The sequence below is a fragment of the uncultured Mailhella sp. genome (genome assembly GCF_963931295.1).
Classification (GTDB): domain Bacteria; phylum Desulfobacterota; class Desulfovibrionia; order Desulfovibrionales; family Desulfovibrionaceae; genus Mailhella.
Window position 1 is genome coordinate 2181603 of the sequence record NZ_OZ007001.1, and the last position, 922746, is coordinate 3104348.

Here is a 922746-nt window from a genome sequence, read left to right on the forward strand (position 1 = left end):
GCCATGCGCGTTGGCGAAAACGACAAGCTCTATGGTTCCGTCACCCCGGCCATGATCGGCGACGCTCTCGCCGCCATGGGCATCGAAGTGGATCGTCATCGTCTGCTTCTCGACGGCTCCATCCGCACCCTGGGCGAACACAACGTGCGCGCCCGTCTGCATGCCGACGTGGTTCCTTCCTTCACCGTGAAGATCGTGTCTGAAGAAAAGCACATCGCTGAAGAAGAAGCCCCCGTGGAAGCTCCCGCCGCCGAAGCGGAAGCTCCTGCTGAAAATGCCTAATCAGCTTCCCCGGAAGCCTGACGAGTCATGGACAGCCCGGATACCGTCATGAATGAAGCCGCCGCTCCTTCGCGGAGCGGCGGCTCTCGTCGTTCTTCCCGTGGGGAAGGCGAAATCTCCGATCGCGCGCGCGACGACCTTCTGCGCCGCGTTCCGCCGCACAACGAAGAGGCCGAACAGGCCGTTCTGAGCGGCGTGTTCCTGCGGCCCGATCTGCTTCAGGAGCTCGTCGATCAGCTTCGTCCCGTAGATTTCTACGTTCCTGCGCACCGGATCATCTTCGGTGCGTTCGTGGCGCTGTGCGAACAGAACACCCCCGTGGACGAAGTGACGGTGTTCGACTGGCTGGTCAGCCATTCCCAGCTTGAGGCCGCGGGCGGCGCGGCCTATCTCGGCGAACTTTCCCGCGCCGTGGTGAGCGGCGCCAACGCCGTTCACTGGGCGAAAATCGTGCGCGACAAGGCCATGCAGCGCGCGCTCATCGACACTTCCGCCCAGATCATCAGCAACTGCTACGACGCCTCCAAGGACGTGCCCACGCTCCTCGACGAATCGGAGCGCGCCATATTTTCCATTTCCGAACGCGCCAACAGCAAGACCTTCGCAAGCAGCAGCGAACTTGTGCGTTCCGTGTTCGACGAGCTGCTCGCCCGGTACAACAACAAGAGCGTGACCACCGGCGTGCCCACGGGCTACATGATGCTCGACAGAATGACCGCCGGCCTTCAGCCCACCGACCTCATCATTCTTGCGGCCCGCCCCTCCATGGGCAAGACGGCCTTCGCCCTCAACGTGGCCATGCGCGCCGCGCTCTCCGGCGGAGCCACGGTGGCCATCTTTTCTCTGGAAATGAGCAAGGAATCGCTCATGGACCGCATGCTCTGCGCCTGGGGCCGGGTGGAGCTCTCCCGCGTGCGCCGCGGCTTTCTGGAAGACGACGACTGGGCCAAGCTTTCCGCCTCGGCCGACGCGCTCTCCCAGGCCAAGATATTCATCGACGACACCGCGGGCCTGACCCCGCTGGCGCTTCGCGCCCGCTGCCGCCGCCTCAAGGCCGAGCACGGCCTCGACCTCGTCATGGTGGACTATTTGCAGCTCATGCACTCCTCGCGCAACGATTCCCGCGAACTGGAAATTTCCGACATCTCGCGCAACCTGAAGGCGCTCGCCAAGGAACTCAAGGTTCCCGTCATTGCGCTTTCCCAGCTCAATCGAAAGGTGGAAGAGCGTACCGACAAGCGTCCCGTGCTTTCCGACCTGCGCGAATCCGGCGCCATTGAACAGGACGCCGACCTCATCATGTTCATCCACCGCGAGGACGCCTACAACAAGAAGGACGACCACCAGAAGACCGGCATTGCCGAAATCATCATCGGCAAGCACAGAAACGGTCCCACCGGCACGGTGAAGCTCGCCTACCGGCCGGAATTCACGGCCTTCGACGACCTCGAAACCACCTATGTCGAGCCTTCGGAAGCGCAGTCCTGACTGCTCCGGCCGGGCCGCAATTCTCCGGCTCGTGGCGCGTCTGGCGTCGCGTTGACGGGGCGCGCAGCCTGACGGCATGAGAGCCTCGTCCTTTCGAAGAGCGCGGGCCGTCCGCCCGGGAGGCGAACGCCGCCTGCGCGCCTTTTGACCGGGGGCGCGGGAAACACGCCGGGACGCCGTTCGTTGCCCGGAAAACGCCGCGTCTTGCCTGCGCACCGCGGGCGTGCTACTTAAAGCTGGCTTCCAATACTACGCCGAGGCGGGCCGACAGCCGGAGAAAGAGATGTCATTCTGGATCAAAGAACGCATCAGCCCTTCGCAGATCATCATTCTGGGCTATTTTCTGTTCATTCTCTGCGGCACGGCGCTGCTCATGCTGCCCTTCACCACCAGAGACGGCGTCGGGCCGGGACTTTGCGACGCGCTCTTCACGGCCACGTCCGCCATTACCGTGACCGGCCTCGTGGTTCACGACACCGCGCGTTACTGGTCGGAATTCGGCCAGGCGATCATTCTCATGCTCATTCAGGCGGGCGGCCTCGGCGTCATGAGCATGGCCGTGGCCGTGGCCGTGCTCGCGGGGCAGAAGATAGGCTTCCGGCTGCGCTGGGTCATGCAGGAATCCATTTCCGCGCCGCAGCTTGCAGGTATAGTTCGCCTGACGGGCTTCATTTTTAAAACCGTGCTGGCTGTGGAACTTGCCGGAGCGGCGCTGCTCGCGCTGCGCTTCTGCCCGCAGGTGGGACTCGGCAGGGGCTTGTGGATGGCCCTGTTTCATTCCGTGTCGGCCTTCTGCAACGCCGGTTTCGATCTCATGGGAGAGGCGCATCCCTACGCTTCGCTCACGGCCTACGCGTCGGATCCGCTGGTCTGTCTTGTGGTGGCCGCGCTCATCATCACGGGCGGCATCGGCTTTCTCACGCTCGACGATGTGCGCTCGCACGGCGCGAATTTCCGCAGCTACCGCCTGCAGAGCAAGCTCGTGCTGCTCTTTACCGCCGCGCTTCTTCTTGTCGGCTTCCTCTTCTTCTTTTTCTGCGAGTTCCGGCGCGAAAGCTGGGGCATGTCCGGCCCGGAGGCCGCGCTCGCCGCGTTTTTCCAGTCCGTAAGTCCGCGCACGGCGGGCTTCAACAGCGTGGATCTCGCCGCGCTGAGTCCGCTCGGCAAGCTGGTCACCATGCTGCTCATGCTGGTGGGCGCAGCTCCCGGCTCCACGGGCGGCGGCTTCAAGGTCACCACGCTCGCCGTGCTGCTTCTGGGCCTGCTCTCCATCTTCCTGCACCGCAACGACGTGCGCGGCTTCGGCCGCAGACTGCCGGACATGGCCCTGCGCCGGGCGTCGGGCATATTCATGTTTTATCTTCTGCTCTTTCTGGCCGGGGGCATGCTGATTTCCGCCTTCGACGAGCTGCCGCTCATGACGGCGTTCTTCGAGTCCGCTTCGGCCATTGGCACCGTGGGACTTTCCCTGGGCGCGACGCCGGAACTTTCCGACGCCTCGCGCGGCATTCTCATTCTGCTTATGTACTTCGGCAGGGTGGGGAGTCTCACGGTCGTGTTTGCGGTGTCGTCCGGCCTGCGTCAGGACGCCTTCCGCTATCCTTCTGAAGATGTGGCCGTGGGCTGAAAGGAGTGTGCCGCATGAAATCCGTACTGCTCATAGGACTCGGCCGTTTCGGCCGCCGCATGGCAAGAAAGCTGCGCGAACTGAATCACGACGTGCTCGCCATCGACAAAAACGAACAGCGCGTCAACGAAGCGCTGGACTTCGTGACCAGCGCCCAGATTGCGGACGCCACCAGCGAAACGTTCATCCGCTCGCTGGGCGTGAGCAATTTCGACATGTGCGTGGTCGCCATCGGCGACGACTTTCAGAGTTCTCTGGAAACCACGGCGCTGCTCAAGGAGCACGGGGCGCGCTTTGTGCTGTCCCGGGCGTCGCGGCAGGTTCACGCCAAGTTCCTTCTGCGCAACGGCGCGGACGACGTGGTGTACCCCGAGCGTCAGACCGCCGACTGGGCCGCCATGCGCTACAGCAGCGATCACATTTTCGACTACGTGAAGCTCTCGCCCGAGTATTCCATTTACGAGATAGCCACGCCCGAGGAATGGCAGGGCAAGACCGTGAAGGAACTGGCCGTGCGTCAGCGCTACCGGGTGAACGTGCTCGGCGTGAAGAAGGGCGACGAGCTCCAGCCCATGCCCGGCCCGTCGCACTGCTTTCAGGCCGGGGAAAACGTGTTCGTGCTCGGCCACGACATGGACGTGCAGAAACTTCTTCGCAAAAACTGACGCGGCGGGCGTGCGTATCTTGCCTCAACGATTCCGGCGTGCTACTATTGGAGCAAATCCAATAGTCAGGGCCGACGGGCGTTCCGTGTTGTTCGGAACGTTTTTTGCGCGGCTCTTTTCGGGAGAAAAGGCATGGATGAGCTTGATTCCTGCGCCTGTTCGGGCGGCAATCTGCCCCGTTTCGTGCAGCCGGTGCTGCTGGGGCTGCTGGTTCGCGAGCCCATGCACGGGTATGCGCTCGTGCAGAAGCTGGAGGACACCGGCCTGTTCGGGCCGCAGCCGCCGGACATGACGGGCTGCTATCGCATGCTGCGCGACATGGAGCGCAGCGGCGTGCTGGAAACGGAATACGACAGGGGAGACGGCCCGGCGCGGAAGAAGTACCGCGTCACGGCTCTGGGGCGGCGCTGTCTGAACCGCTGGATATCGTCGCTCACGAGCAATCGCGATCATCTCGACAGGGTGCTTGCGCTGCTGCTCTCCGCGCGGGATGCGGATGCGCAGGACCCGTGCCCGGAGGCGGATCGCGCCTTCATGGAAGAAGTGCGTCGGCGGGCGCTTTCCGGAGCGCTGCCTAGGTTCAGGACTCATTAAATATAAAAGATGACAATGGCAGCGAGACAAATGGCCGAAAAGAACGTGTGTGCACAACGGTCATAACGCATGGCTATTCTGCGCCAATCCTTGAGTCGGCCGAACATGATTTCTATCTTGTGCCGCTGCTTATAAACCTCCTTGTCATAGACCACCGGAGTTTTTCGGCTGTGTCTGCCAGGAATACACGGCGTGATTCCTTTACGGGACAAGGCATGACGAAACCAGTCGGCATCATAGCCTCTATCCGCCAGAAGCTCCCTGGCCTGCGGCAGAGTATCAAGCAGGACAGCAGCGCCTTTGTAGTCGCTCACCTGACCGCCGGACAGATGGAAGGCCAACGGTTGACCGAAGGCATTGCAGACAGCGTGGAGTTTTGAATTCAGGCCGCCTTTTGTGCGTCCGATACATCGGGAAAGGCCCCTTTTTTCAGCAAACTTGCTGCTGTCCTGTGTGCCTTGAGATGTGTGGTATCAATCATCAAGCGTGTTGTGGAGCCGTTTTGTTCAACAAGCTCCGCAAAAATCCTGTTAAAGACACCCAATCGGCTCCAGCGGATAAAACGATTGTAGAGAGTTTTGTATGGTCCATACTCGCGCGGGGCATCTTTCCATTGCAGGCCATGCTTGATGACATAGATAATGCCGCTGACGACACGCCTGTCATCGACTCTCGGAATGCCGTGGGAACGAGGAAAGTAGCGTTTGATACGAGCAATCTGTTCATGAGAAAGATAAAAAAGTTCCTTCATGGCATCCTCCCTATGCCGACAATAAGAACTTTTTACCCTTTTGGCAATTAATGAGTCCTGAGCCTAGGCGGGAAGACGTGCTGCGTCTTCTTTCCTACGCGCCGGATTCGGCGCAGACGGCCTTTCTCGGACGCCTGGCCCGGCAGACGGCCCGCGAGGTTGCGGGCGACAGGGCGGGCGTGTGGGCGGCCTTCGGGGTGGACACTGCGCCCTGTTCCATGAGCTGCGCCTTTTGCGCGTTCGGCGCGTCGTGGGGCGTGGTGCGGGAGTCGCACGAGTGGGCGCAGGAGGAGATTGTGGCCGCGGCGCGCCGCTACGCGGCCGAGGGGGCGTCGTGGATCGTGCTCCGCACCACGGAACATTACGGCAGGGAGCGCCTGGAAGCGCTGGCAAAAGCCGTGCGCGCCGTGCTGCCGCCATCCTGTGCGCTCGTGGCCAACACCGGTCAGATGGCCGTGGAGGAGATTCGGAACCTCGGCAGGGCCGGCGTGCAGATGATGTATCACGCCCTGCGGCTCGGCGAGGGACGGGACACGCCCTTTGATCCTGCCGAACGCAGGCAGGCCTTGCGGCGCATCGGCGAGGCGGGCATGGAGCTTGCGCATCTTGTGGAGCCGCTCGGGCCCGAACACGCCGATGAGGAAATTGCCGACGTGCTGCTTGCGGCGCTCGAAGCCGGGGCGAAAGTGTGCGGCGTGATGGCGCGCAGCAACGTGCCGGGAACGCCCTACGGCGGCGCGGAATCCGTGTCCGACGCGCGCCTTGCGCAGGTGGCCGCGGTGATCCGCCTGTGCGGGGGCGTGAACACGCCGCACGTGTGCGTGCATCCGCCGGTGTCGCAGGCCGTGGCCTGGGGAGCCAACGTGGTTGTGGTGGAAACGGGGGCCATTCCGCGGGACAAAAAGGAAGCCGCGGCGGACTGGCGGGGCTTTTCCATGGACGACGCCCGCGCGCTGCTTTTGCGTCACGGCTATGTCGTGGGCGGCGCGTAGATCGGGGCGCGTCGCGGAATCGTTTCCGGCTCACACTCGGATGTTTTGCAAAGAAACGGCGCTTCGGCAGCCTCGTCATGGAGGACTGCCCGGAGAGCCAACGTATTGGAGGCATTATGGTATCACGTTTCGGACTGTGCGCGCAGAAGGTGTGCCTGCACTGCGCGCCGCGCCTCGGCATTGAGGATTCGCTGGCCGTGGGCATGGCCTCGGCGTTCGGCACGGGCATGGGGCATGCGGACACCTGCGGCTGCATCTGCGGCGCGCACATGGTGCTCGGGCTTCGCTACGGCAGGGCGGACACGCTGGAGGAGGGCAAGGGCAAAAAGGCGCTGCTCGTGGAAAAGGTGTCGGAATTTGAAAGGCGTCTGTCGAAAAAGCAGCCGTGCCGTTCCTGCCGGGACATCCTCGGCATGGACATCACGCAGCCGGGCGTGATGAAGGCCGCCGCGGAAAAGGGCCTTTTTGCCACCGTGTGCGCGGACATGCTCGCGCAGACCTGCGCGGTGCTCGACGAGATGCTTGCCGAGGACGAAAAACAGGATTCCCGCGCCGAGGCGTGATTCGAGAGACAGCGGAAAAGCGCTCCCGGAACCATGTTCCGGGAGCGCTTTTCTGTGCGTTGTCCTGGGCGTTTTCTGTGCCTTTCGGGCGTTTCAAGTTTGCGCCGGGCCTGCTCCCCTCCTTTCAGCGGCAGCAGTTCCGGTAGGGGCAGCGAGCGCAGCGGTCGGTACGGCGTGGCGTGAAGCTCTCGGCCGTGGCCATGTGCCGCAGCACGAAGCCGAGCAGGGCGGGAATACGTTCCGTGATGATGCTCTTGCGCGTCATCTCGTCGATGTTTGCGCCGAGCAGGGGAATTTCGTCGCCGCGGTCGGCAAGCTGCACGAGGGCGGCGTCGTAGAGCGGCGCAAAGCGCAGGGATTCCGCGTTCTGCGGGTCGTTGCCGCACATGTAGAGATAGGCGGGCAGCTGAATGCTGGGCAGGGCGCGCGCAAGGTCGGGCAGCGGATCGACCTTTCCGGGCCGCCACTCCGTCATGGCGTCCCAGAGGCTCTCGTCGCTCCAGAAGGAGGCATGCGGCTGCCGGCTCGTGCTGCCGCTCTTGTAGTCGAGAATGACGAGTCCCTGCTCGCGGCGGTCGAGGCGGTCGATTTTTCCTTCCAGCGTGAAGCGGCGTTTTCCTTCCTGAAACACGGCCGATACGTTGTGCTCAAGCTGGAGCAGTTCGAGCACTTCGGGCTGCGCGGCGGCAAAGGCGCGCAGTCTGGCCGGGCCCGCGGCTTCCAGCATGAAGCGGCTCTGCGCGGGCAGATTCACGGCAAGGCCGCTGGCGTCGAGCTCTTCCCGGAACAGCGCTTCGAGCTGTTCGGGCTGGAGGGAGCCCTGCCCCACGGGAAGCCCGACAAAGGGCTCGAAGGCCCGCTGAAGCACGGTGTGCAGCAGGTTGCCCACGCCGAGATAGTCGTCGCCTTCCACGATTTCGTCCGCCTCCTTCAGCGCGCACACGTACTTGCGGAAAAATCGCGCCGGGCAGGAAATGTAGGTGTCGAGCCCCGTGGGCGAGAGCTTGCGCTCCATGACTTCATGCATGCGTTCATTGACGGCGTCCGTGCGGAGAATGGGCGCGTACTCCGGAACCGGCGGCTCCGCCATGGGAAAAGCCGAGGCGAAGAGCGGCTCCGCGCCTTGGCGCAGCAGCGCGCCCTTTTGCTGCTCCACCCGCCAGACGGCTTCTTCCACCAGCCGGGAGCGCAGTTTCTTGCCGTCCATGACGCCGGTCTGCACGCCTTCCTGCCAGTAAAGAAACACTTCCCGTGCCCCGGCGATGAGCCGGTGAAAGGTGTGCGCGGCGAGCATGTCGCGGCGGCTGTTGTCCGGCAGGCCGAGCAGCGGACGGAGATTGTCGGGCAGCAGCGGATCGCGCGCGGGCGCGCCGGGCAGGGCGTCTTCGGTCATGTCGAGCAGGTACACGCGGTCGAAGTGCAGCAGACGGGTTTCCAGCGTGCCGAGAATCTGCAGGCCCGTGAGCGGATCGGCCTCAAAGGGCACGCGCTGCTCCGCAAGATTCTGATGCACGATGGAAAATATGGATTCCAGGGACAGGTATTCGCCGGACATGGCGTTGTCGGAAAGTTCCGGAATCACGCCCTGCATGAGGCGGGCAAGGCATTCCGCATCCAGCGGAAATCGCGGCCAGATGTGCGCGCCGTACTCCAGCAGAAGCTGACAAAGTTCCCGGAGCCTTGCGGCCATGTCTTCCAGCGTTTCCAGATTCCGCCACTTCGTGACGAGCGTGTCCACCACCTTTTCCAGAAGCTGGCCGGTCGCTTCGTTGAGCTCTTCCACCGGAGGCCTGCCGTCCAGATCGCCGAGAATGTCGTCCACGAGATCGGAAGTGCAGGCTCCGGCGTCCACCATGCGGCTTCCGGTGCGCAGTCTGGCTTCCAGACGGGAAAGAAAGGGGCGAAGCGGCACGGTCTCTCCTCCTTCTTCGGACGCGGGCACGCCGAGCATGCGCACGTACGGGTGACGGATGAGCGCCATGAAGCTTTTCCAGTGAACGAGGCCTGCGGCGTTCATGCCGCGGCGCGTTTCCATGAGGCGTTCCGCAAGCTGGGCCAGCAGCGAGCGTTCCAGCGGATAGCCGAGAGAAATGTTGATGCTCTTTTCCGGAATGTGGTGCAGCGTGGGCATGAGCAGGGAATCGTGGGTGATGACCACGGCGCGGCTCTCCTCCGGGTGCGGATGCGTTTCCAGTTCCTTTTTGAGTTCCAGAAGCTGCGAGTGCAGATCGTAGCCCGCATGAAAGTGAATGACGGGTTCCCGGCCGCGGCTCTCGCCCAGCACTTCGCCCCGGGCCTTCCAGCGCGAAAGCCATTCCCTGTGTTCGGCGCAGCTCCAGTGCCCCGCGCCGGAGAGAATTTCCGGATCGGTGTGCAGGCACACGCGCGCCCCGTGTTCCCACAGGTAGCGGAAAAGCTTGTCTTCCGCGCGGGTGAGCCGTACGAATCCGGCCAGAACCACGCACTTTCCCTGAAGCTTGAGGGGCAGATCGGGCGAGGCTCCGGCAAGCTGGGCCGCGTGCTGGGCTTCGAGCCCCGCCGTGCTCAGGCCGCGGCTGCGAAGCGCGGAGCGGTAGCGTTCCTGAATGCGGCTGAGGCTTCCGAGCAGGGCCGCCGCGTAGGGTGCCACCATGTCGTCCACGTGGAGCAGGTCCGAGGCTTCCACCATGTGCCCGGCGCATTCGTCGAGAAGGTGCGCAAGGCGCACGCCCCACGGGTAGAAGCGGGCCATGCCGTCGTCGTCATCCAGACTTCTGGCGAGCCTCGCAAGCGGACTTCCTTCCTCTTCCTGACTGCTTAGTTCCAGCAGACATTCCTTGAGCACGGCCACCTGATCCAGCGTGCCCGCCATGCGCGGCACGGAACGGGTCCAGCTTTCAAGGCAGGTCTGCACGAGCTGCCCCGAATTGATGATGTGCGGCAGCAGCATGGGCCTGTCCGCCTCCCGGCGGTAGATGTCGAGCAGGTAGCGCCGCGGACGATTGAGAGGAAACACGATGACCGTCTTGCCGGGACGGCCGCCCGTCATGTCGCGGACAAGGTCGTGGACGCGCAGCATGAAGTCGTCGTCCCAGGGTACGATCTGGAACGGGCTGAAGGTACGGGTGCGGCTACTCATGGTCGTCTCCGGGAAGAATCGGGAATATTTCGCGGCGGTCGAGATACACCAGCGCGCCGCGCACGTTTGCGCCGCTCGCCTCGTGAAGCAGGTTCAGATAGCGCATGAGCTGGGCCTTGTGCTCGGGCGCGGGCAGATTGCCCGAAGTGCCGGTTTTGTATTCCACGGCCACGAGTTCCCGGCCGTCGTCCACCAGCAGGTCCACGCGGAACTGACGCCCGTCAGCATCGAGCAGGGCGTGCTCCGGCGTGCCGAAGGCTAGCCAGTGCGGCGTTTCCGGCTGAAGCGCGTACCAGCAAAGAACGTCTTCCACCTGCTTCTGCACGTTTTCCCTGTCCGGCACGGGCAGCGGAAACGTGGAAATGCCGCGCGCGGCCGCCAGCGCGGCGTCGCGCCTTGCCGAGGCTTCGCCCACGCCGGATACCTGAAGGCTTTCCAGACAGTGATGAATGAGCGTGCCGCGCCGCTTGGGCGTGAAGGTCCAGTCTTCCAGCGGACTACGGAACATGCGCAGGCGCGGAAGCCAGCCCATGGGCCGCCAGTCTTCGCCCGGCTGTTCGTCCAAAGCCAGCGGCGCATCCGCAGAGCCTGGCGGAGCGGCGGGTACGGGAGCGGCGGGCTTGCCTGCCGCGGGAGCTGTTGCTGTGGATTCGGTTTCCGTGCGGGCGTCTGTGGATTCGTCTGCCGCGGTGATGTCCGCGGGGGCGGCGGACGCCGGGGCGCTGCCTGAGGCTTGCGCCTTGCCGTCGCGCGGGCTCTCGCCGACGGCCTGCGCTTCTTCGGCGCTGCGTTTTTCGTCGCAGGCCGGGACTTCGCCGGAAGGCGCGTCGCCCGCCGGAGCGGACGCGGAAGACGGCAGATCCGGCGCCTCGCCCCACACGAGCGCACCGTCCTTCTTTTCCAGCGAGCTTCTCACCCGGGAGAGCAGCGCGTCGAGCATGAACGGGATGGGCCCTTCGTCGGGATCGGACAGAAAACAGTGCAGCTCGGACACCGCGCGGGTCATGGCCACGTAGATGAGGTGCAGCGACTCGCGCGCCGTGTTCATGCGGTCCTGAAGCCACGGCCTGCCCATTTCCCGGCACAGCGGCGCAAGCAGTCCCGTGCCGCGGCTGTTCCAGAACACGGACTTGTCGTCCGTGGCGCGGCCGAGGGAAAAATTGAGCCAGGGCAGAATGACCACCTCGAATTCCAGCCCCTTGGCCTTGTGCATGGTCATGATGCGCACGGCGTCCATGCTTTCGGGCAGCGGGGCCTTTTCCTGACTGCCGCTCGAATCCCACAGATCGAGAAAGCCGGAAAGGTCGGACACGCCCTGTTCCTCGGCGCAGAACAGCACCTCCAGAAAGCGGCGCACAAAGCCTTCGGCCGAGCCGCAGCGCTCGAACACGTTCCAGCGCTCCAGCACTTCCATGACGGCGTCGTAGGGCGTGAGCAGGCCCGCGTTGTCGTGCAGGGGCGCAAACACGGCCTGCCAGGCTTCGGGAAAGTCGGCGGCGAACTGACGCGCCATGCTTTTCTGCCGGGAGCGTCGCGCGGCCCAGTCGAGCAGCGCGCCTTCGTCAAGCGGCGAGCCGTCCGGCGCGGTCATGGGCGGCAGCAGCTCCCGGGCGCACAGGGCCGACCAGAAGGCGATGTCGTCGTCGGGATCGTTCATGAAGCGCAGCAGGCTCACGAGTCCCGCAATGACCGGCTGCTCGGCGAGCAGCAGGCTTCCCTGCGTGACCACGGGAATGCGCCGGCTCATGAGCCACGAGGCGGCCTTGGCGGCCTGATCGTTGTTGCGCGCAAGAATGCAGATGTCCCCCCACGGCCGCGTGCGTCCCATCTTTTCCACCATGTCCGGAAGCATCACGGAAAGCTCTTCCTCTTCGCGGCCCTTGTCGAGCGCGCGCAGGCGCACGAATCCGCCGGGCGCGCAGTGTTCCGCGCTCTGGGCGGCGCGGTCGAAAGCTTCGCTGAGCAGCGCGGCCTCGCTTTGCAGCAGCGCTTCGTCGCCTTCGGCCAGCGGGGCGAGCAGCTCTTTGGCCACGTCCGGGTTGCCGAGCGGAGAGAACAGGGCGTTGTTCCACGCCACGATGCGCTGACGGCTGCGCCAGTTGCAGGGCAGCGTTTCCAGCGTGGGATGATCCACCAGCGCAAGCAGCGGCGAGCCCGGCCGCACGAGCTGATCGAAGAGCGCCGCGTCGCCGCCGCGCCAGCCGTAGATGGCCTGTTTCACGTCCCCCACGATGGTGAGCGAGCCGTTCCTGGAGAGCGCTTCCTCGGCCAGCGGCTGGAGCGCCAGCCACTGATCGCGGCTCGTGTCCTGAAATTCGTCGATGAGCATGTGGGTGATGCGCGCGCCGAGGCGGCAGAAAAGCTCGTTCACGCCTTCGCTGTCGTCCGCGGCGCGAATGGCGAGCCTCGGCACCTGCGAGGCGGCAATGACGCCGTTTTTGCGTTCGTAGTGCTCCAGCCTGGCATAGACGGCCTGCGCAAGCTCGGCAAAGGGCATGAGCCGCCGCGCGCCGAGAAGCACGCGCACTTCCCTGAGGTCGCTTTGCAGGCTTTCGTAGAGCGCGTGCAGCGAAAGGCTGGCTGCGCCCTTCGACGCCTTGAGCAGGCACTCGTCGAAGCTTTCCTTCTGGAACATGGCCGAGGAGAGAGGCAGCCTGGTGGCGCGTCCGCCGCATTCGATGCAGGCGTTCAGCGCGTTGAGAAAATGCTTGCTCGCCTTGAGCTCTTCCTGTTCGATGCGGGCGCGCATTTCTCTGGCGTCGTTTTCAATGCCGCGCAGCACGCCCTGAAAATGATCCTCCGCCTCTTCCGGCGAGGCGAGATCGCGGATGTTCCAGCCGTCGCCTGCAAGCATGAGCGAGACCATGGCCGTGACGCGTTCGCGGATGCGCTCTCCGGCCAGAAAGCCGCGGGTCTTTTCCGAACGGAGCATCTGACGGCAGGCGCGGCGGAACAGGTCGCCGAGTTCGGGGTCTTCGCGGGCCTGCTCGGCCATGTCGTCGAAGATGGGGCCGGTGATGTCGCAGTCGGCAAAGCGGGGCTCGAAGTCCGGGGACAGATCGAAGTCCAGCGCGGAGAGGCGCACCATGAGGTGCAGCAGGCTGTCGATGGTGCGGATGTTGAGAGAGCCGTAGCTGCGGATGAGCATGTTGACGGCGTCGCGGGCTTTTGCCGGTTTCCAGAATTTTTCCGAAGCCGCGGCGGAGGGAGAAGCGAGCGCCATGCCCTTCAGCCGCGAGAGCAGCCGCTCGCGCATTTCGGTGGCGGCCTTGTTGGTGAAGGTGATGGCGAGAATTTCCTGCCAGCCGTAGGAGTCGCCGTCGGGCACGGCGCAGCCTGAGGGCGGACGGCTCCAGGACGCGCCCGAAGAGCCCGCGAGCAGGGAAAGAAAGCTGCTGGTCAGGGTGTAGGTCTTGCCGGAACCTGCGGAAGCCTTGATCTGTCTGAATTCGCTCATGTCGGACGGGGTTTGGGGGAAGGGCATTCTTCCTTTGTCATCATCGGCCATTCCGCGCGACTTCGCAAGACGGAAATTGTTTCCTTGCGGCGCGGCGTTTTTGAAGAAGAAAAAAGACCTCCGCACGAATGGTGCGGAGGTCTTGCCGGACGGCTCCTGCCTGCCCTGAAAAGACGATGCCTTGCCGGTTCTCGACGAGGGAAAAGTCTGCGCGTTTTGCGGGCGCTTTGCGCGCTACGCGAGGCGCTGGCCCGTGGTGGCGATGACGGAGCGCCAGTAGTTGGACTTGATGTCGATCTGGCGGCGGCGTCGCGTGACGAGCTGGAGCGGCAGATGCACGAAGCGGTCGAGCAGGCGGGCGACGACCATGTTGGTCTTGCCGGCCATGGCCGCGTGTACGGCGTTGCGCCCGAGCAGGCCGCAGTAAACGCGGTCGTTGGTGTTGGCGGGCACGGAGCGCACGATGTAGCTCGGGTCGATGTACTTGACCGTGACGTTCATATCCTTGTCGGCGAAATAGTTCTTGATGGCCTTCTGCAGGAAGAGGCCGATGTCGCCCAGCACGCGGTTGCCGGAAGCGTCGGTTTTGCCGCTTGCGGTAAGCAGGTCCTGACCTGCGCCTTCGGCCGCCACGATGACGGCGTGGGAACGGTTTCTGAGGCGTTCTTCGAGGGCGGGAAGCAGGCCGCCTTCGCCTTCGAGCTTGAAGGGCACCTCGGGCACGAGCACGAAGTTGACGATGTTGAGCGAGAGCGTGGCCTGCGCGGCGATGAAGCCGGATTCGCGTCCCATGAGCTTGACGAGACCCACGCCGTAGGGCGCGCCGATGGCCTCGGTGTGGGCGCAGCGCAGGGAGGAGGTGGCCACGTCCACGGCGGTGTCGAAGCCGAAGGACTTGGGCACGAAGTTGATGTCGTTGTCGATGGTCTTGGGAATGCCGATGACGGACGTGTGGAGCTGACGGCGGAAGATTTCTTCCTGAATGGCCGAGGCTGCCTTCATGGTGCCGTCGCCGCCGATGATGTAGAGCATGTTGACGTTCATGCGCTCAAGGGCGTCCACGATTTCCTCGGGGCTCTGCGGGCCTCGGGAGGAACCCAGAATGGTGCCGCCGAAGGTGTGGATTTCCGACACGTTGCGGGGCGTGAGCTCCATGATGTCGTGGTGATACTTGGGAATGAAGCCTTCGAGGCCGTAGCGGATGCCGAGAATGGAGCGCACGCCGTAGCCGTAGTAGGATTCGAGCACCACGGCGCGGATGACGTCGTTGAGTCCGGGGCAGAGCCCGCCGCAGGTGACGATGGCGGCCTTGGTCTTGCCGGGATCGTAATAGACGTGCTCGCGGGGACCGGCCTGTTCGATATAGATGGGCGTATCTTCCAGGCCCTTGACGTCTTCGCCGCCGTGTTCGGCGTCGAGGTAGAAGGGCACGGGAGTGTCGTCGATGTAGGGGCCTATGGCGGGGTTGTCGATTTTTGCCTTTCCCACCGTCATGATATGCGTATCTATTTCATGAGTCATCTGCGCCTCCGGAATCCTAGAGCGGAAAGGTTACTTTTTTTGATTTCGCTTGTCACGCAAAACTTTGGGGGACAGGCTCTGAGAGAAAAAACGGAGCCTCCGGTCGCGGATGCGGCCGGAGGCTGGATTTCTTGGAAGTTTTGGTCGGGCGCTACGCGTTGTCGCCGTTGCCGAGGGAGTCGACCATGGTGTCGCGGTTGATCTGACTGCGGCGTTCGCTGGCCTTGCGCAGCTGCTGTCCGATGCGGTCGTTGCACAGGTCGATGGCGGCGTACATGTCGTCGTTCTTCTCGCTGGCGGCGAAGTTCAGGTTCTGACCGGTAAGCAGCAGGTCGGCCTTGGGACGATTGTTTTCCATGGAAAGCGTGACGAGCAGCTTTGCTTCCTCATCGCCAACCATGCGCTCTATCTTCTGAAAACGCTTGAGGGCGTAGCTCTTCAGGGGATCGGAAGGGGTAAGATTGCGGAAAACGACTTCGATCTGCATAAGCAATTCCTTCCCCGGCCGGGCCGGGAGCGGGGCAAACCCGCGTTCATGGGATGCAAAGACCTCGAACCGTACGGTCTTCTGCTCTTAGAAACAAGCTAGCATAGAATGAAAAGAAGGTCCAGTAGTCGGCAGTTATGAAAGTCGGAACTTTGTTTTGGAGGTCAGCTCTTTTTTTTCGCAAGGAACTTGCTTTCCTCGCCGCGCATGAGACGGCCGATATTGGCGCGGTGCGCCCACACTATCATGATCAGAAGCACGACGGCCAGAGGTTCGAGGCGGAAGTAGCCGAACAGGGCGTAGAACACCACGAGGGAGGCGGCCATGACCATGGAGCCCAGGGAAACGTAGCGGGTGACGGCAATGACGGCCACGCAGCAGAGCACGGCGCACAGCAGGGGCCAGAAGGCCAGGGGAATGAGCGCGCCGATGGTGGTGGCCACGCCCTTGCCGCCCTTGAAGCCCAGGAAGGGCGACTTGATGTGCCCGGTGACGGCGGCAAGCGCCACGAGACTCTGCATGTAGGGATCCGGCAGCACGTTCACGGCGAGCAGCACGGGCAGCAGGCCCTTCATGATGTCGCAAAAGAGCGTCATGATGCCCCAGGGCAGGCCGCACAGGCGGGCCACGTTGGTGGAGCCTATGTTTCCGCTTCCGGCCTTGCGGGGATCGATGCCCTTGAAGGTTTTTGCGATGACCAGTCCGAAGGGGATGGAGCCGAGGAAGAAGGCCAGGGCGACGCAGAGAATGAGGGCAAGATAGGTCATGAGATCGTGTCCGGGTTGAGGTTCTGGAGCGGAGGGCGGAAAAAAGCCCGGCGCGACAGCTTCGCGCCGGGCGTGAGATTACGAACGGGCGGCGCTGTCTGCGCTGCCTGCGGGCGTTTGCTCGGGCTCGGCGGGCGCGGTGGCAGAGGGTGCCTTGGGCGCTTCTTCGGCGGCGGGTTCGGCCGCAGGGGCCGCGGAGGCTGCGGGAGCGGCGGCAGGCTCTTCTGCGGAAGATTCCGCGCCGCTGGCGGCGGAGTTTTCCGCGGGCGGGGCTTCGTCGCTCGTCTGTGCGCCTGCGTTCACGGCCACCACCACGTAGGGCTTGTGAACCATCCAGGAGGAGAGCAGCACGGCGGCGTCGGCGGGCTTGTTCGTCCAGGCGTTCCAGTCGTCTGCGGGCATGGCCATGACGGTCATGGGATGCGCCTTGAGCCAGGCGTCGCGCTCGGCGGGCGTGGCGAGATCGGGCACGGCGAGGCGTCCCTGCTGCTGGGGCAGCAGCAGATTGAGATGCCAGGCGTACGCGCCGGGGTACACGTTGAACGCGGCCGGGGCGTAGCCTTCCTTTACCTTGGCGGCCATGGTTTCGGCCTGAGCTCGAGGGCTCAGAATCTTGTCCATGGAAGGAGCCACGAAGGCCTGATAGGGCAGGAGCATGATGATCATGCCGAGCGCGGTGACGAGCAGCGCGCCGCCCGGAAGCGCAAGGCGCGTGAAGAACAGCAGCGCCACGGCGAGCAGAATGAGCACGCCGCCCATGTACATGGTGCCGCGAAGGGCGTCCAGCCAGGGATCGGCCACGGCGGGCACGGCAGGCAGGTAGGAACCGATGTAGGGCCGCACGACGGGGAAGACTTCAAGCGCCACGAGGGCGAGGCCGGCCAGAGCGATCACCACGGAAACGAGGCTGAAGAAGCAGCGGCTGCGGCCGGGGGTGAGGCGCATGACGGAGCGGCCGGTGAGCACGGCAAGAGGCGCGAGCAGCGGCAGGGCGTACACGCTCATTTTGGCCTGCACGAGGGAGAGTATGGCCGCGCCGGTGACGAGCCAGATCCACAGCCAGCTTGAGCCGCCGCGTTCCCTGCGGGTTTTCCATGCCGCGGGAATGCCGCGCAGGGCGGCGAACCAGTTGACGAAAAGGATGACGAGAATCCACGGCAGCCACATGATAGGCAGCGCCGCCAGATAGTACCACCACGGCTGGACGTGACGTCCGCCTTCCAGCACGCGGCCCGCGAGCTGGGTTCCCACCATGTCGCGCAGATAGTCCTGATGCCCGCCGAGGTAGAGCGCGCCCGCCCAGGCCATGAGCATGAGCAGCATGAGCACGAAGCCGGGCAGGCCGTCGCGGCCGTTGAGGCGTCCGGGCGTGCCGCGCCAGAACAGGAAGATCACGCTGGTGACCACGGCAAAGGCGATGCCGAGAGGACTCTTGATGAGCGTGGCCGCGCCCACGAGCAGAAATCCCGCGGCGAGCCAGAAGGGAGCAAAGGATTTGATCCAGCCGCGATACAGGCAGGTCATGCCCAGCGTGACCACGGCGGCGAAAAGCAGATCCATGCGCGGATAGCAGGCCGCGCCGCTGATGTACGCGCAGCCGAGCGCCACAAGACCGGCGGCAAAGGCTTCCCGGCGGTCGTGTCCGGTTCCGCGGGCGAGCAGCCAGATGGAGCCGATGAAGAGAAGATGGGACAGCGCCACGGCCAGGAACAGCACCATGGGCGCGCCCACGCCGGGAAGCTTTGTCAGGGCGTCCATGAACCAGAAGTAGAGCGGCGGCTTGTCCGGGTAGGGCAGGCCGTTCATGGTGAGCATGAGCCAGTCGCCGCCCTTGAGATTCATGAAGGCGTCGGCCAGACGCACTTCGTCGGAGAACCACAGGTCGCGAACCTGCCACACTTCCAGAAAGGTCATGGCCGCGGCGAGAATCAGCAGCACGGGCAGCCCGGCATAGGAGAGCGCCTCAAACACCTTGGCCGCCGCGCCGGAAGCCGGAGGCTCGGGCGCGGGCGCGTCCGGCATGCGGATGTGATCTTTTTTCGCTTCTTCGGCGGGAGCGTCGAGAAGAATCGGCGCGTCGTCCGGATCCGCGTCCTTGTTGTCCGCGTCGCGCTCATCGCTTTTTTCTTCGGGGTCCGATGTTTCTTCGGATTCCGGACCGCTGTCGGCGTTCTGCGCGGAAGGTCCTTCCGTGCCGTTCTGCTCGGGAGCGGCGCTTGGCGCTTCGCTTTCTTCGGAAGGCTCCGGCTTTTTCGCTTCGTCTTCCGGGCCCGGCGTCGGCTGATGCTGTTCGGCGATGCCGGGTTCGGCGGCCATGTTTTCCTTGTTTTTGTCCGTGCGTTCTATGTTCTCGTCCATGGAAGGCTCCCGCTGGGGGTTCAAGAAGAGATGACCGGCAAGACCGGCAGTGTGGCGAGTATCCCAAAATATCCGTGACGGCGCAAGCCCTGCGCCGTGTTTCGGGGGATTTTTCATGCGCGCTCGGAGTCCGTCTGTGTCAGCGCAGCAGCACGGCGCGCCAGGAGCGGGGAGGCAGCGTCATGCGCTTTTCGGGCACGGCGCTGCCGGAGAGAAGATCGCGGCGCTCCGAGGCCTGCGTCCAGCGGGAAAAGCGCGGGGAAAACGTGGCGCTTTGACGGGAAACGTTGCCGAAAAACGCCAGCGCTCCGCCGCCCGGCAGCGCGGACACGAGAGTGAGCACGCCCGGCTCTTCGCAGTCGGGCGCGTCGAGAAATTCGCCCGATGCGATGCCGCACGAGGCTCTTGCCGAGAGCATGGCGCGGAGGAGATCGTCCATGGCGCATCCGGGCGCGCGGCGGTAGAGCGGATAGCCCGAAGGCAGGCCCCGGCGGCTGGACGGCGAGCCGTTCGGCTGCCAGAGCGGCGGCGTGCCGGGCCAGTCGTCGCCTTCGGGCAGACTGCCGTCGAGATCCGTGCCGGAAAGCATGAAGAGGCCGGGCAGAAAGGCGCGCGCGGCAAGAAGAAGCGCGTGGGCGTCGCGCACGGCGGGGGCTTCCTCGGCGTTCGGCCTGGCTCCGGGCGCAAGTCCGCAGGCCGCGGCCGCCAGGGTCGGCGCGTTGATTCGGAAAGAGGCGTCCGGGGAGGGCGTGAGCAGTGAGGCCCAGCCCTCGGGCATGAGGGCGGCAAGGCGGGCGTTGCCCGGCCTCGGCAGCCCTTCCGGCGCCATGCGCCAGAGTCTGCGCTGATCCACGCCCGCGGCTCTGGCCCTGCACAGGCTTTCGCGCGCGTATCGCGCCTCGCCCGTCAGCAGCGACTGTTCCAGCGCGGGAAAAAGCACGCTGTCGAAAAAGAAGTCCGCGCCGCTTTCGGCAAGCGGAACAAGAAGAGGAGTCGGAAGCGCATCCCGCACCAGCACCGAAGCTCCGTAGCGGTGAGCGTTGCGCGTAAGATCGCGCAGCGCCGAAAGTCCGGGCTCAAGGCCCGCCCCTGCCGAACCGTGCCCGGTGACGTCGTTCGGCCCGTCCAGCCCCAGCCACGCGTCCACGCTCACCCCGATCAGCGCTTCGTGACGCAGGCCTATCTGATCGATGAGCCCGGCTTCCATGACGCGCCGGGCCGCGCCGGACGGATCGTCCCAGTGCAGCACCGGCCTGTCGAAGCGGCCGTGCCAGCGGTAGGCCCAGCGCCGTTTGACTCCGTCCACGCCGTCCACCGGCCCCGTGACCGCCCAGCCGCGCGGCGGCTCGGAAACGGCGTCCTGCTCCAGCGCGGAAGGCAGCTCCCCCTGCGCGGCGAGCGCGGCGGCTGCGCTCGCGGAAAGCGGAGCTGTTTCCTCCTTTTCTAAAGAAGGAAGAAGAGGCCAGAGCCGCGGAGAAATTTCGGTCATGGCGTACAGCCCGGGATAGTCCCGCACCCCGCGCAACGACAGAAAGAAATCCGGCCCCGCGCCGGTGTCGGCAGGCAGAAGCGTGCCGCCGGAAAGAAGTCCCTTGCCGGCGAGCGCCGCCTTCCAGCGGGAAAAGCTTTCTTCCGTGCCCGCCAGGCGTCCCAGTGAAAGACCGACGCCGTCCGTGCCGAGCCCGGCGGCAGGAGAGCGCCCGGCCCATTCGTCGCCGGTGTCGGCAAGATCGGCCAGCAGAACGCCCTGCACGCCGAGTCCGGCAAGGCGCGCTTCCGCATGTTCCCCGACAAGCGCTTCCGTGAGTGAATCGCTGCCCGACCAGGCCGTGAGCGCGGGCGAGGCGAAAAACCATGTTCGCGCATCTTCAGGCAGAAGAGACGCCCGCGAGCCGCGCCGCCAGTTCAGCGACGAGCCGCTCACCACGGACGTGACGGAAACGGCCCGACGCAGACAGGCCTGCTCCTCCAGCCACTGAATGTACGCGGGCCCGGGCCTTCCGGGAAGCTCGGGAGCCTCCCTCCCGGAAGGGGCACAGCCGGAAAAAAGCGCAGCCGCCAGCGCGACCGCAAGCGCAAAAACGGAGAACGTTTTCATGACAAAGGAAGATGATCCGAATTTTATCAGGAATTATTCTTAATAATGCTTGCCTTTCTTCCGATGAAAGGATACAAGCAGCCCGTGAAGCGCCGGTGTATTTCAAGCGCCCGGCAAAGCGCCGTGCTGCGGAGCCGGAGCATACGGCGCCCGAACATGCAAACGACGTCCTAAGAAAGGAGTTTACCATGGAAGAACAGGTTCTCAAAGCCATGAAGGAAGCGGGAAAGCCCGTCCGTCCCGGCGACATCGCCAAGGTGCTCGGCGTGGATTCCAAGGAAGTGTCCAAGGCCTGCGCCGAACTGAAGAAGGCGGGCAAGATCTATTCTCCCAAGCGTTGTTACTACGAACCCGTGGCGGAATAACGCCGCGTGTGACGCACAAAACCGGCTTCGGCCGGTTTTTTGTATTCAGCGGCCATTTCCTGTTTCGCCGATGCGGGCGGCGGCGCGCGAAGCGCAGAGGAGCGATTGTCTTTTCTCTGTAACGCCTGGGCAAAAGGGCGGGCGCGTCTTTTGCTTTTTGCGTCGTTTCCTTTCTTTTTCCGATGTTTTTTTCCGCGTTGCTTCATTGCGGCAACGTCATTCTTGTAAGAAATATGCGCTTTTTTTCTCGACACCGGTCAACGCGTCAATTCCTTGTTCTTTCAGTTGACTTAACAGGCAAAATCCCTTTAGAAAAATTCTTTGGCGCTGTTAACCGTCGTTGTTGACGGCCGTCTCCGAGCTGAAAAGGAGTATTGTCATGTTGAAAAAATGGAGTATCGGCGCGGCTGCGCTCGCTCTTGGCTGTCTGCTTTCTCTTTCCGGCCCTGCGCTGGCCGCCGACGCCGGAGCCGGGCAACCGATGCGTCTGTCCTTCCTCGGCGGGTATCTGGAAAGCCATCCCACCGTCAAGGAAGTGTTCGAGCCCTTCATGAACGCTGCGGAAAAAAAGTTCGCCGGCAAGATTGATTTTTCCTACTTCACCACCAACTCGCTGTATTCCGAGAGCGAGGCCTATTCCGCCATTTCCGACGGTCGTGCGGATTTCGGGCAGGTTCGTCCCGCGCTCTTTCCCCGGGAAATGAAGCTGCTCGGCGTGGTGGCCCTGCCCGGCATGTGCCCCAACTCTCTGGTGGGCAGCCTTGTGGCGGAAGACCTCATCCGCAAGTTCCCCGAAGTGCGCGCCGAACTTCCCCGCAATACGGTGCATTTCACGGCGTGGGCGTCCGATTCGTATCAGATTCATTCCGTCATGCCCATCCGCACCCGCGAGGATCTGAAGGGCAAAAAGATTGCCGTATGGGACAATCCCACGCTGAAAATCGTGGAGGCGCTCGGTGCGCACGGCGTGCGCATGAGCTCCACCGACACCTTCCTTGCGCTCTCCCGCGGCATGGTGGACGGCGTGCTCTGTCCCACGGCTCCGCTGCGTTCCTACAAGCTCACGAACGACGCGAAGTATCATCTCATTCTCGGACTCGGCGTGAACACCTTTGTTGAGGAGATCAACAAGAAGAGCTGGGACGCCATGCCCGCCGACATGCGCAAGTGGATGGCCGATCAGGGCGGCATGAAGATGGCCGAAGCCATCGGTCGTTCGCTGGAAAAGGGAGCCATGGCCGACGTGGACTGGATGAAGTCGCAGGGACACGTGTTCACCGTGCTGAACGACGAGGAACGCAGTGAATTCCTCGCGCCGCTGGATGCGCTGATCAAAAGCTGGAAGGAAAAGGTCTGCACGGAAGTGAATCCGCAGCTGGTGGACAAGGTGTACAAGTACGCCCGTGAACGCAGCAGGTATTACGCGCAGCAGGTGCATGCCGGAAAGTACGGCAACTACGGACTCTGATGTTTTCGCCGGTTTACCGGCGTGTTGAACAGGAAAAGACGGTGTTTCGGCATCGTCTTTTTTTTGTCCTCTGCTTCCGGGAGGGCGCTGATGAAGAGGGGGCGTCTGCGCGCAGAACTGCCGCGCTTCGGCACTGCCGCCGGAGGAGCGCAGGGCGGTCGGCAATGCCGCAAATCTGATGGGGGGGGGCGGAAAAGAAGGGGAGGCGAGTCCCGATGCACGTTTTTCTCCCGCGGAGGAAGAGGGGGCGCGTTCTGCTTCTTCGGGCAGGGGGAGTTGCCGGGGGGCGGAGTGCTGAGCTCAGGTTCGGTAGGGCGGTGTTCTTTTCGCGGGCAAAGCGTGATGTTTTGTCGGAAATCGGCGACGTGCCGGACAGAGGCCCGGGATCGCGGGCGGTCCGGCGTCCGTTGCCGATTTAGGACGCACGCACCTGTTTTGCCTTTGGAAAATCGCTCGGCCTTTTGCTCGCAAGGGCGGCGAACAGGCAACACTCGTGCCGGACAATCCTGTGGCAGGCATGAAGGACAGAAAAAAGAAAAAAAGAAAAAGATGAATAAAATTGCATGGCTGACCGCATGGCAAAATTTTCACCATTGACTTAATAATAATATTTAATTTATTAGCACTCTAATGAATGAAAGAGGTTCGGACTCTTTCGCGCATGATGGTTCGGCTGTGGAAAGACAGGTGAGAAGAATGAAGAGTTTCAGCAGGTTGAAGAAGGTTGCCTTGTCGGCTGCCCCTCTTGCCGCGAAACATTCGTCTGCACTTTTTGATGCGGCGGAGTCTCTTGAAGGGGATGCGCATTTTTCGTTTTGGGCCGGAGCCGTCGCCGGTCGCTCCACAGCGGCCTTCGGCAGAACGTCCGCCCCGAGGGGCGCAGACGGCGAGTCTTTCGACAAACGCCTGCCTGCCGCCGCGCCCGCCGCGCTCATCGCTCCGACCTCTGCCTGTTTCCGGGCCGCTGCCGCGTCTTCGCTGTCTGTTGCCGGCCTTTTCGACGAAAAGGCCGACGCCGCAGGCCCGGCAAAAGACGCCGCGGCCTTTGCGCCCGTCAGACGCCCGGGATGTTGCTCGCAGCCTGCGCTCCGGCGTCCGCTGCGGACCGCCGCAGCCTTGAGGCACGCGAGATGCGCGTATCTTCGCGGCTTTGACCCCGCGTGGTCCGATGTGGTATCTGTAACGAGCATGGACATGGAGCCGGGGCCGCGCTCCGCCGGGGCGTTTTCGCCTCTGCCGACGCGCTCCGTCGTTTTCCGCCGCGCCCTTGAGTCTCTTTTCGGCAGGCTCCATGTTTTGTCCGTTCCCGGCGCCTGTTTTCCGGACGTCGGCCTCCGATCGCCTGTCAGGCGCACGGGTCTCGAAGTCCGGCAACGTTTTCGACTGTTCCCGGAGCTCTGCATCCGGAAACCTACCCTCAACTCTTAAGGAGTGTTATCATGGGTCATCCTACAATTTATCCTACCGGCGTCACGCTTTACAATCCTGAAAAGGCGTACAACGGCTATACCGTCATGCCCGTCAAGGGACAGGGCGCCATGCTCATCGACATGAACGGCCAGGAAATCAAGCTCTGGAAGGGCGTTCACGGCTTCCCGAACAAAATTTTCCCCGGCGGCTATCTGCTCGGCAGCCGCGGCATCCGCAATCCCAAGTACGGCCTTCAGGATCAGGTGGACCTCATCCAGGTGGACTGGGACGGCAATGTGGTCTGGGAGTTCAATCAGGCCGAATTCATTGAGGATCCGGGCGAAAAGCCCCAGTGGATGGCCCGTCAGCATCACGACTTCCAGCGCGAAGGCAGCACCACCGGCTACTACGCTCCCGGTCATGAACCCCAGTCGCTTTCCGGCAACACCCTCGTGCTCTGCCACCGCGACGCTCACTGCGAATACATCTCCGACAAGCCCCTGCTCGACGACGTCGTCTATGAAGTGAACTGGGACGGCGAAATCATCTGGGAATGGCAGGCCTCCGACCACGTTGAGGAAATGGGCTTCTCCGAAGCCGCCCGCAACGCCATGGCCCGCAACCCCAACTATCGCGGCGGCTCCCTCATCGACAGCGCGCCCGGCCTCGGCGACTGGATGCACATCAACTCCATGTCCACCCTCGGACCCAACAAGTGGTATGATGCCGGCGATGAACGCTTCCATCCCGACAACATCATCATGGACGGCCGCGAAACCAACATCATCTTCATCATCAGCAAGGAAACCGGCAAGATCGTGTGGAAGGTCGGCCCCGACTACAGCATCGGTCATCCCGAACATTCCCTTGGCTGGATCATCGGTCAGCATCACGCGCACATGATCCCCGACGGTCTTCCCGGTGCGGGCAACATCCTTGTGTTCGACAACGGCGGCTGGGCCGGTTACGACAATCCCAACCCCGGCGCGCCCATCGGCGTGAAGGCCGCTCAGCGCGACTATACCCGTATTCTGGAATTCGATCCCACCACGCTCAAGATCGTGTGGCAGTACACGCCTCATGAAGCCGGCTTCGTGGTTCCGCTGGACGCCAGCCGCTTCTACAGCCCCTTCATCAGCTCCGCGCAGCGTCTGCCCAACGGCAACACCCTCATCACCGAAGGTTCCGACGGCCGCCTCATCGAAGTGACCGCCGACCATGAAATCGTGTGGGAGTTCATCAACCCCTACCATGACGGCCGCAACATGAACATGGTGTATCGCGCCTACCGTGTGCCCTACGAATGGGTTCCGCAGGCCGAGCACACTCCCGAAGTGGCCATCGAGCGCATTAACTGCGCCACCTTCCGCATGCCCGGCGCCGCTCCCTTCGGCAGCCGCACCAGCGAAGTGGAAGTGGAAGGCACCCTCGGCTACGTGGCCAACGCCGGCGACTGCATTGCCGCTACCGAATAACTGATCGTGCGGGAACTTCCCGCATAACAACGCGAAACGCGTCCGGACTCTTCCGGGCGCGTTTCGTCGTTTAATAGGTCGGATGGCGGGGAGCCGGGCGGAAGGCCGGAGCGGCAGACCTCCGGCCTTGCGGAACGCGACCGGCGTTCCCGCCGGAGGATCCGCCGCGCCGCCGTCAGCGCTGCGTCGCCTTCTGCCGCAGATTCTGGGCCACGGAGAGGGTGTAGTTGCGGCCGGTGGCCGTGAGCATGGTTTCGCCGAGGGCGTCGAGGGCGTCGGCCTTGAGTTCGAGAATCTGCGCGTCGTCCGGCCGCAGGGTCAGCAGGTGATCGGCAAGGCGCGCGGCCCAGGCGGGATCGTTGTTCCGCAGAGCGGCGCGGGCGTTTTTCAGAAGCGCCTCTTCTCCGCCCGCAAGGGCCGCCATGCGCGCGGCTTCGTCGCGGGTGGTGAAGTTCGTGTACAGATGCAGGGGATTGCCGTCGAACCAGCCCACATACTGACCGAAGATCTGACGTACCGCCCAGGCGACGTTTCCGTAGTATTCTCCAAGATAGTCGAGTCCGGCCAGATGCTCGGGAAGCCTGATTTCAGCGGCGAGCTCATCCGGCGTTTTGCCCGCGTTCATGCCTTCAATGGTTTTGTCGAAGACGTGCCGGACGGCGTCGCGGTAGTTGGTGATGACGGTGCGCACTTCGTTGCGGCCGATGAAGGGATCGGTGTGGCCGGGCACCAGCGCGTCGGCGTCAAGCGCAAGCATGCGGTTCAGACTGTCGATCCAGGCCGGCACGTCGCGGTTGCCCACGCCCCGCACGGGGTAGAGATTGGGGAAGGAGCGGTAGAGATTGTCGCCGCAGAAGAGCACCTTTTCTGCCGGAAACCACACGCTGAGCGCGTCGTCGGTTTCGCCGGGCGTGGCGAAAAGCGAGAGCTCGAGGCCTCCCGCGGAAAGAACAGTGCTGTCGCCGCTGAAAAAGTGATCGGGCGGCACGGCCCCGGTTCTGCCGCTGAATGCGGCCCCGCCGGCGGAGGGGTAGCGTACGGGAGCGATGCCGTTGCAGATGCGTTTTTCCGGCGGCAGTCGGAATCCGCCCTGAAGCGCGCCCCGGGCCTTGAACAGCGGCATGAGTCCGGCATGCTCGAAGGGCACGGTTTCCGCGCCGAAATTGCTCCGGGTCCAGATTTCGGGCTTTGCGCCTTCCGAGCAGAAGACGGAGGAGCCGCCGGTGTGGTCGCCGTGGCCGTGCGTGTAGATGACGGCTTTTATGGGGTATTTGTCCGCCGGGGCGATTTCCCGGAATTTTTTCAGCGTGGCGGCCGCGCATTCGGTGCTCTGACCGGTGTCGATGATGACGATGCCGTTTTTGCCGACAATCATGCCCACGTTGGAAACGTCTTCAGCCACGCTGAGCCAGGCGTGTTCGCTGAGTTGCACAAGGTGGGGAACGAGTTCGGCACGTCTTTTTTCCAGAGCGAGAGAGGCGGGACTTTTGATCACGATGTGCTCCGCAGAGTTGAAATTTTTGTTTTGATATCGAACTAAAAAATTGATAGTACGATATCGAACTTTAGTCAAGCGGAAAGGGCGGACAAGGCGTATTTTTGCGCAACGGCGGCAATAGTGAAGGGAAAACGGTTTCGGCGCAAAAAAGGCCCGGAGCCGCAAGGGCTTCGGGCCTTCGGGAAATGAAGGACGCTGTGGCTTCAGATCTGCGTGACGATGGGCACCACGATGGGGTCGCGCCCCAGCACGTCGCGGAAGAAGCGGCGCAGGCTTGAGCGGATGCGGTCGGAAAGGCGGGGAATGTCGTTGGGATTGGTGGATTCGAGCTGATCGAGCACCAGGCATTTGGCGTCTTCCAGCAGGTGGCTGTATTGCTGCTCGAACACGAATCCGCGGGAGATCATTTCCGGGCCGTGCAAGACTTCGCCGGTTTCCTCGGCAATGACGAGCACCACTGCCACGAGGCCTTCGCCGCCGAGAATGCGGCGTTCCTTGAGCACCATGCGGCCCACGTCGCCCACGCCCTTGCCGTCCACCATGACGGATTCCACGGACACGGGATCTTCCATGCGTATGCCGTCTTCAAGAAAAGTGACGGGCTGTCCGTCTTCAATGATCTTGATGTGGTCGTGCGCCACGCCGCACTCTTCGGCAAGGCGCGCGTGCAGGGCGAGGTGGCGGTATTCGCCGTGGACGGGAATGAAGTATTCCGGTTTCACGGCCTCGATGATTTCCCGGAGTTCGGCCTGACAGGCGTGACCGGTGGCGTGAACGGTGCGGCCGGGGTGGTGATACACTTCGGCGCCGAGGCGGTAGATCTGGTTGAGCACCTTGGAAATGGCGCGGGCGTTGCCGGGAATCACACGGGACGACATGATGACGGTGTCGCCTTCGTGCAGCGAGAGCTGACGATGTTCGCCTCGTGCGATGCGGGCCAGCGCGGAGAGGGCTTCGCCCTGCGTGCCCGTGGCGAGCACGACGGTCTGTCCGGGATCGAGATCCGGGAATCCGGCGGCTTCGCTGTAGAGGTTGTCCGGCTGTTCGAGGAGGCCGAGTTCCACGGCCTTTTCGATGTTGGTGGAGAGGCTGCGGCCGCTCACGAGCACGGAGCGGCGGTATTTTCTGGCCAGTTCCAGCACGGTGCGGATGCGGCGGATGTGGCTGGAGAAGAGCGCAATGATGATGCGGCCCTTCACTTCGGAAAAAATGGCGTCGAGGTCGTCGTGCACCTGCCGTTCGGGCAGGGAGTGGCCGGGATTTTCCACGTTGGTGGAGTCGGCCAGCAGCAGGCGTATGCCCTTGTGTTCGCCTTCTTCGGCAAAGCGGGCGAATTCGGTCACCGGGTCGCAGGCTTCTTCACTGTCCAGCGGGGCGGAGTCGAGTTTGATGTCGCCGGTGTGGAGAATTTTACCCACAGGCGTTTCCACGGCCAGAGCGTAGCACTGGGGAATGGAATGGCAGACCGGAATGAAGTGGAAGGTGAGGCTGCCCAGCGTGACCGAGCTGTGCGCGGGCATGGGCATGAGTTCCACGCGGTCGAGCAGGCCGTGTTCCTCAAGCTTATGTTCCACAAGGGCGATGGTGAAGGGCGAGCCGTAGATGCGTATGCCGCGCAGGCTCTTGTATTGAAGCAGCAGCCAGGGCAGCGCGCCAATGTGGTCTTCGTGGCCGTGGGTGAGCACGATACCCAGCACCTTTTCGCCCTCGGCAAACACGGATTCCAGCCGGGGAATGACCACGTCCACGCCGAGCAGCGCGTCGTCGGGAAACATCAGGCCGCAGTCGATCAGCACAACGCCCTGGTCGGTCTGCCATTTCTGGCAGTTCATGCCGATTTCGCCGAGACCTCCCAGCGGGGTTATGGTGAGATACGATTCAGACATGTAGGAAGGTCCTTTGATTCTTTGGGATACGTTTCATCCTATCCCAGACCGTGGCCTAGCACAAGCTCTTGTGCCGGAGCGGCGGATATGTATAATGCGCCAGACAAAACCCGGAGAACTCCCGTGACTTTTCTTACCGTTTTAGCCATAGCTCTCGCGCTGGCCATGGACGCCTTTGCCGTTTCGGTGTCCGCCTCAGCCACGCTTCCCGTGGTGACCTGGAGACATTATTTCCGCCTGTCGTTTCATTTCGGTCTGTTTCAGTTTCTCATGCCGGTCGTCGGCTGGGCGCTCGGCGTGTCGGTGCGCAGCTACATCGAGGCGTGGGATCACTGGATAGCCTTCGGTCTGCTGGCGCTTGTCGGAGTCAACATGCTGCGCGAAGCCTGGTCCGGGGAAGAGGAGGAATCTTCTTCCGGCGATCCATCGCGCGGGTGGCAGCTCGTCATGCTGGCCGTGGCCACCAGCATAGACGCCATGGCCGTGGGACTTTCCTTCGCCATGATAGGCGTTTCGGTGTGGGGGCCCGCGATCGTCATAGGACTCGTGTGCGCGGCCGTGACCGCGGCGGGCGTGAAGCTGGGGCGGCTGCTCGGCGGCTCGAATCTTCTGGGCAGCAAGGTTTCCGTGCTCGGCGGACTGGTGCTTATCGGCATAGGCGTGAAAATTCTTTATGAACACGGGGTGTTGTAGAAAACTTTAATCGGCGCGGAAGGCCCTTCGCCCTTGACCGGGAGCCTAATAGGATACATATAAAGAAAAACACTTGCGGAGGCCCTCCATGATTTCCCCTGTTCGCACAGAACTGACAGTGACGGATAACGTGCCCTTCGGACAGCCGGTGTCCGGCCCGTCGGGAGTGTATCGTTTCTACGCTCTTACCCTGGAACGTCCGGCGTGGAAAAGCTGGCGTCCCGGCCAGTTCATCATGCTGCGGCCCGTTCAGGACAGCGAGGGAACGACATGGGCCCGTCCGCTGTCCATCTGCCGGGTGACCTCGCAGAGCCTTGTGCTGTTTTTCCGCGTGGTCGGCACGGGAACCGATCGTCTTTCGCGCCTGAAAAGCGGCGACAGAGTTGTGGTGTGGGGGCCTCTCGGCACCAGTTTCGACATGCGTCCCGACACGCCCACGCTTCTGCTTGCCCGCGGCGTGGGCATTGCGCCCTTTGCCGGCTATGCCGACGTGCATCCGGCTCCGGCGAGTCTTTTCATGCTGTTCGGCCACGGTCTGCCGAGCAACAACTATCCCACCGACGCCATGGCCGCGCGCATGGAAATGGAAAACATGCGCGACCGCACGCCCGAGGAGCTGGAACAGTTCCACAGGGTGGTGCGCGCCAAGATGCTGGAATACAAGGAACACGGCGGCATCTGCCTGGCCTGCGGCCCCATGCCCTTTTTGAAGCGCGTGTGGGAGAGGGCGCTTGAGCTCGATCTGCCCACGCAGCTCTCTCTTGAAGAGCGCATGGCCTGCGGCACGGGCGCGTGCCTCGGCTGCACCACCATCACCTCGAAGCACTGGCCCGATCCCGTGCGGGCCGGACTGCCCGTGCAGACCTGCACCAGCGGTCCCGTGTTCTGGGCCTCGGACATCGATCTTCATGCCGTTCAGCCGGACGAAAGGAGCCTGTAATGGATTTTCGCGTTTCTCTTGTTGACGGCCTGCTCGAACTGAAGAATCCCGTGCTGAGCGCTGCCGGCACCTTCGGCAGCGGCCTGGAATATCGCCCTTACGGCGACATCACCCAGCTTGGCGGCATCATTGCCAACGGCCTGACGCTGCGCCCCTGCGCAGGCGCGCCCATGCCCCGCGTGGCGGAAACGCCCGGCGGCATGCTGAGCGCCGTGGGCACGCAGAACGACGGCGCGGAACATTTCGTGCGCATGGTGCTGCCGGAACTGCCCTGGCAGGAGGTGCCGATCATTCCCAACCTCAACGCCTCCAACGTGGACGAATTTTCCGAGCTGGCCGCCGTGTTCGCGGAAGAGCGCGGCGTGGCCGCCCTGGAAGTGAATCTTTCCTGCCGCAACGATCATCGCAGCGGGCAGCCCTTCTGTCAGAATCCCGTGACGGCCGCGCGCGCCGTGAACGCGGTGAAGCGTTCCGCGGGCGGCAAGCCCGTCATTGCCAAGCTCTCCCCGCAGATCATGGACATCGTGGAAGTGGCCAAGGCCGTGGAAGCCGCCGGAGCAGACATCATTTCCTGCATCGGCATGGTGCAGGGCATGGCTGTGAACGTGGTGACGCGCCGTCCCATGCTCGGCAGCGTCGTCGGCGGATTGTCGGGCCCGGCCATCAAGCCGCTCGCGTTGCGCTGCGTGTGGGAGATTTCGCGCGTGGTGGAGGTTCCCATCATCGGCGTGGGCGGCGTGCGCTCGGCCCGCGACGTGCTGGAATTCCTTCTTGCCGGCGCGCGCGCCGTGGCCGTGGGCACGGCCAACTTCAGCGATCCCGGCACCATTTTCCGCATCATCCGCGAGCTGCCCGCCCTGTGCGAGGAACTCGGCATCGACGATCTTGAGGCGTTTCGCGGTTCGCTGAAGGCCTGAGCCTGTGAGCTTCTCCTCAAAAATCTGAGCGTTTGACCGAAATTTCGGAAAAAGCCGCCGGAGCAGAACTTCGGCGGCTTTTTTGCGTTTTTTCCGGCATGAGGGAGCGCGGCGGGCCGGAAGGCTTGTCGAGCGGACGGGGAGGCGCTTGAGCGGGGAACGTCTGCGAGCCGCCGAGACTCCCGTCGCAGAAACAGGGAAAGGAAGGCAGTCTGCCGAAAGTGGCGATGCCTTTGCCTGCGGTCTGAAGAGGGCTGTTGACCTCTGCCCGCAGACTCGGCGGCAGTTCCGCCGGAGGAAAGCCGGATCTTCCGTCGGGGCGGAGGCGGCGTTCTCCTTCTGCGGCGCACGGCACGATCTTCCGCCGGGCTTCGTTCGGCGGAAGGCAAAAGAAAAGGGGGCGGCGGCCCCCTTATGCGTTATTCTTCGATTCTGTTCTTGCCGAGCAGGCAGGTCACTTCGTAGGGAATGGTTCCCCACCAGTCGGCGAGTTCCTGAGCGCTCACGGCATTGCCCGGTCCGCCGAGAACGTACACGGCGTCGCCGGGCGCGGGCGTTTCGGCAAGGTCTGTGAGATCCACGCAGGTCATCTGCATGGCGACTCTGCCGATGACGGGCACGCGCACGCCGTTGATGCACATGCAGGTTCCGGGCGCGGGGTTGCGACGGTAGCCGTCGGCGTAGCCTATGGCCACCCATCCGACAAGACGTTCCGAGTCCGCCGTGAAGGTGCGGCCGTAGCCCACGCTTTCCTCCTTGTGCAGCGGATGCACGCTGATGAGCGGCGCAGCAACTTCCATCACGGGCAGGAGCGGCCCGCACGCGCCTTCGTGTGCGGTGCCGAACATGGGATCGTAGCCGTACAGGGCAATGCCGGGACGGCAGATGTCGTCCTTGCGGGTGAAGCCTTCCACAAGTCCGGCAGTGTTGCCGAGCGAGCAGCGCATGTCGGGAAACTTCCGATGCATGATGTCGGCCGCTCGGTAGAACACGTCGCACTGGAGCTTCGTGTATTCCTCTTCCGCGGGATCGTCGGCCACGGCAAAGTGCGAAACCTGCACGATGGGCGAAAGTCTGGGCTCGGCGGCAATGGCGTCGGCCACGTCCTCCATCTCTTCCAGCCGGAAGCCGAGCCGCCCCATGCCGGTTTCCGCCTTCACGGCGATGCCGAGCGGCGCGTTGATGTCGCGCACGGCCCGCGCGACGGCTTCAAGTCCTTCCCAGTTGTGAATGAGGGGGGAGAGACGCTTTTCACAGGCAAGACACACGTCCTCCTTTTCGGGAGCGCGGCTGAGCAGCGCCACGATGTTGCCGGAAAATCCGGCGTTCCTCACTTCCGCGGCTTCCTGAATCGTGCCTGCGGCCGCCCAGCCTATGCCCATGTCTTCCAGCACGGCCGCCGCCTTCCGAACGCCGTGCCCGTAAGCGTCCGCCTTGATGACGGGCATGAGATCATGCCCTCTTTTCAGCAGTTCTTCGATGTTGCGGCGGAAATGTTCCCAGTTGATGCGTACATGGCATGAAGGCTCAATCATGATGGTTCGATCCTTGGAGGCGTTCGGCGTTAAGCCCCTGACAGGGGCTTTTTTTCGCTCAAGTTGTATGCTATGGAAAATCAGCTTCCAGCTGAAAAGCCGCCCGGTACGTCCGGCGGTTGTCTTTTCTCCTGTTCCGTTTCTGCCTCTACCGCCTCTTTCTCTGTCTTGCAACCCGGAATGTGCCGTGTTTTTTCCTTCCGTTTCCTTTTCATCGTTGTGTCGCATGCTTATGACCGTGCTTACGGCGCTGGCGTGTCTTTCCTCGTCCGCTTTTGCCGCTTCCCCGGGCACAGGTCAGCGTTCGCTGAGCACCCGCGGCGACTCGCCCTGGACGCTTAATGCCGACAACCTCGTCAGCCTTGACGACGGCGTGATTGTCGAGGCGTCCGGCAACGTGCTGCTCCAGCGTGGCGAAGACTACATGAAGGCCGATTTCGCCCGCTACTACACCACGACCAACTGGATCTTCGTCAAGGGAAAGGTGGAAGCCCGCATGGGACGCGACATGCTGAACGCCTCGGAGGCCGAATTCGACCTCACCTCGCGTACGGGCTGGCTCAAGGACGGCTCCATCTTCATTGCCGGACCGCACATGTACGTGACCGGCGAAAAGGTGGACAAGCTCTTCGGCGACCGCTACAGCTTCAAGAACGCCAAGGTCACGGCCTGTGACGGCGATCGTCCCGCCTGGTCGCTGTCTGCGGATCAGGCCGACGTGGAAATCGACGGCTACGCCAAGCTCACGCATTCCACGCTGAACATTCTCGATGTGCCCCTTGTCGGTTCGCCCTATCTGGTGCTGCCCGCCAAGACCACCCGGCAGTCCGGTCTGCTCATGCCTGATTTCGGCTACAGCAGTCTGAACGGAACCTTCTTTTCCCAGCCCTATTTTCAGGTCATCGACGAGAGCCGCGACCTGACCTTCTATGGTTCCTACATGAGCAAGGCGGGCTTCATGCCCGGCATTGAATACCGCGCCCACACCCGCGATCAGGACAAGACATGGCTGGCCTTTGACGTGCTCTACGACAAGCACACCTTCCGTTCGGACGCCTCCGACCCCGTCAACGACACCGACAGACTCATCAACACCAACGAGGAACGCTACTGGCTGCGCGGCATGGGCGACGGCTTTCTGGGCGACTCCGGCTGGCGCTACCGCTACAACCTCGACTATGTTTCCGATCAGAACTTTCTGCGCCAGTTCCGCGACATGCGCACCGGCTTCAACCGTTCCCGCGACGCCCTCTACGACATGTTCGGCCGCGACCTTCAGGAAGTGGACAAGAACCGCGTGAGCGAAGGCTTCATCTATCGCGACTGGGACCGTTTCATGGTGTCTGCGGGCTTCCGCTATGAGGAAGATCCTTCCTTCGGACACGGCAACCGCCCCCACAGCGAAGACACTACGGTGCAGCGCATTCCCGTCAACGCCTATCTCTTCAAAGGCGGTCTCATTCCCGGTCTGCCGTTTGAACTGCAGGGCGAGGTTTCCAGCACTTACGAATATCGCGCCAAGGGCGTGCGCGGTCTGCGCACGGAAATTCATCCCGAGCTCAGTTTGCCCGTGAATCTGCCCGGCGCGTCCATGATCGTGTCCGGCGGCGTGCGCCAGACCTACTACAACAGCAACCATGTGCCCTTCGACGATTCCCAGCGCTGGACGCGCGGCGGCGGCACCAAGGACCGCTTCATTCCCGATGTGAGCGCCACAACCTTCACGCAGCTCTCCCGTGTGTGGGACATGCCGGAAAATCATCTGGAAGCCGTGGCCGAAAACGTGGGCAAGACCAGCTGGACCGGCATCCGGCACAGACTGCAGCCTCGCGTGAGCTATGAATGGACGCCTGACAGGGATCAGTCCGACAATCCCATTTTCGAGGATACCGACCGTCTCAAGCCCTCGCAGCGCGTGCGTCTTTCCCTGACCAACATCCTTACGGCCAAACGTGAGACCGTTTCTGGAGCCAGGGGGAGCTACAAGACCACGGAAAACTATTTCGATCCCGTGCGCTGGGAAGTCGCCACCGGCTACGACATCGACGAAGCCAATCGAAACAACTTCCGCAATCTGTATTCCCGCAAGCCCGTCATGGACACCTATTCCTACCTGGAATTCAGTCCGCTGAACTGGCTGAGCCTGTGGAACCGGATTTATGTTTCCATGTACGGCGACGGCATCACCCGCAGCGACACCGGCTTTACGCTCTCCAACGCCCGCTGGGGGTCGTGGAGCATGTCGTACAGCACGCGCAGCGAGTTCTACAACTATCTTGATGAAATGAAGCGCGACAACCTGGCCGACATTCGCTTCACGCCGAGGCAGCGCCTGCTCACCAACGCTTTCACGTTCCGGCCCACCAGCAAGATCTCGATGTACTACCTCACGCAGGACAACATCGAAACCGGCAAGAACTATGAGCGCCGCTTCGTGATCGGCTACTATCATCAGTGCTTCCACATTCTGGGCGCCGTGTACAGCAAGGCGCAGGACAATTCCTACCGGCTCATTCTCGAATTGCCGGGCCTGAGCTTCTGAGGTCTTCATGGTAGTGCAGCTGTCCTGCGGGGCGATTCTGGGGGTGGACGCCTTCCGGGTCGATCTTGAGGTGGACTACGGCAGGCAGGGCATGCCCTCGTTCGTCATGGTGGGACTGGCCGAGGGCGCGGTGCGTGAATCGCGCGAGCGCGTGCTCAAGGCGCTTCAGAATTCCTCGTTCCGCATTCCGCCGGGGCGTATCACCGTGAATCTGGCCCCGGCCGACCGGCGCAAGGAAGGCTCGGCCTACGATCTGCCTCTGGCGCTCGGACTTCTGGCGGCTGCGGGCATACTTCCCGCCGAATGTCTGCGGGGCTGGTTCTTTGCGGCCGAGCTTTCGCTGGACGGCAGGCTCAAGCCCGTGCCCGGCGTGCTTGCGCTGGCCATGCTGGCCCGTTCGGAAGGAGCCAAGGGCTTCATGGTGGCGCCGGACAACGCACAGGAAGCCGCCATGGCCGAGGGGCTCGACGTGTTTGCGCCGAGAACGCTGGCGGAGGCGGCGGCCTTTCTGGCGGGCAGGGCGGAACTCTCTCCCGTGGAGCCCGCGCCGTCCGGCGACGAGGATGACGATTTCTTCGATCTGGCCGACGTGAAGGGGCAGGAAAAGGCCAAGCGGGCCATGGAAGTGGCGGCGGCCGGCGCGCACAATCTGCTGTTCATCGGGCCTCCGGGCAGCGGCAAGACCATGCTTGCGCGGCGTATGCCGGGCATACTTCCGCCGCTCGATCGGGAAGAGGCTCTGGAAGTGACCAAAATCTACAGTGTGGCCCGCATGCTGGACGGGCGCGGACTGGTGACGAAGCGTCCTTTCCGCACGCCGCATCACAGCGACTCCAGCGTGTCCATCATCGGCGGCGGCGTGCCGCCGCATCCCGGCGAAGTGAGCCTTGCCCACAGGGGCGTGCTTTTTCTGGACGAACTGCCCGAGTTTCAGCGTCAGGCGCTGGAGGTGCTGCGCCAGCCGCTGGAGCAGGGGAGAGTGTTCATTTCCCGCGCCACCTACGCGGTCTCCTATCCTGCCGACTTCATGCTGCTTGCGGCCATGAATCCCTGTCCGTGCGGCTACAGTACCGATCCGCGTCATGAATGCACCTGTTCCGCGCAGGCCGTGGCCCGCTATCGCGCCAGGCTTTCCGGCCCGCTTCTGGATCGCATCGATCTGCACGTGGAGGTGCCCGCCGTGTCCTATGAGGACATTCGTTCGACGCACTCCGGGCCGTCGTCGGCCGAGGTGCGCGAGAGAGTCGTGCGCGCAAGGGAGATTCAGCGCGAACGCTACCGGGGCACGAACTGCCGCACCAACGCCGATCTTTCCGGCCGCATGCTCGACGAGTACTGCCGTCTCGGCCGGGAGGAACATGAGTTTCTGGGCAATGCCGTGAACGCGCTGGCGCTCTCGGCCCGGGCGTACACCCGCATTCTTCGCGTGGCGAGAACCATCGCCGATCTTGAAGGCGCGGCGGAACTTTCGCTCACGCACATCGCGGAAGCCATCAGCTGCCGCGTGCTTGACAGGGGACAGCCATGAGCATTTCTCTGCGGCGCTGCGCCGCGCTTGCGGCGGCGGGATCGCTGGCCGTATTTCTGGGCACTCCCAATCCGGCGGTGCATCTGCCGTTTGTCATGCTGGCGTATCCGGCGGCGCTGCTTCTGGCATCCCGCACGGAAGCGCCGTTCCGCACGGGCTGGGCGGCGGGCATTCCCGGCGCGGCGGCGGCCCTCTACTGGATTGCCGTGGCCGCGCACAAGTACGGATATTTTCCCTGGCTTCTGGCCGCGCCCTGTTCCATCCTGCTCGGCATGTACGTGGCGCTCTGGGGCGGCGTGTTTTCGTGGATCATGGCCAGAGTGCGCAATGTTTCTCCGTGGCGGCGCGCCGCGATTGCGGGATGCGTGTGGTATCTTCTGGAGTGGACGCGGGGCTGGTTCGGCACCGGGTTTTCCTGGCTCACGCTCTCTTCGGGACTGGCCGCCTGGCCTGAGCTCGTGCAGCCTTTGAGCGTGCTCGGCGAGTACGGCTATTCCGGATTTCTGGCCGCAGCGGCCTGCCTGGCCTGCGAGGGGCTGACAAGACTTTTCGGCGGAGCCGCGTCCCGCAAGGCGGGGCTCGTTCTTGCGGGCAGCGCCGCGCTCATGCTGACGGCGGCGGCCTCCTTCGGCTCGTGGCGTCTTGCCGTCATGCCCGGGCGTCTTGCCGCCGAGGGCGTGCCCGTGTCGTTTACGCTGGTGCAGGGCAGCGTGCGGCAGGACGTCAAATGGTCGCCCGAGTATCAGAGGCAGACCCTGGAACATTACATGCGCCTCACGCTGGACGGCGTCAGGGCGAACGTCGGCGCGCTCTCCGGCGCGAAAGAGGCCAGGCCGCAGGCCGCGGAACTTGCGCCGTTCATGGGGCGCTTTGCGCCTGAAGGCGACGCCACGCTGGCTCCAGCACTGCCCGACGTGCTGCTCTGGCCGGAAACGGCCATGCCCTTCGCCTATCCTTCCGGGCCTCTTTCGGGCGAGCTGCGCGGCTTTGTGCGGGAAATGGGCCTTCCGCTGCTCTTCGGCGCGCCCGGCGTGGAGCGCTCGCCGGAAGGAAAGACGCTGCTCTACAACCGGGCCTATCTGCTGACTCCGGCAGGCGACGGCGGCCACTACGACAAGGAGCATCTGGTTCCCTTCGGCGAATATCTGCCGCCCGTGCTCGACTGGAAGATTTTCGAAAGCCTGCTGCAGGGGCTCGGCGGCTTCGAGCCCGGCACGCAGGAGCCGCTCTTTGCCGTGCCCCTTTCGAACAGGAAGACCGTGAACATGGGCATGCTCATTTGTTACGAGGCCATTTTCCCGGAACTGGCCCGCGAACGCGCGGCCGAGGGCGCGGAACTGCTTCTCAACATCAGCAACGACGCTTGGTACGACTACACCTCTGCGCCCATGCAGCATCTTCAGCTTTCGCTCATGCGCGCCGTGGAGCAGGGGCGCTATGTGGTGCGCGCCACCAACAGCGGCATCACGGCCGTGCTCGACCCTCTGGGCGGCATGCACGCCCTGGGCTCGGAAAAGGATCACTACGCCCTGTTCAAGCCCGGCAGCCTTACTGCAACGGCGCTTGCCTTGCAGGGGCATACGCCTTACTTTTATCTGCATCCGTGGCTGCCCGCCGCGGGCTTCGTCATGCTTGCGCTGCTTTGTCTGCCGCTGGTCAGGCAATGGCGCAGGCGCTCCGTTTGATCTGAGACACTCCGCATCCCTGCGGAAATACCGTAAAAAAGGATATCGTCATGATTCAGTTGGCCGAACTTCGTTCCCGCTGCCATACTCTTTCCGAACAGTTCACTTCCCTCTGGGGGCGTCTTTGACCTGCCCACGCGGGAGGCGCGCCTCAAAGAAATAGAGGAAATCATTTCCAGCCCCGACGCGTGGTCTGATCAGGAAAAGCTCACGCCGGTGCTGCGGGAAAAGAGTCGTCTTGAAGCCGAAGTCGCCCGTTTTCGGGAACTGAAGGCCAGCTACGACGAAATGGAAGAATGGCTCGGCTTTGTTTCCGAGGGCGAGGAAGACGCGCTGGAAACGCTGAGCGAACAGGCCGACATTCTGGAAAAGCTGCTGACGGAAACGGAAATGACCGTGCTGCTCAGCGGCGAATCCGATCACATGGACGCCCTTCTGGACATCCATCCCGGCGCGGGCGGCACCGAGGCCCAGGACTGGGCGGAAATGCTGGAACGCATGTATCTGCGCTGGGCCGAATCGCATCACATCAAGGCCGAAATCGTGGACTTTCTGCCCGGCGAAGAAGCGGGCATCAAGGCCGTGACCATCCGCCTGCAGGGCGAGAACGCCTACGGACTGCTCAAGGGCGAGAAGGGCATTCACCGGCTCATCCGCATTTCGCCCTTCGACGCCTCCGGCCGTCGGCACACGTCGTTCGCCTCGGTGGATCTCATTCCCGACGCGGGCGAGATATCGAACATCGAGATCAAGGAAAGCGATCTGCGCATCGACGTGTATCGGGCGTCCGGCGCGGGCGGCCAGCACGTCAACAAGACGGAATCGGCCGTGCGCATCACGCACATTCCCACGGGCATCGTGGCGCAGTGCCAGAACGAGCGCTCGCAGCAGAGCAACCGCGAAAGCGCCATGCGCGTACTCAAGGCGCGTCTGTACGCGCTGGAACAGAGCAAGCGCGACGCCGCCCGTCAGGCCGACTACGCCGGCAAGGACGCCATTGCCTTCGGCAGTCAGATACGCACCTACACGCTTCAGCCCTACCGGCTGGTCAAGGACCATCGCACCGGTTCGGAATGCGGCGATGTGGACGCCGTGCTCAACGGACGCATCGATTCCTTCCTGCGGGACTATCTTCTCTGGCAGCATGAGCACAGTCGGGGATAGAGGCCGTTTTTCCTTGCAAGGCAACGGATTTAGGGTTATAGAGGACTTACTTGACACGTTGTGAGCTTTCAGGGGGAATACCCCCGTCGATAATCCTTCTCCCTGCCTGCGAGTCCATGGCAGGCCATACCGTATGACGGAGATGTCATGAACAAGAGTGAACTGATCAAGAATCTTGCCGAACAGTCCAATGTGTCGCTGGATGAAGCCACCCTTGTGGTCAACACTTTTGTCGATTGCATGAAAGAGGCGCTTCTTGCAGGCGATCGCGTGGAAATCCGCGGTTTCGGCAGTTTCAAGGTTAAAGAGTACGGCTCCTATGCCGGCCGCAATCCCCGCACCGGCGACAGAGTGGAAGTGAGCCCCAAGCGTCTTCCGTTCTTCCGCGCGGGCAAGGAACTCAAGGAATTCCTCAACGACTAGCGACATCTCCGGCAGGTTTCATGCACGGAAAAAGGCAGGTTCAGCGAACCTGCCTTTTTTATGCCCGCAGGGGAAGACAGCCCGCCGCTTGCGGCGAATAGGCTTTTTTTCTTGAGATTGCGGGAGTTGTCGCGTAACTTCTCCCCCGGAAGAAGGACGGAATTTATGTCACTTATGCGTTTTGTATCGTGGAACGTGAACGGCTTTCGCGCCGTCAGCAGGAAGGCGGACTGGGAATGGTTTTCCAGAACGCAGGCCGACGTGGTGGGACTTCAGGAGACCAAGGCCTCTCCCGAACAGATTCCCGAAGATCAGCGCGAGCCGGAAGGCTGGCATTCCTGGTGGTCGGCGTCCACGGTGAAGAAGGGATATTCCGGCGTGGCGGTGTTCAGCCGCCGGCAGCCGCTCAACGTGGAGCACGAACTGCCCGATCCTGATTATCACGGGGAGGGGCGGGTGCTGCATCTGGAATTTCCCGAGCTGCATTTCTTCAACATCTACTTTCCCAACGGGGGCGAGGAGATATCGAAGGGCGTGTTTCGCCGGGTGCCGTACAAGATGGGATTCTTCAACGCCTTCCTGGACTACGCCGAAGAGCTCAGGCAGGAAAAGCCCATCGTGGTGTGCGGCGACTTCAACATTTCCCACCGGGAAATAGATCTGGCCCGTCCGAAGGAGAACGTGTGCAACACGGGCTTTCTTCCGGAAGAGCGCGCCTGGATGGACAATTTCGTGCAGGCCGGATACGTGGACACGTTCCGCCACGTACACGGCGACGAGACGGGAGCCTACAGCTGGTGGTCCTACAAGACCCGCGCGCGGGAGAGGAACATCGGGTGGCGGCTGGACTATTTCTTCGTGTCGTCCGAGCTTCGGAACAATATCCGCGACGCGTGGATAGAAAGCGACGTGTACGGTTCCGACCACTGCCCCGTGGGGCTGGCCCTGGAACTGTAGAAGAAAAGGCCGTCATGCGGCACTGAACGGGCAAGGTGAAAGCGGAAGGCAGGTAAATTCCGGCTCTTCGCGTGTGAGAAAAATAGGGAACGGGGCGCGGAGGCGTCGGGAAAGGTCCGGCGCGCCGGAGCCCTTTCTTGTGAGAGCGGCACGGACATGAAGAGAGGCGAAAGCAGAATCGGCACGGTGGCCACAAAAAAAGCCCCGATGAAATCGGGGCTGAAATATGGGGCGAATAACAGGGTTTGAACCTGCGACCCCCTGGGCCACAACCAGGTGCTCTGCCAACTGAGCTATATTCGCCGTGCAGAAAGAGTTATTATTCGATAGACGGGGAATAGTCAAGCATTTTTTTGTCATCCCTGGGAGGAAGAGTTTGGACAGTTTCATCATAGAGGGCGGTGCGCCGCTCAAGGGCGTCATTGAGGTCAGCGGCTCCAAGAATGCCGCGCTTCCCATCATCATGGCATCCATCGCCGTGGACGACGAAGTGACCTACACCAACGTCCCCGATCTGCGGGACATTCACACCACCATCAAGCTGCTCAACATTCTGGGACGCGAGGCCTCGCTGGAAAACGGCGTGGTCCGCGTGAAGAACGGCAAGCTCGGCATGGAGGCTCCGTACGATCTCGTGAAGACCATGCGTGCGTCCGTGCTCTGCCTGGGGCCGCTTCTGGCGAGGCTCGGCGAGGCCAAGGTGTCTCTGCCCGGCGGCTGCGCCATCGGCGCGCGTCCCGTGGATCAGCATCTCTCCGCGCTTGAGAAGATGGGCGCGGTGTTCGATCTGGAAAGCGGCTACATTCACGGCCGCTGCCCCGACGGACTTCAGGGAGCTCACATCCGTTTTGACTTCCCCACCGTGGGCGGCACGGAAAACGTGCTCATGGCCGCCTGCCTCGCCAGGGGCGAAACGGTGCTGGAAAACGTGGCGCGCGAGCCGGAAATCGTGGATCTTGCCAACTTTCTCATCCGCTGCGGCGCGCGCATCGAGGGGCACGGCAGCACCATGATCCGCGTGCAGGGAGTGGATCGGCTGCACGGCTGCACGTATGCCATCATGCCCGACCGCATTGAAGCGGGCACCTTTCTCATTGCCGCGGGCGTGACCGGCGGCGAGCTTCTGCTGAAGAACTGCCCCATCGGCGACATGGCCGCCGTGGTGGACAAGCTGCGCGCGGCGGGCATGGTCATTGAGGAAACGCCGGAAGGCGTGCTGGCCCGCGTGGGCGAAGGCGGACTTGCGGGCGTGGACGTGAGCACCCGGCCGCATCCGGGATTCCCCACGGACATGCAGGCGCAGTTCATGGTGCTTTTGTGCTGCGCGCAGGGCTCGGGCCTCGTGGAAGAGAACATTTTCGAGAACCGCTTCATGCACGTGCAGGAACTGGTGCGCATGGGCGCGGACATCCATGTGACGGGTTCTTCGGCGCTGGTGCGCGGCGGCCGCAGACTGACCGGCGCGCCGGTCATGGCCTCGGATCTTCGCGCGGGCGCGGCGCTGGTGCTGGCCGGTCTTGCGGCGGAAGGGGAAACCCGCGTGCAGCGCATCTATCACGTGGACAGAGGCTATGAGCATCTGGCGGACAAGCTTTCGGCCGTGGGAGCCGTCATCCGCCGGGTGAAGGATCCCGACTAGGCATTCCGTTTTTTTCGGAAAGGTGAGGCGCGCCGGTGCCGCCGGAGTGTTTCGGCAGGAATCGGCGCGCCTTGTTTGCCACAGAGGACAGGCGCGGAAAACGCCGCGCCGGAATTTTCGGACTGCGCCATGCCGGGCGAACTTCCGTCGCTTCTTTTCCGTCAGCGGCTTCTTCTTGTCGTGCTGGCCGGTTCCGTGTCGCTTCGCGATGCGGTGCTCGGCGTTGCGCTGTTTGCTCTTGTGATTATGGTTCCGCGGTTCGCTGGCGCGCGTCGGGCGCTGACGGCGGCCGTGTTTTTCCTGCTCGGCCTGGGGCTCACCTTTCTTGCTTCGCCGCAGGCTCCGGATTGTCCCTCGTGGGCGTCGGTCCCGCGCAAAAGCGTACTTGTCGAGGGACGCGTGTCCTCCGTGACCGGTCTTCCCGGAGGCCGCGTGCGCGTGCTGCTGGACGATGTGCGTTCGATGGAAGGCATGCCGCCGCTTGCGGAAGAGGCAAAAGCGCGGGTGCGCAAGGAGCTGGACAGAAAGATCGGCTCCGAACTTTCCGGCGGCAGAAAGGGGTATCCCGGTCGTATTGTGGAGGACGACGCCTCTCCCGTGCCGGGACTCGTGAGCCTGACGCTGCAAAAACGGGATATGGAGCACGCGGGCAGACCGGTGGCCGGAGAAACGCTGCGGGCCCTCATGCGCCTGTATCCGACCGTGGGCAGCGTGAACCCCGGGGTCTCCGATCTCGGCAGGTACTGGGCGGATCGCGACGTCTGGCATAATGCGCGCTTGAACAGAACTGCCGCGGGGCCGCTGTATCTGGAGCTTGCCGAGGGCGAAGGACTGGCGTACCGGGCGCAGCGTTTGCGGGAGAGCTGGCGCGAGGCGCTCTCCGCAGAGCTGTTCAAAGACGAGTCCGCGGACGGGAAGTCCGGCGGCAGGCGAGCGTCGGACCCGCGGGCGGAGGAAGTTCTGCCGCAGGGCAGGGCCATGCTGCCGGCGCTGCTTTTCGGCGACCGTTCCTTTCTCAGTCCGCACACCGTGGATCTTTTCAACCGGGCGGGCCTTGTGCATTCGCTGGCCCTGTCCGGGCAGCATCTGGCGCTTGCGGCCATGGCGGGCGCGGCGCTGATTTTTCTTGCGTCGCGGGCGTTTCGTGGCCTGTTTCTTGTGATGCCGAGGCGCGTGCTCGTGGTTTCTGCGGGCGTTCCCTTTGCGCTGGCCTATCTTTTTCTCGGCGGCGCGCCGTTTTCCCTCATCCGCGCGGCGTGCATGATGCTGGCCGGTTCCGTGTACCTGTGCCTGCGCCGCAGCACGGCTCCGCTTGACGCCTTGTTTGCCGCGTGCCTTCTGCTGTTTCTCGGCTGGCCGCTCGCGGCCTTCGATCTTTCCGCGCAGCTTTCCGTGCTTGCCGTGGCGGGCATACTGCTTTCCATGCCGCTGGTTTCGGCGCTTCGCAGGCGCTTTCCCCCTGCCCGCCGCCCGGGCGGCGATTCCCGCTCACTGCCTTGCCGCGCAATGCATGCAGCCATACGCTGGAGCGGCACCATGCTCATTCTTTCGCTCTCTGCGCAGCTCGCCGTGCTGCCCGTGATCGTTTCCGTGTTCGGGGCGACGAGCGTGCAGGTCTGGATGAATCTTATCTGGCTGCCGCCGCTCACCTTTGTCACGCTTCCTGCGGCGGCGCTCGGCATGCTGTTTCTGGCGTGTCTGGGGCCGCAGAGCTGCTCGACGCTGCTTTTCGCCGCGGCAACGTTCCCTGCCGACGTTATGCTCGATATTCTGGAGCGCATGGCCGAAGCCGGAGCCCTGCCGCTTGTGCAGTTTATGCGCCCCCTGTCCCTGAGCGCACTCGGCTACGGAGCGGCGCTGACGGGCGGCATGCTGATGCTCGGCCGGAAGCTGAACGGCCTTCCGTCGGGAGAGGCGGCACGCAGACTGCTGTGCCTCGGGCTTCTGATGATGCCGGCAGGTCAGATGCCCGTCTGGCTCGACGACTGGCGGGCGGCGCGGGAGCGGGAAGTGGCGCTGACCGTGTTCGACGTGGGCCAGGGGCAGGCGGTGCTTTTGAGTTATCCCGGCGGACGCGTGCTTGTGGACGGCGGCGGCAGCGCCTCGCCGACGTTCGACTGCGGGCGCAGCATCCTTGCTCCGGCCCTGACATACGGACGCATGCCGCGCCTTGACGCGGTCATCGTGAGTCACACGGACATGGATCATGCGCGCGGCCTTCGCTGGATACTGGAACATTTCGAGGTGGGAAGCCTCTGCTGGTCGGCGATGTCCGCGCGGGATGATTCCGCCGACGGCAGGGCGCTGCGCGAGATAGCGGCGCGGCGGGGCATTCCGGAGCGGATTCTGGGCCGCGGTGACGTGATGGAGCTTGCCGAAGGCATACGGCTGGAAATGGTCTGGCCGGACAAGGCGGAAACAGAGCCCCGGCCGGGCAGAAAAATTTCGTCCAACGCTGCGTCGCTCTCGTTTCGCGTGATTCGCGACGAGGTGCCGCTGGCCATCCTGTGCGGCGACATGACGGCTCCGGCGCTGCGGCGTCTTGCGGAGAGCGGACAGGATCTGCGGGCCGAGCTGCTTGTGCTGCCGCATCACGGCGCGGCGTCGAGCCTTCAGCGGAAGTTTTACGATGCCGTGTCGCCGGAAGCGGCTGCGGCTTCGGCGGCGGCGTTCAATCATTACGGTTTCCCCGGACGAAAGGTGCGCGCGGAGATGGCCCGGCGGCTGATTCCTCTGTACAGCACCACGATGCTCGGAGGCTTCACCGTGACATGGTCGGGAAAGGACGGGCGCATGACGCTGCCCTGAACTTCGCGCCGGTCGGACGGCAGCGCGGAACGGGGCCATGCGGCAGGGCGGAAGCGAGGCGTGTGCGCGTCGTCGGCTGCGGAAAAGAACAATTCCGAGCAGTTCTGTAGGATTTGAAGAAAAAAGTCGCACAGAGCCCGAGAGAGGCGTTAAATCGGGGCTGCCGAAAGATTGGCGGAAGAGCAGTCGGCCCCGGGCGCGTTCGAGCAAAAAATTTTCGGAGATGGCGGAAAGAAGAGCGCTTTTCGCACGGCGCAGCGGTCGGCCGCACGCGGCAACATTTTTTCTGGATATTCCGGCGTGTTGCGGGCGTTGATCGAGCGGGAATACTTGAGCATGGAACGCCGCGCGGCTGCGGAGCGGAGTTTTCCGGGCGCGTCAGCCTTTTGAAGGGCGAGGCGGCGGGGTCTGCCGTGGGGGCGTCGGGAAAGTGCGGCCTGCTGCGGCAGGGGCGTCTTCCTGTCCTTGTTGCGGGGACGCATCGGCTTGCCGTTGTCGGCAAGGCTTGCGGGGAGTTGCGCGCGGGCGCAAGAGAAGCGTGTCATCGGCGTTGCGCCGCAGGGGCGTTGCCCGCCGTGCTGCGTGTTGCGGATTCTCGGCAGAGGTTCGGAGGAATCGGAGGAAGACGCCGGGGAGGGCCGGCGCAGGCAACGCATGGCGGGAGAGCGCGTTCGCTGCGCTGCGGCCGCGCCTCGCTCGCATCATCAGCGCATTCGGCGCGAAGAATGTTCGCGAGTGCGTCTCAGCGGTCGCTCACGGCAATGCCCAGTTCGCGCAGTTCGTCCACGAGCTTCTGCGCCAGCGCGGGCACGGCGTCGCGGCACACGGGGGAGAGCCCCAGCTCCATGGTGTTGTAGTCGGCGGGTTCCATGCCGAACACCACGCCTTCCGGGCGATGACCGAGAATGTCGCAGTAAATGAGCGTGTCCACGAGGTCGGTCTGATGCAGCGAGTCGCGGAAGCTCATGCTCTTGCGCAGATCGTTGTCCGTGAGGCGGTAGATGCTGCCGGGCGCGTCGCCGCCGAGCACGGCGTCGAGCACATAGACGCGGTCGCACTGCAAAAGGGCGTCCATGAGTCCCATGCCCAGCGTGCCGCCGTCCACAAGCGTGACGTTTTCGGGAAAGGCGTAATGTTCCTGAAGCCATTCGAGCGCGCGCACGCCGATGCCTTCGTCGGTGAAAAGAATGTTGCCTACGCCAAGAATGAGAATGCGGTCCATGGTGATCTCAAAAATCGGGAAAGGTGGCGGGAAAATCGACGGGCCGTCGCAGTGCGGCGCGTGTTTTCCGGAATGGTGATCGGACTGTGATGCGGAAGGAGACGTGCTGACGCGGAACGCTGCGGGAAGCGCCAAACATTTTTTCATCGTCCGCAGCGGCCCCGGAAGCGTCGGGGAAAGTGCGGCCTGCGGCGGCAGGGCGCCTTCATGCCCTGAGCCGAATGCGGGAGAGGGGCGGCGCTGCACCTCTCTCCGGCGTGTCTCACTCGTGGGGCGGGCGGAGCGCCGGAGAGGCTCGCCGCACGGCGCGGGCCATGCGCAAGTCACGCGAGGCAATCTTTCCCCAGGCGGGTTTTGCCGCGCAGCACGGGCCGGGCAACCATCGCCCCCGCGGGCCGGGTGAACATCGTTGCCGCGCAGGCGTTTGCCCTCGCGGAGGAACGCCGTTCCGGCTGTCCTGTTCGGTCCGGCATTGCACCTTGACGCTGGAAGCGTCGGTCGGGAGCCTGCCTTGCAATGTCGGCAGCGCCGAAGTTCAAACCGCGCATGCAGGCCGGGCGTCAGATGCGGCAGGCTCCGCAACGCGCGTGGCTTTCGGTGCGGCTTTTTCGGCGTCCATGTTCGGCCATGAAAAAAGGGGGAGGATCGGACATCCTCCCCCCTTGTCGTCATGACGGATTACAGAATTCTGAAGTCGTAACCCTGATTGGTGCGGCCGTCGATGACGTGCACGCCGCAGGCGATGCACGGATCGAAGGAATGCACGGTGCGCAGGATTTCCACGGGGCGCTTGGGATCGGCCACGGGCGTGCCGACGAGGGCGGCTTCCACAGCGGAGAGCTTGCCTTCGGCGCAGCGCGGTCCGAGGTTCCAGGTGGAGGGCACCACGAGCTGGAAGTTGGCGATTTTGCCGTTTTCAATGACCAGCCAGTGCGACAGGCCGCCGCGGGGCGCGTGAACGAAGCCCACGCCTTCGGCGTTCTTGGGCACTTCGGTGTTGATGCAGATCTTGTTGTCGCCTTTGGCGATGTTGTCTTCAAGCTGCTGAATCCATTCACCGATGCCGTTGGCCACCACCACGGCTTCCACGCCGCGGGCGGCGGTGCGGCCGAGGGTGGAGAACAGGGCTTCGGGACCGACGTTCAGGGCCTTCAGCACCGTGTTTACGGTGTCGGTGACGAGCTTGTCGCCCTGAGCGTAGGAAATGAGCATCTGCGCAAGAGGACCGGTTTCAATGGCATGGCCGTCATAGCGCGGGGCCTTCATCCAGGAGTAGCGGTCGGGATCGCCGATACGGGTGAAGCGAGGATCGGTCACGCCCTGATAGGGAGCGCGGGCTTCGTCGCCTTCAAACCAGCTGTGACGCACGTGCTCGGAAATCTTCGAGGGATCGAAGGGCAGCACCGTGCTGAGATCGCGGTTGTAGATGACGCCCGGCTTGAGCCAGCGGGTGGTGAGATCGCGTTCCTTGCCCGGGAATTCGCCGAAGTCCATGTAGTCGGAAACGCCGCCGCCGATGGCGGCCCAGTCCTTGTAAGCGCCGGCCACGAGCAGCAGATCGGGAATGTACACCTGTTCCACGAAGTTGCGGGCCTTCTGATACAGGGCCTTGAACTGGGCGATGGTGTCGGGGCGCAGGGCGTTGTAGCAGGTGACGCCGCCCGCGATGAGGAACTGCGGATGCGGATTCTTGGCGCCGAACACGGCCGTGGCGCGGGCGATTTCCACCTGAACGCGCAGGGCTTCCAGATAGTGGGCCGTGGCCACGAGGTTGGCTTCGGGATCGAGATAGTAGGAAGGATGTCCGCCGAGGAAGTAGGCGTTGGTGAAGGGGCCGAGCTGACCGCTTTCCACGAGGGCCTTCACCTTGGCCTGCACGGCGCGCAGTTCGTCCTCGCTGGTGGGGCGGGGAGAAATGGAGGCGTTCAGCTTGGCGGCCTTGGCCGGATCGGCCTTGAGGGCGGCGGCCACGTCCACGAAGTCGAGGGCGTGCAGGTGATAGAAGTGCACCACGTGGTCATGCAGGTTCTGCATGCCGAGCACGAGATTGCGGATCAGCGTGGCGTTCGCGGGAATCTCGATCTTCATGGCGTCTTCAAGGGCGCGGGTGGACGCGAGAGAGTGCGTGTAGGTACACACGCCGCAGGTGCGGCCGGTGAAGAACTGGGCGTCGCGCGGATCGCGGCCCTTGAGGATGGTTTCCAGCCCGCGGAACAGGGTGGAGCAGCTTCTGGCGTCTTTGACGCGTCCGTTTTCGACTTCCACCTCGATGCGGAGATGGCCCTCGATACGGGTAAGCGGGTCCACCACGATGGGCCCGGTATAGGAACTCTGGGGAGTGGTTTTTGCTTCGCTCATGGTGGCATTACTCGCTAGTTTTCATAGAAGGGGGTCAGCTTGTCCCAGAAGTTCGGTTCGGAACAGCCTATGCAGGGATGTCCGGCGGCCACGGGCCAGTTCACGTCGTTGAACAGGGCCTTGGGGCAGTTGTTGTAGGTCACCGGACCCTTGCAGCCGAGCTTGTAGAGGCACCAGCCCTTGCGGGCTTCTTCGGAGTCGAAGGAAGGAGCGAATTCCCCGGCTTCAAAGTGGGGCAGGCGTTCGCACAGTTCGTGAACGGTGTGGCCGTAGAACGCCAGAGGACGATTGAGGGCGTCGAGTTCCAGCTTGACGCCGGAGAGCACGGCGGCGATGGTGCCGATGAGATTCAGGGGATTGGGCGGGCAGCCGGGAACGTTGACGGCCTTGATGCCGAGATCGGCGAAGCAGTCGTTCACGCCCTTGCAGCCGGAAGGATTGGGCGCGGCGGAAGGAATGCCGCCGAAGCAGGCGCAGGTGCCGTAGGAAATGACGGCCTTGGCGCCGGGCAGCACTTCCTTGTTGATGGCGTACATGGTCTTGCCGCCGATGGTGCCGTAGAGGCCGTCCATGGCGGTGGGAATGGCGCCTTCCACGACGCACACGTAGCCGTTGGGATTCTTCATGGCCAGGTGCAGAGCGTCTTCCGCGGCTTCGCCGGCGGCGGCCATGATGGTTTCCTGATAGTCGAGGGAAATGGTGTCGAGAATGAGCTCGTCAATGAACGGCTTGCTCGAACGCAGCAGCGCTTCCGTGCATCCGGTGCATTCCGCGTCGTGCAGGTAGATGACGGCAGGACGCGCGGCAGACGTGAGAGCCTTTGCCATGGTGGGCGCAAACGCGGGACCCAGACCCATGGCCACAGCCACAGTGGAACAGAATTTCAGAAACTCGCGGCGCGACACGCCCCGTTTTTCAAGGCGTTCTTCCGCGCCTTCTTTCCCCAGACCAATGGAGATTTGCATAAGGCCCTCCTGGCGCTGATAGACAGGACTTTTCCGCGAAGGCTTCCATGGCGGCGGGAAGGTCGCGGCTTTTGCCGATAAGGGAACAAGTCATGCGCTGAGGCATGATCTTCTTCTGATATTACTTTATATCCGACTCTAACATCAGAGAAGGGGCAGGTCAACCGACGAGAATCTTTTCTTTGAAGAAATGATATAAAAATCACATGGTTCCGTCTTTGACCCGACAAATTCGGCAAGTGCGGGAGATGACAGCCTTTTTCTGGCGTCCGAAGAAAGAGCGGGCGCGCCGCCTCCTGCGTCGTGCCGCGTTCTTCGTGCCGCAGGGCCGGGGCCCTCGATGAGAAAGGCCAATGCGGACGTTTTTGCCTCGCGTGCGGAAGCGGGCATGCCGGAAGCTGCGCCGCCGGGCTTTGAATGCGGCCTCCGTCCGCAGAAGGGACCGCACAGGCGCGCAGTCGCCGTCATCCGCCCTGCGCTTCCCCGCCCGCAGGCGGAAAAAGCGGTGAGGGCCCGGCAAGCTGCGCCTGAATGAGGATCTCTTCGTCCGCACGCGGAAAATCTCGACGCCTGCCGTTCGTCGCTCCGAGGCCCGGCGTTTTCAGTCCCGCAAAGGCGCGCCGACATGCTCCATAACTTCCGACCGCGGCGAAGTTTTCCCGCCTGCGCAGAAAAGCCTGAAGGGGCGCGCCGCCGCACGCAGGCAACATCCTCTGCGCCCGGAAGAATAAATAATCTGAGCTCTTCGGGCGTCAGTCCTCGTTGAGCGATCTTTTCCGCCATGTCGAGCACGGCGGCCATTGCCGCCTGCGCGCAGAAAAGGTTCCAGAGATTATCGGCGTGTCCGTCGGCGAAAGGCCTTTCCCGCCTGCGCGGAAGAAAGGCGCAACGAGTTGCCCATGCTCCTGCAAGGCTTCCACGGTTTCCGCCCAGAGCAGGAAACACGTCAGGCGAGCATGGTTTTCAGTTCTTCGAGCATGCGTTCCGGTTCAATGCCCGTGATGCAGGCGTTGCCCCTGGGGCAGGTGCCGGAGCCGTGCAGCGAGCAGGGGCGGCACGGCATGTCGAGCTGCACCACGCGGTCGTGCTCGCCGGAAGGGAAGAAGCCCCATTCCTTGCAGGTGGGGCCGAACATGGCAAGCGCGGGCGTGCCCACGGCGGTGGCGAGGTGCATGGGGCCGGAATCGCCGGTCACGAGCACGTCGGCAACGGAGGTCAGGGCGCACAGTTCGCGCAGGCCGGTCTTGTTGATGAAGCTGCGGGGGTGTTCCTCTTCGGGCATGTCGTCGCCCTGGCCCACCCAGAAGTAGCTGATGCCCTCGTTGCGGAGCAGCGCGGCAAAGCGCAGCCAGGTTTCCATGGGCCAGGTTTTGGCCTCGTGGGTGGCAAAGGGGTGCAGCGCCACGATGGGCGCGCCTTCGGCCTGAAGGGGGGCAAGCAGTTCTTCCGCATGGGTGATTTCGTCCTGCGTAAGAAAGACGCGGGGGCGGAGTTCCGCGGCGGAGGGCACGTTCTCCTTGTCGTACAGGCCGATGGCGTAGCGCTGGGGAACGCTGTAGCGGCGCAGCTCTTCGCCGAAGAAGCGCCCCTTGCTCCACAGAAAGATGCGGCGGGCCAGCGCCATTTTGTTGTAGCAGATGATGGCGTCGCGCCAGATGCGCGCCAGCATGGCGGAACGCAGATTGCGATGCAGGTCAAGCAGCGGGGAATCGCGATATTTTTCCATGATGCCGCGGAAGATGACGGCCTGCGTCTGCCCGTGCAGATCGTTGTCGTCAAAGCCGATGACGTTGAGCACGGCGGGATTGTGATCGAACAGCGGCTCGAAGGCTTCTTTGGTGATGACGGTGAACATGGTTCCGTGCTTTTCGTGCCAGTCGAGAAGAACGCCCGTGGTGAGCGCCACGTCGCCCAGGGAGCTGAAGCGCACGGCCACCATGTGCTTGTTGCTTATTTTGGAAGAATAACGTGCCATACTGACCTGCCTGTGAATGAGACTTCCGTCCGCCGGAGAAGGGATGCGGACGAAGGACGCCATGGCGTGAACGTCGGGCGCTTCCCGAACATTCCGGACGCCGTGACTTCTTTGTAGTTTTCAGGGGCGCGCGCGTCAACCGCGGGCGCGGCGACGAGCGGCTGCCTCACTCCGGCCGCAGAAAAGGCGCGTTTCCGGAATGGCCGGGGCGTGCGCCGAAAAGGCCCGGGACTGCCGAAGCGTGCGTGCGCAGGTTGCGGGGCTGTTCTGTGCCGGGAATGGCCGCAGGGAACCCCCTTTTCCGCAGCGGCGCGGGCGCGTTCCCCGGAAGGCGCGGGGGGCTGGAAACGGAGGATTTCCGCGCCGCCGTCGCCGGGGGAGTCGATGACGGCGGGCATGTATCGGAAGAGGCGCGGAGGAGCGTGGTTTGCTGCGCCGAAAAAAGGCCCGGAGGGCGAACCCTTCGGGCCTGACGAGCGGACGATGAGAACATCGGCGCCGGGAATCGGCGCTACTTGGTGCCGAAGATGCGGTCGCCGGCGTCGCCGAGACCGGGAATGATGTAGCCGTTTTCGTTGAGGTGATCGTCGAGGGCGGCGGCGTAGATTTCCACGTCGGGATGCTTGTCGAGCACGGCCTTCACGCCTTCGGGAGCGGCCACGAGGTTGAGGGAACAGATATGCTTGCAGCCTTCCTTCTTGAGCACGTCGATGGCGGCGATGAGCGAGCCGCCGGTGGCCAGCATGGGATCAAGAATGATGGCCACGCGCTGATCGATGCGACGGGCCAGCTTCTTGTAGTATTCCACGGGTTCCAGGGTTTCTTCGTTGCGGTACATACCGAGCACGCTGATCTTCGCGCCGGGAACCATGTCGAGCACGCCGTCCATGAGGCCGAGTCCTGCGCGGAGAATGGGCACGATGGTGATCATCTTGCCGGCGAGGTAATCGACTTCCACCTGTCCGGCCCAGCCTTTGACCGTCTTCTTTTCCGTGGGGAGGTTTTTCGTGGCCTCATAGGTGAGAAGGCGGGCCACTTCCTTGGAGAGCATGCGGAATTCGCTGGTGGACGTGCTTTCCTTGCGGAGCAGACCGAGCTTGTGCCGGATGAGAGGATGATCGACGATATGAAGAGCCATGGCGTGAATCCTTTGTTGAAGGAGCGCGGATGCGCAGGGTACACAGATTATTCTCTCGTTATAGCCGGGGCTTCCCTGCGCCGTCAAGGCGGACGTTTTTCTGCCGACGCCTTCGGGGATGTCGTTGCGGGGCAAGGGGTTCGGGCTTGTTCCCGTGTTTTGTTTCGGGACAAGGCGTCCGTTTGGAGGCTGGTCGGCACGCAAGGGCAGGGCGTTTTCACGGAGGTTTTTTTCGGACGCCGTTCGGCGGGGGGGCGGAAGCATCGCCGGAAAGAAGCGGCTGGAAGAACCTCCGGAAAGTGCATCTCTCGCGTGTTCTTTTCAAAAGCCGTCCCTCTCAGGAACCGCGTTTCCCTGAGAGAAGCTCCTTGCGGGGCTTGCCTTGCTGAATGCGTCCTCTGATGTCTCCCCTGTAGGAAGCTGAGCTTGCGAACTTTTGCTCTGCGATGCCCGTCGCTTCGGAAACGTTCCGTCCCTGCTTTCCCTCTCTGCATCCTATTGAGGCCGGTATCGAAGAGTGGCTCCCCGGCATGAACTGACGGCGAGCTCCCCCGCTCTGCATCGGACGGCAGTGGGGAACGTTGTTTCTTCGGCGCATGGGGCAGGGGCGGCGGAAAAGCGGGGAGGGACCCGTTTTTCTCCGGAGCGTTCGGCAGGCGGCGAGAGAACGGGTAAAAGTCGTTTCCCGGAATTCTCGGCAGAGAGGCAGCAGGGCGGAATTTTTCCCCGGAGCGCAAAAACGCCCGGACGGCGAACCGTCCGGGCGTTTGAAACCGCAGAGACGAGGCGGCCGGTTGCCCGGCGACCCGTTATTCGGCGAGTTCGAAGGGCTCGCCGCCTTCGCGCTTCATTTCAATGGCGATCTTCCACAGCAGGGTGACCACGAGGGCTCCCACGGCGAAGATGCCGAGGCCGATGGAGACTTCCCAGAAGGTGGGGGTGTAGACTTCATAGGTCTCGTAGGGGGTGGGGGCAAAGCCGCCGATGAGCAGGCCGAGGCCCTTGTCGATCCAGGAGGCGATGACGAGCATCACGAGCGCCCAGGGCAGAATCTTCATGTTGTTGCGGAACTTGGGAATGGCCAGCAGGAAGATGCTCACGAAGGCGAGCACCACGGCCACCCACATCCAGCCGTTGAGCCACACGTTGAGGCCTTCATGACCGTTGAAGATGAAGGTGATGGGGTGCTGATGGCCGGGAATGCCGCTGTAGAAGGCGGTGAACAGTTCGAGCACGTAGAAGAACATGTTCAGGCCCATGGCGTAGGCGATGGTGAGGGACAGGGACTTCACCACGTCCTTGCCGGGATTGAAGCCGGTGAGGCGCTTCAGGAGCAGCAGGGCGAGCAGCAGGATGGAAGGACCGGCGCAGAACGCGGAAGCCAGGAAGCGGGCGGCCATGATGGCGGAGAGCCAGTAGTGGCGTCCGGGCAGACCTGCGTACAGGAAGGCGGTCACGGTGTGGATGGAGAAGGCCCAGAAGATGGACACGACCACGAGCACCTTGACCCAGCGGGGCACGGGCACGTGACGACTTTCATGTTCGAGGGAGGTCCAGCCGATGACGGCGTTGAGCAGCAGGTAGCCGCAAAGCACCGTGGCGTCCCAGAACATGACCGAGTTCGGCGTGGGATGCAGAATGATGTTCAGCACGCGCTGCGGCTGGCCCATATCCACCACGATGAAGAGCATGCACATGATGACCGCGCCGATGGCGAGGAATTCTGCGAACACGATCACGCGGTGATAGGGATGATAGTGATGGAAGGTGGCGGGCAGAACCAGCATCACGGCCGCGGCGGCCACGCCCACCAGATAGGTGAACTGGGCGATGTAGAAGCCCCACGAGGTGTTGCGGGTAAGACCGGTCATCTGCAGACCGTAGATGAGCTGGAACACATAGACGATGAAGGCATAGCCTATGATGGCCAGCAGGAAGAGAATCCACAGATAATACTTGGGAGAACCCTTGAGAACTTTTTCAACCATGGTTCCCTCCTAGATGATGTAGTAAACGCCGGGATCGGTGCCCAGATCGGGCTTGCGGCGCATGCTGAAGTTCTTGGCGAGGACACGACGGACGATGGAGTTCGGGTCGTTGAGGTCGCCGAACATGATGGCGCCGTTGGAAGCCTCGACACAGGCGGGCATGAGTCCCTTTTCCAGACGTTCGGCGCAGAAGGTGCACTTTTCCACCACGCCGCGCATGCGGGTGGGGTAGGCGGGATTCAGGTCCTTGATGAAGGGACGCGGATCCTGGAAGTTGAAGCTTCTGGAGCCGTAGGGGCAGGCGGCCATGCAGAAGCGGCAGCCCACGCAGCGGTGATAGTCGATGGCCACGAGGCCGCCTTCCGTCTTGTAGGTGGCGCCGGCGGGGCAGACGCGCACGCAGGAAGGATTGGTGCAGTGGTTGCACAGCAGGAAGAAGCGGCGGTCCTCGATGTTTTCGGGAAGCATCGGGGCGGGATCGTTGGCGAAGGCGTGTTCAAAGGTGTCGTCCCAGATCCACTTCACTTCGTGCTTGCCGGGAATGGTGGGCACGTTGTGCACCTTGTGGCAGGCTTCCACGATGGGGCGCATGTCTTCCACCGTCTGAATGCGGCGGGTGTCGATGACCATGGCCCAGCGTTTTGCCTTCCGTTCCTCGGGATAGGCTTCATAGGAGGCCTTGGCCGCTTCCGCGCGGGCCGCTCCCGCAGCCAGGGCGAAGGTGGACAGGCCTGCGACCTTGAGAAAATAACGTCTACTCGAATTCATGATTGTTCCCCTGGGGTACGACGTGGCAGTCCCAGCAGTACGGGTTCACGCTGTTGGCGTTGTGGCACTTGTCGCAGAATTCGGCCTTGTTGCTGTGGCAGGCCATGCAGGTGTTCTGCAGACTGGTTTCCCATTTCTTGCCGTCGGAAGCGACGTAGATGCGCTTGTTTTCGCGCAGGGCCTTGTCGCGCCACTCAAGGAGCAGCTCCATATGGTTGGCGGCCATCCATTCTCTGGGCTCGATGCACTGGGTGCGTTCTTCGCCGAAGAAGGTGACGGGTTCCGTGGGGAGCTCCACCTTGACCTCTTCGTGACCGGAAGAAAGCATATTGATCCAGAAGGGCGCGGTGAACAGCCCGGCAAATACGATGATGCCGGGGATGACGAATTTTGCGTTGTACATTTATGCTTCCTCCGAGGCGGCGGGATCTTCATCGGGGAAGGGCAGATCTTCCTGACGCAGGTCCATGGTGCGGGGAATTTCGCCCTTCATCACCAGGGCGTTGGCCACGAGTTCGTGCAGGCCGCTCACCGTGACGCCGGGAACCCAGTAGTCGACGAGCGGAGGCAGAGCCGCGCGGTCGAGGGCGCAGACGCAGCCCATCCAGTTCACGCCCTTGGTGTCGTGAACGTAGCGCAGGGCGTTGGCGCGGGGGAAGCCGCCGCGCAGACGCTGATCCATGATTTCTTCGGCGTTCAGACCGGAGCCGGAACCGCAGCAGAAGGTTTCTTCACGGATGGTGTGCTCGGGCATTTCCACGAAGTTGTTGCAGACGTGCTTCAGGATGTAGCGGGGCTCTTCCAGAAGACCCATGGCGCGGGCCGGGTTGCAGGAGTCGTGCCAGGTGGTGATGATGTGGTTGTTGCGCTCGGGGCGCAGATTGAGCTTGTTGTGCTTGATGAGGTCGGCCGTGAATTCGGCGATGTGCACCATCTTGGTGGCGGCGGCGTTCTTGAACACCGTGCCGGTGATGGGCGAGACGGGCACTTCCATGTTGGGCGGGGTGGGGCCGTTGTAGGTGGCCATGTACTGGTTCACCACGCGCCACATGTGGCCGCATTCGCCGCCGAGAATCCACTTGACGCCGAGGCGTTCGGCTTCCGCGTACATTTTGGCGTTCAGCTTCTTGGCCACGTCGAAGGAGACGAAGGAGCCGAAGTTGCCGCCTTCGGAAGCGTAGGTGGAAAGCGTGTAGTCCAGGCCGATTTCATGGAACAGCATGAGGTAGCCCATGAAGGTGTAGATGCCGGGATCGGCGAAGTAGTCGCCCGAGGGGGTGATGAAGATGACTTCATGACCCTTTTCGTTCCACGGCGGATCCACGCGGATGCCAGTGATGGTCTCGATGTCGTCGCAGAGGAATTCCACGATTTCGCGCATGGAATGGGGCTGCACGCCGAGGTGGTTGCCGGTGCGGTTGCAGTCGTTCACCGAGTTCATGATCCAGTGGATGCCGAGACCGAGGTCAAGCAGCATCTGGCGCACGATGACCGTGATTTCGGCGGTGTCGATGCCGTAGGGGCAGAACAGGGAGCAGCGGCGGCACTCGGTGCACTGATAGAAGTAGATGAACCACTCCTTGATCACGTCCTTGTCGAGCTTGCGGGCGCCGGCGAACTTGCCGAGCAGGCGGCCTGCGGTGGTGAAGTCCTTGCGGTACACCGAACGCAGAAGTTCGGCGCGCAGCACGGGCATGTTCTTGGGATCGTTGGTGCCGAGGAAGAAGTGGCACTTGTCGGCGCAGGCGCCGCAGCGCACGCAGCAGTCCATGAACACCTTGAGGGAACGATGCTTGTTCAGCGCGTCCTGCAGGGAGTTGTGGAGGATCTGTTCCCAGTTTTCGGGCAGTTCCCAGTCTTCGTTGTCGGGCGCCCAGTCATGGGCGTTCTCGAAGCCGAGTCCCTTCAGTATTTCCGTCTTGGCGGGATAGCAGAAGCTGCCGGGATGAAAATCCGGCTTGGTGTCCATCCAGCCCTCTTTGGGGAAGGAAGTGGGCGTGGCCGCCAGCAATTCTTCGGGTGTGGGCATTTTTGCCATGACCAGTAACTCCTTAGGCTTCCGTCTTGGGTTCAGGCTGCTTTTCTACAGGGATGCCGGCCTCAACCATGGCTTCACGGAAATCATCTTCATATTCGGCGTAGGTGTGGTAGTTCTTGGGCGGGTTCCAGGGGTTCACGTGACGTTCTTCGCGGGTGTTGCACTTCATGTTGCGGGTGGGGCTCATGAAGACGCCGCCCATGTGCATGAGCTTGGAGAAGGGGAAGTAGATGAGCAGGGCGCTCACCAGCGTGACGTGAATGAAGAAGATGGAGCCGATGCCGGAGGGATCCACGGGCTGCAGCGTGGCAAGGCCCATGATGACTTCCTTCACCTGATTGATGTCCACCTTGGAGATGTAGCGCATGCAGATGCCGGAACCGGCAATGGCGATGAGCAGAAACAGCGCAAAGTAGTCGGCGGGCAGCGAGATGTAGCGGAGCTTTTCGGTGCAGACGCGGCGCAGCAGCAGGAAGGCGAGAGCGCCGAGAATGAAGGCGTCGGTGAGGTAGAAGCGGGGAGCGCCTACCTGGAACACGCCGTCCACGAATTCGATGACGGCAATGCACGCGGGCACCGGGTCAAGGAAGAAGCGGGCGTGGCGGATGATGATGACCAGCATGCTGTAATGGAACAGCAGGGCGAACACCCACAGCCACTTGTTGGAAAAATAGGTGATGCGCGGCGTTCCGTCGATGGTGGTGCGTTCCGCGCGGGTGTTGCGGAACAGCGACCGGAAGGCGAACACCTCGAGGATCATGCGGCCGACGACGGCGGGCGTGGTCCACGGGCATTCGAGACGGTTGGGCTTGATCCAGTCCAGAGAACGCTGCTGGCCCGCCACTGTGGGAATGGCGAACGGTACGGGCGATTTAGCCCAGCGAACGATCTTCCAGATGAAGCCGATGATGAACACAGCACCCGCTACCAGCGGCAAGATTACGCCGAGCAGATACTGCAGGCCAAGTGCTGACCCGGCCCATCCTATAAGCAGGATGAGCAGAGTGGCCGCAAATGCGATGGTCATTCCTCTACCCCTCGATTTTCAGTTTCAGGAGCAGATTCCGCCTGCTCCCTCCGAAGCTTGGCCAGTCGAATCACCTGCGACTGGCTTCGCTTTACTTCCTCCACTCGTATTCTGAACACGCGTTCCCGCGCCTCGGAGTACATGTCCAGCGCCATGAGACCCAGGGTGTCGATTCTGGATTCCATGTCGAGGTACGCGTTCAGCATGTTCTGACCGGCAAGTTCCGGCTTCAGACATTCGGGCAGCACGTCGCTGCGCAGTATGTCCTTGAGCAGGTACAGCGCGCCCACGGCCTTGGCGGGGGGCATGTCCTGCACGGCGCGTATCCAGATGAGATCGTGAAGGGCCTGCTTCACGGTGTCGGGTTCGGCGTCCATGCCGATGACGGCGTCGAAGAGCACCGACGCCGAATGACGCGTCGTCTCTCCCACGGGATTGGCGAACCGGTCGCGGCTTGTCCGCATGAAGCCCTTGCTGTCAAGAGGATAGCTGGCAAAGAATCGGTTGACCCAGCGATCTACCAGCGCCTCGCGCCGATTGCTGCACAGTTCTGCGATGTCCATGTATGCCTGCGTGAATAATGGTGAAAAGCTGCGGCCGGAAAATGACCGCTAATTTGGCAGAGGTTAGCTTAAGTTTCGGCAAGAGACAAGTCGGCATTATTGCCTATTGAAGGCATTTTCCCTGCAATGTCGGCGAATTGAAAAAAAAATGAGTCTTTGTGAAGCCTACGGCGTCATGCCGCTTGTATCAATGAGACCGGAGGATGAGGGCGGCGCGGGGAGCTCTTCGCAGGGCGCATCGTCGCCTCCGCCGCAGAATCCGGCCACGCCGAGACCGGGAATGTCCGGCAGCGCCTCGGAAGGCAGGGCGGCGGGAGCGCGCTCCTGCGGCTCTTCGGGCGCGGGCTCTTCGGCGAGAAAGGCGGGCAGTCCCTTGAATTCCACGAAGGGCAGCCTGTCGGAGCCTGCGGCAAGCACGTGCGCGTGATTGCGCCACAGGCGGAACTGGAGCAGCAGCATGCCGGGCTTCAGCAGGCTGAGGCGCGAGGCGACGCTCTGCTCGAAGGCCGCGGGATCGGGCGCGTTCCGCCTTGCGTTCTGCACGGCCTGTTCGAGGGATTCGCCCTTTTCGAGCCTGTCGGCCATGTCTGCGATGATGAGCACGTCTCTGGCGTCTTCCGGCACGGGATACCAGGCGGCGTCCGCAAGGCTGCCGGAATTTGCGATGAGCGTCTGGCAGGCGCGGCAGCTCGGAGAGAAATAGACCTGCACGGAGGAGCCCTGTTCCGGCGCGGGCAGCGGAGACCACGGATCCGCAAGATCGCGCGCCACGCCGCCGAGATCAATGACGAGAAGCACGAGCCAGACGGCGGCAAGCGTGGAGCGTTCCCGGCGCGGCGGCAGATTGCCGGCGCGGAGAATCAGATAGTTCAGGGCGATGAGCGCGCCCACGATGAGGCAGTTCACGCAGGGGGCGGTGAACACCATGACGCAAAGCAGCACGGCGTCTGCCGCGAGCGCGAGCGCGGCAAGAAGATATGCCGCGCGGGAGAAGCGCAGCAGGGCGAGCGCGAGCAGAACGGAGAAAAGAACGATGCCTGCCTGCCAGAGCGAAACGCCCGCGAGACGGAAATCCTGGAAGAGGGCGCAGCCGTCGGTAAGGCAGAGCGCCTTGCCGCCGGTGAAGAGCACCCAGAGGCAGAAGAGAAGACCCGCAAGGCTTGCCGCAGCCGCAGCAGGAGAAAAGGGACGTGTGCTTTTGAGCATGGCGGCTCCTTGATGCTGTTTCTTTCGGAAGTAGCGTAGTCGTGTGGCGGCGTAAAGAGTTTTTTGCCCGGGGCGGACGGGGCGACGGCCGTGCTTTTCGCCCTGAAAGAGGCGCGGCGGCCGACGGCGGGAGAATGTCGGCGCATGATTTTTCGCGTCGCGTCTTCGCGCGAGGGGGGGACTCATCCGGTAAGCTGACTCCGGCCGTGGCGGGGGCGTCGCTCGCGCGAGGTACGCTGTTTCACATGACGTCCGTCGTGATGCCCGAGTGTCGTTCGCGCAAGGGGGCACGCTCCGTCTTCACCTGCTGCGCCCCCCCCGCACGTTCAAGCGTCGTCGCGCGTAGAGGGCCCCCACGCCGGAGCGTCTGTCGTGGTGTCGCGTCGTCGTTCCCGCCGGAGGGCAGTAAAACGCGAGTAGCATGCGGCTGAACAGGTTGCGGAGGTGGCGTTGCGCCGCCGCGTTTCCTGGGAGACGGGCGAGCGGGCTGCCGCGCGTGCTGTCGCCCTGAGGAAAACGTCCCGGGCGCGCGGAGGCAGGGGCTCTGGCCTGTCCTTTTCTTTTATGGTAATGAGCGCGAGACAAGGAGACCATGATGCAATATCCTTCCATCGATCCCGTGGCGCTTTCCCTCGGGCCGTTGCAGCTTCACTGGTACGGCCTCATGTACGTGTTCGCCTTCCTTGCGGGCTGGCTGCTCGGCCGCTGGCGCGCCTCCCGTTCCTGGTCGACGTGGACGGCCGAAATGGTGGATGAGTTCGTTACCTGGGCCATGCTCGGCGTGATTCTCGGGGCCAGGCTCGGCTATGTGCTTTTCTATGATCTTTCTGCCTACGTGGCCGACCCCGTGGAGATCATCCGGGTGTGGAACGGCGGCATGTCGTTCCACGGCGGCCTTGTGGGCGTGGTGACGGCCAGCTGGCTGTGGGGCCGCAGAAACGGCAGGAGCCTGCTGGACATTCTGGATTTCGTGGCTCCGCTCGTGCCCACCGGACTCTTCTTCGGCCGCATCGGCAACTTCATCAACGCCGAGCTCTGGGGCAAGGTGACGGATTCCCCCCTCGGCATGATCTTTCCCGGCGCGGGCCCGCTGCCGAGGCATCCTTCCCAGCTCTACGAGGCGGGACTCGAAGGCGTGCTCACCTTCGTCATTTTGTGGATCTACTCTTCGCGGCCCCGCCCGCGCGGCGCGGTGGCCGGACTTTTCGGCGTGCTCTATGCCGTAAGCCGCATCACCGTGGAATTTTTCCGCGTGCCGGACGCGCAGCTCGGCTATCTTTTTGCGGGCTGGGTGACCATGGGGCAGATTCTCTGCCTGCCGCTGCTCGCCGCCGGACTGTGGCTGCTCTGGCGGGCGTATCGCCCGGGGGCAAAGGCATGAAGACGCTGCTTGCCGACGGCCTTGTCGTCACCATGGACGCAGAGAGGCGCGTGCTTCGGGCCGATATCCTCGTGGAAAACGACCGCATTGCCGCCGTTTCGCCCCGCGATGCAGGCGCGCCCCGTCCGCAGGAGGGCAGGGCGGAGGACGGCACGGAGGTGGTGGATCTGCACGGCATGACCGTGATTCCCGGCCTCGTGCAGGCGCACATGCACGTGACGCAGGCGCTCTTTCGCGGGCTGTGCGACGATCTCGCGCTCATGGAATGGCTGCGCGAACGCACCTGGCCCATGGAGTCCTCGCACAGCAGGGAAAGCAACGCGGCCTCCGCGCGGCTTGCCGCCATGGAGCTCATCCGCAGCGGCACGACTTCGCTCATCGACATGGGCACGACGCTGCACGAGGACGCCATTTTCGAGGTCATGGCCGAAGTCGGCCTGCGCGGCCTTTTCGGCAAGTGCATGATGGACGTGGGCGACGATCTGCCCGCGCTCATGCGGGAGGACGCGGGCGCGTGCATCCGGGAAACCGAGCGTCTCATCCGGCGCTGGCACATGGCGGAAAACGGGCGTCTGCGCTACGCCGTGGCCCCGCGCTTCGTGCCGTCGTGCTCGGAGGCGCTGCTCGCTTCCGCGCGCGACCTTGCGCGGCAGAACGGCCTGCGCCTGCACACCCACGCTTCGGAAAATCTCGGGGAAATTGCGCTGGTCGAGGCGCGCTGCCATGAACGCAACGTGCGCTATCTCGACCGCATCGGCTACACCGGCGACGATGTGATTCTCGCCCACTGCATCTGGCTCGACGACGAGGAAAAACGCATCCTTGCCGAAACGGGCACGCATGTGGTTCACTGCCCCTCCTCGAACACCAAGATGTCGTCCGGCATTGCGCCCGTTACCGAACTGCGGGCGCTTGGCGCGCACGTGGCGCTCGGGCTCGACGGTGCGCACGATCACATGGACGGCCTCATGGAAGTGCGTCAGGCGTCCATTCTGCAGAAGGCCCGCACCAACGATCCCACGGCGCTGCCCGCCATGGAGGCGCTGGAAATGGCCACGCTCGGCGGCGCGGAAGCCATGGGGCAGGCGGACGAACTCGGAAGTCTGGAACCCGGCAAGAAGGCCGATCTCGTCGTGCTGGACATGGACATGCCCCATTCCCTGCCCGCCTGGGGACGCGATCCCGTGCAGCGGGTGGTGTATCAGGCCACGCGGGAAAACGTGGTCCACACCATGACGGACGGGCGCTTTCTGTACCGCAATCGAACCTTCCTCACGCTCGACCCCGCGCGCACGCTGGCCGATGCGGAAAAGCACTGCGTCGCGGTCATGAAGCGGGGCGACATTCCGCCCGTTTCCTTGTTCTTCTGCGGCGAACGCTGAAAACGCGTCGCGTCCGCTTCTGCCTGTCGCCGATCCGCATCGGCCGTCCGGAGCCGCGGTCGTGTTCGTTTGCCGCAGAGGGCTGCCGTTGCCGGAGCTCTCGCGCCGTTTTTTCGTCTTTGGCGACGGATTGCTTGAACGGTGGTCGTCTGCGGTTTCGAGACATGGTGCCGCAGCTCGGGGCGCAGGACGGGAGTCGGAACACGCTCCCGTGGTGCGGCACACGATCCGCGACGCTCCATCGTACCTTTTTATAGGATGAACGCATCCGTTTCCGCGCGGAGAGGGCATGCTGCTTTGCTTCACCCATGGCCCGTTTCCGAGCGGAAAGGGGAGGCTGCGCAAAAGAGGGGGAGAGTCTCGCCCCCTTTTCTGGTTCCGCGCGTCGCGGCCCCGGGCTTTCGGCCCGATGCCGAATCCCGCTCGCCCCGTCGGACGCCGACAGGGAAGGGCGGCGCGGCGAAATTTTATAAAATCTGTTATGTAATCCCCGGTCTAAATTGCGAAACAAACTTATCTCATTGAAAAATAAAGAGAAAAGTTGTTGACTCTTCGCCTTTTTCAGCGAAGGCAGTATGGACTTGCCTTCCGAAGTATGTTCTACTCGATGGCGTTAAAAGGGATACTGCTGTCCTTTTTTGTCAGACATTGAAAGACTTTTCCTGTTCCATTTCGGGAAAAAACAGTGTTTCCTGATGGTTGTGAAAGAAGTCTTCAAGGGGAGTCTCTATGAACATCACTAGGCTTGATAAAGCCAGAGACCTGAAGTTCAAGCGTCAGGTCGAAGAAGAGAGCGGTCAGAACCTGTCGGCCTGCTACCAATGCGGCAACTGCACGGCGGGCTGTCCCGGCGCTCAGGTGTACGACCGTCAGGTCAGCCAGATCATGCGCGCCGTGCAGATGGGCCTCAAGGACGAAGCCCTGAAGAACCGTTCGCTGTGGCTGTGTCTGTCGTGTTCGACCTGCAGCGCCCGCTGTCCCAACAATATCGACGTCGCCGCGGTCATGGAAACGCTCCGCATGATGGCGCGTCGCGAGGGCCTGGTGCAGGATCGTCCCATCGAATCCTTCTGGAAGGCGTTTCTCGACACCGTGCACGCCACGGGTCGTTCCTACGAGCTCGGCGTCATGGCCGACTACATGGGCCGCACCCTGCGCGGCTGGGGCAATCTGGAAATCGCCCCCATGGCGCTTCGGAAGAACAAGATGCCCTTCATTCCCTCGGTCATTCACGGACGCGAGGAAGTGGCGCGCATATTCAAGCGCTATGCGGAAAAGACGAGGAGCTAAGCCATGAAATACGCCTATTATCCCGGCTGTTCGGGCCACGGCACCTCTGTGGAGTATGAAGCCTCCACCCGCGCGGTGTGCAACGCCCTGAACATGGACCTCGTGGAAATCGAGGACTGGAACTGCTGCGGCTCCACGCCGGCCCACTCCGTAAGCCACGAGCTTTCCGGCGCGCTTGCCGCCCGCAATCTCCTGCAGGCCGCCAAGACCGGCGCCGACTGCGTGATTTCGCCCTGCCCGAGCTGCTCCTCCAACCTCAAGATGGCCCGCCACCGCATGCAGAATCCCGCCTTCAAGGCGAAGGTGGACGAACTGCTCGACGCCCCCACCCCGGCCAACGCCGACGGCGGCGCCGATCTCATGGAAACCTATTCCGTGCTTCAGGCCATCGTCGAGAACGTGGGCGTGGAAAACATCGCCTCCCGCGTGACCTATCCTCTGGAAGGCATCAAGGTGGTCACCTACTACGGCTGCCTCCTGAGCCGTCCCGCGCACGTGGCGAAGTTCGACGATCCGGAAAATCCCGTCTCCCTCGACAACATCATGAAGGCGCTCGGCGCGGAAGTGCTGCCCTTCGCTCTGAAGACCGAATGCTGCGGCGCGGCCATGGGCATTCCGGACGTGAACATTCCCGGCTCTCTGAGCGGACGCATCCTCGACACCGCCAAGGCCGTGGGCGCCGAAGCCGTGGTCACCGCCTGTCCGCTGTGCCACATGAATCTCGACCTGCGCCAGCGTCAGGCCGCCAGAATCTCGAAGAAGAGCTTTTTCGGTCTGCCGGTGTTCTACTACACCCAGCTCATTGCGCTCGCCTTCGGTCTGCCCAAGAACGCCATGCGTCTGGACAAGCTGGCCGTCAATCCCTATCCCCTTCTGGACAAGATCGCCGAACGCCGCAAGGCCCGTGTTTCCGCCGAGCTTGAAGCCATGAAGGCCGCAGGAGCCGCATCATGAAAATCGGCGTATTCGTCTGTCACTGCGGCAGCAACATTGAAGCGACGGTGGATACCGCCACGGTCGCCAAGATCGCGCTGACCTATCCCGATGTCGTCTTCTCCGAAGACACCATGTACACCTGTTCCGAGCCCGGACAGGAAAACATCGTTCAGGCCATCAAGACCCACGGCCTCGACGGCGTGGTGGTGGCTTCCTGCTCGCCCAGAATGCACGAGCCCACGTTCCGCCGCACGGTGGAGCGCGCCGGCCTCAACCGCTACATGTTTGAAATGGCCAACATCCGCGAGCACGTCTCCTGGATCGGCCGCGACCGCGAAGCCAACACCAACAAGGCCGCCGAACTCGTGCGCCTCGCCGTGGAAAAGCTGCGCCGCAACACCCCGCTCTACGCCAAGCAGTTCGACGTGACCAAGCGCGTGCTCGTCATCGGCGGCGGCGTGGCCGGCATTCAGGCCGCTCTCGACGCGGCCGATTCCGGCATCGGCGTGGTCATGGTGGAGCGCGAAAGCACCATCGGCGGCAAGATGGCCAAGCTCGACAAGACCTTCCCCACCATCGACTGCTCAAGCTGCGTGCTCGCGCCCAAGATGGTGGACGTGGCCCAGAATCCGAACATCACGCTCTACGCCCATTCCGAGGTGGAGAGCATTTCCGGCTTCGTGGGCAACTTCACCGTGAAGATCAGAAAGCGCGCCACCTACGTTGACTGGACCAAGTGCACGGGCTGCGGCACCTGCACCGAAAAGTGCCCCACCAAAAACGTGCCCGACGCCTTCAACGAAGACATCAGCAACTGCCGCGCCATCAACATTCCCTTCCCGCAGGCCATTCCCAAGAAGGCCACCATCAACCCCGACTACTGCCGCAAGATCAAGGAAGGCAAGTGCGGCGTGTGCGCCAAGGTGTGCCCCACCGGCGCCATCGTGTACGACATGGTGGATGAAATCGTGGAAGAAAAGGTAGGCGCCATCATCGCGGCCACCGGCTACGATCTCGTGGACTGGACCGTGTACAAGGAATACGGCGGCGGCGCGTATCCCGACGTCATCACGAGCCTGCAGTACGAACGCATGATGTCCGCCTCCGGCCCCACTGGCGGTCACATCCATCGTCCTTCCGACGGCATGGAGCCCAAAAACATCGTGTTCATCCAGTGCGTGGGCTCCCGCGACTGCTCCATCGACCGCCCGTACTGCTCCGGCTTCTGCTGCATGTACACGGCCAAGCAGGCCATCATGACCAAGGATCATCTGCCCGATTCCGAAGCCTTCGTGTTCTACATGGACATCCGCGCTCCGGGCAAGATGTACGACGAATTCACCCGTCGCGCTCAGGAAGAGTACGGCGTGCAGTACATCCGCGGCCGCGTGTCCGCCATTCAGCCGACGGTTCGTCCCGACGGCAAGGTGGGCTACATCGTGCGCGGCGCCGACACCCTGCTCGGTCAGCCCGTTGAGGTTGATGCCGACATGGTGGTGCTCGCCGTGGGCGTGGAAGGCGCAAAGGGCGCGGGAAGCCTCGCCGAAAAGCTGCGCATTTCCTACGACCACTACGGTTTCTTCATGGAAAGCCACGTGAAGCTGCGCCCCGTGGAAACCAACACCGCAGGCGTGTATCTCGCCGGCGTGTGCCAGGGCCCCAAGGACATTCCCGCCTCCGTGGCGCAGGGCAGCGCCGCCGCAGCCAAGGTCATGGCGCTCTTCTCCAAGCCCAAGCTGGAGAACGATCCGCAGGTGTCCGTGGTGGACATCAAGCGCTGCGTGGACTGCGGCAAGTGCATCCAGGTATGCCCCTATCAGGCCATCGAAGAGGTGGAGATCCGCGGCCAGAAGAAGGCCCACGTGATCGAAACCGTCTGCCAGGGCTGCGGCCTCTGCACGGCCACCTGCCCGCAGGGCGCCATTCAGGTCGCCCACTTCACCGACAATCAGCTTCTCGCGGAGGTTAACGCCCTATGTCTGTCCTAGCTGGCAAGGAGCTCCGTATCGTAGGTTTTCTTTGTAACTGGTGCTCTTACGGCGGCGCCGATACGGCCGGTACCGCCCGCGCCGTGCAGCCTACCGACCTTCGCATCATCCGCGTCCCCTGTTCCGGCCGCGTGAACCCTCTCTTCGTGCTCAAGGCCCTCATCAACGGGGCCGACGGCGTTCTGGTGTCGGGCTGCCATCCGCGCGACTGCCACTATTCCGCGGGCAACTATTACGCCCGTCGTCGTCTGGAACTGCTCAAGGATTTCCTGCCGGTCATCGGCATCAATCCCGACCGCTTCGAGTACACCTGGGTTTCCGCTTCCGAAGGTCAGCGCTGGAAGGACGTGGTCACCAACTTCACGAACCGCATCCATGCGCTCGGACCCGCTCCCCGCTGGGAAGACGTGCCCGCCCGCTATGATCGCCCCGAAGAACTCATCGAGTCCATTCGTCCGCTCGGCTGCGGCGCGCATCCCTCGCTGCCCGATCTCAAGCAGGCCATCAAGGACGCGCTCGCCGAAGGCCTCGAAGGCGTGCTCGGCTGGAAGCAGGGATTCGACGCCATTCACGCCGAACCCGTGTTCATGACCACCCCCGAAGAAGTGGACTCCCTCATCTGGGGCCCCTTCAACGTTCACAACCTCGCCGTGTATCTGCCCCAGTACAAGGGCCGCAAGATAGGCGTGGTGGTCAAGGGCTGCGACAGCAAGGGCGTGGTCGAGCTGCTCGCCGAAAATCTCATTTCCCGCGAGGAAGTGAAGATCTTCGGCATGGGCTGCAACGGCACCGTGAGCCTGCCCCGCATTCTGGCCAGGCTCCCCGAAGGCGCGAAGATCGAATCCTGCGTCGGCCGCGGCAACAAGCTGACCGTCACCGCCGGCGGTCAGGAATACGAAATGACCATGGCGGAAGTCGCGCAGGACAAGTGCCGTCTCTGCACCAAGCCGAACGCCGTGCTTTCCGACGTGTTCGTGGGCAATCCCACCGTGGAGCCCGCGGCTCCGGCCGACGGCCGTCTGCCCGGCCTGCGCTTCCTCGACTCTTTGAGCCTTGAGGAACGCATGGGCTACTGGAAGGGCCAGATGGAACGCTGCATCGCCTGCCACGCCTGCCGCGGCGCCTGCCCCATGTGCGTCTGCCGCGACTACTGCGTGTCCGACACCCGCGATCCCGCGTGGGTCACGCAGGAAGACACCGTGCAGCAGAAGCTGTTCTTCCAGCTCATCCACGCCCAGCACCTCGCCGGGCGCTGCACGGGCTGCACCGAATGCGAACGCGCCTGCCCCATGGACATTCCCGTGTTCGCGCTCAAGCAGCAGTTTGGCCGCATGATTCAGAAGATCTTCAGCTACGGCGCGGGCCTCGACGTGAAGGCCACGCCTCCGCTGCTCACCTATCAGGTGGAAGAACCGACTATCAAGGAGCATGATCTGGCATGAGCAGTCTCCTTTTCGCAACACCGAAAGAGCTGACGGGCTGGCTTGCCGGTCTGGCCTCCGGCCATCGCGTGCTGGCTCCCCGTCAGGAAGGCCCCAGCGTGGTCTATCGTCCCCAGACGGCCGACGAGCTCGCCTCCGCCGACATCGACGCGCTGCTGCGCCGCGCCACCGCTTCTCCCAAGCAGGCCATGCTGCCGCAGTGCGAAACGCTGGTGACCTTCAAGTCCGTCAAGGACGCTGAGGATCCCTCCAAGCTGACCACCACTCTGGAAGCTCCCGCCGACGCCGAACCCACGGTGCTTTTCGGCTGCCGTCCCTGCGACGCGCGCGGCTTCGTGGTGCTCGACCGTCCGTATCTGGAAGGCAAGTTCAAGGATCCCTACTACGGCGCCCGCCGCAAGGCCACGGTCATTGTGACGCAGGCCTGCCCCACGGCCTTTGCCTCCTGCTTCTGCAACTGGGTGGGCAGCCATCCTTCCGACAAGGAAGGTTCGGACATCCTCTTCACCGCCGTGAAAGGCGGCTTCGTTCTGGAAGTCGTCACGGAAAAGGGACAGGCCCTTGTGGAAGGCGCAGGCTTTGCCGACGCCGCGGACAAGGCCGCGGAAGCGGAAGCGGCTCATGCTGCCGCCGCCGCTTCGCTGAATCCTGCGCCCGAGCTGACCCACGTCATGGAAAAGGTGGCCTCGCGCTTCACCGACAAGGCCTTCTGGGACAAGGAAACCGTGAAGTGCCTTTCCTGCGGCGCATGCACCTATCTGTGCCCCACCTGCCAGTGCTTCACCATCACCGACGAAGGCTCGCAGCTCGACGGCCGTCGCCTGCGCAGCTGGGATTCCTGCATGACTCCGCTCTTCACGCTGGAGACCAGCGGACACAATCCCCGTCCGTCCAAGGCCGACCGCATGCGCAACCGCGTGAGCCACAAGTTCAGCTTCTACCCCGAACGCTACGACGGCTTCTTCTCCTGCGTGGGCTGCGGCCGCTGCGTGGTGAGCTGCCCCGTGTCGCTGGACATTCGTCACATGGTGCAGGCCGCCGTGGAAGGCGCGACCATCGAGATCAAGGACGAGGCTCCCGCGCCTGCGCCCGAAGCTGCGAAGGCTGCGGCTCCTGAAGCCAAGGCTTCCGAAGCCGCGGAAGTGAAGGCCGAGGCCGCTCCCGAAGCGCCTGCCGAAGCCGCCGCGCCTGAAAAGGCGGCGGAAGCTCCCGCCGAACCGGCTCCGGCTCCCGCGCCCAGGGCTCAGAAGAGCGCTCCCAAGACGGCCACCAAGTCTTCCACCAGAAGCAAGGCCAAGAAGAGGTAAGGAGAACATATGAGTGAACATGACTGCGGCTGCAGCAAGAATCCTTACCTGCCTGAAGTCGCTACGGTTCTGGAAGTCATCACGGAATCTCCCACCATCAAGTCGTTCCGTGTGCGCTTTGACAATGAGGAAGCATGGAACAATTTCACCTACCAGCCCGGTCAGGTGGGACAGCTTTCCGTGTTCGGCGTGGGCGAGTCCACGTTCGTCATCAACACTCCGCCTTCGTGCAAGGATTACATTCAGTTCTCCGTCATGCGCGCGGGCGAAGTGACCACCGCCATCCACAAGCTCCAGCCCGGCGACAAGGTGGGCGTGCGCGCTCCTCTGGGAAACTATTTTCCCTATGAGCAGTGGAAGGGCAAGAACATCGTGTTCGTGGGCGGCGGCATCGGCATGGCGCCCATCCGCACCATCATGCTGCACGTGATGGAACACGCTTCGGAATACGGCAAGCTCAGCCTGCTGTACGGCGCGCGTTCCCCCGAGGACATGGCCTACAAGGCCGATCTCCCCGGCTGGCTCAACAGTGACGTGCTGCACACCACGCTCACCATCGACCGCGAGGCCCCCAACTGGCCTCACCGCGTGGGCATGATTCCCAACGTGCTCAAGGAGCTGGCCCCCAGCCCCGACAACACCATCGCAGTGCTCTGCGGCCCGCCCATCATGATCAAGTTCACGCTGGCGGCGTTCCGCGAAATGGGCTTCAAGGACGAGAACATCATCACCACCCTTGAACGCCGCATGAAGTGCGGCATCGGCATCTGCGGCCGCTGCAACCTCGGCGGCAAGTACGTGTGCCTCGACGGCCCCGTGTTCTCGCAGGCCGAGCTCAACAATCTGCCTCCGGAAATGTAGTCCGGCGGCCATGCATGCATAAGAAAAGGCCCCTTTTTCGGAAGGGGCCTTTTTCATGCTCATTCAAACAGGCGGCGGAGGCTGCAACGCCGGAACGCCGGTCCGCGGAGCTGTGCCTTGCAGCAACGTTTTGCCGTTTGCACCGCGGCAATCTGGAGCGGGCTGGCCGGAGCTGACGCGCCCGGACATTCTGCCTCATCCGGCGAGCGCAAAAATGCCTGAACTCAGAACAGACGGCGAACCTGACGCAACGCCGACCTGATGAAAAGTTTTGAAAAAGAGGATGGGGGCCCGGGGGAAGGAGGAAAAACTTTTTCAAAAGTTTTTCCTCCTTCCCCCGTCCTCTCACTTCTACTTCTTCTTATAGATCAACATCCGTAATGGCTTCGATCATGGCCTGGGTGTCGGCGACGCCGGGGTCGGCGTAGAGGTCGAGGTCGCAGGGCGGTTCTTCGAGCACGCGGCGGGCGGTCAGGTAGTGTCGTTTCCAGTAATCGGCGTCGAGGCGTTCGACGCGCACGCGGGAGCCGGCGGAGGGGCTGTGGATGAAGCTGCCGTCGCCTATGTAGATGGCGGAGTGACGGCCGTTGGGGGTGTTGGCGATGCGGAAGATGATGATGTCGCCGGGCATGAGGTCGGCCTTGGCTACTTCCTGTCCTGCGCGGGACTGGCGCACGGAGTCGCGCGGAACCGTGACGCCGTGCTTGGCGAACACCCAGTACACGAAGCCGGAGCAGTCGAAGCCGGAAGCGGGGGAGGAACCGCCGCTTCTGTAGCGCACGCCCAGGCCCTGGCGGGCGATGTCGGCCACGTTTTTGCCGAGGGACATGATGGTGGGGCAGAGGTTGGCGCGGTAGAGCGTGGCCGGGGAATCGTCTCCGGGCAGCATGCCGGAGATGGAGGCGGAGTTCATGGAGGCGGGGCGCGTCTGCGGAGTCGGAACAAGGTCTCCGCGCGGACGGGGCTGGCAGGCGCTCAGCAGGGAAACGGCGAGGCCCGCAAACAGCAGAATCGCAGAAATACGGAGTCGTGAAGTCATACAGGTGCTCCTGTAGGCGTCGCAAAACGGCAGAAAAACGACGCAGAACGATGAGATGCGGCGCGGTAAAAAATAAAAACTGCCTCTGAAAAAGCCGGGTGTCAAGTTTGCGCTGCGGTCGGGACTGTTGCAGCGCCTGTGTTCGTCATGAAAAAGCGCGGCCCGGGAAGCAATGATTTTTTATCCGGACGTTATTTGAACCAGCCGCGCCGGAAAAAGAAGATCAGCAGGGCGGCGGTAATGAAGGCCATGAGTCCGAGCACGGCGAAATATCCGTATCTCCACTCCAGCTCGGGCATGAAATGAAAGTTCATGCCGTAGATGCCGGCAATGACGCTGAGCGGCATGCACAGCGACGTGAGCACGGTGAGCACGCGCAGGCGGTAGTCGGTTTTTCTCTGGGCGTGGAGCAGGCAGTCGTTGTGCAGATCGCGCAGGCGTATTTCCAGCTGATCCTGACTGCGCACCACGTGATTCTGACTATCCATGACGTCCCGAAGTTCTGCCTTCAGATGACTGAAGGGCACGCTTTGCGTCTGCAGGCTCTGGAGCACGCTCATGCAGTAGAGCTGATCCTCGAACTGGGAGTAGAGGCGGCTTACGCAGCGGCGTATGGCGATGAGTTCGTCCTGACCTATGTTGTCCGGTTCGTCGTAGATTCTGTCGGCGAGGGCTTCCACGGCGGCGCGGGCGGCCATGTACTGACGGGTGCTGATGTCGGTGCACACGTCCATGATGAAGAGCAGCAGCGCCTGACTTGAGGGCTCGGAGAGCTCGCTGCCGTTTTGCAGCCGCAGCAGCGCGCGGTCGAAGAGCGGGATGTCCGGCGCGCCTATGCTGATGAGCACGCCTTTCATGCACAGCATCATCATGTACGAGGCGCGGGGGCTGTTCCACTGCACGCGCATGGGAAAGCGCAGGAATACGCATCCGCCGGAAACGTCCACGTCGGGAAAGTTCACGGGCTGCGTGCAGGCGGCCACGGTGTCGGATTCCACATGCAGGCCGCGCAGGTATTCGCCGAGGCGTTTCCGCTCTTCGTCGGGATTGTCGTCGTCCACGAGGCGGATGTCGTGCCAGACAAGGATGTCGCCGCCGTCGGAAGGCGCTTTCTTGAGCCAGCGCCAGTCCCGGGCCGTGAGATGATAGTGCTGTATTTCCATGGCGGAAGGCTAGCACGAAAGGCGGAAGCTGAAAAGCGGCGAAGGGTGAGAACGACGTGAGATGAAACGAAATTTTGCGGGAGAGAAGACGAGTCGGCCGCGGAAAGCGGCGGGTGGAGCCTTCCCGGCGGTGAGCCGTTTGCGGGGGCGGGCGATCAGGCGCGCCCGAAACGGAGCTTCTGAAAAAGACGCGTCGCCTGCTGGAAAGTCGCTCGGAATGCCGGAGAGGCGTAAGAGGCAAGAGATGCGGTGTCGGTGCGAGGAGACGGCGGGGCGACAAAGGCCGTGGCCGATGAAAAAGGCGGTGGGGCGAACAAGAGACGACGGAGAAGCAGAAGGGCGACTGCTCGGCGCGGAGGGCGACGGAGGCGCGCCGGGGAAGGATGTCCGCGTTTCCCGGGCACGGCCGCGCAGCTAGAGCAGAAATCGTTTCAGAGCGGCGACTTTTGCGGCGTACTTTTCCGGCACGGGGAAGGTTTTGCCCTGCACGAAGGCGGCCAGCGCGTTGTCGATGCCGGGCACGGTGGAGCCCGTCTTGTTCAGGCGTATCCAGCTTCCGTCGTCAGCAACGTCGTAGTCGCCGACGGTGATGGTGATTTCCTGATCCATGCCGTTGACGGAAAAGCAGATCATGAGGCTCATGTCCTCGCGGCAGATGATGCTGTGGACGTGCAGAAAGTCCGAGAGACGCGCATTGACCAGCGACATGGTTTTCTCACTGTTCAGAAGTGCCCGGGCGAGCGCCCGGCCCGGTGTTTTCAGCAGAGCGTCGAAAAAGCTCATGACGTTCCCTGTCCTGATGTCCGTTTTGCTCCGGGCGGTCCTTCAGCGCGGAACGCTCTGCCCGGGCGCTCGGCACCTGTTTCCCGGCAGGGCGGAATGCACGGATGCCTGCTCTCCTGCCGGGTTCGTCGTGCGTCGGCAAGGCGCTTCGGAAAGCTGCGGGCCTTCGGAGCTTTGCCTTTTCTGGCGGACGCCGCATCCCCGGATGCTCCCGAGGGGCGCGATCCGCCGCCCCGGGAGCTTTGCGGCTCAGAGCCCGGCCTGCTGCCGCCAGGCCTCGAAGTCGGCCCGGCCGCGGTCGGCCATTTCCGCCTTGCGCGCCTTTTTCTTCGTGCGCTCGGCAAGCTCCGGCATGAGACCGAAATGAATGTTGGAAGGCGTGAACTGCTTTGAAGGCGTGCGCAGATGATTCATGAGCGCGCCGAGCGCCGTGGTCTGCGGCGGCAGGGGCAGCTCTCTGCCGTGGGCGCGGGCGGCGAGCAGAAGGCCCAGCCACAGGCCGCAGGCTGCGGATTCCACATAGCCTTCCACGCCGGTGATCTGTCCGGCAAGATGAACGTTCGGACGGGCCTTCAACGACAGATCCGCGTTCAGGCATTCCGGCGCGTTCACGTAGGTGTTGCGATGCACGCTGCCGAAGCGCAGAAATTCCGCATGGGCGAGGCCCGGCACGAGGCGGAACACCTTGTCCTGCGCGCCGTAGGTCATCTTGGTCTGGCAGCCCACAAGGTTGAAGGAACTGCGTTCCGCGTTTTCGGCCCGGAGCTGGAGCAGAGCGTAGGGGCGGCGGCCCGTGCGCGGATCGGTGAAGCCCACGGGCTTGAGCGGCCCGAAGGTGAGCGTGCGCTCGCCGCGGTCGGCCAGCGCCTCGATGGGCATGCAGCCCTCGAAGTGGATTTCCTTTTCAAAGTCGTGGGCGGGCACGCGTTCGGCCTCGCGCAGGGCGTTGTAAAAGGCCGTGTACTCGGCGCGCGTCATGGGGCAGTTCAGATAGTCGCCGTTTTCCCTGGCTTCGGGGTCGGTCATGGTTTCCATGGGCTTGTCCAGAAAGGGCGCGTCGTCGGAGTAGGGCGGCGGCGCGTCGTTGCCGTAGCGCGAACCGCGGAAGGCTATGGTCATGTCCACGGAATCGGCCCGCACGATGGGCGCAATGGCGTCGTAGAAGTACAGACGCGTGTGCTCGCCGTTTTCCGAAATGACGTCGGCAATGGAGGAAGCCAGACTTTCCGAGGCCAGCGGCCCGGCGGCCACGATCACGGTTTTTCCCTCAAGCTCGGGCGCGTCGAGGGAGGGAATCTGACGCCGCACGAGGCTGATGAGCGGTTCTTCCTCCACGCGGCGCGTGAGCGCTTCCGAAAACAGGGTGCGGTCCACGGCAAGCGCCTTGCCCGCCGGAACGGAGCAGGTTTCGGCGACGGCCATGACGGCGCTGCCGAGCTTTCGCATCTCTTCCTTGAGCAGGCCCACGCCCGAACCCTGCGCGTCGTTGGAGCGGAAGGAGTTCGAGCAGACCAGCTCGCCGAGCAGCGGACTGACGTGGGCGGGAGAAAAGACTTCCGGCTTCTGTTCGTAAAGCGTGCAGGCGAGGCCCGCGCGCGCAAGGGCAAGGGCGCATTCGCACCCGGCGAGTCCGCCGCCGATGATGACGAAAGCGGGCGTTGACGTATCCATGACGACTCCGTGGTCAGAAAAGGAAGGCGGCAGTTCCGCCGTTGAAAAAAGGCGCGTTCGGATCGCGCGCCTCAACCTTACTGGAAGACGGCAGGGAAGTCACTCTTTTATGCTCGCGCGTGAAAAGCCTGCTTTTTACCAGAAAAATACCAGTATGCGCTTGACAGGGCATGGCGGCACTTTTTATGACCTTATATAAGGATTCATTGAACCGATGCAGGGGCCTTGCGCCTTTTTTGCGTCCCAGAGTAATTCAAACCCTAGTGGAGATTCGTATGTCCATAGCTTTGGAAAACCAACGCACCTACGCCCTTGTCGGCACCGGTGGCTGCGGTAAGACTTCTCTGGCAGAAATGCTGCTTTTTCAGGCTGGAATCATCAATCGTCTTGGCGCCATCGAAGAAGGCACCACGGCTCTGGACTACGAACCCGAAGAGATCAAGCGTCGCGGCTCCATTCAGCCCGGTTTCGCCACCTTTGAATGGAAGGGCTTCCGTCACAACCTCATCGACATTCCCGGCGACTCCAACTTCTGCGGCGACATGGACTGGCTGCTTGCCGCCGTGGACAGCGCCGTCATCGTCGTGGACGCCGTGGACGGCGTGCGTCCGCAGATGCGCCGCATGTGGAAGAGCGTGAAGCAGGCCGGACTGCCGACCATCGCCGTGGTCACCAAGATGGATCGCGAACGCGCCGACTTCGACGCCGCTCTGAACAGCCTCACCACGCATCTGGGCGTCCGCCCCGTGGTGTTCTATATTCCGATTCTGGAAAACGGCGAGTTCATGGGCCTCGTGGACGTGTTCGCCTCCAAGGCCTACCGCTTCCTGGAAAACGGCGAAACCGAGGAAATGCCCATTCCCGCCGATCTTGAGGACGAAGTGCTGCTGCTGCGCGACACGTCCGTGGAGAACATCGCCTCTTCCGACGAAGACCTCATGAACCGCTACCTCGAAGACGGCACCCTTTCCGACGAAGACATCACCTTCGGCCTGCGTCAGGGCGTGCTCTCCGGCGAAATCGTGGCCGTGCTGCCCGCTTCCGCCATGCTGAACCGCGGCGGCCGCCGTCTGCTCAATCAGATCAACAACCTGCTGGCCTCGCCTGCCGATCGTCCCGCCGCGCTCGGCGCCGACGGCTCCGAACGCGCCGCCGATCCCGAAGGTCCGGCAACCTGCTTCGTGTTCCGTTCCCTGAACGACGCCTTCTCCGGTCAGGTGAACATGCTCCGCGTGGTGTCCGGCACCATTTCTTCCGATTCCACGCTGAAGAACATGCGCACCGGCGAAATGGAGCGCCTCGGCTCGCTCTTCTACGTGAACGGCAAAACGCAGACCGCCTGCAAGGACACCCTCGGTCCCGGCGCCATCGTGGGCGTGACCAAGCTCAAGGGAACCCGCACCGGCGACACCCTGTGCGACGACAAGGCTCCCTTCGTGGTGGAACTGCCCAAGCTCCCGCCGCAGCTCATCACCTTCGCCCTCGCGCCCAAGCAGAAGGGCGACGAAGACAAGGTGTTCGCCGCCGTGCAGAAGCTGCTCGACGAAGACGTCACCCTCAAGCTCGGCCGCGACGAGGAAACTTCCGACATCCTGCTCTCCGGCATGGGCCAGCTGCACATTGAAATTTCCGTGGAAAAAGCCCGTCGCCGTTCCAAGGTCGACATCGTGCTCAAGACGCCCAAGGTGCCCTACCGCGAAACCGTGCGCGGCAAGGTGCAGGTGCAGGGCCGTCACAAGAAGCAGTCCGGCGGCCGCGGTCAGTTCGGCGACTGCTGGATCGAAATGGAAGGCGCGCCCCGCGGCTCCGGCTACACGTTTGAAGACGCCATCGTGGGCGGCGTGATTCCCCGTCAGTACATTCCCGCCATCGACAAGGGCATTCAGGAAAGCGCGGCCCGCGGCTACTTGGCCGGATGCCCGGTGGTGGACTTCAAGGTGCGCGTCTATGACGGCTCCTACCACACCGTGGACTCCTCCGAAATGGCGTTCAAGATGGCCGGTTCCATCGCCTTCAAGGCGGCCATGTCGCAGCTCAAGGTGCTGCTGCTCGAACCCATCGTGCAGATGACCGTGACCATTCCCGACGAATACATGGGCGACGTCATCGGCGATCTGTCTTCCCGCCGCGGCAAGGTGCTCGGCTCGGATTCTCAGGGCGGCATCACCGAACTCAAGGCCAACGTGCCCATGAGCGAAGTGCTGCGCTACGCTCCCGATCTGCGCAGCATGACCGGCGGTCAGGGCGTGTTCACCATGGAATTCGATCACTATGAGGAAGCTCCTCAGCCCGTGGTCGACAAGGTCGTGGCCGAGCATCAGGCGGCCAAGGCCGGCGAATAGCGGATCAGCGGGGAAGAGAACTTCTTCCCCCGCAGGATACAAAGAAGGCGGCGTTCCTCCCGGACAGGGAAGAGCGCCGCTTTTTTGCGCGGGCAAGGCGTCGGCGGAGCGGTCACGGGCAAGGCTGCTGCCATCGGCGGGGCAATCTGTCGCGAGTGGGGCAAGCTGCCGCGGGCGGGGGCGGGAAGCCGTGGAAGACGGTCAGTACTGCGTGAGCGGGGCGGGCTGCAACGGCAGGCGGCGCGCCGGTCACGCCGAGGGGAGCGTGATGTCCTGATCCTTTTTCACCATGTTCATGATGTGCCGGAAGAAGCGTTCCTCCACGGGCTGCACGGAAAGGCGGCTGCCGCGCCGGAGCAGTTCCATGCCTTCGAGTTCGGGCTGTTTGCGGAGTTCCTCCAGCGGAATGGGGCGGTTAAAACGGCTCACGAGTTTGACGTCCACCATGTACCAGCGGGGATTTTCGGGCGTGGCCTTTTCGTCGTAGTGCCGGTTCTTCGGATCCTGCGCGGTGTGATCGGGGTAGGCTTCTCGCACCACTTCCACAAGAGCCACGATTTCCGGTTTCTTGCCGCTGTGATAGAAAAATCCGAGATCGCCCTTTTTCATGGACTGCATGAGATTGCGGGCCTGATAGTTGCGCACTCCGTCCCACGAGGTGGTGGCGTTCGGCGAAAAGACGAGGTCATCCAGGGAAAAGCAGCCGGGTTCCGTTTTGAAAAGCCAGTATTGCATGGGCGTTCCTCTGCAGTGTTGATGTTGTTTTCGGTATAAGGTCGGGCATGCCGGATGACAAGAGGGCGCGTCTTGTTCTTGCACCTGCCTTTGCGGGGCAGGGAGGCGTCTTGTCGAAGCCGGGCCCCGCGGCGTCTGGCGCTTCTGGAACCCCGTCTTCAGGCGGATGTCTCCGTCCGGGCAGGGTGGTGGATGCCCATGCGGGCGGAGCCGGGCTCATGACTGCACAGGCCGGGACGGCGATGCAGTGTTCATGCCCGGGAAGGCGGAGCCATGGCAAGGGCGACGGACTCGTTCCCCAGTCGGGCGGAGGCGGTGCCTCGGCGACGGGGCTGCGCTCGTGCACGGCGGAGCAGAGAGGGGCGGCATCTCAGTGAGAGGGCCTTGAGGGCGATTCAGGAACGTTTGGGGCGTTCTGCGCGGCGCGCGTCTTTTGCCGGGCCTTGTGCCTTGCGCGGCTTTCGCGCCAGATAGGCGCCTTTCAGGGCGTTTTTTCTCCCGCTTTGGCCGGGCGCGCGGCGCAAAAGGGCAAAGTGCGGGGCACACTTTGCGTTCATAAAATTAAACACAATGAATTTCAATAAGTTATCAATATCAACGTTGACACTCTCCGCACGTGAATGCTATGCAGGACAAAAGGGGCTCAGGCCCCATGTATTACGATGGAAACGGAGTTGTCATGGCCACCGCGATGAATGAACTGGAGAAGATCACGCTGCATCTGGAAAATGGAGCCGGTCTCATATTTTACGGACGTCTGTTTTCCGAGGCCGTGTGGTACGATGAATACAGCGGTGTGCTGACGCATCAGAAACTCTACGTCACCGACCAGAACGAACAGGTGTACGTCATTCAGAAGGGCAGTGGAGAGAGGAGCGTGTGCCGGGCCTATCGCATATCGGTTCACGGCGAGCGCTGCGTCATTTACAACGGACGCTATTCCATGGAGATTCCTCTCGATCTGCTTCTGCTTGCCGTGCGCACCCTGTGCGGCGTCGAGGACGGCATGGCTCTGGAACAGGCGGAAGAGATTCTTCGCGCCGCCAACTGCTGAACCCAGGATCGGCCTCTGCCCGCGTGGGCGTCGTGGGCGACCTCGCCGCGGGCCGCCTTTTTCATTTTGAACACCGGAAAACACATATAAGGAAAACGCATGAACTGTCATGGATTCACCCTTGTGAGGGAAGAAGAGCTGCGCGAAGCCGGCGGACGCGTCCGCCTCTGGAAGCACGACGTCACCGGCGCGGAGCTTTTGTCCATCTGCAATGACGATGAAAACAAGTCCTTCGGCGTCAGCTTCCGCACGCCGCCCAGGGATTCCACGGGCGTGGCCCATATTCTCGAACATTCCGTGCTCTGCGGTTCGGACAAGTATCCCGTGAAGGAACCCTTCGTGGAACTGCTCAAGAGCTCGCTTCAGACATTTCTCAACGCGCTCACCTTCCCGGACAAGACCTGCTATCCCGTGGCGAGCTGCAACCTTCAGGACTTCTACAACCTCGTGGATGTGTATCTCGACGCGGTGTTTCATCCGCGCATCGACGAGAACGTGCTGCGTCAGGAAGGCTGGCACATCGAGGCCGACGCTCCCGACGGCCCCTGGCAGTTCAAGGGCGTAGTGTTCAACGAAATGAAGGGCGTGTATTCCTCGCCCGATTCCGTGCTCATGGAGGAATGTCAGCACGCCGTGTTCCCGGACATGCTTTACAGCCTCGATTCCGGCGGCGATCCTGCGGTGATTCCCTCTCTCACCTTTGAGGCCTTCCGCGAGTTCCACGCAAGCTACTATCATCCTTCCAACGCGCGTTTCTTCTTCTGGGGCGACGACCCTGAAGATGCGCGTCTGGCCCGCCTAGCCGACGTGCTCGCGCCCTATCGGAAGCGCGAAGTGCGCTCCGAAGTGCCGCTTCAGCCGCGGCTTTCTTCGCCGCGTCATCTTGAGATTCCCTATGCCGCCTCCGAGGGCGAGGACGCCGACAAGGCGCACGTGGCCGTGAACTGGCTGCTGTGCGAGTCGAAGGAAACCGAGGAGATGTTCGTGCTCAACATGCTTGAGCACGTCATTGCCGGGCTTCCCGGTTCGCCGCTGCGCAAGGCGCTCATGGATTCCGGGCTCGGCGAGGACATTTCCGGCTGCGGTCTGGAAGGCGATCTTCGCCAGGCCTATTTCTCCATGGGACTGCGTTCCATTGATCCGAAGAACGCCGCCGAGGTGGAACGCCTCATGATGGACACGCTGGCCGATCTTGCGGAACACGGCGTGCCCGAACCCGCCGTGGAGGCCGCGCTCAATTCTCTGGAATTCATGCTGCGCGAAAACAACACCGGCTCGTTCCCGAGAGGTCTTGCCGCCATGTTCCGCAGCCTGTCCGACTGGCTGTACGACGGCGACGCCTTTGCGCCGCTCGCCTGGGAAAAGCCGCTCGCGTCCATCAAGAGCCGTCTTGCCTCCGGCGAAAAGGTGTTTGAAAACGCCATCCGTCGCTGGTTCCTCGACAATCCTCATCGCGTGACGGTGCTGCTCGTGCCCGACGCCGGTCTTGCCGCCGCGCGTCAGAGCGCCGAAGACGCGCGTCTTGCCGCCATCCGCGAGGGCATGAGCGAAAAGGAGCGCGAAGAGGTGGTCGGCATTGCCGCGGCGCTGCGTCTTGCCCAGCAGACGCCCGACTCTCAGGAGGCGCTCGATACCGTGCCGAGCCTCGGCAAGCAGGATCTGCCCGTGCAGAACGCGGTCATTCCCTGCAAGGTGGATCGGGAAAACTCTCTTGACGTGGTGACGCACGAGCTCGACACCCTGGGCATTCTCTACGCCGGACTGTCCTTTGATCTTTCGGGCGTGCCTTCGCGTCTTCTGCCGCTCGTGCCGCTGTACGCCCGCGCGCTGACCGAGCTCGGCACGAAGCGCAGCGACTACGTGCAGCTCGGCTTTGAAATTTCGGCGCATACCGGCAGCCTCGGCGCGGGAGCCGTGGTGCTGGCGCGCGTGGCCGACGCTTCGCCGGTGTGCCTGCTCACGCTGTCCGGCAAATGCACGGCGGAAAAGGTGGAGCGCATGACCGCCCTCATGCGGGAAATTCTCACGGAGCCCGACTTCGACAACCGCGAGCGCTTCACGCAGATGGCGCTTGAGGAGAAGGCACGCATGGAGCAGGCCGCGGTGCCTGCGGGGCACACGCTGGTGAACACCCGTCTGAGCGGTCGCCTTTCTCTGGCCGGACGCATTTCCGAAGCCATGAACGGCGTGAGCGAACTTTTCTATGTGCGTGATCTTATTCACCGTCTGGATGCGGAATGGGAGCTTGTTCGCGCCGATCTTCTTGCGCTTCATGAGTGCATCGTGCGCCGGGGCGGCGTGAAGATCGACATGACGGCGGACGCCTCGCTTCTTGCCGCGGCGCGCGGCGCGCTGGAAGCGCTGGTTGCCGAACTGCCCGACCGCGAAGTGCCGGCGTGCGCGCCGGAATTCGACGCGCTGCCCGGAGCCGAGCTTCTGAGCATTCCCGCGCAGGTCAACTACGTGGGACTCGGCCTGAATCTGAAGGAGGTCGGCTACCGTTACAGCGGAGCGCAGGCGGTGATTCTGCGTCATCTGCGCATGGGCTACCTGTGGGACCGCGTGCGCGTGCAGGGCGGAGCCTACGGCTGCTTTGCCCGCTACGGCCGCGCCACGGGCGCGTTCACCTTTGCCTCCTACCGCGATCCCAATGTGGAGAACACGCTGCGCGTGTATCGCGAAACGGCGGATTATCTGGGCAATCTGCGTCTTTCCGACGCGGACGTCACCCGCGCGGTGGTGGGAGCCATCGGCGACGTGGACGCCTACATGCTGCCCGGAGCGAAGGGCGCAACCGCGTTTTCCCGGTACATGACCGGAGAGACGAACGAGGAGCGTCAGCGCATCCGCGAGGAAATTCTTGCCACGCGGCTGTCCGATTTTCATGATTTCGCGCCGTACCTGGCCGCGGCTCTGAAGAAGGCCGTGCCCTGCGTGCTCGGCGGAGCCGACGCCGAGGCCGTGGCCGGAGCCGAAGGCTGGACCGTGACCCGTGTGCTCTAGGACGCGACAAGAAAAAGGACATGCCATGAAAAATGAAAAGTCCCGCGGCACCATGCTTGTGAGTTCCGCGGTCATTCTGTGTGCGGTGACGTTTGTCGCCGGTTTTGCCTGCGGAAACATGGTGGCGGAGCACAGGGCCGTGAGCCGGAGCGTGACGGCGGCTTCCGCGCCCGCGCCTGCCCCCGAGGCCGCTCCCGCCGCGCCTGCCTCGACCAATGCCTCAACGGCCGAGGCGCAGGCCCAGCACATCGGTCATCTGCGCGACGAGGCCCGTCAGAATCCCGACAGCGCCGATGCCTGGACCAAGCTCGGCAACGCCTGCTTCGACGCGGGCGATGCCGACGGGGCCATTGAAGCCTATCAGGAGTCGCTGCGTCTTGAGCCGGGCAATGCCGACGTGCGCACCGACATGGGCAGCATGTACCGCATGAAGGGCGAGCCCGCCCGCGCCGTGGAATGCTACGATCAGGCGCTCAAGGATCATCCCGGCCACCGGAACGCCATATTCAACAAGGGCGTGACCATGATGCTCGATCTGGAGCAGCCGGAGCAGGCCGTGGAGTTCTGGCAGTCCGTGCTGCGGGAGTATCCCGGACTCACGCTGTCGAGCGGCGCGGAGCTGAGCAGAATCATGCCGGAAATCGTGGTGGACGCCGCGCTTCAGCTTGAGGCGCACGGCCGGAAGGTGGTGGCGCTGCGCGCCTACGAGCAGGCGCTGAAGCTGGATCCTTCCTTTGCGCCCGCGCTGGTTCACGGCGCGTGGCTCATGGAAGGCATGGGCCGCGCCGCCGACGCGCAGCCTCTGTGGAAGCGCGTGCTTGAACGTTATCCCGACGCCACCGATCCTGCGGGCAAGCCTGTTCGAGACCACATCACGAAGTAATCATACGGGATTGTCATGTTTCGGTTTTTGTTTTCTCATATCCGCGTCGCAGCGGTGCCGGCGGCGTTGTGGATGATTCTCTGTCTGCCTTTTCCGCTGCTTGCCGAAACGGAGCAGGAAGGGGCCGTCATTGCCGATCCCGCGCCTGCCGTGGTGGTTCCCGAGCCTGTGACCATTCGGGCGGAACCGCAGCCCTTGTCGCCGCCGCCGGCGGAGAAGCGCTCTTCCGCCGTGCGGATAGGGGTGCGCTCTTCGCTGTCCATGCTGCTGGACAAAAGCGGCACGCTCGATCAGAGCGCCGCGGCGGCCCGTCTGAACGAGTTTTCGCCCTACGCCGTGAGCGTGCTTTCCCGCGAGACGGGCGCGCTGTGGCTGCATCTCGATCTTGCGGACGTGAAGGATTCTGCGCCGCACACGCTCTGGCTCAATCTGGGCTCGCAGATACCCGCGGGGGTGTCGACCTGGATTTCCGCCGACGGCAGAACGTGGCAGAGCGTGCAGGCCGAGTCCTTCGGCGTGTACGATCTCTTGTCCGCCGGGCGTCAGGGGCAGGTGCTGCTGCGCCTGAACGGTCTGCCGGGTCTGTGGTTTTCTCCGGCACTGTGTTCTCCGCACGCCGTCATGGATTCGCCGGAAAGGCTGGGGCATCTGTTTTCTCTGGCCGCGCTGGCGCTTCTGGGATTTCTCTGTCTGCTGCTCAGCGTGACGGAGCGCGGCGAGGGCCGTTTCTGGACGGGCGTGCTCGCCTTTGCCGCCATGGCGCAGATAGGCTGGGGCGTGCCCGCCACGCCTTCGGGCAGCGTGGGCACGTGGTCGTTTCCCGGCATGTTTGCGGCGGGCGTGGCGCTGTTCATGCTGCCGCACGCGGGGCGCGTTCTCATGCGCACGCGCGTGGCTTCGCCGTTTGTGGATACGCTTTTTCTGCTGTTTGCGCTGCCCGGCGCGTGTGCGGCCATCGTGCCGCTGCTGCCGGGCATGGCCTGGACGGCAAGACTGCTGCCTCTGTGGCCGCTGGCCGCGCTGCTGTGCCTGTTCCCTGCCGTGGTGCTGATGTTCCGCGGAGTGCAGGGCGGCGGACCGTTCACGCTGGCCTGCCTGTCCATGGGCGGCGGCGCGGTGGTTTCGCTGTGGGGCCTGCTGCATGGTCTGGAAAGTCCCTGGTGGGGACTGGCCGTGCAGGCGGGCGAGGCCGCGGGACTGCTGTTTCTGGCTTCTGCCGCGCCGCATCGCGACGCGCCCGCGCCGGAGCCGGAACTTTCGCTGGACGCCTCTCCGCGCCGCAGCGGCGAGACGCGCGCCAACACCTACAAGGACAACAGTCTTGCGGCGCTGCGCCGCGCCTTCCGGGGCACGGTGGAGGATCTTTTCGACGAGGCCTGCCGTCTGGATCTTGCCCTCTCCCGCGCCGGGGTGGACAAGAAGGACAAGGTGGACATCATGACCCATGCCGACGCCATGACGGCCGCCGCGCGCAGACTTTCGGAAAGCGCGCTGGATCTTCCTTCCGCGGCCGCGCTGCCGGAGGCGTCGAGTCAGGTGTTCGAGCTGCGGCAGGTCATTCAGAAGGTGTTTGCCTCGGTGTTCGACGAGGCGGAGAAAAAGGGCCTCGGTCTGGCCTGGTACGTGGCTCCGCAGATAGGGCAGAAGTTCCGGGGCGACGCCGCGCGTCTGACTTCTCTGCTCACGCTGCTCCTCGCGGATGCGGTTCGGGCTTCGTCGCACGGCGCGGTCAGTCTGCACGTGCGCCGCAGCGCCGAGAGCACGCATCCCGGTCACCTGCAGTTCACCGTTTCGGACAACGGCGAGGCGGCTCCGCCCCGCGGCAGACAGAGCGCGCTGCTTGCCCGCGCCTGGGAGCTGGCTTCCGCCCACGGCGGCGATCTGTTCGTCGACAGCACGCCGCAGGGCATGGAACTTTCCTTCAGCATGGAATGCACGGCCATGGAGAGCGACGGCGTGACCGAACGCTCCATGCCGCCCGCCGAGGGCAGGGCGCCTGCGGAAGGCAAAATCGTCATTCTGGCCTCGCCCGACGGCCTGAGCCGTCAGCTGTACGCGCACTATCTGTCCGACATGGGCTGCGCGATCTGGGAAGCCCGGGACGCCGAAGAGGCGGCGGCGCTCTACGCGGCCTCGCCCGCCTCGCTGGTGTTGTTCGACGGCGCGCTCGGCGAGGAAGACATGGTGCAGGGCCTTGCGGCCATCCGCATGTTCGAGGGTGAGCAGTCGCTGCCTGCGGCCCCGTTCCTTCTGCTGGCCCGCGACGACATGCAGGCCGAGCGCATGGCCAAGGCCGGCTGCGACGAATCGCTGCTGCTGCCCGTGGTGCGCAAGGATCTGCGGGCCATGACGCGCTGGATCCTTTCGCCGACTTCCGCGCGGCCGGTGCTGAGCACGCAGCGCGTCACGCTGGCGGCGGTGCTGGCGGGCGCGCATTCCGGCTCCGGGCGCATGCAGCCCAAGGCAGTGCGCCGCGCTCCTTCGCCTGCCGCGACCGCGCAGAGCGCGCCGAAGCCGGGCGAATCGACGACGGAAGCGGAAAAGAGGCCGGTTGAAGCGCAGGAGCACGCCCAGGTTCAGGAGGCCTCTGTTTCCGAAAAGCCGGAAAAGAAAAGCTGGCTCTCGTCGCTGTTCCACGGTCGCGACCGCGCGGAAAAACCGCTGGAAGTGAAGGGCGCGCCTTTGCCGGAAAACGGGCCGACAACTCCTGAGGTCGGGACGGATTCCGGAACGGCCATGCAGGCAAAGGGCGCGGAAGACGCGCGGCCTGAGGGCACTGTGAGGCCCGAACACTCTGCCGAAGCGGAGGTCGAGGTGGTGGAACTGCTGGCCGAAGAGGTGCTGGTTGATGAGAGCGACGTGCATGAGCTGCGAGTTGAGGACAGAGTGCCGGGCGAAAACGAGACGGCGGAGTTCATCGAACTCGACGCCTCTCTGATCAGCGCCGAAGGCGATGCGCCCGAGGCGGTCGCGGAGCCTTCCGAAAAGGCGGATTGCGAAGCGCAAGAGGCTCGCGGCGGGGCAGAGATGGCCGCGCCGAGCGCCGTTGACGCAGCGGCCCTGCCGCCGGACGACGCGGCGAGGTCCGGCGAGGTCGCGCCTTCGGATGAGGACGCGGAGCTCGTGACGGCGCCTGCGGAAGTCATCAGCGCCGGATTGAACCGTATTTCCGACGCGCTTCTTCACGGCGACGTGCAGGCCATCCGCAGCGGCTCCCGGGAGCTTTCCGTCGTTGCCGACAGATACGGCATGCACACGCTGGCCGACATGGCCCGTTGTTTCCGGGCGGCGTGGGAAGAAGGCGATGTGGAGGCTGCCGCGCAGATTGTGGAAGAGATGCGCGCCGAGGCCGCCCGACTGTGAAACCGGGGAATGGCAGGTTTTTTTTCGAGCCTCAGAGCTTGCAACTTTGAAAGAAAGCACTTATGTTAAATTCATGTTTGGGCGGCATTCCGCCTCGGACACTGAAACACAGGAGGCAATATGCCAAAGCTGCAGAAGATCATATGTGCGCTGGACCTTTCCGAGCACAGCAAGACAGTGGCAGAATACGCCTGCATGCTGGCCAAGGCCATGCATGCCAGCATCGTGGCAGTGTATGCGGCCCCTACGCTGACCCAGTACACGGGTTTCCATGTTCCGCCGAACACCATCGACAGCTTTGTCGGTGAGATCGTTTCCGGTGCGGAAAAGGCCATGACGCAGTTCGTGTCTGAAAACTTTGAAGGCGTGGAAACCAAGGCCGAGGTCGTGGTTGGCTACGCTGCCGAAGAAATTCTTGAAATCGCGGCCAAGGAAGACGCCGACCTCATCGTCATGGGCACCCATGGACGCAAGGGCATCGACCGTATCCTGTTCGGCTCCGTGGCCGAGCGCGTCGTGAAGAATTCCCACGTGCCGGTTCTGACCATTCGTCCTTCCGACAACTACACCGGCGGCGCGATGTACAAGGATTAACGCTTACGCATGAACATAAACAGGGCTTTCCTTTTTCGGCTTTGTCCGGGAGAGGGAAGCCCTTTTTGTTGCTCTTTTCCTGTTTTGGAGCCATGCTCGGCCTGCGGGAACGCTTCCCGGCCGCGCGGACGCTGAGCGACGGCGTCAAAGCCGCCTCGTCTGCCTTTCCGGCTCGCCGGAAAGAAGCAAAGCTTGCGCGCAGTCCGCGGGCAGGGCGCAGGACGCCTGAACCCGCCGGATACCCGGCCTGACGCCCGCCGCGGGCGGCATGTCCGCAGAAAGGATGCGCAGGCGCTTTTGCCGGGAGGCCGCGGTCTTTCGGACGGCGCAGGTCTCCGGCTTCGGACGGCGTTCCGGCACGCCTTGTCCGCGCCTCTTCGCTTCGGCGAAAAACGGCTGCGCTTTTGCCTGCCGGAGTTTTTCGGCCGCCCGGTCTGCCCGGGCGCTCGATCTGCCCCGATGTTCGGAGAGTTTCGCGTAAAGCGCCGCTCTCTGCCGGGCCGCCTGCCGTTTTGGTTGAGGCCGCGCGTTTTTTGCGTCGGAGTCCGCAGTTTCTCCGACGTCCGGCGCGAGGCAAACGCTGTTTCATCTGCACGAGGCGGCGTCCGCCTTTTCATCATCTGCACCTTGTTTGATCCGAGGATTCGCCATGACACTTCCCTTCACCTCATTCAACGACGTCCGCCCCGAAGTGGCGACGTTTGAATCCTACGAGCCCGGGCTCAGCATTGCGGAAATCGCCGAGCGCTACGGGCTTTCCCGCGTCGTCAAAATGGCCAGCAACGAAAACCCGCTGGGCGTGTCGCCCCGTGTGCGCAAGGTCATTGCAGATTGCGCCGGAGAGGCCTTCCGCTATCCGCAGTCGGGCAACCCGAGGCTGGTGAAGGCGCTGGCTTCCTTCTACGGCGTGTATTCGAAGCGCATCTTCGTGGGCAACGGCTCCGACGAAGTCATCGACCTTTTGTTCCGCGTGCGCGCCGTGCCCGGCGTTCACAACGCCGTGGCCTTCCGTCCCTGCTTCGGCCTGTATCCCACACAGGCGAAGATGGCCGGCGTGGAGCTGCGTCAGGCTCCGCTGAATCCCGACTTCTCCTTCAATTTCGACGGTCTGCTCAAACTGGTGGATGAAAACACTACGCTCGTCATCATCACGTCGCCCGACAATCCTTCCGGCCGCGTCGCCTCGCCGGACGATCTCGAAGCACTGGCCCGCGCGCTGCCTCCGGCCTGCCTGCTCGTGGTGGACGAAGCCTACATCGAATTCGCCGGTTCCGAGCATTCCGTGCTGTCGCGGCTCGACCGCATGCCCAACGTGGCTGTCATGCGCACCTTCTCCAAGGTGTACGGTCTGGCCGGCCTGCGCATCGGCTACGCCATTCTGCCCCCGGCCATTGCCGACTACATGTGGCGCGTGCGTCTGCCGTTCTCGCTGAACATTCTGGCCGAAGAAGCCGCCCTGGCCGCCCTGGCCGACGAATCCTTCCGCGAGCGCACCGAAGAGCTCGTGAAGCGCGGCCGCGCGCGCCTTACCCGCGAGCTGCGCGCCATGGGCTGCGACGTGACGCCGAGCCTGTCGAACTTCATCATGTTCCGTCTGCCGGAAGGCTCCATGGACGCAAAGGCTCTGCACGGCGAGCTTTTGAAGCGCGGCGTCATCATCCGCGCGCTCGGCAGCTATCATCTGCCCGACCGCCTGCGCGTGAGCGTGGGCACCGACGAGGAGAACGAGCTGTTCCTGTCTCTCATGCACGACATTCTGGGGGTCTGAGATGACCGTATCGTTCGGCGTCATCACCATGGACGGCCCCGCCGGGGTGGGCAAGAGCACGCTGGCCCGCAGGCTGGCGGCAACGCTCGGCATAGCGTATCTCGACACCGGAGCCATGTACCGCACGCTGGGACTGCGCCTCGGCGCGGCGGCCGCGGACATGGACGAGCAGCGCCTGCGCGCCAAATGCCGCGAGTATCGTTTTTCGCTGGAAGCGCGGGGCGACTCCGCTCCGGTGCTCTGCTGCAACGGGGAGCCCGTGGGGCAGGAGATACGCACGGAGCGGGCCGGACGCCTGGCCTCGCTGGTGGCGCGTCTGCCCGTGCTGCGCGAGGAGCTTCAGCGGGCGCAGCGCGCGCTCGGCGAAGGGTGTTCGCTGGTGGCCGAAGGCCGCGACATGGGAACCCGCGTGTTTCCCGGAGCCAGACACAAGTTTTTTCTGGACGCCAGACCCGAAGTGCGGGCCCGTCGCCGCTACCTGGAGCTTGAGGCACGCGGCGCGCTGAACGGCGCCACGCTGGAAGAAATTCAGCGCGGCATCGAGGAGCGCGACGCCCAGGACAGAGGCCGGGCTGTGGATCCTCTGCGTCCGGCCGAGGATGCAATCATCGTCGATACTTCCGATCTTGATCTCGACGGCGTGCTGCGCGTGATTCTGAACGCCGTGGAGGCCGGAGGCGTGGAAGAAAAAACGCGCGTGGTCTGCGCGCGGGCCTTCGCCTCGTTTGCCGGGCCTCTGCCGGAGAGCCTGCGCGGTGCGGCGGGTGAGAATGCGCTTGAGCAGGCCCGCAGAGACGGCCTTGCCGCGGCCGAAGCCCTGGCGGCGGGGCGCAGGCTTTCCTGCCGGGTCACGCTTTCCTGCCGCGCGGAAGAAGGGCGTCTCGTGGCGGAAGCCAGTGCGGAAGACGGCCCCGCGGCCGGAGTGCTGGCGCTTTCCGCCGCGCAGTGCGCCGCGGCATCCATGGCCGACGCGCTGCCCGGCAGGGCGTCCATTCAGGCGGAAATCGTCGGCTGATGTCTTTTCCGGCATCCCACTCGGAGCGCGTATGAACGAAAAAAGCGTTTCGGCGTCCCCGCTGCCGTCCGGGCGGACGGAAACGGTGTACGCCGGCTGCAAGATCAATCTTTTTCTTTTCATCACGGGAAGACTGCCGAACGGCTATCACGAACTGCGCACGCTGTTTGTTCCGGCGTCTGAACCGCGGGACGAGCTGACCTTCTCCTTGGCGCAGCGGGAGCGCGGCATCCGCGTGACATGCGACAAGGAAGGCATCGCCCCGGAGCGCAACACGCTCACGCGAGCCTATGAGCTCTACGCCGAGGCCACGGGCTTTGCGCCCGCCGTGGACGTGGAACTGCGCAAGGGCGTTCCGCACGGGGCGGGGCTCGGCGGCGGCAGTTCCGACGCCGCGCAGGTGCTGCTCTGGCTCCAGCGCCGCGCCCCGAAGCCTCTGCCTGAGGAGACGCTTTGCGCGCTGGCCGCCCGCGTGGGCGCGGACGTGCCGTTCTTTCTTCTGAACCGCCCCTGCCTTGCCGAAGGCATAGGAGAGCGGCTTTCTGAAACGGAAAGCGGCGTGGAAGGATGGAGCTGCGTGCTCGTCTGCCCGCAGGTTCGGGTGAACACGGCCTGGGCCTATGCGGCCTGGGATGCAGAAAGAGCGTCATTTTCCTTGACAGAGAAAACGAAGGCAGATAAAAATAACCGTTCAAGTTGCCAGTCATTCTATGGCATGAACGACTTTGAGCCCGTAGTATTCGCGGCTCATCCCTCCCTTGCGGCGCTGAAGGCGCAGCTTGTGGAAGGCGGAGCGGACATTGCGGGCATGAGCGGAAGCGGTTCGGCACTGTTCGGGCTTTTTCGCGATTCCGGGCGCGCGGCGCAGGCCGCATCGGCGCTTCGGAAGCTGAAAGAGTCCGCAGAAGTGTTCGGCCCTTTCCTTGTTTGAGTCGCCGTGCCGGGCTGGTTGTGGTGGGGTGTCGCCAAGCGGTAAGGCAGCGGGTTTTGGGTCCGCTATTCGCAGGTTCAAGTCCTGCCGCCCCAGCCATTTTGTCGTTGTGTTCCGGCTTCGCCTGGTGGCGTCGCCGCCTCTGCATCTCGGGATACTTTACTCAGGAAGGCATGTTCCTATGTACGGCGACCTTAAAATTCTCACGGGTACGGCCAATCCGCAGCTGGCCATGGATATCTGCGATCACCTCGGTTGTTCCCTCACGCCTGCGCTCTGCACCACGTTCAGCGACGGAGAGCTGCGTGTGGAAATCGGCGCCAGCGTGCGCGGACACGACGTGTTCGTCATCCAGTCCACCTGCTCCCCGGCCAACCAGTCCCTTATGGAACTGTGCCTCATCCTCGACGCTCTGAAGCGCGCCAGCGCCGGCCGCATCACCGCCGTCATTCCGTATTTCGGCTATGCCCGTCAGGACCGCAAGGTCAGCCCCCGTGCGCCCATCAGCGCCAAGCTCGTTTCCGACTTTCTCACCGTGGCCGGCGCTCAGCGCATCGTCACGGTCGATCTGCACGCCGGTCAGATCCAGGGCTTCTTCAACTGCCCTGTGGACAACCTGTACGCCCGCCCCGTGCTGCTGAAAAAACTCAGCGCGCTTTCCGGCGACATCGTCATGGTTTCTCCCGACGCCGGCGGCGTGGAACGCGCCCGTTCCTTCGCCAAGAAGATGGACGCCAGCCTGGCCGTCATCGACAAGCGCCGCGATCGTCCCAACCAGGTGGCGGAAATGCACATCGTGGGCGACGTTGCCGGCAAGACCGCCGTGCTCGTGGACGACATGATCGACACCGCGGGCACCATCTGCACGGCTGCCAACATTCTCATGGAAGGCGGCGCCAAGGAAGTTTACGCCTGTGCCACGCACGCCGTGCTTTCCGGCCCCGCCTGCGAACGTCTCAATGACTCCCCCTTCAAGGAAGTCATCGTGACCGACACCATTCCGCTCGGCGACCATGCCGCCCAGTGCGAAAAGCTCCGTGTGGCTTCCGTTGCCGGAGTTCTGGCCAAGAGTATCCGCAATATTCACGACGGTTCTTCTGTTAGCGCCCTGTTCTGATCAGGGTATTGAAGACGATATATCGCGCCGCGCCCCGTTCGACGGGAGACGGCCCATAAGGAGAAAGCATCATGTCCGAACTGAAAACTCTTTCTGTGAAGAAGCGTACCGCTTTCGGCAAAGGCGCCAACCGCCGCCTGCGTACCGAAAATCTGGTGCCCGGCGTGTACTACACTGCCGACGGTCAGAATATCGCCGTTCAGATGGCTGAACTGCCCCTTACCAAGATCTACGAACAGGTCGGCCGCACCAACGTCTTCCAGCTCGAAATCGAAGACGAAAACGGTGCCAAGACCCTGCATCCCGTGTTCGTGTGGGACGCTCAGTACTCCCCTGTGAAGAACACCTTCACCCACATCGACTTCTTCGGCGTGGACCTCGACAAGGAAATCAAGGTCAAGGTGCAGGTCGAATACGTCGGCACCCCCAAGGGCGTGAAGATGGGCGGCACCCTGGAAACCTACCGCGACGAAGTGGTGCTTTCCGCCAAGCCCGCCGATATGCCCCGCAAGGTCAATCTCGATGTCTCCGGTCTGGAAATCAACCAGAGCATCCGCGTTTCCAACATGCCTCTGCCTGAAGGCGTGAAGGCCGTGTACAAGTCCGACTTCACCATGGCCGCCGTCTTCATGGAAGGCGCCGACGACGCTCCCGCCGCCGAATAAGGCGCAAGAGCATTCCGAGCATTCGGGCCGGGACAGTTTTCTGCCCCGGCCTTTTTTTATCCAGGTGAGACATGATTTCTTCTTCGGATTCATCCGTCACGGCGCTGGGCATCGACCCCGGCTCCAACATCACGGGCTGGGGCGTGGTGCGCGAGTCTTCCGGCAGGCTGGAACTGGTGGCCAACGGCGTTCTGCGCGTGAAGGGCAGTTCCTTTTCCGAGCGGCTGGCCTTCATTTTTCACGGCCTGCACGACATCATTGAGGAATATCGGCCGCAGGAGGCGGGCGTGGAACAGGTGTTCACCGCAAAGAACATCATGTCCGCCATCAAGCTGGCGCAGGCGCGCGGAGCCGCCGTTGCGGCGTGCGCGTCCTTCCATCTTCCCGTGCAGGACTATGAGCCCACGCTCGTGAAAAAGACGCTGGCGGGCACGGGGCGCGCCGAAAAGGAACAGGTGGCCTTCATGGTGGCCAGGCTGCTGGGCCGCACGCACATCGAGGGCCCTCTGGACACCACCGACGCCCTGGCCATTGCGGTATGTCATCTCACGCTGCGCCGCTTCCGCAGGCTGGAAAGCCTGGTATGAACGGGAAGTGCCGTTTTTTTGTACGCGCCTCTCCCGCATCGCTGCGAAACCGTGCCGCCGAAAGAAAATATTGGAAAAATTTTTTCTGCCGCAAAAAATGTTTTGCTGGCGGCAGGTTAGCTCTCTTTTTTCAAGATGTCGCGCCGGGCGCCCCCTCCTGAGTCCCGAAGGTCGGGCTTCTTTTTGAGGGAAAAGGGGCGCAGAGGCCCTGCCCTCGGCGGGAAAGCGCGCTGTGCGCGTGTTTTTTTGAGCTGCGAGGAGGGGATTTTCGGCGGTGATGTTCAAATTTTTTTTGCTCGCCCGCCGCACGGCGGCATTCGGGAAAAAGATCTGTTCAAAAAAGAATACGGATTTTCGCCCCTTCCGAAGGGAAAACAAAGGCGATGAAATTTTAATATATTGATTTTATTTGATAAGTGAAGATGATCTTCAATTTGGCATGGAATTTGCATGTTGATAGACATCATTCCTTTGAAACACCGATCAACACCACTCGCCCGTCGGCCTCCCTCTCCGGCGGGCTTTTTTTCGCCCCTGCGGGCTTGTCAATGACATAAAATGCGGGCACACTGCGCGCAAACCCTTTTGGAGGATAAGTTATGAGTCTTTGTCCCTGTGGCTCCGGCCTTGAGCTGGACGCCTGCTGCGGCCAGTATATCGACGGAAAGGCCAAGGCCCCCACGGCCGAAGCCCTCATGCGCGCCCGCTACACGGCGCATTGCCTGGGCAAGTATCAGTTCCTTACCGACACCACGCATCCCGAGTTCCGCGAAGACGCCTCTGCCGACGAAATCAAGGAATGGTCGTCCATGATGACCTGGGAAGGTCTCGACATCATTGAAACCGTGGAAGGCGGAGAAAACGATTCCACGGGCGAAGTGAAGTTCAGCGCCCACTACAGCGTGCAGAACGTGCCTCAGGAACTGCGCGAAGACGCCTTCTTCCGCAAGGAAGGCGACGAATGGTTCTACGTGGAAGGCAACGTGTACGCCAAGCAGCCCGTGCGCCGCGAGACCCCCAAGATCGGCCGCAACGATCCCTGCCCCTGCGGCAGCGGCAAGAAGTACAAGAAGTGCTGCATGCCCCGCTAGGGGAGAGCGGAAAGCCCTGATTTGCTCCGTTCGTCGGAGAAAGGACTTGCGTCCCGGCGCAAAACCCTGTACAAGGCTTTTCCAACGGTTCTTCTGTTCCGGCGCAAGGGATGAAAGATCGGAGAGGTTTTGCCCATCAGGCAAAAAGAATAGCCGGCAGGGCTTGTCATTTCCCCATATTTGTGGCAGGCTCCCTGAACAGAAGGAACGTCTTTTTTCCTTTTTTGTATGTATGTGAGTCTGCGCCTTACGCAGGCAATTTCCCCACAGTCCCAACATGTCCAAGGAGGACGCGCATGGCTGAAGTTTCTTTCCAGGGAAAGACCTTTGAAGTCGACGAAGACGGTTTCCTGCTTCGCTTCGAAGACTGGTGCCCTGAATGGCTGGAATACGTGAAGGAATCCGAAGGTATTCCGGAACTCACCGCCGATCATCATAAGGTTATCGATTTCCTGCAGGACTACTACAAGAAGAATGGTATCGCCCCCATGGTGCGTATCATGTCCAAGAACACCGGCTACAAGCTGAAGGAAATCTACGAACTGTTCCCCTCCGGCCCCGGCAAGGGCGCCTGCAAGATGGCCGGTCTGCCCAAGCCCACCGGCTGCGTGTAAGCCGTACGCTTCACGCTTTAGTCGCTTAGACGATTGCTTGAAAAGGCGAGAGAGTTTAACTCTTTCGCCTTTTTTCTACTTGCCTGTGGTAAAGCCCTCTGATAGAGATAGGACATCCGAGTTTGCCATAACATTTTTAAGTAATGGAGGATTCCATGAAAGTGTTTCGTAATGCGCTGGTTGCTGCGGCTCTGGTGATGGGGATTGCCTCTGCTGCCCAGGCCGCTGATATGGTCCGCAAGGTGGACAGCTTCGATCTGCTCGCCGACCAGTCCGGCTCCATGATGATGCAGGCTCCCGACCTCAAGATGACCAAGGCCGCTGCCGCCCAGCAGGTGCTCTCTGCTGTGAACGAAGCCATTCCGAACCTCGGATACAAGGCTTCCATGCACACTCTCGCTCCCGCCGGCAAGGTTGTTTCCTACGGCGACTGGGATCGTTCCGCCATGGGCGCCGGCATTGATTCCCTCAAGACCGAAGGCGTCATCTTCGGCCGTATGACCCCCATGGGCGACGGCTTCGCCGCCAACTCCGGCGACTATGCCACCATGGCTCGTCCTACCGCCATCGTGCTCGCTTCCGACGGCGCCAACAACACCGGCATTGATCCCGTTGCCGAAGCGGCCGCCATCTATCAGGCTCAGCCCGGCATCTGCTTTCATGTCATTTCCTTCGCCGACACTCCCGAAGGTCAGGCCGTGCTCGATAAGATCGCCGCTCTGAACTCCTGCTCCGTGTCCGTGAAGGGCTCCGACCTGCTGGCCGATCAGAACGCCGTGAACCAGTTCGTGGCCGACGTGTTCTACACCACCGGCTCAGCTCCCGTGGAAGAAGCCCTCGTGCTCCACGGCGTGAACTTCGCCTTCGACTCCTACGCTCTTGACGCCAAGGCTCAGGGCATCCTCGACGAAGCCGCCGTCGTGCTCAAGGAAAAGAACGTTCGCGTGACCCTCGAAGGCTGGACCGACTCCATCGGCACCGACGCCTACAACAAGAAGCTGTCTCAGAATCGCGCCAACGCGGTTAAGGCGTACCTTGTGGAACAGGGCGTGCCCGCTTCCAAGCTCACCGCCATCGGCATGGGCAAGTCCTTCAAGTACGACAACTCCACCGAAGAAGGCCGTTACCTGAACCGTCGCGTGGAAATTCTCTTCAACTAATCGCTGAATCAACATGACGAAGAGGCCCGGCATCTGCCGGGCCTCTCTCAATAGCGGAGTTTCATTGATGTTTCGTAAGTGTTGGATGGGTGTGCTGGTCTGCGGCCTTCTTCTTGCTTCGCCGTGCAGTTCCTTTGCCGTCAACGAATCCAAGATTCAGGCCGATCTGAACACGTTTGCCCGTCAGTACGTCAGCAGCGCCAACAAGCGCATGTCGGTCAATCGCGCGCGTCCTCAGATCATCAAGCGCGGCGCCATGTACGTGGCCACGTTTACGGAAATTGATCTGCAGACGATTACGACGCAGATGCGCAAGAGCAACAGCAAGCATTTTGACTATGTTGCCACGCTTTCCTACAACGAGCTCACCTTTGAAAGCGCGGGCAAGACCCGCAAGGAAGCCACCAGCGGTCAGTTCCGCTGCGTGAAGGTGCGCAAGCTTACCGAACTGCCCCGCTACGTGAAGGGCAAGTGGGAAAACTGATTCTCGTTCAGGAAAAGGGCCCCCTTTCGAGGGGGCTTTTTCTTTTTAAAAAACGGACGAAAGGGGCGATGAGACGGGAGCCAGGGAAAAGGCGCAGTCGCGCCGGGCAGGGCGTCGGAGTGGGGGATGCTTTCTGAAGGGCGGCGCTTGAACGATGTTGCGGAATGTGGCCCCTGCGCCGGAAGAGAGAAGGTGCGCCGGGATGCAGGAGCCGAGTCGGGATGCGGAACCTGCACCGGAACGCGGAACCTGGGCCGGGATACGAAAGCCGAGTCGGCGCGCAGAAGCCGGGCAGGCATGCGGACGCTGTGCAGGCGCGGAATCTGCGCGGGGAACGCGGAATCCGGAGCGTGCGCGAAGACGGGGCGGAGCTGCGGGGAGGATTCGGGAACAGACGGGCCGGAAAGCGCGTTTCCCGGCGCTGTGCGGGGCTTTTTGCCGGAATTTGGACGGGAAGGCGATCCGTCGCAAAAACGGCCTCTGCATCCGCGTTCAGGCGTTTTTCAGGCAGAGTAAGCACGAAGGGCGTCGTCCTTTCGGGAGACTGGCTCCGGGAGAGGGCTCCGCTTTGCGAAGAGAAACCGCCGAAGGAAGCAGCAAGGCGTTTTTTGCGCTCGGCTCAGGCGGGGAGTTGGGGCGCTCGGCGTTTGTTCAGCCGTCGCTTGTTCAGCGCTGAAAGCTGAGATTTGGCAGGCGGGCGTCGCCTTTTGCAAAAAGCGGCGGGCAGGAGACGCGGGGCGGTCGGAGGGCGGAGCCGTTCGCGAGGGCAGAAGGCAAAGGCGTGGGGCAGAGCGTGCCGTTTTCTCGGACGGCAGGGGAGAGGGGCAACGATGCCCTATGTTTTCGTACCTCATCTTTCGGACAGCGGAGCGCTGCCTTTTCGCGGAACGGCGTGCGGAGGCCGGAACGGGTACGGCCTCTCTGAGCATGTGAGTGCAGAGAGGGGAGCGGGGCCACTTCCTCCAGTGACGCATCCGTCGAGGCAGGGCCGCGCTTTGGGTGAAGCGGAGGAGACGGCTCGCGCCTGCGGCAAACACTCCGACGCGCCGCGGGCTTGTCCGCGAGAGGCCGTCCTGAGCCTGCGGCGCTCCCTGGATGGACGATGGGGAGCGAGGGCCGTTGCGGGCGCTCGGCTGTGCCGGGCGGGGCCGCTTCGGTCAAATGATTTTCGGAAACGGGAAGGCCTTCGGGCGCGGCGGCGCGGAAGGCGCGCCTTCCGGAACCGGGGCGCGCGCCGTGCGCCGGGCGCAAAAAAAGGCGGCGCATGATGCGCCGCCATGTCGGGCCCGGAGTCGACCCGACCCGGAACGCCGCGCAGCCGGATGTCCGGGGAGAGAGAAGGCGGCGTTCCGGAAGGAAAGGATCAGGCTTTCTTTTCGGGCAGGAAGGAGGCCAGAATGCCCAGAGCCAGGAAGCCGACCACCACGCTCAGCGAAATCATGGCGGGCAGATGAATCACGCCGGCCACGTCGAGCAGCATCTTGGCGCCGATGAAGGCCAGAATGGCGATGACGGACTTTTCCAGATGGCGCAGGTAGCGCTTGGCGGCGGCCAGCAGGAAGAACATGGACCGCAGGCCGAGAATGGCGAAGATGTTGCTGGTGTACACGATGAAGGGATCGGGCGTGATGGCGAGCACCGCGGGCACGGAGTCGAAGGCGAACATGATGTCGGAAATTTCGATGACCACCAGGCACAGGAACAGCGGCGTGGCTCTCCAGATGATCTTGCCCACAGGCTTTTCCGCCAGCTTGACGGTGCTGCCTTCCACGTGCTTCTTGGGAGCTTCCACGGCGTGGCCGTTTTCATCGGTGCGCACGAAGAAGTCGTGACCGTGCAGGTGCGTATAGACGGGAATGAACTTCTGCGTCCAGCGCACGGCCCAGTGCTGGGAATAGTCGATGTCTTCGTCGTGCTCCTTGCCGAGGGACTGGAACATCTTCCAGGCCGTCCAGAGCACGAACACGCCGAAGCCCGCCAGAGCGTAGGGGCCGAACATCTTGATGAGGGAGCTGCCCGCGGCCACGAAGAGCAGGCGCATGACCACCGCGCCCAGAATGCCGTAGAACAGCACGCGGTGCTGATAGGCGTCCTTGATGCCGAAGGACGTGAAGATGGCCATCATCACGAAGAGGTTGTCCACGGAAAGGGATTCTTCCAGCAGATAGCCGGCGATGAACAGCTGCATCTGCGAAGCGCCTTCGTTCCAGCCGATGTAGCCGGCAAAGGCGAAGGCGAGGGAAATCCATATCGCGGACCAGATGGCCGCATTGCGCGCGGTGACGGGCTTGTCGTCGTTGTGGGAGCGAAGATCGAGCCACATGCACGCGATGATCACCAGGGAGAAGACGCCCACCTCTACGAGAGAGTGTCCGAACATGTTGTATCCTCCAGAGTTTTCTTTCTGCCGGAAGATACAAAAAAGACCTTCCGGCAATATCACTATTGCCGCAAGGTCTCACTTATCAGACTCGTACGGGCTGACGGCAATGCCAGAAGCTCTCGCTCCATGCTGTTGACATTGCCCGGGACTCACGATCCCAGTTACTCCCCTTTGCGTCCCCTTCTCCTTACGAAATCTTTCACGCGCTGTCAAGAGGCGGACTCAGGCTCTTGTCTGACAGGCCCGCTGCGGCTACACTCCGCATCACATTTCATGCTTATTTCGAGGGATTCATGTCGTTTCACATCATCCGCGCGCGGCGCGCGCATCCGCAGCATCCTGTGCTTCTCCGGCTTACTTCCGGTTTCCGTCGTTTTCAATATCGCTGGTATCACCCCGACGAACCCTTGTTCGAGTCCCTGCGCGAGGGGCAGAATCCGCTTGCGCTCGTCATCGCCTGCTGCGATTCCCGGGTCGACCCCGTGCTGCTCACCGACTGTCGTCCGGGCGATCTCTTCGTGGTGCGCAACGTGGCCAATCTGGTGCCGCCCTATGCCCCGGACGGCGGAAGGCACGGCGTTTCCGCCGCGCTCGAATACGCGGTCAAGCACCTCAGGGTGCAGGACGTCATCATCATGGGGCACGCCTGCTGCGGCGGCATTCACGCGCTGGTGTCGGGCGGCGGCGATGAAAATCGCGACGAATTCATAGGCCCGTGGGTGGACGTGGCGCGTCACGCCCTGGAAAAGGTGGACGAAGCCATGCCCGGCGCGTGCGACGCCGACAGGGCCCGCGCCTGCGAACTGTGGAACGTGCGCCTTTCTCTGGACAACCTGATGACCTTTCCGTGGGTGAAAAGCGCGGTGGAGGAAGGCCGCCTTTCCCTGCACGGCTGGTATTTCGATCTGCAGAGCGGCGAGCTTCTGGAATACGACGCGGAACGTCAGGCCTTCCGTCCGCTGGTAGGGCATCCCCACGTGGGGAGAAATCCTGTATCTTCCCGCGGATGAACAGGAACATCATTGGCAATGGATTGTTTTCACAAGCGAAATTGCAGTCTTTCTTTCTCTTGTGACGCGCTTTGGGCATTGACGCGATGTCGATTTGCTTCTAAGGATAGTGGGAAAGGCTTTAGAACGTTTCACGACATCAGCATTCTTCTGCGCATCCGGACGTCAATGCCCGCCGCATCCGCCCGGATACGACGGCTGCGCCTGTCGCTTCGGCGCTGAAGCTGTTTCTCTACAAGCACAAGGAGGCATGGAGGTTTTATGCCCACGAAAATTCTGCATAAGGAAAAGCTGATTCCCGGGCGCACCAGCAAGCTCGTGCTGGACGCTCCGCAGATCGCCGCCACGGCCCGTCCGGGTCATTTCGTCATTCTCCGCGTGGATGAGAAGGGCGAGCGTTTCCCGCTGACCATTGCCGACACCGACAAGGAACACGGCACCATCACCATCGTGTATCTGGTGCTCGGCCGCTCCACCCAGATGCTTGAGGAACTCGAAGAAGGGCAGTACATCCACGACGTTTGCGGACCACTCGGCCGCGCGACCAACATTCAGCGTTTTGAAGCGCCGAAGAAGGTCATCTGCGTGGGCGGCGGCACGGGCGTGGCCGCCATGCATCACATTGCCAAGGGCCATCACGAGGCCGGCAACTACGTCATTGCCTGCATCGGCGCGCGCAACAAGGATCTTTTGCTCTTTGAAAAGGAACTCTCCCTGTTCTGCGACGAAGTGCTTGTTTCCACGGACGACGGTTCCGAAGGCCAGAAGGGCATCGTGACCGATCTTGTCCGCAACCGCCTTGACAGCGAGGGCGGCAACATCGCCGAAGTGGTGGCCGTGGGCCCGGTGCCCATGATGCAGGCCGTGGCTGAACTGACCCGTGGCTACAACGTGCCCACCACCGTGAGTCTCAACTCCCTCATGGTGGACGGACTCGGCATGTGCGGCGCCTGCCGCGTGACCGTGGGCGGCGAAATGAAGTTCACCTGCGTGGACGGTCCCGAATTCGACGGTCACAAGGTGGATTTTGCGGAACTGCGCAGCCGTCTCGGTTCGTTCCGTTCTCAGGAAGCCGTGGCCCGCGAGCATCATCGCTGCAACTGTTTTGAAAAGAAGGAGGCCTAGTCATGAGTCAGGAAGTCACCCGCGGGGCGAAGATTCCCCGTCATGATATGCCCTGCCAGGCTCCCGAGGAACGCATCAGAAATTTCAATGAAGTGGCCCTCGGCTACACCGCCGAGATGGCCCATGAAGAAGCCACCCGCTGCCTGCAGTGCAAGAAGCCCATGTGCCGCACCGGCTGCCCCGTGGACATCGCCATTCCCGACTTCATCGCCGAAGTGGTGAAGGGCGACATCGACGAAGCGAGCCGCATCATTCACAAGTCCAGCAGCCTGCCCGCCGTGTGCGGCCGCGTGTGCCCCCAGGAAAAGCAGTGCGAAGGCAAGTGCATTCTCGGCAAGAAGGGGCAGCCCGTGGCCATCGGCCGTCTGGAACGCTTCGTGGCCGACCACGCCTCCGCCGAAAAGGCTCCCGAAATCAAAAAGGTCGGTCGCCGCGTGGCGTGCATCGGTTCCGGCCCCTCGTCCGTCACCTGCGCGGGCTATCTGGCCCGTCTCGGCGTGGACGTCACCATGTTTGAAGGTCTGCACGAGGCCGGCGGCGTGCTCATTTACGGCATTCCGGCCTTCCGTCTGCCCAAGGACGTGGTGGCTCACGAACTCGACGCCCTGCGCGCCATGAACGTGGACATCCGCCTGAACTACGTGGGCGGCCGCACCGTCACCGTGGACGGTCTGCTCAAGCAGGGCTACGACGCCGTGTTCATCGGCGTGGGCGCGGGTCTGCCGCATTTTCTGGGCGTTCCCGGCGAAAACTGCATCGGCGTGTTCTCGGCCAACGAATACCTCACCCGCGTGAACCTGGGCCGCGCGCATTCCTTCCCGGCCTATGACACGCCCGTGGCTCCCGGCAAGCACGTCACCGTGTTCGGCGCGGGCAACGTGGCCATGGACGCCGCCCGCACCGCGCTGCGTCTCGGCGCGGAAAGCGTTCACATCGTGTACCGCCGCACCCGCGCGGAAATGCCCGCCCGCGGCGAGGAAATCGAACACGCGCTCGAAGAGGGCGTGAAGCTGCTGGAACTGGCCGCGCCCGTGCGCTTCATCACCGACGAGGAAAATCACCTCACCGGCGTGGAACTGCAGCGCATGGAACTCGGCGAGCCCGACGCTTCCGGCCGCCGCCGTCCCCGTCCCGTGGAAGGACAGAACTTCATTCAGGAAACCGACCTCGCCATCGTGGCGCTCGGCACGCGCTCCAATCCGCTCATGCTGGACTGCACGCCCGGCCTCAAGCTCACGGACCGCGGCTACATCGCCGTGGATGAGAACGGCGAAACCTCCATTCCCAACGTGTACGCCGGCGGCGACATCGTGACCGGCGCGGCCACCGTCATTCTGGCCATGGGCGCGGGCCGTCGCGCAGCCCAGAGCATTGCCCGCAAGATGGGTCTGGAATAGACTTCGACCACAACATGATGATCCGGGGCCGCTTTGCCGCAGGGCAGGGCGGCCCCGGCGCGTTGGAGCGTCGCAGCTCCGGGGGCGGAAGAGGGGAAACGAACCGGCGTCCGTTTTGCGGAGAGCCCGACGCTTTCGGCCGGCGTTCCGGGAAAGGCGGGGCGCAAAACTTTTTTGTATTGTTTTTCCGCTTCCCAGGCAGGGCGCAAAACGGCGCGCCGCGGCCGGATGCCGTTTTGCATTTTACGCGCGGGTCGAAAAAAAGAATATTAATCCGGATGGTTCGCCGTACCGAGACGGAGAGGGGCAGGGCGAAGTCTGCCTGAGCTGCGGCGCTTCCTTCCGGGGCGGACGGGGGCGCGGAAGCCTTGGCGGACAACGAAGCTTTCTTGACATGTCGCCCCCCTATCCTTCATAGTGACAAGGATTATATGTTTGATTCCCGTGCCGGCGGCAGGCGTCTTTTTAAGCGCGACCGGCAGGAACATGAGGCAGGCTGAGCATTCAGCCTTTTTTCTGTACCTTTTGCCCGAAAGGAGTCGCCATGCTTCGTCGTCTTCTGTGCGCTCTTCTGCTGCCCGCCCTGCTGTGCTCTTCCGCCATGGCCGCGGAAAAGCTCGTCGTCGCCACCAATCCCGAGTGGCCCCCCATGGAATTTCTTGACGACAACAAGAACATCATCGGCTATGACGTGGACATGTTCAAGGCCGTAGCCGCCGAGGTCGGCATGGAAGCCGAATTCAAAATGACCGCCTGGGACGGCATTTTCGCCGGCATCGCCGCGGGCAACTACGACGTCATCGCCTCCGCCGTGACCATCACGCCGGAACGCCAGCGTGCCTTTGCCTTTACCGTGCCCTACTACGACGTGCGGCAGATCGTCGTGCTGCGCAAGGGCGACTCCGCGTCGGGCTTTGCCGACCTCGCGGGCAAGGTGATCGGCGGCCAGATAGGCACCACCGGCATTTTCGTGGCGCAGAAGAGCGGCGTGAAGATGACCATCCGCGAATACGACAACGTGGGTCTTGCCATGCAGGATCTCATCAACTCCCGCATCGACGCCGTGGTCTGCGACTCTCCCGTGGCGCTGTACTACGCCAACCAGAAGGAAGGCTTTTCCGATCAGCTGACCGTGGCCTTCCGAACCGAAGCCACGGAATCCTTCGGCTTCGTGGTGAGCAAGAAGCGTCAGGATCTGGTGGAGCGCCTGAACAAGGGCATTGAAGCCGTGCGCGCCAAGGGCATTGAAGCCGAGATCATCCGCAAGTGGATGGGCGAATAGGTCGTCTCGCAGGAGACGTTCACTTTCAGTTCGGGATATTGTGAATCATGCGTGAGAATGAAGAAAACGGTCTTCCGGCGGGCATGGCCCCGGAGGGAAAGATAGAAGTTCCGGCGGGCGGCCTCGTGCTGCCCGATTCCGAGAAGGGGGGGATCATCAACGCATGGTCCCTGTCTCTGGTGGGCGCGGTGGCCGTGCTGACCGTGCTGTGTACGCTCTGGCCCGATCCGTATCTGGAAATCCTGCGTTTCCTGCCGGGCGGACTGGTCGTCACTTTTGAGGTGACCATTCTTTCCATCGTCTGCGCTATTCCTCTCGGACTCCTCACCGGCCTCGGCAGGCTTTCGCACAATCGCGTCATCAACCTGATCGCGTCCACGTATGTGGAAATCATTCGCGGCATTCCGCTGCTCGTGCAGATTTTCTACATCTACTATGCGCTCGCAAAGTTTTTGCAGGTGAGCGGACTCACCTCCGCCGTCATCGCCATCAGCTTCTGCTACGGCGCGTACATGGGCGAAGTGTTCAGGGCCGGCATCATGGCCGTGCCCAAGGGGCAGACCGAGGCTTCGCGTTCGCTGGGCTTCAACAAGGTGCAGACCATGATGTTCGTGGTGCTGCCGCAGGCGCTGCGCACCATCGTGCCGCCCGTGGGCAACGAATGCATAGCCATGCTCAAGGATACCTCGCTGGTTTCCGTCATGGCCATGCCCGACCTCATGCAGTTCGGCCGCAGCTTTGCCGCCAAAAGCTATCTGTACTTTGAGACCTACACCGTCATCGCGCTGATTTATCTCATCATCACGCTGCTGCTTTCCAAGGCGGTCAGCATTCTGGAATCCAGGCTGAACTACTATGACAAACGCAAATAATGCGGAGCCCATCATCCGCATCGAACACGTGTGGAAGTTCTTTGGCGAACTGCCCGCGCTCCAGGACGTCTCCCTGCACGTGTGGCAGGGCCAGCGCGTGGTCATCATCGGCCCGTCCGGTTCCGGCAAGTCCACCCTGCTGCGCTCCATCAACAGGCTTGAGGAGATAAACAGCGGACTCATCGCCGTGGACGGCATCGACGTCAACGATCCGAACAACGACATCAACAAGATACGGCAGAATCTGGGCATGGTGTTCCAGCAGTTCAATCTGTTCCCGCACAAGACCGTGCTGCAGAACCTCACCATGGCTCCGTGCAAGCTGCGCGGCATGCCCAGAAAGGACGCCGAGGAACTTGCGCTCTCGCTGCTCAACAAGGTGGGCATCAGCGACAAGGCGAACGTGTATCCCGCCATGCTCTCGGGCGGCCAGCAGCAGCGCGTGGCCATAGCCCGCGCGCTCGCCATGCAGCCGGAACTCATGCTCTTCGACGAACCTACCTCGGCGCTTGATCCCGAAATGGTGGGCGAAGTGCTGGACGTCATGGTGAACCTCGCCCGCGACGGCATGACCATGATATGCGTCACCCACGAAATGGGCTTTGCCCGCACCGTGGCCGACGTGGTGGTGTTCATGGACAAGGGGCAGATTCTTGAAGTGGGTTCGCCGGAAGACATCTTTGAACGTCCGCAGCATCCGCGCCTTCAGCAGTTTTTGAATCAGGTGCTCTGAGAGCAGGCGCTCTGCAGAGAAAATAACTCGAGCCTCTTCCTTCGGGAAGGGGCCCTTTTTTTGTGCATTGACGGAAATTTTTATTTATCTGCCGAAATATTTTGTTTTTCACTCTTTAATGACGCGGCAATGGAACGTATCCTCATGAAGTAAGTCTTGTCATAATTGTTAATTGATTGCCATTTTCATGAAATATTTGTATTATAGAGATAACACTAACAGTTGAAGGACGGGGAATACGGAGCCTGATTTGTCTGTAGAAACAAGTTTTTGGCATTCGTGATTTTTCAGAGAAACGGCAGTATTTTTCATGTATTATTGGCGTTTTGGCCTTTATCATGAATAGAAGGTCCGCACTTCGACCGCACAGTATCGGAAAGGAGGAATTTGGTCATGGCCAAGTATATCATGGCGCTGGATGCGGGTACCACGTCGAACCGCTGCATCCTGTTCAACGAAAAAGGGGAGACCTGCAGCGTCGCGCAGAAGGAGTTCACCCAGTATTTTCCGCATCCGGGCTGGGTTGAGCACGACGCCATGGAAATATGGCTCACCCAGTATGCCGTGGCGGCCGAAGCCCTGGCGAAAATAGATGCCACCGCCGAGGATATTGCCGCCATCGGCATCACCAACCAGCGCGAGACCACCATAGTGTGGGACAAGGAAACGGGAGAGCCCATCAATCACGCCATCGTGTGGCAGGACCGCCGCACCGCCGAATATTGCGACAGCCTGCGCGCCAAGGGACTCACCGAGTCCTTCCGCGCCAAGACGGGCCTTGTCATTGATCCGTATTTTTCCGGCACGAAGATCCGCTGGATTCTGGAAAACGTGCCCGGCGCCCGCGAGAAGGCCGAAGCCGGACAGCTGCTCTTCGGCACCGTGGAAACCTGGCTCATCTGGAAGCTCACCGGCGGCAAGGTGCATATTACCGACTACTCCAACGCCGCGCGCACCATGCTTTTCAACATCGTCGATCTGAAGTGGGACGAGGAAATCATGGCCGAGATGGGCATTCCTGCGTGCATGCTGCCCGAGGCGCGTCCGTCGAGCTGCGTGTACGGCGAAACCGTGCAGGAACTCTTCGGCGGGGTGATTCCCATTGCCGGCGCGGCGGGCGATCAGCAGGCCGCGCTCTTCGGTCAGACCTGCTTTGAGCCCGGCGAGGCCAAGAACACCTACGGCACGGGCTGCTTCATGCTCATGAACACCGGCGAGAAGCCCATCTTCTCCAAGAACGGACTGGTCACCACCATCGCCTGGGGTCTGGACGGCAAGGTCAACTACGCGCTGGAAGGCTCCATTTTCGTGGCGGGTTCGGCCATTCAGTGGCTGCGCGATCAGCTGCGCGTCCTGGATGCGGCTTCCGATTCCGAATACTTTGCCAGCAAGGTGAGCGACACCAACGGCTGCTATGTGGTGCCGGCCTTCACCGGACTCGGCGCTCCGCACTGGGATCCCTACGCCCGCGGAGCCATCGTGGGCCTGACCCGCGGCGTGAACCGCTATCACATCATCCGCGCCACGCTGGAATCCCTGGCCTATCAGACCTACGAGGTGCTGGGAGCCATGGAAGCCGATTCCGGCATCAAGATGACCTCCCTCAAGGTGGACGGCGGCGCTTCTGCCAACGATCTGCTCATGCAGATGCAGGCCGACATCAACCAGGCTCCCGTCAACCGCCCCGTGTGCGTGGAAACCACGGCCATGGGCGCGGCGTATCTGGCCGGTCTGGCCGTGGGATACTGGAAGAACAAGGAAGACGTCATCCGCAACTGGGCCAGCGACAAGGTGTTCGGCCCCAAGATCACCCGCGTGGAGCGCGACAAGAAGGTGCGCGGCTGGAAGAAGGCCGTCAGGTGCGCCTACGACTGGGCCCGCGACGAGGACTAGTCTCTCCTTTCCCATTCTGAAACGACACGGATGCTGAACGGGCGTCTCTGGTCGAGAGGGCAGGCCGCAGGCCTGCCCCTCCCGGCCGAAAGCAAAAAACGACCCGGGTCTCCCTTGTTGTCCTCTGTTCATGGCGCGGGGGCGTTCTTTCCCCTTGTCAGGAAGAGAAAGAACCCCTCCCTTTCATTCATCCTGAAACCCTGTTTGTGAGCTTCTTATGCCGTATCTTGCTGAATTTTTTGGAACGATGATTCTGATTCTTCTCGGTGACGGCGTTGTGGCCAACGTCAATCTGAACAGATCCGGCATGAAGGGAGCCGGAGCCGTGCAGATAACCTTTGCCTGGGGCCTGGCGGTCATGCTTCCGGCGTTCACCTTCGGCGCGGCGTCCGGCGCGCACTTCAATCCCGCGCTCACCGTGGCGCTCGCTGCGGGCGGCTATTTCAGCTGGAGCATGGTGCCCGGCTACTGCATCGCGCAGATGGCCGGAGCCTTTGTCGGCGCGTGCCTCGTATATGCGCTGTTCAAGGATCAGTTCGACGCCACCGACGATCCCAGCATCAAGCGCGGCGTGTTCTGCACCTCGCCTGCGGTTCCCAACCGTTTCCGCAACATGCTCAGTGAAATCATCGGAACATTCGTGCTGGTCTTTGCCATCCTGGGCCTCAATCAGGTGCCCAACATGCCCGGCGGCGTGAACTACATTCTGGTGTTCGGCATCATCGTGTCCATCGGCATGAGCCTCGGCGGGCTCACCGGCTACGCCATCAATCCCGCCCGCGACCTCGGGCCGCGCCTTGCGCACACCGTGCTGCCCATACGCGGCAAGGGAAGCTCGCACTGGGATTACGCCGTGGTGCCGCTTATCGGCCCCATGATCGGCGGTCTCATCGCCGTGTGCCTGTACAACCTGCTGCCCTGGATGAAGTAGCCGCCGCGGATTGCCGTGTATCGCGGATTGCCGTGTATCGCGGATTGCCGTGTATCGCGGATTGCCGTGTATCGCGGATTGCCGTGTATCGCGGATTGCCGTGTATCGCGGATTGCCGTGTATCGCGGATTGCCGTGTATCGCGGATTGCCGTGTATCGCGGATTGCCGTGTATCGCGGATTGCCGTGTATCGCGGATTGCCGTGTATCGCGGATTGCCGTGTATCGCGGATTGCCGTGTATCGCGGATTGCCGTGTATCGCGGATTGCCGTGTATCGCGGATTGCCGTGTATCGCGGATTGCCGTGTATCGCGGATTGCCGTGTATCGCGGATTGCCGTGTATCGCGGATTGCCGTGTATCGCGGATTGCCGTGTATCGCGGATTGCCGTGTATCGCGGATTGCCGTGTATCGCGGATTGCCGTGTATGAAAAAGAGCCGACCCTTGCGGGCCGGCTCTTTTTCTCTGCCCTGAGGGCAGGCGTCGTGTCGCCGCGGCGCTAGTCCACGGATACGGAGGAGAAGTCCAGATCCGGGAAGGCAACCGGCGCTTTGCGGTGTCTGGTGGCCTGTTCGTAGGCATGGCCCATGCCTATGAGAAGTTCTTCGCTGAAGGGAGCGCCCATGAGCTCCACGCCGACGGGCACGCCCTGGGGAGCGGTGGGCGTGACGGAGGAGAATCCGCCGGGCAGCGTGATGGCCGGAAGTCCGGTGACGGAAGCCATGAGACCGTTGCGTTCGGCCTGACCGCGCTTGTCGTTGGTCTGCACCACGAGGATGGACTGCAGCGGATACAGGAAGGCGTCGATGTCGTGATCGGCCATGTACTTCACGACAAAGTCATGCAGACGGGCGTTTTGGGCAAGACGGGCCTTGTATTCCGGGTTGTCGGCCGGATTGACTTCGGCGGCCTTGGCGGCCATGTCCCCGGCCACGGAGGGCGTGATCAGGCCCGTGGCCACGTATTCCCTCGTATTCTTGACGGGAGCGGCCTTGCCGAGTTCCTTCAGATAGTTGTCGAGAGAAATACTCTGTTCCCAGCGCTGCACGTCGTTGTTCTTGATGAGATCGGAAACCCGAAGTTCGGGAATGTCCACGGTCACTACGTCGGCGCCGAGAGCCTTGAAGTCGCGTACGGCGGTTTCCATGACGCGGCGCACGTCGGGATCGTGGCCGAGATTGGTGGCGAGAAGGGCGATTTTTCTGCCCTTGACGGCGTTGCCGCTGAGGGCGCGGGTATAGTCGGGAATCTTTTTGTCCTTCATGACGGCGGTGGAGGCGTCGGCGGGATCATAGCCGGCCATGACGCCGAGCAGAATGGCGGCGTCGGTCACGCAGCGGGCGATGGGGCCGCCCTGATCCTGAAATTCCGAGCAGGGAGAAATGCCCGTGCGGCTGACGAGTCCGCGAGTGGGACGTATGCCTACCAGGCTGTTGGCGCTGGATGGCGAACGGATGGAGTTCACCGTGTCGGAACCGGTTCCGGCCGCGGCGAAGTTGGCGGCCACAGCTGCTCCGGTGCCGCCGGAGGAGCCGCCGGGCGTGCGCGTGAGATCGTAGGGGTTGAGGGTCTGACCGCCCATGGAACTGACGGTCATGCCGTGGTTGGCCAGTTCCGTGAGGTTGGCCTTGCCTATGATGACGGCTCCGGCCTCGCGGAGCTTCTGAACGGTGAAGGCGTCGCGGTTCGGTTGCAGATCCTTGAAGGCCAGCGCGCCGCTGGTGGTCTTCATGTCGATGGTGTCGTAGTTGTCCTTGAGCACGATGGGAATGCCGTGCAGCGGACCGACGGCCTTGCCTGATGCTCTTTCGGCGTCCTTCTGTCTGGCGACCTCAAGGGCGGCGGGGTTGATGGTGATCATGGAGTTGAGGCAGCCGTCGTACACCTGGATGCGGCGCAGATAGTATCGGGTGAGCTGTTCGGAAGTCAGGGAACCGTTGCGCATTTGCGCTTCAAGCTCGGGAATGCTCTTTTCAAAAATATTGGAAGCAGCCATGGCGGATGAAGAGAGTAACAATGTCATGCAGGAAGCATACAGTAAACTTTTGATCATGGAAATCCTCTTTCCTGTTGAGGGTGCAAGGACGTCTTTTTTATGCAAAAGTCGTGCCGATATGCGTAACATGCTTGAAAGAAAAGATTTCTATATTATGATTGAAATGCGCGGTACGGATGTATGCCAATAAAAAGACGCCTCTGCGGACGAATATGGCCGCAGAGGCGTCTGTCGCAGGGGTTGGCGAAGAGGAAACAATTTTGTATCCGCAGTCGGGGCGTTATACCATTATCATAACGTCCGCCACGTGGTTTGTCGGAAAGAGGGGGGCGTCACCACCAGTAGAGGGGATAGCGGCGCGAATGGGGAATGTTGTTCGCGATGAGGGCGATGAACAGCATGATGCAGGCTCCGGCAAGGCAGGGAACCAGCGCGTACCAGTAGCCGAGCTGACGGATGCCTTCGCCGCCGGTCACGGCGATGAGGGCCGTGGCGCCTCCGGGCGGATGGAGAGTGCCGGTCATGAGCATGACGGCGATGGCCGTGGACACGGCAAGGCAGGCTGCAAGCCAGACGGTGTCGGGAAAGAGCAGGCCCACGGTGACGCCGGTGAGCGCGGAAACGAAGTGACCGCCCACCAGATTGCGGGGCTGTGCCAGGGGGCTCTGGATGGCGCCGAAGGCGAGCACAGCCGAAGCTCCGAACGAGCCGATGAGCAGGGGAAACCCCGTGCTTCTGGTCACGTAGCGCTCCAGAAGGGCGATAAGGGCGATGGAAAGGCAGCTTCCGAACCAGGAGAGCAGAATTTCCTTTCCGCAGACGCGGGGCGGCGTTTCTCCGCCTCCGCGCATTTTTTTCAGTACGCTGGTCATGATTCCTCCATCCGGAGCGTTGTCCGGCAGCGGAAGAACCGTAGGAAAAAACGGAAGCAACGGCTGTGTCCTCAGGCACACTTTATCCGAAAACATGCGCGTCGTCGCCTACGCCCTGGAAGTCCGGGGGCGTTGCATCGGAGAGGCGGAAAAGGCGGCGCGACAGACTGGGGGCGCTCGGTCTGCGCTGATGAGCGGCGCGCGGAGAACCGGGGAGCGGCGGAGGCGAGAAAAAGGCTGCGCACGCTGTTGCGTGGAAAAGGGGCAGGCGTCTTGCGCTTTGGAGCCTGCAAAACGCGCGCATCGTCCGGCAGGGCTCGGCAGGAATTCGGCGAGCGGAGCGGAAGCCGCCCGGAAGTTTGTCTTCGGCGCTGCGAACGCAGCGAAGACTTCGTCGTGCTGCTGACGGGGCGTTGCCGGCGCTGGACATGCGCCAGGAGCGACCGCTCCGGGCCGTCCGGTCGGCAGAGGAAAGGAGCGGCGGGCAGGCTTCCCGGTCGGTTTGACTTTCGCTCCGGCTTCATGCAGCGTCTGTTTTTTCAAGGAGGAAGCGAGCATGTCGGAGAACGGAAACGTGCGTCTGGTCAGGGCTGCTTCGGAAGAGCTGCGCGACTTGATGAGGGCGTTGCAGGAAGCCTTTGCGCCTGCCGTGCGCGAAGCATTCGGGCCGAGGGATTATGGCCCCATACCTCCGGATGAGGACGTGTGGGCGTCGTTCCGCGCGCCCGGAGCGCAGGTGTACCATATCGTTCGGAACGAGGAGCGCGTCGGCGGAGCGGTGGTCAGGATTCATGAGAAAAGCGGATGCAACGCTCTGGAGCTTTTCTTCATTTCTCCGGCCTTTCACGGCATGGGGCTGGGGCTTGCCGCCTGGCGGGCCATGGAAGCCATGTATCCGCAGACCAAGGTTTGGGAAACCGTGACGCCGTACTTTGAAAAGCGCAACATTCATTTTTACGTGAACAGGTGCGGATTTCACATTGTGGAATTTTTCAATGCGCATCATCGGGATCCCGCCCTGGCTGCGCCGCTGTGCCCGGACGGTCTGCCTCTACCGGGCATGGACGAGTATTTCCGCTTTCGGAAAATCATGGGCGGCGTGGAGGCGTCGGATTCGACGCCCGGAGCAGAGTCCGCCGAAGGTTGTCCGGCAAGCTGATGCGGCCTGCGGAGGCGTTGACGTCGTTTCCGGGGCGCGGAGGGCTCGTTGAGCATGCGAGAGGAGAGCACCGCTCCGGGCCTGTCCGCTCGGTGCGGGAAAGGCGCGGCGCAAGAGCCCGGAGGCCCTGAGCAGAGCACGGCGAGTCGGGGCAAGGAGCCTGGAAGGGATGAGCGGCGCAGGCGAGGCGATGCCGCACGTTTCCGGCTTTTACAGGGTGGGACGCTGATAGAAGAGCCCGGCGAGGTCCTGGGTTTTTATGGTGTTGATGAAGGAATGGGGATCGACCTTCCGGACGGCGTGCACGACCTTCTTGCTTTCGTCGCTGGACACCACGGAATAGACGAGGCTGCGTTCCTTGAGGTGGAAGGAACCTTCGCCTCTGAGGATGGTCGCGCCGTGGCGGGAGGTGGCATAGATGACTTCGCACACTTCCTGCGGATTGTCCGTGACGATGAAGAGCGTTTTTTTCTGATAGCGCTTGTAGAGCGTGTGGACGACCTGCGTGGTGGTGTACTGGAAGATGATGGAATAGAGGGCCTTGTCCCAGCCGAAGACGAAGCCGGCCACGACGAGAAGAACAACGTTGAAGTAGAGCACGACGTTCCAGGCGTCTATGCCCTTGCGCTGGGAAAGATAGATGGCGATGAAGTCCGTGCCGCCGCTCGTGGTGTCCATGCGCAGGCAGAGGCTGATGGAAAAGCCGTTGATGATGCCGCCGAAAATGCTGATGAGCAGCGTGTCGTAGGTGATGATGTAGGAAGGAAGAAGATCGGTCAGCAGACCGGTGAGCACGATCATCAGGCAGGAATAGAGGGTGAACTTTTTGCCGATGTAGCGGAACCCGATATAGATGGGTATCATGTTCAGCAGAAAGTTGACCACGGCAAAGGACAGGGAGATGTTCAGAAAACGTTCCGAAAGCCGCTGAATGAGAATGGTGAGACCTGTCGCGCCGCCGGGATAGAGTCCGCCTGTCTGCACGAAGGTGTTGATGTTGAGCGCCATGAGCAGCGAGGCCAGGCACACGACGAGAATGGTCTTGGAGTCGTCTTTCCAGCTGAAGAGCATGGGAACCTCTGAAAAAAGGTGATGGATATATCCTTTCTTTACGGGTTCCTGAAAAAATAGCAAGAGGCCAGGGCGGGTCTCTTGCGCGGAAGCGTCAGACGCTCTTTTTCTCCCAGCGCAGCAGCAGGGCGGAGTGAAGCACCACGGCCACGGAGCCCGCGTTGTGGACAAGCGCTCCGGTGACGGGATTGAGCGCCCCGACAGCGGCCAGCACGATGGCCGCAAAGTTCAGCGCCATGGAAAAGGTCAGGTTGAAGCGTATGGCCTTCATCATGCGCCGGGAGAGCAGAAAGGCGTGCGGCACTTCGCCTATGCCGTCGCGCACGAGCACGATGTCGGCGGCGTCCACGGCAATGTCGCTGCCCATGCCGCCCATGGCCATGCCCACATGCGCCTTTTTCAGCGCCGGAGCGTCGTTGACGCCGTCGCCGATCATGCACACGCGGGCGTGTTCGTCCATGAAGCGCATCTTGTCTTCGGGCAGGCATTCGGCGTGCCAGTCCTCAATGCCGAGCTCCCGGGCCGTGTGACGCGCGGCGCCTGCGTGATCGCCGGTGAGAAGCACCGGTCTCACCCCGGCATCTTTGAGGGCGCGCACGGTTTGCGCGGCCTCGGCGCGGGGCATGTCGGAAAGGGCGATGAATCCGGCAGGGCGGCCGTCCGCGGCAATCCACACGACGGTGCAGCCTTCGTTCACAAACTCCGAGGCCCGGGCAACATCCTCTTCGGTCGGGACTGCGCCCTCGGCGGCGAGAAAGGCGGCGCTTCCCGCGGCCACGCGTCGCCCTTCCACGGTGCAGCGCACGCCGCGGCCCGGAATCATCTGAAAATTTTCGCCGTCGGGAATCTGCTCCTCTTCGCCGAAGCCCTGCACCACGGCGCGACCGAGCGGATGTTCCGAACGACGTTCCGCTCCGGCGCAGAGCCGGTGGAGTTCCCGGTCCGAGAGGTCGGGGCGCAGGCTGCACGCCGCGCGCACCCGCGGTTCGCCGAGCGTGAGCGTGCCGGTCTTGTCGAAGGCGCAGATCTCGGCGTCGGCCAGGCGTTCCAGCGCGTCGCCCTGCCGCACGAGCATGCCGTGCCGCGTGAGGTTGCCTATGGCCGCCACAATGGCCGTGGGCGTGGCAAGCACCAGCGAACAGGGGCAGAACACCACGAGAATGGTGACCGCGCGAATGATTTCCCCGGTAACAAGCCATGTGGCGAGCGCGGCGGAGAATGCGCCCGCCACTATCCAGGTGGCCCAGCGGTCGGCCAGGCGCACCACCTTCGCCTTGCCGGCGTCCGCGGACTGCACCAGCCGTATCATGCGCTGAATGGAGCCGTCCGTGCCGCTGCGGGTGGCCTTCATGTCGAAGGAGCCGTAGCGGTTCACGGTGCCGCTGTACACTTCGTCGCCTTCCGCCTTGTCCACGGGCAGGGATTCGCCGGTGAGCAGCGCCTGATCCACGGAACTCTGACCGCGCAGGATCACGCCGTCGGCAGGCACGGTTTCTCCGGGCAGTACGCGCAGCGCGTCGCCTTCGCGCACGTCTTTTGCCGGAGTCATGATTTCCCGCCCGTCCTTGAGAAGGCGCGCGGTCTGCGGACTGAGGCGGATCAGCTTTTCAATGCCCGCCCGGGCGCGCGCCGTGGTCACTTCTTCGAGCAGCGAGCCGAGCTGCATGATGAAGGCCACCTCGCCGGCGGCAAAGTCTTCGCCGATGATCACGGAGGCGACAAGGGCCGTGGCCACCAGCACGTCGGCCTTGACGTCGAAGGCCGTGACCAGTCCGACCACGGCCTCCTTGACGATGGGCACGCCGCACAGCACGATGGCGACCCATGCGGGGTCCACGGGAAAGCCCTCGGGAACAAGCATGCTGGCCAGCAGCGACAGCCCCGAAAGCATGAGAAATATGAGTTCCGTCTTGAAGTCGCGCCAGATCGAGAGCATGTCCGTTGTCGTCATGGAGGCCTCCTGCAGCCGTGGGCATGTCTGAAAAATACCTATAGGGGTATAGGTTTGTCAAGGGGCACAAAAAAGACCGGCCGCAGGGAGGGGCCGGTCCTTCGTCAGTTCATGTTGGCGAAGCGTTCCACGGCCTTGGTGAAGCTGGCTATGGTCTGGTCGGCGTCGCCGTGTTCTATGCCGTCGCGCACGCAGTGGCGTATGTGGCCTTCGAGCACCACCTGTCCGGCCTTGTGCAGGGCGGATTTGGCGGCGTTGATCTGGGCGAGCACGTCCTCGCAGGGAATGTCTTCGTCTATCATGCGGTCGATGGCCTGCACCTGACCGATGATTTTTTTCAACCTGCGGTGCAGGTTTTCGGAATCCATGCACTGTCTCATGCGGGTACCTCCGGCCCCGAAAGGTCGGGGCATGTTTTCCGCCGAAGTTGCGGCTCCTGGCTTTGGAGCGGCGGGGAAGGACGCGTCCTGCAGGGCGGCGGCATCTGCGGCGGGACACATGACGCCGTTCAGGAAAGGGCGTTGGAACGAGTGTATCTTAACTTCTTCGGCCTTCAAAGAAGGCGAAAGGCGGCCGTGCCGGAGCGTTGCCGGGAGTGGGGGAAGTTTCGGCGGCGGAGTTTGGCGCTCCTTTCCGGCAGGAGGAGGGAGCTGTGAGCCGTCCTGGGCGTCTGAAAAAGACCGCAGGCATCATGCTTTCCTGCTCTTTGGGGACAGGTGGAACCGGAAATATCTTTTATGATGAAAAAAGCCGACAGGGAGAGCTGCGGGACTCGTCTTGTAGCTCGGCGCGTTCTGATATAGAATAACCCATATTTTCCGCAGAAATATTTTGCCGTCGGAAGCAGCCGGGATGTTTTTATGAGGCTGCGTACATCTGCATGGACAGGGTGAAAGAAGAGTCGATGGATAGTCTTTGGAACAACAGTGAGCTTCGTCAGCAGATGCTGAACCATTTCGGAGACAGTACGGGCGAGTGCTATCAGTACTATTCCTTTGTGGAAAAAAAGTTTTGCTTTTCCGAGAATATTCAGAAAATAACGGCCATGATTCCCCGTTCGGGCTGTTCGCTGGACGAGTGGTACCGGGTGATATATCCCGCGGACTGCGCCAGACTGAAGCGCTATGTTTCGGGTTCCTTCCGCCGGGAGCGGCAGCACTATCATTTCAACTACCGCATGCGGAACCGTTTCGGACAGCTGATATGGCTCAGCAGCAAGGGAAAATGCTATTTCGATAAGTGCGGCAGGGCGAGTTTTTTCCTGGGAACGATATCGGCGCAGGATCATCTGGAGCAGCCCGTCAGGGACAGCTGTCAGACGGCGTGGCTGAAGGAGCTGGAAAAGGCGCACCATCAGGGACGAAGCGGCCATCTTCTGATGGTGAACGTGGACAATCTGAGCCGGATAAATCTGAAATACGGCCGGGAGTGCGGCAACGGCGTTCTTGAAGTGCTCAGGGACGCCATGAACGACGCCTGCGCGGGCGAGCAGCGGGCATGCCGGATCAACGGCAACTGCTTCTGCATACTTCTGTCGGAGACGGACGAAGAGCAGGTGAAGGCATATTTTCGGAATGTGCAGAGAAGCCTTGAGGGCGAATGCACCATTTCCGGCGGCTGCGTTCCGCTGCAGAAGTATCAGATTCCGGAGAGCGAAATGCTTCTGCAGTATGCCGAGAGTTCTCTGGAGGCCGCAAAGAAGTCGGGAAAGAACAGACTGTGCTTCTTCATGCCCGAGGATTATGAGCGAAAGATAGCCGCTCTGGAACTGCTCGAGGAAATGGAGAACTCCGTCAGAAACGACTTTTCGGGATTTTTTCTTCTCTATCAGGCGCAGATCCGTTCCGAGACTTTCGAACTTGCAGGAGCAGAGGCGCTGCTTCGGTTCCGCTCTTCCCGAAGGGGCGTCATTTCGCCGGACGAATGCATTCCGGTGCTGGAGCAGAGCGGGCTCATCGTGCCGGTCGGCAAGTGGATCATCCGGAAGGCGCTGGAACAGTGCCGCATCTGGAGACTGACGGTTCCCGACTTTCACGTCAGCATCAACATGTCCTACCGTCAGCTGTGGCAGTCGGAGATCCAGGAGGATGTTCTGAAGCTGCTCCGGGCGAGCGGTCTTCCCGGAAGCGCTCTCACCGTCGAGGTCACGGAAGGCAGGGAGCTTCAGAACTATCCGTATCTGAACGCCGTGTTCAGCGCTTGGAAGGAGGAGGGCATAGCGATCGCCGTGGACGATTTCGGGACCGGCTATTCCAGCCTGAGCTGGCTGAAAGAATTGTCCATCGACGAGATCAAGATCGACCGCTGCTTCGTGAGCGGCATTCAGCACAGCGCCTACAATCTGCGTCTTTTGTCCAACATCATCGAACTGGCTGCGGGCGGCGGCATCCGCGTATGCTGCGAAGGCGTGGAAAACTCCGAGGAACTTGCCGTGCTGGAGCCGCTTCATCCGGCGCTCTATCAGGGGTATTTCTTTGCAAGGCCCATGTCCCCTGAGAAATTCGTGCTCAGAAGGAACTATCTGGAGGCCGTTCCCTGTCCCGACGACAGGGAGCGGGAGAAGCTCTCCATGTCTTCAAAGGACAGGTATGCGCTTGAGCACACCATACTGGAGAAGACCGAGGACGTCATTTCCCTGTGCGACGTTTTGACGCATGAGATATACTATCTCAATGCTGCGGGGAAAAGAATCTTCGGCGTCAGGGATTACCGGGGACGGAAATGCTATGAGGCGCTGCGGGGCCTGGACGCTCCCTGCAGCTTCTGTCCCAATGCCGGGCTGCGCCATGACTCCTTTCATATATGGGAGGACTGGAACAGTTACTGCGACAGGCATTTTCTTCTGAAGGACAAGCTTCTGGACGTGGACGAGAAGACGTTGCGTCTTCAGGTCGGCATGGACATCACGAGGCGGGAGTACGTCAGCCGGAAGTCTCAGGCCCGTCTGGATTTTGCAAGGCGCATCACCGGCTACGTGGATGTGCTGCATCGTCAGAGGGACTGGAGCCGTGCCGTGGATCTGGTGCTGGCCTCGCTCGGAGAATTCTACAGGGCCGACCGGGCCTATCTCTTTGAACCTTCGCCTGCGAAGCCCGGGTTCTGGGACAATACTTTCGAGTGGTGCGCTTCGGGCATCACGCCGCAGAAGGAGAATCTTCAGCAGGTGCCGCCGGAAGCGGTGTTCCGATGGATGGAACTCTTCCTGCACGACAAGTCCGTCATCATCTACAATAAGGAGCCGCTCAGGAGTCGTTCCCCTCTTGAATGGGAGATGCTCGAGCGTCAGGAGATCCATCGGCTCATCGCCGTGCCGCTCATGGAAGAAGGCCGTGTGGCCGGCTTCGTGGGCGTGGACAATCCCCGCAACGCCATCGACGACGACACCCAGATCCGGGTGCTGGCCAGCTTCCTCGTGGTCCGCTTCCAGAGAGAGCGCAGAGAGCGTCTGGAGCGGGGCGAACACTGAGGAGCGTCGCCCAGCCGTGATTTCGCTCTCTCAGGCTTCCTGCTTTCCGGGAGACGTGAGCGAGAGCGCGGCCACGGTTTCCACGTGCGGCGTCTGCGGAAAAAGATCCACGGGCTGCACGGCGCGGATGTCGTAGGCCGGGGCGAGCAGGGCCAGATCGCGCGCCAGGGTGGCCGGGTTGCACGACACGAGCACGAGGCGCGGCGGTCGATGTTTGAGTATGGCCTGCACGGTGCGCTCGTCCATGCCCGCGCGGGGCGGATCGGTGACGAGAAGGTCGGGCACGCCGCGCTCGCGGAAGCAGCGCTCGAGCCTGGCGGCGTCGCCGCATTCAAAGCGGTATTCTGTGTTTTCCCCGGCCGCTGCGGCGTTCCGGGCGGCGAGCTCCACGGCCTGCGCCACGCTTTCGAGGCCGAACATGCGCGAAAAATGCGGGCCCATGGTCAGGGCGAGGCCGCCTGCGCCGCAGTAGATGTCCCAGCATTCTTTGCCCCAGAGGCCGGTTGCGCCGGGAAACAGGGAGGCGGCGAGCTCGGCGGCGGTGTTGTAGAGCAGTTCGGCGGCGCGGCTGTTCACCTGAAAGAAGGAATTGTGATCGAGCGCGAAGGTGACGTTCCGACCCTGAAGAGCGAGCGTTTCGGAAAGCCGGGATTCGCCCAGTGTGAACACGGTCTGCTCGCCGTAGGCCACGTCGGACTCGGCGGCGCGGATGCTGTGAACGAAGCCCGTCACGCCGGAATTCTTTTCCATGAGCGCGCTGCCGAGCTTGCGGACGGTCGAGGCTTCCTGCGGCGAGGGCAGAGTGATGAGTTCCACGAGGCAGCCGCCGTCCTGCGGCTCGCGGATGACGGCAAAGCGCAGAATGTCGTTCTGCCTGACCGAGCTGCTGAAGCCTTTCCTGCGCGGCGCGCGTTCCTTGCCGCTGCGCCCGGAGGGGGCGGCAACGAGGCGGAATTTTTCGCAAAGCTCCCTGAGATCGGCAAGCACGGTCATGGCTTGCGGGCTTTGCAGCAGGCACTGCGTGACCGGAATCACCGTGCGGGACGAGCGCGCCCGCAGGCCGAGCGCGGTGCGGCCGGAGGCGTCCTGCGCAAAGGCGAATTCCATTTTGTTCCGGTATCCCCATTCCGCGCGTTCTCCCGGGCTGAGCGCGGGGCGGATCACGCCTTCGGGCAGATCGAGACGTCCCAGCCTGCGCAGAGAGTCCTGCACGATGCGGGTTTTCTCCTCAAGCTGACGGGCGTAGGGCAGGCGCTGCCAGGGGCAGCCGCCGCATTCGTCGGCGTGAGGACAGGGCGCGTTCCGCTCGTCGGGAGCGTGACGGAGCACGTCGAGCAGCTCGGCTTCGGCCATGCGCTTTTTCACATGACAGAGCCGTACCCGCACGCGCTGACCGGGAAGGCCGCCGCGAACAAAGATGGTCATGCCTTCGTCGCTGCGTCCCACGGTCCTGCCGTCAGGGGAAAGGCCGTGCAGCTCAAGTTCCAGCGTGTCGTTGCTTTGGTATGCCATGAACGTCTCCTGTGGGGTGATGGGGCATCATAGCAGGGAGGGGGCGGAAAGGCAAAAGGCCGGAATCAGGGCGGAACTGTCGCCCGCACGTTCGGCCGACGCGCGGCGGCATGCGAGGCCCCGGCCTGCCCCTCGTGGCCGCAAGGCTTTGAGCGCGCGGAAAGAGGGCGCAACCGCTTCGGATTCCGTCGGAACAGGCGAGCCGTTCGGGAAAACCGCCTTGACTTTTTACAGGGCTTGGGAGAAGGTAAACGGTGATTCCGGCAGCTCGCCGGAAGGGCCGTCCAGACTTTTCGAGGAGCACAGTATGGGAGAACTCATCACCAGCGCCATGCACTCCACCCCTCAGGGCTTCGTGGGCGTGGGCTGCATCTTCATCTATTTCATCGTCATGATCTGCGCCATCATCTATCGCGTGAGACGCGGCGAACACGTTCATTGATTTTTGTCGTCATTGCACGAAAAAGGCGTCCCTTCCAGGAAGGGACGCCTTTTTCATTTGCCGGCATCGCTTGCCGCGAGCGGAGCGCGCCGGACGCGCTCTTTTCGGGCGGCATCATTGAGGCGTGCAGGGATGGCTGCGCAGGGCGAAGCGGGCCGTGCCTTCGGCAAGAATCTTGTCGAATTCGGCCATGTTGTTTTCGGCCACGTCGCGCAGGGCGAGCAGCAGCGGAATGGCCGTGAGAAGCCAGAACCTGCCGGACACCTTGCCGGACGAGGTTCCGCCGTGGTCATAGGCTGCCACGAAGGGGCGGACGGTGGTGCTCAGCTCTTCGCCGGTTTTTTCCTTGAAGATGCGGTGAATGTCCATGACGAGCTCATGGGAGCTGTAGGGGAAGGGCACGTCGGCAAAGGCCTGTTTCATGTCTTCCCAGAGGTACGGATCGCCGCGAAGGCCCCAGCTCGGGGGCTGTATATTGAACATTTCGGAAAGAAAGCGGGTTTCAGACATAAATCCTCCACAGATTGAGCCGGAATGGGAACCGGTGCGGGGTTTCATATTGGCGGCAAGAGCGGGAAAAGTCAAAGCCTGTATGAAAAAAAAGCGCCCCGGCCGGGCATGCCGGTCGGGGCGCGGAGCGTTCAGGCGATACGACTACTTGCTCCGGCAGGAGCGATACTGTTCATAGTAGCGGGTGTGCAGCAGCTCGTGAGCCTTGTGGCTGTTCGGCGCGCCGAGGAAGTCCCGGTACAGGGCCTGAATTTCGGGGTTGTCGTGACTTCTGCGCACGGGCAGGTTGCGGTCGTTGCGGTACAGCGCCTCGATGCGCAGACGGGGGGTGTCGGCGTCGAGGTTGATGGGCTGACCGCCGCCGTTGACGCAGCCGCCGGGGCAGGCCATGATTTCAATGAAGTTCCAGCCGCGGGGATTGCCCTTGCGGATCATTTCGCAGACCTTGCGGGCGTTGGCGAGACCATGTGCCACGGCCACCTTGAGGGTGAGAACGCCGTTGAAGTTCACCTCGGCCTCGCGGATGCCTTCCATGCCGCGCACGGATTCGAGTTCCACGGGTTCCATCTCTTCGCCGGTGATGACCTTGTAGGCGGTGCGCATGGCGGCTTCCATCACGCCGCCGGTGGCGCCGAAGATGTTGCCTGCGCCGGAGCCTTCGCCCATGATGGGATCGAATTCCTCCTCCGGCAGGGCGAAGAAGTTGATGTTGGCTTCCTTGATCATCTGGGCGAGTTCGGCGGTGGTGAGCACGATGTCGGTGTCGGCGAAGCCGCTGGCGGAAAGTTCGCGGCGCTCGGCCTCGAACTTCTTGGCGGTGCAGGGCATGATGGAGACCGACACGATCTTGGAGGGATCGATGCCCTGTTTCTGGGCGTAGTAGGTCTTGAGCATGGCCCCGAACATGGACTGCGGGCTCTTGGCCGTGGACAGATGCGGCAGCAGATCGGGATAGTAGAGCTCGATGAAGTTGATCCAGCCGGGCGAGCAGCTCGTGATCATGGGAAGCTCGCCGCCGTTTTTCAGGCGATCGACGAGTTCGTGACCTTCTTCCATGATGGTGAGGTCGGCGGACCAGTTGGTGTCGAAGACTCTGTCGAAGCCGAGGCGGCGCAGGGCGCTGACCATCTGGCCGGTGGCGATGTCGCCGGGCTTGCCGCCGAAGGGTTCGCTGATGGCCACGCGCACGGAGGGAGCCGTCTGCACCATGACGATTTTTTCCGGATCGCGCAGGGCCTGCCAGGCGCGTTCGGTGTCGCTTTTCATGGTGATGGCTCCGGTGGGGCAGACCTTGCGGCACTGACCGCAGAAGGTGCAGGAGACTTCGCCGAGGCCGAGGTTGAAGGCCGGGGTCACACGGGCGTTGAGGCCGCGGTAGGCGAAGGAATAGATGCTCACGCCCTGCACTTCGGCGCACATGCGTACGCAGCGGCCGCAGAGTATGCACTTGGACGGATCGCGGACGATGCAGGGATTGCTTTCGTCCTTTTCCATGGGCGGACGGTTGTATTCGTAGCGCACGCGACGGATGCCCAGATTGTTGGCCACGCGCTGCAGCTCGCAGTTGCCGGAACGCGAACAGGCAAGGCAGTCCTTGGGATGGTTGGCGAGCAGCAGTTCCACGATGTTCTTGCGCGATTCGAGCACTTCGGGATCGTTGGTGAAGACTTCCATGCCTTCGCTGACCTTGGCGATGCAGGCGGGAACGAAGGAACGGGCCTTCGTCACCTTGCACACGCACACGCGGCAGGAGCCTTCGGGGCGCAGCAGCGGATGGTAGCAGAGCGTGGGAATGTTGATGCCGACAAGTTTTGCGGCTTCCAGAATGGTGGCGTCCGCGGGGGCGGTCACTTTCTGGCCGTCTATAGTCAGAGTAACGGTATCACTCATGATGATTCTCCTCGAGGTCGGGCTTACACGCGGCTGATGGCGCCGTGCTTGCACTTGTCCATGCAGGTGCCGCACTTGATGCACTTGTTGGGATTGATCAGGTGGGGTTCGCGCACCTTGCCGGTGATGGCTCCCACGGGGCAGTTGCGGGCGCAGAGGGTGCAGCCCTTGCACTTTTCGGGATCAATCCTGTACTGGAGCAGCTTGGTGCAGACGCCGGCGGGGCACTTCTTGTCGTGAATGTGGGCCTCGTATTCCGAGCGGAAGAAGCGCAGCGTGGAGAGCACGGGGTTGGGGGCCGTCTGACCGAGGGCGCAGAGCGAAGAGGTGCGCATGGTGTGGGCCAGGCGTTCGAGTTCCTCGATGTCGCCGTCGCGGCCTTCGCCGCCGCAGATGCGTTCCAGAATTTCAAGCATGCGCTTGCTGCCTTCGCGGCAGGGAGTGCATTTGCCGCAGCTTTCGGCCTGCGTGAAGGTGAGGAAGAAGCGGGCGAGGTCCACCATGCAGGTGTCTTCGTCTACCACGACCAGGCCGCCGGAACCCATCATGGCGCCCGCGGCGGTGAGGGAATCGTAATCGACGGGGTTGTCGAGCATGGAGGCGGGCAGGCACGCGCCGGAAGGCCCGCCTATCTGCACGGCCTTGAACTTCTTGTCGTTCTTGATGCCGGCGCAGATGTCGAAAATGATGTGGCGCATGGAAACGCCCATGGGAATTTCCACAAGACCGGTGTTGCGTACCTTGCCGGTGACGGCGAAAATCTTGGTGCCCGGGGATTTTTCGGTGCCGTCCTGACGGAAGGCGTCCGCACCCTCGGTGATGATGCGGGCCACGTTGGCGAAGGTTTCCACGTTGTTGAGCACGGTGGGCTTCTCCCACAGGCCGCGCTTGGCCGGGAAGGGCGGACGCACGCGGGGCATGCCGCGCTTGCCTTCGATGGAGCGCATGAGGGCGGTTTCTTCGCCGCACACGAATGCGCCCGCGCCCTGCTTGATCTTCAGATGGAAGCTGAAGTCGGAACCGAGAATGTTGTCGCCGATGAGGCCGAGGGCTTCGGCTTCGGCGAGGGCGATGCCGAGGCGCTTGATGGCGAGCGGATATTCGGCGCGCACGTACACATAGCCTTCGGTGGCTCCCGTGGCCCATGCGCCGATGAGCATGCCTTCGATGACGGCGTTGGGATCGCCTTCCAGCACGGAGCGGTCCATGAACGCGCCGGGATCGCCTTCGTCGGCGTTGCAGAGCATGTACTTGGGTTCGGCCGGTTCGGAAGCCATGAACTTCCACTTGAGGCCGGTGGGGAAGCCTGCGCCGCCGCGGCCGCGCAGGCCGGAGTTGAGCACTTCCTCAAGGGTGGCCTGACGGCCCATGGAAAGGGCCTTGGCTATGCCCTGATAGCCGCCGTTGGCGATGTATTCAAAGATGTTTTCCGGATCGATGCGTCCGCAGTTGCGCAGCACGAGGCGCTTCTGCAGGTTGTAGAAGAGCATGTCGCGGTAGCTGTGGCGCGGGGTTTTGCCGGTGCGGCCCTGATAGTGGAGCCTCTCCACGGTCTTGCCTTCGAGCACGGTGGTTCTGATGAGCTCGTCGGCGTCTTCGGGCTGCACGCGTACGTAGAAGATGCCGCCGGGATAGAAGATGACGAGCGGTCCGAGTTCGCAGAAGCCGTGGCAGCCGGTGACCACGATGCTCACGCGGTCGCTCAGGCCGTTCTTGTCGATGGCGGCCTGGAGGGCGTCGCGGATGTTCATGCTGCCCGAGGAAGTGCAGCCGGTGCCGCCGCAGATGAGGATCTGATATTTTTTCTGGTCGGGTGCGCGGTTGTAGTTGCGCAGATCAAGCAGAGGCCGGGCTTCTTCCTGCAGCCTGTTGAGGGCGTCGACGGAAGTGAGACGTTTGAGTTCAAGCATGTCGTCCTCTCCTTTATGCCAGGTAGCTGTCGAGAATGCCGGGAATGTCGTCGGGGGTCAGGCGGCCGTGGGTGTTCTCGTTCACCATCATGACCGGAGCCAGACCGCAGGCGCCGAGGCAGGCCACGGTTTCCAGCGTGAAGTTGAGATCCTTGGTGGTTTCGCCGGGCTTGATGTCGAGGTGATGGCTCACCGCTTCAAGAATGGCGGCCCCGCCGCGGACGTGACAGGCCGTGCCCTGACAGACGCGGACGATGTTCTTGCCGCGCGGATTGAGGTGGAACTGTGCGTAGAACGTGACCACGCCGAACACCTCCGCCACCGGAACGTTCAGTTCCGACGCGATGGTTTCGAGCACTTCCTGCGGCAGATAGCCGTAAACATCCTGGGCCTGCTGCAGAACGGGAATGAGCGCGCCTTTCGGGTTCTGCTTGTAGGGTTTCAGAATGTCCATGAGAGGAGCAAGGTCAATGGGGCTGGCCGTGCAGTTGCAAGACATGTGGATATCCTCCTGGTACAATCCTGGCTCTGACCGGCCTGCGGCGGCGGTCAGGGCGTTCCGTGTCCCCTGCGGGACGGTTGCGGGTGGGGCGCGGCGCGTTCGGCGAGGCGCCCGCAGCGGAAAAAGTGCGTCGTCCCTCCTGTCCGGGACGGCTGTTTTCCGCCGGCCGGAATCATTCTCCTGCGGAGGATGTCCGGCTTTTCCCCTGGTTGGGGGAGGCGGCGGACCTGTCGGCAATGCCCGCCGCTTTGAGAATGTCTTTTTCCTGCGCCTGGGCTTCCTTGAGAAAGGCTTTCGCTTCCTGCCGGTTCAAGAGCACGGCAGAGGCGGAAAAGCTTTCAAGGGTTTTTCTGAGTGCGCCGGTTTCGGCGGCCTTCAGAAAGGCGAGGGAAAGTTCGTCCAGAGTCTGCGGCGGCACGCCGGCCGGCGCGAGAAGAATGAAGGATGAATCGCCGCGTCCGGGATCGGCGAAGCCCTTGTCGCTCAGGGAGGGCACGCCCGGCAGCGCGGGAAGTCTCGCGCCTGCGAGAACCATGAGCGGAAGAAGCTGACCGTTTTTCACGCGGGGCAGCGCGCCGCTCGCGGCGGCGTCCACGTGACCGCCGAGCAGGGCGGCTTCGGCTTCGCCGGGCCCGCCGAAGGGCACGAAACGCCACTTGAGCGAGGGATCTTTGGCGGATATGGCGGCAAGGGCGACGTGGGAGGGCGTGCCCAGACCGGGAACGCCGATGCGCATTTCGCCGGAGGCCTGGCGCGTGGCGGCAAGAAAGTCGTCCAGCGTCTTCCAGGGCGCGCCGGGGCGCGTCACCAGCACGGGGGAGGCCTGTCCGAAGATGAGCAGAGGCTCCACGTCCTTGAGCGGATCGTAGGGCGCGTCGTTGACGGTGGGAATGAAGATGAGCGCGTTGGTCACGCAGGCGGCGAGGCGGGAGCCGTCGGCCTTGTCTTTTGCCAGTCTGGCCACGGAGGTCATGCCGCCGCCGCTCGGCGTGTTCCGGGGAACGATGTTTCTTCCCAGAACGGCTTCGGCGTCATGGGCGAGCACGCGGGCTGCGGCGTCGAGGGCTCCGCCCGGGCTGAAGGCGATGGACAGCTGAATGGGGCCGTCTGCGGCGCGGGCCTGCGGAACGGAAACTGGAGAGAGAAGCAGGAGAGAGAGGGCGGCAAGGCCGAAGTATGGAATACGCCATTTCATGGTGCATATCTCTACAGGTAAAAATGAAATCGGCAAGCATAAAAAATTTTTTCACATAAGAGTATCGGATATATCGGTGTAACGTATTATAATCGTGCGTTATTTGCAAGACGGCCTTCTTTGAGCGTTCAATCAGTTTTATAAAAAATGACAGAAAAGTCGAAAAGGAGGCCTGTTTTGACGGCTACCAGAAGGAGAGAAGCGTCTGCATGAGATGGGTTTCCAGTCTCGGGCCGAGCACGAAGGCGAGCACGAGGGGCGCGGGCGAACAGCCGCAGCGCCTGAGCGCCACGGCGAGAAGCCCGAAGAGCACGCACTGAGCCGGGCCGGACATGTCGTCGGCCCCCATGTAGGAGCCCGTCAGACAGAGCAGGCAGATCACGGGCCAGAGCAGCCGGAAGGGAAGGCGCGCGAGCCTTGCCCAGAAACCTGAAAGGGTCAGGCCGAGCACGAGCAGAATGACGTTGCCCGCCATGAGGCAGAACATGAGCCCCCAGTAGAAGTCCGGCTGCTCTTCGGGCAGGGAGGGGCCGGGCGTCACGCCCACGACGGTGAGCGCGCCGAGCATGGCGGCCATGATGGGATTGGTGGGCAGGCCCATGAGCAGAAGCGGCGCAAACGAGGCCATGGCCGCGGCGTTGTTGGAGGCTTCGGGCCCGGCGAGGCCTTCCCAGGCACCTTTTCCGAACTGTTCCGGATGGTTGCTGAGGCGTTTTTCCAGCGCGTGGGAGGCAAAGCTGGCGGTGACGCCCGCGCCGCAGGGCACAAGACCGGTGAGGAATCCGAGCACGCTGCCGCGAAGGGCTGCCAGGGCCGTGGAAAGTCGGCGCAGGCAGGGCACGGCGTCCGGCGCGGCGGCGCGGATTTTTTCCGGGCCGGAGAGCAGGGCGTTGAAGAGATCGCCGAGGCCGAACAGGCCGAGCAGCATGGATGTCAGCTCCACGCCCTCGGAGAGTCGCCACGCGCCGAAGGTCAGCCGCTCTGCGCCGTACACGGGATCCATGCCCGGCAGGGCGAGGGCGAGACCGAGGAAGATCATGCACAGGCTGCGGCGCGGCCCGCCGGGACTGGTGAAGGCGACGAGCAGCAGGGCGCAGATCATGACGGCCGCCCGTCCGGCGGGGCCGAAGAAGAGCGCCGCGCCGGAAAGCGCGGGGGCGAGCAGCAGCATGGCGAGCGAGGCGAACATGCCGCCGGTGAAGGATGCGAGCGTAGCCGTGGCGAGGGCCTGCCGGGCCTTTCCGCCGAGGGCCAGCGGATGACCTTCAAAGAGGGTTGCCACGGCGTCGGCCTCGCCGGGAATGCCCATTAATATGGATGTGACGGCTCCGCCGTACTTGGCGCCGTAAAAAATGCCGGAGAGCAGGGAGACGGCGGGCAGCGGTTCGAGCACATAGACGAGGGGAAAGAGCAGGGCCATGGCCGCGGGCGGGCCGAAGCCCGGCAGCACGCCCACGGTCATGCCGAGAAACACGCCCGCAAGCACGAGCAGCCACAGTTTGAGGGAGCAGAGGGCGGAGAGCGCCGCGCCCATGCCGGAAAGCAGGGAAGGGTCGAAAAAAGAGGCGTCCACGGCCTACGCTCCGATTCCGAAGGAGAAGAGCGCGCCTTGCGGCAGCGGCCAGGCCAGCAGTTTTTCCATGCCGAGCCAGAGCGTCAGACACAGCAGCAGGGCGAGCGCGAGGGATTCGTTGCGGGAGCAGCCGCCGCAGCGGCAGGCGCAGAGTGCGGCGAAAAAGGTGGCAGGAAGCCAGCCAGCGGCATAGACAAGCAGCATCCAGAGCAGGCAGGAGAAGAGCAGGCCGCCCGCTTCGCGCAGAGCCTTGCGGGAGGGCCGCTCTTTGGCGGCAGAGGCGGGAGGCAGAAGCAGCGCGCCGACAAAAAGTCCCGCGCCGACGATGCGCGGCCAGATGCCGGGGCCGGGAAGTCCGGCGGAAAGCGCGGGCGGCGCGGCCGCAAGAACCGCGACGGCGGCAAGCGCGAGCAGAACGCGCAGGGCGTGACGCCGCAGGGCGGCGCGGGGCAGACGCATGGGAGACCTCGAAACGGGAAGAATGACGGCCCCTGCGGGCCGGGCCGAGTATAGGACAGAAGAAAAAGATGGGCAACGGCGCGGAAACCGGGGCGCGGAGAGGGAGTTTCCCTTGACAGCGGCGGCATATTCGGGGAAGGTGTCTCGATAGTTTTTTTTGGAGGAACCATGCCTAAAGAAGACGCCATTGAAGTGGACGGCATCGTGGAAGAAGCCCTTCCCAATGCCATGTTCCGCGTGAAGCTGGAAAACGGCCACGAAGTGCTTTCCCATATTTCCGGCAAGATGCGCAAGTTTTATATCCGCATTCTGCCCGGCGACCGCGTGAAGGTCGAGCTTTCGCCCTACGATCTCACCCGCGGACGCATTACCTACCGCATGAAGTAAGATGGAGCCGCTCGCCATTCCCTCGTCCGGGGGAGCCCGTCCCGAAGCCGGGAAGGGCGCAAGGCGGCGCAAGCCCGTCCGGCTTCCTGCGGCCGGCGCATCCGAGATGCTGCTGATCCGTATCGCTCCCCGTGATACGGGTCTTTTTCGTTATCTTCTGGAAGGCGGAGGCGGGCATCTGGCCATGCTCACGGTGCTTGATCCCCGTGCGGCCCTGTTCAAGCTGCTGTTTTCTCCGCATCAGCGGGAGGAGCTTGAGGCGCTGCTTGAGAGCATGCGCAAAACCGTGCCCTTCGAGGTGCGCCGATGGCCCGTGAAGACGCCCGCCGCGCCGGATCGCCAGAATCTTCCGGAGTGCGGAGCCGTGTCGGCCTGCCGGGACTCTTCCGGGAACGAAAGCTCCCCGGCCTTCGCGGCGTCGCCGGACGGCGCAGCGCCTTTGAGGGAGCCGGAATCCTCGGAGACCGACGCCTGTTCGACAAAGCCTCCGTTTGCGGAGTGAAGGCCGCGTCGCATCGTTCCGGCGTTTTTTTGCGATTTCGGGCCGCTTTTGTCTGAAAGTGCCTGCCGCATTTTGCCGCGCTGTCTTGTCTGTCGTCCGTTGCCAAGAAATTGTTGCGAAACTTCGGCGTCGCGTCCTGAACATGGGAGGCGTCGCCGTTTTTTTTGACTGTATGCAGTGCGTTTGCTGCAAAAGGTTCGCGCCGCGTGGCCGAAAACGCGCCGCGTCGGTGCGTTGCGCCATGTTCGCCGCATCGGACGCGTTCCGCTTGCTCTGTGCCTCTTCTCCTGTTTTAATGTTGCCGTGAACCTCAGCCTTTTCCTTGTCGGAAAAAGGAGTCTCCCATGCTTGTTGCGGGCGTTGTTCTTGCCGTTCTTGTGGTGTTGGGCGTGGCTCTCATGCTTCTTTACAACGCGCTCGTCCGGGGGCGGAATCTTGCCGAGGAGGCGTGGAGCGGCATCAGCGTGCAGCTGCGCCGCAGGCACGATCTGGTGCCTGCGCTCATCAGCGTGGTGCAGGGCTACGCCGTGCATGAAAAGGACGTGCTGTCCGCCGTGGCCGGAGCCAGAGAGGCGGGCATGAAGGTTGCCGGAGGCGACGCGCGCGCCGTGGGCGAGGCGGAAAAGGGCCTCAGCCTTGCGCTCGGCCGCCTGCTGGCCGTGGCGGAAGCCTATCCCGATCTCAAGGCCAACGAGAATTTTCTTCAGCTTCAGCACTCCCTCACGGAACTGGAAAACGACCTTCAGATGTCCCGCCGCTACTACAACGGCACGGTGCGCGAGCAGAACAACCGCGTCATGCAGTTTCCGAGCAACGTGGTCGCCGGATGGTTCGGCTTCAGAAAGATGGAATATTTCGAGCTCTCCGGCGAGGAGGAAGCCGCCGCGCCCAAGGGTTTTCCCGTCGCGTAGATGCGGCGCGGGATGCGCAGTGTTCGCGCCCTGATGCTGCCGCAGGCAACTCGTCAGGACGGCGGAAGATGTGCGGCTTCGTGCCCGGCGGATGTTCGGCCCGCTGTTCTGAGCCGGGCCCTGTGCGGCGAAGTCGCGCAGAGCTGCGAGTATCCGGCTGCGGCGAAGCGCCTGACTGCGGGCTCTTGGGCTCTTTTGAAAAATGCGGATCAGTTCTCCGGGAGGATGGGCATGAAGCGGTGGATTCTGGCGGCGATCATCTGTCTGCTCATGGCGGCGGACGCGCTGGCCGCGCCCGTGCGGGTGCGGCAGTTCGATGCGCTTGTGGACGTGGCGGGCAACGGCGACATCGTGGTGAACGAGACGCTGACGGTGGAGATTCCTGCCGAGGGTGAGTTTCACGGCATCTTTCGGGACATTCCCGTGGCGACGCGCTGGCCGCGGCAGCCCGCTTCCATGGAGGTGCTGGCCGTGCGGCTCGACGGTCGGCCTCTTCCCGCCGACGACGTGCGCCGCAGCCCCGGTCTTGTGCGGGTGTATCAGCGCGACAAGGCGCGGCGGCTCTCCCCGGGACGGCATGAATTTTTTCTCTCCTACCGTATGACCGGTCAGGTCGGCCTTTTTGAGGGCAACGACGAGCTGACCTGGAACGTCACGGGCAGCGGCTGGGAAGCGCCCGTGGAGCAGTCTTCGTGCGTCGTGCTCTGTCCGACGGGCGCGCCGTTTTTCGGTCAGCGGGCCTGGATCGGCAGGGCAGGCAGCAAAAATTCTCCGGTGAGCATGAGTTACGAGGTGCAGCATCAGCGCCTTGTCATGCGCTTTGACGCGCAGCGGGCCGTGCAGCCCGGCGAGGATTTCACCGTGGCCGCGGGCTGGGGCAAGGGCTTTGTTGCGCCTGCCGGCGGGACCGTCGTTGGATCCCTGTCCGGCGCGATGGCGTACGCCGTGCTGGATGCGGCGCTTTTCCTCTACTTTTTCCTCGCCTGGTTCTTTACCGGCAGGGATCCGCGCAAGGGCGTCATCGTGCCTCTTTTTCATCCGCCGGTGCTGCGCCGCGGAAGCGGCAAAATCGGCGAGAGAGACATGCCCGTGTCGCCTGCGGCGGCGGGCTACGTTTTCCACAAGAACCGGGTGACGCCCGCATGCTTCGGCGCGGCCGTGATTTCGCTTGCCGGGCGCGGATGCTGCCGTATCCTGGGCAACGCGAAGGAGGGCTTCGTGCTGGAGCCCGGCCGGGGCAGTTCGCCGTTTGCCGAAGAGGAGCGGCTTTTGAAGGCGATGGGCCCGGAATCCGTGAGGGTGGACGCCGCGCATGGCAAGACGCTCTACGGCATGCAGCGGGCCATGACGGCGCAGCTTCGCCGCGACTACGGCAGCATGTGGAAGGGCGCGGGCAGCGGCTTCATGAACGGTCTGTTCGGCTCGGTGTGGATGTTTCTCGGCATGGCCGCCGCGCTGATCGGCCTTGTGGCCGTGACGGGATGGGTCACGGGGGGCGCGCTTCCCCACGGCGTTGTTCCGGCGCTGGGCTTTCAGCTTTTCGCGTTCTTCTTTGTGCAGCAGATGATACGACTCATCGTGTCGCGTCTGAAGTCGGGGAGCCGGGGCTTTGTCGTGTGTGCGCTCGTCATGATTCTCGCCATGCTCGGCATCTCGCTGGCCGTGCTCTTTGCCGTGTTCCGGGACGCGGCGGCGCTGCTTTCTCCGGCCGCCACCGCGCTTGCCGCGCTGGCCGTGCTCATTCCCTTCGGCTTTTCCTTCATCATGGACAGGCCCACCCGGGAGGCGCGCGCTCTGCTCGATCAGATAGAGGGGCTGGAACTTTACATGCGCATGGCCGAAGGCCCGGCCCTGAATGCGCTGAATCCCCCGGAGCGCACGCTTGAGCACTATCGGGAGCTTCTGCCCTACGCCGTGGCCCTCGGGCTCGAACAGGCCTGGGGCGCGCATTTTTCCGGCGCGCTTGGCGCGGCGGCGCTCTCCGGCGGGCAGGAACTGACGCCCGCATTTGCGGGAGCCTTCGCCTCGGCGGCGGAAGGCAGCATCGGCTCCTACGCGGGGGCGCAGGCGTCGGCCGCATCCTCGTCGAGCTCCTTCGGCGGCGACGGCGGAGGCGCGGGCAGCGGCGGCGGTGGCGGCGGTGGCGGCGGATGCTGATTCCCCGCCCGGGCGGCCGCATTGGCGTTTGCACATCCCCCTTTTTTGGCATAGGGTAACTATGGACATAAGACGGAGAAAACAGGCCGTTTTTCCCCGGCCCTGTTTTCCCGCGAAGGCATCTTCCCCCCTTTCGGAGGTAACGTTCATGAATGCTCGCACGATGTTTGCCGGACTGGCCGCCGCTCTCATGCTCACCGGCTGTTCCGGCATGTCTTCCACCATCAGCAATCCCTTTGAACAGCCCAGCATCACGGAAACCTATATTTCCCAGTTCCGCGACGTGCCCATTCCCGCGCCCATGAGCACCATTCCTTCCGAAACGCTGGTCACCGTGGGGCCCGACGGCAGCAAGTTCGGTCTGGAATCCTTCAGCGGCCGCGTGGACGGCACTTCGCTGGCCAACGTCATGATGCAGAACATGGCCCGTCAGGGCTGGCAGCTGCGCGGATCCAGCGTGGGCGTGCGTTCCGTGCAGCTCTATGAAAAGTCGCCGCATTACGCCGCCATCTTCTACCGCGAGGGCGTGATGACCACGTCCATGGACGTGTGGGTGGTCAACGGCGTGAACGTGGACATCCTGAGCCTCGTGCCTGAAGTGCACAACAGCGTGAACAGCGGCATGTCCTCGTCTTCCGGCTACTCTTCGGGCTCCTCGTATTCCGGCCCGGCAACCTACTCCGGAACGACCTACGGAGGTTCCGGTCAGGTGACCAAACTTTCCGAATAGGATTCTTTCATGGAAAAGCATCTGCTGTTCAAGCGCTTCGCGGACAAGAGGCTGCACCTCGGCGTCTGCGGTTCCGTGGCCGCCTTTCGCGCGGCCGAGCTGGTGCATCGCTGGCAGGACACGGGCGCGGGCGTGAGCGCCACGCTCACCGCCGCCGCGCAGAAGTTCATTACGCCGCTCACGTTCAAGGCCCTCGGCGCGTCTCCGGTGTACGGGGACATGTTCGGCGGCGACGAGCCGTTCGAGCATCTGGAACCGGGGCAGATCGCCCACGCCATGGTCATTGCTCCGGCCTCGGCCGACATGCTGGCCCGTCTGGCGCACGGTCTGGCGGACGACATGCTCTCCGCGCAGGCCCTCGCCTTCGACGGCCCCGTGGTGGTGGCTCCGGCCATGAATCCGCGCATGTGGCGCAATCCGGCCACGCAGGCCAACGTGGAAACGCTGCGCGAGCGCGGCTTCACCTTCGTGGGGCCGGACTGCGGCGTGGTGGCCTGTCACGACGAAGGGCAGGGACGTCTTGCCGATCTGCGCATGATCTACCTTGCCGGACTCAAGGCGCTGACCCCGCAGGACATGGAAGGCAGAACCGTCATGCTCACGCTCGGTCCCACGCGCGAAACCTGGGACGACGTGCGCTTCTGGACCAACGGATCCACGGGCGTCATGGGCGCGTCCATTGCCGTGGCGGCGTGGCTGCGCGGCGCGGAAGTGCATGCCGTGTGCGGCCCAGTGGATCTGTGGATGCCCAATGATCCGGCCTTCCACCGCCACGACGTGACGAGCGCGGCGCAGATGCTGGAAAAGGCGCAGGAGCTTTGGCCCTCGGCCGACGCGGGCGTGTTCACCGCCGCGGTGGCGGATTTTCGTCCAGAGCCGCACGGGCCGGGCAAGTTCAAGAAGGACAGGGCCGGGGACGGCTTCAGTCTTTCGTTCCTGCCGAACGCCGACATTCTGCGCACCCTGGCCGAAGAGCGTTCGGAAGGTCAGGTGGTGGTGGGCTTTGCCGCCGAAAGCGTGCCCGACATGGACGCGCTCGGCGTGGCCGTGCATCACAAGCTGGATACCAAGGGAGCCGACGTCATTGTGGGCAACCGCATTTCCGACGGCTTCGGCCGCGCGGCCAACCGCGTGTATGTGGCCGACGCGCAGGGCCGGGACGAAGTGTGGCCCGACATGCCCAAGCCGCAGGTGGCCTGGAAGATCATAGACTGGGTGCGCACGCTGTTCGTATGAGGGTTCGATCCGCCATAGTTCGCCCGTGGATAAAGGCGGGTTTGTCCGCGCTGCTTGTCGAGAGCGAGCAGCGCGCGGCTGAACTGCGCGGCGCGACAGGAGACTCGTCGGCGCAGCGCGCGGAAGACGCTCTTTCGCCCGCGCCCGGGGGGGCCGCAGGAAAAAGCGTGTCTGCCCGGCCCGGGGATTTTTCGCGCGTAAAGGATGGGCGCAGCGCCGGAGCGGCTCGGCCTGCCCCCCGCGAGGCCGTCGCGCCTTCTTCCGCGCCGTCCGCCCCGCCGCAGGCGAATCGTCCCCGGCGGGACGCGGAGAGCGCCGCGTCGAACGTCCGTCCGGGCGCAGGCGCTCTGGAACGGGCTTCTACTCCCGGGAGTTCCGCACTTCTTGCCACGCCGGGCGCGCTTCCCGTGGAGGCGTGGCCCGAACGCTGGCTGGTGTTCAAAAATCGTCGTCCGCTGCCGCCGCATCCTCTGGTGCTCTGGACCTACGCCGGGCTCGACGAGGATCTCACCGGCAGGCCGGACGACGTGCGCCGCAAGGTCATCGTGCGCATGCTCATGGAACTTCGGCATCCGGGCGGAACTCACGTGTTCTGGCCCTGCGGTCTTGCCGGAGAGCCGGAAGCCGGAGCCCCGCTGTTCTGGTCCGGGGTGAAGCTGCTCAATCCGCGAGTGCTGCTGCTTTTCGGCTCCGACGCGAGAGACGCGCTCTCCATGCCGAAAACGCTGCTTCCCTTCTGTCAGGAGCGCGTGTTCGGCAGACTGGTCATTCAGCTTCCCCGTCCGCAGTCCCTCGCTGCCGACGAGGCGTCGTTCAAGCAGGCGCTGGCCTTTCTTTCCCGGCTGCTGCGCTTCTGCGGCAGGCCGCAGGCGTAACGTATTCGCACAACGCAAAAAAGCCTTCTCCGTCAGGTACGGGGAAGGCTTTTTTGCGTGTCGTTCGGGGCGATCAGCAGTTGCACTCGGCGCCGGAAATGGCGTCCACGCGCAGCGCCTCTCTGGCCGCGTCAAGGGCCTCCTTGTCCATGCCGGGCACGTCGGCGAGCTCGTCGATGGACATGAAGTCGCCCACTTCTTCGCGATACTGCACGATGGCCTTGGCCAGATCGGCGTTGAGGCCGGGCACGGCGGCGAGTTCCTGCTGCGTGGCGGTGTTGACGTTGAGGCCGTTCTCTTCGGCGGAGGCGGCGGAGGCGAAGACAAGGCAGAGGGCCAGAGCCAGGGCGGAAATGAGGGAGCGTTTCATTATGGATCTCCTTTGCGTGTTACCAGCTGAGATAGGACCAGGAATACATGAGAAAACAGACGGCGAAGGACAGCAGCGAAGAGACGGCAAGGCACGCGTGCCTGCGTCCGAGGCTGCGGGAGGCGTGGGCGTGGAATATGCCCATGTAGATGGCCGTTGCCGTGGCCCAGAAGAGCAGCAGGGCGAACAGTATCTGAAGATAGAACGTAATGCCGGTCATGACGGCTCCTTGAGGATGGCCCGGGAGATTTGCCGGGCGCGGCGTTGACGGAAGGTTCGGAAGTGCCCCGTCCGGCCGGAGATGCGCCGGACGGGGAAGGAGTGCTTCCGACGCGGATGCTCCGGAAGCGTTGCTGTCGGCGCTAGAGCAGTCCTGCGCGCTGGAAGATCACCGCGAGCGCGATGAAGAGCACGGCAAGCAGTATGCCCACCATATCGCGATCATGTTCTTCCTCGCCGGAATTGTCCATGAAGTCGAAGCCTTCTTCGTCGGTGGTGTGGGAATGGCGCATGCTTGCCTCCTTAGATGATCGGGAACTTGAGGCTGGCCGCGGCCAGCAGGCAGATGACGAGAACGGCGATGCGCAGAATGCCTGCGGCAAACGCGAGCGCCAGGCCCTTGAAGCCCCACTCTGCGATGTCGCGCAGGGAAAGGGAGAGGCCGAGGGCGGCTGCGGCAAGGGAGAAGTCCCACTTCACCAGTTCAAAAACGGCGAGATGGGCGGGCTCCTTCACTACGTGGAACTGCACCACGATCCACACGATGATGAACACGGTGACGAACAGCGGGAATCTTTTGTGGGCGCGGGCCGCCATGACGCCGGGCTCGTCGGCGAACATGCGGGAGCGCACGAACATGACCACGAACACGAACAGAAAGCCTGCGGGCATGAGCGCGTGCCGCAGAGGTTCCACGTAGTGGGCCCAGTGACCGGCTTCGTAGCTGTAGCCGAAGGCCGCGTTGAACATCTGCCCGGTGTTGCCTATGCCGAACACGGAGAGCACGGCGAAGGCCTTGTCGTCCATGTTGAGGGCGTGGCCGAGCAGGGGCAGCAGAAACGAGGCCACGAGGCCGAAGAGCAGAATGCAGCCCAGCGCGTTGATGACCTGCCCGCCTTTGGATTTGAGCATGGGCATGAGAATGGCCACCACGTGGGGATCGCCCGTGGAGAGCGCGCCGGCGATGGTGGAGTAGTGCCGGTCGTCCATGCGCAGGAGTCTGCCGAGAACAAGCGTGACGGCGGCGGTGAACAGCATGACGGCGAAGGCCAGCAGAATGAGGGGCATGCCCGCCTTTTCCGCGTGGCTGAACACGAAGTGCGGCGCCAGCATGATGATGCCGAGCGGCATGAGAATGTGAATGTAGGAAAGACCGCGCTTCCAGGAATCGGGCACGCCGAACACGTTGCCGATGACAAGACCCATCAGAAAGGGATTCCACACGAAGTTGGAATTGAGGATCTGGAACAGCGGCTGATGATGGACGGGGCCGATGACGGCGTCGAGCCAGGAGAACAGGTTTTCCAGCGTGAGGGGATTGGGGCTCCCCGCCAGATTGTTGGAAAACAGCGCGATGAAGAACATGGCCAGCAGACCGGGCAGGGATTCCTGCATGCTGTAGAGGCAGCTGAGGAAAGAGCGGCGGCGCTCCTCATAGGGAATGTTCATGATGGTACCTGCCTATTGGAACTTGCGGGCGAGCCAGGCGTCGAGCCCGCGTTCGGGATGAGGATGCGCGCCGGTGCGCCAGTATTCCTGCCAGGCGGAGCGTTCCATGAGCGACGCGCGCAGGAAGCCTTCGATGGTGCCGTTCACGCCCATGAGCACGTCGATGTTGTTGCGCGGCTGGAAGGCCAGATTGGCGCTCTTGAACACGCGTTTGCGGTAATTGGTTTCGATGTGCCAGGCGTGGATCATTTCTCCGTCGAAACTGTCGATGACGATGCTGAACTGCGGCTTGCCGTCGGCCATGCGGGGGCCGTCGAAGCGGGGATGGTCCTTGTCCAGAATGATGGGTTCGGGATTGTCCAGCAGAATTTCGTTGAGCTGATAGCAGTGACCGCACACGTCGGGGCGAACCATGAAGCGCGGATCGCCCTCAAAGGGAGTGTCGCTTTCGAGCTTCTTGAGGTCCACGTAGGCGTAGAAGGCGGCCTTGCCCTTTTCAAAGGGCGTTTTCACGTCCATTTCGGCGAGCACCTTGTCCTTGCCCTCGTCGAACTGGAACTGCAGGGAGTTCACCACGCGCTGATGCTGCGGCAGGAAGGCGCGGGTTTCGGCGTTGAGCGGGCCGAGGGTTCTGGTTTCGGAGAGCGAGCCGTCGTTGCGGCGAAGTTCCACGGAAGCGGTGCCGGCCTTTTCGTCGAAGGCGACAAGCTTCAGGGTGTGCTTCTTGCCCACGGGCTTTTCTTCGCCGGGGGCGAGGAGCAGGCGCACGGGCTTTTCGTAGGTGTACTGCACGCTCTGAATGGCGGGCGTGCCGAAGCTCTTCACCCGCACGTAGGTTTCGCCCACGAATTCCGGCTCAATCCAGGTGGCGCCTTCGGCAAAGCGGTCGTGCAGGTAGTAGCGGTCGCCGTTTTCCCGGCTGAGGCCCTGCGCGAGTTCAAAGGGCGCGCCGAAGTTGTTGCCCGAATACTTGACCACGTTGATCTGCGCCATGGGGCGGTCGTCGAGCAGGTGGCTTTCCGTGAAGCGCAGCACCTTGTTGTTCACGCCGAGGGGCTGATCCTGCCAGTAGATGGGGTGCAGGCTGGCGTCGGGCTGCACGCGCCAGAAGTCGATGTCGAAATTGCGGCGCGTGAAGGTGGTGGATTCAAAGGTGGCCATGTAGGCGCGGCGGCCGAGCATGTAGAAGGTTTCGCCGTTCAGGGCGCGCACGTTGCGGGCGTTGCGCGAGGTGTAGAACAGGCCGGAGGGCGGAATGACGATGCGGTTGTTCTTCCAGTCCACGTAGCTGCCGCGGATGACGAGTCCTTCGGAAGACGTGAGTCTCTCGCCGCGGCGGTTGGTCACCTGCTCGCGGCCGAAGCCGCGCATGAGGCCGCCGAAGGGAGCCGTGGGATCGGGCGAGTGGAAGGCCATGTTGGGCATGACGCTCGGGAACGACGTGAAGTGCGAGCCCTGCACTTCCGTGCCGAAGTCGGGCATGGCCAGACGGTTGAGGAAGCTGTCTTCCAGCACGGAAATGAAGGTCGGCGTGCGGCCGATGAAGCAGTCGATGTTCCGGCGGCCCTTGTCGGTGAAGGCAAGGTTGTCGGTGCGCTGGAAGAATGCGTCGCGCAGGTAGTAGCTGTGGACGCGGTTGCCTTTCATGTCGTCGGCCACCAGGCGGAAGGCCGGACGGTTCCACACGTCGGAATATTTCACCGGCCCGTCGTAGCTGTCGTTTCCGGCTTCAAGGGTGAAGGGCGCGGCGTTTTCCAGCGTGAGGCGCTGGAGCTTGCCCGTGAGCAGGCTGGCTTCGAGCCCCACGGTGTAGCGCTCGTCGAGCGGCCAGGGCTCGCCGTTCTTCACGGTGACGAGGTCGCGATAGACGACGAAGCTCAGCATGCCGTCCTGCCAGTCGTGGGGCACGGCCGTGGACCACGGCACGAAGTCGGAATGGCGCAGATATTCGGGCTGCACGGCGATTTCTATGCGCATGTCCTCGCCGGGCACGGTGAGGCTGTAGGCGTCCTTTTCGTGCGCTTCGTCCTTGTATCCCTGCGAGCTTATGGGGCGGATCAGCTTTTCGGCGAGAACCTTGTCGCCGCCAAAGTCGGTTACGCGAACGCGGAAGCCGTTGCTTTCGCGGAAGGCGTAGAGGCGCTTTGTGCCGCAGAGCCGGTATTCTTCCTGACGCAGATCGAGCACCACGGGCCGAGAAAGGGAGAAGGTGGCCTCCTCGATGACCGGATAGGAAAGCGAGGAGAAGGTGGCCTTCTGGAAGTCGTGATCCTTCACCTCGAAGCGGCTTGCGCCGTACTCAAACACCGGATCGAGGAAAAATTCATCGAGCTGCTCCACGTCGCCTTCCATGTGGCTGCGGTCGGGCAGCTCCTTGATGGCCGGAAACTTGGACGACACCGAAAATTCCATGGGCCAGTGTCCGGAAGGGGCGATGAGCGCCATCTGAATGTAGGGCCGGTCGTAGTGATCGGTGGCGTAGTCGAACCACAGGCGGTAGCCTGCCTGATCCACCGGCGTCTTTTCGCCTTTTTTCAGCGACACGTCGCGCACGGTGCGCACGCTCTGCCGGATGTCCACGAGATAGGCGTGTTCGCCGAGCAGAAGGAACGGGTCACGTCTGAAGGGTGCGGCGTCCTGCTCTGTTTCGGAAATGTAGCAGAGGCCGCCTGCGGGCACGAAGGCCTTGCCGTCCTTGACGGAACTTTTCCGCACGAGCACGGCTTCCGAAAGATTGCGCGGCTGACCGTACTGATTCTTGAAGGTCTTGTGCCGCAGGCCTCCGAGATCGGGAATGAAGGGCATGTCGCCTGCCGGGGCGAGGCCATGCGGACTTTCCGCAGCCGGAGCGCCGGAGAACAGAAGGCAGAGCAGTGCCGCCGCGACGCCGGAAACGAGAAGTTTGTTCATCACAACTTCCTTGTGGTTGAATGGTCTGGCAGTGGCAGACCGCTCTTTCGTGCTAAAACGCGTGCCGCAGAGGAAAAAGGAGGGCTGCCTTCCTCCTTTCATGCATGAATCGTTCCAAAAGGTTATATGGCCAATGATTGCAGTGAATTATTTATGATGCATCCGTCTGTTCCGACTTTGATTGCGCCTGGCATGTGCGGCTCTCTGCACACACGCTCAAGGCTGTGCCCGCTTTCGCGCAGCCTTGTTTTGCGCTCGTCTTTACGGAAGAAGAGCTTGTCGTTACACTCTCACCCGCAAAAGCGACTTCAAGGTGAAACTATGAGCGAGAACAGGAAAAGCGGTTATCAGATTCTGGTGGTGGACGACGATCCCGAATGGCATGAGATTCTGGCCCTGCTTTTTTCGCGCAAGGGCTGGAAGACGGAAACGGCGCTTTCCGGCGAGCGGGCGCTGGCCAGACTGGCCGCCGGCGGCATAGACGTGGTGGTGTGCGACCTTTCCATGCCGGGCATGAGCGGACTTGAGGTTCTGCGCCGCGTGCGGGCCATGAACGCGCAGATTCCCTTCATCATGATGACGGGCGTGGGCACCATTGAGAGCGCCGTGGAAGCCGTGCAGCTCGGCGCGTACAGCTATCTGACCAAGCCTGTGAACAATGCCGAACTGGCCTCGCTGGTGCAGCGGGCGGCCGAACACGCCCGGGTGCACAGTCAGCTTCAGGACATGGGCGGGGAAAAGACGCCCGTCTCCCTCATTTTCAACAGTCCGTCCATGAAGCAGGTGCTGAAGACCATAGGCAAGGTGGCGGGCACGAGCGTGCCCATCCTCATTACCGGCGAAACGGGCACGGGCAAGAGCCGTCTTGCGGAGTACGTGCATCGCGCAAGCTCTCTTCGGGACAAGCCCTTTCTCACCATCGACTGCGCGGCCCTGCCGGAATCGCTGCTGGAGAGCGAGCTTTTCGGTCATGTGAAGGGGGCCTTCACCGGCGCGGTGAGCACGCGGCGCGGCCTTCTGGAAGAAGCGCAGGGCGGCACGGTGTTTCTTGACGAAATAGGCGAACTTTCGCCTTCCACGCAGGCCAAGCTGCTGCGCGCCATTCAGGAGCACGTAATACGTCCGGTCGGCAGCAACAAGAGCGTGAGCGTCAACGTGCGCTTCATTGCGGCCACGCATCGTAATCTGGAAGAGGACGTGAAGACGGGCCGCTTCCGCGAAGATCTTTTCTATCGTCTTTCCGTCATTCCGCTGTACCTGCCGCCGCTTCGCGAGCGCCGGGAGGATCTGGCCGCGCTCATCGGTTTTTTCATCAGCCGCTTCAATGAACGCTACGGCCGCAACGTGACGCAGATAAGCCCCGCGGCCATGAACATTCTCTACAGTCAGCCGTGGAAGGGCAACATCCGCGAGCTGGAAAACGTGCTGGAGCGAGCCTTTCTTCTGACGGAAGGGGACAGGCTCATGCCGGAGTCGCTGGGAACCATGGCCGACGGCGCTGTCTTCGCGTCGCCTGTTCCGGGCGAAGCGGTGTCCGAAACGCCGCTTTCTCTGTCCGACGCGGTGCGCAACGCGGAAATTCAGGCGCTTCAGCAGGCGCTTTCCCTGTGCAACGGCAACAAGACGCAGGCCGCGGAACTTCTGGGCATAGGCCGAAGAACGCTCTACGACAAGCTGGAGCAGTTCGGCCTCATGGATAAAAAAGGATAACAAAACGGGCCCTCCACCGTATGGCGGAAGGCCCGGAGACAAAGACGGCCAGAGGATTACCGGTCGTTTATGGGCGACGAGAGGCGGGAAACTTCCGCGAAGAGTTCATGCCATTTCGGCGCGCCGGGAAACACTTCCGTCTTTCGGGAAAGATCCCTGCCCGCCAGACCGGGATAATCCGGAGCGTAGCGGAAGGCGCGATGCACCACGTTGTTTGTGAGATTGATGTCCTTCACGCCGTTCGGATCGGCCGTGGCGTCCTCTTCCGTAAGCATGGCCTTGGCTTCGCCGTTGCTCATGAACGGGCTTACGTATTCCCATACCACGCGCTTGTCCTGCGTCACCTCGAAAATGTGTCCCGTGGCCGTGGACGTGATGAGCACATTGCCGTTCTGCAGATGCTGGGCGGAACCCTGATAGGCGCTGTAGAAGGAATTGAGATTGTTGGCCGCATATTCCCAGGTGATGCGGCCTGAGGGGATGTCCACGACCACGGCGCGGGAGCGGTTGGCCTGCGGGCGCTGCCAGCCGTTGTCGAACAGGGAGATGCGGTCGTTGCCGAGCCATGTGGCGTCGTGATTGCCGAAGAGCAGCTGACTGCCGTCGTTGCAGAAGGAGGGGCGTTCCCCTTCGCCGTGACTTGCGGGGTTGCCGAAGCGCCACAGCACCCTGCCTTCCGCGTCGTGACTGACGATGAACGCCTCGCAGAAGTTGCGGGAGCTTATGAGGATCTGGTCGGTCTCGGGATTGTACCGGACGCTGTTTATGTGCATCCAGTCGGAATCTCCGTAGTAGTTCTTGATGGGCAGGCGGTAGTTGATGTCGAATTCGTCCTTGCCTGTGCCGATGTGGTCCCAGGCGTGCCATGACCAGACTTCGCGTCCTTCCTTGTCCACTTCCACGATGTAGTCGGCCCACAGACCGTCGTAGGCCGGGCTGTGTCCGGTATCCTCGCCGGGCCGGGGCAGGGTTCCCGGCTTGCGGCCTTTGGCCTCGGCCTCCTCGCAGCTTTTGTGTTCCCAGGCCACGATGAGCGTGTTGCCGTTCGGCATGCGGTCGAAGGCGTGATGGCTCAGTCTGCTGTCGTCGTATATCCGGTGTTCCCACACTACGTTCCCGTCCCAGTCTATTTCCTGAAGGCCTCCGGACACCCCGCCGAAGGGTACCTTCTTTTCATAGCGTATGCCGCGCAGCAGGTTGCCGTTCGGCAGAAGTTCGGCATAGAGGCCGGGAAGTCCGGCGGTCTTCCATTCGTGTACGATGTTGCCTTCCATGTCCAGAAGATAGCTGGACGTGGACTGCATGGGAGAAATCAGCGTATAGCCGTCCAGAGCCTTTTCCTTGTCGTAGATCAGAACGCCGGTGGGAGTGGACATGGTTTCCGCGGCCTTTGCCCTGCGGGGAAAGAGCAGAAGCGCCGTGCCGAGAAAGGATGCGGCCGCGAGTGCGGAAAAAACAAGACTGCTCATGAGTGCCATCCTGCAAAAGAGTTGAAACATCTGCCTGCCTTCGCACGGAAAGATTTGTCCGCGTCGAAAGAAAGCGGGCCTAGTGTTGCAGAAATCAGGACACAGGGGAAGAGCTTTGGGGCCGTGTTTTTGTGAAGGAAACGAAAGGCGGAAGAAAAAACGTTTTTCATGCAGGCGAGCTTCTTTTGCCGTCCGATGTGTTGCGCGACACGAAAATGCAGGCGTTTCAGCAGGACTTTCCCGTGGAGCGACGGCAGGACGCAGGCGAGTGCCCGGACAGGTCGAAGAGGGCGCGGCGACAAGCTGGATCACCCTCATCGACAAAAAAGAATCATTCTCCGACGAAGAAAAAACATCCCGTCCGGGCAGGGATCCGGGCGGGATGTTTTCGCAGAAGGCCGGGCAGATCATGCCCGTTGGACAAGTTTTCGCCCGAAGGCTGCGGACAGACTCAGCGCGGCGACTTTGCGCAGTGCGGAAAGCCGAGAATGTGTCGTACGCGTTGCCCGCCGGGGAGGCGTTGCGTCCGGCTCCGGGAGAAGCCGGACGCGGGCCGGGCTTGTTTAGTAGTTGTGCATGGAGGTGGCGGCTTCGTCTTCAAATTCTTCGTCGTTGCTCTCTTCGGCATGGGTCTGGGCGGCGGTCAGCGAAGCCTTGACCATGTCGCCCTGCACGCCGGTGTTCGGATACTCGCCCTTGGCGTTGGGCAGGGAGAACAGGCTGTTGGCAGGCGGAATCACGGCCACTTCTTCGGCGTGCGTAGCCTGAGGAACCCAGTCGTAGGGCACGCGGTAGGAGCGATAGAGAATGCCCGCGTTTTCGTCGGCGTAGGGCGAGAGGTATTCCCATACCGTTTCGTAATCGCTGGTGATTTCAAAGATGCGGCTCATGTCGCCTTCCGTGATGACGGTGTTGCCGTTGGGCAGGCGCTGCGCGTAGCTGACGAAGGGGCTGAAGAACTTGAAGTCCATGTGGCCGAGCAGGCCCTTGTGATTTTTGTGCCAGTCGTATTCCCAGACGATTTCCTTGGTCACAGGATTGAATTCCACCACGCGGCTGTAGGGACGCTGCACGTTGTGGAAGCCCGAAACCGGACGATCCGGGGTGGGGGCGCCGTAGCCGCCGAGACCGCCGTTGTCGAAGAACAGGATGTTGCCTTCGCCGGGGAGTCCCCTGGGAATGATGTGAATGCCGTGTGCGCCCACGATCTGGCCTACTTTGAAGTCTTCGGTGCCGGGGGCGAAGTTCGGGCCGAGACGCCACACCACCTTGCCGGTGGCGCGTTCAATGATGAACATCATGTTGGAGTCGCGGCTGTTGACGATGATGTTGTCGGGGTTGAAGCGCCTGTCGCCGGCGTCGAACCACTTGTTCGGGCCCACGTAGCTTGCGCAGTTGATGTGCATCCAGTCGTAGCCTGCGCCGGGCTTGATTTTTGTCCCGTGGCGACCGGCGGCGCGGTTGTCCGAGGGCGGGAAGGTGTTCATGGCCTTGAACGAGGCGTCGGTAAAGCCGAGTTCGTCCACATGATCGGAAATTTTCCAGGTCCAGACAACTTTGCCCTTGCTGTCCACTTCCAGAAGCACGTCGGTGACGAGCTGCATGGAAGGATGAATCCGCGCGATTTTTTCATTGGTATGGCTGAGCACCAGCGTGGTTTCCGCGGCATCGGAGGAGGCGCTGCCCGCGGAAGGAGTGAAATATACGGGGGTATCCTTGCGCTGGAAGTCGTGATGCTGGCGAGCTATGGGCGTTTTTCCGTCTTTCTGCGGCTGACCGGGAATGGCCGGCACGTTCTGCCAGTCGCGGAATTCCCAGAGCTGTTTTCCGTTGAAATCAAGGGTGACGAGAGAGGTTTTGTCCTGCTGACCGTCCTTCCAGGTTTCGCCGCTGGTCATGAGACGACCGCCGGGGAGAATTTTGTTCGGCATGCCGTCCTTGCTGTTCCAGCGTTTGACGAGATTGCCGTTCATGTCGATGAGACAGGCGCTTCCGGCGAGGATGGTGTAGCCGTTGTAGGCCTTTTCCGGATTGTAGAAGGTGACGCCTGTAGGATACGTGGTGGGCACGGCCTGAGAAGCGGCGGGCGCGGCGCAGAAGAGGCCGAGCGCGATCAGGAGACTGACGGAAACATTGTTGAAACGCATGCAAACCTCGCATTGTTTGGAAACAAAAACGTGAAAAATAATGCAATATGCATGCCAGACACGGAAAGTGATGCAATGCCGGAGTGTTGAGAACTTCGGCGAAACGATGTTCCGGGAGAATGTACGAGGCTTCGCACAGCAGAAGAGGTGTTTTGGGCAAAAAGGTGGTCTGCCGGGGGGGGGAGAGCTGCCGTCCCGGTGCGGGGAGCGTTTTTGCTGGATGCGCGGCGCGGATGCAGGAATCGGCTCTGCCGGATGACATGCGGGAATACGGGGCGCGGCCTGGGCTGAACGATGGCCCGGCAGGATGAGCGGCCTGGGCGGTCGCACTGGCAGGGATGGAAGAGATCCCCGGGGGGCGGCGCGGGAATTGTTTCGGTTGAAAGATCGAAGCGGAAGCGGCGCAGACGGCAGGCGCGGCAGCCTGCGCGGATAAAAAAAGCCCGGGCGGCGGAGCCGTCCGGGCGCGATGGGCGAGACGCCGGATCAGTATCTCTTGAAGGCGGAAGGTTCGTCTTCTTCCACTTCCACGGTGCCGGCGTTCTTCAGAGCGTCGTCGTAGAGGAAGGGATCGGCCGGAATGACTTCGCGTTCCATGTCATGCTTGATCTGCGGAATGTAGTCGTAGGGGATGCGGTAGGCGCGATAGATGGAGTTGGTGGGTCTCACGCGATGGGAGGTTTCGGCGTCGCCGAAGCCGCTCGCCGTGCCGTACCACATGAAGGGCACGATGTATTCCCAGACGGTTTCGAGTTCGGGAGTCACTTCAAAGATGCGGCCGTCGTTGCCCTCGGTGATGAGGGTGTTGCCGTTGGGCAGGCGCTGGGCGCTGCTCAGGGTGCCGCTGAAGAAGCTGTGCGCTATGGAATGATTCTTGCCGTAGCCGAGGGCCGTGGCGGAATATTCCCAGACGAGCTTTTTGGTGGTGGGGTCGAATTCCAGCACCTGGGAGTAGGGCATGCCGTTGTTGAACACGAGGATGTTGCCTTCGCCGGGCAGGCCCTTGGGAATCATGTGGGCGTGATGGATCATGCCGCCGGCGGGCAGAGCCTTGAAGCCTCCTTCAGGCAGATGCATGCCCATGAGGCGCAGCGGGTCGTCCTTGGCGTACTTGGGGCCGACCTGCCAGACGATGGAGCCGGTCTTGTGATCGATGATGTAGATGACTTCCTGACCGTCGTCGGTGATGATGTTTTCCGGATCAAAGGCGGCGTACTTGACGGGATCCTGATCATACCACTTGTTGGGGCCTACCCAGGAAGCGGTGTTCTGGAAGTCGGCAATGCCCTTTTCCTTGCATTCCTTTTCGTGGTCCTTGTACACCCATTCCCAGGTGATCTTTCCGGTCTTGTCCACGATGTAGAGGGAAGCGGTTTCTTTGCCGTCAATGGTCTTGAAGCCGGCGATGAGGGTTTTGCCGTCCTTGACGTAGTCCATGCCGGGCACGTAGTAGCCCACGGGGTTGCCTTCGCGCTGGAAGTCGTGGTGGGCGTTGGCGCTCCAGATGAGGTCGCCCTTGACCTTCATTTCGGCGGAAGGCTTTCTCTTTTCATACTTGTCGAAGCGCCAGACTTCCTTGCCGTCCCAGTCGAGTTCGACCACGGCGAAGCCTTCGGATTTGCGTTCGGTCCAGTTGTCGGGATCGTAGTACACGAGGTTGGCCAGCAGATGTCCGCCGGGGAGGACCTTGGCCGGCTGACCTTCCACGTTCATCCACTTGTGGACGACCTTGCCGTTCATGTCGATGAGGGGAAGTCCGTGACCCGTGGCGCGCATGGGACCGATGACGGTGTAGCCGTTGTAGGCTTTATCGGGCTTATTGATGGTAACTCCGGTGGGAAACACGGAGGGATAGGCCTGGGCGGAAGCGGTAAAGCCCAGGGCCAGCAGAGACGCCAGCAGTACTTTTCCAAAGCTGCGCATGGGATTTCTCCACGGTTTGAGGTGTTGCGGAAAGACTCGTCGCAATGCGAGGGTGCAGCAGGGTTATACAGCATTTGTCACGCAACATCCAGAGAAGCCGGGGAGGCGTTCTCTGGATGTCGGGAAAGTGTTACCACTGACGCACCTGTTTTTTCTGGGCCCCTGCCTTGGCGGCGCGGGCCTTCATGACGGTACTGTAGTCTTTGGCCATGGTTTTCCAGGGCTCTACGGTGTAGGGCTTGGGAACGTTGGGAGCAAAATAGACGGGTTCAAGCTTCTTGCCCTTGAGGCCGGGATAGTCCTTGCCGTAGCGGGCTGCGCGATGTACGGCGTTGGCCATGTGCCCGTCGGCCACCCAGAAGTTCCAGGAATTGGCCTGATGATCGGAAAGATAGGGGCTCGGGCCGTCGTCCTTCATCCAGGGAGCCACGAATTCCCACACCACGCGGGGCACGGGACCGCCGGTAACTTCAAAAATGTGTCCGGCAGTGGCGGAGGTGATCAGCGTATTGCCGTTGGGCAGGCGCTGCGCGCCGCTCTGATAGGCGGAAGCGTAGTTGAGAGGACGCTCGGCGCGGAATTCCCAGACTTCGCGGTCGGTAAGGGGATCAATTTCCACCACGCGCGAGTAGTTGCCCGTGGGGCGCATCCAGCCGTTGTCATGCACCTGAATGTGACCGTTGGGCAGGAAGGTGGGATGATGAGGGCCGAAGAGCTTCTGATCGCCGTTGTCGGCGAATCCGGGCCGCTTGCCAGCTCCCCATGCCGAGGGATTGCCGTAGCGCCAGACGACCTTTCTGGTCTTGCGGTCGATCATGTACACTTCGCTGAACTGCCGGTCCGTTACGATGAGACGGTCTGTTTTGGGATCGTAGTCCACGCCGTTGAAGTAGCTCCAGTTGACGGCGGCGCCCAGCGGCGTGACTTCGGGCGTCATGTAATTGATGTCGAACTGATCGGGGCCTGTGCCTATGTTGTCCCACTTGTGGAATTCCCAGACGATTTTGTTCGAGGGGTCCACTTCAATGATGAAGGGCGACCAGAATCCCAGAACGCTGCCCACATCCAGTCCGAACACTCCCTGCTTTGGCAGACTTTTGGGATCGCGTCCTTTTTTGATGGCGTCAGCCATGGTCTTGAATTCGCGGCCTATGCAGAGAATGTTGCCGTTGGGCATGGGGGTGACGCCGTGCGTGGTGATGCGGTCGGGCTCGTTGAGGATGAATTCGCGCAGCACCTTGCCGTTCCAGTCGATGATCTGGAAGCCGCCGGAAGGTCCGCCCACCCGGGCTTTGGCTTTGGAACCCAGACGCATGGGGCGCAGCAGATTGCCGTCGGGGAGCAGCAGGGCGTGCAGGCCGGGAGGCGTGTCGTGCTTCCAGGTATGCACGACATTGCCTTCCATATCGATGAGATAGGTAGAGGTGGAGTAGTACGGAGCAATGAGGGTGTAGCCGTCGAAAGTGCTGCCTTCTTCCCAGCGGAGCACGCCGGTAGGGCCGCCAAAGGACTCGAAGGCTGCGGCTCCCGTTGAAAAGCATGCGATGCCTGCAACTGCCAGTGCCAGATGCTTCAGAAACTTCATTCGGACCTCCTTGGTTGTGGGAGAGTTGCTCAGCTCATCAATAGGGGGAAATCCCCTTGGGTTCATCGACTTCAATGACAATGCTGCCGTTCATTTCAAAAGGGAAAAGCTGCTGGAAGTTTTCTTCGTCCATGCCGGGCACCTTGAGGAGGTCTTCCGGCTTGTGGAAGGGACCGTGACTGTCCCGATAGTCGAAGATGGCCTGGATGAGGTCGTCGTCAACGCCGGTCTGAAGCTCGGCCAGATGCGAGGCGTCGGCCTTGTTGAGATCGACGATGACGGAGGCCGAGGCCTGAAGGGGAAGCAGCAGCAGCGCCATGACCAGAAGAAATCGCATGAGAACCTCCGTGTTGTGGGGTTGTCGGAACGCCCAAGGCGTGCAGATGCGGACGACGTTTTTCAGTCCGGTGAAAAATGCTCTTTGAGCACAAAGAAGCAAGAATTATGCCAACATGTTATATTCAAATTAATATAACACGTTGATTCATGAATACAGAAGCGCCGCCTGGTGTCGTGTACGCTTTGCCGCACAGAATACGACGGAAAATTGCAAAAAAACCGCCCTCTTCCCGAGACGGGCGGGAAGAGAAGCGGTCTTGGAGAAGGGCGCGGGGCGTCGCGCCGGGTGGAAAAGCAGAACTTTCGGGGGATGGGGCTGCTTCCCCGTCGCCCTTGCCTGCGCCGAGGGTGCCTGCGGAGTCTTGGCGCGTCCGCCCGGAGAAAGGCGGAAGGCGCTTCGGCGGAAGGTTGAAGGATGGGGGCGGGCCGGAAGACGGCGGGAATCAGTACGACTTCATGCCGGGCAGGGCGTTGGGATTGAAGACGAGGTCGTTTTCTTCCTCGATGGGATCGAGTTCACGGATGAGCTCTTCCGTCATTCCGGGAATGTCGTTCAGGTCTTCGATGCGGGTGAATCTTCTCCCGGAGCGCGCTTCAACAATGGCCTTTGCGGTCTGCATGGGCAGCACGACGCCTTCTTCGGCGCAGTCGCGCACCATTTTTTTCGCGCTGGCCCTGTTGAAGCTGAAGGACCCGGCATACGCAGGCGCAGCGGCAAGGCAGGCTGCAATCAGCGGTATGGCAATGCGGGGCGTATGCATGGGGTTCTCCGTAAATCAGCACTTGGAAGGAGCCAGGGTGAGCTCGGCGTCGGGATCGTACCACAGGGTGCCGCCGTGCTCAATGGGATTGATGGCCTGAAGCGTGTGATTGTCCAGCCCCGGCACCTTCAGGAAGTCTTCGGGCAGTTCAAAGGGCTTTTTCTTGGCCATGTCCACGATGGCGGCCGCCATTTCGGGGGTGATGTTGGCGTCGGGAATGTCCATGAGCTGTTCGACCGTGGCCTTGTTCAGATCAAAGGCGTCGGGACCGAGTTCCACGTCCTCGGCAAGGGCGGGGGAGGCGGCGCAGAGGAACAGACCGAAAAGAAGGGCGAGAAGAGACTTTTTCATGCTGACTCCGTTTACTTGCCAGGCTGATAGGGAGTTTTGCTGGCAGGGATTTTGAAGGTGACGTTTTCCGGCGGGGTAACGGCGAATTCCTGGGGCTTCTTGAGCTGCGGCACGTAGTCGTAGGGCACGCGGTAGGCGCGATAGACCAGGTTGAACTTGCCGTTGGGATTGTACCAGGGGCTGATGTATTCCCACACGATTTCATGGTCGGGGGTGACTTCCTGGAACTGACCCACGGCGCCGTTGGTGATGAGTGTGTTGCCGTTGGGCAGGCGCTGGGCGGAACTCACATAGTCGCTGTAGAACTTGTAGGTTTCGCGCAGGCCCATGGTGGCGGCGGAATGTTCCCACACCTTCTTGAGCGTGACCGGATCGAATTCAACAACGCGCGAGTAGTCGCGACGGGCGTTGCTCCAGCCCATGGGGGCGGTGGGATTGCGTTCGCCGTAGCCGGCGAAGCCGCCGTTGTCGTACACCAGAATGTTGCCTGCGCCGGGCAGGCCCGCGGGAATCATGTGACAGTGATGCTGGCCCACGAACTGACCGAGGCGGTACAGGGCTCTCTTGTATTCCTTGCCGCCGAATTCCCACTTGTCGTCGGGATAGAAGGTCGGGCCGATCTGCCAGACGATCTTCTTGGTGGCCTTGTCGATGATGAAGCAGGTGTTGAGCTGGCGGCAGGAGCAGATGATGTTTTCGGGATTGAAGGCCGCGTACTTCACGGGATCCTCGTCATACCAGTGGTTGGGACCGAGATAGGAGGCGGCGTTCATGTGCATCCAGTCGGCGGCCTTCACGCCGGGAGTGCGGGTCATCTGCCAGGTGGGGAAGCGGTACATGGTCTTCTTGAGATCTTCGGGAAGCTTGAGCTCGTCGAAGTGCTCGAAGGCCTTCCAATCCCAGACGATGTTGTTGTCCTTGTCCACTTCAAAGAGGTAGTCGTCGTCGAGGGGTTTTTTCTTGGTGATGGCGGGATTCTCGGTGAACAGATGGGAGAGGACGAGTATTTTGCCGTCGGGCTTGTAGCTCACGTCCATGGTGGGGCTGTAATAGCCGGTGGGGTTGCCTTCCACCTGGAAGTCGTGATGCATGCCGGCGAGCGGAATGTTGCGCACGATCTTGCCGTTCCAGTCGCAGATGGAGAGGTCGGCGGACATGGGATCGCCGAAGGTGCGGCCCTTCATTTCCGGCTTCTGACGGGTGGCTCCCATGATATAGCCTCCCTTCAGCAGCTTGGAGGGATGTTCCAGTTCGCTGACGTTCTTCCACTCGTGAACGACGTTGCCGTTCATGTCGATGAGCACGCAGCCCTGACCTGCGGTTTCCACGCCGAAAACGGTGTAGCCGTTCCAGCATTTTTCCGGCTTGTAGATGGTGGTGCCGTGGGGGAATACCGAAGGGAAGGCCCAGCCGAGGGAAGGCGCGGCCGTGGCCGCGGCGGCTGCGGACAGCCCCATGAGGAATTGACGACGATTCATGTTTCTTCCTTTGTGAGGGTGAAGGCGAAATAATCAACAATGTGGTAGCAAAGAGTATGCCATAATGGTTTTTACTGAAAAATCAAGGGGATTGTTCCGGAAATAATGACGAATCGTAAGAGATGCCGCACAAAAGGGCGGTGTCTGTGCGAAAAACCGCACGCTTTTTTCTCTTGCGGCGGCGCGGACCATGATGTTTTATGAGTCTGAGGAGAGAATCATGCGTCGCTGGTCCGTATTTGTACTGTTGTTTTTTGTTCTGCTTGCGGGAGTTGTGCGGACGGGCGAAGCCGCATCCGTGCCTGACCGGGAGAACAGTCTTGTCATCGGCGTTCCTCCGCATTCTGCGCCGCTGTCGTTTCTCAACGAAAAGAGGGACGGCCTTCTCGGGCTGGCCGTGGATCTCAGCGTGAAGATGGCCGAGGAGCTCGGCAAGAAGATAGTATTCGTGCAGAGCAACGCCCGCAAGCTGGAGCAGAAGCTGCAGCGGGGCGAAATAGACGCCATGGTGGGCCTTCTGCCCGTGAATCTGAAGAACGATTTTTCCGACGTTCTGGTCACGCCGCTGGCGCTGAACCGCGCCATTCTGGTGGCGGGGCAGGAACATCAGTTTTCCATGGAGAGCGATCTTGCGGGGCACAGGGTCATTCTTCAGCGCGGTGACGCCTACATTCCCAGAATGCTGGACATGGGCTGCACCGTAGTGCAGGCGGACTCCATCACCAACGCGCTGAACCGTCTGATGGCCGGTCAGGCCGACGCCTACGTGGCAAGTTCGGTGGAGATGGCCTTTTACATTGTGCAGAGCAAGGAATATCGGAACATCCGGGTCATGGGCGGCTCGCTGGAGCGCATTCCCATGGTGATGATGGTGGGCAGACGCTCCGGCCTGCTGGAGCGCCTGACGAGCGCCCTGGTGCGTCTTGAGGAGAACGGCGAAGTGGAGCGGCTGCGGTCGAAGTGGCTGGGGCGTTCGCTGTACGTGCCCAGTTTGTGGGAGCTGTACCGGTATCACATTCTGTGCTCGGTGGCGCTGCTTGCCTGCATACTCATTGCGTCCGTCACCTGGATTTACGCGCTCAAGCGTCAGGTGCGCAAGGTTTCGCGCAGGCTCATACGCTCGGAGCGCAAATATCGCGATCTCATTGAGGAATCGCCCGACATTATTCTTCTGCTCGATGAAAACGGGCGCATCACGCTTTCCAACCGGGCGGCGAGAAGCGCGCTTCACATTGCCGGGAGCGGCTACAGCGCCATGCTCATGGAGGCGCTTTGCACCGAGGTGAACGGCTGTCTTGAGCGCTTTGTGCAGCTCATTCCGCGGCAGGGCGCGCTGCGCAGGGAAATCACGCTGGCGGCGGGCACGGATGAAGAGCTGGTGCTGGAAGTCAATCTGTTCATGGCGGACATGGAAAGTTCGCCCTACGCCGTATGCCTGATAGGCCGCGACATGACGGAGCGGCGCAGGCTGGATGCGCAGGTCATGGAAATGGAGCGGCTTGCCGTGCTCGGCAAGCTGGCCGCCGGGGTGGCGCATGAGATCAACAACCCCATAGGGATAGTGATGGCGCATGCGGAAATTGCGCTGGAGGACTGCCCGGAAGACAGTCCGCTGCGGCCCATGCTGAAGGCCATCTACCGCAACGGCGAGCGCGCGGTGAACACCACGCGGCGGCTGTTGAACATGGCGTTGCCGAGCTCCGTGGAGTACGAAACGCAGAATCTTGCGCAGATCGTGCGGGAAGCGCTGTTTTTTCTGAAGCCCCGTCTTCGCGCCGTGAAGGTGGACGCCGTCATGTTGCCCGCAGAGCTGTGCATCCGGGGCAACCGCATTCTGCTGGAACAGCTGGTGCTGAATCTGCTCATCAACGCGCTGGACAGCATGGAGGGCCGTGCGGAACAGGATCGGGCGCTGGTCATTGAAGGGCGGTGCCGGGAAGGGCGTGCGGTGCTGGACATTTCCGACACGGGAAGCGGCATCAGCGAAGAGAACCGGAAGAAGATTTTCGATCCGTTTTTCTCCACCAAGGGCAACAAGGGCTTCGGCCTCGGGCTGTACATTTCCCGGCACATTGTGGAGCTGCATGAAGGCGACATCGACGTGAGTTCGGAACTGGACGCCGGTTCCACCATGTCGCTCTCGTTTGCCGTTGTCCAGAAGAGCGGATGCTGACGCGGGGCGCTGCGTGGCGAGCGGGAAGGCGACCGCCGGTCAATGCGCGGGCCGCTTGTTTTCGCGACGCGGCAACTTCTGTGCGGGGGAGCTGAACCGGGCCTGCGGGGCGGAACCGTCGCCCGCTGCCGCCTTGCTGCCGGATGACGCCGAGCCTCGTTGTTTTTGCCGCCTTCGCTGCGCGCCTGCGGAGAAGGGCAGCATCCACGTCGAGAAAGAGAACCTTTGCCGCTTGCCCTTGGGGTAGTCTTGCCGACGGCAAGCGAGAGCGCCGCAGAGAGAACGGCGCGCCCTGCGACGGAGCGCCTGCGAGCTTGCGGCGGAGACGGATTCAAGAGCATCAAAAAAGAGGCCGGAAAGACTGGCTTTCCGGCCCTGTTTGATGAACGGCGTCTGTCGGCGGATCGGCGGGAGCTTCGGAGCCGCGTCCCTCTTTTCCGCCGTGGTCTGCGCCGATCCGGCGGGACGTCGGACTCACGCTGTGCGCGTGTTTTGCGCCGCGTGCCGAGGCCTCTTTGCCGGAGCTGCGAGCGCGTCGACTACTTGATGTACTGGTTTTCCCACTTGGTCATGGTGCCGTCGGCCTTGATGCCGGCCATCCAGTCGTTCACGGCCTTGAGCAGATCGGGATGATCCTTGGTCATGAGCACGCCGAAGTGGTTTTCGGTGAAGGGCTTGTCCACCAGAGGAGCGGCAACCTTGGGGTTGTCCTTGACGTAGCGGACGGCTTCCATGGTTTCGGTGATCATGACGTCGGCCTTGCCTTCACCCACGAGGCCGGGGATTTCGGCGTTCTGCTCGTGCATGATGAGCTGAGCCTTGGGCGTGGATTCCTTGGCGAACTTTTCGTTGGTGCCGCCGGGGTTGTACATGACGCGCACGGAAGGCTTGTTCACGTCGGCGAGGGACTTGAACTGACCGGCCTTGGTCTTGGTGACCAGAATGGTCTTGCCGAAGGTGAGGTACGGCTCGGACATGGCCATTTCCTTCTTGCGGGCGTCGGTGACGGTGATGCCGCACATGGCCACGTCGAACTTGCCGGCGAGGGTGTCGGCCGTCAGGGTCTTCCAGGTCGTGGGCACGTATTCGAGCTTCACGCCGAGCTTCTTGGCCAGGGAGGCGGCCATTTCGGCGTCGAAGCCTTCATACTTGCCGGTCTCCTTGTTGAGATAGCTCATGGGCTTGTAGTCGCCGGTGGTGCCGACGAGCAGCTTGCCGCTGGACTTGATTTCCGCAAGGCTGCGGGCATCGGCGTTCTGAGCGACGAGGCCGGTGGCGGCGGCGATGAGCAGGGAGGTCATAAGAATTTTCTTGAACATGGGATCATCCTCCTGAAAGATGAATGGTAGCCTGCTTAGAGTAGAGGCATTGAAGGGCTCTGTCCAGTGCTCCGGAAAAGATCGACGGCCGGTCAGAAACGTTTTTTTCTTTATGATTTCGCATATCAGGAACGATATCGACGCCGAAGTAAAGAAAAAAAACATATTAAAATCGTCAAAAGATGAGGCGGGAGCGCTCCGTATGTGCGGAAAAGGAAGGCGTTGTCGCGCGCCCGGAGGCGGGAACGATGTTGCGCCTGCTGCGTGGGTGGGCGCATGAGGCCGTGCGCCGACACTTGCACGGAAGAGATCGCCCACATGCAGAAAGAGCGCCGATTCCTGCGAATCGACGCTCTTTCATGAGATGTTCTGCTGCCGGAACGGCGGGGTTCTACAGCCAGCGGAACCAGTCCTTCCAGGAGCCCTGCTGATGCTCGCGCATGCTCTGGGCCTCTTCCTTGCGGTATTTCAGGAAGGCGGCTTCGCCCTTGGTTTTTGCGTATTCCGCTTCTTCCTTCACGTCGGGGAAGTTGCGCACCACGTACTGATAGCGCGTCCAGGCGGCCTGATAGTTTTCCATGCCCCAGAACACGTTGGCGATGAACAGTTCGCGCTGGGCCAGCGTCTTGCGGCAGGCGGCAATCTGTTCCACGGCGTTCTTGCCGTATTCGGTGTCGGGGTATTCCTGATGGAGCCTGGTGAAGTATTCCAGAGCCTCGTTCACGGGCGTGGCCGAATGATCGATGGACGTGTAGGAATTCTTCAGCGACATGCCGGTCTGATACAGCACATAGGGGATGGCTTCATGGCGGGGATGCAGCGTTTCAAAGTCCTTGTAGGCTTCCGCGGCGAGCGGATATTCGCCGTCAAGGTAGTGCGCGTCGGCCAGCGCCAGTTCAGCTTCTATGACGTAGGGGCTGAAGGGAAAGTCATCCTTGATGCGGGTGTAGTAGACGATGGCCTGCGAATAGTTCTTTTCACGCATGGCGTCGTTGCCGGCCTCGAATATTTCCTGCACGGTGTCGTCCGCCGGGGGCAGGAAGTATTCGTCCACAAGGGAACAGCCGCTCAGGAAGATGGTGCAGGCAAGCATTCCCATAAGAAGCAGTTTACGCATTCCATTGCTCCAGATAAGACGAAGCGGCCGTTGCCGCCGTCGCTCCGTCGCCCACGGCGCTGCTGACCTGTCGGCAGCGCTTGGCGCGAATGTCGCCCGCGGCGAAAATGCCGGGAATGTTCGTGCACATTTCGGCATCCGTCAGCACGAAGCCTGCGGCGTCGCGGTTGACGCCCTCGGGCAGATAGCCGCTGACGGGCTCCATGCCCACGTAGATGAACACGCCCTCCACGGGGAGCACGCGGGTTTCCCCGCTGTCCAGACGGCGGACGGCCACCGAGTCCACGCCTGCGGTTCCGCCGCGGATTTCATCCACGACGCTGCCGGTGACGAGCTCGATGTTTTCGGCTTCGCGAACCTTGTTCTGATAGATCATCGCCCCGCGGAAGGCGTCGCGGCGGTGAATGAGATAGACCTTGTTGACGATGCGGGAAAGGTACAGCGCTTCCTCAAGGGCGGAATTGCCGCCGCCCACCACGGCCACGTCGCGGCCGCGATAGAAGTTGCCGTCGCACACGGCGCAGTAGGAGACGCCCTTTCCGCTGAACGCATCTTCGCCCGGAGCGCCGAGCTTGCGGTGATGCGCGCCCGTGCAGGCCACCACGCTTTTGGCTTCCAGCGTCTTGTCCTCGGCCAGATGGAGAAGGAAGGTGCGGCCTTCGGTCTGCTCCATGGAGAGCACCTGACCGCGCACGCGTTCCACCGGATAGGAGGCGAGATGCGCGTCAAAGAGGTCGGCCAGTTCCCAGCCCTTGATGCTCTTGGGAAAGCCGGGATAATTTTCGATTTCGGCGGTGCTGAGTATCTGTCCGCCCGGGGCGGCGTTCTCGACGCGAGCCACGCTCACGCCGGAGCGGACAAGATACAGGGCCGCGGTGATGCCCGCAGGCCCTGCGCCGATGACTACGGCGTCGTACAGCATCAGAGAGCCTTTTCGATCATGCCCACGAGGTGGGACTTGGCCACGGCGCCGGTCACCTGATCGACGACTTCGCCGTCCTTGAAGACGATGAGGGTGGGAATGGCGCGGATGCCGAACAGGCTGGGCACGCGGGTGTTTTCATCCACGTTGACCTTGCAGACGAGCACCTTGCCGTCGTATTCGGCGGCGAGCTCTTCCACGATGGGGCCGATGCCGCGGCAGGGGCCGCACCAGGGAGCCCAGAAGTCAACGAGAACCGGAATGGAGGATTTGATGACGACGCTTTCAAAAGTGGCATCAGTAACGGCGGTGGACATTGATGAACTCCTTCATAAATGGCTTGTGGCGAGCGCCGGAACACATCCGGCGCGTCTCCGTCTTATCACGAAAAAAAATGATGCGGAATGATTGTAGGTACGGGGTATGTCTCTGTCAAGGCAGAGCGTGCCCGAAGGGCTTCCAGTCCTGCGGAATGACCTGTCCGCGGGGGATGGCGGAAAGGGAAAGATCGTGGACGCGTCCGGCCTTTGCCATGTGCCAGCCCGCCCGGGCTATCATGACGGCGTTGTCGCCGCACAGCGACAGGCGGGGAATGAACAGCGGAATGTGCTTCTTTTCCGCAAGTTCGGCGAATTTTTTGCGCACCACGCTGTTGGCGGCCACGCCGCCGGCCACCACGATGCTCTTAGGCGTGAACATGTGCATGGCGCGCTCGGCCTTGATGGTCAGGGTTTCCGCGATGGCCAGCAGGTAGGAAGCCGCGGCGTCGCACAGTTCCTGACTTGCGAGATCGAGCCTTTCGCGGGCCGGGGTGTCTCCGGCGGGAAAATGGGCGTGCGGATGCTGGGAGAGCCAGAGCGCGCCTGCGGTCTTGAGTCCGCTGAAGCTGAAGTCGAGATTGTCGTTGTGGGTGTAGGGCCGGGGGAAGAGATGCGGATCGGCCGTGCCCTTCTTGCCGAGGGCGTCGAGCAGCGCGCCGCCGGGATAGGGCAGGCCCGCGGCCTTGGCGAACTTGTCGCAGGCTTCGCCCGCCGCGTCGTCGATGGTTTTGCCGAGCACGATCATGTCCACGGGGCCGTCCATGCGGTAGAGGTGGGTGTGGCCGCCGGAAATGAGCACGCCGAGCGCGGGCCAGACGATGCTGTTTTCAAGGTCTGCGGCGAGCAGATGCCCCTGAAGATGATCGACGCCGATGAGCGGAATGTCGCGGGCGAGCGCCAGCGACTTGGCAAAGGCCACGCCCACGAGCAGGCTGCCCATAAGGCCCGGCCCGCGCGTGACGGCGATGCGGTCGATGGCCTTCCAGGGATCGTCGCCGAGATCGGCCTGCCGGAAGAGGCTGTCGAGCAGGGGGCCGATGAGTCTGGCGTGCTCGCGGGAGGCGAGCTCGGGCACGACGCCGCCGAAAAGAGCGTGGATGTCGGCCTGACTCGAAATGACGGCCGCGCGGACGCCGCTATCGTCCACGAGGGCGAGGGCGGTTTCATCACAAGAACTTTCTATTCCCAGAACGAGCATGTTTGACCTGTGCGGGGTTCGGCGGGTTTTGCGCCGGAAGGGTTGAGCGGAGCGCCGCGCATGGCGGCGGACGCGGGGGGCGCGCTTTGGCAGGGGAAGGCTGCGGAGCGCGGACAAAGGAGCCTCAGGGACGAACAGGCCGCGCGCCGGAATGACCGGCGCGCGGCTGCATGATGATGTTGGATCGGCGCGGCAGGCGAAGTCGAGGTACGCGCTGTCGGCCCCGGCAAAGCGGAGGCCTCTGCTGCGGACGGCCGCGCGGCCGGATCAGACCTTGCCGTTTTCCTTGTACACTTCCAGAACCTGATCCACGTCGTCGGCGGAGCCGATGATGAGCGGCGTGCGTTCATGGATGGCGGTAGGCACCTTTTCCAGAATGCGCATTTTGCCGTCCGTGGCCTTGCCGCCGGCCTGTTCGGCCAGGAAGGCCATGGGCGCGGCTTCGTACATCAGGCGCAGCTTGCCGCTCGGATGCTTGGAGTCTTCGGTGTAGAAGAAGATGCCGCCCTTGAGCAGGGTGCGGTGGAAGTCGGCCACGAGCGAGCCCACGTAGCGGGTGGAGCGGGGCGGCATGCCGTCGGGCCGGGAGAAGGAATGCACGGCCTTTTGCGTGGCTTCGTCCCAGTAGTTGTAGTAGCCGTGGTTGGCGGAATAGTACTTGCCCACGCGCGGAATCTGAATGTTGGGATGCGTGAGCAGAAATTCGCCGATGGAGGAGTCGAGGGTAAAGCCGTTGACGCCGTGCCCGGTGGAGTACACGAGCATGGTGGAGGAGCCGTAGAGGAAGTAGCCTGCGGCCACCTGCTCGATGCCGGGACGCATGAGGGATTCGCTGGTGAGCTCCCAGTAGTTCTGCGTGTCGGAGCGGCGATAGATGGAGAAAATGGTGCCGATGCTCACGCCCACGTCGATGTTCGACGAGCCGTCCAGCGGATCGAAGAAGATGACGTAGTGCCCGTGGGGTTCGTTTTCGGGCACGAAGAAGGGTTCGGCCATTTCTTCGGAACCGACGGCGCAGACCGCGCCCGAACTCTGCATTCTGTAAACGAGCGTATTGTTGGCGAAGGTGTCAAGCTTCTGCACCTGTTCGCCCTGCACATTGACGGCACCGGTCGCGCCCAGAATATCCACCAGACCAGCTTGGTTGACGTTTCTGGAAATAATCTTGGCCGAAAGAATAAGGTCGTGCATCAGCGAGGTGAATTGTCCCGTCGCGTGAGGAGACCATCTGCGTTGCGATGCTATAAGGTGTTCAATTGCAGTGACTTCAGACATATCCAGGCTCCTTGGTGTCGGCTCCGGGGGATCGCGTGGGACGTAGGTTCTGCGAAGGCAGCGGAGCTTCTGTTACTTGACACTACCTATACCATAAACATGGATGAATGTGCAATATGGATCAATATGTGAATTGAAAGCCGCTCATACCGGACATCAGTTGACGGGCGCGGCGAAAACAATAGGCTTTCCACCTATATAGCGGGAGATCCACATCATGGAACCGTTCTCGTTGCTCAAAATACCGTCGGAATGTTCCTTGAGATATTCGGTCCAGTTGATGGAAGCGAGAGGCGTGGCGGCATAATCCATGTCGCCGCTCCAGATGAGCACATCGCCGGAACGAACGATGAAGTCGCCCGGAGAGGACGCGAAGGGCAGCAGCGCGCGGAAGTCGAAGGTGGCCACGAGCAGCACCTGAAGCCGGTCTTCCTGCAGGAAGGGGCGGGCGATGAGAATTTCCGGCCCGAGGGGAGTGTCCTGAATGGAGGCGCGCAGGTCGCGGGGCAGGGCCTTGGGCGCAAGTTCCAGCAGGGGCGCATAGTCAAGCTGCTTGAGAGGCGTGCCGGGAATGGATGCGCCGAGCGTGCCGTCTGGAGCCACCATGCTGAGGCCCGAAAGCCACGGGAAACGCCGCAGGAAGCTGGCCGCGGCTTCGGCGTCGGGCGGGGTGGCCATGGCGTCGAGGGCCTTTTCCAGCCTGGTCAGCTCTTCGTCGATGGGCATGACGCTCTGCACGAGGTCGCGCTGGGATTTTTCCAGCACGGTGCGTTCTTCCGTGTTCAGGGTGGAGGGGCGGTTGATGTGCGTATGATAGAAGGTTTTCGTTTCTTTGTAGGCGCTCTTCACCTGCATGCAGCCGGAAAGGGCGGGCAGGCAGAGGCAGAGCAGACAGACAACGAGAGCAAAATGGCGACTGCGCATGGTATCTCCTGTCGCGCGTCAGGCGCGGGACTTGTTTTCCAGCCTGGCGGCCAGCGTTTCCAGCATGTTCAGAAGGCCGGAATCGGCAGGCTGTTCCGGGGCGGGAGGCTCCGCGCCCTGCATGAGGCTGTCCAGTTTTGCGTTCAGTTCAGCCCTCTCCTCGGGAGAGGAGCTTACTTCGAGAAGTTCTCTGTAAATGCTGGCGGCTTCGCCCGTGGCCCCCTGTTCTTCCAGAATGCGGGCCATGGAACGCGTACACAGCGAGCTTTTGCCTTCCATGACGGCCTGAGGGCGGGGAGTCGGAATCCGGTCGGCCTGCGCCGCTGCGGGCTTGTCCGGGAAAAGGAGCTCCGTCACGCCGGGCGCGGAAATCGCCGGGGCGGGAGAGGGCTCGTCGTCCTCGTCGCCGTAGATGTCGTCATCGTCGGGCACGGCGTCCAGGCTGAACCAGGGGGAGCGCTCGTCCATGACGAAGCAGCGGCCGGAGGACGGCGCGTCGGCGGGCGCAGGCGTTTCGGCGCTTTCAGGGGCTTCCTCAGACGCAGAGGCTTCGGCGCTCGTCGGGGCGCTGTCGGAAGCGGCGTGTTCGGCGTCCGGAGTCTCGCGGAGCGCGGCTTTTGCCGCATCGGCGGAGCTCAGTGACGCCGGAGCCTGCGTCGGCGTTCCTTCGAGAGCCGGTTCCTCGGCCGGAACGGCGTTTGCGGCGGTACTCTGTGCCTCGCAGGCGCGGGTGAGGAGTGTTTCGGCAACGGAGGCGGGGCCGGTCGCGGCGGACGAGACTGCGCAGACCGTGGCGGAATCCGCCGGAGCACAGGCGCAGGCAAATGCCGCGGAAGCGGAGGCTTGTGCGGAAGATTCGTGGAAGTTCCGGGCGGAAGCGCCTGAGGAGGCTTCGTCCTCGGCGGGCCGGTTCTTTGTTTCGGAGGGCGTTGAGGCTCCTGCGCCGAGCGCCTTCATGCCTGCTTCAAACACGTCGGCCAGTGTGGGGCCGTTCTTTTTGAAGGTGGCCCCGAAAAAGCGGAGCATGGCGGCCTGATCGGGTCGCACGCCGGGCAGACGGCTCCAGATGTCCCAGAGGGCGGAGCACTGCGAGAGCGATTCGATGACGCCCGCCGCTTCCAGTCCTGCGGCGGCGTCCTGCCCTGCGGCGTGGAGCTCTTCGATGAGCAAAAGACGCGCGTCGAGAAATTCGGGATGACGGGAGAGACCCGCCCGCAGCACTTCAATGGCCTCCATGCGGCGTCCGCTTTCGGCCAGAAGGCGGGCATAGGGGAGAAAGATGCGGGAGGCGGGGTCGAGGGAGAGAACTTCCTGATACCAGAGAGCCTTTTCCGGGCTCTCGTGTTCCGCAAGAGGTGAATTCATGGACGATGAGCCTTCAGTCATGCCTGTCGTCAGCTCCTGCGCCAAGCCACTCCGAGTCTTCCCTGTTCTTGTCGAAGAGGTAGAGAATCTCGTTTTTTCTCACATAGTTGAGGCGCTGCCGAATCACTTTTTCCACATAGGCCGGGTCGGTTTTCAGCAGACGGATCTCACGGCTCAGGGCGGCGCGCTTTTCATCGAGCGCGGAGAGCTCCTGCGAGAGTTCCTGCTGTTTTTCCTTGAGCACGCGCCAGGTGTAGAGGCTGTGGGAACCCCACACGATGCGGCTTGCCAGCGCAAAGTTGAGCAGCACGGCGAGCACGAGCAGGGAGAGCTTCCACCAGAAGGCCTTGTTTGTTGTGCGATGATTCATGGACACGGCGACACGCCAGGCAGGCTAGTTGTTTTCCGCCAGATGATCGCGCCACTGACGATAGAACAGATAGAAGTAGTTGCAGCCCGAGAAGATGGTGAGCACCAGCGCAATGTACAGCACCACGGTGCCGATGAGATGCACGGGCAGACCCATGACCGGGAAGTGAATGAGCAGCGGCACCATGGCGATGATCTGGAACACGGTCTTCCATTTGCCGTACCAGTCGGCCGCGATGACCACGCCCTTGTCTGCGGCCACGGCGCGCAGACCGGTGACGGCGAGTTCACGGATGATAATGATGATGACTATCCACGCTGGAACCCAGCCGAGTCCCACCATTTCGATGAGTATGGAACAGATGAGCAGCTTGTCGGCCAGCGGATCGAGGAACTTGCCGAAGTTGGTCACCTGCTTTTCACGGCGGGCGATGTAGCCGTCGAGAAAGTCGGTGACGGCGGCGGCCACGAAGAGAAACATGGCTATCCAGCAGGTATAGACGTTGGGAAAATGGATGAGCACAAGAATGGGCAGCACGGCCCCTATGCGCATCATGGTGATGCGGTTGGCCCAGCCCATGTTGCTGAATATCTGCATGACGTCTGACACAAACATATCTCTTCTCCCCCGCAAGGCATATCAATGTGTAGGGCTTATCATAAAGAGGGGCGGCGCGGCAAGGCGGAAGGCGGCCGCATGCCGGGAAAAAATTCCCGTTCCTTCAAGAATATAAATGAAGTTGCCGTCGGAAAGAAAAATGTTTTTCGCCGCTTCTTGACTTGTGGGCCGAGTATGCGAAAAAATACGTTCTGCCGTGCCAGCGCATGGCCCGGCCATACCATGGGCCTTTCGCCCCGAAAGGAAGCAGCCTTGTTTAGCAGAAGACAAATGTCCTATCGATCTTCGTCCCGACGCTCTTCGTCCGGGCTTTCCATCATCGCCATGCTGTTGATCCTGGCGCTTGCCGGAGTGGGGGCGTATTTCCTCATGCGCGATCTGAGCGGGCCTTCCGTGACCATGAATCCCGAGCTCTCCGGCCGCATAGGCCTTGTGCAGAACGTGGAACTCAATCTGGCCGACAAGTCCGGCGTGCAGTCCGTGACCGTGACGGTGAAGCGCGGCGAGCAGAGCATGACCGTGCTGCAGCAGACCTTCGGCACCCTGGAAAAAACGCAGAAGGCGTCGTTCAATCTCAAGGAAACCCGCCTGCCCGAAGGCGCGTTCGAGCTGGAAATCCGGGCCGTGGACGGCTCCTATGCCGGATTCGGCCGCGGCAACACCACCACGGTGAATCTGCCCCTCGTGCTCGATTCCCAGCCGCCGCGCATCGCCGTGCGCACCGGCCCGCCCGCCATGTACCGCGGCGGCAGCGGCCTCATCGTCTATACCGTTTCCGAAGAAGTTTCGCAGAGCGGCGTGCGTGTGGGCAAGCTCTTCTTCCCCGGCTACAAGCAGGACAACGGCGCCTATGCCTGTCTGTTCCCTTTCCCCATCGCCCTGAAGACCGGCGACTTCCTGCCGGAAATCATGGCGCGGGATCTTGCGGGCAACGAAACCTCCAGCCGTCTGCTCGTGCATGCGCTCAACCGCAATTATCGTTCGGACACCCTGAACATTCCCGAAGCGTTCCTCAACTTCAAGGCCAGCGAGCTCGCCCAGCTCTGCCCCGAAGAGAGCACGCCGCTTGCCCAGTATCTGTGTTCCAACAACAAGGTGCGCGAGGGCAACGACGAAACCCTCATCAGGGTGGCCGCCGATCCGGCCAACGTGTCGCCGCGCTTTTTGTGGAGCGGCGCGTTCCGTCGTCTTCCCCGTTCGGCCGTGAAGGCCAACTTCGGCGACTTCCGCACCTACGTGGACGGCAACCGGCAGAAAATCGACGAACAGACACACATGGGCCTCGACCTCGCTTCCGTGGCGCACGCCGAAGTGCCCGCCGCGCAGAGCGGCCGCGTGGTGTGGGTGGACTATCTCGGCATTCACGGCAACATGATCCTCATCGAGCACGGCCTCGGCCTCATGACGCAGTATTCCCACCTCAGCGAATACGGCGTGAAGGTTGGCGACACCGTCAAGACCGGACAGATCATCGGCCGCACGGGAACAAGCGGTCTTGCCGGCGGCGATCATCTGCATTTCGGCGTGCTCGTGGGCGGCGTGCCCGTGCAGCCCCTGGAATGGCTGGACTCCACATGGGTGAAAAACAACATCACCTCGCGTCTGAACATCAATCTTAACCTGTAGGAATACGTCGCGATTCGTTGCGGCGATTATGATTACGGGCCTGCCCGGAGCGGTCGCTCTGGCGGGCCTCCCTTTTTTCCGCTTCCAAGGAGACCGTCATGCCCCACAAAGGGCCCCATATTTCCATATCGGCTGAGTATGTGGTCAACCGCATCCTGCGCATCAATCTCGATGAATTTGAGCGCTGGCCTCAGAGTGTGCGGCAGCTGGCCATCGACATTGCTGAAGAACTGTTTCTCGTGGCGTACAATCCCTTCATTTCCGCCTCGGACGTGAAGAAGAGCGTCAACGAACATTATCAGGCCGAGTCTCCTTCTCTCGCCCACCAGTACGCCACGGCCATCAGTGAAGGCATCACCATGTTCTGGAGCGCGCACGAGGCCGAGCTGGAATTCTGCCGCGAACTTGAAGGGCGGCTCTCGTCCATCATGCCCGACGACTGCATTCTGCGCCGTCGCGGCGCGCTGGTGGCCTCCGCCACCGACGCCACCGACCTGCGCATGGAACTGCCTCTGCTCGTGGTGGAACCCGACACCCCCGAGCAGATCAGCGCCCTCGTGCGTCTCGCCAACGAAATGAAGTTCGCCATCATTCCCCGCGGCGGCGCGTCCGGTCTCACGGGCGGCGCGGTGCCCGCGCGCAAGCGCACCGTCATGGTGAGCACCACGCGCCTTACGGCCAAGTCGGTCAACAAGGCCGCACGCACCATGACCTGTCAGGCCGGCGTCATCACGCAGGACGCCATCGACTTCGCCGCGTCCAAGGGATTGCTCTTCACCGTGGATCCGGCATCCAAAACGGCGTCCACCATCGGCGGCAACGTGTCGGAAAACTCCGGCGGCCCCTTCTGCTTCGAGTACGGCACCACCATCGACAATCTGCTCTCCTGGAGCATGGTCACGCCCACGGGCGAAATCATCCGCATCGAGCGCGTCAATCATCCCGGTCACAAGATCATGCCCGACGAGGACGTGGTCTTCGAGGTCAAGGATCTTTCCGGCGGCATGCGCAACGTGGTGCGCCTCAGGGGCAACGAAGTGCGTCACGCGGGCCTCGGCAAGGACGTGACCAACAAGCTGCTCGACGGCCTGCCCGGCATGCAGAAGGAAGGCATAGACGGCATCATCACCGAGGCGACTTTCGTGCTGCATCCCAAGCCCTCGCTCTCCCGAGTGATGGTGCTGGAATTCTACGGAAAATCCATGGTTCCCGCGGCCGAGCTCGTGCGCAAGATCGTGAATCTGCGCGACAAGATCCGCGAACAGGGCGGCGACGTGCATGTGTCCGCGCTGGAGGAATTCAATTCCAAGTACGTGCAGGCCATCAACTATCAGCCCAAGTCCGACCGGCACAAGGGCAGCCCCATCTCCGTCATCATCGTGCAGGTGGACGGCAACGACGCCTATGTGCTCGACGACACCGTGCAGGCCATCTACGCCCTTGCCGGAGACGATCCCCACGTGTTCGCCGCCATCGCCAGGGACGACAAACAGGCCGCCGAATTCTGGGAGGACAGGCATCGTCTTTCGGCCATCGCCAAGCGCACGTCCGGTTTCAAGATGAACGAGGACGTGGTGCTGCCCATGGCGCAGATTCCGGAATTCGCCCACTATCTGGAAACGCTCAACGTCGTGGCCGCCGCAGACGCCTACCGCTTTGCCCTTCAGGAACTTTCGCGTCTTCAGGGCTTCCCGCTGGAGGATCCGGCCTTCAACGAGGAGTTCGCCTTCGCCTCCCACGTGGCCGCGAGCGACGAATCCAATCTCGACCCAGAGCTCGTGGACGAAGAAGTGGCCAGGCGCGCCGAAACGTGGCTGCTCGCGCAGAAGGAGCGCTTCCCGCGGCTCGCCTCCCGCATCGACGGCATCGTGGAATACATGAAGAGCAGCCGCATCGTGGTGGCAAGCCACATGCACGCCGGCGACGGCAACTGCCATGTGAACATTCCCGTGAACTCCAACGATCCGCGCATGATGGAGCACGCCGAAGACGTGGCCATGCAGGTCATGGCCAGAACCCAGGAGCTCGGCGGCGCGGTTTCGGGCGAGCACGGCATAGGCATCACCAAGATATCCTTCCTTGATCCCAAGCAGATGGAGAACCTGCGCGAGTTCAAGATGCGCGTGGATCCGCGCGATCTGTTCAATCCCGGCAAGCTCGTGACCCGCAATCTTCCGGTGCGTCCGTTCACGTTCTCGTTCAACCGGCTCATTGCGGACATCCGCGAATCCGGCCTGCCGGACAAGGAATGTCTCATCCGTCTGCTCTCCCAGGTGCAGACCTGCACCCGCTGCGGCAAGTGCAAGCAGGTGTGCCCCATGGTGTACCCCGAGCGCTCCTTCCAGTACAATCCGCGCAACAAGAACATCATTCTCGGCGCGCTCACCGAGGCCATCTACTATTCGCAGGTCACCACGGGGCATCCTTCGCCGGAACTGCTCGCCGAACTGCGCCATCTCGTGGAGCACTGCACGGGCTGCGGCCGCTGCACCTCGGTGTGCCCGGTGAAGATCGAATCGTCGGAAGTGGCGCTGAGCTCCCTGGCCTACGTGAAGCGCGAGGGACAGGGCGGGCATCCCATCAAGTCGCAGGTGCTCAACGTGCTCTCTTCCGATCCTTCGGCCCGCGTGCCCGCCTTTGCCAAAATGGCGGCCCTCGGTCAGAACGTGATGAATCAGTTCCTGCCGCTGGTGCCCCGCGTGTGGCGCAAACGCATGAGCAGTCCGCTCTTTTCCGGCAGAGGGCCCGCGCTCGGCATGGTGAGCATGTACGAGAGCCTGCACCTTGAAAAGAACGCGGCCGCGCATCTCTTCCTGCCCGTGAGCGGCGACATTTCCGCCCAGGGCGTGCTTGAAGGCCGCGTGCCCGCGGTGCTGTACTTCCCCGGCTGCGGCGGAAGCCTGTTCTACCGCCGCATCGCGCTGGCCTCCATTGCGCTCATGATGTACGCGGGTGTGCCCGTGGTCATTCCCGGAAGGCACCTTTGCTGCGGCTATCCGCTGCTGGCCGCCGGTTCCGCCGAGCAGTACGAAATCAATCTTCAGCGCAACCGGCAGGTCATTGCCTCCACGCTTCAGGCGGCCGCCGAAGCCGGCTTCGACGTGAACATGCTGGTCACGGCCTGCGGTTCGTGCCGCGAGTCCCTCATGCGTCACGGCATCACCGGCGTGGACGGCAACGTGCTGCCGCACAACGACATCGTGCAGCTTCTGGTGGATCGTCTGCCCCACGACGTGGCCGTGAGCAGCGAGCGCATCATCTATCATTCCTCCTGCCATCCGGCGTGGTCCGGCGTGAAGGCCACCAAGGACGGCGGCAAGGTGGCAAGAGCCCTGGAACGCATTACCGGCGCGTCCATTCTGCTGAACCCCGGCTGCTGCGGCGAATCCGGCGCGGGCGCCTACACCTGCCCGGACATCTACAACACCCTGCGCGCGCGCAAACGCGAGCGCCTGGAAAGCGCTCTTGCCGGGTACACGCCCGACGCGCCCATTCTGGTGGGCTGCCCGTCGTGCAAGATAGGCATTGCGCGCACGCTCATGACCATGGACGTGAAGCATCCCGCCCGCGGCAAGGATAAAAGCGTTGAAGACACGCCCGTGATCGACACGCATCGTCCGGTGCTGCACAATGCCGAATGGCTGGCGGAAACCCTGCTCGGCAAGAACTGGCTTTCCACCTTCAAGGCGCAGGCCTCCCGCACGGAAGGACATCCCGGCGTGCGCGTGGTGTGCATGGAGCCGAGAAAGCGCTAGGCTCAGGACTCATTAATTGCCAAAAGGGTAAAAAGTTCTTATTGTCGGCATAGGGAGGATGCCATGAAGGAACTTTTTTATCTTTCTCATGAACAGATTGCTCGTATCAAACGCTACTTTCCTCGTTCCCATGGCATTCCGAGAGTCGATGACAGGCGTGTCGTCAGCGGCATTATCTATGTCATCAAGCACGGCCTGCAATGGAACGATGCTCCGCGCGAGTATGGACCATACAAAACTCTCTACAATCGTTTTATCCGCTGGAGCCGATTGGGGGTCTTTAACAGGATTTTTGCGGAGCTTGTTGAGCAAAACGGCTCCACAACACGCTTGATGATTGATGCCACACATCTCAAGGCACACAGGACAGCAGCAAGTTTGCTGAAAAAAGGGGCCTTTCCCGATGTATCGGACGCACAAAAGGCGGCCTGAATTCAAAACTCCACGCTGTCTGCAATGCCTTCGGTCAACCGTTGGCCTTCCATCTGTCCGGCGGTCAGGTGAGCGACTACAAAGGCGCTGCTGTCCTGCTTGATACTCTGCCGCAGGCCGGGGAGCTTCTGGCGGATAGAGGCTATGATGCCGACTGGTTTCGTCATGCCTTGTCCCGTAAAGGAATCACGCCGTGTATTCCCGGCAGACACAGCCGGAAAACTCCGGTGGCCTATGACAAGGAGGTTTATAAGCAGCGGCACAAGATAGAAATCATGTTCGGCCGACTCAAGGATTGGCGCAGAATAGCCATGCGTTATGACCGTTGTGCCCACACGTTCTTTTCGGCTATTTGTCTCGCTGCCATTGTCATCTTTTATATTTAATGAGTCCTGAACCTAGAATGCTGCGGCGAAAGAAGTGAACAAAGGCGGAGCCGGTACGGTCGGCTCCGCCTTTGCTTTTGAGAAAGACCGCCCGCGCAGAACGGAGGAGGCTTCCGGGTTTGCCGACGCAGGCGGTCTTTTGTCCGTCGGGAGAGTCATGGCGGACGGCGGGGTGGGAAACCTGCCGGGGGAAGGCTGGTTTCGGAATATCCGGTCGGCTCGGATAAGGGTGTGCCGCGCATCTGCGGAAACGCTGCGCGCGGATGCCGACGTTGCGGCGCGGAAGAAACGTTGCGTTCTCTGGTCAGACCGGGGCGGAATCGTGTCGGCCCGGCGTTCGGCCCGAGCGCCCGGGCGCTGTTCTTCGCTGTTCCGCCTTCATGCGGGCAGGACTAGAAGGAATACGTGAGTCCGCCGCCGAAAATGTGCTGCGTGCTCCTGTCCACCATGGGGCTGTCCTTTATTTCCTTGCCGAGGAAGGTGATTTTCCAGCTGGCAAACAGACTCCAGTGATCGGAAAGGGCGTAGTCGGCGCTGACGCCGAGAAAGGGCGTCGCCGACGCGTCGGGAGAGTAGCGGGAAAGACCACTGCGCACCGATTCTCCCCGGCTGATGCCGTAATAGTAGTCGTTGAAGTTGGCGCTGGAAAAGAGAACGCCTCCGGTGGGAATGACGGTGAGCGGGCCTGCGTTCAGCGGATAGGCATAGTCGATGCTGGCCAGAAATCCGTCGCTTGTGCCGGTAATGTCGCCGGAGGCCTTCGCTCGCAGGGAGCCGAAGCTCGTGTTCAGTTCGTAGCCCAGCGTGCCGAGAACGATGATGTTGCGGTTGTCGAGCCGCTTCATGGCCGGATCGTCGCTTTTGGAGGCGCGGAAATACTGCGGAAGAAGCGTTGCGCCCAGGGAAATTTTCTGCACGCCGTCGTTCCAGAGCCACACGCCGGCTTCCGTGTTCTTCAGGAAAAATCTGTCGCCTTCATAGTGAACGACGGGCATGGGCAGAACGCGGGCGTCGGAGCCCCGGTATTCCGACTGCACGGAAAAAACGCCGGCGCTCAGCGACAAGCGCTGTGCCAGCGCCGGTTTGCCGAGCAGCAGCACGGCGGCCGCCACGAGAAGCAGGGTGCGAAATCGCATGATGGGAGATCCTCCTGAGTAGTGCTGCAGAGGGAGTTATAGCTGTTTCGTCATTAAGTCAACACTTGTTTACTTGCTTTTGCCAATGCCGCAGGATACAACGAAAATGCAATCAGCACAGGACATGTGAAGGCGGAGCCGATGGAAGACGGAAGCAGCAGGTTTTCAGACAGCGGACAGCGCGCAAAACCGGGGCGGAACGCCGCGCAGACGAAGGAAAGGATACGGAAAAACGCCGAAAGGCTTTTTACCATGTATCCGTACGAAATGGTGACGCTGCGCGAAATAGCCGCACAGTCGTCCGTCAATGTTGCGCTCATAGGCCGATACTACGGATCCAAGAAGGAGCTGTTCTGCGCCGTGCTCGACAGTCTTTCCTCAGATCGGCTGCCGCTTCGGCCGAAGGACAAGCTGGGCGATCTGGCGGACAGAACGGTTCGCGCGCTTGAAACCGGGCATGAGGACGACAGTCAGCTGACGCTGCTGAACATTCTCATGCTTTCTTCGCAGTCCAGAGAGGCCATGCCCGTGATTCAGGATCGGGTGAAGGGCTTTTTCACCGACATGGCCGCAACGGATGGGGAATCGAGCGTGCCTGCGGGGTTCGTGCTCACGTCGTGCACGCTGGGCGTGCTCATGCTCCGGAGGCTTCTGCCCGAGGACTATCCGCTTCGCGTATCCGCCGCAGACATGCGGAAGGCGTTGCAGATGCTGCAGAACGCTCTGACCGGGGAAACGCGCTGATGGTTCCGGTCGGCGTTCTGCGCCGCGTATGAGGTATTTCAGGCATGAAAGAATACGACGTCACTTTTGCCGCGGCGGTGGAGGCTCTGGAGGGCGCGCGCTCGTGCCGGGTGCTGCGCCTTGCCGACGAAGCCTCGTCCGTGCTGCTTCTGAGTCTGGAGGGCGAATGTCCTCCGCTGCTGCTCGGCTGTCCGGCGCGGCTGCTTTCCGATTTTTCCTCCGGCGTCACGAGGGCGGAGCGCGAAGAGCTCGGCCTGTCGCCGGAAGGCGGCGAGGCGGACGTGGAGGTGTTCTGCCGCATGGGCATTCCCGGGAACGATCCGCTTGCCGCGGGGCTGGACTGCTCGCGTCTGGTGCTCGTATCTCCGTCCACGGGCCGGGCGCTGGAGGCATCCCGCGCGCAGGGCGGAATCATCCCCCTGCGGCGCGCGGCGGCATCTTCGGCCAGGAGCCGTTCTGACGACTGACCGCTCGGACGCGGAGAGCGTCGAGGCGTCTTGGGGGAGATTTTCCGGGAAGGGACGTGCTCAGTACAGCGGCACGTTGAAGTGCAGAAGCTCCGGCTTTTCCATGATCCAGAAGACCAGCGCGCACATGACAAGCAGCGCGTACTCGCCGAAGCTCCCCGTGCTGCACAGGCGGAGGGAAAAGCGCTTTTTCAGGAAGGGCAGCAGCGGCACGCCGTGCGTGGTGCACATGTCGAGCAGCACGTGAGTGAGCGCGCCGAAGCCGAATCCTCCCACGAGCGCGTCGGGCAGGGGGCCGAGCTGACCGGTGAGCGACCATGCCCAGATGGCCAGCCACCAGCCGAACCAGTGCGAAGATCGGCGGTGTACCTGATTGAATTTCTTCTGCCGGAAAAAGGCGCGTCTGGCCGCGTGCTGATCCAGCATGTCCGGCGCGACGGAGCCGAACCATGCGGCAGCCATGCCCGCTATGGGAAATCCCGCGGCAAAGGAGGCCATGAGGGCCATGGCCTGATGAGTGGTCCATTTCATGCGTCGTTTCTTCTCCGGTTCAGGTCTTCGGCGGCGCGTCGTCGTCTTGCCTCGGCGGCCACCGCGCAGGGCACGACGGTTTTGCCGATGGGAAAGAGGGCGAGCTCCGCAAGTTTGATGTGCTGCCAGGCAAAGGGCAGTCCCACAATGGTGACGGCGAGCGCGGCGGCGTTGGCCACATGGGCGAGCGCTATCCAGAATCCGGCAAAAATGAACCACAGGGCGTTGCCCAGCATGCCGGGCAGGCCCGTGCCCAGATCGCTTTTGCCGTACACGAGCTCGCGGGAGACGGATTCGTAGCCGAAAGGCATGAAGACGAAGCCCGCCATGACGAAGCAGGCGCGTCCCCACGGCAGGCCCACGATGCTCAGGCAGGCCAGCACGCCGAACAGCAGCCACACCAGAGCCGCAAACCAGCCGCCGCAGACTATCCAGAGAATGTTGCCTATGACGCTCATGTTTTCCTCAATGATTCCGGGGCGCAAAGCGGCGTGATGCCGCCCGTGTCGCCGCCGGAGCGGAAGAAGCATTTTAGCCGACGCAGAGAAGTTCCGCAAGGAAAATTTCCCGCGGAACAGGCTGCCTCAAAACGCGTCGTATCGGAAGCCGGGGCCGTTGCAGCCGGAACGGGCCGCCGGTCATGAGCATTACGCCGAGGAACGTTTGCGGCGTCCGAACGCCTTCCGAGCCCGGGCAGCGCCGAAGGGCGGCTCTGCCGCGTGCGTCCGGGACGGGCCGCCGGGGCGGGTGCAATGTCGAAGAGCTGAGCCGTCGGGGCAGGAGCGAGTCGAAGGGGAGGGGCCGCCATGCCCGCGCCTTTCCGCCGCCGGCCCCCCCGGACGCACGCGGGCCGCAGCGCGCAGGCTCCGCGCTTTTTGCGGGCGTTTTCGCCGGTTGCAGAGCGGGCCTCTATGGCGTATGCTGCCTCACGTTCTTTTCAACCTTCCTTTCCGGAGAGATTTCCTATGCAGCGTACCAGCATACGTGAAGCTCTGGCCTCCACCGGGCCGCGCAACGGCGTGACTGTGTGCGGATGGGTGAGAACCCGCCGCGATTCCAAGGGCTTTGCCTTTCTTGAACTCAACGACGGCTCCTGCCTCAAGAACCTGCAGTGCATTGTCGACGAGGGCACGCAGGCCTGGAACAGCCTCGAAGGCGTGAACACCGGCGCGGCCGTCAGCGTGACCGGCGATCTCGTGGAGTCGCCCGGCAAGGGACAGAAATGGGAAGTTCACGCCGACTCCATGACGGTGTTCGGTCTGGCCGATCCGGCCGCCTATCCGCTTCAGAAGAAGCGTCATTCCGACGAATTTCTCCGCACCATCGCGCACCTGCGTCCGCGCACCAACAAGTACGGCGCGGCGTTCCGCATCCGCTCCGAGGCGGCGCTTGCCGTGCATGACTATTTCCGCGGCCTCGGCTTCTACTACGTGCATGCGCCCATCCTCACCGGTTCCGACTGCGAGGGCGCGGGCGAAATGTTCCGCGTGACCACGCTCCCCGTAGACGGCGGCCCGAAGCCGGAATCCGGCAACGTGTTTGAAAACGACTTCTTCGGCAAGCAGGCGAGCCTCACGGTGTCCGGTCAGCTTGAGGCGGAAGCGCTGGCCTGCGCGCTCGGCCGCGTGTACAACTTCGGCCCCACCTTCCGCGCCGAGCATTCCTACACGCCGCGCCACGCCGCCGAATTCTGGATGGTCGAACCCGAAGCCGCCTTCAACGACATCTGGGACAACATGGAACTGGCCGAAGGTCTCATCCGACACGTGGTGCGCCACACCCTGGATCACTGCGCCGACGACGTGGCCCTGTTCGACAAGTTCGTTGCTCCCGGCCTCATCGACGGCCTGCGCGACATGGCGGAAAAGAAGTACGCCCGCATTGCCTACCGCGACGCCGTGAAGCTCCTTCAGGAGAGCGGAAAGCAGTTTGAATATCCCGTGTCGTTCGGCACCGATCTGCAAACCGAACACGAACGCTTCCTCGCGGAAGAGTATTTCCGCTCCCCGGTGACGGTGTACGACTATCCCAAGGACATCAAGGCGTTCTACATGCGCATGAACGACGACAACGAAACCGTGGCCGCCATGGATCTGCTCGTGCCCCGCATAGGCGAGCTCATCGGCGGCAGCCAGCGCGAAGAGCGTCTCGACAGGCTTTCCGCGCGCATCACGGAACTCGGGCAGAAGCCCGAAGACTACTGGTGGTATCTTGATCTGCGCCGTTTCGGCAGCGTGCCCCATTCCGGCTTCGGCATGGGCTTTGAGCGCATGATCATGCTGCTGACCGGCATTTCCAACATTCGCGACGTGCTGCCGTTCCCCCGCACCACGGGGTCTCTGGAGTTCTGATGAGAGTCATGACCGAACGCCGCAGGGCGAAAATTGAAAAGGTGCTCGCGCAGCGCCAGAAGGGACTCACCCTTGTCATGGACAACGTGTGGGATCCGCACAACGTGTCGGCCATATACCGCAGCTGCGACGCCTTCGGCGTGCCGGAGGTTCACCTTTACTACACCCAGTGCGCGTTTCCGCAGCTGAGCCGCAAGACGTCGGCTTCGGCCTTCAAATGGGTGAACACCGTGCGCCACTCCAGCAAGGAGGAACTCATGGCGTGCCTGCGCGCGCAGAACATGCAGGTGCTCGTCACGAGCTGCTCTCCGGCCTCGCGTCCGCTTGCCGAGTACGATTTCACCCGTCCTACGGCCATCGTCATGGGCAACGAGCACGCGGGCGTTTCCCCGGAACTCGTGCCGCTCGCGGACGGCGAAGTGTACATTCCCATGTACGGCATGGTGCAGAGCTTCAACGTGTCCGTGGCATCGGCGCTCATGCTGGCGGAAGCCTCGCGTCAGCGCGCGGCGGCCGGCATGTACGAACACAGACTCTGGTCCGACGAAGAATATGAAACGCGTCTGAACGCCTGGCTGGAAAAGGCCTAGCGCGTGGGGCGCACGCCGTTTTCGGCGCGAGAAAAGGCCCGCTTCCGCAGGGGAAGACGGGCCTTTTCTCCGTCCGGACGCGCTTTTCCGTCTCTTTCCCTCCCGCAGGCCATTGCCAAGGGCGCGGGTGCGGGATAGAATATGTTCGTTTTGTGACGAATGCCTTTTTGCGGAGTGTTCATGCTGTTCGACGACATGCGGTCTCTTCTTGCCCGTGCCAGAAACATTGCCATCATAGGAGCCAAGGACAAGCCCGGTTCGCCCGTGGATCATGTGGGCCGCTATCTGCTCAATGCCGGATTCAACATTCAGCCCGTGCATCCCGTGCGGCGTCAGGCCTGGGGCATTCCTGCGGTGCGCAGCATCGCCGATCTTCCCGGCGTCGGCTTCGAGCCGGACATCATCTGTCTTTTCCGCGCTCCGCAGTACTGCGAGGCCCACGCCCGCGAAACCCTCGCGCTGCCCCGCCTGCCCATGATCTTCTGGATGCAGGAGGGCATACGCAGCCCCGAGGCGGGGCGTCTCATGGCCGAAGCCGGAGTGAAGGTCGTGGAGGACCGCTGCCTGGAAACCGTGCATGCCGCGCTCTTCGACGATACGACCGAAACCTTTTCCTGCACGCGCTGCGGCAAGTGCTGCGAAGGGCGCGGGGGCATTGTGGTGGGGCCGCACGATCTGCCGCGTCTGTGCGCCTATTTCGGTCTTCCGGCCGAAGAGGTGCTCGCGCGCTACACGGAAAACATCGGCGGCAAGCCCACGCTCAAATGCGGCGACGACGGCTTCTGCCTGTTCTTCGAGGCCGGAAAGGGCTGCGCCGTGCACCCGGCCCGGCCGGACGTGTGCCGCGCCTGGCCGTTTTTCCGGGGCAATCTTGTGGACAGGGTGAGTTTCGACATGGCAAAGGAAGACTGCCCCGGCATACGCCGCGAGGCCTCGCACGAGGATTTCGCCCGCGAGGGATTCCGCTATTTGAACGACTACAAGCTTCGCGCGCGGGACATCCTGCATGAGGGCCGCGCCCTCATCGTGGACGAGAGCGAACTGCCGCCTGGAGCGAGGCGCTGATATTTCCCTTTCCGCCCGGCGGAAAGGGCCGCCGAAAGGCGGTACGGATGGGGTTGCCGCGGCGTCCTGAGGGCGCGGCGACAGAGGTTGTTAATGACAATGGCGGCATCGACAGGATGATTCCGCTCTGCGTGCATGCCGCAGGCATCCACGCAGGAAGCCCGCGGGGAGGAGATTCCCCGGGCGTTCACGCGCAAAAGCGCCAGAGGATTCTGATGAATATTCTGATTTTTGGCCCCAACGGCAGCGGCAAGGGCACGCAGGGTGCTCTTCTCATGGAAAAATACGGCATTCAGCACATTGAATCCGGCGCCGTTTTCCGTCAGCACATCGGCAACGGCACGGAGCTCGGCAAGAAGGCCAAGGCCTACATCGACAAGGGCGAGCTCGTGCCCGACGACATCACCATTCCCATGGTGCTGGACATCCTCAAGAATCAGGGCGACAAGGGCTGGCTGCTCGACGGCTTCCCCCGCAACATGGAGCAGGCCCGCAAGCTTGACGAAGCCCTCAAGGCCGCCGGCATGAAGCTCGACTACGTGGTGGAAATTCTGCTGCCCCGCAAGACGGCCCGCGAACGCATCATGGGCCGCCGCCTCTGCGTGAACAACAACAATCATCCCAACAACATCTTCATCGACGCCATCAAGCCCAACGGCGACGTCTGCCGCGTGTGCGGCGGCGCGCTCAAGACCCGTCCCGACGATCAGGACGAGGCCGCCATCAACAAGCGTCACGACATCTACTACGACGAAAAGAACGGCACCCTTGCCGCGGCGCACTACTTCAAGGATCTCGCCGCCAGGGGCGAAACCACCTACATCACCCTCGACGGCAGCGGCACCATTGAGTCCATCCGCGAGGATCTGCTTTCCAAGCTGAAGTAGCGGGAAATTTCCGTCGCTTTCAGAAAGCCCCGGGGCGCATGCGTTCCGGGGCTTTATCGTGTCTTTTGCGGGCGCAAAAAAAGGCCTCTCCGACGGGCGGGGAGGCCTTTCATGTCACTCGCTTACGCGTCTACTTCATGCAGGCGGCGGGCTTGGCGGCGCTCACGCTGCTGCTGCGGCAGAAGTGCAGGAACAGCGCAAGGCAGGAAAGGGAAACGACGATGCCGATGATGGTGGACGCTTCCATGGAAAGACGGAATCCGATGGGCGCATAGCAGATGTAGGCCGTGCAGACCGTGGTCATGAACACGGCGGGAATGCTGGTGATCCAGTGCAGGCGTCCGTGCCTGGCGAGCCACACGGAGAAGGCCCAGAGGCTCACGCAGGACATGGTCTGGTTGGCCCAGCCGAAATATCTCCAGATGATGGGGAAGTCCAGCAGGGTGAGGGCCACGCCGCCGCAGAACAGCGGAACGGCGGTGAGAATGCGCTTGGTCACGTTCTTCTGATCGATGTGGAAACGGTCGGCCAGCATGCCGCGGGCGGCGCGGAAGGCGGTGTCGCCGGTGCTGATGGGCAGAAGCACCACGCCGAGAATGGCCAGCAGGCCGCCCACGGGTCCGAGCAGGGTGATGGCTATCTGCTGCACCACCACGGTGGGAGCGCCCTTGGGACCCATGGCCGCGGAAAGCGAGGCCGCGTCGGGATAGAAGGAAAGGGCGAGCGTGGCCCAGATGAGGCCGAGAACGCCTTCGGTGATCATGGCGCCGTAGAAGACGCGGCGGCCCTGCTTCTCATTGGTCATGCAGCGGGCGCGCAGGGGCGACTGCGTGGCGTGGAAGCCGGAAATGGCGCCGCAGGCGATGGTGATGAACAGAATGGGCCACACGGGAGTGTGGGCGGGGTGAACGTTGGTGAAGAAGTCCGTGTTGGGCAGAATGGTGTAGCCCTTGGCGAACAGCGCCACGATGAGACCCAGCGCCATGAAGATGAGCATGACGCCCACGATGGGATAGAAGCGGCTGACGATGCGGTCAAAGGGAATGATGGTGGCGACGAAATAGTAGGCGAAAATGATGACGCTCCACGCCAGCGTGGGGGCGGACGGGAACAGATTGGTCAGAAAATGCGGGAACAGGTTGGCCAGCAGGGCGGCAGGCGCCAGCACGAAGGTGGCTCCCACCATGACCATGAAAATGATGGTGAAGCATTCCATGAAAATTCGCGCGCCCGAGCCAAGGTTGCGGCCGATGATCTCGGGGTAGCTGATGCCGTCTTCACGGATGGAAATCATGCCGGCGATGTAGTCGTGAACCGCGCCGGCGAAAATGGAGCCGAAGACCACCCACAGCAGGGCCACGGGGCCGTACAGAGCGCCGAGAATGGTGCCGATGACGGGGCCGAGTCCGGCGATGTTGATCATCTGGCTCATGTAGAGCTTCCAGAGGGGCATGGGTTCAAAGTCCACACCGTCCCTTCTGGTCATGACGGGAGTTTTCCGGGACGCGTCGGCCCCGAACACGTGTTCCACAAAGGCGCCGTACACGACATAACCTGCGATGAGCAGCGCACAGCAGCCAAAGAAATAAAGGGTGCCAAACATAACAGATCCGGCTTTCGCCGGCCCTCCAGTGCCCTCTCCAACAGGGCGTGTCTGTTCCCCGGTCGTGTGCGGCCGGGGAAGGTGAACGTGTTCCGTTTCGGGGAAAAACGGAACCGGCAGTCGAAGGATCGGATGCGGGCGATACTTTTTCGCCTCGGAAGCGTCGAACAGGCTGTCGCAGTCTTGCCGTTCTGCCGGGCGCAGGGAGAACCGCAATTCCCTGCGGCGCGGTAGGTAATGGAAAGTGCTCCCGCCCGGGGGGATTGTCAAGCCGTCATTTTAATAAAACTTTTTTGTACCAAAAGGAGGGGGTGAAACAAAAGAGAGCTGGGGTGCGAGGCGTCGGAACAGGACGGAATCAGGGGAATTTCGTCCTTTTTTTTTCAGACGGTTCCGGAATGCGGGCTGCCGGAGCGTCTGCGGGCAAGGCGTGCGTTTCGGCGTGACTTCGGGACGGATGCCTTTGAGCGGGAACATGGAAAAAGGGAAAGCCTCGGGGGCGGAGAGGCCGGGGCAGCTGCTGCCGTGCCGGGAAAAACGTACCCCGGAATGTGGACGGGAGGCGGCTCTTTTTCGCAATACTTTTTTCCCTGCGAACATGTGAGGGGAAAATCGAGGACATGAGGGCGTACTGAATATTAGTTGATGTCGGCATCTTTTCTTTTCTCTGCGCCGGAGGAGGCAGGCTGTTGCCTGGATCGAAGCGGGCATGCGGATGGGCCGTTTTCCCGCGTGTGACAGCAGGCGGCTTGTTGGCAAATCCGGCGTTCCGGGCGAAGCGTTGGCGCAGCAAAGGCATTTGCCTGGAAATATATTCGGTGCAGTGACGACGGAGCAAGAGAGCTTTTTCCTGTTTGTCTGGCAGAGAGGTGGAAAAAATGGATTGACAGAAAACACGGCCAATGAAATTCTTTTGACGAGCCCCTTGTGCTGCAAGGGTGCGGGACGGTTCCCACGGCCGACCGTGCCTTCCGGCGCGCAGGCCGGCCGCGGACTGAAACAGTACTGGTTCAAGGAGAATATTATGAAGTTTGATCTGGTCATTCATGTGAACACCAACGATCCCAACGTGTTCAGACTGGCGTTCAGCCAGGCTGCCAACTACAAGAAGGAAGCGCTGCTCAAGCGTCATAAGATTTCCCCTCTGGACATTGCCGCCAAGGCCGGTTTCATGGCGCTGGACGAACCGGATACGTTCAAGCTCATCATGGTGGTGAACGGCCCTGCCGTGCAGCAGCTCGTGAAGGAAAACGTCGAGCTGCTGGGCAAGGCTCAGGAAGCCGTGGCCAACGGCCTGAAGATTCATGTGGGGCAGTGTGCCATGAACTCCTATCATGTGGAAAAGGACATGCTCTGGTCGTTCGTGGAAGTGGTGCCTTCCGCCACGCTGGATCTTGTGCAGCTTCAGAATTCCGGCTTCGCCTACATGAAGGTGTAACCCATCTGATTTAAAATGTTTTTTTATGGAGCGGGGCGTTTTTGCGCTGCCGCTCCTTTTTTATGCGCCGAGGCGGATTTTCGACGACAGAGCGGCCGGAAAAGAAGCGGAAAAAGTTGCCGGACGCCGTTGACATGGCAGGAAAAGAGTTCTATAGCAAAAGACAATAGGGAATTATATATTCCATTTTTTCTAACTATTAAAAATAGTTGTCATTCAACCCCGCTTTTGCCATGACGCCGACCCTCCGTTTTTCCGCCGTATTTTTCGATTTGGACGGAACGCTTGTTGATTCCGCGCCGGACATTCTTCATCTGATTCGCCAGGTGCTCATGGATGCGGGACTTGACGTGCCCTCCATGGATTTTCACCTCATCGGTCCGCCGCTCGAAGAGATTTTTGAAGCCGTTGCCCCTTCGGTGTCGCCCGAGTTCCGGGCGGAGCTGGTGCTGGCCTATCGTGCGCTCTATCGTGTGGACGACTACGCCCGCAGCCGCGTTTTTTCCGGCATTCCCGGACTGCTGCGCTCGCTCAGGGAACAGGGAGTGCCCGCTTTTGTGGCCACGAACAAACCGGAAAAGGTGACGCGGCGTCTTCTGGAGCGCAAGGGACTGCTGCCGCTGTTTACCGACGTGGCCAGCCGTGATTCCGTGGCAGGCCGCAGCCTTTCCAAGCGCGAGATGCTGGACATGCTCATGGCGCGCCACGGACTGAGCGCGTCCTCGGCCCTGATGGTGGGAGATTCCCGACTCGATATATCCGGCGGACGGGAGGCGGGAGCGCGCACTGCGGCGGCGCTGTACGGCTACGGCCGGAAGGAAGTGCTGCTGGAGGAAAAACCCGACTTCGTGGTGGAAGACGAGGGCTGGGAAAAAATGTTCGCGTGGCCGGAAATGTGTCCGGCGGGAATGCGGCCATGAAGCAGGAAAAAAGACAGGAAATCATTCTCTATGCCGTGATGCGCAGCGGCTACGTGTCCATTGACTCGCTGGCCGAGGAACTCGGCGTGTCGTCGCAGACCATCCGGCGCGATCTCGCCGTCATGGACAGGCAGGGCATGCTGGAACGTCGTCCCGGCGGTGCGAGCTACCGTACGACCATTCTGAACAGCTCCTACGAGAAGCGGCAGGTGGAAGATCTGAAGGACAAGGAGCGCATTGCCCGTGCCATTGCCGAATACATTCCCGACAACTGCTCCATCTTTCTGACGCTGGGAACCACGACGGAAGTGATTGCCAACGCGCTTTTGTGCCGCTCGGGCCTCATGATCATCACCAACAATACCGTGGCTGCACTGACCCTGAACAAAAAGTCGGACTTTGAGGTGGTGCTTACGTCGGGCTACATGCGCAAGAGCAGTCACGGTCTGGTGGGGGAGTCCACCATCGATTTTGTGAACGGCTTTCAGTGCGACTACCTCATCACCAGCACGGGCGGCATCAACGAGAGCGACGGCTGTCTGGTGGATTTTCACACCGCGGACGTGAGCGTTGCGCAGGCCATGATGCGGCACTCGGGCAAGGTGCTGCTGGCCGTGAGTCCGGACAAATTCGGGCGTCATGCCGTGATACGGTTTGCGCCCATGAAGAGCGTGGACATGCTCTTTACCTGCGAGCCCATACCGGCAAGACTGTCGGAACTGGCTGAGACATCTGGAGTTAATATTGTTACTTGTTGAATAGAACCATGCAGAATTTTTATATTTTTCTATGCATCTTATTGATTTTTTTGTATAAAAAACATGTTATGTGCTAATTTTGTACACTTGTAAACATAAGTTGCAGTAAAATATACGCTTTTCGTCTTTTATAAGGCGATATTTTTAAAAATGTGGTGCGGGCTTCGTCGTTACTTTCGACGAAGTCCTTTTTTTTCGCAGCATTTTACAGAGATGCCGAAAGAGAAAGCTGACCGGATTTAGGCGTGAAAAAATGTAAAAAATGTTACATTTGGTAAATGTCAGTGACACAAGGAATTTTTATATTTTATTGAAATTATTATATTTTATTATTTTTACCACCTGAACATAAAAAAAAGTTTGTTAAGTTGCAATCAATTTTTTTATTGTTTATTGACACAAAGTATTTTTTTTGTAATTGCTTAATTAACTTCGAAAAGTCAGAGGTGGATTTGTTTGACAACAAATAACCAGAGAGGTTTTCTATGCGTGCTTTAACTGTATTGTTACTGGCCTGCTGTTTGGTGACCGGCATATCCGCGCACGCTGAGGCTTCGGACAAGATCATCGTCCGACTCAGCCACAGCAACACCCCTTCGGACATGGATCCCTACCACACCATCGTGACCAAGCTGAAAAGCAAGGTGGAAGGCGCTCTCGGTACGGACCGCATCGAGATTCAGGAATATCCCGCCGGTCAGCTCGGCTCCGAAGACCGTGCCTTCCAGGATGTGCAGCAGGGCATCGTACAGATGGCCATTCTCGCGGTGAACAACGCCTCCGTGTTCGCACCCTCTCTCGGCGCCTTCGATCTGCCCTACATTTTCAAGAACGTGGAAGAATTCGACAAGTGCGTTGACGAAAACTGGGACGTCATCAACGAAAACATGGAAAAGGAATGCGGCAACATCGCTCTGGTGTGGCATTCTCAGGGCTTCCGCTACATCACCAACAGCAAGATGCCCATCACCACTCTGGCCGATCTTGCCAAGGTGAAGATCCGCGTGCCCAACAATCCGCAGATGATCGGCGTGTATCGCGCCTGGGGCACCGAACCCGTGCCGCTCGCCTGGGACGAAACCTTCAACGCCGTGCAGCAGCGAGTTGTCGATGGTCAAGATAATCCGCTGGTGTCCATTGCCACCAACCGCTTCTATGAAATTCAGAAGTACATCACCGAACCTCATTACAAGCTGTGGACCGGGCCGCTGGTTGTGAACGCCTCCTGGCTGCGTTCCCTTCCCAAGGACGTGCAGGACGTGCTCGTCAAGGCCGGCCATGAAGTCACCGTGGAAATGCGCGAAGAGCTCAAGAAGCAGGAAGCCATGTCTCGTCAGTTCCTGAAGGACAAGGGCATGGTCTTCTGCGGCGTGCCCACCGATGAAAGCGAATGGATGTCGCGCGCCATGGCCATCTGGCCGCAGTTCTATCCTCAGATCAAGAACATGGCCATTGTGGAAGCCTTCATGAAGACCCTCGGTCGCGAGCTTCCCCGGTAGAGATCAGCGAGTCCCGGAGGGCGGCGAGCTCTCCGGGATTTTTCGGAGGCAACTATGAAAGTGTTGAAGTGGCTCGATAAGAACTTTGAAGATGTTGTGTGCGCCATTCTTCTTGTCAGCATCGTGACTATGCTCATGGCGCAGGTGGTGGTTCGTTTCGTGTTCGGGTACGGACTGACCGTTTCCGAAGAACTGTGCCGATTCATGTTTCTGTATCTTGTGTACTTTGCCGCCAGCCTTGTGGCTCTCAAGGGCGGCCACATCCGTGTGACAGCTCACCTCCAGTACCTTTCGACCAAAGCCAAGCTTGTGCTGCTCATGGTGTCGGATCTGCTCTGGAGTGGTTTCAATATCATGGTCATCTGGGAAGGGATCAAGCTCATCGACGGCATGGCTGTCCGTCCCATGTATTCCGGCGCCATGCTCCTCGACATGCGCTATGTGTACGTTGCCGTGCCGCTGGCCTTCTGTCTGCTGACGTTCCGCATCATTCAGCGCTGGGTGCGTCATTTCCGCGGCGAAATCTCCATTCTGGACACCCAGGTCGTTGAGGAGGGCTAGCATATGACCGACCTTCTTCTGTGGATAGTCATGGCCGCATGCCTCATCGTGGGCTGCCCCATTTTCGTTTCTCTCGGCGTGGCCTCGGTGGCGGTGCTTTTCTTCAGCGACATTCCCATGAGCATCATCGCTCTGGACATGTGCAAGGTCATGGACATGTTCCCGCTGCTTGCGGTGGTGGGCTTCATCTTTGCCGGCGCGCTCATGGAAAAGGGCGGCATGGCCCGGCAGATCGTTGACATGGCGCAGATTTTCGTGGGCCGCATTCAGGGCGGCCTCGGCATCACCACCATTCTCGGCTGTCTCTTCTTCGCCGCCATGATCGGTTCCGGTCCCGGCACCGTGGCCGCCATGGGCTCCATCATGATTCCCACCATGGTGCGGCGCGGCTACTCGCCCGAATACGCGGCAGGCGTCTGCGCCACGGGCGGCACGCTCGGCATCCTCATTCCGCCGAGCAACCCCATGATCATTTACGGCATCATCGCCAGCACCTCCATTTCCAAGCTCTTCACCGCAGGCTTCGTGCCCGGCTTCCTTCTGGGCTTCTTCATGATGGTCATGGCCTACGTTCTGGCCAGACGCGCCGGCTTCCGCGGCACCATTGCCACCGACGGCGAACTCAAGTTCTGGCCGCAGCTTCGCAAGAGCTTCTTCTCCCTCATGGCGCCGGTCATCATTCTCGGCGGCATCTACGCGGGCATCTGCACTCCCGTGGAAGCCTCGGTCATCGCCATCTTCTACTCCCTGTTCGTCGGCCTGTTCATCACCCGCGAGCTGAAGCTTGCCGAAATCTGGGACGCCATCAAGATGACCAACGCCTCGGCGGGCAGCATCATCATCGTGCTCGGCGTGTCCACGCTGTTCGGCCGCATCCTCACCATGCAGCGCATTCCGCATCTGCTCGCGAACTGGATGATCACCCTCACCGACAATCCCTACGTCATTCTCATCCTCATCGGCCTGCTGCTGCTCTTCCTCGGCATGTTCATGGAAACGCTGGCCACCATCGTCATTCTGGCGCCCATCTTCCTGCCGCTCGTACTGCGCGTGGGCATCGATCCCGTGTTCTTCGGCATCTTCTGGGTCGTCACCAACGAAGTCGCGCTGCTTTCGCCGCCTCTCGGGGTAAACCTGTTCATTGCACAAAAATTGTCGGGAATCACGTTCGAGCGTGTGGCCAAAGGCGCGTTCCCGTACATGCTGCTCATCATTGCCTTCATCATTCTGCTCATCATCTTCCAAGACATTCCGCTCATCCTTCCCCGTCTGCTGGGAATGTAATTCATGCGTCTTCCTCGGGTCTGCGGCCCTTGTCGTCGGGGTCTGCCGGTTGCCTTCCGGCGGACCGCCGCAGGGGACTTTTGTCCTCAAAAAACTGAACCATCATGTATAACGGTGCCATTTTGCATCATTTTCAATTCCGGAGTTGTCGGACATGGTAGAGAAAAAGTTTGATTTGATCTGCATTGGTCGATCCTGTGTGGATATGTACAGCGGCGAGTTCGGCGTGCCGCTGGAGAGAGCCATGACTTTCTCCAAGTCCGTGGGGGGCAGCCCCATGAACATCGCCATAGGCACGTCCCGTCTGGGCCTGAAGGTGGGCGCCATCACGGGAGTGGGCAAGGAAGGCAACGGCGACTACATCAAGTGGCAGCTTTCCTGCGAAGGCGTGGACATCAGCCACATCAAGACCGATCCGGCCAGACTCACGGCCATGGTGCTGCTCAGCATCCGCGGCAAGGACGACTTTCCCCTCATCCAGTACCGGGAAAACTGCGCCGACATGGGACTCAGACCGGAAGACATTGACCCCGACTACCTGGCGCAGGCCAAAGCCGTGCTTGTGACCGGCATTCATCTTTCGCAGGAAGGCGTGCGCGCCGCCACCATGAAGATTCTGGAAACGGCCAAGTCGCTGGGACTGCGCTGCATTCTGGACATTGACTTCCGCCCCAACCTCTGGGGACTGCAGGGCCACGACGCCGGTTCCAGCCGCTGGGCCCAGGCCTCGGAGCGCGTGACCAACGAATACCGCAAGGTGCTGCCGTACTTTGACCTCATCGTGGGCACGGAAGAGGAATATTTCATTGCTAGCGGCAAGACGGAACCCATCGCCGCCCTGCGCGAAGTGCGCCGCATGACAAAAGCCGTGCTCATCCACAAGCTCGGCGATCGCGGATGCGCCGCGCTTGACGGCGACATTCCCGACAGCTTCACCGACGACGTGGTGCAGCCGGGCTTCCCCGTCAAGGTGTTCAATTCCATCGGCGCGGGCGACGGTTTCATGTCGGGCTTCCTTCGCGGCTGGCTGCGCGGCGAGGATCTTCCCACCTGCTGCCGCTACGCCAACGCCGCGGGCGCGTTTGCGGTTTCCCGCCTGGGCTGCTCTTCGGCCTATCCGAGCTGGACGGAAATGCAGTACTTCCTGGAGCACGGCAGCAAGGAAAAATGGCTGCGTCACGACGCCATGCTGGAACAGATTCACTGGTCCACGAACCGGCGCGTCAAATGGCACGATCTGGCCGTGCTGGCCTTTGATCATCGTCTGGTGTTCCGCCAGCTTGCGGACGAATACGGACGTTCCGACAAGGACATTTCCGCCTTCAAGCAGCTTATCTACAAGGCGGCGCTGGAAGTGGCCGGCGATTCCGTGTCTTCGGGCAATCAGATAGGCATTCTTGCCGACGACACCTACGGTCTGGACGTGCTTTTGGAGAGCAATCACCATCCCGTGTGGGTGGGGCGCTGCATTGAGCAGACCAACGTTTCCCCGCTGGCATTCGAGGGGCTGCCCGACGTGGGTTCCACGCTTCAGAGCTGGCCGGAAAACCATGTGGTGAAATGCCTGTTCCGTCCGCATGCCTCTGATGCGCAGGCCGTGCGGGAAGAGAACGAAAAGCAGCTTCGCCGTCTCTTTTCTGCTTCCCGCGGCACGGGACACGAACTGCTTCTGGAACTCATTCCTGAAGGCGGCGACAGGGACACTGATCTGCTGGCCTGGATGGAGCAGTGCTATGTCATGGGCGTGTATCCCGACTACTGGAAGATTCTGCCTCCGGAACGGGAAGAGACCTGGGCGCGTATGGAAGAGCTCATCATGCGTCACGATCCCTACTGCCGCGGCATACTCATTCTCGGCAACGACGCCTCGGAACAGGAGCTGCGTCAGGCCTTTGCCCATATTCCCCACGACGAGCGCGTGCTGGGCTTTGCCATCGGGCGCAGCATCTTCCGCGCGCCTGCGCAGCGCTGGTTTGCCGACGAGATCGGCGACGACGAAGCCGTGCAGGCCATGAAGGAAGCGTTCAGCCGTCTGATAGAGAGCTGGAATCACCGATAAGACCATAAAGACCGGGAGGGGGCGACCCCTCCCTGCACGACATTCTGTCCGCTGAGAAGGGAGCGGAAAGGAGTGATCATGAAAGCATGCGTCCTGTATGCGGCTAAGGATCTGCGCGTGGAGGAGCGTCCCGTGCCGGAACCCGGCGAGGGCATGGTCCGCCTGAAGATGGGCGGCGTGGGCATATGCGGCAGCGATCTTCACTACTATCACATCGGCCGCGTGGGCGACGCCGTGGTGAAGGAGCCCATGGTGCTGGGGCACGAGATATGCGGCGTGGTGGACAAGGTCGGCCCGGGGGTGACAGGGCTGAGGCCCGGCGACCGGGTCATCGTGAATCCCACGGACGAATGCGGCGAGTGCGAATACTGCCGTTCCGGTCGCAGGAATCTCTGCCCGTCTCTGCGCTACTACGGGTCAGCGGCGCGCATGCCCCACGTGCAGGGCGTGATGATGGAATATCCGCTGGTGCAGGCCAGGCAGTGCGTGGTCGTGGGAGGCGACATGCCCTTTGAGCTCGGCGCGTGCGTTGAGCCTCTGGCCATTGCTCTGCATGCGCTTTCCCGGGCGGGCAACGTGCTCGGAAAGGACGTGTTCATCAGCGGCGCGGGGCCCGTGGGCTGCCTCATTGCGGCTGTGGCCCGGCTGAACGGTGCGTCGAGCGTCTCCATCAGCGACATGGAGGATTTCCCGCTGGAAGTGGCGCGCCGCCTCGGAGCCGATTACACAGTGAAGGCGACCGATGCAGAAGGCATGCGGTCGCTGCGGGGCCGCTGCGGCGTGTGCTTCGAGGCGTCCGGCTCTCGCGGCGGCATGCAGTCCTGCCTGGAAGCGGTGGGCACGGGCGGATGCGTTGTCCACGTGGGTTTTCAGCTCGACAACGAAGTTCCCTATCCCATCAACGCATTGGTCATACGCCGGGAAGTGACGATCAAGGGCTCGCTGCGGGCCTATCAGGAATTTCCTCTGGCCGCGCGTCTTGTGGAAAGCGGCCGTCTGGACATCCGTCCGCTGGTCACCGCCGTGTTTCCGCTGGAAAAGGCGGAAGAGGCCATATTAACCGCGTCCGACAAGACCCGCTCCATGAAGGTGGTGCTTGTTGCTTCGGGAGAAAAGTCATGAAGATAAGCATTTCCGTAGCCGCAACGCCTTCGCCCATGCCGCAGATCATGTTCAGCGGCGGTCTGGAACACGATTTGCCCATGCTGGCGGAAATGGGGTTCGACGGCGTGGATCTTTTCTTTCCCGACCCTCGCGCCGTGGACGCCGTCAAGGTGCGCCGTCTGCTGGACGAAAACGGTCTGAAGGCCGCCATGCTGGCTTCACAGGGAGATCTCATGGCGGACGGACTGTATCTCAACGTGCCTGAGCGTCTGCCTGAGCTTCTGGAGCGCTCCTTGTATCATCTGGAGCAGTGTGCGGTGCTGAACACCATGCCCAACGTGGGATTTCTGCGCGGCAGGCACGACGCGCGCCCGGACAGCTTCCGTCACATGGCCGACGGGCTTGCCCGCTACTGCGAGCTTGCGGCGGGCATGGGCGTGAACGTGCTGCTTGAGCCCATCTGCCGCTATGAAATCGATTCCGTGCTCACCACGGCGCAGGCGCTGGAGCTGTGGAAGGCGGCGGGGGAACCCGCCAACCTCACGCTGCTGCTCGACCTCTTCCACATGAACATGGAGGAGGCTTCGCTGTGCGGAGCCGTGAGCGCGGCTGCCGGACGCATAGGGCACGTGCATTTTGTGGAGAACACGCGCGCCGTGCCCGGGCTGGGGTGTCAGGCACTCGGCGACGTGGTGGACTGCCTGACGCGCGCAGGCTACGAGGGCTTTCTCGGACTGGAGGCCGTACCCGGCCCCGATCCCGAACAGGAAGCCCGCGCCGGACTCGCCTATACCCGGGCGCTGCTTTACGGACACGGCGGACGCTGAAGCGTTGCCGAAGCTTCTACGAACCCACAGCCACAGGAGAGAGACCATGTTTTCCATTCAGGGAAAGACGGCGCTGGTGACCGGTTCCGGCCGGGGCATAGGCTATGCCATTGCGGAAGCTCTGGCGAGCCAGGGCGCGAATGTGACCATTTCCGACATCAATGCGGAACTTGTGAGTGAGGCTGCGGCCGCCCTTCAGAAGAAATATCCCTCCGTCCGTGTTCGTTCCCTGCTGTTCGACGTGACGGACAGGGCTCAGATAGAGGCGGCCATGGCAACCCTCATGAAGGAAGACGGCGGCCTGGATATTCTGGTCAACAATGCGGGCATCAACCTGCGCGACCGGGTGGAGAATCTGGAGGACGAGGTGTGGCAGCGCATGCTCGACACCAATCTCACCAGCGTATTCCGCGTGTCGCGCGCGGCGCTCCCCCTGCTGCGCGCCCGGGGCGCGGGCAAGGTGGTGAATCTCTGTTCGCTCATGTCTGAAATCGCGCGTCCCACGGTGTCGCCGTACGCCAGCACCAAGGGGGCGGTGCGTCAGTTTACCCGCGCTCTTGCCACGGAATGGGCTGAATACAACATTCAGGTCAACGGCATTGCGCCGGGCTTCATTGCCACGGACATGAACATTCCGCTCATGAACGACAAGGAACTCAACGACTACATCATGCGTCACACGCCCGCCAAACGCTGGGGCAAGCCTTCGGAAGTGGCTTCCGTGGTGGCTTTTCTCGTTTCGCCTGCGGCAGATTTCGTCACCGGTCAGATGATCTTCATCGACGGCGGATTCATCGTTTCGCTGTAGAGCGCGAACGCGGCGTTCGGCGTCCGCGTTCCGCTGCTCTCAGGGAATGATTTCGGCGGGCCCCGTCTGCCGGAAAAGGGCGCCGACGGCTTTTCTCTCCGGCGTTCATGCTCGGAAGAAACAGCCCGAAGTTTCAGGAGAACGACCATGATTATCGAGGGAAAAACATGGACGCGGCAGGAGATTGCCTCGCGCATTGACCACACGGTGCTCGCTCCCGACGCCGTGCGCTCGGATGTGGAGCAGGCCTGTACGCAGGCGAGGGCCTACGGCTTCAAGGCCGTGTTCACGAATCCTTACTGGACGCCTCTGGCGGCGGAGCTGCTTGAGGGCTCCGGGGTGGCGGCGGGCATTTCTGCGGCGTTTCCGCTGGGGAGTCTGTCGTCTGCGGCCAAGGCCCTTGAAGTGGAAGAGACTCTGCGCCGCGTCAAGGACAGGCTCTGCGCCGTGGATATGATGACCAACGTGGCGCTGCTCAAGGAAAAGCGCTACGCACAGTACACGGAGGACATCCGCGAAGTGGTGAAGGCTGCATCGGGGCGTCCGGGCATGGTGGTGAAGGCCATTGTGGAAACGTCGTTGCTTGAACCTGAGGAAATACGCGCCGCCTGCGCCTGCGCTGCGGAAGCGGGCGTGGATTTCGTCAAAACCTCCACCGGGCGCGGCGGAGCGCCGAATCTTTTTCATATCCGCATCATGAAGGAGTCACTGCCGCCTGAAGTGGGCGTGAAGTTTTCGGGCTTCGGCGTGCACGACTGCGCGGAACTTGCGTTTCTGGCCTTTGTCATGGGCGCCGATCTCATCGGCACGCCCCGGGGCCCCTTCATTGTGGATGCCCTCTGCGACCGTTATGCGCTTCTGTCAGGAGTCTTTCCCCGTCCTGCCGAACGGTAAGCGCAGGTTGCGGAGCATTCCTCCTCGCCGGCAGGCGCAACAGCTTGTCCCCCGGAATCGTCCTGCCGGTTTTCTTTCCGCCTTGGGGGACTACAGATCGACGGTTTTCCTTTTTCCGGATGGAAGCCGTCTCAGCCTGGCGGACCGGAACCCCTGTCCGGTCCGCCCTCTGCACAGGAGTTTTCAAAAATGGTGTTCCAACATGCTACCGTAAAGAGAATAGTACACGGTTTCGGTTCCATAGCCGGGGCTTCCGACGAAGTGAAGAAGCTCGGGGGAACCAGGGTCCTCATCGTCACGGACCCCGGACTGGCAAAGATAGGTGTGCAGAAGCCGGTGGAGGAATCGCTTGAGGCGGCGGGCATTCCCTGGAAGCTGTATGCTGGAGCCGAGCTTGAGCCGAGTGCGGAATCCATCCGGCGCTGCGCCGATGAAGCCGCGGCCTTCAATGCCGACGTGCTCATAGGCGTGGGCGGCGGCAGCGCGCTGGACACCACCAAGGCCACGGCCGTGCTGCTCGGCAACGACGGCCCCATTGAGAAGTATTTCGGCATGGATCTCGTGCCCAATCCCTCGCTGCCTGCCATTCTCGTGCCCACCACGGCCGGAACCGGTTCGGAAATGACCAACATCGCGGTTCTGGCCGACACGGTCAACGGCGGCAAGCAGGGCGTGGTTTCGGAATACATGTACGCCGACACGGTGATTCTTGACCCTGAACTGACCATGGGCCTGCCCCCCAGAGTGACGGCCATGACGGGCGTGGACGCCTTTGTTCACGCCATGGAATCCTACTGCGGACTGGCGGCCACGCCCTTTACCGACGCCCTCAACATTCAGGCCATGAAGCTCATCGCCGGCAATTTGCGCCGCGCCTACGCCAACGGATCCAACCGCGAGGCGCGAAAGGCCATGCTCTATGGCTCCGCGCTGGCGGGCATGGGATTCGTGAACACGCAAAACGGCATCATTCACGCCATCGGCACCACGCTGCCGCTCTCCTGCCACATTCCCCACGGACTGGCCATGGCCGTCTGCGCGCCGTTCTGCGTAGGCTTCAACCACATTGCCGCGCCCGAACGCTACGCGCTGGTGGCGGACATCCTCCGCGGCGAAGACCGTTTCCGCAGCATGTCCGTTGACGCGCGCGCCGCGGACGCGGAAGGGGCGTTCCGGCAGTGGCTGGCCGATCTGGACATTCAGACGGGGCTTTCGCATTACGGCGTGACTCGCGAGGATCTGCCGGGTTGCGCGGATCGGGCCTTTGCCGCCAAGCGTCTTTTGAACAACAATCCGCGCCGCGCCGGACGAGATCAGATTCTGGCGCTGCTGGAAATCGGCTTCGACCGCTAGAAGCGAAAAGCGCGCAGGCGTCGTTTTGCCGTCCCGGCCGGGACGCAGGTTTCGGTCGGACCGGCGCTCTGAGCGCGCTCAGAAGGCGCGGCGAGCCTTCGATCAGGCCGTATCCGCCATCTTGCGCACCTCGGCGTGCACAAAGGGCGTCGCTCCCTTTCGGGGAACGACGCCCTTTGTCGTGCTTGCTGTTCAGGCTCAGGCGATGGAGGAGCCGCTCGGCGCGTCGGCCGTGAGCAGGGAGAGGCCGCCGTCGAACTCGGCGGTGAGAATCATGCCCTGCGATTCAAGGCCGCGCAGCTTGCGCGGAGGCAGATTGGCCACCACCACGACCTTCTTGCCCACGAGGTCTTCGGGCTTGAAGTGCGCGGCGATGCCGGACACGATCTGCCGGGGCTTGTCTTCGCCGAGGTCCACGTCGAAGCGCAGGAGCTTGTCGGCGTTGGGATGCTGCTCCGCGGCGAGAATGGTGCCCACGCGAAGGTCGAGCTTCTGGAAGTCGGCAAATTCGATGGGAGCCCTGGGGCCGGTTTCCGCGGGCGCGGCCTTGGGAGCGGGGGCCTTCTTTTCCTTCCTGGGCTTGGCGGGAGCTTCTTCCTTTTCCATTTCGAGGCGGGGGAAGAGGTTGGAGGAGGCCGCAATTTCAAGGCCGGTGCGCAGGTGCATGCGGTAGTGCAGCACGTCGTTCAGGGCGGCTTCGGAAAGCGGGCCCTGCGGACGGCCGAGCTGCGCCTGCATGGTAGCGGAAGAGGCGGGCATGACGGGCCAGATGAGGTAGGCCACCTTGTACATGTTTTCCAGCAGCGTGCGGATCACGGTGCCGAGCCGTTCGGTGTCGCCGTTCTTGGCGAGGGTCCAGGGGGCCTGTTCGTCCACGTACTTGTTCATGGCGCGCACGGCGGTCCACAGGGCGTCGAGGGCCTGCGAGAAGCGCAGTTCGCCGAAGAGCTGCACGAAGTTGGCGGCGGCGTTGTCCGTGGTTTCGGAGAGAATGTCGTCGGCTTCAAGCTGATTGCCGAGCGCGGGAACCTTGCTCGCAAAGTACTTGGCGTTCATGGAGAGCACGCGGCTGAACAGGTTGCCGAGGTCGTTGGCGAGGTCGGCGTTCACGCGGGTGATGATGGCTTCCGGCGAATAGGAGGCGTCGGAGCCGAAGTTCATTTCGCGCAGCAGGAAATAGCGGAACGCGTCGAGGCCGAAGTGTTCGGCGGCCTTGAGCGGATCGACCACGTTGCCCAGCGACTTGGACATCTTGGTGTCCTTGACGAGCCAGTAGCCGTGGACGTTGAGATGCTTGTAGAGGGGCAGGCCCGCGGCCATGAGCATGGTGGGCCAGAAGATGCCGTGGGGCTTCAGAATGTCCTTGGCCACGAGATGTTCGCCGGGCCAGTATTTTCTGTAGTTGCCGGATTCGTCGTTTTCGTTGTCGGGCCAGCCGAGGGCCGTGATGTAGTTGGCAAGCGCGTCGAACCACACGTAGCTCACGTAGTCCTTGTCGAAGGGCAGCTCGATGCCCCAGGTGAGGCGCGACTTGGGACGAGAAATGCACAGATCTTCCAGCACGCCGCCTTCGAGCATGGCGAGGGCTTCGTTGCGGTAGCGCTCGGGACGGATGAAGTCGGGATGATCGAGGATGTACTGACGAAGCTGATCCTGATACTTGGACATTTTGAAGAAGTAGTTCTTCTCGCTGATGTATTCGGGCTTGGTCAGGTGCTGGGGGCAGAGGCCGTTTTCCAGTTCCTTTTCGGTGTAGAAGCGTTCGCAGCCGTAGCAGTAGTGGCCGCCGTATTCGCCGAAATAGATGTCGCCCTTGTCGTAGAGGCGCTGGAGCAGCACCTGCACGGCCTTCATGTGATCGGGATCGGTGGTACGGATGAATCCGTCGTTTTCAATGCCGAGCTTGGGCCACAGGTTGCGGAACACGCCGGAAATGTCGTCCACGAAGGCCTGCGGGGTCACGCCGGCGGCGGTGGCGGCCTTGACTATCTTGTCCCCGTGTTCGTCGGTGCCGGTCTGCATGCGGGCGTCTTCGCCGAGCATGCGGTGAAATCTCTTGAGCGTGTCGGCCACAATGGTGGAGTACGCGTGGCCCAGATGAGGGCGGGCGTTGACATAGTAGATGGGCGTGGTGATGTAGTAGGTTTTCACGGGAACTCCTGCTGAAAGAGCGTTGTTTCTTTGTCGTGCCGGCGGGCTTTGCCGGAAAAGGAGGTCGGCCGCAGGGCGTTTGCTACTGCGCGCTCCGGTCGGAGGCGTCGTCGTTCGAGGCGGGTTCCTTCGGCTCGCGCGCGGGGCGGGAACGGCGGCTTCTGTCGTGCTGCTCCTGATGGTGATGCGGACGCCTCCTGCGATGCGTGGCCTCTTCGGAATTCATCATGCTGGGCTCGTGGGACACGGGCTGTGCGCCGTCCACGGGTTCGAGACCGGCGAGGTCGTCGTCGAGGGTTTCGGGCGCGGCGGAAACCACCATCATGCCGTTGCCGTTCTGGGGCTTCTGTTCCTTGGCGGAAGGCGCGGGGGGCACTTCGGCGCGCGTGGGCTTGAGGGCCTGCCAGTCTTCGAGGCTCATTTCCGTTTCCTGACCGCCGTCGGGAAGAACCACCACGGAATTGCGGAACATGTTGCTGCGCAGCACGCGCATGGGGCCTTCGGTGGTCTGATAGCGCTTGCCGAGGCGCGGGCAGCTTCTGTGAAAAGCGTCGTAATTTTCCTGTTCGTAGCTCAGGCAGCACAGAAGTCTGCCGCAGATGCCCGAAATCTTTGCCGGATTGAGGAAGAGATTCTGCTCTTTGGCCATCTTGATGGTGACCGGCGCGAACTTGTGCAGATAGCGGCGGCAGCAGCACACCATGCCGCAGTTGCCGAGCGCGCCGAGCATCTGGGTTTCGTGGCGCACGCCTATCTGGCGCAGCTCGATGCGGGTGCGGTACTGACGCACGAGATCCTTGACCAGATCGCGGAAGTCTATGCGCGTAGGCGCGGTGAAGAAAAAGACCATCTTGCTGCGGTCGAAGAGAATTTCCACGTCCACGAGCTTCATGTCGAGCTTGCGGTCGGCGATGCAGCGGCGGCAGAACTGATAGGCTTCGCGGGAAAGCACGGCGTTGTCCTGCGCGGCGAGCTTTTCCTCTTCGGTGGCGCGTCGGGCCGAGGGCATGGGCGCGGCGTGATCGTCGTCCTGTCCGTTCTCGTCGGAGTCCGGGCCGCTCATGCTCTGCACGGCCACGTTGGCCGCCTTGAGCACGTGTTCCAAGTCTTCCTGCCAGGGTCTCTGCCAGACCACCTGACCGCAGTTCAGACCGCGTTCCGTCATGACCATGGCGCTTTCGCCCACGGCGAGGGGAGCGTCGTCTCCGGTGTCGTGCAGGCAGGCGAGAACCTGTCCGTAGCGGCTGAAACGTATGCCTATCGTTTGCTTCATAATGACCGAGAAAATTTTTAGGATGAAAAAAGGCGGGCAGGGCCCGCGGGGAATCGTGGGAAGAATACCCTTCCGGGAAAAGACTTGTCAATGCCCGAAGGCGCGCTGCCGCGCCGTTGCCGGGCAGGGAGAGCACGGCGCGGGAGTGGCGCGGAGGCGGGCGTTCGTCTTCTCCCGGGACGGCGGGGGAAGGTTCCTTCGCCGCAGGCTGGAGAGGCTCACGGCGAAGAGGCGGGCGCCCCCCCTGAGGCCGGGGACAATTCGTTCCCCATCGCCCGGCAGACTCACCGCGTATCGGAGAGTTCCTGCCGCGGGGCGGGAAAGATTGCCGTTGCGAAGGCGTGAGATCGGCGTTGCTGCCTGCGCGCTGCGGCGGGCAAGCCCCGAGGCAGGCGCGGGGGAGCCGTCGGCGCCGTCCGGAAGGGGGACGGCAGCGAGCGGAGCTCGGCATGTTCGCAGCGCCGGGCAGGGCTGCCGACGGGAAAGCGCTGCCCGCCAGGGAGCCGTTTTGTGCCCGCAGCTCTCCCGGTCTGGGTGTGTTTTCGGAGGGCGCGCGTTGCGGAAAGATGCGTTGGGAGAAAGGATGCGCCGGGCTAAAGCCTCCGCCGGAAAAGGCGTCAGCGAAGCGCCGGGGTGGGGTCCGCCGGAGCGGCGACGGTCACTTCATGCACGATGCTCGACGTTCCGTGCGCAGGCACTTCCAGCTTCCATTCGTAGCAGGCCCTTTCTTCGTTGAGCTCGGGCGCGGGGCGGCTTTTGACCTTGGCGCTCATGCGCGCGTCGCGCAGAATGGGGGCGGAGCTTTCCACGCGCACCTCCACGGCGCGGTCGTGCCTGTTGAGAATATCCGCCTTCCAGCGCCGCTGCCGCGCCTTCATGGAGGCCGGAACGTCGGCGTCCGTGGCGGAGAGTTCCTGCGTCACGACGGAAACAAGCTGATCCACTCCGAAGAAGAGCTCCTTCCGGGCCGCGTTCAGGCGGAACGTGCCGCGCGCGTTTTCCATGCCGTTCACCACGAAGACGGCCTGTCCCGCAGGCAGAAGCGGCAGCGTTTCCGAGGCGGGAGCAGCCGTGAAGTAGGCCCGCGTATCCTGGAGCGGACGCACGAGCCGGCAGAATTCGGCCGGAATCTCGCAGGTCGCGGCAAGGCGCGTGATCTCTCCCTCGGCGGGAACGTTCAGGCGGCCGAGCGGCCAGTAAACGCCCGTGGCGTGGCTCTGCACGTCTGCTGCGCCCGCGGCCTTGGCGGCCATGATGTTTGCGGAGCGCAGCAGGGGGCGTTCGTCGCCTTCCGTCCATATCGGCAGGGCGGGCGGCTCCACGCTGCGCGCGTCCTCGGCGGAGGCGAGGGTCACGTCCACGTCCTTCCAGTCCGCGCCGCTGTCCTGACGAAGCACGGCGTTCATGACGATGCGCACGAGTCCCGTCTTTTCTTCGGCCGACACGCGGTAGCTCGGCTTCCAGAACGCGCCGGGCAGAAAGTAGGTCCAGCGCGCGGTGACCGGGTCCTTTCCGTCGATGACGAGCTCGCATTCCTGCACGGCGCTGTTGTGACTGCCGAGCGCCTGCATGCGCGCATTCAGGCTCTGCATTTCCTTTTCCAGCGCTCGTTCGCGCGCGCAAAGCTCCGTTTCCTTCTGCGCGAGCGCGGCAAGGCGAAGACGCGTTTCCTGCGCCAGCGCTTCGAGCGCCTGGGCGTTGTCGGCGGGGGCCGTCGGCGGATCGGCCCAGAAGAGGCGCTCGGCGGACACGCTTTTGCGCTCGGCGGCCACGCGGGAGAGCTCGCCGCGCAGGCCATCAAGTTCGCGCTGAAGCGCTTCCACGGCCGGAGAGGGCGTCTGTCTGACGCTGAGCCTCGATTCCAGCACGACGCCGGAGGAGAGCGACACGGAAAGACTTTCCGCATCCGCGCCCGCCGGAAGGGCGAGGACGACGCGGCCCTCCGGATGCACGGTCTCCTCTTCCGCGATGAGCGCGCCCGCGGGGTAGAGCACCACGGAAACGGGTTTCGCCTGCGCATGGGCAGGTGCGAGAAGCAGCGCCGCAAGAACAAGGAGACGGAGTTTCATGATCAGTCCTCGCTGAGTATGGCGTTCAGGAAGTCGCGTCGTTTCTTGCGTTCTTCAACAAGAAAGGCTCCGGTGATGGAGGCGGGATTCTCCATGATTTCCTCGGGCGTGCCGGACGCGATGATGGCGCCGCCGTTTTCGCCGCCGCCGGGGCCGAGGTCCACGATGTGATCGGCGGAGAGAATGACGTCGGTGTTGTGCTCGATGACCACCACGGTGGCGCCGCGATCCACCAGACGATGCAGCACGTTGATGAGCTTGCCCACTTCGTGCATGTGCAGGCCGGTGGTGGGTTCGTCGAGGATGTAGAGGGTGCGCGGCAGGGACTTCTTGCCGAGCTCGCGCGATATCTTGATGCGCTGCGCCTCGCCGCCGGAAAGCGTGGTGGCCGCCTGTCCGAGGCGCAGGTAGCCGAGGCCCACGTCTTCGAGCACGCCGAGGCGTCGTTCAAGGGCAGGGTAGCTTGAGAAGAATTCCCTTGCTTCATGCACGGTGAGGTCGAGCACTTCGGAGATGTTCAGATCCTTGTAGCGCACTTCGAGGGTTTCGTGGTTGAAGCGGCGTCCCTTGCATACGTCGCAGGTGACGAAGATGTCGGGCAGAAAGTGCATTTCCACGCGTATCTGCCCGTCGCCCTTGCAGGTTTCGCAGCGCCCGCCGGACACGTTGAAGCTGAAGCGGCTGGCGGTGTAGCCGCGCTTTTTGGCGTCGGGGGTCATGGCGAAGATTTTGCGTATGTCGTCGAACACCTTGGTGTAGGTGGCGGGATTGGAACGCGGCGTGCGGCCGATGGGCGTCTGATCGATGGACACGATGCGCTCTATCTGATCGAGGCCCTCCACGCCCTTCATGGGGCCGGGCTGTTCGGTGCGCAGGCCGCAGTGACGCGCCACGCGGCGGTAGAGCGTGTCGATGACGAGCGAGCTCTTGCCCGAGCCCGACACGCCGGTGACGCAGGTGAGCGCGCCGAGGGGAATGGCGCAGTCGATGTTCTTGAGGTTGTTGGTGGTCACGCCGCGCAGGGTGAGGAACTTGTCGGAGCGGCGTCTGGTTTCCGGCACGGGAATGGTGAGGTCGCCGCGCAGGTAGCGCGCGGTGAGCGAGTCGGAATGTCTGAGCAGTTCCTTCACCGTGCCTGCGAACACGAGCTCGCCGCCCTGAGAGCCGGAACCCGGGCCCATTTCGAGCACGGTGTCGGCCTCGCAGATGGTGGCTTCGTCGTGTTCCACCACGAGCACGGTGTTGCCGCGCTTCTGGAGGCTGCGCAGGGTGCGTATGAGCCGTTCGTTGTCGCGCGGATGCAGGCCGATGGAAGGTTCGTCGAGCACGTAGGTGACGCCCACAAGGCCTGAGCCGAGCTGCGAGGCGAGGCGTATGCGCTGGGCTTCGCCGCCGGAGAGCGTGACCATGGAGCGGCCGAGGGTGAGGTATTCGAGGCCCACGTTGACCATGAAGCCGAGGCGGAAGGTGAGTTCCTTGATGAGCGGCTCGGCGATGATGGCGTGACGTCCGGTGAAGGAGAGTCCCTTCACCCATTCGAGGGCGCGTTCGATGGAAAGGTTGCAGAAGTCCTCGATGTTGAGGTCGTTCACGCGCACGGAGAGGGCTTCCTTGCGCAGGCGCGTGCCGTGGCAGGTGGGGCACTCCACTTCGTAGCTGTAGCGGCTGAGAATGTCGCTCCAGGCGTCGCCGCGCTTCATGCGCTGCTCAAGCAGGTACATGACGCCCGGCCAGTGCGAGGTGGAAAGCGGTTCCGAACCCTCGTCGCGGTTGAGGCTCGTGCCGCCCATGAAGTTGCGGCGCAGGCTTCCCGTGCGGGTGATGCCTCCGGCCTCGCCGTTGAAGAGGGCTTTTCTGGCCTTGTCGGAAAAGTCCTTGAGGGGCGTGTCGAGCGTGAAGCCCTGACGCTTGCCGAGGGCTTCGAGGGCCTTGCCTATCTTGGCCATGAAGTAGGGCGAGGAGAAGGGAGCAAGCGCGCCCTGGCGCAGGGAGAGCGATTCGTCGGGAGCGATGAGGCCTTCGTCGAAGGCCACCACGGTGCCTATGCCGAGGCACTGCGGGCACGCGCCCTGCGGACTGTTGAACGAAAAGAGCTGCGGCGAGGGCACGGGGGCGCTCACGTGGCAGCGCGGGCACACGGATTCGGTGGAATGCACGACGTCGGGCTTGCCCGGCGCGCTCACGATGACGCGGCCCTTGCCGTAGCGCAGGGCGAGCTCCACGGAGTCGGCGAGGCGGGTGCGCATGTCGTCCTTGATGACGAGGCGGTCCACCACGAGATCGATGCTGTGCTTCTTGTTCTTGTCGAGTGAGGGAGCTTCGTCGAGATTGCAGATCTGCGGCTCTTCGCCGAGCGTGGCTACGCGCACGCGCACGAAGCCTTCGGCACGCAGCTTCTTGAAGCGTTCGGCGTGAGTGCCCTTCTGCAGTTCCACGAGCGGAGCCATGAGCATGATGCGCTCGCCTTCGGGCATGTTCATGATTTCGGCAATGATTTCGTCGGAAGCGCGGGCCTCGATGGGCGCGCCGCAGTGCGGACAGTACACCTTGCCGAGTCTGGCGAAGAACACGCGCAGAAAGTCATAAACTTCCGTCACCGTGCCCACGGTGGAACGGGGGTTGTGCGCGGTGGTCTGCTGTTCCAGGGAAATGGCGGGTGAGAGGCCCTCGATTTTGTCCACGAGGGGCTTGTCCATCTTGGGCAGGAACATGCGCGCGTAGGTGGAGAGCGATTCCACGTAGCGGCGCTGACCTTCGGCGTACACGATGTCGAAGGCCAGCGTGGACTTGCCCGAGCCCGAAGGCCCGCACACGACCACGAGCTGATCGCGCGGAATATCGACGTTGACGTTCTTGAGATTATGCTGACGGGCTCCCTCGATGTGGATGCAGGGGTCCGCGTATTTCGTGGGGGTCATGATGGTCCTTGTGGTTCGAGAAAAAGAAGGGAAAAGGCGTCGGTTCAGCGCCGGCCCTTTTTCAGAAGGGTGACGCGGCGCACCACGTTTTCATAATAAGGATCGTGTTCGGTAATGGCAACGGAACGCTCGCGGCGCTGATTCATGCGCATGAGGATGACGTCGAGCTTCTGCATCTGCCGCACCTTTTCCGCGCCTTCGTCGCAGTGTTCGAGCAGGTCGAGAATGGTGTTTATTTCCTTGCGGTCGGCAAGTTCGGGCGGCAGGTAGCCGGCGTTTCTGAGCACCTTGTAGGCCATGCGCAGCTCGCCGGGCACGGCGCTGTCGTCCTCGAAGTTCAGGGGCTTGCCTTCGCCGGGAAGATGGTCGAAGGCGCCTTCCTTCTGCGCGGCCTGAATGCGGCGTTCGGCCTGGCTGGCCATGAAATGCAGGAAATCTTCCGCCATGCCTTCCTCCCTTGGATTCGTTTTGTCTATACGCCGGAGCGCCGTGTTTTTCAATGATCGGAACAGGGCGCGCCTGCGGGAAACAGGGCGATCGAAGGCGCAAAAGGGCCCGGAAAGGCCCGGAGCAGGCATCCTGCGATGAAGCGGGAAAAATAAAAAAACGTCCGGAGCCGGGAGCGCGAGCGGGAAAAACTTTCCCGGAGGGAGCGCGCACCGGGCGGACGTGGGATCAAGGGGCGGCGGAGCGACCGAAGGCCGCTCCGCCGCGGAAGGAGAGGAGGGAAACGTGGTCCCTGCGCCGGTTGTGTGTGGGGGGGAAAATCCGGCGCAGGGGAATCCCGCAGGGCATGTGCGGGAAGGCTGGTGTCACCGGGCCAGATAGCGCCGGTAGTCGATGCCGTATTTTTTCATCTTGTAGTAGAAGATGCGGTAAGTGATGTCGATGTCGCGTGCGGCCTGATGAATGTTGCCGCGGCTGCGCACCAGCGCTTCTTCCAGTCTTTTCTTTTCGAGCTGTCCCACTTCTTCGTGGAACCCCAGGGCGCGGCCGTTCGCTTCGGCGGGAGCGTCGTCGCCCACGGCGGAGCGCAGGGCCGGCGGAAGATGGCAGGGGCAGACGAGTTCGTTTTCACACAATAGCACGGCGCGTTCCATGGCGTTTTGCAGTTCGCGCACGTTGCCCGGCCAGTGCCATGCGAGCAGGGCGTCGGCGGCCTGCGGGGACAGGCGCCTGGCAGGACGGCCGTAGCTGCGGGAGAACATGTGCAGAAAATGTTCCGCGAGGGGCAGAATGTCGTCCTTGCGTTCGCGCAGCGGCGGCAGAAACAGCGGAAACACGTTGATGCGGTAGTAGAGGTCTTCGCGGAAGAGTCCCTTGTCCACCAGCTTTTCCAGAGGCTGATGCGTGGCGCAGATGAGGCGCACGTCCACCTTGACCGGGCGTTCGCTGCCGAGGCGCACGATTTCCCGCTCCTGAATGGCGCGCAGCACCTTGGCCTGCGCGGGCAGGGAGAGATCGCCTATTTCATCGAGAAAGAGGGTGCCGGTGTCGGCCTGTTCAAACACGCCGCGCCGCGCCTGCTGCGCGCCGGTGAACGCGCCCTTCTGCCAGCCGAAGAGTTCGCCTTCCACGAGGTCGGCGGGAAGGGCGGCGCAGTTGAGGCGGATGAACGGACGCGAGGCGCGCGTGCTGCACTGATGGATGGCCGAAGCCATGAGTTCCTTGCCCGAACCGGATTCGCCGCGCAGCAGCACGGTGGTCTGACTCGGAGCCACCTGCGCCACATGATGCAGCACGTGGTTCATGGACTTGGAGAGCACCACGATGGAGGGCATGGCCTGCAGCACGGAGGGCAGGGGCCTGTCGTCCTGACGGGTGTAGTGGGTGGCCTGGCGCACCATGTCTTCCTGCAGACAGGCTACCTGATGTCCTACCAGAGCGGCCACCACTTCGAGCAGACGGCAGCGCAGCTCCAGAATTTCGTGATCGGCCATGGGGGTGTCCACGCTGAGGGTGCCCACGGTGATGCGGCCGGAATCCGGCTCGCCGGAGCGCTTCTGCGTGGTGACGGGCACGCAGATGAAGGCCAGCGTGCGGAGCTGTTCTTCACTTCTTTCAAAGAGCCTGTTGAGAAAGTCGGGGTGGCTCTTCATGCAGTCCACGATGATGGGCTTGCCTGAAGCGAACACCTGGCCTGTGATGCCCTTGCCCGGGGCGTAGGTGAGATGAGGAACGGAAGTCTGTCCCTCGGCCATGGAGAGGTGCAGGCTTCCGTTTTCCGGGTTTTGTACCACGATGTGAGGGCGCTCGAAGGGCATGTCGCCGGAAAGGGAGCAGAGCACCCGGCGCAGTACTTCCCGGAAGGGAAGACCCGGTTCAAGGCAGTGTACGATGTGCCGCAGACTGTCGAGATAGGGTTCGAACGAGTTGGGAGAAAATTCGTGGTCGGGCATGGGAGTGATCCGTGGCGGGCAAAAGCCCGCGAGAAATGTTCAGCGGCGGACGCGCCGCGGGAAAGCGTTGCCGGGGGGGGCGCCCCGCGCCGGCAACATGGCGCGGGGTGCGTCCGGAGCCGGCGATTATTTGATGACTTTTTCCAGCCGCTCAAGGGCGGCTCGGGTAAGTTCCGGAGTGTTGAAGGCGGTGAGGCGCACGTAGCCTTCGCCGCTCGCGCCGAAGCCGACGCCGGGCGTGCAGACCACGCCGGCCTTCTCCAGCAGCATGTCGAAGAAGGCCCAGGAATCCGTTCCGCCGGGCGTTCTCAGCCACACATAGGGCGAATGCACGCCGCCGAAGGCTTCAAGGCCGAGCTTGGCGCAGGTTTTGAGCATCATGTCGGCGTTGCTCTGGTAGATGCCGAGCACGGCCTTCATCTGGGTTCTGGCCGGTTCCATGAAGGCGGCTTCGGCCGCGCGCTGCACGATGTAGGGGCAGCCGTTGTACTTGGTGCACTGGCGGCGCAGCCACATGTCGTGCAGATGCAGCACGGTGCCGTCGGCGGCGCGGGCCGTGAGCTTCTTGGGCACCACGGCGTAGCCGCAGCGCAGTCCCGTGAAGCCCGCGGTCTTGGAAAGGCTGCGGAATTCCACGGCCACTTCGTCCGCGCCGGGGATTTCAAAGATGCTGCGCGGAATGGATTCGTCGCGGATGAAGGATTCGTAGGCCGCGTCGAACATGATGAGCGAGTCGTTCTTCTTCGCGTAGTCCACCCATCTGGTCAGGGCGTCTCTGTCGAGCACGGTGCCGGTGGGGTTGTTGGGACTGCAAAGATACACCACGTCCACGCGCTCTTCGGGCAGGGCGGGGCAGAAATTGTTTTCCTTCGTGCAGGGCAGGTACACGATGCGGCTCCAGCGGCCGTTTTCATGCACGCCGCCGCGGCCGGCCATGGCGTTGGAATCCTCGTACACGGGATAGACGGGATCGGTAAGCGCAATGACGGCGTCTTCGCCGAAGAGTTCCTGGAAATTGCCCACGTCGCTCTTCGCGCCGTCGCTGATGAAGATTTCATCGGCGTCGAGGTTCACGCCGCGGGAGAGATAGTCGTGCTTGAGAATGGCTTCGCGCAGGAAGGCGTAGCCCTGTTCCGGGCCGTAGCCGCGGAAGGTTTCGGCGCGGCCCATTTCGTCCACGGCCTTGTGCAGGGCCTCGATGACCGCGGGAACCAGCGGCTGGGACACGTCGCCGATGCCGAGGCTGATGACGTCGGCCTCGGGATGTTTTTCCTTGTACGCGCGAACCCTGCGGGCGACTTCGCTGAACAGATAGTTGCCGGAAAGGCCCGCATAGGCGCTGTTGATGCTGCGCATGATATTCTCCAGTTCTCCGGCGCGGCCGGAGCGTTTGGTGCGTTTGAAAGACGGAGCCGTTTTTCACAAGGCTCCGCCGGAAGAAGGGGAGCGAAACGCTCCCCCCGGTCGGGCGGTTCGGCTCCGTTCCGGCGCACATGCGCCGGAACGGAAGGGGTCAGGCCGAAGCGCCTTCCACAGGAAAGGTCATTTCCGTGTTCTTGTGCATGGTCCACACGCCGCAGGGGCACACGCCCGCGCACACGCCGCAGCCTATGCAGCGTTCGGGATCGGAAACGTAGGCGAAGATGCCGTCCATTTCCACGCGGGAGATGGCCTTCTCGGGGCAGGATTGCAGGCACATGCCGCAGTCGCGGCAGGAGCCGCAGCTCACGCAGCGGGAATAGTCGTCCGCGGGAGCGGGCAGATCCGCCTTGTGAACACGGGAGAAATATTCCAGGCTGAGGCGGGTGGAGGCCATGTCGCGCGAATCTGCCTTGGGAGCGGGTTTGCCCATGAGGTAGGCGTCGGCGGCCTTGGCCGCCTGCGCGCCGGAACCGATGGCCGTCACGAGCAGACCGGGCTTCACCACGTCGCCCGCGGCGAACACGCCGGGCAGAATGCTCATGTCGTCGCCGGGAACCACCCAGCTGCCGCGGAAGGTGCGCACGCCTTCGGGCAGGAAGTCGATTTCCGGCTCGTCGCCGATGGTGATGATGACCATGTCGCCGGGAACAAGACGACCCTTGTCGTCGATGATGCCTTCGGGCGTGATTTCCCTGGTCATGAAGGGCCACACGAGCTTGCCGCCGAGGGATTCGATGTGGGCGATTTCCTTGGCAAAGGCCGCGGGCTTCTGCACGTCGACGCAGGTGACGTGCTCCGCGCCTTCGGCATAGGCGCCTGCCGCGGCGTCCATGCCCGCGTTGCCGCAGCCGATGACGATGACGTTTTTGCCCGTGACGGGATGTTCGCCCTTGTTCACGGCCTTCATGTAGTCGATGCCGGGAACGATGCGTTCCTTGCCCGGCCAGTTGAACATTCTGGCCTTGGTGCCGCCCACGGCCACCACGACGGCGTCGTTTTCCTTGCGCAGGGCGTCGAACTTTTCGCGGTCCACGCGGCAGGAGGTGACGAAGCGCACGCCCATGTCCTCGATGCGGCGGATTTCCGCTTCAAGCACGGAGTGATCGAGACGCTCGCGGGGAATGACCTGCTCGATCTTGCCGCCCACGACCTTGTCGGCTTCGTACACGGTCACGTCGTGACCCTTGCGGGCGAGCTGCCAGGCCGCGGAGAGACCGGCCACGCCGGAGCCGATGACGGCCACCTTCCTGCCGGTGCGCACGGAGGGCTTTTCCACCTTGATGAGCGCCGATTCACGGCCGAGGGGGCCTATCTGGATGGGCGAGTCGATGCGGCAGCCGCGGGTGCAGGCGTCCATGCAGGGGTTGGGGCACACGCCGCCGCACACCGAGCCGGGGAAGGGAGAGTAGTCGAGCACGAGGCGCAGGGCCTCTTCGGTGCGGCCTTCGCGCAGCAGGTTGTAGCGCTTCTGCGTGGGAATGCTGGCCGGGCAGGCATACTCGCAGGGGGCCGCGGTGGCGGCGTTGTCCCAGGAGGGCACGCGCAGGCGGAAGTCGCCGCGCGCCACCAGACTGTTCACGCGGAAGTCGTCCTTCACCACGTCGCTGAAAATGCCGCCCTTCACCCATTCTTTGGCGTGATAGTCGGAAACGCTCATGCGGGTCTTTTTGTGATCGCCGCTCTTGATGGGCAGAAGCTTGCGCCATTCGCTCCAGCAGCTGAGCGTTTCGAGCGCGGAAGACTTGTCCACCGCGTCCAGGAAGTTCTTCAGACCGGTGGAGAGGAAGGCGATGTCCGCCTCGTCGAGATCGTGCACGGCCACGTCGTTTTCGGCGTAGGAGCCGGAATTGCCGCGGAAGTACACCACGCCGCCCACCATGCCGACGCAGGCGCGCTCGCCGAGCACGGAAGCGCCTTCGGGGGTGTCGAGGCCGCAGACCACCATCTTGCCGCCGCCCATGAATTCGCACGGGAAGGAGCCGGTGCCGTCGAGAATCCAGAGTTCGGGCTCGGAGTAGAGCGGATCGTGCTTCATGAGCGAGCCGGAACGGGTGCCCGCGCGGCCGCCGATGTAGATGACGCCCGATGCCGCGCAGTGACCGGCGGTGTCGCCGGCGTCGCCCTTCACGGTGATGCGCGCGCCGGAGTTGAGCCAGCCCACGTCGGCGGGGGCGGAGCCTTCCACCACGATTTCGGTGTGATCGAGGCCCATGCAGCCCACGCGCTGACCGGGATTGGTCACATGGAAGCGCAGGGTGCGGCCTTCGGCGTTCCAGAGGGGGCCGCCGATGTCGTGCTGACCGGACGCATGGATGTCGAATTCCGTTTCGCCCCGGGCCACGGCCTCGCCGATGGCCAGCAGCAGATCCTGCGTAGACATGCGTTCGTGCTGAACAAGAGTATCTATGGAAAACATTGCGTTGCCTTTCTATGATGAGGTTCCGGGGTGAAATGCCGGGGAAATGGCGTCTGCGGCCGAGAGCGTCAGCATGCGTAGGCTATGCCGAGCTTTTCCGCCACGGCGTGGTCGGTGGCGACCAGAGCGTCGGAGCGGCCCACGGGCAGAGAACTGTTGCCGATGGGGGCCATGAGCTTGCGCATTTCGCTGTCGAAGGCGAGCACGTAGTCCACAATGGCCTGTGCCCCTCTGTCCACGTCGAGACGCGCCACGAGGCGCGGATCCTGCGAACAGATGCCGTTGGGGCACAGACCCGTGGAACAGTTGTTGCAGCGGCCGTTCTCGTTGCCCACGCATCCGAGCAGCTGGATGAGGAGCTTGCCGATGAACACGCCGTTGGCGCCGAGGCAGATCATCTTGAAGGCGTCGGCAGCCGCGTTGCCGGTGAGGCCCACGCCGCCGCCGGCCCAGAGCGGAATCTGACCCTGCAGACCCTGACGCACGGCGGCGAGGTAGCAGTCGCGCAGCTTGGACACCACGGGATGGCCGGTGTGATCGAGGGAAACCTCGTTGGCCGCGCCGGTGCCGCCCTGAATGCCGTCGATGAAGAAGCCGCCGCAGATGCGGTAGGGGTCGCGCAGAAGGTTGTTGTACACGGAAACCGAGGTGGCCGAGGCCGCGCACTTGATGGCCACGGGCACGCGGAAGCCGAAGGCCGCGTTGAGCGAAAGGTGCATCTTCTGCACCGATTCCTCGATGGAGTAGAGGCCCTGATGGTTCGGCGGCGAATGCAGGGTGGACTTGGGCACGCCGCGGATGGCCTGAATGTGCGGAGCCACCTTGGAGGCGGGAAGCAGGCCGCCGTCGCCGGGCTTGGCGCCCTGACCGATCTTGATGAGCACGCCTGCGGGATCCACCTTCATGCGGGGCAGCGCCTTGACGATGCGGTCCCAGCCGAAGTGGCCGGACGCGATCTGAATGATGAAATACTTGAGCTTGTCGGACTCCATGAGCTTGACGGGCATGCCGCCTTCGCCGGAGCTCATGCGCACGGGCAGTCCGCATTCCTCGTTGAGGTAGGCGGCGGCCATGGCGATGGCTTCCCAGGCGCGGGTGGAGAGCGCGCCGATGGACATGTCGCTGAAGATGAGCGGATAGATCCAGTTCACGGGCGGGGTGTGACCGGTCTTCACGAGCTTGCCGTCGCGCACCTGAAGTTCTGTGGCGAGGTCGCGGGAGGGCAGCACGCGGCCCAGCGGAGCGCGCATGTCGAAGGTGTGACGTTCGGAGTCGAGGGCGGGGTCGGTCATCTGGCTGATGCGGCCCACCACGATGGCGTCGAGGGTGCGCTGCGTGTTCAGGTTGGTGCGTCCGCCGCGGCGGATGGGGCCGTTCACGCGGGCGATCACCGGAATGCGCTGATCGGGGTTGCGTTCGGGATGAATGGCGTCGTTGGGGCAGACCTTGGCGCAGAAGCCGCAGCCCACGCACAGATGGGCAAGGTCGGTCTTCTGGCGGATGACGGGCCGTGCAAGATGCTTCTTTTCCGGATCGGGCCAGGGCTTTTCCGAAACCGTGAGGTCCTGACGCATCATGCGGACTTCGATGGCGTTCTGCATGCACTGGGCCACGCAGCTGCCGCACATGGTGCAGCGGGTGGGATCGTAGCGGATGATCCAGCGCAGATCGTCCGTGCAGTTGTCGAGAGCCTTTACTGTTTGCATATGCGCACCCTCAGGTCGTTGTCGACGACGATGGTTTCCCTCTCGCCGGGATAAATGTCTGTGGAAACGTCGCGGTCGGGCATGACGGCGTTGAGACCGCACACTTCGGAGGAGATGGCGAGCATGTCCTTGGTGCGGCCGACCACCACGGGACGCAGTTTCTTGGAGTCGCAGCAGGTCATCATGCGGCCGTCGGGAAGCATGGCGATGATGGCGTTCGGCCCGTTGATTTCAAGATGGGCGAGCGTCTCGCGGATGATGCGCAGCACTTCCGCGTCTTCGCGCTTGTCGATTTCGGCGAAGGGCAGGGGCGTGATGACGTGCTTGTAGTACTCGATGGGCCACTTGAGCTCGTGCAGCACGTAGTGAAGGCTGTAGAGCAGGCACTGCGAGTCGGATTCAAAGCCGGTGTAGCCGCGGTGCAGCGACTTCTGAAATTCCCTGTTCTTGGTGTAGAAGGTGTTTTCGCCGTTGGCGCAGAGGGTGTAGCCCTGAAGGAAGAACGGATGGGCCGCGTAGCGCACGATGTCGTAGTTGGTGTTCTGGCGGCACTGGGTGACGATGTTCCTCGCGAGCAGCGGGCAGGAATCGTCCCAGAGGCGGAAATAGGTGGCGATGTCGCGCGGATCGCCTATTTCCTTGAGGGTGAGGGTGTCGGGCCAGAAGGAATAGACGAAGCCTTCATTGTCCTTTTCCAGCATGGCGCGCAGGGCGAGGCGGGTGTCGAGCAGAAGGGCGGACTTTTCCTCGTCGCTGCTGTAGCGGTAGTGCGGCGGATAGTCGTACACGCGGAAGAGGTAGCGTTCCATGGGGCGGATGTCCAGCCCGGGACGCGCGTCGTACTTGGGAGTCCAGCTGAAAAGCAGGGAGAAATGATGCTCGGCCATGTAGTCGTCCACGGCGCGCATGCCTTCCCGGGAGCAGGCCGCAGAGAGCAGAGGCCTGTCTTTCCATTCGGCGAAGGGCCCGGCCAGGTCCTGCATGACCATGGCGAAGCCGGAGTTGTCATACCCTTCCTGCTGGGGAAGCATGAGTTCGAGCGCTTTGCGCGGCCCGATGGGCGTTAAGCTCTTTATCGACCCTATTCTGCACATGTTGTTGTCCTCAATATCCCTGGCCGTCTGCCGGAACGATAACGGCCTGCGATGCGTATTTGTACTGCGCCATCCGCTTGAGAGGGGCAGACCATGCTGTGGCCTGCCCCTGCGGAATGGCTCTTTTTGAGAGAGACGGAGAAGGCGCGGAAGCCTGTCCGCTTCCGCGGCTTTCCTATCAATGGGTCCACATAAGTTCGGCGTAGCTGGGCATGGGCCAGTCGGAACCGGCCATGATGGATTCCAGCTTGTCGGCATAGGCGCGGCATTCGTTCATGGCGGGGAGCACCTCGTCGCGGGCGATGACCGCAGCCTTTTCCGCCTCGGCGGTGTCGGCGAGCACCATGCGTTTTTCGTCAAGCTTGCGCAGGGCGAGCATGAGGCTCTCGGTGGAGGAGGCGAGCATGTCGAGATATTCGGTTTCCGCGGCGGGAGCCTTGCCCATGGCGGTGCGGGTGCGGTTCAGCATTTCGGCGGCGGCGCTCTGCGCCTTCATGGCCGCGGGAACGATGAGCGTGCGGCCCATGCGGCTGGCCGTGGCGGCTTCGATGCCGATGGTCTTGGCGTAGTTCTCGAACAGAATCTCCTGGCGGGAGAGGCATTCGCGTTCGGTGAGAATGCCCTGGCTGGAGAAGGTGGAGAGCACGTCGGGATCGCTGTAGTGTTCGAGGGCTTCCACGGTGTTGGCGTAGTTGGGCAGACCGCGCTTTGCGGCTTCCACGGGCCATTCTTCGGTGTAGCCGTTGCCGTTGAACACGATGGGGGCGTGTTCGGTGAACAGGTCGGTGAGCAGGCTCTGCACGGCGCTGTTCAGATCCTTGCCGGAAGCGACGTCGGCTTCGAGGCGGTCGGCGATGTCTTCAAGGGCGCAGGCCACGGCCGCGTTGATGGCGATGTTGGCCGGAGCGATGGACTGCGAGGAGCCCACGGCGCGGAATTCAAACTTGTTGCCCGTGAAGGCGAAGGGGCTGGTTCTGTTGCGGTCGGAGTAGTCGCAGGGCATGGGAGGCAGCACGTCCACGCCGATGTTCAGCGTAGGCTTGGCCTTCTTGGTGCAGGAGCCGTCGCCGGTGAAGGAACGGACCACTTCGGCCAGCTGATCGCCGAGGTACACGGAGATGATGGCCGGCGGCGCTTCGTTGGCGCCGAGTCTGTGATCGTTGCCCGCGCCGATGGTGCCGAGACGCAGCACGGCGGAGTGCTTGTGCACGGCGCGCAGCACGGCGGCGAGGAAGACCAGGAACTGCGCGTTGTCCTGCGGAGTGTCGCCGGGCTTGAGCAGGTTGTTGCCTTCGGAGTCGGAAAGCGACCAGTTGTTGTGCTTGCCGGAACCGTTCACGCCTTCAAAGGGCTTTTCGTGCAGCAGGCACATGAAGCCGTGGCGGGGCGCGATGTGGCGCATGAGGTTCATGACCAGCATGTTGTGGTCGGTGGCGATGTTCACCTTTTCATAGAGAGGCGCAAGCTCGAACTGGGCGGGAGCCACTTCGTTGTGACGGGTCTGGGCGGGAATGCCGAGACGGTACAGCGTGTGTTCAAGGTCTTCCATGAAGGCCATGACGCGGGAGGGAATGGCGCCGAAATAGTGGTCTTCCATTTCCTGACCCTTGGGGGTGGTGGCGCCGTACAGGGTGCGGCCGGTCATGATGAGGTCGGGACGCTTGGCGGCAAGGGCCTTGTCCACGAGGAAGTATTCCTGTTCCGGGCCGACCTGAGCGTCGACATGGGTGGCGCGGGTGTTGCCGAACAGACGCAGAATGCGCAGCGCCTGACGGGACACGGCGGAAGCGGAACGCAGCAGCGGAACCTTGCGGTCAAGCGCTTCGCCCGTGTAGGAATAGAACATGGTGGGAATGTGCAGCGTGTGACCGATGAGGAAGACCGGAGAGGTGGGGTCCCAGGCGGTGTAGCCGCGGGCCTCGAAGGTGGAACGCAGGCCGCCGGAAGGGAAGCTGGAAGCGTCGGGCTCGCCGGAGAGCAGGGTTTTTCCCGAGAAGGAGCTGATCATCTTGCCGTCAACGGGCTGGAGGAAGGCGTCGTGCTTTTCCGCGGTGAGCCCGGTGAGGGGATGGAACCAGTGAGTGTAATGAGTGGCGCCGCGGGAAACGGCCCAGTCCTTCATGGCGTTGGCCACGGTGCCGGCGATGGCGGGATCGAGGCGGGTGCCGTTGAGGATGGTCTGTTCGAGGTTCACATACACGTCGTGGGGCAGATGCCGGCACATGGTGTCGAGAGTGAACACGTCACAGCCGAAATATTCGTCGTCATGCCTTTGCGGGGTGGAACTTGACATGTTTGTTAACTCCTTGTGGAAAGGCTTCATTGCTTTTTCTGCTACTGTTAAAGCAAGAAGCGTGCCAAGGTTGATTATTTTTATTTAACATACTGAAAATAAAAGAATTAAATTTTTTCATTCCAATGTGAAGTTGCGAGCGAAATATCATTTTCGACTAAAAAGTAGAAAATTACCCCGGTTAAAATTGGACAAAAATGTAACACTTTTCAGGAATGTTCCATTAAAAGCATGAGATTTCCGAAAGTTAGCACAAAAAATGAAAAAATCTACATTTTAGTGGATTTAAGGCAGACCATTCTGATGCCGTCGCGGAACACGGGGGAGAGAAGGGTATTTTTCTACATTAAAGTAGAAAATGTTTCCTCTTTTGTCGTTGCGGGGATTTTGAATTCTTGAGGAAAAAGAGGGAACTTTTTGTCGGATTTACTACTAACTTATTGATAATAAAGGCGAATGGCAACACCTTCGGCCGGAGACGACAGAAATGTTTCCTTCTCTGGGGGCGGAACAGAAAAAGGACGGCGCGACGTGTCGGCCGAGCCGAGGGGAAGACGGAAGAGAGGCGGCCCGCCGCTGAGGGAAGGACATGGGTGATGCCGGGCCGTGATCGACGGAAAGGGGCAAGAAAGGGGCAGGCCGCGGCCTGCACAGTTTGAGGATGTTCGGCAGGGCGGGCCTCCGGTGACGGAAACAGGAGGGGCCGGAGCGGTGCGTCAGGGCGAAGCGGGCATCCTGACGGGACAGGGGAGAGATGCCGGACAGGGACGTCGCGACGTCGAGAACCCGGCGCAAGGGGGAATCAGACCGGAGCAAGGGCATAGTGAAGCCGAAACTTTTATGGCAGGAGGGGACGAGTCGGACCGCATAGCCCCATAGCCGGAGCTGAGAAGAAGGCGAGGAACAGGCCGTCTCCCTTTTTGATGTTCGGCTGGAGGAAACTTTTTCCCGGCGCGTCAGGAAAGGCATTCGCTCCTTCATCTTTTAATGTTGCCGTTCGACGACGTTGCAGGCGGGAGGCGAAGCCGTTGCCGCTCAGCTCGGACATGACGTAGGAGAAGAGCCGCGCCTTTTGGACCGCCTCATGGCAATGAGCCCCGGCAGGGCGGATGCCGGGCGAGACGCTCCTGTTTTCCCTCTGCGCTTTCTGCCTGTGCGGTCTGTGCGGGGAGCGTTTTGGCATCTGGCGACGGAGCACGATGGATGCGGCAACGCGGCGCATTCTTTGATAATATGCGGGGGGGAGAAGGAATCCTTGCTGAACGTTTTTTTTTCTCGTACCATGCAGCCAGACCATGAATTCGAGGTGTCGCCATGACTGTTCGCTGTCCGCGCTGCAAGAGTTCCGATGTGTGCAAGGATAACCGTTACCGGGTGCTCGGCACCACGGCGGGCGGCGTAGGCGGCGCTGCGGCCGGCGTGTCGGGCATCAGCGCCGGAGCGGCGGCCGGGGCCGCCATAGGTTCCGTGTTCCCGGTGATAGGATCGGCCATCGGCGCGCTTGCCGGGGGACTTGTGGGAGCCGTGACCGGGGGCGTTTCGGGCGCGGCGCTCGGCAACAGGGCCGGACATGCCATGGACAACAAATACAATCGACATCTGTACCGCTGCCGCAAATGCGGAAAGCTCTTTGCCTTGTAGCTGCGACCTTGCGCGGACGACCCGCCCGGCGTCAGAGATCCCCTGTCAGGATGTTCAGAGAGGTTCCGTTTTTCCCCGGAGCCTCTTTTTTATGGATGTGCTCCCCCAAAAAAAGAAACCATTCGGATTCCCGGCAAGCCTTCGCTTCCGGCGCATTGCCGCGGACTCTGCCGACAGCAACTATTGCTTCAGTCTGTTATTCGCCAGCCCCCCCTGATAAAAGTTTTCGGAAAGAGGATGGGGGCGCGGGGGGAAGGAGAAAAGCCCTTTTTCAAAAGGGGCTTCATTCCTCGGTCAAACTCTCCCTCTTCCTTCCTCTTTTCCAGCATCTCACCTGCGGCGGAACCATTCGTAAGCCCGGCAAGCCTTCGCTTCCGGCGCATTGCCGCGGACCCTGCCGACGGCAACTATTGCTCCAATCAGTTCTTCGCCCCCCCTGATAAAAGTTTTCGGAAAGAGGAGGGGGGGCGCGGGGGGAAGGAGAAAAGCCCTTTTTCAAAAGGGTTTTCTCCTTCCCCCCGCTCATCTCTCCCCCTCTCTTCCTTTAAAAAAAGCTGCGCCGAGGGGGAAAGTGAGGGCTCGGCGCAGCGGGGCTGCCGCGTGTGCGGCAGCTTTGTTTACAGGGGGTTAGCAGAAGAGGGAGACGCCGGTCTGGTACTTGGTGTCTTCGACGAGAATCTTGATGTCGTACTTGCCGGAGAGGCCTTCCTTGCTGATGTTCTGCTTGATGACGCGGTCGTCGTCTTCGAGGTAGGCGCCGGAGCACATGGCGAGGTGGTAGGAAGCGGCGGTGTTGATGAAGTAGCCGCGGGTTTCCTTTTCGCCTTCGAGCAGCACCATGACCAGAGAGCCGCGGGCGAAGCGGCCGTGGAAGACGATGCGGTCTTCATCTTCCTCGATGTTGACCTGATGCCAGGAGTCGATGACTTCATTGGATTCGGGCACGTCGGGGATGGTGTCGAAGGTGGGGGTCACGTCGAGGTGGCCGAGGAGCTTGCCCTCGCCGAAGGCGGCGTTGTCGCCGTCGTGGTAGGGGAAGAGCTTTTCAGCGCGGTAGAAGTTGCCGTCCACTTCCATGGAGTACATAACCACGCCGTCCTTCTGTTCCACGGTCTTGGCGCAGATGTCGGTGCCGGGTTCCTTCTTGGGATTGATGAAGGCGCCGAGCTTGTCGGAGGCGTAGCCGTCCTTCCAGCCGATGCCGCCGGAATGGATGAGGTAGTGGCCTTCGTCGTAGTATTCCACGTTGCAGATGTAGGGGGAGAAGAAGGTCTGGCCGAGTTCCTTGCCGTACTGCCACACCTGTTCGATTTCCATCTTGTCGGTGTCGATGCGGTAGCGCACGCCGCGGGAGAAGTTGTCGCGGTTGCGGATGTAGCGTTCCTTCACCTTGGAGCGGTACTGACCGTTGTCGAAGCACATGATGTCGCCGTCGGGGCAGACCACGCAGGCGTGCTGTTCATACTGCCAGTCGAAGTTTTTCACGTCGCCCACGGGCTTGAAGAAGTACTTCTGCATGTCTTCGGGCCAGGTTTCGGGGTCGCCGATGATCCAGTTGAGCTTGCTGGTTTCGTAGTCGAAGTTGACGATGGCGTCCTGATGGCGGCCGGAAATGGTGATGGTCTTGTTCTTGTCGTTGTACCACAGGGCGTTGTTGTGGAACCAGTCGTGGGCGTCCTGGGAGCCGGAACCGGCCACGTTCTGGGGCAGGAAGGTCTTGTAGTCCCAGGTGCGGAGCACTTCGCCGGTTTCGCGGTCGAGCAGGGCGATCATGTCTTCGACGGTGTCGGTGGTGAAGTCCTGGGTGAGGGCGAGGATGTTGCCGTCGGGCATTTCAAAGTGATCGTGGTGATAGTTGCCCGGCATGCGGAATTCCTTGTAGATTTTGCCGAGCAGGTTCAGTTCGATGAGGCCGGTGGGGCAGTAGGGCATGTGGCAGAAGCGGTGAGAGCCGGTCATGATGTTGCCGTTCTTCACGCGCTTGATGTCGAACATGGTGTTTTCGGTGAGCAGCCAGCGGATGTCGCCCATGTAGTCGTAGGCGGTGGGGAGGTTCTTGCCGGCCGGGGTGAGGAACATGAAGTTGTTGCCGAAGTAGTCCATGGACGTGTTGATGTTGCGGCAACGGCACACGTCTTCGGGCAGAGGCTGGGACTGGATGGAGAAGGTGTTCTTTTCGCCGGTGGAGAGTTCCACGGTCACGCGGGTGGCCACGCCTTCGTAGAGGCCGATGACCGGAATGAAGTGATCGGTGCCTTCGGGGAAGGTGTGAACGATGTTTTCACGGTCGTTGCGCTTGCCGTGAATGGTCATGGTGGCGGAGGCGGGCTTTTCGCTCTTGAAGAGGATCAGCGCGCAGAGCGGATTGATGAAGTAGGGGTTGACCAGAACATGGGCGTTTTCGAGCGTGGGCTTTTCCGCTTCAAAAGCGGCAAGGAATTCCTTCTCGGCGCGATTCTGGCGAGTGATGAGGTGATCGTTGTAGGTGTGCGTCACTTTGCTGCTCATGGCTGGACTCCTTTCAGCGTTCTACGTGTGGATATATGGGTGTGGGGGTTAGGCTTTGAGCTTGGCTATTTCCTGAATGATGGCGGGCTTCTGCTTCAGGCCTTCGAGGCGGGAGACTTCCGCGCCGTCCTTCATGAAGAGCATGGTGGGGAAGCCCTTCACGCCGCAGCGTTCCTTGAGGTCCTGATTGGCGTCGAAGTCCACGGTGAAGATGCGGAAGTCGGGATCGTTCTTGTCGATGTCCTTGAGCACGAAGGAAAGCATTTTGCAGGGGCCGCAGGTTTTGGAATAAAATTCCACCAGCATGACGCCGGACTTGTCCATGCTGTCGTAGGCGGCGGTGTCGATTTCTTTGATCATGGGGGAGTCTCCTTGGAAAAATGAGTGTTGCGGAACGGCGTTCCGGGCGTAAAAAGAGGACTAGCCTCTCAGCTTTTCAACGTATTTGGAGGCGGAGTTGGCGGCTATGGCGCCGTCGCCGCAGGCGGTGGCCACCTGGCGCAGGCCCTTCACGATGATGTCGCCGGCGGCGAAGATGCCGGGGCGGGAGGTGGCCATGGAGGCGTCGGTCACGATGCAGCCGGTTCTGTCGAGAATGCCGAGGTCGGCGCAGAAGGAGGCCGTGGGTTCGAGGCCGATGTATTCAAACACGCCGTCGCAGGAAACGGTGCGTTCGGTGGCGTCTTCCTTCGTGGACTTGAAGTGCACGCCTTCGAGCTTGTCGTCGCCCAGGAATTCGAGCACGTCCTGATAGGGATAGATGGTCACGTTGGGCATGGCGCGCAGCTTGTCGCAGGCCATGGGATCGGCGGTGAGGTCGAACATGGTCACGATGGTGAGCTTGTTCACGATGCCGGCGAGGTAGATGGATTCTTCCACGGCGGAGTTGCCGCCGCCGATGACCACGACGTCCTTGCCGCGGTACTGGGCGCCGTCGCAGATGGCGCACCAGCTGATGCCGGCGCCGGTGTGCTTGTCTTCGCCGGGAATGTGCAGGCGGCGGGGCCTCGTGCCGGTTGCGATGATGACCGCGGAGGCTTCATACACGGTGTCGTCTTCGAGGCAGACCACCTTTTTCACGTCGCCCTCGTCCACGATGGCGGTCACGGTCTTGTAGTCGAATTCCGCGCCGACTTCCTGGGAGTGTTCAAACATCTTGATGGCGAGCTCCGCGCCGTTGATGGTGCCGAAGCCGGTGTAGTTGGCGATTTCGTTGGTGTTGATGATCTGTCCGCCGGGGGCGAGCTTGTCGAGCACCAGGGTTTTCATGTTGGCGCGCACGGCGTAGATGGAAGCCGTAAGACCGGCGGGGCCGCCGCCCACGATGATGACGTCGTACTTGTTCATGCGAAGAACTCCTTTGTTGCGGTCGCGATCCCTGGGGGGGAGGCGGGAAGCGTTCTTGTTGAGCCGGAAGAATTCGGCGGAAGGCGGGTTATCCGAAGATGAGCATGGCGAGCGGGATGCCCACCACGATGATGACGCCGGCGATGAGCAGGGAGGCGGTCACGCTGTAGGTGACGATTTCCTTCGGGGAGAGCCACTGCGTATTGCCGAAGAGCATGGCGGCGAACGGCGAGGCTGCGGGGGTGCAGGCGGCGATGAGCACGGCGTAGATGAAGCAGGCCATGAGGGGACCGGCGTTCATGCCGAAGGCGTTGCACATGGCGAGCAGCACGGGGGTGAGCACGAGGCCGAGCACCACGGAGTTGCAGAAGTTGGTGCAGGTGATGCCGAGCAGAATGACGGCGATGCACAGGGCCACGTAGCCGAAACCGGAGAGGGCGCCGCGCAGGACGTATTCCATGAAGATGGTCACGTTGGTGCCCTTGCCGGTCATGGCGTCGCCGAGGAGCATGGCCACGGCGATGAGCAGGAATATGCGCCAGGGATAGACGGTGGCGGTGTCGCTCACGTCGGCGATGGGCTTGCCGCGCAGGTGGACGAAGCCCACGATGAACAGAGCGACGATGGGGGCGAGCAGGGAATTTCTGGCGAGGAAGGCGCCGACGACGTTGTCCTTGCCGATGATGCCGGGCAGCAGAATCCAGAAGGCGAAGAGGGCGAAGGCGACGAGCACGCCTATCTGATAGCCGGTCATGGGCGGCAGGGGTTCCTTGCGCAGCACTTCGGGATCAAGCTTGAGCAGGGGAGAGACGTCCACGCGGAAGATGAAGCGCATGGCGAAGAGGAGTCCGGCGATGGAGATGAGGGAAACGACGAGGGCGAAGCAGAAGTAGGAGGCGGCGGGCAGATCCGGAACGTTCATGCCGGGATTGTTGGCGGCCATGCTCCAGATGTTGCCGAGCAGCAGGAATGCGCCGGTCTTGAAGGGATCGGAGGCGAAGGAGAGCAGCGACATGATGATGATGTACACCAGCATGATGGCGACGTACTTGTCGCCGCGCTTGAAGCCCACCTGATTGAAGATGGTGTACATGACGGGCCAGATGAGGAAGCAGATGGAAGTCTGTTCAAAGAAGGCCAGGAAGTAGGTGGCGAGCAGGATGACGCCGGTGAAGGTCCAGGGGCGGCCTATGATGAAGTCGCGGCGGAGAATCCACTGGGCGAGCCAGGCGGAAACGTTGCTCTTGATGAGGGCGGTGGCAAAGCAGAGGGTGAAGAAGATCATGACCACCATGGGATTGCCGAGGAAGGAATTGAGCACCTTGGGAGCGGGGGTGAATCCGCTGAAGGCGAGCATGAGCACACCGAGGAAGCAGGGCCAGAGCGTATCGACGAAGGTCCAGAGATAGACGACGCCGAGGAAGATCATGGCGTTCACCATGCCCATGCGGGTGATGGTGATGACGGCGTTGCCGTCCACCACGGGGAATCCTGCCGCAACGAGGGCGTCGTTGACGGGAACGGTCATGGAAGGGTAGGGCAGCACGTAGCCGAGGAACATGATGCCGATGCCGATGACGGTGTTGATGATGGTGGAAAGAGGAAGTTTCTTTGACGACATGCTTACCTCCAAAGACGGAGAAGGAAAGAGTGGCCCTTTCGTGAGGAAAAACACGGTGTTCGAGAAAACAGGGAGATTCCCGCACCGCTACTTCTGCGGATGTTGCTTAACATAGGGGCATGGCGGATAAAATAAACTAGTCTAAACTAGCTTTTGAATATTTTTTCTTTTTCTTCTCAATGTCGGCGCGCGTCCGTGGGGAAGACAGGGCGTTAAAAAACGGAATATTTCATAATTAGTCATGTAATTTCAACGTATTAAACTGGTTATTGCAAAAAGGAAAAAGGCGCGGAAACACGATTTTTTCGTCGGAAAGACGGCGAAATTCCGGCCTCGTTTTCGAGAAAATCCGGAGGAAATATGCAGTTTGGAAGCGTTCGACGGGGGCGCGGGAAGTGAGTGCAGTGACGGGGAAAAACATCTTGTGAATTAAAATTCAATTGTACTCAAAAAGGGACGGAGCTGCGCGAAAAAGCAGTGATTTTTGAAGGGAGAGGTCGGGCGGAGATGCCGGAAGACGGAGGACTTCGGGCGGCGGTGATCACCGGACGCGGAGTCTGAGAGATGTGATGCGTTCTGTTTTGCCGGACGCGTGAAGGAAAGAGCGAAGAAGAGAGGGAAAAACGCGATGCGGAGAACGCAAAGGCCGGGAACGAGTTGCAGGAGCGAAGAGCGGGGAAGTGCCGCGCCGAATGCAAAGCGAGAAAATGGGCCCGGGAGGCGCGAAGATGGAATGGCGCAGGGAACGGGCGGCGGGCGAACGAGAGGGAATTCGGCGCTTGCCGTGGCGTGCGGGGATGAAGGTCGGCGCGGGAAGGGGACGGATCCTTCGGCCGCGCGGAGGCTCTGAGTGGCGGCCTGCCTCAGAAGAGGCGTCGCGGCTTTTTTTGGAGGGGAATGTGCGGAAGCCGGGACGCGCGCCGTCGTCCCGGAGCGTGTCAACGATCGCGTTCCAGGCGCGGCGATCCCGGCATGGCCTGGGCGCAAAGGAGCGCGGGCGACATGCGTGGGCAGTCTGGCCGCAAGGGCGACAAGAGCCCCGGCGTGCGGAAGTTCCACGACAGAACCAACGGCACGATTGCCTTCAAGGAAAAGTCCCCGGGCGTGCGGAACGTTCAGCGGGCGCGGATTGCACGCGGCGGCCCGGCGCAAAGGCAGGAAGCGCCCCGGGCGCTCAGCGGTGCGCGACGTCCTGTTCCGGCAAGGCCTCGGTGCGGTAGGAAAGCTGGCTGACCTGCGAGGAGAGCTTGACGAGCTCCTGCGGATTCTTCACGAACGTCGTGCCGTGTTCCTTGCCGAGAATGCCCGCCTTGCGCAGGGAGTGGAAGATTTTCGTCACGGTCATCACATGCATGGAGAGGTGTCCGGCAATTTCCGTGTGGGTGAGGTAGCGGGGCAGGGCGTGGGGCGGATCCTTTTCCATGGACACGGAGAGCATGCGGCAGACCCGCACGATGGCGGGCAGGGTGCAGTTGTTCACCGATTGCACGATGATCTTCATGAGATTGCCGGCAAGACCGCGGATGAGCAGGGTGTGCAGGGGCTCTTCGTGCATGTGCAGCATGAAATCGTGGTTTTCGGTGCAGACGAGGCGGCAGGACGTCTTGGCGCACATGGCGAGCGATTCGTTGTAGAGAAGGAAGTCGAAGGCGTCGTGGGGAATGCCGTAGGCGTGATTGACGGAGGGAATGAAGCTGAGCAGATCGCCGGGGCGGAAGTAGATGAGGGAATGATGTCCGCCCGTGGCCGAAAGAGCGGTGAGCGTGACCGTGCCCTCAAGCAGAAAGTACACCTTGTTCACCGGGAGCTTTGCGCCTCGGGAAACGGCGATTTCCCGACTGAATCTGAGCAGATGTCTCCGGCAGGTTTCCAGATCGGGAAGACCTGTCGTGTCTTTGGCGTCGAAGGATGAGCCGAAGGGGCTGGACGCCGCTCGGGTGAGATTCGTCAGGGAGTCGCTCTTCATGGCACCGTGCCCTCTGCGCGTGCGGCGCATGGGTCTTTGGACAATGAATGATGCGAAAAAAATATTTCAAGGCCGGGGCCGTTGTCAATCCGTTTCCCGGGAGGGGCGGCACGGAAAAAAACAGGCGACCCGATGGGTCGCCTGCCGGAAAGGAAAAAGGAAGGGGGCGGCTAGTCGTTGTTCCAGGCTTCGATGCCGCGGCGGTCGATGAGCTTTTCGGGATGGAACACGGGGTCGGCCACGCCGGCCTTTTTCTGATCCTGATAGTCCTTGAGCGCGAGGAAGGCGTTGCGGCCGAGCAGGGCGATGGCCACAAGGTTCACGATGGCCATGAGGGCCATGAAGAGGTCGGCGAGGTTCCACACGAAGGGCAGTTCGGCCACGGAGCCGAAGGCCACCATGGCCACCACGAGAATGCGGAACGCCAGCAGATAGACGGGCTTCGTGCTGAAGAACTGAATGTTGCTTTCGCCGTAGTAGTAGTTGCCTGCAATGGAGCTGAAGGCGAACATGAACACCATGACGGAGAGCAGAACGCCGGCAAAGCCGCCCAGATGCTGGGCAAGGGCGAGCTGCACGAGTTCGATGCCGGTTTTGCCCGAGTCGGCGTAGCCGTCGAAGAGCAGCACGATGCAGGCCGAGGCCGTACACACGAGCAGGGTGTCCACGAACACGCCGAGGGCCTGCACGAGTCCCTGCTTGACGGGATGGGAGACAAAGGCCGTGGCCGCGGCGTTGGGCACGGAGCCCATGCCGGCTTCGTTGGAGAAGAGGCCGCGCTTTGCGCCGGTGAGAATGGCCGCGCCTATGCCGCCCACGGCGGCGTCCGGGGAGAAGGCCTGCGAAATGATGGAGGCGAACATGGCCGGAATGTGGGTGATGTTCAAGACGACGATGACGAGCGCAAGCAGCAGATAGAGGGAGGCCATGATGGGCACGAGCCAGCTGCTGAGATGGGCGATGCGCTGGAGTCCGCCGAAGATGACGACGGCCGCGAGCACGGTGAGAAAGAGGCCGACCAGGGCTCTGTCCACGCCGAAGGTGGTGTTCAGGGAAATGGCGATGGTGTTGGACTGCACGGAGTTGAAGCAGAGTCCGAAGGTCACGGAAATGAGCACGGCGAAGAGGGCCGCGGCCTTGCGGCTGCCGAGGCAGTTGCGGATATAGTAGGCCGGGCCGCCGCGGAAGCCGAATGTTTTCGGATCGCGCACCTTGTAGATCTGGGCGAGGGTGCTTTCGGTAAAGCCGGAGGCCGCGCCGATGACGGCGATGACCCACATCCAGAAGATGGCGCCCGGTCCGCCGGTCATGATGGCGATGGCGATGCCGGCGATGTTGCCCACGCCCACGCGCGAGGCCGTGCTGATGCAGAAGGCCTGAAAGGAACTGATGTGGGCGTGGCCGCCGTCATGACTTGTGCCTTCCTTGAGCAGGCGGATCATTTCCCGGAACAGACGCAGCTGCACGAAGCCGGTGCGCAGGGAGAACCAGAGCCCCAGGGCTATGAGCATGACGACAAGAACGTAGGACCACAGAATATCGTTGGCAAAGGCGACTATGTTTTCCAGAAACTCCATGCGCAGGCCTCTTTTTAAGGTTTGTGATGAAGATAATCCCTCCGATACTTTACGACGAGCGGAAAAAAGTCAACCTTCCCTTGCCGACCGGGGCTTCTGCGCCGAAGCCGCGCCCTTTTTCAAGGACGGTGTTTCGGCGTTTTTACCGGCTAGAAGGCCATGACGAGCGTGCCTGCGGCAATGAGCGCGCCGCCCACGGCAACCTTCAGGGTAAGCTGTTCGTGCAGAAAGATCACGGCCATGATGATCGTGAAAATGATGCTGGTCTTGTCGATGGGAGCCACCTTGGAGACGTCGCCTATCTGCAGGGCCTTGAAGTAGCAGAGCCACGAAGCGCCGGTGGCGAGGCCGGAGAGCACGAGAAACACCCATGTCTTCGTGCTGATTTCGGCAAGGCTTACTTTTGCCCCGGTGAGATAGACCATGCCCATGGCCATGAAGAACACCACCAGCGTACGGATGGCGGTGCCGAGATTGGAATCCACGCCTTCGATGCCCACCTTGGCCAGAATGGACGTGAGAGCCGCGAACACGGCGGAGAGAAGCGCAAGAATGAGCCACATGTTTCGAGAAGTCCTTTGCATGATGATGAAACCATAAAAAAGGGGCCGGAGTTCCGGCCCGCAGATGGGTATTGATGCCGCGGCGCGTCAGCGCAGCACGGCCTCTTCCTTCAGCCTCCCGCTGGTGAACAGATCATGGGCGGTCTGATAGTCGGCCACGGCTGCGGCCACGAGGTCGTCGGCCCTGTCGCCTTCGATGGGAGCCCCCGGCTCGGCGGAAAACGTCCAGGCGTCGGCGGCGGGTTTTTGCAGAGGTTCCAGGGCGACCAGGGAATCCGGGGTGAGTCTGCCGAGCGCCTGATAGGTGCTTATCCAGGCCCGGCCGTTTTCCGGCTTCGTGCGGAGCACGCTGCGACCGAAGAATCCCGAGCGGTACGACCAGCCCAGAATGTCGAACAGCGTAGGTGGTATATCGGCCTGACTGCACAGCGTGTCAATAGCTGCGGGAGCGATGCGGCCGGGGCAGTAGAAGAGCGCCGGAATGTGATAGCGGTCGGGGGGCAGATCGGTGTGCCCGGCGGCGCTGGAGGTGTGGTCGCCGGAAATGATGAACACGGTGTTGCGGAACCACGGCCGCATCGACGCCTGACGGAAGAATTCGCCGATGGCGTAGTCGGTGTAGGCCACCGCGCCCTTGCGTCCGGAGCCGGAAGGAATGCTCACCTTGCCGTCGGGATAGGTGAAGGGGCGATGGTTGGAGGTGGTGAGCACGAACTGATAGAACGGACGATGCTGCCGGAAGCTTTCGTCGGCGTCGCGCAGGGCGGCGCGGAAAAGGTCTTCGTCGCACACGCCCCAGGCGTTGGTGAAGGTGATCTCTTCGCGGGGAATGTCGGAGCGGTCCACGATGCGGAATCCGTTGCCGGAGAAGAAGGCGTTCATGTTGTCGAAGTAGCCGAAGCCGCCGTACACGAAGGCGGTGTCGTAGCCCTTTTCGCGGAACACTGTGCCCACGGAAAAGAGTTCGTCGCAGTTCGGGCGGCGCACGATGGAGGAGCCGGGCGTGGGCGGAAGCGACAGGGTGAGCGCCTCGATTCCCCGCACGGTGCGGGTTCCCGTGGCCATGAGCCGGGTGAACCGCAGACTCTGTTCGGCGATGGCGTTGAGGTGGGGGGTGTTTTCGCCGAGCAGGTTGCTGCCCAGGCTCTCCACGACTATCTGAACGACGTTGGGCTTCCATTCGGGGCGCTGCGCGGCAACGTCCCGCCGCCAGTCGCTGCCGTCGGAAACAAAGCGCGTGCCGTCTTCCGCAAGTTCCTTGCGAAGATCGGCAAAGGCGCGCGCGTCGTCGATGACGGGGTAGAAGGCGCGGTAGTCGAGGGCGTTGTTGCGGTAGGCGGAAAAGAGCGACCACACGCCGTTCGCGGAGAGTTCCTTTTCCACCCTGTCCTGCGGGGCGAGGGGCGAGTAGAGGAACGCGGCGCAGGTCATGACGAAGCAGACGAGGAAAAGTTTGGGCGAGCGCGGCGCGGGCGTGGCGACACGGCGCCAGAACGGCAGCAGAAGCAGCGCGGAAACGATGGCGGCCGAGGCGGCAATGGCGGCGAGCAGCGGAATGAGCGGATAGGATTCCGCAATGTTCTTCACCACTTCCGTGGTGTACACGAGGTAGTCCACGGCAATGAAGTTGAAGCGGCTGGAAAATTCGTCCCAGAACAGGGTTTCGGCCATGGCTCCGAAGAGGAAGGCGCAGGAGTACAGCCAGAACACTACGGAGGCGATGAGGCGTCCGGCGCGTCCTCCCCAGAGGCGCTTTTTCAGCAGCAGGACGATCATGAGCGGCAGGGCGAGCAGAAAATAGGGGAACAGATCGTTGACGGCTCCCCGAAAATAGATGCCCGCCGCCGTGGACCAGTCGAAGGAACTTTGCAGCGTGCGGTGCGCCATGACGAGCAGCACGGTTCTGACCGCGGCGTTGACGGCGAGCCAGAGCAGAAGCAGCAGGCCGAGAAAGCAGCCTCGGGCGTTTCTGGAACGGATCATGGAAGACTCTCCTTCGGATAAGCAGTGGTCCGACTATAAAGTCAAACGGCGTCGAGTACATCCGATCCGGTGTAACAAAGCGTAACGTTGCGTAAAGTTTTTCGTCGGCGTCAATAAATTATACGCAATGCGCGCGCTTGAGGCGCGCATATATTGTAAATCAGCCGTGAATTTCGGGAAATGTAACGGAGTGTAACAGAAAGAAGGATGGTTTTCCGCAGACGGTGATAAAATTTTTACGTTTATTTTTTTCGGCAGTGTAACGAAGCGTAACAGAACGGCTTCCCTCGTTGCCGTTGTGCCGCATGGAATGGTACAGAAAAGGCTGAGGAACGGAAGGCGCGGCCGTCCGTTTTTCGGTCGGTCCGGACCGGCGTCCGGAGGGCCGTTTCATGCAGGTTGGGGGAAATCATGATTCAACTGCTCATTATTGATGACGACAAGGAACTCTGTCATCTGCTCGAAGATTATTTTCAGCCGGAAGACATTGCCTGCCGCTTCGCCTACGACGGCAGGGCGGGCCTCTCTTCCATGCGGGAGTCCAGGCCCGATCTGGTCATTCTCGACGTCATGCTTCCAGAGCGCAACGGCTTTGAGGTGCTGCGCGCCATGCGCCGGGATCCGAAGCTGGTGAAGCTGCCGGTCATCATGCTCACGGCCCGCGGCGACGCCGGCGACATGGTGCGGGGGCTTGATCTCGGCGCGGACGATTATCTGCCCAAGCCCTTCAATCCGCGCGAGCTTCTTTCCCGCATCCGTGCGGTGCTGCGCCGCTCCCGGCCGGAGCCCGGCGAAGGCGGCGGCGATCTGCGCCTCGACGACGGCGCCATGAAGGCATGGAAGGGCGACGAAGAGGTGTCGCTGAGCGGTCAGGAATACCGCGTGCTGCGGGCGCTGCTCGCCTCGCCCGGCAAGGTTGTTTCGCGCGACGAGCTGAGCCGTTCGGTGTTCGGGCGCGACGCCATGCCCATGGAGCGCGGCCTCGACATGCAGATAAGCCGCGTGCGCCGCAAGCTCGGGCCGTATCCCGACGGATCGGAGCGCATACGCAGCATTCGCGGCGCAGGCTACATGTACGTTATTCACAAGGAAGACAGAACATGAACATTCGTCGCGGCCGACTTGCCGATTTCTGGACCTCGCAGCCTCTGTTCCGCAAAATTTATGTGTACGGCATACTGTTCATAGGTTCGTTCGCCATGCTCGGCGAGTTCGGCGAGTATCTGGCCGGCGACATGCTTCAGAGCGACGGGCAGGATTTTTCCTCCACGCAGGAAGTGATTCTCTGGGTGGTGTTCACGTTCATCGTGGCGGCGCTCGAAGCCTATGTGCTCATCAGCTTTCTCAAGCGCGTCATCGGGCATTTCACGTCGGTGATTCATCGGCTGGCGGCCGGCGATCAGTCGGCGCGCATCGGGCCGGAAATGGCGTCGAGAAACGACGAGCTCGGTCTGCTCGCCCGGGCGTTCAACACCATGGCCGAGCAGCGCGCGCAGGAAAGCGCCCGGGAAAAGGAACTGCTCGCCGCGGTGTCGCACGAGCTGCGTTCGCCGCTGACGCGCCTTTCGGTCTCCGTGGAGCTTCTGCGGCGCGAGAACGTGCCTTCGGAGTTTCTGGACAGGCTCAGTCTGGAGACGGAACGCATGGAGGCGCTCATCGGCAGCATTCTGGAATACTCCCGCATGGAGGCGGGCGTGCAGAGCTTCGGGAAGCTGGACATGGCGGCGCTCGTGCGCGACGTGGCGGACGACGTGCGCTTTGAAGGCAGCGTGCGCGGCTGCGAGGTGGAGGAGCATCTGCCGGAGAGCCTGCATTTGTACGGCAACGGCGAGATGCTGCGTCACGCCGTGGAAAACGTGCTGCGCAACGCGCTGCGCTACACGCCGGACGACGGGCGGATCGTCGTTTCCCTGAGAGCGGAGCACGGCGTCTGCCGTCTTTGCGTGGCGGACAGGGGGCCGGGCGTGCCGGAAAGCGCGCTGGATCAGATATTTCGTCCGTTCTTCCGCGTGGACGCCTCGCGTCAGCGGGCGAGCGGGGGCGCGGGCATGGGGCTTTCCATTTCCGAGAGCGCGGTGCGCGCGCATCATGGCCGCATATGGGCGGAAAACAGAAGCGGAGGCGGCCTGACCGTCACCATGGAACTGCCGCTTGAGCGGCCGCAGGAAACGGTATGACACGCAGACAGGCGCTGTGGCAGAGCGCGGCGTGTCTCGCGCTTCTTGCGGCAACGGTGCTCTTGGAAAGCCGCACCGACCTCGACATGACGATTCAGCGTCTCTGGTACGACGCGGCACACGGCTCGTGGCTCATCGACGCCGAAACGCACCGGGCGTGGCGATGGCTGTTTTACGACGGCATGAAGCGGACGGTGGCGCTGATCGGCGTGTGTTCCACGGCGCTTTTCTGCGCGGGCTTTGTCTGCGGCCGCCGGGCGTGGATGCGCGTCGGTCTGCTGATGGCGCTCTCGTGCGCGGCCACGCCGCTGCTCGTGTCCGCGCTCAAGGCCGTGACCGGCATGTATTGTCCACGACAGCTTGAGGAGTTCGGCGGGCATGCGGTGTATCGGCGTCTGTTGTCGATGTTTTCCGGCCCTGCCGGCGGCAGGTGCTTTCCCGGCGGGCACGCATCCGGGGGCTTTGCCCTCACGATGGCGTTTTTCTGCTGCTCCGGCCGCGGCGCTCGGGCGGCGGCGCTGGTGCTGACATTGGGCGTCGGCTGGACCATGGGGCTTTATCAGATGCTGCGCGGGGAGCATTTTCTCTCCCACACCGTCGTGAGCATGCTGCTGGCCTGGCAGATGAATATTCTGCTGGTGCTTTTTGTGGACGGGGCGCTTTTGCCGGCGCTGGCGCGGCGGGCGGCAGGGCGAAGACGCGGGAGCTCTTGAAAGAGCGGGCGCGGTCGGCTAGGCTGAGGGAAGCGCCGTCGTCCTTTGCCCGGCGTTTTTTGCAACATCAGGAGCTGTCATGAAAAAGGTGACCCTTGTTTATTTTTCTCCCACCGGCAATACCAGAAAGAGTGTTGAAGCCATGGCCGCGGCGCTCGGCGGCGCGGCGGAGGTGCTGGACGTGACCACGCAGCCTGCGCCGACGCGTCGTTTCGGTCGCGACGAGGTGGTGATCATGGGCGCGCCCGTGTACGCGGGGCGCATTCCCGCGGTGGCGCGGGAGCGGCTGGCGGGGCTGAGCGCCGACGGCGCAACCTGCCTTGTGGTGGTGACCTACGGCAACAGGCACTACGACGACGCGCTGCTTGAGCTGGCGGATCTGGCCGCGGCGCAGGGCTTTGCCGTGGCTGGCGGGGCCGCGCTGGTCGGACGCCACACCTTTGGCGAGATTCAGACGGAGCGGCCCGACGCGGCCGATCTTGCCGCAGACGCGGCGTTTGCCGTGCGCGCGCTTTCGCGCGGCGGGAACGCTCCGGCTCCGGCCATTCCCGGAAACCGGCCCTACCGTGAGGGCGGCAGCGGCGGCAAGTTCCGTCCGCTCACGTCCGACGCGTGCGTGCGCTGCGGGTTGTGCGTGAAGGAATGCCCGGTTCACGCCATTGCCGACGACTGCGTCACCATTGCCGATACCTGCCTTTCCTGCTTCCGCTGCATCCGCCGCTGCCCGAAGGGCGCAAAGAACATGGATACCGAAGCCTACCGTTCCTTTGCCGCGGCCTTCAGCGAAAAGCTGAAGAACCGGCGGGAAAACGAATACTACTGCTAATGCCGCTTTTTGAAGCGCTTCGGCGCGACGCCGATGAAAAAAGCCCCCGAAAGGGGGCTTTTCTTTTGGCTGAGAAGGTGGGCGAGTGTTGCCGGGGAGCCCTGTTTCGCGCGACGTTGTTGTGCGCCCCTCTTTGCGCGGTGCGTGGAGGCAACGAGGGGGCCGTCGAGGGGCAAGGCACGCCGCAAGGGGGCGTGTTTTCGCGGTACGCCGGGAGGGGGCGTGTTGCGAGACTCGCCGAGAGTTTGGCGAGAAGGGGAACCGTTGCGCCGGTCGTCAGTTCCCCGGGGGCGGGGCGTTTCGGCGCGGGCTACTTTTTGTCCACGATGAAGAGCTGCATGTACTGGTTGCGGCTGGTCTGCACGAGCAGACGTTCCTCCACGTTGAGCTGCCCCTGTTCGATGACGGCAGGGGGCGTCGTGTCGGTGTCGAGCAGCAGAAAGCGCGATTCCGGCACGTCGCCGAGCGAGACGATTCTGGTGGTGTCCCGGCCGATTTCCCACTCTTCCGTAGGACTGAAGTTGTCGAAGGAGTAGCAGAGCAGGCCGTTCAGGCGCGGCAGCGTGCGCAGCTCTTCCAGCGAGCATGTGGGCGCGACCTTCTGCACCACGGGGCGAGTCGAGCCCATGCGGAATCCGGCCAGCGCCACGAGCAGCACCATGACGCAGGTCACGGGCACGATGAAGCGCGGGAACTTGAGCCCGGCCGCGCCGAGGAGAAGGCAGAGCAGCGCGAACAGGGAGGCGTAGAGCGCAAAGTCGCGGTGACTCCAGGCGATGAACAGGCAGATGCCCGCAGCCGCGAGCGCGCCGAGGCCGAGGTGAACGGTGATGATGCGTTTTTCCAGAAGGGAGAGGGTGTTTTCCTGGAGGCCCTTCACCCAGTGCCGGAGCACCTGCGCCGTGAGCAGCGCCAGCGGCACCATGGCGGGCATGAGATAGCGTTCCTTCTTTTCGGGCACGAGGGAGAGCAGCAGCAGGGAGAGCAGGAACCAGCAGAGCAGGAATTTGATTTCGTATTTTCTGCCGTCTTCCTTGTTCAGCCAGCGGCTGCCGAGTCCGGCGAGGCAGGGCAGGGCCCAGGCTCCCGCGAATCCGGGGAAGGAAAGATAGAAGAAGAACGAGGCCGTGTGCATGGTGCTCCAGGCGCTCACTTCGCCCTGCGCCACGGTGGCGGCCACGCGGGGCACGGCGAGGTACACGTAGAGATACCAGAGCGAACCGAGCAGGCAGCCGCCGAGAAGAATGACGGCCAGGCGCTTCCAGGGCAGCGAGCGCTGGAAGGCGAAAAGCGTGACGAGGAAGGGCAGCAGCATGGTGTAGAGCTGCACGGGTCCCTTGCTGAGCACCGAGGCGGCCATGAGCAGCACGCCGGCGATGAGCCAGCCGCGTTCTTTCCGCACCAGTCCCACGAGCGCGCCGGTCATGAACACCACGGAGTAGATGTCCCAGGAATTGGTGGTGCCGAGCTTGAGCGTGAGCAGCATGGTGGAAACGACGAGCCCCGCGTAGAAGGCGGTTTTGTCGTCCTTGAAGAGGGTGCGGTGCAGATCGAAGCAGAACACGCCGAGCAGCGCGGTCACGAGAATGACGGGCAGATGCAGGGCGAACATGGAGGGATGCGCGTCGAACAGGAAGACGGGCGCGGTGAGCCACACGGGCAGCGGCGGCTTGTTGAGGCGGATTTCGGTGAACAGGTGGGGAATGAGCCAGTCGCCGTCGAGCGCCATGGACTGCGCGGAAATGAGATTGCGCGCCTCCATGATGCCGGTGCCGAACACGTAAACGAGCGGCAGAAGGACGAACAGGGAAAAGACGTAGAGAACGATGCGTTGTTTCATGGGGAGGCCTTTGTCGGGGGCGTCAGGAACGTTCGGAAGAAGAGCGCGCGCTTTTCAGACCGATCACGATGTTTCGCACGTAGGCCGCGAGTCCCAGGGCCTGTCCGAGAATGAGCACGATGTCGAGCCTGAGCACGCCGTAGAGACAGATGAGCACGGAACCGGTGAGGCTGATGCCCCAGAAACCCATGGGCAGCACGGAAACGTGATGCCTCGAGGAATACCACCACTGGTACACGAAGCGCAGCGTGAAAAGGGCCTGACTTATGCAGCCGAAGACGAGCAGCGGCAGGGGAATGTCGGGGTTCTTGAACAGCGTCTGCGCGATGTTGGCGCCGCCGAGAGCCAGACTGACCGCGGCGGCGGGCGGAGTGAGGAGCAGCACGAGGCGCAGCGGCAGGAGGCATTTTTGCCATATGCCGTTGGCCTTGAGGTTCCAGAGATAGATGTAGTAGGAGATGAACTGCCCGAGAATGATGGCGAAATCGTTTCTGAGCCATCCGTAGAGCATGAGCAGGTAGGCCCCGCAGATGCTGAACACCCAGAACAGCGAGGGGGAGATGATTTTTTTCGCCCGTTCGGTTTTTATCCACTGGTGGAGCATGCGCAGGGAAAAGAAGCCCTGAGCGAGCAGCCCCACGCCGGTGACGAGCAGATATTCCTTCATGATGATTCCTTGCGCGGCCCCGGCAGACGTTGCAGCGGCGGGGCGTTCCGGAACGCGGCGCGTTTCGGCGGTCTATTCGTGCCTGAGGTTGTCGGAAGCGATCTTGTAGGCGATGTGTCTTTTCTGCATCCAGCGCACGACGAGGCAGTCCACGAAAGGCGAGAGCAGCCTGTTCCACAGATTGAACTTGGAAACGCCCGCCACGCGGGGAAAGTGCGACACGTTCACCTGCTTCACCCGGCCGCCTTCAAGCTGAATGAGCGCGGGAAAGAAGCGGTGCATGCCCTTGAAGAAGGGCAGGGAGCGGGCCATGTCGGCGCGCATGACCTTGAGGGGGCAGCCGGTGTCGCGCGCGCCGTCCTTGATCATCATGCGGCGGAAGCCGTTGGCGATGCGCGACTGAATCTTCTTGAAGCCGGTGTCCTTGCGGTTGGCGCGCACGCCGGTGACGAGCTCGTAGTCGCTAAGGTAGGGCGTGAGCAGATCCAGTTCCTCGGGCGCGGTCTGAAGATCGGCGTCGATGTAGGCGAGGTAGGGGGAGAGCACCTGATCCATGCCCGCCTTGAGCGCGCTGCTGAGGCCCGTGTTGCAGGCAAGCTCGATGAAGAAGAAGTGTTCGTGTTCGGCGCAGGCGGCGCGGATTTTTTCGCCGCTGGCGTCGGAGGAGCCGTCGTTGATGAAGAGCACGCAGGAGGACATTTTGGCGCGGGGCAGGTAGGCGGCCAGGCGCGAGGACAGGGCCTGCATGTTGTCTTCTTCGTTGTAAACGGGAACGAGTATGGTCAGATCGTAGGAGGCGGTCTGGTTCTGCTGGCTGGTCATGATCGTTCTCCCCGGCGTCTTGCGCCGTGTGAGGGGGTGGGAGCGGGGGGCTTCGGCCGGAAGGGCCGCGCCGCGAGGAGCCGGACGCGCAGGGGCGTCCGGCAAATCAGTCTTCCCGGATGGGATTGTCATCGGAGAGGTACCACTCGGCAAAGCGTCGGATGCCTTCGGCAAGGGGCGTGGCGGGCGCAAAGCCGGTGAGCTTCTGCAGCTTTGAGGTGTCGGCCCAGGTCTGATACACGTCGCCCTTCTGCATGGGCATCATGATTTTTTCGGCCTTTCTGCCCAGCGACTCTTCCAGAATGCTGATGAAGTCCATGAGGGCCATGGGATGTCCGCAGCCGACGTTGTAGATGTCGGTGGGCACGGGCCCCTCGGGCGCATGATCGATGAGCCGAACCACGGATTCGATGATGTCGTCGATGTAGGTGAAGTCGCGCGAGAGGTTTCCGTTGTTGAACACCTTGATGGGCTCTCCGGCGAGAATGGCTTTTGCAAAGAGCACGGGAGCCATGTCGGGTCTGCCCCAGGGGCCGTACACGGTGAAGAAGCGCAGGCCCGTGGAGGGAATGCGGTAGAGATGCGCGTACACGTGGGCCATGAGCTCGTCGCAGCGCTTGGTGGCGGCGTAGAGGGACACCGGGGTGTTCACCGGATCTTCTTCGCTGAAGGGCGTTTTTTCGTTGCCGCCGTACACGGAGCTTGAGGAGGCGAAGAGCAGATGCTTCACCGGATGGCGGCGGCAGCATTCCAGCAGATTGACGAAGCCGTACACGTTGCCCTCCACGTAGGAAAAGGGATTTTCCAGGGAGTAGCGCACGCCTGCCTGACCAGCCAGGTTGACGGCGACGTCGAACGCGCCTTCGGCAAACAGCTTTTCGAGGCCTTCGCGGTCTTCGAGGCGCAGGCGCACGAAGCGAAAGCCCGGATGCGAGGCGCTTTTCGCGCAGACGGCGTAGTCCGTCTCTCCGGTCACGCCGAGCCTGGCCAGACGGGCCGTCTTGAGGCGTGGGGAATAGTAGTCGTTGATTTCGTCTATGCCCGTCACGCTGTGGCCCATGTCGAGCAGCCTTCGGGAGAGAAAGTAGCCGATGAAGCCGGCCGCGCCGGTAACGAGTATGTTCATAAGCAGTCCTTTTTCATGCAAACGGCTCCTCGTTCACGCGGAAGAAGGAGCCGGGAGGCGCGGAGCGCCGCAAAAGTCAGGCGAGAGCTCAGCCTATTCTGTATCCGGTGAATCCGGTGTGCTTGAGGCTCTCTTCCCTGTAGATGTTGCGTCCGTCGAAAATGATCGGGCTCTTCATGGCTGCGCGCAGCTTCTTCCAGTCGGGCAGACGGAATTCCTTCCATTCGGTGACCACGGCGAGGGCGTCCGCGCCGCTCGCGGCTTCGTACATGTCGGGAGCGAAGAATACGGAGTCGCCGAGCAGGGAGCGGCATTTTTCCATGGCCACGGGGTCGAACACGCGCACGGCGCAGCCGGCCTTGAGAAGCGCGTCAATGAGCACGAGCGAGGGAGCCTCGCGCATGTCGTCGGTGCCGGGCTTGAAGGCGAGCCCCCACACGGCAATGGTGCGGCCACTGAGGGAATCGCCGAAGTGGCGGGAAATTTTTTCAAAAAGTACGGTTTTCTGCCGGGCGTTCACGCGTTCCACGGCCTGAAGCACGTCCATGTCGTAGCCGTAGCGGGCGGCGGTGGCAATGAGGGCCTTCACGTCCTTGGGAAAGCAGGAACCGCCGTAGCCGCAGCCCGCGTACAGAAACTTGGGCCCGATGCGGTGATCCATGCCTATGCCCTTGCGCACCATGTCCACGCTGGCGCCCACGCGCTCGCAGAGATTGGCTATGTCGTTCATGAACGAAATGCGCGTGGCGAGCATGGCGTTGGCCGTGTACTTGGTGAGCTCGGACGAGGCGCGATCCATGAACAGCATGCGGTCGCCGGTCATCATGAAGGGGCGGTACAGCTCGCTCATGATGGCGCGGGCGCGGTCGCTTTCCACGCCGATGATGACGCGGTCGGGCATCATGAAGTCGTTGACGGCGTGACCTTCCTTGAGAAATTCGGGATTGGAGACCACGTCGAAGTTGAAGGAAACGCCCCGGGCGTCGAGTTCCTCGCGGAGAATGGCCTCCACCTTGGCGCAGGTGCCCACGGGAACCGTGGACTTGACCACCACCACAAGGTCGCCCTTCATGAGCTGCCCCACGGAACGGGCGGCGTTGCACACGTAGGTGAGATCGGCGCTTCCGTCTTCGCCTTCGGGGGTGCCCACGGCGATGAAGGCCGCGTCCGCGCCGTCGAGGCATGCTTCCAGGGAGGTGGTGAAATGGAGTCGGCCCGCGGCGGCGTTGCGGGCGAGCAGTTCCGGCAGCGCGGGTTCATAGATGGGGCAGCCGCCGGCGTTGAGCTTGGCGACCTTGGCGGCGTCGGTGTCCATGCACCAGACGTCGAGCCCGACTTCGGAAAAGCATGCGGCCGTCACCAGCCCCACGTAGCCCGAACCTATCACAATGATTTTCATCCGTGGTCCTTTGTCAAAGTTGTGTTTCCCGGAAGGAAACAGACCGGACGGGGAGCCCCGTCGGAAGGAAAGCAGGTGCGGGCGCAACCGTGCCGGGCGCGATGTGCGGGAAGAAAAGTCCCGCCAAAAAGAGTCCTTCTCCGTCTGCGGACGGAGGGCAAAAGGGCGTGTCGGGCGTCGGTTGCCGCCGGGCATGCGGCCATGTCTTTTGCCGGGAAAAGCGCGGACTGACTGCATGTTTTACACTCTTGCTTAGTCTAAGGGTACAGAATTGTCAACGATCGTTACAGTCCGTTACAGAGCGGAGTCGTTGAAAGGCAAGGCTTCGGCGGAAAAGAGAGCATTGCCGCCCGTGCGGGAAAAGCGCGGAAACACGGTCTGCGCGCAGGGCGCGGGCTTGCGTCGGGGCGGGGGAAAAGCGCAGGGCGCGCCTTGGTCTTTGTTGCGGGCGTGCCTGCCGGGATAGCTGCCCGCGCGGAGCTCTTCCGGCGGCGGGAGCGTGCGGGGCGTGTTGCCGGCGAACCCGGAAGGAGGGGCGGCGCATTCGGCGGCGCAGAGGCGGAGGGGCTTCATCCACGCCGCCCGGAGTCCTTCCGCGTCCTTTCGCCGCATCGAAAGAGCCGCCTGAGCGGGATGCGGGCAGGCTGCGGGAAAGCGCTCGCAAACAGGGAAGAACACGCGGGGGAAGCTTGCCGTTTCCCGCTTCGGACCGGGAAAAACGGCGTCTTTGCGCAAAACGGCGTCTATCGGCGGGGCGCGCGTTCGCCCGCAAGCGCGGAGGAGACGAGCTCGCCGCTTGCAAGCGCCCAGTGAATGTTGTAGCCGCCGAGCAGTCCCGTGACGTTCAGCATTTCGCCGCAGAAGTAGAGCCCCGGCACCTTTCGGCTTTCAAGGCGTCGAGTGAGTCCGGAGAGCCGCACGCCTCCCGCCGCGGCTTCGGCCTTTTTCAGGCCTTCCGTGCCCGAGGGGCGGCAGCGGAAGCGATGCACGGCGTCGGCAAGGCGCTGCCTGTCCTTTTTACCGAGCTCCGCGCATTTTCTGCGGGCCAGATCTTCCGGGCAGAGCGCGTCGGCAAGGCGGGCGGGCATGTAGCGCGAGAGCAGATTGCGCACAAGAAGTCTGCCGTGCTCCTTTTCGTTGAGAAGTTCGAGCACGGGCAGTTCCGGCAGAAAGTCGAGCACCAGCTCGTCGCCGCTCTGCCACCAGCAGGAAGCCACCAGCACGGCCGGGCCGCTCACGCCGCGATGCGTGAACAGCAAAGAGCGTATGCCCGCAGGATCGGGCCGGATATCCTGACCGTTTTTACGCAGCCCCGCGCGCACGTTGAGGCTGATGCCTTCCAGACCGGAGAGCGGCCAGTCGCCGGGCATGACGAGCGGCACGAGCACGGGCCGGAACGGTTCGACGTCATGCCCCCACGAGGCCGCAAGCCTTGTCAGGGAATCGCTGGATCCCGCGGCGGGAAAGGCCGGAGAGCCTCCGGCCAGCACCAGACGCCTTGCACTCACCCGTTCCTCTCCGGCGGCAAAGGAGAAGGCGGCCTCTTCGCCGCTTCTGCCGAAGGACGGCGAGGACGCGGGCAGGGAAAAGCCGCGGGCCGTGCAGCCGAGATAGAAGTCCACGCGTTCGTCGTCGCACTGCACGGCCAGCCTGTCGGCCAGAAACGCGGCCGGGCGCAGACCGAAAATCTGCCCGAAGTCCCGTTCCTCAAAGGGCAGGCACAGTTCGCGCAGCAGGTCGAGCACTCTCTCGCAGGGAAAGGCGCGCAGCACGGTGCGCACCACGTCGGGAGCGTCGGTGAGGTAGTGCGCTTCCGTGATGGTGCGGTTGGTGAAGTTGCCGCGTCCGCCCCCGGCCAGCGAAAGCTTGACGCCCGGCCTGTCGTGACTGTCCACAAGCGCCACGGAAAGCCCGCGGCGGGCCGCGTTTCTGGCGCAGAGAAGTCCTGAGGGGCCGGCTCCGATGATGGCGACGTCGTAAAGGAACATGAGGTCTCCTGAGAAAGGCGTGGGCGCGCGGCCCGGCAAAGGAAAGAGGGGGCCCGGAAAGCGCCGGATCAGCGCTCGGCGCGCAGCGCCGTGACGAGCGCCACGGCCTTGATGCCCTGAAGAGCGCCGGTGAAGCCCAGCTTCTCTTCCGTGGTGGCCTTGAAGGCCACGTGATCGAGGGGCAGATCGAGCAGCCTTGCCACGTTGCGGCGGATGGCGTCGGCGCGGGGGGCAAGCTTCGGCTTCTGGGCTATCACGGTGAGGTCGGCATGCACGAGGCGCACGTGGGCTTCGGCGGCCTTCGCAAGCACCTGATCGAGCAGCACCACCGAGGAAATGTTGTCGAAGGCGGGATCGTTGTCCGGGAACAGCTGGCCGATGTCGCCCCCGGCAAAGCAGCCGAGCACGGCGTCCATGAGGGCGTGGAGCAGCACGTCGCCGTCGGAGTGGGCGCGGATGAGGTATTCGCCGCCTATTTCCACGCCGCCCAGCATAAGCGGACGATTGCCGCCGTAGGCGTGAACGTCGTAGCCGTAGCCGCAGCAGGGCAGAGAAGGTTTGTGTTCGGCAAGCAAGGCGAGATCCTGTGGGTTGGTGATCTTGACGTTGTCCCGGTCGCCTTCCACGACGAGCACGGGAGAGCCGACGCGCTCCATGAGCGAGGCGTCGTCGGTGACGTTCCAGCCTTCGCGGTCGGCGCGTTCGTGGGCTTCGCGCAGCGCGGCGAGCTCGAAGGCCTGCGGCGTCTGCACGGCGCGCAGCGACGCGCGCTCCGGCGTGCGCGTGACAAAGCCGTGCGCGTCGGTTTCCTTCACGGTGTCGGTGACGGACACGCCCGGAATCACGCCGGAAACCGAACCTTCCCGCAGCGCGTCGGCAAGTCTGGTCACGAGGGCGGTGCGCAGAAAGGGGCGCGCGCCGTCGTGAATGAGCACTGTGCGGCAGTCATCCGGCAGTGCGGCGAGCGCGTGACGCACGGAATCCTGACGACGCTCTCCGCCCGCGGCAAAACGAAGGGGCACGCCGCAGGATTCTTTGGCGTTGAGTTCGAGCGCCTCCTGACGGGCCCTTTCCAGACGCTCTTCGGGAAACACGAACACCAGACCGTGAATCAGCGGCGACGCGGCCATGGCGCGCGCCGAATGCCACCAGAGCGGCGCTCCCTGGTAGGGCAGAAACTGCTTGGCTTCGCCGCCCGTGGCCTCGGCCATGCGGCGGCCCTGACCGGCGGCGAGGATGACGCCCCAGCATTCATTATGCATGCTCACCTCGCGGATAACAGGATGGGGAGGGAACTTGCGCTCCCTCCCCATGATAAAAGGAGTCGGACTATAAGCCGGGTTTTGTACCGTTCCGAAGAACGGCGGCTGTCATTCCTCTAGAGACGCGGTTGCCCGCGCCTTCAAGCAACCTACCCGGAAACCATGGGCCGGGCCGGCCGGTTTCCCTATTTGGTCTTGCTTCGGATGGGGCTTGCCTGGCCTGACGTGTCGCCACGTCAGCCGGTGAGCTCTTGCCTCACCGTTTCACCCTTGCCGCTCCGAAGAACGGCGGTCTGCTTTCTGTTGCGCTTTCCAGCGGTCGCCCGCTCTGGCCGTTAGCCAGCATCCTGCCCTGCGAAGCCCGGACTTTCCTCCCCGGATCATGCGATCCGCAGCGACAGCCCGTCCGACTCCGAATTTGTGCGCGTTGCAGCGTTCAGCCGCGCCAAACGCGGCCAGACTCCGACGCTTATTCCGCGCTTTCCGCAGCCCTGGCTTCGGGCTTGGGAGCGTTGGGATCCTGATAGTCGTGGGCCCAGTACATGAGACGCTGGCAGTTCGGGCAGCTCATGATGTGGTTGCCGCGCTGCAGATCAATGAACACCTGCGGCGGAATGGCAATGTGGCAGCCCGAGCAGATGCCCGCTTCCACAGGCACGATCACCGGATGACGCAGGCGGTTGCGGATGAATTCATAGCGGCTCAGCACGGGCGGGGAAATGAGGGCCGCCACTTCGGCACGCTGGGCTTCCAGCGCTTCAAGACGGGTGCGGCATTCGGCGATGCGCTTTTCCAGATTTTCCTTCTGGCTTTCGAGCTCGGCCTTGAGTTCGTTCCAGGTTTCCTCCACGGACTGAAGATTGCTCTCCTGCAGGGAACGTTCTTCCTGCAGAGCCATGCGCTCTTCCTCGCGGGTCTGGTTCTGGCGTTCCATGCTGTCCATTTCGCGGATCATGGCCTGATATTCGCGGTCGTTTTCCACCTGCATCAGCTTGTTCTTGCTGTTGTTCAGGCGGGATTCGTCGTCCTGAATGTCGGCGTCGAGGCGCTTCTGCTGTTCCTGCAGGTGCTGGAGCTTGTCCAGAATCCAGTTGCGCTGGGTGTCCTGCGAGTTGAAACGCTTCTGCAGAGATTCCACTTCCTTGGGAGCGGCTTCCATTTCGGCCTGCACGGCGTGAATGCCGTCGTCCACGTGCTGGAGAGCCACAAGCTGGCGGATCTGTTCAATATAGAGGCTCACGACAGTACCTCCGGTACTTCAGAAAGAAAGGTCAAGGGCAGGAAGGGATCCCTGCCCGGCAAAAACGTCACCGTCACGCCGTCAAGCTTCCTGTCCAGAAGCAGCGCGAAGCGGCGTATCATTTCTTCTTCCAGGGAAAAATGCCCCACATCAAGAATTGCCATGGGGCAGAAATTCGGGCTGCGCGCATCGTGGCGCGAGGCCAGGGCCAGCGCGTCGTGATACTTCACGTCGCCGGTGATGAACACGTCCGCGCCCGCGGCCGCGGCTTCCTCAAGCAGCGAGGAGCCGGATCCCGTACACACCGCCACGCGGCGGATTTCCCGGTCGGGATCGCCGATGAGACGGGCCACGCCGCACATCCTTTCAAGCGGCAGCGCTTCGCGCATGACGGCGCAAAGGCGCGCAAGGGACATGGCTTCGGGCAGCCTGCCCGCGCAGCCGAAGCCCCCTTCGACCACGGAGCCGTCCGGCGCGGTGAACGTGCCCGTCTTTTCCAGAATCACGCGGTCTTCAAGGCCGAGCAGATCGGGCAGCCAGGCGCTCGGTCCGAGGGGATTGGCGTCGAGCGTGGTGTGGCTTGCGTAGAGGGGCACGTCGTTGCGGTACAGAATGGAGAGCGCGTCGGTGTAGCCGTTCAGCGCGCTCGTCCAGGCGGGGCGCATGGCGAGCGGATGATGCGTGAGCACCATGTCCGCTCCGGCTTCCACGGCGGCGCGCAGCTGTTCGGGCGCAGGATCGAGGCACACGGCAAGATGGCGTATGTCGGCGCGGGCCGAGGCCACCTGAACGCCGGAATGATCCCATTCCGCCATAAGCGAAAGGGGAGCCGTCTGTTCAATGATGCTGATAAGCTCGCTCTGAAGCATGGGTGCTGCCTTCTGATACAAAAGCGTGGATATGCCGGGGAATTCATATTTCTAGGGAAACTTCTCTCCTTCGTCAAGTTCCTTTGCGGCGCGGGCCCGGGGAAGAGGGGGAAATGCGCTCTGCCGGACGCGGCGTCCGTGCTTTAGGGCAAGGACAGGCGCGGGGCGGATCGCTGATCCGGAAGGGCGGCGCGAGCGAGGCGGCGGGAAAAGCGGCACGGCCCTCCATGTCTGCCGTCGGAGCTTTCGGGCGCAGCGGAAGCTGCCTTCGTGCGCGTCGGCCGAAGGGGGCGACGCTCGGGGGGGAACCGGAAAGGTTTCCCGCAGCTTCCCGACGCGTTCGAGGGCCTTCGAGCTTTGGGGAAACCGGAGCCGCTTCGGAACTTTTTTCTTGGCGAGCGGCGCGGATTGCGGTAAGGGAACGCCATGCCATCCTTCATTTACATTACCGACGTTTTTTGTCCCTGGTGTTTCGGCTTTGCTCCGGTCATGGAGAAGCTTGTTGCGAAGCATTCCTTTCCCGTGCGCGTTCTGTGCGGCAATCTTGTGGACGAACCCGAACAGACTTCGGGCATGGGCACGCCGCGTCTGCGGGCGTTTTTTCAGCGCCTTTCCGACACCACGGGCCGCAAGCTCGGCAGCGGCTTTTTCGGACTGCTGGAGGAGTCGGGCAGCGTGCTCATGGATTCCTCGCGCTCCGCGCTGCTCATGGCCGCGCTCAAGAAGCTGGCTCCCGGCCACGCGCTGGAGCAGATGGAAGCGTTTCAAAACGCCTTTTATGAAGACGGGCGCGACGTGCTCGCTCTCGACGTGCAGGCCGACGTAGCGGCGCGCTGGGGCGTGACGGCGCAGGCGCTTTCGCAGGCTCTCGCTTCCGAGGCCGTGCAGAAAAAGGCTCAGAAGGAAATGGACGAGGCCGAAGAGATTCTCGGCGATTTCGTGGTGTACCCTACGCTTTTTGTGAAGACGGACGACGGAGAACTGCACGCCGTGGCTCGGGGCTTTGCGCCCTTCGACGAGGTGGAGGCCAAAATCGAGGCCGCGCTTGCTTCCGGAGAGTCTCTGAACGCGGTGTCGGGCTCGGCCTGCGGCCTGAACGGCGAGTGCTGCATCCGCTGACGAGCGTTCCCTGACGCCTCCTGCGTCGGCGCGTTGCGCGTGCCGAAATCCGTTCGTGTGTTTTCTGCGGAGGGGGTCGGAATCAGAACGCGCTGTTTTGTGTCTTCTGCGGAGCTGACGGAAAACGCGCGGAGCCGTCGCGCCTGAACGCTTTTCAGCGCGTTGCCCGACGTCGTTGCCTTGCGCCGGGCAAATCTGCCTGCGTTCGTGACGACACGCACCCATCGACATCCGCGCCTTTTGTCCTGCGGAAGACTCCATCAGCGCAGAAACATCCGGCCTCTTCCTTTGTCTCCCCGCAGCGCTTGGACGTTTTTCCGAATGCCGGGAGCAGGCTGCCCCCCAATTAAAAAGTTTTGAAAGAGAGGATGGGGGCCCCGGGGGAAGGAGGGAAAACTTTTTCAAAAGTTTTCCCTCCTTCCCCCGTCCTCTATTCTTATTCTATCCCAAACTCATACTGTTCGAGCTTGTCGAGGATGGCGGACATGACCATGGCCATGACGCCGGAGACCACGGCGGCGGTTTCCGCCGGGACTTCGGAGACGCCGCGGTTCAGGAGGCGGCGGAAGAACACGTCCGGGCATTCCTGGGTTTTGGTTCTGACCATGGGATCCACGTAGGCGCGGAACGCGCCGTCCACGAAGTCTTCGGCCTCTTTGGGGCTGTATCCCAGCTTTTGCAGCATGCTCTGCGTGACGCGCAGGTATTCCACTACCACGACGTTGGGGGCCTGCACCATGAGTCCGTAGAGCACGGCAGCGTGGACGTAGGCCCGCCATTCCAGCATGAGCCTCTTCTTTTCTTCGTCGGAGGCGCAGGGCAGCTGGGCTTTCTGCGCCATGGCCAGCACGCCGTTTTCTCCGGTGTTCAGCTCAAAAAGTATGCCTGCGGCCTGCACGGCCGTGGCTACGTCAAGTTTCTTTTTCATGCTTCCTTCCTTGCGGGGCGGCGTGTGCTGCAAAAGAGGGCCGCTACAGCAGGGGCGGAAACGCGGCGCAGGCCAGCGCGCATCTCCGGGCTCCCGTCAGCTCGCCGACGTTTCCCGCATCTGGCCGCGGACTTCCGACTTGCGGGCATCTTCCCGCCTCGCGGACGCGGAGTCGCGGGCGGCGGGCCCGCAGAACGGGCCGCCCCTGTTTGCGAAACAGCACGTCGCCGTCTTATTTTTCCTGCGCCTTGTCCGCGCCGTTTTCCGCGTCCTCGCCGAAGCGTATGCCCGCCATCATGAGGCCGATGGACTCCACGCGCGCTTCGTCGGAACGGGGAAACACGTCGATGAAGCGGCCCCGGTACATGACGGCAAAGGTGTCGGCCAGGGTCATGGCTTCGCGCAGATCGCTCGTCACGAGCAGCACGCCCGCGTGGTCGCGCGCGTCCAGAATGCGCCGCCACACTTCCTCCATGGCTCCGATGTCCAGCCCCTGCGTGGGATTTTCCGCCACAATCAGACTCGGCTCACGGAAAAATTCCCGACCGAGCACCATTTTTTGCAGATTGCCGCCGGAAAGCGATCCGGCCGTGGCGTGCAGTCCGTCGGCCACCACCTGGTATTCCTCCATGATGTCCGCGGCCGCCGTGGCCGAATGACGCCTGTCCAGAAATCCGAAATTCTGAAAGCCGTTGCGGTTGGTGAGAAGGAAGTTGTCCAGGAGATCCAGCGACGGGCAGGTGGCAAGCCCCTTTCTGTCTTCGGGAATGTACACCATGCTCCGACGCCCCATGCGCGTGCGCATGAACTCGCTCCAGCTCTTGCCGAGAATGCGGACGGAGCCTCCTTCGGGCTTTGCGCCGCCCGTGACCATTTCCACGAGCTCGCGCTGACCGTTGCCGGCCACGCCCACCACGGCGAGCACTTCGCCGCGCCGCAGCGTGCAGCTGAGAGACTGCGCCATGCCGCAGCACGCGTTGTCGAGTTCCAGCAGCACTTCGCCCTTTTCCACGGGGGTCTGTTCCACTTCGGTTTCCATCTGACGGCCCACCATGCGTTCGGCGAGCTCCCGTTCGCCCGGCACTTCGGAGCGCAGAAAATGCTCCACAATCTCGCCCCGGCGCAGAATGCTTATTTCGGTGGCGAGGTCCAGCACTTCCTTCATCTTGTGGCTGATGAACACGATGGCTTTGCCGTCGGCCGCCATGCGCCGCAGTGCGGAGAAAAGCTGACTGATTTCCGGCGGCGTGAGCACGGCGGTGGGTTCGTCGAGAATGAGCACGCGGCAGTCGCGGTAGAGCAGCTTCAGAATTTCCACCCGCTGACGCTCGCCCATGGAAAGATCGGAAATCATGGCGTCGGGATTGATTTCAAAGCCGTAGCGTTCGGCAAGTTCAAGCACTCTTGCGCGCATGGCCGCGGGATTCAGAATGCCGTGCGCCTGACCGAGCATGAGATTCTGCGTCACGGTCATGGCTTCGACGAGCATGAAGTGCTGATACACCATGCCGATGCCCGCGGCCAGGGCGTCGCGGGGGGAGCGGAACGGCGAAGGAAGGCCGTCCACGAAGATGGTGCCGGAATCCTGCCGCGACTTGCCCGACAGTATGGACATGAGCGTGGACTTGCCCGCGCCGTTTTCGCCGAGCAGGGCGAGGATTTCGCCGGAACGTATTTCCAGAGAGATGTTGCGGTTGGCCCGGACGGGGCCGTAGCTCTTGCAGATGTTTTCCAGACGAATCAGGGGCGGGGTGCCGTCCGCGCTCTTTTTCGCTGCAAAAGAAGGCGTTTGTGCCATGGCTAGTTTCCTTTCGGCTGCGCGCGGCCGCCGGTATTGTTTTTTTCCAGAAGATTTTCGCCGTCGTCCTTGCGCAGAAGGACGAACACGAAGGCCGAGGCCGCGGTGATGAGGCCCACGGCCACGAAGGTGCAGTGCAGGGCGTGCAGTTCTCCGGAAGGACCGGAGAAGAAGCGCAGCAGCGCGGTGCTGATGGCCACGCCGAAGCTGACGGTGAGATTCTGCGTGACGGAAAGCAGACTGTTGCCGTCGCTGGCCGTTTCTGCGGGCAGCTCGCCCAGGGTGATGGTGTTCATGGAGGTGAACTGTCCGGACATGAACATGCCCTGCACGAGAAGCTGAATCACGAGCAGCGTGAGGGGCCAGCCCGGACGCTGGAGGCTCATGAAGAGGTACATGCCTGCGATGGCGAGGGTGAGAAAGAGCAGCACGTGGCGGTAGCCGAAGCGGTGGAGCAGGCGCAGCACCACGGTTTTTGTCATGATGGAGCCGATGGCCGGGGCCAGCATGATGAGACCGGCCACGTCGGCGGAATAGCCGAGGCCCACCTGAAGCATGAGCGGCACGAGGAAGGGAATGCTTCCCGTGCCCAGACGGGCGACCATGTTGCCGGCGATGCCCACCCGGAAGGTGCGGGTGCGGAAGACCTTGAGCGCAATGAGCGGCGAGGGCGAGCGGCGGGCGTGGAAGACGTACAGCGCCACGGCCGCGAAGCCCAGAACGATGAGGGTTGCGGCAAGCGTGGGGGAAGAAGTTTTGCCGCCGGTGAGTTCCAGTCCGGCGGTCATGGAAATCACGCTTGCGCCGATGATGCAGAAGCCCAGGGCGTCGAAGCGTCCGCGGGGCTGGCGGAAATCGGGAAAGCATTTCAGGGAGTAGAGAAAGCCGATCAGGCCGAGCGGCACGTTGATGAGGAATATCCAGTGCCACGAGGCGTAGGTGACGAGCCAGCCGCCGATGATGGGCCCCACCACGGGCCCCACCAGCCCGGGAATGGTGATGAAGTTGAACACCCGCACGAAGTCTGCGCGGGAGTAGGCGCGCATGAGGGTGAGGCGGGAGACGGGCACCATCATGGCCCCGCCCACGCCCTGCACCACGCGGGCGGCCACGAGCTGCGGCAGGGAATGGGACATGGCGCAGAATGCCGATCCGGCCACGAAGAGGGCCACGGCCGAGAGAAACACGCGTCGCGTACCGAAGGTGTCGGCCAGCCAGCCGCTGAGGGGAATGAGCATGGCCACGGTCAGCGCATAACTGATGACCGCAAGCTGCATGGTGAAGGGAGCCCGATGCATGGACGCGGCTATGGAGGGAAGCGCCGTGTTGAGAATGGTGGAGTCGAGCATCTGCATGAAGAAGGCCGCAGCCGTAATCATGGGAAGCCCGGTAAGCATGTCGCGGGAAGTCAGCATGGGAGTATCCTTGGCTTTCGGGCCTGTTGTGATAACAGGTCGATTCTCCGGGAATTTTCACCAAAAAAGAAAAGAGTTGCAACCCCCTTACAATATCATTCCCCCGGTTCTTTCCTGCCGGATGAAAGGCTCCGATGCGGGGCGCGTCCGCCGCGCGATCCTGCGCGGCGTCGAGACTTTCGGCAGGCGGGCGACGCTTTTTGCGGGCCGACTCGGCGCACCGGTCGGAGGCGGCGTCTTTCCGTCTTTCCCGCCGGGCCCTGCGGAAGGCGCATTCGCTGCGGAGCCGGAACGAAGGCGATGGTCGGTTCGCGCGGCGCGTCCCTTGCCGGAGTCCTCGTCGTTTGGTGCGGCTCGTCTCAGCGGAAGGGCTGGTCGGTTCGCGTAGGGCCTGTGCCCGGGCGTTTGCCGTCTCTCTCCGCCGTCCGGAACCGCGTCCGCTTTGCGTCGCGCCGTCCCTGGTCGTCCGGGCTTCGCCGGGGCGGCCTGCTTCTTCCGGGCTTCTGATGCCTTCCCGGCGTCGGCTTGTTCCCTGCGGGCGAGTCGTTCTTCCGCGCGTCGCCTCGGCGCGCTTTGCTGTCGCAGCGCGCCTTTCTGGCCCCGCGCTTTTCGCCCCGCGTCCCGACGAAAAAGACGCCGGGAGAGCGGACGTTCGGCGCTTCAGGCGTTCGTTACGCGCCCGGAGCGATGTTCTCGCCGAGCGCGGCCGGAGCGTTTCTGCCTTTGCCTCTGGCTGAGGAGAACAGCAGTGCAAGAATGGTGAGCGCGTAGGGCAGCATCATCATGAGCGAAGAGGGAATGGTGGTGCCGAGCGCCTGGAGCCTGAGCTGAAAGGCCATGATGCCGCCGAACAGATACGCGCCGAACATGGCGCGGCCCGGCCGCCAGAACGCGAAAATGACCAGCGCCACGGCAATCCAGCCCTTGCCCGCGGTGAGGTTGTGGGTCCACATATGCGTGGCGCAGAGGGAAAGATAGGCTCCGCCTATGCCCACGAAGAAGGCTCCGGCAAAAATGCCGAGCCAGCGCATCCTGACGGGATCGAGACCTGCGGCCTGCACGGCGTCGGGCGATTCGCCGGAAGCGCAGAGCGCAAGGCCGAGCGAGGTGCGGCGGAAGAACCACATGACCGCCCACGGCAGAATATAGGAGATGTACACGAGCGGATCGTGCTGAAAGAGCACCTGACCGATCACGGGAATGTCGGAAAGCAGCGGAATGTCGAAGGGCTGGAAGCCCACGGTCTTTTCGCCGATGAAGGGCGCGCCGAGGTAGTCGGAAAGGCCCACGCCGAAGATGGTGAGCGCAAGACCGGACACGGTCTGATTGCCCTGAAAGATCAGGCAGACCACGCCGTGAATCAGACCGAGGCAGCCTGCGCCGACGCCCGCGGCCAGCGCGGCCAGCCACGGATTGCCCGTTTTGAACTGCACGATGAAGGCGAAGAACGCGCCCATGATCATCATGCCTTCCACGCCGAGGTTGAGCACGCCCGAGCGTTCGGTGATGAGTTCGCCCATGGTGGCGTACAGAAGCGGCGTGCCGGCGAGCACCGTGGCGGCCAGCAGCGCGACGAAGATATCCCAGGTCATGCCGCACCTCCCTGACTGCGACCCGTTCTCACAAAGGTGTAGGAGTAGAAGAATTGTCCGGCGAGCACGCAGAGCAGAATGCAGCCTTCGAGAATGCCGCCGAAGGCCGCGGGCACCTGCATGTCCACTTGCAGGTTGTCCGTGCCCACGAGAAGTCCGGCCAGGAATATGGAAAAGAGCGCGATGGAAGGCGTGCGCAGGCGCGAGAGCCACGCCACCACGATGGCGGTGTAGCCGTAGCCCGTGCAGAGGCTGGGCTGGAGACGGTTGAACGTGGCCGAAACTTCCACGCATCCGGCCATGCCCGCGAGCGCGCCGGAAAGTGTGAGCACGAAGACCAGCAGAAAGCCGTAGGGAATGCGCGCGTACCTTGCCGCCCGCGGATTTTCACCCGCGGCGCACAGTTCAAAGCCGAGCCTCGTGCGCTGCAGGAATATGGAAACCGCCACGGCAGCCGCGAGGCACACCAGAATGCCCGCATGCACGTAGCCGATGACCTCGGGGAAGATGGCTTCGTCTGGGAACATGGCCGTCATGGGGAAGCCCATGCTTCCGGGATCCTTCCACGGGCCGTACACGAGATAGCGCATGAACTCGATGCCTATGTAGTTGAGCATGAGCGTGGAAATGATTTCATTGAGGCCGAATTTGAGCTTGAGCAGACCGGGGAGCATGCCCCACAGTCCGCCGGCGACGGCCGCGCACGCCAGCATGGCGAGGAGCATGGCCGGCATGGGCAGATCGGGAAACGTCAGCACGGCCCAGGTGGCTCCCACGCCGCCGAGGGCGAACTGTCCTTCCGCGCCGATGTTCCACACCTTCATGCGGAAGGCGATGGACACGCCGAGCGAGCACAGAAAAATGGGAATGGCCTTGAGCATGGTGTCCTGAAGCGCGTGCAGGCTTCCGAACCCGCCCTGAAACAGCACCACGGCGGCTTCGACGGGCGACTTGTCCTGAAGCATCAGCAGCAGGGAACAGAACGCCAGGGCGATGAGAAGCGCCGCCGGCAGCACGACAAGCCCGGCCCAGCGATGAGGGGTCTGCCGTCTGACGACTCTGAAACCGTCCATGATTCCTCCGAAAATATCTTGATGCCCCGGATGGCAGACGTATGCTTCCGGCGCGGTTGCATGTCATGATGGCCGCAGGGCTGAACGTCGGCCTTTCGCTCCTGCGAGTGATGTTTGCGCGAGTCCGGCCTCCGCCGGGACGCAGGCCCTCCACGTTTCTTGCCGTGCGGTCCGCAAGGCTGTTGGCAGCGCTTTTTGATACGCCGCGGACGCTCGGCGCGGCGTCGGATGCCGAACCGTTGCCTTGCGCGTCCGGCAAGAGCGGAAGTCCGCGGGAGCGCCCGCCCCGCAGGGCCGGACGCATCGCCACGGACCGGAAAATAAAAAGCCCCGTCCTCGCCGGACGGAGCTTTCCTGAAATGTTACTTGGTGGTTCCTACCACGCCTTCCACGAACCAGTCCATGGAGAGCAGCATGTCGTCGGGCGCAACCTGACCTTCGGCCACGCGCACCTTGCCTTCCTGATCCTTCACCGGGCCGGTGAACACCTGATACTTGCCGGACACGATGTCGGCCTTCACGGCGTCCACCTTGGCGCGCACGTCGTCAGGCACCATGTCGCCGTAGCGGGAGATGTCCACAATGCCGTCGCCGATGCCGTACCAGTAGTTGCCGTTCTTCCAGGTTCCGGCGCGATATTCGTCGATGAACTTCTTGTAGAACTTGTTCCAGTCCCACACGGCCGCCACAAGATGCGCCTTGGGCGCGGCGGCGGACATGTCGGTATTGTAGCCCACGGAATACGCGCCGCGCGCTTCGGCGGCGGTCTGCGGGCCCGCGGAATCCTGATGCTGGGCAATGACGTCCACGCCAACGTCGAGCAGGCCTTCGGCGGCCTTCTTTTCATCGTCGGGGCTGTACCAGGTGCGGGTCCAGACCACGCGCACCTTGGCGTCGGGGTTCACGGCGCGAACGCCCAGAGTGAAGGCGTTGATGCCGCGCACCACCTCGGGAATGGGGAACGACGCCACATAGCCGATTTCGTTTTTCTTGGTCATGGAGCCGGCCACCATGCCGGTGAGGTAGCGGGCCTGATACATTCTGCCGAAATAGCAGGTCATGTTCTTGCTGTGCTTGTAGCCCGAGCAGTGCAGGAACGTGATGTCGGGGTTGCGCTTGGCCATCTTGGCCATGGCGTCCATGTAGCCGAAGCTCGTGGCCACAATGACGTTGTAGCCCTTGGAGCACATGTTCTTGATGGCGCGCTCGGCGTCGGGGCCTTCGGGCACGCTTTCCATCATGGTGGTTTCCACGTCAGGCATGGCGTCCATCATCTTGCGGCCCTGATCGTGCGTCCACGACCAGCCCTCGTCGCCCACAGGGGAAACATAGATGAAGCCCACCTTGATCTTCTTCGCGGCATCTTCCGCATGCGCGGAGGAAACCAGCGGAGAAAGGGCCATACCGCAAACGGCAAGACATGCCGCGGCATAGTTGAGAAAACGCATCCCGAACTCTCCCGTGTTAAAAAATGATGACCGACGCCCCCGCCCACGCAGGCGCGCCACAAGCTCGCGGGGCCGCAGCGCCGAAAAAAACGACGGCTCCCCCGCCGGTAAAAAAGGAACTCTAACCCATTATTATGCGCTCTTCAAGCCTCGAAAACCCTTCCGCCCCGCGGAAAATCGGAGGAAGGGAGAGAGGGGGGAAGAGTGACGGGGGAAGGAGGGAAAACTTTTTCAAAAGTTTTCCCTCCTTCCCCCGGGGGGGGCCCCCATCCTCTCTTTCAAAATTTTTTAATAGTGGGGGGGGCGGCGGGCTTTTTTGTGGGAGATTCAGGGAGCGGCATGCGGCAAGAAGCCGGGGTGAGAAGAGTCCGGCCGCAGGGCAGAGTGCGGCGGGCTTTTCGTTTGCGCTTCGTCAATGCGCCATCGCATGCGGACGACGCGGTTTCTGGTGTGATTCCGGCAGAAGAGGAAAGGCACGGACGCGGCGTTCGGGGCCCATGACGAGGCAGCGCTTGTTCGCAGCCGGGGCGGCCGGATAGCCACGGCTGCGGACGCACGGGCGCATGGCTTCGTCCGAGGGGGGCGGTCGGCGTGATCACGTGGAAAGGCGTCGCCGCTTCGTTTTGGAATTCAGGCGATCAGAACTCCAGCGGCTTGCAGATTCCGCCGCGTTCGCGCTCGCAAAACAGCTTGTTACGGATGACGAAGTACACGACAAGCATGATGACGCCCGTGATGATCCACGAGACGGGATAGACGTAGAGCAGCGTTTCGTAGGTAGGGAACATGCGGAACACGGTATAGACCCACACGATGCGCAGAAGGCATGAGCCCACGAGCGTGACCATGGCGGGCAGCATGGAGATGCCCATGCCGCGCAGAGCCGCGCCGCTGATTTCGTAGGTGGCGCAGAGCCATTCCATGCTTTCGACGATGGTAACGCGGGTGACGGCGTGGCGAATGACTTCGGGATCGCTGGTGTACATGCCGGAGAAGAATGCGGCGCCGAGGGTGAATGTGAGGCAGGTGAGACCGGCAAGCACGACGGCGCAGGCCATGTTTTCGCGGAAGATCTTCTTGCAGCGGTCGAGCTGGCACATGGCGTAGTTCTGGCTGGTGAAGGTCACGGTGGCCTGACAGAAGGCGTTGACGAAGAAATAGGAGATGAACTCGAAATTGATGGCCGCGGCCGAACCGGCGGCCGTGCTGGAGCCGAAGCCGTTGATGCCCGAGAGAATGCACACGTTGGAGAGCGAGAAGATCATGCCCTGCAGTCCGGCGGGAGCGCCGATTCTGATGACGCGCAGCAGATGGACGCGCGCGATGGCAAGCCTGCGGATGTTCAGGCGGATCATGTCGTCTTCGGTGAGCAGAAAGTACATGACGAGCGCGGCGCTGACGAGGTTGCCCGTGAAGGTGGCGAGACCCACGCCCGCGACGCCCATGTCGCAGAAGAGCACGAACACCACGCTCAGCGAAACGTTGACCACGCCTGCGGCCATGAGGCTGTACATGGGGCGCTTGGTGTCGCCCACGCTGCGCAGCACGGCCGCGCCGAAGTTGTAGATCATGATGCACGGCATGCCGACGAAGTAGATGCGCAGATACAGTACGGCCAGATCCATGACGTCGTGCGGCACGTCCACGAAGCGCAGCAGCATGGGCGCGAGGAACTGTCCCGCCACGAGCAGGAAGAAGCCGCTCAGTATGGACACGGCCATGACCGTGTGAACGGCGGACTGGCAGGCCTGCTGATCCTCTCTGCCGACGTAGCGGGCGATGACGACGTTTGCGCCGACGGAAAGCCCGAGAAAGAGGTTGATGATGAGATTGACGATAGGTCCGTTTCCGCCGACGGCGGCCACGGCCTGAGCTCCGACGAAGTGTCCGACCACGGCGACGTTCGCAGAAATGAACAGCTGCTGCAGAATGCTGCTCATGGCAATGGGCAGGGCAAAGAGAATGATCTTGCCCAAGAGCGGACCGTGCAGCATGTCAACGTGCTGGGCATGTCCCATCGTGTTCTCCTTCATGCAGGGGGTGAGTACAAAGGATGTTTCGCCGGAAAGCCAGCGGGGAACTAGGTTGAACCTATCACTTTCCGGCGTCTTGTCCAGCCGGTAACAAGAAGTCGGCGGAAGCGGCGTTGAAAGGCGCGGGGAAGCCTGCTTTTGATGGGCGCAAAAAAGGGCGGGAGCCGAAGCTTCCGCCCTTTTTGTGGAATGTCGGGAGTTTTACAGGCAGCGCAGCTGCGTTTCCGTGTCGAACACGTGGCCGTGACCCTTGCGGGCCGTGAGGCGGATGACGTCGCCGGAAGAGGGACGCTGCGAGCCCTGGAGGCGCACGATGACCGAGGAGCTTTCCTGCTTTTCGGGATTCGCGCTCAGGGGGCGGCAGTAGGCGAGGGTGTCGGAGCCGAGGGCTTCCACGATGTCTACGGTGACGCGGATGTCGCCTTCAGGGTCGAAGATGAGGTCTTCGCTGCGAAGGCCGAGCAGAATGTCGCCGCTGCGGCCGGAGATGTCGATGTCTTCGGCCTGCACGCCGGAAAGACGGGTGCCGTCGGGCAGGATGATGTCGTTCTTTTCCGCGCGGGCGCGCACGATGTTCATGGAGGGGGAGCCCATGAACTGCGCCACGAACACGGAGGCCGGGCGCAGATACACGTCGTCGGGGGTTCCGTACTGTTCGATGTGGCCTGCGCGCAGCACGAGGATCTTTTCGGCGAGGGTCATGGCCTCCACCTGATCGTGGGTCACGTAGATGCTGGTGGTGGCGAGGCGCTGATGCAGGCGGCGCAGTTCGATGCGCATCTGATTGCGCAGATTGGCGTCGAGGTTGGAGAGCGGCTCGTCGAAGAGGAACACGCTGGGTTCGCGCACGATGGCGCGGCCCATGGCCACGCGCTGACGCTGGCCGCCGGAAAGCTGACGGGGCATGCGTTCGAGCAGGCCGTCGAGGCCGAGGAGCTTGGCGGCTTCCAGGGCGCGGCGCTTGCGCTCGTCGGCGGGAATGCCGCGCACCTTCAGGCCGTAGGTGATGTTGTCGTACACGTTCATGTGCGGATAGAGCGCGTAGTTCTGGAACACCATGGCGATGTTGCGGTCCTTGGGCTCCATGCGGGTGACGTCCTTGTCGCCGATCATGATGGTGCCGGAAGTCACTTCTTCGAGGCCTGCGATGCAGCGCAGGGCCGTGGACTTGCCGCAGCCCGAGGGGCCCACCATGACCATGAACGAGCCGTCCGGCACTTCGAGGTTGAGACCGGAGAGCACTTTGTTCTTGTTGAAAGTCTTGTCTATGTTGATGAGACGAACGTTTGCCATTGTCTGATCCTTGTACTACTTCTCGGTTTCCACAAGTCCGCGGACGAAGAGCTTCTGCATGCCGAGCACCACGAGCAGCGGCGGCAGCATGCCCAGAAGGGCCACGGCCATGATGAGGTTCCATTCCGGCACGGCGTCGGGAATGTTCACCATGCGCTGAATGCCCATGACCACGGTGTACATGCTTTCCTGATTGGTGACGAGCAGGGGCCAGAGGTACTGGTTCCAGCCGTAGATGAACAGCACCACGAAGAGCGCGGCGGTGTTCGTGCGGGAGAGCGGGAGCACCACGTCCACGAAGAAGCGCCAGGGGCCTGCGCCGTCGATGCGCGCGGCTTCGAGCAGTTCCTGGGGAATGGTCATGAACATCTGACGGTACAGGAACGTGGCCGTGGCCGAGGCGATGAGCGGCAGAATGAGGCCGGGGTAGCTGTCGATGAAGTTCAGGTTGGCGGCCACCTGGAAGGTGGGCACGATGCGCACTTCCACGGGCATCATGAGCGTGATGAAGATGAGCACGAAGCACAGCTCGCGTCCGCGGAAGCGGAAGAACACGATGGCGTAGGCCGCGGTGATGGAAATGGCGATTTTGCCGAGGGCGATGCCGAGCGCCATGATGAGGCTGTTGCCCATCATGACCCACACGGGAATGCCGCCGGCGGCCTTGAGACCCTGGGTGAGCACGGTGGTGAAGTTCTTGACGAGTTCCTGACCGAACCACAGGGGCGTGGTGCCTATGAGCACGTCGTAGCTGTGTGAGGTGGCCACGAGCGCCACGTACAGGGGAAAGAGAACGACGGCCGCGCCGAACAGGAGCACGGCGTGACTGAGCGCTCTTCCGAGTCCTTTCTTTTCTACCATAACGAATCTTCTCCTGTTGCGGCTAGTAGTTGACCTTGCGTTCGACATAGCGGAACTGGAGGAACGTCAGAATCATGACGATGAACATGAGCACCACCGACTGCGCGGAGGAACCGCCGAAGTCGAGGCCGATGAACCCGTCGTTGAAGACCTTGTAGATGAGTGTTTCCGTTGCGCGTGAAGGCCCGCCCTGGGTGACCGCATGCACGATGCCGAAGGTCTCGAACAGGGTGTAGATGGTGTTGACCACGAGCAGGAAGAAGGTCGTGGGCGAGAGCAGGGGGAAGATGATGTTGCGGAAGCGCTGCCAGGGGCTGGCGCCGTCGATGGCGGCGGCCTCGATGAGCGAACGCGGAATGGCCTGGAGTCCCGCAAGGAAGAACAGGAAATTATAGGAAATCTGCTTCCAGGAGGCAGATATGATGAGCAGCAGCAGGGCCTGATTGCCGTTGAGCTTGTGGTTCCAGGTGTATCCCAGGCTGTCGAGCAGCGAGGAGAGCACGCCTACGGAAGGATTGAACAGAAAGAGCCAGAGCACGCCGGCGAGGGGCGGAGCCACGGCGTAGGGAATGATGAGCATCGACTTGTAGAGCGCGCCGCCGAAGCTTACCTGATCGGCGACGACGGCCATGAGCAGGGAAACCGTCATGGTGAGGGTGATGGTGGCGATGCTGAAGATGAAGGTGAGATACAGCGTTTCAAGATAGCTGGGATCGGAGAAAAGAACGACAAAGTTGTCCAGTCCGACGAACTCTCTGGAAAGGCCGAAAGAGTCTTCCATGTATACCGACCCGAGCAGGGCCTCGCCGGCGGGGTAGAAGAAGAACACCACCGTGATGACAAGCTGGGGCAGCAGGAAGAGAATGGGCAGCAGCAGATGCTTTTTGCCCCGGAACGCGTAGCGCTCATCCTGCATGAGAACTCCTTTGACGGCTGTGGTTGAAAAAGGGGAGAGTCGGTCTCTCCCCTTTGTGTGTTAGATGAGCGGATCAGCTGTTGGCGCGCTCAAAGCGGCGCAGTTCGACGTTGCCGCGCTTCACGGCGGAGTCGAGAGCTTCCTTGGCGGTCTTCTTGCCGGCCCAGACGGCTTCGAGTTCTTCGTCGATGATGTTGCGGATCTGGACGAAGTTGCCGAGGCGCAGGCCGAGGGTGTTGATGGTGGGCTTCTTGTCGGAGAGGGCCTTCACGGCCACGTCGGTGCCGGGGTTCTTGTCGTAGAAGCCCTGCTGCTTGGTGAGCTCGTAGCCGGCGAGGGTGACGGGCACGTAGCCGGTGGCCTGATGGAAGGCGGCCTGCACTTCAGGCTTCAGGATGTAGTTGATGAAGGCGGCCACGCCGTTTTCGGAATCCTTGGAATGACCGGCCATGGCCCAGATAGCGGCGCCGCCGATCACGGTGTTCTGAGGAGCTCCCTTCACGTCGGGCCAGTAGGGCAGCACCATGACGCCCCAGTTGAACTTGGCGCCGGCCTTGACGGCGGCGTAGGAGCCGGAGGAGTTCATGAGAATGCCCGCTTCGCCGGCGGTGAAGGTGTTGATGGCTTCGGACTTGCGGCCCACGTACACGGAAACGCCTTCCTTGTTGAGCTTGGAGAGGAAGTCGATGTGGCGGACCTGCAGCGGACCGTTGAAGAGCAGTTCGGTGTTCAGTCCGTCGAAGCCGTTGTTGTTGGAGGCGAAGGGAACGTTGTGCCAGGCGGAGAAGCTTTCAAGCTGCACCCAGGACTGCCAGCCGCTGGTCATGCCGTACTTGCACGCGCCGGATTCCTTGATCTTGCGGGCGAGGTCGGCCACTTCGGGCCAGGTGCGGGGGAAGTTTTCAGGATCGCCGCCGGCCTTCTTCACGGCGTCCTTGTTGTAGTAGAGCACCGTGGTGGAGGCGTTGAAGGGCATGGCGATGAGCTTGCCGTCGCTGGTGGAATAGTAGCTCGTGACGGAAGGCAGGAACTTGGACATGTCGAGCGGCGTGCCCGCGGCGTCCATGATTTCCCAGACGGGACGGATGGCGCCCTTGGCGGCCATCATGCTGGCGGTGCCCACTTCAAAGATCTGGATGATGTTCGGATGCTGCTTGGCGCGGAAGGCGGCAATGGCGGCGGTCATGGCTTCGTCGTAGTTGCCCTTGTACACGCCCTTGACTTCGTATTTGTCCTGGGAGGCGTTGAAGTCCTTGATGATGTTGTCGGTGATTTCACCGAGCTCGCCGCCCATGCCGTGCCAGAAGGTGATGGTGGTTTTCGCCTGCACGGGACTCGCCAGGAGCATCAGAGAAACGGCCAGAAGGGCCACGGATCGGAGTGAACGCATAAGTTCTCCTGCCTTTGCGGACGTGTCGTCCGGTTGGAGTCTCCGGGAAAATCCCGGAAGGAACTATATTCACGCGCCCGGAAGGAGGGGACGGAAGGTCCCCTCTCGGGGCGCGCTGCTGACGGTTCAGTCTCTGCCCAGCGCCGCCCGGCACGCGGCCGGGAAGTCGGTGATGATGCCGCTTGCGCCGTCTTCCACGAGCTTTCTGGCTTCATCCATGTCGTTGACGGTCCAGACGTTGACGGCAAAGCCGGCGTCGCGGAGGGCGGCAAGATCGCCGGGGGCGAGAATCAGCCTGTCCGGATGGTAGGCGTTCACGCCGAGACTGCGGCACAGTTCGACGGGATCGTCGGGGCGGGTGTTTTCCACGAGGGCGCCCGTGGCGATTTCGGGACACAGATCGTGGCATTCCAGCAGATAGCGGTGCTGGAACGAGGAAATGATGACCTGCTCCACCATGTCGAAACGGCGGATCATCTCTAACACGTCTTTTGTTACAGTATCATGACCGATGAGGTGTGCGTGGTTTTTAATTTCCACGTTCACGGCCCAGTCGAAGCGCTTCGTGAGTTCGAGCGCCTGTTCCAGCGTGGGAATGCGCAGTCCCTTGAAGGAGGCGAGGGTTTCGGCGCTCAGTTCTCCTGCGGCCACGCGGCCGAACTGATCGCGGCCTTCGTACCAGGAACCGGCGTCCAGTCTGCCGAGTTCCTCAAGCGTGAAGTCGCACACGCGGTAGGAGGGGCGGCCGGGATAGACTTCTTCCACGTTGGTGGTGCGCACGAGGGTGTCGTCGTGAACGACCACGAGCTTGTAGTCCTTGGTATAGTTGACGTCCAACTCCCAGAGATCGGCCTTCACGGCGTGGCCGAGCGCGGCGGAGGTCAGCGTGTTTTCAGGGGCGTGTCCTCTGGCGCCGCGATGGGCGATGACAAGGGGCATGGAAGCGCGAGCATGCAGTTCAACAGTGTTTTTCATGGCGGATGTCCTGTATCCATGTGTGTTTTGATCCGCGGCAACGCGTCGCGGCTTCATGCGGAATCAACGGCGATCCGCATGAAGAAATGTTCGCGAAAAGAGGCTTGCCCTCGTTTTTTCGTATCCGCGCCCGTTGCGGCGGGGTGCGGGCATCATTGCTGCTGAACATTGCATTTTTATGACAATATATATTTAACTTTCGTGAGTATCCTAAATCATGCCTGTTATCAACCCTATTCTTTCATTCACATTGTTTCTTTTGCCGAAAGAAAAGGATTTTGTGAAAAAAATCATTTTTCATGTCTCTGCTTCATGCAAGGAAAACGTTTTTCCGATGTCCTTGAAGAGAAAGGGGCGGCAGAAACAGGAAATGCGTTGCCTGAAAGAACAAAGAAAAGGCCCGCCGACATGTGCCGGACGGGCCCTTTCCTAGGAGGGAAACGTTGCAGAAAATTTTTTCTGCGGGTCAGGCGGCTTCTCCCAGGTTCCGCGAGGCGGCGTGTCTGCGCTTATGCATGTGACGAACCACGCAGGAGAGGGTGAAGTTGATGACAAAGTAGATGAGCGCCGCAAAGCCGAAGATGACGGCCACCTGTGCAATGCCCACGGTCTGCCCGGTGTAGCGCGGCAGCAGGGCGAGGGCGTTGCGGGAGCGGAACATGAGTTCGGCCACGGCCACCATGGAAAGGAACGAGGTATCCTTGACCACGGTGATGACCTGACTGAGCAGGGTGGGAACGATGTTCTGGAAGCACTGCGGCAGAATGATGTACACGAGCGTCTGCACGAAGTTGAAGCCCTGGGAGGCGGCGGCTTCAAACTGTCCTCTGGGAATGGAGTTCAGACCTCCGCGGATAATTTCCGCAATGGTGGCGGAGGTGAACAGCACGAAGGCGAAGGAGCAGCGCAGAAAGGCCGTGGGCATGGGCGCGTACACGTAGCAGATGAGCACCCACATGAGGTTGGGGGTGTTGCGGAAAATTTCGATGTAGACGCCTGCGAGTTTGCCGAGGACGAATTTGTCGTAGCTGCGCAGAAGCGCCAGAATGAGCCCGAAAAAGATGCTGCATATCACGATGACGACGGAAAGCTCGATGACGAGCCACGCGCCGCCCAGAAGATAGGTGAGAATTTCGGGCGTAAATGTGCGGGTAATGACCTCGATCACGACAATTCTTCCTCTATTTTTTTCATTTCCTGCCCGGCGCGGCTGTCCTGGCGCTTCAGGCGTTCCTCATAGCGGCGACCCCAGGTGGAAAGGGGGAAGCACAGCAGAAAATACAGGATGCCGCACACCAGGAAGGGCGGCCCGTAGATGCTGGCGCCGCTGGTGGCCCAGTCGTTGGTGCGGTTCATGAGGTCCGTGCCGCCGATGAGCGCGATGACGGACGTGTTCTTGATGAGGTTGACCATCTGGTTGACCAGCGGGGGCAGGATGATTTTCACCGTCTGGGGCAGGATGACCCAGCGCATGGTCTGCACGTAGGTGAAGCCCTGAGAGGCGGCTGCTTCGGCCTGGCCGCGCGGAATGGACTGAATGCCGGCGCGCACCACTTCGGCGATGTAGGCGCCGTGATAGATGCCCACGGCAAAGATGCCCACGCTCACCTGTCCCATCATGACGCCCACATAGGGGAGGGCGAGATAGAACACGTAGGCCTGAAGAACGAGCGGCGTATTCTGTATGGCTTCCACATAGGCGCGGGCGATGCTTCTGGGAACGGCGAAGTGCGACGTGGACATGACGCCGAACACGACGCCGAGCGCCAGCGCGAGGGCCAGCGCCGCGATGGAGACCATGACGGTCACGCCGAAGGCCTGCAGAAACAGGGTCCAGTCGGCCAGAAACACCATCCAGCATGCGGGTGACAGTATTTGTTCAATCACGATTCAAACCTGTGGCTGGCGGCGCGGCAGGGCCGCGCCGCTCTTGGGAGTGTTACTTCTTGAAGGAAGGCGTGACGCCGTTCTTGGCAATGATCTTGTCTATGGTGCCGTCGGCGAGCCAGGCGGAAATCTGCTTTTCGACGAACTCGGCCAGGCCCTTGTTGGAGAGCTTGGTGGCCACGCCGTAATCCTGGGGAGCGAAGCGCACGGTGCTCAGGATTTCGGTGCTCGGATCAAGATAGCCGGAAAGAATGGAGCCGTCCACGCAGAAGGCCTGCACCTGACCGGCGTCGAGCGCGGCCTTGATGGAGGGATAGTCGGGGAAGGTCTGGATGTTGGCGGTGTCGGTGAGGGTGACGCCGTTTTCGGCGGCAGCCTTGATGAGGGCGTCCTTGGAGGTGGAGCCTTCAGCCACGCCCACGCGCTTCTTCACGAGATCGCCGTAGTTGGCGATGCCGGAATTCTTCTTCACGAGCAGGGAGACGGCGTCGGTGTAGTAGGGAGTGGAGAAGTTCCAGATCTTCTTGCGGTCCGGGGTGATGGTGAAGGTGGCGAGCACCATGTCGATGTCGCCGGTGTCGAGGAGCTGTCCGCGGGTCTTGGCGGTCACGGCGGTGAAGACCACCTTGTCGGCCTTGAGGCCCATGGCTTCGGCGAGCTTCTTGGAGAGATCCACTTCCATGCCGGCGTAGTTGCCGGACAGATCCTGCATGCTGAAGCCCGGAACGTCGGACTTGACGCCCACGTGCAGTTCGCCGCGCTTGACGATGGCCTGCACGTCGTCGGGCAGGGTGGCGGCCGAGGCTGTGGTGGCGAAGGTCAGGATGGCGAGGGCCGAGAGAAGAAGGGCTCCCATGCGGTGAAGTTTGTTCATTGTGTCTGCCTCCTTGTTGAGTGCCGGCTGGCGATTGTTTTTGCCTTGCGCGGGGGGAACGCGAGGTTTGCTGACGAAAATGCCCGGCGGATGGCCGCACCGTGCAGACGCGCCTGCACAGGCTCGCGGGAGTTCGCCCGCAGCCTGCGAACACGGCGTTGTCTGCGTTTAGTGCAGAATCTTGCCGAGGAACTGCTTGGTGCGTTCGTGGGTGGGATTGAGGAAGAAGTGTTCGGGCGTGCCTTCTTCCAGAATGGTGCCGTCTTCCATGAAGATCACGCGGTCGGCCACTTCGCGGGCAAAGCCCATTTCGTGGGTGACGATGACCATGGTGATGTTCTTTTCTCCGGCGAGCTTGACCATGACGTTCAGCACTTCCTGCACGGTTTCGGGATCGAGGGCGGAAGTGGGCTCGTCGAAAAGAATGATCTTGGTCTGGCTGCACAGGGCTCGGGCGATGGCCACGCGCTGCTGCTGGCCGCCGGAAAGCGTGGCGGGATAGGCGTTGGCCTTTTCTTCCAGCCCCACGACGGAGAGATAGTGCCGGGCGAGTTCCTGAGCTTCCTTTCTGGTCTTGCCGAACAGCTTGACGGGAGCCAGAGTGAGATTGCCCATGACGGTGAGGTGCGGATACAGGTTGAACTGCTGAAACACCATGGACGAAGTGCTTCTCACGAGCGAAATGCGGTTCTGCTTCGTGAGTTCCGTGTTGTCGATGTAGACGTGTCCGGAAGTGGGTGTTTCGAGTCCGTTCATGCAGCGCACGGTGGTGGACTTGCCGGAGCCGGAAGGCCCGATGATGACGAGTTTTTCCCCTTCCTTCACGTCGAGATTGACGCCTTTGAGCACCTCGTGGGAACCGAAGGATTTATGGATGTCGGAAAGCCTTATCACGTTCATTCTCCTGAGCGGCGGGCCGCTGAGGACTCTTACCGCACTGTATTGTTTTGAGATTTTCGTTTTTTCCTCATCAACGAATTAACAATAATGTAAAAGCTAGCAGGGCCGATATTTTTTGTCAATCTTGTTCATGCCGCTGTCGGCACAATTTGAAAATAAAGTGAAAGAGAATAAAAATATGCAGTTTTTATGCAATGTTATGCAACTTCTTTCAGTATGTACATTTTTTGAAAAGTTCAGCATTTTGCGGGTTGACGCGCAACAAGAAAAAAAAGAAGGGGCGTGACGCGGGAAAATATGATTAATATGCTGGAATGGAAGGAAAAATAAAAAAATGCAAGGAGGGCGGGAACGACTTTTTACAGGAAGAAAAATTAACAAAAAAGATATTTTTACCTGTTTTGTCGAGAGTCGCGGACGTCATGCCGCCTGTTTTCTTTCAACGGCGGACGCATGGAGGCGTCAGGCGCGCCGTGCAGAGAAGAGCGGCAGGGGGGAGCGGAATTCGCGGGTGTCGCGGCCGCGGAGCATGAGAAAGCCGTCGCTGCTGCGGAAGGCCGCCGTGCGGCGGGCATCGGACTCGGCGATGTGCAAAGCTGTCGAAGTTCCCGCAGGCTTTCCCGGATGCAGGAACCCGGGCCGCGGAACGCGCCAACAGTGTTTTCGTCCGGGGGAGGGCGCAGAGCGCGTCCGGGCAGGCGGCTCCGTGCATCAGAGCGGCCTGCCCGGGGTCGACAGGGAATGGGGGCAATGGCGTGTGCCAAAGGCGCAGGACTTCGGCCTTGCGCGATGCGTACGCGCCGGACAAGGCGGACGCCGGAGAAGAACGGCCTGTTCGGATTCGCGTCCGGCTTGCCGGAGAGCGGGGGCGACTCTGGTGCAATGCCCTGTGCTCCGGCGCATTCGTGCCTTGCCTGTCGCCGGCGGGGGCGCGGCTTCTTTGGCTCGCGTTTTATTCCGGGCCCAGGCTGTGCAGAGCTGCGGGGCTGAGCGAGAAGCGGTGACAGTGCACGGAGCGGGGAGTGAGCTCGGAGCTGGGCCTGGTCGAAAACAGGTCTTTCGACTGAGGAGACGCTTTTTGCTCCGGTTTGTCGCGTCGGGCGACAATCAGGGGGCTCAGGCTGAGCTGGAACGCCCCGGCGTCGAGTCCAGAAAAACAGCCGGAGCAAGGCGCGCGGAAGGCGGCTTTGCGGACTGCTCGGGACGAAGGCCGTCCCGGTTCCCGGTGTTTTCCCGGCGCGGAAGCCGCCGCGTGTCGATCATGAGCCGGAAACAACCTTGCGGCACGGGTGCCCTGGGGCTGCGACCTAGAGTCCCAGCAGTGCGGCGGCGTTGCGGTAGAGCAGCTTGTCCTGCACTTCCGGCCGGAAGCTTTCCCGGAACTCATGGACGCAGGAGAGCGGAGTGAAGGGATAGGCGGAGCCGAAGAGCATGCGGTCCTGCATGTAGAAGTTGCCAGCCCGGATGTAGTCGTCCTGCCCGGGGAGGTGGAAGAAGTAGAGATCGGGGCAGACGTAGATGTTTTTCTGATAGAAGCAGATGCCGAGTATTTCCTGCACAAAGGGCCAGCAGCCGTGGGCGGCGACGAAGTTGACCTCCGGAAAATCGAAGGCGATTCTGCTCAGACGCTGCGGATCGGAGTAAGTTCTGTCGGGCCCGGCCCGGCCGCCGATCATGAGAATGACGGGAATGCGGCGACGTTCGCATTCGGCATAGAAGGGATAAAGGCGCGCGTCGTCCACGTAGCGGGGCCGGTCGAGGGCTCCCGGTTCGAGCACCACGCCCTTGAGCGGCCCGTCCACGCACACGCGGAGCATTTCCCTGACGCCTTCCTTGGGGTCGGAGGCGTCTATGCCCGCAAGGCCCACGAACTTTCCGGGATATTCCTTCATGAGGCGTATGATTTCATCGTTGGGCACGTTGCCCTTGCGGTGGCCGACGCGTCCGGTGGCCACGCCCATGTCGATGCCGTTTTCCTCCATTTCCTGGAGCAGCAGCTCCATGGATTCCTGTCGGGCGGACGGCGAACGCTGCAATCCTATGTTGTCGGCGTAGAAGTCCGCGGCGGCCTTGTCCGCGTACATGCCGACATGAAGAAAGCCCCCGAACGGGGGGCGGAGACGAAAGTCGATGACCATGAGTTACTCTTTCCCCCTGATGTCGAGCTTGAGGATTTCGGCGGCGTTGTTGCACATGAGATCGGGAAGAATTTCAGGCGTGAACAGCTTGCGGAAGGCGTGAACGCAGTCCAGAGGCAGGAAGGGATAGGCGGAGGCGTACAGAATGCGTTTGCGCATGTAGGTGTGCGCGGCCGTGACGTAGTCCTGCCAGCCCGGCTGATTGAAGAGGTAGAGATCCGGACTCAGATAGATGTTCGGCTGCACGAAGCACACGCCGAGCACGGCCTGCACCCACGGCCAGCCGCCGTGCGACACGATGAATTTTACGGTGGGGAAATCCGAGGCTATCTTGTGGATGATGCGGGGAAAGCTGTAGTCCACGTTGGGGCCCGCGTTGCCGCCGAGCATGACCATGACGGGAATGTCGTACTTTTCGCATTCCGCGTACAGGGGGTAGAGCAGGGCGTCGTCGCCGTACATGGGAGGCCGCACGGCTCCCGGTTCGAGCACCACGCCTTTGAGCGGACCGTCCACGACGGTTCTGTGAATTTCCTTCAGCGACCAGCGCCAGTCCAGCGGATTGAGTCCGGCAAAGCCCACGAAGCGGTCGGGCCAGGTCTGCACCAGCTCAAGGATGTTGTCGTTGCTCATGCCTCCGGCAAAGTGAGCCACGCGCCCGGTGGCCACGCCCATGTCGATGCCGTTTCTGTCCATGTCCTGAAGAAGCAGTTCCATGCTTTCTTCCGCGATGGACGGGGCCAGCCCCTTGCCGATGTTGGACGCGTAGCTCGCGCAGCGCGCCTTGTTGGTGTACATGCCGAGTTTGACATAGTCCCCGAAGGGAGGGCGAAGGCGGAAATCGATGACCATGAAAGGAGTCCTCCTGCATGGTGGAAAAAGGAGGGGGCGGCCCGGCATGCGCCGTGCGCCGTCGAGGAGGCACTGCTGCGCAGAAAAGCGTCCGTCCGCCGGGTCGACGACGCGGCGGACGGCGGTTTAGCGGCAGAAATTGGCGCGCACGCGCTTTTCGTATACGGGCGCGGGAACGCTGGCCCGTCCGGCTTCAATGACCTTGAGCAGCCATGCCATGTTGCGTCCCAGCACCTGCATGGTCTGAACGCCTTCCGCGTCCTGCGAGAGAAATTCTTCGGGCTTCCAGCCGAAGGCGATGTTCCAGTACTGACTGTTCACCGTGATGAGGTTGGAGCAGTTGAGGTAGTTGCCGAGCTGCTGCGCGGCGCTTACGGCTCCGGCCCTGCGGCAGACGGCAATGGCCGTGGCGGGCTTGGGACCCCAGCCTTCGAGATGCTCCGTGGCGTAGAGAAGCCTGTCGAGACAGGCCTTGAACGTGCCGGGAATGCCCATGTAGTGCACGGGGCATCCCAGAATAAGGCCGTCATATTCGGGAAGTTTGTCGATGATCTCGTTGACGATGTCGTTGTGGATGCAGTGATGCCCGTTGGTGCGGCATTTGCGGCAGTCCACGCATCCGGCCACGGCCTTGGATCCGATGTGGATGATGTCGAGGCCGATGTTTTCCTTGGCTAGCTCTTCTCCGACAAGATTGATGGCGTGCCAGGTGACTCCGCGGGGATTCTGACTTCCATTGAGAGCGAGAACTTTCATAATGAATCCTTTTGAATAGATGATGACGGACTTTTGAACAGTGTTGCCTGTCTCTATGTATAGTTCATACTTATTGTGTATAACAAAGACTTTTTTTATTCATGGAACATATAAAAAATAAATATGTATTACTCAATATACTGTTCTTTGAGAAGTTCCATGACGGCTGTTGTCTGAGGACTGAGATAGGAGTCGCTGAGATAAGCGAGCACGGGTTGAAAGACGACGAAGTGCTCGATGTCCCTGACGGGAAAGACGTGAGCGGCGTGCGGCGGTATTTCGGTGTTGGGAATGAGGGCCACGGCCGGCGTGGTGTAGAGAAGTTCAAAGAGCAGCGACGGAGTCTGCGTGTCGAGCACCATCTGCGGGCGCAGATGCTTGGCCTGAAAGGCCGCCACGATGGGGCGGAAGCCGTCGGCGTTGGCCCAGCGCCGTGAGAGCAGCAGCGGATACTTCACCAGTTCCTCAAAGGTGACCTGTCCTTCGTGGGAAGGCGGCTCCACCAGATTGGAGTACACGGCCACCATGTGCTGCGGAGGCAGATTGAACGTGGTGTAGCAGTTGTGCGAAAGGTTGAGTCTGAGCACGGCGAGCTCGATGGAGCGCTCCTGAAGATAGCGTTCGATGGTGGGGGAATCGGCCACGACCGTTCGGCAGGAAATGCGGGGATACTTTTCGATGAGCGTGGGAACGATGCTCCGAAAGTAGGATATGCAGTGCGTTCCTATGCCTATGCGCACCTCGCCGCTGAACTCCGAACCGATGTGCCGGATGCTTTCGGCCAGTCCTTCGATGTGACTGAGAATCTGCTGACTCTTGTGGTAGAGAAGCTGTCCTTCCTTGGTGACCTTCCATTTTCCGCTGGAGCGGGAAATGAGGGAGCAGCCCACCTCTTCTTCAAGCTCCTTGAGGCGCAGGCTCAGCGGAGGCTGACTGATGTTCAGCCGCTTTGCGGCCTTGCTTATCTGTCCTTCCTCCACGATGGTGCAGAAGTACAGCATGTCTTTCAGATCCATAATGTCTCCGCGTTTCGGAACATCCTTCAGGAGCTGTTCCGGTTCGGGAAAGGCCGGTCTAGTCGTGCTTTTTCCACGCCAGGGCGGCGGGCCCTTCCATGTTCAGAAGCTCCCAGGTATGGACATGTCTTTCGTCGATGTGGGCGTCTCGTACCGGAGCCCAGCGCTTGTTTTCGGGCGCGGCTCTGTGCTGAATCAGATGCTCTTTGGAGTCGTAGATTTCGTGAAAGAGAAATTCCCGTGGATCGTCGATGTTGCGCTGAAGGCAGTGCGAAATAAGTCCCGGATGTCCGGCGCACGATTTTTCGTAGGCTACGAGCAGCTCGGCGAATTCCTCTTCCATTCCCTGCTTTGCCCGCATGCGGGAAGTGATGGCGTATGCACTCATGGTCGCCTCAGCTCATGTACTGGCCGCCGCACACGTCGAAGGTGCAGCCCGTGGTGAAGGTGGCTTCGTCCAGCATGAAGGAAATGGCTTTTGCGCATTCTTCCGGGGTTCCGATGCGGCCCATGGGCACCCGTTTTTCCGTGGCCTCACGGTTGGGCAGCATGCGCGTGTCTATGGGGCCGGGAGCCACGCAGTTCACCCGGATGTTCTCTCCGGCCACTTCTCTGGCCAGGCCGCGGGTGAAGGCTATGATGCCCGCCTTGCTGGTGGCGTAGGCCGTCTTGGCGTGACCGGGCTGCCCGCCGGCCAGGGAAAATCCGTTGCGTCCGGCCGTGGAGCTGACGAGCACGATGGAGCCGCCGCCGTTTTTGCGCAGCTCGGGCAGCACGGCCCGGCACAGCAGAAACGTGCTGGTGAGATTGTTGGTGAGAATACGGTTCCAGAATTCCAGCGACATTTCCGTCACGGAAGGCGCGGGCGTGGGATTCACGGCGGCCGAATGCACGAGTCCGCGCAGGGGACCGAGTCGGCAGGCTTCCTGCACGAGGCGCGCGCAGTCTTCTTCCCTGGAGAGATCGCACTGCACGCTCGCGCCGTTGATGAAGTCGAGATCCGCCTGTGCGGGAGGCGTGCGGTTCCAGGTGGTGACGACAAGATAGCGGGAACTGAGCAGACGGGCGGCGGCAAGTCCTATCCCCGTGGCGGAGCCGGTAACGATGAGAACGGGTCTGGTCATGATGTCTTCCGTGAAAAGACGGCGGAGGAGAACTCCGCCGCCGGTTTCAGATCATAGGAGGATTTACTTGAGAACGCCGATTTCCCGGTAGTACTTTGCCGCGCCGGGATGCAGGGGAACCGTGGTCTGGCAGGCGACTTCGGGAGTCATGGTGCTCCACAGCGGAACGGCGGTGGCGATGTCTTCTCTGTGCTCGATGATGGACTTGGTGAGCCGATAGGCTAGGTCTTCGGACATGCCGGCGTTCACGATGATTTCCGTGTGCGAGGTAAGGCCGCGGATGCCCTTGGCCTTGCCGTCGTAGGCTTCGGGAGAGAATTCGGTAATGGTCATGCCGTAGTCGTCGGCAACCTTCTGCACCACTGCGGGATCCACGTCGAGGAAGCGGATGTCCACGGTGGACATGATGTCCGTGTACTTGTAGGCGGGCTCTTCGCCGTGATATACGTCCACGTCGATGCGGCCGTCTTTCATCATGTCGATGGAGTCGGGAATGGACAGGGGGAACAGCTTGGCGCCGTTTTCCCGCAGCTGTTTCCAGCCGATGCCGTAGGCTTCAAAGACCAGCCGGGGCACCATTTCGTTGTTGCCGCCGGTGGGGTTGATGTTGATGCGTATGGGCAGTTTTTTATCCCTGATTTCTTCCATGGACTTGATGCCCGACGCTTCGGACACCACAATGTGGGTGTGCGCCCTGGTGTTCATATTGACGAGGCCTGCGATGTTGGTCTGCGGCTTCTTGAACGGAGCGATGCCCTTGACGGCCATGTATCCGTTGTTGGACTGGATGACGCCTATCTGACTCTGGTTGTTCTGCACGCGGATGACGTTGGTGAGTCCCGCCGAGGGAAACATGGAGTAGTCGATGTCGGGGTTGTCTTTCATGATGGCGTTGCCCACGGCGCCCATGCCGACATAGAACACGCCGCCCTGATTGCCTGCCGCGGCGTTGATTTCGATTTTGTCGGCCGCGAGCGCGGAGGCGGAGGTGACGAGCGAAAGCAGCAAGGTCAGGGCAACGGTTCCGAACTTGGTGTGCATGACAATCTCCTTGAAGGTAATGAGGTTGGGTGGAAAGCGCATCAGGCAGGAATGCTGTTCCGGCGCTTCTTCATGATCTGGAAGAGAATGACGGCAGCGGCAAGGGCGATGCCGAGCAGGTCGGTGACCGATCCGGGCATGACCATGCACAGGCCGCCGCCGATGAGCATGAGTCTTTCGACGATGCTCGCGGGCACGAGCAGATATCCCTGCACGCCGCCGGCCAGGAGCACCACGCCGATGATGCTGGTGACGACGGCCAGGGCGATGGCGGGTCCGCTGCCCTGCGCTGCCAGTTCCGGCGCGTAGATGAACATGAAGGGAACGATGAAGGCGATGGTGCCGAGTTTTGCCGCGGTGAAGCCGGTCTTCATGGCCGGAGCCTCGGCAATGGCCGCGCCTGCGAAGGCAGCCTGACATACCGGCGGAGTGATGACGGAGAGAATGGCGAAGTAGAAGCAGAACATGTGGGCGACGATGGGCAGGCAGCCGGCCTTGATGAGGGCGGGAGCGCCGAGGGTGGCCACGATGATGTAGGCGGGAGCGGTGGGCACGCCCATGCCCAGCACGAGGCAGGTGATCATGAGGCAGACGCACAGCAGGAAGAGATTGTTGCCGGCAAACGAGGTGATGACGGCCATGAGCTTGTAGCCGACGCCGGTGAGGGAGATGACGCCTATGATGATGCCGGCGCAGGCGCAGCAGCTGCCGATCATGAGCACGTTTTTCGCGGAGAGTTCCAACGCTTCGCAGAAGCTGCGGAAGGTGAAGCGGGTTTCGGAGCTGAGCAGCGCGATGAAGGGCACGGAAAGCGTGGCCGCATTGGCGCAGAGGCTGACGCTCTTGCCCATGCACATGATGGCGACGAGTATGACGATGGGGAGCAGATAGTACAGCCTTTTGACGACGCGGGAAACGGGAGGAACGAGCGAGGCGTCGATGTAGCCGAGATTGGTTCTGACGGCCTCGAAGTGGATCATGCTCCAGAGGGAGAGGTAGTAGAGGATGGCGGGCAGCAGAGCGGCCTTGGCGACTTCGAGATAGGGCACGCCTGCGAGATCGGCCATGAGGAAGGCCGCCGCGCCCATGATGGGGGGCATGATCTGTCCTCCGGTGGAGGCCACGGCTTCAACGGCGCCCGCGAAGTGAGGCTGATAGCCGACCTTCTTCATGAGCGGAATGGTGAAGATGCCCGTGCCGTACACGTTGGCCACGGCCGAACCGGAGAAGGTGCCGAACATGCCGGAGGCGAAGATGGCCACCTTGGCGGGCCCGCCCTGCGAGTTTTTGGTGAGAAGGCAGGCGATGTCCATGAAGATGTTCGTCATATTGGAGCGTTCAAGAAACGCGCCGAACATGATGAAACCGAAAATGGTGCCCGTGGCCACGGAGGTGGGAATGCCGTACAGTCCTTCGTTGGAAAGATACATGCATTCGAGGATCATGTCCGGAGTGATGGGCATGCGCTTGAGCGCGGAGGGGAGCACGTCGCCCCAGAAGGCGTAGGCAAGGAAGACGAGCGCTATGATGACCAGCGGAAAGCCCGTGGTTCTGCGCGTGGCCTCAAGGGTGAGGGCAATGGCGCAGGAGCCGAGGAAAAATGCGAGAGGCGGCACTTCTTCGGCATAGCGCATGCGCATCATGATTTCGTCGCTGTGCAGGGTGATGTAAGCCGAAATGGCGATGGCCAGAATACACAGACAGATGTCGAGAAGCACGAGGATCACCGGCTCTTTTTTTCCTTCAACCGGCTTGAACGGAGGGTAGAGAAGGAAAATAAGCACCATGACGAAACCGAGGAAATCGGCCCGCATGGTCGTGCCTTCCAGCACGCCGAAGGCGGTAAAGTAGATCTGGAACAGGGTGAACAGTATCGCTATGGCGGTTGCCACAGGTTTGAGAGATGCTCGTGTCAACATGGGTCCTCCCCCAGTAAAAATGTCGATGAAAAGGATGGCATGTTTTCCTTTTCGGGAGATACTCAATATATATATGACAAGAGAAAAATTATGCTAATACCTTTATCATCATCTCCGTATATATTTTTAATATGAATAATTTATATTATTTGATATTTCAAATTGTTACCGGTGAATAACCTGTGTGTCTCAGCAAGCTGGGACATGAAGGAAGCATCAAAGGAAAAAAATAATTATTTATTTTTCAACATGTTGAAGGGTGGCGTTCAAGGCTGTGTGGGGGGAACTCAAAGAAAACTGATTTTCGATATGGCAGATATATTAAAAATGTCTGCCGCCTGAACTGGTCTGCTCGAGCGACGTATGAGGGGGGGGGCTTTTGTCATCGTAATGTCGAAAAGCCGCACAGCGCTCCGAGAGGGGAGACGCTGAAATAGCGAACAGAAAAGTGAAGAAAACGTATAAATTTAAAAAATGCTGTTAATGATGAAAATTTTTATATTTTTATATGGATTCGTATGTGATTTTTCAAAATATGTATGTATTTTTTATAAATATGTATTGATAAATGCATGTTTTATGAAGTTTTATTATGATATATTATGAATATGTTCATGACGATACAAAAATGAATCAGGCATGACGTATTGACAAAAATCATATTCCGGGAGTCTAGTATGATTAAGGCTGTCATATGCAGAACTGCGGTTCTGTATTTCTGTTCATGTTGAACTAAGGAGTTCTTGTATGTTTCTCCGTCTGTTGGCCTGCGCTGCACTGGCTTTGCAGCTGGCTTTCTTCCCTGTTTCCGGTTTTTCTCCCGCGATTGCCGCCGATCAGAGCGAGCGCGCGTACGACTACGCCGTGCTGCCTCTGGAGCGCAACGGCTACAAGCTGCACTTTGACTGCATGAAGCGTGCGGGCGCTTCGCCGAAGAAGAATATTCTGCTCGTACACGGACTGACCTATTCTTCGCATGAATTCGACGTGAATTACGGCGATTACAGCCTGGTCCGCTTTCTTGCCGATCAGGGCTATGCCGTGTGGCGTCTGGACGTGGCCGGCTATGGTCAGTCGCAGGCGGTGGAAGACGGATTCCTGCCCAATTCGGACTATGCCGCGGAAGACGTGGCGGCCGCAGCCGCGGCGGTGGTGAAGCAGAGCGGCCAGAAAAAGATAGACGTGCTTGGCTGGAGCTGGGGCACGGTGACCAGCAGTCGTTTTGTGGCAAAGCATCCCGACATGGTTCGTCGTCTTGTGCTGTACGCGCCCATTCTGAGCGGACTTGGAGCAGGCAACGTGACTTCGCCGTTCAACAACAACACCTGGATACACGCCGCCGGCGACTTTCAGATGACCGACAAGGGCGATATCGACTACAGCCTCGTGGAACCCGCTGTGGTGGCGGAATTTCAGTCCAACTGCTGGCGCTACGACGGCAGCAGCAGCCCCAACGGCGGCCGCCGCGATCTCGTTTCGGATCCGTCCAATCTGCTTATCTTTCCGGAACAGCTGAAGGTTCCGACGTTCGTCATTGCAGGCGACAAAGATCCGTACATCAACAAGACTCTGTTCCACGCCCTTCAGCCGAAGCTTCCCGCGGGCTCTGAAGTGGTGGAAATCAAGGGCGCTGCCCATGCCATGATGATGGAAAAGCCGTTCTACAAGGACTTCCGCAACAAGGTCATGGCCTTCCTCAATAAGAACTGATGCGGAAGCGGCAATAAAAAAAGGAGTGGGAACGGCCCGGATCTTTCCTAGGCTGCCGCCTGAGCCGACGTTCGGGCAAACAAAAGGCGGATGGACGCAGATCGTTCATCTGCCCTTTTTATTGCATTCAGAGGTTGTAAAAAGACACGCTGCAGGTTGATATAAAATAAGGCTCTGTTCTCGAAAAAGGTTGATTTCGCTTCACGCTGTAAGGGAGTTTTACGCTTCAAACACAAGAAAAGCCCCATTAAGGATACTGAGTCCTTAATGGGGCTTATGCGTTTTTGAGGAGAGCAGACTATTTCAGGAAGCCTAATTCATAGACCATAGGACGCATTTTGTCCGCTAGGTTCAGGACTCATTAAATATAAAAGATGACAATGGCAGCGAGACAAATGGCCGAAAAGAACGTGTGTGCACAACGGTCATAACGCATGGCTATTCTGCGCCAATCCTTGAGTCGGCCGAACATGATTTCTATCTTGTGCCGCTGCTTATAAACCTCCTTGTCATAGACCACCGGAGTTTTTCGGCTGTGTCTGCCAGGAATACACGGCGTGATTCCTTTACGGGACAAGGCATGACGAAACCAGTCGGCATCATAGCCTCTATCCGCCAGAAGCTCCCTGGCCTGCGGCAGAGTATCAAGCAGGACAGCAGCGCCTTTGTAGTCGCTCACCTGACCGCCGGACAGATGGAAGGCCAACGGTTGACCGAAGGCATTGCAGACAGCGTGGAGTTTTGAATTCAGGCCGCCTTTTGTGCGTCCGATACATCGGGAAAGGCCCCTTTTTTCAGCAAACTTGCTGCTGTCCTGTGTGCCTTGAGATGTGTGGTATCAATCATCAAGCGTGTTGTGGAGCCGTTTTGTTCAACAAGCTCCGCAAAAATCCTGTTAAAGACACCCAATCGGCTCCAGCGGATAAAACGATTGTAGAGAGTTTTGTATGGTCCATACTCGCGCGGGGCATCTTTCCATTGCAGGCCATGCTTGATGACATAGATAATGCCGCTGACGACACGCCTGTCATCGACTCTCGGAATGCCGTGGGAACGAGGAAAGTAGCGTTTGATACGAGCAATCTGTTCATGAGAAAGATAAAAAAGTTCCTTCATGGCATCCTCCCTATGCCGACAATAAGAACTTTTTACCCTTTTGGCAATTAATGAGTCCTGAGCCTAGTTGAGCGATATTTTCCTAGAGCAGTGCAAAGAGCTGTCAGGAGTGAGAGGAGAGGGGCAGAATATTTAAGTTCAAAAAAATCAAAAAAAATATATTTTTTAGAACTTAACTTTCATGAACTCTTGGGTTAGAAAAAGAAAAAGGGGGAGAGTTCGTGAAAAGAAAAGTCGAAACGCTGCTTTTGTATTGGAAAAAGAGGCCCGACGAAGAACGGAAGCCGCTTCTTTTGAACGGCGCGAGACAGGTTGGAAAAACCTATATTCTGCGCAAGTTTGGGGAAGAGCAGTTCAGCAACGTGGTCTATGTCAATCTGGAAGCCAACCTGACGGTAGCCTCTTTTTTTGGTGAGAATATATCGCCGGAGCGTTTGATCCGTTATCTGGAATCGGCAAGCGGAGAGAAAATAGTTCCGGGAAAGACACTCCTTATTTTCGATGAAATACAATCCTGTGAACGGGCGCTGACCTCTCTGAAATATTTTTGTGAAGAGGCTCCGCAATATCACGTTGCAGCGGCCGGAAGTCTGCTCGGCGTGGCTGTCAACCGGCAGCGGTATTCGTTTCCCGTGGGTAAGGTTGAGACGACAACGCTGTTTCCTCTTGATTTTGAAGAATTTTTATGGGCTAGAGGGAAGAGTCTTCTTGCTGAAGATATCCGGACGGCCTATGACTTCATGGAGCCACTGCCCGACGGCCTGCATCAGCAGGCGGTGGATCTGTACCGGGAATATCTTATCGTGGGGGGTATGCCAGCCTGTGTGAAAACATTCCTGCAGGAAAAGAGTTTCCTCGACGTTACACTCGTACAAGGACAGATTGTCGATAACTATGTAGCCGACATGGCGAAATATGCTTCGGCTTCTGAAAGCGTCAAAATCAGAGCCTGTTATCAGTCCATTCCCGCTCAGCTTGCCAAGGAAAACAGGAAATTCCAATATAAGGTGGTGCAGAAGGGTGGGAGCTCGGCCATATTCGGAGCTTCCATAGAGTGGCTTAATTTGGCGGGCGTCGTTCTAAAATGCCAGAAAATAAATCATGCTTACGAGCCGATTTCCGTTCACATGGAGCTGGCATCGTTCAAGCTTTATATGGGAGATGTGGGACTGCTGACGTTAAAATCTGGTATTGCACAGCAAACCATTCTTTCCGATCTTGAAAATCAGTTTTTGGGGGCACTTGCGGAAAATTATGTTGCTCAGCAGCTTACCGCTAACGGCTATCCTCTTTTCTATTGGGAAAGTGACGGCTCTGCCGAGCTTGACTTTGTTTTGCAGAAAGAAAACGAGATTACCGGCATTGAGGTAAAGAGCGGAATCAATGTGCGCTCGCGCAGCCTGAATGTCTTCAGTGGAAAATATTATCCGACGTATAACATACGATTTTCTCTTAGGAATTTTGGTCAGGTCGAGAATCTTCGATCTGTGCCGTTGTATGCAGCTTTTTGTGTATAGCTTCTTTTGCAAGACCTCGGATACGTTATTCCTGCGTAGCCCAAAAACTCTTTTACCTGGAATTTAGCTCGCCCTACACACATATACACCACATACTTCGTCAAAAAAAAAAGAAAGTCCCAGATCTCTATGATATTTAGGACTTTCTTTTTTATCCAACGCGCCGTAAAACCCCTCCCTTGAGGGGGAGGATGTCAATTCATGTCGTTCTTCAACGACATTCACTAGATCTATGTTTAGAATGTATACGTGATGCCGCCGCCGAAAATATGCTGAGTATCACGATCAACCATGGGACTATCTTTTATCTCGTCATCCAGGAAAGTCATATTCCAGGAGGCAAAAACACTCCAGTGGTCCGTAAAAGCATAGATTGCCTTCACACCAACAAACGGAGTGATACTTGAGTCCGGTGAATAATAGTTGAACCCGCTTCGACGTGCTTCACTATGGCTGATTCCATAATAATAGTCATTGAAGTCGGAGCTGGAGAACATAACACCAGCGAGAGGCACTACGGACAGGCCGCCCCAGTGTATAGGGTAGGCATAACTGGCACTAGCCATGAAGCCGTCAGTGGTACCCGTGATATCGCCGGAAGCAGAAAGATTCAGGGAGCCAAAATCCGTGGTGAGATTATATCTAAGGGTTGCAAGTACCGTGATGTTACGATTGTCAAGCTGTTTCATGGCGTAGTCATCACTTTTGCTTGACCGAAAGTATTGTGGGAGCAGATTTACGCCCAGAGATACTTTCTGCATGCCGTCGTTCCACAAAAACACTCCTGCTTCCGTATTTTTGAGGTAGAAGCGGGTCCCCTCATAGTCAATGATAGGGGTGGGCAGCACACGAGCGTCGGATCCCTTATACTCAGACTGTACGGCAAATGCTCCGGCACTGATGGAAAAAGTATCCGCCATGACTGGTTTTCCAGAAAGCATGAGTGCTGCTGCCAACAGAATTGCAAAACGTAGTTTCATCACAAACTCCTTGAAAAGTGGTGTGGAAAAAGGGATACTTTTTTCAGAACATTAAGTCAACGCGTGTTGACATTTGAAAACCGGCTCTAGGGATAGAATAGTCATGGACAATAAAAAGGAAATAAAACCTGACTGCTATATACAAAAGCAGCAGAATCAAGAAGTCTCAGGACAGAAACGTAACGCTTCTAGGACAAAGGCTAGGATCCTTGAAAGTGCAGAGAGACTTTTCACCAAGAATCCTTATGACAACGTCACAATGCGCCAGATTGCTTCTATGGCAGGAGTAGATCCTTCGTTGATAATTCGTTATTTTTCTTCTAAAGAAGAACTATTTTCTGCTGTATTAGATAATATAAGTTCTAGAAGAGAGTTTTTTTACGATGAAGATGCAGATAAAGATTTCATTATACGAACATTAAAAATATTATCTAACCATAATAATATAGATAATAACTATATATTGAATATTATTATGCTTTCATCACAATCAAATAAAGCAAAAGAAATTATTAAAAAAAGAACAAAGCTAATTTTTGATAATTTGAAAAGAGAAAACATCAATAACACTCTAGCCTATATATCGGTATCTTGTGCTATTGGATCTATATTAATAAATAGCATATTAGAAGAAGAAAACAGTGAATGTATACCAATTGAAGATATACAAAAAGCTTTGAAAAAAATATTTGATCTATCACAATCTATGGATTGATACTTTCTACAGCCTTTAGGTTTGTGAGAATGTCAACCGACTTTAACAAGAGATTTGCAGACACGTCTTAGAAAGCGGCTACAGGAAAGCTTCTGGAGTAAAAAAGAGAAGCCTCGTACAAAAAAACCTTTCAAGGACATTTGAACGGGGCTTTTTCAGGTTCTTTGAAGAGTGGAATGCGGTCGGCCAGCAATTTCTAATAGAGCTGTTTTCTATTCAGATGCCTCAGTGAAAAAGCTTCTGTATTTATCGGCTATCGGATGCTTCGCCGGGTTGTTCTCAAATTCAAGAACATATCCGATGTTGTCAAAAGGAATGAGCGTAGACGTTTTCTCCATGTGATTGATACTGCCTAAGGGGGTCTGGCCGAGCGATAGGAAATAGTCGCTGCCGTCCATGGCGTAGGACACCGTGACAGCCTTATTCAGGCAGATGCCTGTGTCGTCGTAGCGTTCCATGGTTCCTATGAAACCGAATTTACCGTCTTTTGTCACTACGAGGGAAAGATTACCGTTTTCCATGATTCTCTCTGTTTTTTAGCTAGTTCAAGCCTCATGCGAAGCAGTGCTTTGTCCTGGCAACCTTTTATGATATCGCGCAGTTCCTCATGCACGTACCTTGCCATGCTCGCCATGAAGTAGGCGTCGCACACATCAAAAGTCCGTTCCCCAGCGCCAAGATTCGCTATGAGTGCACTTTCGAAAACAGCCTTGTCCCGCATCATTTCCTTGGTTGCCGTTCCTGTGCCTGTAGCGAACTTTTTTATTGTCGCAGGGGCTGAAAAATGGAATGCTGTATTCGGGAAAGCGGTCATAAGCGTCATTTTCAGAATGCCGCCGTACTCGGCAAGAGAATACGTTCTATGCACGGAGTCGAACGAATAGTCTTCATACACGGCGGCGGAAAGGCCGTCGGCAGAACGCTCTCTTATAAAACTGATTATTTCGTCCGCCCGGCTTCTATAGAAGAGAATGTCGGAAGCGTAGTCTTTCTTACGACACCCTGTTTTGCTGTTGTACGTGGCAAGAGTTCTGCCGCGCTCGTCCAGCAATACAACACCGGTGTTGGTAATGGACGGGTCTATGCCCGCGTAGGTTTTCATTCCAAACCCACGCTTTTGCGCATATCGCAGTCCTGAATGAAATCGCCGTTACTGTAGTACCCTGTGTTACCGCATATAAAGCAATACCAGGAGCCTGGATCTCCGTCTTTATCCCAGGTATGTCGGTGGCACTGATGACATGGTTCTACGGGTATGGAATCGGCAGACATCTTCTTTATGCGACGCTGCCTGATTCTCTGTATGTGCAGTATGTTTTCCAAGTGACTGTCTCCGCATGATTATGCTGTAGTTTGCGGACGTCACAAGAAATGTTTAATATTTACTTTTTTTGTTTGAAAAGTTTTAGTTCTCAACCATCGTACGCAGTACAAACTCATCGAACAACGGCACAGTGAATTCAAGTTCGCCGTATTCGGATCGAAGATGACGCTGCTTGCTATGAGACTGTTGCGAAGTTGGCTTATGTGAAAAAACATAACCTATATACAACCTTTGATAAGTTAAAAGGTGATAGATTTAACTATTTGATTTTATAAATTTATTTGATTTTAGAGTGAAAATTCAGACAATGTCACTTCTACCAATTGACCTGTACTCGTATTCATTGTATATCTAATATAGAAGGGACGTGTCTCCTGAAGAAAGTATTGCTTGCGTTCCTTTCATCATACACTGTGGACACCCGTCTCTTTCCCCACCTGAGTGTCCACAGTTGCTCGGCAGACCTTGCTACTTTGATCTTACCTGCAAGGTCTGCCTTCTTTTTTAATTTTCTTGCCCTGCCTCCACATTTCAGATATATCTTCCGATAAGAATGGATTTCAAGCGTTTCCATACAACTCCTGACAGGAGGCACTTAATGAAACGCCGTTCGTTTCTTCGCGTTTTCGCTGCTATTTGCAGTATTGGTCTCTCCGCTACCGTTTTGTCGGGGTGCGTGCCACCTCCACCACCCCCACACGGGCATCGCCCTCCTCCGGGACGAGTTCCACGGCGTCCACCTCCTCCGCGATCGGGATTCAGGCCTCCACACAGATAACCAAACAAAGGATTTTTTAGGCTATCAATGAGGCGGGGCCGTGTGGCAAGTCAGCGTCATCAGAGGTTTCGGTTTGAAATCTCAGACACTGGAACCTGCCAGTGCTGCTTGAAAAAGCCGCTCTTTGTCATCTTTGCACAGTATGCTGTGCCGATTTTGGTATTTAGTGTTTTTGTTTCGTTGTTTTTCTTGACGAAGCATTGATTTTAAGCTCTTATTTAACAACGCTGAGTGTTAGCATATTCCGTGTTCAGCGTTCCTGTGATAAATGAATATTCATTTGTCACAATATCCCCTTGAATCATCCTGTTCTGGCCCCATGCAGGCAGGATGATTCTTTTTTTTTGCAGATAGCTTAATTAAATTAAAAAATGCAGGGAGCGCAGTGTTGCACTCCCTGCATTGCGTCATGGGTTACGACAGCAGAAAAATAATCAATGTGCCATATATTCGAGAATGTAAGGCCGTCATTCCTACCTGAAGAACAAACTATCATCCCTTAGCTATTGACAGACACCTCGATAAGGAAAGATTCCTTATCGAGGTTTTCTTCAGTAAGATCAAAGAATAACGCAACATAGCAACACGCTATAACAAACTGGCAAATATTTTTGCTGCATTTATTTTGCTGCTTCACTCATCTGGCTTCGATAAGAGGTTTGCAGACACACCCCATCTAGGAAAATCTAGGACAGTTTCCAAAGACTAAACTATACCGTGTTCTCCGGGACGTTCGAATTCGATCTTCTGACTCACTTTAGTATGATAGAAATCAACATTTCCAAATGCAATGAGAATGGGAGAAGCCACGAATATGGACGAAAACGTACCAAAAATAATGCCAAGCGTAATGGTTAGAGCGAAGCTGTGTATTACATTTCCACCAAGAAAATATAGAGCGAGGCTTGCCAGCAACGTGGTTCCAGATGTCATGACAGTACGTGATAGTGTCTGATTCACAGATACGTTGATTACCGACTCCATCGACGGTTTAATATTGCTGTCATGTGGAACATTTCTGAGATTTTCCCGTATTCTGTCATACACGACGATGGTATCATTGATGGAATAGCCAACGAGTGTAAGAAGAGCAGCTATGACATTAAGGTCTATTTCTACATTCAACAGTGTCAGAAGTCCGACTGTAATAATAACGTCATGCACAAGTGCCAACGTAGCCCCTAGAGCAAAATTAAGCTTGAGCTTCCAACAACATACAAATGTGATTATTAATCCTAAAAACACCCCCCAAAGTTTACTCAATCCTATATAGGATACGCCATACACTGCACCATAGAGAACCGCAACCATGATACCAGCAGTTATCCAGCTATGTTCAAATCGGCCAGATATATAGACCGTTATCAAAAGAACAGCGTAGAACACGGCTTCAATTGCCATATTCCTTAAGTCATTGCCGACTTTAGGTCCCACTGACTCAATTCTTTGTATCATGAACTTGTTATCAGGAAGAGTTTTGTGAAGTGTGTCTGTCACACGTTGCCTTAATTCCTGAGTCGATTCATCGGATACGGAAAAACGTAGCATGTAGTTTCGATTATCAGTATCCACCTGCTGGACTATCAAACCAGGTAAATTGACATCTTCTAATGCTGCTTTTACCTGTTCATCGGGAATCGGCTGTTCAAATGATATTTGAACAACTACACCACCGGTGAAATCAACGCCATATTTGAGTCCACCATTCAGTAGAATGGCAACCAAACCAATCAGTGCCGTTATGCACGAGACCGCATAGGCTATTTTTCGAAAGCCCACGAAGTCAATATGTGTTTCATGAGAAAAGATAGCTAAAGCCATGACAACTCCTTCTTGTCAAATGGAACACAGTCGTTATACGAGACTGTCCTTGTTTAAACCGACTTGTCATCATGGCCAGATGAAAAAGTAATGTCAACTCATTGTAATTTTTAGAAATATTTTTATATGAAAAAGGCTCTGAAGATGAAAAATCTGAACAGTTTTTATGTGATTTCTTGAAATTGGTGATAAAAATTAAATGAAAGCCTCATAAAATGAATTATTTTATTCAAGTAGTAAAATGAATTTTTTATCCATAAAATTTACTTTTTGAAAATTAAAGGGGGGATCTTAGTTAAGACCCGCAATTATCCAACGCGACGTAAAACCTCTCCCTTCAGGGAGAGGTTAGAAGGATCACCTCCAATGCAGCACAGGAAATTCGGCAAGAGTTTTCTGGCTGCAAACGCGGAAAAAAATGAAAAGACCCGAACGCGGTGTTCCGGGCCTTTTTCAAAAAGAGGGAGTTCTTCAGGTAGGTTGTTCCGTCTTCTTGGAAGTAATCCTGCGACGTTTATGCATATGACGGACAATGCAGGAAAGAGTGAAGTTGATAATGAAGTAGATGAGTGCTGCAAAGCCGAAAATGGCCGCGACTTGCTGTATACCCACGGTCTGCCCCGTGTATCGCGGCAGAAGAGCTAGCGCGTTTCTGGAACGGAACATGAGTTCTGCCACGGCTACCATGGAAAGGAAGGATGTATCTTTGACCACGGTGATGATCTGACTGAGCAGCGTGGGAACGATGTTCTGGAAGCACTGGGGCAGGATGATGTAGATGAGCGTCTGCACGAAGTCGAAGCCCTGGGAGGATGCAGCCTCGAACTGCCCCTTGGGGATGGAGTTAAGTCCGCCGCGGATGATTTCCGCAATGGTGGCGGAGGTGAAGAGCACAAAGGCGAAGGAGCAGCGCAGAAAGGCCGTAGGCAGGGGCGCATACACATAGCAGATGAGCACCCACATTAGATTAGGCGTATTGCGGAAGATTTCGATATACACGCCCGCGAGTCTGCCGAGGATGAATTTGTCGTAGCTTCGCAGCAGTGCCAGAATAAGCCCGAAAAAGATGCTGCATATCACGATGACGACAGAAAGCTCGATGACGAGCCATGCACCGCCAAGCAGATAAGTAAGTATTTCGGGTGTAAAGGTGCGGGTAATGACCTCGATCACGACAGTTCTTCCTCTATTTTTCTGAGCTCTTCGCTGGCATGGCTGTCCTTTTTCTTCAGTTTTTCCTCATAGCGCCGTCCCCAGGTAGAAAGAGGGAAGCATAGGAGAAAATACAGTACGCCACATACCAGAAACGGCGGCCCGTAGATGCTAGCTCCGCTGGTGGCCCAGTCGTTGGTGCGGTTCATAAGATCCGTGCCGCCGATGAGGGCGATGACGGAGGTGTTCTTGATAAGGTTCACCATCTGGTTTACCAGCGGAGGGAGTATGATTTTCACCGTCTGGGGGAGTATGACCCAGCGCATGGTCTGTACATAGGTGAATCCCTGGGAGGCTGCGGCTTCCGACTGTCCGTGTGGGATGGACTGTATGCCTGCGCGCACCACTTCGGCGATGTACGCGCCGTGATAGATGCCCACGGCGAAGATGCCCACGCTTACCTGTCCCATCATCACCCCGATATAGGGCAGGGCGAGGTAGAACACATAGGCCTGCAACACCAGCGGCGTATTCTGGATAGCTTCCACATAGGCCCGAGCCACGTTTCTCGGCAGAAGAAAATGCGAGGTGGACATGACGCCGAACACGACGCCCAGAGCCAGGGCCAGCGCCAGCGCGGCGATGGAAACCATCACGGTTACGCCGAAGGCCTGAAGGAAAAGCTGCCAGTCGGCCAGAAAGACGAGCCAGCAGGAGGGAGACAGTATTTGCTCGATCACGGTTCAAACCTGTATTTGCGGCGCGGCTTAAGCCGCGCCCTGAAGATGCCTATTTTTTAAAAGAGGGGGCGACGTTGTGCTCTGCGATAATTTTGTCGATGGTGCCATCAGAAAGCCACTTAGTGATATTTTCTTCCACAAAGGCAGCAAGGCCCTTGTTGGAAAGCTTGGTGGCCACACCGTATTCCTGGGGGGCGAAGCGGACAGTGGTAAGAATTTCCGTGCTCGGGTCGAGATAGCCGGAAAGGATGGAGCCGTCCACGCAGAAGGCCTGAACCTGTCCGGCGTCGAGGGCTGCCTTGATGGAGGGATAGTCGGGGAAGGTCTGGATATTGTCGGTATCGGTCAGGGTAACGCCGTTTTCTTTGGCTGCAGCGATGATTGCATCTTTGGAAGTTGAGCCTTCCGCTACTCCCACGAGCTTGCTTGTAAGGTCGGCGTATCCCTTGATGCCGCCGTTTTTCTTCACCAGCAGGGAAACGGCGTCGGTATAGTAGGCGGAGGAGAAGTTCCAGATATTCTTGCGCTCGGGCGTGATGGTGAAGGTTGCAAGCACCATGTCAATGTCGCCGGTATCAAGAAGCTGGCCGCGCGTTTTTGCCGTCACGGCGGTGAAGGAAACCTTGTCGGGCTTGAGGCCCATGGCTTCGGCAATCTTTTTGGCAAGATCCACTTCCATGCCGGCGTATTCACCAGAAAGATCCTGCATGCTGAATCCTGGCACGTCGGACTTGACACCCACACGTAGTTCACCTCGCTTGACGATGGCCTGTACATCATCCGGCAGAGTGGCTGCCGGCGCGCTGGTGGAAATGGCCAGAATGGCGATGGCTGAAAGAAGAAGAGCGCCCATGCGGTGTAGTCTTTTCATATTGTCTGTCTCCTTGTTGTGCCGAGTGGCGTTGCCGTTCCTTGCCTTGGAAAAGGGCCGCTTTCAATGGGACAGTGACTGAGACCGTTTCCCATCCCGGGAGTCCGCGGCTGTGGGAAAAAGTGTCTTTTCCGTGCGTGGAAAAAAGAAATCGGGCCTTCTTCCACACCGAAAACACGTTTTTCAGAGGGGATGTCAGTGAAGGATCTTGCCGAGGAACTGCTTTGTACGTTCGTGCGTGGGGCTTACAAAGAAATGTTCGGGAGTTCCTTCTTCAAGAATGGTGCCGTCGTCCATGAAAATGACTCTGTCGGCCACTTCGCGGGCAAAGCCCATTTCGTGGGTCACGATGACCATGGTGATGTTCTTTTCTCCGGCCAGCTTCACCATGACGTTCAGTACTTCTTGTACGGTTTCAGGGTCAAGCGCGGATGTTGGTTCGTCGAAGAGGATGATCTTGGTCTGACTGCATAGGGCACGGGCAATGGCAACGCGCTGCTGTTGACCACCGGAGAGCGTGGTGGGATAGGCGAGGGCCTTTTCTTCCAAACCGACGACAGCAAGATAGTGGCGGGCAAGTTCCTGCGCTTCCTTCTTGCTTTTTCCGAACAGCTTGATGGGGGCAAGCGTGAGATTGCCCATGACTGTCAAATGCGGATACAGGTTGAACTGTTGGAACACCATGGAAGAGGTGCTTCTTACCAGAGTGATGCGGTTCTTTTTGGTCAGCTCAACGTCGTCGATGAAAACCTGACCGGAAGTAGGTATTTCAAGGCCGTTCATGCAGCGTACCGTCGTGGATTTTCCAGATCCAGATGGTCCTATGATGACGAGCTTTTCACCTTCGTGCACTGTAAGATTGATACCCTTGAGCACTTCATGATTTCCGAAGGATTTATGGACGTTGGAAAGTTTGATCACTTTTTTCTCCAGTACAACAGGCGCAGCTTTTCTGTAGTGCTGTATTTTCCTGTTTTTATTATGTTTTTCACATATTATAGTTAACAATTATGTAAAAAAGATAGCAGGAGGATTCTGGCTTGTCAATATTGTTCATACTGTTTTTGGGGAGGTGGAAGGCAAAGGTATTTTTTTAATGAATGAACAAAAAGTAATCCCCCGGGTTTGCCGGGGGATAACCTACTAAAATCACGCGGTAATTTAGTCTACATACCCATTGGATACATGCCAGCCGAACCCCTCTGTACGGGTATAGGGGCGGAAGGCTGCGACGTGATCATCATGGGATACTGAGTAGCAGGCGCAGGCAGGGCGGCAGGATACATGTAAGCACCCTGTGAGTGGTTTGGCATAGGCAGTTCATACGGATCATTATAAGGAAGAGAGTTAGGGTAATACTGTACCATGCCTCCAGGCGTAGTAAGGTAGTCTATGCCTCGTTTACCAGCATAGACAGCGCCGCCAAGCGTTCCCCAGGCCCCGAGGGACTTCAGCAACTCCTTACTGGTGTTGGCATACTGGCCCTGCATTTTTGCATTGTTCAGTGCATTGAGTCTTCCGCTATTGAACAATGCAGCAGCATTAAGCTTGTTGTCAAATTTGGAAGCAACATTTTTTATCGCTCTGGAGCCCGGCAGCTTGTTCGGTAAAAAATTTGCCAAAGAAGCTGCCAGAGAAGCGTTCTGAAGCCAGTTGGCATGCCTGAGGCTGTTTTCAAGGTCTTTCGACTGTTTTCGTGCATGGCGGTACCCACCGAAAGCAAGAGCGTTTAAAAAGCCCTTCGGTTTTTTTGCCATGGACCTTGATACGACACGATTACCATAGGTCTTTCCAAGCCAGCCTGTCATTTTTGCTTTAGCAATTTCCTTGGCCAGAGGAATAAGTCCGAATTCACCGCTTGTATTAAAGGGATTAACTGCACTTACAATATTTTTGCCATTAATGTAGGCCCTTCTTGCGTTGGCAAGGTTTCTAGCAACACTCAATATGCCTGCAGTTTTTTTGGCCATGCATATTCTCCATAAATTTGTGCCGTGTGCACTTTATAATACGATACTATAGATATGCCTGGGCTTTATCTGCGCATAGTACCGGACGCACTGCAGGCAAATTGTTTCATTTGGCATAAAAGCTTCTCTACCATTACAGTAATGCACTACACAAGCTGCTGTGCAGGTGCGTCGGCAGCCGCAACGGTTGCAGCGGAAGTGGCAGCGGGTGTTCCGGCGCTTCGCATCCAATTCCCGATACGTCTGTAATTGTTGTACAGCCAGGGCGTCTGATGCCGGAACGCACGGCCCATCATGTTTTTGTAGTTATTGAATGCGGCGCGCCCGCCTAGATTTCCGGCCCATACCTGTCTTGCGCCACGGTTAAGTCCGCGAAGAGCGAGGCGACTAAGATCAAGCACACCGGCTTCCTTTTCAAACTGTTCAATGCCAATAGAGGTAATCATAACGACTCCAGAAGTTACATATTTGTTTCTTATAAAAATTGTGCTGTTACCCGGATTGTTTCAGCTTCCATGTATGTTCTTCGACAGATGAACGGAAAATGAGAACCTTCGATGGGCTAACCATTATGCAGTTAAACATCCAATCTTGAATATGTTTAAAATAGTCTTTTGCCGGAAACAGCCATGCAGAATAAAAGTATGATGAGCGAATCGATCATCACCCACGGAGACCTCGCTGGGCGAGATCTTCCTGAGCAGCATCCTATAAGCGCCATTACCGGACTTCGTGACTCGCTTTACACGTCGCGCTCGGACGTTTCTTCTGTGGAGGGCTACCTGGACTTTATGAAGAAGGCCAGCCAGTCCGCACAGGAGTACGCCAACATTTTCTGCACAATATGCCAGCTACATTGAGAAGTTGAAGCTGGACTTTACTCAGATGTCATCCGATGTGCATGAGTATTATGCACTGTGCCTCAAGCTGGCAGAAGAGAGTCAGGTCGCTCTGACGATGATTGAAACCACGAAAAACAGCGTGGAAGCATACGCAGGACAAGCGAAAGACAGTGCCGACGAAGCCAAAACTATAGAAGCCTCTGTGAGAGCTTTATGGGAAAAGATGGCTGACCTCAGGCAGATGGCTGAGACGGCAAATCGGTATCATGACGAAATTCTCGCAGCGGCAAAGAACACGGCTGACAGTGCTGCAAGTGCCTATTCATATGCACAGGCTTCGGCAAGCTATGCCCAGCAGGCGTCACAAAACGCGGCCCGGGTAGCTGCCATGGTTAACCAGGCGCTGACTTCACAGGAAGCTGCGGAAAACGCAGCTAAAGGTGCTGCAGCATCGGAGGAAGCGGCAAAAGTCAGTGAAGAAGCTGCTAGAGACAGCGCGGAAAGTGCAAAGGTTAGTGAAATTGCGGCTGCGTCGTCTGCCGTGACGGCCAAGGGCAGTGAAGACTCCGCCCGGTTGTCTGCCGAGAAAGCAAGCGCTTACGAGTCTTCCGCAGCGTACTCTTCTCAAGATGCTACTGCGTCCAAGGAAGCGGCCAAGGCGTCGGAAAATGCCGCTAAAAAGAGTGAAGAGAACGCACGCGCGAGCGAGCTTTCTGCCCGTAAATACGCTCAGAGCTCAGCGTTATCTGAGGCTGCGGCCAAGGCATCGGAAGAAGCCGCTTCTGTATCTGAAGAGAATGCTGCCGCTTCTGAGGCTGCCGCCGCGGCGAGTGAAGAAGCTGCTGCGGCATCGGAAGCGGCGGCCAAGGCCAGTGAAGACGCCTCTGCTTTATCTGAGGCAGCCGCTAAAGCATCGGAAAATGCGGCCGCAGCTTCAGAACAGAGGGCGGAAAGCGCAGCTGTGGAAGCTGAACGCGATGCATCCGAAGCCAGAGATTCGGCAGAGGCAGCTGCTGAAGAAGCCGCAGACGCCAGAAAGGACGCAGATTGGGCAGCAAACGCCGCAGAGACTCTTGAAGGGCTAGTTAATACCTCCGTGGAAAAGAAGGATGGGATGCTCCTCAGTGAGGGCATTTCCTCCGGAAGCAATTTGCAACTGCCGCTTCCTTATGTTGTGGGCAGCGGTAGACTCGAACTTTACTTCGACGGCCTTTACCTGTCCTCAGAAACGGACGGCGTGCCTGCTAATTACAATGAAGTGGGGGAAGCAGGGCAGGAGTCTTCCATGGTAACGCTGCTTTTTGATGCAGAAGCCGGCGCTCAGATCATTGAAATAGTCAAGGCATCCACGGCTCTTTCTGAAAGTATCAAGGAAATGGAAGAGGCAGTAGGTCGCGCTGAAGAAGCTGCAAAGCGTGCAGAAGAGGCCGTCGAACAGCTTGGCGATCCAATTTTTGTATCTGTAACCAACCAATAGCAAAGGACAAATTCTATGGCTGAAGCACTGAACGTCAAACTTTCCACGCTTGTTTCCGGCGTTGAAACTCCCATCAATCCGGCGACTACGGCCGCCCAGGTTTCCTTCGGCGATAGCAATGTCGATGCCGAACTCAAGGCCCTTCGTTCACTCGCTGCCGGTAAGGGCACCATGAGCGTTGTCGACGATATCGCTGCGCGTGACGGCCTTTCTCCTGCCGAGGGTGATTCCTGCTGGGTGCAGGATGCCACCGCCGACGATACCGTGACCAGCGGTGCGGCTCTGTACATCTACGCCGATTCCCAGTGGGTGAAGATGGCAGAAGCCGAAAGCATGGACGTAATCGTACAGTGGGCAAGTATTCAGGGCAAGCCCACGTCCGAAGTGACCGCCATTGACGCCGCTGCCCAGTTTGTTGCCGCTTTGACGCATTCCGCCGAGGAAATCAACGCTCTTGAAAACTATGTTCACCCCGACTCCGCCGTTTCCCCCGGCACATATCGTTCCGTGACCGTGGATCAGCAGGGCCATGTCACCGGTGGCACCAATCCCACCACCGCCATTGAGGAAGGTGGCACCGGTGCGACGACCGCTGAAGAAGCCGTTACCAATCTCGGCTTCACTGAAAGTGCTGCCGACATCAGCGCCGCCGTTGACGAGGCAGCCAAGGTGGACTGCGCCGTGCTGGGGGCGGAAGACGAAGTGCCCGCAACCCTGCGTGAGGGTGGCCTGATTATTCGCAAGACTGTGTAACATCCAGTGAGAGGGGAGGCGGAAGTCCGCCTTCCCTGAAGGAAAAGATATGGGTCTGAGAATCAGTCGTAAGAGCAACGGAAAGGAAGAGATCCTTTTCGAGCTGGACAGTTCCTCAACTGTCCAGCTTTCCGCAGCCGGTACGAGAGAAGACGATATTGCAGCCAATACCGATTACACGGTGCCTTCCTATACTGTAGGCTCCGGCCGATTGCAGGTTTTTCTCGACGGCGTGCTGTGTGCCGGAGGTACTGATGCGGACAGCTGTTCTTACAAAGAAGTAGGAACGACCGGGATGCCTTCCACTACCATCCAATTCCATCAGACAATAGCCACGGACTATGAAATTCTTGTGAGGGTTCAGTAAAATGGCAATGCCCCCTCTTCTGCAACGCATTGAAAACCTAAAGAAGTCCGTTTTTGGTACGGGAACGAAGATCCTTGGGACGATTATTCCCTACGGCAACACGGCAAATACAGTATGTGAAGGTGATGACTCCAGGTTGTCTGACGCCCGTACTCCGAAGGCGTATACCCATTCTCCGACAGATTTGACAAGCGCCGTTCCTGTGAGCAAGGGAGGCACCGGAGCCACCACGGCCGAAGCCGCTCGTGAGAACCTGGAAATCACGCCTGAAAATATCGGGGCACTGCCTACCGAAGGAAAGGCCACAAGTGCCACCAAAGCAGACAGCACTGTGAAACTGGAGACTGCGCGGACGATTTCCCTTACCGGCGATGTAACGGGCTCCACGAGTTTTGACGGCTCTGCGAATAAGAGTATCTCGGCGACGTTGGCGAACAGCGGCGTGACGGCTGGTTCTTACGGCCCTACGGCCAATGCAACGCCTGCGGCCGGAGCTACGTTCAATGTTCCTCAGGTAACAGTGGACGCCAAAGGCAGGGTGACGGGAGTAGTCAATCGGACGGTGAAAATCCCCGCTGCGCCCACATCAGTGTCAGGCAACGCAGGCAGTGCCACAAAACTTGCTACGGCGAGAACGATTTCCCTTACCGGCGATGTAACTGGTTCCACGAGCTTTGACGGCTCAGCCGATAAAAGCATAGCCGTGACGCTGGCCGACAGCGGAGTTACCGAGGGCTCTTACGGGCCGACAGCATCCGCAACGATTGCTTTCGGTGGGAGTGTGAACGTACCGCAGGTGACGGTAGACACTAAAGGAAGAGTTACGACAGTTGCCAGCAGAGCCATAAAAATGCCCGCTGCGCCTACTTCTGTGTCCGGTAACGCAGGCAGTGCTACAAAACTTCAAACTGCCAGAACCTTGGATGGTGTTTCCTTCAACGGCTCTGCAGCCATAACTCACTATGGTACTTGCTCGACGGCGGCAGCCACAGCGGCCAAAACAGTGTTTCTTACTGGTTTCACTCTGGTAACCGGTGCTGTCATTTTTGTACGGTTCACCGTCACGAACACGGCGGCGAATCCCACGCTCAACGTGAACGGAACCGGAGCCAAGGCTATCCAGTATCGTAACGCGGCCATCAGCGCTGGGTATCTTGCAGCGAATCGTACCTACGTGTTTGTTTACGATGGCTCTTCCTATGAGTTGGTTGGTGATATCAATACCGACACCAAACTGAGTATCGCAACGCAGGCTGAAGCCGAAGCCGGGACGGACAACGCTAAGGCGATGACGCCGCTTCGAGTGAAGCAGGCAATGGTTAAGGCTTCCTATCTCCCGACTTCCGGTGGAACCATTACAGGCAATCTTACCGTCACCGGTACTATTACCGGCAACACCGTGCATAACGCTGTATGGAACGACTACGCAGAATATTTTCCTCGTGCGATTCATGATGACGGAACATATGAAAGAACAGCCCCCGGTGACATCATAGCCCTTGACCTTGAAGCAACTGTAAAACACGGGCGGGACATGTACCGTAAAGCCAGAGAAGGAGATATTGCTATTGCCGGCATTCATTCCGACACCTTCGGGCACATTGTTGGCGGTGAATATGCACCTGACGGCTCGGATAGTTTCACTTGGAACCTCAGAACCTATATTCCCGTCGGACTCACCGGAAGAGTCAGGTGCCGTATGGAAAATCCTGAAAGTCTTGGCTCGGAAAGCCTCGGTAAGAGGGTTGTCCCGTCATGTAAGCCTGGCCTAGGGCGAATATTCCAAACTGGGGACAAAGTGGAAGCCGTTGTAGGTTTTATCACTGCTCTATCTGATAATGAGCACGATGGGATGGCACTTCTGAAACTGAGTCTTGCATAAGAGAGGCTGCGATATGGGATTCCTGGAAAGAAACGTAAATACCATTTTCATCATGCTCGGAACGGGATGCAACTTTCACTGCCGCTACTGTATGCAAGGTTCCGAATCAGCTGCCGTAAAGCCGCTGCCCACGATCATCAATGAAGAGATCTATGATTTTATCGAGGATATTCTCAGACAGCAGGAAGGCGGGATCACTCTGCATTTCTTTGGCGGAGAACCCATGCTGTACTGGGACAATATACGGAAGATAGTGGAGCATTTTGAAGATAACGAGAGAGTAGGTTTTTCCTGCATTACCAACGGTTCGCTCATTACGCAGGAGCGGGCGGACTTTATGAATGTCCATGATTTTACCGTGACGGTATCGTGGGATGGCGGTTCGACGTCTCTCACGCGCGGACATGATGTTTTCGCCGATAAAAAGCGGAAGAACATTCTCTTTTCCCTGAGTCGCCTTGGACTTTCCGGTGTACTTTCTTCCGCCATAACTCCCATGCGTCTGATGGATGATTTTCAGACCATCGACAATGAGTACCGTGACTTGTGGAACTACCACCTGCACATAAACATGGATGAACTTTTTGACACAGGCATCGCGGACAAAAGTCTTGTGCACACGGATTACGACGCCATTCGCGGTGACATGAAAGACATGACGGAAAGCTATTTGCGGAATGCTGAAGCCCCTGCGGATAACGACATCTTTAATAGTATGCTTTATTGTCGTCATACGCTTGTGCACGATATCGTGATGAATGTTCGTCATTTTGTGAAGAATGGGCACGGCACGAATGGGGGAATCCGCAACCATTTCTCGGTATGCGGCAATGGACTTTCCGTATTGAACATGGACGTGGCTGGCAACCTCTATTCCTGCCATAACCAGTTCGATGCCATTGGTGACATTCATACTCCGTATTTCACCTACCTGAACCGCCTTCTCGATGCCGACAGAACCTTCGATTTCTATCGCGAAGAATGCCACGCGTGCGCCGTGTATCCGGTCTGCCGCGGCGGCTGCAAGCTCATAGACGCCAAGACACGGCATGAATCCTACTGCGCCATGAAAAAAGCCGTGTTTGAGCCTGTGCTGGAGGCGCTCGCGCAATTCGGGAGGGCGTGAACATGGCACCGAACGGACCCATTGCCCAGACGGAGTTTTCCCCCATCACCGTGGGGACTATCATAAAACATGCCGACTTCGAGGCGATTTCCTCCGCCATCACCAAACTGGAAGGTTATGCCGCAAATGTGGACAACTGCGGCAACTGTTCTCCGGCCAACTGCTGCCAAAGCCAGTCCTGCCAGAGCCAGACCTGTCAGAGCTGCCAAGGCTGCCAGACCTGTCAGGGATGCCAGAGTCAATCATGTCAGGATCAATGCAGGAGGCCTTCCAACTGTAGTAACTGCAACTGTTAGGTGAATATATGGCAAGTGCAATCAAAGCTACAGACTACAATGCGATGGCGGGACGGCTGAACAACCTCTCAAGCATAGAAAAGAAAGGAACGGTAAGTACCATCGCAGAGGTTGCAGCAGGGGCGATAGCCACAGCGAATCAGTTTACTCTGTTGCAGAGTGCGATCAATAAGCTTGAGGCGTCTTTTTCCGGCAACTGCTGCCAGAGTGTGAACAACGACTGTTGCCAAACCTGCCAAGGCTGCCAGACCTGTCAGGGATGCCAGGGCTGCCAGAGTCAATCATGTCAGAGTGTTTCCTGCCAGTCCTGCCAAAGCTGTCAGAGTCAATGCAACTGTGACTGCTAATCTAAGAATAATCCAAAGAGAGAGTTGTATGAATCATACGTTGTTCGCGTTTTCCAGTCATCATTCCAGAGGGGTGCCGAATGGGAGGCAGGATGCGCTTTCCGTTTTTGCCGGAAAAACGGGCTTTTTCTTTCTGCGTGACAGATTCGGCTATCTGAACGCCTTTTCCCCGTACCGAGTCTATGAACCATGCGAGGAATTTCCTGTATCAACCAGTGTAAAGACTCTGGCGGATATCATGGACGGACGTGCCGAAGAACTTTTGGCCAGGTCCGGTGCGGAAGGACGACGATTGTCTCTGTTTGTTTCCGGAGGAGTGGACAGCACGGCCATGACCGTAGCCTTTTTGAAGGCCGCCGACGGCAATTTTGAAAATCTTGCCGTGGTCTATACGAAATACAGCGAGCAGGAGAACCCTGAGTTTTTTGAGCTTCTGAAACGTATGCCCGGGCTTACTCTGAAAAAAGTACAGCCGAGTCGCGGACTTGACGACGCACAGGAAGAAGCCATGCGTGATGGCTACGCCGTTACCGGCTGGTGCGCGGATCAGCTTTTCGGAAGCCAGATCAATCAGGATATGCCTGACATGTATTTCAGAGACTGGCGGGGGTTCATTTCTACCTCGGAGGCTGTGGAACAGTTTGAAGAGGCGTTCGCGCATTACGGTATGCCCATACAAAACTTTGGTGAATTTGCCTGGTTTACGAATTTTTCCTGCAAATATGACTTCGTGAAGTACACGGATGTCATGATTTACGGGAGAGTGACCGGTCGCATGATTCCGTTTTATGATACGGCCGACTTCAACAGCTGGAGCGTATCAAACTTCGACAGGCTGCATCGATATCCGCAGCATGAGCCGGAACATTATAAAAGAGAGCTCAAGGAATATATTTACGCGTTTGACGGGAACAGGAATTACCTTGAAGGAAAGGGAAAGAACCCTTCCTGGAGAATGTGCGACGCTTCCGACGGAGAATACGCGCAAACGTACCCTGTCATAGCCATAGCGATGGAAAGCCCTTCCGAAGTGCGCGTGGTGAGAAGCGGGGAGTACTTCATTCCTTCCTGCAATGAATCCGTGAGAAGAAGGGATATGTCGATGAAACTCGCGCTCCTGCGCTCCTACCTGAAAAACGGAGGGGAGTAGCCATGTCGTTTTATGCCATGTCGCGTGATTGCATCGTCTGGCCGTTGCTTCCCAAGTATTTTCACACCGATGATGACGCCCTTGCCGTTTACAGCCGCAATTCCAACGGTCCGATTTCAAGGGACAGGTTCGGCTATCTGAACCGCTTTTCAAAGTGGGATTTGTACCCGGCATCAATTCCGTTTCCGTCTTCAAGTTTTACCGGAACGGTTGACGGCATTATGGACAACAGAGCCGGCGAGATTATTGAAATCCTCAAAAAAAGCGGGAGGGACGGGTATATTTTTGTCTCAGGCGGGGTGGACAGCACGGCCATGACATACGCTCTTTTGAATGCCGCCGGCGGAGATATCAAAAATCTTCATGTCATATACACTTCCGCAAGCCTGGAAGAAAATCCGAAACTTTTTGAGTTTTTGAAGACCACAGGAATCGACCTTGTGGAAGCGCCGGTGAACGGCATATCCGACACGCTCGAAAAGGTGCTTGAACATTCCTACGCCATAACCGGTTTCGCGGCCGGATATTTCTTCGACAACATTCTTAATGATGATTTTCCCGACTTGTATTTCAAGGACTGGCGACCGTGGGTAAAAGACGATGTGGCCATCGGACAATTTGAGGAAGCCTTTGCCCACTATGGTCTGCCCATAAGAACGTTTTCGGAATTCGCATGGTTCACAGGGTTTTCCATCAGATATGATCACTCGGTTCATCTTGATGTTTGCTATTCAGGAAAGATAACGAACAGGTGCATCGGATTTTATGATGTGCCTGAGCTGAACGACTGGAGCGTATCCAACTTTGATAAGCTGCATCGTCATAGGGAAACGGAAACGAAATATTATAAAGCCGAATTGAAAGATTATATTTACAAGTATAATCACGATAAAGAATATCGCCTGTACAAAGGTAAGAAGAAGTCGTGGAAATATAAGACTACGAGATTCATAAGGGTAAAACCGCGTCTTATCATCATGGAAAGCCCGGATAGCTGCGTTTCTTTCATCGGGGATAAGAACCTTGGCTTTTATGAACGCATCCGGGCATACACTTTGCTTTATTCCCAGCACGCCAAAAAATACCGCAAGGAAGAGGTATGAAGCCATATCTTTTTGATATCGTTGTCGGCTATGGATGTAATTTTCGCTGCAAGTACTGCTTCGAGCAGAACGGCGATACTCCCTATGAAAACTTGGCCATGAGTCCGGAGGTTCTCGCGCTTGCCTGTGACTACGCAAGGCACGAGCTGGCAAGCATACCTTCCGACATGAAGATGCGCATATGTTTTTTTGGCGGGGAGCCGCTTCTCTATACGGACAATATCAACACCGCCATGGAGAACCTTCTTGATACCGACGCGCTCTTCAACATTGTCACCAACGGTTCGCTCATTACTCAGAAAAGCGATCTCTTCCAGCACTGGAAGGAAATTGTCGGTGACAGATTGCTTGTCAATGTTTCCTACGATTATTCAGAACAGGAGACTTTCCGGCAGAAAGGCAGCTATGAAACAGTGAGAAACGGAATACGTTTTCTTATGGAAAACGGTATACCTGTGCGGACAATTACCGTTGTTTCTGCCGACAATATAGAAAAATTTCCTGAAATTTTTGTAGATTACCAGAATCTTCAGCAAGAGTATCCTAGCCTTTTCGGCGTGCTGAATTTAAACTACGAATCATTTGCATCTCTTTCATGGGAAGATGAGTTGTATCCAAAGCTCAGGGAGATAGAAGCAATTTCACCCCAAATACAAAGTAGTTCATTCAGGCGTAACGATTCCTGTGGGTTGCGTGGAACCCGTTTCCCCGGCAATATTCATGGAAGACTCCATGCTGGTGTGGATGTAAATGGCGATATTTACCCAGGTTATTCATTCTGTTTCAGCAGAGATGTAGTGAAGAATGCCTGCTATCTTGGCAGTGTGTATGACGATTTTGCTACGCTTGATGCTTACAGAAAAGAGCTTATTAATACTCTTCCTCAGTATGCTGGAGCGGAATGTATGAATTGTACGGTGCGGTGTAACTATTCACCATGGCACACTATTCATACAAATATTAACGAATTCAACGTCAAACCTTCTGACACACTGTGTAAACTTAACGCTTTTTTTAGAACATATTTATAAGCTTGCACCCCGGTGAGAGAACTGATCTCACCGGGGAACTTTCGTGTTCGCTGCGTATAATGAATTCCTTACTATGAACACAGTTATTTTTGGCCACATTCTTTAATGTCCAAGCAAAAGTACCTGAGGACAAAGGAATTAGGCATGATCAGCATATCCAATAGCACGGAACTGTGGGTGGCATGATGGCTACTCTCGCTAAGAAAATCTACATCAAAAACTCGGCAGGAACTCAGCAGACGGCACTCATTTATTCCACTACAGGGGAGAGCGGAGTGCCGTATCTTTCTCTGACGGTGGACGGCGTGCAGGGGTACGCCTGTCTTGTGGGGACCTCTGATGCACGAGCCACGAGCGGGCGGGTGAAGCGCCCTGATGGTAATCAGTACGCCATAGGCACCAGTGGCACCCCGGACTATGGATACGGGTATTACACATCGAACGGGTCGTTTACTGTTCCTGTCGGTGTGACTATGCTCAGGGTCACCTGTGTTGGAGGTGGGGCCGGTGGTATTATCTGGCGAGATAGAGAGCATGGCACCGGAACCATAACGACGAACGGCCAGAATGGAGGAAATACTGTTTTTGGTTCAGTTGTTGGACAAGGAGCCGTAGCCGCAGTCTGGAAGTACACGAGGGTGCAGACAGGCAGCGATGAGTACGGAACATATTACAGTACAACCACAATTTTACAGACAGGAAGTACAGGAACAACGAATTGCGGAGTTTATGGTGGAACCAGTTCCTATTCAGGTGGCGGCGCGGTTCCGCTTTCTCGTATTGACGGCACTGTCGTAGGGTATGCCGGAGCTGGTGGTTATGCTGATGGTGATGGACATCCTTTTATTGGACCCGGCGCATCCGGTTATAAAAAAGTTCAGACGATTGCAGTTTCACCGGGGCAGGTGATTGGATATTCGATAGGCGGGGGAGGACTGTTTTCTTGGAGCGGTGGCCTCGGCAACGGAGGTAACTCCGGTGGCAACGGAGGTGCTCCGGGTAATGCTGGAGCTATTCTTGTCGAATGGGGCAAAGGAATCCAGTAGCATCAGAAAGGAATGGATATGTACAAGTACGCTGAAATATATGGTGGTCTGGTCAGGGACCTGAAAGAGTCCAATCTTGGTTATACGGAGTTTTGTTCCATATTCGACCCGTCTTCCTACTGGCTGGACGTGACGGGTGTGGAAGATATTGATATCGGATACGTTATCAAGTTCACGCCTGAACTCGGCACATATTTTGAAGCTCCAGAGCCGAAAGTAGTTGAAGAAACGCTGGAAACTAAACGCGCCAAGAGCCTTGAACTTTTGAAAGCACGCTTTGCCGAAGCGGCAGACAAGGCATGGGTCGACTCGTCTCTCGGTTTTCGTGCAAATGCCAACGAGACAGCTTACCGCGATGTGGATGGCCTTATTCTGCTTCTTGAAGGGCAAGATACTAAACTTATTCAGTTCTGCGACTATGATAATCTCATGCAGGCTCTCACACTTGATAAACTCAAGGTGCTCCAAAAAGAAATAGCGCAGAACGGCACGTATCTGTACCAGCAGAAATGGGATTATCGGGACACCATTGAAGGCGCCGAGACCATGGAAGAGCTTGATACCCTAAGCTTCAGCTTCAAAAACATGAGCTTCATGCCTGCAGACGACAATGGGCAGAATGCTGTTGCTGAAGGCCCCGTGCATTCTGTAAGCTGAAACCTACCTAGCCATACAAGAATACTACGCAAAGTCCTCGGTTATCCGCCGGGGACTTTGTTTTGTTAGGCCTACAGCATGAACGCCTGTTTCTGCAAAAGCAATTATTTAATGTCTTAATCAACTCCGTCTGAGAGGTTATTATGGGACTCCCCTATCCTATAGAAGAAATAGAGAAAATTAAGGCGGAAGCCGCTAAGCCTGCCACTGCCGCGCCAAAAGCTCCTGGTGCAGCTGATGTCGGTACTTCTGTGAAGTATGCTAGAGAAGACCATGTTCACGAAATTCAGACATCTGTTTCCGGCAATGCGGGTACTGCTACCAGACTTGCTGCTGCTAGAACCATTTCTCTTACAGGTGACGTAACCGGGTCCAAGGACTTCGATGGCTCTGCCAATGCAGCCATTACCGCCACACTGGTGAACTCAGGCGTTACTGCTGGGGCATATGGCCCAGATGCCGACGTTACTCCGGCATTCTCTACAACGTTCAAGGTTCCTTACATAAAAGTGGACTCCAAAGGACGTGTGACTCAGGCTGCCACACACACGGTGAAACTACCTGCTGCACCCGTGAATATCACCGGCAACGCCGCTACCGCCACGAAACTTGCTACTGCCAGAACCATTTCTCTTACTGGGGATGTAACCGGCTCTAAGGATTTCGATGGCTCTGCCAATGCAACCATTACTGCCACACTGGTGAACTCGGGTGTAGGGGCTGGAAGCTACGGTCCTTCGAGTAACGCTACGCCAGGTTACGGTGCGACATTTCAGGTGCCTTACTTCACTGTGGACTCCAAAGGGCGGGTAACGGCAGCTTCTACCAAGACTGTGAAGATCCCAGCTGAGCCTGTGAATATCACCGGCAACGCCGCTACGGCAAGTAAAATCTCCAGTACAGTTCTTACGTTCTCCAACGGTACGCAAATATGGGTTGCCTGATGGCTGCTCTGGCAAAGAATTTTTGAGTGGGACATGGGATAGATGAGCCATCAGATTTTCACGACCAGATACATGTCTCCGAACTTGTTTTTGCAAGACAGTGATGCGTTGTCGGTATTTGGCTTCAAAACGGGTTTTCAGGTTATGCGCGACAGATTCGGATACCTGAATGCTTTTTCTGGATGGAAGCTGTATGAACCTGCACTGACTTTTCCGCAGTCTGATTCTACACGGAAATTCTCAGACCTTATGGATGAAAGAGCAGCATGCCTTCTTTCCAAAATACGGAAAGAAGGCATGGATATTTACATCTTTCTTTCTGGCGGTGTGGATAGCACTGCCATGACCATAGCCATGCTGAAGGCATCTGATGGGGATTTCAGAAATCTCCATGTTGTTTTCAACAGTTCCACAGAAGAAGAGTACCCGGAGTTCGTCGAATACCTGAAGACCGCCGGGATAGATATGGTTCGTTGCCGGTCAACGGATATCGACGACGTTCAGGAAAGACTGCTGGAAACAGGGTATACCTTGACGGGATGGGCCGCCGACCAACTCTTCGGGAGCATCATCAATCAGGTATGGCCAGACTGGTATTTCAAGGACTGGCGGGAATGGCTTCTATCGGAAGAAAAGACGACCCCTATGGGCAATGCCATAGGACAGTTTGAAGAAGCCTTCAGCCATTACAGGACGCCGGTAAGAACATTCGGAGAGTTCGCATGGTTCATGAACTTCACTGCCAAGTATAACGTCGTTGTGAACAGTGACGTTCTCTACTCGGGTAAAGTGACCCATCGCATGATAAGTTTCTATGATACGCCTGAGTTCAACGAGTGGAGTGTATCCAACTTCGATGTGCTGCATCTGTATCCACAGCATGATACTGTCCATTATAAGATGCCATTGAAGGACTACATCTATGACTTCAATCACGACACTGCCTACCGGAACTGTAAGGGAAAGATAGGTTCATGGGGACGGGCTAAGTATCGTGAGAAGGTAAAAGTCCATCCAAGAATTTGCCTCATGGAATCCCCAGACAAGGCCGTCTTTCGCAGGGAAGATAAGCTTCTCCCCATAGAGAAGGCGCTAGAGGTGGAACGGACTCTCACCCGAAATATTTTACGACTGTACAGGAAACAGGTATGAGAACCTACAAACTTGATTTCGAAGTGGGGTACGGGTGCAACTTCCGCTGCAAGTACTGCTTCGAACGTATGGGTGCCCCCGGCTATGCCGACAAGGCCATGACTCCCGAAGTCGCCGACAGGGGAATCCTGTATGTGCGACACGTGCTTGAAAAGCTGCCTGAGGATTCGCGGCTCGCTATATGCTTCTTCGGAGGAGAACCGCTGCTGTACCCTGATATCATAACCCGTGCGGTGGAAGATCTTCAGACTGAAGCGGTGTTCAATATCGTGACCAACGGGTCACTCATTCAGCAAAATAGGGACCTGCTGCTCCGGTTGAAAAGTCTTGTTGGGGAACGCCTCCGTATGCGCGTATCGTATGACTATGCTCTTCAGGAGGAATATCGACAGCAGGGAAGCTACCAGACCGTGCGTGACAACATCCGCTGGCTGTACGACAATGGCTTTCCGGTATCGACCATCACCACGGTTTCCGAAGATGCGCTGCCCTGGTTTGATAGGGTCTTTTCGGACTATCTGAAGCTTCGCGGGAAGTGCATGAAGCTTCCCATGAAGGTCAATGTCGTTCGCGGAAACGTTGGCGGTTCTTTCGATGAAGCTGGGACGAAGACCGCCTTATTCAGAGTCGTGAAATGGCTTGAGAAGCACGATGCTCTGGAGCTTGTACGTTACAACGCAGGCTGTGGCTATCGTGGGGAACGGTATCCAGGGTGCGTCTTTGGTCGCGCTTATGCTGGAATATACGTCAATGGAGACATCTACCCGGGATACAGCGTCATCCATGACGATGAAACCATCAGAAAAGCTATGTATCTCGGCAACGTCAATGAGGAGTTCCCAGTTCTTGATGAAAAACGTGAAGAGCTAATTGAATCCCTGAATCACGACATAAGTGGAAAGTGCAGCAGTTGTGTTACTCCCTGCCAGCTTTTACCATGGTCTACTATCAAAACCGGAGTGCAGGAATTCAACGCCATGCCCGAAGAAAATCATTGTCGTATCCACAAACTGGTGAAGAAGTATCTGCCCCATGAGTGATACCAGAGTTTCCATTCCGTTCACCGTGCTCACGGTGATTCTGTGCGTGTGCTTCATCACCGACGGCTTCATGGAGATGAAGCTTACCACAATCGCCGGTATTCCTCTCACGGCCGGCTTTCTTATATTCCCCATCACGTACATCGTGAACGACTGTATCACAGAACTGTACGGATTCAGGAAAGCCGTATTCGTCACCATGCTGACGTTCATCGTCCATCTGTGCGTCGTGTTCCTGCTTCAGGTCGCCTGCTGGCTTCCCGCGACGGGGACATGGGAAGGGGAGGAACACTTCCAGTTCATATTCGGGCTGGCTCCACGGATAACCATCGCCAGTATTCTGGGTTTCATCTGTGGATCGACGGCCAATGCCTTCACTATGGATCTGATGAAACGTTGCTTGGAAGGACGGAACTTCAAGCTTCGGGCGTTCCTGTCCACCTGCGTCGGAGAACCTGTGGACGCCTTCGTGTTCTTCTCCATCGCCTTCACAGGGCTTTTGCCTTTCGCGGAAGTCATGGCCATGGCCTGCGCACAGGCCGTCGGGAAGATAGTGTACGAGGCCTGCGTATTGCCGGTGACGCACTGTGTGGTGTGCCGCTTACAATGTATGGAACGGATGGACTAGCTCGTTAGATATTAAAACAAGTCGCTGTGTGAGCCTGTACGGGCGAGGACAAGGATCAGCGCCTCCTCACGAATCTGGTAGATCAGGAGCCAGTCAGGTTGGATATGACATTCCCTCATTCCTTTGTAATTGCCTGTGAGCGCATGATCACGGTTTGCGGCGGGCAGCGCCTCTCTGTTGGCCAGCATGGTGATTATGGAGGCCAGAAGCTGCGGGTCGCAGCCTCTTCTGAGGACTCTTTTGTAGTCCTTTTTGAACTGGCTGTGGTAGACAATGTTAAGCATTCAAGTCATCCATTAGGCTTTCAACATTGTTGAAAGGCCCATGAAGGTTCCTGTCATTGGCAATGTCGTCCATGACTTCCCGTGTCAGCTTGCCCGAGGCAGGCAGCGTTACAGGGAACGGAAAGCCGTTTTGGCGAATGGCTTGACGAAGGAAAACGTTGATGGCCGTCGTCATATCCATGCCAAGCTCACTGAATATCTGCTGCGCCTGGAATTTCACCTCTTTGTCCGTACGGATGGTCATGGTTGTCGTAGACATGTTCTCCTCCTTTTTCTAAAAAATAAACATTTTTATGGCTACTGTAAATACAAAAGTATGCATTCTGTCTTCATATAGAAAGCGCCCTATTTCCGTAGGTCTATCCATCGCAGCCTCATGGGCGTGGGGAACTTCGCTTATTGTGGGCATGCAGATAGCGCAGCAGAAAGGACTCGGCGCATGGTGCATCTGGGCGCTGGCCAACACGCTGACACTGGCCTTCTTCGGCCTGCTTGCCCGTCGCGGCCTTCTTGGACGTCGTGTCTTCAACCGTCCCTGGATAAAGGTCATGGCCCTTCTCATCCAATGCTTCTGCCTTGTCATACAGATGAACATCATCTTTGTGGTGCTCAAGGACATGGGTGTTTCGGAAAACGGCGCCTATCTTTCCGCCGTGGCCGTGGGATGGGGGTTCACCCTGGCCATGTACCGGCACGGGCTTTCCACATCCATATGGACGGACTGCTGGCAGTGGGGCATGACCATGCTGGCCATTGTCGTCATCATCGGCATGGGGCTGTGGCAGGATGTTCCGCGCATCGCGTTTCCTGAAAGTTCCTCCGGTGACATTCTCTGGGGAGTATGGAGCGCGTGCATCCTGCTTTCGGGGCCGATAGGCGACGTGCAGCACTGGCAGCGGGCAGAGCTCACAGGACACGGCACGGCGTTCTACTGGGGGAGCTTCTTCTTCGGGCTGTACATGCTGCTTGTTCTGGTCATGGCCCGGTTCCAGTTCACCACGGGCATGAACATCGTTCTGCTTCTCGCCGTGCTCTGCGTGACAAGCTCCACCATAGATTCCATTGCCGTGGCTATGCACGAAATCAGCGACAGGAAGGTCGGAACCGTTGTCGCGCTTCTGATCTGCTCTTTCTGGGGCGTGTTCGCCCATGTCGGCATCATCGAGCTGTGGAGCAGGGCGGGCGTGTTCCGCGTGGCGTTCGCGCTGCTGATTCTCGGTACGGCTGTTTCGGTCGTGAAAAAGGAGGGGGCGGCATGGCATACCTCAAAAACGTACTGATTGGCGTGGACCAGCTTCTGAACACCTTGTTTCGTGGATGGCCTGATGAAACGCTCTCTTCCCGCTGCTGGCGCTGGCACAAAGACGGCGTGCGGCACTGGCCACGTAGGCTGGTAGACACTCTGTTCTTCTGGGAAAAGGAGCATTGCCGGGAAAGCTATGAAAGTGAACAACTCCGAAGACAGATGCCGCCGGAGCTTAGAGCGGAGCTCTGATTTTTATCCAACGCGCCGTAAGGCCAAGACATGGAGGGCTGGGCCTTACGGCGCGTTCTTGGCAAGGTTGATTTTCAGTACATTGGGAATTGAGCGGAACGTTAAACGGAACTTTCTTTTTTGTAGCCCTCGTAAAAATAGGACTGCTCAATGCCTTTGAAGATGACTTCCCTGTCGTCGATTCTGTCGGTCAGATTCGGCTGGAGAAGAGCACGGAGTTCCAGGTCGTTGATGGGGCTTCGTTCCATGGCCTGAATGTAGAGCGTCTTGTCCACGTTCTGCCAGTTCACCACCTGCCTGAGATGCTTTTTCAGCATCATGTCGAGCCAGATGCGTGCGGCGCGACCGTTCCCTTCCATGAAGGGATGGGCGACGTTCATTTCCACATATTTGGCGATGATCTCCTCAAAGGTGCCCTCCGGCATCTTTTCTATGGCTTCAAGCGCCGCCTTGAGGTATAGGCTGTTTGCAAAACGGAAATTCCCCTTGGAGATGTTCACTTCCCGGATCTGCCCGGCTAAGTCGTAAAGGCCGCCGAAAAGATACTCATGTATCTGCTGAAGGCCTTTTGTTGTACCTACTTCCATTCGGTCGATGTCACCGGATTCAAAGAGATGCTGAGCATTTTGAAGGCTTACTTCATCGATTTTCACCAGTTGCCCCTTTGATTTCTACGAATTCCTGTCCGTTCCTGTTGTCTGCAAGGTGAAGAATAGCAACATGGTAGGATTTTTCAAATACGTTTCGTGATAGTTTTGTATATCTAAAAATATTTTAATATATATTAATATAGCTAAAACAAAAAGTCGGTAACCGTACAGGCAACCGCCCTTTTGTTTTAGTATTCTTCTGGGAGAAGCATGGTGTAATGCTTGATGTCCTTTTCAGAGGCGTCGTCTTGGATAATCCACACCTTCAGTGGATTTTCCGTCCCAAGAAAGTACACGCCCATCACCATGCCTGATTCGCTTTCTAGGGCTCTCTTGTTTGCAGCAAGGTCACTGTCCTCAAGTTCGCCGTAGTTGCCGTCGGAAAATTTCCGAAAAGCGTCTATGGCGTCATCCAGTGCCTGCAAATCCCTTTTTCTGATCTCATCAAAAACGCCACAGGTAATTCTGTCGTGGTGCACAGGCACTTTTATCCTCCTGTAGTTGTCAAGTATCTGCATTGTGTATTGTTCAATCTTCGGTGAATTTATACTCACCAGAGATTTTTATCACTCGTGTAAAAATCTACAAAGGCATGAATTTCCTCGTGCAGATACCAGTATAGACCGAAAGACACGACTGTGATAAGTATCACTGTTCCGAGAAGTACATGAACGCAAAAGCATACCGGCAATACTATGCCTATGAGAAGGCCAAGCGCAACCGCTCCCATAGTATCTTTCAGAAATGCCATGTTTAACCAACCTTGTTTTGTACAGTACAGAACAGCAAGTAACCTTCAGAGCCTATATTCTTAATCTGCCGACATACGCCGTTGTCGGCCTGAGCCACCTCCGGGTAATCCTTCACGAAGTCCTTCCAGGCATCGTCTACAAACTCGGACAGATACTTTCCGATGTCCTTTTTGCTCTCGGGCTTGCCCAACTTGGAAAACACCGAGTACATGCGGGACTCATTGCAGTACTCCCTGAACTTTCCCTTCATAGTTTTGATAAGCTTTATTTCGTCCGTCTCATAGTTTCCGAGGGCTGAGGGCTTGCCAGCGTTTTCTACGAATTCAGTGCTTTTGTTTTTGAAACGAAGATTCCACTCTGCAGTTACGGGCTCTTCCAGCCAAGGCTGAATAACCACGCCTTCCATGGTATCACGATGCTTTTCGTCGTAGAAAGTGGTAATGCCGTTGTTGGGCATGCGGCAGGCATCATCGAAGCTTTTGAAGATGCCCAGTACCGGCACAACATATTTGCGCAGGCCAAGGAATTCCATGAAGGTCTGAAATTCACGGAACGCCATGCTGCGAGCCTTTCCGTCATCCGTAACAATGCTCATGCCGAAAAACCTGAACATGTATTTGTTGCCATAGTAAATACGGTTCATGATTTTCGGCCCGAAATACTCACCGTGAATAGTGAACTGGATCCCCGGCATGTTTCCTGCCTTCACACTGGTAACAAGCTCAATAAAGTCCCCGAACTCCTGCATGACGGATGCCTCTACATTGTAGAACGAAGCGCCTTTCCCGAGTATAGAGTTTCTTTTGGAAATGCTTCAGTTTCCTTCCTTGTCGAAATTCAGGGCAATGTTCGTACCGTCGATTTTCTCGGTTACAACCCAGTAGTTTATTTCTTTTGCCCTGAGAAAATCTTTTGCTTCCAGCCTTTTTGCGGTTTCCAAGTTTTCGATGTCCTTGAATTTGACGAACTGCATGACGTCCTCCTTTTTACGGATATTGCGTTCCTGCGACCCGACATTTAGGTCGCAGGCAACAAAAAACCCGGAGGATATGCTCCGGGTGACAAGTCTCAGTCTTATAACGAAGATTTATTTATTTTTTGTTGTGTACTGCATTGCGTGAAACAAGGACGCAATATTTGAATAATCATTTTGGAAAACTTTCTACAGAGGAAGACTATGTCCATCTTTCATGTGGAACCTATGAAGGGACGCGAGCATGTCATGCTCGCCTTTGCCGGAAAGGATAACCCCATTGAACTTCACTTTATGGAGGACGGTCGGGACTTCGATTGTTCTGCGGCCAGCTCTATACGTGTGAAGATTGGTGAAACGGTTATCGACTCTGAAATTGACGAAGATGCCTTTGATCGTACGGAAGATAATATCGGACACGTTGATCTGCTTATCAGCAACTATCCCGACATTACTCCTAAGGCGTACAACATGGCATGTGAAGTAGAGTTTCCCGAAGGTGAAGACCCTGGCAAAACCATCTATTTCGGTACGCTGCGCCTTATCGTGCAGAAGCCAGCTATGTAACTTGTTGGATCAGTGCCCAATATTTACGTGGTATTTGAATAACCATCAAACACATCTTATAAGGTGACTTTTCATGGATAAACTTGCTCAGATTCGCGATTCTGAAGTTCGCGGTGTTCTTGCTGCCTTTGTGGACAACGGCCTCATCAAGTGTGCTTCTCGCGAAGATTTCGATAATCTCGCCGAAGCCGTGTCTGCCAACGTCGGTTATGACTACGATATCAACACGATTGCTGATGTGACCGATGCACTGCTCAGCGACGACAATGTTAAGACTGCTGGTGAGCAGGATGATGAAGGTGCCGACGAAGGCATCGCTGACTGCATGAGCGCCATCGGCGAACTCTACATGAGAAAAACTGCAGGCGAAATCGACGACATCACCTTTGAGGAAGCTGCCGACGACCTGCTGAAGGAAGCAGGAGTTGTTGATACCCTCATGAAGCGCATCCGTCCTTCCCGTAGCGCCCGCGCAAAGAAGTATCTCAAGAATAAGTTCAAGAATGGAAGCAAAGCTCGCAATGCCGCGCTGATCGGCGGCGGAGCTCTGCTTGCTCTTGGCGGACGCAAGGCCGCTCCCTATGTGGGTAGAGCCGCTCGCGCTGCTGGTTCCAAGGCTGCGCCGTATGCCTCCAAGGCAGTGTCCAAGGCCAAAAGCCTCGGCGTGAACGGCGCGGGTACCATCCGTAGCACTCTCAAGAAGCTCCGTGGTGCCTAACAGACCTTTTTATCTACTATTCTTCCCAACTAGTGGCCTGTCTGAACAGGTTACTACAGGCGCATGATGCGGGCGTGCCGGGTAAGGTTCGTCCGCATTATGAAATGCATCTTCGGGTATGTCGGGCTGCTGCAGCGGTAATCTCAAGCAATATGAGCCCGGAAAATTTAGTTCATAAACAATCGGAGCAGAGAGAACAGCATGGCATTTCAGTCGTTTACAGACTTTCTGAAAACCTACGCTTACCCTTATCAGGCATGGGCATCCAAAGCCACAGGCAACGACATTCAGGAACCAGACCAGGACAAACTTCTGCAAGGCTGGGTTATTGAAAAGCCTAGGCTCAGGACTCATTAATTGCCAAAAGGGTAAAAAGTTCTTATTGTCGGCATAGGGAGGATGCCATGAAGGAACTTTTTTATCTTTCTCATGAACAGATTGCTCGTATCAAACGCTACTTTCCTCGTTCCCACGGCATTCCGAGAGTCGATGACAGGCGTGTCGTCAGCGGCATTATCTATGTCATCAAGCATGGCCTGCAATGGAAAGATGCCCCGCGCGAGTATGGACCATACAAAACTCTCTACAATCGTTTTATCCGCTGGAGCCGATTGGGTGTCTTTAACAGGATTTTTGCGGAGCTTGTTGAACAAAACGGCTCCACAACACGCTTGATGATTGATACCACACATCTCAAGGCACACAGGACAGCAGCAAGTTTGCTGAAAAAAGGGGCCTTTCCCGATGTATCGGACGCACAAAAGGCGGCCTGAATTCAAAACTCCACGCTGTCTGCAATGCCTTCGGTCAACCGTTGGCCTTCCATCTGTCCGGCGGTCAGGTGAGCGACTACAAAGGCGCTGCTGTCCTGCTTGATACTCTGCCGCAGGCCAGGGAGCTTCTGGCGGATAGAGGCTATGATGCCGACTGGTTTCGTCATGCCTTGTCCCGTAAAGGAATCACGCCGTGTATTCCTGGCAGACACAGCCGAAAAACTCCGGTGGTCTATGACAAGGAGGTTTATAAGCAGCGGCACAAGATAGAAATCATGTTCGGCCGACTCAAGGATTGGCGCAGAATAGCCATGCGTTATGACCGTTGTGCACACACGTTCTTTTCGGCCATTTGTCTCGCTGCCATTGTCATCTTTTATATTTAATGAGTCCTGAACCTAGTCAGCGTATTCGTTGCTCCAAATATCAAGAAAGGCATTTATCGTCAAATCCAACAAATGAAGTTTTTTCAGGAACAGAAATCCCTGCATTGAACCTAAAACAATGCAGGGATTTCTGTTAGAATTGTCTAATTCTAGCCTATCCAGCTTGCTATAATGGGGATTGGATAGCTGGGATTCTTGCCTTGAGGAATGATGTGGAATTTTGGGAGATTATGGGATGACGATTTGACCGAGGAGAGCATTTCAACCTTTTTCGAGAACAGAGCCTAAAATAATAATTAATTGGTGTTCGAGCAACAGTTATTCATAAAATATTTATCATGTATAAAAATACATATAATTATTGTTGATATTATAGTAATTATGTGTATTTAATGAATGTTTATAATATATATTAATGATATATATAGCTCTTGAATAAGTCATGATATGTCTGTTTCAAAAATAAACATTTAGAAAATGCAACAGAATCTGTACGGATCTGTGCATGGCACAGGCTGCCCTAAAAGCATGACATTCAGCATTACAAACAGTTCCGGAAAAGATCGCTGGAGGACGGATGTCTCACGGTGGCTTTTGCCGCACTTTCCCATTTCTTCCTTGCTCCGCCACTTGGTGAGTAAGTGATATCTGTATGTTTTATTTAATTTTTTAATATAGAAGCTCTAGAAATTCATGCCTGGAGGTCTGTTTTCGTGCTGGAGAAGAACGTTGCTTTCCGGGATGGATGCAGCATGTGGAACAACATTTGCATAGTCTTCAGGAAAATCATCTATTCGTCGTCGCGTTCTTCAGGGGGAACCTTCGCAAAGCGCCTGTATGATTGTGTGCAGAGCCGCAGCATTGGAAAAGTCGTCGACGGAAGAACTTTTGGGGAGCTGTTATGGAGAGTGAGGCCTTTGAAGGCATGCATGATTTCCGTATGAGGGAACTTCGTCTGATGCATGTTCCTGTCGGTATTGCCTTTCTTCGTTTTGAGAAGCAAGTGGAGGAATGTCGAAAGCGGCATGATTTTTTCGTCCTGTCCATTCGGTTACGTTTTGCCAGGCGGAACTCGGAGCCCGTATGGAAGGGCTGAACATTCTCCTCGATATGGGCAGACTCGGGTGCAGAAGCCCCCGCATAGGATTTGTATTGAAGGCTGTGAAGCCAAGCGATGTTGAAGTCCATTTGAAATTTTGTGAGAGCTGGGCAGGCGTCGGCAGTTCTGACCGGCAAGCCGCCGCTGGCTGAGGTTTTTGCGCCTCTGGAGAGATGGGGCGAAGCTCCCGATGTTGTGCATTTCTGCTGCGACAATACGCAGGCCTGTCATCTTCTGAACGACTGGATGGCAGTTAAAAACGTTCATCTTCTTCGGCCAAGTTTGTGCGTCAACTCTTCGGTGTGCGGGGCGCAGTATTGACGATGACGACGCGGCAGGCCAATATGACGCTTGCGTGCGCAGGACGCTATAATTCGGTCAAGATGGAACGGGGAGAGAGTAATGTCATGATTCCCGGAGAGCACGTCGGCGACATGGTGCGTCGCATGGAGCGCCGTGTTGCCGATACGGGCGGCGTTTCTCTTACTCGTAACGGTCATCCATTTCCCGGAGCGGACATCTGTCAGAATTGTCCACTCATTGTTTTTTAATCTGTTGAGGGCGGATCCGGCGTTTTGGGAGGTCTTTCCGACAGCAAAAAGACACGGACTTCTGCCCCGGGAGTAAAATTATGGAAGACGATTCCAAGCATGAGGCAAGAAAAAAGCTGATCGACCACATCTGCGACATGGAGTGGGAGATGTTCGACAAGGTTCAGAACAAGGGCGGACGCGCAAGCTGTCAGAACGACGCCGGGTTCTTCAAGAAGATGCGGGAATGTCAGTTCGGAGACTGGAACGACGAAATGCTGCTGAGCTACAGTTCCGATCTCATGAACGCCCGGGATGAGGGCCGCAATCTTCCCATGGAGAAGTACGCCTTCATGATGGAGCACACATGCCCGGCGGAGTTTGCGGAGCTGAAGGACAGTCTGCCGAAGATAGACGAGGAAAAAGCCGCGCTCATTCGGGAAATAGTGGCCGCGCAGGTGGAATGGGAACGGGATGTGGATCGGCAGTATCCGTACGTGCGGGGCGGAGGGCGTCCGCTGACCAGCGATAAGGACACTCCGATGACGACGTCGTTTGAAACCTATCTCACCGGGGAATTGAAGACGTATTCCACGAACACGCTGCTGCTTTATGTGGAATACGTACACAAGCTGAAGGAGGCCGGAGTGAATCTGGCGCTTCTTGCTGCGGAACGCACGGTGCGCGCCTACGGATACGAGTCTCTGGACGACGCGGAACAGAAGACGCGCATGAAGGTTGAGCGCATGGCGCGCTGAGCCGCAGGAAAACAGCGTCGGGCCGGGAACGCCGCATGACGGATTCTGTCCGACGTTTCGGAAAAAGCAAGAGGGTCGTCCTTTCGGGCGACCCTCTTTTTGTGTTTGCGCATCGCAGGGAGAAAGCGCTGCGCAGATCAGCGATTACTCATAGCGGGGCTTTCTCTTCATGTGATTGCGGAACCATCCGGTGATCGAGTTGATGACCACGAAGAAGGTGGGAATGAAGAAGATGCCGAGCGAGGTGGCGCACACGGTGCCCCAGAACACGGCGGTGCCCACGGCGTGCTGGCTGGCGGCGCCGGCGCCCGAGGCCGACATCATGGGCAGCACGCCCAGACCGAAGGCCAGGGAGGTCATGAGAATGGGGCGCAGACGGATGCGGCAGGCTTCCACGGTGGCGTCGATGAGGCTTCGTCCTTCCGCCTGAAGGTTTCGGGCGAATTCCACGATCAGGATGGCGTTTTTGGACGAGAGGCCCATGACGGCCAGAATGCCGACCTGGAAGTACACGTCGTTGGTGAGATCCTTGAAGTAGGTGCCGAGCACGGCGCCGAGAATGCCGAGCGGAATGACCAGCAGCACGGCGAACGGGATGGACCAGCTTTCATACAGGGCGGCCAGAGCCAGGAACACGACCAGCACGGACAGGGCATACAGCATGGTGGTCTGCGAGCCGGCCATTTTTTCCTGATAGGAAAGGCCGGTCCATTCCATGCCGAAGGAGTTGCCGAGCTTCTTCACTTCATCTTCCATGATGGACATGGCGATGCCGGAAGCCACGCCGGGCATGGGTTCGCCCTGATATTCGAGGGCGGGCATGGCGTTGTAGCGCTGGAGCACGGCGGGACCGAAGGTCCAGTCGGTGGAGTAGATGGCGTTGAAGGGAACCATTTCGCCGGCCGCGTTGCGGAAGTGAATGCGGTTGAGGCTTTCGGGATTCTTGCGCACGTCGGCGTCGCCCTGCACGTACACCTTCTTCACGCGTTCGTTGTGGACGAAGTCGTTGACGTAGGTGCCGCCGAGCATGGTGGAAACGTCGGCGTTCACGCTGGAGAGCGCGAGGCCCATGCTGGTGGCCTTGGCGTTGTCCAGATGAATGTTGAACTGCGTGATGTCGTCCATGCCGGTGGGGCGGATGTAGGCGATCTGCGGATTGGCGAAGGCCGCGCCCATGAGCTTCTTGCCGGCTTCCACGAGCTTTTCGTGACCTACGCCGCCGCGGTCCTGCAGTTCCATGGTGAAGCCGTTGGTCATGCCCAGCGAAATGATGGCCGGGGGAATGGCCGCGATGAACTGACCGTCGAGAATGCCGGCGAAGCGCTGGCGTATGCGGGCGGCCACGGAAGCGGCGTCCTGTCCGGGCTTGGTGCGGTCGGCGTAGTCCTTGAGCTTCACGAAGCCCATGCCGGTGTTTTCCGCCACGCCGCCCATGCCGTAGCCGGCCACGAACATGTAGGAAACGACGTTGTCCTTTTCTTCATTGAGAATGTAGTCCGAAACCTTCTGGAACTGCGACTTGGTCTGTTCCAAAGTGGCGTTCGGGGGCATCTGCAGCATGGTGATGATGGCGCCCTGGTCTTCCGAGGGAAGGAAGGACGTGGGCAGCTGCTTGTACACGAGGCCGAGGCCGCACACGAGCACGGCGTAGATGATCATGACTCTGCCGCCGCGCTGCACGATGGCGTGAACGCCGCCGGAGTAGCGATGCTGGTTCTTGGTGAACATGCGGTTGAACCAGCCGAAGAAGCCGTGCTGAGCGCCCTGGGAATGGGGCTTGAGCATGCTGGCGCAGAGCGAGGGGGTGAGGATAAGGGCCACGAGCACCGACAGCGTCATGGCGGACACGATGGTCACGGAGAACTGCCGGTAGATCACGCCCGTGGAGCCGCTCATGAAGGCCATGGGCAGGAACACGGCGGAGAGCACCACGCCGATGCCGATCAGCGAGGAGCTGATTTCGTCCATGGATTTTTCCGTGGCGGCGACAGGATCGAGATGTTCTTCCTGAATCACGCGTTCCACGTTTTCGACGACCACGATGGCGTCGTCCACGAGCAGACCGATGGCGAGCACCATGGCGAACAGGGTCAGCGTGTTGATGCTGTAGCCGAAGGCGAGCAGCACGCCCATGGTGCCGAGCAGAACGACGGGCACGGCGATGGTGGGAATGATGGTGGCCCGGAAGCTCTGAAGGAAGAGCCACATGACGAGGAACACCAGAATGATGGCTTCCACGAGGGTTTTCACCACTTCGTGAATGGAGGCGAGCACGGGGGGCGTGGTGTCGAAGGCCAGTTCGTAGGCCATGCCGTCGGGGAAGTAGTGGGAGAGTTCCTCGATTTTGGCCTTCACGAGGTTGGCGGTTTCGAGGCCGTTGGCTCCGGGGGCGAGGGTGACGCCTATGCCCGAGGCGGGATGGTTGTTGTAGTAGGTGGTGATGCCGTCAAGTTCCGTGCCCATGGCCACGCGGGCCACGTCGCGGATGAACACGCGTTCGCCGCTTTCGGTCACCTTGAGCAGCACGTTTTCAAACTCGGTGGAGTTGCGCAGCAGGCTCTGAGCCTTGATGATGACGTTGAGGGCCTGATCGTTCTTGCCGCCGATGATGTTGGCGCCGAGCTGACCGGCGGTGACTTCCATGTTCTGGGCGGTGATGGCGTTGCGCACGTCGGAAGGCGTAAGTTCGTACTTGGTCAGCTTTTCGGGATCGAGCCAGATGCGCATGACGTACTTGCCGCCGAACACCTGCACCGTGCCCACGCCCTGCGTGCGGCTGATTTCATCCTTGATGTTGGTGCTGATGTAGTCGGCAAGGTCGATGTTTTCCTGACTGTTGTCCGGCGAGTAGAGGGTGATGACCATGAACATGTTGTCGTTGCCCTTGGACACCGACACGCCGTAGCTCTGCACGGCGGAGGGCAGCTGCGACTGCACCTGCTGCACCTTGTTCTGCACCTGCATGTGGGCGACGTCGGGGTCGGTGCCCACCTCGAAGGTGAGGGTGATGGTGGACATGCCGGAGGAGTCGGACTTCGACTGCATGTAGATGAGGTTATCGATGCCGGTCATGTTCTGTTCGATAACCTGGGTGACGGTCTGGTCCACGGTGGTGGGGGAAGCGCCCGAGTAACGCGTGTTGATGCGTATGGAGGGCGAAGCCACTTCCGGGTACTGCGATATGGGCATGGTGAAGATGGCCAGCACGCCGAAAAGCATGGTGACGATGGCCAGCACCCACGCGAATATGGGGTGATGAATGAAAAAACGGGAAAGCATTACTTGCTGCCTCCGGCCGCCTTGGCGGCTTCTTCTTCGGAAACCACCTGCACGGGCTGTCCGCCGCGGGTGTTGTGAATGCCGTTGAGCACGATTTCTTCGCCGAGATTGAGGCCGCTCGTCACGTACCAGTCATTGCCGATGGCGTGGCTCAGGGTGATGTTGCGGCGTTCGGCCATGCCGTCCTTGACCACATAGACGTAGGGCAGACCCTTGAGATCGCGCAGCACGGCCTTCTGAGGCGCGAGCACGGCCTGATCGTCCTGCCCCATGACCACGTTCACGCGAACGAAGAGGCCGGGCAGCAGCACGTTGGCGGCGTTGGGGAACTCGGCGCGCAGGGTGACGGTGTTGGTGGTCTGATCCACGTTCACGCCGGTGAAGTTCAGATGGCCGGCGGCGGGGTAGTAGGAGCCGTCGTGCATGGTGAGCGTGGCCTTGATGTTGGCGGGATTCACGTCCTTGAGATCGCCGCGCTCGCCGAGCTGCTTCTTGAGGGAGTAGAGGTCGTCGGACGACTGGGAGACTTCCACGTATATGGGATCGGTCTGATAAATGGTGGCGAGCGGCGAAGCCTGACTGGCGGTGAGCAGCGCGCCCACGGTGTAGTTGCTGAGGGTGATGCGGCCGCTGATGGGGGCGCGCACCTCGGTGCGGCGATAGTTGATTTCCGCGGTGTCCACGGCGGCCTTGCACGACTGCACCGACGCTTCGGCCTGACGCAGGGTGGCCTTCACGTCGTCGTAGTCCTGCTGACTCACGGACTTGGTCTTCAGCATGCTGGCGGTGCGGCGTTCGCGCAGGCGGGTGACGTTGAGATTGGCTTCGGCGCTGGCGAGATCGGCGCGGGCCTTGTCGAGGGCGGCCTTGTAGGTGTCGGGCTCGATGCGGTAGAGCACGTCGCCTTCCTTGACCATGGCGCCTTCGGTGAAGCAGCGTTCCTTGAGAATGCCGCCCACTTCGGGGCGCACTTCGGCCCAGCGGTAGGCCACGGTGCGACCGGTGAGTTCTCTCTGAATGTCCACCTTGTGGGGAGTCATTTTTACGGTGGTCACGCGGACGGTGCGGGCCTGGGGCGCCTGAGCGGCGTTGTCCTTCTTGGATATGAGGCCGCTCAGCTGATCGCAGCCGACAAGGAGGAAGGGAAGCGCCAGCAGAGCGGGCGCGAGCTTAAGAATTCTGACCATTATAACATGCTCCTTGGGTAAGGATGGAGTAGCGGGTTATTCCTGCCAGCCGCCGCCGAGGGCGAGGCACACTTCGGCGATGCTGACGAGATGATTGGCGTGAGCCACGGCAAGGGACTGCTGCGCGGTGAACAGATTACTTTCCGCGGTGAGCAGTTCGAGGTAGGAGGCGAAGCCGTTGTCGTAGCGGGTGCGGGCGTGCATGACGGCGCGGGAGAGGTAGTCCACCTGACGGGTGAGCGCGCCCACGGAATTGGCGTATTCGGTCTGGGAAACCAGCGCGTCGCGCACGTCCTTGAAGGCGTTCTGCACGGTGAGCTCGTAGGTGGCCACGGCGGCCTTCTTGGCGGCTTCGGCGCTGTCCACGGTGCGCTTGATGGTCCAGAAGTTGAGCGGCAGGCTCAGGCTTCCGCCGACGCTTGCGTACTGATTGGTGCTTCTGAGCAGCTCGTTGAGTTCAAGGCTCGCGCCGCCGAGCAGACCGGTGAGGGAGAACGACGGGAAGAACGACGCGCGCGCCGTGCCGATGTCGTAGTTGGCGGCCTGAAGGTTGGCTTCGGCCTGGCGGATGTCGGGACGATGCTCGAGAATCTGCGAGGGAATGCCGGAAGGCAGGGCGGGAGTCTTGTCGAGGGAGGTCATGAGTGAGGCGGGAGCCTTGAGACCGCCCATCTTCATGATTTCCGCGGGCGAGCGGCCGAGCAGCACGGCGAGGGAGGTTTCGGCGGCGTTCTTGGCGATTCTTGCGGAGGCAAGAGCGTTGCGCGCGGTTTCCACGTTGGCGCGGATGCTCAGGATGTCGAGATCGCTGATCTGTCCGTTGTCGAAGCGGTTCTGATAGATTTTCAGGGAATCTTCGCGGTTTTTCAGAACATCGCGGGCGATTTCCTCCTGCCAGGTGTAGGCGCTCAGCCAGAAATAGGACTCCACGGTGCTGGCGGCCACGGTGAGAATCACGTTGTCGCGGGCGGCTTCGGTTGCCACGAGAGAAGCGCGGGCGGATTCCGCGGCGTTCCAGTATTTGCCCCAGAAGTCGAGGGTCCAGCTTGCGGCGAGCGCGCCTGAGAAGGTGTGGGTGTTCTTGCCGTTGTTCTGCATGGCGGCGGGCGAGGTGGCGGAGCGCGCCATGGTGCGCGTGCCGTCGGCCGAGGCGGAAGGCACGGGCAGCAGCGCGTCGCGCGCTATGCCGAGCCCGGCCTGCGCCTGATCCACGTTGGCCATGGCCTGGTCGATGTTCTTGTTGTGCGCGAGCGCTTCTTCCACCAGCGCGTTCAGCGTTTCGTCGTGGAAGCGCTCCCACCACTTGGTCTGAAGCGCCTGCGACTGCGAGGCCTCCCACGTTTGAGGGATATCCATTTCCGGACGCTGATAGTCGGGGGCAAGGTTGCACCCCGCAAGAAGCAGCATGAATGCCGGAGCAAGAATCGACAGCATTTTGACCATAAAAAGGCTCCTGTATCCTTTGAAATGAGCAATATGCCGGAATTTAACGGGATTTTCTGGAAACGGCGTGGGCTGCGCTGCCTGTTTCCGTCGCGTCCGAACCGGCATCTCCCTTTTTTGGAGAGGGGGGCGTCATTTTGATTGAGTGGACATACCTTATCTTTCTTGTTATAAAAAATCAAGAAGCATCAATATTTTGATAGAAAAAAGAAACACTATGTCAGGCTGGGGAGGGGAAACTTGAACTGGACCATAGAGCAGTTGCGCGCCTTTGTCACGGCCGCCGAAAAAGGATCGTTCTCTGCGGCGGGTCGCGCCATGGGCAAGGCGCAGTCTGTGGTGAGCACGCACATTGCCATGCTGGAAGACAGTCTCGGCGTGGAACTTTTCGATCGTTCGTCGCGCTCTCCCGTGCTCACCGAAGCCGGTCGGGCGCTTCTTCCCGAGGCGCGCGCCGTGCTCCGGCAGAGTCATCGCTTTGATTCCTGCGCCATTGCCCAGTACAGCGGCGAGGCCGTGCTGCTCAACATCGTGGTGAGTCACGGCGTGCCTTTTCAGGGGATATCCGAGGCGATGGCGTCGCTGACGGAAAAATATCCTTTCCTGAGCGGAAGTTTTCACATCGTGTCGCTGGACAGCGTGTGGAAGCAGGTGAGCGAGGGAGACGCGCAGATAGGCATTGTGGGCGGGCATCTGCCGGAAACCAAGAGCAACTGTGAAGTCGTCTGCCTCGGTCAGCTTCGCTACTGTCTGGTGGCTTCGCGCAATTCGCCGCTCGGTCAGAAGAAAAACGTGACCGTGGAAGATCTCGCGCAGTATCGGCACATCGTGTTCAACCGTTCGCGCGCGGAGCGGTATCTGCTGAACTCTCAGTACTGGGAAGTGAACGACGTGGTGGCGGCCATGTACTGGGCGTCGCTCGGCATAGGCTGGGCCGTGGTGCCGCTGGGGCTGGCTCAGCGCATTGCGCGCGACGAATCCATGAAGAACCTCGTCATTCTCGACATGGACAACATGTCGTTCGTGGCGCACAACATCTATCTCATCTGGAACAACGTCTTCAGCCGTCGCGATATTCTGGAAGACCTCTGCCGCGATTTGAAGACCTACTATCAGCAGGCCTTTGAACAGGGCGACAACATGTTCTGAGACGATCCGGGCAAGCGGTCCGAACGCTCTGCGGGGCGAGCGCCCCGAACATTGACCTCCATTGGAAGCGCCGCCGGCGCACCGAGCCCGTCCATGAGACGGGCTTTGTTATTTAAAGGATAAGGGCGGAGTCTGCGTGGGGGATATGCGCGTTCCGGAGGCACGCTCTTGGCCTCTCGAAACATCGGCCGGGGAGGAGCGGCGTGCGGGGGGCTGTCCGGCGCGACGCCGCAGAACGGGCGGCGGCGAGACGTCGGGCGTCGGGAGCGCTGCTCCGGAGGCAGGCCCCCCGGTGTCGGCAGCGGGGCAAGAGAATGCAGGGCCGCAGGCATCCTTGCGAGTTCATGCGGTTGCCGGGCGCAGACTGCAACGCTCAGGCAATGACGCATGCAGGCTCTCCGACGTCATGGCTCTGCATTATGAAATAAGACAACAGATGTCCTGTTCGGTTTTGCATAGGAACGTTTTTCTTTATCCGGGCCTCATCCGGGGCGCATCGGAACGCAAACAAGGCGAAAAAAGAGGGCCGTTCGGCGCTTTTTATTCTAAAATGCGTTTTGTGAAAAAATAAATAAAATATTACAATGAGATAAAATATTTTATGTTTATAATTTACAAGCGTTTTAGCAGTATATATAAGTTTATTGATAATTTTCCTTTTCAAAGGAGATTAAGACGTGTTCAACGTACCTGTGCAGACAAGTGTCCGGGGGAAAAATGCAGGGCTTTGGAGCGGAGCGGTCGGAATGCCTGCCTCGGCTTCCGGCGACAAGGAGCGGAAAAGAGGCGCGGCGCTGCGGAAAAAGCGTTCTGCTGAACGCCGGGAGAACGGTGGGTCGCGGAACAACGTTCCGCCGCGGGAAGGCGCTTTGTTGCGGAGCGCGCTGACGAAAGAGAGCGACGGGCGAAAGGTCCGGCGGGCGTTTTGGCCCGCGCAGGGCAGAGCACCTGAACATACGACTTTTTGGGGGAAACATGACGCCGTCGGACGCGGCAGGGAATGGAGCGGCGTCGGATGCGGAAGTCATGCGCTGAGGCGCGGCTCCGGATCGCCCGGCAGCATGGCGACGACGGGGGAATCCGTCCTGGCGGCGGACTCGGGAGCCCTGAGGGCGGAGCGCTCCTGGTGGCGCGTCACGCCGTTGTCGAGTCGTTTGGTTTCGGAGCGTTCGATGACGGCAACGGAGCGGGAGGTAAAAAGGTCAGCGCCTGGCGACGCGTCGGGCCGTGACGTAGTAGCGATCCCAGTAGTTGACGGAGAGCGATTCAATGCGCACGCGGGCCCGGGGCTTGGGACTGTGAATGAAACTGTTCTGGCCGACGTAGATGCCCGTGTGGTAGCCGGAGCGCGGAATGCGGAAAACCACGATGTCGCCGGGGCGCAGGCTGCCGCGGGAAATGCGTTTGCCCGCGCTGGCCTGATCGCGGCTGATGCGGGGCACGGAAATGCCGTTGCTTGCGCAGGCCCAGTACACGAGGCCGGAGCAGTCGAAGCCGCGCGAGGGCGAGGATCCGCCGGATACGTAGGGACGGCCGAGCTGACTTTTGGCCGTGGCGGCGATGGCCGCACCGCTGCCGGAAGCGGCGCTCGGCTGTTGATAAGTCGGTCTGTAGGTCTGTTTGCCGCAGCCAGCGGTCATGAGAAGGGCCACGCACAGAAGAAGCAGCGGAACATACCGATAGAGGGAATGATCGCGATGTGTCGTCATGACGGACCTGCCGGAGTTGAAAGTGTAACATTTCTTTTGTAGGTCATCCCGGGGCAACTTGCAAGTGCGGCCTCATTTTCATGTTGATGTTGTATAGTTATTTTTAATAGTTGTATAAAACAATCCTTGAAATGACGAAATTGTTTATTCAATTTCATAATATTTCTATAAGATGATGTGGTATTATTTTTTTCTGTTTCTTTCTTGACGCAAAGTATCAAAAGTGAAATACACTGTTATCAGTGTTTTGTATTGCTTTCTCATGAAAGTAACAGGATTATGTGGCGGAAAAGTTGCTTTCTGTAAAATTGAGGAGGAATTTATGGTATCGGAACTTTCCACTCTCATTCACAATCTTGTTCTGGACAATCCCGTGCCTGCGAAAGACCTGGCAAAGGCCATCGGCAAGCCGTATTCCACCCTGCTCAGGGAAGTGAATCCGTATGATACGGGAGCCAAGCTCGGCGCGGAAACACTGCTGCAGATCATGATGCAGACCGGCGACACCAAGCCGCTGGAGTACATGGCGGGCAAGCTCGGCTATTCGCTGGTGGCCGCCAGAAGCGACGCGCCGCACGTCACGCCCGGAGCCTTTCAGGGGGCCGGTTCCGGCGTGAACGCGTCCGTTCCCGCGATGGATGGACGTCAGAACGGCGAAAAGGAACATCGGGCCTGATTCGATTCTGCACGAAACGGACAGGAACAATGGGCGGAGGCAGAGGGGAAAGCTGCCTTCGCCTTTTTTTGTGCGCTGGCGGGGGAGAGGGGCATTGCGAAAGGCATATTCAGATTTTCGCTCTGTGCGAACTCCTGCGGCAGAGCGCGATGATGCGACGGCGGAATACTGGAGCGAACGGGTCGCGATGAATATTTGATGTAAAAAGTGCGTCGAGGCAGGGCGTTGCCTCGGTCGTTTCTGAATATTTTTTGTGCGAAGAACGGCAGGCGTGAGCATCCGAGTGTGGGGGAAATGGTTCGTGGAGTCCGTTTTTCGCGAATTACGGGGGTGCTGCAGGCAGAAAATTACGCGGGAACTCGATACTGCCGTGCGGAAAAAATCGGCAGGCGCAGAGTGACGGCCTGGACAGAGAATGTCGGAGAGCTCCGGTGTGGGCGGAGCACGCTTCCTTTTTTGCTGCCTGAGGAAAATGTTGGCGGCGCTCACTTAAAGGAGAGGCGTCAGTGACGACGGTCCTGAGGAAGTGAAAAGGCCCCGGCAGACAGGTGGTTGTCTTGCCGGAGCCAAGGAGGAGTTAACGAAAAAGGGCGCAACTGTGTTGCGCCCTTTTGGGAACCGGACACCCGGCAACAACCGTTACCGTTGCTTCCTTTCGGACCTGGCGGGGTTGGCGGCGCGACCGCCGTCCGGTTCCCGGAACTCATAAAGCGAAAGACAGTATAGACGGAGGCGGGGGAGATGTCAAGATCGGGCGGTATGCACGGGCGTTGCTGTGTGCCGTGTCCTGTGCGTCGGGGGAGCGCTGAGCATCGGAAGCCCCGCTGGTCATGGTTGCAGAAGTTGCTGTCGAAAAACGTAGAATGTGCGTCCTCGTCCAGGCGTTCGTCCGGAGATGTGACGTGCTGCTGCTCGGGCGCGGAAACGTCTGGAGAAAGGGAACTGACGGGGCAGAATACGGCAGGTCGATCGCGCATGAGCACAGCTTCGGAAAGAAAATGGGGAAGGTCTGAAAAAAATGCTTGCCAAGGCATGGGCTTTGCTATACAAAGACAGCTGTGCCCAGGTGGTGGAATTGGTAGACACACTATCTTGAGGTGGTAGCGCCGAATGGCGTGGGAGTTCGAGTCTCCCCCTGGGCACCATTATGAGAGCGAGAGCTGCAAGCTTAGGTTTGCAGCTCTTTTCGTTTAATACTCTGACCATTGAGGAGACGGAGGCTGACAAAGCAGAAAACCAACCGCTAAGGCGGAGACCACAAATGGCTATTCCTTAAAACGACTTCTTTATAAGACTGAGTCCGTTAGAATTAGGTCTCATATCAAAAGAAGGCGCGTGCCTTCTATGAGCAAGAGGGGCTTTCCCCGCAACTTCCCGCCCCGAAAGTTTCCCCTGATATCTTTGCGGCAGTATTGCTAACATTTCGTCGTTTTCGGGCCCGCCTGCTCGGATGTTCCGAGCCCCGGGTACGCATGGCTGCCTGTCCGAAAACGTTCAATCATCCTCCATGCCCGACAAGCAGGAGCTCCGCCGAGTCTTTGGAACGAACGACGGCGTCGGCATCGGGGAACAGCCGCAGGGAAGGAATATTGATATGCGTCGGTGTCTCATCGGCCGCACAACGACATATTATTTTTGTGCAGCACCCCCTTATGGTACTGGACGAAAGGTTCATTCCTCTCTATTTTTCTGTGGCCCGCGTCTTGGAGGGCGCGGGAGAGCTGTGCCGAGCCATAATCGGTTCCTTTCGTCCCACGGAGTGTTCATGTCTGTTTCACCTTTTAAAAGCGCCGGAGCGCGCTTGTTCATGGCGTCCATTCTTGGTTTTCTTGCCGCCATGGGGCCGTTGTGCACGGATTTCTATCTCCCCGCCCTGCCGGACATGGCGGCGGAACTCGGCAGCGCGCCTTCACAGATGCAGCTCAGCATTACGGCCTGTCTGCTCGGACTTTCCCTCGGGCAGATCGTGCTCGGCCCCCTCAGCGACGCCAGAGGCCGCAAGCTCCCGCTGCTCGTTTCCCTGGCCGTGTTCATCGTGGCCTCGTTCCTGTGCGCGGAGGCCTCAAGCGTTACCGAACTCATTGCCCTGCGCTTCATTCAGGGGCTGGCGGGCAGCGGCGGCGTGGTGCTTTCCCGCGCCGTGGCCTGCGACTTGTTCCGCGGCACGGAGCTGACCAGGTTCTTCTCCCTGCTCATGCTCATCAACGGCGTGGCTCCCATCTTCGGCCCGGTCATCGGCGGACAGATTCTGCGCTTTTCCAGCTGGTCGGGCATCTTTTTCTTCCTTTCGTTCTGCGGCGCGGCTCAGTTTTCTCTGGTGCTCTTCGGCTGCCCGGAAACCCTTCCGCCGGAAAAACGCATTCAGAGCGGCATGGGGCAGTCCGTGCGCGCCATGTTCCGCCTGTTCGGCAACCGCGTCTTCCTCGCCTACATGCTCATTCAGGGCTTCGTCATGGCGGGCTTTTTCGGCTACATTTCCGCCTCGCCCTTCGTGCTCCAGAATATTTACGGACTCTCCGCGCAGCAGTACGCCCTGTGCTTCGGCTTCAACGGCCTCGGCATCATGATCTTCGCCCAGATCACGGGCCGTCTCTGCACCGCCTACGGCGACAGGGCCGTGCTCGGCGTCGGCGCGGCGATTTCCCTGTTCGCTTCGCTGTGCGTGCTTGCGGTCGGCGCGCTGCATCTGCCCGCAGTCTTCATGATCGCGTCGCTGTTCCTTTTCGTGTCGTGCATCGGCATCACCACGACCACGAGCTTCTCTCTGGCCATCGCTTCCCAGACCGAGGGCGCGGGCAGCGCGTCCGGCCTGCTCGGCGTCACGTCCTTCGTGTTCGGCGCGGCCACGTCGCCCCTCGTGGGCCTCGGCGGCGCCGGCACCTCCCTGCCCATGGCCGTCGTGGCCGTGGCTTCCGGTCTGCTCGTGCTGTTCTTCTTCCGCATGGCCGGCAAGGCGCGTCGCGCTTCCTCCCGTCGGTCGTAGCGCTGCCGGGCGGATGGCGGCATCCGCCCGGCAGTCGTTTTTGTCCGCGCTCTGCGCCGGGCGCGCATGAGGCGCATGCCGTAAAAAAGGGCGGCTTCCTTCGGGAAGTCGCCCTTGCGTCAGGCGCGGCACGTCGGGGAGGAGACATAGGAGTCCGCGTTACTCTTCCGCCGCCTGAACGCTGACGTTGCTTTGAACGTGCATGACATGCACGGCGCAGCCCAGTCACGGATCAAAGGCGCGCACCAGCCGCCCGGCGTTGACCGGACTGTCTTCGTAGGGCACGTTCAGCCCCACGAGCGCTTCTTCCATGGGGCCGCGCAATCCCACGTCGTCGCGCGGAGAGGCGTTCCACAAGGTGGCGGGCAGCACCTGATAGAAGCTCAGACGTCCGTTTTCCACGCGCAGGCAGTGCATGAGCGAGCCGCGCGGCGCTTCGGTGAGCGAGAAGCCCGCGGCGTTCGTCAGGCGCGGCATGGGCGCGAGCGGATCTGTGCCGGGTTCAAGGGCGTCGAGCCAGCCTTCCATGGCTTTGGCCACAAACCATGTTTCCTCGGCCCTGGCCAGATGTCTGCCCATGATCGAAAACACGAAATCCTCCCCGAGCTCCCGGAACGTGCGTGCCCGCACTCCGAGGTGTCTCGGCGCAAGTTCCCGTCCCATGGGGGAGAGTTCCATGTTCCCCACCCACATGCGCGCGTGCGGGCCCACTTCCATGGGCATGCCGTTGTAGCGCGCGGCCTTGGAAAAGCTGTAGGCTCCGGCCTTGTTCAGATCCACGGCGAGCGGCGGCGCGCTGAACGGACTGCCGCCCGACGACGCCGTGAACCACGAATACCGCACGTTTTCCATGACCTTGTCCGGCTCGAAGGGGTATTCCCTGCCGCCGGCCCACACGCCCGGCCGGATGGCGTACTCGCCGGTATCCGGGTGCGGAAACACGCCCATGCACATGGCCGTGGCCCATCCCTTGCCCGTGTGGGCGAGATCGTCGTAGCGCTGCGAAAGCAGATACAGCAGCGGCACGTAGCGCGTTTCCACAAATTCGCGCACCGTCTTCAGGCGGGAGCGGAATTCCTGAATCTGTCCGGCCGTGGACGGAGCCGACGTTCCCCCGGGCACGATGCCGTGTACGTGGGGCATGCGTCCGCCGAAGATGGCCGACATTTCATGGCACAGCGCGCGGATGTCCAGCGATTCCAGATACTGATCGAGCATCATGCGCGTGGCGGCTTCGCCGAGGCGCAGATCGGGATGCTTCTGCCGCGGCGCAAAAGGCGCGGCGTCTGGCCCCTGAAAGAAATCCTGACTCGATAGCTGATAAAAGCTCAGAATGTGTGACTGCAGAAAGTTTGCGCCCTGCATCAAGTTTCGGAGCAGCCTGCCCTCGCGCGGCGGGGTGAGCTTTGCCGCGTCTTCGAGCGCCATGCACGAGGCGAGCGCGTGGGACACCGGGCACACGCCGCAGATGCGCTGCACGATTTGCGGTGCGTCCATGGGATCGCGGCCGAGCAGAATGTTTTCAAAGCCCCGGAACATGCCGCCGGTGAGCCAGGCGTCCTTCACGACGCCGTCGGCGACGTCGAGACGTGCCTTGAGATGGCCTTCAATGCGGGTGATGGGATCAATGGCGATGGAAACGGCCATGACTTCTTCCTTGCGTTTGGCTTGCGCTTTTCCTGACGGATCGGCGCAGGTGTGAATGACGGTCGGCGGAGCTGCGCGTTTGCGCGGACCCGGAAATCGATGCTCTCGGCGTCTTTGCACGTCGGAGAGCTGTGCGGCGAGGAGCCGGGCTTTCGACGGCAGGAAGGCGGCGCGGCGTTACCAGAGGTTTTTCTGATAGAACGGCGACTGCCCGTCGGGAAAATCGGGCTGCACGCAGCCGATGCACAGCGCGTTTTCCACGCACCAGTTCACGCGGCCGTTCCAGCGGCGCAGGGGCGAATCGCACCACGCGCCCGGGCCCTTGCAGCCTATGCCGTAGCGGCAGCCCGCCTTGTCGATGAGGCTTTTGGCCATGGTTCCTTCGTCGAACAGGTAGAGATAGGGGCAGTTTTCGTGCGTGGTGTTGCCGTAGAAGGCCCGCGGACGCCCCCAGGCATCCAGCGAGGCGGCCACTTCCTGCACGCCGTCGGCAAGGCCGCGCCGTTCTATGGCGTCCAGCAGAATGAGAATGGAGCCCACCATCCAGTCGGGATGGGGCGGACAGCCGGGAATGTTGACGACGGGCGTGCCTATGCCTTTTCTGCGGAAGAATTCCTGCACGCCCACCGCGCCGGTGACGGAGCCGTGAGCCGCGGTCACGCCGCCGTAGGCCGCGCAGGTTCCCACGGCAAGCACGACGGCCGCGTGCGGCGCAAGTCTTTCCAGCATGACGGAAAGCGGAAACTCTTCGTGCCCCGCTTCGCCGATGATGCAGAATCGGCCGTCCTCTTCTTCCGACACCGCGCCTTCCTGCACCAGCACGAATCCGCCGCTGTTTTCTTCCGCCGAGCGCAGCATGAATTCCACGGCGCCTTCGCCTTCGTCGGCCATGAGCGTGGGATGGAAGTCCATGCGGATGACGTGCAGCAGCACGTCGGCGATGCGCGGATGCAGACTGTTCAGGATGGACACGGAACAGCCCGTGCAGCCCATGCCCTGAAGCCAGAATACCGGAGGCCGGACGGCCGTGAGGGTTTCGGCCAGCGCCTGGGGCACGCAGGGGGAGAAGGCGCGGGTGACGCCGCCGAGCGCCGCGGCCATGAGGGATGTGCGCAGAAACGATCTGCGGGAAAAGGGCGGGCGGACGCCCTGAATGTCGTTGTCCATGGAACCTCCTCGCGGGGGAAAGCCCTTGCGGCAAGCCTGACGCACTCGCGGTGATACGGCCATGATTTTCCCGACGAGGCGCAGCTTCGACCGGCGTCGCCTGGTCCGGGCGGGGAGAAACGGGCCATCTTTACGTCCGGGAGGTCAGGAATCCGGCATGGCCCGAATGAGGCGGACAGGCCGCGAAGGTCGGTTTCGGTAAGCGGGGAGGCGAGGCGCAGAAGGACGTCTGCCGCCTGCCGGCGTCGGGCGAATCCGCAGTGTGCCGGAATGCTTTCGGAGAGCGCGGCGAATTATTCCGACAACCTGGGAGAATCACAAAGAAAAAACAGCAGTAATGATTTCTTATTGACAATCGTTCTTATTATTGTTACTACCGAATCACCAGTGATATTGAGGAGCAAACATGTCCAAGACAAGGATGACGAACCAGCGTCGAATCATTCTTGAGGAACTGCGAAAGGTGGACACTCATCCCACGGTTGACGAGCTGTACACCATAGTCAAGGCCCGCATGCCGCACATCAGTCTGGGAACGGTCTATCGCAATCTGGATCTTCTGGCTGAAATGGGCGAAGTGTTGAAAATAGACTCCGCCGGGAGCATGCGTCGTTTTGACGGAAGAGTGGAACCTCACCGCCATGTGCGCTGTCATGTGTGCGGACGCGTGGCCGACGTGTTCACGGACGGGGAGGATGAGCCGGGAATCGGTTTTCTCCGCGTTCCCGGATTCAAGATAACCACCGTGCGGGTGGAATACGACGGCATTTGTGAAGAGTGCGAGCGCAAGTCCGCCGAACTGGCGGACGAGATGCAGGGTGCGAACCAGAGGCGCGCCTGTTGACAACCCCCTCTGCCTACCATCAGGAGAATCTTCCATGAAATCTTTGAAGGGTACCCAGACTGAAAAGAACATTCTCATCGCCTTTGCCGGCGAATCTCAGGCCCGCAACCGCTACACCTACTTCGCCTCTCAGGCCAAGAAGGACGGCTATGTGGAAATGCAGAAGGCCTTCGAGGAAATCGCCAATCAGGAAAAGGAACACGCCAAGCGTCTGTTCAAGTTCCTGGAAGGCGGCGCCGTGGAAATTACGGCCAGCTATCCTGCGGGCGTCATCGGCAGCACGCTCGACAATCTGAAGGCCGCCGCGGCCGGTGAAAATGAGGAATACTCCGACATGTATCCTTCCTTCGCCGACGTGGCCGACGCCGAAGGCTTCCCGGCGATTGCCGCGGTCATGCGCAACATTGCGGTGGCTGAAAAGCATCACGAAGCCCGTTTTCTGGCGTTCGCCGCCGCCATCGAAGCCGGCACCGTGTTCAAGTCCGAAACTCCCCGCGTGTGGCGCTGCCAGAACTGCGGCTATGTGCATGAAGGTCTTGAAGCTCCCGAATCCTGCCCCGCCTGCGCGCATCCGCGCGAATACTTCCAGGCTCTGTAAGAGTCGCGACGAAGCCTCGAACCCGACCGGAACTTCCGGTTGCCGCTTCGCGAGGGGGACGTCCTCCCGTCCCGGCGCGAGGCTCGACGTCGCAGGTCCGGGCCGGACGGCGGGGTCCCCGTCCCGGCCCGATGATGTTTCCTCGGCGGTCTCTTTATGGGGATGTTTCTGCCGCGGGTGATGCCGTGAGCAGACGCTCCCTGAGAGACGTTCCCCCTTCTCTTCGGAGGAGGGGGAATTTTTATTAAGGCCTTCAGGCAGTTGAGGGAGCAAAGGCGACCAAAGTTGAACATCATTCGCCCAGTGGGTGGAACACAAAACGGTTATCCCGGAAAACACCTTTTCGATAAGGCGGAGTAATTCAGACTCCTGATAACATCGAAAAGGTGTTTGTTTATATATGCAAAAAATATTAATATATATTTAGCATTGAGCAGGGAAATATTCTTCTATGCTGTAAAATACATTAATATTATTGATATGTTAAAATGTAAAAGGGCCTCGAATTGAGAAGAGTAGGCCGACGCCCTTGAACTCAGTCGCGGAACAAGCCTGAGCAAAGCTGAAAATTCATCATAGTTTAGATGCAGTTGTTTTTTTTAGTGAAATGGGCTGAAGGTGACTATTGTCTGACTTTTTTACCAAAGTATTGTTCGGATAAATGTGGGAGTGTGTCGGACAGGCGTGCAGGAAATAGAGCCTTTTTCATTGATGGGAACGTCCATAAAAATGATGGAGATCTTTCTCTGCCATGTTTTGTGCTGGATCATCCGAGATTATGAGGCTGTGAAGGCAGCATGCTGTCGGTCCATGATGATCATGTACTTGAAAAGAACTTTTCCCCTCTCACCTGAAACGGCGTCGAAACAGGATATTCGGCATAGATTTAGGTCTGCGGATATCAATGCCGCCCCGTATTCCCTGGTGGCGCAGAACTATCTTCGGAAGAGTTTTTTGCTCAGGTATGCTTCCGGAAAATATTTCGTCCCGCAGAACGGGAATTTTATAATCCTGCTATGATCCCTACGGGGGAATTTTTGAAATATCAAAGAAATGTTCTCAAGAATAGTTGGGAGCTTTTTTTGCCATGACGGCTTTTCCTCAAGTAATTTTGTCAAAAGCGGGACGCTTCGAGCACAGGCCGGCAGTAGGCCATTAACACAACGGGCATCGATGTCACCGAAATGTTTTTTCTGGTCTTTTTTACTCGATCATTCCTCTTATGCGGAGTATTGCTGTCGTAGCGGATCGACACATGCTCCTTTCAGCGTGTTTTCCACTTCATTATGTCTGCCTTTCTATGGAACGGAACAGACCGTTTGATCAGGTAACGCAAAGAGGGACTGATATGGCAGGCTGCATCTTAAAGCTCTTCGACAGAAAGCGGATCTGTTTTTCTGCCAGGGATACCGGGGATCTTCCTGAGGTTTTCATAACATATGTGGATCAGGATACACTGTCGTTGATGCTCGGTATGGAAGTGACGGACGGAGGTCTTGCCCGTTCGCTGAAACACAGGAAGATTCCTGAGAGCAGAGCGCAAATCCACTCGTTTCCGTCAAAGGTCAGGTGTACGCGAACAGCACGATGACCATCATCAGGGGGCAGCTGGGGGCGCTCAACGCAGCTGGGGCATCAAGGAAGAATTCTCAAAAAGCTTTGTCCAGCCTAATCTCTGCGACAACAGGTTCAGTGATGTCCTGGCCAGCATGGCCTTTATCAGCTATGGAAGTTCTCTATCCTTGAGTTCACGACAAACGGTATGTTCCCAAAGTGTCGGTGGCGTCAGTCCGGTAAAATTTACCTTTATAAAGGCGGAGCGGAAAGGCCAGTACCGGCGACGAGCCTTATTCTGATTCAGAAGAAAATTCGAGGTCATTATAAAAAGGAAAGAATCATATTCAGAGTAGTGAGAAGACATCTTCGGCTGGCGCACGCCATCGGGAGTAAACGGCAGAAAGAGAAATTTTGTCGGACATGTTGTTTGCCTCCTCCTCACTGACAATACCGACGATTTGTTAGTATGCCGTGAAATGGGAACATAGGACAAGTACCGTGCATCATACTCCAAGGCTGCGGCTGGTTATTTTCCCAGGCTTTTTGGAAAAGGCTTTCACCTTTGAGCCTGTAAGCAATGATTTTGGGAATCACCTCATCTCATCCAAGTTTATTATTTTTTATCGTTGATGTGATACGGGGGGGATACAAAAAAAGCGTTTATGTGAAAATGACACATAAACGCTTGAAATATTGGAGCGGGCAACGGGATTTGAACCCGCAACGTTCAGCTTGGGAAGCTGACACTCTACCGTTGAGTTATGCCCGCATACGAAAAAAGGCTTACGTAAGGTAAGCCTTGATTCATTCGTGGAGCGGGAGACGGGATTTGAACCCGCGACTTCAACCTTGGCAAGGTTGCACTCTACCACTGAGTTACTCCCGCGTGGAGGCGACATCCAGATTCGAACTGGAGATCAAGGTTTTGCAGACCTATGCCTTACCACTTGGCTATGTCGCCACGAAAATTTATGCTGGAGCGGGAGACGGGATTTGAACCCGCGACTTCAACCTTGGCAAGGTTGCACTCTACCACTGAGTTACTCCCGCGTGGCGTGAAGAAACTTATAGGGGATTCAGGCTGATGTGTCAACAGGAAAAACGGCCGACAGTGAATTTTTTTGTTTCAGGCTTGGGAAATCAGTCGGAACAACGCCGAACCATTGTGGTTTTTATCGACATTCCAGGAAAAGAAAGGCGTTCTTCATGATTTTTCAAGATGCGATGCCCTGTTCGGGCCGAAGCAAGAGATCCCTTGCCAACGCCGCAGATGTGCTTCGGGCGGAGCGCGACGCCGGGAACGGCGCGTTTTGCAGGCGTCAGGCCGCGGAAGACGGCAGAAGCGGTGGGTCGGAGCATGATGCTCCGATGAGTTCATGTGCTGATGCGTTCGCGCAGAACCTGCGGGGACGCGGAGAGCGACGGATATTTTCCGGTATTTACGTATTGCCGGGAAAAAGGGGGTTCTCCCTGCCGCCGGTCCTCTCGCCAGGAAAGACTTCGCGCCCTGAACAAAGGCTCTTTCGACCCGATCGAGCGCGATCTGTTGCCGGTCAGGTCATCCGGTTTGACTTCGAGCTCGCCCCTGCCCGCGGAAGCTATCGGTCGACGTACGCATCATTCCTGAACGCTCAGACCCCGGCGAAGGAGGACAACGCTGCACGCGGGGCACACATAAATTCCTTCCCGCAATCGAGGTATGACGCGACAGCGCAGCGTACATACGGGCACAGGGCAGGGGCTCATTTTTGAACGCTCGGGGGAAACATTCTGAGCAAAAGCCTTCTGGGAACCGCACAGGGGGGGACAGACAACGCGGAGGCGCGCGGCAAAAACGAGGCCTGACTTCGGCTCGTTGGAGGGCGCTGCCGGCACGGAGGCGATCGAAAGCAAGCGGATCAGGGGTGTGTGAACTGTTTTTCCTCTGCCGGCACGGAGGCAGCAAGGCTATAACGCAGCGCCTTGAACGGATTGCCGCCTCTTCGACCGCGCGGAGACGAACGCATTGTTCCTGTGCGTCATCTCCCCACGCCGCCCCGTTCGAGACAGCGCGGAGGCGCGCGGCGTCCATCACCCGGACACGTTTTCCGCAAGCCGGAGACGGAGAGTCGGAATCACGCGCGGGCCTGTTACCGCTGTCTGCAGGCCGTGAAAGCGTCTTTGCCGGGGCGGCAACGGGCGGCACGAAATTCTTTCAGCTCCGTCGCAGAATCGTGCAGGGCGGATCTCTTCAGTAAGCGCAGCGAAGGGCTTTACTTCCAGAGCCGCAGAAGCGTGGGGCGTAGAAAAGGAAAGAGCGCCCGCAGGCGCTCTTTCCATGCTTCTCTGTTTCTGAGACGGGATCAGTCTTTTTTCTGCTCTTCTTCGTGCTGTTTCTTTTCTTCTTCCTCGCGCAGGGCGCGGCGCAGCACCTTGCCCACCATGGATTTGGGCAGTTCGTCGCGGAATTCAAAGATGCGCGGCACCTTGTAGGACGCCAGCTTGGTGCGGCAGAAGGCGGCCAGCTCGGAAACGGTGATCTTTTCGCCGTCCTTGGGCACGATGTAGGCCTTGAGGGTTTCGCCGCGGGCCTTGTGCGGCACGCAGAGCGACACGGCTTCCTTAATCTTGGGATATTCGTGCAGCACTTCGTCGATTTCGCGGGGGAACACGTTGTAGCCGCCGACAATGGCCATGTCCTTCTTGCGATCGACGATGAAGTAGTAGCCGTCGCTGTCGCGGTAGGCGATATCGCCGGTATGCAGCCAGCCGTCGGCGAGGGTGGAGGCAGTTTCTTCGGGCTGATTCCAGTAGCCTTTCATGACCTGCGGGCCGCGGATGATGAGTTCGCCGCATTCGTTGTCGCCGAGATCTGTTTTGCCGGTTTCGATATCGACGATGCGGACCTCGGTTTCCGGAATGGGCACGCCGATGGAGCCTATTTTCTGCAGACCGTAAACGGGGTTTGCGATGACCACGGGAGAGGCTTCGGTGAGGCCGAGGCCTTCGGTGATGTTGGCGTGGGTGATGTCCTGGAACTGCTTGAGGCTGGCCTGCGGGAAGGGCGAGGAGCCGGAGATGCACAGCTGAATGCAGGTGAGGTCGTAGTGGGAGATGTCCTTCTGCTGCATGAGGGAGATGTACACGGAAGGCGCGCCCACGAAGAAGGTGGGACGGTGCTTCTTGATGAGCTCCAGCACGTCGTGGGGGGAATAGCGCGGCACGGGCATGGTGGATGCGGCGAGCACGGCGGGGAGCACGATGTTGCCCATGAGTCCGAACACGTGGAAGAAGGGCATGATGCTCAGAAAGCTGTGCGAGGAATTGGAGGCGTCGCAGTGAATGACGGCCAGAAGCTGCTGAATCTGCGCGGAAAGGTTGCCGTGGGTGAGCATGGCGCCCTTGGAGAAGCCCGTGGTGCCTCCGGTGTACTGCAGAAGAGCGAGGGTGTCTTCGGGATGTTCGGGTTCTTCGCTGTAGCGGCGACGGGTTTTGAACATGCTTTTCCACGGAATGACGGACTGGCCGTTGAAGCGCACTTCGGGCAGATGTCCCTGACGTTTGGCCTGAATGGGCTGCAGAATGTTGAGCGGGAAGGCCAGCGCGTCGGCGATGCGGGAAACGACGCAGGTCTGAACGCCGAGACGTTCGCGCAGGGGTTCTATTTTATTCCAGAAGAGATCGAGGGTGATGAGAAATTTGGGCGTGGCGTCGCTGAAGTGATGGGTCAGTTCCTTTTCCATGTAGAGCGGATTGGTCATGACCACGGTGGCGCCGGCCTTGAGCGCGCCCCAGAAGGCAATGATGGTCTGGGGCAGGTTGGGCAGCATGATGGCCACTCTGTCGCCCGTGTTCAGTCCGTGTTCGCGCAGGGCGGCGGCGAAGGTTTCCGCCTTTTCCTTGAGCTGCCGGTAGTTGAGGGTCAGGTTCTGGAAGATGACGGCCTTGTGGTCGCCGAAACGGTCGGCAGCTTCGTCCAGATAGGACTGGAGGGAACGGGGGACGATGTTGAGATGCACGGGAGCGCCCTCGGCAATGTGGGGCAGCCATGCGGGAGTAGAGGCGTTCATGAAGCGTATCCGGGGTTAGAATGACATTAAACAGGATTATTCTAACGTTGCTTGTCTGTTCTGTCACGCACAAAGTGGGGGCGCTCCCCCCTTGCGGACAAAAAAAGGAGGCCTTTTTGAGGCCTCCTTTGGCGGTGTTCAGGGAAGAAACGGATCAGAGTCCGCGGGAAACGGCGGGCACGCACCAGTCGATGCCGAGGGTGCAGGAGCTGAGCTTCAGCGCGGGCGCGCTTTGATGACGCTTGAATTCCGACGCGGCCAGACGGCGCACCACGCCGCGCACCACATCGTCGGAAACGCCGGGAACCACAAGAGTTTCGGGATTCGCGCCGTTTTCCAGAAGTTCGCGGAGAATGGCGTCGAGCACGTCATAGGGGGGCAGGTTGTCCTCGTCCACCTGACCGGGATGCAGTTCGGCGGAAGGAGCCTTTGTGAAAATATGCTCGGGAATGATGTTTCCGCCGCGCATGTTGTTGTACCAGCGGGCGACTTCGTACACTTCGGTCTTGTACAGATCGCCGATGGGTTCGATGGCGCCTACGGTGTCGCCGTAGAGGGTGCAGTAGCCCGCGGCGTTTTCCGACTTGTTGCCGGTGCCCAGCACGGCGCGTCCGAGGCGGTTGGCAAAGGCCATGAGCAGGGTGCCGCGGATGCGGGGCTGAATGTTGTCGGCCGTGAGATCGTTGTCCACGGCGGGCAGTTCGGCGAAGAGCGGATTGAGCACGGTGTCGAAGGCGTCCATGATGGGGGTGATGCGCGCGGTGCTCGCCTGAATGCCGAGGTTTCGGGCCAGCACGTCGGCGTCGCTTTCGCTGTGATCGGTACTCCAGCGCGAGGGCATGAGCACGGCGAGCACGTTTTCGGCGCCGAGGGCTTCGGTGGCGATGCAGGCCACGAGGGCGGAATCCATGCCGCCGGAGAGGCCGAGCACCACGCCTGTCATGCCGCACTTGTGGACGTAGTCGCGCACGCCGAGCACGGCCGCGCGGAACAGCGCTTCGGCGCGTTCGGGCACGGGCTGGATGGTTTCGGGGGCGGGGCCGTCGGCGAGGGCCACGGCGGAGGCGGTCACGCTGTCCTTGGAGAGATCCACGACCAGCGCGGCTTCCTCAAAGGAAGAGGTGCGGGCCACGACTTCGCCGGAGGCGTCGAGCACGAAGCTTCTGCCGGAATAGATGAGACTGTCCACCGCGCCGCACTGATGCACGGTGAGCACGGGAAGCTTCCACAGGCTGGCGAGTGCGGAGCAGTGCATTTCGCTTTTTTCCTGCGTTTCCGGCAGGAAAAGCTCGGGGGAAGTGAAGAGCACGGCATCGACCGACGCGGCGGCCTTGGCGCTCTTGAGCAGGCCGAGGGCTTCCTGATGGGCCCAGGCGGGTTCGGTTTCGGGCAGGTAGAGGGCGGGGCCTCCGGGAATGCGTATGACGCCGTTGCTCTGCCTGGCGAGGGCGATGAGGTTGCCCTGCGAAAGCAGCACGTAGAGGGGCACCTCCGCGCCGGTGAGGGAAATCAGCATGTCGGGGCCGTCGGCGAGCATGTCGGCGAGTTCGTGGGCGGCGTCGCGGCAGCGGCGGTAGAAGCCGCCGATGTGCTTCAGAGGTTCCCACGGCACGCCGGCGAGAGCATAGGCGGGAGTGACGCACAGCGTGCGTTCGCCCGGAGCGGCGGGATGGGCGGCTGCGGCCTTTCGGGCCATGTCGGCCAGTTTGTGCGCATTGCCGCGGAAGTCGCCGGGAACGGGATTGTGCTGAAGAAGAATAATATGCATGGAGAACCTCGATGGCCGCTCGGCCGGATGTATCTTGAAGCGTTTTTACAAAATGGAACCCGGTGCGGAAAAAAGGGGAAAAATCTGGCGGAGAAAGCCGTCATGCCGGAGAGCGGCGGCTTTGCAGGGCCTGAAACATTGTTCCTGCCGGGTACAGAACGGCCCGTTTCCGGCACGGGGCTCGGAAACGGGACCATGAGTTATTTAGCTAATCGTGCAGCACGTCCTGCATGTTGTACACGCGGCCGGGCTTTTGGGAGACAATCCAGCGCGCGGCGCGAAGCGCGCCGTTGGCGAAGTTTTCGCGGGAATGGGCCTGATGCGTGATTTCTATGCGTTCACCGGGGCCCATGTAGTAGATGGTGTGAACGCCGACCACGTCGCCGCCGCGCAGGGATTGAATGCCGATTTCCGCATGCTTGCGGGGTTCGCGCACGTCGAAGCGGTTGGTGTTGATGTCGGCGCGGGTCAGACCCTTGGCGGCCAGAAGGGGTTCGGCCAGGAGCAGGGCGGTGCCGCTGGGGGCGTCCTTTTTCTTGTTGTGGTGGATTTCCATCATTTCCACGTCGTAGGCGTCGCCGAGCAGGGCGGTGAGGCGGGGAAGGATGTCCATGATGACGTTGATGCCCACGCTCATGTTGGCGGAACGGAAGACAAGACTGCGGGCGGCGAGGGCGTCGAGTTCTGCAAGCTGATCTTCGGAGAAGCCCGTGGTGCCGATGATGATGGGATTGCCGTGCTCCGCGGCGGCGCGGGCCGTGGCCAGGGTGGCCTCGGGAGCCGTGAAATCTATGACCACCGCGCCGGGACACTGAGGCAGCACCGTGGAAATATCGCTGGAAACCAGCGCGCCGGAAGCCTTGAAGCCTGCGAGCCTGTCCGCGGCTTCCGAACGTTCTAGCACGGCGGCAAGGACAAGATCGTCCGCTTCTTCCACGAGGCGGGCGATGGTGGAACCCATGCGGCCGGCGGCACCCATGACAATGACGGAAAGAGCCATATGATTTCTCCGGTTCTTGGTGGGATGATACGCAGGACTTGAGCATAAAAAAAACTGATGGGGAGCGCAAGTTATGGGGTTTAATTCACATTAAACCCGGACATGCGTCGGGGAGGAGCGGGAGCGCTGCCGGATGGGGCGAAGTGCGGCGTGTTTTTTGGTTGCGGAAGCGTGTGTTGCGGAACTTTTGGGGGAGAAGAATGCAAAGTTGCGGTCTGCGTCGGGAGATTATGAAACGGAAGACCGGGGGAACGCGCTCGGCGTCTTCTGCGTCGGGGGCGTTTCGGCGTTGTCTCTTCCGGCGGCGGACGGAACATCCCGGCGGGTGCATCGCGCAGTTTTTTTTGGGGGGGAAAAGCGAAATGGAGCCGGGCTTCGGCCCGGCTCTCGGAGGGGAGCTCAACTCCACGGCTGAGTGGGGAATTTCGTCAGTGGCGGTGATGGGTGACGGCGGCGTTTTTCGTCGAGGAAGGGCGCTGTGCGGATGTTCAGGACTCGGCGGCGGGCTTGTGCTGGACGCGGCGGCGTCCAGAGCCTCGGCTCGGGGCGGACTCTCAGCCGCAAAGGCGAGCGCGAAGGAAGGCGCGAAAGAGAAAGAGAGCGCGGCGTCGGGCAAACGGCGCGGCACGGGAGGTTCGAGGCGCTTCAAGGGCCGCTGTTGAGGAAATATCGTTCGTCTTGCGCGCTTCGCGCAGCATCGCGCCGGGAAAGGTATTGTCTTTCGGGCAGTCCGTTTCCCATCCGGCTCCCGCTCTGGAGAACACGCGGAACTTCGGCGGCACAGCGGAACGGAAGAAAACGCGCGCCGCGAATGACATGGGGCCTGCGGCACTGGGGGCGAAAAGCGCGGCGTCGGCCACTCGCTGCGCCGACAAGGCACGGCAAAGTCTTTCGGGGCGGGCGGATGCGGCGTCGTCCACACGTTTGGCCCGCCTCGCCACGGACAGAAAAAGGCCCTGCCGGAGACCGGCAGGGCCTTTTTGATGCGTCAGAGACGGAAATTACGCCTTGCCTTCGGCAATGCTCACGGAGATGCGGGCGATTTCCAGTTCTTCATCGGTGGGAATGACGGCCACCTTCACGCGGGAGCCTTCCTTGCTGATGAAGTGAGGATCGCCGCGGCGCACGTTGTTGAGTTCGGGATCGAGTTCGATGCCGAATTCTTCGAGGTTCTCAAGGATCTTGGCGCGGACGGGCGCGGCGTTTTCACCGATGCCGCCGGCGAAGGCGATGAGATCCACATGACCGAGGGCGGCCATGTACGCGCCGATGTACTTCTTCACGGAGTAGCACTGCGTGTTGAAGGTGAGGATGCAGTCGGGATCGCCCGCTTCCACGCCGGCTTCGATGTCGCGGCTGTCGCTCTTGCCGCAGAGGCCGAGGAAGCCGGATTTCTTGTTCATGAGGGTGTCGATTTCATCGGGGGTGAAGCCTTCGTTCTTCATGAGGAAGGGAACGATGGCGGGGTCGATGTCGCCGCAGCGGGTGCCCATGACGAGGCCCTGCAGGGGGGTGAGGCCCATGCTGGTGTCCACGCACTTGCCGGCGCGCACGGCGGACACGGAGCTGCCGTTGCCGAGATGGCACACGATGACGTTCACTTCGGAAGGCTTCTTGCCGAGCAGGGCGGCGCCGGCCTTGGACACGAAGCGATGGGAGGTGCCGTGGAAGCCGTAGCGGCGGATGTTGTACTTCTTGGTGAGTTCCTTGGGCAGGGCGTAGGTGTAGGCGTAGTCGGGCATGGTGGCATGGAAGCCGGTGTCGAAGACGGCCACGTTGGGCACGCCGGGGAACAGCTTTTCCATGGCTTCGATGCCGGTGAGGTTGGCGGGGTTGTGCAGCGGTCCGAGGGGAATGTAGTCGCGGATGACCTGCTTGACTTCCTCGGTGACGAGCGCTTCCTGATAGTCGGGGCCGCCCATGAGCACGCGATGGCCGATGACCACGATTTCGGCCGGATCGTCGATGACGCCGCCGAGTTCATGCTTCATGAGCACTTCGGCTACCTTGGCCATGCCGGCGGCATGGGTGTCGTAGTTGCCGGGATATTCAAACTTTTCGGTTTTGCCGTCGGCGGTGAAGCGCTTGTGGGTGAGCATGCTGTCGGGGGAGCCGATGCGTTCCACGAGGCCCTGGCAGAGGCGGCGTTCGGTTTCCTTTTCGAGAACCTGATACTTGAAGGAGGAGCTGCCGCCGTTGATGACGAGAATTTTCTTGACCATTATTTGAGTCCCTTTTCGGCCTGAGCCTGGATAGCGGTGATGGCAACGGTGTTGACGATGTCCGGCACGGTGCAGCCGCGGGACAGATCATTGACGGGCTTGCGCAGACCCTGAAGCACGGGGCCGATGGCCACGGCGTGGGCGGAGCGCTGCACGGCCTTGTAGAGGTTGTTGCCGGTGTTGATGTCGGGCACGATGAACACGCTCGCGCGGCCGGCCACGGGATCGCCGGGCATCTTGGTCTTGGCGGTGGCGGCGTCCACGGCGGCGTCGTACTGGATGGGGCCGGTGATGAGAAGTTCAGGAGCCTTTTCCTTGGCGAGGCGGGTGGCTTCCTTCACCTTGTCCACGGTGGGGCCCTTGCCGGAATTGCCGGTGGAGTAGGAGAGCATGGCCACGCGGGGTTCGAGGCCGAAGGCGGCGGCGGTTTCGGCGGTGGTCACGGCGATGGTGGCCAGCTGTTCGGGATCGGGATCAAGGTTGATGGCGCAGTCGCCGTAGGTGTTCACGCGGTCCTTGAGGCAGACGAAGAATGCGCTGGACACGATGGAGGCCGTGGGCTTGGTCTTGATGAATTCAAGGGCGGGGCGCACGGTGTGGGCGGTGGTGTTCACTGCGCCGGAAACCATGCCGTCGGCCTTTTCCTTGTAGATCATCATGGTGCCGTAGTAGGTGCTGTCGGCCATCTTTTCGCGGGCCTGTTCGATGGTGACGCCCTTCTTGGCGCGAAGCTGCGCGTAGGTTTCCGCGAAGTCTTCAAAGTCGGGGGCGGTCACGGGATTGATGATCTGCGCGCCGTCCACGTTCACGGAAAGTTCCGCGGCGCGGGCGTGAATCTTTTCGGGATCGCCGAGCAGGATGATTTCGGCCACCTTGCGCTGAAGGAGAATGGCGGCAGCCTTGATGAGGCGGTCTTCCTCGCCTTCGGGCAGCACGATGCGCATGGGATGCTTCTGAGCCTGTTCGATGAGGCCGAATTCAAAGAGGCGGGGCGTGATGTGGCCGTTGCAGGCGTCGAGGATGGAAGCGAAGTCGGCGGCCTTGCTGCTCACGGGGAAGGAGAAATACGCGGCCACGGCCTTTTCGTCTTCTTCGCTCATGCCGGAGAGGAACACGCCGAGCAGTTCCACGCACTGTTCCTTCATCTGGCACTGGAAGGTGGTGACGGTGGCGGCGACTTCGGCGGGCGAGCAGCCTTCGCCGGAGAGGGCGAGCACCACGGGAGCGCCCATGTTGGCGGCCACGCAGGTGTTCAGGGCGTTTTCAAACGCGGCGCTTTTGCCGGTGAAGTCGGTGCCTTCGCAGAGCACGAAGTCGGCGTTGGCGGCGGCTTCCTTGTAAGCGGCGAGAACGGAATCAACGAGTTCGTTGCACTTGCCGCCGTTGATGAGCTCAAGGGCGGTCTTGAGGCAGGGAACGGGACGGAACAGAACCGGGGCCTTGGCGGAACCCTTGACGAGATCCATCAGTCCGGCGACGGCGTCGGCCTTGCCGGAATTCGCCGCAAGAGCGGTGACGAAAAGCGTGCGTGCCATGGGGAAAACTCCTTCACATAGAGAAATTCAGCCGGAAAAGAAACGCCTCTGGCGGGGCAGATACGTCTGCTCAGTGTAATGAGCTCATGAAATGAGTCAAGAGCCCGGCCCCGGACTTCGGCGCGCGCGGCGGAAGAATGATTGGTGTAATACGTTGTTATATTATGGAAAAATGATGTTTCAGAAAAATTGATTGAGCGCTCAATTTAATTCTGTTCGGAACCTGTCCGGCGAAGGAGAGCAGCTTTGTCGACATCGGTCGGGATTTTTCCGTCATGGCCATGGTTGCGGCCGAGGTCGCGGACATCGGCCGCATGTCGTTTCTGCACCTTTGCTGCCGTCCGGTGAGGCGTGCGCGGGCTGGCGCGACGACAAGGCTCGATTTTGGGCGGGTTGTGATTTCGCGAGGGCGGGGGAATGCGGCGTTGGGGGCCCTTGGGGACTTTGTGGATGCGGAAGCGTCTCCGCGCGGGCGGCGGAGGGGGAAGCTGAACTGATGCCTCACCGATGTCGTGGGGAATGAGCGCGCGGCGCGGGGAGTGCGGAGCTTTGCGGCAGCCGGAGCGACGGCGGTGCACAGGCTTGGGGCCCCTCGCCGGGCCTTGCCGAGGGCGGCATCGACAACAGTGTTTTTGCGCAGGCGCAGAAAAGGGCGGGCACGCTTCCCGAGCTGCGGAATCAGGGCTTCCGCGCAGTCGCGGGGAACGTCGGCAGGCAGGACAGCGCAGGCAGAGCGTTGCTCGCAGGCGCAGCGGATTCATGCGCCGGAAGCGTGCCCGCGCTCTGCCTGTCTCCGGGCTAAAGCGCAGCAGAAAGCCCCGGTCCGAAAAGGGGCCGGGGCTCTTTTGCGGCGGCGGAGCCGCGAACTATTTCAGGTTGAAGACGCGTCGCACGGTGTCCACGGCCTGCATGGTGTATTCGGGGTTGGCGGCTTCGTGGAAGCGGTCCTTCATGAAGGAGATGGGCTCGTGATTGAAGCGGCGCACCAGCGAGTCGGCCATGATTTCGAGCGCCTCGCGGGTGGCGTCGTCCACGGGGCCGAGGCGGTGCAGCGTTTTGGCGAGTTCCTCTTCCATGATGCGCTGACCGCGCTCCACGAGCGCCACGATGGTGGGCTGGAGCGTGAGCGACTCGATCCACTGATGGAAGGCGGCGGTTTCTTCGTCCACGATGGCGCGGGCGCGCACGGCTTCCTTGCGGCGCTCGGCGATGTGTTCCTCCACCACTTCCTTGAGGTCGTCGATATCGTAGAGATAGATGTTGTCCAGCGTGTTCACCGAGGGGGCGATGTCGCGGGGCATGGCGATGTCGATGAGGAACATGGGGCGGTTCTTGCGCTTTTTCAGCACGTCGCGCATTTCCTCTTCGTGGATGATGGCGTCGGGCGCGCCGGTGGAGCTGATGACGATGTCGGTGTCCACGAGGTGGTCGAAGAGCTGATCGAAGGGCACGGCTTCGCCGCCGAGTCTGTGGGCCAGCTCTTCGGCCCGGGCGAAGGTGCGGTTGGCCACGCGGATGCGCTTCACGCCGGCCTGCTTGAGGTGCAGGGCGGCAAGTTCCGCCATTTCGCCCGCGCCGATGATGAGGGCGTTGTGGCGGCTCATGTCGTCGAAAATCTGCTTGGCGAGTTCCACGGCGGCGTAGCTGATGGATACCGCGCTGGAGGCCACGCCCGTTTCCGACCGCACTCTCTTGGCCACGGAAAAGGCCTTGTGCAGCAGGCGGTTGATGATGGTTCCGGCGCAGTGGCTCTGGGTGGCCTTGCGGTAGGCGGCCTTGAGCTGACCGAGAATCTGCGGTTCGCCGAGCACGAGGGAATCCAGACTGGAGGCCACGTTGAACAGGTGGCGGATGGCTTCGTCGTTCTTGTACTGATAGAGGTAGGGTTCGAGCTCTTCCACGGTTCTGCCGCGGGCTTTTGCCCAGCATTCCAGCGCGCGCTGGCGGGGAATGTCGCCTTCGCCCACCACGAGCACTTCCACGCGGTTGCAGGTGGAGAGGATGAGCGATTCGCTGATGCCGTTGGTGGTGGGAATGGCCCAGGTTTCGGGGGAGCAGAAGTTGGTGAGCGCGAACTTTTCGCGCACTTCCACCGCCGCGGTGCGGTGGTTGATGCCGATGAGGTGTATGGTGCTGTTCATGATGTTCCTGAGAGAAGAAGGTGGGGCGAGCTGTCTTGAGCCGGAGAGGCTGCGGGGTTTAGAAACCGTGCTGCGTGGAGAGAACGGTGTTCACCACGAACATGGAGAACAGCGAGGCGGCAAAGATGACGAGCGCCAGAATGGCGGGTTTGCGTCCGCGCCAGCCGAGAGCCTGACGCTGATGAAAGAGCAGGGCGTAGAGGGCGAGAATGACGAGTGAGATCCATTCCTTGAAATCTCCGCTCATGAAGCTGCCCCAGCTGATGCGGGCCCAGAGCAGGCCGCTCAGCACGCCGAGAGTGTAGCAGGGAAAGCCCACGAGGGTGGCCATGGCGTTCACCTTGTCGAGCGCGCCGAGGGCGGGCAGATCCTTGCGGAAGCCGTCGAGCGGGGTTTTGTGCTTGATGGCGCTCTCCTGCCAGAGGAAGAGTGCGCCCGCGCCGGCGGCCACGGCCATGACGCCCACGCCCACGAAGATGGCGGCAAGGTGCAGAATGAACAGCGGCCCGACCAGCGGCAGGGAGCCCGGCGTGCCGGAGAAGCCCAGCGCGCAGGCGCCGAGAAAGAAGGCCCACGGAGCCACGAAGTGCAGGGCGATGTCCATGTGCTGGCGACGCGCCACCAGCAGACCGGCCAGGGCCAGAATCCAGGAGAGCGGCAGCAGGTAGAAACCGCGCGACACGGCGCAGAACGAGCCGTCCGCAATGCTGATGAGAAGCCACAGCGAGTGCAGGGCAAAGCCCGCGACGCAGAGCAGGCCGGCCGCCTTTTTCACCCGGGGTGAGCGGCCGAGCACGCCGGCCAGCGAGGCTACGGTGGCCAGGGCGTAGAGAGCGAGGCACAGATAGGAGGGAATGTCAGTCCAGTTCATGGATAATCTCCTCAAGGGAAGGGGAAAGAGCGCCCGGAAGCACGGGGCGCAGCAGATCGGCAAGTTTGCCGAAGTCCTTGCGGGCGAGGGCGTCCATGAGCTCGTCGCGCAGGGGCCGGGCGCACAGCGCGCGGAACACGTCGGCGTCGGCGCTGCTGCCGAGGCCTAGGGCGATGAGCCGGGGACGCAGTTTTTTCAGAAGAAGCGCGAGCGGAGCGTAGCCGCCCTGTATCCATTGCCTGAGGTCTTCCTTCAGGGCGCGGGCGAGCGCGGGGCTGCATCCGCCCGTGGAGAGCGCGAGGGTGATGGGGCCGTCCTCCAGATGGGCGGGAACCAGAAACGTGCCGGAAACGCCGTCTTCCAGAGGTCCGGCCACGTTGCACGGCACGCCGCAGGCGCGGCACAGCCTTGCGATGGCCGAATTGACCGCCGCCGAAGGCGTGGCCGCAAAGGTGAGGGCGCGTCCTTCCACGTCTTCCGGGCGAAAGGCCCGCTTTTCCGCGCGAAGGGGCGCGGTGTTCTGTCCGTCGAGGGCCTGCCGGAGCGCCGCTTCGTCGAGCGCGGGATCGACCACCAGAAGCTCGGCCGGAGCGCACGAGAGAAGATCGGCGATTTTTCGCCGTCCCACGGGGCCTGCGCCCACCACGAGGCAGCGGGCGTCGGCAAGACTCAGAAACAGAGGATAATAACGCATGGGCAAGGTATAGCCCTTACGGGCGCGCTCGTCCAGAGCGGCGGAGTTGTTCACGAGAAAATGAAGCGGGAAAACACTGGACTATCCGCGAAAAAAGAAGTAGGGTTCTCCGACTTGAATCTTCAACGCTGCGGTAAATCGGGCGACTAGGCGACTGTCCGCCTACCAAGGTGGGTATGGGCGTACCCGTGGGTCCGCAAATCATCTGAGGAGTGTACCATGAAAGAAGGCATCCATCCCAAAGTTTACAAGGCCAAGCTTGTCTGCGCCTGCGGCAATGTTGTGGAAGTTCTCTCCACCAAGGGCGAAACCGTGCATGTGGAAATCTGCTCCGCCTGCCATCCTTTCTTCACCGGCAAGCAGCGCTTCGTCGATACCGCCGGCCGTATTGACCGCTTCCGCAAGAAGTACGCCAAATTCGCAAAGTAACGCTGGTTCCGGCGTCGTATCGAGCCGGGAATGAGCGGAACCTCCCCAGGCTTTCCTGGGGAGGTTTTTGAGTTTGGAGCCTTGCGCTCCGGCAGGCTCCGAAGGCTTTTTTCGGGCGTTCGGATTGCCAAGCCTTCGCCGCATCCGCCGCGTTTTGCGGAAACGGGCGCTCCGCCGTCGGCGCGAGGGCGCAGGGCGCGCAGATGTTCTGCGTTTTTCGGCGGCGCACGGGCGTTTTTCCGGTGTTTTCCGGGGCGCCTTCACCCCCGCGTTTGCGGGAGAGTTTTTCAGGATATGGCATGAAAATGGTTCGTTCCCTTCTGCGCTGCCTCGCGCTTGCCTCCGAGAGCTGCGCGCTGCCTCTGGTGGGCGGTCAGGCCGTCATGGAAGGCGTGCTCATGCGCAACGGCGCGTCCTATGCGCTGGCCGTGCGTCGTTCTTCCGGCTCCATTTCCGTGGAGAGTCGGCGGTGGCGCACCATGGGGCCGCAGGGACTGCGTTCCGTGCGCTTTCTGCGCGGATTCCCCATTCTGGTGGAAACGCTGTCCAACGGCGTGCGGGCGCTCAACCGTTCCGCCGACCTTTCCATGGGCGACGACGATTCCTCTCCCATGTCCCGCGGACAGGTGGCGCTCACGCTGCTCATGGCCCTCGGCGCGGCCGTGCTGCTCTTTGTGGCGGCGCCGCATCTTCTGGCCCTCGGCATGGAAGAGCTCGGCCTTTCCGGCGACATGAATGGAATTTCCTTCCATCTCTGGGACGGCGTCTTCAAATTTCTCATGTTCATCGGGTACATCGTCGCCATATCCTTCATGCCCGACATCCGCCGCGTGTTCCAGTATCACGGCGCGGAACACAAGACCATTCACGCCTTTGAGAAGGGCGGCATGGTCACGGCGGCCACGGCCCGCGCCTGCAGTCGACTGCATCCGCGCTGCGGCACGACCTTCCTTCTTTTTGTTTTGTCCGTGGCCATCGTGCTTCACGCTGTGCTGGTTCCCCTGCTCCTGCTCGTGTGGGATCCCGCCTCGCCCGTGGTGCGTCATGCGGGCATCGTGTGCTTCAAAATACTGCTGATCGCGCCGGTCAGCGCGCTGGCCTATGAAATCATCCGCTATGCGGCCACGCTGAAAAACGGCTTCTGGGGCGGCCTTCTGCGCGCTCCGGGGCTTTTTCTTCAGCTTCTCACCACGCGGGAACCCGACGACGATCAGCTTGAAGTCGCCGTGGTCGCGCTGCGCGAGGCGCTGGGCCCGGACAGCCCCTATGCCGGCCGCTTTGAATCCCCCGACCCTATCGTGATGGAGTGACTATGTTTGCTAAACTGGAAAGTCTGGAAAAACGCTATGAGGAGCTGGAACAGAACATGGCCGATCCTGCGGTTCTGTCCGACCCTGAACAGTACCGCAAGATCGCCAAGGCCCGCGCCGACGTGGAACCCGTGGTGCTTGCCTTCCGCGAATATCGCGATCTCCAGAAACAGCTTGAGGAAAACAAGGAGCTTCTGAGCGACGAGGATCACGAGATCCGCGAGATGGCGCAGGAAGAAATTCACCGCATCGAGAAGGAGCTGCCTGAACGCGAGCACAAGCTGCGCCTCATGCTGCTGCCGCCCGATCCGCTGGATGAAAAGAACACCGTGCTCGAAGTGCGCGCCGGCACCGGCGGCGAAGAAGCGGCCCTCTTTGCGGCCGATCTCTTCCATATGTACTGCCGCTATGCCGAACTTCAGCACTGGAAGGTGGAAATCATTTCCGAGATGCCCACTGATTCCGGCGGCTACAAGGAAGTGATCGCCCTGGTCTCCGGCAAGAGAGTGTACAGCCGCCTGCGCTACGAATCCGGCACCCACCGCGTGCAGCGCGTGCCCGCCACCGAATCGCAGGGCCGCATCCACACGTCCGCCGCCACCGTGGCCGTCATGCCCGAAGCCGAGGAAGTGGACGTGAATCTGCGCCCCGAAGATCTGCGCATCGACGTGTACCGCGCATCCGGCGCGGGCGGCCAGCACGTCAACAAGACGGAATCGGCTGTGCGCATCACGCACATTCCCACGGGCATCGTGGTCACGTGCGAAGACGAACGTTCCCAGCACAAGAACAAGGCCCGCGCCATGAAGGTGCTCGCTTCGCGCATCCTTCAGGCAGAACAGGAAAAGCAGCACGCATCCGAAGCCGCGGAACGTCGTTCTCAGGTGGGTTCCGGCGACCGTTCGGAACGCATCCGCACCTACAACTTTCCGCAGGGCCGCGTGACCGATCACCGCATCAACCTTACCATGTATTCCCTCGACCGCTTCATGGACGGCGAAATCGAGGACATGATCGAGGCGCTTGCCGCTCAGGCGCAGACCGACGCCCTGAAAGCGGAAGTCGACGGCAAGGGAGAATAACGATATGAGTCAGGATTACACCGAAGGCATGTCCGGCACTGAGTCGGGCGTCACTCTGGAAGACGAACTGAAGGAACCGGCCATGTACCGGGTGCTTCTTCACAATGACGACTACACAACCATGGATTTCGTCGTCAAAATTCTGGAAGAGGTGTTCCACAAGACGCAGGAAGAGTCTGTGGCCATCATGATGTCCGTGCATCAGAAGGGCATGGGCGTGTGTGGGGTGTATCCGAAGGAAATAGCCGAATTCCGGGTGACGCAGGTGGCGGCGAGGGCTCAGCATGCCGGATTCCCCCTGCGCTGCACCATGGAAAAGGAATAGCGCTTGGAACGGCGGTCGCGTGTTGCGGCCGCCGTTTTTTTGTCAGTGCCTTCACGGCGTCGCAGCTGCCCGCCTTGCTGAAAAGGCCCGGAAAAAAAATCCGGCCTTCGCGGGGCTGCCGCAGCTCTGGTCGAGCGGTGTCCCTCTTTCTGCGCTCTGACAGGGCGTTGCATCGCCGCTTCGCTTTGCAGAGGCGTTTTTGCTCTCCGGGGCGAATGTTAAATAATGTTGCCTCGGGAAATCCCGACCTTCCACAGCTTGCAATCTCCGTTTCGCGCAGGTACAATAAAGGAATGTTTCCAGAAAAAAGAGGTATCCGCTGATGATGGCACGTTCTTTGATGCAGACGCTGGCGCTGGCCGTTATGGAGATGCGTTCGCGTCGCCACGAATGTCTTACCGTGGAACATCTTCTGCTGGCCATGACTCGCGAGCAGCTCGGCCGTGTCATACTCAAAGGATGCGGCGCCGACATTCCCGCGCTGCGTCATCAGCTTGAGGATTATCTTTCCCGGTATCTTCCGGCCGTGGGGCCGGAGCAGCCCGCGCCCGAGAGCGAAGTGATGCAGACCGAATCGCTGGAACGCGTGCTCGAGCGCGCGGTGGCGCATGTGCAGTCGTCGGGCCGCCGCGACACCGACGTTGGCGACGTGCTCGCCTCCATGTTCGAGGAGCCGGACTGCTGGGCCGTGTTTTATTTGCGCAAGCAGGGCATAGACCGCCTGCGCGTGCTGGAATTTCTTTCCCACGAGCTGCCGGAGATTCTGCGTCAGGCGGCGCAGCGGCGCAGCGGCGCGCCTTCGGACAAAGAGGACGAGGCTCCGCAGGCCTCGGCTCTGGAACGCTATGCCGTGGATCTGGTGGAAAAGGCCAAGCAGGGCCGCATTGATCCGCTGGTCGGCCGCGAAAGCGAGGTGGCGCGCCTTCTCGAAGTGCTTTCCCGCAGACGCAAGAACAATCCTCTGCTGGTGGGCGAGCCCGGAACGGGCAAGACGGCCATTGCCGAGGGGCTGGCCTACAAGATTGCGCAGGGCGACGTGCCGCGCGCCTTTCGTTCGCTGTCCGTCTATGCGCTGGATCTCGGCGCGCTGCTTGCCGGCTCCAAGTATCGCGGCGACTTCGAGGCCCGCATCAAGGACGTGGTGAACGAGCTCAAGCAGAAGCCCGGCTCCATTCTCTTCATCGACGAAATTCACACCATCGTGGGCGCGGGAGCCACGAGCGGCGGCTCCATGGACGCCTCCAATCTGCTCAAGCCCGTGCTTGCCGCGGGCGAACTGCGCTGTATCGGCTCCACCACGCACGAGGAGTACCGCAATCATTTTGAGAAGGACAGAGCCCTGAGCCGTCGTTTCCAGTGCATCGACGTGAAGGAGCCTTCAGAAGAGGATTGTCTGGCCATCCTGCGGGGACTTCAGGAGCGGTATGAGAAATTTCACGGTGTGCGCTACTCCAAGGGAGCGGTGCAGGCCGCGGTGGAACTTTCCGCGCGCTACGTTCAGGACAGGCTTCTGCCGGACAAGGCCATCGACGTCATGGACGAGGCCGGAGCCGCGGCGACCCTGAAGCCCGGATTCCGTCGCGGCGCGGGCGTGTCCGTGCAGGACATCGAACGCGTGGTGGCCCGAATGGCGGGCATTCCCGCCCGAAGCGTGACCCGCGGCGAAAAGGAGCGTCTGCAGACGCTCGGCGACGATCTGCGCGCCCGGGTCTTCGGTCAGGATCAGGCCGTGGACGCCGTGGTGCGCGCCATTCTGCGTTCCCGCGCGGGCCTGAGCCGGGAAAACCGGCCTACGGCGTCGTTTTTGTTCCACGGCCCCACGGGCGTGGGCAAGACCGAGCTTGCCAAGGCGCTCGCCGATCTTCTGGAAGTGTCCTTCGTGCGCTTCGACATGAGCGAGTACATGGAAAAGCATGCGGTCGCCCGTCTCATCGGTTCGCCTCCCGGCTACGTGGGCTTCGAGCAGGGCGGTCTTCTCACCGAGGCCATACGCAAGACGCCTCATGCCGTGCTGCTGCTCGACGAAGTGGAAAAGGCCCATCCCGACATCTACAACGTGCTTTTGCAGGTGATGGACTACGCCACACTTACCGACAATACCGGCCGCAAGGCGGATTTCCGCAACGTGGTGCTCATCATGACCACCAACGCGGGCGCGCGCGAAATGGAACAGGCTCCCGTGGGCTTCTGTTCCACGAGCAGCGCATCGGACCGCAGCGCCGGAGCGGTGGAGCAGACGTTCAGTCCCGAATTCCGCAACCGGCTCGACGCCATGATTCCGTTCAACAGCCTGAGCCGGGATCTCATGGGCCGCATCGTGGACAAGACCATGGCCGCGCTGGAACCCGGTCTGGCCGCCCGTCGCGTGTCGCTCACCCTGACCGAGGCGGCGAGAAACTGGCTGGCCGATCACGGTTTTGATCCGCGCATGGGGGCGCGTCCGCTGCAGCGCGTGGTGCGCAACGAGGTGGAGGATCAGCTTGCGGAACTTCTGCTCTTCGGACGGCTGGAGAAGGGCGGCAAGGTGCTTGTGGACGCCTCTTCGCCCGACACGCCGCATCTTACGCTTACGGCGAGCGGTCAGTAGTCGATATGGCGGCCCCTCTGCTCTGGATGCCCGAAGGCGGGCCGCTGTGGTTTCCCCCCGTGCGGGACGCGAGCGACGACGGCCTGCTCATGGTCGGCGGCGATCTTTCGCCGGAGCGGCTCATGTACGCCTATTCGCGGGGGATTTTTCCGTGGTACGGCGAGGGCTCGCCCATACTCTGGTGGTCGCCCGATCCGCGCTGTGTGCTTTTTCCCGAAAAGCTGCACGTGAGCGGCAGTCTTCGCCGGGTGCTGAACAGCGGGCGCTTCACGTTCACCGTGGATGCGTGCTTTTGCCGCGTCATCCGCGCCTGCGCCGAAATACCGCGTCCGGGGCAGGACGGCACCTGGATCGTGCCCGACATGATGGCGGCCTATGAGCGTCTGCACGAGCTCGGGCATGCGCATTCGGTGGAAGTGTGGAGCAGCGGGGAACTTGCGGGCGGCCTGTACGGCGTGCAGTGCGGACGCGCGTTTTTCGGGGAATCCATGTTTCATGTTCAGCCGGACGCCTCCAAGGCGGCGGTGGTGCATCTGACGGCGTGGCTCCGGGAACGGGGCGTGGAAATGGTGGACTGCCAGCAGACGACGCCGCACATGCTGCGTCTCGGCGCGGAGGAGATTCCGCGGTCCGCGTTTCTTGCGCAGCTGTACCGGCTCTGCCGGGAGTGAAGGAGGCGCGTTCACGGGCGCTTCCGGGAGTGCGGGCGGCGTTTGTGTGGCGTGAACTCGCGGCCTGTGAGATGCGTTTACAGGCGCGAGAACGGTGCAGGCGGACGAGTGAGCGTCGCGGCCGTTGCCGCGGGCTCGGAAGTTCTCTGCACCTGCAACGGCGCTCTCGGGCGTTTGCGTTCGCGGGGGCGGCAGACCGGACGCCGTGTTCGCAGGTGCGGCGCGGATGCCGTGCTTGTGAGGGCGGGCAGAGATTTGCGTTCGCCGGGAGACGGGCAGGGTTCGCGAGAGCGGGCCGGAGATTTTCCGCCGTCCTGCGGGGAGCGGCAGCGTACACGATGCGGTGCAACGCGCCGATGACTCATCATTTTTCCGACATGGATCAGGAATCCGCGTCGGCGGACGGCCCGGCGGCACGAAGCCGGGGGCGGTCAACATTCATCACAAGGAGTGCAGACATGAGCGACGTTGTTGAATTTGAACATACTCCGGACGGCTTTACGGTCAGAACCGGACATCCTCTTCTGGGAGACATCCATGCGGATTACACCAGCGTGAGTCCGGATCAGCGTCTGGGCACGGCGCGCGTGTTTCTGGTCAGCGCGGCGCTGGACTGCTTCTGCGGTTCGCTGAATGCGGCGCTGCTCGCCCGCGACGTGCGCTATCGCCGCATTGTGGGCCGCGGCAGCGCGGAGAAGGAAACGCGCGACGGCCTTTCCTTCGTCACCCGCGTGCATCTGGACGTGCGCGTGGAAGTGGACGACGCCGACGCCGAAACGCTGGCGCACTGCCTCAAGATCGTGAAGAGCTGCATGATTACCCGTTCGCTCATGGAAGGCGTGGCGGTCGATATTCACGCGGAACGCGGCTGATTTTACGGGCGCTTCAGAAAGACGGCAAAAGCATCGTCGATCTGACGGGACGGGCGCGCCTCTGAAGCGCGTTCTTCAGGGGCGCGTTTGCATGGGCGCTGTGCGGCTGCGCGCAAGCGCGCCGGCGGGGAGCGGAACGTCATAACATGCATGTGATTCTCCGTCCTGAATATCCCATTGTCATGCCCCGGCGTTTGATTTACTGTACCGACAAAGGAACCTTCCATGTCGGAAGGCTCCCTGATGACCCTGAGGAGGGTATATGAACAAACTTTTTGTTTCCGCTGTGGCCGCCTTCATGTTTCTCGGCCTTGCCGGTCAGGCCAGCGCTCTGCCGGAACCGGACATGTCTCCCAAGTACACCTATGAACTGAAAGACGTCATGAAGGTTGACGGACGTCAGGGCGTCGCCTGCGACGGCAAGTACATCTATGTCAGCTGCAGCAAGGCGCTGTACAAGTACGACATGGACGGCAAGCTGGTGCTCAAGAACGACAAGCCCTTTGAAACCGGCTACACCAAGGCGGTGAACCACCTCGGCGACATCGACGTGTACAACGGCGAAATCTACTGCGGCGTGGAAAACTTCATGGACGGCGTGGGCAAGGACATTCAGGTGTCCGTGTACGACGCCAACACGCTGAAGTTCAAGCGCGCCTTCCCGTTCAACGAGGCTTCCGGCCAGCTGGAAACCTCGGGCATCACGGTGGATCCCGTGAAGGGCACCGTGTGGATGTGCTCCTGGGTGGGCGAAGAATCCGGCCGCTACCTCTATGAATACGATCTCGACGGCAACTATCTGCGCAAGGTGCATCTGCAGCCTGTGCCGCAGTGGGTGCAGGGCGTGTTCTACTATGACGGCTCCCTGTTCCTGACCGCCGACGACGGCACGGCCGACGACAACGAACCCGATCATCTGTACCGCGTGGACATTTCTTCCGCGAGCAGCGCGCCCGTGATTCTGGAAAAGACCTTTACCGAAGCCATCAGACAGGGCGAAATCGAGGGTCTGTGCGTTGATCCTGCCACCGGAGATCTGCTGGTGCATCAGAACCGCGGCGCGCGCATCGTGCTCGGCATGACCAAGGGCATGTATCCGGGCTACAAGTCCGAAGTGCATGAAATCTATCGCTACAAGCTGACGCCCAACAAGTAGGCTTGCGGCAGGAATTCGTCGTTTTTTGCGGCGGATATTCAGACGGTCTGCGTTTTTGCGCGGGCCGTCTTTTTTATGGACTCGCGGTAATGAAAAATGAGGGGCGCAGGGCACGTCTTTTCCGGGCGCGGCGTTTGCCGACGCCGGACAGGCAGGAGCGAAACTGCTGCGTCTGCCGACGCGGCTCTCGCTTCGTCGAACTTTCGGGGAGCAGGATAGTCAGAGAGAGTCGTTGTGGACTCGGTCGACGCGCCGGGGGCGGCACGGTGGGAAACGTACGCCGGAGCAAGGGGGCGAAGGGGCGGCAGTTCCCGGCCGTTCGGCGACAGGGGCAGGACTCCCACGGCGATGGGGGATGGAGTCGGCGGGAGAGAGGGGGAAAAATGCCGCGCGCTTCACGCAACGACGTTGTTTCCTGCATGAATGCGGCAGTGTCGGAGGCAGAGAGGAAAGCAGGGCGGAAAAGCCGGGTATTATGCAAAAAACGAACAGGCGACGCGACTTTCAGTTTGCTTTTCCCATTATAATGTGATATTGTGATAAATTATTGATGTATTCACAAAGGTGTCTCATTATGCTGGAATGGCTTACCGCTGTAAACAATTTCGTATGGGGGCCGTGCATGCTGGTGCTCCTGTTCGGCACCGGCCTGTATCTCACCATCGGGCTGCGCTTTTTTACTATCCGCAACTTTGCCCGCGGCCTTCGTCATGCCTGGGCCGGACGGCGTCCGGATTCGGAAAAGGGCGAGATTTCTCCCTTCAACGCGCTGATGACGGCCCTTGCCGGAGATATCGGCACCGGCAACATCGTGGGTGTTGCCACGGCCATTTATATGGGCGGCCCGGGCGCGCTGTTCTGGATGTGGATGACGGCCCTTGTGGGCATGGCCACCAAGTTCAGCGAAGTGCTGCTTGCCGTGCATTATCGCGAGCGCACCCCCGCCGGAAACTGGGTGGGAGGAGCCATGTTCTTCATTAAAAACGGTCTCGGAGCCCGCTGGATGTGGCTCGGCAGCGCCTTTGCGCTGTTCGGCATCGTGGCCTGCATCGGCACTGGAGCCATGGTGCAGAGCAACGCCATCGGCGGCGTGCTTGAGGCAAGTTTCGGCGTTTCTCCCTACATTTCAGCCGTGGCGCTGCTTGTGCTCTCCAGCGTGGTGCTGCTCGGCGGCGTGAAGCGCATTGCCGGCGTGGCGGGACGCATCGTTCCCATCATGGCGCTGTGCTACGCCGCCATGTCTCTTGTGGTCATTGTTCTGCACATTGATCAGGTGCCCGGCATTTTCGCCATGGTGCTGCGCGAAGCCTTTTCGCCGTCGGCGGCGCAGGGCGGCGCGGCCGGCGCTTCCATCATGCTGGCCATCCGCATGGGCATGGCCCGCGGCATCTTTTCCAACGAGGCCGGACTCGGCACGGCTCCCATGGCGCATGCGGCGGCTTCCACCAATTCGCCCATGACGCAGGCCACCATCGGCATGCTCGACACCTTCGTCGACACCATCGTGGTGTGCAGCCTTACCGCCTTTGCGCTGCTGCTCACCGGCGAATGGACCGACGGTCAGCAGGGCGCGGCCATGACCTCGGCCGCCTTTGAAAGCGTGCTTCCAGGCATCGGCAGCGTCATGGTGGCCGTGTGCCTTTCGCTGTTCGCCTTCACCACGGCCATGAGCTGGTGCGTGTACGGCGAACGCTGCGCCATCTACTTCTTCGGCGACAAGGCGCAGATTCCCTTCCGCGTGGTGTACTGCATCGCCATTCCCGTGGGCATTCTCGTCAAGCTGAATCTTGTCTGGCTGCTGGCCGATACCTGCAACGCCCTCATGGCCATCCCCAACCTTATCGCCATTCTTCTGCTCAGTCCCGTGCTGTTCAGGCTGGTGCGGGAGGAAGAGGCGAAGTTCCGGGCCGAGTGCGACAAGGACTAGGCCGGAAAAGCAGCTTTCCGGAAAGGCAGGGCTTGCAGGCTCTGCCTTTTTTTGATGTTCTTCAGACCCGGCAGGGGAATAATCAAAGATCCCTTGAAGGGGGGGCTGCCTGTGCGTGTTGTGCGAAAGGCGGCCATCTTGGCGAACATGGAGGGTATCGCAAGTTCTCCAGAAAAGCGGTGGCGGATGAGCAAACATGCAGCCGACAGGGGTTCTCCTTGTGCGTCGTTCCTGAACATTTCAGAAAAAACGCAGTTTTTCTCTTGCCAAATGGGAAGAATGGGGGCATATTTTCCGCTGCTGGACCCGTAGCTCAGTTGGTAGAGCCCCCGGCTCATAACCGGATTGTCGTAGGTTCGAGGCCTGCCGGGTCCACCATTATGCAGAGAGATGGACGGACATGGATAGTATGACTACCCATGTCCGTTTTTTTGTGTTCAGCCGCTGACGGTATAACATCGCTTGAAATGTCAGAGAGAAACAGACGGCAAGTCAAAGTATGTGTCGCAGCTGAACGAGAGAAACAAGAAAGGACGCTTAGCTGAGAATCTCAGGTAAGCGTCCTTAAGAGTCATTAGCAAGTCACCCCTTGTCGGGCGTGGCCTGCATAACTGATGGAAGAATTACAGTGTGGCCTTGTAGGCGTCGGCGGAGAGCAGGCCGTCCACGGCGGCCATGTCTTCGGGCTTTACGCGGATGAGCCAGCCTCTGTCGTAGCAGGAGGCGTTGAGCAGGGTGGGCGTGCCGTCGAGATCGCCGTTCACGGCGGAAACTTCGCCGGCCACGGGCATGAACAGCTTGTTCACCGACTTGATGGACTCCACTTCGCCGAATTCGTCGCCGGCGGCAAAGCTGTCGCCTTCAGAGGGAAGATCCACGTACACCACTTCGCCGAGCTGATCCTGCGCGTAGTCGCTCACGCCGATCACGATTTCCTCGCCGTCCTTGCGGACCCAGATGTGTTCGTCGGTGTATTTGAGTTCGGCAGGAAAGGAAAGTTCCGCAACAGTTTTGGCCATGGGGATACTCCTTGGTTTTGGGGCGTGCGCCCGTAAGGTTGAGCGCGCCGCAGGCTTGCAGCGTGTGCGGGGCGCGCGCCGGACCGGTCGGGATCCGGCGCGCGGCAAAAGACTATTCCGCCATCTTCGCCGCGGCTTCCATGATGCCTTCGGCAAGGGTGGGGTGCGCGTGAATGGTTCCGGCAATGTCGGCCACGGATGCGCCCATCTGCAGGGCAAGGGCGCATTCGGCAATGAGGTCGGTGGCGTGAGCTCCGGCGATGTGCGCGCCGAGGAGCTTGCCGTTTGCCTTGTCGGCCACCAGCTTGAACACGCCGGGCAGCTCGCCCATGGCCTGCGCCTTGCCGAGTTCGCGGAACTGGAATTCCGAGGTCTGCACCTCAAAGCCTCTGGCCTTCGCCTGCGCTTCGGTCAGACCCACGTCGCCGATTTCGGGCGAGGAGAAGATGCCGGAAGGAACCACGTCGTAGTTCGGCTTTTCGCTCGCGCCGAAGATGTTGGCCACGGCCACGTGCGCTTCGGCGCTGGCCATGTGCGCAAGCATGATGCGGGCCGGGCCCAGAATGTCGCCGATGGCGTACACGCCGGGAACCGAGGTTTCCAGATAGTCGTTCACCGTGACGTAGCCGCGCTTGTCGGTGGCGATGCCGGCTTCGGCAAGGCCGAGGCCTTCGCTGTTGGCCGTGCGGCCTATGGTCATGAAGATGCAGTCGGCTTCCAGCGTGGCGGGCTTTTTGGCGGAGGCGGGCACGAGTTCCGGCGCGAGGAAGGGAGAGGGACCGAGATCGGCAAAGACCTTGCCTCCTTCCACCTTCGTGGTGTTCACGGTGCGGGCGAGTTCCACCTTGATGCCCTTCTTCTTGGCTTCGCGCAGCAGCAGCTTGCTCATTTCCTCATCGACGGAGGGCACAGGCAGAAGACGGTTCTGACCTTCCACGATGGTCACTTCGCTGCCGAAGGCGCGGAAAATGAACGCGAGCTCGGTGCCGACCACGCCGCCGCCCACGATGACGAGACGTGCGGGCACGTGATCGAGTTCGAGCGCGTCGTCGCTGGACAGAATGAATTTGCCGTCCACGGGCAGGGAGGGCAGATTCAGCACGTTGGAGCCGGTGGCGATGATGACCTTGTCGCCTTCGATGTCCTTTTCGGAGCCGTCGGGCATGGCGACCTTCACAAGACCGGCGTTCACGACCTTGCCGCGCCCCATGACCACGTTGATCTTGAGCTTGGCGCAGCTTTTTTCCAGACCGCCGCGCAGTGTTTCGGTGACCTTGCGCTTTCTGGCGATGACGGCGGGCATGTCCACGCCGGGAGCGCCGGCTCCGGCAATGCCGAATTCTGCGGCGCGGCGTATGGTTTCCAGCGCCTCGGCGGAGGATTTCAGCGTTTTGGTGGGAATGCAGCCGCAGTTGAGGCACGTGCCGCCGAGCCATCTGGATTCCACAAGCGTAACTTCCGCGCCGCGTCTGGCGGCGTCGAAGGCGGCGGTGTAGCCGCCGGGGCCTGCTCCTATGACAGTGATGCGAAGAGCCATGATATTTTGCCTGCCTTGATAACAGAATGTGGCGTTTTTATGAGAAACGCAGAACGGCCGCCGAAACGGCCCGGCACACGCCGAGAAAGGGGCGCGTGCCCACCTGTCTGCGGAGCGCTTCCGCAGACGACGGCGCGACGGATTTCGCCGCGCCGAAGCATCGCTATTCGCCCTTGATGATGTCGGTCTTGGGGAGGGCGGAACGAACCTTGGAACGATAGGGCAGAAGGTTGGTCAGCGGTTCGACGCCCTTCACGACCTCGGTCGTGGCCTGAATGCCGAAGGGCAGCATCATGTCGCCGCAGGCTTCGGCCACCATCTTTCCGGCAAGGGCGGCGTCGGCGGGAGAGAGCCAGGCGAAGGAACCGTCGGCCTGCGGAATGGGTTCGAGGTACAGACGGATGACGTGATCCTTGAAGTCGCGCACGAGGGCGATGGTCTTGCCGAGCTCTTCGGCGGAAGGCGCGTCGCCGCCTGCGGCAGCGGGATAGACGGAGGCGGGGCCGGGAATGTTGAGACGCACGCGGGTCAGGCAGCCGGTGCCGATGAGGCGCTCAAGCAGCGCGGCGTTGCGGCCGTCGGTGTCGAGCACGACCTGAAGTCCGCCCTTGGCAAGCGCCGTGACGAGCTCCACGAAATGATCCTCTTCCCCGGCGGGGACCTTGGAGACGTTCAGGCCGGAGATCCAGCCGTGCAGCATCTTGCTTTCGGTGACGGCACCGGCGTCGCCGAGGGCCTTGCCGGAAAGCAGATAGGCAATGATGACGCCCGTGCCCTGAAGCACCACGTCGCCGTCATCGTCATGGAACATGGGAAATTCCACGCCGGTTTCGTTGCGGTGCAGGAACTTGCGGTTGGCGCGATAAAAGCCGTTCACGATGTCCTTGTCGGCCTCAAGGTCATAGCTGGTGTAGGCGATGCCCCTGGCGTCCATGAACTCATGAGTGATGCGGCAGCGAATGCAGTTGGGAGCCTTGTAAAGAGTGATAGCCATGTCGAACTCCATAACGGTTAGAAAATTCCGTGGTCCCGGCGGCGGGATCGGCCTTGCCGGAGCGTTCCGGCGGTGGAGCGGGCAGCCTGCGCGGTATTTCGGCAGAACACGGAAGGGCGGCAACAAGGCTCGACGCTTTCCGCGTTCCTGCTGTTGGCAATAAATATTCAATAGACTTTCGTTCTAGTGAAATACCTGTTTTCTGTCAAGGCATCGGGCAGGTCCTGCTGCGGATTTTCATGGGTGTTCAAAGGGAAGGATGTTCCGAAAAAGTTTGTGCAGCAAGAATTTTTCTGCGGGCAGGAGAGAAGGGGGAGGCTCGGGGCAAGGCGGGAGCGCGGCCGTGTGGAGGAGCGGTGAGAAAGCCGTCCGCAGGCGCTTCCGCCGCCTCTGTTCCCCGGAACCGAGGCGAGGATCCGGCGCGTTTCCGCTCCCCCGCTCTATGGTCTGCGACTGCCGGGGCGTGCGGGCCTTGTCTGACGAGCGCAGGACCGCTGGTCTGTCGATGATGCTGGAAGAGCGGGGCCGTTCGTGGCCGTGCGTACATAAGAGGCTGATGTCGACGATGGTTGGAGCTTGCGAATCGGCAATGTCGGAGCTTGCAGTACGTACCGAGCCAGTCTTCTTGCAGGCTCGCAACTTGAGTGCAATATTCGGCGCGCGGGGCGTTGGGAAAACGGACGCTTTTACCATTGAAAAACGGGCATGGATGGGATAGGTTGAATCATATTATTTAATTCTATTCAATATTGAGGATTCCACCATGGCCAGAAAAGCCGCAGAAGACGCAGCCGAAAAGCCGGTCAAGAAGACGCGAGCCTATCATTCCCCCCGCAGAAAGGAACAGGCGAATGTAACCAAGGCGCGCATTGTTGCGGCCGCCATGCAGCTCATGAAGGAAAAGGGCTACGCCGACATGACGCTTGAAGCCATTGCGCGCGAGGCGGGCGTGGCTCCGCAGACCGTGTATGCGGTGTGCGGCTCGAAGAAGGGCGTGCTGGCGGCCATTCTCGAAACGACCGTGGAGGCCAAGAAGTACGACAAGCTGCGCGATTCCATTCCGCAGATCATGACCGGCAAGGAGCGGGTGCGCGAGATCGGGCATTTCATGTCCGTGCTCATGGAAGACGCCATGCCGGTGTTCGACATCATCCGGGGCATGAGCGTGCTTTCGCCGGAATTTGCCGAACAGGAATACGATCAGAGCATGATGCTGCTGGAAAAATGCCGCAAGTCCGTCCACAAGATGGCCGAAGACGGACTGCTGCGGCCCGGACTCTCCGAAGAGCGCGCCGCGGAACTGTACTGGAGCATCAGCACGCCGGGCATTCATCGCCGTCTGACCAAAGTGCTCAACTGGTCCTCCGAGGAATATGCGGCGTGGGTTTCCTATCTCATCGGGGTGGCGCTGCTGGACTGGGATGCGCCCATGCCCTTCCTTAATGAAGGGCCGCGCACAAGCGGCATTCCCACGCTGAAGAGGGCGGAGCAGCCGGAAGCCGGGCCGTCGGACAGAGGACAGGACGAACAGCCCGCGAAGCAGCCGGACGGCAGGGACGCCGATCCGCAGAGCGGCGTGAAAACGCTGTAGCCCGGAAAAGCGGCAAAAGAAGCGCTTGCCTTTCTCGCCCGACTTTGTGAATATACGCCACGCACCGATGATTTTTATGCGTTTTCTTCGGGTTCGCGCGCCAGCTGCGAACCTCCATCATCATTGATTCTGAAGTGATGCGGCCGCATGTCGCGGTCGCCGGACAAGGTTTCCGACAACAAGGCGTCTTTTGACGCCTTTCGGCACTTTAAGAGTCGTTCGCGTCGTTTCACGCGCTCGGCGTTCCGCCCGTCGCTTCGAGTCTCGGAGGGAAATATGAGTCAGGACCAGAAAGCCACCGAAATGGGCACGAAGGGGGTCGGCCGCCTCCTTCTTGAGTATTCCATACCCGCCATTCTGGGCATGGTGATTGTGGCCCTCAATCAGATCATTTCCAGCATCTATATCGGCCACGGTGTGGGACATCTGGCGCTTGCCGCCATGGCGGTCACGTTTCCGCTGGTCAACCTGCTCATGGCCTTTTGTCTGCTGGTGGCCGTGGGCTGCGCAGCGCTGTGTTCCATCGAGCTCGGCAGGAAGGATATGGAAAAGGCCCGCAGCATGCTGGGGCATTCCGTGCTGCTGGAAATCATCTTCGGCCTGTTCTTCGGCGTCGTGTTCTGGATTTTTCTCGATCCGCTGCTCATGTTCTTCGGAGCCAGCGGCGAAACGTTGCGCTACGCGCACGAGTTCATGATGCCCCTCGTGCTGCTCTCGCCCCTGAGCTTTCTCATGCTGGGCTTCAACTTCCTCGCCCGCGCCACGGGCTATCCCAAAACGGCCATGATGACGGCGCTGCTCTCTTCCGTGGGCATCGTGGCCTTTTCGCCCATCTTCATCTACTGGTGGGGTTGGGGCATGTACGGCGCGGCCTGGGCCCAGATCGCCGGTCAGACCATGTCCGTCATATGGCTGGTGGCGCATTTTGCGCGCAAAAGTTCGCTCATCCATTTTCAGAAGGACATCTGGAAGCTGAGCTGGACGGCCTTTCGCAGAATTCTGGCCATCGGCATGGCGCCCTTCCTCATCAACTTCTGCGCCTGCATCGTGGTGGTCATCATCAACCGCGCCCTGAAGGAATACGGCGGCGATCTCGCCATCGGCGCGTTCGGCATTCTGAACCGTCTGCTCATGCTCTTTGCCATGAGCGTCATCGGTCTCGGTCAGGGCATGCAGCCCATCATCGGCTTCAACTTCGGGGCCAAAAAGCCCGAACGCGTGCGCCTCGCCCTCAAGTACGGCATGCTGAGCGCCACGGCCATCACGCTGGTGGGCATGCTCGGTTCGTGGTTCTTCCCCGAATTTCTGGTGCGCATCTTTACCGATCACGGCCCCCTCGTGGAAGTTTCGACCACGGCTCTGCGCATCACCGGCGGCCTGTTCATCTTCGTGGGCCCGCAGATCATCATCGGCACCTATTTTCAGTCCATCGGTCAGGCCAAAATCGCCAGCGTGGTGTCGCTGTGCCGTCAGATGATATGCCTGGTGCCCGCGCTGCTCGTCTTGCCCCTGTTCTTCGGGCTGACCGGCGTGTGGCTGAGCATTCCGCTGGCGGACTTCATCGGCTGCATGGTGGCCGCCTACTTCCTCTATCTTTCGATGCGCGCCGAGGACAATCCCTGCATGCAGGGAGATCCTGAATGCAAGCCGCCGTCGAAGTTCTTCAAGCCCAAGGAACTGTAGTTTGCGCATTGCAGGGGCGGCGTCTCTCGATGGCGACCCCTGCAGCGGGCGTTCGGCATCGCGAACAACGATGAACAAAGGCCGATCGGCGTGATTCTCTTTCGGGAGTGCGTCGGTCGGCCTTTTGTCGCTCTGTGTTTTTGGGCTTCGGCAGGGCGGCGAGAGCCTGCGCGAGGGGCTGCCGTTGCCGGTCTGATGTTTAGGCTCATTGAAGGAGCGCCGGAGACGGAACGCGCCTGCGCGCAGGTCTTTTTTTTTGTCGGCTGATTTTCGCTTTGTGCAGGGAGCGAGGGCGACCGCGGGCGGTCATTCTGCCGCGTCCTGCCGGGCCGTCGCACCGTGTTTTGCCGTACTGCGCCTTTGCACCGCTCTTAGCCGAAGGAGAAAAGCTCCGATCCGTGGGGATACGGGGCGAAAAGGCATGTTTTGTCGCTCTGCGGCTGGCGATCAGCGGAACGCGGTCAAAAGATTCCGGGCCGCCTTTTCGGGATCCGGCGCGGAGCACAGTTCCGAAACCACGGCCAGACTGTGCGCTCCCGCGGCCACGACCTCGGAGGCGTTGCGGGCGTGAATGCCGCCGATGGCCACCAGTCTGAGCGGGGAGTGTTCCCGCGCCCAGCGCAGGCCGTCCAGGCCCCATGGCGTGTGGGTGTCGGTTTTGGTGGGCGTGGCGAAAATGGGGCTGAGCCCCACGTAGTCGATGTCGAGCCTTTCGGCGGCGAGCAGCTCTTCCCGCGTTTCCACGGAGAGGCCGACGATGGCGTCCGGCCCCATGAGGCGGCGCGCGTCTTCCGGCGGCAGATCGCTCTGTCCTACGTGCAGTCCGGCGGCTCCGCAGGCGAGCGCGATGTCGGCCCTGTCGTTGATGATGAGCGGAATGCCGAGCGGCTGAATGCGCGAAGCAAGGGCGCGGGCCAGTTCCAGAAATTCGCGGGACGTGGCGTGCTTTTCTCTGAGCTGCACCGCGCCTGCGCCTCCGCGCACGGCGGCAAGCACCACCTCGTCCAGCGGTCGGCCGAGGCACAGGTCCCGGTCCGTGACGAGATAGACGCGGTAGTCGGTATGCGTTCTCCAGTTCATCAGTGACCTCGATGTTCCGGCGGCGGGCCCCCGGATGTCAGGTGAAAAGATTGTCCGCGCATTGCGGAAATATCCGCGGGCAGAAGGCGGCGTATTCTTGCCTGCCCCTGCGCCTGAACGCAGGCTGGAAGGGCAGCGCCGGGCAGCGTGCATCGTGCCGGAAGCGCAAGGGGCGCGGGGCGGTAACTTCGCAGACGCCCCGCGGTCACGCTCAGCGCGCGGAGCTCTCGAGTCTGTGGACTCTCGATGCGGCGTCTTCGGGATCCAGAAGATAGAGCTCGTCCAGAAAGGCGGGCAGAAAGCTGCCGGGGCCCTTGGCGCGCGCTCCGGCCTTTTCTCCGGCGGAAGCCATCACGGCCATGGCCGCGGCGGCCGCGATGAGGCGGTCCTTGCACACGGCGGCGTAGGCTCCGGTGACGGCGGAAGCGGAACAGCCCATGCCCGTGACCAGCGGCATGAGCGGCGAGCCGCCTTCCACGACAAGATCGGCGCTGCCGTCGGTAATGAGGTCGCGCGAGCCGCTCACGCTCACCACGCAGCCGAAGCGGCGGGCCAGCTCATGGGCGGCGTCCAGCGCTTCGTCGCTGCTGTTGCGGCTGTCCACGCCCTTGGTGGCCACCTTGTCGGCCGAGCGTATTTCCGCGGCAAGCGCCATGATTTCAGAAGCGTTGCCGCGCAGAATGTCCGGGCGCACCAGATCGAGCAGGCGCAGCGCGGAACGGGTGCGCAGGCCGGAGGCTCCGGCTCCCACCGGATCCAGCACCACGGGCTTTCCCTTTTTCTTCATGAGCGTGCCGGCAAGCTCCATGCTGTCCAGCCAGGAAGGATCGAGCGTGCCGATGTTGAGCACAAGGGCGGAATCAATGTTGGTGAGATCGTCCATTTCCTCGGCCGCATGCGCCATGAGGGGCGAGGCGTGCGCGGCGAGCAGGGCGTTGGCCGACACCTGCATGACCACGAAGTTCGTGATGCTGTGGACCAGAGGCACGTTTTCGTACACGGCGCGGATGGCGTCCGTAATCTGCTGTTTCATGAGAACTCCCGTAAAGAAGTGTTCAGGCCGAGAACGCCCGCCCGGAGCAGGCGTTCCAGCACGATGTTGAGAGGCAGGCCCACCACCGTGGACCAGGATCCTTCTATGGCGCTGACCAGAAAGGCGCCGCCGTCCTGAATGCCGTAGGAACCGGCCTTGTCCAGCGGATCGCCGCTGTCGGCGTAGGCTTCCAGCACGGGAAGCGGCCAGGGCGCAAAGGTGACCTTCGTCATGTCGTCGAAGCACTCCACGTGATTGTCCATGGCGAGGCAGCAGGAAGTGACCACTTCGTGCGTGCGGCCGGAAAGGCGCGAGAGCATGGCGACGGCGTCGTTCCTGTCGCGGGGCTTGCCGAGAATGGAGGCTCCTTCCTCATCGCGGAGAATGACGATGGTGTCGGCGGAGAGCACGGCGGGGCGGTCGGTGCGGCCGGAAAGTTCGCTGAGCACGAAGCGGGACTTCGCTTCCGCGCAGCGGGCCGCGTAGGCTCGCGGATCTTCGCCCGGTTTGGGACGCGGTTCGGGACAGGCGGCGGGATGAACGTCGAAGCTGAGGCCCACGCCTTCCAGAAAGGCGCGGCGCCTGGGCGAGCCGGAAGCGAGAACAAGGGGGCGGAGCATGGTGAAGGCGCTGGTCATGAAAAATCCGTAACGTTGAAGGGAGCGCGCGGCAGCGGCGCGGCGGATGCAAAAAACAAGACTGCGTCCGCGCAAAAGGCGCGTCGGTCGCCGGAAAAACGGAACGCAGACATGGGGTTCAGGGCAGAGTTTTAACGCCTCCCGCATAAAAAGCAATCCCGGAAGGGGGCGACGGCGCTCTTGGCTACGGAACATTAATAGTATATGATACCCGCGTTCCTTGCGACTGCGATGGTCCTGGAACGGGAAAATACAAGTTTCACGAGGAAATCAGATGAGCGAAGCTTTCGAAAGACTGAAGGAAAGGGAAAAGGCCTTTATGTGCCGGACGTACTCGCGTTATCCGCTGGGCATAGTCCGAGGCAAGGGCTCCCGCCTCTGGGACGTGGACGGCAAGGAATACGTCGACCTGCTGGCCGGCATTGCCGTCATCGGCCTCGGCCACTGCAACGAGGAAATAGCGGAGGTCATGGAAAGGCAGTCGCGAAAGCTGGTGCATGTGAGCAACCTCTTTTATCAGGAAGAACAGCTCAACTACGCGGAAAAGCTGCTTTCCACCAGCCATGCGGGCAAGGTGTTCTTCTGCAACTCCGGCGCGGAAAGCAATGAAGCGGCCATCAAGATCGCCAGACGCTATCAGCGCGTGGTGAAGGGGCGCGAGGCGTGGGAGGTCATTACCCTGACCAACTGCTTCCACGGCCGCACGCTGGCCACGCTGGCGGCCACGGGCAAGCACACCGAAGGCTTCGAGCCGGAAACGCCCGGCTTCGGCCGCGTGCAGTGGGGCGATCTGGACGCCCTGGAAAAGGCCATCAAGCCCACTACGGCGGCCGTGCTCTTTGAAGCCATTCAGGGCGAGGGCGGCATCATTCCCGTGACGCAGGAATATGCCGACGGCGTCGTCGACATCTGCCGCCGTCACGGCGTGCTCGTCATGTGCGACGAAGTGCAGGCCGGCATGGGCCGCAGCGGCAAGTGGTGGGGCTTCCAGAACTTCAATCTCAAGCCCGACGTGTTCACGAGCGCCAAGTCCATGGCCAACGGTCTGCCTCTCGGCGCCATGATGGCCACCGACGAAGTGGCGCAGGGCTTCGACTACGGCAGCCACGCCACCACCTTCGGCGGCGGCGCGCTGGTGACGGCCGTGGGCCTCAAGGTGCTGGAAATCATGGAGCGCGATCACCTTGTGGAACGCGCGGCTACGCTTGGCGAGCGCGCCCGCGCCCGTTTCCGTGAACTCGGCGAAAGACTGCCCGGCGTGATCCGCGACGTGCGCGGCCTCGGTCTGCTCATCGGCGTGGAACTGAACATGTCCGACGAAAAGGCGAAAAAGGTGTGGCTGGAACTCATGAACCGCGGGTTCATCCTCAATCTTACCTACGGTCCCACGCTGCGTCTGCTGCCTCCGCTGACCATTGACGAAGCCGATCTCGACGCCTTTACCGAAACGCTCGAAGCGGTGCTCCGCCAGATGGCGTGATGTTCATGCCCGGCCTTCGGGCCGGGCTTTTTTGAAGGAGTTTGCTTTTCATGGATCGCATCCTGAGACATGCCCGGGTGTATCGACCTTCCGGATTCGAGAAGGGCGACATCCTCATTCGGAACGGCAGAATAGAGCGCATTGCGCCGCAGATTCCTCCCATGGAGGGCGTGACGGAATCCGATATGAGCGGGTGTTGCATTGTTCCCGGCCTTGTAGATGTTCATGTGCATCTGCGCGAGCCGGGTTTTTCATGCAAGGAAACCATACGCACGGGCACTCTGGCGGCCGCGCACGGGGGCTTCACCACGGTGTGCGCCATGCCCAATCTGAACCCCGTGCCCGACACGCTTGAGCATCTGGAAACGCAGCTTGAGATCATCCGGCGCGACGCCGTGATTCATGTGCTGCCCTACGGGGCCATCACCATGGCGGAGGAAGGCCGCGAGCTTTCCGACATGGCGGCCATGGCTCCCTTTGTGGCGGGCTTTTCCGACGACGGCCGCGGCGTGCAGGATAAAGGCATGATGCGCGAGGCCATGCAGGAAGCAAAGAGGCTCGGCAAGATCATCGCCGCGCACTGCGAGGTGAACAAGCTTCTTACGGGCGGCTGGATTCACGACGGCGAATACGCGAGAGCGCACGGACACCGGGGCATCAGCTCGGAGAGCGAGTGGGCGGAAGTGGCCCGCGACGCGGAGCTTGCAAAGGAAACGGGAGCCGCCTTTCACGCCTGCCACATTTCCACGAAGGAAAGCGTGGACATCATACGCCGCGCCCGGGCCGAAGGCGTGGACGCAACCTGCGAGACGGGCCCGCACTATCTCGTGCTCTGCGACAAGGATCTGCAGGAGGACGGCCGCTTCAAGATGAATCCGCCCCTGCGCGGCGAAGAAGACAGGGATGCGCTCATTGCGGGCATTCTCGACGGCACCGTGAGCATGATAGCCACGGATCACGCACCGCACGAAGCCGAAGCCAAGAGCCGGGGCCTGGAGCGCAGCGCCATGGGCGTGGTCGGCCTCGAAACGTCCTTTGCGGTCATGCATACCTACTTTGTGAAGCGCGGCGTGCTTTCGCTCGAAAAGCTGGTGGAACTCATGTCCGTGAATCCCGCGAAGCGTTTCGGCATCGGCTCGTTTCTGGAAGAAGGGCAGAGGGCGGATCTTGCCGTGTTCGATCTCTCCCGCGAATGGGTCGTGAATCCGGAGGAATTTTTGAGCAGGGGACGCGCCACGCCCTTTGCCGGACACACGCTCTACGGCCGCTGCGTGCTCACGCTCGTGAACGGCGAGGAAGCCTGGAACGAAAAGGCCTAGCGCGGGCGGAACTCGCTTGTCGTTTCCGGCCTTGCGACCTCTGCGGCCTGCGCCGCGGGCCTTTTCTCCGCAAACAGAAAACTCGGAGCCAGCATGAAACAGGGAATATATACGATTGTCGAGCATACGCCGCTCACGAAGGACGTGTACCGCATGGTGCTTTCCGGCGACACGTCGGCCATGACCATGCCGGGGCAGTTCGTGGAAATCAGTCTGCCGGGCTTTTTCCTGCGCCGTCCCATTTCCGTCTGCGACTATGACGAAAAGAGCATCACCATCATTTACAAAGTGGTCGGCCAGGGCACGGACGCCATGGCGCGCATGAAGGAAGGCGAAACGCTTGACGTCATCGTCGGCCTCGGCCACGGTTTCGACGTGGAAAAAAGCGGCGATGCGCCGCTCCTCGTGGGCGGCGGCGTGGGCGTGCCCCCGCTGTTCCATCTGGCCAGGAAGCTTGTGGCCGCGGGGCGTTCCGTCACGGTCATTCTCGGCTTCAACAAGGCGGATGAAATCTTTTATGCCCGCGAGTTTGAAGCGCTCGGCGCGCGCGTTGTCGTCACCACCGTGGACGGCAGCGTGGGCGTGAAGGGCTTTGTGACCGACGCGCTTCCCGAACGCTACAGCCACGTGTACAGCTGCGGCCCCATGCCCATGCTGCGCGCGTTGTATCGGGCCACGCAGGGCGCAGGCGGCGAATTCAGTCTGGAAGAGCGCATGGGCTGCGGCTTCGGCGCGTGCATGGGGTGCAGCATCATGACCAGAGACGGCAGCAGACGCGTGTGCAAGGACGGACCCGTGTTCGACAAGGAGGTGCTCGAATGGCAGATCTGAAAGTAACGCTCAGCGGTCTGGAACTGGACAATCCGCTCATTCCGGCCAGCGGCACCTTCGGCTACGGATACGAGTTCGCCGAACTTTACGACATCAACATGCTCGGTTCCTTTTCCTTCAAGGGAACCACGCTGGAGCCGCGCTTCGGCAACCCCACGCCCCGCATCGCGGAAACGCCCGCCGGCATGATCAACGCCGTGGGCATGCAGAATCCCGGCATCGACAGGGTCATCAACGAGGAGCTTCCGCGACTCAAAAAGTGCTTCCACAAGAAGGTCATCGCCAACATCGGCGGCTTTTCCGTGGACGAATACGCCGAGTGCTGCGCCCGCATCGACGGCGAAGAGCAGGTGGGACTCATTGAAGTGAACGTGAGCTGCCCCAACGTACACAACGGCTGCATGAGCTTCGGCACCGATCCGCTCGGCATTTCCGCCGTGACGAAGGCCGTGAAGGCCGTGACCACCAAGCCCGTGTACGTGAAGCTCTCGCCCAACGTCACGGACATCGTGCCTCTGGCCGCAGCCGCCGCCGAAGCCGGAGCCGACGGCATAAGCCTCATCAACACGCTGCTCGGCATGCGCATCGACCTGCGCACGAGAAAGCCCGTCATCGCCAACAAGATGGGCGGTTTTTCCGGCAGCGCCATCCTGCCCGTGGCGCTGCGCATGGTGTATCAGGTGTACGAGGCCGTCAAGCTGCCCATCATCGGCATGGGCGGCATAAGCTCGGCGCGCGACGTGGTGGAAATGATGCTGGCGGGCGCCACGGCCGTGGAAATCGGCGCGGCCAATCTGGTTGATCCGTGGGCGTGCCCGAAAATCCTCGCCGAACTGCCTTCCGTCATGGCTCAGTACGGCATAACCTCCCTCAGGGACATCATCGGAGGAGCGCACTGATGCGTAATCTCAACAAGGACGTCATGGTGGCCTGCGACTTCAGCAGCAAGGCGGAAGTCATGGATTTTCTCGACCTCTTCACCGAGGAGAAGCCCTTCGTGAAGATCGGCATGGAACTCTACTATGCCGAAGGCCCCGACATCGTGCGCGCCGTCAAGGCCCGGGGACACAGAATTTTTCTCGACCTCAAGCTGCACGACATTCCGAACACCGTGCGCAAGGCCATGGCCGTGCTCTCCGCGCTCGACGTGGACATGTGCAATCTGCACGCCGCAGGCACCGTGCCCATGATGGAGGAGGCGCTCAAGGGCCTTACCCGCGCAGACGGCACGCGTCCTCTGCTCATCGCCGTCACGCAGCTCACCTCCACGAGCGAAGAGCGCATGCGCGAAGATCTGCTCATCGAGCGCCCCATGGAGGAAGTGGTCATGCACTACGCCTCCCGCGCCCGTGCGGCGGGCCTCGATGGCGTGGTCTGTTCTCCGCTGGAAGCGGGAAAGGTGCATGACGCGTGCGGCAGCGACTTTCTTACCGTGACCCCCGGCGTGCGCTTCGCCGACGGCGACAAGGGCGATCAGGTGCGCGTGACCACCCCCGCCCGCGCCCGCGAACTCGGGTCCGATTTCATCGTGGTGGGCCGCCCCATCACGCAGGCGGACGATCCCGTGGCGGCCTATCGCCGCTGCGTCAGGGAATTTCTCGGGTAGCTTGAAGCGGACGGCGCCTTCCGCCTCACAACGGACGCAGAGTTCGCCGTATTGCCGGACGGTTGTCCGGCAGGCATTGTGTTGCGCCGTTCCTTCACGCATGCCCTTTTTCAGCCTTCGCCCGGCAGGGCGCAGGGCTTACCTCATCTACAAGGAGCCATCCTCATGGAGTCTCGCGACAAGCTCATTGCCAAGGATCTTCTTTCCATCAAGGCGGTGTTTTTCCGTCCCGACGAACCCTTCATCTGGGCGAGCGGCATCAAGAGCCCCGTTTACTGCGACAACCGTCTTACCCTGACCGCTCCCGAAGTGCGCAACGACGTGGAAAGCGCCCTCGCCGCCGTGGTGCGCGAAGAATATCCCGAGTGTGAAGTGCTCATGGGAACCAGTACGGCGGGCATCGCCCACGCCGCCATTGTGGGACATATTCTTGGCATGCCCATGGGCTACGTGCGTTCGAGCGCCAAGGATCACGGCCGCGGCAATCAGATCGAGGGCCGTCTGGAACCCGGTCAGAAGGTCGTGGTCGTTGAAGACCTCATTTCCACCGCGGGCAGCGTGCTGGAAGTGGTCAAGGTGCTGCGCGAGGCCGGAGCCGACGTGCTCGGCGTGGCCAGCATCTTCACCTACGGCATGAAGAAGGGCCTTGATCGCCTTGCCGAAGCCGGCGTGAAGAACGTGAGCCTCACCAACTTCGACACCATCGCCGCCGTGGCCGCGGAGAGCGGCTACATCCGCAAGGAAGACGTGGCGCGTCTCATCGCCTTCCGCAACAATCCTTCCGACGAGAGCTGGATCGGAGCGTAACGGCATGAAAAGCGTTATCGACATCCGCGATCTTTCGACGCAGGACATTGAACAGCTTCTGGCCACGGCCCTGGACATCATCGCCGACCCCGAGAAGTATTCCCGGAAGTGCAGCGGCAAGAAGCTCGCCACGCTGTTCTTTGAACCTTCCACCCGCACGCGCCTCAGCTTCGAGGCCGCCATGTACGAACTCGGCGGACACGTGCTCGGCGTTTCCGAGGCGCAGAGCTCTTCCGCCTCCAAGGGCGAAAGCGTGGCCGACACCGTGCGCGTGGTGAGCTGCTACGCCGACATCATCGCCATGCGGCACCCCAAGGAAGGCGCACCGCTCGTGGCCGCCATGAACGCTTCCGTGCCCGTCATCAACGCGGGCGACGGCGGACACAACCACCCCACGCAGACGCTTGCCGACCTGCTCACCATCTGGCGCGAGAAGGGCAGGCTTGACAATCTCGTCATCGGCCTGTGCGGCGACCTCAAGTTCGGCCGCACCGTGCATTCGCTCATTGCTGCCATGTCGCGCTACAGCAACGTGAAGTTCGTGCTCATTTCTCCCGAAGAACTGCGTCTGCCCGGCTACATCCGCAAGGACGTCATGGAAAAGAACGGCATGCCCTTTGAGGAAACCACCGATCTTGTGGCCGCCATGCCCTCGCTGGACGTGCTGTACATGACCCGCGTGCAGAAGGAACGCTTCTTCAACGAAGCCGACTACGTGCGCCTGAAGGACAGCTATGTGCTTACTCCCGACAAGCTGAAGGGCGCAAAGAAAGACATGTGCATCATGCATCCCCTGCCCCGCGTGAACGAAATATCCGTGGCCGTGGACAAGGATCCGAGAGCCGCCTACTTCCGTCAGGTGCTGAACGGCAAGTACATGCGCATGGCGCTCATCATGAAACTTCTGGGGGTGAACTAGCATGGTCATCGACGCGATTTCCAACGGCATCGTTCTCGACCATATCAGGGCGGGCCTCAGCATGGAGCTGTACCGCATTCTCAATCTGGACAAGCTTCAGTGCTCCGTGGCCGTGCTCAAGAACGTCACCAGCAGAAAGATGGGCCGCAAGGACATCATCAAAATCGACGAGATCATCGATCTCAATTTCGACGTGCTCGGCTATGTGGATCCGGGCATCACCGTAAGCATCGTGCGCGACGGCAAGCTCGACCGCAAGTTCAGCGTGGAACTGCCGGAACGGGTGACCAACGTCATCCGCTGCAAGAATCCCCGCTGCATCACCTCGACCGAGCAGGAACTGCCGCACATCTTCAAGCTGACGGACAGGGAAAAGCGCGTGTATCGCTGCATCTACTGCGAAAGCAGGGCCAAGGGCGGCGACTAGCCGTTTCCTGCCGATGCCAGGCGGGCATCGGCAGGGCGACGCTTTGCCTGAACATCAACGCCGTGGAAGAGATTCCGCGGCGTTTTTTCATGCCTTTTCCGGAAGGCGCGGCGTCATCGTCGTGAAACGCGCCGGTGCAAGGCGAGCCGGACCGTTTCGGCAGAGCGCGGGCCCTGGGCGCGGCGTCTCGAACGTAGAAGATTGTCGGGCGCATCTGATGAAGCGCCGTGAGAGGCGTCCATGCGCGGGGGGGCGGGGGCGCAGTCGAGCGCCGAGTCCTTCCGGTGGGCGAGATTTCCCGCGCGCCGGTGCGCGCATGACCGAACCCTGTGCTTTGGGGATATTGCCGTTTGTCCGGGCGCGAAGGATCCGAGCGTCGGCAAGACAGGAGACAATTGTCGGAGCCGTGACCGGCGTTGTTTCGAGCCTTCGGGCCGCAGCGCTCCGACATCACGCGTTCACGAGTGTCTCGTTTGCGTTTCCGGAGGCAGATGCGTCCCGGCGCGCTGCCGGTGCTGAACGTCCAGTCATTGCAGGAGAAAATCGGAATGGCGAGTGTCCACTCAGAGCCGGGGGAGAGGAACGCGAGGGCGGACTCGAAGGGCATTGCTCTCCGTCGGAAGGAGGAAAAGCCCGTGAGCAGAACTTTCCGACCTGGTACAAAAAAATTTTGAAAAGAAAAATATTATTAGTAATAGTAACTATTGTTATAAAATTGTTATTTTTTTAACATGCCTCCCATGTCCGCACGAAGCAGCCCCGTCCTTTGTGCCGACATGCCGTCCCGGCGGGGAAAGGCGCGGCAAAAGCCGCGAGGAGGAACGAGATGAAGAGGATACTTCTGCCTCTGGCCGCGCTGTGCGCGGCGGCGCTGATGGCCATGCCGTCGGAAATGCAGGCAACCGCGGATCAGGGAAAAAAGCCCCTGGAGCAGGTGCCGTCCATGGAAAAGTTCCAGGAAGTGTCGGACATCGTGCTCGACAAGTGCATGGCCTGTCACAGCCGGAATTACGATCTGCCCTTCTATGCGAAGATTCCCGGCATCAGACAGATCATTGAGCAGGATTACCGCGACGGACTGCGCGCCATGGATCTGAATCAGGAGCTTGTGGGCGCGGCGAAGGACCGGCCCGTAGGGGAAGTGGCCGTGGCGAAGATGGAGTGGGTGGTGCTCAACAACACCATGCCTCCGGCCAAGTTCACCGTGGTGCATTGGGGCAGCAGACTGACGACAAGGACAGGGAAAACATTCTGCACTGGGTGAAAACGACCCGTGCCGCGTACTACGCCACCGGACCGGCTGCGGAAAAGCGGGCCAACGAGCCGTTGCAGCCTCTGCCCTCGCATCTCGCCGTGGACGTGAAGAAGGCGGCGCTCGGCGAAAAGCTGTTCAACGACAAGCGCCTTTCCGCCGACAGCACGCTGGCCTGTTCCGGCTGTCATCTGTACGAGAAGGCGGGCACGGACAATTCCCGCTTCTCGGAAGGCATACGCAAGCAGTTCGGCGACATCAACGCGCCCACCATGTTCAATGCGGTGTTCAACGTCCGTCAGTTCTGGGACGGCCGCGCCGCGGATCTTCAGGAGCAGGCGGGCGGGCCGCCGCTCAATCCCATTGAAATGGGCTGCTCCGGCTGGGAGGAGATTATTGCAAGACTTTCCGCCGATGAGGCGCTCACGGCCGAGGCTGGAACCATCTATGCCGACGGATGGACCGTGCAGAACATTACCGACGCCATTGCCGAGTATGAAAAGACGCTCATCACCCCGAACAGTCGTTTCGACAAGTGGCTGAGCGGCGACGATGCGGCCATTACGGCGGAGGAGGCGGAAGGGTATCGCCTGTTCAAGCAGTATCGCTGCGCAAGCTGCCATGTGGGGCGCAGCGTGGGCGGACAGTCCTTTGAGTACATGGATCTCAAGGCCGACTATTTTGCCGAGCGGGGCAATCCGCTGAACTCGGACAAGGGCCTCATGGGCTTTACCGGCAATCAGGACGATCTGCACCGCTTCAAGGTTCCGAACCTGCGCAACGTGGAGCTCACGCATCCCTACATGCACGACGGCACCGTGACCACGCTGGACGAAAGCGTTGCCGTGATGGGCCGGTATCTTTCGGGCATTCCCGTGTCCGACGGTGATCGTCGTCTCATTGTGGCCTTCCTGCGCACGCTGACCGGAGAATTTCAGGGCAAGACGCTGACCGGAACGCCTGTGGAACGCTGAGAGGTAGGCGCATTCGTTGAGCGCCGCTTGTGACCAGTCATGAATCTGCGGGCGCACAGGAAGCGAAAACACGCCTGTGCGCCCGCACTGATGACGCGCCGTGGAGTGCTTCCGCGGCGCTTTTTCTCGGCGGAGCGGAGCGGGCGTTGTGGTCTGGTCGGTAGAGTCGTCATAAGGGAGAGGGCGCGGCAGAAGAAACGCAGGCCTGGATGAATGCAAGGTTTTGCCGTCGTTCGCGGCGCGACGCCGAAGCCTCGGCACACGTTTGCCGATTTGCGGAGCTTCGCGCGTCAGCGCCGGTTCATGAAGTTGTCGTAGGCTCTGGCGTCAAGGGCGTAGATCATGGTTTCCCTGCCGGAGAGGAGCAGGTAGAACGTTGAGTGGTCTTTGCTGATGAAAACGTCTTCTATCCCGGCAAAGTACGGGCCCTGGTAGGGAAGATGTTCTTTCAGAAAACATGCTCTGATTTCCCGGTGCAGAGATTCTTTTTCCCCGGAAAAGAACATCATGTATTCCAGAAGTTTTCCTTCAAAAAAGGAGTACAGTACGGAGCAGGGATGTCCGTGTATGCTTTCTTTTGTGCTCAGAACATACACGGGCACGGAAAAGAGCAGACTTTTGCTTGTTTCGCCGAAAAAGGAAGAGGGGGCGTGCTGCTCGAGAACAAAGGAGACGGACGCACCCCAGGAAGGAGCAGGCATATTCTTCGCATGAGCGGGGGAGGCGAAGCACAGAACAGCAAGACAGAGCAGAAATGATGCGGCGGTGCGCATGAAATCCTCATAACGCGGGCGGACGCGGCAAAGGGAGCCTGCCCGCCCGTTCAGACTAGAAGCGCCACTTCAAGCCCGCGGACATGTTGTATTCGCGGGTGAAGTTTTCGCCGTGTTCGCGTTCCGCCTGCATGTAGAGGCGAATGTCGTCCGAGAGCTGCCAGTCCACGCCGAGGCCGTAGTACACGCGGGTTCCATCAAGATCGGAGCGCATGTCCAGACCGTTGAGGCGGGCTCGCTGTTCGCCGAGGAATTCGTGGTTCACGCCTGCCTTCACATAGGGCTGCACATAGCGGGGGCCGTCTTTTTCGTCCAGCGTGAACTTTTTGCCGAGCACCAGACCGGCTCTGCCCGTGAGGGAGGCCATGTCGCTCTGATCGATGGTCATGCCGTTGCTGCTGGTGAAGCTGCCGCCTCTCACCCAGAACCAGGAAAGCTGGAGCTGAGGTTCAAGGAACCAGTAATCCCGGCCCTCGTTGCTGAAGGCGAAGTCCATTTTTCTTCCGCCTTCCAAAGAAGCGCCTATGCCGTAGGACGAACGGTCGTCGTGTACGGGAGTTCCGTCGAGCATGGCGGCGCGTATTTCGTGATTGTACCAGTCCATGGTGGCTACGGCGTCGAGATACCAGCCGTCAACATGAACCCAGGTAGAGTACAGGCCGCCGCCTACGCTGGTCAGATCGCCGTATCCGCCCCAGCGTCCGTTCGTGCTCTGGTCGGCGTGACCGCTGCGGATCTGCATGCCGAGAATCCACATATAGGTTTCATCAACGTCCGCCAGCGTGTCGTAGCCTATGGATCCGCCTACAAGGTTCTGCGTGAAGCTCGTTCCGGCAAGGCCGTCGAGCCGGGCCTTGTCGGCAAAGCCCCGCACCCACAGACCGGTCTGTGTGCCGTAGCGGACTTCGCCGAGGCGCTTGCGCAGATCCGTCTGATAACCGTACCACATGGCATAGTGCCCGGCGAGACCGGAAAGCGCGGCTTCGGCTTCGCCCGTGGGAGAAAAGGAATCGGTATCAGGCCCCGCAGGAGTTCCTGGTTCGACAGGCGCGTTTTCCCTGACCAGATACCATTCGCGGCCATTGTTTCTTTGTGAATGATTCAATCGGTAGTTATAAACGCCCAGATCCACCAGTTCCTGACCATGAGAATTTTTGGCCAGCGAGAATTCATTGCCTAGTCCATCGTTGACGAACTCAGTTCTTGCCAGATAGCTGTTCGTCTGTTCCTTGATCAGATCGCCGCTTCCGCCGCCTTTTACATGGAGTGTATGGGAACCGGAAAGTGATTCGGTAATGAGTACGCTGTCGGAAATATCCTGATGAAGGTCGGTACGTAGATAAAAGTTTCCGTTTCCGTTAAGCTCTTTAGTGCGGAGCTGAACGGGAGTGGACGCCATATCGGATGTCGTGCCGAACGGGGAAGTTGTGAACCCCTGAGGCAAGAAATCCCATGAACTCTTCATGCTTCCGAGATAGACGTTCGCGCCCGTGTCGAGGTTCAGAGAAGTCACTTCGCTGAAAAGGAGCTCGTCCTCCTGATGCAGATAGTTGCTTACAGTACTGCTGTCGGCAGGAATCACGTTCCATGTGGCGCCTGGGGCGAAGGAAAAATCAATGATTCCGCCATCGTCCTTGAGCCCTCCGTTTATCCAGTCCGGTTCTCTGAGCATGGCAATGCCGGTGAGACTGGAGTTAGCGGTGTTAAATCGAACGTTGATGTTCGGAATATCTGTTTCTTCCTGAGAAAAAGCTCCCGTTTCTCCGACAATAATGATGTCCTTGTCACTGGGGGGCACGGAAATTCCTCCGCCGTAGGAGACAAGTGCGAACGCTTCCGTATGGTTATTGCTCAGAGAGGTGGCCTTGAGATTGCTTATGCTGAGAGCGTCGTTGAAGGTTATCTGTGCGCCATTTTCTGTATAGACGCCATAGGTGTAGGCATCTCCCTGTGTATTTTGAGTAGTCATATCGCGTATGACCATGGAGCCATCGACATTAATGGAGGCTTTTGTACCTGAGGCCTCAAGGGCGGCCGATGAAACAAAGTACTGACTTGAAGTTTTTACAGTAATGCCGTCAATAGTGCTTTCTCCTTTTAAATTGATTTTTGTATTGAAATCAGGAGGTTCAATATAATCCTCATAAAGTATGGCATTTTCATCGGTGGAAAGAGCGAGTATGCCGGCAATATAATAGTCGCTAAGGAGTGGAGATTGTTCTTCTCCTGTGATATCCATGGAGATATGAGTGCCGCCATTTAAATTAACGGTTCCTCCCAAAGATCGTATGGCTTCCAGCCAGTTAGTTGAATAGTTTGCATCCTCTGTTGGAGCAGTGTCGATATCGATGGATGTCTTTCCTGTAATAGTGAGCTTATCCTGTTCGTTTGTACTATTAAAAATATTGATGGCCCTGCAATCCGTGTTTGTTTTCATGGTTTGATATATATTAATATTTCCATTAATTTGGGCAATAGCGGGAGGAGTGTTCAATAAGTGATCGCCTCCATTATACAAATCGATACTTGCCCATGATCCTGTATTATTTATTGATATTGTTCCTTGATTTTCAATGTTTAGAGTAATATTTATAGGATTTTCATCATTTTTTGATATGTATACATCAAAAAATTCATTATCAATATTTCCTTCTTTAAAATAATATGTTCCACTGCTTTCAATTTTAGATGGTTGTGTATAATCATTTGCAAATGATATATATGTAAATAATGGAATAATTGAAATTGAAATAATTAATATTAAACATATTTTAATATATAATATAAGAGTATTATATATTTTTTTATGAATTTTGACGATATGTTTCGATTTTTTCATGCTCTCCTCCATTTAAAAAATGAAATGGAGAAGGGAAAACAAAAAAGTGTACTTTTTCGCTGACTCGAACAGACGTTCTATTAAGGAGGGTATTATATATTTTTTGCTGGAATTATAAACGGTTTTAGAGTATGTTTACCTTATGGCGAACCTGGAACCGGAAGGGGCTCGAAAAAGTACACTTTTTTGTTGTGGGATTATTGGGAGTTATGCTTCGGAATCGCCCTGTAGCGGAATGAGGATTCCGCCATGTTGCACATCCTGGCAGCATGGGCCAGGGTTATTTTTCCTTCGGTCCACAGTCGGAGCGCCATGGGAAACTCCTTCGGCAGCGGCATGGGCGGACGTCCGAAGCGCACGCCCTTCTTTCTGGCTGCGGCAATGCCTTCCGCCTGACGTTGACGAATGTTTTCCCGCTCGTTCTGTGCGGCAAAGGAAAGGATCTGGAGCACAAGATCGGCTATGAACGTGCCGAGAAGATCCTTGTTTTGTCTGGTGTTGAGCAGCGGCATGTTCAGTACCAGAATGTCCACATTCATTTCCTTGGTAAGCAGTCGCCACTGTCTCTGTATTTCTTCATAGTTTCGTCCCAGCCTGTCGATGCTGGCGATGCAGACGAGGTCGCCCGGTCTGAGCCGGCGGAGCATGGCCCGATACTGAGGGCGGTGAAAGTCCTTGCCGGATTGTTTATCCATATAGATGTTGTCTTTCTCTATGGCATGTTTTTCCATGGCCATGACCTGACGGTCTTCGTTCTGATCCTTGCTGGAGACGCGTATGTATCCGTAGGTCTTTCCCGTCATGGCAGCGGCTCCTGATTGCGGCGACTGCCCGGGAGTGCGCTGCTACAGGTCTTCATCATCCGGGCCGTCCTTCAGGGGATTGCGGGGGGTGTGGAAGCGGTGAATTCTGGAGCCGTTGAGCTGATGGATGCCGATCAACATATTTTTCTCCTTTTTGTTCGGGGGGTGTCCCCGGGTTATCTTTCTCCGGTGTGGACGCGTGACGCAGCTTCGATGGCTGTTGCGGTCCACATTCGCCATCTTTGCAGAATCGTTTTTATTGGGTTCGCTTGATATCCGTCAACCGAAGGGGGGATAAACGGCCTGCGGCGTTCCGCACAGGCCCGGCGGATGCAGACTCATGGGGAAGCGGTCGCCTGAAAAGAGTTCAGGACGGCGTGATGCGGAAAAACGCGGCGAGCTCTTGACATTGCCTGACGCACAAGGCATTCTCGCCCATCGTTCACCCAAAGTCGGATGTTCCGGCCGGCGGTAACATGTGGAGTTTCACTGAGCATGATTATTGATACTTTTCAACGTGGTTCCCGGTATGCGCTCGGCGCTCTCTGGAGTGAATTCTTCCCCGAACTGATGAAGCTTGTCGAACAGGGAGAGGCCCTGCCGGACGGTCGCTATCCGCTGGCGGGCGGGCCCGAGCAGGGCGGCGTCATGGTCTCCGTGGAGACGTACGAGCCCAAAGATGAGTCGCAGGCACGCTACGAAAGTCACGATCTCATGGCTGATATTCAGGCCGTGCTTTCCGGCGACGAGTTTCTTGACGTGTTTCCCCTGCAAGGGGAAGAAGTGGAAAGCATGCGCGACAACGGACGTGATCTTGTTTTCTATGCGGAAAAGCCCGAAGCGGCCTGTCGAGTTCATCTGCGGCCGGGGCTGTTTGCCCTGGTGCTGCCCGGCGAGGCGCACATGCCCTGTCAGCGGGCCTGCAGCAACAAGGTGAAGAAGCTTGTGGTCAAGATACCGGCGGACAAGCTGTCTGCGCCGCACTGCCGGTAACCTGTGTTTTGAGGAAAAGCGTTCCGGCTTTTCCGCGAGTCCAGAGCGCGGGCTTTCTCCGGTCGCGCTCAGCCCCATTGCCTTACGCTCTTTCCGGCACGGCCGGAGCAGGAGCTTTTCAGGAGCAGATTATGGATGTTTTTGATCAGGCTACGGAACTGGAAAGAATTGAACGTGAATCCGCGCTGCGTCAGGCCGCGAACGTCGGCTATCAGGAAGGCCCGGAATGGATAGACGGGAAGCCCTGCTGCCGCGAATGCGGAGAGCCCATTCCCGAGGCCCGTCTGAAGGCGATTCCCGGCGTGGGACTTTGCCTTGCCTGCCAGGAAGAATGGGAGAAGGAACGCCAGTAGGTCGCCCCATGAAAATAAAGATCCGCCGTGTCGTCTGATGCGGCGGATTTTTTGTTTCCGGCGTCGGCGGTTTGAGGCCGTCGAAGAACGACGTTTTGCCGCAGCCGGGCAAGGCGAGCTCTGGCGCGTCGCTTCCGGAGCATCTTGCCCGCGGGCAGGGCCCGAATCAGCCGCAGGAAAAAGCGGGTTTTCCTGCGGGCGGGGTTGCGTTGATGAGGGCGAAGTGGGGCGGTCGCGCACAGGCGAGGCTCGCCGGGGTCGTGCTCCGGTCAGGGACGGACAGGCGGCGTCGGAGCGGGCTTGGCCCGACGTTTGCTGAGAAGGGATTTTCGTTGCCGGAGAGCGTGTTCGTTCAGCGCTTCAGCCAGTGTTCGGCCTGAGCGGCGGTGCGTCCGTCCAGCAGCGGCAGCCAGACGGGCAGCGCCAGAGCGTCGAGAGCGGGCATGATGAGCCGCCCGTGATGCAGAAAGAAGGCTTCGTCGTCTTTCTCGTCGGGATGCAGCTGCGCGCCGTAGCGCCTGTCGCCAAGGAGCGGATGACCGAGCGCCGAGCAGTGGGCGCGTATCTGATGCCGCGCTCCTTTTAAAATGGTGCATCCTGCCAGCGTGACGGCGGAGGGAAGACGGCCTGTCCATCCGTGTTCTTTGAGATGCAGTCGGCGGCAGAGGTCGGCGGCGTTCAGCACGGCCAGCGGGTGCACTTCGGTGTGACGGCGCTTGTCGGGGTGCTCGGCCAGCTCCACCAGCACGCGGGAGCGGTTTTTCAACAGCAGTTTCTGCGCGGCGAGCGCGTCGTGTTCAAGCGCGCCTTCCAGCAGCGCCAGATAGCGCTTCACCGTGAGTCCGCGTTCCTGCGCGTCGCGGTACTGCCGCTCTCCGAGCTCGTCCAGCGCGGCCGTCGCCAGTCCGGACGTGGGAAAATCCAGACGATTCAGAAGAGAGGCATGGCACGCTTCGCCGATAATTTCGGGGAGCATGGCCTGAAGACTGACGCCGGGCTTTCCGGCAAGAGCTTCCGTGTGCATGGACGCGGGCTTGTACACGGCGGCAAGGTGCGGCGTGCAGGTCACAAGACGCGGCCGGTCTTCGGGAAAGAGCCGGGCGCGACCGGAAGCCGTCTGCGTTTCGGCAGACGGCGTCGAGGCGTCGGCGGGCGCGGCCTCCCTTACTTCGGCCACGTCGCCCGGACGCATTTTGCGCGAAGGCGGCGCGGGCCGGCCGTTCACTTCCACCAGACCGAGTTCGCAGAGGCGTCGGCGTCCGCGCAGTCCCATGCCGGGCAGCAGGCGTTCGAGCACGCGGTCGAGTCTGACGTCGTTTTCTTCGGGCAGAACCGTAAGGCGCGTCATGCTATTCCTCGCTTATCCAGCCTTCCGGCCGGGGATCGCCTTCATACCATATCTGCGTCATGGTCAGGCCCTGCGGCGGCGCGGTGAAGGGTGCCTTGCGCCTGTCGCCGGAGGCAAGCAGCGCGGGAACGGCTTCGGGGTCGAACTTGCCGCGTCCGCAGGCTACCATGAGCCCCACGAGGTTGCGCACCATCTGCTTGAGAAAGCCGTTGGCCTCGAAGCGCACGTCGATCTGACGGCAGCCTTCGGGCAGGGCGGCGTCCGGCGTGCGCGCGGGATTGCGCGTGATGCTGAAAATGGTGCGCACCGTGCTTTTGTGCGGCGTGCCCGCGTTCTGCAATGCCGCGAAGTCGTGCGTGCCCACAAGGTGTTCGACGGCGGCGTCGAAGCGGTCCAAGTCGAGCGGACCGCACGCCCACACGAAGGGGTAGAGCTTGGGCGGCGTGCAGAGATGATCGAGCCACAGCGAATAGGTGTAGGCCTTGCGCTTCACGCTGAAGCAGGCGTCGAAGGAATCGGGCACGATGCGCGCGTCGAGAACGCGGATGTCGCGGGGCAGCAGCGTGTTCAGCGCCAGCTGCCAGCGCACGTGTGCGCGCTCTTCGGGAATGTCGCAGTGGGCCACCTGCGCGTCGGCGTGAACGCCGGCGTCGGTGCGGCCCGCGCCCTGCACGTGGGTGGGCCTGCCCGCCACGTGGGAGACGGCTTCGGCCACGCAGGCCTGCACGGTGGGCGGATCTTCCCTGTCTTTCCAGGCCTGAATCTGCCAGCCGTGGTAATGGGTTCCTACATAGGCGAGAGTGAGCTTGAGACGCGGCATCAGAGTTCCACCAGTTCTACGGTACAGGGTGCTATGGGGATGCCCAGAAAAAGTTCGCCCATGCGGGTGAAGCGGGGCACGTCGTCGGTGGTGAGAAAGCGCACGGAGCCGGGGCAGAGAGGCATGCCCACATCGGGGCCGGAGCCGCGGGCGAGATGCTTTTCCTGCAGGAGCTTTCGCACGTCGCGCGCGGTGTTGCCGGCGGAGTCCACCAGCGTGACCCCTTCGCCCGCCACATGGGCTATGGCGTTGCGCAAAAGCGGAAAATGCGTGCAGGCCAGCACCAGCGTGTCGGGGACTTCCAGCCCCTGTTCGCGTGGATCGTGAAAAATCGGATCGAGATACCGGGCCGCCAGTCCTTCGGCAAGCGGACCTTCAAGCAGCCCGTCCTCCACCATGGACACGAACAGCGGACAGGCGAGCGCGGAAATGCGCGCCTGCGGCATGCGCTGAAGAATGGCCCGTTCGTAGGCGCGGCCGCGTATGGTGCCGCTGGTGGCGATGACGGCAATGTAGCCGCTTTTCGTGGCCCGGCAGGCGGCTTCGGCTCCGGGTTCGACCACGCCCACCACGTCGATGTCGGGATGCGCGGCCTGCACCAGAGGAAGCGCCGCGGCCGTGGCGGTGTTGCAGGCGATGACGAGCAGCTTTATGCCGCGTTCCACCAGCTTGTCGGCAGCTTCCAGCGCGTATCTCTGCACGGTTTCCACGCCCTTGGTGCCGTAGGGCATGCGGGCGGTGTCGCCCAGGTAGAGAAACGATTCGTTGGGAAGCTGTTCCCGCATGGCGCGCAGCACCGTCATGCCGCCCACGCCGGAATCGAAGAGTCCTATGGGCAGCTCGCGCAGAGCGGAAAGGCTGGAGGAAAGGCCTTGAGTGGTAATCATGGAGTCCTCGCGTCTTGGAAATATGGGACTTGAGTCCCTTGTTCCTAACGCGGGGGAGAGGGTGGGGTCAATGCCGGGAAGCGGTCGCGGGGGCGGCGGACCAGATTTTTGCGGAAAGAAGACCTTTTCATGCCGCAGGCGTCTTGACAAGAAAACTGAACTGTAACAAACACAGTACAAGAAATCCCGGACGCGCTGCCGGGCCTTGAGGTCCGTTGGACCAGTGATTTTTTGATGTTTTGAGGGCTTTTTGCATGAGTTCCGCTTCGGTCACGCTCAGAGGTACAGTTTCTCCCCTTGAAGGCGGCCCCTGCCGCGTTGCACTTCTTGATGAAGAAGAACAGGAATGGCCTATCTTTCCCCGCGGAGCGGGGGCGGATCTGGCAGAAATGGTCGGATCTCCCGTGGAATTGCTGTGCAATGTCATGGAAGAAGATCAGCGCCGCATCTATGTGCGTTCCTACAAGTTCCTTGACGAGGCGGACAACGACCCCTGGATCTGATTGAACGGGGCGCGTTTTTCGTTCCGCAGTGCAGAAAAAGGCTGCACGACGCGTGTTTTTTTCGCGCTCGTGCGCGGTCTTTTGTTTCGCGCGGATCACTCGCAACTTCGGGAATGTCATGAATATTGTTCACATAGGTCGTCTTGCCGTAGGCAGGGGGCGTCCCTGCATCATTGTTCCGCTCACCTCTTCCGACCTGTCCGGTCTGTGCGAGGAGGCGGAGCGGCTTTCCTCTCTTCCCGCCGACATGGCCGAATGGCGGGTAGACATGTTCTGCGGCTCTTCCGGCGTGGATGAGGCGGCCGTGCTTGAGGCTCTTTTTGCGCTTCGGCAGGCGCTGACCGTGCCGCTTCTGGCCACGTTCCGCACCACGGATGAGGGCGGCTGCTGCCCGGTAAGCGACGAGGGGTATGCCTCGCTCTGCGCGAAGCTTTGCGAAAGCGGCCAGATCGACGCGCTGGACGTGGAAGCCTTTTTCCGTTCCGGCAGATCCAAAGAGATCATTGCCCGGGCCCATGCCTGCGGGATTCCCGTGGTGGCGAGCAATCACGACTTTTCCGCCACGCCTCCCAGGGAGGAAATGGTGCGTCGTCTGCTCTTCATGCAGGACGAGCTTGGAGCCGACATTCTTAAAATCGCGGTCATGCCGCAGAGCAGGGCCGACGTGCTCTCTCTGCTCGCCGCCACGGAAGAGGCGTCGCGAAGGGCGCATCAGCCGGTCGTGACCATGAGCATGGGGCCGCTCGGCGTGGTGAGCCGCGTGTGCGGACAGAGCTTCGGCAGCGCCGCCACCTTCGGCTCGGCGAAAAGCGCCAGCGCTCCGGGGCAGATGGACGTATCCTCTCTCGATTGTGTGCTGCGCGCGCTCGATGAGGCCTGCGGCGGAGCCTAGGGCGCAAAGGCGCTCCGGCGCTGCCGATGACTGAGCCTTGGTGTTGCCTGCATCTTTGCAGAAAACATGCGGCGTCCCCGGCGGGAGCATGCGCTGTTCCTTGAGCCTGCTCAGATCGTCGCGGGAGCATGGCGCTCCGTCCGTCTGACCATAGTTCCTTAAATAAAGAAGAACCGTCTTTTCCGGCCTGTCGGGAGAGGCGGTTCTTTTTGTCCGGAAGACGCGAGAGAAGCCGTGAAAGGCGCGCAGAGGGCGCTGAATGGAAAGCGGTCTGCTGCCCAGAACGCGGGACGGGCGGGGGTGGGCGTGTTCTGCGGGCCTGCGGCGAAACATGAGGCGCAGGCGGTTCCCGCGTCTTTCGTACAGACGGCGCGCTCGTCTCCGGCTGTTTGACCGAAATCGACAATTTTCAAAAAAATTTTTCCTTCCCCCCTAGACGGACCGCAAAACGGAATTACCTATTGCATGTAAGAGTTCAGCCCTCAGGGCGGGCTCTTCCCCAACATGTGCAATATCTGAGGAGGAAATATAGTATGGGCAAGATTATTGGTATCGACCTTGGCACCACCAACAGCTGCGTTTATGTGATGGAAGGCAAGGAGCCCAAGTGCATCTCCAATCCCAATGGCGGCCGGACCACTCCGTCCATCGTCGCTTTTACCGATAAGGAACGTCTGGTGGGCGAAACCGCCAAGCGTCAGGCTGTCACCAACCCCGACCGCACCATTTTCGCCGTCAAGCGTCTCATGGGCCGTCGCGCCGATTCTCCTGAAGTGCAGCACTGGATGCAGCACGCTCCCTACGCCATCGTGGCTTCCGCCAACGGCGACGCCGCCGTGCGCGTGGACGGGCATGACTACAGCCCTCAGGAAATTTCCGCCGTCATTCTCGGCCAGCTCAAGAAGGACGCCGAAGCATACCTCGGCGAACCTGTGACCGAAGCCGTCATCACTGTGCCTGCCTACTTCAACGACGCTCAGCGTCAGGCCACCAAGGACGCCGGCAAAATCGCCGGTCTTGAAGTGAAGCGTATCATCAACGAGCCTACCGCCGCTTCTCTGGCGTACGGCTTCGACCGCAAGGCCAATGAAAAGATCGCCGTGTACGACCTCGGCGGCGGCACCTTTGATATCTCCATCCTCGAAGTCGGCGACAACGTCGTGGAAGTGCGCGCCACCAACGGCGATACCTTCCTCGGCGGCGAAGACTTCGACCAGCGCATCATCCGCTACATGGTGGATGAATTCAAGGGCCAGTACGGCATTGATCTGTCGCAGGACCGCATGGCTCTGCAGCGTCTGAAGGAAGCGGCTGAAAACGCCAAGAAGGAACTCTCCAACTCTCTGGAAACCCAGATCAACCTGCCCTTCATCACGGCTGACGCCACCGGCCCCAAGCATCTCATGATGACCCTCACCCGCGCCAAGCTCGAACAGATGGTCATGGATCTGGTGGAACGCTCCATCGAACCCTGCCGCAAGGCTCTTGCCGACGCCGGTCTCTCCGCTTCCGACATCGACGAAGTGGTTCTGGTCGGCGGCATGACCCGTATGCCTCTGGTGCAGAAGAAGGTCGGCGAATTCTTCGGCAAGGATCCCAACCGTTCCGTGAATCCCGATGAAGTGGTGGCCATGGGTGCTTCCATTCAGGGCGCCATTCTCACCGGCGACGTCAAGGACGTGCTGCTGCTCGACGTGACTCCGCTTTCCCTCGGCATTGAAACCATGGGCGGCGTGTTCACCAAGCTGATCGACCGCAACACCACCATTCCTACCCGCAAGAGTCAGACCTTCTCCACCGCTGCGGACAACCAGCCTGCCGTGGACATTCATGTTCTGCAGGGCGAACGCCCCATGGCGGCCGACAACATGACTCTGGGCAACTTCCAGCTCACCGGCATTCCCGCCGCGCCCCGCGGCGTGCCGCAGATTGAAGTTACCTTCGACATCGACGCCAACGGCATCGTGAACGTGTCCGCCAAGGACCTCGGCACCGGCAAGGAACAGTCCATCCAGATCAAGTCTTCTTCCGGCCTCAGCGAAGAAGAGATCAACAAGCTGGTGCGCGAAGCTGAAGCCAACGCCGCGGAAGACAAGAAGAAGCAGGAAAACATCGAGGCCCGCAACCAGGCTGACGCCCTGATCTACGCTACCGAAAAGTCCCTCAAGGATCTCGGCGACAAGGTTGATCCTGCGGTCAAGTCCGACGTGGAAAGCAAGACCGAAGTGCTCAAGAAGGCCATGGAAGGCACCGACACCGATGCCATCAAGAAGGCTTCCGACGACCTCTCGCAGGCTTCCCACAAGCTGGCTGAAATGCTCTACAAGAACGCTCAGGCTCAGCAGCAGGGCGCTCAGGCCGGACAGCAGGCTCAGCAGAGCGGCGGCAAGAAGGATGACGACGTTGTTGACGCCGACTTCACCGAAGTGAAGTAAGCCCTCGGTTTCCGTCTGAACACCGATCTCAGGCCCCCGTCCCGCCCGGACGGGGGCCTTCCTCTTTTCTTCGGGCGGCGCGGGCTCGGCAGCACCGCAGCCGTCCCTCCTCCCACGCGCGGCATGCGCGCCATAATGAAAACGCCTTTTTCCTCGAACGGCATGTCCGCGACGGGAAAAGGCGTTTTTTTGTGCCTGAAAGAAGGGCCTGGTCTCACGACCGGAATGTGTTTGCGGCGCGATGGTTTGTTGCCGGGGAAGGGCCGCGCTAGAACGAAAGATCGCGCGCGGCAGGGCAGTCTGCCGTGCCGACGGCGCAGCGCACGGCCGCGTTGACGGCTTTTCCCATGACGTAGGCGGCCAGGGTGCCCACGGCGTCCTGATGGGCGCGCACGCGCCCCGACGAGAGCGCGTAGATGCTGTCGCCGTCGGCGGAAGTGTGAACCGGACGTATGGTTCTGGCAAGACCGTTGTGCGACATGGCGGCAATTTTTTTCAGCCGGGTCTTGTCGAATGCTGCATTGGTGAGCACGCAGCCGATGGTGGTGTTGCCGGTGAAGAGATTGTCCGCGCGTTCGGCGCAGGTGCGCAGCAGTTCCCGTTCGCTGTCCGCAAAGCTCTTTTTGTCCGGCGAGAGCATGCCGGCGAGGCGCTTTCCTGTGTCGATGTCGAACACGTCGCCCAGCGCGTTGACCGCAACCACGGCTCCCACCATGACGTCTCCCATGCGCGCCGCATAGCAGCCGAGGCCGGATTTCATCATGAATTCCGCTCCGTTGAGCTTGCCCACGGTGCAGCCCGTGCCAGCGCCGACATTGCCGCACGCGACGCGGTTCCCGGCGGCGTCGAGGCAGGCATGATAGGCCATGTCGGCATCGGGCCGGGCCGAAGCGTCTCCTATGCCGAGATCGTACAGACAGGAGGCGCACACCAGCGGAACGTGAGCGAAACCGGTGTCGAACCCCCGGCCTCGCTCTTCCAGAAAGCGCATGACGCCGTCCGCCGCGCGCAGCCCGAAGGCGCTGCCGCCGGCAAGCAGCACGGCGTGAATGCGTTCGCAGGCGGCCACGGGGGAGAGCAGCTCCGTTTCGCGGGACGCAGGGCCGCCGCCGCGAACGTCGAGTCCCGCAGCCATGTCGGTTTCGGCAAGCACAACGGTGCAGCCCGTCATGCCTCTCTTATCCTGAGCGTGTCCGATAAAAAATCCGGGAATGTCGCTCAGCGGTATTTCCGTCAGAAAAGATTTCATGAGTTCTCCTTGAACCGTGTTCGACGTGTCGGAAAAGGGTCTGCGGGTATCGTTGCGGGTAAATGGGAGGCGTCAGTCGAGTCGTTATCCTAAAAGGCGCGTGATGGCTTTACTGAAGGCTCTTGCAGCGGCTTTATGTTTCGAAGCAGTTCGACAGCTTGCCGAATTGAGCCTGCGAGTCGGACGTGAGCAGTTTTTCCGCAGAGTTGCGTATCAGACGAATTTTTGCTGCTGGTTGGGTCTTTGCTTTTCCGCAGGGATGGGAGGGAGCATTTGACGTGGAGCAGACTTTCCGATATTTGCGGGCACGCTTTTTCCCTTCTCCTGCAGAGGGCGCGTTGCCCGCGCTCCTGCCTTTGCGGCAAGAGGTCGGCGGCTCATGCAGAGTTCACTCGCGGACCATCAGATACATGCCGATCAGCACCACGTAGCGCAGCAGCTTGCCCGTAAAGGTGATGGGCAGAAAAGAGCGGAAGGGTTCCCGGAGAACGCCCGCCGCCACGGTAAGTGCGTCGCCGACGAGCGGCAGCCAGCTCATGAGCAGAGACCAGCGTCCATATTTGTGATACCAGGCCTCGGCGCGGAGAAGGGCGGATTCCTTCACGGGAAACCAGCGTTTGTTCCTGAGCCTCTGGGCAAAAAGGCCCAGCAGCCAGTTGACCGCCGCGCCGAGCGTGTTGCCCGTGGCGGCCGTGGCCACAAGAAGCCAGGGCGAGTGCGAGCCTTCGGCCACAAGCGCCACAAGCAGCGCTTCCGACTGGGCGGGGAGCAGCGTGGCGGAAATGAAGGCCACGAAGAACATGAGAAGGTATTCCGTCATGAAAGGGCCGGAAAGCGCGTCGAAGGCCGGAAACGAAGACGCCGGAAAGGAGAGTGTTTCCGAGTGCTGAGCGATGAAGGGCAGGGAAAAAGGCCGGCCGCGGAGCGCCCGGACGGACGCTCCGCTCCTTGGAACAGGCACATCCGGCAGGACGACGCGCTGCCGTTGAGCTGCCGGAATCCGTTTTTACTGCTGCACCGGATTGATGCGCACTTCGACGCGGCGGTTCTGCTGACGGCCGTATTCCGTGCTGTTGTCGGCAATGGGAGAACTTTCTCCGTAGCCCACGGCCTGAATTCTGCCTGCCGCAATTCCGCGCTGAACAAGGGCGTTTTTCACGCTCTGGGCGCGGCGTTCGGAAAGCTGCTGATTGTAGGCGTCGGAGCCGGTGCTGTCGGTGTGGCCGGCAATGAGAATGGTGGTCTGCGGGTAGGCGGAGAGCACCTGCGCCACGCGGTCGAGCTCGGAGTAGAGGCCGGGACGGATGCTGGAGGAGTTCACGTCGAAGGTGAAGTCGCTCTTGAAGGTGAGGGCAAGGGCGTTGCCTTCGCGCTGAACGGCCACGGCTTCGGAGTTGGCCAGCGCCTGACGCATGTCGTTTTCCTGCTTGTCCATCATGGCTCCGACGCCGGTTCCCGCAAGGCCGCCGATGACGGCGCCTGCGGCCGTGCCGATGAGCGTGGACTTGGTGTTGCCGCCGATGATCTGACCGAGAATGGCTCCGGCGGCTGCTCCTCCGGCGGTTCCGTAGGCTGCGCCTCTGCCGGTGTTGCTTTGCATGGCGCAGCCGCTGCCGAGCAGCAGCGTGGCAATGAGTCCGAGCGTGCAGAGTTTTTTCATGGAGTATTCCTTCCTTGCTTTTTGGGATGAAAGATGCGCGTTTTCGCCGGACATGTTTGCGGCAACGGAGCTGAAACACGTCGGAAAAGCGCAAGTTCGCGAAAAGAATAGCCGCGACCATGGCAAAAGGCAAACACGCGGTCTGAGTACGCTTGAAGCACCTGCGGGAAGCGTGTTTTCCGTCATGCAGAAAGGAAGAAAGAAAAAGTTATGGAATTTCCATGGATAGCTCGATCCGTGCATGGCCGGAGAATGACGCTCGACCGCGAAAGGACAAAAAATCAGTTGCCTTAAGATCTTCCCGAAAGCCTTTCAAAGTGTTTCAAGAGCCGGAAAGAGTTTGAAACATGACTTTTCGGGGAACTGTGCTATAAAAATAGCATGCAGGTTGCCTCTTCCCCCTTGGAAAACCTTTGCATATTCTCTTGTGTCTGCTTTCCTCCTGTGTGCCGGTCTGGTCGAGACCTCCTCCGATCAGACCGGTGTTGCGTTAACAGACGGGAGCGCTGCGGCCGGAAGTCGTGTTCAACGCGTTTTCGGGTATCGGGCAGAGTGGCTCGTGTCGCCGAGGCGTCGCTCCTGAAGGACTCATACGGTACAGCGGACGGACCTCTGCATACGGAGCACGGCGTTGCCGGAAACGGGTAGGACGCTCATGGCGCTGCGCAAGGTAGCGAAACACGGAGAAAGAGTTTGAAACGTGACCTTTTTACCTCTTCCGGCTAGAAGATAAGCGTTGACGGTCACGCCGAGACCTCGTGACCCGAAACCTTCCATACCCTCCTCTTTTTGTTTTCCTCTGCACGACCAGCCTGCCGACTATCCCGGACAGGCTGGTTTTTTTTATTTAAAACACTGTATCTTTCGAAGAAGACAAGAGAAGTTTTGATGAAAATAGATAAAAAGTTGTGCAAAAACTTTTGATAAGGACAAAAGTCATGTCTTTAAAGCGCAGCATTGCTTTTTTTATGAGAATTAGATACGCAATATGTTTTTTATGCAGACAATATTATCCATTATGTTATTTATTATTCATTGAGTTGTTGATTTTTGTGCGTACATCAGTATGTTTTTCATGGAATGACTCAGCCAAAATACAGTAAACAGGCAGCAGTTGACTTTTTCATGCCCATTGCTAGAACAGTAAAAAATTTTTTGAAAATTCATGATGTTAGGTAAAAAGAGGCAATAGATGTCCAACGCGTCGAAACAAGGATCGCTGATATTTCTCTCTTTGCTCTGCTTTGCTCTTGCTGACGTGCGCGACGGCCTGGGACCTTTTCTCGGCGTATATTTGCAGGAACAGAATTGGACGCCCGATGAGATCGGCTTTGTCATGACTGCGGGAGGGCTGGCCGAACTGTTCTGCATCACGCCGCTCGGGGCGCTGGCCGATCACACGCGGCACAAGCGCAGACTCATTGCGGCAAGCGTATGTCTTATCGTGGCGGGCTGCGGACTGGTCTTTGTGCAGAGCGGCGCGGCGGCCGCCGGTTTCTCCCGACTTCTTCAAAGCATCGCGGCGGCGGCCATTGCTCCCGCGCTTACCGGCATCACGCTGGGCATGGTGGGGCAGAATGGGCTTACCGCCAGGCTCGGCCGAAACGAAGCCTGGAGCCATGCCGGCAACGCCTCGACCGCCGTGCTCGGAGGAACGGTAGGATACTTTTTCGGCATTCCCGGCGTGTTCTTCGTGATGGCGGTCATGGGAGCGCTGGCCTTGTTCAGTCTGGCCCGCATCAATCCCGAGCATATCGACTATGCCGCCGCGCGCGGTCTTGAACCTTCGGAGTCGCCGAGCAGGGAGCGGCCCGCGCGGAATTTTCGTCTGCTCTTTGTGGACAAAGGTCTGCTTGCCGTAGCAGTCACGCTGTTTTTCTTCCATCTCGGCAATGCGGCGCTGCTGCCTCTTCTGGGGCAGTCCGCCGTTGCCAGGTTCAGTGTGAACGGCGCGGCCTACACGGCGGGAACCGTAGTGCTGGCGCAGGCCACCATGATAGTCATGGCGCTCTGGGGCGCGAAAGTCGCCCAGAAAAAAGGCTACGGATGGCTTTTTCTTCTGGCTCTGCTGGCGCTTCCGATTCGCGGATGCATTGCCGGATTGTGGGAAAGTCCGTGGAACATCATTCCCGTGCAGATGCTCGACGGCGTCGGCGCCGGTCTTCTGGGCGTGGCTACGCCGGGCATTGTTGCGCGTCTGCTTCAGGGCAGCGGACATATCAACATGGGCCTCGGCATGGTGCTTACCGTTCAGGGCGTAGGAGCTTCGTTGAGCAATACCTACGGCGGGCTTTTTGCTCATCATGTCAGCTACAGCGCAGCTTTTCTTGCGCTTGCCGCGGCTCCGTGCGTGGGGCTTGCCGTCTTCATTGCGGCAACCAGGCTCTTGCCTTCCTTTGCCGGAACATTGAAGCCGACCAGTGCGGGGCGCTCGGAATAGACGTTCGAGGCGCGGGCGGAGAAAGAGCCAGGGCCGTCAGAATTTGTGCACCGTTATTTTCTTCGGGCGTTCCAGTGTGCGGCAACGGCGTTTGCCATGTGCTCATGGCCGCATCTGTTGAGGTGTATGCCGTCAAAGGAAAGATACTCAGGGCCGATGACGGGACGAAAGTCGATGTATTCCGTGCCGTCGTTCAGGCACTGCTGCAGAAGGGCGCAGGCAAATTCGGCGTAGGCGGAGCGCACGATGTCCATGTCGATGGGGCCTTCGCACCAGGCTTCCGAAACATTTGGAGAAATCTGCATGGGAATCCCCACCACGGGCCGGATTCCCAGGTTCACGGCGCGTTCGCATATGCTGCGAATGTCCGCAAGCGGCACGGAAACGGGCATACCCATGAAAAAATTGTTCAGGCCTCCCATGACGAGAACTTCGTCGCCGTAGAGCTGCTGTTCCGCCATTTCTCCGGTGGTCGCACCGTTGACTCCCTTGTTGATGAACTCATGCCCCGTAAGCTGCGAAGCCAGCGCGCACCACGTTTCCGAACGGCCGACGCCATAACCGTAGGTAAGGCTGTCGCCTATGCAAAGAATGTTCATGATCGTGCCTCGAAAGGTGGTTGAGTCAGTATGCACAGCCGTCATCATGAAGTCTTTTTTATCCCTCTGCAAGCCGTTTCAAGCGCATTGAAATCATGTCAGATAAGCGTGCTGCACGACGTTCGGTTTTTCCACAGGGGGCCACACTTTTCTAAAAGGAAAACTGAGCCGGCAGCTTATTGACTCCTCTAATGAAAAGCATTCATTAGGATGCATGCCGAAAAGAGTCCTGGGATGTTATATGTATCAATTTATACATCAATTGAGTAAATAATATGTATAATAAAAAACAAAACAATCATATTATTTGATGGTATTTGTATGAGTTATCAATGTAATTTTTTTATAATATATATGTGTTGAATGTTATTTTTTTGTATAAAATAGACTAATTAAAAATAGTTAAATAAAATATGAAGGAGCGTAATCTCTTTTTTTTTTATTTTTATGGTAATGAATTAAAAAATATTATGAAAATCGGATGCCGGATCAACAAAATTTATTCTCAGAGCCTCGTCTGTTTTTTTACTTTCTGTCGGCGTGCGCCATGTGGTCTTTGAATTTTGTCATTTTTTCTGCTGCAGAGAGGCAGGGTGTATTCGGGATGTGGACGACTGCCGTGAGGTAACGCGATTCAGAGTGAAAGCGATCCTTCAACTGATCGGCAGAAGGAGAGTCCGGCTGATCGAAGAGTTCTCCATGCTTCTCCGCTGTTTTCATGATGGTGGAATACCAGTGAGAAAATTTTCCACGGAACGTTCATAGTCGTTTTTAAACGTTGAAAGCTGATCCTGTATTTCAGGGATCAGCTTTCATGATACGAATACGCAGCCTCAAACTGGGAATGGCAAGGCCAGTTTTTGAGTGTACCTGCCTTTATCGGTTATTTGTTTAAGATCTGCCGTGGATTCCGGGTCAAGAAAAAATTATCTCCTTTTCAGATAGTCCACGTTTCCAGCTTCAGCCAGAAGGACGGGCGGCAGCTGTCTGTCAATGATCCGGCAGATTAATGAAAATATAATAAGTAAAGTGTCATCGAGAAGAACCGAAAGGTAGATGTCCATTGGACAGATCTATGCACTGATATGGAATGTTGAAAGATTCAACATTCTTGCGACCTTGTTCAGTTGTTATCAGCGTACCGCCGTTACCGCATACATATCCGTCCATCATGCATACCTGTCCACCAACAATGGTTGAAAACGCTCGCTGATGGTGAAAGTCCAGTATGGAAATGTCGGCATCGGCTCCTATACCAAGATGCCCCTTATTTTTCAGGTTCAGGCAGCGGGAAGGATTCCAGCTGGTTTTCTGTATATAGTCTTTCAGTGAGATTACTCCCCCTGCAACCAGCGCCAGTCCTTGAGATACAAGTACATTTCTGGGGATACTTCCTCCATCCGTGGCCAGGCAGTCCACGGAGAATGTACCATTTTTACGTCGAGAGACGGCCAGTGCAATACGGGACATGGGCGGATTGACGTCAAATCCTCCTCCGATGTTGGTTCCAGATTCAACCCACAGGCGATGGGCTTCCTGTCCAGTTATCCGTACCGTTTCCTCCCCGTATTGAACGAATACAAAGGCAATTCCGTCTAGAATGGCTTGTCCGATTCCTGCTGCACTATTTTCGTACCCGAGCATGTTCAATGTGACACCGGTATTTTTACTGGCCAGCTGCCCACTTTCGTTAATGAGAAAAGAAGTGCCGTTGGAAGCAGCAATATAGGATTCGCTGATGATGGAAGGGTGGCTTTCCAAAAGTTCCTGAGCTTCCATGACTTCTTCCAGCTCATGCCGGATTTGGCCTCGGCAATAGGAGTTTATGTGGGCAAGATGTACAAATTGATCGCCAACAAGTTCGCAGACTTCACGCATTCCTTCAATATTTGATCCATGGGCCGTTGTACCGGCATGCCATGCCGCATATCCCGACCTGTCACGGGCTGCCCGTATAATGTGTTCGGAACCTTCGGGCGTAAGAGGATAGTGGCCGCCCAGTATTTTTATACCTATGGCCCCATGGTCCATGGCATTACTCACAAAATTCTTTGCATCTTCATAGCTCGGATTATTTGAAGCAAGATTTAATCCAGGGGTTGCATCTTCCAGTGTGGCAATATTCAATCCGCGAGCCTGATGCATATTGGCAAGAAGATCAGAGTTAGGACCTGCCATATTGAGTGCTGTGCATACACCTGAACGTGCAAGCATGGCAAATCCACTCTTGTTTCCAAAATTACCGCAGAGATGAACATGCAGATCAATGATTCCAGGTATGGCAAGTTCTTCCCTGAAGTAGAGTACCTGTAGAGCTTTTGAAGGAGAAATTTCTTTTTCAATATCTGCAATTTTTTTATTTTCAATGGCTATATCATAGATTCCTGAAATGTTGTTGATGGGATCTTCTAACCGGACGTTCTTGAGCAGTAGATCAAACATGCTAGCCTCGCCTGGAGAAATTTGAAATTTTAGAGAATGCTAAAAAGATAACTGATTTTATGTCGAATGTCGATATCTTTAAACATATTGAAAAAATATTTTTTGCAGGGAAAAACGACCGCCGCGGGGAGCGCCGGATTAAAATTGTTCCTGAAATGGCGACAAAAAAAACAAAAGTGTTTCAACCAATTGTCGCACGAATTATAACTATTTGAAAAATAACAATTATTATTTTGGCATGTTTCTTGCTAATAATTATCGACAAGCAGGGAAGACTGTCATGAATATCAAAAGGGTTTAATGGCAGATTTTTATAATACACTGAAATATTTTATTATATTTTATTAAAAAATTTTTTCCCAAGCTCTTGACCTAAATTTATTTTTAATGGGAACTGTCGATAATCGACAAAATTTTTGTCGACATCTCGTTGTTTTTTTAACCTATGTCAGGAGAAGAAGAGATGAAACTGAGTGTCGGAAAGTGTTTGGTTGCACTACTTGCGGCTGCGTTCTTGAGTCCTGTCTATGCCAATGCTGCTACTACTCTGACCTACGCATCCAACGGGCCAGAGAAGTCTGTGCGCGGCTATGCGGAAAAGCTTTTCCTGGATGAAATAGAAATTCAATCCAAAGGCCAAATCAAGGTCTCGGCCTTCTGGTCCGATACGCTGGTAACAGGCCCTGAAACACTGAAAGCCATTTCTGACGGTGTTGTTGATATGGGCTTTATCAATGCCAACTTCTATCCCAAAGCACTTCCGTTCAGCAACGCAATTGCGCTTAATGTCTTCGGTCCTACCACCGGTGAAGCGACAGTTGCTCTTTATCAGGAGCTTTATCGCGATGTGCCCGGCCTGAGAGATGAATTTAAACGACATAAGCAGATTCCTGTCTATTTCTTTGCGACGGACTGCAACTCCTTTGCGTCCACCAAGCGTCTGGATGATCTTTCTCAGCTCCGTGGTATGAAGGCCCGTGCGTCCAGCCGCTGGAAGCTGGCAGATTTTGAAGCCATGGGTGCAACTCCTGTTTCCATTGCCTGGGCTGAATGCTATATGGCGCTTCAGACCGGTACTGTGGAAACAATTCTTACTTCTGTGGAATCCCAGCATCGTGGCAGACTGTATGAGGTCGCTCCCTACCTCTGGGTATGGGATAAAATGTGGCTGGCTACGCCTTATATCGTCACAATTAATGAAAAAAAGTTCAACAAGCTGAGCAAGGACCTTCAGGAAGCTGTTCTTCGCGCCGGTGAAGTTGCAAGTCAGAAGTTTGCGAAGAAATATAATACCGATCTGAAGGAAGAGATCGCAGCCATGGAAGCAGCTGGAACCAAGGTAAACTATGCTACGGAAAAAGATTACCAGGCATGGTTGGCTCTTCCTTCCTGCAAGAACAATATTAATGTTTGGATGAACGAAGCAAAGGAGGCCGGACTGTCTGATCCTGAAGGTAACTTCAATAGTATAAGTAAGATTGTCAATAAGTATATCGAGAATGAAGCAAAGAAGTAAATAAAAGAGACAGGGAGCTTTTATTCTGTAAGAATAGTACTGCAAGGTGTTATTGCTGATCAAACTAATTCTTACATCAAACTAGGCTCCCTGTCTTCTTTTATTCAAAAAGGGAGGACCCATGCACGAATTTTTGAAAAGGCTATCAATTTATTCGTCAAGTTTGTGCGGATGGCTGCTTGCGGTTTTAATGGTTATCATTTGTTTTGATATCATTATGCGCACCATAGGGCATCCTATTCTCGGTGTTGCTGAATTATCCATGATTATCATGCTTACTACAGTTTACTTTGGACTGGCCAATTGTGAGCAGGTTCATGGTCATATTGTTGTTGATTTTCTTCTTGAGAGAGTTCCTCCAAAGGTTGCAAAGTTTCTTAGCATAGTATGCGGAGTTTTATGCTTTGGTACGCTTGTCGTGTGTACCTACGCCATGATTTTAAATACAATGGATTCATATGCTGGGGATGAAGCTATGGCTGGTCTTGTTCCTATAGAAATATGGCCTATTAAGGCTCTTATTACTATTGGACTTTTACTCTATACTATACAGACATTAAATAATCTTTTGATTATAATGTCCATCATAAAGCCACAGCTTGATACCGAATAATTATTTCATGTCTCGAAGAGGAGGCAGATATGAGTTTTATGGCAGTAGGCATTATAGCTTCAATCGCGCTGCTGGTTCTGCTTTTTTGCGGCCTTCAGATGGGAATAGATTTTATTCTCGTAGGCCTGGTCGGATTCACGGTTATCATCGGATTCGATGCCGCATGCTCTCTACTTGGTGAAACCCTGTATAATGCCGTAGCATCTTCGACATTCTGTGTTCTTCCGCTCTTTATTTTGATGGGATCCTTTGCTTCCCGCGGTGGTTTTGCCAGACTTGCTTATGAAAGTGTTCATACCATTCTGGCCCGTGTGCCAGGAGCTCTGGCTATTGCCACAACGTTTGGCTGTGCCGTTTTCGGCTCCATATGCGGCTCGACCATTGCCACCGCTACCATTTTTGGACATCTCGCCTATCCGGAAATGAAGCGCTATGGCTATGACAAGAGATTTGCTCTGGGTGCCATCGCCTGCTCTGGTGGCTTTGCCGCTATGATTCCCCCCAGCGGAATGTTTATTTTGTTTGCCATCTTTACAAACCAGTCGGTAGGCAAGCTCTTCCTGGCCGGTATCCTTCCCGGATTCCTGTCTGCGTGTGTGTTTTCCGTCTATATGCTTCTGAGGTCCAAATTCGGTAAAGTTGCTCCTATTCATCCCGATGAATATAAAGTGACGATAAAAAATCGCATGCAGGCCTCATTGAAACTGTGGCCTATTCTCACGCTTTCTTTCATCGTTATGGGCGGTATTTATACCGGTATATTTACTTCCAACGAAGCCGCTGCCGTCGGCGCCATGGGTACTCTTATCTTTGGTCTTGTCAACGGCACTTTGCGCAAGAAGGGAGAGATTACCAAGTCGCTGCGTGAAACTGCACGTTCGACGGCAATGCTGTTTATCATTATCATTGCCTCCATGTATTTCAGCCGGTTCCTTGCAATAACCCGTATACCTACGGAGCTTGCCAATTTCCTCGTCACCTGGGATGTTTCCCCCAATGTCGTCTTCTTTGCCGTTATCGTTGTCTGGGGCATACTTGGTATGCTCATTGCTCAGGCTGCGGTATTTGCAATGACGCTGCCCATTATCTTCCCTGTGCTCGTTGAACTTGGATTTGACCCGATATGGATTTGTGTTATTGCTATGAAGCTGAATGAAATCGCCGGCGTTTCTCCTCCTGTTGGCATCAACTCCTTCGCTCTTGCCGGAGCCACCAATGAGCGCGTGACCGATGTGTTCGCCGGAACCTGGCCTTTCATCACCTGCGATCTCGTCGTTGTTGTCATTCTCTGCTTCTTCCCCCAGATTGCTACATTCCTGCCGTATTCCATGCTTGAATAGGAGCGCTGCATATGGAATTTACACCGACCGTTTCTCAGGAGCAGCTTGTAAAGATCCGTCGAGATCTGCATCGTCATGCGGAGTCAGGCCTTTCTGAGTTCTGGACCACGAGTTATCTGGCTGAACATCTCGCGGCTCTTGGATGTGAAGTTCATCTTGGTGAGGAAGTCATGGATCGCTCCGTCATGATGGGGGTGCCGGATCCGGAGACCCAGGAAGCGCGTCTCAAGGCGGCCCTTGCTCAGGGAGCCGATCCGAAGTGGCTAGACAAGATGAACGGTCTGACTGGTGTTATGGTGGATATTCGTCCCGATCTGCCCATGCATTCGGTATTGAGATTTGATATTGACTGCGTCGATGTCTGTGAAAGTCAGGATGCTGATCACAAGCCGACGGCGGAGGGTTTTGCTTCCATTAATGCCAATGAGTGCCATGCCTGCGCCCATGACGGACATGCAACCATTGGTCTTGGTGTGGCCATGGAACTGATGCGACGCAGGGACAAATTGAAACATAATGTCCGGCTGATATTTGAACCCGCCGAGGAAGGAAGCCGTGGCGCTCGTCCCATGGTCAGTGCCGGGCTTGTAAAGGGAGCCAAGTATTTTCTTGCAGCCCATATAGGAGTCAACTCCACGCAGGATCACGCTCTGGTATGCGGCACGCAGGGATTCTTGGCCACGACGAAGTTCGATGTGGAACTCTTCGGTCTTGCATCCCATTCAGGATCAGATCCTCATAAAGGGCACAACTCATTGTTAGCCGCGGCTACCATGCTACTTAATCTGCATGCCATACCAAGACATGGCCAAGGAGCAAGCCGTATTACTGTGGGTATGATGTCTGGTGGCTCAGGTCGGAATGTCATTCCTGATTATGCAAAGCTTGTCTGCGAAACACGTGGCGCAACAACTGAAATTAATCAGTATATGTTTGATAAGGCAAAGCTTATCATAGAACATGCTGCTGCCATGTATGAGCAGAAAGTAAAAGTTACCATTATGGGATCTGCTGGTAATGCTGTCAGCGACAAAAAAATGATTGATGTCGTGAAGCAGGCTGCCCAAGATGTTCCCTATTTCCATAAAGATCTCATAACGGAGATGGGGCAGGGCTTCGGCACTGACGATGCATGTACGTTCATTACTGCGATCCAAGAACAGGGCGGCTTTGGGACGTATGCCCAGATAGGCAGCAAGCTTCCTGCTGGTCACCATAATCAGCGTTTCGACTTCAATGAAGATTTGCTGCAACCATCTGTAGAACTGTTCTGCCGTTCGACATTCATCATGGATAACATGGATTAATTTTAGGTTCGGATTATTAACTTGTCATGAGGTTAAGGTACTATGAATCTCGCTAAGTTCCCCCGTCGTGGTTATGTCAAGGAAGCTACCCCCATCGAATATCTGCCCAACCTGTCCAAGGCCCTGGGCAACAAGGTCAACGTGTACATGAAGCGCGACGACCTGCTCCCCGGCTGCGCCGGCGGCAACAAGACCCGTAAGCTGGACTTCGCCATCGCCGACGCTCTGGCTCAGGGCGCCGACACCGTCATCACCTGCGGCGCCGTGCAGTCCAACCACTGCCGTCTGACCCTCGCCTGGGCCGTGCATGAAGGCCTCGACTGCCATCTCGTTCTGGAAGAACGCGTGAAGGGCAGCTACAACCCCGAAGCTTCCGGCAACAACTTCCTGTATCATCTCCTGGGCGTGAAGAGCATCACCGTGGTGCCTGGCGGCTCCCCCATGATGGAAGAAATGGAAAAGGTTGCTGAAAAGCTGCGCGCTCAGGGCAAGAAGCCCTACATCATCCCCGGCGGCGCTTCCAACCACATCGGCGCTCTGGGCTACGTTTCCTGCGCTCAGGAAATCATGCAGCAGATGTTTGAAATGGGCCTCAACTTCGACCACGTTGTGGTGCCCAGCGGCAGCGCCGGCACTCATGCCGGCATGATCGCCGGCTTCTACGGCAACAACATGGACGTGCCCATGATCGGCATCGACGTGAGCCGCCCCGGCGACGTGGAAGCAGCCATTGTTCACAAGCTGGCTCAGGAAACCCTGGACTACATCGGCGCCGGCGTGAAACTTCCTGAAGAAAAGGTCGTGTGCTTCGGCGATTACTATCAGCCCGGCTATTCCATCCCGAACGACGGCATGGTGGAAGCCGTGAAGATGGTCGCCCGCACTGAAGCCATTCTGCTTGACCCCGTGTACAGCGGCAAGGCCATGTCCGGCATGATCGACCTCATCCGCAAGGATTACTTCCCCAAGGGCGCCAACGTGCTCTTCCTGCATACCGGCGGTTCTCCGGCCCTGTACGCCTACCTGCCCACCTTCCGCTAGCAGGTAGCAGAGTCCCCTGCTGAAACAGCCTCTCTCGTCCCCCCCGGCGTCTTCACGATGCCGGGGTTTTTATTAAACATATAAATCATCAGTTATATAATGCATAAAGATAATTTAAATTTTATAATATACAATAAATAATGCTGTTATAAATGTGTATATAATTATATCTTGTTATTAATCGTTTTATTAAAATATTTGAATAAAAATATATTAAAATGTCATGTATATTGATATTAAAAATAAATTATTTGCTGTTTTTATGAAGTTCAAAATTAATATCTGTCAGTTCATTATTACTATTATCTAAATAGAAAAATTCTTAATTTATGAAATATACTGGAAATAGCGATGGAAAATGCTGGGCAATTGGGTATATTTGCATCAATTTATGAAATATACTGAAAAACATACCAACCTGTAAAAATTCATTTACATGGACTCTGTTTACTTTATTATTGTGTTTGTGCCATGGAAAAATGATTCTTTTATGAGAATGTCTGAATTTCGTACCATCTGATAGGATCTTTTCTATCAGCCAATTTTGTTGTTGTAAGACTCGTTTTATAGTGTACTGCATTTTAGGCGATGGCGGATATTCCTTTTTCAGCCCGGATTTTCTGACGATTTTTTAATTACCTGTTCTGTTTATTTATGTTGATGACTCTATGTTTTCATCAAAACAGGTTTTTCCCATATTACTCTTTTGACGATGCTTTTGACAATCAGCGAGAATAATAAGTTTATTTTACTGTTGAAAGGCTCTCTTGAAAATGCTGGCTATATGTTTCGGACCTGTGATGGTTGCTCGATGCTTTACCGGCGGTTTTGCCTCAAGAGCCTCTGTCATGCCGGTAGAGATGTCCTAGGGAATATCACCGGGTAATCTGGCGTAACGGCATATCTGTCTTACGATCTGTCCGACACGTCGTGCCATTTCTGCATGGCCCGTACTTTCTATCTGCTGCAGCATGGCAACAAGATCAGTTATGGTCAGTGACGCCATAGGCTTATCGCCGATGACGGAGAAGACGTGCTTTTCAAGCCGCTGCATTTTCAGGCGGCGTGTGCTTTCCGTCTGCACCTTGGTTCTTTTCTTATGCCATTCCAGAGCGACTACACGAAAGGTTCTGGCATCCTTTTCCATCTGCTCCATGGCAAACGTTTTTTCGGCCTTCTTCTGAACGTTGGGATCAATTCCCTGATCCAGCAGTCCGGTAATCCTGTCCCGTTCCATTCTGGCCTGCTTCAGTGAAATACCCGGATAATGGCCAATGGTGAATTGATCCTGCCTGTAATCGCTTTTCCATTTGACCCGCCAGACCTTTTTTCCGGAGGGGTAAACGACGAGCCAGAGCCTGTCGCCGTCTCCAAGCTGAATAATCTTGTCTGAAGGCTGTGTTTTTTTGATTTTTGTGTCTGTCAACTTGTTGATTCCACTCATGAAATGCTCCTTTGGGATGTATGGCGGAAAGGGCCCTGGGATGCATGGACTCCATACATCCCCTCATACATCCCCAGAGCGGATATGCACAAGAATCAACTGAGACCAAGTGAGACTAACAGAATTAAAAAAGTGAAGCCCTACAAGGCCTTAAGTACCTTATAGGGCTTTCTGAGACTTTGTCGTGGCGGAGAGAGAGGGATTTGAACCCTCGATACAGGTTTATGCCCGTATACTCGCTTAGCAGGCGAGCTCCTTCGGCCGACTCGGACATCTCTCCGCGCAGTGAAGCGCAGTGTCATACGCAACGGGGACATAGCTACACTAAGCGTCAGTGCTTGTCAAGCCCCGCAGAAAAGGATTTTGCGGCATCAGTGCATGTACAGGGTGCTCATGTCGATGATGCCGTGAACGCCGTCGGCATAGAAGGCCGTGCGCAGTCCGGTGATACTGACGAACGCCACGATGGCCTGCACGAGCAGGGTGATGCGTCCCATGTGCGAAAGGCCGATAACCACGCCGCTGAAGATGACGCCCATCCAGTACAGCTGTGTCTGCATCCAGATGATGGCGGATTTTCTCATGAAGGGATCGTCCCAGGCCATGCAGGGCGCGACGGCGGTGATGATGAGCATGATCCACAGGCAGACGCGCAGGGGCAGATAGAAGCGGCCGTAGCGCACGGCGGGATCGTCGGGTTCGCCCATCTGCTTGAGCTGGGCGAAAACGGCGCCGAGAATGACGGTGCACAGCGGGAACAGAAGCAGCGGAAACAGGCCGGACGTGGTGCCGACTTCGCCGGGAATGGCGGCCACGGCTTCGCTCATGACGCAGCAGGCGCCAGCGAGCCAGGCAAGGAGTCCGCAGAAGGAGCACTTCAAGGCCGAAAGCGCGAGGACGAGGAGCAGCGCGCAGCCGATCTGGGCGGCAAGCATGACGCCTTCAGCCGCTCCGCCGAAGGCGACGAGCGAAGCTGCAACGGCGACGGCGGCGCTCACGGCCGACGACTGCCAGGTTCTCGTGCTGGGAGAGCTCCCATGATGGTCTTTCCACCAGGCGAAAAATGCCAGCCCCGTGCCGAGCTGCGAGAACACGGTGAAGAAAACAAGCGGCCAGTTCGTAATCATGGGAAACTCCTGCATGGGTGATGTATGCGCGCTGGATATGTAAAAAATCCGCTCTTCGCTCTTCGATAAAAATAATTTTTGCATGCTGCGTCAAGTCATTCTCTGACGAAAGATGGTCATACGAAAAAAATTCTGTATGAGCGGACGAAAAAAGGACGACATCTGACGTAAAATGGGCGAATGTCGTTTGAAGGAAAAGAATATTTGAGGAAATATACAATAATGAGGGGAAGGAGAAGTCACGGAAGATGAAAGCAGGGTGATGCTGAAAAGAGTGCTGTGTCTTTTGATGAAGAACCAGGAAGAGCGGGCCTCGGAAGCATTGTCGAGGTCGTTTTTGTACTAAAAAGAACATGCTGATGCTCTGCGTTTCGATGTTGTTTCAGAGAAATTTTTGGAAAATACGACGGATCGGGCACTCGGTGGCATGCAATCGTGACGTGACTGGGAACCTTTCGCGGAATGTCGCGGAGAAAAGGAGCTTGTTCGGAAGCACTTGCAGTGACGGAACAATGACGGAAATCGAAAACACGAATGTCGCCCGCAGATGGTGCGGAGGACGATGCAGGGGGCGTTTGTGCTCCGCAGGCGGAGCGGAAACGTTGTGGGGAGGAGGCTCTGTCGGGATGGCGCCGTGTCGGGAAAGTTTGCGAGTACGATTCAGCGCAAGGCGGCCCGGTCGGAAAAGATGCGGCCCGGCGCAGCTGCGGAGAAACGTGAATCCCGGCAGTCATTGAACCAGTAGGACAACGGGCAGGCGCGGTCGTGGGGAAAGTCTCCTGCCGTTGCTGCCCCATATCCGTGAAGTATTCAGACGCTGACGCGAAAAAAGCGGCCTGTTCCGGCGGCGTGTTCGCGGGCAAGTCGGCGGCGAAGGTCGGGCGGAGGGGCAGGGGAGAGCGTCCGGCTTCCTGTTCCGGGGAGCAGGAAGCCGGGCGCTTCTGATGAAGCAAGATCAGGCTGCGGGGTTCTCTTTGGCCCGGAAGGACTGAACAAAGCCGATGATCTGTCCGGAAAGGATGACCGTCAGCAGAGAGTAGCCCATGCGTTCCAGGGGAATATAGGAAAGGGAGAGCAGCAGCACGATCAGGTCGCTCAGAAGATAGGGCCAGCGGATATTCCAGCCCGTGATGTGTGAAATGCTCATGGCCAGGGCGTCGTCGCCGCCGGGAGCGCCTCCTGCCCGAACGCACAGCCCCACGCCCACGCCCACAAAGAGGGCTCCGAGCACGGAGGCCGTGAGCGGCATGTCGGCAAGCTGGGGCCACAGGGGCGGAAAGAGCTCAAAGAGGGCGTAGAAGAGGGAAAATCCTCCGCCAGCCACGAGGGAATAGAGTACAAAGCCGCCGCCCATGAGCTTCCAGCCCAGCAGGTAGCAGGCGGCGTTCATGACGAGGCCGGACCAGGCGGGAGAAATGTGGAACCAGTAATGCAGCAGCAGCGTTGCGCCCAGAATGCCGCCTTCCGTGACGCCGGAAAGCGCGTGGACGTTGTAAAGGCCGAAGGACAGAATGGCGCTGCCTGCGAGATTGAGCAGGCACAGCCTGGGAGAAAGGGAAAGAGACACGGTATGCTCCTGTGTTTCGGATGAGCGGAAGCCGCTTCGGAGGGAAGCGGAGCTGTGCGGCGAAAGAGCCGCAACCGGGAAGATCCGGGAGTCCGAAAGCGCACGCGCATGTCGCGTCGGCGGAAGGCAGAGAGCGGAAACGGGGCGGGAAGTGACGGCGCGCGCCGAAAGAGCGCGCCGTGCCGCAGCGACGGGCCCCGCAAGGGCGGGCTTCGGAACCAGACCGAAGGGCTGATTCCTAGAGATGGCTGCGCCAGTGCCGTTCGGCAATGGTGGCGAAGAAGATGCGGGCAAGTATCCGTCGAGTATGCATGGAAAGAGGATAGCCTACTCTCAGGGGGAAGGCAAGGCGGGGCGGAAAATATCGGACAAGGCGCGGAGCGGATGCAGACGCGAAGGGATGCGGCGCGCTTTGCCGTCAGACGGAGTCGCAGGCGGGGATCAGGTCTGGCCGGCCGCCCCGGTAGGCCGGGTTCAGCACAGGCGGCAGGCCCGGAAGGGAGGAGCTCCGGCGCGGGAACCTGATCTGCGGCGATGTGGGCGTGTTCGGGTAAAGTCTCACGGCGGCGTTCTTGCGCATGGCGCGGCTTGCTGATATCACCGAAAGAGCACGCTCCCGGTTCGGGAGATTTTTTGTTTTTTTTCTATCATATCGCTTGTTGCTCATGGATAAAGAATCGCTGCTCCGTAGAATGGAAGAGAGCGCCGGTCTTACGGTGTGCCGTGCCGGGTCGGCCTCGCTGGCCCGTCTGGCGGTGGAAGCGGTGCGGGCCGGACGCCATGCGGTCATCGCCGTGCGCAGCCGGGACGCGCTTGCCGTCATGCGTGGTCTGACCACGCTGTTTACTTCCGAACTTTCCGTGGGACGCGCCGGCGCGTCCGAGTCCTCGGCCCGAGGTCAGGCGGAACGTCCGCTCTGGGAGAGACCGTGGGTGTTCCTGCCGCCGTTCAGTCAGCGTTCGCTCAGTCGCGAGGGCTGGGCGGAAAGGCTGTCGGTGCTGTACGCCCTGCGGTCGGGAACGGCGAAGGGCGTGGTGTTCACGGCAGACAACCTGATTCCCGCGCTGCCGCCGCTGGATTTTCTGGACAGTCGCGTCATGACCGTGCGGCGCGGGGAGGATATTGCTCCCGAGCTTCTCATGGAACAGCTCGTGGAATGGGGCTATCAGCGCGTGCCCATGGTGGCGCACGCGGGCGACATGGCGCGGCGCGGCGATATTCTGGACGTGCTGCCTCCGGGCTATGAAAAGCCTCTGCGTCTGGAATTTTTCGGCGACACGGTGGACGAAATGCGCGTGTTCGACTTTGTCACGCAGCGATCCGTGGGGCAGCTTGAGGAAGTGACGCTTCTGCCCGTGACGGCTCTCGGCAGCGGCGAGGCGTGGAAAAAAGGGGTGCGCGCGTTCTGGAAGGAGCGGGCGCGGGCGGAGGTGCTGAGCGAGCGCTCGCGCAATTCGCTTGAACACGCGCTGGAGCAGGACGACATGCGTCTTCTGCCGGGCAGCGTGCACGCCTCGGCCACGTTTCTCGACGACTGGTTTGCGCCGGACGCCATGTGCTTTCTGCCCGGACGATGCGAGCTGCGCGACGATCTGGAAGAAGCGGAGCGCCGGTGGCGGGAAGACCTGCGCGTGCAGTCGGAGGAAACGAGCCTGATACAGCCGGCGCACATGGACGTGCGCGACGCCGACCTTGCGGAAAAGGCGCTGGAGAGTCGTCCGAGACTGTATGCGGAGCCGCTCACCATGGGTTCCGAAACGTCGGGCGAAGATCTTCTGGAGCGCAGTCTGCACAGTTTTGCCGAGCTCTTTCCGGGGCGCACGGAGCAGGACAGGCCGTGGCAGCAGCTTTCGGCCGGACTCAGAACATGGACGTCTTCGCACAGACAGGTGGTGCTGGCCTTTGCGTCCGAGCGCGGACGCCGCAAGTTTCTCAAGCTGGCGGAGCAGGACGGCCTGCTGCCGAATCTCCGCTACGATCCGGAGGGGCGCGGACTTTACGCCGTGGTGGCTCCGTACCGGCAGGGCGCGGAGCTGGTGTGGGACGACTGTCTCGTGCTCGGCGAGGAGATTCTGCAGCCCAAGGCGGAAAGTTCGCATCGCGTGGCGTCGGGGGCGTTCCGCGGACTGGACAGGTACGACGATCTGCGCGTGGGCGATCTTCTGGTGCATCGGGATTACGGCGTGGGGCGCTTCGGCGGTCTGCACCGCATGAGTCCCGGCGGAACCGGCGTGGACAACGATTATCTGCTGCTGGAATACGCCGACGGCGCGAAGCTGTATCTGCCGGTGGATCGACTTTCCGTGGTGCAGAAGTTCAAGGCGGACGGTCCGCCGCCCGCGCTGGACAAGCTGGGCGGCACGGCCTGGACGAGCAGCAGGGAAAAGGCGCGCAAGGCCGTGGAAAAGGTGGCCGCGGACCTCATGCAGATGTACGCGTGGCGCAAGGTGGCCAAGGGCTTTTCCTATTCGCCGGTGGGCGAGATGTATCATGAGTTCGAGGCGACGTTCGGCTTCGAGGAGACGCCCGATCAGGCCCGCGCCATTCAGGAAGTGTTCGCGGACATGGACAAGCCCGTGCCCATGGACAGGCTGGTGTGCGGCGACGTAGGCTTCGGCAAGACGGAAGTGGCGCTTCGCGCGGCCTTCCGCGCGGCCTGCGACGGGCGGCAGGTGGCGCTTCTGTGCCCCACCACGGTGCTTGCGGAACAGCATTATCAGACGTTCCGTTCGCGCATGGCGGGCTTTCCCATCAACGTGGGGCTGCTCAGCCGCTTCGTGCCCCGGGCAAAGCAGACGGAAACGCTGAAGGCCGCGGCGCGTGGTCAGATAGACATTCTCATAGGCACGCACCGGCTGCTTTCCAAGGACGTGCAGCTGCCCAATCTCGGCCTGCTCATTCTCGACGAGGAACAGCGCTTCGGCGTGCGGCACAAGGAAAAGCTGAAGGAGCTCAGGAAGAACGTGGACGCGCTCACGCTGACGGCCACGCCCATTCCGCGCACGCTTCAGCTCTCCATGTCGGGCATACGCGAGCTTTCCGTGCTGGAAACCGCGCCCGCCGAACGCAAGCCCGTGGCCACGGCCATCATCGACCGGGATCGCGGCGCGCTCAGGCAGGTCATGGAGCGGGAGCTCGCCCGTCAGGGGCAGGTGTTCTTCGTCCACAACCGAGTGCAGACGCTGCCGCAGACGGCGGCCATGGTTAAGGAACTCGTGCCGAACGCCCGCGTGGGCATGGCGCACGGTCAGATGGCGGAAAAGGAACTGGAAGACACCATGCACAAGTTCTGGCACGGCGAGCTCGACGTGCTGGTGTGCACGGCCATTGTGGAATCGGGACTGGACTTTCCCCGGGCGAACACGCTCATCGTGGATCAGGCGCAGATGTTCGGTCTCGGCCAGCTCTATCAGCTTCGCGGCAGGGTGGGGCGCTCCGACAGACAGGCCTATGCGGTGTTCGTGGTGTCGGATGTGGAACATCTGCCCAGTCTGGCCCGCGAGCGTCTGCGCATCATTCTGGAAATGGACTATCTCGGCGCGGGCTTTCAGGTGGCCATGGAGGATCTGCGTCTGCGCGGAGCGGGCAACATTCTCGGCGAGGCGCAGTCCGGGCACATGGCCCGCGTGGGACTCGATCTGTACCTGGAAATGCTGGAAGACGCCGTGGCGAAGCTCAAGGGCGATGAGGAGCTGTTGCGCACGGAAACGGAAATCAATCTCGGCATACCGGCGCACATTCCCGATTCGTACATCGAGGATGCGCACGAGCGGCTCAAGTACTACAAGATGCTCTCTTCCGCCACGGACGCGGCGGCCAGGGAATCCGTGGAAATGGAGATCCGCGACAGGTTCGGCCCGTTCCCCGAGGCTCTGGAAACCTTCCTTGCAGTGCTGGCGTTCAAGGGCCGGGTGAACGAGCTCGGCGTGGCCCGAGCCGATCTTCTGCCCGACCGCGTTCGCGTCACCTGGGCCGACGGACAGAAGAGAGTGCAGCCGGAAGCCATCGTGCGTCTTGTCATGGCGCACAGGGATCGCATTCACCTTCAGCCGCCGGCGACGCTGGAACTCTCGCTCGGTCGGGAGGGCGGCATGGCCCGCAGGCTGGACGAGGCCGGAGAGCTGCTCGGAACGCTGCTCACGAGCGGCGAAGGGCAGGCGTGAGGGCCGGGGCGGCCGGTTCGCATTCCGGGCGGGACCGCGTTTTCCTCGGCGGAGGGCGGAGGGCGCGCTTTTGAGAAAATAACGCGGCGCCCTGCGTCGCCGCCGCTGCACGGACCGGCAATATTGCCAGCAAAGACGCCTGATTGCGCGTTGTGTCCGGAGGGGGTTCCGCGGATAAAATTGCTGCCGCAGAACGTTGCCAGTGCTGAAAAAACAGGCTATAAACAACCGACATAACGAACATCAGGAGTGTGCTGTCTTGCGTACCCTTTTCATATCTCTGGCCTGTGCGGCTTCTCTTCTTTCCGCACAGCCGGTGTTTGCGGTTCCCGTTTCCCGCATTGCCGCTGTGGTCAACGGCGACATGATTACCGTTCGCGAGCTCGACAAGGCTCTTCAGTCCGAACTGATCGCCCAGAAGCTCGATCCTGCCAAGAATCCCCAGATGGCGGCCGAAGTCCGCAAGGCCGTTCTCGACAAGATGATCAACGACAAGATTCTGCTTCAGGAGGCGGAAAAGGAAAAGATCGACGTCTCCGACGCCGACGTGGACTCCGCCCTCGACAGAATCATCAAGGACAGTCAGCTTTCCCGCGACGTCTTTTTCAAACAGCTGGAAAAGGAAGGCGTGACCGAAAAGGTGTTCCGCGACAGACTGTACGTGCAGCTCGTGTCGCAGCGACTCATGAGCCGCAACGTGGTGAGCAAGGTGGTCGTGACGGAAGATGAAATCAACGACTACTACCGCAAGAACATGGCCGGATTCGCGTCCGGCCGCGCGCGGGTGGCCATGCTCATCTATCCCGTGGACGTCGATGCGGACAAGTGGGCCGCGGACATCGCGTCGGGCAAGGTTTCCTTCCGCGACGCGGTGCGCGCCGTGTCCATAGGCCCGAATCCGCAGGACGGCGGCGACCTCGGCTTCATGAATCTTTCCGACATGGCTCCCGGCATGATGGAGCAGATTTCCATGATGAAGAAGGGCGACGTTTCCCCCGTGCTCTCCATGAACGCCAACAAGGCGCAAATTGCTCTGCTTGACTTTGAAGAGGCGGAAAACGTGGATAACAGCAGCGCTGTGCCCGATCCGCAGACCGCCATGCGCATTGAACAGATTCTGCGCCGTCCTCGTCTTCAGGAGCGTTTTCAGCAGTACACTGCGCAGCTCCGCGACAAGGCGCTCGTCGACATCCGTAAATGAGGCGCACCATGACTCTGGCAGAACTGGGAGCAAGGCTCCGCGAGGCCCGCGAGGGCCGCAATATGACTGTGGCCGACGTAGCTGATCGTCTCAAGATTCCCACCCGCATTCTTCAGGGCATAGAAGACGGTTCGGACAACGTGCCCCGCACTGTGTACGTGCATCATTTCATCAAGGAATACGCGCTATTGCTGGGTTTTGCCCAGAACGAGGTGACGGAATGGCTTCACGGCCTGGAAGGCTTTGAAAACATTTCCCGTCCCGTGATCGCCGAAAATACCACCTACACTTCGGTGAAGCCCAGCCTGCTGCCGGTCATTGTCGGCGGCGTGCTTAAAATCGTGCTGGTGCTCGTTCTCGCCAGCGGGGCCTACATGGCCTATCTGCACTTCTTTGCCGCACGCGACTACGAAAAGACGACGACAACCGGCGAACAGGCCGTTCCGGCCGCGCCCATGCCCACATGGGGCACTTCCGCGCCTGCGCCCGTGCCTGCATCTCCGGCTCCCGTCGCCCAGCCTGCGGCCCCCGTGCAGCAGTCGGGCGAAGCGGCGACCGAGGCTCAGCCTGAGCCCGCCCTCGCTGCGGAGAGCTCCGCGCCGGTGCAGGCGACGCAGCCTGCGCCGTCCACGCAGATTCTTCAGTCCGACGCTCCCGCCGTGACGCAGGGAAGCGCGGTTTCCGCCGCGCCCGCCGATCCTGCGGCCGACGCCCAGCCTGTGGCGCTGCCCGAGGGCATGCATCAGGTGGAAGTGGTGGCCGACTCCGGCGACTGCTGGATGGGCTTTGAACCGGACGGCAAGAAGCAGCAGCGCACGCTCCGCAAGGGCGATACGTTTTCCATGACCTTCCGGGATTCTCTGGTCATCCGTCTGGGCAACGCCCGGGCGGTGCGCGTGAGCTACGACGGCAAGGAGCTGGACCGTTCCACCTCGCCGCGCGTGGTGACCATGAGCTTCCCTCCGACGGCGGAGTAGCGGAAGGCCGGAAAAGTATGACGGGAAAGGCGGCCGTGCGGTCTTTGCGTGCGGCCCGTGTTTGACTGTGTTGATGGAAAGGGAGCGGCGAAACGGGCGGTCTGCCCGGCGACGAGCTCCTTTTTCCGTTGCTGAGGCCGGAGACGCGTAAACGCCGTGCCTTGCGCCTGCGGCTTTTCGGCGGCGCGCCGGGAGAAAAATATTGCGGCGCGACTTGCGAAGATGGAGTTTTTCCGCGTCGGGCGGGGAACGACGTGCCGGGCAGGGCGTACCGGAAGGGGGCGACGTCGGAATGGTTCGGCCTGAGCCTGCCGCGAAGCCGATGGGCTGCCGCAGCGGCGCGGGAGCGTCGTTTCTGAGAAAACGGGCCTGCCGCAGGCGGGCGCGCGACGCTGCAGAGTGCGGCCTCCTGTCGGAAATAGGGGCGTCCGACACGGTTCTTTGTTCGGTTCGGGAATGTTGCCATGCTGCAGTGGACTGATGACGCGCTGGTGCTTCGCGTCGGAAAGTTTCGGGAAGTCGATCTCTGGGTTCGTCTTCTGGCCCGGGAAAAGGGGCTGGTGACGGCCTTTGCCTTCGGCGGCAGCAGGAGCAGACGACGTTTTACCGGCTGTCTCGACGCGTTCAATCTCATCAGGGTCAGCGCGGGCTACTCCCGGGACGGGCGTTTTCTCAACATGAGCGAAGCCACGCTTCTGGCCGGGCCCGAACGGCTGCGCCGCGACTGGCGCAGGCAGGGCATGGCCGCCAACTGCGTGCGCTTCATGGAGGCCATGGGCGTTCCGCCGGACAACGCCGGGGCAAGCTTTTCGCTCATGCGCGGCATGCTGGAGCTTCTTGAAAAGGAGGACGACGTGCCTGCCGTCATGCCGGTGCTGTTTCGTTTCCGGCTGGCGTCGGAGCAGGGCTACGCGCCGCAGCTGCACGTCTGCGCGCGCTGCGGACGCCCGCTTGAGGCCGAACCCGACGTGCATTTTCTGGTGGGGGAGGGCGAAGTGTGCTGCGCATCCTGCCGGCGTCCGGGCGACATGAGCCTTGTTCTGGGGCAGGAAGCTCTTGACGTACTGGGTAAAGTGAAGGAATACTCACCGGAGTCATGGGGCAGGCTGCGCCCTTCGCCGGAAGGCGCAAGGCAGGCCGCGCGCCTTATCGACGCTTTTGTGCGATATCATCTCGGGCTTGAATGGGGTAACGGCCGGTTCAGGTCCATTTAGCGGCGCGGCACGGGCAAACGGGGATTTTTCCGCGCGCCTTCGCGCATGGGAAGCAAGGCCAATGGCTCCATTGGCGAACTTCAGGAGAACTACATGAATTTTCAGAATGTTATTCTGACCTTGCAGGATTACTGGGCCAGACAGGGCTGCGCCGTGGTGCAGCCGGTGGATCTGGAATGCGGTGCGGGCACGTTCAACCCCTCCACGTTCCTGCGCGTTATCGGACCCGAGCCCTGGAAGGCCGCCTATGTGGAGCCTTCGCGTCGTCCCACCGACGGCCGTTACGGCGACAACCCCAACCGTCTGCAGCATTATTTTCAGTTCCAGGTCATCATGAAGCCCGCGCCGGCCGATCCGCAGCAGCTGTATCTCGACAGCCTGAAGGCTCTCGGCATCGATCCGGCCGTACACGACATCCGCTTCGTGGAAGACGACTGGGAATCTCCCACGCTCGGCGCCTGGGGCCTCGGCTGGGAAGTGTGGCTCAACGGCATGGAAGTGTCGCAGTTCACCTATTTTCAGCAGGTGGGCGGCATCGATCTTTCTCCGGCCAGCGTGGAGCTCACCTACGGCCTTGAGCGCCTGACCATGTATCTGCAGGGCGTGGAGTCGGTGTACGACATCAAGTGGAACGACTCCATCACCTACGGCGACGTGTATCATCAGAATGAATACGAGCAGTCCTGCTACAACTTCGATCAGAGCGACGCGGACATGCTGCTTCGGCATTTCAACGACTACGAAAAGGAATGCCTGCGCCTCATCGACGTGAAGCTGCCTTTGCCCGCCTACGACTACTGCCTGAAGTGTTCTCATACGTTCAACCTGCTGGACGCCCGCGGAGCCATTTCCATCACGGAACGCGCCGGGTACATCGCCCGCGTGCGCACGCTGGCTTCCGGCGTGGCCCATCTCTATGCCGCCCAGCGCGAAGCCATGGGATATCCCATGCTGAAGAAGGGGTAATCCATGAGTCATTTTGTTCTTGAAATAGGCGTGGAAGAACTGCCCGCCCGTTTTCTTGCCTCCCTTGAACGCGAACTGCACGACCGCTTCGCCGCCCTGTTCGACGAACACGGTCTTACGTTCGACTCCCTTACCGTGAACACCACGCCCCGTCGCGCCGTGGTGCATGCCCGCGGTCTGCTTTCCTCCACGCCCGTGCGAGAGGAAGTGGCCCTCGGTCCGTCCGTGAAGGCCGCCTACGACGCCGAAGGCAATCCCACCAAGGCCGCGCTCGGCTTTGCCCGCGGTCAGGGCGTGGACGTGTCCGCGCTGTTCCGTCAGGAAACGCCCAAGGGCGAATATGTGGCCGTGAGAAAGACCGTGGGCGGCGTGTCCGCCTCTTCCATCATTGCTGAGGCCGCGCCTTCCATCATTGCTTCTCTTCCCTTTGCCAAGCGCATGCACTGGAGTCCCAGTCATTTTCTGTTTGCCCGTCCTCTGCGCTGGGTGGTGGCGCTCATGGACTGCGACGTTATCCCGTTCACCGTGGCGGACGTGCAGTCCGGCCGCATGACCACCGGTCATCGCGTCCACGGCCGCGGACCCTTTGAAGTGGCCTGCGCCGACGATTTCGACAGAGTGATGGCCGAAAAGTGCGGCGTGGTGCTTTCCGGTGCCGCCCGCCGCAAGATCGTTGTGGACGGCGGCAACGAGCTGGCCCGCAAGGTCGGCGGTCACATCCTGTGGAAGGAAAGTCTGCTCGACGAGGTGCAGGGCCTGAGCGAACATCCCGAGCCCATTCTCGGCGACTTTGATCCTTCCTTCCTCGAACTGCCTTCCGTGGTGCTGCTCACCAGCATGGAAACGCATCAGAAGAGCTTCGGCGTGGCCGGAGAGGACGGCAGACTTCTGCCGCACTTCCTCACCGTGGCCAACCTGACCTCCCGCGAGCCCGAGGTGGTGAAGAAGGGCTGGGAGCGCGTGCTGCGCGCCCGTCTTGAAGACGCCCGCTTCTACTGGAACACCGACATGAAGGCCTCCTTCGACGTGTGGAAGGAAAAGCTTGATCACGTCATCTTCCTCGGACCTCTCGGTTCCATGGGCGACAAGTGCCGTCGTCTTTCCGAACTGTGCCGCTGGCTGGCGGAACAGCCCGGCGTGAAGCGCGCGGCCGAGGTGAATCCCGAATCCGCCGCCGTGGCCGGCCGCTGCGCCAAGGCCGATCTCGTTTCCCAGATGGTGGGCGAGTTCGACACCCTGCAGGGCATCATGGGCGGCATTTACGGGCACAAGATGGGCCTTGATCCCGTTGCCGCCGACGCCATTGCCGAGCAGTATCTGCCCGCCGGTCCCGACACTCCCGTGCCTTCCACCGATCTCGGCGCGCTGTTGTCCATGGCCGACAAGGCCGACACCCTCGTGGGCTGCTTCGGCCTCGGCAACATTCCCACCGGCGCGGCCGATCCCTTTGCGCTTCGCCGCTGCGCGCTGGGCATTGCCCGCATTCTCATTGAAAAGGGCTACCGTCTCCCCGTGGAAGAGCTCTTTGCCAAGGCGCAGTCGCTCTACAGCGACGGCATCCGCTGGAAGCTGGAAAAGCCGGAAGCTCTGGCCAAGCTCAACGACTTCTTTGCGGGCCGCGTGAAGAACTACTTCCTCACGCAGGGCAACGACACCCTGCTCGTGGAAGCGGTGATGAACGCCGGCTGCAGCGACGTGTGGGCCGCATCCCGCCGTCTGGCCGCTCTGGTGACCGAAAGCGGCAAGCCCGGCTTTGCCGACAACGCCCAGACCTTCAAGCGCGTGGCCAACATTCTGCGCAAGCAGGGCGCGGGAGTCACGGGCGAGTACAGCCGCGAACTTCTTGCGGAAGAGCCGGAAACGGCGCTCGCCGACGCCCTCGACGCCATGACCGCCCGCTTCGACGAGCTGTGGGCGCAGGACCGTTTCGACGAGCTTCTTGCCCTCATGGACGGCGTGCGTCCCACGGTGGACGCCTTCTTCAACGGCGTCATGGTCATGGCGGAAGACGAAAAGGTACGCGCCAACCGACTGAATCTGTTGCAGGTTCTTCTTTCCCGCATGGGCAGGCTCGCCGATTTCTCGGCCCTGCAGATGTAGGAGCCGCGCCTCCCCTTGACAGAAAGCTCCAAGGCGCATAAGAATAATCGTTCTGGCAATAACGGGCGGCGTCTGTCCGCCGCCCGACAACGTATCGCATCACACCCCGACAGGGGTCATCATTCTGGAGGATTCCCGTGGCCAATCATGCTTCCGCCATCAAGCGCCAAAAGCAGAGTGTCAAGCGCAACGCCCGTAACCGCGCCGCCCGTACCCGCATCAAGAACGTGGTGAAGGCCGTGCGCGCCGCTATTCAGAAGAACGACAAGGTCGCCGCTGAAGAAGCTCTGAAGACCGCTACTTCCACTGTTTCCAAGATCGCCGGCAAGGGCATCATTCATTGGAAGAACGCTTCCCGCAAGGTTTCCCGCCTTGCCAAGGCCGTCAACGCTCTCGACGCCTAAGTTTCGTTTTTTCAGAAAACGCCGAAAGGGAGAAGGTTTGTGCTTTCTCCCTTTCGGCGTTTTGTTTTTGCGGGCAGGCTGTCTGCGTTTTGACTGTCTGCGGGCGCGGACGCCGTGCCGTCTTCCGGGAACGTCGTTTTTCCCTTCGCCGTCATTCTCATCTCAGGCAGGTTCGGCGCATTGCCGCTGCCGATGGTAGTCATCTGGTCGCCATCCTTTTTTTCTTCGCTCAGGCTGCGGAATTTTTGCATCGTCCGCGTTGCCTGAATCCTCATGCCGTCGACGCGTTTTTGCGTCTTTCCCAGGCCTCGCCCGACGTTTTCCTTGAATGTGACTGCGGTCATGGCTGAAACGGGAAAAATCATCTATGCTTGGCAATCTGCGGAGGAGAACGCCGACCGCGCAGGCGGGGCCCTTCTCATTCCGGTATGTCCTATTCATCTTTCAGGAGCGAACTATGGCGGAGACTGGAGATGCTTCCCGCGACATGCGGGAACGGCTGAGCGCGTGTTTTCCCGAACTTCTTGCCGGGGACACGGAGAGACTTGCCTCCGCCACGCGGCTTTCTTCCTACGCGAAAGGGGAGTGGATATGCGTTGAAGGTGACGCCGTTCCCGTGACGTTCTGGCTGATTTCCGGCCACGTCGGCCTTCTCAAGGGCTCCGCGGCGGGCAAGAACACCGTGCTGCACGTGGTGCGTCCGGGGCATTTTCTGGACCTCTACGGCGTGTTCGGCGGCGGCATCTCCTTTATTTCCGCCCATGCGCTCACGCCCTGCGTGGTGCTCGCCATGGAAAACCGGGTGCTTGGCGCGCTGCTTTCGGAAAACATCGGCCTTGCGCAGCGCGTCATGCGGGCGCTTGCCATGCGTCAGCGCATGTTCATCAACAAAATAGCCGTGTCGCAGGGCAAGATTTCGGTGCGACGCCGCGTGGCGGGCTGGCTTCTGCACAAGGCCCGCGTGGACAAAAGCTCCGTGCTTGAGGACGTCATGACCCGCGAGGTGCTGGCCGGTCTGCTCGGCCTGTCGCGCGAAAGTCTCAGCCGCCAGCTGAGCCGCTTCGTGCAGGAAGGGATCATCCGTCTCGAGCGCAGAACCATAGTCATTGTGGACGAAGAGGCGCTGCGCCGCTGTCTCATGGAAAACTGATATGCGCGTCTGCATTGTGTACTCTTCCCGCACGGGCAACACCCGCGCCGTGGGGGAATATCTTTCCGGGCGTCTTGCCCTGCCGCTGTATTCCGTGGAAAACGCTCCGCACTCCGGCTACGACGCGCTGGTGCTCGGCTTCTGGGCCTGGCGCGGCGGTCCCGACGAGGCCATGCGCGCCTTCATGGAAACCCTGCACGGACAGAGCGTGTTTTTCTTCGGCACCATGGCCGCCTTTCCCGATTCGCCCCATGCCGGACGCTGCGCCCGGCTCGCGGAAGCGCTGCTGGAGAGCCGGGGCTGCCGTGTGCTCGGTCATTTTTTCTGTCAGGGACGTCTTGATCCGCAGGTGCTTGAGAGAAGCACGCATCCGCGCACGCCCGAACGCCTGGCCCGCCTGAACGAGGCGGCAAGGCATCCGAACGCGCAGGACTTCCGGCTTGCGGAAGAGTGCGTGCGGCGCGCGCTTTTGCGTCTCAGGCAGGCGGCCTGACGGAAGATATTTCGAAGTTCGGCGCTCGAAACGGAGCCGCGCGGGCACGATGCGTCGGAGCTCTGCGCCGAAACCGTAGAGTCGAGGAGGCTCGCTGCGCCAAACTGCCGGGCCTGCCGCCACAGGGGAGTGAGGCCGAAGCCATGCGGGCGCGCTTTTTGCGTGCGCGCATGCGGATCTTCGGTTTTGCAGGCGGCAGGCTTCCGGCTCGGAACGCGTCCCTTCAGTCCTGCGGCGCAAATCTGCCCCTTGAAAAAATCCCCTGTTCGGGCACAATGTGCCTCTCCGGAGGCGCGATGAAGTCCGTTTCCGTCTTTCTTTTTTTTCGTGCAGCGAGTCAGGGGACATGTCCGAACAGCTTTTTCAGCTTCATTCTTCCTTTGCGCCCACCGGGGATCAGCCCGCCGCCATCGACGAACTTGTCGCCAACCTGAACGCCGGCATCCGCGATCAGGTGCTTCTCGGCGTTACCGGTTCCGGCAAGACGTTCACCATGGCCAACGTCATTGCCCGCACCAACCGTCCGGCGCTCATTCTTGCCCACAACAAGACGCTCGCCGCTCAGCTCTACGGCGAGTTCCGCGCGCTTTTTCCCAAAAACGCGGTGGAATATTTCGTTTCCTATTACGACTACTATCAGCCCGAAGCCTACGTGCCGTCTTCCGACACCTACATCGAGAAGGATTCGGCCATCAACGACAACATCGACAAGCTCAGGCACGCCGCCACCCACGCGCTTCTCACGCGGCGCGACGTCATCATCGTGGCCTCGGTGTCGTGCATCTACGGCCTCGGTTCGCCGGAATATTACGCCAGACTCATCATTCCCGTGGAGGAAGGGCAAAACGTCTCCATGGAAAGCATCATCAGCCGTCTGGTGGACATCCAGTACACGCGCAACGACTACGACTTTCACCGCGGCACCTTCCGCGTGCGCGGCGACGTTCTGGAGATCATTCCGGCCTACGAAGACGAAAAGGCCCTGCACATCGAATTCTTCGGCGACGAAATCGACGCCGTGCGCGAAATTGATCCGCTCACCGGCGAGGTGCTGGGACGCATTTCCAAAACGGTCATCTATCCGGCGAGCCATTACGTTTCCGACCGGGACAACCTCGTGCGCGCCATGAGCGACATCCGCGACGAGCTCCGGGAACGTCTCGTGCAGTTCAAGGAAGGCGGAAAGCTCCTGGAAGCCCAGCGTCTTGAGCAGCGCACCCAGCTCGATCTGGAAATGATGGAGGAACTCGGCTACTGCAACGGCATTGAAAACTATTCCCGCCACCTCGACGGGCGCGCGCCGGGCGAGCCGCCGTCCACGCTGCTGGACTACTTTCCCAAGGATTTTCTGCTGTTCGTGGACGAATCGCACATGAGCATTCCGCAGGTGGGGGCCATGTTCAAGGGCGACCGCTCGCGCAAGAACACGCTGGTGGACTACGGCTTCCGCCTGCCTTCGGCGCTGGACAACCGGCCTTTGCAGTTCGCCGAGTTCGAGCAGCGCATAGGTCAGAGCATTTTCGTTTCCGCCACGCCCGGGCGCTGGGAACTGGACCGCAGCGCGGGTCTCGTGGTGGAACAGGTCATCCGTCCCACGGGACTTTTGGATCCGCCGGTGGAAATCCGCCCCGTCAAGGGGCAGATGGACGATCTGCTCGGCGAGTGCAAGGCGCGCGCGGCAAGAGGCGAGCGCGTGCTCGTCACCACGCTCACCAAGCGCATGGCCGAAGACCTCACCGAATATTTCAACGACATGGGCGTGTCTTCGCGCTATCTGCATTCGGACATCGACACGCTGGAGCGCATCGCCATCATCAAGGCGCTGCGCGCCGGAGAATTCGACGTGCTCATCGGCATCAACCTGCTGCGCGAGGGCCTCGACATTCCCGAAGTGTCCCTGGTGGCCATTCTGGACGCGGACAAGGAAGGTTTTCTGCGTTCCACGGGCGCGCTCATTCAGACCTTCGGCCGCGCCGCGCGCAACGCCGACGGCCGCGTCATTCTCTACGCCGACAAGGTGACGCCGTCCATGCAGGCCGCCATCAGCGAGACGGAGCGCCGCCGCGGCAGGCAGATCGCCTACAACGAAGAGCACGGCATTGTTCCGCGCACCGTCATCAAGGCGCTGGAAAATCCGCTGGACAATCTGTACGGCAAGGATGAGGATGGCGCGACGAAAAAGAGTCGGAGCGGCAAGAGTGCCGACAAGAAGGGCAAGGGCGGCAAGACCGGCAAGGGACGCAAAGCTCAGGCGGTCGCGGAAGAGACGCCGCATTCTCCGGCAGACATCGCGAAGCTCATCGAGGAACTGGAAAAGGACATGCGCGCGGCGGCCAGAGAGCTGGAGTTCGAGCGCGCGGCCGAGCTGCGCGACCGGGCCCGCGCCCTGCGCGAGAGACTCTACGTCAGCGGAGAAGAGGAAGAAGGGCAGAACTGAACGCCGTTCTGCGCCGAAGAACATATCCTGGTTTTCCGGGAACCGGGCCGCATTCGCGCGCCCTGCCAACGCACAGCGCATCTTGCGCTCGGGGGATTATCATTCCATGGCGGAACACAAAAAGAATTTTTTCAGCGGTATGCACGACGGCATTCCCATCGCGCTGGGCTACTTTGCCGTGTCGTTCACGCTGGGCATCGCCTGCCGCAACATCGGACTTTCGGCCTTTGACTCCACGCTGATGAGCTTCACCAATCTGACGTCGGCCGGGGAATTCGCCGCGCTCGGCATCATGGCGGCTGGGTCTTCTTTCTGGGAAATGGCGCTCTCGCAGTTCGTCATCAATCTGCGCTACATGCTCATGTCCTGCTCGCTTTCGCAGAAAATGGCTCCCGAAACGCCCATGTATCACCGGCTGCTCGTGGGCTACGGCGTGACCGACGAAATCTTCGGCATTTCCGTGAACGTGCCGGGCAGGCTCGATCCCTTCTACGTGTACGGCGCGGTGAGCATCGCCTCTCCGGCCTGGGCGCTCGGCACTCTGTTCGGCGTCGTACTCGGCAACGTGCTGCCCTCGCGCATCGTGGTGGCGCTCAGCGTGGCGCTGTACGGCATGTTCATCGCCATCATCGTGCCTCCGGCCCGCAAGGACCGCCTGCTCGGCATGCTCATTCTCGCGTCCATGGCCCTGAGCTGGATTTTCGCCCGTCTGCCCCTGTTCAGCGGCATTTCCGGCGGCATGAAGATCATCATTCTCACGGTGCTCGTTTCCGGCGCGGCGGCCTTTCTCTTCCCCGTGGACAGAGGACTCGCAGGCGACAACCCGAAAAACGACGGCGGCAACGGAGGCGATCATGCGTGACACCCTTGTTTATATTGCCGTGATGGCGCTCGTAACCTATCTCATCCGCGTGCTTCCCCTCACGCTCATCCGACGCGAGGTGCATAACGTCACCATTCGCTCGTTCCTCTATTATATTCCCTACGTCACCTTGTCTGTCATGACGTTTCCGGCCATACTGGATTCCACGGGCAGTCCGATTTCCGGCTTTGCCGGTCTGGCGGCGGCCGTGGCGCTGGCCTGGTTCGGCGCCAGTCTGTTCAGCGTGGCGGTGGCGGCCTGCGTGCTTGTCTTTGTGGTGGAGCTGTTCGTCTGCTGAGTGTCGGCTGCCCGCAGAACACAGCCCGGCGAGGAGCGTCCGTTGCCGGAAGCGGAGGGATTATGGGCGAAGCCGTCTTTCACGTCGTCAATCGCGAAACCTGGGCCAGAAGCGCGTATTTCGACTACTATTTCAAGACCATCAAATGCCGCTACAATCTCGGAGCCGATCTCGACATAACGAATCTTCAGAGGGTCAGGCGCGAGAGGGGGCTGAAGTTTTTCCCCGTCATGCTGTACGTCGTCATGCGGGCCGTGAACGCGCATGAGGAATTCCGCATGGCCTTCAACGCGCGGCATGAGCTCGGTTTCTGGGAGGAACTGTGCCCCTGCTACACGCTCTTTCACCCGGAAACGGAAACCTTTACCGACATCTGGAGCGAATACTCCGGGGATTTTTCCCGCTTTTACGCCACGGTGACGGAAGACATGGAGCGTTACCGCCACGTGACGGGCAAAATCAAGGCTCGTGACGGGCAGCCGCCCAACATCTGCCCTGTGTCCAACGTGCCTTGGCTGACCTTCACGCATTTTGCGCAGGATTCCTACGCCGAAAGCGAATTCTTTTCGCCGCTCATCAAGTTCGGAAAGTATGAGCAGCGCGGCGAAAAGCTCGTCATTCCGGTATCGGTTTCCGTCAGTCATGCCGTGGCCGACGGCTATCACACCTGCCGCCTCATCAACGAGATGCAGGACATGGCGCAACATCCGGAGGCGTTTTTGTCCTGAGCAGCCTCGCGGCCAAAGTCCGCCTTTTTTCGAGCGTCATGCGCGTCTTCATCCTTTTGCGGGATGGGGACGCGCTTTTTATCTTCGCGGGGGATGAATGAGTCGGCCCTGGCAACTCTTTAAAGAAGAATGCGGCTTTTTGGGTGAAGATACGCGCGGCGGGGGATGCGTCTTCATGGACGAAGCCGGGCGTCTTTCATGTCAGCGGCGCGGCAGGCGAAGGTCTCCGAACCCCTTTTTCTCGACGAGGCGAGGAGCGCGCGGACATGGCGGCTCCGTCCGGCGTGCGGAAAGAAGGGCATGCCGGGGCTTGACGAGAGCGATGGGGAACGTTTTGGCGCAGTTGCGGTCGGAAATGCAAGCCTCATGTGCAGGCGGCGCGTCTGCCGCGCAGGGGGGAACATTGAGGTTAGCATTTTTCCCGAAACGTCGTTCTATCATGGAGCCGTGCCTGTCTTTTCGCTACGGTGCGGGAAAAAAGGAGAATTTCATGCAGGCACGGGATATTGTGCAGAAGCTGGCCGAAAAGGCCGATATCCGCATCAACGGCGACAGGCCGTGGGACATTCAGGTTCACAACGATGAGTTGTACGCAAGGGTGCTCAAACAGGGTACGCTGGGGCTCGGCGAAGCCTACATGGACGGCTGGTGGGACTGCGAGGAAATGGACGCCATGTTCTGCCGCGCGCTGCGGGCCCGCCTGGAGCAGGCGTTTTCGCGCAACATGCCGTACTGGCTCACGGAGGCGGCGCACGCGCTGTTCAATCTGCAGAGTCGCGCCCGGGCGTTCATGGTGGCCCGCGCGCATTACGACACCGATCCTGCGCTTTTCCGGGCCATGCTCGGACCGACCATGCAGTACAGCTGCGGCCGCTGGGAAGACGTGGAGCAGACGGGGGCGGAAGGTCTCGACGAAGCGGAGCGGAACAAGATGGAAATGATCTGCCGCAAGCTTGCGCTGGAACCCGGCATGACGGTGCTCGACATAGGATGCGGCTGGGGCACGCTTGCGCTGCACATGGCCGAGGAGCACGGCGTGCAGGTGACGGGCATTACGGTGTCGCGCGAGCAGCTCGCCTTTGCGCAGGACAAGGCCGCCTCTTCAGGCGCGGACGTGGAATATCGGCTCATGGACTACCGCAGCCTGCGAGGCACCTGGGACAGGGTGGTGTCCGTGGGCATGTTTGAGCATGTGGGCAGACGCAACTATCGGGAGTTTATGGACGTTGCCCGAAACTGCCTGAAACACGACGGCCTTTTTCTTTTGCACAGCATAGGCAGCAACGGGGCGCTCGGGGCGGGCGCGGGCGCGGATCCGTGGCTGACGCACTATATTTTTCCCAACGGCATTCTGCCTTCGCCCTCCACGCTGGTGGACGCACTGGAGCGGGACTTCATTCTTGAGGACTGGCAGAATTTCGGCGTGGACTACGACAAGACGCTCATGGCCTGGTATGAGAACTTTGAGCGCGGATTCCGTTCGGGGGCGTTTTCCTGCACGGAGCGTCAGCGCCGCATGTATCATTATTATCTGCTGTCCTGCGCCGGAGCGTTCCGCGCGCGAAGCATTCAGCTCTGGCAGCTGGTGCTGAGTCCTGAAGGACTGCCGGGAGGCTACTGCCGAAAGACGCAGGGCTGATCTGCCCGTCGTCTTTTGCAGGAGCCTGCCTCGGCGCGGAAAAGCGCGGGCAGACGATGATCGGCGCGCGCTTTTGCGCGTCGAAGGCGGCAGGCTCGGAAATGGGAAGAGCGTCTTTTCGGCAACGAAGGGACGCTCTCCTTTTTTCAGGGGCGCGGCGCAAAGAGCGGAACATGGAGTCGGACGCGCGGCATTGTCGCCCGGGCAAAGCTTTGTTCTCAGGCTGTGAAGCGTCGGCGAAAGAGAGAATGACGGGAAATCGGCGTCAGGCGGGGAGCCATTTCAGCCAGAGCTTGCGCGTGCGGGGGCCGTCGCCCTCGAAAAGCCAGACGGCCTGCCAGGTGCCGAGCAGAAGTTCGCCGTTTTCCACGATGATCGTGACGGAAGAGCCGAAAAGACTGGCCTTGATGTGGGCGTCGGCATTGCCTTCGGCGTGACGAAACATGCCGTTTTCCGGCACGCGGTCGTGGAAGAAGCGGGTCATGTCGAGGGCCACGTCGGGATCAAAGCCCTCGTTGATGGTGACGCCGCAGGTGGTGTGCGGGCAGAACACCACGAGCGCGCCGTCCTGCCAGCGATTTCTGCGCACGACCTCGCGCACTTCGTCGGTGACGTCCTTCATTTCTTCCCGCAGGCGGGTGGAGAGGGAGATGGTTTCCATGACTACGCCTTGTTCCGGCAGTCGGCGCAGATGCCGTAGAGCACCATGTGATGCGAGGTGGGCACGAAGTCATGCACCCGGCACACTTTTTCCTGAAGATTTTCGATGGCGTCGTTGACGAACTCTATTTTTTTACCGCACTTTTCGCATACCAGATGATCATGGTGATGCATGCCCACAGGTTCGTAGCGCACCATGCCTTCTTCAAAGTTGACGGCGGAAGCAAGGCCGGCTTCGCAAAGCAGCTTGAGGGTACGGTATACCGTGACCTGCCCGATGGTATTGTCCCGGGTGCGCACCAGGAGAAAGAGTTCCTCCATGGACACGTGATCGTTGGCCTGCAGAAAGGCCTCCAGTATCTTCAGGCGCTGCGGCGTGACGCGAAGGCCTTTTTGCTTGAGATAGTCGGAGAACTTGCGCTCCATTTCTGCAAGATGTTTTTCCATAGCGAATCCTTTGCGGGTATAGAGTCTCCCATAAATACTCGCTTAAACCGCTCCGGTCAATGGAACGGAACGACGTGGTTTTCAGCGGAAAAACGCAGGTCGGAGCAAGCCCCGACCGCGTTTCATGCGCTTCGGCTCGGCCGGGAAGAGAGATGCGCTGGGCGCTAGCGCAGACCGTTTCTGGTCCTGTCGTCCAGAACGCGCAGCCAGACCGCTTCGGGAGCGAACATGACCGCTCCGTGAACGTCGGTGAGCCACAGCGCGCCCCATTCGCCTCCGGGCGCAAAATTCAGCGTGCAGCCGTTGGCAAAGCGCAGGCAGAGCTGTTCGTGTTCGCGGCCCTCGTTCCAGATGCGGGAGGAGGAAACGTCCGCAAGCCTCTGACCGATGACGGAAGAAAACACCGCGCTGAGATCGCGGGGATATACGGCGTCCGCTTCGAGCACCTCGTCGGGAAGCCTTCCGTCCATCATGCGCAGGCTGCCGCCGCTGTGAAAGCCGAGCTCCACGCGCACCATGCCGAAATCGAGGGCAAAGGGCTCGTCGCCGGACACATAGACTTCCCGCCAGCCCTGCACATGGTCGTTGGGTTCGCCGATGGAGTAGAGGCGGTTCAATGAGCGCACGCGGCGCAGCGGAGCGCCGATGAGACGCGCGTTGATAAAGGCCTGACGAAGTTCTCCGCCGTCCTGTCCGGCAACGCGGCCGTCGGAAGTTGCGGGAGCCTGTTCGTGCCCGCCGTTTTCCTGCCTGACGGGCTCGTTCTCTCCGGCGTCGTCCGCTTCCTCTTCTCCGCGATCGGCAAAGGGGGAGGTTTCGTGCGCAAGAGAGGCTTCCGTCATGTCCGCCTCGTCTTCCGCCGCGCGGCCGGGCTCTTCGGTCGGTTCCTGATCTTCGCCCGGGCAGGCCTCGGGCGCTTCCTGCCGGAAGGAGCCGCGTCCGTCTTCGGGCGCGGGAGATGCGTCGTCGGTCGGACGGGGCGCAGGCGGGGTCAGGCGGGGCGTGAAGGGCAGGCCGTGTTCCCGCAGAGACTGCTTCAGGAAAAGCTGGATGGCGGTGGACAGATCCAGGCCGAGTTCGCGGAAAAGTGCGTCGGCCCTGGCGGCAAGTTCAGGGTCAAGAACAATGGTTTCAGGCATGACGAGTCTCGTGGTTCAGGTTGACCCTCGGAGAGGGCCTGATCATTATTGTCCCGGCGGACGCTGAAATCAAGCGCTTGCGGCCGATGCGGGCTTTTCGTATGCTTTGCGGGTATGAGCGGGCCTTCAGGCTCAGGAGCCGGAGCGAACATGAAACTGGCGGTTGTGGGATCCCGGAATTTTTCCGATTATGCGTGGATGGAGCATTGTCTGCTCCGTCGTTTTTCCGTGGAAGAGATTGACGCCGTCATTTCCGGCGGGGCGAAGGGCGCGGACTCCCTTGCGGCGCGTTTTGCCGGAGCGCATGGTCTGCCGCTGTTCGTTGTTCCGGCGGACTGGAAGACGCATGGAAAAAAGGCCGGACCTTTGCGCAATACGGACATCGTTGCCAGGGCCGACGCGCTGGTCGCGTTCTGGGACGGCGTGTCCCGCGGCACCCGCGACGCCATTGTCAAGGCGCGTCTGGCCGGAAAGCTCGTGGAGGTGTTTCCCTGCGCTCGGTCGGCCGGAACCCTGATTGCGGACGAGGCGGATTCGTCCACTCCGTCGAAAGAGGCGAAGGATCAGAGCTGAGCTTTTGCGGGAAGGGCGGGGCAGGCGACGAGCCTCAGTCCGTCTGCCGCCGCAGAAGCGTCCGGCGTTGAGAGTGTCCGGCGCGGATGTTCTGAGACGGAACCGGGCGCTGCGGCCAAAGCCGGATTTGCCGGACCTTCCTTTGACTGCCGGAGCTTTGGCGAGGCGGCGCGTTTGCTCCATCAATATTTGGCGGCGTTCCCGACGGGCGCTAGTCTTCGGGAAATGCGGCTGAAAGAAGGCCGCTTTCCGCGTATTCCTGCACGGGAAGCTCTTCAGCCAGCACGTCGAAAAACGGATGCCGTTTCCAGTCGCGCCGGTTGCCCACCACATAGATGAGCGAACGCGCCCGCGTGAGGGCCACGTTGAGCATGTTTGGCGTGCGCGAGGCCCACTGTCTGCTGCCCCATCCGGCCTGACCCGGCGCGGAGCCGAGCACGAGAAACACGATGTCCGCTTCCTTGCCCTGAAAGGTATGAATGGTGCCGCAGCGCACGCGGTTTTCCGGAAAGCGCATGGCCCTCAGCAGCAACCGGCAGTGCCGCGCCACCTTGCGGAAGGGCGAAATGACGAACACCGAGGCTTCCCGCGGGCCGTTTGCACCTTCAAGTTCCGGCCACTTTGCCTGGAGCCTCAGCAGGCAGTTTTTCAGACAGGCGAGCTCTTCCTGCACGAGCTGAGCGTCGGCCATGTGGCCGCTCACGTGAAACCAGGCGCTTTGGCCGAGAAGCGATCGGATATTGGGAAACGAGGTCTGTGCCTGCACCATCTGCCCGTCGTAGGCGATGCGGTTGGAAACGCCGAACATGGGCTCGGCGCAGCGGTAATGGGCGCGCAGAGGAAAGCCCGTCCATACGCGGCGGCCTGCGGTTTCCATCCATGTGCCGAGCACGGAACTGCGGTCGGCCAGCGTCTGGGCGGACTGACTTTCCGGCGACCAGTGTTCAAGGTGCAGTCCGCCTCTCTCCTGCCTGGTGCGCAGCGTGTCGAGCAGTCCTTCCGGCTGCGGAACCACGGGTTCTATCTGCTGCGGATCGCCGATGACGGCAGCCCTGGACGCGCGCCAGAGCGCTCCTGCCGCGCTCTGCGGCGTGGCCTGACCGGCTTCGTCGAGCAGCACCCAGTCGAGCGAGCCCTGTCCCATGCCGGAGAACACGCGTCCGAACGACGCCAGCGTGGACGAAACCACGGGCACCATGAAGAACAGCGCATTCCAGATGTCCGCGCTTTCCGTTTCCTCTACGGACGCGCCCCGCAGATAGCGCGTGACGATGCCGATGTTGGCGGAACATTCCCGCGCGCAGGATTTGATGGTCCATTCATGCAGGCGCAGCGCCTGAAGAAAGAGCAGAGAACGCAGGCGCTCGAGCTCTTCGTCGTTCCATACGCTTTTGAGCTGCCAGTCGGGCTGACGCCAGAATTCACGGCAGGGCGCGCGCAGCGCTTCGCCGCCGCTTTGCTCCCTGCTCATTTCGTCCTGAGCCCTGCGGGCCAGTTCTTCCAACGCCTCCAGCCGGTCGGCCAGTTCCAGCGCCGCCCTGTTGTCCTCTCCGGCCTCGGCCCGGAGCACGCGGCTTTTTTCCATGAGCGCCATGAATCGCCCGAGAAGCGAATGTTCCTCGGACCTGGGCTTATCTTCCGGGCCCGACGCATGGTTGACCTGCTGCGCCAGCTCTTGCCTGCGCCTTTTGAGCTCGGCGGCCGTGGCCAGAAAATCTTCCCTGGCCTGACGCCAGCGGCGCAGGGCGTCCTGCCTCGCGTCGTAGGAGCGGAAGGCGTCCAGCACCTGCTTCATGCCGGGCAGGGAAATCTGACGTTCCTGATCGCGGAAGCCCCAGAAGAACGCGCGTGCGAACTGTTCGCAGTTCCATGCCGAACCGAGCACCGCGGAAAGCAGACCCCAGGCTGGGCGCGGCGGCTCTTCGCTGTCGGCGGGCGTGAAGGCGGCATTCACCGCGCTGGCCACCTCGGGAAAGTATCCGGCGTCGGGAAAGGCGCGACGACACACGGCGTCTTCCGAGGGCAGAAAGCGCGTGATGTTTTCCACGGCGGCGTTGTTGCTGCTCGTGACCACCATGCAGGTGCCGCGCATGATGTCGCGCCGCAGCGGATAGAAATCTCCCGAAGATGCGGCAAAGGCTTCGAATGGATTCTTGAGCGCGGCAAGTCTGCGGGCGCGTCGGACCACGAGCTCGGCGGCCACGTCGCAGAGCAGTCTTGTCTTGCCCGTGCCCGGAGGCCCGTTCACCGCCGTCAGATTGCCGTGCAGAATTTCCGTGACCGCCCCGAGCTGTGCGGGAAGCAGATGCTGGGAAGGCGGAAACGGCCAGCGCCCGTCGGGCAGGCGTTCAAGGGAGAGCGCCTTTTCGCGCGCAAGACGGCTTTCCTCGCCGGGAGCCAGCACGTCGCAGCGTTTGCGGGCGTTTTTCTCGCCTTCCAGATAGCGGGCGAACACGCCCGTGAATCCGCGCCTTGCGAGCGCCAGCAGATGGTCGAGATCGGAAAGGTAAAAGGAGTTGAGCAGATCGTTCTGCACGTCGTCGATGCGCCGCCCCTTGGGATCCGGCCGGAAATACACGGAGCGCACCACGATGCGCGCTTCTTCGCCTTCCATGTCCGTCATGCGGAAAAGACGCTCGATTTCCTCCTGAATCCACGGCCAGCGGAAGGGCTCGGCGCGCGAGCCTTGACGCCGGTCGAAATCGGACTGCATGCTCAGCATGTCGGCAGGAAGCTGATCGAGACTCTTGCCCGCCAGACAGCGCGCAAGGCCGGGCACGAACGAGGCAGGCACGTAGCTTTCCGGCACGGCTTCTCCCGTCATGTCCAGCACCACGGCGGCCAGGCATCCTTCGCCGAGGCCGGGCTCTTCCGGGCGTTCGGGACTGTTTCCCGTCTTTTCCAGAATGATGTCGGAAATGCGCTGGCGGGCGAGCACGCCGAGATAGACGATGTGCCATGCCGCGACAAAGCCCGACGGCAGCGGATGAAACCACGGGAGCGCGCCGTCGTCCGTTCCGGGAGCGGCGGGAGCCTGGCCGCAGCCTGAGGCGTTCGGCGCAGAAAGCGCCGCAGACACCGTTTCCCAGCGTCTTGCGCCGGTCACGGGCGGACGCGAGGAACGCGGCACTTCGGGAATGATGAACACTTCCGTGTCGCGCCAGAAACGCAGAATCGCTTCGTTCCTTCGGTGCAGCGCGTCCTCTTCGGCCTTCCTTTTGGCGTCCGCGGCAAGCTCGGCCGCGCGTTCCGCCTTTTCAAGCGAGGCGTCTTTCGGGGCGCTGTCTTTGTTCAGCATGGCAAGCGCCTGAGAAACGAGATCCGAGTCCTTCGAGGCGGCCGGGGCGCTTTCTGCACCGCGCGGTGCTGATGCGCCGCGCCTTGCCTGCGACGTTTTCGGCTCGGCGGCGCTGCGGGCAGCGGGGCGCGTTTTTGCCGAGGGCGCTGTTGCCGGAACTTTGGGCGCAGCCGTAGGCTCCGGGCACTCGCCGGTATCGGCCAGCGCCAGAAACGACGCCGCCATCTTGCGCACGCCGTGCCTTTTGAACTGCACCATGACCTTGCCTTCGATGACGGCCAGCACTTCTCCCGGGCCCCACTGCGGCATGGACGGATTGATGACGATGTCTCCCGTGCGAAATTCCATGCGCTAACCTCTCTCCAGAGCCTTCTTGGTCTTTTTGGTGGGAATCGCGGCAAGCGGATCTTCCGGCCAGGGATGCTTCGGGTAGCGGCCCCGCATTTCCGCGCGCACGGCGGCGTAGGCTCCGCGCCAGAATCCGGCCAGATCGCGCGTGACCTGAAGCGGGCGTCCCGCGGGAGAAAGCAGATGCACGGTGAGGGGGCATCTGCCGCCGCACACGGCGGGCGTGTCCTGCTGTCCGAACATTTCCTGCAGCTTCACGGCCAGCACGGGGCCGCCTTCGGGAAGATAGTCGATGCGCACAAGAGAACCTGACGGCACGCGAAGGTGTTCCGGCGCTTCGCGCTCGAGACGCCTCGCTTCGGCAAAGGGCAGCAGCGCATGCAGGGCTCCGGCCAGATCAATGGAGGAAAACTGCGCGCGCCTCGTGACGCCGGAAAGCCACGGACTCAGCCAGTTGTCGAGCGGCGACGACTTGAGCGCGGTCATGAGCGCCTCGTCGCTCACGTCGGGCCATTGTTCGCCGTCCATGCGGCGCATGAGAAGCACGCGTGCCTGCCATTCGCGCAGTTCCTTCGTCCACGGAAGGCATGCCGGGCCGAGATCCGCCACGGCCTGCGTCACGGCGGAAAGTACCTTGTCCGCGGGCAGATCGCGGCCCCGCAAAGGCTCGTCGCTCAGCACAAGGCTGCCCAGCAGCGTTCTGCGCCGCGCAAGCACGGTCTCGGTTCGGTCGTCCCAGCGCACGACGTCTTCTTCCCGGAGAAGGTCGCCGTGCAGCTCTTCCAGCGTGTTTTTGTCCAGAGGAGCCGCCAGATGAATGCGCCCCGTGCCCTGCGCGCCGCCGTCCATGGCGGCCACGGCAAGAAAAGGCGCGTCGGCAAGGGCGTCTTCCGGGGGAAGTTCCGCGCCGCGGCCGGAGGCCAGCCGGAACTTGCCGCGTTCCCGGCGCTGAGCCATGCGCTCCGGCCAGGCCAGAGAAAGCATGGCTCCCGCGCTCTCTTCGTCGCGGAACACGTCGCTTGCGGGAAACGCGCCCTTTCCGCCGGAGAGCGAATAAATCTGCTCGGCGGCGCGGCGCAGGCGGGTGGAGCGGCGAAGTTCCGCAAGGCGGGGGCGCACGTCGCAGCCGGAACCGGAGGAGCGCTCTTCCACAAGCGCGGCAAGGGCGGCGGCAAGCGGCAGATGCTCTCCCGCAAGCAGGGCCATGTGCGCAAGGCGCGGATGCATGGGCATGCGCGCGAGCGCCTCGCCGTGCGAAGAGAGCGCAGATCGTCCGTTGCTTTCCCGGACGGCTCCCAGAAGCTCCAGCGTCTGCCTGGCCTGCGCGAGCGAGGCTTCCGGCGCGGGAGTGAGAAGCGGAAGTTCCTGCGGCAGCGAGCCCCAGGCCAGCACGTCGAGCAGAAAGGGCGCAAGATCGGCGTCCAGAATTTCCGGGCGGCGCGAGGGCAGAAGCACGTCGCCTTCATGCCAGAGGCGCACGCAGATTCCGGGCTCCACGCGGCCTGCGCGGCCTGCGCGCTGATCGGCGGCGTCCTGCGTCACGCGAACGGTGATGAGCGCGCTCATGCCCGTGGCCGGAGAAAAGCGCGCCGTGCGGGAGAGGCCGCAGTCCACCACCACGCGCACGCCCTCGATGGTGAGGCTGGTTTCCGCAATGGAGGTGGCAAGCACCACCTTGCGCTTGCCGGGCGCGGCGGGCGCTATGGCGGCGTCCTGTTCGGCGGCGGAAAGATCGCCGTAGAGCGGATGCAGGGAAACGTTGTCGGGCAGACTGGCGAGCATGTCCGCCACGCGGCGAATCTCTCCCTGACCGGGCAGGAACACGAGCATGGAGCCTTGTTCTTCGCTCAGCATCCGCTTCACCGTGGAGGCCGTGTGGGCAAGCAGTGCCTCGCGGCCGGAAAAAGTGCCGAAGGAGCCGGAGCCAGCAGGGCAGGGGGAATAGCGGATGTCCACGGGCCACATTCTGCCTTCGGCGCGGATCACGGGGCAGGGGGCAAGCAGCGAAGAGAGCTCTTCCGCGTCCAGCGTGGCCGACATGACGAGAATCTTGAGATCGGGGCGCAGCGCTTCCTGCGCTTCAAGGCAGAGGGCGAGGGCCGTGTCCGCCTGCAGGGAGCGTTCATGAAATTCGTCGAAAATGACGCAGGAGACGCCGGAGAGCTCGGGATCGGACACGAGACGGCGGGTCAGTATGCCTTCGGTGATGATTTCCACGCGGGTTTCACGGCTCACGCGGCTTTCCAGGCGGACGCGGTAGCCGACGCGCCGCCCCGCAGATTCCCCGAGAGAGGCGGCCATGTAGCGGGCGGCGGAACGCGCGGCCAGCCGACGGGGCTCCAGCATGAGGATGGAGCCCTGCATGTGCTCCATGAGCATGAGGGGCACGCGCGTGGTCTTGCCTGAACCGGGAGGCGCGACGAGCAGAGCGCGGTTGTGGGTGCGGAGGGCGTCAAGAAGGGCGGGAAAGGAAGATTCGACAGGCATGTTCATGCGGGAAATGTAGCGGGAAGCGGAGAAAAAGAAAAGGCGCACCCCGAAGGGCGCGCCTTTTTATGCGGCAGAACGGCCGGGGCTACTTGGACGCGGCGTGCTTCTTGCCGGTGAGCACGGGCAGAGCCTCGCGCACGAGGAAGATGGCAAGAATGAACAGAATGGCCGCAAGACCGGCCTGCAGGTAGGCGGCGAAGAGGTCGCCCTGGCCGGACGCGATGACGAGGAGCTTATCCTTGAAGGTGAGGGCGAGAGAGGTCAGGGTCACAAGAATCATGAACACCATGGGGAAGATGAACATCTTGTGATTGCGGGCGGCGTTCTTGAGCCACGCGGCCACGGCCAGCAGGGCCAGACCGGCGAGCAGCTGGTTGGATGCGCCGAAGAGCGGCCACACCTTGGACCATCCGCCCATGCCGAAGGCGATGCCCACGATGACGGTGAATCCGGTGGAGAGGTACTTGTTGCACAGAAGCTTGCGGATGCCGGTGACGGTTTCAGGCGTTTCGCCGGGGTTCAGCCAGAATTCGGTGAACATGTAGCGGGCAAGTCTGGTGCCGGTGTCGAGGGAGGTCAGACAGAAGGCGGACACCGAAAGGATGAGCAGACCGTAGGCGGTCTTCTGCGCTTCGGGGCTGGAGAAGCCGACCACGGCGAGCATTTCGGAAATGCCGCGGGCGAACACGGCGGTAGGCGGCATCTTGAAGGCGTCTGCGCCGGCCTTGGAGTAGATGTAGCCGATGGTGATGAGGGACACGATGGCGAGGGCGCACTCCACGAGCATGGCGCCGTAGCCGATGATCTTGGCGTTCTTTTCGCTGTTGAGCTGCTTGGATGTCGTGCCCGAGGAGATCAGGGAGTGGAAGCCGGAAATGGCACCGCAGGCGATGGTGACGAAGAGCACGGGGAAGAGGTACTGACCGTTCACTTCAAAGCCGACGAAGGCGGGCAGATCGAGGGTGGGATTGGCGGCGAACACGCCGATTACGGCCGCGATCATCATGGCGTAGAGCAGAAACGAGCTCAGGTAGTCGCGGGGCTGAAGCAGAATCCACACGGGGGTGACGGAGGCCACGAGAATGTACACGCCGATGATGTACATCCAAGTGTCGCCGGAAAGGTAGATGGGGCACTTGAGTCCGATGACGATGCAGGCGATGAGAACGATGATGCCGACGACGGTGCAGAAGGACAGGGACATGTTCTTGCGATATACGCAGAAGCCGAACACCACGGCCATGAGAATGAACAGCAGGGAGATGGTGGCGGTGGAGCCGTTGGCCTCGATGTGGGAGCCGTCGGGAGCGAAGCCGTTGAAGGTGCTGGCCACGATGGAAGCGAAGGCGGCGATGACGAGCAGCAGCGCAAGGTAGGCGAACACGATGAACAGACGTTTGGCGCGCACGCCGATGTTCTGCGAAATGACTTCGCCTATGGATTCGCCCTTGTGGCGGATGGAGGCGAAGAGCGCGCCGTAGTCATGCACGGCGCCGAAGAAGATGCCGCCTATGATGATCCACAGCAGGCAGGGGAGCCATCCGAAGAAGGCGGCCTGAATGGGGCCGTTGATGGGGCCAGCGCCGGCGATGGATGAAAAATGATGGCCGAAGAGCACGGGGGTCTTGGCGGGAACGTAGTCCACGCCGTCCTGCATGGTGATGGCGGGAGTAGGTCTGTTTTCATCCACGCCCCACTGTTTGGACAGCCAGGAGCCGTAGAAGACGTAGCCTGCGATGAGGCAGGCGAATCCGCCGATGAGAATGACAACGGAACTCAATTTAAATCCTCCTCAATTGAGTTAGCACTTTCCCAGATTTCCGTGTAGGAACTGCTCAAGTTCCCGTCCGGCCCGGTTGACGGCGACGTCGCCCGTGGAAAGATCCAGCGCGGCGGCGCGAAAATCCATCCAGCCGTGCAGGGAGAACAGAAAGTCCTTGTGATGGCGGGTGCCGCGCACGGCTTTGGCCGCCTGTTCCGTGATGCTGTCGCAGATGAACAGAGCTGTGATGAAGGACGATCGATGTTCGATGTGCGGACGTATTTTGGCCATGCCAAGCTCAAGAGCCTTCCCCCGGCATGACTCGTAAAGTTCCGCACTCAGTTCGGGAACGGAGAACACATACACGAATTCATTGATTTCCGCGCGCCAGAGCCTGACCTTGCGGGACAGCACGAAGCATTCGTCGGTGGAGTGGAAGGCGTAGCAGGCGGCAAGCGGCGGCGTGCCTGAGTCAACGGGCTCTTCGTCGAAATAGACGGAGTAGGCGTCGCTCAGTTTGGCGAGCATGCTTGTTCTGCTGACGGGCATTTCTTTTCTCCTGACTTGCGGCCCCCGGAAGGGCGACGCGCATGAGCCGAAACGGTTCTGGAGCGGAGCGGGGCCCAAATTGTTCAGGCAGGCCGCTCCGGTTCTGCGCGCTGTACCCCTTGGGAACAAGGGGGTGCAGGCAACCTACAATATCATGGAAAAATATTGGCACACAAGGAAAAATCAGGTTGTGAAAAAAATAAATTAGTTGCGATGCGATGGTATTTTTTCGTCTTTACGTTCTGAAAAATTTCCGTTGAAGAGCAGTCCGGACAAAGGAGGACAACGGATGCAGAGACTTTTGCTCCGCATGGCGGATGCAATGTCACTGTATGTGTCAATAATAGAGAGCCCGGCATGTGGATGCTGTGTGATATGACATGTTCATAAAACATATGATGACATAACGAATGCTTCTCTGGAAAAACGTGTTTCTGGCGTGCGCTTTGCATGCGGCGTCGAGCCCTGGGAAAAGGGCCTGCGACGACTTTTTTTCGGACGGAAAAATTTTTGCGGCGTCGGGTCGGCGAAGCTGCCGCACTCTGCGACGCGAAGCGGGGGCTGGGCGTTTTTCTGTACGGCGACGCTCCGGCGCGACGTTTTTCAGAAGCGTTTTGTCTGAATGCTGCACGCCGGCAAAACGAGAGTTGCAGGGCGGGAGCTTAAAGTTTCGCTCCGGCGCTCCGACGATGGCCGCAGGCGGACGCTGAAGACTCTGTCGGTCGTTGTTTCGCCCCCGCGTGCGGGCATGAACCGGAGTTCGGGCATGAAAAAAGACGCGACCGGAGCCGCGTCTCTTCTGTTTATCGGGAAAAGAGGAAATTGATCAGGATTTGGCCAGACCGTTCAGGAAGTTCTGCGCTTCTTCCTGCATCTTCTGGAAGTGTTCTTCGCCCTTGAAGTCTTCCATGTACAGCTTGTAGATGGGTTCGGTGCCGGAAGGACGCACGGCGAACCAGCCGTCGTCGGTGACCACCTTCAGGCCGCCGAAGGGCGCATTGTTGCCCGGAGCTTTGGTGAGCACGGCCTTGACCGGCGAGCCGGCCAGGGTGGTCATGGTCACGTCGTCGGGAGAGATGGTCTTGAAGGCGGTTTTCATTTCCGGCGTCATGGGCGAGTCGATGCGGCGATACACGGGCGCGCCGAACTTTTCTTCGAGTTCATGATAAAGCACGGAAGGATTCTTTCCGGTCTTGGCGGTGATTTCCGCGGCCAGCAGGCAGAGAATGAGGCCGTCCTTGTCGGTGCTCCAGGGCAGGCGGTCGGCTCGCAGGAAGGAGGCTCCGGCGCTCTCTTCGCAGCCGAGGCAGCAGGTGCCGGAATGCAGGCCGGGCACGAACCACTTGAAGCCTACGGGCACTTCCATGACCTTGCGGCCGTGGGCTTCGGCCACGCGGTTGAGCATGGAGCTCGTGACCACGGTCTTGCCGATGACGGCGTCGGGACGCCAGGCCTTGCGGAAGCCGTCCTTGCTGTCGCGGATGAGGAAGTCCACCACCACGGAGAGGTAGTGGTTGGGATTCATGAGGCCTTCGGGCGTGACGATGCCGTGACGGTCGGAGTCGGGATCGCAGGCAAAGGCGATGTCGAAACGATCCTTGAGCTTGAGCAGTTCGGCCATGGCGTAGGGGGAAGAGCAGTCCATGCGGATCTTGCCGTCGTGGTCGAGGGGCATGAAGCGGAAGGTGGGATCGTACTGATTGTTGGTGTTTTCGATGCTCAGTCCGTACTTTTCGGCGATTGGGGCCCAGTAGGTAAGGCTTGCGCCGCCCAGGGGATTCACGCCCAGCTTGAGGCCGGAGGCGGCGATGGCGGGAAAGTCGATGACGTTGCAAAGATCGTTCACATAGCAGGAAACGTAGTCGTGATCCTGCACGAGGCCGGAACGCAGCGCCTTGTAGAGGCTGATGCGCTTGACGTCCTTGTTGCCGTCTTCAAGAAGCTGATTGGCGCGGTCCTGAATGCGGGCGGTGAGGGTGGTGTCGGCCGGGCCGCCGTGCGGGGGATTGTACTTGAAGCCGCCGTCCTGAGGCGGATTGTGGGAAGGCGTGATGACGATGCCGTCCGCCGTGGCGGTGGACTGCCGGTTCCAGCTGAGGATGGCGTGGGAGATGGCGGGAGTGGGGGTGTAGCCGTGGCCGGTCTGGACCATGGTGACCACGCCGTTGGCGGCGAGCACTTCCAGCGCGGTGCGCCAGGCGGGTTCGGAAAGGGCGTGGGGGTCTTTGCCGAGGAAGAGCGGACCGGTGACGCCTTCGGCCTTGCGCACGTCGCACACGGCCTGCGTGACCGCGAGGATGTGGGCTTCGTTGAAGCTGGTGCGCAGGGAGGAGCCGCGATGCCCGGACGTACCGAAGCTTACGGCCTGTTCGGGAATGTCGGCGGAAGGTTCATAGGTGTAGTAGGAGGAAATGAGAGCGGGAATGTCGGTGAGCTGGTCGGGGCGGGGCAGCTTGCCCGCCTGAGGATCAAGAGCCATGGCGAGTCTCCGGAAAATGGCAGAGGTGACAGAATGCTTTGCCCCCAGCCTACACGGAAAGGCGGAGCTTGTTAATATGGGAGAGAGGCGTTGCGGGGCATTGCGCGCAAGATTTTCCGCCCGTCGTGGACGCTTCGTCGCGTCTGCCTGCCTGATGGACGGCTGAGAGCTTCGTGATGATTTTCGGGGAGTGCGGCGGCTCGCCCGAAAGGCTCCCGCGCAGGACGCGGGAAAGAGGCGTTTTTCGGAATGCGCATCGTGCGGTTTTGCCGGGCATGAACGGACGAAGTGAAGAGAACAGGGAAGAGCCGGACTCCGGGCCGGGCTGTGGAGCGACGTTTTTTTCTGCGGACGCTACGTTCGCGGATGCTCCAGTCCCCAGATGCGGATGCGCTTTTCCCGTTCTTCGGCGTCGGGCAGCAGCATGCGGAGCAGCGCGTGAAAGGCGGGGCCGTGATTCATGGCTCGCAGGTGGCACAGTTCGTGACAGATCACGTAGTCGATGAGCGGCAGGGGCATTTCCACAAGCTGCGCGGCAAGGGTGATGTCGCCCTGAACCGAGCAGCTTCCCCATCGGCGTTTGAGGCTGCGTACGGTGAGCGAGTGCGCGGCGGCGTGGTCGCCGAGCCTCTCGCGGGCGTGCTGATCGAGGCGGGACAGGCGTCGGCTCAGGATCAGGGAAGCCGCGTCGAGTCTCCAGCTCAGGAAGGCTCTTTCCACGGCGCGGTCTCTGGCCTCGCCGTCGAGACCGGGGCGCAGGCAGGGCAGCTCCAGCGTTTTCCCTCGAAAATGTGCGCGGGCGTTTCGCAGGGCGGGAACCGGGCGCAGAGTGAACGTTCTGCCGAGGTAGAGCGCCGCGGAGCCTTCCCGCGCGGGAGCAGTCACGCCTCGATGCTCGGCAAAAAACGCGCGCTTTTCCCGCACCCAGTCCAGGCGGGAGCGCACGAAGGCGAGCACGTCTTCCCAGGGGATCAACGCAGGAGCCTTGACGCGCACCGAGCCGTCGGCGCGAACCGTCATGCGCAGGGTACGGCAGCCGTCGCGCTGAAAGAGGAAGGAAATGTCGGCGTCGGGCAGAGAGACGTTCCGCTCTTCGAGAATGCGCCTGGCGTTTTTCTGTCTTGAAGAACGCCTCCTGCGACAGAGCGTCAGCATAGCCATTTCCTGCTGGAAGGCAGAAGCAGGCAGGCGCAGCTTGCAAGCATGAGCGCAAGGAGCAGGGCCATGACCGCGAGTCCCGCCGGACCGGTTCCGGGCAGGTCCTGCGCCATGTCCAGGACAAGGACCAGACAGCAGCCTCCCCACGCTGGAGCAAAGCCCGCGTTGCCGCACGCTGCAAGCACATGACGCAGGGCAAAGAAGCGCCATGCCGCGGCGATCAGGTTCTGCCTGCCGGCATGGACGGCCGGAAGGGCGCCGGGGAGAACGAAGGCGTGGAGAATCAGCACAAGGAGAAATATCAGCGAGAGCGCGCCGAACGCCTGCATGCCGCGGGGTCTGGGTTCGGACGGGCCCGGACGGGGAAGCAGAACGACGGCTATTTTATAGGAAACGTAGAGCAGCGGACAGGAGATGAGCGGAGCCAGAAATGCCGCCGCCATGGGCAGCATGAGCTCCGGCACCCGGAACCACTGGAAGAGCGGCCTTGCGCCGATGAGAAAGAACACGGCGAACAGGGACAGGGAGAACAGCATGGCGCGGGCCGTTTCGCGCACGACATCGCGCAGGGGGCGCGTGTGATCCGGCCAGCCGTGCAGCGCGGGCGGCAGAATCAGCGAGAGGGCGATGATGAGCGCAAAGGCCGTCCAGCCGGGCTGCGGAGCAAGACAGTCGTCCAGCGAGAGAAAATCGGCGCAGATGAGAACCAGCCATCCCGCAGAGGGGATGGCTGCCAGAGTGAGCATGAAAAGGGCGAAGAAACGGAGAATCATTCTTCGGCGGCGAGTCGCTTGAGCAGATCCTCCATGCCGACCACGCCCACGAGACGTCCGTTTTCCTGAACCGGCAGGGTGTAGTAGCGCTGTTCCACCATGAGCGTGGCGATTTCGTCCACCGTGGTTTCCGGCGTGATGGCGTGCGGATCGGAGCTCATGACCTCGCCTACCGTGCTTGCAGCCATGCGGCGCAGCTCACGGGAGAACTTGCCCGGCATCTGCATGGGAATGGCGCCGCCGAGCAGCAGAAAATATCCCGGCGTTTCGAGCTTCTTGTCCAGAGAAATGAGGTCGGACTGCGTGAGTATGCCGATGAGCTGGTCGTCTTCCACCACGGGAAGTCCGTTGAAATGCCCGTCGAGCAGAAGCCGGGCCGCGTCGCGCAGGGTGGTGTCGCGAGTGACGGTAACGGGGTTCTTTGTCATGATGTCGGCGGCAGTCTTCATAGTTTTCCTCCAGCAAGGTTCTTTTTCTGTACAACGCTCCTTGCGTTGTATCCATTAAAAGAACAAGGAAGAAAACTGTCAAGGCCTCCGCCGACAGCGACGACGTTCTCAGTCGGGCATGACCGCGTTGACGCAGGAGAGCGCGTTCAGCGTGCGGGGAAAGCCCATGAGCGGCAGACACACTTCCAGCGCGTCGATGAGTTCCTGCTTGGCGTTGCCTACGTTCGCGTTGCCCTGCACGTGACTTTTGACCTGCGTTTCGCATCCGCCGAGGGCGCTGATGATGGAGAAGGTCAGCAGTTCGCGGGTTTTCACATCGAGGCCGCTGCGCGTGTAGATGTCGCCGAAGCAGAAGGCGGAAAGATGATCCACCATGATGGCCTTCTGGCCTTCGGGGGCGGAGGCGTGCATGGCGTCGATGACGTTGCCGAAAATGCCTTTCTGCACGTCGAGTCCCTTCTGGAAGCGGGTTTCATCCGTGACCGTAGCCTGATTTTCCAGCGGCAGGGCGATGCCGCGCGCGGAAAACGCCGCATCGACTTCCCGCAGCGCGTCTTCCGTGGCGGGAAATCCGACGTAGGGCGCGCACTGATACACGGCTTCGCGGATCTGCACCGGGGAAACGCCGTCCGCAAGCGCGGCTTCCGTTTTTTCTCTGACGTTGCTGACGGCCCGCAGCGCCGTGAGGGCGGAGAGCGTCACAAGATGCTTCTTGACCGTAGAAAGCGCGCCCTGACGGGAAAAGGCGTCGCGTTCGAGACGGGCGCGCATGGCGGCAATGTCGGGATTGTTGCGGACAAGATTTGCTCTGGATTCGGAAACGGCGGCGCAGGCGTCGCGCACTTTGCTTTCGTTCATGATTCCCCTCCGGAATTGATGGTTTTGCGTGGACGGAGCTTGAAAGGCTGCCGCGAAGATGATGGATGACTGCCTCAAAAGGCGGCGCAGTCTTGAGCTCGCGGATACACGGAAGCAGCATAGTTTCGCCGCGCGCCGGAAGCCAGTGCCGTTTCTCTCTAATTCTTGCCTGAATCTGCCGATTGCGGCGGAAGCGGAGAAGCGCGCCGAAGGGAAGGGCGCGTTCGCCATGAAAGGAGAGAGGCGCAGAAAAAATACGACGACAAGCGCGTTGTTTTTGCCGTTGCGGACACCGAAAGCCGAGGAAGACGGGAGCGGAAAAGACGGAAAAAAGCGGCGGAATGTTCGGGAAACGCGAGGAAAACGCACTGGACGCCAAGAAAAATTGAATTAATTTTTTATTTGTAATCTAATGAAATTAAAAGATATTTATTTGCATAACAAGAAAAAGTCGAAAAAAAAATCGTTTCTGCCCCTTTTCAACTGCGAAAGCGGGCTTATTTATGGTTCGTCGCCGGGAACGCAATTCTCCTGCGGCAATGCGATCAGCGCTTTCATCCTGTCCTTTTTCCGGCGCATGCCGGGAGCGCTGAAACGCCATCAGTGACAACAAAAATTTTTGGGAGGATATGGGTAATGAAACCCCTGAATGACCGTGTGCTCGTGAAACGCCTTGAATCCGAAGAAAAGACCGCTGGTGGTCTGTTCATCCCCGATGCCGCCAAGGAAAAGCCTTCCAAGGGCGAAGTCATTGCCTGCGGCCCCGGCAAGCTGAACGACAAGGGCGAACGCGTCGCCATGGAAGTGAAGCCCGGTGACATTGTGCTGTTTGCCAAGTACGCCGGTACTGAAATCAAGGTCAACGGCGCCGATCACATCATCATGCGCGAAGAAGATATCCTCGCCATTCTCGACTAACTTCGTACAACTTCCTATTTTTCCGGAGAACATATCATGTCTGCTAAAGAGATTCTTTTCGATGCCAAGGCCCGCGAACGTCTGGCCCTTGGCGTGGACAAACTTGCCAATGCTGTGAAGGTCACCCTCGGCCCCAAGGGTCGCAACGTTCTCATTGAAAAGGCCTACGGCGCTCCCGTCATCACCAAGGACGGCGTGACCGTGGCCAAGGAAATTGAACTGGAAGACAAGTTCGAGAACATGGGCGCTCAGCTCGTTCGCGAAGTGGCCTCCAAGACCAACGACGCCGCCGGCGACGGCACCACCACCGCCACCGTTCTGGCTCAGGCCATTTATCATGAAGGCGTGAAGCTCGTGGCCGCCGGCCGCAACCCCATGCCCATCAAGCGCGGCATCGACAAGGCCGTGGCCGCCATCACCGCTGAGCTCGGCAACATCGCCAAGCCCACCCGCGATCAGAAGGAAATCGCCCAGGTCGGCACCATTTCCGCCAACTCCGATCCCACCATCGGCAACATCATTGCCGAAGCCATGAGCAAGGTGGGCAAGGAAGGCGTCATCACCGTTGAAGAAGCCAAGGGCCTCGAAACCACTCTGGAAACCGTGGAAGGCATGCAGTTCGACCGCGGCTACCTGTCCCCCTATTTCGTGACCGACGCCGAAAAGCTGGTGTGCGATCTTGAGAACCCCTTCATCCTGCTGCAGGAAAAGAAGATCACCGGCATGAAGGAAATGCTGCCTGTTCTCGAACAGGTGGCCAAGATGAACCGTCCTCTGCTCATCATTGCTGAAGACGTGGAAGGCGAAGCCCTCGCCACCCTCGTGGTGAACAAGCTGCGCGGCACCCTGCAGGTGGCCGCCGTCAAGGCTCCCGGCTTCGGCGATCGCCGCAAGGCCATGCTCCAGGATATCGCCATTCTCACCGGCGGCACCGTTGCCTCCGAAGAAATGGGCGTCAAGCTCGAAAACTTCACCCTTGCCAACCTCGGCACCGCCAAGCGCGTCCACATCGACAAGGACAACACCACCATCGTTGACGGCGCCGGTCAGTCCGCCGACATCAAGGCCCGTGTTGCTCAGATCCGCGCCCAGATCTCCGAAGCCACTTCCGATTACGATCGCGAAAAGCTGCAGGAACGTCTGGCCAAGCTGGTCGGCGGCGTGGCTGTGATCAAGGTCGGTGCTGCCACCGAAACCGAAATGAAGGAAAAGAAGGACCGCGTTGAGGACGCCCTGAACGCCACCCGCGCCGCTGTTGCCGAAGGCATCGTGCCTGGCGGCGGCACTGCCTACATCCGCTGCCTGCCCGCTCTGGACGACATCGAAGCCACCGAAGAGGAAATGGCCGGCGTGAACATCGTTCGCCGCGCTGTGGAAGAACCTCTGCGCCAGATTGCCGCCAACGCCGGCTTTGAAGGCTCCGTGGTTGTGGAAAAGGTTCGCGAAGGCAAGGACGGCTTCGGCTTCAACGCCGCCACCGGCGAATATGAAGACCTTCTGGCCGCCGGCATCATTGATCCTAAGCAGGTTTCCCGCTTCGCTCTGCAGCATGCCTCTTCCGTGGCCGCTCTCCTGCTGACCACCGAATGCGCCATTGCTGAACTGCCCAAGCCTGAGCCTGCGGCTCCTGCTGCGCCCGGCATGGGCGGCGGCATGGGCGGCATGTACTAAAAAACGCTCCGACGGGCTTTTGCCCGTCGCGCCTGATAGAAAAGGGGAACCGCGTAGGCGGCTCCCCTTTTTCGTATCCGCGACTTTTCGCCGTGCTGCGGCAGAACGTTCTGTTGCAGGACGGCGGAGCGTCCGCGGAAAGCGGAAACGTCTGCGCCCGGATTTTCGGAGCCGTCGAGGCGGCGGTCCGGTCGGAACGGCCCGGCAAAAGCGTTCGGAACGGGATACGGATCGACGGTGTTTTCGGAGAACCGAGGGGCTGCCGGGATATTCAGGCGCATGACGGGGCCGGTTCCGGCTCGTGGAGAAAGGGGGCGTGTTTTCGCGGACTCGCCTTGCTCATGCAGAGAGAGTTCTTGCAGGCTGGAAGGCTGGAGCGCGGGTGTCAGGCTCTGCGGCGCGGGAATTGTCCGCCATCGACAAAGGCGCGATGAGTCAGCGTCGACCGGATGCTGCGTGTGCGGGGGCCATCAGGGCTTTCATCACTGGTCAGGGCGTAAAAGCGGACGCTGCGGCTCGGGGATTGCCCAGCGCCGGAAACGGACATACATTTAAATAATATACGGGAAAGAACCTGAGCTTGTGCCGGGAGAGACGATGATGACGGAACATGATGAAGAGCGAAAAGTGGTGGAACCGGAACTGGTGACCGATGAGAAGTACAGCCGGGCCTATTCCGAGGAAGCGTTTCACACGAAGCTTCTGCGCTTTGCCGGAACCATAGGCAAGGAAGGGCTGCGTTCGGCGCTCATCCTTTACTACACGCTGCAGCGCAAGGATCTGCCGGGAAAGACTCGGGCCATCATTCTCGGCGCGCTGGGCTATCTGATTCTTCCGGCGGACATCGTGCCCGACCTGATTCCGGTGTTCGGCTTTACCGACGACATCGGCATTCTTGCGGCGGCGCTTGCGGCCGTGGCCATGTATGTGGACGACACGTCGAAAGCCAAGGCCGACGCGGCACTGGCGCGCTGGCTGGGCGCGGCGGACAAGATGCTTAAAAAAGGATAGGGCCCGGCAGAAACGCGGCGTCGCGCGTTTTTTTTGAGAACGACGCCAGTCCGGGCCTGAGCGCTTGAGCAGATCGGGAGATTGATCGGGCGGGAGGCACGGGCCTGTGCTGCGCGGAGCAGGGCGGAACGGGCGGCGAATAATCATCGCCTGACTGGGGCGGCGTTGCGGTTCGCGCTGCCGTTTCCCGGCAAACGAGGGGCGTTGTTCAGAAGAGGGGGGAGTGACGAGCGCGACGGTTATGCCGATGGTTCTCCCTGCGCACGGGGCATGCGCCATCGTCGAAAGCGTGACGCACAGGCTGGATCAGGTTTCTCCCCGAGCGCAGATCATGCGTGCTTCGGCCGCCTTCGCAGTCGCCGCCCTGGTTGCCCCCGCGGCCCCGGAGAATCCTTGACTGACGCGATCCCCCCGCGTTCCCCGGAACATATTTGATTGACGAGGCTCGCTCCGCGCAGATCATGCGCAGGACGATTCTTGAGCTCTGCCGGGACGGTGCAAGGCACAAGGCCGGAGCGGCGGAACAAAAAATTTCCCGGACGCGGGGAAAAGACTTGCCATTTGCAGAAAAACGGGATACGAACGTCCTTCGTATGTCCGAACAGGACATCTATGCACTTGCCTGTAATGGAAAAGTCGTCCTTCTTCTGAAGGATGCACCTGCACCGATTGACGGGAACAGGTCGTCATGCCTGCCAGCATCATTCAGGGAGTGTGCGCCGCATTGTCGGCTTCCGGTTCGCCGGTTTACCTGTAGTATGGGAAGCAGGCTTCATTTCTGACCCGTTTTTCGGAGGTTTTAATGTACGCTATTGTTGAAGTGCTCGGCAAGCAGTACCGCGTTCAGGAAGGCAACAAGGTTGTTGTCGACCGCATGGACGCTGAAAAGGACAGCGAAGTGTCCCTCGACCGCGTGCTCATGATCGGCGGCGAAAGCACCAAGATCGGCACCCCCGTCGTGGACGGCGCCAAGGTGACCATCAAGGTCGTTGATCACATTCTCGGCGACAAGGTCGTGGTGTTCAAGCACAAGCGCCGCAAGGCCGAACGCCGCACTCAGGGTCATCGTCAGGAATACACCGTTCTTACTGTTACCGGTATCGTCGCCTAACGGGCGTACCGCTATTTTCCAAGGAGTTTCATCATGGCACATAAAAAAGCAGGCGGCAGCTCCCGCAACGGTCGTGACAGTGAAGGTCAGCGCAGAGGCGTGAAGCGCTTCGGCGGCCAGCATGTTCTTGCCGGCAACATCATCGTTCGTCAGCTCGGCACTGTGGTCTATCCCGGCACCAACGTCGGCATGGGCCGCGACTACACCCTTTTCGCCAAGTGCGACGGCGTTGTGAAGTTTGAAAAGTTCCTCCGCAAGCGTCGCGTTCACAAGCGTGTGAGCATCGTGCCCGCGGAAGCCGCGGCGTAATCGCGCTTTCGGTATGATTTTGGGGCGAGAAGGGCTATGGCTCTTCTCGCCCTTTGTGTCTTTGTTCGGGGAAGCAGGTCCTGCCTGAATCCGGCGACTTGTCCGGCTCCCCACTCTGCATCCGGCGCGTGTCGCGTGATGTTCGGATCCGCCGGTCGTTTGTTCGACAGGTCCGGCACGGAATGTGTCTGGCGTCGGATTTCCACGGCGCGCCGTGCTTTTGCGGTTCATGCGCTCCAGTCGTGAGGAAAGCATATGAAATTTGTGGATGAAGCCACCATTCAGGTGAAGGCGGGCAAGGGCGGCAACGGCTGCGTTTCCTTCCGCCGCGAAAAGTTTGTGGCCAAGGGCGGCCCCGACGGCGGCAACGGCGGCGACGGCGGCAACGTGTACGCCCGGGCCTCCACCAGGCTTTACAGCCTGTACGACTTCCGTCTGAAGCGCATTTACGAGGCCGAGAACGGTCAGGGCGGCATGGGCAGCCAGTGCGACGGCCACAAGGGTGAAGATCTCGTCATCGAACTGCCCGCCGGCACGCAGCTCTACGAGCGCACCGGCGAGGGCGAGGCGCTCTTTGCCGACGTTTCCGATCCGGACAAGCTGGTGCTTCTTGCCGCAGGCGGCCGCGGCGGCAAGGGCAACGAACATTTCAAGTCGTCCACCATGCGCGCCCCGCGCTTTGCCCAGCAGGGCGAACCCGGCGAAGAAAAAACGTTCCGCCTGGAACTCAAGATTCTGGCCGACGCCGGTCTGCTCGGTCTGCCCAATGCGGGCAAGTCCACCTTCCTGTCCCGGGTGTCGGCGGCCCGTCCCAAGATTGCCGCCTATCCCTTCACCACGCTGACCCCCAATCTCGGCGTGCTCATCGACGAATGCGATCCGGACAGACGCATGGTCATTGCCGACATTCCCGGCCTCATTGAAGGCGCGCACGCCGGTCAGGGACTCGGCGACCGCTTCCTGCGTCATGTGGAGCGCACGCGTTTTCTGGTGCATATTCTCAGCGTGGAGGACGTGGACCTCGAAGCCGACAATCCGTGGGAAGGCTTTGATCTCATCAACGACGAGCTTTCCCGCTTTGATCCCGAGCTTGCGCTGCGTCGTCAGATAGAAGTGGTCAACAAGATCGACCTGCGCACGCCGGAAGAACTGGATGCCATCAAGGCCCGCGCCAAAGCCGACGGGCGTGACATCGTGTTCATTTCCGCGCGCGAGCAGATAGGTCTTGAGGAGCTTGTCGAGCGCATGTGGAAACTGCGCGACGAGCTGGACTTCAATGATCCGCTTGTCCATTATCAGGACGAAGTGGTGGTGGATGAGGAATTCCCCGATATCGAAGTGATATGGACGCGCGAATAATGGATACTCGTGAAAAGACACTGGCCTCGGCGCACACGCTGGTGGTGAAGGTGGGCAGCGCCGTGCTCACCACGGCGGAAGGACTGCATCTTTCCGTGATGTACAATCTGGTGGAGCAGCTCGCCCGTCTGGCCCGTCAGGGCCGGCGCGTGTGTCTGGTCAGCTCCGGCGCGGTGGCCGCGGGCAGAACGGCGCTTCCGGACCGCGGACGCACGGTGGAAGGACTTTCCGGCAAGCAGGCGCTGGCCGCCATCGGTCAGGGCTGTCTCATGCGCGAGTACGAACACGCCTTTGCTGCGCAGGGGCTTTTGTGCGCGCAGGTGCTGCTCACGAGGGACGATCTGCGCAGCCGCACCCGCTTTCTCAACGCCCGCAACACGTTCATGAATCTGCTCGACTGGGGCGTGGTTCCCATTGTCAACGAGAACGACACCGTGGCCGTGCAGGAGCTGAAGTTCGGCGACAACGATCAGCTTGCGAGTCTTCTTCTCAATCTTGTGGAAGGGGATCTCTACATCAATCTCACCAGCGCGGACGGCGTGATGGCCGTCAATCCCGCAAGCGTTGCGCCGGGCGAAACCGCTCCCTTCCTCGACAGCATTGAGGACATCGCCTCTCTGGACATCGAATCGCTCTGCGGAGCCAAGACCAGTGTGGGAACCGGCGGCATGCGCTCCAAGCTCATGGCGGCCCGCCGCGCGGCGCAGCTCGGCGTGCCCACGCTCATTCTCCCCGGGCGTCGCCCCGACATTCTCGACCAAGCCTTTGCCGGGGAGCATGTCGGCACATGGGTGTGCCCCGGAGAACAGGCCGTGTCGCGCCGCAAGTACTGGATGGCTTATCAGTCCGAGCCGCAGGGCACCGTTGTGGTGGACGAAGGCGCGGCCCGCGCGCTGGAAGAGAAGGGCGGAAGCCTGCTTCCCGGCGGCGTGATTGCCGTGGAAGGCAGCTTTGAACCCGGAGCGCTCGTGCGCGTCGTGTGCGGAGAGCATCACATCGGCGTCGGCCTGAGCAACTATTCTTCGGAAGATCTGGACCGCATCAAGGGCCTGCGCCGTGTGGAAGTGGCGGCCGCGCTCGGCGATGCGCACTACCCCGAAGTCATCCACAGAGACAATCTGCTCATCAACGCGGCGGTGTAGAATCGCGTCTTCTTATAGAATAAAAAGGGCCGGACTGCCTTGCGCAGGTCCGGCCCTGATGTTTTAACTTTGGGCGATCAGACGAACATGCCGAAGTTGCTCATGGCATCGAGAGACGCGCCTTCCGACGGAGCCTCTTCCTGGCCGGGCGCGGAGCAGAGTTCGGCCAGCTTCTTTTTCCAGACGGCAACCTGTGCCAGAAAGTCGTTTACGGCAAGGCTCAGAGTGTCGGGGGTGAGAGCGCTGTCGTCGAAGCGCTTCCAGAGCACGACGCGGCCGAGCGCCCCGTGCACGGAGAGCGCCGCGCCGCCGGTTTCGGCGCCGAGAAGCGAGGCTTCGAGCAGCGCCAGACAGGCGTTTTTGGAAAGATCGGCGGCGTCGCCTATTTCACTGTACATGAAGAGCGCGCGGTCTTCCTCGTCATGGGTGAAGGTGATTTCGTTTTCGCCGTCGAAAAGCAGCGAGCAGCTGCCGTCGGCGTCGGGGGCAAGACCATCAATGCCCAGAGAGCTGCCGAAGCTCTCCAGAGCGGCGTTCCATTCCATGGCAAAACTCCTTGATGAGCGTGGGCTCATGCGTTGATTCCGGGACTGTTCTCAGGGGAAAGGAGTCCGGCTCCCTCCCCGGTCATGCGTTACGGTCTGTAGTACTTGGAAAGCAGCGGGAAGATGTCCGCATGGTCGGCTATCACCTTTTCGATGCCGCGCATGAAGGTGTCCGCATCCTTGTTCCATTCCCTGGCGAAATCTTCCCGTATGGCGTCGAGCATATCCCGCCTGTCCTGCATGCATCTTTCGGCCAGAGGCGCGGGCGCGGTGGCCGCCGTCTGCACGAGCTTGTCCAGCACGTTGCGGGACATGCAGAGCGGATTGGTGAGACGCTGGAGCCTGTCGGCCTCCACGGCAAGTTCTCTTCGTATGGCCTCCGCGCTTTGCGTGGGCTTCTCGCCCGCCTTGCCGTGCAGGAAGGCGAAGCGTTCGGGATTGAATTCCTGCGTGCGGCCTATGTCCAGAGAGTCTGCGGCGTTGAGCAGCATGGCTTCCAGCGTCTGCCCGCGGTGGGCGTCAATGCTGTCCTTTACGGCCTGCTCGTAGTCCGCGCCGAGCGTTGCATCGCCGAAGGCGGTCTTCATGGCGGCCACGGTCATGTTGGCGCTTCTGTCTTCCCAGCGGTCGGCGCCGCCGCCCTGTCTGCCGAGATCATGCCCCGTAATGCCGCACAGAACGGCGTTGCGGTCCATGGGCACGCCCTGTTCCTCCAGCATGGAGCACATGACCGAGGCGAAGATGAACGCGCGGGCGATATGGCCGCGTCCGTGCACTGATGTGCCGCGCTCGAAGGTCCGTTCATGGTTCATGTAGGCGTCGAGATTGGCGATGAGGAAGTTTCTTCTCTGCGCGCCGTCTGCGGGCATGGATGTCGGCACGGCCGCGGCGGGGAAGGCCGGATAGCCCGGATGCGTCCTGTCGAGAACGGCGGCGGTCTGCGGAGCCACTTCGTGCAGGGCCTCGCGCGCGGACTGCGGGATGAGCGACAGCTCGGCCGTGAAGGTCGGCACGTCCTTGAACTCGACGTCGGCCAATCTTGAGGCGTTGACGGCGTTGCGCTGCATGAGCAGAAGCGTTGAGCTCATCACGCCGAAGTCCGCGGCATCCGCCAGCGCCTCGTCTCCGGAGCGGTGACCGACCTGAAAGAGCTGGCCCATGAAGCGCAGCTGCTCGGGAGAGTTCAGTCGGGCCTGAAGACGCTGCAGGTCCTGCCTGTTCACGGCGGGAGAGCCGTTTTCGAGCATGGCCAGAGACATGAAGGAGATGCGGTCGAGCTCGGCGGCCTTGTCGTCCGCGCCGAAGTCGGCGTCGCCGAGGTGCTGGATGAAATCGTTGAGATCCTCGGACGCTCTCTGCATGAGCGCGCCGATGTTTCGGAAGACATCTTCCGGGGAAGGCGCGGCTCCGGCGTTCATGAGCCCGCGCAGAACATTGGCCTGCGCCGTGGCGTGGGTGTGGATGATGCGCAGCTCTTCCGGGGAACGCAGCACCCTTGCGCTGCATACCCAGAAGGCGAAGGCGTCCTTCTGGGCCTTCGTGGCAAAGGGAAGACGCTCAAGCTCGGTCAGAAGTTCGGCCTTCTGCTGCAGCATGGGCTTTGCCGTCTTCTGGAAGGCCTGCCGGACCAGACTCTGCGGATCCAGGCTCGCCTGACTCAGGCTCTTCATGTCGGCCGCGATGGTCTGCATGAACTTTCCGGCCAGAGCGGCAAGGGCGTTGCCTTCAAGGCGGAGCGTTCCCGGAGCAAGATTGTCGCCTATCTGCTCGGCTTCGATGAATCTTGCGATCTGTCCGGGAAGATCCGCGAGCACGGCTTCGGCTTCGGCGTCGATGCGTTCCCTGTCCAGATGACTGACCTGGAACGTTCTTTCTTCCTGATGCAGCCTGTTGATGCCTTCCACTTCCCTGCCGAGGTCGAAGTTTTCGATGAGGTTCACATGGATGCCCGTGCGCTTCTCAAAGGCGGCCATGCGGGCCTTCAGCTCCTCGAGGTTCTCTTCCGGCACGTCGTCGATGTTGATGCGTATTTCGGCAATGTCGCGTGAGGGGACGAGCGGGCCCTGTATCTGCGCTTCTATGTACTGTGCTCCGGTCAGGTGCACGCGGGGGTGATTTCCGTCGGCGTTCTTCATGGCGGCCAGTGCGAGCGCGTTGCCGTCGAAGGTGCTCATGTGGGGAATGAGGGCTTCGAGATTGTCGTGCGTGGCCAGAAGACTGCGCGTGGCGGAGCGGTCGCCGAAGCAGTCCAGAAGCAGAGCCTTGAAGTGAGACTCCTGGTCCAGGTCGGCGAATTCGATGCCCGAGGGCAGGGCGATGAAGGCGGACGCGCGGGCGTCCGGCACCTTGGCGATGCTGTCGAACCAGGCTTCCAGCGCCTTGTGTTCGGCGGAGTTCACGTCGCGGCAGGCCGTGGTGAATTCGGCCGGGAGTCCCGCGCCGTCGAGAAGCGCGTAGAAGTCCGCGCGGCGCTCCTGCGACATGTTGACCACGGGCGCATAGAACGTGTCTTCGGCAATGTAGGTCGCGCGCCTTGCCACGTCGTCCTTCAGTACTATGGCCGCCGAGCCGTAGCCCGCTCCTGCGGATACGGCGCCTATTCTGCGGCCCTGCACGTTGAGCGCGCCGTACACGGGACGCTCGTCGGCCTGCACGGCATGTCCTTCGAGCTCGGGGAAGAGCAGCCGTTCCGCGGCGTCGCGGCGGGCGAGGTAGCCTTCGCCCTTGATGAGTGTTTCTTCTGCGGCCAGATGAAAGATGTTCTTCATCGGCTCGTCGGGATGCGCCATGATGCCGCTCTCGCTCAAGAGCACGTCCACGTCGACGTTGATGGTGAGTTCCGCGCTGCGCAGAATGTCGGCCATTTCCTTCACGGATACGGAAGGAAGATCGCGGCGGCGGAGCGCTTCCGTTTCCCCGGCGGCCGTCTTTTCTCGCGTCGCGGCGCTTTCGGCCGCGGTTTCCACGAGCGTGCGCAGGTTGGCTGGCGTGATGTCGTGAGGCTGCGCAGGCGCTATGGCCGCGCCCTGCGCGCCGTATTCCTCGCTGAGACGCGGCGGCATTCTGAGGGCCGTGAGCGAGGCGTCTTCAGGATGCGCGGCCACGAGGTCGTCCACCATGCCTCGCACTGTGCGGTTGCTCACTTCCTTGAGCACCAGCGCCTGAAGGTCGAACAGCATCGAGGCGGCGCTGCGTGCGTCCCCGGCCTTGGCGTTGATCTGCCCTTCGCGCATGAGCGCGCTTTGCAGAAGATCCATGTCCGCCGTGGTGAAGGCCTGATACACGGCGGCAAGCTCCGCGTTGCTCAGATTTTCCACGGCGGGCGCAAAGGCCCACAGGGGGCTTTCCTTCTGCTGCTCTGAAAGCTGACCGAGCTTGTCGAGTCTCGTCATGTAGTCCTGCGCCGCTTTGAGGCTGCCGAGCAGCGCCTTCGCGTTCAGCGTGCCGGGTTCCTTGAGCACCTGAAGCGCATCGCCGGCGCTCCTGGTGAGACCTTCCTTGCCTCTGACAATTTTTGTGGCAGTCGTGAATCCCTGAAAGGGAACTTTGTTGGCCTTTATGCTGTCCAGACGGATGGGTTCTCCCTTGCCGAGCTGCACCCGGTGTTTGCCGAAAACTCCGGTTTTTTCCGTAATGCCGCGGGATTCAAGCTGACTGTGCAAAACCTGGTCGGGCTGTATGCGGGGCATGATATCCTCCTTGAGGAAACGATGAGCATTGAATACTCATGATCTAGCAAGTTTCGTGCCGAAATTCCGAAAACGGGCACGGCTGAATGCTTTGATAAAAAATATCCGCTCCCCAGGCCCTTGTCTACAGAAACGGACGCTCTGGAGGATAATGGCCGGGCCCGGCAAGCGGGGGCGGGGAAGCCGCCTCATGCGGCATCTTTGATAAAGCGGCGAGCTTCTCCTGGCGGTCCGCCGACGGCCTGAACGGCTTTTTGCGGCACGAAGAGTGCAGCGTTCTGCATCATCGGGCTCTCCGTGTTCGGTTCTTTTCGGCATGCGCACGCATGTTGTTCCTGATCACGGAGCAGAAAGACAGATTTTTTTGAAAAAACGGCAAAAAAATGCTTGCCAGCGCGACCAATTTTCTATAAGTTCCTCCTCGTGCCCAGGTGGTGGAATTGGTAGACACACTATCTTGAGGTGGTAGCGCCGAATGGCGTGGGAGTTCGAGTCTCCCCCTGGGCACCATTATGAGAGCGAGAGCTGCAAGCTGAGGTTTGCAGCTCTTTTTTTATGCATTTTTTGTGCGTGCGCCAGGCGTGTTGCACGCGCGGCGCGTTTCGCGGAGCGAGGGTTCCGTTGACGGCAAAGTCGGCATCCGCCCGCATGCAGAAAAACGGGCATGGCTTGTGCCGTTTTCCCGGGCGGGGATTGCGGAGCGGAGAAGGGACAAGTCGTTCCTGCAAGGCGTGCCTTAGGGCTCGACGTCAATCTGATGACGAACGCACGCGGGCAATGATGTGCTGCCTTTGCGTTCGGATCCTGCCCCGCGTTCCTTGCAGGCGGATCGGCGCTGTTCGGCGAAATTTTCGGCAGCACGGCCGGTCTGACGGGCGGACAGGGGGCTCTTGTTTCGGAAAAGGAAATGCGGAGCGCGGAAAACGTGCGGGCGACGCAGCGGAGAGAAGCGCGCCGGACGGAAGCGCGAATGGGGAATCCGTTTGCCGCGGGCGGGACTTTTTTGAGCCTTTTTCGCGCGAGGAGCAGGCCCCATTTGTTTTCTGCCGGTCGGTCTTCCCGGGGTCGCCGGAAGAGCGCTCGTCAGAGCCTTGTTACCAGCACTATTTTCCCCGGCGTTCCATTTCCTTCTGTATCAGACGGAGCCCCATGAGAATATTGTTCGTCAGGCTCTCGCAAAGCCGGGCTTCGTCTTTCTTCTGAAAAGCGTCAAAAATTTCCCTGTGCTGTTCCCCAGCAGCGTTTTCTGATCCTGCGCGGCGTAGCAGCGGTGATGCAGAAAGATTTCCACGTGATCCACAAGCGTGTCGGCCGTGTCCAGCAGATGCGGCATGGCCGCGGCCTTGTACAGCGCCGCGTGAAAGGCCCGGTCGGCGTGAAACAGCGTGGCGGAAGGCGCGGCGGCCTGTTCCATGCCGCGCAGGATCTCCTCGATGTCGTCGGCGTATTTCATGGCCTCGGTGGCCAGCAGACATTCCAGATGCACCCTGAGTTCATAGATGTGCCGGATTTCCCGCACCGTGGGCAGCGGCGCGACAACGGCGCCCTTGTAGGGAAGATTGCGTATGAGTCCGGAGCGGTCGAGCCGCATGAGCGCTTCGCGTATGGGGCCCCGGCCGACCTGGAGCTTTTCTTCCAGATCGGCCAGAACCAGCCGCGCGCCGGGAAGAAGTTCTCCCTGAAGAATGAGCTCCCGGATGAGCTCGTAGGCCTGAAGCGATTTTACCGTGGAAGTTTTCATGCGCCACCTTGCCTGTCGGCATGCTCGTGCCCGTGCGGAAACGGGAATGTTCAGTCGGAGGACATGATACGCTATTTTTTGCAAAAAGGACATGCCTGTTCTGAGTCCCGGCAAAAGACGGGCGTTCGGGGTTCGCGCAGACCTTTTCTGCATGGCGGAGAACGTGCAAAGCGTCGGAACGCGCCCTATCGCCGTTCAGGACGCAACATCAGGGATGCCGTTGGTCGATGCCGGAAGATTGACGGCGCGGGGCAAGATGCGCTTTGGAAGTTGCGTCAGGACCGCGCAGGCAGAACGGGCGCGCGTGCGGAAATTTCGGGAGCGCGGACGCAGGGCGAGAGGGAGAGCGCGGGAGCCTGCGGCAGGCGTTGGGAAAAGGCGCGTTAATTAATAATGACGTGATGGAGGCGGAGCGTACGTCTTGCCTGTGCGACGGAAAAATGTTGTCCGCGGGACGGGCGTATTGCACAAGAGATGGGCGGACAAAAAGTCGGCGCGCTCCGAAATTCAGGGCGCGCCGAGGGAAGAAGTCAGCGTTGTGGTCGTGCGCCGCAGAGGCGGCGGAGACGGCGCTTATCCGCCGATGGCGGACATGCGCTTGTGAGCCACGGGGCCGTTGCTTGCGGCAAGAATTTCCGCGCCCACGGGCTTGCGGGACACCGCGTCGATCATGATGCGGCGCACTTCCTCTTCGCCCTTGTCGCGCAGGGCGTCCCGGATGGGGTATTCCCTGTCGTCGAAAAGGCAGGTGCGGATATTGCCTTCCGCCGTGAGGCGCAGGCGGTTGCAGGACTGGCAGAAGCTCTGCGTCACTGAGGTGATGAGTCCGAAGCTTCCCTTCGAGACCTGGCCTTCCGGCGTGATGAGCTTCCACAGCTTGGCCGGTCCGCGCTCTTCGGCCGTGTGGCCTTCGCTTCCCTGACCGTCCTTGCGACGCAGGGCCACGGGTTCAAGCCGCCAGTGCCTGCGGGCGCTCTCCAGAATGTCGGCCGCGGGCCAGAACAGGTTGTTCGACCAGATGGTGGAATCGCCCATGGGCATGAATTCGATGAAGCGCACGTCCACGGGCCAGTCCATGGCCATGGCGGCCAGGGCGGGAAGCTCGTTGTCGTTGACGCCGCGCATGGCCACCGCGTTTATTTTGAGCGGAATGCCGAGTTCCAGCATTCTGTGCATGTTGTCGAGCACGGTGGGAAGCACGTCTTTGCCGGTGATGGACGCGTATTTGGCTCGATCGAGCGAGTCGAGGGACAGGTTGACCGATACGCCGAGTTCCTTGAGCGTGTCGAGCGCCGGAGCAAGCAGGGTGCCGTTCGAGGTGAGCTTGAGCGCCGTCTGCGGAAAGCGCCGGTGAATCTTGATGAGAAAGTCAAGAAAGCCCTTTCTGGCAAAGGGTTCGCCGCCGGTGAAGCGCAGCTTGTGAACGCCGAGCGTCACGGCGATTTCAATGATCTTTTCGATTTCTTCAAAGCGCAGAATGTTTTCGTGCGGAATGAAGGGCACGCTGTCGTCGCGGCAGTAGCGGCAGCAGAGATTGCAGCGGTCGGTCACGGAAATGCGCAGGTAGCGCACCGTTCTGCCGTGGGCGTCGGTGAGAACGGCGGGGTAGTCTTCGTGCGGTTCTGCCATGAGGCTAGCTCCTTCCGCAGTCGCTCATGTCGCCGTTGAGCTTTTCCAGCGCGTGCGGCAGCACGGGCAGGAGCGCGGCGAGATTTTCCTGCGCGGCAAGACGGCTTCCGGGCAGGGCGATGAGCATGGTGCGTCCCAGCGTGCCCGCAAGGCAGCGGGAAAGCACGGCGCGCGGCGTGTGGGTGAGTCCTTCGGCGAACATGACCTGTTCAAAGCCGGGCAGACGGCGATCCAGCACGGGAATCAGGGCTTCCGGCGTGAAGTCGCGGGGCGAGAGGCCGGTGCCGCCGGTGGTGACGATGAGTCCCCAGCCGGACGCGGCAAGATCCTTGACCAGCTTGCGCAGCGCCCGCGGATCGTCGGGCAGCAGGAAGAGCTGACGGCGGGCCGGAGAGAGCGCGGAGAGCATGTCGAGCAGAGCGGGGCCGCTTTCGTCCACGCGGTCGCCGGCGTAGCCCTTGTCGGAAAGGGTGATGCAGGCCACGGCAAGCCCTTCGCCCGTCCAGGCTTCGGGCGCGGGACGCGGCGCGGGCAGCGGCGTGTCCTCCACCTCGAAGAGCAGCGGATCGTCGGTCTTGAACAGGCCGCTCTTGCCGCCGGACTTGAGAATGAGGCGCACGTCGCGGATGATAACGTCCTTCTGCACGGCCTTGACCATGTCGTAGATGGTGGCCGCCGCCACCTGGGCCGCGACGATGGCTTCCATTTCCACGCCGGTGCGGCCGGACGTGCTGGCCGAGGCTTCGAGCAGCACGGAAGGCGGTTCGTCCTGCACCTTGAAGCGCACGTCGGCATGGGTGAGGCCCAGCGGATGGCACATGGGAATGAGTTCCGAGGTGCGCTTGGCCGCCATGATGCCGGCCACCTGCGCCACGGTGAGCACGTCGCCCTTGGGCAGTGCCCTGGCCTTGAGCAGTTCCAGCGTGTGGGAATTGAGTTCCACCACGGCCCGGGCGATGGCAGTGCGCTTGGTTTCTTTCTTTGCGCTCACGTCCACCATGCGGGCGGCGCCTGCGGCGTCGATATGAGAGAATTCAGACATGGGAGCCTCGATGCCTACGCCTGGGGAAGAACCTGGGGACGGAAGGTGATGCGGAAGCTGTCGCCGGGCTTGACCACGCCGCCCTTGAGGATGCGGCAGAACACGCCGCGCCGAGGCATGATGCAGTCGCCCACCTGCTGGCGGATGGCGCAGCCCATGTGGCATTCCTTGCCTATCTGGGTGAGCACGAGCTCGATGTCGTCGCCGATGACGAAGCGGGTGCCCACGGGGCAGGTGTAGAGTTCCACGCCTTCGGTGGTGATGTTTTCGGCGAAGTCGCCGGGATGCACGTCGGCGCCCATGGAGCGCATGTATTCAATGTCTTCCATGGCCAGCAGGCTGAGCTGACGATGGGTGCCGTCGGCATGGACGTCGCCCTCCACGCCGTGATTGGCCACCAGGGTCACCTGCGGCTGATTGATTTTCTTTTCCCCCTTGCGGGCACTCGTGGATACGGCAACGATACGCATGATATTCTCCATCCTTGCAGAAAACGGTTGGTTTATTAGGTGACCGGGCCTTTCAGGGCCTTTCGTTGACAATGCTTACTTCCCGGGCTTCCAGAGCGGCGGGAATGTCTCTGTCGTGCGTGGCGCACACGATGCTGACGCCCCGGCTGCGCAGAGTACGCACAACATTGAGTATGGCCTTTTCGCTTGCCGCGTCAACATTGGATGTCGGTTCATCGAGTAAAAGTACGGACGGAGAGAGAATAAGACGCGAGGCAAGGGCGATGCGCTGCCGTTCGCCGCCGGAAAGTTCTCCCGGTCCGCGGGTGGCCATGCCGTCGGGATCGGCGAAGCCCACGGCGAGCATGCTTTCCCGATAGCCCTTGCGCTGACGTTCCGCGTCGAGGCCGCGCAGACGCAGACCGAGCGTCACGTTCCAGAACACGGAAGCCTTCATGAGGTAGGGTTCCTGAAGCAGCAGGGTGACTTCCCGACGCGGATCGGTCTGATTTCCGGCGTAGAACAGGGAGCCGGACGTCGGTTTTTCCAGAAAGGCGAGCAGGCGCAGCAGGGTGGACTTGCCGCTGCCGTTTCTTCCGGTGAGCGCCACGGTTTCTCCCTTTTCCATGGAAAAGTAGGGGAGACGCAGCGCGGTGATGTCGCCGTAGCGCTTGCAGAGATCGTGCGCCTCGAAAAGAGTGTTCATGCGCGCCCCTTTTGTCTGAGCCAGGTCATGAGAAAGTTCACCAGAAAGGCGATGAACAGAAGCACGAGTCCGAGGGCTATGCCCTGCGCGAATTCGCCCTTGCTGGTTTCCAGCGAAATGGCGGTGGTCATGGTGCGCGTGGAATAGCGGATGTTGCCGCCGAGCATCATGGCCACGCCCACTTCCGTGACCACGCGGCCGAAGGCCGTCACGCAGACCATGCCGAGATCGTAGCGTATTTCGCGGATGGTGTGCAGGGCGAGCTGCGTGGAGGATGCGCCGAGCGTGAGCAGGGTTTCCCGGCAGCGCCGGTCCAGATTTTCCACGGCCTGCGCCGTCCAGGAGACGACGATGGGCAGGGCGAGAATGCTCTGACCTATGACCATGCCGGGCACGGTGAAGAGCAGTCCGAACTGACCGAACGGGCCGCGGTAGGTGATGAGCACATAGACGACAAGACCGATGAGCACGGTGGGAAAGGCCAGGAGCGTGTCGGACACGAGGCGTATGAGCTTTTTGCCCGGAAAGTTGGTGTAGCCGAGCAGAAAGCCCAGGGGCAGCCCGAGAACGGAGGCGATGACGAGGGCGCAGCTCGTGGATGTGAGCGTGGCCTCGATGGCGGAGAAGGTGGCGTCGTCCATGTGCAGCAGAAGGTCGATGGCCTTCTGCAAGCCGTCGCTGAAATATCCCATGATGACCTGCGAGGAAAAAAATGGAAGGCGGGCCGGAAATCCGGCCCGCGGGTTGGCTTACTTGCCGGCGTTGGGGAAGAAGAGCTGCTTGCCTTCCAGCTGGTAGTCTTCGATGAGCTTCTGGGTCTTGGGGTTCACCCACCAGTCTTCAAACTTCACGGCCAGATCCTTCTTGACGTTGGGGCAGAGCTTGGGGTTCGTGGTGATGACGCTGTACTGATTGAACAGCGCGCTGTCGCCCTGCACCACGATGGCGAGAGGATTGTTCTTGCCCTGCTGGCTTTCGTACTTGATCCAGGTGCCGCGGTCGGTGAGGGCGTAGGCGCCCTTTTCGGCGGCAATGGCGAGGGTGGCCATCATGCCCTGACCGGCGGAAATGTAGAAGGGTTCCTTGTCGGGATTCAGGTTGAACTGCTTCCACAGCTTGAGCTCGGCGGAATGGGTGCCGGACTTGTCGCCGCGGCTCACGAAGCCGGCCTTGGCGTCATAGATGGCCTTGAGAGCTTCGCCCGTGGTCTTGCCGGCGATCTTCGCGGGGTCGGCCTTGGGGCCGACGATGACGAAGTCGTTGTACATGACCTGACGGCGGTCGATGCCGTAGCCGTCGTCGATGAACTTCTTTTCCACGTCGGGGGCGTGAACGAGCAGCACGTCGGCGTCGCAGTTCTTGGAGATTTCAAGAGCCTTGCCGGTGCCCACGGCCACCCACTTGAGGTCGATGCCGGTTTCCTTCTTGAACACGGGCGCGACGTATTCCAGCAGGCCGGAATCCTGGGTGCTGGTGGTGGTGGCCATCATGAGGGAGTCGGCGGCCTGCGCGGGAAGCACGCAGGAGAGGGAGAGCAGGGTGCCGAAGAGGACTTTGCCGAGATGATTCATGGAGATGCTCCTTATAAGGTTTTGCGGCGCTCTTGCGAGAGCCGCGTGGTGTCTAGTCGGTGCGGAGGCTGACGCTTCGCGCGGGAAAGCTGACGTACACTCTGCTGCCCTGCCGGAGGCCGAGCCGCGAAACGGCGGCGGTTTCCTGCACGGCGTTCATTCTGGAGCCGTCGGCCAGTTCCAGCACGAGAAAGGTTTCCGCCGTGTCCTTGTGCAGGGCCGCCACGCTTGCGCGTATCGGCCCCTGAATGCTGAGGGCGGCTTTTTCCGTGGAAAGCACGATCTGTTCGGGATCGACGGACGCGGTGACCACCTGATTGAGGTGAAGTTCCATGTCCATGAACTGTCTTGCGTCGCACAGGGCGGCGATGACGAGATCGGAAAAGGTGGTGACTTCCACGCCCACCGCGCGCATGCCGGTTTCCAGACCGGTGACGATGCCGATGAACGAATTGTCCGGTTCGTCGTCCGGACCTGCTGCCGGGGCGTGATCCTTCACGATGCGCTTGGCTTCGCCGCCGGCAAATTCGAGAAATTCCGCAATCTGGGAGGACTTCTGCTGTCCGAGGAAGGCCTGCACCACGTTGAAGGGCACATGCAGTTCCAGAAGTTCCAGGCCCCGGGCGTAGCGTATGGCCCGCGGACCGGCCATGCCCGGCGCAAGTCCCATGCCTTCGGCCACGGCGTAGAATTTGCGGCGCACGAAGCCCTGATCGAAGTGCAGAAAGGCGGGATCTTCGGCCTCGGGCAGGCTGAGAATGCGCCGGATATGCTTCATGCAGGAGAGGGGAAGCAAAACGTCGCGGCCGCCGGGATCGGGAATGTGAACCATGCCGGTCACGGTGTCCACGGCGCTCTTCACGGGCAGGTTCAGGGCTTCGCCGAGGCGGAGGCCGCCGTAGCGGATGAGCAGAAAGAGAAGATGAAGCCTCGCACGCACGATCTTTTTCGCCGTGGTGGTGGCTTCCGCTTCCCATGCTTCCCAGCGGAGGGTGAGCTGTTCAAGCATGGATCTGGTCAAATGTTCCTGAGGCAAGGCGCACTTCGCAATGTTGCGGTTTGGTTCCGTGAAGCGTTGAAAAGGGAACCGGGGGAGAGCTCCGCCGTTTCAAAATGAACGGCCATGGGACCGGGGACGACTGGTTGTGAAAATATCCGTTACTCCATATATGCGGCTCTCCGAAAAAATATGCGCATTTCAATATAACGGAAAAGACCTGCATGAGCAATACTGAAATGACGAAACAGTGAATCGGCAAAGTTTTATTTCAAAATTATCATATTTCTTTTCAGGAAGATTGCACCAAAAATAAAAAGTTGCGGAGAGGATGTTTTCGGGGCCTGCGAGGGCGGAAAAGCGGCCGTCTTTCCTTTTTTCTTCAAAAGGTTATACTCCGCAGCAGTATCATTCCATTTATCCGGGAGCCGTCATGAAGTCCTTTCTTACTCTAAAGTCGGTGGACGAGGTTCTGTCCCTCGTCGAAACGTTTGAGCGCCTTCCAGAAGAATATGTTCCTCTGGATGAGAGCGCGGGCCGCTATCTTGCCCTGGACTGGAGCGCTCCCGAAGATCTTCCGGGCTTCGACCGCTCCACGGTGGACGGCTATGCCGTCCGCGCGAGGGACGTGTTCGGCGCACAGGAAGGTTCGCCCGCGCTGCTGGAATGCGTGGGCGAATGCCCCATGGGCAAAACGCCGGACTTCTCTCTTGCGCCGGGACAGACGGCGCGCATCTTCACGGGCGGCATGCTTCCGGAAGGGGCCGACTGCGTGGTGATGGTGGAATATTCCAGGCAGGCGGGCGGCAATCTTGTGGAACTTGTGCGCACGCAGGCTCCGGGCGATCACGTGCTCGAACGCGACGAGGACGCGGCCATGGGGCAGGAGCTCATTCCGGCGGGACGGCGTCTGCGTCCGCAGGAAACGGGACTTCTGGCCGCGCTCGGACAGGTGCGCGTGCCGGTGACGCGCCGTCCGCGCGTGGCCGTGCTTTCCACGGGCGACGAGGTGGTTCCCTGCGAGGAGAAGCCGCAGCCCGGGCAGGTGCGGGACGTGAATTCCCACTCTCTTGCGGCGCTGTGCCGCAAGGAAGGCGCCGAGGTGCGTCTGGCCGGTCTGGTGCGCGACGACGTCGCCAGGCTGGAAGCGACGGTGCGCGGGCTTCTGGACTGGGCCGACGTGGTGCTGCTTTCCGGCGGTTCGTCGGCCGGCATGCGCGATCACACCGTGGACATTTTTCTTTCCATGCCGGAGAGCGCCCTGCTGGTACACGGCGCTGCCATCAGCCCCGGCAAGCCGTTCATTCTTGCCCGCTCCGGGCACAAGTGCCTCATGGGCCTTCCCGGACACGTGTCGAGCGCGCTGGTCTGCGCCCGCGCTTTTCTTTCGCCGCTGCTCAGACATCTGCAGGGCGGCGAGGCTCCCGTGGTTCCGGGCGTGCAGGCCGTGCTTTCGCGCGCCGTGGCTTCGGCGCAGGGGCGGCGCGACTTCATCCGCGTAAAGCTCTCCCGCACGGAACAGGGCTGGGTTGCGGATCCCGTCACCGCGCCTTCGGGACTCATTTCCGGGCTGGTTGTCGCCGACGCGCTGGTGGTCTGCCCGGAAAACAGCGAAGGGCTGTACGCCGGGCAGGAAGTGTTTGCCGAACTGCTGGATTAGCGCGGCTTCGCCGGGTCGGATGTTTCCGGCACGTCGATGAGCCGTCGCGCTTTTGACGCCGCGTCGGGCGGAAGCTGATTCCGCCTTGCGGCGCGCCCGCGTCTGCGGGCTTCGTCTTGTGTTGCATCCTGGCGCGTCGCGCCGAGAGAGGAATTATGGCCAGACATACCTATCTTACAATGAAGACTCCCGAGGAAGCGCGGGAGTTGTGGTTTTCCCGCGTGGACGAACTGGGAATGGAACTCGGAGAAGAGACCGTTCCGCTTTCCGCCGCGCTGCATCGGGTGATTTCCCGTCCCGTGGAGGCGCTGCGTTCGTCGCCCGCCTTTCACGGCGCGGCCATGGACGGCGTGGCCGTGAAGGCCGAGGACACGTTCACGGCTTCTCCGCGCAGGCCGCTGCGGCTGGAAATAGGCAAGGACGCATTCTGGATCAACACCGGTCATCCGCTTCCCGCCGGATGCAACGCCGTGGTCATGGTGGAGCATCTCAACGTTGAGGACAACGGCCGATATGTGGTCACGGAAAAGGCGGCCTTTCCCTGGCAGCACGTGCGCAAGCTCGGCGAAGACATGGTGGCCACGGAAATCATTCTTGCGCCCGGAGTGGTCATAGGCCCCTATGAACTGGGCGCGCTGGCCGCCGCCGGGGTGGTGCGGCCTCCGGTGTTCCGCAAGCCCGAGGTGGCCGTGATTCCCAGCGGATCGGAAATTGTGGCGCTCAGCGAGGCGCGGGAAGAAGATCTGCGCGCGGGCCGGGCGCTGCCGGAATTCAACTCTCTTATTTTTTCCGCCATGATCGAGGAGGCGGGCGGCAATGCCCGTGTCTGCCCCATCGTTCCCGACGACATGGATCGCATTCGCGAGGCCATCGCCTCCGCCGTGGAGGACGGGGCCGATCTCGTCATCATGAACGCAGGTTCTTCGGCGGGCAGCCATGATTACACGGCCGACGTCATTGCCGGCATGGGCGAGGTGCTGGTGCACGGCGTGGCGGTCATGCCGGGCAAGCCTACGGCGCTCGGCATTGTGGAGGTCGGAGGCCGCCGGGTTCCCATTGTCGGAACGCCCGGATATCCGGTTTCCGCCATCGTGGCCATGGAGGAATTCGTTCTGCCGCTGCTCGCCCGCTGGCAGAAGCACGGGGTGAAGCGTCGCGAAACCGTCACCGTGACGCCCTGCAACCCCATTCCCTCGCGCCCCGGCATGGAAGAGCGGGTGCGCGTGAAGATCGGCGTGGTGGACGGAGCCTGCTACGCGGTCACGCTGCCGCGCGGCGCGGGCACGGTGACCAGCCTTTCCCGGGCCGACGCCGTGATTCCCATCGAGCGCGACCGCGAAGGTCTGGACGCCGGACAGCCCGTGCAGGCGGAACTTCTGCGCTCCCGGGAAGAGATTGAGGGCGCGCTGCTTGCGGTGGGAAGCCACGACAATACGCTGGATCTCATCGACAGCATGCTCCGGCGCACGCATCCGGGCTTCCGGCTGACCTCGGCGCACGTGGGCTCCCTGGGCGGACTGCTGGCGCTGCGGCGCGGACAGTGTCATCTGGCGGGAAGCCATCTTCTCGACGAGGAAACCGGCGTTTACAACAGAAAGGCCATTCAGGAGAACATGAAGGGCATGCCCGCCGTGCTGGTGCAGCTCGTGGATCGCGAACAGGGCATCATGGTGCTGCCCGGCAATCCGAAAAACATCACGACGTTTGAGGATCTGTGCCGCGAAGACGTGCAGTTCATCAATCGTCAGCGCGGCAGCGGCACCCGGGTGCTCCTGGATTACGAGCTGAAGAAGCGCGGACTTTCGCCTGCCCGCATTCAGGGCTATCGCGACGAGGAATACACGCACATGAACGTGGCGGCGGCGGTGCTTTCCGGCCGGGCCGACGCGGGCCTCGGCGTGCGTTCTGCGGCGGCGGCCCTCGGGCTGGAATTCATTTCCGTGGGCGTGGAGGAATACGACCTCGTCATTCCCGAGCGCTACATGCAGGACGCCCACATTCAGGCGCTGCTTGAGGTGATACGTTCGGAAGAATTCAAGGAAAACGTGCGTGCCATGGGCGGATACGGCACGGACCGCACAGGCGAGATTCTCTGGACGTACGACGGAAAATAGCGTTGAAGTCTGACTTTTTCACGCGCGTCGTCGGATGACTCCGGTGGCGCTCGTTTTTTGTCGCCGCAGGCCGGGGGCTGCCACAGAGCGGTTTTCCGGGGGGAGGCCGATACGGGATGGATGCCGTTTGCTTTCGGCTCGTCGTCGAGATCGCGCAGACGGGGGAGAGCGCAGCGCCCGGAGCGACGCGGCAGCCGAGTTTGAAAGCAAGTGGGCAGAGCGCTTCCGACGCGGGCGCGAAGGCCGGTTCATGGCCTTGCGCATGCCGCCCCAACACCGTCCCGCCCGGAGTGAGGGCAAGGGCCGGAGCTCCGGCGAAAGATCGAAGAGGTCAGGGCATGACCGGTCAAAAGAACGTCCGCAGAAAATCGGAACGCTACAGGATGATCCGTGAAGACGCGCGGGAACGCGGCACGGGAAGTTGCAGGAAACTTTGCAGTCAAAATGTGAATTCGACCGGGGCCGTTCTCCCTGCGGTCCTTTGCCGGAGTGCGTTGCCGGATGTCGTTTTTCTGCACGGCTTTTCGTTTTGCGCGCCGGGATGAGGCCGGATAGAAAAACTCCGACGTCTGAGGACAGGCGTCGGAGCGAAGGAAACATGTTTGCCGCCGGAAAACGGAAGGAATATTGACGATGGCTGCGCAGTCGTGCCGGACAGGGAAGGACGTCCGTCGCCCGCGGCGGCCTTTTGGCAAAAAGGAAAGGCGCGATGTCAGGATTCTGTCTGCGCCGTTTTGGTCCCGGCATATTTTTTCATGGCCAGACTGCACTTTCCGGACTTGATTTTCCGCGGCGTCGTCGCGTTTTCGGAAAGCTGCACGCTTGCGGGCAGGCAGGAACGGATGATGTCGAAGGTGCCGTCCTTTTTCCAGGCCGTAAAGCGTCGCCACGCCGTCACATAGCTGCCCATGTCGCGGGGCAGGTCGCTCCAGCGGCAGCCTGTAGTAAGAACATAGAGAACGGCTTCGAGCGTTTCCCGGTCGCTTTTGCGGGGGCGTCCTACCTTTTTGCCCCGGGCAAGAAACGGCTCGATGCGTCTCCATTGCTGATCGCTGATGAATGCCATGCCATGTTCCTTTGAGTGAAATGTTTGGGTGTCAGAGCCGGGGAAGAATCGTAAGCGTTTCGAGTTCCGGGATGGAAAGGTCGAGATGAAAGAGCTTTCCGTCGTCGTTCCTGTTCCGGCAGAGTCTCCGCATGAAGAGAGATACCATAAGACAGGCAGTGCCTGCTACGGTCAGCACGTGGGTGTTCATGGGAGCGCCTTCCCTGTTGCCCGCATCTTCGCCGGGATACGCCAGTGAGAAGGGCATGTCTCCGCTGCCGTCGAAAAGGGCGAGGCCCTCGTTTCTGGCCACGGAACCCTGCACGCAGGGAACGCCGGCGCGGTTGGCGGCTTCCTCCAGCATCTTTTTGCGCGCGATGGAATCCAGGCAGTCCATGACGACGTCCACGCCTTTCAGCATCTGCGGCAGATTGTCTTCGTTCAGAGCCACGGTGCGCGCTTCCACATCCATGTAGGAAGCGATGCTCAGAATGCCGTCGCGGCAGACTTCCGCCTTGAAGCGTCCCAGCGCCTGTTCCGTGCAGAAAAGCTGCCTGTTGAGATTGCTTTCCTCGAACCTGTCGGGATCGCAGAGCACAAGGCTCCCCACGCCCATGCGCGCCAGAAGCGCCGCCGCGTGACCGCCGAGGCCGCCGCATCCGGCAAGGAGAACTCTCGTGGAAAGCAGGGCGGAAAGCGCCTGCGCGCTGAAGGCTCCGCGGCAGCGGCTGAAACGTTCCGGCCAGATGTCGCGGGCGAGCAGCTCCGTCATGGCGACGCGTTCCGGAACGTCGAGTTCCTGCGCCAGAAGGCGCACGCCTTCCCGAACCATGGAGCGTTCGCCGCGCTGCTGCCTGAGATAGGGGGCAAAGCGTTCGGCAAATGCCGGGTCGGCAGGGAAGGGGCGCATTTAGCCTCCTCCCACGGCGGGAAAGTACGCCACGCGGTCGCCGTCGTTCACGGTGGAGTCAAGGTCGTTCTGACGGCTGTTGATCATGACGATTTTGATTTCCTCGTGAGGGATGCCGATGCGGCTCGCCAGTTCTCCGGCGGTCAGCGAGCTCTCGCCCTCGCCGAGCGAAAACTGAAGACCCGCTTCCGGATCGTAGTCGGGAACGAGATCGCGAAGGGTGGTGCTGAGTTTTATCAGTATGCTCATGGGAGAAAAGTCCCGCGCGGAGCGGACCCCGCGCGGGACGGGAAGAGGTTACTTCTTGATCCAGTTGAAGGTGGTCTGCAGTTCTTCAGGCGTGAAGTCGAAGGTGGTGTTGTGAGGCGCCACGGGCTCGTCGGTGAAGAAGTCGGGCAGATGGTCGGCGGCTTCGGTGATGCCGGCGCGACGGTTGAAGTCGATTTCCGTGGACAGGATGCGCTGACCGAGGGTGACCACGTCGTCGCCGGTGAGCTTCCAGCCGAACTTGGCGTTCAGCATGTCCACGATGGCCGCGAGGGCGTCCGGAATGTCGAGGATGGCGAAGGCGGTGAACAGGCACAGACCCACGCTGTCCACGGAAGCCGTGGCGATCTGCAGATTGCGGGAAAGTTCGATCTGACCTTCCTTCTTGAGCGGATCAACCTTGCCGCCGCAGGAAAGGATGTTCGCGGTGACCGCGTAGCCGGCGGTGTGGTCCGCGCCCATGGGGGTGGTGGCGTAGGTGACGCCCACGCCCTTGACCGCGCGCGGATCGTAGGCGGGCAGGCTCTGACCCTTGACGCAGGGCACTCTGCGAACGCCGAACACGCGGCCGGTGGTGGCGGTGCCGCAGCCGATGATGCGGCCGAGCGGGGTGCCTTCGCTGATGCCCTTCATCGCTTCCATGACGGCCTTGCCGTCGCCGAGCGGAATGCCGCCGCCGGCCATGGCCACGCCGACGGCCACGCCGACGTCAATGGTGTCCACGCCGATGTCGTCGCACATGTGGTCGAAGGTGCAGATGAGGTCGAGGTCGTCGATGTTGCTGTGGGGGCCGAAGCACCACAGGGTTTCATATTCGGGCCACTTGCTCTTGAACTTGCCCTTTTCGTCGGGGAAGATGCCGCTGCAGCGGATGATGCAGCCGCTCATGCAGCCGTGGGCCACGGAGCCTTCGCCGCCGCGTTCCTTGGTGAGCTTGTTCATGCGTTCGCCGGAAACGGCTTCGTGATGCTCGAACTGGCCGCAGGTGAAGTTGCGGGTGGGAAGGCCGCCCGCTTCGTGCAGAATGTTCACGAGCACGGCGGTGCCGTATTCGGCAAGGCCCTTGCCGGTGATGGGATGGCTGGTGAGAGCCTTGGCAAAGCGCTTGGACGCGGCCTTGAAGCCTTCTTCATCCACGAGAGGATGATTCTTGCCGCCCTCGGGATTGATGATGATGGCCTTGAGTCCCTTGGAACCCATGACGGCGCCCACGCCGCCGCGGCCGGCATGGCGCTGCGGACGCAGTTCGCGGTCGGTGAAGGCTATGCTGGCGGCGGTGAGCTTGAATTCGCCCGCGCGGCCGATGGTGACGTAGCTGCAATCCTTGCCGTACTGCTCGACGAGCTTGGCCACGGCGTCGAAGTTGTTCAGGCCGGCCACGGTGGAAGGAACGAGCTTGGCGGAATCCTTGCTGATTTCAAGCTGCCACCATTCGCCTTCGGTGGCCATGTCTTCCACGATGATGGCCAGAATGCCGAGCTTGGCAAGATGGCCGCCGGGCTGACCGCCGGAGTTGGATTCCTTGATGCCTTCGGTGAGGGGGCTCTTGCAGCCCACGGAAATGCGGTTGGAGTTGGGGCTGTTGGTGGCGCCCAGCAGACCGGGGGCAAAAACGAGTTTGTTGTGCGGTCCGAGAGGAGTGCAGATGGGGTTGACCTCGCGGGCCACAATGGTGGAGGTCAGGGCGCGACCGCCAAGACCGGCGTATTCTTCGGGGATGTCCTCAAACACGCAGCTCTTGGTAGCCATGTTGACACGCAGAAAACGAAACATGCCGTGTGCTCCTTGGGTTATGGATTCACGATAATCGGAGAAGCCTCTTTAAGCCGACCATAGGGCCGTATGTTTTTTTTCGTCAAGGAAGAGAAAAAACAATCACGCTTTTTATGAAGATCTCCCATTTCGTGACGGTCAGGAGGCGGCGGGGCAGAGAGTCTGCCCCGTGCGGCATGTCGCCTGCTACTTTGTCCAGGAAAAGAACACCGGATCCTTGCGGGTGCACGGCGGCACGGGCACCTTGGTGTAGCCCATGCTCAGCGTGGAAACCAGATGGTAGCCTTCGGGAACATGATGTTCGGCCTTGAAGTCGGCGTCGTCGAAGAGGGCTTCGGCAAAGCCTATCCAGCAGCAGCCTATGCCTTCGTTTTCCGCGGCGAGCATGATGTTGCCGGCTACGAGGGAGCAGTCGTACACATGCCAGGGCGAAGCGCAGTCGCCATAGACGATGAGCACCGTGCCCGCGTGATTGAAGATGTGGTATTTCTCATTCCTGAGCCAGGATTCGTACTGGCTGAACTGCGGATAGTCCGCCATATTGTTCAGCACCTTCTGCTTGACGCGTTCCGAGAGCGCGTCGATTTCTTTTTTATCCTGAAGAACCACGAATCCCCACGGCTCCATGCCGGAGCCGGTGGGAGCCTTCACGGCCGTCTTCACGAGCCTTTCCAGCACGTCCTTTTCCACGGGACGATCCGTGTAGCTGCGAATGCTGCGTCGTTTTTCTATGGCTTCCAAAACATCCATGATGAGTCTCCTATTAAAGAAAGGAAGGGGAGAGCGAAAAAAGGGCGGATGCCTGAAGACATCCGCCCCGGGAAAGCGGGCAGGCATGAAGGGGATCTGCGTCCTCATGCCGGAGTTCAGGCGGCCGGAGCGCTACTTGTTCAGGGAGGCGACGCCGGCCTTGGCCACGTTGGTGTCTTCCTGCACGGAGCCGCCGCTCACGCCGATGGCGCCGACGACAACGCCGTTCTTGTCCTTCAGCAGTTCGCCGCCGCCGAAGATGACGAGGCCGTTGTTGGTGACTTCAATGCCGTACAGTTCGCCGCCGGGCTGGGCGGCCGCGCCGAGTTCGGCGCTGGACATGTTGAACAGACGGGCGGTCTTGGCCTTCTTCATGGAAACGTCGATGCTGCCGAGGAAGGCGCCGTCCATGCGGCAGAAGGCTTTCAGGTTGCCGCCGGCGTCGATGACGCTGATGTTCATGGGAACGCCCTGCTTCTTGGCGAAGGCCAGAGCGCCGTCAACGACCTTCTGCGCCTGTTCGAGCGTAAGATCGCCGGGAAGCTGGAGTTTGCTGGTATCGACAGCGGCGGAAGCGGGAACAACCAGAGCGGCCAGAAGGGCGCAGGTAAGAAGAGTGCGACGCATGATATCCTACTCCGTGTTTTGCAAAAGGCAGATACGGCAGCCCAGATGTCGTCATATCTGCTCTTCCGATTTTTCCTTTTTATAGCGTAGTGCCGGGAGCGTTTCAAGAGGGGGGCGGTTTTCCCTGCGGCGCCGGTCGGGAAGGGGTGGTTTTTCGTGCCGCGGGCCGCCGATTTTCCTGGGCGCATGGTTATAAAAGGAGAGCCATTCTTAATAAGAAAAGAGGGAAACGCGGAAGAGGCAAAAGGGGCGCGATGCCGTAGTTTTGAAATAAAAAATAGAATTTATTATGATATTATGCAATGTTAAGAATGAATATCCAGGGAATGCGCCGAGAATGTTACGCACTTCCCCAAGAGGCACAAAACAAGGTAAAAAGGGTGAATTTTGAAATGGAATTTTGAAATGGAACGGGAAAAGTTTCGAGCTTGTTTTTTTAGTAACGCGGTAATATGGCCTGATGATTGATTATTTTATTTATTGAATTTTGAAATGAAAAAGTTATTTTTTTATTTTTTCAGAACCTTTGACTTTTTCTCAGCAGTACCGTAGGACAAATACAGTACAAGTCTCTTATCCTTTTGCTAACTACTGCTTTCAAGGAGTTACTATGAGCACTGATGTCAAATGCATGTACCAGGGACAGATCACTTCCTTCTTTATTCCTACTGTGACTCTCGTTGGTCCTAACTGCAGCAAGGAAATTCCTTACCGTCTGAAGAGCCTGGGCGCCAAGCATCCTCTGATAGTAACTGACAAGGGTATTGTTGCCTGCGGCATTCTGAAGCAGATTACCGACATTCTCGACGAAGGCGGCGTGTCCTATGTCGTGTTCGACGGCGCTGTTCCGAACCCCACCGACAAGAACGTGCATGACGCTGCCGAAGTTTACAAGGCCAACGGCTGCGACAGCCTCATCACCCTCGGCGGCGGCAGCTCTCACGACTGCGGCAAGGGCGTCGGCTTCCTGGTCAGCAACGGCGGCAAGATTCAGGACTACGAAGGCGTGGACAAGTCCTCCAAGCCCTTCCCTCCCTATGTTGCCGTGAACACCACCGCCGGCACCGCTTCGGAAATGACCCGTTTCTGCATCATCACCGACGTTGCCCGCAAGGTTAAGATGGCCATCGTTGACTGGCGCTGCACTCCCAGCGTCGCCATCGACGACCCCGTCCTCATGATGGGCATGCCGCCTTCCCTGACCGCCGCCACCGGCATGGACGCCCTGACCCACGCCGTGGAAGCCTATGTTTCCACCGCCGCCACTCCCATGACCGACGCCTGCGCTGAAAAGGCCATTGAATTCATCAACCGCTACCTGCGTCGCGCCGTGGCCAACGGCAAGGACAAAGAAGCCCGCGAAGGCATGTGCTACGCTGAATACCTCGCCGGCATGGCGTTCAACAACGCCAGCCTCGGACACGTGCATGCCATGGCTCACCAGCTGGGCGGCTTCTACAACCTGCCTCACGGCGAATGCAACGCCATTCTGCTGCCCTACGTCTGCGAATACAACCTCATCGCTGCCCGCCGCCGCTTCGGCCGCATCGCCACTCTGCTCGGCGAACGCACCGAAGGCTACACCGCCAACCAGTCCGCTGAAGCCGCTGTGAAGGCCATCCGCGAACTGTCCCGCGACGTCGACATCCCCGAAGGCCTCATCGCCCTCGGCAAGAAGTACGGCAAGGAAGTGCGCGAAGAAGACATCCCGATCATGACCGCCAACGCTCAGAAGGACGCCTGCGGCCTGACCAACCCTCGTACGATGACCGACGCTGCCGTGGCGGCCATCTACAAGAAGGCTCTGTAAGAGCGGCATGAAATGATGCCGGAGTCTCCCCTCCGGCATTAACCTGGTACATCCACCTCCCCGATGACGTGCGCATATGGTCGGCATATGCGCACGTCTCTTTTTTTAGTCCGCGTCTGGTGTTGCCGTCGGTGTTGACGAAGTGCCTGAACCGCATCGACGACAGGGCGGACCAACGCCGCGGCTGCGCCGGGATGCCGCGTTGGCGGCGCTGCGCAGGACGGCATGCCGCGGGGAGCGTGATTCGATTCGCGCGGGCGTCGCTGCGGGTGGTCGGACCGGCCTCGAGCTCTGGCTCGCGGCAGCGAGAAGGGCGGCCGCCTGCCGTTCGCGCCTCGGCGCGCGGAGGGGGGCGCGGTTTGTGGGCGCGGATCGCTCCGCGGGAGCGGTCTTTGCTGAGAAATGCAGAGGAAGCGCCATCGCGGCGCGTCGTGCCGGGAGAAGGCTTTGCGTCGCGATGGAAAATGCAGACTTTCGGCCGGGAGCGGGGAGGATGCGCCCTTGCTGATGTTCAATCGGGCGTCGCAGGGCGGAAAGCGTTCGGCAAAAAAAGAGCCGCCCACGATGGAGCGGCTCTTTTCGTCAGAAGAGGCGCATTATTTGGTTATTTGGCTTCCAGGAAGGCCTGATAGGCCAGCTTGGTGGAGTAGATGTCGGGCACGGAGGCCAGCTCAAAGGGGCTGTGCATGCCGAGCAGGGCGGGACCGGCGTCCACCACGTCCATGCCGTAGGCGGCCAGGAACAGCGCCACGGTGCCGCCGCCGCCCACATCGACCTTGCCGAGTTCCGCAAGCTGCCACGGAATGGATTTGGCGTCGAGCACGCCGCGCATCCAGCCGATGTATTCGGGGTGCGCGTCGTTGGCGCCGTACTTGCCGCGGGAGCCCGTGAACTTGCAGAAGGCCACGCCGTAGCCGAAGAAGGCGGAGTTCTTGAGTTCATGACGATCCTGCCAGTCGGGATCAACGGCGGCGTGGACGTCGCCGGACATGGCTCTGGTGTTCATCATGATTTTGCGGAAGGGCGTTTCCGGCTCCCAGGCGGCGGCCATGTCTTCCACGCAGTACTGGAAGAAGCGGGAGCTTGCGCCGGTGGAGCCGTCGGAGCCGATTTCTTCCTTGTCCCAGAAGATGAGGCAGCTCGTATATTCGGGATCTTCGGCATCGAGCAGGGCCTGAAGAGCGGTATAGACGCAGATGCGGTCGTCCTGGCCGTAACCGCCGACAATGCCCTTGTCGAGGCCCACGTAGCGGGCGCGTCCGGCGGGCACGGCTTCCAGTTCGGCGGAAATGAGGTCGTCTTCGCGGATGCCGTATTTTTCGTTCAGCAGCTGGAGCACGCGGGCCTTCACGGCGTCCTTGGGGGCCTTGTCGTCTTCCTTGTCCTTGTCGGCGAGCACGGGCTCGTGGCCCATGATGATGTTGAGCTTTTCCGCGTCGAAGGCTTCGGAGAGCTTGAGATTGCCGTCCTTGTGGGCGAGATGCGGCAGCAGATCGGCAATGGTGAACACGGGTTCGTTTTCGTCTTCGCCGAGGCGGACGCGGATGACTTCGCCGTCGGATTTCACGATGACGCCGTGAATGGCCAGAGGACGGGCAAACCACTGATACTTGCGCAGGCCGCCGTAGTAGTGGGTTTTGGCCTGTCCCACGCCCACCTGTTCCATGAGCGGATGCTGCTTGAGGTCGAGGCGGGGGCTGTCGGTGTGGGCGCTGATGAGGCGGATGCCCTCGGAAAGAGGCTTGCGGCCTCTGCGGGCCACGAAAATGGCCTTGCCGTGCAGTGCCTGCCAGCCCTTGCCGGTGCCGAAGCCTTCCGTGTATCCGGCGTCTTTCAGACGGGCGATCACGCCGTCCACGGCTTCGCGTTCGGTTTTGCAGTCGGAAATGAAGCGGATGTAGTCGTCGGCCAGCGTCGTCATGGCCCGGCGGTCTTCGGCCGAGCGATAGATTTCCCAGCCGGATTTGGAACAGGATGCAAGTTCGTCCATGATAACCTCGATAGGAAAATGGAATGATGTGCAAAGGGTGTCGTGCCCGGGCGCGGAGCGCGCCTGCGGAACGTCCGTGCTCTTTCCGGGGAAAGGGCGGCTTTGCCTCGGGCAACGCATAACAAATAAGTACGCGGACGCGTTGCGTCAAATGCCGTGATTCCGTTCAGGGGCGGGCGGACGGAAGGCAAAAACGAAGCGCCTCGCCGGGGAGACGAGGCGCTTTTGCAGGATCAGTCTTCGCGCAGCAGCGCTTCCTTGAGCGCCCGGGAGGCGTCGGCAAAGTCGTCGTCTTCCATGGTGCGCGGATCAAGCTGGAAATACGGGCCTTCCAGTCTGCCCACGACCGGCGGCTCGGTGGAGAGCAGACGCATTTTCAGATGCGTGGCCGAACCCTTTGCCGGATGCACGCACACCAGCGTGGTGGGCATGCCCTGTTCGGGGAAGGAGCCGCCGCCCACGCGGGAGAAATCGTCCCTGAGCGAGCAGACGGCGAGGCCGTCGAGTTCGCGCGAAAGCAGGGCGGCGAGCTTCTCGGCGCGGCGTCTGAGCTCTGCGGGATCCATGCTCATGCGTCGCACCGTGGGAATCGCCTTGCGGGCCGTTTCCGGATCGCGGTACAGCCGCAGCGTGGCTTCCAGGGCGGCAAGGGTGAGCTTGTCGCAGCGCAGGGCGCGCAGAAGCTGATTCTTCTTCATTTGATCGACATAGACCTTGAGGCCCACGATGATGCCCGCCTGCGGTCCGCCGAGCACCTTGTCGCCCGAGAAGGTGACCACGTCTGTTCCCTGACGCAGCACTTCGGGCACGGTGGGTTCGTCGTGCAGGCCCCATCGGGAGAAGTCCATGAGACTGCCGCTGCCGAGATCTTCGAGCATGGGCAGCTGATGGGCGTGGGCGAAGTCGGCGAGTTCATTGGCGGGCACGCTGGAATGGAAGCCGATGATGCGGTAGTTGGAGGGGTGCACCCAGAGCACGGCGCGCGTGTTTTCGGAAAGGGCGCGCTCGTAGTCGGCAAGGTGCGTGCGGTTGGTGGTGCCCACTTCCCTGAGCGTGGCGCCGCTGCGCTCCATGACGTCGGGAATGCGGAAGCTGCCGCCGATTTCCACAAGCTGCCCGCGGGAAAGCAGCACTTCGCCGCCCTTGCACAGCGTGTCCAGCATGAGCAGCACGGCCGCGGCGTTGTTGTTCACCACGAGCGCCGCCTCGGCTCCGGTGAGGGAGCAGAGCAGCTCTTCCACAAGGCTGATGCGGCTGCCGCGCTCTCCGGTTTCGAGGTCGAATTCCAGATTGCTGTAGCCGGACGCGGCAATGCGCACGGCTTCCTGCGCCTCTTTGGCCAGCACGGAGCGGCCGAGATTGGTGTGAACCACCACGCCTGCCCCGTTGATGACCCGGCGCAGCCGGGGTCTGTCCTTGCGGGCGACGAGCGCTTCAAGACGGGGCTTCACGGCGCTCGGGCTCAGGGCGGCTTCGTCCGTCACGCGGCCGGAGCGGATGTCTTCGCGCAGTTCGTCGAGCAGAGCTCGGGAGCATTCCAGAAGCACGCTGTGCGGCGTGGAGGGAAACGATTCCTCCAGCCAGCGGAGACACGCGTCCACCGAGGGAAGAGAGCGGAAAAGTGACGACATGGATTCTCCTCATGATGACGGAATCCCGCCGAAGACCGCGCTTCGGACGGGATCCGGGAAGAGCCGTTCAGCGGACGCTTTCGGCAGGCTTGAGCAGGGAAGGCCAGAGGCTGAACAGTTCCGAAAGCAGGTACAAAGAGCCGCACACCAGCACGGGCCTGCCGCCGGCGGCCTTTTCTGCGGCGGCGAGCGCCGTTTTCAGGTCCGGCAGGGCGACGGCGTTGTCGCCGAGCAGCGCGGCCAGCGTTTCCGGCGAGGCGGCGCGGGGATTGTCCTGAATGGCGGGCACGAACAGCGCCTTGTCTCCGGCCAGTTTCTTCACCAGCGCAGTGAGCTTTTCCGGCTGCTTGTCTGCAAGGCAGGAGAACACTACCGCGCCGGGGCGCTCGTTCTCGCTCATGCCTTCCACGGCGTTCAGGAGGGCCGTCATGCCGTGCGGATTGTGTGCGCCGTCCAGCCACATGGCGGGATGCCCTTCTCCGGCGGGCGCAAACTGCAGTCTGCCGGGAATGAAGGCGCGGGAAAGTCCGCGGGCAATGGTGTGTGCGTCGGTCTTCCAGTGGAAGCGCTGGCACAGCATGACCCACGCCAGCACGGCCGTCTGCGCGTTCATGCGCTGATGCGCGCCGCGCAGGCCGAGAGTCACGTCCTCCGGCAGCACGGAGCAGGCCTTCAAGTCGTCGGGCAGGCATTCCCACAGGGCCTTGCCCGCTCTGGTGCCGTCGCAGCCTTCCGGCGCGGGGCAGGAACACAGGGGAATGCCCCGCGCTTCCGCCTTGGACAGGAGTATGCTGCGGGCCTCTTCCTGCTGAGGCGCGCTCACGGCCAGAGACACGCCCGCGCGCAGGGCGTCGGACTTGTCGTCGGCAATGGCGGCGAGGGTGTCGCCGAGCACGTTCATGTGATCCATGCCGATGGGAGCGAAGCACACCATGTCCACAGGCAGGGACGTGGTGGCGTCGTAGCGGCCGCCGAGACCGGCTTCAAAGATCATGAGATCGCTTTCGCTGGTCTGGAAGGCTTCGGCCGCCATGACGGTGAGCAGCTCGAAGTAGGTGAGATCCTTTTCCACTTCCACGGCGCTGTCCGCGAGCGCGGGCCACACGCGGCGGGGCAGCATGGTGTGATTGAGCTGAATGCGCTCTTCCGGCCAGACGAAGTGCGGCGAGGTGTAGAGCCCCACGTTCATGCCGTGGGCCAGGGCTATGGACTGAAGAAACACGGACGTCGAACCCTTGCCGTTGGTTCCCACGACCTGCACGGCCGGACAGCGGAACTTCGTCAGACCGAGCTCGCGCAGGGAACGTTCCATGCGGCCGAGACCCATGTCCATGTGGAACATGCCCAGAGAATCGAGATGACGCAGCACGTCCTCATAGGAATGGAAGGGCGCGGAATCGGACAGCATGCAGCAGGAAGGCGTTTCACTCATGGGAGGCTTCTTTTTTGGCTTTGACGGAGGCGCGCAGCCAGTCGTACCAGGCGTCGAGGCCGGTGCGGGCGCGGCAGGAAATTTCCATGACGGCCAGATCGGGATTCAGGGCGGAGGCGTGGGCGCGGGCCCGGGCGACGTCGAAATCCACGTAGGGGAGCAGGTCGATCTTGTTGAGAATCATGGCCTTGGCCTTGTGGAACAGGTAAGGATATTTCTGGGGCTTGTCGTCGCCTTCGGTCACGCTGAGCAGGGCCACCTTGGCGTCTTCGCCGCAGTCGAATTCCGTGGGGCAGACGAGGTTGCCCACGTTCTCGATGAACAGAATGTCCAGATTGTCGCAGTCGATGGACCGGAGCGCTTCGCTCACCATGCTGCTGTCGAGATGGCAGCCGCCTTCGGTGTTGATCTGCACGGCCTGCGCGCCGGAAGCGGCCACGCGGCGGGCGTCGTTGTCTGTCTGGAGGTCGCCTTCGATGACGGCCATGCGGAACTCGCCCGCAAGGTCGTTCAGCGTGCGTTCCAGAAGAGAGGTCTTGCCGGATCCGGGAGAACTGATGAGGTTGAGCACGAGCGTGCCGCGGCTCGCGAATTCTTCGCGAAGGCGGGCGGCAATGCGGTCATTGGCTTCCAGAACGTTGCGCACGACGGGGATTTCCATGATATGCCTCGAATGGTTCAGAATGCAGAGAAAAAAGCGGCGTTATTCCGCTTCCAGATGATCGAGAAAAATGCCTTCCCCTCCGACGACGCTGAAGGGAACGCTTTCGCCGCAGGAGGGACAGGGCTCGTACAGGGCGTTTCTGTTTTGGGGAGAAAATTGATGGCCGCACATGCAGCAGGAAAGACGCAGGGGTTCCTCCACCAGTTCGAGCTTTGCGCCTTCGTGGGGAGTGCCTGCGGTCATGGCTTCAAAGGCCATGCGCATGGCGTCGGGCTGCACCTGATCGAGAACGCCGTGCCGTATGCGCAGAAGCGTGAGACGGCGGGCTCCGTGACGGGTCAGCTCTTCCTGGGCGATGTCCATAACGCTTGCCATAAGGGAAAGTTCATGCATGAAGATGGTCTATAGGAAAAAGGCCCGACCGTCCACTGTGGCAGAATTTTTCACATGACGCGGCGGCTTGTCATGGCCCGGCCATCTCGGCTATAGAGGAAGAAAACATTGCTTCGCGTCATGCATCATGAGAGGAAGATATGCGCAGGACTTTGCGTCTTTTTATTTATGCGGCGGTCATGCTGATCGTGGCCGTCGGCGTTGCCGCCGTGCTGAAGGATGATCCCGGCTACGAGGCCGGACGTTCGGAAATATCGGGAAAACTCGTGGGACTTACCGAGTATCAGGAAAACCGGAGCTCCGAGGCGTCCGAAGTCCGTGCCGCCGGGGACGAAAGTTCTGCGGCGTCCGTCGGCCGGGTGCTGGATGCGGTCGACGACGGAGCCGCGGACAGAAAAGCGGCTTCCGCCTCCGCGCCCTTTGATACGAGACCCGGTTCCGTGGCGTCGGATGACGCCGGGAAGACTGAAGTCAACAAAGCCGACGCTTCGGAAAAGAAACAGCGCGTCGCGTCTGCTCCTTCCTCTTTAAAGGATAGGGAACCTGTCGCCGAGGCGGAAAGCGGAAAGAAAAACGCGTCCGCCTCTTCCAAAAAGAGCAGTGCGGAAGATGCGGCCCCCAAACAGGCAGAGGAGACGCCTGTCGTAAAAGCCGCGCCTGAACAGGCATCCGCCGCATCGCAGTCTTCCGCGGAAAACGCGTCGGAAGACAAGAAGCCGCAGTATGAGCGGGTGGTGACGTCCGCCAGATTTTCCATGCAGGGCAGTCAGATCAAGCTGGTTCTCCAGGGCAACGCGCCCATGGTGGGGCATTATTTCACGCTCGCCGAACCCGACCGCGTGGTGCTCGATCTGGCGGGCAACTGGGACGTTGCCGTGCCGCGCGTGCCGAGCAACCGGCTTATTGAGGCCGTGCGCGTAGGCCAGCACGACGACAAGACCCGCATCGTCTTCGACATGAAAACGCAGGGCAAGGTGGCCCTGGTGCCTTTGAACCGCAACTCGCTTGAGCTGCGTATCCAGTAGGGGGCGGGAGATGAACGTCGACGGAAGGCATTACCGCACCATCTGGACGGAGGGCGAAGGCGAGGACGAAACGCTGTTCATCATCGATCAGACGGCGCTGCCCCACGAATTTCGGGTGAAGGCGCTGCGCACGGTGGATGACGTGTGCCGGGCCATCCGCGACATGTGGGTTCGCGGCGCGGGTCTTATCGGCGCTGCGGCGGCGTGGGGCGTGTGGGTGGCCGCGCGCACGGCGCCCGAGGGAGATTTTGCCGGATTCATGGCGCGGTGCATGGAGGCGCTGCGCTTGACCCGTCCCACGGCCAGCAATCTGGCGTGGGCGCTGGAGCGTCAGAAAAAGGCTCTGGCCGGGCGTTCCGGCCGCGAGGCCGTGCTTGCCGCCCATGCCGAAGCCAAGGCCGTGGCCGATGAGGACGCGGAATTCTGCCGACGCATAGGCGCGCACGGGCTTCGTCTCATTGAAGAGGCCGCGGCAAAACATCCCGGGCGTCCGGTCAATATTCTCACACACTGCAACGCCGGGTGGCTGGCTTTTGTGGACTACGGTTCCGCGCTCTCTCCGGTGTACGCGGCCTTCGACGCGGGCATTCCCGTTCACGTGTGGGTGGATGAAACGCGGCCGCGCAATCAGGGCGCGAGCCTCACTGCGTGGGAGCTCGGCATGCACGGCGTGCCGCATGATCTCATTGCGGACAACGCGGGCGGCCATCTCATGCAGCACGGCATGGTGGATATGGTGATTACCGGCGCGGACAGGGTGACGCGCTGCGGCGATGCGGCCAACAAGATAGGCACCTATCTGAAGGCGCTGGCTGCGGCGGACAACAACGTGCCTTTTTACGTGGCGCTGCCGTCTTCGACGTTTGATTTTTCTCTGCGCGACGGCGTGAGGGATATTCCCATTGAGGAGAGAAACGCCGACGAGGTGCGCGTCATGACCGGACTTGCGGACGACGGGCGCGTGACGAGCGTGCGCATCTGTCCTGCCGGCACTTCGGCGCGAAACTGGGCCTTTGACGTGACGCCCGCGCGGCTCATTGCCGGACTCATTACCGAAAGAGGCGTGTGCGAGGCCTCGGAGCAGGGGATTCTTTCCCTGTACCCGGAACATCGCAATGATTGAGGATCAATGTATGAGCGTGGATGAAGGATACGTCAAATATCGCTGTGTGCATGAATACGGTCCGGCTCCGCAGCATCCCGACTGGGAGGCGCTGAACGCGCTGCGCACCGACCTTGTCAAGGCCGGGCTTGTGGGCGTGCTGGACAACGGCGTGGGCTACGGCAACGTTTCCCTGCGCGCGGATCAGGGATTTGTGGTGACGGCCACGGCCACGGGGCATATTCCCGTGCTGGGCCCGGAACATTACTGTCTGGTCACACGCTGCGACGTGGACGCAAACACGGTGTGGTCGGTGGGGCCCGCGCAGGCGAGCTCCGAATCCATGACTCATGCGGCCGTGTATGAGGCGTCGCCCATGACCGGATGCGTCATCCATCTGCACAACGACGGATTGTACGGTCAGCTCATGGCGGGCAAGGCTCCCGCCACGTCGCCGGATGCGGCCTTCGGCACTCCGGCCATGGCGCACAGCGTTGCCGAGCTGGTGCGGCGGCATCCGGCGGACGGCATTATCGTCATGTCCGGGCATCAGGGCGGCTTTCTCATGTACGCCCCGAACGTCGATCACATGCGCGATCTGCTCTACATGCTTTCGCAAGGCTACATTCCCTGTTAGAGCGCGTCGCAGCGGAAAAGACTCCCCTCAATGGGAAACATTGCAGACCGGGGAGGGGCGTCCGCTTCGGAAACAGAACGGCGTTGCCGGAACGAAGAGCGCCCGGCGGAGCGCGTCGCGTCTGCCCGGAAGGCGGGCGGCGGTGAAAAGGCGCTTGCCAGAGAGACTCCCGGAGCGCGGCGGGAATCAGCCGGACTTTTTGTTCCGACAACGGAGAGGAAAGAATGATGCAAAGGAAAATAGGCATTATCGGCGGCAGCGGACTTGACGATCCGTCGTTGTTTGAGCATCCTCGCGACACGGAGATGACCACGCCTTGGGGCGAGCCTTCCAGTTCGCTGCGCGAAGGCTTCATCGGCGGCGTTCCGGTGGTGCTCATGGCCAGGCACGGACGCAGGCACACCATTCCGCCGAGCCAGGTGAACTATCGGGCCAATCTCTGGGCGCTGAAGGAAGCCGGATGCACGCACGTGCTGGCCAGCACGGCGGTCGGCTCCCTGCGGGAGGAAATCGGACGCGGCGATCTGGTGATTCCCGATCAGTTCATAGATTTTACGAGATCGCGCAAGCTGAGCTTCTTTGAATCGTTCGAGCCCGGTTCTCCCATGCATACCGCCATGGCCGAACCGTTCGACGCCGGATTGCGGCGGATCATGGCCGAGGAACTTTCGGCGCTGGGCTATCGCTTTCACAACGGCGGCACTGTCGTGACCATCGAAGGGCCGCGTTTTTCCACAAGAGCCGAGTCCCGCATGTTCCGCCTCTGGGGGGCGGACATCATCAATATGAGCATCGCCACGGAGGCGATCATGGCCAATGAGCTGGGCGTGCCCTATGCGGCCGTGGCCATGAGCACGGATTACGATTCCTGGAAAGAGGATGACGCCGTCACCTGGGAAGCGATCCTTGCCGTGGCGCATGCCAACGCCGAAAAGGTGCTGGAACTGTTCAGGCGCGTCATACCCAGACTGGTCTGACGGCGGAAGCCGGACTTCCGAAAGCAGCGGAGCAGGGCGGGGGTTGCCTCTCCGCTGCTTTTTTGCGGGCGATGCGGGGCGGGGAGCGCCGTGCGGACGGACGAATCTCTTGATGAAATGAGCCTGACGCTATTGAAAATAGAAAAATAAAATAAATATAATCAGTATATTAAATATAAAAATAAAAAAAGAATAAAAAAACTGCAAAAAAGTGTTTGACAAGTCGGGGGTAAATGGGCATAACTCGAAAACGCGCTGAGGCACAGCGGCTCAAACGAGCGCCTCGCTGAAAGCGCCGCCTGAAAAAACTTGAAAAAAGTTGTTGACAGGTGAAACGAAAAGTTGCATAAAGCAACACCGCCGCGAGTGAGCGGCGCGGTTCTTTGACAAGTGAAGAGCGAGTTGGGAAATAGAGCTTTGAGTTCGATTTGAGAACTTCGGTTCTCTGAATCAAATACTTTTCAACTGGAGAGTTTGATTCTGGCTCAGATTGAACGCTGGCGGCGTGCCTAACACATGCAAGTCGTACGTGAAAGGGTCTTCGGATCCGAGTAAAGTGGCGCACGGGTGAGTAACACGTGGATAATCTACCGGGAAGTGAGGAATAACAGCTGGAAACGGCTGCTAATACCGCATACGCTTCATATTTGTCTATGAAGGAAAGGGGGCCTCTGCATATGCTTCCGCTTTTCGATGAGTCCGCGTCCCATTAGCTAGTTGGTGAGGTAACGGCCCACCAAGGCGACGATGGGTAGCTGGTCTAAGAGGATGATCAGCCACATTGGAACTGGAACACGGTCCAAACTCCTACGGGAGGCAGCAGTGGGGAATATTGCGCAATGGGCGAAAGCCTGACGCAGCGACGCCGCGTGAGGGATGAAGGTCTTCGGATCGTAAACCTCTGTCAGAAGGGAAGAATAAGCATTGTGCTAATCAGCAATGCCCTGACGGTACCTTCAAAGGAAGCACCGGCTAACTCCGTGCCAGCAGCCGCGGTAATACGGAGGGTGCAAGCGTTAATCGGAATTACTGGGCGTAAAGCGCGTGTAGGCTGTATGGCAAGTTGGAGGTGAAATCCCACGGCTCAACCGTGGAACTGCCTTCAAAACTACCAAACTGGAGTGCGAGAGAGGATAGCGGAATTCCAGGTGTAGGAGTGAAATCCGTAGATATCTGGAAGAACATCAGTGGCGAAGGCGGCTATCTGGCTCGTAACTGACGCTGAGATGCGAAAGCGTGGGTAGCAAACAGGATTAGATACCCTGGTAGTCCACGCTGTAAACGATGGATACTAGTTGTCGGGTTGTATGACTCGGTGACGCAGCTAACGCAATAAGTATCCCGCCTGGGGAGTACGGTCGCAAGGCTGAAACTCAAAGAAATTGACGGGGGCCCGCACAAGCGGTGGAGTATGTGGTTTAATTCGATGCAACGCGAAGAACCTTACCCAGGCTTGACATCTAGGGAGCCTCTATGAAAGTAGAGGGTGCTCTTCGGAGAACCCTAAGACAGGTGCTGCATGGCTGTCGTCAGCTCGTGCCGTGAGGTGTTGGGTTAAGTCCCGCAACGAGCGCAACCCCTGTCCTTAGTTGCCATCAGGTAAAGCTGGGCACTCTAAGGAGACCGCTTCGGTTAACGGAGAGGAAGGTGGGGACGACGTCAAGTCATCATGGCCCTTACGCCTGGGGCTACACACGTACTACAATGGCGCATACAAAGGGAAGCGAGACCGTGAGGTGGAGCCAATCTCAAAAAATGCGTCCCAGTCCGGACAGGAGTCTGCAACTCGACTCCTCGAAGTCGGAATCGCTAGTAATTCTGGATCAGCATGCCAGGGTGAATGCGTTCCCGGGCCTTGTACACACCGCCCGTCACACCACGAAAGTCGGTTTTACCCGAAGCCGGTGAGCTAACTAGCAATAGGAGCAGCCGTCTACGGTAGGCCCGATAATTGGGGTGAAGTCGTAACAAGGCAGCCGTAGGGGAACCTGCGGCTGGATCACCTCCTTTTAGAGAAATCCCAACTCGCTCTTTACTTGCAAGGAACCGGAGAGTTCTTTGAAAGTGAGTATGTCAGGGCCTGTAGCTCAGGTGGTTAGAGCGCACGCCTGATAAGCGTGAGGTCGAAAGTTCAAGTCTTTCCAGGCCCACCATTATCGGGGGCGTAGCTCAGTTGGGAGAGCATCTGCTTTGCAAGCAGAGGGTCGTCAGTTCGATTCTGTCCGCCTCCACCAGACATACGTAGGTTGAATCTTGAGAGAAGGCTTCAGGAAACTGAAGATTTCGAACCGGGATTCAGCCCGGCTGCTGCCGCGAAAGGCAGTAAGTTCTTTGACAATTGAACAGGGAAATGATGAGAGGTTTTTTTCGAGAAAAACAAGTTAGTAAGAGCAACGGGCGGATGCCTTGGCGCTGAAGGCGATGAAAGACGTGATAAGCTGCGATAAGCCTCGGGGAGGAGCTAAATATCCTTTGATCCGTGGATCTCTGAATGGGGCAACCCACTGGAAGCAGTTCCAGTACCTCTATTGAGGAGCTAACCTGGGGAAGTGAAACATCTCAGTACCCAGAGGAAAAGAAATCAAACGAGACTCCCAAAGTAGCGGCGAGCGAAATGGGAAGAGGCCAAACCGTGCAGTTTCGACTGTGCGGGGTTGTAGGGCCGCCGTACGTGATCTCGGAGTAGGCAGGAGAAGCTGGCTGGAAAGCCACACCACAGCGGGTGACAGTCCCGTATCCGAAACCGAAAAGAGCGCAGGCGGTACCTGAGTACTGCGAGGCACGTGAAACCTCGTGGGAATCCGGGAGGACCATCTTCCAAGCCTAAGTACGATCCAGCGACCGATAGTGAATCAGTACCGTGAGGGAAAGGTGAAAAGAACCCCTGTTAGGGGAGTGAAATAGAATCTGAAACCTGTTGCTTACAAGCTGTGGGAGCAGTTTTAACGACTGTGACCATGTGCCTTTTGCATAATGAGTCAGCGAGTTAATCTGTTGTGCAAGGTTAAGCGAGAGCGGAGCCGAAGCGAAAGCGAGTCTGAACAGGGCGCACAGTACAGCGGATTAGACCCGAAACCGGGTGATCTATCCATGAGCAGGTTGAAGCAAGGGTAAAGCCTTGTGGAGGACCGAACCAGTATCGGCTGAAAACGATTTGGATGACTTGTGGATAGGGGTGAAAGGCCAATCAAACCCGGTGATAGCTGGTTCTCCCCGAAATATATTGAGGTATAGCCTCAGGGATTGTTTATCGGAGGTAAAGCACTGACAAGGCTAGGGGTCCTACCAGATTACCAAACCTTATCAAACTCTGAATGCCGAATAAATGTACCCTGGGAGTCAGACGGCGGGTGCTAAGGTCCGTCGTCAAAAGGGTAAGAGCCCAGATCGACAGCTAAGGCCTCCAATTCCATACTCAGTGGTGAAGGTGGTGGAGTTGTTTAGACAGCCAGGACGTTGGCTTAGAAGCAGCCATCGTTTAAAGAAAGCGTAATAGCTCACTGGTCTAATGATTCTGCGCCGAAAATGTAACGGGGCTAAGTATGGAGCCGAAGCTTCGGATTTGCCTTTATGGCATCTGGTAGGGGAGCGTTCTCAACGGGCTGAAGCTGTGGTGAAAACCATGGTGGACTGTTGAGAAGTGATTATGCTGACATGAGTAACGATAAAACAGGTGAAAAACCTGTTCGCCGAAAACCCAAGGTTTCCTGGGTAAAGTTAATCTTCCCAGGGTTAGTCGGTCCCTAAGGAGAGGGCGAAAGCCGTATCTGATGGAAAACGGGTTAATATTCCCGTACTTGCATGGATGTGCGATGGAGGGACGCAGCAAGATAGGTGATCCGGGTGTTGGATATCCCGGTGCAAGCGTGTAGGAGTGCGAAGCAGGCAAATCCGTTTCGCTTATCCGAGACGCGAGTCCGAGCCGCAAGGCGGAAGTCATTGAGTCTACACTGCCAAGAAAAGCTTCTAAGTTTAGTCCATGTGAACCGTACTCGAAACCAACTCAGGTGGGTGGGATGAATAATCCAAGGCGCTCGAGAGAATTCTGGCTAAGGAACTCGGCAAAATGACCCCGTAACTTCGGAAGAAGGGGTGCTCCTCTGTGTGAGTTTATTTACTATGCAAGCACGAGGGAGCCGCAGTGAATTGGTGGTGGCGACTGTTTACTAAAAACATAGGTCTGTGCGAAGTCGCAAGACGACGTATACGGACTGACGCCTGCCCGGTGCCGGAAGGTTAAAAGGAGAGGTCAGCGCAAGCGAAGCCTTGAATTGAAGCCCCGGTAAACGGCGGCCGTAACTATAACGGTCCTAAGGTAGCGAAATTCCTTGTCGGGTAAGTTCCGACCTGCACGAATGGCGTAACGATCTCCACACTGTCTCGGCCAGAAGCTCGGTGAAATTGAAGTCGCGGTGAAAATGCCGTGTACCCGCAGAAAGACGGAAAGACCCTGTGCACCTTTACTATAGCTTGACATTGGATTTTGGCCCTACATGTGTAGGATAGGTGGGAGCCTGTGAACCCTGTACGCCAGTATGGGGGGAGGCACTGTTGAAATACCACCCTTGTATGTCTAAGATCCTAACTCCATGCAGTTATCCTGCTGGAAGACAGTGTCTGGTGGGTAGTTTGACTGGGGCGGTCGCCTCCTAAATTGTAACGGAGGCACGCAAAGGTTCCCTCAGGCTGTTCGGAAACCAGCCGTCGAGTGCAAACGCATAAGGGAGCTTGACTGCAAGAGAGACATCTCGAGCAGAAACGAAAGTTGGCGTTAGTGATCCGGTGGTCCCGTATGGAAGGGCCATCGCTCATTGGATAAAAGGTACGCCGGGGATAACAGGCTGATCGCATCCAAGAGTTCATATCGACGATGCGGTTTGGCACCTCGATGTCGGCTCATCACATCCTGGGGCTGGAGCAGGTCCCAAGGGTACGGCTGTTCGCCGTTTAAAGTGGTACGCGAGCTGGGTTTAAAACGTCGTGAGACAGTTTGGTCCCTATCTTCTGTGGGCGGAGGAATATTGAAAGGGCCTGTCCCTAGTACGAGAGGACCGGGATGGACATACCACTGGTGAACCTGTTGTTCTGCCAAGAGCATAGCAGGGTAGCTATGTATGGAAGGGATAACCGCTGAAAGCATCTAAGCGGGAAGCCTGCCTTAAGATAAGTATTCCCTGTCGCAAGACCTGAAGGGCCCGGATAGACGATCCGGTTGATAGGTCGGAGGTGTAAGCGTTGTGAGACGCTCAGCTGACCGATACTAATAGCCCGTGAGGCTTGTTTTTCTCTCAAACCTCTCTTCATTCCCTGTCAATTATATATTTTGAAAAATTTCCTTGGTGTCCATAGAGAAGCGGGTACACCCGATCCCATTCCGAACTCGGAAGTTAAGCGCTTCATCGCCCATGATACTGCGCACCTTTACGTGGGAAAGTAGGCCGATGCCAAGGTTATCTTTAGAAAGGCTCCTGTTCAGGAGCCTTTCGTCGTTTAACGACCTGCGCTTGCAGAATGTATCTTGAGGGAAGGAAGACCCGCTCCGGGGTTCCTTCCCTTTTTGTTTTAATTCCTTCGGATGGCTGAGGCGGCGGAGGAGAGCAGCAAAGAAAATTTCCGCAGCGTCTGCCCTGACGGGCAGGAACTTTTCAGAGGCAGATCGAGGAGCCTCCGCAATACGGGAAGCGACTGAAAAGGAAAATACCGCGGCGGCAAAGCTGCGGGAGGAGGTTTGTAGAGGAAAATCGAGGATCATCCCGCAACATCGGGCTTTCCTGTCTGGAAAGATGCCTGTTGCCGCTCGCGCCCTGCTGGCCTGGCCGGGCTGCATTTTTTCAGGCGGAAGATCCTTCAAAAGAAAAACATCGCAGCGGCAGAGTCGGCCGGACGAAATTTTCAGAGGTTGATCGAGGGGCCTCCCGTAATATCGTACTTGCGGGTTCGGTAAGATGCTGTTTCGCTTTACGCGTTATCCGGACGCGTTATCTGGCCTCACCGGGCTGCATGCCTCACAGGGCGGCTTACCGCTCAAGCCGTCTTCAAAACACGTTGCAAGCTCCCTTTAAACTACCGTCTTCGACGGGCCAGATTGCTGAGCCTGCTTCTTGTCGTGTTGCCTGACGGCGCACGGGATATTTTTGAATTCTGCGAATTCGTTCTTTTCTATGGAGTGAACATTGGTGTGTTGTGCTGTTTAATCTTTTTGTACCAACATGAGGAGAGTGAAAAGATTTCATGGACGCGGAAAGCTGAACATGCTGTGCGGGAAGACGCGAAAAAACAGAGGAATAGTCTCGGCGAAAGTTGAGAGCTCGGCAGGCCTTGTTGCGCAAAGCGTTGTGGGAATACGGCCTGAATTTTTCTGAAAAAAACAGGTGCGACGTTCCCCTGGCAGTATGGCGGAACCCTCTGAAATAGGCGTATTTTTTCTTCGATTTTTGCGAAAGAGCGTTACCCCGACCGAGGATAAGGGGCCGGCAGATGATTGAGTCATGTCGGCTGATATATTTTTAGATTGATCGCTGTCAGCCTCGCCGAATGCAGGTCTGCCCCGAGGAAAAACGTCTGCTGCGAAATGGATGCAATGGCTTTTCTTGTCAACTGCGGGAAATTATTGTGATTTTTATATATTTGCGACAGAATGGCGGATTTTCATGCTCGGCAGATGCCGCGCCTGCCGGTGTTTTGATAAAAGAAACGCCTTTCTATTTCATGCACTGGAACGAAAAGATAAAGACATAATTGTATCGTCAAAAATGAATGTGCAGGATATAAAATTATAAATCAAACAAATATAGTGAGTTATATGCAATGGCATGGTTCTTGCTTGAAGGAAGATGTCTCAGGCACTTCTAACAAAAAAGGACATTGCTATATGAACGGTATTTCTTTTTTCAAACGTTCCCTGCTTTGCCTTTGCACCGGTCTTCTGGTTGTGACCGGGGGAGAGTTTTCTTCGGCCTATGCCAAGGAAACGGTTAAAGTGGGTTTTGTGGGACCGCTTACCGGCGGACTGAGCTCGCTCGGCATGGGCGGCAGAAACTCGGCTGATCTTGCCGTACAGGAACGCAATGAGAATCCCAACAGCAAGTACCACTATGAACTCGTGGTGCTCGATGACGAAGGCAAGCCCAACGTGGGCGTGCAGGTCGTGACCAAGCTCGCGTCGGACCGCAAGGTGGCCGGCGTGGTGGCGCATTACGTTTCCGCCGTGGCCCTGAGCACCGTGGACATCTTCCATCGTTTCGGCATGCCCGCCATCATCTGGGGCGCCGTGCATCCCGACATTACCTACGGCAACAATTACAAGGAAATCTTCCGTATCCCCGGAACGATGATCAATCAGAACGAAGTGGCCGCCAAGTTCATGACCGGACTCGGCTACAAGAAGTTCGCCATCATCCACGATACGACCGACTACGGCAAGGGACACGCTTCCTACTTCAGCGACTTCGTGAAGAAGAACGGCGGCGAAATCGTGGGCGAGTTCGGCGTGACGTCCAATCAGCAGGACTTCACCGCAGAGCTGACCAAGATCAAGGCTCTTGATCCCCAGGTGTTGTATTTCGCCAGTCTGGTTCCCACGGGCGTGCGCGTCCGCGCTCAGATGGTCAAGCTCGGTATGACGGACATTCAGTTCCAGGGCGTTTCCGGCATCAAGTCCGACGCCTTCATTCACGGCGTGGGCGACGAGGCTGCGGAAGGCTGCATGAGCTTCATTGAAGGTTCTCCTCTCGAAAAGCTGCCCGGCGGCGCGGCCTTCCTGAGCAGCTATGAAAAGCACGGCTACGAGCAGGCTCCCGAAGCGTACGGCCCCTTTGCCTATGCCGCCATGGTGCAGCTGCTTGACGCCATTGAAGCCGAAGGCCCCAACCACAAGAAGATCATCAGCTACCTGCAGAACATCAAGTCTGCCGATACGCTGGTCGGCAAGGTGACTTATGACGATCACGGCCAGAACATCGAGCCTGCCGTGAGCAAGTACATCGTTCAGGATGGGCAGTGGATCTTCTGGGAAGACAGCAAGTACTGTTCTGGAGAACGTGCCTTGAAAAAGCTCAACAAGTAAGTTTCCCGGGCCGGCCTGAGGGCGGATGCCCCTGGTCGGCCCAGTGCTTTATTAAAAGGATATGGTTTTATGGATGGCGTTCTGCTGGCGCAGTTCATCATGAACGGACTCATGCTCGGCATGATGTACGCTCTGGTGGCTGTCGGCTTTACACTGTTTTTCGGCGTATTGGACATTATTGTTTTTTCTCATGGCGATACGGTCATGGTCGGCGCGTTTGCCGGTTTGGGAACGTATGTCTGGCTGCAGTCCGTGTACCCTGAAATAGACACCGTCTGGGTCTGCCTGTGGGTGCTGCTGGCCAGTCTGCTTGCCGTATGCCTTCTGGGCGTGTTTCTTGCCCGGGGACTTATCATGCGTCTCCGGTCTTCGCCGCCTCTGAATACTCTTCTTGCCACCATGATGCTGGGTACCGTGCTGCGCGAAGCCATACGTTTGTTTTATCCCGACGGCTCCAATCCGCAGCCTTTTCCCAAGCTGCTGCCCGACGCGTCCTGGATGCTGGGCGGTGTGACGGTGCGCCTCGACAACGTGCTTTTGTTTGTCGGCGGACTGGTGCTCATCGGCGGCATCCATGTGCTCATCAACAAGACGAAGCTCGGCATGGCGGTGCGCGCCGTGGCGCAGGATTCCGAAACCGCTCAGCTCATGGGCGTGAATTTCTCCTTCATCGTGCTGCTCACCTTTGCGCTTGGTTCCGGAGTGGCCGCGTTCGCCGGACTCATGAACGGCATCTATTACAATGAAATCAACTTCAGCATGGGCGTGCTTCTTGGAGCCATCGGCTTCAGTGCCGCAGTCATCGGAGGTCTCGGCAATATCTACGGCGCCATCATCGGCGGTTTTGTGTTCGCCTTTCTCCAGACCATAGGCGCTGTGGCCCTGCCGTTCTCCAGCGCCTATAAGGACGTGTTTGCGTTTGCCGTCGTCATTGTGCTCATGGCAATACGCCCCACCGGTTTTCTGGCGGAACGTTCTAGTCAGAGGGTGTGAATATGGATCGCTCAAGAGAAATTTTCGTCTGCCTGATCTCCGCCATGGCGCTGCTGGTGTTTTCCGTGGTGTTCCTGCTGGCGGAAGATGAAACCGTCATCGGCACCTACATGGTGGGAGGCGCGCTTCTGCTGTGGCTCATGGTGCGCATGGGCGCGTATGCCAAGGTCATTGTCGCCGTCTCTCATCATGAACGGCTGTGGGCCGGACTGCTCTTCATTGCCTCGCTCATTCTGCTGTTCTTCTTCCGGGACAATCACTACTGTCTTTTCCTCATAGGAACCATTTTCTGCTACACCATCGCCGTGCTCGGACTGAACGTTCAGCTGGGCTACACGGGCGTCATCAACTTCAGCGCCGCGTCGTTCTTCGGCGTGGGCGGATACACCGCGGGCATGCTGCTCAATCAGGGGCTGGTTCCGCCTTTTGCCGCGCTTCTGCTGGGCGGCGTCATGGCCGGACTTGTGGGATGCGTGCTGCTGCTGCCCGTGCTGAGAACGTCGGGACACTATTCCGCGCTGGTGACCATGGCCTTTGCGCTTCTGTTCAACGTGTTTCTGGAAGTCAACGAAAGCTTCGGCGGGCCGCAGGGCATTGCCGTTCCTTCGTTTTCCCTTTTCGGCATGGATTTCGCCAGCGACGTGGAATGGGGCCTGATTACCGGTTCGTTCTATCTGCGCTATGATCTGTTCATCCTGCTGTTCCTGGCGCTCGTGTTCACCATGGTGCGCCGCGTGGAGCGCTCCTGGATGGGCCTTGCCATGGACGCCGTGCGTCTTGACGAAACGGCCTCGGCCTGCTTCGGCATCAACATCGTCCGCTGGAAGGTGACGGCCTTTACCATGGGCAACGTGCTCATGGGCATGGCAGGCGCCGTCTATGCCATGATGCTCGGCTACATCAGTCCGGCAAACTTCACGTTTTCCGATTCGCTGCTGTTCCTTTCCATTCTTCTGCTCGGCGGCATGGGCAACTGCTGGGGCGTCATTCTGGCGACCTCCATCATGGTGGTTCTGCCGGAAAAACTTCAGTTCATTCAGGAATACCGCTATCTGCTGTATTCCCTGCTGGTTCTGCTCATGATCGTGTACCGCCCCATGGGTCTGCTGCCCCGCAGAACGCGCGTTGTTACTTCGGAGGATGTGGCATGAGTCTGCTTTCGTGTACCGGTCTTACCATGCGTTTCGGCGGTCTTGCTGCGCTCAACAAGCTCGACGTGCAGGTGGAGGAAGGAGACGTGATAGGGCTTGTAGGCCCGAACGGTTCCGGCAAGACCACGTTTTTCAATGTGCTTACGGGCATCTACACGCCCAGCGAAGGACACATCGTCTTTGACGGCAAGGACATCACCTCCAAAACCCCGCAGGAAATCTGCCGGGCCGGCATAGCCCGCACGTTCCAGCGTTCGCGGCTGTGCCTTGAGCTGACGGTGTTCGACAACGTCATGATGGGCAACTGCAAGAATCTCAATATGAGCTTCTGGCACAACGTCATACGCAGAAGGGCGTTCTTTCAGGAATGCCGCGACGACGAGGAGCACATGCGTCTCATGCTGAAGGCTCTGAATCCCACGCTTGCCGACAAGATCAGAAAGCCCGTGGGAGAACTGAGCATGATCGACCGTCGCCGCGTGGAAATCTGCCGCGCGCTGACCGGACGTCCCAGACTGCTGCTTCTGGACGAACCTTCGGCAGGCATGACGCAGGACGAAACAAGGCAGCTCATGGACGAGCTTGTGGCCATGGAATTTGAAGGCAACAGGCCGTCCATCATCCTCATTGAGCACGAAATGAGCGTCATCAAAAGAATTTCCACCCGCTGCATAGTGTTGAACTTCGGCAGCAAGCTCTGCGAGGGAAGCTATGATGAGGTAACGTCCAACCCTGTGGTGCAGCAGGCCTATCTGGGAACGGAGGTGGTATAGATGGATGTTGCGTTTTCCCCTCTCAGAATAGAAAATCTGTTTGTGGCCTACGGCAAGGCCGACGTCATCTGCGGCGTGAACATGGAAATATGCGCGGGCCGCATTACCGGACTTCTGGGAGCCAACGGCGCGGGCAAGACCACGCTTCTGCGGGCCATACTCGGCCTCACGCCGCCCAGAAAGGGCAGCGTGCTGTTCAACGGCATGGAGATTTCCGGCCTGCCGCCGCACAAGATTGCGGCGCGCGGCATCAGCTGCATTCCCGAAGGCAGACGCATCTTTTCCAAGATGACCGTGGAAGAAAACCTTCTCATGGGCGCCTACATGGAAAAGGACAAGGAAAAGATCCGTCAGCGCCTGGAACGGGTGTACCGCATTTTTCCGCGTCTTCTTGAGCGGCGCGAGCAGTTTGCGGGCACCATGTCCGGCGGCGAACAGGCCATGGTGTCCATCGGCCGCGGACTCATGAACGAACCCAAGCTCCTTGTCATCGACGAACCTTCCCTGGGGCTGTCCCCCGCGCTGGTCAATGACAACTTCCGCGTCATACGGAAGATATGCGAAGACGGCATTGCCGTGTTTCTGGTCGAGCAGAACGTGCGGCAGACCCTGGCCATAGCCCATTACGGCTACGTGCTGGCGCAGGGGCGCGTGGTGGCCGAAGGAACGGCCGAAGAGCTGAAAAAGAGTGAAGAAGTGAAGAAGGCGTATTTCGGATGAGCGGCATGAATGATTTCAGCGGAACGGGCCTGGCCCGGTGGATGGTTGGCTGCGACACCATAACGAGCGGCAGCAACGAATATGCGCTGCTTGAACAGATTGCGGCATGGCTGGAGCAGGCGGGATTCACGGTTTTTCTTGATAAGTACGACGACTCCGATCTCGGAAAATGCAGTCTTTCCGCGCATCTTCATCCAGACTGCGAGGGCGGGGCGCTGTGCCTGGCCGGTCATGTGGACACGGTGCCTCTCGGAACAAAGCCGTGGAAGCATGATCCCTTTTCCGGGGAGATCATCGACGGCTGCCTGTACGGTCGCGGTTCCTGCGATATGAAGAGCGGCGCCGCCGTCATGCTGGCCGCGGCTCTTGCCATGGCTCCCCGCATTCATGATCGGGATCTCGTTCTGCATCTCTACGGAGGAGAGGAGCGGGGCTGCCGGGGCTCGTTCCACATGCCGGAGCAGGAGTTTCGGAACATTGCGGCCGTCGTCGTGGGAGAGCCCACAGGAGCGCGTCCTCTTGCCGGACACAAGGGAGCCTTGTGGCTTAGCCTGTCCTCGTCGGGCCGCACGTCGCATGCGTCCATGCCCGAGAAAGGCGACAGCGCGCTTGCGAAAATGCTTCCGGCCGCCAATCGTCTTCTGGATTTTGTTGCCGAGGGAAGGCATCCGTTCATGGGCAGGGGCACGTCGGTGCTTTCCACGCTGCATTCCGGCTTGAACAGCAATTCCGTGCCCGACTCGGCCGTGCTGACCATGGATATCCGGTCGGTGCCCGGCATGAATCATGAAAAGATGCGGGAAGAGATTCGGGATATCTGCGGAAAGGACATCGCCATGGAAACGACGCTGGACATTCCGCCGGTGTGGACGGATCCGGAAGATCCGTGGATGAAGCGCGTGTACGCCCTGTACGAAAAGCTTTCCGGCAAGCCGGCCGAGGTGGCCACGGTGCAGTTCTTTACCGACGCCGCCGCGCTTCGGACCAGACTGCCGCAGGTTCCGGTGGTTATTTTCGGTCCCGGTGAAAGTTCCATGGCCCATCAGGTGGACGAGACCTGTCCGGTTTCTCAGATAGAGTTCATGGAGAACATCTGCCGGGAATTGATTCGTGACTGGTATGAACTCTGACGTTGCCTGTTCTTTCACTCGCTGAAAGGAGAAAAGGCCGTGCCGATGCAAAACATCGGGCGGCCTTTTCTTATGCGCGTTGTTTGTTCCTGTGGACGGAAAGCTGCGGGGAAAACGCGGGTAAAGCGCAGGCAGAAGCGCCGGGGAGCGCTGCCGGAAATTTATATTTTTTCGCGGGGGAGCGACGAGCTTCCGAACTCAGGCGTTGCGGCCGGAAATGCGGATTGCCGCGCCTCGGCGTTCCGCCTGGGCTGGGGATGTTCTGGGGCGGCGGGAAACGGCCTGCGCAGGGGAATGGAAAAGATCCGTGTTCACGCCTTCGAGCCTCAGCAGGCGGATTTTTTTGTCGATGCCTCCGGCGTATCCGGTGAGGCTTCCGTTACTGCCCACGACGCGATGGCAGGGAATGATGATGGAAATGGGATTGTGCCCCACTGCGCCGCCCACGGCCTGGGCGGACATGGTTTTCCTGTGAAAGGCTCGGGCGGCCTGTTCGGCGAGCTCTCCGTAGGTGACCACGCTCCCCCAGGGAATGCGGCACAGCGCCTGCCAGATGAAGCGGCGGAATTCGCTTCCCGCCGGGGCGAGGGGCAGTTCGTCGGGGGAGGGCTTTTGCCCGGAAAAATATCGGTCGAGCCACGATACGGCCTGCATGAGCACGGGGCGGTCCGTGGCGGACACCGGCGGGACGGTCAGCGTGCTTTGAAAGTATTTCTGACCGTCGATCCAGAGACCGACGACGTGATCCTCGTCGCTGACGACGGTGAGCGGACCGACGGGGGAGAAATATCGCACCGAGTAGAACATGGCACGCTCCTTGAGAGGTGGTTGCATGACCAAATTGTGCCACAGACCGAAAGGAACTTCCAGCAGAGGCCATGACACCCGGCGCGGAACAAGCCCATGCGGCGCGGAATTGTTCCATTGTCCTCCGTCTTTCTCTGTACGGAACGTTTGTGGACTGCCGCCTTCATGATGCGACGTTGTTCCGGCTTTTTGCCGAAAAAAGAGCGCCCGGTGGCCTGATTTTACTTATAATATACGGAAAAGTAACACTTTTCTTGCCCCATCAAGAATAGCCCGGACGCCTGCCCGATGCCGGACTCTCGATGATTATTTACAAATATGTAACGAAAGACACAAAAAAATATCATATTGGCACGAACTTTTCCAAAAATGTTATTTTTTCTTGACTTTCCGGGACAATTTTTTATCGTTCAAAAAAATCAACACCATCTTCATCATGGAGTCTTTTTTTATGTCCAAAATCAGAATCGGCATCGTGGGCTACGGCAATCTCGGCCGCGGCGTTGAACTGGCCGTTGCCGCCAATCCCGATCAGGAACTGGTGGCGGTGTTCTCCCGCCGCGATCCTTCCACCGTCAAGATTCTTACCGAAGGCGTTCCGGTCTGCCGTCTCGCCGACGTGGCGGATTGGAAGGGACGCATAGACGTCATGATTCTCTGCGGCGGCAGCGCGACCGATCTGCCCAAGCAGACTCCCGAGCTTGCGGCCATGTTCAACGTGGTGGACAGCTTCGACACGCACGCTCACATTCCCGCCCATTTCGACGCCGTGGACGAAGCCGCCCGCAAGGCCGGCACCATAGGCATCATCTCCGTGGGCTGGGACCCCGGCATGTTCTCCCTGAACCGCCTGTACGCCAACTGCATTCTGCCCGACGGGCATGACTACACCTTCTGGGGCCGCGGCGTGAGCCAGGGCCATTCCGACGCCATCCGCCGCATCAAGGGCGTGCTCGACGCCCGTCAGTACACCGTGCCGGTGCCCGCCGCCATGGAAGCCGTGCGCAGCGGCAGCAATCCCGAGCTGACCACCCGTCAGAAGCACACCCGCGAATGCTACGTCGTGGCCGCCGAAGGCGCGGACAAGGCCGCCATTGAGCATGAAATCAAGACCATGCCCAACTACTTCGACGAGTACGACACCACGGTGACCTTCATCAGCCAGGAAGAGCTCGACCGCGATCACAAGGGCATTCCGCACGGCGGTTTCGTGATCCGCACCGGCTGCACCGGTCAGCACGGCGAAACCAAGCACGTCATCGAATATTCCCTGAAGCTCGGCTCCAACCCCGAATTCACGTCCAGCGTGCTGGCCGCCTACGCCCGCGCCGCGTATCGCCTTTCCCAGAAGGGTGAAACCGGTGCGAGAACCGTGTTCGACATCGCGCCCGCGCTGCTTTCTCCCCGCGACGGCGCTGATCTGCGCGCGCACCTGCTGTAGTTTCAAAGCTTTTTGAAGCTCGACGCCCGATGATCTCTGCGACATCGGGCGTTTTTCTTTAAAAGGAAAACCGTCGGCCGTTTGGACCGACGGTTTTGTGCGTCATGACTGTGCGAAGAGCGCCCGGCCTGTCGAAGCCGAGGAGAGACACGCCCGGCGTTTTTCAGTGCGCGGGCGCATGCGGCAGCGACGCCTGTTCCGGAGAGGCAGGTAGGACGTGTGCCCCGGAAGGCGCGGAGAACCGGGCGCATGGCCGCAGAAAGGCGCGACGCATGCCGCCGGAGGGCGAAGGTTTCAGGGGAAAAATCCGCGCCCTTCGGCGAACGAGGTGTTACAGGCCCAGGAAGCGCGCCGCGTTTTCGCCCATGACGAGCGGCTTCACTTCGTCGCGCAGCTGCGCCAGATACCCTTCCCTGGCGCCCTTGAGAGGCATGATGGGGTAGGCCGAGGAGAAGATGACGCGCTCGCGCAGCAGATAGTTGGCGGCCATGGCGTAGTCGGCCATGCCGGGGGAGCGGAGCATGTAGAAGTCGGGAGCGAGATACACGTTGCGGCGGTTCAGGGCGATCTGGCAGACTTCGGACACATACGGCCATCCGCCGTGCATGAGGGCGATGTTCAGGCGGGGGAAGGCCGCGGCGACGTCGTCGATGAGTTCGGGGTTGTAGTAGCGCAGCGAGCGAGTCATGATGCCGCCGAAGGTGAACACCAGCGGAATGCCGTGTTCCTGGCAGTAGTCGTACAGGGGGAAGACCCAGGCGGAATTGACGAGCCAGGGCGTTTTGTCCTGACCGGGCTCCATGACGACGCCGGTGCAGCGGCCGTTGACGACGAAGCGTTCGGTTTCCGCAATGGCGGCGTTGATATCGTGGGGGTCGAGGCCCGCGAGACCGACAAGTCTGTCGGGATACTGCGCAATAAGCTCTTCAAGATCCTCGTTGCGTCCGTTCGTGGACTTGCGCACCGGCACGACCAGCTTGTCGATGCCGGCTTCGTCGGCTTCCTGCAGCAGCAGAGGCATGGAATACTGCCGGGCGGACGGGGAAACCGGAGCGTCCACGCGAAGCATGCTTTCGCTGTTCAGGTGATCGAGGCATTCCTGGGTGAAGAAGCTGTCCTTGTAGGCGACAAAAGGCGCGCGGACGCGAAAATCTATAACCATGATGTGCTCCTTGTATGAAAGGATGTTGTTAGAGTCCGACGGTGACCATGACCAGCGGCAGGCCGAGGCAGAGCATGCAGATGATGGCCGCCACGCAGCCGAAGATGCCGGCCTTGAAGGCTCTGCGCATGCCCACCCATGCGCCGTTGGCGAAGGAAAGGGCGCCCACCGTGGAAGCGGCCGGGGTGGCGTAGGCTGCGCCAGCCGCCAGAAGCATGAGTACGGTGAAGCCTGAGGGATTGATGCCCGTGCTCTGGCCGAGGTTCCAGATGAGGGGAACCGCGATGAGCACGATGGTGACGTTGTGCGTGAACTGCGTCATGATGTTGATGAAGATCATGAAGCCGGCGAGGAATATGAGGATGTTGCCGTCGCCCACGAAGCTGCTGAGAATGTCGGTGAGCACTCTGCTCAGACCTGCGCCGTCGCTGCTCAGGGCCGAGGAAACGGGAATGGAGGCGGCCAGCATCCAGATGACGTTCCAGTTGATGCCGGAAGCGCAGTCGTGAAAGTCGAACACGGGTTCGCCGTCCACGCGCAGGAAGGAGAGCACGCCGAGAATGACCACCATGGCCACCACCATGTTGAACTTGCCGAAGAAATTCGCCGTGGCGGAACCGGCGGGCAGGATGTTGGGCAGAAACATGACGAGGAGGAACACGACAAGGGCGGTGGCGGCGACGCGCTGCTTGTTGTCTATGCGTATCTGCGAGCTGATGCGGTCGAGGTATTCCGGCGTGAGATGGGAAAGGCGGGCGATGTCCGGGCGGAAAATGAAGCGCACGATGAGCGTGTAGAGCAGCAGCGTGGCGATGCACACCGGCATGGCGATGGCGATGAGGGTGATGTTGTTGATGACGGCCGTTCCGCCGGACACGTCGGAAAGGGCGCTGATGCCCATGAGGTTCTGTCCGGCCCAGGGCTTGCAGGCAAAGGAGAGCACGCCGGCCATGTACACGCCTGCGAGCAGATAGGCGGGATAGTCGTCGCCCTGCTTCATGTCGATGTCGTGGAACATGGAATAGAGAATGCCGGCAATGAGGAAGGCTGCGGGAACGCCGTCCACGAGAAAGCCGATGATGAGCGTGCCCGTGAGCACGCTGGCCGTGAAGATCCACGGATGCCCGGCGAACACGCGGCGGCTCAGGCACCACTTGGCCATGACGTTGTTGATGCCGCTCTTGTCGCAGTAGGTGGTGAAGGCCAGCACGAACATGGTGAACAGCACGGCGGGGCTGCTGAAGGCGCTGCCGATGATCTTGCCGGGCTCGGCGTACCCGGTGAAGCCGAGCGCCACGAGACAGATCATGCTGGGCCAGGCGAAGCCTATGAAGGTCCACCCGTAGAGCATGCCGAAGAAGACGCCGAGAATGTTCATGCCCATGGGGGTAATGCCGACGGGCGGCAGAAATCCGATGCCGAAGTTGAGAAGAAAGAAAATGACGATATGCAGGATATGCCTGCTGTCAACGGCGGAAGGCTGTGTCATGGCGTTTCTCCTGAAAGTTGTCTGAGGGAGCCTGCGGCTCCTTTCACCATACCGTCATACAGAATGCGGACTCTTGTGTATAATTTCTTTTTTTTATAAGCTGGTTATAAATTTTTTTATAGTACGTTTCGTCGGAGTCTCATGCGTCTCGAGCAGCTTCAATATTTTGTTCAGGTAGTAGAATCGCACTCGTTCAACAAGGCGTCGCAGAAGCTCAACATCACGCAGCCTGCGCTTACCAATGCTGTTCGGGCGCTGGAAGAGGAGCTCGGCGTGCAGCTTCTGGTGCGCAGTCACCGAGGCTGCGTTCCCACGGCGTGGGGAGTGCGCATTTACGAGGACTGCAAGAGTCTGCTGGCCGAGCTTTCGGCGAAGATGGCTTCCTGGAAAAGGCTCAATGCCGGCAGCAGCGAGCCTGTGCTTGTTCCTGTGGTGGCCATTCCCTCGGCCTGCAACTATCTGACGGAGCACGTCTTCTCCCAGATGAAGCCGGAGTTTCCGCTGGTGGACATCGTGCTTCACGAGGCCACGGTGTACGATTTGTATTCCTTTTTGCAGCAGGGCAAGGCGCATGTGGGGGTGACGGCCTTTTCGGAAGGCGAGGCCGAAAAGCTGGTGGCGCAGTACAGGGACATGGGCTTTCGCTGCGAGAGTCTCATGGAGGATGAATACTACATGTTCCTTTCCAGCAGTCATCCGCTGGCGGGAAAGGAGAGCCTCACGGTGGAGGACTGCGCCTCGCTGACCCTGGCCACGTATTCCAATCAGATGCTGAAACGCAATCAGCTTTTTCAGAAGAAGATATACGACGTCGTGGGCATCAGGCGCTACGCCTACGTCAACAGCCGGGAAAACATCATGCAGATGGTGGCGCAGAACAAGGCCGCGGGATGTTTTCTGCACAGAATGTCGGCCTACAGCTGGTACGTCGCCAACGGACTCATCCGGGCCATTCCCGTTGAGGGGATGCATCTCATGCCGTCGCGCCATTATCTGATAAGCCTTGAGGACGAGGCGCTCAGTCCGGAAGAGCGGCAGGTGACGGACTTCATTCGCCGGCGTTACAATGATCAGCCTTGACGGATCAACGGCCTCGGGCCATAGTGATATTTTGCAGAAAAGTGTTTCGGCCGTTGCGCAAGAGGTGGGAATATGGAGCACACGGAAGTCGGCGTCATCATTCTGACGTACAATGACTGGAAAAATACGCTGGAATGTCTTGCCTGCGTGCATGCCCAGAGCGGATTGCCCCGTCGTATCGTGGTGTGCGACAACGGTTCCGACAACGAGGTGGCCGACCGCATTCTTGAGGAATGGAGCGCGCTGGCCGCCCGGGACGGTCTGCCCGAACCGGTGGAGGCATACGGCGCGGACACGTCGGCCGCGCCGCTGGTGCTGCTTCGCCGGGAAGAGCCGGAGAGCATAGGCGGCGCCATGAATGCGGGCATGCGCTTTCTTCTCTACGACAGGGACTGTCATGCCTTCTGGCTGCTGCGCAACGACGCGCGTCCGGAATCGTTTGCGCTGGCGGCGCTCTTGCGACATCTGGAGGAAGACGGACTCAGTCAGCCCATCGGCATGGTGGGCTCCACGCAGCTCGTCAAGGATTCGGACGTGCTGGAATGTGCGGCGGGCGGCCGCTGGAGCCGCTGGACCGGCGATCAGATTCCGCTGGACAAGGGGCTGGAACGTCACGGCCTTTCCGACAGAAAGGAGATTGCGGCCCGTCTGGACTACGTTTCCGACGCCTCGTGCCTCATCACCCGGGCCATGGCGGAGGACATCGGACTTTTCGACGAGCGCTTCAGCGGCTTTTATGAGGATGTGGAATACGGACTTCGGGCCAGAAAGGCGGGATACGCGCTGAACTGGGCCCCGGGAGCTCTGGTGCGGCGCATGGACTGTTCCACCGCGGGCCTGACGCCGTTTCTGAGCGTGACCGACGATCCGGAACTTGCGCCTCGCGACGACATGAATTTCATACGCGCGCGTTTTTATCTTCTGCGGCGGGCGCATCCGTTTGCGCTGCCGTTCATGCTTCTGGCGCTGCCGTTTTCGTGGCGCACGTTCCGTTCCCGCAGAGGGCGTTTTTTCATGGTCATGCGCGCGGCGCTGGACGGCGCGGCAGGGCGCATGCGTCAGGAAGGCTGACCGGTCGTCGGAAACGATGCAGTCTCTTTGATGAAGACAAAAAAAGCCCCCGTCCGTGCGTCGGACGGGGGCTTTTTGTCGGTGGAAATTTAGTTTTTGCCTTCCATTTCCATGCGGTACTGCGCCACGTCGTCAACGGTGGCGAGCGGCATGTTGTGGGCGCGGGCGAAGTCGGCCACTTCGGGCAGGCGGGCCATGGTGCCGTTTTCGAGCGTGAGCTCGCACAGCACGCCCGCAGGCGCGAGGCCGGCCATGCGGCACAGATCCACGGTCACTTCGGTGTGTCCGCGGCGTTCCAGCACTCCGTTGGGCTTGGCGCGCAGGGGGAACACGTGGCCGGGGCGGTTCAGATCTTCGGGCTTGGCGTCGGGAGCGATGGCGGCCTTGATCGTGGTGACGCGGTCGGCGGCGGAAACGCCGGTGGTGACGCCCTTTGCGGCTTCGATGGTCACGGTGAAGGCCGTGTGGTTCTTGTTGGTGTTGTGCTGCACCATGGGGGGCAGATCAAGGGCGTTGGCCTTCTCGTCGGTGAGGCAGAGGCAGACGATGCCGCTGCATTCGCGGATGAGCAGGGCCATCTGCGCGGGCGTGAGCGTTTCGGCGGCGTAGATGAGATCGCCTTCGTTTTCGCGGTCTTCGTCATCGACGATGAGCACGCCGTTGCCGCTTTTGAGCGAGGCTATGGCGCGTTCGACGCGTTCACGGGGAGTTCCGAAGGCTTCAAGGATGGAAAGCTGACGCATGACAAACTCCTTTTTGGAGAATATCCGGCATCAGGGCGGCATAAGGCGCTGGGAGAGAGGAGAGGGGGTGCCTCCGCAAGGAGGCCTGGGATCCATTCTCTTTCGTCCGGACTGTTACCGTCGGCTCCGGATTTTCACCGGATCTGCGCATCTTCCCATGAAGATTTGCCCGCGGGCTTCCGACCGAGGCCGGATCACCGCCGGTGGGGACTTTCACCCCGCCCTGAGAAATATGGGCTTATTTTTAATGCGTTTCCGCATGCTGTCAAGAGCCGTCTTGTTTTTTTGTGCGTTCCGGGAAGAGAAGGGGAGGGCGAGTCGGCGCGCGGGGCGGATGCGGCGTTGACAGAGCCGCCCAAGCCTGAGAGAATGCCTGCTTGCCCGTGTTCCGGCCCCTTCCGACGGGCAAGGATTTTTATCATTCAGCGCCGCTATCGGCAGGAGCAATACAGTGATGACCATTGACGAACAGGTGAAGATCATACGTCGCGGCATTGTGGACCTTGTGAGCGAAGAGGATCTTCGCAAAAAACTGGCCCGTGACAAGCCTTTGAACATCAAGGTCGGCTTCGACCCCACTGCGCCCGACCTGCACCTCGGGCATACCGTGGTCATCCACAAGATGCGTCAGTTCCAGGAACTCGGCCACAACGTCACCTTCCTCATCGGCGACTTCACCGGCCGCATCGGCGATCCTTCCGGCAAGTCCAAGATGCGTCCTCCGCTCACGGAAGAGGAAGTGAAGAAGAACGCCGAAACCTACAAGGAACAGGTGTTCAAGATTCTCGATCCTGAAAAGACGACCGTGGCCTTCAACTCCGAATGGGGCGACAAGCTCACCCCCGCCGATTTTCTGCGCCTCATGTCCAACTGCACCGTGGCCCGCATGATGGAGCGCGACGACTTTGCCAAGCGCTACCGCGAAAACACGCCCATCGCCATTCATGAATTCATGTATCCGCTGCTGCAGGCCTACGACTCCGTCATGCTGCGCACCGACGTGGAAATGGGCGGCACCGATCAGATCTTCAACCTTCTCATGGGGCGCACCCTTCAGGGCCACTACGGCATAGAAGCTCAGTGCGCGCTCACCATGCCTCTGCTGGTGGGCCTGGACGGCGAACGCAAGATGTCCAAGTCCTACGGCAACTACATAGGCGTCATGGAAGCGCCCGCCGATCAGTTCGGCAAGGCCATGTCCATTTCCGACGACCTCATGTGGAACTGGTACGAGCTCATTTCCGTGAAGTCGCTGGAAGAAATCGCCGACATGAAGGCCCGCGTGCAGGCCGGTACGCTGCATCCCAAGCTGGTGAAGGAAGAGCTCGCCATGGAAATCGTGGCCCGCTATCACGGCGAGGAAGCGGCCCGCGCCGCCCGCGAAGGCTTCAACAACGTGTTCGGCAAGGGCGGCATTCCTGAAGACGCCATCACCTGGAGCGTCAATTCCGCCGAAGACGACTGCTCGCCCGTGGCCATTCTGGCCGCCACCGGACTGGTGCCTTCCCGCGGCGAGGCCAAGCGCAAGATTGCCGCCGGCTCTCTCAAGGTGAACGGTGAAAAGCTGACCGACGGCCTGAGCGCGCTGCCTGCCGGCGAATATACGCTCAAGTACGGCAAGAAGGGCTTTGTCGTGCTGACGGTGAAGTAGGCCATGATTGATCGCAAACCGGAACCTTTCGGCCGCTGCGCCGACGATCGCTGCCCCGGCCGCTGCCCGTACCGCGACCCGGAACTCATGACGCCCGAAGGCCGCGCCGCGCTGCTTGCCGACCGCCGTCCGGCCGAAGGCGAGCCCTGGCCCGCCAAGGTGGTGCATGTGACGTGCCAGCCGGAAGAGACGCAGGTGGACGTGCCCCGCGTGAAGGCCAAGAACGTGGGCATTCTGCTGCATACTCTGGGACTGCGGCAGGGAACCGCCATCGTGGCCTGCGGAGACACGCTGCTCACGCCCGACACGCCGCTGTACCCCAATCAGCGCGTGCTGGTCAGAAAGGTCATGAGCAGCGGCTGATGCATCTGGCCGCCGCTGCCCAGGCGGAGCTTCGTCGAGTCGCGCGTCCTTGGCGGCGCGCTGTCCGCCGGGCGTGCCTTTATCCTTAATTAATGACGGCGTTCCTTCGTCCGTCTTCGATTCCCGGATTCGGGACGGAGGCGGGGAAGGAACGCCGATGTTTTTCCGGCTTTTTTCGAGCGTCATGACCGGTCGGAAACGGCTTTGCCTGTCAGGCGGTCCGTCCGTGCGGAATCTTCGTGCGGCCGGGCCGCTTTTTTATTTGAGAATCGGGCGTCTTTTTTCATCATCCCGGAGCGGAGAGTCCGTCCGTTTTTCTGATTTCTGCCGTGGTGCGGGGAATGGGGCGTCCGGCTCGCGGGCGCGTCGAGGCGTGAACCTTGGCAGCCGCATGCGTCAGTACTGCCCGGCATATTCCGGCCATGGCGTTCCCCCACGCCTTTGCCTGAGAAGAATGAAGCGCTGCTTTTCGTTTGTTCGGCGTTCCCGCCGCGGTCTTCGTCCGTGAAGATTTCCGAACGCTCGGGCGGCCTGCCGGGCGTTTTTCCCCGACCGCGCGGAGCTCAAAAATCTGCTTTCTTCCCGTTCGACGGAGCGAAAAAAGCTGCGTTCCGCCCCCGGCGTCTTTCTGTGAAAAAACAGCACATTTTTGCCGGACGAGTGGATGATTTATCATCCCCGGCGTCCACTTTTTTCGGCTTTCTTGCTGAAATAAGACACAATTCCCCTTGACTGCCCGGCCCTCGTGCTTATCTCAATGTCGATGCGGAAAAATGATGCATCACAGGAGACAATGATATGGGTGTGGCTTACAAGGATTACTACAAGTTGCTGGGCGTAGAGCGCTCGGCATCGAAGGATGAAATCTCCAAGGCTTACAAGAAGCTCGCCCGCAAGTATCATCCCGACCTGAATCCCGGCGACAAGAGCGCCGAAGAGAAGTTCAAGGACATCAACGAGGCCTATGAGGTCCTCAAGGACGATGAAAAGCGCCGCATGTACGACCAGCTCGGCCCGAACTGGAAAGACGGACAGCAGTTTACCGGCGGCCCCGGCTTTGAGAACTTCAACTTCAATTTCAACGGCGCGCAGGGCGGCTTCAGCGGCGTGAACAGCGACTTTTTCGAAGCGCTGTTCGGTCAGATGGGCCGCGGCGGCTTCGGCAGGCATGAGGGCGACGATCCCTTCGGCTCGTTCCAGAGCGGCTACAGCCGCCGCTCGCGGCGCGGTTCCGATGTGGAAGCCGAAATCGACATCACGCTTGAGGAGGCCCGCAGGGGCGGCACCAAGCAGGTGACGCTCACCGGCGGCGGCACGTCGACCAATCTGCAGATAACCATTCCCGCCGGCATACGCGACGGAGGCAAGCTCCGTCTGCGCGGCAAGGGCAATCCCGGCAATCCTGCCGGAGATCTGTATCTCACCGTGCGCTACGCGAAGCACCCCGTGTTCCGCGTGGACGGGCTGGATGTTGCCTGCGACGTAACGTTGCAGCCCTGGGAAGCCGTGTTCGGAACAAAAAAGCGCGTGCCCACGCTGGACGGCGACGTGGAAATGAATATTCCCGCCGGCAGTTCCAGCGGACGCCGTCTGCGTATCCGCGGACGCGGCCTTGGTCCGGCCACGGGCCGGGGCGACGAATATGTGACCGTCGCCATCAGCGTGCCCAAACCGGAAGATTTGACTGAAGAACAGCTGAAACACTGGAAGGCTCTTGCCGGACAAAAGTAAGCTGCCGGAATGATATAAGAGGTGGGATATGGCGATTAAAACTGTAACCGCGTGCTCTCCCGCAGCCTCTGCGCTGGTTGCCTGGTCCGAATTTCTGGAACAGACGGGCACGCCGGTGGAACGTGTCCGGGAACTCATGGAACTTGGCTGGCTGGAACCTGCCGGTCAGGCGACCCATGCCGTCTTCTTCCGCCGTTCCGATATTTACCGCACCAGAAAGCTGACGCGGCTGTGCGAAGATTTCGAGATGCCCTGCGTGGCAGGCACCATCATCGTGGATCTTCTGGACCGCATTGCGAATCTGGAAACGCGCCTCAGAGAGCTGGAACGCCGATAGGCTCCGGCTGGCGCAACACGTTCGGGAAGCTGCGCTCCCGAGCGGATATTTCAAGCAAATCTACGGTTCCGGCCGGGCCGGAACTGATGTCTGAAGTGTGGAGCGCCTGCGCCCTGAAAGGGCGGGACGATGAAACATTCGCCTTGCCTGACAGGCGCAAGCCCCGGTACGGGCGTTCCGCAGGGAGGAGTTTTTATGGACATGAACAAGCTTACCATGAAGGCGCAGGAGGCGCTGGGCGACGCTCAGAACATTGCCCTCATGCGCAATCATCAGGAAGTGGACGTCGAGCATCTCGCTCTTGCGCTGCTGCGTCAGAAGGACGGGCTCGTTCCCGGCATTCTCTCGCGCATGAACGCGAAGCCCGAAGTCATCGCCGCGGAGCTGGAACAGTCGCTGGACAAGCGTCCTTCCGTGACCGGTTCCGGCGTGGAGCAGCAGACCATACGCATCACGCAGCGTCTGGCCCGCGCGCTCGCTCAGGCCGATGAGCTCGCTCGTCGCCTCAAGGATGAATATATCAGCGTGGAGCACATCTTCGCTCAGCTCATTGAAGCGGGCGGAGCCATGGGCGACATCTGCCGCAAGAACGGCATCGATCAGGAAAAGTTCCTGCGCGCCACCGCGGAAGTGCGCGGCGGTCAGCGCGTGACCTCCGCCAGCCCCGAAGAAACCTACGAGGCGCTCTCCAAGTACGGACGCGATCTTGTGGAAGAGGCCGGCAAGGGCAAGCTCGACCCCGTCATCGGCCGTGATCAGGAAATCCGCCGCACGATCCGCATTCTGTCCCGCCGCACAAAGAACAACCCTGTTCTCATCGGTGAGGCCGGCGTCGGCAAGACCGCCATTGTGGAAGGTCTTGCGCATCGTATCGTGAAGGGCGACGTGCCCGAAGGCCTGAAGAACAAGAAACTCATCGCTCTGGACATGGGCGCGCTCATTGCGGGCGCGAAGTACCGCGGCGAATTTGAGGAACGTCTGAAGGCCGTGCTCAACGAAGTGCAGCGCGCGGAAGGCCGCATCATTCTGTTCATCGATGAACTGCACACCATTGTGGGCGCAGGCAAGACCGACGGCGCCATGGACGCGAGCAACCTGCTCAAGCCCATGCTGGCCCGCGGCGAACTGCACTGCATAGGCGCGACCACCATCGACGAGTACCGCAAGTACATTGAAAAGGATCCGGCTCTGGAACGTCGTTTCCAGCCCGTGCTGGTGGACGAGCCCAATACCGAAGACGCCATTTCCATTCTGCGCGGTCTGAAAGAACGCTTTGAAGTGCATCACGGCGTGCGCATCAGCGACTCCGCCATCGTGGAAGCCGTGGTGCTTTCGCAGCGCTACATTTCCGACCGTCAGCTGCCGGACAAGGCCATCGACATCATTGATGAAGCCGCGGCCATGATCCGCACGGAAATCGATTCGCTGCCTTCCGAGCTCGATGAAATCAACCGCAAGGTCATGCAGCTCGAAATCGAGCGCGAAGCCCTGCGCCGCGAAACCGACGACGCTTCCCGCGAGCGTCTGCAGAAGCTGGAAAACGAGCTCGCCGATCTGCGCGGCACGCAGACCACGCTGCGCACCCGCTGGGAAGAGGAAAAGAAGGTCATCAACGGCGTGCGCAAGCTCAAGGAACAGATTGAGCAGACCCGTCATCAGATTGAAGAGGCGGAACGCTCCTACGATCTGGCCAAGGCTTCGCAGCTGAAGTACGCCACGCTCCCCGAGCTTGAAAAGCAGCTCAAGGAGACCGAAGCGAAGGCCGCTGCTCAGAGCGACGGCAAGGAAACCCGCCTGCTCCGCGAGGAAGTGGGCCCGGACGACGTGGCCGACATTGTGGCCCGCTGGACCGGCATTCCGGTGACGCGTCTTTTGCAGTCGGAACGCGAAAAGCTGCTGGAGCTGCCTGCGCGTCTGCATGAACGCGTGATCGGTCAGGACGAGGCCGTGCAGGCCGTGTCCGATGCGGTGCTGAGAGCCCGCGCCGGTCTTTCCGACCCGCATCGCCCCTTGGGCTCCTTCATCTTCCTCGGCCCCACCGGCGTGGGCAAGACCGAACTGTGCAAGGCGCTGGCCGAAGCCCTGTTCGACACTGAGGACAACATGGTTCGTCTCGACATGAGCGAATACATGGAGAAGTTCTCGGTTTCCCGCCTCATCGGTTCGCCGCCAGGATATGTCGGTTATGAGGAAGGAGGTCAGCTCACCGAGGCCGTGCGCCGCAAGCCCTACAGCGTGGTGCTTTTCGATGAAGTGGAAAAGGCGCATCCCGACGTGTTCAACACGCTGCTTCAGCTTCTGGACGACGGTCGTCTGACCGACAGCCAGGGCCGCACCGTGGACTTCCGCAACACCATCATCATCATGACGTCCAACATCGGTTCTCCCATCATGCTGGACGGCATCGACGAGAAGGGCGAATTCAAGCCCGGCGTGCGCGACGCGGTGATGAACGAACTCAAGAAGTTCTTCCGTCCTGAGTTCCTGAACCGTGTGGATGAAACCGTGATGTTCTATCCGCTGCGCGCGGATCAGATCGGCTCCATCGTGGATCTGCAGATCAAGAGCCTGCAGAAGAGACTCGACGAGCGCAAGATCACGCTGGAACTTTCCGACGAAGCCCGCAGCTTCATTGCCGAATCGGCCTACGACCCCGCCTACGGCGCGCGTCCGCTCAAGCGCTGGATTCAGCATAACCTGGAAACCAGGCTCGCCCGTGCGGTCATCAGCGGCGAAATCCGCGACGGCTGGAAGGTGCGCGTTGTGGTTGACAAGAATGAAGACGGCGGCACCCTGAGATTCGAGAGAGTGGAAGGGTAAGGCCTGATTGAATCATAGCCGCTCCGGCAACGGAGCGGCGGCAGAGAGCCTGCCATGTCGATTATCGGCATGACGGGCTCTTTTTTTATGCCCTGAGTGCGGCGAGATGTAGCGGAGAGCTTGGGATAAAATGAGAGTAGTTTGAATAACACAGTAAAATTATAATATTATTTTGATAATCGGGCGAGGCTGTCGAAACGCGCTCGGCCTGGAGAGGCCTTCCGGTACGGCGGTCGGTCAAGGGAAGCGTTGCACGGCTTGCCGCCGAAGTTGCCGCGGCGGATTAGACAGCGCCGCCCTGAGCGCGGACGTTCGGCGTAGAAGATCAAGACGGCGGGGCCATGATTTTTGACAAAATTTTTGACGAAACCGGGCGGCGACGGCAGGCAGAATAAAAAAATTTTTGCGGAAAAACTTTGATTTTAACATCTCGTTAACAGAAAAATATCGTTTCCTTTCAATTTGGGGTGCCAAGGTCGTCTCATGGAAAAAGAGGGATTTTCCATAACGGTGTTACAAACCAATTTTTTCAAAGGAATGACTACAATGAAAAAGCTTACTACGCTTCTTCTGGCTGCCGGCCTCGTTTTTGCCGCGTCTGCCCCTGCTTCCGCTGTTGATCTTAAGATGGACGGCCAGTATCTGTTCAACTTCGTTACCGGCGAACGCGTCGGCACCGGCCAGAACTTCGATCAGGCTGGTCAGCGTCTGCGTCTCGGCATGACCCTTACCGCCAATGAAAACCTGTCCGGCTACTTCCAGGTTCAGGTCGGCACCGGCGTTGACAGCACCACCACCTACGACTGGGGCTCCGATACTTCCGGCAACAGCACCAAGGTCGGCATGCGTCAGGCTTACATTGACTGGGTGATCCCCCAGACTGTCGTGAAGGTTCGCATGGGCCGTCAGCTCGTTGGTCTGCCTGAAGACGCCTTCGGCAAGAACGCCATCATGCATCCCGGCTGGCAGGGCCGCGACGGTATCGTCGTGACCGCTCCTGTGACCGACTGGCTCGACCTTACCGCCTTCTGGCTGCGCGGTGCCTACGACAGCATCAACACCTACGACACCGACCAGTCCAACAAGTCCGACTTCTTCGCCGCTACGGCCGCCTTCAAGTTCGACGGCTTCTCCTTCACTCCTTATGTGATGTACGCTTCTCTCGACGCTTCCGACGGCGTGTGGAACGATTCCGCTTCCATGGATGAAGATGGTACAATCACTTGGCCTGGCTACGGCGCTGGCAACGAGCTGAGCACTCCCGACGGCACCAAGATTCTTGCTGACGGCAATGCCTTCTGGGCCGGCACCAACTTCGTGATGAGCTACTTCGATCCCTTCGTGCTGAAGGTCTCCGGCGCTTACGGCATGGTTAGTTATGACGCTGCCAGCAACGGCACCAACTATCAGGACCGCAGCGGCTGGTATGTGCAGGCCAAGGCTTCCTACAAGACCGCCTACGGCACCCCGATCTTCGGCGGCTGGTACGGCTCCGGTGACGACAGCGACGCCACCTACAAGGGCCAGGGCTGGATTCCTGCCTGGGCCGGCCGTTTCCATCCCACCTTCGGTTACTCCGCTGGTGAATTCGGCCTGTTCGACACCACCGTGCGTCACAACATCTCCGGCACCTGGGGCCTCCAGGCCGGTATCGAAGACGTCAGCTTCCTGCAGGATCTGACCCACAAGTTCACCGTCACCTGGTTCCAGGGCACCAACGATGACAATCTGGCTGCCAAGGAGAACCCCTACAAGTACATGACCAGCAGCGACAACGTTGTTGAATTCAACCTGGCCAGCACCTACCAGATCTACAAGAACCTGAGCGCCTGCCTCGAACTCGCCTACATGATCACCGACTACAGCGACGGCGATCACGCCACCTGGGCTGCGAACAACGAGACTGACAAGGACGGCTGGAGCACCGCTCTTACCTTCCAGTACCTGTTCTAATACGCTTTCGGCGTATAGGACATGAACAAGGTGTCCAAATGAATAAAACGGGAAAGGCCATTGTGACCTTTCCCGTTTTTTGAATTAATGACGCTTGTGAATATTCTCTATTATATGAATATGTTGGATAAAAATAGCGAGTATCTGTCCAAAAGCTGGACAATGGCGGAAAATGCGACGCAAGGCGTTTTGTCCACCATGGCATGGACGCCTGTTAAAATAGTTAATTATCTGCTGGGGAAAGTGAATCATACTGTGAGAATATCCACGGCATGGCGTTTAACGCGCATGGCCTGCTTCGGCAAAGCCTTTACAGGTGCGACGAAGGGGAGTTTATGGGGCATGGCAACGCCTTTATCATTATAGCTTATTGAAAAAACAGGAAAATATCAAACGATAGAAGGCGCGTCGTTGTGTCGTTCCGGAGCAGTCCAGGGAATGACATGACGCATGTCTCCGGTGACCTCCCGCCGTTGCAGTTCGGAAGAGCAGTCCGTGTCCGGCGGCGTCGTTCATGAACATTATTTACAAAGAGGTCCTGAACGCGTGGAATCGTTACTGTCAGAAAAAGGGCTTCGCCTGCTTCTCGTCACGGAAGATGAACAGTTTGCACAAACGCTGTATAAATACCTCACGCCGCTCGGCTACAATATGGATATGGCTTCCAGCGGCACGGCCGGATGGAAGAGAGCTTCTTCCAGCACCTACGACGCGCTTCTTATCGACATAGCGCTTTCCGGCATGGACGGCCTGACGCTGTGCCGTCCTCTTCGCGATGAAGTGGGGCTGGAAACGCCCATTCTTATGTTTATGGATGGAGAATCCTTGGAGGCCAAAGTGCTTGGCCTGAACTGGGGCGCAGACGTATTCATCAACAAAGCTGCCGACATGCGAGAATTTGAGGCGGTCGTGCGCGCCCTGGTGCGGCGCATTGGCGCTCGTCAGGGATCCCGCACGCTGAGCTGGGCCGGGCTGGAACTGGATCCGCACATGCATACGGTCACCTGCGAGGGCGTTCCCCTCACGCTCAGGCCCACGGCCTTCACCATTCTGGCGAGGCTCATGCGTCAGGCTCCCGGCGTCGTGTCCCGGAAGGATCTGGAATATGAAATTTACGGAGACTTTCCGCCGGACAGCGATTCGCTGCGTACGCATATTCATTCTCTGCGCAGGGCGCTGCAGGCGGCGGGAAGGCCGATTCTGAAAACCGTGACGCACGTGGGCTTCCGTCTGACGCCGTGGCCGCCTGCCGAAGCGTCGGCCCTTGCCTCGCAGCAATGACGCGCGGGCATGTCGGCGTTCGAGTGCGGTTCGGCCGCGGCGCAACGCCTGTCTGTCCGCTCTGGAGCGTCAATGACTGCGCCGCGCCTGAGCTGTTTCTGGTCAGGCGCGGCGTTCGTTTCTTGAAGCGGGACTAGTTGTGTTCTTTTTTGCAGGACGTTTTGCCGCGCAGCTGGTACCTGGTATCGAATGCGGAGCAGTGGCGGGCAATGGTGTTGATGTAGTCCTCGTAGTTGTCCAGGTAGAAGGAGAGGGCGCGGGAGAAGTTCAGGCCGAGCATGCCGTCCACAAAGAGCTGGCAGACTTCCTGAACGTTGAGCAGAATGCCCTGAAAACGGGCCAGAACAATGCGTTCCTCTCTTGTCATGCCGCGCAGAAGCGCAAGCAGCGTCTGCTGGGCGCAGGGCTGATAGTACCAGAAATACATGAGGTCCAGCGCGTTGATGATGCTTTCCACCTGCAGGGCGCGGGCCTTTTCCTGACTCGTGAAGCGTATGAATTCTCTGGGCTGGGCCAGAAGGGCAAGCATGTCCTTGTCGGGGAAGGCGAGTTCGAGTCTGGTGTAGCAGTCGAACAGGTGTCTGAGCTTGGTTTGATAATCCCATCCGCGCAGGCGGTAGTTGTTGCGCCTGTCAGCCACGGATTCGATGATGCCCGCCACGGTGTCGGAAGCGAACTTGGAGACGATGGCCGCCGCGGGAATGAGTATTTGCTCCGGAGGCATGCTGATGATGAGCGGAAAGAGCGTATAGAGCACGGAGTTGTAGAGCATGGCCACGGGAATGGCCAGCACGTTCCGGAAAAAGTTGCCGACGACCGCGGTTCGCGGGAATCCTCGATAGATGTTGTGCGAGGAAATGTAGATGCCGTTTGCCAGCGCGATGATGGAAAAAACGAGCAGCGGGGCGTTTTCCACGGTAATGCCGAGCACGCGGCTGAGCAGCAGGTTTCGCGTGAGGCCTTCCAGCAGAATGACGGAAATGCCCGTGTACATGAGCGAGTCGCACACGCGCGACCAGTTCACGAATTTTTTCCATGAAAGCAGCATGTTTTTGCGCACGCCGCCGCCTGCGATGACAGCCTGAATGACGTTGCGCACGCCGGTGATGCCGAACCAGATGGGCGCGCCGAACCAGGCGAGCACCCACCATTCCTGCGTGTTCAGGAAGGTAAGCAGTGCGGGAATGAAGCCCAGCAGCACCTTGAGTACGTTGGACATGGTGGTGTTGAGGTAGGCTCTGCCTCCTCTTTCCTCGTCGTGGACGAGCGCCTGCGTTCCCGGTTCGGGCACGAGGCTGTTGGATTTTTCCACGGTGATGCCGCCCATGGTGATGATGTTGCCCGGCTGTTCTATGCGCACGTTTTCATAGAGGGGCTCCCATTCTCTGGTGCGGTTCATGCCGCATTTGAGAAAGCTCATGCGGCGGCGCAGCCAGGTAAGCAGCGGCGAGGGGTGACCGCTCGGCAGGTATTCCACCCGGTAGCCGAGCTGAAGGCGCATGGGCAGGGTGACAGAACTTATGTATTTGTTGCCTTTCAGGCGCTTGCGGGCGGAGCCGGGCAGGGTTTCGGGCACGGCCAGCCCCATGCCGTAGCGGTTGCCGAGGTGACTGGTGGAATCCGTGCCCATGTGGCTGGCAAGGGGCGCGTAGCGGTACAGGGCCTGAAGGGCCGGAATATCGGCCAGAATGGCGCGGAATTTTTCGCATCGGGTCTGCGAATCCGGCGAGCAGTCGCAGTCGAAGTTCCGCAGCATGCCGCGCAGAATTTTCTTGAGGCGCATGACGTCGCCCGTGTTGATGGCGACTTGGAGATCGTTGATTTCCTTGAGATGGGGCAGGTTGCCGTCGTGCCACTCCTTGACGTTGAACAGCTCCAGATGCGTGATGAACCCCTGACCGTCCCAGAGAATTTCCAGCACGTCTTCGGCGGTGAGCCCGGCGAGCTGCAGGGTGATGCGGTAGCCGCTGCGCAGCGAACTCAGGTGTTCGAGAAGCTGCGGCACGCTGAGGCGCAGAAGTTCCGGGCGTTCGTCGTCGGGCGAGGAGGGTGGATCTTCGGGCGAGGGCAGTTCGGGATTGCAGGAAGGCGCCAGACAGCTGTCGTGAATGACGGAAGGGGTAAAGGCGTCCATACGGCGCATGCGCCTGAGAATTTCTTCTCTGCGGGCGTCGCTTGCCTCCTCAAGTTCCATGGAGAGATCGGCGATTTTGGTCTTGAACTTCGGCAGCAGCGCCTTGTGAACGAATTCCGCGAGATGCAGCAGCGAAGGCTGTCCGTTGCCCACAAAGGCGAGAAACGCGTCGGGGTCCAGCGTTGTGACGGGAATGCCGAGATCCCGCGTGAGCGCGTGAGCGTGTTTTTTGTTCCACAGATCCAGCGTGGCCATGACGTGATCCCGAATCCAGGCCGAGGCCATGCGGCCTTCGCTCATGAAGGACCGCATGGCGTCTGAGGAGAGAAACTCCAGGAAGTCCTGGATGTCGGAGAATCCGCGCGGAGCCCATATGAAGTTCACGTAGCGGCCCCGGAACGCCGCGCGGAACTCAAGACCGATACGCACGGAAATGCCCATGATCGCGGCGGCGCTCAGCAGCTCGCGGGCCACTTCCAGATCCACATAGTTGTAGTACACCACGGTAAGATACCGTATGCCCTTCACCCAGGCGTCCATGATGAGGAAGGTGGCGTTTTTGCGTCCTTTGGTGTTGGAATCGTGGACGTGATGATCCATGGTGAGCTGATTCCATTCTTCCGGCATTTCCATGAGGTGATGACGGTTGAGAAATTCCCGCACGATGCGCGGATTGCCGGAAACGGCCTTGCGGAAATCGTGGATCAGCCGGAGCTGGGCGTGCTCGTCGTCCCGCGAGCGGATGATGGCCTTCATGATCTGAATGAGCACGCGGCCGGTGTTGTAGCGGAAGGTGGTCTGGGCGCTGTGCAGCACTTCGTCGTGCAACGTGCGCAGGGCGGCCAGACGATCTTCGGCAGGGCCGGACTTGGTGAGGCTGCCGAGCAGATTGATGACGGCCTGCGCCATGCGGAATTCGTGCGTGGTGGTGAGATTCAGTATGCCGTGGGGATGGAGTCGGGCATTGAATATTTTATGTTCAAGGTCGGAGGAGGGGCCGTAGTCGATGATCGTGTTGATCATCTTCATGAGCTCTCTGTCCTGCCTGTCGAAGAAGATGTCGGCCATGGAGCACCGCCGGTATTTGCTTCCCCGGGGGGAAAAGATAATTGTAACAACTTTGTCATATATACGTGCAGAAAAGCGCACTCGTCAACAATCCCGGCATATTATGACAGCTTTGTTATAATCTTGTGAAAGATGATGCTATGGAAAACAAAACATGCGGACATCGTACGGGGCCGTGACGTTGTTTTTTGCGTCGACGCAAACGGACAGGACTCATGCGAGAGAAAAGAGAAAGAGATGTGAAGAGCAGAGGTCAGGGGAATGCCTTCGGGGCAGGCGCGGCAGCTTTTCGTCTGGGGCGGGCCGTTCCGCTTTTGCGAGGGGCATGCCTGTTTTTACAGGCAGAAGAGAGAGCATGAAGATGCCGGGGCGGAGGGGGGAGCGCCGAAAAGGAATAGGTCATGATCCACAAGTGAGGGGGGCGTGCGGGGAGGGGAGTGCCCCGGCCGAGGAGGCTGTTTTGGTCGGGCAGCAGGCTCCTCGGCATTCTCCGGCCTTCGGGGTGCTGCCGCGCCGCAGCGTCTGCACCGGATTGTCCCCGCTCGTGGTCTTGTCGGGCGCTCCCAACGCGCCGGGGGACTCTCTCCAGCGGGGAAGGGGCGATGTTCACGCGACTTTGCAGAGCGCGGGCGTTTTGCACGAAGGCGGAGCGCGTCGATTGCCGGAAGATGGCCGGAGAATGCGCATCTGCGGGGCATCAGGCCCCGGAAGGCGAACGCCAGCGGAAGCGTAAAAAAAAACTCCTGTCGCACGCTTGCGGCAGGAGCAGATATCAGGCGTCAGAGCGGATCAGATGCTCTGGTAGGGCTTTTTTCCTTCTTCATACTGATCGCCGCCCCGACAGTCCGCCACCACGGTGACGGGAAAGTTTTCCACGGTCATGGCGGCCAGGGCTTCCGGGCCGAGTTCCGGCCAGGCAAGCACGTCGTAGGAGCGGATGCAGCGGGAAATGAGCGCGGCCGCGCCTCCGGTGGCGGCAAAATACACGCACACGTTGTCGCGAATGGCGTCCATGACGGCGCGGGAACGGTTGCCCTTGCCGATCATGCCCGCAAGGCCCAGTTCCATGAGGCGCGGGGCGTAGGCGTCCATGCGGCCCGAGGTGGTGGGCCCGGCCGAGCCGATGGGTCTGCCCGGCTTTGCGGGCGTGGGGCCCACGTAATAGATGATCTGTCCGGCGGGATCGAAGGGCAGGGATTCGCCCCGGTCGAGCGCTTCGATCATGCGTTTGTGGGCGGCGTCGCGCGCGGCGTAGATGGTGCCGCTGATGAAGGCGAGGTCGCCTATGCGCAGTTTGCGTATGTCGTCTTTGGAAAGGGGCGTGACAAGATGATGAGTGGCTGGCATGGCGGAATCCTTACAGCACGGCTTCGGCGTGACGCGCGGCGTTGCAGTTGATGTTCACGGCTACGGGCAGGCTGGCGATGTGGGTGGAGCAGAATTCCACGTTCACCTTGAAGGCAGTCACGCTGCCGCCGAGTCCGGCGGGGCCGGTGCCGAGCTTGTTGACGAGTTCCAGCAGCTCGTCTTCGAGTCTGGCGTAGCGGGGATCGGGATTGCGGCTTTCAATGTCGCGCGCGCAGGCTTTTTTGGCGCACAGGCAGGCCAGTTCCATGTTGCCGCCTATGCCTACGCCGACGACCATGGGCGGGCAGGGGCTGGCTCCGGCGTGGCGCACGGTTTCCACCACGGCCTTCTTCACGCCTTCTATGCCGTCGGCGGGAACCAGCATGTGCAGCGCGCCCTTGTTTTCGCTGCCCGCGCCCTTGGGGGCCAGGCGCAGGGTGATGCGGTCGCCGGCCACGAGGCGCGTGTGGATGACGGCGGGCGTGTTGTCGCCGGTGTTTTTGCGTTCAAAGAGCGGTTCCGCCACCGAAGACTTGCGCAGATAGCCTTCGGTGTAGCCCTTGGCAATGCCCTGATTGACGGCGTCTTCAAAAAGTCCGCCTGTGATGTGGACGTCCTGACCTATTTCGGCGAACACCACGGCGAGTCCGGTATCCTGACAGATGGGGACGTTTTCCTCGGCGGCGATGCCCGCGTTCTGGATGAGCTGATCCAGTACGTCGCGGCCGGTGGGGGAAAGTTCGCATTCTCTGGCCTGGCGCATGGCCGCCAGCGTGGATTCGGGCAGGCGGCAGCAGGCCTCCACGGCCAGCCGCGCCACGGTGTCGCGTATGAGTTCGACGGAAATTTCTCGCATGGTGACTCCTGAGGCGTAAGTTCCTTGCGACCATAGGACTTTTTTTTCGGAAAATAAACCGGAGCGACGCGCGCCGGTTCGCCGCCCGCAACGCAAAAGGCCCGTCCGGCGAACCGGCGGGCCTCTTCGCTTGCTGACGCGGCGCAAGATTACTTGGTGATGACGGATTTCACGGACACGTGTTCCAGCTGACCGATTTTTCCGGTCATGGCGGAAATGGCTTCGTTGCTGCCGTCCACGGCGATGGAGATGATGGACACGCCCCTGTCGCGGTAGGGAATGCCCAGACGTCCGACAATGATGTCGGAGTACTGATGCAGAATCGCGTTCAGGGCGGCGGAGGATTCGAGGTTTTCCACAATGATGCCGACAATGCCGAGGCGGTTTTCTTCCATGATGCTTCTCCTGAAAAACATTCCGTTGCAGGGACGGGAAAGGTCGTATTGTTCCGGGATGCGGCCCGGTTCGTTGACGAGGAGACTTTCAGGAATGCCCGGGCTTGTCAAGAAGATGATGGGCGCGCGCCGAGGGTCGTGGAAGATGGTGCGGACGTTTCGGCCTTTCCCCTTGCCTAATTGCGCAGGAAGCGTATGATGTCTGCGTCCGACCGGCGGATTCATCTTCCGGGAGGTCTGCCGCGCCATGCGGTTTTGTTACGGTATCCCGACTGAGAGGATGGCGTTCTGCTTTCCGATCAGAAAGGTCTGTGCTGTCCCCGTCTTGTCTTCCGCCGTCGGCGGGAAGCTGCGATCGTCGGGCGCCTTTCCTTACGGGTGGGCGCTTTTTTTATTGCTGCGCCTTGTCTGAACGGCACCTGCTGCCATGACCGGCCGAGCGCCGGGGCGGATGATCCGCCGGGGAATCTGCATGTACAATGTCCGCTCGCTGGACTCCAACGAGTTCATCGACCACGCCGAAATTCTGGAGTCTCTGGAAGAGGGGCGAAAGCTTTCTTCCGACCGGGCTGAAGTGGCCCGCATTCTGAACAAGGCCCGGGAATACCGCGGGCTCACGCATCGCGAGGCGGCCGCGCTTCTGTTCGTGGAAGACGAGGACACGCTGAAGAGCATCTACGCGCTGGCCCGCGAAATCAAGGAACACATTTACGGCCGCCGCATCGTGATGTTCGCGCCGCTGTACCTTTCGGACTACTGCGTGAACAACTGCCGCTACTGCGGCTTTCACGCGAGCAACAAGACCGTGCGGCGCAAGCTTTCGCAGGAGGAGCTGCGCGAGGAAGTGCTTGCGCTGGAGGCGCTCGGTCACAAGCGTCTGCTTCTTGAGGCGGGCGAAGACGACCGCAACTGCCCTCTGGATTACGTTATTGAGTGCATGCACACCATCTATGCCACGAAGCTTCGCAACGGCTCCATCCGCCGCGTGAACGTGGACATTGCCGCCACCACGGCGGAAAACTACCGCAGACTCAAGGATGCCGGACTGGGCACCTACATTCTTTTTCAGGAAACCTACCACAAGCCCACCTACGAATTCATGCACATGGGCGGCCCCAAGGCCAATTACGAGTGGCACACCGAGGCCATGGACCGCGGCATGCTGGAAGGCGGCCTGGACGACGTGGGCATCGGCGTGCTTTTCGGCCTGTACGACTGGCGTTACGAGGTGATGGGTCTGCTGATGCACGCCGAGCATCTTGAGGCGGTGGCCGGCGTGGGACCGCACACCATTTCGTTCCCGAGGCTGCTGCCCGCCGAGGGCGTGGATTATTCCGCCTACAGTCTGGTGAGCGATGACGACTTCAAGCATCTCATTGCGGTGACGCGTCTGGCCGTGCCCTACACCGGCATGATTCTCACCACCAGAGAGTCCGCGGAATTTCGCCGCGGGCTGCTCGACATAGGCATGTCGCAGATGAGCGCGGGTTCCTGCGTGGGCGTGGGCGGCTACGCCCATCCGCAGCGCGTCGTTCCCGGCGAAGCGCCGCAGTTTCATCTTGCCGACGAACGCAAGCCCGAAGACGTGCTCAAGGGACTGGTTCGCGACGGCTATCTGCCGAGCTTCTGCACGGCCTGCTATCGTTCCGGCCGCACCGGCGACCGCTTCATGCCGCTGGCCAAGAGCGGCGAAATAAGCAACTGCTGTCAGCCCAACGCCATGCTGACCTTCAAGGAATATCTGCTGGACTACGCCGACGACGAACTGCGCGCGCTCGGCGAGAACATGATAGCCGACGAGCTTTCCCGCATCAGCCGGGAGCCTCGGAGAAATCAGACGGCGCAGTATTTGAAGCGCCTGGAGCAGGGGGAGCGCGATCTGCGTTTTTAAGCCCTGGTCGGCGTTCGGAAGAGAAGGGCGGCCAGGGAACTGCGCGCGGAAATAAACGCGGCAGACGGCGTTGAACGCATGCCCGTTCAGCGCCGGGCCGCCTGTCCGGCGGGCCTGCGCCGAAGTTTTCGGAAGAAAACCGCGGCGCGGGCTTTCCCCTTCGAGCAGGCGCAAACGCCGGTGGTCGGCGCGGCCCTTTTTGCCTCGCGCGGCCGCAGCATGTTTTGAGAGGCCGGACGGTCTCTCGCCTTCCGGCATGGTTTTGCCGGAGAGTCGTCAGAACGGGCGGGGAGTTCTTCCTGCAGGAGAAGAGCGCCTTTCGGAAGGGAACAGGTCCCCTTTCCGGCAGCCCCGCCCGATTCTCTCCATCTTTTTTGCAGAGAAACGCCGTCTTCGGTTCAGGAAGGCGGCGTTTTTGCGCATGAAAAAAGCTCCCGCGTCTGCGGGAGCTTTTTGTCGATGATGGAAGGCGGCGCAGGGGGAAAAGCACGCTTCATCCGGCGCTCTGCGCGGCATCAGGGGAAGAAGATGCGCTGCGAGCGGGAGGTGGCGTCAGCCTCCTTGCCGACCCACACGAAGCGGTCGTCCCGCAGGGCGGTGTCGCCGCGGTTCCAGCGATAGGCCACAAGCGGGCCGCCGTGTACCGCGCTGAAGTCGAGGCAGGCCACGGAGGGCGAACAGAGGCGTATCTCTTCGCCGGGGCTGCGCCAGTAATGCCCGAAAAAGGTGGGATATTCCACGTCGATGGCTTCCCAGCTTCCGGGGTCCGGCACGGCGTCTTCGGGAAGGGAGGCAATGTCGTCGCGGCCCATGAGGGCCATGTCGCGGCAGGTGCGGCCCATGCCGAGCCACCATTTCACGCGGATGCGGCGGCGGGGGTGTCCGTCCTTGTCTTCAAAGAAGACGCCGTCCGGCAGCGGAATTTCCGGGCCCTTGAGCAGCACTTCCAGCGCCTCGTATTCGCAGCTTTCCTTGTCGCCTCCGGCGCGCACGTATCCCGTTTCGGTGAGACGGGGCGCGTCCTTGCGGCCGGTCACCAGGCTTTCGCCTCCGCATTCGTTGTTGAGCAGCGTGCGCATGGCCGTCGGAGACCAGCAGGCGTGAATCATGTGCAGGCGACTGCCGTCGCCGCCGAGATCGCCGAGCTCCAGCCACAGCGGCAGGGTGCGCATCCACTGAATCCAGGGCTGATAGCATCCGGCAAGCTGTTCCAGCGTGGCGGCGTGCTGGGCCGTGTGCGCCTCGTTGTGACTGCGGATGAACTCGCCCGGATTGTCGGGATCGGGCGTGCTCCAGCATACGGCGTTGAATTCATGATTGCCCATGAGACACTCCGCGGAACCGGCCTCGCGCATGTTGCGGACGATGGTCAGCGTTTCCAGAATCTGCGGTCCCCGGTCGATGTAGTCGCCGAGAAAGACGACCATGCGGTCGGGATGTCTCCACACGCCGCCGTTTTTTTCGTAGCCGAGGCGGGAGAGCAGGGCTTCCAGTCTGTCCGCGCATCCGTGTATATCGCCAATCACGTCGTAACCATTCAGCATAAGCAGCTCCAGTGCCGTGGGGACAGGGCCGGAATACCCTTGAAAAACGCCGCTGCCCCGGTATGAAGTTCAGATTAGCACAACTGTCATGGAGATAAAAGAGGAACGCGCGGAGAATTATGCAAGCTCCCGTCAGGACTTGTCTTCGTCCAGACAGGCGTCCAGAGCCGCGCAGATGGCCTGCTCGTCCATGTGTCTGCCGATGAACACCAGCTTGATCATGCGGTCGCCGTAGCGTTCGTCCCAGTTGCGGTCGAGTTCGGGATTGGCCCTGCGCGCCTGTTTGCGCTGTTCGGCCGGTGCGGAGGCCATCCAGCGTCCGAAGGGCGTGGCCACGGTCTGCTTGCCTGCCTGCTCGAACATGTACGACATGGAGGGATTCTTCTTGAACCACAAAAGCCCCTTGCAGCGGATCACCGACTGCGGCCAGGACGCTTCCACGAAGTCGCTGAACTTGTCCTGATTGAAGGGCGCGCGCCGGAAGTACACGAAGGTGGAAATGCCGTATTCCTCGGTGTGGGAATGGCCTTCGGCGTGTTCGTGATGCTCGTGGGCGTGGTGTTCGTGATGATCGTGCTCGTCGTGCGCGGCCTTGTCGGCGTCGAACTTCTGGAGGCTCTGAATCCAGCCGGCGGATTTTCCCGCTTTGGCGAAGTTGAAGGCGTGCGTGTCGAGAATGTCCTTGACGGCCACCTTGCCGTAGTTGGTTTCGATGATGCGCGCCTCGGGCTGAAGCTGACGGATCACGGCCTTGAGCGTGGCGAGCTGCTCGGCGGAAACTTCATCGACCTTGTTGAGCACGATGGTGGTGCAGAATTCTATCTGCTGGATGAGCAGACTTTCCACGTCGTCCTCGTCGTTGTCGCCGAGGAGCTTTTCGCCGTTCAGAAATTCGTCGGCCATGCGCATGGCGTCCACCACGGTGACGATGCCGTCGAGGCGGCACACCGTGGGCATGACTTCGTCGCCCAGCGTGATGGCCTGGGCGATGGGCATGGGTTCGCAGATGCCGCTCGCTTCAATGAGAATGTAGTCGAAGCGGCAGGTGGCGATGAGATCGAGAATCTGCTGCATGAGATCGTCCTTGAGGGTGCAGCAGATGCAGCCGTTGGAAAGGGGAATGAGGCTGCTTTCCATCTCCACGTTGCCGCCTTTTTCGATGAGCGCGGCGTCGATGTTGACTTCGCCGATGTCGTTGACGATGACGGCGACCTTGTAGCCTTCCTGATTGGAAAGCACGTGATTGAGCAGCGTGGTCTTGCCCGCGCCGAGATAGCCGGTAAGAAGCGTGATGGGAACGATGTTTCTGCGCATGATGAAAACGATGACCGCGACTGGCGCGGGTAGAGGTGACGGGCGTTGACGGCGCGCCGCAAAGGTTGTGCGCGCTGCGCGCCCGATCGTCGGGAAAAGGAAGACGGGCAGGCCGTTCTTTCGCGCAAAGGGAGCAAAAGAGCGGCGCTGCCCGCCATGACGGAAACGGAAAGGACGTTATTTTTCGAGGCAGGCGTCCAGGGCGGCGCAGATGGCGGCCTTGTCCATGTGCTGACCGATGAAGACGAGCTTCTGCATGCGGTCGCCGTAGGTGTCGTCCCATTCGGCGTCGAGCTGCTTGTCCACGCGGCGTTCGGCGGCCTGACGCTTGGCGGGTGCGGCGGCCACCCATTCGCCGTAGGGCGAGGCGGTCATCTGACGGCCGGCCTGTTCGTACAGATAGGCGGTGTCGGGCTCGTCGCGGAACCAGATGAGCCCCTTGCAGCGGATCACGCTGGCAGGCCAGGCGTCGTTGACGAAGTCCTCGAACTTTTTCTGATCGAAGGGCGGACGACGGAAATACACGAAGGTGGAAATGCCGTATTCCTCGCCGTGCTCATGATCGCCGTGATGATGATGGTGATGATGGCCGTGATGATGTTCGTGCTCGTCCTCGTCATGATCGTGGCCATGATGATGTTCGTGCTCGTCGTCATCGTGGTGGTGATGGTGCTTGTGCTCGTCGTGGTCGTCATCATCATGATGATGCTTGTGTTCGTGATCGTGATGATGATCGTGGTCATCGTCGTGTTCGTCTTCGTCCTCTTCGGGGGCGTCGGCTTCCAGAGCCTGCACCCAGCCGATGGAGGAGCAGGCGCGGTCGAAGTCGAAGCGGCCCGTGTCGAGAATGTCCTTCACGTCCACCTTGCCGTAGTTGGTTTCAATGATGTTTGCTTCGGGCTGGAGCTTGTGGATCACGGTTCTGAGCAGACCGAGCTGATCTTCGGTGAGGCCTTCCACCTTGTTGAGCACGATGGTGGTGCAGAACTCTATCTGCTGAATGACGAGGCTGGCCACGTCCTCTTCGTCGATGTCTTCTTCCACGAGGCGCTGACCGCCGAGAAATTCGTCCACCATGCGGCGGGCGTCCACCACGGTGACGATGCCGTCGAGGCGGCATATCTTGGGCAGGGATTCATCGCCGAGGCAGAGGGTCTGCGCGATGGGCAGCGGTTCGCAGATGCCGCTCGCCTCGATGAGAATGTAGTCGAAGCGGCCGGATTCGATGAGATTGAGCACCTGCTGAAGCAGATCGACCTTGAGGGAGCAGCAGATGCAGCCGTTGGAGAGCGGCACGAGGCTGTCGTCCATTTCCACGCTGCCGCCCTTGGCGATGAGGCTCGCGTCGATGTTGACTTCGCCGATGTCGTTGACGATGACGGCGACCTTGTAGCCTTCCTGATTGGAAAGCACGTGATTGAGCAGCGTGGTCTTGCCCGCGCCGAGGTAGCCGGAGAGAACGGTGATGGGGACTATTTTTCTTTTATTCATGATGACCTTCCTGAGAGCGCGGATGCGCGTTGATGCGGGCGCGGCGGCGTCCGGCGCGATGCCGATTCTTCCGGATGCCCGGGGGCGAATGCGGAAGGCGTCATGCGCGGCACGTTCAAGATAGGACAAAATGGCGCGGCGTCAACCATGCGCGCCGGAAAAGACCCTGCCGACGACGCCTGTCTGCGGAAGAAGCCCCGGCGTCGAGGCCGTGCTGCGAGGTAATCTGCGGCGGCGTTCGGCGGCGCGGGCGCAGAAGGGGAAGGCAGAGGCCGGGGCATGCGGGGGAGTGCGCCGTCTCCGATGGGAAAGGGGGGCTTGCACGGCTTTGGGGAGGGAGAGGGCCGTTTTCGAGTGGAAAGAACGGGCGTGCGGCGCAGGGCCCGGGGCAGAAGTGCCCGGGAGGGAACATCCGACGGCGTTCGGGAAAAGAAAAATCTCCGTGGAAGCACGGCGGCGTTCGGGGAGTGCGTGCCTCCAGAGCGCATGACGGCGTTTTTTTTTGGGGGGGGGAGAGCCTTCGGGGAGACCGGCGCATCCGCCTGCACGGCTTGCCAGAGGCGAGAGTTTTTCGTAATACACTGTTTTCCAATTAAGGAGGAAAAATCATGCAGTTTGTTTTCACGCCGGAGCGCGTCTGCTCCAAGATGTTCATGATAGACGTGGATGAAAAAAGCCGGACCATCAACAACTTCGAGTTCAAGGGCGGCTGCCCCGGCAATCTGAACGGAATAGGCCGACTGATTCGCGGCATGTCCATCGACGACGTGATCGACCGCTTCGCCGACATGCCCATCTGCCCCACCTCGAAGGTGACGTCCTGCCCCGAACAGCTCCGCAAGGCGCTTATTGAGCTGCGCGACAAGCTGAACGCCGGAGAAACCCCGGAACGTCCACGCTTCGGTCTGGACGCCTTTGCCTCCGTGGCGAAGTAGCGCGGCACGTCGGCGGTCTGAACGCCGCCCGCCACTCCATCATTAAAAAGAAGGCTCCCGATTCGTCGGGAGCTTTCTGCGTTTTTGTCTTCACCGGTCTTGCGCGGGAGCTTCGGCAGATGCGGCGTCTGCTGCGGGCTGAGCTTCGGAAGGCGCGGCGCTTTCTGCAATCCGTTCTTTGTCTGCGCCGTCCGTTTCGCCGTTCTTTCGGGCCAGATAGGCCCTGAGGTCGGGCATGAGCGCCTGCGCGTCGCGATAGCCCAGCCAGTACCATTCGCCGAGCTTTTCCAGATCCTTTTCCATGCGGCCTATGTGCATGGAGCGCGACGGGCTTATCACGAACACGCGGCCTTCCTGCCGAAGTTTTTCTATCTCGTCGCACAGCTCGTTGTAGTCGGCGTTGCTCCGGGCCAGGGCGTCGGAGAGTGCCTGCCACTTCGGCCCGTAGAACAGCCGGGCGAGGTTGCGTCCGGCCTCGGGGTCGCGGCGATAGTCGTCGGGATTGGTTTTCACGATGACCACGGCGCGAAAGCCGTTGTCCAGCGCCCAGCGGAAGGGAATCTTGCACGAGCAGCCGCCGTCGAGATAGGGCGTGCCGTTCATGCGCACCATCTGCGAGATGTACGGCATGGTGGAGGAGGCGCGCGTCGCCAGCATGATGTCGGGGCATCGGCCCTTTTCAAAATATTCCGGTTTGCCGGTGAGGCAGTTGGTGGCCACGGCCACGAAACGGCGTTCCGGCCGGAAGAAGCGCGTCATGTCCAGCGGGTCCAGCGTGCGGGAAAGTTCGCCGAACATGAAGTCGAAGCCGAAGGGCGTGCGGTTGCGGAGAAAGGCGCCGAGTCCGAAATAGCGGGAATCGTGCCGGTAGCGCAGCGGACTTCGCGCGGAACGTCCTATCTGACCGGAAACGTAGCTGATGCCGTTGAGCGCTCCGGCGGAAACGCCGATGGTGCAGGCAAGGTTCACGTCGGCTTCCATGAGGGCGTCCATCACGCCAACGCTGTAGGTTCCGCGCAGCGCGCCGCCCTCAAGCACGAGACAGCCCGGCGTGACGCGGTCGGACGCCAGTCCCCGGGGCAGCCGGTCGAGACCGGAATAGATGTTCTGACGCATGAAAAGCTCCCTGGCGGAAACGCCGCCCTGTTTTTTGCCGACATGAAGCGTCCGGCGACTGCGGAGCAGAAAAAGAAAAGAAATTATTCAGGAAACGTAGTTGTTTTTGAGTGTGCTCCAATATTCGATGCTTGTCGAGCTTCGTGGAAAAAAAGACATGTTTCAGAAAGCGCGGCGTGTTTTCGGGGAAGAGCGACGGAGCGCCGCAGAGCATTGCGGAGAGAAGTGAGAATATTGAGGGGCAGAGGCGGACGTAAGCCTCGTGTCCTCTGGTGGTTCTGCGGGGGGACGGCGAACGCGGCGGGCGGTCGCTGCATGTGGGCGCTGCGGGAGACAGGCCCCTCCGGGAACAGGGCTTTGCGGCGTGCGGCGCGGAAGGCAGTGTTGCCCGAACCCGAATTTTTTCCGAGGAAGGGCCGTGCAACTGTTGTGCAGGGCCAGGCTTATTTTTAACGAGAGCCGTACAATTGTTGTACAGGGCGCTTCTGCGAGACGCCGGAATTTTCTTTTTGGGCGCGGGACGTGTCCTTTGCACGGCATGTTTCACGCGAGGCCCGGAGGCGGCGAGATCTCGCAGACCGTGAGCCGGACAGACTCGCTCGCCTGAAAACATAACCGTGCGCTGTCCCGTATTTTTTCTTTTTTCGTGCGGTATCGGCAACAGTACGGTTATGTTACGATGCAGAAATATGTGGTCCTAATATGTATCAGAGGGAGAGAAGGGACTGTGTCGGGGAGTCCGATGGGGCGCTTTTTGAGTTGTTACGGTCGGTTTTCGAAAATGTGAAAAAAATAGTTTGCTTTTTCGACGGGTTATTTTGGCGTTCCTCACTTGACAAGACAAGAAGAAGCAGTCCAGTATTATTCTACGATTTATGCCTGTACCCCCGAGAGACGGACCGCAAGGGCCCGCAGCGGGGCGCAGACAGAAAGGCCGCCCCAAAAGGCGGATCGTGCGACTGGGGGAGGTCCGCTTCGTGCGGATCAGCATGGTTTCAGCCCATAAGGATGAAGTATATGAAACTGACCGGTTCGGAAATTTTTTGTGAAGTGCTGGTGGAGCAGGGCGTGGATACGCTGTTCGGCTACCCCGGCGGCGCTGTGTTGAATCTGTACGACGCACTGTATAAATACCAGGATCGTATCCACCATATTATTACTGCCCATGAACAGGGCGCCGCGCATGCGGCCGATGGCTACGCCCGTGCTACCGGCCGCACCGGCGTTGTCCTGGTAACGAGCGGCCCCGGCGCGACCAACCTTGTTACCGGCATTGCCACCGCCTACATGGACAGCGTGCCCATGGTTGCCATCACGGGCAACGTGCCCACGCCCCTCATCGGACAGGACAGCTTCCAGGAAGTGTACATTGCGGGCATCACCATGCCCATCACCAAGCATAATTTTGTCGTGGACAGGGTGGAGGATCTGGCCGACATCCTGCGCGAGGCCTTCCGCATCGCCCAGACCGGCCGCAAGGGCCCGGTGCTGGTGGACATTCCCAAGGACATGACCTCGGCCGTGGCCGAATTCGTGCCCGCGGCTCCCGTGCGCGACAGCTACACCACGAAGATTGACATGGACGCCATCGACAAGGCGGCGGAAATCATCAACAACGCCCAGCGTCCGGCCATCTATTACGGCGGCGGCGTCATCTCCTCCGGCGCGAGCGCGGAACTTGCCGCCCTCATGAAGAAGACCTGCATGCCCGGCGCCTACACCCTCATGGGAGCGGGCGTCGTCGACAGCGACGATCCGCTCAATCTCGGCATGGTGGGCATGCACGGCTGCCGCACCAGCAACTTCGCCCTCGACTACGCCGACGTCATGGTGGCCGTGGGCACCCGCTTCAGCGACCGCGTGGCTCTCGCCCCCGACGCGTTCGGCCGCCGCGCCAAGCTCATTCAGATCGACATCGATCCCAGTGAAGTGAACAAGAACGTCAACGTGGACGTCAGCCTCGTCGGCGACGTGAAGGACGTCATCTGCGCGCTGCTGCCCAAGGTGCATCAGACCTGCCGCGACGAATGGCTCACCCAGATCGCCGAATGGCGTCAGGAAGACTACCACCCCGAAGACAGCGACACCGTGCTCAAGCCGCATCAGGTCATCCGCAAGGTCAACGAAATGGCCGGACTCGACGCCATCTACGTGACCGACGTGGGCCAGCATCAGATGTGGGCGGCCCAGTATCTGCATCACGTCAAGCCCCGCCACTTCCTCACGAGCGGCGGCCTCGGCACCATGGGCTTCGGCTACGGCGCGGCCATCGGCGCCAAGATCGCCTGCCCCGAAAAGCCCGTGATCCACTTCACCGGCGACGGCTCCTTCCACATGAACATGAACGAGGCCTGCACCGCGGTGAGCTTCCATCTGCCCGTCATCACCGTGATTCTCGACAACCACGTGCTCGGCATGGTGCGTCAGTGGCAGACGAGCTTCTACGGCAAGCGCTACTCCTGCACCGACCTTAACCGCCGCACCGACTACGTGAAGGTCATTGAAGGCTTCGGCGGCAAGGGCTTCCACTGCGAAACCATGGCCGATCTGGAAAAGGCCATGGCGGAAGCGCTCACGAGCGACGGCCCCGTGTGGATTCACTGCTGCATCGACAAGGATGAGAAGGTGCTTCCCATGATTCCCGGCGGCTGCACCTGCGACTCCATCATCATGGAATAGAGAAGGGGGACAATATGACGAAACATGTGATTTCCATCGTGGTGGATAACAACGCCAACGTCATGGCACGCGTGTCCTCCCTTTTTGCCCGCCGCCGCTTCAACATGACCAGCGTTACGGCCGCGCAGACCAGCGATCCCGCCATTTCCATCATCACCATCGTGACGGAAGGCGACACCCACGTTCTCGATCAGATCGTGAAGCAGACCCTCAAGATGGAGGAAGTGAAGTCCATCACCCTGCTTCCGCCCAACGAAAGCCTGCTGAGCGAGACCATCATGCTGCGCATCGCCTTCGACGCCGCCACAATTTCGCCCATCAAGGATATCGTTGAGGTTTATCGGGCGCGCATTATTGACCTTACCTCTAGTAGCATGGTAATACAACTCACCGGAAAGCCTTCCAAGATAGAAGGCTTCCTTGAGGTGATGTCGCCCTATCAGATCCTCGAAATGTGCCGTTCCGGCATCATCGGCATGCCCAGAGGATCGCAGAGTGATTGGTGGAAAAGCAGCAAGGATTGACCTTTTGCTGCTGAGAATGAATTATAGTCATTGAAATGGAGAAGTTATCATGATTAAGAAGTACTATGACGCAGACTGCAATCTCGGCATGCTCGACGGCAAGACTGTCGCCATCATCGGCTATGGCAGCCAGGGTCACGCTCATGCTCAGAACCTGCATGAAAGCGGCGTGAACGTTGTCGTCGGTCTGCGCAAGGGCAGCTCCAGCTGGGCCAAGGCTGAAGCCGCCGGTCTGAAGGTCATGGAAGTGGAACCCGCCGCCGAAGCCGGCGACATCGTCATGATGCTCGTGCCCGACGAAGTCGCCGCCGACATCTACAACAAGCAGGTCGCCCCCCACATGAAGGAAGGCAACGTGCTGTGCTTCGCCCACGGCTTCAACATCCACTTCGGCTTCGTGAAGCCCGCTTCCAACATCGACGTCATCATGATCGCTCCCAAGGGCCCCGGCCACACCGTGCGCAGCCAGTACCTGGAAGGCAAGGGCGTTCCCAGCCTCATCGCCGTTGCTCAGGACTACAGCGGTCATGCCAAGGACTACGCCCTGGCCTATGCTTCCGGCATCGGCGCCGGCCGCGCCGGTATCCTGGAAACCACCTATCGTGAAGAAACCGAAACCGACCTCTTCGGCGAACAGGCCGTGCTCTGCGGCGGCGTGACCGAACTCATGAAGGCCGGTTTTGAAACCCTCGTGGAAGCCGGATACGCTCCTGAAATGGCGTACTTTGAAACCATCCACGAAATGAAGCTCATCGTTGACCTCATCAACAACGGCGGCTTCGGCTTCATGCGCTACTCCATCTCCAACACCGCCGAATACGGCGACTACCGCACCGGCAAGCGCATCATCACCGCCGAAACCCGCAAGGAAATGAAGCAGATCCTGAGAGAAATCCAGGACGGCACCTTCGCTTCCGAGTTCATGCAGGAATTCTCCGCCGGCCGCAAGGGCAAGTTCCTTGCCACCCGTCGTCTGGAAGCCGAGCATCAGCTGGAAAAGGTCGGCGCCGAACTGCGTCAGATGATGAGCTGGCTCAAGAAGTAACACTGGTTTGAAAACATCGCCGGGCAGCCCCCTCTGTCCGGCGATTTTCTGTCTTTTTTTCAGGGGAACAGGAGAGAGCATCTCATGAAGCTTCGCAGTGCGAATGTCACGCAGGGCGTGGAACGCGCGCCCAACCGCAGTCTTTTCTATGCCATGGGCTACACCAAGGAAGAACTTGATCGTCCGCTCGTGGGCGTCGTCAGCGCCTACAGCGAGATCGTTCCCGGACACGCCCATCTGGACAAGATCGCCGAGGCCGTCAAGGCCGGCGTGCGCATGGCCGGCGGCACTCCCATTCTCATTCCGGCCATCGGCGTGTGCGACGGCATTGCCATGGGACACATCGGCATGAAGTATTCGCTGGCGAGCCGTGAACTCATTGCCGACAGCGTGGAGACCATGGCCATGGCGCATCAGCTGGACGCCCTGGTGCTGGTGCCCAACTGCGACAAGATCGTGCCCGGCATGCTCATGGGCGCGCTGCGTCTGAACATTCCTTCCGTGGTGTGCAGCGGCGGCCCCATGATGGCCGGCGTGTACAACGGCGAGGAAGTGAGTCTCTCCAAAATGTTTGAAGCCGTGGGCGCCCGCAAGATCGGCCTTATCGACGACGCCATGCTTGAAGAGTGCGAAACCGGCGTGTGCCCCGGCTGCGGCAGCTGCGCGGGCATGTACACCGCCAACTCCATGAACTGCCTGTGCGAAGCCGTGGGCATTGCGCTGCCCGGCAACGGCACCATTCCTGCGGTTCACGCCCGCCGCATGCAGCTTGCCAAGCATGCCGGCATGGCCGTGATGGAATTTTTGAAGCGCGACATCAAGCCCCGCGACATCGTGAACGAAAAGTCTCTGCGCAACGCCCTGGCCTGCGACATGGCGCTCGGCTGCAGCACCAACACCGTGCTGCACCTGCTGGCCATTGCCCACGAGGCCGGCGTGGCCTTTGATCTTTCCCTGTTCAACGAAGTGAGCGCGCAGGTGCCGAACCTCTGCCACCTTGCGCCCGCCGGCCCTACCCACATGCAGGATCTGTACGCCGCGGGCGGCATTGCCGCCGTGCAGGCCGAACTCGCCAAGGGCGGCTTCCTCGACACCAGCCTCATCACTGCCACGGGCAAGACCGTTGCGGAGAACATCAAGGGCGCGGTCATCAAGGATACCGGCGCGGTTCGTCCTCTTTCCAATCCTTATAGCCCCACGGGCGGCCTCCAGATTCTCTGGGGCAACATCGCTCCCGACGGCTGCGTGGTGAAGCGCAGCGCCGTGGCTCCTGAAATGCTCACGCACAGCGGCCCCGCCCGCGTGTTCGACAGTGAAGACGAAGCCATCGACGCCATCTACAACGGCAAAATTCACGAAGGCGACGTAGTGGTCATCCGCTACGAAGGCCCCAAGGGCGGCCCGGGCATGCGCGAAATGCTCAATCCCACCAGCGCCCTTGCCGGCATGAAGTTGGACACCACCGTGGCCCTCATCACCGACGGACGCTTCAGCGGCGCGAGCCGCGGCGCTTCCATCGGCCACGTCTCTCCTGAAGCCGCGGACGGCGGTCCCATCGGCCTGATTCGGGAAGGCGACATCATCAGCATCGACATTCCCAACGCCAGCATCAATGTGAACGTGAGCGAAGAAGAGCTCGCCCGCAGAAAGGCGGCGTTTGTGCCCCGCGAACCCAACATCAAGAGCGGCTGGCTTGCCCGTTACGCTCGTCTGGTAAGCAGCGCCAACACCGGCGCCGTGTTGAAATAGCGACTACGGGAGGGATGTCGGCAGAAGACATGCCCCGATCCGCTTCAATGATTCCGCTCCGGGAGCCCGGAGCGGTCCCTCAGTCGGCGAAGCGATGCCGCAGACAGGATTCTGTTTTTCCAGGCGGGCGGTCCGCCGGAACTCCCTCAGACGGAAATCTGTGAACGCGGCCCGGCGTGAACGCTTGGTTTTGCGTGCGGACGGTCCGTGCGCATCCCTCATTCCATGCGATATCATACGCCGGAGCATGATGTTGTTTTTTCGATTTCGCTTCCGCGCGAAGCGTATCCCTCAATCGGAAGAGCGACAGGGCGACATGACGACTGGCGGCATTCCTCCAGAAACGATATTTGACGCGGGCTTTGTGCGGCGAAAAACCGGACGCCACGGCGGCGTTTTCCGAAAGTTTCCTGAAGTTCCGAATTTTTTTACGAAAGATGAAAGAAAACGCTTGACGGTGCAGGTGTAATCCGCTAAGTAATTTTTCGCAGCAAATGCTGCTCCGTTCCCCGATAGCTCAATAGGCAGAGCGGGTGACTGTTAATCACTAGGTTGGCGGTTCAAGTCCGTCTCGGGGAGCCAAATTTCGGAAGGGCTTACGATGCATGTCGTAAGCCCTTTCTGCGTTTAATTCCCGCGGGGCTTTCGGCAGGGCAGGCCGTCGTGCTTCCGGGCGGCTTTTGGGCCGTGCCCGTTTCGGCGTGGCGGATGTTCTGGGCGGGAGAGCCCCGCGATGCCGTGCGGAGCGTTCAGTCATCCGCCGTGCGCACGAAGCGGAACATATCGTCGCTTGAGGCGTAGCAGCGGTAGCCGTGTTCTTCGAGCTTGAGGGCGTAGCGCATATACAGGGAACGGCGATTCTTCACTTCGTCGGTGCAGAACCAGAACTGCGGCGGATGCCGTGTATGAAGCCAGTCGAGAAATACCCGTGCGGCCCAGCGATAGGCCATGCAGGCAATGACGGGATCGACGGCGTGCGGGAACGTTTCGGGTTCCGGTTCGCCCCACATGTTCAGCGGGGGCATCTTGTCGGCGAGAACGACCTGCCAGTCTGCGGTGACGATGAGCGCGTAGCAGGCCGTTGTTCCCTTGTAGTGGAAAAATTTTTCCTTTTCCAGATGATGCGGTTTCATGGCTGTTCTCCCGATGAATATTCGGCCTCCCGGACGCCCGAGGGGGAATATACCATTGCGGAAGAAGAGAGAGAAGCGCAGCGGGGACTTCGGTCCACAACAGTGTGGACGAAAGATGACTTGCGGAAAAGGGTATGACCGAAGACGTGCGACTTCGTTATGGTGACTGCCGCGTCGTCCGGTTGGTCCGGAGCCCCTCGCCGTGTCATTGTTCGGGCCGGGAAGGGCGGAGGAGACGGGCGCGCGTTCGACTGGTCAGGCCGAGGAAATACCCCCACGCAGGTGGGGAAGACGTTGCCTCTAAAGGCAGCACTCGCGTAATGTCGGAAACACCCCCACATGCGTGGGGAAGACGCAGCCTTCTCTACGGCTTGGCCAAGCCCCACGGAAACACCCCCACGGGTGTGGGGAAGACCGCTCCGGCTCCGACTACGACCAGCAGGCCATGGAAACACCCCCACGGGTGTGGGGAAGACAGATATGCAACGCCTGCCTCAGCTTTGTCATGAGAAACACCCCCACGGGTGTGGGGAAGACTCGGTATCGCATAGAGCAGTCTTCTCTCTCTCGGAAACACCCCCACGGGTGTGGGGAAGACCGCTCGCGTGCGGATACGAGAACCACGTCATCAGAAACACCCCCACGGGTGTGGGGAAGACCGCGTCTCCTCCTTGAGATGCTGAAATCCGATGGAAACACCCCCACGGGTGTGGGGAAGACTCCGAAAAGGGGCGGATTTACCGCCCCATGGTGGAAACACCCCCACGGGTGTGGGGAAGACACTGACATATTATTGACCTTTTTGGTGCGGGTCAAATGATAGGATCGTCCTTTTCCAGCACAAGCTGAAGACCGGAAATTTCCATCAGGCGTCGTCTGGTGTCGCCCTTGCCGAACATGCGGTATCCGGGAGGCGTGGAGATGCGCTGAAAAATCAGCAGTCCGCTTTCCGCCGGACAGCTTTTGAACAGATAGTCGATAACGCTTTGCGCCACGGAATCCTTGATGCCCGAAACAAAGACGTTGGCTCTCGGTTCAATGAACCAGAGCTTCATTCGACCGCGCACGGCCGGGGGCAGATCGTTGGCGATAACGACGAGCATGTTTTTCTCCTATCAGACTTTCAATGTCTTCCGGCACGCGTTCAAGGAGTTTCATGTCCAGCACGCGTTTGCGGAATGCTTCGGCGACGGCGTATTTATTGTAGGAGCCTGCCAGGGAGAGCGTCAGGGAAAAGGCGAGATCAATGCACAGTTCTGCTTTGTAGAGGTCGGCCAGATCATAGATGAAGGGGAGCGGACTGCCGGAGTGAATGAAGCCCAGATGCGGCGAGTAGCCCAGGCTGTGTACGCAGGAACAGAGAATGCCGTAGAGCGCGGCGTTGGCGGACGTGAGAATCTGATTGGTCAGGTCGCTCAGTTCAAATTTTCCCGGCGTGAACGAACGTCCTTTCCAGCCGACGTTGTACTGTCGGGCTTTTTCTTCGTAGAGGCTGCGGACGCGCAGACCTTCCATGCCCATCATTTCCTGAAGGGATTTCTTTTCCAGATCGGCGTCGGGAAAACGCTTGGCGAAGAGGGCGCGCGCCACGGACAGGGAATGTTCAGGATGCGCGGCGAGGCGTGCCTGTCGGAGAAGGTTGCGGGTGTTTGCGGTGGGGGCATGGCCTGCGGCGTAGAAGAGCAGCGAGTCTTCGCCCACCCAGCACAGAGAACAGTTGGCGGCGGCCGCGGTTTTGACGGCTTCATGCGTGACGCTGGTTCCCGGACCGAGAAGTATGGCGGCGATTGTGGCCACGGGCAGGCGGACGCGATTTCCCCCGGCGTCGATCCATTTCAGGCTGCTGTCGTCGATTTCGAGTCTTCCGCGTTCCAGATAAAGGAAGGGATACTTGTCGGACACTCGGGGCAGGGTTTCCCGCGTTATGGGAATGAACAGACGTTGATACGGTTTGTTTTCCGAAGGAGACGATGGCGACATGGAGACCTCGCTTATGCGGAAGAGAACAGGTTGGGACTGAGCCCCCCACGGAGGTAGGGAAGACTTGAATTGGGTGGGATCGTAAATGCCCATGTTGGAAACACCCCCACGCGGGTGGGGAAGACTTTCCCGCCGGGCCACGAAGTGCGTCCAGATCAGAAACACCCCCACGCGGGTGGGGAAGACTTGAACTCCTGGGCAAGCACCTTGGACTGTACAGAAACACCCCCACGCGGGTGGGGAAGACAAACGCTGAATAGCGAACGCCTCACGAACATCGGAAACACCCCCACGCGGGTGGGGAAGACCCATTTTGGGCGAACTCCTTTTGCGCTTCATAGGAAACACCCCCACGCGGGTGGGGAAGACGCAGGCTTAGTCCAAGAAACGGTTTTACTCTGGGAAACACCCCCACGCGGGTGGGGAAGACTGGTACCGCTGCCGCCTCAAATCCTGAGCTTAGGCTCAGGACTCATTATTTCCAATGACGTCAAAAAAGGATAAGTATGGATATGGAGGTTTCTATGTCCACTCTTTTTTACCTTTCTTCCGCTCAGATGGATGTCATTCGCCCTTTTTTTCCTCGTTCAAGAGGCATTCCCAGAAGGGACGATCAAAAAATTATCAGTGGAATTATCCATGTTCTCAAGTTCGGTCTCCGATGGAAGGATGCTCCAAAAGAATACGGCCCCTATAAAACTCTTTATAACCGTTTTGTCAGATGGAGTAACATGGGCGTCTTCGAAAAGATTTTTACGGCTCTTTCCGAAAGTACCCAGGACACATCCCTTCTCATGATTGATGCTACCTGTCTGAAAGCTCACAGAACTGCCGCAAGTTTGAGAAAAAAAGGGCTTCCTCTCGCTGTATCGGACGCACAAAAGGAGGATTGAACACCAAATTACATGTTGTCTGCGACTTCGACGGACGTCCGATTCGGACATTGCTGACAGCCGGAAGCATCAGTGATTATGGCGGTGCGGCATGTCTCTTGCCAACTCTGCCTTCAACCCGAATACTTCTTGCTGACAGGGGCTATGATGCCGGATGGATTCGCAGTTTTTTGAAAAATCGAGGTTGCACTCCCTGCATTCCTTCTCGGAAAAATACAAGAGTCATGAGTATTACAACAAGAAACAATATCTCCAGCATCACAAGATAGAACACATGTTTTCCCGGTGAATGACTGGCGTCACATAGCCATGCGCTATGATCGCTGTGCTCATACATTCCTTTCAGCAATTCACCTTGCGGCTATCGTTATTTTTTACCTTTAATGAGTCCTGAGCCTAGGAAACACCCCCACGCGGGTGGGGAAGACGCGACAGCACCGCTCTTCCATAAAATGCAGCAAGAAACACCCCCACGCGGGTGGGGAAGACTTCTTAGAAATAAGACGACGAGCAACGACATTAGAAACACCCCCACGCGGGTGGGGAAGACTATCTTCATCCAGGTAAAGGCGTTCTTCGGTAGGAAACACCCCCACGCGGGTGGGGAAGACGGTCACGGTGATCTTGCTCACGGCTGCGGCACGGAAACACCCCCACGCGGGTGGGGAAGACGACGTTAAGGGATGCAGTCAAGAGAGCTTTTAGGAAACACCCCCACGCGGGTGGGGAAGACTTCCATACAACTGTTTCGCTTTCAGAACCGGCGGAAACACCCCCACGCGGGTGGGGAAGACAAAAATATCACTCTATAGAGGATGCAAAAAAAGGAAACACCCCCACGCGGGTGGGGAAGACATCCGCGCAATCTATGCCAATAACTAATGAATAGAAACACCCCCACGCGGGTGGGGAAGACACCATGACCATAGAGATCGCCAACACCGCCATAGAAACACCCCCACGCGGGTGGGGAAGACAGCTTACCAAAATAGGAAGGGACATCATAATAGGAAACACCCCCACGCGGGTGGGGAAGACAATAAAGATTTTTCTGTCCCTTCTCCTCCGGCAGAAACACCCCCACGCGGGTGGGGAAGACAATATCCGGAATATTCCTGACAATATGACTATAGAAACACCCCCACGCGGGTGGGGAAGACATATGAAGACCAAACTTCGTGAGATTCTTGGAAGAAACACCCCCACGCGGGTGGGGAAGACCGCCTGTCATCGACTCTCGGAATGCCGTGGGAACGAGGAAAGTAGCGTTTGATACGAGCAATCTGTTCATGAGAAAGATAAAAAAGTTCCTTCATGGCATCCTCCCTATGCCGACAATAAGAACTTTTTACCCTTTTGGCAATTAATGAGTCCTGAGCCTAACTCATGGAAACACCTTCACGAGCGGTGAAGAAGGATCTGTTTCGGCGCGGAGCGGAAACAGGCAGACCGGGGAATGTATCTGTTTATTTTTTATACGAATATTTTCAGCTTGGCAAGGCAGATTCCCAGCCTGCGCGCGACGTGTAGCGGCCGCAGACCGTCCCGGAGGCGACTTCTTCCACGGAATCGTCGGGGCGGACTTTGCCTAGATACAGGGGTTCGTAGTTCTCCTTCACGGGCAGATACCAGGAAAAGATTCTACGAAGCTGCTTGTCGGCGTTGACGGGCTGCGTGAACGGATTGTTTTTCCGCCGGATGCGCACGATGTTGCCGAAAAGCGCGGCGGAAACGTCCCGGCGATGTTCCGGAAGGCGGTCGAGACACACCCGCTGTTCGTCCGCCGTCAGGCATTCCTTGTCGTTCAGCGCACGCACGAGCAGCACGGGGCAGGTTTCCTCTTCCGACGCGCGGGTGCCTGCGACTTCTTCCGGGCGTTGCTGTCCGCGGCTCTGACTGGAGAGCGCCAGCATGCGCAGACTTTCCTTTTTGCGCAGCAGGTCTTTTTTGACGCCGGTCATGCCGGGCGAGGGCTCTTCGGCCCTGTCCGCGTAGGTGGCTTCCAGCATGGGGCGGATGTCGGCAGGGAGCAGAACGCCCGTTCTGCCGCTCCACACTTCCAGCGTGCGGGCAAGCACGTAGGGCGCGTAAATCACGCCGGACACGCCGAAGGCCGAGGCGGGAGAGGAGAGCGCCTCGTGCAGCGACGGCGCAAGCGTCCATGCCTCGCGTTTTGCGCCGCGCGGGCGCGGAGTCTGTTCGTGCCGCCAAAGACGCCCCATGCGCTGAAAGAGCATGTCCGAAGGGCAAAGCCGCGTCACAAGAAAATCCGCGTCGATGTCGAGCGACTGTTCTAGCACCTGCGTGCCCACAAGAATGCGGCCGCACAGGGAACGCTCTTCCGAACGCTTGCCGTAAAGCTCCGTCCAGCGCCGTTCGTTCCGCTCCCTGTCCGAGGGCGTGAAGCGCGAGTGAAGCAGGCCCGTTTCCACGCCCATGCCCGCGGCGCGCGCGGCAAAAAGCCGGAACGCGTTCTGCGCTTCGGCCACGCTGTTTTCTATCCACAACACCTGCTGCCCCTGTTCCGCGCGAAGAAGCGCTTCGCTCACGGCGTCTTCGTCGGAGGCGTCGAGACGGATATGGACCGCTTGAGGTTTCGGCGCGTTTTCTTCGGGCACGGTCAGCTCGCGAACATGACCGGAAGCGTCGTCGGCGCACTTGGCCGTGATGAGCGGATAGGCGTCGTTGCCTTCTTTGGCGCATCCCAGCATGTCGGCAAGGCGCGAGCGCGTGAGCGTGGCGCTGAGCAGAATGACCGTGCAGCCGATCTGTTCGAGGTGTCTGATCAGCGCGTCTATCAGCGTGCCGGTGTAGGCGTCGTAGGAGTGAACCTCGTCGAGAATGACCACCTTGCCCGCGAGCCCGAAACTGCGGACGGCGGAGTGACGCACGTTGATGACGGACATGAGCGCCTGATCCAGCGTGCCGGCCCCGAACGGCGCGAGAAGCCCGCGCTTGCTCTGCTCAAACCACGACGAGGCAAGCTTGCCCCTGTCGTTGTGGGTGGCGTAGAGCCAGGATGCGCCGTGCAGGAGCATGGTTGCGGCGTGCCGACTTTCCGGGGCAAGAATGGCGCGAAGGAATGGGAGAAGACGCTCGAAAATTCGGTTGGACGTGAGGCGCGTGGGCAGCGCGAAGTACAGGCCGCCCGCTTTGCCTTCGGCTAGCAGGCGATAGGCTGCAAAGAGCGCGGCTTCGGTTTTCCCCATGCCCATGGGCGCTTCCAGCGCGTACACGCCCGGCCCGGAGGCGATCTGCATCATGGCCTTCTGCACGGGGTTGGGCGCAAAGCCGAAAATGTTTTCAAAGCTCAGCCCCGGCACAAAGGTCACGGGGCGAAATCCTGCCTCGTCCACGGCCTGCGCGACGAACGGACGCCAGTCTTCGCCGGGGTCGTCGAACAGCGCGCCGGAACTTATCCAGTCGGCAACGGCGGTGAAGCCCTTGAGCAGGGTTTTCTGTTCCCTGGAGAGCCTCGCGGGCAGCGTGCGGCCTGCGCACAGGCGGGAGAGAAGCGCTAGGCGCGCGGCCTGCCACGGTTCGCCGCCGCAGATTTCGTCGTCGGCCGCGCAGGCTTCCGGCGGCGCGCCGTGATGCCATCCGGCAATTTCCGCAACGGCGCGCGACGTTTCCATGAGCGCCGCCTGACTCACGGACGCGTGCCCGAGCGGATGGAGCGCCCCGGCAAAGGGCAGAAGCTGCGGATAGCGCTGCAGATCGTGCGTGGCCTCGTGGATCATGGCCTGAAAGTAGGGCGAGATTTTGCCGATGTCGTGTACCGCCGCCGTCAAATCGCTGTGCTCGGGAAAAAGGCGGAGCGCGCAGGGCGAAAGCGCGGAGCAAAGGCGCGCCGCCACGGCTCCCGTGATGCGGCAGTGCTCCTCCACCGTGCGGCCCGGAAGGCAGACGCCGTCCTTCATGCGGCTTTTGGCCAGACAGTCGCTCGGAGACAGGGCGGCCGCGGCGTGATGGTCATTCTCGCAGTGTTGGCCCATGACGCACCTTCCTTGTTTCAGGTCATGTCTTCTTGTACTTCTGGAAGGCGTCTTCGGCAACGTACGGATGCGCGTTTTCGGGCTTTTCGTTGGAGACGGGAGCGAAGCGTTTGCCGCCGGAGGGAGCGACAGAGCAGGGCGGACGCGTCGGCGGCGCGAGGCGGGGAAAAAACGCGTTGTCGGCAGTTTCAATCGTCTTTGCGCGTGAAGGTTGGGGGCAGATTGCGGGACGCCGAAGCTTCCGCGTGCATCGGGCGGCGCAGGAGCTTCCCAGCGGCGGCAGGCGCGAAAAAATAACGGACGAAAGCAGACGCGCGCCTGCTGCACTGCGTGACTCCGGCCGCGTCAGGAGTCAGTAAAAATTCGCACAACACATTGAAACAGCATAAAAAATGATGATTCGTGAGTCGCGTGAGCGCCGCGGAACAGGCGCGAGTTCCGGCGAAGTGCGGTCGCCTTGACAGGAGGGAAGAGCCACTCTATATTCGTAACACGATTTTTCAAAAAATAACACTTTTGAAGCGTGAGCCGGTTTTTATGACCGGCGTTGTTGTGTATGGCCGGATGCGTTGTCCGATCACCGCGTTTTGTCCCGCCGGGAGGGGAATGTTCATGAAAGCGAGAGCCGTGGCCCGCGTATTGGGCAAGCACGTCGTCATGATTGTTCTGATGATGTTCTGTCTGTCCGTGCTGGTGTTCTGCCTGTCGCGCATGGCTCCGGGAGATCCGTTGCAGTCCTTTTACGGCGACGCCGTGCAGTCCATGAGCACCGGGGAGCTTGAGGCCGCAAGGCACAGGCTGGGGCTCGACGCGCCTCTCTGGGTGCAGTATGAAAAGTGGCTTTCCGGCGTGGCGCAGGGAGACTTCGGCATGTCGCTCAAGTACAAGCGTCCGGCGCTGGAAGTGGCCGGGCCGCTCATCGGCAACACGCTGATTCTCGGAGGCGCGGCCTACGCGCTCGTGTTTGCGCTGGCCATAGGCATGGCGCTCATCTGCGTGCGCTACGAGGATTCCTGGATAGACCGTACGCTGTGCGCGGCGGGCACAGTGGCCTTCTACACGCCGGCGTTCTGGCTCGGCACCATGCTGGTGCTGGTGTTCAGCGTGAATCTGCACTGGCTGCCCGGCAGCGGCGCGTACCGCCCCGGCATGGCCGGAGACGTGGCCGACAGAATGCGGCATCTCGTGCTGCCGCTCGTGGTCATGGTGGCCAGTCACGTGTGGTACTACGCCTGCATGATACGCAATCGCCTGCTCGACGAGGTGCGGCGCGACTATGTTCTGCTCGCCCGCTCCAAGGGCCTCGGCAGACGGCGCGTGCTCATGCGTCACTGCCTGCGCAACGTGCTGCCCGGCATTGTGAGCCTCATGGCCATTTCCGTGCCCCACGTGCTGAGCGGAACCTATGTGGCCGAAACCGTGTTCAACTATCCCGGCATCGGTCTGCTTTCCGTGTCGAGCGCCAAGTATCACGACTACAACATGCTCATGCTCATGGTCATGCTCGCCGGGTTCCTGGTCATTGTGAGCAGCATTCTGGCGCAGGCCGTCAACGAAATCATCGACTCCCGCATGAAGGGCGCGGAACGCGGAGGCGTATGAAAGCGTCGTCCTTTCAGCTTGTCGGAGCGCATCATGCCGAATCGTTTTCCGACGACGTCCGCCCCTGCCGGAGGCGTCGGATCCGCGCGGCCACGGCGCTGGCCGGTCTGCTTTTTGCGCTGATCGTGACGGCCTGTCTGTTTTCCGACGAGCTCGCGAGGCATGATCCCGACATTTTTCATCTCGGCTTTGTCGATCATGCGCCGGACGCCGAGTTCTGGTTCGGCACGGATTCGCTCGGGCGGGACATCTATTCCATCATCTGGAGAGGATGCCGCGCATCGCTGGCCGTGGGACTTCTGAGCACGGCGGTCATTGCCGTGCTCGGCCTCGGGTACGGATGCGCGTCCGGCATGGCTTCCGACGTGGCGGACGCCGCCATGATGCGCGTGGTCGAACTGTGTCAGAGCGTGCCCCGTCTGCTTTCGCAGATACTGCTGCTTTCGCTCATGGGCACGCCGGACATCCTTGAACTTTCCCTCGTCATCGGCGTCACCGGCTGGTTCGCTCTGGCCCGCATGGTGCGGGGCGAAGTGCGGCAGATACGGGGCAGCGACTATCTGCTGGCCGCGCGCTGCATGGGCGCGTCGTTTTTCCGGATTCTGCGCAGGCATCTCATTCCCAACGTGATGTCCGCCGTACTGTTCATGATCGTGTCGAGCGTCAGCACGGGCATGATCATGGAAGCCACCCTCAGCTTCATCGGTCTGGGGCTTCCGGTGGACGTGGTGTCTCTCGGCAGCATGCTGGCCCTCGCGGACAAGGCGCTGCTTCTGAACACCTGGTGGGTCATTGTTTTTCCCGGAATTTTTCTCATGGTCATACTGCTGTGCTTGACAGTTCTGGGTCAGGCCTTTCGCCGGATCCGCGAGCGCGGCCCCAGCAACCTTTGATCTGCCCCACGGAGGCAACATGAACCTGAAATGGCTTGCCGCATGCTTTCTTGCGTGCCTGATGGTCGTTCCCGCAGGCGCGGCCGAACTCGACAACGACACGCTCATGTATGCGGGCGAAAACGAGAGCACCATCAATCCGCTGCTGAACAATCATCAGGAGCTGCCCACCATCATTTTTTCCGGGCTCATGAAGTACGACGCCCACGGTCGTCCCGTGCCGGATCTTGCTGAGAGCATGTCCGTGGAGGGCACGACGTACACGTTCAGGCTTCGCCCGGGCGTGCTCTGGCACGACGGCAGGCCGTTCACCGTTGAGGACGTGCTCTACACCTACGAGGCACTCACCAAAGACAAGACGCTGACTTCCTCCGTCACCAGCAACTACGAGGACATTGCCTCCGTCACGGCTCCCGACGAGCATACCGTGGTGTTCACGCTTTCCCGTCCCAACGCGGCCATGCCGGACAACTTCACCATCGGCATACTTCCGAAGCATCTGTTTGCCGGGCGGGACATCAACACGGCTCCGGCCAACTATGCGCCCGTGGGCACGGGCCGTTACCGCTTCGTGAGCTGGGACGCCGCAGGCGGCTACATCGTGCTGGAGCGCAACGAGAACTATTACGGCAAGGTGCCGAACATTCGGCGCGTCATTTACAAGACCGTGGCCGTGGAGAGCACCAAGGCGCTCATGCTGCAGTCCGGCGAGGCGGACGTGGCGTGGCTGAACGCCCGCTATGCCGACCGTTTCCGCGGCCGGGAAGGCTTCCGCAACGTGGACTTCCAGACGGCGAACTATCGTTCCTGCTCCATGGATTTTCGTTCCGACTTCTGGCAGCGCAACGCCGATTCCATCGCCGTGCTGAACTACGCGCTCGACAAGCCCGCCATCGTGAAGAGCGTGCTTGCCGGTCATGGTTCGCCTGCGTACAGCCCCATTCAGAAGAACCGTTTCGGCGGCAATCCCGCGGCCGACATGTATCCTTATGATATGAAGAAGTTTGCGGCCGAAATGGAGAAACTCGGATGGAAGAAGGGCGACGACGGCATATACGAGCGCAACGGCGAGAAGTTTTCCTTCACCATTCAGGTTCGGGACTACGAAGAGGAGCGCGTGGACATCGCCAACGTGGTGTCGCATCAGCTCAGGCAGGCAGGCGTGGACATGAAGATTGCGCTGGTCACGCGCTTTGACTGGACTGCCGGATATGACGGCTTTCTTGCCGGTTTTGCCGCCGAATTCGACCCCGACGCCGTGTTCAAGGACTTTGTGACCGGCGCGAGCGACAACACCATGCACTATTCCAACGCCGAAGTGGACCGTCTGCTTCGCGAGGGCCGCGGGACGCTGGACCAGGACAAGCGCAGGAGCATTTACGGCGCGTTTGAAGTGGAGTACGCGAAGCATCCGGGGCATCTGTTCGTCGCCTATCTGGACGGCAACTACGTGACGGTGGAAGGACTGCGTGGCCTGGATGTTTCGCGGGTGCTCGGGCATCATGCGGCGGGCGTCATGTGGAATATTGAGGACTGGACGCTGGAGCGCCAGCCCGGCGTTTGATTTGGCAGAAACAGGCGACATCCTGAGTCGGCGCGGAGGGTCATCCTTTTGCGCCGCCTCGGGAACGCCTGAGCGGGAAGCCTCCGGGCGTGGAGAGAGGTTCTTTGCGGCGGAACCGTCTGCGTTCAGAGAAATTTTGGGGCGGAATCGTCGATCATGACAGGTGCGGGTCAGAGGATGAACAGCGAAACATCGAAGGAACCGGTTCTTCAGATAGAGAATCTGGAAGTGGATTTCGACACGCCGTCGGGCACGCTGCATGCGGTGCGGGGAGTTTCTCTCGCGCTGCACCCGGGCGAGATTCTGGCCGTGGTGGGGGAATCGGGCTGCGGCAAGTCCGTGCTCTGCCGGGCGGTCATGAAGCTGCTGCCGGAGCGGGCGCGCCTTCGCGGTCGCATTCTGGCGGCTGGCGAAGACATCTGCGCGTATTCCGAGCGGCAGATGCAGCGCTTGCGGGGCGAGTTCTTTTCCATGATGTTTCAGGATCCCATGACGTCGCTGAATCCCGCCATGCCGGTGGGGCGTCAGATCACGGAGGCGCTGCGCCGTCGCGGGGTATCCGGGAGCGAGGCCGATTGCAGAGCCGTGGAGCTGTTGCGTCTTGTGGGCATAGATCGCCCGGAACAGCGCATGAAGCTGCAGCCGTACTGCTTTTCCGGAGGCATGCGTCAGCGCTGCGTGCTGGCCGTGGCGCTGGCACTGGATCCGCTCGTGCTGTTTGCCGACGAGCCGACCACGGCGCTCGACGTCACCGTGCAGGCGCATATTCTTGATTTGCTCCGTGAGGTCAGCGCGAGCAGGGGCACGGCCATCGTGCTCATCACGCACGATTTGAGCGTGGTGGCGCGCGTGGCCGACAGGGTGGCCATCATGTACGCGGGGAAAATTGTGGAAACGGGAAGCGCGGAGGACATTTTTTATGATCCCCGGCATCCCTACACCTGGGGACTTCTGCAGGCGCTGCCTTCAAGGGCGCGGCGGGGCGAGCGTCTTCGCGGCATTCCCGGCATGCCGCCGGACATGACGCATCTTCCCCGCGGCGACGCCTTTGCCGAACGCAACGAATACGCCCTCGACATCGACTACGAAGAAATGCCGCCGTTCTTCCCCGTGTCTGCGGGGCACAGCGCAGCCACCTGGCTTCTTGATCCGCGGGCGCCGCGCGTGGCGTGTCCCGTGCGCGGAAGGGGGCGTTGAACATGCCTAGCCCCCTTCTGGAGATTCGCGACTGCTGCCGGAATTTCGTTGTGGATCGCTCCCTCACTGTGGAGGCGGTGCGTCATTTTTCGCTGACGCTGCGTCCGGGAGAGATCTACGGCCTTGTGGGAGAATCGGGCTGCGGCAAGTCCACGCTGGCGCGCACCATCATAGGCGTCTATCCGGTCAGCTCGGGAGAAATATGGTTTCAGGGCCTGAAAATTTCGGATCGCAGCGTGCTTCGGCGGCATCGGCGCGAGGTGCGACGGGGCATGCAGATGATTTTTCAGGATTCCTCGGCGGCGCTGAATCCGGTGATGAGCGTGGAGGAAATTCTTGCGGAGCCTCTGGAAGTCTGGGGGCTTCTGCCGCGCGGCAAAGAGCGCCGGGAGGTTCTGGAACGTCTTTTGCATCGCGTGGGAATGGACGCCTCGGCGCTGTGCCGTCAGCCTGCCGAGCTTTCCGGCGGTCAGCGTCAGCGCGTGGCCATAGCCCGGGCAGTGGCCGTGCATCCGGAACTTGTGATTGCCGATGAGCCCGTGGCCTCGCTGGACGTGTCCATGCAGGCGCAGATAGTGACGCTTTTTCAGCAGCTTCAGCAGGAGCAGGGCTTTTCCTTCCTGTACATTTCGCACGATCTGGCCATGGTGCGGTATCTGTGCGACCGCGTGGGCGTCATGCGCGCAGGACGTCTTGTGGAAGAGGCGGAGACCGACGAGCTGTTTGCGCACCCCTGCCATGCCTATACCCGCGTGCTGCTTTCCGCCATGCCGGAGCCTGACCCCCGGTATGAGCGAGCGCGGACCATTCTTTCCTATGACGAAGAAGAGCTCGGAACGACGTTTGAAGAAGTGTCGCCCGGGCATCGGGTGCTGCGCTGAGAAAAAGCCGGACGACGTTCCGGCGGCCGCGTTCTGAAGGAAAACCGGAGAACGTTGCGGCGTTGCGAGCAGCGTCGGGCGCAGCGCGCTTTCGCCCTGCCCCTGTGAGGGCGAAACGCGGGACGTTGCCGAAAGGCGGGATGCAGGCAAAACGCCGCGGGGCCGTCAGCTCCAGCGGCTGGAGCGCTGCACCTTGCCTGTCGGCAGGGTTATCAGGCAGGAAGCCTGCGGCACGCCTTCCATGAACGCCACCGGGCGGGACATGACGCAAAGCGCCGTGGCGAGGGCGTCCGCCTCCATGGCCGAGGCGGCCACCACGGAGGCGCCGGGAACCGTGGCGCAGAGGCCGTTTGCGGGATTCAGAATGTGATTGAGCGTGCCTTTCCCGTCGAGCCTGTTCTCATAGGTGCCGGACGTGGCCATGGCCTGATTCGTCAGATTGCGGACGGCCGGATAGGCGGTGTTGCCGCGATACTTTTCCGGGTTTTCCACGGCCACGCGCCAGGGAGCGCCGTTTTTGCCGCCCTGAGCCACGATGTCTCCCCCGGCGTTGACCAGAAAGTTCCTCACGCCCGATTCGCGAAGCAGGCGCGCGCCTTCGTCGGCGATGTAGCCCTTGGCGATGCCGTCGAGACTCATTTTCATACCGCTGCGGTCGAAGCGGATGTCGCTGCCTGAGGCATCAACGTGCGTCATGCCGATGAGTTCCGAAGCCTCGGCCGCTTCTTTGGCGTCGATGCCTGCCGAGGAGCGCTCCAGCACTTCCAGAAGCGAAAGCACGGTGGGGTCGAAGGCTCCGCCAGTGAGAGCGTGCATGCGCGAGGCCGCCTGCACCACCGTGCGCAGCGGCACCGGCGCATCCTTGAGGCGTCCGGTGGCATTGAGCTGCCCGAGGGCGGAGGCTCTGTCGAATCGGGTGAGCAGCGCTTCGAGCTCCGACATGCGTTCAAAGGCTCTGCCCACGGCGTCGGCCGCCTGCATTTCGGAAACGCCGCAGGTCTTGATGGTGACGAACGTGCCCATCATGACGCGGGTTTCGGTGAAGGGAGCAGGGGCCGCGGTTCGGGCGAGCGCGGAAACGGGCAGAGCGGCTGCGGCGGCAGCGGTGAGACAGCGGAGAAAGAAGCGTCGGGTGAGCATGAAAACCTCGCAGAGGCGACGGAGGGAAGGGAAGACTATTCGGCTTTTTCCTGAGCTCTGGCCTTTTCACAGGCTTCGGCCTGAGCGGCGAGCGCGGCTGCGCCGTGCAGACGCAGAATGCCGCGGGGGCAGGCCTTGGCGCAGGCCTGACCGCAGGAGTCGCCGTATTCCAGACAGAGCTTCTGATCGATCTGAATGCGGTCGTTCACCATGGCTATGGCCTTGGCCGGGCAGGTCTTGACGCATTTTGAGCAGTGAATGCAGCCCACCTTGCACACGTCCATGACGGCCTTGAGTTTGTCCTGCGTGGAGCAGGTGATGGCCACTCGGGCTCGCTTGGGAATGAGCTGAAGTACGTTTCTGGGGCAGATCTTGGTGCATTTGCCGCAGCCTATGCACATGGATTCGTTGACTTCCACGATGAAGTTTTCCACGTGCAGGGCGCTCGTGAGGCATTCCTTGACGCAGTCGCCGAAGCCGAGGCAGGAAAAGCCGCACTGATCCGAGCCGTGATGCAGGGCGGCGGCCGCGGCGCAGGAGGGGATGCCCTTGTAGTCGAAGCGGCGGGCCACCTGACCGGCGTTCTTGTCGCAGCGGCGGTAGGCGACGAGCGGCTCCATTTCGGTGGTCAGCTTGCCGGTGAGCTCGCCGATGGCGGAAGCCACCTTGGCGCCGCCGACCACGCACAGGTTCGGCGGAATGGAAGGATCATGCACTACGGCGTTGGCATAGCCTTCGCAGCCGGCGTAGCCGCAGCCGCCGCAGTTTGCGCCGGGCAGGCTGTCGGTAACTTTTCCCACCATGGGATCCTCATGGACGGCGAAGACGCGGGAGGCGACGGAAAGCAGGACGGCGGCCACAAAGCCGAGTCCGGTAAGAGCAAGTATGGAGTAGAGAACCATGAGCGACGTCCTTATGCTGACGATGGAAAGCTGTCGAAGCGGGAGCGGCCCCGCCTATACCATGCCCTTGAAGGCCATGAAGGACAGAGACATGATGCCTGCCATGATGAGCGCGATGGGCGTGCCCGCCAGAGCGCTGGGAACGCGGCAGGTTTCCAGACGTTCGCGCACGCCGGCCATGAGCAGCAGGGCCAGCAGAAAGCCTGCGCCCGTGGCAAAGGCGTAGAACAGGGAATCGACGAGGTTGTACTGTTCTCTCTGCACGAGCAGCGTCACGCCGAGCACGCAGCAGTTCGTGGTGATGAGCGGAAGAAAGATGCCGAGCGAAGCGTACAGCGGCGGAACGGCCTTTTTGAGGAACATTTCCACAAACTGCACGAGCGAGGCGATGATGAGAATGAACACCAGCGTCTGCAGATATTCCAGATGGGTGGGAACCAGCAGATATTTCTGCACGAGCCACGTGCACAGCGTGGCCATGACAGTGACGAAAATGACGGAGGTGCCCATGCCGAGGGCCACGCCTTTTTCCTTGGAGCATCCCAGATAGGGGCAGTTGCCGAGGTTCTGGGAGAGCACGATGTTGTTGACGAATATGGCGGAAATGAAAACTTCAAAAACGCTCATGGGCGTTCTCCTTGTCGTCTGCCGGTCGCTCTGCCGTAGCGGGTACGGCGGCGGCCGTGGCTGGTTCAGTCTTTATTGCGGCCCATGGCGCAGGCGCGGCAGCCGCCGCAGGGCGAAGGCAGCTCTTCGGAATTTTCGCGGCTCTTCTTCATGAGCTGACGGTGCGTGCCGTAGTTCATGGCGGCGAGGGTGAGCCCCAGGCAGAGGAAGGCGCCGGGCGCTTCCACCATGATGGTGAAAGGCTGGAAGCCGTCCCACATGACGGGGTGACCGAACCAGGTGCCCGCGCCGAGAATTTCCCGGATGGAGCCGAGGAAGGTGAGCGACATGGTGAAGCCGAGTCCCATGCCGAGGCCGTCGGCAATAGCGAGATGCACGGGGTTCTTGGCGGCAAAGGCTTCGGCGCGGCCGAGAATGATGCAGTTCACCACGATGAGCGGCACGAAAATGCCGAGCTGCAGATACAAGGGATAGGCGTAGGCCTGCATGAGCAGTTCCACGGCCACCACGAGCGTGGCGGAAATGGTGATGAAGCAGGCGATGCGCACCTTGGAGGGAATGATGTTGCGCACCATGGAGATGAGCATGTTGGAGAGGGTGAGCACGAAGAGCACGGCCATGCCCATGCCCACGCCGCTGGAAGCGCTCTTGGTTACGGCGAGCACGGGGCACAGGCCCAGAAGCAGCCGGAACGGAGGAAGTTCCTTCCACAGACCCTTGGTCAGTTCCTGCATGAAGCGATTCATGGTTCCTCCGTTATTTCCACGTCTCCAGAAGGAGAGGCTTGAGTTCCTGATAAACGGCCACGGCGCTGTCCACCGCGCCCATGACGCCGTTGGACGAAACCGTGGCGCCGGAAACGGCGTCGATGTCGCCGCCCTGGCTTCTCAGCTTGACGGGCAGGCTCTTGCCGGGAAACTGCTTCAGAAAGGCGGGTTCCTTGACTCTGGTGCCCACGCCCGCGGTTTCCTTCATGGTGGTGATGCCTATGCCGGCAAGGGTGTCGTTCTGCACGTTGAATCCGACCACCACGCCGAGATCGCCGCCGTAGCCGCTGCCGAACTGTTCCACGGCCACGCCGACGAGCTTTCCCTTCTTCATGCTGGGAAAGACGTTGACGGTGCGGCCGTCCTTCAGGGTGAAGGCGCGGCGGTCGTTGATGGGAGAATTGTCGGCGTCCTTGAACACGTCCAGAATGGCGGGGCCCTGAACGAAGGTGAGCGCCTGGCTTTCGATGCGCGAAGCCGTGGTCATTTTAAGGTAGGAGAGGCAGAATCCGGCCGTGCCGCACAGGATGGACAGCACGAGTATCATTTGAACAATGCTTTTCATGCGTTGGTTCCCCCTTTGCGGCTGAACGCGCGTGCGGCCTTTCCGGGCTTCGTGCCGAAGGGGTGCGAGCGGATAAGGGCAAACATGGGCGCAAGCAGGTTGATGAGCATGACGGCAAAGGGCGCGCCGTCGGTGTAGATGCCGAAGGTTCTGATGAGCAGCACGAGGATGCCGCCGGTGAGACCGTAGAGCAGCATGGGCAGGCGGCGATGCGGCGAGCAGGAGTCTTCCGTGGCGAGGAAGAAGGCGGCGAGCACGGTCGAGCCGCTGAAGATGTGGAAGAGGGGCCCGGCGCTCAGGGCCGGGTCGGCCAGATGCAGCGCGGATGCGGAAAGAAACACGCCTATGAGGAAGGAGAACGGCACTTCCCAGCGGATGACGCCGCGCAGGGCCAGATACATGCCGCCGAGAAAGAGCGCGCCGGACTGCGCGGCTCCGAGACCGCCGAGCTGCCGGCCGAGCAGCAGGTCGGTAAGCGGGAAGTCCGCCACGGCCGCGCCGCCGAAGTACTTGGCCTTGAGCAGGGGATCGATGAGCGAGGTGTGCAGCACCGAGGCCGTGGGATCCATGTAGAGCGGGAAGGAAACGAACACCAGGGCCCAGCCCACGAGGGTGGCGTTGACCTGGTTGGCGCCGTAGCCGCCGAAGGCCATGCGGCCTATGCCCATGGCGCACGCCGCGGCAATGACCACGAGCCACCACGGGGCGGAAACGGGCAGCAGAAAGGCGAGCAGCAGGCCGGTAATGGCGGCGGTGCCGTTGTCCTGGCTGAGCTTCTGCTTCATGAGCGTCTGGCAGACGGCTTCGGTGACGAGTGAGACCACCACGGCGAGCGCCATGACTCGGGCCGCCGGCATGCCCCACTGAATCAGACTCAGCACCACGGCCGGGGCGAGCGCTATGAGCGTGTGGATGCTGTTTTTACGTATGGTGCGCCCGCAGTGCCAGAAGGGGGGCGTGCTGATGGCAAGGAGAATATCGTTGTTGGAATTGCTCATGTCTGTTCTCTCTGATGTGCTCGCGGCGTGCGCGGATAGAGGCTAGCCCTTGCTGACCGGCTCGACGGGAGTGAGGCTTGCAAGGCGTTCCTCTTCCGCGAGCCTTTTGACGGCAAGGCGTATGTACTGAAGCACGGGCCGACGCGCGATGCACACGTAGCCGCAGAGCCCGCAGTCGACGCAGAGCCGGAAGTTTTCCTTCCGGGACATGTTGTATTTGCCGAATTCCGCGTAGCGGCTGAGCATGCGCGGATCGATGCGGGTGGGGCATATCTGGATGCACGCGCCGCAGTTGATGCAGGCGCTGTCGCCCTCGATGGGCGGCACTTCCCCGGCGTTCACCACGAAGAAGCCGTACGCGCCCTTGGTGATGCTTCGATCAAGCCTGTCCAGACTTTCGCCGCGAAGCGGACCGCCGCGGAGAATGGTGTCTCCGCTTTTCAGCGTGATGTGCGAAAACTCCAGAAGCTCGCCCACCAGACTGCCGTTCTTCACGATGTAGTTGGCCCATTCCGTGGCCGTGCCGATGGTGATGACGGTTTCCATGAGCGGCAGACCGGTGGTTCCCACGCGGCCGAGGCTCCACACGTTGTGCAGGCCCACGGCGGCCACGTCCGGCGGGGCTTCCTCGCCGGTGACTTCCTTGATGAGCAGCTCGTTTACGCTGTTGGGATAGGTGGGATCCACCTCCACGGTTTTCACGCCGGAAATGGGCGAGGAACATCCCGTGGGAACGGCCATGATGATTTCCTCGGCGCGGCGCAGGCGGCGCTGCAGTTCAAGGCCGGTGCGGATTTCGTCGGCATGCTGGGCGAGCATGGGTTCCGCCCAGCAGACGCCCGGCTCGGGATTGAGCGCGTTCACGATAAGGGTTTTGGCCCGGCAGCCCAGAGAGCGCGTGTTGACGCCCATCTTTTTGATGGTCAGCACGAGCTCCTCGCCTTCCTTGCCCTCGCGGAGAAGATCGACGGGTTCAGGCAGATCGGGAAACGTGCCGGGTTCCATGTCTGCGGGATTCACGGCGTCCACAAAGACGCTGCGGGCGTTGATTTCCGTAATCACGCCGTAGATGGGGGCGTGCAGATCGCCTTTTTCCAGCGAGGGATGTTCGGCCAGCAGCATGCCGGGGTACACGAACGTCTTCTTCTTGACGCCCGCAACCATGGTGAAGCCTTCGCGGTTGAGGCGAATCCTCCTGGGGGCGGGGCCTTCGCCGAACGGTCTCTGTTCGTTGTAGACAAGGCGGAATCGAGGATCCCTTATCATCCTAAAAAACTGTTTCATGGCTATTCCCCGTCTCTATTTCGTATGGCATTGCGCACAGTTGTCCACGGGGCCTCCCTGCTTTTCGTGGCAGGAGATGCACAGACCGTGGTAGGCCGACATGACTCCGGGAACCAGTCGGGAGGGTTCGGTCTCGTGGCAGGTGGAGCAGGGAACAAGCGCGCTCTTGGGGAGTCTGCCCTGCATCTGCAGGTCGCGTGACGCCGTGGCGGTGTGGCAGGTCGCGCATGAGGACATGTCGTCCTTCTTGAATGCGTCCTCATGGCAGCTTGCGCAGCGCGTATGCACGGCGTTCTTCAGGGAGAGAATCGGCCCCATGTCGGTCTTGCGGTCATGGCAGTTCGCGCAGTTCTGAGGCCGGGATTCTATCTGCGGGCCGTGATGGCACGACGTGCATTCGAGCTTGAATTCCTTCGTATGCCTGGAATGTCCCCACTTCTTGTGCGAGAGCGTCATATGATGACAGGTCGCGCAGGTGGAAGGATCCATGGTGTAGGAGTGTCCTTTAAAGGATGCGTCGAATTCCAGGCCGTGGCAGCTCTTGCAGCTCACTCCGGCCTGTTCCGGCGTCGGCGCGTCGTGATGGCAGGTCAGACAGTCGATGCCGAGTTTTTCGGCGTGGGCGCCGTGGTTGAAGACCACGCGGCCGGCCGAGTTGTCCATGAGGATTCTGTTGGGAAGAGGGTCGGATTTCTCCGGCATAAGATATCCTCCCACAGCCAGAATCAGCAGCGCGCCAGTCAGGATATATGTTACGTTACGCAATGTCTTCTCCCCCTGATTTAGCTTTTTTCATATAACATGTTTCACAGGTTGAGAAGGGGTAAAAACATAATTTTCACATGTTATTGCTTACTTATCAGCTGATTTTTTTGTGTTTTTTCTTTTTGTCGTTCAAAACGGAACTTGGCGGAAAAGGAAGCTGCGTTAACGTATCATCCTTTTTTTTCTGGATGAAATGGACATCTGCCGTCGGATCACCTGAAAAGGGGAGGCGCTGCTTTTTTCGTGAAAGGAGGAGCGACTCGCGGAGAGCTTCAGCTCGATATTGCAGGAACGGTATGCTCATTGCGGGGCGACGAAAACATGCAGATGTGGATATTTGATGTAATATATTTATATTATTATAAAAAATAAATAAATTGACATCTTTTTCATTTTGCGTATATGTAAAAAATTTTTTTTGTTGTCGTGTGAGAAACTTATCAGCTTTGTGACAAATCCGCGCCATGCCGCGCGTCCTGAGAAGGACGCGGAAAGGCGTTTTCCGAGCCTTCGAGGAGACGGGAACATGTTGTCGGACAAGGGGCGGGCCGTGTTCCGTCCTCTGATATGCCGGAAATCGGCGCTGTTTTGCAGTGTGCCGCACAGGCAGCGTCAGACTGCCGGAAACATGGCGGCGCTGCATGGCGTTTCCCGGCGGTCGGGCGTCATCTTCATCGGAAAAGGGGGGAAAAGCGGTCTTTCTTCCCCGCGTCGCAGGTTGGGGACTGTTCCGGTATCGCTCGGCGGGCTCGTCTGCATTCCCTCCCCGCGACCGCCGGGGCGGGACTCGATTTTTTTTCTCGACTCTGGCATGGTCGGCGCAAAGGAGATCGCATGAAAAAACTCATTATTGCTTCCGATATTCACGGTTCGGCCCGCTGGTGCGGCCGACTGCTGGAATACTTTGAAAAGGAGAACGCCGACAGACTGCTCATTCTCGGCGATATTCTCTATCACGGTCCGCGCAACGACCTGCCGGAGGAATACGCGCCGAAAAAGGTCATGGCCATGCTCAATCCTTTGCGCGAGAAGCTGCTGTGCGTGCGCGGCAACTGCGACGGCGAAGTGGATCAGATGGTGCTGGACTTTCCCATCATGGCGGAATACGCCGTTCTCACGCTCGGCAATGCCGAGGCGTATGCGACGCACGGCCATCACTACAACGAAAAGACGCCGCCTCCGTTCCCTTCCGGCAGCATCCTGCTGTACGGTCACACGCATGTGCCCGTGTGCAACAGGCACGAGGGCTTTGTGGCCATGAACCCCGGCTCCGTTTCCATTCCCAAGGAAGGCAGCGCCCACAGCTGCATGCTGTGGGAGAACGGCGTGTTCCGCTGGCTGAATCTTGAGGACGGCTCCGTGTATCGGGAGTGCTCCTTCTGATAAAAAAAACGCGCCTCTTTCCCGCAGCGGACGAGGCGCGTTTTTTTTGCGATGGTTCTGCTCCGGCGCGGCGGGGGAGCTTTTGATTGCTCGGCCGTTTTTGCCGTCCGCGTGACGGGAGCGTGTTGCCGGGCGATTTCCCCGGAGCGCGGCCGACCTCGGCTAGGACGGTTCGGACTCGCTGCCGGACGAGGCGTGTTGAGCCTTATCGTCCCGGACGGGATCGCCGCAGAGCATGTCGAGAAGTTCCTCACGACGCGCGCCGGAAAACCAGCTTTCCACCGGCACGTCGGCCAGCGCTCTGCGCAGGGAAGGCGCGTCGGCGCGTTTGCCCGTCAGTATGGTTTCCAGCTCGCGGATGTCGCGCAGGGCGAAGAAGTCGCCGAACAGGCGGCAGCCAGAAATGACGCCGTTTCGCACGTCGAGCAGGCATTCGAGCCTGCCCCAGCCGAAGCGGTGACGGCGTTTTTCCGTAAAGCGCGGCGACTGCCCCCAGTTCCACTCCCAGCGGCGGTAGCGGGCGTTTGCGAGCGCCTCGGCCTGCTCCCTGAGGGCGGGATCCAGCGTGCGCTCTTCGTCCGCACAGCGGCGCGTCATGGCTTCGATCACCATGTCCATGCACTGCGCGCCGCTCAGTCCCGCGGGCAGAAATTCGCGAAGGTTCGCCACCCGCGCCCGATGCGAGGCCACGCCCTTGGAGCGGAATTTTTCCACGTCCACGGCCAGCGCATTGCTGAGCTCGGAGGTGTCCACATCCACGAGCAGGCAGCCGTGGTGCAGCATGCGCTGCCCGGAGCGGCGCTGAGCCGTGCCCGACACCTTGCGCCCGTTCACCGTGATGTCGTTGCGGCTGGTGTATTCGGCGTTCACGCCGAGGTCGCGCAGCGCGGCCACCATGGGACGCATGAAGGCCTCGAATCCGGCAAGACGGTTTTTCTCCACCCACACAAGAAAGGAAAAATTCACGTTGCCGAGATCGTGATACACGGCGCCTCCGCCGGTGGGGCGGCGCACGACGGCGATGCCGTGCTCGCGGCAGTAGGCGGCGTTCACTTCTTCGGCGGTGTTCTGATGGCAGCCGATGATGACCGACGGCGCGTTGCGCCAGATGAGAAAGATGCCCGGATTCTCCGGGCCGAGCGAGTTGAAGAGGGTTTCTTCCAGAGCCAGATTGAAGGCGGGATCGGTGCTTGCTATGCGCAGGGCGTACATGTCGGACTCCTTGATGACGGGTGCGCTCGACTATAAGGGGCGGAAGAGCGCTGCGCAAGGGGGATCGCTTGCCCTCGGCACGGCGTCGTGGCAGTATGCCGCAAAAGAGCGAAGTTCAATTAGTCCACTCTATTGCAGATTCGAGGAAGTCATGGATCAGCTTTCATTATTCGACGCTCCCGTCAGGGACGAACATGCCCGAGCCGAGGCCCGGGCGGCGAAGCTCCGCCGGGAGATAGACCGCCACAATCGCCTGTATCATCAGCTGGACGCGCCTGAGATCACCGACGAGGCTTACGATGCGCTGTATCGCGAACTGGTGGAGCTGGAAGAACGCTTTCCCGATCTGCGCACGCTGGATTCTCCCACGCGTCGCGTGGGCGGGGCCGTGCTCCCGTATCTGGAAACGCGTCCGCACCGCGAAAGGATGTACGGTCTGGACAACGTGTTTTCCCTTGAAGAGTGGGAGGGCTTCGTGCAGAAGGCCTCACGCGCGCTGCCCGAAGCCGGGCCCGACGTCATGTCGGCGTGGTGGGCGGATCCGAAGCTGGACGGCCTTGCCTGTGAACTGGCCTACGAGAACGGCGTGATGGTGCAGGCGCTCACCCGCGGCGACGGCGAAGTGGGGGAAGTGGTGACCGAAGCCATGCGCACGGTGCGCAATCTGCCGCTTCGTCTGCGGGGCAACGGACCTTTTCCGCGCCGCATCGAGATTCGCGGGGAAGTGCTCATGTTTCGTCGGGAATTTGAGGAGCTGAACAAAAGGCAGACCGAACTCGGACAGAAGCGTTTTGCCAATCCGCGCAACGCCGCGGCGGGATCGCTGCGTCAGCTCGACACCAACGTGACGGCGAGCCGCAAGCTGCGTTTTCTGGCGTACAGTCTCGGCGAGGTGGACGCGCCGGGCATGACCTTGTGGACGACGCACTCGGCGCTCATGGCCTCGCTGAAGGACTGGGGCTTCGACACGCCGCCTGAGGGGCGTCTTTGCCGGAATGCGGACGAGGCGCTTGCGTATTACAGACATCTGGAAAGCGTGCGCGACGATCTGCCCTTTGAGATAGACGGCGTGGTGTACAAGCTGGACAAACGGGAGGCGCAGGCCGCGCTGGGCTTTACGGCGCGCGCGCCCCGCTTTGCCGTGGCCTGGAAGTTCACCTCCCGCAAGGCGGAAACGCGTTTGAAGAAGATAGCCGTTCAGGTGGGACGCACGGGCGTGCTCACGCCTGTGGCGGAACTCGAGCCCGTGAGCCTCGGCGGCGTGATGGTGAGCCGCGCCACGCTGCACAACGAGGATGAAATCCGCCGTCTTGATCTGCGCGAGAACGATATCGTCGTCATCCAGCGCGCCGGGGACGTGATTCCCGACGTGATCGGGCCCGTGCTGGAAAAAAGACCGGAAGGCCTGGTTCCCTTTGAATTTCCGCATGTGTGTCCCGTGTGCGGCTCTCCGGCCCGGAGACTGGAAGGCGAGGCGGCGTGGCGATGCCTGAACATGGCCTGTCCGGCGGTCATCATGCGCAGCATCGTGCATTTCGTGTCCAAGGCCGGGCTGGACGTGGACGGCGTGGGAGCGAAATGGGTGGAGGCTCTCATTGAATCCGGGCGGGTCAAGAGTCCGGCGGACCTGTTCACTGTGACCAAAGAGGAGCTCATGAGCTATGAACGCATGGGCGAGGTGTCTGCGGGCAATTTCGTGGCCGCGCTGGAGCAGGCGAAGAGTTCCGCAACGCTGACGCGCTTCATTGCCGCGCTGGGCATTCGTCAGGTGGGCGAGCAGACCGCGCGCACGCTGGCCGAGCATTTTCACGACATGGACGAGCTGGAAAAGGCCGGAGTAGAGGAGCTCATGAGCCTGCCGGACATAGGTCCCGAGGTGGCGGGCAGCATCCGGGCCTTTTTTGAAACGGATTCCAACCGCGAACTTCTGGAGCGCTTCCGCGCCATGGGGCTCTGGCCGAAGGGCGGCAGCAGGGAAGAGGGCACGGGAGCGCTTGCCGGACGCAAGGTGCTCTTTACGGGCACGCTTTCCCGCCCGCGCGACGACTACCGCAGAATGGCCGAAGCCGCCGGAGCCAACGTGGCGTCCGGGGTGTCGAAGACGCTGGATTATCTGATCGTGGGCGCTAACCCCGGCTCGAAGCTTGACAAGGCCAGAACTCTGGGTATCACCGTTTTGGATGAAGACGGATTTCTTGCTCTGCTTCAGGGAGAAATCAGTCGGTAATCTCCCGTCGGATACCGAAAAAGCCCCTTGCCGCACTTGCGCGTTGGTGTTTTATTGGATATGATGGGCCAGATTTTTTTCAGTGTCCTCCCATGGACGGAAGATGGATGGCAGTTGCCGGGGCCGCGGAGGCGGTCTGGCTGTGTATCATGTGGCCGTGCGGAGATACGCTGATAAGCGTTTATTTGATCAGGAGATTATGATGAAGACCAGCTCTCGCAATGCCTATCCCGGAAAAATCACTGCTGTTATCCCCGGAAGCCTCAGCGATGAGGTCGAAGTGACCCTGGAAACCGGAGAAAAGATTTACGGCCAGATTTCCCACGCCAGCTTCCAGAATCTTTCCCTGGCCGAAGGCAAGGAAGCCGTGGCCCTTGTCAAGGCTACGGAAATCATGCTTGTGGCTGACGACAACGAATACGAATTTTCCTGCCGCAACCAGTTCACCGGCAAGGTGGTCAAGCTGGTGCGCGGCTTCGTCAACGGCGAAGTGCTCATTCAGACCCCCAGCGGCATGGAAATCAACGCCACCGTCACGCTGGAAGGCGTGAACCGTCTGCGTCTGGAACGCGGCTGCACCGTGGTCGCCATGTTCAAGTCTCCCAACGTTCTGATTGCCGTCAAGAAGTAACGCTCGAGACCTGCACGGGCGGGCGGCGTCAAGCCGAACGGCAGGCAGCGCAGATTGCTTCTGGTTGGAAGAACTTTTCCTGTACAGGCAAAGGGGCACGTTTTCGCGTGCCCCTTTTTCGTGTCTTTTTTGATGTTGTTTTTCTGCGTCGTGTCGCAGGATCATATTTCTGATGCCCGGGTGTTGCATCGCTGATGCCGTGTCTTTGCGTCGAGTCATTTTTCATTTTTATGCGTCGCAGCATCGCTGACGCCGTAGTTTCAGCATCATTTGCTCTTCTCCATATCGGTTCCAAGATGAGGCGCGCAGGCTCCGCAGTCGTGACGGAGCTGCGTTTTCATGCCGGAAGGCGTTCTGCAGCGAGGCGTCGGGAAAATCAGGGCTTCGCAGCGACGGCGCATGCGTCGTCCCCCGGTAGAGAGTGGCGTACTATTTTTTGCCGAAGCGCAGCAGCAGCGCGGAGGTGGAGATGAGCGCGTATCCGAGCAGTTCGCTGGATTCCTCCATCGCATTTTTGGCGGCGCGCCAGTCGCCGTCCGGCAGCAGCGTTTTCCACAGCATGCTTGTGCCGAACAGTCGGGAATACGCCAGAACAATGACGAGCCCGGCGAGAAGAAGAGGAAAGTGTCGCCAGCGGATCAGTCGCGCCAGTCCGGCGGCGGCGTCTCGAAGATTTGAGGCCGCAAAGGCCAGGCAGACGAAGGCCAGCGTGAGGGCCGGCCACTTCCAGCAGCCGTGAGAGATCATGTCGAGAAAGTAGTCCTGCTCGCGTATGAGCATGCAGCCGGTGAGACCTCCGACAAGCGTCAGGGCCCGGCGCATGTCCGGACAGAGGCGCGCCTCGGAAAAGAAAATCGCCGTACTTGCCAGAAGCAGCAGCGTCTGACAAATCTCCGTGGGGCCGACTTCCGCAAAGGGGTAAAGGCGTCCGGCATCCCACCAGAAAATGAGGAACAGGACCAGAATGCCCAGGCCGAGCCCGAAGAGAAGGCGCAGCGCGCAGGCAATGGTTTTCAGATCAGACAAAAGTTCCCTGTTCTGTAAAGATGAAAAGCGGATATTCATGGCAGGCACATCGTGATGAAGTCTGTTTTTCTGCAAAAAAAAGCAGCAAATGACCGCCCCTGGACCGGGGAAAGGGTGATGGATATTCGCCGTGAAGAACGCACTTGTCAAGCGGTGTCGATGAAGAAAATGCGGAACGTTTGTTTCAGAGAAAGTTGCAGGAAAAAAGAGTCCGTTTTCTGCACGGATACAGAAAACGGACGAAGGCTAGAATGTTTTTTTCGTGGCGATGTATTGCACCAGCAGGGGCAGGGCCACGCCGCAGGCGCAGGTGAAAAATGCGAGCAGCACCATGCCGTCCATGGCCGGCGGCAGCGCGGGCAGCGTGCCGTTGTGCCACGGCCATACCGTGCGCAGAGATCCGGCCATGAAGCCGATGAGCACCGCGTTGGTCTGCGAGGGATAGCGCCGGAAGCACGCGGCGAGCACTCGGCTGAAGCTCATGAGTCCGCACAGGCCCCCGGCGATGAAGGTGAGAAGCACCGGCAGATTGAGATGCACCACCGCGGAAAGGATGAAGGCGTACTGTCCCATGACGACCAGCATGAACGAGCCGGATATGCCGGGCAGAATCATGGCGCACAGGGCGATGAATCCGGCAACGAAGATGTTCGGCAGGGCGTGGGAGGCCGTCATGGCTTCGGCTCCGGTGACGAACCAGGCCGCCACGGCTCCCGCGACGAGCAGCAGCACGTTGCCTGCGGGCATGCGCTGACCTCGGGTCATGAGCACGATGGACGAGATGATGAGCCCGAAAAAGAAGGCCCACAGCGCTTCGGGCCAGGCGTGGAGCAGATAGAGGGTCAGGCGCGCAAGACTGAAGATGGACGTGCCGATGCCGATCACCAGCGGCAGCAGAAAGCCCCAGGGAATGCCCGCGCAGGCTTCCTTGAAGCGTCCGGTGAAGAAGAGCCGGAAGAACGTGATGTTGAAGGCCTTGATGCCGTTCAGCAGCTTGTCGTAGATGCCGGTGATGAAGGCGATGGTGCCGCCGGACACGCCGGGCACCACGTCGGCGGCGCCCATGGCCAGTCCGCAGAGAAGGTAGCGCAGCTTTTCCCTCATGCCTTGTCTCCCTTCACCAGGCGCACGCGCAGCTCGCGACGGGAAGGAATGCGGCGGTAGCGGATGTCGGGAACACCGATCATGAGTCCCGCCATGGGGATGAGACCGTCTTCCGCACCCATGACCTTGCGCACGTCTTCGCTCATGGCCGCCGCCCGCATGACATAGCCGGCCCAGCAGCCGCCGAGGCCCATGACGGGAAGCAGCAGATCGAGCGCGGACACGGCAATGGAGCAGTTCACGATGTCGAGATCATAGGAGCCGCCTGCGCAGGCGAACACCGCGCAGGGCGCGCCGCGGAAAATGGGATCGCCGCCCCGGTCGTGGGAAAGCACCACACTGGCGAGGCGCTTGTCTCCGCGGAAGGCGTCGGCCACGGCGTCAGCCGCGCGGCGCAGCACGTCCCGGCCTTCCAACACGAGCCAGCTCACGTTTTCCAGATTCTTGCCCGTGGGCGCGTAGCGAGCGACATCCAGAGCTTTCAGCAGCAGCTCTTCCGGCACGTTCTGTTCCTTGAACTCGCGCACGGAACGGCGGCCGCGGATGAGCGCCGCAAGACTGTCCGCATCGGGCAGCGGAGCCGCGGGAGCGAGCGTGTCGGGATTCACGCCGTCCAGCTGCACGGCGGCCTGAGGACAGACGGCCGCGCAGTGACCGCAGTGCATGCAGTATTCCTCATGGTGAATGCGCACGCCTTCGCCGGAAACGTGAAAGCAGTGCAGGGGGCAGACTCGGGCGCACAGCCCGCAACGGACGCAACGGGAATCCTCAATGTGTATCATGGCTTTTCCTGAAGGTGTGTGCTAAAGAATGTCCGTGCAGCATAGAGGAAAATGCGCGAAAGGGGAAGAACTTCCTTTTGGCGGCGTCGCCGTCGGCATCGTTTTTCCTTTCTGCAGCAGAACGCGGGCTGCGGCGTCGGACATGCGCCGCGTGCTGCGGGGTCTGCATTTTCTCTGCAGTTTTCCTCAGACAGGGAACAATTCATGGAATCGCTGACTGTTGTCGTGCTCGGGGCGCTGGTCGCCGTTGTTGGTTTTGTCTGGGCGGTGTTCTGCGTCATACACGCGCTGCTGCATAAAAAGGATTCGCAGTCCGCTCTGGCATGGGTGGCGAGCATCATGCTGCTGCCTTTTCTGGGGAGTCTCGCGTATTCGCTTTTCGGCATCAGCCGGGCCGACAGTCTGGCCGGACGACTTCTCGACGAGGCGGCCAGAAGGCAGGATTCGTCCGACAGAATCCTGGATCGCCGTCTGAACGCCGAAGAGGACGACGAGTCTCTTCCCGTGGAATGGAAGGCTCTGAAGGTGGGCCGCGCCCTCACCGGACGCCGCATGATGCGCGGCAACCGGCTGGAACTTCTGAAGAACGGCGAAGAGGCCTATCCGGCCATGCTGGAAGCCATAGGACAGGCCAAGCGCATGGTCTGCCTGTCCACCTATATTTTCCGCGGCGACGATACGGGCCGCGCCTTTGCCGACGCGCTTGAAGATGCGGCCAGACGAGGGGTGGACGTCAGGCTCATTGTGGACGGGCTGGGCGGCATGATCTATTCGCTGCGCAAGCCGTGGCGCAAGCTGCGCGAGAAGGGCGTGAAGGTACAGATGTTTCTGCCGCCGCGCCTGTGGCCTCCCATGTTTGCCGTGAATCTGCGCACGCACCGCAAGGTGCTCGCCTGCGACGGAACCGTGGCCTTTACCGGCGGCATGAACATCGGGGATCATCATCTGGTCACGCTGCCGCGGCGCGGACGCGTGCAGGACATCCATTTTCGCTGCACCGGGCCCGTGGCCGCGCGCCTGCAGGAAGCCTTTCTCATGGACTGGGCTTTCGTGAGCAAGCTGCCCACGCCGCCTTCGCTCATGGAGCCGGAGGAGAAGGGCGCGTCCCGCTGCCGTCTGGTGTTCGACGGCCTCGGCCGCAGTCGGGAAGACATTCATCAGCTTTTGTGCGGCGTGATTTCCGCGGCCAGACGACGGGTCGTCATTTTTACGCCGTACTTCATTCCTCCGCGCGAGCTGTCCGGCGCGCTGGTGGCCGCCGTGCAGCGCGGCGTGCAGGTGGACGTCATTCTTCCGGCGCAGAACAATCTTTTCTACGTGCATCACGCTTCCCGCCGCTACCAGGGGCCGCTGGCCAGAATGGGCGTGCGCATCTGGTATCAGCCGCCGCCGTTCGCCCATACCAAGCTTCTGCTGGTGGATGACTGGTATGCGCTGATGGGGTCGGCCAATCTCGATCCGCGCAGTCTCTTTCTCAATTTTGAACTCAATGTCGAGGTGGCCGATCCGGCTTTTCAGAAGGAGCTTTCGGACTACGCCGATGAGGTGCTGTCCCGCTCGCGCCGGATGCGCTACGAAGACTATGACCGCGCCGCGCTTCCCTCGAAACTGTTTGATTCGCTGTGCTGGCTGCTCAGTCCGTATATTTGACTCCCTGAAAGGTAGCGCAATATTACGCAAGACTTCTGTCGTTGACTTATCCGCCCAATGCCGTATGTGAGTAACATACGCTACCCCATGTCATGCAAGGAGTTTGCCATGTCGCTGTTCGATATTCTGAATTCCCCTGAACTCAAATCCACGCTTGGTTCCTTTGCCGACAAGGCGAAGAATACGGCTTCCGATATCACTTCCAAAGCGCCCGGCGGACTCGGCGGACTGCTCGGAGCCGGGGCGCTGGGCGCGCTTCTGGGCAGCTTTGTTTCCAAGAGCGTGCTGAAGGACGCCGCCCTGGTGGGAGCGGGCGCCGTGGCCTGGAATTTTTATCAGAAGTGGAGTCAGAGCCGTGGCGCTCAGACGGAGGAAGTCGAAGTGGTTTCCCGGCAGACGTTCGGGGGAACGGGCGGAGCCTCTGTGCCCGCGCCTGCGCTGGACAATACGGCCATGCTCATGCTTCGGGCCATGGTGTACACGGCCCGGGCTGACGGGCATATCGACGCGACGGAACAGGGACGCATTCTCAATCTGGTGGAGCAGCTCTGCCCGGGCAGAGACATGTCCGCAGTCATGAATGGTCTGATGAGCGAATCCATTGATCCGTCCCGGCTGGCGGCAGAAGTGCGTTCGCCGGAGCAGGGCGACGATCTGTATCGGCTCTCCTGCCTCATTGTGGACGTCGATCATTTTATGGAACGCAGCTATCTTGACGGTCTGGCCTCGGCGTTGCATCTCTCCGCCGAGAGAAAGACGGCGCTGGAGCATGAAGTGGCGCAGGCGAGGCAGCAGCTTCTGCCGGGCTAGAGAGTTTCGGCTCTTTATTTCCGGCGCGTTGCTGACGCGCGCCGGAGCAGGACGCATGCCCCTTCATAAAATCTGATGGATTTACAGGCGTGACGCATTTCCGCCTGAGCTCCACAGACTCGGCTCTTAAAGAGATTATGACTGATAGTTAACTGTTTTAGTAACAGGATGATATGACGTGTCCGTCTCGGCCTGATTTCCCAATGAATGACGACTTGACGGGGGAGCACTCTCAAATGCTTATGAAGCGCCTTTGCGCCGCAGGGTTCTGCCGCATCACAGTTTCGGCAGGACTTTGCGGCGCGAGCTTTTTGCACTACACTGAGACAGTTTTTCTTGCGGGTGAAACGTCTCCGGCCTGCGCGCGAGGCGCGATGCAGGGAAAGGAGGAAAACTGTGAAGGAGCGAGGTATGAAAAGAGCGTCGACGCTGGGCGTGGGAGCGCTGCTCGTGTGTCTGGGAACCGTTCAGCCGTGCCTGGCGGAAGAAGAGCTGGCGCCGGGCTTTGACGCCTGCATGGAAAAGTCGGGGGGCGTGACGATGGAAATGCGCATGTGCCTTGACCAGGCATACAAGTACTGGGATGCCGAGCTGAACAGCAATTACACGGCGGCCATGAAGCGGTGCGGCGATACGGGTGATCCGAAGGCGTGCAAGAATCGTCTTCGCAATGCGGAACGCCTGTGGGTGCAGTACAAGGAGGCCATGTCTGACGCGATCATGGGCTATGAGGAGGGCACCATGGGACCGGTCCTCGGTGCTGATTTTCTGGCGCGGGAGACGAAAAAACAGGCGCAGGAACTGGGAAGCATGGCTGGGCAGGGCGAGTAGGGCCTGTGCTGCGGATTCGTTGAGGCACGCGGCGTCCTAGGAGTGCCGCATCGTTTCGTGAACGGGAATGCATCGAAGCCCTGAGGCCGAAGCCGCCTCGTCACGGGGCGCGGGGCTCGCCGCGACGCTATAGGCAAGCTGTCTGGGGCATGGTTTTCACCTCTGAAGTGCATAACAAAGGCGCGTTTTGACAACGCGCCTTTTTATACTCTGGAATGGTTTGTCCTCTCCCGTAAAACGGCGTGATGAGGCGAAAGGATACGTCATATGACGATGATGCAAATCGTACATGACGACGCTGCTAAGCTGCCATGGCGCAGCAGTTTTTTCCTTGTCGGTTGGCTTGATAAAGTGCCTCATCGGCAATTTTATATGCTTCATCGAAGGAGTTCTTATCGAGGCACGGCGTTATACTGATGCTGCATGAAACTTGTCGTTTCCCGGCCAGCATGAGCTGTGCTATATCACGATATACGTTTTCAGACAGTTCTCACATTGCTTCTCTGGAAACATTTTCTACAAAAACAGAAAATTCAACGCCCCACAGCCGACCGAGAATACCGTATTTGATGAAATGTGTAGGTAATACATCGGCAATGTATGTAATAACTCTATCACCGATAGGATGACCATAGGTATTATTAATTTTTTTTAATTATTAATATCAAGAAGATGAGTATTAATCAAGTCTGTATTGCGGTAATTTTTGTTATTATAAATGATAATAATAATCTTTTTACTAATGAAAACAAGCTGGAAAGTTTTACTCCATTGATGTTTGGCGTACAATTATACATAAATCGAGCGTGTTGTAGGCAATATCAATAGATAATACAGCAGACTGTGAAAGTATAACATGTTGTCGTGAACAGCTTTTTTATTTTAGAAACTATATAGATAATAAAAATCCCCCAGAAACGTATTGAGTTTCTGGGGGTAAAATATAATATTATTTTATATAACGTTTGATGTAATATTTTAATTTCTTATGTGCATTATGCAATCTGTGTAACAAACTATAGTGCGTTTTTACTCCAGAATTATCAAGAAGAGTAATTGCATCTTCTTCTGATATGTTGTTTATCATTTTATTTACATAAAATGAATCCCATTCAGTCATGAAATCCTTTTCAATGCCTTCATCTTTTGCAATAGCATTAAGAATATTACAATAAGTTTTTCGTCCGTTTCTTATTTTTTCTATGGTACGTTCCCGTATTTCTTGGGATGAAATAGGAAGCGCTATGGCCTTTTTGACGGCTTCGGCAATGCTGTCGGGATCAGGATCTGCCCAGATGACGTAATCTTTGTCGAACATGGCGTCGCGGCCCCCTATATTGGGCGTTGTGACTACCGGCAGTCCGCAAAGCAAGTATTCCACGGCGGCAAAGCAGGCTCCTTCTTCTTTGGACGCAATGATGCCGCACCGGCTGGCTGACAGCTCTTCACAAATTTTGTTTGTATCGAACCAGTGCCAGCCGTTACTGTCAATCTGGGGGCAGATAAGATTGGGACATGCCGCATTATTGCCTCCAGCATGAGGAAGTATGCGTTTTTCATAGTCGTAGTCGGACGGGTCGAGAAAATAGGTGAGCAGCGCGCAGTTGTTCACCTTGCTGAGAAGCTCCAATCTCTTATAGGAAGCCATCCGGGAATTGGAGATGGCGTCGTATTTCTTAGGCACCTGCCGAATGGTGTAGCAGCGTTCGTCGATGAGGCAGTTCTGATTGCATAACTCTGAACGAATGTCGTGAGTCCGCAGGAGTTCCAGCTCTTCCGGTTCATTAGCCAGAACCGTCACAATAATCCACGGATATCGTTTGGCATAGTGATGATATGCCCGCGCAAGATTTTCAATCTTTTGCGGCGGACGTATGGACATATTAAGGGTAAGAACAATATGGATGTTCTTTCCCTTTTGTATGTATGGGGCCAGTTGCTTTACAGGCGTATAGATATGACCAAAGTTATAACTGTGAAATATGAGAGGATCCTGTGAGACCTTGCATAGGGTAGGCATCACTTCCTCCTGTGGAGTTAGACGTTGAACAGAAGTCCTACACGTTGAACAGGAAGCCTTACACGTTGAAGAGGAAGTCTTACACGTTGAAAAGGAAGTTCCTGTTTGGAACCACGTGTAATGTTTCAACAACTACTTATAAAAATAAAAAAAAGCCTGTCCCTACATCGGGGGCGTATCTCCCCTATATCTCCCCACTTGGTGTGGAGAGTTATGCTTTGCCGAAGGCAAAGCTGGGGGAAGTAATTCGACTTCGCTCCCCCTTTTCCCCTACAAAAAATATATCTGACCATAGTGTCATAGCGTCCTGTCGTCAATCTTGGGTCCTTTCCGGTCTCTGGCTTATGCGGGGGCTTGCCGAGCGCAATAACTCGCAGAAAATTTTTGAAAAAAAATTTGAAATTTGGAAAATCGGCTGCGTCTCCGTATGTGAGGAGGTGGCGGCATGAGCAACCACCAGAACGGCGCCCCGAACTCTCCGAAGGAATGGTTGCGCGATGAGATCATTAAGGCAGAGGTGCAGCGCAAGGCTGAAGAAGAGGCCGCAAACCTTGCACGACTGAAGGCTGACGCCGAGGAGAGCAAGGACGGCTCTGGAAAGCTTCAGCGGGACAAGGAAGTGGAAGAGCGGCAGCGCTTCGTGGAAGAGTGCGCCGCTACCGGACAGAAGGGGTCAGGTATCCTGTTCAATGAGCTGAACAGGGGAGAGCTGATATTCGTCCCCGAGTGGAACACCTGGCTGGAATGGCGAGAACAGTACTGGGCGAGAATATGGCCGTTTGAAGCGACGGACAGGGTAGAGAGAGTTTCCCAAGCGTACCTGGAAGCGGCGGAACGCCTTCGGATCATGGCGGCATCGGCCCGGGCAGAAGATGATAGCGAACGAGCCAAGGGTCTGGACTCCAGGAGCAAAAAGCTCAGAAGCGCGGCGGACAAGCTTCACCAGAAGCAGGGGATCAACGCCTGTTTGGATTTATCTCTTTCTCATAGTAGCCGGCTCACGGTGCCGGGCGTGAAAACGGACGCGGACAACTTCATCATCGTGGCGAAGAACGGAGTTGTAGAGCTGCGCTCCGGCAAGCTGAGACCTGGAAAGCCAGAAGACTACTTCACCCGCCACTGTTCAGTAAACTGGCAGGGAATAGAGGCAGCCTGTCCCAAGTGGGAGAAGATGCTGTTCGAGATTCTGGGCGAGGACCCGGACGTGCTGCATTACATGCAGAAGCTTCTCGGCATGGCTCTGTGCGGCGATATATCGGAAAAGATATTCGTGGTTCTTCTGGGCGCAGAAGGCGACTCTGGTAAGACGACGATATTTGAAATTCTGTACGAGATACTCACGGGTAGCGACGGCACGAGTGAGACCGGTTATGCCGCGCCCATGCCTGTGGAGTTGCTTCTCGACCAGGGCACACCGCAGAACCCCAACAGTCCTACGCCGGCAGTTCTTGAAATGAAAGGGCAGAGAATAGCCTGGGCATCGGAGCCGGGAGAGAACAGGCGCTTCTCTGTGGACAAGATCAAACTCATGAGCGGCGACGACTCCTTGGTGGGGCGATCCCCCTATGACAAAGGCAATACGAAGTTCCGGCCGACGCATACGCTTTTTCTCCTGACAAACCACAAGATGAGGGCGGGGGATAATGACTCTGCTTTCTGGAAGCGCCTCAAGCTGGTGGATTGCCCGTATTCCTTCGTCTCAAATCCTGATCCGAACAATCCCATGGAGCGGCTGGTCAACAAGAACCTCAAGAGGGAGATTCTTTCAGAAGAGGCCTCCGGGGTTCTGGCATGGCTGGTGCGTGGATATCAGCTCTACGAGATAGAGGGACTCACTCCTCCGGAGAAGATAAAGAGGGATACCGACGCCTACCGCAGAGAAGAAAGTATCATCCTGCAATTCGTAGATGCATGCCTGGAAGAAGATCCGGAAGCGCCTCGTTTATCTGCTGCGCATATCTATACCGTGTTCAAGGCGTGGTTCGAGGACAAAATGAGCCGCCGGGGATGCCCGTCTATTTCCACGTTCGGCAAACTGGCCAAGCGGGTTATCCGCTGTGAAAAGGCCGGCGGGCGCGTCTGGTATTACGGATACAAATTCAACGAGCAGGCGGAATTCGACTATCCCAAGGAGGTGAAGGAACATGCGTAACTTGAAGCGTTGCTTTAACTTCACCGCCTATCATGATACTTGCATGACACTGCCAAGACACTGGTGTCATGGACAGAATTTCAAGGAAAACGGCAGATTATATATCAAACATGACACCATGATACTTTTCCCCGTAAAACTATATATATGCAAAAATTTTCTCACGCGCGCGCATATATACTGTCATAGTATCATGTTTTTTAAAAAAATAGAAAGTAACTATAGAAAAACAATGGAAAAAGTTGCCATGACACTTTCAGAAAAAAGTATCATGCAAGTATCATGGCAGTATCATGGTGTCATGGCAGAGTCTCTGCTGACGACATTGGTGCATCTTTTCCTGGTCGGCCTGATAGCCTGGCGGGTGCTGGGGGGCGCGACATGCTGACCATCACGGATCTGTACACGGCGCGGGGGCTGGCGTTGAAGGGCAAGGGCCGCAACAGTCGCGGCGCGGAGTTCGCCGGGCCGTGCCCGCTGTGCGGCGGTCGAGATCGGTTCCTGGTGTGGCCAGAACAGAACGACGGTCACGGCTCTTACAGCTGCCGGCAGTGCGGCATAAGCGGCGACGTGATCCAGTGGCTCATGGACGTGGAAGGTATGACGTTCCAGGAGGCGGCGAAGGCCGCAGGACGTAAGCTGGAAGGTCGTCCGGTAAGAAGCACGCCACAAGCCCCGCGAAGGCACGAAAAGGAACCTGCGCGTATCGAGACACGGACAGAGTCGGAACGAGTGCAGGACGTCGCTCAGTGGCACGAAGAAGCGGCTCATTTTGTCGAGACACGGCACAAGGCAATCTGGACACAGACGGAAGCCCGGCAGTACCTGGCTGGGCGCGGACTCGATGAAGTAGCTGTACGGGACTACAGGCTGGGATGGCAGTGTGGTGAAAACGGCAGGGGACACATCATGCGCCTGCGCAAGAAGTGGGGGCTGCCTGATGAAGCGGCACGGGAACCGGGTGGCCGTACTCGCCGGGCGGTATGGATCCCCCGCGGCATCGTGATTCCCTGTCCTTCTGCCGAAGGCGGAATTGAACGAATCCGTATCCGCCGCCCGGACGCAGACCGCAGGCAGGCGCTGCCGAATCTGAAATACTATGTCATGCCGGGTAGCGGCGGCACGCCTCTTTTTCTCGACATGAGGCACGGAGCATTCCGCAACGCTCCGGCCTGTGTGGTCGTGGAGGCAGAGCTTGACGCCATGCTGGTACACCGGGCGGCCGGAGATATCTGCGCGGCTCTGGCTGTGGGTACGGCCCACCTTCGGCGCCTGCCCGTCGTTCTTATGAACAGACTGAAGTGTTTCCCCGTGATTCTGGTGGCCCTGGACGTGGACGATAACGGCGCCGGCGGCAAGGGGTGGGAACTCTGGAAAGAGACGTTTTCACAGGCGGAACGCTGGCCGTGTATCAATGGCAAGGACCCGGGAGAGATGTTTCAGGCTTCAGTACCCGGCCACGGTCATGAGAATATCCGGGAGTGGGTAATCGCTGGCTTGCCACCTGTGTACGCGGAAGTCGCCCGCAGAGCAGAAAAGAAGGAAGTTCCACAGGAAACGTCAGCGGAGCCCCTGAAAGATTCAGAGCCGCAACCTGAACCGGTGCGGCCGCAAAACCAGCAACGACCGGAGCCTTCCTTTCCAACGCATCCTGTATGGGATCTGAACGGCTATTACATGGGCAAGGAACTGGTGAAGCAGTGCCTGCACGCCAACGGCCTTACCCTGGTGCCTGTACCGGGTGACGTGAGAATCCGTGGAGACCGCCAGTTGCCGAAAAGTGAATACGTCAAGCTTCTGCCTTTCCTGAGGAGGCACAGAGAATATCTCGATGAAATAGCAAAAGATATGGGGACAGAATAATGCTGAACAATGATCTTGAATACTACAGGCAGATGGCCAGAGATATGGATGTGGACGCATGGGCAGTTCTTCCAGAACTTTGTGACGAGATAGAATGCCTGCGGAAAGAAGTAGAAAGACTGCAATATGATGAAGATATTGACGAGTTGATTGATGATGTGGAGCAGAAGCGCGCTAATTTGAAGAAGAACTCAAAGTATGTAGCTTCGGATCAGGCTGGTGATGAGTATGTCCAGGCAATGATGAAGGCCATTCCGATACTAATAGCGACAATACGCCGTATGCGCGGGGGAGAAAACCATGTTTAAGCCTAGAGACCGCAAGGGAAAGAGAAACGGAGAGCATGACCCGCGTTTTCATGTGGCAAAGGATGCACTGTATCTGCATAAGTGTCACGACTGCGACCGTATGACCACAGACTTTCGTTGCCCTGCCTGTCTCAGAAAATGGCGCCTGAAAAATGGTGTCCTATTGAACGCTACCGACGAGGAGGGGCTTTGATATGAGCCAGGCGGGGACCACGTTCCGCACGGCTGCGGATGCCGTGGAGTGGCTGAAGATGCAGGGTTACAAGATCAGCGCTCCGCAGTTCTCCCGGCATTTTCGGGCCGGAAAGATTGCCCGCGATGGCGACGGCTTTTTTACCGCGTCGGCCCTTCTCGGCTATGCGGCAGCACAGCTTCAGCCTGTGGTCCGCATAGAGGACGCTGAGAGCAGAAGCGTGGCCCTGGGAAAAATGAGTGCGGACTCTGAGCTCAAAAGCGTGAGGGCCGCCCGTGAGCGCCTGAAGCTGGAACGGGAACAGGGCAAGCTCATGAGCGTAGAGGTTCACGAGCAGGACCTTGCCGCACGTGCTGTGTTTTTCAAGTCGGAAGTGCAGAGCTTCATACACCGCAAGGCTGGGGAGATCATCGCACTCGTTGGAGGCCGTGAAGATGCCGTACCGGAGCTTATTGCCTGGTGGGAAGGGGCTACGGCGGACTGGATGGACGCATGGAGCACGGAGCAGGAATTTGTGACGCAGGACGGCGACGCCGCCGAAGACGTGGAGGCCGATGATGAGACTATCCTTGACTGAGGCGGAACGGCGCATATTCCGCAAGCGAGATATTCCTCCTGTGTCGCGCTGGGCGGCACAGCATCTCATTGTGCCGGACGGCCCCTATGCCGGGGCACGGTACCGGCGCGACGTGAATCCGTACCTGGCGGGCATCATGGACGCATTTTCCGAGCGCAGCGTGGAGGAAGTGGTGGTCTGCGGTGCTCCCCAGACAGGAAAAACGCTGTGCCTGTACGCATGCCTGTGCTGGTGCATCGACTACAGGCCGGCGCCGCGCATGCTGGCCATGCCGGACGACGAAACGCTGGCCCGCGTGGTGGAAGCCAAACTTAAGCCCATGTTCCGCAAAACACGGCCCGTGCGCGAGCTTCTCGGCAAGAGCAAGGGCGGCCGCACGGGATTTGCCGACGGAACGGCCCTGTACCTGTCCAGCGCGGCCAGTGCCAGCCAGCGCGCGTCTATTTCCGTGCAGGATTTGTTTCTGGACGAGGAATCTCTGTTCCGAGCTTTTGCAGGCCACGGAGACCCGGTGACGGACTTTAGGGAGAGAACGCGCTCCTATCCCTATACGCACAAGATCATGCGTATCAGTAAGCCCGTGGGCGATGAAACGAGCACGATATGGGCAGACCTGGCCGCCATGGATGAGGTGCGCCGTTACCGGGTGGTGTGCCCGGCCTGCGGGACGGAACAGGTGATGCAGCCGGAGAACATCATTTCCGAGCACGGCGTGAAGGACCCCGTGCGGGTACGGCGCGAAAAGCTGGGGCGCTACCGCTGCCCGCACTGCGCCTATCACTGGACGGACTACGCCCGCGACCAGGCCGTGGCGCGCGGCCGATGGGAGGCCGACAGTCCGCTTCCGTCTCCCCACCGCGTGGGCTTCCACCTGCCGGCTTACCTTTCTTCCGCAGTGTCTCTTTCTGAGGTTCGGGCGGCGCAGCTGGAACTGGAAAAGACGGACGATGCAGACGCCCATCAGGCATACGCCAACGGCATTCTGGCCAGGCCCTATACTCCGGTCATTGCCAAAACCAGTGAGGACGAAGTGCTGGAGCTGGTGGACCGCGACCTGCCGCCGTGCACGCTGCCCGCCGGATATCGGGCAGTTACGCTGGGGATAGACATGCAGCGTGTTGGCTTCTGGTACATGGCCGTTGCCTGGACACGGCGGCTGGACGGCGCGGTCATTGACTACGGCCGCCTTCAGGACTGGGAGGAGGTGTACCGCAAAGTCTTTGAAACGGAATACGCCGTGCAGGGGCAGGACGATTCCGTGCCCGTATGGCGCGCCGCGCTCGATACCGGCGGCGGTCTGGAAGGGGACGCCATATCCCGCACGGAACAGGCCTATGAGTTCCTGCGCCAGTATGGGATGGGGGTGCTGTGGGGAACCAAAGGTGCAAGTCACCGCCAGAGCCTTCCCGTGCAGTGGAGTCTCATGGAACGGATGCCTCAGAGCCGAACGTCCATCAGGGGTGGGCTGCGTCTTTATATTCTGGACACTGACTACTTCAAAACATGGACAACGGCCCGCCTTCAGCCCGGAAGCAGACAGCCTTTTCGTTTGCATTCCGGATGCGATGAAGCTCTGGCAAAGCAACTCACTGCGGAGCAACTCGTACGGGAGAAGGGAAAGCGGGTATGGAAACAGCGCCGGCGGGACAATCACTGGTTTGACTGCCTTTGCCTGTGCACGGCGGCCGCGCATTCCACCTGGACGCCGAGCCTTTCGCGCATACTGGAAACTGTGGAAGAGGAAGAGCCCGCCTTTGTCGAGCAGAAGGGGGCGTGATGCAGCTTGTGGGGATGAAGGAGATATGCGCTTACATGAAGCGCAGCGAGTGCACAGTACGTAAGCTCATACGTCTGCATGAACTCCCTGCGGTGAAGATTGAAGGTGAATGGATATCGGACAGTGAGCTTATCAATGTATGGCTGCGGGAGAAAATCAAGGATTTGAAACATGGGAAAAAAAGATGACCGCAGGGCAGAAGCGGAAAAGCGGGACAGGCTTCTTCATCTTCTGCTTATCATCATGACCGTTTATGACCAGTGGATGATGGGTATCGGAGGTGGAGGCTCCAGAGATGATGACATTATTCCGGCACTGGACATGTGCGGGAGTGAATCACGATGGGCGCGCTTTCAGCTGGACCGCGTGTACCGCCGCATGGCGGAGTGTTTTGAGCTTCTGGGTTATCATGGCCGTTATTGCCTCAATTCCGGGCAGTATCGCAGCGTCAACGAAAAAATATCGGTCATGAATGGGAGTTTGCGTCGGTATGTTTCGGGCGTCTCTGGAGAGCTTCATGAACTGGTGACATGCACCAAGGTGCTGAGCTTCATGCTTTCCGTTCTGGTGCAGGCTACGCACGAGAGCCGGCGCTCCGTGCTTATGTTGGACAGGGTGTTTTCCACGTTTGCGGATCACTGGTTTCCCAACGACGTGGCCATGGTGCAGGCCGTGGTAAACATTTATGCGGACTCATGTGTCCGTGTGCTGGGGGTGAAGATATGAGCAGCTTGCTACAGGGGGCCTTGAAGCGATGTCCGTTCTGCGGTGGAGAAGCCGAGATCAGAATGGATACAGATATGAGCGCCGGCGGTCTGTACGTCTATGCCGCGTGCAGGCTTTGCGGCGCGCACCGTGCTCCAGAATGGGCACAATCCGCGACAGAGGGGCGACAGGCGGCGGTCATCAAGGCCGCCAGAGACTGGAACAGGAGAGCGAAAAAATGAGACGGGGACGTGTAACGAGCGCGGAAGTTGTGCTGCTGTGCCTGGCGAACGCCAGTCTTATGGCTCAAATTCGCCGCAATCGAAAAGAATATGAGGAAATGCGTGCAGTGGCACAAGCTACTATCGACCACCTGAGGCACGAGGTTGCCGAACTGGAAATAGAAAACCTTGAATTGAATAGCCGGCTGGGCGAGGAGAACGTCGCGGCAGGATAAAGCGACCGGGACGAGTATGCCCCGGTATGGTTTTGCCCCTCTTTGGAGGGGCTTTTTTTTGCCCCAAAAAACAGCCGTAAATCGTGCCCCCTGAAAAACCTGTCAACGATAAATATGGCCTTTTTACCGATAAAGAAGGCCTTTTTACCGGCATATACCGATAAATTCCGTTTTGGCCATTTTTCGGGGTTACGTTTTTTTCCATCTTCGCGGGCATGGTGTCCGCGGGAAAACATGGGGCAAAAACATGACCTATACCTGGTGCGAACTGGAAGAGCAGCTTCTGGAAGACATGGCCTCCGGAGGCTTCGGAAAAGTCCAGAGCTACAGCGTGAGCACGGCGGGCGGCTCCCGAAATTTCAGCTACCGGACGCTCTCTGAACTGAAGGATTTGCTTGCCTATGTTCAGAGCCGTTGCGCCATGGAGAGCGGCAAGGTTCCCTATGTGGGGCGAACCTGCGCGGGCAGCGCCGGGAGGTCCTGAGCATGGGAGTGTTGCAGAGCATACGGAGCTGGCGCGTGCGTCGCGCCCGTGCGCTGCTCAGAAGCTGGGGCTACGACGGCGCTTCCCTTTCGGAAGCGAACGAGTGGCACACGGTCAACGAGCAGATCAACTGGCTCATAGGCCGGGCTTCTCCGCGCCTTCGGGCCCGCGTGCGAGACCTGGTACGCAACTTCCCGCTCTTTGCCCGCGGCGTGAACGTGTACACCGCCTATATGGTGGGCCGCGGGGCCCGCTTCCAGTCGCTGGCCGTGCATCCCGACGGCTCTCCCGCCTATGATGCGCGTCGCCGCATAGAGGACAGGTTCCGCGCCTGGATGGAACAGGATGCCGATATCTCCGGAGGGCTGCATTTCTATGAGCTTCAGCAGCTTTTGTGCCGCCAGATCATGGAATGCGGGGAAGGCTTTTTCACGTTCTGCCGCCGGTCTCACTACCATGTGTCGCCGCTTGCGCTCATGCCCATAGAGGCGGACCGCCTCACGGAATTGGGCGGCGGCCGGGATACGGAGCGCGTAGGGCATTTTGCCGGTGTGGAATACGACAGACTCACCGGGGAAAAGCTGGCCTATCACATCATGAACGACGGCTACAGCGCGGACGTGACCCGCGTGCCTGCCGACGAAATGCTGCACATTTACCAGCACCTGCGTCCCGGACAGCTTCGAGGCGTCACGCCATTTGCCCCGGCCATACTCACAGCCCGTGCCATGAGCCAGTTTGTGGAGAGCGAACTGGACGCGGCCCGCAAGGCCGCCAAGTACCTGGCCATAGTGACCACGGATCAGCCGGACGTGTACCAGGCGGCGCGCGGCATTGCCGGCGCAAAGAAGACGACGCAGGGCACTCCCATAGAAAGTCTGGAAAACTCCATCATCGAATACCTGCGCCCCGGTGAAGATATCCGCTTTGCCGAAGGCGCGAGCCGCCCGGGCGATGCCTTCGACCGTTTCAACCGCTTTGCGGCCCGCATGGTGGCCGTGAGCATAGACGTGCCCTATGAGGTGCTTTCCGGCGACTACACGGGCATCAACTACAGCACGTCCAAGGCCAGCCGCGGTGACGCCCTCATGCTGCTCCGGCCCCATCACTTCATGATGCAGAACCGTTTTTCCATGCCGGTGTTCCGCCATTGGCTGGATATGGAAGCCCTCACGCAGGATTACCTGCCGGGGTACTGGCTGGGCCGGGAAGGGTATCAGCGCTGCATGTGGATACCCGCGGGCATGCCGAGCGTGGACCCGCAGCGTGACGGCCGGGCCGATATCGAGGCCATAGCCGCGGGACTCAAGTCTCCGCAGGAGGCCATTCTCGGCCGAGGCGGCGATCCCGAAGAAGTGCTCGATCAGCTGGCGGAATGGCAGCGCATGGCGGATGAGCGCGGTGTGACCTTCGGCCAGGTATCCGAAAGCCTGAGCAGCAATCCGGCTGCGCTGGAAGATCAGCCGGTAACCATGAATGGAGGCAACAATGCCGAATAAGAGAACGGACATTTTTCATGCGTCCAGCCGCTCAGTTTCCCTGGGGCGGCGTGGCGTGCCTCTTTCTCTCAACGAGGCGGAACGCAGTGTGGAGTTCACGGCGGCTACGGAGCGGCCGGTGAACGTGTGGGACTGGGAGAAGTGGGATGTGGTGCCCGAGGTTCTGCGTGTGGATGGGGTGCAGCTTCCTGCATCCGGCCAGGTGCCGCTGCTGGACACTCACGACGGCACGAGCGTGCAGAACGTGCTCGGCAGCTTCGGAGCCTTTCGCACGGAAGAGGGCCAGCTCATAGGGCGTGCCACTTTCTCCGGAGTACAGGCCGGATCGGATGCCTTCCGCCGTGTGGCTGAAGGGCACATTACCGACGTTTCCGTGGGCTACGAGGTTCTGGCTTCCACCTGGGTGGAGAGCGGCGCCACGGCCATGGTGGAAGGAGTGGAATACACGGGCCCCGTGCGCGTGACCACGGCATGGAAACTTTTTGAGGTGTCGCTTTGTCCCGTAGGTGCGGACGACAGGGCGAAGGTACGGGGAAAAATCATCAACATCGGAGGACAATCCATGAACAGGAATCCCGGACAGGGGAAGCGTTTTGACGCATCCGCCGCGAAGGAGCAGCTGAGCACCGCCGTTGAAGCTCTGAACGCGCTGGCAGCAGTGCTTACGGAACCGGAAGAAGAGAAGACGGACGATACTGCGGAAGATAGTAACGAACCTGCGGCCATACCGGAAAGCCCTACTGGTGAAGGCGACGGCCGAGCCTGCGAGCCGGACGACAAGACCAGGGAAGACGCCGTGGAAGAAGAACGCGCCCGCATTATGGAAATCTCGGCCATGTGCCGCGCGCACAACATGCCCGCCAAAATGGAGGAAGAGATGATCCGCAAGGGCTACAGTCTGGACAAGGCCCGTGCGGCCGTTCTTACCCGCCTTGAAGGACGGAGCTCTGCCGCCTTTGCCCGTGTGGATGTGGGCCGTACCGAACAGGAAAAAGTGCGTGAGGCCGTTTCCCACGGCCTGCTGCTGCGCTGCGGTGTGGCAGAAGCCCGTATCAATAACGGCAAAATTGCTGCCGGCGCCCGTGAGTTCTCGGGCATGAGCATGCGCGAGGTGTGCCGTGAGATGCTCATGAGAAGCGGACAGCCTACAGGCGGCAACGTGGTGGAAATGGTGGGCCGTGCGCTCTCCACCACCGATCTGCCGAACCTTCTCACCGATACGGCCAACCGCGTGCTCATGGACGGCTGGGAATCGGCGGACAGACAGTGGGAAGTCTGGTGCGGACTGGACTCTGTTTCCGACTTCAAGGAGCTCACGCTGCTGGACTTTGCGAGCGGTGACGATCTGGCCCTTATTCCTGAAGGCGGCGAATACCAGAACGGCCGTGCTGCCGAGCATGCGGAAAGCGTGAAGATTGAGACCTACGGCAAGATTTTCCCGCTCACCCGCCAGGCCATTGTGAACGACGATCTGGGCGCGTTTGCCCGCATTGCCCGCAACCACGGCGAAGCGGCCGCCCGCATGGTGAACCGCCTTGCCTGCCGTGTGCTCACCGCCAACCCGACCATGGGCGACGGCACGGCGCTCTTCCACGACGAACACGGAAACCTTGTATCGTCCGGCGGTAACGTGCCCACCGTGGAAACGCTGGGCGCAGCCTTCCTGAAGATGCGCACGCAGAAGGACGCCCTGGGCAATCGCGTTCAGATCCGTCCGCAGTTCTTCATTGCGCCGGCCGCGCTGGAAACCGGCGCCGAAGTCTTCTTCAACTCTCAGCTTATCGGTACGCAGGAAAAGCCCAATCAGGCGAACATCTACGCGGGCAGCGTGCTGACTCGTGTGTATGACGCGGAACTGGACGACGTTTCCGCCACTGATTGGTATCTGGCCGGCCCCAAGGGCAAGACGGTGACCATATTCACGCTGAACGGCGCGACGGCTCCTTACCTTGAGTACAAGGAAGGCTGGCGTGTGGACGGTGTGGAATACAAGGTGCGCCTTGACGTGGCCGCCAAGGCTGTGGCCTGGCAGGGGCTGTGTAAGTCTGCGAGCTGAAGAAAAGGAGAGAGAACATGCAGAACAAGATTCAGGGAACCCACCTCATGAGCTACGCGCCGTCGTCCACTCCTGTGAAGGGTGGCGACCTCGTGAAACTGGGAGACTCTTTTTACGGCGTGGCGGTGAATGACCTTGCCGTGAATGAAACCGGCATTGTTGATACGGACGGTGTTTTCGAGCTTCCCAAGGTCACCGGCGCCGTTACCCAGGGCGCGCCGCTGTATGTCGGCAGCGACGGCAAGGTGACGGTCACGGCAACGGACAAGGCTTATTGCGGCCGGGCCTTTGCCGCTGCCGGCAGTTCGGATGCCACGGCCAAGGTCATGCTGAACTTCGGCGTGGACCCTTCGGCCTATAACGCGGGCTAGTCGTATGGGCTGCTTTGAAAAAGCCCATGCCTTCGTGGAGCGCATGGAAGGCGGCTTTGTGGACGATCCCGCCGACCCCGGCGGAACCACGAACTACGGTGTATCCCTGCGCTTTCTCAAGTCTCAGGGGCTTGAAGTCGGGGACATCGACGGCGACGGCGACATAGATGCCGACGATATCCGTGCGCTTACTCCGGAGCGAGCGGCGGGAGTTCTCCGCCGCACGTTCTGGGATGTGTTTCCGCTCGATGCCGTGCCGGACCCTCTGGCCCTGGCCGTGTATGACACGGCCGTGAATATGGGAGTGGGGCAGGCCAAGATGCTGACGCAGAAGGCTCTTTTTATAGAGGCAGACGGCCGCTGGGGCCCGCTGACCTGGGCGGCCGTAAAGGCCTGTTCTGATCCCAAGGCGGCAGCCCTTGCCATGGTAGAGCGCCGCCGGGAGCGTTACGCGGCGCTGGTGCGGAACAACCCCGATCTGAGGAAGTTTTCCCGCGGCTGGGAAAACCGCATGAAGGCGCTGGAAAAAGAAATAAGGAGTGCTGTGTGAAGACTCTTTTTCTGATGGGGCTGATGCTGCTCTTTGTCGCAACGGGGGCCATGGCTGAGGAAGCGGTGGAAGAGGCTCCGCTGGGCGCGGACATTGTGGCTGTATTGCTCACGTATCTGCCTGCTTCCTGGGGAGGATGGGTAACGCTGGTGGTGACGGTGTGCGCGGCCATAGCAGCCTGCTGGCCGAGACCTTCCGACGACGCGAATATCTTTGTCCGGATTCTGTACGCAGTGGTGAACGCCATAGGCTTCAATGCGGGCAAGGCTCAGAACGCTGACGATGCAGCCGCCCAGGTGCGAAAGGGCCGGGCGTGAGCCGTGTCACTGAAATCCTTTATCTCCTGCTCTCCCTTGGGGTGCGTCTTCTGGAACGGCTGGATGAAAAGAAAGCAGAGGAGTTTCGTGCTTCTGTGCTTGCTGATCCTGCCGGCGAGTGGGTGCGCCTCATGGGAGGGACGGACAGAAGGGGAAGTTCTGGAAGCAGCGCCGACAACACCGGGAGCGCTGGTCACTGAAGGCTGGTCCTACGTTCACGGCGGAAGGGAAATTACAGAAGAAGGTACATGGGTTCACCTGCCCGCAGGGGAAGCGGGAAATCTCCTTTTGTGGGTGAAGCAGGCGGAGGAAAAATGCCGATGAATGATCTGGGGAACGAGTCCCGCCATGCCGCCGAGTATCTGGACTGGTTCCGGGGGATATGGCCGCTGGCGCTTCTGGCCTGTGTGCTGGCCTTCCTTGTGGCGGCCGGGCACATCAAGCGCAGTTACCGCCAGCGCAGCCGTGGGCAGATTATCGGTAACATGCTCTGGTCTGCGCTGGTGACGGGCTTTCTGGCGCTGGGGGCGGTGGCTCTGCTGCCGCTGGTAGCTCCCGAACCGACCAGGGGTATGGAAATAGGCGTGGTCATCTTTGTCTGCGTGTTCGGCGTCAAGGGCATGGACGTGGTGCTTCGCCGATTCATGGGCCTGTCGGTGGTGGACCTCATGGACCCGGCGGACATCAATGACATACGCCGGGGAATGTCTCCGAGGCAGCAGGAAGAACACGCCAGGAACTGTCCCTTCCGCTGTGGGGATTGCAGGAGGCGGTGATGGCTATGCAGGCGGGACCTGTGCGGGAGCACGGAGGGCACTACAAGAGGCGCTACGTCCATATCCGTACGGCGCAGAATTTGAATCTGGACATGGACCTGTACCTGGCTGGGGAACTTTCGGCAAGGAATCTGGCGCTGAAGACGAAGGAGTTTACGGCGGTACAGGCCAATGCCGTGAACACGGCGCTGACGTTCATGCAGAAAAAGATGCTGGCCATGCTGACGGGCCGGTATGCAGTTTCCAGAAAGTTCTTTTCCCGCTGGTTTTACCGGCGCAGAGCCGATGCCAGGAAAGGAAAGGTGATCGGACTTATTCGTGCATCGGGCCCGAGGTCGGTTCCCATAGAGGATTTTCCTCATGAGGTGAAAGGCCCGACCTACACCAAAAAAGGAAAGCTGAAGAAGCGCGGCGGACTGTATGTGAAGATCAGGCGTGACGAAGGAGTGAAGCTTGTGGAGGGGGCGTTCAGCTGGTCTCCGCATGGTGGAGACCTGTACTTCGCGCGCAAGGGGAAAAAGCGTCTGCCCATTGAACGCAAGTTTACTACGTCCGGGCTCGAATATCTGGTGAATGAAGAAAACCATGACGGCCCCGAGGCCCGGGAGATGAACCGGGAGGGGATGGTCTATCTGCAAAAGGAACTGACGCGCCAGCTCGACAACCGTCTGGCCAAAATAGCCGCCCGCATGGCGGCAAAGGGCAGCTCATGAACATTCTGGACAGACTGGATGCAGACATGAACGCCGTGTTCTCCCAGGAAGACGGCATAACTGAGGCCTGCGTTGTGGAGAACGTGGCCCTGCGCTGCTTTTACGAATACCCCACGGAAGACGTGCAGCCCGGTTCCGCGCGGCTGGCCACGCCTGTGCGTGCGCCGTATGCCACGCTGCTGGTTTCGGAGGTGAAAGCGAAGCTCGGCCGCAAGCTGAAACGCGGGGATGTGCTTACCGTTCGCGGCAAGGCGTTCCGCATCGAGGTTATCCGGCCCGACGGCATAGGGGGCCTTGTGTGCAAGCTGAAGAGGCAGGAGACGGGCAATGACTCTTAATGAGTTCCAGGACAAGGCGGAGACCTTCAGTGAGCCGTACTTCGACAGCGTGGACCACTGCGCAATCGTACTTGGCGAAGAAGCCGGGGAAGTCCTGGGCAAGGTGAAGAAGTGGGGCAGGGACGCTGGATTTGATCGGGAGTCTCCTCAGTTCAAAGGCATAAAAGACGAGCTTGGAGATGTTTTCTGGTGCGTGTCGCGCATGGCGAAGCAGTGCGGCTGGACGCTGGAAGAAATAGGGCAGGACTGCTGCCGGAAGCTTGCCGATCGTAAGGAGCGCGGAGTGCTCCATGGGGAAGGAGATAGCCGATGAGCGCCGATGTTATGGGCACATTGCCGGCGCATCCGCGTACGGCACTTCGTCAGTCCGTGGGGGCGCTCATTGAAGCGGCGGGCTTTTCCGGCCGCGTGTACTTGAATCCGGAAGAGCCCTGGGATGCTCCCTCGTTCCCCAGCGTGGGCGTGTACATCGTCAGCGAGAACAAGGCTGACACTGATCTCCATCCTGAACCGGACAGCCGAGAGGCCACGCTTGCCGTGGACATTCTGGAAGCAGTGCGGGGCAACTGCCTGCCCCTCGATGACCGTATCGAGGCGCTGGAGCTTGCCGTGGACAGGGCTCTCACCTTTGAGGCCGTGGACAGGGAGTTCACCGCCCGCGGTGGCCAGCTGGAAGACTTTGAATATTCCGGCATGGAGCTCGGCAAGGCCGACAATGGAGAAATCACCGTGGCCTGCCTCACGCTCACGTTTACGGCATTTTACCGGATGCCGCCGCGTGAGGGGACCGTGGACCTGTTCCGGACCGGATACATCGAATGGGATCTTGCCGACGGGATGAATCACCCCGACGGACGCAAAGAGGCAACGGACATAGTGACCCTTCCGCAGGATGGGGACGAAAGCAAAGGAGAATGACATGCAGCGCGAACAGATGTTTGTGAAGCCTGCACCCGGGCGCGTGGTGCGCGACCCGTCCACCGGTCTGCCGCTTCCTGAAGGCGGCGCGGTGGTGGAGAAGACGCAGTTCTGGCTGCGGAGGCTCAGGGACGGCGACGTGGAGAAAATCCATGAGGAAAGGAAGGAGACGGAATAATGGCCATATCGTTCAATGAAGTGCCGCAGGGCATTCTTGTTCCCGGCGCCTATATCGAGTTCGACAACAGCCAGGCCATGCAGGGTGCAAGCCTCATGGACTACACGGCGCTTATCTGTGCCCAGATGCTGGAAGGCGGAACGGCGGAGCCGCTCAAGGCCTACAGCGTGACCAGCGCGGAGCGTGCGGCTGAGCTTTTCGGCCGCGGTTCTCAGGCCCACCTCATGGCGAAGGCGTTTCTTGAAAACAACAGCTATACGAGCCTCCGCATGATCGGCGTGGAAGATGGAGAAGAGCTGACCAAAGCCACGGGCACCATATCCGTGGCAGGAACGGCCACGCTGGGCGCTCCCATCTATCTGTATATCGCGGGGCAGGCTGTGTCCGTGGCATGCGCAACGGGGACGGAAGCGGCAGCGCTGGCCACGGCCATGGCTGCGGCAATCAATGCGGAAGCGGACCTGCCCGTGACAGCACAGGCAAGCGACACCACGGTCACGCTTACGGCCAGAAACGGCGGTACTCTGGGCAATGATATAGATATCCGCCAGGCCTACTACAACGAAACCATGCCCGAAGGCATCAAGCTGACCATTACGGCCATGAGTAAGGGCGCCGGCCAGCCCGATGTTGAAGAGCTTATCGCCGCCTGGGGCGATACCTGGTACCACGTCATAGCCTGGCCGTGGAACGACCGCAGCAGTCTGCGCACTCTGGAAGCCGAGCTTGAAGACCGCTGGGGCCCGCTGCGTCATATCGACGGCGTGGCGATCACGTCCAAAGCCGGCACGTTTTCCGATCTTCAGGAGTTCGGCAGCGGGGAAGACAAGGGCAACTACGCGCATATCTCCATTGTGGAAGCCTGCAAGACTCCCACGCTTCCGGCGGTGCGAGCTGCTGCCGTGGCGGCTCTGGTGGCCTATTACGGCAACAACGACCCCGCGCGGCCGTTCCAGACACTGACCATTTCCGGCGACCTTGCGCCGGCGCAGGAAGACCGGCTTACCCTTGAAGAACGCAACCTGCTGCTGAAGGCCGGCATAGCCACCACGGTGACCGATGCGGGCGGCAACGTGACCATTGAGCGCATGGTGACCAACTATCTCACCACGTCCACCGGTGCGGCGGATACCAGCTATCAGGACGTGAACACGCTGCTGACGCTCTCGTATCTCCGTTATGACTTCCGTTCCCGCATCCTGCGCAAGTATCCCCGCCACAAGCTGGCCGGCGACACGGAAACCATAGCCCCGGGGCAGGCAATCATGACCCCGAAGCAGGGCCGTGCCGAAGCCGTAGCCGCCTTCCAGGACTGGCAGGAACTCGGCCTTGTGGAAGACATAGCCAAGTTCAAGGCCGGTCTTGTGTGTGAGCGCAACGCCACCGACGTGAACCGTCTGGACTGGCTCATCACTCCCGATCTCGTCAATCAGTTCCGCGTGGCTGCGGTGCAGATTCAGTTCCGTCTGTAAAAGGAGCATCATCATGGCAATAGGCAACCGCCGTGCGGGCCGTATTTCCTTCAAGGTGGACGGCACGCTCTATGAGGCAAAGGGCAGCTTTTCGTACAATCTCGGCCTTGACGTAAGGGAGGCCATCATCGGCGCCGACGGCGTGCATGGCTACAAGGAAACGCCGCAGGTGTCCTATATCGAGGGCGCCGTGACCGACAGGGAAGATCTCGACCTTGAAGCTCTTGTCGGTGCGGATGAATGCACCGTTACGCTGGAGCTCAACAACGGCAAGATCATCACGCTGTCCCGCGCGTGGTTTGCGGGCGACGGTACGGCATCCACCGAAGAAGCGGAAATCCCCGTCCGTTTTGAATCCAAGAGCCGCGCCCAGGAGGTGAAGTGATGAACGACGTTACTCCCGTCACCGTAACGCTGAACTATCCCGTGCAGTTCGGGGACGAACTCGTCACGGAACTGAAGTTCACCCGCCGTGTGCGTTTTTCGGACATGGCCGACGCCTCGGCCCGGGCCCTGAGCATGGGGGACATGGCCCGCATCATCGGCAGACTGACCGGGCAGGACAGGCAGATCATCATGCGTCTGGAAGGGGATGACATTGCCCGAGTCATGGAGGCGGCCACACCTTTTTTAGGGAATGGCCGGACGATTGGCGAATAGCCGCAGGCTTTCTTCTGGCGGAGTGTCACACGCAGCCGAGTGAGATCATGGCCATGACCGGCCCGGAGCTTCGGTTCTGGGCCGGATGCCTGGCAGCATACGGAAAAGAGAAGAACCATGGCAAAGAATAAAGTTTCCATAGATTTTGTCATAGGAGCCTATGACAAGTTCTCTGCTGCATTCGCAAAGTTCAACGCAAAAATCGAATCGGCAACTTCTGCTGTGAGCCGTATGCAGGCGCAGGTTTCCCGCTTCGGAGAAAGAAGCGGTCTGACCCGTGTGGTCGGGGCTGCGGGGGACGCGGCCGACGCCTTTGCAGGCATGGGCGACGGCGCCATGGAGTCGCTCGACCGCGTGTCCGGTGCGCTGGGAAAAATGACGTTGCTCCTCGGAGGCACTACCGGCGGCGTGCTGGCTCTTTCGTCGGCCACGGCGGAGCAGGCACAGGCGGCAAGTCGGGCGGCGGAAGCCTTGGGCGTGCAAGCGACCGATCTTCAAAAGCTGCAATACGCCGCATCCACGGTGAACGTGGAAGCGGAAGACATGACCGACATCCTTTCCGACCTCACGGAAAAGATGGTGGAAGCCGGAGATTCGGACGATCTGGCCGCCATGTTCAAGGCGCTGGGCGTGTCGGTCAAAAATACCGACGGCACCATGAAGAACTCGGCGCAGGTCATCATGGAAATCTCTGATGCCTTTTCCCGAATGGAGGACGGCCCGGTAAAGACCAAGCTGGCCATAGAGCTTTTGGGCGATGAGGGGCGCAAGCTCATTCCCGTGTTGAACAAAGGCTCCTCCGGCCTCAGAGAACTGGGGAGAGAGGCAGAACGGGCAGGCATGGTCTTTGACGATACTGCCAGGGGCGACGCAAGTCGTTTTCAGGATGCCATGCGGGGCGTGGGCAATCAGCTTGCCGGGCTGCGCAATGCCATCGGCCAGAGCCTCATACCGGTCCTGACGCCGGTCATAGAGAGATTCGGCGACTGGCTTGAGGCAAATCGGGCTCTTATCGCTTCAAAAGTCGGAGAGTGGATACAGATGGTGGCCGACAAGATTCCCGCTTTTCTGGATGGAGTGGACCGTTGGCTCAGTGCCGGTGGAACGCTTCTCGGATGGGTGAGCGACTTTGTGTCTGCCATAGGTGGCGCAGAAAATGCGCTTATGCTGATTGCAGCCTATATGTCTGCCCCCTTCATCAAGGCTCTTCTCGTGGCTGGAAAGGCGGTGGGCGGCTTGGGACTTGCGCTTACGGCAACACCTTTTGGAGCTTTTATGACGGCCATAAGTGCTCTCGTAACCGCCGGATGGTGGCTCTACAAAAACTGGGAGAAGATATCCGCAGGAGTAAAGAAATTCTGCACGGAAATAGGGAATGCCGTTCAGGGCGCTTCCGACGTGCAGGAGGCGGCCGATCTTCACGGCATAGATCTGGAAGATACCGACGCGCTCATGGACCCGGAAAACGCCCGGATACTGGCGGAAGCTGCCGGAGGCAGTCGGCGTGACTCGTCTTCAGCAGCAGTAACGCCACAAACGGACTTTCCTGACTTTTCGGAAAACAATTCTCTGCCGGCGACTGGATCCTCCGGCTTTTCGAGTCTCGCCCGCTCCGGAACGGTATCTTCTGAGACGGTGCGCAAGGAAGAGAAGGAAGTAACACACAAGGTGGAGCTTATCGTTCCTGCCGGTATGGAAGCCAGAGTCGATCAACAGGCCAGCGACGCTGTCACGGTGAAGCGTGATAACATGGGCTACGGCTGGTCCTTTGCGGGGGTGTAACATGGCCCAGGCATGGAAGCTTCGTATCCAGTCGGCGTCCTTTCGAGGGGTACCGTTTCAAGTATCTGCGGCAAGCGGAGAGCTCGGGCGCTCTACGGCGCTGCATGTTTTCCCCAACGGCTCGGCTCCGTACCCGGAAGATCTGGGCAAGGCTCCACAGTTTTACGACGTGCAGGGCTTTGTTTCCGGCTCTTCGTACATGACGCAGCGCGATGCTTTGGAAGCAGCCTTTCAGCAGCCCGGTCCCGGTACGCTGGTGCATCCGTGGTACGGCAGTCTGTATGTGGCGCTTGCCGGGCCCGTGCGCACGCAGCACAGCGCGGCCGACGGCGGCCTCTGGCAGTTTCAGGCGCGTTTCGTGCGGGTGGAAAAGCCCGGCGGGCTGACGGGCGCTCCCAACCTCATGGACTCGGTATCTGCGAGAGTAAAGTCGGCGGCAGAACGTGCGCAGGCGCTGGCCGATTCCGTAGGGCAGTACCTGGACAAGGGGGCCTGGGTAGTCTCGCAGATAGAAACAGCCGCCGGCGTTTTCATCAGCAGTGTGAAAAGTGTTTTGGCCATACCGGAAGGGCTTTCTACGTTGGCCGGTCTAGCCGGCTCCACCGGATGGCTCACGGGTATGATTTCTTCGGGGAGTTTCGGTTCTTCCTGCTGGGATATGGTGCAGGCCGGGGTGGAAAATATGCCTTCCGGTTCTGGGCCGGCAGCGCTGCTTGACTTGGTAAAGTCTGCTCCGGAAGTGGCGGTAAGCGCCGTGTACGGTACGTCAAGGCAGGCCGCAGCGGAAGGGCAGATAGTCATGGCCAACGTGCAGCGGCAGCTGTGTGTATCGGCAGCCTGTTCCGTGGCGGCCGGCTATACGCCTTCCACAACGAAGGAAGCAGGGGAGCTTCAGGCCGCTGTTCTGGACGCGATAGACGCCGCACAGGCGGAGGCCGACGATGAAACCTTCTCTGTTCTTTCTGATCTCCGGACGGTGACGCTTAGAGCCATGGCGGAAAAGGCTCGTACGCTGCCCGATGTGATTAGTGTGACGGAAAAGCAGGTCATGCCCTCTCTGGCCGTGTCCTGGCGTTGGACCGGCGGCCTGGACGCGGAACAGGAGCTTATCGTTCGCAACGGCCTGCGGCATCCAGGCTTCGTGCCTGGCGGCCAGGCATTGGAGCTGATAGATGGATGATATCACCTTGACCGTGGGCGGTGTGGACTGGACGGGATGGGAGTCTATCCAGGCTTCCCGCAGTGTGGATGCCATGGCCGGGGCGTTTTCACTTGGCCTTGCGGATCGTGTGCAGTACGGCGGGGCAGTTCTTCCGCTCTCTCCGGGCATGGAGTGCGTGCTTTCGTGCGGCTCCGATACTCTTGTCACCGGCTTCATCGACAGCGTTTCTCAGTCTCTCGATTCCGGCAGACATGGCATAACGGTATCCGGCAGAGACAAGAGCGCGGACCTTGTGGACGCTTCCGCCGTGCATACGCCCGGCAGCTGGAAAGGGGCGTCTCTCATGGATATCTGCACGGCTCTTTGTGCCCCGTTTGGGGTAGCTGTCACGCTTGAAGGTAATCAGGGCCAGCCCTTTACGGCGTTCCAGATTCAACCTGGTGAAAGTGTGGCGGAAGCCATGCAGCGCCTTTTGAAGCAGCGCGAACTTGTGGCCATGCCGGACGGAAAGGGAGGCATCAGGCTGGCCAGACTGGCACAGGAAACGCTTTCTGCCGTGCTTCAGGAAGGCGTGAATGTGCTTTCCGCCTCCGTGACCTATGACGCTTCCGAACGTTATTCTGAGTATCTCGTCACCTGTCAGAAGAAAGGAACAGACAAGGACTTCGGCAAGGCGTGCTCCGTCAAGGCGAAAGCCACGGATGAACAGATGCAGCGCTATCGCCCTCTTGTTATCCGTGCCAGTCAGCAGGGAGACGTGGCCTACATGCGCCAGCGTGCCCAGTGGGAAATGACTACCAGACGGGCCGACGGTACTTCCGTTCAGGTCACGGTGCAGGGCTGGCGGGACAGCACCGGCAGACTCTGGGCCCCCGGTGTGCTGGTGCCGGTACATCTTCCCACGCTGGGGATATCGCAGAATTTGCTCATAGGGGAAGTAACCTGGACGCGGGACCGTGGCGGAACCACCACGCAGCTTACCCTGAAAGATCCCGCGGCATGGCAGCCTGAACCGGAAAAGCCGAAAAAGAGCACTGACTCAGGCAGCAGCACCGACTGGGACCTGTACGTAAAACAGGCGGAAAAAGCCAAAGCTGAAGGGCAGAAGGTGCAGGAGGTCATGGTATGAGCCGTGACAGCATTATGGAAAGAGTTCGCCAACTCATGCGTGACGGCGTAGCCCGTGCCGTGCTCAACGTCGTGGACGACGAAGGCAACATGCAGCGTGTCCAGATATCTCTGCTGGAAGATGAAGTTATCGACGACGTGGAGCGGTTCCAGGACTACGGCTTTACCTCTGTTCCGGAAGAAGGTGCTGAGGCAACTGTGGTGTTTGTGGGCGCGGATCGTTCCCATCCTATTGTGGTGGTGGCCGATGACAGGCGTGTGCGCAAGAAAGGCCTGAAGCCCGGAGAAGTGGCCGTCTATCACAAGAACGGCGACTTCATACACCTGAAGAACGAGAATGAGATTGAAGTCAAAACAAAGACGTTCAATGTGAACTGTACTACGGCCACGATTGCAGCAGAGTTCGAAGTTATGCTGGACTCTCCGCTTGTCACATTGACGGGCCGACAGCAGACCACGGGCGAAAAATCCGGAGGCGGTGCGTCCACCTTTGTGGGCGGGCTGAAAAATACCGGTGGAGAAGTCATCAGCAACGGCATTTCCCTTGAACATCATACCCATCCCGGTGACAGCGGAGGGACGACGGGAGAGCCGGGGTGATGGAACGTGTCATTGTCTGGTGTGTGGTGTTGGTAAGCGTTCTTCACATCATCCATTTCATGCGGGGCGGCTAGATGGACATTCTCATGACTCAAGATGAGCAGGGGCTTTTTGATCTGCCCGTAAGGAAAGGTGATCTTGTGGGGGATGACTCGCTGGGGACGGAAATTATGGTTTCGCTGTTTACCGATGTCCGGGCGGAAAAGGATGAGCTTCCGCCAGAGTACAGCGATCTTCGCGGCTGGTGGGCAGATGCGCTTCTTTCCATGCAGGGGGATGAACAGGGGACAGGTTCCAAGCTCTGGCTTCTGCGTCGGCAGAAGCAGCTGGAGGCTGTACTTGTGCAGGCGGAAGCCTATGCGCGGTCCGCGTTGCAGTGGCTGATAGATGAAGGTCTGGCCGGCGCTGTGAGTGTAACGGCGGAGAATTCTGTCCAGGGAATGCTTACCCTCACGGTCTCCATTACGAGGTCGAGCCCTTCCGTTGTCCAGCGTGTAACGGATGTCTGGCAGATCAATATTACCGAAAACAGTATCACTCTGGGGGCAGTATGAGCTTTTCGAGGCCTTCTCTTTCCACCCTTCGCTCCCGCATAGCGGCTGACGTGTCCGGACGTCTTCTGGATGGTGCGCCGCTTAAGTCCCGGTCGGTGCTATCCGTGCTGGTTTATGTGTGGGCCGGAGCCTGTCATCTCATGTATGGTGCCTTGCAGTGGTATTTTACTCAGTTCTGGGCCAAGACGGCGGAAAAGGAATATCTGGAACGCAAGGCATCTACTTGGGGCATTACTAGGAAGGCAGGAGCCTATGCCGTGGGGCAGATAACTTTCTCCGGTTCCGGCCTTGTGCCTGCCGGCTCCGTGCTCAGGAGCGACTCCGGCCTGCTTTTTACTGTGGACGCTGATGTTTCCGTGCCTGGCATAGGGAATGTTACCGCATCGGCAATAGGCAGTTCTGGAAATCTGGAAGCCGGAGAGACGCTCACTCTGGTGCAGGCTGTGGCCGGCGTTTCCGGTTCGGCTGTGGTGAACTCTCTCTCCGGAGGCGTGGACGCAGAAACGGATGAAGAGCTCCGTGCCCGGCTTCTGACAGCGTTGCAGGCTCCTCCTATGGGGGGATCGGCCGCAGATTATGTGACCTGGGCTCTGGAAGTGCCCGGCGTTACCCGTGCCTGGTGTTATCCGCTTTATCTCGGCATCGGCACCGTGGGGCTGTCCTTCGTTTGTGACGGCCAGGAAGAATCTCCGCTTCCGGATGAGGAAATGGTGCAGCGCGTCCAGGACTATATCGACGCACGCAGACCCGTGACAGCTGATTTTCTGGCCTTTGCACCGCAGGCCCTGAAAGTGGACATCTCCCTGAAGATATCTCCCAACACGGAAGCCGTGCGCAACGCGGTGAAGCAGGAGCTTGCGGACCTGTTTGTCCGTGAAGGCACTCCCGGTGTGACTATCCCTCTGTCTCATATCAATGAGGCTGTGAGTATCTCCGCTGGTGAAGAGGATCATGTGCTGGTTTCCCCCACGGAAAACATCGTTCCTGAAAACAATGTCATGCCCATGCTCGGAAACGTGACCTTTGCGGGGGTGGACTGATGGCCGCCCATACCGCAACCGAGTACGCCGCCATGCTGAGAAAGCTGCTGCCGCGCGGCGTTATCTGGGCCGCGTCTCCGGAATCCAACCTTGCCCGTCTGCTTACGGCGTTCGGTGCTGAACTGGCCAGACTGGAAGGCGATGCGGAACGACTACTCCGGGAGCTCGATCCGCAGCAGTCGCTGGAAGCTCTGGAAGACTGGGAAGAGGAACTCGGCCTGCCGGATGAATGTTCTCAGAATGGCGCCGGCGTAGCCGCCAGGCGTGACGCCATAGTCAAAAAGCTTCAGCGCGGCGGCTTCATGAATGAAGCCTATTATGTCGAGCTGGCCGGCTCTCTGGGGTATGAGGACGCCGTTGTATCCCGCGTGCGTGAGTTTCGCGCGGGCGTGTCGCGTATGGGGGACAGGCTGAACGATATCCTTTTTCATCATGTGTTTTTCGTCTCCGTACCTTCAGGCGGACAGATACGGGCGTTTCGCACGGGAGAGTCCGGTATGGGCGAACGTCTGCGTACGTGGGGCGATGATTCCCTGGAATGTATTTTGAACCGGCAGAAGCCTGCGCACAGCATGGTTTTTGTCACCTATCAAGGAGTTGAAGATGCAAAGAATTAAAGCGTCCGGCGTCGTGTCGGTCATGCCTCAGGCTCAGGAAAATTCGTATGACCCCGGCTACTTCTCCAACGGCAACCCTGCAACCGGTGAACTCGCTACCATGATGACCGCAGAATGGTGCAACGGCGTACAGGAAGAACTGCTTGCGGTGATTCAAGATGCTCAACTTACCCCTTCCGATTCGGATCTTTCGCAGCTTCTGCAAGCCTTGAAGCATCTTTTTTCCACTTCGGACGCAGAAGTGTTTCGCAAGTCCATGATCGGCTGCCTTGTGCCCATGGCTGTGTCCACGCTGCCCGCAGGATTTGGAAATCCTGACGGCTCCCTGTTCCTGTTTGAGGACTATCCCGAGCTTGAAGAGAAGTACAACGCCGGCGGCTTCAACGCATGCTGCTGGAAGCGAACGCTTCCGCAGAGGATAAAGCTGCCTGGGTCGGCAAATGGGTAAAGCACTCGGAAGGTATTGGATTATATGCACCTCGTTTGCAAGGACTGTTCTTGCGGAACGCGGGGACTCAGGGACAATTCAACGCGCCGGGATTACCTCAGATGAGCGGAGAACTTTTTGATGTGTACGGCGGCGAGCAAATGAGTATAAAGACTCCGACAGGTGTTTTTGAAAACAGTAATGCATACACAGTTGGCTCTAAAGGGGCATCGTCTGGAACAACTCTATCAGGCATGAATGTTAGACTTTATGCATCGTTGGCTTCTCCGTGTTACGGGGCTTCCGACACGGTTATGCCCGAGAGCGCAGACATGACCGTGGGGCTATATCTAGGCCGTACGGCCTAGATATACACCACAAACGAGGCTCACGTTACACGGTCTTGTTTCCTCTGCGTTGCGCTGATGTACGGTCCACACATGTACTCCGGTTCGAATATTACCGGATGCTACATTATATGATGTAGCCTCTGTAGACGTCACTCTTGTTGCATTACCGACAACGGCGGCTGGTCCAGCACTGTTTTCGGTGACGGTGCCAAAAATACGAGATGTTATTTGCTGGATGCCGTTTTGCACGGCGTCCTGTTGGTATGCACCCGCATCAGAGGCATCCCCGTTCCGCAAGGGCGTAAGGTGACAAGATTTTTTCTGCATCCATAGGCCCTTGCGGAACGGGGGTACGATAGGTCGGTATAATGCTCCAGGTATGCCTGATATTTATGGTAGCCTGATTGCCTGCTATGAGCAGGAGCATAGTGGATTCTCAGGGGCGTTCTGGTCTGATGACGAGCATATAGCCGGATCAACTGGCGGAGCGGATGACCGTATTGTGTATTTTAACGCATCTAAATGTAACGGTGAGTATGGAGCCCAAGCAACGGTCATGCCCGCGTCCGTCGATATGGCCGTTGGTATCTATCTAGGCTGCTCTGCCGAGGTATAGACCCGCTACAAAGTCGATACTGGCGGGCATAACGGTAGATTGAGCTCCATACTGACTGTTTGCTTTAGATGCATTAATATTGATGGTTCTTATTTTTAGATTACCTGCCGAGGTATTATTTATACCCGTATTTTCTCCTGTAGCTGGATTGAATAGGACTCCGTTAGATGGAGAATCCGTAGCTGCAAAAATATTGTAAGTCGAGCCTATGATATTTGGTATTCCTGGTATATTGTATTGTCCAGTAATCCCCGCGTTCCGCAAGGGCGCACGATAACAGAAAAATCTTGTCGCCTTACGCCCTTGCGGAACGCGGGGACCATGGGAGCTTACAATACCGCGGGATTGCCAAATGTCACGGGCAAGATTCAAGGCGGAGATTCTGCTGGCGTTACTATCTGGGCTCATCACTTGGATAAGGGTGCGCTATCGAGCATTATGAATACTAAATCGTATGCTTCTCCAGCAGAAGCCGTATCAGAGTATTATGATGTAGAAATAGATGCTTCTCGTTCAAATTCTATCTATGCTGCATCAGATACGGTAATGCCTGCCAGTGCCGATATGACAATGGCCTTATACCTCGGCAGAACGGCCTAAATAGATACCGACAGCCATATCAGCGCTTGCGGGCGTAACTGTGGCCTGTGCCCCGTACTCTGAGTTTGAGCGCGACGCGGAAAAATCGATACCATCCCAGCCATAATGCCCGACTCCTAAAACCAAGGCTTCTGGCACTGGATGTCCGTCCAGCGCGCCGGAAAAACCAATGGCTGTTTCCTGGTCACGGTATACCTGCATATTGCTCCAGCCTGCGACTACGTCAGGTAGTCCGGGAACATTGTAGCGACCAACACTTTCCCCGCCCCGCAAGGGCAGGATAGACTATAAATTTATATATATTCCTGATAGTTAACAAGAAAGTAACTATCTGGAGTATTACTATGATTAAAAATTTTCCCTGGAGGCGTAAACCGTGGAAGGTTGAATGGAAGAATCCGTGGACAAAGGCCCCGCGTGTCCGCTGGTTTGAATCGGAATCGCAGGCGGTCGCGTTTGAGGAGGCTCAGCGGGCGATTTATGAAAGGGAAAAGGTGCTCATGACACGGGCGAGAAAACGCAGCAGGGCGAATGCGCCGGCAATCACCATAGCTGAGCTTTTCCGGGAGTTTCTGGCGCGTCCTGATATCAGGGAGTCCACAAGATCATCGAGCGGCTATCATATCAAGCCCATCTTGGAGCTTTTCAGCGCCCGAAGGGCGGCCAGCCTTACGCTCGATGACGTGCGCGTATTTTCGGAAATTCAGCGGGGGCGGAATGTTGGCCAGAGTACCATAAATCGCCGTCTGTCCGTCCTTCGGGCTGCCTGCAACTGGGCAGTGGCCAAAGGTTTTCTGAAGGAGTCGCCCATACGGAACATGAAGCTGCCGCACGCGCCTTCCCGGCGCATCGAGCCGCCCACTATACCGGAGATTGATCGTCTCCTGAAGCATGCCCCTGAGCATATCCAGAGAATCATTCTTCTTGGGCTTTACACCGGGGCGCGTCCCGGCCCCTGTGAGCTTTTCCGGCTACGGTGGGACGACATTCTGCTCGATGAGGGAGTCATCTATATGCCCTGTGCCTATAAATCAAAAACGATTTCCGCGCGCTATGTCCCCATTCATGAAGCCCTGCTTCCCAAGGTCAGGGAATGGAGGAAGCAAGACGGGAATACTTGTTCAAGCGTCATTCATTACCGGGGCAAGCCGGTAAAGCGTATCAGCGAAACATGGCGCAAACTGAGGGAGAAGGCCGGCATTGCCCGAAAAATACGGCCGTATGACCTGCGCCACGCCTTCGCCACTCTGAGCATGGCGGAAAGCGGCGATATAAAAAGCATTGCCGAACTGATGGGGCACAGTACCTACACTATGCTGCTATCCGTCTATCAGCATGTGAGCAACGCTTTGAAAATTAAGGCGGTCAACGCCATACCGGTAGTGGCCAGCCTGAAAATCTGACCTTCCGGAAAAAGAGCCTGTTGGCACCACGGCATCCGCCGGAGGTGGTCTTGCAGTGCGCCTGAAATCGTTTGCTCAGGAGTGCCCTAGGCTTTACGCTTGCGGTTTAGAGGGGAATACAGCCGAAACGTAGAAAAAAGGAGAAGTGTCATGAAGCTGTATAGGTATGACCTGAAAACAGGCGAGCTCACCGGGGAAATGGAAGCCCAGAAACGGCCTAACGGGCAGGACATTGTTGACGTGATAGGGGCGACGGTTCAGCAGCCGCCGCAGACCGGAGAAAAGCAGGCCGCACGTTGGACGGGCGACGCCTGGGAACTGGTGGAGGATCACCGCCAGACCAGGGACAAGGGCGGCGTTATCGTGGAAGGCTCCGGAACGGCTTACTGGCTGCCCGGCGATACTTGGCAGACTCCGGCACGGTATCTCACCGAACTGGGGCCGCTGCCTGAAGGTGCGTTGCTGGAACGGCCGGCTAAGACGCCAGAGGATATTGAAAAGGAAGAGCTTGCCGCGGCACAGATGCAGGCAAACAGCATCATCAATGCTCGTATGCGCACGGCTACGCTCCAAACGTCTGCGTTTTCTGCGTCTGAGTTCGCAGTCATGGCTAAGGCTCATGTATTCGAGTCCTGGCAGGCCGGGCAGACCTATAACGCGGGATACCGCCTGGAATATGAAGGCGTGGTCTATGAAGTTGTGCAGGAGGTCACTGCCCAGGAACACCAGCCGCCGAACGCCGAGGGGAGGCTTGCCGTGTACAGGCCTCTTTCTGTGGACGCGGGTACCGGCGACGAACCGGACGGTACGAAGGAGAGCCCCTATACATATCTGCATGGCATGGACGTGAAGAATGGAAGCTACTACACCTTTGACGGCAAGCTCTGGCTGGCCAAGGCTGATATGCCCGCATGTGTATGGGATCCTGGTACCGAAGGCCTCTGGCAGTGGGAGGAGGTGACAGAGTAATGGAAAAGCTTATAGGGCAGGGCGTCCACTTCGAGCGTATCCGCCGAATCACCGGCTACCTGGTGGGCGGACTGGACCGCTTCAACGATGGTAAGCGGGCCGAAGAACGCGACCGCGTGAAGCACATGAGCATGGAGCCCTGGAAACGAGCAGCGGCTTGACGTAGCGGGTAAAAGGATTCATTAAGAAGGGGCAGGGAGTGCGCTAACACCCTCTGCCCCAGAGATGGGCACATCCTCCGCGATTTGTGGATCGCAAGTTTCAATGCCCGGTAGAAGTTGCACCTTCTACCGGGCGACTTGCTTTTTTAGAGGTTCAACAAGTGAGCCGCCAAAGCCGCAAGGACGGCAGCCGTAAACGCGGCCAGCACGTCCCGGAGAAAGTGCTTCATGGGTTTATCCTCCTTTCGGGGGACGTGCCCACGCACGGCACCATACGGATATGATCGAGAAAAAACAAGGCCCGGTGACGAACCGGGCCTTGCGTATATGAGCGGATGCTATACAGTATAATTTTTAATAATAGCTTGTAATTTATCCATAAATGTAGAACAGGCAGACTCTATTTTCTTATAGCTGACTTTATCTACGCAATACGGTCTTGAACTTGGTCCGCCTTCTTCTTCGATAAAGGCATCGATGTCTGGATCATAATATGAAGATATGAGGATGGGAGAATATCTAAAATATAGTAAAAGAGTTGGATTCTTATAAGGTTTTCCATTTTTATATGTTTTTCTCATATAAATGGATAATTCATCAACATTATTTTGACATGTATATTCACTCCATAGTCCAGTACCAGATAGCATGGAGTCAACGGTTGGAATGATGTCTTTGATGGTTTTTATATGATAAATAGGCTTAGGGTTTTGATCTGGATGGGTAGAAATATATTCAGCTGCTTTAGCAAGCAGGGGAGATTCTTTGGCTCGGCTAGCAAGTAGTTCTATCCCGTCGGAATCTTCGGTAATACTGGAGCTGTCACCAGTTAAAAGTTTAGCAATATGTTTGCAAAACAATTTTCCCCTCATTCCTGCGGGGCACGTACAAGAGGCTTTTAGTTTTTTTCCTTCACCTTTTATGGTTACTGTATATGGTTTTTGTGCACTGCCTTGTACATAGTAATAAAGGTCAGGGATAGTATTTTCCTGGTTGATTTTATCATCCTTTTGAATTTGACTTTTTTGTTCCTGCAAAGTGAGCATATTTGCATAATTAAGAACATCTTTTTCTAAAAATTTTTTATCTGTTGTGCGTACTAGTAAACCCTTTTTATAATCACGATTAATTTTTGTTAAACTGACCTTTATTCCTAGAGATTGGAGATATTCAAAAACTTTCACTTGTGTGGGGAAAATGCGGTCAGTCATCTGTATCTCCTTTCTTTTGATTATTTTCTAAAAAGGAAAACCGGCTCACTTTTGCCCATCGGCGCTTTTTGCTGAGCTGGCGGCAGAGCCTTCCGTAGAATCTCCCAGAAGGAGCCTTGCCGTGAGTGTTCGGTTCAAGCGGCGCTCTTCATCCAGCTCGGAGCGAAGACGTTCGTTTTCCGACCTCAAGAATTTTATTTCTTCTGGGGTAATTCGTTCGGGACAAATGTCTCCCTCTTCCACACCAAAAAAAAGAAAATTCTTGGGTACATCGGGCCAAAGTTCGGAGATGCGCCAAAGAAGTGAAGCTAGTTTCCCTTGGTGTTCAAAACTAAAGTAGCGATTGAAAGTTGGTTGAGCGATGCCGAGAGCTTGGGCCAATTCTTTACGGCTACTTTTTTTCTTTTGAAGAACAAGGTCAACACGTTCAAATAATTCCATAAAATAAAACCTTGCCATAAAAATTCAAAAATGAATTGACTTAATATTCATTTTTGAATACAAGCGTAATAGCCAAGTGAAACAAGAAAGACAAACAACAAAGCAAAATTTTTAACTATAGGAAAAGCAAGCAGAGGTCAAAGATGGAACGCTATGACCTGCTCAGAGAATGGATGAATGACAATTCTGTCACATTGGCGTGGGCAGGAAAAAAAATGGGGATGACAGGGCAAGGTGTTGGGCGTCTTCTGCGTGCAGCGCGGATACCGGTAAAGCGACACGAGGCGCTGGTCTCACTCGGATTCCCCATTGAACTGCTGCCAAGAGCTGAAAACTATGTCCGGAAGGCTATCGTTCCCGTTTGGGAACAGGCTAGCAGGGCCGGCGCTTGAACTGAACGTAAAAAAGGAAGCGAGATTCTACGATGGAAAGTCTCACAAGAATCTGCCATGCGGCTGTGAAGTGCGCGCCTTCCGGACTGTCTGCTGAAGATGTGGCCGATGTGCTGGGCGTGAACTACAAAACCATGATGGCGGAGCTGTCCGGCTCGGAACGGCACAAGTTCAATCTGGACTTGCTTGTGCCTCTCGTGCGGGCCACGGGCAGCGACGCACCACTGAAGGCCATAGGCAGAGCCTGCGGATGTCTTTTTATCCGCCTGCCGGACGTTGGCGACGTGGAGCAGCCCATGCTGGATGGTATGGCTGCGTCGGTCCGGGAGTTTGGAGACCTGCTGGAAACGCTGGGCGACGCTTTGCGCGACGGTGTGATCTCCAGAGTGGAAGCGGACAGAATCACCAAACAAGGGCAAGAGGTGCTGGAAGCCGTGATGAAGGTCATGAAAATGGCCGGAAAGGAAGCCGAATAAAAAGCGGCCCGCAGGGAAAGGGAAGTTCCCGGCGGGCCAGAACGCAAACATACCATAGGAGTGCGTATGAAAAAAGACGTACAGCGGAAGACTGCGCCCGTCAATCTTTTTTCCTTCCATTTTCGCGGACGGGAAGAGTTGCGGGACTATTTGGATGGACTGCACCGCCTGTGCAAGGGTGGAAGAATTGTTGATATCCCCGTCCACGGATGGGTGGTCAAAGGGGGATGCGCATGAGCCAGGAAATGATCCAGAGACAGGCGCTGGTGCAGTTGATGGAGTCCATATCCGTCGCGGTGACGAGAACTGCGCGGATGGAGTTTTTGAGTATGAAGCAGTTGCTGACCTCTTCGGAGGTGGAAGAACTGTATGGTATCAATGCCCGGACCTTGGCCTTCAAGCGGAGCCGAGGGGGAGGTCCGGACTACATTCAGGAGGACGAGCACGGTACAGTTTTTTACAGGCATTCCGACATCGAGGCATATATCAATCGGAATCGCCGTCGGGGCTCTTGAAGTGTGTAGCCAGAAGGGCAACGGCAGCTTGCCGGCTGTCCGGGCACAGGTGAGCGTATCGCTGGGTCATGGTAATGGAAGCATGCCCCATCAGCTGAGAGATCACCAGTAGAGGAACCCCGTCAATGGCAAGCCAGCTGGCAAAAGTGTGGCGCAGCGTGTGGAAAACGACACGCTGCGCCCTGGGCGTTTCGGGAGTATTGAGGCCGAGCTTGAACGTGAGCTCATTGAAAACATTGTGAGTAACACAGGCATGACCGTTTACCTTTCCAGGAAAAATATGATCGGTGGGGAGTTTCCCTTTGATGAGCCGTGCCATGATATCTACGGCCGGAGCCGACAGGTGAAGCATACGGCGTCCAGTTTTTCCGTTCACTTCCGCAACGCCGGCCGTGAGGTCTATGCAGGACACGGTGAGACTGAGAATCTCCCCCAGTCGTCCCCCAGTGTAGAGGCTGAGGGCTGCAATATCATGCCAGACAGGGGCTCGTTTCGCCAAAGCGTCCAAAAGCATACGGGCCTCTGCATGCGTAAGGTACCGGGTACGCTGATTGTCCACTTTAGGCGGGGTAACGTCTTTTACAGGATTTTTACATTTACCCAGTCCTGCTTTTTCTGTCTGGGTGTAGAGGGAGCTTAATACATGAAGCATGTGCTTGACACTAGCCGGCGCCATCCCACTGGCCAGCCGAGCATTTTTCAAACGGGTGACCATTGCCGGAGTCACGTCGTCCATGAACATGTGGCCGAACTCCGGAAGGATATGCTTCTGCATATAACTGATTGTGGCTTTGGAGTTCCTGAGAGTCAGGAGATGATGCGTCTTGTAGTATTCCCAGGCATCAGATATGCGAGGCACCTGCGTGGGCAGGCCGCGGCGTTTTGCCAGCGCCTCGTTTCGCATCTGATAGGCAGCCTGTGCGGTCATGCCTTCGCTGCGCCAGCCGCATTTTGTCCACACTCTCTTGCCGTCAATTTTGAGGCAGTAGTAAAAGACGACGTCCGGCTTGCCGTTGTGGCGGCGTTCGGTGCTTTCTCTCGTGTACACGCCTGTGAACCTGGTGCGGCTGGTTTTCATGCTCATGGCAGACTCCTGCGGGGCTATGGAGTAACCAGAGAGGGGGGAAGATATCTCCCCTGGCATCTCCCCAATTATGAAAATATCTCCCCTCAGGTAACCCGAGAGGAGATATTTGGATATAGCAGGTTGCAAGGGGGCCTGCAAGCTTTGTCAATATTTTTCGCTAATTACACACAGCTCAAAACAGATTCTATCAGCTACACGTTGAACAGGAAGTTCATCATGTCGCCGTCCTGGACCACGTAGTCCTTGCCTTCCACGCGGAGCACGCCCGCGGCGCGGCAGGCCGCTTCGGACTTGTACTTCATGTAGTCTTCGTAGCTGATGACTTCGGCGCGGATAAAGCCCTTTTCAAAGTCGGTGTGGATGACGCCCGCGGCCTGCGGAGCCTTCCAGCCCTGACGGAACGTCCAGGCGCGCACTTCCTTGGGACCGGCGGTCAGGAAGCTCGCCAGACCGAGCGTGTGATAGCCCATGCGGATGATGTTTTCGAGACCGCTTTCCTCAATGCCGTAGGATTCCAGCATTTCCGCCTGTTCGGCGTCGGAGAGGCCCTGAAGTTCCTCTTCGAGGCGGGCGCAGATCTTTACCATGCCGCAGCCGCGGGATTCGGCCAGTTTGCGCAGAGCCTTCACGTGATCGTTGTCTTCCTCGATGCCGGCTTCGTCCACGTTGGCGCAGTAGATGAACTTCTTGGCCGTGAGCAGGGAGAGCTCGCGCCACACCTGCTTGAAGGGTTCGTTGAGTTCGGGCACTTCAAAGGTGGAACCGGGCTTGCCTTCGCCAAGATGCGCGACAAGCGCTTCGAGCACGGGCTGTGCCTTCTGCATTTCCTTGTCGAATTTTGATTTTTTCTTCAGGGTGTCGAGGCGTTTTTCCGCGGTGTCGAGGTCGGCGAGCAGCAGTTCGGTTTCAATGGTGTCCACGTCGCGCAGCGGATCAATGCTGCCGTCCACGTGGGCGATGTTTTCATCGTCGAAGCAGCGCACCACCTCCACGATGGCGGCGCATTCGCGGATGTTGGCCAAAAACTGGTTGCCGAGACCTTCGCCCTTGCTGGCCCCGCGCACGAGACCGGCGATGTCCACGAAGTCCACGGTGGCATAGATGGTTTTGGCGGGCTTCACAAGCTCGGTGAGCGCGTCGACGCGTTTGTCGGGCACGGCCACGGTGGCCTTGTTGGGCTCGATGGTGCAGAAGGGATAGTTGGCGGCTTCGGCGTTCTGCGCCTTGGTGAGCGCATTGAACAGGGTGGACTTGCCCACGTTGGGCAGACCGACGATACCTAGACTCAGTGACATGACAAAACTCCGGAATAAGGCGGGACGCGCATCAGCCGCGCACGGCTATGTGAAGGTTGGCGACGCCCAGCGTGAAGGGAATGTGCTGAACAAAGGCAAAGCCCGCCTCGCGCAGTTCGTCGCTGAAGGCGGCGGGCTTCGGAAAGTTTTCGATGGTGTCGGCGAAGTAGTCGTAGGCCGACGTGGAATGGCTGACGAGTCCGGCGAGTTTGGGCATGATGTGGCGCAGATACCAGTGATAGCACGGACCGAACACGGGCGTGGACACGGGAGCGAATTCCAGAATGCAGGCTCTGCCGCCGGGTACGAGCAGCCGGTGCATTTCGCGCAGGGCCTCCATGCGGGGGCGCACGTTGCGGATGCCGAAGGCGATGGTCACGGCGTCGGCGCAGCCGTCGGGAAGCGGCATGTGCCGGGCGTCGGCCACCATGGTGGTCACGCGGGAGCGTTCTGCCGCGCGCATTTTGTGCTCTTCGCCGTAGCGGAGCATGGGCTCGCAGATGTCCGTGGCGTACACGCGCAGCTCAGGATAACGGCGTATCAGCGCAAGGGTGACGTCGAGCGTGCCCGCGGCCATGTCGATGACCGTGTTCGTGGGGCCGGGAACCACGGAACGCACGAGATTGCGCCGCCACCAGCAGTCCAGAAAAAGGCTGAACACGCGGTTCTGCAGGTCGTACCACGGCGTCATGCGGCCGAACATTTCCGACACGTTGCGGGTGTGCTCGTCGCCGGGCTCCTGGGAGGATGCGCGTTCGGAAGACGCGGCGTCTGCGGACGTTCTGGCGTTGTCTGCGGCCGCGTCCGCTGCGGGACGGCTGTTTTCGGCAGAAGATGCGGACGTCTGCTTCTGGGAAAGGGATTCGTCGCCGGGCATGTTCTGACTCACTGCTCGTCTCCTTCCTCTTCTTCGAGGCGTTCTCTGCCCTTCAGGGCGGTGTCCATGACCACGCGGTAGATGGAGGGGAAGATTTCTTCGAAATTGCTGGGAGAAAGGCGCTGCGATTCGATGAACTTCACTGCGATTTCCTTGCTCACCTGCATGATTTCACGTTCCAGTTTTTCCATTATGAACTCCTGCGGCACGGCCGCAAGCTGAAGGCAAAAAAACCCGCCTGTGGGGAATGGCCCCGGCCACCGCGGCTGGGAACCGGGCGGGTCAAAAAGACGGGAAGGAATGCCCCCCAGCCTTTTTATGTTGACGTGTATCGGACGGCGGCTTTTCGGAACTGCGTTCCGTCGCGCCGCCTCGGCGGAGCGACGACGCCGGGAGAGAGCTGTGCGGCCCGCTCCCGGCGAAGATTTAGAACATGTCCTTGAGCAGATCTTCGCCCTGCTGAGCCTGTTCCTCCACCTGCTGAACGAGCGCGGGATCGACGTCGCCGTCGAGGGCGTCGAGGCCGTAGCCCGTGCCGGGTTCGGTGCCTTCGATGAAAGGCATGCTCATGCCGTCGGCGTCGGCGAACACGATGCCGTCCGGTTTGGGGAAGTCGTCGGGCGGATAGGCCTTGAGCGCCTCCCTGGCATAGTAGATGTAGGCGGGCAGGGCGGCTCCGGAACCCGTTTCGCCGCGGCCCATGGGCTGGAGCTGATCGTAGCCTATGTAGGTGGCGGTGACGAGGTAGGGCGTCATGCCGATGAACCAGGCGTCGTTTTCGTCGTTGGTGGTGCCGGTTTTGCCGCCGAGGGGGCGACCCAGCACGCGGGCCTTGCCGCCGGTGCCGAAGTTCACCACGCCTTCGAGCAGTTTGGCCATGACATAGGCGTTCTGCGGCGTGATGGCCTGCACGGATTCGGGCTGGCTTTCATAGATGGTGTTGCCCCAGGGGCCCTGAATGCTGGTGATGAAGCGCGGCGAGCTGACCTTGCCGCCGTTGGCGAAGGCGGTGTAGGCCTGCGCCAGATTGAGCGGAGACACGGCCACGGCGCCCAGACTGATGGACAGGGTGGCCGGGAACTCGGGCGTGAGGCGCAGGGCCTTGGCGCGGGCAATGATGTGCTCCACGCCCATCTGCTGCGCCACGCGCACGGTGCAGAGGTTGCGGGAGCGGGCGAGGGCGCGGTAAAGCGGCATGGGGCCGTTGAACTTGCCGTCGTCGTTGCCGGGACGCCAGGCTTTTTTCGTCCACTTGTCGATGAGTATGATGGGGGCGTCGAGCAGCATGGAGGCGGGGGTGAAGCCGTTGTCGAGCGCCGCGGAATAGACGATGGGCTTGAACGAGGAGCCGGGCTGGCGCTGCGCCTGCGTGACGCGGTTGAATTGGGAGCCGGAGCTGCCGAAGGAGTAGCCGCCCACCATGGCCACCACGTCGCCGCTCTGCGGTTCGATGGACACCATGGCGCCCTGCACGTCGGGATATTGCTGGAGTCGCAGGGCAATGACGGCTTCATGGGGACGCAGCACGGCGTCCTGCGCGTTTTTGGGCGCTTCCGTCAGGTTTTTGCTCGTTTTTTTCTGGGATTTGGCGGTCGCGGCGGGCGTCTTGTCGCGGGAAACCCAGATGACGTCGCCGGGTTTGACCACTTTTGTGGCGTCGCGCATCACCACGGCGGTGACGGATCCGGCCACGCGCTTGTTCGGCTTGCGCGCCCAGTTCATGGTGCGTACGCTCACGTAGCCGCGCTGCGTTTCGGAGAGCAGCACGTCCGCGCCGGACTTGTTTACGCTCGTCACGAGCGCGAGCGCCCAGCCGTCGTCGTCGAGATCGGAGAGCTTGAAGTCCTTTTTCTTGAGGAAGTCCGCATATTCGGAAGGTTCGAGATGCTTGACCGGTCCGAGCCATCCGTGACGCTTGGTGGCGTCTTCCAGACCGTGGCGCAGACCTTCGTTGGCGGCCTTCTGCTGCACGGGATCCATGGCGGTGTGTACGGTGAGGCCGAGCTCATACACGGCGTCTTCGCCGTAGATGCCGAAGTCGTAGCCGTTCTTCTTGCAGTTCTCTTCCGAGAACATTTCCACGAGCAGGCGGCGCACTTCTTCCATGTACCAGGCTCCGTCGGGATTGGACGAGGGCATGGCCTTGTATTCGAGCTTCTGGTTGATGGCTTCGTCGTACTGGGCGTCGCTTATCCAGCCGAGGTCGCGCAGGCGGCGCAGCACGTGACGCTGACGGTTCTGGGCGGCTTCGGGATTGCGATAGGGATTGTAGGCGGAAGGCGACTGGCCGAGACCGGCGATGAGCGCGGCTTCGGCAATGGTGAGATCTCTGGCGTTCTTGGCGAAGTACACGCGCGCGGCGGCTTCCACGCCGTAGGCGTTGTTGCCGAGGAATATCTGATTGATGTAGAGGGTGAGAATTTCGTCCTTGCTGAGCTGCTTTTCCAGACGGTAGGCGAGAATGGCTTCCTTGAGCTTGCGTTCGTAGCTCTTTTCCGGGGTGAGCATGAGGCGCTTGACCACCTGCTGCGTGATGGTGCTGCCGCCCTGCCTTGTGGAGCCGTGCTGGAAGTTGGCTATGGCCGCGCGCACGATGGCTTTGATGTCCACGCCGGGGTGATTGTAGAACTGATCGTCTTCCACGGCGAGGAAGGACATGGGCACGAACTTGGGAAGCTGGTCGAGCGTGACGAGAAAACGCCGTTCGTGGTAGAGCTGACCGATGAGACTGCCGTCGCGGGCGAGCACGGTGGTCACCAGCGGCGGACGGTAGTCGGCGATTTTGCTGAAGCTCGGCAGATCGTCGGACACCCACTGATACAGCATGTAGCCGCCTGCGGCCGCGCCCAGCGCGCCGAGCACGACAAGCGTGCCGAAAAGATAAAGTATGGTGCCGAAGAATCCGCGGCCCTTGCGGCGTTTTCTGCGGGATTTTCCGGGAGCGTCCAGAGAAAGCAGTTCGCTGTCGGAGTCGTCATCCGCCGCGGGTCTGGAAGATCTTCTGTTCCTGCCGGGGGCGGGCGTTCCGAAATCGAGCCTGTCGAGTCCGTTGTCGTTGTTCCAGTCTTTGTCGCTCATGGCAATAGGGAAAGTGAAGTGTCCGGGGAAAGCGTTCCGCCGGGGGGGGGGGGCGGAACGCCGTGACTGCGCGCTAGTTCTGGCCGAGCAGACGGGCCAGAGCTTCGTTGACCATGGCGGGATTCGCCTTGCCGCGCATTTCGCGCATGACCTGGCCGACGAAGAAGCTGACGAGCTTGGTCTTGCCGCCCTTGTAGGCTTCCACTTCGGCGGGATGGGCGTCGATCACCTTCTGCACGGCGGCGTCGATGGCGCCGGTGTCCGAAACCTGAACGAGGCCGCGTTCCTTGACGAGCGCCGCGGGCATGACGTCTCCCTTCATGAGTTCGGGGAAGATGTCGGCGGCAATCTTGGCGGAAATGGTGCCGTTGCCGATGATGGCGACAAGCTCGGCGATGGCTTCGGGCGTGATCTTGATGTCGGCGCTGCTGACGCCGGTCTGATTGATTTCGCGCAGCAGCATGCCGAGCATGATGTTGGCCGCCTTCTTGGGCTGAGCGCCGAGCGCGCAGGTCTTTTCAAAGAGCTCGGCAAGATGCGGATCGGAGCAGAGCTGTTCGGCGTCCTGTTCGGGCAGCTGGAGTTCGCCCATGTAGCGGGCCATGCGGGCTTCGGGCAGTTCGGGCTGCGTGGCGGCCCATTCGGCGAGTTCCTCGTCGGTGATGACCACGGGCAAAAGGTCAGGGTCGGGGAAGTAGCGATAGTCCTGCGCGTCTTCCTTGCTGCGCATGGGCGCGGTGAGGTTGCGGTTTGCGTCGTAGAGACGGGTTTCCTGAATCACCTTTTCGCCGTCGTCGAGCAGATCGGACTGTCTTGCGATTTCAAATTCGATGGCGCGCTGCACGTTGCGGAAGGAGTTGAGGTTCTTCAGTTCGGTGCGGGTGCCGAGCTTCGTTTCGCCGCGCGGACGGATGGACACGTTGGCGTCGCAGCGGAAGCAGCCTTCCTCCATGTTGCCGTTGCTGATGCCGAGGCTCACTACCATGGCGTGGAGCTTCTTGAGGTAGGCCACGGCCTCTTCGGCGCTGCGCAGATCGGGTTCGCTCACGATTTCGATGAGCGGGGTGCCGGCGCGGTTGAGGTCCACATAGCTGAAGTTTTCGCCCTGCGGATGGATGTTCTTGCCCGCGTCGTCTTCCATGTGGATGCGGGTGATGCCGATGCGGCGCTTCTGCCCGTCGACCGTGATGTCGAGCCAGCCGTGTTCGCACAGCGGAAGCTCGAACTGCGATATCTGATAGTCCTTGGGCATGTCGGGATAGAAGTAGTTCTTGCGGGCGAACTGCGAGCGCTGATTGATCTGCGCGTGGATGGCGAGGGCCATGCGCGTGGCGTATTCCACGGCCTTGCGGTTGAGCACGGGCAGCACGCCGGGCATGCCGGAGCACACTTCGCAGACGTTGGTGTTCGGCTCGTCGCCGAAGGAGTTGGGGCAGGAACAGAAAAGTTTGCTGGCCGTGGCCAGGTGTACATGTACTTCCAGGCCGATGACAGCCTCGTATGCAGACATGGGGTACTCCCTGAAAATAGCTGGTAAACAAAGCTCCGAATGGAGGAATCTGTATTGCTATCATTAAAAGGCCCGGGGCTCAAGCGAAACCCGGGTGTGCGTTCAGGGCGTTGCGGGAAGGAGCGGCGGTCGCAGCAGAGAGGGCCGCGGACGGGCCAAAGCGGCGGAACACGCGACGGGCTCTTTTTGCCGCAGGGCGGGCGGCGGCCCGGATGGCGCCGACGAGGCGCGGGAGCAAACTGATAACGCGGAGCGGAGGAAGTTTCGCTGTCGGACGGAAGGTTCGCGGGAGTCGCCGAACGCAGGGAATCCCGGAAGAAAGAGGATGCGCCGGTCGAGACGCGCGCCGAAGATTCCGAACGCAGGGAAGGCAAGCAGCCGCGTCTTTGGGAAACGATGCGGCGCAAGATCTTCGGGGATTTTTGCGGCCTGCCCCCTGCCTCGGCGCGGGGCAAAGGGCACAGGCGCGCGTTTTTCGCCGGGCAGCCGGAGCGCGGAAGGCTTTTTTCAGCCGTTTTCCCGTCGGCCCGGCCCGGAGGTGACGATGCCGCGATCGATGAGGCGGCGCAGGTACCAGTTCTTGTCGCTCACGAGCATGTGGAGCTGATCGGGCGTGCCCTGGATTTCCAGCACGTCGCCGAAGTCCAGCGGCAGATTTTCCTGCCCGTCCACGGAAAGCAGTACCTGATCGCCCTGACGGCAGGCTTCCAGCCGGATGCAGGAAGAGGCGGGCAGCGCGATGGGAGGAAACCCCCCGGCAAAGGGACAGATGGGCGTGACGAGCTGGGCGTTCATGGAAGGAATGGTGAGCGGGCCGCCTGCGGAGGCCGTGTAGGCGGTGGAGCCGAGCGGCGTGGACACGATGACGCCGTCGCAGCGCAGCGTGCTGAAGTGGACGCCGTCGATGTTCAGGCTCAGAGAAACCGCGCGGGCGACCACGCCGTGCGCGGTGACCACGTCGTTGATGGCCACGCCTTCGCTGAGGGGCTCCAGCATGTCTCCCTTCCGCCGCAGAATGCGCCAGTGCAGGGTGAGGTGTCGTTCCAGCTCCCATCGGCCCTGCAGCATGTCGGCCAGAGGTTCTTCCCAGCCCTCGGCGGGAAGAGAGGCCAGAAAGCCCACCCTGCCGAAGTTCATGCCGGCAAGGGGCGTGCGTATGCCGGCCAGACGGCGGGCCACGCCTATCATGGTGCCGTCGCCGCCGAGCACGAGAACGGCGTCGCTGGCGGCTGCCTCGGCCCGCATGGTCATGGCGTCGGCGCCGGCGGAAAGCAGCACGCCTTCCACCTGACGGGAGCGCAGCCAGGGAATCAGGGCCCGCCCGGCGTTTTCCGGCTGAGGGTTGTCCTTATGAAGAATGAGAAGACGGGAGATGGGCTGCATGAAACATCCTTGAAATCGCCTGCAACGGCGGGGAATGGCCGCCCGGACGGCGCGGCGAAGGAGCGCTCGCCGGAAGGCGGACCGGACAAAGGCTCTTGTACTCTAAAGAACAAACCCGCGCAATGGAAAATTGAAACAACGGCCGGATGTCGGCGGCGGACCCGCCGGGAGCCGGAAGGCTGCGGCTTTTGGCAAAAGCGCGGAGAAATTTGCGGAAAAAGGCGGCCTTGCCCCTTGCCGAAGCGCCCGGGAACGTTATTTCTCTTCTGCGGGGAAGGGACGCGCGCCCGCCGTGGGCGGGCCCCGGCCATTGTCAGTGTCGGCGCTTTGGAGTATGGTTCCTTCTCTGAAAGTCGCGGCGAGAGCCGCTCACGTCAAGCGCTTATGGAGCATCATGAAAACAGCTCTTGAAATTATCCACGAACATGCGGAAGAGGGCGCGAAGCTGCGTCGCCGCTTCCTTGCCGACGCCGCTCCCGTTCTCGACGCGGCTTCCCGCCGCATGGCGCGCAGTCTTGCCGACGGCGGCAAGATTCTTGTCTGCGGCAACGGAGGCAGCGCGGCCGACGCCCAGCACATGACCGGAGAACTTCTGGGTCGCTTTCTCATGGAACGCCCCTCGCTTCCCGCCGTGGCGCTCACGGTGGACACGTCCACGCTGACCGCCGTGGGCAACGACTACGGGTATGAAGAAGTGTTTTCCCGTCAGGTGTCCGGCCTCGGTCGTCCCGGCGACGTGCTGGTGGCCTTTTCCACGTCGGGCGGAAGTGCCAACGTCGTCAAGGCCATCGAAGCCGCCCGCACCGCGGGTATGGCGGTGGTGGGACTCACCGGCAAGGGCGGGGGCAGAATGGCCGCCATGTGCGACTATCTTCTCGACGTGCCCCATTCGCACACTCCGCTGATCCAGGAAATGCACGAAGCGTGCATGCACCTTATGTGTCAGCTTATCGATCATTATCTCTTCGAGAATGTTCAGGCCCTCAGCGAGGGCCCGAAAGGAGCCTGATTCCATGCCTATTTACGAATATCGCTGCAAAGCCTGCAATCATACCTTTGAGGATCTCGTCTTCGGCGACGAAAAGCCTTCCTGCCCCAAGTGCCATTCCACGGACACGGAAAAGATGATTTCCCGCTGCTCGTGCCGTCTGGCCGACGGAACGCCCGATTCCTTCGATCTGCCTTCCGCTCCGGCGTCCGGCGGCGGATGCGCCGGATGCTCCGGCGGCAACTGCGCAAGCTGCGGTCACTAGTCTGCGGGAATCTCGCCTGTTTTCCTGCGGCGACGCAGCGTTTTTTCTGAATGCCTCATGGACGCGACGCGGGTGCATCGCGTCCATGATTTTGTCTTTGTTCGGGGCGCGGAGGCGATGTCGGCTTTCGCGTCGGCGCGAAGGATTCGGAACACGCGTCGGCGTGGCGCTCCCAGGAAGAGCGGAGCGTTTTTCCGTAAAGCAGGCAAGATTCGAGCTGCCGGGCAAGCCGGCGTCATTCATTCTGCCGTTTCCCCGCGGGGGGCTGCGCCCCCGGCGCGACGGAAGACCCGACGGGCGTCTCTGCCGGTGCTGAGGCACGTCGGTTCCGGCAACTCTGGAGTTTTTATGAAAAAAATCATCATTGCCACGCGCGGCAGCAAGCTGGCGCTCTGGCAGGCGGAACACGTCAAAGGACGCCTCACGGCGCAGTATCCTGATCTGGAAGTCGAACTGCTCGTGCTCAAGACCAAGGGAGACGTCATTCTCGACGTGCCTCTCGCCAAGGTGGGCGGCAAGGGCCTTTTCGTGAAGGAAATAGAGGAGGCGCTGCTTTCCGGCGCGGCGGACATCGCCGTGCACAGCATGAAGGACGTGCCCATGGTGCTGCCCGAAGGGCTGATTCTGGGCGCGGTTCCGGAACGGGAAGTGTGCAACGACCTCTTCCTTTCCGAGCGCTGTGCGGAACTTGCCGCGCTGCCTGCGGGGGCCGTGCTCGGCACAAGTTCCCTGCGCAGACAGGCGCAGGTTCTGGCGCTGCGGCCCGACATCCGCGTGGCCATGCTGCGCGGCAACGTGGAAACGCGCCTGCGCAAGATGAAGGAAGGGCAGTACGACGCCATCATTCTCGCCCGCGCGGGCGTCAAGCGTCTGGGGCTTTCCGCCACCTTCCAGCAGGATCTCACGCCGCCGGACATGCTGCCCGCCGTGGGACAGGGCGCGCTCGGCGTGGAAATGCGCGAAGACAGGGCCGATCTGCGCGAGCTTCTTTCCTTCCTTGAACACAGGCCCACGCGCCTGTGCGTTTCTGCGGAGCGCGCGTTCCTGCGTCGTCTGGACGGCGGCTGTCAGGTGCCCATCGCGGCCCACGCCGTGCTGAACGGCGACGAGCTGGAACTTTCCGCGCTGGTGGCCGGCGTGGACGGCAAAACGGTGATACGAGGATTCAGACGCGCCGAGGCCTCGCCGGAACAGGCGGAGCTCATGGGCTGCGCGCTGGCGGAGGAACTGCTTTCCAAAGGCGCAGACCGCATTCTGGCTGAACTTTACAATGGAGAAGACGGGGAAAAGGCATGAGTCCTGCGCTTCGCACCATAGCGCCGCTGTCTGCGGACAAGCTGCGTCCCTGCTGGCCCGCGGAACGCGTTCCGTGGGAGGACAGCCGCGCCATTCCCCGGGGCGGACGCCGTCGCCCGGCGCAGCCCAGGGCGCTGGCTGCGCTGGAGCTTGCGGTGCATATCCGCAATTCCGGGTACAACGTGTATCTTTCCGGCTCGCCCGATCTGGGGCGCACCTACATGCTGTGCGATTTTCTCGAACCGCTCGCCCGCCGGGAAGCCACGCCTCCAGACGTCATTTACGTCAACAATTTCAAGGATGAAGATCGGCCCGTTCTCATTCAGCTTCCGGCCGGACAGGGCAGCCAGATGCGCGATGCGCTGGCCGACGCGCTCCGCCAGCTTCGCGAGGAGCTGCCCGCGCGGCTTGATTCCGACGTGTTTCTGCGCAAGCGCCGCGCCGGACGCGAACAGTTCCGCGAAGAGCGCTCGAACATGGTCAAGGAGCTTGAGCGCATGGCCGAAGAAAAGGGCTTTGCGCTCGAAGCCGAAGAGCAGGGAGCGCTGTCGCTGTTTCCCATGAAGGAAGGCAAGCGCCTGAGCGACGAGGAAGTGTCGCTTCTGGACGCGCTGGAGCGCCGGGAGTTCAAAAAAAGAGCGGATCAGCTGCTGCAGAGCATGGCTCCCTTTGTCCGCAAGATGGGTGAGCTTGAAAAGAGCTTTCAGAAAAAGGAGCGTCAGCTTGAGCGCGAGGCGGCGGAATACCTCTTGAACCGTCTGGTCTCGCCGGTGGCGGACAAGGCCTGCCGTCTGTCCGGCTGCGAGGAGAAGACCGACGCGCTGCGCACGTTCTTTGACGATCTTCGGGCCGACGTGCTGGATCATCTGGAGCTTTTTCTGCCCAAGGACGGACCGTCTCTGCCGGGGCACGGCGAAAGCCCCGCGCCGCAGGAGCCGGATCTGTACCGCTACAGCGTCAACGTGCTGGTGGACAACGGCGACATGCGCGGCGCGCCCGTGGTGGTGGAGGATCATCCCACCTACGGCAATCTGCTGGGCTGCGTGGAAAGGGAATCGGAAATGGGCGCGCTCGTCACGGACTTCACGCTCATCAAGGCCGGTTCGCTGCATCGCGCCAACGGCGGCTATCTGGTGCTGCATGCCAACGATCTTCTGGCCAACGGCCCCGCATGGGAAGGACTCATGCGCGCGCTGCGCTCCGGCGTGGCCCGCATTGAAGACCCGGACTTCAACGATACCTCCCGCGTGAAGGGCATAGAGCCGGAACCCATGCCCCTGAATCTGAAAGTGGTGCTCGTGGGCGAGGAGGATCTGTACGAAATGCTGCTGGAGCGCGACGAGCGTTTTGCCAAGCAGTTCAAGATCAAGGCGCAGATGGCTTCGGAGACCGAGCGCACGGCGCCGTCCGTGCGGTCGTGGCTCTGTCAGCTCGCCCGCATCATGGACGAGGCCGATCTCTTGCCGTTCGACCGTGAAGCGCTGGCCGGTCTGGTGGATCACGGCTCGGAGCTGTGCGAGGATCACCGGAAGCTGACGCTGCGTTTTCCGCTCATGCGCGAAACGCTCATCGAGGCGTCGGCCACGGCCGCCATGGCGGGCAAGTCCGTGGTGGACAGAGCCAGTCTGAACGCGGCGCTGAAAGCGCGTCGGCATCGCTCCGATCTTGTCGAGGAACTCTTCATGGAGGAATACGACCGCGACGTCATCAAGCTGCGCACGTCGGGTGCCGAAGTCGGCTGCGTCAACGGTCTGGCCGTGACCACGAGCGGCGACTACGAGTTCGGCCTGCCGCATCAGATTTCCTGCACCGTGGGCGTGGGACACGGCGGCATCATTGACCTTGAGCGCGAGGCGGAGCTCGGCGGCCCCATCCACACCAAGGCCATGATGATTCTGAAAAGCTATCTGGCTTCGCAGTTTGCGCACAACAAGCCGCTGGTGCTTTCCGGCAGCCTATGCTTCGAGCAGAGCTACAGCGGCATTGAAGGAGATTCCGCGTCCGGCGCGGAACTCGCGGCACTGCTCTCCGCTCTGTCGGAAGTGCCCATCCGACTGTCTCTGGCCTTTACCGGCGCGGTAAGCCAGTCCGGGCAGATCATGGCCGTGGGCGGCGTCACCCGCAAGATCGAGGGATTCTTCGAGCTGTGTTCCCGCCGCGGACTCACGGGGGAGCAGGGCGTCATCATTCCGCGCGACAATGTGGAGCATCTCATGCTGGACGACAAGGTTGTCGAGGCCGTGCGCGAGGGGCGTTTTGCCATCTATCCCGTGACGCACATTTCGGAAGCCATGGAACTGCTTACCGGCATGCCGGTGGGGCGTCGCCGCAAGAACGGCACTTTTGCCCGGGACACGCTGTTTTATAAGGTTGACGAACGGCTGAGCGAATTCGGCTGGCTGGCCGAGCACAGCTTCAAGACCAGAAAGCGCAGAACGCGGGCCTGAGCGGCGCGCTTTTCTGCGCAGAGCAGCGTTCGGGGCGCTGGGCGTGCCGGGAACGAACGCGAGAGTTTGGAAAAGGCGTCCGTCTGTTTTTCCGAGGGGAGAAACGGACGGACGCCTTTTTCGTGCGTGTGGCGGCAAGAGCCGCGGAAGATCAGTTTGCTTTCGGTTCGCGGAGGAAGCAGGCGCACACCGCGCCGATGACGGCCAGAGGCGTGAGCAGATGCATGGCGGGGGCCAGACCGCCCCAGAGGTCGGCGACCCAGCCCAGCACGGGGGCGAACATGCCGCCCACGCTGACGGCAACCCCGAGGGTGATGCCCGAAGCAAAGCCCATGTTTTTGGAGAGATAGCGCTGACCGAGCACGACCATGGAGCTGAACGGCGCGAACAGGGCTATGGCGAGCGGAGCCAGCAGAACGCCGGCCAGCCACGGACTGCTCACCAGCGGAAACACGGCGAGAATGGGCAGGGAGAGGAAGGATGCCCAGCGTATGACTCGGCGGAAGCCCCAGCGGTCGGCGGCAGCGCCGCCGGAAAGATTGCTGGCTACGCCGAAGATGGAGAACAGCACGAGCATGAGGTTGCCGGTGGACACGGACGCGTGGAACACGCCCTGCCAGTAGAGCGGCAGGTAGGTGGTGAAGGCCACGGTGAGTCCCATGCGGGTAAGCAGGCAGCCGGAAAGAATGCCGAAGGATCCCCATTCATTGGCGGCCGAGCTGGTGTTTTGCGTGGCCTTGGGAGTTCTGGCCGCCATGTCCCAGGCGGAAACGCGCCAGAGCAGCACCGACGCCATGACAACGCCGAGCAGGCAGAAGGCGGCGGTGCCGTGCAGTCCGAAGCCGCCCAGGGTCATGCCGCCGAGCGGAACTCCGCCGACCGCGAGCATGACGATGACCGGCCCCATGAGCATGCCGCCGTTGCCGCCCACGGAAAAGATGCTGAGTCCTACGCCCTTGTGGTCGCCGGACACGATGTTGGCGTAGCGGGCCGCCTCGGGATGAAAGACCGCCGCGCCTATGCCGCCCAGCACCAGAGAGACGAACATGGCATATTCGTTGGAGAGAAAGCCGGTGGCGCCGATGCCCAGGCTCGCCATGAGAATGCCGAGCGGAATGAACCAGCCGCGGGCTATTTTGTCGGCGAGCAGGCCGAGGCCCGGCTGCACCAGCGAGGCCACGGCGGAATAGGCGAAGGCGAGGAAGCCGCAGGTCTGATAGTCGAAGCCGTGAGCGGCCGCAAGATAGGGCAGCAGGGCGGGCAGCGCGTGGGAATTGAGGTCGCAGGAAAGATGCCCCAGGGAAAGAAGAAGGATTTTTCTGTAGTTCATGGCAAAAGACGAAGGTCGGAGTGAACATGCCGGACGGCATGAGTGCGGGCTGTCATGCTAGTCCAGTGCGGGGCGCGTGGCAAGACGCCGCATTCGTCCTTTGCCGCGGCCTGAGAACATGCGTTTCGAGGGCCGATCTTCGATGCACGTTGTCGCGTCCTTCCGTCTCCGTTTCAAAAGCAGGCCGGAAGGGCGCGTTCTGCCGAAAGTGGGCAATTATTTCAGATGCATGAATTTGGCGGCGTTGTTGTAAAACACGTCTTCCAGAGCGCTGGCGGGCAGACCGCAGGAATGGACGCGCTGAATTTCCGCGCTCGGGTGATGGAAGGGCGAATCAATGCCGAACATAACCCTTTCCGAACCCACGGTTTCATAGGCGTTCCTGATCTGGCATCCCATGGGCATGCCGGATACTTCGAGGAAGAGGTTGTCGTATTTTTTCGCCATGTTGATGCTGCCTTCGATGTACACGCCATGACCGTGGCCCATGTGTATCATCACCGTGGGCACTTCGGGGTGGCGTTCGGCGAGCAGACCGATCTGCCAGGGCAGGGAATAGGGCGGGTGTCCGCAATGGATGAATACCGGCTTGTGGTATGCCTGCGCGATGTCCATGATGGGATCGACCATGGGGGAGTCGGCGGTGAAGGCGTCGAAGAGAGGCTGCATCTTGACGCCGGCGAAGCCCTCGTCGCGCAGATAATGTTCAAGCATGTCATAGGCCTGCTGTCCGAGGTTGGCATTGACCCAGCAAAGAGGAATGACGCGCTCCGGCATGGCGTGCCAGGCGGCGTTCACTTCTTCGTTGAGATGAGCTCCCGCAGGGCACAGGATGGTTTTTTCAATGTTGTACTCGTCCATCTGACGGGCGAGAAGTTCCGTGTTGAAGTTGACGTTGAAGGGACTGCCGAAAAAACCGATATGGGAATGGGCGTCGATTTTTTTGAAGAAGTCGAAATCATACCGAACGTTGTCCATGACGATGCTCCTTTTGGTCCTGTTGACCGGGCATGGCGACAGAAAGCTGACGGGGCCGAAGCGGCCCCATGCGGGAAGGCTTCTTCTTTTTTCTTGAAAAAGGCAAGCGTTTTCTGGTTGTTACAGATGGAACGGCATTTTCGTAAAGCGAAAAGAAAGGCCCCTGTCCGCAGAACGGACAGGGGCCGCAGAGGGCGCGTCCTTGAGACGTGAAGGATGTTTTTTTCGCCTGTTTTGGAGCGTTGCGCCTTTTCCGATGAGCCTTGCGCCGTTTGCGTGAGCGTCAGAGTGCCTCAGCACAGGCGCGGGAAAAGGTTGTCGGCACGGGCTCAACGGCCGGATTCGGCCGGGCGCTCAAGGGTTACTTCTTGAAAAGGTTGAGACCGTCCTTCAGCAGGTTCTTTGCTGTGTCGCCGGCCTTTTCTCCGCCTTTCAGCAGATCGGAACCCACGTTTTCCCCACCCTTCAGCAGCGTGGAGCCGATATTCTTCGTCTGCGCGGCGGTGGCTTCGGCCAGCGTGCGGGAAACTTCCTTCACAACGACAAGAGCGGTGCGGGCGAAGCTTGCGCCGGATTCCTTCCGGCCGATGTCGGTGAGGCGGATTTCCGGCAGCGGCACCTGCACGGAGAGCTTGAGCATCGGAACGCTGAGCGTGGCCCTGGCGTTGCGGATGATGAGCTCGTCGATGATGACTTTCTTCGTGGACTTTTCGTCGTCCTTCTTTGTCTCGCCGCCGGAAGAGGCCGCGCCTTCGTCGTGACTGTCGGCATAGTCCTGAATGTTTTTCAGAATCACGTCGAAGTTGTTGGTTTTCCTGCCGAGTTCATACACGAGTTCGGGGTTGTCCACGGCGATTCTGCGGATGACGACCACATCCTTGAACACCGTGGAGGTGTCGAGATCGACGGCGACGGCTCCCACCGTGGCCGCATGGCCGCTGAAGCCTGCCGGATTGCCCACGGAAAAGCCGCGGAACACGCCGTTGCCCGAGAAGAGCGAGATGTCCGCCTTGTCCAGATGCACGGACGTTCCGGTGATTTTGGGGCCTTCGGTGTTGACGGCCTTTTCCACAATGGAATTGAGGGAGAAGAACAGAATCGTGACGCCTGCGGCCAGCAGGACGATCAGAGCCGCCAGAGTGATAAGCCATTTTTTCATGGACAGCCTCCGAAGAAAAGAGGGTTACAAAAGCGCGGCGAGTTTTCTGAAGAGAAGTGTAGAGGAAAGAGAGAAAGAAATCCAGAATTGGACTGCATATATTCGGAAAAAATAAAGGAGAACGCCGTGTTGCGCTTCTGTCTTGCCGAGCGGGAAAGGCGGACGCGCTTGCCCTTGCCGGTGATCTCGTCAGAAAAATCTGTGGGAAGGAGAGGGAAAAGCGCCTTGACGGAGGGGCTGTCGGAAGGAGCTCGGAGAAAAGCGGAAATTTCCGGTCGGACGTCGGGCACGGCGCTTGCGGCGAACGGTTGCGCAGACGCCGCTCCTCGGGCGCTCAGAAGACGACGGGCGTATCAGGACTGCGGTGGGGAGCTCTGGAGCAGAGCGACGCCCCCCCCCGTTTGTTTACGGCCTCGCTTTGGGGATGAGCAGCCAGGCGAGAAGTTTTTGTTCCAGCTCCGCCCAGTGCGTTTTGTAGGCCATGGCGGGGTGATCGCTCATGCCCATGTCGTAACGGACGGCGTTTTCTTCGCACAGCCAGGAAAGCTGTTCCATCTGCAAAAGGTCGCCGATGGAAAGCGTTTTATAATCGGCGTCGTAGCTGAACTGCTGCCCGCGGTAGAAGCGTCCGGCCATGCCGCCGAAAATGAAGCCGATGTCCTTGCCTTCCTGTGCGGCGAACATTACCCGGCCGCCGCGGTACAGGGACAGTCGCCGCATCATCACCCGGTAGAATTCCAGCGATGGCGGTTCCGTCATACCGCAGTGCTCCCTGCCTTTCCAGCTTCTTTCCTCAACGGCGATCATGCGCGCGTAGGCGGCGTCGGCTTCCTGAACCGTGGCGGGCACGACGCGTTCAAAGGTCACGTCGCTTTCCGCGGCCTTGCGGCGCGCCTTTTTCATTTTGGCGCGGAAATTGCCCGAGCGTCGGGAAAGATAGCCGTCCATGCCGCCGTCAAGCGAGGCGCTGCGCTGCAGCGTGGCGGGCTGGGGCAGCACATGAAAGATGTCGGCCGTGCGGCGGGAGAGGCGGGGAAAAAGATCGTTGCCTTCTTCCAGACCGCTGATAAGCAGGCAGGGGAGCGCGCCGTGATAGAAGTCGGCCAGCGCGGGAAGCATCTGCACGAGAAGGTCGTCGGCACTCGGCCCCAGCAGGGGGCTTGCGGAAATCCAGTGCGCTTCCACGGGCGCGAGAAGAATATGTCCGGAAAGCAGCGTGAGCTCCGCAAACGCCAGCACGTTTTCTTCGTCCACATGGATGAACAGACGCCGTCTGGGCGCAAAGGCGTCGTGAAAGGAGAGTTGCCACGCCGGCGTGCAGCTGAAGGGATCCGCTCTTCCGGAGCGCGCGGCAATGGCCGTCCAGAGGGCGGCCAGCGGCGGGTTCCAGTCAAGGGAACCGTGGGACAGAATAAGTGTTTCCATGGCAGAGATATGTCTGAACAGCTTGAACGCAGAGTTTTGGCGCGCTTTTTCAAAGGCTGCGGACGCGGCGCTCCGCAGCGCCTGAAAAACGCGGAGTCGGCCCGAAGCGGCGACTGGGCGTCAGTCGTTGCTGGTTTGCGGCGACTCCGGCGGAAGAATTTCCACGAGCATGGGCGGGCAGTCGGCGTCGTCGTAATCTTCCGACGCGGAAGGCTCGGGCAGCACAGAGGCATGGCGTTCCTCAAGCCAGAGCAGCGCGGCGCTCTGCACGTTGTCGAGCATCTCCTCCAGCGTGTCGCCCTCCGGGACGCATCCGGGAAGATCGGGAAGTTCGCCGGAAAAACCGCCGAAAGGCTGATGGCGGACGAACATGGGATAGAGCACGCGGGGCCTCCTTTGCTGAACCGTCCGACGGCGCATCGTCGCCGGGCATGTCGGTCATGGTACTGCGTCGGGAGCGGGAATGCAACGTCGGCGGGAAAAAGGCGCGCGTCGTTGAAAGCTCTGCCGGCGTGCTCGGAATGGCGCAGCTGGCGCGCCCAGGGGGCCGCTCGGTCGGCGGGGGGAGTCCGCGCCGTGGAGAGCAGGAAGACAGGGCAAACTTTCAATCGTTTTCCGGAGAGCGGCGCGGGAAGGCGCAGTTTACATTATTGCTAAAACGTCTATAGTAAGAAGACTGTCGGAACATCTGCTCTGCGACGGGCGATCCTTGCCCGGTTTCTGTTCCGCTTCCGAAAATATCTGTCTCTGCTGTCCGGGCTGCGGGCGGTCTTGCCGCGTAGCTGCCGGACGGCGCATGAGTCGGAACTCACCGCTGCGCTCCGTCGTCGAAGAAGCGCTGCGGCGTTCTTTTGTCCACCCTGTTGTGGACGGCGCGGAAGATATGTCCGGCATATTCTGAAAAGTCATGTATAAAGAAACATTGAGTGGTAAAAGACGTATGAAGAAATATTCCCGCGGTATGGAAAAAATGAGCCTTGTGTATATTCTTTTGGTGGTCATGGTGCTGATGCTCTCCTACGGTTGCGAATACTGGAAGTTCTGATTCCCGCAGAATTGTCGGCGCGCTCGTTGTCCGGCAGGCGCGGCGGGCTGTCCGGGGGCGTCCGGTGCAGATGCCTGGCATACGCCCGGTTTTGCCGGAACGCTTCCGGCGCTGACGGCAAAGGATGAGCTGGAGAGCGTGTGCAATAGTCTGAAGAAGAGACGACTCGGCGCTGTCGGAAAAGGCCCCCGGCGGAAGTATCCGCTCCGGGGCGCGGTTCTGCGCTCGGAGTACAAGCCCGGGGGCGGACCGCAGAACGCTATTCCTCGCTGACCGGCGTTATGGAGACGACTTCCATTTCGTTTTCCCACTGTCTGGCCCAGCGGACGACTTCCTGAGGATCGGAAACGCGCACGGAAAACAGCAGTTCGTGGGCGGAGCGGCGTGTCTGCTGACTGGGATGCCATTGGCGTTCCAGCACGTAGTGCATGGCGTTGCCGGTAAAGCGCAGCGTGACGTCGAAGAGCGTGTCGCCGAACACGCCGGCAAAGGAGTGCTGCTGCTTGTCGGCAAAGCCGTCGTCCTGCAGCGATTCGCAGGAAAAGCAGATGTCCGTGGGTTCGGCCTTCCTGATGCGGTTCAGACGGAAGATTTTCCAGGCGGGCGGCGTTTCGTCGGCCGTGCGGGCATACACGTAGATGGCGTGCCGCCGGATGTACAGCCGTCTGGGATCAATGGTGCGCCAGCGTTCCGTCCAGTCCGTGGCGCGGGTGTAGAAGATGCGCACTCGGCGGTTTTCGTACACGGCCTTCTGCAGCGTCTGGAGCACTTCCGGTTCCGCACCGAACACCTTGGAGGTGATGCAGGAATCGAAGCACTGCTGAAGCTGTTCCCGGAAGGGCGAGGAAAGACCGCCCGCCAGTTTGCGTCCGGTTTCCACGGCCAGGGCGGCGAGGGTTCCGTCGCCTTCGCTGCTGAGGTATTCGAGCGCGAACATGAGCACGAGCCTGTCGGAAAGCGTGAGGCCGGTGATGGGCGTGAGTCTGTCTTCCGTGATGCGGAAGCCCGTCTTGCGGTTGAAGGTGAAGCAAAAGCCCGTTTCGGCCAGCGCGGCCTTGTCCTTGTAGTACTGACTGCGGCTGATGCCGAATTTTTTCTGCAGCGCTTCCTGCGTCTGTTGCGGGTAGCATCGGATTTCTTGGGCGATGCGGAGCAGTCGAACGAGACGATTGGAGCCTGCGGCCGATAATTCTGGCGTGGAGCGCGTCATGTTGTCCTCGAAGAAAGGGATGTACCGCAGGAGCATGGCGCTATTTTGCGCCGAAATCAAGAGGAGCCTGATTTTGATGTGGCAGAGCGCGGCGAAAAGCCCTATCGTGGAGCGTAACAAGCGCAGAAGCGCGAGGCTCGGCGCAGACAGTGAGGAGCGTGTCGGATGCATGTGATACTCGGCCGTCATATGGACGGTCATGCGTGGCCGGGGGCCCTGGAGGCGGCGGAAGCAGAAGGCAGGGCCGTTTCCGGCGTTCATGTGACGGGGGAAGCGGGCTTTTTGTCTCTTCTGGAAGAAAAGCTGGGGCTTCCTGCGCGCATTGTTCACGGAAGCCGCCGCATTGCCGTTGTGCAGCAGCTGCTCCGCCAGCGGACGGCGGCGTGTCCCGACGCATTTTATACGCGGGCGTTTGAAGCCGACGCATGGAATACGGCAAGGCGCGTTCTTGCCATGCGCGACGAGCTGAAGATGGCGGGCGCACTCGAAGATGTGGCGCTTTCGTCGGAGCGCGAAAGAGCGACGCCTGTGCGGCTTGCGGAGTTTTTTCGTCTGGAAGCGCTGCTGGGGCGTGCCAGCACTCCGGGCATGGCGGATCGCTTTCAGCGGGTGCTGCAGGCCGTGGATGCCTGGGGCATCGACGGCGTGTCGCGCGTGAGTCTTGCTCATCCCTTGTGCTGCTGGAGCGCGCCGTGGAAGCGTTTGTTTTCTCTTTTGAAGAAGAACGGCGTGGAGATCGAGGAACCGGCGAGCCCCGCGGAGTTTGCGGAAAACCGTCTCGGCGCGGCGGCTGCGCTGCTTGCCGGAGCATTGCCGAAGCAGACGGCGTTCGGAGCTGACGACGATTCCCTGATGATTCTGCAGGCGGATTTCACGACGGAAGCGGCCGAAGCGCTGGCCTCGACGTTGGCCCGGCATCGACATGCGGGGGATCTCGGCCGCGTCGTGATGATCCGGGCGGATGAGAGCGTCGAGCTTGACGGCGCGCTGCGTCGCTGCGGCCTGCCGGATACGGGCGCGTGTCTTCGTGCGCAGGGGAGGGCGTTCGAGCAGATTCTGCCTTTGTATCTGCGTCTGCATCTTTTTCCCTTTGATCCGGAAACATTGCGGCAGTTTCTGCTGCTGCCCGCAAGTCCGGTGCCGAAGTTCTGGGCCGGGCGCTTTTTGGACGCGTTGAAGGCGTCGGAGAGCGAGCTCGCCTGGGAGCAGGAGCCGAAGTCGTGGCCGGGGCCGTGGCGGAAGCTTTGGGACGAAGCGGAAAAGCTCGGAGGCGGGGAGGAAAAACGCCTGAGGGCGGCGTTCGGCTGGATCGTGCCCGAAGGCGGCGCGGCAAAGGACATGGTCGATCCGCAGAAGGCCCGTCTTCTGGCGCAGCGTCTGGGAAAGTGGGCCGCACAGGCGGGCCGGGACGACAAAGACTCGGAGCTGCACATGACGGCGGAACTTTGCGCGCGCCTCGGTGAGACGGTGGCCGACATGCGGGAAGAGATGTCCGCGCCGGAATGGGACAAGGTGATCGACGCCGCGCTCGGCGAGGGGGAAAAGAGGCGTAAAGCGTCTCGGGGCATGCTCTGGACCGTGCTGGACGAGCCTGGTCAGCTCTGGGGCGAGGCAGATACCGTGATATGGTGGAACGCCGTGGACGAAGGCACCGCGCCGCGCGAATCCGTTGTCTGGAGTCGGGAGGAGCGGGCATGGCTGGAGACGCGGGGCTTTGCGCTTTCCGACGTGGAGGCCGAACGTCGCTTTCAGGAGGAAGGCGCAAGTTGTCCGTTCTTTTTCGCGCGCCGTCTCATCATGGTGACGCCGCGTTTTCGTCATGGGGAAGAGACGGCGCCGCATCCTTTGAAGCTGCGGCTTGACGCCGTGGCCGAAAGGCTCGGTATCCGTTCGCCGTTCCCCGAGCCGGTGTCGGCCGCAGAGGTGCTGGCAGGTTCGGACAGGCAGAAAGAAAATTCGGATACGCCGAAAGAAAATGTGGACGAGCGCTTCGGCGGATTCTGGCGTCAGGAGCGGGAGAAGCTTCCACAGCCGGAAGCTGCTCTGCCGGAAACGGACCGGAAGCGACATTTGCAGATGCCGGAGCGTCTTTCTCCCTCCACGCTGGAGACGCTGCTGGCCTGCCCCCTGCGCTGGTATCTGCAATATGTGCTGCATCTCTCCGACGATGAAGAGTCGCTGCTCCCGGATGCCGTGGTCAAGGGGAACATGGCGCACGAGGCGGCGGAGCAGGTATTCCGGGAGGGCGCGACGCCCGACGAAGAAACGCTGCTTGCTCTGCTGCAGAAGCAGGCGAGGGTGCGCGGGGCCCGGATGGCGCATCCGGGCAGAATCGGCGAACTGAGGGGCATGGCCGCGGCGCTTCATCGCGCGTTGCGCCGCTTCATCGCCGTTGCCGACAGGGAGGGCTATCGTTTTCACAGTGCCGAGCAGACGGCGCAGGCAAAATTTCAGGACGTGCTTCTTCGCGGAAGATACGATCTGGCCTTCGCCCGGGCGGGGGAAGCGTCGCCTTCGCTGATTGTGGACATGAAGTGGTCGCGCCGGTCGGCGTATCGGAAAAGCGTGGACGAAGGCATGGCGGTGCAGCTTGCGGCGTATCAGTATCTTTTGAAGCACGGTGCGGAAAACGGGGAAGGCGCGGCCGACGTGAGGGACGCGTGGTATGTGCTGCTTCCTCAGGCGGGCATTGTCCGCGTGGGGGATTCCGCGACGGAGCCGGATCTTGAAAAGCAGTGGGACAAGGTGGCCGAGGAGCTGGAGGCAACACTTTCGGCCATGCGCGAAGGGGTGCTTGCCGTTCATGAGGAACAGAAGCAGGATTCGACCTGCACGTATTGCGCGTTCCGCTTTCTGTGCGGACGCCGGGACGGCGTGAACCGCGGCGCGGCGGAAGAGGAGGCGTCGGTATGAGCGGAGTGGAAAAACTGGTCATCCGGGCCAGCGCGGGAACCGGCAAGACCTTTGATCTGGTGCGGCGCTACATGGACGCGCTGGAAGGAAAGGGGGGATGCCGACCCTGCATGCCGGAAGAAATCATTGCGGTCACATTTACCCGCAAGGCTGCGGCCGAGCTGAAGCAGCGTCTTTGCGCCGCTTTGTACCGTCAGGGGGCCTGCGACATGGCCTCCCGGGTGGGAGGCGCGTACATAGGCACCGTGCATGGGGTATGCCTGCGGCTTTTGCAGGAATACGCGCTGGAGGCGGGCATTTCGCCCCGGGCGGACGAGCTTTCCGAAGAAGACGCCGAGGCCATGTTCGAGCAGGCGTCCGTGCCCGTTGTGGAGGAGTACGGCGACGCAGCCGCGTTGTTTTCCTCGTTTGGTCTGGACAAAGTGAAGTACGGCGACACGAAAACGAAGCCCGAAGATCAGTGGAAAAATACGGCGCACGACATACTGACGGCGGCGCGGACCGGCGGCATGGATCAGCGTCTTGAGGAAATGGCGGAGCGTTCCTGCCGGGAGATGGAACGGTATTTTGCGTGCGTGAACGGAGTCGGCGAGCCGCTGGAGAGCGTGGAGTGCGATCTGCGGGAGGCATGGAAGGAGCAGCGCGATCCGGGCAACTACGTCAAAAGCAGCAGAACCGGAGCGATGACGAAGAAGGCGCTGGATCATCAGGCCTTCGTGAAAAGTCTGCCGGTAGAGCACATGCGCTGGAAGGACTGGTTTTCTCTGGTGGGTCGCACTCTGGATGCCGGAAACGCCGCCTTTGCGGAGGAACTCACGGAACTGGGCCTCAGAGCGCTGGCGACGCCGGAGTTTCATCGGGACGTCATGACGCTGATTCGCCGCATGTTCGGCTTTGCCGAGGACTGCCGGAAACGTTTTCAGCTTCTCAAGCAGCAGTCCGGCGTGGTGGATTTTGCCGACATGGAGCAGCTTGCGGTCAAGGCTCTGCGGGAACCTTCGGTGCTGGAGCGGATTCGCGGACGCTTCCGCATGCTGCTGGTGGACGAGTATCAGGATACGAGTCCCATGCAGTTGAGCATTTTCAACAGTCTTTGCCGTATTCTCGACGCGGACGGCCGCGTGGTGTTCGTCGGCGACGACAAGCAGTCCATCTACGGTTTTCGCGGCGCCGCGCCGGAGCTGACGCGTCGGGGCACCGAGGGCTGGAACAGGGCGGATCTGACGGTCTGCCATCGTTCGCTTCCGGCGATTTTGCGATTCACCAACGCGTTTTTCAACGCCGTGAATGCGCCGTTGCGCGACGCGCTGCTCAAGGAAGACGAGGAACTTGCGGTTCAGAGCTATCTTGAGGAGTCGTCCGACGCGCCGTACATGACGCAGGAGGCGAGGCGGAAGGTCAGGGAGCAGGCGGAACAGCTTTCTTCCGTGCAGTTCTGGCTTGTGGAAGGGAACTCGAAGACGGCAAAGAAGGTTTGCGACGCCGCCGTGGCGCGCGCCGTGAAGCGTCTTTTGGAGGAACAAACGCTCGTGTACGACAAGGAACGCGGCGAGTTCCGCGCCGTGCAGGCCGGCGACGTGGCCGTGCTCTGCCGTACAGGGGACGATTGTCGCTCCGTGGCGGACGAGCTGGAAGCGCTCGGCCTGCGAGCCTGCGTGTCGCGCAAGGGACTGCTGGATCAGGAGGAAATACGCCTGTGTCTGCGCGCCTGCCGTGTGGCCGCGGACGGATGGGGCAGTCAGCTGGATCTTGCGGAACTGTATCATCTGTTCCATCCTGGCGGCGACTGGTTTGAAGCGGCGTCCGCGCGGAAGCTGGAAGAGGGAATTTCCTGCTGGCAGGCACTGCGAGCTCTGCATGAGCGGGCCTGGGTGCTGACGCCCTCGGAGATGCTGGACGAAGTCATGGACGTTGCGGACGCGTTTCGTCTCGTTTCGTCCTGGAGTCGCGGTCAGGAGCGCCGCGCCAACCTGGAAGCGCTGCGCGTGCTGGCGAAGGAGTACGAGTCGGCCATGCACAGCAGGCGCGATCCGGTGACGATGTACGGCTGGTTCGACTGGCTGGAGGATCAGGAGCCGGGCATGGCTTCCGGCGGGGAGAGCGCGGTGCAGGTATGGACGCTTCACGCTTCCAAGGGACTGCAGCGACCGGTAGTGCTGCTTCACGGCTTCAGCTTTGCGCCGGACAAAGGATCCGCGTGGGGCGTGAATGTTCATGCGGCTGGTCAGCCTCCCTGGGACGATCCGCTTTCGGCGCAGGAGCTTTTCTGGCTGCCTCCCGTTTTTGCGTGTCTTCGGAAAACAAAGAATGTTTCTGTTCCCGACGCATACTCGCCTCTTGCCGCAGCGGTGAATAGCGTGGAGGACAGATACCGTGAGGTCAGTCTCCGCGAAGAGCTGCGTCTGCTGTACGTGGGCATGACCCGGGCGGAAAGCGTGTTGATTGTGACGGGCCGTTTCAGTGACAAAAAAGGTGTGCTTTTGGACGGACTTTCCTGTTTTCTGAACGCCGAGGCTGCGGATACGGTGCAGAGTCTCCAGGAAGGCGAGGGCGACTTTTTCGGGGAGCCGTGCCTGGTGCGCATGCTGCAGCCGGAGGAGAGCGGCGGAGAGGCGATGGATTGCCTGTCTGCGGGAAGCTTTCCGACGAGGCCGGAGCGCGCGGTGCAGGAAAATATTTCGGAAGAGATACCGGAGAGCCGTGCATTGTCGCTGTGGCGCTTTGCCGACGCCGTGCCCGTGGCGGCGTCGGACGAGGTTGCGCGCAGCGAGCTTGGCAACATGATTCACGCCTGGCTGACGCTCTGGTTCGGCATGAGCCGGGAGAAGCGGGAGCGCGAGCAGAGCTCGGGCCGCTGGATGGAGAGGCGCAGGGCGTTCTGCGCACTGTGGAATGAGCAGACGCCGATATGGCCCGACGCGGAATCCTGGCTGGACAAGGCGGCGGAGCGTCTGTGCGAAGAGGTGGAGAAGCGCTGGGAGCCCGCGCGGACAAGGCGCGAGGGCGACAGGCTGGTCTGGCGCACGGAGTGGCCGCTGGAAGTTTGCCGGGAAACGCCGGAAGGCGAGCTTCGCCGGACGATGCGCGTCGATATGCTGGTGGAGCTGCGGCATGAGGACGGAACATGCGGTCCGTGTCTCATCATCGACCACAAGTGCGGCGACTATGCACGGTTCGCGACGGACGAGGCGCTGTTGAAGCATCTTCAGGAGGCGTATGCCGTGCAGATGGCCGGATATCTTCAGGCCTTTGCCGACATGGGGCGCGAGTGCCGGTGCTGGATGCATCTTCCTCTGGAAGGCAAGATGCTGGAGTTTTCTCTCCAGTCGGCGGCGATGGCATGACCAGACTTTATCTTGATGTGGACGGCGTGCTCCTGACCGTCCGTCGGAAGCGCGCCGCGCCCGGCGTCGCGGAGTTTGTGGCGGAGGCGACGCGTCTTTTCGACTGTTTCTGGCTGACCACGCATTGCCGCAGCCTGGAGGATCTGCCCTGGATTCGATACTATCTCGGGCAGTTTTTGCCTGCGGACATCGTTTCCGCGCTTGAGAAGAGCGTCAGGCCCGCAGCGTGGACGACGCTGAAAACGGAAGCGCTGGACTGGAACAGTGATTTCTTCTGGCTGGACGATGCCGCCATGGAAGCGGAACAGGCCGAGCTGGCGGCTCACGGCTGTCTGGACAGGCTGGTGCCTGTGGATCTGAACAGGGAAGGGGAGCTGAAACGGGTGCTGGACGTGGTGTGCGCGGCGCAGGGCTTGAGGCGGGCACGCACGGCGCTGTGAAGGGCAAGGGGCTTGCGGGCCGTGTTTTTCGGAAAAGGGCGGGGCCGTAGGCGTAAGGTGGAGATGATGCGCCGCACAGTCAGCCGGGGAAAAACGCCGGGGCAGTTTCAGAAGAGGAAGACGAGGCTACGCCTGATGTGCGTTGCCGAAACGCCGCTCAGTGCGGCGCCTCGACAGAATGCGGAACATTGCGTCGTGCTCAGGCGTTGATGATGTCAAGAATGTTGTCTGCGAAGAGACGGGGATCGAGTGCCGTTCCGCCTTCCTGCATCAGCATGCGGTTGCCCTGTGTTTTTTCTTCCTCCGCCGGATCGTCGGCAGCGTAGTGCAGACAGAACAGCGCCTTTCCGGCGGCAAGCGCCATGCGGGCGGTAAGCATGGTTCCGCCTTCGGCGGAGGCCTGCACGACAAGGACGCTTTGCGCAAGCGCGGCCTGAAGACGGTCCCGGGCCGTCAGCGTGAACGGCGTGACCCGGGTTCCCAGAGGATATTCGCTTATCAGAAGTCCGTCGTGCTCCAGAATGTCCCGGGCCAGCGACGCGTGTTCCTTGGGATACACGGTGTCCAGACCGTGCCCGAGCAGGGCCGTCGTTCTGCCGCCGGGACAGGAGAGCGCGCCGCGATGCGCCGCGGCATCGCAGCCCGCGGCAAGGCCGCTGATGATGTTGCAGCCCGTTTCCGCCAGTCGCTCTCCGCAGTATTCGGCATGTCGGCGACCGGCCGGAGAAGGATGACGGGTGCCGATGACGGCCACGCCGGGGTGCCGGAGCGCTTCGAGATTGCCCTTGCAGTAGAGCGTGAGGGGAATGTCGGGTCTGCCGGAGCAGTTGACGGCGCAAAGCATTTCCTGCGGGTAGTTGTCGCTTCCGTAGGAGAGAATGCCGACCCCGCTGCGGGCGGCTTTTTCCATGATGCGGTCGGCGGCGTTCAGCCCCTGCCGCACGGATTCCGCCGTGACGTTTTTTACTCTTGTGATGATTTTTTCCGCAATGCACGTCGTGACAAGTGTACAAAGTGCCTCGTCGGAAGGAATGTCGTCTTCTAAAGCATGGTCGGCTATGCGTTTGACGCTGATGTTTCCAAGACCTTTTACAGACTGAAGAGCAATAATATGCCGGGATGACAACATCTCCATGATCCTTTGATGAGATTGAAGGAGATGTTGAATATATCAATGCGGTGGATTGGCGTAGAGAGGCTTTTGTTTTCTGATCTATGGCAGGGTGGACGGTTCGCCTTGAAATCGTGACGGCAAAGGCGTGAAGAACACGCGGCGGCCGAAAGGCTTTTGTGGGAAGGGGAAGAAAGGGCAAAGAAACGACAAGGCCGGCGCGTTGGGACGTGCCGGCCTTGTCAGGTTGATGATACGCGTCAGACGCGCATCAGCGGATCAGATACGGAATGCGCACGTGCAGAGCCTGCGTGGGGCATACGACTTCGCAGGGCAGGCAGTACCAGCAGGTCATGTTGCGCTCGACGGGGCGTCCGCAGCCGAGGCAGCGCGACGCTTCGGCCTTGACTTCCTCTTCAGTGAAGCCGTCGCCGCGGCAGGCCACGGGCGCGGCTTCGGGAGCGTCTTCCTGTTCTTCGGAAAGGCCGTGGAAGCGTTCCAGGCCGCGGGCCACGCGCTGGTTGCCTTCATAGTCCACGCTGAAGCCTTCCAGAAGGTTGCGGGCGGCATGAGCGGCACGAATTGCTCCGGCCATGGCCTGCATGGGATTCCGACTGTCGCCGACGATGACGGCAAACAGGTTGTCGCGGACAAATCCGTATTCGTCGGCGCTCATGCCGTCCGCGGCAGAGCCGGTGAGGATGACGGCGTCGAAGTTCCTGCAGAGTTCTTCAACGTTGAAGGCGTCGGCGGTTTCAAACGCTATGCCCATGCCCTTGAGCATGGTCATGGTCTTTTCCAGAACCGGAGCGGGCACGCCTTCCGCCGAGGGGCAGGGCGAAGCGCTCAGAACGGTGACGGCGTGGCCTCCCATGCGGAGGGAAAAGGCGGCCTGAAGGGCGGCCGCATCGCTGCCTGCCACCACGGCTTTTTTGTGGGAGCGGGGAAGACGGCCGGCCGGTCCGTACACTGCGTCTTCCTGGGTACGCACGAGATAGGCGAGAATGCCGGCAAAGTTCAGCGCGCCGCCGCTGTGTCCGCGAGAGCAGGCGCGGAAAGCCGGAGCGTCGCCCCATGCGGCCAGCAAGCCGCCGAAAGGCGTGCAGCGACGCAGTTCGCGGGCCGCTTCGGTCATGTTTCCCTGAGCGGCAAGGCGAAGGATGCCCTGATAGTTGATGTCCAGCAGAGAAGCCTGACGGCAGGGAGGAAGCACCAGGCGAAGATTGTCCATGATGCAGCGGTCAACGCAATTGCCGCAGGCAAGGCATTTGGAAACGTCAATGGCGATATTGCTGTCGTTCATCACAGGGAGACCTCCTCATTCAGTTCCGAAACCCTGACCTTTTCTGCATTGAGCTTGCCGTCCTTCATCTTGATGACCACATGACACTTCCAGTTGGCGTCGTCGCGCTGGGGATAGTCGCTGCGGTAGTGGCTTTCGCCCCAGCGGCTTTCTTTGCGGAAGTCCCCGGCAACGGCGGAACAGTCTGCGCAGAGCAGAATGTTTTCCACTTCATAGAGCTTGGAAAGTTCGTGGCCGTTATGCACGGCGACATGCCTGATGTCTTCACGGAACGTCCTCGACCAGTACTTCCAGAGTTCAAATTTGTGGGCGTTCTTGGGCGACACCAGATAGTCGGCCACCATGCGGCGCACCTTGCGTTCCAGATCGTGAACGTCGATGTCGCGGTTTCTGGCCGTGAAACGTTCGTCGAGTTCGGCCTTGACGGCGGCCACGTCGTTTTCGTTGATGGCGGTGTCCGGGGCTTCGGCCACGTATTTCACGGCCTGTTCCGCGGCAACTTCGCCGAACACGAACGCGCCGGTCAGATGCTGCTTGGCCACGCTGGCCACGTCGCCTGCCGCGTACAGTCCGGGCACGGCGGTTTCCGCGCGCTCGTTGACGCGTATGCCCGCAAGGCCGTGTCCGCCGCACAGATAGTATTCCGTGGGCCACAGTTCGATGTCCTGCTTGCGGAAGTCGATGTGACGGCCGGCAAAGAAGCGCTCGTTGACCGGACGTTCCGTGGTGAACAGTATATGCTCGATCTCGCGGATGCGTTCTTCGGGCAGGTGGCTGAGCTGGATGTGAACGGGACCGCGGCCCCTGGTGAAGGCTTCGTTCATCACGTTGGTGTTCGCGACTTCGCCTTCCATCAGAATGTTGCCTTCGCAGTCGAGCACTCTGCCCCCGCGGGAAACGCAGATGGCCAGCAGCGGCATGTTGGTGTCCTTGATGAGCATGGTGCGCTGGGTGTATTCCATGCCCGTCACTCCGGCGCCCGCGCGCAGCGCCATCACGAAGCCGTCGCCGGTGTTGCCGGGATAGTCGTACACGCCGTAGAGATATTCGGAATTGGGCAGGGTGAAGCGGCTCACGCCGCCGGAAGCCACCAGCACGGTCTTGGCCTTGCATACGACCATCTGGCCGGTGCGGACGTTCATGCCCACGGCGCCGGCCACGCGGCCGTTGTCCATGAGCAGACGCAGCGCCATCACGCGATTGACGGGACGCGTGCCGAGATCAAGCGCTCTTTTCACCAGCATGGCCTTGAGCTCGGGCTCGTCCATGGCCGTCTGGAACTTGCCTTTGACATGATATTTCAGCGTCTTGTACTGGCCGTTCTCATCCTTGGGGAAGGTAACGCCCCAGCTTTCCATTTCCTTGAGCAGGGCATAGGAACGTTCGGCCATGACGTAGCTGGGACCGGCGTCCACCACGCCCGCCGTCATGGCGCGCACGGATTCCAGATAAAGTTCCGCCGTGGTCTGACCGGGAATGGCCACGATGTTCAGCGCGTCCATGCCGCGTGCAATGGATCCGCCGTACACGATGTCGCTTTTTTCAAAGATGGTGACGTTGAGATCGGGATTCAGCTGCAGGGCATGCATGGCTGCGATGCAGCCGGCGCTGCCGCCGCCGATGATGAGGAAATCTGTTTCCATGGCTTGCAATTTCATAGAAATGTCCTTGCGTATGAGGTTGCCGGCTCAGGCCTGTTTCTTTTTGCCGAAGCCGTGACGCACGATGTACAGAAGAATGATGGCCACCGTAAGCAGCAAAAATGCGCAGGCGATGGGTCTGTCGAGGAAGACCGTCCAGTCTCCGCGGGAAATGAGCAGGCTCTGGCGCATCTTGTGCTCAAGCAGAGATCCCAGGAAGAATGCCACGATCATGGTCGGCAGGCTGATTCTCAGCTTGGTCAGCGCATAGCCCAGTACGCCGAACACGAGCATGAGCCATATGTCGAACAGACTGCTGTTGTTTACGTACGAGCCGATGAGGCAGAACATGGGCACCACGCTGAAGAGCACCGGCTTGGGAATGGAAACCAGTTTTCTTGCGCAGCGGATGAAGGCTCCGCCCACAACGAACGTGTAGAGGTTGCTGATGAGCAGAACGATGAACAGGGCGTAGAGCAGGGGCGCATTGCTTTCCATGAACTGGGGGCCGGGAATGAGGCCCTTGATCATGAAGCCGCCGAGAATGAGCGCCGCAGCGAGGTTCCCGGGAATGCCGAGGGTGACCAGAGGCACGAGGTTGGGACCGTTCACGGCATTGTTGCCGGCTTCGGAGGCGGCTATGCCTTCCAGGGCGCCTTTGCCGAACATCTCGGGATGCTTGGACTTCTTTTTGCTCCAGATATAGCTGAGGTACGCGCCTACCGTCGTGCCTATGCCGGGCACAATGCCCACGAACGATCCGATAAGGGTGGAGCGGGCAATGGTGGGAATGCATTGCTTCATTTCGGCAGGCGTAAGTCTGTCCGCATCGGTTCCTCTGGCTGAAAGTCGCACTTCTTCCAGCTTCTTGCCGGAGCGGCGATCCTTGTACCAGGATTCCGCCTGAAGAAGCACTTCGGAAAAGGCCAGCAGACCTATGGCCATGGGCATGATGCCTATGCCTTCCGCCAGTTCAATGAATCCGAAGTTGAAGCGGGGCGTGCCCATTTCCGGATCGCAGCCGACAGTGGAGAGCAGCAGGCCGAGACATGTGGCAATGAGGCCGCGGCAGGGACTGCCGGAGGCGGCCAGACTGATGATGACCAGGGAGAACAGCAGAATCATGCTGTATTCGGGCGGACCTATGCGCAGAGCGATGGAGGCGACGGGAGCCGCCAGGAATATGAGCACGAGGTCGCTTGCGGTGTCGGCGGTGACGGAGGCAACAGGGCCGTTTTGAGTGCCTTGCCGCTTTTTCCGTTTTTTGCCAGCGGATACCCGTCAAACGTGGTGATCATGGCCTGCGGCGTACCGGGAATGTTGAACAGAATGGCGGGAATGGAACCGCCGAAGTTGGCCCCCTTGGACAGGCCCATGAGCATGGCGATGCCGGGAATGGGACCGAGGTAGTAGGTGAAGGGCAGAAGCAGCACGATGGCCATGTTGTCGCTCAGCCCCGGGATGGCTCCCATGATGATGCCGAAGGTTACGCCGAACAGAGCCCAGAAGAAGTTCTGCCATTGCAGCACCATGCCCAGGGCTTCCATAAGTTGATCAAACATGCTCTGCTCCTTCTGCCTCGCAGATGTTGTCGGATGGACGTTGCATATGGCTCATGGATGTTCCTCAGATAAGCAGACCGGCAGGCAGCTGGAAGTTGAGAAACACGGAAACCACCAAATAGACGGCCACGAGCAGACCGACGGGGGCCAGAATCAGCGTCTTTGCCCGTCGTTCGCCGAAAAGAAGCAGGGACAGGACAAGAAAACAGGCCGTGGACACATAGAATCCCACGAAGCTCACCCCGACGATATAGGCAATAAACAGGCCGAGGACAGGCAGCGTGGAGCGCGCGAAGGCGCCGGGATCAAAGTTCAGCGGCGTCACGCTCCGCGGACGACGGACGAGCATGATGAGGGAAGGAACGGCAAGACCGATCACCGTCAGTCTCGGCACGAATGCTTCATCAGTTCCTTCCGTCTGACCGGGAATGATGACGAACCACATAAGGGCGCACAGGATGAGAAATCCCAGCCCGATCCATCTGTCATTGTTCATGAAAACTCCGAAAACTGAAAGGCTCGCTATTTTTTCGCGTCTTTGATGTAGTCTACGAGATTCACGAGGTTCTGCGTTGCTTCGTCAAGCATGGGGCGGTATTCCGCAGGGGCAATGAACTTCGGAGCCAGGCCTGCCTTCAGCATGTTTTGCTGAACTTGCGGATCGGCCAGCGCCTGCCTGAGAGCGTTTTCCCACGTGGAGCGGATGTCTTCCGGAGTGCCTTTGGGCAGCACGAAACCGTAGCTCAGGCTGGCGTAGAAGGGATGGCCGAGATCGGCGTGCAGCTTGGGCACATTGGGAATATCGGGAACGTCGCTGAGGCCGAGGTTGAGCAGTACGTTCAGTTCGCCCTTGCGCGCAGCCTGATAGGCGGCCGTGCCCACACCGAGCTCGCAGGCGTCGATGTGTCCGCCGATGAGATCGGCAGAGGCTTCGCCGCCGCTCTTGTACATGACGAAGTTGATGTCCAGACCGTTTTTCAGCGCAAACGAGCGGAGCACTTCGGTGGCTTCCTGAGAGGCTCCGCTGCCGACGGACACCTTGCCGGGATTGGCTTTCACATAGTCTATGAATTCCTGCCAGGTCTTGTAGGGCTTGTCGGGTCTGGCGAGCAGGATGCGGTCCAGAAGCATGTAGCCGCCGACGAGGGACATGTCGTCGAAATTGTAGGTCTTGTTGCGGAGAAACATGGCGGAAGAAATGCAGGCGCCGACGCCGGGAGCGGAAATGGTGTAGCCGTCCGGTTTCGCCTTCAGAACGTACTCGAAGCCCGGCATGCCTGCGCCGCCCCCCTTGTTCACGATGACTACCGGCTGACCGAGAATTTTTTCCAGCGGATTTGCCAGCATGCGGACGGTCAGATCGCCGGTTCCGCCGGGAGCGAAGCCGACGACGATGGTGACGGGTTTTTCGGGGAAGGCGGCCTGAGAGTCAGGTGCGGCCCCGAAAAGCAGGAGAGTGCCGACGAGTAATGACGACAGCAGCTTGTTCATAACAGTCTCCAGGTGCGTTGAGTGTTGCCAGATTACTGACGAAAGTCATGTCTGCGGATCATTCCGGTCGATTCGTTGAGCATGTAGCTCAGGCGGAATTCAAAGGGAATTTTGCCGAACGTATAGGAAACCATGCTCATCTCGAAGCATACGGTGTGGCGCGGACGACCGAGCGCCTCCTGTACGCGTGCCGGCAGTTCCGTGCATATCTGCAGGAACTCGTCGCAGAACACGGTGGAGAGATGGCAGTGTTTTTCCAGAATGAGATAGAGGGGATATTTGACAAAATCGTCGGACGGTATGTCCATGAGCGCGGAGGCTTCGGCATAGGGAAAGTAGGAAACGCACCAGGCCAGAGGAAACATGCCGTTTTCATCTCTGCCGAGCAGCGTGCGTCGCACCTGAATGCCGCGACTTTGAGGGGCGCAGTTCAGATATCCAGCCACGTCGTCAGGCAGTCGGATTTCCTCGACGGCGACTTCACGGGGAAGAATATCGACATCCTTGTCGAACAGAGAGTGGCGAGACTTATAGAAAAACTTGGTCTGACTGCTGGCATAGTCGGAAATAAAGGTGCCTTTGCCCTGAATCCGGTAGCAGTACCCTGCCTGCACAAGCAGTTCCATGGCTTTTCGCACGGTTCCCACACTGAGCTGATTTTCCTGTGCCAGCTGACGCTCCGTAGGAAGCTGTTCTCCGGGTTTCCAGTGGCCTGAAGAAATTTTTGCCACAAGTTCCCGGTACAGACGGGCATAGACGGGGGAGAAGGAGGAGTCGAGAGCTTGTTTCATAATTTTTTCCAATTTTGTTTATTGCTATATATGAATAAAGCAATTTTTTTGTCAATCATCCCAAGAGTCACGAGAGCGGAAAAACAGATTATTTATTTTATAATATATTATAATAAAAAGAAAAAAATAATATATTCCAACTTGTAAACGGGAGGATCAGCTTTGAGACGTGTTCAAGAAAACATTTACTTTTTTGATAGTGCTGTTCCGACAGTATAATGTCTGGAAAAACTTGAGACGCAAAGTTTTGGGACTTCTCGGCTCTTGAAGACTGCAGGCGCGAAGGACTGGCGTGATGGACTTTTTCGAGGGGCATGCGGGGAGCGATAACGCTGCCGCGGAAGCCCACTCTGGAATCCGTATATTCTTTAGGATACGGCGGAGGTTTTCATGTGGTCGGCACAGGAAGGATGCCGTGCCGTCTTTGGGGCTTTTCGAAGAGCTTTTTGTTTCTGCGGAGCTTCTTTTGTGGGGAGGAAGTTTCGTTCGGCCTGGTTGGGAAAAATCGAGGCTGCCTTTCCGCCGTCATCTTCCGCCACTATGCCGTGGATAGAGCACAGAGAATATCGGTATAGGTGATGACTCTGTCATCCGTTGTGGAGCGTTTTTCGGCAGGGGATGATGTTTGTGCTGAAAATCTACAGACCGGCCCCCGGGGTGAGTCGTATTCCCAAGTCGGCATGTTCCTTCCCCATTCGCCAGGAGCAGGACAGGGGAGCAGGGGAAGCCTGAGCACCGAAGGGAAAAAGAAAGACACGACAGGCTGTTATGGCAGCGTTGAGAATTGCGTACTTATTGCCGGTGAAGGAGTGTTTGCATTTTTTTGACTGTTGAATTTTTCTTTGAAAAAGAAATATATATTAAGATAAATTTATAATATAATGTGTTTAATCATTAAGAGTGAAATATAAATAAAATATTTTATTTAAATTAATATATCTATTTTATATGATGTCTATTTTTATAGATAATATTTTTAATAATATATGAGATATAAAGATATTTTAAGAAAATATCAATTTGGCCATAATGAAAAATAGAAAGAAAAATATTTCGTTTCAGATTTTTTATTTAGGCACAGAAAAAAGACGGCATGATTTTTTTTGATAACATGTCGAAAAAGTGTACTTTTTTGACGCTACTAGTACTGTCAGTTTTTTTTCAGGCTTATAGCAGGGAACATTCGAAAATTCCAGTAAAAAATAACGTCATTTTTCACTCGCCCCTCCCAACCAAAAAGTACACTTTTTTGACGCTCCGATTAAGGACTCGTGCATGGCAGGGGAGAAAAACAGCATCATCACAGGTTGTGAGAGTGATATCAATAAGCTGAGTCTGTTCGAGGATTTCGTCAGGAGTAAGTATCTTCCCTACGTACAGAAAAATAAACGGAGCTGGAAGACTGACGAACGGTATCTGAAGCGACATATTCTGCCATATCTTGGAGACTTTCCTTTGGCACAAATTTCCGAAGAAAAGCTCAGAGAATGGCTCTCTGCTCTGGAAAACAACGGACTGGCCTCCAGCTCACGTTATCGCCTGTTTTGTCTGGTTAAATATATTTTGAACCTTGCCGTACGATGGAAGGTAATTCCCGGCAATACCGGTTTTCGGAACGTTCAGTGTCAGTGCAGGCCCTCGCTACGCACTGAAATGCTGAGCGCAGAAGAAAAGCAGAGATTGCTAGAGTTTCTCAAAAAGCACTCTGCCAATGCATCCGCCCGTGCCATTCATCTGCTGCTGCTGACCGGAGCGTCCAAGTCGGAAATTCTATATGCTCGCTGGAGTGATGTGAATTTTGGTCAACGCACGCTCGTTACAAGACGTACACCTTCTGGAGAAAAGCACCATATTTATTTGAGTGACGATGCCATTACCCTTATTAAAACTTTTCCCCGTCGTGCTGGAGTTCCCTGGATGTTTTTCCGTGCGAAAAACGGTAATCGGGTAGTATCGCTGTTTTCTTTCTGGAACAAGCTGAGGAATGCCCTTGGCAGACCTACTCTGCGTCTGAATGATCTTCGTCATGCATTTGTATACTCGCTTATACAAGAAGGAGCGAGCTACAAGGAAGTGCGAACCAGACTCGGTCATTACTCGGTCGAGGTCTTTCAACTTCAATCGGAGCTACTGGAGCAGCGGGCCGGACTCATTGCTGGAGGTTTTCGTGCGTAGCCCTGTTTTTTATATAAGACAGCTTTGCAATAGATATAATCTGTCAGACAAAAGCAGACTTTTGCTCAGTATAGCACTTGTGAGTCTTTGCGCCTGTACACCGCAGCAGCGGACCGTTGCTTCAGTGGAAGAGAGGGCGGCAGCGCCCGCAGGAGATCCTTTCGCTGTAGCCGTTTCCCGCATGATGCCTGGTCAGCAGGAAGTCATGTCCACTCCCTACGGTGCCGATTCTCTGGTCACGCTGGAAAACTCCTATACTTCAGGGCTCGGCCTTTCCTGCCGCAAGGCGCAGGTGACGGCAGGTGGCTTGTCTCATCGTCTGGCCATCTGCCGCGACGACTCGGGCTGGTATGTTTCCGACCCTATTTTTGAACAGTCTCAGAGATAATTCATGGACAGCGCTTTTGTCGTGCAGGGGCGAGTCATCTACGCTCTGATGATGCGCGAGGTGCATACCATCTACGGTACATCGCGCCTCGGTTACCTGTGGGCGCTCATTCAGACCATGTGGAGCATCGGCGTATTCTGGGGCATACGTTATCTCCTTGGTGCAAAGGCTCCGCACGGTATGCATATTCTCATGTTTTTGCTTGTCGGATTTGGTTTTTTTAAAATATTCAGCGGCATCATCAATAAATGCATGAGTGCTGTGAGCGGAAATCGGGCACTGCTTACATTTCCGCAGGTCACACCTGCAGATCTCATGCTTTCCCGTATGGTCATTACTTGGGCCACGGAACTCGTGGCTGCGATGCTTATTATTACTGTAGGTATACTATTGGGCATGCCCTTTTATCTGACAGATTTTGGTGGGCTTCTGATTGTCCTTTTGCTTTCCCCTTTGCTGGGCCTTGGGCTGGGCATGGCTCTGGCTTCTCTGGCGGTGCTTTACCCTGCGCTGGAGAAAATCGTGCCTATGGTCATGCGTATTCTGTTTTTTACTTCCGGCCTTTTTTATTCCGCTACAACGCTTCCTTCATATGTGCTGAAGTATCTCTGGTACAATCCCATGCTTCAGATCATTGAATGGGCCAGAGTCTGCCTTTCCCGAGGCTACAGCACAATCAGCTACAGCCCTCTCTATCTTGTTTCTGTGACGCTGTTTTGTCTTTGTTTTGGTTTGCTTATGGAACGTTATGTGCGCAGGAGGCTCGTATGATCGAGCTTTCTCATGTGTACAAGAGTTACGGACTGCTGCATGGACGACAGGTCGTGCTGGACAATATTTCCTATACGTTTCGTGAGGGAGTGAACATGGGGATTCTCGGCCTGAACGGCGCAGGCAAGTCCACGCTCATGCGCATTATCTGCGGTGCGGAATCTCCAGACAAGGGAAGAGTCAGGCGCACCAGTCGAGTATCCTGGCCCATATGTTTTTCAGGCGGTTTTCACGGCAGCCTCACGGGACGTGAGAATATGCGGTTCACCTGTCGCATCTATGGGGCGAATATTAAGCAGGTGACGGATTTTGTGGAGGATTTTTCCGAACTCGGTCCGTATATGGACATGCCCATACGTACCTATTCTTCCGGTATGAAGGCCAAGCTGGCGTTCGGCCTCAGCATGGCCATAGGTTTTGATTTTTATCTTATCGACGAAGGCTATGCCGTGGGAGATGCCTCGTTTCGGGCCAAAAGCGAGCGGGTATTTCAGGAGCGCAAGGCGCATTCCACGCTTCTGGTCGTGGCGCACAGTACCTCCGTCATACGCAGCAATTGCGACAACGCCGCTATTTTGAAAGACGGCAAACTGATCTTTTTCGATACGCTGGAAGAAGCGTTGTCGACTTACGAAGGAATGTGCCATGCTCAGAAATGATGCGGTCGATGCCGTACAGCATCCGAAAACGCTGTGGCGCAAGATTCGCCGCTGGATGAAGAAAAGGGCTTTCATAACGGCACTGATGTTGCCTACTGTTCTGACCTTTATTTATTTCCTGTTTGTCGCTTCTCCCATGTATGTGTCGCATGCCAGCTTTGCCATACGCAGTGCGGATGCATCATCACCTTCGGGCATGGATATTGCGTCCATGTTTCTGCGTACATCCGGTTCCACGGGAAACGATACCTACATTATCAACGACTACATTCAGAGCCTTGACATAGCACAGGACATTGATCGCGAACTCGGTATCGTAGCGCATTACAGCAGTCGTGATCATGACATCATTTCCCGTCTGTGGAACCATCCTACCCAAGATGAACTTGCACGTTACTGGCGCTGGGCCGTGGTGCCTCAGCTCAACGTGGATACGGGCATCGTTTCTCTGGAAGTGAAGGCGTACACGCCGGAGATGGCGCAGCTGGTGACGGAGGCCGTACTTAAGCGCAGCGAAGCTCTGGTGAACGCCATGAACGAGCGTGCCCAGAAAGATGCCGTGTCTCTGGCCAGGGAAGAGGTGCAGCGAGCTGAAGAGCGTGTGCGCAACGCCCAGAGCTCCATGCGGACTTTTCGAGACGAACATAATCTTATTGATCCCAAAATTACGGCGGAAGGATTGCAGGGACTGGTTACCGGCCTGGAAGCCGAGGCGACCACGCTGCGCACGCAGATATCGGAAGCCCGGTCCTACATGAAGGCGGATGCGCCGCTTCTGAAGTCCCTTACGCAGCGCCTTGCCGCTGTGGAAAAACAGCTTTCTGAAGAAAAGCTGCGCGTCGCCGGGCGTAGCTCCACGCAGGGCAATTTGAATTCTCTGGTAGCCGCCTATGAAGATCTGACCATAGAGGCGGAGTTTGCCCAGAAGCAGCTTGTTTCGGCCATGACCTCTCTTGAACAGGCACGGATTCAGCAGATGGCGCAGTCCCGCTATGTGGTGGCCTATCAGCAGCCCACCCTTCCGGATGAATCCCTGTATCCCAGACCTTTCCTTTTCACGCTCTATGTTTTTGCGGGAGTGCTCCTTTTCCTGGGCATTGTTTCGCTGGTATGGGCGTCCATTCGAGAACACGCAGGTTTTTAACATGAAGAGAATATACGACGCCGGCATACTATATTTTCTGTGCACGCTCTGCGCTCAGCCCGTGTTTGCGGCGGATACGCAGACGCAGACGCAGAGCTATGGAGCCGCTGCGGCACAGTATCAGAGTTCCATGTCTTCAGGAGTGCCCCTGCAGGGGAGTCTGCCTGCCTCTGCACAAAACAGTATGAACGTAGTCTCTCAGTCCACGCCGGGAAGCTACCAGATGTTCGACGGTTCGCTTCCCTACCGGGAGAAAAGTGCCACGCCTACGGTCATGGATGCTCCGCCTGCCTGGGCGCAGGGCAAGCTCAATCCCTCTGCCTCGGCGCTTCTGGCGCCTTTCGGCGCCAACCTGTTCCACGGCAATTTCGCCGGCACCTACAACGATGGGCTGAACGGCGATTATGTCATATTGCCGGGCGACCGCATCATGGTTCGCGTGTGGGGCGCGAAAACGTACAACGATGTGCTTCCCGTGGATCAGCAGGGCAATATTTTTTTGCCGGAAGTAGGCCCCGTGCATGTGGCCGGACTCAGGCAGTCTGCGCTTCAGGGAGCGGTGAAAGCCCGGCTTGCCTCTGTGTTTACGGACAACGTGAACATCTACGTGAATCTTCAGAGTTCGCAGCCTGTGGCCGTGTATGTGACGGGTTTTGTGAACCAGCCCGGCCGCTATGCCGGTGGTCCCATGGATTCCGTGATGTCCTATCTCGACCGTGCCGGAGGCATTACGCCGAATCGCGGGACCTTCCGCAAGGTGCAGGTGAAGCGCGGCAACAAGGTCGTTGCCAGCCTCGATCTTTATGACTTTGCCCTCAACGGCAATATGCCCGACGTGCGTCTGAAGGACGGCGACGTCATTCTGGTGGGCGAACGGGGCGTGAGCGTGGCAGCTTACGGCATGCTTCGGCAGGAAGCCCGATACGAATTCAGCGGCGCGGCTACTGGCTCTCAGCTCATACGTTACGGCAGTCCTCTTTCCAGCGCGACGCATGTGAGCGTTTCCGGCATCCGGGCAGGCAAGCCTTTCAACGAATATATGACGCTGCAGGAGTTTTCCGGGATGCGCCTTGCCGACGGCGACAGTGTGGAATTCGTGGCCGACACGAGGGGCCGCACCATCATGGCGTCCGTGAGCGGAGCCATCCGTGGAGCGTCGCGTTTTCCGGTGAAGAACAGCACTACGCTGCGTGCTCTTCTTGCCTATGTGGAAGTGGACCCGGCGCTTGCCGATGTGTCCGCGGTCTATGTGCGTCGTCAGAGTGTGGCGCAGCAGCAGAAGACCATTCTGGAAGATTCTCTTCATCGGCTGGAGCGCTCGGCCCTCACGGCAACGTCGGCTACGGCGGAGGAAGCGGAAATAAGAGTGCGCGAGGCAGAACTCGTTCAGGACTTCATTCATCGCGCGGCTACACTCACACCCGATGGCGTAGTAGTGGTGAGCCGTGGCGGAGAAGTACGTGATCTCCTTCTGGAAGACGGAGACGAGGTGGTCATTCCGCAGAAGAGCGATGTGGTGCAGGTGTCCGGCGAAGTGCTTCTGCCCAAGGCCGTGACCTTCGATTCTTCCATGAAGGCGGAAGATTATGTGAAGAGTGCGGGCGGATTCACCGACCGTGCGGATGGGGAGAACGTGCTTGTAGCACGTATGAATGGCGAAGTCGGCCCCATAGCGGAGCTCGGTGTTCATGCCGGAGACAGGATTCTTGTCATGCCTCGCGTGGACACCAAGAATCTGGAATTGGCCAAGGGCATCACTCAGATACTGTATCAGATTGCCGTAGCTACCAAGGTGGCCGTGGGATTGTAGGAGTAAGAGTATGAAAGTTATGGTTATGGCGGGGACCAGACCTGAAGCGATTAAGGTTGCGCCCGTAGTTCGGGAGTTGCACAGACGTAAAGAGCTGACGACAATTCTTTGCAATACCGGGCAGCATAAGGAAATGATTCAGCAGGCCTTTGATGATTTCGGTATTCAACCAGATTTGCATCTGGATGTGATGCAGCCTGGGCAGACCTTGGCATCGTTATCATCTCGTCTCTTTGAGAAAGTTGATCGGGTACTTGTAGAGCAAAAGCCAGACTGGGTGCTTGTTCAGGGAGATACTACGACGGTCATGACGAGTGCCATGTGTGCTTTTTATCGAGATATTAGAGTAGGTCACATAGAGGCAGGACTGCGCAGCTTCAATAAATGGGCGCCTTTTCCTGAGGAAGTGAATAGAGAAGTTGTCAGTAAGGTTGCCGATCTGCATTTTGCTCCTACTAAAATGGCCTATGCCAATCTTATAAGGGAAGGAGTGGACCCCGAAGATGCGCTTGTAACGGGCAATACCGTTATCGATGCTCTGCAATGGATGCAGGGAGAGATTGAGGGCCAGAGGCATCTTCTTGATGAGCGTGTGGTGCAGGCTCAGGAAAAAGGCCATAGAATCATCCTTGTTACGGGGCATAGACGTGAAAATCTTGGTGACGGATTTATTGAAATATGCAATGCCGTGCGCCAGTTGGCAGATGCGTATGCCGATGTAACGTTCGTGTATCCCGTGCATCTTAATCCTCAGGTTCAGAAACCGGTTATGGAGATACTCGGTAATCACCCCCGCATCATTCTTACCAAGCCGTTTTCCTATAAGCCGTTTATTGCCCATTTGAATGCCGCTTACTTTGTTCTTACGGATTCCGGCGGTATTCAGGAAGAAGCGCCGGCACTGGGAAAGCCGGTTTTGGTTATGAGAGATGTGACGGAGCGCCCTGAAGGCGTGAAGGCTGGTGTTTCCAAGTTGGTAGGACCGCATACGGAAGCCATAGTCAAGTATGCCTCAAAGTTGCTGGATAGTCAGGAGAGTTATCACAATATGGCACATGCCGAGAACCCCTATGGTGACGGTCGGGCTTCGGAACGTATTGTGAATGCTTTAATCAACCTTTAATCTGTGAGAAAGTCATATGAATATTTCTGTCTTCGGGCTCGGCTATATTGGTCTTCCTACTGCTACTATGTTTGCAGCACACGGTGCGCATGTTATTGGCGTGGATATTAAAAAAGACGCTGTGGATACCATCAATCATGGGCATATTCATATTGTGGAACCCGGCCTTGAAGAAGTTGTCAAAAACGTTATTGATAATGGTCACTTGCGGGCTACTGTCACGCCTGAAAAGGCCGATGCTTTCCTTATTGCCGTTCCTACACCGTTTATGGGTGATAATCATGAGGCCGATCTCAGCTATATTAAAGCAGCTGCTACTGCCATAGCTCCTGTTCTTGAAAAGGGAAATATTGTTATTCTGGAGTCTACGTCTCCTGTTGGAGCTACGGAAACCATGGTCGGCTGGCTCAAGGAGATTCGGCCTGATCTTGTCTTTGCTTCTGAAGGCTCTGAAGAATGTGATATTTATGTGGCTTACTGCCCTGAACGTGTATTGCCCGGTAAGGTAATGCATGAGCTTATAGAAAATGACCGTATTATCGGCGGCATTAATAAAGCATCTGCGGAAAAAGCGCGTGAAGTGTACCGCATTTTCGTGAAGGGTGAACTTTTGATGACCAACGCCCGCACGGCGGAAATGTCCAAACTCACGGAAAATGCTTTTCGTGATGTGAACATCGCTTTTGCCAACGAACTTTCCCTGATTTGCGACCGGCTGAATATCAATGTCTGGGAACTTATTGAACTGGCAAATCATCATCCCCGCGTGAACATTCTTCAGCCCGGCCCCGGTGTGGGCGGCCACTGCATTGCCGTGGATCCGTGGTTCATCGTGAGCAAGACCCCCGACCTTGCCAGATTGGTGAATACAGCTCGCCTCATCAATGACGGTAAGCCGGAATGGGTCAAGGGCAAAGTGCGTGAGGCCGTGCGTTCCCTGGTCAAGCAGGGGCGTGATGTGAAAGATATACGCATTGCCTGCCTCGGACTCGCATTCAAGCCCGATATCGACGATCTGCGTGAGAGTCCTGCATTGCATATTACCCGTGATCTCGCGAAGGAGTTTCCCGGACAGATTGTAGCTGTGGAGCCGAATGTAAACACTTTGCCTGCGAGTCTGGACGGGACCAGCGTGGAGCTTATACCGCTGTCGGATGCATTACGTGCTGATATCATTGTACTTCTTGTTGCACACAAGGAGTTTAAAGCAGCCGATTTTACTCTTCGAGATAATCAGTTGATTATTGACTGTGTACATGTCTATAAAAAATAAAAAGGAATGTACATATGAAAGAGAATTTTGAGCCTAATCAATATATTTATTTATTAGAAGAGAAGATTGACTTTTATCAAAATAAAGTTGAATCTTTTTATAAAGATCAATTTCGTATTATAAACAATGAAAGGTTAAAGATTGAGGAGGCTAAAAGTTCTCTTGAAGAAAAGTATACTGAATTATATGATAAATATGCTATTTTAATTCATGAATCTTCTGAATATAAAGTATCATATAATAAAGCCAGTGAACTTCTGCAGGCAAACGGAGTACGACTTGCTTGCCTGCAGAAAGAACTGGACGCCGCTCGTGCCGCACATGAAGAGACTTTGGAAAAATACGCCTCTGCAGGAAAGGAACTAGGTAGCCTGAAGGCGGCGCTCTCTGAGGCGGCAGCTCATGCTGCGTCTGAAGAGCGGGAGCATGTTGCCGAACGTACTCGTCTGCAAAGTGCCCTGGAGTCATCTCAGCAGGCAGTGGCGGAAGCACTGGAAAAGCTGGACAGTGCCGTGAAGGAGCGGGACAGCCTGAAGGCGGCGCTCTCTGAGGCGGCAGCTCATGCTGCGTCCGAAGACCGGGAACATGTTGCCGAGCGTACTCGCCTGCAAAGCACCCTGGAGTCATCTCGGCAGGCATTGGCGGAAGCACTGGAAAAGCTGGACAGCATAGTGAAGGAACGTGATCGTCTGAAGACGGCTCTCTCTGAGACAACGGCTCATGCTGCGTCCGAAGAGCAGAGCTATGTCGCCGAGTGCACGCGCCTGCAGGCTACAGTGCAGAAAATGAGGAAGAGCTTGGACAGAATGATACCTGTTGAGCAGTATAATCAGCTTAGAAATGAGCTTGTGCATCAACAGGAGGAACATAATCTGTCCAGCAGGAGAAGCGCTCAGACCATTGACGAGCTCCAGAGCAAAATTTCCAGAATGGAGAACTGGACTTCCATGAAGGTGGGACGTGCGGTCATCAAAGCGGGGAGTCTTAAGGGATTTCTCTCGTTGCCGTATGACCTTTATCATGTATGGAAGGATGTCAGGGGACGTAGAGGTGCTGAAGGGAAGGCTTTGTCCATCCAGTCACTGCGGCAGATGCTGATGACACAGGGCGGAAAAGCCGTTTTGCAGCAGATTACGGAAAGTTCTCTTTCTCCCGGCAGGAAGGCTGATCTTGCTGCGCGCCTTGCAAAGGAATGTTATAAGCAGGACAGTACCTCAGCCTTGTTGCTTATGGAATGTAGCCTGAGCTATAAGAACAACAATGCCTATAGAAAATGGTATGCTTTTCGTCTTTTCGATGCTGGTAATATTAGAAAAAGTTACGCGTTGCTTGCTGAATTGGGTAAAACTGTACATTTTAGCGCATCAGAAAATAATAAAAAGCGTTACATAGAAGGATGCGAGAGATTATTGAATAAACTTCCCGTAATTCATGAAATATCTCGAAAGAAAAGCGATAATAATAGAAAAATATTTTATATAGCATCATCATCTATTGTATATCAGACTACTGGTTATACAGTCAGAACTCATAACTTGTTGCGTGAACTTGTCGCTCAGGGAATGGAAGTTCTATGTGTTACTCGTCCAGGCTATCCATTGGATAGAAATGATATTCAGTTTGATGGAGAAATACGCAGATCTTGTGAGATTGATAATGTTACCTATATAACATTGGATGGACCACACAGAAGAAAGGAAGCTTTGGATGTGTATCTTACCAAATCTTCTGATCTTCTGACGGAATTTTTCCGCAAAGTGCAGCCTGCTGTTGTACATGCAGCTTCGAATTATGAGACTGCACTTCCTGCATGTATGGCTGCCCATAGTCTGGGGATTCCTTTTATATATGAGGTACGCGGCCTTTGGGAATACACCACAGCATCCCGTATTCCGCAATGGGAGACGAGCGAGCGTTTTCATCTCGACAGCAGGCTTGAGGCTTATGTGACGGCACATGCTGATGCTGTATGTGCACTCAATGGTTCCTTGCTGGAAGAAATTATGCGAAGAGCTACGCTGAGAAGAGCTCCTTTTTTGCTGCCCAATGCCATTCCTGGTGACTTAAGGCCGGTAACGGAAAAGTCTGAGACTTTTCTTAACCGATGGAGTCTTTCAAAGAACGATTTTATTGTCGGATACGTAGGATCAATTGTCGGATATGAAGGACTGGACATACTTTTGCGGGCGGCGTCCGATATAAAAGAGGAAATTCCATCGCTCAAGGTCGTCCTCTGTGGCGTCGGCAATGCGCTGGACTCTTTGAAGGAGCTTTCTGCCGAACTGGGTATGGAGAAAAGGGTTATCTTTACAGGAGCGGTTCCTCATAAGGATGTTGCGCTGTGCATGAGTGTTTTTGACGTGGCGGTTCTGCCTCGTGCAGACTACGCAGTTTGCCACCTCGTATCACCGCTTAAGTTGTATGAATACATGGCATACGGACTGCCCCTTGTGGTGTCTGACGTAAAGGCCATGCGGGAGATGGTGGATCCCGGAAGCGATGCGTTGGTGTTCCCTGTCGGCAATACGCGCGCTTTGTCAGAGTGTCTGATTCGACTCCATGCGCATCCTGAGCTGAGGCGTTCCCTGCGTGAGCATGCTCTGGAAACTGCGAGTCGGCATACCTGGGCGAAGAGCGTGGGTAAGCTTTTGAAATGTTACTCTTCATTTTTCTCTGAAGAGTATGCTGATGTTTCTCATGCCGAGAAAGGTGGCTTCATGCAGCCGGGACTCTCGGAGTCTGACTCTCAAATTGCTGAGATTTGCAGGGGAGATGAACATATTACTCCCTTGGCGGAGAACATCACGGTATTGCCGTGTACGGGCAACAGCCTTACGGCGGAAGAAAAAGACCTGCTTCAGGACAGACTGAAAAGCAGTCTGGCCGGGGGAGGGGCTGCTGCCGTAATGGACTTTCTGAAGAGGCAGGATGCCGTGTGCAGTCGCAAGATTCAGGCATTCTGCCATATCAAGGCGTCCGGTCTTTTGCTTGCCGCCGGTTTTGACGAGCAGGCCGTGGTCTGTGCAGAACATGCTGCTGTTCTTGATTCGGGTGCAGGTACGCTGCGGGGCTTTATAAAAGTTTTGCATGATGCTGCCCGTTTTGAAAAAGCCGCCGAAGTTGCCACAAGACTGAAAACACAGCTCGGCGCCAAGATTTCTGAGAAGGATGCTTCATTTCTTGCCAGAATATTTGAGAGCGAGGCGTTGCTTCGCGATGCAGTGGCGGAAAAAAGCGCCTGTCGCTTCGAGCCGCGTCCTGGGGTGGTATTGAACATTCTGGCGTTCAGTCTGCCATACACTTCTGTAGGTTATGCTACACGCTCTCATGGACTGGCCCGGGGGATACAGCATGCCGGGTGGGATATCGTTCCTTATACCCGTCCCGGTTTTCCCGGGGACTTCAAGAAAGAGCTGGCGGGAGAAACTCTGCCGCTTACGGATACCATAGACGGTGTCACCTATCATCGTATTCTGGACATATCCCGTAATGACATGAGTGAAGAAGCATATCTGCGTGCCTGTGCAGAGGCATGGGAGACAATCATTCTTCAGGTACGGCCCTCCGTTGTACATGCGGCATCCAATTACGTCACAGCTCTTCCCGCGCTTATTGCCGCAAAAAAAGCAGGGGTATCTTTTGTCTATGAGGTGCGCGGATTCTGGGAGGTTACCCGTTCGTCCCGTGACAAATCTTTCATGAATACGGCTAAGTACCGTTACATGGCACTGTTTGAGAAGGTCGTCTGCGATCAGGCGGACAAGGTCATCACCATTACCACCCCCATGAAGAAAGAGCTGATGCATCGGGGGCTGCCGGAAGAAAAGATATCCATAGCCTTCAACAGTGTGGATGTGGAACGCTTTGTTCCCGTTCCCAGAGATGAGGCTCTGGCAGAAAAGCTCGGTATAGCCGGAGATTGTCCTGTAATAGGCTATGTCGGCTCCATCGTTGACTATGAGGGACTTGATGACTTGATAACGGCGGCAGCGGCCCTGAAGCAGGAAGGACTGAAGTTCCGCCTTCTGCTTGTGGGGGACGGTGCCGTGTTCGAAGAGCTTCACCGTCAGGTGGAGGAACTGAGCCTTGAAGATATCGTCATCATGCCGGGGCGCGTGCCTCATGAACAGGTTGAATCCTATTATTCTCTTGTGCACATAGCACCGTTCCCGCGCAAGCCGTGGGAAGTGTGTGAACTTGTCTCTCCGCTCAAACCCTTTGAGGCCATGGCCCAGCAGAAGGCTGTGGTTGTGTCGTCCACGGAAGCCCTTCGTGAAATTGTCCGGCACGGAGAAAATGGCATGATATTTGAAAAGGGCAATGTCGTCAGTCTGCAGAACGTGCTGCGTGAACTTCTCACGGATGCAGACCTGTGCGCTCGTCTGGGGCAGAACGCCAGAAACTGGGTCATGCAGGAACGTACATGGAATCATGCCGGTCAGGTGTGCGTGGAGACGTATGGGAAGATCAGGGAGATACAGGACTATGCAGGGATTTGAAACTCATGATTACTATATTGGCGCATGTCCTATCTGCAATGATTCTTTACAGGAAGTTGAAAAAGGACAGATTTGTAAAATCTGTTCCAGCCGTGCGCGAACACGCTCTCTGGATGCTGTGATAAACAAATATCTCGCTTCGTGTATGCATGATAATTCTGCTGCAAAGTTGCCATTGCTGACTTTTGCCATGACAGGAGCAGAAAAAAAGTTTCTTTTACCTATTTTTCATACATTTAAATCTGTCTCACTGTTCGGTTCCTACGGTTCAAATCATGAGACCGGTGTGGATATACGGGATCTTTCGCGTTATGAAACAAACAGTTTCGCCGGGGTGTACGGTTCGCTGCTGTTTGATTATTTTCCAGAACATGAACAAGCACTAAAAGAGTGTTTTCGCGTTATTGCTCCAGGAGGTATTTTTTTTACTCACATCTCCTCCTCTCGCATCCTCGACGGCTACGAATCTCCTCGGGAAAAGGGGAGAATCAAATCCCGCACTGGATATTCTGATTGTCTGCTGGGGAAAACGACTCTCCCTGATGTACAGGTAGGGCGTGACTGGTTTCTGCAAAAGCTGGAGCAGACGGGGTTCAAACCTTCCTTGGTTCGAGTACATGATGCTGTGCCGGGACTGGTATCGGAGTGGTTTGTCGGCATCAAATCTGAAAAAAAAGGACTGACGGAATATTTCGAAACAGATGCCTCTGATAACAATGTCATCAGTACCAGAATTACTGAAGTTTTCCGTTCTACAGTACCTCTTGGAGATGGTATTGGAATTCTTACTTTTGAGCTTATAGAAGGGATACATAGCAGCCTCACGTTTCTGGAAGATCATATATTCGAATTCAAGGGGAATTTATCTCGTGAACTTCTTGCTGCCGGCAATGCTAGAAACCAGCTTCTCCTATCCCATGATCTGGGAAATACATGGCAGCAGATCTATGCCGATATTCAATGGGACAGCAAGATTCGTTCTGTTTTTTCTCTGGCAGACGGCGGGCGTCTTGTTCGTACTTTTACGGGGCAGATGTATCATCTAGGGGCTGACGGCAATCTCCTCAGCCAATACCCTACCGGCATCTGGCACTGGCACGGCTCGCAAGGTATCGGTCAGTCATCCACAGGTACGGTCATGTATGCCGAATATGCTGCCATGAGAAAGGACGATGGCATACAGGCAGCCAGTGTCTGGCGCTATCGACCTCACTTACCGGAAGAGGGGTGGCACAAGGTACTGACCTTTCCTGTAGCTGTATGTCCCCCCCTAGGGGAATTGCGTCATTTCCATATATGTTATCCGCACCCGAAGAAGCCATCCTTATGGATTTTGGCTTCCGGCGATATGGACAACCATTGCCGCCTGTGGATAAGCGCAGATGATGGAGATTCGTGGCAGGAAATGACTTTTGACTCTATTGAGTTGAAAGATATGCCTGCACAGGCTCCACGACTGCTGCGTTTTACATCCTTTGCAGCACTGAAAAATGGTGATTTAATCTGGGGAACGGATGATGTCTGTGACAGTAGGCGTGCTGCATTGGTCACATTAAGCTTGTCTGGAGAAAAGCCGATGCTCTCTTTTCTCGGTTGGCTCGGCAAAAATTGTATTCGCAATATTACAACCTGTGGTGATAGGACGTTTCTACTGATTTCAGAATCAAAACATGAACTGACAGCGGCAGATTGCATACTTTTTGATGCCGAAAACAAACGTACCTGCTTCCTATTGTTGCCCAACATTGCTCAACAAAAAAGTCCTACGACAGGTTCTTTAGGCTCCTTAACGATGCTCGATAAGACTGGTTTTTTCCCTGCATCTGGTTCCATTCTCATTCAGTCAGATAAAAGAGGCCTTTTCCGTGTTCGCATAAAGGAGAGGTAAAATGTTTATCGTCGACCCTAGACAGTACGGTATCCATGAAAAATGCCGTCTGTGCATTAAGGATATGACACAGGAAAACAGTTTTTTGGTAAAGGAAATACTGAATGAAGGAGACGTATTTCGCAAGCCTCTGGCCGAATTTTCCGAGCATATGGATTATCGTTTTAAAATCCAGTTATGGAAAGACGGCGCATGGAGAGACTATATCAAGTATGCCAGAGTCATGCCTGAGCATGTGACTGAAGACGGCTTGCATTATCTGTTTTATCCATGTACGGGAAGCTGCTTTCTATCTGTCGGATTTCAAGCTATTAATACAAGGCCGATTTATAACTACATAAAGTCTCTTCAGAGTCTTCCGGTGCATCGTTTGTATATCCGAGACTGGATGGGGGGAGATGCACTCACCCACTCCAGCTATTATCTCGGTCCGAACAAGACCCTGACTATTGCGGACGCTTGCCAGAGACTGATAAGGGTGTATTGCGAAAAGTACCATATCGAACCTGAGAACACGATTTTTCTCGGCTCTTCCAAGGGCGGCTATGCGGCGCTGTACCATGGACTTGCCTTTGGAGCAGGGCATATCGTAGTTGGTTCGCCACAAACGCGCCTGGCAGCCTTTCTCGTTCATGAACAGAAGAAAGAAAATTTCCATAACAGAATTTTTGAATGGCTGTTCGGGCCGATAACGGCCGAAAACAAGGACTATGCCGACGCGCTGCTTTTTAAGCATGCGGAAACGTTTGCCCGGCCTTATCAGAAAGTATCGATTCTGGTAGGCAGGCATGAAAAGCATTATGCCGAGCATGTCCTTCCTTTTCAGCAGGCGTTCAAGGACAGGATGGATGTGAATGTTGTTCTGGGCGAATACCGCGAACACTCCGATACGGCTATATATTACCCTCCATTCTTGAAAAAGACTGTTGCTGATATTGTCTTTTCCCCAAAAGAGATGAGTACCTCTGCGAGTAAGCATTACCGTCTTCCCACTTTTCCTTATGAAAATTTACCAAATGATCCCATTGGTTCAGAGATGCTTTCTCGATGTGAAAAAAGCATTCGTACAGGATGGGAGCGAGACGGTTATGTTACCTCGTTGGAACAAATTCCCTGGCAATTATTACCTGGGATTTCTCATTCATTCAATTTTCGTGTTCATTGCTTGGATATGTGTCAAGAGTTGCTGCTTGCATTTTCTTCTGGAAGCTCACAGAAATTTTTTGAAGCAGCGGCACGGGTAGCCCTAGAGTGGTGTAGACGCTATGGTGAAGGACAAAATAGTGAAGACTCTCCCTATATCTGGTATGATATGTCCGTAGGTATGAGAGCTTTTCGGCTGGCCTATATCTATGATGTATTTCAACAGAATGATCTTGGTAGCAGAAAAGACAGAGAACTTCTGTGGAGAAGTCTGATTGAGCATCGTCGCTATCTAGAAGAGGATGCCAATATTGCGTTCCATTCTAACCATGGTTACTATCAAATAGTCGGTCAAATGGCCATGGGCAGGCGTCTGGCTACGTATGACCCTACCATGCAGGATTTTTATGAGCAGGGACAGCGGCGCTTTGCCCAAATGCTGCGGACGCAGTTCACGGAAGAGGGGATACATAAGGAAAACTCGCCGTACTATCATCGCATGCTGCTTTTGACTCTGAGAGGTATTCTTAGAAGCGGATTGCTTGGCAGCTGCGATTTTCTTACTTTTACAGACAAGATTGAGCGAGAATTGTCTTCCTTTGTATGCCCAGATCAGACTATGCTTCAGTTCGGTGACTCTGATGCAAAAAATATTCAAATTGCCAGAAAATCAGCCGTTCTAACTAAGTGGAACGAAGATGTCATGCAGTATATGGTTTCCGGGGGAATAGTCGGCAATCCGCCCAAGCAAGGTCTGACTGTCTATCCCCAGTCTGGATATGCCGTTGTGCGCATGTTTGGGAAACAGTTCCCGGAAGTCTTTCATGACCAGAGCTATCTGGCGCTCAATGCAGCCTTCCACTCGCGGACGCACAAGCATGCTGATGACTTGACTTTCACCTGGTATGACAAAAAGCAGCATATCCTTGTTGACTCCGGGCGATATGGGTATGTGGGAAAAACGGAGCCCGGTTCCGCACTGTGGCTGGACGGTTTCTGGTATTCCGACCCCTTCCGTGTGTACTGCGAATCCACCAGAGCGCACAACACGTTGGAATTCGACGGTCGCAACAATCCCCGCAAGGGCGCACCGATGTATGGAAGCGCGTTGAAGCGCTGGAAGGAGCAGGACGGCGTTGCTGTCATGGAGGCGGAGCTTCGACTGTTCAAGACCATTCGCCGGGCACGCACCATCATGTTCAATCCGGGTAACTGGCTGCTGATACTGGACTGGTTCCACGACAATGCTCAGGAACCCCATACCGTACGCCAGTGGTTTCATGCCGCGCCGCATCTGACCATGGAGCCGAAGGAAGATGGGTGGCAGAGCGCCCTTGAAGAAACGGGGACCCTGTATGTGACGTCGCTTCTTTCAGAAATGCAGCCCATGCCTGTGATACGTGGGCAGGAAAGTCCGGAGATTCAGGGCTGGTGTTCACGAGAGGCACTGGAAAAAACGCCCAGCGATGCCTTCGGCTATGAGAAAAAAGATTGCGTAAACGGAAATTTTGCTGTGCTGTTTTCCTTCTCTCCGGCGCAGGCAGACAGGGAATGGTCTCGGATGAGCGCATCGGGCCGCAAGGGGCGCTTCCGCTGGCAGGACACGGACGGCGTGCACAGCGTTGGACTGGAGCGCCCCGCCGAAGGCGAACTGTCCTTCTCATATACAATCAAAAAATAGACAGGGATGAAGAACATGCTGCCGTATGAGGAATTTTTCAAGGAAAGCAATTTTTCTGTCGCCAGAGCGGAAGAAATCCTGACAGCGGGTTGGACGGCTAAAGGATATCCACCTATTCCTTTGGATAATATTCCTTGGGAAAATAACGACCCGCTAGACCGCACTCTCGCATTTTTGCTTCATAGCCTCAACATTATTGAAACACTATTACGAGCCTATAGTCATACGCATGACGTGCGGTTTCTGACTTCCGCCGTGCCGGCAGCTCTTGACTGGTGCCGGCAGTCGGCAAACTCTACCTCTGTTTTTCTCTGGGACGGCATGGCGGCCGCGCTTCGTGCTCATCGTCTGGCATTCATTCTGGAGGCGGCAGAAGAGGAATCTCTGTTGCATGCGGAAGAGAAGGAGCTTCTCTGGCAGCAGCTTTTGCGGCATCGGGTTTTTCTCTCAGATGATGCCAACATCGATTTCCACAATAATCATGGCTATTTCCAGATTGCCTGTCAGATAGCCATGGGGCGCAGGCTTCAGACGCGGGCGCCGGAAATGCTGGTCTTTATGAAGCAGGGCAAGGCGCGCATGCATGCCATCATACAGCAGCAGTTCACCGGCGAGTATATTCATAAGGAAAACTCTCCTGCCTATTTCAAACTGGTGTATGAGACTCTGAAAATTATTGTGGAGTCGGGTCTCATGCCAGAGCTGAAAAGCAATCTGCTGCACATGGAAGAAGCTCTTTCCTGTTTTGTCATGCCCAATCAACATCTGGCCATGCTGGGAGATACGGATTTTACATCTCTGGCCACGACGATAACGACCGCGAAGAAACGCTGGCAAACGGAAAGCATGCGGTATGTCGTGAGCGGCGGAAAATGTGGACGAGCCCCAGAAGAGGGGCTGAAAGTCTTTTCCGAAAGCGGGTACGGGCTGGTGCGTTCTGCAGGAGAGCAGGCAAAAGATTACACCAGGAGCAGCTATCTTCTTTTCAATGCTGCGTTTCATTCCCGTACGCATAAACATGCCGATGACCTGAGCGTGCTCTGGGCGGATCGGGGCGTCAATATTCTTGTGGATGCCGGTAGGTACGGCTATGTGGGAAAAACGGTACAGGGGGATCCGTTGTGGAATGATGGCTTCTGGTACTCTGATTCCCGCAGAGTGTACTGCGAGTCCACACATGCTCATAATACGTTGCAGATAGATGGAAAAAATACGGAACGTCGGGGTGTCAGGCTATATGGAAGCGCACTGAAAAGCTGGGGGAAAACGGACAACGGCGTGTATTGGATGGAAGCGGCATGTAAACGCTTCAAAAGCATACATCATGCGAGAATACTTTTTTTCATGCCTGAAAGTTGGCTTGTGGTATTTGACTGGTTTTATGACAATAATAAACAGGAACATACGGCACGTCAGTGGTTTCACTTCGCCCCGGATATAGACCTTATTCGCATGAGTCCCGGCTATGTGGCCTTCCTTCCTCGTGTGGAACTTCCGCTGAAGGTCTCCCCTCTGCTCAGTGATATGCAAACCTCGCCCTGCATGCTGGGACAGGGGGAGGCCGAGCAGGGCTGGTTTTCTCCTTCTGAACTTCAGTTCATCCCCAATTATGCCATAGGATTGGAAACTTCCGGAGCCGCCGGTTCACTGGCAACCGTATTCACATTTTCTGATACGCTCGTGAGCAATACTGAATTTTCCAAGGTCAATATTTCAGGTAGAAACGGCCAGTTCCGCTGGAAGGATGATACTGGAACGCATACACTGCGTTTCCGGCGTCAGCAATCCGGTACAGAAGTGGAATATTCCGGCACGGAAGCCCGGAAAGAAGACTGACGGCAGGTTTTCTCATTTATATGACGTACTGTACTGTTGTTGATAATGTAACGGCGCCCTGCATCGGAGGGCTCCCGCTTCATGCTCTTTTCGGCGCTCTTCAGCTCCGTCTGTTCCGGCCAGACCTGCTTTTTGTGGAGTCGGCCTGGCAGGGATGGCATAACAGTTGGAAGTACAGGATTGCGGCATATCCCGATCATCCAGAGCGCAACAATCATTTGCTGTTGCGCCTTCTGGAATACGCTCGAAAAAGGCATATACCTACAGTATTCTGGGATAAGGAGGGGCTGGTTCACTTCGACCGGTTCATTGATTCGGCGAGACACTTTGATCATGTGTTCACCGTGGATGCCGACACCATCCCCAGGTATAAGAAGGTGATGGGGGAGAACGCTTCCGTACATGTGCTGCCCTTTGCCGTCCAGCCCCGGTTCCATTTTTTTGATGGATTCCATTTCAAATATAATACGGCGTGTTTTGTGGGCAGTTACAGTACACATATCCATCCGCGGAGGAGAGCTTGGCAGGAAATGCTGTTCCGCGCAGCTTTGGACAGCAGATTGGGATTGCATATCTTCGACCGCAATTCAGAGCGAAGGTCATCTATTTATCGATATCCTGCATGGGACGGCATGCAGATACATCCTTCTGTTTCCAATGCAGGAACGGCACAGGTATACAAGGATTATCTTGTCTCTTTAAACGTCAATACCAACGAGAACAGTCCTACCATGGTTTCACGCAGGCTGGTGGAAGTGCTGGCCTGCGGCGGGATTGCCGTGACGACGCCGGCTCCTTCTGTGGGAGAATTCAATGAGTTCTGTTATATTGTACATAACCGTGATGAGATGGTGGAATTGTTTAATCGATTGAAGCATGGCCCCTCCAGAGAGGATCTGGAACGTGCCAGAGCTGGTGCGGAATATATAGTCATACACCACACTTGGAAACAGCGCCTGAAATTTATTGCAGACGTTGTGGGTGTCAACATATAGTATTTTTGGAGAGCACTTTTATGTGCGGAATCATTGGTTACAGCGGATATCGTCCTGCCGTTTCCCTTCTTGTGGAAGGGCTGCATCGTCTGGAATACCGAGGCTACGATTCTTCGGGGGTGGCTTTCGAGCAGGCGGGACGCATCTATGTGGTGAAGGCTGAGGGAAAGCTGGCAGCACTGGAAGCCAGGCTGAAAAATATATCCCATCTTCAGGCCACGTCCGGCATCGGTCACACGCGCTGGGCCACGCACGGCCTGCCCGTGGAGAAGAATGCTCATCCGCATCTTTCGCAGGATGGCGACATTGCCATCATCCATAACGGCATCATTGAGAACTTTCAGGAACTTAAGAATGAGCTCTCCGTCAGGGGGCACACCTTCCTTTCCGACACCGACACCGAAGTGCTGGCTCATCTCATCGGCGAGGAGCGCAAGAGCGCGCCGAGCCTTTGCGAGGCCTTTGCCCGCGCGCTGCGCCGCGCGCACGGCGCCTACGCCGTGGTCATGATGGGCGTGGAGGAGCCGGGCGTCATCTACGCCGCGCGCATGGCCGCGCCTCTGCTCATGGGCGTGGGCGTGGGCGAATGCTTCGTGGCTTCCGACATTCCGGCCTTTCTGCCCTACACCCGCGAAGTGGTGTTTCTGGAAGACGGCGAAGTGGCCCGCATCGAGGGCGCGAAATGGCAGGTGTTTTCGCTGGCCGATCTTTCGCCCGTGAAAAAGAGCGTGAGCCATGTGCCGTGGGACATGCAGGCCGCGGCCAAGGGTGGCTACAAGCACTTCATGCTCAAGGAGATCATGGAGCAGCCGCGCGTGATCACCGACTGCCTCACCGGCCGCGTGATGGAAGGGAGCGACGGCGCGCTTTCCGTGCACCTTCAGGAGCTCGACGACATTCCCGTGCCCACGCGTCTGCACATTGTGGCCTGCGGCACGTCGTACAACGCGGGTCTCTGGGGACAGCAGCTTCTGGAAAACGTGGGCGGCATTCCCACGGATCTCGACATCGCCTCGGAGTTCCGCTATCGCGATCCCATTCTGCTGCCGGGCGAAGCGGTGATGGTCATCAGCCAGTCCGGCGAAACGGCGGACACGCTGGCCGCGCTGCGTCTTGCCAAAGAAAAGGGCTGCCGGGTGATCGGTCTTTGCAACGTGGTGGGCTCGTCCATTGCGCGCGAGGCGGACGTGGTGCTCTACACGCAGGCCGGGCCTGAAATCAGCGTGGCGTCCACCAAGGCCATGTGCAGTCAGATGGTGCTGCTGGCGCTCATGGCGCTCTACTATGGACAGCGCCGCACGCCGGCCGTGTTTGAAAGGGAGCTTCTTGTGGCGCTGCACGCGCTGCCGGAAAAGCTTTCGGCCGCGCTTCCGGCCATGCAGGAGCGGGCAGAGCAGCTTGCCCTGCGCTTTGCCTCTTCGCGCAGCTTCTTCTATCTCGGTCGCGGGCAATATAATGCGCTGGCGCTGGAAGGCGCGCTTAAGCTCAAGGAGCTTTCCTACATCCACGCCGAAGGCTACGCCGCAGGAGAAATGAAACACGGCCCCATTGCACTCATCGACCCGCAGTTCCCCACGTTTGCGCTGGCGCTGGATGATGTGTCCTTTCCTAAAGTGAAATCCAATATTCAGGAAGTACTGGCACGGCAGGGGCGCGTTATTGCGCTGGTGCAGGAAGAAGGCAGTTCCCTGTCGACTCTTGGTGTGGAAGAGATATGGCGTCTTCCTTCTGCGTCACCCATCATGTCCGGTTTTCTGGCTTTGCCAGCACTTCAACTTTTCAGCTACTACATGGCTGATGAACTGGGCAGGGATGTGGACCAGCCGCGCAATCTGGCCAAAAGCGTGACGGTCGAGTAGTTTCATGTTCATTACTTTAACTCCTCGGATTGCAAGGATTCCATATATTACGTCTTTTCTTGGCACCAGGATAAGTGTCTCATGGCTGGGTAAAAAAGATGCTGCAGGAGTAGTGGGCTGGGGACACAAAAACACGGCGATGAGGGCACGGCGATATGCGGCAAGGCATCATCTTCCGTACATTGCCGTGGAGGACGGATTTCTGCGTTCTCTAGGGCTTGGTTGTCAAGGAGCGGCTCCGCTTTCTCTGGTAGTGGACTACACAGGTATTTACTATGACGCTACAGGCCCTTCAGACCTTGAAAACCTTTTAAATTCCGAGGGATGGCAGACGCCGGAGATTATGACTTCGGCAGACAGGGCGCTTGCTGCCATTATTCGCCATGGTCTCAGCAAGTATAATCATGCGCCGGATGCTGTACCTGGTTTTCTGGAAGAGAAGGCCAGGTACTCGAGTTTTTCAGAAATGGCGGATGCTCTGCGCGTGCTCATCATCGACCAGACTGTGGGGGATGCTTCGGTGACTCTCGGCATGGCGGACGCCTCGTCTTTTACTGCTATGCTGGATGATGCGAAGCAGCGATTTCCCCGTGCGCAGCTTTATGTGAAGACGCATCCCGATGTGCTGGCCGGAAAGAAAAAAGGATATCTTACCGAGGAGGCGAAGCGCTGCGGTGCCGAGCTGATTGCGGAAGATGTTGCTCCGCTCTCTCTCCTTGCGCAGGCGGACGTAGTGTATTGCGTTACTTCGCAGATGGGCTTTGAGGCTCTCATGCTGGGAAAGAGGGTGTACTGTTTCGGTATGCCGTTTTATGCGAACTGGGGGGTCACACATGATGCCTTGTCCTGTCCGCGCCGGATAAAAAAGCGTACATTTTTGGAAGTGTTTGCGGCAGCATACCTGCTTTACGCCCGATATGTGAATCCCGTCACCGGGGAGCGATGTGACATTCATGACGCCATTGCCCGGCTTGCCGTGCAGCGGGAGAAGAACGAGAAGAACCGCGGATTTCACGCCTGCTTCGGGTATTCTCGCTGGAAGCATCCGCACGCTCGGGCCTTTTTGCAGAGCACCGGGGCTTCCTTCGGATTTTTCAAATACTTCTTCGGTAAGCAGGGGGCCGTTGCCAGTGCCGTCAAGCACGGAGGGGACGTAGTGGCATGGTCGTCCAAATGCGTGGGCGGAACACTGGAAGAGTGCTGTCGTGAAGCGGGAGTGCCTCTGGTGCGCATGGAGGACGGATTCATACGCTCCGTGGGGCTTGGTTCGAACTTTCAGTGGCCGTACTCTCTGGTGCTTGACAGGCAGGGAATCTATTACGACCCCACACAGACGAGCGACCTTGAAACCATCCTTCAGCAACTACCGCAGCGTGTGGACCATGATGAGCTGTGCCGCAGGGCCCGGGCGCTTCGCGAGTTCATCGTTCAGAAGGGATTGACCAAGTATAATGTGGGACAGAGCGAGTTTTCCCGTCACTGGCCTTCCGACCGCCGGGTGCTGTTGGTGCCCGGTCAGGTGGAGGATGATGCCTCGGTGCGGCTCGGCGGTTGTGGTCTTGCTGGCAACCTTGCACTTCTTTGGGAAGTGCGCCGCCGAAATCCCGACGCCTTCATCATCTACAAGCCCCACCCGGACGTGGAGGTCGGAAACCGTAAGGGAAATATGGCCGATGCCGAGACTCTGCGTGTGGCGGACGAAATCGTGCGCGACGTGCGCATGGACGTGCTGCTCGGCATGGTGGACGAAGTGCATACGCTCACTTCCCTGACCGGTTTCGAGGCTCTCCTGCGCGGGGTGAAGGTGTGTGCCTACGGTGGCCCCTTCTACGCGGGCTGGGGGCTTACGGAAGATTATGCCGTTGAGCGTTCCTTTCTGGGCCGGCGTACGGCGCGCCTGACTCTGGACGAGCTCACAGCCGGCGTCCTCCTGCTGTATCCGAGTTATTACGACTGGCAAACGGCGGGCTTCTGCACGGCGGAGGACGTGTGCAGCCGTCTGCTCCAGGACGGCGGGCAGATGAAGGGCAAGTATCTTGTGCGCGTGTTTGCTGCCCTTCGTGCTTTGGTAAGAAAGGTGTTCTGATATGGCGAGTTTCCTTTTCCTCCAGGGGCCGCATGGACCGTTTTTCCGGCTTCTCGGTGAGGAGCTGCAATCCCGCGGGCATGAGGTGACGCGGGTGAACCTGTGTGGCGGCGATGTTCTGGACTGGCCGCGTGGATCGCTTTGCTATCACGGCCGCACGTCGGACTGGAGCGCCTGGGTGCACAGACTCATGATGCGGCGGAACGTGACGGATCTTCTGGTCTTCGGCGACTGGCGGCCGCATCACCGCGAGGCTGTGCACATTGCGCGGCTGAACGGCATACGGGTGTGGGCCTTTGATGAGGGGTATCTGCGTCCTCACTGGATAACCATGGAGCAGGGGGGAGTGAACGGCAATTCCACGCTGCCGCATACCCCGGAAGAGGTGCGGGCGGAAAGTCGCCGCTATGTCGAGCTGTCACGCCCCGAGTCGTCGCCCAATCCCATTGCGCGCCGTCAGCTTCAGGCCGTGCTTTATGCCGGGGCCTCCATCCTGTCCATGCCGTTTTTCCCGTTTTATCGTACGCATCGCCCGTACGGCCATTTAAAGGAGCTCTTCAGCGGCTGGGTGCCGCACTTCTTCACGCGTCGCCATCGCATGAAGCTGTCGGCAAAGGCGTTGTCCCATCTCAATGATGCGCCGTTCTTTCTTTTTCCGCTTCAGCTTGATTCCGATTCACAGGTACGGCGTTATTCGCCCTTCAGTGGCATGAAGGAGGCCATCGCATGGGTCATGACCTCGTTTGCCCAGCACTCGCCGCAGGAAACGCACCTTGTTATCCGCAATCACCCACTGGACAGCGGCCTCATTCGTTATGATCGATTCATCCGCCGCTTCAGTGAGGCCTGCGGTATAAAAGATCGTGTACTTTTTGTGGAAAGCGGCAATGGATTGGACATGATACGCAAAAGCCGGGCCGTGGTGCTTTTGAACAGCACCATGGGCATGCAGGCTCTGGAACAGGGCAAGGCAGTGTACTGCGTGGGCAAGTCTATTTATGCCATGCCGGGCCTTGCTCAAAGTGAGAAGGAATGCAGTCTTTCCCGGTTTTGGACGGAGTATCACGGACCGGATTCCGGGCTGTTACATGATTTTGAAAAGCTGCTTTTGAACCGTGCTCTTGTGAACGGAAATTTCTACTTCGGCAGGGGGCTTGAGCTGGCCGTTAAAGGCTGTGCCGACAGACTGGACACTATGTCGCCTCATCGCGACATGCTGCCGAAATAATACTCTGGCGAGTGTTCTGCCGAGAAAAGACACTCTCTGCCCTTCATGTCCGGGGCAGGTAAACCTTCAACACGAGGAGACTCATTATGAAAAAGTTCTGTTTGAGTGCCATCCTGGCCGCTGTTCTTATGTTGCCCTGTGCACAGGCCGCGTCCGCTGCTGAAGATGCCATGGGCGTGTATGTTGCCCCCCGAGTCATGCTGAACGTTCAGCACTTCCGAGGCAACGTGTACGGTGATCAGGGCCTTGCCTACAGCCATTCCACGCACGACGTGAGTGTGGGCGGAGGTCTGGCCGTGGGGTACGACTTCAGCCGCAACTTCGACATGCCTTTCCGTATGGAACTCGAATACGCCGCCTACGGCTCCGTGTCCGACGACTTCCATGAAGACGGCCATGCGTCCGCCATTGAGATGGAAGAAAGCCTGCAGACCGTGCTGTTCAATGTGTACTGGGATCTGCATGACCTCACCTTCTATCAGGTCACTCCCTATGTGACCGCCGGTGCCGGTATGGGGATTCTGAAGAGCAAGTACAGCTGGAACAACGGCGTGGAGAACTACGGCGGCGGTGCGAGCGACACCAAGGCCGTGTTTGCCGGTCAGATCGGCCTCGGCTTCTCCTACGCCGTCAACGACACCTTTGCCGTTGATCTCGGCTACCGTTTCCTCATGATGGGCGATGGTTTTGCCCGCGGCAGTCTCTCCGATGCTTCGCAGAGCATCTGTGCCAACCTGAATACCGACCGCAACTTCGCTCATATGGTGAGCCTGGGCCTGCGCGCCACCTTCTAACTTCTTTGGACAGGTAGCCTCCGGATATGCGTTTTCTGCTTGTCTGGGGGCTTTATTATTTTAATGCAATTGATCTATATTGTAATCCATTTGCTTATCCATTTCAGTATATTATTGTAGTGTTGAGTACTTTGACAACCTTATGGCTGTGTCGAGAATTATTATTCTCTTGATATGAACGATCACATAGAGCTGTGCTAAAGAGAGGTCAATCATGCGATCGAATTCATGTTTGTTCATATCCGACCGTGGTCGCCGCAGAGCGATGTCGGTCAGCGACAAAAAAGGGAAACACAATCTGGCAGTCGCGCACAAGTTTGTGCCGAACCTGGGGTGGCGTAATAGAAGACAGCCTTAAAAGATTTCCTCCCCCAGGTCGCTGCCTCGGTCTGTGTAGGGTAAAAAGTAGTTTTCTCCAAAAAACTGACAGTCTGGGATCTGGGCAGACCGTTTTGATGCTTTCAAGGCTGTCGTTTTCTGTTCGTCTACCAGGGGGACCTTTCTACTGTTTTTGCCTTCCTTGTGATATATGGCGTGATATACGAAAAAAGCACTTATGAAGTTATCCTCATAAGTGCCTGAAATTTATGGTGTCCCCGGCGTGAGTCGAACACGCGGCCTACTGCTTAGGAGGCAGTCGCTCTATCCATCTGAGCTACGAGGACACGAAAAGAAAGATTAGCCCTTGGGTACGAGACTGTCAAGGGTGGAAAAAGCACGAGCTGACAAGACGGCGTCATGACGCGCTACGTCGTCCGGCATAGGCGGCCGCTGCTTCATGTGCTGCACAACACCGCGTCGGCTCAGGAAATTTTTTCGATGTAGCGCACGCGAAGATGCAGATCCTTCGCGTCGGCGTTCCTTTTCTTGCCGATTTCGCCCGTGATTCTGACGGTATCCTGAGGCGTGATGTCAAGCTGACCGAACACGTGCGGAGGAATGTCTATGGTCATGGTGCCGCTCTTGTCCTGGAAAGTGTATCTGTTTTTCTCCAGATGCTTGACGATGTTGCCTTCGAGAACGCAGGTGGTCATGTCGCCGGCCTTGACGGCCGCCTGCACGGTGTTGATGAGTTTCTGGCTGTCGCTGGGGCCCCGGAATCCGGCATATGCCGAGGTCGATATCAGCAGAGCTATGGACAGGGATGCGGCCAGAACGGAAATTTTCATGCTATCCTCCGGTACAATATACGGATATGAATGTCGTTGCAGATGATGGTAGAGTATTTTTATAACGGCTGCAACAGATGAAATCTGTTTTTGTGGCATTTCAAAATATTTGAAATGCCGCAGAGTATGTCGAGCTCAGCTCGACACTATTGACGAGTGCTTAATACAAGAGCGACCGCTCGAAGAGACGTGCTCTCGGAGCGGTTGTTCTTGTCGTATCTGGGAGAATCTGTTGCGGATTTCAGACTCGGGGAGCGGCGATGCCGACCGGAAGGCGCGGTTAATCCGGCTCTGCCTGCCAAGGAATGAGGGCCTTGGCGTCTGGAAGACCGTGCGTGCGTCAGACTTCGGCGCCGACGCGCATGAGCTCAAAGGTGACGCCCTGCGGTCCGGCCACAAAGGAGCAGTTGTCGCTCGCCTTGTTGATCAGTTTGCAGCCGAATTCGTTGACGAGAGTTTCGGCCATGACGTTGGGATCGTCCACGCGGACGCCGATATGGTTGATGCCGCAGGCGGAACCGTCGGGCATGGAGGAGTCGGCAGAAATTTTCTTGAGGAAAATCTGCACGCCGGTGAGCGTGACGACGGCGCCGTCGGCTCCGCCGAATTTGCGGAAGCGGACGAATTCCGCACCGAAGGCCTTGGTCCAGAACGCAATCATGGCGTCAAGGTCGGTGCAGCAAAGATGGACATGATCGAAAGAAGTCATGGCATGCCTCGATGTTAGAGCGTTGTGACGGAGAATGGAGAAAGGATGCGCGTGAGAGGGGGGCGCTTTCCGTGTTTTGTCGTTTTGCCGTGCCCGCGTCGGCGGGAGCGGAATGTTTGCCCGGCGGGCGTATTTGGGGAAGACGCGGCGGCGTTCGTCGAGAAAGAAGACACGCCGCTTCGGAGTCTGCGACGCCTGTGGACGGTCAGACTCAGGCTCCCTCCGCCTCGTTTCCGCTGAAGGCAAGAATGCGGAAGCAGGTGGCGGGCACGAGCAGGGTTCCGTCTTCGTGGAGAATGCGGGTAGCCTTCTTGATGGCCCGGCCGGTAGTGTCGTGCGTCATGAGCACGAGGGACACGCAGTCGTCGCGGGTGGCCGCCTTCTGAATGAGCTGGGCGAAGCTGATGCCTTCCTTGGCGAACACGGTGGCGATGTCGCGCAGCACGCCGGGGGTGTCGCGCACGGTGGCGCGCACGTACCAGGGACTTTCCGCCTCGTCGGAAGGAAGAATTTCGGCGTCGGGCAGGGTGTGAACGAAGCCGGTGTTGGCTTCGGAGCTGTTCACGTCGTCGCGTCGGGCCAGGGCCAGCAGATCGCCGAGCACAGCGCTGGCCGTGGGGCGGCTGCCCGCGCCGAGGCCGTGCAGGAACAGCGAGCCGACGGCGTTGCCTTCGATGCGCACGGCGTTGTAGGCGCCGTTCACCCGGGCAAGGAGCATGGAATGATGCACGAGCGCGGGGAACACTCCGGCTTCGATTTTGCCGTTTTCGTCGCGGGCCTGACCGATGAGCTTGATGCGGTAGCCGAACTCGCGGGCGAACTGTATGTCCAGCGGATTGAGGCCGCGGATGCCCTCGATGGAGAGCTGGGAGAAATCGTAGTGGACGCCCCAGGCCAGTCGGATGAGCAGCACCAGCTTGTGGGCGGCGTCCTGACCGTCGATGTCCAGCGAGGGATCGGCTTCGGCAAGGCCGAGATCCTGCGCTTCCTTGAGCGCGGTGGGGAAGTCGAAGCCGTGGCTGTTCATTTCGGAAAGAATGTAGTTGGACGTGCCGTTCAGGATGCCCATCACCGAGGTGATGTGATTGCCGGCAAGGCTGTCGCGCAGGGTCTGAATGACGGGAATGGCGCCCGCGGAACTGGCTTCGTAGCCGAGGGCCACGTTTTTCCTTGCGGCGAGCGAGAAGATTTCCCGGCCGTATTCGGCAAGCAGCGCCTTGTTGGCCGTGACGACGGACTTGCCGTTTTCCATGGAGCGCAGAATCAGTTCCCGGGCCGTGGTAGTTCCGCCCATGAGTTCCACGACCACCTGAATGTCGGGGTCGTCGGCAAGGGACAGGGCGTTGTCGGTGAGGACGACGCCTGCGGGCAGATCGCGCTTTTTGGCGAGATTGTGGACGGCCACCGCCTTGATCGTAATTTCGCGGCCGGTTCTGCGCAGAATTTCGTCGTGATTCTTTTGCAGCATTTCCACGAGGCCGCTGCCGACCGTACCGAGGCCGGCGATACCGATGCAAAGGTTCTGAGACATGCAAGCTCCAAAGGAGGAAAGAGGTTGTGCCGGAAGTGCCGACGGCGGATTTTTCCGGTGTTGCGGGCGGTTGGCGGTTGGCGGTCCGGCCGTCCGGAGTATCCGTCGGGGGGCGGCGTGATGTCAAACGGCGCTCAAAGACGGGCGCATGTGCTTCGCCCGTCTTTGAGCGGAGGGATCAGCCTTCCTGAAGCACCTTCTTGATGCCCTGAAGGGCCTGTCTGGTGCGTTTCTGATTTTCGATGAGGGCAAAGCGCACGTATTCGTCGCCCATCTGTCCGAATCCGATGCCCGGCTGCACGGCCACGTGGCCTTTCTGCAGCAGCAGCTTGGAAAACTCCATGGAGCCCATGGCGCGGAACGGTTCGGGAATGCGGCCCCACGCGAACATGGTGGCCTTGGGCGGCGTGATGGGCCAGCCTATGCGGTTGAGGCCCGCGCAGAGCACGTCGCGGCGCTTGCGGTATTCGTCGCAGATTTTTTCCACGGCGTCGCGCGGGGCGTTGAGGCCCACGGTGGCCGCAATCTGGATGGGCTGGAAGATGCCGTAGTCGAGATAGCTCTTGATGCGGGTGAGAATGTGGACGAGGTCGCGGTTGCCGAGACAGAAGCCCATGCGCCATCCGGCCATGGAGTAGCCCTTGGTCATGGAATAGAATTCCACGCCCACGTCTTCCGCGCCCTTGGCCTGCAGGAAGCTCGGGGCCTTGTAGCCGTCGTAGCACAGATCGGCGTAGGCCATGTCGTGGATGACCCACATTTTATGTTCCTTGGCGAATTCCACGATGCGCTCGAAGAAGGGCAGATCCACGACCTGCGTGGTGGGGTTCTGCGGATAGCTGATGATGAGCAGCTTGGGCTTGGGCCAGGTCTGCTTGGTGGCGGTGAGCAGATCTTCAAAGAAGTCGCGGTCTTCGGCTACGGGAATGCGGCGCACGTCGGCCCCGCAGATGACGGGGGCGTACACGTGGATGGGATAGGTGGGATCGGGCGCGAACACGACGTCGCCGGGGTTCAGCATGGCGAGGCACAGATGGGCGAGCCCCTCCTTGGAACCGATGGTGGCTATGGCCTGCGTTTCGGGATCGAGATGCACGTCGTAGCGGCGGGCGTAGAGATCGCAGATGGCCTTGCGCAGGTTCGGAATGCCGCGGGAAACGGAATAGCGGTGATTCACGGGCTTGCGGGCCGCTTCGCACAGTTTGTCCACGATGAATTTGGGCGTCGGCAGATCGGGATTGCCCATGGACAGGTCAACAATGTCGATGTTCTGCTGGCGGAGCTGCTTCTTGATGTCTCCCACAACGGCGAAGGCGTAGGGAGGGAGACGGTCTATCCTCGAAAATTCGGGCATACTGTCCTCACAGTACGGAAAAAGCCAGGCCGGGCCGTGCGTTTTCCCGGGGCGCTGGCATGACGCTTCCGGGCTGCCTCGACGCAGTCTGAACTGCTGAGGATTACTGGCATGCCGGGCGCTTGCGCGGCATACGGCGGGGTGCAGACCTTGGACGATGCCGGGGACGCGCTGGCATGACGCGCACCCGACGGAGTCTGCCTTGATGATATTTCCTGTTTATAGTAGTACATCAAGGGAGTTGTAAAGAGGCCGGCATGAGGGCTGCCCGGCTTTTCTTTTTCTATAACAGAGCCCGTGGCGGAAAAATATGGAACAAATGGATATGCTGACCCAGGATGGCGCCGACAGCCCGGAGGAATTTTCCGGCACGCTGGAGCGCGTGGTCTTCCACAACGCGGAAAACGGCTGGACGGTATTCCGGCTCCGCGTGGAGGGACGGGAAGATCCGGTGGCCGTGGTGGGCAGCATGTCTTCGCCGCAGCCCGGCGCCCGGCTGCGCGTGAAGGGCCGCTGGATCAAGCATCCGAAGTTCGGCCGTCAGATACAGATGACCTCGTTTGAGGAAGAGCTGCCCGCCACCGAAGAGGGCATACGGCTTTTTCTCGCGTCCGGCTGCATCAAGGGCATAGGGCCGAAGTGGGCTGACCGCATCGTGGCGCACTTCGGCGCAAGCACGCTCGACGTCATGGATCACGACCCCGAGCGCATGCTCGAACTGCCCCGTTTCGGCAAAAAGCGCCTGGAAGCCATGAAGGCCTCCTGGGCGGAGCATCAGGGCATTCGCGAGCTCATGATTTTTCTTCAGCCCCACGGCGTCACGGCCGGGCTTTCGGTGCGCATCTATCGTCAGTACGGCGCGCAGGCGCTGGTCGTGGTGCGCGAGAATCCCTACCGCCTGGCCATGGACATTCACGGCATAGGCTTCACCACGGCGGACGCGCTGGCCCGCAAGCTCGGCTTCGATGAATCAAGCCCTCTGCGGGCCGAGGCAGGCGTACTGTATCTGCTCATGCGCCTCACCGAAGACGGGCACGTGTACTATCCGCGCAATCTGCTGGTGGACGAGGCCGTGCAGAAGCTCTCCATTCCCCCGGAAATGGCGGACGAGGCCGTGTCCGATCTTGAGCGCGAAGAGCGCGTGGTCATCGAGGACCTCGGCGATCACGAAGGCGTGTACCTCACGCGAAACTACATTTATGAATCGAAGATAGCCTTCTACATGCACAGACTGCTGCATTCGCCGAAGTCCGTGCACATTCCCGAGCCGAAAAAACTGGTGAAGCGGGTCATTTCCGCCATGCCCATGGAGCTTGCCGAAGAGCAGAAGCAGGCCGTCTATACGGCCGCCGCCTCCAAGGTCATGGTGCTCACCGGCGGCCCCGGCACGGGCAAGACCACCATTCTGAACGCCATCATCAAGGTGTTTCAGGAGGCAAGGGCGCGCATTCTGCTGGCCGCGCCCACGGGCCGCGCCGCCAAGCGCATGTCCGAGGCGAGCGGCATGGAGGCGCGGACCATTCATCGGCTGCTCGAATACAGTCCTTCGGAAGACGGCTTCAACCGCAACGAAAACAATCCTCTCGCGTGCGGACTGCTGGTGGTGGACGAGGCTTCCATGATGGACACCATGCTCATGTATCATCTGGTGAAGGCCGCGCCCGTGGGAGCCACGTTCATTCTGGTGGGCGACGTGAATCAGCTTCCTTCCGTGGGGCCGGGCAACGTGCTGCGCGACGTCATCGCGTCGGGCGCGGTGCCCGTGGTGGAGCTCCTGGAAGTGTTCCGTCAGGCCGCGGAAAGCGACATCATCTGCAACGCACACCTCATCAACAAGGGAGAGCTGCCGGAACTGCATCAGCGGGCGGGCCAGAAAACGGACTTCTATTTTTTCAAGCAGGACGATCCCGAGGCCGCCGCCGATCTCGTGGTGGACCTCGTGCGCGACCGCATTCCCCGCAAGTTCGGCTTTCACACGGAAGACATTCAGGTGCTCTCGCCCATGCTGCGCGGAGCCGTGGGCGTGAACAGTCTGAACCGCCGCCTTCAGGACGCCGTAAATCCGCAGCCGACCTCTCTTGTGCGGGGCGAGAGACAGTTCCGCCTGAACGACCGGGTCATGCAGGTGCGCAACAACTACGACAAGGACGTGTTCAACGGCGACACCGGAACCATCATTTATCTGGACGCTGAGGAGCGCGAAGTGACCGTGCGCTTCGACGACCGCAACGTGAACTATCTCTGGGAGGAAATGGACGAGCTTGTTCCGGCCTACGCCATTTCCATTCACAAGTCGCAGGGCGGCGAGTATCCGGTGGTGGTCATTCCGCTCATGATGCAGCATTTCATGCTTCTGCAGCGCAACCTGGTGTACACCGCGGTGACGCGCGGACGCAAAATGGTGGTGCTGGTGGGCGAGTGGAGGGCGCTGGCCATAGCGGTGAAGAACAATCACATCCGCAGACGTTATACCTGGCTGGCGCATCGGCTGGCCGGCAGCGAAGGATCGGTGCATGCCGACATGCTGCCCGAAGTGGGCTCTTCCTCCGGACGCCGCGCGGGAAAGGACGTGAAAACATCATGACAGTGACGTACGATTGGAAAAAGAGCATGTTCGGCGCAAGAGCCGCGCTGCTGTGCCTTGTGCTTTCCGGAGCGGTGGCCGCTGCGGGCTGCGCGCCGCAGCCGAAGATGCCAGTGCAGCCGCAGAACGCCGCAGGCGAGGTGCGGGACGTGAACGTGATTCCCCAGAATCTGGCGCTCTTTGCCGGGCAGGCCGGAGGCAACGCGCTTCTGCGCTCGCAGGCGGCAGCGGATGAGGACATGCAGGCCTTCCGCCGGAGATTCTTTGCGCCCTGGGATTCGGGCAAACTTTCGCGCGCCACGCTGCGCGAGTTCGAGGCCGTGCTGAACTGGTCGCCCGGCAAGCGCGGATATGCGGAAAATCTGCGTCCGTGGAGCGATGCGGCCTGGGAAAGGATGCGTTACAACGCCGCGCTGGACGAGGCGTCCGGGCCGGGACGTCCGGCCATTGCCGTGAGGACTGCGGATCTTCGCCTGGCTCCCACCGTGAAGCCCCGGTTCGCCCGTGTGGAAGGCGCTGGGCAGGGCTGGCCCTTCGACGATTTTCAGCAGAGCTCCGTGGCCGTGGGCACGCCGCTCATGGCGTATCACGCGAGCCGCGACGACGCGTGGCTTCTGGTGCAGAGTCCCATGGCCTGGGGCTGGGTGCAGGCGGACAGCGTGGCCTTTGCCGACGAGTCCTTCTGCGCTTTGTGGAAGAGCGCGCCGCTGGAAGCCGTGGTTCGGGAAGGCGTTTCCCTGCAAAACGGCAGCGCGTTTCTTGCGCTTGCGAACATCGGCACGGTGCTCCCCGTTGAGGGCGGACGGACGCTGGTTCCGGCGCGCGGCTCCGACGCTTCGGCAAAGATTGTTTCCGTAGTTCTGGAGCCCGGCGCGGCGCTGCCCATGCCGCAGCCGCTCACTGCGCAGGCCGTGGCCGTCATTGGCGACCGCATGATGGGAGAAAATTATGGCTGGGGCGGCATGTACGGCAACAGGGACTGCTCTGCCATGATGCGCGACCTGTTCGCGCCTTTCGGCATCTGGCTGCCCCGCAATTCCGCAGCGCAGGCCAAATTCGGCGATCTTCACAGCCTTCAGGGCATGAGCGCCTCCGCCAAGATCGAGGCCATCGAGCGCGGAGCGGAACCGTTCCGCACGCTGCTCTGGCTGCCCGGACACATCGGACTCTACGTGGGGCGCTTTGAAGGGCAGCCCGTGTTCTTCCACGACATCTGGGGCGTTCGCAGCCGGCTGCGCGACGGACGCGAAGGACGCATTATTCTCGGCAGGGCCGTGATTACCGGCGTGCGGCCCGGCAGCGAGAGAAGCGACGTGGATCCCAAGGGGCTGCTCATCGAAAGGATGCGCGGCTACTCCATCATCGGCGGACGGTAGGCATGGAAAAGACGTTTAAATTTTATACCATTACCTACGGCTGCCGTGTGAACCAGTACGAAACGCAGGCCATCCGCGAATGGTGGCAGAGTCTCGGCGGCTCGGAAATCGACGATCCGGCCGAGGCGGACGTGGTGCTGGTGGATTCCTGCGCCGTGACGGCGCAGGCCGTGAGCGACGCCAGACAGATGACGCGCAAAATAGGCCGTCTCAATCCGCAGGCGCGCATTTTTGCCGCAGGCTGCGCGTCTTCGGCGGAACCCGCCGACTTTGCGCTGCCGGGCGTGGCCGCCGTGATTCCGCAGAAGGACAAGTTCGTGCTTTTGCGCGGCCATCCCCTGGACATGACCGACTTCACCGTGCCGGAAGAGGGGAGACCGCGCTTTGCGCCGTTTTCCATCAGTTCGTTCCGGCGGGCAAGACCCGTGGTCAAGGTGCAGGACGGCTGTTCACAGGGCTGCGCCTACTGCATCATTCCGCTCACGCGCGGCCCGGCGCGCAGCCGCTCCGTGGACGACATTCTGGCCGAAACGCGGCGTCTTCTGGAGGCCGGATACCGGGAAATCATGATTTCCGGCGTGAATCTGCGTCAGTTCCACGCGGACGGGCAGGACGGCCGCAATTTCTGGACGCTGCTGCAACGTATGGACGCGGAATTTTCGCCGGAATGGCAGGGAAGGGCTCGTTTTCGCCTGAGCTCGCTTGATCCGGCGCAGGTGACGGACGAAGCCTGTCTGGAAACGCTGGAAGGCTGCCGCATGGTGTGTCCGCATCTGCACCTGTCGCTGCAGAGCGGAAGCATGGCCGTGCTTCAGCGCATGGGGCGTTCGCCCTATTCTCCGCAGAGCGTGGCCGAGGCCGTGGAAAAGATGCGTCGTTTCTGGCCGGTGATGGGGCTCGGCGCAGACATTCTCATGGGCTTTCCCGGCGAGACCGAGGAAGAGACGGAGGAAACGCTGGACATGCTGCGCGCTCTGCCCATGACCTACGCCCACGTGTTTCCCTATTCCGAGCGCCCCGGCACCCGCGCCGCGGCGTTGAAGCAGCTGCCCAAAAAGGTGCGCCAGCAGCACGCGGCGAGAGTACGCTCGCTCATGGCGGAAAAGCACGCGCGCTTTCTTGAGGAGCAGCTTGCGCAGCCCGTCATGCGGGTGGCCTTCGACAGCGCCGACGCCCGCCACGGAAACAATGAATGGTACGCCGACTGCCGCATGGAAGACGAAGTTGTGGCGCGCAGAGGCGATCATGAGCTTGTCTGCGCGCAGCCCGTGCGCGTGGAAGGAAATTTGATTATCGTACGCCCCGCAGGGGAAGAAAACCTCACGACCTACCCTTCAGGAGAATGATATGCCGCTTCGCAGCATGACGGGCTTCGGCCGTTTTCAGCAGGACAACGGCGACGTGGTCCAGACTTGGGAGATCCGCAGCGTCAACAGCCGTTTCCTCGACCTCAAGTGGAAGCTTCCGCCGCAGGCCCGCAACATGGAGGCCCGCTTTGAAAAGATCGTGCGTCGCTTCGCCTCGCGCGGGCGCGTGGAAATTTCGCTGAATCTGCAGTTTTCCGGCGTTTCGCGCGTGAGCTTCGACGCGGCGCAGGCGTCGGCCATGCTGGATGCGGTGAAGGCCTTCGCTTCGTCGCGCGGAGACATCTTCGACGTGGATTACATGGCGCTCATGCAGCTTTCGCCGCTCTGGACGTCGGGTGGGGAAGAAGACGAGGCGCTGTTCGACGCGCTGGCCGCCGGGCTTGAAGGCGCGCTTGCGGACTGGAACGAGGCCCGCGAGACCGAGGCCGTGGCGCTTGCGCGTGATCTGGAAGCCAGATTCAGCCGCATGGCGGAGTGGATTTCGGCCATTGAGGAACGGGCTCCCGAGGTCAAGGCCGCCCGTTTCGAGCAGGTGCGCGAACGTCTTACAGACATGCTGAACTCGCTCGGCGGAGAACTTGAGGAAAACCGTTTTCTTCAGGAAGTGGTCATTCTGGCCGACAAGCTTGACGTGACGGAAGAACTCATTCGTCTGCATTCCCATCTCGTGCGTCTGGCCTCGCTCATGGAGAGCGGCGAAGACGCGGGGCGCAAGCTGGACTTCACGCTTCAGGAGAGTTTCCGCGAGATCAACACCTGCGGCAACAAGATTCAGGACGCGCAGGTCTCCCGCATCGTGGTGGACTGCAAGAACGAGCTTGAGAAGTGCCGCGAACAGGTGCAGAACCTGGAGTAGTCATGGCGCGTCAGCAGCTTGTCAACGTAGGGTTCGGCAACTATGTTCTGGCTTCCCGCGTGGTGGCCATTGTGAACCCTCTTTCCTCGCCCATGCGACGTCTGCGCGACGACGCCCGTGCCGAAGGGCGTCTGGTGGACGTTTCCCAGGGGCGCAAGACCAGAGCCATTCTGGTTACTGATTCCAATCATGTCATACTTTCCGCCATTTCCGCGGACACGCTCGGACAGCGCTTTGCGTCGCAGAGCGGCGCGGACGGCTCCGATGATGAAGTTGAGGATGATATATGAAGACTGATTTCGGCCCCCGCCGCGGCCTGCCTTTTGTCATATGCGCGCCTTCCGGCACGGGAAAGACCACGCTCGTGAGCCGCCTGACCGCAGAGTTTCCCCTGGAGTTTTCCATTTCCTGCACGACCAGAGCCCCCCGCGGCACCGAGAAGGACTGCGTGGACTACATTTTCCTTGATCGGGAAACGTTCGTGAAGCGCAGGGAAGAGGGGTATTTTGCCGAATGGGCCGAGGTTCACGGCAATTTTTACGGCACGCCGCTCCAGCCCGTGCGCGACCGTCTGGCCCTCGGCAAGGACATGCTGTTCGACATCGACGTGCAGGGCGCGGCACAGCTTTCCCTTTCTCTGCCCGAAGCGCGTTTCGTGTTCATTCTGCCGCCGTCCATGGACGAGCTGGAACGACGCCTGCGCGGCCGCGGCACCGACAGCGAGGAAGCCATACGCATCCGCCTGTCCAACGCGCGCACGGAAATCATGAGCAGTCACTGGTTCGACGCCATCATCGTGAACGACGATCTCGAAAAGGCCTACGATCAGCTCCGTTCCTTTTATCTGGCATCCACATTGCAGCCTTCGCTCAAGCCTCAGCTCGCGCGGAGCATCTGCGGCGCGTAGGCCGCCGGCGGAGCCGGAAAGACGCGTCGAGCCTGCGAAAGCGTTTGCGGCAGGAGCGCCGCGGGCGCGGCGGAAAAGCTGATTTGCCGTGAAATGGACGCACTCCGACCTGAGGGGCGGCACGTTTGTGTCCCCGGCCGGCGTTTCGTCCGACTGGACGAGGCGATTCGGAGGCTCGGAGCGCTGTTTCGGCAACTTCGGGGCGCGCTCAAAAGACTGAGCGTGGCAGTCGCTGCGCTGAACTGCGCGTCGGGGGCCGGGCGTCGCCCAGGCGGGGCGGCGTGCTTCGGGGCGCAGCGCGTTTTGCGGCAACGAGGTTCCGTCGTGCTCTGCTCGGCCGTTTCGGAACATTTCGTCATGAATCATGAGCCCGCCGCATGACGGGCGCGTTCGTCCTCCGTTTGAGGACTCATCATATTATCGCGGGAGAGATCGGTATAGCACGACGACGCCCGGCAGAGTGGACAGCCTATGAGCAAAAACTGGATATTCCGTACACGCAGGGACGGCGCGTCCGTTCCGGTTTCCTTTTACGATGCGGCCGAACGCTGCGGCATTTCTCCCCGTCTGGCGGAGCTGCTCTGGCTGCGCGGCGTCGAGCGACCGGATCAACTGTCGGAATATCTTTCTCCCGGGCTTCGTCACCTGGCCAGGCCGGAACTGTGGCCCGGCATGAAAAAGGCCGCGCAGGTGCTGGCCGACGGGCTTCGCGCAGGAAAAAAGCTGGCCATCTGGGGCGATTACGACGCCGACGGCGTGACCAGCACTGCGCTGGTGCTGCAGGTGCTCGGGCATCACGGCTTTGAGGCGCTGTGGCATCTGCCCGACAGGCGGGAAGAAGGCTACGGCATGAACGCGAAGGGCGTGGAGAAGCTCGCGGAGCAGGGCGCGTCCATGCTGCTCACCGTGGACTGCGGCATTTCCGACAGATCGGCCATTGCGAGGGCCCGCGAACTCGGCATGGACGTGGTGGTGGCCGACCATCACCTTCCGCCCGAGGAGCTTCCCGACGCCACGGTGCTGTGCAATCCCAAGCTGGCGGACTGCCCATGCGCGTCTCTGGCGGGCGTGGGGGTGACGTTCTTTCTCATGGCGGAACTCAACGCGCGTCTGACCGAAGCGGGAGCGCCGCGCATGGACATGCGCCGCACGCTGGATCTGGTGGCGCTCGGCACGCTGGCTGATCTCGTGGAGCTTGAGGGGCAGAACCGCATACTGGTGAAGAACGGACTGCTCGTGCTGGCCGAAGCCAGAAGGCCGGGCATTTCCGAACTCAAGGTGGTGAGCGGCTACGCGCCGCTTGCCAGTCTCGGCGCGGGGCAGGTGATATTCAGCCTTGCGCCGCGCATCAATGCGGCCGGACGCGTGGCCTCGGCGGAAACGGCGCTTGCGCTGCTGTGCGCGAAGGACGCCGACAGCGCGGCGGATCTCGCCCGCACGCTGGACGGGTACAATACCCAGCGCCGTCAGGAAGAGGAACGCATTACCGAAGAAGCCATGACGCAGGCCGAGGCGGCGCTGAACGAACCGGCGCTGGTCATTGCCGGGCGGGACTGGAATCAGGGCGTCATCGGCATTGTGGCGTCGCGCCTGGTGGAAAAGTACCACAAGCCCACGCTGGTGCTGTGCGCCGACGGCGACACGCTCAAGGGGTCGGGGCGCTCCATCAGCGGCTTTGATCTGCACGCGGGGCTTGCCCGGTGCGCGGAAGAGCTGCTGACCTTCGGCGGTCACCGCATGGCCGCAGGCGTGCGCGTGCTGCCGGAAAAGCTGGACGCGTTTCGCAGGCGCTTCACGAGCGTGGTTCGGGAGGAGCTCGGCAGCGATCCTGTTCCCGCGGTGCAGCTCATCGACGGCGAGCTTGACTTCAAGGCGGCCACGAACTTCATTTTCCTCAAAGAACTGGAAATGATGCAGCCCTTCGGCGTGGGAAATCCCGAGCCGGTGTTCCAGTCGCCGCCGCTTCTGGTGAAACGGCGCAGACTGTTCGGCCCGCAGAAGAATCATGTGCTTCTTGAGCTGACCGACGAGAGCTGCGACATCACGCTTCAGGCCAAGGCCTGGCGGCAGGCGGAGCTGTTTCCGGCCGATCTGGAAGGGCGGCGCATCGTGCTGGCCTACAGCCCGGGCATAGACATGTACAACGGCGCGGCCAGCGTGGACGTGCGGATCAAGGATTGGAAACTGGCCTGAGTGCGCGGGACAGACGTTGGATTTGCGCGCGCTCCGGCTCTGCCGGAGCAGAACGCGGACGCCTCTGCGGTCCGGAAGCCTGACCGGTGTGTGGCGGAAATTGTCCGGGAGTCGGAGCCGAGCTGCGGTATCCATCGTCCGGGAGATTGGACTGGAGGGAAGGCACCTGGCGTCGGCATTGCGCGTCTGTTGTGCGTCTTTGTGGGATGCGGCCACGGCTGGCAGAGCACAATCCTTGCGTTGTGGAATGGGTTTGAAAATTAATTTCAACAACTGGCGAAAACAACAGTGATTTCTCGGCGTCGTTTCGCAGGGCGGCCCGGAGAACAGCGTGGGGAAAGAACGGCGCGAGGGAAGAGTAGCGGCACGGAGCGCCGTGCCGCGGGGGAGTCGGGCTTCTCTCTGCGTTGAGGCGGACTCCCCGGAGCGGACCGGATCCGGCAGTGTCGCTGGCAAGATGGCTGCGGCTCATCCGTGGGATCGTCTCGGCGCGTAAGACGCGCCGAGTGAGCGGCAGGCCGAGAGCACAGTGGACGCGCGTCCTTGCGGAATATGCCGACGTTTCAGCCAAGGAGGCGTTTCAGGCGCGGAAGGCCGAACCCCATGCCCGCAAGCCGACTGCCGCGCATGCCGGATCCCGGAAAAGGCGTGTTCTGGACTTTTGCGTGGCTTCTCTCCGAAACGCAGGGCGCAGAATGCCGCGGGCTCACGCAGAAAGACGCGTTGCCGGATAAAAAAGGCTCCCGCCGGAGCAGGAGCCTTTCGGAATGCCGGTGGTCGGGTGCTTAGTCGCGCACGCCGTGGAACTCGATGTTGGTGATTTCGTAGGTCACGCGGCCGCGGGGAATGTCGATGGTGACCTCGTCGCCCACCTCGTGACCGAGCAGAGCGCGGCCCACGGGGGAGTTGATGGAGATGGAGCCCTTGGCGAAGTCGGCTTCGTCGGGACCGAGCAGGGTGAACTGACGTTCCTCGTCGGTGTCCACATCGACCACATGCACGGTGGCGCCGAAAATGATCTTGTCGCTGTGGATCGTATCAAGGTCGATGACAGTGTACTGCGGAAGCTGGGACTCGATGTAGTTGATGCGGGCTTCCAGAAAACCCTGGCGTTCACGGGCCGCGTCATAGCCGGCGTTTTCCTTCAGGTCGCCTTCTTCACGGGCCTCCTTGATGGCCTGAATGACGATAGGCCGCTCCTTTTTGAGCGCTTCGAGTTCTTTTTCCAGCTTTTTGTAGCCCTGTACGGAAATAGGCGTGCTCATGGCAGGTACCTTCAAACAAAAGTGATATGCAAAAAAAAGAGGCCCAACTTCTTGAAAGAGAGGTTGTCACTTCCAGAAAAGCGGGGCATCAGGAAATGCTTTCTTTGCAATATAGGCCCGGCGGATTGTGAAGTCAACCCCGAAGCCGCTTTTCGGGCGTTCCGCGGGACGGCGAGGGCCGCAGAAGACTTTTGGGCGGGGCGGCGTTGTCGTCGGGCCCCGGGGATTTTATGCTGGACAAGTTGTCGTGCTTCTGCGAGAATGAAAGTTCTATTGTTCTGTTGCCCGGCTCCTTCCGGGCGATAAAAAACTTCATGGAACTGCTATGGCAAACGATAATCAGCCGGACAAAGTCATTTATTCGATGAACCGCGTGACCAAGCGTCATGGTCAGCGGGAAGTCCTCAAGGATATTTCGCTCGGCTACTTCTACGGCGCGAAGATCGGCGTGCTCGGCCTGAACGGCGCGGGCAAGTCCTCGCTGCTCAAGATCATGGCCGGTGTGGACAAGGCCTTCGATGGCGACGTGGTGGTCGCGCCGGGCTACACCATCGGGTACCTTGAGCAGGAACCTCTGGTGGACGAAACGCGCACCGTGCGCGAAGTGGTGGAAGAGGGCGTGCAGGAAGTCGTGGATCTTGTGAAGGAATTCAACGAGATCAACGAGAAGTTCGCCGACCCCGACGCGGACATGGACGCGCTCATTGAGCGTCAGGCCAAGGTGCAGGAGAAGATGGACGCCCTGAATGCGTGGGATCTGGATTCCCGGCTGGAAATGGCCATGGATGCGCTGCGCTGTCCGCCCGGCGACACTCCCGTGTCGGTGGTGTCCGGCGGCGAACGCCGTCGCGTGGCCCTGTGCCGTCTGCTGCTTCAGAATCCCGACATTCTTCTGCTCGACGAACCGACCAACCATCTGGACGCCGAATCCGTGGCGTGGCTGGAACGGTATCTGCAGAGCTTCCCCGGCACGGTCATCGCCGTGACTCACGACCGTTATTTTCTCGATCACGTGGCCGGCTGGATTCTGGAACTCGATCGCGGCCGCGGCATTCCGTGGAAGGGCAACTATTCCTCCTGGCTGGAACAGAAGGAAAAGCGTCTCGCCCTTGAGGAAAAGGCCGACAACGAACGTCGCAAGACGCTCGCTCGCGAACTGGAATGGATTCACATGTCGCCCAAGGGACGTCACGCCAAGGGCAAGGCGCGCATCAACGCCTACGAGGCCATGCTGAGCCACGAGAGCGAGCGCCTCGCGCCCGATCTGGAAATCTACATTCCGCCGGGACCGCGCCTCGGCAAGTCGGTCATCGAGGCGAAGGATCTGTGCAAGAGCATGGGCGACAAGGTGCTTGTGGAAAACGCGAACTTCCTTGTGCAGCCCGGCGCCATCGTGGGCATCATCGGCCCCAACGGCGCGGGCAAGACCACGCTGTTCAGAATGCTTGTGGGCGAGGAAAAGCCCGATTCCGGCACGCTCAATATCGGCGAAACCGTGAAGTTCGGCTATGTCGATCAGAACCGCGCTTCGCTGGAACCCGGCAAGACCGTGTACGAGATCATCAGCGGCGGCAACGACTTCATCAAGCTCGGCGGCCGCGAAGTGAACGCCCGCGCCTACTGCTCGCGCTTCAACTTCCAGGGCGGCGATCAGCAGAAGAAGGTGGACGTGCTTTCCGGCGGCGAGCGCAACCGCGTGCATCTGGCCTGCATGCTCAAGTCCGGGGCCAACGTGCTGCTGCTCGACGAACCCACCAACGACATCGACGTGAACACCATGCGCGCCCTTGAAGACGCGCTGGAGAACTTCGCCGGATGCGTGCTCGTCATCAGCCACGACCGCTGGTTCCTCGACCGTATCGCCACCCACATTCTCGCCTTTGAGGATGAGGGACAGGTCACGTTCTTTGAAGGCAACTTCTCCGAATACGAGGAGGATCGCCGCAAGAGACTCGGCAAGGACGCGGACACCCCGCACCGCATGAAGTACCGCAGGCTCACGCGTCAGTAGTTTGCGGCGCGGCGGCAACGCGCATCATGAATACAGGGAGGCAGTCTTCGGGCTGCCTTCTTTCGTTAAGCCGTCAGGCAGCTGTGGAAGTGGAAGCGACCGAAACTGAAAAGCACCCGTTTTATGGAGCGACTTCGTCATCGGCAGAGAAGACGGACGCGGGCGGGCATGCAGGGCGGAAGGGGCAGTCTCCCTTCGCCTGCGGAGGGCATGAGGCACGGCGCTGAAAACATGCGCCCTGCTCGCCGGGCGTCACGCGGTCGCACTGCCGGGCCTCGTTCGTGGTCGAATGCTGGTAAAATTCTGGCCCTGCGCGCGTCAGAAAGGCGTTTTGCCGGAAAAGTCGGGAATTCTGCCGGAAGCGGTCTCCGCGCCGCAGGCAGGATGCCGTGCGCCGGGGAAGATCGACGCGGGACGCTTCGCCGCTTCGTTCTTTCCCGAAAATCCGGGTTCTGTGCGTACACGTTTTTTGTCGGCAGGCGGGGCAGGGGGGGAAAAACGCGCAGTCCCGCCTCACGGGAACAAAAAAGGAGGGGAAACATCCCCTCCCTTTCCATGCAAGGCATAAGAGCGCCGGGCGGCGCGTCGGATCAGCCGCCGAGCTTTCCGCGGTAGGACGGCTTCTGCGGCGCGACGGGTTCCGCGCAGCGCAGCGTGAGCAGCGTGATTTCTGCGCCCACGCCGAGACGCATGGGAACGTAGCCCCACATGCCCGTGCCGGGGCTGACGTAGAGCGACATGGAGCCCGTTCTGTAGAGCCCGGAGCGGAAACCGCTGTTCAGGCGGGAAACCAGCGGGAAGAGGAAGAAGAACTGTCCGCCGTGGGTGTGGCCGGAAAGCTGAAGGTGACAGCCGAGGGCGGCGTTCTGTTCGGCGTGGCCGGGCCGGTGGGACATGAGAATGCGCAGCCCCTTGCCCGCGCCTTCCAGGGCCTTTCGCGTATCGGGGGCGCCCATGGACTCGTCGAGACTGCGGAAGAGCACGGCGCAGGGATCGGTGACGCCCGCGATGACCACGTTTCTGCCGTTGACCGTGTATTCCTTGTGCTCGTTGAGCAGCACGGTGAGTCCCCAGTCGCGCCAGGTTTTCACCCAGGCGCGCAGGCCGGAGTAATAGTCGTGATTGCCCACGCTGAGGGCCACGCCGTAGCGGGCCTTCAAGTCGGTGACGGGGCGAAGCAGATTGCCTATGCGCTCGGGCTTGCCGTCGGCAAGATCGCCGGTGATGAGAATGAAGTCCGGGTTGAGCGCGTTGGTGCGGCGCACGACTTCTTTGAGCCATGTTCCGGTGAAGGTGGAGCCGATGTGCAGGTCGCTCAGATGCGCGATGGTCAGACCTTCGAGATCCTGCGGCAGACCCGGCAGGGGCACGTCCACCTTTTTGACGCCGGGCACGGTCAGGGCGCGGGCCATGCCCACGGCGGCGGCCGCAATGCTGGCCGCAAGCATGACGAGTTCGGCGGGCACGGAGAGCAGCACGGAGAACACGGCGTTTTTGATGCCGTACACGTCGGGCGCAAAGAGGAAGACGACGAAGGTCGTCAGCAGAATGGCGTCGCGCAGCAGAACGAACCACGAGAGCACCATGAAGGAGGATGAGATGAAGCCTCCGGCCCGCACCAGCGCAAACGGCAGATCCGGTCGCCAGGTGATGAGTACGCGCATGCCCGTAATGGTCTGGGAAACGATGAGAAGCAGAATGGTGAGCGGAATTCTCCAGCTCATGGGAACAGGATCGTGCCAGAGCAGACTGAACGACATGTAGGCGGCTGCGGCGAGCATGAGAGAGGTGCTTGAGGCGAAGAACATGCGGTTGCGGGCGTAATCGGCCATAGATATGTCCTTGACGTGCTGAGATGAAAAAGCGTTTTTCTGCGTGGGGCGCTCCGGCCGGGCGCGGAAGTCCCGGCCCGGGCGAAACGGCGGAACTCCTATTTGACGGCGATGTATTTTTCCATGGCCTGCGCGGAGCAGGTCTGTCCCCGCCAGAAGGCGGAGGCCCAGAGGATGAGCACCGAGGCCTGCGCGTCGTCGAGCTGCCGGAACTTTGTTTCGAGATTGCGCGGACTGCTGCCGTGCTTCTGATACAGTTCTTTTCTGTCGCAGTGCTCCAGCACATGAATGAGCAGATGCGTGAGCCGCAGATGCGAGGTGTCGATGACGATGTTCTTGTGGGCGTCGATGATGGTCTTGAGCTCGGCGGGAGTGAAGAGCGATTTCAGCGCGCTCACGGTGCTGAACCAGGCGTCGATGGTCCAGGGCAGCATGAATTCCGCGCCTGCCGTGCGGCTGCGGAAATGCTCTCTGATCCACACGTCCTGTTCGTCGGAAGGGGTGCGTCCGTAATGGAACATGGTTTCTCCGAAAGGCTAGAAGGGGCGGGTGTAGGCGATGTCGCCGAATTCGAGGGACGGATCTTCCGCGCACGGCAGCAGCGGGCGTCGACCTTCCTTCCAGTCGCGGAAGTGACCGATGATGCGCGCGTGGTCGAAGCACAGCGGTTCGGGAAGCGCGTCCAGCGGATAGAAGGCGGCGTCGGCGGCGTCGTCTCCGGCAAGAAGCTGTTCGGGGTGATCGCTGCGGCCCACGAACACGGTGGTGAGCGTGTGGCAGCGCATGTCGCGCAGCGGCCAGGAATACACGCCGAGCACGCCTTCCAAAGTGACGTCGAGGCCGGTTTCTTCCTTCATTTCGCGCACGGCGGCGTGTTCTGCGCTTTCGCCTTCTTCAATGAAGCCTCCGGGCAGGGCCATGCCGAGGGGCGGATTTTTGCGGCGGACGAGCACAATGCCGCGCGCATCGTCGTGAATGACGACGTCGGCGGTGGGATACGGATTGCTGTAGCGGACCACAAGCGTTCCGCAGGACGGGCAGTAGCGGGGATGATTCATGCGCGAACCTCGGTGAGGGATGAAGACAGAAGGGAAAATCCGGCCTGTTCGAGCTCGGAAAGGGGCAGGGCTCCCTTGCGGATCACGCGCAGACGGCGTCCGCCTTCGGGAGCCACGATGGTGCTGGCTTCGCCGCCGCCGGGCGCGGGGGGCTCGTCGAGCACGCCGTCTTCGTCGGGGCGCAGGGAGCGGAGCAGATCGGGGTCAAGATCGGCCGCACGGGTGACGGCCGGTCGGCCGCTGATGTTGGCGCTGCTCGAAACAACGGGAAAGCCGCAGGCGAGCGCCAGGGCGCGGGCGACGGGGTGGGAGCTCACCCTTGCGGCAATGTGTCCGGTGCCGCCGGTAAGCGCTTCGGGAAGGCCTGATGCGGCGGGCAGAAGCAGCGTCAGCGGGCCGGGCCAGAAGGCGGACAGCGCGGCCACGTCGTCGGCAAGATCCGGGCCGGGGCAGGCGACGAGTTCGAGCTGCTCGCGACTGCCGAGAATGACGGGCAGCGGCATGGACAGCGACCGTTTTTTATAGTGGAACACGCGCAGCACGGCATCGTCGTTGTCGGCGCGGCAGCCGATGCCGAAAAAGGTTTCCGTGGGATAGAGAAGCACGCCGCCGAGATTCATGCGGCGGGCCGCTTCCTGAAGGGGTAGATTCACGCCTGCCTCCCTGGGCAAAAATAAAGCTCTGAGCGCGGCGCTTGATCCGTACGTCGGACGGAACGCCTTGCCGCCGGACGGCGCAGCCGAAGGACTGCGGGCGGAGAGCCGCGCTCGGGAAGAATCCGGGCGGACTCTTCTCTTCTTTCCCATACCTGTTCCCATGACGACTTGCAAGCAAGGCCGGATGAAGAAATTCGGAAAGACGGGAGACATGGACTGGAGTCGGACTCGCAAAAGAGGCGGCGCGCATTGCAGTCGAACGGAGTGCCGGATGCGTGCCGGCGGCGTTCGGATGCAGAGAAACCCTCGTCTGCGCCGGGCTTGTGCAACAAGAAAGCGTTTGGAGCAAGTCAAACGTCGTGGGGCGCTGCGGGGCGGCGCGGCGGCGGGAAGGCCGGAGGAAAGCGGGCCCAGGAAAAACGAAGAGCCTCCGCCGGGAAGGCGAAGGCCCTTTTCAAGCGCCGTCCGCAACGGCGCGGACTCTGACGCGCTACTTTACCGTGGCGATTTCGCCGTGCTCGAAGCAGTAGGGAGAAAGCTCGTTGCCGAGACCCGGCAGATCGGGGATGGCGAAGCGGCCGTTGACCGGCTGATAGTCGTGAATGCAGAGCTTGCGGTTGTAGTCGTAGCGGCAGTACACGTGCTGTTCGTGAATGGTGAAGTTGGGAATGGCGGCCTCAAGATGCAGCGCCGCGGCGGTGGAGAGCGGGGAGGCGCACACGTGGGCCTGCACGCCTGCGTCGTAGATGTGGGCGAGGTCGCAGATTTTCTTGGCTTCCGTGATGCCGCCGCAGTTGCCGATGTCGGGCTGGATGAGCTGGATGGATCCGTCTTCAAAATAGGGAGCGTAGCCCCAGCGGGTGTAGATGCGCTCGCCCTGGCTGATGGGCACGGACACGCGCTCCGCCACGAACTTGTTCATTTTCGGCGTGGGGGTGCAGGGTTCCTCGAAGTAGAGCACGCGGTATTCTTCCGCGAGGCGTCCGAGCTGCACCGCGCCCTGCGCGTCGATGTAGGAGTGGTTTTCCATGATGATGTCCACGCCGTCGCCCACGGCTTCGCGCACGGCCGCGAGGCGGCGCTTTATCATGTCGTAGTTCTTGGGCGTGAGAATGCGGGTGGTTTCCTCGGCGTTCAGGCGGTGTCCGTCTTCGGCAAAGGTGAAGAAGTCTATTTTGATGGCGTCGTAGCCTTCGCTTACGGCCTTGAGCGCGTTGGCGACGTAGTCTTTCACGGAAACGGCGGGAATCTTCTTCTCGTCCCAGCCGAACTGCAGCTGCGAGGCGTAGCAGCGCAGGCTGTCCCGCATCTTGCCGCCCAGCAGCTTATACACGGGCGCGTTGAAGTATTTGCCCTTGATGTCCCACAGCGCCGTGTCGATGGCCGATATGGCGGAGAATACCACCGGGCCGCCGTTCTGTCCCCAGAAGGAGGACTTGTACAGTTTCTCCCAGATGACTTCGTTGTCCAGCGGATCCATGCCGAGAACGCTTTTGGAAAAGTCCTGAAGCATGCCGAAGGCGGCTCTGTGTGCGTTGCCGTAGGCGAGCGCGGCCTCGCCGTCGCCGTAGATGCCGGCGTCGGTGTAGACGCGGCAGAGTATGGGGGCCCAGCCGGGATTGTCCGCAGGCCTCATGTTCATGAGAATGACGTCAACCTTGGTGATTTTCATGGGATCAGCCTCCAGAGGCGGAATCAGTGTATCGTCCACTTGAGCAGACGGTTTTTGGCTTTTTCAAAACACTGCATGACTATGACGAGCACGATGACCATGAACACGAAGCCGCACCAGGCTTCGGCATAGAGGCCGTACTCGGTGTACTTTTTGACGTAGTAGCCCATGCCGTATTCCGCGCCGTACATTTCGGCATAGACGAGCACCAGGAAGGAGCCTCGCAGCGAGGTGATGAAGCCGGAGAGGATGGAGGGCATGGCTGCGGGAAGAATGACCTTGCGCATTCTCTTGAAGCCCGTGAGTTCGAGGGTGGCGGCGTTGTCGAGATAGCGCTTGTCGATGGTCATGATGCCGTTGATGGTGGCAAAGAGCGTGGCCCAGATGGTGTTGTACACCACGAGAAAGAGCGAGGCCGCGCGGAAGTTGGGAGCGATGAGCAGCGCAAAGGGCGACATGAGGATGGCCGGAATGACGCTGATGGAATAGATGACCGGATGAATGACTTCCCGGAATTTCTTGTGCATGCCCATGAGCGTGCCGAGGCCGAGGGCAATGGCCACGGCGATGACGATGGAGGGAATCATGAGCTGGAAGGAATAGAGCATGTTGATGAACAGAGTCTTCCAGTCCTTGAGGAATGCGGCCGCGATTTCTCCGGTGGGAGGAAAGAGAAAGGCGTTGAAGGATTTCGTGTCCGCAATGTATTTGTAGCCGAGAACGATGCCTATATAGATGAGAATGGTGATCCAGTATTTTCGCAGGAACGTGACGAGCCTGACCATGGGCGCTCCTTGAAAGGCAAGGGGCCGTCGCTTTGCAGCGGCGGCCCGGCGGGTTAGAAGTTGTTGGCCTTGAAGAACGCCAGGCGCTCGTCGTAGAACTTGGGATCTTCGTTGTAGCGCTCCGCGATCAGTTCATCGAGGGCGGCCTTGTAGAGATCGACGTTGATGTGGGCGTCGAGGTCGTAGTTCTTGGCGCTTTCGGGCAAAAATCCGGTGTCCATCATGATTTTCCAGGTGGCCTTCACGGCGTTGCGCACGGGGTCCACGCTGGGGCGGTAGTTGGGATTCTTGAGGTACGCGGCCACGAAGTCTTCATCGGCGTGCAGTTCCTTGGCGAGAATCTTCACGCTTTCGTCGGGATGGGCGAGCAGATACTGTTCGGAACGGATGAGCGCCTTGAGCAGAAGTTTGACCGTTTTGGGATTGGCCCTGACGAAGTCGCTGTTCATGTTCATGCGGCAGCAGCCGTAGTTGGGCTGAAGCTGATCGGCCCAGACCACGATTTCAAGCTGATCCTTCATGTTGTTCACGCGGAAGAGCAGATCGCCGCTCAGGCTGGCGTAGTCGGCCTCGCCCTTGATGACGGAGGTGAGACGGTCGCTGTTGGTGCTGTAGGTGAGCCAGGTGACGTCGTCGATGTTGTATCCCGCCCACATGAGCGGACCGGTGATCCAGGTCTGGCTCTTGGGCGCGGCTATCTTCTTGCCGATGAAGTCGGAAACGCCGTGCCAGCCCGTGCCCTTTTTGGCCACGATGTACATGCCCTTGAGCATGTAGCCGCCCACGATGGTGAAATCCGAGCCCTTGGCCATGAACTGCAGGGGATTGTTGGTGCCGTTGTTGGAGGTGACGTCCACCTGTTTGGCGTTCAGGGCGGTGAGGGCGTCGGAGGTGGAGTTGAGCGGAATTTCAATGACGTTGATGCCCACTTCCTTGAGATAGCCGTTGTTCTTGGCCAGCGTGACGAGCACGTTGCCGCTGTTGGCCCGCGCCCAGCGCACGGTGCTTACTTCCGGCTTGTCCTGGGCCATGGCGGAGCCGCAGGTCAGGCAGACGGCGAGCAGGAAAAAGAGCAGTTTTTTCATGGTGGTTCTCCTTGAGAGAGTCAGGGGAAATCAGGCTATGCGCCTGTTCACGTCGCGGTTGATGTGGTGAATGAGCGTATTTCTCAGTTTCAGGGTTTCCACGTCGTCGAACTGGGTTTCGCGGGTGGGACGTTTTTCCGGCGGGATGGTGCAGTCGTAGATGATATGGCTCGGCGCCTGACCGAACACCAGAATGCGGCTGGCAAGCAGCAGCGCTTCGTCCACGTCGTGGGTGACGAAGAACACGGTTTTCTTGGGCTCTGTTCTGGCCCAGAGTTCGAGCACCAGATCCTGAAGCCGCGCGCGGGTGACGGCGTCGAGCGCGCCGAAGGGTTCGTCCATGAGCAGCACGGGAGGATCCACGGCAAAGGAGCGGGCGATGGCGCAGCGCTGCTTCATGCCGCCCGAAAGTTCCTTGGGCAGCTTGTCGAACACGGACTCTTCGAGACCGACGTTACGCAGCTTTTCCAGCGCCGTTTCCTTCCAGCGCTTTTTCCCGGCCTCGGGAAAGCGCTGTTCGAGGGCGAGCGTGATGTTTTCTCCCGCGGTCATCCAGGGAAACAGGCCGTAGTCCTGAAAGACCATGCCGCGGTCGAGCCCCGGTTTTTCGATGCGTCTGCCTTCCATGACGATGTCGCCCTTCGTGGGATGCTCAAGCCCGGCCATGAGGCGGAGAAAGGTGCTTTTTCCGCAGCCGGAGGGGCCCAGAAGACACACGAAGGAACCGGTGTCCACGGCAAGGTCGATGTCGTCCAGAATGAGACGTTCCGGGGTGTAGCCGAATGACAGATGATTGATGAGAATGTCCTTCATAAGCACTTTGCAGAAAAAAGCCGGATCAGCTGAGCATTTCGAGGAAGGCTTCCATGCGGACCTTCAGCTGTTCGGTGTCGGCCGGGGAATAGTCGGTGACCACCTGCAGGAAGGGAAGGTGCAGCGTTTCCCGCACGAAGCGCTTCACCGACCAGGATTCCACGTCGTAGGTCTGGCAGCCCTGCCAGGTGAGATCCACCACGGCGTTGACCTGAAATTCCCGCGCAAGTTCTTCGAGAACCGCGTAGCGGTTCGGATTGGGAGACATGACCGCGCAGGGCGTGTCGAGGTAGCGCGAGGCGAGCGCTTCCAGCGGATCGGCGTTTTCGTCGATCATGAGGCGCACCTTTTTGTAGCAGGAGCAGTTGTCCAGGCAGACCACGCTTGCGCCGCATTCTTCCAGAAGCTGCACCGCCTTGTGGGATCCGAGCCCCACGGGCACGCCGGTGAGAAGGATGCGCGGCGCGGATTCGGCAAAGGGGCTTTCGCCGTCTGCGCCCACTTCGCGGGCGATGTCCTCCAGAAGTTCCGAAGCCTTGTCCCAGTCCGGCACGAAGGAGGCGCGATGCGCGATTTCCATGAGCTGCATGCCGGAAAGAGGCGAAGGCTTGCGCCTGGCCAGATCGAGCACGCTTTTCAGCGCGCGGCGGAAGCGGTTGGCCGTGCGTATGGCGCTTCTCAGTTCCGCTTCGCCTATGGAAACGTGGAAGCGCTGTTCGAGCTCCCGCACCAGGCGTTCATACTGTTCCTTCCAGTAGCGGAGTGCGGATTCGTTCTGAATCTGCGGCAGTTGCAGGATGAACATGGGCTTGCGTTCGGCCAGAAGCTCAAACATCTTTTTCTTGCCGTCGCAGGTGGTGTCGGCAATGACGATGTCGGAGGCGGCGAGATACGGGCAGCTGTCCTCAAGGGCAAAGCCGAAGCTGCTCTTGATGAGCGGGCAGAGCGAGCGGGGCAGCATGCTCTCTGCGGCGGGAATGGAGTCGTTTTTCGTGCCGCACAGCGACACGGGCACGGCTCCGGCGGCGAGCGCAATTTCCAGAGGGGAGTATATGCAGTACTGGCCGACGACCTTTTTTCCGGCCTGCTTCGCTTCCTGAAGGGCCAGAACGTTGCGGTCGGTGATGTCCTTGAATCGTTCAATGCTGGGATGCGTCATGAGTTCCCCCTATGGGCGCGCGGCAATGAGCGCCGCGCCCAGAGCTCCGATGGTTTGCGGTTGTTCGGCAACGTTGATTTTTGCGCCGAGCTCTTCGGCAAGACGGGCGGCAAAGGCAGGCATGGATGCGAGGCCGCCCGTGAAGGTGTATTCGCCGCGGCAGGCGATGCGCCGGGAAAGCGTGACCATGCGTCTGGCCAGCGAGCGGAACACGCCGGCGGCCACGTCTTCGGGCTTGGCGCCCTGCGCAAGAAGCCCCACGATTTCCGTTTCGGCGAACACGGCGCACATGCTCGAAATGTCCGTGGGATGTCCTTTGGCGGCGGCTTCGTCGAGTTCGGGAAGGTCCATGCCCAGAATGCCGGAGAGCACCTGAAGAAAGCGTCCGGTGCCGGCCGCGCACTTGTCGTTCATGACGAAATCCTGCACGAGGCCGTCGGCGTCCACGGCAATGGCCTTGCTGTCCTGCCCGCCGATGTCCAGCACCACGCCGGTGCGGGGAAAAAGATGCACGGCCCCGAGCGCGTGACAGGTGATCTCCGTGACGCTTTTGTTTGCAAAGGGCAGGGCAATGCGTCCGTAGCCCGTGCCGACGATGCGCTTGAGCGACGCGCGCTCCACGCCAGCCGCCGAACAGGCCCTGTCGAGGGCCTCTTCTCCGGCCTGACGGGGGTTCCACCCCGTGGGAAGAACGGCATGGGACAGAATGGTTGAGGACTGTTCGTCCAGAATCACCGCTTTTGCGGCCACCGAGCCTACGTCAACGCCAGCCACCGGCATGTTGTTCTCCTTGTCTTGCCCGCCGCTTCGACGGTCTGAGGAGCGTCGGAGCGGCGGCGTGATGGGTTACGGACGGATGACCTTGTCGGCCAGGTCGAGACTGGTGACGATGTCCAGCATGTTGGTGGTCTCGCCGACCTGCTTCTGTTCGGTGAGATGGAAGAATTCCAGGCAGGTGCCGCACACGAGAATGCTTACGCCGGAGGCTTCGAGCTTTTTGAGGGCGTCGAGGGCCTTGCCGGGCGTGGAGGCGAGGCGCACGCCGCCGTTGACCATGACGATGCGCCACAGCTCGTTCATTTCGGGCAGCGTGGAGAGAAAATTGCCCATGAGTTTGGCGCCGAGTTCGTCGCTGCCGGCGCCGATGACGTCGGAGGTGAGCAGCACCAGCGTCTTGCCGGATCGGGGCGCGCCGGCTTCGGCAATGATTTCTTCGGCCTCGGCGCAGTTGATGCCGGCCTTGCGGCCGCAGACCTTCCATTCGGAGTCGCCGGTCTTCTTGATTTCCGCAACGTAGCCGGAACGGCTGAGGAAACGGCTGACGTTTTCGGTGGCGGGCACGTTGTCCACGCAGACGTCGATGGCGTCGGGGGCGTCTTTCAACGCGTCGCGGGTACGGATGACGGGTTCGGGGCAGGCCAGACCACGGCAGTCGAGAGAAACGGACATGGAACCTCCAGAGAACAGCGTTACAGGGTGAGAACGCGCGTCCTTCGTGAACGCGCGCCGATGTGCGGGCGTCGCCGAAACAGGGAAAGGGAAAATGCCCTCCGGCAGGCGGCCGCGCATCGGATGGATGAAAAAGCGGCGTCGGGCTGCGCGCGGCGTGCTGTGCGGGAAACATGGCGACACGGCGGGCGCAAAGCGGGCAAGGGCGCAAAAAAAGCGCTCTTTACGGAATCTGCGACCGGAAAGAGCGCTGGAACGGCGAAAATCGGAATCGTAATCGAGACTGATGCCGTTTAATGTCCAAGAAAGAAACTCTTCCTGTCACAGAGGAAGAGAATTCAGGTGAAGGGAAGCTTGAACATGGACATCATCATGGCAAAAGACGGCGGGCCGCAACAGGTCTGCGGCGAAAAAACGGATTCTTTTGAAATAAAAAATTCGGACGGCATGGTTATTCCACAACTTGATGGAGCTGTCAACGAAGTACAGTTTTGTGTAATTTTTTTACTTAGTTGCGAATAAAATCACATATCTTGCAGGCACAGGTCGGCAGCCTGAATGCGCTGACGAAGCGCCGCCCATGATGAGAGAGGTTCCGACGAGAGGATGAGCGTCAATGCCGGACGCGCGGCGGGGAAAAAGGCCCCGGATCGATGCGGGGGAGAGGGCGTTTTCAGAAAAAAATGCCTGTCCGGCAGTCGTCGGGCAGGAGAACGCGACGCCTGCCGCAAGGGAAAAGAGGCGCACGAAGGGCACCTGGGCGCGTTTGACCCGGGAGCGCGGAAGAGATGTGCCTCCAGTGCCGCTTCGCCGGGGCAGCCTGCTCCAGACTCGCGCGGAAGGAGGTTGCCGCGTCAAAAACGCTCGCCCGTATTGTGGGCGTGACCCAGTCGCGCGGAAGGCTGTCCGACTCGTCTGCCATCTTTACCCGCAAGGGGCCTGACCTCAGCGCGCCCGGAAGGCTGTGCGCGCGGCGGACATGAGGCCGCGGCCAGGTGATCTGATCCCGGCGTGCAGAAGACGGGGCATAACGACCGTTGTGTTCTTTCTTCAAGATTCATTCCTGACCTGGGCGTTCGGAAGAGCGCCCGGGGGCGTCTTCGCTTGCGTCCGGCGCGGGGGCAGTTTATAAGAGCCGCATGAGTTTGAAACCCTTGCGCATCATGACTGTCGGCAGGCCGCACGCGTCGTTCTGGAAGGACGCCTCGGCCCATTATCTGGAACGCCTTTCCCGCTGGCGGCAGGTGACGGACACCGTCATCCGCGATTCCGATCCTGCGCTCCCGGTCAGCCGGCGCGTGGAGGATGAGGGAAAGCGTATCCTTGCGGCTTTGACGCCGCAGGATGTCGTGGTCTGTCTCGATGAGAAGGGGCGTTCCATGACGTCCCGGGAGTTTTCCCGCTTTCTCGACGGGCTTTCGTCGGACGCCACGCGTCGCCCGTGCTTCATCGTGGGAGGGCCGTTCGGCCTGCACGAGAGCGTGCGTCAGAAGGCGCGGCATCTCATAGCCTTCGGCCCGCAGACCTTGCCGCATGAGCTGGCCCGCGTGGTGTTGCTGGAGCAGCTTTACCGCGCGGAAACGCTGCTTCGGAACATGCCGTATCATCACGATTAAGGAAAGAAGCGCACGATCGACAAAGAATGAAGCGGCACGACTCACGCAAAGTCGGCGCGGAAGCGCTCGCCGTTCCCTTGCCCCTTTATCCGTGACGCACACGCCTCCCGTTCGGGAGGGCCGGGGATGTCGGCGACCTTCGCCCGGGCTTTTGGGGGGAGTCCGCCCGCAAAAGTGATGCTCTGCCGGAAAAGGGGACTTCCGCCGTTGTTTGCGTGCCTCGCCGGCGGGCGAGCCGCCTTTTTGCTTTCGGCGCAACGGGCGAAACAGGCGAGAGTCCGCCTGCGGCAAGGATGTGTCCACGAACATTGTTGTTCCGACCTGCCGGGGGCGTCTTCTTCCAAGTCGTGCGCGGAATGTGCTCGGATATCTTTCGGGATTTTGCCCGGGCGGCGCTTTCCGCCCTGTCGTCTGCCCCGTCGGCGCGCAGGAGGGGGGGGAAATGCCGCTTCCGGATCAAGCCGGGGAAATGTCGGCGGAGTGCCTGCCCCTGAAATTCGCCTTCCCGCCGTGAGTGATGCGGCAGCGGAATGACTCTGCTCCTGCTGCCCTGCACGGGACGTTGCGGCAGCGGTGACGGCGCAGGCAGAAGGGAATAAAGACGGGCCTCGATGGCGCGCCAAGCACAAACGCGCGGCGCAGGCCCCGGAGTCGCTCAGCCTTGCCCCTTCACATCTGCCTGGCCTTTCGGCCGTGCCCGGCTTTTGTGGCGACGCCTCATCCATGCGCCACCGCCGCCGGAGCCAATGACGGCTGTTCGGCCCAGCACTCTTCACCCGCCATGCGCCGAAGTTCGGCTTCCCGGGATCTGGCGTCCAGCGGACGGCACAGCGTGAAGGTTTCGTTGTTGCGTATTTCCTTGGACACCTGAAAATGCTGGGCGGCGCGCGCGGCGATCTGCGGCCAGTGCGTGATGACGAGAAGCTGACGGCGCGAAGCCAGATCATGCAGCCTGTCGGACACGCGGTTCAGCGTCATGCCGCCCACGCCGGCGTCCACTTCGTCGAAAATAAGGGTGGCGTCTTCGTTTGTGGATTGCACGCCCACCACGGCCAGAAGGAAGCGGGAAAGTTCGCCGCCCGAGGCAATTTTGTCCAGCGGCTGCGGGCGCTGTCCGGGGTTCGGGGCCCAGAGCAGACGGTAGCGGTCTTCCATGCAGGCGGGGCAGATGACCTTGACCTTGTCCTCCACCTGCGGCCACAGCTCGTGAGGCGTGCTTTCCGGCTCCACGCGCACCTGTTCGGAAAAACCGAGCCCGGACAGTTCCCTCTCCAGCGCGGTGCAGAAGCGCGCGGCGGCCTCCCGGCGCAACTCGTTGCATTCCTCAAGCGTTGCATGAAGTTTTTTGGCGAGTTCGCGTTCCTGCTTTTCCAGGCGGTGCAGGTCCAGACCGCAGGCGTCCAGAAAGGAAAGGTTTTCCGTGATCTCGTCGCGAAGGCGCAGAATTTCCGGAATGCTGCGGCGCATGCGGCGCTTGAGCTGCGAGAGCTCGTAGAGACGGGCTTCCAGCTCGTCGGGATCGTATTCGCAGTCGGAGGAGGGCGTGCTGCGGAAGCGCCGCGTCAGTTCCCGGGCTTCTTCTTCAAAGTTGAGCAGCGCGTCGAGGGAAGGTGAAAAGCTTTCGTCGTCCTGAATCAGCGAGTGCAGAATTTTTTCCAGTTCCCCGAGAAGGGCGGCAAGCCCCGCGCCCTCGCCCCCGAGCATGAGTTCCAGCCCCTGCTCGTACTGCGCGCGCAGATGCTCCACGTTCTTGAGCTCGGCGCGCGCCTGCTCCAGGCGTTCTTCCTCGCCTTCTTCCGGCGCAACCTTTTCTATTTCCTTCTGCTGCATTTCCAGCAGCTCCCGCTTCTCGCTCAGCATGTCCATGCGTTCCAGCAGCTTGCGCCGCTGTTCGCCCACGTCCTTGAGCTCGCGCACCAGGGCGTCCTTGCGGCTGACGATGGACGGGTCGGGCAGGAAGGCGTCGATGAGCGCCGCCTGATAGGAAGGTTGAAGAAGCCGCTGCTGCCCGTGCTGACTCACATGAAAGAGCAGCGCAGGACGCAGCGCGCGCACGGCGTCCTGCGAGGTAAGAGAGCCGTTGAGGAAGAAATGACTGCGCCCGGACGCGGCGGACAGTTCCCGGCGGAGCACGATTTCCTCTTCGCCCTCGGGACCCTGACGGGTGAACAGGGCCTCTACCTGCGCCTTGTCCCGCCCGGGACGCACCATGTCGGTGGCGAGTCTGTCGCCGAGAACGAAGTTGATGGCCTTGAGAATGAAACTTTTACCGGCGCCGGTTTCACCCGTGAGAACGTTCATGCCGTCCCCGAATTCCAGTTCCATGTCGTCGATGAGGGCAAGGCCGCGTATGCGCAGATATTCCAGCATGCTGTCACCAGAAAAAAGGTTGCGGGGGACAAACCCCGATGGAATATCTTTCGTTGAAAAAACGGGAAAAGTCAAGATTAAATTTATTTTTGCTTCAACTAAAAATTGATTTATCAGGAATGATTGTTCAGCTGGGTTGAGGTCTGCGTCGGGAGCGTGTTTTCCGGCGCGGGCGAAACATGGAGAAGGCGGGCGGGCTGCTTTGGAGGGCGCGGCGTCGGCAGCTCGTCAGAAGTCGGAACGGGAATGCGCGCGAGGCACGGGAAAACGCGTCGGACACAGGCAGAAGGGGCCCGCGGAATCCGTGCGGGCTCTGCGCTGTGCGGGGAGCGCGGAGCGCGCAGACCGAACGTCGGCGGAAGCGTTGTCGCTCGACGGCAAGTTCCCCGGAGGGGAGCAGTCCGGCGTCGACCGGCAAGGGCTGATTGGCAAGAGGCAGAAGGGCATTACGGGGAGGCCGGGGGCTTGCGCCGAAAATCAGCACGGACGCGCGCAGCGAGAGTCCGCCGCATGCAGGTTATTTTTCAGGCTCCGCTTTCTCCTGTTGAACGGACGCGCGCAGGCTCGGACTAATGGAACAGGGCGCAAAAAAGCCCGGGAGCGCAAACGGCGACGCGCGTCCCGGGCGGAGAAGCTATCCCTTGAGGGCTTTGCGGAACCCTTCGGCGGAGCGTTCTATGACGGCGTCTTCCACGGCGAAGGACAGACGGAAGTAGCCGGGGAAGCCGAAGCCCGAGCTAGGCACGGCGAGCACGAGGTTGTTCGTGAGGCGTTCCACGATGGCCTTGTCGTCGCCGCCGGGAGCCTTGGGGAAGAAGTAGAACGTTCCCTTGGGCAGCGTGAACTCGTAGCCTGCGTCCGCCAAAATGGCGGCGAGCTTGTTGCGGCGGTTGGTGTAGATGGCAAGCGCCGCGTCCGTGGACGTGCCGAGACAGTCGGCCATGAGGTACTGGCCCACCACGGGAGGATTCACGAAGCCGAGCACGCGGTTGGAGAAGATGAGGCCGTCCATGAGCTGATCGGCGTGTTCCATGGCCGGGTTGACGGCGATGTAGCCCACGCGTTCGCCCGCCATGCCGTAGTTCTTGGCAAAGGAGCTGATGACCACGCTGTACTTGTAGAGCGGCAGCGCGGCGGGCACTTCAATGCCGTCGTAGGCGAGGAAGCGGTAGGGTTCGTCGGCCACCAGATAGATGATGCGGCCGATGCGCTTCGAGGCTTCCTCCAGCATGGCGGCGAGGCTCTTGATGTCCTCTTCGGAATAGACCGCGCCCGAGGGGTTGTTGGGCGAGTTGATGATGACGGCGCGGGTGCGCGGCGTGACGGCTGCGGCCAGAGTCTCCACGTCGGGGCCGAAGTCTTCGGCGCGGCAGGGCACGGGATGAAGCGTGCCGCCGTGATTGCCCACATAGAAGCGGTATTCGCCGAAGAAGGGAGCCACGGTGAGCACTTCGTCGCCGGGTTCGAGCACGGTGTGGAAGAAGGCGTTCATCACGCCGGCCGCGCCGCAGCCGAGCATGACGTGCTTGGCTTCAAGGGCGGTTTTCTGCTGGCTGCTCAGCCAGGCGGCCAGTTTTTCGCGCGCCCAGGAGAAGCCGGCGTTGGGCATGTAGCCCAGAATGCCCGGTTCGGACATGCGCGCGGCCAGGGCGGTCATGGCGCGGGCCGCTTCGGCGGGCGGAGCGAGATCGGGATTGCCGAGGCTGAAGTCGCACACGGCGTCGTCGCCGTATTTCTTGCGCAGTTCGATGCCGGCCTCGAACATGCGGCGGATCATGGATCCCTGAGAGAGGTTCTGCTCCATGGCGGAGCTGATGACGGAAGCGGACATGGCACACTCCTTGAATGATGGAAGGAAATCGGGAAACGTGTTGCTCTGCTTTGAGCGCGCATGCGCAGCGTCGGCGGGAAGACGGAAATTTCTGCGTCGCACCTGGCGAAGCACGGGGCGGTCCAGTTCGGCAAGCGCGGCTTCGAGCCTGTCGAGCCAGAGCTCGACGAAGGCGGGATCGTCGGCCAGACCGCGCAGTTCGGCCTGACAGCGGAACCCGGCGGCTTCAAGACGGCTTTTCCAGGAGGAAGGCGAGCTGCCCGCCATGTCTTCGAGCGTGTGCCTGCCCACGACGGAGAGCAGCGGCAGCAGCCAGACGCGTCCGCTGGGAGCGGCTTCGGCGGAAAGTTCCGGCAGCAGCAGATCGAGGCCGTCGGAGGCGGGAGACTCCGCGGTGGCCTCGTCGGGGCGCACCATGCCTGCTCCGACCATGCACGCCACATGAATGTGCGGATCCTGCGCGCGCACGGCTTCGCCCCAGCGCCGGTAGAGGATGTCGCATTCATGGCGGCTGCCGTGCGCCATGCAGACCACGGGTTCGCCGGGAGAGCGCAGAGGAGAAATATGGCTGAGAAGCGTGGCGGAAGCCTGCGCCACGGAAGCGTCTTCGGGGTCGAGACTGGAGAGCAGGGGACGGCCGAGACTGACGGCGAGTCTGCCTTCGTCGACGATGACCCGGCAGTCTGCGGCTACGCCGTCGTATTCCATGCCGGGAATGAGATGCAGGGGCTGCACCGCCACATGGGTGTAACGCTCGTAGCGCATGCGTTTCAGGGCCTTGAGCACGGAATCGGATTTCGTGCGGGAGCTGGCAAGGCGCAGTCGCATGGTTTCGGAGGTGAAGGCCCACCGCACGGGCAGGCGAAAACGGGCCTCCGTGGCGGCCTGCACGGCGCGCAGAGCCGCCGCCCCGCGGATGTTGCCGCATCCGTAGGCAACCAGAAGAACGCCTCGCTTCATGCCTTGTCCGGGGAAAACGTTTCTTCGGTGAAAAGCTGGAAGCCCTTTTTGCGGAGCAGTGCGGCAAAGAGCCCGTCGCCGTCGACAAGGGTGTGGGTGAAGGTGCCGTCGTAGATGCGTCCGCAGCCGCAGGAAGGGGAGCGCGCCTTGAGCACGGCGGCCGAACAGCCGTATTCTTCGGCGATGTACAGCGCCGATTCCGCGCCGGAGGCGAATGCCTGCGTGACGTCGTCGCCTTCGGCGGAAACAACGCGTCCGTCTTTCTGTTCGCTGGGGGTGCGGGGCGTGGGCAGGCCGCCGAGCACTTCGGGGCAGACGGGCACGGCTTCGCCCGCGTTCACGAGAGCGGCGATTTCCGGGCGCAGGTTGGAGCGGCCGTCGTACCGGCAGGGAATGCCGGCAAGGCAGGCGCTCACCACGTATCGGCAGGGCTTGGGAATCTCAGTCAAAGGAAATCTCCACCTGTTCCTGATTGTCCTTGCGGCGGACTATGGTGCCTATTTCCCACGCGCCGGTGTTCATGGAACGGAAGCGGGGAAGCATGTCGTCGGCGGTCTCGCGGTCGGTGATCATGATGTAGCCGATGCCGCAGTTGAAGATCTGGAGCATTTCCGGCCAGGAAAGATTTCCCTGTTCCTTCAGCCAGTCGAAGATGGCGGGACGCTCCCAGCTGGAGAACCGGATGTTCGCGCAGACCGAGGGCGAAAGCACGCGGGGAATGTTGTCGTAGAAGCCGCCGCCGGTGATGTGAACCATGCCCTTGATGGGCAGATCGCGCATGATGGACTTGACCTGCTCGGAATAGATGACCGTGGGAGTGAGCAGCACGTCGGCAAAGGTGCGGTCGGTGCCGGGCACGATGTCGTCGGCCCTGACGCCGCTCTGCTCGTAGATTTTGCGCACCAGCGAGTAGCCGTTGGAATGCAGTCCCGAAGAGGCCAGGCCGATGATGACGTCGCCCACGCTGATGGTGGAACCGTCCACGATTTTCGGGCCGTCAACGATGCCCACGCAGAAGCCTGCAAGGTCATAGTCGCCGTTGGCGTACATGCCGGGCATTTCCGCGGTTTCGCCGCCGAGCAGGGTGCAGCCGCTCATCTTGCAGCCTTCAACGATGCCGCCGACCACGGTGGCGGCCTGATCCACGTTCAGTTCGCCGCAGGAAAAATAGTCGAGAAAGAACAGGGGTTTTGCGCCGAGCACAAGGCAGTCGTTCACGCTCATGGCCACGAGATCGATGCCCACGGTGTCGTGCCTGCCGAACATGGAGGCCATCTTGAGCTTGGTGCCCACGCCGTCGGTGCCCGCTACAAGAACCGGAGCCTGCATGCCCGTGATGTCGGGTCGGAACAGGCCGCCGAAGCCGCCGATGTCCGAAAGGACGCCGTGGGTCTGCGTGCTGGCCACCATGGTCTTGATGCGGGAAACCAGCTCGTTGCCGGCAGAAATGTCGACGCCGGCAGAGGTGTATGCGTCGGAACGGGAAAAGCTCATGGTTTCATCTCCTGGTTGAAGGCGTCCGCCCTGGGAGGCGGTCGAGCCGTCTGCGTTCAAGCGCCTGCGATCCGCGTCGGGACCGGGCCGGAGGAGCTGGGTCGGAAGCGGCATTTCCCATGGAAATCGCATAGGCAGGTGCCCCGTATTAATAGTCGCTTCCGGGGCGTTTGCCAAGTTTTTAAATGGCGTTCGGGCGTCGGAGTCCCCGAACCCTGTGATAATGCGCCGCGTCTTTTCGGTGCGCCGCTTCGTCGGCAGGCGCGGCCGCTCATGCTCATCCCCTTGCTTTTCCCTGTGGACGATTTAGAACATGTCTGCCCGAGCGGCATGAATTCTTACTTTCAAGGCGGTTTCCATGAGCAAAGATGCTTCCAATCCCTTTTCCAGGCTGAACGCCAAGGATTTTCCTTCCCGCAGCGAACGGGAGAATTTGAAAAAACAGCATCGCGCCAAGACGGTGGTGAAGAACAGGGACGCCGAGGCCGCAGCGCAGGATGCCGACGTTGAACTGTTCATGCAGGCCATGGGAGGAAACGTGCGCGCGCTTTCTTCGGACAAGGCTTCGTCCGGCAAGTCAGGCTCGGGACGGACCGACGCGGCGGGAAAAGCTTCCGGGGGGAGCGACAACGACAGCTTTGCCCGGGCGCTGGAGCAGCAGGGCGTGAAGAAGCTGCTGCAGAAAAAGAAGGAAAAGAGCGCGCCTGAAGCGCCGAAGGCCGAGCCCGGGGAAGAGGAAACGCCCGCCACGCTGACGGCCATGGCGCTGGCCGGAGCCCGCATAGCCCGTCGCGACGACGCGGCCATGCTGAACGAGGCCGCCGGAAAGCCTGTTGAAGCCGACGACAGCCGAGACTTTTTCAGCGCCATCAAGGGCACGGTGCCGCTCAACGGCAAGGGCCGCGACGTGCCCGTGGAACCTGAGCCTCCGATGATTCCCGTGACGGATCCCAGGCATCCGCTTCAGGACTTCATGGAAGGCAAGGTGGAATTTTCCGTGGCCAGCACCGCCGAATATGCGGAAGGTCACGTGGTGGGACTCGATCTCATGATCGTTTCACAGCTCCAGACGCGCCAGTTCAGCCCCGAGGCGCACATCGACCTGCACGGTCTGAACTGCGAGCAGGCGTTTCAGAATCTGGTGGGATTTTTCCGCAACGCCTACTACAAGGGCGTGAGAACGGTGCTCATCGTCACCGGTCGCGGACTCAATTCCCTGAACGGGGTGCCGGTGCTCCGCTTCCGCGTGCAGCAGTGGCTCACTCAGGATCCGTTCAAGCGCGTGGTGCTGGCCTTCTGCACGGCCAAACAGGAGGACGGCGGCGCGGGAGCCTTCTATGTGCTCATCCGCAGGCGCAAGAAGAGCTACGGGAAGATTCGCTGGGACGTCATGCCTTCCGATCCCGATCTTTACGCGTGATGAACACGTCCTTTCCGGGCTCGCTGCGGCGTCCGCCTGCTGCGGAAGGCGCGGGCCCGGCGTAGCGCCGGGGCGTTTTTTCCGCGGCCGCTGCCGAGAAGGACGGAGCAAAATTCCCGCGGGCTCCCCGACGCGTTCGGAGATCCGGAGTTTTTTCGCCGCGTGATCCTGGTCTGTTTTGCAGAGACGCCCCCCTGCCCCCGGAAACGGGGAGAGGCTGTTCCCGGGGAGTTCTCATGGGCGTTGTCTGCCCCGCATCTTCCGGGCGGAGGACGGCCTTTGCCGCCGTCGCGCCGGGGAACGTTGCGCCGCCGCGCTTTTCGTCCTGTCCCTCCGGCATGCCTTTACTCTTGATGAAATACGCAGGCTCGGCTATAGTTATGGCGTTGCGGCCTGCTTTTGGGCCGTTCTTTATGTAAAAGCTCCTTTCCGAGGGAGGATCATATGCAAGCTCCTGAAAAAAATCTGGCGTTCGAACTGCTCCGCGTAACGGAATCCGCAGCTCTTTCCGCGGCCCGCTGGCTGGGAAAGGGCGCCAAGGAAGACGGCGACGGCGCGGCGGTGGACGCCATGCGCCTTTCTTTTGACTCTCTCTCCATCAAGGGCCGCGTCATCATCGGCGAAGGCGCCAAGGACAAGGCTCCCATGTTGTACAACGGAGAGGAAGTGGGAGACGGAACGGGGCCTGCCGTCGACATCGCCGTGGATCCCGTGGAGGGCACCAATCTGCTGGCTCTCGGCCGTCCCAACGCCATCGCCGTCATCGGCGCGTGCAAGTCCGGATACATGTACAATCCCGGCTCCAGTTATTACATGAAGAAGCTCGTGGTGGGCCGCGAAGCCCGAGACGTGGTGGACATCGACGCTCCCGTGGCCGACAACCTTCAGGCCGTGGCCCGCGCCGTGGGCAAGGACATCAACGACCTCGTGGTGTTCGTGCTCGACAAGCCCCGTCACAAAGGCCTCATTGAAGAAATCCGCAAGACCGGCGCCCGCATCACCCTGCACACCGACGGCGACGTGGCCGGCTCCCTCATGGTGGCCGATCCCAGCGTTGACGTCGATGTCATGATGGGCACCGGCGGCACGCCGGAAGGCGTCATTTCGGCCTGCGCCATCAAGGGCGTGGGCGGACAGATGTTCGGTCGCTTCGATCCGCAGTCCGACGCCGAAAGGCAGGCCATGATCGCCGAAGGCACCAAACTTGACGAAATCCTCACCGTGGATTCCATCATCCGCGCCGACGACGCTTTTTTTGCCGCCACCGGCATTTCCGGCGGCACCTTCCTCGGCGGAGTGAGTTATTCCGGCCGCGGGGCGGTCACCCATTCTCTGGTCATCCGCGCCAAGACCGGCACGTTCCGCTACATCGAATCCCATCACAACTGGGATCGTCTGATGAAGTTCAGCTCCGTCCGCTACGACTAGAAGACGGCGTCCCCGCGTTCTGCGGGGACTTCGTGTGAGTATGTGACCCATAATCCCATCCAAGGAGTATGGAATGAACAGTGTTAAGACCGCCATCCTGTTCCCCGGTCAGGGGTCGCAGGCATCTGGCATGGGAAGGCGTCTTGCCGAGGCGTCTTCCGATATCATGGATCTCTGGAAGAAGGCGGAAAGCATCAGCGGCCTGCCTCTGCGCGAGATATACTGGGACAGCGACGACGCCACCCTCATGGCGGAAACCCGCAACCTCCAGCCTGCCATCACCGTGGTGAATCTCGCGCTGTGGATGAGCGTGGCCGATCGTCTTTCTCCGGCCTGTGCCGCCGGTCACAGCCTGGGCGAATTCAGCGCGCTGGCCGCAGCCGGCGTGCTCCCCATGGACAGGGTGCTCGAACTCGTGTCCCTGCGCGGACGCCTCATGGCCGACGTGGATCCGGAACACATCGGCACCATGTGCGCCATGATCCGCCTCTCTCAGGAACAGGTGGAAGCCGCGGCCAAGGAAGTGTCCGAAGCAACCGGCAAGCTCGTGCGCGTGGCCAACAAGAACACGCCGCTGCAGTTCGTGCTGAGCGGCCATCGCGAGGCCGTGGAGGCCGCGGCGGAAAAGCTCAAGGCCGAAAATCCGCGCGCCAAGGGCTTCCCGCTGGCCGTGAGCGGCGCGTTCCACACGCCCATGATGGCCGAAGCTTCGGCGGAATTTTCCAAGCTGCTCGACAAGCAGGACTGGCACGACGCGAAGTTCCCCATTTATTCCAACATCAACGGGGAGCCGCTGAGTGACGCGGAAGCGCTGCACAGCGCCATGCGCCGTCAGATGACCTCGTCCGTGTGCTGGGTGGACACCATTTCCAATCAGTGGAGAGACGGCGTGCGCCGCTGGGTGGAGTTCGGTCCGCAGGGCGTGCTCACCCGCATGGTGCGCCCCATTCTCGTGGCCGCAGACGTGGCCGACGGCAGCTACACCACCGTTCATATTCCCAATAAAGACGCCGTTGATGCATTTGAAGGATAACGATGCGCGACATACTTCTCATTGAAAAGGCCCTCCGGGACATCGTGGCCGGACACGGCTGGGAATGGCCGGAAAAGGCCGTTCTGGAAACGCCCAGAGACGCCAGCCACGGCGATCTCGCCACCAACCTCGCCATGGTGCTCGCCAGGCAGGCCAAGGCCGCGCCCCGCGCCGTGGCGGAAGAGATCAAAACCGAACTGTGCGACAGGTTCCCCGGACTCGTCACGGCCGAAATCGCCGGCCCCGGGTTCATCAACGTCACGTTCGCCCCGTCGTTCTGGCAGGGCGTGGTCGCCGACGTGGAGGAGCAGGGCAAGGCCTTCGGCTCCTCCAAGAACGGCAGCGGCCGCCGCATCGTGGTGGAATACGTGTCCGCCAACCCCACCGGCCCCCTGCACATCGGACACGGCCGCGGCGCCGCCGTGGGCGATTCGCTCACCCGTCTGCTGCGCTTTGCCGGATACGACGTGTCCACCGAGTACTACATCAACGACGCCGGTCGTCAGATGCGTCTGCTGGGCGATTCCGTGTATCTGCGCATGCGCGAAATCTGCAACCTGCCCGTGGTGTATCCCGAAGATCCCAAGGGCTGGTATCACGGCGACTACATCCGCGACATCGCCCGCGAAATGCTGGACAAGGATCCTTCCCTGATCGAGCGTCCCGAGGCCGAGGCTAAGGATCTGTGCTACGAGTACGCCTGCGCCACCATTCTGGCGGGCATCAAGGAAGACCTCAGGGAATTCCGCGTGGAACATCAGGTCTGGTTCTCGGAAAAGAGCCTCGTTGACGCCGGCAAGGTGGAGGAAGCCTTCGACAAGCTGCGCGCCATGGGCCTCGTGTACGACAAGGACAACGCCGTATGGCTCGCCACGCAGCAGTTCGGCGACGACAAGGACCGCGTGCTCCGCAAGAGCGACGGATACCTGACCTATTTTGCTTCCGACATCGCCTATCACGCCAACAAGTTTGAACGCGGCTTCGATGAATGCATCGACGTGTGGGGCGCGGATCATCACGGTTACGTTCCCCGCATGAAGGCGGCCATCACCTGCATGAAGCACGATCCGGAAAAGGATTTCCACGTGGTGCTCATTCAGATGGTGAACCTCATGCGCGGCGGCGAGCCTGTGGCCATGTCCACCCGCTCGGGCGAATTCGTCACCCTGCGCGAAGTGCTCGACGACGTGGGCACGGACGCCGCCCGGTTCATGTTCCTGTCCCGCAAGAGCGACAGTCCGCTCGACTTCGATCTCGATCTTGTGAAGCAGCGGAACATGGAAAACCCCGTGTATTATGTGCAGTACGCCTACGCCCGCGTGGCCGCGCTGCTGCGCCGCGCCGCCGATCGCGGCGTGGTTCTTCCCGAACGCTGCACGGCGGACATGCTCGCGCCCCTCACCTCGGCCGACGATCTGGCCCTTCTGCGCGAAGCGGAACGTTTCCGCAACGTGGTGGAAGACGCGGCCCGCTCCCGCGCGGCGCATCCCGTAAGCTTCTACCTCATGGAACTTGCGGGCAAGCTGCACAGCTACTACGCCAACAATCCCGTGCTGAGCGGCGACGACGAGGCCGTCATGAAGGCGCGCCTTGCGCTGCTGCGCGCCGTGAGCGTGGTCATTGCCAACGGCCTTGATCTGCTCGGCGTCAGCGCTCCGGAATCCATGTAGTCATGGCCAACGCCTTTTATCGCAATTCCTCCTCCAGCGCGAAGAAGAACAGCGAGCGCGAACGTCGGCAGACGGCGTTCTTCGCTGCGGAGGAAAGCTCGGACGCCGCGGCCTCATCGGCCGCGGCCGATGAGGCGTCTTCTCGCCGGGCCGCGCCTTTGCGCAGCGAGACGCGTTCCGAAGGCCGGAGCGTGTTCGCCTGGCGGGCGAACATTACGCCTTCCGCGCTGGTGACCATGAGCGTGCTTGCGCTCGTCATGCTGGGATTCAGCTTTCTCTCCGGCGTGATTGTCGGGCGCAGCAGCATGCCTCTGCCGCAGGCGCTGGAGCTCGACACGCTGCTTTCGGAGAGCCCCAAGGCCGAAGAAGGGGAGAGCGAGGAGCCGGAAAAGATTCTGCCCAAGGAAGAGCTGCGCTTCATGACCAGCCTGAAGAGCGACGCCGCGGGCGGCGTTCTGGCCGATGCTGACAAGGCGTCGGATGCGGCTCCGGCCGTGACGCAGGAAAAGGCGGCGCAGGAGAAGCCGAAGCCGGAAGTGCAGAAGCCCAGGGAGCCGCAGTTCGACTACGTGCTGCGGGTGGCCGCCTTCAAGGAGCCGGAGCAGGCGCAGGCGCTGCTCAACCGGCTTTCCAAGGACGGCATTCGTGCCCGCCGCACGCAAGCCAAGACCCGCCGCACCACCTGGTACTACGTGCAGGTGCTCATGCGCGGCAGCAAGGCCGATCTTCAGGTGCTCAGGCGCAAGCTCGACGGCTACGGTCTGCACGACGCCATGCTCATCAGCGAAAAGGCCGTCAAGGGAAAATAGGAGGCGTTGCCGGACCCGTCTGCAGAGCGGGAAACGTTTCTCCCCGGGAGAAAAAAGACGCGGAGCGCATGCGCGAAGCGCCGTCTGCACACTTGACAAAGACGGGCCCTGTGGGTATTTTGTCATGTTTCCAGAGGTAAAGCATGGATCTTAGACACATCGCACTGAATGAGATTGAACCTCAGGGGCTCAGCCTCACGGTTTCCGACGAGGAAGTCTGGAAGGGGCCCATTGAGGAATATCATCTGTTATGCCGCATAGTTGAGCCAGTTGTCGCCGAAGTGTTTCTGCTTCCGCAGGCGGACGGCTGCCTGCTTCGCGGCACGATTCGGGGCGTGGTGGCCATGCCGTGCAACCGTTGCATGGAAGAGACTCTTGTGGTGCTGAACCAGAGCTTCGACGAGTTCGAGGAGTACCCCGGACACGACGAAACCGAACCGGAAGAGGAAGGTCCTGCCGAACTTCTGGACGAATGCGCCGTGACCATGGAAGGCGGAGCGCCTTTTCTTGATCTGGCGTCGCTTTTGTGGGAGGAATTTTCGCTGGCCCTGCCGGTGAAGCCTCTCTGCAGGCCGGACTGTCGGGGATTGTGCCCCGTGTGCGGCAAGAATCTTAATGAAGGTGCCTGCAGCTGTTCCCGCGACAGCGGTGATCCGCGGCTGGCTGCTCTGCGTCAACTGAAAGTGAAACATCAGGGATGACATCCCCGTTTCCGCGATAAGGAGAAACAACATGGCCGTTCAGCAGAACAAAAAGTCCCACTCCAGAAAGTGCATGCGTCGTTCTCACGATCGTGTGGCCAAGCCCACCGTCATCTACTGCTCCTGCGGCGCTCCCACCAAGCCTCACAGCGTCTGCCCTTCCTGCGGCAAGTATGATGGCCGTCAGGTCGAACCTGTAGCCAGCAATGAGCAGTAATCGCGCAAGATTGGCCGTGGACGCCATGGGAGGGGATTTCGGCCCTTCCGTGGTCGTTCCCGGCGCGCTTCAGGCCGCTCGAAACACGGGCGCCAAAGTAATCCTTGTCGGTATTGAGGAAGCGATCCGCAAGACGCTTGCCGATCTTTCCGAGCAGGACGGAGAAGGCGAACTGTACGAAATCGTCAACGCCACGCAGCTGGTGGAGATGACCGACAAGCCTTCCGAAGTTCTGCGCACCAAGAAGGATTCCTCCATGCAGGTGGCATGCAGGCTGGTCCGCCAGGGCAAGGCCGACGCCTTCATCAGCGCCGGTCACTCCGGTGCGGCCTATGCCTGCGGCATGTTCATTCTCGGGCGTATTCCCGGGGTGGAACGTCCTGCTCTGGCTTCCGTGATTCCCACGGAAAAGTCGCCCATGCTCCTGCTCGACGTGGGCGCCAACGTGGAGTGCCGTCCGCATCATCTTTTTCAGTTCGGACTTATGGGCGCCACCTTCGTCAAGGACATCCTCGGCTATGAGGATCCGCGGGTTGGCATCCTGAGCATCGGCGAAGAGGAAGGCAAGGGAAATTCCCTGGTCAAGAGCAGCTATGAACTGCTCAAGCAGGCTTCCAACCTCAACTTCATCGGCAACGCCGAGGGCCGGGATCTGTTTACCGGCAACATCGACGTGGCGGTGTGCGACGGCTTTGTGGGCAACATCGCCCTCAAGCTGAGCGAGGGCCTGGCCACTTCCCTGACGCATCTTCTGAAAAGGGAACTGCTCAACAACGGGATTCTGCCCCGCGTGGGCGCGTTCCTTTCCCTGAAGGCGTTCCAGAACTTCAAAAAGATGGTGGACTATGCGGAATACGGCGGCGCGCCCCTGCTCGGTCTGAAGGGCATCGCCATCGTGTGTCACGGAAAGTCCAATCCCAAGGCCATCACCAGCGCCGTCACCATGGCCAACACCTATGTGGTCAAGGGCACGCAGCAGCGCCTGGTGGAAACCATCAGCGCCAACGAGGAGCTGACGAGTTACGGTCGCAGCGTCTAGCTGCTCATCATGTTTTTCGTCGTGCGGAAAGTTCTCCCCTTTCGAGAGGTCTTTCCGCACGACGTGCCGTGAAAGCCGGCGCGTCTGCGCCGCCTGACGGAACAGGGCGTTTCTTCATGCGTCCTGCCGGCCGCTTCGTCCCTTTGCGGAAAATGTGCGGCTTCTTTCGGAGGGAGGCCGTGCGCGCCTTTTCTCTCCGTCTTAAAAGGAACGACCGCCGCCACGCGTGCGGCTGTGTTCGGACATCTCATGAATCATCCCTGCTATATTTGTGGACTCGGCTCCTGCATTCCTCCCCGCGTCATGACCAATCATGATCTGGAAAAGCTGGTGGAAACTTCCGACGAATGGATCACCACCAGAACGGGCATCAAGGAACGACACGTTCTCGAAGATGGCGTCAACGCTTCCGACTGCGGCGCAGAAGCCGCCCGCGCGGCCCTTGAAGAGGCCGGCGTGCTTCCGGAAGAGGTCACTCATGTTTTCGTGGCCACCTGCACCCCCGATTATCTCTGCCCCAGCACGGCCTGCGTGATTGCTTCCAAGCTCGGCATTTCCGCCGCCGACGGTCGCATGGGCAACGTCATGTGCCTCGACTTCAACGCCGCATGCACCGGTTTCGTGTACGGCCTGGAGCTTGCGCGCAACACCGTGCAGAGCCATCCCGACGCCGTCGTTCTCCTCGTGGCGACCGAGGCTCTTTCCCGCCGCACCAATTTTACCGACCGCACCACCTGCGTGCTCTTCGGCGACGCCGCCGGCGCGGTGGTTATTCGCTCCGAAGAGAAGGGCGCGCTCTGGCAGCTTCGCGACGTCGTGTGCTCTTCCGACGGTTCCCTCCACGATCTCATCAAGATCGGCGGCGGCTCCGCCTGCCACATCAAGGAAGGGGACGCCGTGGGCGCGGACTGGTTCATTTCCATGCAGGGCATGGCCGTGTTCAAGCACGCCGTGCGCAGCATGACCGAAGAGAGTCAGACCATTCTTGCCCGCAACGGCATTTCCCTGGACGAGCTCGATCTCTTCATTCCTCATCAGGCCAATCTCAGAATCATCAAGGCCGTGGGCGAACGGCTCGGCATCGACGAGAGCAAGGTGTTCGCCAACGTGCAGCACTACGGCAACACCTCCGCGGCCACGCTTCCCGTGGCCATGGAAGACGCCCGCCGCTCCGGCGCGCTCAAACCGGGCATGAAGGTTCTGCTGACCAGCTTCGGCGGCGGCATGACCTGGGGTTCTGCGCTGCTGGCCTAGTTTCTCCGTTGTCATTTCCCCGGAAAACGCTTAGTATTCCCCCCATCAGGAGCATGAGCATGAGCGAACTCACCCCTACCGCGATTGTTACCGGTGGTTCCCGCGGCATAGGCCGCACTGTGGCCCTCACCCTCGCCGCCGCCGGATATCAGATATATTTCACCTATGTGAGCCGTCCTGAGGCGGCCGAGCAGACCGTGGCCGACATTGAGGCCCAGGGCGGTCGCGCCCGTGCCTTCCGTCTCGATTCCGGCGACTCCGAGGCCGTGTCCCGCTTCTTTGCCGAGGAAATCAAGGGCAAGGTGCAGCTTTCCGTGCTGGTGAACAACGCCGGCATCACCCGCGACACGCTCGTGCTGCGCATGAAGGACGAAGACTTCGACGCCGTGATCGACACCAACCTGCGCGGTGCCTTCCTGTTCCTGCGCGAGGCGGCCAAGATCATGACCCGCCAGCGCTGCGGCCGCATCATCAATATTTCTTCCGTCGTCGGTCAGATGGGCAACGCCGGTCAGATCAACTACGCCGCCGCCAAGGCCGGACTCATCGGCATGACCAAGTCCGCCGCCAAGGAACTCGGCAGCCGCTCCGTGACCGTGAACGCCGTGGCTCCCGGTTTCATCGAAACCGACATGACGGCAGCCCTTGCCGAAGACGTGAGAAAAGCCTATGTTTCCGCCATCCCGCTGGGCCGTCTCGGCTCCGCCCAGGATGTGGCCGACGCCGTGGCCTTCCTTGCTTCGGACAAGGCGTCGTACATCACCGGACAGGTGATCGCCGTCAACGGCGGACTGTACTGCTGAGGATATTTCCGGAAAAGCCCGGCGTCCTTTCCGCTGTCGGTCCGGGGCGCGGGATTTTCCCTTAGTCGTCTGGCAAAGCCGGAGCAGAGCTTCCGGCGCAAGTAGAAACCTGAAACACCCCCTGGAGGGAACCATGGCCGCCGTTGAAGATAAAGTTAAGCAGATCATCGTCGAACAGCTTCAGCTTTCTGAAGAAGAAGTGACTCCCGAAGCTTCCTTCATCGAAGATCTGGGTGCTGACTCTCTCGACCTGACCGAGCTCATCATGGCCTTTGAAGAAGCCTTCGGCGTGGAAATCGCCGACGAAGACGCTCAGAAGATCCTGAAGGTCAAGGACGCCATCAACTATATTGAAAGCAAGCAGAAGTAAGTTATTACTTCCTTTCATCTTGTTTTCATGAAGATGCCGGGGAGCTTCGCGTTCCCCGGCGTATTCGAGTTTCGGCGGCTTCGCCGTTGGCGAGCCGCACGGCGTCCGCGGGAGCGGACGCCCGCGTCCTGTCCGGCAAGACAGTTGTCCGGCAGGGGAGCGCGGCCCTCGACAGGGCATCCGCTCTGACGGCCCGTGAACGTTCCGGGCCGAGAGCTGTTTTTGGACGGGCGCTTCGCGGAAGGAGAGGTCCGCGCGAAACCGGACTTGAGGAACAGCGTTCCGAAGTTCTGTTTTCAGAAGCGTTCCGCCATGTTGGGAACATTTTCCCGTCACCTTTATCTGGAGTTGTTCCGCGTGGATCGTAAGCGCATAGTCATTACCGGCCTTTCCGCCATCACTCCTCTGGGCACCGACCTTGAGAGCAGCTGGGAGGCCCTGCTTGCCGGCAAGTCCGGCATCGGTCGCATCACCCATTTTGATTCCACCGAATTTCCCACGCACATTGCGGGCGAAGTAAAGGATTTCAAGCCTGAAGAGTTCATTCCGGCCAAGCAGTGCCGCAAGATGGACCGTTTCTGTCAGCTCGCCGTCTGCGCGGGCATGCAGCTCGTGGCCGATTCCGGTCTCAAAATCGACGAGAGCAACGCTCAGCGCGTGGGCGTGGTGCTCGGCGTCGGTCTCGGCGGCCTCAAGACCATTGAAGACTTCCACGAAAAGCTGCGCACGTCCGGCCCCAACCGCGTATCTCCCTTCTATATTCCCATGCTCATTTCCAATATGGCTCCCGGTCAGGTGGCCATATTCACCGGCGCCAAGGGCATCAACGTGGTGTCCACCAGCGCCTGCGCCTCGGCCCTGCACGCCATAGGCAGCGCCTATGATCAGCTCGTGCTCGGCCGCGCCGACGCCATCCTCACGGGCGGCGCGGAATCCACCATCACGGAAATGGGCATTTCCGGGTTCACGGCCATGAAGGCGCTGTGCACGGCCCATCAGGATGAGCCCGAAAAGGCTTCCCGTCCCTTCGACGCCGGCCGCAGCGGCTTCATCATGGGCGAAGGCGCCGGCATGCTCATGCTGGAAACGCTGGAGCACGCGCTCGCCCGCGGCGCGAAAATCTACGCGGAAGTCGTGGGCTTCGGCGCTTCCGACGACGCCCATCACATGGTGGCTCCCCTGGAAACCGGCGAGGGCATGGCCGCGAGCATGCGCAATGCTCTGGCCGACGCCGGACTTTCTCCCGACGCCATCGACCATGTGAGCGCCCACGGCACTTCCACGCACGCCAACGACGCCGCCGAAACCAAGGCGATGCACGAAGTGTTCGGCGATCATGCGAAGGATCTCGCCATCACGGGCGTGAAGTCGCAGATAGGCCATCTGCTCGGCGCTTCCGGCGGCGTGGCCAGCGTGTTTGCGTCGCTGTCGCTTTCCACCGGCATGGTGCCCGGCACCATCAATCAGGAAACGCCTGATCCCGAGTGCGATCTCAATTACATGGGCGGCGGTTCGAAAAAGCTCGATCCCCGCTATGCCATGATAAATTCCTTCGGCTTTGGCGGCACCAACGCCAGCCTTGTGCTGAAGAAGTTCGATTAATCTGCAGGGCCGGGGGACCGGCCCTCAATTTTCAGGAACGGAGAACCATGGACGAACTGATTTTGCGCGACCCCGAAGTCGCGGCCGCCATCTGGAAGGAATCCCGTCGCCAGGTGAGCAAGCTTGAACTCATCGCTTCGGAAAACTTTGTATCTACCGCCGTGCGCGAAGCGCAGGGCTCCATCATGACGCACAAGTATGCCGAAGGCTATCCGGGCAAGCGGTATTACGGCGGCTGCGAGTTCGTGGACGTGGTGGAAAACCTCGCCCGCGATCGCGCCATGACGCTGTTCCACTGCGACTACGCCAACGTGCAGCCTCATGCGGGCAGCCAGGCCAACATGGCCGCCTACCTTGCCCTCATCAAGGACGGCGACACCGTGATGGGCATGGATCTGTCCCACGGCGGTCATCTGACCCACGGCAGCCCCGTGAACTTCTCGGGCCGCACCTATCATTTCGTTCCCTACGGCGTGAATCGCGAAACGGGCCGCATCGACTACGACGAGCTGGAAAAGAAGGCGCAGGAATGCCATCCGGCGCTCATTGTGGCCGGCGCCAGCGCCTATTCGCGCATCATCGACTTCGAGCGCTTCCGCAAGATCGCCGACAAGGTCGGCGCGAAGCTCATGGTGGACATGGCGCACATCGCCGGTCTTGTGGCGGCGGGCCTGCATCCTTCGCCCCTGCCCTTCGCGGACATCACCACCACCACGACGCACAAGACCCTACGCGGTCCCCGCGGCGGCATGATTCTCACGAGCCGCGGCGAAGAATACGGCAAGAACATCAACAGCAAGGTGTTCCCCGGCATTCAGGGCGGCCCGCTCATGCACGTCATTGCGGCCAAGGCCGTGGCCCTCGGCGAAGCGCTGCGTCCCGAGTTCAAGGAATATCAGGCCCAGATTCTCCGCAACGCCAAGGTGCTGGCCTCCTGCCTCACCGACGCGGGCTACGATCTCGTGTCCGGCGGCACGGACAACCACCTCATGCTGGTTGATCTCACCAGAAAGGACATCACCGGCAAGGACGCCGAGCATGCTCTTGATCTTGCCGGCATCACGGTGAACAAGAACACGGTTCCGTTCGAGACCCGTTCTCCCTTTGTCACGTCCGGCGTGCGCATCGGCACGGCCGCGCTCACCACGCGCGGCATGAAGGAAAAGGACATGGAAAAGGTGGGCGGCTGGATTGTGGACGTACTGGCCAACACGACCAACGAAACCCGCCTTGGCGAGATTCGTGCCGAAGTGGAAGCCTTTGCCTGCCAGTTCCCGCTGTTTGCCTGGTAAATACAGGGGACGGCCCTGCGCTTTTTCGTGCGCGGGGCCGTCTTTTTTTCCCGTTTTCAAACGGGCTTGCACATGATAGTTTCCGTTGATGGAACAGGAGGCGCTATGGCGCAGGGCGGCAGAGCCAGCTGGCCACGGTATTTCATGGACATCGCCTACCTTGTGGCGGAACGCTCCACCTGTCTGAGAAGAAAGGTGGGGGCTGTTGCCGTGCTCGATCGGCGCATTCTGGCAACGGGCTACAACGGCGCGCCCTCCGGCGTGCCTCACTGCCTTGAGGCCGGCTGTCTGCGCGCGCAGCTCGGCATTCCTTCCGGGCAGAGGCATGAGATCTGCCGCGGCATTCACGCCGAACAGAACGTCATCATTCAGGCGGCGGTTCACGGCATCTCCCTGCGCGGGGCAGAGCTTTTCTGCACCACGTATCCGTGTTTTATCTGTGCGAAAATGCTTATTAATTGCGGCATTAAAAAAATATGGGTTTCAGAAAATTATCCGGATGAGTTCTCGAAGAACATGCTGGCGGAAGCCGGCGTCGAGGTCATCCATCTGCCGCACGGCGCGGATGAGGCGTGCCCCGTGAGCGGGGAAGCTCTCTGCGATAAGAGCGCCGCGGCGGGAGAGGAAAAGGAAGGAGGCAAGGCGTGAATCGTCACGAAAATTTCATGCGCAGGGCCCTGGAACTGGCCGAAAGAGGGCGCTGGAGCACGGCTCCCAATCCCACGGTCGGCGCTGTGCTGGTGCAGGACGACAAGATCGTCGCCGAGGGCTGGCATCAGGTGTGCGGACAGGGGCACGCGGAAGTGAACTGCCTGCGCGACGCCCGCGAAAAGGGCGTGGATCCCTCGCTCTGCACGCTGTACGTCACGCTGGAGCCCTGCAATCATCAGGGCAAGACGCCTCCCTGCACGAAGGCCATTCTGGAAGCGGGCATTCCTCATGTGGTGGTCGGCATGCCCGACGTGAACGCGCAGGCTGCGGGCGGCGCGGAATATCTGCGCTCCATGGGCGTAGAGGTGGAGATGGGCGTGCTTGAGAAGGAGTGCCGCGATCTTGTGGCCGACTTCATCGTGTGGCAGACCACGCGTCGTCCGTACGTCATTCTCAAGATGGCCTCCACGCTCGACGGACGCATCGCTACGCGGGCGGGCCGCTCCCAGCTCATTTCCAACCGGGCCTCGCACGAAGAGGTCATGCGTCTGCGCGAGAACATCGGCCGAGCGGGCGGCGCGGTGCTTGTGGGCGGCAACACGTTTCTTCTGGACAATCCCCGTCTTACCGCGCGCACGGCGAGCGCCCAGCGTCAGCCTCTGGCCGCGGTGATGACCTCCCGTCTGCCTGCGGGGGACACGAGCTGCCATCTGCTCGACGACAGGCCGCAGGACTGCGTGTTCTTCAGCACGGCGGCACAGGCGGCGTCGCCTTCCGCGGCGGCGCTGCGCAATCGCGGCGCGCGGGTGTACGGCGTGGACTGCCCGGCGGGCAAGCACGCCCTCGACGTGGAAGAGGCGCTTGTGGGCCTGCGGGAAAACGAGCACTGCCTGTACGTGCTTTGCGAGGGCGGCGGCAAGCTCGCGCTTTCGCTTCTGGAACGCGGTCTTGTGGATGAATTTCATCTGCATCTTTCTCCCGCCATTCTCGGCGACGCCGACGCTACGCCCGTGTTCTCGGGCCGCACCGTGGACAGCATGGACGACGCGCTGCGCATGCGCGTGGTGAAAACTTCCGTGGTGGACGGCGACATTCATCTTTATTTCCGCGCAGACAGAGGATAGTCATGTTTACGGGACTTGTGGAAGGGCAGGGCCGCGTCGAGGCCGTGGACAAGCGCGGCGGAGACATCCTGTTCCGGTTTCATCCGCTGTTTGCGTGGGACAGGCCCGAAATCGGCGAATCCGTGTCCTGCAACGGCGTGTGCCTCACCATGGAAACGTGGATTCCCGCCGGACCGTCGTTCACGGCGTTTGCTTCGGCGGAAACGCTGTCGTGCTCCAATCTCGGCGGCCTGACCGTGGGCGGCCTTGTGAACATGGAGCGCGCCATGGCCATGGGAGAGCGTTTCGGCGGTCACATCGTGAGCGGACATGTGGACGCCGTGGCGAGAGTGGAGAGCGTGCGCCCCGTGGGGCAGTCGCGCTGCGTCCGCCTCGTGTTCGAGCCGGAGTGGAGTTCGCAGATCGTGCCCAAGGGCTCGGTGACGCTGGACGGCATCAGTCTTACCGTGAACGACTGCGGCCCCGGTTTTCTGGAAGTGAACATCATTCCCGAAACCTGGCGCGTGACCACCGTGGCCTTCTGGCGTCCGGGCTCGGCGGTGAATCTGGAAACGGACGTCATCGGCAAGTATGTGAAGCACCTCATGCAGCCCTACGCCCCCGGCGGCAAGGCTCCCGAGGAGCGCGTGACCATGGACTTTCTGCGTCGTAACGGCTTCGGCCTTTGAGGACAGCGTATGCCCCTTTGCAGTGTGGAGACCGCCCTTGACGATCTTAAAAAGGGCAGAATGATCATCCTTGTGGATGACGAAGACCGAGAGAACGAAGGCGATCTTGTGGCGGCCGCCGAGTTCGTTACCCCCGAAATCATCAATTTCATGTCCCGGGAGGGCAGGGGACTCATCTGCCTTTCCCTTTCCGCCGAGCGCGCCGACGCGCTGAATCTGCCGCTCATGACGCGGCGAAACGGCTCGAAGTTCGGCACGAACTTCACGGTGTCCATCGACGCCGCAAAGAGCGAATTTCCGGCCATTTCCGCCGCAGGACGCGCCCATACCGTGCGCGCGGCCGTGGCCGACGGCGCCAGGCCCTCGGATCTGGTTTCACCCGGCTGCATATTTCCTCTGCGCGCGAAGAAGGGCGGCGTGCTCACCCGCGCGGGACAGACGGAAGGCAGCGTGGATCTGTGCCGCATGGCCGGCCTCAAGGAAGCGGCCGTCATCTGCGAAATCATGAAGGACGACGGCACCATGGCCCGCATGGCCGATCTTGAAAAGTTTGCCGCCGAGCATGGCCTGCACATCGCCGCCAACAAGGACATCATCTGCTGGCGTCTGGAGCACGGCGAAGTGGCCGTGAAGCGCGCGGCCGAGGCTTCCATGCCCACGAAGTACGGCACGTTCCGCATCATCGCCTATGAAAATTCCGTGGACGGCCGCACCCATGTGGCCCTCGTGAAGGGCGACGTGACCACTGGCGAACCCGTGCTCGCCCGCGTTCACAGCGAATGCCTGACCGGCGACGTGTTCGGCTCCATGCGCTGCGACTGCGGCGGTCAGCTGGCCGCGGCGCTGCGTCAGATAGAAAGGGAAGGCCGCGGCGTGCTGCTCTACATGCGGCAGGAAGGCCGCGGCATAGGTCTGGCCAACAAGATCAAGGCCTACGCGCTTCAGGAACAGGGCCTGGACACCGTGGAAGCGAACATTCGTCTTGGCTTCCGGCCCGATTTGCGCGATTATGGCGTCGGCGCTCAGATTCTGGTGGATCTGGGCATTCGCAAGCTCCGTCTGCTGACCAACAATCCCACCAAGATCGTGGGGCTGGAAGGCTACGGACTCGACATCGTGGAGCGGGTGCCCATCGAGCAGGAGCCAGGCCGCTACAATGAAGACTACCTGCTGACGAAGAAAGAAAAAATGGGCCACCTGCTCAAGCGGGTATGCCCCAAGACAGAGTGAGGACATCATGTATTCCGTCAAGACCATAGAAGGACAGCTCAATGCCCAGGGGCTGAAGATCGCCATTGTGGCGTCGCGTTTCAACGACTTCATCGTTCAGCATCTCGTGGAAGGCGCCATCGACTACCTGACCCGTCACGGCGCGGCGCAGGAAGACATCACCGTGGTGCGCGTTCCCGGCGCGTATGAGCTGCCCATCGTGTGCAAGAAGATGGCCGCGTTCTCGCAGTACAACGGCATCATCGCTCTCGGAGCGGTCATCCGCGGCAGCACTCCCCATTTCGACTACGTCTGCTCCGAAGCCGCCAAGGGCATTGCGCAGGTGTCTCTGCAGTCCGGTCTGCCCGTGGGCTTCGGTCTGCTGACCTGCGACACGCTTGAACAGGCCATTGAGCGCGCCGGCGCCCATGTGGGCAACAAGGGGGCGGAAACCGCCGCCGCCGTTGTGGAAACCATCCGCGTCATGGAGCAGCTGTAATGGGTGCAAAAGAACCCTCCCGTCGCGCACAGCGTCTGCTGGCCTTTCAGGCCCTGTATGGTCAGGAATTTCTGGAATGCGCTTCCGTGGAACAGCTCAAGGCCGCCTTCCTTGCCGTGCCCCGTCAGGACGAGGCTCTGGAGCAGGACGGCGAACCTTCCGGCTTCGCCTGGGAGCTGGTGTACGGCGTGTGGCAGCATCGCGACGAGCTTGACGCCGTCATCGAGCGCTTCGCCCGCAACTGGCGGCTGGATCGCGTGGGGCGAGTGGAACTGAATCTGCTGCGCCTCGGCGTGTATGAAATGCTGTACCGCGCCGACGTTCCGCCCAAGGTCTCCATGAACGAAGCCCTCGAACTCGACAAGCAGTACGGCGATTCGCGTTCCCACACCTTTGTCAACGGCATTCTCGACGCGGTGAGCAAGGCCGTGGACAAGGGAGAACTGCGCAGCCGCGGCTGATGCCGCATCGGAAATATCTCTCGATCTGTTATCGCGGGCGCACGCCCGAAGCTTCAAGGAACAAAAATGGCACTCTCGTCTCGTTACGATCCTCATGCGCTGGAAGAAAAATGGCAGAAGATATGGGCTGAAAAGGGCTCCTTCAACTGCGATGTTGATCCTTCCAAGCCCAAGTATTTTCTTATGGAAATGTTTCCCTATCCTTCGGGCAACATTCACATGGGCCATGTCCGCAACTATTCCATCGGCGACGTCATGGCGCGTTTCCGCCGTCTGCAGGGCTACAACGTTCTGCATCCCATCGGCTGGGACGCCTTCGGTCTGCCCGCGGAAAACGCCGCCATCAAGCATGGAACGCACCCCGCCAAGTGGACGTATGCCAATATCGACAACATGCGTTCCCAGCTCAAGCGCATGGGCTACTCCTATGACTGGCGCAGAGAAATAGCCACCTGCCGCCCCGAATACTACCGCTGGGAGCAGGAATTCTTCCTCAAGTGCCTGGAAAAGGGCCTCGTGTACCGCAAGAAGGCGCCGCAGAACTGGTGCCCGAGCTGCCATACCGTGCTCGCCAATGAACAGGTCATCGACGGCAAGTGCTGGCGCTGCGATTCCGTGGTGGAACAGAAGGATCTCACGCAGTGGTTCTTCCGCATCACCGCCTACGCCGACGAGCTGCTCGCCGATCTGAAAAAGCTGGAAAATGGCTGGCCCGCCCGCGTGCTCACCATGCAGCACAACTGGATAGGCCGCTCCACCGGCGCGGAAATCGTGTTCAAGCTGGAAGGCCGCGAAGGCGAGATCAAGGTGTTCTCCACCCGCGCCGACACCGTGTTCGGCGTGACCTTCATGACGCTTGCTCCCGAACATCCGCTTGTGGAATCCCTCATTGCCGGTCGCGAGAACGAGGCTGAAATCCGCGCTTTCATCGAGCGCACCCGCAATATGGACCGCCTGGACCGCCAGTCCGAAACCCTGGAAAAGGACGGCGTATTCACCGGCGCCTACTGCCTGAATCCCTTCACCGGCGACCGCATTCCGATCTGGCTCGGCAACTTCGTGCTCGCCGACTACGGCACCGGCGCGGTCATGGCCGTGCCTGCGCACGATCAGCGCGACTTCGACTTCGCCCGCAAGTTCGGCATCGGCATCAAGGTGGTGGTGAGCCCCGACGGCAAGGAAATGGATCCCGCCTCCATGACGGAAGCCTACACCGAACCCGGCGTTCTGGTGAATTCCGGCGAGTTCTCCGGCATGCCCAGCACCGAAGGCAAGGCGGCCATCATCAAGAAGCTGGAAGAAACCGGCAAGGGCCGCGCCACGGTCAACTATCGCCTGCGCGACTGGAATATTTCCCGTCAGCGCTACTGGGGCGCTCCCATCCCCGTGGTGTACTGCGAAAAGTGCGGCGTGCAGCCGGTGAAGCTTGAAGATCTGCCCGTGCGTCTGCCGCTCGACGTGAAGACCTGCGACGACGGCCGTTCGCCGCTGCCGCACACGCCCTCCTTTGTAGAGACCGTGTGCCCCTGCTGCGGAGGCCCCGCCCGCCGCGAAACCGACACCATGGACACTTTCGTGGAATCTTCCTGGTACTTTGCGCGCTACACGTCCGCCCGCAAGGAAGACGCTCCCTTCGACATGGAGGCGCTCAAGTACTGGATGCCCGTGGATCAGTACATCGGCGGCGTGGAACACGCCATTCTGCACCTGTTGTACTCCCGCTTCTTCACCAAGATGCTGCGCGACTTCGGCTATCTGCCCGCCGACATGGACGAACCCTTCAAGAATCTGCTCACGCAGGGCATGGTGCTGCTCGGCGGCAGCAAGATGTCCAAGTCCAAGGGCAACATCGTGGATCCCGATGCCATGGTGAAGAAGTACGGTGCCGACACGGTGCGTCTGTTCTGCCTGTTCGCCGCGCCGCCGGAACGCGACTTCGACTGGAGTGACAGCGGCATTGAAGGTTCCTACCGCTTCGTGAGCCGCGTGTGGCGCATGTTCTCCGACATGCAGTCCATTCTGAAGCCCGTGTCCGCATGTTCCGACCTTTCGCCCGCCGCAAGCGACGCCATCCGGGCGCTGCGCCTGAGCGAACACGCCACCGTGAAGAAGGTGGGCGAGGACATCGCGGAACGCAATCAGTTCAACACCGCCATCGCCGCCATCATGGAGCTCGTCAACAGCGTGAACCAGTACCGCGAGGAACTTTCCGCCACGGAAGAAGGCCGCAGGGCTCTTTCGTCCGCCATGGCCACGGTGCTCGTCATGCTCTTCCCCTTCACGCCGCACATGTGCGAGGAAGTCTGGCAGCAGCTCGGCCATGAGGATTCTCTGGACGACGTGCGCTGGCCCGAATGGAGCGAGGAAGCGCTGAAGCGCGACGTGGTCACCGTGGTGGTGCAGGTGAACGGCAAGCTGCGCGGCAAGGTGGAAGTGCCTGCCGGCGCGTCCCGTGAAGAACTGGAAAAGGCCGCACTTGCCGAGCGCTCCATCCAGAATCATATTGCCGGAAAGACGATCCGCAAGGTCATCGTGGTGCCCGGCAAGCTGGTCAACGTGGTGGCCGGATAGCTTCGCCGGTGCGGAGCGAGGCTTCATGCTCATATTCCGAAAAAAGGGAGGGAAGAGCGATCTTCCCTCCCTTCGGACGGAAAATGCGGCGCAATCTTTCGGAAAGGACCTTGTCCGCGCTTCCGACTCCGCCGCAAAGGAATGTTTGATGAGAAAACCCAGGGGAACGTGGAAAGGTATGATGGCGGCCGCCGTCTGCTGCCTGAGTCTGTTCGTCGGCGGCTGCGGATACGAGCTGGACGGGTATTCCTCCAGCAGCTCGAGAGCGGTCAGCGTGCTCGGCGACGGCAATCAGACGCTCAGGATAGACAAGGTGGAGCAGGTCACCATGTATCCCTGGGTTCAGTATTATCTGCGCGGCCTTGCGCGCGACGAAGTCAATTTGCGGCGTCTGGCCCGCTGGGTGGACAGCGGCAACGCCGACTATCTTCTCACCATTACCATGCCGGGCTTCCGCGTGCGCTCTTCCGTGTCCAACAGCGTGGACAACACCCTGCTCAGCGACACCGTGGTGCAGCTTGAACTTGTGGTGCGCAGCGGCAAAAACGGCACGGTGGTGTGGCGTTCCGGCGTCATTTCCTATTTCGACAAGTACGAGACCGTGGACGAAGGCAACGCCATCCGCGACGGTCTGAAGGAAGCGCTGCGCCGCGCCTTCGACCGCATGCAGCAGAAATTCTGAGTCGCCTCGAACGGAGATCGTCATGGACAGGCCGGGTTTCTTCTTCTGCATCTGCCCCGATGCCGCGCTGCTTCGCGAATACGTGGAGCGGGAGCTCGTCGCTCCGGCGTCATCCGGGGCGCTGCCGCCCGACGTGCAGACGTTCTGGGCGGACGAAGGCCTGGACAGGCGCTTCTGGGACGCGCTCACGCTGCTCGGTATGGACGGCCGCAGCCGCGTGCTGGTGGTGCGGGGCGCGCAGCAGCTTCCCGCGGAAGTGTGGAAGAAGCTTTCCGCCGCGCTCGGCACGCCGAGATCCGCGGTGCTGCCCGTATTTTGTCTTGAAGGCCCCTGGGAAAAGGGGCAGCCCAAACTGCCCGCGTACATTGCCAAGCTCAAGTGTCTGGCCTTTGCCGACAGTCGGAAATGGGTGTGGCGCTCGGCGGGCATAGATGCCCGTTCCCTGCGGCAGCACATTCAGAAGCAGGCTTCCTCCATGGGACTGCGCATGGCTCCTGATGCTCTCAACGCGCTTTCGGAAATGCTTATTCCCGATGCTTCCGCCATCCGCGGCGTACTGGAACAGCTTTATCTCGCCTCGCCTGACGGTGCCGTGGACGTGTCTCTTGTGCGTCAGATGACGGAATTCACGCCCGAAGCCGTCATTTTCGACGTCATCCGTCAGCTGGAAAACGGCAATGCGCGCGCCGTGTGGAAAACGCTGCTGCGCGAGGGCGACGGCGGCGAATCGCTGCTTTTTCCTCTGCTGACGCTCATGGCCAGAGAAGCCCGCCTGCTCTGGCAGCTTCAGGCCGGAGACAAGGTCTTTGTTCCCCAGTTTGTGGAAAACGAAAAGCGCCGCCTTGCCTCGCGCGTGGGTTTTGCGGGACTGTGCCGCATGTTCGCCGAGCTTCAGAAGGCCGAGCTTTCGGTCAAGACCGGAGCCCGGCAGCCGCTTCAGGCCATGGAAGAGCTCGTGGCCTCGCTTTCCCTCGTGTTCGCCCCGGAACAGGGCCGGATGAATGTCGGGCGCTGACGTTATGAAGGTCGCCGCCTCTGCTTCCGAATCCGATCTGCGTTCCGGTCACAGAAAACGCCTTCGCGAGCGTTTCCTGGCCGATCCCGGAGCCCTTCCCGATTACGAAGTGCTGGAGCTTGCGCTCGGATGCGTGTATGTCCGGCGCGACAACAAGCTGCTTGCCAAGCGTCTTCTGGCACGGTTCGGCGGATTCGACGGCCTGCTTTCGGCCAGGTCCGAAGAACTGGCCGACGTGGAAGGCTGCGGACCGGCCGTTGATAGTTTTCTTTGTCTTCTCCGGGAAATCATTGCCCGCGCATCGGAAAGCAACGTACAAAGAAAGCAGACCGTTACCTTGCCCGATCTTGTGGAAATGGGCAGGCAGCGTCTGAAGCACTGCGCCGATGAAGAAGTGTGGGCCGCGCTTCTGGACAAACAGAATCGACTGCTTATGTTTAAAAAGATTCGTCATGGCTCGCCGGATCATGTGGCTCTGGAACCGTTTGAGGTTGTGGAGCTCATGATACGGAACCATGCAAGCAGTCTTGTCCTCATGCACAACCATCCCGGCGGAACCTACATGCCGTCGCAGGAGGACAGGGCGCTGACAGGTCGCATCGCCCTGGCGCTCCAGCCCTTGGGCCTGTACCTGCACGATCATGTGATCATCACTTCCGAAGCGGCTTTCAGCATGATGCACGATTGCCGCCTTGCGTGACGAAAAGGATTGGGATCTGCCCTAATTGAGGATAGCATGAGCGATACGCAAAAGACGCTTTCCGCATTGCCGGAAGAAGAGAAGAAAGACCTGCTGGAACAGGAGACGGAACATGCCGCTCTTCCTGCGGAGGCTCGGGACAATGGCTCGGACGACTCCGGGGAAGGGCAGGGCAACGAAGGAGGAGCCTCCGGCGAGAACCCTGCCGGCGATGCCGACGACATGGCTCCGGCGATTCCCTCCGTGCTGCCGGTTCTGCCTCTGCGCGACAGCGTGGTGTTCAATTCCATGATAGTTCCGTTGTTCGAGAGCCGCGAAAAGGCCATGGAGGCCGTGGAATTCGCGCTCAACGGCAACCGTTACCTTTTGCTCTGCGCCCAGCGTGATGCTTCGGCCGAAGAACCTGAACCGGACGATCTGTACAATGTCGGCTCCGTGGTCATGATTTTGCGCATGATCAAGATGAACGACGGTCAGGTCAAGCTGCTGGTTCAGGGGCTGTCGCGCGCGCAGGTGGAGGAATTCGACAATAACGGCCCCATACTTCTTGCACGCATACGCGTGCTGGAAGAAAACCGCGGTGACGTTTCCGACGTGGAGCTTGAAGCCATGATGCGTTCTGCTCGGGAACAGAGCGACCGCATTCTGCATCTGCGCGGACTTCCCTCCGGGGAAATCATGAACGTTTTGAACTCCGTCAATGATCCGGGCCGCCTTGCAGACATCATTGCCGCCAACATGCGCCTGCGCGTGGATGAGGCTCAGGCTCTGCTTGAATGCCTCGATCCTGTGGAACGGCTGCGGCTGGTGAACAAGCATCTGGTTCGCGAAGTGGAAGTGGCCACCATGCAGGCGCGCATTCAGAGCATGGCGCGCGAGGGCATGGACAAGGCGCAGAAGGATTACTTTCTGCGCGAGCAGCTCAAGGCCATACACAAGGAACTCGGCGACGGCGAAGACGGCGACGACGAGAACGAAAATCTCAAAAAGGCTCTGGACAAGGCTTCGCTGCCGCCCGACGCAAGACGCGAGGCCGACAAGCAGCTTCGTCGTCTGGCCTCGATGCACAACGATTCCGCGGAAGCCAACGTGGTTCGCACCTATCTCGATCTTCTGGCCGAGCTGCCGTGGAAGAAGATGTCCCGCGACAGACTGGACATCGTGAAGGCCGCGGCCATTCTGGACGAGGATCATTTCGGTCTTGAAAAGGTGAAGGACCGCATTCTCGAATTTTTGAGCGTGCGCAAGCTGAATCCCGATTCCAAGGGACCGGTGCTGTGCTTTGTGGGGCCTCCCGGCGTGGGCAAGACCTCTCTCGGCCGGTCCATCGCAAGAGCGCTCGGCCGCAAGTTCCAGCGCATTTCCCTGGGCGGCATGCGCGACGAGGCGGAAATCCGCGGACATCGCCGTACCTACATCGGCGCCATGCCCGGCCGCATCATTCAGGCCATCCGGCAGGCGGGCACGCGCAATCCGGTCATCGTGCTGGATGAAATCGACAAGCTCGGCAACGATTTCCGTGGTGATCCCGCTTCGGCGCTGCTTGAAGCGCTGGATCCGGAACAGAATTCCCATTTCAGCGATCATTATCTGAATCTGGAATTCGACCTGTCCAAGGTGCTGTTCCTCTGCACGGCCAACCAGCTCGACACCATTCCCGCCGCGCTGCTGGACAGACTGGAGATCATCCATCTTTCCGGCTACACGGAACAGGAAAAGCTGGCCATTGCTCGCCGGTATCTTCTGAAGCGCCAGATTGCGGAAAACGGTCTCAAGGAAGAGGACATCGTGTTCCGCGACAACGCCATGGCGCGCGTCATCCGCGGATACACGCGGGAAGCCGGTCTGCGCGGACTGGAGCGCCAGATCGGAGCCATCTGCCGCAAGCTTGCGAGACGCAAGGCGGAGGGGGAAAAGCCTCCCTTTGTGGTCACGCCGGCCGTGGTGGCCAGACTGCTGGGGGCGCCGCGCTTTCTGGACGAGGAAAAGGAAGGCTCGCTTTTGCCCGGCGTTGCTTTGGGCCTTGCCTGGACGCAGGCCGGCGGCGAGGTGCTGCATATTGAAGTGAGCACCATGCAGGGCAAGGGCGGACTGCTTTTGACCGGTCAGCTCGGCGACGTCATGAAGGAAAGCGCGCAGGCCGCCGTGACCTATGCGCGTTCTCATGCCCGGGAGCTGGGCATTGATCCCGAGTTCTCGCAGAAGCTGGACATTCACATTCATGTGCCTGCGGGCGCGACGCCCAAGGACGGGCCTTCGGCGGGCGTGACGCTGGTGTCTGCGCTGGTGTCCGCGCTGACCGGACGCCCCGTGCGCAGCGATACCTGCATGACCGGCGAAATCACGCTGCGCGGACGGGTGCTGCCGGTGGGCGGCATCAAGGAAAAGATTCTCGGCGCGGTGGCGAGAGGCTTGAAGCGTGCGGTCATTCCCGCGCAGAACGTCAAGGATCTGGAAGAGATTCCTTCCGATCTGCGCCGCCGCATCGAAATTCACACCGTGCATACCATAGGCGAACTGCTGCCGCTGGTGCTGGAAGAAAAGAAAGAAAAAATGGAGAAAAAAGAGGCGTAGCCGCCTGAACTGCCGGGCGATGCGTGTTATGAGGCCGTTCCTTTCGGGGAGCGGCCTTTTTGATTAAAAGAAAAACCCCAGCTAGGCTGGGGGTTCCCGAAAACTTATAGTTATGCGTAAGTTATAAACACTCCTTTTGATTTGCTAAGAAAGAGGTGCGGTCTGGCAACTGCGCCAATAAGCAAATCAAAAGGAGGTCACAATGGGTGACACAAAGAAGTTAGCGCATACGAAATGGAACTGCAAATATCACATAGTCTTTGCACCAAAATATCGCCGACAGGTTTTCTATGGTGAGAAGAAAAGAGTCATAGGAGAAATATTGCGGAAATTATGTGAATGGAAGGGGGTAAACATAGTAGAAGCAGAATGTTGTCCCGACCATATCCATATGTTGCTTGAGATGCCGCCCAAGATGAGTGTATCGGCGTTTGCCGGATATTTGAAAGGAAAGAGCGGCCTGATGATATATGAGCAGCTCGACGAGTTGAAGTTCAAATATCGTAGGGAGTTCTGGCGCCGTGGTTACTCTGTCGACACGATGGGCACGAATAAGGCAAAGATAGCTGAGTACATCAGGCGTCAACTGGCCGAGGATAAACTCGGAGATCAGCTGAGCATCCCATACGCCGGAAGCCCTTTTTACGGGCCGTCGGCAACAGAAATGCAGGCGTCAGATCGACAATGAGTCTGTTGGTGGGGCTGCCGGGCTGGAAGCAAAAGTCCTTCTCTGAGAATTGGGAGTTCGGAATTTTCGGGCAGCGGATGCGTGCCGTCTTTTTCGATCAGGCTGACGAGCTGCGGAGCACCATGAAGAAAACGTCATGATTATGTGAAATAAAGAACGATAATGAAAAGAAGAGCCGGATTTGGATGGGGGGGAGAGAGCCTGCGCGACAAGGAGAGCTCGTCAAGCGAAGAAAAGCACCGAACGGTCGATGATCGTTTGAAAATGAAAGGTGCTTTGCGAAAACCTTGCAAGCGTCAACATTGTCGTTTGGGCTTTTGCCGGACCTGGTTTCCTCGCAGAAATGGTCGGATTGTCGGCACGAAGTTTTGACGGCTCTGCATGGTTATGCGGAAGAATCAGACAGAAAAGGGTGAGAATAAAGCAGAAATGCGGCGCTTATGTCTCATCATGTCGCGGAGCAGGAGAAGACATATTGTATTGATCGTTATTTCACGAAAATGACGGGCTTTCTTTCCACCGATGCCGGTTTGGCGTAGTTTTTTTCAGGGAGGTTCGTCATGTCCGAAGTCGAAAACACCTCGTCTCTGCATTTGAAAGCCGTTATTGCCGCCCTCTGGACGGGCAATCTGTTCGCGCCTTTCCTCATGAGCGGCGTGGCCGCCATACTTCCGTCCATAGGCGAATCCCTGGGAGCTCCGGCCGTCATGCTTTCGCTGGTCATGGTGTGCTATAACCTGGGGCAGTCCATCTCGCACATGCTGAGCGGACGCATCGCCGATATATTCGGCGTCAAGCGCACCCTGCTGGCGGGCGTGGGCTGCTTCTGTCTTTTCAGCGTGTTCATGGGCCTCGCTCCGGCCATGTCGGTACTCATTCCCCTGCGTTTTACTCAGGGAGTTGCCGCCGCCACCATTTCCTGCGCCGTCACCACGCTCAGCGTGACGCTCGCTCCGCCTCATATCCGCGGTCAGGTGATAAGCATTGTGGTGTCGGCCGTGTACCTCGGACTCGCCATCGGTCCGCTGGCCTGCGGCGGCATTACGGAACTCTCCGGCTGGCGCATGGTGTTCTTTCTCATTGCGGCGCTGAGTCTGGCGGAACTTATTCTGCTGCATCACGTCATTCCCGGCGATACGCAGGCAAAATCCGGCCGTTCCTTCGACGTCGTGAGCGCATTTTTGGGAGCGCTGGGCCTTGCCTGCATGACCATGGGCGCAACGTGTACGTTCCTGCATCCTGCCGTGGTGGGCATGCTGCCTCTGGGCGTGCTGATCCTGATGGCGTTTGTCCGCAGAGAATGGACGTCCGCCGATCCCATGTTCGACTTGAAGATACTGGCCAAGGTCCCGGGACTTCCCGACGGCATGGCGGCGACCTTCATCAACTACGGTTCCTTTCAGGGGCTCTCCCTGTTTTTCTCCCTCTATCTTCAGCAGGTGCTCGGCCTGAACGCCTTCCATGCCGGCATGATCCTCATGATGCAGAGTCTGTGTCAGACGGTGTTTTCGCCCGTGGCCGGAAGAATGGCCGACAAGTATCGCCCCGGCATCATTTCCACCTCGGGCATGATGGTGTGCGGTGTGAGCATACTGAGTCTCATGCTGCTGGGCGAGGGCAGTCCCGTGTGGCAGGTCGTGATCAGTCAGGCGGCGCTCGGCACGGGAGCTGCGTTCTTTGTGGCTCCCAACATGACGGCCACCCTGGGCAACGTGCCCAAGGAACAGCTTTCCGTGGCCTCGGGCCTGTTCGGATGCCTCCGCACCATGGGCGGATTGATGAGTCACATCATCATGGCCTGCATGATCGGCTTTTTCATGGGCGACACCGCCGTGACGCATGAAAATTCCGGTCTCTTCCTGCATGCCATGCACTACACGCTGCTGCTGTTCGGCATGCTCAATCTTCTGGGTGTGGGACTCAGTCTGCGCGCGTTGCGGCATCATCGGTAAAAGAGCTTGCCCGTCGTTCTTCTGACGTGTAGCATGCCGGAGTATGAAGGCCCCGGCCCGCGCCGGGGGAAGGGAAGTCAGAGCGTTGTCGGATTGCGCAGGCGCTTCGCATGTTCGTTTTCTAGTGCGGCGTTTTGCCGGACCGAAGTGCCCGTGCGGCGGTCCGGGGGCATGGCTCGGGGAACATCGAAAAAGGAGAAGGTATGGGAGTTCTGGGCAAACTTTTCGGCGGCAGGGGCAGCAGCACGGCAAGCAGGCAGCCTCCCCTGAGAAACAACACGTCCAGTGATTCCGCGCCGGACAACGAAGGGCCGTCTTCGGCCTTCATGGGCAGACACTTTGAAGGCCTCGGCGACGTGTGGTCCGCCTTTTTCCCCGGCGGAAGCCGAGAATATGTCGAAGCGCTGCAGCAGCTTTTTGAAAAAAGCTCGGCGCAGGGCCCCGTCATGCATCGCAAGGACGGCAGCAGCGTCATTCTTCTGGCTTCTCCCGTGAGCGGCGGACTCGGCATTCATTCGCACATCGTCATGACGCAGGGCAAGGGAAAGGCGGACTTCGTGGGGGGATACCCTGCGCTGGAAGGTCTGCCCGTGCCTTCCATCATTGAGCAGGCGCACATCTGGACCAACGGCATATCCGGAGTGGTGGCCACGAGGGCCGATGTCACCGGCGCGCCGTTTTCGTTTTTTCTGGCGGGCTTCTTCCAACATGTTCCGCAGCTGCAGTTCGGCAGCCGGGCGGATTTTCATATGGCCGGACTCGCCCTTTCGCTGGAGCAGGCGCGGCATGTCGATATTGCGCTTCAGAAGGGAACGCCCGCCTATGACGAGGCGTTGAAGGCGTTTCTCATCGCCCATCCGGAGAAGAAGGCGGCCGACTTTGCCCCCAAGAGGGTATCCACGCACGGCGTGGGCATGCTGTTTCCCACGGAGGTGGTGAGCATGTGGGCCTTTCAGGTGCCGGTGCTCGGCACGGAGTGGGTGGAATTCATGGGACGGCGTTTTCTGCGTATGCTCACACTGTTTTCCGGTTCGGGGGAACGTTCGGTGCGCGGCTACCTCTACGCGGCGGAGCACGTGCTGAAAGGCTACGTGCCGCAGGTGGGCGACGATGTGACCGGCACGCTGTGGCTTCAGGGCGGCATGGAACAGTACCCCGAAGAGCGATGAAAATTTTTTCGGCAAGAATTTGAGGCGTCCCGAGAGCTCTATCATGGCTTTTCCCATGGTTTCGCGGTAATCCTGAACGTAGGGAAGGGAAGGATTTCGCAGGAGTTTGTTACAAAGAGTCCCGTGGGGAAAATGAAGTGATATATCGTATTAAAACAGTATAATACGTGTATTTTTTCGATGCGTGGCTCTTTTGCGCGACTCTTGCATAACAGGGGGGTGTGCGCTATCACCCTAGAAAGGATCCTGTCCAGTCTGCACAGGAAGAGGTAACATATGGATAGACGTACCTTTCTTTGTTCTCTGGTGAGTATGCTGACCGTCGGCATGACGGCGTCGTTGCTGCCCCGCGAGGCTGAAGCTGCGCCGCCTCCGCCTCCCCGCAGGCCCGCTCCCCGTCCGGGCGCTCCCGCGCCGAGGCCCGGCAGACCTGGCCCTCGTCCTGCTCCCCGTCCGGGCAGACCTGGGCCGCGTCCCGCTCCGAGACCCGGACGTCCCGGACCGAGACCTGCGCCGAGATCCGGACGCCCCGCTCCCAGACCCGGCAGACCCGGGCCCAGACCTGCGCCGCGTCCTGGATCGAGACCCGCCCCCCGTCCGGGAGGTCCGAGACCGGGGGCTCCGCGTCCCGGATTGAGGCCCGATCCCAGACGGCCCATATGAGGGCTCGTCAATACGTCATCAGCCGGAGGAATTGCCTATGAAAGTTCGTTTTCTCAAGTGCGCATGCGCCGCGCTCCTGATCTGCGGCCTGACTATTCCCGCTCTTGAGGCCAAGGCCGGCCCGGCCGACCTTACCGGTAAGCAGTGGACGGCTTCCACCACCTCGGAAAAGCTGGCCTTCCTGTACGGTGTATCGAGCACCGTGGCGATCGAACAGCTTGTCGCCGACAGACAGAAAACGGAGCCTTCTCCGTTTGTTGCGGCCTGGATCAAGGCTTTCGGCGATCAGAACTGGAAGCAGATTCAGAAGAATCTCGACGACTGGTATGCCGCCCATCCCTCGGATGCGGAACGACCGGTGTTTGATGTTCTCTGGTATGAGTTCATGGCTCCGGCCTATAAAAAGTGAGAGTGTCTCTCGGAGTAGTATGATGAAGAAACTTCCCGTTGTTGTACTTCTGGTGGGCGTTATGGCCTTCGGCTCCATGGGCTGCACCAATATGAACAGGACGCAGCAGGGCGCGCTCAGCGGAGCCGCCGGCGGCGCGCTTATCGGCGGCGGCCTGAGTGCTCTTACCGGCGGCAGCGGCACGACGGGCGCGCTCATCGGCGGCGGACTCGGAGCCCTGGCCGGCGGCATTTACGGCCATCAGCAGGAACGGAATGATTATTACGATCATGGCCGTCGCTGGTAGCGTTGACATGTCATGAGACAGGATCCGAGAAGAACCGCAAGGTTCGCTTCCGATGAATGACAGGTCGGCGTTTCCGGCGGGAAGCCGCAGGAAGGGAACGGCATGATGCAGACATGCACTGTTCCGAGGCCGACAGGAAAGACTGAAAAAGCCCCCGAAAGGGGGCTTTTTTTGCGTCTGTTGCACGTCTTGTGCGCAGCGCTGCGACCGGCGTCAGCGCGCCGCATCAGGGAAAAGGCTGTTCTCAGGCAGCACCGCGCGGCTTTTCGGCGGGGCAGGCGCGTGTTTCCGGGAGCGCCTTGCACGGGAGAATTCGGATTCCTCCGCCCGGGGACGCGGACGCTTGCAGGTGAAAAAGGCGCGCGGCCGGTGCCGGTCAGCGATCCCGCAGGCGGGGATCCAGCATGTCGCGGAGACTTTCGCCGAGCAGGTTGTAGCCGAGCACCGTGATGAGGATGGCAAGACCGGGGTAGAGCGAAAGCCAGGGCGCTATTTCCAGGGTGTTTTTTCCGTCCATGAGCATGTTGCCCCAGCTTGCGTCGGGCGGCTGCACGCCGAGTCCGAGAAAGCTCAGGGAGGATTCCACGAGAATGGCTCCCGCCACGCCGAGTGTTGCCGAAACCAGCACCGGCGCGAGGGCATTGGGCAGAATGTGCACGAAAAGAAGACGGGAGGTGGGAGCCCCGGCGAGCTTTGACGCGGCAATAAAGTCGCGTTCCCTCAGGGACAGCGTTTCCGCGCGGACAAGGCGTGCCACGCCCATCCACGACGTGAGTCCGATGACGACCATGATGTTGGTGAGACTCGGCTCCAGAAAGGCGATGACGGCAAGAATGAGAAAGAACGAAGGAAAGCAGAGCATGACGTCCACGCCGCGCATGATGAGTTCGTCCGTCCAGCCGCCGAAGTAGCCGGAAGCCAGCCCCAGCGCTATGCCGATGGCCGTGGATATGCCTACGGCGACGAAGCCCACCCACAGCGACACGCGCGCGCCGTAAAGCAGACGGGAAAACACGTCGCGCCCGAGTTCGTCGGTGCCGAGGAGGTGCTCGGCCGAGGGCGGCATGAGAATCTGATCGAGGTTCAGGGCAGCGGGATCAAAGGGGGCTATCCAGGGCGCGAGCAGCGCAAGAAGGCTCATGACGAGCACGATGGTCAGCCCCGTGAGAAACATGCCGTGTCTTTTCAGGGAGATGCTCATGCCTTGTTCTCCTGACGGGCGGAGGTTCTGATGCGGGGATCGGCCAGACCGTAGCCTGCGTCGGCGAGCATGTTGCCGAGCAGTGTGAGCACCGCGCCGAGCACGAGATTGCCCATGATGAGCGGGTAGTCGCGGGCCATGACGGCCGTGTAGAAAAGCTGACCGAGGCCGGGCAGGGCGAAGATGGTTTCGATGATGACGCTGCCGCCGATGAGTCCGGGCACGGAGAGCCCCAGCATGGTGATGACGGGCAGAAGCGCGTTGCGCAGCGAGTGTCTGCCTATGACGAGCCTTGCGGGCAGGCCCTTGGCTCTGGCCGTGGTGATGTAGTCCTGTCGGAGCACCTCAAGCATGGAGGAGCGCAGAAAGCGCGACGTGCCCGCAATGCTGCCCACGAGTCCCACAAGAATGGGCAGGGTGAGATGCCGTGCGATGTCCAGCGCCTTTCCCAGGGGCGAGAGCTGGGCGTAGTCGAGCGAGGTGAGGCCGGAGAGCGGCAGCCAGCCGAGATCAATGCCGAAATAGAGCATGAGCAGCATGGCCAGCCAGAAGCTCGGCATGGCAAAGCCGAGAAACACCAGCACGGTGAGCGCGCGGTCGAGCAGAGAGCCCCGCCGCACCGCGGACACGATGCCGATGGGTATGGAAATGAGCAGGGTGAGCAGCAGGGAAATGACGTTCATGCCGACGGTAAGGGGCATGCGTTCCATGATTTTTTCCATGACGGGGCGCGCGTCGCTGGAGAGGGAAATGCCGAAGTCCAGCCGGACGAGGCGGCCGAGCCAGTCCGCGTACTGTTCCCAGAGCGGGCGGTCCAGTCCGTAGAGGGCGTTCAGGCGTTCGCGCACCATGTCGCCCGCCAGCGGATTCAGACTGGTCTGCATGTCAGTGGGGGTGCCGGGCGCAAGATGGATCACGAAAAAGCTCACCAGCGTGATGCCCCAGAGCACCAGCAGCATCCACAGGGTCTTGCGCGCGGCGCGCACGGCGAGCGCCCGCCAGCGGGAAGCGGCGACGCCGTCGGAAGTCGGAGCGTCTTTCATTGCGTTCTGCTCCTCAATAAGTGGAAGTTGTGAAATTCGTGCAAAAAACACGGCGTTTGCGGCGGCAGGGCAGGAAAAAGGCCTGCCGCCGCTTCGCCGGACGCTTTTGCGGAAAAACGGCCGCCTTCCTGCCTGTGTGCGGAAAACGGCCGTGAATGTCAGGCTCCGGGCTGCATGGCTCCCTGACTTATGTCGTGACGCATCCATTCGGCCACGGCTTTGGTTTCGGCCTGCCACGAGGCCGGGGTCAGGCGCAGCTTGAGGAAATGACGGAACATTTCATCCAGCATGTCCAGCGCCTGATCGAGCAGATACATTTTTTCCAGAAAAACGGCGTCCGGGTCTTCGGAAGCGTCTTCCTTCGAGATGGGCGGCGTGCGCAGGGAATTGATGCTGAAATCTTCGGCCTTCAGCGTCACCTGCCAGTCCATGCCGTCCTTTTCCAGACGCACGAGGGCGCGCACCACCTGCTTGCCGGTGAGCAGGCCGAGTCTGGCCTCGCGCAGGGGCGAGAAGGAGCCCACCACGGTGGCGGTTTCCTGATTTTCGCCTTCGCCGCCGCGCACCACGATGCGCTGTTCCATGGCCACGGTGAAGGGCTCGCCGTTGTGCTCCGGCGATTCCATGCGGAACACGTTGCCGGTTTCGCTGCGGAACCACAGCCAGGTCAGAAATTCCTGCCCTAAAACAAGATCGGTGTTTTCTCCGATGTAGCCGATGTCTGCCATGTTCGATGCCCCCGGTTAGATGAAGTGCGTGGATTCCACGGCGTCGAGCTTGTCGGCGCACTGTTCGCCGAACATGGAGAGCGCCAGCGCACAGGGAACGAGCTGTTCGAGGCGAAGATCGAAGCTGCGGGTGAAGAGTTCAAGAAACATTTCAATCATTTTCGTCTGCGTGGAGGCAAAGTAGACGCGGCCCGTGCGGGTATTCCAGACCACCTGGAATTCTGCGGGAATGGGTAGAAAACGTCCCATGAGGCGCAGCTTCACCTGTTCACCGATTTCCTTCTTGCGGTCGCGGGGAATGAACTTCTTGCCCAGTTCCTTGATGCGGGCCTCCTCCTCGCGCAGCGCGATGCGCGTGTGCTTGCGTAGCACGGCGGGCGGAATGCGGCGCGTGTCGAGCCGGAGGGAAAAGGTCAGATAGTCGGCCTTTTCCGGAGGGCTGAGCTTCCATTCGGTATCGAGCATGTCGTCGAAATTGGTCCAGCCGAAGGCCCGTTCCTCGGCGATGTCGTCGATGTCCATGAAGGCGAACTGACGGAGCTTTTCGGGAATGGCGGGCCACAGTTCGGCGGGAACGTCGTCAATGATGCGAAAGCGCGTGAAGCTGGTGCTTGCTTTGAGAAAACTCATATTTTCCTTCCTTTTGAGCGGGAAGGGAGCTTCCCGCAGGCCGGGCAATGGTACGACAAGCGGGCAGCGCGCGCAAGGGCGTATTGCGCGGACAAGCTCGGGCCCGGGCATTTGCGGACAGGGCGGGGCGCAGGCGGCGCACTCCGAAAGGCGCGGGGAAAAGCGCGGACAGACAGCCTCAGTGCGCGCGCGAACGCTTTTTCCCCGGCGCGGCAGAGGCGGCGGGATAGTCGTTCAGGGCACAGTGCCCCTCTTCGCAGCAGGCGCAGGGATTGCCGTGATCCAGGCTGTCGATGATGCCGCAGCCCTGTACATGATCGCCCGCGCAGGTGCGGCGCAGCGCCTCAAGATGTTTCTTGAGATGCTGGAGCGAGGCGATCTGCTTTTCCACGTCGGCGATGTGCTTGTCCACGAGTTCGTTGATCCAGGCGCAGCTCACCGTGGGATTGTCCTTGAAGGCCAGAAGATTCCGTATTTCGGCGAGATTCATGCCGTGCAGGCGGCAGCGCCGGATGAAGTGCAGGCGCTCCACGTCTTCGTCGCTGTAGAGGCGATAGTTGGCGTCCGTGCGTTCCGGCGGGGGCAGCAGTCCTTCCTTCTCATAATAGCGGATGGTCACGACCTGACAGCCTGACAGTCTGGCGAGTTCTCCTATTTTTAAAGGCATGTCGTCCTCCTTTTCCTGTTCGAGCCGGAGCCTTCATGGTAAGGATGCCGTTTGCCGAGTCAAGAGGCCCGCGTTGCTCGGCCGCTTGGAAGCAACGGGCGGCTCCTGCCGTAAAGCGAGAAATGATTGCAAAAAAATCCTTGTTGTTCAGTGTGTTGCAAAAATTGACAGAGATTTTCAAAAAAATGAAAAAATGTATTGACTCTATAGCTGCTATAGACACTACCTTGATTTCAACAAGGAGAAAACAGCATGAAGGACAACCTCATATATCCCGATTCCGGAAGCGGCGCGTGCGCCTGCAGCAACTTTACGCTGCGTCCCTTCTCCTCCGTGGAGCAGGAAGGCCGTCACGAGCATCATCACGAAGATCATGACCATGCTCATGCGCACGATCATGCCCATGAACACGACCACGAGGGTCACGAGCATCACGGGTGCTGCTGCCCGCATGAGCACAAGGCTCCCGAACCCGTGGACATGTCTCTCGCGGCGGCCGCCTCGGACACCACGGCGGTGTACCTCATCAAGAACATGGACTGCCCCATGGAAGAGGCGCTCATCCGCAAGAGACTGGCGTCCGTGGAAGGCATCACCGGTCTTGAATTCAATCTGATGCAGCGGGTGCTTACCGTGCATCACGAGCTTGCTTCCACCGCGGTCATCGAGGAAGCGCTTTCGTCCATCGACATGATTCCCGAGCCGATCGGACAGAAGAACGAAGCTGCGCCGCGGAAATTTGAATCCACGCCCATTCCGTGGAAGAAACTGGCGGCGGCCGGCGTGTTCGCCGCGCTTTCCGAAGGCATGGAGTTCGCGCTCGAATGGGGCGTGATCGCTCATCCGGCCGAGGGTTTTTCCCTGGTGGGCGCGCTGCCGCTGATCTTCGCCGTGGCGGCCATTCTGCTCGGCGGCCTCGGCACCTACCGCAAGGGCTGGCTGGCCGTTTCCAACCTGAACCTCAACATCAACGCCCTCATGTCCGTGGCCGTCACGGGCGCCGTGCTCATTGGTCAGTATCCGGAAGCCGCCATGGTCATGGTACTGTTCAACGTGTCCGAAGCCATCGAAGCCCGCGCGCTCGACAGAGCCCGCAACGCCATCAGCAAGCTTCTGGCCCTGTCTCCGGAAAAGGCCACGGTGCAGCAGCGTGACGGCTCGTGGACGGAACTCGACATCAGGCAGGTGCAGCCCGGCCGGCGCGTGCGCGTGAAGCCCGGCGAGAGAATAGCGCTGGATGGCATTGTCGTTGCCGGTCACTCCGCGGTGAACCAGGCTCCCATCACGGGCGAAAGCGTGCCCGTGGAAAAGACCGAGGGCGACACCGTGTTTGCAGGCACCATCAACACGTCCGGCTCGCTGGAATTTGAGGTGACGGCCGGCGCTTCGGACACCACCCTTGCCCGCATCATTCATGCGGTGGAAGACGCGCAGGGCCGTCGCGCTCCCATGCAGCGCATGGTGGACAGCTTCGCCCGCTGGTACACGCCCGCCGTGTTTCTGCTCGCACTGCTCACGGCCTTGATTCCGCCTCTCTTCATGGGGCGTGAATGGCTGGATTCCATCTACACCGGCCTTGTGCTTCTGGTCATCGGCTGCCCCTGCGCTCTGGTGATCTCCACCCCGGTGAGCGTGGTCAGCGGCATGGCGGCCGCCACCAGAAACGGCATTCTGGTCAAGGGAGGCATGTTCCTGGAACAGGGACGTCTGCTGCGCTGTCTCGCCCTCGACAAGACCGGAACGCTAACCCACGGTCAGCCGGAACTCACGGACGTGGTGGCTCTCGGCGGCAGCGACGAACAGAAGGCGTTCATACTTGCGGCGAGCCTGGCCGGACGTTCGGATCATCCCGTCTCCCGCGCCGTGGCGGAAAAGGCGGAAGAAGAACACAGGACGCTTCTGCCTGTGGAAGATTTTGAAGCCGTGGCCGGACAGGGCGTGCGGGGCGTCATCGACGGCGTTCGCTACAGCCTCGGCAGCCTGCGCATGATGGATCAGGCGGGCATGGCGTCCGACGAATTGAAGAAGCGCGCCGCGGCCCTGGAAGCCGGTGGCAGAACCGTGGTGACGCTGGCCGACGAGCATAAGGCCGTGGCGGTGTTCGCCGTGGCAGACACCATCCGCGAAAGCAGCGTGGAGGCGGTGAGAGACCTCAAGAAGCTCGGCGTGCGCACGGTCATGCTCACGGGCGACAACGAAAAGGTGGCGCAGGTTGTGGCGGAACAGGCGGGCGTGGACGAATTTCGCGCGGGCCTGCTGCCTGAAGACAAGCTGAGTGCCGTGGAGGAACTGGAAAAGAACTGGGGGCATACCGGTATGGCCGGCGACGGCATCAACGACGCTCCCGCGCTTGCCCGGGCTGACATCGGCTTTGCCATGGCCGGCGGCGGCACCGACACCGCCATGGAAACGGCCGATGTGGCCCTCATGGACGACGATCTGCGCAAGATTCCGAGATTCATCCGGATTTCCCGTGCCACGCATGCCATTCTTGTGCAGAACATTGCTCTGGCGCTGGGCGTGAAGGCGCTGTTTTTCGCCATGGCCTTTTCCGGATGCGCCACCATGTGGATGGCCGTGTTCGCTGACGTGGGCACCGCGTTGATTGTGGTGGCCAACGGCCTGAGGGCTGCGGGCAATCCTGCTGAGTAGGACGCGGCCGACGTTTGACGGGCAGGGGCTTTCGGAAGGTTCAGAGGACCTCCGAAGGCCCTGTTGCCGTTTTGAAGAGATCGAAGCGCATAAAAAAGTTCTTGCCCTCTTGACGAAAGTCCGGGGAAGATTTATTTGCTCATTTGAGCATAATTACGTGCGAATGGAAGCCCCGTCCGTGTTGTCGGAGCTTTTCCGGTGCAAGGCTCCGGTGTTTTTCTGTCGGTTTTGCGGAACGCGGAAGACTCCGCGGACTCAGCAGGTGTTCTGCCGGGAGTCACGGCAGAACCGGAGAGCGCAGCGAGTATTCTGTCAGTGGACTGCAGAGGTGACGGCGTTCCGTTCGGAGCGTCGTCAGATAGCCCGCAACGCCGCCTTGTTGCGTATTTCAAATGAGAGAGGAGATTTGCCATGTCTGAAGCTGTTCTTGTTGCCGTTCCTTCCGATGCTCCCGCCGGACTCGACGCCAGACCCAGCGCGCATTTCGGCCATTGCGACGCCTACACCGTGGCCCGCATTCAGGACGGAAAGATTCTCGACGTTTCCATTGAATACAACGAGGGCCATGATCAGGGCGGCTGCATTGTGCCCGTGCAGGCGCTGGCGGGCAAAGGCGTCAAGGTGCTCATTGCCGGAGGCATGGGCATGGGACCGCTGAACGCCATGCATCAGATGGGCATGCAGGTGTTTTACGCCACCGGCTTTCTGACCGTGCAGGAAGTGCTGCAGGCGTATATCGACGGCAGACTGCAGGAATTCGGCTCCGGCAATCTGTGCCGCGGCGGCTGCGGCCATCACCATGCCTGATGTTGCGGCATCGAAAACGCTGATTGTAATTTTTTGAATATGCCCTCGGAAGAGCAATCCTTTTCCGGGGGCGTATCGTGTCTGCGGTCAGAGATTTTTTGGAAAATGCAGAGCTTTTCTGGCGTTGAATGACAACATCCTGATGTTGCCGATGCTTTTATATAAGGAATAGAAGAAGGCGAAGGAGCGGGGCAATCGTACCATCAGTGTGTTGCGCCTGTTACAGGCAAAAAAATTTTTGTTTCATCCTTTTTACATTTGTATGAACATATGGACGTAGGCGGAAAAAAGGTGTAGTTTGAAGTCAAAAGAAGAGCATGTTGAACGTATCTGATTGATAATGCCGCGGAAGACGTTTCTTGCGAAAAAAAGGACTTTCGCGGTGAGGCCTGCCTGGGGCCAGGTGTGTCGGGCATGCTTTCAAGCGGATGATTCCGCGTTGTTACGGAAAACGGCATAAGCCGTCAAAGCTTTTTCCCAAGGTTCTGTGAGGTCGTCATGAAAGTAAGCAAGGTCGTTCTTCCTGTTGCAGGATGGGGTACCCGTTCTCTTCCCGCCAGCAAGAATATTCCCAAGGAAATGCTGCCCATCTATAACAAGCCCGTCATCCAGTACGTTGTGGAAGAGGCTGTGCGCGCCGGCGTTCAGGAAGTCATCTTTGTGACGAATCGTCACAAGTGCGTGGTGGAAGATCATTTTGACCGCAACATCGAGCTTGAGGAACTGCTGGCCGAGGCGGGCAAGATAGAGCAGCTCAAGGCCGTGCAGGAGGCCGCCACCATGGTGGACGTCATGGCCGTGCGTCAGAAGCAGCAGCTGGGACTCGGCCATGCGGTGGGCTGCGCCAGATCCATAGTGCAGGAAGACTACTTTGCGGTCATGGTGGGTGATGACTTCATGGTGGGGGACAATGCCGGTCTTGTGCAGCTCGTGCAGACCGCGGAAAAGTACAACATGCCGGCCATCGGCGTGATGGAAGTGCCTGCCGATAAAATCGACAAGTACGGCATGGTGGCGGGCGAGGAACTTGAGGAAGGCGTGTACCGCATCACCGACATGGTGGAAAAGCCTGCCGTCGGCTCCATGAATTCCCGTCTGGCCATCGTGGGGCGCTATGTGCTTCCGCGTGAAATTTTCAGCTACATTGCGAAGGTCAAGCCCGGCAAGGGCGGAGAAATTCAGCTGACCGACGCGCTGGCCGACTACATGAAGGACAAGGGCATGCTTGCCGTGAAGATGAAGGGGCGTCGCTTCGACGCCGGCGACTGGGTTGATTACCTGACCGCGGGCATTTACTTCGGCCTTCAGGACAAGAAGCTGCACGAGCCTCTGCGCGAGGCGCTCAAGGAGCTGCTTGACCAGTAGCACAGGCTTTTGCCGATAATACTGAAGGCGCGCATGACCATTCTGCCGTGCGCGCTTTTTTTGCGCCCGTGGTTCGGAAAAAGGCGTGCGCGCCGGAAGCGGGAAACGCATGCACGGCCTTGGAAAAAGCCCGGGACCGCTGCCATTTTTCAGAACGGAACCGGTGCTCCGACAGGCTCTTCTCGGGCGGAAAAAGCTGTGAGTGGAAGGAACGGGGGCATCCTGCCGGAACGGACACATCCTTCGGCGTTCGTCTGCGGACGGACGTTCCCCCCCTCCGCCGGTAATTTTCCCTGTCTGCGGCCTTGTATTTTTGATTTGCCGGGAATAGGTTCGGCCCTGAACAAAAGGAGGCGTCATGCTTGAATTTACACGGGAAGGAATGCTGAACCTGACCAGGGAACTGGTCCGCATACGGAGCGTATCCCACACGGCGGGAGAAAATGAGGCGGCCGACGCCATTTTTTCTCTGCTGGCCAAAGAGGACTATTTCAGAGATCATCCGGAATTTCTTCGTTTTCTTCCCGTGGAAGAGGGCGGACTCCAAAGACGCGCCGTACTTGCCTTTGTGGAAGCCGGGGAGCCGGTTTCGCGCACGGTGCTTCTGAACGGGCATTTCGACGTGGTGGATACGGACGTGTGTGGCGATCTGGCCGATCTGGCCTTTGACGCCGATGCCTACACGGCGGCGATTGGACGGCGCGACATTCCCGAGGAAGCCCGGGAAGATCTGGCTTCCGGCAACTGGCTTTTCGGTCGCGGCGTCATGGACATGAAGGCGGGGCTTGCCGTTCACATGGCGTACCTTGCGCACATGGCCCGTCATCGCGACGAGCTGGGCGTGAATCTGCTTTTTCTGGCCGTGCCCGATGAAGAGGGAAGTTCGGTAGGCATGCGTGGATCGCTTTCCGGCCTGTGCGGGTTCATTCGGGAGCGTCGGCTGGATCTTGTGGCCGCGCTTTCCGGGGAACCCGCGTTCTGGACGTCGAAAACCACGGGAGAAAGCCGTCCGCATCGTGTTCTGTTCACGGGCACCACGGGGAAGATCATGCCGCTGTTTTTCTGTATAGGCAGAGAGGCGCATGTGGGCTATGCCTTCGACGGCGTGAACGCCGCGGCCATTGCCGCGCGTGTTGTATGCCTGATGGACGCCTGTCCGGACCTTATCGACGGCTCGGGACCGGATACCCTGACGCCTCCGGTATGCCTCAAGCTGAAGGATCTTCGCGACACGTATTCCGTCACGCTCCCTGAACGCGCGGCCGCCTATTTCAACGTGCTTACCGTGAGCAGAAGTCCGTTGGACATGCTGAACATCTGCCGCGACGTGGCGCAGCGGGCGCTTGATGAAACGCTTGCGGGCATCAAGGAGGCCGGACGTCGTTTTCAGCAGCGCTCCGGTCGCAGGGACACGCCGGTGCCCGACTGGCAGTCGAGCGTGTTTACGGTGCATGAGCTGACGGAACGTCTTGCCGGGGAACTGGGCGCGGAAGAGGCGGAAAAGCGTCTGCGGAATTTCACCGAGGCGCTTCCTGAGAACATGGATGAGCGGGAAAAGGGCCTTGCTGTGCTGGATCACCTGGTGTCGCTGCTCAATCTCAAGGGGCCTGCCGTGGTGGTGGGATTCCTGCCGCCCTATTATCCGCAGCGCATCAATCTGCGCGCCACGGACAAGGAGCGTCGTCTGCGTTCCATCATGGAGGGCGTGCTGGACGACCTTGAAAAGAGCGTGGGGCAGGTCAGTCTCGTGGACTGCTTCAGCGGCATCATGGATCTGAGCTACATGGGCTTTCAGGGACGCCCTGACGAGCTGAACACGCTGGCCGAGAACATGCCCGGATGGGGAACGGTCTTCTCCCTGTCCATGAAGGATCTCATGTCGCTCGACGTTCCCATTGCCTCCGTGGGGCCTTCGGGCAAGGACGCGCACAAGGATACGGAACGCCTGGAGCTGGACTACTCCTTCACCGTTGCGCCGAAGATGCTCGAACGGGTGATCCGGGAATTGTCCGTCACTTCCGATGAAGGCGTTGCCACGCGCTCTGCTGAAGCGCCGTCCAGGCGTCCTTGATCAGGCGACAGCGGCGTCGCAGATAGCGGAAAACCATGCCCTTGCCTCAGGCGGAAAAAGGCGCTTCATCCGGCAGATCTCCAGCGCGCTGGAGCGCGGGACTTCCCTTGAAGTCGGCCGGAGCATGGCTTATACTACCAGGCGTTGTTTTTCCCTTTTCCGCCCGACGGGCTTGGAGTTTTCATGTTTGAACTTGCATTCAACGGCAGGCCGTATATTACGGTCGACAACACGCTGCCTCTTTTCTTCATAGCCGGGCCGTGCGCCATCGAAAGCCGGGCTCATGCGCTGGAGGTGTCCGCCGCGCTCAAGGAAATTTTTGCGGAGGCGGGCATTCCCTTCGTGTACAAGTCGAGCTTCGACAAGGCGAACCGCAGCTCCGGCGCGGGCTTTCGCGGCGTGGGCATGAAGGAAGGGCTTTCCATTCTTGCAGAAGTGCGCGAGAGCCGGAACATTCCCGTGCTCACCGACATTCATACTGCCGAGCAGGCCGCGCCCGTGGCCGAAGTGGCGGACTATCTGCAGACGCCGGCCTTCCTCTGCCGTCAGACCGATCTCATTCTTGCGGCCGCTTCCACCATGAAGCCGGTCAACATCAAAAAGGGGCAGTTCCTTGCGCCGTGGGAAATGGAAAACGTGCTCAAGAAGGCCCGTTCCACGGGCAATGAGCGCATCACGCTGTGCGAGCGCGGCACCACCTTCGGTTACGGCAACCTGGTGGTGGACATGCGGGGGCTTGAAATCATGAAGAAATTCGCGCCTGTGGTGTTTGACGCCACCCATTCGGTGCAGCTGCCGGGCGCACAGGGTTCGTGCAGCGGCGGTCAGCGGGAATTCGTGCCCACGCTGGCCCGTGCCGCAACGGCTGTGGGCGTGGCCGGCATATTCATGGAAGTGCATCCCGATCCGGACAAGGCGCCCTGCGACGGCCCGAACATGCTGGCGCTCAGGGATCTGCCGAAGTTCCTTTCCCTCATCAAGGCCTTTGACGCCGTGTCCAAGGAGAAGAGAGCATGAGCATGATTGCCGTCATTCCTTCCCGGTACGCGTCCACGCGTCTGCCGGGCAAGCCGCTGGTGGACATCTGCGGCAAGCCCATGGTGCAGCACGTGTATGAAAGGGTGCGCCGGGTTTCGCTGTTCGACGAGGTGCTGGTAGCCACGGACGATGAGCGTATTCTGAACGCCGTCAAGGCATTCGGCGGCGCGGCCTGCATGACCAGTCCCGATTGTCCTTCGGGGTCGGATCGGCTTATCGAGGTGGCGAAGTCCCATCCTGCGGACGTCTATGTGAACGTGCAGGGCGACGAGCCGCTGGTGGAGCCTGCTTCCATTGAAAAGCTGGCGCGCGCCATGCTGGATGATCCCTCGCTTCAGATGGGTACGCTCTGCTATTCCATAAGCGCGGAACAGGCGCAGAATCCCAATCTGGTGAAGGTGGTGCGCGCCCACAACGGCAACGCTTTGTATTTCAGCCGCAGCCCCATACCGTTTCCGCGCTCCGGGGGGATTGCTCCGCAGTATTTCGGACATCTCGGCATGTACGCGTATCGCCGGGAATTCCTGATGAATTTCGGCAATCTTCCGTATTCGCCTCTGGAAAACACGGAAAAACTTGAGCAGCTGCGCGTGCTTCAGGCGGGCATAGCCATCCGCGTGCTTGAGGTGGAGGCCACGGGGCCGGGCGTGGATACGCCCGAGGATCTTGAAGCGGTGCGCCGCATACTGACGGAAAAGGCCGGGTAGTCATGGCAAAGTATCTTGATGAAGCCAGGCAGGTGCTGCGCGACGAAGCCCACGCTCTGCAGGTTCTGGCCGACGATCTCGGGGAAAGCTTTGAGCGTACGGTGGATTGTCTTCTCGGAATCAGAGGCCGCATCGCCGTGACGGGCATGGGCAAGAGCGGCCATGTGGCGCGGAAAATTGCGGCGACGCTGGCTTCCACCGGGTCTCCGGCATACTTTATTCATCCTGCCGAAGCCAGTCACGGCGATCTCGGCATGATGACGCCCGACGATGCCGTCATTGCCATTTCCAATTCCGGCAACACGGCGGAACTGACGGACATCGTGCTCTACGCATCGCAGAACAACATGCCCATAGTGGCCATTACCCGAAACGCCGACAGCTTTCTCGGCAAGCACTGCGATTATCTGCTGCTGCAGCCGCAACTTCACGAGGCGTGTCCGCTCGACTGCGCACCCACCACGAGCACAACTGTGCAGATGGCCCTCGGCGACGCGCTGGCCATGTGCCTGCTGACGGCGCGGGGCTTCCGCAGGGAAGACTTCCGGCGTTTTCATCCCGGCGGCTCGCTGGGGCAGAAGCTTTCGCTGGTGCGCGATCTCATGCACACGGGCGACGCCATGCCGCTGCTTACGCCCGACGCGCCCATGATGAACGTGCTGGCCGAAATGACGCGCAAGGGCTTCGGCTGCGTGGGCGTCGTGGACGGCGAGAAGCTCGTGGGCATCATTACCGACGGCGATCTGCGGCGTCACATGGGGCCGAACATTCTGGAGAGCACGGCCGAGGAACTGATGACCAGAAATCCCGTGTGCGTTGACGCCGACGCGTTGAGCGCCAAGGCGCAGGGAATCATGGAAGAGAAGAAGATCACCTGCGTGTTTGTGGTGGACGACGAGCACAGGCCGCTCGGCATTCTGAGCATGCACGACATCCTGTAAAGACCGCGCTCTCTGCTTCAACATGGCGGGGGCGACGTTTGCGACGCGGCAGCGCGCCTGATGGACGGCCGGATTCTCCGAACGGAGGTCCGGCCGTTTTTGCGTACAAGGCGAAACAATGGATGCCCGCAGGAGAGAGCCGTGTTCCGCTTTTGGGCAGATTGTCAAATGAATTGCAACGATACAAAGCTCCGCGCTCTCATGACGAGGGCGCGGAGCTTTGTACGCTGTGCGATGCCGCTTGTCCGCGGAAGGAGAAAATGTCCGGCTACTTCCTTGCGGCCTTTGCCTGCTTCTCGAGTTCCGCCAGATCGTAGGGCGTGGACTGATACACGAAGTAGTTCAGCCAGTTGGCATAGATGAGATGGGCGTGGGCGCGCCAGGTCATGCGGGGCGGCTGACTGGGATCGTCATTCGGATAGTAGTTCTCGGGAATGTCGGGATTGAGGCCCGCGGCCACGTCGCGCAGGTATTCCTTGTTCAGTGTGTCGGCGTCGTATTCGGAGTGGCCGGTAATGAATATCTGCTTGCCGTTGTCCGTGGAGATGGCGTAGAGCCCGGCCTGCGGCGAGGACGCAAGAATCTTGAGTTCCGGCTGCTTTTCCACGTCGGCGCGGTCCACGGTAGTGTTGCGGGAATGGGGAACCATGAACACGTCGTCGAAACCGCGGAAGAGGATGGAACCCGCATGATCCACATGATGGGGGTAGATGCCGGAAAGCTTTTTGGGCAGAAGCTTTTTCTGAATGCCGTAGTGATAGTAGAGACCGGCCTGCGCGCCCCAGCAGATGTGGAAGGTGCTGTGAACGTGCGTTTTGCTCCATTCCATGATGTCGCAGAGCTCGTTCCAGTATTCGACTTCCTCAAAGGGCATGAGCTCTACGGGCGCGCCGGTGATGATCATGCCGTCGTAGTAGTTGCGGCGCACGTCGTTGAAGGTCTTGTAGAAGGAAAGCAGATGGCTGCGCGGCGTGTTTTTGGACTCGTGGCTGGAGGTGTGGATAAGTTCAAGTTCCACTTGAAGGGGCGTGTTGCCGAGCAGCCGGGAAAGCTGGGTTTCCGTGGCGATTTTGGTAGGCATGAGGTTGAGCAGAAGTATCTTCAGCGGGCGGATATCCTGCGTGACGGCGCGCGTTTCGGTAATGACGAAGATGTTTTCGTTGTTGAGGGTTTTTACGGCGGGAAGTTCGTTGGGAATTTTGATGGGCATGGCATCCTCCCGGATGGCGGACGGAAAAGTGCGGGAAGCCGGCGGTCGGACACGGCAAAAGGGCCTTCCGACGCGCGTCGGAAGGCCCGGAACATCAGCGGTTGGCGTCCAGAGCCTGAGCGATGTCGGCGATGAGATCCTCGGCGTTTTCTATGCCGCAGGAGAAGCGCACGAGTTCGGGCAGAATGCCGCACTTGCGCAGTTCATCGTCGTTCATCTGGCGATGCGTGGCGCTCGCAGGATGCAGGCAGCAGGTGCGGGCGTCGGCCACGTGGGTTTCGATGGCGGCGATGCGCAGATGCTTCATGAAGTTTTCCGCAGCCTTGCGGCCGCCCTTCACGCCGAAGCTCACCACGCCGCAGGAGCCGTTGGGAAGATACTTCTGCGCGAGTTCGTAGTACTTGTCGCCGGGCAGACCGGGGTAGCGCACCCAGTCGACCATGTCGCTCTGGCTGAGATACTTGGCCACGGCCAGACCGTTTTCGCAGTGACGGGCCATGCGAACGTGCAGGCTTTCCAGACCGAGATTCAGCAGGAAGGCGTTCTGCGGAGCCTGAATGGCGCCGAAGTCGCGCATGAGCTGAGCGGTGGCCTTGGTGATGTAGGCCGCGGCGTTGCCGAACTTGGTCACATAGGTGATGCCGTGATAGCTTTCATCGGGCGTGCAGAGGCCGGGGAACTTTTCGGCGTGGGCCATCCAGTCGAACTTGCCGGAATCCACGATGCAGCCGCCCACGGCCGCGCCGTGACCGTCCATGTACTTGGTGGTGGAGTGAACCACAATGTCCGCGCCCCATTCGATGGGACGGCAGTTCACGGGCGTGGCGAAGGTGTTGTCGATGATGAGCGGCACGCCGTGCGCGTGAGCGGCCTTGGCGAAGCGTTCGATGTCGAGCACCACGAGGGCGGGGTTGGCGATGGTTTCGCCGAACACGGCCTTGGTGTTGGGACGGAAGGCGGCTTCAAGTTCTTCGTCGGAGCAGTCGGGCGAGACGAAGGTGAAGTCGATGCCCATGCGCTTCATGGTGACGGCAAACAGGTTGTAGGTGCCGCCGTAGATGGTGGAGGAGGCCACCACGTGATCGCCGGCGCTTGCGAGGTTGAACACGCTGAAGAAGGAGGCCGCCTGACCGGAAGAGGTCAGCATGGCGGCGGAACCGCCTTCGAGGGCGGCGATTTTGGCGGCCACGTAGTCGTTGGTGGGGTTCTGCAGACGGGTGTAGAAGTAGCCGCTGGCTTCAAGGTCGAACAGCTTGCCCATGTCTTCGCTGGTGTCGTACTTGAACGTAGTGCTCTGAATGATGGGAATCTGACGGGGTTCGCCGTTGCCGGGGGTGTAGCCGCCCTGAACGCAGGTGGTTTCGATATGCTTGTTCATGGGAGATCCTTTCCGAAAAGTGAGAGAGTTTATATGGCTGTTGTGCCGGCCGGACACGGCTCTTGGCCGAAACGGGATGTCCGACAGGAACTGGTGAACAAAAATGAAAAAGCCCGCGCTTGTCGCACGGGCTTCTTGCCAGCATGAATCAGGTATGAAGGAAGACCGGTGCGACTGTTGTTTCGCCCCTGCACATGCGTTCGTCGAGAAGTTCGAGAAAGTATTCCATCATGCCTGCCTTTTGATATAACTCTATATCTGGAAATCCTTATATAAACGGCTTTCAAAAATGTCAAGCGCCGGAAGGGAAAGTCCGGGCTTTTCCCCGGGAGGCCGCAAAAGGCTTGCGCCCCATGCGTAGCTCGGAGTGTCGGCGGAAAAAGCTGCACCTTCGGAAGGCGCTTCGGAATGTTTTCAGAATATGTTGTGCTCCGAACCAGGGACGGCGGAGCGGCGGAAGTTTGCGGCGGAAGTCGGAGGGGTGCAGGTCGGGGGGCGTTGCAGGCGTGCTCGGGATGGGAAGAGCGGGGCGCATAAGCGAGCAGGCCGAAGCGGGGCCGACGGGCTGGGAAGCGGCGATAACGCGAAGCCGCAAAAAAGCGCGGCAAGGGGCGAAACGGAAAAGGAGTCTTGCCCGGATGATGTGGCGCAGGGCAAAAAAAAGCCGCGTCGCAGAAAGGGGCAGAAGCGTGCGACGCGGCGACGCTGCGGGAAAGATTTCGCGCAGCGCAGACGAAGCGTTCGATGTCCTGGCGGAAAGCGACCGCTTCGTCATAGGCCCCGGATGGAACGCTCGTTCATGCCGGGGCGGGAGAAAGGTCAGGGCAGGGGATCGTATTCCTCGGCGGAAACGGGTTCGAGCCATTCGTTGGAGGCGTTGTCGCCGGGCGCTTCCACGGCCAGGTGTGCGAACCAGCTGTCCTTGGCCGCGCCGTGCCAGTGCTTGACTCCGGCCGGAATGATGACCACGTCGCCGGGATGCAGTTCACGGGCTTCCTTGCCCCATTCCTGATATCAGCCGCGGCCTGCCGTGCAGAGCAGAATCTGCCCGCCGTGAGCGGTGGCGTGATGGATGTGCCAGTTGTTGCGGCATCCGGGTTCAAAAGTCACGTTGCCGATGGCCACGCCTTTGGTGGAAAGCATGTTCAGCCAGCTGTTGCCCGTAAAGTATTTCGCATAGGCGGTATTGGCTTCGCCGCGGGGAAAAAGATCGGTGATCGTCTGCATGAAGCTGCTCCTTGGGTGGATTGAAGCAAGAGAACGCGCCCGCCGTTGCGGCGTTGAGGGCCCGCAGTCCGCAAAAGGCGTGTCGGAGCGCTGCGGATTCCGGGCTGATTGCGCATGGCGCACGTGTTCGGAAGCGTGTGCGGGGCGTCCGTTGTTTTCCGTTGTTTGTTGTTACCGTAGTCCTTCCCCGGGAAGGCGCATAGAGCGTATTCTCTCCAATTCTTGCCTTATTCTCTCAAACTGGGAAGATGTTGCTGAGTTAGAACATGGGCTATTGCCCGTCCGGACGACGGACGAGGATTTTCGGTATTCGGCAAAGGCGCGTGCAGAGCCGGAATGCAGAGGTCGGCCGTTTGCCGCGCGGTGCGAAACGCTCCGGCGCGCCGTGCTCCGGAGGCTAGAGTTTTTTTCCGGTGCTGCGGAAGTAGAGGGAAAAGCTGGTCACGGCGAGCACGATGGCTCCCACAAGAATGACGGAGGCCATGAGGAAAATGCCGGACATGCCGGAGGCGTCGTAGATGTGTCCGCCGAGGGCCGCGGCGGAGCCGATGGAAAACTGGATGGCGGCCACCGAGAGTCCGCCGGCGATTTCCGCCTTGTCGGCCAGAGTGCGGGCAATCCAGGCCGTCCAGCCGACGCAGAGCATGCCGAAGAAAAAGCCCCAGAGCAGAAGCAGCGGAATGCTGACCACGACGGAACCGGGCACGATGAACAGAATCATGGCCATGACGGCGAGGGCGGCGTGCATGCCCATCATGGTGGCGCGGAAATGGCGGTTCAGCAGCACGCCGGCGATGAAGGTTCCGGCAGTGTTGGCAACGCCGTAGGCGAGCAGCATGGCGGAAAGCGCGCCGGGAGCGAGCGCGAGGCCGTGTTCCAGATAGGGGCGCAGGTAGGTGAACAGGGAATGGTAGCCGCCGTAGGCGAAAATGGTGGCCGCAATGCCTGCGAGCGCCCAGCGCACCTTGAGCAGGGCGAACATGCCGCGAAAGTCGTTGCCCGGGCGGGGCGGAATGGAGGGCAGCACGGCGTACTGCCAGATGAGGGACACGATGCCGGGCACGGCGGAAAGCAGAAAGACGTTGCGCCAGCCGAAGGTTTCTTCCAGCAGGCTGGCCAGCGGCAGGGAAATGATGGTGGCCACGGACACGCCGGAATAGAGAATGCTGAGCGCGCGGGGAATGTCCTTCTGCGGAACGAGCTGAATGGTGACGGCGGAGGCCATGGACCAGAATCCGCCGACGCACACGCCGAGCAGCGCGCGGCCGAGCATGAGGGTGAGGTAGTTGGAGGCGAAGGCCACCAGCAGATTGGAAACGATGAGCAGGGCGGAGAGAATCAGCAGAATGCGGCGTCTGTCGGTGTGACGGGTGAGGGGGGCGAGCAGCAGACTGGTCATCATGGCGAGCGCGCCTACGGCGGTGACGGTCTGTCCGGCCATGCCTTCGGAAATGGAAAGCCCCTGGGCTATGGGGGTAAGCAGACTCACGGGCGTGAATTCTGCGGAAATGAGGCAGGTCACGCCCATGAACAGGGAGAACACGGCGGACCAGCGGGCTTTTGCAAGAGGGGAGAAGACGGCTTCCATGAAGACGACCTCGGTCGGAGAAGTTGAAGGATAAGGGAAACGTCGTCGCTGTGGAGGAAGAGTCGTGTGCGGGGCGACGAACTGTCGGGCGCTTCTGCGTTTTGACGCGTTGCCGCTTCCTGTGCAGCGAGGAGTTCAGTGCGATCAGGGCGGCAAGGGCGAATCCGCGACGACGGCGGTGTTTCCTCGCGGATTCGGCGCTTTTTCGGGCGCAAAAGAAGAATCCGCCGTTTCGCGTCGTTGCGGCGCGTCGGACTGCCTGAGACTGGAGGCCAGAGTCGGCGAAAGCCGTTGCCGGCCTCCGGCGAAAACGTCAATGGTTATTGCACGGCTGCGGGCTTCACATGCTTTCGGAAGAATCGCCCGAGCTCTTCAAAGTGGAATCTGGCTTCGGGCATGTCTGCGTCCATGTGATACTGCGCGTGCGAGAGACCTTCAAAAATGATGAGATCGGCGGGCACTCCGGCCTGCCTCAGTTTGAGATGCATGCGCACGGTATTGCTGAGAAAGAGATCTCTGGTGCCGGAGGTGAGCAGGGTGGGCGGGAAGCCGCGCACGTCGCCGTTCACCGGGGAGAGGTAGGGATCTTCCATGTCGTGTCCGGCGGCGTAGAGCCTGGCCGCTCCTTCCAGCCAGCCGTGATAGCTGACGAGAACGTTGTCCACGCCTTCGTTGGTGGCGTAGCTGTCGCCGACTTCGTTGATCTGCGCCCACGGGGTTCCCGAGGCCAGGGCGGCGGGAAGCGGCAGGCCTTCGTCTTTGGCGCGAAGGGCGAGAATGAGCGTCATGGCTCCGCCCGTAGACGTGCCGAACACGCCGATGCTTTCTGCGGGACGCCGCTTCAGAAGTTCGCGATAAACGGCCATGGCGTCGTCGATGGCGGCGGGATACGGAAAATCCGGCGCCATTCTGTAATCCGCATAGACGACGCGGCACTTGCCGATGCCGGCCATGAACACGGCTTCCTGCGTGCCTGCTTCTCCCGGGCCGAGAACGTAACCGCCGCCGTGCAGATTCAGGAGCAGACGTCCGTCGTCGGGCGCGTCCTTCGGCTCAAAAATGAACACAGGCACGCCGGCAATGGTGTCGGTCTTCATGGTCACGCCGAGTTTTTCACGCAGGGCGGGCAGGCCCTTGAGCTGGCGCTGCGCCACGGAATGGATCCAGGTTTTCCATTCCTGAACTGTGCGGGGCGGCTTGTCCCACCCTTCGGGGATGCCCGCGGCGATCATGGACTGAAGCTGAGGGCTGACGGTGGAGGGCACGGGAAATTCGCCGTCCCTGCCTTGGGCGGAAAGCGCGGGAGCAAAGGCCAGAAGCGCAGACAGAAAAACCGGGACAAAAGCGTTCATGCAGAACTCCAGAAGGCCGGACGGTCCGGGTCGGAAAAGGGGGAAAACAACTGAGGGTGTTATAAGCAAGGAGTCATATCCATAGCAAATACTTATAATGAATTCAAATCATGCTTTACAGGCATGAAGAAGGTTCGTTAGGATATGTTGTCGAACTTGTCGCCGTCGGCGCAGCACGCAGGAGCAGGGAGGATTGACGCATGGAGCTGAGAGTATTGCGATATTTTCTTGTGGTGGCGCGTGAGGAAAGCATTTCCCGCGCGGCGGAACTTCTGCACATCACGCAGCCGACGCTTTCCCGGCAGATCATGGAACTGGAGGATGAGCTCGGCAAGAAGCTTTTTCTGCGCGGCGGCCGCCGCATGACGCTGACGGAAGACGGCGTGTTTCTGCGCGGGAGGGCGCAGGAGATAGTGTCGCTGGCGGACAGCACGGCCGAGGAATTTCGCTCGACGGAGGAAGACGTCAGCGGCGAGATACGCATAGGGGGCGGGGAGTCGCCGGGCATGCGTCTCATTGCCGCTGCGGCCACGGAGCTTGTGGCCGCGCATCCCCATGTGTCCTGTCAGTTTTTCAGCGGCAACGCGGCCGACGTCATGGACAGACTGGACAAGGGCCTTGTGGATTTCGGCGTGTTTGTGGAGCCTGCCGATCTTTCCCGCTATGAGTACGTCAGGCTGCCGACGGCGGAGCGCTGGGGCGTGCTCATGCGCGCAGACAGTCCGCTTGCGGCCAGGGCGGCGCTGCGTCCCGAGGACGTGACGGCGCTTCCGCTCATCTGTTCGCGTCAGGCGCTGGTGGCCAATGAGATTTCCGGCTGGATGGGGCAGAGCTTCGACAGGTTGAACGTCATAGCCACGTACAACCTTCTTTACAACGCGTCGCTGCTGGTGGAGGAGGGCATGGGCTACGCGCTTTGTCTTGAAGGCATCATCCGCAGCGACAACGGCGGGCCGTTGTGCTTTCGTCCGCTGGAACCCGGTCTGGAGGTGGGGCTGGCCATTGCCTGGAAGAAATATCAGGTGTTTTCCCGCGCGGCGGAAAAGTTTCTCGGCATACTTCAGGAGAATATGCGGCGCAGAAAAGCTCCTGTGCGCTGAACGCTGCGGGGACGTCTGTGGCAGCGGGCGAAGATGCGCGCCTGCGTGGTGAACGCAAAGCTGTTTTGTGTGGACGGCGGTCGATCAGAAGTCGGAATGCGTGCTGTCCGTCCGAGGCGTCGTTTTGTGAGCATAAGAAAAGGCCCCTGCGGAGAGGGGCCCGGAATGCCGTCAGGCCCGGCCGCGTCGCATGTGGGAACGCTGCCGGGCGTTGATCGGAGCGCGGCGCAAAAACGCGATGTTTTCCCGCCGCGCCTGTGCTTTAGAGGCTGACGAGTTCGTATTCGGCGGTGCCGAGGCCGATGGCTTCGGCGTGTTCAATCTGGCTGCGCCAGTCCGTGGTGGGATGGATGCTGGTGAAGTGGTCGTGCTGACCGTGATCGCACTGACCGAGCACGCTGGAGGCGATGACGGGTGCGGCGTTCACGGCGTCGATGCAGGCCTTGTCCAGAGCCACGGGATCGAAGCTGGCGAACATGCCGATGTCCGGCACCACGGCGGCGTCGTTTTCGCCGTGGCAGTCGCAGCAGGGGGAAACCTGATTGACGATGCTGATGTGGAAGCTGGGACGGCCCTGAATCACGGCCTTGGTGTATTCGGCCATGCGGCGGTTCAGAATGCTGCTGTCGGCGTCGATGGCATTGGAGATGGCGTCGAAGTTGCAGGTGGCAATGCAGCGGCCGCAGCCCACGCAGACGTCGTGATTGATGACGGCCTTGTGATCTTCGCCGTAGGAAATGGCCGACTGAGCGCAATAACGGGAGCAGGTGCGGCAGCCGCGGCACTTTTCAGGATCGACCGTGGGTTTGCCCATGCTGTGCATGGCCATTTTGCCCGCACGGCTGCCGCAGCCCATGCCGATGTTCTTGATGGTGCCGCCGAAGCCCGTGATTTCATGACCTTTGAAGTGGGTGAGGGAAATGAAGATGTCGGCGTCCATGATGGCGCGGCCGATGCGGGCGCTCTTGAATTCGGTGCAGCCTTCCAGCGGCACTTCCACGTCGTCGGTGCCCTTGAGGCCGTCGGCAATGATGATCTGGCAGCCGGTGCTGAGGGGCGAGAAGCCGTTTTCATTGGCGGCGTCGAGATGTTCCAGAGCATGCTTGCGGCGGCCGACGTACAGGGTGTTGCAGTCGGTGAGGAAGGGGCGGCCGCCGAGGGCCTTCACGCGTTCGGCCACGACGCGGGCGAAGTTGGGACGCAGGAAGGACAGGTTGCCGGGTTCGCCGAAGTGCATCTTGATGGCTACGAACTTGTTTTCAAAGTCGATGGTCTCGATGCCGGCGGCGCGGATGAGCTTGTCCAGCTTGTCGAGCAGGCTGACACCCACCTTGCAGCGCATGTCGGTGAAATAAACTTTCGATGGTGCCATGGAAAATCCTCCTGGTACGGGTATGGGTCGATAAAGTTATGCGGATGGCCGGTCGAAAAAGCCGGAAAGGGTTTCCTGCGCGGACAGCACGGGTGCGGGATATCCCGGCATGGCAGCATGGACTGCCCGAAGCAGCCGAGGTGCAAGGTCCGGGGGCATGGAGCAGACGTCGGCGGCGAGCATGTGCAGTTCCGGTCTGTCTGCGGAGACGAGGCGCAGACGGAAGTCGGTCTCGGACATGCCGGCTTCGGCGAGCATGCGCCGCACGACGTGTTCTCCGGCGGCAACGGCCGCAAGCGCGTCTTCCGAGGGAGAGACTCCGTAGGGCAGGCGGGTGAGCAGACAAGGTCTGGCTTTCTGCTGCGGCAGCGACATGCCGGTTTTTTCGGCAAGCAAATGTATATCGTTTTTGGTCAGTCCGGCAAGAGCGAGAGGGGAGGCGACGCCAAGTTCCCGCACGGCCCGCAGGCCCGGACGGAACACGAGAGCGTCGGAAGCGTTGGTGCCGTCGCACAGCGGCAGGTCGGAAACGGCGGCCAGCGTGGTGAACATGGCTTTTTTGCACGCGTAGCAGCGCTCACGCGAGCCTGCGGCCACGGAAGGCAGACACAGCGGATTGACGGGAATCTCCCGGAATTCAAGGGAGAGACTTTCGGCCCATGAACGGGCGAAGGCGGTTTCTTCCGGCGGCACGTGCGGCCCCGTGACGTGCAGAAGCAGCGGCGAAAAGCCCAGTGCATGCGCGGCGTGCGCAAGAAAGCGGCTGTCGAGGCCGCCGGAGTAGGCGAGGGCGAAGCGTTTCTGATCGGTCACGGTGGCGAGAATGTCGCCCAGAGGGGCAAGAGAAGCGTAGTCCATAGGAATTCGGCGGGAAAATCAGAATTCTTCAGGGCGTCCGCAGGCGAAGAGTGCTCCGTTGGGAGCGTCTTCAAACACGCGGGTGCCGTACACCAGGGCCTTTTTTTCCACCTGCATGGCGGGCCATGGGCCGAACTGCGCGCCGAGCGCCTTCAGCAGCGCCATGGCCGTGGGCGTGACGGTTTCGCCCTGACCGGAGAAGGGCCGCACGGGCACGCCGTCCAGAAGTTCCAGCACCGCGGGGGCGGGCACGGGAATGACGCCGTGGGCGCAGTGTACGAAGCCGTCGGCCATGGGCAGCGGGCTTGCGACAAAGCGGGAGGGCGAAAGCCTGTGGAACAGTTCGCAGCTCAGGCAGATGTCGAGAATGCTGTCCAGCGCGCCCACTTCGTGAAAATGCACCTGTGCGGGCGTGAGACCGTGAACCGCGCCTTCGGCCTGGGCAAGCAGCGTGAAGGTCTGCGAGGCGAGGGCCTTGCCTTCGTCGCTCATGCCTCCTGCGGCAATGAGCGACAGAATGTCGGCCAGCGTGCGGTGTTCGTGCTGATGCGGAAGCGTAACCTGCGCGTGCCAGCCGCCTATGTGGTTCACTTCCTTGCGCACGAGCTGAACGCATCCTGAAAGCTCGGGCATGATGGAAACAAGGGTCGCTTCCAGCTCGTCCGGTGAAATTTCCGTCATGCGGAGCAGACCGGCGAGAAACATGTCGCCGGAAAGTCCGGAATGGGCGCGGACGGTCAGCACGGGCGCGGACGGCGCGTCGTGCTCGTGATGGTGATGGTCGTGGGAGTGATCGTGATGTTCGTTGCTCATAGATGATTTACCACGCGGGCTGCGGCACAGGCCGCGCCGTAGCCGTTGTCGATGTTCATGACGGCAATGCCCGGGGCGCAGCTGGAAAGCATGCTTGCCAGCGCCGCCTGGCCGCCTTTGGCCACGCCGTAGCCCACGGAGGTGGGCACGCCGAACACGGGCAGAGGCGTGAGTCCGCCCATGACGCTGGCGAGCGCCGCGTCGAGTCCGGCCACGACGATGACCGCCTGAAAGCGGTTGATGTCGTCCAGCCGTTCCGCAATCCTCCAGAGTCCGGCCACGCCGCAGTCTTCAAACACGGCGTGCTCTATGCCGAGATATTCCAGGGTGCGGGCCGCCTCCCAGGCGACCGGGCCGTCGGAAGTGCCGGCGGAAACGATGGCCACGCGGCCTTTCTTGCCTGAGGGCAGTGTGTCGCCGAAGGCCGTCCGGGAAAGAGGGTGGTAGTCGTACTGTTCCCGCAGCTCTGCGGGCATGCGCTCGAACACGTCCTGGGCGAGTCTGGTGAACAGCACGGGGCGTCCAGAGCCTCTGCCGAATTGTTCCAGAAGTTCCCGGACGGCCTCGAAGGGCTTGCCTTCGCAAAAGACCGCTTCCGGCAGGCCGATGCGCGAGGCGCGGGCATGGTCGAAAAGAATGCCGTGATTCATGTTGATTCCTCTTGCAACGGAGATAGCGTTCCCGGTCGATTTTCGCAAGTCGGCGCGAGAGGCCGGGAAACGGAACTTGCCATGATGTGTAGATCAGAAAAAGCGGAACGGGTAGATACTATTCTTTCAAATTCTTGCCTGATTCTGCCGACCTTGGCCGATACGGGCGTTCTTTTGCGCCTTCCGAGCAGCAAGGCCCGAGGCAGGCGGAACGCTCTGCCCGTGCCGCCTGCGAGCTCCCGCGCAGAAACAGTCGTCTTCCGTCAGCGTCATGCGGAGGTAGTGTAGGGCGCGTTTTGGCCGATCGCGGACTGCGACGTTCGGGAGGCCACCGGGCCGCGGCGCGGACGAAAAAGGCGGGATGTGCAGGATCAGGCAAGAACGAGAGAGGAATGTGTCTGTTTTTCCGGCTCAGAGTTGATAAGGTCAAAGGCAGAATAGGCGAAAATCGTCCGTCTTCGCGCGTTGACAAGGAGGTAGTCATGAGCATTTCTCGACGGAATTTTCTCAGGGCCGGAGCGGTCGTGGCGGGAACGCTGGCTGCGGGCATGACGCTGCCGGGGCGCGGCATTGCGGCGCAGAGCAGGGCGAAGGTGTACGCCGCGAAGTCGTTGGACAGTGAAACGCTGCGGAAAATGTACGCTCTGGTGAACGGCGGCATCACGGGCAGGGTGGCCATCAAGCTGCACACCGGCGAGCCGGACGGGCCGAACATTCTGCCGCGCGACTGGGTTCGTGATCTTCAGGCGACCATTCCGCAGAGCAGCATTGTCGAGTGCAACGTGCTCTATGCGAGCCCCCGCCAGACTACGGAAGGGCACAGAGAGGTGATCCGGCACAACGGCTGGACGTTCTGCCCCGTGGACATCATGGACGCCGACGGCGACGCATCCCTTCCCGTGAAGGGGGGGCAGGCACCTCAAGGAACTGGCCGTGGGATCGCATCTTCTCAATTATGACTCCATGCTGGTGCTGACGCATTTCAAGGGGCACACGCTCGGCGGGTTCGGCGGTTCGCTCAAGAATATTTCCATAGGCTGCGCGTCGGGCAGAACGGGCAAGCAGCAGCTGCACCGCCTGACGCCGGACGGCGGCTGGCCGGGCGGCGAGCCCTTCATGGAACGCATGGTGGAGGGCGGCAAGGCCATTGTGGATCATTTCGGCACGCATATTGCCTACATCAATGTGCTCCGCAACATGTCGGTGAGCTGCGACTGCGAAGGCACGGCCGCCGAGCCCGTGCAACTGCCGGATCTCGGCATACTGGCGTCCACGGATATTCAGGCCATAGACCGGGCGTCCGTGGACATGATCTACGCGCTGCCGGAAGACGTGCGCGCGCCCATGGTGGAACGCATGGAAAGCCGGAAGGGGCTGCGTCAGCTTTCCTACATGAAGGAAATGGGACTCGGCAGCAGCGAATACGAGCTGATCTGGGTCTAGCGCGGGCGTTGCCTGCGGTTTGCTCCGGTTGATGTCGGGCGGTTGCGTGTTTTTCGGCGCGGCCGCCCGAAGTGTTTTTAACATGTATGCACGCACCGCCCATTGCACGAAGAGCGCGGGGCGCGCTGCGTCATGGGCGCGGAAAAGGTGCCGGTTGTCCCGGCGCTGCGCCGTGCCGGAGCTTGGGAGCCCCATCCGCACAGGGCCCGCCGTTCATAAAACGGGCGCGCCCGGTTGCCTTGGCCTGACAGGATGAAGAAAGAGTCGCAGATTGCACGTCGCGGGGGCGGGAGGGGGCGTGTTGACCGCAGGCGTTTTCTGACGGTGGTTCATCAGATGGTGCGGCGGGTGCGAAGGCGTGCGTTGAGCCGTCGGCTTTGCCGAGTGTTTTGCCGGGCGGCCCCCTCGCTCGGAGCTTTTGCGCATGCGTGAGAGTGGATGCCGTCAGAGAATTTTCAGCCGGGGCGGCTGTCTCGATCATGAAAAAATGCGGAATGGGCGTTCCGGTCTTCTGCGGAAACGCCCGAGCCAAACACAGAGGGGGCGGCTCTTCAAGGCTAGGGGGGATCTTCGGAAGTGCGGACGTGCGACCGGAGGCCCGGCCGGATGTCGGTGTGGGGGGAAAGTCAGTGTGACGGAGAGAAAAAGCGGCAAAAAACGAAAAAGGGTTGTCATGTTCATGACAACCCTGATATTCGCACTGGTGCCGAAGAAGAGACTCGAACTCTTACTCCCGAACGGGAACTAGACCCTGAACCTAGCGTGTCTACCAATTTCACCACTTCGGCGCAGGAATGTTCTTAGTAGATTTGCCGTCCTTTGGCAAGAGTTTTTTTTCGAGTTTGGCGAATTTTTATGCGAAAGCCTTCCAGCATCGCACGAAATGGTGCTCGCTGACGGCCCGGAGCGGCGGTTCACTGAGGCACTGCTGCGAAGCGTGCGGGCAGCGCGGACGGAAGGAACAGCCTTCGGGAAGTTCGGAAGGCAGCGGAACCATGCCGGGAATGGAGGGCAGCCTTTCGCAGTTGTGATTGCCCACGAGGGGCGCACAGGCCATGAGGCCCCGGGAGTAGGGATGCAGCGGCTCGGCGAAGAATTCGGAAACCGGCGCCTGTTCCATGAGTTCCCCGGCGTACATGACGGCGACGTCGTCCGCGGCTTCGGCCACCACGCCGAGATCGTGGGTGATGAGCAGCACGCCCATGTCTCTTTCACGGGCGAGCCTGCCGAGAAGGCGCAGAATCTGCCCCTGAATGGTGATGTCGAGCGCGGTGGTGGGTTCGTCGGCCAGCAGGAGCTTGGGAGAGCAGGCCAGCGCCATGGCTATCATGACGCGCTGTCGCATGCCGCCGGAAAACTGATGCGGATAGTCGTTGAGCCTGCGGACGGGGTCGGGTATGCCCACGAGATCCATGAGCTCGGCGGCACGCTCTTCGGCCGCGCGGCCGTGCAGGCCTTCGTGGATTTCGAGAGGCTCGGCAAGCTGTTTTCCTATGCGCAGCACGGGATTCAGGGAGGTCATGGGTTCCTGGAATATCATGGAGATGTCGCGGCCCCGCCGGCGGCGCATGTCCTTTTCCCTGAGCTTGAGCAGGTCTTCGCCTTCAAAGAGCAGGGCTCCCGAGCAAACGCGTCCCGGAGGGGGAAGCAGGCGCATGATGGTAAAGGCCGTCATGCTCTTGCCGGATCCGGATTCGCCCACGAGGCAGAGCGTGCGGCCCCGAAACAGCGAAAAACTGATGTCGCGCACGACGGGAACGGAACCAAAGGATACGGTGAGATGCTGAACGTCGAGCAGGGGAAGCATGATGAAACGCCCGCTTGCAGAGGTAAAACGTGCTCCGCGCCCAGAAGTGCGCGGAAAAGGACGAGGCGACTATGCCACAGCTTCCCGGAGCGGGCAAGAGACGGTCGCATGATTTGACAAGCGCGCGGCGGAAGCTTAGCTTGTTGAAACCGCATTTCGTATCGGGACATTCGGAATCTTCGGTCGGTTCACGGCTATCTGTCCGAGAAGTCAGGCGGAAAACGTCCTGAGCTGAGTCGTCGTTCTGAATCCTCCCGGTGCGGGGAGAACAACCCTCAGCATCATCAAGGACATTTGACATGAGCATACCTCTTCGTTCTCTTCCCGTAGGCACCAAGGCGCGCATTGCATCCGTACGAGCCGATGGTGAACTGGGCCGCCGCATCCGCGACATGGGACTGGTTCCCGGAGCCGAAGTGGAAGTCATAGGCCGCGCGCCGCTGCGCGATCCCGTAGCCCTCCGCCTGCCGGGCTTTACCTTGAGCCTGCGCAACAACGAAGCTGATTTCATTCTGGTGGAGAAGGTGGACTGATGTCTTATTTTCATCATTCTGACGACGGGCGGCCGCGCAGCGAGCTGCCCACCCTCGCGCTCGCCGGAAATCCGAACTCGGGGAAGACGACCTCGTTCAACGCGCTTACGGGAGCCCGTCAGCATGTGGGCAACTATCCCGGCATCACCGTGGAGCAGAAGGAGGGCATAGCCCACTGCGACGGCGAAGCCATCCGCATCATTGATCTGCCGGGCGCCTATTCGCTCACCGCCTATACGCAGGAAGAGCGCGTGGCGCGCCGCGTCATCGGCACGGAAAAGCCGCTGGCCGTCATGGCGCTGCTCAATGCCGGCGCTCTGGAACGCAATCTGTATCTGGCCGTTCAGCTCATGGAAATGGGCGTGCCCGTTTCCATCGGACTCAACATGATGGACGAAGCCCGCGCCATGGGCATGAGCATCGACGTCAAGGAACTGTCCCGGCGTCTGGGCGTGCCCGTGGTGGAAACCGTGGCCCGCACCGGCGAGGGCCTTCAGGAATATCTGCACGAAACGCTGGCGTTCAGCCGCAAGTTCGAGGGAAAGCCCTGGCGTCCGCTGAGCATTTCCTACGGGCCGGATCTTGATCCCGTGCTCAAGCACCTGACGGAATCCCTCGACGAGGAGGGCGTGGGCTGCGCGCCGTATCCTACCCGCTGGCTTGCGCTCAAGCTCTTGGAAAACGACGAGGAAATTCTTTCCGAGCTCAGTCACGACAAGCCCGAGGTCATGGCGCACGTGAAGGAGCACATCGACGAGGTGGAAGCCCATCTCAAGGCCACGCTCGGCACCAGCGCCGAGGCCATCATTGCCGATTACCGCTACGGTTACATCAGCTCTCTGCTCCGCGGAGTGCTGACCCGCCGCGACGACATAGCCCAGCGCATGGACCTTTCCGACAGGGCGGATCATATTCTCACGCATCAGATTTTCGGCCCGCTCATCATGCTCGCCATCATGTACCTCATGTACCGCATCACGTTCACGGTCGGCGAGATTCCCATGCAGTGGGTGGAGTCGCTGTTTGCGTGGCTGCGCAATCTGGTGGACGCCAACATGGCCGACGGCGTGCTGAAGTCCATGATTACTTCGGGCATCATCGACGGCGTGGGCGGCGTAATGTGCTTTGTGCCGCTTATTCTGCTGATATTCATGCAGATCGCCATTCTGGAAGACTCCGGCTATATGGCGCGCATGGCCTATATGCTGGACAGAATCTTCCGCATCTTCGGTCTGCACGGGGCTTCCGTGGTTCCCTACATCCTCGGCGGCGGCATTGCCGGCGGATGCGCCGTTCCCGGCATCATGGCGGCGCGCACGCTGCGCAGTCCCCGTGAAAAGCTGGCCACGCTGCTCACCGTGCCGTTCATGGCCTGCGGCGCCAAGCTTCCCGTGTTCATCGTGTTTTCGGGCGTGTTTTTCCCGGGCAACGAAGCGCTCGTCATGTTCGGGCTCACGCTCACCGGCTGGGTGGTGGCCATGCTTGCCGCGCGCGTGCTGCGCTCTTCCTTCATCAAGGGCCCGGCCACCCCGTTCGTCATGGAGCTGCCTCCCTACCGCATGCCCACGTTGCAGGGCATGTTCATTCACGCCGGCGAGCGCACCTGGGAATATCTGAAGAAGGCCGGAACCGTCATTCTTGCCATCTCCATCGTGGTGTGGGCGGCCATGGCCTATCCTGGACTGCCCGAAGACCGGGTGCAGGCGCATGAAGCCACGCTGACCGAACTGCAGACGCAGCTTAGTGCCGCCGCGCCGGATTCCGACCTGCGCCGGAGCATCGAACACGCCATTCAGACGGAAAACGGACGATTCAGCGAAGAAACGCTGCGTCACACCATTGCCGGACGCATCGGCTCGGCCATGGAACCGGTGACGCGCTATGCGGGCTTCGGCTGGGAAGCCAACATCTCCCTGCTGGGCGGTCTGGCGGCCAAGGAAGTCATCGTGACCACGCTGGGCACGGCCTATTCGCTGTACGACTCGGGCGAGGATTCCGGCAATCTGGCCGATTTCATCGCCAGAGACAAGAACTGGAACATTCCCTCGGTGGTGGCCTTCCTGCTGTTCGTGCTGCTTTATGCGCCCTGCTTCGTGAGCCTCGTGACCATACGCATGGAAACAGGCTCGGCCAAGTGGGCGCTGTTCAGCTTTGTGTTCAACACCTGCGTGGCCATGGTGGTGGCCACCTCGGCGTATCAGATTCTTTTCCGCTGGTGCTGATCTGATCTTGTAAACGCATGAAAAAGGCGTCTCCCCGTTTTCGGAGGGACGCCTTTTTTATGGACCTGTGCAGAACACGGGACGAGTGGGCTCTTTTCGACTTCGATGGCTCCCCGCGCGCAGGCCTTCGCCGCGCTCGACCAATCCGGGGCGCGCCGTGGAGAGAGTGGGGCCCGGCGGAGTGTTGTTTGGCCCGTCGTTGAGGCCGCTTTTTTTTTGGGGGGGCGTCGTCCTCGCGGATTGAGGCTGCGGGGATGTCTGCCGCATAAAAAAGGGGCGGAGCCGAAGCTCCGCCCCTTCGTATTCGCAAAAGTGCGGATCAGAGCTGACTGACGGCGTCGGCCATGTCGTCCAGCCAGGGGCTCCTGACCGCTTCGATGGCTCCCTGATCGCAGGCCTTGGCGATGGAGGGATCAATCGGAATGCGGGCAATGTGGGCGATGCCGTACTGCCTGGCGATCTCTTCGAGATGGCTTTCGCCGAAGATGGCGTGGCGCTTGCCGCAGTCCGGGCATTCAAAGTAGGACATGTTTTCCACAAGGCCGATGACCGGAATGTTCAGGCCGTCGAGACGGGCCATGTTCACGGCCTTTTCCACGATCATGGACACGAGTTCCTGCGGAGAGGTGACGATGACGATGCCGTCGATGGGCAGGGACTGATACACGGTCAGCGGCACGTCGCCGGTTCCGGGAGGCATGTCCACGAACATGTAGTCCACGTTGTTCCAGATGACTTCGGACCAGAACTGCGTCACCACGTTGGCGATGACGGGGCCGCGCCAGACCACGGGATCGGTGTCGTGTTCCAGCAGAAGGTTCATGGAGGCAATGTCCACGCCGGTGGCGGAGCGCACGGGGTTCAGGCCCAGCTGCGTGCCGGACATGCGCTGGGTGAGCCCGAACAGGCGGGGAATGGAGGGTCCGGTAATATCGGCATCAAGCACGGCGGCATGGGAACCCCGGCTCTGCATCTTGGAGGCGAGCAGGCCCGTGACGAGGGACTTGCCTACGCCGCCCTTGCCGCTGACGACGCCGATGACCTTCTTGACGGTGGAGAACTTGTGCAGCTTCACCTTCATATCGACAGGTTCGGTGCGTTCCGCGCAGTCCTGGCCGCAGCTGCCGCACTTGTGATCGCAATCGCTCATAGTAAGACTTCCTTTGTTGTCCCGACGGACGGTGCGCCGGGTAATCTACGTTTCTTTCCTATAGTTCTTTCCCCGGGCTCTGACAAGTCGGAACCTTGTCGGCCGGGTCTTCGGGGGGAAAACGCGCTGTCGTCTCGCCGGGAGCGAGGGTGATGGAAACGCCGTCCCGGACGCGGAAGGTGCGGAAAGCGCGGCGGGAGAGATGACTGCACTGTTTATTTTCGGAGAAAAGCGCCGTATGCTGCGCCGACGGAACGCATGATGCGCGCCGAAAGCATCGGAGCTTGTATGACCAGATTTGAATTTCACGACGCCGCGGGCAACGTCCACGGCTTTGACACCTATGCCGAGGCTGAGGCCTTTGCCCTGAACTGCGGCTATGTGTTTGTGACGAGCCGCAGCATTCTGGAGGGCGCAAGGGAGCGCATTTCCTATTTTCTTGCGCCCGGCGACGCTCCTGAGGGCGTGACGGAGGAAGCGGCGCTCTTTCCCATCCTGCTGGCGAAGTATCCCGAGTGGAAGGAGCCGCGCATCATGCCTGTGATGACGGTGGGAATCGACGAGAGATAGTTGTCTTTCGCGTCGCTGTGCGGGGCGCGTTGAGACTGTGCGCCGTTTCCCCTGACGGCGATGCGCGGGGAAAAGTCTTTCCCGCCGTCGATCGATTGTCCCCGAGGCATCGCGAAGACGCGGCGCGGGGAAAGTCGCGACGATTGTGACGGCAACCAGGAAAGCAGATTGCGGCGACGCACGCAGAGAAAAGACCGGGGCGCACGGGACGGTTCCGCCGACTATCCGCAGATGAGACGTGCGACAAGGGAAGGCCGGATCCATCAGTCGCGGCGCACGGTATTGCCTGCCTGCCGCAGAATGCAGACGGGGGAACGATTGCGGGCGTCAGGATGACGCGCTCTTCGGCAGAAACGACGCGCGCCGCAACAATGCCGGACTCGGCGGAGGCGGGCTTTTTGCTGCCCTCTCAGCGCCGATGCATGGCGGCCCGCACGGAGCGCACTTTTTCCGCAATGTCCGGCGCGCCCACAAGTTCGGAAACAAGCGCGCAGCAGGTTGCTCCCCGCCGCGTCACTTCTGCGATATTGTGTTCCTTGATGCCGCCGATGGCCACGAAGGGCAGGCGGATGTTGGCGACCACCCATTCCAGATAGGAAAATCCCACGGGAGAGCACACGTCTTCCTTGGTCTGCGTGGCGAAGATGGGCCCCACGCCGATGTAATCGGCTCCGGCCGCCACCGCCGCCCGGGCCTGTTCGGGGCTGTGGGTGGAGAGCCCGATGATTTTGTCCGGGCCGAGCAGACGACGGACTTCCGGCACGGGAAGATCGTCCTGACCGACATGAACGCCGTCGGCGTCCACGAGCATGGCGATGTCCACGTGATCGTTGACGATGAAGCAGGCTCCGGCCTCCTGCGTGAGGCGGCGGAGCAGACGGCACTCTTGCAGCATGACGCCGGCGTGAGCGTGCTTTTCGCGGTACTGCAGAATCTTCACGCCTGCGGAAAGCAGGGCGCGGGCCTGTTCCTCCACGCTGCGCCCTAGGGCGAGGCGGGAATCGGTAAGGGCGTAAATGTCGGTTTTGCCGGGAAGAATGCGGGGCATGACGAATCCTTAAAGTAAATCTTTAATTGTTCCCGTGAGCAGCCATTCGAGGGCCGCGTCGGCCTGCATGGCGGCGCACTGCATGACGCGCGGAGCCAGGGGCGGACACTCGGCGATGTCGCTTTTCATGTCGCCCACCACAACGAGATTGCCCATGCGGCGGCGGCGCATGGCAAAACCGCCCACCCCCCCCATGCCGGAGCCGCACACGACGATCTTGCCCGCTGCCGCTGCCGCCGAGGCAAAGAGGGCCTTGGTGGAAGCGTTGTCCAGCGCCTCTATCCAGATGTCGGCTTCGGGCAGCAGCGAGGGAATGTTGTCGCGACTCAGCCACATCATGCGGGCGTCCACACAGAGGTCCGGGTTCAGCGCCAGAAGCTGTTCGGCAAGGGCTTCCACCTTGGGCCGTCCCACGTGGGCGGGAAAGTAGTGCTGACGGTTGAGATTGGATGGCTCCACCTTGTCGCCGTCGATGACGATCAGGCGTCCTGCGCCTGAGCGGGCAAGCATCATGGCCGCGTTGGAGCCGAGGCCGCCCGCGCCGGCAATGCCTACGCAGGCGGCCTTCATCCTCTGCCGCTGTTCTTCGGTAAAGCAGGAAAGAACGCCGGCAAGCATGACTAGAAGTCGCAGGCTTCCCAGTCCTTGGCCACGGCCTGATAGCCCAGCGCGGCAAGGTCATGGGTCATTTCCTGCACGGAGCGGTGATCGGAAATGTCGAACTGTCCGGAGTTTTCGGCTTCCACCACGCGGCCGCCCACGGCCGTGGACACGCCCGCCGACACGCGGGTGACGCCGATGGGCACGATGTGATTGCGCATGTTCGCGCTTTCGCGGCTCGACACCGTGATGCCGCAGCGCGGCAGGAAGCAGCGCAGCGCGGTGATGTACTGCACGAACTGGCGGTCGTCCACGCCGTGCTTGACTTCAAAGCTGCCCTCGTGCGGGCACATGCGCGGCACGGAGAGGCCGATGTCCACGCCGGGGAAGTGCTTCTGCAGCCACCAGGCGTGCAGACCGGTGCAGAAGGCGTCCTGAATGAAGTCGTCGAGACCCATGAGCGCGCCTATGCCCACGCTGTGCATGCCCGCCTTGGCCGCGCGGGCGGGTGTGTTGAGACGCCACAGAAAGTCGTGCTTGGGTCCTGCCGGATGCAGCCATTCGTACAGTTCACGGTTGTAGGTTTCCTGGAACATGGTCATGCTGTCCACGCCGCTTTTGATGAGCATGCGGTATTCGTCCAGCGTGAGGGAATAGACTTCCACGCCCACGGAGGCGAAGCGGGGCTTGATGCGTTCGGCCACGTCCGCGATGTAGCGGGGCGAGGCGATGTGACGCGCGTCGCCCGTGAGCAGAAGAATGTGACTTATGCCCGCGTCGGCCAGGGCAAAGGCTTCGGCCGCGGCTTCATCGACCGTGAGATGGCGGCGCTTCTGATGGTTGTCGGCGTTGAAGCCGCAGTAGCGGCAGTGATTCGTGCAGATGTCGGAAACGTAGAGCGGCGAGAAGATGTTGACCGCGCGTCCGAAAAACCGGAGCGTGATTTCCCGGGAGCGCTGCGCCATCTGTTCCAGAAAGGGAGCCGCAGCCGGGGAGAGCAGCGCCATGAAGTCTTCGGGGCGCAGCACGTCCTTGTCCAGGGCGGCGAGCACGTCGTGTTCCGTGGCTTTGGCGGCCAGTTCCGCGCGGCGTTCGCGGGGCCATTCGGCCAGACATTCGTCGAAATGCGCCTCTCCCGGCGCAAAGGTATCAGCCAGAACAGGAGTATCCATAAATTTGAGCCTTTATTTCAATGTCGGAGGCAGGTTCGGCGGATGTCGAACCGGCGTCGCGCTGCCGACGTCGCGTTGCGCGCGGCAGAGAGGGAATCGGAAAAGCGCCCGGCAAGAGACGCGCGGCGTCCCGGCGCGGGCGGCAAGAGTATTTTTCGGCGGACTTTCGGATGTTTCGGAAATGCCCGGAAGGACGCCGACGTCTGCAAAGGGCGCAGAGCATGCTCCGGCCGGAGAAGGCCGCAGGAGAAGGACTACGGCGTCCGGCGCGGAGCATGGACGCGTCACGGGCTGAGACCGGCTCCGGCCTGAACGGAGGAGTCTTTTGCCCTGCGGCGGGATTCCCGCATGGGGAACCGCCGCTCTTTTGCTAACGCAGGAAGCCCGTCAGCGGGGAGGAGGCCACGGCTCCGCCGGAATGCACGGCCCCGGCTCCGGCGAGGAACGCGGTCCGGCCGGCTTCCACGGCGCGGCGGAAGGCGGATGCCATGGCCACGGGATCGTCGGAAGAGGCGATGCCGGTATTGACCAGGCAGGCGGCCGCGCCCATTTCCATGGCTTCGCAGGCCTGCGAAGGACGGCCTATGCCGGCGTCCACCACGATGGGCAGATCGATTTCCTCAATGAGAATGCCGATCATTTCCCTGGTGCGCAGGCCGCGGTTGGTGCCGATGGGCGAGCCCAGAGGCATGACGGCCGCGGCTCCGGCGTCCGCGCAGGCGCGGGCCACGTAGAGATCGGGATTGATGTAGGGCAGCACGGTGAAGCCTTCCTTGACCAGTATTTCCGTGGCCCTGGCGGTTTCGTAGCCGTCGGGCAGCAGATGCCGGGTGTCGGAAATGACTTCGATCTTGATCCAGTTGCCGCAGCCGGCGGCGCGGGCCAGGCGCGCGAGGCGCACGGCTTCTTCGGCGTTGCGCGCGCCGGAGGTGTTGGGGAGCAGACGCATGGAGGAGGGAATGTGTCCCATGACTCCGGCTCCGCCCTTGTCCACGCGGCGCATGGCCACGGTGATGACCTGTGCGGCGCTGGCCTCGCAGACGGCGGGAATGAGGGCGTCGTCGCTGTATTTTCCGGTTCCGATGAAGAGGCGGCTGTCGAGTTCCACGCCGCCGATGACGAGCTTGTCGGACTGCTGCATGTTAACCTCCTCCCACAAAGTGCAGGAGCTCCAGGCTGTCGCCCGGGTTGAGACGTACGGCAGCGAAGTTGTCTTTGGCAACGATGTCTCGATTGAGCTCGGCGACCACGACGCCGGGGTCGAGCCCGCGTCCGATGATGAAGTCGAGCAGGGTAAGGCCTTCGGTGATTTCTTCTGTTTCGCCGTTGACGGTGATGCGCATGGAAACCTCGCTGGGATAAAAAAAAACGTCCACCAAAGGGGCGGACGTGAGGTTTCTGCAACGAAACCGAGCTTCCCTTCGGCAGTGCTGGCTGCATCAGGTTCCAAGGGTCAGAGGCATTATCCTCTTTCTCAGCCGTGAGGCTCCCCTAGCTGGTGAACGAACTGTTTTTAATCCCGGTGATGTTTTTTTGCAAGAAAAAACTGGAAGATGGGTCTGGGGCAGGACTGATGCACGTTGCGGGAGCGCAGGGACCAGTAGAGGGGAACCATCCAGAGATAGAGGGCAAAGGGAATGATGACGGCTCCCTGCTGCAGGGTGAGGCTGCACATGGAAAAGGCGATGCTCCACGGCAGCACGGCGGAGAGCAGCACCACGCTGTTTTCCAGATACATGGCCATTTCGCGGCGGTTGTGCTGTGCCTGGGCGCAGAGCTGACGGGTGAGGATGATGGAAAGGGTCTGATTGCAGGAAAGGCCGGTGGTGAGGAGCCCCACCAGGGCCGTGGCGCGGAAGGCGCCGATGCGTTCGGCGAGCGTTTCGACCATGTGCTCGAAGCTGTCCAGCAGGCCGGATTTCTCGAACAGGGCGGAATACGAAGAGGAAATGGCCACGATGGCGGCCACGTTGAGCATGGAGAGCATGCCGCCGCCCTTGAGCATGGCAAGTTCCGGCAGCGGGGGAAGGTAGCCGAGCGTCATGGCGGAGAGCAGGGTGAGAACGGGCGTTTTCTGAAAGACGAGGGACGCGCCGAAGGCAAGCGCGATGCTGACGGCCATGGCGATTTTGACGTTGACGCGCAGCACGCCGAGCACGAGAACGGCCAGGGCCGGAAGCAGCACCCAGAAGTTGAACACGAAGTTTTCGCGCAGGGCGTCGGTTGCGCCTTCGGGCATGACATGTTCGGGGCCGAAAAGGGAGAGCAGGGCGTAGCCTGCGCAGGTGAGCAGGAAGGGAGCGGCGCCGTTGCGCAGCATTCGCTTGAAGTTTCCGTAGATGTCGGTGTGGGTGAGCGCGCAGACGAGCGCGGCGCTGGAGGACATGGGGGAGCAGCGGTCGCCCACGTACACGCCGCTCAGAATGGCTCCGCCCACGAGCACTTCGTTGAAGCCGGCGGTATGGGCCATGAGCATGCAGACCACGCCGAGAGTGCTCACGGTGCCGAAGGCCGTGCCGATGAGCGTGCTCAGGGCGGCGCAGAACAGAAAGCTCCAGAGCACGAAGAAGGTGGGATTGATGAGCGCCAGGGCCCAGTCGATGAGCATGGGAATGGTGCCGCTTATGCGCCAGATGCCCGTGAGCATGCCGATGAGCGTGAATATGACGAGGATGTTGGAAATGCGCCGCACGCCGCGCAAAAGCAGACGCAGCACTTCGGGCAGGGGAATGCCCGTGCTGCGGGCGTAGCCGCCGAAGCAGAACACGCCGAAGCCGAGGGCCCAGAGAAGAGAGCGGCCGGCGGCGATGCAGAGGACGAGGCCGCCCACGAAGAGGCCGAGCGTGACGAGCTGGCCGCGGGAGACGCGGCCTGCGGACGAAGAGGAAGACATGGCGATATCCTGAAGGTGCGGGGAGGGATCAGGCGAAGTCGTCGGGCAGGGCCACCACGGCAAGACCGTGTTCGTCGGCAAGACGGAGCGCTTCTTCGCGGTCGAAGAACAGCGTTTTCCCGGCCTGAATGGCCAGCACGGCGTAATGATGCTCCACCAGATTGCGGATGGTGGACAGGCCCACGGAAGGCAGATCAACGCGTTCGTCCTGTCCGGGCTTGACCATTTTGATGGCGATGCAGCCTGCGCCGCCGAGTTCTGCGCCGCGCATGAGGGCGGCGTCCGTGCCTTCGAGGCACTCCACGGCCATGACCATGCCTTCGCGCACGACAAGGCACTGACCGATGTCGAAGGAGCCCATGGCGCGGGCGATGGGCCAGCCGTAGCGGATGTCCTTCCATTCGTCGTCGGTGGGGGCGCGGCGGGTGAGTGTCCCGCCCGGGGCTCGCAGTCCCGGCGCGAGATCCACGGCGGCCACCACGTGAATGCCGTCCTTTTCTATGTCGGCCATGATGGCGCGCAGAAGAGCGTCGTCGCCTTTTTTCTTCAGGGAAAAGAGGAGCTTTGCGGCGCGCCAGTCGGGGCGGAACTCGAGCGCCTTGGGCTTGCTGATGGAGCCTGCCATGCACACGCGCGAGACGCGGTGTTCCTTGAAAAAGCCGATCATGCGGCTGAGCTGGCCCAGATGGAGCAGTTCAAACACGTCGGCGCACTCGGCGGTGGCGGGATCGGTGTGCCCCTGAAATCCACAGACGACCACTCCGAGCCCTGCGGCGCGGGCCTCTTGTGCCACAAGGCGGGGAAACTGACCGCCGCCCGCAATGATGCCGATATTCTCTGTCATGACAACTCCGAATAAAGAAAAAAAATCGGGAGCAGTATAAGCGCATCTTTCGAGCTTCGCAACCGCGGCGCGGCTCCTTCCGGGCATTTTTCCGCGGTGCAGAGCGCAGAAAAAGCTCGCTGCGCGTCGCCGGGCGGCCATATCGGCGCTTGCCCTCCGGTCATTATCCTTGTATAAATGGGGCTCTTCCAGAAATGTCCGGGAACAGCTCCGCGCCGCAGGCCGGGGCGGAGCCGCGGATTTGCTGCGGCCTTTTGCACGAAAGGCGCGCATGACGGCCGGAACGTCGGCCATGAAAGGTTTTGCCATGAATATTGCTCACAAGATCATCAGCGCCCATCTCGTGGAAGGGGACATGGTTCCCGGAAAGGAGATCGGCCTTCGCGTGGATCAGACGCTCACCCAGGACGCCACCGGCACCATGGCCTGGCTTCAGTTTGAAGCCCTCGGTCTGCCTTCCGTCCGCACCGAACTTTCGGTGAGCTACGTGGATCACAATACCCTGCAGATGGGGTTCCGCAATCCTGACGACCACCGCTTCCTGCGCACGTCGGCGCAGCATTTCGGCGCGGTGTATTCCGCTCCCGGCTCCGGCATCTGCCATCAGCTGCATCTGGAAAACTTTGCCCGTCCCGGGCGCGTCCTTCTCGGCTCCGACAGCCACACTCCCAACGCCGGCGGCATGGGCTGCCTCGCCATGGGCGCGGGCGGTCTTTCCGTGGCGCTCGCCATGGCCGGAGAACCCTACAGCATTCCCATGCCCAAGGTGGTGAAGGTGTGGCTTACCGGCCGTCTCACCGGCTGGGCGCAGGCCAAGGACGTCATTTTGCACATGCTCTCCCGCCTGAGCGTGAAGGGCGGCGTGGGTCGCATTTTTGAATACTGCGGCCCCGGCGTGAGCACGCTTTCCGTGCCGGAACGCGCCACCATCACCAACATGGGCGCGGAACTCGGCGCCACGGGATCCCTGTTCCCCTCCGACGAGCGCACCCGTGAATTTCTCCGTCAGATGGGCCGCGAGCAGGACTGGGAACCTCTCTATGCCGACGAGGGCTCGCAGTACGACGAGGAAATGGAAGTGGATCTTTCCTCCATCGTGCCTCTGGCGGCGCGTCCGCACATGCCCGACAACGTGGTTCCCGTGGCGGAACTGGCCGGACTGCACGTGGATCAGGTGGCCATGGGCTCCTGCACGAACTCTTCCTACGCCGATCTGCATCTGGTGGCCGAAACCCTGCGCGGACGCCGCGTCTGTCCCGAAACGGACACCTGCATGGCTCCCGGCTCGCGTCAGGTGCTGGCCATGCTCACGGAAGAAGGCTCGCTCGCCTCGCTTCTGGAAAGCGGAGTGAGACTGCTGGAATGCGCCTGCGGTCCGTGCATCGGCATGGGCAGCTCGCCCGTGTCCGGCGGTGTTTCGGTGCGCACCTTCAACCGCAACTTTGAAGGCCGCAGCGGCACCCGCGACGCGCAGGTGTATCTGGTGAGCCCGGTCACGGCGGCGCAGTGCGCCATCCACGGCTGCTTCACCGATCCCGCCACCTGGGGCGAAGCTCCCGAGCATCCCGATTTCCCGGCCCGCGTGCCGGACGGCCGTCATCATTTCCTGTTCCCCGCCGTCACGGAAGAAGAACGCGCGAAGGTGGAAATTCTGCGCGGACCCAACATTGTGGCGCTCGAAACCTTTGACGCGCTCCCCGCGGAACTTTCCGGCGAAGTCACCCTCAAGGTGGGAGACGGCATCACCACCGACCACATCATGCCCGCGGGCGCGGAAATCACCGCGCTGCGCTCCAACGTTCCGGCCATTTCCCGCTACGTGTTCAGCCGCACCGACGAAGGCTTCGTGGCCCGTCAGGACGGCGTGAAGGCCGCGGGCAGGGCCGGCGTCATCGTGGCCGGGGAAAACTACGGACAGGGCTCCAGCCGCGAACATGCGGCGCTGGCTCCGCGTCATCTCGGCGTGCGCGCCGTGCTGGCCAAGTCCTTTGCCCGCATTCATCGCGCCAATCTCATCAACTTCGGCATCCTTCCGCTCATTTTCGTGGATGGTGCCGACTACGACCGCATGGCGCTCGGCAACGGCGTCACGCTCGACACTTCTTCCATGACCGCCGGCGGAGAAGCCGTGCTCAAGGTGGAAGGCGTGGGCGACGTGCGCGTCCGCAACGACCTTTCCGACAAGGAATGGGCCGTGCTCAAGGTTGGCGGCCTGCTCAACGCCGTGCGCGCCCGCCGCGCCGGATAACGGGAATCATATCGGGCCGTCCGCGGCTGCGTAACATCAATACAACAATAAGCAAGGAGTCGTCATGCTGGACGGCATCAGAGCCAATGCCCAGTCGTGGGGCGTAAAGCTGGCTTTCGGCATCATCATTGTGGTCTTTGTGTTCTGGGGCATCGGATCCTACTCCGGTCCCAAGGGACTGGTGGCTTCCGTCAACGGCCGGAACATCACCGAGGTGGAGTTTCAGCGCGCCTACGCCATGATGGAAGACAACGTGCGCCGTTCCATTCCGAACGTCACGTCGGAAATGCTGGAAAGCTTCCAGCTCGAACAGCGCGTGCTGCAGTCCCTCATGCAGGAAAAGCTCATTGAGGACGAGGCCGAACGCGCCGGTCTGACCATCAGTCCCTACGAGCTGCGCGCCGCGCTCGAACAGCTTCCCTTCTTCCAGAAGGACGGCAAGTTCGACGCCGACACCTACCGCGAAGTGCTGAGCAAGAACCACATCACGCCCCGCCAGTTTGAAACGGATCAGGCGAAGTCCATGCTCCCGGCCAAGCTTCAGCGTCTGGTGACGGCTGGCGCCTACGTGGATCCTTCCGCGGTGAAGGCCATCTTCGACTACGCCGCCGAACGCCGCCGTGTGGACTACATTTTGTTCCCGGCCTCGGCGCACATGGACAAGGCCGCGCCTTCCGACGAAGAAGTCGCCAAGACCTACGAGGCGCAGAGCGCGAACTTTACGGTGCCGCCGAGCGTGAACGTGGAGTTCATCCGTCTCGATCCCGCCGTCATGGGCGATCCCGCCTCCATTTCGGACGCTGATCTTCGCGCCGCCTACGACGCCCGCAAGAACCAGTTCACGGAAGAAGAAAAGATTCATGCCCGTCACATTCTCGTGCGCGTGCCCGCGAACGCTCCCGAGGCCGACGTGAAGAAGGCCGAAGAGCAGATCAAGGCGCTTGAGGCCCGCATCCGCGGCGGCGAGGACTTCGCCGAAGTGGCCAGGAGCGGTCAGGACGGCACGGCCGAGCAGGGCGGCGATCTCGGCTGGTTCACCGCCGGTCAGATGGTGCCCGAGTTCTCCAAGGCCGCGTTTGCCCTGAAGGACGGCGAAGTGTCCGCCCCCGTGCGCACGCAGTTCGGCTTCCATCTTATTAAGAAGGAAGAGCACAAGCCCGCCGTGACCCACAGCTTCGACGAAGTGAAGGACAGCCTGCGCACCCAGCTTGCCACCGAAGCCGCCGGTCGCGGTCTGGAAGAGAAGGCCGACGTCGTTCTGGCGCAGGCGCTGGCCGGCAAGAGCATGGATGAGGCCGCTAGGGCCGCGTCCGTGGCGGCCGTGAAGGCCGAAAGCACCGGACTCATTTCCGCCGAGGAACTGGGCCAGAAGCTCGACATCCGCGATTCCGACGTGCAGACCATTCTTGCCGCCGCGTCGGGCACGGTGCTGGATTCCGCCGTGCCGTCCGGCAATGCGCTTCTGGTGGTGAAGGTGCTGGAAAGCAAGCCGCAGAGCGTGAAGCCTCTGGAAGAAGTGCGTCCCCTCATCGTGGAATTCCTCACCCGTCAGAAGGCCGCGGAAATGGCCATGGACGACGCACGCAAGGCTCGTGCCGCCTTCCAGAACGGCAAGCCCGCCGAAGGCGCGGAAATCAAGACTTCCGAACCCTTCGGCCGCGACGGCAACATCGCCGATCTCATTGCCGATCCGGCGCTCGCTCAGGCAGCGTTCGCCGTGCCGCAGGTTTCCGACGCGTGGCTCAACGATCCCTATCGCGTGCAGGACGGCGCCGTGCTGGCGCGCGTGTCCGCCATCGAGGCTCCTTCGGAAGACGAATGGAAGGCCGCCGCGCAGGACATGCAGGCCCGCATGACGAACGACCGGGCGAATCTGGTGTATCAGGTCTATCTGACCCAGCTCGGCTCGCAGGCCAAGGTGAAGATGTACAATTCGCCGCTCCTGGCCAAGACGAACAAGTAAGCTTCGGGCCGGAACGAAATTCTCGTTCCGGCCCTTTTGCTTTTTGGCGCGCAAAAGCGTATGCTTGCAGGGCAAGGTCGCGCTGCGTGTCTTTTCAGGCTTGCAGAGTCCGGAATCCGGGTTGATCCTGGGGAAACATCCCTTCACCCGCAGACCGGACGCCGCCGGGCGGAACCGAAAGATAATCATTGGTTGTCGCCGGAAAGAGAGCCGTTGTTTGAGCGGCTTCTCTTGACATTATTTCTGTTTTGGCAGTAACGTAATTCTGCTTATGCCTCTGCAGCGTGAGCTTTGGTTTCGTGTAAAGACCAGGAGGAGGTCACCCTATGAAAAAGCTGCTGACGTTCGGCTCCGCCGCTCTGATAGTCGCCGCTTTGGCTCTGCCGGCCGGCGCCGCGCAGTTCGCACATATCCCTGCCGGGCCCATTAAGATGGATCTGACCGAGAAGCCCGTTTATTTCGATCACAATATCCATACTACCCAGGACTGCACTGCCTGCCATACCAGCATGCCCGCCCACTTCCCCCCGCTGGCTGTCGATACGGAACAGCAGTGCGCCGTCTGCCATCACAAGGTTGCCGGCACGACTCCCAAGTTCAAGTGCGGCACTGCCGGTTGCCACAATCCTGAAGACAAGCAGGCGGAACGCAGCTACTTCAAGATCGTGCATGACCGCGAAATTTACGGCAAGGGCCATGTGGCCGACTCCTGCCTCGGCTGCCACACGCAGGTTGTGAAGACTCGTCCTGAAAAGAAGGAAGCGCTTACCGCCTGCGCCGGCTCCGCCTGCCATCCCAAGCAGAAGTAGTTTTCTTTCCCGGTTTTGCCCCGCCTTGCAGGGGCGGGGCAAGCCGTGGTCAGTCTTGTCTGGCCTTGTATTGCCCCCGGAAGGGGGCTTTTTTTGGCCTTGCGGAAGCCCTGCCTTTAGTTGTATATCTGTGACCCGCATTTTTCAGTTACCGCCAAGAGGGGAACATGGAAGAAGAAAAGTTTTCTCCTGAACAGTCTGAAGAGGTCATTGAACTTTTGGATATCGTGGGAGATTCCGCCCTGGAGAACAACGCGGAGCAGGAAAGCGAAGGCGTGTTCGCCGCCGACTCCGACAGGCGCGGAGACGCTGAGGCCGGTTCGGCCGACACCGGGGAGGATCCGGCAGGCGACGATGTCGTGCTTCTCGATGAGGACGACGTCGTTTCGGAAAAGAAAGAAGCGCCGGAGAACACGGAACAGACCGCGCAGCCGGCGGTGAAGGCGGATCTGCCGGAATCGGAAGATGAGGCGCAACCGGCCATTTCCGACGCTGACAATGCCGAAGCGCAGGCCGAAGCCGAAGCGCAGGGCGGCCGCGTCGAGAGCTCTTCGGCCGCGGAAGAAGACCATCGTGCCGAGATTCAGCGTCTGGAAGAAAGAGTTGCGGCCCTGGAAAAAGCTAATGCGGAGCTTGGCGAAAATCTGGAATCCCTGAGCCAGCAGATCGCTCATGTGGGCTCCATGTTCCTGGAAGATGCGTCGGTTCGGCTCAATATGGAAGAAATGGTCAGCCGCATGCTGGACGCCCGTCTGCCTTCCCAGGCGGAACAGGAAGAGGGCGGAGCGGAAGAAAGCGGCGTTGAGGCGCGCCTTGAGGCGCTTGAGAAGCGTGTGCAGGACTGGGAGGCGCAGAGCGAGCATCAGGCCGCTGTGGCCGCAGCCCGCGTCATACGAGAGGAAATAGCCGCCATGCGTGCGGAATCTTCGGGCTCGGCCCGGTAGAAAATATTTCGGCCGCCCTGCGGTCGCGGGTCTTCGGACCCTCAGAATACTATGTCGGGTGCGGGTCTGCCCGCACTGAAAATCCATTTGGAGTTTTTCGTTTCATGAGTTCCTTTGTCACAGGCCAGATTATTGAGGCGCGCTGCTCGCGCTGCAAGGATATTACTGGCCACGTCGTCATGGCATGTCTCGACGGCATGCCGGTCAAGGTGGAATGCCGCGCCTGCGGCAGTGTGCATAAGTATGTCGCGCCGGAAGCCCAGGCTCGTCCGAAGGTGGAAAAGACCGTGCGCGTGAAGGCCGGACACAACCGGGCGGAAGCCGTGGACGCCACCGTGCGCGCGGAAAAGCGCGCCGCCGCGCCGCGCCCCAGCCGCGAACAGCAGCAGCTTGCCCGCCGCGCCGAAGAGAACGAAAACCGCTGGAACAGCCTGGTGGCCGGAAGAGCGGCCACGCCCGTGCCCTACAGCATGAACGGCACCTTTGCCGTGAACACGCTGGTGGACCATCCCGTGTTCGGCACGGGAGCCGTGGTCGAGCTGCTGCCCCCTGACAAGATGGACGTCATGTTCAAGGAAGGCGTGAAGCGTCTGCGCTGCGTCTGCGAATGAAATTTGTGACCGGAAAATTCATTTTTTTGCTTGCATCCGGAAGCCAATCAGGCAACACTCTGAATACAGGACTTTCCATGGAGGCGCCATGTTTGTCTTTGCGAATCTTGTGACGACTGTTGCCGGGCTTCTGAGCCTGGTCATCAATCTTTATATTTTCGTCATTATCGTGGCGGCTTTTCTCTCGTGGGTGAAGCCCGACCCGTATAATGCGATAGTCCGCACGCTGAGGGCGCTGACGGAGCCGGTATTCTACCGCATCCGCAAGACGTTCCCCTTCGTGATGATCAGCGGGATAGATCTTTCGCCTATTGTGGCGCTGGTCGCCCTGCAACTGCTGAACGGCGTGGTCGTGCAGTCCCTGCTCCAGCTCGGACAGCGTCTGGCCGGCGTATGAATTAAGAGGAGGCCGGTCTGCCGGCTTATTCCTGCCACCCCAACACAATGGAGTCTGTGCCATGGAAGAACGTGATCTCAAGATTGTGGAACAGTACGGCGATACTGATCCTGAACTGAAGGCTCTCTGGGAAGAACATATGCTGTATGAAAAGCAGCTCGCCAAGTTTGAAGGCAAGAGCTACCTTACTCCCAGCGAGCAGCAGGAAGTGAAGACTCTCAAGAAGCAGAAGCTGGACGGCAAGACCCGCCTGGACGCTGCTCTCGACAAATATAGGAAGTAACATCGCGTTCCCTGTCGTGTCGTCGGCAGGGGCGTTTCATTTTGGGGCCGGGGAAAGGGACAACTTTTCCCCGGCGCGCGACGGCCGTGCGTATTTGTGCGGCGGCCGTTTTTTGTGTTTCGGGCCAGGGTCATGGTTTGCCGTTCCATCCCGCGGCCGGATTTCCGGATATTCTCCTTACACAGGTACAAAAGAGAAAATGGCAAACGTACGATCCACCTATACGGACAGTGTTAATTTTTATGGGCAGGAAGACCCCCGTGAACTGGTCTCCCGCTTCGGTTCCCCCCTGTATGTTTACAACGAAAACATACTGCGCGAGCGTTGCCGCGATCTTCTCGGTCTTTCCTCGCTCCCGGGCTTTCGCGTGAACTATTCCGCCAAGGCCAACACCAATCCTGCGCTTCTTCGCATCATCCGTTCCGAGGGCTGCGTGGTGGACGCCATGAGTCCCGGCGAGCTGCACATCAACGCGCTTGCCGGCTTCACGCCCGAGGAAATCACCTACGTGTGCAACAACGTGAGCGCCGAGGAACTCAAGAACGCCGCCGATCACGGCTGCGTGGTGAGCGTGGATTCCCTCGCTCAGCTGGAACTTTTCGGCGAAGTCTGCCCCGGCGGACGCGTGATGGTGCGCTTTAATCCCGGCATCGGCGCAGGTCACAGCGAAAAGGTGGTGACCGGCGGCAAGAAGACCAAGTTCGGCGTCGACCCCGACATGCTGCCTCAGGTGCAGGACATCGTGGCCCGTCACGAACTTCGTCTCGTCGGCGTGAATCAGCACATCGGCTCTCTGTTCATGGAGGCGGCTCCCTATCTCGATGCCATGAAGATTCTGCTCGCCATGGCGGAAAAGCTGCTCAAGCTCGGGTATCCTCTGGAAATCATCGACTTCGGCGGCGGCCTCGGCATGCCCTATCACAAGTATGAAGGGCAGAGCCGCATGGACATGAAGGCGCTCTCCGAAGCCATCCACGGATGCCTCTCGGAATGGGCCGCGTCCACGGGCTATCAGGGCCGCTTCTTCATCGAACCCGGCCGCTACGTCGTGGCCGAATGCGGCGTGGTGCTCGGCACCGTTCACGCCACCAAGAACAACGGTCCGCATCTTTTTGCCGGCACCGACATCGGCTTCACCGTGCTTGCGCGCCCCATGCTGTACGACGCCTTCCACGATGTGGAAATCTATCGTGAAAACGGCGCGCCCGACACGGAAAACGTGGAACAGACCATTGTGGGCAACATCTGCGAATCCGGCGACATTCTCGCCAAGGATCGTCAGCTGCCGCTCATCAGGCAGGGCGACGTCATCGCCATGCTCGACGCCGGCGCCTACGGCTGGGTCATGGCTTCCACCTACAATCAGCGCATGCGTCCGGCGGAAGTGCTCATCGGCGCAGACGGCAAGGCCCGTCTCATCCGCCGTCGGGAAACGCTGGAGGATCTGACCTCCACGCTGGTGCTGGACTAAGCTGTTTTGCGTCCGGCAGTTCTCTGCCGGACTGTCGGCCGGGAACGAATGTTTCTCCTCCACTGGAGAAGTCGTTCCCGGTTTTTTTGTCCGCACGGATTCGGGAAAAGGGCTGCGCCTCTTCACTGTGGCGCAACGTTCGTCGGGCGCTGCGGCGGCGATCCGGCAGGAGCGCCGGGACGGATGCCGGTTTGCGCGAAGGCCGCGTGGAGGCTCGCGGGTCGTCGCTGTTCATGAACGTGGTTCATCATGAATCATGAGTCTGGAGCCGCGTCCCTCATGCGAGCAGCTCAGCGCGTCACGATGCGAGAATGCGCAGAGGCAGACGTCGGGCCTTGAGGCGGCGTGGAGCTTCTTCTGCCGTGTCTGGCCGGGGCCTCCAGAGTGTGCGCAGCGTCGGGGCTCCGGAGTTTCTGTGCGGGGCCGCGCAGGTTGAAGGCGGAGGCCGCCCGGCATCCTTTTCTTCGAGCGGGCCGCAGGGAAAACGGGGGGCTGCGCGACGCATCCCGCAGCGGTTGCCCCGGCATGCATTATTCCGCAGGAAGCGAAAAGCGCAGGCCTGTCTTTCTTCAACACCTCTGCCGCAGCGGGCAATCGCCCTCTTGTCAGCAGAAAAATTTCCGTTATCTTCTGTCCATGTCCGCATTGTTCCGTTTTTGTTCCGCCGTCCGATCCGGCGAGTGGCTGCGCGATGTGCCGTTCCGCACCATCTGGGGACTTGTCTGGCCTCAGATGATGATGCTTCTTTGCAGCATCATCGTGAACCTTACCGACATCTGGGCCGCCGGACGCATCTCTTCCGACGTGCAGGCCGCCGTGGGACTGGCCTTTCAGATTCAGGTCTTTCTCATGGTGTTCGGCTGGGCGCTCGGCGCGGGAGGCATGGCCGCGGTCAGTCAGTCCATGGGCGCTGGCCACTGGCGGCGGGCGCAGAACTATGTGGGGCTGGTGCTGTGCAGCTGCGTGGCGGTCGCCGTGCTGCTCGCTCTTCTGACCGGCGCATTTCGCGGCCCGGTGCTTGCGCTCCTGCAGACGCCCGACTCCCTCAGGCCCGCGACGGAGTACATGGTGGGCGTCATGCTGGCCGGGCTTCCTTCCTTCTACGTCATGCAGGTGGGCGGAACGCTGTTTCGCGCGGCAAGGCAGGTCATTGCGCCGCTTATCGTGGCGGCGGCCACCTGCCTGCTCAACGTGTTCGGCGATCTGTGCTTCGGCCTCGGATGGCTGGGCTTTCCGGCCTTCGGCATGGCGGGCATAGCATGGGCCACCTTCAGCGCCAATACGCTGGCGGCCGTGCTCACCCTGATTTTTCTGAAAAAGGGCGGACTCATCGTGCATCATGCGCTGCCGCCCCTGCGCTGGCTCAGGCTCGGCGCTCCGTATCTTTTTCGGGTGGCCGTTCCGGCCTGCGGCAACAGTCTGCTCTGGCACATGGGCTATCTTGTCATGTACGGCATCACGGCTTCGCTGCCCGACGGCGTGGAAGCCCTCGCCGGTCTCACCGCAGGCAACCGCATTGAGTCGCTGCTGTACATGCCCGCCAACGCCTTCATGGTCACGGCGTCCATTCTCGTGGGCAACGCCCTCGGCGCGGGCGACAGGCAGGGGGCAAAGCACATCGGCGTCGTGCTGTTTTTGATCTCCGGCATCTCCATGAGCTCCGTGGCGGCCTGCATGTGGCCCTTCATTCCCGATCTTGCGGCGTTTTTCTCTTCCGAGGCCGCGGTGCGCACGCAGATCATCAACTATCTGTTCTTCAACGTGCTGGTGGTTCCCTTCACGGTGTCGGGCATGGTGCTCCACGGCGTCATGAACGGCGCGGGGGCCACGGTGTATCCGCTGGTGGTCAACACCGCCGGCATCTGGCTCATCCGTCTGCCTTTCGGATGGGGCCTGTCCCACATCGTGTTTCATGACGCCTACGGGGTGTACATGGCCATGTTTTTATCCATGTCCATCCAGACTTCGGTCATGGTGTGGGTGTTTTTCTGCAAGGACTGGGCGCGTTTTTCCATGAACGCGCATTTTTCCCAATCCAAACACAAGGAGAAGGCATGAACCTTCCTTCCGGCTTTGTTCCGGTAACGCTTGATCTGTACGACGATTATCGTCGTTATTTTGACCTGACGTCGCAGCCTACGGCCGATCTGACCTTTACCAATCTCTGGGGCTGGGCGGAATATTTCGGTCTGGGACTCTCCTTCCGCGACGGGCTCTGCTGGATCTGTCAGACCAGGCCCGATTTCCGATACTGGGCCCCTGTGGGCGACTGGCAGGCCGCCGACTGGGCCGCGCAGCCGGAAATTCGCGCCGGCGTGGAACTTTTCCGCGTGCCGGAACAGCTTGTCGGCGTGCTGAGCGACAGGCTCGGAGCCCGGACGAGGGCCGTGGAGGATCGCGGTCAGTGGGAATACCTCTACAATCGCGACGAACTGGCAGAACTGCCCGGGGCGAAGTTCCACAAGAAGAAGACGCACGTCAACGGCTATCGCCGCCGCTACGGCGAGGACTATCGCGCGCTCGGCGACGCTTCCAATCCCGACGGCATTGAACACGTGCTGCGTCTGCAGGAAGAGTGGTGCAAGTGGCGCGACTGTGAAAACAGTCCTTCGCTTCAGGCCGAGAACGACGCCATTTTCCGCGTGGTGGGCAACTGGAACCGTCTGCCGGGACTTGTCGGCGGAGCGCTCTACGTGGAAGACAAGATAGGCGCGTTTGCCGTGGGCGAGAAGGTGGGCGATATGATGGTCGTTCACTTTGAAAAGGTGCAGGCGGAGCTCAAGGGCGTCTATCAGGCCATCAATCAGGCCTTTGCGAGCCGTTCCGCACAGGGCGTTTCCCTCATAAACCGGGAGCAGGATATGGACGAACCCGGTCTGCGCCAGGCGAAGGAAACCTATAACCCCGTGGGCTTTTTGAAGAAAAGTCGGCTTGTCATAGCTGCGGATGCGGAGTAGTATCAACTGCGCCAACGGAAGCGGCGATGATTGCTGTTTTTTGGCTTCCTTTTACATAACCTTCTGATCTTTTCGGATGAGCATCATGAAAGTCGTTACGAGATTTGCTCCCAGCCCCACCGGTCATCTGCATATCGGCGGCGGCCGGACCGCCATTTTCTGCTGGCTGCTTGCCCGCCATTACGGCGGCGAGTTCCGCCTGCGCATTGAGGATACCGACGCAACGCGTTCCAAACAGGAATATACCGATTCCATTCTTGCCTCCATGAAGTGGCTCGGCCTGGATTGGGACGGCGATCTCACCTATCAGAGCAAGCGTCTTGACATTTACAACGCCTACATAGACAAGCTGCTCGAAACCGGTCACGCCTACTGGTGCGACTGCACGCCCGAAGAAGTGGAAGCCATGCGCGAAGTGGCCCGCGCCAGAGGCGAAAAGCCCCGCTACAACGGCAAGTGCCGCGACCGCGGCCTGACCGCAGGACCCGGCCGGGTGGTGCGCCTGCGCGTGCCGGACGAAGGCCGCATCGTGTTCAACGACATGGTGAAGGGCACCATTTCCGTGGACGTTTCCGAGCTCGACGACATGGTGCTGCGCCGCACCGACGGCATGCCCACCTACAACCTCGCCGTGGTGGTGGACGACCACGACATGGGCGTGACGCATGTGCTGCGCGGCGACGACCACGTTTCCAATACGCCCAAGCAGATTCTTCTGTACAACGCGCTCGGCTTCGACGTTCCCACCTTCGGCCACGTGCCCATGATCTGCGGTCCCGACCATCAGAAGCTGTCCAAGCGTCACGGCGCCCGTGCGGTCATCGAATACGAGCAGGACGGTCTGCTGCCTCAGGCGCTGGTAAATTATCTGGTGCGCCTCGGCTGGTCGCACGGCGATCAGGAAATCTTCTCCCTCAAGGAACTCGTGGAACTGTTCGACGGAAACAACCTGAACAGCTCTCCCGCGGCCTTTGATCCGGAAAAGCTGAAGTGGCTCAACGCGCACTACATGCGCAACACGCCGCTTCCCCAGCTGGCCGCCATGGTGCGTCCGTTCCTTGAAAAGCTGGGCTACGACGAGCCCGTGGAGAAGATTGAAGCGCTTCTGCCCATGTACATCGAGCGCGCTTCCGATCTCGCGGCGCTGGCCCAGGCCCTGACCATCTACTTCAAGCCCGCCGAAGAGCTGGTGATTGAAGACAAGGCCATGAAGGCCCTGAACGAAGACGGCAAGCATCAGCTCACCGTGCTGCACGACATGATTGCCGCCATGCCCGAATTCAACGGCGAGGCGCTGGACAAGCTGCTCCATGAATATGTGGAAAAGGGCGGTCTCAAGTTCAAGCAGGTGGGCCCGCCCATGCGTTCCGCGCTCACCGGCCTGGCCGGAGGCCCGTCCGTGCATGACGTCATGGCGGCCCTCGGCAGGGAAGAAAGCCTGAAGCGCATCGAACGCGCGGCAAAGTAATCCGTACGGATGGAAGTGCTTCGGCATTTCCATCCGTTTTTTGCCTTTCCCGGCGCGTGGCGGCTATTTGGAGAAAAGAGGCAGGGCAGTCGAAAAGGCGCTCCTCCGAGTCCGCGCAGAACGAGACCTTCCGGCGTCTTCGATTCTCTGCTGGGGGGGGGGAAACGTCGGAAGAGCCTTTCGATGCTTTGGCCGGACGCTCCTCTCTCCCTGGGGCGAACGTTCATGCCCCGGGGTCAAAAGCTCAGGTCTTGAGCGAATGTCCGGCCTTTTCCGGGAAAATATCGCAGTGCAGGACGTCCGCCGTTTCTGCGGCGCAGGCCCAGGCGGTTCCGCAGGTAAAAAGCGATTCCTTTGGACCCGGAAGCGCGTTTGAGCAGCCCGAAAGAAAAAAGATTCATTTTCGTTCATCCTGCTCCGTCCGCGCTCTGGACGGGACCGGATGAAGATTTATTTAATACAGGTACGGCTTTTGCTCCGCAATTCGGAGCGCGTCGCCGACAGCGCCCGGGCGCAGATTTCGGGCGCGTCAACCACAGTCCGCAACACGGGAGAAACCCATGCAGTTGTATAATTCCATGACTCGCCGCAAGGAGAACTTCGAGCCCCGCCAGGCCGGCAGGGTGGGCATGTATGCCTGCGGCATTACGGCCTATGATCTCAGCCATATCGGCCATGCCCGTTCCGCGGTGGTGTTCGATGTGCTGAATCGCTATCTGCGTCATCTCGGCTACGACGTGACCTTCGTGCGCAACTTTACCGACGTGGACGACAAAATCATTGCCCGCGCCAACCGCGAAGGCAAGACCAGCGCAGAAATCGCCGAAACCTACATTGCCGCCTTCCATGAGGACATGGATCGCCTCAACGTGCGCCGCGCCGACATTGAACCGCGCGCCACCGAATACATCGGCGAGATGCAGAATCTGATTCAGAAGCTCATCGATGGCGGCCACGCCTACGCCGTGCCCTCGGGCGACGTGTATTTCCGCGTGCGCTCCTTCCCCGGATACGGCAAGCTTTCCGGCAGGGACGTGGACGAGCTGCGTTCCGGGGCCCGCATCGCCATCGGCGAGGAGAAGGAAGACCCGCTGGATTTTGCGCTCTGGAAGGCCGCCAAGCCCGGCGAACCGTTCTGGGAAAGCCCGTGGGGCAAGGGACGTCCCGGCTGGCATCTGGAATGCTCCGCCATGAGCGAAAAGACGCTGGATCTGCCGCTCGACATTCACGGCGGCGGTCAGGATCTTATTTTCCCGCATCATGAAAACGAAATTGCGCAGAGCGAAGCTTCCACGGGCAAGGAGCTTGCGCGTTTCTGGGTTCACAACGGCTTTGTGCAGATCAATTCCGAGAAGATGTCGAAGTCGCTGAACAACTTCAAGACTATTCGCGATATTCTGGAACATCGTCAGCCCGAGACGCTGCGCTTTTTCCTGCTGGGCAAGCATTATCGCAGCCCCATCGACTTCAGCTTTGAGGGGCTGGACGACGCCGAGCGCGCGCTCAAGCGCGTGTACGAATGCCTGCGCGACGCCCGCGCCTGGATGCAGCGCGAATCGTGGAAGAAGGGCGAGACGCCCGCTTCCGTGCAGGATGAGTTCGACATGCTGAAGAAGGGCTTTTTCGACGCCATGGACGACGATCTGAACACGGCCGGAGCTCTCGGCCACGTGTTCGGCATGATTCGTCTGATGAACCGCATTCTCGAAGACAAGGGCCTGCGCAACAAGGAAGGCATTCGGGAGCTGCTGGGCAGCTTCATTGAGCTTGCCGGCGTGTGGTCCGATGTTCTCGGCGTGTTCGGCGCGGAGCCGACGGCGTTTTTGCAGGAGCTGCGCAATACCCGCGCGGAGCGCCTGGGCATTGACGTGAACAAGGTTGTGGAACTGATGGCGGAACGCGCCGAAGCCCGCGCCGCCAAAGATTTTGCCAGATCCGACGCCACCCGCGACGCGCTTGCGGCCATGGGCGTCGAAGTGCGCGATACGCCCTCGGGCGCGGTGTGGGATATCGCCTGACAGGCCGGAAGGCCGGGAAAACAGGAATGCGACTACGTTCCGTGATGGCCGCAGTTTGCATGGTCGGCGTGCTGTTTGCGCCGATGCGGGCGGATGCGGCGCTTTTTGGAGACTTCACGCTTCAGGATGAAATGAAGATGGGCCGGGAATTCGAGGTGCTGGTCAAATCGACCATGCCCATCATTGAAGACCCGGTGGTGCATGACTACGTGCAGAGCGTTGTTGACCGCATAGTCAAAACGCTGCCTCCGCAGCCGTACAAGTTTCCGACCAATGTCGTGCTGCACAATTCGCTGAACGCCTTTGCCGCTCCCGGCGGCTTTGTGTTCGTGTTTTCGGGGCTCATCATGCACCTGAGGCACGAATCCGAACTTGCCGGGGTGCTTTCCCACGAAATAGCCCACGTCACGCAGCGCCACATTGCCGGACGCATGGAGCGGGGAAGGGTGATTTCCCTGACCTCGCTTCTCGGCGTGGTGGCGGGCGTGGCGGCCGGTCTTGCCGGCGGCGGAAGCGCGGGCGGCGCGGCCATGATGGGAAGCATGGCTGCGGGCTCTTCGGCCATGCTGAACTACAGCCGTCTGGACGAAGACGACGCAGACCGTTTCGGCATCAAATATCTGGTGGACGCCGGATACAATCCGAAGGGGCTCGGCGGAGCCTTTGAAGTGCTGAAGTCGCAGGACTGGGGCGGCGGTTCCGCGGTGCCCACGTATCTTTCCACGCATCCCGATCTGAATCTGCGTCTTGCCAGACTGCGGGCCGATCTGCAGAGCATGTCCGCCTCTCTCAAGAACCGCAGGGAAGACGACGCCAGGTTCCGCCGCGTGCAGGCGCTGCTCTGGGCCCGGCACGGCGATGCGGCCCATGCGGAGCAGATTTTTGCCAAGGGCGGGGACAAGGATCCCGTCAGCCTGATGGGCAAGGGCATGCTTGCAGCAAGGCAGAACCGCGTGAAGGATGCGGAAGGCTTTTTCAATGCGGCGCTTGCGCTTGCGCCGAACGACGCGCTCATTCTGCGCGAAGCCGGCATTTTTGAGTACACCAAGGGCGGGGACATCGGCCGCGCCCGGAAATATCTGGAAAAGGCGCTTCGGCTGTACCCCGGCGATTTCTACGGGCTTTTTTTCTATGCCAGGATTCTCGACGACACCGGCGACAGAGCGGGAGCGCAGCAGCGCTACCGCGACGTGCTGCGTCACGTGCCGGAAGACAGCGAAGTGCATACCTATTACGGTCGTTCTCTCGGCGCGGTCGGCAAGCTGAGCGAGGGATATCTGCATCTGGCGTATGCCTCGCTGTACGGCAATGATCAGCGCAAGGCCGACAACTGGCTGGAAAAGGCAAAATCGACGGCCCGCACGCCGGAAGAAAAGAAGGCCGTCAAGGATTATGAGAGCAAGGCCGCGGAACGCGCCAAAATCATGAAAGAAGCCCGATAGGGCGGGAGATTGCGATGGAATTGAGAGGAACGACCATTCTGGCTGTACGCAATGAGCACGGCGTGGCCATCGGAGGCGACGGACAGGTGACCATGGGGCAGAGCATGGTCATGAAGCACACGGCCAGAAAGGTGCGTCGTCTGTACCGCGGACAGGTGGTGGCGGGCTTTGCCGGCGCCACGGCCGACGCGTTCACGCTGTTTGAGCGTTTTGAAGCCAAGCTGGAGGAATCGGGCGGCAATCTTCTGCGCGCCGCCGTGGAAATGGCCAAGGACTGGCGTCAGGACAAATTTCTCCGCAAGCTGGAAGCTCTGCTTCTGGTGGCCGACGCCGACAGAACGCTTATTCTCACGGGCACGGGCGACGTCATCGAGCCCGACGACGGCGTTGCGGCCATCGGCTCCGGCGGACCGTACGCGCTTTCCGCGGCGCGTGCGCTGTTGCGTCACACGTCCATGACGCCTTCGGAAATCGTGAAGGAATCCATGGCCATCGCGGCGGACATCTGCGTGTTCACCAATACGCACCTGACCATGGAAACCATTGAAAAATAATCGACGATTTGTCTGAACAGGACGGGCGGCGGCATGGTTGTGCCGTCGCCTTCGTCGTTTAAACGCCGAAGAGCGTCCGGCAGCGAGAGGCAAAACAGGGGGCAGTACGCGCGGGCCGTGGCGCTGAAACTCGCGTGTATTGGCCGGAAGGGCTGAGGCGTCCGGCGAGGGATGCGGCCGTGTCGGACGCGCGGCGCGGGAAAGCGCCCGGGAACGAAGCCTGCGTCGTTTTGGTCGGAAAGGCACGGGAGGCGCACAGGGGGGCAGCGTGCGATCGAAAAAAAAGCCCCGTTTCCGAGGCTTTTCAGCATGGCGGCCATTCAGCGCGCTGTTTTTGCAAGCAGTCGACCAAGTTCGTCCACGTCCTTTGCCAGCCAGCGGGCTCCGGCTTCGGTCAGCTCCTCTGCCGTGCCGAATCCGTAGAGCACGCCGAGCGCCGGAATGCCGTGGGCTGCCGCGCCGAGAACGTCGAATTTTCTGTCGCCGATCATCAGGCAGTGTTCGACATTGGTCATGCCCAGCTTTTTCATGGCGTAGGCGATGACCAGCTTTTTTTCCACGCGGGTTTCCGCCACGTCGCCGCCGGCAATGAAGGTGAAGGCGTCGGCCATGCCGAAGCGCTCCAGAATGCGCACGGCAAAGACTTCCGGCTTGGAGGTGGCCAGCACGAGCCTGCGTCCTTCGTTGCGCCAGAGGTGCAGCAGACGGCTGACGCCGGGATAGGGAATGTTTTCGTACATGCCTTTGTCGGCGTAGTATTCCTGAAAATAAGCAATGGCCTTGTCGGCGCTTCTTCGATCAAAGCCGTAGAAGCGCATGAAGGAGTCGTAGAGCGGCGGCCCGATGAAGGGATAGAGCTTTTTCGGATCATCTTCGTGAATATCGAAGCGCTTCAGCGCGTACATGACGCCGCGTGTGATGCCTTCCGAAGGATCGGTGAGCGTGCCGTCGAGGTCGAGGAAAAGGCAGGTCGCGTCGCCGGGAGAATGAAGAGTGGCAGTATTCATGGATGGGCTGATAGCAGAAGCGCGACGGAAAGAAAAGCCGTTGACCGGCTACGGCAGAGGAGAATCGTTGCAGTCGGCGCTGAGGAAGGGGGAAGAGACTTGGTGTCGGCGGAACTGAGGGAGACCGGAGTCCATGGTGTCCATGAGAAAGGCGCGTGGGCGCAGAAAAAGGGATGGAAATCGTTGTTGAAGCGGAAACCGTCGCTGGAGAGGAGCGAAAAGTGGCCCACGGGACGACGCCCCGAAGGATGAGATGCAAGCGCTCTTTGCCGCACGGCGAAGTGCTGACGCATCGGGAAAGAACAGCTCGGAATAATGGTGTTTTCCGTGATGTGGAGAAGCTGCGTTGCCGAAGATGCCGGACGGAGCTGACGGCAAGACGTCGGCAGCTAGGATGCCAGCCAGGCCACCAGCGACCAGCAGCAGAACCAGGAGACGACCTGCAGGATAAGCGGATTGATGGAGCGTCCCATCATGGCGAGCTGGATGTTGACGGCAAACGTGATGACCCGGGCGATGCCGGCAAAGACCAGAAAGCCTATGCAGGCCAGCAGGCCGAATTTCAGGCCCATGGCAAAGGCCAGCGCCAGCGTGATGATGCCCATCTGGCAGGAGGGCAAAAGCTGGCTGCCGTTGGACTGCATGAACACCACGCGCTGATGAAAGCCGCCGTGCGGCTGTTCGCTGCGGGCATCGTCCACGATCTCGGCGTCCACGATTTCGCGGGTGCGGATGATGGGCTGGCCGCAGTTGGGGCAGGATTTGCTGTCGTCGGGAATGTTGGCGTGGCAGTTGGGGCAGTTCATGAAAAGAACCCTCGTCTGGATGAAGTGTTGAACACCATGTTGTTAACTCTAATCATCCTGCGAGCGTTGGCAAGGGAAAAGAGCCGGGACAACTGTTACAAAGTGTTGAACGGCGCGGGAATCGAGGGGGATGCGCCTCGGCTGCCCCGGCGGATGACGGAAGCGCGGAGGTCGTGATGCTTCAGAGGATTGTCTGTGGAGGGCCGGAGTAAAAACCTGGACATGAAAAAAGGAGAATGCCCTGTGAGGGGAATTCTCCTTGCTGCCCTCTGCAAAAAGCGTTGTTCAAAGAATGCCGGTGAGGTCGGTTTCGCCGCGGGCGGTCATGCGCACCGGGCCGCCCACCCAGACGTCCCATCCGCCGGGGCGGTGTTCCAGACGCACGGAAAGCGTACAGCCGGAAGGCTGAACGATGCGGCAGCGCAGCGTGCCGTGCAGGGCGTGAAATGCGAGCGCCGAGGCCAGAGTGCCGGAGCCGCAGGCGCTTTCATGGCAGAGCGAGCCGGTGGCGCGCACCCAGACGACCGGAAAGAGCTCGGCTTCCTGCTCTTCAAAGAGATTCTGTTCGCATTTCAGCCAGAGATGTCCCACGGCGTCTTCGTCGGCCACGCGGCATATCTTGCGCTGACGCTCACAGAATGCCGGGAGTGCTTCGGGAGAAGGCATGGGACCCGTCTGAATGATGTGGGCGATGCCGGGCACGCGGATGAGCATTGCGTCGTCCATCCGTTCGGGTTCGGGGAGAGAGGGCAGGTGCAGGCAGGCTTCGGCAAAGGGAAGGGCTTTTTCCGGGAACGACACGCGCACGGACACTTCGTCCGGCACGCCGGACACTTCCACGTTGCCGAACATGCCGTCTTCGTCGTGGGCAAGAAGTCCTTTTTCTGCAAGAAGCACGGCAAAGGAGCGCGTGGCGTTGAGGCAGAACTCTCCGCCCATCATGTCCAGTCTCGGCGTTCCTTCAAAGCGGACGTAGCCCACCTGTTCCGCGCCGAGATGCTGTCCGCTCATGACCGCGTTGGCCACCGAAGCCCTTTTTTCAGGCGGAACGTCTTCGGATCGCAGAAGAATGGTGGGATTGCCGCCCGGGGTGATTTTCCAGAACGCATGCATGGTGTGTATCCTTCTTTTCCGCTGAAGAGAATCGTCTCAGGGCGTCCGGTTCGCCTGAGGCCGGTTTCCGAGCGTCTTTGTGGCGCTTCTGTCGGCATTCCGGTCGGAAAAGCGCCGTCTTCGCAATCGTATTTGAAAAAAGGCCGCCATGCACAACGCGCACGGCGGCCTGAAGTTCACCCGGGAAAATTATCGGCAAAGTTTCGAGCGTTGTTTTCAAGCTCGGTTCTGGTCGATGATTCCGCTTCCTGATCGTTTTGCAGAACGATCTGTTCCGGCACCTCTCCCGGGTCGTTGCTGGGGATCAGTGGTGGCATCCGCCGCCACAGGTGCCGGTACCGCAGCTGGAGCAGCCGCAGCCTCCGCCCATGTTGGGCAGGGGAATCTCGGGCGTGACAAGGAAGCCCATGGGACTGGCGTCGACTTTGGCTCCGCCGATCGTGGCCCACAGTTCCTTCGTGGCACAGAAGGTGTAGCCGTCCTGCTCGGTGACGAAATCCCGTTCGTTGGGTTCGTCGAGAGCCAGGCCGATGCGGGGGCCGCTGCATCCGCCGGGGGCGAGATACAGACGAATGGCAGATTTTTCCTTGTCAGCGAAGAAGGCGTCAAGTTCGGTGCGAGCGCTTTCGGTGAGAGTAAACACTGGGATGCTCCGTTGGGTAAGGGTGGTTTATATGGGGAGCCATGCTCCCCGAAACCTCGAAGCGGACGGTTATCAGTGACTGCCGCAGGAGCTGCCGCAGGATCCGCAGCTGCTCCCGCCCTGAAGCGGAATTTCAGGTTCGACGATGAAGCCCATGTAGCTTACGTCGATTTTTACGCCGCCGATGCGTTCAAGCAGCGATTTTTCCAGACAGAACGTGAACCCGTTGACTTCAAAGGCCTTGTCATTGTCGGTAGGCTCATCCAGAGCCAGGGCGAGACGGGGGCCGCTTCAGCCGCCGGGGGCCAGATAGACGCGGATGCCGGCCTTGGGCTTGTCGGCGAAGAACGCCTCAAGTTCCTGACGGGCACCATCGGAAAGATTGATCATAGAACTCTCCAGAAAAGTGGTTTTGGGTAAAAATAGGAACGGTTCTTGACTTTGTCAATGGACGAAAAACGCATTTCCGCGATTTTGTTCCGTGCGTGGCGGTGCAGAACAATCCGGCGTCTCCGGGGAAGTTTCAGGCAAGCGCGGCGCGCAGGCGGGCAAATCCTTCGTCCAGGTCGGCCTTCAGATCTTCCACGTCTTCCAGGCCTACGGCGTAGCGCACAAGCGTGCAGTTGTCCTCGTTCCATACGGGGGCGATGCGGTTGAGCGCCGTGCGCTGGGGATGGCAGTGTTCCACCAGGCTGTCGTAGCCGCCCCAGCTTGCGCCTATGCTGAACATCCTGTACCCGTCGAGCATGGCGGCCACGGCTTTGCGATCCATTTTCGGCAGCGCCACGGAAAAGAGCGAGCCGCCGCCCGTGAAGTCGCGGGCCCACAGCGCGTGTCCGGGATCGTCTTCCAGCGGCGGATAGAGCACCTGCAGAACTTCCGGGCGTTTTTGCAGCCAGCGGGCCAGTTCCAGCGCCTGCGCAAACTGGGTTTCCATGCGCACCTTCATGGTGCGCAGACCGCGCAGGGCCATGTAGCAGTCGTCGGGAGAGGCAATTTCGCCCATCTGCACGCAGAAGGCGCGCATGCGGCGGTACAGTTCTTCCGTGCGGGCCGTGATGACGCCCATCACCAGATCGGAATGTCCGGCAATGAACTTGGTGGCCGCCTCCACGCAGATGTCCACCCCGACGCTGAGCGGCTTGAAATAGAGCGGCCCGGCCCAGGTGTTGTCCATGATGACCACCGCGCCGTGCGCGTGCGCCGCTTCCACGATGGCGGGAATATCCTGCATTTCAAAGGTGAGCGAGCCCGGCGATTCCGTATAGACGACGCGGGTGTTCGCCTTGATGAGCACGTCGATGCCAGAGCCTGCGCGCGGATCGTAAAACGTGGTTTCCACGCCGTAGCGGCGCAGGATGGTGTCGCAGAACATGCGCTGCGGTCCATAGACGCTGTCGGGCATGAGCACGTGATCGCCCGCGCCCACGAAGGCCAGAAGCGACTGCGTGCAGGCGGCAAGCCCGGAACTCGTCACCATGGAGCCTGCGCCTTGTTCCAGTCTGTTGACGGCGTCGCACAGGGCAAAGGCGTTTTCCGTGCCCAGCGCGCCGTAGCAGACGTTGCGGAACTTGGCGTCTCCCGCTTCGTTGGCGTCGAATTCCTCCAGCGTGGGCGACACGATGGTGGAAGCCCGGTGTACCGGCATGTTCACGGGGCCGCCCACGCGAAGGGGCGCGCGTCCGGCATGCACGAGTATGGTGGAGTCCTTCATGTTACTTGGCCTCGGCGGGAGGAGTGATGAGCGGCATGGCCTTGCCTGCGGCGGGTGCCTGTGCGGCTCCGGCGTCCTTCTGCGCCGGAGGCATGACGAGGGGCATGGCGGTTCCCGTGGCGGGCATGGACGCGCGGTCTCCGGCGCCGCGCATGCCTTCCATCATTTTGCTCATGTCGGGCATGGAAGCGGAGCCGCCGTGACCGGCGGAAAAGGCCTGCCATTCTTCAAGGCTGATGCCGCCGTTGCGATCCGCGTCAATGATGTCGAAGGCGTTGCGGCTGAGATTGGGGCGGGCAGTGGAAAGTTCTTCCCAGGTCAGTTTCCCGTCGTGATCGGCGTCCATCTGGCGGAAGCGCTCCGCAGGATCGGAAACGCGGGCGGCCGCGCCGTCTCCGGCGCCGGGCATGGCAAGTGCGGGGGTGACGGAGCAGGAAAGAGCAAGCAGAAGGGCGGCGGCCCCGGAAGAGACAATATTCATAGGATACCTCTGCAAATCGTTGGTGGAAAGGCCGAAACAGGCGAAGCTGCCGGACGCGTGCGCGAAAAAAAGCGTCCCTGGCGTGCGCGGCGCAGGCGTTCGGAGTCCGGCGGATGCGTCGTAAACGTCCCGCCTGTTGCGGCGGCTTTTCGAGTGGCGACAGCATGACACGAGCGGAGGGCGAGCGCAAGTGCGTTTCGCACGGGCGGCCGCCTTGCCATTCCTGCGGTTATGTTACAATATCGGCCCCGGAGGGCTTATGATACGTCCGTTTTGCGACGGTGATACGGAAGACGTTGTGCGTCTTTGGCTGGAAGCTTCCATAGAGGCGCACGACTTTATTCCGCGCGCGTACTGGGAGGCTGCGGCCGAAGACATGCGCACGCTCTATCTTCCCATGAGCGACGAGATCGTGCTGCATGTCGATGACGCCACGGGCAGCATCGACGCCTTTCTGGCCTTTGCGGATACGTTTCTGGCCGCGCTTTTTGTTGCGCCGTCCGCGCAGGGAAAGGGGCTCGGCAGCCGCCTGTTCCGCATTGCGTCCCGCATGCATCCGGGATTCACGCTTTGCGTGTACCGGGACAATGCAAGGGCCGTGTCCTTTTACCGCAGGCGCGGGCTTGTGGTGCTTGAGGAGCGGGTGGAGGAGAGAACCGGATGCGTGGAGCTTGTCATGGGGCCTTCCGAACAGCAGGCGTGAAGCTCGTTTTCGCTTTTCGAGCTTCGGGCGACGGAACCCTGGCCGCTTGGGGCCGCCACAGGAACATCTCAGGAAATCATTCAGGTTTTTAGTATGGAATATAAGTTGGAAGTCGAAGACGGCGGGCTGCGTCGCCTTTCATTCACCTGCCCGGCCGGCGAGGTGCTGTCGGCGTGGAAGAAGGCGGCGCAGCCTTTTTCCGCGAGCTTCCGCATGGCCGGATTCAGACCCGGCAAGGCTCCGCTGGAAGTGGTGGAGAAGCGTTTTTATCAGCAGATATCCGACGCGGCCACCGACGCGCTGGTCGACGCGGCCGTGGACGACGCGCTGCGCCGTGAGACGCTGGCGCCTGCGGCCGGTCTGGTGTACGAGGGCGGCAACGCCGTGCGCGGACGCGATTTTTGTTTCCGCATGGAATGCTGCGTGCTGGAGAACAGGGATGTGCCGGATCTTTCGTCCGTTCATATAAAGGAAGAGGAGCCCCGGGCCGATCCCGTGCAGGAATCGCTGTTTGTGCGGGAGATTCTCGGTCGCGCGGCGGAGAAGATGTCCGTGACGGAGGGGCGTCCGCAGGACGGCGACCTCGTGGAAGTCGAGGTGACGGGAAAGATGGACGGAGAAACGGTGCCCGGGATGCATACGGGAACCTGCCGCATGCGTCTCATGTCGGCAAGGCCGGGAGAGAAGACGCCGGATCTCGATCCCATTGTGCGCGGACTGAGCGTCGGGGAAACGGGTTCCGGCTCTACTCCGTGCCCGGACAATTATCCTGATCCGTCCATGCGCGGCAGGGACATCGAGCTTGTCGTGACGCTGCGCGGCATTGAGCGGGAAACGCTGCCGCCGCTGACGGACGAGGTCGCCCGGTCTCTGGGCTTTCGCGACGCCCGGGTGCTCACGGCGTCCGCCCATGCGCGGGCTCTGGAGATGGACAGGCTGCACAAATTTTCGGAAGGCAGGCGCGCGCTTCAGGCCCGGCTGGAGTCCTGGGAGGGATTCGACGCGCCGGAAGCGCTGGTGCGTCAGTGCCGACGCGAGGCGATGCGGCGATCCCGGCAGTATCTGCAGCGGAAGTTCGAGTCTCCTGAAAAGCTGAAGGAAACGCTGGAGGTCATGAAGAAAGAGGCGGAGCGTCAGGCGCGCGGAAAGGCGCGGGCCCGGGCTCTGCTGCTTCTCTGGGCGGAGCGCGAAGGCGTGAATCTTGCCGGCGATGAGTTTGAAAGAGTGCTTGCCGCGCGTGCGGCCAGGAAGAACATGGACGCGGCCGGGTATCGCCGCAGTCTTGTTCGTACCGGAGAACTGTTTGAGCTGCGTGCCGCCATGCTGGAGGAGCGCGCGCTGAACGAACTGATGAAAAAGGTGTTTCGTCCCTAGAGTCAGAAGGAGCTTTTCATGGAATACAACGTAGAGAAAACGTCTCCCACGTCGGTGAAACTTTCGGTGACCTGCAGCGCCGACGAGGTGAAAAAGGCCTTTGACCGCGCGGCGAAGGCCATAGGCAAGGGCATGAATCTTCCGGGCTTCCGCGTGGGCAAGATTCCGGTGAACGTGCTCAAGAGTCGTTTTTCCTCCCGCGTGGCCGCCGACGCCACGGAGATTCTGGCCGACGACACCATGATGGACATTCTAAAAAAAGAGGGCATTCGTCCGCTTTGTCCTTCGCAGTACCACGGCCAGCCGGCGAAGGACGGGGAAAGCTTTTCGTATTCCTCGTCGTTCGACATCCTGCCCGAGGTGGATCTGCCGGATCTTGAGAAGCTTTCCGTGGTGGTGCCCGATCCCGCGCCTTCGGAAGACGCCCTGAACGCCATGCTGGATCAGGCGCTGCGCCGCGTGGCCACGTATGTGGACATTACCGACCGCAAGCCGCAGGATCATGATCTTTTGACCGTGGACGTGGTCGGCAGCGTGGACGGCAAGGCGCTGCCGGGCATGACGGCGAGCAATTTCCGCATGCAGCTTCTGCCCGTGCAGCCCGGAGGCAAGGTGCCGGAGATGGATCCCATCGTGCGGGCCCTGAACGTGGGCGAGGAAGGACACGGCGTGATGACGTGCCCGGAAAACTATCCTGATCCCGTGATGCGCGGACGCGAAGTGCAGCTCGACGTGGTGCTGCGCCGCATTCAGAAGGAAGAACTGCCCCCGCTCACCGACGAGACGGCGCAGAAGCTCGGCTTCAAGACCTTCGACGAGCTGAAGCAGGAAGTGTGGCAGCAGACCTTTGCCGCGCACATGCGTCAGATTCAGCGCGAGGGTAAGCGTCAGCTCATGGAAGAGCAGCTGAACGGACGCGATTTCCCGCTGCCGGAAAGCCTGGTCATGCGCTTTTTCCGCGAGCATCAGCGCGACGTGGAACATTATCTGAGAAAGCAGCACGCCGATGACGAGACCATTCGGAATACGCTTGCCCATCTGCACGAGGAATCTCTGGCCTTTGCGCGCAAGAAGGCCAAGGGACACACGTTTCTTCTGGCGCTTGCCGAACGCGAAGGCATCCGCGTGACCGGCAAGGAAGCGGAAGACGCCGTGCGTTCCATGACCAGGGGCACGGGGCAGAATTATGAAGATCTGCGCAAGACCATCTGGGAAACCGGCGTCGTCACGGCCATGCAGGAGCGTATGATTGCCGATCGCGCGCTGGATCGACTCTACGGCGCGGCCCGCAAGGTCATGGCCGAATCGCCGGTGCTCAAGCCGTTTTCCGAAGTCAGAAAGGAAAACGCCTGATGCGTTGTGACTGACGAAATAAAAAAGCTGTCGGAGAATTTCCGGCAGCTTTTTTTGTAGATGCGCGCCCTGCGCGGAAGCGCAGGCGATGTTTTGGAGTTTTAGTTCAGCTGACGTATGGTTTTGGCGAGCGCGAGAATGGTGTGGGCGTAGATGTCCATGGCGTTGTAGGAACGCAGCACTCTGGTCTGCTGCGCCACGGTCATGCCTTTTTTCCAGCCGTTTCTTTGCAGATAGTTGCTCAGGCTCGCCACGGCGTCTTCCGCGGTGAAAAGGTTGATTACGCCGTCGCCGTTGCCGTCCAGAGCGTAGCGGGAAATATTGCTGGGCATGAACTGGCACAGGCCGATGGCGCCGTAGATCGAGCCCTTGATCTTGAGAGGATCCAGATTGTTGGCGTAGCAGTAGGCGAGCAGGGCCTTGAGTTCGCGGTAGGCCCAGTCGGCCTTGACTTCCATCTTTTCCCGTATCCACGGCAGATGTTGCTCGGAACCCGGAAGTTTGGCCAGATATTCGGGAATATCGGAAGGATCTCTGGTCACGGACATGCTGGCCAGCATGTAGAAGGCGTTGTGCTTGCCGAGGTAGCCGCCGAGGCGCGTTTCCACAAAGAGCAGAGCCGCCGCCACTTCCGAAGGCACGCCGGAGTTGAGCTCGGCCCGGGCAAAGGCGACGGCGTGCTTGTCCATGAATTCCCGGCAGGCTCTGGCGTTGGCCGTGGTCACCACGCCCTTGAACCAGGGGCCCGGAATGCCGAGCTTGGTTTCAAAGGACTTGCGCGGCCTGGCCTTGGGCTTGGGGAAAAATTTGTTGGAATAGAGTTCCTTGACCTTGACGCCCATGGGCACGGAAGACGGCGGCAGATCGAGTCTGGCGAAAAGCTCGGAGGTGCGGCGCTTGTCCAGACCGTCGTGTTGAAGTCTGGCGGAGAGGCTCTGCCAGTTGTCGAGCTGGCGGTCGTTCATGGAAACGGTCGGACGCATGTCCGCCTGCACGACGGGCCGGGAGTGTCTGGTGGAACAGGCGGAAAGCGAGAGCGCCAGAATTCCGAGAAGAAGGAGAGAAAGTTTGGGTGAACGCATGAACATATCCTTGTTTGCCGGTATGATGACTTGCGTGTGACGGGAGGTCATTAAAGTCGGGCGGACCGGTCGTGTCAAGCCGGAAAAGAAGGGGCGCCGTACTCGGAAAAAGACGGGAAGCGGTGAGAAGCGGGAGGAGAAGAATTGTGCGGAACGCGTTGCCGCAATCGGTCGGCTTCGGCCGTCCATCTTGTCGGAGCGGAGGATTTGCGTTATAGAAAGGGCACTTTTCAGGCTCCCAGCATCAGGATTTTTCATGAAAAAAACAGTCGCCGCCGTCGTTGTCAGTTGCATGATTCTTTTTCTTCCAGCGCCGTGGAAGGCCGGCGCGGTCGTTTCGACACCGGAGGGAGTGAAGACCGCGAGTCCGAGCTGGGAAGACCGCTATGTGAAGGAAGCCCGCATCACCATAGAAAAAGGCGTGATGAGCGTGATGAACGGACTCAGGACGCCCGAGCAGCTTCAGGAGTCCGTGAATTATTTTTGCCGCACGTGGAATGATCACTGGGCTGATTCGCAGCTGTTCATTCTTCAGGACGAGAGGGATATCGACGTGTACGGCAATCTGTATTCCCTGAAGGTGCTGTGTCGGACGTTGAGGCTTGCCGCGAACGACTGGCACGCCGTGGAGCGGAGTTCCCGCTCGGAAGAGACGCTGGAAAAGGCGCTCTGGCTGGAAAAACAGAGTGAACTGCTGGCCTCGCCGGTAGGGGAAATCATATCGCGGCAGAGCTACAGCGACTATCTGCCGAGGCGCGTGGCCATTATGCAGGAACAGTTCCCGTATGTGGATGAATTTTATAAACTTCACTCCTTTCGCTCCGTGCTGCGCTGAGCGTGGGAGAACCAGGGAGACAGCAGTATGAGCACAGGTCTGCACCATGTGGCCATGGCCATTCAGGATAACGACGTGTACGAGCGCACGGTAACGTTTTATCGGGAAGTGCTTGGGCTTCCGATGGTGAGAAGCTGGGTCAATCCGCCGCGCCGCGTCACCATGCTTGACCTGGGGGGCGGCATGCTGGAAATCGTGTACGGCGCAACGGGCTCCGGGGAAGGCGCGTTTTCGCACCTTGCGCTTCGCGTGGAGAGCGCCGCCGAACTCGACGCCCTGCTTGAGCGCTGCGTGAAGGCCGGATGTTCCCTGACCCGTCCGGCGAGAGATGTGGAGGTCGTGCAGGATGACGGCGGAACCTTCCGTTTCCGCAACGGCTTCTGTCAGGGGCTTGCCGGGGAGAGCATTGAGTTTTTCTGCGAATACTGATTCGGCGGAGGAGCGTTGAGTCTTTGACGCGTCTTTAGCGGTGCCTGCCGACGAGCTGCGCGGGGCGGAGCATCTGCCGGGCGTCGCATCGGGAAGAAGATCGTTTCTATTGTTGCCGCACAGATGGTGAGCAGACGAAGCATCGTCGCACATAAAGGGAAAGGCCGCTTCCGAGATACGGAAGCGGCCTTTTGACGGAGCAGTTGTTCTCACTCCGAGCGGGTGAACGTCAGGCGACATGCCGGAGCGTTCGCGCATAGCCGGTGGTCGGAATATCCGTGCCGACCGGTCGAATGTTTGTCAGGCGATGCGCTTGATCCAGCCCTCGGGGGCTTCGATGCGGCCCATCTGGATGCCGGTGAGCGTGTCGTACAGCTTGGTGAGCACGGGGCCCATGGCGTCCATGCCGGAAGGCACGCAGATTTCTTCGCCGTGATTGACGATCTTGCCCACGGGAGAAATGACGGCGGCCGTGCCGCAGAGGCCCACTTCAGCGAAGGAAGGCACTTCCGTCAGAGGCACGACGCGTTCTTCCACTTCCATGTTGAGGTAGTGCTTGGCCACGTAGAGCAGAGAGCGGCGGGTGATGGAAGGCAGAATGCTGTCGCTCTTGGGGGTGACGAGCTTGCCGTCCTTGGTGATGAAGATGAAGTTTGCGCCGCCGGTTTCTTCCACGTTGGTGCGGGTGGCCGGATCAAGATACATGTTTTCGGCGTAGCCCTGACGATGGGCGTCCATGATGGGATGGAGGCTCATGGCGTAGTTCAGACCGGCCTTGATGTTGCCGGTGCCGCGGGGCGCGGCGCGGTCGAAGTCGCTCACGCGGATGGTGATGGGCTTCATGCCGCCCTTGAAGTACGGGCCGACGGGCGTAACCAGAATGCGGAACTGATATTCATCGGCGGGCTTGACGCCGATGACGGCGGAGCTGGCGAACATGTAGGGGCGAATGTAGAGCGTGGCGCCGGAGCCGTAGGGGGGAACCCAGGCAAGGTTGGCATGCACGGTTTTCACCACGGCGTCGACGAAGCGCTCGGTGGGGAACACGGGCATTTCCAGACGACGGCAGGAATCTTCCATGCGCTGACCGTTGAGGTCGGGACGGAAGCAGACCACGTGGCCGTCTTCGGTGGTATAGGCCTTCAGGCCTTCAAAGCAGGACTGAGAGTACTGGAGCACGCCGGCGCATTCAGTAATGACGACCTTGTCGTCGTCGGTAAGCTGACCTTCATCCCACGCGCCGTTCTTGTAGTTGGCCACGAAGCGCTTGTCGGTCTTCATGTAGCTAAAGCTCAGATTGGCCCAGTCCAGATTCTTCTTTTCCATGGTACACATCTCCTGACAGCGTACACGATTTGAAGTTCGTGTATATAGGGCCGGCCTTGCGGTCGGGAGCCTTCATGCCTGCCGGAATGTTCTTTTTGGATTTTCGACAGGAACGCATACACTTTCGGCAAACTCTGGCATTCTCCGGCAGGCTCGTCAAGTCCCGGCGAGGGGGTAATTGCGCATTTTTTGGCGTTTTTTCCGTGGGTATTTGCCTGCCGCAGGGATGACAATCCTGTAAAAAGAAAAAACGGCGGAGTCGGGAAGTCTTGCCGCGCATGGCGAGGCGGACACGGCGGACGCAAAGGTGGCCGAACGCAGAGCGGTTCTTTTTCGTGTCGCGCGATACAGGGATGGGCTGCGCGGACGATGCATCGGGAGAAGCATGCCGGCTGCCGGGCATCGGCGGTGTGCCGGGAGCGCGAACAGGTTTTTCTTGTGCTCCCCCGGGATTCAGGCTATATTAATTTTTACCTGCGCGGTTTTGTCACCTGCCGCGAGGATTCACCTGTAGAAAAGAGGATTCGTTTCCATGTTGAATAAAGTCATGATCATCGGCCATCTCGGCGCTGACCCTGAACTGCGCTATACCCAGAGCGGCTCTCCCGTGACCACGCTGCGTATTGCTACGGATGAATCATATACCGACAGGGACGGCAATCGCGTGGAGCGCACGGAATGGCATCGCGTTGTCGTGTTCCAGCGCGCGGCGGAAAACTGCAATCAGTACCTCCGCAAGGGCAGCCTGGTGTACGTGGAAGGCAAGCTTTCCACCCGCAAGTGGCAGGATCAGAACGGTCAGGACCGCTACACCACGGAAATACGCGCCGACCGCGTGCAGTTCCTTGATCGCCGCAACGGCGGCGCTCCCGCCGACGGCGACAACATGGGCTATGCGCCCCGGCAGTCGGCTCCCCGTCCTGCGCAGTCGTCCCGTCCCGCTCCGCAGCGTCGCGCGCCTCAGCAGCAGCCGCAGCAGGACAGCTATGAAGATCTCGGTCCCGCCTTCCCGTCGGAAGCGAGTACCATGGACGACATTCCCTTTTAGTCGTCGGTTGTGATCCGGCTTGAATCCGGACATCCTTTCTGCAGCGCAGCGCGGCATTGGTCGTGCTGCGTTTTTTTTGCGCCCAAATATCGGACGGCGTTTCTGGCTGACTGATTTGACGGCGAGTCATGGCGTCATGCTTTGGCTGGGGGCGCGTCCGTTGCAAGGCTGCCAGAGGCAAGTATGCGGGTGTTCGGTGCAGGGCAGGACACTCGAAGAATCAACCGGCATTCGGCGCAGACGCGGGTGCAGGAAAAAATATGGAAAACGAGGAGGGCGACGTCTGGGAGAAGAGCAGAGGAGTCCGTCGGCGTGTTGACTGTTCCGAGGGACTTGTTGCAGGCGCGCTGAAGGATGGGGATTTGGCACAGTCGGGAGCGGATCAACGCCGACCTTGCCTGCGTGGCGTCTGCAATGACGGCGATGTCGGGATTTTTTTGCCGCAGGGGCAGGGGAAGAACGCAGCCTGTCGCCGCGCCGCCCGGAAAAGGCCGTTGTGCGGAGAGTGACGATGTCGGGGCGTGCGCGCGGGAGTGGAGAAAGTTCCCGGCATCGGATAAAGAAAAAGCCTCATGCTGCAAAACAGCATGAGGCAGATATTCCAGATGGTGTCACCAACGGGATTCGAACCCGTCTTGGAGGCTTGAGAGGCCTCTGTCCTAACCGGATAGACGATGGTGACCTGTCGTTCGCTCGACGGATGGACTCTATAGGGAGAGTCCTGTCGTGTCAAGCATTATTTTTCGCTTTTGAACCAGGTCTCCAGTTCCGGGGCCTGCAGCAGCAGAGAGGCGATCATGTCGTTGCCCGCGGGGCCGGGATGCACGCCGTCGGAGAGGTCTTTTACATAGTCCAATTTCAGGAGAGGGTGGAAGATGTCCACGAAGGGCACGTTGATGGCGCGGCAGATGGAGGCGTAGGCCGTGCACAGGGCGTCGAGACGCTGACGGTGTTCGTCGTCCGCCACGGGGGGCGCACTGACGAGAGCCGTGCAGCCGTACGTTTTGGCCTTCAGAAGAATTTCGCGGGCGTTGGCGGAGGATTCGCCCACAGGAACATTGGGAGATCCCTTGGGAGCGGCCATGTCCACGGTGCCGAAGCAGAACAGCAGACAGGAAGGCACGCCGTCGATGACTCTTGCCTTGAATTCGGCTTCCCAGCGATCCAGAATCATGCGGCTGGAGTTCTTGCGAACGCCCATATTGTAGAAGGTGTCGGGCGGAAGGCAGAGTCCCGCCTCGGCGGCCTTTTTGGCCAGACGGGCCACCCAGCCGCCCTCAGGGGCGTCGTTCACGCCGAGCGTGACGGAATCGCCGAAGAAATGAAAGATCTTCATGGAACATCCTTTATGGTTGGGAACGTGCGTCTGCAGTGCGGAGCGGCCCTGCGTCCGAAGCGCAGGCCGAGCATGCTGCGAACGGTTTAACTAGCATGTTCCCCGGGCGCTGCCAAGAAGCGCAGACCGGCCTCGCCCCTGCAGGCCGATGCCTGCCGGAAAACGAACGGACTTGAAAAGGGGCTGCCTTGCTGCTACGTTCCTTTTCCCGAAAGAAGACAGAAAAGAGGCAGGAGGCAGCCATGGAAGGCGATAAGAACAAGGATTTGCTGAAAGAACTTGCGGAGTACAGAAGCGGACTTCAGAATCTGCTGGCGTCGGAAGCCGTGAAGGCCGGATTCCTGAAGGATGCCGTGCGCAGCATTCCGGAACTCACGGGGCTGGTGCGCACGTTTTTTGAACACTGCATACGGGAATATCACTCGCTGTACGATCATGTGGAGCCGCTGGCCGTGCTCGGCTCCTGCTGCTTTGCCGGGGCTGCGGCCGCCAATTTGTGGGAAGCTGTAGGAGAAGAGCTGCTCAAGAGCAATCTTTTTGCGCTGCTTTCCCGCGAGCGCGGCATGAAATTTCTTGACGATACGGCGCTGGAGCTTGCCGGCATGCCGGGCGGAACGCCTGCCGGAGACCGGCTGGCGGCGTGCATCAAGGGCAACTGGAGCATCATGGCGCTTGCCACCTGGAGCGGAACGGTCAAGAATCGTCAGCCCGAGGAGGCCATGCTGTTTCTTCAGGCCACGGCGCAGGTGCTGTTCATTCTTGGCGAAGCCGTTGTGCTGGCCGGAAAGGAGAACTGACATGTCGATGTCTCCTTCCATGCTGCTGCGCGCCGGAGTGGACAAGCTGCTGAAAAGCGACGCCGTATTGGGCGCGCTGCGTCGTCAGGCGGGGCGCTATGTGGACGTGCTGGATCTCGGCTGCGCGACTGGCGGCGTGACGGCGCTGGTTCGGCCTCTGGGCTTTGAGGAAGAAGTGTGCATTGTGCTCAGTCGGGCCGAAGTGGATGAGCAGGGCGCGTGGATACGTCCCACGGAGATTTCTGCGGATCGGGAAAGCGTGGACGCGCTGCTCCGGGATTTCGTGCTGGGAAAGACGTTTGCGCTCCCCGCCATGGCAAGACCGTTTGCGGGCATGCTGCGCAAGCTGCTCGGAGACTGAGCGCCGGGCCGGACGCCGTGCGGAGAGTTTTCAGCGCATGCGGCATCCCTCCGGATGACACTCCGAAGCGGCGGAAAGGACGTGTTTTTGATGTCGCGCTCGCTCTGGAGCAGGTGCGCGGCAAGCGCTCTTTTGGGGCAGACGCCGGGCCGGACTCGTCGCGCCCGGGCCGCGGCCTGCGAAGCTATCGGATGACGATGGAGATGGTTCGTCTATTTCTCTGAACGACGTTGCATTCTCCGGGCTTTTCGCTCAGGGGAAAGGTGAGCACGGTGTTGCCGTTGCGCACGTCCGACTGCATGTCCTTGATGAGCGTTGTCTGCGGATGCCGGTTGGAAACGTTCCACAGGCCCTGCATCGTGACTTCATAGCGCAGCGGGTCGGAAAGGAGTTGTCCTTCCGCCGTGAGGGAAGAGCCTTCGCCGGCGATGTCGAGCTGCATGGAGTCTTTTTTCAGCTCCATGGAAGTCCAGGTCTTTTTCGCCCGCGCCGAAGGTGCGGCGTAGCGTGGCGCATCGGCGGAAAGGTTGCCCGGGGCGCTCTTTGCCCGGGGCGCGGGGTTTGCCGGCGCGGCGGGCGTCTGATCGGCGGCCGCGGTCGATGCGGTTTTCGGCGCTGCGGCCTTGGGGGTATTATCCTGAGCCTCTGCGGCTCTGGAGGATGGCGTCTGTTTCTCGGGCGCAGGCGGCGTCAACGTCGATGGCTTCGACGACTCTCCGGCGTTTTTCTTATCCTCCGTTGCCTGAGGCGCAGGTTCCGGCAGAGATGAGGCGGGCAGTCCGCTCATGGCTCCGCTGACGCTGCCTTTCGGCGCATCGACGTCGCACAGGGCTTCGGCGGGATAATCGCAGAAATTTTCCAGACGGATGCGCGAGGCCTCAAGGGAGGCACGCAGCTCGCGATTCTGGCGTTCCAGTCTTTTTCCGTCTTCCCAGGATTGAAAGAACAGCCAGGAGCCGCAGGCCACGGCAAGGACAAGGGCGGCGACGCTTGCTCCGACGAGAGTAATGAAAATCCTGTTCATGATGGGCAGTTCCGGCGTTTTTGCTTGCTTTTTGATGGGGCGGTCGAGAGCGTCTCTCCCTTGCGTCAGGGAAGGTTCTTGTTTCCGGCGTTCCAGTCGGCGGATTCTTCCTGATGCGCCGCCACCTGACGGAGATATTCCCGGGTTTCGGGGAACGGCGGAACGCCGCCGTACTTCTCCACGTTGGCCGGGCCTGCGTTGTAGGCGGCAAGGGCCAGCTCCAGCGAGCCGAACCTGTCGAGCTGACGGCGCAGATAGGCGCTTCCGGCCATGACGTTGGCTTCGGGATCATAGGGATTTTCGAGCCCCAGTTCCTTCTGCGTTTCGGGCATGATCTGCATGGCTCCCCGCGCCCCTTTGGGGGACACAGCGTGCGCCTGAAATGCGGATTCCGTGCGGATGACCGCGGCAATGAGAGCCTCAGGCAGCGAGTAGGCCCGGGCTGCCTTGCGGATGATGCGCTTCCATTCTTCCGGAGCCGTGTACACCCTGCCGCTTTTGAGCGCGTCGGCCAGTTCCGGCGAGATCATGGGTCTCGGCATGGCAAGCAGCCGCGCCGACGGCGAAAGACTGGCCACATCCATGCTGTTGATGAGGAACTCGTGCTCCGTCTTTCGTTCCAGTGCGCTGGTTTCCGTTACGCTGATCTCTTCCGAAAGAATGCGGCCGGCCTGCGCCGGACAGGGCAGGGCAGCGGCGGCGACAAGCGTCCAGAGCGCGCCTGTCAGCGCGGCGCGCAGTCGTGCTTCACATTCGGAGCAATCGTTTTTCGGCACGGGTCAATCCTGTTCGGGCAGGGAGAAATAGACGTCGATGCGGTTGGCGCCGTCTTCCCGGGAGTAGGCCTGATGCGTGGTCACGTTGCGGATGAGGTAGATGCCGAGGCCGCCGATGGGACGGCTTTCCGCATCCAGCGAGATGTCCGGCGAGGGCGCTTCGGCAAAGGGATTGAAGGGTGAGCCCCAGTCTCTGACGGAAAAGCAGAGCATGTCCTCTCCGTCGAAAAACACCTCGCGCAGGGCGATTTCCGCGTTTCCGGTGGTTCCCTCAGGGTAGGCGTAGCTGAACACGTTGACCAGCAGCTCTTCCGTCACGAGTTCCACGTTGAGAAGGGCGGGAAGAAAGCGGGGAGGAATGTTTTCGGAAAGAAAGCTGTTGACGGCGGCAAGCTGTTCCAATCGTGCAGGAACATGAAGCTGTGGCATGAGGCCTCCTGCGGCATGGATGATGGCTGGACTTGCAGAACGCGGCGCGCCGCACATGCGGCGATAGGCGTTCTGTGCGCGATGTTTTGAGAACGAAAACGAGGGCTCAGCGCATGCCGGCTAGGGCTTCGTCGAGGGTGGGATACACCTTGAGAATGGAAGTGAAGCCGGAAAGTTTGAACATGTCCGCCACCATGTTCTGCATGGAGCAGAAGGCCAGCGCCGTGCCCGCGCTCTTGCAGGCCTTGCCCATGGTGAGTATGCCGCGGAGCCCTGCGGAGCTGATGTACTCCAGCCCTTCGAGATCAATGATGATGCGCCCGGAGCCGGACTTCAAGAGCTTCTGGCATTCCTCATTGAATTCGGTCACGGTGGTGGCGTCCATGCGGCCGGAAATCTTGGTGACGGACACGCCGTCCTGAATGGTGGTATTGATCTGCACGGGAAACCTCCGTTGATTACTGATAGCTGAGCAGCAGGCCCTGACTGATTTTCAGCCAGCCGTCAAGTGTGACGAAGAGCAGCAGTTTGAAGGGCAGGGAAATGGTGGTGGGCGAAACCATCATCATGCCCATGGCCAGCAGGATGTTTGAGATGATGAGGTCGATGGCCACGAAGGCCAGATAGAGAACAAAGCCTATCTGAAAGGCCTTGGTGAGTTCGGAAATGGTGAAGGCCGGAATCATGATGAGCAGGTTGTCCTTGCTTATCAGGTTGTGGCGTTCTGCGGGCCAGATGCGCTTGGCCGTGCCCATGAACATGTTGGTGACCTTTTCGTCGGAATTGGCGGCAAGAAAGCGCTTGAGCGGCGGAGAAGCCTGCTCGGCCACGCTCAGCACGTCCGCAAAGCCGGGCTGGGGCGGCAGCGTGATGTTTTTGACGATGTCGGCGGTGTCCATGGCCACGGGAGCCATGATGAACACGCTGAGAATGATGGCGAGCCCGTTCATGACCATGGTCGGCGGCACCTGCTGCACGCCGAGAGCGTTGCGCACGAGCGAGGTGACCACCACGATTTTGACGTAGGAGGTCACCATCATGAGGAAAAAGGGGGCCAGTCCGAGCAGGGACAGACCGGCCATAAGATACAGCGGATTGATGTCGGGCATGGAACGCGTCCGGGCGGCCTTACAGCGTTTCAGTGATCTGCACGCCCAGCGTGCCGTTCATATCGACCAGTCGTCCGCGGGCGACGGCCTTGCCGTTGGCCCGGATGGTGACGGGCGACGAGGGATCGCTTTCCAGCGCAAAGGCGTAGCCGGGAGCCAGCGCTTCCAGGTCGCCTACGGTGATGAGGCGGCGTTCCAGTTCAAAGGTGAGACGGATGTCGATGTCTTTCAGCTCGGTGTTGTCCATGGACGGTTCCGGTTCTTCGGATAAGGGTGTGGAAAGAATGGCCTGACCGTTTTCGACGGAACACACGGCCGTCAGGCTCGCGCCGTTTTTGCGCTGAAGCCGCAGGGTCAGCGTGTCCGGCGCCGTCCAGGCTTCGGGCAGCAGCACGTCTTCCGGGGCCAGCGCGGCGACCTCATCCGGTTTCAGCAGAAGATAGCCCGATTCCAGAGCGACTTCAAGAGGAACGGTCGGCAGGATGTCGCGCAGGGGGCCGCTCTCGCGCACGGGAAGGGTGCGGAGCAGGGCCGAGAGGCGTCCGGCTTCTTCGGCGCGCAGGGGAGAGAGTCGCAGAAACAGCGTCTGTTCGGGCAGACCGTTGCACGCGGAGAGAGAAGCCCTGAGTCCGACGGAGAAGGCCGGAGACGCGCTCGAAGGAAGAAAGGCGGCATCCTGCACGGAGAGCGGTCTGTTCAGCGCGCCGCGCAGGGCCGAGAACAGCGGATGCAGCAGCGATTCGAGCAGCGCCCGGCGCACTTCCTGAGGCAACGTGCGCTCGTCGAAGGCGTCGCCTTCCGAGGCGAAAACGTCGTGACGCAGCAGCGCAGAGGTGTCGTCCGCTTCGAGCAGCCAGGCGTCGCCGTCAATGTCGACAGAGAGCGTGCAGGCGGCAGGGAACGTAGGCGATTCCGGCAGAGGCTCGACAACGATGTCGCCTGAGCCGAACGGCGCACGCCAGGGGCCGGGGCGGAGAATGAGAGCGTTTTGCAGCAGCGCCTTCTCGCGGGCGAGGAAGGGAAGTTTGAAGGAAGGAAGATAGGCTGGTTCCGCCATGGCAGTATTCCGGTTTCAAAAGCGTTGTGTGTTGAACGTTGCGGAGCGCTCCGGCGAAGGGCCGGATTGCCCTGCCGCGCTGAGGGCTTGCCGCGCGGCGATCAGTCGTTGCCGAACGTCGCTTCCATGTAGCCGCGCGAGCGGCGCTTGGCGTCGTTGTCCTCTCTGTCCGCGTCTCTTGTCACGGTGACGCGCACTTCGTTGTTCTCCATGTTTTCCAGCATGGTCTTCAGCGTTCCCTGGGAGGCGACGAGCGTTTGGAACGCCGAGGCGTCGGTGCTGGCGAGCGTGACGGAGAGCATGCCGCCCGCATCGCGCTGGAGAATGACTTCCGTGCCGGGAAGCGTGTGACTTCCCAGGGAAAGCCTTACCTCATGGCCGCCGTTTTCCGGCGTGGAAACAAGAATGCGTTCCACAAGCTGCGCAAGCCCGGCGCCGTCGGCCTCTGCCGGGGCAGGGGCGGGCGAGGCGTTCTGCACCTGTTCCATGCGGCCGGAAAAAAGGCTTTCCAGCGGACTGGTCATGCCGCCGAGAGGCGAGGCGTCGCTTTCGAGGGCGCTTTGGTCGTCGTGTCTGGACTCGCCGCTTTCAAGATCATGCCTGCCGGAGTTTTTTTCTTCCAGCTTTCTCAGAAAGAGATCGGAACTTTCCTTGTCGCAGGGCAGGGGAGTCTGATCGCTGCGGTCGGCGCGGGCGCTTTCCTGCGCGGATGAAGGTTCGGAAAATCGCACATGAAGGTTGCTCATGCTGTACTCCTTGGGAAGTCTCAGGCGTCTTCGCCCTCGGCTTCGGCGCCTTTTCTGGAAATGGGACGGAATTCCTCAAGTTCGAGATCTTCCTGATGTTCCGCCTCCTTTTTGGCTTCCTCTTTCCAGATGTCCTTGTGGGCCTGAATTTTGGAGGTGTTTTTGCTGGCGGTTTTGACGGCTTCCCGGGCGCGGGTCAGCTCGTCGCGGCGCTGCGCTGCGCTTTTTTCGGCGTCGGATACGGCCTGCCTGCGCGCGTCTTCCTCCACGGCCAGAAGCGCAAGGCCCGCCTTGAATGCGTCCAGATCTTCGAGTCTCAGGGCCTTGTTCATGATGGACGCATAACGGCGGTCTTCTTCTGCCTTACGCCACGCGCGGTAGTCTTCCAGCTCCTTTTTTCTGGTTTCCACGGCCTGCTCGGCCTCGCGCAGTCTCTCTTCCGCATTCCGCACCTGGCGCTTGGCGCTTTCCTCGCGGTATTCGCGAACGGTGAGCAGGGCTTCAAGAGGATACGGTTCCACGGTCAGCGCACGGCCTCGAACAGTCCTTCCAGCGTCTGCTCGAAGGTGCTTTTTTCACCGAGGCCCTGCTTGAGAAAGGCGTTCACCCTGTCGATGTGGGCCAGCGCGTCGTCGGCCTCCTTGTCCGCGCCCTTCTTATATTCTCCAATCTGCACCAGCAGTTCCACTTCTGCAAATTTTGCCAGTATCTGACGCAGGCGCTGGGCCGCCTTTTTGTGATCCTTGCTCACGATGGAGTTCATCACGCGGCTTACGCTGGCCAGCACGTCAATGGCCGGGTAGTGGTTGCGCGAGGCGAGCTTGCGCGAAAGAATGATGTGCCCGTCGAGAATGGAGCGCGTTTCGTCGGCAATGGGTTCGGTCATGTCGTCGCCTTCCACGAGCACGGTGTAGAGCGCCGTGATGGAACCCTTGTCGGAATTGCCCGCGCGTTCCATGAGCTTGGGCAGTTCGGAAAACACCGAAGGCGGAAAGCCGCGTCTGGTGGGCGGTTCGCCCGCGGCCAGACCGATTTCGCGCTGGGCGCGTCCGAAACGGGTGACCGAGTCCATCATGAGCAGCACGCTTTTGCCCTGATCGCGGAAATATTCGGCAATGGCCGTGGACGTGTAGGCGGCCTTGAGTCGCTCCATGGAGGAGCGGTCGGAGGTGGAGACCACGAGCACGGCTTTTTTGCGTCCTTCTTCGCCAAGGTCGTTTTCAATGAATTCACGGACTTCTCGGCCGCGTTCGCCGATGAGCGCCAGCACGCACACTTCGGCGGAGCAGCCCTTGATGATGCTGGAGAGCAGCGTGGACTTGCCGCCGCCTGCGGCGGCGAAAATGCCCATGCGCTGCCCTTCGCCGCAGGTGAGCATGCCGTCGATGGCGCGCAGGCCGAGAGTGAGGGGACGACTGATGATTTTTCTGGTCATGGGGTTCGGCGCTTCGGCAAACACGGGATAGTGATGCCGCGTCTTGAGCGCCGGACCGCCGTCGATGGGCTGACCGAGGCCGTCCAGCACGCGGCCGAGCAGTTCCTCGCCCACGGGCACGGAAAGAATTTCTCCCGTGGGAATGACCTCGGTGGCCGGCGACACGCCCTGACAGCTTCCAAGCGGCGAGAGCAGCGCCACGTTGCGCACGAAGCCCACCACCTCGGCCTTGAGCGTGAAGTCTTCCCACGGATTGCGGAGAATGCACAGCTCTCCCACCTTCACCCCGGGCACGACGGCCCGGATGATGGTGCCTATCACCTGCTCCACGCGGCCGCGCACGTCCACGGGGGTGGTTGTCTGCACCGCTTCTTCGAGAAGCGCTCCGATGTATTCAAAGGCCATGGTCACTCCGCGCGTTACTGACGTATCTTGCTGTGAAAGGCGTTTTCGAGTGCCTTCAGCTGGGTTTCAAGGCTGGCGTCCACCACGCCGAGCTCGCTTTCCAGAATGCAGGAGTCGCGGGGGAGACGGGCGTCGGCCACAATGGTGAGAAAGGCCGTGCCGGAAGAACCTGCAGTCATGGCGGCCAGGGCCTGCGTTACGGCTTCCTCGTCGGCGGGAGCCACGCGCACGGTCACCCGCTGCTGACCGCGCACCGTGTTCAGCGCGTTGCGCACGATGCGCACGATGCGCTCCTTGTCGTCCATTTCTCCGATGATCTTGCGGATGGCCTGATTGACCACGCTGACCAGCGTGTCTTCGATGCCTTCAATGAACTCCACGGAACTCAGGATGGTTTCCATCATTTTTTCCGCGTGTTCCATTTTTCCTTCTTCTATGCCGTCGCGGTATCCCTCTTCTTTTTTCTGCGCATAGGCCTCTTCGGCCTTTTTCTGCATGAGGGCGGACTTGTCCCGGGCGGCGGCAAGCAGAGCGTCGGCCTCAAGAAAAAGGCCGTACTCCTCCGCCTTGATGATTTTCGAGCCCGCGGCGGGGCGCACGGAGTCTTCGCCTAATCGAAACATGGAGCCCATTGCGGCGCGACCTCCCTGAGAAGAAGTTTTTTCATGGTGAACCACAGCGCCGTGCGCTGTTCCCGGCGAAGAGACGGAACAAAGGCCGCGTCGTCCATGCCTTTGGGAGCGGAGAAGCAGGACGGAGCTAGGGCGCGCAGCTCTTCCGGCCAGCCTTCGCCGACAAGCGCGGGCAAGGCGCGGGCCAGCAGGTCGATTCTTTCGGCCAGAGCGCCGAACGAGGCCGGAACAAGAAGCGGAGCGCGCAGCCCGGAAACCTGATAGCGGCCTCTTTTCAGCGCGTAGGTCACAACGTCCGCACCGAGACGGCGGCGCAGTTCCAGCACCTGCGTCCTGGCAATGACCCGCGAAAGTTCCTCGGCATGCACGGCGGCGCTGAAAAAGAGACAGAGCCTCTCCACGGTGTCTGCGCCGATCAGCGCCATTCTGCGGGATTCCTCGTAAAAATTCCAGTAGCCCTGCACAGGCTGATCGGGCAGAGGCCAGGCGCGGCGAAATTCCGGGCGGCTCCAGAGTCCGGCCCAGGGCTCGCCGAGTTCAGCAAGCTCCGGCGGAAGAGCCGCGGCGAAAGGCTTGTTGAACGAGAGCACGGCCTTGAACAGCTGTGGTTTTCGTTCAATGATTTCAGCGAGAAACCGGTAATCCATGGATTACTGTGCCCTGTTTTTGTTTCGGCGCGCGTACATGATGGCCGCGCCCGCCAGACCGATGCAGGCGAGCGCCAGCAGTCCGGCAACTCCGGCGGCGATATAGAACTTGCGATTGTCGGTTTCGGCGGCGCTTTGATCTGGCATGGGCACGCTTACGGTTTCTCGCACGGGAACCAGCATGACGGAAACCTTGTCCTGCATGAGGCCGGGAACGGCGTTGGCGGCCAGTTCCCGGATGTAGGGAATAAGTCTTGTGGCCTGAGATTCCGGCGTGTGCCGCAGGAACACGGCGGCGCTCGGCGGGGTGACGTTGCCGGTGCCGAGGTCGGTCTGACCGAGCACCACGTGAACTCTTGCAGTGAGCACGCCGTCGATGCGGGAGAGGGTGTCGGCGAGCTCCTGGGAGAGCGCGTAGGCCAGTCTGGCCTGTTCCTCGGTGGTGGAGGAAATCATGCCCTGGGCGGAAAAGACCTGTCCCAGACTCTGGAAGTCCTCGCGGGGGAGACTGTTTTCCCGCAGGATTTCCAGCGCCTGCACGATCTGCTTTTCTTCCACGGCAATGCTGAAATCGCTTTTGGCGGCCACCTTTTCCGCGGAAATGCCGTGTCGCAGCAGCACGGAAAGCATGGTGTTGGCCTGATTCTCGCTCAGCCCCTGGTAGATTTCGGTTTTGCATCCCGCAAGCAGAAGGACGGCCAGAACGCAGACAAGGCAGAGGGCCCGGCGGAGGGCGGAACAACAATGAGAACGGAAGAACAACATGGCATTTCCTTGTCAGGACTGGTTGCGCAGCAGAGAATCGAGGCCCTGCGAGGCCTTCTGGGCAACTTGGGATCCGGTGTCGAGCTCGTGGCGGAGCATGGCCACCTGAAACTGCAGACGGTAGAGTTCCGTGGGACTCGGCAGCGGCGTTTCGGCGGGAGTGGCCGCGGTGCTTTTCCCGGAAACGTCGCTCACGACATCGATATCGGGAGAAACTTCCTCCCGGGGCAGGGACGTTGCCTGCGTTTCGGCGGCCTGCCCGGAACGCAGCGCGTTTTCGGCGGACGCCTCGGGCTGGTCCATGAGCCTTTCAAAGGCGCGGGCCAGAGAGTCCGGAACGGGAGACGGACCGGAACTGATCAGTCCTTCCCCCTGGGAGACTCCCATGCGCTCAAGCGCCTCCAGCAGGCGGCTGGAAGAGGCAACAGAAACGGCGTCCATGAGCTGTCCTTAGAAAAATGGCGCGTCAGGCGGCGTCCATGTTTTCCAGAAGCGAGCGGGCCAGCTCGGCGTTTTGTCCTCCGTTTTCGGCCAGAGGACTGAGCACGGCCCTGGCTTCTTCCTTTTTGTCGGCGAGGCAGAGGCACAGACCGAGCACGGCCCTGGCGTCGGCGTCGTCGGGGTGTTCGGAAAGAACGCCGTCGCAAAGCAGCTTTTCGGCCTCATCATATTCTCCGATGACGATATGGCTGAGCGCCTGTCCGATGAGCGCCGGAACATGACCGGGACGGACGGCGAGAACACCGTCGTAGATGGCGCGGGCCTGAAGCACCAGACCTTTGTGGCAGCCGGCGTTGGCAATGTCGAGCAGGCGGGTTATCTGGGACTCGGTAAGCATGACGACTCCATGCGATTGACGGTTCACGGCGCGCCGCCTGTTCCGTGGAGGCGGCGCATGCGCGCGGTCTGCGGAAAATGCGGCGGGGCGTCTCCTTCGCGTGCGAAGGCGGCGCAGAAAAAACGGGGCGGTCCCGGAACGCTCGTTCCTGAGATCGGCGCGGAAAACAACGATCTCAGCTGGAGCGCTGGGCGAGACTCTTCATCATGTCGGTCATGCTCTTGGTCACGGTGGAGAGCGCCTCCATCATGGCGTTGTACTGACCGATTTCAAACTGAAGGGAAATCATCTGCTCGTTGCTCAGCTCGGAGCCTTCGCCCAGGGCTTCCATCTTCGCGTTGAGATCGGAACCCTTGGTGCTGATGCCCTGAAGGGTGTTTTCAAACATCTGGGAAATGTTGAATCCGCTGATGGAATCCATAGTGTCCTCCTGAAATCATGCAAAAAGCTTGTCGAGAATGTCGGCGGCGGCATGCACGGCCGAACGGGCCGCCTGCGCCGTCTTCATGTCCTCCGGCGTGAGGCCTTTGTCCATGGCGCGCCTGAGATCGGCGTCCATGGCGGCCACTTCATCGCGCACGGCGGTCTGCGCACCGTAGGGGGCGTTCTCCATAATGTCGAGAACGGAGACAAATTCACTCATGGGAACCTCGCAATGGATAGGTGATGGTTTGATTGTTCCTGCTCAGGGTAAGCGCATCGACGGAAATGCTTTCCAGCCGGTATCCGCCGGGCAGATCGCCGCCTTCAAACACCCGTTCGCCTCCGGCCAGAGTGATGAACTTCAAGGCGCCCATGGAAACCGAGGTCACACTGAAGCCCGTCGCTTCGCGTGGCGCGGACGCGGCGGGAGCGGCGCGCCGCGGCTCTTCCCTCGCGTAGATGTTGTCGCGTTTGGCCGGCTGCAGCGTTTCGGAATCATTGACGATGTCGAAACGCACCGGAACGCCGAGACGTTCCTGCACGGCGGCGACCGTCTTTTCCAGCGAGGACCTCGTCTGCGGCGTGAAGGCGCCGTGCAGCACGATGCGCCCCGGAAGATACTCCGTCTTCACCGTCTCAAGCCCGGCCGAAATCAGCGCGGGAGCGAGAAGAATCTGCACGTCCGTCTCGTGGCGGATGTCGCGGAACAGGGCCAGCTTCGGCTTGCCCGTGGATGGCGACGTCTGCAGATCGGGCACGTTGCGCACGGCTTCCGAGAGCGCCTGTTCCTCCAGCACGCCGTTTTTGATGTAGCCCTTGACCAGCAGCCCCGGATGCGCGGAAGGCGGCAGTTCCGTCACGTCGGGATACAGCCCGAGCGTGTTGAAGGAGGCTCTGACGGCGTCCGCGGCGTCGGAACGAACCGTGACGTCCAGATACACGGGAAATTGCAAAAACTGTGCCAGCCTGAGCAGCCTGCCGCGTTCCCTGTCGGAGGCGATGCGCCCCGTCACGGTGACGCCGTTTTCCGTGCCGACCACGGTCAGGTTGTGATAGCCCGCCTCGTCGAGCAGGGCGCGCACGCGCTCTTCCGGGGAAATTCCGCCGTCCGAGCCCTTCCAGGTCAGGGACAACATGCCCAGCAGCACCACGGCAAGGGCGACGCCCGCCTTCCGCAGAACGCGGCCGGAGCTGCGCGGCGGCTCGGAGGCTCCTTCCGCAGGCGAGGCTTCTTCCATGGAGAGCGGCGCTGTTTCGTCGGGGGAGCCAGCATTGTTGGCATCGGGAGCGGCGGCTGCCGACGTTGTTGCCGCGGCCCGGGCGTTGTCCGGACTCGGGGCTTCGGCGGGCCTGTGCGCGCGTGCGATGACGTCTTCCACTTCCTGCCAGGCGGCGTTTCCGGCGGACGCGGTTTCCGTCCAGGCAAAGAGCACCTGGCCGAGGCTGAAGGGCCGTCGCGGCAACACCGGCTGTTCCTGCTGCAGCGCTTCGCCGTTCAGCGTTACGGGGCCGTCCAGCGGTTCCACGGTCACCTGCGGCCCCTTTTCCGAAGAGGTGACGCGCAGCACGGCATGACGGACCACGAGGGAGGAATCTCCGAAAATGAGATCGCAGGAATCGTCGGAACCCATGACGTACGCGCCGTCTTCCAGTTCTATTTCCGCGCCGAGGTGAATGCCGGAAAACACGCGAAGGGTGACGCCGTTCATTTAGAGCGTCCTTTCCGCGCCGGAAATCGTGGAGACTTTCGGCGTGCTGGAGGCACGGGAGCAGCCCGCGCCCCGGGGCTGAACCGGCTCGCGGGGCGCGTAGTCGGCCTGCGTGGCGTCGCGATGGAAGGACGGGTCCTCCGCCTGCACGGGTACGTTGGTCTCGTTCAGCTGCACGATGCGGGGAGTGATGAGAATGAGGCGCTCCATGCGCTTGCTCTGCTTGGACTTGGCCTTGAACAGGTTGCCCAGCACGGGAATGTGCATGAGCAGGGGAACGCCGCTTTCTCCGGACTCCTTCTGCTCGTAGTAGTAGCCGCCGATGAGCAGGCTCTGCCCCGCGCTGACGATGGCCTGCGTGTTGATTTTGGTCTGCTTGATGGGCGGCACGCCCGTGGTGGTTGAAACGGTGCTCGTGCTGTTGTCCTGATCGTCCTGCACGCTGACGGCCAGCTTGATGGAGGTTTCGCCGTTTTCCCTGATGATGTGGGGCGTCACGCGCAGCACGGTGCCGGCTTCCACTTTGTAGAGGTCCACGGCCTGATAGCCCTGCACTTCCACATAATAGGTGGTGGTATTTTCCAGGGTGGCCTGAATGTTGTCCACCGTGAGCACGGAGGGGCGGCCGAGCACGCGGGCTTCGTTGTTTTCCTCCAGCGCCTGAATGCGCGCAAGGAAAAAGTCGCTGCCGTGGGTATAGATGGTGGAGAGCGTCATTCCGGCGCTGTCCACCACGCCGGGCGAAGGCATGCCCGTGCCGCCGGAGGTATTGCCGGAAATGGTGCCTCCGCCGCTCCAGCCGTTGTTGTTGTATCCTGCGCCCTGGAAGGAAATTCCGAGGTCGCGCTTGAAGTCGGTGTCGATGTCCACGATGGCGGCGTGGATTTCCACCAGTTCCACGGGCTTGTCCAGATCCTTGATGACCTGGGCGTAGTAGGGCATGCGGTAGGCGGCGTCGCTCACGAGCACGGCGTTGACGCGCGGATCGGCCATGATGCTGATGCTGCCGGAGCTGACCGGCGTGGGCGAGGCCGGAGCCTGCGGTTCGGAATTATCGTCGGCGCCGAGCGCGGCCAGTCCCTTTCCGCCCAGCTTTTCCACGGTGGCCCGCTCCTGCGTCACCTTGGTGCCGGAAACGGTGGTGCCCATGACCATGGCGCGCAGAATGGAGGCGATGCCGGGCACGGTCACGGTTTTGTCCATGCTGCTTACGGTCATGTCTTCGGCCCAGGCGTGCTTGAGCGGAAAGACCCGCATGACGATCTGCTCTGTCTGCGAGGCTTCATAGGCGGCTACGGCGCTGCGGATCTGATCCAGATAGGCCTGCGGGCCGGATACGGAAATGACGTCTCCGGCGGCTCCCAGCGAAGGGGGAAGCTGCGGAGAGAACACGGCGGAGTTTCGGAGCGCGCTGTAGAGCTGCTGCGCCGTGCCGGTGCGCGGAGAAATGAAGATGCGTTTTGTTTCCGAGGCGTTGTAGAAATGCAGCGTTTTGCCGAGCGTGTACCAGTACACGTCGAAGGCGCTGCGCATGCCGTCGAGAAAGATGAGGGGCGGAACGTCCTGAAATCTGCCGCTCACCTTGCCCTTGACCGCCGGGGAAACGGCGGCGGTATAGCCTTCGGCCTGCGCAAAGTTCATGAGTACCGTTCCCAGTTCCTGTCGATCGGCATAGTAGGAGAAATTGTGGCGGAAGGGCCCTGCGGCCGAGGCCTGGGCACAGAAGACAAGAAGGCACAGGCAGGCGACGAGCGCCAGTCTGAGCGTGCTGGACGGGAAAAGCCGGGAAGCGGAGATCCTCATAGTCATCCTTGGAAGGAATCGGCGGCAGGCCAGGCGCCGAACGAGAAGCTGAACGGAGACGGCCGGACGCCGGCAGAATTGGCGGAACCGGAAATCTGCCGTTTCCACCAGGCAAGATCGTTGAGAAAATCCCGGACTTCGGCAACGAGCGCGGTTTCGGTCGTCGTGGAGAGGCGGAAGGATCGGTGGAGCTCAAGTCCGCTCTCCCCGATGCCGAACACGGACCGGCGTTTTTTCAGGGACCCCGCCGCCAGCGCCGCCAGACGCTGAATTTCGCTCTCGGTCTGAGCGTCGTCTCCAGAAGGGGCGGCTCCGAGCTTTGCCAGCAGAATGCCGGTCGAGCTGTCCGGGGAGAACAGTTCAAAATCCAGACCGCCTTCCAGCGAAAAGCGGAAGACCCCGTCGCCGTCGGGCGAGGCGTTGTTCCATCCTGCAGCCCGGGTGATGGTGTCGACGGTCTGCTGAAGAGACGATGTCATGACGAGCTCCTGAATTTTTTCCACTTTAGTGACTTTTGCAGAGGTCTGTCAAATGTCCTGCGCGTTGTGCCGGCGCTTTTTCAGCCTGAAAGGGCCCTTGGGGCCGGAGAGAGAAAACTCCCTCCGGACCCAAGGGATCAGCCAAGAATTTTGGTTCTGGTCTGATTGATGTTCTGCTGAATGGCGTCCTGCGAGCTGAGGGACTTTTGAATGAGGGCCTTCAGGGACTCGTCCAGGCTTTCCAGATTCTGCTGCTGGGCGCGGATGCGTTCCACGTCGCCTTCAAGTTCCTTGAGCTCGGCGTCGTACATGGTGCTCACGCATTGACCGATGCTGCCGAGAATGCTGTTGGCTCCGCCCATGCCGGAGTTGAAGGCCTGCACTCTGGAGTTGAGCATCATATCGGCCTGCTGTCTGGCCAGCGTGGAGGCGTTGTTTGCCTTGTCCAGCGCTTCGTTCATGGCCTGTTCGCCGACGATGGGCTTGGTGCCGCCGCCCGTGGAGGATTCAATGGAAGAGTTGTATGCGTCCTTGGCGGTCTGTTCGTTGGCCCTCATGCCTTTGGCCGTCATGGAGACGGATGTCAGGCCCTGCGCGATGCTCAGCGCACCGGTCACGACGCCGGTGACAAGCTGCACTATGGCCTTTTCGCGGATGGTGTCGGCCTGTTCTTCAATCTTGGAAGCCATTTCTTCGGTCTGCATGGCGCGCATTTCGGCATTCTGACGGCGCTGTTCCGAGGAAAGCTCGGTAATCAGGGCCAGATAGCTGCTGCCGAAGGAGGGCACGGCTCCCAGAGAGGAAGCATTGAGGGTTCCTGTGGGCTTGGGCAGAAGGTCGCGTATTTCGTCCACGACGTCCATGAAGGAGAGCTTGCCGTTGTCCGAAACGGAAAGAACCAGCGCTTCAAAGTCGCTTTCGGTCTTGCCGGTGGACTTGATGTAGGACGTCTTCATGTAGTCGTAGAGATACTGGTCGAATCCTACGAGATCGTTGACACTGTTGATGGTGGCCATGGAGAACTCCTTCTTCGCTCGTGGCCGGTCAGGCCATGGTGGGGGAGACGCCCAGAATGGCGCTTTGCGTTTCCGCGCATTCCCCGACGATTTCTTTTACCTGAGTCATGAGATCGTTGGCCCGCGTCATTTCCGCTTCCACGAGATCTCTGTCCATCTGTATGGCCTGGCGCAGACGTTCCAGAATGGCTTCAAGCTCCTTGCTGTCCGCCTGACTGTTGGAGATCTTGTAGTCGATGACGGCTCCGGCGATGGTGGCGGCGCCTGTGGCGGTGTTGGTGACGCCGGAGGCGATGTTGGTGACCTTGGAGGCCAGCGACGTGATCTGCGCGGCCTTCTGCGCGGCCTGACTGCCGACGCTGGCCAGGCTTCCGGCGCTGGAGGCAAAGCCCGCGCCGAGGCTGACGCCTATGGAGACCACCATGATGGCCATGTTCATGCCGAAGCCGAACCACTGGGCGGCTTCGTCGCTCATGCCCAGTTTTTTGCCGAGCTCCGTGAATCCGGCGGCGATGCTGTACTTGCCGTCGGACGCGAGGGAAACCACGCTGTCCACGGTGGAGACCAGGCCGACGGCGCCTGCGGCAATGAGCAGCGGGTTGGCCGTAAGCGCGCCGGCGACGATGCTCGCCACGGAAGCAATGGCTCCCACGATGGCGCCGATGATCTTGAAGGCCTTGAGAAATCCGTTGAGCACGGATTTCTTCTTCATTTCTTCCAGACGGTCGGCAATTTCCTGCAATTCCTTTTCATTGACTTCCGCCTGCTGTTCCGCCTTGAGCTCCAGGCTGGACACGCCGTCGCGGCAGGCCTGACGGCGCACGTCGTCGCCGATGGCGTTGATCAGCGTGTCGAGGGAAAGCGGGCTGGAGGAGAGGGGAATCTCGGGCAGACCGAGTTCGGCAAGAATATTCTGAAGTTCCTCGTTCTTAGGGTCGAGAACAAGGGGGGCGTCGGCGCCGGAAGAGCCGGTTGCGCCGGTTTTCTGGGAATTTACGCCGCTGGTGGAAGAGAGCGGATTATATGAACTGATAGGGTTGAAATCGACCATGATTTACTCGCTTGCATTGAGCATGGTAAGCAGCGCGCGGGCCTTTTTGTGGCAGTCCGCGTGTGCGGGATTGTTTTCATCGCCCAGCGTGAGCAGTCCCTTGAGGGCACCCACGGCGTTTTCCCTGTCGCCGAGCTGAATGTAGCATTTGGCGGCAAAGAGGAAGGGAACAGGATCGGTCAGCAGACCGGCGGTTCCGGCCATGGCGTAGGCGTCGACGGCTCCCTTCAGATCTCCCTGCGCCTGACGGCAGCCGGCAAGTCCCATCCAGAAGCGGACTTCCTTGTGCCGGTACAGGCACAGAGCCTGAAACACGGTTCCGGCGTCGGCAAAGTTGCCGGAGGTATAGAGATTGTAGGCAAGCGCATAGAGAGATTCTATCTGTTCGTCCGTCACATTGCACACGTCGCCGATGCTGGCGCCCTTGTTCAGAGCGCTGATGATGGTGGCGATGTCGCTGTCGCTGAGGGGAGTGTTGTCGGCCATGGCGTGATCCCTTTTTAGGGTAAGAAGGTTAACATGGGAAAAATGCGTCGGAAGCGATGCGGCCTATTGACCGCGGGCCAGATTGGTGAGGGTCTGGTTGGCGTTGGAGATCTGGGTGTTCGCACCCTGCAGATAGGAGTTGTACTGCCCGATGAAGTCCTGCAGATAGACCATGAGGGTCTGCGTCTTGTTGCCCACGGTTTCCTGATAGTTGGTCAGCGACTTCAGAGCGTAGTCCCACTCGTCTTTGCCGAGGATGTAGTCTTTGTCGTTGTTGGGAAAGCTGAGTCCCCGCTTGTTCATGAAGTCGACAAGTTCCTGCGACATGGGATAGCAGTCCTTGCCTGTGGTCTTTGTGCCGCTGATGCTGATTTTGCCTACGCCTTCGCCGTTGCTGCCCATCTGCTGACAGTTGCGGGCCTGTTCGATCATTTCGGCGCATTCTTTCTGTTCGTTCTGGATTTCTTCGATCTGCTTCATGTAGTCCGTGGCCTGCGCCTTGCAGATTTCGGACTGCGCAAGCTGAAGCCTGGCGAACATCATCTGCACGCTGCCGGTGGGGCCGAGATCGATGGTGTTCATGATGGAGGAAAGTGAATTGGTTCCAGATACCTGTGACATGATATCTTCCTGTTGTTCTCGAAATTTCTGAGCCGATCAGGCAGCTCATGCCTCCGGATTCGGAAGCGACGCAGCCTACTGACCGCGGGCCAGACTGGTGAGGGTCTGGTTGGCGTTGGAGATCTGCGTGTTCGCGCCCTGCAGATAGGAGTTGTACTGTCCGATGAAGTCCTGCAGATAGACCATGAGCGTCTGCGTTTTGTTGCCGATCTGTTCCTGATAGTTTGTCAGCGACTTCAGATTGTAGTCCCACTGATCGGCGCTGTGCATGTTGTCGTTGCCGTCCGTGTCGTAGGAGAGGCCATGATCCTTGAAGTACTGCACCATGTCGGCGGGCATTTCGGTGTTTTTATTATTGGTTTTGGCGTCGTTCTGGAGCGCTCTGGCCTGTTCGATCATGTCGGCGCATTCTTTCTGCTCGTTCTGGATCTCTTCGATCTGCTTCATGTAGTCCGTGGCCTGCGCCTTGCAGATTTCGGACTGCGCGAGCTGGAGTTTTGCGAACATCATCTGCACGCTTCCGGTGGGGCCGAGGTCGATGGCGCTCATGATGGAGGAAAGAGAGCTGGTGCTGTTTACCTGAGACATAATTGTTGTGTACCCTTGATGAAAATGAATTCTGAAAAGAAACGCTGCAGAAAAGCGAAGGCCGTCAGAGCCTACTGACCGCGGGCCAGACTGGTGAGAGTCTGGTTGGTGTTGGAGATCTGGGTGTTGGCACCCTGCAGATAGGAATTGTACTGTCCGATGAAGTCCTGCAGATAGACCATGAGGGTCTGCGTCTTGTTGCCGACGGTTTCCTGATAGTTGGTCAGAGACTTGATGTTGTAGTCCCATTCGTCGGCATTGTGGGTTTCATAGGTGCCCGTCAGATCGAAGGACAGTCCGCGGGAATTGAAGAACTCGATCATTTCCGCAGGCATTTCCGTGGCGGTATTCTTGGTTTTGGCGTCGTTCTGGAGCTTTCTGGCCTGTTCGATCATCTCGGCGCACAGCTCCTGCTCTTCCTGGATTTCTTCGATCTGCTTCATGTAGTCCGTGGCCTGCGCCTTGCAGATTTCGGACTGCGCGAGCTGAAGCTTGGCGAACATCATCTGCACGCTTCCGGTGGGGCCGAGGTCGATGGCGTCCATGATGGAGGAAAGAGAGTCGGTGCTGTTTACCTGGGACATAATGTTTTCCTGTCGTTATTCTCAAAAGTTGTGGAACGGACCGTCACGACCGCGTCTGCGCGTCGTTGCCGGTGTCGGACGGCGACTATTGTCCTGTGGGCTGCCCGCCAGTATCCTGCAGATGAGCGCTGTATTGCCCGGTATAGTTCTGCAGGGCGTTTATGAGGGGCTGCGCCTTGTCGGCAAGCTGATTCTGATAGATGGTCAGCGACTTCAGATTGGTGTCCCACTGAGCGGCGTCACAAGTGTTGCTGCTGCCGTCAGCGGCACAGGACAGTCCGTGATCCTTGAAGTACTGCACCATGTCGGCGGGCATTTCGGTGTCTGCGCCGCTGGTCTGGGCCTGACTCTGCAGTTCCCTCGCCTTTTCGATCATGGTGTCGCAGGCCTTCTCTTCGCTCTGGATTTCCTCGACATCGTGCATGATGCTTTCGATCAGCTGCTTGCATTTTTCGGCCTGTGCGAGCTGAATCTTGGCGAATATCGTCTGCGCGTCGCTGGCGGATCCGAGGTCGAGTTTACCCGTGATGGAGGCGAGAAAGCCGGAATTTGTGACATGCATTATTGTATTGCCTTCCTGACGTCCGGTTCAGATTCGTACCGCGCCCCGGCGTCCGCGGCCGGCGCAGCAGCTGCCGGCATCGGAGGTGGTTCTGGCCTGTGCGGCTCTGGCTTCGCCTTCGCGTTTTGCGCGTTCGGTGGCTTCGGCCATGGCGCGTTCCAGTTCGGGGGTCATTTCCGAAGCGTCAACGGTGACGGGCTGATCTTCGGCAAAGCCGAGAATTTTTTTCTGCTGGGCGAAGACGGCGTTGAGTTTGGAAAGTTCGTCCGCAAGGCGGGAGATTTCCTGCTGCTGATTTTTCAGATCCTGTTCGGTAAAAGCCATGATGAACTCCTTGAGTATGGGCACCGCTTTTGCATGTTTGCGGTTCGCTGAATATTATGCAAGAAGCATGCCAAAATGGGGATGTGGCCGGTCGGCGGGATATGGGGAAAAGGTGCTCGTCGGCTTCATGAATGATTGCCAATTTTTTTGGCGTTCATGGGAAAAGAGTTGCCACGCACCCTTGTTTTCGACATACTACCAGAGCCGCCGACCGGTTGCAATCGCAAATGCGCCGGGCATCAAAGAGCGCGACACTGCTTTCTGGCACGATACTTGCATAGATAAGTATATACAGGAGCGCACAGCATGCCTATAAATTCCATATCAGGTGCCTTTTCTACGGCCGAGCAGGTTCGACATACGGAAAGCGCCGCGGCAAAGGGCGCGTTTATGGGGAACGCCGTTGTTCAGCAGCCCTCGCCTGAATCTCTTTTGGCCGATGCTGCGGAAGAACTGACGTTCTCTGCCGACACGACGGACGATTTCGAGCTTGAAGAACGCAAGGAGCGGGACAAGATAAAGAAGTCGGAAGAGGAGCGCGTCAAGCTTTATCAGGAGCTCATGCATGAGGCCGGCAAGAGCGAGCAGCTCAATCAGCTGCGCGACAGTCTGCATACCCGGGCGGATTCGCGTCGCGCGCTGGACAAGGCGCGGGAGTATTTTCCCGATCCCTCGGACGCCTGGGCGGCACTCAGGCAGATGCAGGAAGAGCTGCGGAGCGGGGAAGCCGACGAGGCGCTGCTCAGTGATGTGGACGCCGCCGTTGCCGAGCTTGAGGAGCGGGAAGGTCCGGCCATACGGGCAGGCGTTCAGGGCGCGCTGGCGTCGGCGGGATTCAGGGATCTCGGCGGCAGCGACGAAATGCGCGATTTTTACCGCCGCACGGTGTGTGAGTTCGGCTCGGTCAACGAGGTCTTCGCTCACGTGATGGAAAAATACGGCGGCGATTTCGACAAGGCCATGGACTTTCTTTTTTTCGCGCTCAGTGCGGATATGGCCTCCGACGAGCCGAGCATGGGGATCAGGCATCTGGAGAGCGTGCATGAAACGCTCGGCAAGGTGCGTCTGACGCAGAGCGCCTACCGTCTGTGCGAGACCATGATGGATCGCTGGCAGAACGTGCATGGCGTGCCGCCGCGCGAAGGAGGACTCACGGCCATGGATCTGCTCGGCAGCATTGTGGGGCTTCGGGAAATGCGCTTCATAGGAGCTGCGCAGATAGAAAGCATTCTTGCCAAGGCCGGAGCGCCTGATATAGAAAGAGAAGTGCTTTTTCTGCAAGAGCTTCTGAGCACGGCGAGAAAGTTTCCCTCGGCGCTTTTCGACGACGATCAGGGCCGCATGAAGGTGCTCGACGCCGTACAGGAGGCCGTGGACCGGGCCATTGAGCGCGAAGACGAGTACCTGGCCAAATAGGAAGGATGACGCCATGCTGGACTATGAAATAGAAGCTTTCGGCCGCAGACTCGGTCTGGAGCGCCTTGCACTGTCTTCGGAAGGCGTCGCGCGGCTGGACATCGAAAATGTGGGCAGTCTTTATCTGGAGCGTCAGGAGAAGGCGGGAGCGGGCGAGCTTCTGGTGTATGTGTCCGCGCAGCTGCCCGTGCCCGACGGGGGCGCGACGAGGCGTCTGCTGGAGCTTTGCGACTACAGGCACGGCTATCCCATGCCGGTGTTTGCCGGAGCGTTTTCCGGCAGGGCCGTTCTGCTCACGCGCATGGAGGAGAACGCCGTCACGGCGGCGGGACTGGAGAACGCGCTGCGCTTTCTGGCGGAACTTCTGCGCGGGGCGCTGTAGACCGGTGCCGCAAGTTGTCTGGAGGTGCATGAATTATGCCGTTACCTGTCAATCTTCTTGATTCGTCTCTGGGCATTCAGCATGTCATGGACATGCCGGATCCCGACAATCTTCCGCGGGCGAGGGAGCTGGCTTCCAACGCGCTCAGCGAGCCCGGCCTTGAGGAGCTCTACGCGCCGAACAACGCGTGGCAGCTCATGGAACGGGCGCTCTGTCCGGATGTGGGCGACGGTTCCATGCTGAGCCCCGAGACCTTTTCCGAATCCCTGCATGCATGTGTGCAGGATCTTGCGGACAACGCCGATCCGGCCGTTCGCGAAATGGTGTCGAAGGAGCTGGAGCCGCTGCTTCAGAACGGTCAGCTGCTGCAGGCCTATCTTGGCCTGATGATAGGAGGCTGAGTCATCCGTGCTGAAGGAAAATGAGAAAAAGACGCTTCACGTGCTGGCATACATGATGCTGCGCATGGGGCAGGAAGAGCGCGCCGGCAGAATTTATGCCGCGCTGGCCGCGCTCGCGCCTAGGGAGCATCCCGACAGGCTGGCGCTTGCGGGCGTGGCGGCGGTGGCCATCAGCGCGGGCGACGGCGCGGCGGCGCTCGAAGCTCTGCGCGTAGCCATGAGCGGAGCGCCGCTGTCCTCCCGTCAGGCGGTGCTGCATCTCATGAAGGCGCAGGCCTTCTGGCTTGAAGGCAGAAAGGAAGAGGCCCGCGCGGCGCTTGATGAATATCTGTTCCTCGTTGGAGGAGGAAAGAACGCATGAGTCTGATGGACAAGGCCTCGCTCGGGGTCAGACTGATGACCCGTCACAACGACATCACTATGGTGATGCTGCTGGTCGTCGTTGTGGCGCTTATGATCGTGCCCCTGCCCACGCCCCTTGTGGATACGCTCATCGGCGTGAACATGACCCTGTCGTTCCTCATGCTCATGATGTCCATGTACGTGAAGACGGCGCTGGACTTTTCCTCGTTTCCCACCATGCTCCTGTTCACCACGCTTTTTCGTGTGGGTCTGAACATCACGACTACCCGCCTTATTCTGCTTCAGGCCGACGCGGGCGAGATCATTTTCACGTTCGGCGACTTTGCGCTCGGCGGCAACTTCGTGGTGGGCGCGGTGGTGTTCGTCATTCTCACCATCGTGCAGTTCCTTGTCATCGCCAAGGGCGCGGAACGCGTGGCCGAAGTGGGTGCGCGCTTCACGCTGGACGCCATGCCCGGCAAGCAGATGTCCATCGACGCCGACATGCGCGCCGGCGTCATAGACATGGAAGAGGCGCAGGTGCGGCGCAACCGCGTGCAGCTCGAAAGTCAGATGTACGGAGCCATGGACGGCGCCATGAAGTTCGTCAAGGGCGACAGCATCGCGGGCATGATCATTGCCGTCATCAACATTGTGGGCGGCACCATCATCGGCATCACGCAGCACGGCATGACGGCCGGCGAAGCCCTGCACACCTACGGCATCCTCACCATCGGCGACGGTCTGGTTTCGCAGATTCCGTCGCTTCTGGTGTCCATTTCGGCCGGCATTCTCATCACCCGTTCCGGCGACAGCGACGACAACGTGGGCGCGCAGATAGGCCAGCAGTTCTTTGCTCAGCCCAAGGCGCTGCAGATGGCGGGCGGACTCATTTTTCTTTTTGCGCTCATTCCGGGGTTCCCCAAACCGCAGCTTTTCACGCTGGCGTTTGCCGTGGGAGGCTTCGGCTACGTGCTCGAACGCCTGGCCTCGGCCCCCGAAAAGCCGGACGGCAAGGCGGAACTGGCCCGTTCCCTGGCTCCGGCGGCGGAGAAGAAAAAGCCCAGATCCGCGTCCGGCCCGCAGGACGATTTTTCGCCCACCATTCCCATCATTCTGGACATTGCGCCGGACATCGGGGAATCCATGGATTACGATTCGCTCAACAGCGAACTTTCCGGGCTTCGCCGCGCGCTGTATTTCGATCTCGGCGTGCCGTTCCCCGGCATCAACATCCGTCCGAATCCCTCGCTTCCCTCGCTCGGCTACGTGCTCAATCTCAATGAAATTCCCATGGCGCGCGGCAAGCTGGAAAAGGGCATGGTCATCGTGCGGGAGAAGAAGGTCAATCTGGATTTGCTCGGCGTCTCGTACCGGGAAGGCGAGCCCTTCCTGCCCGACGTGGATCCGCTGTGGGTGGCCGAGGCCGACATGGCGCGTCTGGAGCAGGCGGGCATAAGCTGCATGCCCCATGCCCGCATTCTGGCCTATCATCTTTCGCTGCTGCTTTCGCGGCATGCGTCGAGCTTCCTCGGCATGCAGGAGAGCAAATACCTGCTCGACCGCATGGAGGAACGCGCTCCCGATCTGGTGCGCGAGGTGACGCGTCTTCTGCCCGTGCAGCGCATTGCGGAAATCTTCCAGCGTCTCGTGCAGGAACAGATTTCCATCCGCGATCTGCGCAGCATTCTTGAGGCGCTCATTGAATGGAGTCCCAAGGAAAAGGACGTGGTCATGCTCACGGAATACGTGCGCAGCGCCCTCAAGCGTCAGATAAGCTACATGTATTCCCGCGGGCAGAACATGCTTCCGGCCATACTTATGGATCCCTCGCTGGAGGAAACCATACGCAAGGCCATCCGGCAGACGTCAGCGGGCGCGTTCCTGTCGCTGGATCCGAACACGTCGCAGCGCATCGTTCAGGCGGTGGGCGAGGCCGCGGGCAAGTACAAGGGCAGCACGCAGAAACCCGTGCTCATGGCGTCCATGGACATCCGGCGCTATGTGCGGCGTCTTATTGAAAGCAAGTATTACGAGCTGCCCGTCATGGCCTATCAGGAAGTGACGCCGGAAATTTCGGTGCAGCCCGTGAGCCGCATCAGAATATAGGGGAAAGGGCATGAACAGCATTGCCATGGATTATGCCTCGCAGGCGCTGTATCTGGTGCTTGTGATTTCTCTGCCGCCCATCGTCATCGCTTCGGTCATCGGCATTGTGCTCAGCCTCGTGCAGGCGGTGACGCAGCTTCAGGAGCAGACGCTCACCTTCGGCGTGAAGCTCATTGCCGTGGTGGTGACGCTGTTTTTGCTGGGCGGCTGGATGTCGGGGCAGATACTGCGTTATGCGGATGAAATTTTTACCCGTTTTTATCTGCTGTGAAGGGGCGGCGTCTGATGCGCGGCTCGGAAAGGGCGCGGGCAGAGCGGCGCTGACGGCCTTCCGCCGTGAGGCGCAGACGGGCGCGCGGGCGCAGACGTCGGAAAAGTTTTGGGGAGCGAGGAGTTTTGGATACCGGTCTGTTCTGGGGATATTCGCTGCAGGAGCATTTTCTGGCGTTTCTTCTGGGAACGCCGCGCCTTTTCATGCTCATGCAGACGGCGCCGTTCATGGGCGGCACGCTGGTGACGGGGCAGCTTCGCGTCACCATCGTGCTGGCCTGCTACATGGTGCTGCACCCCATGCTGCTGGCTCAGATTCCGCTCTGGGAAGGGCTGTCGCTCGCTTCGGGACTGCATGTGGGGGTGCTCATTGCCAAGGAAGTGTTTCTCGGCATGCTCATGGGCTTTCTTGTGGGCATGATGTTCTGGACCATCCAGTGCGCGGGCTTCTTCATCGACAACCAGCGCGGCGCGGGACAGGCCACGGAAACCGATCCGCTGGCCGGAGAGCAGACGTCGCCCACGGGATCCTTCTTTTTTCAGAGCGCCGTGTACGTGTTCTTCTCTACGGGAGCGTTTCTGACCTTTCTCGGCGTGGTGTACGCCAGCTATGAATTCTGGCCGGTCGCATCCATGCTGCCGTCGACGTTTTTCCAGCAGCCGACGCTGCCGCTCTTTTTTGCAAAAAAGGTGAGCGATCTTGCCCTTGACATGGTGCTGCTTTCCGGGCCCGTGGTGGTGGCCTGCCTGCTCACCGACATCTCGCTCGGCCTCATCAACCGCTTCGCCTCGCAGCTCAATGTGTATGTGCTGGCCATGCCCGTGAAGAGCGGCCTTGCCTCTCTGCTGCTTATTTTCTATTTCAGCATGCTCATGACCGGAGCGGTGAGCATGTTTGACTCCTTCGGTTCCGATTTGCGCTATCTGCAGGTGCTGCTGCCATGAGCGACGAGAAAACAGAACAGCCGACACCGAAACGATTGCGCGAAGCCCGGGAAAAGGGCGATGTGTGCCGGAGTCAGGACATCGCTCCCGCGCTTACCACGCTGGCGGTCGGGGTCTATCTTGCTGCCAATGCGGGGAACATTTTTTCTCTGCTCAGGGACATGGTGCTTCTGCCCATGGAGTTCATCACGCTGCCTTTTCATGAGGCCATGGCCAGGGCTGTGCCGCTGGTCGTGCATTCCTCGGTCATGCTGGTGGCTCCGGTGGTGGGCATAGTCATGGGCGTGGCTCTGGCGGGAACACTGGCGCAGACGGGCGTGCTCTTCGCCTTCAAGGCCGCCATGCCAAAGCTGGAAAACCTGGATCCCAAGAAGTGGTTCCAGAAGGTGTTTTCCATGAAGAACCTGTTTGAGCTCGTCAAGAATCTCATCAAGGTGGGCGTGCTCGGCGGCGTGGTGTTCTTCATTCTTAAAAAGTACCTGCCCATGCTGTTCGGCATGCCCGAAAGCGGCATAGGAGCCATGTGGACCGTGGTCGGCGCGGCGGTCAATTCTCTGGTGCTCACCGCCGCCGGAGCGTTCTGCGTCATTGCGGCGCTGGATTATCTGTATCAGCGCTACAAGTACAATCAGAATCACATGATGAGCAAGGACGAAGTCAAGCGGGAATTCAAGGAAAGCGAGGGTGACCCGCACATCAAGAGCAAGCGCAAGCAGCTCCACAAGGAAATGCTTGCCCAGAACTCCCTCGACAACGTAAGAAAGGCGAAGGTGCTCGTGACCAATCCCACCCACTATGCCGTGGCCCTGGATTATGAAAAGAACAGAACGCCGCTTCCCGTGGTGCTGGCCAAGGGCGAAGGACTGCTGGCAAAGCGCATGATGGAAGTGGCAAAGCAGGAGGGCATTCCCATCATGCGCAACGTGCCTCTGGCCCGGGCGCTGTATCGGGACGGCACGGAAAACGCGTATATTCCGCAGGATCTCATAGGTCCTGTGGCCGAAGTGCTGCGCTGGGTGCAGAGCCTGGAGCAAAAATAAGGAGATTGTGACGGTGGAGGAAAAGAAGACGGACAGTCTGCTGCCGTTGCTGACGGATCTTTGCGGGGCGCTGGCTCTGGGACAGCATGCCGATACGGACAGGCTCTTTGATCTCACGCGCGCGGGGTCCGGCCCGGACGAGCTGGTGCGTCTGGCCGAGGCCTTCGGCATGATGCTGGTGCGCGTGGAGGCGCGTGAGTTTCAGAACTCGCAGCTCATTCAGCAGCTCAGAACGAAGAACGCCGAACTTGAGGCGCTGCACAAGGTGCTCGTGCAGAAGAACGATGAGCTGCAGAAGAGCGTGGAAGCGCTGTATTCGCCGGGAAACGGCATCATCGGCCAGAGCGAGCCCATGCGTCGGGTGTTCGAGCTCGCGCGTTCCATTGCGCGGCGTCCCATCAACACGCTCATTCTGGGGCCGACCGGCACGGGCAAGGAAGTGCTGGCCCGGTATCTGCATCATCAGTCGCCGCGCAGCCGCGGGCCGTTCATTGCCGTGAACTGCACGGCCATACCGGACACGCTTTTTGAAAGCGCCATGTTCGGCATAGAAAAGGGCGTGGCCACGGGAGTTTCCTCCCGCAAGGGACTGATAGAGGAAGCGAGCGGCGGCACCCTGTTCCTCGACGAGCTTGCGGAAATGAGCCTTGCCAATCAGGCCAAGCTGCTGCGCGTGCTGGAACAGCGGGAAGTCGTGCGCGTGGGCAGCGCGCATCCTGTTCCCGTGAATATTCTTCTGGTGTCCGCCACCAACGTCAATCTGGAACAGGCCGTGAAGGAAGGACGTTTTCGCGAGGATCTTTTCTATCGCGTCAACGTGGTGGAGCTGCGTCTGCCGCCGCTTTGCGAACGCGGAGACGACATTCTGCTGCTGGCGCAGTCTTTTCTTGAGCGCTACTGTGCGGAAATGGGCCGGGAGCGGCTTTCGCTTTCCCCGGCGGTTCAGGGACTTCTGCTGCGCTACGCATGGCCGGGCAACGTGCGCGAACTGAACAACGAAATGAAGCGCGCCGCCGCGCTTACGCCGGGCAATGTGGTGGAGCTTTCCCATTTGTCCGGCCGCATTCTGGAGTCGGAAGCGGGCAGAGAATACCTGTGCCGGCAGGAAAACGCGTCCAGGCGGGGACTCGAGGAGCTGCCGCTCAATCTTCAGAAGGCGGAAGCTATGCTCATTCGCCGTGCGCTGGAAGAGGCGGGAGGACGCAAGGTGAAGGCTGCGGAAATGCTCGGCATCACCCGCGAGGGCCTGCGCAAGAAGCTCCAGCGCATGGCGGAGGAGAATCTATGAATTTTTCTCTGCGCAGCAAATTGTTTCTTCTGGTCGGGGCGGCCATCAGTCTGGCGGCCGTGCCCATCATTCTGTTCAGTCGGGCGAGCCTGCTGGAAAGCGGCATGGAGAGGGAAAGGGAAGCCTTTGTCAACACCGTCATGCTGGTGGAGGACGGGCTCAGCGTCCGGTATCTGAACCTGCTGACTTCCGAAGTGGAGTCGGTGCTGCAGTCCAAGAATGATCTGCGTCAGTACGCCGTCCTGATGCGCGACATGCTGCTGCAGGAACGTACAGACGGGGAGAAGACCAGTCTTGAGCGCTGGAGCGCGGCGTTGAACGCCGAGAGACTGAGCCTGGCCTTTTACGACATGAGCGGCAAAGCTGTGTTCGGGGGAAAGCTGACGGATCTTGTTCTTCTTGACGGAAGACAGGATTTCAAGGGGCAGTCTACGCGTTCCATGCTGGAGCATCGCGAGGCGGTGGCCGACGGTCAGTTCGCCGTTGTGCGAGTGCCCGGAGAGTCTGGACAGGAATTGCCCGTGCTTGTCTGCTTCATGCCGGTTCGGAACAAGGGCACGCTGGTGCTGGCTGCGCCCGTGGCCGACGCGGAAAAGAGTCGGAAGCAGTTGGAAAGCCGCATGGCACTCGGCATTCAGGAGCGTCTGGACACGCTGGAGCTGAGTCGTGGGGCGTCCATTTCCGTGGTTTCGTCCGACGGGCGCGTGCTGGCGGGCAAGGGAGACCCCATGCAGCTCTCGTCGATTCCCAAGGATGTGCTGGAACGGGCAGGCCGGGGACAGGCACAGGAAGGAGACACGGAAGGCTCGGAGAATCCCGTGCTGTACCGTCTGGCCTATTTCAAGGCCATGGACTGGTACGTGGCGGCCGCCATTCCGCTGAGTTCCATCAACGGCCCTGCAGAAATGCTGACACGGCATCTGTTTGCGGTGGCGGCCGTGCTGCTGGCGCTGAGTCTCATGCTCATGCTGGTACTGACCATGCGCATCATTGCGCCGCTGCGTCTGCTCACGCGCAGGGCCGGGGAGATAGCCCGCGAAGATTTCAGTTCCGAGCGGGGCGTGGGCTTTTCCGACGACATCGTGGAAGGACTGCCCGTGGACAGAAAGGATGAAGTGGGGCAGCTTGCCGGAGCCTTTGCGCACATGGTCAAGGCGCTGGACGAGAACATTCGTCGTCTGGTGGACACTCTGGCCGTTCGTCAGCGGCTTCAGGGCGAGCTGAACGCCGCCCACGACATTCAGATGGGCATACTGCCTCCGCCGGACGGAGCGCCGAAAAGTCTCGGCTACTCGGCGGCGGCGTTTCTGGAGCCGGCCAAGGAAGTTGGCGGCGACCTGTACGACTTTTTCACCGCGCCGGACGGTCGGCAGGCAGTGGTTATCGGCGACGTGTCGGACAAGGGCGTGTCCGCGGCGCTGTTCATGTCCATGACGGTCACGCTGGTGCGTTATGCTCTGGCGGAGGGCCTGTCGTGCTCGGAAGCCATGTTGCGCATCAATGAGCGCCTTGCGGAGAACAATCCTTCCTGCATGTTCGTCACTCTGTTCATCGGACTTTTTGATCCCTCGACGGGCCGTCTGGACTACGCCAGCGGCGCGCATTGTCCGCCCTTTGTGGTGAATCCTGATGCCGACGTTCCGGTGCGCAAGCTCACGGAAACCAGCGGTCCGCTGGTCGGCGCGATGCAGGGGCTCGACTACGAGGCGTGTCACGCCGTGATTGCGCCCGGCGAATACTGTCTGCTGTACACCGACGGCGTCTCCGAAGCCATGAACGAAAAGCTGGAACTTTTTGGCGAAGAGCGCATTGCCGCCACGCTGGAACATCTGCGCGGAGCTTCTCCCGACGAGGTGCTGCACGGCGTGATGACGGAAGTGAAAAAGTATCGCGGCAAGGCCCCGCAGTCGGACGACATCACCATGCTCTGTTTCCGTCGTGCGCCCGAGTGATCCGGCAGAGCTCGGCCCTTTCGCCGGGCGGCGGGCGAGCCGGGAAAATCGTTTTTCGGCAGGAAGGGAGCGGCGTCGGTCGGGCGTCGCTTTCTTTCTGCCGAACAGACAGGGCTCCGCCATCATGCAGGACAGGCAGCTGCGGCCGGGCTGACGCCTCGGACCTTTGTTTGCGTAACGCGTGCTCAGATGGCCTAGTTTTCTGGCACAGGCAGGCAAAAGTCGCGACCTCGTTTGACGCAAAGAGAGCCGGAGCGGACAGCGGTCGAAAAAGTTTCCGCGTTCTCGGCGCGGGTGGAGACGGCAGACGGGGCGCTGCCGTTCTGCCTGATTGTGAGAAGCGAATCGGCGTCTTCAGGAGAAGATGAGCGGGCGATACTCCACGGCGGCGTGTTCGCCGTCCGGCAGCGGGCGCACGGCCGTGCCGGCAAGTCCGGCCTTCAGCAGAGCGCAGTTGCGCGCCGTGTCCAGCGCATCGGCAAGCTCCGGATCGGCGTCTTTTGCAGGAGTGCCCCCGCTCATGAGAATGTAGCGCGGCTTGCCGCCGTATTTCAAGGCGAAGCCCCGGAGGTACAGGCCGAGGCGGACATGGAGTCGGAGACTGGCGGCGTTCCCCGGCCACACCGTGGCCATGGAAATGGTGCGGCCGCAGTGCTCGGTGAGACGCATGTTTTCGCGGATCAGCCTTTCCGCCAGTCCTTTTCCCCGGATGTCCGGCCGGATGAAGACCGACTCCAGATGCCGCACGTCGGCCAGCGAGTTTTCGGGAAGAGACATCGAACGGCCGAGATTTTCCGGATCGTCGGGAGCGGGAAAGCGTATGACGCTCGCTCCGGCGAGTTTGTTTTCGCCGTCAAAGGCAAGAAGAATATGACCTGCGCCCTCGATGATGGGCTCGTAGAATTCCCTGTCGTCCGTGGCGAACATGTCGCGGCTCGGCAGACGCTGTTCCACGGCCTTTTCCAGATGAACGAGTTCGTCCAGATCGTCGGGGCCGGCGCTGCGTATGAGAAAATCGTTCATGAGCCCTCCTTGACGAGAACAAGTCCCTGCGACGAGAGCGCCCGGGAAAGCGCGTGGTAGTCCAAGCCGAAGGAAAGATTCATGCCCTCGCGCACGCGTTCCGGGCAGTTCGTGACGTCGAAGGCGGCGTATGCGGAGGATGCCCCGGTGAACGTCATGCCGGGAAAAGGCGGAATCAGACATTCCGGCGCGGTGTGAAAAGTTCCCGTATCGACAAGCGCCATGAGGCGGCCTTTCTTGACGCGGCATTCCAGAACCGTGGTTTCCAGCCGGAAGGCGTCCTGTCTGGCCTCGGGAACGGCGCGGCCGGAAAGCGGATACAGGCCGAGCGTCACTCCGGTGCCGCAGCGGATTTCCCGCACGTCCGCAGGGAGGCTGTCGTGTTCGGCAAATTCCAGCATGTCCGTGCCTCCTGCGGAAATGTCGGCGTCCGGCAGGCAGAAGGGCCGGATGGAATCGAGCGCGTCGAGGGCGCGGGCAAGATGTGTCTGTCCCGGCGCTTCCGAGCTCAGGCAGGCGAAATTGACGCTGATCCCGCGCAGGGGAAAAGCGCAGCGCCTGATTTCTTCGCTCAAGGCGGGAAGTTCTTCCGGCAGAACTCCGTCTCTTCCGTCTCCGACTTCCAGAGAGATGCGAAGCTGCGGCGTGCGGCGTCGCGCCTGCGCCAGAGAGCAGACGACGAAGCGGGAATCGACGTATACGGCGTCGCATTCGGACGCCTCGGCTGCAAACAGGGGAGAGGGCGCATAGACGTGTTGGATTTCCACGCCGCTCAGCCTGGGAAAGGAGTGATGCGGCCAGGCCACAAGGCCGAGCCTGCGCACGGAGCTTCCGCGAAGAATGTCGGCGACAAGCTGCAGATGCAGCGGCGCTTCCTTGAACACGAACATGCACGAGGCTCCCGCCTGGCGGCAGCGTTCGTTGACCACGGCGAGATTATGCCTCAATGCGGCGGGACGTATGAACAGACGGGGCATCAGGATTCCTGTGAATGTGTCTTGCGGGAAAAGCTGAGCGCGGCAAAAAGCAGGGCGCAGCAGAGCGTGAAGACCGCAAGGATGGTGAGACCGGTTTGCGCGTTCCATACGGACATCATGATGCCGAGGCTCAGGGGGCCGAGCACCTGTCCCACGCGCATGGCCACGTTGTAGAAGCCCATGGTGCGGGCACGGCCGAAGCGCTGCGCCGCAGGAAGCGAAAGGGCGTAGGGGCCTTGCCCGTTGGCGGCGATGGAGGTGTTCAGGGCAAGAAGCGCCATGCTGATCACGGCGGCGGCAATGCCGTGGAAGATCACCAGCGCCACGACGCTGAGCGAAACGATGAGCATGGAAAGAAAGAGCGGACGTTCCATGCGTCTGGTTTTGTCGAGCAGCGAGCCCAGAGCCGGTCCGGCGAACATGACGATGATGCAGTAAAGGAGAAACACTCGGCCGATGGTTGCGGGAGACGTTCCGGCCTGACTCAGGGAGAGCGGCATGAAGAACTGGAACAGGCACACGGTGATGAGCGCGTTGGGAATGATGAAGAACGCAAGAAGAGCGCCCATGCGCCTGTCAAAGAAGAAGGAGAGCGTTTCACGCAGGCTGAGGCGGGCGGATTCGTTTTCTTCGCTCTGCCACGGTTCGCGGGGAAGAAGCCGGAACAGCGCGATTGCGGTAACCGCGAGCATGACGGCGGAGGCGGGGAACACGGCGTGATAGCCCAGTCGGTCGGCGATGAGTCCGCCCATGGTGCTGCCGCACAGGGATCCCGCATAGAGCCCTGCGAACATGAAGGCCAGATTGCGGGCCCGGCTGTCTTCCGAGGAATGCGCAATGACGAAGACCTGCGCGGAAAGGTTGATGAAGCCGTATCCGAGGCCGGACATGCCGCGAGCCAGAATGAAGGACAGGGCCGAGGACGAAAGCCAGCTTGCGCAGGAGCCGAGGCATGCCAGCGCGAGACCGGCGAGCAGCATGGGCCTCCAGCCGGATTTCTGACTCCAGAAGCCGCCCACGAACATGGCAAGCCCGGCCATGAACAGTTCGCAGGATACCGGCAGCCCGGAAATCACGTCGGGCGGCAGCCCGAAGAGATCAAGTCCCAGCTCGCCTATGCATATGGGCACGTAGGACATGGACATTTCCGTTGCGAACAGGCATGCGAAAATAATGGGCCGCATGAATTCCGGTGAGCGGGACATGGCGGCTGCCCCCTTGCGGCTCATGAGCAGCAAGAACAGCAGTTCGGAGAGAAACAGCGCCGCCACCACCGTCATGGTCAGGTTGTCCAGCATGACGGAGCGCAGATTGGCGGTCGCCGTGGCGGGATTCATGATGACCTGCACGCTGCCGATGGGCGCGCCGTCGTTAGGATGGCGCATCTCAAGCGTTACGGGTGCGTGCATGGCACTGCGTTTTTGCCATTCCCCTTCGGAAAGAGAGCCCTGCACGTCGGCCGCGGCGTGCAGTTTTCCCGTGACGTCGAATACCGCCATGCCCAGGGTGGAAATCTGCTTCTGGCGTTCCATCATCCAGGAATCAAGGCCGTGTACGCCACTGACGGGGAGTCCCATGCCGGCAAGGCGTTCCAGATCCCAGGTCATCTGACGGGCGAGCTGCGTTCCGGCATGCGTCATTTCCGTTTCATACAGTCGGGACAGGGGCGAGTAGAGCAGACAGAGAATGAGAATCTGTCCGGCTACAAGGGGAATCATGAAGCAGGCGCGCAGCAGAACGGAAAACTTTTTGGGAGAGGAGTGCTGCCGGGGAAAGGCAAAACGATGCAGAAGCAGGGCAAGCAGCAGGCATTCACCCAGCGTGACGCCGAAAAAGAGCGCGAGCTGCCCTCGGGCGGCGTCGGAGAGCAGCTCGGAAATACGCGCCTTGTCGAGGGCCATGAACACATGACCGCTCACGACGCCGTTTCTTCCCCTGATGGGACAGGAGGTCCAGAAATCGTCGTCCGTGGAAAACTTGCGCACCTCTCCGAACACAGGGGAGGCCCCGGCCGGCACCGTCAGTGTGGAAGAGCCGTCGCTCTTCCACTGATGAATGATCCGGCCCGAGGAGTCGGCAACGGCGATGTTGTCCGCTTCGGTTCTGGTGCGGTAGTGCGAGAGAAAGCGTTCCACGGTCTGCGGGCGCAGATTCTTGCCTACGCGGACGAGAAGACCGAGATGATCGGCGATGTCCTGACAGACGAGTCCGTTGATTTGAAATATCGGCTCCTGATACTGTTTGTAGAGCGCGGAGAGCATGAGCGCTCCATACAGAAGCTGCGCGCATAAAAGGGCAAGAACGCCGCCGGCAAGAAGTCTGCGAAGGGGAAGCTGTGTCATCATCGAACAGCCGGAATCTGCTGATAGATTTCATCAACGGCGGCGAGAATGTCCAGAGGGGGATTCCAGCCTATGCGCATGGCTGTTTTCAGATTGATGGCAAGTCCCAGTTCCGGCTCAAAAATCTGATTGACTTCACGAGGTTTCTTGCCGTGAACCACGGCGGCGATGGCTTCGGCCTCAAACTGTCCGATGTCGGCAAAGCTGGCCTGAGCCAGACTCATGAGTACGCCGTATTCCACAAGCTGCGGACCGGCCTGCGCAAAGGACGGAAGTCCGGCTTCAATAATGGGCTCCATGAGTTCGGGAATCTTTTCCACGGGCGTCGAAGTGTAGGTGAGATAAATGGCGTCGGATTCTTTGGAAAGTTCTTCCACGCATTGCTTGAGATTGCGGAATGCCTGATCGGCGTCGGGCAGATCAAGCGGCGCGGAACGGAGCACCAGTTCTATGCCCAGCTCGGCGGCCGTCTTTTCGATTTCTTCCATGGCGGCGGTGTTGCGGCCTTCCGGAGTGTCTTCAAAAGGCACGCCCAGCTTCTTGAAGTGGAAGATTTCGTGGAACATGGAAATCTGACGGCGGAAGCGTCCGGGTTCGAGCTGGGCATGCACGTTGTCTTTGCCGGAATCGTCGGCGGACTTCACAATTCCCGCGGTCACGGCGTCAGTCACGCTCATGGAGAAGACCGGAACGCCCAAATCTTCCGAGCTCATGTCGAGCCCGCTCCACGTGCCCATGGCAATGATCATGTCCACGTCCTTGCGGTTGCGCACGCGGTCGATGATGGCTTCCTTCATATGCTGACGGGCCGAGGCGTCCCAGTCGGCGGAGTAGTGCCCGTCGCGGAGAAAGCGAATGCGTCCCCGGGCGTTGTCGGCCAGCCACAGCCACATATCGGTGGTAGATTCCGTATTTTCCGGCACGGCAACCTGACCGTTGTCGATGAGTCCCAGCTTTTGCAGACCTCGGGCCGTCTGGGCGAGCGTCTGCTGATAGTTGGAGAAGGGGCCGCCTTCCACGTAGATGACCCGCCATGTTTTTTCCTGCGCCCGGGCTTCTCCGCCCACGGTGAGAAAAATAATGACAAAAATAAGCAGCAAAAAGCGGAGGGTACGGAAAGATGCAGTCATGATGCGACCTCGTGAAAGATGGGGAGAATATACGCAATCCGTTCGCAAAATACAATGTTTCCCGCAGGGGAAAAGCTCGGAAAACGTTGGTGCGCCTGTCGGAAATGAAAAAGTCCGTTGTCTTCTGAGGGGAAAATATCATGTGCTGTGATATTTCAGGAAGACTTCACGCCAGAAACGGCTCGGATTTCGGCAATTTTTTATGCTCTCCTGTGACTAAAGGATTTGTATCCGATAGTTCTGAGCGATACGATCACAGAGACGTGGAAAATTTTTAGCATGTCATGGACCAGAGCGAAGATACTGACACGGTGAGAACTATTCGGTATGCCGAGACTGTTAGAGAAGGCAGATTAGGAGGAGGGAAAGGTCCGAGTGTGGCGAGGAGGTCGCCGAGAGAGTGCGTATGTTTCCGGGGATTATGCTGGACGGAGGATGGCCTTTTCGGCAAGGGACAAGGTCAGAGAGTGCGTTTCGGGCGTTGCGGAAAAGGCCCCCAACCGTTTTTCCAGGGCGCAATTCCCTTTTTTCAGACAGGACTGACTTTTCCGCAGACACCGGGGCTGACGAACAAGAGAACGCAGAAAAAGACAAACAGGGCAAGATACGCCCGCGCGAGCAAGGAACGAGATGACGCTGAGAATCCCCTGCGGCACGAGAAAAGACAGCACGGCGGAAAGAGAGGCCTGGGGCGGAAAAAATTTAACAGAAAAGGGAGCCGTGACTCACCATCACAGCTCCCTGAAATTCTGGTCGGGATGACTAGATTTGAACTAGCGACCCCTTGAACCCCATTCAAGTGCGCTCCCAGACTGCGCTACATCCCGACTCTAGCACCGAGTATGAGAAGAATGGAGCTCATGATCAGAATTGAACTGATGACCTCATCCTTACCAAGGATGCGCTCTACCAACTGAGCTACATGAGCATTTCGTCTCTCGGCGAGGTGTGTAATTAGCAGGATGAGGGGTGTCTGTCAAGCTTTCGGGGTAAAAATTTTTTCGCCGGAGATCTGCAAGCGCAAATGTAAGCGAAAAGACAAGTATAATTTACTGATTTTTATAACTATTCATAGAAGATAATTTTTTGGTGCAAAAGCTGATTTAATTGAAATTGACTTTCATTTTCAAAATAGATAAATATCGACCACGGCAGACGAAAAGGGCGGAGAAAGTTGAACGCCCCTATGATCCCCAGCATAAGAATTCAAGGAGAAAACGGAAGATGGAATTTCAGATGCGTTTTCGGCACAGTCACGGAAATCTTCACATTGAAACCATGGGTGGTTTTGACGAAAGCGCGGCGGAAAAACTGCTCCAGCTGGTCCGTCGCGAATGTCCTGTCGGCGGACGTATTTTTATTGACACTACCGGAGTGGACAGCGTTCATCCTTCCGGGAGACATGCGCTGAATGTCGGCCTCGGCGTGACGCTGGTGCCGCCTTCATCATTGTTTTTTAAGGGAGAGAAAGGATTTCAGATGGCTCCGGACGGAAGTCGCGTGCTTGTCGTGAATCCGGAACTTATGAAAAAGCGGACAGGGGCGGAGGCAGAAAGCTCGACACGCCAGAAAAAGCATAAGTGCTGTGGAAACTGTGAGCATTGTACTTGTCGTCATCATAAGCATGGTGGTGAAGAAGTGTGATTTCGTAGAAAATAATAATGACAATATTATTGAAATATAATATATTTTAGTAATTATGCAATAAATTTAGTTAATAAAAGTGTGAATTGATCAGCTTCAGAAACGATTAAAGGGATACCTGCAAAAAGCAGATATCCCATTGATTTCGTTGGTGCGCCTAGCAGGCTTCGAACCTGCGACCCGCTGCTTGGACGTCCTGCGTCCGTATTTTTTACTATTTTTCATATTTTTTTTATTGTATTTTTAGATGGCTATAACTGTCATATCTTGCCTCATTTTTTCAAGCTCTGGCATTATTTTGGCTGTCCAGCTTGGAAATAGGGTTGGAAAATGGAGGGGCGTATGGCGAAGCGAATCAAGGTCAATAAATATCCCGGAGTGTATCATCGAGAGGAAGCACGAATCTCTGGAAAGAGGATCAAGAAGGTATACTATAGTGTTTTCAAAAAAGACGGCGTAACCCGGGAGGAGAAGGTCGGGCGGCAATACGCAGACAACATGATTCCTGCCAAAGCCTCTCACATCCGCAGCGAGAGGATTGAGAACAAGCGGAAGTCTCCCAAGGAAATCCGACTGGAAAGAAAGCAGCAAAAAGCGAACAGCCGAGTCACGCTGGAATTTTTATACGAAGAGTACAAGAAGATGTTTCCTGATAAAAAGAATCTGGGAACGCTTGATGGCTTCATGCGAAACCATCTGAATTAAGATAAAGACTCTGGATGTTGTCGATATAACGACCAGACATGTGGAGGATGTGAAAGAGCTGGCGTATAGGAATAACTTTTCTGATCAGGTCTTTTACCATATTCTTGCGCTGATAAAGCTGTTGGTGAATTTTGGTGAAAAGTATGGCTATGCCGCAAAACCGGAGAGCAGCCAGCTCGGATTCAATATGCTCCGAGTGGATAACAAAAAGACTGAAAATATGACGGATGCACAGTTGGCTGCATATTTGAAAGCCCTGGATGAGGAAACAGGTCAAAATGCAGCCAACTGCTTGCGACTGGCCTTGTATACCGGAATGAGAAGGACAGCTCTTTTCAATCTGAAGTGGTCGGATATCGATTTTGAGTCCGGTATGATAACGCTGCGGGGAGAGGTGGCCAAGAAAGGGAAAACGGATGTTATGCCGTTGCCTCAAGCAGCAAGAAAACTTTTACTGTCCGAATCGTCGTATACAAAGAGCAAAGAATAGGTATCTCCTGGGATAGATGGTGGCACGTAAAGAAATGCTCCGGGTAGTCCAAAGAGTACGGGAGGAAGCTGGTCTTCCAAAGGACTTCAGGCCTATGCATGGGGTAGTCATACTTTTGCATCCAAGTTGATTTCTTCTGGAAAAATTGGATTAGATACCTTGCAGAAATTGTTGTCTCATGAGAATCCAAGTATGACAAACCGATATGCTTATTTAGAAGATGAGGCGATGAAACGGACGGCCAGTATTTTCGATGAAATCTTTGTAAAGGATAGAAATATATAAGTACCAGAGAGCGTAAATATCCAGAGACTAATAGGATAAATATTGAAAGAATATTTCAGAATGAGATATGATTCCTCACCCCCCCCAAAAAAAAAGCCCCGTCCATGCAAGATGAACAGGGCCTGCTGGAAATATTGTTCTGTTTCAGTCGTGGGGTCGCGTATGATTATGCTTCTGCTGATGCCAAGGTTTAAAAGGGGGATCCCGGAAGCTGCCCCTTGTGTCGATCTCGTCCAGCTCTTCCCCGATGTGAATGAACAGAAAGTCGCTCCAGTCGAGTTCAGCCAGCAGTTTTTCGACAAAGCCCACGTCAGGAAATTCTTCGTACCATTTCACATAGTCCCATAAATAGATTTCAGAACCTGAGTCAGAGGCTTCAAGGTGCTTGTCCGCTTAGGTAAAGAGGTCCGTAATAACATAAAACGCCTCAGACTTTTTATCCAAGACGTTCAGTTGCTGGTGCAATGTCTGTACGGCTGACTGAGTAAGAGCCAGTCCAATATCAGACCTGTAACCCACGATTTTCTCCTGTTTATGGTAGTGACTATGAAAAGCCGTGTGGAAGGTGCGCATATTTTTTCATGACGAGCCAAAAGAGCGGGAACATCGACCTCATCCCTTCCGCCGTCATGGAAAAGTTCGATAAGCTCTCCCGAAAGAGTGTCCTTGCTGAGTGGGCGTCTGCCGGGTATTTCCGAGGCGTTGAACCGCTACCAGCCTGAATCCACCTGTCCTTGGTGTCGGAAGTATGGATACACCAGCTTTTCATGGCTAATTCTTTTTCCCGAACTTTTTTATCCAAACTTGTACGCTCCGATTTCCAAGCTGAGTCTGAGTGTTCCTGTTTGCGTATAATGCTAGGCCATAAGTAAGAATTTCAAGTAATTTCTGACCACGAGTATCAGGTTCCATATTTGTTCTCCCATAAAAGAAGAGCTGCCCCGGTGGAGGACAGCTCTTTTGGCAAGTCGAAAGAAAAATTATGCAGCGTCATCGTATTTCCACCAAACGCTTTGCTGCGAATCCCAGCTGAAGCCGGAGCCCCCTGATCAGCTACTTTTTCTCCAGAGTTTTCCAGATGTCACAATACACCTTCTTCCGGCCTCAGGCTGAACCGTCCTGACGCTCACACCGTTGATTTTGGGCAGATTTTGATGAAGCGATACAGGGCAATTCGAGGTGCCTAAAATTTTGTTCGTGGGTGAAAAGTTTTCTGAAGTATCTTTTGGCCTCTGTGGGGATTTTACAGGCCTTATTCGCGTTTTGACCTGTTTTGAGAAATTGAGGCTGTATTTTCATCATTTTCCTTCTCGATACCGAGGATGGCGCACAGAGAATACCTCCGAGCATAGGTGATGACGCTGCCCATTCCCTGTGGATTGTTTTTCGGCAGCGGAATGATGGCGACACTCGATATCCACTGACCGGACTCAGCGTGGATGAGATGCGTTTCCAAGCGATATGTCCAGCTCCTAATTCAACATGATCAGGGCAGGGGTATGGTGTGTGACCTTGAGCGGAAAGAAGGCTGCGGCAGGATCCCATGACAGAGTTGAGGGTGCGTATTCATTGCAGATAAAGGGATTCTTGGCGTCCTTGATGGCAGGTTGAAGTTGCTGTTGGACGATGAGCATAGCCTGAACAAGTTTTGTGATGTCAGGGGATTGGAGAATAAAGCCTCCAGAATAACCAAAAATAGAGGATTCGGCAGAGCAGGAACTTATCATGAACTGCTTTCTTAATATGATATCTATCTGTTTTTATATGATTTACGTTCTATAGACGCCGTTTTTCAAGAGAGTCTGATTAAGGGCATTTTTGTGGCCTTAATGACAAGCGGGAAGAAAAAATATTTTCTTGCAGCTTGGTTTTGGGTCAATGGAAAAGTGACGGTAATATTTTATCTATATTGTCGAAAAAGTGTACTTTTTTGACGCATATGATACTGTCAGTTTCTTTTTCAGACCTATAGCAGGGAACATTCGAAAATTCCAGCAAAAAAATAATGTCAATTTTTATCCGTCCCCCGCCAGCCAAAAAGTACACTTTTTTGACGCTTCGATGAAGGATTTGCGCATGGCAGGGGAGAAACATAGCACCATCACCAGTTATGTGAGTGATATCAATAAGCTGAGTCTGTTCGAGGATTTCGTCAGGAGCAAGTATCTTCCCTACGTACAGAAAAATAAACGGAGCTGGAAGACTGACGAACGGTATCTGAAGCGACATATTCTGCCATATCTTGGAGACTTTCCTTTGGCACAAATTTCCGAAGAAAAGCTCAGAGAATGGCTCTCTGCTCTGGAAAACAACGGACTGGCCTCCAGCTCACGTTATCGCCTGTTTTGTCTGGTTAAATATATTTTGAACCTTGCCGTACGATGGAAGGTAATTCCCGGCAATACCGGTTTTCGGAACGTTCAGTGTCAGTGCAGGCCCTCGCTACGCACTGAAATGCTGAGCGCAGAAGAAAAGCAGAGATTGCTAGAGTTTCTCAAAAAGCACTCTGCCAATGCATCCGCCCGTGCCATTCATCTGCTGCTGCTGACCGGAGCGTCCAAGTCGGAAATTCTATATGCTCGCTGGAGTGATGTGAATTTTGGTCAACGCACGCTCGTTACAAGACGTACACCTTCTGGAGAAAAGCACCATATTTATTTGAGTGACGATGCCATTACCCTTATTAAAACTTTTCCCCGTCGTGCTGGAGTTCCCTGGATGTTTTTCCGTGCGAAAAACGGTAATCGGGTAGTATCGCTGTTTTCTTTCTGGAACAAGCTGAGGAATGCCCTTGGCAGACCTACTCTGCGTCTGAATGATCTTCGTCATGCATTTGTATACTCGCTTATACAAGAAGGAGCGAGCTACAAGGAAGTGCGAACCAGACTCGGTCATTACTCGGTCGAGGTCTTTCAACTTCAATCGGAGCTACTGGAGCAGCGGGCCGGACTCATTGCTGGAGGTTTTCGTGCGTAGCCCTGTTTTTTATATAAGACAGCTTTGCAATAGATATAATCTGTCAGACAAAAGCAGACTTTTGCTCAGTATAGCACTTGTGAGTCTTTGCGCCTGTACACCGCAGCAGCGGACCGTTGCTTCAGTGGAAGAGAGGGCGGCAGCGCCCGCAGGAGATCCTTTCGCTGTAGCCGTTTCCCGCATGATGCCTGGTCAGCAGGAAGTCATGTCCACTCCCTACGGTGCCGATTCTCTGGTCACGCTGGAAAACTCCTATACTTCAGGGCTCGGCCTTTCCTGCCGCAAGGCGCAGGTGACGGCAGGTGGCTTGTCTCATCGTCTGGCCATCTGCCGCGACGACTCGGGCTGGTATGTTTCCGACCCCATCTTTGAACAATCTCAGAGATAAGGCCATGGACAACGCAGTCATCGTGCAGGGCCGCGTCATCTACGCTCTGATGATGCGAGAGGTACATACCATTTACGGTACGTCGCGCCTCGGTTATCTGTGGGCGCTTTTTGATACCGTCATGGGCATTGTCATTTTCTGGGCGTTGCGTGCTTCAGCCGGATTTCATCCCCCCCATGGCATGCCTGTGCTTTTTTTTCTATTGGCGGGATTCGGCCTTTTCTCCATCTTTCGAGGAATGGTGAGCAAATGTATGAGCGCCGTTGCTGGTAATAAGGCCCTTTTGACCTTTCCCCAGGTTACACCGCTGGATCTTATGATAGGCAGAATGGTTGTTCTATGGGGCAAGGAAATTGTCTCTGCTCTCATTCTTATTGTCATAGCAGCATGCTTCAACGTGTATATTTATCTCAATAATTTTGCTATACTATTGTTTACTATTCTTATTACACCACTTCTTGGTCTTGGAGTCGGCCTTATATGTCATGCTTTAAATGTTCTTTTTCCTATAACTGAAAAAATAGTTTCCATTATTTTACGTATTATGTTTTTTACATCTGGAGTATTTTTTTCCATTTCAAAATTTCCATCATATGTCATGGATTATGTGTGGTGGAATCCTATGCTGCAACTTATTGAAATGTGCAGAATGAGTATTTCACAAGGGTACAGAGCCATGCCGTACAGCATGTGTTATCTTACATCAATTACTGTAGTATCTCTATGTTTTGGATTGTTGTTTGAGCGTTATGTCCGGCGGAAACTGCCATGATAGAACTTGAGCATATTACCAAGCGCTATCGTATGGGAAACGGCACGTGGAAAACTGTACTGAATGATATTTCCTATACGTTTCATGAAGGGATCAGCATGGGAATTCTCGGTCTGAACGGTGCAGGGAAGTCTACGCTTCTACGTATCATCAGCGGTGCAGAGGCACCGGACAAGGGACGTGTTAAGCGTACTAGTCGGGTTTCCTGGCCCATTGGCTTCGCAGGAGGCTTTCACGGCGCGCTTACGGGACGGGAGAACATGCGTTTTACCTGCCGCATTTATGGGGCAAATATTAAAGAAGTTACGGACTTTGTTGAAGATTTTTCCGAACTCGGTCCTTACATGGATATGCCCCTCCGTACTTATTCCTCGGGCATGCGGGCCAAGCTGGCTTTTGGACTGAGCATGGCCATTGGCTTTGATTTCTATCTGATTGATGAAGGCTACGCCGTGGGCGATGCCTCTTTCCGGGAAAAGGCGCAGCGCATTTTTGCCGAGCGCAGAAAACATTCCACTCTGCTGGTCATTGCACACAGTACTTCCGTCATTAGAAAGAACTGCGACAATGCCGCCATTTTGAAGGACGGACGGCTTCATTTTTTCAACACACTTAATGATGCGCTGACGGCCTATAAGGGGGTGTGTGATGGAACCGTCTAAACTCTCGTCCGTTGCCGGTCATGGCGGAGAAAGTCAGGAGGCGCTGGCACAGGCGGCAGCCGAGGAGGAGCTTCGGCGAGCCATAAAGGAAGCTACGGCTCATGAAGTATGGCTTCGCGATATTCTGAAACATGCCCGTCTCGAGAAAAAACGTATTGATGCTTCCCTGGAGGAGATGAACGCCGTGGATACGGCGGAGTTTTCCTCCGAGAAGCAGCGTGACCATGCGGAGGCTCTGGCTCTGCTGGAAAGACAGCAGGAGGCCCAGAACAAAAGGATAAAGAGACTTAAATACCTTTATCAGTCCTGCATTGAGAGAATAGAAGAGCTTAATAAACAACAGGCGGGCGAAGCCTTTGAGGAAGCTACGGAAGGCGAGCTTTCTATGGCTGTGGATCAGCAGTCCGAAAAGGAGAAGGGAGGGGGCAGGCGTCTTGCAGGATGCAGACGGTACTGTCTGCCAGCCGTGTTTGTGGTGCCTGCGCTCATGGCGTTGTGCTATTTTTTATTTTTTGCCTCACCCATGTATATTTCCCAAGCTACGTTTGCCATACGTTCAGCCGATACGGGCACATTGTCAGCAGGAAGCGACTTGGCCTCCATTTTTCTTAAAACATCTTCCAGTAATAACGACATCTATATTATTGATGACTATATCAAGAGTCTAGATCTTGTCAGAGCCATAGATAAGACGCTGAATATTATTGGACATTACAGTAACAATGAGCACGATATCATTTCACGGCTATGCCATGAGCCTACCCAGGATGAGCTCATCACCTATTGGCGAAGGCTTATTACGCCGGAGCTGGATCCGGATACCGGTATCATCAATCTGAGTGTGCGCGCCTATACGCCTGAGATGGCGCAGAAGCTCAGCCAAGCCATTCTTTCCGCCAGCGAAGCGCTGGTGAACGCCATGAACGAGCGTGCAAGGCTCGACGCCGTGAAGCTCGCGCGTGAGGAAGTGGGGCGTGCGGAAGAGCGCGTACGTAACGCGCAGATCGCCATGCGTAAGTTTCGGGACAACCACACCATGTTTGACCCGAAAATGACGGCCGAGGGGCTCCAGAGTCTTGTTTCCAGTCTGGAGGCCGAAGCCACGACTCTGCGAACACAGATATCCGAAGCAAAATCGTACATGAACGTCGACGCGCCGCTTTTGAAGTCGCTGAACCAGCGCCTTGCGGCCGTGGAAAAACAGCTTCAGGAAGAAAAGCTGCGTGTGGCTGGGCAGAGCTCCGAGCCGGGCAACCTGAACGCCCTTGTGGCCGACTATGAAGATTTGACCATGGAAGCGGAGTTCGCCCAGAAGCAGCTTGTTTCGGCCATGACTTCCCTTGAACAGTCGCGCATCCAGCAGATGGCGCAGTCACGCTATGTTGTGGCGTATCAGCAGCCCACGCTGCCGGACGAATCGCTGTATCCGAGACCTTTCCTTTTCACGTTCTACGTCTTTGCGGGCATGCTCCTTTTCCTGGGCATTGTCTCGCTGGTGTGGGCGTCCATCCGAGAACATGCAGGATTTTAATATGAAAGCCATATACAACGCCGGCATACTATGTGCGCTGTTCGCACTTTCCGCACAGCCTGTTCTTGCAGCCGGACCTTCTCTTCAGAACTACGGGACAACCGTGCAGTACGGCCAGTCGTCCATGGCCTCTGGCACCCCCCTTCAGGGCGGTCTGCCTGCGTCCGCACAGAGTGGTACGAACGTGGTTTCCCAGTCCACCCCGGGTGGATATCCGCTTTTTAACGCTAACTCTTCAGCCCCGTACCGGGAAAAGCCGTCCACGCCCACAGTGATGGACGCGCCGCCCGCCTGGGCGCAGGGCGGTCTGGCTCCTTCGGCGTCGGCTCTTTTAGCTCCCTTCGGAGCCAATCTGTTCCACGGCAATTTTGCCGGAACCTACAGCGACGGCATGAATGGCAACTATGTCATTCTGCCCGGAGACCGCATCATGGTGCGTGTGTGGGGGGCGAAAACGTATGATGACGTTTTGCCCGTGGACCAGCAGGGCAACATTTTTCTGCCGGAAGTAGGGCCGGTGCATGTGGCCGGACTCAAGCAGTCCGCGCTTCAGGGGGCCGTGCGTTCCCGTCTTGCCTCGGTGTTTACGGACAACGTGAATATCTATGTGAACCTTCAGAGCTCTCAGCCCGTGGCCGTGTACGTGACGGGATTCGTGAATCAGCCGGGCCGTTATGCGGGCAGCCCCATGGATTCTGTCATGTCCTATCTCGACAGGGCAGGAGGCATCACGCCGAACCGCGGTACCTTTCGTCATGTAAAGGTGAAGCGTGGCAACAAGGTGGTTGCAAATCTTGATTTGTACGACTTTGCGCTCAACGGCAACATGCCGGATGTGCGACTGAAAGACGGTGATGTCATTCTTGTTGGAGAGCGCGGGGTCAGTGTGGCGGCCTATGGCATGCTGCGGCAGGAAGCCCGGTATGAGTTCAAGGGGGCAGCCACTGGCGCGCAGCTCATCACTTATGCAAGTCCGCTTTCCAGCGCCACGCATGTGAGCGTTTCCGGCATACGCGGCGGCAGCCCCTTCAACGAATACATGACCATGCAGGAGTTTTCCGCCATGCGTCTTGCGGACGGGGACAGCGTGGAATTTGTGGCAGACAGCCGCGGCCGCACCATTATGGCTTCGGTGAGCGGGGCCATACGCGGGGCTTCGCGCTTCCCTGTGAAGAACAGCACCACGCTGCGCGCGCTGCTTTCCTATGTGGAAGTTGACCCGGCACTTGCCGACGTGTCCGCCGTGTATGTCCGCCGTCAAAGCGTGGCGCAGCAGCAGAAGACCATTCTTGAAGACTCCCTGCATCGTCTGGAGCGCTCGGCCCTCACGGCAACTTCAGCCACGGCGGAGGAAGCGGAAATCCGCGTGCGCGAGGCAGAGCTCGTACAGGACTTCATTCATCGCGCGGCCAGCCTGACGCCGGATGGCGTGGTGGTGGTCAGCCGAGGCGGAGTGGTGCGTGACCTGTTGCTTGAAGACGGTGATGAAATCGTCATTCCGCAGAAGAGCGACGTGGTGCAGGTCTCAGGTGAAGTCATGCTGCCCAAGGCCGTGACCTTCGATAAGTCAATGAAACCGGAAGACTACGTGAAGAGCGCCGGCGGATTTACCGACCGTGCGGATGAGAACACCGTCCTTGTGGCACGCATGAACGGAGAAGTCGGGCCAGTTGGAGAAATGGGCGTGCGCGCTGGGGATCGCATCCTCGTCATGCCCCGTGTGGATACCAAGAATCTCGAACTGGCCAAGGGTATCACCCAGATACTCTACCAGATTGCCGTGGCCACCAAAGTGGCTGTGGGGCTGTAACATGAAATCGCCTGCCGTCAGTGTCATCATTCCCGTGTGGAACGGCGGAAAATACTTCCGTGAGTGCCTGGACAGCGTTCTTGCTCAGACCTTGAGGGATATCGAGGTACTCATTGTGGATGACGCTTCTACGGACGGAAGCGGCGCCGTGGCTGAGGAGTACGCTGCACGTGATGCCAGAATCACGGTGCTGCATCAGAAAGAGTCCATGGGAGCGGGACCGGCAAGAAACGCAGCCATGGCGATGGCCAAAGGCCAGTATATCGCGTTTATGGATAGCGATGACCTGTATCCTTCCGACAAAGTGCTGGAGACTCTTTATCATAAAGCAGTGGAGCAGGATGCTAATATATGTGGAGGATCACTCTATAAAATAGATGCAGATGGAGCTATTTTGAATATGAATATTCCATACCAGTTCTTTACAGAAGAACGATGGTATCAGTATCAAGACTATCAATATGACGGAGGATTTTATCGTTTTCTGTATAGAAGAGTATTTATTAATAAATACAATCTTCGTTTTCCGGCATACAAGCGTTTTCAGGATCCGGTATTTTTTGTTAATGCTATGATATATAGTGGAAAATTTTATGTTATTCCTGGATGGGTATATGCATATAGGAAGGAACATAAATTTATAATATGGGACACAAAAAGTATTTGTGATCACTTGCATGGTGTATGTAATATACTTGATATTTCAAATAAATATAAACTTAATAAACTTCACTGTATAATGCTAAAAAATATTTATATTACTATAACTAAAAGAGCAAAAAAACATATAAATTTATATGTAATAAAGAATATATTTTATACTATATTACATATAAATTTTATAATATGGATAAAGTATGTATATAAAAAATATAAATATTTTTGATGTGTTTTTTTATGTAATTTTTTATGCGCGTGAGGGGGAGAGCCATGTTTAGAAAGAAACTTGATAAGCTTATTCATCATCCATATATGTTTTTTTCTGACATAGGTAAGAAAAAACGTATGAATTACATTGAAACGGAGAAATATGCACAACATATCAACTATAGAGAAGATAATATGGATAATAATGTATCGGGAAAAAAAATTGATGTCTCTGTTATTGTTCCTGTATTTAATGTGGAAAAATTTCTTAATAAGTGTATAGAAAGTTTAATAAATCAAAATGATAAAAATTTGGAATTTATATTTGTCAATGACGGTTCAACTGATAAATCACTGGATATTTTATATAAGTATGCAAAATCCGATAAGAGAATCATTGTGATAAATTGCAGGAGAAATATTGGCGTCGCAGCAGCCCGTAATCTTGCCATTTCCATAGCGCATGGTTCTTTTATCGGCTTCGTGGATCCTGACGACTATGTTTCGAAAAACTACTTTGGAAGTATGTACCGTATGGCGCGTCTTCAGGATGCGGATATTGTCATGACCAATAATGTCGTACGCTTTCCCTCTAGAAGTGTAAGACATAAAAATATGGGTTTTAGAGTCAATAAAAAAATTGATGATGATGTAAAAATAAATATTATGAAAACTACAGGTGTTACATGGAATAAAATATATAATAGAAAACTTATGTTAAATAATAATATTATGTTCCCTGAAATAAAGACAATGGGAACTGATAACTATATTACTACACTTGCTTTATTTTTTGCAAAGAAAATAATAACGACGGATAAAGTTATTTATTATTACAGAGAGAATCCAAACTCCATTATTAATAAAAAGAAGGACGCCTCCTATTATCTTCTTACGGAAGTATACCACAGATGTCTGCAACGGATTTTCTATTCCAGCGAAAAGAGAGCCAAAAAGCAGGCATGGATTCAGGCAGTGACGGAGCGCGCCCTGAAGGACAGTGTTTCCAACCTGAAGAAGTTTGAAACCAATCTGGAAAAAATTGAATACATCAACAGCGTATATCAATTCTTCCCCGATGCGCGTTTTGTGGATATCGACAGGCCAGTCGTCTCGCTGACATCCTATCCCGGACGCATTGCTACGGTGGATCAGACCATACGCTCCATTCTGAATCAGGACATTCCGCCCAAAGAGGTGGTGCTCTATCTTGCGGATTCTCAGTTTCCCGAAAGAGAAGGCGGGTTGCCGTCATCGCTTACGGATCTTCTGGGCAAAGGGCTGGTCATACGATGGTGCGAGGACATGCGTTCCTACAAAAAACTCATCCCGGCTCTGAGCGACTATCCCGAGGACATCATCATCACGGCCGACGATGATGTGATATATCCCGGCAACTGGCTGCGTACTCTTCTGACCGCACACTTCAGGCAGCCTGAGGAGGTGCAGTGCCTGCGTGGAAGAAAGATTTTAATGGAGCAGGGGCATTTTCTCCCCTACAGTGAATACCGTCTTATCAAGTATGACGAACCTTCTTCCTTCTTCATTCTTCAGACAGGACTCGGCGGATGTCTGTATAAGAAGAGCATGTTGCATGAGGACGTTGCCCGCAAGGAGCTTTTCACGTCTCTTTGTGCCGACGGTGACGATATCTGGTTCTGGGCCATGGCCGTGTTGAAGGGAACGAAAATACACTGGTGCGCTCCGGGACTGAACGATCCGCTGTACATAGAAGGTACGCAGGAGAGTGGAACCTGTCTCTGGGAGCAGAACAAGCAGGGCGGCAATGACGAGCACTTTATGAAACTTGTGAATCATTATCCACAGCTTGCGGATATTGCCGATCAGGTTTTCTGAACTTCAATCAGGTCATCGAGGAGCTGTGAATGATATCTGTCGATAAAAATCTCTGCACGGGATGCACTGCCTGCTATAGCGTTTGTCCCCAAAAAGCCATTATGATGCAGTATGACGAGGAAGGGTTTTCCTTTCCCTTCGTTATCCGTTCATTGTGTGTGGACTGCGGGCTCTGTGAGCGTGTTTGTCCCATACACAACTACGAAAAGCATCCCCAGCCGGAGCTGGCCTATGCTGCCTGCAACAGGGATGTGAATGAGCGCTTCAGAAGTTCGTCGGGGTCGATTTTTTCCATCCTTGCCCGTTATGTCATGGAAAGGAAGGGCATTGTTTTCGGTGCCGCCATGGATGAGCATTTTCGTGTCGTTCATACGGGGGTGTCTCGCATGGCGGACGTTGATCGCCTGAGAATGTCCAAATACGCGCAGAGTGAACTCGGCGATGTTTTTTCGCAGGTGAAAAACTGTCTTGACACAGACAGATGGGTACTGTTCTCCGGTACTCCCTGTCAGGTTTCCGGGCTGAAGAATTTTTTGCGAAAGGATTATGAGAAGCTGTACACCGTAGATATTCTGTGCCGTGGGGTACCTTCTCCAAAACTTTTCCAGACGTATATCGAATGGCTGAAGCAGCGTTATGACTTTGATTCCATAGTGTTTCGCGACCAGAGATATGGATGGACGACGTCTTCTCCCTTTACCGTGTACCGGGGCAACACGCCGCTGCTGCAGGAGAGCTCTGGTTATAACCTATATATGAAGACGTTTGTAAGTCATTTTTCCCTGCGTCGCTCATGCTACAGCTGTGTGTATGCGTCCATGGATAGGGCGGGCGATTTCTCCATCGGGGATTTCTGGTCCATTGACGAATATGACAAGTCGCTCAATGACCACATGGGCACCTCATTCTTTTTAATAAACAGTGCAAAGGGTGAGGCCCTGAAACCCTACATAGAGGAACGCACGTCTGTACTGAAGGCATTTATATTCAAGGAGATGGAGTCCGCGCAGGGAGGGATACATGGTCCTGCCGGAACTTCCCCCTTCCGTGAACAGCTCTTCTCTCGGTTTGCCGCCGGGACCTCAGTGTTCGAGTGGATGGTCAAGAAGTTCTACAAGGTGGGCGTGCTGAATTTCTATAACGCCGATAACTTCGGAGCAGTGCTTGTGGGATTTTCCATATGCAGGATTCTGGAGAGACTCGGCTACAAGCCTGAACTTATAAATTACCGCTACAAGCCGGATGCCACATTCCAGAAATTCCGCGACAAGTATCTTCCGCAGTCCAAGTGGTGCAGAACCGCCGCCGATTTCGAAGCTCTGAACAGCAAGTACAGAATATTTCTCGTCGGCAGCGACCAGGTCTGGAAGATGTGGAATACGGAACTGTTCATGTTCCACTTCGTGCATGGCCTGAAGAACATTCTTTCCTATGCGGCAAGTTTCGCGACCGCCTCCTACAGTGGCAACATCGATCCGGGCTATGCGGGGCAGCTTCTGAGGCGATTTGACTCCATTTCCGTACGAGAACAATCCGGCGTGATCATATGTGCGAAGGAATTCGGCGTGGATGCCACCTGCGTAGTAGACCCCACGCTGCTGCTTGAGGCCGACGACTACAATGAACTTATCAAAAATTCTGAAAAGCCGCTCAAGGCGCCCAAGAGTAAATATTTCTTCATATACTACTCAAGCACGGTAAAACTGCTTGAGAAAATGCAGAAGGATGAGGGGGCGGCGGACATACTCAGAAGCCTGAAGCCCCTTGTAGGAAAAACGGGCATCACGGTTGAAGAGTGGCTATTCTACATTAAAAACGCGGAATACGTCATCGCGAATTCATATCACGGAGTTCTGTTTTCCATCATCTTTAAAAAGCAGTTCATTGTGATAACGGATGAGAAGAAAGATGACAGAATACAGAGTATTCTTTCCATTCTTGGTCTTCAGCACCGCATAGTGGAGGGAAAGGAAATACTTACGGCAGATATGTTTAACAACAGGATAGACTACAAGCAGGTGGACGAGCGCTTGAGTGAGGCGAGAAAAGCCTCTCTGCGCTTCCTGAAGGTCGCGCTGAGCAGGCCCCTCACACACAAAGAAAAAATTCTGACGCCTTCCATGAGATAGACCGCTATTCGAAAAGTCCCCGTATCCAGGAAAAACGTACATGGTACGGCGAAACGCCGTGCTGCAGAGATAAGCATATCTGGAGATCTGTATGAATATTGCCGTTGCCGGTACCGGCTACGTCGGTCTGAGCCTTTCCGTTCTTCTTGCTCAGCACAACAGCGTGAAGGCCGTGGATATCATTCCCGCCAAAGTGGAGCTCATCAATCAGAAAAAGTCCCCCATTGTGGATAAGGAAATAGAAGAATTTCTTGCCACGAAGCCGTTGAATCTTGAAGCAACCATGGATGGGGAATCAGCCTACCGCGACGCGGACCTTGTCATCATTGCCACGCCCACCAACTATGACGTTGAGCAGAACCATTTTGACACGTCATCCATCGACGCCGTGCTGAAGATAGTGGAAAAGGTCAATCCTGCCGCTACGGTGGTCATCAAGTCCACGGTACCGGTAGGATATCTGGAAGGATTGCGCAAAGTGTGGCCCGGACTGCCCAACATCCTCTTTTCGCCGGAGTTCCTGCGTGAAGGCAGGGCACTTTACGACAATCTGCATCCTTCCCGCATCATAGTAGGTACGCCGAAGGACTGTACGCCGGAGCTGAGGAAAAAGGCGAAGCGCTTTGCCGCACTGCTTCAGGAAGGCGCCATGGACGAGGACGTTCCTACTCTCATGGTGAATGCCACGGAGGCGGAATCCATCAAACTTTTCGCCAATACCTACCTCGCGCTCCGCGTGGCGTTCTTCAATGAGCTTGATACCTATGCGGAAGTGCACGGGCTGGACACGCGGCAGATTATCAGAGGCGTGGGCCTCGACCCGAGAATCGGCTCTCACTACAACAACCCTTCCTTCGGCTACGGCGGCTACTGTCTTCCCAAGGACACGCGGCAGCTCCTGGCGAACTACAAGGGTACGCCAAACGACATCATTACCGCCATCGTGGCGGCGAATAATACGCGCAAGGAGTTTATTGCTCATCAGATTCTCTCACGTTCCCCAAAAAAGGTGGGGATTTACCGCCTGACCATGAAGGCGGGCAGCGACAATTTTCGTCAGTCCGCCATTCAGGACGTTATGCGTCTGCTGCGCGGAGAGGGGGTGGAAGTCGTCATCTACGAGCCGACGCTGCATCAGGAGATGTTCCAAAACTTTCCCGTCATCCATGACCTTGAAGCGTTCAAGGCCATGTCCGACGTGATTGTGGTCAACCGCATGGCGGAGGAAGTAAGGGACTGCCTGAACAAAGTCTATACCAGAGATTTGTTTGAAAGAGATTGAGGCCAGGCCGCACAGGGGCATGGCGGAAGCGAAGGCTGTCGGGTTGAGGGGACACCATCGGGGAAATGACATTCTCCCTGTTAGAGCATTCTGTCGTCAGGCACTGGCGACAATAGTTTCAGAGTGTGCGGAAGCTGGCTTCCGCATAGGCTTTCAACATTAGTTCCCTCTGTAAAAGGATATCGCATGAACAAGGATGAATTCAAAGCTCTTCTGATACAGTCGCCCAAAGAAATTGCATTGGACGATTTGACAACGGATGATATTCACAGATTACGCATCACAGTAAGAGCTACAGCATTTGAAACATTTTTCATGCCTTCTGGGCATAAAAAGCTGTATGTGATCTTTTCTGCAGTGGGGAGGGATAGAAGGCCGTATCCCATTTTTCAGCGGGTAACGTGGTATGAATCTTTCGACGGCATGTTTCTTTGGATTGACGATCCGACTAGACATGAGACGAATATAGCACCGACGTACTACTTTGGAACAAAAGATTCCAATTATCTCGAACTGATATGCGAAATGATACATAAGTTTTTGGATATTTACGGTCTTTCCTGCAAAGACCTTGTATTCATTTCTTCATCCAATGGCGGCTTTGCGGCGCTGTGGTGTTCCAGAAAACTGTATGGCTCAACGTGTCTTGCCTTTAATCCGCAGCTTAATGTTCCACTACATTATCGGAAGGTAAGAAATAAGTTTGAACATGCACTGAGTGTCAGTTTTGATGATGAATCCTTGAGAGAACGTTTTTATATTGATAATATTGATAAAGAATCAGAGTCAAAAATATGTATTTATTCAAATGTAAAAAGTCCTTCTGATAAAATACAAATGGATGCATTTTTTCAAAAAAATGGTATTGAATATAAATATGGTCTTCAAAAAGTTAATAATATATGGGTTATAATTGCAAATATTGATGCTGTAGATACTCATCTTGCACAACCTACACCATATGTATCTAGGATTATGGAACGTCTTATGAGCGACGAATGGGGAGGAATGGAAATTTCGCCCCAAAAAATAGAAATTATTAATGCATTACTTGAAGGTATGAAAGATTATTATCTGGCTTTAAAAAATAATAAAAAACTTCAAAATCAAATTGAATTACTGAATAAGCAGAATGATGTGTGTTAATGTATTTTTATATTTATTAATTAAATTAATATGGTGATATTTTAATAAATAAAAATTAATTGATAAGGATGTATGCTTTTTATGCGACTGCTGCAGTACAGTAAAGATTTGATTTCATTGTTTTCATGATTTTAATGAAGGTGTTCTGACAGAGGTGGAATGTTATTTTTGCATTATGCGTAATACTGATTTGTTCTGTAATCATATATGTATGAACCTTTGAAAACAAAACTATGCAGCGGAACCTGCATAGTTTGGAATAATATGTTGCTAACAGGTATTAATGTTATTGAAATGTACTGACGGATGTTGTCATGAATGCTTTAAGCAGAGAGGCCGAACTGAAGACGACGTCAGCTGAAGGGCAGAAGAGTTTCCTTGCCTTCTCCCGAAAGTTTTCCCGTATCCCCCACCTTTCCGCCTTTCTCGGTGGAGAGGTGAGGCTTGCCGGAAAAGAGGGGGGAGAAGCGTGCACGGCCGTGGCAGGATGGGGGCACAAGCCTACGGCCGACAAGGCAAGACGCTATGCCGCGGCACACGGTCTGCCCTACATTGCCGTGGAAGACGGTTTTCTTCGTTCTCTGCGTCTCGGCTGTGAGGACGCGGCGCCTCTTTCTCTGGTGGTGGACTATACGGGGATTTACTATGACGCCACCGGTCCCTCGGACCTTGAAACCCTTTTAAATTCTGAGGGGTGGCAGACGCCGGAGCTCATGGCTTCCGCCCAAAAGGCACTTTCCGCCATTCTCCTTCATCATCTCAGCAAGTACAATCATGCACCCGATGCCGCACCGGGGGTTCTGGGGGCGGCAGAGCCGGGGGCTCCCCGTGTACTCATCATCGATCAGACCGTGGGGGATGCTTCGGTATCTCTCGGTCTGGCGGACGCTTCCTCTTTCATTGCCATGCTGACGGAAGCGAAAAAACGCTTCCCTCACGCGTGGCTTTATGTGAAGACGCACCCTGATGTGCTGGCCAGAAAGAAGAAAGGGTATCTCACTGAAGCGGCGAAGCACTATGGCGCCACGCTTATTGCGGAAGACGTTGCGCCGCTTTCGCTTCTTGAACAGGCGGACGTGGTGTACTGCGTCACCTCGCAGATGGGCTTTGAAGCTCTCATGCTGGGTAAGGATGTGCATTGCTTCGGCATGCCGTTCTACGCGGGTTGGGGGATCACGCATGATGCTTTGTCCTGCCCGCGGCGGACAAAGAAGTGCACGCTTCTGGAAGTATTTGCGGCCGCATACCTTCTTTACGCCAGATATGTAAATCCCATCACCGGGGAGGGCTGCGATATTCACGACACCATTGCCCGGCTTGCCGTGCAGCGGGAGAAGAATGAACAGAACCGCGGTTTTCACGCCTGTTTCGGTTATTCTTTCTGGAAGCATCCGCACGCGCGGGCTTTTTTGCAGAGTACCGGGGCTTCTTTCCGCTTTTTTAAATACTTCCATGGAGAACGGCGTGCCGTCGCCAGCGCTGCCGGACACGGTGGAGACGTAGTGGCATGGTCGTCCAGATGCGCAGACGGAATGCTGGAAGCGCTTTGTCGTGAGGCCGGGGGGCCGCTGGTACGCATGGAAGACGGCTTCATTCGCTCTGTAGGACTGGGCTCGAGTTTTCAGTATCCGTATTCGCTGGTGCTGGACAGGCGGGGCATTTATTACGACCCCACGCAGCCCAGCGACCTTGAAGTCATCCTTCAGCAATTACCGGAGCGGTCTGACTACGACGAGCTGTGTCGTAGGGCTCGGGCACTTCGCGAGTTTATCGTTCAGAATGGGCTGACCAAGTACAATGTGGGGCAGAGCACGCTTTCCCGCACGCGCTGGCCCTCGGATCGCCGGGTGCTGCTGGTGCCCGGTCAGGTGGAGGACGACGCTTCAGTGCGCCGCGGCGGCTGCGGCATCAGGGGAAATCTTGAACTGCTCAGGGAGGTGCGTCGCCGCAATCCCGGGGCGTTCATTATTTACAAGCCGCATCCCGACGTGGAAGTGAAGAACCGCAAGGGCAGGATAGACGATGCTAAGGTGCTTTGCGTGGCCGACGAGGTGGTGCGCAACGTGCGCATGGACGCGCTTCTGGCCGTGGTGGACGAGGTGCATACCCTTACGTCCCTGACCGGATTTGAGGCCCTCTTGCGCGGCGTGAAGGTCTGCGTTTACGGCGGCCCCTTTTATGCGGGCTGGGGGCTCACGGAAGATTATGCCGTGGAGCGTTCCTTCCTGTCCCGCCGCACGGCGCGCCTGACGCTGGATGAACTTACGGCGGGCGTACTTCTGCTGTACCCGAGCTATTACGACTGGCAGACGGCGAGCTTCTGCACGGCGGAGGATGTGTGTCATCGTCTGCTTCAGAGGAGCGGGCAGATGAAGAGAATGCCTGTTTTGCGTCTGTTTGATGTTCTTCGCATACAGGCAAGGAAGGTGTTCTGACATGGCGAGTTATCTTTTTCTTCAGGGGCCGCATGGACCGTTCTTCCGCCTGCTGGGACAGGAGCTTCGTAAGCGTGGGCATGAGGTGACGCGCGTGAACCTCTGCGGCGGCGACGTCCTGGACTGGCCTCGCGGCGCGTTGACCTATCACGGCCGTACCTCGGACTGGAGTTCGTGGGTGCACCGCCTCATGGAGTGCCGGAGCGTGACTGACCTGCTGGTTTTTGGCGACTGGCGGCCGCATCACCGCGAGGCTGTGCACATTGCGCGGCTGCACGGCATACGGATATGGGCCTTTGATGAAGGATATCTTCGTCCTCACTGGATAACCATGGAGCCGGGCGGGGTAAACGGCAATTCCAGCTTGCCGCACACTGCGGAGGAGGTGCGTGCTCAGGCGAAGCTTTGTCCGGCGCCATTACGCCCAGTGCCGTCCCTGAACCCTATAGGTCGCCGTCAGCTTCAGGCCGTGCTTTATGCAGGGGCATCCATCCTGTCCACTCCGTTTTTCCCGTTTTATCGTACGCATCGTCCGTACGGCCATTTGAAGGAGCTCTTCAGCGGCTGGATACCGCACTTTTTCACGCGCCGCCACCGCATGAAGCTGTCGGAAAAGGCGTTGTCGCATCTCAATGATGCGCCGTTTTTTCTTTTTCCGCTTCAGCTCGACTCCGATTCACAGGTGCGGCGCTATTCGCCGTTCAGCGGAATGAAGGAAGCCATTGCCTGGGTGATGACTTCCTTTGCCAGAGACGCGCCCAAAGAGACGCATCTTGTCATCCGCAATCATCCTCTGGACAGCGGACTCATCCGATACGACCGGTTCATCCGCAGTTTCAGCGAGGCGTGCGGCATAGAGAAGCGCGTGATTTTTGTAGAGAGCGGCAACGGCATGGACATGATACGAAAAAGCCGTGCCGTGGTGCTTTTGAACAGCACCATGGGCATGCAGGCGCTGGAGCAGGGCAAGGCGGTGTACTGCGTGGGCAAGTCCATCTACGCCATACCTGGACTTGCACAGAGCGTAGAAGACATGCCGCTTGCCCGTTTCTGGAAGGAATTTCGTGCGCCGGACATGGGACTTTTGCGGGATTTCGAGCGCATTTTGCTCTCTTTCGCGCTGGTGAACGGCAATTTTTACTTCGGCGAAGGCATGTGTATGGCCGTGCAGGGCTGTGCCGACAGGCTGGAAAAAGTACTGCATCATCGAGATCTACTGTTGCACCGGTGAGCGTTTTACCGGGAAAAAAGTTTTCCTTTACAGTAGCGGACAACTTTCGACACGGTGAGACTCGTTATGAAAAAATTCTGTTTGAGGCCATTCTGCCCGCTGTTCTCATGTTGCTTTGCCGCAGGCCGCGTCTGCTGCTGAAGAGGCCATAGGCGTGTATGTCGCTCACCGCGTCACGCTGAACGATCAGCACTTTCGCAGCAACGTGTGCGGCGAGCAGAGCCTTGACTGCGCCTATGCCACGCACGACGTGGGGGTGGGCGGCGGTCTGGCCGTGGGTGCGATTTCAGCCGCAATCTCGACATGCCCTGCCGCTGGAACTCGAATACGTCGTTTATGGTTTCGTGCCCGACAACTTCGACAGAGGCCATGCGTCCGCCATCGAGATGGAAGAATACCTGTAGACAGTGCTGTTCAACGTGTACTGTAATCTCATGACCTCACCTGTTATCAGATTACTCACTATGTGACCGCCGGCGTCGGTATGGGCATTATGAAAAGCAAGTACAGTATTTGTGGCTTCTGGATATGTATTTGGTGTCTGGGGGCTTTATACGGCCTTCAGGCCGTTAATGGAGTGAAAGCGGACAAAACAGACAAGTATTCGCTGAGAGGGTGGACCAGAAGACGGTTATATCTAAAAATTTTTTCGATAAAACGGCGTTGCTTAGCCTCCCGTTCATATCAAAAAGATGTTTTTTTTGAGGGGGGATCACCCAGGCTAGCTGACTGTTGCCGAAAAGCAATAATTATGTGGTAACGACTTCTTCTGATATGCTGTACATATTGCAATGGGGAGTTCTGACGCCGTTGTTACTAGGTTCAGGACTCATTAAATATAAAAGATGACAATGGCAGCGAGACAAATGGCCGAAAAGAACGTGTGTGCACAACGGTCATAACGCATGGCTATTCTGCGCCAATCCTTGAGTCGGCCGAACATGATTTCTATCTTGTGCCGCTGCTTATAAACCTCCTTGTCATAGACCACCGGAGTTTTTCGGCTGTGTCTGCCAGGAATACACGGCGTGATTCCTTTACGGGACAAGGCATGACGAAACCAGTCGGCATCATAGCCTCTATCCGCCAGAAGCTCCCTGGCCTGCGGCAGAGTATCAAGCAGGACAGCAGCGCCTTTGTAGTCGCTCACCTGACCGCCGGACAGATGGAAGGCCAACGGTTGACCGAAGGCATTGCAGACAGCGTGGAGTTTTGAATTCAGGCCGCCTTTTGTGCGTCCGATACATCGGGAAAGGCCCCTTTTTTCAGCAAACTTGCTGCTGTCCTGTGTGCCTTGAGATGTGTGGTATCAATCATCAAGCGTGTTGTGGAGCCGTTTTGTTCAACAAGCTCCGCAAAAATCCTGTTAAAGACACCCAATCGGCTCCAGCGGATAAAACGATTGTAGAGAGTTTTGTATGGTCCATACTCGCGCGGGGCATCTTTCCATTGCAGGCCATGCTTGATGACATAGATAATGCCGCTGACGACACGCCTGTCATCGACTCTCGGAATGCCGTGGGAACGAGGAAAGTAGCGTTTGATACGAGCAATCTGTTCATGAGAAAGATAAAAAAGTTCCTTCATGGCATCCTCCCTATGCCGACAATAAGAACTTTTTACCCTTTTGGCAATTAATGAGTCCTGAGCCTAGGTCGACATGGAAAATATCGGGGACACCAGCTATCAACCGGCCGAGGATAACTTCGGAGAACAGTTGAGCGTCCCATACGCCGAAGGGTAACATGAATGCAGGTTCGGATCGTAATGGACCTTTAGGGCTTAGTCGTTAGAGAACCTTGCAGATGCATAAGAGGAACTACCGCCAATGCTGGTCGGCCCCATTTTGTTTCTTGGTCACAAAGAGACCGGGCCTTTTCTACTGTTTTTTATCCTCCTTGTGATACATGAAAAAAGCACCTATGAAGATATCTTCATAGGTGCTTGAAATATTTGGTGCGCCTAGCAGGATTCGAACCTGCGACCCACTGCTTAGAAGGCAGTTGCTCTATCCAGCTGAGCTATAAGCGCGCTCCTTGTGTTGTAGGTAAGGATTGCCTCGCGGTCAAGCAAAATTTTTGATTACTTCTTGAACCACAGTTCGATGCGCTGGCGGAAGCAGAGACTGAAGAAGCGGATGATGAATCCTGTAAGAAATGCCGTGATGACGGTGCCTTCCCGCAGGCCGGCGATTCGTCCCAGGCAGATCCAGCCGAGCAGGGCGGCGAGCACCACCAGAGATACGTCGTTGATGACCTTGAGATTGCTGAACGGCAGCTTGAGTCGATAGGCAAGCGCCAGCACGAAGCCTTCGCCGGGAATGACCATGGTGTTGCTGGTGATTTCCAGCGTGATGTCGAAGGCCATGATGGTGCAGCCGATGAGGGTCATGACGATGCGCAGCGGCCAGGTTTCAGGAATGAGCGTGTGGGTCAGCCACATGCCGAGGTCGATGAACATGCTGAAAATGAATACGCTGGGCAGCTGAAGAAACTGTCGAGGTCGGAAGGTCCGGCCGAGCAGGGGAATCTGAGCCAGCAGCATGAGCGTGTTAACGCAGAACGTGCCCGTACCTATGGAGAAGCCGAAGATTTCGCCCACGACGTAGGGCACGCTGGAAATGGGAGTCGTGCCCAGCTGCGCGTTGGTGACCATGGCTATGCCGTTGCCCATGAAAAAAAGACTTAGCAGAAAGATTATCCAGCGCTTGCAGCGCTCCTTTGTGTGTGAAGTATTCATCCGTAATGTCGCTGAGAGAATTGTTGAAATAAATTAATATGATATTATTTTATTCAATACTGATTATAAACGCAAGCCGGTTCAAAAAGGAAGCCTGCCGAAAGGCAGGCTGTCTGGCGCGGAAGGCTTGTGCGCGTAAGAACCGAAGGGAAAGCGCTTTGCAGAACGCGCGGCGTGCGGAAGCTGCGCGTTCGTCGATTGTTTGCGCCTCTGGGAAAACTACGTTTGTTTTTGTCAGAAGTTCGGGTTGACCGCGGCTTTTCCGTCGCCGAGCATGGCGTGTACGTACTGCACGGTCCGCTCGTCCACCGGCACGATGGGAAAGCTGTTGCGGCATGAACCGCAGGTCACGGTCATGGGTTGTACGGGGGACACCAGCACCACTTCATTCTGGCAGTACGGGCAGACATAGACAAAGAGCAGCGCCATGCTTTCGGGCTTTACCGGTTCGCTGTAGGTCATACCATTCTCCGTGAACGATTCCAGAAAAGCGGGCCGGACAAGGCGTCTGGCCCGGTATGTCAGACAAGCAGATTGTCGCCGGTCATTTCCGCCGGGACGGGTATGCCCCAGAGCGTGAGCAGCGTGGGCATGATGTCGCCGAGCTTGCCGTTTTTGACGGGATGCGTCTTGCCGTTTTCCACAATAAGAAGCGGCGTCTGATTCAGGGTGTGGGCCGTCTGCGGACGTCCTTCCTCGTCTATCATTTTTTCCACGTTGCCGTGATCGGCCGTGATGCACAGTATGCCGCCGCGGTCCATGACGGCCTTTTCGATGCGGGTCACACAGGCGTCCACGGTTTCGCAGGCTTTGATGGCGGCTTCAAGCACGCCGGTATGGCCCACCATGTCGGGATTGGCGAGATTGCACACCACAAAGTCGTACTTGTCGCTGTTCCAGGCCGCAATGAGCTTGTCGGTGACTTCTTCGGCGCTCATCTGGGGCTTGAGGTCGTAGGTGGCCACGTCGCGGGGAGATTCGACAAGAATGCGGTCTTCGTTTTCAAAGGGGGCTTCGCGTCCGCCGCTGAAAAAGTAGGTGACGTGGGCGTATTTTTCCGTTTCCGCGATGCGCAGCTGATGCAGGCCCATGTCGGCGACGATTTCGCCCATGGTCTTGTCGAGGTTGTGCTTGGAAAACGCCACGGGCGCGGTGAGCGTGGCCTCGTAGGAGGTCATGGAGGCGACGGCCGCCATGTCGGGCATGACGCCGCGGTCGAATCCGGTGAAGTCGGAATCCGTGAGCGCGCGCACCAGTTCGCGGCCGCGGTCGGCGCGGAAGTTGAAGCAGAAGACGCCGTCGCCGTCGCGGATGACGGATTCGGCGGGATCAAGCAGAATGCGGGGCTTGATGAATTCGTCGGTTTCGCCTTCGGCGTAGGCGGCGCGCAGGGCTTCCTGCGCGTTCTCGACGCGCTGACCCTGACCGTGAACCATCATGTTCCAGGCCTGTTCCACGCGTTCCCAGTGCTTGTCGCGATCCATCGCGTAAAAGCGGCCCACCATGTCGGCCAGGCGCGCGCCCGTTTTTTCAAGCTCGGGCTGCAGACGGGTCACATAGTCGATGCCGGAGCAGGGCGGGGTGTCGCGGCCGTCGAGAAAGGCGTGGACAAGCGCGGGCACGCCTTCGCGCTGCGCAAGTTCCAGAAGCGCGAACAGATGATTGATGTGACTGTGGACGCCGCCGTCGGAGAGCAGACCGCAGAAATGAATGCGGCCTCCGCGGGCGCGGACGCGTTCGCACATGTCGAGCAGCACGGGATTGCGGAACAGTTCTCCGCTTTCCACGGCCATGTCGATGCGGGTCATGTCCTGATACACGATGCGGCCGGCGCCGATGTTCAGGTGCCCCACTTCCGAATTGCCGATGAATCCGGAGGGAAGCCCCACCTGACGACCGGAGGCGTCCAGACGGCCCAGGCCGGGCATGGCGAGCAGGCGGTCAAGCGTGGGGGTATGAGCAAGGCTGGCGGCGTTTCCCGGTCCGGCGGGAGCCAGACCGTAGCCGTCGAGGATGAGAAAAAGGGTAGGTTTCACTACGGGCATCAATTGTTCTCCTTTCCTTCCGCTGCTGTGGCGGGCAGCGCTTCGGCGCCGGACCAGAGGGCCTCAAGATGGTATAGTTCCCTGACCGGCTCCTGAAAAATGTGGACGATGATGTCGTTGAGGTCCACGAGAACCCACTGTCCTTCCTGATAGCCTTCGGTGCGCAGGATCTCGAATTTCTCCTTCTTGCACATTTCCGAAAGACCGTCGGCAAGACTGCGCGCGTGACGCGCGGAGGAGGCCGAGGCTATGATGACGATGTCGGCCAGCGGGTTGCCTTCAGGAAGCCGGAATACGGACAGATCGCGTGCCTTGTGTTCGGCCAGCCACTGCTGAATGACGGGGGCCTTTTCGGAGGCGGGAAGCGTGGAATATTTTTTTTCTTTGGTCATGGTAGCCCTCAATATGCTCGGTATAATCTATAGGAATGGGGCGTAAGCATACATCAATCGCCGTTGGAGCGCAAATGTGCCCGGGGGCTCTTCCCTTTTGGGGCTGGGCCCGGTATGCACACGGCAGAAGGAGCGAGTTATGGTTGATTTTCATATCGTGATTGCCCGGGGCGTTCCCGGAGCGGGACTGGACGCCGCATCGGCCCTGCGGTACGCCGCGCTGGCGGGTCTGCGCTTCGTGGGACTGGTCATGCCGAGCGGCGGCGACAATTTTTCCGAGCTGGAGACGCTGGCGGCACAGGTGCGTCGGCTCAGTCTTTACGCCAATGTGGAGGCACGGACGGGCGTGGAACTTCGTCACGTGCCCCCGGCGCTTCTTCCGACCGTGACGGCGGAGGCGAGAAAGGCTGGTGCGGAAATCGTGCTTGCCTACGGCGAGACGCTCGGCGACCAGGTGGAGGAGGGCTCCAACATGGCGGCCGTGGAGGCGGGAGTGGATATTCTGACGCATCCCGGGCTCATCGACGCCGAAACAGCGGCGTTTGCCGCGGAGCGGGGCGTCGCCCTGGAGTTCACCTCATCGCCGAAGCACGCGTTGACCAACGCGCATACGGCAGGCATGGCTCTGCGTTTCGGCTGTCCTCTGGTGCGGGGGAGCGGAGCCGTCTGCGCGGTGGAAATGACGCCAAGGTCGTTCTGGCCACAGATCATCAAGGGGGCGGATGTGTTCGGACAGCAGGATGGAAAAAGTAATTTGTTGAAATTGTTGGAAAATAGTGAGTGTACGCTCGTGCGGAAATGTATGACGATCAAACATCGGTGAAGAAAAAAATAAAAAAAAACGTCAGGAAACGCTTGACGACCGTCCCTCATCCTGCTAATTACACACCTCGCCGAGAGACGAAATGCTCATGTAGCTCAGTTGGTAGAGCGCATCCTTGGTAAGGATGAGGTCATCAGTTCAATTCTGATCATGAGCTCCATTCTTCTCATACTCGGTGCTAGAGTCGGGATGTAGCGCAGTCTGGGAGCGCACTTGAATGGGGTTCAAGGGGTCGCTAGTTCAAATCTAGTCATCCCGACCAGAATTTCAGGGAGCTGTGATGGTGAGTCACGGCTCCCTTTTCTGTTAAATTCTTCCCGTGCAGGCTTCTCTTCCCGTCGTGCCGTCTTTTCTCGTGCCGCAGGGGATTCTCAGCGTCATCTCGTTCCTTGCTCCCGCGGGCGTATCTTGCCCTGTTTGTCTTTTTCTGCGCTTTCTTGTTCGGAGTCAGTCGCAGCTACAGGAAAGGGAGGAGAGGGTGGCGGAAAATGTTTGGGGCTTTTTCACGATGCTCGAAACGATTCAGCCGCACGAAGGGCTGCTGCACCAAAAGGTCGGAGCACCGAGAGACGCGGCTTTCGGCAATCAGGTGTTGGCGTCGCCGGACATGCCGTCCCCACAGGCGAAACATGATTCCCGATGGTTTCGACGCATCCGAGCTGTGACGGCGAGCACGCTGCGGCATGGATCGATACGATTGCTTTCTGGCGTTTCCTCTTTGACTGTATCTTTATTTTTCTGCATGCTTTTTATAAGCAGGACCGCCAAAGAATCCTGTGTCTGATCGGCATTATTCATAAAAATAAACAGTAAGCACAAAGTGTTGATAAAAAAGTTCTGTTGCGGGCATGGTGAAAGATTACACAAAGTGCTTTGCAGCATGCGTGCCGCAGCCGCGTTGCCGCTGCCGGACCACGCGTCACAACGTATGGACAAATTTTATTAATTTTGACGGGAGATTTACTTGCCTAGCGGCGTGAAAATGGGCAAAATACCTTGCTGACGCTGTAATACCCGGCATGCGTAGAACCGTATGCCGGAATTTTATCGTCCAAGGAGTGCATATGTCGAAACCCCAACAGCCCGTCGGGGCTATGAACCGCTTCCTCAACGCCGTGGAAGCCGCAGGCAACAAACTGCCGCACATCACCATGCTTTTCATCTATGCTCTGGTGATAGCCATTATCTTGTCTTTCCTTCTGTCGTTCGTCTCGTTTGACTACAAGCATCCGAGCACGGGGGAAACCATTCGCGTTCTCAACATGCTCAGTCCGAAGAATCTGCTGGATCTCGTGGTTTCCTCGGTCAAGAACTTCATGAACTTCCCGCCGCTCGGCATGACCATCGTGGCCACCATGGGCATAGGCATTGCCGAAGGCAGCGGATTCATTCATGTGCTGCTCAAAAAGCTGCTCAGCATCATTCCTCGAAAGATCCTCACCCCCGCCGTCATCGTCGTCTCCATTCTCTGCCACATCGTGTCCGACTCCGCCTATGTGGTGCTGATGCCTGTTTCCGCCCTGATTTTCTATTCCTGCGGACGTCATCCTCTGGCGGGCATCGCCTGCTCCTTCGCAGGACTCGCCGGCGGATTCACGGCAAGCTATACGCCTTCCATCATCGACCCCGTCATGCAGAGCTTCACGCAGGCTGCCGCGCAGACTCTGGATCCGACGTATTCCGTCAACGTGCTGTGCAACTACTTCTTCGCTCTGGGCGGCACGTTCTTCGTCATCGCCGCGTGCTGGTATGTCACGGATAAGATCGTCGAGCCCCGTCTGCGCATGACCATGCCCCTCGACAGCGGTCTGGAAAACGATCCCGATCTGCAGCTGAATCCCATCAGCCCCGAGGAACAGCGCGCCTTCCGTCGCGCCTGCCTCACCTGGCTGGCCTTCATTCTGCTGTTCTTCGCCATGTGCTGGCCGGAACATTCCCTGTTCCGTGCCCCCGACGGCAGCCTGACCAGTCCCAAGGCACCTGCCATGCAGGCCATTGTTCCCCTGCTGTTCCTGTTCTTCGCCGTTCCCGGTCTGGTGTACGGCTATGCTTCCGGTGCGTTCAAGAACAGCACGGACGTCATCAAGTCCATGGAACACGTGCTGACCATGCTCCTGTCCTTCATCGTGTTCGCGTTTTTTGCCGCGCAGTTCCTGTACGTGTTCGGCAAGTCCAATATCGGCACGCTGCTCGCCATTGCCGGCGCAGAGTTCCTGAAGAACATGGGCCTGCCTTCGGGCATGACCCTGTTCGGCATCATTCTGCTGACCGGCATGCTGAACATCCTTATCACGTCGGCCACGTCGAAGTGGGCCATCCTGTCCACCATTTTCGTGCCCATGCTCATGATGCTGGGCATTTCTCCCGAACTCACCCAGGCCGCGTTCCGCGTAAGCGACTCCGCCGTGAACGTGTCCACGCCGCTGTTCCCGTTCTATCCGCTGCTCATCATGTACTGCCAGAAGTACGCCAAGGCCACGGGCGTGGGCACGCTCTGCTCCATGATGCTCCCCTATACGGTAGCGCTGCTCGTGGTGCTCACTTTCGTGCTGTACATGTACTGGATGATAGGCATTCCGCTGGGCTTTGACAGCGGCTATGTGTATCCTCCCGTCAAGTAAACTCTCTTGCATCAAGAAGGCAAAAGTCATGAAACATGAATACGCCGACGAACTGACGGAACGTTTTTTGCGTTATGTCGCCGTTCCTTCCGAAAGCAATCCCGCCGCAGGCGTGGTTCCGAGCACGGAAGGACAGCGCGAACTGGCCCGTCTTCTGGCAGGCGAACTTCAGGCCATGGGGCTTGAAGACATCGAGATCGATGAACATTCCATCCTGACCGCCAAACTGCCGGGCAACGTGTCCGGCGCTCCGGCCGTGGGCTTTGTCGCGCATCTCGACACCGTGCCCGTGTCGCTTTCTCCCGAAGTGCATCCCCAGATGCTGCATTATGAGGGCGGAGACGTCTGCCTGAACGCCGAAAAGGATATTTGGCTGCGTCTTGCCGAACATCCCGAACTCGCGGACTACGCGGGTCAGGACATCATCTTCACCGACGGCACCAGCGTGCTCGGCGCGGACAACAAGGCCGCCATCGCCAACGTGATGACCATGCTGCACGTGCTCTCTTCCGGCGACAGACCGCACGGAGAAATCCGCGTGGCCTTCGTGCCGGATGAGGAAATCGGTCTTTGCGGCTCCAAGCTGATGGATCTGAACAAGTTCAAGGTTGATTTTGCCTACACCATCGACTGCTGCGCCGTGGGCGAACTCGTGTATGAAACGTTCAATGCCGGCAGCGTTCTCTTTGAGATTGAAGGCGTGACGGCGCATCCCATGTCCGCCAAGGGCGTGCTTGTCAATCCGCTGCTCGTGGCTACCGACATCATCAACTGCTTCGACCGCAAGCAGACGCCCGAGCACACCGACGGCAAGGAAGGCTACTGGTGGTTTACCGGCATGGAATCCAACAGCAGCCGCTGCACCCTGCACATGAACATTCGCGACTTCGACAAGAAGTGCTACGAAGCCCGCAAGAAGTACGTGCAGGACGTGGTGGACTTCACGCGCATCCGTCACAAGAGAGCCAAGATCAAGGTGACGTTTACGGACGTGTACGGCAACATTGTGGAATCGCTCGGCGAAGACAGAGCGCCCATCGACCTCATGTACGAAGCCGCGCACGAGATCGGCGTGGAGCCGAAGACCATCGCCATGCGCGGCGGCACCGACGGTTCCGCCCTGTCCGCCAAGGGCCTTGTGACCCCCAACTATTTCACCGGCGGGTTGAACTTCCATTCCAATGCGGAATTTCTGCCCGTTCCGTCTTTGTGCAAGTCTCTTGAGATGACGCTCAAGATTCTGGAGCTTGCAGCGAAGAAATCCGCCTGCTGATTTCCGTTGACAGCATGATGAAAAGCGCCTCGCGTCCTTGTCGGCCGGGGCGTTTTTTTCATGCCCGGAGAACTTCCGACCGGCGAGTCGAATGTGGAGGGGAAGGGCAGCGGCTTGACAAAGACGCCTCACCCGGCGCGAAGGTCGGCAATCTGTCTTGAAAAAGGATCCGGGAACGGCAAAGGGCGGGAACGCGCGGCGCGGAGGAAAGGTGCGTCGATCTGCGTCAACGATGGCGAGCTTCTGTTTCGGTCGCCCGCCGCAGGCAGAGGGCAGGTGACCGTTTGGAGTTGCAGGGATGATGTTCGATGCGTGGCGGTCCCGGTTTCCGGCGGTTAAACGAGAGCCGGCGGCGGAGATGTTCCGTCGCCGGATCGATTCGTGAAAGCGATATTTTGCCGTTAGCGCTCGCGGGAAGAGCAGCAGCTGGTCTGACAGGCGGCGGGAGCCTTGCTGAAGTGGATGAGGCAGAGCATGACGCCCATGAGGATGAGGGCGGTGCCTATCCAGAAGGAGAGGGACACGGCTTCGCCCAGGAAGAGAATGCCGAGAATGGTGGCAGTGAGCGGCTGAACCGGATAGAAGGCGGAGCATGTTCCGGCTTCTATGAGGGACAGGCTTTCATTCCAGAGCAGGTGGGCGACGCAGGTGCACATGACGGCCATGTACAGCAGCGAAGCCGCGACTCCGGCGTCCCAGACGGCGGGCGTGTGCATGAGTTCCACGGCGGAGGCGGGCAGCGTGAACACAAGGGCGACGCCCATGCTCCAGGCGGTGATGATGAGAGGATGGTATTTGTGTCCGATCTTGCGGATGATGATGGACACGTACGACCACAGGAGCACGGAAATGAGGGAAAGGATGATGCCCGTCATCATGTCGCTGCCGTGAACGCCGCCGATGATGAAGTACACGCCGACGATGCCGAGAGCAAGGCCGATGACCTTCTGGATGGTGAGGCGCTCATGCAGGAAGATGGCCGCCATGATCATGATGACGATGGGATTCAGGGAATTGACGAGCGCGGCGAAGGAGGCGTTGGAAAACTTGGTGCCCAGAAGCTGGAGCACCAGAGCCACGAAGTAGCCGAAGAAACCGATCATGAAGATGTATTTGTAGTCCTGACGCTCAACGGGCCTGAATTTCTTTATGCGTATGAGCACGAGGAGCAGCAGGAAGGAAATGGCGTACCGCACGAGGGAAACCGTAAAGGGCGGCACCTTGTCGAGCACGTATTTGCTCACGACGTAGAGACTGCCCCACAGAAAGAAGGTGAGGAACAGGTAGAGGTAGACTAGTCTTTCATGCAATGTTTTCATGGGACACTCCGGGGCGGGAAAAGCCGGTCAGCTTTTCTCGTCGACAAGGGAAAGGTTTTTCCAGTTTCCGCGACGGAAACGGACGATGAATATACCGGCTCTGCACAGTTCGTCGGCGCTCATGGCCACCCATACGCCGATGATGCCGAGCCCCAGAACACTGCCGAGAAGCCATGAACCGCAAACGGCCACGGCCCAGCAGAAAATGATGGCCAGCGTGGTGGGAAAAATGACGTCGCCGCAGGTCTGCAGAGCGCGCACCATGACGATGTTGATGGCGCGGCCGATTTCCAGCGCAATATCGATGAGCATGACGGTGCGGCAGAGGCGAATGACGTCGGCATTGTCGGTCAGCAGGCCGAAAATGGTGTTCGCGAACAGCGCGATGGCGACGGAAATGGTGATGGACGCCGCGCAGGAGACCACGGTCACCCAGACCACGAGTTCTTCGGCTTCCTGATGGCGTTTGGCGCCGAGCGCCCGGCCGAGCAGAATCTGCATGGCCTGGGAAATGGCCGAAGTGAACAGGTACGAGCACATGGCGAGCATGGTGGCGTAGGTTTTCACCACGGCTTCCATGGTGCTGAACGTGTTGATGATGGCCAGAATGACGATCTGACTGAAGGAATAGGAAATGGACTCTCCGCAGGAGGGAAGGCCGATTTTGAGTATTTTGAGCAGTTCCGAGCGGCGGCAGCGGAAGAGCTGCGTTATGGAGAGGTTGAGGCGCAGATATTTTCTGACCTCATAAAAAAGGATGAGGGCGCCCATGAGGCGGGAGATCACGGAGGGAATGGCGACGGCCACGGCGCCCTGCATGCCGAATCCCCAGAGAAAGAGAGCGTTGCCGCTGATGTTGATGATGTTGAAGAGAAAGGCCACGAAAAGGCACTGCTTCATGTAGGTGTTGCTGCGCAGATAGGCGCTCAGCGACAGCATGACGGCCTGAAGGAAGAGGCCGCTTCCCGTGATGCGCAGATAGATGACCGCTTCGTCCATGATTTCCGGCTGAACGTGGATGGCGGAAAGCACGGGCCTTGCGAGCACGGCGAGCAGCACGCCGATGGAGAGGCTGACGGTCAGATTGAAGTAGAAGGAAAGCACATAGACCTGCTGTTCCTTTTCCTTGTTGTGCGCGCCCTTGTACTGACTGATGAGGATGAGGGACGCCGCGGAGAGCACGGACAGGCTGACGGCCAGCATGTCGAGAATGGTGTTGGCCTGATTGATGGCCGTGGCGCTGTAGTCGTTGCCGACCATGATTTTGTCCACGTTGCCCACGAGAAGCTGCAGCACGAGTTCCAGAAAGATGGGCAGGGTCAGTCTCAGGAGCAGGCGGATGTCGATATGTTGTTTCTGAAGCCGGAACATGGAACGTATGGGATGCGGTGAAAGGGGCGGGGTGTCCTCTGGCGGAGTGTGCCTTGCCGGAACAGGGGCGGTGTCTCAGGCTTTGGAGTCCGGGCGCAGCCCGCGGTCAATCTGCTCCGGAAGGCTGAGCTTGTAAAGAACAATGGGGCGACAAAACGTCGGATGGAGATCGGCAGGACTGCCGAAGTCAGTTCAGAGTCCCGTTGCCACGGCGATGATCATGACGACGACGGCCATGAGCGTCCACAGAAGAAAGAGCGGAAGAACCCATCCCGTCCACCTGCGGTAATCGAGGCCCGCCATGGCGATGCTGGCCATCATGGTGCCGTTGGTGGGAAAGATGACGTTCGAGAGCCCGTCGCCGAGCTGGAAGGCCAGCACGGCGGTCTGACGGGAAATGTCCACGACGTCGGAAAGCGGAGCCATGATGGGCATGACCACGGCGGCCTGCCCCGATCCCGAGGGAACGAAAAAGTTGAAGAGAAGGTTGAAGATGAACATGACCGGAGCCACGAGCACGCTGTGCAGGCTGTTCAGCGCGACGGCCATGCCGTAGATGATGGAGTGGAGGATATGCCCTTCGCTCAGCACGACGGAAATGCCGGTGGCAAGGCCGATGAGCATGGCGGAAAAGGTCATCTGCCTGGCTCCCTGAAGAAATCCGGCGACAAAGCCGTTCATGCCCATGCCGGTGACGAGGGCGCAGAACATGGCCACGAGCATCATGATGCCCGCCATGTAGTTCATGCCCCAGTGCCAGGAGAGGGAGCCCCATACATAGATGCCGAGTCCCGCCACGAGACCGAGCAGGGCGAGCGCGTGACGGCCGTTGAACGCCGGAGTGTCGTTTTGGGGCGCTTCGGGTGCGGCGGAAGCCGGTTCTTCATGAGGCGCGCGGCCGATTCTGCGGGCGTAGCGCACGATGAACAGCATGGTGGGCAGCAGAAAGACCAGCCACACGACGCTGCGGAAGCCGAATCCCGAGAGCATGGGCAGACCGGCGATCTGCTGGGCGATCTGCACGGTCATGGCGCACACGGGGCTGGTGGCGTAACCGCCGTAGGCCGCAAGAAACATGATAGCCACGCCCGTGATGTGGTCGGCGCCGAGCCTGCGGGCAAGAATGACGCCGATGGGAATGGTGGCCACGACGGGATTTGCCATGACGCCGGAGGCTCCGAGAATGCTCATGATGACGATGACGGCGGGCAGAATAAGGAAGGAGCGGGTTCCCAGCCTTCCGACCAGCCAGCTTATGAAGGCGTCCACGGAGTTGCTGGCGATGAGCACCTGAAAGTAGCCGCCCACGAGAAAGGTGAACACGATGATGGGACCGGCCTTGCCATGCCGGAGAATACGGCGTCCACCAGTCCCCAGGGAGAAACGCCCTGCTGGGGAATGGCGTGATAGGTGGCCGGATCAAGGAGTTTTGTGCCGGTGATGAGATCGTATTGTCCCGCGGGAATGACGTGGGTCAGCGCGGCGGCGAGGATCATCATGGCAAAAACGATGACCAGCGAGTTGGGAAACTGAAATTTTTTTGCGGAAGTGTTCATGGCGGGATCGTCGATAGTCGGCGGAAAAGGTTACGCGTTGTCGTCCGGCAGGGAAAGAATGGCGGCAACGAGCTTTTTGCACTGGGGCACCAGGGAGGAGAGCAGGGCGTATTCCTCTTTCGTATGGGCGTTGGCCCCGCCTATGCCCAGAGCGCACAGCGTGGGAACGCCCGTCTGCGTGACGAAGGCGCTGTCGGAACAGCCGCCCGTGGAGACGAAGGAAACCGGCCCGTAGCCCAGTTCGCGCGAGGCTTCGTCATAGACGGCGGCCAGCGCGTCGGTGCCCGGCGTTTTCTCCATGGCGGGGTAGCGGGCGAGCACCGTGAAGGAGGCCGAGGTGCCGGGCAGAGGCGTTTGGGCGCACAGGCGCTCAAGGTTTTTCAGGGCGTCTTCGTAGTCGGCATTGGACATGTAGCGCAGGCCGAGAGAGATGGCGCAGCTGTCGGGAATGATGTTGGAGCCCGTGCCGCCCGTAATTTTGCCGCAGTTGAACAAATTGCCGTCCGGGGTGGTCAGCGCTTCCAGACTTTCCACCAGACGCGCCGCCGTGCGTATGGCGCTCGCGCCCATTTCGGGATTGCGCCCCGCGTGGGCGGCGATGCCTTTCACGTCGATGCGGATCACGGCTCCGCCCTTGCGCTGCGTGACGACCTCATTGCTTGTGGAACCGCTCTCGCAGTTGAAGGCAAACGCGCAGTCTGCGCATTCCTGCTCGAAAAGCTGTCCGCCGAGGCCGCCGGACAGCATGTGTCCGCTTTCCTCGTCGCTGGAAAGGATCAGCTTGATCTGGCGGTCATGGTAGCGGCAGGCTCTGAGAGCCTTGACGGCAAAGAGCGCAATGACGATGCCGCCCTTGCAGTCGAAAACGCCCGGACCGTACAGCTTGTCGCCGTCCTGCCGGAACAGTTCGGGCCAGCTTCCCGCGGGATGCACCGTATCCATATGGGCAATCAGCGCAATGGGGCGCTGCGTTCCCTGCCGGGTGCAGGCCGTCAGGGCGTCGCCGGCTCCGTCGTAGTGCGTTTTGCGGCATGCCATGTCCATGGCGTCGCAGTAGGTGTCGAGATGGCGGGCCAGACGGCTGACGGCGTCCTTGTCGGCGGAGGGCGTTTCCATTTCCACCAGCCTTTTCAGAAGCTGGAGCATTTCCGCCTGCCTGCCGTCGAGGTATGCCATGGCCTCGCGCCACAATGTTTTGTTGTTCATAGTCGGCCGCTCTTGTGTTTTCCTGAAAAAAGATGGCCCAGACTATCCGCATACATGAAAATGTTCAAGAGACAAGGCAACATGAGAATACTTTTACAAACGGCGTCGAACAGGAGATGTTTTGTGATATAAATGACAAAGTAAGACTGCCCGAAAAAACGCTGCGTTGCAGTCACATTTCGTGCGCATCACTGTACAGACGCGTGGCGTCGCATGAACTGATGCAATTATGTACTGTGTTCGTCCGCATCGCGAGCCGGACATGAAAGGGAAAAACGCAATGGCAGGCTTTGGGGAAATGCCGACGCTCGCCGATCGGGATGCGATGGTCGGTCTGCGCGTTTGTGGGATCTGAACCGGCGTACGGCATCGGCGGGGCGGCGGGGACGATTTGGGACGGTCGCAGCTTCCCGCATCTGGTGGGAGAGCTCTGCCGGAGCCTGCGGCCAGGGAATGCAGGAGCGGCCGTGCATCGGAGCATCGAGCAGCATAATTACCATGCTTTTTAGGCATAATATGGTATTTGATATAAGTATTTGCTATGAATAGGCGTTTCCTTTATCAGAGAGACAACAGAGTTGAACATCCTCATGAAGTCGGGCCTGCGCCCGGGGAGAATGCCATATGAAAAAAGTAAGCAGCATGGCCATGAGCGCGATTGTCGGCATCACGGCACTTGCCGGAGCTTCGATGATGACTCAGGAACAGGCGTTTGCCGGCAGCACTGCCAAGGAGGGTAAGACAATGACGCTGGAACAAAAGTGGGACAAGACGTTTCCCAGGAGCAGCAAGGTCGATCACAAGAAGGTAACCTTCGTCAATCGTTACGGAATCACGCTGGTCGGCGATCTCTACATTCCGAAGCAGACAAGCGGCAAGCTCGCGGCCATTGCGGTGAGCGGACCGTTCGGAGCGGTCAAGGAACAGGCTTCCGGCCTGTATGCCCAGACCATGGCCGAAAGAGGCTTTCTGACGCTGGCCTTTGATCCTTCCTATACCGGAGAGAGCGGCGGCGAACCGCGCAACGTGGCGTCTCCCGACATCAATACCGAAGATTTCAGCGCGGCGGTGGATTTCCTGACCACCCTGGACAACGTGGACGCGGAACGCATCGGCATCATCGGCATCTGCGGCTTCGGCGGCATGGGCCTCAACGCTGCGGCCATGGATACGCGCATCAAGGCCACCGTGGCTTCCACCATGTACGACATGAGCCGCGTCACGGCCAACGGCTATTTTGATTCCATGGACGCCGACGCCCGTTATGAACTGCGCCGTCAACTCAACGCTCAGCGTACGCAGGACGCCCGTTCCGGCAAGATAGCGCCTTCGCAGAACAGACTGCCCGACGCCCTCAAGGGCGACGAGCCGCAGTTTGTGAAGGATTACTTCAACTACTACAAAACGCCACGCGGATTCCATCCCCGCTCCGTCAACTCCAACGGCGCATGGAACGCGACCTCGTCCCTGTCTTTCATGAACATGCCGCTGCTGAGCTATGCGGGTGAAATTCGCAGTGCCGTGCTGCTCATTCACGGCGAAAAGGCGCATTCGCGCTATTTCAGTGAAGACGCCTTCAAGAAACTCAAGGGCGACAACAAGGAACTGATGATTATTCCCGGCGCAAGCCACGTTGATCTGTACGACAGAACGGACATCATTCCCTTCGACAAGATAGAGGCGTTCTTCAAGGCCAATCTGTAAGGATAAACGTTTTGCCGGAGAGGCAGTGCGCGCAAAAAACTCCCCGCGATGCGGGGAGTTTCAAAAAGGCGAAGCCTTTTAAAAGTTAAAAAGAGGGCTCCTTTGTAAAATAACAAGTTGTCTCGACTCGAAATCCATACACAAAGGACCCCAGCAATGAATGACCAGGGTTTAAATCATACCCGTTGGACCTGCAAGTATCATATACTTTTCGCTCCGAAATTCAGACGCAAGCTGATATACGGAAAGTATCGCAGAACGACAGGAAAAACTCTGAGAAAACTGTGTGAATACAAAGAAATAGAGATAGTAGAAACAAATGCGTGTATGGACCATACCATATGCGCATCAAGATTCCACCAGAGTATAGCGTGGCGCAGGTAATGGGGGATTTGAAAGGGAAGAGCTCTTTGATGATATTTGAGAGTTTTTCGTATCTGCGCCATAAGTTCGGCAATCGTCATTTCTGGTGCACCGGCTGTTTTGTCAGCACAGTAGGAGTAAATAACTCTACGGCGAGAGTCGATACAAAGCCCTCTGGTCAAATCAAACCGCCCCTTGAAGGGGCGGTTCTGACTTAAAAGCCCCAGCTCGTCTGGGGGGCCTGAAAATTTATAGTCATGTGTATGTTATGAATACTCCTTTTGATTCGTCAAGAAAGGGGTGCGGTCTGGCAACTGCGCCCATGAGCAAATCAAAAGGATGTCACAATGGGTGACGCAAAGAAGTTAGCGCATACGAAATGGAACTGCAAATATCACATGGTATTTGTACCAAAATATCTCTGACAGATTTTCTATGGTGAGAAGAAAAGGGCCATAGGAGAAATCTTGCGGAAATTATGTGAGTGGAAGGGCGTGAGCATAGTAGAAGTGGAATGTTGTCCCGACCATATCCATTATGTTGCTTGAGATGCCGCCCAAGATGAGGTATCGGCGTTTGTCGGATATTTGAAAGGAAAGAGCGGCCTGATGATATATGAGCAGCTCGGCGAGCTGAAGTTCAAATATCGTAATCGGGAGTTCTGATGCCGTGGTTACTCTGTCGACACGGTGGGCACGAATAAGGCAAAGATAGCTGAGTACAACAGGCATCAGCGGCTAAGGATGGCTGAGGATAAGCTGCAGCCGGCGGCCGGGTATTCCGTACTCCGGAAGCCCGTTTGCGGGGCCGCCGGTAACAGAAATCAGATATCAGATCGTATATGCGTCTCTAGGACGCGGTTGGTAAGAAAGCTATACAGGAACACAAGAGGCCCCACCGGCTATGCTGGTGGGGCCCCATTTCGCAAGAAGAATTTTTTGAGAAAAAGGACTCGCGGAAAGCCGGTCAGCGCGAGGCGTCGGCCCGTCCCATGACCCTGTTGAAAAATTCCTGAAGCATGGACACCAGACGGGCGTGTATGGCTTCCCGGGTTTCCTCGTCCACGCTGTTGCACAGGGAGGCCAGCGGCATGGCGGGATCAGCATCCGGGCATGTCGTCTGGAGCGAGGGCGCGTCCGCCTGATGCAGCAGCTGGTACTCCGTGTTTTGTCCCAGCATGGCAACAAAGCGTCTGGCCTGTTCCGAAGGTCGGTTCCAGCGTTCTTTTTCCGCCCCCACGAACAGGCAGGGAATGTGAACGTCGGCAAGACTGTCCTGGCTGAACAGCATGGAGAAGCCGGGCGAGACGAAGGCCATGGCCCGGAAGCGTTCGTCCGCCACGGGCGTGTTGTGAGAGAGAGGCGGCAGCAGGGGAAGCGCCACGGGCGGAGTGGGAATGTCGCGGATCCGGGCCAGCCGGAGCTGGCGTTGATGGCTGCGCGCCACGGAGTCGGCCAGGCGGCGGAAAAGCTGTTCGCGTGCCTTGACAGCCACATGCATCATGACGGTTTTTTCTTCCCGCTCCAGCGTGCGGTGACGCATGCTCTCCACCAGCTCGTCCATGCGGCCGGAGAGAAACGGACGGCACCACGGGCTGTCCGTGGGGCGCAAAAGCTCCCTGACGTCAGGCGAAAGCCCTTCATCGGCCAGCGCAGGCGTAACCAGAAAGTTCTGCACCGTTCCTGAAAGCTCTTCCGGAATGCTGTGTTCGGCAACAGGCTTTGGAGGCACGACTTCCGGCACGGAGATGGGAGGAATTTCATCGTCGGGGCGGATGTCGGGCTTGATGGTGTCCGGCAGGGTGAGCTCCGGCGAGGGAATCGTCATGTCTTCGTCGCTTTCCCCGGAAGCAGGTTTGACGGGCGCTCGTTCTCCGCAGAAGTCGGCCCAGGCGTCCGGGGTCATTTCGCCGCCGGCAAGCAGCAGGCCTGCGGAAGCTGGCATGCCGAAGCCGAGAAACGCTATGCGGGAGGCGTCGGCCTGCGCGCCTATCTGAGGATGCTCAAGCACGACGTCGAGGGCGGCCCTGAGCTGCAGCGCGCGCACGGGCAGTTCCCGATCGGAGAAGAGCAGCGCCATGTCCTCCCCGTTGTCGTGATCGTGCGTGGGGGCCGCCACGATGAATCCGCGGGAGGCGAGCTCAGCCGCGATGTCGTGATGCGTCCAGGCCGAGCCCGTGACGTCGTGAGACAGAATGATGACGGGCCACGGCCCTTCCATGATCGGCGCATTGCGCGCGGCGCTGAAGCTCCAGTCGCCCACCTTCACGGTGCCGGACTTGCGCCGCGTGGGATACCAGACGCCCATGTGAATCATGAGCCGCTGCGCGGGCAGACTGGAGGAAAGCGTGCGGTAGCCGGCATAAATGGTCTGATTTTTTTGCCTGGCCTCCGCGCAGGGCGCAAGCATCAAGACCGTCAGCACGAGGATGACGAGTCGCCGCGTCAGACGAGGCAAGGTCGGGCAAAAAGAGGTCAGAGTCATGAGATTGCTCCGCAGCGGAGCTTTTCTGGCTAGGCTTCGGGGTTTTCTTTGGGAGCCGCGAAGTCCACGGCCGGGCCTTGTTCTTCGCGGGGTTCCGCGGCCTTCACTTCGTTCCAGAGTTCGTCCTTTTCGTCCAGACTGAGCGCCTTGAAATCGAGTCCGCGTTCGCGGGCGAGCTTTTCCATGGCTTCAAAACGGGTGCGGAAGCGGTTGGCCGCAAAGTCCACGGCGGAACCGGCCTTGACGCCCATGCGGCGTCCGAGCTCCACGAGCGTAAAGATCATGTCTCCGAGTTCGTGCTCCTTGGCGGCGTCGCTGCCCGAGGCGCGGGCGTCGAGCAGTTCAAGCCACTCGGCTTCCACCTGACGTTCGACCTCTTCGTCGTCGTCCCAGGTGAATCCGGCTCCCGCGGCCTTGGCGTGCAGACGGTAGGCCTTGGTCAGCGGCGGCAGGCCGGAAGGCACGGAAGAGAGCACGCCCTTGGACGCTTCGCCTTCGGCTTCCTTTTCCGCCTTCTTGATGGCGGCCCAGTTCTTCATGAGGTCGTCGATGCTCTCGCAGTGCTTTTCGCCGAACACGTGGGGATGACGGCGGATCATCTTGTCCGCGCCCATTTTGAGGGCGTCGCCGAGGGAGAACTGTCCCGCAAGTTCAAAGCGGCGGGCCATGAGCAGGAGCACGAAGAGAAGATCGCCCATTTCGTCGCAGGCGTGGCCGGGCTTGCCGGAGCGGATGGCGTCCACGAGTTCATGACATTCTTCTATGAGATATTCGCACATGGATACGGGGGTCTGCTCCTTGTCCCAGGGGCAACCCTTTTCAGGATCGATGAGCTGATTGACGACGTTCTGAAAGCGAAGAAGCTGTTCCTGCTCGTTCATGATGGACTCCGTTTGAATATGACGGCGCAACGCGCTGAATTACAGTTGAGGAATGTGAAGGTCGAGAGAGCCGGCGAGCGCCTGAATGAAGCGCATGAGCGGGGGAAGCACCTGAGATTGCCTGACCACGTCCACGTCCGGCAGCAGCCGGATGGCGATGTAGCCGATGACTCCGGCGAAAAGGAGGCCTTTGGCCAGTCCGGCCAGCAGACCGAGCATGCGGTCTATGCCGCCGGCAAAGGCGGATTCCAGCATGTTGTGAAGCACATGGGCAAGAAGCCCCACCACAAGAATGCCCGCCACGAAAAGCAGCGCCATGGAGAGCATGGGCGCGAAGCCCGGCGAAACGCCGTACTGCGTGAGCATGGGCGCAAACTGTGCGCTGAAGGTGCGGGCGAGCACAATGCCGGCCGCCACGCCGAGCAGGCCCGCGACTTCCTGCACCAGGCCCCGTATCAGTCCCTTGACGCTGAAAAAGAGCAGAATGATGAGAAGGGCGGTGTCAAGCAGATTGATTTGAAACATAGGACTTCGGCATTCCTCTGAAATAGGTGTCAGGGTATTGTAGAGGAACCGGCGACACTGTCAAGAAAAAGCGGACGCCGCGTGCATCCAGGAAGAAAAACGTTGCGCCCCGGCGGCCGAAAGCCGGAGCGGAAATCTTGCCTAAATGAAAAAAAGAGAGGAATATGAGGCCCGTCCGAAGAAGGATGCATCCTTCTTCGGACGAAACCTTTTTGAGGAGACCAAGCATGAAAGAGACTTTGCAGGATATCAGAACCCGTCGCAGCTGCCGTAAGTTTCAGCCCCGTCAGATTGCCGAAGAGGAGCTGAACGCCATTCTCGAAGCCGGAACCTGGGCGCCTACCGGTCACGGCTGGCAGTCTCCCGTGATGGTGGTGCTGCAGGACAAGGCCACCATCGAGAAGCTCTCGAAGATGAACGCCGCCATTATGGGCACGAACGGCGATCCCTTCTACGGCGCGCCCACCGTGGTCGTCGTGCTGGCGGATAAGTCCCGTCCCACCTATCGGGAGGACGGCTCGCTCGTCATGGGCAATCTTATGCTGGCCGCGCATGCCGTGGGCGTGGCGTCCTGCTGGATTCATCGCGCCCGCGAAGAGTTTGAATCGGAAGAAGGCAAGGCGCTGCTCAAGAGCTGGGGCATCGAAGGCGACTACGCCGGCGTGGGTCACTGCATTCTCGGCTACGCCGCGGAAAACGGCGAAGCGCCCGCCAAGCCCCGCAAGGAAGGCTACATCATCCGCGTGTAGCATTTCGCGCGTGCGTAAACCTGTTCAGCAGAGCCAGGGCCGCCGGAAACGCGTCTGAAAGCGCTTTGGGCGGGGCGATTGCCGCAAAAGCTCCGGCACAGCGGCGTCATCGTTCGGAGCTGCCCTGATCGGGCTGCGGCGGACGTGAACATGTCGTCTCCGACACTTCACCTCGTGGCTTTTTGCTGTTTTTTGCATCGTGGGCAGACTGCCTTGACCTTTGCAGGTCGAAGCGGCCTGCCCCGATGTTTTTGTGCCCGGGGAAGTCTGAGAAGACAAAAAAGGACCGGCTTGCCTTTTTGTTCGGGGGATTATACCTTCATTGCCCGAAAATACAGGAAGTTTCGTTGCCGGCGGCGCGCGGGGCACTGTCGTCTGCCGTTCTCCGCTTCCGTCGGAGACGGGAGAAAGCTCCGCCTGACGGCGCGGCGGGAAAAGCGCCGGGCGTACGCCGGAAAAGAGTGCTGCGGAATGCGACAAGTCGTCGGCCGCTGCTGTGGAGGAAGCATGAGCGAGTCTCGGATAGGAACGGTGGGCATCGTGGTGGACGATCAGGAAAGCACGCCGCAGATCAACGCCATACTGCATCAGTATGCCGACATCATTGTGGGGCGTCTCGGCATTCCCTACCGCAGTCGCGGCGTGGCCGTCATTGCTCTTGTCGTTGACGGCAGCATGGACGCCATTTCCGGCATGACCGGGCGCATAGGCAAAATTCGCGGCGTGTCCGTCAAGGCCGCTGTTTCGAGGCGCTGAGTCATGATGAATGTTTCGTCTTGCCTTTCCGTGATTCAGGAGCTGGTCGAGGGGCGCTTCCCCGGCCCGGAACGTCTGGGAGCCTTTATCGACGCCTGCGCCCCGGAGCGTTTTGCCGGTTCTGTGCCCGAAAACGCCTTGGCGCTGGAGGTGGAATATCTTGCCGAAGCCGGACTTCCGGCCGCGGCCGCGTCGCCTGCGGAACGTTCGCCTGAGAGCGCGCTGTCTGCGGAAGAGGCAGGTGCGGTGAAGGACGCGCTGTTTGCCGCGGCGCGTGAAAAGGCGCTGGCGCATTTCGGCAATCGCGTTTATATCCGCGGGCTCATAGAAATTTCAAACATCTGCCGTCAGAATTGCCGATACTGCGGCATACGCGCAGGCAACACGCAGGCGGAACGCTACCGTCTTTCTTCCGAACAGATTCTGGACTGCTGCGAGCACGGCTACGGGCTGGGATTCCGCACCTTTGTTCTTCAGGGCGGCGAGGACGCCTGGTTCACCGACGAGCGGCTTGCCGACATGCTGCGCAGCATCAAGAAGCGCTGGCCCGACTGCGCGGTCACGCTGTCGGTGGGAGAGCGTTCGACGGAGTCGTATCGACTTTTGAAGGATGCCGGAGCCGATCGTTTTCTTTTGCGGCATGAAACGGCCGATCCCGTGCATTACGCCAAGCTGCACCCCGCGGCGCAGTCATGGAAGCATCGCATGGACTGCCTGAAGGAGCTCAAGAGCTGCGGGTATCAGACCGGCGCGGGGTTCATGGTGGGCTCGCCCTGGCAGACCACGGACTGCCTGGTGAAGGATCTGTGCTTTCTGCGCGATTTTCAGCCGGAAATGGTGGGCATCGGACCGTTCATTCCTCATGCGCAGACGCCGTTCGCCGCGTTTCCCGCCGGCAGCGTGGAAAGAACGCTGGTGATGGTGGCCTTGGTGCGGCTGCTGCTGCCCTGCGCCATGCTTCCTTCCACAACGGCGCTGGGAACCGCGGCGGGCAACGGTCGCGAACGCGGCATTCTGGCCGGAGCCAATGTGCTCATGCCTAATCTTTCGCCCCGCGAGGCGCGGGCGCGCTACCGTCTTTACAACAACAAGCTCTCGGAAGGCGCGGAATGCGCCGACAATGTCCGGGAACTTCGGGAGCGCATACGCGCCGTCGGGTACGACATCGTCGTGGACAGGGGCGATTTTCGGTCCTGCTGACTGTGAAGCGGACCGTGTTTTGCTGGAAAAGGAGACGGTATGTCCGACAGTATTAATGATACGCCGCGTTCGGGGCGACTGCACATAGGCATTTACGGCAGGCGCAACGCGGGCAAGTCTTCCCTCATCAACGCCATTACCGGACACGAAACGGCCATTGTTTCCGAAACGGCGGGAACAACGACGGATCCGGTGTACAAGTCCATGGAAATTCACGGACTCGGTCCGTGCGTGCTCATCGACACGGCAGGTTTCGACGACGTCGGCCCCATGGGCGAGCTTCGCGTGGAAAAAACCCGGCTGGCGCTGGAGAAAACCGACATGGCGCTGCTTGTGGTGACAGACGGAGACGATCTTTCCGTGGAAAAGAAGTGGGCGGCGTCGCTGAAGGCGCGCAAGACGCCGTTCATCGTGGTGCTCAACAAGATGGACGAGCACAGCGAGGCCGAACTTGAGAGCCTGTCTTCCCGCATAGCCGACGAGCTCGGCAAAAAGCCCGTGGTGGTGAGCGCAAAGGAGGGCACGAACATGCCCGTGCTGCGCGAGACCATGCTGCGTCTGGTGCCGGCCGACTGGGGAACCATGAAGCTCACCGGCGATCTTTGCGGAGAAGGCGACGTGGTCATGCTGGTCATGCCGCAGGACATTCAGGCTCCGCAGGGACGCCTCATTCTGCCGCAGGTGCAGGTCACCCGGGAACTGCTGGACAAAAAATGCATTATTGCCAGCTGCACGGCCGACAAGATAGCGCAGACGCTGAGCGCGCTTTCGCAGCCTCCGCATCTCATCATCACGGATTCGCAGGTGTTCGCCGAAGTCTGGAAGCTCAAGCCTGCGGAAAGCCTGCTGACGTCATTTTCCATTCTGATGGCGGGATACAAGGGAGACATCAATGAGTTTCTCAAGGGCGCGGAAGCCATCGACCGCCTGACGCCGCACTCCAAAGTGCTCATTGCGGAAGCGTGTACGCACGTGCCGCTTGCGGAAGACATCGGCCGGGAGAAAATTCCGCGCAGGCTGAGGGCCCGTTTCGGCGAAACGCTGGAAATCAAGGTAGTGAGTGGAACGGACTTCCCGACGGATCTGACGCCGTACGATCTCATTATTCATTGCGGCGCGTGCATGTTCAACAGAACTTATATGATGTCGCGGGTACAGAAGGCCAGAGAGCAGGGCGTTCCCCTGTGCAACTACGGCGTGGCGCTTGCCAAGCTCACGGGTATTCTGGACAAGGTGGTACACGCCTGAACGTGGTTCGGCGCGCTTTGAGTCGATGACGGAAGAACGCGTTGCTTCGTCGCTGCGGTGAAGCAACGCGTTCTTGCCTCTGCAAATAAAGAGAGAAGGGAAAGGTTGCCCCTTGCAGACGTTTTCCGGCAATTCGGCCGGAGAGGGGCGAAAGCTGCGGGGGATCGCTGAGGATTCTCCGGGAGAAAGAGCACCGTAGAAATCTTTTTTATCAAAAGGGGAAGAAAAACACTTGCCTTTTGGAGCGGGTCCGGCTATATTCCCCTTCGTTGTCGGGATGTGGCTCAGTTTGGTAGAGTACAGCGTTCGGGACGCTGGGGTCGCTGGTTCAAATCCTGCCATCCCGACCAAACTAAACACTCATAAAGCCTCATAAGGTCTCTAAGTCCTTATGAGGCTTTACTTTTATCTTGCTTCGTTCCTCTCATGTCCTCTCATGAGGTCCATAGACATAGCACCAAAATGGTGTCACTTTTGGAGCCATATTTTTCTTTTTTTCGATGGCACTATCAAAGATGGCACTACAGGGGGAGGCTATGGCACTGACAGACACCACGCTTAGGGAGCTACACCGGCGGGCAAAGAAGGGCGAGAAGGTGCCTATGAAGTCCGACGGGGGCGGTCTGAACTTTCAGGATGGTAAGTATTGGCGATTCACCTACTACTTTGCCGGAAAGAAAAAGCGTCTGGCTTTTGGCGTCTACCCTGATGTTTCCTTGAAAGCTGCCCGGCAGGCGAGGGAGAAGGCGCGGGAACTCTTGGCACAGGGCATAGACCCGGCAGAGAAGAAGAAAGCCGAGAGGGCAGAGGCAGAGAGGATAGAGCATGAGCAGGCTCGAACCTTCCGCGTCGTGGCCTTGGAGTACTACGAGCGGAAGCTGACTGACAGGCGGGACCTGTACAAGAGACAGACGCTTGCCCGCTTCGAGAATCAGATATTTCCCTTCCTGGGAGATGTTCCCATTTCCAAGTTGAGGCCGTCGGACATATTGGTTGGACTGCGTAGAGTAGAGGAACGTGGTTCTCTCGATATGGCGCACAGGCTGGCAAGTCTCATAAGGCAGGTGTGCCGCTATGCCGTGGCCTCAGGCTATTCCGAGTTCAACGCCGCTGCTGAACTATCAGCCGCCATGACGCCGAAACCGAAGGCCGTACCAAGGGCGGCCATACTGGATCCGCATCGGATAGGACAGTTGCTCCGGGACATAGACGAATATCAGGGCTCTTTTTCCGTGAAGTACGCTTTGAAGCTCATGCCCTATTTGTTTGTGCGTTCTCAGGAGTTGCGCAATGCCCGATGGGATGAAATCGACTTCGACAAGGCCGTATGGAATATCCCGGCGGAGCGGATGAAGATGAAGTCACCGCACACGGTTCCCCTTGCCCGGCAGGTGGTGAAGCTGCTCACTGAGTTGCACGAGTGGACGGGACACACGGGCTTGCTGTTCCCATCCGCACAATCCAACACGCGGTCAATAACAGACGTGGGCTTGCTCAATGCCTTGCGCCGGATGGGATACGGGCGGGATGAAATGTGTATTCACGGCTTCCGCTCCATTGCCTCAACCCATTTGAACGAGTCCGGCAAGTGGCGGTCAGACGTGATAGAGTCAGCACTTGCCCACTCGGAAAGGAATCAGGTAAGGGCGGCATACAATCGCGCTGAGTACCTGCCGGAACGCACGGCCATGATGCAGGAGTGGGCGGACTGGCTGGACAGGCTGAGGGCTGGGCAATAGGCGTATTTCCGTGCTAGACCCCCTGCGACAACTGCGACATTGCGACAGGATCGGAAGATTGTCGGTGTGGAATGCGAGAAGCGGAGCGCCGAGCGTTCCGGGAGTCCAGAGGGCGCGGCCTTCTGGCAGGTAGGGGCAGTTGTGTAACACAACTTCCATCCTGCCTCGAAGAACCCCCAGCGTGTGAATGTGTATGTGGCAGGCTGCGACAACTGCGACTTTGCGACATTTTTCAGGATGAATAACTACTTCCTAATATCCCTATAATCCCTAAAAGCTCATCGGCTTGAAGTGAAAGTCTCTTCCATGCCGGACATTGTGCCCGTTGCCATGAAGGCGGCGGGCTTTTTTTGTACACTGAGGCTATCTAAAAAAACGCTTGTAAAAAAATATATGCCTATTTTTCGTTGTAGAAAAATTTTTTTATGCTTCGTGTAAGCGTTGGTATTAGGGGATTTTCAAGTGAAGATTTCCATGTAACTTTCAATTCTTTTCTGATGAAACTATGCCGCAGGTGTCCACCTGTGCTAACATGAAGACTCATATAGTTTCAAAGTGTTCTACCTGTAATATGAAAAGAGGATTTTTTATGTTGGAAAAAAAAGGTATCGGCACAAAGTTCATCCGTCCCCGCTTCATGCGTCCTAAACAGGCGGCCGTGTACCTCGCCACTAGTGAAGCCACAATTTGGCGTCTGGTGCAGCGTGGTGAACTTCCCAAGCCCATAAAGCAGGGATCAAGGTGCAGCCTCTTTGAAACGGCATGGCTGGACGCCTATGCGGACAAGCTGGCCAATGGTGAGGGGGACGCCGTATGCTGAACACAAAAAAGGCCCCCGCGCAGGCTGTATCAGGGGAAACCAACGCAGGGGCACCCGAAGGAATGAGCAATTCTATCCGTTCTTCCGCCTTCTGGAAAGTCCCCGCCCGTGTGATTTCCTATCAAAAAGCCACTTGCCAAGGCTCCATTGTGGTCTATGGCGGTCTATTGTCCTTGACTCATGGCGAGGGATGGGGCATGGTTGAGGCCCCCAAGTACAAAACGAAGGTGAGCGACACCTTTTCTACTCTCCCAAGGGGTAGAAGAACATTCGTGCGCAAGTCTTTTGCTATCAAACGTCCTGCCGGTGGTGTATCTGCTGGCGGTGACTTTGTGCATATTGGCGGCAACGCAAGCTCCGTATTCCGAGAGGGTACGGCTACCTTCGTTTTGGGTAGGGGAAAGCAGGTGTTGCCGCCTCTTTGCGTTTAAAACTCCCAAGTTCAAAACGAGGTATTTCCCCATGATTGACGCCAAAACTACCGCGTCCCGTTCCATCAATTCCCTGACCACCGAACAACTCAACCGCTCCATTGAACTGCTCGATCACGTCGAGGCATTGCAGGTGCAGATATCCAGACAGGCCCGATCCTGGCCGGACATCGTCTTTGCTTTGCTCAACGGCCACCAGCTTTCTCCGCTGGAAGGCAGTGATACCCGCGAAGCTTTGAGCCGTGCGCTTCTCCCCGAGGGGCGCGTGCTGAAACAGGTGGAAGAGCTTGTGCAGGAACTCCGGCACCAGCGCGCCGTTCTGCTGGCCGTTGAAAGGCTGATTGCCTTGAACTGCTGCGATGATGAGGGGGCCGACAATGCGTAGTGCCAACCTTTCCCTTACAGCCGGAAGCCTCTCCCATCACACTACGAGCAAGGCCGCTGTGCGCCCCTCTGAGTCCGTCATGCTCAAGATTGGGACTCTGCTTGTGGCTGGAACTCTAGTATTCACTCTGGCCGTGTTCGCCTTCTGCGATCGACAGGATGAAGAGCTTGCTTCTGCCGGAATCAACATCGAAGAGCTGACCGGGGAGGCGCGCTGATGGACGTTGAACGCCTCTTTACCCATGAAAACATAGCGGCGCTGGCCTATGCAGTAGGCGCATTGAGGAGGCAGGCCGATAAAGCGGAAGATGACCTTGAAGCGGCCATGCTGTCCCGCGCTTCTGCTGTAAGTCTGTATCTGCTGAAAGAAATTACCAACGAATGGAGCGCCAAGAATGCCCTTTGAATATACCGAACTTGTGGAATGCGCCCGGGCTGTCCTTACTGACGCCGGGTTGGTGCTGAAAGATGAAATAGATCTCAGCGGTGAACTGGCCATGTGCGGGACGGTGAAGAAGCCGAAAGGCACTGACGGCCGGTATGCCGTACATCTGGACTTTCCGCCGAATGTCTACGTTGTGAACTACCACGACGGCGGAGAGGGGCGGACGATTCCCCTGTATGACCGTGGCGCGCTGGACGCCATGACCGCCGAAGAAAAGGAGGCCATGCGGGAGAGGATCCGGCAAGGCAAAGAAAAGGCTCTGAAAGAGAAGGAGGAGGAGCGCAGGGCCGCCGCTGAGAAGGCGAACAGCCTCTTTCCAACCTTCCCCCTTGCCGGAGAGGATAACGCCTATCTGCGCCGCAAGGGCGTGCTTCCTATGGGCGATATGCGACAGGACAAAGGCGGGCGGCTGGTGCTTCCGGTGAGGAACGCAGAAGGCCGGATAGTAAGCCTGCAGTTCGTTGACGGCGAGGGCAACAAGCGTTTCCTCAAGGGCGGGGAAAAGAAGGGCTGCTATTTCCCCATACCGGCAAAAGACGGAAGGCAGGACGGGCCGCTGCTCATTGGTGAAGGCTGTGCAACGCTGCTCAGTGCCTGCATGGCGACGGGGTACGCCGGGCTTGTGGCCTTCGATGTCGGGAACCTTGAACATGTGGCCCGGATGGCGAGAAGCAAATACCCGGATAGAGAAATCATCCTTCTTGCCGACAACGATATCCACGAGGACGGAAGCCGGAATACCGGTGTAGAGGAGGCGACGGCGGCGGCGCAGGCCGTGGGCGGGAAGCTGGCCGTGTGTCCGGCAATCAGGGGACGCAAGGCAGATTTCAATGACCTCTTCACGGATACAGAGGACGGGCCGGAGAGGGTGCGCGTGTGCATCGAGAAGGCCATGAGAGAGGGCGGGGAAACTCGACTGCCTGCCGGTTATTTCATCCGAGCCAAGGGAGACAAGGCCGGGTTGTACAAGCTGGAAGAGAAGGGAGACGATGTGCAGGAATACAGACTTGGGCCGCCTCTCCGGGTTCTGGGAAGAACAAAAGACGAACACTCCAAGAACTGGGGCTTTCTGCTTGAATGGCGTGACCCTGCAAATGTGCTTCACCGTATGGCCCTGCCGGAAGAATCATTACAAAAGCAAGGCCGTGAATGGGCGTCTATGCTGGCCGCTGATGGCTACAGTGTTGCGCCCGGTATGCATGGCAGGTTTGTGAACTTTCTCTACGGCATACAGACAAAGCGCATGATTACCAACGTTTCCAAGGTTGGCTGGTTCAACAAGGGAGACGTGAAAGCAACGACGGAAGATGAATATTGCTTTGTCCTGCCTGATGTAACCATCGGCGCGGAAGATGGCATTGTCGTATTGCAGACGCTGGACTTCGTGCGGAACGCATACCAGACGGGCGGAAGCTTTGAGAAATGGCAGGAGATGGCGGCCTTGTGTGCGGGCAATTCGCGCCTCTCCTTTTTCCTGTGCGCTGGTTTCGCCGGTGCTCTGCTCAAACCGGCAGGCATGGAAGGCGGCGGTTTTTCCATAGAGGGGGATTCCAGTTGCGGGAAAAGCACCTGCCTCAAGGTTGCGGCCTCCGCTTGGAATGAATGCGAAAAGCTCCGCACTTGGCGCACTACTTCAAACGGCCTTGAAGCTGTAGCTACCATGTTCAATGACGGCGTTCTGGTGTTGGATGAAGTCGGAGAGGTTCAAGCGCATGACTTGTCAGAAGCGGCCTACATGCTTGCCAATGGTTCGGGCAAGACTCGTGCCGGACGTAGTGGCGGCGCAAGGCAAACGGCGTCTTGGCGTCTGTTGTTCCTTTCCAGTGGTGAGGTTGGCTTGAAGGATAAGCTTGAAGCAGCAGGAATAAAGCCAAGGGCGGGGCAGGAAGTCCGCTATGTGAACATTCCTGTTGATACTTCAATGGTGAGCGCGTTGCACGGGTTCGATGATTCCGCGTCTCTGGTGAATCATATAAGGAACCTGTGTGAAAACAACTATGGCCATGCAAGCAGGGCTTTTCTTGGCTGGCTGGTGAAGAACTATACCGAGGTTCAAAGCACACTTGGCAAGGCTATTCCCTGCATAGAAAACAAGCTGTGCCCTTCTGATGCCGGTGAACAGGTGCACCGTGTGGCCCGCCGCTTTGCGCTGGTTGCTGTGGCGGGAAATCTTGCCAAGGCTGCCGGGATTATCCCTGATGCCGTAAATCCCGTGTGGGCCGTGCGTTCCTGTTTTGACGGCTGGCTTTCTTTGCGTGGTGGTGCCGGAGCCTCTGAAGATTCCGCTATCCTATCTGCTGTCCAACTCTTTATTGAGCGCAACGGGCAAAGCTGCTTTCAGGACATTGACCATCCCGACGCCGTTTGCATCAACCGCGTAGGGTTCCGGCGGAAGGTCGGAGATAACCGCTATGAATACATCGTGCTGCGTGAGTCCTTCAAGAAGATGATCGGAGATTATGGAGTCAAAAGGGCATTAGCGGTGCTTGAAAATCATGGCTGGCTGAAAGTTGAGGCCGGGCGAATTGATCCTAAAGTGTCGCTTCCCGGACTGGGAAGGCCGCGCGTGTACGTCCTGACCATGCCCGATGACTCCGAAAACTGAAACAAACTTGTTTTTTTCGTTGGGGCAACTGGGGCAGATGGGGCAGTTCATATATTTCAATTAGTTACATTGAAAAAATCTGCCCCAAAAGTGCCCCAAGTGCCCCGAAAAAATGGGGCAGGCAAGAAATTGAAGGCTTGCAAAATTTGCGGGGGTGCCCCAAGTGCCCCAAAATAAAAAAGCGTTTGGGGCAGGCAAAAACGGCTGAAAACCGTTGTGCCGCAACGGGTGCCCCAACTGCCCCAAGTGCCCCAAGCAAAAAATCATACTTGTTTTGTTTTTCAGGCGGTGAGGCCATGAACGAAAGCGAAATGTTCGGCTTGATGATGGGCGATATGTATGAATCCGATGACCTCGAAAAGGGGCAGGCGGAAGAACGGGTAGAGGAAAAGAACGCGGGGGAACCGGCAAAAGATGAGCTTCCTACCCTGCCGGAAGAAAGGTCCCTTGCGGAGCCTGTAGGGGCCGCTGGTGAGGCCGAGGCTATGGGATGGGGAACGGAGTCGGGCGAGGCGTCGGAAGTCGGCGCAAGGGCGCGGGCGCGGTTCCAGTCTCCCCCGGTGGATCGGAGAGGCTTCCCCGACTTCCCCACGTTCTGCGCTGGGTACGGGAAGGGCTGCGGGGCCTGTCGGTTCTTCCGCATGGGGCGCGGGCCGTTCTGTGCTGTGTGGGGTGCAGCGTGGCCGAAGTTCCAGAGGGACGCGGAGACGGATACGGCGACATGGTGAGGGGGGGCTGCGGGTTCAACGGGCTGAAATTTCAGCTCGCTAGCTGCGCTCAAATGTTAGCGCAGTAGCTGCAAGGCCGTCTGTGCCTGTTTTTTGGCATGGCGTGGCCATCCATCGGGAAAAGAAGAAACGCGCCTCTCCGTGGCGCAGGCGGGAGAAAAAGTAATGCTTGAAAAGCTAGATGTTGAATACGTTGTAAACGGTGAGACTTGCCTTGTGGATGATAAGAAGTTGAAGGTTGCCTATATGGACGAGTTCCAAGTTATGGACGCCTTGCTTCTTTCTGCTGACAAGATTCTTGCAGAGAGGTGGAATCTTGGGGCGGTCGGTCTGCTGCTGAACGCTTACCAGTGCATAAAAGAAATGCGCGAACTTCTTGAAACTGGGGAAACTCCTGAAGAGGTGCAGGAGGTGAAAGAGTGAAGATCATCATAGACACGTGGGAACAGCGGCCGTTCGCGTTCCTGGGACAAAACGGCGACATTGAAACGGAGCGCGGAACGCTGTCCCTGGGAGACTATTCCCTTGCCGGGCTGACTGATCGCGTGGCCGTGGAACGAAAGAGCCTTGCTGATTTGGTCATGTGTCTTGGGAAAGAGCGGGAGCGGTTCCAGCGGGAACTCATGAGGGCGGCCGCGCTGGAAGCCTTCGCCGTGGTTGTCGAAAGCTCATGGCAGGACTTGGCGGCCGGAAAGTATCGTTCAAAGCTCTCTCCGGGGGCTGGCATGGCGTCGGTACTGGCCTTCATGGCAAGGCATCGTGTACCCTTCCTCTTTGCCGGTAACAGGGAGAACGCCGAGGCAGTCACGGCCGGTTTTCTTCGGCAGTACCTCAAGGGCAAGGCGCATGAAGTGAAGGCCATACAGGAGGCCGTGGGCGTCCTGTAAAAGCAGGTCGGAACAGGGGTCGCCTACTACGGAAAACTAGAGGTGCGCAAACTGTCCCTACTTGGTAAAACTTGGGAAAGCATCGAGAGGCCGGTGCGCGGGGGCCGTTCCCGGGAGACTGGGGCGGCCTCTATTCGTATGCCGGGGCGCGGTGTGTGCCGCCGGTGTGCGAGGGCGTAGAATGGCGAGTCCTTCAGGCCATGACAGGGAGGTGAGGCGGTGAGCGGTTCCATGCGTCTATGCCGGTATTGCGGCGGTCCTCTCCCCGACGGCTCGACAAGGCATAGGCTTTACTGCTCCGATCATTGCAGGCGGAAGTATCAGGACGAAAGGCGCAAGGCTGAGCGGGACGAGTTGAAGGCGCTCCGGCATGAGGACAAGGCCGGGGACGCGTGGCTCGATCCGTGGTCACGGTGCGACGTGGACGACTGGACGGCGGAAGAGATACTTGCCAATGCGTTGCTTGATCCTCTCCCCGCCGGACTGGTGTGGGAGGACTCATCAATAAAACTCAAGTTCGGAAATCGACCCTCTTCCGGCCGGGACGGACTGGGATGGGATGACACGGGGAACCATGAGGGAACCAAGAGGACGGGCAAGGACAACGAGGTTACGGCGAGGTTGGCAAGGCGGAAGGCGCGCAGGGAAAGCCGCAGGGAGAGGCGGCGCAGGCTCCGGGGAAGTGTTAGGAAAGTGTGAGGGTACAGCAAGGTTACTGCAAGGTTTGGGACGGTAAGGTTACGGTAAGGCAGGGGCAGAATTCACACTAAGGTTACCATAAGGTTTTGGGAGCGGTAAGGTAGCAGGCTGGTAGCAGGTGGCAACCGCAAAAAAAGAAGGTAGCAGCTCGAAAAGTTAACACCGGACTTAACACCGTTCACCACAAAAAAGAGACGTAAGTTGACGGCTGGTTGACGGCGTAAACCACAAAAAAAGGACCGGCAAGGGGTGAAAGATTCGTACACCTCCCCCGATCAGGATAGCACGCCTCCCCTCCTGCCGGGCAGTGGCCAAATCACCCAAAAGGGAGTGAACCGGCTCATATCTGAGCGCGTTGCTTCCTCACCTGCCGGAACTCGCCACAAGGCCGTAGAGGCGTGGAACGGGGACGACATGACCAACACAGGCCGGGCGGTAAACGTGTCCCTCCGTGGCGCGTGGCGGCTTGACGGGGTATGTCCGGCATGAGAGATTGAACGCGGGGACAACGGGCGATTCATGGGAAGCGCCTCCAAGGTTGCGGGCCGTCTGGGTAACCGGGCGGCCTTTTTCTTGTGGGCGAGGCTTGACGATATGCCCGGCAAGTGAGAGTGTGTGCACACATCGGCGGCCGCACTGGCTGCAAAAAGGGGAACGACGCAGGACTACCCGAGAAGTCCGCGCCGTGGCAGGAACGTCCTCCCCCGGTGGGGTGGATAAACCCGCCTGCCAGTCTCGGATAGGACGCTTGGGAAACTGGGCGTCCTTTTTTCGTGCCCTCACTTTGCCGGTGAAAATTAAGCCATATCCGGGTAACACTTGTTCCGTAACGTTGATGTGAAGTCTCAACCTGCAACCTGTGAGGATACCATGACCCACAAGCTGCTTTCTTTGGTAATGGCGTTGTTTCTACTGACGGTCTCCCTTGTCTTCTGTGAAGGGTTTGCTCCCGTGGTAGTGAATTCATTAGGCGTGTCGACTGATGCAGGGACGGCCTACGCCGATGACTGGGATGACGATGATGATGACGATGATGACGATGGTGATTGGGACGATGACGAAGATGACGACGATGATGACGACTGGGATGATGACGATGATGACCGGCGGCGAGGATGGCGGCGTTATTGAGTGGTGAATGTCGGCACAGGCGACAAAAGGGGATGACCTCGCCTAGTGGGACAGATTGAAAAATAGTGCCATTTCTAGTGGCATATCGGATATGTGTAAAAAATATATTCAATGAAATAGGAGTATTGAACTGTCAATTATGATTCTGCCATCGCAAAAGGGCAGAAAAAGTGCAGGCCCGGCCTGAGGGGAAAGCCCCCGATAATCTTCGGGGGCCTTGCATTACCAGTATCTGTGAGGCGGAGGCGGGGGCGGAGGACGATGCCCCTTGGGCGGACGGCGGGGGCGCTTCTTCGGCTTGTGATGGTCGGGCGGCGGAGGAGGAACAACGCATCCGGTCAGCGACGAGGTCGCCATGCCGATGGTCGCCAGAGCCGCAAAGGTGCGGAGAAAAGAGCGTCTGGTCATCATAACGTTGCCTTTTGTTTTGAAATATATGAATTTTCTTGACCTGTAGCTTATTGGTAGCATAGCTGGGAGCATTGTCAATCATCTCTTCCGGGATGAGGGCGCCGGCGTGAGATTTTTCGACGCTCCTGCGGGGGAATGTTCGACAAAGCGACTCTCCGGTGAATCACCGGCTTTTGCCGTCAGCGACCTTGAATCATTGCCGAATCTCCCCGCGTTTGGTGGCGTCATGATGTCGGTGCAGGACTTCGTCTTGTCATGACATCTTTGGCAAACGTGAAAGGCGCAAAAAAAAACAGCCTCCGCGAGACGTCACGGGGGCTGTTTTTGCATGCGGAGATCCGCGGGAATATGGGCGGCAGGTCAATCGGCGGATGCATGACGACGGCGCTTCGGCGCGGAACCGACGCCGTGCATCCGCCTTATGCCGCTCTCATGCCGCGACTGGCGCGCAGCATGGGCCGCTTTTGCATGAGCGCTTTCCTGCTGCGCGCATGGATGCGGCATTACAGCCAGCTGGGCTTCTTGTCCGACAGAACTGCGTCGTTCATGGTAAAGGCGTCGAGGCTTCCGGCCTTGACCTGGATGCAGAGAAAACAGATGCCCTTGTCGGCAGAGGCGCTGATGCAGCGCTCCGCGCCGGGATCGATGCGGAAACAGCTTCCTGCCTTCAGCGGCAGTTCCTTGCCGTCAACATACAGTCTGCCTTCGCCTTCCAGCACGAGATAGACTTCTTCATTGTGCTTGTGCGCATGTACAAAGGGCACGGAGACGCCCGCGGGCAGATTGTTGCAGGAAATTTCCGCGCCGGTCAGGCTGAGAAGATCATGCAGTTCGGTGCGCGAGGCGGAAAGATCAATGCAGTCGAGTTTGTACTGGGACATGGAATGCTCCTTTTGATTAGATATCAAACTTTTTATGAAAAATTTTTGCCGTTCCGCAAGGGGAACGGCAGGCCTCAACCTGTCGGCGTCATGAGAAATGCTCACGATTGTGACGCCGGATGCGTTTTCCGCAGGGCGAGCCGTTTGCTGGAACAGCGCATTTCGCCCCGGAAATGGCGATTCGCCCAGCGGAAAGCGGTTACGACTCCACACATTTTGCCAGAAGGCGTTCGAGCTCGTCGGCTTCCTGCGCCGTGAGTCTGGACAGGATGATGTTTTGCAACCCGTCGGAAATGGCGATAAACGCCGGTTTGAGCGCCTTTCCCTTGTCGGTGAGCCGCACCCTGACGCCCCGGGAGTCTGCGGGATCGGGAATGCGTTCCACGTAGCCGTGGCGTTCCAGCTTGGTCACAAGCGTGGTGAGTGTTGACTTTGTGCGGCGGGCCTGTGCGGCAAGTTCGCTCATGTTGAGCTCTCCGGCCTCGAAAAGCAGGTGCAGCACGATGCCGTGACTCGGCGCGATGTCCTTCAGCCCGGCTTTTTCCAGTTCGCCGAGGATGAAGGCGTTGCCGGCCTCGCGCAGCCGACTGGCGTAATTGAGAATGGCTTGATGTTTCATGAGAAGGTTTTTAGTTTGATATCGAATTTATGTCAAGAAAAAAATGGATCACGACCCTGGTTCCGATCGTGATCCGAGGCGGCCGGATTTCTGCGAGGAGGCGGCAGGACCGGTACCTGTGAGATGTGGCGGCGCGGAAAAGACGCCTGATGCGTTACTGTTTGTTTTTGTTCTGCAGGCGGTCGCGGAGAATGATGGCCAGAAGGTTCATGCCCACGACAAGGAAGATGAGCATGAGCGCCGTGCCGTACTGCAGGGGAAGGGTTTTTTCTATTTCCGTGCCCGAGGTGGCGAGGATGTACATGTGGTAGGGCAGGGACATGACGGGGCTCAGCAGGGAGTCGGGCATGTGCGGGGTGAAATAGACGGCGGCCGTGAACATGATGGCGCCGGTTTCGCCGGCGGCGCGGGCGAGGCCGAGGATGCAGCCGGTGAGCATGCCGGGGAATGCGGCGGGAATGACCACCCGCAGGATGGTCTGCACCTTGGTGGCTCCCATGGCGAAGGAGGCTTCGCGCCAGGAATCGGGCACGCGGCGCAGCGATTCTTCGGCGGTGTTGATGATGATGGGCAGCGTGAGAATGGAAAGGGTGAGGATGCCGGAAATGAGGCTCACGCCGAGCCCGAGGAAGGTGACGAAGAAGGAGAGGCCGAACAGGCCGAAGACGATGGAGGGCACGCCGGCAAGGTTGTTGATGCCGAAGCGGATGTAGTAGGTGAGGCGGGAGTGCCGGCTGTATTCATGCAGATAGACGGCCGTGGCCACGCCGATGGGAAAGACGATGATCATGGAGCCGAACGCGAGCAGAAACGTGCCCACGATGCAGGGCATGATGCCGCCTTCCGTCATCATTTTTCTGGGGAATTCCGTGAGGAACTCCCAGGAAAGCGAGGAGAAGCCGTTGATGGCGAGATACAGGCACACGCCCGACAGCGCCAGAACGTTGATGGCGGCGGAGGCGTGCAGCAACCCGAACATCACCTTCTGAAGGCGCAGACGAAACAGGTTACGCTTGGCGGTATTCATAGGTTCTCTCAAAGACGTTGCAGATTCGGTCGAATGTTGCATGGCCCTGGTAGGGCTCTGGGCGGAATGGGTGAGACCGTACACGTAAGGAATCCTTGTTTGAGGAGAGCCGATGCGGCGTTTGAAAATCGAATGGCGCTGCGTCGGCGGCGGCACCTCAGCAGCCGATGCCGGAATTTTTCTTTTCCGCGATGCGGAAGGCCGTGGCGTTGAAGATGAGCGTGAAGATGATGAGCACGATGCCCGTGGCGAAGAGCGCATAGTAATGTTCGCTGTGGAAGGGGGCTTCGGCCATTTCCGCAGCGATGGAAGCGGGAATGGGGCGCACCGAGTCGAAGAGCGAAGTGGGGATGACGGCTGCGCCGCCTGCGACCATGAGCACGACCATGGTTTCGCCTATGGAGCGCGACATGCCGAGCATGACGGCCGTGCCGATGCCGGAACTTGCGGCGGGAAGAACGACGCGGGTCAGGGTTTCCCACTTGGTTGCGCCGAGGGAGAGGGAAGCTTCGCGCAGTTCGCGGGGCACGGAATAGATGGCGTCTTCAGCGACGGAACAGATGATGGGCACGCTCATGAAGGCGAGCATGAGACCGGCGTTCAGCAGATTGAGGCCCGTGGAGGCCCCGAGATAGTTCTGCAGAAAGGGCGCGACCACGACCATGCCGAAAAATCCTATGACCACGGAGGGCAGGGCGGCGAGCAGTTCGACAAAGGGCTTGACGATTCTCCGCATGCCGGGTCTGGCCACTTCAGAGAGATAGATGGCGGTGGCCACGCCGAGCGGCACCGCAATGACGGTGGCGAGCGCCATGACCGTAAGCGATCCCACAATAAGCGGCAGAATGCCGAATTCCATGGGGTCGTCGGTAGGATACCAGTTCAGGCCAAAAAGAAAGTCGGTGAGCGGGTAGTCCTTGAAAAAGGGAAGACCGTCCAGCATAAGAAAGAGCACTATGCCCGCCATCGAGAGGATGGAAAGCGTGGATATGCCGGCCAGAAGCCATTCCGTGAATCGTTCCTTGCGAGTGTTCATGCCGAGTCCGTGGGATGCAAAAAAAGGGGGGAAGTTCCCCCGGGGGTGGGTCGGCTCCAGGAAGCGTCCGCCGAAATTTCAGCCTTCGGCGGAGCTTCTGGGGAGCCTGATCTCGATGCAGGAGTTTTCGTGCGGCGGGACGATTTCATCCGTCCCGAAGGTCCGCGAGAAAGAACGCCTACTTGGCGAGCGGGATGTAGCCTGCGCTCAGAACATCCTGCTGGCCGAGCTTGGGATCAAGCATGAAATCCATGAACTTGGCGGTGTTGCCGGCAGGCTTGCCGTTGGTGAAGAGGTAGAGTTCGCGGGAGAGGGGCCACTTCTTGGCGAGAGCGGTTTCGGAAGTGGCCTTGACGCCGCCGATGCTGAGGCCCTTGACGTTGTCATTCAGATACCCCATACCGATATAACCGATGGCGTTGGGATTGGTGGCAACGTTCTGCGCCACGCCGCCGTTGCTGGCCTGGGTGAGGGCCTTGGGCATGACTTTGGCGTCCTTCATGACCAGTTCCTTCCAGCATTCGTAGGTGCCGGAGGAGTTGTCGCGGTTGACGACAACGATGGTGTTGTCGGAGCCGCCCACTTCCTTCCAGTTGGTGATCTTGCCGGAGAAGATGTCGCGGAGCTGATCGATGGAAAGATCTTTCACGGGGTTCTTGACGTTGACGATGGGCACGAGCGCGTCCACGGCGATGGTGGTGCGGGTGAGTTCCATCTTCTTGCCGGCGGCGAGCTTGGTTTCGCTGGACTTCACGTCGCGGGAGGACATGGCCACGTCGGTGATGCCGTCGAGCAGGGACTTGATGCCGGTGCCGGAACCGCCGCCGGAAAGCACGATGGAAATGTCGGGATAGCTCGCCATGAAGTGCTCGGAAGCCTTCTGGATGATGGGCAGCACGGTGGTGGAACCGTTGATGGTGACGGATTCGGCGGCAGAGGCCGGGGCAACCGCGCAGAGCGTAAGCAGGGCGCTCAGAATGACGTTTTTGATCTTCATGATCAGACTCCTTGTTTCATCCGACGGGTCATTCCGTCCGGACAGCATGGAACTTAGAAAGGTATTGTTGCGGCAGTATATCCCGGATGTTAACTTTTTGTTTCAGTTCAACATGGCGGCAATTCACGATATTTTTATCAGAATGTAACATTGGCTTCATACTGGAAGGCTACATACATTCCAAACCGAAAGGGGAACATTGTGGACAACAAAAAGCCGGTCATACTGGTGGTAGAGGATGACGACGACATCCGTGAACTGGTGGCCTTTTCTCTGGAAGAGGAAGGTTATCATGTGGAACAGGCCGCAGACGGTCTTCGCGGTCAGGAAATGGCGGAAACGCTCAGGCCCGACCTCATCATTCTTGATCTCATGCTGCCCGGGCGGGATGGTCTTTCCGTATGCAGGGAGCTGAACAAGCACGCCGCGGAAAGCATGCCGTGTCCCATACTCATGCTGACGGCGCGCGGCGAGGAAATGGACCGCATCATAGGCTTCGAGTACGGAGCCGACGATTATGTGGTCAAGCCCTTCAACATCCGTGAGCTCATGCTGCGCGTGCGGGCCATTCTGCGCCGCCGCAGCATGGACACGGGCAAGCGCGTCATCACGAGGCACGGCGTGAGTCTCGATCAGCAGGGGCGGCGGGTTTCCATAGACGGACGCACCCTGGAACTCACCGCGCTGGAATATCGCATTTTTGAGGACTTCTTCCTCAATGCGGGACGCATCCGCACCCGTGAGGAGCTGCTGTCTTCCGTGTGGGGATATCAGTTTGAAGGATATGAACGCACGGTCGATGTGCATATAGCCCGTCTGCGCCGCAAGCTCGGAGACGCCGCCCAGTATCTGGAAACGGTGCGCGGCATGGGCTATCGCTACAAGGAATAGCCATGAAGAACACTACCTTTTCCATCAAGATCTTTTTCTGCTTCTGCGTCGTCATTCTGTTCTCCGTGCTCGTGCCGTGCGGATATTTTCTCCACAGCATCAAGCAGGAGAGCATAGATCTTACGCGCGAGGAAGCGTTCCGCGAAGTCTCGTTTGTTCGCACCTATATTATGGAAGAGGTGGAGAAGGGCGAGTTCGATCAGAAGGGCGCGCTGCCGGAAACGTTGAAGCGATTCTATTCCGGCGGCGAGCACCGCGTTACCCTCATCGATGCCGAAGGAACCGTGCTTTACGATTCCTTTGCCGAAGACGTCTCCCAGCTGGAGAATCACCGTTATCACGAAGAAGTGGCCAAGGCCTTCACCAGCGGCGAAGGTTCCAGCGTGCGGCACAGTTCCAGCCTCGGCACGTCCTTTGTGTATGCGGCGAAAAGGGTCAGCATTCCCGGAACGGCCATAAGCGTCATCCGGGTTGCGGCGCCGCTGTCCCTGGTGGAGGAGCATGCCGGCGACAGAAGCCGGGCGCTCATGGCCGGCGCCGTGGCCGCGCTTGTCTTTGCCGTGGCCTTTGCCGCGTTCATGTCCATGCGGTTCCGCCGTTCGCTGCAGCTCATGATTTCCTCCGTGGAAAATCTGGCCACGCCCGGAAGCCGCAGCGGACGCATCAGCCTGCGCACGCTGCCGGGCGACGAATTCGCGCCGCTGGCTGCGGCGGTGAATTCCATGGCCCAGCGCATGGAAGTGCAGGTCAATCACATTCTTGCCCAGAAGGCGCAGCTCGACGCCGTGCTCAACAGCATTGCGGAAGGCGTGCTCGTGGTGGATCACGAAGGCTGCATACGCAGCGTGAACGCCACGCTGGTGAGGCTCTTCCCCCGCGCGGCCCACGCCGAGGGGCTGCAGCCCGTGGAGGTCATTCCGTCTCCCGATCTGCAGAAGGGCATAGAGTCGCTCAAGCACGCCGTGCCGGAAAAGCCCGTGCAGTTTGAAATGGACAATATGTCCGGCCGCAAGCTTCAGGTGCTCATCTGCCCCATCGTGGGCGAAAGCAAGCTGCTCATGGCCGTGGCCGTGTTCCACGACATCACGGAAATGTCCGTGCTCATGGAAATGAGAAGGGATTTCGTGGCCAACGTGTCGCATGAGCTGCGCACGCCGCTCACGGCCATCATGGGATACGCCGAAAGCCTGAAGCGCTACGTTTCGGAACCAAGAGCGCTTCACTTCCTGGAAGTCATCGACCGCAACTCGCAGTACATGGCCACCATGGTCAAGGATCTGCTGCAGCTCTCCAGCATAGAGAACGGCGCGATTCCCATGGACATCAAGCCCATGCCCGCCTCCATGGTCATACGCGGAGGCATGGATCTGTGCCGAAGCTCGGCGGAAAGCAAGAAGCTCGAATTTGTTGAAAAACTCGACGACGGCGACTTTTCCGTCAACGCCGACGCCGAATATCTCACGCGGGTGGTGCGCAATCTTCTGGAAAACGCCTGCCGCTACGCGCCGGAAGGCTCGCAGATCGTCATTTCCGCGGAGCCCGACAAGGAAAACGGCATGGCGGTGTTCCGCGTGGCGGACAGCGGCCCCGGCATTCCCCCGGAACTTCGCGTGAGGGTGTTCGAGCGCTTCTACCGCGTGGAAAAGCATCGGGGCGGCCAGGTTTCCACCGGACTGGGGCTTGCCATCTGCAAGCACATCGTGGAGCGTCACGGCGGATGCATTTCCATTGAAGACGGCCCCGGCTGCATCGTAAAATTCACCGTTCCCCTTGCCTGAAACCTTTAGCCACGTCTCTTCTCAAGGAGATTTCCCATGCAGAACATAAAGATGGAGACCGTGTCGCTGAACTTCTTTTACGGAGCGAAGCAGGCACTCAAGAACATCAGTCTCCAGTTTCCCGAAAAAAGGGTAACGGCGCTCATCGGTCCTTCCGGGTGCGGCAAGAGCACGTATCTGCGCTGCCTGAACCGTATGAATGATCTCGTGGCGGGCAGCCGCGCGGAAGGCGGCATCCTGCTGGACGGCAAGGACATCAACGTGAAGGACTGCGACGTCGTGTCGCTGCGGCGTCGGGTGGGCATGGTGTTCCAGCGCCCCACCTCGTTCCCCAAGAGCATTTTTGAAAATGTGGCCTACGGACTGCGCGTCAACGGCGAGAAGTCGGAATCCGTCATTGCCTCGAAGGTGGAGGAAAGTCTGAAGCGCGCCGCGCTGTGGAACGAAGTGAAGGACAGACTTTCCGATTCCGCGCTGGCGCTTTCCGGCGGTCAGCAGCAGCGCCTATGCATTGCCCGCGCCCTGGCCGTGGAGCCGGAAATCCTGCTCATGGACGAGCCCACCTCGGCTCTTGATCCCATCGCCACGCAGCAGATCGAGGAAGGCATAGGTCAGCTTCGCGATCAGCTCACGGTCATCATCGTGACGCACAACATGCAGCAGGCGGCCCGCGTTTCGGACTACACGGCCTTCTTCTACATGGGCGATCTCATCGAGACCGATGAAACCGACGTCATTTTCACCCGTCCCAAGCTGAAGCAGACGGAAGACTACATCACGGGCCGCTTCGGCTAGACCGCGTTGTGCCGCCGTGCCTCTGCGCCCGCGCTGCGCGGCGAAAGCACGGCGTTTTTTTGCCTGGAATCGTGCTTTTTCAGAAGGAATGCGGCAGAAGGCGCTGCGGGTCGGCGGTGCCTGGAAGCCGCATGTCCGCCGAATCCGTTCCGCGGGAATCTCCCCCCGGGACCATGCCGCATGGAGATTCCATGCGCACGCAGAGGTTGACCATGAAGGACGACATGTACGGTTCTTCCGTACTTCGTGGACTGAGGACCGAACTGCTCACCATGGGCAGTCTTGTGCAGATGGCCTACAGCAAGGCCCGCACCGCAGTGCTTCTCCGCAATGAGAAGGTGGCGGAGGAAGTGGTGCGCGGCGACGACGTCATCGACGACATGGAGCTTGAGCTCGACGAGAAATGCACCAGCGTCATAGCCAGAACGCAGCCCGTGGCCAAGGATCTGCGCTTCATTCTTACGGCCGTGCGCATGGTGCTTGATCTTGAGCGCATCGCCGACGAGGCCGTCACCATAGGCCGTCAGGTGTCGCATCTTCCCGAGGCGCTGCCTGCGGAACTGGAGCAGGACCTTGCCCGCTACATGCAGCTGGCGTTCGACATGCTCGACACGTCGCTGGGCGCCTTCCGCAATGAGGACGTCAATGCCGGCATGACGGTCTTCCACAGCACGGACGAGAGCGTTCGTCTGCTTCTGGCCATCTACGAGAAGCTCATGGACGCCGTGCGCCGGAATCTTGTGGATCCCGGCGTGGCGGTGCCGCTCATTCTCATTGTGCGCTCCATCGACCGCATCTGCCGCCGTTCGGAAAACATTGTGGAGCATCTGTGCTTCATGTGCGACGGCATCACCGTCAAGCACAGGGTGAAGCTGTCCGGCTCCGAAGCCTGAAAGCGATGAAAAAAAGAAAGAGCCCCCTTTGGCCTTACGCCGGAGGGGGCTTTGTCGTGCTTTGGGCAGGGAAGGCGGGCGGCGCTCAGTCCTTGCGCAGCATGTGGAAGTGATCGAAGAGCTTGAACGCGAGGCTCATCAGGATGGCGACGAGGGTGGCGAGCACCATGCCCTGAATGGTGAAGGAGCCGAAGGAGAGCTTGGCGCCGCTCAGGCCGATGATCATGATGACGGACGTCATGACCAGATTGGAGGACTTGCTGTAGTCCACCTTGCGTTCCACGAGCACGCGCAGACCGGAAGCGGCGATGACGCCGAACAGCAGTAGGCACACGCCGCCCATGACGGGCACGGGAATGCCGCGGATGAGTTCGGCGAGCTTGCCCACGAAGGAGAGCAGAATGGCCATGACGGCCGCGCCGCCGAGCACCCATACGCTGTACACGCGGGTGATGGCCATGACGCCGATGTTTTCGCCGTAGGTGGTGTTGGGCGTGGCGCCGAAGAAGCCGGAAAGGATGTTGGAGCAGCCGTCGGCGAACAGGGAGCGCGAAAGGCCGGGATCCTTGATGAGGTCGCGGCCGACCACGTTGCCGGTGACGAGCAGGTGGCCTATGTGTTCGGCCAGCACCACGAGGGCGGCGGGGGCGATGATGAGTATGGCGTTAAGGTCGAAGGTGGGAGCGTAGAACTGCGGCAGCTGGAGCCAGGGGGCCTCGATGACGGGCGTAAGATCGACCATGCCCATGAAGAAGGCGAACACGTAGCCGCAGATGACGCCGAACAGCACGGGAATGATGGCCAGAAAGCCCTTGAAGGCCACGGAGCCCACCACGGTGACGGCGAGGGTGAACATGGAGACGAGAACGTTGTCCATGTTGATGTTCTCTCCGGTGAGTCCGGCCATGGAGGCGGCGGTGGGGGCGAGTTCAAGGCCGATGACGGCGATGATGGAGCCCATGGCCGCCGGCGGGAAGATGACGTCGATCCACTTGGTGCCCACGGCCCGGATGATGAGCGAGAAGAGGATGAACAGCAGACCGAACACGATGAAGCCCGACTGCGCGGAGGAATATCCGCTTGTGGCGATGATGGCCAGCACGGGCGAAATGAAGGCGAAGCTGGAGCCCAGATAGGAAGGAATTTTACCTCTGGTGATGATGAGATACAGCAAGGTGCCGATGCCGTTCATGAACAGGCATGTGGTGGGATTCACCTTGAAGAGGAAGGGCACGAGCACCGTGGAGCCGAACATGGCGAACAGGTGCTGGATGCTCAGAGGGATATTGAGAAGAAGCGGCGGACGCTCTTCGACCTGAATGACGTGATACTCCACGGCGGTATCCTCGCGGGAAAAAGGGTTGAGGGCGTCGTATGGGGATCGGGGCGAAAAGCAGACGCGTTTTTCTTTTCGTCCCGTGGGGGGCGGAGGAGTCCGGTTTCGGTTCAGACGCGCGCAAGCGCGAGGCGGCGACCCAGCTCGAAGGCTCTGCGGCAGTCTTCGGGGAAGACTTCCTCGTGATACTTCTTCTTTTCGGCGGGATCGTAGCGATCGGCCTCGTAAAGGCTGTAGTCCTTGAACTGCCAGGCGTTGGCGCTGCAGCATATCTCCGTCTGCACGCCCAGCATTTCGCTCATGCGGGCATGGATGACGGCAAAGGGCGCGAGCACCTTTTCCGTCTGATCGGCGGTCACGCCGAAGGTGTAGATGAAGGCCGTGGGAATTCTGCGGGGAAAGACCCAGCGGTTTTCCTTGTTGTAGAGCATGTGGCAGAAAAGAAAGCGCTGTTCAAGCGCGAGCATTTCGGGCGTGACGTTGCTGTAATAGACGGGAGAGCCGAAAATAATGGCGTCGGCCTGTTCCATCATTTCAAGGACGGGGGAAAGTTCGTCCTGCATGGCGCAGTGCCCGTGTCGGCCTTTCTTGAGCTTGCAGGAAAAGCAGCTCATGCAGCCCCGGTACGACAGAGAGTAGAGCTGAATGAGTTTGGTTTCCGCGCCGACGGAGGCGGCTCCCTCCAGGGCGGAGTTCAGCATGGTTGCCGTATTTCCCTTGATCCTCGGACTGCCGTTGAGCGCAAGTATCATGATGTTTCTCCCCCGTGCGATGGCGTGTTTGGAGCGGTGCGGCATGCATAACCATATTCGCGTTAGAATAGGCTGTAAGCGTTTCTCTTGCAAGCCGAAAATGACGGAGCTTCTTCCGTCTTGCCTGCACTTCGGGCTTTCGCTATGCTGGAGACATGGAACCCATAGCTCACATACACACGGATTTGCCGACGAAGTTCGGCGTGCCGCGGCAGTGCGGTCTCGTGGAGGCGCTGAAGGGGCGCATCGTGTTCACGCCGAAATTTCGGGAGCCGGAAGCGCTGCGCGGTCTGGAAGATTTTACGCACATCTGGCTCATCTGGCAGTTTTCGCGCGCCGTTCGGGATGAATGGTCGCCCACGGTGCGTCCTCCCCGTCTGGGCGGCAACATCCGCATGGGCGTGTTTGCCACGCGCTCGCCGTTTCGTCCCAACTTTCTGGGCCTGTCCTGCGTGCGGCTGGAAAAGGTGGAGCTCTCCGGCAGCGAAGGACCGGAACTTTTCGTCTCCGGCGTGGATCTCATGGACGGCACGCCCATTTTCGACATCAAACCCTACGTCCCGTACTCCGATTCCCACCCGGAGGCGCGGGGAGGCTTTACGACGCGTCTTGCCGACCGCACGCTGCGCGTGGACTTTCCCGAAGCCTGCCGCAGACCGTTCACAGGCGAACAGCAGGAGGCCATTGCGGGCATTCTGGCGCGGGATCCCCGGCCGCATTACCACACTGATCCCGAAAGAGTGTACGGCATGCCCTTTGCCGGATACGACGTCCGCTTCCGCGTGCGCGACGGCGTGGCCGAGGTGCGGGAGGTGGTGAAGCTGGCATTGCAGGAGAAATAGCAGGACCGAGCTGTCTGCTGACATCTGCGTCTTCGCCGGGCGCCGGGCCGTGCCTGAGGCCGATTGCGTCCGTCCGGCGCGGCATGCAGAGCCTGAGCTGTGCCCGTTTCCTTCGGAACCTTTGGACGACGCCGGAGGAGGTCGCTTTCACGAGATCGTCGGCGTCGGAGGCTCTCGAATTCGCCGGTTCGGGTTTCGTGCGGAAGAGCTGGACTGTTGCGGGAGCGATGAGACACGCGACTCCTTCGTAGTTCGGCGCAGAGCCTGTTTTCAGAAGACATCTGCAACGCCGGGGCAGCTTGCCGCATTGAGAGCGTCGGGCGTTTTTTCCTCTGCTTGAGATGGGGAACGCGGAACAGTTCATGTGTTACGTCGTCTCGGTTCCGGCCTTTGACGAATCCTGATATGTGCCTACTTATAAAAAGGCGAAGGGACGCCGTGAACGGTCTTTTTTTCGATGCCGGTCCGATGGGCGGAAAGAATGTGAAAAACTGTGATCGTCGTCATCTTCGCAGAAGGAAAGTTTTCTGATAGAAAAGGGCTGTGCAGGAACGCCCTGCCGACGGGCGTGGGCTTCCGGCACGGAAAACGGAATTTTTTGATATACTATTTTCTCCGCATGTCGACATGACACGCAGAGAAGGCAGGCATCATGAGCGAGTCTCAGACAACAGTTTCTTCTTCGTCTTCTGCGGCCATAGCTCCGCTTTCCCCTTCGGAAGTGGACTTCATGCCTGCGCTCCTGAGAAGTTTTTCCATTCTCATCCGGCTCAAGGGCAAGCATGTTTCCCCGCAGTTTCTCCTTGCCGGACTCTCCGGTTCCGAAAAAATCAGCGTCGGAGCCTGTCTGCGGGCGGCGGAGCGGGCCGGGCTCAAGGGCAAGGTCATGTACCGGCCTTCGCTCGACAACATTTCGCCGCTGACCATGCCGTGTGTTCTCCTTTTAAAGGATAACGCCTCGTGCGTGCTGACGTCGCTCGACGCGGACAAGGCGGAAGTGATTCTTCCCGAACTCGGAGACGGCGTTCAGACCGTGCCCCGCAAGGAACTGGAAAGTCAGTATTCCGGCTATGTGGTGTTCGGCGCTCTGGAAACCCGGGTCGATGCCCGGACGGAACCCGTCAGGCTCGGCAGAAGCAGACACTGGTTCTGGGACGTGCTGCGCTTTTACATGCCCATTTACCGTCATGTGGCGCTGGCGAGCGTCGTGGTGAACATCATAGCCGTGGCCAGTTCTCTGTTCGTCATGAACGTGTACGACAGAGTCATTCCCAACAACGCCTATGAAACGCTGTGGGTGCTGGCGGCCGGCGTCACGCTGGCGTATCTGTTTGATTTCATACTGCGCAGTCTTCGCAGTCACTTTGTGGATCTGGCCGGACGCAACGCCGACGTGGTGCTTTCGAGCAGGCTCATCGACAAGGTGCTTTCCATGCGCATGGACGCCAAGCCGGAATCCACGGGCGCGCTCGTCAACAATCTGCGGGAATTTGAATCGCTGCGCGAGTTCTTCAGCTCCACCACGCTTCTTGCCTGCATCGACATTCCGTTTCTGCTGCTGTTTTTTGCGCTGCTGGCCTTCATCGGCGGCCCCCTTGTGCTGCTGCCGCTCATGGCCGTGCCCGTGCTTCTCGGCGTGGGCGTGTATCTTCAGATGGCGGCCCGCAGGAGCGCCGAAAAAAGCTACCGCCACAACATGCAGAAAAACGCGCTGCTGGTGGAGATGGTGAACGGACTGGAAACGGTGAAGGGCTGCATGGCCGAGAGCCGCATGCAGCGTCTGTGGGAAGCGGTGGCCGGCATTTCCGCGCAGTCTTCCAACGAAGCGCGCAAGTACAGCACCCGCGCCGTCACCTTTGCCACCTTCACCACGCAGCTCGTCACCGTGGGCATGGTCATATGGGGCGTGTACCGCATTGGCGCCGGCGAAATGAGCATGGGCGGACTTATCGGCTGCAACATTCTGGTGGGCCGCATCATGGCGCCGCTTCTGCAGCTCGCGTCGCTGCTTACGCGGCTCCAGAATTCGCGCGTCTCGCTCAAGGCGCTGGACGCGCTCATGCAGCTGCCTTCGGAAAATCAGGATCAGGCCGCCTGCATGGACTTCGGCGAGCTGTCCAGCGAATTCGTCATGGACAACGTGAGCTTCTCCTATCCCGGTTCCCAGACGCCGGCGCTCGATCACGTGTCGCTGCGCATCCGGCCGGGAGAAAAGGTGGGCATCATCGGGAAAATGGGCTCCGGCAAGAGTTCGCTGGGCAAGCTGCTCATCGGCCTGTATCGTCCGTCGGAGGGCTCCGTGTCCTTCGGCGGGGTGGACATCAGCCAGCTTGCCACGGCCGATCTTCGCAGCCGCGTGGGATTCCTGCCGCAGGAAGTCATTCTTTTCTACGGAACGGTTCGCGACAACATCGCGCTCGGCGATCCCACCATCAACGATCATCTCGTCATCCGAGCTTCCGCCATTTCCGGCGTGGCCGACTTCGTGCGGAAGCATCCTGCCGGATACGGCGCGCAGGTGGGCGAACAGGGCCGCAATCTTTCCGGCGGTCAGCGTCAGGCCGTGGGGCTGGCCCGCGCGCTGGTGAGGGATCCCGACGTGCTCATTCTCGACGAGCCCACCAGCAACATGGACGTGGATTCCGAAAGAATCGTGCAGCAGCGTCTGGGCCCCGCGGCCAGAAACAAGACGCTTATTCTCATTACGCACAGGCTCAGCATGCTGCGCATCGTGGACCGGCTCATCGTCATGGACGGCGGCAGAATCATCATGGACGGCCCGCGGGACGTGGTGCTGCGCAAGCTGCAGGAAAAGCAGGGCAGAAAAGCGCCGACTCAGGAAGCCGCCGGGAAACGCGCGGGAAACGTCGCCGCGGCAACGAAGGAACATGTGCAAAAACGCGAGCCCCGGCCGACGGAAGCCGGAAGCGCGCAGCTTTCTTAGCAAAGCGGGATCTGTAATATTATGGATACGGACGAGAAAAAGAACGGAGTCGGACCGGAAGCCGGGCAGATGCCCGAGACTTTCGGCGGCGCTTCGACAACAAAGCCTGCCGGACAAGACCCGGCCGCGCCCAGGCCGGCGCAGAGTCTGTTCGAGCCTGCCGCCCTTTCCGGCAGACTGCTGCCCGAAGATCTGCCCTATGCGGCGGAAGTGGAGGCGGCTCTGGCCAGACGTCCGGCGCGGGGTGCGATCTGGCTTTCCGTGGCGGTGTTTGCCTTCTTTGTTCTGTTCATCGTCTGGGCCGGCTTCGCCACGCTGGACGAAGTGACTCACGCCGAGGGACAGGTGATTCCTTCTTCGCGCACACAGATCATTCAGAACCTCGAAGGCGGCATTTTGAGCAGCGTTGAGGTGCATGAAGGGCAGATCGTGGAGAAGAACGACGTTCTTGCCAGAATCAACAACGAAATGGCCGAGAGCAATTTGCGCGACATGCTGTACAAGGCCATGGAAAATCTCATTGCCATCCGTCGGCTGCGGGCGTCCGTTTCCGGCGGAGAACTGACGTGGCCGGAAGATCTGCGGGCATGGCTTGAGCGGGGCACGGGGTATAAGCTTACCGAAGATCAGCTCGAGCAGGGAAGAAATCTCACGCAGGTGCAGGAGGAAACCTTTGCCGTGCAGGAGCGTCAGCGCAAGTCCGAGCTGGACGTGCTGAAGGCGCAGTCCGCGCAGCGCACGCAGGAAGTGAAGGAGCAGCTGGCCCGCAAGGATCAGCTTACCCGCAGCCTGTCGCTCATACGTCAGCAGTTGAACATGGCGTCTTCCCTGCTGCAGAAGCGCAGCTATTCCAGAGCGCAGTATCTGGAACTTCAGGAGCGCGCCGTGCAGACGCAGGGTGAGATCAACACGCTGGAAGTGTCCATTCCCCGTGCAGAAGCGGCTGCAAGCGAGGCGGAGCACCGCATGGCGCTGCGCAAGGCCGAGCTGGACGCCGCCCTCATGGAGGAGATCAACAAGCGCAGTCTGGAGCTGGCGTCGCTGCGCGAAAGTCTTTCCGCCGGCAGCGACAGGGTGACCAGAACTGAGCTGCGCTCTCCGGTGCGCGGCACGGTGAAGAAAATATACATCAACACGCTCGGCGGCGTGGTCAAGCCCGGGGAGCCCATCATGGAAATCGTGCCTCTGGACGACACCCTTCTTGTGGAAGCCAAGGTGCGCCCGGCGGACGTGGCGTTTCTGCACCCCGGACAGAAGGCCATGGTCAAGGTTTCGGCCTATGACTTTTCCATCTACGGCGGACTGGACGGCGTGCTTGAGCAGATAAGTGCCGACACCATTGAAGACAAGCGCGGGGAGTTCTATTATCAGGTCAAGGTGCGTACTCCCAAAACCGCTATTATCTATCACGGAGAGTCTCTGCCCATTATGCCGGGCATGATGACGACGGTGGATATCATGACGGGCAAGAAGACGGTTCTGGACTATCTTCTCAAGCCGATTCTCAAAGCAAAGCAGAACGCGCTCAGGGAGAAATAGCAGATAAGATTGACGAATATTTTTATGTTGCTCAACATGTCATTTTTTTTACTGATATACTCCTGTTTGTTTTAGTGATGACGTTTTATTTGAAGATGACCTTTGCTTATATGCTGTGATATATATTTTTATGAAAATTATATTATAATTGTGATGATGAATGTGCGTTATATGATGCAAGGCATGAGTTGAAACTAATTCGAGATGTTGCAGTATGGAACATTGTTCTTGACTCATGATAAATATTATTTATGATTTAATTAGCCTGAAAAATAGCTGATGATTGTTTTTTGGGAAAAGGCAGTGTGTGACATTGTTGTGGTTTTTGGAAACATAACCACTTTTGTTAATGGAGTTTTTATGATTTTCTCCAGAAAATGTAAAAGTTCCGATACGTGGACGCTGAGCAAGCGTTTTTTCATTGGGAGGCAGGCATGAGGACATCGTTTTCTTTTCTGTTTGTTTCCGGCTGTCTCGGTCTTCTGCTCTTTCTGCCTTCGGCGCATGCCGCAGAACGGGACGGAGCGATTCCCCTCAAGGAATCCATCGAAGCGATGCTGAGAAACAATAATTCGCTCAAGGCTATTCAGGAAAATCGGTCCGCCGCAGGCTATGAGATAGACCGCGCCAAGGCCGGTTATGGGCCGAGAGTGGATCTGACGGCCCGGGGCGGATTCGGCAAGCTGACCGACAGCACGACCCGTTCGTACAATTACGACGAGGCGGCTCCCTATTCGTCGGCGTCGCTGCTCGTGACGCAGCCTTTGTGGGACGGCTGGCTGACGCGCGGCCGCGTGCGGGAGGCCGAGGCGACCTATCGTTCTCTGGATCATCGCGTGATGGACAACGCCAACTCGCTGGCGCTCGACGCCATCATCGCCCATGTGGACGTGCTTCGTCGTCAGCAGATTTACCAGCTTGCGCAGGACAACGTGTCCCGGCACGAGGAAATTCTCGAAAAGGCCCGCGAACGCGAGGCGCAGGGCGTGGACACCATGGCCGACGTTTCTCAGGCGCAGAGCCGCCTGTCGCGCGCCCGTTCCACGCTGACCGAGGCCCGCGCCTCGCTGCGCATCGGGGAAGATACCTACACTCGTCTGACGCGGCTTTCGGCCATGTCTCTCGGGCCGGTGAACCTGCCTTCCAAAATGTTTTCGGGGCCTGAAGAGGTGCTGAAGGCGGCGCAGAAGGGCAATCCGAAGGTCGCCGCCTACATGGAAGACGTGAAGGCAGCCAGTGCCGTTCGGGAACAGGCGCGTTCCGCCTACAGCCCGTCGCTCAGCATTGAGGCCGGACCTTCCTATTCCGACAGAGACGGCAAGAGCGAACTCTGGACGGCCGAAGTCGGCGTTGCCGCCGTGGTGCGCTGGAATCTGTTCAACAGCGGCGCCGACGTGGCGGAAAGCAAGGCGGCCGCGGCCCGCATTCGTCAGAGCCGCCGGGTGCTCTACGACTATATGGACGATCTTGAGCTCAACGTGCGGGAAAGCTGGACGGAATATCTTTCTGCGCAGAAGCAGCTTCAGTTCTACCGCGAGGCCATCGAGTACAACAAGACTACCCGCGACGCCTATGAAGAACAGTTCGTCATGGGCGAGCGCAGTCTGCTCGACGTGCTGGACGCTGAAAACGAACTGTTCAACTCGTCCACGCAGGCGGCTACGGCGCTCGGCAACACGCTGATTGCCGCATACCGCATGAAGGCCCTTGCCGGGGATCTTCTGCCCGGATTCAACATCAGCACGGAAATGCTCAAGGTGACCCCGCACGATCATGAACCGCTCGATCACCTGATGCTGCCGAAGTAGCGCACAGGGCCGGGCCGGAGAGCTCCCGTTCTCCGGTCCGGCGTCGATGGTTTGAGGTTGCCGAAGTTTGTTTCTGCAGTAATGGATGAAGCCGGAGTTCTTGATAGTCCATGGGTATGAGAGCCCATATTGCATGCGTCTGTCATGCGCTTGCCCAGGCGCCTTGCGCGGTCGTTCTGGCGCTTGCCGTCCTTCTGGTCGCGACGCCTGCCCAGGCCAGACCTCGCCTTTTCGGAACCGTCGAGTTCCAGATGGACTTGAAAAAGCAGCAGAACTGGCTTTCCGCCATGGAACGGAACAGGAAAAAGCCGATCTTTTTCGACGAGAAAAGATTTAATTCGTCCACGCTCTGGAAGGATCTGAAGAGCAGGGCGGCGGGCAGGCCTGTTCGGGAACAGCTCAACATCGTGAACCGGTTCTGGAACCTGTGGCCGTACCGCACCGACAAGGAAGTGTACGGCAAGGCGGATTACTGGGCGGCGCCGTATGAGTTCCTTGCCAGGTCCGGCGACTGCGAGGACTACTGCATAATCAAGTACTATACGCTGAAGGAACTGGGCGTTTCCGTGGAAAACATGCGCATTGTGGTGGTGCGGGAAACCATACGCAACATCGGTCATGCGATTCTGGCCGTGTACGACGGAGATGATGTCTATATCCTGGACAACCTCTCCGAAGCCGTGCGTCCCATGGAGAGAGTGCGAAACTATGTGCCGCAGTTTTCCGTGAATGAAAAGCATCGCTGGGTTCATGTGAAGGCTCGTCGATAAGTGATTGTCGAGGTTCGACGGACTTTCCGTTATACGTCGTCCCCCCGAAGGATGGAGGAATATGATGAACAGCCGTGAGAATGCCAGCTATTCTGGCTTATCCAAAAGATCGACTCTTCTGGCCGCCGTCGGTCTTGCGCTCGTTTCGGGGGGAATCGCCCTCTTGGCCTGCTTTTCCCAGCTTGAGAGCCGTCGTCTCGACGTCATGCAGCGCTTTGAGCAGGACGTGACGGCCTGGCTCGACGGCGCGAGGCGTGACGTGGAAATCTGGAATGCAGATATGAAGAAGCTTCGTCTCCGCATCAGCGAATCCGAAACCTATCGCCTGTTCTCCGGCGATCTTTTCGGCCTGGACAGCCGTGTGGCCGGCGTCATCAACAGCGCGGAGCAGACGGGCAATCTTCCCGGTCCTGCGGCTGTGCTCTCCGAAGAAGTGCCCGCCATCCGCAGAATCCTGCTGGAGTTCATGAACTACAACGGACTTCTCGACGCCCGCCTCGTCAACAAAAACGGTCAGACCATTCTTTCCGCGTTCAGCACGCCTTCGCCGCTTTCGCCGGAGCAGAACAGCGCGGCGCAGCAGACCATGAAGACGGGAGAAACGTCGTTCCTTCCCGTGCGGGGAAGCGTCAACGGTCTGGCGCTCGACGTCTTCGAGCCCGTCTATGATCTGGATTCTCCCGAAAAGTGCGTGGCGGTGTTCATGTCGTCGGTGCCCGTGCTCAGCAAGGTGACGCAGTTCACGGCGCGGCCGAAGCAGAACGACATGTCCACGGCGGCCATGGTGCAGCGCCGGGGCGACGTGTGGGAAAAAATGCAGGTTCCTTCTCCGGTGGCGGTTCCCGCGGCGCTCGGCAAGGAGCTTGCCGACCACAAGGGCGTGCTGCCTTTCGGGCTGCGCGAAAGCGTTTCCGAGGGGGGCGGCATGGTGTATTCCATGTCCGTGTTTTTCCCCGGCCTGGAGTGGAGTCTCGTGCATGAAACGCCGGAATCCGTGGTGGAAGGCATGGTGTTCCGCGCCGAACTGCCCGTGTATGCGGTCGGCGTGCTGGCCTGGATCAGCTTCATGCTGCTGAGCGGCCTTCTCTGGTGGATGGGCTTCGGACGTCAGCAGCGCGCCGTGGCTGCCGAACTTCGGCGTCTCAATCAGATCATTTCCCGGCAGAAGGAGCTTCTGGACAGCGTCAATCTTTCTCTCGACGTCGGTCTTTTCATGGCGGACGTGAAGGGACAGATCCGCGTCTGCAACCCTGCGCTCGCGGCCATTCTCGGCAAGGACGAAAAGGACGTCAGCGAGCAGATGATTTTCAGCTGCTTCCCCACGGACGCGGCAACGCTTCTTCTCGATCGCATCCGGCAGGTCGCCATCAACAATCGGGAGGAAGGCTGCGAAATTTATCTGGAGCGGGACGGCGAAAAGCGTCTGTACCGCGTCACCCTGTTCCCGTTCATGGACGCCGGCGGCGAGAGCGTGCGCAACAGCATTCGCGGCGCGGTGGTCAGCATGAAGGACATCACGGAATTTCGCCGTCAGAGCCTGCGCATGCGGCAGCGTCAGAAGAGCCTTATTGAGGCTTTTACCCGCGCTGAGGAAAGCGTGGATCCCTATCTGGCCGGTCACTCGCAGCGCATGGCAAAGCTGGGCGAACTGCTGTCCGTCGAAATGGGCCTGTCCGAAGACGGCAGGAACACCGTAGTCATGGGAGCCATGCTTTCCCAGGTCGGCAAGCTGTTCATTCCGAGGGAGCTGCTCACCAAGAAAGGCAAACTTACTCCGGAAGAGCTCGATCAGGTGCATCAGGCTCCGGAGCACGCCTTCCGTCTGATGGAAAATGTGGACTTCGATCTTCCCATTGCCAGGGCTCTGCATGAAATGTATGAGAACATGGATGGTTCCGGCTATCCCAACCATTTGAAGGGTGAGGAAATCCTGCCCGAAGCCCGCGTGCTCGGCGTGCTCAACGCCTTCTGCGCCATGGTGAGTTCCCGCGCCTACCGCAAGGGCATGGACGAGAGACAGGCCGTGGAAGAGCTGATGAACAACGCCCGTTTTGATCAGACCGTGGTGAATCATCTCAGAAACGTGTTGAAAACGCCGGAAGGCATGGTGGCGGCGCGTTCGTGACCGGCGCTCGCCCGAAGAGCGTCACCGGCGCTGTGCGCTGAACCGGCAGCAAAGAGCCGCAGAAAGACCTGATGGGAGCTTTCTGCGGCTTATCTTACTTGATGGAAGTCCGGGATGGAGGCGGAAAGACGTCGCGAGCGGCGTATTATGACGCCGTGACTATGCGGTTCTTTCCGGAGCGCTTGCCCATGTACATGCGTTCGTCCGCCAGCTTGAACAGCGCCTCGCGACTGGAAGAAGGCGAGGTCTGCTCGATTTCGCTCAGGCAGGCGCATCCGATGGTAAAACTGAAGGGAATGATTTGTCCGTTGCCCAGCACGATGTTCTTCCGCATGGAGTTTGAGAGGGAAACAATGCGGTTGCAGAACGCTTCGTAGGTGCTGGCCATGGAAATGATGATGAATTCGTCGCCTCCGTAGCGGGTGATGAATTCATGGTGCTGATAGTCAAAGTATTTGAGCCAGAACTGACTGCAGCTTTTCAGCACTTCATCGCCGGTATCGTGGCCATATCTGTCGTTGATGAGTTTGAAGCCGTCCATGTCAAGCATGGCAATGCATAGTTCCTGCTGCTGTTGTTCCGCTTCCTTCACATAGTTTTGAAAATACGTATCCATATAATGCCAGCTGTAGCAGCCGGTAAGCGGATCGCGGATAAGACGGGAATTTTCTTCCTGAAGACGGCGTATTTCAACAATAACGTGTTCATTGCGTCCGAGTCCGGAAATGTCCGTGAGCTCGGTAATCAGTTCCAGAGTGAACGTTTTTCCATCCAGAATGACATATCGTGCAATGACGATAAAAATATGTCCGTTTATGGATTCAAGTTTTGTGCATTGATCTTGAGAATCAATAACCTGTTTGGAGATACAGTACTTGCAGCAGGTTTTGCGATTCCAGAAATGATAGCACAAGGTGTCCGCTTTCAGGTTGTCATCTTCAAAAAGATAGGCCTTGCAGTCGCTGGGAGAAACAAGACGAATAATCTTGAAAGTATTGCGAAGCGTTTTTACTTCTTTAACAAGTTCGTCAAAGGTATATATGTGTTTTACTGCCGGCTGCTGCATGACCATGTTCCCTTCGGTCTTGAGATGCTGCTGGAACGATGGCATACAAAATTTTTTCCGTCAATAAAAATGACAGGTAAATTTTTAATGATTTGCAGCAGATACCAGTTCTCCATCAGAGCATCTCCGTTTTAGTGCACGGCTATCAAGTCCATTCTTCCCATTCCGCAACGGGGCGGCGCACACAGAGGATGCATGCTCAGGTCGTCTTTTTTCGATGTCTCAGCTCGGCGGAGAGAGGCTTAACAACAACATTATAATGTGATAGATATATAAAATATCTGTAAAGAACTGTATAAACTTCGTGTGTTTGACATATAACATGAAGTATTTCATAAATATTTTTTTCTGAGGTCTTCGGAACGGGCTATCCGTGTCCGGTATGGACTGAAGACATGTTGTTCGGCCGTAGAGGAGCAACGATGGTTCAATCTTTTATACAGGCGCAACGGCCCGATACGCTGCTGATTGTTGACGACAATGAAATCAATCGGGAGATTCTCGAGCATATTTTTTCTTCGTTTTATCCCACGGAGCAGGCGGAAAACGGACGTGTCGGCCTCGATAAGATTTTATCCCGGCCGGAGAATTACTGCGCCATTCTTCTGGACGTGGTCATGCCGGAGATGGACGGCATACAGGTGCTTCATCGGCTGAAGGCCGAAGGGCTGATGGAAAAAATTCCCGTGTTCCTGATCACCGGAGAGGCCAGCGACGCCGTCATGAACGAGGCGTATCGTCTGGGCGTCATGGACGTCATCAGCAAGCCGGTGGTGCCCTACATCGTGCAGCGACGGGTAAACTCCGTGGTGGAACTGTTCCGCGCGAGAAAGATTCTCGGCAACAAGGTGGAACAGCAGCAGTCGGAACTGCTCAAGCAGGCGCAGAAGATCATACGTCTGAACGAGGGCATGATAGAATCGCTGGCCACGGCCATCGAATTCCGCAGCGGAGAATCCGGGGAACACGTGCGCCGCATTCACGACATTACGCGGCACCTTCTGCGGCATACGGATCTCGGCGAAGGACTGACGGAGGTGGACATAGAGCATATTGCTCTGGCTTCCATCATGCACGACGTGGGCAAGATCGCCATTCCCGACGCCATATTGAACAAGCCCGGCAGACTCACGCCGGAAGAGTTTGAAATCATCAAGACGCATACCACGAAGGGCGCGGAGCTGCTGGAAAAAATTCCGCAGCTGCGCGAGCATGAATCCTATCGGTACGCCTACGACATCGCCCGTCATCACCATGAGCGCTGGGACGGCAGGGGCTACCCCGACGGGTTGAAGGGCGATGAGATTTCCATCTGGGCCCAGATTGTGGCCCTTGCGGACGTGTATGACGCTCTGGTGAGCAAGCGCTGCTACAAAACGGCCTTTGCCCGCCAGGAAGCGCTGGACATGATTCGCGACAACAAATGCGGAGTCTTCAATCCGCGGCTTCTGGACAGGTTCTTCGCCGAAGAGGAAAAGCTTGCCAGATTGTATCCCCGAAGAAGTGAGGAAAACTGACCATGGACGCGAACGTCAGAAACATGCTGATCGAGGGCGGAATCAACGTTGACGAAGTGCTTGAGCGCTGCATGGGCAGTGAAGCTCTGGTGGCCCGTCTGCTGAAGAAGTTTCCGGCAGACGGCAGCTACGGCAAGCTGTCGGAGGCCGTCGACAACGGCGACGAGGCGGCGGCGCTGGAAGCCTCCCACACGCTGAAGGGCGTATGCGGCAACCTGGCCGTGTCGGAACTGTTCGGCCTGCTCGACAGGCAGGTGCAGCTTCTGCGCGCGCACGACATGGACGGAGCTGCGGCCGTCATGCCGGAGATCACCCGGACATATCAGGCTGCGGTTCAGGCTGTGGAGAAGGCGTTCAGCTGAGTTTAAAAGCACGCCTGTGAAACATTCCGTCGTCAAGCGGAGTGGCGGTTTTCCGGGAAGATGGGGAACACGCTGGTCTTCACAAGGAAACACACATGCGCTCCAGATTTTTTCCGTACGGAATATATTTTAATATCATTTTGTTTTTGCTGGTAGTGACGCTTTCCGGCCTGGGCATTCACGTCTTTCGGGACATTCTTCTCCGCAATGCCAGAGAACCACCGGAATGACGCTGGCCAGCAACTATGCCGCGGAAGAACGGAGCAATCTGGTCGTTTATGAAACGCTGCTGTCCTTCGGGACCACGTCCATCGACACGCGTCTCATGCAAGGCGACTCCAGATACATGATGACGTGGATGAAGATTTTCTTCGACCGGGTGCAGACCATCCTGGGCGAGAACGTCGTCAGTCCCTACATCATCCTTGACGGCGCCGTGGTGGATATGAAGGGCCATGTGCGAGAAGTGTTTTCCCCTGTGGATCCTACGGAACAGGACTGGTACGCCAGAGCTGTGGAGTCTCCGGGAAAGACCATTTTTACCGACGTTTATAAGGATCCTGCCACGGGCATGCCCGTGGTTACCGTAGCCCGCAAATGTCTGCGCTCGAATGCCGTGCTGGTGTTCGACCTTTTTCCGTATAATTTCAAGTTTCACATCACACCGCAGCATAAAAACCGGCGTCATGCGTTTTTCGTTTGCGACGGCAATGGAACATTGCTGTATAAAAATACGGTATTTTCATATCAGGACGTCAAACTTCAGGCATATGTAAGTCTGCTCCTTCAAAAGATACGGAATGGAGACTTTGCATCTCATACCTCCTATGTCATTGGTCTGGACGGCAATAGACGTTCCGTTTATTATTCAAAGATGTCCAATGGCTGGTACACCATTGTCACGGTGCCTCATGAGGAAATACTGAAAGAGGCAGATCTTCTTTTGTGGCTTTTCGTTCTTTCGACGGGAATATTTCTGATAGTTCTTCTGGTTCATTCCTGGCGATACATAAGGGCAAACAGACTCATGGAGCGCGTCAACGAGACCGTGAGGGTGCTGGGCGATTCCTATTATGCCCTGTATCGCGTGAATTTTACCAGGGAAACGTATGAGACCATAAAGCCTTCCGAGGTGGTGCAGCAGAAGCTGCCGCAGACGGGGCCGTACAGCGCGCTTTTGCAGGTGATCGTCGACGTCATCGAGCCGGACGCCCGTGAGGAGTATGCGCATAATTTTTCCTGTGAGAGCATCCGTTCGCTGGTGTCGCGAAGGGTTCGGGATTTCGGCGGAGATTTTCGGCGGCGCTTCGGCGAGGAATATCGCTGGGTCAGCATCAGGGTGCTTTTTGACGAAAAGCTCACGCCCGAAGAGGTGGTGCTCTGTTTCCGCGAGGTGGAGCAGGAAAAGCAGCAGCAGCTTCAGGAGAGAAAGCTGCTTCAGGACTCGCTGGAAAGCGCACGGCGGAACGAGAAGGCCAAGCAGGCGTTTTTCAGCAACATGTCGCACGACATGCGGACGCCCATCAATGCCATTACGGGCCTCTCCGAACTGGCCGAACGCTTTCTGGACGACAAGGAAAAAGTCAGGGACTACCTTGCCAAAATCGGCTACTCCAGCCGTCAGCTGAAAAGCCTGATAGACGACATCCTCAACATGTCGCGCATGGAGCAGGGCAGAATGTCCATGAACAACAGAGTCATGGATCTGCGGGAGTGCCTCCGGGACTGTCTTGAAACATATAAGGTGCAGGCCGACGCGGAACACAAGATTCTGAAGATTGATCTGAACATGGAACAGACGCAGGTTCTGGGAGATCCTGTGCGCATGGTGCAGCTTCTCAACAACTTGTTGTCCAACGCGTTCAAGTTCACCGCCGAGCACGGCGAGATCTCCGTGTCCGTTTCCCGCGCGGGTGAGAGCGAAGACAAGGACACCGTCAAATACCGCATAGTGGTGTCCGATACGGGAACGGGCATATCCAAAGACTTTCTGCCTCACATTTTTGAACCCTACACCAGAGAAGTCCGGTTCAGCGCGAAAAACGTGGCCGGCACGGGACTCGGCATGTCCATCACCAAGAATCTCGTGGAGCAGATGAACGGCGAGATAACGGTGGAAAGCGAGCTTTGCAGGGGCACGACGTTTACCATTGTGATTCCGTTTGCGCTTGCCGGAAAGGATTCGTTCCAGGACGCGGAGGCGAAGCCCGTGGATGAGCACCCCGAGCTTCTGCAGGGAAAGCGCATCCTGTTGGTTGAAGACAACATGGTGAACATGGAACTTGCAGCTGAAATGTTTGCCGTGCAGGGCATGGAGGTATCGCAGGCGTGGAACGGAAAAGAAGCCGTGCAGGCGTTTGCCGATTCGGAACCTTTTTATTTCGACGCCGTGCTCATGGACATGCAGATGCCGGAAATGGACGGATGCGAGGCAACAAGGGCCATACGGGCGCTGGATCGGCCCGATGCCCGCAGCGTGCTCATCATAGCCGTGACGGCGAACGCCTTTGCCGAAGACATAGCCGCCACCACGGCTGCGGGCATGGATATGCACGTGGCCAAACCCATAGATTTTAAAAAACTGTTTCAGATTCTTCAGACAAGTTTTGCCGGGAGACATTGAGAAGCTCATGCACGGGCGGTTGTTATGAAAAAAGACACCAGGCTTTTTTTTCTGGCCAGCATCTTCTGCGCTGTTTTTTGCATAGGAATATTTGTGTGGGGCTCGCTGTCCATGATCCGTCAGGGCGAGCAGGCCAGTCTGACGCTTGGTGAAATTTACATGAAGGCCATGAACTACCAGATGCAGCTTCATTTTCGCTCCATCATTGAGCTGAAAATCAAGCAGGTGGAAGGCATCGTGAACAAGACGCCCCCGGAAACGACCAGGGATCACAGCGAAAAAGCACGTCAGGAACTTCGTTCCAGCGCCGTACTGCGGAAATTTACGCATCTGGCCCTGTACGCGACCGACGGCACGGCCGAAGTCATTTTCGGAGAACCTGTTTCCGTCATGGATGAAGCCGCCTTTCTCCAGGCGTTGAACAGAGGGGAAAAGAATGTGGCTTCGGGCGTTACGGCTTCCGGCAGGGAACTCGTGATTCTCGGCGTTTCCGTAGGGTATCCCGTTTCGGAGGGCTACCCCATGAAGGACGGGAAGACCTGCACGGCGCTGGTGGTCGGTCTTCCGCTTGAGAGCATCAGCGACGCCATGTCTCTGAACTTGGACAAGTCCATGGTGTATTCGCACATCATCCGCAAGGACGGCAGTTTCGTCTTCCGCAATGTCGCCGTCAAGGCGGACAACTACTATACCTGGTTTGAGCAGGATGGGCATTTCGAGGGCAAGACCGCCGAGGAGATGGTTGCCGATCTCAAAGACAGCATCCGGAAGGGCGCCGAGCATACCATGTTCATGACCGTCGATGGAGAACTCCATCACGTGCATTGTTCTCCGCTGCCGAATTCTTCATGGTATCTGGTTACGGACATGCCGTACGGCGAGCTCGACAAGGCGGTGGAAGGCATGTGGAACGAGCGGTTTTTCACGGCGGTAAGCGCCGCGTTGCTGCTGCCGCTGCCCATTCTGGCGCTGTTTTTCTTTTATTCGAGAATTTCCAGGAGGCAGATTGCGGAGCTTGAAAAGGCCAGAGCTGAGGCCGACAGAGCCAACAGGGCCAAGAGCGAGTTCCTTTCCAATATGAGCCA

At 59.7% G+C, this 922746-nt stretch carries 800 protein-coding genes, 22 tRNA genes, 3 rRNA genes, 2 other RNA genes, 6 pseudogenes, 3 CRISPR repeat arrays and 2 riboswitches (2 of these 838 running past the window's edge); of the genes and pseudogenes, 441 read left to right on the forward strand and 392 right to left on the reverse strand.

Annotated features, from left to right (window positions below):
- The 5 genes from rplI to ABGT79_RS09155 form a co-directional block, all read left to right on the forward strand.
- On the forward strand, positions 1-282 hold the 3' portion of the coding sequence (gene rplI / locus ABGT79_RS09135) for a 50S ribosomal protein L9 (RefSeq protein WP_346665919.1). It extends 237 nt beyond the left edge of the window; 282 of the gene's 519 nt are visible here — the last part of the coding sequence; its start codon lies beyond the left edge, outside the window; it ends in the stop codon at positions 280-282.
- 27 nt (positions 283-309) lie between these two features.
- A complete protein-coding gene (gene dnaB / locus ABGT79_RS09140) occupies positions 310-1770 on the forward strand; it encodes a replicative DNA helicase (RefSeq protein WP_346665920.1) in 1461 nt (486 codons plus the stop codon).
- Between the two features lie 283 nt (positions 1771-2053).
- Positions 2054-3397 carry a potassium transporter TrkG gene (locus tag ABGT79_RS09145; protein ID WP_346665921.1) on the forward strand — a complete coding sequence of 448 codons (1344 nt, stop codon included), beginning with the start codon at positions 2054-2056 and terminating at the stop codon, positions 3395-3397.
- A 14-nt stretch (positions 3398-3411) separates the two neighbouring features.
- Entirely contained in the window at positions 3412-4062 is a 651-nt protein-coding gene (locus tag ABGT79_RS09150; RefSeq protein WP_346665922.1) for a TrkA family potassium uptake protein, read from the forward strand.
- Positions 4063-4194: 132 nt separating this feature from the next.
- Positions 4195-4656, forward strand: coding sequence for a PadR family transcriptional regulator (locus ABGT79_RS09155; protein WP_346665923.1), 462 nt, complete (start codon positions 4195-4197; stop codon positions 4654-4656).
- Here the strand turns inward: ABGT79_RS09155 and ABGT79_RS09160 are convergent.
- Positions 4653-5407 (reverse strand): IS5 family transposase gene (locus ABGT79_RS09160; protein WP_346664755.1). Its coding sequence is split into 2 segments (ribosomal slippage): positions 4653-5074 and positions 5074-5407, totalling 756 coding nucleotides; the frame shifts between segments, so codons are not numbered across the junction. The two genes, ABGT79_RS09155 and ABGT79_RS09160, sit on opposite strands and share 4 nt — an antisense overlap.
- A gap of 50 nt (positions 5408-5457) precedes the next feature.
- Between ABGT79_RS09160 and ABGT79_RS09165 the strand changes: the two genes are divergently transcribed.
- Positions 5458-6399: a hypothetical protein gene (locus ABGT79_RS09165; protein ID WP_346665924.1), complete on the forward strand. Its 942-nt coding sequence runs from the start codon at positions 5458-5460 to the stop codon at positions 6397-6399.
- A gap of 116 nt (positions 6400-6515) precedes the next feature.
- Positions 6516-6962, forward strand: a complete 447-nt coding sequence (locus ABGT79_RS09170) for a C-GCAxxG-C-C family protein (RefSeq protein ID WP_346665925.1) — start codon at positions 6516-6518, stop codon at positions 6960-6962.
- Positions 6963-7086: 124 nt separating this feature from the next.
- On the opposite strand, the gene ABGT79_RS09175 is transcribed toward ABGT79_RS09170, so the two are convergent.
- The 7 genes from ABGT79_RS09175 to ABGT79_RS09205 all read right to left on the reverse strand — a co-directional run bounded on the left by ABGT79_RS09175 (position 7087) and on the right by ABGT79_RS09205 (position 20768).
- Positions 7087-10080, reverse strand: coding sequence for a PD-(D/E)XK nuclease family protein (locus ABGT79_RS09175; protein WP_346665926.1), 2994 nt, complete (start codon positions 10078-10080; stop codon positions 7087-7089).
- The gene (locus ABGT79_RS09180; protein WP_346665927.1) at positions 10073-13537 is read right to left on the reverse strand and encodes a UvrD-helicase domain-containing protein; all 3465 of its coding nucleotides are present in this window, start codon (positions 13535-13537) and stop codon (positions 10073-10075) included. Before ABGT79_RS09180 ends, ABGT79_RS09175 begins: the two co-directional genes overlap by 8 nt.
- 234 nt (positions 13538-13771) lie before the next feature.
- Positions 13772-15058: an ATP-dependent 6-phosphofructokinase gene (locus ABGT79_RS09185; protein WP_346665928.1), complete on the reverse strand. Its 1287-nt coding sequence runs from the start codon at positions 15056-15058 to the stop codon at positions 13772-13774.
- Positions 15059-15209: 151 nt separating this feature from the next.
- Positions 15210-15545, reverse strand: coding sequence for a ribosome hibernation-promoting factor, HPF/YfiA family (gene raiA, locus ABGT79_RS09190; RefSeq protein WP_294487002.1), 336 nt, complete (start codon positions 15543-15545; stop codon positions 15210-15212).
- A 164-nt stretch (positions 15546-15709) separates the two neighbouring features.
- Positions 15710-16312: a glycerol-3-phosphate 1-O-acyltransferase PlsY gene (plsY, locus tag ABGT79_RS09195; protein ID WP_346665929.1), complete on the reverse strand. Its 603-nt coding sequence runs from the start codon at positions 16310-16312 to the stop codon at positions 15710-15712.
- Positions 16313-16390: 78 nt separating this feature from the next.
- A complete protein-coding gene (locus ABGT79_RS09200) occupies positions 16391-18670 on the reverse strand; it encodes a dolichyl-phosphate-mannose--protein mannosyltransferase (protein ID WP_346665930.1) in 2280 nt (759 codons plus the stop codon).
- A 139-nt stretch (positions 18671-18809) separates the two neighbouring features.
- Positions 18810-20768, reverse strand: a complete 1959-nt coding sequence (locus ABGT79_RS09205) for a hypothetical protein (RefSeq protein ID WP_346665931.1) — start codon at positions 20766-20768, stop codon at positions 18810-18812.
- Between the two features lie 188 nt (positions 20769-20956).
- On the opposite strand from ABGT79_RS09205, the gene ABGT79_RS09210 reads away from it, so the two are divergent.
- Entirely contained in the window at positions 20957-21133 is a 177-nt protein-coding gene (locus ABGT79_RS09210; protein ID WP_294487013.1) for a transcriptional regulator, read from the forward strand.
- Here ABGT79_RS09210 and ABGT79_RS09215 read toward each other — a convergent pair.
- Positions 21112-21387 (reverse strand): hypothetical protein, encoded by a 276-nt coding sequence (locus tag ABGT79_RS09215; RefSeq protein WP_346665932.1) that lies wholly within the window; start codon positions 21385-21387, stop codon positions 21112-21114. The two genes, ABGT79_RS09210 and ABGT79_RS09215, sit on opposite strands and share 22 nt — an antisense overlap.
- A gap of 125 nt (positions 21388-21512) precedes the next feature.
- Here ABGT79_RS09215 and dctP (ABGT79_RS09220) point away from each other — a divergent pair, with 125 nt between their 5' ends.
- Both dctP (ABGT79_RS09220) and ABGT79_RS09225 read left to right on the forward strand, forming a co-directional pair.
- Positions 21513-22601: a TRAP transporter substrate-binding protein DctP gene (gene dctP / locus ABGT79_RS09220; protein ID WP_346665933.1), complete on the forward strand. Its 1089-nt coding sequence runs from the start codon at positions 21513-21515 to the stop codon at positions 22599-22601.
- A gap of 1439 nt (positions 22602-24040) precedes the next feature.
- Positions 24041-25486, forward strand: a complete 1446-nt coding sequence (locus ABGT79_RS09225) for an aryl-sulfate sulfotransferase (protein ID WP_294487019.1) — start codon at positions 24041-24043, stop codon at positions 25484-25486.
- 175 nt (positions 25487-25661) lie between these two features.
- Here the strand turns inward: ABGT79_RS09225 and ABGT79_RS09230 are convergent, their stop codons facing one another.
- Together ABGT79_RS09230 and ABGT79_RS09235 are read right to left on the reverse strand one after the other, a co-directional pair.
- Positions 25662-26981, reverse strand: a complete 1320-nt coding sequence (locus tag ABGT79_RS09230; protein ID WP_346665934.1) for an alkyl/aryl-sulfatase — start codon at positions 26979-26981, stop codon at positions 25662-25664.
- A gap of 206 nt (positions 26982-27187) precedes the next feature.
- Positions 27188-28870 carry a ribonuclease J gene (locus ABGT79_RS09235; RefSeq protein ID WP_346665935.1) on the reverse strand — a complete coding sequence of 561 codons (1683 nt, stop codon included), beginning with the start codon at positions 28868-28870 and terminating at the stop codon, positions 27188-27190.
- Positions 28871-28957: 87 nt separating this feature from the next.
- Between ABGT79_RS09235 and ABGT79_RS09240 the strand changes: the two genes are divergently transcribed.
- The 3 genes from ABGT79_RS09240 to ABGT79_RS09250 all read left to right on the forward strand — a co-directional run bounded on the left by ABGT79_RS09240 (position 28958) and on the right by ABGT79_RS09250 (position 31420).
- Entirely contained in the window at positions 28958-29563 is a 606-nt protein-coding gene (locus ABGT79_RS09240; protein WP_346665936.1) for a manganese efflux pump MntP family protein, read from the forward strand.
- A gap of 88 nt (positions 29564-29651) precedes the next feature.
- Positions 29652-30503, forward strand: coding sequence for a dihydroorotate dehydrogenase electron transfer subunit (locus tag ABGT79_RS09245; RefSeq protein WP_294487035.1), 852 nt, complete (start codon positions 29652-29654; stop codon positions 30501-30503).
- A complete protein-coding gene (locus ABGT79_RS09250; RefSeq protein WP_346665937.1) occupies positions 30503-31420 on the forward strand; it encodes a dihydroorotate dehydrogenase in 918 nt (305 codons plus the stop codon). Before ABGT79_RS09245 ends, ABGT79_RS09250 begins: the two co-directional genes overlap by 1 nt.
- 419 nt (positions 31421-31839) lie before the next feature.
- On the opposite strand, the gene alr is transcribed toward ABGT79_RS09250, so the two are convergent.
- Entirely contained in the window at positions 31840-32955 is a 1116-nt protein-coding gene (alr, locus tag ABGT79_RS09255) for an alanine racemase (protein ID WP_346665938.1), read from the reverse strand.
- A gap of 226 nt (positions 32956-33181) precedes the next feature.
- On the opposite strand from alr, the gene lptD reads away from it, so the two are divergent.
- From lptD to ABGT79_RS09285, 6 genes are all read left to right on the forward strand, one after another.
- The gene (gene lptD, locus ABGT79_RS09260) at positions 33182-35497 is read left to right on the forward strand and encodes an LPS assembly protein LptD (RefSeq protein WP_346665939.1); all 2316 of its coding nucleotides are present in this window, start codon (positions 33182-33184) and stop codon (positions 35495-35497) included.
- A 7-nt stretch (positions 35498-35504) separates the two neighbouring features.
- The gene (locus tag ABGT79_RS09265) at positions 35505-37025 is read left to right on the forward strand and encodes a YifB family Mg chelatase-like AAA ATPase (protein WP_346665940.1); all 1521 of its coding nucleotides are present in this window, start codon (positions 35505-35507) and stop codon (positions 37023-37025) included.
- On the forward strand, positions 37022-38710 hold the full coding sequence (gene lnt, locus ABGT79_RS09270) for an apolipoprotein N-acyltransferase (RefSeq protein WP_346665941.1): 1689 nt from the start codon (positions 37022-37024) through the stop codon (positions 38708-38710). Before ABGT79_RS09265 ends, lnt begins: the two co-directional genes overlap by 4 nt.
- A gap of 50 nt (positions 38711-38760) precedes the next feature.
- Positions 38761-39874 (forward strand): peptide chain release factor 2 gene (gene prfB, locus ABGT79_RS09275; RefSeq protein WP_346665942.1). Its coding sequence is split into 2 segments (ribosomal slippage): positions 38761-38835 and positions 38837-39874, totalling 1113 coding nucleotides; the frame shifts between segments, so codons are not numbered across the junction.
- A 147-nt stretch (positions 39875-40021) separates the two neighbouring features.
- Positions 40022-40297 carry an HU family DNA-binding protein gene (locus tag ABGT79_RS09280; RefSeq protein ID WP_294447199.1) on the forward strand — a complete coding sequence of 92 codons (276 nt, stop codon included), beginning with the start codon at positions 40022-40024 and terminating at the stop codon, positions 40295-40297.
- A 165-nt stretch (positions 40298-40462) separates the two neighbouring features.
- The gene (locus ABGT79_RS09285; protein WP_346665943.1) at positions 40463-41254 is read left to right on the forward strand and encodes an exodeoxyribonuclease III; all 792 of its coding nucleotides are present in this window, start codon (positions 40463-40465) and stop codon (positions 41252-41254) included.
- Between the two features lie 227 nt (positions 41255-41481).
- Here the strand turns inward: ABGT79_RS09285 and ABGT79_RS09290 are convergent.
- A tRNA-His gene (locus ABGT79_RS09290) sits at positions 41482-41557 on the reverse strand.
- 73 nt (positions 41558-41630) lie between these two features.
- Between ABGT79_RS09290 and murA the strand changes: the two genes are divergently transcribed.
- Together murA and ABGT79_RS09300 are read left to right on the forward strand one after the other, a co-directional pair.
- On the forward strand, positions 41631-42893 hold the full coding sequence (gene murA / locus ABGT79_RS09295) for a UDP-N-acetylglucosamine 1-carboxyvinyltransferase (protein WP_346665944.1): 1263 nt from the start codon (positions 41631-41633) through the stop codon (positions 42891-42893).
- A 129-nt stretch (positions 42894-43022) separates the two neighbouring features.
- A complete protein-coding gene (locus tag ABGT79_RS09300; protein WP_346665945.1) occupies positions 43023-45701 on the forward strand; it encodes a ComEC/Rec2 family competence protein in 2679 nt (892 codons plus the stop codon).
- Positions 45702-45850: 149 nt separating this feature from the next.
- On the opposite strand, the gene ABGT79_RS09305 is transcribed toward ABGT79_RS09300, so the two are convergent.
- From ABGT79_RS09305 to ABGT79_RS09365, 13 genes are all read right to left on the reverse strand, one after another.
- Positions 45851-46039: a hypothetical protein gene (locus ABGT79_RS09305; protein WP_346665946.1), complete on the reverse strand. Its 189-nt coding sequence runs from the start codon at positions 46037-46039 to the stop codon at positions 45851-45853.
- 404 nt (positions 46040-46443) lie between these two features.
- Complete coding sequence (locus ABGT79_RS09310) at positions 46444-46923, reverse strand: HyaD/HybD family hydrogenase maturation endopeptidase (protein WP_294487064.1); 480 nt, start codon at positions 46921-46923, stop codon at positions 46444-46446.
- A 678-nt stretch (positions 46924-47601) separates the two neighbouring features.
- Positions 47602-49281, reverse strand: a complete 1680-nt coding sequence (locus ABGT79_RS09315; RefSeq protein ID WP_346665947.1) for a nickel-dependent hydrogenase large subunit — start codon at positions 49279-49281, stop codon at positions 47602-47604.
- 14 nt (positions 49282-49295) lie between these two features.
- Positions 49296-50246: a hydrogenase small subunit gene (locus ABGT79_RS09320; RefSeq protein WP_346665948.1), complete on the reverse strand. Its 951-nt coding sequence runs from the start codon at positions 50244-50246 to the stop codon at positions 49296-49298.
- 946 nt (positions 50247-51192) lie between these two features.
- Positions 51193-52221 (reverse strand): glycosyltransferase family 9 protein, encoded by a 1029-nt coding sequence (locus ABGT79_RS09325; protein ID WP_346665949.1) that lies wholly within the window; start codon positions 52219-52221, stop codon positions 51193-51195.
- 511 nt (positions 52222-52732) lie between these two features.
- Entirely contained in the window at positions 52733-53359 is a 627-nt protein-coding gene (gene upp / locus ABGT79_RS09330) for a uracil phosphoribosyltransferase (RefSeq protein WP_294487073.1), read from the reverse strand.
- A gap of 809 nt (positions 53360-54168) precedes the next feature.
- Positions 54169-55347 carry a sulfate reduction electron transfer complex DsrMKJOP subunit DsrP gene (gene dsrP / locus ABGT79_RS09335; protein ID WP_294487077.1) on the reverse strand — a complete coding sequence of 393 codons (1179 nt, stop codon included), beginning with the start codon at positions 55345-55347 and terminating at the stop codon, positions 54169-54171.
- Positions 55348-55356: 9 nt separating this feature from the next.
- On the reverse strand, positions 55357-56115 hold the full coding sequence (dsrO, locus tag ABGT79_RS09340; RefSeq protein WP_294487080.1) for a sulfate reduction electron transfer complex DsrMKJOP subunit DsrO: 759 nt from the start codon (positions 56113-56115) through the stop codon (positions 55357-55359).
- Positions 56102-56518 (reverse strand): sulfate reduction electron transfer complex DsrMKJOP subunit DsrJ, encoded by a 417-nt coding sequence (gene dsrJ, locus ABGT79_RS09345; protein WP_294487083.1) that lies wholly within the window; start codon positions 56516-56518, stop codon positions 56102-56104. Before dsrJ ends, dsrO begins: the two co-directional genes overlap by 14 nt.
- Positions 56519-58153, reverse strand: a complete 1635-nt coding sequence (dsrK, locus tag ABGT79_RS09350) for a sulfate reduction electron transfer complex DsrMKJOP subunit DsrK (protein ID WP_346665950.1) — start codon at positions 58151-58153, stop codon at positions 56519-56521.
- Between the two features lie 13 nt (positions 58154-58166).
- On the reverse strand, positions 58167-59180 hold the full coding sequence (gene dsrM / locus ABGT79_RS09355) for a sulfate reduction electron transfer complex DsrMKJOP subunit DsrM (RefSeq protein ID WP_294487089.1): 1014 nt from the start codon (positions 59178-59180) through the stop codon (positions 58167-58169).
- Entirely contained in the window at positions 59177-59743 is a 567-nt protein-coding gene (locus tag ABGT79_RS09360; RefSeq protein WP_346665951.1) for an RsbRD N-terminal domain-containing protein, read from the reverse strand. The genes dsrM and ABGT79_RS09360 overlap by 4 nt, the downstream gene beginning before the upstream one ends.
- Positions 59744-59908: 165 nt before the next feature.
- Positions 59909-60949 (reverse strand): hypothetical protein, encoded by a 1041-nt coding sequence (locus ABGT79_RS09365; RefSeq protein WP_346665952.1) that lies wholly within the window; start codon positions 60947-60949, stop codon positions 59909-59911.
- A 592-nt stretch (positions 60950-61541) separates the two neighbouring features.
- Here ABGT79_RS09365 and lgt point away from each other — a divergent pair.
- The 8 genes from lgt (at position 61542) to ABGT79_RS09405 (ending at position 71536) form a co-directional block, all read left to right on the forward strand.
- The gene (gene lgt / locus ABGT79_RS09370; protein ID WP_346665953.1) at positions 61542-62330 is read left to right on the forward strand and encodes a prolipoprotein diacylglyceryl transferase; all 789 of its coding nucleotides are present in this window, start codon (positions 61542-61544) and stop codon (positions 62328-62330) included.
- Positions 62327-63712: a 5'-deoxyadenosine deaminase gene (locus ABGT79_RS09375; RefSeq protein ID WP_346665954.1), complete on the forward strand. Its 1386-nt coding sequence runs from the start codon at positions 62327-62329 to the stop codon at positions 63710-63712. The genes lgt and ABGT79_RS09375 overlap by 4 nt, the downstream gene beginning before the upstream one ends.
- Positions 63713-64441: 729 nt before the next feature.
- Positions 64442-65002, forward strand: a complete 561-nt coding sequence (locus tag ABGT79_RS09380; protein WP_294487101.1) for a 4Fe-4S dicluster domain-containing protein — start codon at positions 64442-64444, stop codon at positions 65000-65002.
- Positions 65003-65005: 3 nt separating this feature from the next.
- Positions 65006-65956 (forward strand): CoB--CoM heterodisulfide reductase iron-sulfur subunit B family protein, encoded by a 951-nt coding sequence (locus tag ABGT79_RS09385; protein ID WP_346665955.1) that lies wholly within the window; start codon positions 65006-65008, stop codon positions 65954-65956.
- Entirely contained in the window at positions 65953-67926 is a 1974-nt protein-coding gene (locus ABGT79_RS09390; protein WP_346665956.1) for a CoB--CoM heterodisulfide reductase iron-sulfur subunit A family protein, read from the forward strand. The genes ABGT79_RS09385 and ABGT79_RS09390 overlap by 4 nt, the downstream gene beginning before the upstream one ends.
- The gene (locus ABGT79_RS09395; RefSeq protein ID WP_346665957.1) at positions 67914-69368 is read left to right on the forward strand and encodes a hydrogenase iron-sulfur subunit; all 1455 of its coding nucleotides are present in this window, start codon (positions 67914-67916) and stop codon (positions 69366-69368) included. Before ABGT79_RS09390 ends, ABGT79_RS09395 begins: the two co-directional genes overlap by 13 nt.
- Positions 69365-70675, forward strand: a complete 1311-nt coding sequence (locus ABGT79_RS09400; protein WP_346665958.1) for a 4Fe-4S dicluster domain-containing protein — start codon at positions 69365-69367, stop codon at positions 70673-70675. The genes ABGT79_RS09395 and ABGT79_RS09400 overlap by 4 nt, the downstream gene beginning before the upstream one ends.
- A 9-nt stretch (positions 70676-70684) precedes the next feature.
- Positions 70685-71536 (forward strand): FAD/NAD(P)-binding protein, encoded by an 852-nt coding sequence (locus tag ABGT79_RS09405; RefSeq protein ID WP_346665959.1) that lies wholly within the window; start codon positions 70685-70687, stop codon positions 71534-71536.
- A gap of 361 nt (positions 71537-71897) precedes the next feature.
- On the opposite strand, the gene ABGT79_RS09410 is transcribed toward ABGT79_RS09405, so the two are convergent.
- The 4 genes from ABGT79_RS09410 to trmFO form a co-directional block, all read right to left on the reverse strand.
- Entirely contained in the window at positions 71898-72575 is a 678-nt protein-coding gene (locus ABGT79_RS09410) for a C40 family peptidase (RefSeq protein ID WP_346665960.1), read from the reverse strand.
- Between the two features lie 191 nt (positions 72576-72766).
- On the reverse strand, positions 72767-73738 hold the full coding sequence (locus ABGT79_RS09415; RefSeq protein ID WP_346665961.1) for a CorA family divalent cation transporter: 972 nt from the start codon (positions 73736-73738) through the stop codon (positions 72767-72769).
- A gap of 414 nt (positions 73739-74152) precedes the next feature.
- The gene (locus ABGT79_RS09420) at positions 74153-74521 is read right to left on the reverse strand and encodes a hypothetical protein (protein WP_346665962.1); all 369 of its coding nucleotides are present in this window, start codon (positions 74519-74521) and stop codon (positions 74153-74155) included.
- 249 nt (positions 74522-74770) lie between these two features.
- The gene (gene trmFO, locus ABGT79_RS09425) at positions 74771-76192 is read right to left on the reverse strand and encodes a methylenetetrahydrofolate--tRNA-(uracil(54)-C(5))-methyltransferase (FADH(2)-oxidizing) TrmFO (RefSeq protein ID WP_346665963.1); all 1422 of its coding nucleotides are present in this window, start codon (positions 76190-76192) and stop codon (positions 74771-74773) included.
- Between the two features lie 275 nt (positions 76193-76467).
- Between trmFO and ABGT79_RS09430 the strand changes: the two genes are divergently transcribed.
- On the forward strand, positions 76468-78534 hold the full coding sequence (locus tag ABGT79_RS09430) for an elongation factor G (protein WP_346665964.1): 2067 nt from the start codon (positions 76468-76470) through the stop codon (positions 78532-78534).
- A 249-nt stretch (positions 78535-78783) separates the two neighbouring features.
- Here ABGT79_RS09430 and ABGT79_RS09435 read toward each other — a convergent pair whose 3' ends face one another.
- Positions 78784-79269, reverse strand: a complete 486-nt coding sequence (locus ABGT79_RS09435; protein ID WP_346665965.1) for an EVE domain-containing protein — start codon at positions 79267-79269, stop codon at positions 78784-78786.
- A gap of 679 nt (positions 79270-79948) precedes the next feature.
- Between ABGT79_RS09435 and ABGT79_RS09440 the strand changes: the two genes are divergently transcribed.
- The 16 genes and pseudogenes from ABGT79_RS09440 to ABGT79_RS09515 all read left to right on the forward strand — a co-directional run bounded on the left by ABGT79_RS09440 (position 79949) and on the right by ABGT79_RS09515 (position 97598).
- Positions 79949-80323: a hypothetical protein gene (locus ABGT79_RS09440; RefSeq protein ID WP_294487865.1), complete on the forward strand. Its 375-nt coding sequence runs from the start codon at positions 79949-79951 to the stop codon at positions 80321-80323.
- A 99-nt stretch (positions 80324-80422) separates the two neighbouring features.
- Complete coding sequence (locus ABGT79_RS09445) at positions 80423-83326, forward strand: insulinase family protein (protein WP_346665966.1); 2904 nt, start codon at positions 80423-80425, stop codon at positions 83324-83326.
- Between the two features lie 25 nt (positions 83327-83351).
- A complete protein-coding gene (locus ABGT79_RS09450; RefSeq protein WP_346665967.1) occupies positions 83352-84209 on the forward strand; it encodes a tetratricopeptide repeat protein in 858 nt (285 codons plus the stop codon).
- Between the two features lie 72 nt (positions 84210-84281).
- On the forward strand, positions 84282-87572 hold the full coding sequence (locus ABGT79_RS09455) for a hypothetical protein (protein ID WP_346665968.1): 3291 nt from the start codon (positions 84282-84284) through the stop codon (positions 87570-87572).
- Positions 87573-87692: 120 nt separating this feature from the next.
- A complete protein-coding gene (locus tag ABGT79_RS09460; protein WP_294487853.1) occupies positions 87693-88166 on the forward strand; it encodes a universal stress protein in 474 nt (157 codons plus the stop codon).
- Positions 88167-88815: 649 nt separating this feature from the next.
- The gene (gene hisC / locus ABGT79_RS09465) at positions 88816-89934 is read left to right on the forward strand and encodes a histidinol-phosphate transaminase (protein WP_346665969.1); all 1119 of its coding nucleotides are present in this window, start codon (positions 88816-88818) and stop codon (positions 89932-89934) included.
- 1 nt (position 89935) lies between these two features.
- Positions 89936-90592, forward strand: a pseudogene (gene cmk, locus ABGT79_RS09470) ((d)CMP kinase); the annotation flags it as partial.
- Positions 90593-90980: 388 nt separating this feature from the next.
- Positions 90981-91880, forward strand: coding sequence for a 4-(cytidine 5'-diphospho)-2-C-methyl-D-erythritol kinase (gene ispE / locus ABGT79_RS09475; RefSeq protein WP_346665970.1), 900 nt, complete (start codon positions 90981-90983; stop codon positions 91878-91880).
- A gap of 24 nt (positions 91881-91904) precedes the next feature.
- Positions 91905-91979: transfer RNA gene (locus tag ABGT79_RS09480), tRNA-Gln, on the forward strand.
- An 82-nt stretch (positions 91980-92061) separates the two neighbouring features.
- The gene (locus ABGT79_RS09485; protein WP_294487842.1) at positions 92062-92997 is read left to right on the forward strand and encodes a ribose-phosphate pyrophosphokinase; all 936 of its coding nucleotides are present in this window, start codon (positions 92062-92064) and stop codon (positions 92995-92997) included.
- Positions 92998-93068: 71 nt separating this feature from the next.
- Positions 93069-93662 carry a 50S ribosomal protein L25/general stress protein Ctc gene (locus ABGT79_RS09490; protein ID WP_294487839.1) on the forward strand — a complete coding sequence of 198 codons (594 nt, stop codon included), beginning with the start codon at positions 93069-93071 and terminating at the stop codon, positions 93660-93662.
- Between the two features lie 71 nt (positions 93663-93733).
- Positions 93734-94249, forward strand: a complete 516-nt coding sequence (gene ruvC / locus ABGT79_RS09495; protein WP_346665971.1) for a crossover junction endodeoxyribonuclease RuvC — start codon at positions 93734-93736, stop codon at positions 94247-94249.
- 599 nt (positions 94250-94848) lie between these two features.
- Positions 94849-95340, forward strand: a complete 492-nt coding sequence (locus ABGT79_RS09500; RefSeq protein ID WP_346665972.1) for a YchJ family protein — start codon at positions 94849-94851, stop codon at positions 95338-95340.
- Between the two features lie 296 nt (positions 95341-95636).
- Positions 95637-95954: a TusE/DsrC/DsvC family sulfur relay protein gene (locus ABGT79_RS09505; RefSeq protein WP_294446216.1), complete on the forward strand. Its 318-nt coding sequence runs from the start codon at positions 95637-95639 to the stop codon at positions 95952-95954.
- Positions 95955-96109: 155 nt separating this feature from the next.
- Entirely contained in the window at positions 96110-97114 is a 1005-nt protein-coding gene (locus tag ABGT79_RS09510; RefSeq protein ID WP_294487830.1) for an OmpA family protein, read from the forward strand.
- A gap of 67 nt (positions 97115-97181) precedes the next feature.
- Positions 97182-97598, forward strand: a complete 417-nt coding sequence (locus tag ABGT79_RS09515; protein ID WP_294487828.1) for a hypothetical protein — start codon at positions 97182-97184, stop codon at positions 97596-97598.
- Between the two features lie 1363 nt (positions 97599-98961).
- Here ABGT79_RS09515 and ABGT79_RS09520 read toward each other — a convergent pair.
- Positions 98962-99978 carry a TerC family protein gene (locus ABGT79_RS09520; protein WP_294487825.1) on the reverse strand — a complete coding sequence of 339 codons (1017 nt, stop codon included), beginning with the start codon at positions 99976-99978 and terminating at the stop codon, positions 98962-98964.
- Positions 99979-100274: 296 nt separating this feature from the next.
- On the opposite strand from ABGT79_RS09520, the gene ABGT79_RS09525 reads away from it, so the two are divergent.
- From ABGT79_RS09525 to ABGT79_RS09560, 8 genes are all read left to right on the forward strand, one after another.
- Positions 100275-100991 (forward strand): carbonic anhydrase, encoded by a 717-nt coding sequence (locus ABGT79_RS09525; RefSeq protein WP_346665973.1) that lies wholly within the window; start codon positions 100275-100277, stop codon positions 100989-100991.
- Between the two features lie 261 nt (positions 100992-101252).
- Positions 101253-102116: a sulfide/dihydroorotate dehydrogenase-like FAD/NAD-binding protein gene (locus tag ABGT79_RS09530; RefSeq protein ID WP_346665974.1), complete on the forward strand. Its 864-nt coding sequence runs from the start codon at positions 101253-101255 to the stop codon at positions 102114-102116.
- Positions 102117-102118: 2 nt separating this feature from the next.
- On the forward strand, positions 102119-103513 hold the full coding sequence (gltA, locus tag ABGT79_RS09535) for an NADPH-dependent glutamate synthase (RefSeq protein WP_346665975.1): 1395 nt from the start codon (positions 102119-102121) through the stop codon (positions 103511-103513).
- Positions 103514-104057: 544 nt separating this feature from the next.
- A complete protein-coding gene (locus ABGT79_RS09540) occupies positions 104058-104795 on the forward strand; it encodes a basic amino acid ABC transporter substrate-binding protein (protein WP_346665976.1) in 738 nt (245 codons plus the stop codon).
- An 83-nt stretch (positions 104796-104878) separates the two neighbouring features.
- Positions 104879-105667, forward strand: a complete 789-nt coding sequence (locus ABGT79_RS09545) for an amino acid ABC transporter permease (protein ID WP_346666663.1) — start codon at positions 104879-104881, stop codon at positions 105665-105667.
- The gene (locus ABGT79_RS09550) at positions 105651-106400 is read left to right on the forward strand and encodes an amino acid ABC transporter ATP-binding protein (protein WP_346665977.1); all 750 of its coding nucleotides are present in this window, start codon (positions 105651-105653) and stop codon (positions 106398-106400) included. Before ABGT79_RS09545 ends, ABGT79_RS09550 begins: the two co-directional genes overlap by 17 nt.
- Before the next feature lie 393 nt (positions 106401-106793).
- Positions 106794-108293: a glycerol kinase GlpK gene (gene glpK, locus ABGT79_RS09555; RefSeq protein ID WP_294487806.1), complete on the forward strand. Its 1500-nt coding sequence runs from the start codon at positions 106794-106796 to the stop codon at positions 108291-108293.
- A 217-nt stretch (positions 108294-108510) separates the two neighbouring features.
- Positions 108511-109224, forward strand: coding sequence for an MIP/aquaporin family protein (locus ABGT79_RS09560; protein ID WP_346665978.1), 714 nt, complete (start codon positions 108511-108513; stop codon positions 109222-109224).
- 500 nt (positions 109225-109724) lie between these two features.
- Here ABGT79_RS09560 and ABGT79_RS09565 read toward each other — a convergent pair whose 3' ends face one another.
- The gene (locus ABGT79_RS09565) at positions 109725-111221 is read right to left on the reverse strand and encodes an amidase family protein (RefSeq protein ID WP_346665979.1); all 1497 of its coding nucleotides are present in this window, start codon (positions 111219-111221) and stop codon (positions 109725-109727) included.
- Here ABGT79_RS09565 and ABGT79_RS09570 point away from each other — a divergent pair.
- Complete coding sequence (locus ABGT79_RS09570) at positions 111220-111411, forward strand: hypothetical protein (RefSeq protein WP_346665980.1); 192 nt, start codon at positions 111220-111222, stop codon at positions 111409-111411. The two genes, ABGT79_RS09565 and ABGT79_RS09570, sit on opposite strands and share 2 nt — an antisense overlap.
- 142 nt (positions 111412-111553) lie before the next feature.
- Here ABGT79_RS09570 and ABGT79_RS09575 read toward each other — a convergent pair whose 3' ends face one another.
- Positions 111554-112093: an HPP family protein gene (locus tag ABGT79_RS09575; RefSeq protein ID WP_346665981.1), complete on the reverse strand. Its 540-nt coding sequence runs from the start codon at positions 112091-112093 to the stop codon at positions 111554-111556.
- A gap of 556 nt (positions 112094-112649) precedes the next feature.
- Here ABGT79_RS09575 and ABGT79_RS09580 point away from each other — a divergent pair.
- Positions 112650-113252 carry a GNAT family N-acetyltransferase gene (locus tag ABGT79_RS09580; RefSeq protein ID WP_346665982.1) on the forward strand — a complete coding sequence of 201 codons (603 nt, stop codon included), beginning with the start codon at positions 112650-112652 and terminating at the stop codon, positions 113250-113252.
- A 210-nt stretch (positions 113253-113462) separates the two neighbouring features.
- On the opposite strand, the gene ABGT79_RS09585 is transcribed toward ABGT79_RS09580, so the two are convergent.
- From ABGT79_RS09585 to ABGT79_RS09595, 3 genes are all read right to left on the reverse strand, one after another.
- Positions 113463-114323, reverse strand: a complete 861-nt coding sequence (locus ABGT79_RS09585) for a YitT family protein (protein ID WP_346665983.1) — start codon at positions 114321-114323, stop codon at positions 113463-113465.
- 94 nt (positions 114324-114417) lie between these two features.
- Positions 114418-116274 (reverse strand): cation-translocating P-type ATPase, encoded by a 1857-nt coding sequence (locus ABGT79_RS09590; RefSeq protein ID WP_346665984.1) that lies wholly within the window; start codon positions 116272-116274, stop codon positions 114418-114420.
- A 104-nt stretch (positions 116275-116378) separates the two neighbouring features.
- The gene (locus ABGT79_RS09595) at positions 116379-116654 is read right to left on the reverse strand and encodes a metal-sensing transcriptional repressor (protein ID WP_346665985.1); all 276 of its coding nucleotides are present in this window, start codon (positions 116652-116654) and stop codon (positions 116379-116381) included.
- Positions 116655-117178: 524 nt separating this feature from the next.
- Between ABGT79_RS09595 and ABGT79_RS09600 the strand changes: the two genes are divergently transcribed.
- Positions 117179-119740, forward strand: coding sequence for an EAL domain-containing protein (locus tag ABGT79_RS09600; RefSeq protein ID WP_346665986.1), 2562 nt, complete (start codon positions 117179-117181; stop codon positions 119738-119740).
- A 30-nt stretch (positions 119741-119770) separates the two neighbouring features.
- On the opposite strand, the gene rlmD is transcribed toward ABGT79_RS09600, so the two are convergent.
- On the reverse strand, positions 119771-121252 hold the full coding sequence (gene rlmD, locus ABGT79_RS09605) for a 23S rRNA (uracil(1939)-C(5))-methyltransferase RlmD (RefSeq protein ID WP_346665987.1): 1482 nt from the start codon (positions 121250-121252) through the stop codon (positions 119771-119773).
- Between the two features lie 307 nt (positions 121253-121559).
- Between rlmD and ABGT79_RS09610 the strand changes: the two genes are divergently transcribed.
- Positions 121560-121694 carry a hypothetical protein gene (locus ABGT79_RS09610; protein ID WP_294445492.1) on the forward strand — a complete coding sequence of 45 codons (135 nt, stop codon included), beginning with the start codon at positions 121560-121562 and terminating at the stop codon, positions 121692-121694.
- Positions 121695-121808: 114 nt separating this feature from the next.
- Here ABGT79_RS09610 and ABGT79_RS09615 read toward each other — a convergent pair whose 3' ends face one another.
- From ABGT79_RS09615 to ABGT79_RS09645, 7 genes are all read right to left on the reverse strand, one after another.
- Positions 121809-122204, reverse strand: coding sequence for a hypothetical protein (locus tag ABGT79_RS09615; protein WP_346665988.1), 396 nt, complete (start codon positions 122202-122204; stop codon positions 121809-121811).
- 144 nt (positions 122205-122348) lie between these two features.
- A complete protein-coding gene (locus ABGT79_RS09620; RefSeq protein ID WP_346665989.1) occupies positions 122349-124094 on the reverse strand; it encodes an NADH-dependent [FeFe] hydrogenase, group A6 in 1746 nt (581 codons plus the stop codon).
- Between the two features lie 23 nt (positions 124095-124117).
- Complete coding sequence (locus tag ABGT79_RS09625) at positions 124118-126004, reverse strand: NADH-quinone oxidoreductase subunit NuoF (protein WP_346665990.1); 1887 nt, start codon at positions 126002-126004, stop codon at positions 124118-124120.
- A 13-nt stretch (positions 126005-126017) separates the two neighbouring features.
- Positions 126018-126503: an NADH-quinone oxidoreductase subunit NuoE gene (nuoE, locus tag ABGT79_RS09630; RefSeq protein WP_294486646.1), complete on the reverse strand. Its 486-nt coding sequence runs from the start codon at positions 126501-126503 to the stop codon at positions 126018-126020.
- 175 nt (positions 126504-126678) lie between these two features.
- Entirely contained in the window at positions 126679-127701 is a 1023-nt protein-coding gene (locus ABGT79_RS09635) for a tripartite tricarboxylate transporter substrate binding protein (protein WP_346665991.1), read from the reverse strand.
- A 184-nt stretch (positions 127702-127885) separates the two neighbouring features.
- The gene (locus ABGT79_RS09640) at positions 127886-129274 is read right to left on the reverse strand and encodes a tripartite tricarboxylate transporter permease (protein ID WP_346665992.1); all 1389 of its coding nucleotides are present in this window, start codon (positions 129272-129274) and stop codon (positions 127886-127888) included.
- 3 nt (positions 129275-129277) lie between these two features.
- Entirely contained in the window at positions 129278-129733 is a 456-nt protein-coding gene (locus tag ABGT79_RS09645; RefSeq protein ID WP_346665993.1) for a tripartite tricarboxylate transporter TctB family protein, read from the reverse strand.
- A 168-nt stretch (positions 129734-129901) separates the two neighbouring features.
- Here ABGT79_RS09645 and infA point away from each other — a divergent pair, with 168 nt between their 5' ends.
- The 7 genes from infA to ABGT79_RS09680 all read left to right on the forward strand — a co-directional run bounded on the left by infA (position 129902) and on the right by ABGT79_RS09680 (position 136531).
- The gene (gene infA, locus ABGT79_RS09650) at positions 129902-130120 is read left to right on the forward strand and encodes a translation initiation factor IF-1 (protein ID WP_077071795.1); all 219 of its coding nucleotides are present in this window, start codon (positions 129902-129904) and stop codon (positions 130118-130120) included.
- 1 nt (position 130121) lies between these two features.
- On the forward strand, positions 130122-130622 hold the full coding sequence (locus tag ABGT79_RS09655) for a DUF4911 domain-containing protein (RefSeq protein WP_346665994.1): 501 nt from the start codon (positions 130122-130124) through the stop codon (positions 130620-130622).
- Positions 130623-130966: 344 nt separating this feature from the next.
- Positions 130967-131533 carry a LemA family protein gene (locus ABGT79_RS09660; protein ID WP_346665995.1) on the forward strand — a complete coding sequence of 189 codons (567 nt, stop codon included), beginning with the start codon at positions 130967-130969 and terminating at the stop codon, positions 131531-131533.
- Positions 131534-131764: 231 nt separating this feature from the next.
- Positions 131765-133690: a DUF2207 domain-containing protein gene (locus tag ABGT79_RS09665; RefSeq protein ID WP_346665996.1), complete on the forward strand. Its 1926-nt coding sequence runs from the start codon at positions 131765-131767 to the stop codon at positions 133688-133690.
- 148 nt (positions 133691-133838) lie between these two features.
- Complete coding sequence (locus ABGT79_RS09670) at positions 133839-134420, forward strand: hypothetical protein (protein ID WP_346665997.1); 582 nt, start codon at positions 133839-133841, stop codon at positions 134418-134420.
- 9 nt (positions 134421-134429) lie between these two features.
- Positions 134430-135656: a bifunctional phosphopantothenoylcysteine decarboxylase/phosphopantothenate--cysteine ligase CoaBC gene (gene coaBC, locus ABGT79_RS09675; RefSeq protein ID WP_294486629.1), complete on the forward strand. Its 1227-nt coding sequence runs from the start codon at positions 134430-134432 to the stop codon at positions 135654-135656.
- Positions 135657-136063: 407 nt separating this feature from the next.
- The gene (locus ABGT79_RS09680) at positions 136064-136531 is read left to right on the forward strand and encodes a hypothetical protein (protein WP_346665998.1); all 468 of its coding nucleotides are present in this window, start codon (positions 136064-136066) and stop codon (positions 136529-136531) included.
- A 73-nt stretch (positions 136532-136604) separates the two neighbouring features.
- Here the strand turns inward: ABGT79_RS09680 and ABGT79_RS09685 are convergent, their stop codons facing one another.
- The 5 genes from ABGT79_RS09685 to ABGT79_RS09705 form a co-directional block, all read right to left on the reverse strand.
- Complete coding sequence (locus tag ABGT79_RS09685) at positions 136605-136901, reverse strand: helix-hairpin-helix domain-containing protein (protein ID WP_346665999.1); 297 nt, start codon at positions 136899-136901, stop codon at positions 136605-136607.
- 19 nt (positions 136902-136920) lie between these two features.
- Complete coding sequence (locus ABGT79_RS09690; RefSeq protein WP_294486621.1) at positions 136921-137121, reverse strand: hypothetical protein; 201 nt, start codon at positions 137119-137121, stop codon at positions 136921-136923.
- 142 nt (positions 137122-137263) lie between these two features.
- A complete protein-coding gene (locus ABGT79_RS09695) occupies positions 137264-137413 on the reverse strand; it encodes a hypothetical protein (protein WP_346666000.1) in 150 nt (49 codons plus the stop codon).
- A gap of 10 nt (positions 137414-137423) precedes the next feature.
- A complete protein-coding gene (locus ABGT79_RS09700) occupies positions 137424-138569 on the reverse strand; it encodes a putative sulfate exporter family transporter (RefSeq protein ID WP_346666001.1) in 1146 nt (381 codons plus the stop codon).
- A gap of 12 nt (positions 138570-138581) precedes the next feature.
- The gene (locus ABGT79_RS09705; protein ID WP_346666002.1) at positions 138582-141479 is read right to left on the reverse strand and encodes a hypothetical protein; all 2898 of its coding nucleotides are present in this window, start codon (positions 141477-141479) and stop codon (positions 138582-138584) included.
- A gap of 321 nt (positions 141480-141800) precedes the next feature.
- On the opposite strand from ABGT79_RS09705, the gene ABGT79_RS09710 reads away from it, so the two are divergent.
- Positions 141801-143189: a sigma-54 dependent transcriptional regulator gene (locus tag ABGT79_RS09710; protein WP_346666003.1), complete on the forward strand. Its 1389-nt coding sequence runs from the start codon at positions 141801-141803 to the stop codon at positions 143187-143189.
- Positions 143190-143245: 56 nt separating this feature from the next.
- Here ABGT79_RS09710 and ABGT79_RS09715 read toward each other — a convergent pair whose 3' ends face one another.
- From ABGT79_RS09715 to ABGT79_RS09750, 8 genes are all read right to left on the reverse strand, one after another.
- Positions 143246-144658 carry an aryl-sulfate sulfotransferase gene (locus tag ABGT79_RS09715; protein ID WP_346666004.1) on the reverse strand — a complete coding sequence of 471 codons (1413 nt, stop codon included), beginning with the start codon at positions 144656-144658 and terminating at the stop codon, positions 143246-143248.
- Between the two features lie 563 nt (positions 144659-145221).
- On the reverse strand, positions 145222-146805 hold the full coding sequence (locus ABGT79_RS09720) for an aryl-sulfate sulfotransferase (RefSeq protein ID WP_346666005.1): 1584 nt from the start codon (positions 146803-146805) through the stop codon (positions 145222-145224).
- Positions 146806-147291: 486 nt separating this feature from the next.
- Positions 147292-148728: an aryl-sulfate sulfotransferase gene (locus ABGT79_RS09725; protein ID WP_346666006.1), complete on the reverse strand. Its 1437-nt coding sequence runs from the start codon at positions 148726-148728 to the stop codon at positions 147292-147294.
- Between the two features lie 130 nt (positions 148729-148858).
- Positions 148859-150313, reverse strand: coding sequence for an aryl-sulfate sulfotransferase (locus ABGT79_RS09730; protein ID WP_346666007.1), 1455 nt, complete (start codon positions 150311-150313; stop codon positions 148859-148861).
- A gap of 37 nt (positions 150314-150350) precedes the next feature.
- Positions 150351-150650 (reverse strand): helix-hairpin-helix domain-containing protein, encoded by a 300-nt coding sequence (locus tag ABGT79_RS09735; RefSeq protein ID WP_346666008.1) that lies wholly within the window; start codon positions 150648-150650, stop codon positions 150351-150353.
- 445 nt (positions 150651-151095) lie between these two features.
- On the reverse strand, positions 151096-151413 hold the full coding sequence (locus ABGT79_RS09740; RefSeq protein WP_294486595.1) for a hypothetical protein: 318 nt from the start codon (positions 151411-151413) through the stop codon (positions 151096-151098).
- Positions 151414-151428: 15 nt separating this feature from the next.
- Positions 151429-151764 (reverse strand): helix-hairpin-helix domain-containing protein, encoded by a 336-nt coding sequence (locus ABGT79_RS09745; RefSeq protein ID WP_346666009.1) that lies wholly within the window; start codon positions 151762-151764, stop codon positions 151429-151431.
- Between the two features lie 11 nt (positions 151765-151775).
- Positions 151776-153242 carry an aryl-sulfate sulfotransferase gene (locus tag ABGT79_RS09750; protein ID WP_346666010.1) on the reverse strand — a complete coding sequence of 489 codons (1467 nt, stop codon included), beginning with the start codon at positions 153240-153242 and terminating at the stop codon, positions 151776-151778.
- A gap of 220 nt (positions 153243-153462) precedes the next feature.
- Here ABGT79_RS09750 and ABGT79_RS09755 point away from each other — a divergent pair, with 220 nt between their 5' ends.
- The gene (locus tag ABGT79_RS09755; RefSeq protein WP_346666011.1) at positions 153463-155415 is read left to right on the forward strand and encodes an ATP-binding protein; all 1953 of its coding nucleotides are present in this window, start codon (positions 153463-153465) and stop codon (positions 155413-155415) included.
- Positions 155416-155954: 539 nt separating this feature from the next.
- Here ABGT79_RS09755 and ABGT79_RS09760 read toward each other — a convergent pair.
- The 10 genes from ABGT79_RS09760 to pgsA all read right to left on the reverse strand — a co-directional run bounded on the left by ABGT79_RS09760 (position 155955) and on the right by pgsA (position 164840).
- Positions 155955-156734: a transporter substrate-binding domain-containing protein gene (locus tag ABGT79_RS09760; protein WP_346666012.1), complete on the reverse strand. Its 780-nt coding sequence runs from the start codon at positions 156732-156734 to the stop codon at positions 155955-155957.
- Positions 156735-157125: 391 nt separating this feature from the next.
- Entirely contained in the window at positions 157126-157851 is a 726-nt protein-coding gene (locus ABGT79_RS09765; protein WP_294486579.1) for an outer membrane protein assembly factor BamD, read from the reverse strand.
- Positions 157844-158776 carry a thioredoxin-disulfide reductase gene (trxB, locus tag ABGT79_RS09770; protein WP_346666664.1) on the reverse strand — a complete coding sequence of 311 codons (933 nt, stop codon included), beginning with the start codon at positions 158774-158776 and terminating at the stop codon, positions 157844-157846. Before trxB ends, ABGT79_RS09765 begins: the two co-directional genes overlap by 8 nt.
- A complete protein-coding gene (gene trxA, locus ABGT79_RS09775) occupies positions 158773-159090 on the reverse strand; it encodes a thioredoxin (RefSeq protein WP_294486576.1) in 318 nt (105 codons plus the stop codon). The genes trxB and trxA overlap by 4 nt, the downstream gene beginning before the upstream one ends.
- 115 nt (positions 159091-159205) lie before the next feature.
- The gene (tsaD, locus tag ABGT79_RS09780; RefSeq protein WP_346666013.1) at positions 159206-160291 is read right to left on the reverse strand and encodes a tRNA (adenosine(37)-N6)-threonylcarbamoyltransferase complex transferase subunit TsaD; all 1086 of its coding nucleotides are present in this window, start codon (positions 160289-160291) and stop codon (positions 159206-159208) included.
- A 267-nt stretch (positions 160292-160558) separates the two neighbouring features.
- Positions 160559-161566 carry a class 1 fructose-bisphosphatase gene (fbp, locus tag ABGT79_RS09785; protein WP_346666014.1) on the reverse strand — a complete coding sequence of 336 codons (1008 nt, stop codon included), beginning with the start codon at positions 161564-161566 and terminating at the stop codon, positions 160559-160561.
- 156 nt (positions 161567-161722) lie between these two features.
- Positions 161723-162490, reverse strand: coding sequence for a hypothetical protein (locus ABGT79_RS09790; RefSeq protein WP_346666015.1), 768 nt, complete (start codon positions 162488-162490; stop codon positions 161723-161725).
- An 18-nt stretch (positions 162491-162508) separates the two neighbouring features.
- The gene (locus tag ABGT79_RS09795; protein ID WP_346666016.1) at positions 162509-163855 is read right to left on the reverse strand and encodes a hypothetical protein; all 1347 of its coding nucleotides are present in this window, start codon (positions 163853-163855) and stop codon (positions 162509-162511) included.
- A gap of 13 nt (positions 163856-163868) precedes the next feature.
- The gene (locus ABGT79_RS09800; RefSeq protein ID WP_294486657.1) at positions 163869-164225 is read right to left on the reverse strand and encodes a septum formation initiator family protein; all 357 of its coding nucleotides are present in this window, start codon (positions 164223-164225) and stop codon (positions 163869-163871) included.
- Between the two features lie 24 nt (positions 164226-164249).
- Entirely contained in the window at positions 164250-164840 is a 591-nt protein-coding gene (pgsA, locus tag ABGT79_RS09805) for a CDP-diacylglycerol--glycerol-3-phosphate 3-phosphatidyltransferase (protein ID WP_346666017.1), read from the reverse strand.
- 273 nt (positions 164841-165113) lie between these two features.
- Between pgsA and ABGT79_RS09810 the strand changes: the two genes are divergently transcribed.
- The 3 genes from ABGT79_RS09810 (at position 165114) to ABGT79_RS09820 (ending at position 171042) form a co-directional block, all read left to right on the forward strand.
- Complete coding sequence (locus ABGT79_RS09810; RefSeq protein WP_346666018.1) at positions 165114-166469, forward strand: M23 family metallopeptidase; 1356 nt, start codon at positions 165114-165116, stop codon at positions 166467-166469.
- 98 nt (positions 166470-166567) lie between these two features.
- A complete protein-coding gene (locus tag ABGT79_RS09815; RefSeq protein ID WP_346666019.1) occupies positions 166568-170224 on the forward strand; it encodes an FAD-binding and (Fe-S)-binding domain-containing protein in 3657 nt (1218 codons plus the stop codon).
- Between the two features lie 63 nt (positions 170225-170287).
- Positions 170288-171042, forward strand: a protein-coding gene (locus ABGT79_RS09820; RefSeq protein ID WP_346666020.1) for an IS5 family transposase whose coding sequence is annotated in 2 segments (ribosomal slippage) — positions 170288-170621 and positions 170621-171042 — 756 coding nt in all. Because the reading frame shifts where the segments join, the coding sequence is not laid out codon by codon here.
- A gap of 392 nt (positions 171043-171434) precedes the next feature.
- Here ABGT79_RS09820 and ABGT79_RS09825 read toward each other — a convergent pair.
- Both ABGT79_RS09825 and ABGT79_RS09830 read right to left on the reverse strand, forming a co-directional pair.
- Positions 171435-172178 (reverse strand): MipA/OmpV family protein, encoded by a 744-nt coding sequence (locus ABGT79_RS09825; protein ID WP_346666021.1) that lies wholly within the window; start codon positions 172176-172178, stop codon positions 171435-171437.
- A 53-nt stretch (positions 172179-172231) separates the two neighbouring features.
- Positions 172232-172432 (reverse strand): hypothetical protein, encoded by a 201-nt coding sequence (locus ABGT79_RS09830; protein WP_346666022.1) that lies wholly within the window; start codon positions 172430-172432, stop codon positions 172232-172234.
- On the opposite strand from ABGT79_RS09830, the gene ABGT79_RS09835 reads away from it, so the two are divergent.
- Together ABGT79_RS09835 and ABGT79_RS09840 are read left to right on the forward strand one after the other, a co-directional pair.
- Positions 172431-172922: a helix-turn-helix domain-containing protein gene (locus ABGT79_RS09835; RefSeq protein WP_346666023.1), complete on the forward strand. Its 492-nt coding sequence runs from the start codon at positions 172431-172433 to the stop codon at positions 172920-172922. The two genes, ABGT79_RS09830 and ABGT79_RS09835, sit on opposite strands and share 2 nt — an antisense overlap.
- 44 nt (positions 172923-172966) lie before the next feature.
- On the forward strand, positions 172967-173389 hold the full coding sequence (locus ABGT79_RS09840; protein ID WP_346666024.1) for a hypothetical protein: 423 nt from the start codon (positions 172967-172969) through the stop codon (positions 173387-173389).
- A gap of 60 nt (positions 173390-173449) precedes the next feature.
- On the opposite strand, the gene ABGT79_RS09845 is transcribed toward ABGT79_RS09840, so the two are convergent.
- Together ABGT79_RS09845 and ABGT79_RS09850 are read right to left on the reverse strand one after the other, a co-directional pair.
- On the reverse strand, positions 173450-173920 hold the full coding sequence (locus ABGT79_RS09845) for a metal-dependent hydrolase (protein WP_346666025.1): 471 nt from the start codon (positions 173918-173920) through the stop codon (positions 173450-173452).
- A complete protein-coding gene (locus ABGT79_RS09850; RefSeq protein ID WP_294486541.1) occupies positions 173917-174378 on the reverse strand; it encodes a YccF domain-containing protein in 462 nt (153 codons plus the stop codon). The genes ABGT79_RS09845 and ABGT79_RS09850 overlap by 4 nt, the downstream gene beginning before the upstream one ends.
- Before the next feature lie 507 nt (positions 174379-174885).
- On the opposite strand from ABGT79_RS09850, the gene asnS reads away from it, so the two are divergent.
- The 5 genes and pseudogenes from asnS to ABGT79_RS09875 all read left to right on the forward strand — a co-directional run bounded on the left by asnS (position 174886) and on the right by ABGT79_RS09875 (position 178813).
- A complete protein-coding gene (asnS, locus tag ABGT79_RS09855; RefSeq protein WP_346666026.1) occupies positions 174886-176271 on the forward strand; it encodes an asparagine--tRNA ligase in 1386 nt (461 codons plus the stop codon).
- Positions 176268-176861, forward strand: a complete 594-nt coding sequence (locus tag ABGT79_RS09860) for a TrmH family RNA methyltransferase (RefSeq protein WP_346666665.1) — start codon at positions 176268-176270, stop codon at positions 176859-176861. Before asnS ends, ABGT79_RS09860 begins: the two co-directional genes overlap by 4 nt.
- A 180-nt stretch (positions 176862-177041) precedes the next feature.
- Positions 177042-177428 (forward strand): annotated as a pseudogene (locus ABGT79_RS09865) (CoA-binding protein); the annotation flags it as partial.
- A gap of 6 nt (positions 177429-177434) precedes the next feature.
- Positions 177435-177926, forward strand: coding sequence for a YkgJ family cysteine cluster protein (locus ABGT79_RS09870; protein WP_346666666.1), 492 nt, complete (start codon positions 177435-177437; stop codon positions 177924-177926).
- Between the two features lie 215 nt (positions 177927-178141).
- Entirely contained in the window at positions 178142-178813 is a 672-nt protein-coding gene (locus ABGT79_RS09875; protein ID WP_294486535.1) for an adenylate kinase, read from the forward strand.
- A 130-nt stretch (positions 178814-178943) separates the two neighbouring features.
- On the opposite strand, the gene ABGT79_RS09880 is transcribed toward ABGT79_RS09875, so the two are convergent.
- Both ABGT79_RS09880 and ABGT79_RS09885 read right to left on the reverse strand, forming a co-directional pair.
- Positions 178944-180416 (reverse strand): carbon starvation CstA family protein, encoded by a 1473-nt coding sequence (locus ABGT79_RS09880; RefSeq protein WP_346666027.1) that lies wholly within the window; start codon positions 180414-180416, stop codon positions 178944-178946.
- A 358-nt stretch (positions 180417-180774) separates the two neighbouring features.
- A complete protein-coding gene (locus ABGT79_RS09885; RefSeq protein WP_346666028.1) occupies positions 180775-181464 on the reverse strand; it encodes a hypothetical protein in 690 nt (229 codons plus the stop codon).
- Between ABGT79_RS09885 and ABGT79_RS09890 the strand changes: the two genes are divergently transcribed.
- The 6 genes from ABGT79_RS09890 to ABGT79_RS09915 all read left to right on the forward strand — a co-directional run bounded on the left by ABGT79_RS09890 (position 181441) and on the right by ABGT79_RS09915 (position 186876).
- On the forward strand, positions 181441-181854 hold the full coding sequence (locus tag ABGT79_RS09890; RefSeq protein WP_294486528.1) for a DsrE family protein: 414 nt from the start codon (positions 181441-181443) through the stop codon (positions 181852-181854). The genes ABGT79_RS09885 and ABGT79_RS09890 overlap by 24 nt on opposite strands.
- 233 nt (positions 181855-182087) lie before the next feature.
- Positions 182088-182774 (forward strand): HAD hydrolase-like protein, encoded by a 687-nt coding sequence (locus tag ABGT79_RS09895; protein WP_346666029.1) that lies wholly within the window; start codon positions 182088-182090, stop codon positions 182772-182774.
- On the forward strand, positions 182771-183532 hold the full coding sequence (locus ABGT79_RS09900; RefSeq protein WP_346666030.1) for a DeoR/GlpR family DNA-binding transcription regulator: 762 nt from the start codon (positions 182771-182773) through the stop codon (positions 183530-183532). Before ABGT79_RS09895 ends, ABGT79_RS09900 begins: the two co-directional genes overlap by 4 nt.
- A 485-nt stretch (positions 183533-184017) precedes the next feature.
- Complete coding sequence (locus ABGT79_RS09905; protein ID WP_346666031.1) at positions 184018-185031, forward strand: TRAP transporter substrate-binding protein; 1014 nt, start codon at positions 184018-184020, stop codon at positions 185029-185031.
- Between the two features lie 54 nt (positions 185032-185085).
- Positions 185086-185592 (forward strand): TRAP transporter small permease, encoded by a 507-nt coding sequence (locus ABGT79_RS09910; RefSeq protein ID WP_346666032.1) that lies wholly within the window; start codon positions 185086-185088, stop codon positions 185590-185592.
- Between the two features lie 3 nt (positions 185593-185595).
- The gene (locus tag ABGT79_RS09915) at positions 185596-186876 is read left to right on the forward strand and encodes a TRAP transporter large permease (protein ID WP_346666033.1); all 1281 of its coding nucleotides are present in this window, start codon (positions 185596-185598) and stop codon (positions 186874-186876) included.
- A gap of 102 nt (positions 186877-186978) precedes the next feature.
- Here ABGT79_RS09915 and ABGT79_RS09920 read toward each other — a convergent pair whose 3' ends face one another.
- On the reverse strand, positions 186979-187122 hold the full coding sequence (locus ABGT79_RS09920) for a hypothetical protein (protein ID WP_346666679.1): 144 nt from the start codon (positions 187120-187122) through the stop codon (positions 186979-186981).
- On the opposite strand from ABGT79_RS09920, the gene iolC reads away from it, so the two are divergent.
- The 6 genes from iolC to ABGT79_RS09950 all read left to right on the forward strand — a co-directional run bounded on the left by iolC (position 187082) and on the right by ABGT79_RS09950 (position 193921).
- On the forward strand, positions 187082-188935 hold the full coding sequence (iolC, locus tag ABGT79_RS09925; protein ID WP_346666667.1) for a 5-dehydro-2-deoxygluconokinase: 1854 nt from the start codon (positions 187082-187084) through the stop codon (positions 188933-188935). The genes ABGT79_RS09920 and iolC overlap by 41 nt on opposite strands.
- Positions 188936-189013: 78 nt before the next feature.
- Positions 189014-190057, forward strand: coding sequence for an L-idonate 5-dehydrogenase (locus ABGT79_RS09930; protein ID WP_346666034.1), 1044 nt, complete (start codon positions 189014-189016; stop codon positions 190055-190057).
- Positions 190054-190866: a sugar phosphate isomerase/epimerase family protein gene (locus ABGT79_RS09935; protein WP_346666035.1), complete on the forward strand. Its 813-nt coding sequence runs from the start codon at positions 190054-190056 to the stop codon at positions 190864-190866. Before ABGT79_RS09930 ends, ABGT79_RS09935 begins: the two co-directional genes overlap by 4 nt.
- 46 nt (positions 190867-190912) lie before the next feature.
- Complete coding sequence (locus ABGT79_RS09940) at positions 190913-191674, forward strand: SDR family oxidoreductase (RefSeq protein ID WP_346666036.1); 762 nt, start codon at positions 190913-190915, stop codon at positions 191672-191674.
- 147 nt (positions 191675-191821) lie between these two features.
- The gene (deoC, locus tag ABGT79_RS09945) at positions 191822-192568 is read left to right on the forward strand and encodes a deoxyribose-phosphate aldolase (protein WP_346666037.1); all 747 of its coding nucleotides are present in this window, start codon (positions 191822-191824) and stop codon (positions 192566-192568) included.
- A gap of 189 nt (positions 192569-192757) precedes the next feature.
- Positions 192758-193921, forward strand: coding sequence for an iron-containing alcohol dehydrogenase (locus ABGT79_RS09950; RefSeq protein WP_346666038.1), 1164 nt, complete (start codon positions 192758-192760; stop codon positions 193919-193921).
- A gap of 198 nt (positions 193922-194119) precedes the next feature.
- Here the strand turns inward: ABGT79_RS09950 and metG are convergent, their stop codons facing one another.
- The 12 genes from metG to ABGT79_RS10010 form a co-directional block, all read right to left on the reverse strand.
- On the reverse strand, positions 194120-196072 hold the full coding sequence (gene metG, locus ABGT79_RS09955) for a methionine--tRNA ligase (RefSeq protein WP_346666039.1): 1953 nt from the start codon (positions 196070-196072) through the stop codon (positions 194120-194122).
- Positions 196073-196154: 82 nt separating this feature from the next.
- Positions 196155-197345 carry a regulatory iron-sulfur-containing complex subunit RicT gene (ricT, locus tag ABGT79_RS09960; protein ID WP_346666040.1) on the reverse strand — a complete coding sequence of 397 codons (1191 nt, stop codon included), beginning with the start codon at positions 197343-197345 and terminating at the stop codon, positions 196155-196157.
- 617 nt (positions 197346-197962) lie between these two features.
- Positions 197963-199414: a DUF4139 domain-containing protein gene (locus tag ABGT79_RS09965; protein WP_346666041.1), complete on the reverse strand. Its 1452-nt coding sequence runs from the start codon at positions 199412-199414 to the stop codon at positions 197963-197965.
- Between the two features lie 2 nt (positions 199415-199416).
- On the reverse strand, positions 199417-202332 hold the full coding sequence (uvrA, locus tag ABGT79_RS09970) for an excinuclease ABC subunit UvrA (RefSeq protein WP_346666042.1): 2916 nt from the start codon (positions 202330-202332) through the stop codon (positions 199417-199419).
- Between the two features lie 44 nt (positions 202333-202376).
- Entirely contained in the window at positions 202377-202778 is a 402-nt protein-coding gene (locus tag ABGT79_RS09975; RefSeq protein WP_294488852.1) for a DnaJ family domain-containing protein, read from the reverse strand.
- Positions 202779-203144: 366 nt separating this feature from the next.
- Complete coding sequence (locus tag ABGT79_RS09980) at positions 203145-204731, reverse strand: sigma-54-dependent Fis family transcriptional regulator (RefSeq protein WP_346666043.1); 1587 nt, start codon at positions 204729-204731, stop codon at positions 203145-203147.
- Positions 204732-204857: 126 nt separating this feature from the next.
- Positions 204858-206087: an LL-diaminopimelate aminotransferase gene (locus ABGT79_RS09985; RefSeq protein WP_346666044.1), complete on the reverse strand. Its 1230-nt coding sequence runs from the start codon at positions 206085-206087 to the stop codon at positions 204858-204860.
- Between the two features lie 157 nt (positions 206088-206244).
- A complete protein-coding gene (locus tag ABGT79_RS09990) occupies positions 206245-208533 on the reverse strand; it encodes an FAD-dependent oxidoreductase (RefSeq protein ID WP_346666045.1) in 2289 nt (762 codons plus the stop codon).
- Positions 208534-208637: 104 nt separating this feature from the next.
- Positions 208638-210275 carry a glutamate synthase-related protein gene (locus ABGT79_RS09995; protein ID WP_294488840.1) on the reverse strand — a complete coding sequence of 546 codons (1638 nt, stop codon included), beginning with the start codon at positions 210273-210275 and terminating at the stop codon, positions 208638-208640.
- Positions 210263-211369: a glutamate synthase gene (locus tag ABGT79_RS10000; protein WP_346666046.1), complete on the reverse strand. Its 1107-nt coding sequence runs from the start codon at positions 211367-211369 to the stop codon at positions 210263-210265. The genes ABGT79_RS09995 and ABGT79_RS10000 overlap by 13 nt, the downstream gene beginning before the upstream one ends.
- Before the next feature lie 178 nt (positions 211370-211547).
- Positions 211548-213662, reverse strand: coding sequence for a glutamine synthetase III (locus ABGT79_RS10005; RefSeq protein WP_294488835.1), 2115 nt, complete (start codon positions 213660-213662; stop codon positions 211548-211550).
- An 838-nt stretch (positions 213663-214500) separates the two neighbouring features.
- On the reverse strand, positions 214501-214710 hold the full coding sequence (locus ABGT79_RS10010; protein WP_346666047.1) for a hypothetical protein: 210 nt from the start codon (positions 214708-214710) through the stop codon (positions 214501-214503).
- 266 nt (positions 214711-214976) lie between these two features.
- On the opposite strand from ABGT79_RS10010, the gene ABGT79_RS10015 reads away from it, so the two are divergent.
- Positions 214977-215303 carry a glycine zipper domain-containing protein gene (locus ABGT79_RS10015; protein ID WP_346666048.1) on the forward strand — a complete coding sequence of 109 codons (327 nt, stop codon included), beginning with the start codon at positions 214977-214979 and terminating at the stop codon, positions 215301-215303.
- Positions 215304-215930: 627 nt separating this feature from the next.
- Here ABGT79_RS10015 and ABGT79_RS10020 read toward each other — a convergent pair.
- From ABGT79_RS10020 to ABGT79_RS10055, 8 genes are all read right to left on the reverse strand, one after another.
- Entirely contained in the window at positions 215931-217811 is a 1881-nt protein-coding gene (locus ABGT79_RS10020) for an aryl-sulfate sulfotransferase (protein WP_346666049.1), read from the reverse strand.
- A gap of 48 nt (positions 217812-217859) precedes the next feature.
- Complete coding sequence (locus tag ABGT79_RS10025; RefSeq protein WP_294488818.1) at positions 217860-218171, reverse strand: co-chaperone YbbN; 312 nt, start codon at positions 218169-218171, stop codon at positions 217860-217862.
- Between the two features lie 60 nt (positions 218172-218231).
- Positions 218232-219158 (reverse strand): FAD-dependent oxidoreductase, encoded by a 927-nt coding sequence (locus ABGT79_RS10030; protein ID WP_346666050.1) that lies wholly within the window; start codon positions 219156-219158, stop codon positions 218232-218234.
- Between the two features lie 88 nt (positions 219159-219246).
- Positions 219247-220779: a hypothetical protein gene (locus ABGT79_RS10035; protein WP_346666051.1), complete on the reverse strand. Its 1533-nt coding sequence runs from the start codon at positions 220777-220779 to the stop codon at positions 219247-219249.
- Between the two features lie 1174 nt (positions 220780-221953).
- A complete protein-coding gene (locus ABGT79_RS10040) occupies positions 221954-222745 on the reverse strand; it encodes a helix-turn-helix domain-containing protein (protein ID WP_346666052.1) in 792 nt (263 codons plus the stop codon).
- Positions 222746-222915: 170 nt separating this feature from the next.
- On the reverse strand, positions 222916-224322 hold the full coding sequence (locus ABGT79_RS10045) for a sodium:alanine symporter family protein (RefSeq protein WP_294488807.1): 1407 nt from the start codon (positions 224320-224322) through the stop codon (positions 222916-222918).
- Positions 224323-224471: 149 nt separating this feature from the next.
- Positions 224472-224885 carry an EamA family transporter gene (locus ABGT79_RS10050; protein ID WP_294488804.1) on the reverse strand — a complete coding sequence of 138 codons (414 nt, stop codon included), beginning with the start codon at positions 224883-224885 and terminating at the stop codon, positions 224472-224474.
- 87 nt (positions 224886-224972) lie between these two features.
- Positions 224973-226868: an LTA synthase family protein gene (locus ABGT79_RS10055; RefSeq protein ID WP_346666053.1), complete on the reverse strand. Its 1896-nt coding sequence runs from the start codon at positions 226866-226868 to the stop codon at positions 224973-224975.
- A gap of 411 nt (positions 226869-227279) precedes the next feature.
- Between ABGT79_RS10055 and ABGT79_RS10060 the strand changes: the two genes are divergently transcribed.
- From ABGT79_RS10060 to ABGT79_RS10075, 4 genes are all read left to right on the forward strand, one after another.
- Complete coding sequence (locus ABGT79_RS10060) at positions 227280-227972, forward strand: response regulator transcription factor (RefSeq protein ID WP_346666054.1); 693 nt, start codon at positions 227280-227282, stop codon at positions 227970-227972.
- A complete protein-coding gene (locus ABGT79_RS10065; RefSeq protein ID WP_346666055.1) occupies positions 227969-229045 on the forward strand; it encodes an ATP-binding protein in 1077 nt (358 codons plus the stop codon). Before ABGT79_RS10060 ends, ABGT79_RS10065 begins: the two co-directional genes overlap by 4 nt.
- Positions 229042-229758, forward strand: a complete 717-nt coding sequence (locus tag ABGT79_RS10070) for a phosphatase PAP2 family protein (protein ID WP_346666056.1) — start codon at positions 229042-229044, stop codon at positions 229756-229758. Before ABGT79_RS10065 ends, ABGT79_RS10070 begins: the two co-directional genes overlap by 4 nt.
- A gap of 79 nt (positions 229759-229837) precedes the next feature.
- A complete protein-coding gene (locus ABGT79_RS10075; RefSeq protein ID WP_346666057.1) occupies positions 229838-230584 on the forward strand; it encodes a flavodoxin domain-containing protein in 747 nt (248 codons plus the stop codon).
- Between the two features lie 310 nt (positions 230585-230894).
- Here ABGT79_RS10075 and ABGT79_RS10080 read toward each other — a convergent pair whose 3' ends face one another.
- The 10 genes from ABGT79_RS10080 to ABGT79_RS10125 form a co-directional block, all read right to left on the reverse strand.
- Positions 230895-232424, reverse strand: a complete 1530-nt coding sequence (locus ABGT79_RS10080) for a hypothetical protein (protein WP_346666058.1) — start codon at positions 232422-232424, stop codon at positions 230895-230897.
- Positions 232425-232446: 22 nt separating this feature from the next.
- Positions 232447-233091 carry a lipid-A-disaccharide synthase N-terminal domain-containing protein gene (locus tag ABGT79_RS10085; protein WP_346666059.1) on the reverse strand — a complete coding sequence of 215 codons (645 nt, stop codon included), beginning with the start codon at positions 233089-233091 and terminating at the stop codon, positions 232447-232449.
- 72 nt (positions 233092-233163) lie between these two features.
- Positions 233164-233913 carry a glycosyltransferase gene (locus ABGT79_RS10090; RefSeq protein ID WP_346666060.1) on the reverse strand — a complete coding sequence of 250 codons (750 nt, stop codon included), beginning with the start codon at positions 233911-233913 and terminating at the stop codon, positions 233164-233166.
- 106 nt (positions 233914-234019) lie between these two features.
- Complete coding sequence (locus tag ABGT79_RS10095; protein ID WP_346666061.1) at positions 234020-235039, reverse strand: NAD-dependent epimerase; 1020 nt, start codon at positions 235037-235039, stop codon at positions 234020-234022.
- Between the two features lie 88 nt (positions 235040-235127).
- On the reverse strand, positions 235128-236438 hold the full coding sequence (locus tag ABGT79_RS10100) for a UDP-glucose/GDP-mannose dehydrogenase family protein (RefSeq protein WP_346666062.1): 1311 nt from the start codon (positions 236436-236438) through the stop codon (positions 235128-235130).
- Positions 236439-237181: 743 nt separating this feature from the next.
- A complete protein-coding gene (locus ABGT79_RS10105; protein WP_346666063.1) occupies positions 237182-238426 on the reverse strand; it encodes an aminoacetone oxidase family FAD-binding enzyme in 1245 nt (414 codons plus the stop codon).
- 68 nt (positions 238427-238494) lie between these two features.
- Complete coding sequence (gene ispD, locus ABGT79_RS10110) at positions 238495-239688, reverse strand: 2-C-methyl-D-erythritol 4-phosphate cytidylyltransferase (protein ID WP_346666064.1); 1194 nt, start codon at positions 239686-239688, stop codon at positions 238495-238497.
- Positions 239689-239742: 54 nt separating this feature from the next.
- An RNA gene (gene rnpB / locus ABGT79_RS10115) (RNase P RNA component class A) lies at positions 239743-240102 on the reverse strand.
- Positions 240103-240157: 55 nt separating this feature from the next.
- Complete coding sequence (locus ABGT79_RS10120; RefSeq protein ID WP_346666065.1) at positions 240158-240928, reverse strand: C4-type zinc ribbon domain-containing protein; 771 nt, start codon at positions 240926-240928, stop codon at positions 240158-240160.
- On the reverse strand, positions 240925-241797 hold the full coding sequence (locus tag ABGT79_RS10125; RefSeq protein WP_346666066.1) for a Nif3-like dinuclear metal center hexameric protein: 873 nt from the start codon (positions 241795-241797) through the stop codon (positions 240925-240927). The genes ABGT79_RS10120 and ABGT79_RS10125 overlap by 4 nt, the downstream gene beginning before the upstream one ends.
- A gap of 426 nt (positions 241798-242223) precedes the next feature.
- Here ABGT79_RS10125 and ABGT79_RS10130 point away from each other — a divergent pair, with 426 nt between their 5' ends.
- The gene (locus ABGT79_RS10130; RefSeq protein WP_294487374.1) at positions 242224-242916 is read left to right on the forward strand and encodes a DsbA family protein; all 693 of its coding nucleotides are present in this window, start codon (positions 242224-242226) and stop codon (positions 242914-242916) included.
- Positions 242917-243352: 436 nt separating this feature from the next.
- Here the strand turns inward: ABGT79_RS10130 and ABGT79_RS10135 are convergent, their stop codons facing one another.
- The 12 genes from ABGT79_RS10135 to ABGT79_RS10190 all read right to left on the reverse strand — a co-directional run bounded on the left by ABGT79_RS10135 (position 243353) and on the right by ABGT79_RS10190 (position 258638).
- Positions 243353-243844 (reverse strand): hypothetical protein, encoded by a 492-nt coding sequence (locus ABGT79_RS10135; protein ID WP_346666067.1) that lies wholly within the window; start codon positions 243842-243844, stop codon positions 243353-243355.
- A 232-nt stretch (positions 243845-244076) separates the two neighbouring features.
- Complete coding sequence (locus ABGT79_RS10140; protein WP_346666068.1) at positions 244077-245642, reverse strand: ABC transporter ATP-binding protein; 1566 nt, start codon at positions 245640-245642, stop codon at positions 244077-244079.
- A gap of 2 nt (positions 245643-245644) precedes the next feature.
- Complete coding sequence (mdtD, locus tag ABGT79_RS10145; RefSeq protein WP_346666069.1) at positions 245645-247057, reverse strand: multidrug transporter subunit MdtD; 1413 nt, start codon at positions 247055-247057, stop codon at positions 245645-245647.
- Positions 247058-247728: 671 nt separating this feature from the next.
- Positions 247729-248649, reverse strand: coding sequence for an ABC transporter permease (locus ABGT79_RS10150; protein ID WP_346666070.1), 921 nt, complete (start codon positions 248647-248649; stop codon positions 247729-247731).
- A complete protein-coding gene (locus tag ABGT79_RS10155; protein ID WP_346666071.1) occupies positions 248646-249722 on the reverse strand; it encodes an ABC transporter permease in 1077 nt (358 codons plus the stop codon). The genes ABGT79_RS10150 and ABGT79_RS10155 overlap by 4 nt, the downstream gene beginning before the upstream one ends.
- Before the next feature lie 362 nt (positions 249723-250084).
- Positions 250085-251125 (reverse strand): BMP family ABC transporter substrate-binding protein, encoded by a 1041-nt coding sequence (locus ABGT79_RS10160; protein ID WP_346666668.1) that lies wholly within the window; start codon positions 251123-251125, stop codon positions 250085-250087.
- 683 nt (positions 251126-251808) lie between these two features.
- On the reverse strand, positions 251809-253188 hold the full coding sequence (locus ABGT79_RS10165; RefSeq protein WP_346666072.1) for an MATE family efflux transporter: 1380 nt from the start codon (positions 253186-253188) through the stop codon (positions 251809-251811).
- Positions 253189-253404: 216 nt separating this feature from the next.
- On the reverse strand, positions 253405-254496 hold the full coding sequence (gene ugpC, locus ABGT79_RS10170) for an ABC transporter ATP-binding protein (protein WP_294487354.1): 1092 nt from the start codon (positions 254494-254496) through the stop codon (positions 253405-253407).
- 15 nt (positions 254497-254511) lie between these two features.
- Complete coding sequence (ugpE, locus tag ABGT79_RS10175; RefSeq protein WP_294487351.1) at positions 254512-255357, reverse strand: sn-glycerol-3-phosphate ABC transporter permease UgpE; 846 nt, start codon at positions 255355-255357, stop codon at positions 254512-254514.
- A gap of 22 nt (positions 255358-255379) precedes the next feature.
- Positions 255380-256273 (reverse strand): sn-glycerol-3-phosphate ABC transporter permease UgpA, encoded by an 894-nt coding sequence (ugpA, locus tag ABGT79_RS10180; RefSeq protein ID WP_346666073.1) that lies wholly within the window; start codon positions 256271-256273, stop codon positions 255380-255382.
- A 73-nt stretch (positions 256274-256346) separates the two neighbouring features.
- Positions 256347-257663, reverse strand: a complete 1317-nt coding sequence (gene ugpB, locus ABGT79_RS10185; RefSeq protein ID WP_294487345.1) for a sn-glycerol-3-phosphate ABC transporter substrate-binding protein UgpB — start codon at positions 257661-257663, stop codon at positions 256347-256349.
- 126 nt (positions 257664-257789) lie between these two features.
- A complete protein-coding gene (locus tag ABGT79_RS10190) occupies positions 257790-258638 on the reverse strand; it encodes a glycerophosphodiester phosphodiesterase family protein (protein WP_346666074.1) in 849 nt (282 codons plus the stop codon).
- 217 nt (positions 258639-258855) lie between these two features.
- Between ABGT79_RS10190 and ABGT79_RS10195 the strand changes: the two genes are divergently transcribed.
- Entirely contained in the window at positions 258856-259071 is a 216-nt protein-coding gene (locus ABGT79_RS10195; RefSeq protein ID WP_346666075.1) for a hypothetical protein, read from the forward strand.
- A gap of 33 nt (positions 259072-259104) precedes the next feature.
- On the opposite strand, the gene ABGT79_RS10200 is transcribed toward ABGT79_RS10195, so the two are convergent.
- The 12 genes from ABGT79_RS10200 to ABGT79_RS10255 all read right to left on the reverse strand — a co-directional run bounded on the left by ABGT79_RS10200 (position 259105) and on the right by ABGT79_RS10255 (position 271145).
- On the reverse strand, positions 259105-259806 hold the full coding sequence (locus ABGT79_RS10200; RefSeq protein ID WP_346666076.1) for an amino acid ABC transporter permease: 702 nt from the start codon (positions 259804-259806) through the stop codon (positions 259105-259107).
- Positions 259803-260525, reverse strand: coding sequence for an amino acid ABC transporter permease (locus tag ABGT79_RS10205; RefSeq protein ID WP_294487336.1), 723 nt, complete (start codon positions 260523-260525; stop codon positions 259803-259805). Before ABGT79_RS10205 ends, ABGT79_RS10200 begins: the two co-directional genes overlap by 4 nt.
- Positions 260526-260577: 52 nt before the next feature.
- The gene (locus ABGT79_RS10210) at positions 260578-261399 is read right to left on the reverse strand and encodes a transporter substrate-binding domain-containing protein (RefSeq protein ID WP_294487332.1); all 822 of its coding nucleotides are present in this window, start codon (positions 261397-261399) and stop codon (positions 260578-260580) included.
- A 168-nt stretch (positions 261400-261567) separates the two neighbouring features.
- The gene (locus ABGT79_RS10215; RefSeq protein ID WP_346666077.1) at positions 261568-262299 is read right to left on the reverse strand and encodes an amino acid ABC transporter ATP-binding protein; all 732 of its coding nucleotides are present in this window, start codon (positions 262297-262299) and stop codon (positions 261568-261570) included.
- 1307 nt (positions 262300-263606) lie between these two features.
- Positions 263607-264437, reverse strand: a complete 831-nt coding sequence (locus ABGT79_RS10220) for an amidohydrolase family protein (protein WP_346666078.1) — start codon at positions 264435-264437, stop codon at positions 263607-263609.
- Positions 264438-264440: 3 nt separating this feature from the next.
- The gene (locus ABGT79_RS10225; protein WP_346666079.1) at positions 264441-265289 is read right to left on the reverse strand and encodes an amidohydrolase family protein; all 849 of its coding nucleotides are present in this window, start codon (positions 265287-265289) and stop codon (positions 264441-264443) included.
- Positions 265290-265415: 126 nt separating this feature from the next.
- Complete coding sequence (locus ABGT79_RS10230; protein ID WP_346666080.1) at positions 265416-266045, reverse strand: flavodoxin family protein; 630 nt, start codon at positions 266043-266045, stop codon at positions 265416-265418.
- Between the two features lie 128 nt (positions 266046-266173).
- Positions 266174-267061: a LysR family transcriptional regulator gene (locus ABGT79_RS10235; protein WP_346666081.1), complete on the reverse strand. Its 888-nt coding sequence runs from the start codon at positions 267059-267061 to the stop codon at positions 266174-266176.
- A 58-nt stretch (positions 267062-267119) separates the two neighbouring features.
- The gene (locus tag ABGT79_RS10240; protein ID WP_346666082.1) at positions 267120-267449 is read right to left on the reverse strand and encodes an antibiotic biosynthesis monooxygenase family protein; all 330 of its coding nucleotides are present in this window, start codon (positions 267447-267449) and stop codon (positions 267120-267122) included.
- A gap of 7 nt (positions 267450-267456) precedes the next feature.
- A complete protein-coding gene (locus tag ABGT79_RS10245) occupies positions 267457-268185 on the reverse strand; it encodes an SDR family NAD(P)-dependent oxidoreductase (protein WP_346666083.1) in 729 nt (242 codons plus the stop codon).
- 63 nt (positions 268186-268248) lie between these two features.
- Positions 268249-269226 carry a TAXI family TRAP transporter solute-binding subunit gene (locus ABGT79_RS10250; protein WP_346666084.1) on the reverse strand — a complete coding sequence of 326 codons (978 nt, stop codon included), beginning with the start codon at positions 269224-269226 and terminating at the stop codon, positions 268249-268251.
- 41 nt (positions 269227-269267) lie between these two features.
- Positions 269268-271145, reverse strand: coding sequence for a TRAP transporter permease (locus ABGT79_RS10255; RefSeq protein ID WP_346666085.1), 1878 nt, complete (start codon positions 271143-271145; stop codon positions 269268-269270).
- Positions 271146-271349: 204 nt separating this feature from the next.
- Here ABGT79_RS10255 and ABGT79_RS10260 point away from each other — a divergent pair, with 204 nt between their 5' ends.
- Both ABGT79_RS10260 and ABGT79_RS10265 read left to right on the forward strand, forming a co-directional pair.
- Positions 271350-271487 (forward strand): hypothetical protein, encoded by a 138-nt coding sequence (locus ABGT79_RS10260; protein WP_346666086.1) that lies wholly within the window; start codon positions 271350-271352, stop codon positions 271485-271487.
- A 405-nt stretch (positions 271488-271892) separates the two neighbouring features.
- The gene (locus ABGT79_RS10265) at positions 271893-272855 is read left to right on the forward strand and encodes an alpha/beta hydrolase (RefSeq protein WP_346666087.1); all 963 of its coding nucleotides are present in this window, start codon (positions 271893-271895) and stop codon (positions 272853-272855) included.
- A 361-nt stretch (positions 272856-273216) separates the two neighbouring features.
- Here the strand turns inward: ABGT79_RS10265 and ABGT79_RS10270 are convergent.
- Positions 273217-273971 (reverse strand): IS5 family transposase gene (locus ABGT79_RS10270; protein WP_346664755.1). Its coding sequence is split into 2 segments (ribosomal slippage): positions 273217-273638 and positions 273638-273971, totalling 756 coding nucleotides; the frame shifts between segments, so codons are not numbered across the junction.
- Positions 273972-274192: 221 nt separating this feature from the next.
- Here ABGT79_RS10270 and ABGT79_RS10275 point away from each other — a divergent pair.
- Entirely contained in the window at positions 274193-275488 is a 1296-nt protein-coding gene (locus tag ABGT79_RS10275) for an ATP-binding protein (protein ID WP_346666088.1), read from the forward strand.
- Between the two features lie 236 nt (positions 275489-275724).
- Here the strand turns inward: ABGT79_RS10275 and ABGT79_RS10280 are convergent, their stop codons facing one another.
- Positions 275725-276468: a MipA/OmpV family protein gene (locus ABGT79_RS10280; RefSeq protein WP_346666089.1), complete on the reverse strand. Its 744-nt coding sequence runs from the start codon at positions 276466-276468 to the stop codon at positions 275725-275727.
- Positions 276469-276571: 103 nt separating this feature from the next.
- Here ABGT79_RS10280 and ABGT79_RS10285 point away from each other — a divergent pair, with 103 nt between their 5' ends.
- Positions 276572-277183 carry a TetR/AcrR family transcriptional regulator gene (locus tag ABGT79_RS10285; protein WP_346666090.1) on the forward strand — a complete coding sequence of 204 codons (612 nt, stop codon included), beginning with the start codon at positions 276572-276574 and terminating at the stop codon, positions 277181-277183.
- A 212-nt stretch (positions 277184-277395) separates the two neighbouring features.
- Here ABGT79_RS10285 and ABGT79_RS10290 read toward each other — a convergent pair whose 3' ends face one another.
- The 10 genes from ABGT79_RS10290 to ABGT79_RS10335 all read right to left on the reverse strand — a co-directional run bounded on the left by ABGT79_RS10290 (position 277396) and on the right by ABGT79_RS10335 (position 286285).
- Entirely contained in the window at positions 277396-277641 is a 246-nt protein-coding gene (locus tag ABGT79_RS10290; RefSeq protein WP_346666091.1) for a hypothetical protein, read from the reverse strand.
- A gap of 35 nt (positions 277642-277676) precedes the next feature.
- Positions 277677-278285, reverse strand: a complete 609-nt coding sequence (locus ABGT79_RS10295) for a crossover junction endodeoxyribonuclease RuvC (protein WP_346666092.1) — start codon at positions 278283-278285, stop codon at positions 277677-277679.
- A 562-nt stretch (positions 278286-278847) separates the two neighbouring features.
- The gene (locus tag ABGT79_RS10300; protein ID WP_346666093.1) at positions 278848-279081 is read right to left on the reverse strand and encodes a hypothetical protein; all 234 of its coding nucleotides are present in this window, start codon (positions 279079-279081) and stop codon (positions 278848-278850) included.
- 909 nt (positions 279082-279990) lie between these two features.
- The gene (gene secF, locus ABGT79_RS10305) at positions 279991-281106 is read right to left on the reverse strand and encodes a protein translocase subunit SecF (protein WP_346666094.1); all 1116 of its coding nucleotides are present in this window, start codon (positions 281104-281106) and stop codon (positions 279991-279993) included.
- 471 nt (positions 281107-281577) lie between these two features.
- Positions 281578-282279 (reverse strand): amino acid ABC transporter permease, encoded by a 702-nt coding sequence (locus ABGT79_RS10310; protein ID WP_346666095.1) that lies wholly within the window; start codon positions 282277-282279, stop codon positions 281578-281580.
- Complete coding sequence (locus ABGT79_RS10315) at positions 282276-282998, reverse strand: amino acid ABC transporter permease (RefSeq protein WP_346666096.1); 723 nt, start codon at positions 282996-282998, stop codon at positions 282276-282278. Before ABGT79_RS10315 ends, ABGT79_RS10310 begins: the two co-directional genes overlap by 4 nt.
- Positions 282999-283047: 49 nt before the next feature.
- Positions 283048-283869: a transporter substrate-binding domain-containing protein gene (locus tag ABGT79_RS10320; protein WP_346666097.1), complete on the reverse strand. Its 822-nt coding sequence runs from the start codon at positions 283867-283869 to the stop codon at positions 283048-283050.
- A gap of 195 nt (positions 283870-284064) precedes the next feature.
- Positions 284065-284790: an amino acid ABC transporter ATP-binding protein gene (locus tag ABGT79_RS10325; protein ID WP_346666098.1), complete on the reverse strand. Its 726-nt coding sequence runs from the start codon at positions 284788-284790 to the stop codon at positions 284065-284067.
- 245 nt (positions 284791-285035) lie between these two features.
- Positions 285036-285839 (reverse strand): hypothetical protein, encoded by an 804-nt coding sequence (locus tag ABGT79_RS10330; RefSeq protein ID WP_346666099.1) that lies wholly within the window; start codon positions 285837-285839, stop codon positions 285036-285038.
- Between the two features lie 146 nt (positions 285840-285985).
- Positions 285986-286285 (reverse strand): hypothetical protein, encoded by a 300-nt coding sequence (locus ABGT79_RS10335; RefSeq protein WP_346666100.1) that lies wholly within the window; start codon positions 286283-286285, stop codon positions 285986-285988.
- Positions 286286-286483: 198 nt separating this feature from the next.
- Here ABGT79_RS10335 and ABGT79_RS10340 point away from each other — a divergent pair, with 198 nt between their 5' ends.
- From ABGT79_RS10340 to ABGT79_RS10415, 16 genes are all read left to right on the forward strand, one after another.
- Complete coding sequence (locus tag ABGT79_RS10340) at positions 286484-286699, forward strand: hypothetical protein (RefSeq protein WP_346666101.1); 216 nt, start codon at positions 286484-286486, stop codon at positions 286697-286699.
- Positions 286700-286703: 4 nt separating this feature from the next.
- Positions 286704-288158 carry a hypothetical protein gene (locus ABGT79_RS10345; RefSeq protein ID WP_346666102.1) on the forward strand — a complete coding sequence of 485 codons (1455 nt, stop codon included), beginning with the start codon at positions 286704-286706 and terminating at the stop codon, positions 288156-288158.
- 15 nt (positions 288159-288173) lie between these two features.
- A complete protein-coding gene (locus ABGT79_RS10350; protein ID WP_346666103.1) occupies positions 288174-288911 on the forward strand; it encodes a hypothetical protein in 738 nt (245 codons plus the stop codon).
- Positions 288912-288960: 49 nt separating this feature from the next.
- Entirely contained in the window at positions 288961-289278 is a 318-nt protein-coding gene (locus ABGT79_RS10355; RefSeq protein WP_346666104.1) for a hypothetical protein, read from the forward strand.
- Between the two features lie 7 nt (positions 289279-289285).
- Positions 289286-291160: a hypothetical protein gene (locus ABGT79_RS10360; RefSeq protein WP_346666105.1), complete on the forward strand. Its 1875-nt coding sequence runs from the start codon at positions 289286-289288 to the stop codon at positions 291158-291160.
- 13 nt (positions 291161-291173) lie between these two features.
- On the forward strand, positions 291174-292286 hold the full coding sequence (locus tag ABGT79_RS10365; RefSeq protein ID WP_346666106.1) for a radical SAM/SPASM domain-containing protein: 1113 nt from the start codon (positions 291174-291176) through the stop codon (positions 292284-292286).
- Between the two features lie 2 nt (positions 292287-292288).
- The gene (locus ABGT79_RS10370) at positions 292289-292582 is read left to right on the forward strand and encodes a hypothetical protein (protein WP_346666107.1); all 294 of its coding nucleotides are present in this window, start codon (positions 292289-292291) and stop codon (positions 292580-292582) included.
- A gap of 291 nt (positions 292583-292873) precedes the next feature.
- Positions 292874-294079 (forward strand): hypothetical protein, encoded by a 1206-nt coding sequence (locus tag ABGT79_RS10375; protein WP_346666108.1) that lies wholly within the window; start codon positions 292874-292876, stop codon positions 294077-294079.
- 2 nt (positions 294080-294081) lie between these two features.
- Positions 294082-295182 (forward strand): hypothetical protein, encoded by a 1101-nt coding sequence (locus ABGT79_RS10380; RefSeq protein ID WP_346666109.1) that lies wholly within the window; start codon positions 294082-294084, stop codon positions 295180-295182.
- Entirely contained in the window at positions 295179-296213 is a 1035-nt protein-coding gene (locus ABGT79_RS10385; RefSeq protein WP_346666110.1) for a radical SAM protein, read from the forward strand. Before ABGT79_RS10380 ends, ABGT79_RS10385 begins: the two co-directional genes overlap by 4 nt.
- A 182-nt stretch (positions 296214-296395) precedes the next feature.
- Positions 296396-297259 (forward strand): hypothetical protein, encoded by an 864-nt coding sequence (locus ABGT79_RS10390; protein ID WP_346666111.1) that lies wholly within the window; start codon positions 296396-296398, stop codon positions 297257-297259.
- Positions 297260-297277: 18 nt separating this feature from the next.
- Positions 297278-297916, forward strand: a complete 639-nt coding sequence (locus ABGT79_RS10395) for a hypothetical protein (RefSeq protein WP_346666112.1) — start codon at positions 297278-297280, stop codon at positions 297914-297916.
- A 143-nt stretch (positions 297917-298059) separates the two neighbouring features.
- Positions 298060-298860 (forward strand): hypothetical protein, encoded by an 801-nt coding sequence (locus tag ABGT79_RS10400; RefSeq protein ID WP_346666113.1) that lies wholly within the window; start codon positions 298060-298062, stop codon positions 298858-298860.
- A gap of 297 nt (positions 298861-299157) precedes the next feature.
- Positions 299158-300012, forward strand: a complete 855-nt coding sequence (locus ABGT79_RS10405) for a hypothetical protein (RefSeq protein ID WP_346666114.1) — start codon at positions 299158-299160, stop codon at positions 300010-300012.
- Positions 300009-301052: a radical SAM protein gene (locus ABGT79_RS10410; protein WP_346666115.1), complete on the forward strand. Its 1044-nt coding sequence runs from the start codon at positions 300009-300011 to the stop codon at positions 301050-301052. Before ABGT79_RS10405 ends, ABGT79_RS10410 begins: the two co-directional genes overlap by 4 nt.
- Positions 301045-301680, forward strand: coding sequence for a queuosine precursor transporter (locus ABGT79_RS10415; protein WP_346666116.1), 636 nt, complete (start codon positions 301045-301047; stop codon positions 301678-301680). Before ABGT79_RS10410 ends, ABGT79_RS10415 begins: the two co-directional genes overlap by 8 nt.
- 11 nt (positions 301681-301691) lie before the next feature.
- On the opposite strand, the gene ABGT79_RS10420 is transcribed toward ABGT79_RS10415, so the two are convergent.
- Together ABGT79_RS10420 and ABGT79_RS10425 are read right to left on the reverse strand one after the other, a co-directional pair.
- Complete coding sequence (locus ABGT79_RS10420; RefSeq protein WP_346666117.1) at positions 301692-301964, reverse strand: type II toxin-antitoxin system YafQ family toxin; 273 nt, start codon at positions 301962-301964, stop codon at positions 301692-301694.
- Positions 301957-302223, reverse strand: a complete 267-nt coding sequence (locus ABGT79_RS10425; protein WP_346666118.1) for a type II toxin-antitoxin system RelB/DinJ family antitoxin — start codon at positions 302221-302223, stop codon at positions 301957-301959. Before ABGT79_RS10425 ends, ABGT79_RS10420 begins: the two co-directional genes overlap by 8 nt.
- Positions 302224-302371: 148 nt before the next feature.
- Between ABGT79_RS10425 and ABGT79_RS10430 the strand changes: the two genes are divergently transcribed.
- Together ABGT79_RS10430 and ABGT79_RS10435 are read left to right on the forward strand one after the other, a co-directional pair.
- Entirely contained in the window at positions 302372-303244 is an 873-nt protein-coding gene (locus ABGT79_RS10430) for a hypothetical protein (protein WP_346666119.1), read from the forward strand.
- Positions 303220-303459, forward strand: coding sequence for a pseudouridine synthase (locus ABGT79_RS10435; protein WP_346666120.1), 240 nt, complete (start codon positions 303220-303222; stop codon positions 303457-303459). Before ABGT79_RS10430 ends, ABGT79_RS10435 begins: the two co-directional genes overlap by 25 nt.
- A gap of 101 nt (positions 303460-303560) precedes the next feature.
- On the opposite strand, the gene ABGT79_RS10440 is transcribed toward ABGT79_RS10435, so the two are convergent.
- From ABGT79_RS10440 to ABGT79_RS10455, 4 genes are all read right to left on the reverse strand, one after another.
- Positions 303561-304112, reverse strand: a complete 552-nt coding sequence (locus ABGT79_RS10440; protein ID WP_346666121.1) for a protein adenylyltransferase Fic — start codon at positions 304110-304112, stop codon at positions 303561-303563.
- 185 nt (positions 304113-304297) lie between these two features.
- Positions 304298-304627: a hypothetical protein gene (locus tag ABGT79_RS10445; RefSeq protein ID WP_346666122.1), complete on the reverse strand. Its 330-nt coding sequence runs from the start codon at positions 304625-304627 to the stop codon at positions 304298-304300.
- A 235-nt stretch (positions 304628-304862) separates the two neighbouring features.
- A complete protein-coding gene (locus ABGT79_RS10450; RefSeq protein WP_346666123.1) occupies positions 304863-305609 on the reverse strand; it encodes an RNA ligase family protein in 747 nt (248 codons plus the stop codon).
- 66 nt (positions 305610-305675) lie between these two features.
- Positions 305676-305834 carry a hypothetical protein gene (locus ABGT79_RS10455; protein ID WP_346666124.1) on the reverse strand — a complete coding sequence of 53 codons (159 nt, stop codon included), beginning with the start codon at positions 305832-305834 and terminating at the stop codon, positions 305676-305678.
- A gap of 204 nt (positions 305835-306038) precedes the next feature.
- Here ABGT79_RS10455 and ABGT79_RS10460 point away from each other — a divergent pair, with 204 nt between their 5' ends.
- From ABGT79_RS10460 to ABGT79_RS10475, 4 genes are all read left to right on the forward strand, one after another.
- On the forward strand, positions 306039-306401 hold the full coding sequence (locus ABGT79_RS10460; RefSeq protein ID WP_346666125.1) for a hypothetical protein: 363 nt from the start codon (positions 306039-306041) through the stop codon (positions 306399-306401).
- A 73-nt stretch (positions 306402-306474) separates the two neighbouring features.
- Entirely contained in the window at positions 306475-307119 is a 645-nt protein-coding gene (locus ABGT79_RS10465; RefSeq protein ID WP_346666126.1) for a hypothetical protein, read from the forward strand.
- 404 nt (positions 307120-307523) lie between these two features.
- A protein-coding gene (locus ABGT79_RS10470) for an IS5 family transposase (protein WP_346664755.1) occupies positions 307524-308278 on the forward strand; the annotation gives its coding sequence in 2 pieces (ribosomal slippage) (positions 307524-307857 and positions 307857-308278; 756 coding nt in all).
- 1730 nt (positions 308279-310008) lie between these two features.
- Complete coding sequence (locus ABGT79_RS10475) at positions 310009-310665, forward strand: DUF4125 family protein (RefSeq protein WP_346666127.1); 657 nt, start codon at positions 310009-310011, stop codon at positions 310663-310665.
- Between the two features lie 144 nt (positions 310666-310809).
- Here the strand turns inward: ABGT79_RS10475 and ABGT79_RS10480 are convergent, their stop codons facing one another.
- From ABGT79_RS10480 to ABGT79_RS10490, 3 genes are read right to left on the reverse strand one after another with little or no spacing between them, the layout of a single operon-like run.
- Complete coding sequence (locus ABGT79_RS10480) at positions 310810-313944, reverse strand: efflux RND transporter permease subunit (protein ID WP_346666128.1); 3135 nt, start codon at positions 313942-313944, stop codon at positions 310810-310812.
- Positions 313944-315131 (reverse strand): efflux RND transporter periplasmic adaptor subunit, encoded by a 1188-nt coding sequence (locus ABGT79_RS10485; RefSeq protein ID WP_294486909.1) that lies wholly within the window; start codon positions 315129-315131, stop codon positions 313944-313946. The genes ABGT79_RS10480 and ABGT79_RS10485 overlap by 1 nt, the downstream gene beginning before the upstream one ends.
- A gap of 36 nt (positions 315132-315167) precedes the next feature.
- Positions 315168-316574, reverse strand: coding sequence for an efflux transporter outer membrane subunit (locus ABGT79_RS10490; RefSeq protein WP_346666129.1), 1407 nt, complete (start codon positions 316572-316574; stop codon positions 315168-315170).
- Positions 316575-316814: 240 nt separating this feature from the next.
- Here ABGT79_RS10490 and ABGT79_RS10495 point away from each other — a divergent pair, with 240 nt between their 5' ends.
- Complete coding sequence (locus ABGT79_RS10495; protein ID WP_294486915.1) at positions 316815-317723, forward strand: LysR family transcriptional regulator; 909 nt, start codon at positions 316815-316817, stop codon at positions 317721-317723.
- A gap of 1202 nt (positions 317724-318925) precedes the next feature.
- On the opposite strand, the gene ABGT79_RS10500 is transcribed toward ABGT79_RS10495, so the two are convergent.
- Positions 318926-319432 (reverse strand): C40 family peptidase, encoded by a 507-nt coding sequence (locus ABGT79_RS10500; protein WP_346666130.1) that lies wholly within the window; start codon positions 319430-319432, stop codon positions 318926-318928.
- A 322-nt stretch (positions 319433-319754) separates the two neighbouring features.
- Here ABGT79_RS10500 and ABGT79_RS10505 point away from each other — a divergent pair, with 322 nt between their 5' ends.
- Positions 319755-320108 carry a phage regulatory CII family protein gene (locus ABGT79_RS10505; protein WP_346666131.1) on the forward strand — a complete coding sequence of 118 codons (354 nt, stop codon included), beginning with the start codon at positions 319755-319757 and terminating at the stop codon, positions 320106-320108.
- 606 nt (positions 320109-320714) lie between these two features.
- On the opposite strand, the gene ffs is transcribed toward ABGT79_RS10505, so the two are convergent.
- Positions 320715-320810, reverse strand: an RNA gene (gene ffs, locus ABGT79_RS10510) — signal recognition particle sRNA small type.
- A 358-nt stretch (positions 320811-321168) separates the two neighbouring features.
- Between ffs and ABGT79_RS10515 the strand changes: the two genes are divergently transcribed.
- A tRNA-Leu gene (locus ABGT79_RS10515) sits at positions 321169-321253 on the forward strand.
- Positions 321254-321915: 662 nt separating this feature from the next.
- Positions 321916-323091 carry a multidrug effflux MFS transporter gene (locus tag ABGT79_RS10520; RefSeq protein WP_346666132.1) on the forward strand — a complete coding sequence of 392 codons (1176 nt, stop codon included), beginning with the start codon at positions 321916-321918 and terminating at the stop codon, positions 323089-323091.
- A gap of 225 nt (positions 323092-323316) precedes the next feature.
- Here the strand turns inward: ABGT79_RS10520 and hysA are convergent, their stop codons facing one another.
- Together hysA and ABGT79_RS10530 are read right to left on the reverse strand one after the other, a co-directional pair.
- Positions 323317-324738 carry a NiFeSe hydrogenase large subunit HysA gene (hysA, locus tag ABGT79_RS10525; RefSeq protein ID WP_346666133.1) on the reverse strand — a complete coding sequence of 474 codons (1422 nt, stop codon included), beginning with the start codon at positions 324736-324738 and terminating at the stop codon, positions 323317-323319.
- 177 nt (positions 324739-324915) lie between these two features.
- The gene (locus tag ABGT79_RS10530; RefSeq protein WP_346666134.1) at positions 324916-325905 is read right to left on the reverse strand and encodes a hydrogenase small subunit; all 990 of its coding nucleotides are present in this window, start codon (positions 325903-325905) and stop codon (positions 324916-324918) included.
- A 406-nt stretch (positions 325906-326311) separates the two neighbouring features.
- Here ABGT79_RS10530 and ABGT79_RS10535 point away from each other — a divergent pair, with 406 nt between their 5' ends.
- On the forward strand, positions 326312-326749 hold the full coding sequence (locus ABGT79_RS10535; RefSeq protein WP_346666135.1) for a transcriptional repressor: 438 nt from the start codon (positions 326312-326314) through the stop codon (positions 326747-326749).
- Positions 326750-326783: 34 nt separating this feature from the next.
- Complete coding sequence (rbr, locus tag ABGT79_RS10540) at positions 326784-327347, forward strand: rubrerythrin (protein WP_346666136.1); 564 nt, start codon at positions 326784-326786, stop codon at positions 327345-327347.
- A 2251-nt stretch (positions 327348-329598) separates the two neighbouring features.
- Here rbr and ABGT79_RS10545 read toward each other — a convergent pair.
- From ABGT79_RS10545 to ABGT79_RS10600, 12 genes are all read right to left on the reverse strand, one after another.
- Positions 329599-329673 (reverse strand) — tRNA-Gly (locus ABGT79_RS10545).
- 42 nt (positions 329674-329715) lie between these two features.
- A tRNA-Gly gene (locus tag ABGT79_RS10550) sits at positions 329716-329790 on the reverse strand.
- A 1-nt stretch (position 329791) separates the two neighbouring features.
- Positions 329792-329865: transfer RNA gene (locus ABGT79_RS10555), tRNA-Cys, on the reverse strand.
- 14 nt (positions 329866-329879) lie between these two features.
- A tRNA-Gly gene (locus tag ABGT79_RS10560) sits at positions 329880-329954 on the reverse strand.
- Between the two features lie 1292 nt (positions 329955-331246).
- On the reverse strand, positions 331247-332953 hold the full coding sequence (locus ABGT79_RS10565) for a long-chain fatty acid--CoA ligase (protein ID WP_346666137.1): 1707 nt from the start codon (positions 332951-332953) through the stop codon (positions 331247-331249).
- A gap of 154 nt (positions 332954-333107) precedes the next feature.
- A complete protein-coding gene (gene nadE, locus ABGT79_RS10570; protein WP_346666138.1) occupies positions 333108-334721 on the reverse strand; it encodes an NAD(+) synthase in 1614 nt (537 codons plus the stop codon).
- Between the two features lie 208 nt (positions 334722-334929).
- Complete coding sequence (gene dapB, locus ABGT79_RS10575) at positions 334930-335721, reverse strand: 4-hydroxy-tetrahydrodipicolinate reductase (RefSeq protein ID WP_346666139.1); 792 nt, start codon at positions 335719-335721, stop codon at positions 334930-334932.
- A 1001-nt stretch (positions 335722-336722) separates the two neighbouring features.
- Positions 336723-337943: an acetate kinase gene (locus tag ABGT79_RS10580; protein WP_346666140.1), complete on the reverse strand. Its 1221-nt coding sequence runs from the start codon at positions 337941-337943 to the stop codon at positions 336723-336725.
- Positions 337943-339478: a phosphate acetyltransferase gene (gene pta / locus ABGT79_RS10585; protein WP_346666141.1), complete on the reverse strand. Its 1536-nt coding sequence runs from the start codon at positions 339476-339478 to the stop codon at positions 337943-337945. Before pta ends, ABGT79_RS10580 begins: the two co-directional genes overlap by 1 nt.
- Before the next feature lie 866 nt (positions 339479-340344).
- Positions 340345-341619, reverse strand: a complete 1275-nt coding sequence (gene hemA / locus ABGT79_RS10590) for a glutamyl-tRNA reductase (protein ID WP_346666142.1) — start codon at positions 341617-341619, stop codon at positions 340345-340347.
- 58 nt (positions 341620-341677) lie between these two features.
- Entirely contained in the window at positions 341678-342490 is an 813-nt protein-coding gene (ccsA, locus tag ABGT79_RS10595; RefSeq protein WP_346666143.1) for a cytochrome c biogenesis protein CcsA, read from the reverse strand.
- Positions 342477-343238 (reverse strand): bifunctional precorrin-2 dehydrogenase/sirohydrochlorin ferrochelatase, encoded by a 762-nt coding sequence (locus ABGT79_RS10600; protein WP_346666144.1) that lies wholly within the window; start codon positions 343236-343238, stop codon positions 342477-342479. The genes ccsA and ABGT79_RS10600 overlap by 14 nt, the downstream gene beginning before the upstream one ends.
- A gap of 165 nt (positions 343239-343403) precedes the next feature.
- Here ABGT79_RS10600 and rpmE point away from each other — a divergent pair, with 165 nt between their 5' ends.
- The 9 genes from rpmE to ABGT79_RS10645 all read left to right on the forward strand — a co-directional run bounded on the left by rpmE (position 343404) and on the right by ABGT79_RS10645 (position 353543).
- Entirely contained in the window at positions 343404-343613 is a 210-nt protein-coding gene (gene rpmE, locus ABGT79_RS10605) for a 50S ribosomal protein L31 (protein WP_077073051.1), read from the forward strand.
- A gap of 305 nt (positions 343614-343918) precedes the next feature.
- Complete coding sequence (locus ABGT79_RS10610; protein ID WP_346666669.1) at positions 343919-344923, forward strand: DUF1385 domain-containing protein; 1005 nt, start codon at positions 343919-343921, stop codon at positions 344921-344923.
- 2 nt (positions 344924-344925) lie between these two features.
- Positions 344926-346005: a peptide chain release factor 1 gene (gene prfA, locus ABGT79_RS10615; RefSeq protein WP_346666145.1), complete on the forward strand. Its 1080-nt coding sequence runs from the start codon at positions 344926-344928 to the stop codon at positions 346003-346005.
- A gap of 4 nt (positions 346006-346009) precedes the next feature.
- Positions 346010-346330 carry an ATP-dependent Clp protease adapter ClpS gene (gene clpS / locus ABGT79_RS10620; RefSeq protein WP_346666146.1) on the forward strand — a complete coding sequence of 107 codons (321 nt, stop codon included), beginning with the start codon at positions 346010-346012 and terminating at the stop codon, positions 346328-346330.
- A 322-nt stretch (positions 346331-346652) separates the two neighbouring features.
- On the forward strand, positions 346653-348917 hold the full coding sequence (clpA, locus tag ABGT79_RS10625; protein WP_346666147.1) for an ATP-dependent Clp protease ATP-binding subunit ClpA: 2265 nt from the start codon (positions 346653-346655) through the stop codon (positions 348915-348917).
- 5 nt (positions 348918-348922) lie between these two features.
- Positions 348923-349588, forward strand: a complete 666-nt coding sequence (gene aat, locus ABGT79_RS10630; protein WP_346666148.1) for a leucyl/phenylalanyl-tRNA--protein transferase — start codon at positions 348923-348925, stop codon at positions 349586-349588.
- A gap of 458 nt (positions 349589-350046) precedes the next feature.
- Positions 350047-350460 (forward strand): OsmC family protein, encoded by a 414-nt coding sequence (locus ABGT79_RS10635; protein ID WP_346666149.1) that lies wholly within the window; start codon positions 350047-350049, stop codon positions 350458-350460.
- Between the two features lie 262 nt (positions 350461-350722).
- Positions 350723-351616 (forward strand): hypothetical protein, encoded by an 894-nt coding sequence (locus ABGT79_RS10640; RefSeq protein ID WP_346666150.1) that lies wholly within the window; start codon positions 350723-350725, stop codon positions 351614-351616.
- Positions 351617-352190: 574 nt separating this feature from the next.
- Positions 352191-353543: a sodium:alanine symporter family protein gene (locus ABGT79_RS10645; protein ID WP_346666151.1), complete on the forward strand. Its 1353-nt coding sequence runs from the start codon at positions 352191-352193 to the stop codon at positions 353541-353543.
- On the opposite strand, the gene ABGT79_RS10650 is transcribed toward ABGT79_RS10645, so the two are convergent.
- A complete protein-coding gene (locus tag ABGT79_RS10650; protein ID WP_346666152.1) occupies positions 353540-353881 on the reverse strand; it encodes a hypothetical protein in 342 nt (113 codons plus the stop codon). The genes ABGT79_RS10645 and ABGT79_RS10650 overlap by 4 nt on opposite strands.
- Here ABGT79_RS10650 and ABGT79_RS10655 point away from each other — a divergent pair.
- A tRNA-Ile gene (locus tag ABGT79_RS10655) sits at positions 353846-353921 on the forward strand. The genes ABGT79_RS10650 and ABGT79_RS10655 overlap by 36 nt on opposite strands.
- A gap of 245 nt (positions 353922-354166) precedes the next feature.
- Here ABGT79_RS10655 and gcvH read toward each other — a convergent pair.
- The 3 genes from gcvH to ABGT79_RS10670 all read right to left on the reverse strand — a co-directional run bounded on the left by gcvH (position 354167) and on the right by ABGT79_RS10670 (position 357093).
- Positions 354167-354562: a glycine cleavage system protein GcvH gene (gcvH, locus tag ABGT79_RS10660; RefSeq protein WP_346666153.1), complete on the reverse strand. Its 396-nt coding sequence runs from the start codon at positions 354560-354562 to the stop codon at positions 354167-354169.
- 112 nt (positions 354563-354674) lie between these two features.
- Positions 354675-356099 carry a dihydrolipoyl dehydrogenase gene (gene lpdA, locus ABGT79_RS10665; RefSeq protein ID WP_346666154.1) on the reverse strand — a complete coding sequence of 475 codons (1425 nt, stop codon included), beginning with the start codon at positions 356097-356099 and terminating at the stop codon, positions 354675-354677.
- A gap of 163 nt (positions 356100-356262) precedes the next feature.
- On the reverse strand, positions 356263-357093 hold the full coding sequence (locus ABGT79_RS10670) for a hypothetical protein (RefSeq protein ID WP_346666155.1): 831 nt from the start codon (positions 357091-357093) through the stop codon (positions 356263-356265).
- A gap of 763 nt (positions 357094-357856) precedes the next feature.
- Here ABGT79_RS10670 and ABGT79_RS10675 point away from each other — a divergent pair.
- On the forward strand, positions 357857-358684 hold the full coding sequence (locus ABGT79_RS10675) for a TetR/AcrR family transcriptional regulator (RefSeq protein WP_346666156.1): 828 nt from the start codon (positions 357857-357859) through the stop codon (positions 358682-358684).
- Positions 358685-358960: 276 nt separating this feature from the next.
- Positions 358961-360367: an MATE family efflux transporter gene (locus ABGT79_RS10680; protein ID WP_346666157.1), complete on the forward strand. Its 1407-nt coding sequence runs from the start codon at positions 358961-358963 to the stop codon at positions 360365-360367.
- A 447-nt stretch (positions 360368-360814) separates the two neighbouring features.
- Here the strand turns inward: ABGT79_RS10680 and thiE (ABGT79_RS10685) are convergent, their stop codons facing one another.
- The 3 genes from thiE (ABGT79_RS10685) to ABGT79_RS10695 form a co-directional block, all read right to left on the reverse strand.
- The gene (gene thiE / locus ABGT79_RS10685) at positions 360815-361447 is read right to left on the reverse strand and encodes a thiamine phosphate synthase (protein ID WP_346666158.1); all 633 of its coding nucleotides are present in this window, start codon (positions 361445-361447) and stop codon (positions 360815-360817) included.
- 211 nt (positions 361448-361658) lie between these two features.
- A complete protein-coding gene (gene thiM, locus ABGT79_RS10690; RefSeq protein ID WP_346666159.1) occupies positions 361659-362480 on the reverse strand; it encodes a hydroxyethylthiazole kinase in 822 nt (273 codons plus the stop codon).
- Entirely contained in the window at positions 362477-363118 is a 642-nt protein-coding gene (locus tag ABGT79_RS10695; protein ID WP_346666160.1) for a Maf family nucleotide pyrophosphatase, read from the reverse strand. Before ABGT79_RS10695 ends, thiM begins: the two co-directional genes overlap by 4 nt.
- A gap of 274 nt (positions 363119-363392) precedes the next feature.
- On the opposite strand from ABGT79_RS10695, the gene ABGT79_RS10700 reads away from it, so the two are divergent.
- From ABGT79_RS10700 to ABGT79_RS10745, 10 genes are all read left to right on the forward strand, one after another.
- Positions 363393-364598 carry an aspartate aminotransferase family protein gene (locus ABGT79_RS10700; RefSeq protein WP_346666161.1) on the forward strand — a complete coding sequence of 402 codons (1206 nt, stop codon included), beginning with the start codon at positions 363393-363395 and terminating at the stop codon, positions 364596-364598.
- Positions 364599-364648: 50 nt separating this feature from the next.
- Entirely contained in the window at positions 364649-365917 is a 1269-nt protein-coding gene (locus tag ABGT79_RS10705; protein ID WP_346666162.1) for a dihydroorotase, read from the forward strand.
- A gap of 93 nt (positions 365918-366010) precedes the next feature.
- The gene (locus tag ABGT79_RS10710) at positions 366011-366748 is read left to right on the forward strand and encodes a dihydroorotate dehydrogenase electron transfer subunit (protein WP_346666163.1); all 738 of its coding nucleotides are present in this window, start codon (positions 366011-366013) and stop codon (positions 366746-366748) included.
- Entirely contained in the window at positions 366736-367647 is a 912-nt protein-coding gene (locus ABGT79_RS10715; protein ID WP_294484776.1) for a dihydroorotate dehydrogenase, read from the forward strand. Before ABGT79_RS10710 ends, ABGT79_RS10715 begins: the two co-directional genes overlap by 13 nt.
- Positions 367647-368354 carry an orotidine-5'-phosphate decarboxylase gene (gene pyrF, locus ABGT79_RS10720; RefSeq protein WP_346666164.1) on the forward strand — a complete coding sequence of 236 codons (708 nt, stop codon included), beginning with the start codon at positions 367647-367649 and terminating at the stop codon, positions 368352-368354. The genes ABGT79_RS10715 and pyrF overlap by 1 nt, the downstream gene beginning before the upstream one ends.
- A gap of 165 nt (positions 368355-368519) precedes the next feature.
- Positions 368520-369161 (forward strand): orotate phosphoribosyltransferase, encoded by a 642-nt coding sequence (pyrE, locus tag ABGT79_RS10725; protein ID WP_346666165.1) that lies wholly within the window; start codon positions 368520-368522, stop codon positions 369159-369161.
- Positions 369162-369165: 4 nt separating this feature from the next.
- On the forward strand, positions 369166-370080 hold the full coding sequence (gene pyrB, locus ABGT79_RS10730) for an aspartate carbamoyltransferase (protein WP_346666166.1): 915 nt from the start codon (positions 369166-369168) through the stop codon (positions 370078-370080).
- 1 nt (position 370081) lies between these two features.
- A complete protein-coding gene (locus ABGT79_RS10735) occupies positions 370082-370507 on the forward strand; it encodes an aspartate carbamoyltransferase regulatory subunit (protein ID WP_294484769.1) in 426 nt (141 codons plus the stop codon).
- Between the two features lie 826 nt (positions 370508-371333).
- The gene (locus tag ABGT79_RS10740) at positions 371334-371771 is read left to right on the forward strand and encodes a heme-binding domain-containing protein (protein WP_346666167.1); all 438 of its coding nucleotides are present in this window, start codon (positions 371334-371336) and stop codon (positions 371769-371771) included.
- Positions 371720-372733 carry a cytochrome-c peroxidase gene (locus tag ABGT79_RS10745; protein ID WP_346666168.1) on the forward strand — a complete coding sequence of 338 codons (1014 nt, stop codon included), beginning with the start codon at positions 371720-371722 and terminating at the stop codon, positions 372731-372733. The genes ABGT79_RS10740 and ABGT79_RS10745 overlap by 52 nt, the downstream gene beginning before the upstream one ends.
- A gap of 290 nt (positions 372734-373023) precedes the next feature.
- Here the strand turns inward: ABGT79_RS10745 and ABGT79_RS10750 are convergent, their stop codons facing one another.
- The 3 genes from ABGT79_RS10750 to ABGT79_RS10760 all read right to left on the reverse strand — a co-directional run bounded on the left by ABGT79_RS10750 (position 373024) and on the right by ABGT79_RS10760 (position 377148).
- On the reverse strand, positions 373024-373434 hold the full coding sequence (locus ABGT79_RS10750) for a hypothetical protein (protein WP_346666169.1): 411 nt from the start codon (positions 373432-373434) through the stop codon (positions 373024-373026).
- 127 nt (positions 373435-373561) lie between these two features.
- Positions 373562-375490 carry an autotransporter outer membrane beta-barrel domain-containing protein gene (locus tag ABGT79_RS10755; protein WP_346666170.1) on the reverse strand — a complete coding sequence of 643 codons (1929 nt, stop codon included), beginning with the start codon at positions 375488-375490 and terminating at the stop codon, positions 373562-373564.
- Between the two features lie 1052 nt (positions 375491-376542).
- A complete protein-coding gene (locus ABGT79_RS10760; protein WP_346666171.1) occupies positions 376543-377148 on the reverse strand; it encodes a recombinase family protein in 606 nt (201 codons plus the stop codon).
- Between the two features lie 495 nt (positions 377149-377643).
- On the opposite strand from ABGT79_RS10760, the gene ABGT79_RS10765 reads away from it, so the two are divergent.
- Both ABGT79_RS10765 and ABGT79_RS10770 read left to right on the forward strand, forming a co-directional pair.
- Positions 377644-378141: a YhcH/YjgK/YiaL family protein gene (locus tag ABGT79_RS10765; RefSeq protein ID WP_346666172.1), complete on the forward strand. Its 498-nt coding sequence runs from the start codon at positions 377644-377646 to the stop codon at positions 378139-378141.
- A gap of 131 nt (positions 378142-378272) precedes the next feature.
- Positions 378273-378494, forward strand: a complete 222-nt coding sequence (locus tag ABGT79_RS10770; protein WP_294484757.1) for a TraR/DksA family transcriptional regulator — start codon at positions 378273-378275, stop codon at positions 378492-378494.
- A gap of 352 nt (positions 378495-378846) precedes the next feature.
- Here the strand turns inward: ABGT79_RS10770 and ABGT79_RS10775 are convergent, their stop codons facing one another.
- The 3 genes from ABGT79_RS10775 to murI are packed head-to-tail and all read right to left on the reverse strand — an operon-like array spanning position 378847 to position 381549.
- Positions 378847-379842 carry a pseudouridine synthase gene (locus ABGT79_RS10775; protein WP_346666173.1) on the reverse strand — a complete coding sequence of 332 codons (996 nt, stop codon included), beginning with the start codon at positions 379840-379842 and terminating at the stop codon, positions 378847-378849.
- Position 379843: 1 nt separating this feature from the next.
- On the reverse strand, positions 379844-380662 hold the full coding sequence (gene truA / locus ABGT79_RS10780) for a tRNA pseudouridine(38-40) synthase TruA (protein WP_346666174.1): 819 nt from the start codon (positions 380660-380662) through the stop codon (positions 379844-379846).
- The gene (gene murI / locus ABGT79_RS10785; RefSeq protein ID WP_346666175.1) at positions 380662-381549 is read right to left on the reverse strand and encodes a glutamate racemase; all 888 of its coding nucleotides are present in this window, start codon (positions 381547-381549) and stop codon (positions 380662-380664) included. The genes truA and murI overlap by 1 nt, the downstream gene beginning before the upstream one ends.
- A 254-nt stretch (positions 381550-381803) precedes the next feature.
- On the opposite strand from murI, the gene ABGT79_RS10790 reads away from it, so the two are divergent.
- The 3 genes from ABGT79_RS10790 to dnaK all read left to right on the forward strand — a co-directional run bounded on the left by ABGT79_RS10790 (position 381804) and on the right by dnaK (position 385379).
- Positions 381804-382052, forward strand: coding sequence for a hypothetical protein (locus ABGT79_RS10790; protein WP_294484748.1), 249 nt, complete (start codon positions 381804-381806; stop codon positions 382050-382052).
- A gap of 118 nt (positions 382053-382170) precedes the next feature.
- Positions 382171-382944 carry a type I 3-dehydroquinate dehydratase gene (aroD, locus tag ABGT79_RS10795; RefSeq protein ID WP_346666176.1) on the forward strand — a complete coding sequence of 258 codons (774 nt, stop codon included), beginning with the start codon at positions 382171-382173 and terminating at the stop codon, positions 382942-382944.
- A 533-nt stretch (positions 382945-383477) separates the two neighbouring features.
- Complete coding sequence (dnaK, locus tag ABGT79_RS10800; protein ID WP_346666177.1) at positions 383478-385379, forward strand: molecular chaperone DnaK; 1902 nt, start codon at positions 383478-383480, stop codon at positions 385377-385379.
- Between the two features lie 268 nt (positions 385380-385647).
- On the opposite strand, the gene ABGT79_RS10805 is transcribed toward dnaK, so the two are convergent.
- From ABGT79_RS10805 to ABGT79_RS10815, 3 genes are all read right to left on the reverse strand, one after another.
- The gene (locus tag ABGT79_RS10805; RefSeq protein WP_346666178.1) at positions 385648-386628 is read right to left on the reverse strand and encodes a P1 family peptidase; all 981 of its coding nucleotides are present in this window, start codon (positions 386626-386628) and stop codon (positions 385648-385650) included.
- A gap of 388 nt (positions 386629-387016) precedes the next feature.
- Positions 387017-387448, reverse strand: a complete 432-nt coding sequence (locus tag ABGT79_RS10810; protein ID WP_346666179.1) for a YqaA family protein — start codon at positions 387446-387448, stop codon at positions 387017-387019.
- Positions 387449-387634: 186 nt separating this feature from the next.
- Entirely contained in the window at positions 387635-388288 is a 654-nt protein-coding gene (locus tag ABGT79_RS10815) for an OmpA family protein (protein ID WP_346666180.1), read from the reverse strand.
- Between ABGT79_RS10815 and ABGT79_RS10820 the strand changes: the two genes are divergently transcribed.
- Together ABGT79_RS10820 and ABGT79_RS10825 are read left to right on the forward strand one after the other, a co-directional pair.
- Entirely contained in the window at positions 388287-388517 is a 231-nt protein-coding gene (locus ABGT79_RS10820) for a hypothetical protein (RefSeq protein WP_346666181.1), read from the forward strand. The two genes, ABGT79_RS10815 and ABGT79_RS10820, sit on opposite strands and share 2 nt — an antisense overlap.
- A 963-nt stretch (positions 388518-389480) precedes the next feature.
- Complete coding sequence (locus ABGT79_RS10825) at positions 389481-390728, forward strand: MFS transporter (RefSeq protein WP_346666182.1); 1248 nt, start codon at positions 389481-389483, stop codon at positions 390726-390728.
- A 53-nt stretch (positions 390729-390781) separates the two neighbouring features.
- Here ABGT79_RS10825 and ABGT79_RS10830 read toward each other — a convergent pair whose 3' ends face one another.
- From ABGT79_RS10830 to ABGT79_RS10840, 3 genes are all read right to left on the reverse strand, one after another.
- Positions 390782-391363, reverse strand: a complete 582-nt coding sequence (locus ABGT79_RS10830) for a GDSL-type esterase/lipase family protein (protein ID WP_346666183.1) — start codon at positions 391361-391363, stop codon at positions 390782-390784.
- Positions 391364-391852: 489 nt separating this feature from the next.
- Positions 391853-392047, reverse strand: a complete 195-nt coding sequence (locus ABGT79_RS10835; protein WP_346666184.1) for a hypothetical protein — start codon at positions 392045-392047, stop codon at positions 391853-391855.
- 312 nt (positions 392048-392359) lie between these two features.
- A complete protein-coding gene (locus ABGT79_RS10840) occupies positions 392360-393769 on the reverse strand; it encodes an amidohydrolase family protein (protein ID WP_346666185.1) in 1410 nt (469 codons plus the stop codon).
- Between the two features lie 59 nt (positions 393770-393828).
- Between ABGT79_RS10840 and ABGT79_RS10845 the strand changes: the two genes are divergently transcribed.
- The 6 genes from ABGT79_RS10845 (at position 393829) to ABGT79_RS10870 (ending at position 399586) form a co-directional block, all read left to right on the forward strand.
- Positions 393829-393984 carry a hypothetical protein gene (locus ABGT79_RS10845; RefSeq protein ID WP_346666186.1) on the forward strand — a complete coding sequence of 52 codons (156 nt, stop codon included), beginning with the start codon at positions 393829-393831 and terminating at the stop codon, positions 393982-393984.
- A gap of 248 nt (positions 393985-394232) precedes the next feature.
- A complete protein-coding gene (gene dctP, locus ABGT79_RS10850) occupies positions 394233-395285 on the forward strand; it encodes a TRAP transporter substrate-binding protein DctP (protein WP_346666187.1) in 1053 nt (350 codons plus the stop codon).
- Positions 395286-395406: 121 nt separating this feature from the next.
- Complete coding sequence (locus ABGT79_RS10855) at positions 395407-395898, forward strand: TRAP transporter small permease (RefSeq protein ID WP_346666188.1); 492 nt, start codon at positions 395407-395409, stop codon at positions 395896-395898.
- Positions 395899-395927: 29 nt separating this feature from the next.
- Positions 395928-397238, forward strand: a complete 1311-nt coding sequence (locus ABGT79_RS10860; RefSeq protein ID WP_346666189.1) for a TRAP transporter large permease — start codon at positions 395928-395930, stop codon at positions 397236-397238.
- Positions 397239-397249: 11 nt separating this feature from the next.
- Complete coding sequence (locus ABGT79_RS10865; RefSeq protein ID WP_346666190.1) at positions 397250-398545, forward strand: amidohydrolase; 1296 nt, start codon at positions 397250-397252, stop codon at positions 398543-398545.
- Positions 398546-398587: 42 nt separating this feature from the next.
- Entirely contained in the window at positions 398588-399586 is a 999-nt protein-coding gene (locus ABGT79_RS10870; protein ID WP_346665692.1) for a D-cysteine desulfhydrase, read from the forward strand.
- Between the two features lie 865 nt (positions 399587-400451).
- On the opposite strand, the gene ABGT79_RS10875 is transcribed toward ABGT79_RS10870, so the two are convergent.
- The 4 genes from ABGT79_RS10875 to ABGT79_RS10890 all read right to left on the reverse strand — a co-directional run bounded on the left by ABGT79_RS10875 (position 400452) and on the right by ABGT79_RS10890 (position 403724).
- Entirely contained in the window at positions 400452-401030 is a 579-nt protein-coding gene (locus ABGT79_RS10875) for an integrase arm-type DNA-binding domain-containing protein (protein WP_346666191.1), read from the reverse strand.
- Positions 401031-401215: 185 nt separating this feature from the next.
- A tRNA-Ser gene (locus ABGT79_RS10880) sits at positions 401216-401310 on the reverse strand.
- A 91-nt stretch (positions 401311-401401) separates the two neighbouring features.
- Entirely contained in the window at positions 401402-402157 is a 756-nt protein-coding gene (locus ABGT79_RS10885; protein ID WP_346666192.1) for a hypothetical protein, read from the reverse strand.
- A 955-nt stretch (positions 402158-403112) separates the two neighbouring features.
- Positions 403113-403724 (reverse strand): YitT family protein, encoded by a 612-nt coding sequence (locus ABGT79_RS10890; RefSeq protein ID WP_346666193.1) that lies wholly within the window; start codon positions 403722-403724, stop codon positions 403113-403115.
- 665 nt (positions 403725-404389) lie between these two features.
- Between ABGT79_RS10890 and mfd the strand changes: the two genes are divergently transcribed.
- The 7 genes from mfd to rpsT all read left to right on the forward strand — a co-directional run bounded on the left by mfd (position 404390) and on the right by rpsT (position 414749).
- Complete coding sequence (gene mfd, locus ABGT79_RS10895; protein WP_346666194.1) at positions 404390-407887, forward strand: transcription-repair coupling factor; 3498 nt, start codon at positions 404390-404392, stop codon at positions 407885-407887.
- A 259-nt stretch (positions 407888-408146) separates the two neighbouring features.
- The gene (locus tag ABGT79_RS10900) at positions 408147-409088 is read left to right on the forward strand and encodes a SurA N-terminal domain-containing protein (protein ID WP_346666195.1); all 942 of its coding nucleotides are present in this window, start codon (positions 408147-408149) and stop codon (positions 409086-409088) included.
- Between the two features lie 8 nt (positions 409089-409096).
- Entirely contained in the window at positions 409097-410065 is a 969-nt protein-coding gene (locus tag ABGT79_RS10905) for a RodZ domain-containing protein (protein WP_346666196.1), read from the forward strand.
- Positions 410066-410532: 467 nt separating this feature from the next.
- Positions 410533-411279, forward strand: coding sequence for a DNA repair protein RecO (gene recO / locus ABGT79_RS10910; RefSeq protein WP_346666670.1), 747 nt, complete (start codon positions 410533-410535; stop codon positions 411277-411279).
- A 93-nt stretch (positions 411280-411372) separates the two neighbouring features.
- A complete protein-coding gene (gene glyQ, locus ABGT79_RS10915; protein ID WP_294484667.1) occupies positions 411373-412245 on the forward strand; it encodes a glycine--tRNA ligase subunit alpha in 873 nt (290 codons plus the stop codon).
- Positions 412246-412248: 3 nt separating this feature from the next.
- Positions 412249-414345: a glycine--tRNA ligase subunit beta gene (gene glyS, locus ABGT79_RS10920; protein WP_294484664.1), complete on the forward strand. Its 2097-nt coding sequence runs from the start codon at positions 412249-412251 to the stop codon at positions 414343-414345.
- A 137-nt stretch (positions 414346-414482) separates the two neighbouring features.
- A complete protein-coding gene (gene rpsT / locus ABGT79_RS10925; RefSeq protein ID WP_294484661.1) occupies positions 414483-414749 on the forward strand; it encodes a 30S ribosomal protein S20 in 267 nt (88 codons plus the stop codon).
- Positions 414750-414760: 11 nt separating this feature from the next.
- On the opposite strand, the gene ABGT79_RS10930 is transcribed toward rpsT, so the two are convergent.
- Positions 414761-415114, reverse strand: coding sequence for a hypothetical protein (locus ABGT79_RS10930; RefSeq protein WP_346666197.1), 354 nt, complete (start codon positions 415112-415114; stop codon positions 414761-414763).
- 92 nt (positions 415115-415206) lie between these two features.
- On the opposite strand from ABGT79_RS10930, the gene ABGT79_RS10935 reads away from it, so the two are divergent.
- The 7 genes from ABGT79_RS10935 (at position 415207) to cfa (ending at position 422356) form a co-directional block, all read left to right on the forward strand.
- A complete protein-coding gene (locus ABGT79_RS10935; RefSeq protein WP_346666198.1) occupies positions 415207-415899 on the forward strand; it encodes a Crp/Fnr family transcriptional regulator in 693 nt (230 codons plus the stop codon).
- A 1-nt stretch (position 415900) separates the two neighbouring features.
- The gene (locus ABGT79_RS10940; protein ID WP_346666199.1) at positions 415901-416392 is read left to right on the forward strand and encodes a flavodoxin family protein; all 492 of its coding nucleotides are present in this window, start codon (positions 415901-415903) and stop codon (positions 416390-416392) included.
- Positions 416393-416738: 346 nt separating this feature from the next.
- Complete coding sequence (uvrB, locus tag ABGT79_RS10945; protein WP_346666200.1) at positions 416739-418829, forward strand: excinuclease ABC subunit UvrB; 2091 nt, start codon at positions 416739-416741, stop codon at positions 418827-418829.
- 106 nt (positions 418830-418935) lie between these two features.
- A complete protein-coding gene (locus tag ABGT79_RS10950) occupies positions 418936-419691 on the forward strand; it encodes an AzlC family ABC transporter permease (RefSeq protein ID WP_294484650.1) in 756 nt (251 codons plus the stop codon).
- Entirely contained in the window at positions 419684-419989 is a 306-nt protein-coding gene (locus ABGT79_RS10955; RefSeq protein WP_294484648.1) for an AzlD domain-containing protein, read from the forward strand. The genes ABGT79_RS10950 and ABGT79_RS10955 overlap by 8 nt, the downstream gene beginning before the upstream one ends.
- A 62-nt stretch (positions 419990-420051) precedes the next feature.
- Positions 420052-420717 carry a CatA-like O-acetyltransferase gene (locus ABGT79_RS10960; protein ID WP_346666201.1) on the forward strand — a complete coding sequence of 222 codons (666 nt, stop codon included), beginning with the start codon at positions 420052-420054 and terminating at the stop codon, positions 420715-420717.
- Positions 420718-421207: 490 nt separating this feature from the next.
- The gene (cfa, locus tag ABGT79_RS10965) at positions 421208-422356 is read left to right on the forward strand and encodes a cyclopropane fatty acyl phospholipid synthase (RefSeq protein WP_346666202.1); all 1149 of its coding nucleotides are present in this window, start codon (positions 421208-421210) and stop codon (positions 422354-422356) included.
- A gap of 265 nt (positions 422357-422621) precedes the next feature.
- On the opposite strand, the gene ABGT79_RS10970 is transcribed toward cfa, so the two are convergent.
- From ABGT79_RS10970 to ABGT79_RS10980, 3 genes are all read right to left on the reverse strand, one after another.
- On the reverse strand, positions 422622-423017 hold the full coding sequence (locus tag ABGT79_RS10970; RefSeq protein ID WP_346666203.1) for a secondary thiamine-phosphate synthase enzyme YjbQ: 396 nt from the start codon (positions 423015-423017) through the stop codon (positions 422622-422624).
- Positions 423018-423019: 2 nt separating this feature from the next.
- Positions 423020-423463 (reverse strand): Fur family transcriptional regulator, encoded by a 444-nt coding sequence (locus tag ABGT79_RS10975; protein WP_346666204.1) that lies wholly within the window; start codon positions 423461-423463, stop codon positions 423020-423022.
- Positions 423464-423627: 164 nt separating this feature from the next.
- On the reverse strand, positions 423628-424602 hold the full coding sequence (locus ABGT79_RS10980; RefSeq protein ID WP_346666205.1) for a hypothetical protein: 975 nt from the start codon (positions 424600-424602) through the stop codon (positions 423628-423630).
- A 150-nt stretch (positions 424603-424752) separates the two neighbouring features.
- Between ABGT79_RS10980 and ABGT79_RS10985 the strand changes: the two genes are divergently transcribed.
- Positions 424753-425175 (forward strand): SLOG family protein, encoded by a 423-nt coding sequence (locus ABGT79_RS10985; protein ID WP_346666206.1) that lies wholly within the window; start codon positions 424753-424755, stop codon positions 425173-425175.
- A 211-nt stretch (positions 425176-425386) separates the two neighbouring features.
- Here ABGT79_RS10985 and ABGT79_RS10990 read toward each other — a convergent pair whose 3' ends face one another.
- The 9 genes from ABGT79_RS10990 to ABGT79_RS11030 form a co-directional block, all read right to left on the reverse strand.
- The gene (locus tag ABGT79_RS10990; RefSeq protein ID WP_346666207.1) at positions 425387-428821 is read right to left on the reverse strand and encodes a DUF3553 domain-containing protein; all 3435 of its coding nucleotides are present in this window, start codon (positions 428819-428821) and stop codon (positions 425387-425389) included.
- A gap of 3 nt (positions 428822-428824) precedes the next feature.
- Entirely contained in the window at positions 428825-431308 is a 2484-nt protein-coding gene (gene hrpB / locus ABGT79_RS10995; protein ID WP_346666208.1) for an ATP-dependent helicase HrpB, read from the reverse strand.
- A gap of 88 nt (positions 431309-431396) precedes the next feature.
- A complete protein-coding gene (locus ABGT79_RS11000; protein WP_346666209.1) occupies positions 431397-433091 on the reverse strand; it encodes a carbon starvation protein A in 1695 nt (564 codons plus the stop codon).
- Between the two features lie 21 nt (positions 433092-433112).
- Positions 433113-433622 carry a hypothetical protein gene (locus ABGT79_RS11005; protein ID WP_346666210.1) on the reverse strand — a complete coding sequence of 170 codons (510 nt, stop codon included), beginning with the start codon at positions 433620-433622 and terminating at the stop codon, positions 433113-433115.
- 826 nt (positions 433623-434448) lie between these two features.
- Complete coding sequence (gene pgm, locus ABGT79_RS11010; RefSeq protein ID WP_346666211.1) at positions 434449-436101, reverse strand: phosphoglucomutase (alpha-D-glucose-1,6-bisphosphate-dependent); 1653 nt, start codon at positions 436099-436101, stop codon at positions 434449-434451.
- A gap of 354 nt (positions 436102-436455) precedes the next feature.
- On the reverse strand, positions 436456-437256 hold the full coding sequence (locus tag ABGT79_RS11015) for a SprT family zinc-dependent metalloprotease (protein WP_346666212.1): 801 nt from the start codon (positions 437254-437256) through the stop codon (positions 436456-436458).
- Positions 437250-438005 carry a hypothetical protein gene (locus tag ABGT79_RS11020; protein ID WP_346666213.1) on the reverse strand — a complete coding sequence of 252 codons (756 nt, stop codon included), beginning with the start codon at positions 438003-438005 and terminating at the stop codon, positions 437250-437252. Before ABGT79_RS11020 ends, ABGT79_RS11015 begins: the two co-directional genes overlap by 7 nt.
- Positions 438006-438028: 23 nt before the next feature.
- Positions 438029-438481, reverse strand: coding sequence for a CBS domain-containing protein (locus ABGT79_RS11025; protein ID WP_346666214.1), 453 nt, complete (start codon positions 438479-438481; stop codon positions 438029-438031).
- A 108-nt stretch (positions 438482-438589) separates the two neighbouring features.
- A complete protein-coding gene (locus tag ABGT79_RS11030; RefSeq protein WP_346666215.1) occupies positions 438590-439339 on the reverse strand; it encodes a carboxymuconolactone decarboxylase family protein in 750 nt (249 codons plus the stop codon).
- Positions 439340-439504: 165 nt separating this feature from the next.
- Here ABGT79_RS11030 and ABGT79_RS11035 point away from each other — a divergent pair, with 165 nt between their 5' ends.
- The 9 genes from ABGT79_RS11035 (at position 439505) to proB (ending at position 446860) form a co-directional block, all read left to right on the forward strand.
- On the forward strand, positions 439505-439747 hold the full coding sequence (locus ABGT79_RS11035; protein ID WP_346666216.1) for a hypothetical protein: 243 nt from the start codon (positions 439505-439507) through the stop codon (positions 439745-439747).
- Between the two features lie 4 nt (positions 439748-439751).
- Positions 439752-439946, forward strand: coding sequence for a hypothetical protein (locus tag ABGT79_RS11040; RefSeq protein WP_346666217.1), 195 nt, complete (start codon positions 439752-439754; stop codon positions 439944-439946).
- Positions 439947-439975: 29 nt separating this feature from the next.
- Positions 439976-440257: a co-chaperone GroES gene (gene groES, locus ABGT79_RS11045; protein ID WP_294484603.1), complete on the forward strand. Its 282-nt coding sequence runs from the start codon at positions 439976-439978 to the stop codon at positions 440255-440257.
- 36 nt (positions 440258-440293) lie between these two features.
- Positions 440294-441928 carry a chaperonin GroEL gene (gene groL, locus ABGT79_RS11050; protein WP_346666218.1) on the forward strand — a complete coding sequence of 545 codons (1635 nt, stop codon included), beginning with the start codon at positions 440294-440296 and terminating at the stop codon, positions 441926-441928.
- A 597-nt stretch (positions 441929-442525) separates the two neighbouring features.
- Positions 442526-442939 carry a DUF1232 domain-containing protein gene (locus ABGT79_RS11055; protein WP_346666219.1) on the forward strand — a complete coding sequence of 138 codons (414 nt, stop codon included), beginning with the start codon at positions 442526-442528 and terminating at the stop codon, positions 442937-442939.
- 802 nt (positions 442940-443741) lie between these two features.
- Positions 443742-444050, forward strand: coding sequence for a 50S ribosomal protein L21 (gene rplU, locus ABGT79_RS11060; protein ID WP_346666220.1), 309 nt, complete (start codon positions 443742-443744; stop codon positions 444048-444050).
- 33 nt (positions 444051-444083) lie between these two features.
- Positions 444084-444359 carry a 50S ribosomal protein L27 gene (gene rpmA, locus ABGT79_RS11065; RefSeq protein WP_346666221.1) on the forward strand — a complete coding sequence of 92 codons (276 nt, stop codon included), beginning with the start codon at positions 444084-444086 and terminating at the stop codon, positions 444357-444359.
- Positions 444360-444614: 255 nt separating this feature from the next.
- A complete protein-coding gene (gene obgE, locus ABGT79_RS11070; protein ID WP_346666222.1) occupies positions 444615-445718 on the forward strand; it encodes a GTPase ObgE in 1104 nt (367 codons plus the stop codon).
- Positions 445718-446860 (forward strand): glutamate 5-kinase, encoded by a 1143-nt coding sequence (gene proB, locus ABGT79_RS11075; protein WP_346666223.1) that lies wholly within the window; start codon positions 445718-445720, stop codon positions 446858-446860. Before obgE ends, proB begins: the two co-directional genes overlap by 1 nt.
- A gap of 77 nt (positions 446861-446937) precedes the next feature.
- Here proB and ABGT79_RS11080 read toward each other — a convergent pair whose 3' ends face one another.
- A complete protein-coding gene (locus ABGT79_RS11080) occupies positions 446938-447405 on the reverse strand; it encodes a type III secretion system chaperone (protein ID WP_346666224.1) in 468 nt (155 codons plus the stop codon).
- Between the two features lie 89 nt (positions 447406-447494).
- On the reverse strand, positions 447495-451094 hold the full coding sequence (locus ABGT79_RS11085) for a hypothetical protein (RefSeq protein ID WP_346666225.1): 3600 nt from the start codon (positions 451092-451094) through the stop codon (positions 447495-447497).
- A 425-nt stretch (positions 451095-451519) separates the two neighbouring features.
- Between ABGT79_RS11085 and ABGT79_RS11090 the strand changes: the two genes are divergently transcribed.
- A tRNA-Leu gene (locus tag ABGT79_RS11090) sits at positions 451520-451604 on the forward strand.
- Between the two features lie 655 nt (positions 451605-452259).
- Here the strand turns inward: ABGT79_RS11090 and ABGT79_RS11095 are convergent.
- From ABGT79_RS11095 to ABGT79_RS11130, 8 genes are all read right to left on the reverse strand, one after another.
- Positions 452260-452835 (reverse strand): GntR family transcriptional regulator, encoded by a 576-nt coding sequence (locus ABGT79_RS11095; RefSeq protein ID WP_346666226.1) that lies wholly within the window; start codon positions 452833-452835, stop codon positions 452260-452262.
- 573 nt (positions 452836-453408) lie between these two features.
- Entirely contained in the window at positions 453409-454464 is a 1056-nt protein-coding gene (gene moaA / locus ABGT79_RS11100; protein ID WP_346666227.1) for a GTP 3',8-cyclase MoaA, read from the reverse strand.
- Positions 454465-454468: 4 nt separating this feature from the next.
- Complete coding sequence (moaCB, locus tag ABGT79_RS11105) at positions 454469-455506, reverse strand: bifunctional molybdenum cofactor biosynthesis protein MoaC/MoaB (RefSeq protein ID WP_346666228.1); 1038 nt, start codon at positions 455504-455506, stop codon at positions 454469-454471.
- Positions 455507-455520: 14 nt separating this feature from the next.
- On the reverse strand, positions 455521-455976 hold the full coding sequence (locus ABGT79_RS11110; RefSeq protein WP_294484576.1) for an MOSC domain-containing protein: 456 nt from the start codon (positions 455974-455976) through the stop codon (positions 455521-455523).
- 52 nt (positions 455977-456028) lie between these two features.
- On the reverse strand, positions 456029-456661 hold the full coding sequence (locus tag ABGT79_RS11115) for an ABC transporter ATP-binding protein (RefSeq protein WP_346666229.1): 633 nt from the start codon (positions 456659-456661) through the stop codon (positions 456029-456031).
- Positions 456658-457353 (reverse strand): ABC transporter permease, encoded by a 696-nt coding sequence (locus ABGT79_RS11120; protein ID WP_346666230.1) that lies wholly within the window; start codon positions 457351-457353, stop codon positions 456658-456660. The genes ABGT79_RS11115 and ABGT79_RS11120 overlap by 4 nt, the downstream gene beginning before the upstream one ends.
- 57 nt (positions 457354-457410) lie before the next feature.
- Positions 457411-458232 carry a substrate-binding domain-containing protein gene (locus ABGT79_RS11125; RefSeq protein ID WP_346666231.1) on the reverse strand — a complete coding sequence of 274 codons (822 nt, stop codon included), beginning with the start codon at positions 458230-458232 and terminating at the stop codon, positions 457411-457413.
- A 52-nt stretch (positions 458233-458284) separates the two neighbouring features.
- Positions 458285-459253 carry a TOBE domain-containing protein gene (locus tag ABGT79_RS11130; RefSeq protein WP_346666232.1) on the reverse strand — a complete coding sequence of 323 codons (969 nt, stop codon included), beginning with the start codon at positions 459251-459253 and terminating at the stop codon, positions 458285-458287.
- A gap of 409 nt (positions 459254-459662) precedes the next feature.
- Between ABGT79_RS11130 and glp the strand changes: the two genes are divergently transcribed.
- On the forward strand, positions 459663-460889 hold the full coding sequence (glp, locus tag ABGT79_RS11135) for a gephyrin-like molybdotransferase Glp (protein WP_346666233.1): 1227 nt from the start codon (positions 459663-459665) through the stop codon (positions 460887-460889).
- Positions 460890-461044: 155 nt separating this feature from the next.
- Positions 461045-463003 (forward strand): molybdopterin biosynthesis protein, encoded by a 1959-nt coding sequence (locus tag ABGT79_RS11140; protein WP_346666234.1) that lies wholly within the window; start codon positions 461045-461047, stop codon positions 463001-463003.
- A gap of 712 nt (positions 463004-463715) precedes the next feature.
- Here the strand turns inward: ABGT79_RS11140 and ABGT79_RS11145 are convergent.
- From ABGT79_RS11145 to ABGT79_RS11170, 6 genes are all read right to left on the reverse strand, one after another.
- Positions 463716-464069: a transposase gene (locus ABGT79_RS11145; protein ID WP_346666235.1), complete on the reverse strand. Its 354-nt coding sequence runs from the start codon at positions 464067-464069 to the stop codon at positions 463716-463718.
- Between the two features lie 31 nt (positions 464070-464100).
- Complete coding sequence (locus ABGT79_RS11150; protein WP_346666236.1) at positions 464101-464958, reverse strand: ThiF family adenylyltransferase; 858 nt, start codon at positions 464956-464958, stop codon at positions 464101-464103.
- Positions 464959-465207 (reverse strand): MoaD/ThiS family protein, encoded by a 249-nt coding sequence (locus tag ABGT79_RS11155; RefSeq protein WP_346666237.1) that lies wholly within the window; start codon positions 465205-465207, stop codon positions 464959-464961.
- A gap of 48 nt (positions 465208-465255) precedes the next feature.
- Entirely contained in the window at positions 465256-466998 is a 1743-nt protein-coding gene (locus ABGT79_RS11160) for an aldehyde ferredoxin oxidoreductase C-terminal domain-containing protein (RefSeq protein WP_294484552.1), read from the reverse strand.
- A 186-nt stretch (positions 466999-467184) separates the two neighbouring features.
- Entirely contained in the window at positions 467185-467748 is a 564-nt protein-coding gene (locus ABGT79_RS11165; RefSeq protein WP_346666238.1) for a nitroreductase family protein, read from the reverse strand.
- Between the two features lie 132 nt (positions 467749-467880).
- Entirely contained in the window at positions 467881-468375 is a 495-nt protein-coding gene (locus tag ABGT79_RS11170; RefSeq protein ID WP_294484549.1) for a heme-binding protein, read from the reverse strand.
- Positions 468376-468985: 610 nt separating this feature from the next.
- Here ABGT79_RS11170 and ABGT79_RS11175 point away from each other — a divergent pair.
- On the forward strand, positions 468986-470185 hold the full coding sequence (locus ABGT79_RS11175; protein WP_294484546.1) for an iron-containing alcohol dehydrogenase: 1200 nt from the start codon (positions 468986-468988) through the stop codon (positions 470183-470185).
- 604 nt (positions 470186-470789) lie between these two features.
- On the opposite strand, the gene ABGT79_RS11180 is transcribed toward ABGT79_RS11175, so the two are convergent.
- The 5 genes from ABGT79_RS11180 to ABGT79_RS11200 all read right to left on the reverse strand — a co-directional run bounded on the left by ABGT79_RS11180 (position 470790) and on the right by ABGT79_RS11200 (position 476295).
- Positions 470790-472175 carry an aminopeptidase gene (locus ABGT79_RS11180; protein ID WP_346666239.1) on the reverse strand — a complete coding sequence of 462 codons (1386 nt, stop codon included), beginning with the start codon at positions 472173-472175 and terminating at the stop codon, positions 470790-470792.
- Positions 472176-472408: 233 nt separating this feature from the next.
- Positions 472409-473806 carry an L-seryl-tRNA(Sec) selenium transferase gene (gene selA / locus ABGT79_RS11185; protein ID WP_346666240.1) on the reverse strand — a complete coding sequence of 466 codons (1398 nt, stop codon included), beginning with the start codon at positions 473804-473806 and terminating at the stop codon, positions 472409-472411.
- Positions 473807-473873: 67 nt separating this feature from the next.
- On the reverse strand, positions 473874-475238 hold the full coding sequence (locus ABGT79_RS11190) for a glutamate ligase domain-containing protein (protein ID WP_346666241.1): 1365 nt from the start codon (positions 475236-475238) through the stop codon (positions 473874-473876).
- Positions 475231-475899 (reverse strand): hydrogenase nickel incorporation protein HypB, encoded by a 669-nt coding sequence (hypB, locus tag ABGT79_RS11195; RefSeq protein ID WP_294484535.1) that lies wholly within the window; start codon positions 475897-475899, stop codon positions 475231-475233. The genes ABGT79_RS11190 and hypB overlap by 8 nt, the downstream gene beginning before the upstream one ends.
- 42 nt (positions 475900-475941) lie before the next feature.
- A complete protein-coding gene (locus ABGT79_RS11200) occupies positions 475942-476295 on the reverse strand; it encodes a hydrogenase maturation nickel metallochaperone HypA (RefSeq protein WP_346666242.1) in 354 nt (117 codons plus the stop codon).
- 140 nt (positions 476296-476435) lie between these two features.
- Between ABGT79_RS11200 and ABGT79_RS11205 the strand changes: the two genes are divergently transcribed.
- From ABGT79_RS11205 to ABGT79_RS11275, 15 genes are all read left to right on the forward strand, one after another.
- Complete coding sequence (locus ABGT79_RS11205) at positions 476436-477320, forward strand: AMIN domain-containing protein (protein ID WP_346666243.1); 885 nt, start codon at positions 476436-476438, stop codon at positions 477318-477320.
- A 10-nt stretch (positions 477321-477330) separates the two neighbouring features.
- Complete coding sequence (gene mtnA / locus ABGT79_RS11210; RefSeq protein WP_346666244.1) at positions 477331-478443, forward strand: S-methyl-5-thioribose-1-phosphate isomerase; 1113 nt, start codon at positions 477331-477333, stop codon at positions 478441-478443.
- Between the two features lie 10 nt (positions 478444-478453).
- Positions 478454-479059 (forward strand): class II aldolase/adducin family protein, encoded by a 606-nt coding sequence (locus ABGT79_RS11215; RefSeq protein WP_346666245.1) that lies wholly within the window; start codon positions 478454-478456, stop codon positions 479057-479059.
- A gap of 227 nt (positions 479060-479286) precedes the next feature.
- A complete protein-coding gene (gene mtnP / locus ABGT79_RS11220) occupies positions 479287-480036 on the forward strand; it encodes an S-methyl-5'-thioadenosine phosphorylase (RefSeq protein WP_346666671.1) in 750 nt (249 codons plus the stop codon).
- 462 nt (positions 480037-480498) lie between these two features.
- Positions 480499-482046: ribosomal RNA gene (locus tag ABGT79_RS11225) — 16S ribosomal RNA — on the forward strand.
- A gap of 66 nt (positions 482047-482112) precedes the next feature.
- Positions 482113-482189 (forward strand) — tRNA-Ile (locus tag ABGT79_RS11230).
- Between the two features lie 5 nt (positions 482190-482194).
- Positions 482195-482270, forward strand: a tRNA-Ala gene (locus ABGT79_RS11235).
- Between the two features lie 140 nt (positions 482271-482410).
- Positions 482411-485321 (forward strand): 23S ribosomal RNA (locus ABGT79_RS11240).
- Positions 485322-485371: 50 nt separating this feature from the next.
- Positions 485372-485486 (forward strand): 5S ribosomal RNA (gene rrf / locus ABGT79_RS11245).
- Together the 16S, 23S and 5S rRNA genes with 2 tRNA genes alongside form the textbook arrangement of a ribosomal RNA operon.
- A 1421-nt stretch (positions 485487-486907) precedes the next feature.
- Positions 486908-488101: a branched-chain amino acid ABC transporter substrate-binding protein gene (locus ABGT79_RS11250; RefSeq protein ID WP_346666246.1), complete on the forward strand. Its 1194-nt coding sequence runs from the start codon at positions 486908-486910 to the stop codon at positions 488099-488101.
- 69 nt (positions 488102-488170) lie between these two features.
- Positions 488171-489094, forward strand: coding sequence for a branched-chain amino acid ABC transporter permease (locus tag ABGT79_RS11255; RefSeq protein ID WP_294484999.1), 924 nt, complete (start codon positions 488171-488173; stop codon positions 489092-489094).
- Between the two features lie 2 nt (positions 489095-489096).
- Positions 489097-490245, forward strand: a complete 1149-nt coding sequence (locus ABGT79_RS11260; RefSeq protein ID WP_346666247.1) for a branched-chain amino acid ABC transporter permease — start codon at positions 489097-489099, stop codon at positions 490243-490245.
- Complete coding sequence (locus ABGT79_RS11265) at positions 490242-491018, forward strand: ABC transporter ATP-binding protein (RefSeq protein ID WP_346666248.1); 777 nt, start codon at positions 490242-490244, stop codon at positions 491016-491018. Before ABGT79_RS11260 ends, ABGT79_RS11265 begins: the two co-directional genes overlap by 4 nt.
- A complete protein-coding gene (locus ABGT79_RS11270) occupies positions 491019-491738 on the forward strand; it encodes an ABC transporter ATP-binding protein (RefSeq protein ID WP_346666249.1) in 720 nt (239 codons plus the stop codon). It begins immediately after the preceding gene.
- 5 nt (positions 491739-491743) lie between these two features.
- Positions 491744-492868 (forward strand): M20/M25/M40 family metallo-hydrolase, encoded by a 1125-nt coding sequence (locus tag ABGT79_RS11275; RefSeq protein WP_346666250.1) that lies wholly within the window; start codon positions 491744-491746, stop codon positions 492866-492868.
- A 198-nt stretch (positions 492869-493066) separates the two neighbouring features.
- On the opposite strand, the gene ABGT79_RS11280 is transcribed toward ABGT79_RS11275, so the two are convergent.
- Positions 493067-493675, reverse strand: coding sequence for a methylated-DNA--[protein]-cysteine S-methyltransferase (locus tag ABGT79_RS11280; protein ID WP_346666251.1), 609 nt, complete (start codon positions 493673-493675; stop codon positions 493067-493069).
- A 451-nt stretch (positions 493676-494126) separates the two neighbouring features.
- Between ABGT79_RS11280 and ABGT79_RS11285 the strand changes: the two genes are divergently transcribed.
- Positions 494127-495116, forward strand: coding sequence for a diaminopimelate dehydrogenase (locus ABGT79_RS11285; protein WP_294485008.1), 990 nt, complete (start codon positions 494127-494129; stop codon positions 495114-495116).
- A gap of 331 nt (positions 495117-495447) precedes the next feature.
- Here ABGT79_RS11285 and ABGT79_RS11290 read toward each other — a convergent pair whose 3' ends face one another.
- Positions 495448-496278 (reverse strand): amidohydrolase family protein, encoded by an 831-nt coding sequence (locus ABGT79_RS11290; RefSeq protein WP_346666252.1) that lies wholly within the window; start codon positions 496276-496278, stop codon positions 495448-495450.
- A 28-nt stretch (positions 496279-496306) separates the two neighbouring features.
- Entirely contained in the window at positions 496307-497767 is a 1461-nt protein-coding gene (locus tag ABGT79_RS11295; RefSeq protein WP_346666253.1) for an SLC13 family permease, read from the reverse strand.
- A gap of 141 nt (positions 497768-497908) precedes the next feature.
- Here ABGT79_RS11295 and ABGT79_RS11300 point away from each other — a divergent pair, with 141 nt between their 5' ends.
- Entirely contained in the window at positions 497909-498847 is a 939-nt protein-coding gene (locus tag ABGT79_RS11300) for a LysR family transcriptional regulator (RefSeq protein ID WP_346666254.1), read from the forward strand.
- A gap of 72 nt (positions 498848-498919) precedes the next feature.
- Entirely contained in the window at positions 498920-499918 is a 999-nt protein-coding gene (locus ABGT79_RS11305; RefSeq protein WP_294485016.1) for a glycosyltransferase family 2 protein, read from the forward strand.
- A gap of 89 nt (positions 499919-500007) precedes the next feature.
- Here the strand turns inward: ABGT79_RS11305 and ribB are convergent, their stop codons facing one another.
- Positions 500008-500661 (reverse strand): 3,4-dihydroxy-2-butanone-4-phosphate synthase, encoded by a 654-nt coding sequence (ribB, locus tag ABGT79_RS11310; RefSeq protein ID WP_346666255.1) that lies wholly within the window; start codon positions 500659-500661, stop codon positions 500008-500010.
- A gap of 90 nt (positions 500662-500751) precedes the next feature.
- Positions 500752-500896: riboswitch (FMN riboswitch) on the reverse strand.
- A 216-nt stretch (positions 500897-501112) separates the two neighbouring features.
- Between ribB and tyrS the strand changes: the two genes are divergently transcribed.
- The 9 genes from tyrS to ABGT79_RS11355 all read left to right on the forward strand — a co-directional run bounded on the left by tyrS (position 501113) and on the right by ABGT79_RS11355 (position 510797).
- Positions 501113-502312 carry a tyrosine--tRNA ligase gene (gene tyrS, locus ABGT79_RS11315; protein WP_346666256.1) on the forward strand — a complete coding sequence of 400 codons (1200 nt, stop codon included), beginning with the start codon at positions 501113-501115 and terminating at the stop codon, positions 502310-502312.
- 3 nt (positions 502313-502315) lie between these two features.
- Entirely contained in the window at positions 502316-502675 is a 360-nt protein-coding gene (locus ABGT79_RS11320; RefSeq protein ID WP_294485021.1) for a hypothetical protein, read from the forward strand.
- Between the two features lie 504 nt (positions 502676-503179).
- The gene (locus ABGT79_RS11325) at positions 503180-503407 is read left to right on the forward strand and encodes a hypothetical protein (protein ID WP_346666257.1); all 228 of its coding nucleotides are present in this window, start codon (positions 503180-503182) and stop codon (positions 503405-503407) included.
- 66 nt (positions 503408-503473) lie between these two features.
- Positions 503474-504406 (forward strand): J domain-containing protein, encoded by a 933-nt coding sequence (locus ABGT79_RS11330; protein ID WP_346666258.1) that lies wholly within the window; start codon positions 503474-503476, stop codon positions 504404-504406.
- 28 nt (positions 504407-504434) lie between these two features.
- Positions 504435-504743 (forward strand): chaperone modulator CbpM, encoded by a 309-nt coding sequence (locus ABGT79_RS11335; RefSeq protein ID WP_294485026.1) that lies wholly within the window; start codon positions 504435-504437, stop codon positions 504741-504743.
- A 195-nt stretch (positions 504744-504938) separates the two neighbouring features.
- Complete coding sequence (gene clpB, locus ABGT79_RS11340; RefSeq protein ID WP_346666259.1) at positions 504939-507563, forward strand: ATP-dependent chaperone ClpB; 2625 nt, start codon at positions 504939-504941, stop codon at positions 507561-507563.
- 546 nt (positions 507564-508109) lie between these two features.
- Positions 508110-509516 (forward strand): outer membrane homotrimeric porin, encoded by a 1407-nt coding sequence (locus ABGT79_RS11345; RefSeq protein WP_346666260.1) that lies wholly within the window; start codon positions 508110-508112, stop codon positions 509514-509516.
- A gap of 96 nt (positions 509517-509612) precedes the next feature.
- The gene (locus ABGT79_RS11350; RefSeq protein ID WP_346666261.1) at positions 509613-509882 is read left to right on the forward strand and encodes a hypothetical protein; all 270 of its coding nucleotides are present in this window, start codon (positions 509613-509615) and stop codon (positions 509880-509882) included.
- Between the two features lie 180 nt (positions 509883-510062).
- Positions 510063-510797 (forward strand): response regulator transcription factor, encoded by a 735-nt coding sequence (locus tag ABGT79_RS11355; RefSeq protein ID WP_346666262.1) that lies wholly within the window; start codon positions 510063-510065, stop codon positions 510795-510797.
- Positions 510798-510930: 133 nt separating this feature from the next.
- Here ABGT79_RS11355 and ABGT79_RS11360 read toward each other — a convergent pair whose 3' ends face one another.
- The 4 genes from ABGT79_RS11360 to ABGT79_RS11375 form a co-directional block, all read right to left on the reverse strand.
- Positions 510931-513999 (reverse strand): hypothetical protein, encoded by a 3069-nt coding sequence (locus ABGT79_RS11360; protein WP_346666263.1) that lies wholly within the window; start codon positions 513997-513999, stop codon positions 510931-510933.
- A gap of 789 nt (positions 514000-514788) precedes the next feature.
- Complete coding sequence (locus ABGT79_RS11365; protein WP_346666264.1) at positions 514789-515346, reverse strand: Fe-S-containing hydro-lyase; 558 nt, start codon at positions 515344-515346, stop codon at positions 514789-514791.
- 10 nt (positions 515347-515356) lie between these two features.
- Positions 515357-516202, reverse strand: a complete 846-nt coding sequence (locus ABGT79_RS11370; RefSeq protein WP_346666265.1) for a fumarate hydratase — start codon at positions 516200-516202, stop codon at positions 515357-515359.
- A gap of 149 nt (positions 516203-516351) precedes the next feature.
- Positions 516352-516597 carry a TM1266 family iron-only hydrogenase system putative regulator gene (locus ABGT79_RS11375; protein WP_346666266.1) on the reverse strand — a complete coding sequence of 82 codons (246 nt, stop codon included), beginning with the start codon at positions 516595-516597 and terminating at the stop codon, positions 516352-516354.
- Between the two features lie 472 nt (positions 516598-517069).
- Here ABGT79_RS11375 and hydG point away from each other — a divergent pair, with 472 nt between their 5' ends.
- Positions 517070-518488: a [FeFe] hydrogenase H-cluster radical SAM maturase HydG gene (hydG, locus tag ABGT79_RS11380; RefSeq protein WP_346666267.1), complete on the forward strand. Its 1419-nt coding sequence runs from the start codon at positions 517070-517072 to the stop codon at positions 518486-518488.
- A gap of 515 nt (positions 518489-519003) precedes the next feature.
- On the opposite strand, the gene ABGT79_RS11385 is transcribed toward hydG, so the two are convergent.
- The 3 genes from ABGT79_RS11385 to ABGT79_RS11395 all read right to left on the reverse strand — a co-directional run bounded on the left by ABGT79_RS11385 (position 519004) and on the right by ABGT79_RS11395 (position 522837).
- Positions 519004-520032, reverse strand: coding sequence for a metallophosphoesterase (locus tag ABGT79_RS11385; protein WP_346666268.1), 1029 nt, complete (start codon positions 520030-520032; stop codon positions 519004-519006).
- A gap of 132 nt (positions 520033-520164) precedes the next feature.
- The gene (locus ABGT79_RS11390) at positions 520165-521346 is read right to left on the reverse strand and encodes a GTP-binding protein (protein WP_346666269.1); all 1182 of its coding nucleotides are present in this window, start codon (positions 521344-521346) and stop codon (positions 520165-520167) included.
- A gap of 177 nt (positions 521347-521523) precedes the next feature.
- Positions 521524-522837, reverse strand: a complete 1314-nt coding sequence (locus tag ABGT79_RS11395; protein ID WP_346666270.1) for a GTP-binding protein — start codon at positions 522835-522837, stop codon at positions 521524-521526.
- Between the two features lie 608 nt (positions 522838-523445).
- On the opposite strand from ABGT79_RS11395, the gene ABGT79_RS11400 reads away from it, so the two are divergent.
- Positions 523446-523772, forward strand: a complete 327-nt coding sequence (locus ABGT79_RS11400) for a TIGR03905 family TSCPD domain-containing protein (RefSeq protein WP_294485052.1) — start codon at positions 523446-523448, stop codon at positions 523770-523772.
- A gap of 90 nt (positions 523773-523862) precedes the next feature.
- Here the strand turns inward: ABGT79_RS11400 and ABGT79_RS11405 are convergent, their stop codons facing one another.
- A complete protein-coding gene (locus ABGT79_RS11405) occupies positions 523863-524888 on the reverse strand; it encodes a patatin family protein (RefSeq protein ID WP_346666271.1) in 1026 nt (341 codons plus the stop codon).
- Positions 524889-525905: 1017 nt separating this feature from the next.
- Between ABGT79_RS11405 and ilvB the strand changes: the two genes are divergently transcribed.
- The 6 genes from ilvB to ABGT79_RS11435 all read left to right on the forward strand — a co-directional run bounded on the left by ilvB (position 525906) and on the right by ABGT79_RS11435 (position 531467).
- Positions 525906-527567, forward strand: coding sequence for a biosynthetic-type acetolactate synthase large subunit (ilvB, locus tag ABGT79_RS11410; RefSeq protein WP_346666272.1), 1662 nt, complete (start codon positions 525906-525908; stop codon positions 527565-527567).
- 14 nt (positions 527568-527581) lie between these two features.
- Positions 527582-528091 (forward strand): acetolactate synthase small subunit, encoded by a 510-nt coding sequence (gene ilvN / locus ABGT79_RS11415; protein ID WP_294485058.1) that lies wholly within the window; start codon positions 527582-527584, stop codon positions 528089-528091.
- 52 nt (positions 528092-528143) lie between these two features.
- Positions 528144-529136 (forward strand): ketol-acid reductoisomerase, encoded by a 993-nt coding sequence (ilvC, locus tag ABGT79_RS11420; RefSeq protein ID WP_294485171.1) that lies wholly within the window; start codon positions 528144-528146, stop codon positions 529134-529136.
- 84 nt (positions 529137-529220) lie between these two features.
- Positions 529221-530885 (forward strand): dihydroxy-acid dehydratase, encoded by a 1665-nt coding sequence (gene ilvD / locus ABGT79_RS11425; RefSeq protein WP_346666273.1) that lies wholly within the window; start codon positions 529221-529223, stop codon positions 530883-530885.
- A gap of 247 nt (positions 530886-531132) precedes the next feature.
- Positions 531133-531354, forward strand: a complete 222-nt coding sequence (locus ABGT79_RS11430) for a hypothetical protein (RefSeq protein ID WP_346666274.1) — start codon at positions 531133-531135, stop codon at positions 531352-531354.
- A gap of 37 nt (positions 531355-531391) precedes the next feature.
- A tRNA-Asn gene (locus ABGT79_RS11435) sits at positions 531392-531467 on the forward strand.
- Between the two features lie 167 nt (positions 531468-531634).
- On the opposite strand, the gene ABGT79_RS11440 is transcribed toward ABGT79_RS11435, so the two are convergent.
- The 3 genes from ABGT79_RS11440 to cas1e all read right to left on the reverse strand — a co-directional run bounded on the left by ABGT79_RS11440 (position 531635) and on the right by cas1e (position 533998).
- Positions 531635-532018 carry a hypothetical protein gene (locus tag ABGT79_RS11440; RefSeq protein WP_346666275.1) on the reverse strand — a complete coding sequence of 128 codons (384 nt, stop codon included), beginning with the start codon at positions 532016-532018 and terminating at the stop codon, positions 531635-531637.
- A gap of 264 nt (positions 532019-532282) precedes the next feature.
- Positions 532283-532799: direct repeats of the CRISPR family, unit length 28 nt; unit sequence GAAACACCCCCACGGGTGTGGGGAAGAC.
- A 31-nt stretch (positions 532800-532830) separates the two neighbouring features.
- On the reverse strand, positions 532831-533121 hold the full coding sequence (gene cas2e, locus ABGT79_RS11445; protein WP_346666276.1) for a type I-E CRISPR-associated endoribonuclease Cas2e: 291 nt from the start codon (positions 533119-533121) through the stop codon (positions 532831-532833).
- A complete protein-coding gene (gene cas1e / locus ABGT79_RS11450) occupies positions 533054-533998 on the reverse strand; it encodes a type I-E CRISPR-associated endonuclease Cas1e (protein WP_346666277.1) in 945 nt (314 codons plus the stop codon). Before cas1e ends, cas2e begins: the two co-directional genes overlap by 68 nt.
- 36 nt (positions 533999-534034) lie before the next feature.
- A CRISPR array of direct repeats spans positions 534035-534428; the repeat unit is 28 nt; unit sequence GAAACACCCCCACGCGGGTGGGGAAGAC.
- Between the two features lie 94 nt (positions 534429-534522).
- Between cas1e and ABGT79_RS11455 the strand changes: the two are divergent.
- Positions 534523-535275, forward strand: a pseudogene (locus ABGT79_RS11455) (IS5 family transposase).
- 16 nt (positions 535276-535291) lie between these two features.
- A CRISPR array of direct repeats spans positions 535292-536112; the repeat unit is 28 nt; unit sequence GAAACACCCCCACGCGGGTGGGGAAGAC.
- 266 nt (positions 536113-536378) lie between these two features.
- On the opposite strand, the gene cas3 reads toward ABGT79_RS11455, so the two are convergent.
- Positions 536379-538886 carry a CRISPR-associated helicase Cas3' gene (gene cas3, locus ABGT79_RS11460; protein ID WP_346666278.1) on the reverse strand — a complete coding sequence of 836 codons (2508 nt, stop codon included), beginning with the start codon at positions 538884-538886 and terminating at the stop codon, positions 536379-536381.
- Positions 538887-539498: 612 nt separating this feature from the next.
- Here cas3 and ABGT79_RS11465 point away from each other — a divergent pair.
- From ABGT79_RS11465 to ABGT79_RS11485, 5 genes are all read left to right on the forward strand, one after another.
- Entirely contained in the window at positions 539499-540488 is a 990-nt protein-coding gene (locus tag ABGT79_RS11465; protein ID WP_346666279.1) for an ABC transporter permease, read from the forward strand.
- Positions 540485-541381 (forward strand): ABC transporter permease, encoded by an 897-nt coding sequence (locus ABGT79_RS11470; RefSeq protein WP_346666280.1) that lies wholly within the window; start codon positions 540485-540487, stop codon positions 541379-541381. The genes ABGT79_RS11465 and ABGT79_RS11470 overlap by 4 nt, the downstream gene beginning before the upstream one ends.
- 19 nt (positions 541382-541400) lie before the next feature.
- On the forward strand, positions 541401-542945 hold the full coding sequence (locus tag ABGT79_RS11475; RefSeq protein WP_346666281.1) for an ABC transporter substrate-binding protein: 1545 nt from the start codon (positions 541401-541403) through the stop codon (positions 542943-542945).
- 156 nt (positions 542946-543101) lie between these two features.
- Complete coding sequence (locus ABGT79_RS11480) at positions 543102-544142, forward strand: ABC transporter ATP-binding protein (protein ID WP_346666282.1); 1041 nt, start codon at positions 543102-543104, stop codon at positions 544140-544142.
- Between the two features lie 2 nt (positions 544143-544144).
- Positions 544145-545023, forward strand: a complete 879-nt coding sequence (locus tag ABGT79_RS11485; protein ID WP_346666283.1) for an ATP-binding cassette domain-containing protein — start codon at positions 544145-544147, stop codon at positions 545021-545023.
- Positions 545024-545188: 165 nt separating this feature from the next.
- On the opposite strand, the gene ABGT79_RS11490 is transcribed toward ABGT79_RS11485, so the two are convergent.
- From ABGT79_RS11490 to ABGT79_RS11530, 9 genes are all read right to left on the reverse strand, one after another.
- Positions 545189-546163, reverse strand: coding sequence for an FAD:protein FMN transferase (locus ABGT79_RS11490; protein ID WP_346666284.1), 975 nt, complete (start codon positions 546161-546163; stop codon positions 545189-545191).
- Between the two features lie 35 nt (positions 546164-546198).
- Complete coding sequence (gene rnfB / locus ABGT79_RS11495; protein ID WP_294485075.1) at positions 546199-547065, reverse strand: RnfABCDGE type electron transport complex subunit B; 867 nt, start codon at positions 547063-547065, stop codon at positions 546199-546201.
- A 54-nt stretch (positions 547066-547119) separates the two neighbouring features.
- Positions 547120-547692 carry an RnfABCDGE type electron transport complex subunit A gene (locus ABGT79_RS11500; RefSeq protein WP_346666285.1) on the reverse strand — a complete coding sequence of 191 codons (573 nt, stop codon included), beginning with the start codon at positions 547690-547692 and terminating at the stop codon, positions 547120-547122.
- Positions 547693-547757: 65 nt separating this feature from the next.
- Entirely contained in the window at positions 547758-548438 is a 681-nt protein-coding gene (locus tag ABGT79_RS11505; protein WP_346666286.1) for an electron transport complex subunit E, read from the reverse strand.
- Positions 548439-548448: 10 nt separating this feature from the next.
- On the reverse strand, positions 548449-549024 hold the full coding sequence (gene rnfG, locus ABGT79_RS11510; protein WP_294485080.1) for an RnfABCDGE type electron transport complex subunit G: 576 nt from the start codon (positions 549022-549024) through the stop codon (positions 548449-548451).
- Positions 549021-550022, reverse strand: coding sequence for an RnfABCDGE type electron transport complex subunit D (locus ABGT79_RS11515; RefSeq protein ID WP_346666287.1), 1002 nt, complete (start codon positions 550020-550022; stop codon positions 549021-549023). Before ABGT79_RS11515 ends, rnfG begins: the two co-directional genes overlap by 4 nt.
- 42 nt (positions 550023-550064) lie before the next feature.
- Positions 550065-551306: a 4Fe-4S dicluster domain-containing protein gene (locus tag ABGT79_RS11520; protein ID WP_346666288.1), complete on the reverse strand. Its 1242-nt coding sequence runs from the start codon at positions 551304-551306 to the stop codon at positions 550065-550067.
- A 15-nt stretch (positions 551307-551321) separates the two neighbouring features.
- Positions 551322-552008 (reverse strand): cytochrome c3 family protein, encoded by a 687-nt coding sequence (locus ABGT79_RS11525; RefSeq protein WP_346666289.1) that lies wholly within the window; start codon positions 552006-552008, stop codon positions 551322-551324.
- A gap of 157 nt (positions 552009-552165) precedes the next feature.
- The gene (locus ABGT79_RS11530) at positions 552166-552714 is read right to left on the reverse strand and encodes a hypothetical protein (RefSeq protein ID WP_346666290.1); all 549 of its coding nucleotides are present in this window, start codon (positions 552712-552714) and stop codon (positions 552166-552168) included.
- 191 nt (positions 552715-552905) lie between these two features.
- Between ABGT79_RS11530 and yfcE the strand changes: the two genes are divergently transcribed.
- Positions 552906-553454: a phosphodiesterase gene (gene yfcE, locus ABGT79_RS11535; protein WP_294485089.1), complete on the forward strand. Its 549-nt coding sequence runs from the start codon at positions 552906-552908 to the stop codon at positions 553452-553454.
- A gap of 162 nt (positions 553455-553616) precedes the next feature.
- Here yfcE and ABGT79_RS11540 read toward each other — a convergent pair whose 3' ends face one another.
- The gene (locus tag ABGT79_RS11540; protein WP_346666291.1) at positions 553617-554666 is read right to left on the reverse strand and encodes a lipoate--protein ligase; all 1050 of its coding nucleotides are present in this window, start codon (positions 554664-554666) and stop codon (positions 553617-553619) included.
- 151 nt (positions 554667-554817) lie between these two features.
- Here ABGT79_RS11540 and ligA point away from each other — a divergent pair, with 151 nt between their 5' ends.
- Positions 554818-556893, forward strand: a complete 2076-nt coding sequence (ligA, locus tag ABGT79_RS11545; RefSeq protein ID WP_346666292.1) for an NAD-dependent DNA ligase LigA — start codon at positions 554818-554820, stop codon at positions 556891-556893.
- Between the two features lie 202 nt (positions 556894-557095).
- Positions 557096-557524 carry a molybdopterin-binding protein gene (locus ABGT79_RS11550; RefSeq protein WP_294485094.1) on the forward strand — a complete coding sequence of 143 codons (429 nt, stop codon included), beginning with the start codon at positions 557096-557098 and terminating at the stop codon, positions 557522-557524.
- Between the two features lie 429 nt (positions 557525-557953).
- Here the strand turns inward: ABGT79_RS11550 and ABGT79_RS11555 are convergent, their stop codons facing one another.
- The 3 genes from ABGT79_RS11555 to ABGT79_RS11565 all read right to left on the reverse strand — a co-directional run bounded on the left by ABGT79_RS11555 (position 557954) and on the right by ABGT79_RS11565 (position 560436).
- Positions 557954-558589 carry a hypothetical protein gene (locus ABGT79_RS11555; protein ID WP_346666293.1) on the reverse strand — a complete coding sequence of 212 codons (636 nt, stop codon included), beginning with the start codon at positions 558587-558589 and terminating at the stop codon, positions 557954-557956.
- A gap of 207 nt (positions 558590-558796) precedes the next feature.
- Positions 558797-559654 carry a DUF368 domain-containing protein gene (locus ABGT79_RS11560; protein ID WP_346666294.1) on the reverse strand — a complete coding sequence of 286 codons (858 nt, stop codon included), beginning with the start codon at positions 559652-559654 and terminating at the stop codon, positions 558797-558799.
- Positions 559651-560436, reverse strand: a complete 786-nt coding sequence (locus ABGT79_RS11565) for a nitroreductase family protein (protein ID WP_346666295.1) — start codon at positions 560434-560436, stop codon at positions 559651-559653. Before ABGT79_RS11565 ends, ABGT79_RS11560 begins: the two co-directional genes overlap by 4 nt.
- A gap of 204 nt (positions 560437-560640) precedes the next feature.
- Here ABGT79_RS11565 and ABGT79_RS11570 point away from each other — a divergent pair, with 204 nt between their 5' ends.
- From ABGT79_RS11570 to ABGT79_RS11580, 3 genes are all read left to right on the forward strand, one after another.
- The gene (locus tag ABGT79_RS11570) at positions 560641-562086 is read left to right on the forward strand and encodes a phospholipase D-like domain-containing protein (protein WP_346666296.1); all 1446 of its coding nucleotides are present in this window, start codon (positions 560641-560643) and stop codon (positions 562084-562086) included.
- Between the two features lie 108 nt (positions 562087-562194).
- Positions 562195-562896: a DUF533 domain-containing protein gene (locus ABGT79_RS11575; protein ID WP_346666297.1), complete on the forward strand. Its 702-nt coding sequence runs from the start codon at positions 562195-562197 to the stop codon at positions 562894-562896.
- A gap of 411 nt (positions 562897-563307) precedes the next feature.
- Entirely contained in the window at positions 563308-563727 is a 420-nt protein-coding gene (locus ABGT79_RS11580; protein WP_346666298.1) for a lysozyme inhibitor LprI family protein, read from the forward strand.
- Between the two features lie 949 nt (positions 563728-564676).
- Here the strand turns inward: ABGT79_RS11580 and ABGT79_RS11585 are convergent.
- Positions 564677-565747 (reverse strand): glycosyltransferase, encoded by a 1071-nt coding sequence (locus ABGT79_RS11585; protein WP_346666299.1) that lies wholly within the window; start codon positions 565745-565747, stop codon positions 564677-564679.
- A gap of 445 nt (positions 565748-566192) precedes the next feature.
- Between ABGT79_RS11585 and ABGT79_RS11590 the strand changes: the two genes are divergently transcribed.
- The 36 genes from ABGT79_RS11590 to nrdD all read left to right on the forward strand — a co-directional run bounded on the left by ABGT79_RS11590 (position 566193) and on the right by nrdD (position 595520).
- Positions 566193-567899, forward strand: a complete 1707-nt coding sequence (locus ABGT79_RS11590) for a phage/plasmid primase, P4 family (protein WP_346666300.1) — start codon at positions 566193-566195, stop codon at positions 567897-567899.
- Positions 567900-568131: 232 nt separating this feature from the next.
- Positions 568132-568287, forward strand: a complete 156-nt coding sequence (locus ABGT79_RS11595) for a hypothetical protein (protein WP_346666301.1) — start codon at positions 568132-568134, stop codon at positions 568285-568287.
- On the forward strand, positions 568281-569762 hold the full coding sequence (locus tag ABGT79_RS11600) for a primase-helicase zinc-binding domain-containing protein (RefSeq protein ID WP_346666302.1): 1482 nt from the start codon (positions 568281-568283) through the stop codon (positions 569760-569762). Before ABGT79_RS11595 ends, ABGT79_RS11600 begins: the two co-directional genes overlap by 7 nt.
- Positions 569762-570070 (forward strand): hypothetical protein, encoded by a 309-nt coding sequence (locus tag ABGT79_RS11605; RefSeq protein WP_346666303.1) that lies wholly within the window; start codon positions 569762-569764, stop codon positions 570068-570070. Before ABGT79_RS11600 ends, ABGT79_RS11605 begins: the two co-directional genes overlap by 1 nt.
- 194 nt (positions 570071-570264) lie before the next feature.
- Positions 570265-570840 carry a hypothetical protein gene (locus ABGT79_RS11610; protein WP_346666304.1) on the forward strand — a complete coding sequence of 192 codons (576 nt, stop codon included), beginning with the start codon at positions 570265-570267 and terminating at the stop codon, positions 570838-570840.
- A gap of 40 nt (positions 570841-570880) precedes the next feature.
- Positions 570881-572617: a terminase gpA endonuclease subunit gene (locus tag ABGT79_RS11615; RefSeq protein ID WP_346666305.1), complete on the forward strand. Its 1737-nt coding sequence runs from the start codon at positions 570881-570883 to the stop codon at positions 572615-572617.
- Positions 572614-572805, forward strand: a complete 192-nt coding sequence (locus tag ABGT79_RS11620) for a hypothetical protein (protein WP_346666306.1) — start codon at positions 572614-572616, stop codon at positions 572803-572805. Before ABGT79_RS11615 ends, ABGT79_RS11620 begins: the two co-directional genes overlap by 4 nt.
- Entirely contained in the window at positions 572789-573343 is a 555-nt protein-coding gene (locus ABGT79_RS11625) for a hypothetical protein (RefSeq protein ID WP_346666307.1), read from the forward strand. Before ABGT79_RS11620 ends, ABGT79_RS11625 begins: the two co-directional genes overlap by 17 nt.
- A 139-nt stretch (positions 573344-573482) precedes the next feature.
- The gene (locus tag ABGT79_RS11630) at positions 573483-573779 is read left to right on the forward strand and encodes a hypothetical protein (RefSeq protein ID WP_346666308.1); all 297 of its coding nucleotides are present in this window, start codon (positions 573483-573485) and stop codon (positions 573777-573779) included.
- A 247-nt stretch (positions 573780-574026) separates the two neighbouring features.
- Complete coding sequence (locus tag ABGT79_RS11635) at positions 574027-574263, forward strand: hypothetical protein (protein ID WP_346666309.1); 237 nt, start codon at positions 574027-574029, stop codon at positions 574261-574263.
- Positions 574264-574265: 2 nt separating this feature from the next.
- The gene (locus tag ABGT79_RS11640; protein ID WP_346666310.1) at positions 574266-575762 is read left to right on the forward strand and encodes a phage portal protein; all 1497 of its coding nucleotides are present in this window, start codon (positions 574266-574268) and stop codon (positions 575760-575762) included.
- A 55-nt stretch (positions 575763-575817) separates the two neighbouring features.
- Entirely contained in the window at positions 575818-577818 is a 2001-nt protein-coding gene (locus tag ABGT79_RS11645; RefSeq protein ID WP_346666311.1) for a prohead protease/major capsid protein fusion protein, read from the forward strand.
- Between the two features lie 17 nt (positions 577819-577835).
- Positions 577836-578189, forward strand: coding sequence for a DUF2190 family protein (locus ABGT79_RS11650; protein ID WP_346666312.1), 354 nt, complete (start codon positions 577836-577838; stop codon positions 578187-578189).
- Positions 578190-578193: 4 nt separating this feature from the next.
- Entirely contained in the window at positions 578194-578739 is a 546-nt protein-coding gene (locus ABGT79_RS11655) for a glycosyl hydrolase 108 family protein (RefSeq protein ID WP_346666313.1), read from the forward strand.
- Positions 578736-579056 carry a hypothetical protein gene (locus ABGT79_RS11660; RefSeq protein ID WP_346666314.1) on the forward strand — a complete coding sequence of 107 codons (321 nt, stop codon included), beginning with the start codon at positions 578736-578738 and terminating at the stop codon, positions 579054-579056. The genes ABGT79_RS11655 and ABGT79_RS11660 overlap by 4 nt, the downstream gene beginning before the upstream one ends.
- 320 nt (positions 579057-579376) lie before the next feature.
- Positions 579377-579832, forward strand: coding sequence for a hypothetical protein (locus tag ABGT79_RS11665; RefSeq protein WP_304122555.1), 456 nt, complete (start codon positions 579377-579379; stop codon positions 579830-579832).
- A complete protein-coding gene (locus tag ABGT79_RS11670) occupies positions 579832-580545 on the forward strand; it encodes a hypothetical protein (protein WP_346666315.1) in 714 nt (237 codons plus the stop codon). Before ABGT79_RS11665 ends, ABGT79_RS11670 begins: the two co-directional genes overlap by 1 nt.
- The gene (locus tag ABGT79_RS11675) at positions 580542-580883 is read left to right on the forward strand and encodes a hypothetical protein (protein ID WP_346666316.1); all 342 of its coding nucleotides are present in this window, start codon (positions 580542-580544) and stop codon (positions 580881-580883) included. The genes ABGT79_RS11670 and ABGT79_RS11675 overlap by 4 nt, the downstream gene beginning before the upstream one ends.
- Positions 580873-581196 carry a MazG nucleotide pyrophosphohydrolase domain-containing protein gene (locus tag ABGT79_RS11680; protein ID WP_346666317.1) on the forward strand — a complete coding sequence of 108 codons (324 nt, stop codon included), beginning with the start codon at positions 580873-580875 and terminating at the stop codon, positions 581194-581196. Before ABGT79_RS11675 ends, ABGT79_RS11680 begins: the two co-directional genes overlap by 11 nt.
- Positions 581193-581801, forward strand: coding sequence for a hypothetical protein (locus ABGT79_RS11685; RefSeq protein WP_346666318.1), 609 nt, complete (start codon positions 581193-581195; stop codon positions 581799-581801). Before ABGT79_RS11680 ends, ABGT79_RS11685 begins: the two co-directional genes overlap by 4 nt.
- A gap of 1 nt (position 581802) precedes the next feature.
- On the forward strand, positions 581803-581979 hold the full coding sequence (locus ABGT79_RS11690; protein ID WP_346666319.1) for a DUF2635 domain-containing protein: 177 nt from the start codon (positions 581803-581805) through the stop codon (positions 581977-581979).
- Positions 581979-583451, forward strand: a complete 1473-nt coding sequence (locus tag ABGT79_RS11695; RefSeq protein ID WP_346666320.1) for a phage tail sheath subtilisin-like domain-containing protein — start codon at positions 581979-581981, stop codon at positions 583449-583451. Before ABGT79_RS11690 ends, ABGT79_RS11695 begins: the two co-directional genes overlap by 1 nt.
- A 13-nt stretch (positions 583452-583464) precedes the next feature.
- Entirely contained in the window at positions 583465-583836 is a 372-nt protein-coding gene (locus tag ABGT79_RS11700; protein ID WP_294559147.1) for a phage tail tube protein, read from the forward strand.
- Positions 583836-584111 (forward strand): phage tail assembly protein, encoded by a 276-nt coding sequence (locus ABGT79_RS11705; protein ID WP_346666321.1) that lies wholly within the window; start codon positions 583836-583838, stop codon positions 584109-584111. The genes ABGT79_RS11700 and ABGT79_RS11705 overlap by 1 nt, the downstream gene beginning before the upstream one ends.
- Before the next feature lie 117 nt (positions 584112-584228).
- A complete protein-coding gene (locus ABGT79_RS11710; RefSeq protein ID WP_346666322.1) occupies positions 584229-585893 on the forward strand; it encodes a hypothetical protein in 1665 nt (554 codons plus the stop codon).
- A gap of 1 nt (position 585894) precedes the next feature.
- Positions 585895-587073 carry a DNA circularization N-terminal domain-containing protein gene (locus ABGT79_RS11715; protein ID WP_346666323.1) on the forward strand — a complete coding sequence of 393 codons (1179 nt, stop codon included), beginning with the start codon at positions 585895-585897 and terminating at the stop codon, positions 587071-587073.
- The gene (locus ABGT79_RS11720) at positions 587066-588184 is read left to right on the forward strand and encodes a phage baseplate assembly protein (RefSeq protein WP_346666324.1); all 1119 of its coding nucleotides are present in this window, start codon (positions 587066-587068) and stop codon (positions 588182-588184) included. Before ABGT79_RS11715 ends, ABGT79_RS11720 begins: the two co-directional genes overlap by 8 nt.
- Positions 588181-588783 carry a phage baseplate assembly protein V gene (locus tag ABGT79_RS11725; protein ID WP_346666325.1) on the forward strand — a complete coding sequence of 201 codons (603 nt, stop codon included), beginning with the start codon at positions 588181-588183 and terminating at the stop codon, positions 588781-588783. The genes ABGT79_RS11720 and ABGT79_RS11725 overlap by 4 nt, the downstream gene beginning before the upstream one ends.
- Before the next feature lie 74 nt (positions 588784-588857).
- On the forward strand, positions 588858-589337 hold the full coding sequence (locus ABGT79_RS11730) for a phage GP46 family protein (protein ID WP_346666326.1): 480 nt from the start codon (positions 588858-588860) through the stop codon (positions 589335-589337).
- 104 nt (positions 589338-589441) lie between these two features.
- On the forward strand, positions 589442-590377 hold the full coding sequence (locus ABGT79_RS11735; protein WP_346666327.1) for a baseplate J/gp47 family protein: 936 nt from the start codon (positions 589442-589444) through the stop codon (positions 590375-590377).
- Positions 590377-590994, forward strand: a complete 618-nt coding sequence (locus ABGT79_RS11740) for a putative phage tail protein (protein ID WP_346666328.1) — start codon at positions 590377-590379, stop codon at positions 590992-590994. The genes ABGT79_RS11735 and ABGT79_RS11740 overlap by 1 nt, the downstream gene beginning before the upstream one ends.
- Complete coding sequence (locus ABGT79_RS11745; protein WP_346666329.1) at positions 590981-591442, forward strand: hypothetical protein; 462 nt, start codon at positions 590981-590983, stop codon at positions 591440-591442. The genes ABGT79_RS11740 and ABGT79_RS11745 overlap by 14 nt, the downstream gene beginning before the upstream one ends.
- Positions 591443-592708: 1266 nt before the next feature.
- Positions 592709-592987, forward strand: coding sequence for a hypothetical protein (locus tag ABGT79_RS11750; RefSeq protein WP_346666330.1), 279 nt, complete (start codon positions 592709-592711; stop codon positions 592985-592987).
- A gap of 344 nt (positions 592988-593331) precedes the next feature.
- A complete protein-coding gene (locus tag ABGT79_RS11755) occupies positions 593332-594390 on the forward strand; it encodes a tyrosine-type recombinase/integrase (RefSeq protein WP_346666331.1) in 1059 nt (352 codons plus the stop codon).
- Positions 594391-594540: 150 nt separating this feature from the next.
- Positions 594541-595359: a hypothetical protein gene (locus tag ABGT79_RS11760; protein WP_346666332.1), complete on the forward strand. Its 819-nt coding sequence runs from the start codon at positions 594541-594543 to the stop codon at positions 595357-595359.
- Positions 595359-595520 (forward strand): anaerobic ribonucleoside-triphosphate reductase, encoded by a 162-nt coding sequence (nrdD, locus tag ABGT79_RS11765; protein WP_346666333.1) that lies wholly within the window; start codon positions 595359-595361, stop codon positions 595518-595520. Before ABGT79_RS11760 ends, nrdD begins: the two co-directional genes overlap by 1 nt.
- 338 nt (positions 595521-595858) lie before the next feature.
- Here nrdD and ABGT79_RS11770 read toward each other — a convergent pair whose 3' ends face one another.
- On the reverse strand, positions 595859-596731 hold the full coding sequence (locus ABGT79_RS11770; RefSeq protein ID WP_346666334.1) for an SWIM zinc finger family protein: 873 nt from the start codon (positions 596729-596731) through the stop codon (positions 595859-595861).
- Between the two features lie 45 nt (positions 596732-596776).
- Positions 596777-597190: a hypothetical protein gene (locus tag ABGT79_RS11775; RefSeq protein WP_346666335.1), complete on the reverse strand. Its 414-nt coding sequence runs from the start codon at positions 597188-597190 to the stop codon at positions 596777-596779.
- 125 nt (positions 597191-597315) lie between these two features.
- Between ABGT79_RS11775 and ABGT79_RS11780 the strand changes: the two genes are divergently transcribed.
- The 4 genes from ABGT79_RS11780 (at position 597316) to ABGT79_RS11795 (ending at position 598555) form a co-directional block, all read left to right on the forward strand.
- Positions 597316-597564 (forward strand): hypothetical protein, encoded by a 249-nt coding sequence (locus tag ABGT79_RS11780; RefSeq protein WP_346666336.1) that lies wholly within the window; start codon positions 597316-597318, stop codon positions 597562-597564.
- Positions 597565-597596: 32 nt separating this feature from the next.
- Positions 597597-598040 (forward strand): phage regulatory CII family protein, encoded by a 444-nt coding sequence (locus tag ABGT79_RS11785; protein ID WP_346666337.1) that lies wholly within the window; start codon positions 597597-597599, stop codon positions 598038-598040.
- A 66-nt stretch (positions 598041-598106) separates the two neighbouring features.
- Positions 598107-598277, forward strand: a complete 171-nt coding sequence (locus ABGT79_RS11790; protein WP_346666338.1) for a hypothetical protein — start codon at positions 598107-598109, stop codon at positions 598275-598277.
- Positions 598274-598555 (forward strand): hypothetical protein, encoded by a 282-nt coding sequence (locus ABGT79_RS11795; protein WP_077072283.1) that lies wholly within the window; start codon positions 598274-598276, stop codon positions 598553-598555. Before ABGT79_RS11790 ends, ABGT79_RS11795 begins: the two co-directional genes overlap by 4 nt.
- Here ABGT79_RS11795 and ABGT79_RS11800 read toward each other — a convergent pair.
- The 7 genes from ABGT79_RS11800 to ABGT79_RS11830 form a co-directional block, all read right to left on the reverse strand.
- Entirely contained in the window at positions 598527-599639 is a 1113-nt protein-coding gene (locus ABGT79_RS11800; protein WP_276819582.1) for a site-specific integrase, read from the reverse strand. The two genes, ABGT79_RS11795 and ABGT79_RS11800, sit on opposite strands and share 29 nt — an antisense overlap.
- Before the next feature lie 194 nt (positions 599640-599833).
- A complete protein-coding gene (ychF, locus tag ABGT79_RS11805; RefSeq protein ID WP_346666339.1) occupies positions 599834-600937 on the reverse strand; it encodes a redox-regulated ATPase YchF in 1104 nt (367 codons plus the stop codon).
- 31 nt (positions 600938-600968) lie between these two features.
- Positions 600969-601826, reverse strand: coding sequence for a ubiquinone/menaquinone biosynthesis methyltransferase (locus ABGT79_RS11810; RefSeq protein ID WP_346666340.1), 858 nt, complete (start codon positions 601824-601826; stop codon positions 600969-600971).
- Positions 601823-602005: a hypothetical protein gene (locus tag ABGT79_RS11815; protein ID WP_294485110.1), complete on the reverse strand. Its 183-nt coding sequence runs from the start codon at positions 602003-602005 to the stop codon at positions 601823-601825. The genes ABGT79_RS11810 and ABGT79_RS11815 overlap by 4 nt, the downstream gene beginning before the upstream one ends.
- 235 nt (positions 602006-602240) lie before the next feature.
- Complete coding sequence (locus ABGT79_RS11820) at positions 602241-604892, reverse strand: PBP1A family penicillin-binding protein (RefSeq protein WP_346666341.1); 2652 nt, start codon at positions 604890-604892, stop codon at positions 602241-602243.
- A 73-nt stretch (positions 604893-604965) separates the two neighbouring features.
- Entirely contained in the window at positions 604966-606402 is a 1437-nt protein-coding gene (gatB, locus tag ABGT79_RS11825; RefSeq protein WP_346666342.1) for an Asp-tRNA(Asn)/Glu-tRNA(Gln) amidotransferase subunit GatB, read from the reverse strand.
- Positions 606403-606909: 507 nt separating this feature from the next.
- A complete protein-coding gene (locus ABGT79_RS11830) occupies positions 606910-607785 on the reverse strand; it encodes an NAD(+)/NADH kinase (RefSeq protein ID WP_294485116.1) in 876 nt (291 codons plus the stop codon).
- Between the two features lie 394 nt (positions 607786-608179).
- Here ABGT79_RS11830 and ABGT79_RS11835 point away from each other — a divergent pair, with 394 nt between their 5' ends.
- The 4 genes from ABGT79_RS11835 to ABGT79_RS11850 all read left to right on the forward strand — a co-directional run bounded on the left by ABGT79_RS11835 (position 608180) and on the right by ABGT79_RS11850 (position 612781).
- Positions 608180-608794 (forward strand): D-sedoheptulose 7-phosphate isomerase, encoded by a 615-nt coding sequence (locus tag ABGT79_RS11835; RefSeq protein ID WP_346666343.1) that lies wholly within the window; start codon positions 608180-608182, stop codon positions 608792-608794.
- 4 nt (positions 608795-608798) lie between these two features.
- Positions 608799-609038, forward strand: a complete 240-nt coding sequence (locus ABGT79_RS11840) for a zinc ribbon domain-containing protein (RefSeq protein ID WP_294485120.1) — start codon at positions 608799-608801, stop codon at positions 609036-609038.
- A 348-nt stretch (positions 609039-609386) separates the two neighbouring features.
- Positions 609387-610334 carry a hydroxymethylbilane synthase gene (gene hemC / locus ABGT79_RS11845; RefSeq protein ID WP_346666344.1) on the forward strand — a complete coding sequence of 316 codons (948 nt, stop codon included), beginning with the start codon at positions 609387-609389 and terminating at the stop codon, positions 610332-610334.
- A complete protein-coding gene (locus tag ABGT79_RS11850) occupies positions 610331-612781 on the forward strand; it encodes an AAA family ATPase (protein WP_346666345.1) in 2451 nt (816 codons plus the stop codon). Before hemC ends, ABGT79_RS11850 begins: the two co-directional genes overlap by 4 nt.
- A gap of 151 nt (positions 612782-612932) precedes the next feature.
- On the opposite strand, the gene ABGT79_RS11855 is transcribed toward ABGT79_RS11850, so the two are convergent.
- The 6 genes from ABGT79_RS11855 to ABGT79_RS11880 form a co-directional block, all read right to left on the reverse strand.
- On the reverse strand, positions 612933-614111 hold the full coding sequence (locus tag ABGT79_RS11855) for an MFS transporter (protein WP_346666346.1): 1179 nt from the start codon (positions 614109-614111) through the stop codon (positions 612933-612935).
- A 216-nt stretch (positions 614112-614327) separates the two neighbouring features.
- Positions 614328-615089 (reverse strand): amidohydrolase family protein, encoded by a 762-nt coding sequence (locus tag ABGT79_RS11860; RefSeq protein WP_346666347.1) that lies wholly within the window; start codon positions 615087-615089, stop codon positions 614328-614330.
- Positions 615090-615450: 361 nt separating this feature from the next.
- Entirely contained in the window at positions 615451-616248 is a 798-nt protein-coding gene (locus ABGT79_RS11865) for a hypothetical protein (RefSeq protein WP_346666348.1), read from the reverse strand.
- Positions 616249-616653: 405 nt separating this feature from the next.
- A complete protein-coding gene (locus tag ABGT79_RS11870) occupies positions 616654-617673 on the reverse strand; it encodes a GNAT family N-acetyltransferase (protein WP_346666349.1) in 1020 nt (339 codons plus the stop codon).
- Between the two features lie 120 nt (positions 617674-617793).
- Complete coding sequence (locus ABGT79_RS11875) at positions 617794-618057, reverse strand: type II toxin-antitoxin system HicB family antitoxin (RefSeq protein WP_346666350.1); 264 nt, start codon at positions 618055-618057, stop codon at positions 617794-617796.
- A 920-nt stretch (positions 618058-618977) separates the two neighbouring features.
- Positions 618978-619964: a WYL domain-containing protein gene (locus ABGT79_RS11880; protein ID WP_346666351.1), complete on the reverse strand. Its 987-nt coding sequence runs from the start codon at positions 619962-619964 to the stop codon at positions 618978-618980.
- 129 nt (positions 619965-620093) lie between these two features.
- Here ABGT79_RS11880 and ABGT79_RS11885 point away from each other — a divergent pair, with 129 nt between their 5' ends.
- From ABGT79_RS11885 to ABGT79_RS11895, 3 genes are read left to right on the forward strand one after another with little or no spacing between them, the layout of a single operon-like run.
- On the forward strand, positions 620094-622841 hold the full coding sequence (locus ABGT79_RS11885) for a PD-(D/E)XK nuclease family protein (RefSeq protein WP_346666352.1): 2748 nt from the start codon (positions 620094-620096) through the stop codon (positions 622839-622841).
- On the forward strand, positions 622838-626185 hold the full coding sequence (locus ABGT79_RS11890) for a UvrD-helicase domain-containing protein (RefSeq protein ID WP_346666353.1): 3348 nt from the start codon (positions 622838-622840) through the stop codon (positions 626183-626185). The genes ABGT79_RS11885 and ABGT79_RS11890 overlap by 4 nt, the downstream gene beginning before the upstream one ends.
- Positions 626182-626625: a hypothetical protein gene (locus tag ABGT79_RS11895; RefSeq protein ID WP_346666354.1), complete on the forward strand. Its 444-nt coding sequence runs from the start codon at positions 626182-626184 to the stop codon at positions 626623-626625. Before ABGT79_RS11890 ends, ABGT79_RS11895 begins: the two co-directional genes overlap by 4 nt.
- A gap of 199 nt (positions 626626-626824) precedes the next feature.
- Here ABGT79_RS11895 and ABGT79_RS11900 read toward each other — a convergent pair whose 3' ends face one another.
- The 8 genes from ABGT79_RS11900 to ABGT79_RS11935 form a co-directional block, all read right to left on the reverse strand.
- Positions 626825-627754 carry a DNA-processing protein DprA gene (locus ABGT79_RS11900; RefSeq protein WP_346666355.1) on the reverse strand — a complete coding sequence of 310 codons (930 nt, stop codon included), beginning with the start codon at positions 627752-627754 and terminating at the stop codon, positions 626825-626827.
- 253 nt (positions 627755-628007) lie between these two features.
- Positions 628008-629039, reverse strand: coding sequence for a hypothetical protein (locus tag ABGT79_RS11905; protein WP_346666356.1), 1032 nt, complete (start codon positions 629037-629039; stop codon positions 628008-628010).
- Entirely contained in the window at positions 629039-630715 is a 1677-nt protein-coding gene (locus ABGT79_RS11910) for an FAD-binding protein (protein ID WP_346666672.1), read from the reverse strand. Before ABGT79_RS11910 ends, ABGT79_RS11905 begins: the two co-directional genes overlap by 1 nt.
- A 12-nt stretch (positions 630716-630727) precedes the next feature.
- Positions 630728-631870, reverse strand: a complete 1143-nt coding sequence (locus ABGT79_RS11915; RefSeq protein WP_346666357.1) for a tripartite tricarboxylate transporter permease — start codon at positions 631868-631870, stop codon at positions 630728-630730.
- On the reverse strand, positions 631822-632241 hold the full coding sequence (locus ABGT79_RS11920; protein ID WP_346666358.1) for a tripartite tricarboxylate transporter permease: 420 nt from the start codon (positions 632239-632241) through the stop codon (positions 631822-631824). Before ABGT79_RS11920 ends, ABGT79_RS11915 begins: the two co-directional genes overlap by 49 nt.
- A 64-nt stretch (positions 632242-632305) precedes the next feature.
- Positions 632306-632737 (reverse strand): tripartite tricarboxylate transporter TctB family protein, encoded by a 432-nt coding sequence (locus tag ABGT79_RS11925; RefSeq protein ID WP_346666359.1) that lies wholly within the window; start codon positions 632735-632737, stop codon positions 632306-632308.
- A 26-nt stretch (positions 632738-632763) separates the two neighbouring features.
- A complete protein-coding gene (locus ABGT79_RS11930) occupies positions 632764-633732 on the reverse strand; it encodes a tripartite tricarboxylate transporter substrate binding protein (protein WP_346666360.1) in 969 nt (322 codons plus the stop codon).
- 32 nt (positions 633733-633764) lie between these two features.
- Positions 633765-634523 carry a GntR family transcriptional regulator gene (locus tag ABGT79_RS11935; RefSeq protein WP_346666361.1) on the reverse strand — a complete coding sequence of 253 codons (759 nt, stop codon included), beginning with the start codon at positions 634521-634523 and terminating at the stop codon, positions 633765-633767.
- 1275 nt (positions 634524-635798) lie between these two features.
- Here ABGT79_RS11935 and ABGT79_RS11940 point away from each other — a divergent pair.
- From ABGT79_RS11940 to ABGT79_RS12020, 17 genes are all read left to right on the forward strand, one after another.
- Positions 635799-636698: a tyrosine-type recombinase/integrase gene (locus tag ABGT79_RS11940; RefSeq protein ID WP_346666362.1), complete on the forward strand. Its 900-nt coding sequence runs from the start codon at positions 635799-635801 to the stop codon at positions 636696-636698.
- Between the two features lie 181 nt (positions 636699-636879).
- On the forward strand, positions 636880-637086 hold the full coding sequence (locus tag ABGT79_RS11945) for a DVU3141 family protein (RefSeq protein WP_346666363.1): 207 nt from the start codon (positions 636880-636882) through the stop codon (positions 637084-637086).
- A 3-nt stretch (positions 637087-637089) separates the two neighbouring features.
- On the forward strand, positions 637090-637857 hold the full coding sequence (locus ABGT79_RS11950; protein WP_346666364.1) for an ABC transporter permease: 768 nt from the start codon (positions 637090-637092) through the stop codon (positions 637855-637857).
- A complete protein-coding gene (locus tag ABGT79_RS11955; RefSeq protein WP_346666365.1) occupies positions 637854-638516 on the forward strand; it encodes an ABC transporter ATP-binding protein in 663 nt (220 codons plus the stop codon). Before ABGT79_RS11950 ends, ABGT79_RS11955 begins: the two co-directional genes overlap by 4 nt.
- Complete coding sequence (locus tag ABGT79_RS11960; RefSeq protein WP_346666366.1) at positions 638503-639660, forward strand: capsule biosynthesis protein; 1158 nt, start codon at positions 638503-638505, stop codon at positions 639658-639660. The genes ABGT79_RS11955 and ABGT79_RS11960 overlap by 14 nt, the downstream gene beginning before the upstream one ends.
- Before the next feature lies 1 nt (position 639661).
- Positions 639662-641470: a polysaccharide biosynthesis/export family protein gene (locus ABGT79_RS11965; RefSeq protein ID WP_346666367.1), complete on the forward strand. Its 1809-nt coding sequence runs from the start codon at positions 639662-639664 to the stop codon at positions 641468-641470.
- A gap of 10 nt (positions 641471-641480) precedes the next feature.
- On the forward strand, positions 641481-642593 hold the full coding sequence (wecB, locus tag ABGT79_RS11970) for a non-hydrolyzing UDP-N-acetylglucosamine 2-epimerase (RefSeq protein ID WP_346666368.1): 1113 nt from the start codon (positions 641481-641483) through the stop codon (positions 642591-642593).
- Between the two features lie 16 nt (positions 642594-642609).
- Positions 642610-643866, forward strand: a complete 1257-nt coding sequence (wecC, locus tag ABGT79_RS11975) for a UDP-N-acetyl-D-mannosamine dehydrogenase (RefSeq protein WP_346666369.1) — start codon at positions 642610-642612, stop codon at positions 643864-643866.
- Positions 643867-643880: 14 nt separating this feature from the next.
- On the forward strand, positions 643881-648365 hold the full coding sequence (locus ABGT79_RS11980; RefSeq protein ID WP_346666370.1) for a glycosyltransferase: 4485 nt from the start codon (positions 643881-643883) through the stop codon (positions 648363-648365).
- Entirely contained in the window at positions 648352-650253 is a 1902-nt protein-coding gene (locus tag ABGT79_RS11985; protein WP_346666371.1) for a methyltransferase domain-containing protein, read from the forward strand. Before ABGT79_RS11980 ends, ABGT79_RS11985 begins: the two co-directional genes overlap by 14 nt.
- A gap of 1 nt (position 650254) precedes the next feature.
- Positions 650255-653077 (forward strand): heparinase II/III family protein, encoded by a 2823-nt coding sequence (locus tag ABGT79_RS11990; RefSeq protein ID WP_346666372.1) that lies wholly within the window; start codon positions 650255-650257, stop codon positions 653075-653077.
- A 6-nt stretch (positions 653078-653083) separates the two neighbouring features.
- Positions 653084-654913 (forward strand): heparinase II/III family protein, encoded by a 1830-nt coding sequence (locus ABGT79_RS11995; RefSeq protein WP_346666373.1) that lies wholly within the window; start codon positions 653084-653086, stop codon positions 654911-654913.
- 20 nt (positions 654914-654933) lie between these two features.
- Positions 654934-655908 carry a glycosyltransferase gene (locus ABGT79_RS12000; protein ID WP_346666374.1) on the forward strand — a complete coding sequence of 325 codons (975 nt, stop codon included), beginning with the start codon at positions 654934-654936 and terminating at the stop codon, positions 655906-655908.
- A 20-nt stretch (positions 655909-655928) separates the two neighbouring features.
- The gene (gene glmS / locus ABGT79_RS12005) at positions 655929-657767 is read left to right on the forward strand and encodes a glutamine--fructose-6-phosphate transaminase (isomerizing) (RefSeq protein WP_346666375.1); all 1839 of its coding nucleotides are present in this window, start codon (positions 655929-655931) and stop codon (positions 657765-657767) included.
- A 4-nt stretch (positions 657768-657771) separates the two neighbouring features.
- Positions 657772-659853 (forward strand): capsular polysaccharide biosynthesis protein, encoded by a 2082-nt coding sequence (locus ABGT79_RS12010; protein WP_346666376.1) that lies wholly within the window; start codon positions 657772-657774, stop codon positions 659851-659853.
- A gap of 1 nt (position 659854) precedes the next feature.
- Positions 659855-661081: a capsular biosynthesis protein gene (locus ABGT79_RS12015; RefSeq protein ID WP_346666377.1), complete on the forward strand. Its 1227-nt coding sequence runs from the start codon at positions 659855-659857 to the stop codon at positions 661079-661081.
- 86 nt (positions 661082-661167) lie between these two features.
- Positions 661168-661875, forward strand: coding sequence for an acyloxyacyl hydrolase (locus ABGT79_RS12020; RefSeq protein ID WP_346666378.1), 708 nt, complete (start codon positions 661168-661170; stop codon positions 661873-661875).
- Positions 661876-662463: 588 nt separating this feature from the next.
- Here ABGT79_RS12020 and ABGT79_RS12025 read toward each other — a convergent pair.
- From ABGT79_RS12025 to ABGT79_RS12045, 5 genes are all read right to left on the reverse strand, one after another.
- Positions 662464-662540 (reverse strand) — tRNA-Arg (locus ABGT79_RS12025).
- Between the two features lie 138 nt (positions 662541-662678).
- On the reverse strand, positions 662679-663044 hold the full coding sequence (locus ABGT79_RS12030; RefSeq protein ID WP_346666379.1) for a NirD/YgiW/YdeI family stress tolerance protein: 366 nt from the start codon (positions 663042-663044) through the stop codon (positions 662679-662681).
- Positions 663045-663384: 340 nt separating this feature from the next.
- Complete coding sequence (locus ABGT79_RS12035) at positions 663385-663753, reverse strand: VOC family protein (protein WP_346666380.1); 369 nt, start codon at positions 663751-663753, stop codon at positions 663385-663387.
- A gap of 211 nt (positions 663754-663964) precedes the next feature.
- Positions 663965-665284: a homoserine dehydrogenase gene (locus ABGT79_RS12040; protein WP_294487109.1), complete on the reverse strand. Its 1320-nt coding sequence runs from the start codon at positions 665282-665284 to the stop codon at positions 663965-663967.
- Between the two features lie 178 nt (positions 665285-665462).
- Positions 665463-666638 carry an aminotransferase class I/II-fold pyridoxal phosphate-dependent enzyme gene (locus ABGT79_RS12045; protein ID WP_294487111.1) on the reverse strand — a complete coding sequence of 392 codons (1176 nt, stop codon included), beginning with the start codon at positions 666636-666638 and terminating at the stop codon, positions 665463-665465.
- Between the two features lie 325 nt (positions 666639-666963).
- On the opposite strand from ABGT79_RS12045, the gene ABGT79_RS12050 reads away from it, so the two are divergent.
- From ABGT79_RS12050 to recJ, 7 genes are all read left to right on the forward strand, one after another.
- The gene (locus ABGT79_RS12050; RefSeq protein ID WP_346666381.1) at positions 666964-669222 is read left to right on the forward strand and encodes an ATP-dependent RecD-like DNA helicase; all 2259 of its coding nucleotides are present in this window, start codon (positions 666964-666966) and stop codon (positions 669220-669222) included.
- Positions 669219-670598 carry an NlpC/P60 family N-terminal domain-containing protein gene (locus ABGT79_RS12055; RefSeq protein ID WP_346666382.1) on the forward strand — a complete coding sequence of 460 codons (1380 nt, stop codon included), beginning with the start codon at positions 669219-669221 and terminating at the stop codon, positions 670596-670598. Before ABGT79_RS12050 ends, ABGT79_RS12055 begins: the two co-directional genes overlap by 4 nt.
- A 2-nt stretch (positions 670599-670600) precedes the next feature.
- Entirely contained in the window at positions 670601-671944 is a 1344-nt protein-coding gene (locus ABGT79_RS12060) for a MiaB/RimO family radical SAM methylthiotransferase (protein WP_346666383.1), read from the forward strand.
- 1 nt (position 671945) lies between these two features.
- On the forward strand, positions 671946-672821 hold the full coding sequence (locus ABGT79_RS12065) for a YicC/YloC family endoribonuclease (protein WP_346666384.1): 876 nt from the start codon (positions 671946-671948) through the stop codon (positions 672819-672821).
- A gap of 2 nt (positions 672822-672823) precedes the next feature.
- A complete protein-coding gene (locus tag ABGT79_RS12070) occupies positions 672824-673111 on the forward strand; it encodes a DUF370 domain-containing protein (RefSeq protein ID WP_294487120.1) in 288 nt (95 codons plus the stop codon).
- Positions 673108-673728 (forward strand): guanylate kinase, encoded by a 621-nt coding sequence (gene gmk, locus ABGT79_RS12075; RefSeq protein WP_346666385.1) that lies wholly within the window; start codon positions 673108-673110, stop codon positions 673726-673728. The genes ABGT79_RS12070 and gmk overlap by 4 nt, the downstream gene beginning before the upstream one ends.
- A 471-nt stretch (positions 673729-674199) precedes the next feature.
- Positions 674200-675921, forward strand: a complete 1722-nt coding sequence (recJ, locus tag ABGT79_RS12080; RefSeq protein WP_346666386.1) for a single-stranded-DNA-specific exonuclease RecJ — start codon at positions 674200-674202, stop codon at positions 675919-675921.
- A 785-nt stretch (positions 675922-676706) separates the two neighbouring features.
- Here the strand turns inward: recJ and greA are convergent.
- Positions 676707-677186 carry a transcription elongation factor GreA gene (greA, locus tag ABGT79_RS12085; RefSeq protein ID WP_294487126.1) on the reverse strand — a complete coding sequence of 160 codons (480 nt, stop codon included), beginning with the start codon at positions 677184-677186 and terminating at the stop codon, positions 676707-676709.
- A 325-nt stretch (positions 677187-677511) separates the two neighbouring features.
- Here greA and ettA point away from each other — a divergent pair, with 325 nt between their 5' ends.
- The gene (gene ettA / locus ABGT79_RS12090) at positions 677512-679197 is read left to right on the forward strand and encodes an energy-dependent translational throttle protein EttA (RefSeq protein WP_294487128.1); all 1686 of its coding nucleotides are present in this window, start codon (positions 677512-677514) and stop codon (positions 679195-679197) included.
- Positions 679198-679787: 590 nt separating this feature from the next.
- Here the strand turns inward: ettA and ABGT79_RS12095 are convergent.
- The 11 genes from ABGT79_RS12095 to yedF form a co-directional block, all read right to left on the reverse strand.
- A complete protein-coding gene (locus tag ABGT79_RS12095; protein ID WP_346666387.1) occupies positions 679788-681029 on the reverse strand; it encodes a metallophosphoesterase in 1242 nt (413 codons plus the stop codon).
- Positions 681030-681127: 98 nt separating this feature from the next.
- Positions 681128-681550, reverse strand: a complete 423-nt coding sequence (locus tag ABGT79_RS12100) for a hypothetical protein (RefSeq protein WP_294487130.1) — start codon at positions 681548-681550, stop codon at positions 681128-681130.
- A 15-nt stretch (positions 681551-681565) separates the two neighbouring features.
- Entirely contained in the window at positions 681566-682087 is a 522-nt protein-coding gene (locus tag ABGT79_RS12105; RefSeq protein WP_346666388.1) for an NUDIX hydrolase, read from the reverse strand.
- Entirely contained in the window at positions 682084-682740 is a 657-nt protein-coding gene (locus tag ABGT79_RS12110; RefSeq protein WP_346666389.1) for an L-threonylcarbamoyladenylate synthase, read from the reverse strand. Before ABGT79_RS12110 ends, ABGT79_RS12105 begins: the two co-directional genes overlap by 4 nt.
- Positions 682741-683233: 493 nt before the next feature.
- Positions 683234-684454, reverse strand: coding sequence for a mandelate racemase/muconate lactonizing enzyme family protein (locus ABGT79_RS12115; RefSeq protein WP_346666390.1), 1221 nt, complete (start codon positions 684452-684454; stop codon positions 683234-683236).
- On the reverse strand, positions 684439-685200 hold the full coding sequence (locus tag ABGT79_RS12120; protein WP_346666391.1) for an ABC transporter permease subunit: 762 nt from the start codon (positions 685198-685200) through the stop codon (positions 684439-684441). The genes ABGT79_RS12115 and ABGT79_RS12120 overlap by 16 nt, the downstream gene beginning before the upstream one ends.
- 53 nt (positions 685201-685253) lie before the next feature.
- Positions 685254-686285: an ABC transporter substrate-binding protein gene (locus ABGT79_RS12125; RefSeq protein WP_346666392.1), complete on the reverse strand. Its 1032-nt coding sequence runs from the start codon at positions 686283-686285 to the stop codon at positions 685254-685256.
- Positions 686286-686315: 30 nt separating this feature from the next.
- Complete coding sequence (locus ABGT79_RS12130) at positions 686316-687098, reverse strand: ABC transporter ATP-binding protein (RefSeq protein WP_346666393.1); 783 nt, start codon at positions 687096-687098, stop codon at positions 686316-686318.
- Between the two features lie 25 nt (positions 687099-687123).
- Positions 687124-688257 carry a double-cubane-cluster-containing anaerobic reductase gene (locus ABGT79_RS12135; RefSeq protein ID WP_346666394.1) on the reverse strand — a complete coding sequence of 378 codons (1134 nt, stop codon included), beginning with the start codon at positions 688255-688257 and terminating at the stop codon, positions 687124-687126.
- Between the two features lie 9 nt (positions 688258-688266).
- Entirely contained in the window at positions 688267-689037 is a 771-nt protein-coding gene (locus tag ABGT79_RS12140) for an acyl-CoA dehydratase activase (RefSeq protein ID WP_346666395.1), read from the reverse strand.
- Positions 689038-689103: 66 nt separating this feature from the next.
- On the reverse strand, positions 689104-689706 hold the full coding sequence (gene yedF / locus ABGT79_RS12145; protein WP_346666396.1) for a sulfurtransferase-like selenium metabolism protein YedF: 603 nt from the start codon (positions 689704-689706) through the stop codon (positions 689104-689106).
- Between the two features lie 360 nt (positions 689707-690066).
- Here yedF and ABGT79_RS12150 point away from each other — a divergent pair, with 360 nt between their 5' ends.
- A complete protein-coding gene (locus ABGT79_RS12150) occupies positions 690067-690228 on the forward strand; it encodes a hypothetical protein (RefSeq protein ID WP_346666397.1) in 162 nt (53 codons plus the stop codon).
- A 617-nt stretch (positions 690229-690845) separates the two neighbouring features.
- Positions 690846-691322 (forward strand): 23S rRNA (pseudouridine(1915)-N(3))-methyltransferase RlmH, encoded by a 477-nt coding sequence (locus ABGT79_RS12155; RefSeq protein WP_346666398.1) that lies wholly within the window; start codon positions 690846-690848, stop codon positions 691320-691322.
- Positions 691323-692039: 717 nt separating this feature from the next.
- Here ABGT79_RS12155 and ABGT79_RS12160 read toward each other — a convergent pair.
- The 4 genes from ABGT79_RS12160 to purM form a co-directional block, all read right to left on the reverse strand.
- Positions 692040-693692, reverse strand: coding sequence for an AAA family ATPase (locus ABGT79_RS12160; RefSeq protein WP_346666399.1), 1653 nt, complete (start codon positions 693690-693692; stop codon positions 692040-692042).
- Positions 693693-694326: 634 nt separating this feature from the next.
- The gene (locus tag ABGT79_RS12165; RefSeq protein WP_346666400.1) at positions 694327-696483 is read right to left on the reverse strand and encodes a pyridoxal phosphate-dependent aminotransferase; all 2157 of its coding nucleotides are present in this window, start codon (positions 696481-696483) and stop codon (positions 694327-694329) included.
- Complete coding sequence (locus ABGT79_RS12170; protein ID WP_346666673.1) at positions 696480-696923, reverse strand: DUF523 domain-containing protein; 444 nt, start codon at positions 696921-696923, stop codon at positions 696480-696482. The genes ABGT79_RS12165 and ABGT79_RS12170 overlap by 4 nt, the downstream gene beginning before the upstream one ends.
- A 1-nt stretch (position 696924) precedes the next feature.
- Positions 696925-697977, reverse strand: a complete 1053-nt coding sequence (gene purM, locus ABGT79_RS12175; protein WP_346666401.1) for a phosphoribosylformylglycinamidine cyclo-ligase — start codon at positions 697975-697977, stop codon at positions 696925-696927.
- 358 nt (positions 697978-698335) lie between these two features.
- On the opposite strand from purM, the gene ABGT79_RS12180 reads away from it, so the two are divergent.
- The 29 genes from ABGT79_RS12180 (at position 698336) to ABGT79_RS12320 (ending at position 728936) form a co-directional block, all read left to right on the forward strand.
- Positions 698336-699397: a Smr/MutS family protein gene (locus ABGT79_RS12180; RefSeq protein WP_346666402.1), complete on the forward strand. Its 1062-nt coding sequence runs from the start codon at positions 698336-698338 to the stop codon at positions 699395-699397.
- 444 nt (positions 699398-699841) lie between these two features.
- Positions 699842-700825 (forward strand): class II fructose-bisphosphatase, encoded by a 984-nt coding sequence (gene glpX / locus ABGT79_RS12185; protein ID WP_294487172.1) that lies wholly within the window; start codon positions 699842-699844, stop codon positions 700823-700825.
- 73 nt (positions 700826-700898) lie between these two features.
- Positions 700899-701858 (forward strand): ACP S-malonyltransferase, encoded by a 960-nt coding sequence (locus ABGT79_RS12190; protein ID WP_346666403.1) that lies wholly within the window; start codon positions 700899-700901, stop codon positions 701856-701858.
- Between the two features lie 2 nt (positions 701859-701860).
- Entirely contained in the window at positions 701861-703528 is a 1668-nt protein-coding gene (argS, locus tag ABGT79_RS12195) for an arginine--tRNA ligase (protein WP_346666404.1), read from the forward strand.
- A gap of 2 nt (positions 703529-703530) precedes the next feature.
- Positions 703531-704337 carry an SPOR domain-containing protein gene (locus ABGT79_RS12200; RefSeq protein WP_346666405.1) on the forward strand — a complete coding sequence of 269 codons (807 nt, stop codon included), beginning with the start codon at positions 703531-703533 and terminating at the stop codon, positions 704335-704337.
- 143 nt (positions 704338-704480) lie between these two features.
- The gene (locus tag ABGT79_RS12205; RefSeq protein WP_346666406.1) at positions 704481-705038 is read left to right on the forward strand and encodes a DUF177 domain-containing protein; all 558 of its coding nucleotides are present in this window, start codon (positions 704481-704483) and stop codon (positions 705036-705038) included.
- A 31-nt stretch (positions 705039-705069) separates the two neighbouring features.
- On the forward strand, positions 705070-705255 hold the full coding sequence (rpmF, locus tag ABGT79_RS12210; RefSeq protein ID WP_294487189.1) for a 50S ribosomal protein L32: 186 nt from the start codon (positions 705070-705072) through the stop codon (positions 705253-705255).
- Positions 705245-706294 (forward strand): phosphate acyltransferase PlsX, encoded by a 1050-nt coding sequence (gene plsX, locus ABGT79_RS12215; RefSeq protein ID WP_346666407.1) that lies wholly within the window; start codon positions 705245-705247, stop codon positions 706292-706294. Before rpmF ends, plsX begins: the two co-directional genes overlap by 11 nt.
- 249 nt (positions 706295-706543) lie before the next feature.
- Complete coding sequence (locus ABGT79_RS12220; protein ID WP_346666408.1) at positions 706544-707548, forward strand: beta-ketoacyl-ACP synthase III; 1005 nt, start codon at positions 706544-706546, stop codon at positions 707546-707548.
- Between the two features lie 59 nt (positions 707549-707607).
- Entirely contained in the window at positions 707608-708351 is a 744-nt protein-coding gene (gene fabG, locus ABGT79_RS12225) for a 3-oxoacyl-[acyl-carrier-protein] reductase (protein WP_346666409.1), read from the forward strand.
- Positions 708352-708484: 133 nt separating this feature from the next.
- Complete coding sequence (locus ABGT79_RS12230; protein WP_077072368.1) at positions 708485-708721, forward strand: acyl carrier protein; 237 nt, start codon at positions 708485-708487, stop codon at positions 708719-708721.
- 357 nt (positions 708722-709078) lie between these two features.
- A complete protein-coding gene (gene fabF, locus ABGT79_RS12235; RefSeq protein ID WP_294487201.1) occupies positions 709079-710323 on the forward strand; it encodes a beta-ketoacyl-ACP synthase II in 1245 nt (414 codons plus the stop codon).
- A 47-nt stretch (positions 710324-710370) separates the two neighbouring features.
- Positions 710371-711615, forward strand: a complete 1245-nt coding sequence (gene glyA, locus ABGT79_RS12240) for a serine hydroxymethyltransferase (RefSeq protein WP_346666410.1) — start codon at positions 710371-710373, stop codon at positions 711613-711615.
- A 105-nt stretch (positions 711616-711720) separates the two neighbouring features.
- Entirely contained in the window at positions 711721-712263 is a 543-nt protein-coding gene (locus ABGT79_RS12245) for a cytidine/deoxycytidylate deaminase family protein (RefSeq protein WP_346666411.1), read from the forward strand.
- Positions 712260-713390, forward strand: coding sequence for a bifunctional diaminohydroxyphosphoribosylaminopyrimidine deaminase/5-amino-6-(5-phosphoribosylamino)uracil reductase RibD (ribD, locus tag ABGT79_RS12250; RefSeq protein ID WP_346666412.1), 1131 nt, complete (start codon positions 712260-712262; stop codon positions 713388-713390). Before ABGT79_RS12245 ends, ribD begins: the two co-directional genes overlap by 4 nt.
- A gap of 2 nt (positions 713391-713392) precedes the next feature.
- Positions 713393-714058 carry a riboflavin synthase gene (locus ABGT79_RS12255; RefSeq protein ID WP_346666413.1) on the forward strand — a complete coding sequence of 222 codons (666 nt, stop codon included), beginning with the start codon at positions 713393-713395 and terminating at the stop codon, positions 714056-714058.
- 9 nt (positions 714059-714067) lie between these two features.
- The gene (locus ABGT79_RS12260) at positions 714068-715288 is read left to right on the forward strand and encodes a bifunctional 3,4-dihydroxy-2-butanone-4-phosphate synthase/GTP cyclohydrolase II (protein ID WP_346666414.1); all 1221 of its coding nucleotides are present in this window, start codon (positions 714068-714070) and stop codon (positions 715286-715288) included.
- 7 nt (positions 715289-715295) lie between these two features.
- On the forward strand, positions 715296-715766 hold the full coding sequence (gene ribE, locus ABGT79_RS12265) for a 6,7-dimethyl-8-ribityllumazine synthase (protein WP_294487218.1): 471 nt from the start codon (positions 715296-715298) through the stop codon (positions 715764-715766).
- Positions 715766-716227 (forward strand): transcription antitermination factor NusB, encoded by a 462-nt coding sequence (gene nusB / locus ABGT79_RS12270; protein ID WP_346666415.1) that lies wholly within the window; start codon positions 715766-715768, stop codon positions 716225-716227. The genes ribE and nusB overlap by 1 nt, the downstream gene beginning before the upstream one ends.
- Before the next feature lie 66 nt (positions 716228-716293).
- On the forward strand, positions 716294-718798 hold the full coding sequence (leuS, locus tag ABGT79_RS12275; protein WP_346666416.1) for a leucine--tRNA ligase: 2505 nt from the start codon (positions 716294-716296) through the stop codon (positions 718796-718798).
- A gap of 148 nt (positions 718799-718946) precedes the next feature.
- Positions 718947-719480 carry a hypothetical protein gene (locus ABGT79_RS12280; protein ID WP_346666417.1) on the forward strand — a complete coding sequence of 178 codons (534 nt, stop codon included), beginning with the start codon at positions 718947-718949 and terminating at the stop codon, positions 719478-719480.
- A 22-nt stretch (positions 719481-719502) separates the two neighbouring features.
- Positions 719503-720495: a DNA polymerase III subunit delta gene (gene holA, locus ABGT79_RS12285; RefSeq protein ID WP_346666418.1), complete on the forward strand. Its 993-nt coding sequence runs from the start codon at positions 719503-719505 to the stop codon at positions 720493-720495.
- Positions 720496-720499: 4 nt separating this feature from the next.
- Entirely contained in the window at positions 720500-721195 is a 696-nt protein-coding gene (gene radC / locus ABGT79_RS12290; RefSeq protein ID WP_346666419.1) for a DNA repair protein RadC, read from the forward strand.
- 36 nt (positions 721196-721231) lie between these two features.
- Positions 721232-723769 (forward strand): endopeptidase La, encoded by a 2538-nt coding sequence (gene lon, locus ABGT79_RS12295; protein ID WP_346666420.1) that lies wholly within the window; start codon positions 721232-721234, stop codon positions 723767-723769.
- A 202-nt stretch (positions 723770-723971) separates the two neighbouring features.
- Positions 723972-724457 (forward strand): IS200/IS605 family transposase, encoded by a 486-nt coding sequence (gene tnpA, locus ABGT79_RS12300; RefSeq protein ID WP_346666421.1) that lies wholly within the window; start codon positions 723972-723974, stop codon positions 724455-724457.
- A 560-nt stretch (positions 724458-725017) separates the two neighbouring features.
- Complete coding sequence (locus tag ABGT79_RS12305) at positions 725018-726409, forward strand: MFS transporter (protein WP_346666422.1); 1392 nt, start codon at positions 725018-725020, stop codon at positions 726407-726409.
- Positions 726410-726612: 203 nt separating this feature from the next.
- Complete coding sequence (locus ABGT79_RS12310; protein WP_346666423.1) at positions 726613-727578, forward strand: hypothetical protein; 966 nt, start codon at positions 726613-726615, stop codon at positions 727576-727578.
- 700 nt (positions 727579-728278) lie between these two features.
- Positions 728279-728650: a hypothetical protein gene (locus tag ABGT79_RS12315; RefSeq protein WP_346666424.1), complete on the forward strand. Its 372-nt coding sequence runs from the start codon at positions 728279-728281 to the stop codon at positions 728648-728650.
- 19 nt (positions 728651-728669) lie between these two features.
- On the forward strand, positions 728670-728936 hold the full coding sequence (locus tag ABGT79_RS12320) for a glycine zipper domain-containing protein (protein WP_346666425.1): 267 nt from the start codon (positions 728670-728672) through the stop codon (positions 728934-728936).
- A 376-nt stretch (positions 728937-729312) separates the two neighbouring features.
- Here ABGT79_RS12320 and ABGT79_RS12325 read toward each other — a convergent pair whose 3' ends face one another.
- The 5 genes from ABGT79_RS12325 to cadR all read right to left on the reverse strand — a co-directional run bounded on the left by ABGT79_RS12325 (position 729313) and on the right by cadR (position 733205).
- Positions 729313-730137 (reverse strand): ABC transporter permease, encoded by an 825-nt coding sequence (locus ABGT79_RS12325; protein ID WP_346666426.1) that lies wholly within the window; start codon positions 730135-730137, stop codon positions 729313-729315.
- Entirely contained in the window at positions 730134-731180 is a 1047-nt protein-coding gene (locus ABGT79_RS12330) for an ABC transporter permease (RefSeq protein WP_346666427.1), read from the reverse strand. The genes ABGT79_RS12325 and ABGT79_RS12330 overlap by 4 nt, the downstream gene beginning before the upstream one ends.
- Before the next feature lie 158 nt (positions 731181-731338).
- Positions 731339-731908: a hypothetical protein gene (locus ABGT79_RS12335; RefSeq protein WP_346666428.1), complete on the reverse strand. Its 570-nt coding sequence runs from the start codon at positions 731906-731908 to the stop codon at positions 731339-731341.
- A gap of 15 nt (positions 731909-731923) precedes the next feature.
- On the reverse strand, positions 731924-732538 hold the full coding sequence (locus tag ABGT79_RS12340; protein WP_346666429.1) for a hypothetical protein: 615 nt from the start codon (positions 732536-732538) through the stop codon (positions 731924-731926).
- Positions 732539-732716: 178 nt separating this feature from the next.
- On the reverse strand, positions 732717-733205 hold the full coding sequence (gene cadR / locus ABGT79_RS12345; protein ID WP_294488429.1) for a Cd(II)/Pb(II)-responsive transcriptional regulator: 489 nt from the start codon (positions 733203-733205) through the stop codon (positions 732717-732719).
- 480 nt (positions 733206-733685) lie between these two features.
- Here cadR and ABGT79_RS12350 point away from each other — a divergent pair, with 480 nt between their 5' ends.
- The 7 genes from ABGT79_RS12350 (at position 733686) to ABGT79_RS12380 (ending at position 742786) form a co-directional block, all read left to right on the forward strand.
- Positions 733686-735857 (forward strand): heavy metal translocating P-type ATPase, encoded by a 2172-nt coding sequence (locus tag ABGT79_RS12350; protein ID WP_346666674.1) that lies wholly within the window; start codon positions 733686-733688, stop codon positions 735855-735857.
- Positions 735858-736268: 411 nt separating this feature from the next.
- Positions 736269-736664 (forward strand): NifB/NifX family molybdenum-iron cluster-binding protein, encoded by a 396-nt coding sequence (locus tag ABGT79_RS12355; RefSeq protein ID WP_346666430.1) that lies wholly within the window; start codon positions 736269-736271, stop codon positions 736662-736664.
- A gap of 498 nt (positions 736665-737162) precedes the next feature.
- Positions 737163-738029: a UTP--glucose-1-phosphate uridylyltransferase gene (locus ABGT79_RS12360; protein WP_294488439.1), complete on the forward strand. Its 867-nt coding sequence runs from the start codon at positions 737163-737165 to the stop codon at positions 738027-738029.
- A gap of 358 nt (positions 738030-738387) precedes the next feature.
- Entirely contained in the window at positions 738388-740100 is a 1713-nt protein-coding gene (locus ABGT79_RS12365) for a M20/M25/M40 family metallo-hydrolase (RefSeq protein ID WP_346666431.1), read from the forward strand.
- Positions 740101-740283: 183 nt separating this feature from the next.
- Positions 740284-741117, forward strand: a complete 834-nt coding sequence (gene kdsA / locus ABGT79_RS12370; protein WP_346666432.1) for a 3-deoxy-8-phosphooctulonate synthase — start codon at positions 740284-740286, stop codon at positions 741115-741117.
- Positions 741114-741845, forward strand: coding sequence for a 3-deoxy-manno-octulosonate cytidylyltransferase (kdsB, locus tag ABGT79_RS12375; protein WP_346666433.1), 732 nt, complete (start codon positions 741114-741116; stop codon positions 741843-741845). Before kdsA ends, kdsB begins: the two co-directional genes overlap by 4 nt.
- A gap of 2 nt (positions 741846-741847) precedes the next feature.
- On the forward strand, positions 741848-742786 hold the full coding sequence (locus ABGT79_RS12380; RefSeq protein ID WP_346666434.1) for a KpsF/GutQ family sugar-phosphate isomerase: 939 nt from the start codon (positions 741848-741850) through the stop codon (positions 742784-742786).
- 268 nt (positions 742787-743054) lie between these two features.
- On the opposite strand, the gene metA is transcribed toward ABGT79_RS12380, so the two are convergent.
- From metA to ABGT79_RS12405, 5 genes and pseudogenes are all read right to left on the reverse strand, one after another.
- Complete coding sequence (gene metA, locus ABGT79_RS12385) at positions 743055-743996, reverse strand: homoserine O-succinyltransferase (protein WP_294488457.1); 942 nt, start codon at positions 743994-743996, stop codon at positions 743055-743057.
- A gap of 94 nt (positions 743997-744090) precedes the next feature.
- Positions 744091-745374, reverse strand: a complete 1284-nt coding sequence (locus tag ABGT79_RS12390) for an O-acetylhomoserine aminocarboxypropyltransferase/cysteine synthase family protein (RefSeq protein WP_294488460.1) — start codon at positions 745372-745374, stop codon at positions 744091-744093.
- An 819-nt stretch (positions 745375-746193) separates the two neighbouring features.
- Positions 746194-746601 (reverse strand): annotated as a pseudogene (locus ABGT79_RS12395) (cupin domain-containing protein).
- Between the two features lie 397 nt (positions 746602-746998).
- Positions 746999-748189, reverse strand: a complete 1191-nt coding sequence (locus ABGT79_RS12400; RefSeq protein WP_346666435.1) for an MFS transporter — start codon at positions 748187-748189, stop codon at positions 746999-747001.
- Positions 748190-748509: 320 nt separating this feature from the next.
- Positions 748510-749541, reverse strand: a complete 1032-nt coding sequence (locus ABGT79_RS12405; protein WP_346666436.1) for an alpha/beta hydrolase — start codon at positions 749539-749541, stop codon at positions 748510-748512.
- Between the two features lie 200 nt (positions 749542-749741).
- Between ABGT79_RS12405 and ABGT79_RS12410 the strand changes: the two genes are divergently transcribed.
- On the forward strand, positions 749742-750641 hold the full coding sequence (locus ABGT79_RS12410; RefSeq protein ID WP_346666437.1) for a LysR family transcriptional regulator: 900 nt from the start codon (positions 749742-749744) through the stop codon (positions 750639-750641).
- Positions 750642-750903: 262 nt separating this feature from the next.
- On the opposite strand, the gene ABGT79_RS12415 is transcribed toward ABGT79_RS12410, so the two are convergent.
- Genes ABGT79_RS12415 through larB form a run of 4 tightly spaced genes read right to left on the reverse strand, consistent with a single transcriptional unit; the run spans position 750904 to position 754334 of the window.
- Positions 750904-752013: a DUF362 domain-containing protein gene (locus ABGT79_RS12415; RefSeq protein WP_346666438.1), complete on the reverse strand. Its 1110-nt coding sequence runs from the start codon at positions 752011-752013 to the stop codon at positions 750904-750906.
- Between the two features lie 36 nt (positions 752014-752049).
- A complete protein-coding gene (locus ABGT79_RS12420) occupies positions 752050-752871 on the reverse strand; it encodes a tRNA(Ile)-lysidine synthetase (protein WP_346666439.1) in 822 nt (273 codons plus the stop codon).
- 18 nt (positions 752872-752889) lie between these two features.
- On the reverse strand, positions 752890-753684 hold the full coding sequence (locus tag ABGT79_RS12425) for a LarC family nickel insertion protein (protein ID WP_346666440.1): 795 nt from the start codon (positions 753682-753684) through the stop codon (positions 752890-752892).
- Complete coding sequence (larB, locus tag ABGT79_RS12430; protein ID WP_346666441.1) at positions 753681-754334, reverse strand: nickel pincer cofactor biosynthesis protein LarB; 654 nt, start codon at positions 754332-754334, stop codon at positions 753681-753683. The genes ABGT79_RS12425 and larB overlap by 4 nt, the downstream gene beginning before the upstream one ends.
- A 482-nt stretch (positions 754335-754816) precedes the next feature.
- On the opposite strand from larB, the gene ABGT79_RS12435 reads away from it, so the two are divergent.
- Both ABGT79_RS12435 and ABGT79_RS12440 read left to right on the forward strand, forming a co-directional pair.
- Positions 754817-755293: a twin-arginine translocation signal domain-containing protein gene (locus ABGT79_RS12435; RefSeq protein WP_346666442.1), complete on the forward strand. Its 477-nt coding sequence runs from the start codon at positions 754817-754819 to the stop codon at positions 755291-755293.
- Positions 755268-755777, forward strand: a complete 510-nt coding sequence (locus ABGT79_RS12440) for a DUF362 domain-containing protein (RefSeq protein ID WP_346666443.1) — start codon at positions 755268-755270, stop codon at positions 755775-755777. Before ABGT79_RS12435 ends, ABGT79_RS12440 begins: the two co-directional genes overlap by 26 nt.
- 701 nt (positions 755778-756478) lie before the next feature.
- On the opposite strand, the gene ABGT79_RS12445 is transcribed toward ABGT79_RS12440, so the two are convergent.
- Both ABGT79_RS12445 and ABGT79_RS12450 read right to left on the reverse strand, forming a co-directional pair.
- Positions 756479-756565: transfer RNA gene (locus ABGT79_RS12445), tRNA-Leu, on the reverse strand.
- 65 nt (positions 756566-756630) lie between these two features.
- Positions 756631-757584, reverse strand: coding sequence for an ABC transporter ATP-binding protein (locus ABGT79_RS12450; protein WP_346666444.1), 954 nt, complete (start codon positions 757582-757584; stop codon positions 756631-756633).
- A 299-nt stretch (positions 757585-757883) separates the two neighbouring features.
- Here ABGT79_RS12450 and ABGT79_RS12455 point away from each other — a divergent pair, with 299 nt between their 5' ends.
- Positions 757884-758117, forward strand: a complete 234-nt coding sequence (locus ABGT79_RS12455) for a FeoA family protein (RefSeq protein WP_294485892.1) — start codon at positions 757884-757886, stop codon at positions 758115-758117.
- On the forward strand, positions 758117-760339 hold the full coding sequence (gene feoB / locus ABGT79_RS12460) for a ferrous iron transport protein B (RefSeq protein WP_346666445.1): 2223 nt from the start codon (positions 758117-758119) through the stop codon (positions 760337-760339). The genes ABGT79_RS12455 and feoB overlap by 1 nt, the downstream gene beginning before the upstream one ends.
- Positions 760340-760658: 319 nt before the next feature.
- Here feoB and ABGT79_RS12465 read toward each other — a convergent pair whose 3' ends face one another.
- Positions 760659-761489, reverse strand: a complete 831-nt coding sequence (locus tag ABGT79_RS12465) for an Mrp/NBP35 family ATP-binding protein (protein WP_346666446.1) — start codon at positions 761487-761489, stop codon at positions 760659-760661.
- Positions 761490-761777: 288 nt separating this feature from the next.
- On the opposite strand from ABGT79_RS12465, the gene ABGT79_RS12470 reads away from it, so the two are divergent.
- On the forward strand, positions 761778-762059 hold the full coding sequence (locus ABGT79_RS12470) for a hypothetical protein (protein WP_346666447.1): 282 nt from the start codon (positions 761778-761780) through the stop codon (positions 762057-762059).
- Positions 762060-762468: 409 nt separating this feature from the next.
- On the opposite strand, the gene thiE (ABGT79_RS12475) is transcribed toward ABGT79_RS12470, so the two are convergent.
- The 7 genes from thiE (ABGT79_RS12475) to lpxI all read right to left on the reverse strand — a co-directional run bounded on the left by thiE (ABGT79_RS12475) (position 762469) and on the right by lpxI (position 768616).
- Complete coding sequence (gene thiE, locus ABGT79_RS12475) at positions 762469-763107, reverse strand: thiamine phosphate synthase (protein ID WP_346666448.1); 639 nt, start codon at positions 763105-763107, stop codon at positions 762469-762471.
- Between the two features lie 9 nt (positions 763108-763116).
- Positions 763117-763725, reverse strand: a complete 609-nt coding sequence (gene thiF / locus ABGT79_RS12480; protein WP_346666449.1) for a sulfur carrier protein ThiS adenylyltransferase ThiF — start codon at positions 763723-763725, stop codon at positions 763117-763119.
- Positions 763726-763727: 2 nt separating this feature from the next.
- Positions 763728-764879: a 2-iminoacetate synthase ThiH gene (gene thiH / locus ABGT79_RS12485; protein ID WP_294485909.1), complete on the reverse strand. Its 1152-nt coding sequence runs from the start codon at positions 764877-764879 to the stop codon at positions 763728-763730.
- A gap of 370 nt (positions 764880-765249) precedes the next feature.
- Positions 765250-766020 carry a thiazole synthase gene (locus tag ABGT79_RS12490; protein WP_346666450.1) on the reverse strand — a complete coding sequence of 257 codons (771 nt, stop codon included), beginning with the start codon at positions 766018-766020 and terminating at the stop codon, positions 765250-765252.
- A gap of 1 nt (position 766021) precedes the next feature.
- Entirely contained in the window at positions 766022-766255 is a 234-nt protein-coding gene (thiS, locus tag ABGT79_RS12495; protein ID WP_346666675.1) for a sulfur carrier protein ThiS, read from the reverse strand.
- Between the two features lie 23 nt (positions 766256-766278).
- Positions 766279-766382: riboswitch (TPP riboswitch) on the reverse strand.
- Positions 766383-766392: 10 nt separating this feature from the next.
- Positions 766393-767772, reverse strand: coding sequence for a Na+/H+ antiporter NhaC family protein (locus ABGT79_RS12500; protein ID WP_346666451.1), 1380 nt, complete (start codon positions 767770-767772; stop codon positions 766393-766395).
- A 28-nt stretch (positions 767773-767800) separates the two neighbouring features.
- Positions 767801-768616 (reverse strand): UDP-2,3-diacylglucosamine diphosphatase LpxI domain-containing protein, encoded by an 816-nt coding sequence (gene lpxI / locus ABGT79_RS12505; protein ID WP_346666452.1) that lies wholly within the window; start codon positions 768614-768616, stop codon positions 767801-767803.
- A gap of 307 nt (positions 768617-768923) precedes the next feature.
- Here lpxI and ABGT79_RS12510 point away from each other — a divergent pair, with 307 nt between their 5' ends.
- From ABGT79_RS12510 to hslV, 14 genes are all read left to right on the forward strand, one after another.
- Positions 768924-770864, forward strand: coding sequence for an aconitate hydratase (locus ABGT79_RS12510; RefSeq protein WP_346666453.1), 1941 nt, complete (start codon positions 768924-768926; stop codon positions 770862-770864).
- A gap of 64 nt (positions 770865-770928) precedes the next feature.
- Entirely contained in the window at positions 770929-772827 is a 1899-nt protein-coding gene (locus ABGT79_RS12515; protein WP_294485925.1) for a SurA N-terminal domain-containing protein, read from the forward strand.
- Positions 772828-773153: 326 nt separating this feature from the next.
- Complete coding sequence (locus ABGT79_RS12520; protein ID WP_294485927.1) at positions 773154-773636, forward strand: cytochrome c3 family protein; 483 nt, start codon at positions 773154-773156, stop codon at positions 773634-773636.
- A gap of 167 nt (positions 773637-773803) precedes the next feature.
- Positions 773804-774580: a hypothetical protein gene (locus tag ABGT79_RS12525; RefSeq protein WP_346666454.1), complete on the forward strand. Its 777-nt coding sequence runs from the start codon at positions 773804-773806 to the stop codon at positions 774578-774580.
- 104 nt (positions 774581-774684) lie between these two features.
- Positions 774685-775191 (forward strand): hypothetical protein, encoded by a 507-nt coding sequence (locus tag ABGT79_RS12530; RefSeq protein ID WP_346666455.1) that lies wholly within the window; start codon positions 774685-774687, stop codon positions 775189-775191.
- A gap of 88 nt (positions 775192-775279) precedes the next feature.
- Entirely contained in the window at positions 775280-775588 is a 309-nt protein-coding gene (locus tag ABGT79_RS12535; protein ID WP_294485935.1) for a YggT family protein, read from the forward strand.
- A gap of 61 nt (positions 775589-775649) precedes the next feature.
- A complete protein-coding gene (locus tag ABGT79_RS12540) occupies positions 775650-775871 on the forward strand; it encodes a DUF465 domain-containing protein (RefSeq protein WP_294485938.1) in 222 nt (73 codons plus the stop codon).
- A 199-nt stretch (positions 775872-776070) separates the two neighbouring features.
- The gene (gene lysA, locus ABGT79_RS12545; RefSeq protein ID WP_346666456.1) at positions 776071-777342 is read left to right on the forward strand and encodes a diaminopimelate decarboxylase; all 1272 of its coding nucleotides are present in this window, start codon (positions 776071-776073) and stop codon (positions 777340-777342) included.
- Between the two features lie 636 nt (positions 777343-777978).
- On the forward strand, positions 777979-779400 hold the full coding sequence (locus ABGT79_RS12550) for an MATE family efflux transporter (RefSeq protein ID WP_346666457.1): 1422 nt from the start codon (positions 777979-777981) through the stop codon (positions 779398-779400).
- Positions 779397-780299 (forward strand): phosphatidylglycerol lysyltransferase domain-containing protein, encoded by a 903-nt coding sequence (locus ABGT79_RS12555; RefSeq protein ID WP_346666458.1) that lies wholly within the window; start codon positions 779397-779399, stop codon positions 780297-780299. Before ABGT79_RS12550 ends, ABGT79_RS12555 begins: the two co-directional genes overlap by 4 nt.
- A gap of 82 nt (positions 780300-780381) precedes the next feature.
- The gene (gene gltX / locus ABGT79_RS12560) at positions 780382-781767 is read left to right on the forward strand and encodes a glutamate--tRNA ligase (protein WP_346666676.1); all 1386 of its coding nucleotides are present in this window, start codon (positions 780382-780384) and stop codon (positions 781765-781767) included.
- A gap of 560 nt (positions 781768-782327) precedes the next feature.
- Positions 782328-783785 carry a cysteine--tRNA ligase gene (cysS, locus tag ABGT79_RS12565; protein WP_346666459.1) on the forward strand — a complete coding sequence of 486 codons (1458 nt, stop codon included), beginning with the start codon at positions 782328-782330 and terminating at the stop codon, positions 783783-783785.
- A gap of 26 nt (positions 783786-783811) precedes the next feature.
- Entirely contained in the window at positions 783812-785227 is a 1416-nt protein-coding gene (locus ABGT79_RS12570; protein ID WP_346666460.1) for a M48 family metalloprotease, read from the forward strand.
- Between the two features lie 14 nt (positions 785228-785241).
- A complete protein-coding gene (hslV, locus tag ABGT79_RS12575) occupies positions 785242-785781 on the forward strand; it encodes an ATP-dependent protease subunit HslV (RefSeq protein ID WP_346666461.1) in 540 nt (179 codons plus the stop codon).
- Positions 785782-786101: 320 nt separating this feature from the next.
- Here hslV and ABGT79_RS12580 read toward each other — a convergent pair whose 3' ends face one another.
- The 7 genes from ABGT79_RS12580 to ABGT79_RS12610 form a co-directional block, all read right to left on the reverse strand.
- Positions 786102-786788, reverse strand: a complete 687-nt coding sequence (locus ABGT79_RS12580; RefSeq protein ID WP_346666462.1) for an HAD hydrolase-like protein — start codon at positions 786786-786788, stop codon at positions 786102-786104.
- Between the two features lie 389 nt (positions 786789-787177).
- Positions 787178-787594 carry a zinc ribbon domain-containing protein gene (locus ABGT79_RS12585; RefSeq protein ID WP_346666463.1) on the reverse strand — a complete coding sequence of 139 codons (417 nt, stop codon included), beginning with the start codon at positions 787592-787594 and terminating at the stop codon, positions 787178-787180.
- A 285-nt stretch (positions 787595-787879) separates the two neighbouring features.
- Positions 787880-788707, reverse strand: coding sequence for a hypothetical protein (locus tag ABGT79_RS12590; protein ID WP_346666464.1), 828 nt, complete (start codon positions 788705-788707; stop codon positions 787880-787882).
- A gap of 304 nt (positions 788708-789011) precedes the next feature.
- Entirely contained in the window at positions 789012-789350 is a 339-nt protein-coding gene (locus ABGT79_RS12595; protein WP_346666465.1) for an IscA/HesB family protein, read from the reverse strand.
- A gap of 72 nt (positions 789351-789422) precedes the next feature.
- Positions 789423-789740, reverse strand: a complete 318-nt coding sequence (locus ABGT79_RS12600; RefSeq protein WP_346666466.1) for an IscA/HesB family protein — start codon at positions 789738-789740, stop codon at positions 789423-789425.
- Positions 789741-789873: 133 nt separating this feature from the next.
- Positions 789874-791064, reverse strand: a complete 1191-nt coding sequence (gene metC / locus ABGT79_RS12605) for a cystathionine beta-lyase (protein WP_346666467.1) — start codon at positions 791062-791064, stop codon at positions 789874-789876.
- Between the two features lies 1 nt (position 791065).
- Complete coding sequence (locus tag ABGT79_RS12610) at positions 791066-791545, reverse strand: EF-hand domain-containing protein (protein ID WP_346666468.1); 480 nt, start codon at positions 791543-791545, stop codon at positions 791066-791068.
- 259 nt (positions 791546-791804) lie between these two features.
- Here ABGT79_RS12610 and ABGT79_RS12615 point away from each other — a divergent pair, with 259 nt between their 5' ends.
- The 3 genes from ABGT79_RS12615 to tig all read left to right on the forward strand — a co-directional run bounded on the left by ABGT79_RS12615 (position 791805) and on the right by tig (position 794975).
- Positions 791805-792248 (forward strand): GNAT family N-acetyltransferase, encoded by a 444-nt coding sequence (locus ABGT79_RS12615; RefSeq protein ID WP_346666469.1) that lies wholly within the window; start codon positions 791805-791807, stop codon positions 792246-792248.
- 93 nt (positions 792249-792341) lie between these two features.
- Positions 792342-793622, forward strand: a complete 1281-nt coding sequence (locus tag ABGT79_RS12620; protein WP_346666470.1) for a trigger factor — start codon at positions 792342-792344, stop codon at positions 793620-793622.
- 18 nt (positions 793623-793640) lie between these two features.
- Positions 793641-794975, forward strand: a complete 1335-nt coding sequence (gene tig / locus ABGT79_RS12625; RefSeq protein WP_346666471.1) for a trigger factor — start codon at positions 793641-793643, stop codon at positions 794973-794975.
- A gap of 101 nt (positions 794976-795076) precedes the next feature.
- Here tig and ABGT79_RS12630 read toward each other — a convergent pair whose 3' ends face one another.
- Positions 795077-796057 (reverse strand): lytic murein transglycosylase, encoded by a 981-nt coding sequence (locus ABGT79_RS12630; RefSeq protein WP_346666472.1) that lies wholly within the window; start codon positions 796055-796057, stop codon positions 795077-795079.
- A 292-nt stretch (positions 796058-796349) separates the two neighbouring features.
- On the opposite strand from ABGT79_RS12630, the gene ABGT79_RS12635 reads away from it, so the two are divergent.
- Both ABGT79_RS12635 and ABGT79_RS12640 read left to right on the forward strand, forming a co-directional pair.
- On the forward strand, positions 796350-796892 hold the full coding sequence (locus ABGT79_RS12635) for a hypothetical protein (protein WP_346666473.1): 543 nt from the start codon (positions 796350-796352) through the stop codon (positions 796890-796892).
- Positions 796893-796919: 27 nt separating this feature from the next.
- A complete protein-coding gene (locus tag ABGT79_RS12640) occupies positions 796920-797321 on the forward strand; it encodes a VOC family protein (protein WP_346666474.1) in 402 nt (133 codons plus the stop codon).
- Between the two features lie 300 nt (positions 797322-797621).
- Here the strand turns inward: ABGT79_RS12640 and ABGT79_RS12645 are convergent, their stop codons facing one another.
- Positions 797622-798656, reverse strand: a complete 1035-nt coding sequence (locus ABGT79_RS12645; protein ID WP_346666475.1) for a branched-chain amino acid aminotransferase — start codon at positions 798654-798656, stop codon at positions 797622-797624.
- A gap of 523 nt (positions 798657-799179) precedes the next feature.
- Between ABGT79_RS12645 and ABGT79_RS12650 the strand changes: the two genes are divergently transcribed.
- Positions 799180-799695, forward strand: a complete 516-nt coding sequence (locus tag ABGT79_RS12650; RefSeq protein WP_346666476.1) for a single-stranded DNA-binding protein — start codon at positions 799180-799182, stop codon at positions 799693-799695.
- A 606-nt stretch (positions 799696-800301) separates the two neighbouring features.
- Here the strand turns inward: ABGT79_RS12650 and ABGT79_RS12655 are convergent.
- Both ABGT79_RS12655 and ABGT79_RS12660 read right to left on the reverse strand, forming a co-directional pair.
- Positions 800302-800377: transfer RNA gene (locus ABGT79_RS12655), tRNA-Glu, on the reverse strand.
- A 54-nt stretch (positions 800378-800431) separates the two neighbouring features.
- Positions 800432-801031, reverse strand: coding sequence for a GDSL-type esterase/lipase family protein (locus ABGT79_RS12660; protein WP_346666477.1), 600 nt, complete (start codon positions 801029-801031; stop codon positions 800432-800434).
- Between the two features lie 242 nt (positions 801032-801273).
- On the opposite strand from ABGT79_RS12660, the gene ABGT79_RS12665 reads away from it, so the two are divergent.
- Both ABGT79_RS12665 and ABGT79_RS12670 read left to right on the forward strand, forming a co-directional pair.
- The gene (locus ABGT79_RS12665) at positions 801274-801828 is read left to right on the forward strand and encodes a hypothetical protein (RefSeq protein WP_346666478.1); all 555 of its coding nucleotides are present in this window, start codon (positions 801274-801276) and stop codon (positions 801826-801828) included.
- 1 nt (position 801829) lies between these two features.
- On the forward strand, positions 801830-802189 hold the full coding sequence (locus ABGT79_RS12670) for a hypothetical protein (protein ID WP_346666479.1): 360 nt from the start codon (positions 801830-801832) through the stop codon (positions 802187-802189).
- Between the two features lie 184 nt (positions 802190-802373).
- Here ABGT79_RS12670 and ABGT79_RS12675 read toward each other — a convergent pair whose 3' ends face one another.
- The 27 genes from ABGT79_RS12675 to ABGT79_RS12805 form a co-directional block, all read right to left on the reverse strand.
- A complete protein-coding gene (locus tag ABGT79_RS12675; RefSeq protein WP_346666480.1) occupies positions 802374-803213 on the reverse strand; it encodes a hypothetical protein in 840 nt (279 codons plus the stop codon).
- Between the two features lie 65 nt (positions 803214-803278).
- Positions 803279-803989, reverse strand: coding sequence for a lytic transglycosylase domain-containing protein (locus tag ABGT79_RS12680; RefSeq protein ID WP_346666481.1), 711 nt, complete (start codon positions 803987-803989; stop codon positions 803279-803281).
- 3 nt (positions 803990-803992) lie between these two features.
- Complete coding sequence (locus ABGT79_RS12685; protein WP_294486008.1) at positions 803993-804418, reverse strand: ATP-binding protein; 426 nt, start codon at positions 804416-804418, stop codon at positions 803993-803995.
- 106 nt (positions 804419-804524) lie between these two features.
- Positions 804525-804860 (reverse strand): STAS domain-containing protein, encoded by a 336-nt coding sequence (locus ABGT79_RS12690; RefSeq protein WP_294486011.1) that lies wholly within the window; start codon positions 804858-804860, stop codon positions 804525-804527.
- Positions 804861-804876: 16 nt separating this feature from the next.
- Positions 804877-805527: a type III secretion system export apparatus subunit SctR gene (gene sctR, locus ABGT79_RS12695; RefSeq protein WP_346666482.1), complete on the reverse strand. Its 651-nt coding sequence runs from the start codon at positions 805525-805527 to the stop codon at positions 804877-804879.
- 19 nt (positions 805528-805546) lie between these two features.
- Positions 805547-806584, reverse strand: a complete 1038-nt coding sequence (gene sctQ / locus ABGT79_RS12700; RefSeq protein WP_346666483.1) for a type III secretion system cytoplasmic ring protein SctQ — start codon at positions 806582-806584, stop codon at positions 805547-805549.
- Positions 806585-806685: 101 nt separating this feature from the next.
- Positions 806686-807330: a type III secretion HpaP family protein gene (locus ABGT79_RS12705; protein ID WP_346666484.1), complete on the reverse strand. Its 645-nt coding sequence runs from the start codon at positions 807328-807330 to the stop codon at positions 806686-806688.
- Between the two features lie 20 nt (positions 807331-807350).
- A complete protein-coding gene (locus ABGT79_RS12710; RefSeq protein WP_346666485.1) occupies positions 807351-807851 on the reverse strand; it encodes a type III secretion protein in 501 nt (166 codons plus the stop codon).
- 2 nt (positions 807852-807853) lie between these two features.
- Positions 807854-809170, reverse strand: a complete 1317-nt coding sequence (gene sctN / locus ABGT79_RS12715; RefSeq protein WP_346666486.1) for a type III secretion system ATPase SctN — start codon at positions 809168-809170, stop codon at positions 807854-807856.
- A 14-nt stretch (positions 809171-809184) separates the two neighbouring features.
- On the reverse strand, positions 809185-809793 hold the full coding sequence (locus ABGT79_RS12720) for an HrpE/YscL family type III secretion apparatus protein (RefSeq protein WP_346666487.1): 609 nt from the start codon (positions 809791-809793) through the stop codon (positions 809185-809187).
- Entirely contained in the window at positions 809781-810449 is a 669-nt protein-coding gene (locus ABGT79_RS12725) for a hypothetical protein (protein WP_346666488.1), read from the reverse strand. Before ABGT79_RS12725 ends, ABGT79_RS12720 begins: the two co-directional genes overlap by 13 nt.
- A gap of 3 nt (positions 810450-810452) precedes the next feature.
- The gene (gene sctJ / locus ABGT79_RS12730; RefSeq protein WP_346666489.1) at positions 810453-811214 is read right to left on the reverse strand and encodes a type III secretion system inner membrane ring lipoprotein SctJ; all 762 of its coding nucleotides are present in this window, start codon (positions 811212-811214) and stop codon (positions 810453-810455) included.
- A gap of 12 nt (positions 811215-811226) precedes the next feature.
- Positions 811227-811655, reverse strand: a complete 429-nt coding sequence (locus tag ABGT79_RS12735) for a hypothetical protein (RefSeq protein WP_346666490.1) — start codon at positions 811653-811655, stop codon at positions 811227-811229.
- Between the two features lie 25 nt (positions 811656-811680).
- Positions 811681-812052, reverse strand: coding sequence for a tetratricopeptide repeat protein (locus ABGT79_RS12740; protein WP_346666491.1), 372 nt, complete (start codon positions 812050-812052; stop codon positions 811681-811683).
- A 175-nt stretch (positions 812053-812227) separates the two neighbouring features.
- Positions 812228-812473 carry an EscF/YscF/HrpA family type III secretion system needle major subunit gene (locus ABGT79_RS12745; RefSeq protein WP_294486039.1) on the reverse strand — a complete coding sequence of 82 codons (246 nt, stop codon included), beginning with the start codon at positions 812471-812473 and terminating at the stop codon, positions 812228-812230.
- 15 nt (positions 812474-812488) lie between these two features.
- Entirely contained in the window at positions 812489-812695 is a 207-nt protein-coding gene (locus ABGT79_RS12750) for a hypothetical protein (protein WP_294486041.1), read from the reverse strand.
- Entirely contained in the window at positions 812688-814184 is a 1497-nt protein-coding gene (gene sctD / locus ABGT79_RS12755; RefSeq protein ID WP_346666492.1) for a type III secretion system inner membrane ring subunit SctD, read from the reverse strand. The genes ABGT79_RS12750 and sctD overlap by 8 nt, the downstream gene beginning before the upstream one ends.
- Positions 814185-815987 carry a type III secretion system outer membrane ring subunit SctC gene (sctC, locus tag ABGT79_RS12760; protein WP_346666493.1) on the reverse strand — a complete coding sequence of 601 codons (1803 nt, stop codon included), beginning with the start codon at positions 815985-815987 and terminating at the stop codon, positions 814185-814187. It abuts the gene before it with no gap.
- Between the two features lie 2 nt (positions 815988-815989).
- Entirely contained in the window at positions 815990-816466 is a 477-nt protein-coding gene (locus tag ABGT79_RS12765) for a hypothetical protein (protein ID WP_346666494.1), read from the reverse strand.
- A gap of 137 nt (positions 816467-816603) precedes the next feature.
- Complete coding sequence (gene sctB / locus ABGT79_RS12770) at positions 816604-817482, reverse strand: type III secretion system translocon subunit SctB (RefSeq protein ID WP_346666495.1); 879 nt, start codon at positions 817480-817482, stop codon at positions 816604-816606.
- 28 nt (positions 817483-817510) lie between these two features.
- Complete coding sequence (locus tag ABGT79_RS12775; protein ID WP_346666496.1) at positions 817511-818533, reverse strand: type III secretion system protein; 1023 nt, start codon at positions 818531-818533, stop codon at positions 817511-817513.
- Between the two features lie 3 nt (positions 818534-818536).
- Positions 818537-819019, reverse strand: a complete 483-nt coding sequence (locus tag ABGT79_RS12780; RefSeq protein WP_346666497.1) for a SycD/LcrH family type III secretion system chaperone — start codon at positions 819017-819019, stop codon at positions 818537-818539.
- A gap of 63 nt (positions 819020-819082) precedes the next feature.
- On the reverse strand, positions 819083-819640 hold the full coding sequence (locus ABGT79_RS12785) for a USH1C-binding protein 1 (RefSeq protein WP_346666498.1): 558 nt from the start codon (positions 819638-819640) through the stop codon (positions 819083-819085).
- A gap of 75 nt (positions 819641-819715) precedes the next feature.
- On the reverse strand, positions 819716-820228 hold the full coding sequence (locus ABGT79_RS12790; RefSeq protein WP_346666499.1) for a hypothetical protein: 513 nt from the start codon (positions 820226-820228) through the stop codon (positions 819716-819718).
- A gap of 71 nt (positions 820229-820299) precedes the next feature.
- Positions 820300-820812: a hypothetical protein gene (locus tag ABGT79_RS12795; RefSeq protein ID WP_346666500.1), complete on the reverse strand. Its 513-nt coding sequence runs from the start codon at positions 820810-820812 to the stop codon at positions 820300-820302.
- Positions 820813-820897: 85 nt separating this feature from the next.
- The gene (locus tag ABGT79_RS12800) at positions 820898-821374 is read right to left on the reverse strand and encodes a hypothetical protein (protein ID WP_346666501.1); all 477 of its coding nucleotides are present in this window, start codon (positions 821372-821374) and stop codon (positions 820898-820900) included.
- 27 nt (positions 821375-821401) lie between these two features.
- The gene (locus tag ABGT79_RS12805; protein ID WP_346666502.1) at positions 821402-821698 is read right to left on the reverse strand and encodes a hypothetical protein; all 297 of its coding nucleotides are present in this window, start codon (positions 821696-821698) and stop codon (positions 821402-821404) included.
- 306 nt (positions 821699-822004) lie between these two features.
- On the opposite strand from ABGT79_RS12805, the gene sctW reads away from it, so the two are divergent.
- The 10 genes from sctW to ABGT79_RS12855 all read left to right on the forward strand — a co-directional run bounded on the left by sctW (position 822005) and on the right by ABGT79_RS12855 (position 831843).
- Complete coding sequence (sctW, locus tag ABGT79_RS12810) at positions 822005-823114, forward strand: type III secretion system gatekeeper subunit SctW (RefSeq protein ID WP_346666503.1); 1110 nt, start codon at positions 822005-822007, stop codon at positions 823112-823114.
- 13 nt (positions 823115-823127) lie between these two features.
- Positions 823128-823496: a CesT family type III secretion system chaperone gene (locus tag ABGT79_RS12815; RefSeq protein ID WP_346666504.1), complete on the forward strand. Its 369-nt coding sequence runs from the start codon at positions 823128-823130 to the stop codon at positions 823494-823496.
- Positions 823497-823531: 35 nt separating this feature from the next.
- Positions 823532-823897 carry a type III secretion protein gene (locus ABGT79_RS12820; RefSeq protein ID WP_346666505.1) on the forward strand — a complete coding sequence of 122 codons (366 nt, stop codon included), beginning with the start codon at positions 823532-823534 and terminating at the stop codon, positions 823895-823897.
- Positions 823898-823904: 7 nt separating this feature from the next.
- Positions 823905-824258 carry a hypothetical protein gene (locus ABGT79_RS12825; RefSeq protein WP_346666506.1) on the forward strand — a complete coding sequence of 118 codons (354 nt, stop codon included), beginning with the start codon at positions 823905-823907 and terminating at the stop codon, positions 824256-824258.
- Complete coding sequence (sctV, locus tag ABGT79_RS12830; protein ID WP_346666507.1) at positions 824255-826348, forward strand: type III secretion system export apparatus subunit SctV; 2094 nt, start codon at positions 824255-824257, stop codon at positions 826346-826348. Before ABGT79_RS12825 ends, sctV begins: the two co-directional genes overlap by 4 nt.
- Before the next feature lie 10 nt (positions 826349-826358).
- Positions 826359-826619, forward strand: coding sequence for a type III secretion system export apparatus subunit SctS (gene sctS, locus ABGT79_RS12835; protein ID WP_346666508.1), 261 nt, complete (start codon positions 826359-826361; stop codon positions 826617-826619).
- 125 nt (positions 826620-826744) lie between these two features.
- Positions 826745-827563 carry a type III secretion system export apparatus subunit SctT gene (gene sctT / locus ABGT79_RS12840; protein ID WP_346666509.1) on the forward strand — a complete coding sequence of 273 codons (819 nt, stop codon included), beginning with the start codon at positions 826745-826747 and terminating at the stop codon, positions 827561-827563.
- Entirely contained in the window at positions 827560-828603 is a 1044-nt protein-coding gene (sctU, locus tag ABGT79_RS12845) for a type III secretion system export apparatus subunit SctU (protein WP_294486099.1), read from the forward strand. The genes sctT and sctU overlap by 4 nt, the downstream gene beginning before the upstream one ends.
- A 13-nt stretch (positions 828604-828616) precedes the next feature.
- Positions 828617-829891 carry a sigma-54 dependent transcriptional regulator gene (locus tag ABGT79_RS12850; protein ID WP_346666510.1) on the forward strand — a complete coding sequence of 425 codons (1275 nt, stop codon included), beginning with the start codon at positions 828617-828619 and terminating at the stop codon, positions 829889-829891.
- Entirely contained in the window at positions 829888-831843 is a 1956-nt protein-coding gene (locus ABGT79_RS12855) for a SpoIIE family protein phosphatase (protein ID WP_346666511.1), read from the forward strand. Before ABGT79_RS12850 ends, ABGT79_RS12855 begins: the two co-directional genes overlap by 4 nt.
- Before the next feature lie 354 nt (positions 831844-832197).
- Here the strand turns inward: ABGT79_RS12855 and ABGT79_RS12860 are convergent, their stop codons facing one another.
- From ABGT79_RS12860 to ABGT79_RS12885, 6 genes are all read right to left on the reverse strand, one after another.
- Complete coding sequence (locus ABGT79_RS12860; RefSeq protein ID WP_346666512.1) at positions 832198-832866, reverse strand: GNAT family N-acetyltransferase; 669 nt, start codon at positions 832864-832866, stop codon at positions 832198-832200.
- Complete coding sequence (locus ABGT79_RS12865; protein WP_346666513.1) at positions 832863-833843, reverse strand: alanine racemase; 981 nt, start codon at positions 833841-833843, stop codon at positions 832863-832865. Before ABGT79_RS12865 ends, ABGT79_RS12860 begins: the two co-directional genes overlap by 4 nt.
- Complete coding sequence (locus ABGT79_RS12870; RefSeq protein WP_346666514.1) at positions 833843-836185, reverse strand: MFS transporter; 2343 nt, start codon at positions 836183-836185, stop codon at positions 833843-833845. The genes ABGT79_RS12865 and ABGT79_RS12870 overlap by 1 nt, the downstream gene beginning before the upstream one ends.
- Positions 836185-837315 carry an ABC transporter substrate binding protein gene (locus ABGT79_RS12875; RefSeq protein WP_346666515.1) on the reverse strand — a complete coding sequence of 377 codons (1131 nt, stop codon included), beginning with the start codon at positions 837313-837315 and terminating at the stop codon, positions 836185-836187. The genes ABGT79_RS12870 and ABGT79_RS12875 overlap by 1 nt, the downstream gene beginning before the upstream one ends.
- 750 nt (positions 837316-838065) lie before the next feature.
- Positions 838066-838142: transfer RNA gene (locus ABGT79_RS12880), tRNA-Pro, on the reverse strand.
- A gap of 25 nt (positions 838143-838167) precedes the next feature.
- Positions 838168-838243, reverse strand: a tRNA-Thr gene (locus tag ABGT79_RS12885).
- Positions 838244-838539: 296 nt separating this feature from the next.
- Here ABGT79_RS12885 and ABGT79_RS12890 point away from each other — a divergent pair.
- From ABGT79_RS12890 to ABGT79_RS12900, 3 genes are all read left to right on the forward strand, one after another.
- Positions 838540-838959, forward strand: coding sequence for a peptidylprolyl isomerase (locus ABGT79_RS12890; protein ID WP_346666516.1), 420 nt, complete (start codon positions 838540-838542; stop codon positions 838957-838959).
- 342 nt (positions 838960-839301) lie between these two features.
- The gene (locus tag ABGT79_RS12895) at positions 839302-839664 is read left to right on the forward strand and encodes a hypothetical protein (RefSeq protein ID WP_346666517.1); all 363 of its coding nucleotides are present in this window, start codon (positions 839302-839304) and stop codon (positions 839662-839664) included.
- Between the two features lie 40 nt (positions 839665-839704).
- Positions 839705-840154, forward strand: a complete 450-nt coding sequence (locus ABGT79_RS12900) for a tyrosine-type recombinase/integrase (RefSeq protein WP_346666518.1) — start codon at positions 839705-839707, stop codon at positions 840152-840154.
- A gap of 429 nt (positions 840155-840583) precedes the next feature.
- Here the strand turns inward: ABGT79_RS12900 and ABGT79_RS12905 are convergent, their stop codons facing one another.
- From ABGT79_RS12905 to ABGT79_RS12915, 3 genes are all read right to left on the reverse strand, one after another.
- Positions 840584-840775: a hypothetical protein gene (locus ABGT79_RS12905; RefSeq protein WP_346666519.1), complete on the reverse strand. Its 192-nt coding sequence runs from the start codon at positions 840773-840775 to the stop codon at positions 840584-840586.
- A gap of 916 nt (positions 840776-841691) precedes the next feature.
- Complete coding sequence (locus ABGT79_RS12910; RefSeq protein ID WP_346666520.1) at positions 841692-841895, reverse strand: ERF family protein; 204 nt, start codon at positions 841893-841895, stop codon at positions 841692-841694.
- A 16-nt stretch (positions 841896-841911) separates the two neighbouring features.
- Positions 841912-842166: a hypothetical protein gene (locus tag ABGT79_RS12915; protein ID WP_346666521.1), complete on the reverse strand. Its 255-nt coding sequence runs from the start codon at positions 842164-842166 to the stop codon at positions 841912-841914.
- A gap of 193 nt (positions 842167-842359) precedes the next feature.
- Between ABGT79_RS12915 and ABGT79_RS12920 the strand changes: the two genes are divergently transcribed.
- The 14 genes from ABGT79_RS12920 to ABGT79_RS12985 all read left to right on the forward strand — a co-directional run bounded on the left by ABGT79_RS12920 (position 842360) and on the right by ABGT79_RS12985 (position 859929).
- Positions 842360-843415, forward strand: coding sequence for a tyrosine-type recombinase/integrase (locus tag ABGT79_RS12920; protein WP_346666522.1), 1056 nt, complete (start codon positions 842360-842362; stop codon positions 843413-843415).
- Positions 843416-843596: 181 nt separating this feature from the next.
- Positions 843597-843803: a DVU3141 family protein gene (locus ABGT79_RS12925; protein WP_346666363.1), complete on the forward strand. Its 207-nt coding sequence runs from the start codon at positions 843597-843599 to the stop codon at positions 843801-843803.
- 4 nt (positions 843804-843807) lie between these two features.
- Positions 843808-844575, forward strand: coding sequence for an ABC transporter permease (locus ABGT79_RS12930; protein WP_346666523.1), 768 nt, complete (start codon positions 843808-843810; stop codon positions 844573-844575).
- Positions 844572-845237, forward strand: coding sequence for an ABC transporter ATP-binding protein (locus tag ABGT79_RS12935; RefSeq protein ID WP_346666524.1), 666 nt, complete (start codon positions 844572-844574; stop codon positions 845235-845237). Before ABGT79_RS12930 ends, ABGT79_RS12935 begins: the two co-directional genes overlap by 4 nt.
- Positions 845224-846768 (forward strand): capsule biosynthesis protein, encoded by a 1545-nt coding sequence (locus ABGT79_RS12940; RefSeq protein ID WP_346666525.1) that lies wholly within the window; start codon positions 845224-845226, stop codon positions 846766-846768. Before ABGT79_RS12935 ends, ABGT79_RS12940 begins: the two co-directional genes overlap by 14 nt.
- 1 nt (position 846769) lies before the next feature.
- Positions 846770-848578 (forward strand): polysaccharide biosynthesis/export family protein, encoded by a 1809-nt coding sequence (locus ABGT79_RS12945; protein WP_346666526.1) that lies wholly within the window; start codon positions 846770-846772, stop codon positions 848576-848578.
- A gap of 1 nt (position 848579) precedes the next feature.
- Positions 848580-849464, forward strand: a complete 885-nt coding sequence (locus ABGT79_RS12950; RefSeq protein ID WP_346666527.1) for a glycosyltransferase family 2 protein — start codon at positions 848580-848582, stop codon at positions 849462-849464.
- 44 nt (positions 849465-849508) lie between these two features.
- Positions 849509-851302, forward strand: coding sequence for a glycosyltransferase (locus ABGT79_RS12955; protein ID WP_346666528.1), 1794 nt, complete (start codon positions 849509-849511; stop codon positions 851300-851302).
- Between the two features lie 29 nt (positions 851303-851331).
- A complete protein-coding gene (locus ABGT79_RS12960) occupies positions 851332-853431 on the forward strand; it encodes a polysaccharide pyruvyl transferase family protein (protein ID WP_346666529.1) in 2100 nt (699 codons plus the stop codon).
- A 91-nt stretch (positions 853432-853522) separates the two neighbouring features.
- Entirely contained in the window at positions 853523-854713 is a 1191-nt protein-coding gene (locus ABGT79_RS12965) for a nucleotide sugar dehydrogenase (RefSeq protein WP_346666530.1), read from the forward strand.
- Between the two features lie 186 nt (positions 854714-854899).
- A complete protein-coding gene (locus ABGT79_RS12970; RefSeq protein ID WP_346666531.1) occupies positions 854900-855859 on the forward strand; it encodes a hypothetical protein in 960 nt (319 codons plus the stop codon).
- A 314-nt stretch (positions 855860-856173) separates the two neighbouring features.
- The gene (locus tag ABGT79_RS12975) at positions 856174-858294 is read left to right on the forward strand and encodes a capsular polysaccharide biosynthesis protein (RefSeq protein ID WP_346666532.1); all 2121 of its coding nucleotides are present in this window, start codon (positions 856174-856176) and stop codon (positions 858292-858294) included.
- A gap of 1 nt (position 858295) precedes the next feature.
- The gene (locus ABGT79_RS12980; protein WP_346666533.1) at positions 858296-859525 is read left to right on the forward strand and encodes a capsular biosynthesis protein; all 1230 of its coding nucleotides are present in this window, start codon (positions 858296-858298) and stop codon (positions 859523-859525) included.
- Between the two features lie 278 nt (positions 859526-859803).
- Positions 859804-859929 carry a hypothetical protein gene (locus ABGT79_RS12985; protein ID WP_346666534.1) on the forward strand — a complete coding sequence of 42 codons (126 nt, stop codon included), beginning with the start codon at positions 859804-859806 and terminating at the stop codon, positions 859927-859929.
- A 428-nt stretch (positions 859930-860357) separates the two neighbouring features.
- Here the strand turns inward: ABGT79_RS12985 and ABGT79_RS12990 are convergent.
- The 6 genes from ABGT79_RS12990 to rsfS form a co-directional block, all read right to left on the reverse strand.
- A protein-coding gene (locus ABGT79_RS12990) for an IS5 family transposase (protein WP_346664755.1) occupies positions 860358-861112 on the reverse strand; the annotation gives its coding sequence in 2 pieces (ribosomal slippage) (positions 860358-860779 and positions 860779-861112; 756 coding nt in all).
- A 367-nt stretch (positions 861113-861479) separates the two neighbouring features.
- Positions 861480-861556, reverse strand: a tRNA-Arg gene (locus ABGT79_RS12995).
- Positions 861557-861607: 51 nt separating this feature from the next.
- The gene (locus ABGT79_RS13000; RefSeq protein ID WP_346666535.1) at positions 861608-862264 is read right to left on the reverse strand and encodes a DUF6198 family protein; all 657 of its coding nucleotides are present in this window, start codon (positions 862262-862264) and stop codon (positions 861608-861610) included.
- Between the two features lie 234 nt (positions 862265-862498).
- Positions 862499-862726, reverse strand: a complete 228-nt coding sequence (locus ABGT79_RS13005; RefSeq protein ID WP_346666536.1) for a hypothetical protein — start codon at positions 862724-862726, stop codon at positions 862499-862501.
- 59 nt (positions 862727-862785) lie between these two features.
- Positions 862786-864309, reverse strand: coding sequence for a 2,3-bisphosphoglycerate-independent phosphoglycerate mutase (gene gpmI / locus ABGT79_RS13010; protein ID WP_346666537.1), 1524 nt, complete (start codon positions 864307-864309; stop codon positions 862786-862788).
- Positions 864309-864701 (reverse strand): ribosome silencing factor, encoded by a 393-nt coding sequence (gene rsfS / locus ABGT79_RS13015; RefSeq protein ID WP_346666538.1) that lies wholly within the window; start codon positions 864699-864701, stop codon positions 864309-864311. The genes gpmI and rsfS overlap by 1 nt, the downstream gene beginning before the upstream one ends.
- Before the next feature lie 139 nt (positions 864702-864840).
- On the opposite strand from rsfS, the gene ABGT79_RS13020 reads away from it, so the two are divergent.
- The 3 genes from ABGT79_RS13020 (at position 864841) to ABGT79_RS13030 (ending at position 865786) form a co-directional block, all read left to right on the forward strand.
- Positions 864841-865524, forward strand: coding sequence for a histidinol phosphate phosphatase domain-containing protein (locus ABGT79_RS13020; protein ID WP_346666539.1), 684 nt, complete (start codon positions 864841-864843; stop codon positions 865522-865524).
- Between the two features lie 84 nt (positions 865525-865608).
- Positions 865609-865684, forward strand: a tRNA-Thr gene (locus ABGT79_RS13025).
- Between the two features lie 25 nt (positions 865685-865709).
- Positions 865710-865786 (forward strand) — tRNA-Pro (locus tag ABGT79_RS13030).
- A gap of 323 nt (positions 865787-866109) precedes the next feature.
- Here ABGT79_RS13030 and ABGT79_RS13035 read toward each other — a convergent pair.
- Entirely contained in the window at positions 866110-866460 is a 351-nt protein-coding gene (locus tag ABGT79_RS13035) for a hypothetical protein (RefSeq protein ID WP_346666540.1), read from the reverse strand.
- Positions 866461-866588: 128 nt separating this feature from the next.
- Here ABGT79_RS13035 and ABGT79_RS13040 point away from each other — a divergent pair, with 128 nt between their 5' ends.
- Together ABGT79_RS13040 and pepT are read left to right on the forward strand one after the other, a co-directional pair.
- Positions 866589-868145, forward strand: coding sequence for an AbgT family transporter (locus tag ABGT79_RS13040; RefSeq protein ID WP_346666541.1), 1557 nt, complete (start codon positions 866589-866591; stop codon positions 868143-868145).
- 28 nt (positions 868146-868173) lie between these two features.
- Positions 868174-869418 (forward strand): peptidase T, encoded by a 1245-nt coding sequence (pepT, locus tag ABGT79_RS13045; protein WP_294485730.1) that lies wholly within the window; start codon positions 868174-868176, stop codon positions 869416-869418.
- A 401-nt stretch (positions 869419-869819) separates the two neighbouring features.
- Here pepT and ABGT79_RS13050 read toward each other — a convergent pair whose 3' ends face one another.
- The 5 genes from ABGT79_RS13050 to ABGT79_RS13070 form a co-directional block, all read right to left on the reverse strand.
- The gene (locus ABGT79_RS13050) at positions 869820-870737 is read right to left on the reverse strand and encodes a DMT family transporter (protein WP_346666542.1); all 918 of its coding nucleotides are present in this window, start codon (positions 870735-870737) and stop codon (positions 869820-869822) included.
- Positions 870738-870764: 27 nt separating this feature from the next.
- Positions 870765-872108 carry an MATE family efflux transporter gene (locus tag ABGT79_RS13055; RefSeq protein ID WP_346666543.1) on the reverse strand — a complete coding sequence of 448 codons (1344 nt, stop codon included), beginning with the start codon at positions 872106-872108 and terminating at the stop codon, positions 870765-870767.
- Positions 872109-872300: 192 nt separating this feature from the next.
- A complete protein-coding gene (locus tag ABGT79_RS13060; RefSeq protein ID WP_346666544.1) occupies positions 872301-873431 on the reverse strand; it encodes a Na+/H+ antiporter NhaC family protein in 1131 nt (376 codons plus the stop codon).
- Complete coding sequence (locus tag ABGT79_RS13065; RefSeq protein WP_346666545.1) at positions 873362-873664, reverse strand: hypothetical protein; 303 nt, start codon at positions 873662-873664, stop codon at positions 873362-873364. The genes ABGT79_RS13060 and ABGT79_RS13065 overlap by 70 nt, the downstream gene beginning before the upstream one ends.
- A 30-nt stretch (positions 873665-873694) precedes the next feature.
- Complete coding sequence (locus ABGT79_RS13070) at positions 873695-874870, reverse strand: M20/M25/M40 family metallo-hydrolase (RefSeq protein WP_346666546.1); 1176 nt, start codon at positions 874868-874870, stop codon at positions 873695-873697.
- 624 nt (positions 874871-875494) lie between these two features.
- Here ABGT79_RS13070 and ABGT79_RS13075 point away from each other — a divergent pair.
- The 3 genes and pseudogenes from ABGT79_RS13075 (at position 875495) to tnpA (ABGT79_RS13085) (ending at position 877804) form a co-directional block, all read left to right on the forward strand.
- Complete coding sequence (locus ABGT79_RS13075; RefSeq protein WP_346666547.1) at positions 875495-876574, forward strand: alpha/beta hydrolase; 1080 nt, start codon at positions 875495-875497, stop codon at positions 876572-876574.
- A 156-nt stretch (positions 876575-876730) separates the two neighbouring features.
- Positions 876731-877155: pseudogene (gene tnpA / locus ABGT79_RS13080) on the forward strand (IS200/IS605 family transposase).
- Positions 877156-877284: 129 nt separating this feature from the next.
- A pseudogene (gene tnpA, locus ABGT79_RS13085) lies at positions 877285-877804 on the forward strand (IS200/IS605 family transposase).
- Positions 877805-877903: 99 nt separating this feature from the next.
- On the opposite strand, the gene ABGT79_RS13090 reads toward tnpA (ABGT79_RS13085), so the two are convergent.
- The 3 genes from ABGT79_RS13090 to ABGT79_RS13100 are packed head-to-tail and all read right to left on the reverse strand — an operon-like array spanning position 877904 to position 880827.
- Positions 877904-879421 (reverse strand): dienelactone hydrolase family protein, encoded by a 1518-nt coding sequence (locus tag ABGT79_RS13090; protein ID WP_346666548.1) that lies wholly within the window; start codon positions 879419-879421, stop codon positions 877904-877906.
- 29 nt (positions 879422-879450) lie between these two features.
- Complete coding sequence (gene mazG / locus ABGT79_RS13095; RefSeq protein WP_346666549.1) at positions 879451-880302, reverse strand: nucleoside triphosphate pyrophosphohydrolase; 852 nt, start codon at positions 880300-880302, stop codon at positions 879451-879453.
- A 39-nt stretch (positions 880303-880341) separates the two neighbouring features.
- A complete protein-coding gene (locus tag ABGT79_RS13100; protein ID WP_346666550.1) occupies positions 880342-880827 on the reverse strand; it encodes a CvpA family protein in 486 nt (161 codons plus the stop codon).
- A gap of 227 nt (positions 880828-881054) precedes the next feature.
- On the opposite strand from ABGT79_RS13100, the gene ABGT79_RS13105 reads away from it, so the two are divergent.
- The 16 genes from ABGT79_RS13105 (at position 881055) to ABGT79_RS13180 (ending at position 894649) form a co-directional block, all read left to right on the forward strand.
- The gene (locus tag ABGT79_RS13105; protein WP_346666551.1) at positions 881055-881576 is read left to right on the forward strand and encodes a nitroreductase; all 522 of its coding nucleotides are present in this window, start codon (positions 881055-881057) and stop codon (positions 881574-881576) included.
- Between the two features lie 507 nt (positions 881577-882083).
- Entirely contained in the window at positions 882084-882332 is a 249-nt protein-coding gene (locus tag ABGT79_RS13110; protein WP_294485795.1) for a TM1266 family iron-only hydrogenase system putative regulator, read from the forward strand.
- A gap of 6 nt (positions 882333-882338) precedes the next feature.
- Positions 882339-883532 (forward strand): [FeFe] hydrogenase H-cluster radical SAM maturase HydE, encoded by a 1194-nt coding sequence (hydE, locus tag ABGT79_RS13115; RefSeq protein ID WP_346666552.1) that lies wholly within the window; start codon positions 882339-882341, stop codon positions 883530-883532.
- Positions 883533-883571: 39 nt separating this feature from the next.
- On the forward strand, positions 883572-884780 hold the full coding sequence (gene hydF / locus ABGT79_RS13120; RefSeq protein ID WP_346666553.1) for a [FeFe] hydrogenase H-cluster maturation GTPase HydF: 1209 nt from the start codon (positions 883572-883574) through the stop codon (positions 884778-884780).
- A gap of 273 nt (positions 884781-885053) precedes the next feature.
- A tRNA-Pro gene (locus ABGT79_RS13125) sits at positions 885054-885130 on the forward strand.
- 186 nt (positions 885131-885316) lie between these two features.
- Positions 885317-886519, forward strand: a complete 1203-nt coding sequence (locus ABGT79_RS13130; protein ID WP_346666554.1) for a phage integrase central domain-containing protein — start codon at positions 885317-885319, stop codon at positions 886517-886519.
- 589 nt (positions 886520-887108) lie between these two features.
- Entirely contained in the window at positions 887109-887339 is a 231-nt protein-coding gene (locus tag ABGT79_RS13135; protein WP_346666555.1) for a helix-turn-helix domain-containing protein, read from the forward strand.
- Positions 887333-887770, forward strand: a complete 438-nt coding sequence (locus ABGT79_RS13140; RefSeq protein WP_346666556.1) for a hypothetical protein — start codon at positions 887333-887335, stop codon at positions 887768-887770. Before ABGT79_RS13135 ends, ABGT79_RS13140 begins: the two co-directional genes overlap by 7 nt.
- 31 nt (positions 887771-887801) lie before the next feature.
- Positions 887802-888155, forward strand: a complete 354-nt coding sequence (locus ABGT79_RS13145; protein ID WP_346666557.1) for a hypothetical protein — start codon at positions 887802-887804, stop codon at positions 888153-888155.
- Positions 888156-888234: 79 nt separating this feature from the next.
- Positions 888235-888372 (forward strand): hypothetical protein, encoded by a 138-nt coding sequence (locus tag ABGT79_RS13150; protein WP_346666558.1) that lies wholly within the window; start codon positions 888235-888237, stop codon positions 888370-888372.
- Positions 888372-888560, forward strand: coding sequence for a hypothetical protein (locus tag ABGT79_RS13155; RefSeq protein ID WP_346666559.1), 189 nt, complete (start codon positions 888372-888374; stop codon positions 888558-888560). The genes ABGT79_RS13150 and ABGT79_RS13155 overlap by 1 nt, the downstream gene beginning before the upstream one ends.
- Positions 888550-891204 carry a DUF927 domain-containing protein gene (locus ABGT79_RS13160; RefSeq protein WP_346666560.1) on the forward strand — a complete coding sequence of 885 codons (2655 nt, stop codon included), beginning with the start codon at positions 888550-888552 and terminating at the stop codon, positions 891202-891204. The genes ABGT79_RS13155 and ABGT79_RS13160 overlap by 11 nt, the downstream gene beginning before the upstream one ends.
- Positions 891205-891500: 296 nt before the next feature.
- Entirely contained in the window at positions 891501-891932 is a 432-nt protein-coding gene (locus ABGT79_RS13165; RefSeq protein WP_346666561.1) for a hypothetical protein, read from the forward strand.
- 165 nt (positions 891933-892097) lie between these two features.
- A complete protein-coding gene (locus ABGT79_RS13170; protein WP_346666562.1) occupies positions 892098-892355 on the forward strand; it encodes a hypothetical protein in 258 nt (85 codons plus the stop codon).
- A complete protein-coding gene (locus tag ABGT79_RS13175) occupies positions 892352-892819 on the forward strand; it encodes an ERCC4 domain-containing protein (protein WP_346666563.1) in 468 nt (155 codons plus the stop codon). The genes ABGT79_RS13170 and ABGT79_RS13175 overlap by 4 nt, the downstream gene beginning before the upstream one ends.
- Before the next feature lie 1569 nt (positions 892820-894388).
- Positions 894389-894649 carry a hypothetical protein gene (locus ABGT79_RS13180; RefSeq protein WP_346666564.1) on the forward strand — a complete coding sequence of 87 codons (261 nt, stop codon included), beginning with the start codon at positions 894389-894391 and terminating at the stop codon, positions 894647-894649.
- 222 nt (positions 894650-894871) lie between these two features.
- Here ABGT79_RS13180 and ABGT79_RS13185 read toward each other — a convergent pair whose 3' ends face one another.
- From ABGT79_RS13185 to ABGT79_RS13210, 6 genes are all read right to left on the reverse strand, one after another.
- The gene (locus tag ABGT79_RS13185) at positions 894872-895060 is read right to left on the reverse strand and encodes a hypothetical protein (protein ID WP_346666565.1); all 189 of its coding nucleotides are present in this window, start codon (positions 895058-895060) and stop codon (positions 894872-894874) included.
- A gap of 503 nt (positions 895061-895563) precedes the next feature.
- Positions 895564-895941, reverse strand: coding sequence for a cupin domain-containing protein (locus ABGT79_RS13190; RefSeq protein ID WP_346666566.1), 378 nt, complete (start codon positions 895939-895941; stop codon positions 895564-895566).
- A 199-nt stretch (positions 895942-896140) separates the two neighbouring features.
- The gene (locus ABGT79_RS13195; RefSeq protein WP_346666567.1) at positions 896141-896560 is read right to left on the reverse strand and encodes a MarR family transcriptional regulator; all 420 of its coding nucleotides are present in this window, start codon (positions 896558-896560) and stop codon (positions 896141-896143) included.
- A gap of 154 nt (positions 896561-896714) precedes the next feature.
- A complete protein-coding gene (gene pstA / locus ABGT79_RS13200) occupies positions 896715-897587 on the reverse strand; it encodes a phosphate ABC transporter permease PstA (protein WP_346666568.1) in 873 nt (290 codons plus the stop codon).
- A gap of 157 nt (positions 897588-897744) precedes the next feature.
- A complete protein-coding gene (gene pstC, locus ABGT79_RS13205) occupies positions 897745-898623 on the reverse strand; it encodes a phosphate ABC transporter permease subunit PstC (protein WP_294485813.1) in 879 nt (292 codons plus the stop codon).
- Between the two features lie 178 nt (positions 898624-898801).
- Positions 898802-899620, reverse strand: a complete 819-nt coding sequence (locus ABGT79_RS13210; protein ID WP_294485818.1) for a phosphate ABC transporter substrate-binding protein — start codon at positions 899618-899620, stop codon at positions 898802-898804.
- Between the two features lie 201 nt (positions 899621-899821).
- On the opposite strand from ABGT79_RS13210, the gene ABGT79_RS13215 reads away from it, so the two are divergent.
- The 4 genes from ABGT79_RS13215 to phoU all read left to right on the forward strand — a co-directional run bounded on the left by ABGT79_RS13215 (position 899822) and on the right by phoU (position 903977).
- A complete protein-coding gene (locus ABGT79_RS13215) occupies positions 899822-900511 on the forward strand; it encodes a response regulator transcription factor (protein WP_346666569.1) in 690 nt (229 codons plus the stop codon).
- Between the two features lie 2 nt (positions 900512-900513).
- Positions 900514-902289: an ATP-binding protein gene (locus tag ABGT79_RS13220; RefSeq protein WP_346666570.1), complete on the forward strand. Its 1776-nt coding sequence runs from the start codon at positions 900514-900516 to the stop codon at positions 902287-902289.
- Between the two features lie 36 nt (positions 902290-902325).
- Positions 902326-903084, forward strand: a complete 759-nt coding sequence (pstB, locus tag ABGT79_RS13225; RefSeq protein WP_294485826.1) for a phosphate ABC transporter ATP-binding protein PstB — start codon at positions 902326-902328, stop codon at positions 903082-903084.
- A gap of 191 nt (positions 903085-903275) precedes the next feature.
- Positions 903276-903977, forward strand: a complete 702-nt coding sequence (gene phoU, locus ABGT79_RS13230) for a phosphate signaling complex protein PhoU (protein ID WP_346666571.1) — start codon at positions 903276-903278, stop codon at positions 903975-903977.
- An 85-nt stretch (positions 903978-904062) separates the two neighbouring features.
- On the opposite strand, the gene uraA is transcribed toward phoU, so the two are convergent.
- Entirely contained in the window at positions 904063-905313 is a 1251-nt protein-coding gene (uraA, locus tag ABGT79_RS13235; protein ID WP_346666572.1) for a uracil permease, read from the reverse strand.
- Positions 905314-905423: 110 nt separating this feature from the next.
- Entirely contained in the window at positions 905424-906065 is a 642-nt protein-coding gene (locus ABGT79_RS13240) for a flavodoxin family protein (protein WP_346666573.1), read from the reverse strand.
- 155 nt (positions 906066-906220) lie between these two features.
- Between ABGT79_RS13240 and tsaA the strand changes: the two genes are divergently transcribed.
- From tsaA to ABGT79_RS13270, 6 genes are all read left to right on the forward strand, one after another.
- Complete coding sequence (gene tsaA / locus ABGT79_RS13245) at positions 906221-906907, forward strand: tRNA (N6-threonylcarbamoyladenosine(37)-N6)-methyltransferase TrmO (protein WP_346666574.1); 687 nt, start codon at positions 906221-906223, stop codon at positions 906905-906907.
- Positions 906908-907559: 652 nt separating this feature from the next.
- On the forward strand, positions 907560-909851 hold the full coding sequence (locus ABGT79_RS13250; RefSeq protein ID WP_346666575.1) for a type I secretion system permease/ATPase: 2292 nt from the start codon (positions 907560-907562) through the stop codon (positions 909849-909851).
- 21 nt (positions 909852-909872) lie between these two features.
- Positions 909873-911390 (forward strand): HlyD family type I secretion periplasmic adaptor subunit, encoded by a 1518-nt coding sequence (locus ABGT79_RS13255; RefSeq protein ID WP_346666576.1) that lies wholly within the window; start codon positions 909873-909875, stop codon positions 911388-911390.
- 434 nt (positions 911391-911824) lie between these two features.
- The gene (locus tag ABGT79_RS13260; protein WP_346666577.1) at positions 911825-913198 is read left to right on the forward strand and encodes a TolC family outer membrane protein; all 1374 of its coding nucleotides are present in this window, start codon (positions 911825-911827) and stop codon (positions 913196-913198) included.
- A gap of 251 nt (positions 913199-913449) precedes the next feature.
- On the forward strand, positions 913450-913968 hold the full coding sequence (locus ABGT79_RS13265; protein ID WP_346666578.1) for a transglutaminase-like cysteine peptidase: 519 nt from the start codon (positions 913450-913452) through the stop codon (positions 913966-913968).
- Positions 913969-914029: 61 nt separating this feature from the next.
- Positions 914030-916093 carry an HD domain-containing phosphohydrolase gene (locus ABGT79_RS13270; protein WP_346666579.1) on the forward strand — a complete coding sequence of 688 codons (2064 nt, stop codon included), beginning with the start codon at positions 914030-914032 and terminating at the stop codon, positions 916091-916093.
- A gap of 145 nt (positions 916094-916238) precedes the next feature.
- Here the strand turns inward: ABGT79_RS13270 and ABGT79_RS13275 are convergent, their stop codons facing one another.
- Positions 916239-917204: a GGDEF domain-containing protein gene (locus tag ABGT79_RS13275; protein ID WP_346666580.1), complete on the reverse strand. Its 966-nt coding sequence runs from the start codon at positions 917202-917204 to the stop codon at positions 916239-916241.
- Positions 917205-917581: 377 nt separating this feature from the next.
- Here ABGT79_RS13275 and ABGT79_RS13280 point away from each other — a divergent pair, with 377 nt between their 5' ends.
- The 4 genes from ABGT79_RS13280 to ABGT79_RS13295 form a co-directional block, all read left to right on the forward strand.
- Positions 917582-918676: an HD domain-containing phosphohydrolase gene (locus ABGT79_RS13280; RefSeq protein WP_294485853.1), complete on the forward strand. Its 1095-nt coding sequence runs from the start codon at positions 917582-917584 to the stop codon at positions 918674-918676.
- Between the two features lie 2 nt (positions 918677-918678).
- Entirely contained in the window at positions 918679-919038 is a 360-nt protein-coding gene (locus ABGT79_RS13285; RefSeq protein ID WP_346666581.1) for an Hpt domain-containing protein, read from the forward strand.
- A gap of 226 nt (positions 919039-919264) precedes the next feature.
- The gene (locus ABGT79_RS13290; protein WP_346666582.1) at positions 919265-921661 is read left to right on the forward strand and encodes an ATP-binding protein; all 2397 of its coding nucleotides are present in this window, start codon (positions 919265-919267) and stop codon (positions 921659-921661) included.
- A 24-nt stretch (positions 921662-921685) separates the two neighbouring features.
- Positions 921686-922746: the beginning of a response regulator gene (locus ABGT79_RS13295; protein ID WP_346666583.1), read on the forward strand. 1498 nt of this gene lie beyond the right edge of the window; the window shows 1061 of its 2559 coding nt (coding positions 1-1061); the start codon lies at positions 921686-921688; its stop codon lies off the right edge, out of view.

Coding starts and splice junctions, on each gene's coding strand:
- ABGT79_RS09645 (WP_346665993.1), bottom strand. CDS start 129,733: ATGCGTCTGCCCCGCGCCGCCCTGCGGCGTCACGCCCTGCGCGTTCTG.
- ABGT79_RS11700 (WP_294559147.1), top strand. CDS start 583,465: ATGGCAATAGGCAACCGCCGTGCGGGCCGTATTTCCTTCAAGGTGGAC.
- pstA (WP_346666568.1), bottom strand. CDS start 897,587: ATGAATACCGCCAAGCGTAACCTGTTTCGTCTGCGCCTTCAGAAGGTG.
- ABGT79_RS11305 (WP_294485016.1), top strand. CDS start 498,920: ATGGAGCACACGGAAGTCGGCGTCATCATTCTGACGTACAATGACTGG.
- ABGT79_RS12045 (WP_294487111.1), bottom strand. CDS start 666,638: ATGCCCGAATTTTCGAGGATAGACCGTCTCCCTCCCTACGCCTTCGCC.
- ABGT79_RS11490 (WP_346666284.1), bottom strand. CDS start 546,163: ATGCTCACCCGACGCTTCTTTCTCCGCTGTCTCACCGCTGCCGCCGCA.
- ABGT79_RS09525 (WP_346665973.1), top strand. CDS start 100,275: ATGTCGTTTCACATCATCCGCGCGCGGCGCGCGCATCCGCAGCATCCT.
- ABGT79_RS12890 (WP_346666516.1), top strand. CDS start 838,540: ATGGAATTTCAGATGCGTTTTCGGCACAGTCACGGAAATCTTCACATT.
- dsrP (WP_294487077.1), bottom strand. CDS start 55,347: ATGGTTGAAAAAGTTCTCAAGGGTTCTCCCAAGTATTATCTGTGGATT.
- ABGT79_RS11780 (WP_346666336.1), top strand. CDS start 597,316: ATGGAACGCTATGACCTGCTCAGAGAATGGATGAATGACAATTCTGTC.
- ABGT79_RS12420 (WP_346666439.1), bottom strand. CDS start 752,871: ATGGACTACGCTTCTCTTGCCCCTCTGGGCGACATTCTCGCCACCGTG.
- ABGT79_RS09915 (WP_346666033.1), top strand. CDS start 185,596: ATGACCGACCTTCTTCTGTGGATAGTCATGGCCGCATGCCTCATCGTG.
- pgsA (WP_346666017.1), bottom strand. CDS start 164,840: ATGTTTGTGTCAGACGTCATGCAGATATTCAGCAACATGGGCTGGGCC.
- ABGT79_RS12955 (WP_346666528.1), top strand. CDS start 849,509: ATGTTTAGAAAGAAACTTGATAAGCTTATTCATCATCCATATATGTTT.
- ABGT79_RS11430 (WP_346666274.1), top strand. CDS start 531,133: ATGATGTTGTTTTTTCGATTTCGCTTCCGCGCGAAGCGTATCCCTCAA.
- ABGT79_RS12520 (WP_294485927.1), top strand. CDS start 773,154: ATGAAAAAGCTGCTGACGTTCGGCTCCGCCGCTCTGATAGTCGCCGCT.
- ABGT79_RS12425 (WP_346666440.1), bottom strand. CDS start 753,684: ATGAGCAACGAACATCACGATCACTCCCACGACCATCACCATCACGAG.
- ABGT79_RS09600 (WP_346665986.1), top strand. CDS start 117,179: ATGGATAGTCTTTGGAACAACAGTGAGCTTCGTCAGCAGATGCTGAAC.
- clpS (WP_346666146.1), top strand. CDS start 346,010: ATGAGTCAGGATTACACCGAAGGCATGTCCGGCACTGAGTCGGGCGTC.
- ABGT79_RS10250 (WP_346666084.1), bottom strand. CDS start 269,226: ATGCACACCAAGTTCGGAACCGTTGCCCTGACCTTGCTGCTTTCGCTC.
- ABGT79_RS12705 (WP_346666484.1), bottom strand. CDS start 807,330: ATGAGCAACCTTCATGTGCGATTTTCCGAACCTTCATCCGCGCAGGAA.
- fbp (WP_346666014.1), bottom strand. CDS start 161,566: ATGTCTGAAGTCACTGCAATTGAACACCTTATAGCATCGCAACGCAGA.
- ABGT79_RS11720 (WP_346666324.1), top strand. CDS start 587,066: ATGGATGATATCACCTTGACCGTGGGCGGTGTGGACTGGACGGGATGG.
- ABGT79_RS12585 (WP_346666463.1), bottom strand. CDS start 787,594: ATGAACTGCCCCAACTGCCACGCCAACATTCCCGACGACAGCAAATCC.
- aroD (WP_346666176.1), top strand. CDS start 382,171: ATGAATATTGTTCACATAGGTCGTCTTGCCGTAGGCAGGGGGCGTCCC.
- ABGT79_RS11705 (WP_346666321.1), top strand. CDS start 583,836: ATGAACGACGTTACTCCCGTCACCGTAACGCTGAACTATCCCGTGCAG.
- ABGT79_RS11520 (WP_346666288.1), bottom strand. CDS start 551,306: ATGAAACAGTTTTTTAGGATGATAAGGGATCCTCGATTCCGCCTTGTC.
- ABGT79_RS10140 (WP_346666068.1), bottom strand. CDS start 245,642: ATGGCACAAACGCCTTCTTTTGCAGCGAAAAAGAGCGCGGACGGCACC.
- ABGT79_RS11320 (WP_294485021.1), top strand. CDS start 502,316: ATGATTGATCGCAAACCGGAACCTTTCGGCCGCTGCGCCGACGATCGC.
- clpB (WP_346666259.1), top strand. CDS start 504,939: ATGGACATGAACAAGCTTACCATGAAGGCGCAGGAGGCGCTGGGCGAC.
- ABGT79_RS09225 (WP_294487019.1), top strand. CDS start 24,041: ATGGGTCATCCTACAATTTATCCTACCGGCGTCACGCTTTACAATCCT.
- ABGT79_RS13260 (WP_346666577.1), top strand. CDS start 911,825: ATGAGGACATCGTTTTCTTTTCTGTTTGTTTCCGGCTGTCTCGGTCTT.
- ABGT79_RS09590 (WP_346665984.1), bottom strand. CDS start 116,274: ATGACGACAACGGACATGCTCTCGATCTGGCGCGACTTCAAGACGGAA.
- ABGT79_RS12775 (WP_346666496.1), bottom strand. CDS start 818,533: ATGGTCGATTTCAACCCTATCAGTTCATATAATCCGCTCTCTTCCACC.
- uvrB (WP_346666200.1), top strand. CDS start 416,739: ATGTCCGAACAGCTTTTTCAGCTTCATTCTTCCTTTGCGCCCACCGGG.
- cas1e (WP_346666277.1), bottom strand. CDS start 533,998: ATGTCGCCATCGTCTCCTTCGGAAAACAAACCGTATCAACGTCTGTTC.
- ABGT79_RS13000 (WP_346666535.1), bottom strand. CDS start 862,264: ATGAATACTTCACACACAAAGGAGCGCTGCAAGCGCTGGATAATCTTT.
- ABGT79_RS11190 (WP_346666241.1), bottom strand. CDS start 475,238: ATGAGTGAAACGCCTTCCTGCTGCATGCTGTCCGATTCCGCGCCCTTC.
- ABGT79_RS10960 (WP_346666201.1), top strand. CDS start 420,052: ATGGGCGAAGCCGTCTTTCACGTCGTCAATCGCGAAACCTGGGCCAGA.
- ABGT79_RS10380 (WP_346666109.1), top strand. CDS start 294,082: ATGTCGTTTTATGCCATGTCGCGTGATTGCATCGTCTGGCCGTTGCTT.
- ABGT79_RS12245 (WP_346666411.1), top strand. CDS start 711,721: ATGGCGCAGGGCGGCAGAGCCAGCTGGCCACGGTATTTCATGGACATC.
- tsaA (WP_346666574.1), top strand. CDS start 906,221: ATGGAACCCATAGCTCACATACACACGGATTTGCCGACGAAGTTCGGC.
- ABGT79_RS11760 (WP_346666332.1), top strand. CDS start 594,541: ATGAAGCTGTATAGGTATGACCTGAAAACAGGCGAGCTCACCGGGGAA.
- ABGT79_RS09755 (WP_346666011.1), top strand. CDS start 153,463: ATGCGTCGCTGGTCCGTATTTGTACTGTTGTTTTTTGTTCTGCTTGCG.
- ABGT79_RS11790 (WP_346666338.1), top strand. CDS start 598,107: ATGAAAAAAGACGTACAGCGGAAGACTGCGCCCGTCAATCTTTTTTCC.
- ABGT79_RS11515 (WP_346666287.1), bottom strand. CDS start 550,022: ATGAGCAATTCCAACAACGATATTCTCCTTGCCATCAGCACGCCCCCC.
- ABGT79_RS11690 (WP_346666319.1), top strand. CDS start 581,803: ATGCAGCGCGAACAGATGTTTGTGAAGCCTGCACCCGGGCGCGTGGTG.
- ABGT79_RS11575 (WP_346666297.1), top strand. CDS start 562,195: ATGTCGCTGTTCGATATTCTGAATTCCCCTGAACTCAAATCCACGCTT.
- proB (WP_346666223.1), top strand. CDS start 445,718: ATGGATACTCGTGAAAAGACACTGGCCTCGGCGCACACGCTGGTGGTG.
- ABGT79_RS11570 (WP_346666296.1), top strand. CDS start 560,641: ATGGAATCGCTGACTGTTGTCGTGCTCGGGGCGCTGGTCGCCGTTGTT.
- ABGT79_RS11775 (WP_346666335.1), bottom strand. CDS start 597,190: ATGGCAAGGTTTTATTTTATGGAATTATTTGAACGTGTTGACCTTGTT.
- sctN (WP_346666486.1), bottom strand. CDS start 809,170: ATGGCCTTTGAATACATCGGAGCGCTTCTCGAAGAAGCGGTGCAGACA.
- ABGT79_RS11525 (WP_346666289.1), bottom strand. CDS start 552,008: ATGCCGGAGAAATCCGACCCTCTTCCCAACAGAATCCTCATGGACAAC.
- ABGT79_RS10055 (WP_346666053.1), bottom strand. CDS start 226,868: ATGATCCGTTCCAGAAACGCCCGAGGCTGCTTTCTCGGCCTGCTGCTT.
- ABGT79_RS12945 (WP_346666526.1), top strand. CDS start 846,770: ATGAAAGCCATATACAACGCCGGCATACTATGTGCGCTGTTCGCACTT.
- ABGT79_RS13020 (WP_346666539.1), top strand. CDS start 864,841: ATGGTTGATTTTCATATCGTGATTGCCCGGGGCGTTCCCGGAGCGGGA.
- rnfB (WP_294485075.1), bottom strand. CDS start 547,065: ATGGTTCTCTACTCCATACTTGCTCTTACCGGACTCGGCTTTGTGGCC.
- pyrE (WP_346666165.1), top strand. CDS start 368,520: ATGGAGTCTCGCGACAAGCTCATTGCCAAGGATCTTCTTTCCATCAAG.
- ABGT79_RS10875 (WP_346666191.1), bottom strand. CDS start 401,030: ATGAGTGGAATCAACAAGTTGACAGACACAAAAATCAAAAAAACACAG.
- ABGT79_RS11170 (WP_294484549.1), bottom strand. CDS start 468,375: ATGCGTCGCACTCTTCTTACCTGCGCCCTTCTGGCCGCTCTGGTTGTT.
- ABGT79_RS11505 (WP_346666286.1), bottom strand. CDS start 548,438: ATGAATCGCTTCATGCAGGAACTGACCAAGGGTCTGTGGAAGGAACTT.
- ABGT79_RS09850 (WP_294486541.1), bottom strand. CDS start 174,378: ATGAGCGTCATAGGCAACATTCTCTGGATAGTCTGCGGCGGCTGGTTT.
- nuoE (WP_294486646.1), bottom strand. CDS start 126,503: ATGTCTTGCAACTGCACGGCCAGCCCCATTGACCTTGCTCCTCTCATG.
- ABGT79_RS11370 (WP_346666265.1), bottom strand. CDS start 516,202: ATGCGAGAAATTTCCGTCGAACTCATACGCGACACCGTGGCGCGGCTG.
- ABGT79_RS12340 (WP_346666429.1), bottom strand. CDS start 732,538: ATGAGTTTTCTCAAAGCAAGCACCAGCTTCACGCGCTTTCGCATCATT.
- ugpC (WP_294487354.1), bottom strand. CDS start 254,496: ATGGCAAACGTTCGTCTCATCAACATAGACAAGACTTTCAACAAGAAC.
- ABGT79_RS11715 (WP_346666323.1), top strand. CDS start 585,895: ATGGCCCAGGCATGGAAGCTTCGTATCCAGTCGGCGTCCTTTCGAGGG.
- ABGT79_RS10245 (WP_346666083.1), bottom strand. CDS start 268,185: ATGACCAGACCCGTTCTCATCGTTACCGGCTCCGCCACGGGGATAGGA.
- ABGT79_RS09500 (WP_346665972.1), top strand. CDS start 94,849: ATGAGTCTTTGTCCCTGTGGCTCCGGCCTTGAGCTGGACGCCTGCTGC.
- ABGT79_RS12935 (WP_346666524.1), top strand. CDS start 844,572: ATGATAGAACTTGAGCATATTACCAAGCGCTATCGTATGGGAAACGGC.
- ABGT79_RS11870 (WP_346666349.1), bottom strand. CDS start 617,673: ATGGAAACACTTATTCTGTCCCACGGTTCCCTTGACTGGAACCCGCCG.
- coaBC (WP_294486629.1), top strand. CDS start 134,430: ATGGAAAAGCATCTGCTGTTCAAGCGCTTCGCGGACAAGAGGCTGCAC.
- ABGT79_RS12365 (WP_346666431.1), top strand. CDS start 738,388: ATGCTTGAATTTACACGGGAAGGAATGCTGAACCTGACCAGGGAACTG.
- ABGT79_RS12570 (WP_346666460.1), top strand. CDS start 783,812: ATGCGACTACGTTCCGTGATGGCCGCAGTTTGCATGGTCGGCGTGCTG.
- ABGT79_RS13170 (WP_346666562.1), top strand. CDS start 892,098: ATGCTTGAAAAGCTAGATGTTGAATACGTTGTAAACGGTGAGACTTGC.
- ABGT79_RS11850 (WP_346666345.1), top strand. CDS start 610,331: ATGAGTCCTGCGCTTCGCACCATAGCGCCGCTGTCTGCGGACAAGCTG.
- pta (WP_346666141.1), bottom strand. CDS start 339,478: ATGGCACGCACGCTTTTCGTCACCGCTCTTGCGGCGAATTCCGGCAAG.
- ABGT79_RS09665 (WP_346665996.1), top strand. CDS start 131,765: ATGAAGCGGTGGATTCTGGCGGCGATCATCTGTCTGCTCATGGCGGCG.
- ABGT79_RS11995 (WP_346666373.1), top strand. CDS start 653,084: ATGAAGAACATGCTGCCGTATGAGGAATTTTTCAAGGAAAGCAATTTT.
- ABGT79_RS11920 (WP_346666358.1), bottom strand. CDS start 632,241: ATGTTTGATCAACTTATGGAAGCCCTGGGCATGGTGCTGCAATGGCAG.
- ABGT79_RS11140 (WP_346666234.1), top strand. CDS start 461,045: ATGGCCAGACATACCTATCTTACAATGAAGACTCCCGAGGAAGCGCGG.
- ABGT79_RS12020 (WP_346666378.1), top strand. CDS start 661,168: ATGAAAAAGTTCTGTTTGAGTGCCATCCTGGCCGCTGTTCTTATGTTG.
- nusB (WP_346666415.1), top strand. CDS start 715,766: ATGGGTGCAAAAGAACCCTCCCGTCGCGCACAGCGTCTGCTGGCCTTT.
- pstC (WP_294485813.1), bottom strand. CDS start 898,623: ATGAACACTCGCAAGGAACGATTCACGGAATGGCTTCTGGCCGGCATA.
- ABGT79_RS11290 (WP_346666252.1), bottom strand. CDS start 496,278: ATGGTTATAGATTTTCGCGTCCGCGCGCCTTTTGTCGCCTACAAGGAC.
- ABGT79_RS10980 (WP_346666205.1), bottom strand. CDS start 424,602: ATGCCTGAAACCATTGTTCTTGACCCTGAACTTGCCGCCAGGGCCGAC.
- ABGT79_RS10080 (WP_346666058.1), bottom strand. CDS start 232,424: ATGAAACAACGCATCGTTCTCTACGTCTTTTCCCTGTTCGTCCTTCTG.
- ABGT79_RS09890 (WP_294486528.1), top strand. CDS start 181,441: ATGAAGTTTGATCTGGTCATTCATGTGAACACCAACGATCCCAACGTG.
- ABGT79_RS10425 (WP_346666118.1), bottom strand. CDS start 302,223: ATGTCTACGACAACCATGACCATCCGTACGGACAAAGAGGTGAAATTC.
- ABGT79_RS11175 (WP_294484546.1), top strand. CDS start 468,986: ATGAGCACTGATGTCAAATGCATGTACCAGGGACAGATCACTTCCTTC.
- ABGT79_RS12510 (WP_346666453.1), top strand. CDS start 768,924: ATGAATATTGCTCACAAGATCATCAGCGCCCATCTCGTGGAAGGGGAC.
- ABGT79_RS11605 (WP_346666303.1), top strand. CDS start 569,762: ATGCTGAACAATGATCTTGAATACTACAGGCAGATGGCCAGAGATATG.
- obgE (WP_346666222.1), top strand. CDS start 444,615: ATGAAATTTGTGGATGAAGCCACCATTCAGGTGAAGGCGGGCAAGGGC.
- ABGT79_RS10125 (WP_346666066.1), bottom strand. CDS start 241,797: ATGCTTCAGAGCGAGCTTATCAGCATCATTGAACAGACGGCTCCCCTT.
- lnt (WP_346665941.1), top strand. CDS start 37,022: ATGAGCATTTCTCTGCGGCGCTGCGCCGCGCTTGCGGCGGCGGGATCG.
- ABGT79_RS10855 (WP_346666188.1), top strand. CDS start 395,407: ATGCACGAATTTTTGAAAAGGCTATCAATTTATTCGTCAAGTTTGTGC.
- ABGT79_RS09400 (WP_346665958.1), top strand. CDS start 69,365: ATGAGCAGTCTCCTTTTCGCAACACCGAAAGAGCTGACGGGCTGGCTT.
- ABGT79_RS10230 (WP_346666080.1), bottom strand. CDS start 266,045: ATGAAAGTTCTCGCTCTCAATGGAAGTCAGAATCCCCGCGGAGTCACC.
- hemC (WP_346666344.1), top strand. CDS start 609,387: ATGAAAAAAATCATCATTGCCACGCGCGGCAGCAAGCTGGCGCTCTGG.
- ABGT79_RS12450 (WP_346666444.1), bottom strand. CDS start 757,584: ATGCTTCCCCTGCTCGACGTTCAGCATCTCACCGTATCCTTTGGTTCC.
- ABGT79_RS12320 (WP_346666425.1), top strand. CDS start 728,670: ATGATGAAGAAACTTCCCGTTGTTGTACTTCTGGTGGGCGTTATGGCC.
- ABGT79_RS11800 (WP_276819582.1), bottom strand. CDS start 599,639: ATGAGCATGAAAACCAGCCGCACCAGGTTCACAGGCGTGTACACGAGA.
- thiF (WP_346666449.1), bottom strand. CDS start 763,725: ATGCTTGCCGGCGTTCTTTCCTGCTTTACCGAAGAACAGCGGCAGAGG.
- ABGT79_RS11740 (WP_346666328.1), top strand. CDS start 590,377: ATGGCCGCCCATACCGCAACCGAGTACGCCGCCATGCTGAGAAAGCTG.
- ABGT79_RS09900 (WP_346666030.1), top strand. CDS start 182,771: ATGAAGCAGGAAAAAAGACAGGAAATCATTCTCTATGCCGTGATGCGC.
- ABGT79_RS09685 (WP_346665999.1), bottom strand. CDS start 136,901: ATGAAACGCTCCCTCATTTCCGCCCTGGCTCTGGCCCTCTGCCTTGTC.
- sctD (WP_346666492.1), bottom strand. CDS start 814,184: ATGAACGGCGTCACCCTTCGCGTGTTTTCCGGCATTCACCTCGGCGCG.
- gcvH (WP_346666153.1), bottom strand. CDS start 354,562: ATGGCCAAAACTGTTGCGGAACTTTCCTTTCCTGCCGAACTCAAATAC.
- ABGT79_RS12015 (WP_346666377.1), top strand. CDS start 659,855: ATGGCGAGTTTCCTTTTCCTCCAGGGGCCGCATGGACCGTTTTTCCGG.
- ABGT79_RS09245 (WP_294487035.1), top strand. CDS start 29,652: ATGATTTCCCCTGTTCGCACAGAACTGACAGTGACGGATAACGTGCCC.
- ABGT79_RS10535 (WP_346666135.1), top strand. CDS start 326,312: ATGTCCAAGACAAGGATGACGAACCAGCGTCGAATCATTCTTGAGGAA.
- ABGT79_RS09940 (WP_346666036.1), top strand. CDS start 190,913: ATGTTTTCCATTCAGGGAAAGACGGCGCTGGTGACCGGTTCCGGCCGG.
- pyrB (WP_346666166.1), top strand. CDS start 369,166: ATGAAAAGCGTTATCGACATCCGCGATCTTTCGACGCAGGACATTGAA.
- ABGT79_RS13210 (WP_294485818.1), bottom strand. CDS start 899,620: ATGAAGATCAAAAACGTCATTCTGAGCGCCCTGCTTACGCTCTGCGCG.
- ABGT79_RS12135 (WP_346666394.1), bottom strand. CDS start 688,257: ATGACGCATCCCAGCATTGAACGATTCAAGGACATCACCGACCGCAAC.
- ABGT79_RS09800 (WP_294486657.1), bottom strand. CDS start 164,225: ATGAATCATCGCACAACAAACAAGGCCTTCTGGTGGAAGCTCTCCCTG.
- ABGT79_RS10480 (WP_346666128.1), bottom strand. CDS start 313,944: ATGCTTTCCCGTTTTTTCATTCATCACCCCATATTCGCGTGGGTGCTG.
- lon (WP_346666420.1), top strand. CDS start 721,232: ATGAGCGATACGCAAAAGACGCTTTCCGCATTGCCGGAAGAAGAGAAG.
- ABGT79_RS12950 (WP_346666527.1), top strand. CDS start 848,580: ATGAAATCGCCTGCCGTCAGTGTCATCATTCCCGTGTGGAACGGCGGA.
- ugpE (WP_294487351.1), bottom strand. CDS start 255,357: ATGGTAGAAAAGAAAGGACTCGGAAGAGCGCTCAGTCACGCCGTGCTC.
- ABGT79_RS12470 (WP_346666447.1), top strand. CDS start 761,778: ATGACCAGATTTGAATTTCACGACGCCGCGGGCAACGTCCACGGCTTT.
- rpmE (WP_077073051.1), top strand. CDS start 343,404: ATGAAAGAAGGCATCCATCCCAAAGTTTACAAGGCCAAGCTTGTCTGC.
- ABGT79_RS10810 (WP_346666179.1), bottom strand. CDS start 387,448: ATGACGGAATACCTTCTCATGTTCTTCGTGGCCTTCATTTCCGCCACG.
- ABGT79_RS10465 (WP_346666126.1), top strand. CDS start 306,475: ATGGATAAACTTGCTCAGATTCGCGATTCTGAAGTTCGCGGTGTTCTT.
- ABGT79_RS09360 (WP_346665951.1), bottom strand. CDS start 59,743: ATGGACATCGCAGAACTGTGCAGCAATCGGCGCGAGGCGCTGGTAGAT.
- ABGT79_RS09625 (WP_346665990.1), bottom strand. CDS start 126,004: ATGCTTGAACTCAAACGTCTCACTTCCGTCGACGCCCTCAACAGGCTG.
- ABGT79_RS13075 (WP_346666547.1), top strand. CDS start 875,495: ATGAAAAAAGTAAGCAGCATGGCCATGAGCGCGATTGTCGGCATCACG.
- pstB (WP_294485826.1), top strand. CDS start 902,326: ATGCAGAACATAAAGATGGAGACCGTGTCGCTGAACTTCTTTTACGGA.
- ABGT79_RS11830 (WP_294485116.1), bottom strand. CDS start 607,785: ATGCAGCCCATCTCCCGTCTTCTCATTCTTCATAAGGACAACCCTCAG.
- ABGT79_RS12925 (WP_346666363.1), top strand. CDS start 843,597: ATGATGCCTGGTCAGCAGGAAGTCATGTCCACTCCCTACGGTGCCGAT.
- ABGT79_RS10095 (WP_346666061.1), bottom strand. CDS start 235,039: ATGAACATACTCGTTACCGGCGCGGCCGGCTTCATCGGCTACTTTCTC.
- thiE (WP_346666158.1), bottom strand. CDS start 361,447: ATGAACTGGAGAACGCATACCGACTACCGCGTCTATCTCGTCACGGAC.
- ABGT79_RS12390 (WP_294488460.1), bottom strand. CDS start 745,374: ATGAACAAGCATATCGAAACCACCTGCGTTCAGGGCGGCTACACCCCC.
- ABGT79_RS09175 (WP_346665926.1), bottom strand. CDS start 10,080: ATGAGTAGCCGCACCCGTACCTTCAGCCCGTTCCAGATCGTACCCTGG.
- ABGT79_RS09695 (WP_346666000.1), bottom strand. CDS start 137,413: ATGCGCCATTCCCACACCACCGACGAAGAAGGCTTCGACTTCATGGAC.
- ABGT79_RS11180 (WP_346666239.1), bottom strand. CDS start 472,175: ATGGACGAACTTGCATCCTGTTCCAAATCCGGCTGGGAAATCTATCGC.
- ABGT79_RS12465 (WP_346666446.1), bottom strand. CDS start 761,489: ATGAGCGATTGCGATCACAAGTGCGGCAGCTGCGGCCAGGACTGCGCG.
- ABGT79_RS12140 (WP_346666395.1), bottom strand. CDS start 689,037: ATGCCGGTGGCTGGCGTTGACGTAGGCTCGGTGGCCGCAAAAGCGGTG.
- ugpA (WP_346666073.1), bottom strand. CDS start 256,273: ATGCAGGATGAGCGCTACGCGTTCCGGGGCAAAAAGCATCTGCTGCTG.
- mdtD (WP_346666069.1), bottom strand. CDS start 247,057: ATGCTGACTTCCCGCGACATGCTTACCGGGCTTCCCATGATTACGGCT.
- gpmI (WP_346666537.1), bottom strand. CDS start 864,309: ATGCCCGTAGTGAAACCTACCCTTTTTCTCATCCTCGACGGCTACGGT.
- truA (WP_346666174.1), bottom strand. CDS start 380,662: ATGCCGCGTCTCAAGCTCACTCTCGCCTATGTAGGAACCCATTACCAC.
- glpX (WP_294487172.1), top strand. CDS start 699,842: ATGCAAGCTCCTGAAAAAAATCTGGCGTTCGAACTGCTCCGCGTAACG.
- ABGT79_RS13185 (WP_346666565.1), bottom strand. CDS start 895,060: ATGATGACCAGACGCTCTTTTCTCCGCACCTTTGCGGCTCTGGCGACC.
- ABGT79_RS12415 (WP_346666438.1), bottom strand. CDS start 752,013: ATGGCACCATCGAAAGTTTATTTCACCGACATGCGCTGCAAGGTGGGT.
- ABGT79_RS10215 (WP_346666077.1), bottom strand. CDS start 262,299: ATGAACGTGATAAGGCTTTCCGACATCCATAAATCCTTCGGTTCCCAC.
- dnaB (WP_346665920.1), top strand. CDS start 310: ATGGACAGCCCGGATACCGTCATGAATGAAGCCGCCGCTCCTTCGCGG.
- hysA (WP_346666133.1), bottom strand. CDS start 324,738: ATGGCCGTTTCCATCGCCATTGATCCCATCACCCGCATTGAAGGCCAT.
- ABGT79_RS11710 (WP_346666322.1), top strand. CDS start 584,229: ATGGCAAAGAATAAAGTTTCCATAGATTTTGTCATAGGAGCCTATGAC.
- mfd (WP_346666194.1), top strand. CDS start 404,390: ATGGATAAAGAATCGCTGCTCCGTAGAATGGAAGAGAGCGCCGGTCTT.
- ABGT79_RS13140 (WP_346666556.1), top strand. CDS start 887,333: ATGCTGAACACAAAAAAGGCCCCCGCGCAGGCTGTATCAGGGGAAACC.
- ABGT79_RS10990 (WP_346666207.1), bottom strand. CDS start 428,821: ATGGAATTTCGCACGGGAGACATCGTCATCAATCCGTCCATGCCGCAG.
- ABGT79_RS10040 (WP_346666052.1), bottom strand. CDS start 222,745: ATGAAGAGCGACTCCCTGACGAATCTCACCCGAGCGGCGTCCAGCCCC.
- ABGT79_RS12280 (WP_346666417.1), top strand. CDS start 718,947: ATGAGAAAACCCAGGGGAACGTGGAAAGGTATGATGGCGGCCGCCGTC.
- ABGT79_RS10765 (WP_346666172.1), top strand. CDS start 377,644: ATGATTATTGATACTTTTCAACGTGGTTCCCGGTATGCGCTCGGCGCT.
- ABGT79_RS09825 (WP_346666021.1), bottom strand. CDS start 172,178: ATGCGATTTCGCACCCTGCTTCTCGTGGCGGCCGCCGTGCTGCTGCTC.
- ABGT79_RS13155 (WP_346666559.1), top strand. CDS start 888,372: ATGGACGTTGAACGCCTCTTTACCCATGAAAACATAGCGGCGCTGGCC.
- ABGT79_RS10580 (WP_346666140.1), bottom strand. CDS start 337,943: ATGGTCAAGAAAATTCTCGTCATCAACGGCGGCAGCTCCTCCTTCAAG.
- ABGT79_RS12125 (WP_346666392.1), bottom strand. CDS start 686,285: ATGAAAAAACTGCTCTTTTTCCTGCTCGCCGTCTGCCTGACCTGCGGC.
- ABGT79_RS10610 (WP_346666669.1), top strand. CDS start 343,919: ATGGTTCGTTCCCTTCTGCGCTGCCTCGCGCTTGCCTCCGAGAGCTGC.
- kdsA (WP_346666432.1), top strand. CDS start 740,284: ATGTTTGAACTTGCATTCAACGGCAGGCCGTATATTACGGTCGACAAC.
- ABGT79_RS10675 (WP_346666156.1), top strand. CDS start 357,857: ATGGCCAGAAAAGCCGCAGAAGACGCAGCCGAAAAGCCGGTCAAGAAG.
- ABGT79_RS09810 (WP_346666018.1), top strand. CDS start 165,114: ATGTCCTATCGATCTTCGTCCCGACGCTCTTCGTCCGGGCTTTCCATC.
- ABGT79_RS13105 (WP_346666551.1), top strand. CDS start 881,055: ATGAAAGAGACTTTGCAGGATATCAGAACCCGTCGCAGCTGCCGTAAG.
- ABGT79_RS12870 (WP_346666514.1), bottom strand. CDS start 836,185: ATGACACAGCTTCCCCTTCGCAGACTTCTTGCCGGCGGCGTTCTTGCC.
- ribB (WP_346666255.1), bottom strand. CDS start 500,661: ATGCGTCAGCTTTCCATCCTTGAAGCCTTCGGAACTCCCCGTGAACGC.
- ABGT79_RS10225 (WP_346666079.1), bottom strand. CDS start 265,289: ATGGTCATCGATTTCCGCCTTCGCCCTCCCTTCGGGGACTATGTCAAA.
- ABGT79_RS10300 (WP_346666093.1), bottom strand. CDS start 279,081: ATGGAAACGCTTGAAATCCATTCTTATCGGAAGATATATCTGAAATGT.
- ABGT79_RS11565 (WP_346666295.1), bottom strand. CDS start 560,436: ATGATACACATTGAGGATTCCCGTTGCGTCCGTTGCGGGCTGTGCGCC.
- ABGT79_RS11685 (WP_346666318.1), top strand. CDS start 581,193: ATGAGCGCCGATGTTATGGGCACATTGCCGGCGCATCCGCGTACGGCA.
- ABGT79_RS11250 (WP_346666246.1), top strand. CDS start 486,908: ATGAACGGTATTTCTTTTTTCAAACGTTCCCTGCTTTGCCTTTGCACC.
- ABGT79_RS09730 (WP_346666007.1), bottom strand. CDS start 150,313: ATGAAGTTTCTGAAGCATCTGGCACTGGCAGTTGCAGGCATCGCATGC.
- sctU (WP_294486099.1), top strand. CDS start 827,560: ATGAGCGACGAGAAAACAGAACAGCCGACACCGAAACGATTGCGCGAA.
- ABGT79_RS10815 (WP_346666180.1), bottom strand. CDS start 388,288: ATGAAAAAACTCTGCACGCTCGGACTCATTGCCACGCTGCTGCTCGGC.
- ABGT79_RS11955 (WP_346666365.1), top strand. CDS start 637,854: ATGATCGAGCTTTCTCATGTGTACAAGAGTTACGGACTGCTGCATGGA.
- ABGT79_RS10520 (WP_346666132.1), top strand. CDS start 321,916: ATGGCGTCCATTCTTGGTTTTCTTGCCGCCATGGGGCCGTTGTGCACG.
- ABGT79_RS12980 (WP_346666533.1), top strand. CDS start 858,296: ATGGCGAGTTATCTTTTTCTTCAGGGGCCGCATGGACCGTTCTTCCGC.
- ABGT79_RS10410 (WP_346666115.1), top strand. CDS start 300,009: ATGAGAACCTACAAACTTGATTTCGAAGTGGGGTACGGGTGCAACTTC.
- ABGT79_RS12060 (WP_346666383.1), top strand. CDS start 670,601: ATGGAAAAGACGTTTAAATTTTATACCATTACCTACGGCTGCCGTGTG.
- ABGT79_RS09510 (WP_294487830.1), top strand. CDS start 96,110: ATGAAAGTGTTTCGTAATGCGCTGGTTGCTGCGGCTCTGGTGATGGGG.
- ABGT79_RS12055 (WP_346666382.1), top strand. CDS start 669,219: ATGACAGTGACGTACGATTGGAAAAAGAGCATGTTCGGCGCAAGAGCC.
- cysS (WP_346666459.1), top strand. CDS start 782,328: ATGCAGTTGTATAATTCCATGACTCGCCGCAAGGAGAACTTCGAGCCC.
- lpxI (WP_346666452.1), bottom strand. CDS start 768,616: ATGACAGAGAATATCGGCATCATTGCGGGCGGCGGTCAGTTTCCCCGC.
- ABGT79_RS09595 (WP_346665985.1), bottom strand. CDS start 116,654: ATGAGACAGTGCATGGATTCCGAAAACCTGCACCGCAGGTTGAAAAAA.
- ABGT79_RS13290 (WP_346666582.1), top strand. CDS start 919,265: ATGACGCTGGCCAGCAACTATGCCGCGGAAGAACGGAGCAATCTGGTC.
- ABGT79_RS10130 (WP_294487374.1), top strand. CDS start 242,224: ATGCCATCCTTCATTTACATTACCGACGTTTTTTGTCCCTGGTGTTTC.
- ABGT79_RS09170 (WP_346665925.1), top strand. CDS start 6,516: ATGGTATCACGTTTCGGACTGTGCGCGCAGAAGGTGTGCCTGCACTGC.
- ABGT79_RS10335 (WP_346666100.1), bottom strand. CDS start 286,285: ATGATTACCTCTATTGGCATTGAACAGTTTGAAAAGGAAGCCGGTGTG.
- ABGT79_RS09840 (WP_346666024.1), top strand. CDS start 172,967: ATGAAAGAATACGACGTCACTTTTGCCGCGGCGGTGGAGGCTCTGGAG.
- ABGT79_RS09760 (WP_346666012.1), bottom strand. CDS start 156,734: ATGTTCAAGAAAATTCTTATGACCTCCCTGCTCATCGCCGCCGCCACC.
- ABGT79_RS12580 (WP_346666462.1), bottom strand. CDS start 786,788: ATGAATACTGCCACTCTTCATTCTCCCGGCGACGCGACCTGCCTTTTC.
- ABGT79_RS09950 (WP_346666038.1), top strand. CDS start 192,758: ATGGTGTTCCAACATGCTACCGTAAAGAGAATAGTACACGGTTTCGGT.
- ABGT79_RS10090 (WP_346666060.1), bottom strand. CDS start 233,913: ATGACCAGCCAGCAGAACCAGACCGCCTCCTACGATCTGACCATACTC.
- ABGT79_RS12220 (WP_346666408.1), top strand. CDS start 706,544: ATGAATCATCCCTGCTATATTTGTGGACTCGGCTCCTGCATTCCTCCC.
- dsrO (WP_294487080.1), bottom strand. CDS start 56,115: ATGAATTCGAGTAGACGTTATTTTCTCAAGGTCGCAGGCCTGTCCACC.
- ABGT79_RS09205 (WP_346665931.1), bottom strand. CDS start 20,768: ATGAAAACGTTCTCCGTTTTTGCGCTTGCGGTCGCGCTGGCGGCTGCG.
- ABGT79_RS12785 (WP_346666498.1), bottom strand. CDS start 819,640: ATGTCACAGGTATCTGGAACCAATTCACTTTCCTCCATCATGAACACC.
- ABGT79_RS13180 (WP_346666564.1), top strand. CDS start 894,389: ATGACCCACAAGCTGCTTTCTTTGGTAATGGCGTTGTTTCTACTGACG.
- ABGT79_RS12765 (WP_346666494.1), bottom strand. CDS start 816,466: ATGACATCGTCTCTTCAGCAGACCGTCGACACCATCACCCGGGCTGCA.
- ABGT79_RS09430 (WP_346665964.1), top strand. CDS start 76,468: ATGTCCATAGCTTTGGAAAACCAACGCACCTACGCCCTTGTCGGCACC.
- ABGT79_RS13100 (WP_346666550.1), bottom strand. CDS start 880,827: ATGTTTCAAATCAATCTGCTTGACACCGCCCTTCTCATCATTCTGCTC.
- ABGT79_RS10500 (WP_346666130.1), bottom strand. CDS start 319,432: ATGACGACACATCGCGATCATTCCCTCTATCGGTATGTTCCGCTGCTT.
- ABGT79_RS13065 (WP_346666545.1), bottom strand. CDS start 873,664: ATGAACACTTCCGCAAAAAAATTTCAGTTTCCCAACTCGCTGGTCATC.
- ABGT79_RS12355 (WP_346666430.1), top strand. CDS start 736,269: ATGTCTGAAGCTGTTCTTGTTGCCGTTCCTTCCGATGCTCCCGCCGGA.
- ABGT79_RS09540 (WP_346665976.1), top strand. CDS start 104,058: ATGCTTCGTCGTCTTCTGTGCGCTCTTCTGCTGCCCGCCCTGCTGTGC.
- ABGT79_RS09895 (WP_346666029.1), top strand. CDS start 182,088: ATGACGCCGACCCTCCGTTTTTCCGCCGTATTTTTCGATTTGGACGGA.
- ilvD (WP_346666273.1), top strand. CDS start 529,221: ATGAAGCTTCGCAGTGCGAATGTCACGCAGGGCGTGGAACGCGCGCCC.
- ABGT79_RS11150 (WP_346666236.1), bottom strand. CDS start 464,958: ATGCGCCCCTTCCCTGCCGACCCGGCATTTGCCGAACGCTTTGCCCCC.
- ABGT79_RS11285 (WP_294485008.1), top strand. CDS start 494,127: ATGTCCAAAATCAGAATCGGCATCGTGGGCTACGGCAATCTCGGCCGC.
- sctW (WP_346666503.1), top strand. CDS start 822,005: ATGCCTATAAATTCCATATCAGGTGCCTTTTCTACGGCCGAGCAGGTT.
- ABGT79_RS09265 (WP_346665940.1), top strand. CDS start 35,505: ATGGTAGTGCAGCTGTCCTGCGGGGCGATTCTGGGGGTGGACGCCTTC.
- ABGT79_RS11020 (WP_346666213.1), bottom strand. CDS start 438,005: ATGCTCACTCTGGCAGCCATCCCCTCTGCGGGATGGCTGGTTCTCATC.
- ABGT79_RS09985 (WP_346666044.1), bottom strand. CDS start 206,087: ATGCGCAGCATCAACAGCGCCTATGCGGGCCTTTCCGGCAACTATCTG.
- ABGT79_RS12855 (WP_346666511.1), top strand. CDS start 829,888: ATGAATTTTTCTCTGCGCAGCAAATTGTTTCTTCTGGTCGGGGCGGCC.
- cas3 (WP_346666278.1), bottom strand. CDS start 538,886: ATGGGCCAACACTGCGAGAATGACCATCACGCCGCGGCCGCCCTGTCT.
- ABGT79_RS10260 (WP_346666086.1), top strand. CDS start 271,350: ATGAAGGAAGCATCAAAGGAAAAAAATAATTATTTATTTTTCAACATG.
- ABGT79_RS10210 (WP_294487332.1), bottom strand. CDS start 261,399: ATGAACAAACTTCACCGCATGGGAGCCCTTCTTCTCTCGGCCCTCGCC.
- ABGT79_RS12065 (WP_346666384.1), top strand. CDS start 671,946: ATGCCGCTTCGCAGCATGACGGGCTTCGGCCGTTTTCAGCAGGACAAC.
- ABGT79_RS09725 (WP_346666006.1), bottom strand. CDS start 148,728: ATGCGCAGCTTTGGAAAAGTACTGCTGGCGTCTCTGCTGGCCCTGGGC.
- ABGT79_RS10395 (WP_346666112.1), top strand. CDS start 297,278: ATGTACAAGTACGCTGAAATATATGGTGGTCTGGTCAGGGACCTGAAA.
- thiE (WP_346666448.1), bottom strand. CDS start 763,107: ATGCCCCGCATTCTTCCCGGCAAAACCGACATTTACGCCCTTACCGAT.
- hydG (WP_346666267.1), top strand. CDS start 517,070: ATGTACAATGTCCGCTCGCTGGACTCCAACGAGTTCATCGACCACGCC.
- ABGT79_RS11485 (WP_346666283.1), top strand. CDS start 544,145: ATGCCTAGCCCCCTTCTGGAGATTCGCGACTGCTGCCGGAATTTCGTT.
- ABGT79_RS12530 (WP_346666455.1), top strand. CDS start 774,685: ATGAGTTCCTTTGTCACAGGCCAGATTATTGAGGCGCGCTGCTCGCGC.
- ABGT79_RS13135 (WP_346666555.1), top strand. CDS start 887,109: ATGTTGGAAAAAAAAGGTATCGGCACAAAGTTCATCCGTCCCCGCTTC.
- ilvN (WP_294485058.1), top strand. CDS start 527,582: ATGACGAAACATGTGATTTCCATCGTGGTGGATAACAACGCCAACGTC.
- ABGT79_RS10235 (WP_346666081.1), bottom strand. CDS start 267,061: ATGGATCTGAAAGACATGCTGTACTTCTGCACCATCGTGGAGGAAGGA.
- ABGT79_RS09920 (WP_346666679.1), bottom strand. CDS start 187,122: ATGGCTCTCTCCAGCGGCACGCCGAACTCGCCGCTGTACATATCCACA.
- pyrF (WP_346666164.1), top strand. CDS start 367,647: ATGCGTAATCTCAACAAGGACGTCATGGTGGCCTGCGACTTCAGCAGC.
- ABGT79_RS12230 (WP_077072368.1), top strand. CDS start 708,485: ATGGCCGCCGTTGAAGATAAAGTTAAGCAGATCATCGTCGAACAGCTT.
- ABGT79_RS13130 (WP_346666554.1), top strand. CDS start 885,317: ATGGCACTGACAGACACCACGCTTAGGGAGCTACACCGGCGGGCAAAG.
- ABGT79_RS11795 (WP_077072283.1), top strand. CDS start 598,274: ATGAGCCAGGAAATGATCCAGAGACAGGCGCTGGTGCAGTTGATGGAG.
- ABGT79_RS10355 (WP_346666104.1), top strand. CDS start 288,961: ATGGGTCTGAGAATCAGTCGTAAGAGCAACGGAAAGGAAGAGATCCTT.
- ABGT79_RS10650 (WP_346666152.1), bottom strand. CDS start 353,881: ATGAGCCGGGGGCTCTACCAACTGAGCTACGGGTCCAGCAGCGGAAAA.
- ABGT79_RS11935 (WP_346666361.1), bottom strand. CDS start 634,523: ATGAAACAAGCTCTCGACTCCTCCTTCTCCCCCGTCTATGCCCGTCTG.
- trmFO (WP_346665963.1), bottom strand. CDS start 76,192: ATGGATACGTCAACGCCCGCTTTCGTCATCATCGGCGGCGGACTCGCC.
- ABGT79_RS12515 (WP_294485925.1), top strand. CDS start 770,929: ATGCTGGACGGCATCAGAGCCAATGCCCAGTCGTGGGGCGTAAAGCTG.
- ABGT79_RS13270 (WP_346666579.1), top strand. CDS start 914,030: ATGATGAACAGCCGTGAGAATGCCAGCTATTCTGGCTTATCCAAAAGA.
- ABGT79_RS11255 (WP_294484999.1), top strand. CDS start 488,171: ATGGATGGCGTTCTGCTGGCGCAGTTCATCATGAACGGACTCATGCTC.
- ABGT79_RS09405 (WP_346665959.1), top strand. CDS start 70,685: ATGAGTGAACATGACTGCGGCTGCAGCAAGAATCCTTACCTGCCTGAA.
- ABGT79_RS09585 (WP_346665983.1), bottom strand. CDS start 114,323: ATGCTCTTCAGCTGGAAAGACGACTCCAAGACCATTCTCGTCGTGTGC.
- ABGT79_RS11950 (WP_346666364.1), top strand. CDS start 637,090: ATGGACAGCGCTTTTGTCGTGCAGGGGCGAGTCATCTACGCTCTGATG.
- ABGT79_RS09310 (WP_294487064.1), bottom strand. CDS start 46,923: ATGGACCGCATTCTCATTCTTGGCGTAGGCAACATTCTTTTCACCGAC.
- sctB (WP_346666495.1), bottom strand. CDS start 817,482: ATGGCCACCATCAACAGTGTCAACGATCTCGTAGGATTCGACCAGTAT.
- ABGT79_RS13255 (WP_346666576.1), top strand. CDS start 909,873: ATGGATACGGACGAGAAAAAGAACGGAGTCGGACCGGAAGCCGGGCAG.
- ABGT79_RS12035 (WP_346666380.1), bottom strand. CDS start 663,753: ATGACTTCTTTCGATCATGTCCATCTTTGCTGCACCGACCTTGACGCC.
- ABGT79_RS09975 (WP_294488852.1), bottom strand. CDS start 202,778: ATGGCGGAAGATTTCCTGCATTTCATGGCCAGCCAGGCCGAACGCCGC.
- ABGT79_RS10390 (WP_346666111.1), top strand. CDS start 296,396: ATGATGGCTACTCTCGCTAAGAAAATCTACATCAAAAACTCGGCAGGA.
- ABGT79_RS11015 (WP_346666212.1), bottom strand. CDS start 437,256: ATGCTGACGCTCTGTCGCAGGAGGCGTTCTTCAAGACAGAAAAACGCC.
- ABGT79_RS10455 (WP_346666124.1), bottom strand. CDS start 305,834: ATGCAGTTCGTCAAATTCAAGGACATCGAAAACTTGGAAACCGCAAAA.
- ABGT79_RS10320 (WP_346666097.1), bottom strand. CDS start 283,869: ATGAAAAGACTACACCGCATGGGCGCTCTTCTTCTTTCAGCCATCGCC.
- ABGT79_RS11330 (WP_346666258.1), top strand. CDS start 503,474: ATGGGTGTGGCTTACAAGGATTACTACAAGTTGCTGGGCGTAGAGCGC.
- ABGT79_RS11965 (WP_346666367.1), top strand. CDS start 639,662: ATGAAGAGAATATACGACGCCGGCATACTATATTTTCTGTGCACGCTC.
- ABGT79_RS11205 (WP_346666243.1), top strand. CDS start 476,436: ATGCGCAGGACTTTGCGTCTTTTTATTTATGCGGCGGTCATGCTGATC.
- ABGT79_RS12330 (WP_346666427.1), bottom strand. CDS start 731,180: ATGAAAGACGCTCCGACTTCCGACGGCGTCGCCGCTTCCCGCTGGCGG.
- ABGT79_RS09570 (WP_346665980.1), top strand. CDS start 111,220: ATGGCGGATGAAGAGAGTAACAATGTCATGCAGGAAGCATACAGTAAA.
- ABGT79_RS10870 (WP_346665692.1), top strand. CDS start 398,588: ATGAATCTCGCTAAGTTCCCCCGTCGTGGTTATGTCAAGGAAGCTACC.
- ABGT79_RS12500 (WP_346666451.1), bottom strand. CDS start 767,772: ATGTCTTCCTCTTCGTCCGCAGGCCGCGTCTCCCGCGGCCAGCTCGTC.
- ABGT79_RS11885 (WP_346666352.1), top strand. CDS start 620,094: ATGCATGTGATACTCGGCCGTCATATGGACGGTCATGCGTGGCCGGGG.
- ABGT79_RS13160 (WP_346666560.1), top strand. CDS start 888,550: ATGCCCTTTGAATATACCGAACTTGTGGAATGCGCCCGGGCTGTCCTT.
- sctJ (WP_346666489.1), bottom strand. CDS start 811,214: ATGTTGTTCTTCCGTTCTCATTGTTGTTCCGCCCTCCGCCGGGCCCTC.
- ABGT79_RS11390 (WP_346666269.1), bottom strand. CDS start 521,346: ATGCGCAGAAACATCGTTCCCATCACGCTTCTTACCGGCTATCTCGGC.
- ilvB (WP_346666272.1), top strand. CDS start 525,906: ATGAAACTGACCGGTTCGGAAATTTTTTGTGAAGTGCTGGTGGAGCAG.
- ABGT79_RS10155 (WP_346666071.1), bottom strand. CDS start 249,722: ATGGACGGTTTCAGAGTCGTCAGACGGCAGACCCCTCATCGCTGGGCC.
- ABGT79_RS12050 (WP_346666381.1), top strand. CDS start 666,964: ATGCTGACCCAGGATGGCGCCGACAGCCCGGAGGAATTTTCCGGCACG.
- ABGT79_RS09435 (WP_346665965.1), bottom strand. CDS start 79,269: ATGCAATACTGGCTTTTCAAAACGGAACCCGGCTGCTTTTCCCTGGAT.
- ABGT79_RS10035 (WP_346666051.1), bottom strand. CDS start 220,779: ATGTCGTCAAAGAAACTTCCTCTTTCCACCATCATCAACACCGTCATC.
- ABGT79_RS09615 (WP_346665988.1), bottom strand. CDS start 122,204: ATGTCTGAAACCCGCTTTCTTTCCGAAATGTTCAATATACAGCCCCCG.
- ABGT79_RS11855 (WP_346666346.1), bottom strand. CDS start 614,111: ATGAACTACAGAAAAATCCTTCTTCTTTCCCTGGGGCATCTTTCCTGC.
- ABGT79_RS09415 (WP_346665961.1), bottom strand. CDS start 73,738: ATGGAAATACAGCACTATCATCTCACGGCCCGGGACTGGCGCTGGCTC.
- ABGT79_RS10430 (WP_346666119.1), top strand. CDS start 302,372: ATGCAGATAGCGCAGCAGAAAGGACTCGGCGCATGGTGCATCTGGGCG.
- dnaK (WP_346666177.1), top strand. CDS start 383,478: ATGGGCAAGATTATTGGTATCGACCTTGGCACCACCAACAGCTGCGTT.
- ABGT79_RS11675 (WP_346666316.1), top strand. CDS start 580,542: ATGAACATTCTGGACAGACTGGATGCAGACATGAACGCCGTGTTCTCC.
- ABGT79_RS12630 (WP_346666472.1), bottom strand. CDS start 796,057: ATGCGTTCACCCAAACTTTCTCTCCTTCTTCTCGGAATTCTGGCGCTC.
- ABGT79_RS10820 (WP_346666181.1), top strand. CDS start 388,287: ATGGAGTATTCCTTCCTTGCTTTTTGGGATGAAAGATGCGCGTTTTCG.
- ABGT79_RS10280 (WP_346666089.1), bottom strand. CDS start 276,468: ATGAAACTACGTTTTGCAATTCTGTTGGCAGCAGCACTCATGCTTTCT.
- tnpA (WP_346666421.1), top strand. CDS start 723,972: ATGGGTGACACAAAGAAGTTAGCGCATACGAAATGGAACTGCAAATAT.
- pgm (WP_346666211.1), bottom strand. CDS start 436,101: ATGGCTCTTGATCCTCAGGCGGGCAAGCTGCCCCGCCCCGACCAGCTC.
- ABGT79_RS11865 (WP_346666348.1), bottom strand. CDS start 616,248: ATGAAAAAATGGCTTATCACTCTGGCGGCTCTGATCGTCCTGCTGGCC.
- ABGT79_RS09700 (WP_346666001.1), bottom strand. CDS start 138,569: ATGAACATTCCCTATGAGGAGCGCCGCCGCTCTTTCCTCAGCTGCCTC.
- ABGT79_RS12865 (WP_346666513.1), bottom strand. CDS start 833,843: ATGCCCCGTCTGTTCATACGTCCCGCCGCATTGAGGCATAATCTCGCC.
- ABGT79_RS10635 (WP_346666149.1), top strand. CDS start 350,047: ATGAGCGACGTTGTTGAATTTGAACATACTCCGGACGGCTTTACGGTC.
- ABGT79_RS12795 (WP_346666500.1), bottom strand. CDS start 820,812: ATGTCCCAGGTAAACAGCACCGACTCTCTTTCCTCCATCATGGACGCC.
- ABGT79_RS10160 (WP_346666668.1), bottom strand. CDS start 251,125: ATGGCCCTTTCTCCGCTGGTTTCCTCCGCGCATGCGGAAGATGCCGCG.
- ABGT79_RS09300 (WP_346665945.1), top strand. CDS start 43,023: ATGCCGGGCGAACTTCCGTCGCTTCTTTTCCGTCAGCGGCTTCTTCTT.
- recJ (WP_346666386.1), top strand. CDS start 674,200: ATGAGCAAAAACTGGATATTCCGTACACGCAGGGACGGCGCGTCCGTT.
- hslV (WP_346666461.1), top strand. CDS start 785,242: ATGGAATTGAGAGGAACGACCATTCTGGCTGTACGCAATGAGCACGGC.
- ispD (WP_346666064.1), bottom strand. CDS start 239,688: ATGCATAATGAATGCTGGGGCGTCATCCTCGCCGCCGGTCAGGGCCGC.
- ABGT79_RS09910 (WP_346666032.1), top strand. CDS start 185,086: ATGAAAGTGTTGAAGTGGCTCGATAAGAACTTTGAAGATGTTGTGTGC.
- ABGT79_RS09815 (WP_346666019.1), top strand. CDS start 166,568: ATGCCCCACAAAGGGCCCCATATTTCCATATCGGCTGAGTATGTGGTC.
- ABGT79_RS12535 (WP_294485935.1), top strand. CDS start 775,280: ATGTTTGTCTTTGCGAATCTTGTGACGACTGTTGCCGGGCTTCTGAGC.
- ABGT79_RS10445 (WP_346666122.1), bottom strand. CDS start 304,627: ATGCAGATACTTGACAACTACAGGAGGATAAAAGTGCCTGTGCACCAC.
- ABGT79_RS11375 (WP_346666266.1), bottom strand. CDS start 516,597: ATGGAAGAAAACCGCCTCGGCATTGTCGGCATCATTGTGGAAAACCTC.
- infA (WP_077071795.1), top strand. CDS start 129,902: ATGCCTAAAGAAGACGCCATTGAAGTGGACGGCATCGTGGAAGAAGCC.
- ABGT79_RS11895 (WP_346666354.1), top strand. CDS start 626,182: ATGACCAGACTTTATCTTGATGTGGACGGCGTGCTCCTGACCGTCCGT.
- gltA (WP_346665975.1), top strand. CDS start 102,119: ATGAGTCAGGAAGTCACCCGCGGGGCGAAGATTCCCCGTCATGATATG.
- ABGT79_RS13240 (WP_346666573.1), bottom strand. CDS start 906,065: ATGATACTTGCGCTCAACGGCAGTCCGAGGATCAAGGGAAATACGGCA.
- ABGT79_RS11990 (WP_346666372.1), top strand. CDS start 650,255: ATGTTTATCGTCGACCCTAGACAGTACGGTATCCATGAAAAATGCCGT.
- raiA (WP_294487002.1), bottom strand. CDS start 15,545: ATGCAGATCGAAGTCGTTTTCCGCAATCTTACCCCTTCCGATCCCCTG.
- ABGT79_RS09200 (WP_346665930.1), bottom strand. CDS start 18,670: ATGGACGAGAACATAGAACGCACGGACAAAAACAAGGAAAACATGGCC.
- ABGT79_RS10450 (WP_346666123.1), bottom strand. CDS start 305,609: ATGCAGGAGTTCGGGGACTTTATTGAGCTTGTTACCAGTGTGAAGGCA.
- argS (WP_346666404.1), top strand. CDS start 701,861: ATGCGCGACATACTTCTCATTGAAAAGGCCCTCCGGGACATCGTGGCC.
- ABGT79_RS12930 (WP_346666523.1), top strand. CDS start 843,808: ATGGACAACGCAGTCATCGTGCAGGGCCGCGTCATCTACGCTCTGATG.
- rbr (WP_346666136.1), top strand. CDS start 326,784: ATGAAATCTTTGAAGGGTACCCAGACTGAAAAGAACATTCTCATCGCC.
- ABGT79_RS12095 (WP_346666387.1), bottom strand. CDS start 681,029: ATGGCCGATTACGCCCGCAACCGCATGTTCTTCGCCTCAAGCACCTCT.
- ABGT79_RS10940 (WP_346666199.1), top strand. CDS start 415,901: ATGCGCGTCTGCATTGTGTACTCTTCCCGCACGGGCAACACCCGCGCC.
- prfA (WP_346666145.1), top strand. CDS start 344,926: ATGTTTGCTAAACTGGAAAGTCTGGAAAAACGCTATGAGGAGCTGGAA.
- ABGT79_RS11680 (WP_346666317.1), top strand. CDS start 580,873: ATGACTCTTAATGAGTTCCAGGACAAGGCGGAGACCTTCAGTGAGCCG.
- ABGT79_RS09550 (WP_346665977.1), top strand. CDS start 105,651: ATGACAAACGCAAATAATGCGGAGCCCATCATCCGCATCGAACACGTG.
- ABGT79_RS10460 (WP_346666125.1), top strand. CDS start 306,039: ATGTCCATCTTTCATGTGGAACCTATGAAGGGACGCGAGCATGTCATG.
- ABGT79_RS13190 (WP_346666566.1), bottom strand. CDS start 895,941: ATGTCCCAGTACAAACTCGACTGCATTGATCTTTCCGCCTCGCGCACC.
- ABGT79_RS09440 (WP_294487865.1), top strand. CDS start 79,949: ATGGCCACCGCGATGAATGAACTGGAGAAGATCACGCTGCATCTGGAA.
- ABGT79_RS09420 (WP_346665962.1), bottom strand. CDS start 74,521: ATGAGCTTTTTCGACGCTCTGCTGAAAACACCGGGCCGGGCGCTCGCC.
- ABGT79_RS11030 (WP_346666215.1), bottom strand. CDS start 439,339: ATGAACGAAAGCAAAGTGCGCGACGCCTGCGCCGCCGTTTCCGAATCC.
- ABGT79_RS12200 (WP_346666405.1), top strand. CDS start 703,531: ATGGCCAACGCCTTTTATCGCAATTCCTCCTCCAGCGCGAAGAAGAAC.
- ABGT79_RS12650 (WP_346666476.1), top strand. CDS start 799,180: ATGTTGAATAAAGTCATGATCATCGGCCATCTCGGCGCTGACCCTGAA.
- ABGT79_RS09520 (WP_294487825.1), bottom strand. CDS start 99,978: ATGTTCGGACACTCTCTCGTAGAGGTGGGCGTCTTCTCCCTGGTGATC.
- larB (WP_346666441.1), bottom strand. CDS start 754,334: ATGAATCACGGCATTCTTTTCGACCATGCCCGCGCCTCGCGCATCGGC.
- ABGT79_RS09185 (WP_346665928.1), bottom strand. CDS start 15,058: ATGACTCATGAAATAGATACGCATATCATGACGGTGGGAAAGGCAAAA.
- ABGT79_RS11360 (WP_346666263.1), bottom strand. CDS start 513,999: ATGGCCGACATCTTCTTCGACAGGCAGGACAGAGAGCTCATGAAGATG.
- ABGT79_RS12455 (WP_294485892.1), top strand. CDS start 757,884: ATGAGCATACCTCTTCGTTCTCTTCCCGTAGGCACCAAGGCGCGCATT.
- ABGT79_RS12260 (WP_346666414.1), top strand. CDS start 714,068: ATGCCCCTTTGCAGTGTGGAGACCGCCCTTGACGATCTTAAAAAGGGC.
- ABGT79_RS12645 (WP_346666475.1), bottom strand. CDS start 798,656: ATGTGTACCATGGAAAAGAAGAATCTGGACTGGGCCAATCTGAGCTTT.
- groL (WP_346666218.1), top strand. CDS start 440,294: ATGTCTGCTAAAGAGATTCTTTTCGATGCCAAGGCCCGCGAACGTCTG.
- ABGT79_RS09395 (WP_346665957.1), top strand. CDS start 67,914: ATGTCTGTCCTAGCTGGCAAGGAGCTCCGTATCGTAGGTTTTCTTTGT.
- radC (WP_346666419.1), top strand. CDS start 720,500: ATGAAGGTCGCCGCCTCTGCTTCCGAATCCGATCTGCGTTCCGGTCAC.
- ABGT79_RS09155 (WP_346665923.1), top strand. CDS start 4,195: ATGGATGAGCTTGATTCCTGCGCCTGTTCGGGCGGCAATCTGCCCCGT.
- plsX (WP_346666407.1), top strand. CDS start 705,245: ATGAGCAGTAATCGCGCAAGATTGGCCGTGGACGCCATGGGAGGGGAT.
- ABGT79_RS12120 (WP_346666391.1), bottom strand. CDS start 685,200: ATGGTCAGGCTCGTCACGTTCCTGCGAAAATACTGGATCACCATTCTC.
- ABGT79_RS09580 (WP_346665982.1), top strand. CDS start 112,650: ATGTCGGAGAACGGAAACGTGCGTCTGGTCAGGGCTGCTTCGGAAGAG.
- ABGT79_RS09455 (WP_346665968.1), top strand. CDS start 84,282: ATGATTCTCTGTCTGCCTTTTCCGCTGCTTGCCGAAACGGAGCAGGAA.
- ABGT79_RS11655 (WP_346666313.1), top strand. CDS start 578,194: ATGGGCTGCTTTGAAAAAGCCCATGCCTTCGTGGAGCGCATGGAAGGC.
- rlmD (WP_346665987.1), bottom strand. CDS start 121,252: ATGGCATACCAAAGCAACGACACGCTGGAACTTGAGCTGCACGGCCTT.
- ABGT79_RS09410 (WP_346665960.1), bottom strand. CDS start 72,575: ATGACTTCACGACTCCGTATTTCTGCGATTCTGCTGTTTGCGGGCCTC.
- ABGT79_RS11280 (WP_346666251.1), bottom strand. CDS start 493,675: ATGTTCTACTCGGTGCGATATTTCTCCCCCGTCGGTCCGCTCACCGTC.
- ABGT79_RS09735 (WP_346666008.1), bottom strand. CDS start 150,650: ATGCGATTTCTTCTGGTCATGGCGCTGCTGCTGCTTCCCCTTCAGGCC.
- mazG (WP_346666549.1), bottom strand. CDS start 880,302: ATGAACGAGCAGGAACAGCTTCTTCGCTTTCAGAACGTCGTCAATCAG.
- ABGT79_RS09560 (WP_346665978.1), top strand. CDS start 108,511: ATGCCGTATCTTGCTGAATTTTTTGGAACGATGATTCTGATTCTTCTC.
- ABGT79_RS12800 (WP_346666501.1), bottom strand. CDS start 821,374: ATGCATGTCACAAATTCCGGCTTTCTCGCCTCCATCACGGGTAAACTC.
- ABGT79_RS11770 (WP_346666334.1), bottom strand. CDS start 596,731: ATGACTGACCGCATTTTCCCCACACAAGTGAAAGTTTTTGAATATCTC.
- ABGT79_RS09250 (WP_346665937.1), top strand. CDS start 30,503: ATGGATTTTCGCGTTTCTCTTGTTGACGGCCTGCTCGAACTGAAGAAT.
- dapB (WP_346666139.1), bottom strand. CDS start 335,721: ATGGCTCTTTCCGTCATTGTCATGGGTGCCGCCGGCCGCATGGGTTCC.
- metA (WP_294488457.1), bottom strand. CDS start 743,996: ATGCCCATCAAAATTCCCAACGAACTTCCCGCCGTAAAAACCCTCAAC.
- ABGT79_RS10265 (WP_346666087.1), top strand. CDS start 271,893: ATGTTTCTCCGTCTGTTGGCCTGCGCTGCACTGGCTTTGCAGCTGGCT.
- ABGT79_RS12635 (WP_346666473.1), top strand. CDS start 796,350: ATGATTCTTTTTCTTCCAGCGCCGTGGAAGGCCGGCGCGGTCGTTTCG.
- ABGT79_RS11475 (WP_346666281.1), top strand. CDS start 541,401: ATGAACCTGAAATGGCTTGCCGCATGCTTTCTTGCGTGCCTGATGGTC.
- ligA (WP_346666292.1), top strand. CDS start 554,818: ATGGATCAGCTTTCATTATTCGACGCTCCCGTCAGGGACGAACATGCC.
- ABGT79_RS10825 (WP_346666182.1), top strand. CDS start 389,481: ATGTCCAACGCGTCGAAACAAGGATCGCTGATATTTCTCTCTTTGCTC.
- ABGT79_RS09145 (WP_346665921.1), top strand. CDS start 2,054: ATGTCATTCTGGATCAAAGAACGCATCAGCCCTTCGCAGATCATCATT.
- ABGT79_RS13055 (WP_346666543.1), bottom strand. CDS start 872,108: ATGTTCCGGCTTCAGAAACAACATATCGACATCCGCCTGCTCCTGAGA.
- ABGT79_RS09930 (WP_346666034.1), top strand. CDS start 189,014: ATGAAAGCATGCGTCCTGTATGCGGCTAAGGATCTGCGCGTGGAGGAG.
- wecC (WP_346666369.1), top strand. CDS start 642,610: ATGAATATTTCTGTCTTCGGGCTCGGCTATATTGGTCTTCCTACTGCT.
- ABGT79_RS13220 (WP_346666570.1), top strand. CDS start 900,514: ATGAAGAACACTACCTTTTCCATCAAGATCTTTTTCTGCTTCTGCGTC.
- ABGT79_RS12305 (WP_346666422.1), top strand. CDS start 725,018: ATGTCCGAAGTCGAAAACACCTCGTCTCTGCATTTGAAAGCCGTTATT.
- ABGT79_RS11890 (WP_346666353.1), top strand. CDS start 622,838: ATGAGCGGAGTGGAAAAACTGGTCATCCGGGCCAGCGCGGGAACCGGC.
- lgt (WP_346665953.1), top strand. CDS start 61,542: ATGATGCAATATCCTTCCATCGATCCCGTGGCGCTTTCCCTCGGGCCG.
- ABGT79_RS13165 (WP_346666561.1), top strand. CDS start 891,501: ATGAACGAAAGCGAAATGTTCGGCTTGATGATGGGCGATATGTATGAA.
- ABGT79_RS10860 (WP_346666189.1), top strand. CDS start 395,928: ATGAGTTTTATGGCAGTAGGCATTATAGCTTCAATCGCGCTGCTGGTT.
- ABGT79_RS10070 (WP_346666056.1), top strand. CDS start 229,042: ATGACACGCAGACAGGCGCTGTGGCAGAGCGCGGCGTGTCTCGCGCTT.
- ABGT79_RS10885 (WP_346666192.1), bottom strand. CDS start 402,157: ATGATTACGAACTGGCCGCTTGTTTTCTTCACCGTGTTCTCGCAGCTC.
- ABGT79_RS10405 (WP_346666114.1), top strand. CDS start 299,158: ATGGATATTTACATCTTTCTTTCTGGCGGTGTGGATAGCACTGCCATG.
- ABGT79_RS10840 (WP_346666185.1), bottom strand. CDS start 393,769: ATGTTTGATCTACTGCTCAAGAACGTCCGGTTAGAAGATCCCATCAAC.
- ABGT79_RS12965 (WP_346666530.1), top strand. CDS start 853,523: ATGAATATTGCCGTTGCCGGTACCGGCTACGTCGGTCTGAGCCTTTCC.
- ABGT79_RS11815 (WP_294485110.1), bottom strand. CDS start 602,005: ATGGAAAAACTGGAACGTGAAATCATGCAGGTGAGCAAGGAAATCGCA.
- phoU (WP_346666571.1), top strand. CDS start 903,276: ATGCGCACGCAGAGGTTGACCATGAAGGACGACATGTACGGTTCTTCC.
- ABGT79_RS11470 (WP_346666280.1), top strand. CDS start 540,485: ATGAAAGCGTCGTCCTTTCAGCTTGTCGGAGCGCATCATGCCGAATCG.
- ricT (WP_346666040.1), bottom strand. CDS start 197,345: ATGAAGCAAACGATAGGCATACGTTTCAGCCGCTACGGACAGGTTCTC.
- ABGT79_RS11630 (WP_346666308.1), top strand. CDS start 573,483: ATGGGCACAATCCGCGACAGAGGGGCGACAGGCGGCGGTCATCAAGGC.
- ABGT79_RS10370 (WP_346666107.1), top strand. CDS start 292,289: ATGGCACCGAACGGACCCATTGCCCAGACGGAGTTTTCCCCCATCACC.
- ABGT79_RS09315 (WP_346665947.1), bottom strand. CDS start 49,281: ATGAGCGAAGCAAAAACCACTCCCCAGAGTTCCTATACCGGGCCCATC.
- ABGT79_RS10705 (WP_346666162.1), top strand. CDS start 364,649: ATGGATCGCATCCTGAGACATGCCCGGGTGTATCGACCTTCCGGATTC.
- ABGT79_RS11005 (WP_346666210.1), bottom strand. CDS start 433,622: ATGCCCGTCAGCAGAACAAGCATGCTCGCCAAACTGAGCGACGCCTAC.
- yfcE (WP_294485089.1), top strand. CDS start 552,906: ATGAAAAAACTCATTATTGCTTCCGATATTCACGGTTCGGCCCGCTGG.
- ABGT79_RS10385 (WP_346666110.1), top strand. CDS start 295,179: ATGAAGCCATATCTTTTTGATATCGTTGTCGGCTATGGATGTAATTTT.
- ABGT79_RS10645 (WP_346666151.1), top strand. CDS start 352,191: ATGCTGGAATGGCTTACCGCTGTAAACAATTTCGTATGGGGGCCGTGC.
- alr (WP_346665938.1), bottom strand. CDS start 32,955: ATGATTGAGCCTTCATGCCATGTACGCATCAACTGGGAACATTTCCGC.
- ABGT79_RS12360 (WP_294488439.1), top strand. CDS start 737,163: ATGAAAGTAAGCAAGGTCGTTCTTCCTGTTGCAGGATGGGGTACCCGT.
- ABGT79_RS12790 (WP_346666499.1), bottom strand. CDS start 820,228: ATGTCTCAGGTAAACAGCACCAGCTCTCTTTCCTCCATCATGAGCGCC.
- sctS (WP_346666508.1), top strand. CDS start 826,359: ATGAACAGCATTGCCATGGATTATGCCTCGCAGGCGCTGTATCTGGTG.
- ABGT79_RS11365 (WP_346666264.1), bottom strand. CDS start 515,346: ATGCCAGCCACTCATCATCTTGTCACGCCCCTTTCCAAAGACGACATA.
- ABGT79_RS12640 (WP_346666474.1), top strand. CDS start 796,920: ATGAGCACAGGTCTGCACCATGTGGCCATGGCCATTCAGGATAACGAC.
- rpmA (WP_346666221.1), top strand. CDS start 444,084: ATGGCACATAAAAAAGCAGGCGGCAGCTCCCGCAACGGTCGTGACAGT.
- ABGT79_RS11555 (WP_346666293.1), bottom strand. CDS start 558,589: ATGAATATCCGCTTTTCATCTTTACAGAACAGGGAACTTTTGTCTGAT.
- ABGT79_RS11750 (WP_346666330.1), top strand. CDS start 592,709: ATGGGAGCTTACAATACCGCGGGATTGCCAAATGTCACGGGCAAGATT.
- ABGT79_RS09995 (WP_294488840.1), bottom strand. CDS start 210,275: ATGCAAACAGTAAAGGCTCTCGACAACTGCACGGACGATCTGCGCTGG.
- ABGT79_RS09905 (WP_346666031.1), top strand. CDS start 184,018: ATGCGTGCTTTAACTGTATTGTTACTGGCCTGCTGTTTGGTGACCGGC.
- hemA (WP_346666142.1), bottom strand. CDS start 341,619: ATGAACAGCACCATACACCTCATCGGCATCAACCACCGCACCGCGGCG.
- ABGT79_RS10135 (WP_346666067.1), bottom strand. CDS start 243,844: ATGAAAAAGAAACTTGACGTAGCCACGGCCGTGCAGGCCGCAGGCATA.
- ABGT79_RS13050 (WP_346666542.1), bottom strand. CDS start 870,737: ATGAAAACATTGCATGAAAGACTAGTCTACCTCTACCTGTTCCTCACC.
- ABGT79_RS10505 (WP_346666131.1), top strand. CDS start 319,755: ATGGTATCGGAACTTTCCACTCTCATTCACAATCTTGTTCTGGACAAT.
- pepT (WP_294485730.1), top strand. CDS start 868,174: ATGAAACATGAATACGCCGACGAACTGACGGAACGTTTTTTGCGTTAT.
- ABGT79_RS09380 (WP_294487101.1), top strand. CDS start 64,442: ATGAACATCACTAGGCTTGATAAAGCCAGAGACCTGAAGTTCAAGCGT.
- ABGT79_RS11300 (WP_346666254.1), top strand. CDS start 497,909: ATGCGTCTCGAGCAGCTTCAATATTTTGTTCAGGTAGTAGAATCGCAC.
- ABGT79_RS09180 (WP_346665927.1), bottom strand. CDS start 13,537: ATGAGCGAATTCAGACAGATCAAGGCTTCCGCAGGTTCCGGCAAGACC.
- ABGT79_RS10490 (WP_346666129.1), bottom strand. CDS start 316,574: ATGGTCAAAATGCTGTCGATTCTTGCTCCGGCATTCATGCTGCTTCTT.
- glyA (WP_346666410.1), top strand. CDS start 710,371: ATGGACGAACTGATTTTGCGCGACCCCGAAGTCGCGGCCGCCATCTGG.
- ABGT79_RS13040 (WP_346666541.1), top strand. CDS start 866,589: ATGTCGAAACCCCAACAGCCCGTCGGGGCTATGAACCGCTTCCTCAAC.
- ABGT79_RS10805 (WP_346666178.1), bottom strand. CDS start 386,628: ATGAAATCTTTTCTGACGGAAATACCGCTGAGCGACATTCCCGGATTT.
- glmS (WP_346666375.1), top strand. CDS start 655,929: ATGTGCGGAATCATTGGTTACAGCGGATATCGTCCTGCCGTTTCCCTT.
- ABGT79_RS12255 (WP_346666413.1), top strand. CDS start 713,393: ATGTTTACGGGACTTGTGGAAGGGCAGGGCCGCGTCGAGGCCGTGGAC.
- ABGT79_RS11025 (WP_346666214.1), bottom strand. CDS start 438,481: ATGAAGACTGCCGCCGACATCATGACAAAGAACCCCGTTACCGTCACT.
- ABGT79_RS12100 (WP_294487130.1), bottom strand. CDS start 681,550: ATGTTCCATTACGGACGCACCCCTTCCGACGAACAGGACGTGTGGATC.
- ABGT79_RS11590 (WP_346666300.1), top strand. CDS start 566,193: ATGAGCAACCACCAGAACGGCGCCCCGAACTCTCCGAAGGAATGGTTG.
- ABGT79_RS09460 (WP_294487853.1), top strand. CDS start 87,693: ATGCCAAAGCTGCAGAAGATCATATGTGCGCTGGACCTTTCCGAGCAC.
- ABGT79_RS11270 (WP_346666249.1), top strand. CDS start 491,019: ATGGATGTTGCGTTTTCCCCTCTCAGAATAGAAAATCTGTTTGTGGCC.
- fabG (WP_346666409.1), top strand. CDS start 707,608: ATGAGCGAACTCACCCCTACCGCGATTGTTACCGGTGGTTCCCGCGGC.
- ABGT79_RS10640 (WP_346666150.1), top strand. CDS start 350,723: ATGAACAAACTTTTTGTTTCCGCTGTGGCCGCCTTCATGTTTCTCGGC.
- ABGT79_RS10415 (WP_346666116.1), top strand. CDS start 301,045: ATGAGTGATACCAGAGTTTCCATTCCGTTCACCGTGCTCACGGTGATT.
- asnS (WP_346666026.1), top strand. CDS start 174,886: ATGCAGCGTACCAGCATACGTGAAGCTCTGGCCTCCACCGGGCCGCGC.
- glyQ (WP_294484667.1), top strand. CDS start 411,373: ATGAATTTTCAGAATGTTATTCTGACCTTGCAGGATTACTGGGCCAGA.
- ABGT79_RS09485 (WP_294487842.1), top strand. CDS start 92,062: ATGTACGGCGACCTTAAAATTCTCACGGGTACGGCCAATCCGCAGCTG.
- ABGT79_RS10835 (WP_346666184.1), bottom strand. CDS start 392,047: ATGAAAACAGCGGAGAAGCATGGAGAACTCTTCGATCAGCCGGACTCT.
- ABGT79_RS09385 (WP_346665955.1), top strand. CDS start 65,006: ATGAAATACGCCTATTATCCCGGCTGTTCGGGCCACGGCACCTCTGTG.
- ABGT79_RS11400 (WP_294485052.1), top strand. CDS start 523,446: ATGCAGTTTGTTTTCACGCCGGAGCGCGTCTGCTCCAAGATGTTCATG.
- ABGT79_RS12325 (WP_346666426.1), bottom strand. CDS start 730,137: ATGAGCATCTCCCTGAAAAGACACGGCATGTTTCTCACGGGGCTGACC.
- ABGT79_RS09390 (WP_346665956.1), top strand. CDS start 65,953: ATGAAAATCGGCGTATTCGTCTGTCACTGCGGCAGCAACATTGAAGCG.
- deoC (WP_346666037.1), top strand. CDS start 191,822: ATGATTATCGAGGGAAAAACATGGACGCGGCAGGAGATTGCCTCGCGC.
- sctC (WP_346666493.1), bottom strand. CDS start 815,987: ATGAGGATCTCCGCTTCCCGGCTTTTCCCGTCCAGCACGCTCAGACTG.
- ABGT79_RS12740 (WP_346666491.1), bottom strand. CDS start 812,052: ATGCTTACCGAGTCCCAGATAACCCGCCTGCTCGACATTGCCAACGCC.
- ABGT79_RS12735 (WP_346666490.1), bottom strand. CDS start 811,655: ATGGACGCCGTTTCTGTTGCCTCTTCCAGCCGCCTGCTGGAGGCGCTT.
- ABGT79_RS10750 (WP_346666169.1), bottom strand. CDS start 373,434: ATGCCTGCTCCTTCCTGGGGTGCGTCCGTCTCCTTTGTTCTCGAGCAG.
- ABGT79_RS12780 (WP_346666497.1), bottom strand. CDS start 819,019: ATGGCCGACAACACTCCCCTCAGCGACAGCGACATCGCCACCATCATC.
- ABGT79_RS12540 (WP_294485938.1), top strand. CDS start 775,650: ATGGAAGAACGTGATCTCAAGATTGTGGAACAGTACGGCGATACTGAT.
- ABGT79_RS12615 (WP_346666469.1), top strand. CDS start 791,805: ATGATACGTCCGTTTTGCGACGGTGATACGGAAGACGTTGTGCGTCTT.
- ABGT79_RS11160 (WP_294484552.1), bottom strand. CDS start 466,998: ATGTTTCGTTTTCTGCGTGTCAACATGGCTACCAAGAGCTGCGTGTTT.
- ABGT79_RS09655 (WP_346665994.1), top strand. CDS start 130,122: ATGGAGCCGCTCGCCATTCCCTCGTCCGGGGGAGCCCGTCCCGAAGCC.
- ABGT79_RS12555 (WP_346666458.1), top strand. CDS start 779,397: ATGAACCTTCCTTCCGGCTTTGTTCCGGTAACGCTTGATCTGTACGAC.
- ABGT79_RS09305 (WP_346665946.1), bottom strand. CDS start 46,039: ATGCTCAAGTATTCCCGCTCGATCAACGCCCGCAACACGCCGGAATAT.
- ABGT79_RS10790 (WP_294484748.1), top strand. CDS start 381,804: ATGAGTTCCGCTTCGGTCACGCTCAGAGGTACAGTTTCTCCCCTTGAA.
- ABGT79_RS09545 (WP_346666663.1), top strand. CDS start 104,879: ATGGCCCCGGAGGGAAAGATAGAAGTTCCGGCGGGCGGCCTCGTGCTG.
- leuS (WP_346666416.1), top strand. CDS start 716,294: ATGGCACTCTCGTCTCGTTACGATCCTCATGCGCTGGAAGAAAAATGG.
- ABGT79_RS10330 (WP_346666099.1), bottom strand. CDS start 285,839: ATGGCCAAAAAAACTGCAGGCATATTGAGTGTTGCTAGAAACCTTGCC.
- ABGT79_RS09445 (WP_346665966.1), top strand. CDS start 80,423: ATGAACTGTCATGGATTCACCCTTGTGAGGGAAGAAGAGCTGCGCGAA.
- hisC (WP_346665969.1), top strand. CDS start 88,816: ATGACACTTCCCTTCACCTCATTCAACGACGTCCGCCCCGAAGTGGCG.
- ABGT79_RS11635 (WP_346666309.1), top strand. CDS start 574,027: ATGACCTATACCTGGTGCGAACTGGAAGAGCAGCTTCTGGAAGACATG.
- ABGT79_RS12550 (WP_346666457.1), top strand. CDS start 777,979: ATGTCCGCATTGTTCCGTTTTTGTTCCGCCGTCCGATCCGGCGAGTGG.
- ABGT79_RS11785 (WP_346666337.1), top strand. CDS start 597,597: ATGGAAAGTCTCACAAGAATCTGCCATGCGGCTGTGAAGTGCGCGCCT.
- ABGT79_RS10930 (WP_346666197.1), bottom strand. CDS start 415,114: ATGATTTTTCCCGTTTCAGCCATGACCGCAGTCACATTCAAGGAAAAC.
- ABGT79_RS10770 (WP_294484757.1), top strand. CDS start 378,273: ATGGATGTTTTTGATCAGGCTACGGAACTGGAAAGAATTGAACGTGAA.
- gmk (WP_346666385.1), top strand. CDS start 673,108: ATGAAGACTGATTTCGGCCCCCGCCGCGGCCTGCCTTTTGTCATATGC.
- hydF (WP_346666553.1), top strand. CDS start 883,572: ATGTCCGACAGTATTAATGATACGCCGCGTTCGGGGCGACTGCACATA.
- ABGT79_RS11945 (WP_346666363.1), top strand. CDS start 636,880: ATGATGCCTGGTCAGCAGGAAGTCATGTCCACTCCCTACGGTGCCGAT.
- ABGT79_RS11650 (WP_346666312.1), top strand. CDS start 577,836: ATGCAGAACAAGATTCAGGGAACCCACCTCATGAGCTACGCGCCGTCG.
- ABGT79_RS11500 (WP_346666285.1), bottom strand. CDS start 547,692: ATGAGCGTTTTTGAAGTTTTCATTTCCGCCATATTCGTCAACAACATC.
- ABGT79_RS09875 (WP_294486535.1), top strand. CDS start 178,142: ATGAATATTCTGATTTTTGGCCCCAACGGCAGCGGCAAGGGCACGCAG.
- ABGT79_RS11530 (WP_346666290.1), bottom strand. CDS start 552,714: ATGCAGCGCCGCCATGTTTCCGGCAGTCTGACGCTGCCTGTGCGGCAC.
- trxA (WP_294486576.1), bottom strand. CDS start 159,090: ATGTCCACCGCCGTTACTGATGCCACTTTTGAAAGCGTCGTCATCAAA.
- ABGT79_RS12030 (WP_346666379.1), bottom strand. CDS start 663,044: ATGAAAATTTCCGTTCTGGCCGCATCCCTGTCCATAGCTCTGCTGATA.
- ugpB (WP_294487345.1), bottom strand. CDS start 257,663: ATGCGTTCACTCCGATCCGTGGCCCTTCTGGCCGTTTCTCTGATGCTC.
- ABGT79_RS09365 (WP_346665952.1), bottom strand. CDS start 60,949: ATGCTCAAAAGCACACGTCCCTTTTCTCCTGCTGCGGCTGCGGCAAGC.
- ccsA (WP_346666143.1), bottom strand. CDS start 342,490: ATGAACTGGACTGACATTCCCTCCTATCTGTGCCTCGCTCTCTACGCC.
- ABGT79_RS09320 (WP_346665948.1), bottom strand. CDS start 50,246: ATGCAAATCTCCATTGGTCTGGGGAAAGAAGGCGCGGAAGAACGCCTT.
- dsrK (WP_346665950.1), bottom strand. CDS start 58,153: ATGGCAAAAATGCCCACACCCGAAGAATTGCTGGCGGCCACGCCCACT.
- ABGT79_RS12915 (WP_346666521.1), bottom strand. CDS start 842,166: ATGATAAGTTCCTGCTCTGCCGAATCCTCTATTTTTGGTTATTCTGGA.
- ABGT79_RS12675 (WP_346666480.1), bottom strand. CDS start 803,213: ATGAACAGGATTTTCATTACTCTCGTCGGAGCAAGCGTCGCCGCCCTT.
- ABGT79_RS10150 (WP_346666070.1), bottom strand. CDS start 248,649: ATGACCTGGGATATCTTCGTCGCGCTGCTGGCCGCCACGGTGCTCGCC.
- ispE (WP_346665970.1), top strand. CDS start 90,981: ATGAACGAAAAAAGCGTTTCGGCGTCCCCGCTGCCGTCCGGGCGGACG.
- ABGT79_RS11730 (WP_346666326.1), top strand. CDS start 588,858: ATGGACATTCTCATGACTCAAGATGAGCAGGGGCTTTTTGATCTGCCC.
- ABGT79_RS13150 (WP_346666558.1), top strand. CDS start 888,235: ATGCTCAAGATTGGGACTCTGCTTGTGGCTGGAACTCTAGTATTCACT.
- ABGT79_RS11275 (WP_346666250.1), top strand. CDS start 491,744: ATGAATGATTTCAGCGGAACGGGCCTGGCCCGGTGGATGGTTGGCTGC.
- metC (WP_346666467.1), bottom strand. CDS start 791,064: ATGAAGGACTCCACCATACTCGTGCATGCCGGACGCGCGCCCCTTCGC.
- ABGT79_RS09240 (WP_346665936.1), top strand. CDS start 28,958: ATGTATAATGCGCCAGACAAAACCCGGAGAACTCCCGTGACTTTTCTT.
- hydE (WP_346666552.1), top strand. CDS start 882,339: ATGAATGTTTCGTCTTGCCTTTCCGTGATTCAGGAGCTGGTCGAGGGG.
- ABGT79_RS12895 (WP_346666517.1), top strand. CDS start 839,302: ATGGCGAAGCGAATCAAGGTCAATAAATATCCCGGAGTGTATCATCGA.
- ABGT79_RS12000 (WP_346666374.1), top strand. CDS start 654,934: ATGACGTACTGTACTGTTGTTGATAATGTAACGGCGCCCTGCATCGGA.
- ABGT79_RS11335 (WP_294485026.1), top strand. CDS start 504,435: ATGGCGATTAAAACTGTAACCGCGTGCTCTCCCGCAGCCTCTGCGCTG.
- dctP (WP_346665933.1), top strand. CDS start 21,513: ATGTTGAAAAAATGGAGTATCGGCGCGGCTGCGCTCGCTCTTGGCTGT.
- ABGT79_RS09740 (WP_294486595.1), bottom strand. CDS start 151,413: ATGCATACGCCCCGCATTGCCATACCGCTGATTGCAGCCTGCCTTGCC.
- ABGT79_RS11755 (WP_346666331.1), top strand. CDS start 593,332: ATGATTAAAAATTTTCCCTGGAGGCGTAAACCGTGGAAGGTTGAATGG.
- ABGT79_RS12720 (WP_346666487.1), bottom strand. CDS start 809,793: ATGTTTCGATTAGGCGAAGACTCCGTGCGCCCCGCCGCGGGCTCGAAA.
- ABGT79_RS12975 (WP_346666532.1), top strand. CDS start 856,174: ATGAATGCTTTAAGCAGAGAGGCCGAACTGAAGACGACGTCAGCTGAA.
- ABGT79_RS10220 (WP_346666078.1), bottom strand. CDS start 264,437: ATGGTCATCGACTTTCGTCTCCGCCCCCCGTTCGGGGGCTTTCTTCAT.
- ABGT79_RS12750 (WP_294486041.1), bottom strand. CDS start 812,695: ATGAGTGAATTTGTCTCCGTTCTCGACATTATGGAGAACGCCCCCTAC.
- ABGT79_RS12725 (WP_346666488.1), bottom strand. CDS start 810,449: ATGGATTACCGGTTTCTCGCTGAAATCATTGAACGAAAACCACAGCTG.
- ABGT79_RS12620 (WP_346666470.1), top strand. CDS start 792,342: ATGGAATATAAGTTGGAAGTCGAAGACGGCGGGCTGCGTCGCCTTTCA.
- ABGT79_RS10085 (WP_346666059.1), bottom strand. CDS start 233,091: ATGAAGGAATATCTGCTCGTCACCGGCGTGGGGCTGCTCGCTCAGGGC.
- ABGT79_RS09505 (WP_294446216.1), top strand. CDS start 95,637: ATGGCTGAAGTTTCTTTCCAGGGAAAGACCTTTGAAGTCGACGAAGAC.
- ABGT79_RS11540 (WP_346666291.1), bottom strand. CDS start 554,666: ATGTACGCCCTGCGCATAGCAAGCACCGATCCCGCCTTCAATCTGGCT.
- ABGT79_RS10350 (WP_346666103.1), top strand. CDS start 288,174: ATGGCTGAAGCACTGAACGTCAAACTTTCCACGCTTGTTTCCGGCGTT.
- ABGT79_RS12150 (WP_346666397.1), top strand. CDS start 690,067: ATGGACATCATCATGGCAAAAGACGGCGGGCCGCAACAGGTCTGCGGC.
- ABGT79_RS12875 (WP_346666515.1), bottom strand. CDS start 837,315: ATGACTGCATCTTTCCGTACCCTCCGCTTTTTGCTGCTTATTTTTGTC.
- ABGT79_RS11560 (WP_346666294.1), bottom strand. CDS start 559,654: ATGAGGGAAAAGCTGCGCTACCTTCTCTGCGGACTGGCCATGGGCGCC.
- ABGT79_RS12660 (WP_346666477.1), bottom strand. CDS start 801,031: ATGAAGATCTTTCATTTCTTCGGCGATTCCGTCACGCTCGGCGTGAAC.
- clpA (WP_346666147.1), top strand. CDS start 346,653: ATGATGGCACGTTCTTTGATGCAGACGCTGGCGCTGGCCGTTATGGAG.
- ABGT79_RS10050 (WP_294488804.1), bottom strand. CDS start 224,885: ATGTGGCTCATTCTTGCGCTTCTCTCCGCCGTGTTCGCGGCTCTCACG.
- ABGT79_RS09720 (WP_346666005.1), bottom strand. CDS start 146,805: ATGCGTTTCAACAATGTTTCCGTCAGTCTCCTGATCGCGCTCGGCCTC.
- ABGT79_RS10065 (WP_346666055.1), top strand. CDS start 227,969: ATGAACATTCGTCGCGGCCGACTTGCCGATTTCTGGACCTCGCAGCCT.
- ABGT79_RS09715 (WP_346666004.1), bottom strand. CDS start 144,658: ATGAGCAGTCTTGTTTTTTCCGCACTCGCGGCCGCATCCTTTCTCGGC.
- ABGT79_RS09885 (WP_346666028.1), bottom strand. CDS start 181,464: ATGAATGACCAGATCAAACTTCATAATATTCTCCTTGAACCAGTACTG.
- ABGT79_RS11465 (WP_346666279.1), top strand. CDS start 539,499: ATGAAAGCGAGAGCCGTGGCCCGCGTATTGGGCAAGCACGTCGTCATG.
- ABGT79_RS11265 (WP_346666248.1), top strand. CDS start 490,242: ATGAGTCTGCTTTCGTGTACCGGTCTTACCATGCGTTTCGGCGGTCTT.
- nrdD (WP_346666333.1), top strand. CDS start 595,359: ATGGAAAAGCTTATAGGGCAGGGCGTCCACTTCGAGCGTATCCGCCGA.
- ABGT79_RS12610 (WP_346666468.1), bottom strand. CDS start 791,545: ATGAATATTGTCTCTTCCGGGGCCGCCGCCCTTCTGCTTGCTCTTTCC.
- ABGT79_RS09750 (WP_346666010.1), bottom strand. CDS start 153,242: ATGAATCGTCGTCAATTCCTCATGGGGCTGTCCGCAGCCGCCGCGGCC.
- tsaD (WP_346666013.1), bottom strand. CDS start 160,291: ATGCTCGTTCTGGGAATAGAAAGTTCTTGTGATGAAACCGCCCTCGCC.
- ABGT79_RS09165 (WP_346665924.1), top strand. CDS start 5,458: ATGAGTCCTGAGCCTAGGCGGGAAGACGTGCTGCGTCTTCTTTCCTAC.
- ABGT79_RS11670 (WP_346666315.1), top strand. CDS start 579,832: ATGGCTATGCAGGCGGGACCTGTGCGGGAGCACGGAGGGCACTACAAG.
- ABGT79_RS12960 (WP_346666529.1), top strand. CDS start 851,332: ATGATATCTGTCGATAAAAATCTCTGCACGGGATGCACTGCCTGCTAT.
- ABGT79_RS11595 (WP_346666301.1), top strand. CDS start 568,132: ATGGAAAAAGTTGCCATGACACTTTCAGAAAAAAGTATCATGCAAGTA.
- ABGT79_RS12130 (WP_346666393.1), bottom strand. CDS start 687,098: ATGAAGGACATTCTCATCAATCATCTGTCATTCGGCTACACCCCGGAA.
- ABGT79_RS10435 (WP_346666120.1), top strand. CDS start 303,220: ATGGCATACCTCAAAAACGTACTGATTGGCGTGGACCAGCTTCTGAAC.
- ABGT79_RS10485 (WP_294486909.1), bottom strand. CDS start 315,131: ATGGTCAGAATTCTTAAGCTCGCGCCCGCTCTGCTGGCGCTTCCCTTC.
- ABGT79_RS12940 (WP_346666525.1), top strand. CDS start 845,224: ATGGAACCGTCTAAACTCTCGTCCGTTGCCGGTCATGGCGGAGAAAGT.
- ABGT79_RS09490 (WP_294487839.1), top strand. CDS start 93,069: ATGTCCGAACTGAAAACTCTTTCTGTGAAGAAGCGTACCGCTTTCGGC.
- ABGT79_RS11040 (WP_346666217.1), top strand. CDS start 439,752: ATGAAATTAAAAGATATTTATTTGCATAACAAGAAAAAGTCGAAAAAA.
- sctQ (WP_346666483.1), bottom strand. CDS start 806,584: ATGGCGGAACCAGCCTATCTTCCTTCCTTCAAACTTCCCTTCCTCGCC.
- ABGT79_RS12805 (WP_346666502.1), bottom strand. CDS start 821,698: ATGGCTTTTACCGAACAGGATCTGAAAAATCAGCAGCAGGAAATCTCC.
- ABGT79_RS13250 (WP_346666575.1), top strand. CDS start 907,560: ATGAGCGAGTCTCAGACAACAGTTTCTTCTTCGTCTTCTGCGGCCATA.
- dsrM (WP_294487089.1), bottom strand. CDS start 59,180: ATGACCATCGCATTTGCGGCCACTCTGCTCATCCTGCTTATAGGATGG.
- ABGT79_RS11610 (WP_346666304.1), top strand. CDS start 570,265: ATGAGCCAGGCGGGGACCACGTTCCGCACGGCTGCGGATGCCGTGGAG.
- ABGT79_RS10755 (WP_346666170.1), bottom strand. CDS start 375,490: ATGGTCATACGCGATATGACTACTCAAAATACACAGGGAGATGCCTAC.
- ABGT79_RS10420 (WP_346666117.1), bottom strand. CDS start 301,964: ATGCTTAACATTGTCTACCACAGCCAGTTCAAAAAGGACTACAAAAGA.
- ABGT79_RS11580 (WP_346666298.1), top strand. CDS start 563,308: ATGAAAAGAGCGTCGACGCTGGGCGTGGGAGCGCTGCTCGTGTGTCTG.
- ABGT79_RS09990 (WP_346666045.1), bottom strand. CDS start 208,533: ATGTCTACGCAGGATCTGCTGCTGGCCATCGGCGAGGCCGTGGCCCGG.
- moaCB (WP_346666228.1), bottom strand. CDS start 455,506: ATGTCTGAATTCTCTCATATCGACGCCGCAGGCGCCGCCCGCATGGTG.
- ABGT79_RS09285 (WP_346665943.1), top strand. CDS start 40,463: ATGTCACTTATGCGTTTTGTATCGTGGAACGTGAACGGCTTTCGCGCC.
- ruvC (WP_346665971.1), top strand. CDS start 93,734: ATGATTTCTTCTTCGGATTCATCCGTCACGGCGCTGGGCATCGACCCC.
- rsfS (WP_346666538.1), bottom strand. CDS start 864,701: ATGACCAAAGAAAAAAAATATTCCACGCTTCCCGCCTCCGAAAAGGCC.
- ABGT79_RS11440 (WP_346666275.1), bottom strand. CDS start 532,018: ATGAAACCGCATCATCTGGAAAAGGAAAAATTTTTCCACTACAAGGGA.
- ABGT79_RS09280 (WP_294447199.1), top strand. CDS start 40,022: ATGAACAAGAGTGAACTGATCAAGAATCTTGCCGAACAGTCCAATGTG.
- ABGT79_RS10710 (WP_346666163.1), top strand. CDS start 366,011: ATGAAACAGGGAATATATACGATTGTCGAGCATACGCCGCTCACGAAG.
- ABGT79_RS10360 (WP_346666105.1), top strand. CDS start 289,286: ATGCCCCCTCTTCTGCAACGCATTGAAAACCTAAAGAAGTCCGTTTTT.
- ABGT79_RS11345 (WP_346666260.1), top strand. CDS start 508,110: ATGAAAAAGCTTACTACGCTTCTTCTGGCTGCCGGCCTCGTTTTTGCC.
- wecB (WP_346666368.1), top strand. CDS start 641,481: ATGAAAGTTATGGTTATGGCGGGGACCAGACCTGAAGCGATTAAGGTT.
- upp (WP_294487073.1), bottom strand. CDS start 53,359: ATGGCTCTTCATATCGTCGATCATCCTCTCATCCGGCACAAGCTCGGT.
- ABGT79_RS10285 (WP_346666090.1), top strand. CDS start 276,572: ATGGACAATAAAAAGGAAATAAAACCTGACTGCTATATACAAAAGCAG.
- moaA (WP_346666227.1), bottom strand. CDS start 454,464: ATGGCAGAACCGCACGAAGACTACCCCGCCGTTCTCACCGACGCCCAC.
- ABGT79_RS10100 (WP_346666062.1), bottom strand. CDS start 236,438: ATGAAAATCATTGTGATAGGTTCGGGCTACGTGGGGCTGGTGACGGCC.
- ychF (WP_346666339.1), bottom strand. CDS start 600,937: ATGTCACTGAGTCTAGGTATCGTCGGTCTGCCCAACGTGGGCAAGTCC.
- lysA (WP_346666456.1), top strand. CDS start 776,071: ATGGCAAACGTACGATCCACCTATACGGACAGTGTTAATTTTTATGGG.
- gatB (WP_346666342.1), bottom strand. CDS start 606,402: ATGTCTGCATACGAGGCTGTCATCGGCCTGGAAGTACATGTACACCTG.
- ABGT79_RS10865 (WP_346666190.1), top strand. CDS start 397,250: ATGGAATTTACACCGACCGTTTCTCAGGAGCAGCTTGTAAAGATCCGT.
- ABGT79_RS09710 (WP_346666003.1), top strand. CDS start 141,801: ATGAGCGAGAACAGGAAAAGCGGTTATCAGATTCTGGTGGTGGACGAC.
- ABGT79_RS11080 (WP_346666224.1), bottom strand. CDS start 447,405: ATGGAATGGAACGCCGCTCTGGAGAGCTTCGGCAGCTCTCTGGGCATT.
- secF (WP_346666094.1), bottom strand. CDS start 281,106: ATGGCTTTAGCTATCTTTTCTCATGAAACACATATTGACTTCGTGGGC.
- ABGT79_RS11665 (WP_304122555.1), top strand. CDS start 579,377: ATGAATGATCTGGGGAACGAGTCCCGCCATGCCGCCGAGTATCTGGAC.
- ABGT79_RS10005 (WP_294488835.1), bottom strand. CDS start 213,662: ATGTCAAGTTCCACCCCGCAAAGGCATGACGACGAATATTTCGGCTGT.
- ABGT79_RS11725 (WP_346666325.1), top strand. CDS start 588,181: ATGAGCCGTGACAGCATTATGGAAAGAGTTCGCCAACTCATGCGTGAC.
- ABGT79_RS12310 (WP_346666423.1), top strand. CDS start 726,613: ATGGGAGTTCTGGGCAAACTTTTCGGCGGCAGGGGCAGCAGCACGGCA.
- plsY (WP_346665929.1), bottom strand. CDS start 16,312: ATGACCTATCTTGCCCTCATTCTCTGCGTCGCCCTGGCCTTCTTCCTC.
- feoB (WP_346666445.1), top strand. CDS start 758,117: ATGTCTTATTTTCATCATTCTGACGACGGGCGGCCGCGCAGCGAGCTG.
- ABGT79_RS11110 (WP_294484576.1), bottom strand. CDS start 455,976: ATGCGTATCGTTGCCGTATCCACGAGTGCCCGCAAGGGGGAAAAGAAA.
- ABGT79_RS10970 (WP_346666203.1), bottom strand. CDS start 423,017: ATGGAAACCATCTCCCTCTCCACCCGCCTGCGGGAAGAAATGAAGGAC.
- ABGT79_RS09935 (WP_346666035.1), top strand. CDS start 190,054: ATGAAGATAAGCATTTCCGTAGCCGCAACGCCTTCGCCCATGCCGCAG.
- cas2e (WP_346666276.1), bottom strand. CDS start 533,121: ATGCTCGTCGTTATCGCCAACGATCTGCCCCCGGCCGTGCGCGGTCGA.
- ABGT79_RS11215 (WP_346666245.1), top strand. CDS start 478,454: ATGAGCGTGGATGAAGGATACGTCAAATATCGCTGTGTGCATGAATAC.
- ABGT79_RS10680 (WP_346666157.1), top strand. CDS start 358,961: ATGAGTCAGGACCAGAAAGCCACCGAAATGGGCACGAAGGGGGTCGGC.
- ABGT79_RS09235 (WP_346665935.1), bottom strand. CDS start 28,870: ATGTCTGAATCGTATCTCACCATAACCCCGCTGGGAGGTCTCGGCGAA.
- ABGT79_RS13110 (WP_294485795.1), top strand. CDS start 882,084: ATGAGCGAGTCTCGGATAGGAACGGTGGGCATCGTGGTGGACGATCAG.
- ABGT79_RS09845 (WP_346666025.1), bottom strand. CDS start 173,920: ATGAAATGGACCACTCATCAGGCCATGGCCCTCATGGCCTCCTTTGCC.
- ABGT79_RS11900 (WP_346666355.1), bottom strand. CDS start 627,754: ATGTTGTCATCCCGGCATATTATTGCTCTTCAGTCTGTAAAAGGTCTT.
- ABGT79_RS11055 (WP_346666219.1), top strand. CDS start 442,526: ATGATGACGGAACATGATGAAGAGCGAAAAGTGGTGGAACCGGAACTG.
- ABGT79_RS12405 (WP_346666436.1), bottom strand. CDS start 749,541: ATGAACGCTTTTGTCCCGGTTTTTCTGTCTGCGCTTCTGGCCTTTGCT.
- ABGT79_RS10845 (WP_346666186.1), top strand. CDS start 393,829: ATGTCGAATGTCGATATCTTTAAACATATTGAAAAAATATTTTTTGCA.
- ABGT79_RS13070 (WP_346666546.1), bottom strand. CDS start 874,870: ATGAACAACAAAACATTGTGGCGCGAGGCCATGGCATACCTCGACGGC.
- ABGT79_RS13145 (WP_346666557.1), top strand. CDS start 887,802: ATGATTGACGCCAAAACTACCGCGTCCCGTTCCATCAATTCCCTGACC.
- ABGT79_RS10775 (WP_346666173.1), bottom strand. CDS start 379,842: ATGACGCGCCTTACGGTTCTGCCCGAAGAAAACGACGTCAGACTCGAC.
- dctP (WP_346666187.1), top strand. CDS start 394,233: ATGAAACTGAGTGTCGGAAAGTGTTTGGTTGCACTACTTGCGGCTGCG.
- dsrJ (WP_294487083.1), bottom strand. CDS start 56,518: ATGTACAACGCAAAATTCGTCATCCCCGGCATCATCGTATTTGCCGGG.
- ABGT79_RS12010 (WP_346666376.1), top strand. CDS start 657,772: ATGTTCATTACTTTAACTCCTCGGATTGCAAGGATTCCATATATTACG.
- purM (WP_346666401.1), bottom strand. CDS start 697,977: ATGAGCTTTTCCCGTTCCGACGCATACACCTCTGCCGGCGTCGACATT.
- ABGT79_RS13280 (WP_294485853.1), top strand. CDS start 917,582: ATGGTTCAATCTTTTATACAGGCGCAACGGCCCGATACGCTGCTGATT.
- ABGT79_RS09705 (WP_346666002.1), bottom strand. CDS start 141,479: ATGAACAAACTTCTCGTTTCCGGCGTCGCGGCGGCACTGCTCTGCCTT.
- ABGT79_RS13265 (WP_346666578.1), top strand. CDS start 913,450: ATGGACTTGAAAAAGCAGCAGAACTGGCTTTCCGCCATGGAACGGAAC.
- ABGT79_RS11905 (WP_346666356.1), bottom strand. CDS start 629,039: ATGAACGACAGCAATATCGCCATTGACGTTTCCAAATGCCTTGCCTGC.
- ABGT79_RS11085 (WP_346666225.1), bottom strand. CDS start 451,094: ATGCCCCGCATACAGCCCGACCAGGTTTTGCACAGTCAGCTTGAATCC.
- ABGT79_RS11550 (WP_294485094.1), top strand. CDS start 557,096: ATGAAGACCAGCTCTCGCAATGCCTATCCCGGAAAAATCACTGCTGTT.
- ABGT79_RS11095 (WP_346666226.1), bottom strand. CDS start 452,835: ATGAAAACTTCCACGGTAAAATCGCTTCAGGCCTACGAGCTCATCCGG.
- ABGT79_RS11985 (WP_346666371.1), top strand. CDS start 648,352: ATGCAGGGATTTGAAACTCATGATTACTATATTGGCGCATGTCCTATC.
- ABGT79_RS10400 (WP_346666113.1), top strand. CDS start 298,060: ATGGGACTCCCCTATCCTATAGAAGAAATAGAGAAAATTAAGGCGGAA.
- ABGT79_RS10695 (WP_346666160.1), bottom strand. CDS start 363,118: ATGACCAGCGCCTTCACCATGCTCCGCCCCCTTGTTCTCGCTTCCGGC.
- ABGT79_RS11585 (WP_346666299.1), bottom strand. CDS start 565,747: ATGCCTACCCTATGCAAGGTCTCACAGGATCCTCTCATATTTCACAGT.
- ABGT79_RS10905 (WP_346666196.1), top strand. CDS start 409,097: ATGACTCTGGCAGAACTGGGAGCAAGGCTCCGCGAGGCCCGCGAGGGC.
- ABGT79_RS10760 (WP_346666171.1), bottom strand. CDS start 377,148: ATGACGGGAAAGACCTACGGATACATACGCGTCTCCAGCAAGGATCAG.
- ABGT79_RS10975 (WP_346666204.1), bottom strand. CDS start 423,463: ATGGAAAAACATCTTGCAGAAATGGAGCGCAAGTTCTCCGACTATCTC.
- ABGT79_RS09620 (WP_346665989.1), bottom strand. CDS start 124,094: ATGAGTGATACCGTTACTCTGACTATAGACGGCCAGAAAGTGACCGCC.
- ABGT79_RS12525 (WP_346666454.1), top strand. CDS start 773,804: ATGGAAGAAGAAAAGTTTTCTCCTGAACAGTCTGAAGAGGTCATTGAA.
- ABGT79_RS09835 (WP_346666023.1), top strand. CDS start 172,431: ATGTATCCGTACGAAATGGTGACGCTGCGCGAAATAGCCGCACAGTCG.
- ABGT79_RS11405 (WP_346666271.1), bottom strand. CDS start 524,888: ATGCGTCAGAACATCTATTCCGGTCTCGACCGGCTGCCCCGGGGACTG.
- ABGT79_RS12070 (WP_294487120.1), top strand. CDS start 672,824: ATGGCGCGTCAGCAGCTTGTCAACGTAGGGTTCGGCAACTATGTTCTG.
- ABGT79_RS09325 (WP_346665949.1), bottom strand. CDS start 52,221: ATGGCACGTTATTCTTCCAAAATAAGCAACAAGCACATGGTGGCCGTG.
- hrpB (WP_346666208.1), bottom strand. CDS start 431,308: ATGCCTGTCGAATCTTCCTTTCCCGCCCTTCTTGACGCCCTCCGCACC.
- ABGT79_RS11745 (WP_346666329.1), top strand. CDS start 590,981: ATGCAAAGAATTAAAGCGTCCGGCGTCGTGTCGGTCATGCCTCAGGCT.
- cadR (WP_294488429.1), bottom strand. CDS start 733,205: ATGCCTTTAAAAATAGGAGAACTCGCCAGACTGTCAGGCTGTCAGGTC.
- ABGT79_RS12190 (WP_346666403.1), top strand. CDS start 700,899: ATGAACAGTGTTAAGACCGCCATCCTGTTCCCCGGTCAGGGGTCGCAG.
- ABGT79_RS12590 (WP_346666464.1), bottom strand. CDS start 788,707: ATGCATGCGTTCTGGAAAATCACCCCGGGCGGCAATCCCACCATTCTT.
- ABGT79_RS10700 (WP_346666161.1), top strand. CDS start 363,393: ATGAGCGAAGCTTTCGAAAGACTGAAGGAAAGGGAAAAGGCCTTTATG.
- ABGT79_RS12105 (WP_346666388.1), bottom strand. CDS start 682,087: ATGAATCATCCCCGCTACTGCCCGTCCTGCGGAACGCTTGTGGTCCGC.
- ABGT79_RS10165 (WP_346666072.1), bottom strand. CDS start 253,188: ATGGGACATGCCCAGCACGTTGACATGCTGCACGGTCCGCTCTTGGGC.
- ABGT79_RS13285 (WP_346666581.1), top strand. CDS start 918,679: ATGGACGCGAACGTCAGAAACATGCTGATCGAGGGCGGAATCAACGTT.
- glpK (WP_294487806.1), top strand. CDS start 106,794: ATGGCCAAGTATATCATGGCGCTGGATGCGGGTACCACGTCGAACCGC.
- ABGT79_RS13005 (WP_346666536.1), bottom strand. CDS start 862,726: ATGACCTACAGCGAACCGGTAAAGCCCGAAAGCATGGCGCTGCTCTTT.
- ABGT79_RS09745 (WP_346666009.1), bottom strand. CDS start 151,764: ATGAAAAAGTCTCTTCTCGCCCTTCTTTTCGGTCTGTTCCTCTGCGCC.
- thiM (WP_346666159.1), bottom strand. CDS start 362,480: ATGAAACAGCAGATTACGGACGCCATCCGCGCCGTGTACGAAAACGTG.
- ABGT79_RS10025 (WP_294488818.1), bottom strand. CDS start 218,171: ATGATCAAAGAAATCGACACCGCCGCCTACGACAGCATGGACAAGTCC.
- ABGT79_RS12040 (WP_294487109.1), bottom strand. CDS start 665,284: ATGTCTCAGAACCTTTGCATCGGTATCGCCGGCCTCGGTACGGTCGGC.
- ABGT79_RS11200 (WP_346666242.1), bottom strand. CDS start 476,295: ATGCATGAACTTTCCCTTATGGCAAGCGTTATGGACATCGCCCAGGAA.
- ABGT79_RS10195 (WP_346666075.1), top strand. CDS start 258,856: ATGCCTGTTATCAACCCTATTCTTTCATTCACATTGTTTCTTTTGCCG.
- ABGT79_RS11980 (WP_346666370.1), top strand. CDS start 643,881: ATGAAAGAGAATTTTGAGCCTAATCAATATATTTATTTATTAGAAGAG.
- ABGT79_RS10105 (WP_346666063.1), bottom strand. CDS start 238,426: ATGTTCCTTTACGACGTCGCCATCATCGGAGCCGGCCCCTCAGGACTT.
- ABGT79_RS09790 (WP_346666015.1), bottom strand. CDS start 162,490: ATGCGCAGTCGCCATTTTGCTCTCGTTGTCTGTCTGCTCTGCCTCTGC.
- ABGT79_RS09670 (WP_346665997.1), top strand. CDS start 133,839: ATGAATGCTCGCACGATGTTTGCCGGACTGGCCGCCGCTCTCATGCTC.
- ABGT79_RS12410 (WP_346666437.1), top strand. CDS start 749,742: ATGGAGCTGAGAGTATTGCGATATTTTCTTGTGGTGGCGCGTGAGGAA.
- ABGT79_RS11145 (WP_346666235.1), bottom strand. CDS start 464,069: ATGGCATTCATCAGCGATCAGCAATGGAGACGCATCGAGCCGTTTCTT.
- ABGT79_RS12350 (WP_346666674.1), top strand. CDS start 733,686: ATGTCTCTCGCGGCGGCCGCCTCGGACACCACGGCGGTGTACCTCATC.
- ABGT79_RS12165 (WP_346666400.1), bottom strand. CDS start 696,483: ATGAAGCGAGGCGTTCTTCTGGTTGCCTACGGATGCGGCAACATCCGC.
- ABGT79_RS10955 (WP_294484648.1), top strand. CDS start 419,684: ATGCGTGACACCCTTGTTTATATTGCCGTGATGGCGCTCGTAACCTAT.
- ABGT79_RS10290 (WP_346666091.1), bottom strand. CDS start 277,641: ATGGAACGCTACGACGACACAGGCATCTGCCTGAATAAGGCTGTCACG.
- greA (WP_294487126.1), bottom strand. CDS start 677,186: ATGAGCACGCCTATTTCCGTACAGGGCTACAAAAAGCTGGAAAAAGAA.
- ABGT79_RS10255 (WP_346666085.1), bottom strand. CDS start 271,145: ATGTTGACACGAGCATCTCTCAAACCTGTGGCAACCGCCATAGCGATA.
- ABGT79_RS11925 (WP_346666359.1), bottom strand. CDS start 632,737: ATGAACAATGACAGATGGATCGGGCTGGGATTTCTCATCCTGTGCGCC.
- ABGT79_RS11480 (WP_346666282.1), top strand. CDS start 543,102: ATGACAGGTGCGGGTCAGAGGATGAACAGCGAAACATCGAAGGAACCG.
- ABGT79_RS12435 (WP_346666442.1), top strand. CDS start 754,817: ATGAGCATTTCTCGACGGAATTTTCTCAGGGCCGGAGCGGTCGTGGCG.
- ABGT79_RS11960 (WP_346666366.1), top strand. CDS start 638,503: ATGCTCAGAAATGATGCGGTCGATGCCGTACAGCATCCGAAAACGCTG.
- ABGT79_RS13090 (WP_346666548.1), bottom strand. CDS start 879,421: ATGACTCTGACCTCTTTTTGCCCGACCTTGCCTCGTCTGACGCGGCGA.
- ABGT79_RS11860 (WP_346666347.1), bottom strand. CDS start 615,089: ATGGACAACGTTCGGTATGATTTCGACTTCTTCAAAAAAATCGACGCC.
- murI (WP_346666175.1), bottom strand. CDS start 381,549: ATGATTACCACTCAAGGCCTTTCCTCCAGCCTTTCCGCTCTGCGCGAG.
- ABGT79_RS09375 (WP_346665954.1), top strand. CDS start 62,327: ATGAAGACGCTGCTTGCCGACGGCCTTGTCGTCACCATGGACGCAGAG.
- ABGT79_RS11940 (WP_346666362.1), top strand. CDS start 635,799: ATGGCAGGGGAGAAAAACAGCATCATCACAGGTTGTGAGAGTGATATC.
- ABGT79_RS10020 (WP_346666049.1), bottom strand. CDS start 217,811: ATGAGCAGCAAAGTGACGCACACCTACAACGATCACCTCATCACTCGC.
- ABGT79_RS11120 (WP_346666230.1), bottom strand. CDS start 457,353: ATGGGATATTTCAGCGACGGCTTGCAGAAGGCCATCGACCTTCTGCTG.
- aat (WP_346666148.1), top strand. CDS start 348,923: ATGGCGGCCCCTCTGCTCTGGATGCCCGAAGGCGGGCCGCTGTGGTTT.
- holA (WP_346666418.1), top strand. CDS start 719,503: ATGGACAGGCCGGGTTTCTTCTTCTGCATCTGCCCCGATGCCGCGCTG.
- ABGT79_RS11600 (WP_346666302.1), top strand. CDS start 568,281: ATGCTGACCATCACGGATCTGTACACGGCGCGGGGGCTGGCGTTGAAG.
- ABGT79_RS12685 (WP_294486008.1), bottom strand. CDS start 804,418: ATGCCACAGCTTCATGTTCCTGCACGATTGGAACAGCTTGCCGCCGTC.
- ABGT79_RS10715 (WP_294484776.1), top strand. CDS start 366,736: ATGGCAGATCTGAAAGTAACGCTCAGCGGTCTGGAACTGGACAATCCG.
- cfa (WP_346666202.1), top strand. CDS start 421,208: ATGCAGGCACGGGATATTGTGCAGAAGCTGGCCGAAAAGGCCGATATC.
- tig (WP_346666471.1), top strand. CDS start 793,641: ATGGAATACAACGTAGAGAAAACGTCTCCCACGTCGGTGAAACTTTCG.
- ABGT79_RS12970 (WP_346666531.1), top strand. CDS start 854,900: ATGAACAAGGATGAATTCAAAGCTCTTCTGATACAGTCGCCCAAAGAA.
- sctR (WP_346666482.1), bottom strand. CDS start 805,527: ATGCCCGACATCAATCCGCTGTATCTTATGGCCGGTCTGTCCCTGCTC.
- ABGT79_RS13195 (WP_346666567.1), bottom strand. CDS start 896,560: ATGAAACATCAAGCCATTCTCAATTACGCCAGTCGGCTGCGCGAGGCC.
- ABGT79_RS11125 (WP_346666231.1), bottom strand. CDS start 458,232: ATGAATCATCTCGGCAAAGTCCTCTTCGGCACCCTGCTCTCCCTCTCC.
- ABGT79_RS10075 (WP_346666057.1), top strand. CDS start 229,838: ATGAAAAAGGTGACCCTTGTTTATTTTTCTCCCACCGGCAATACCAGA.
- lpdA (WP_346666154.1), bottom strand. CDS start 356,099: ATGGCTCTTCGCATCACTGTCATAGGAGCAGGCCCCGGCGGCTACACC.
- glp (WP_346666233.1), top strand. CDS start 459,663: ATGAAGTCCTTTCTTACTCTAAAGTCGGTGGACGAGGTTCTGTCCCTC.
- ABGT79_RS11695 (WP_346666320.1), top strand. CDS start 581,979: ATGGCCATATCGTTCAATGAAGTGCCGCAGGGCATTCTTGTTCCCGGC.
- iolC (WP_346666667.1), top strand. CDS start 187,082: ATGTACAGCGGCGAGTTCGGCGTGCCGCTGGAGAGAGCCATGACTTTC.
- ABGT79_RS09965 (WP_346666041.1), bottom strand. CDS start 199,414: ATGAAACTCCGTCTCCTTGTTCTTGCGGCGCTGCTTCTCGCACCTGCC.
- thiH (WP_294485909.1), bottom strand. CDS start 764,879: ATGGATACTCCTGTTCTGGCTGATACCTTTGCGCCGGGAGAGGCGCAT.
- ABGT79_RS10060 (WP_346666054.1), top strand. CDS start 227,280: ATGATTCAACTGCTCATTATTGATGACGACAAGGAACTCTGTCATCTG.
- groES (WP_294484603.1), top strand. CDS start 439,976: ATGAAACCCCTGAATGACCGTGTGCTCGTGAAACGCCTTGAATCCGAA.
- sctV (WP_346666507.1), top strand. CDS start 824,255: ATGAGTCTGATGGACAAGGCCTCGCTCGGGGTCAGACTGATGACCCGT.
- ABGT79_RS09610 (WP_294445492.1), top strand. CDS start 121,560: ATGGGAGAACTCATCACCAGCGCCATGCACTCCACCCCTCAGGGCTTC.
- ABGT79_RS12670 (WP_346666479.1), top strand. CDS start 801,830: ATGTCGATGTCTCCTTCCATGCTGCTGCGCGCCGGAGTGGACAAGCTG.
- ABGT79_RS10740 (WP_346666167.1), top strand. CDS start 371,334: ATGAAGAGGATACTTCTGCCTCTGGCCGCGCTGTGCGCGGCGGCGCTG.
- ABGT79_RS10045 (WP_294488807.1), bottom strand. CDS start 224,322: ATGGAGTTTCTGGAAAACATAGTCGCCTTTGCCAACGATATTCTGTGG.
- ABGT79_RS10475 (WP_346666127.1), top strand. CDS start 310,009: ATGGAAGACGATTCCAAGCATGAGGCAAGAAAAAAGCTGATCGACCAC.
- ABGT79_RS10935 (WP_346666198.1), top strand. CDS start 415,207: ATGGCGGAGACTGGAGATGCTTCCCGCGACATGCGGGAACGGCTGAGC.
- uvrA (WP_346666042.1), bottom strand. CDS start 202,332: ATGACCCCCACGAAATACGCGGACCCCTGCATCCACATCGAGGGAGCC.
- ABGT79_RS09635 (WP_346665991.1), bottom strand. CDS start 127,701: ATGAAATGGCGTATTCCATACTTCGGCCTTGCCGCCCTCTCTCTCCTG.
- ABGT79_RS12380 (WP_346666434.1), top strand. CDS start 741,848: ATGGCAAAGTATCTTGATGAAGCCAGGCAGGTGCTGCGCGACGAAGCC.
- ABGT79_RS11115 (WP_346666229.1), bottom strand. CDS start 456,661: ATGAACACTCTTTTCGAGGCGCACGATCTCTGCAAGCGCTACGGCGAC.
- ABGT79_RS12400 (WP_346666435.1), bottom strand. CDS start 748,189: ATGGAAGCCGTCTTCTCCCCTCTTGCAAAAGCCCGCTGGTCCGCCGTG.
- ABGT79_RS09830 (WP_346666022.1), bottom strand. CDS start 172,432: ATGGTAAAAAGCCTTTCGGCGTTTTTCCGTATCCTTTCCTTCGTCTGC.
- hypB (WP_294484535.1), bottom strand. CDS start 475,899: ATGGAAATCCCCGTCGTGCGCAACGTTCTGGAAGCCAATGACCGCATT.
- ABGT79_RS09795 (WP_346666016.1), bottom strand. CDS start 163,855: ATGAATTCACCTCTTGCGGAACACGAGAGCCCGGAAAAGGCTCTCTGG.
- mtnA (WP_346666244.1), top strand. CDS start 477,331: ATGAACGTCGACGGAAGGCATTACCGCACCATCTGGACGGAGGGCGAA.
- ABGT79_RS09565 (WP_346665979.1), bottom strand. CDS start 111,221: ATGGCTGCTTCCAATATTTTTGAAAAGAGCATTCCCGAGCTTGAAGCG.
- ABGT79_RS12335 (WP_346666428.1), bottom strand. CDS start 731,908: ATGGCAGACATCGGCTACATCGGAGAAAACACCGATCTTGTTTTAGGG.
- ABGT79_RS10670 (WP_346666155.1), bottom strand. CDS start 357,093: ATGGCTATCACTCTTTACAAGGCTCCCAACTGCATTCGCTGCCGCATC.
- ABGT79_RS12665 (WP_346666478.1), top strand. CDS start 801,274: ATGGAAGGCGATAAGAACAAGGATTTGCTGAAAGAACTTGCGGAGTAC.
- ABGT79_RS12205 (WP_346666406.1), top strand. CDS start 704,481: ATGGATCTTAGACACATCGCACTGAATGAGATTGAACCTCAGGGGCTC.
- ABGT79_RS12490 (WP_346666450.1), bottom strand. CDS start 766,020: ATGCAGCAGTCCGACAAGCTCGTCATCGGCGGCGTGGAACTCGACAGC.
- ABGT79_RS09210 (WP_294487013.1), top strand. CDS start 20,957: ATGGAAGAACAGGTTCTCAAAGCCATGAAGGAAGCGGGAAAGCCCGTC.
- ABGT79_RS09880 (WP_346666027.1), bottom strand. CDS start 180,416: ATGTTTGGCACCCTTTATTTCTTTGGCTGCTGTGCGCTGCTCATCGCA.
- ABGT79_RS11880 (WP_346666351.1), bottom strand. CDS start 619,964: ATGCTCCTGCGGTACATCCCTTTCTTCGAGGACAACATGACGCGCTCC.
- nadE (WP_346666138.1), bottom strand. CDS start 334,721: ATGCATATTATTCTTCTTCAGCACAATCCCGTTCCCGGCGACTTCCGC.
- ABGT79_RS12815 (WP_346666504.1), top strand. CDS start 823,128: ATGCTGGACTATGAAATAGAAGCTTTCGGCCGCAGACTCGGTCTGGAG.
- ABGT79_RS11840 (WP_294485120.1), top strand. CDS start 608,799: ATGCCTATTTACGAATATCGCTGCAAAGCCTGCAATCATACCTTTGAG.
- ABGT79_RS10565 (WP_346666137.1), bottom strand. CDS start 332,953: ATGAACGCCTCTACTCCCGCATGGCTGCCCCACATTGCCGAGGGCGCT.
- kdsB (WP_346666433.1), top strand. CDS start 741,114: ATGAGCATGATTGCCGTCATTCCTTCCCGGTACGCGTCCACGCGTCTG.
- ABGT79_RS09660 (WP_346665995.1), top strand. CDS start 130,967: ATGCTTGTTGCGGGCGTTGTTCTTGCCGTTCTTGTGGTGTTGGGCGTG.
- ABGT79_RS11820 (WP_346666341.1), bottom strand. CDS start 604,892: ATGAGCGACAAAGACTGGAACAACGACAACGGACTCGACAGGCTCGAT.
- mtnP (WP_346666671.1), top strand. CDS start 479,287: ATGCAAAGGAAAATAGGCATTATCGGCGGCAGCGGACTTGACGATCCG.
- ABGT79_RS09575 (WP_346665981.1), bottom strand. CDS start 112,093: ATGACCAGCGTACTGAAAAAAATGCGCGGAGGCGGAGAAACGCCGCCC.
- ABGT79_RS12180 (WP_346666402.1), top strand. CDS start 698,336: ATGAGCAAAGATGCTTCCAATCCCTTTTCCAGGCTGAACGCCAAGGAT.
- ABGT79_RS12155 (WP_346666398.1), top strand. CDS start 690,846: ATGAGTTTGAAACCCTTGCGCATCATGACTGTCGGCAGGCCGCACGCG.
- ABGT79_RS11385 (WP_346666268.1), bottom strand. CDS start 520,032: ATGCTGAATGGTTACGACGTGATTGGCGATATACACGGATGCGCGGAC.
- ABGT79_RS10000 (WP_346666046.1), bottom strand. CDS start 211,369: ATGTGCAGAATAGGGTCGATAAAGAGCTTAACGCCCATCGGGCCGCGC.
- ABGT79_RS11155 (WP_346666237.1), bottom strand. CDS start 465,207: ATGAGCATACTGATAAAACTCAGCACCACCCTTCGCGATCTCGTTCCC.
- ABGT79_RS09450 (WP_346665967.1), top strand. CDS start 83,352: ATGAAAAATGAAAAGTCCCGCGGCACCATGCTTGTGAGTTCCGCGGTC.
- ABGT79_RS09765 (WP_294486579.1), bottom strand. CDS start 157,851: ATGCGTAAACTGCTTCTTATGGGAATGCTTGCCTGCACCATCTTCCTG.
- ABGT79_RS10340 (WP_346666101.1), top strand. CDS start 286,484: ATGATGAGCGAATCGATCATCACCCACGGAGACCTCGCTGGGCGAGAT.
- ABGT79_RS11930 (WP_346666360.1), bottom strand. CDS start 633,732: ATGAACAAGCTGCTGTCGTCATTACTCGTCGGCACTCTCCTGCTTTTC.
- rnfG (WP_294485080.1), bottom strand. CDS start 549,024: ATGAAAAGCATTGTTCAAATGATACTCGTGCTGTCCATCCTGTGCGGC.
- ABGT79_RS10010 (WP_346666047.1), bottom strand. CDS start 214,710: ATGTCCGAGCTGAGCGGCAACGGCTTCGCCTCCCGCCTGCAACGTCGT.
- ABGT79_RS10950 (WP_294484650.1), top strand. CDS start 418,936: ATGGCGGAACACAAAAAGAATTTTTTCAGCGGTATGCACGACGGCATT.
- ribE (WP_294487218.1), top strand. CDS start 715,296: ATGTATTCCGTCAAGACCATAGAAGGACAGCTCAATGCCCAGGGGCTG.
- lptD (WP_346665939.1), top strand. CDS start 33,182: ATGCTTATGACCGTGCTTACGGCGCTGGCGTGTCTTTCCTCGTCCGCT.
- ABGT79_RS11395 (WP_346666270.1), bottom strand. CDS start 522,837: ATGAATAAAAGAAAAATAGTCCCCATCACCGTTCTCTCCGGCTACCTC.
- ABGT79_RS10015 (WP_346666048.1), top strand. CDS start 214,977: ATGACTGTTCGCTGTCCGCGCTGCAAGAGTTCCGATGTGTGCAAGGAT.
- ABGT79_RS13275 (WP_346666580.1), bottom strand. CDS start 917,204: ATGCCATCGTTCCAGCAGCATCTCAAGACCGAAGGGAACATGGTCATG.
- ABGT79_RS09530 (WP_346665974.1), top strand. CDS start 101,253: ATGCCCACGAAAATTCTGCATAAGGAAAAGCTGATTCCCGGGCGCACC.
- ABGT79_RS11835 (WP_346666343.1), top strand. CDS start 608,180: ATGAAAACAGCTCTTGAAATTATCCACGAACATGCGGAAGAGGGCGCG.
- ABGT79_RS10365 (WP_346666106.1), top strand. CDS start 291,174: ATGGGATTCCTGGAAAGAAACGTAAATACCATTTTCATCATGCTCGGA.
- ABGT79_RS12860 (WP_346666512.1), bottom strand. CDS start 832,866: ATGAACGATTTTCTCATACGCAGCGCCGGCCCCGACGATCTGGACGAA.
- ABGT79_RS11165 (WP_346666238.1), bottom strand. CDS start 467,748: ATGGATGTTTTGGAAGCCATAGAAAAACGACGCAGCATTCGCAGCTAC.
- rpmF (WP_294487189.1), top strand. CDS start 705,070: ATGGCCGTTCAGCAGAACAAAAAGTCCCACTCCAGAAAGTGCATGCGT.
- selA (WP_346666240.1), bottom strand. CDS start 473,806: ATGTCGTCACTTTTCCGCTCTCTTCCCTCGGTGGACGCGTGTCTCCGC.
- ABGT79_RS12745 (WP_294486039.1), bottom strand. CDS start 812,473: ATGGATTCCATCAGCGGATTCAACATTTCCCAGATGTTTGAAAACACC.
- ABGT79_RS10190 (WP_346666074.1), bottom strand. CDS start 258,638: ATGAAAAACACTGTTGAACTGCATGCTCGCGCTTCCATGCCCCTTGTC.
- rplU (WP_346666220.1), top strand. CDS start 443,742: ATGTACGCTATTGTTGAAGTGCTCGGCAAGCAGTACCGCGTTCAGGAA.
- ABGT79_RS11625 (WP_346666307.1), top strand. CDS start 572,789: ATGGGAAAAAAAGATGACCGCAGGGCAGAAGCGGAAAAGCGGGACAGG.
- ABGT79_RS12820 (WP_346666505.1), top strand. CDS start 823,532: ATGCCGTTACCTGTCAATCTTCTTGATTCGTCTCTGGGCATTCAGCAT.
- ABGT79_RS09515 (WP_294487828.1), top strand. CDS start 97,182: ATGTTTCGTAAGTGTTGGATGGGTGTGCTGGTCTGCGGCCTTCTTCTT.
- ABGT79_RS09980 (WP_346666043.1), bottom strand. CDS start 204,731: ATGCCCGACCACGAATTTTCTCCCAACTCGTTCGAACCCTATCTCGAC.
- ABGT79_RS12315 (WP_346666424.1), top strand. CDS start 728,279: ATGAAAGTTCGTTTTCTCAAGTGCGCATGCGCCGCGCTCCTGATCTGC.
- ABGT79_RS11640 (WP_346666310.1), top strand. CDS start 574,266: ATGGGAGTGTTGCAGAGCATACGGAGCTGGCGCGTGCGTCGCGCCCGT.
- ABGT79_RS10295 (WP_346666092.1), bottom strand. CDS start 278,285: ATGAAAACCTACGCGGGCATAGACCCGTCCATTACCAACACCGGTGTT.
- ABGT79_RS10985 (WP_346666206.1), top strand. CDS start 424,753: ATGAAACTGGCGGTTGTGGGATCCCGGAATTTTTCCGATTATGCGTGG.
- ABGT79_RS11295 (WP_346666253.1), bottom strand. CDS start 497,767: ATGACACAGCCTTCCGCCGTTGACAGCAGGCATATCCTGCATATCGTC.
- ABGT79_RS12160 (WP_346666399.1), bottom strand. CDS start 693,692: ATGCTGGAATATCTGCGCATACGCGGCCTTGCCCTCATCGACGACATG.
- ABGT79_RS10240 (WP_346666082.1), bottom strand. CDS start 267,449: ATGAGTGCATACGCCATCACTTCCCGCATGCGGGCAAAGCAGGGAATG.
- ABGT79_RS09150 (WP_346665922.1), top strand. CDS start 3,412: ATGAAATCCGTACTGCTCATAGGACTCGGCCGTTTCGGCCGCCGCATG.
- ABGT79_RS10530 (WP_346666134.1), bottom strand. CDS start 325,905: ATGGACAACGACATTCAGGGCGTCCGCCCGCCCTTTTCCCGCAGATCG.
- ABGT79_RS10735 (WP_294484769.1), top strand. CDS start 370,082: ATGGTCATCGACGCGATTTCCAACGGCATCGTTCTCGACCATATCAGG.
- ABGT79_RS09690 (WP_294486621.1), bottom strand. CDS start 137,121: ATGACCGGCATTACGTTCTATCTTCAGATACTGTTCGCCCTGCTGCTC.
- ABGT79_RS11260 (WP_346666247.1), top strand. CDS start 489,097: ATGGATCGCTCAAGAGAAATTTTCGTCTGCCTGATCTCCGCCATGGCG.
- ABGT79_RS10030 (WP_346666050.1), bottom strand. CDS start 219,158: ATGAACAAGTACGACGTCATCATCGTGGGCGGCGGCCCCGCCGGTCTT.
- ettA (WP_294487128.1), top strand. CDS start 677,512: ATGGCAAACGATAATCAGCCGGACAAAGTCATTTATTCGATGAACCGC.
- yedF (WP_346666396.1), bottom strand. CDS start 689,706: ATGTCCGTTTCTCTCGACTGCCGTGGTCTGGCCTGCCCCGAACCCGTC.
- glyS (WP_294484664.1), top strand. CDS start 412,249: ATGAGTCATTTTGTTCTTGAAATAGGCGTGGAAGAACTGCCCGCCCGT.